Source organism: Leptolyngbya sp. NIES-2104 (assembly GCF_001485215.1).
Taxonomy (GTDB): domain Bacteria; phylum Cyanobacteriota; class Cyanobacteriia; order Leptolyngbyales; family Leptolyngbyaceae; genus Leptolyngbya.
On record NZ_BBWW01000001.1, the window covers coordinates 569,414 to 1,492,159 of the forward strand.

814 protein-coding genes, 6 tRNA genes, 3 rRNA genes, 1 other RNA gene, 8 pseudogenes, 2 CRISPR repeat arrays and 3 riboswitches (2 of these 837 only partly in view) are annotated in these 922,746 nt (G+C 47.2%); of the genes and pseudogenes, 381 read left to right on the top strand and 451 right to left on the bottom strand.

The window, feature by feature from the left end; translation table 11 throughout:
• Nucleotides 1–930: the 3' portion of an MFS transporter gene (locus tag NIES2104_RS02795; protein ID WP_058995538.1), read on the top strand. 249 nt of this gene lie to the left of the window's left edge; only the last 930 of its 1,179 coding nucleotides appear in the window; the start codon falls outside the window, past its left edge; it ends in the stop codon at nucleotides 928–930.
• Nucleotides 931–1,312: 382 nt separating this feature from the next.
• Here NIES2104_RS02795 and NIES2104_RS02800 read toward each other — a convergent pair whose 3' ends face one another.
• Nucleotides 1,313–2,227 (bottom strand): hypothetical protein, encoded by a 915-nt coding sequence (locus NIES2104_RS02800; RefSeq protein ID WP_058995541.1) that lies wholly within the window; start codon nucleotides 2,225–2,227, stop codon nucleotides 1,313–1,315.
• Between the two features lie 172 nt (nucleotides 2,228–2,399).
• On the opposite strand from NIES2104_RS02800, the gene NIES2104_RS02805 reads away from it, so the two are divergent.
• Together NIES2104_RS02805 and NIES2104_RS02810 are read left to right on the top strand one after the other, a co-directional pair.
• A complete protein-coding gene (locus tag NIES2104_RS02805) occupies nucleotides 2,400–3,572 on the top strand; it encodes a sensor histidine kinase (RefSeq protein WP_058995542.1) in 1,173 nt (390 codons plus the stop codon).
• The gene (locus NIES2104_RS02810) at nucleotides 3,569–4,207 is read left to right on the top strand and encodes a response regulator transcription factor (RefSeq protein ID WP_058995544.1); all 639 of its coding nucleotides are present in this window, start codon (nucleotides 3,569–3,571) and stop codon (nucleotides 4,205–4,207) included. Before NIES2104_RS02805 ends, NIES2104_RS02810 begins: the two co-directional genes overlap by 4 nt.
• Nucleotides 4,208–4,302: 95 nt before the next feature.
• Here NIES2104_RS02810 and NIES2104_RS02815 read toward each other — a convergent pair whose 3' ends face one another.
• The 5 genes from NIES2104_RS02815 to NIES2104_RS02835 all read right to left on the bottom strand — a co-directional run bounded on the left by NIES2104_RS02815 (nucleotide 4,303) and on the right by NIES2104_RS02835 (nucleotide 10,003).
• Nucleotides 4,303–5,049 (bottom strand): DUF928 domain-containing protein, encoded by a 747-nt coding sequence (locus tag NIES2104_RS02815; RefSeq protein ID WP_058995546.1) that lies wholly within the window; start codon nucleotides 5,047–5,049, stop codon nucleotides 4,303–4,305.
• Nucleotides 5,015–7,354, bottom strand: coding sequence for a CHASE2 domain-containing protein (locus NIES2104_RS02820; RefSeq protein WP_058995548.1), 2,340 nt, complete (start codon nucleotides 7,352–7,354; stop codon nucleotides 5,015–5,017). The genes NIES2104_RS02815 and NIES2104_RS02820 overlap by 35 nt, the downstream gene beginning before the upstream one ends.
• Nucleotides 7,355–7,357: 3 nt before the next feature.
• Entirely contained in the window at nucleotides 7,358–8,461 is a 1,104-nt protein-coding gene (locus tag NIES2104_RS02825) for a DUF1822 family protein (RefSeq protein ID WP_058995551.1), read from the bottom strand.
• Nucleotides 8,458–9,618 (bottom strand): sigma-70 family RNA polymerase sigma factor, encoded by a 1,161-nt coding sequence (locus NIES2104_RS02830; RefSeq protein WP_058995553.1) that lies wholly within the window; start codon nucleotides 9,616–9,618, stop codon nucleotides 8,458–8,460. The genes NIES2104_RS02825 and NIES2104_RS02830 overlap by 4 nt, the downstream gene beginning before the upstream one ends.
• Before the next feature lie 91 nt (nucleotides 9,619–9,709).
• The gene (locus NIES2104_RS02835; protein WP_058995555.1) at nucleotides 9,710–10,003 is read right to left on the bottom strand and encodes a hypothetical protein; all 294 of its coding nucleotides are present in this window, start codon (nucleotides 10,001–10,003) and stop codon (nucleotides 9,710–9,712) included.
• A gap of 246 nt (nucleotides 10,004–10,249) precedes the next feature.
• On the opposite strand from NIES2104_RS02835, the gene NIES2104_RS02840 reads away from it, so the two are divergent.
• Complete coding sequence (locus NIES2104_RS02840) at nucleotides 10,250–10,435, top strand: hypothetical protein (RefSeq protein WP_058995557.1); 186 nt, start codon at nucleotides 10,250–10,252, stop codon at nucleotides 10,433–10,435.
• A 137-nt stretch (nucleotides 10,436–10,572) separates the two neighbouring features.
• On the opposite strand, the gene NIES2104_RS31545 is transcribed toward NIES2104_RS02840, so the two are convergent.
• From NIES2104_RS31545 to NIES2104_RS02855, 4 genes are all read right to left on the bottom strand, one after another.
• Entirely contained in the window at nucleotides 10,573–10,749 is a 177-nt protein-coding gene (locus tag NIES2104_RS31545; protein WP_156426852.1) for a hypothetical protein, read from the bottom strand.
• A gap of 10 nt (nucleotides 10,750–10,759) precedes the next feature.
• A complete protein-coding gene (tal, locus tag NIES2104_RS02845; RefSeq protein WP_058995558.1) occupies nucleotides 10,760–11,908 on the bottom strand; it encodes a transaldolase in 1,149 nt (382 codons plus the stop codon).
• 37 nt (nucleotides 11,909–11,945) lie between these two features.
• Nucleotides 11,946–12,635: an HAD family hydrolase gene (locus NIES2104_RS02850; protein WP_058995560.1), complete on the bottom strand. Its 690-nt coding sequence runs from the start codon at nucleotides 12,633–12,635 to the stop codon at nucleotides 11,946–11,948.
• A 93-nt stretch (nucleotides 12,636–12,728) separates the two neighbouring features.
• Nucleotides 12,729–13,532, bottom strand: coding sequence for a DUF2996 domain-containing protein (locus NIES2104_RS02855; protein ID WP_058995562.1), 804 nt, complete (start codon nucleotides 13,530–13,532; stop codon nucleotides 12,729–12,731).
• A gap of 283 nt (nucleotides 13,533–13,815) precedes the next feature.
• Between NIES2104_RS02855 and NIES2104_RS02860 the strand changes: the two genes are divergently transcribed.
• From NIES2104_RS02860 to NIES2104_RS02885, 7 genes are all read left to right on the top strand, one after another.
• Nucleotides 13,816–14,682 carry a DUF2382 domain-containing protein gene (locus tag NIES2104_RS02860; protein ID WP_058995564.1) on the top strand — a complete coding sequence of 289 codons (867 nt, stop codon included), beginning with the start codon at nucleotides 13,816–13,818 and terminating at the stop codon, nucleotides 14,680–14,682.
• Nucleotides 14,683–14,799: 117 nt separating this feature from the next.
• Nucleotides 14,800–16,296 carry a DUF2382 domain-containing protein gene (locus NIES2104_RS32850; RefSeq protein ID WP_058995566.1) on the top strand — a complete coding sequence of 499 codons (1,497 nt, stop codon included), beginning with the start codon at nucleotides 14,800–14,802 and terminating at the stop codon, nucleotides 16,294–16,296.
• 284 nt (nucleotides 16,297–16,580) lie between these two features.
• Entirely contained in the window at nucleotides 16,581–16,706 is a 126-nt protein-coding gene (locus NIES2104_RS33265; RefSeq protein ID WP_263970890.1) for a hypothetical protein, read from the top strand.
• A gap of 180 nt (nucleotides 16,707–16,886) precedes the next feature.
• Nucleotides 16,887–17,333, top strand: a complete 447-nt coding sequence (locus tag NIES2104_RS02870) for a hypothetical protein (protein WP_058995568.1) — start codon at nucleotides 16,887–16,889, stop codon at nucleotides 17,331–17,333.
• A 38-nt stretch (nucleotides 17,334–17,371) separates the two neighbouring features.
• The gene (locus NIES2104_RS02875) at nucleotides 17,372–17,887 is read left to right on the top strand and encodes a hypothetical protein (protein WP_058995570.1); all 516 of its coding nucleotides are present in this window, start codon (nucleotides 17,372–17,374) and stop codon (nucleotides 17,885–17,887) included.
• A 223-nt stretch (nucleotides 17,888–18,110) separates the two neighbouring features.
• Nucleotides 18,111–19,265, top strand: a complete 1,155-nt coding sequence (locus NIES2104_RS32855; protein ID WP_058995572.1) for a YsnF/AvaK domain-containing protein — start codon at nucleotides 18,111–18,113, stop codon at nucleotides 19,263–19,265.
• 34 nt (nucleotides 19,266–19,299) lie between these two features.
• On the top strand, nucleotides 19,300–19,827 hold the full coding sequence (locus tag NIES2104_RS02885) for a BON domain-containing protein (RefSeq protein WP_058995574.1): 528 nt from the start codon (nucleotides 19,300–19,302) through the stop codon (nucleotides 19,825–19,827).
• A gap of 198 nt (nucleotides 19,828–20,025) precedes the next feature.
• On the opposite strand, the gene NIES2104_RS32175 is transcribed toward NIES2104_RS02885, so the two are convergent.
• The 4 genes from NIES2104_RS32175 to NIES2104_RS02905 all read right to left on the bottom strand — a co-directional run bounded on the left by NIES2104_RS32175 (nucleotide 20,026) and on the right by NIES2104_RS02905 (nucleotide 25,161).
• A complete protein-coding gene (locus NIES2104_RS32175) occupies nucleotides 20,026–23,460 on the bottom strand; it encodes a PAS domain S-box protein (RefSeq protein WP_058995576.1) in 3,435 nt (1,144 codons plus the stop codon).
• Nucleotides 23,453–23,752, bottom strand: a complete 300-nt coding sequence (locus tag NIES2104_RS02895; RefSeq protein ID WP_263970891.1) for a response regulator — start codon at nucleotides 23,750–23,752, stop codon at nucleotides 23,453–23,455. The genes NIES2104_RS32175 and NIES2104_RS02895 overlap by 8 nt, the downstream gene beginning before the upstream one ends.
• Before the next feature lie 115 nt (nucleotides 23,753–23,867).
• Complete coding sequence (locus NIES2104_RS02900; protein WP_225895199.1) at nucleotides 23,868–24,287, bottom strand: PleD family two-component system response regulator; 420 nt, start codon at nucleotides 24,285–24,287, stop codon at nucleotides 23,868–23,870.
• A 163-nt stretch (nucleotides 24,288–24,450) separates the two neighbouring features.
• On the bottom strand, nucleotides 24,451–25,161 hold the full coding sequence (locus NIES2104_RS02905) for a Crp/Fnr family transcriptional regulator (protein WP_058995579.1): 711 nt from the start codon (nucleotides 25,159–25,161) through the stop codon (nucleotides 24,451–24,453).
• A gap of 568 nt (nucleotides 25,162–25,729) precedes the next feature.
• On the opposite strand from NIES2104_RS02905, the gene NIES2104_RS02910 reads away from it, so the two are divergent.
• The 3 genes from NIES2104_RS02910 to NIES2104_RS02915 all read left to right on the top strand — a co-directional run bounded on the left by NIES2104_RS02910 (nucleotide 25,730) and on the right by NIES2104_RS02915 (nucleotide 29,546).
• Nucleotides 25,730–26,755: a PAS domain-containing protein gene (locus NIES2104_RS02910; RefSeq protein WP_058995581.1), complete on the top strand. Its 1,026-nt coding sequence runs from the start codon at nucleotides 25,730–25,732 to the stop codon at nucleotides 26,753–26,755.
• A 374-nt stretch (nucleotides 26,756–27,129) separates the two neighbouring features.
• Nucleotides 27,130–27,507 carry a hypothetical protein gene (locus NIES2104_RS33270; protein WP_263970892.1) on the top strand — a complete coding sequence of 126 codons (378 nt, stop codon included), beginning with the start codon at nucleotides 27,130–27,132 and terminating at the stop codon, nucleotides 27,505–27,507.
• Nucleotides 27,483–29,546 (top strand): NACHT domain-containing NTPase, encoded by a 2,064-nt coding sequence (locus tag NIES2104_RS02915; RefSeq protein WP_263970893.1) that lies wholly within the window; start codon nucleotides 27,483–27,485, stop codon nucleotides 29,544–29,546. Before NIES2104_RS33270 ends, NIES2104_RS02915 begins: the two co-directional genes overlap by 25 nt.
• Before the next feature lies 1 nt (nucleotide 29,547).
• Here NIES2104_RS02915 and NIES2104_RS30660 read toward each other — a convergent pair whose 3' ends face one another.
• From NIES2104_RS30660 to NIES2104_RS02955, 9 genes are all read right to left on the bottom strand, one after another.
• Nucleotides 29,548–29,796 (bottom strand): hypothetical protein, encoded by a 249-nt coding sequence (locus tag NIES2104_RS30660; protein WP_072218161.1) that lies wholly within the window; start codon nucleotides 29,794–29,796, stop codon nucleotides 29,548–29,550.
• A 51-nt stretch (nucleotides 29,797–29,847) separates the two neighbouring features.
• On the bottom strand, nucleotides 29,848–30,084 hold the full coding sequence (locus NIES2104_RS02920; protein WP_058995582.1) for a hypothetical protein: 237 nt from the start codon (nucleotides 30,082–30,084) through the stop codon (nucleotides 29,848–29,850).
• A 77-nt stretch (nucleotides 30,085–30,161) separates the two neighbouring features.
• Entirely contained in the window at nucleotides 30,162–30,323 is a 162-nt protein-coding gene (locus tag NIES2104_RS32180) for a hypothetical protein (RefSeq protein ID WP_192843550.1), read from the bottom strand.
• Between the two features lie 52 nt (nucleotides 30,324–30,375).
• A complete protein-coding gene (locus NIES2104_RS02930) occupies nucleotides 30,376–30,585 on the bottom strand; it encodes a hypothetical protein (protein ID WP_058995587.1) in 210 nt (69 codons plus the stop codon).
• Nucleotides 30,586–30,807: 222 nt separating this feature from the next.
• On the bottom strand, nucleotides 30,808–31,848 hold the full coding sequence (locus tag NIES2104_RS02940; RefSeq protein WP_058995592.1) for a chemotaxis protein CheB: 1,041 nt from the start codon (nucleotides 31,846–31,848) through the stop codon (nucleotides 30,808–30,810).
• A gap of 802 nt (nucleotides 31,849–32,650) precedes the next feature.
• Entirely contained in the window at nucleotides 32,651–32,851 is a 201-nt protein-coding gene (locus NIES2104_RS02945; RefSeq protein WP_059001534.1) for a chlorophyll a/b-binding protein, read from the bottom strand.
• 80 nt (nucleotides 32,852–32,931) lie between these two features.
• Nucleotides 32,932–33,666, bottom strand: a complete 735-nt coding sequence (locus tag NIES2104_RS33275; protein ID WP_263970894.1) for a response regulator — start codon at nucleotides 33,664–33,666, stop codon at nucleotides 32,932–32,934.
• Entirely contained in the window at nucleotides 33,614–37,147 is a 3,534-nt protein-coding gene (locus tag NIES2104_RS02950) for a chemotaxis protein CheB (RefSeq protein ID WP_263970895.1), read from the bottom strand. Before NIES2104_RS02950 ends, NIES2104_RS33275 begins: the two co-directional genes overlap by 53 nt.
• 356 nt (nucleotides 37,148–37,503) lie before the next feature.
• Nucleotides 37,504–39,003 (bottom strand): energy transducer TonB, encoded by a 1,500-nt coding sequence (locus NIES2104_RS02955; RefSeq protein ID WP_058995594.1) that lies wholly within the window; start codon nucleotides 39,001–39,003, stop codon nucleotides 37,504–37,506.
• Nucleotides 39,004–39,277: 274 nt separating this feature from the next.
• Between NIES2104_RS02955 and NIES2104_RS02960 the strand changes: the two genes are divergently transcribed.
• Together NIES2104_RS02960 and NIES2104_RS02965 are read left to right on the top strand one after the other, a co-directional pair.
• The gene (locus NIES2104_RS02960; RefSeq protein WP_058995596.1) at nucleotides 39,278–39,931 is read left to right on the top strand and encodes a MotA/TolQ/ExbB proton channel family protein; all 654 of its coding nucleotides are present in this window, start codon (nucleotides 39,278–39,280) and stop codon (nucleotides 39,929–39,931) included.
• 20 nt (nucleotides 39,932–39,951) lie between these two features.
• Nucleotides 39,952–40,353, top strand: a complete 402-nt coding sequence (locus NIES2104_RS02965) for a biopolymer transporter ExbD (RefSeq protein ID WP_058995598.1) — start codon at nucleotides 39,952–39,954, stop codon at nucleotides 40,351–40,353.
• A 401-nt stretch (nucleotides 40,354–40,754) separates the two neighbouring features.
• Here NIES2104_RS02965 and fabG read toward each other — a convergent pair whose 3' ends face one another.
• Nucleotides 40,755–41,498: a 3-oxoacyl-[acyl-carrier-protein] reductase gene (gene fabG / locus NIES2104_RS02970; RefSeq protein WP_058995600.1), complete on the bottom strand. Its 744-nt coding sequence runs from the start codon at nucleotides 41,496–41,498 to the stop codon at nucleotides 40,755–40,757.
• A gap of 225 nt (nucleotides 41,499–41,723) precedes the next feature.
• On the opposite strand from fabG, the gene NIES2104_RS02975 reads away from it, so the two are divergent.
• The gene (locus NIES2104_RS02975) at nucleotides 41,724–43,586 is read left to right on the top strand and encodes a hypothetical protein (protein WP_058995601.1); all 1,863 of its coding nucleotides are present in this window, start codon (nucleotides 41,724–41,726) and stop codon (nucleotides 43,584–43,586) included.
• Here the strand turns inward: NIES2104_RS02975 and crtD are convergent.
• Nucleotides 43,575–45,080, bottom strand: coding sequence for a C-3',4' desaturase CrtD (gene crtD / locus NIES2104_RS02980; RefSeq protein ID WP_058995603.1), 1,506 nt, complete (start codon nucleotides 45,078–45,080; stop codon nucleotides 43,575–43,577). The genes NIES2104_RS02975 and crtD overlap by 12 nt on opposite strands.
• A gap of 156 nt (nucleotides 45,081–45,236) precedes the next feature.
• Here crtD and NIES2104_RS02985 point away from each other — a divergent pair, with 156 nt between their 5' ends.
• Together NIES2104_RS02985 and NIES2104_RS02990 are read left to right on the top strand one after the other, a co-directional pair.
• Nucleotides 45,237–46,514 carry a pitrilysin family protein gene (locus NIES2104_RS02985; protein ID WP_058995605.1) on the top strand — a complete coding sequence of 426 codons (1,278 nt, stop codon included), beginning with the start codon at nucleotides 45,237–45,239 and terminating at the stop codon, nucleotides 46,512–46,514.
• 3 nt (nucleotides 46,515–46,517) lie between these two features.
• Entirely contained in the window at nucleotides 46,518–47,381 is an 864-nt protein-coding gene (locus NIES2104_RS02990) for a fructosamine kinase family protein (RefSeq protein WP_058995608.1), read from the top strand.
• Here NIES2104_RS02990 and NIES2104_RS02995 read toward each other — a convergent pair.
• Both NIES2104_RS02995 and NIES2104_RS03000 read right to left on the bottom strand, forming a co-directional pair.
• A complete protein-coding gene (locus NIES2104_RS02995; RefSeq protein WP_058995610.1) occupies nucleotides 47,370–47,660 on the bottom strand; it encodes a hypothetical protein in 291 nt (96 codons plus the stop codon). The two genes, NIES2104_RS02990 and NIES2104_RS02995, sit on opposite strands and share 12 nt — an antisense overlap.
• Before the next feature lie 141 nt (nucleotides 47,661–47,801).
• Nucleotides 47,802–48,626, bottom strand: coding sequence for a hypothetical protein (locus tag NIES2104_RS03000; protein WP_058995612.1), 825 nt, complete (start codon nucleotides 48,624–48,626; stop codon nucleotides 47,802–47,804).
• A gap of 362 nt (nucleotides 48,627–48,988) precedes the next feature.
• Between NIES2104_RS03000 and ctpB the strand changes: the two genes are divergently transcribed.
• The 4 genes from ctpB to NIES2104_RS03020 all read left to right on the top strand — a co-directional run bounded on the left by ctpB (nucleotide 48,989) and on the right by NIES2104_RS03020 (nucleotide 54,533).
• Nucleotides 48,989–50,311 carry a carboxyl-terminal processing protease CtpB gene (gene ctpB / locus NIES2104_RS03005; RefSeq protein ID WP_058995614.1) on the top strand — a complete coding sequence of 441 codons (1,323 nt, stop codon included), beginning with the start codon at nucleotides 48,989–48,991 and terminating at the stop codon, nucleotides 50,309–50,311.
• A gap of 199 nt (nucleotides 50,312–50,510) precedes the next feature.
• A complete protein-coding gene (gene nirB / locus NIES2104_RS03010; RefSeq protein ID WP_058995616.1) occupies nucleotides 50,511–53,048 on the top strand; it encodes a nitrite reductase large subunit NirB in 2,538 nt (845 codons plus the stop codon).
• Nucleotides 53,049–53,186: 138 nt separating this feature from the next.
• Complete coding sequence (gene nirD / locus NIES2104_RS03015) at nucleotides 53,187–53,534, top strand: nitrite reductase small subunit NirD (RefSeq protein ID WP_058995618.1); 348 nt, start codon at nucleotides 53,187–53,189, stop codon at nucleotides 53,532–53,534.
• 57 nt (nucleotides 53,535–53,591) lie between these two features.
• Nucleotides 53,592–54,533 carry a DMT family transporter gene (locus NIES2104_RS03020; protein ID WP_058995620.1) on the top strand — a complete coding sequence of 314 codons (942 nt, stop codon included), beginning with the start codon at nucleotides 53,592–53,594 and terminating at the stop codon, nucleotides 54,531–54,533.
• A gap of 205 nt (nucleotides 54,534–54,738) precedes the next feature.
• Here NIES2104_RS03020 and NIES2104_RS03025 read toward each other — a convergent pair whose 3' ends face one another.
• Nucleotides 54,739–55,176 carry an Rrf2 family transcriptional regulator gene (locus NIES2104_RS03025; protein WP_058995622.1) on the bottom strand — a complete coding sequence of 146 codons (438 nt, stop codon included), beginning with the start codon at nucleotides 55,174–55,176 and terminating at the stop codon, nucleotides 54,739–54,741.
• A gap of 325 nt (nucleotides 55,177–55,501) precedes the next feature.
• Between NIES2104_RS03025 and NIES2104_RS03030 the strand changes: the two genes are divergently transcribed.
• Nucleotides 55,502–55,789: a hypothetical protein gene (locus NIES2104_RS03030; protein ID WP_202815028.1), complete on the top strand. Its 288-nt coding sequence runs from the start codon at nucleotides 55,502–55,504 to the stop codon at nucleotides 55,787–55,789.
• Here the strand turns inward: NIES2104_RS03030 and NIES2104_RS03035 are convergent.
• Nucleotides 55,786–56,688, bottom strand: coding sequence for a LysR family transcriptional regulator (locus tag NIES2104_RS03035; protein WP_058995627.1), 903 nt, complete (start codon nucleotides 56,686–56,688; stop codon nucleotides 55,786–55,788). The genes NIES2104_RS03030 and NIES2104_RS03035 overlap by 4 nt on opposite strands.
• 238 nt (nucleotides 56,689–56,926) lie before the next feature.
• Here NIES2104_RS03035 and NIES2104_RS03040 point away from each other — a divergent pair, with 238 nt between their 5' ends.
• The 6 genes from NIES2104_RS03040 (at nucleotide 56,927) to NIES2104_RS03065 (ending at nucleotide 61,128) form a co-directional block, all read left to right on the top strand.
• Complete coding sequence (locus NIES2104_RS03040) at nucleotides 56,927–57,943, top strand: sulfate/molybdate ABC transporter ATP-binding protein (protein ID WP_058995628.1); 1,017 nt, start codon at nucleotides 56,927–56,929, stop codon at nucleotides 57,941–57,943.
• A 132-nt stretch (nucleotides 57,944–58,075) separates the two neighbouring features.
• On the top strand, nucleotides 58,076–58,537 hold the full coding sequence (locus NIES2104_RS03045; RefSeq protein WP_082689919.1) for an Rrf2 family transcriptional regulator: 462 nt from the start codon (nucleotides 58,076–58,078) through the stop codon (nucleotides 58,535–58,537).
• A 169-nt stretch (nucleotides 58,538–58,706) separates the two neighbouring features.
• The gene (locus tag NIES2104_RS03050; protein WP_058995630.1) at nucleotides 58,707–59,126 is read left to right on the top strand and encodes a hypothetical protein; all 420 of its coding nucleotides are present in this window, start codon (nucleotides 58,707–58,709) and stop codon (nucleotides 59,124–59,126) included.
• A gap of 2 nt (nucleotides 59,127–59,128) precedes the next feature.
• Nucleotides 59,129–59,926, top strand: coding sequence for a sulfite exporter TauE/SafE family protein (locus NIES2104_RS03055; protein WP_058995632.1), 798 nt, complete (start codon nucleotides 59,129–59,131; stop codon nucleotides 59,924–59,926).
• 20 nt (nucleotides 59,927–59,946) lie between these two features.
• Complete coding sequence (locus NIES2104_RS03060; RefSeq protein WP_058995634.1) at nucleotides 59,947–60,228, top strand: NIL domain-containing protein; 282 nt, start codon at nucleotides 59,947–59,949, stop codon at nucleotides 60,226–60,228.
• An 87-nt stretch (nucleotides 60,229–60,315) separates the two neighbouring features.
• Nucleotides 60,316–61,128 carry a prohibitin family protein gene (locus NIES2104_RS03065; protein WP_059001536.1) on the top strand — a complete coding sequence of 271 codons (813 nt, stop codon included), beginning with the start codon at nucleotides 60,316–60,318 and terminating at the stop codon, nucleotides 61,126–61,128.
• Here the strand turns inward: NIES2104_RS03065 and NIES2104_RS03070 are convergent.
• From NIES2104_RS03070 to NIES2104_RS03100, 7 genes are read right to left on the bottom strand one after another with little or no spacing between them, the layout of a single operon-like run.
• Complete coding sequence (locus tag NIES2104_RS03070; RefSeq protein ID WP_058995636.1) at nucleotides 61,119–61,544, bottom strand: DUF1634 domain-containing protein; 426 nt, start codon at nucleotides 61,542–61,544, stop codon at nucleotides 61,119–61,121. The two genes, NIES2104_RS03065 and NIES2104_RS03070, sit on opposite strands and share 10 nt — an antisense overlap.
• Nucleotides 61,545–62,381: a sulfite exporter TauE/SafE family protein gene (locus NIES2104_RS03075; RefSeq protein WP_058995638.1), complete on the bottom strand. Its 837-nt coding sequence runs from the start codon at nucleotides 62,379–62,381 to the stop codon at nucleotides 61,545–61,547. It abuts the gene before it with no gap.
• Nucleotides 62,382–62,396: 15 nt separating this feature from the next.
• The gene (locus tag NIES2104_RS03080; protein WP_058995640.1) at nucleotides 62,397–63,104 is read right to left on the bottom strand and encodes a phosphatase PAP2 family protein; all 708 of its coding nucleotides are present in this window, start codon (nucleotides 63,102–63,104) and stop codon (nucleotides 62,397–62,399) included.
• Nucleotides 63,104–63,511, bottom strand: a complete 408-nt coding sequence (locus tag NIES2104_RS03085; protein ID WP_058995642.1) for a YidH family protein — start codon at nucleotides 63,509–63,511, stop codon at nucleotides 63,104–63,106. The genes NIES2104_RS03080 and NIES2104_RS03085 overlap by 1 nt, the downstream gene beginning before the upstream one ends.
• 15 nt (nucleotides 63,512–63,526) lie before the next feature.
• Nucleotides 63,527–64,144 carry a hypothetical protein gene (locus NIES2104_RS03090; protein WP_156426856.1) on the bottom strand — a complete coding sequence of 206 codons (618 nt, stop codon included), beginning with the start codon at nucleotides 64,142–64,144 and terminating at the stop codon, nucleotides 63,527–63,529.
• Nucleotides 64,141–64,857 carry a cadmium resistance transporter gene (locus NIES2104_RS03095; RefSeq protein WP_058995643.1) on the bottom strand — a complete coding sequence of 239 codons (717 nt, stop codon included), beginning with the start codon at nucleotides 64,855–64,857 and terminating at the stop codon, nucleotides 64,141–64,143. Before NIES2104_RS03095 ends, NIES2104_RS03090 begins: the two co-directional genes overlap by 4 nt.
• The gene (locus tag NIES2104_RS03100) at nucleotides 64,854–66,317 is read right to left on the bottom strand and encodes an APC family permease (RefSeq protein ID WP_058995645.1); all 1,464 of its coding nucleotides are present in this window, start codon (nucleotides 66,315–66,317) and stop codon (nucleotides 64,854–64,856) included. The genes NIES2104_RS03095 and NIES2104_RS03100 overlap by 4 nt, the downstream gene beginning before the upstream one ends.
• A 561-nt stretch (nucleotides 66,318–66,878) precedes the next feature.
• On the opposite strand from NIES2104_RS03100, the gene NIES2104_RS03105 reads away from it, so the two are divergent.
• The 3 genes from NIES2104_RS03105 (at nucleotide 66,879) to NIES2104_RS33280 (ending at nucleotide 69,234) form a co-directional block, all read left to right on the top strand.
• On the top strand, nucleotides 66,879–67,463 hold the full coding sequence (locus NIES2104_RS03105; RefSeq protein WP_058995647.1) for a Crp/Fnr family transcriptional regulator: 585 nt from the start codon (nucleotides 66,879–66,881) through the stop codon (nucleotides 67,461–67,463).
• 331 nt (nucleotides 67,464–67,794) lie between these two features.
• Nucleotides 67,795–68,769 (top strand): sulfurtransferase, encoded by a 975-nt coding sequence (locus NIES2104_RS03110; RefSeq protein ID WP_058995649.1) that lies wholly within the window; start codon nucleotides 67,795–67,797, stop codon nucleotides 68,767–68,769.
• Between the two features lie 309 nt (nucleotides 68,770–69,078).
• On the top strand, nucleotides 69,079–69,234 hold the full coding sequence (locus NIES2104_RS33280; protein ID WP_156426858.1) for a hypothetical protein: 156 nt from the start codon (nucleotides 69,079–69,081) through the stop codon (nucleotides 69,232–69,234).
• A gap of 172 nt (nucleotides 69,235–69,406) precedes the next feature.
• On the opposite strand, the gene NIES2104_RS03115 is transcribed toward NIES2104_RS33280, so the two are convergent.
• Nucleotides 69,407–69,709, bottom strand: coding sequence for a hypothetical protein (locus tag NIES2104_RS03115; RefSeq protein ID WP_263970896.1), 303 nt, complete (start codon nucleotides 69,707–69,709; stop codon nucleotides 69,407–69,409).
• Between the two features lie 323 nt (nucleotides 69,710–70,032).
• Between NIES2104_RS03115 and NIES2104_RS03120 the strand changes: the two genes are divergently transcribed.
• The 9 genes from NIES2104_RS03120 to NIES2104_RS03160 all read left to right on the top strand — a co-directional run bounded on the left by NIES2104_RS03120 (nucleotide 70,033) and on the right by NIES2104_RS03160 (nucleotide 77,252).
• Entirely contained in the window at nucleotides 70,033–71,442 is a 1,410-nt protein-coding gene (locus tag NIES2104_RS03120) for an ATP-binding protein (RefSeq protein WP_058995651.1), read from the top strand.
• Nucleotides 71,443–71,495: 53 nt separating this feature from the next.
• The gene (locus tag NIES2104_RS03125; RefSeq protein WP_058995654.1) at nucleotides 71,496–71,969 is read left to right on the top strand and encodes a CRR6 family NdhI maturation factor; all 474 of its coding nucleotides are present in this window, start codon (nucleotides 71,496–71,498) and stop codon (nucleotides 71,967–71,969) included.
• 32 nt (nucleotides 71,970–72,001) lie between these two features.
• Nucleotides 72,002–73,354, top strand: a complete 1,353-nt coding sequence (locus NIES2104_RS03130; protein WP_058995656.1) for a lipopolysaccharide biosynthesis protein — start codon at nucleotides 72,002–72,004, stop codon at nucleotides 73,352–73,354.
• Nucleotides 73,355–73,456: 102 nt separating this feature from the next.
• A complete protein-coding gene (locus NIES2104_RS03135; protein ID WP_058995658.1) occupies nucleotides 73,457–74,713 on the top strand; it encodes a GTP cyclohydrolase II in 1,257 nt (418 codons plus the stop codon).
• Nucleotides 74,706–75,905 carry a URC4/urg3 family protein gene (locus NIES2104_RS03140; protein ID WP_058995659.1) on the top strand — a complete coding sequence of 400 codons (1,200 nt, stop codon included), beginning with the start codon at nucleotides 74,706–74,708 and terminating at the stop codon, nucleotides 75,903–75,905. Before NIES2104_RS03135 ends, NIES2104_RS03140 begins: the two co-directional genes overlap by 8 nt.
• Nucleotides 75,906–75,907: 2 nt before the next feature.
• On the top strand, nucleotides 75,908–76,543 hold the full coding sequence (gene upp, locus NIES2104_RS03145; RefSeq protein ID WP_058995661.1) for a uracil phosphoribosyltransferase: 636 nt from the start codon (nucleotides 75,908–75,910) through the stop codon (nucleotides 76,541–76,543).
• Between the two features lie 22 nt (nucleotides 76,544–76,565).
• Nucleotides 76,566–76,636: transfer RNA gene (locus NIES2104_RS03150), tRNA-Cys, on the top strand.
• Nucleotides 76,637–76,659: 23 nt separating this feature from the next.
• Nucleotides 76,660–76,947, top strand: a complete 288-nt coding sequence (locus NIES2104_RS03155) for a hypothetical protein (RefSeq protein WP_058995663.1) — start codon at nucleotides 76,660–76,662, stop codon at nucleotides 76,945–76,947.
• Nucleotides 76,948–77,054: 107 nt separating this feature from the next.
• Entirely contained in the window at nucleotides 77,055–77,252 is a 198-nt protein-coding gene (locus tag NIES2104_RS03160; RefSeq protein ID WP_058995665.1) for a hypothetical protein, read from the top strand.
• Nucleotides 77,253–77,276: 24 nt separating this feature from the next.
• Here NIES2104_RS03160 and NIES2104_RS03165 read toward each other — a convergent pair whose 3' ends face one another.
• A complete protein-coding gene (locus NIES2104_RS03165; protein ID WP_058995667.1) occupies nucleotides 77,277–77,993 on the bottom strand; it encodes an ankyrin repeat domain-containing protein in 717 nt (238 codons plus the stop codon).
• Nucleotides 77,994–78,161: 168 nt separating this feature from the next.
• On the opposite strand from NIES2104_RS03165, the gene NIES2104_RS33285 reads away from it, so the two are divergent.
• Together NIES2104_RS33285 and NIES2104_RS33290 are read left to right on the top strand one after the other, a co-directional pair.
• Complete coding sequence (locus NIES2104_RS33285) at nucleotides 78,162–78,287, top strand: hypothetical protein (RefSeq protein WP_263970897.1); 126 nt, start codon at nucleotides 78,162–78,164, stop codon at nucleotides 78,285–78,287.
• Nucleotides 78,284–78,412 carry a hypothetical protein gene (locus NIES2104_RS33290; protein WP_263970898.1) on the top strand — a complete coding sequence of 43 codons (129 nt, stop codon included), beginning with the start codon at nucleotides 78,284–78,286 and terminating at the stop codon, nucleotides 78,410–78,412. Before NIES2104_RS33285 ends, NIES2104_RS33290 begins: the two co-directional genes overlap by 4 nt.
• 16 nt (nucleotides 78,413–78,428) lie before the next feature.
• On the opposite strand, the gene NIES2104_RS03170 is transcribed toward NIES2104_RS33290, so the two are convergent.
• On the bottom strand, nucleotides 78,429–78,917 hold the full coding sequence (locus NIES2104_RS03170; protein WP_058995669.1) for a hypothetical protein: 489 nt from the start codon (nucleotides 78,915–78,917) through the stop codon (nucleotides 78,429–78,431).
• A 461-nt stretch (nucleotides 78,918–79,378) separates the two neighbouring features.
• On the opposite strand from NIES2104_RS03170, the gene NIES2104_RS03175 reads away from it, so the two are divergent.
• Entirely contained in the window at nucleotides 79,379–80,221 is an 843-nt protein-coding gene (locus NIES2104_RS03175; RefSeq protein WP_263970899.1) for an aldo/keto reductase, read from the top strand.
• Between the two features lie 194 nt (nucleotides 80,222–80,415).
• Here the strand turns inward: NIES2104_RS03175 and NIES2104_RS03180 are convergent, their stop codons facing one another.
• The 14 genes from NIES2104_RS03180 to NIES2104_RS03245 all read right to left on the bottom strand — a co-directional run bounded on the left by NIES2104_RS03180 (nucleotide 80,416) and on the right by NIES2104_RS03245 (nucleotide 93,206).
• Complete coding sequence (locus NIES2104_RS03180; protein ID WP_058995672.1) at nucleotides 80,416–81,339, bottom strand: cytochrome P450; 924 nt, start codon at nucleotides 81,337–81,339, stop codon at nucleotides 80,416–80,418.
• Nucleotides 81,327–81,791, bottom strand: coding sequence for a cytochrome P450 (locus NIES2104_RS33295; protein ID WP_058995674.1), 465 nt, complete (start codon nucleotides 81,789–81,791; stop codon nucleotides 81,327–81,329). The genes NIES2104_RS03180 and NIES2104_RS33295 overlap by 13 nt, the downstream gene beginning before the upstream one ends.
• 359 nt (nucleotides 81,792–82,150) lie before the next feature.
• Complete coding sequence (locus tag NIES2104_RS03190; RefSeq protein WP_263970900.1) at nucleotides 82,151–82,648, bottom strand: cupin domain-containing protein; 498 nt, start codon at nucleotides 82,646–82,648, stop codon at nucleotides 82,151–82,153.
• Nucleotides 82,649–82,764: 116 nt separating this feature from the next.
• Nucleotides 82,765–83,037: a Mo-dependent nitrogenase C-terminal domain-containing protein gene (locus NIES2104_RS03195; protein ID WP_058995676.1), complete on the bottom strand. Its 273-nt coding sequence runs from the start codon at nucleotides 83,035–83,037 to the stop codon at nucleotides 82,765–82,767.
• 144 nt (nucleotides 83,038–83,181) lie between these two features.
• Nucleotides 83,182–83,637, bottom strand: coding sequence for a DUF3574 domain-containing protein (locus NIES2104_RS03200; RefSeq protein ID WP_058995679.1), 456 nt, complete (start codon nucleotides 83,635–83,637; stop codon nucleotides 83,182–83,184).
• An 11-nt stretch (nucleotides 83,638–83,648) separates the two neighbouring features.
• Nucleotides 83,649–86,558 carry an NHLP bacteriocin export ABC transporter permease/ATPase subunit gene (locus NIES2104_RS03205; RefSeq protein WP_058995681.1) on the bottom strand — a complete coding sequence of 970 codons (2,910 nt, stop codon included), beginning with the start codon at nucleotides 86,556–86,558 and terminating at the stop codon, nucleotides 83,649–83,651.
• A 12-nt stretch (nucleotides 86,559–86,570) separates the two neighbouring features.
• A complete protein-coding gene (locus NIES2104_RS03210; RefSeq protein WP_058995683.1) occupies nucleotides 86,571–88,775 on the bottom strand; it encodes an NHLP family bacteriocin export ABC transporter peptidase/permease/ATPase subunit in 2,205 nt (734 codons plus the stop codon).
• A 219-nt stretch (nucleotides 88,776–88,994) separates the two neighbouring features.
• Entirely contained in the window at nucleotides 88,995–90,437 is a 1,443-nt protein-coding gene (locus NIES2104_RS03215) for an NHLP bacteriocin system secretion protein (RefSeq protein WP_058995686.1), read from the bottom strand.
• A gap of 22 nt (nucleotides 90,438–90,459) precedes the next feature.
• Complete coding sequence (locus NIES2104_RS03220; RefSeq protein WP_058995688.1) at nucleotides 90,460–91,557, bottom strand: cyclic nucleotide-binding domain-containing protein; 1,098 nt, start codon at nucleotides 91,555–91,557, stop codon at nucleotides 90,460–90,462.
• A gap of 163 nt (nucleotides 91,558–91,720) precedes the next feature.
• Entirely contained in the window at nucleotides 91,721–91,957 is a 237-nt protein-coding gene (locus NIES2104_RS03225) for a hypothetical protein (RefSeq protein WP_058995689.1), read from the bottom strand.
• A gap of 26 nt (nucleotides 91,958–91,983) precedes the next feature.
• Nucleotides 91,984–92,283: a hypothetical protein gene (locus tag NIES2104_RS03230; protein ID WP_058995691.1), complete on the bottom strand. Its 300-nt coding sequence runs from the start codon at nucleotides 92,281–92,283 to the stop codon at nucleotides 91,984–91,986.
• Nucleotides 92,284–92,432: 149 nt separating this feature from the next.
• Entirely contained in the window at nucleotides 92,433–92,651 is a 219-nt protein-coding gene (locus NIES2104_RS03235) for a CTB family bacteriocin (protein WP_058995693.1), read from the bottom strand.
• Between the two features lie 56 nt (nucleotides 92,652–92,707).
• Nucleotides 92,708–92,926 carry a CTB family bacteriocin gene (locus tag NIES2104_RS03240; protein ID WP_058995695.1) on the bottom strand — a complete coding sequence of 73 codons (219 nt, stop codon included), beginning with the start codon at nucleotides 92,924–92,926 and terminating at the stop codon, nucleotides 92,708–92,710.
• A gap of 70 nt (nucleotides 92,927–92,996) precedes the next feature.
• A complete protein-coding gene (locus NIES2104_RS03245; protein ID WP_058995697.1) occupies nucleotides 92,997–93,206 on the bottom strand; it encodes a hypothetical protein in 210 nt (69 codons plus the stop codon).
• 317 nt (nucleotides 93,207–93,523) lie between these two features.
• On the opposite strand from NIES2104_RS03245, the gene NIES2104_RS03250 reads away from it, so the two are divergent.
• Nucleotides 93,524–94,594, top strand: a complete 1,071-nt coding sequence (locus NIES2104_RS03250) for a DUF3365 domain-containing protein (RefSeq protein ID WP_058995699.1) — start codon at nucleotides 93,524–93,526, stop codon at nucleotides 94,592–94,594.
• A 25-nt stretch (nucleotides 94,595–94,619) separates the two neighbouring features.
• Entirely contained in the window at nucleotides 94,620–95,411 is a 792-nt protein-coding gene (locus NIES2104_RS03255; RefSeq protein ID WP_058995702.1) for a MinD/ParA family protein, read from the top strand.
• Nucleotides 95,412–95,613: 202 nt separating this feature from the next.
• Here the strand turns inward: NIES2104_RS03255 and NIES2104_RS03265 are convergent, their stop codons facing one another.
• The 11 genes from NIES2104_RS03265 to NIES2104_RS03315 form a co-directional block, all read right to left on the bottom strand.
• Complete coding sequence (locus tag NIES2104_RS03265; protein WP_059001541.1) at nucleotides 95,614–96,489, bottom strand: phosphate/phosphite/phosphonate ABC transporter substrate-binding protein; 876 nt, start codon at nucleotides 96,487–96,489, stop codon at nucleotides 95,614–95,616.
• A 127-nt stretch (nucleotides 96,490–96,616) separates the two neighbouring features.
• Nucleotides 96,617–99,157: a CHAT domain-containing protein gene (locus tag NIES2104_RS03270; protein WP_058995706.1), complete on the bottom strand. Its 2,541-nt coding sequence runs from the start codon at nucleotides 99,155–99,157 to the stop codon at nucleotides 96,617–96,619.
• A 4-nt stretch (nucleotides 99,158–99,161) separates the two neighbouring features.
• A complete protein-coding gene (locus NIES2104_RS03275; protein ID WP_058995708.1) occupies nucleotides 99,162–101,708 on the bottom strand; it encodes an S-layer family protein in 2,547 nt (848 codons plus the stop codon).
• A gap of 163 nt (nucleotides 101,709–101,871) precedes the next feature.
• Nucleotides 101,872–102,591, bottom strand: coding sequence for a response regulator transcription factor (locus tag NIES2104_RS03280; protein WP_063270216.1), 720 nt, complete (start codon nucleotides 102,589–102,591; stop codon nucleotides 101,872–101,874).
• A gap of 167 nt (nucleotides 102,592–102,758) precedes the next feature.
• Nucleotides 102,759–103,481 carry a DUF928 domain-containing protein gene (locus tag NIES2104_RS03285; protein WP_058995710.1) on the bottom strand — a complete coding sequence of 241 codons (723 nt, stop codon included), beginning with the start codon at nucleotides 103,479–103,481 and terminating at the stop codon, nucleotides 102,759–102,761.
• 3 nt (nucleotides 103,482–103,484) lie between these two features.
• Nucleotides 103,485–105,857 (bottom strand): CHASE2 domain-containing protein, encoded by a 2,373-nt coding sequence (locus tag NIES2104_RS03290; protein ID WP_058995712.1) that lies wholly within the window; start codon nucleotides 105,855–105,857, stop codon nucleotides 103,485–103,487.
• 47 nt (nucleotides 105,858–105,904) lie between these two features.
• Entirely contained in the window at nucleotides 105,905–106,801 is an 897-nt protein-coding gene (locus tag NIES2104_RS03295) for a DUF1822 family protein (RefSeq protein WP_192843551.1), read from the bottom strand.
• 74 nt (nucleotides 106,802–106,875) lie between these two features.
• Nucleotides 106,876–107,517, bottom strand: a complete 642-nt coding sequence (locus NIES2104_RS03300) for a hypothetical protein (protein WP_058995717.1) — start codon at nucleotides 107,515–107,517, stop codon at nucleotides 106,876–106,878.
• A gap of 296 nt (nucleotides 107,518–107,813) precedes the next feature.
• Complete coding sequence (locus NIES2104_RS03305) at nucleotides 107,814–108,512, bottom strand: response regulator transcription factor (protein WP_058995719.1); 699 nt, start codon at nucleotides 108,510–108,512, stop codon at nucleotides 107,814–107,816.
• 343 nt (nucleotides 108,513–108,855) lie between these two features.
• Nucleotides 108,856–109,515 (bottom strand): response regulator transcription factor, encoded by a 660-nt coding sequence (locus NIES2104_RS03310; protein WP_058995722.1) that lies wholly within the window; start codon nucleotides 109,513–109,515, stop codon nucleotides 108,856–108,858.
• Nucleotides 109,512–110,606 carry a response regulator gene (locus NIES2104_RS03315; RefSeq protein WP_058995724.1) on the bottom strand — a complete coding sequence of 365 codons (1,095 nt, stop codon included), beginning with the start codon at nucleotides 110,604–110,606 and terminating at the stop codon, nucleotides 109,512–109,514. The genes NIES2104_RS03310 and NIES2104_RS03315 overlap by 4 nt, the downstream gene beginning before the upstream one ends.
• 228 nt (nucleotides 110,607–110,834) lie before the next feature.
• Between NIES2104_RS03315 and NIES2104_RS03320 the strand changes: the two genes are divergently transcribed.
• Complete coding sequence (locus tag NIES2104_RS03320) at nucleotides 110,835–113,687, top strand: hybrid sensor histidine kinase/response regulator (protein ID WP_058995725.1); 2,853 nt, start codon at nucleotides 110,835–110,837, stop codon at nucleotides 113,685–113,687.
• Between the two features lie 40 nt (nucleotides 113,688–113,727).
• Here the strand turns inward: NIES2104_RS03320 and NIES2104_RS32865 are convergent.
• A pseudogene (locus tag NIES2104_RS32865) lies at nucleotides 113,728–113,933 on the bottom strand (hypothetical protein); the annotation flags it as partial.
• A gap of 98 nt (nucleotides 113,934–114,031) precedes the next feature.
• On the opposite strand from NIES2104_RS32865, the gene NIES2104_RS03325 reads away from it, so the two are divergent.
• On the top strand, nucleotides 114,032–114,838 hold the full coding sequence (locus NIES2104_RS03325) for a sterol desaturase family protein (protein ID WP_072218014.1): 807 nt from the start codon (nucleotides 114,032–114,034) through the stop codon (nucleotides 114,836–114,838).
• Here the strand turns inward: NIES2104_RS03325 and NIES2104_RS03330 are convergent.
• A complete protein-coding gene (locus NIES2104_RS03330) occupies nucleotides 114,835–117,642 on the bottom strand; it encodes an S-layer family protein (protein WP_058995728.1) in 2,808 nt (935 codons plus the stop codon). The two genes, NIES2104_RS03325 and NIES2104_RS03330, sit on opposite strands and share 4 nt — an antisense overlap.
• Nucleotides 117,643–118,157: 515 nt before the next feature.
• Nucleotides 118,158–118,673, bottom strand: coding sequence for a hypothetical protein (locus NIES2104_RS03340; protein WP_058995732.1), 516 nt, complete (start codon nucleotides 118,671–118,673; stop codon nucleotides 118,158–118,160).
• Nucleotides 118,674–118,941: 268 nt separating this feature from the next.
• On the opposite strand from NIES2104_RS03340, the gene NIES2104_RS03345 reads away from it, so the two are divergent.
• Nucleotides 118,942–122,094, top strand: a complete 3,153-nt coding sequence (locus tag NIES2104_RS03345; RefSeq protein WP_192843552.1) for a hypothetical protein — start codon at nucleotides 118,942–118,944, stop codon at nucleotides 122,092–122,094.
• A 118-nt stretch (nucleotides 122,095–122,212) separates the two neighbouring features.
• Nucleotides 122,213–122,920: a class I SAM-dependent methyltransferase gene (locus NIES2104_RS03350; protein ID WP_058995734.1), complete on the top strand. Its 708-nt coding sequence runs from the start codon at nucleotides 122,213–122,215 to the stop codon at nucleotides 122,918–122,920.
• A gap of 266 nt (nucleotides 122,921–123,186) precedes the next feature.
• On the opposite strand, the gene NIES2104_RS03355 is transcribed toward NIES2104_RS03350, so the two are convergent.
• Entirely contained in the window at nucleotides 123,187–123,801 is a 615-nt protein-coding gene (locus NIES2104_RS03355) for a TetR/AcrR family transcriptional regulator (RefSeq protein ID WP_058995737.1), read from the bottom strand.
• Between the two features lie 119 nt (nucleotides 123,802–123,920).
• Between NIES2104_RS03355 and NIES2104_RS03360 the strand changes: the two genes are divergently transcribed.
• From NIES2104_RS03360 to NIES2104_RS33755, 3 genes are all read left to right on the top strand, one after another.
• Nucleotides 123,921–124,673, top strand: coding sequence for a glucose 1-dehydrogenase (locus NIES2104_RS03360; protein ID WP_058995739.1), 753 nt, complete (start codon nucleotides 123,921–123,923; stop codon nucleotides 124,671–124,673).
• 478 nt (nucleotides 124,674–125,151) lie between these two features.
• Nucleotides 125,152–125,274 carry a hypothetical protein gene (locus NIES2104_RS33750; protein ID WP_339375057.1) on the top strand — a complete coding sequence of 41 codons (123 nt, stop codon included), beginning with the start codon at nucleotides 125,152–125,154 and terminating at the stop codon, nucleotides 125,272–125,274.
• Between the two features lie 37 nt (nucleotides 125,275–125,311).
• Nucleotides 125,312–125,575: an MBL fold metallo-hydrolase gene (locus tag NIES2104_RS33755; RefSeq protein WP_339375058.1), complete on the top strand. Its 264-nt coding sequence runs from the start codon at nucleotides 125,312–125,314 to the stop codon at nucleotides 125,573–125,575.
• Nucleotides 125,576–125,941: 366 nt separating this feature from the next.
• On the opposite strand, the gene NIES2104_RS03370 is transcribed toward NIES2104_RS33755, so the two are convergent.
• A complete protein-coding gene (locus tag NIES2104_RS03370; RefSeq protein WP_058995741.1) occupies nucleotides 125,942–126,352 on the bottom strand; it encodes a RidA family protein in 411 nt (136 codons plus the stop codon).
• Nucleotides 126,353–127,478: 1,126 nt separating this feature from the next.
• On the opposite strand from NIES2104_RS03370, the gene NIES2104_RS03385 reads away from it, so the two are divergent.
• On the top strand, nucleotides 127,479–128,879 hold the full coding sequence (locus tag NIES2104_RS03385) for a SagB family peptide dehydrogenase (protein ID WP_058995747.1): 1,401 nt from the start codon (nucleotides 127,479–127,481) through the stop codon (nucleotides 128,877–128,879).
• Between the two features lie 155 nt (nucleotides 128,880–129,034).
• On the opposite strand, the gene NIES2104_RS03390 is transcribed toward NIES2104_RS03385, so the two are convergent.
• The 5 genes and pseudogenes from NIES2104_RS03390 to NIES2104_RS30670 all read right to left on the bottom strand — a co-directional run.
• Nucleotides 129,035–130,108, bottom strand: coding sequence for an SGNH/GDSL hydrolase family protein (locus NIES2104_RS03390; RefSeq protein ID WP_058995749.1), 1,074 nt, complete (start codon nucleotides 130,106–130,108; stop codon nucleotides 129,035–129,037).
• Nucleotides 130,109–130,523: 415 nt separating this feature from the next.
• On the bottom strand, nucleotides 130,524–132,032 hold the full coding sequence (locus tag NIES2104_RS03395; protein WP_059001543.1) for an NAD(P)/FAD-dependent oxidoreductase: 1,509 nt from the start codon (nucleotides 132,030–132,032) through the stop codon (nucleotides 130,524–130,526).
• 187 nt (nucleotides 132,033–132,219) lie between these two features.
• A complete protein-coding gene (locus NIES2104_RS03400; RefSeq protein ID WP_058995750.1) occupies nucleotides 132,220–133,257 on the bottom strand; it encodes an alpha/beta hydrolase in 1,038 nt (345 codons plus the stop codon).
• 168 nt (nucleotides 133,258–133,425) lie between these two features.
• Entirely contained in the window at nucleotides 133,426–135,378 is a 1,953-nt protein-coding gene (locus tag NIES2104_RS32625) for a ScyD/ScyE family protein (RefSeq protein ID WP_202815029.1), read from the bottom strand.
• Nucleotides 135,379–135,527: 149 nt separating this feature from the next.
• Nucleotides 135,528–135,626, bottom strand: a pseudogene (locus NIES2104_RS30670) (IS1 family transposase); the annotation flags it as partial.
• A 160-nt stretch (nucleotides 135,627–135,786) separates the two neighbouring features.
• Between NIES2104_RS30670 and NIES2104_RS03410 the strand changes: the two are divergent.
• The 3 genes from NIES2104_RS03410 (at nucleotide 135,787) to NIES2104_RS03420 (ending at nucleotide 137,325) form a co-directional block, all read left to right on the top strand.
• Nucleotides 135,787–136,314: a hypothetical protein gene (locus NIES2104_RS03410; protein WP_058995752.1), complete on the top strand. Its 528-nt coding sequence runs from the start codon at nucleotides 135,787–135,789 to the stop codon at nucleotides 136,312–136,314.
• A 161-nt stretch (nucleotides 136,315–136,475) separates the two neighbouring features.
• Nucleotides 136,476–136,823 (top strand): transposase, encoded by a 348-nt coding sequence (locus NIES2104_RS03415; protein WP_058995754.1) that lies wholly within the window; start codon nucleotides 136,476–136,478, stop codon nucleotides 136,821–136,823.
• Between the two features lie 142 nt (nucleotides 136,824–136,965).
• Nucleotides 136,966–137,325, top strand: a complete 360-nt coding sequence (locus NIES2104_RS03420; protein ID WP_263970901.1) for a transposase — start codon at nucleotides 136,966–136,968, stop codon at nucleotides 137,323–137,325.
• A gap of 7 nt (nucleotides 137,326–137,332) precedes the next feature.
• On the opposite strand, the gene NIES2104_RS03425 is transcribed toward NIES2104_RS03420, so the two are convergent.
• On the bottom strand, nucleotides 137,333–137,614 hold the full coding sequence (locus NIES2104_RS03425; protein WP_072218016.1) for a RidA family protein: 282 nt from the start codon (nucleotides 137,612–137,614) through the stop codon (nucleotides 137,333–137,335).
• Between the two features lie 407 nt (nucleotides 137,615–138,021).
• Here NIES2104_RS03425 and NIES2104_RS03430 point away from each other — a divergent pair, with 407 nt between their 5' ends.
• Nucleotides 138,022–139,173, top strand: a complete 1,152-nt coding sequence (locus tag NIES2104_RS03430) for an FAD-dependent monooxygenase (protein ID WP_058995756.1) — start codon at nucleotides 138,022–138,024, stop codon at nucleotides 139,171–139,173.
• Nucleotides 139,174–139,522: 349 nt separating this feature from the next.
• Here the strand turns inward: NIES2104_RS03430 and NIES2104_RS32185 are convergent, their stop codons facing one another.
• Entirely contained in the window at nucleotides 139,523–139,672 is a 150-nt protein-coding gene (locus NIES2104_RS32185) for a hypothetical protein (protein WP_192843553.1), read from the bottom strand.
• Between the two features lie 143 nt (nucleotides 139,673–139,815).
• Here NIES2104_RS32185 and NIES2104_RS03435 point away from each other — a divergent pair, with 143 nt between their 5' ends.
• The 6 genes and pseudogenes from NIES2104_RS03435 to NIES2104_RS03455 all read left to right on the top strand — a co-directional run bounded on the left by NIES2104_RS03435 (nucleotide 139,816) and on the right by NIES2104_RS03455 (nucleotide 143,039).
• The gene (locus NIES2104_RS03435) at nucleotides 139,816–140,037 is read left to right on the top strand and encodes a DUF4278 domain-containing protein (RefSeq protein ID WP_058995758.1); all 222 of its coding nucleotides are present in this window, start codon (nucleotides 139,816–139,818) and stop codon (nucleotides 140,035–140,037) included.
• Between the two features lie 169 nt (nucleotides 140,038–140,206).
• Nucleotides 140,207–140,968 carry a condensation domain-containing protein gene (locus NIES2104_RS03440; protein ID WP_072218017.1) on the top strand — a complete coding sequence of 254 codons (762 nt, stop codon included), beginning with the start codon at nucleotides 140,207–140,209 and terminating at the stop codon, nucleotides 140,966–140,968.
• Nucleotides 140,952–141,422, top strand: a complete 471-nt coding sequence (locus tag NIES2104_RS03445; RefSeq protein ID WP_058995762.1) for a hypothetical protein — start codon at nucleotides 140,952–140,954, stop codon at nucleotides 141,420–141,422. The genes NIES2104_RS03440 and NIES2104_RS03445 overlap by 17 nt, the downstream gene beginning before the upstream one ends.
• 42 nt (nucleotides 141,423–141,464) lie before the next feature.
• The gene (locus NIES2104_RS32875; RefSeq protein ID WP_072218018.1) at nucleotides 141,465–141,920 is read left to right on the top strand and encodes a winged helix-turn-helix domain-containing protein; all 456 of its coding nucleotides are present in this window, start codon (nucleotides 141,465–141,467) and stop codon (nucleotides 141,918–141,920) included.
• 99 nt (nucleotides 141,921–142,019) lie between these two features.
• A pseudogene (locus tag NIES2104_RS32880) lies at nucleotides 142,020–142,501 on the top strand (transposase).
• A 43-nt stretch (nucleotides 142,502–142,544) separates the two neighbouring features.
• Nucleotides 142,545–143,039, top strand: coding sequence for a hypothetical protein (locus NIES2104_RS03455; RefSeq protein ID WP_058995764.1), 495 nt, complete (start codon nucleotides 142,545–142,547; stop codon nucleotides 143,037–143,039).
• Between the two features lie 87 nt (nucleotides 143,040–143,126).
• On the opposite strand, the gene NIES2104_RS03460 is transcribed toward NIES2104_RS03455, so the two are convergent.
• The 3 genes from NIES2104_RS03460 to NIES2104_RS03470 are packed head-to-tail and all read right to left on the bottom strand — an operon-like array spanning nucleotide 143,127 to nucleotide 149,971.
• Complete coding sequence (locus NIES2104_RS03460; protein ID WP_225895200.1) at nucleotides 143,127–144,845, bottom strand: ShlB/FhaC/HecB family hemolysin secretion/activation protein; 1,719 nt, start codon at nucleotides 144,843–144,845, stop codon at nucleotides 143,127–143,129.
• 34 nt (nucleotides 144,846–144,879) lie between these two features.
• The gene (locus NIES2104_RS03465) at nucleotides 144,880–147,306 is read right to left on the bottom strand and encodes a filamentous hemagglutinin N-terminal domain-containing protein (RefSeq protein ID WP_058995767.1); all 2,427 of its coding nucleotides are present in this window, start codon (nucleotides 147,304–147,306) and stop codon (nucleotides 144,880–144,882) included.
• Nucleotides 147,307–147,349: 43 nt separating this feature from the next.
• Nucleotides 147,350–149,971, bottom strand: coding sequence for a filamentous hemagglutinin N-terminal domain-containing protein (locus NIES2104_RS03470; RefSeq protein WP_058995770.1), 2,622 nt, complete (start codon nucleotides 149,969–149,971; stop codon nucleotides 147,350–147,352).
• Between the two features lie 183 nt (nucleotides 149,972–150,154).
• Between NIES2104_RS03470 and NIES2104_RS03475 the strand changes: the two genes are divergently transcribed.
• Complete coding sequence (locus tag NIES2104_RS03475) at nucleotides 150,155–152,770, top strand: CHAT domain-containing protein (protein ID WP_058995772.1); 2,616 nt, start codon at nucleotides 150,155–150,157, stop codon at nucleotides 152,768–152,770.
• Nucleotides 152,771–152,888: 118 nt separating this feature from the next.
• Here NIES2104_RS03475 and NIES2104_RS03480 read toward each other — a convergent pair whose 3' ends face one another.
• The 4 genes from NIES2104_RS03480 to NIES2104_RS03495 all read right to left on the bottom strand — a co-directional run bounded on the left by NIES2104_RS03480 (nucleotide 152,889) and on the right by NIES2104_RS03495 (nucleotide 158,445).
• A complete protein-coding gene (locus tag NIES2104_RS03480; RefSeq protein WP_058995774.1) occupies nucleotides 152,889–154,670 on the bottom strand; it encodes a peroxidase family protein in 1,782 nt (593 codons plus the stop codon).
• 78 nt (nucleotides 154,671–154,748) lie between these two features.
• Nucleotides 154,749–155,648, bottom strand: a complete 900-nt coding sequence (locus tag NIES2104_RS03485) for a hypothetical protein (protein ID WP_058995775.1) — start codon at nucleotides 155,646–155,648, stop codon at nucleotides 154,749–154,751.
• An 88-nt stretch (nucleotides 155,649–155,736) separates the two neighbouring features.
• The gene (locus NIES2104_RS03490) at nucleotides 155,737–157,404 is read right to left on the bottom strand and encodes an alpha/beta hydrolase (RefSeq protein ID WP_072218020.1); all 1,668 of its coding nucleotides are present in this window, start codon (nucleotides 157,402–157,404) and stop codon (nucleotides 155,737–155,739) included.
• A 99-nt stretch (nucleotides 157,405–157,503) separates the two neighbouring features.
• A complete protein-coding gene (locus NIES2104_RS03495) occupies nucleotides 157,504–158,445 on the bottom strand; it encodes an SGNH/GDSL hydrolase family protein (RefSeq protein WP_058995777.1) in 942 nt (313 codons plus the stop codon).
• Nucleotides 158,446–158,801: 356 nt separating this feature from the next.
• Between NIES2104_RS03495 and NIES2104_RS03500 the strand changes: the two genes are divergently transcribed.
• The 4 genes from NIES2104_RS03500 to NIES2104_RS03515 all read left to right on the top strand — a co-directional run bounded on the left by NIES2104_RS03500 (nucleotide 158,802) and on the right by NIES2104_RS03515 (nucleotide 168,639).
• Nucleotides 158,802–162,164, top strand: a complete 3,363-nt coding sequence (locus NIES2104_RS03500) for a caspase family protein (protein WP_058995779.1) — start codon at nucleotides 158,802–158,804, stop codon at nucleotides 162,162–162,164.
• A complete protein-coding gene (locus NIES2104_RS31570) occupies nucleotides 162,161–166,360 on the top strand; it encodes a caspase family protein (RefSeq protein ID WP_058995781.1) in 4,200 nt (1,399 codons plus the stop codon). The genes NIES2104_RS03500 and NIES2104_RS31570 overlap by 4 nt, the downstream gene beginning before the upstream one ends.
• A 191-nt stretch (nucleotides 166,361–166,551) precedes the next feature.
• A complete protein-coding gene (locus NIES2104_RS03510; protein WP_058995783.1) occupies nucleotides 166,552–166,905 on the top strand; it encodes a hypothetical protein in 354 nt (117 codons plus the stop codon).
• A 177-nt stretch (nucleotides 166,906–167,082) separates the two neighbouring features.
• Nucleotides 167,083–168,639: a glycosyltransferase family 39 protein gene (locus NIES2104_RS03515; RefSeq protein WP_058995785.1), complete on the top strand. Its 1,557-nt coding sequence runs from the start codon at nucleotides 167,083–167,085 to the stop codon at nucleotides 168,637–168,639.
• Between the two features lie 204 nt (nucleotides 168,640–168,843).
• Here the strand turns inward: NIES2104_RS03515 and NIES2104_RS03520 are convergent, their stop codons facing one another.
• Nucleotides 168,844–170,232, bottom strand: a complete 1,389-nt coding sequence (locus NIES2104_RS03520; protein ID WP_058995786.1) for a hypothetical protein — start codon at nucleotides 170,230–170,232, stop codon at nucleotides 168,844–168,846.
• Between the two features lie 344 nt (nucleotides 170,233–170,576).
• Here NIES2104_RS03520 and NIES2104_RS03525 point away from each other — a divergent pair, with 344 nt between their 5' ends.
• The 3 genes from NIES2104_RS03525 to NIES2104_RS03535 all read left to right on the top strand — a co-directional run bounded on the left by NIES2104_RS03525 (nucleotide 170,577) and on the right by NIES2104_RS03535 (nucleotide 174,056).
• Nucleotides 170,577–171,248 (top strand): response regulator transcription factor, encoded by a 672-nt coding sequence (locus NIES2104_RS03525; protein ID WP_058995789.1) that lies wholly within the window; start codon nucleotides 170,577–170,579, stop codon nucleotides 171,246–171,248.
• A gap of 18 nt (nucleotides 171,249–171,266) precedes the next feature.
• Nucleotides 171,267–173,219 (top strand): CHASE2 domain-containing protein, encoded by a 1,953-nt coding sequence (locus tag NIES2104_RS03530; protein ID WP_058995792.1) that lies wholly within the window; start codon nucleotides 171,267–171,269, stop codon nucleotides 173,217–173,219.
• A gap of 72 nt (nucleotides 173,220–173,291) precedes the next feature.
• Nucleotides 173,292–174,056, top strand: coding sequence for a DUF928 domain-containing protein (locus NIES2104_RS03535; protein WP_058995794.1), 765 nt, complete (start codon nucleotides 173,292–173,294; stop codon nucleotides 174,054–174,056).
• A 247-nt stretch (nucleotides 174,057–174,303) separates the two neighbouring features.
• Here NIES2104_RS03535 and NIES2104_RS03540 read toward each other — a convergent pair whose 3' ends face one another.
• The gene (locus NIES2104_RS03540) at nucleotides 174,304–175,107 is read right to left on the bottom strand and encodes a DUF1822 family protein (RefSeq protein WP_058995795.1); all 804 of its coding nucleotides are present in this window, start codon (nucleotides 175,105–175,107) and stop codon (nucleotides 174,304–174,306) included.
• A 343-nt stretch (nucleotides 175,108–175,450) separates the two neighbouring features.
• Nucleotides 175,451–175,846, bottom strand: a complete 396-nt coding sequence (locus NIES2104_RS03545; protein WP_202815030.1) for a cupin domain-containing protein — start codon at nucleotides 175,844–175,846, stop codon at nucleotides 175,451–175,453.
• Nucleotides 175,847–176,347: 501 nt separating this feature from the next.
• On the opposite strand from NIES2104_RS03545, the gene NIES2104_RS03550 reads away from it, so the two are divergent.
• A complete protein-coding gene (locus tag NIES2104_RS03550; protein WP_059001544.1) occupies nucleotides 176,348–176,806 on the top strand; it encodes a cupin domain-containing protein in 459 nt (152 codons plus the stop codon).
• A 508-nt stretch (nucleotides 176,807–177,314) separates the two neighbouring features.
• On the opposite strand, the gene NIES2104_RS03555 is transcribed toward NIES2104_RS03550, so the two are convergent.
• The 4 genes from NIES2104_RS03555 to NIES2104_RS03570 form a co-directional block, all read right to left on the bottom strand.
• Nucleotides 177,315–179,183, bottom strand: a complete 1,869-nt coding sequence (locus NIES2104_RS03555) for an exo-alpha-sialidase (RefSeq protein WP_058995800.1) — start codon at nucleotides 179,181–179,183, stop codon at nucleotides 177,315–177,317.
• A gap of 151 nt (nucleotides 179,184–179,334) precedes the next feature.
• The gene (locus tag NIES2104_RS03560; protein ID WP_058995802.1) at nucleotides 179,335–180,504 is read right to left on the bottom strand and encodes a glycosyl hydrolase family 18 protein; all 1,170 of its coding nucleotides are present in this window, start codon (nucleotides 180,502–180,504) and stop codon (nucleotides 179,335–179,337) included.
• A gap of 120 nt (nucleotides 180,505–180,624) precedes the next feature.
• Nucleotides 180,625–181,845, bottom strand: coding sequence for a condensation domain-containing protein (locus tag NIES2104_RS03565; protein ID WP_058995805.1), 1,221 nt, complete (start codon nucleotides 181,843–181,845; stop codon nucleotides 180,625–180,627).
• Between the two features lie 558 nt (nucleotides 181,846–182,403).
• On the bottom strand, nucleotides 182,404–182,982 hold the full coding sequence (locus NIES2104_RS03570; RefSeq protein WP_058995807.1) for a hypothetical protein: 579 nt from the start codon (nucleotides 182,980–182,982) through the stop codon (nucleotides 182,404–182,406).
• A 938-nt stretch (nucleotides 182,983–183,920) separates the two neighbouring features.
• On the opposite strand from NIES2104_RS03570, the gene NIES2104_RS03575 reads away from it, so the two are divergent.
• The 3 genes from NIES2104_RS03575 (at nucleotide 183,921) to NIES2104_RS03585 (ending at nucleotide 188,177) form a co-directional block, all read left to right on the top strand.
• Complete coding sequence (locus tag NIES2104_RS03575) at nucleotides 183,921–185,201, top strand: condensation domain-containing protein (RefSeq protein WP_058995809.1); 1,281 nt, start codon at nucleotides 183,921–183,923, stop codon at nucleotides 185,199–185,201.
• A 247-nt stretch (nucleotides 185,202–185,448) separates the two neighbouring features.
• Nucleotides 185,449–185,856 carry a CVNH domain-containing protein gene (locus NIES2104_RS03580; RefSeq protein ID WP_058995811.1) on the top strand — a complete coding sequence of 136 codons (408 nt, stop codon included), beginning with the start codon at nucleotides 185,449–185,451 and terminating at the stop codon, nucleotides 185,854–185,856.
• Between the two features lie 587 nt (nucleotides 185,857–186,443).
• Entirely contained in the window at nucleotides 186,444–188,177 is a 1,734-nt protein-coding gene (locus tag NIES2104_RS03585; RefSeq protein ID WP_058995814.1) for a vanadium-dependent haloperoxidase, read from the top strand.
• A gap of 466 nt (nucleotides 188,178–188,643) precedes the next feature.
• Here NIES2104_RS03585 and NIES2104_RS03590 read toward each other — a convergent pair whose 3' ends face one another.
• The 5 genes from NIES2104_RS03590 to NIES2104_RS03610 all read right to left on the bottom strand — a co-directional run bounded on the left by NIES2104_RS03590 (nucleotide 188,644) and on the right by NIES2104_RS03610 (nucleotide 192,142).
• On the bottom strand, nucleotides 188,644–189,564 hold the full coding sequence (locus NIES2104_RS03590; protein WP_058995815.1) for an SPFH domain-containing protein: 921 nt from the start codon (nucleotides 189,562–189,564) through the stop codon (nucleotides 188,644–188,646).
• Between the two features lie 103 nt (nucleotides 189,565–189,667).
• Nucleotides 189,668–190,624 (bottom strand): ABC transporter ATP-binding protein, encoded by a 957-nt coding sequence (locus tag NIES2104_RS03595; RefSeq protein ID WP_058995817.1) that lies wholly within the window; start codon nucleotides 190,622–190,624, stop codon nucleotides 189,668–189,670.
• 11 nt (nucleotides 190,625–190,635) lie between these two features.
• On the bottom strand, nucleotides 190,636–191,454 hold the full coding sequence (locus tag NIES2104_RS03600; RefSeq protein WP_058995819.1) for an ABC transporter permease subunit: 819 nt from the start codon (nucleotides 191,452–191,454) through the stop codon (nucleotides 190,636–190,638).
• Between the two features lie 29 nt (nucleotides 191,455–191,483).
• Nucleotides 191,484–191,789 (bottom strand): hypothetical protein, encoded by a 306-nt coding sequence (locus NIES2104_RS03605; protein WP_058995821.1) that lies wholly within the window; start codon nucleotides 191,787–191,789, stop codon nucleotides 191,484–191,486.
• Nucleotides 191,790–191,821: 32 nt separating this feature from the next.
• Nucleotides 191,822–192,142: a hypothetical protein gene (locus NIES2104_RS03610; RefSeq protein ID WP_058995823.1), complete on the bottom strand. Its 321-nt coding sequence runs from the start codon at nucleotides 192,140–192,142 to the stop codon at nucleotides 191,822–191,824.
• Nucleotides 192,143–192,362: 220 nt separating this feature from the next.
• On the opposite strand from NIES2104_RS03610, the gene NIES2104_RS03615 reads away from it, so the two are divergent.
• Entirely contained in the window at nucleotides 192,363–193,724 is a 1,362-nt protein-coding gene (locus tag NIES2104_RS03615) for a sensor histidine kinase (RefSeq protein ID WP_058995825.1), read from the top strand.
• Entirely contained in the window at nucleotides 193,721–194,368 is a 648-nt protein-coding gene (locus tag NIES2104_RS03620) for a response regulator transcription factor (protein WP_058995827.1), read from the top strand. The genes NIES2104_RS03615 and NIES2104_RS03620 overlap by 4 nt, the downstream gene beginning before the upstream one ends.
• A gap of 38 nt (nucleotides 194,369–194,406) precedes the next feature.
• Here the strand turns inward: NIES2104_RS03620 and NIES2104_RS03625 are convergent, their stop codons facing one another.
• The 7 genes from NIES2104_RS03625 to NIES2104_RS03655 all read right to left on the bottom strand — a co-directional run bounded on the left by NIES2104_RS03625 (nucleotide 194,407) and on the right by NIES2104_RS03655 (nucleotide 212,583).
• Nucleotides 194,407–195,747 carry a cytochrome P450 gene (locus tag NIES2104_RS03625; protein WP_058995829.1) on the bottom strand — a complete coding sequence of 447 codons (1,341 nt, stop codon included), beginning with the start codon at nucleotides 195,745–195,747 and terminating at the stop codon, nucleotides 194,407–194,409.
• Between the two features lie 152 nt (nucleotides 195,748–195,899).
• The gene (locus tag NIES2104_RS33300; RefSeq protein ID WP_058995831.1) at nucleotides 195,900–198,071 is read right to left on the bottom strand and encodes a response regulator; all 2,172 of its coding nucleotides are present in this window, start codon (nucleotides 198,069–198,071) and stop codon (nucleotides 195,900–195,902) included.
• A 32-nt stretch (nucleotides 198,072–198,103) separates the two neighbouring features.
• The gene (locus NIES2104_RS03635) at nucleotides 198,104–200,320 is read right to left on the bottom strand and encodes a SulP family inorganic anion transporter (RefSeq protein WP_058995833.1); all 2,217 of its coding nucleotides are present in this window, start codon (nucleotides 200,318–200,320) and stop codon (nucleotides 198,104–198,106) included.
• Nucleotides 200,317–202,479, bottom strand: a complete 2,163-nt coding sequence (locus NIES2104_RS33305; protein WP_072218021.1) for a response regulator — start codon at nucleotides 202,477–202,479, stop codon at nucleotides 200,317–200,319. The genes NIES2104_RS03635 and NIES2104_RS33305 overlap by 4 nt, the downstream gene beginning before the upstream one ends.
• A gap of 37 nt (nucleotides 202,480–202,516) precedes the next feature.
• Complete coding sequence (locus tag NIES2104_RS03645) at nucleotides 202,517–205,024, bottom strand: response regulator (protein ID WP_058995835.1); 2,508 nt, start codon at nucleotides 205,022–205,024, stop codon at nucleotides 202,517–202,519.
• A 149-nt stretch (nucleotides 205,025–205,173) separates the two neighbouring features.
• Nucleotides 205,174–208,806 carry a hypothetical protein gene (locus tag NIES2104_RS03650; protein ID WP_059001546.1) on the bottom strand — a complete coding sequence of 1,211 codons (3,633 nt, stop codon included), beginning with the start codon at nucleotides 208,804–208,806 and terminating at the stop codon, nucleotides 205,174–205,176.
• Between the two features lie 207 nt (nucleotides 208,807–209,013).
• Complete coding sequence (locus tag NIES2104_RS03655) at nucleotides 209,014–212,583, bottom strand: NB-ARC domain-containing protein (protein ID WP_058995837.1); 3,570 nt, start codon at nucleotides 212,581–212,583, stop codon at nucleotides 209,014–209,016.
• Nucleotides 212,584–213,060: 477 nt separating this feature from the next.
• On the opposite strand from NIES2104_RS03655, the gene NIES2104_RS03660 reads away from it, so the two are divergent.
• Nucleotides 213,061–213,390 carry a hypothetical protein gene (locus NIES2104_RS03660; RefSeq protein WP_058995839.1) on the top strand — a complete coding sequence of 110 codons (330 nt, stop codon included), beginning with the start codon at nucleotides 213,061–213,063 and terminating at the stop codon, nucleotides 213,388–213,390.
• Between the two features lie 77 nt (nucleotides 213,391–213,467).
• Here the strand turns inward: NIES2104_RS03660 and NIES2104_RS03665 are convergent, their stop codons facing one another.
• The 3 genes from NIES2104_RS03665 to NIES2104_RS03675 form a co-directional block, all read right to left on the bottom strand.
• On the bottom strand, nucleotides 213,468–213,863 hold the full coding sequence (locus NIES2104_RS03665) for a nuclear transport factor 2 family protein (RefSeq protein ID WP_058995841.1): 396 nt from the start codon (nucleotides 213,861–213,863) through the stop codon (nucleotides 213,468–213,470).
• Nucleotides 213,864–213,968: 105 nt separating this feature from the next.
• Nucleotides 213,969–214,454 carry a MarR family winged helix-turn-helix transcriptional regulator gene (locus tag NIES2104_RS03670; RefSeq protein WP_058995843.1) on the bottom strand — a complete coding sequence of 162 codons (486 nt, stop codon included), beginning with the start codon at nucleotides 214,452–214,454 and terminating at the stop codon, nucleotides 213,969–213,971.
• A gap of 132 nt (nucleotides 214,455–214,586) precedes the next feature.
• Complete coding sequence (locus NIES2104_RS03675) at nucleotides 214,587–214,934, bottom strand: nuclear transport factor 2 family protein (protein ID WP_058995845.1); 348 nt, start codon at nucleotides 214,932–214,934, stop codon at nucleotides 214,587–214,589.
• Nucleotides 214,935–215,067: 133 nt separating this feature from the next.
• Between NIES2104_RS03675 and NIES2104_RS03680 the strand changes: the two genes are divergently transcribed.
• Both NIES2104_RS03680 and NIES2104_RS03685 read left to right on the top strand, forming a co-directional pair.
• A complete protein-coding gene (locus tag NIES2104_RS03680; RefSeq protein WP_058995847.1) occupies nucleotides 215,068–215,280 on the top strand; it encodes a hypothetical protein in 213 nt (70 codons plus the stop codon).
• Between the two features lie 143 nt (nucleotides 215,281–215,423).
• Nucleotides 215,424–215,924 (top strand): OmpA family protein, encoded by a 501-nt coding sequence (locus NIES2104_RS03685; protein WP_058995850.1) that lies wholly within the window; start codon nucleotides 215,424–215,426, stop codon nucleotides 215,922–215,924.
• A 274-nt stretch (nucleotides 215,925–216,198) separates the two neighbouring features.
• Here the strand turns inward: NIES2104_RS03685 and NIES2104_RS03690 are convergent, their stop codons facing one another.
• The 7 genes from NIES2104_RS03690 to NIES2104_RS03720 form a co-directional block, all read right to left on the bottom strand.
• Complete coding sequence (locus tag NIES2104_RS03690; RefSeq protein ID WP_058995851.1) at nucleotides 216,199–217,044, bottom strand: DUF1206 domain-containing protein; 846 nt, start codon at nucleotides 217,042–217,044, stop codon at nucleotides 216,199–216,201.
• Nucleotides 217,045–217,252: 208 nt separating this feature from the next.
• Nucleotides 217,253–217,537 (bottom strand): DUF928 domain-containing protein, encoded by a 285-nt coding sequence (locus NIES2104_RS03695; protein ID WP_058995854.1) that lies wholly within the window; start codon nucleotides 217,535–217,537, stop codon nucleotides 217,253–217,255.
• Nucleotides 217,538–217,601: 64 nt separating this feature from the next.
• Nucleotides 217,602–220,550, bottom strand: a complete 2,949-nt coding sequence (locus NIES2104_RS03700; protein WP_225895201.1) for a hypothetical protein — start codon at nucleotides 220,548–220,550, stop codon at nucleotides 217,602–217,604.
• A gap of 23 nt (nucleotides 220,551–220,573) precedes the next feature.
• Nucleotides 220,574–222,358, bottom strand: coding sequence for a response regulator (locus NIES2104_RS33310; protein WP_058995857.1), 1,785 nt, complete (start codon nucleotides 222,356–222,358; stop codon nucleotides 220,574–220,576).
• A gap of 18 nt (nucleotides 222,359–222,376) precedes the next feature.
• Nucleotides 222,377–224,476, bottom strand: coding sequence for a response regulator (locus tag NIES2104_RS33315; protein WP_072218022.1), 2,100 nt, complete (start codon nucleotides 224,474–224,476; stop codon nucleotides 222,377–222,379).
• Between the two features lie 9 nt (nucleotides 224,477–224,485).
• Nucleotides 224,486–226,978 (bottom strand): response regulator, encoded by a 2,493-nt coding sequence (locus NIES2104_RS03715; RefSeq protein ID WP_058995859.1) that lies wholly within the window; start codon nucleotides 226,976–226,978, stop codon nucleotides 224,486–224,488.
• 309 nt (nucleotides 226,979–227,287) lie between these two features.
• Nucleotides 227,288–227,809, bottom strand: a complete 522-nt coding sequence (locus tag NIES2104_RS03720; RefSeq protein WP_058995861.1) for a hypothetical protein — start codon at nucleotides 227,807–227,809, stop codon at nucleotides 227,288–227,290.
• A 196-nt stretch (nucleotides 227,810–228,005) separates the two neighbouring features.
• On the opposite strand from NIES2104_RS03720, the gene NIES2104_RS03725 reads away from it, so the two are divergent.
• Together NIES2104_RS03725 and NIES2104_RS03730 are read left to right on the top strand one after the other, a co-directional pair.
• Nucleotides 228,006–229,352, top strand: a complete 1,347-nt coding sequence (locus NIES2104_RS03725; protein WP_058995863.1) for a VCBS repeat-containing protein — start codon at nucleotides 228,006–228,008, stop codon at nucleotides 229,350–229,352.
• A 365-nt stretch (nucleotides 229,353–229,717) separates the two neighbouring features.
• Complete coding sequence (locus NIES2104_RS03730; RefSeq protein ID WP_058995868.1) at nucleotides 229,718–230,860, top strand: IS4 family transposase; 1,143 nt, start codon at nucleotides 229,718–229,720, stop codon at nucleotides 230,858–230,860.
• On the opposite strand, the gene NIES2104_RS03735 is transcribed toward NIES2104_RS03730, so the two are convergent.
• Nucleotides 230,826–233,222: a right-handed parallel beta-helix repeat-containing protein gene (locus NIES2104_RS03735; protein ID WP_058995869.1), complete on the bottom strand. Its 2,397-nt coding sequence runs from the start codon at nucleotides 233,220–233,222 to the stop codon at nucleotides 230,826–230,828. The two genes, NIES2104_RS03730 and NIES2104_RS03735, sit on opposite strands and share 35 nt — an antisense overlap.
• A 504-nt stretch (nucleotides 233,223–233,726) precedes the next feature.
• Between NIES2104_RS03735 and NIES2104_RS03740 the strand changes: the two genes are divergently transcribed.
• Nucleotides 233,727–236,636, top strand: a complete 2,910-nt coding sequence (locus NIES2104_RS03740; protein WP_058995871.1) for a filamentous hemagglutinin N-terminal domain-containing protein — start codon at nucleotides 233,727–233,729, stop codon at nucleotides 236,634–236,636.
• On the opposite strand, the gene NIES2104_RS03745 is transcribed toward NIES2104_RS03740, so the two are convergent.
• Nucleotides 236,619–239,129: a CHAT domain-containing protein gene (locus NIES2104_RS03745; protein ID WP_058995873.1), complete on the bottom strand. Its 2,511-nt coding sequence runs from the start codon at nucleotides 239,127–239,129 to the stop codon at nucleotides 236,619–236,621. The two genes, NIES2104_RS03740 and NIES2104_RS03745, sit on opposite strands and share 18 nt — an antisense overlap.
• A gap of 193 nt (nucleotides 239,130–239,322) precedes the next feature.
• Between NIES2104_RS03745 and NIES2104_RS03750 the strand changes: the two genes are divergently transcribed.
• Nucleotides 239,323–246,285, top strand: coding sequence for a LamG-like jellyroll fold domain-containing protein (locus NIES2104_RS03750; RefSeq protein WP_058995875.1), 6,963 nt, complete (start codon nucleotides 239,323–239,325; stop codon nucleotides 246,283–246,285).
• 379 nt (nucleotides 246,286–246,664) lie between these two features.
• Nucleotides 246,665–247,289: a CRISPR direct-repeat array (repeat unit 37 nt; unit sequence GTTTCAGTCCCGTTGCCGGGATTAAAGGTTCTGATCG).
• 201 nt (nucleotides 247,290–247,490) lie between these two features.
• On the opposite strand, the gene cas2 is transcribed toward NIES2104_RS03750, so the two are convergent.
• The 10 genes from cas2 to NIES2104_RS03800 form a co-directional block, all read right to left on the bottom strand.
• Complete coding sequence (gene cas2, locus NIES2104_RS03755; RefSeq protein WP_058995877.1) at nucleotides 247,491–247,775, bottom strand: CRISPR-associated endonuclease Cas2; 285 nt, start codon at nucleotides 247,773–247,775, stop codon at nucleotides 247,491–247,493.
• Nucleotides 247,776–247,819: 44 nt separating this feature from the next.
• Entirely contained in the window at nucleotides 247,820–248,194 is a 375-nt protein-coding gene (locus tag NIES2104_RS03760; RefSeq protein ID WP_058995879.1) for a four helix bundle protein, read from the bottom strand.
• A gap of 78 nt (nucleotides 248,195–248,272) precedes the next feature.
• The gene (gene cas1d / locus NIES2104_RS03765) at nucleotides 248,273–249,250 is read right to left on the bottom strand and encodes a type I-D CRISPR-associated endonuclease Cas1d (RefSeq protein WP_058995880.1); all 978 of its coding nucleotides are present in this window, start codon (nucleotides 249,248–249,250) and stop codon (nucleotides 248,273–248,275) included.
• A gap of 85 nt (nucleotides 249,251–249,335) precedes the next feature.
• A complete protein-coding gene (gene cas4 / locus NIES2104_RS03770; protein WP_058995882.1) occupies nucleotides 249,336–249,926 on the bottom strand; it encodes a CRISPR-associated protein Cas4 in 591 nt (196 codons plus the stop codon).
• Nucleotides 249,927–249,929: 3 nt separating this feature from the next.
• Entirely contained in the window at nucleotides 249,930–250,730 is an 801-nt protein-coding gene (gene cas6, locus NIES2104_RS03775; protein ID WP_058995884.1) for a CRISPR-associated endoribonuclease Cas6, read from the bottom strand.
• A gap of 13 nt (nucleotides 250,731–250,743) precedes the next feature.
• On the bottom strand, nucleotides 250,744–253,026 hold the full coding sequence (gene cas3 / locus NIES2104_RS03780; RefSeq protein ID WP_058995886.1) for a type I-D CRISPR-associated helicase Cas3': 2,283 nt from the start codon (nucleotides 253,024–253,026) through the stop codon (nucleotides 250,744–250,746).
• A 1-nt stretch (nucleotide 253,027) separates the two neighbouring features.
• The gene (cas5d, locus tag NIES2104_RS03785) at nucleotides 253,028–253,846 is read right to left on the bottom strand and encodes a type I-D CRISPR-associated protein Cas5/Csc1 (RefSeq protein ID WP_058995888.1); all 819 of its coding nucleotides are present in this window, start codon (nucleotides 253,844–253,846) and stop codon (nucleotides 253,028–253,030) included.
• A gap of 3 nt (nucleotides 253,847–253,849) precedes the next feature.
• Entirely contained in the window at nucleotides 253,850–254,896 is a 1,047-nt protein-coding gene (gene cas7d / locus NIES2104_RS03790; protein WP_058995890.1) for a type I-D CRISPR-associated protein Cas7/Csc2, read from the bottom strand.
• A 12-nt stretch (nucleotides 254,897–254,908) separates the two neighbouring features.
• Nucleotides 254,909–257,608, bottom strand: coding sequence for a hypothetical protein (locus NIES2104_RS03795; RefSeq protein ID WP_058995892.1), 2,700 nt, complete (start codon nucleotides 257,606–257,608; stop codon nucleotides 254,909–254,911).
• Between the two features lie 60 nt (nucleotides 257,609–257,668).
• Nucleotides 257,669–257,857 (bottom strand): hypothetical protein, encoded by a 189-nt coding sequence (locus NIES2104_RS03800; protein ID WP_058995893.1) that lies wholly within the window; start codon nucleotides 257,855–257,857, stop codon nucleotides 257,669–257,671.
• 160 nt (nucleotides 257,858–258,017) lie between these two features.
• On the opposite strand from NIES2104_RS03800, the gene NIES2104_RS03805 reads away from it, so the two are divergent.
• From NIES2104_RS03805 to NIES2104_RS03815, 4 genes are all read left to right on the top strand, one after another.
• Nucleotides 258,018–258,878, top strand: a complete 861-nt coding sequence (locus tag NIES2104_RS03805) for a YafY family protein (RefSeq protein WP_059001548.1) — start codon at nucleotides 258,018–258,020, stop codon at nucleotides 258,876–258,878.
• 240 nt (nucleotides 258,879–259,118) lie between these two features.
• A CRISPR array of direct repeats spans nucleotides 259,119–261,718; the repeat unit is 37 nt; unit sequence CGATCAACACACTTAATCCCGGCAACGGGACTGAAAC.
• 27 nt (nucleotides 261,719–261,745) lie between these two features.
• Nucleotides 261,746–262,036, top strand: a complete 291-nt coding sequence (locus NIES2104_RS30575) for a hypothetical protein (RefSeq protein WP_063270198.1) — start codon at nucleotides 261,746–261,748, stop codon at nucleotides 262,034–262,036.
• Between the two features lie 66 nt (nucleotides 262,037–262,102).
• A complete protein-coding gene (locus NIES2104_RS31575) occupies nucleotides 262,103–263,539 on the top strand; it encodes a GUN4 domain-containing protein (protein WP_072218023.1) in 1,437 nt (478 codons plus the stop codon).
• A 97-nt stretch (nucleotides 263,540–263,636) separates the two neighbouring features.
• Nucleotides 263,637–264,740, top strand: a complete 1,104-nt coding sequence (locus tag NIES2104_RS03815; protein WP_058995895.1) for a catalase family protein — start codon at nucleotides 263,637–263,639, stop codon at nucleotides 264,738–264,740.
• Between the two features lie 27 nt (nucleotides 264,741–264,767).
• Here the strand turns inward: NIES2104_RS03815 and NIES2104_RS32630 are convergent, their stop codons facing one another.
• Nucleotides 264,768–268,292, bottom strand: coding sequence for an ATP-binding protein (locus NIES2104_RS32630; protein WP_058995897.1), 3,525 nt, complete (start codon nucleotides 268,290–268,292; stop codon nucleotides 264,768–264,770).
• Between the two features lie 378 nt (nucleotides 268,293–268,670).
• Here NIES2104_RS32630 and NIES2104_RS03825 point away from each other — a divergent pair, with 378 nt between their 5' ends.
• Together NIES2104_RS03825 and NIES2104_RS03830 are read left to right on the top strand one after the other, a co-directional pair.
• Nucleotides 268,671–269,243 (top strand): TIGR04376 family protein, encoded by a 573-nt coding sequence (locus NIES2104_RS03825; protein ID WP_058995899.1) that lies wholly within the window; start codon nucleotides 268,671–268,673, stop codon nucleotides 269,241–269,243.
• 65 nt (nucleotides 269,244–269,308) lie between these two features.
• Nucleotides 269,309–270,067 (top strand): proteasome-type protease, encoded by a 759-nt coding sequence (locus tag NIES2104_RS03830; protein WP_058995901.1) that lies wholly within the window; start codon nucleotides 269,309–269,311, stop codon nucleotides 270,065–270,067.
• Here the strand turns inward: NIES2104_RS03830 and NIES2104_RS03835 are convergent.
• The 3 genes and pseudogenes from NIES2104_RS03835 to NIES2104_RS33765 form a co-directional block, all read right to left on the bottom strand.
• Nucleotides 270,037–270,918, bottom strand: coding sequence for a transglutaminase family protein (locus NIES2104_RS03835; protein WP_263970902.1), 882 nt, complete (start codon nucleotides 270,916–270,918; stop codon nucleotides 270,037–270,039). The two genes, NIES2104_RS03830 and NIES2104_RS03835, sit on opposite strands and share 31 nt — an antisense overlap.
• Nucleotides 270,897–271,199 (bottom strand): DUF4351 domain-containing protein, encoded by a 303-nt coding sequence (locus NIES2104_RS33760; RefSeq protein ID WP_370561217.1) that lies wholly within the window; start codon nucleotides 271,197–271,199, stop codon nucleotides 270,897–270,899. The genes NIES2104_RS03835 and NIES2104_RS33760 overlap by 22 nt, the downstream gene beginning before the upstream one ends.
• A gap of 9 nt (nucleotides 271,200–271,208) precedes the next feature.
• Nucleotides 271,209–271,785: pseudogene (locus NIES2104_RS33765) on the bottom strand (Rpn family recombination-promoting nuclease/putative transposase); the annotation flags it as partial.
• An 81-nt stretch (nucleotides 271,786–271,866) separates the two neighbouring features.
• On the opposite strand from NIES2104_RS33765, the gene NIES2104_RS03845 reads away from it, so the two are divergent.
• Nucleotides 271,867–272,529, top strand: coding sequence for a hypothetical protein (locus NIES2104_RS03845; RefSeq protein WP_058995903.1), 663 nt, complete (start codon nucleotides 271,867–271,869; stop codon nucleotides 272,527–272,529).
• Here NIES2104_RS03845 and NIES2104_RS03850 read toward each other — a convergent pair.
• Entirely contained in the window at nucleotides 272,519–273,580 is a 1,062-nt protein-coding gene (locus NIES2104_RS03850) for an ABC transporter ATP-binding protein (protein WP_058995905.1), read from the bottom strand. The genes NIES2104_RS03845 and NIES2104_RS03850 overlap by 11 nt on opposite strands.
• 85 nt (nucleotides 273,581–273,665) lie before the next feature.
• Between NIES2104_RS03850 and NIES2104_RS03855 the strand changes: the two genes are divergently transcribed.
• Nucleotides 273,666–275,312, top strand: coding sequence for an iron ABC transporter permease (locus tag NIES2104_RS03855; RefSeq protein ID WP_058995907.1), 1,647 nt, complete (start codon nucleotides 273,666–273,668; stop codon nucleotides 275,310–275,312).
• Here NIES2104_RS03855 and sppA read toward each other — a convergent pair.
• Nucleotides 275,298–277,103, bottom strand: coding sequence for a signal peptide peptidase SppA (sppA, locus tag NIES2104_RS03860; protein WP_058995909.1), 1,806 nt, complete (start codon nucleotides 277,101–277,103; stop codon nucleotides 275,298–275,300). The two genes, NIES2104_RS03855 and sppA, sit on opposite strands and share 15 nt — an antisense overlap.
• A 188-nt stretch (nucleotides 277,104–277,291) precedes the next feature.
• Here sppA and NIES2104_RS03865 point away from each other — a divergent pair, with 188 nt between their 5' ends.
• Nucleotides 277,292–278,443, top strand: coding sequence for a DMT family transporter (locus NIES2104_RS03865; RefSeq protein ID WP_058995911.1), 1,152 nt, complete (start codon nucleotides 277,292–277,294; stop codon nucleotides 278,441–278,443).
• Between the two features lie 27 nt (nucleotides 278,444–278,470).
• Nucleotides 278,471–278,704: a hypothetical protein gene (locus NIES2104_RS03870; protein ID WP_058995913.1), complete on the top strand. Its 234-nt coding sequence runs from the start codon at nucleotides 278,471–278,473 to the stop codon at nucleotides 278,702–278,704.
• Nucleotides 278,705–278,749: 45 nt separating this feature from the next.
• Here the strand turns inward: NIES2104_RS03870 and NIES2104_RS03875 are convergent, their stop codons facing one another.
• A complete protein-coding gene (locus NIES2104_RS03875; protein WP_058995915.1) occupies nucleotides 278,750–279,118 on the bottom strand; it encodes a ketosteroid isomerase family protein in 369 nt (122 codons plus the stop codon).
• Nucleotides 279,119–279,240: 122 nt separating this feature from the next.
• Here NIES2104_RS03875 and NIES2104_RS03880 point away from each other — a divergent pair, with 122 nt between their 5' ends.
• From NIES2104_RS03880 to arfB, 3 genes are read left to right on the top strand one after another with little or no spacing between them, the layout of a single operon-like run.
• Complete coding sequence (locus NIES2104_RS03880; protein WP_058995917.1) at nucleotides 279,241–280,062, top strand: Uma2 family endonuclease; 822 nt, start codon at nucleotides 279,241–279,243, stop codon at nucleotides 280,060–280,062.
• A gap of 31 nt (nucleotides 280,063–280,093) precedes the next feature.
• Entirely contained in the window at nucleotides 280,094–281,011 is a 918-nt protein-coding gene (queG, locus tag NIES2104_RS03885) for a tRNA epoxyqueuosine(34) reductase QueG (protein WP_058995919.1), read from the top strand.
• 15 nt (nucleotides 281,012–281,026) lie between these two features.
• A complete protein-coding gene (gene arfB, locus NIES2104_RS03890) occupies nucleotides 281,027–281,443 on the top strand; it encodes an alternative ribosome rescue aminoacyl-tRNA hydrolase ArfB (protein ID WP_058995921.1) in 417 nt (138 codons plus the stop codon).
• On the opposite strand, the gene NIES2104_RS03895 is transcribed toward arfB, so the two are convergent.
• Genes NIES2104_RS03895 through NIES2104_RS03905 form a run of 3 tightly spaced genes read right to left on the bottom strand, consistent with a single transcriptional unit; the run spans nucleotide 281,440 to nucleotide 284,768 of the window.
• Nucleotides 281,440–281,691 (bottom strand): hypothetical protein, encoded by a 252-nt coding sequence (locus NIES2104_RS03895; protein ID WP_225895202.1) that lies wholly within the window; start codon nucleotides 281,689–281,691, stop codon nucleotides 281,440–281,442. The genes arfB and NIES2104_RS03895 overlap by 4 nt on opposite strands.
• 1 nt (nucleotide 281,692) lies before the next feature.
• Entirely contained in the window at nucleotides 281,693–283,951 is a 2,259-nt protein-coding gene (locus NIES2104_RS03900) for a CHASE2 domain-containing protein (RefSeq protein ID WP_058995923.1), read from the bottom strand.
• Complete coding sequence (locus NIES2104_RS03905) at nucleotides 283,932–284,768, bottom strand: FecR domain-containing protein (protein WP_072218024.1); 837 nt, start codon at nucleotides 284,766–284,768, stop codon at nucleotides 283,932–283,934. The genes NIES2104_RS03900 and NIES2104_RS03905 overlap by 20 nt, the downstream gene beginning before the upstream one ends.
• 162 nt (nucleotides 284,769–284,930) lie before the next feature.
• Here NIES2104_RS03905 and NIES2104_RS03910 point away from each other — a divergent pair, with 162 nt between their 5' ends.
• Complete coding sequence (locus NIES2104_RS03910) at nucleotides 284,931–286,898, top strand: FAD-dependent oxidoreductase (protein WP_058995925.1); 1,968 nt, start codon at nucleotides 284,931–284,933, stop codon at nucleotides 286,896–286,898.
• Between the two features lie 59 nt (nucleotides 286,899–286,957).
• Here the strand turns inward: NIES2104_RS03910 and NIES2104_RS30580 are convergent, their stop codons facing one another.
• A complete protein-coding gene (locus tag NIES2104_RS30580) occupies nucleotides 286,958–287,134 on the bottom strand; it encodes a chlorophyll a/b-binding protein (RefSeq protein ID WP_063270199.1) in 177 nt (58 codons plus the stop codon).
• Between the two features lie 8 nt (nucleotides 287,135–287,142).
• Nucleotides 287,143–288,129, bottom strand: a complete 987-nt coding sequence (locus tag NIES2104_RS03915; RefSeq protein ID WP_058995927.1) for a succinate dehydrogenase/fumarate reductase iron-sulfur subunit — start codon at nucleotides 288,127–288,129, stop codon at nucleotides 287,143–287,145.
• Nucleotides 288,130–288,460: 331 nt separating this feature from the next.
• On the opposite strand from NIES2104_RS03915, the gene NIES2104_RS03920 reads away from it, so the two are divergent.
• Both NIES2104_RS03920 and NIES2104_RS03925 read left to right on the top strand, forming a co-directional pair.
• Complete coding sequence (locus NIES2104_RS03920) at nucleotides 288,461–288,874, top strand: AbrB family transcriptional regulator (protein ID WP_058995929.1); 414 nt, start codon at nucleotides 288,461–288,463, stop codon at nucleotides 288,872–288,874.
• Nucleotides 288,875–288,888: 14 nt separating this feature from the next.
• Complete coding sequence (locus tag NIES2104_RS03925) at nucleotides 288,889–289,731, top strand: CPBP family intramembrane glutamic endopeptidase (RefSeq protein ID WP_059001552.1); 843 nt, start codon at nucleotides 288,889–288,891, stop codon at nucleotides 289,729–289,731.
• Nucleotides 289,732–289,912: 181 nt separating this feature from the next.
• Here the strand turns inward: NIES2104_RS03925 and ftsY are convergent, their stop codons facing one another.
• Nucleotides 289,913–291,415, bottom strand: coding sequence for a signal recognition particle-docking protein FtsY (gene ftsY, locus NIES2104_RS03930; protein ID WP_058995931.1), 1,503 nt, complete (start codon nucleotides 291,413–291,415; stop codon nucleotides 289,913–289,915).
• A 40-nt stretch (nucleotides 291,416–291,455) separates the two neighbouring features.
• Nucleotides 291,456–292,076: a transcription antitermination factor NusB gene (nusB, locus tag NIES2104_RS03935; protein WP_058995933.1), complete on the bottom strand. Its 621-nt coding sequence runs from the start codon at nucleotides 292,074–292,076 to the stop codon at nucleotides 291,456–291,458.
• Nucleotides 292,077–292,197: 121 nt separating this feature from the next.
• Between nusB and NIES2104_RS03940 the strand changes: the two genes are divergently transcribed.
• On the top strand, nucleotides 292,198–292,404 hold the full coding sequence (locus tag NIES2104_RS03940; RefSeq protein ID WP_058995934.1) for a type II toxin-antitoxin system HicB family antitoxin: 207 nt from the start codon (nucleotides 292,198–292,200) through the stop codon (nucleotides 292,402–292,404).
• 3 nt (nucleotides 292,405–292,407) lie between these two features.
• On the opposite strand, the gene NIES2104_RS03945 is transcribed toward NIES2104_RS03940, so the two are convergent.
• Nucleotides 292,408–292,752: a translation initiation factor gene (locus NIES2104_RS03945; protein ID WP_058995936.1), complete on the bottom strand. Its 345-nt coding sequence runs from the start codon at nucleotides 292,750–292,752 to the stop codon at nucleotides 292,408–292,410.
• A 195-nt stretch (nucleotides 292,753–292,947) separates the two neighbouring features.
• Here NIES2104_RS03945 and NIES2104_RS03950 point away from each other — a divergent pair, with 195 nt between their 5' ends.
• Together NIES2104_RS03950 and NIES2104_RS03955 are read left to right on the top strand one after the other, a co-directional pair.
• On the top strand, nucleotides 292,948–293,355 hold the full coding sequence (locus NIES2104_RS03950) for a hypothetical protein (RefSeq protein WP_058995937.1): 408 nt from the start codon (nucleotides 292,948–292,950) through the stop codon (nucleotides 293,353–293,355).
• Between the two features lie 3 nt (nucleotides 293,356–293,358).
• Nucleotides 293,359–294,609, top strand: a complete 1,251-nt coding sequence (locus NIES2104_RS03955; RefSeq protein WP_058995940.1) for a glutamate-5-semialdehyde dehydrogenase — start codon at nucleotides 293,359–293,361, stop codon at nucleotides 294,607–294,609.
• A 27-nt stretch (nucleotides 294,610–294,636) separates the two neighbouring features.
• Here NIES2104_RS03955 and NIES2104_RS03960 read toward each other — a convergent pair whose 3' ends face one another.
• From NIES2104_RS03960 to NIES2104_RS03975, 4 genes are all read right to left on the bottom strand, one after another.
• Entirely contained in the window at nucleotides 294,637–295,818 is a 1,182-nt protein-coding gene (locus NIES2104_RS03960) for a sensor histidine kinase (RefSeq protein WP_058995942.1), read from the bottom strand.
• 67 nt (nucleotides 295,819–295,885) lie between these two features.
• On the bottom strand, nucleotides 295,886–296,503 hold the full coding sequence (locus tag NIES2104_RS03965; protein ID WP_058995944.1) for a hypothetical protein: 618 nt from the start codon (nucleotides 296,501–296,503) through the stop codon (nucleotides 295,886–295,888).
• A gap of 261 nt (nucleotides 296,504–296,764) precedes the next feature.
• Nucleotides 296,765–297,877 carry a Gfo/Idh/MocA family protein gene (locus NIES2104_RS03970; protein WP_058995947.1) on the bottom strand — a complete coding sequence of 371 codons (1,113 nt, stop codon included), beginning with the start codon at nucleotides 297,875–297,877 and terminating at the stop codon, nucleotides 296,765–296,767.
• Between the two features lie 353 nt (nucleotides 297,878–298,230).
• Nucleotides 298,231–298,548: a hypothetical protein gene (locus NIES2104_RS03975; protein ID WP_058995949.1), complete on the bottom strand. Its 318-nt coding sequence runs from the start codon at nucleotides 298,546–298,548 to the stop codon at nucleotides 298,231–298,233.
• A gap of 211 nt (nucleotides 298,549–298,759) precedes the next feature.
• Here NIES2104_RS03975 and NIES2104_RS03980 point away from each other — a divergent pair, with 211 nt between their 5' ends.
• Together NIES2104_RS03980 and NIES2104_RS03985 are read left to right on the top strand one after the other, a co-directional pair.
• Nucleotides 298,760–300,061, top strand: coding sequence for an efflux RND transporter periplasmic adaptor subunit (locus NIES2104_RS03980; RefSeq protein ID WP_225895203.1), 1,302 nt, complete (start codon nucleotides 298,760–298,762; stop codon nucleotides 300,059–300,061).
• 6 nt (nucleotides 300,062–300,067) lie between these two features.
• Nucleotides 300,068–303,367, top strand: coding sequence for an efflux RND transporter permease subunit (locus tag NIES2104_RS03985; protein ID WP_263970905.1), 3,300 nt, complete (start codon nucleotides 300,068–300,070; stop codon nucleotides 303,365–303,367).
• A 195-nt stretch (nucleotides 303,368–303,562) separates the two neighbouring features.
• Here the strand turns inward: NIES2104_RS03985 and NIES2104_RS03990 are convergent, their stop codons facing one another.
• From NIES2104_RS03990 to NIES2104_RS33330, 3 genes are all read right to left on the bottom strand, one after another.
• Nucleotides 303,563–305,170, bottom strand: a complete 1,608-nt coding sequence (locus NIES2104_RS03990; protein WP_058995955.1) for a 2-isopropylmalate synthase — start codon at nucleotides 305,168–305,170, stop codon at nucleotides 303,563–303,565.
• Nucleotides 305,171–305,306: 136 nt separating this feature from the next.
• Nucleotides 305,307–305,813: an NYN domain-containing protein gene (locus tag NIES2104_RS03995; protein ID WP_263970906.1), complete on the bottom strand. Its 507-nt coding sequence runs from the start codon at nucleotides 305,811–305,813 to the stop codon at nucleotides 305,307–305,309.
• 146 nt (nucleotides 305,814–305,959) lie between these two features.
• Nucleotides 305,960–306,091 (bottom strand): hypothetical protein, encoded by a 132-nt coding sequence (locus NIES2104_RS33330; protein WP_263970907.1) that lies wholly within the window; start codon nucleotides 306,089–306,091, stop codon nucleotides 305,960–305,962.
• A gap of 204 nt (nucleotides 306,092–306,295) precedes the next feature.
• Between NIES2104_RS33330 and NIES2104_RS04000 the strand changes: the two genes are divergently transcribed.
• The gene (locus NIES2104_RS04000; RefSeq protein ID WP_058995959.1) at nucleotides 306,296–308,746 is read left to right on the top strand and encodes a CHASE2 domain-containing protein; all 2,451 of its coding nucleotides are present in this window, start codon (nucleotides 306,296–306,298) and stop codon (nucleotides 308,744–308,746) included.
• On the opposite strand, the gene truB is transcribed toward NIES2104_RS04000, so the two are convergent.
• Together truB and NIES2104_RS04010 are read right to left on the bottom strand one after the other, a co-directional pair.
• Nucleotides 308,743–309,594: a tRNA pseudouridine(55) synthase TruB gene (truB, locus tag NIES2104_RS04005; protein WP_058995961.1), complete on the bottom strand. Its 852-nt coding sequence runs from the start codon at nucleotides 309,592–309,594 to the stop codon at nucleotides 308,743–308,745. The genes NIES2104_RS04000 and truB overlap by 4 nt on opposite strands.
• 5 nt (nucleotides 309,595–309,599) lie before the next feature.
• Nucleotides 309,600–311,249: an alpha/beta hydrolase gene (locus NIES2104_RS04010; protein WP_058995963.1), complete on the bottom strand. Its 1,650-nt coding sequence runs from the start codon at nucleotides 311,247–311,249 to the stop codon at nucleotides 309,600–309,602.
• Between the two features lie 248 nt (nucleotides 311,250–311,497).
• Here NIES2104_RS04010 and NIES2104_RS33770 point away from each other — a divergent pair.
• The 4 genes and pseudogenes from NIES2104_RS33770 to NIES2104_RS04020 form a co-directional block, all read left to right on the top strand.
• Nucleotides 311,498–312,259 (top strand): annotated as a pseudogene (locus NIES2104_RS33770) (histidine kinase dimerization/phospho-acceptor domain-containing protein); the annotation flags it as partial.
• Between the two features lie 42 nt (nucleotides 312,260–312,301).
• Nucleotides 312,302–312,742, top strand: a pseudogene (locus NIES2104_RS33775) (sensor histidine kinase); the annotation flags it as partial.
• 93 nt (nucleotides 312,743–312,835) lie between these two features.
• Nucleotides 312,836–313,216: pseudogene (locus tag NIES2104_RS33780) on the top strand (response regulator); the annotation flags it as partial.
• Nucleotides 313,217–313,423: 207 nt separating this feature from the next.
• Nucleotides 313,424–313,648: a DUF2949 domain-containing protein gene (locus NIES2104_RS04020; RefSeq protein ID WP_058995967.1), complete on the top strand. Its 225-nt coding sequence runs from the start codon at nucleotides 313,424–313,426 to the stop codon at nucleotides 313,646–313,648.
• 1 nt (nucleotide 313,649) lies between these two features.
• Here NIES2104_RS04020 and NIES2104_RS04025 read toward each other — a convergent pair whose 3' ends face one another.
• The gene (locus NIES2104_RS04025) at nucleotides 313,650–314,207 is read right to left on the bottom strand and encodes a DUF3611 family protein (RefSeq protein WP_058995969.1); all 558 of its coding nucleotides are present in this window, start codon (nucleotides 314,205–314,207) and stop codon (nucleotides 313,650–313,652) included.
• Between the two features lie 130 nt (nucleotides 314,208–314,337).
• On the opposite strand from NIES2104_RS04025, the gene NIES2104_RS04030 reads away from it, so the two are divergent.
• Nucleotides 314,338–315,234: an alpha/beta fold hydrolase gene (locus tag NIES2104_RS04030; protein WP_058995971.1), complete on the top strand. Its 897-nt coding sequence runs from the start codon at nucleotides 314,338–314,340 to the stop codon at nucleotides 315,232–315,234.
• On the opposite strand, the gene NIES2104_RS04035 is transcribed toward NIES2104_RS04030, so the two are convergent.
• Complete coding sequence (locus NIES2104_RS04035; RefSeq protein WP_058995973.1) at nucleotides 315,231–315,560, bottom strand: hypothetical protein; 330 nt, start codon at nucleotides 315,558–315,560, stop codon at nucleotides 315,231–315,233. The genes NIES2104_RS04030 and NIES2104_RS04035 overlap by 4 nt on opposite strands.
• Nucleotides 315,561–315,664: 104 nt before the next feature.
• Between NIES2104_RS04035 and NIES2104_RS04040 the strand changes: the two genes are divergently transcribed.
• The 4 genes from NIES2104_RS04040 to NIES2104_RS04055 all read left to right on the top strand — a co-directional run bounded on the left by NIES2104_RS04040 (nucleotide 315,665) and on the right by NIES2104_RS04055 (nucleotide 320,487).
• A complete protein-coding gene (locus NIES2104_RS04040; protein ID WP_058995975.1) occupies nucleotides 315,665–317,368 on the top strand; it encodes a glycosyltransferase family 39 protein in 1,704 nt (567 codons plus the stop codon).
• A gap of 4 nt (nucleotides 317,369–317,372) precedes the next feature.
• Nucleotides 317,373–318,941, top strand: coding sequence for a glycosyltransferase family 39 protein (locus NIES2104_RS04045; RefSeq protein ID WP_058995977.1), 1,569 nt, complete (start codon nucleotides 317,373–317,375; stop codon nucleotides 318,939–318,941).
• Nucleotides 318,942–319,263: 322 nt separating this feature from the next.
• Nucleotides 319,264–319,815, top strand: coding sequence for a CAP domain-containing protein (locus NIES2104_RS04050; RefSeq protein ID WP_225895204.1), 552 nt, complete (start codon nucleotides 319,264–319,266; stop codon nucleotides 319,813–319,815).
• A gap of 30 nt (nucleotides 319,816–319,845) precedes the next feature.
• Entirely contained in the window at nucleotides 319,846–320,487 is a 642-nt protein-coding gene (locus tag NIES2104_RS04055) for a ribonuclease H-like domain-containing protein (RefSeq protein ID WP_339375059.1), read from the top strand.
• On the opposite strand, the gene NIES2104_RS04060 is transcribed toward NIES2104_RS04055, so the two are convergent.
• The 6 genes from NIES2104_RS04060 to NIES2104_RS04085 are packed head-to-tail and all read right to left on the bottom strand — an operon-like array spanning nucleotide 320,484 to nucleotide 325,424.
• A complete protein-coding gene (locus tag NIES2104_RS04060; protein ID WP_058995983.1) occupies nucleotides 320,484–322,148 on the bottom strand; it encodes an NAD+ synthase in 1,665 nt (554 codons plus the stop codon). The genes NIES2104_RS04055 and NIES2104_RS04060 overlap by 4 nt on opposite strands.
• The gene (locus tag NIES2104_RS04065) at nucleotides 322,145–322,489 is read right to left on the bottom strand and encodes a DUF86 domain-containing protein (RefSeq protein WP_058995985.1); all 345 of its coding nucleotides are present in this window, start codon (nucleotides 322,487–322,489) and stop codon (nucleotides 322,145–322,147) included. Before NIES2104_RS04065 ends, NIES2104_RS04060 begins: the two co-directional genes overlap by 4 nt.
• A complete protein-coding gene (locus NIES2104_RS04070; RefSeq protein ID WP_058995987.1) occupies nucleotides 322,486–322,779 on the bottom strand; it encodes a nucleotidyltransferase family protein in 294 nt (97 codons plus the stop codon). The genes NIES2104_RS04065 and NIES2104_RS04070 overlap by 4 nt, the downstream gene beginning before the upstream one ends.
• Nucleotides 322,780–322,789: 10 nt before the next feature.
• Nucleotides 322,790–323,533 carry an NUDIX domain-containing protein gene (locus NIES2104_RS04075; RefSeq protein WP_058995989.1) on the bottom strand — a complete coding sequence of 248 codons (744 nt, stop codon included), beginning with the start codon at nucleotides 323,531–323,533 and terminating at the stop codon, nucleotides 322,790–322,792.
• A complete protein-coding gene (locus tag NIES2104_RS04080) occupies nucleotides 323,497–324,084 on the bottom strand; it encodes a nicotinate-nucleotide adenylyltransferase (protein ID WP_058995991.1) in 588 nt (195 codons plus the stop codon). The genes NIES2104_RS04075 and NIES2104_RS04080 overlap by 37 nt, the downstream gene beginning before the upstream one ends.
• Nucleotides 324,081–325,424: a nicotinate phosphoribosyltransferase gene (locus NIES2104_RS04085; protein ID WP_082689924.1), complete on the bottom strand. Its 1,344-nt coding sequence runs from the start codon at nucleotides 325,422–325,424 to the stop codon at nucleotides 324,081–324,083. Before NIES2104_RS04085 ends, NIES2104_RS04080 begins: the two co-directional genes overlap by 4 nt.
• Nucleotides 325,425–325,865: 441 nt before the next feature.
• Here NIES2104_RS04085 and NIES2104_RS32205 point away from each other — a divergent pair, with 441 nt between their 5' ends.
• From NIES2104_RS32205 to atpC, 13 genes are all read left to right on the top strand, one after another.
• Entirely contained in the window at nucleotides 325,866–326,027 is a 162-nt protein-coding gene (locus NIES2104_RS32205) for a hypothetical protein (protein WP_192843554.1), read from the top strand.
• Between the two features lie 148 nt (nucleotides 326,028–326,175).
• The gene (locus NIES2104_RS04090; RefSeq protein WP_058995994.1) at nucleotides 326,176–326,868 is read left to right on the top strand and encodes a hypothetical protein; all 693 of its coding nucleotides are present in this window, start codon (nucleotides 326,176–326,178) and stop codon (nucleotides 326,866–326,868) included.
• A gap of 23 nt (nucleotides 326,869–326,891) precedes the next feature.
• An RNA gene (gene rnpB, locus NIES2104_RS27335) (RNase P RNA component class A) lies at nucleotides 326,892–327,360 on the top strand.
• 252 nt (nucleotides 327,361–327,612) lie between these two features.
• Nucleotides 327,613–328,221, top strand: a complete 609-nt coding sequence (locus tag NIES2104_RS04095; RefSeq protein ID WP_058995996.1) for a hypothetical protein — start codon at nucleotides 327,613–327,615, stop codon at nucleotides 328,219–328,221.
• 60 nt (nucleotides 328,222–328,281) lie between these two features.
• A complete protein-coding gene (gene rnc, locus NIES2104_RS04100; protein WP_058995998.1) occupies nucleotides 328,282–329,004 on the top strand; it encodes a ribonuclease III in 723 nt (240 codons plus the stop codon).
• Nucleotides 329,005–329,035: 31 nt separating this feature from the next.
• On the top strand, nucleotides 329,036–330,016 hold the full coding sequence (locus NIES2104_RS04105; RefSeq protein WP_058996001.1) for a Gfo/Idh/MocA family protein: 981 nt from the start codon (nucleotides 329,036–329,038) through the stop codon (nucleotides 330,014–330,016).
• Between the two features lie 71 nt (nucleotides 330,017–330,087).
• Nucleotides 330,088–330,519 (top strand): urease accessory protein UreE, encoded by a 432-nt coding sequence (ureE, locus tag NIES2104_RS04110; protein ID WP_058996003.1) that lies wholly within the window; start codon nucleotides 330,088–330,090, stop codon nucleotides 330,517–330,519.
• On the top strand, nucleotides 330,503–331,171 hold the full coding sequence (locus NIES2104_RS04115; protein ID WP_058996005.1) for an urease accessory protein UreF: 669 nt from the start codon (nucleotides 330,503–330,505) through the stop codon (nucleotides 331,169–331,171). Before ureE ends, NIES2104_RS04115 begins: the two co-directional genes overlap by 17 nt.
• A 24-nt stretch (nucleotides 331,172–331,195) precedes the next feature.
• Complete coding sequence (locus NIES2104_RS04120; RefSeq protein WP_058996007.1) at nucleotides 331,196–331,759, top strand: hypothetical protein; 564 nt, start codon at nucleotides 331,196–331,198, stop codon at nucleotides 331,757–331,759.
• A 132-nt stretch (nucleotides 331,760–331,891) separates the two neighbouring features.
• Complete coding sequence (locus tag NIES2104_RS04125; RefSeq protein ID WP_058996009.1) at nucleotides 331,892–332,167, top strand: hypothetical protein; 276 nt, start codon at nucleotides 331,892–331,894, stop codon at nucleotides 332,165–332,167.
• Complete coding sequence (locus tag NIES2104_RS04130) at nucleotides 332,164–332,529, top strand: clan AA aspartic protease (protein ID WP_058996011.1); 366 nt, start codon at nucleotides 332,164–332,166, stop codon at nucleotides 332,527–332,529. The genes NIES2104_RS04125 and NIES2104_RS04130 overlap by 4 nt, the downstream gene beginning before the upstream one ends.
• Before the next feature lie 152 nt (nucleotides 332,530–332,681).
• Nucleotides 332,682–334,139: a F0F1 ATP synthase subunit beta gene (gene atpD, locus NIES2104_RS04135; protein ID WP_058996013.1), complete on the top strand. Its 1,458-nt coding sequence runs from the start codon at nucleotides 332,682–332,684 to the stop codon at nucleotides 334,137–334,139.
• Between the two features lie 61 nt (nucleotides 334,140–334,200).
• On the top strand, nucleotides 334,201–334,611 hold the full coding sequence (gene atpC, locus NIES2104_RS04140; RefSeq protein ID WP_058996014.1) for an ATP synthase F1 subunit epsilon: 411 nt from the start codon (nucleotides 334,201–334,203) through the stop codon (nucleotides 334,609–334,611).
• Nucleotides 334,612–334,657: 46 nt separating this feature from the next.
• Here atpC and NIES2104_RS04145 read toward each other — a convergent pair whose 3' ends face one another.
• Nucleotides 334,658–335,479 carry a Uma2 family endonuclease gene (locus tag NIES2104_RS04145; RefSeq protein ID WP_058996016.1) on the bottom strand — a complete coding sequence of 274 codons (822 nt, stop codon included), beginning with the start codon at nucleotides 335,477–335,479 and terminating at the stop codon, nucleotides 334,658–334,660.
• Between the two features lie 255 nt (nucleotides 335,480–335,734).
• On the opposite strand from NIES2104_RS04145, the gene NIES2104_RS04150 reads away from it, so the two are divergent.
• Nucleotides 335,735–336,511 carry a carbonic anhydrase gene (locus NIES2104_RS04150; RefSeq protein WP_263970908.1) on the top strand — a complete coding sequence of 259 codons (777 nt, stop codon included), beginning with the start codon at nucleotides 335,735–335,737 and terminating at the stop codon, nucleotides 336,509–336,511.
• Between the two features lie 40 nt (nucleotides 336,512–336,551).
• On the opposite strand, the gene NIES2104_RS04155 is transcribed toward NIES2104_RS04150, so the two are convergent.
• Complete coding sequence (locus tag NIES2104_RS04155; RefSeq protein WP_058996018.1) at nucleotides 336,552–338,525, bottom strand: tetratricopeptide repeat protein; 1,974 nt, start codon at nucleotides 338,523–338,525, stop codon at nucleotides 336,552–336,554.
• A 300-nt stretch (nucleotides 338,526–338,825) separates the two neighbouring features.
• On the bottom strand, nucleotides 338,826–339,047 hold the full coding sequence (locus tag NIES2104_RS04165) for a helix-turn-helix transcriptional regulator (protein WP_339375060.1): 222 nt from the start codon (nucleotides 339,045–339,047) through the stop codon (nucleotides 338,826–338,828).
• 103 nt (nucleotides 339,048–339,150) lie between these two features.
• Between NIES2104_RS04165 and NIES2104_RS04170 the strand changes: the two genes are divergently transcribed.
• Both NIES2104_RS04170 and acs read left to right on the top strand, forming a co-directional pair.
• A complete protein-coding gene (locus NIES2104_RS04170; RefSeq protein ID WP_058996025.1) occupies nucleotides 339,151–339,357 on the top strand; it encodes a hypothetical protein in 207 nt (68 codons plus the stop codon).
• Nucleotides 339,358–339,490: 133 nt separating this feature from the next.
• On the top strand, nucleotides 339,491–341,461 hold the full coding sequence (acs, locus tag NIES2104_RS04175; protein WP_058996027.1) for an acetate--CoA ligase: 1,971 nt from the start codon (nucleotides 339,491–339,493) through the stop codon (nucleotides 341,459–341,461).
• Between the two features lie 19 nt (nucleotides 341,462–341,480).
• Here acs and NIES2104_RS04180 read toward each other — a convergent pair whose 3' ends face one another.
• The 3 genes from NIES2104_RS04180 to NIES2104_RS04190 form a co-directional block, all read right to left on the bottom strand.
• Nucleotides 341,481–342,278, bottom strand: a complete 798-nt coding sequence (locus NIES2104_RS04180) for an alpha/beta fold hydrolase (RefSeq protein ID WP_058996030.1) — start codon at nucleotides 342,276–342,278, stop codon at nucleotides 341,481–341,483.
• 3 nt (nucleotides 342,279–342,281) lie between these two features.
• Nucleotides 342,282–343,004, bottom strand: a complete 723-nt coding sequence (locus NIES2104_RS04185; protein ID WP_058996032.1) for a 1-acyl-sn-glycerol-3-phosphate acyltransferase — start codon at nucleotides 343,002–343,004, stop codon at nucleotides 342,282–342,284.
• 208 nt (nucleotides 343,005–343,212) lie between these two features.
• Nucleotides 343,213–343,932, bottom strand: coding sequence for a PEP-CTERM sorting domain-containing protein (locus tag NIES2104_RS04190; RefSeq protein WP_058996034.1), 720 nt, complete (start codon nucleotides 343,930–343,932; stop codon nucleotides 343,213–343,215).
• A 521-nt stretch (nucleotides 343,933–344,453) separates the two neighbouring features.
• On the opposite strand from NIES2104_RS04190, the gene metG reads away from it, so the two are divergent.
• The 3 genes from metG to lptC all read left to right on the top strand — a co-directional run bounded on the left by metG (nucleotide 344,454) and on the right by lptC (nucleotide 347,976).
• On the top strand, nucleotides 344,454–346,049 hold the full coding sequence (gene metG / locus NIES2104_RS04195; protein ID WP_058996036.1) for a methionine--tRNA ligase: 1,596 nt from the start codon (nucleotides 344,454–344,456) through the stop codon (nucleotides 346,047–346,049).
• A 69-nt stretch (nucleotides 346,050–346,118) separates the two neighbouring features.
• Nucleotides 346,119–346,736 carry an NYN domain-containing protein gene (locus NIES2104_RS04200; protein ID WP_058996038.1) on the top strand — a complete coding sequence of 206 codons (618 nt, stop codon included), beginning with the start codon at nucleotides 346,119–346,121 and terminating at the stop codon, nucleotides 346,734–346,736.
• A gap of 88 nt (nucleotides 346,737–346,824) precedes the next feature.
• Entirely contained in the window at nucleotides 346,825–347,976 is a 1,152-nt protein-coding gene (gene lptC, locus NIES2104_RS04205) for an LPS export ABC transporter periplasmic protein LptC (RefSeq protein ID WP_063270200.1), read from the top strand.
• 18 nt (nucleotides 347,977–347,994) lie between these two features.
• Here the strand turns inward: lptC and NIES2104_RS04210 are convergent, their stop codons facing one another.
• The 8 genes from NIES2104_RS04210 to NIES2104_RS04240 all read right to left on the bottom strand — a co-directional run bounded on the left by NIES2104_RS04210 (nucleotide 347,995) and on the right by NIES2104_RS04240 (nucleotide 355,036).
• Nucleotides 347,995–348,381, bottom strand: a complete 387-nt coding sequence (locus NIES2104_RS04210; protein WP_058996041.1) for an alr0857 family protein — start codon at nucleotides 348,379–348,381, stop codon at nucleotides 347,995–347,997.
• Between the two features lie 92 nt (nucleotides 348,382–348,473).
• The gene (locus NIES2104_RS31580; RefSeq protein ID WP_156426860.1) at nucleotides 348,474–348,689 is read right to left on the bottom strand and encodes a hypothetical protein; all 216 of its coding nucleotides are present in this window, start codon (nucleotides 348,687–348,689) and stop codon (nucleotides 348,474–348,476) included.
• A 75-nt stretch (nucleotides 348,690–348,764) separates the two neighbouring features.
• Nucleotides 348,765–351,473 (bottom strand): ATP-binding protein, encoded by a 2,709-nt coding sequence (locus NIES2104_RS04215; RefSeq protein ID WP_058996043.1) that lies wholly within the window; start codon nucleotides 351,471–351,473, stop codon nucleotides 348,765–348,767.
• On the bottom strand, nucleotides 351,470–352,660 hold the full coding sequence (locus tag NIES2104_RS04220; protein WP_058996045.1) for a hybrid sensor histidine kinase/response regulator: 1,191 nt from the start codon (nucleotides 352,658–352,660) through the stop codon (nucleotides 351,470–351,472). Before NIES2104_RS04220 ends, NIES2104_RS04215 begins: the two co-directional genes overlap by 4 nt.
• A gap of 79 nt (nucleotides 352,661–352,739) precedes the next feature.
• Nucleotides 352,740–353,318 (bottom strand): pseudouridine synthase, encoded by a 579-nt coding sequence (locus tag NIES2104_RS04225; protein ID WP_058996047.1) that lies wholly within the window; start codon nucleotides 353,316–353,318, stop codon nucleotides 352,740–352,742.
• 31 nt (nucleotides 353,319–353,349) lie between these two features.
• Nucleotides 353,350–353,553, bottom strand: coding sequence for a hypothetical protein (locus NIES2104_RS04230; RefSeq protein ID WP_058996049.1), 204 nt, complete (start codon nucleotides 353,551–353,553; stop codon nucleotides 353,350–353,352).
• Nucleotides 353,554–353,635: 82 nt separating this feature from the next.
• Nucleotides 353,636–353,911, bottom strand: a complete 276-nt coding sequence (locus NIES2104_RS04235) for a ferredoxin (RefSeq protein ID WP_058996050.1) — start codon at nucleotides 353,909–353,911, stop codon at nucleotides 353,636–353,638.
• 42 nt (nucleotides 353,912–353,953) lie between these two features.
• Nucleotides 353,954–355,036, bottom strand: coding sequence for a histidinol-phosphate transaminase (locus NIES2104_RS04240; protein ID WP_058996052.1), 1,083 nt, complete (start codon nucleotides 355,034–355,036; stop codon nucleotides 353,954–353,956).
• Between the two features lie 143 nt (nucleotides 355,037–355,179).
• On the opposite strand from NIES2104_RS04240, the gene recF reads away from it, so the two are divergent.
• Nucleotides 355,180–356,310, top strand: a complete 1,131-nt coding sequence (recF, locus tag NIES2104_RS04245; protein ID WP_058996054.1) for a DNA replication/repair protein RecF — start codon at nucleotides 355,180–355,182, stop codon at nucleotides 356,308–356,310.
• A gap of 243 nt (nucleotides 356,311–356,553) precedes the next feature.
• Here recF and NIES2104_RS04250 read toward each other — a convergent pair whose 3' ends face one another.
• Genes NIES2104_RS04250 through NIES2104_RS04260 form a run of 3 tightly spaced genes read right to left on the bottom strand, consistent with a single transcriptional unit; the run spans nucleotide 356,554 to nucleotide 357,635 of the window.
• Entirely contained in the window at nucleotides 356,554–356,913 is a 360-nt protein-coding gene (locus NIES2104_RS04250; protein ID WP_058996056.1) for a DUF1818 family protein, read from the bottom strand.
• Nucleotides 356,910–357,359, bottom strand: a complete 450-nt coding sequence (locus NIES2104_RS04255) for a hypothetical protein (protein WP_058996058.1) — start codon at nucleotides 357,357–357,359, stop codon at nucleotides 356,910–356,912. Before NIES2104_RS04255 ends, NIES2104_RS04250 begins: the two co-directional genes overlap by 4 nt.
• Nucleotides 357,360–357,407: 48 nt before the next feature.
• Entirely contained in the window at nucleotides 357,408–357,635 is a 228-nt protein-coding gene (locus NIES2104_RS04260) for a DNA-directed RNA polymerase subunit omega (protein ID WP_059001555.1), read from the bottom strand.
• Nucleotides 357,636–357,805: 170 nt separating this feature from the next.
• Here NIES2104_RS04260 and NIES2104_RS04265 point away from each other — a divergent pair, with 170 nt between their 5' ends.
• Together NIES2104_RS04265 and rdgB are read left to right on the top strand one after the other, a co-directional pair.
• A complete protein-coding gene (locus tag NIES2104_RS04265; protein ID WP_058996060.1) occupies nucleotides 357,806–358,498 on the top strand; it encodes a GDSL-type esterase/lipase family protein in 693 nt (230 codons plus the stop codon).
• Nucleotides 358,495–359,079 (top strand): RdgB/HAM1 family non-canonical purine NTP pyrophosphatase, encoded by a 585-nt coding sequence (rdgB, locus tag NIES2104_RS04270; protein ID WP_058996063.1) that lies wholly within the window; start codon nucleotides 358,495–358,497, stop codon nucleotides 359,077–359,079. Before NIES2104_RS04265 ends, rdgB begins: the two co-directional genes overlap by 4 nt.
• Nucleotides 359,080–359,095: 16 nt before the next feature.
• Here rdgB and NIES2104_RS04275 read toward each other — a convergent pair whose 3' ends face one another.
• Nucleotides 359,096–359,497: a hypothetical protein gene (locus NIES2104_RS04275; RefSeq protein WP_058996064.1), complete on the bottom strand. Its 402-nt coding sequence runs from the start codon at nucleotides 359,495–359,497 to the stop codon at nucleotides 359,096–359,098.
• Nucleotides 359,498–359,918: 421 nt separating this feature from the next.
• Here NIES2104_RS04275 and NIES2104_RS04280 point away from each other — a divergent pair, with 421 nt between their 5' ends.
• Nucleotides 359,919–360,878 carry a D-2-hydroxyacid dehydrogenase gene (locus NIES2104_RS04280; RefSeq protein ID WP_058996066.1) on the top strand — a complete coding sequence of 320 codons (960 nt, stop codon included), beginning with the start codon at nucleotides 359,919–359,921 and terminating at the stop codon, nucleotides 360,876–360,878.
• A 115-nt stretch (nucleotides 360,879–360,993) separates the two neighbouring features.
• On the opposite strand, the gene NIES2104_RS32935 is transcribed toward NIES2104_RS04280, so the two are convergent.
• Nucleotides 360,994–361,101: an FAD/NAD(P)-binding protein gene (locus tag NIES2104_RS32935; RefSeq protein WP_225895205.1), complete on the bottom strand. Its 108-nt coding sequence runs from the start codon at nucleotides 361,099–361,101 to the stop codon at nucleotides 360,994–360,996.
• Nucleotides 361,102–361,167: 66 nt separating this feature from the next.
• On the opposite strand from NIES2104_RS32935, the gene NIES2104_RS04285 reads away from it, so the two are divergent.
• Complete coding sequence (locus tag NIES2104_RS04285) at nucleotides 361,168–361,959, top strand: phosphate/phosphite/phosphonate ABC transporter substrate-binding protein (protein WP_058996068.1); 792 nt, start codon at nucleotides 361,168–361,170, stop codon at nucleotides 361,957–361,959.
• On the opposite strand, the gene NIES2104_RS04290 is transcribed toward NIES2104_RS04285, so the two are convergent.
• Together NIES2104_RS04290 and NIES2104_RS04295 are read right to left on the bottom strand one after the other, a co-directional pair.
• Complete coding sequence (locus tag NIES2104_RS04290) at nucleotides 361,946–363,217, bottom strand: tetratricopeptide repeat protein (RefSeq protein ID WP_058996070.1); 1,272 nt, start codon at nucleotides 363,215–363,217, stop codon at nucleotides 361,946–361,948. The genes NIES2104_RS04285 and NIES2104_RS04290 overlap by 14 nt on opposite strands.
• Before the next feature lie 333 nt (nucleotides 363,218–363,550).
• On the bottom strand, nucleotides 363,551–364,552 hold the full coding sequence (locus tag NIES2104_RS04295) for a DnaJ C-terminal domain-containing protein (protein ID WP_058996072.1): 1,002 nt from the start codon (nucleotides 364,550–364,552) through the stop codon (nucleotides 363,551–363,553).
• 237 nt (nucleotides 364,553–364,789) lie between these two features.
• Here NIES2104_RS04295 and mutS point away from each other — a divergent pair, with 237 nt between their 5' ends.
• On the top strand, nucleotides 364,790–367,462 hold the full coding sequence (gene mutS, locus NIES2104_RS04300) for a DNA mismatch repair protein MutS (RefSeq protein WP_058996074.1): 2,673 nt from the start codon (nucleotides 364,790–364,792) through the stop codon (nucleotides 367,460–367,462).
• 27 nt (nucleotides 367,463–367,489) lie between these two features.
• Here the strand turns inward: mutS and NIES2104_RS04305 are convergent, their stop codons facing one another.
• Together NIES2104_RS04305 and NIES2104_RS04310 are read right to left on the bottom strand one after the other, a co-directional pair.
• On the bottom strand, nucleotides 367,490–369,691 hold the full coding sequence (locus NIES2104_RS04305; protein WP_058996077.1) for an EAL domain-containing protein: 2,202 nt from the start codon (nucleotides 369,689–369,691) through the stop codon (nucleotides 367,490–367,492).
• 177 nt (nucleotides 369,692–369,868) lie between these two features.
• Nucleotides 369,869–370,684 (bottom strand): alpha/beta fold hydrolase, encoded by an 816-nt coding sequence (locus NIES2104_RS04310; RefSeq protein ID WP_058996079.1) that lies wholly within the window; start codon nucleotides 370,682–370,684, stop codon nucleotides 369,869–369,871.
• On the opposite strand from NIES2104_RS04310, the gene NIES2104_RS04315 reads away from it, so the two are divergent.
• The 4 genes from NIES2104_RS04315 to NIES2104_RS04330 are packed head-to-tail and all read left to right on the top strand — an operon-like array spanning nucleotide 370,673 to nucleotide 374,300.
• Nucleotides 370,673–371,125, top strand: a complete 453-nt coding sequence (locus NIES2104_RS04315) for a Lin0512 family protein (RefSeq protein WP_263970909.1) — start codon at nucleotides 370,673–370,675, stop codon at nucleotides 371,123–371,125. The two genes, NIES2104_RS04310 and NIES2104_RS04315, sit on opposite strands and share 12 nt — an antisense overlap.
• On the top strand, nucleotides 371,122–372,021 hold the full coding sequence (locus NIES2104_RS04320) for an RluA family pseudouridine synthase (protein WP_058996081.1): 900 nt from the start codon (nucleotides 371,122–371,124) through the stop codon (nucleotides 372,019–372,021). Before NIES2104_RS04315 ends, NIES2104_RS04320 begins: the two co-directional genes overlap by 4 nt.
• 27 nt (nucleotides 372,022–372,048) lie before the next feature.
• Complete coding sequence (locus NIES2104_RS04325; RefSeq protein ID WP_058996083.1) at nucleotides 372,049–372,348, top strand: hypothetical protein; 300 nt, start codon at nucleotides 372,049–372,051, stop codon at nucleotides 372,346–372,348.
• On the top strand, nucleotides 372,345–374,300 hold the full coding sequence (locus tag NIES2104_RS04330; RefSeq protein ID WP_082689926.1) for a S9 family peptidase: 1,956 nt from the start codon (nucleotides 372,345–372,347) through the stop codon (nucleotides 374,298–374,300). The genes NIES2104_RS04325 and NIES2104_RS04330 overlap by 4 nt, the downstream gene beginning before the upstream one ends.
• Nucleotides 374,301–374,471: 171 nt before the next feature.
• Here NIES2104_RS04330 and NIES2104_RS04335 read toward each other — a convergent pair whose 3' ends face one another.
• From NIES2104_RS04335 to NIES2104_RS04365, 7 genes are all read right to left on the bottom strand, one after another.
• Nucleotides 374,472–375,620, bottom strand: a complete 1,149-nt coding sequence (locus NIES2104_RS04335) for a PP2C family serine/threonine-protein phosphatase (protein ID WP_058996085.1) — start codon at nucleotides 375,618–375,620, stop codon at nucleotides 374,472–374,474.
• A gap of 8 nt (nucleotides 375,621–375,628) precedes the next feature.
• On the bottom strand, nucleotides 375,629–377,206 hold the full coding sequence (locus tag NIES2104_RS31240) for a protein kinase (protein WP_082689927.1): 1,578 nt from the start codon (nucleotides 377,204–377,206) through the stop codon (nucleotides 375,629–375,631).
• 38 nt (nucleotides 377,207–377,244) lie between these two features.
• Nucleotides 377,245–378,906, bottom strand: coding sequence for a PhnD/SsuA/transferrin family substrate-binding protein (locus tag NIES2104_RS04345; protein ID WP_058996087.1), 1,662 nt, complete (start codon nucleotides 378,904–378,906; stop codon nucleotides 377,245–377,247).
• 20 nt (nucleotides 378,907–378,926) lie between these two features.
• Entirely contained in the window at nucleotides 378,927–380,252 is a 1,326-nt protein-coding gene (locus tag NIES2104_RS04350; RefSeq protein WP_058996090.1) for a protein kinase, read from the bottom strand.
• A 231-nt stretch (nucleotides 380,253–380,483) separates the two neighbouring features.
• Nucleotides 380,484–380,927 (bottom strand): hypothetical protein, encoded by a 444-nt coding sequence (locus tag NIES2104_RS04355; protein WP_058996091.1) that lies wholly within the window; start codon nucleotides 380,925–380,927, stop codon nucleotides 380,484–380,486.
• 22 nt (nucleotides 380,928–380,949) lie between these two features.
• Entirely contained in the window at nucleotides 380,950–382,974 is a 2,025-nt protein-coding gene (locus NIES2104_RS04360) for an FHA domain-containing protein (RefSeq protein ID WP_058996094.1), read from the bottom strand.
• 4 nt (nucleotides 382,975–382,978) lie between these two features.
• Nucleotides 382,979–383,512: an FHA domain-containing protein gene (locus NIES2104_RS04365; RefSeq protein WP_058996096.1), complete on the bottom strand. Its 534-nt coding sequence runs from the start codon at nucleotides 383,510–383,512 to the stop codon at nucleotides 382,979–382,981.
• Between the two features lie 228 nt (nucleotides 383,513–383,740).
• On the opposite strand from NIES2104_RS04365, the gene NIES2104_RS04370 reads away from it, so the two are divergent.
• Together NIES2104_RS04370 and NIES2104_RS04375 are read left to right on the top strand one after the other, a co-directional pair.
• Nucleotides 383,741–384,832 carry a glycosyltransferase family 4 protein gene (locus NIES2104_RS04370; RefSeq protein ID WP_058996098.1) on the top strand — a complete coding sequence of 364 codons (1,092 nt, stop codon included), beginning with the start codon at nucleotides 383,741–383,743 and terminating at the stop codon, nucleotides 384,830–384,832.
• A complete protein-coding gene (locus tag NIES2104_RS04375) occupies nucleotides 384,829–385,728 on the top strand; it encodes an LD-carboxypeptidase (protein ID WP_058996100.1) in 900 nt (299 codons plus the stop codon). Before NIES2104_RS04370 ends, NIES2104_RS04375 begins: the two co-directional genes overlap by 4 nt.
• Here the strand turns inward: NIES2104_RS04375 and NIES2104_RS04380 are convergent.
• The 6 genes from NIES2104_RS04380 to NIES2104_RS04405 all read right to left on the bottom strand — a co-directional run bounded on the left by NIES2104_RS04380 (nucleotide 385,713) and on the right by NIES2104_RS04405 (nucleotide 391,112).
• Nucleotides 385,713–386,285 (bottom strand): Uma2 family endonuclease, encoded by a 573-nt coding sequence (locus NIES2104_RS04380; RefSeq protein ID WP_263970910.1) that lies wholly within the window; start codon nucleotides 386,283–386,285, stop codon nucleotides 385,713–385,715. The genes NIES2104_RS04375 and NIES2104_RS04380 overlap by 16 nt on opposite strands.
• Before the next feature lie 23 nt (nucleotides 386,286–386,308).
• A complete protein-coding gene (locus tag NIES2104_RS04385) occupies nucleotides 386,309–388,111 on the bottom strand; it encodes a M61 family metallopeptidase (RefSeq protein WP_058996102.1) in 1,803 nt (600 codons plus the stop codon).
• Nucleotides 388,112–388,170: 59 nt separating this feature from the next.
• Entirely contained in the window at nucleotides 388,171–388,863 is a 693-nt protein-coding gene (locus NIES2104_RS04390; protein ID WP_058996106.1) for a Crp/Fnr family transcriptional regulator, read from the bottom strand.
• Between the two features lie 62 nt (nucleotides 388,864–388,925).
• A complete protein-coding gene (locus NIES2104_RS04395) occupies nucleotides 388,926–389,777 on the bottom strand; it encodes a 3'(2'),5'-bisphosphate nucleotidase CysQ (RefSeq protein WP_058996108.1) in 852 nt (283 codons plus the stop codon).
• A gap of 72 nt (nucleotides 389,778–389,849) precedes the next feature.
• The gene (locus NIES2104_RS04400) at nucleotides 389,850–390,029 is read right to left on the bottom strand and encodes a hypothetical protein (RefSeq protein ID WP_058996110.1); all 180 of its coding nucleotides are present in this window, start codon (nucleotides 390,027–390,029) and stop codon (nucleotides 389,850–389,852) included.
• A 3-nt stretch (nucleotides 390,030–390,032) separates the two neighbouring features.
• Complete coding sequence (locus NIES2104_RS04405; RefSeq protein ID WP_058996112.1) at nucleotides 390,033–391,112, bottom strand: PIN/TRAM domain-containing protein; 1,080 nt, start codon at nucleotides 391,110–391,112, stop codon at nucleotides 390,033–390,035.
• A 287-nt stretch (nucleotides 391,113–391,399) separates the two neighbouring features.
• Here NIES2104_RS04405 and hemW point away from each other — a divergent pair, with 287 nt between their 5' ends.
• The gene (hemW, locus tag NIES2104_RS04410; RefSeq protein ID WP_058996114.1) at nucleotides 391,400–392,563 is read left to right on the top strand and encodes a radical SAM family heme chaperone HemW; all 1,164 of its coding nucleotides are present in this window, start codon (nucleotides 391,400–391,402) and stop codon (nucleotides 392,561–392,563) included.
• Nucleotides 392,564–392,601: 38 nt separating this feature from the next.
• On the opposite strand, the gene NIES2104_RS04415 is transcribed toward hemW, so the two are convergent.
• The gene (locus tag NIES2104_RS04415; protein WP_058996117.1) at nucleotides 392,602–393,330 is read right to left on the bottom strand and encodes a phosphatase PAP2 family protein; all 729 of its coding nucleotides are present in this window, start codon (nucleotides 393,328–393,330) and stop codon (nucleotides 392,602–392,604) included.
• Nucleotides 393,331–393,539: 209 nt separating this feature from the next.
• Here NIES2104_RS04415 and NIES2104_RS04420 point away from each other — a divergent pair, with 209 nt between their 5' ends.
• The gene (locus tag NIES2104_RS04420; RefSeq protein WP_058996119.1) at nucleotides 393,540–394,037 is read left to right on the top strand and encodes a universal stress protein; all 498 of its coding nucleotides are present in this window, start codon (nucleotides 393,540–393,542) and stop codon (nucleotides 394,035–394,037) included.
• Here NIES2104_RS04420 and NIES2104_RS04425 read toward each other — a convergent pair.
• The 3 genes from NIES2104_RS04425 to NIES2104_RS04435 form a co-directional block, all read right to left on the bottom strand.
• On the bottom strand, nucleotides 394,007–394,837 hold the full coding sequence (locus tag NIES2104_RS04425; protein ID WP_058996121.1) for a tetratricopeptide repeat protein: 831 nt from the start codon (nucleotides 394,835–394,837) through the stop codon (nucleotides 394,007–394,009). The two genes, NIES2104_RS04420 and NIES2104_RS04425, sit on opposite strands and share 31 nt — an antisense overlap.
• Before the next feature lie 9 nt (nucleotides 394,838–394,846).
• Complete coding sequence (locus NIES2104_RS04430; protein WP_058996123.1) at nucleotides 394,847–395,683, bottom strand: tetratricopeptide repeat protein; 837 nt, start codon at nucleotides 395,681–395,683, stop codon at nucleotides 394,847–394,849.
• A gap of 107 nt (nucleotides 395,684–395,790) precedes the next feature.
• Nucleotides 395,791–396,690, bottom strand: a complete 900-nt coding sequence (locus NIES2104_RS04435; RefSeq protein WP_082689928.1) for a DUF2993 domain-containing protein — start codon at nucleotides 396,688–396,690, stop codon at nucleotides 395,791–395,793.
• Here NIES2104_RS04435 and NIES2104_RS04440 point away from each other — a divergent pair.
• Together NIES2104_RS04440 and NIES2104_RS04445 are read left to right on the top strand one after the other, a co-directional pair.
• Nucleotides 396,682–397,326 (top strand): acetoacetate decarboxylase family protein, encoded by a 645-nt coding sequence (locus NIES2104_RS04440; RefSeq protein WP_058996127.1) that lies wholly within the window; start codon nucleotides 396,682–396,684, stop codon nucleotides 397,324–397,326. The genes NIES2104_RS04435 and NIES2104_RS04440 overlap by 9 nt on opposite strands.
• 60 nt (nucleotides 397,327–397,386) lie before the next feature.
• Nucleotides 397,387–398,313: a DNA polymerase III subunit delta' gene (locus NIES2104_RS04445; protein ID WP_058996128.1), complete on the top strand. Its 927-nt coding sequence runs from the start codon at nucleotides 397,387–397,389 to the stop codon at nucleotides 398,311–398,313.
• Here NIES2104_RS04445 and NIES2104_RS04450 read toward each other — a convergent pair.
• Complete coding sequence (locus NIES2104_RS04450; RefSeq protein WP_058996130.1) at nucleotides 398,301–399,293, bottom strand: squalene/phytoene synthase family protein; 993 nt, start codon at nucleotides 399,291–399,293, stop codon at nucleotides 398,301–398,303. The genes NIES2104_RS04445 and NIES2104_RS04450 overlap by 13 nt on opposite strands.
• A gap of 406 nt (nucleotides 399,294–399,699) precedes the next feature.
• On the opposite strand from NIES2104_RS04450, the gene accD reads away from it, so the two are divergent.
• From accD to petJ, 6 genes are all read left to right on the top strand, one after another.
• Nucleotides 399,700–400,620, top strand: a complete 921-nt coding sequence (gene accD / locus NIES2104_RS04455) for an acetyl-CoA carboxylase, carboxyltransferase subunit beta (protein WP_058996132.1) — start codon at nucleotides 399,700–399,702, stop codon at nucleotides 400,618–400,620.
• 14 nt (nucleotides 400,621–400,634) lie between these two features.
• Nucleotides 400,635–400,766 (top strand): hypothetical protein, encoded by a 132-nt coding sequence (locus NIES2104_RS33335; protein WP_263970911.1) that lies wholly within the window; start codon nucleotides 400,635–400,637, stop codon nucleotides 400,764–400,766.
• An 8-nt stretch (nucleotides 400,767–400,774) separates the two neighbouring features.
• Entirely contained in the window at nucleotides 400,775–401,266 is a 492-nt protein-coding gene (gene psbV / locus NIES2104_RS04460; protein ID WP_058996134.1) for a photosystem II cytochrome c-550, read from the top strand.
• Nucleotides 401,267–401,291: 25 nt separating this feature from the next.
• The gene (gene psbV2, locus NIES2104_RS04465) at nucleotides 401,292–401,780 is read left to right on the top strand and encodes a photosystem II cytochrome PsbV2 (RefSeq protein WP_058996136.1); all 489 of its coding nucleotides are present in this window, start codon (nucleotides 401,292–401,294) and stop codon (nucleotides 401,778–401,780) included.
• Between the two features lie 168 nt (nucleotides 401,781–401,948).
• Nucleotides 401,949–402,302 carry a plastocyanin gene (gene petE, locus NIES2104_RS04470; RefSeq protein WP_263970912.1) on the top strand — a complete coding sequence of 118 codons (354 nt, stop codon included), beginning with the start codon at nucleotides 401,949–401,951 and terminating at the stop codon, nucleotides 402,300–402,302.
• Nucleotides 402,303–402,384: 82 nt separating this feature from the next.
• The gene (gene petJ, locus NIES2104_RS04475) at nucleotides 402,385–402,789 is read left to right on the top strand and encodes a cytochrome c6 PetJ (protein ID WP_058996140.1); all 405 of its coding nucleotides are present in this window, start codon (nucleotides 402,385–402,387) and stop codon (nucleotides 402,787–402,789) included.
• A gap of 40 nt (nucleotides 402,790–402,829) precedes the next feature.
• Here the strand turns inward: petJ and NIES2104_RS04480 are convergent, their stop codons facing one another.
• The 5 genes from NIES2104_RS04480 to NIES2104_RS04500 all read right to left on the bottom strand — a co-directional run bounded on the left by NIES2104_RS04480 (nucleotide 402,830) and on the right by NIES2104_RS04500 (nucleotide 407,027).
• Nucleotides 402,830–403,159 carry a hypothetical protein gene (locus tag NIES2104_RS04480; RefSeq protein ID WP_156426862.1) on the bottom strand — a complete coding sequence of 110 codons (330 nt, stop codon included), beginning with the start codon at nucleotides 403,157–403,159 and terminating at the stop codon, nucleotides 402,830–402,832.
• Nucleotides 403,160–403,199: 40 nt separating this feature from the next.
• Nucleotides 403,200–404,093: a hypothetical protein gene (locus NIES2104_RS04485; protein WP_156426863.1), complete on the bottom strand. Its 894-nt coding sequence runs from the start codon at nucleotides 404,091–404,093 to the stop codon at nucleotides 403,200–403,202.
• Nucleotides 404,094–404,261: 168 nt separating this feature from the next.
• A complete protein-coding gene (locus NIES2104_RS04490; RefSeq protein WP_058996146.1) occupies nucleotides 404,262–405,140 on the bottom strand; it encodes a 2-hydroxy-3-oxopropionate reductase in 879 nt (292 codons plus the stop codon).
• Nucleotides 405,141–405,144: 4 nt separating this feature from the next.
• Nucleotides 405,145–406,461: a four-carbon acid sugar kinase family protein gene (locus tag NIES2104_RS04495; protein WP_059001560.1), complete on the bottom strand. Its 1,317-nt coding sequence runs from the start codon at nucleotides 406,459–406,461 to the stop codon at nucleotides 405,145–405,147.
• A gap of 128 nt (nucleotides 406,462–406,589) precedes the next feature.
• Nucleotides 406,590–407,027, bottom strand: coding sequence for a hypothetical protein (locus NIES2104_RS04500; protein WP_058996148.1), 438 nt, complete (start codon nucleotides 407,025–407,027; stop codon nucleotides 406,590–406,592).
• Between the two features lie 340 nt (nucleotides 407,028–407,367).
• Here NIES2104_RS04500 and NIES2104_RS04505 point away from each other — a divergent pair, with 340 nt between their 5' ends.
• Nucleotides 407,368–407,805 carry a pentapeptide repeat-containing protein gene (locus NIES2104_RS04505; RefSeq protein ID WP_058996150.1) on the top strand — a complete coding sequence of 146 codons (438 nt, stop codon included), beginning with the start codon at nucleotides 407,368–407,370 and terminating at the stop codon, nucleotides 407,803–407,805.
• Here the strand turns inward: NIES2104_RS04505 and NIES2104_RS04510 are convergent.
• The 9 genes from NIES2104_RS04510 to NIES2104_RS04550 all read right to left on the bottom strand — a co-directional run bounded on the left by NIES2104_RS04510 (nucleotide 407,802) and on the right by NIES2104_RS04550 (nucleotide 417,590).
• On the bottom strand, nucleotides 407,802–408,767 hold the full coding sequence (locus NIES2104_RS04510) for a glycosyltransferase family 9 protein (RefSeq protein ID WP_058996152.1): 966 nt from the start codon (nucleotides 408,765–408,767) through the stop codon (nucleotides 407,802–407,804). The two genes, NIES2104_RS04505 and NIES2104_RS04510, sit on opposite strands and share 4 nt — an antisense overlap.
• Before the next feature lie 239 nt (nucleotides 408,768–409,006).
• Nucleotides 409,007–410,263, bottom strand: a complete 1,257-nt coding sequence (metK, locus tag NIES2104_RS04515) for a methionine adenosyltransferase (RefSeq protein WP_058996154.1) — start codon at nucleotides 410,261–410,263, stop codon at nucleotides 409,007–409,009.
• Between the two features lie 282 nt (nucleotides 410,264–410,545).
• Entirely contained in the window at nucleotides 410,546–411,277 is a 732-nt protein-coding gene (locus NIES2104_RS04520) for a Crp/Fnr family transcriptional regulator (protein ID WP_058996156.1), read from the bottom strand.
• A 111-nt stretch (nucleotides 411,278–411,388) separates the two neighbouring features.
• Nucleotides 411,389–412,189, bottom strand: a complete 801-nt coding sequence (locus tag NIES2104_RS04525) for a Crp/Fnr family transcriptional regulator (RefSeq protein ID WP_058996158.1) — start codon at nucleotides 412,187–412,189, stop codon at nucleotides 411,389–411,391.
• A gap of 213 nt (nucleotides 412,190–412,402) precedes the next feature.
• Complete coding sequence (locus tag NIES2104_RS04530; protein WP_058996159.1) at nucleotides 412,403–412,792, bottom strand: response regulator; 390 nt, start codon at nucleotides 412,790–412,792, stop codon at nucleotides 412,403–412,405.
• A 182-nt stretch (nucleotides 412,793–412,974) separates the two neighbouring features.
• Nucleotides 412,975–413,700: a Stp1/IreP family PP2C-type Ser/Thr phosphatase gene (locus NIES2104_RS04535; protein WP_058996162.1), complete on the bottom strand. Its 726-nt coding sequence runs from the start codon at nucleotides 413,698–413,700 to the stop codon at nucleotides 412,975–412,977.
• 93 nt (nucleotides 413,701–413,793) lie between these two features.
• Nucleotides 413,794–415,650, bottom strand: a complete 1,857-nt coding sequence (locus NIES2104_RS04540) for an AarF/ABC1/UbiB kinase family protein (protein WP_263970913.1) — start codon at nucleotides 415,648–415,650, stop codon at nucleotides 413,794–413,796.
• A 42-nt stretch (nucleotides 415,651–415,692) separates the two neighbouring features.
• Nucleotides 415,693–416,028, bottom strand: coding sequence for a DUF6825 family protein (locus tag NIES2104_RS04545; RefSeq protein WP_058996164.1), 336 nt, complete (start codon nucleotides 416,026–416,028; stop codon nucleotides 415,693–415,695).
• 83 nt (nucleotides 416,029–416,111) lie between these two features.
• Nucleotides 416,112–417,590, bottom strand: coding sequence for a serine/threonine-protein kinase (locus NIES2104_RS04550; RefSeq protein WP_058996166.1), 1,479 nt, complete (start codon nucleotides 417,588–417,590; stop codon nucleotides 416,112–416,114).
• Between the two features lie 156 nt (nucleotides 417,591–417,746).
• Here NIES2104_RS04550 and NIES2104_RS04555 point away from each other — a divergent pair, with 156 nt between their 5' ends.
• Nucleotides 417,747–417,983, top strand: coding sequence for a hypothetical protein (locus NIES2104_RS04555; RefSeq protein ID WP_058996169.1), 237 nt, complete (start codon nucleotides 417,747–417,749; stop codon nucleotides 417,981–417,983).
• Nucleotides 417,980–418,435 (top strand): HNH endonuclease, encoded by a 456-nt coding sequence (locus tag NIES2104_RS04560; protein ID WP_058996171.1) that lies wholly within the window; start codon nucleotides 417,980–417,982, stop codon nucleotides 418,433–418,435. The genes NIES2104_RS04555 and NIES2104_RS04560 overlap by 4 nt, the downstream gene beginning before the upstream one ends.
• Before the next feature lie 106 nt (nucleotides 418,436–418,541).
• Here the strand turns inward: NIES2104_RS04560 and NIES2104_RS04565 are convergent, their stop codons facing one another.
• Nucleotides 418,542–419,360 carry an acyl-CoA desaturase gene (locus tag NIES2104_RS04565; RefSeq protein ID WP_058996173.1) on the bottom strand — a complete coding sequence of 273 codons (819 nt, stop codon included), beginning with the start codon at nucleotides 419,358–419,360 and terminating at the stop codon, nucleotides 418,542–418,544.
• A gap of 114 nt (nucleotides 419,361–419,474) precedes the next feature.
• Between NIES2104_RS04565 and NIES2104_RS04570 the strand changes: the two genes are divergently transcribed.
• Nucleotides 419,475–420,701: a methionine gamma-lyase family protein gene (locus NIES2104_RS04570; protein WP_058996175.1), complete on the top strand. Its 1,227-nt coding sequence runs from the start codon at nucleotides 419,475–419,477 to the stop codon at nucleotides 420,699–420,701.
• Nucleotides 420,702–420,748: 47 nt separating this feature from the next.
• Nucleotides 420,749–422,416 carry a DUF262 domain-containing protein gene (locus tag NIES2104_RS04575; RefSeq protein ID WP_058996177.1) on the top strand — a complete coding sequence of 556 codons (1,668 nt, stop codon included), beginning with the start codon at nucleotides 420,749–420,751 and terminating at the stop codon, nucleotides 422,414–422,416.
• 76 nt (nucleotides 422,417–422,492) lie between these two features.
• Here NIES2104_RS04575 and NIES2104_RS04580 read toward each other — a convergent pair whose 3' ends face one another.
• The 6 genes from NIES2104_RS04580 to NIES2104_RS04605 all read right to left on the bottom strand — a co-directional run bounded on the left by NIES2104_RS04580 (nucleotide 422,493) and on the right by NIES2104_RS04605 (nucleotide 429,380).
• Nucleotides 422,493–423,389 (bottom strand): DMT family transporter, encoded by an 897-nt coding sequence (locus NIES2104_RS04580; protein ID WP_058996179.1) that lies wholly within the window; start codon nucleotides 423,387–423,389, stop codon nucleotides 422,493–422,495.
• Nucleotides 423,390–423,394: 5 nt separating this feature from the next.
• A complete protein-coding gene (locus NIES2104_RS04585; protein WP_192843556.1) occupies nucleotides 423,395–425,488 on the bottom strand; it encodes a PAS domain-containing protein in 2,094 nt (697 codons plus the stop codon).
• 231 nt (nucleotides 425,489–425,719) lie between these two features.
• Nucleotides 425,720–426,103 (bottom strand): response regulator, encoded by a 384-nt coding sequence (locus tag NIES2104_RS04590; protein WP_058996183.1) that lies wholly within the window; start codon nucleotides 426,101–426,103, stop codon nucleotides 425,720–425,722.
• Between the two features lie 386 nt (nucleotides 426,104–426,489).
• Nucleotides 426,490–427,416, bottom strand: a complete 927-nt coding sequence (gene rbsK / locus NIES2104_RS04595; protein ID WP_058996185.1) for a ribokinase — start codon at nucleotides 427,414–427,416, stop codon at nucleotides 426,490–426,492.
• 62 nt (nucleotides 427,417–427,478) lie between these two features.
• Nucleotides 427,479–428,351, bottom strand: a complete 873-nt coding sequence (locus NIES2104_RS04600; protein WP_058996187.1) for an ABC transporter permease — start codon at nucleotides 428,349–428,351, stop codon at nucleotides 427,479–427,481.
• A gap of 9 nt (nucleotides 428,352–428,360) precedes the next feature.
• Nucleotides 428,361–429,380: an ABC transporter ATP-binding protein gene (locus NIES2104_RS04605; RefSeq protein ID WP_058996190.1), complete on the bottom strand. Its 1,020-nt coding sequence runs from the start codon at nucleotides 429,378–429,380 to the stop codon at nucleotides 428,361–428,363.
• A 266-nt stretch (nucleotides 429,381–429,646) separates the two neighbouring features.
• Between NIES2104_RS04605 and NIES2104_RS04610 the strand changes: the two genes are divergently transcribed.
• Both NIES2104_RS04610 and NIES2104_RS04615 read left to right on the top strand, forming a co-directional pair.
• Nucleotides 429,647–430,606 (top strand): orange carotenoid-binding protein, encoded by a 960-nt coding sequence (locus tag NIES2104_RS04610; RefSeq protein WP_058996192.1) that lies wholly within the window; start codon nucleotides 429,647–429,649, stop codon nucleotides 430,604–430,606.
• Nucleotides 430,607–430,707: 101 nt separating this feature from the next.
• Nucleotides 430,708–431,037 (top strand): hypothetical protein, encoded by a 330-nt coding sequence (locus tag NIES2104_RS04615; RefSeq protein WP_082689929.1) that lies wholly within the window; start codon nucleotides 430,708–430,710, stop codon nucleotides 431,035–431,037.
• 1 nt (nucleotide 431,038) lies between these two features.
• On the opposite strand, the gene NIES2104_RS04620 is transcribed toward NIES2104_RS04615, so the two are convergent.
• From NIES2104_RS04620 to NIES2104_RS04635, 4 genes are read right to left on the bottom strand one after another with little or no spacing between them, the layout of a single operon-like run.
• Complete coding sequence (locus NIES2104_RS04620) at nucleotides 431,039–431,773, bottom strand: hypothetical protein (protein ID WP_058996197.1); 735 nt, start codon at nucleotides 431,771–431,773, stop codon at nucleotides 431,039–431,041.
• Between the two features lie 4 nt (nucleotides 431,774–431,777).
• Nucleotides 431,778–433,211, bottom strand: a complete 1,434-nt coding sequence (locus NIES2104_RS04625) for a NupC/NupG family nucleoside CNT transporter (protein ID WP_058996199.1) — start codon at nucleotides 433,209–433,211, stop codon at nucleotides 431,778–431,780.
• The gene (locus tag NIES2104_RS04630; protein ID WP_225895206.1) at nucleotides 433,211–434,131 is read right to left on the bottom strand and encodes a glycosyltransferase; all 921 of its coding nucleotides are present in this window, start codon (nucleotides 434,129–434,131) and stop codon (nucleotides 433,211–433,213) included. Before NIES2104_RS04630 ends, NIES2104_RS04625 begins: the two co-directional genes overlap by 1 nt.
• A complete protein-coding gene (locus tag NIES2104_RS04635) occupies nucleotides 434,103–435,569 on the bottom strand; it encodes a glycosyltransferase (protein WP_059001563.1) in 1,467 nt (488 codons plus the stop codon). The genes NIES2104_RS04630 and NIES2104_RS04635 overlap by 29 nt, the downstream gene beginning before the upstream one ends.
• Nucleotides 435,570–435,826: 257 nt before the next feature.
• On the opposite strand from NIES2104_RS04635, the gene NIES2104_RS04640 reads away from it, so the two are divergent.
• The gene (locus tag NIES2104_RS04640) at nucleotides 435,827–438,433 is read left to right on the top strand and encodes a DUF4912 domain-containing protein (RefSeq protein WP_058996201.1); all 2,607 of its coding nucleotides are present in this window, start codon (nucleotides 435,827–435,829) and stop codon (nucleotides 438,431–438,433) included.
• 59 nt (nucleotides 438,434–438,492) lie between these two features.
• On the opposite strand, the gene NIES2104_RS04645 is transcribed toward NIES2104_RS04640, so the two are convergent.
• The 3 genes from NIES2104_RS04645 to NIES2104_RS04655 all read right to left on the bottom strand — a co-directional run bounded on the left by NIES2104_RS04645 (nucleotide 438,493) and on the right by NIES2104_RS04655 (nucleotide 441,281).
• Nucleotides 438,493–439,254, bottom strand: a complete 762-nt coding sequence (locus tag NIES2104_RS04645) for an ABC transporter permease (protein WP_058996202.1) — start codon at nucleotides 439,252–439,254, stop codon at nucleotides 438,493–438,495.
• 2 nt (nucleotides 439,255–439,256) lie between these two features.
• The gene (locus NIES2104_RS04650; protein ID WP_058996204.1) at nucleotides 439,257–440,087 is read right to left on the bottom strand and encodes an ABC transporter ATP-binding protein; all 831 of its coding nucleotides are present in this window, start codon (nucleotides 440,085–440,087) and stop codon (nucleotides 439,257–439,259) included.
• A 66-nt stretch (nucleotides 440,088–440,153) separates the two neighbouring features.
• Entirely contained in the window at nucleotides 440,154–441,281 is a 1,128-nt protein-coding gene (locus tag NIES2104_RS04655; RefSeq protein WP_058996206.1) for an ABC transporter substrate-binding protein, read from the bottom strand.
• A 518-nt stretch (nucleotides 441,282–441,799) separates the two neighbouring features.
• Between NIES2104_RS04655 and NIES2104_RS04660 the strand changes: the two genes are divergently transcribed.
• The 10 genes from NIES2104_RS04660 to NIES2104_RS04705 all read left to right on the top strand — a co-directional run bounded on the left by NIES2104_RS04660 (nucleotide 441,800) and on the right by NIES2104_RS04705 (nucleotide 457,899).
• Nucleotides 441,800–442,519 (top strand): GntR family transcriptional regulator, encoded by a 720-nt coding sequence (locus NIES2104_RS04660; RefSeq protein WP_192843644.1) that lies wholly within the window; start codon nucleotides 441,800–441,802, stop codon nucleotides 442,517–442,519.
• 129 nt (nucleotides 442,520–442,648) lie between these two features.
• Entirely contained in the window at nucleotides 442,649–444,544 is a 1,896-nt protein-coding gene (locus tag NIES2104_RS04665; protein ID WP_059001565.1) for an iron uptake porin, read from the top strand.
• A gap of 124 nt (nucleotides 444,545–444,668) precedes the next feature.
• Nucleotides 444,669–445,958, top strand: coding sequence for an MFS transporter (locus NIES2104_RS04670; RefSeq protein ID WP_058996209.1), 1,290 nt, complete (start codon nucleotides 444,669–444,671; stop codon nucleotides 445,956–445,958).
• Nucleotides 445,959–445,969: 11 nt separating this feature from the next.
• On the top strand, nucleotides 445,970–447,535 hold the full coding sequence (locus NIES2104_RS04675) for a DHA2 family efflux MFS transporter permease subunit (RefSeq protein WP_082690103.1): 1,566 nt from the start codon (nucleotides 445,970–445,972) through the stop codon (nucleotides 447,533–447,535).
• Between the two features lie 379 nt (nucleotides 447,536–447,914).
• Nucleotides 447,915–449,126 (top strand): response regulator, encoded by a 1,212-nt coding sequence (locus NIES2104_RS04680; protein ID WP_058996212.1) that lies wholly within the window; start codon nucleotides 447,915–447,917, stop codon nucleotides 449,124–449,126.
• Nucleotides 449,127–449,164: 38 nt separating this feature from the next.
• Nucleotides 449,165–449,530, top strand: coding sequence for a response regulator transcription factor (locus NIES2104_RS04685; protein ID WP_058996214.1), 366 nt, complete (start codon nucleotides 449,165–449,167; stop codon nucleotides 449,528–449,530).
• Nucleotides 449,531–449,532: 2 nt separating this feature from the next.
• Nucleotides 449,533–450,090, top strand: a complete 558-nt coding sequence (locus NIES2104_RS04690; RefSeq protein WP_058996216.1) for a chemotaxis protein CheW — start codon at nucleotides 449,533–449,535, stop codon at nucleotides 450,088–450,090.
• A gap of 27 nt (nucleotides 450,091–450,117) precedes the next feature.
• Nucleotides 450,118–454,344 carry a GAF domain-containing protein gene (locus NIES2104_RS04695; protein ID WP_225895207.1) on the top strand — a complete coding sequence of 1,409 codons (4,227 nt, stop codon included), beginning with the start codon at nucleotides 450,118–450,120 and terminating at the stop codon, nucleotides 454,342–454,344.
• 82 nt (nucleotides 454,345–454,426) lie between these two features.
• A complete protein-coding gene (locus NIES2104_RS04700) occupies nucleotides 454,427–457,417 on the top strand; it encodes a hybrid sensor histidine kinase/response regulator (RefSeq protein WP_058996220.1) in 2,991 nt (996 codons plus the stop codon).
• Entirely contained in the window at nucleotides 457,414–457,899 is a 486-nt protein-coding gene (locus NIES2104_RS04705; protein WP_058996222.1) for a chemotaxis protein CheW, read from the top strand. Before NIES2104_RS04700 ends, NIES2104_RS04705 begins: the two co-directional genes overlap by 4 nt.
• Here the strand turns inward: NIES2104_RS04705 and NIES2104_RS04710 are convergent.
• Both NIES2104_RS04710 and NIES2104_RS31585 read right to left on the bottom strand, forming a co-directional pair.
• Complete coding sequence (locus tag NIES2104_RS04710; RefSeq protein ID WP_058996224.1) at nucleotides 457,896–458,138, bottom strand: Asr1405/Asl0597 family protein; 243 nt, start codon at nucleotides 458,136–458,138, stop codon at nucleotides 457,896–457,898. The two genes, NIES2104_RS04705 and NIES2104_RS04710, sit on opposite strands and share 4 nt — an antisense overlap.
• Nucleotides 458,139–458,164: 26 nt before the next feature.
• The gene (locus NIES2104_RS31585; protein WP_156426866.1) at nucleotides 458,165–458,500 is read right to left on the bottom strand and encodes an IS1 family transposase; all 336 of its coding nucleotides are present in this window, start codon (nucleotides 458,498–458,500) and stop codon (nucleotides 458,165–458,167) included.
• Nucleotides 458,501–458,764: 264 nt separating this feature from the next.
• Between NIES2104_RS31585 and NIES2104_RS04720 the strand changes: the two genes are divergently transcribed.
• A complete protein-coding gene (locus NIES2104_RS04720; protein ID WP_058996227.1) occupies nucleotides 458,765–459,295 on the top strand; it encodes a Dps family protein in 531 nt (176 codons plus the stop codon).
• A gap of 258 nt (nucleotides 459,296–459,553) precedes the next feature.
• Here NIES2104_RS04720 and hpsE read toward each other — a convergent pair whose 3' ends face one another.
• From hpsE to NIES2104_RS04745, 5 genes are all read right to left on the bottom strand, one after another.
• Nucleotides 459,554–460,516: a hormogonium polysaccharide biosynthesis glycosyltransferase HpsE gene (gene hpsE / locus NIES2104_RS04725; RefSeq protein ID WP_072218025.1), complete on the bottom strand. Its 963-nt coding sequence runs from the start codon at nucleotides 460,514–460,516 to the stop codon at nucleotides 459,554–459,556.
• Nucleotides 460,517–460,618: 102 nt separating this feature from the next.
• Nucleotides 460,619–460,990 (bottom strand): hypothetical protein, encoded by a 372-nt coding sequence (locus NIES2104_RS04730; protein WP_058996229.1) that lies wholly within the window; start codon nucleotides 460,988–460,990, stop codon nucleotides 460,619–460,621.
• Nucleotides 460,991–461,172: 182 nt separating this feature from the next.
• Nucleotides 461,173–461,547: a hypothetical protein gene (locus NIES2104_RS04735; RefSeq protein WP_058996231.1), complete on the bottom strand. Its 375-nt coding sequence runs from the start codon at nucleotides 461,545–461,547 to the stop codon at nucleotides 461,173–461,175.
• A 41-nt stretch (nucleotides 461,548–461,588) separates the two neighbouring features.
• Nucleotides 461,589–463,361, bottom strand: coding sequence for an AarF/ABC1/UbiB kinase family protein (locus NIES2104_RS04740; RefSeq protein ID WP_082689930.1), 1,773 nt, complete (start codon nucleotides 463,359–463,361; stop codon nucleotides 461,589–461,591).
• Between the two features lie 161 nt (nucleotides 463,362–463,522).
• On the bottom strand, nucleotides 463,523–464,632 hold the full coding sequence (locus NIES2104_RS04745) for a DegT/DnrJ/EryC1/StrS aminotransferase family protein (protein ID WP_058996234.1): 1,110 nt from the start codon (nucleotides 464,630–464,632) through the stop codon (nucleotides 463,523–463,525).
• 113 nt (nucleotides 464,633–464,745) lie between these two features.
• Here NIES2104_RS04745 and fetB point away from each other — a divergent pair, with 113 nt between their 5' ends.
• The 4 genes from fetB (at nucleotide 464,746) to NIES2104_RS04765 (ending at nucleotide 469,223) form a co-directional block, all read left to right on the top strand.
• Complete coding sequence (gene fetB / locus NIES2104_RS04750; protein WP_058996236.1) at nucleotides 464,746–465,510, top strand: iron export ABC transporter permease subunit FetB; 765 nt, start codon at nucleotides 464,746–464,748, stop codon at nucleotides 465,508–465,510.
• Between the two features lie 56 nt (nucleotides 465,511–465,566).
• Nucleotides 465,567–466,319, top strand: coding sequence for a circadian clock KaiB family protein (locus NIES2104_RS04755; RefSeq protein WP_058996241.1), 753 nt, complete (start codon nucleotides 465,567–465,569; stop codon nucleotides 466,317–466,319).
• Nucleotides 466,312–467,448, top strand: coding sequence for a 7,8-didemethyl-8-hydroxy-5-deazariboflavin synthase subunit CofH (gene cofH / locus NIES2104_RS04760; RefSeq protein ID WP_058996243.1), 1,137 nt, complete (start codon nucleotides 466,312–466,314; stop codon nucleotides 467,446–467,448). Before NIES2104_RS04755 ends, cofH begins: the two co-directional genes overlap by 8 nt.
• A gap of 77 nt (nucleotides 467,449–467,525) precedes the next feature.
• A complete protein-coding gene (locus tag NIES2104_RS04765; RefSeq protein ID WP_058996245.1) occupies nucleotides 467,526–469,223 on the top strand; it encodes a DUF3352 domain-containing protein in 1,698 nt (565 codons plus the stop codon).
• On the opposite strand, the gene nth (NIES2104_RS04770) is transcribed toward NIES2104_RS04765, so the two are convergent.
• From nth (NIES2104_RS04770) to NIES2104_RS04795, 6 genes are all read right to left on the bottom strand, one after another.
• Nucleotides 469,215–469,925 carry an endonuclease III gene (nth, locus tag NIES2104_RS04770; RefSeq protein WP_058996246.1) on the bottom strand — a complete coding sequence of 237 codons (711 nt, stop codon included), beginning with the start codon at nucleotides 469,923–469,925 and terminating at the stop codon, nucleotides 469,215–469,217. The two genes, NIES2104_RS04765 and nth (NIES2104_RS04770), sit on opposite strands and share 9 nt — an antisense overlap.
• Nucleotides 469,926–470,018: 93 nt before the next feature.
• Complete coding sequence (locus tag NIES2104_RS04775; RefSeq protein ID WP_058996247.1) at nucleotides 470,019–470,474, bottom strand: NUDIX hydrolase; 456 nt, start codon at nucleotides 470,472–470,474, stop codon at nucleotides 470,019–470,021.
• A gap of 75 nt (nucleotides 470,475–470,549) precedes the next feature.
• On the bottom strand, nucleotides 470,550–471,008 hold the full coding sequence (gene bcp, locus NIES2104_RS04780) for a thioredoxin-dependent thiol peroxidase (protein ID WP_058996251.1): 459 nt from the start codon (nucleotides 471,006–471,008) through the stop codon (nucleotides 470,550–470,552).
• A gap of 3 nt (nucleotides 471,009–471,011) precedes the next feature.
• The gene (gene argH / locus NIES2104_RS04785) at nucleotides 471,012–472,421 is read right to left on the bottom strand and encodes an argininosuccinate lyase (protein WP_058996253.1); all 1,410 of its coding nucleotides are present in this window, start codon (nucleotides 472,419–472,421) and stop codon (nucleotides 471,012–471,014) included.
• Between the two features lie 103 nt (nucleotides 472,422–472,524).
• Entirely contained in the window at nucleotides 472,525–472,755 is a 231-nt protein-coding gene (locus tag NIES2104_RS04790) for a hypothetical protein (RefSeq protein WP_058996255.1), read from the bottom strand.
• A gap of 76 nt (nucleotides 472,756–472,831) precedes the next feature.
• Complete coding sequence (locus NIES2104_RS04795; protein ID WP_058996257.1) at nucleotides 472,832–473,542, bottom strand: response regulator transcription factor; 711 nt, start codon at nucleotides 473,540–473,542, stop codon at nucleotides 472,832–472,834.
• Between the two features lie 244 nt (nucleotides 473,543–473,786).
• Here NIES2104_RS04795 and NIES2104_RS04800 point away from each other — a divergent pair, with 244 nt between their 5' ends.
• Nucleotides 473,787–475,268, top strand: a complete 1,482-nt coding sequence (locus NIES2104_RS04800; protein WP_058996259.1) for a dolichyl-phosphate-mannose--protein mannosyltransferase — start codon at nucleotides 473,787–473,789, stop codon at nucleotides 475,266–475,268.
• A gap of 57 nt (nucleotides 475,269–475,325) precedes the next feature.
• On the opposite strand, the gene NIES2104_RS31245 is transcribed toward NIES2104_RS04800, so the two are convergent.
• Nucleotides 475,326–476,159 carry a Ycf66 family protein gene (locus NIES2104_RS31245; protein WP_058996261.1) on the bottom strand — a complete coding sequence of 278 codons (834 nt, stop codon included), beginning with the start codon at nucleotides 476,157–476,159 and terminating at the stop codon, nucleotides 475,326–475,328.
• A gap of 83 nt (nucleotides 476,160–476,242) precedes the next feature.
• Nucleotides 476,243–477,160 carry an NAD-dependent epimerase/dehydratase family protein gene (locus NIES2104_RS04810; protein WP_058996263.1) on the bottom strand — a complete coding sequence of 306 codons (918 nt, stop codon included), beginning with the start codon at nucleotides 477,158–477,160 and terminating at the stop codon, nucleotides 476,243–476,245.
• A gap of 128 nt (nucleotides 477,161–477,288) precedes the next feature.
• On the opposite strand from NIES2104_RS04810, the gene NIES2104_RS04815 reads away from it, so the two are divergent.
• Both NIES2104_RS04815 and NIES2104_RS04820 read left to right on the top strand, forming a co-directional pair.
• Complete coding sequence (locus tag NIES2104_RS04815) at nucleotides 477,289–477,891, top strand: exopolysaccharide biosynthesis protein (protein ID WP_058996265.1); 603 nt, start codon at nucleotides 477,289–477,291, stop codon at nucleotides 477,889–477,891.
• A 34-nt stretch (nucleotides 477,892–477,925) separates the two neighbouring features.
• The gene (locus NIES2104_RS04820; protein WP_058996267.1) at nucleotides 477,926–478,573 is read left to right on the top strand and encodes a Uma2 family endonuclease; all 648 of its coding nucleotides are present in this window, start codon (nucleotides 477,926–477,928) and stop codon (nucleotides 478,571–478,573) included.
• Here NIES2104_RS04820 and thrB read toward each other — a convergent pair.
• Nucleotides 478,570–479,475, bottom strand: a complete 906-nt coding sequence (thrB, locus tag NIES2104_RS04825) for a homoserine kinase (protein ID WP_058996269.1) — start codon at nucleotides 479,473–479,475, stop codon at nucleotides 478,570–478,572. The genes NIES2104_RS04820 and thrB overlap by 4 nt on opposite strands.
• Before the next feature lie 60 nt (nucleotides 479,476–479,535).
• Here thrB and NIES2104_RS04830 point away from each other — a divergent pair, with 60 nt between their 5' ends.
• Together NIES2104_RS04830 and NIES2104_RS04835 are read left to right on the top strand one after the other, a co-directional pair.
• Nucleotides 479,536–480,786, top strand: a complete 1,251-nt coding sequence (locus NIES2104_RS04830) for a folylpolyglutamate synthase/dihydrofolate synthase family protein (protein ID WP_058996271.1) — start codon at nucleotides 479,536–479,538, stop codon at nucleotides 480,784–480,786.
• 81 nt (nucleotides 480,787–480,867) lie between these two features.
• Nucleotides 480,868–482,931 carry a PAS domain-containing protein gene (locus NIES2104_RS04835; protein WP_058996273.1) on the top strand — a complete coding sequence of 688 codons (2,064 nt, stop codon included), beginning with the start codon at nucleotides 480,868–480,870 and terminating at the stop codon, nucleotides 482,929–482,931.
• Between the two features lie 155 nt (nucleotides 482,932–483,086).
• On the opposite strand, the gene psb35 is transcribed toward NIES2104_RS04835, so the two are convergent.
• From psb35 to NIES2104_RS04855, 4 genes are all read right to left on the bottom strand, one after another.
• On the bottom strand, nucleotides 483,087–483,290 hold the full coding sequence (gene psb35 / locus NIES2104_RS04840; RefSeq protein ID WP_058996274.1) for a photosystem II assembly protein Psb35: 204 nt from the start codon (nucleotides 483,288–483,290) through the stop codon (nucleotides 483,087–483,089).
• 105 nt (nucleotides 483,291–483,395) lie between these two features.
• Nucleotides 483,396–485,687, bottom strand: coding sequence for a transglycosylase domain-containing protein (locus tag NIES2104_RS04845; RefSeq protein ID WP_058996275.1), 2,292 nt, complete (start codon nucleotides 485,685–485,687; stop codon nucleotides 483,396–483,398).
• A gap of 333 nt (nucleotides 485,688–486,020) precedes the next feature.
• Nucleotides 486,021–487,046, bottom strand: a complete 1,026-nt coding sequence (locus NIES2104_RS04850; RefSeq protein WP_058996277.1) for a sensor histidine kinase — start codon at nucleotides 487,044–487,046, stop codon at nucleotides 486,021–486,023.
• A 2-nt stretch (nucleotides 487,047–487,048) separates the two neighbouring features.
• Nucleotides 487,049–488,191, bottom strand: a complete 1,143-nt coding sequence (locus NIES2104_RS04855; RefSeq protein ID WP_059001568.1) for an FIST signal transduction protein — start codon at nucleotides 488,189–488,191, stop codon at nucleotides 487,049–487,051.
• Nucleotides 488,192–488,349: 158 nt separating this feature from the next.
• Here NIES2104_RS04855 and hemB point away from each other — a divergent pair, with 158 nt between their 5' ends.
• From hemB to NIES2104_RS04905, 10 genes are all read left to right on the top strand, one after another.
• A complete protein-coding gene (hemB, locus tag NIES2104_RS04860) occupies nucleotides 488,350–489,333 on the top strand; it encodes a porphobilinogen synthase (protein ID WP_058996279.1) in 984 nt (327 codons plus the stop codon).
• A 176-nt stretch (nucleotides 489,334–489,509) separates the two neighbouring features.
• Entirely contained in the window at nucleotides 489,510–490,874 is a 1,365-nt protein-coding gene (locus tag NIES2104_RS04865) for a response regulator (protein WP_058996283.1), read from the top strand.
• Nucleotides 490,871–493,561 (top strand): ATP-binding protein, encoded by a 2,691-nt coding sequence (locus NIES2104_RS04870; protein ID WP_058996285.1) that lies wholly within the window; start codon nucleotides 490,871–490,873, stop codon nucleotides 493,559–493,561. The genes NIES2104_RS04865 and NIES2104_RS04870 overlap by 4 nt, the downstream gene beginning before the upstream one ends.
• Entirely contained in the window at nucleotides 493,558–493,923 is a 366-nt protein-coding gene (locus NIES2104_RS04875; protein ID WP_058996287.1) for a response regulator, read from the top strand. Before NIES2104_RS04870 ends, NIES2104_RS04875 begins: the two co-directional genes overlap by 4 nt.
• A gap of 106 nt (nucleotides 493,924–494,029) precedes the next feature.
• Nucleotides 494,030–494,806 (top strand): aquaporin Z, encoded by a 777-nt coding sequence (gene aqpZ, locus NIES2104_RS04880; protein ID WP_058996290.1) that lies wholly within the window; start codon nucleotides 494,030–494,032, stop codon nucleotides 494,804–494,806.
• Nucleotides 494,807–494,877: 71 nt separating this feature from the next.
• A complete protein-coding gene (locus NIES2104_RS04885; protein WP_058996292.1) occupies nucleotides 494,878–495,270 on the top strand; it encodes a response regulator in 393 nt (130 codons plus the stop codon).
• Between the two features lie 85 nt (nucleotides 495,271–495,355).
• Nucleotides 495,356–496,039: an SH3 domain-containing protein gene (locus NIES2104_RS04890; protein WP_058996294.1), complete on the top strand. Its 684-nt coding sequence runs from the start codon at nucleotides 495,356–495,358 to the stop codon at nucleotides 496,037–496,039.
• Between the two features lie 42 nt (nucleotides 496,040–496,081).
• Nucleotides 496,082–496,597: a hypothetical protein gene (locus NIES2104_RS04895; RefSeq protein ID WP_058996296.1), complete on the top strand. Its 516-nt coding sequence runs from the start codon at nucleotides 496,082–496,084 to the stop codon at nucleotides 496,595–496,597.
• A 10-nt stretch (nucleotides 496,598–496,607) separates the two neighbouring features.
• Complete coding sequence (locus NIES2104_RS04900; RefSeq protein ID WP_058996298.1) at nucleotides 496,608–497,222, top strand: SH3 domain-containing protein; 615 nt, start codon at nucleotides 496,608–496,610, stop codon at nucleotides 497,220–497,222.
• 5 nt (nucleotides 497,223–497,227) lie between these two features.
• Complete coding sequence (locus NIES2104_RS04905; protein ID WP_192843557.1) at nucleotides 497,228–497,905, top strand: Pr6Pr family membrane protein; 678 nt, start codon at nucleotides 497,228–497,230, stop codon at nucleotides 497,903–497,905.
• Nucleotides 497,906–497,956: 51 nt separating this feature from the next.
• Here the strand turns inward: NIES2104_RS04905 and NIES2104_RS04910 are convergent, their stop codons facing one another.
• The 6 genes from NIES2104_RS04910 to NIES2104_RS04935 all read right to left on the bottom strand — a co-directional run bounded on the left by NIES2104_RS04910 (nucleotide 497,957) and on the right by NIES2104_RS04935 (nucleotide 503,341).
• Entirely contained in the window at nucleotides 497,957–500,158 is a 2,202-nt protein-coding gene (locus tag NIES2104_RS04910; RefSeq protein ID WP_058996299.1) for a PhoX family phosphatase, read from the bottom strand.
• 101 nt (nucleotides 500,159–500,259) lie between these two features.
• On the bottom strand, nucleotides 500,260–500,565 hold the full coding sequence (locus NIES2104_RS04915) for a hypothetical protein (RefSeq protein ID WP_058996301.1): 306 nt from the start codon (nucleotides 500,563–500,565) through the stop codon (nucleotides 500,260–500,262).
• A gap of 50 nt (nucleotides 500,566–500,615) precedes the next feature.
• Nucleotides 500,616–501,851 carry a hypothetical protein gene (locus tag NIES2104_RS04920; RefSeq protein ID WP_058996303.1) on the bottom strand — a complete coding sequence of 412 codons (1,236 nt, stop codon included), beginning with the start codon at nucleotides 501,849–501,851 and terminating at the stop codon, nucleotides 500,616–500,618.
• Between the two features lie 40 nt (nucleotides 501,852–501,891).
• Nucleotides 501,892–502,563 carry a hypothetical protein gene (locus NIES2104_RS04925; RefSeq protein ID WP_058996306.1) on the bottom strand — a complete coding sequence of 224 codons (672 nt, stop codon included), beginning with the start codon at nucleotides 502,561–502,563 and terminating at the stop codon, nucleotides 501,892–501,894.
• On the bottom strand, nucleotides 502,560–502,781 hold the full coding sequence (locus NIES2104_RS04930) for a hypothetical protein (protein ID WP_058996308.1): 222 nt from the start codon (nucleotides 502,779–502,781) through the stop codon (nucleotides 502,560–502,562). The genes NIES2104_RS04925 and NIES2104_RS04930 overlap by 4 nt, the downstream gene beginning before the upstream one ends.
• 128 nt (nucleotides 502,782–502,909) lie before the next feature.
• A complete protein-coding gene (locus NIES2104_RS04935; protein ID WP_058996310.1) occupies nucleotides 502,910–503,341 on the bottom strand; it encodes a hypothetical protein in 432 nt (143 codons plus the stop codon).
• Between the two features lie 374 nt (nucleotides 503,342–503,715).
• Between NIES2104_RS04935 and NIES2104_RS04940 the strand changes: the two genes are divergently transcribed.
• Both NIES2104_RS04940 and NIES2104_RS04945 read left to right on the top strand, forming a co-directional pair.
• Nucleotides 503,716–507,354 carry an NB-ARC domain-containing protein gene (locus NIES2104_RS04940; RefSeq protein ID WP_058996313.1) on the top strand — a complete coding sequence of 1,213 codons (3,639 nt, stop codon included), beginning with the start codon at nucleotides 503,716–503,718 and terminating at the stop codon, nucleotides 507,352–507,354.
• 95 nt (nucleotides 507,355–507,449) lie between these two features.
• Complete coding sequence (locus NIES2104_RS04945; RefSeq protein ID WP_058996315.1) at nucleotides 507,450–507,959, top strand: hypothetical protein; 510 nt, start codon at nucleotides 507,450–507,452, stop codon at nucleotides 507,957–507,959.
• Between the two features lie 15 nt (nucleotides 507,960–507,974).
• On the opposite strand, the gene NIES2104_RS04950 is transcribed toward NIES2104_RS04945, so the two are convergent.
• Together NIES2104_RS04950 and NIES2104_RS04955 are read right to left on the bottom strand one after the other, a co-directional pair.
• Complete coding sequence (locus NIES2104_RS04950) at nucleotides 507,975–509,435, bottom strand: alpha/beta fold hydrolase (protein WP_058996317.1); 1,461 nt, start codon at nucleotides 509,433–509,435, stop codon at nucleotides 507,975–507,977.
• A gap of 37 nt (nucleotides 509,436–509,472) precedes the next feature.
• Nucleotides 509,473–510,447 (bottom strand): hypothetical protein, encoded by a 975-nt coding sequence (locus NIES2104_RS04955; RefSeq protein WP_156426868.1) that lies wholly within the window; start codon nucleotides 510,445–510,447, stop codon nucleotides 509,473–509,475.
• A 442-nt stretch (nucleotides 510,448–510,889) separates the two neighbouring features.
• On the opposite strand from NIES2104_RS04955, the gene NIES2104_RS04960 reads away from it, so the two are divergent.
• A complete protein-coding gene (locus tag NIES2104_RS04960; RefSeq protein WP_058996321.1) occupies nucleotides 510,890–512,011 on the top strand; it encodes a geranylgeranyl reductase family protein in 1,122 nt (373 codons plus the stop codon).
• A 90-nt stretch (nucleotides 512,012–512,101) separates the two neighbouring features.
• Here the strand turns inward: NIES2104_RS04960 and NIES2104_RS04965 are convergent, their stop codons facing one another.
• The 6 genes from NIES2104_RS04965 to NIES2104_RS04990 all read right to left on the bottom strand — a co-directional run bounded on the left by NIES2104_RS04965 (nucleotide 512,102) and on the right by NIES2104_RS04990 (nucleotide 519,702).
• On the bottom strand, nucleotides 512,102–512,482 hold the full coding sequence (locus tag NIES2104_RS04965) for a hypothetical protein (protein ID WP_058996323.1): 381 nt from the start codon (nucleotides 512,480–512,482) through the stop codon (nucleotides 512,102–512,104).
• Between the two features lie 68 nt (nucleotides 512,483–512,550).
• Entirely contained in the window at nucleotides 512,551–513,276 is a 726-nt protein-coding gene (locus NIES2104_RS04970; protein ID WP_058996324.1) for a PspA/IM30 family protein, read from the bottom strand.
• A gap of 170 nt (nucleotides 513,277–513,446) precedes the next feature.
• Entirely contained in the window at nucleotides 513,447–514,559 is a 1,113-nt protein-coding gene (locus NIES2104_RS04975) for a hypothetical protein (protein ID WP_058996327.1), read from the bottom strand.
• 14 nt (nucleotides 514,560–514,573) lie between these two features.
• Nucleotides 514,574–516,043, bottom strand: coding sequence for a DNA methyltransferase (locus NIES2104_RS04980; protein ID WP_058996329.1), 1,470 nt, complete (start codon nucleotides 516,041–516,043; stop codon nucleotides 514,574–514,576).
• A 139-nt stretch (nucleotides 516,044–516,182) separates the two neighbouring features.
• Nucleotides 516,183–517,262 carry a hypothetical protein gene (locus NIES2104_RS04985; RefSeq protein ID WP_058996331.1) on the bottom strand — a complete coding sequence of 360 codons (1,080 nt, stop codon included), beginning with the start codon at nucleotides 517,260–517,262 and terminating at the stop codon, nucleotides 516,183–516,185.
• A gap of 328 nt (nucleotides 517,263–517,590) precedes the next feature.
• On the bottom strand, nucleotides 517,591–519,702 hold the full coding sequence (locus NIES2104_RS04990) for a BamA/TamA family outer membrane protein (protein ID WP_058996333.1): 2,112 nt from the start codon (nucleotides 519,700–519,702) through the stop codon (nucleotides 517,591–517,593).
• A 380-nt stretch (nucleotides 519,703–520,082) separates the two neighbouring features.
• Between NIES2104_RS04990 and NIES2104_RS04995 the strand changes: the two genes are divergently transcribed.
• On the top strand, nucleotides 520,083–520,871 hold the full coding sequence (locus NIES2104_RS04995; RefSeq protein WP_058996335.1) for a cysteine hydrolase family protein: 789 nt from the start codon (nucleotides 520,083–520,085) through the stop codon (nucleotides 520,869–520,871).
• Nucleotides 520,872–520,981: 110 nt separating this feature from the next.
• Complete coding sequence (locus NIES2104_RS05000) at nucleotides 520,982–522,001, top strand: VCBS repeat-containing protein (RefSeq protein ID WP_058996337.1); 1,020 nt, start codon at nucleotides 520,982–520,984, stop codon at nucleotides 521,999–522,001.
• Nucleotides 522,002–522,330: 329 nt separating this feature from the next.
• Here NIES2104_RS05000 and ftsH read toward each other — a convergent pair whose 3' ends face one another.
• The 7 genes from ftsH to hpf form a co-directional block, all read right to left on the bottom strand.
• The gene (gene ftsH / locus NIES2104_RS05005) at nucleotides 522,331–524,235 is read right to left on the bottom strand and encodes an ATP-dependent zinc metalloprotease FtsH (RefSeq protein ID WP_058996338.1); all 1,905 of its coding nucleotides are present in this window, start codon (nucleotides 524,233–524,235) and stop codon (nucleotides 522,331–522,333) included.
• 99 nt (nucleotides 524,236–524,334) lie between these two features.
• The gene (locus NIES2104_RS05010; protein WP_058996340.1) at nucleotides 524,335–524,787 is read right to left on the bottom strand and encodes an ATP-binding protein; all 453 of its coding nucleotides are present in this window, start codon (nucleotides 524,785–524,787) and stop codon (nucleotides 524,335–524,337) included.
• Between the two features lie 153 nt (nucleotides 524,788–524,940).
• Complete coding sequence (gene rph / locus NIES2104_RS05015) at nucleotides 524,941–525,672, bottom strand: ribonuclease PH (RefSeq protein WP_058996343.1); 732 nt, start codon at nucleotides 525,670–525,672, stop codon at nucleotides 524,941–524,943.
• An 84-nt stretch (nucleotides 525,673–525,756) separates the two neighbouring features.
• Entirely contained in the window at nucleotides 525,757–526,458 is a 702-nt protein-coding gene (locus tag NIES2104_RS05020) for a molybdopterin-dependent oxidoreductase (RefSeq protein WP_058996345.1), read from the bottom strand.
• Between the two features lie 5 nt (nucleotides 526,459–526,463).
• Complete coding sequence (locus tag NIES2104_RS05025) at nucleotides 526,464–527,045, bottom strand: cytochrome b/b6 domain-containing protein (RefSeq protein ID WP_058996347.1); 582 nt, start codon at nucleotides 527,043–527,045, stop codon at nucleotides 526,464–526,466.
• Between the two features lie 101 nt (nucleotides 527,046–527,146).
• On the bottom strand, nucleotides 527,147–529,174 hold the full coding sequence (locus NIES2104_RS05030) for an elongation factor G (RefSeq protein WP_058996349.1): 2,028 nt from the start codon (nucleotides 529,172–529,174) through the stop codon (nucleotides 527,147–527,149).
• 255 nt (nucleotides 529,175–529,429) lie between these two features.
• Nucleotides 529,430–530,062, bottom strand: coding sequence for a ribosome hibernation-promoting factor, HPF/YfiA family (gene hpf, locus NIES2104_RS05035; protein WP_058996351.1), 633 nt, complete (start codon nucleotides 530,060–530,062; stop codon nucleotides 529,430–529,432).
• A 197-nt stretch (nucleotides 530,063–530,259) separates the two neighbouring features.
• Between hpf and lipB the strand changes: the two genes are divergently transcribed.
• From lipB to NIES2104_RS05055, 4 genes are all read left to right on the top strand, one after another.
• Nucleotides 530,260–530,907 (top strand): lipoyl(octanoyl) transferase LipB, encoded by a 648-nt coding sequence (gene lipB, locus NIES2104_RS05040; protein WP_058996353.1) that lies wholly within the window; start codon nucleotides 530,260–530,262, stop codon nucleotides 530,905–530,907.
• Nucleotides 530,904–531,998: a universal stress protein gene (locus NIES2104_RS05045; protein WP_058996355.1), complete on the top strand. Its 1,095-nt coding sequence runs from the start codon at nucleotides 530,904–530,906 to the stop codon at nucleotides 531,996–531,998. The genes lipB and NIES2104_RS05045 overlap by 4 nt, the downstream gene beginning before the upstream one ends.
• 36 nt (nucleotides 531,999–532,034) lie before the next feature.
• A complete protein-coding gene (locus NIES2104_RS05050; protein WP_058996357.1) occupies nucleotides 532,035–533,168 on the top strand; it encodes a cysteine desulfurase family protein in 1,134 nt (377 codons plus the stop codon).
• 629 nt (nucleotides 533,169–533,797) lie between these two features.
• Complete coding sequence (locus NIES2104_RS05055; RefSeq protein ID WP_058996359.1) at nucleotides 533,798–534,085, top strand: hypothetical protein; 288 nt, start codon at nucleotides 533,798–533,800, stop codon at nucleotides 534,083–534,085.
• 106 nt (nucleotides 534,086–534,191) lie between these two features.
• Here NIES2104_RS05055 and NIES2104_RS05060 read toward each other — a convergent pair whose 3' ends face one another.
• The 4 genes from NIES2104_RS05060 to NIES2104_RS05075 form a co-directional block, all read right to left on the bottom strand.
• Nucleotides 534,192–534,611, bottom strand: a complete 420-nt coding sequence (locus NIES2104_RS05060; RefSeq protein WP_072218026.1) for a hypothetical protein — start codon at nucleotides 534,609–534,611, stop codon at nucleotides 534,192–534,194.
• Between the two features lie 486 nt (nucleotides 534,612–535,097).
• The gene (psaM, locus tag NIES2104_RS05065; RefSeq protein ID WP_058996364.1) at nucleotides 535,098–535,193 is read right to left on the bottom strand and encodes a photosystem I reaction center subunit XII; all 96 of its coding nucleotides are present in this window, start codon (nucleotides 535,191–535,193) and stop codon (nucleotides 535,098–535,100) included.
• Nucleotides 535,194–535,321: 128 nt separating this feature from the next.
• Entirely contained in the window at nucleotides 535,322–536,584 is a 1,263-nt protein-coding gene (locus NIES2104_RS05070; protein WP_192843558.1) for a sodium:proton antiporter, read from the bottom strand.
• A 70-nt stretch (nucleotides 536,585–536,654) separates the two neighbouring features.
• Nucleotides 536,655–537,686, bottom strand: coding sequence for a WG repeat-containing protein (locus tag NIES2104_RS05075; protein WP_058996365.1), 1,032 nt, complete (start codon nucleotides 537,684–537,686; stop codon nucleotides 536,655–536,657).
• Between the two features lie 118 nt (nucleotides 537,687–537,804).
• On the opposite strand from NIES2104_RS05075, the gene NIES2104_RS05080 reads away from it, so the two are divergent.
• The 4 genes from NIES2104_RS05080 to NIES2104_RS05095 all read left to right on the top strand — a co-directional run bounded on the left by NIES2104_RS05080 (nucleotide 537,805) and on the right by NIES2104_RS05095 (nucleotide 543,381).
• A complete protein-coding gene (locus tag NIES2104_RS05080) occupies nucleotides 537,805–538,212 on the top strand; it encodes a hypothetical protein (RefSeq protein WP_072218027.1) in 408 nt (135 codons plus the stop codon).
• 6 nt (nucleotides 538,213–538,218) lie between these two features.
• Nucleotides 538,219–538,635: a type II toxin-antitoxin system VapC family toxin gene (locus tag NIES2104_RS05085; RefSeq protein WP_058996367.1), complete on the top strand. Its 417-nt coding sequence runs from the start codon at nucleotides 538,219–538,221 to the stop codon at nucleotides 538,633–538,635.
• Nucleotides 538,636–538,697: 62 nt separating this feature from the next.
• Complete coding sequence (gene cobN, locus NIES2104_RS05090; RefSeq protein ID WP_058996368.1) at nucleotides 538,698–542,405, top strand: cobaltochelatase subunit CobN; 3,708 nt, start codon at nucleotides 538,698–538,700, stop codon at nucleotides 542,403–542,405.
• Nucleotides 542,406–542,679: 274 nt separating this feature from the next.
• Nucleotides 542,680–543,381 (top strand): response regulator transcription factor, encoded by a 702-nt coding sequence (locus tag NIES2104_RS05095; RefSeq protein WP_058996370.1) that lies wholly within the window; start codon nucleotides 542,680–542,682, stop codon nucleotides 543,379–543,381.
• A 243-nt stretch (nucleotides 543,382–543,624) separates the two neighbouring features.
• Here the strand turns inward: NIES2104_RS05095 and NIES2104_RS05100 are convergent, their stop codons facing one another.
• The 3 genes from NIES2104_RS05100 to nth (NIES2104_RS05110) all read right to left on the bottom strand — a co-directional run bounded on the left by NIES2104_RS05100 (nucleotide 543,625) and on the right by nth (NIES2104_RS05110) (nucleotide 547,087).
• Nucleotides 543,625–545,190, bottom strand: a complete 1,566-nt coding sequence (locus tag NIES2104_RS05100) for an NAD(P)-binding domain-containing protein (RefSeq protein ID WP_058996372.1) — start codon at nucleotides 545,188–545,190, stop codon at nucleotides 543,625–543,627.
• 141 nt (nucleotides 545,191–545,331) lie between these two features.
• Complete coding sequence (locus NIES2104_RS05105) at nucleotides 545,332–546,075, bottom strand: hypothetical protein (protein WP_059001571.1); 744 nt, start codon at nucleotides 546,073–546,075, stop codon at nucleotides 545,332–545,334.
• 355 nt (nucleotides 546,076–546,430) lie between these two features.
• A complete protein-coding gene (gene nth, locus NIES2104_RS05110; RefSeq protein WP_058996374.1) occupies nucleotides 546,431–547,087 on the bottom strand; it encodes an endonuclease III in 657 nt (218 codons plus the stop codon).
• Nucleotides 547,088–547,138: 51 nt separating this feature from the next.
• Here nth (NIES2104_RS05110) and NIES2104_RS05115 point away from each other — a divergent pair, with 51 nt between their 5' ends.
• Nucleotides 547,139–547,627, top strand: a complete 489-nt coding sequence (locus tag NIES2104_RS05115) for a crossover junction endodeoxyribonuclease RuvC (RefSeq protein WP_058996376.1) — start codon at nucleotides 547,139–547,141, stop codon at nucleotides 547,625–547,627.
• Nucleotides 547,628–547,646: 19 nt separating this feature from the next.
• On the opposite strand, the gene NIES2104_RS05120 is transcribed toward NIES2104_RS05115, so the two are convergent.
• Together NIES2104_RS05120 and NIES2104_RS05125 are read right to left on the bottom strand one after the other, a co-directional pair.
• Complete coding sequence (locus NIES2104_RS05120) at nucleotides 547,647–548,837, bottom strand: M28 family peptidase (RefSeq protein WP_058996379.1); 1,191 nt, start codon at nucleotides 548,835–548,837, stop codon at nucleotides 547,647–547,649.
• A 141-nt stretch (nucleotides 548,838–548,978) separates the two neighbouring features.
• Nucleotides 548,979–549,158 (bottom strand): chlorophyll a/b-binding protein, encoded by a 180-nt coding sequence (locus tag NIES2104_RS05125; protein WP_058996381.1) that lies wholly within the window; start codon nucleotides 549,156–549,158, stop codon nucleotides 548,979–548,981.
• Between the two features lie 222 nt (nucleotides 549,159–549,380).
• Here NIES2104_RS05125 and NIES2104_RS05130 point away from each other — a divergent pair, with 222 nt between their 5' ends.
• From NIES2104_RS05130 to NIES2104_RS05165, 8 genes are all read left to right on the top strand, one after another.
• On the top strand, nucleotides 549,381–550,802 hold the full coding sequence (locus NIES2104_RS05130; protein ID WP_059001572.1) for a folate/biopterin family MFS transporter: 1,422 nt from the start codon (nucleotides 549,381–549,383) through the stop codon (nucleotides 550,800–550,802).
• 52 nt (nucleotides 550,803–550,854) lie between these two features.
• Complete coding sequence (locus NIES2104_RS05135; RefSeq protein WP_058996382.1) at nucleotides 550,855–552,375, top strand: carotenoid oxygenase family protein; 1,521 nt, start codon at nucleotides 550,855–550,857, stop codon at nucleotides 552,373–552,375.
• 63 nt (nucleotides 552,376–552,438) lie between these two features.
• On the top strand, nucleotides 552,439–553,668 hold the full coding sequence (locus NIES2104_RS05140; protein WP_058996384.1) for a hypothetical protein: 1,230 nt from the start codon (nucleotides 552,439–552,441) through the stop codon (nucleotides 553,666–553,668).
• Between the two features lie 165 nt (nucleotides 553,669–553,833).
• Nucleotides 553,834–554,391: an HdeD family acid-resistance protein gene (locus NIES2104_RS05145; RefSeq protein WP_058996386.1), complete on the top strand. Its 558-nt coding sequence runs from the start codon at nucleotides 553,834–553,836 to the stop codon at nucleotides 554,389–554,391.
• Between the two features lie 45 nt (nucleotides 554,392–554,436).
• Complete coding sequence (locus NIES2104_RS05150) at nucleotides 554,437–555,333, top strand: YihY/virulence factor BrkB family protein (protein ID WP_058996388.1); 897 nt, start codon at nucleotides 554,437–554,439, stop codon at nucleotides 555,331–555,333.
• A gap of 97 nt (nucleotides 555,334–555,430) precedes the next feature.
• Entirely contained in the window at nucleotides 555,431–558,190 is a 2,760-nt protein-coding gene (locus NIES2104_RS05155) for a glucosidase (protein ID WP_058996390.1), read from the top strand.
• 4 nt (nucleotides 558,191–558,194) lie between these two features.
• On the top strand, nucleotides 558,195–559,070 hold the full coding sequence (locus NIES2104_RS05160; RefSeq protein ID WP_058996392.1) for an SMP-30/gluconolactonase/LRE family protein: 876 nt from the start codon (nucleotides 558,195–558,197) through the stop codon (nucleotides 559,068–559,070).
• A gap of 21 nt (nucleotides 559,071–559,091) precedes the next feature.
• Nucleotides 559,092–561,830: a cyclic nucleotide-binding domain-containing protein gene (locus NIES2104_RS05165; protein ID WP_058996394.1), complete on the top strand. Its 2,739-nt coding sequence runs from the start codon at nucleotides 559,092–559,094 to the stop codon at nucleotides 561,828–561,830.
• Between the two features lie 78 nt (nucleotides 561,831–561,908).
• On the opposite strand, the gene NIES2104_RS05170 is transcribed toward NIES2104_RS05165, so the two are convergent.
• Nucleotides 561,909–562,625 (bottom strand): Crp/Fnr family transcriptional regulator, encoded by a 717-nt coding sequence (locus NIES2104_RS05170; protein ID WP_058996396.1) that lies wholly within the window; start codon nucleotides 562,623–562,625, stop codon nucleotides 561,909–561,911.
• 266 nt (nucleotides 562,626–562,891) lie between these two features.
• Here NIES2104_RS05170 and NIES2104_RS05175 point away from each other — a divergent pair, with 266 nt between their 5' ends.
• Complete coding sequence (locus NIES2104_RS05175; protein ID WP_192843559.1) at nucleotides 562,892–563,734, top strand: DALR anticodon-binding domain-containing protein; 843 nt, start codon at nucleotides 562,892–562,894, stop codon at nucleotides 563,732–563,734.
• Between the two features lie 181 nt (nucleotides 563,735–563,915).
• Here NIES2104_RS05175 and NIES2104_RS05180 read toward each other — a convergent pair whose 3' ends face one another.
• Nucleotides 563,916–564,740: a Cof-type HAD-IIB family hydrolase gene (locus NIES2104_RS05180; RefSeq protein WP_192843560.1), complete on the bottom strand. Its 825-nt coding sequence runs from the start codon at nucleotides 564,738–564,740 to the stop codon at nucleotides 563,916–563,918.
• 49 nt (nucleotides 564,741–564,789) lie between these two features.
• Here NIES2104_RS05180 and NIES2104_RS05185 point away from each other — a divergent pair, with 49 nt between their 5' ends.
• Entirely contained in the window at nucleotides 564,790–565,737 is a 948-nt protein-coding gene (locus NIES2104_RS05185) for a cation diffusion facilitator family transporter (protein ID WP_058996401.1), read from the top strand.
• A gap of 208 nt (nucleotides 565,738–565,945) precedes the next feature.
• Here NIES2104_RS05185 and obgE read toward each other — a convergent pair whose 3' ends face one another.
• A complete protein-coding gene (gene obgE / locus NIES2104_RS05190) occupies nucleotides 565,946–566,992 on the bottom strand; it encodes a GTPase ObgE (protein WP_058996403.1) in 1,047 nt (348 codons plus the stop codon).
• Nucleotides 566,993–567,216: 224 nt separating this feature from the next.
• Here obgE and NIES2104_RS05195 point away from each other — a divergent pair, with 224 nt between their 5' ends.
• Nucleotides 567,217–568,086, top strand: a complete 870-nt coding sequence (locus NIES2104_RS05195) for a lipid kinase (protein ID WP_058996405.1) — start codon at nucleotides 567,217–567,219, stop codon at nucleotides 568,084–568,086.
• Here the strand turns inward: NIES2104_RS05195 and NIES2104_RS05200 are convergent.
• Nucleotides 568,046–568,954 carry an FTR1 family protein gene (locus tag NIES2104_RS05200; protein ID WP_058996407.1) on the bottom strand — a complete coding sequence of 303 codons (909 nt, stop codon included), beginning with the start codon at nucleotides 568,952–568,954 and terminating at the stop codon, nucleotides 568,046–568,048. The two genes, NIES2104_RS05195 and NIES2104_RS05200, sit on opposite strands and share 41 nt — an antisense overlap.
• 334 nt (nucleotides 568,955–569,288) lie before the next feature.
• Here NIES2104_RS05200 and crtO point away from each other — a divergent pair, with 334 nt between their 5' ends.
• The gene (crtO, locus tag NIES2104_RS05205; RefSeq protein WP_058996409.1) at nucleotides 569,289–570,986 is read left to right on the top strand and encodes a beta-carotene ketolase CrtO; all 1,698 of its coding nucleotides are present in this window, start codon (nucleotides 569,289–569,291) and stop codon (nucleotides 570,984–570,986) included.
• Here crtO and NIES2104_RS05210 read toward each other — a convergent pair.
• Complete coding sequence (locus tag NIES2104_RS05210; RefSeq protein ID WP_058996411.1) at nucleotides 570,983–572,035, bottom strand: hybrid sensor histidine kinase/response regulator; 1,053 nt, start codon at nucleotides 572,033–572,035, stop codon at nucleotides 570,983–570,985. The two genes, crtO and NIES2104_RS05210, sit on opposite strands and share 4 nt — an antisense overlap.
• Before the next feature lie 44 nt (nucleotides 572,036–572,079).
• Here NIES2104_RS05210 and NIES2104_RS30715 point away from each other — a divergent pair, with 44 nt between their 5' ends.
• Nucleotides 572,080–573,168, top strand: a complete 1,089-nt coding sequence (locus NIES2104_RS30715; protein WP_072218028.1) for a response regulator — start codon at nucleotides 572,080–572,082, stop codon at nucleotides 573,166–573,168.
• Here NIES2104_RS30715 and NIES2104_RS05220 read toward each other — a convergent pair.
• Nucleotides 573,165–573,932, bottom strand: coding sequence for a bifunctional 2-polyprenyl-6-hydroxyphenol methylase/3-demethylubiquinol 3-O-methyltransferase UbiG (locus tag NIES2104_RS05220; RefSeq protein ID WP_192843561.1), 768 nt, complete (start codon nucleotides 573,930–573,932; stop codon nucleotides 573,165–573,167). The genes NIES2104_RS30715 and NIES2104_RS05220 overlap by 4 nt on opposite strands.
• A 177-nt stretch (nucleotides 573,933–574,109) precedes the next feature.
• Here NIES2104_RS05220 and NIES2104_RS05225 point away from each other — a divergent pair, with 177 nt between their 5' ends.
• Entirely contained in the window at nucleotides 574,110–574,343 is a 234-nt protein-coding gene (locus NIES2104_RS05225) for a photosystem II protein, Psb35-related (protein WP_058996416.1), read from the top strand.
• A gap of 71 nt (nucleotides 574,344–574,414) precedes the next feature.
• Here the strand turns inward: NIES2104_RS05225 and NIES2104_RS05230 are convergent, their stop codons facing one another.
• Together NIES2104_RS05230 and NIES2104_RS05235 are read right to left on the bottom strand one after the other, a co-directional pair.
• Entirely contained in the window at nucleotides 574,415–575,410 is a 996-nt protein-coding gene (locus tag NIES2104_RS05230) for a GH25 family lysozyme (protein WP_058996418.1), read from the bottom strand.
• Nucleotides 575,411–575,501: 91 nt separating this feature from the next.
• Nucleotides 575,502–576,398 carry an SGNH/GDSL hydrolase family protein gene (locus NIES2104_RS05235; RefSeq protein WP_058996421.1) on the bottom strand — a complete coding sequence of 299 codons (897 nt, stop codon included), beginning with the start codon at nucleotides 576,396–576,398 and terminating at the stop codon, nucleotides 575,502–575,504.
• A gap of 195 nt (nucleotides 576,399–576,593) precedes the next feature.
• Here NIES2104_RS05235 and NIES2104_RS32210 point away from each other — a divergent pair, with 195 nt between their 5' ends.
• Complete coding sequence (locus NIES2104_RS32210; protein WP_058996422.1) at nucleotides 576,594–576,734, top strand: hypothetical protein; 141 nt, start codon at nucleotides 576,594–576,596, stop codon at nucleotides 576,732–576,734.
• Nucleotides 576,735–576,973: 239 nt separating this feature from the next.
• On the opposite strand, the gene frr is transcribed toward NIES2104_RS32210, so the two are convergent.
• From frr to NIES2104_RS33785, 4 genes are all read right to left on the bottom strand, one after another.
• Nucleotides 576,974–577,495 carry a ribosome recycling factor gene (gene frr, locus NIES2104_RS05245; protein WP_370561218.1) on the bottom strand — a complete coding sequence of 174 codons (522 nt, stop codon included), beginning with the start codon at nucleotides 577,493–577,495 and terminating at the stop codon, nucleotides 576,974–576,976.
• 13 nt (nucleotides 577,496–577,508) lie between these two features.
• On the bottom strand, nucleotides 577,509–578,237 hold the full coding sequence (gene pyrH, locus NIES2104_RS05250) for a UMP kinase (RefSeq protein WP_058996426.1): 729 nt from the start codon (nucleotides 578,235–578,237) through the stop codon (nucleotides 577,509–577,511).
• 87 nt (nucleotides 578,238–578,324) lie between these two features.
• Complete coding sequence (locus NIES2104_RS05255; RefSeq protein WP_058996428.1) at nucleotides 578,325–579,212, bottom strand: alpha/beta fold hydrolase; 888 nt, start codon at nucleotides 579,210–579,212, stop codon at nucleotides 578,325–578,327.
• Nucleotides 579,213–579,313: 101 nt separating this feature from the next.
• On the bottom strand, nucleotides 579,314–579,517 hold the full coding sequence (locus tag NIES2104_RS33785) for a CU044_2847 family protein (RefSeq protein WP_058996430.1): 204 nt from the start codon (nucleotides 579,515–579,517) through the stop codon (nucleotides 579,314–579,316).
• A gap of 42 nt (nucleotides 579,518–579,559) precedes the next feature.
• Here NIES2104_RS33785 and NIES2104_RS05265 point away from each other — a divergent pair, with 42 nt between their 5' ends.
• The 4 genes and pseudogenes from NIES2104_RS05265 (at nucleotide 579,560) to NIES2104_RS05280 (ending at nucleotide 583,247) form a co-directional block, all read left to right on the top strand.
• A complete protein-coding gene (locus tag NIES2104_RS05265) occupies nucleotides 579,560–579,844 on the top strand; it encodes a hypothetical protein (RefSeq protein ID WP_058996432.1) in 285 nt (94 codons plus the stop codon).
• 75 nt (nucleotides 579,845–579,919) lie between these two features.
• Nucleotides 579,920–580,195: pseudogene (locus NIES2104_RS31250) on the top strand (hypothetical protein); the annotation flags it as partial.
• A gap of 180 nt (nucleotides 580,196–580,375) precedes the next feature.
• Nucleotides 580,376–581,335, top strand: a complete 960-nt coding sequence (locus tag NIES2104_RS05275) for an aldo/keto reductase family protein (protein WP_059001573.1) — start codon at nucleotides 580,376–580,378, stop codon at nucleotides 581,333–581,335.
• 220 nt (nucleotides 581,336–581,555) lie between these two features.
• Nucleotides 581,556–583,247, top strand: a complete 1,692-nt coding sequence (locus tag NIES2104_RS05280; protein WP_058996436.1) for an aldehyde dehydrogenase family protein — start codon at nucleotides 581,556–581,558, stop codon at nucleotides 583,245–583,247.
• A 4-nt stretch (nucleotides 583,248–583,251) separates the two neighbouring features.
• Here the strand turns inward: NIES2104_RS05280 and mutL are convergent, their stop codons facing one another.
• Nucleotides 583,252–584,886: a DNA mismatch repair endonuclease MutL gene (gene mutL, locus NIES2104_RS05285; RefSeq protein WP_058996437.1), complete on the bottom strand. Its 1,635-nt coding sequence runs from the start codon at nucleotides 584,884–584,886 to the stop codon at nucleotides 583,252–583,254.
• Nucleotides 584,887–584,987: 101 nt separating this feature from the next.
• Between mutL and NIES2104_RS05290 the strand changes: the two genes are divergently transcribed.
• The 5 genes from NIES2104_RS05290 (at nucleotide 584,988) to NIES2104_RS05310 (ending at nucleotide 588,424) form a co-directional block, all read left to right on the top strand.
• Nucleotides 584,988–587,123, top strand: coding sequence for an NACHT domain-containing NTPase (locus NIES2104_RS05290; protein WP_058996439.1), 2,136 nt, complete (start codon nucleotides 584,988–584,990; stop codon nucleotides 587,121–587,123).
• A gap of 21 nt (nucleotides 587,124–587,144) precedes the next feature.
• Complete coding sequence (locus NIES2104_RS05295) at nucleotides 587,145–587,414, top strand: hypothetical protein (protein ID WP_058996441.1); 270 nt, start codon at nucleotides 587,145–587,147, stop codon at nucleotides 587,412–587,414.
• On the top strand, nucleotides 587,414–587,863 hold the full coding sequence (locus tag NIES2104_RS05300) for a PIN domain-containing protein (protein WP_058996444.1): 450 nt from the start codon (nucleotides 587,414–587,416) through the stop codon (nucleotides 587,861–587,863). Before NIES2104_RS05295 ends, NIES2104_RS05300 begins: the two co-directional genes overlap by 1 nt.
• A 107-nt stretch (nucleotides 587,864–587,970) precedes the next feature.
• The gene (locus tag NIES2104_RS05305; protein WP_058996445.1) at nucleotides 587,971–588,240 is read left to right on the top strand and encodes a hypothetical protein; all 270 of its coding nucleotides are present in this window, start codon (nucleotides 587,971–587,973) and stop codon (nucleotides 588,238–588,240) included.
• A complete protein-coding gene (locus NIES2104_RS05310; RefSeq protein WP_058996447.1) occupies nucleotides 588,221–588,424 on the top strand; it encodes a DUF2283 domain-containing protein in 204 nt (67 codons plus the stop codon). Before NIES2104_RS05305 ends, NIES2104_RS05310 begins: the two co-directional genes overlap by 20 nt.
• A 100-nt stretch (nucleotides 588,425–588,524) precedes the next feature.
• On the opposite strand, the gene NIES2104_RS05315 is transcribed toward NIES2104_RS05310, so the two are convergent.
• The 4 genes from NIES2104_RS05315 to topA all read right to left on the bottom strand — a co-directional run bounded on the left by NIES2104_RS05315 (nucleotide 588,525) and on the right by topA (nucleotide 594,215).
• Nucleotides 588,525–588,896, bottom strand: coding sequence for a response regulator (locus NIES2104_RS05315; protein ID WP_058996448.1), 372 nt, complete (start codon nucleotides 588,894–588,896; stop codon nucleotides 588,525–588,527).
• 2 nt (nucleotides 588,897–588,898) lie between these two features.
• Entirely contained in the window at nucleotides 588,899–591,475 is a 2,577-nt protein-coding gene (locus NIES2104_RS05320; RefSeq protein WP_058996450.1) for an ATP-binding protein, read from the bottom strand.
• 7 nt (nucleotides 591,476–591,482) lie between these two features.
• Nucleotides 591,483–591,908, bottom strand: coding sequence for a hypothetical protein (locus NIES2104_RS05325; RefSeq protein WP_058996453.1), 426 nt, complete (start codon nucleotides 591,906–591,908; stop codon nucleotides 591,483–591,485).
• Nucleotides 591,909–592,067: 159 nt separating this feature from the next.
• Nucleotides 592,068–594,215: a type I DNA topoisomerase gene (topA, locus tag NIES2104_RS05330; protein ID WP_058996455.1), complete on the bottom strand. Its 2,148-nt coding sequence runs from the start codon at nucleotides 594,213–594,215 to the stop codon at nucleotides 592,068–592,070.
• Between the two features lie 188 nt (nucleotides 594,216–594,403).
• Here topA and NIES2104_RS05335 point away from each other — a divergent pair, with 188 nt between their 5' ends.
• A complete protein-coding gene (locus tag NIES2104_RS05335; protein WP_058996456.1) occupies nucleotides 594,404–595,885 on the top strand; it encodes an alpha-amylase family glycosyl hydrolase in 1,482 nt (493 codons plus the stop codon).
• An 8-nt stretch (nucleotides 595,886–595,893) separates the two neighbouring features.
• Here the strand turns inward: NIES2104_RS05335 and NIES2104_RS05340 are convergent, their stop codons facing one another.
• The 4 genes from NIES2104_RS05340 to NIES2104_RS05355 all read right to left on the bottom strand — a co-directional run bounded on the left by NIES2104_RS05340 (nucleotide 595,894) and on the right by NIES2104_RS05355 (nucleotide 601,327).
• A complete protein-coding gene (locus tag NIES2104_RS05340) occupies nucleotides 595,894–597,069 on the bottom strand; it encodes a glycosyltransferase (RefSeq protein WP_058996459.1) in 1,176 nt (391 codons plus the stop codon).
• 17 nt (nucleotides 597,070–597,086) lie between these two features.
• Entirely contained in the window at nucleotides 597,087–598,394 is a 1,308-nt protein-coding gene (locus NIES2104_RS05345) for an O-antigen ligase (RefSeq protein WP_058996461.1), read from the bottom strand.
• A 47-nt stretch (nucleotides 598,395–598,441) separates the two neighbouring features.
• Entirely contained in the window at nucleotides 598,442–599,701 is a 1,260-nt protein-coding gene (locus tag NIES2104_RS05350) for a glycosyltransferase family 4 protein (protein WP_058996463.1), read from the bottom strand.
• A 162-nt stretch (nucleotides 599,702–599,863) separates the two neighbouring features.
• Nucleotides 599,864–601,327: a sugar transferase gene (locus tag NIES2104_RS05355; protein WP_058996464.1), complete on the bottom strand. Its 1,464-nt coding sequence runs from the start codon at nucleotides 601,325–601,327 to the stop codon at nucleotides 599,864–599,866.
• Nucleotides 601,328–601,981: 654 nt separating this feature from the next.
• On the opposite strand from NIES2104_RS05355, the gene NIES2104_RS05360 reads away from it, so the two are divergent.
• From NIES2104_RS05360 to NIES2104_RS05390, 6 genes are all read left to right on the top strand, one after another.
• Nucleotides 601,982–603,040: an NAD-dependent epimerase/dehydratase family protein gene (locus NIES2104_RS05360; protein WP_058996467.1), complete on the top strand. Its 1,059-nt coding sequence runs from the start codon at nucleotides 601,982–601,984 to the stop codon at nucleotides 603,038–603,040.
• A gap of 295 nt (nucleotides 603,041–603,335) precedes the next feature.
• Nucleotides 603,336–604,292: a hypothetical protein gene (locus tag NIES2104_RS05365; RefSeq protein ID WP_058996469.1), complete on the top strand. Its 957-nt coding sequence runs from the start codon at nucleotides 603,336–603,338 to the stop codon at nucleotides 604,290–604,292.
• Nucleotides 604,264–604,698: a glycosyltransferase gene (locus tag NIES2104_RS05370; RefSeq protein WP_192843562.1), complete on the top strand. Its 435-nt coding sequence runs from the start codon at nucleotides 604,264–604,266 to the stop codon at nucleotides 604,696–604,698. The genes NIES2104_RS05365 and NIES2104_RS05370 overlap by 29 nt, the downstream gene beginning before the upstream one ends.
• The gene (locus NIES2104_RS05375) at nucleotides 604,695–605,489 is read left to right on the top strand and encodes a WecB/TagA/CpsF family glycosyltransferase (protein WP_082689934.1); all 795 of its coding nucleotides are present in this window, start codon (nucleotides 604,695–604,697) and stop codon (nucleotides 605,487–605,489) included. The genes NIES2104_RS05370 and NIES2104_RS05375 overlap by 4 nt, the downstream gene beginning before the upstream one ends.
• 83 nt (nucleotides 605,490–605,572) lie before the next feature.
• Nucleotides 605,573–606,523: a 2OG-Fe(II) oxygenase gene (locus NIES2104_RS05380; RefSeq protein WP_058996472.1), complete on the top strand. Its 951-nt coding sequence runs from the start codon at nucleotides 605,573–605,575 to the stop codon at nucleotides 606,521–606,523.
• Between the two features lie 322 nt (nucleotides 606,524–606,845).
• The gene (locus NIES2104_RS05390; RefSeq protein WP_058996476.1) at nucleotides 606,846–607,991 is read left to right on the top strand and encodes an endo-1,4-beta-xylanase; all 1,146 of its coding nucleotides are present in this window, start codon (nucleotides 606,846–606,848) and stop codon (nucleotides 607,989–607,991) included.
• Here NIES2104_RS05390 and NIES2104_RS05395 read toward each other — a convergent pair.
• Both NIES2104_RS05395 and NIES2104_RS05400 read right to left on the bottom strand, forming a co-directional pair.
• Nucleotides 607,988–608,626, bottom strand: coding sequence for a ferredoxin (locus NIES2104_RS05395; protein WP_058996478.1), 639 nt, complete (start codon nucleotides 608,624–608,626; stop codon nucleotides 607,988–607,990). The genes NIES2104_RS05390 and NIES2104_RS05395 overlap by 4 nt on opposite strands.
• 177 nt (nucleotides 608,627–608,803) lie before the next feature.
• Nucleotides 608,804–610,222 (bottom strand): sensor histidine kinase KdpD, encoded by a 1,419-nt coding sequence (locus NIES2104_RS05400; RefSeq protein WP_058996480.1) that lies wholly within the window; start codon nucleotides 610,220–610,222, stop codon nucleotides 608,804–608,806.
• A 155-nt stretch (nucleotides 610,223–610,377) separates the two neighbouring features.
• On the opposite strand from NIES2104_RS05400, the gene NIES2104_RS05405 reads away from it, so the two are divergent.
• On the top strand, nucleotides 610,378–611,148 hold the full coding sequence (locus NIES2104_RS05405; RefSeq protein WP_058996482.1) for a DUF1350 family protein: 771 nt from the start codon (nucleotides 610,378–610,380) through the stop codon (nucleotides 611,146–611,148).
• Between the two features lie 134 nt (nucleotides 611,149–611,282).
• Here NIES2104_RS05405 and NIES2104_RS05410 read toward each other — a convergent pair whose 3' ends face one another.
• Nucleotides 611,283–612,359 (bottom strand): glycosyltransferase family 4 protein, encoded by a 1,077-nt coding sequence (locus tag NIES2104_RS05410; protein ID WP_058996484.1) that lies wholly within the window; start codon nucleotides 612,357–612,359, stop codon nucleotides 611,283–611,285.
• A 137-nt stretch (nucleotides 612,360–612,496) separates the two neighbouring features.
• Nucleotides 612,497–614,293 (bottom strand): ABC transporter ATP-binding protein, encoded by a 1,797-nt coding sequence (locus NIES2104_RS05415; RefSeq protein WP_058996486.1) that lies wholly within the window; start codon nucleotides 614,291–614,293, stop codon nucleotides 612,497–612,499.
• A gap of 404 nt (nucleotides 614,294–614,697) precedes the next feature.
• Between NIES2104_RS05415 and NIES2104_RS05420 the strand changes: the two genes are divergently transcribed.
• Nucleotides 614,698–615,930 (top strand): dihydroorotase, encoded by a 1,233-nt coding sequence (locus tag NIES2104_RS05420; RefSeq protein ID WP_058996489.1) that lies wholly within the window; start codon nucleotides 614,698–614,700, stop codon nucleotides 615,928–615,930.
• Here the strand turns inward: NIES2104_RS05420 and lepB are convergent.
• On the bottom strand, nucleotides 615,927–616,517 hold the full coding sequence (gene lepB, locus NIES2104_RS05425; protein WP_058996490.1) for a signal peptidase I: 591 nt from the start codon (nucleotides 616,515–616,517) through the stop codon (nucleotides 615,927–615,929). The two genes, NIES2104_RS05420 and lepB, sit on opposite strands and share 4 nt — an antisense overlap.
• A gap of 367 nt (nucleotides 616,518–616,884) precedes the next feature.
• Between lepB and NIES2104_RS05430 the strand changes: the two genes are divergently transcribed.
• The 5 genes from NIES2104_RS05430 to NIES2104_RS05450 are packed head-to-tail and all read left to right on the top strand — an operon-like array spanning nucleotide 616,885 to nucleotide 620,445.
• A complete protein-coding gene (locus NIES2104_RS05430) occupies nucleotides 616,885–618,195 on the top strand; it encodes a dihydroorotase (RefSeq protein ID WP_058996492.1) in 1,311 nt (436 codons plus the stop codon).
• The gene (locus NIES2104_RS05435) at nucleotides 618,192–618,518 is read left to right on the top strand and encodes a hypothetical protein (protein ID WP_058996494.1); all 327 of its coding nucleotides are present in this window, start codon (nucleotides 618,192–618,194) and stop codon (nucleotides 618,516–618,518) included. Before NIES2104_RS05430 ends, NIES2104_RS05435 begins: the two co-directional genes overlap by 4 nt.
• 37 nt (nucleotides 618,519–618,555) lie before the next feature.
• Nucleotides 618,556–619,113, top strand: coding sequence for a G/U mismatch-specific DNA glycosylase (gene mug, locus NIES2104_RS05440; RefSeq protein ID WP_058996497.1), 558 nt, complete (start codon nucleotides 618,556–618,558; stop codon nucleotides 619,111–619,113).
• A 48-nt stretch (nucleotides 619,114–619,161) separates the two neighbouring features.
• Nucleotides 619,162–619,737: a cytochrome b gene (locus NIES2104_RS05445; protein ID WP_058996499.1), complete on the top strand. Its 576-nt coding sequence runs from the start codon at nucleotides 619,162–619,164 to the stop codon at nucleotides 619,735–619,737.
• 3 nt (nucleotides 619,738–619,740) lie between these two features.
• Nucleotides 619,741–620,445, top strand: a complete 705-nt coding sequence (locus tag NIES2104_RS05450; RefSeq protein WP_058996501.1) for an SGNH/GDSL hydrolase family protein — start codon at nucleotides 619,741–619,743, stop codon at nucleotides 620,443–620,445.
• Here NIES2104_RS05450 and NIES2104_RS31590 read toward each other — a convergent pair.
• Nucleotides 620,442–620,624 (bottom strand): hypothetical protein, encoded by a 183-nt coding sequence (locus tag NIES2104_RS31590; RefSeq protein ID WP_156426870.1) that lies wholly within the window; start codon nucleotides 620,622–620,624, stop codon nucleotides 620,442–620,444. The genes NIES2104_RS05450 and NIES2104_RS31590 overlap by 4 nt on opposite strands.
• Nucleotides 620,625–620,811: 187 nt before the next feature.
• Here NIES2104_RS31590 and NIES2104_RS05455 point away from each other — a divergent pair, with 187 nt between their 5' ends.
• Complete coding sequence (locus NIES2104_RS05455) at nucleotides 620,812–621,891, top strand: glycosyltransferase (protein ID WP_058996502.1); 1,080 nt, start codon at nucleotides 620,812–620,814, stop codon at nucleotides 621,889–621,891.
• Nucleotides 621,892–621,894: 3 nt separating this feature from the next.
• On the opposite strand, the gene NIES2104_RS05460 is transcribed toward NIES2104_RS05455, so the two are convergent.
• From NIES2104_RS05460 to NIES2104_RS05480, 5 genes are all read right to left on the bottom strand, one after another.
• A tRNA-Ser gene (locus tag NIES2104_RS05460) sits at nucleotides 621,895–621,979 on the bottom strand.
• A 24-nt stretch (nucleotides 621,980–622,003) separates the two neighbouring features.
• Entirely contained in the window at nucleotides 622,004–624,232 is a 2,229-nt protein-coding gene (locus tag NIES2104_RS05465; protein WP_058996504.1) for a ComEC/Rec2 family competence protein, read from the bottom strand.
• A gap of 111 nt (nucleotides 624,233–624,343) precedes the next feature.
• A complete protein-coding gene (locus NIES2104_RS05470) occupies nucleotides 624,344–624,820 on the bottom strand; it encodes a DUF4079 domain-containing protein (protein WP_058996506.1) in 477 nt (158 codons plus the stop codon).
• Nucleotides 624,821–624,932: 112 nt separating this feature from the next.
• Complete coding sequence (locus NIES2104_RS05475; protein ID WP_058996508.1) at nucleotides 624,933–626,570, bottom strand: hypothetical protein; 1,638 nt, start codon at nucleotides 626,568–626,570, stop codon at nucleotides 624,933–624,935.
• Nucleotides 626,571–626,646: 76 nt separating this feature from the next.
• Nucleotides 626,647–627,045, bottom strand: a complete 399-nt coding sequence (locus tag NIES2104_RS05480) for a hypothetical protein (RefSeq protein ID WP_058996509.1) — start codon at nucleotides 627,043–627,045, stop codon at nucleotides 626,647–626,649.
• Between the two features lie 483 nt (nucleotides 627,046–627,528).
• On the opposite strand from NIES2104_RS05480, the gene NIES2104_RS05485 reads away from it, so the two are divergent.
• From NIES2104_RS05485 to NIES2104_RS05510, 6 genes are all read left to right on the top strand, one after another.
• Entirely contained in the window at nucleotides 627,529–627,921 is a 393-nt protein-coding gene (locus tag NIES2104_RS05485) for a hypothetical protein (protein ID WP_058996511.1), read from the top strand.
• Between the two features lie 3 nt (nucleotides 627,922–627,924).
• Entirely contained in the window at nucleotides 627,925–628,290 is a 366-nt protein-coding gene (locus NIES2104_RS05490; protein WP_058996513.1) for a hypothetical protein, read from the top strand.
• Between the two features lie 5 nt (nucleotides 628,291–628,295).
• Nucleotides 628,296–628,610: an RNA-binding protein gene (locus tag NIES2104_RS05495; protein ID WP_058996515.1), complete on the top strand. Its 315-nt coding sequence runs from the start codon at nucleotides 628,296–628,298 to the stop codon at nucleotides 628,608–628,610.
• 114 nt (nucleotides 628,611–628,724) lie between these two features.
• The gene (locus NIES2104_RS05500; protein WP_156426871.1) at nucleotides 628,725–629,111 is read left to right on the top strand and encodes a hypothetical protein; all 387 of its coding nucleotides are present in this window, start codon (nucleotides 628,725–628,727) and stop codon (nucleotides 629,109–629,111) included.
• 311 nt (nucleotides 629,112–629,422) lie between these two features.
• Nucleotides 629,423–629,632, top strand: a complete 210-nt coding sequence (locus NIES2104_RS05505) for a type II toxin-antitoxin system HicB family antitoxin (protein ID WP_058996519.1) — start codon at nucleotides 629,423–629,425, stop codon at nucleotides 629,630–629,632.
• 3 nt (nucleotides 629,633–629,635) lie between these two features.
• Nucleotides 629,636–629,860, top strand: coding sequence for a type II toxin-antitoxin system HicA family toxin (locus NIES2104_RS05510; protein ID WP_058996521.1), 225 nt, complete (start codon nucleotides 629,636–629,638; stop codon nucleotides 629,858–629,860).
• Between the two features lie 74 nt (nucleotides 629,861–629,934).
• Here NIES2104_RS05510 and NIES2104_RS32215 read toward each other — a convergent pair whose 3' ends face one another.
• Both NIES2104_RS32215 and glyQ read right to left on the bottom strand, forming a co-directional pair.
• Complete coding sequence (locus NIES2104_RS32215) at nucleotides 629,935–630,123, bottom strand: hypothetical protein (RefSeq protein WP_058996523.1); 189 nt, start codon at nucleotides 630,121–630,123, stop codon at nucleotides 629,935–629,937.
• A gap of 30 nt (nucleotides 630,124–630,153) precedes the next feature.
• Nucleotides 630,154–631,041, bottom strand: coding sequence for a glycine--tRNA ligase subunit alpha (glyQ, locus tag NIES2104_RS05520; RefSeq protein WP_058996525.1), 888 nt, complete (start codon nucleotides 631,039–631,041; stop codon nucleotides 630,154–630,156).
• 310 nt (nucleotides 631,042–631,351) lie between these two features.
• On the opposite strand from glyQ, the gene NIES2104_RS05525 reads away from it, so the two are divergent.
• From NIES2104_RS05525 to dxr, 7 genes are all read left to right on the top strand, one after another.
• A 16S ribosomal RNA gene (locus NIES2104_RS05525) occupies nucleotides 631,352–632,843 on the top strand.
• 121 nt (nucleotides 632,844–632,964) lie between these two features.
• Nucleotides 632,965–633,038, top strand: a tRNA-Ile gene (locus NIES2104_RS05530).
• Nucleotides 633,039–633,073: 35 nt separating this feature from the next.
• Nucleotides 633,074–633,149: transfer RNA gene (locus tag NIES2104_RS05535), tRNA-Ala, on the top strand.
• 171 nt (nucleotides 633,150–633,320) lie between these two features.
• Nucleotides 633,321–636,204: ribosomal RNA gene (locus tag NIES2104_RS05540) — 23S ribosomal RNA — on the top strand.
• 130 nt (nucleotides 636,205–636,334) lie between these two features.
• Nucleotides 636,335–636,451: ribosomal RNA gene (gene rrf, locus NIES2104_RS05545) — 5S ribosomal RNA — on the top strand.
• Together the 16S, 23S and 5S rRNA genes with 2 tRNA genes alongside form the textbook arrangement of a ribosomal RNA operon.
• 354 nt (nucleotides 636,452–636,805) lie before the next feature.
• Nucleotides 636,806–637,636: an IS5 family transposase gene (locus NIES2104_RS05550; RefSeq protein WP_058996528.1), complete on the top strand. Its 831-nt coding sequence runs from the start codon at nucleotides 636,806–636,808 to the stop codon at nucleotides 637,634–637,636.
• Nucleotides 637,637–638,040: 404 nt separating this feature from the next.
• The gene (gene dxr / locus NIES2104_RS05555; protein ID WP_058996531.1) at nucleotides 638,041–639,213 is read left to right on the top strand and encodes a 1-deoxy-D-xylulose-5-phosphate reductoisomerase; all 1,173 of its coding nucleotides are present in this window, start codon (nucleotides 638,041–638,043) and stop codon (nucleotides 639,211–639,213) included.
• Between the two features lie 168 nt (nucleotides 639,214–639,381).
• On the opposite strand, the gene dtd is transcribed toward dxr, so the two are convergent.
• Nucleotides 639,382–639,816, bottom strand: coding sequence for a D-aminoacyl-tRNA deacylase (gene dtd / locus NIES2104_RS05565; protein ID WP_058996534.1), 435 nt, complete (start codon nucleotides 639,814–639,816; stop codon nucleotides 639,382–639,384).
• A 157-nt stretch (nucleotides 639,817–639,973) separates the two neighbouring features.
• Between dtd and chrA the strand changes: the two genes are divergently transcribed.
• Nucleotides 639,974–641,197, top strand: coding sequence for a chromate efflux transporter (gene chrA / locus NIES2104_RS05570; protein ID WP_058996536.1), 1,224 nt, complete (start codon nucleotides 639,974–639,976; stop codon nucleotides 641,195–641,197).
• 34 nt (nucleotides 641,198–641,231) lie between these two features.
• Here the strand turns inward: chrA and prfB are convergent.
• From prfB to NIES2104_RS05595, 5 genes are all read right to left on the bottom strand, one after another.
• Nucleotides 641,232–642,345, bottom strand: a protein-coding gene (gene prfB / locus NIES2104_RS05575; protein ID WP_156426872.1) for a peptide chain release factor 2 whose coding sequence is annotated in 2 segments (ribosomal slippage) — nucleotides 641,232–642,272 and nucleotides 642,274–642,345 — 1,113 coding nt in all. Because the reading frame shifts where the segments join, the coding sequence is not laid out codon by codon here.
• A 77-nt stretch (nucleotides 642,346–642,422) separates the two neighbouring features.
• Nucleotides 642,423–644,927: a CHAT domain-containing protein gene (locus NIES2104_RS05580; RefSeq protein WP_058996540.1), complete on the bottom strand. Its 2,505-nt coding sequence runs from the start codon at nucleotides 644,925–644,927 to the stop codon at nucleotides 642,423–642,425.
• A 141-nt stretch (nucleotides 644,928–645,068) separates the two neighbouring features.
• Nucleotides 645,069–647,801: an S-layer family protein gene (locus NIES2104_RS05585; RefSeq protein ID WP_058996543.1), complete on the bottom strand. Its 2,733-nt coding sequence runs from the start codon at nucleotides 647,799–647,801 to the stop codon at nucleotides 645,069–645,071.
• A 48-nt stretch (nucleotides 647,802–647,849) separates the two neighbouring features.
• On the bottom strand, nucleotides 647,850–649,040 hold the full coding sequence (locus NIES2104_RS05590; protein WP_058996545.1) for an NF038122 family metalloprotease: 1,191 nt from the start codon (nucleotides 649,038–649,040) through the stop codon (nucleotides 647,850–647,852).
• Nucleotides 649,037–649,393, bottom strand: a complete 357-nt coding sequence (locus NIES2104_RS05595) for a hypothetical protein (RefSeq protein WP_058996547.1) — start codon at nucleotides 649,391–649,393, stop codon at nucleotides 649,037–649,039. Before NIES2104_RS05595 ends, NIES2104_RS05590 begins: the two co-directional genes overlap by 4 nt.
• Nucleotides 649,394–649,739: 346 nt before the next feature.
• Between NIES2104_RS05595 and NIES2104_RS05600 the strand changes: the two genes are divergently transcribed.
• The 8 genes from NIES2104_RS05600 (at nucleotide 649,740) to NIES2104_RS05635 (ending at nucleotide 659,955) form a co-directional block, all read left to right on the top strand.
• A complete protein-coding gene (locus NIES2104_RS05600) occupies nucleotides 649,740–650,468 on the top strand; it encodes a DUF928 domain-containing protein (RefSeq protein WP_058996549.1) in 729 nt (242 codons plus the stop codon).
• Nucleotides 650,469–650,533: 65 nt separating this feature from the next.
• Complete coding sequence (locus NIES2104_RS05605; protein ID WP_058996550.1) at nucleotides 650,534–652,306, top strand: CHASE2 domain-containing protein; 1,773 nt, start codon at nucleotides 650,534–650,536, stop codon at nucleotides 652,304–652,306.
• 72 nt (nucleotides 652,307–652,378) lie between these two features.
• Nucleotides 652,379–653,353 carry a glycosyltransferase family 9 protein gene (locus NIES2104_RS05610; RefSeq protein WP_058996552.1) on the top strand — a complete coding sequence of 325 codons (975 nt, stop codon included), beginning with the start codon at nucleotides 652,379–652,381 and terminating at the stop codon, nucleotides 653,351–653,353.
• Complete coding sequence (locus NIES2104_RS05615; RefSeq protein ID WP_058996554.1) at nucleotides 653,350–654,402, top strand: glycosyltransferase family 9 protein; 1,053 nt, start codon at nucleotides 653,350–653,352, stop codon at nucleotides 654,400–654,402. Before NIES2104_RS05610 ends, NIES2104_RS05615 begins: the two co-directional genes overlap by 4 nt.
• Nucleotides 654,384–655,556, top strand: a complete 1,173-nt coding sequence (locus NIES2104_RS05620) for a glycosyltransferase (protein WP_058996555.1) — start codon at nucleotides 654,384–654,386, stop codon at nucleotides 655,554–655,556. The genes NIES2104_RS05615 and NIES2104_RS05620 overlap by 19 nt, the downstream gene beginning before the upstream one ends.
• A gap of 184 nt (nucleotides 655,557–655,740) precedes the next feature.
• Nucleotides 655,741–656,829 carry a glycosyltransferase gene (locus tag NIES2104_RS05625; RefSeq protein ID WP_059001575.1) on the top strand — a complete coding sequence of 363 codons (1,089 nt, stop codon included), beginning with the start codon at nucleotides 655,741–655,743 and terminating at the stop codon, nucleotides 656,827–656,829.
• Between the two features lie 89 nt (nucleotides 656,830–656,918).
• The gene (gene pcrA / locus NIES2104_RS05630; RefSeq protein WP_058996557.1) at nucleotides 656,919–659,252 is read left to right on the top strand and encodes a DNA helicase PcrA; all 2,334 of its coding nucleotides are present in this window, start codon (nucleotides 656,919–656,921) and stop codon (nucleotides 659,250–659,252) included.
• 4 nt (nucleotides 659,253–659,256) lie between these two features.
• Nucleotides 659,257–659,955 (top strand): Uma2 family endonuclease, encoded by a 699-nt coding sequence (locus NIES2104_RS05635; RefSeq protein ID WP_058996559.1) that lies wholly within the window; start codon nucleotides 659,257–659,259, stop codon nucleotides 659,953–659,955.
• On the opposite strand, the gene NIES2104_RS05640 is transcribed toward NIES2104_RS05635, so the two are convergent.
• Both NIES2104_RS05640 and NIES2104_RS05645 read right to left on the bottom strand, forming a co-directional pair.
• Complete coding sequence (locus NIES2104_RS05640) at nucleotides 659,932–660,660, bottom strand: response regulator transcription factor (RefSeq protein WP_058996561.1); 729 nt, start codon at nucleotides 660,658–660,660, stop codon at nucleotides 659,932–659,934. The two genes, NIES2104_RS05635 and NIES2104_RS05640, sit on opposite strands and share 24 nt — an antisense overlap.
• A 313-nt stretch (nucleotides 660,661–660,973) precedes the next feature.
• Entirely contained in the window at nucleotides 660,974–661,672 is a 699-nt protein-coding gene (locus tag NIES2104_RS05645; protein ID WP_058996562.1) for a pirin family protein, read from the bottom strand.
• 435 nt (nucleotides 661,673–662,107) lie between these two features.
• Here NIES2104_RS05645 and NIES2104_RS05650 point away from each other — a divergent pair, with 435 nt between their 5' ends.
• Nucleotides 662,108–662,767, top strand: a complete 660-nt coding sequence (locus NIES2104_RS05650; RefSeq protein WP_058996564.1) for a M23 family metallopeptidase — start codon at nucleotides 662,108–662,110, stop codon at nucleotides 662,765–662,767.
• A 2-nt stretch (nucleotides 662,768–662,769) separates the two neighbouring features.
• Here the strand turns inward: NIES2104_RS05650 and hslO are convergent, their stop codons facing one another.
• The gene (gene hslO, locus NIES2104_RS05655) at nucleotides 662,770–663,663 is read right to left on the bottom strand and encodes an Hsp33 family molecular chaperone HslO (RefSeq protein WP_058996566.1); all 894 of its coding nucleotides are present in this window, start codon (nucleotides 663,661–663,663) and stop codon (nucleotides 662,770–662,772) included.
• A gap of 143 nt (nucleotides 663,664–663,806) precedes the next feature.
• Nucleotides 663,807–664,589, bottom strand: coding sequence for a PspA/IM30 family protein (locus tag NIES2104_RS05660; RefSeq protein WP_058996568.1), 783 nt, complete (start codon nucleotides 664,587–664,589; stop codon nucleotides 663,807–663,809).
• A gap of 204 nt (nucleotides 664,590–664,793) precedes the next feature.
• Here NIES2104_RS05660 and NIES2104_RS05665 point away from each other — a divergent pair, with 204 nt between their 5' ends.
• Nucleotides 664,794–665,345 (top strand): HAD-IIIA family hydrolase, encoded by a 552-nt coding sequence (locus NIES2104_RS05665; RefSeq protein WP_058996569.1) that lies wholly within the window; start codon nucleotides 664,794–664,796, stop codon nucleotides 665,343–665,345.
• A 63-nt stretch (nucleotides 665,346–665,408) separates the two neighbouring features.
• The gene (locus NIES2104_RS05670; RefSeq protein ID WP_058996571.1) at nucleotides 665,409–666,335 is read left to right on the top strand and encodes a methyltransferase domain-containing protein; all 927 of its coding nucleotides are present in this window, start codon (nucleotides 665,409–665,411) and stop codon (nucleotides 666,333–666,335) included.
• Here NIES2104_RS05670 and NIES2104_RS05675 read toward each other — a convergent pair.
• The 4 genes from NIES2104_RS05675 to NIES2104_RS05690 all read right to left on the bottom strand — a co-directional run bounded on the left by NIES2104_RS05675 (nucleotide 666,267) and on the right by NIES2104_RS05690 (nucleotide 669,787).
• Nucleotides 666,267–666,932, bottom strand: a complete 666-nt coding sequence (locus NIES2104_RS05675) for a Crp/Fnr family transcriptional regulator (RefSeq protein WP_058996573.1) — start codon at nucleotides 666,930–666,932, stop codon at nucleotides 666,267–666,269. The two genes, NIES2104_RS05670 and NIES2104_RS05675, sit on opposite strands and share 69 nt — an antisense overlap.
• A gap of 23 nt (nucleotides 666,933–666,955) precedes the next feature.
• Nucleotides 666,956–667,321 carry a cupin domain-containing protein gene (locus NIES2104_RS05680; protein ID WP_058996575.1) on the bottom strand — a complete coding sequence of 122 codons (366 nt, stop codon included), beginning with the start codon at nucleotides 667,319–667,321 and terminating at the stop codon, nucleotides 666,956–666,958.
• A 234-nt stretch (nucleotides 667,322–667,555) separates the two neighbouring features.
• Nucleotides 667,556–669,181 (bottom strand): C39 family peptidase, encoded by a 1,626-nt coding sequence (locus NIES2104_RS05685; protein ID WP_058996576.1) that lies wholly within the window; start codon nucleotides 669,179–669,181, stop codon nucleotides 667,556–667,558.
• Between the two features lie 168 nt (nucleotides 669,182–669,349).
• Nucleotides 669,350–669,787: a peroxiredoxin gene (locus NIES2104_RS05690; protein ID WP_058996578.1), complete on the bottom strand. Its 438-nt coding sequence runs from the start codon at nucleotides 669,785–669,787 to the stop codon at nucleotides 669,350–669,352.
• Nucleotides 669,788–670,009: 222 nt separating this feature from the next.
• Here NIES2104_RS05690 and NIES2104_RS05695 point away from each other — a divergent pair, with 222 nt between their 5' ends.
• Complete coding sequence (locus NIES2104_RS05695; protein WP_058996580.1) at nucleotides 670,010–670,747, top strand: response regulator transcription factor; 738 nt, start codon at nucleotides 670,010–670,012, stop codon at nucleotides 670,745–670,747.
• Here NIES2104_RS05695 and NIES2104_RS05700 read toward each other — a convergent pair whose 3' ends face one another.
• Nucleotides 670,748–671,005 carry a chlororespiratory reduction protein 7 gene (locus tag NIES2104_RS05700; RefSeq protein WP_058996582.1) on the bottom strand — a complete coding sequence of 86 codons (258 nt, stop codon included), beginning with the start codon at nucleotides 671,003–671,005 and terminating at the stop codon, nucleotides 670,748–670,750.
• 138 nt (nucleotides 671,006–671,143) lie between these two features.
• Here NIES2104_RS05700 and NIES2104_RS05705 point away from each other — a divergent pair, with 138 nt between their 5' ends.
• The 3 genes from NIES2104_RS05705 (at nucleotide 671,144) to NIES2104_RS05715 (ending at nucleotide 676,294) form a co-directional block, all read left to right on the top strand.
• Nucleotides 671,144–672,100, top strand: coding sequence for a YegS/Rv2252/BmrU family lipid kinase (locus NIES2104_RS05705; protein WP_058996584.1), 957 nt, complete (start codon nucleotides 671,144–671,146; stop codon nucleotides 672,098–672,100).
• A gap of 139 nt (nucleotides 672,101–672,239) precedes the next feature.
• Nucleotides 672,240–675,356, top strand: a complete 3,117-nt coding sequence (locus NIES2104_RS05710) for a PAS domain S-box protein (protein WP_058996587.1) — start codon at nucleotides 672,240–672,242, stop codon at nucleotides 675,354–675,356.
• Complete coding sequence (locus NIES2104_RS05715; protein WP_225895208.1) at nucleotides 675,356–676,294, top strand: PleD family two-component system response regulator; 939 nt, start codon at nucleotides 675,356–675,358, stop codon at nucleotides 676,292–676,294. Before NIES2104_RS05710 ends, NIES2104_RS05715 begins: the two co-directional genes overlap by 1 nt.
• On the opposite strand, the gene NIES2104_RS05720 is transcribed toward NIES2104_RS05715, so the two are convergent.
• Nucleotides 676,291–677,064: a methyltransferase domain-containing protein gene (locus tag NIES2104_RS05720; RefSeq protein WP_058996591.1), complete on the bottom strand. Its 774-nt coding sequence runs from the start codon at nucleotides 677,062–677,064 to the stop codon at nucleotides 676,291–676,293. The two genes, NIES2104_RS05715 and NIES2104_RS05720, sit on opposite strands and share 4 nt — an antisense overlap.
• Nucleotides 677,065–677,074: 10 nt before the next feature.
• Nucleotides 677,075–678,127, bottom strand: a complete 1,053-nt coding sequence (locus tag NIES2104_RS05725) for a hypothetical protein (protein ID WP_058996593.1) — start codon at nucleotides 678,125–678,127, stop codon at nucleotides 677,075–677,077.
• Nucleotides 678,128–678,221: 94 nt separating this feature from the next.
• Here NIES2104_RS05725 and menH point away from each other — a divergent pair, with 94 nt between their 5' ends.
• Nucleotides 678,222–679,022, top strand: a complete 801-nt coding sequence (gene menH / locus NIES2104_RS05730) for a 2-succinyl-6-hydroxy-2,4-cyclohexadiene-1-carboxylate synthase (protein WP_156426874.1) — start codon at nucleotides 678,222–678,224, stop codon at nucleotides 679,020–679,022.
• Nucleotides 679,023–679,372: 350 nt separating this feature from the next.
• Here the strand turns inward: menH and NIES2104_RS05735 are convergent, their stop codons facing one another.
• Nucleotides 679,373–679,585: a hypothetical protein gene (locus NIES2104_RS05735; protein WP_058996597.1), complete on the bottom strand. Its 213-nt coding sequence runs from the start codon at nucleotides 679,583–679,585 to the stop codon at nucleotides 679,373–679,375.
• 208 nt (nucleotides 679,586–679,793) lie between these two features.
• Between NIES2104_RS05735 and NIES2104_RS05740 the strand changes: the two genes are divergently transcribed.
• Nucleotides 679,794–680,570, top strand: a complete 777-nt coding sequence (locus NIES2104_RS05740; protein ID WP_059001576.1) for a DUF554 domain-containing protein — start codon at nucleotides 679,794–679,796, stop codon at nucleotides 680,568–680,570.
• A 158-nt stretch (nucleotides 680,571–680,728) separates the two neighbouring features.
• On the opposite strand, the gene NIES2104_RS31595 is transcribed toward NIES2104_RS05740, so the two are convergent.
• Nucleotides 680,729–680,866, bottom strand: a complete 138-nt coding sequence (locus NIES2104_RS31595; RefSeq protein ID WP_156426875.1) for a hypothetical protein — start codon at nucleotides 680,864–680,866, stop codon at nucleotides 680,729–680,731.
• On the opposite strand from NIES2104_RS31595, the gene NIES2104_RS05745 reads away from it, so the two are divergent.
• Together NIES2104_RS05745 and NIES2104_RS05750 are read left to right on the top strand one after the other, a co-directional pair.
• On the top strand, nucleotides 680,865–681,347 hold the full coding sequence (locus NIES2104_RS05745; protein ID WP_058996599.1) for a hypothetical protein: 483 nt from the start codon (nucleotides 680,865–680,867) through the stop codon (nucleotides 681,345–681,347). The two genes, NIES2104_RS31595 and NIES2104_RS05745, sit on opposite strands and share 2 nt — an antisense overlap.
• 101 nt (nucleotides 681,348–681,448) lie before the next feature.
• Nucleotides 681,449–682,774 (top strand): aspartate aminotransferase family protein, encoded by a 1,326-nt coding sequence (locus NIES2104_RS05750; RefSeq protein WP_058996601.1) that lies wholly within the window; start codon nucleotides 681,449–681,451, stop codon nucleotides 682,772–682,774.
• Nucleotides 682,775–682,902: 128 nt separating this feature from the next.
• Here the strand turns inward: NIES2104_RS05750 and NIES2104_RS05755 are convergent, their stop codons facing one another.
• A complete protein-coding gene (locus NIES2104_RS05755; RefSeq protein ID WP_058996602.1) occupies nucleotides 682,903–685,032 on the bottom strand; it encodes a caspase family protein in 2,130 nt (709 codons plus the stop codon).
• Between the two features lie 172 nt (nucleotides 685,033–685,204).
• Here NIES2104_RS05755 and NIES2104_RS05760 point away from each other — a divergent pair, with 172 nt between their 5' ends.
• On the top strand, nucleotides 685,205–687,091 hold the full coding sequence (locus NIES2104_RS05760) for a hypothetical protein (RefSeq protein ID WP_058996605.1): 1,887 nt from the start codon (nucleotides 685,205–685,207) through the stop codon (nucleotides 687,089–687,091).
• A gap of 127 nt (nucleotides 687,092–687,218) precedes the next feature.
• On the opposite strand, the gene NIES2104_RS05765 is transcribed toward NIES2104_RS05760, so the two are convergent.
• From NIES2104_RS05765 to NIES2104_RS05775, 3 genes are all read right to left on the bottom strand, one after another.
• Nucleotides 687,219–688,568, bottom strand: coding sequence for a 1-acyl-sn-glycerol-3-phosphate acyltransferase (locus NIES2104_RS05765; RefSeq protein WP_058996607.1), 1,350 nt, complete (start codon nucleotides 688,566–688,568; stop codon nucleotides 687,219–687,221).
• Nucleotides 688,569–688,658: 90 nt separating this feature from the next.
• Entirely contained in the window at nucleotides 688,659–689,918 is a 1,260-nt protein-coding gene (locus tag NIES2104_RS05770; RefSeq protein ID WP_058996609.1) for a recombinase family protein, read from the bottom strand.
• 6 nt (nucleotides 689,919–689,924) lie between these two features.
• A complete protein-coding gene (locus NIES2104_RS05775; protein ID WP_339375062.1) occupies nucleotides 689,925–690,290 on the bottom strand; it encodes a VOC family protein in 366 nt (121 codons plus the stop codon).
• A gap of 104 nt (nucleotides 690,291–690,394) precedes the next feature.
• Between NIES2104_RS05775 and NIES2104_RS05780 the strand changes: the two genes are divergently transcribed.
• On the top strand, nucleotides 690,395–690,844 hold the full coding sequence (locus tag NIES2104_RS05780; RefSeq protein WP_058996611.1) for a hypothetical protein: 450 nt from the start codon (nucleotides 690,395–690,397) through the stop codon (nucleotides 690,842–690,844).
• A 1-nt stretch (nucleotide 690,845) separates the two neighbouring features.
• Here NIES2104_RS05780 and dapB read toward each other — a convergent pair whose 3' ends face one another.
• On the bottom strand, nucleotides 690,846–691,667 hold the full coding sequence (gene dapB / locus NIES2104_RS05785; protein ID WP_058996612.1) for a 4-hydroxy-tetrahydrodipicolinate reductase: 822 nt from the start codon (nucleotides 691,665–691,667) through the stop codon (nucleotides 690,846–690,848).
• A 98-nt stretch (nucleotides 691,668–691,765) separates the two neighbouring features.
• Between dapB and bchI the strand changes: the two genes are divergently transcribed.
• Nucleotides 691,766–692,860 carry a magnesium chelatase ATPase subunit I gene (gene bchI / locus NIES2104_RS05790; protein WP_058996614.1) on the top strand — a complete coding sequence of 365 codons (1,095 nt, stop codon included), beginning with the start codon at nucleotides 691,766–691,768 and terminating at the stop codon, nucleotides 692,858–692,860.
• A gap of 41 nt (nucleotides 692,861–692,901) precedes the next feature.
• On the opposite strand, the gene NIES2104_RS05795 is transcribed toward bchI, so the two are convergent.
• A complete protein-coding gene (locus NIES2104_RS05795) occupies nucleotides 692,902–693,438 on the bottom strand; it encodes an orange carotenoid protein N-terminal domain-containing protein (RefSeq protein WP_082689936.1) in 537 nt (178 codons plus the stop codon).
• A 155-nt stretch (nucleotides 693,439–693,593) separates the two neighbouring features.
• On the opposite strand from NIES2104_RS05795, the gene NIES2104_RS05800 reads away from it, so the two are divergent.
• Complete coding sequence (locus tag NIES2104_RS05800) at nucleotides 693,594–693,971, top strand: hypothetical protein (RefSeq protein ID WP_058996617.1); 378 nt, start codon at nucleotides 693,594–693,596, stop codon at nucleotides 693,969–693,971.
• On the opposite strand, the gene NIES2104_RS05805 is transcribed toward NIES2104_RS05800, so the two are convergent.
• On the bottom strand, nucleotides 693,948–695,315 hold the full coding sequence (locus NIES2104_RS05805; RefSeq protein ID WP_058996620.1) for a hypothetical protein: 1,368 nt from the start codon (nucleotides 695,313–695,315) through the stop codon (nucleotides 693,948–693,950). The genes NIES2104_RS05800 and NIES2104_RS05805 overlap by 24 nt on opposite strands.
• A gap of 98 nt (nucleotides 695,316–695,413) precedes the next feature.
• On the bottom strand, nucleotides 695,414–695,923 hold the full coding sequence (gene nrdR / locus NIES2104_RS05810) for a transcriptional regulator NrdR (protein ID WP_058996622.1): 510 nt from the start codon (nucleotides 695,921–695,923) through the stop codon (nucleotides 695,414–695,416).
• Between the two features lie 335 nt (nucleotides 695,924–696,258).
• Between nrdR and NIES2104_RS05815 the strand changes: the two genes are divergently transcribed.
• Both NIES2104_RS05815 and NIES2104_RS05820 read left to right on the top strand, forming a co-directional pair.
• Nucleotides 696,259–699,615, top strand: a complete 3,357-nt coding sequence (locus tag NIES2104_RS05815) for a response regulator (RefSeq protein ID WP_058996623.1) — start codon at nucleotides 696,259–696,261, stop codon at nucleotides 699,613–699,615.
• Nucleotides 699,616–699,700: 85 nt separating this feature from the next.
• Nucleotides 699,701–700,825 (top strand): hypothetical protein, encoded by a 1,125-nt coding sequence (locus NIES2104_RS05820; RefSeq protein ID WP_058996625.1) that lies wholly within the window; start codon nucleotides 699,701–699,703, stop codon nucleotides 700,823–700,825.
• A gap of 39 nt (nucleotides 700,826–700,864) precedes the next feature.
• On the opposite strand, the gene NIES2104_RS05825 is transcribed toward NIES2104_RS05820, so the two are convergent.
• A complete protein-coding gene (locus NIES2104_RS05825) occupies nucleotides 700,865–703,429 on the bottom strand; it encodes a M1 family metallopeptidase (protein WP_058996627.1) in 2,565 nt (854 codons plus the stop codon).
• Nucleotides 703,430–703,767: 338 nt separating this feature from the next.
• On the opposite strand from NIES2104_RS05825, the gene NIES2104_RS05835 reads away from it, so the two are divergent.
• Nucleotides 703,768–704,970, top strand: a complete 1,203-nt coding sequence (locus tag NIES2104_RS05835) for a HetZ-related protein (protein ID WP_058996630.1) — start codon at nucleotides 703,768–703,770, stop codon at nucleotides 704,968–704,970.
• A 52-nt stretch (nucleotides 704,971–705,022) separates the two neighbouring features.
• Here the strand turns inward: NIES2104_RS05835 and NIES2104_RS05840 are convergent, their stop codons facing one another.
• Nucleotides 705,023–705,826 carry a hypothetical protein gene (locus NIES2104_RS05840; protein ID WP_058996634.1) on the bottom strand — a complete coding sequence of 268 codons (804 nt, stop codon included), beginning with the start codon at nucleotides 705,824–705,826 and terminating at the stop codon, nucleotides 705,023–705,025.
• Nucleotides 705,827–706,255: 429 nt separating this feature from the next.
• Nucleotides 706,256–706,816: an HdeD family acid-resistance protein gene (locus NIES2104_RS05845; protein ID WP_058996635.1), complete on the bottom strand. Its 561-nt coding sequence runs from the start codon at nucleotides 706,814–706,816 to the stop codon at nucleotides 706,256–706,258.
• Nucleotides 706,817–707,035: 219 nt separating this feature from the next.
• Here NIES2104_RS05845 and NIES2104_RS05850 point away from each other — a divergent pair, with 219 nt between their 5' ends.
• On the top strand, nucleotides 707,036–707,404 hold the full coding sequence (locus tag NIES2104_RS05850) for a response regulator transcription factor (RefSeq protein ID WP_058996636.1): 369 nt from the start codon (nucleotides 707,036–707,038) through the stop codon (nucleotides 707,402–707,404).
• A 48-nt stretch (nucleotides 707,405–707,452) separates the two neighbouring features.
• Here NIES2104_RS05850 and NIES2104_RS05855 read toward each other — a convergent pair whose 3' ends face one another.
• Both NIES2104_RS05855 and NIES2104_RS05860 read right to left on the bottom strand, forming a co-directional pair.
• On the bottom strand, nucleotides 707,453–708,160 hold the full coding sequence (locus NIES2104_RS05855) for a response regulator transcription factor (RefSeq protein WP_058996637.1): 708 nt from the start codon (nucleotides 708,158–708,160) through the stop codon (nucleotides 707,453–707,455).
• Nucleotides 708,161–708,431: 271 nt separating this feature from the next.
• Complete coding sequence (locus NIES2104_RS05860) at nucleotides 708,432–710,312, bottom strand: S8 family serine peptidase (protein ID WP_058996639.1); 1,881 nt, start codon at nucleotides 710,310–710,312, stop codon at nucleotides 708,432–708,434.
• A 400-nt stretch (nucleotides 710,313–710,712) separates the two neighbouring features.
• Here NIES2104_RS05860 and NIES2104_RS05865 point away from each other — a divergent pair, with 400 nt between their 5' ends.
• The 4 genes from NIES2104_RS05865 to NIES2104_RS05880 all read left to right on the top strand — a co-directional run bounded on the left by NIES2104_RS05865 (nucleotide 710,713) and on the right by NIES2104_RS05880 (nucleotide 714,470).
• Nucleotides 710,713–712,293 carry a hypothetical protein gene (locus NIES2104_RS05865; RefSeq protein WP_058996642.1) on the top strand — a complete coding sequence of 527 codons (1,581 nt, stop codon included), beginning with the start codon at nucleotides 710,713–710,715 and terminating at the stop codon, nucleotides 712,291–712,293.
• A gap of 44 nt (nucleotides 712,294–712,337) precedes the next feature.
• Nucleotides 712,338–712,799, top strand: a complete 462-nt coding sequence (crcB, locus tag NIES2104_RS05870; protein ID WP_082689937.1) for a fluoride efflux transporter CrcB — start codon at nucleotides 712,338–712,340, stop codon at nucleotides 712,797–712,799.
• Nucleotides 712,796–713,224 carry a fluoride efflux transporter CrcB gene (crcB, locus tag NIES2104_RS05875; RefSeq protein ID WP_225895209.1) on the top strand — a complete coding sequence of 143 codons (429 nt, stop codon included), beginning with the start codon at nucleotides 712,796–712,798 and terminating at the stop codon, nucleotides 713,222–713,224. Before crcB (NIES2104_RS05870) ends, crcB (NIES2104_RS05875) begins: the two co-directional genes overlap by 4 nt.
• A gap of 190 nt (nucleotides 713,225–713,414) precedes the next feature.
• Entirely contained in the window at nucleotides 713,415–714,470 is a 1,056-nt protein-coding gene (locus NIES2104_RS05880; protein ID WP_058996647.1) for an NAD(P)-dependent alcohol dehydrogenase, read from the top strand.
• 61 nt (nucleotides 714,471–714,531) lie between these two features.
• Here NIES2104_RS05880 and NIES2104_RS05885 read toward each other — a convergent pair whose 3' ends face one another.
• From NIES2104_RS05885 to NIES2104_RS05895, 3 genes are read right to left on the bottom strand one after another with little or no spacing between them, the layout of a single operon-like run.
• A complete protein-coding gene (locus tag NIES2104_RS05885) occupies nucleotides 714,532–715,302 on the bottom strand; it encodes an ABC transporter ATP-binding protein (protein ID WP_058996649.1) in 771 nt (256 codons plus the stop codon).
• Between the two features lie 24 nt (nucleotides 715,303–715,326).
• Nucleotides 715,327–716,178: an ABC transporter permease gene (locus NIES2104_RS05890; RefSeq protein WP_058996652.1), complete on the bottom strand. Its 852-nt coding sequence runs from the start codon at nucleotides 716,176–716,178 to the stop codon at nucleotides 715,327–715,329.
• A gap of 4 nt (nucleotides 716,179–716,182) precedes the next feature.
• Nucleotides 716,183–717,244 (bottom strand): ABC transporter substrate-binding protein, encoded by a 1,062-nt coding sequence (locus NIES2104_RS05895; RefSeq protein ID WP_058996654.1) that lies wholly within the window; start codon nucleotides 717,242–717,244, stop codon nucleotides 716,183–716,185.
• Nucleotides 717,245–717,362: 118 nt separating this feature from the next.
• Nucleotides 717,363–717,461: riboswitch (guanidine-I (ykkC/yxkD leader) on the bottom strand.
• Between the two features lie 234 nt (nucleotides 717,462–717,695).
• Nucleotides 717,696–717,797: riboswitch (guanidine-I (ykkC/yxkD leader) on the top strand.
• Between the two features lie 76 nt (nucleotides 717,798–717,873).
• Here NIES2104_RS05895 and NIES2104_RS05900 point away from each other — a divergent pair.
• From NIES2104_RS05900 to uca, 3 genes are all read left to right on the top strand, one after another.
• On the top strand, nucleotides 717,874–718,605 hold the full coding sequence (locus NIES2104_RS05900; RefSeq protein ID WP_058996656.1) for an urea amidolyase associated protein UAAP1: 732 nt from the start codon (nucleotides 717,874–717,876) through the stop codon (nucleotides 718,603–718,605).
• Nucleotides 718,606–718,625: 20 nt separating this feature from the next.
• Entirely contained in the window at nucleotides 718,626–719,267 is a 642-nt protein-coding gene (locus NIES2104_RS05905; protein WP_058996659.1) for an urea amidolyase associated protein UAAP2, read from the top strand.
• A gap of 77 nt (nucleotides 719,268–719,344) precedes the next feature.
• Complete coding sequence (gene uca / locus NIES2104_RS05910) at nucleotides 719,345–722,962, top strand: urea carboxylase (protein WP_058996661.1); 3,618 nt, start codon at nucleotides 719,345–719,347, stop codon at nucleotides 722,960–722,962.
• A gap of 16 nt (nucleotides 722,963–722,978) precedes the next feature.
• Here uca and NIES2104_RS05915 read toward each other — a convergent pair whose 3' ends face one another.
• Nucleotides 722,979–724,331, bottom strand: coding sequence for an AAA-like domain-containing protein (locus NIES2104_RS05915; RefSeq protein WP_058996663.1), 1,353 nt, complete (start codon nucleotides 724,329–724,331; stop codon nucleotides 722,979–722,981).
• 215 nt (nucleotides 724,332–724,546) lie between these two features.
• Between NIES2104_RS05915 and NIES2104_RS05925 the strand changes: the two genes are divergently transcribed.
• The 4 genes from NIES2104_RS05925 to NIES2104_RS05940 all read left to right on the top strand — a co-directional run bounded on the left by NIES2104_RS05925 (nucleotide 724,547) and on the right by NIES2104_RS05940 (nucleotide 730,218).
• Nucleotides 724,547–727,225, top strand: a complete 2,679-nt coding sequence (locus NIES2104_RS05925) for a CHASE2 domain-containing protein (RefSeq protein WP_058996667.1) — start codon at nucleotides 724,547–724,549, stop codon at nucleotides 727,223–727,225.
• 8 nt (nucleotides 727,226–727,233) lie between these two features.
• Nucleotides 727,234–728,082: a DUF928 domain-containing protein gene (locus NIES2104_RS05930; RefSeq protein WP_058996669.1), complete on the top strand. Its 849-nt coding sequence runs from the start codon at nucleotides 727,234–727,236 to the stop codon at nucleotides 728,080–728,082.
• A gap of 119 nt (nucleotides 728,083–728,201) precedes the next feature.
• The gene (locus tag NIES2104_RS05935; protein ID WP_058996670.1) at nucleotides 728,202–728,771 is read left to right on the top strand and encodes a hypothetical protein; all 570 of its coding nucleotides are present in this window, start codon (nucleotides 728,202–728,204) and stop codon (nucleotides 728,769–728,771) included.
• Between the two features lie 76 nt (nucleotides 728,772–728,847).
• Entirely contained in the window at nucleotides 728,848–730,218 is a 1,371-nt protein-coding gene (locus tag NIES2104_RS05940) for an NCS2 family permease (protein ID WP_202815032.1), read from the top strand.
• A gap of 95 nt (nucleotides 730,219–730,313) precedes the next feature.
• Here the strand turns inward: NIES2104_RS05940 and NIES2104_RS05945 are convergent, their stop codons facing one another.
• Both NIES2104_RS05945 and NIES2104_RS05950 read right to left on the bottom strand, forming a co-directional pair.
• Nucleotides 730,314–730,901 carry a Uma2 family endonuclease gene (locus NIES2104_RS05945; RefSeq protein WP_058996674.1) on the bottom strand — a complete coding sequence of 196 codons (588 nt, stop codon included), beginning with the start codon at nucleotides 730,899–730,901 and terminating at the stop codon, nucleotides 730,314–730,316.
• 97 nt (nucleotides 730,902–730,998) lie between these two features.
• Nucleotides 730,999–733,890, bottom strand: a complete 2,892-nt coding sequence (locus NIES2104_RS05950) for an S-layer family protein (RefSeq protein WP_058996676.1) — start codon at nucleotides 733,888–733,890, stop codon at nucleotides 730,999–731,001.
• A gap of 306 nt (nucleotides 733,891–734,196) precedes the next feature.
• On the opposite strand from NIES2104_RS05950, the gene NIES2104_RS05955 reads away from it, so the two are divergent.
• From NIES2104_RS05955 to NIES2104_RS05970, 5 genes are all read left to right on the top strand, one after another.
• On the top strand, nucleotides 734,197–734,454 hold the full coding sequence (locus tag NIES2104_RS05955; protein WP_058996677.1) for a Nif11-like leader peptide family natural product precursor: 258 nt from the start codon (nucleotides 734,197–734,199) through the stop codon (nucleotides 734,452–734,454).
• A 159-nt stretch (nucleotides 734,455–734,613) separates the two neighbouring features.
• Nucleotides 734,614–734,880: an S-layer homology domain-containing protein gene (locus NIES2104_RS05960; protein ID WP_058996679.1), complete on the top strand. Its 267-nt coding sequence runs from the start codon at nucleotides 734,614–734,616 to the stop codon at nucleotides 734,878–734,880.
• Nucleotides 734,881–735,098: 218 nt separating this feature from the next.
• Nucleotides 735,099–735,278, top strand: coding sequence for a hypothetical protein (locus NIES2104_RS31600; protein ID WP_156426878.1), 180 nt, complete (start codon nucleotides 735,099–735,101; stop codon nucleotides 735,276–735,278).
• Between the two features lie 67 nt (nucleotides 735,279–735,345).
• Nucleotides 735,346–736,227, top strand: coding sequence for an N-acetyltransferase (locus NIES2104_RS05965; RefSeq protein ID WP_058996681.1), 882 nt, complete (start codon nucleotides 735,346–735,348; stop codon nucleotides 736,225–736,227).
• A gap of 67 nt (nucleotides 736,228–736,294) precedes the next feature.
• On the top strand, nucleotides 736,295–736,681 hold the full coding sequence (locus NIES2104_RS05970) for a nuclear transport factor 2 family protein (protein WP_058996683.1): 387 nt from the start codon (nucleotides 736,295–736,297) through the stop codon (nucleotides 736,679–736,681).
• Nucleotides 736,682–736,848: 167 nt separating this feature from the next.
• Here the strand turns inward: NIES2104_RS05970 and NIES2104_RS05975 are convergent, their stop codons facing one another.
• The 4 genes from NIES2104_RS05975 to NIES2104_RS05990 all read right to left on the bottom strand — a co-directional run bounded on the left by NIES2104_RS05975 (nucleotide 736,849) and on the right by NIES2104_RS05990 (nucleotide 742,648).
• The gene (locus tag NIES2104_RS05975; RefSeq protein ID WP_058996685.1) at nucleotides 736,849–737,259 is read right to left on the bottom strand and encodes a PIN domain-containing protein; all 411 of its coding nucleotides are present in this window, start codon (nucleotides 737,257–737,259) and stop codon (nucleotides 736,849–736,851) included.
• Entirely contained in the window at nucleotides 737,256–737,456 is a 201-nt protein-coding gene (locus tag NIES2104_RS05980; RefSeq protein WP_058996687.1) for a type II toxin-antitoxin system VapB family antitoxin, read from the bottom strand. The genes NIES2104_RS05975 and NIES2104_RS05980 overlap by 4 nt, the downstream gene beginning before the upstream one ends.
• 202 nt (nucleotides 737,457–737,658) lie before the next feature.
• A complete protein-coding gene (locus NIES2104_RS05985) occupies nucleotides 737,659–740,199 on the bottom strand; it encodes a filamentous hemagglutinin N-terminal domain-containing protein (protein WP_058996688.1) in 2,541 nt (846 codons plus the stop codon).
• Between the two features lie 25 nt (nucleotides 740,200–740,224).
• Entirely contained in the window at nucleotides 740,225–742,648 is a 2,424-nt protein-coding gene (locus NIES2104_RS05990) for a CHAT domain-containing protein (RefSeq protein ID WP_058996690.1), read from the bottom strand.
• Nucleotides 742,649–743,159: 511 nt separating this feature from the next.
• Between NIES2104_RS05990 and NIES2104_RS05995 the strand changes: the two genes are divergently transcribed.
• The 8 genes from NIES2104_RS05995 to NIES2104_RS06030 all read left to right on the top strand — a co-directional run bounded on the left by NIES2104_RS05995 (nucleotide 743,160) and on the right by NIES2104_RS06030 (nucleotide 752,150).
• Nucleotides 743,160–743,855 carry a response regulator transcription factor gene (locus NIES2104_RS05995; protein ID WP_263970914.1) on the top strand — a complete coding sequence of 232 codons (696 nt, stop codon included), beginning with the start codon at nucleotides 743,160–743,162 and terminating at the stop codon, nucleotides 743,853–743,855.
• 149 nt (nucleotides 743,856–744,004) lie between these two features.
• A complete protein-coding gene (locus NIES2104_RS06000) occupies nucleotides 744,005–744,358 on the top strand; it encodes an NHLP leader peptide family RiPP precursor (protein WP_058996692.1) in 354 nt (117 codons plus the stop codon).
• A gap of 243 nt (nucleotides 744,359–744,601) precedes the next feature.
• A complete protein-coding gene (locus NIES2104_RS06005; protein WP_058996694.1) occupies nucleotides 744,602–745,273 on the top strand; it encodes a hypothetical protein in 672 nt (223 codons plus the stop codon).
• A 288-nt stretch (nucleotides 745,274–745,561) separates the two neighbouring features.
• Complete coding sequence (locus NIES2104_RS06010; protein WP_058996696.1) at nucleotides 745,562–748,798, top strand: type 2 lanthipeptide synthetase LanM family protein; 3,237 nt, start codon at nucleotides 745,562–745,564, stop codon at nucleotides 748,796–748,798.
• Nucleotides 748,799–748,841: 43 nt separating this feature from the next.
• A complete protein-coding gene (locus tag NIES2104_RS06015) occupies nucleotides 748,842–749,819 on the top strand; it encodes an aldo/keto reductase (protein ID WP_058996698.1) in 978 nt (325 codons plus the stop codon).
• 37 nt (nucleotides 749,820–749,856) lie between these two features.
• A complete protein-coding gene (locus tag NIES2104_RS06020; RefSeq protein WP_058996700.1) occupies nucleotides 749,857–750,720 on the top strand; it encodes a C1 family peptidase in 864 nt (287 codons plus the stop codon).
• A 36-nt stretch (nucleotides 750,721–750,756) separates the two neighbouring features.
• Nucleotides 750,757–751,038 carry a hypothetical protein gene (locus NIES2104_RS06025; protein WP_058996702.1) on the top strand — a complete coding sequence of 94 codons (282 nt, stop codon included), beginning with the start codon at nucleotides 750,757–750,759 and terminating at the stop codon, nucleotides 751,036–751,038.
• Between the two features lie 65 nt (nucleotides 751,039–751,103).
• A complete protein-coding gene (locus NIES2104_RS06030) occupies nucleotides 751,104–752,150 on the top strand; it encodes a hypothetical protein (RefSeq protein WP_058996705.1) in 1,047 nt (348 codons plus the stop codon).
• 255 nt (nucleotides 752,151–752,405) lie between these two features.
• Here NIES2104_RS06030 and NIES2104_RS06035 read toward each other — a convergent pair whose 3' ends face one another.
• The 3 genes from NIES2104_RS06035 to NIES2104_RS06045 all read right to left on the bottom strand — a co-directional run bounded on the left by NIES2104_RS06035 (nucleotide 752,406) and on the right by NIES2104_RS06045 (nucleotide 757,298).
• The gene (locus tag NIES2104_RS06035; protein WP_058996707.1) at nucleotides 752,406–752,711 is read right to left on the bottom strand and encodes a hypothetical protein; all 306 of its coding nucleotides are present in this window, start codon (nucleotides 752,709–752,711) and stop codon (nucleotides 752,406–752,408) included.
• Nucleotides 752,712–752,889: 178 nt separating this feature from the next.
• Nucleotides 752,890–754,464 carry a B12-binding domain-containing radical SAM protein gene (locus NIES2104_RS06040; RefSeq protein ID WP_058996709.1) on the bottom strand — a complete coding sequence of 525 codons (1,575 nt, stop codon included), beginning with the start codon at nucleotides 754,462–754,464 and terminating at the stop codon, nucleotides 752,890–752,892.
• A 737-nt stretch (nucleotides 754,465–755,201) separates the two neighbouring features.
• Nucleotides 755,202–757,298 carry a TonB-dependent siderophore receptor gene (locus NIES2104_RS06045; RefSeq protein WP_072218033.1) on the bottom strand — a complete coding sequence of 699 codons (2,097 nt, stop codon included), beginning with the start codon at nucleotides 757,296–757,298 and terminating at the stop codon, nucleotides 755,202–755,204.
• 535 nt (nucleotides 757,299–757,833) lie between these two features.
• Between NIES2104_RS06045 and NIES2104_RS32635 the strand changes: the two genes are divergently transcribed.
• The 5 genes from NIES2104_RS32635 to NIES2104_RS06070 all read left to right on the top strand — a co-directional run bounded on the left by NIES2104_RS32635 (nucleotide 757,834) and on the right by NIES2104_RS06070 (nucleotide 763,357).
• Nucleotides 757,834–759,894: a PAS domain S-box protein gene (locus NIES2104_RS32635; RefSeq protein WP_058996711.1), complete on the top strand. Its 2,061-nt coding sequence runs from the start codon at nucleotides 757,834–757,836 to the stop codon at nucleotides 759,892–759,894.
• 145 nt (nucleotides 759,895–760,039) lie between these two features.
• Nucleotides 760,040–760,468, top strand: coding sequence for a response regulator (locus tag NIES2104_RS06055; RefSeq protein ID WP_058996713.1), 429 nt, complete (start codon nucleotides 760,040–760,042; stop codon nucleotides 760,466–760,468).
• Nucleotides 760,469–760,603: 135 nt separating this feature from the next.
• The gene (locus NIES2104_RS06060) at nucleotides 760,604–761,428 is read left to right on the top strand and encodes a DUF2382 domain-containing protein (protein ID WP_058996715.1); all 825 of its coding nucleotides are present in this window, start codon (nucleotides 760,604–760,606) and stop codon (nucleotides 761,426–761,428) included.
• 115 nt (nucleotides 761,429–761,543) lie between these two features.
• The gene (locus NIES2104_RS06065; RefSeq protein WP_058996717.1) at nucleotides 761,544–762,449 is read left to right on the top strand and encodes a CAAD domain-containing protein; all 906 of its coding nucleotides are present in this window, start codon (nucleotides 761,544–761,546) and stop codon (nucleotides 762,447–762,449) included.
• A 122-nt stretch (nucleotides 762,450–762,571) separates the two neighbouring features.
• Nucleotides 762,572–763,357 carry an SDR family oxidoreductase gene (locus tag NIES2104_RS06070; protein WP_058996719.1) on the top strand — a complete coding sequence of 262 codons (786 nt, stop codon included), beginning with the start codon at nucleotides 762,572–762,574 and terminating at the stop codon, nucleotides 763,355–763,357.
• 42 nt (nucleotides 763,358–763,399) lie between these two features.
• Here NIES2104_RS06070 and NIES2104_RS06075 read toward each other — a convergent pair whose 3' ends face one another.
• Complete coding sequence (locus tag NIES2104_RS06075) at nucleotides 763,400–763,906, bottom strand: winged helix-turn-helix transcriptional regulator (RefSeq protein ID WP_072218034.1); 507 nt, start codon at nucleotides 763,904–763,906, stop codon at nucleotides 763,400–763,402.
• A 239-nt stretch (nucleotides 763,907–764,145) separates the two neighbouring features.
• On the opposite strand from NIES2104_RS06075, the gene NIES2104_RS06080 reads away from it, so the two are divergent.
• A complete protein-coding gene (locus NIES2104_RS06080; protein WP_058996723.1) occupies nucleotides 764,146–765,372 on the top strand; it encodes a trans-acting enoyl reductase family protein in 1,227 nt (408 codons plus the stop codon).
• Between the two features lie 420 nt (nucleotides 765,373–765,792).
• On the opposite strand, the gene NIES2104_RS06085 is transcribed toward NIES2104_RS06080, so the two are convergent.
• Both NIES2104_RS06085 and ftsH4 read right to left on the bottom strand, forming a co-directional pair.
• Nucleotides 765,793–766,035: a hypothetical protein gene (locus tag NIES2104_RS06085; protein WP_058996724.1), complete on the bottom strand. Its 243-nt coding sequence runs from the start codon at nucleotides 766,033–766,035 to the stop codon at nucleotides 765,793–765,795.
• A 161-nt stretch (nucleotides 766,036–766,196) separates the two neighbouring features.
• Nucleotides 766,197–768,080 carry an ATP-dependent zinc metalloprotease FtsH4 gene (gene ftsH4 / locus NIES2104_RS06090; protein ID WP_058996726.1) on the bottom strand — a complete coding sequence of 628 codons (1,884 nt, stop codon included), beginning with the start codon at nucleotides 768,078–768,080 and terminating at the stop codon, nucleotides 766,197–766,199.
• Between the two features lie 442 nt (nucleotides 768,081–768,522).
• Between ftsH4 and NIES2104_RS06095 the strand changes: the two genes are divergently transcribed.
• Nucleotides 768,523–769,377: a fatty acid desaturase gene (locus NIES2104_RS06095; RefSeq protein WP_058996728.1), complete on the top strand. Its 855-nt coding sequence runs from the start codon at nucleotides 768,523–768,525 to the stop codon at nucleotides 769,375–769,377.
• On the opposite strand, the gene NIES2104_RS06100 is transcribed toward NIES2104_RS06095, so the two are convergent.
• Nucleotides 769,370–770,938, bottom strand: coding sequence for a S8 family serine peptidase (locus NIES2104_RS06100; RefSeq protein ID WP_058996731.1), 1,569 nt, complete (start codon nucleotides 770,936–770,938; stop codon nucleotides 769,370–769,372). The genes NIES2104_RS06095 and NIES2104_RS06100 overlap by 8 nt on opposite strands.
• 28 nt (nucleotides 770,939–770,966) lie before the next feature.
• Between NIES2104_RS06100 and NIES2104_RS06105 the strand changes: the two genes are divergently transcribed.
• Entirely contained in the window at nucleotides 770,967–771,887 is a 921-nt protein-coding gene (locus NIES2104_RS06105) for an NAD(P)H-binding protein (protein WP_225895210.1), read from the top strand.
• 53 nt (nucleotides 771,888–771,940) lie between these two features.
• Here NIES2104_RS06105 and NIES2104_RS06110 read toward each other — a convergent pair whose 3' ends face one another.
• A complete protein-coding gene (locus NIES2104_RS06110; protein WP_058996733.1) occupies nucleotides 771,941–772,777 on the bottom strand; it encodes a Uma2 family endonuclease in 837 nt (278 codons plus the stop codon).
• Nucleotides 772,778–772,999: 222 nt separating this feature from the next.
• Between NIES2104_RS06110 and NIES2104_RS06115 the strand changes: the two genes are divergently transcribed.
• Complete coding sequence (locus NIES2104_RS06115) at nucleotides 773,000–774,958, top strand: HAD-IC family P-type ATPase (protein ID WP_058996735.1); 1,959 nt, start codon at nucleotides 773,000–773,002, stop codon at nucleotides 774,956–774,958.
• Here NIES2104_RS06115 and NIES2104_RS06120 read toward each other — a convergent pair.
• Nucleotides 774,955–775,308 carry a hypothetical protein gene (locus tag NIES2104_RS06120; protein WP_058996737.1) on the bottom strand — a complete coding sequence of 118 codons (354 nt, stop codon included), beginning with the start codon at nucleotides 775,306–775,308 and terminating at the stop codon, nucleotides 774,955–774,957. The genes NIES2104_RS06115 and NIES2104_RS06120 overlap by 4 nt on opposite strands.
• A 104-nt stretch (nucleotides 775,309–775,412) precedes the next feature.
• Nucleotides 775,413–776,117: an HMA2 domain-containing protein gene (locus NIES2104_RS06125; protein WP_058996738.1), complete on the bottom strand. Its 705-nt coding sequence runs from the start codon at nucleotides 776,115–776,117 to the stop codon at nucleotides 775,413–775,415.
• A gap of 294 nt (nucleotides 776,118–776,411) precedes the next feature.
• Between NIES2104_RS06125 and NIES2104_RS06130 the strand changes: the two genes are divergently transcribed.
• The 3 genes from NIES2104_RS06130 (at nucleotide 776,412) to NIES2104_RS06135 (ending at nucleotide 780,997) form a co-directional block, all read left to right on the top strand.
• Complete coding sequence (locus tag NIES2104_RS06130; RefSeq protein WP_225895211.1) at nucleotides 776,412–779,231, top strand: cation-translocating P-type ATPase; 2,820 nt, start codon at nucleotides 776,412–776,414, stop codon at nucleotides 779,229–779,231.
• A gap of 397 nt (nucleotides 779,232–779,628) precedes the next feature.
• The gene (locus tag NIES2104_RS31605; protein ID WP_072218175.1) at nucleotides 779,629–779,775 is read left to right on the top strand and encodes a DUF454 family protein; all 147 of its coding nucleotides are present in this window, start codon (nucleotides 779,629–779,631) and stop codon (nucleotides 779,773–779,775) included.
• 118 nt (nucleotides 779,776–779,893) lie between these two features.
• Nucleotides 779,894–780,997 carry an ArsA family ATPase gene (locus NIES2104_RS06135; protein WP_058996742.1) on the top strand — a complete coding sequence of 368 codons (1,104 nt, stop codon included), beginning with the start codon at nucleotides 779,894–779,896 and terminating at the stop codon, nucleotides 780,995–780,997.
• 238 nt (nucleotides 780,998–781,235) lie between these two features.
• Here NIES2104_RS06135 and NIES2104_RS06140 read toward each other — a convergent pair whose 3' ends face one another.
• On the bottom strand, nucleotides 781,236–781,427 hold the full coding sequence (locus NIES2104_RS06140) for a hypothetical protein (RefSeq protein WP_058996744.1): 192 nt from the start codon (nucleotides 781,425–781,427) through the stop codon (nucleotides 781,236–781,238).
• 229 nt (nucleotides 781,428–781,656) lie between these two features.
• The gene (locus NIES2104_RS06145) at nucleotides 781,657–781,968 is read right to left on the bottom strand and encodes a DUF5132 domain-containing protein (RefSeq protein ID WP_058996746.1); all 312 of its coding nucleotides are present in this window, start codon (nucleotides 781,966–781,968) and stop codon (nucleotides 781,657–781,659) included.
• Nucleotides 781,969–782,764: 796 nt separating this feature from the next.
• Here NIES2104_RS06145 and NIES2104_RS06150 point away from each other — a divergent pair.
• Entirely contained in the window at nucleotides 782,765–783,079 is a 315-nt protein-coding gene (locus NIES2104_RS06150; RefSeq protein ID WP_058996748.1) for a hypothetical protein, read from the top strand.
• 112 nt (nucleotides 783,080–783,191) lie between these two features.
• On the opposite strand, the gene NIES2104_RS06155 is transcribed toward NIES2104_RS06150, so the two are convergent.
• The 3 genes from NIES2104_RS06155 to NIES2104_RS06165 form a co-directional block, all read right to left on the bottom strand.
• On the bottom strand, nucleotides 783,192–783,893 hold the full coding sequence (locus tag NIES2104_RS06155; protein ID WP_058996750.1) for a manganese efflux pump: 702 nt from the start codon (nucleotides 783,891–783,893) through the stop codon (nucleotides 783,192–783,194).
• Nucleotides 783,894–784,024: 131 nt separating this feature from the next.
• Nucleotides 784,025–784,768 (bottom strand): DUF1345 domain-containing protein, encoded by a 744-nt coding sequence (locus tag NIES2104_RS06160; protein ID WP_058996751.1) that lies wholly within the window; start codon nucleotides 784,766–784,768, stop codon nucleotides 784,025–784,027.
• An 831-nt stretch (nucleotides 784,769–785,599) separates the two neighbouring features.
• The gene (locus tag NIES2104_RS06165; RefSeq protein ID WP_058996754.1) at nucleotides 785,600–786,916 is read right to left on the bottom strand and encodes a ParB N-terminal domain-containing protein; all 1,317 of its coding nucleotides are present in this window, start codon (nucleotides 786,914–786,916) and stop codon (nucleotides 785,600–785,602) included.
• A gap of 486 nt (nucleotides 786,917–787,402) precedes the next feature.
• Between NIES2104_RS06165 and NIES2104_RS06170 the strand changes: the two genes are divergently transcribed.
• From NIES2104_RS06170 to cax, 6 genes are all read left to right on the top strand, one after another.
• Nucleotides 787,403–789,670, top strand: a complete 2,268-nt coding sequence (locus NIES2104_RS06170) for a heavy metal translocating P-type ATPase (RefSeq protein ID WP_058996756.1) — start codon at nucleotides 787,403–787,405, stop codon at nucleotides 789,668–789,670.
• A 22-nt stretch (nucleotides 789,671–789,692) separates the two neighbouring features.
• Entirely contained in the window at nucleotides 789,693–790,931 is a 1,239-nt protein-coding gene (locus NIES2104_RS06175) for a formylglycine-generating enzyme family protein (RefSeq protein ID WP_063270202.1), read from the top strand.
• Nucleotides 790,932–791,036: 105 nt separating this feature from the next.
• The gene (locus NIES2104_RS06180) at nucleotides 791,037–791,309 is read left to right on the top strand and encodes a Nif11-like leader peptide family natural product precursor (protein ID WP_082689938.1); all 273 of its coding nucleotides are present in this window, start codon (nucleotides 791,037–791,039) and stop codon (nucleotides 791,307–791,309) included.
• Nucleotides 791,310–792,058: 749 nt separating this feature from the next.
• Nucleotides 792,059–794,749 carry a heavy metal translocating P-type ATPase gene (locus NIES2104_RS06185; RefSeq protein WP_082689939.1) on the top strand — a complete coding sequence of 897 codons (2,691 nt, stop codon included), beginning with the start codon at nucleotides 792,059–792,061 and terminating at the stop codon, nucleotides 794,747–794,749.
• Between the two features lie 219 nt (nucleotides 794,750–794,968).
• Nucleotides 794,969–795,442, top strand: a complete 474-nt coding sequence (locus tag NIES2104_RS06190; RefSeq protein WP_058996757.1) for a universal stress protein — start codon at nucleotides 794,969–794,971, stop codon at nucleotides 795,440–795,442.
• Nucleotides 795,443–795,478: 36 nt separating this feature from the next.
• A complete protein-coding gene (gene cax, locus NIES2104_RS06195) occupies nucleotides 795,479–796,645 on the top strand; it encodes a calcium/proton exchanger (RefSeq protein ID WP_263970915.1) in 1,167 nt (388 codons plus the stop codon).
• Between the two features lie 245 nt (nucleotides 796,646–796,890).
• On the opposite strand, the gene NIES2104_RS06200 is transcribed toward cax, so the two are convergent.
• Together NIES2104_RS06200 and NIES2104_RS06205 are read right to left on the bottom strand one after the other, a co-directional pair.
• Entirely contained in the window at nucleotides 796,891–797,352 is a 462-nt protein-coding gene (locus tag NIES2104_RS06200) for a GNAT family N-acetyltransferase (RefSeq protein WP_058996759.1), read from the bottom strand.
• Entirely contained in the window at nucleotides 797,327–799,204 is a 1,878-nt protein-coding gene (locus NIES2104_RS06205; RefSeq protein WP_058996761.1) for a hypothetical protein, read from the bottom strand. Before NIES2104_RS06205 ends, NIES2104_RS06200 begins: the two co-directional genes overlap by 26 nt.
• A 46-nt stretch (nucleotides 799,205–799,250) precedes the next feature.
• Here NIES2104_RS06205 and NIES2104_RS33340 point away from each other — a divergent pair, with 46 nt between their 5' ends.
• A complete protein-coding gene (locus NIES2104_RS33340; RefSeq protein WP_263970916.1) occupies nucleotides 799,251–799,376 on the top strand; it encodes a hypothetical protein in 126 nt (41 codons plus the stop codon).
• Here the strand turns inward: NIES2104_RS33340 and NIES2104_RS06210 are convergent.
• Nucleotides 799,373–799,840 carry a photosystem I reaction center protein subunit XI gene (locus NIES2104_RS06210; RefSeq protein WP_058996764.1) on the bottom strand — a complete coding sequence of 156 codons (468 nt, stop codon included), beginning with the start codon at nucleotides 799,838–799,840 and terminating at the stop codon, nucleotides 799,373–799,375. The two genes, NIES2104_RS33340 and NIES2104_RS06210, sit on opposite strands and share 4 nt — an antisense overlap.
• 102 nt (nucleotides 799,841–799,942) lie before the next feature.
• Nucleotides 799,943–801,664: an ATP-binding protein gene (locus NIES2104_RS06215; protein ID WP_058996766.1), complete on the bottom strand. Its 1,722-nt coding sequence runs from the start codon at nucleotides 801,662–801,664 to the stop codon at nucleotides 799,943–799,945.
• Between the two features lie 199 nt (nucleotides 801,665–801,863).
• Here NIES2104_RS06215 and NIES2104_RS33790 point away from each other — a divergent pair, with 199 nt between their 5' ends.
• The 3 genes from NIES2104_RS33790 to NIES2104_RS06230 all read left to right on the top strand — a co-directional run bounded on the left by NIES2104_RS33790 (nucleotide 801,864) and on the right by NIES2104_RS06230 (nucleotide 806,906).
• A complete protein-coding gene (locus NIES2104_RS33790; protein ID WP_058996767.1) occupies nucleotides 801,864–805,469 on the top strand; it encodes a DUF4912 domain-containing protein in 3,606 nt (1,201 codons plus the stop codon).
• A gap of 13 nt (nucleotides 805,470–805,482) precedes the next feature.
• Entirely contained in the window at nucleotides 805,483–806,334 is an 852-nt protein-coding gene (locus NIES2104_RS06225) for a carbonic anhydrase (RefSeq protein WP_058996769.1), read from the top strand.
• A 62-nt stretch (nucleotides 806,335–806,396) separates the two neighbouring features.
• Entirely contained in the window at nucleotides 806,397–806,906 is a 510-nt protein-coding gene (locus tag NIES2104_RS06230; RefSeq protein WP_058996770.1) for a methylated-DNA--[protein]-cysteine S-methyltransferase, read from the top strand.
• On the opposite strand, the gene NIES2104_RS06235 is transcribed toward NIES2104_RS06230, so the two are convergent.
• From NIES2104_RS06235 to NIES2104_RS06295, 13 genes are all read right to left on the bottom strand, one after another.
• Entirely contained in the window at nucleotides 806,893–807,207 is a 315-nt protein-coding gene (locus NIES2104_RS06235; RefSeq protein WP_058996773.1) for a helix-turn-helix transcriptional regulator, read from the bottom strand. The two genes, NIES2104_RS06230 and NIES2104_RS06235, sit on opposite strands and share 14 nt — an antisense overlap.
• 4 nt (nucleotides 807,208–807,211) lie before the next feature.
• Complete coding sequence (locus NIES2104_RS06240; RefSeq protein WP_058996775.1) at nucleotides 807,212–807,550, bottom strand: type II toxin-antitoxin system RelE/ParE family toxin; 339 nt, start codon at nucleotides 807,548–807,550, stop codon at nucleotides 807,212–807,214.
• An 88-nt stretch (nucleotides 807,551–807,638) separates the two neighbouring features.
• Nucleotides 807,639–809,645 carry a hypothetical protein gene (locus tag NIES2104_RS06245; RefSeq protein WP_058996777.1) on the bottom strand — a complete coding sequence of 669 codons (2,007 nt, stop codon included), beginning with the start codon at nucleotides 809,643–809,645 and terminating at the stop codon, nucleotides 807,639–807,641.
• 46 nt (nucleotides 809,646–809,691) lie between these two features.
• Nucleotides 809,692–810,720: an agmatinase family protein gene (locus NIES2104_RS06250; protein WP_058996778.1), complete on the bottom strand. Its 1,029-nt coding sequence runs from the start codon at nucleotides 810,718–810,720 to the stop codon at nucleotides 809,692–809,694.
• 6 nt (nucleotides 810,721–810,726) lie between these two features.
• Entirely contained in the window at nucleotides 810,727–810,948 is a 222-nt protein-coding gene (locus tag NIES2104_RS06255; protein WP_058996780.1) for a type II toxin-antitoxin system HicB family antitoxin, read from the bottom strand.
• Nucleotides 810,949–810,963: 15 nt separating this feature from the next.
• Nucleotides 810,964–813,525, bottom strand: a complete 2,562-nt coding sequence (gene leuS, locus NIES2104_RS06260) for a leucine--tRNA ligase (protein ID WP_058996782.1) — start codon at nucleotides 813,523–813,525, stop codon at nucleotides 810,964–810,966.
• A 184-nt stretch (nucleotides 813,526–813,709) separates the two neighbouring features.
• Complete coding sequence (locus tag NIES2104_RS06265; RefSeq protein WP_058996784.1) at nucleotides 813,710–814,684, bottom strand: S-layer homology domain-containing protein; 975 nt, start codon at nucleotides 814,682–814,684, stop codon at nucleotides 813,710–813,712.
• A 106-nt stretch (nucleotides 814,685–814,790) separates the two neighbouring features.
• Nucleotides 814,791–815,717, bottom strand: coding sequence for an SIS domain-containing protein (locus NIES2104_RS06270; RefSeq protein WP_058996786.1), 927 nt, complete (start codon nucleotides 815,715–815,717; stop codon nucleotides 814,791–814,793).
• Nucleotides 815,714–815,986 (bottom strand): HNH endonuclease, encoded by a 273-nt coding sequence (locus tag NIES2104_RS06275; protein WP_058996789.1) that lies wholly within the window; start codon nucleotides 815,984–815,986, stop codon nucleotides 815,714–815,716. The genes NIES2104_RS06270 and NIES2104_RS06275 overlap by 4 nt, the downstream gene beginning before the upstream one ends.
• A gap of 40 nt (nucleotides 815,987–816,026) precedes the next feature.
• Nucleotides 816,027–816,611 carry a Uma2 family endonuclease gene (locus NIES2104_RS06280; protein ID WP_058996791.1) on the bottom strand — a complete coding sequence of 195 codons (585 nt, stop codon included), beginning with the start codon at nucleotides 816,609–816,611 and terminating at the stop codon, nucleotides 816,027–816,029.
• Nucleotides 816,612–816,681: 70 nt separating this feature from the next.
• Entirely contained in the window at nucleotides 816,682–817,272 is a 591-nt protein-coding gene (locus tag NIES2104_RS06285; RefSeq protein ID WP_058996793.1) for a Uma2 family endonuclease, read from the bottom strand.
• 142 nt (nucleotides 817,273–817,414) lie between these two features.
• On the bottom strand, nucleotides 817,415–817,927 hold the full coding sequence (locus tag NIES2104_RS06290; protein ID WP_058996795.1) for a hypothetical protein: 513 nt from the start codon (nucleotides 817,925–817,927) through the stop codon (nucleotides 817,415–817,417).
• 139 nt (nucleotides 817,928–818,066) lie between these two features.
• Nucleotides 818,067–818,714, bottom strand: coding sequence for an alpha/beta hydrolase (locus NIES2104_RS06295; RefSeq protein ID WP_058996797.1), 648 nt, complete (start codon nucleotides 818,712–818,714; stop codon nucleotides 818,067–818,069).
• Between the two features lie 65 nt (nucleotides 818,715–818,779).
• On the opposite strand from NIES2104_RS06295, the gene purH reads away from it, so the two are divergent.
• Nucleotides 818,780–820,309: a bifunctional phosphoribosylaminoimidazolecarboxamide formyltransferase/IMP cyclohydrolase gene (purH, locus tag NIES2104_RS06300; protein WP_058996799.1), complete on the top strand. Its 1,530-nt coding sequence runs from the start codon at nucleotides 818,780–818,782 to the stop codon at nucleotides 820,307–820,309.
• 41 nt (nucleotides 820,310–820,350) lie between these two features.
• On the top strand, nucleotides 820,351–820,821 hold the full coding sequence (locus tag NIES2104_RS06305; protein WP_058996801.1) for a DUF4079 domain-containing protein: 471 nt from the start codon (nucleotides 820,351–820,353) through the stop codon (nucleotides 820,819–820,821).
• A gap of 64 nt (nucleotides 820,822–820,885) precedes the next feature.
• On the opposite strand, the gene NIES2104_RS06310 is transcribed toward NIES2104_RS06305, so the two are convergent.
• Nucleotides 820,886–821,821, bottom strand: a complete 936-nt coding sequence (locus NIES2104_RS06310) for a metal ABC transporter solute-binding protein, Zn/Mn family (RefSeq protein WP_058996803.1) — start codon at nucleotides 821,819–821,821, stop codon at nucleotides 820,886–820,888.
• Between the two features lie 64 nt (nucleotides 821,822–821,885).
• Nucleotides 821,886–822,341 carry a hypothetical protein gene (locus tag NIES2104_RS06315; RefSeq protein ID WP_058996805.1) on the bottom strand — a complete coding sequence of 152 codons (456 nt, stop codon included), beginning with the start codon at nucleotides 822,339–822,341 and terminating at the stop codon, nucleotides 821,886–821,888.
• A gap of 147 nt (nucleotides 822,342–822,488) precedes the next feature.
• Here NIES2104_RS06315 and cobS point away from each other — a divergent pair, with 147 nt between their 5' ends.
• Nucleotides 822,489–823,211, top strand: coding sequence for an adenosylcobinamide-GDP ribazoletransferase (gene cobS / locus NIES2104_RS06320; RefSeq protein ID WP_058996807.1), 723 nt, complete (start codon nucleotides 822,489–822,491; stop codon nucleotides 823,209–823,211).
• Between the two features lie 190 nt (nucleotides 823,212–823,401).
• On the opposite strand, the gene NIES2104_RS06325 is transcribed toward cobS, so the two are convergent.
• Both NIES2104_RS06325 and NIES2104_RS06330 read right to left on the bottom strand, forming a co-directional pair.
• Nucleotides 823,402–824,178 (bottom strand): ion transporter, encoded by a 777-nt coding sequence (locus tag NIES2104_RS06325; protein WP_058996809.1) that lies wholly within the window; start codon nucleotides 824,176–824,178, stop codon nucleotides 823,402–823,404.
• A gap of 282 nt (nucleotides 824,179–824,460) precedes the next feature.
• Nucleotides 824,461–825,636: a sugar phosphate nucleotidyltransferase gene (locus tag NIES2104_RS06330; protein WP_058996811.1), complete on the bottom strand. Its 1,176-nt coding sequence runs from the start codon at nucleotides 825,634–825,636 to the stop codon at nucleotides 824,461–824,463.
• 715 nt (nucleotides 825,637–826,351) lie between these two features.
• Here NIES2104_RS06330 and NIES2104_RS06335 point away from each other — a divergent pair.
• Nucleotides 826,352–827,110: a tetratricopeptide repeat protein gene (locus tag NIES2104_RS06335; protein WP_059001586.1), complete on the top strand. Its 759-nt coding sequence runs from the start codon at nucleotides 826,352–826,354 to the stop codon at nucleotides 827,108–827,110.
• 238 nt (nucleotides 827,111–827,348) lie between these two features.
• Here the strand turns inward: NIES2104_RS06335 and gshA are convergent, their stop codons facing one another.
• The gene (gene gshA / locus NIES2104_RS06340; protein WP_058996813.1) at nucleotides 827,349–828,488 is read right to left on the bottom strand and encodes a glutamate--cysteine ligase; all 1,140 of its coding nucleotides are present in this window, start codon (nucleotides 828,486–828,488) and stop codon (nucleotides 827,349–827,351) included.
• A gap of 249 nt (nucleotides 828,489–828,737) precedes the next feature.
• Here gshA and NIES2104_RS06345 point away from each other — a divergent pair, with 249 nt between their 5' ends.
• Nucleotides 828,738–830,369 (top strand): DUF1565 domain-containing protein, encoded by a 1,632-nt coding sequence (locus NIES2104_RS06345; RefSeq protein WP_058996815.1) that lies wholly within the window; start codon nucleotides 828,738–828,740, stop codon nucleotides 830,367–830,369.
• A 25-nt stretch (nucleotides 830,370–830,394) separates the two neighbouring features.
• Here NIES2104_RS06345 and NIES2104_RS06350 read toward each other — a convergent pair whose 3' ends face one another.
• A complete protein-coding gene (locus NIES2104_RS06350; RefSeq protein ID WP_058996817.1) occupies nucleotides 830,395–830,661 on the bottom strand; it encodes a DUF3493 domain-containing protein in 267 nt (88 codons plus the stop codon).
• A 101-nt stretch (nucleotides 830,662–830,762) separates the two neighbouring features.
• Between NIES2104_RS06350 and NIES2104_RS06355 the strand changes: the two genes are divergently transcribed.
• A tRNA-Thr gene (locus NIES2104_RS06355) sits at nucleotides 830,763–830,835 on the top strand.
• 18 nt (nucleotides 830,836–830,853) lie between these two features.
• Here NIES2104_RS06355 and NIES2104_RS06360 read toward each other — a convergent pair.
• The 19 genes from NIES2104_RS06360 to NIES2104_RS06445 all read right to left on the bottom strand — a co-directional run bounded on the left by NIES2104_RS06360 (nucleotide 830,854) and on the right by NIES2104_RS06445 (nucleotide 849,750).
• On the bottom strand, nucleotides 830,854–831,294 hold the full coding sequence (locus tag NIES2104_RS06360) for an SRPBCC family protein (RefSeq protein WP_059001587.1): 441 nt from the start codon (nucleotides 831,292–831,294) through the stop codon (nucleotides 830,854–830,856).
• 303 nt (nucleotides 831,295–831,597) lie between these two features.
• A complete protein-coding gene (locus NIES2104_RS06365; protein WP_058996819.1) occupies nucleotides 831,598–832,884 on the bottom strand; it encodes a pyridoxal phosphate-dependent aminotransferase family protein in 1,287 nt (428 codons plus the stop codon).
• 210 nt (nucleotides 832,885–833,094) lie between these two features.
• Nucleotides 833,095–833,982, bottom strand: a complete 888-nt coding sequence (locus NIES2104_RS06370) for a hypothetical protein (protein WP_058996821.1) — start codon at nucleotides 833,980–833,982, stop codon at nucleotides 833,095–833,097.
• Nucleotides 833,983–834,297: 315 nt separating this feature from the next.
• Nucleotides 834,298–834,822 carry a hypothetical protein gene (locus NIES2104_RS06375; protein WP_058996822.1) on the bottom strand — a complete coding sequence of 175 codons (525 nt, stop codon included), beginning with the start codon at nucleotides 834,820–834,822 and terminating at the stop codon, nucleotides 834,298–834,300.
• A 216-nt stretch (nucleotides 834,823–835,038) separates the two neighbouring features.
• Nucleotides 835,039–835,896 (bottom strand): Tab2/Atab2 family RNA-binding protein, encoded by an 858-nt coding sequence (locus NIES2104_RS06380; protein WP_058996824.1) that lies wholly within the window; start codon nucleotides 835,894–835,896, stop codon nucleotides 835,039–835,041.
• 26 nt (nucleotides 835,897–835,922) lie between these two features.
• Nucleotides 835,923–837,017, bottom strand: a complete 1,095-nt coding sequence (locus NIES2104_RS06385; RefSeq protein WP_058996826.1) for an aromatic ring-hydroxylating dioxygenase subunit alpha — start codon at nucleotides 837,015–837,017, stop codon at nucleotides 835,923–835,925.
• A gap of 98 nt (nucleotides 837,018–837,115) precedes the next feature.
• Nucleotides 837,116–837,343, bottom strand: a complete 228-nt coding sequence (locus NIES2104_RS06390) for a ferredoxin family protein (RefSeq protein ID WP_058996828.1) — start codon at nucleotides 837,341–837,343, stop codon at nucleotides 837,116–837,118.
• 112 nt (nucleotides 837,344–837,455) lie between these two features.
• Nucleotides 837,456–838,391 carry a manganese catalase family protein gene (locus NIES2104_RS06395; protein ID WP_058996830.1) on the bottom strand — a complete coding sequence of 312 codons (936 nt, stop codon included), beginning with the start codon at nucleotides 838,389–838,391 and terminating at the stop codon, nucleotides 837,456–837,458.
• Between the two features lie 116 nt (nucleotides 838,392–838,507).
• Entirely contained in the window at nucleotides 838,508–839,017 is a 510-nt protein-coding gene (locus tag NIES2104_RS06400; RefSeq protein ID WP_058996832.1) for a DUF2243 domain-containing protein, read from the bottom strand.
• A gap of 57 nt (nucleotides 839,018–839,074) precedes the next feature.
• Nucleotides 839,075–839,701 carry an NYN domain-containing protein gene (locus NIES2104_RS06405; protein WP_058996835.1) on the bottom strand — a complete coding sequence of 209 codons (627 nt, stop codon included), beginning with the start codon at nucleotides 839,699–839,701 and terminating at the stop codon, nucleotides 839,075–839,077.
• 229 nt (nucleotides 839,702–839,930) lie between these two features.
• On the bottom strand, nucleotides 839,931–840,098 hold the full coding sequence (locus NIES2104_RS31610) for a DNA-binding protein (RefSeq protein WP_156426880.1): 168 nt from the start codon (nucleotides 840,096–840,098) through the stop codon (nucleotides 839,931–839,933).
• 223 nt (nucleotides 840,099–840,321) lie between these two features.
• The gene (locus tag NIES2104_RS06410; protein WP_058996837.1) at nucleotides 840,322–841,230 is read right to left on the bottom strand and encodes a TIGR04168 family protein; all 909 of its coding nucleotides are present in this window, start codon (nucleotides 841,228–841,230) and stop codon (nucleotides 840,322–840,324) included.
• A gap of 71 nt (nucleotides 841,231–841,301) precedes the next feature.
• Complete coding sequence (locus NIES2104_RS06415) at nucleotides 841,302–842,144, bottom strand: hypothetical protein (RefSeq protein ID WP_058996839.1); 843 nt, start codon at nucleotides 842,142–842,144, stop codon at nucleotides 841,302–841,304.
• An 18-nt stretch (nucleotides 842,145–842,162) separates the two neighbouring features.
• Nucleotides 842,163–843,515, bottom strand: a complete 1,353-nt coding sequence (locus tag NIES2104_RS06420; RefSeq protein WP_058996841.1) for a cobyrinate a,c-diamide synthase — start codon at nucleotides 843,513–843,515, stop codon at nucleotides 842,163–842,165.
• Nucleotides 843,516–843,538: 23 nt separating this feature from the next.
• Complete coding sequence (gene opcA, locus NIES2104_RS06425; RefSeq protein WP_058996843.1) at nucleotides 843,539–844,897, bottom strand: glucose-6-phosphate dehydrogenase assembly protein OpcA; 1,359 nt, start codon at nucleotides 844,895–844,897, stop codon at nucleotides 843,539–843,541.
• A 27-nt stretch (nucleotides 844,898–844,924) separates the two neighbouring features.
• Complete coding sequence (zwf, locus tag NIES2104_RS06430) at nucleotides 844,925–846,454, bottom strand: glucose-6-phosphate dehydrogenase (protein WP_058996845.1); 1,530 nt, start codon at nucleotides 846,452–846,454, stop codon at nucleotides 844,925–844,927.
• Between the two features lie 269 nt (nucleotides 846,455–846,723).
• The gene (gene tal, locus NIES2104_RS06435) at nucleotides 846,724–847,866 is read right to left on the bottom strand and encodes a transaldolase (RefSeq protein WP_058996848.1); all 1,143 of its coding nucleotides are present in this window, start codon (nucleotides 847,864–847,866) and stop codon (nucleotides 846,724–846,726) included.
• 17 nt (nucleotides 847,867–847,883) lie between these two features.
• Nucleotides 847,884–848,945 (bottom strand): class 1 fructose-bisphosphatase, encoded by a 1,062-nt coding sequence (gene fbp, locus NIES2104_RS06440; RefSeq protein ID WP_058996850.1) that lies wholly within the window; start codon nucleotides 848,943–848,945, stop codon nucleotides 847,884–847,886.
• A gap of 166 nt (nucleotides 848,946–849,111) precedes the next feature.
• Nucleotides 849,112–849,750, bottom strand: coding sequence for an HAD-IA family hydrolase (locus tag NIES2104_RS06445; RefSeq protein WP_072218035.1), 639 nt, complete (start codon nucleotides 849,748–849,750; stop codon nucleotides 849,112–849,114).
• Between the two features lie 168 nt (nucleotides 849,751–849,918).
• Between NIES2104_RS06445 and NIES2104_RS06450 the strand changes: the two genes are divergently transcribed.
• A complete protein-coding gene (locus NIES2104_RS06450; RefSeq protein WP_058996852.1) occupies nucleotides 849,919–850,152 on the top strand; it encodes a Nif11-like leader peptide family natural product precursor in 234 nt (77 codons plus the stop codon).
• 87 nt (nucleotides 850,153–850,239) lie between these two features.
• Here the strand turns inward: NIES2104_RS06450 and NIES2104_RS06455 are convergent, their stop codons facing one another.
• Both NIES2104_RS06455 and NIES2104_RS06460 read right to left on the bottom strand, forming a co-directional pair.
• A complete protein-coding gene (locus NIES2104_RS06455) occupies nucleotides 850,240–851,277 on the bottom strand; it encodes a hypothetical protein (RefSeq protein ID WP_058996853.1) in 1,038 nt (345 codons plus the stop codon).
• 47 nt (nucleotides 851,278–851,324) lie between these two features.
• Nucleotides 851,325–851,795: a DUF4112 domain-containing protein gene (locus tag NIES2104_RS06460; protein ID WP_058996855.1), complete on the bottom strand. Its 471-nt coding sequence runs from the start codon at nucleotides 851,793–851,795 to the stop codon at nucleotides 851,325–851,327.
• Between the two features lie 106 nt (nucleotides 851,796–851,901).
• On the opposite strand from NIES2104_RS06460, the gene NIES2104_RS06465 reads away from it, so the two are divergent.
• Nucleotides 851,902–853,143, top strand: a complete 1,242-nt coding sequence (locus NIES2104_RS06465) for an NAD(P)/FAD-dependent oxidoreductase (protein ID WP_082689940.1) — start codon at nucleotides 851,902–851,904, stop codon at nucleotides 853,141–853,143.
• 275 nt (nucleotides 853,144–853,418) lie between these two features.
• A complete protein-coding gene (locus tag NIES2104_RS06470; RefSeq protein ID WP_058996859.1) occupies nucleotides 853,419–853,841 on the top strand; it encodes a hypothetical protein in 423 nt (140 codons plus the stop codon).
• On the opposite strand, the gene NIES2104_RS06475 is transcribed toward NIES2104_RS06470, so the two are convergent.
• Both NIES2104_RS06475 and NIES2104_RS31615 read right to left on the bottom strand, forming a co-directional pair.
• Nucleotides 853,819–854,781 (bottom strand): hypothetical protein, encoded by a 963-nt coding sequence (locus NIES2104_RS06475; RefSeq protein WP_058996861.1) that lies wholly within the window; start codon nucleotides 854,779–854,781, stop codon nucleotides 853,819–853,821. The genes NIES2104_RS06470 and NIES2104_RS06475 overlap by 23 nt on opposite strands.
• A gap of 54 nt (nucleotides 854,782–854,835) precedes the next feature.
• Entirely contained in the window at nucleotides 854,836–855,093 is a 258-nt protein-coding gene (locus NIES2104_RS31615; protein WP_156426881.1) for a hypothetical protein, read from the bottom strand.
• A gap of 86 nt (nucleotides 855,094–855,179) precedes the next feature.
• On the opposite strand from NIES2104_RS31615, the gene NIES2104_RS06480 reads away from it, so the two are divergent.
• Nucleotides 855,180–855,401: a hypothetical protein gene (locus NIES2104_RS06480; RefSeq protein WP_058996864.1), complete on the top strand. Its 222-nt coding sequence runs from the start codon at nucleotides 855,180–855,182 to the stop codon at nucleotides 855,399–855,401.
• Nucleotides 855,402–855,462: 61 nt separating this feature from the next.
• Nucleotides 855,463–856,365 carry a hypothetical protein gene (locus NIES2104_RS06485; RefSeq protein ID WP_058996865.1) on the top strand — a complete coding sequence of 301 codons (903 nt, stop codon included), beginning with the start codon at nucleotides 855,463–855,465 and terminating at the stop codon, nucleotides 856,363–856,365.
• A gap of 17 nt (nucleotides 856,366–856,382) precedes the next feature.
• Here the strand turns inward: NIES2104_RS06485 and glgA are convergent, their stop codons facing one another.
• Complete coding sequence (gene glgA, locus NIES2104_RS06490; RefSeq protein ID WP_058996867.1) at nucleotides 856,383–857,783, bottom strand: glycogen synthase GlgA; 1,401 nt, start codon at nucleotides 857,781–857,783, stop codon at nucleotides 856,383–856,385.
• 96 nt (nucleotides 857,784–857,879) lie between these two features.
• On the opposite strand from glgA, the gene NIES2104_RS06495 reads away from it, so the two are divergent.
• Nucleotides 857,880–858,548, top strand: coding sequence for a Uma2 family endonuclease (locus NIES2104_RS06495; protein ID WP_058996869.1), 669 nt, complete (start codon nucleotides 857,880–857,882; stop codon nucleotides 858,546–858,548).
• Here the strand turns inward: NIES2104_RS06495 and NIES2104_RS06500 are convergent.
• Both NIES2104_RS06500 and hemC read right to left on the bottom strand, forming a co-directional pair.
• Nucleotides 858,535–859,281, bottom strand: a complete 747-nt coding sequence (locus NIES2104_RS06500; protein ID WP_058996871.1) for a phosphoadenylyl-sulfate reductase — start codon at nucleotides 859,279–859,281, stop codon at nucleotides 858,535–858,537. The two genes, NIES2104_RS06495 and NIES2104_RS06500, sit on opposite strands and share 14 nt — an antisense overlap.
• Nucleotides 859,282–859,347: 66 nt before the next feature.
• Nucleotides 859,348–860,316 (bottom strand): hydroxymethylbilane synthase, encoded by a 969-nt coding sequence (gene hemC / locus NIES2104_RS06505; protein WP_058996873.1) that lies wholly within the window; start codon nucleotides 860,314–860,316, stop codon nucleotides 859,348–859,350.
• 213 nt (nucleotides 860,317–860,529) lie between these two features.
• On the opposite strand from hemC, the gene NIES2104_RS06510 reads away from it, so the two are divergent.
• Both NIES2104_RS06510 and NIES2104_RS06515 read left to right on the top strand, forming a co-directional pair.
• A complete protein-coding gene (locus NIES2104_RS06510; RefSeq protein WP_082689941.1) occupies nucleotides 860,530–860,790 on the top strand; it encodes a type II toxin-antitoxin system HicA family toxin in 261 nt (86 codons plus the stop codon).
• On the top strand, nucleotides 860,765–861,022 hold the full coding sequence (locus tag NIES2104_RS06515) for a type II toxin-antitoxin system HicB family antitoxin (RefSeq protein ID WP_058996875.1): 258 nt from the start codon (nucleotides 860,765–860,767) through the stop codon (nucleotides 861,020–861,022). Before NIES2104_RS06510 ends, NIES2104_RS06515 begins: the two co-directional genes overlap by 26 nt.
• Here the strand turns inward: NIES2104_RS06515 and NIES2104_RS06520 are convergent.
• Nucleotides 861,009–862,073 carry an FAD-binding oxidoreductase gene (locus NIES2104_RS06520; protein WP_058996878.1) on the bottom strand — a complete coding sequence of 355 codons (1,065 nt, stop codon included), beginning with the start codon at nucleotides 862,071–862,073 and terminating at the stop codon, nucleotides 861,009–861,011. The genes NIES2104_RS06515 and NIES2104_RS06520 overlap by 14 nt on opposite strands.
• Before the next feature lie 52 nt (nucleotides 862,074–862,125).
• Nucleotides 862,126–862,569 (bottom strand): photosystem II protein PsbQ, encoded by a 444-nt coding sequence (gene psbQ, locus NIES2104_RS06525; protein WP_058996880.1) that lies wholly within the window; start codon nucleotides 862,567–862,569, stop codon nucleotides 862,126–862,128.
• A gap of 181 nt (nucleotides 862,570–862,750) precedes the next feature.
• Between psbQ and NIES2104_RS06530 the strand changes: the two genes are divergently transcribed.
• On the top strand, nucleotides 862,751–863,929 hold the full coding sequence (locus tag NIES2104_RS06530; RefSeq protein ID WP_058996881.1) for an HhoA/HhoB/HtrA family serine endopeptidase: 1,179 nt from the start codon (nucleotides 862,751–862,753) through the stop codon (nucleotides 863,927–863,929).
• A gap of 29 nt (nucleotides 863,930–863,958) precedes the next feature.
• Here the strand turns inward: NIES2104_RS06530 and NIES2104_RS06535 are convergent, their stop codons facing one another.
• The gene (locus tag NIES2104_RS06535) at nucleotides 863,959–864,282 is read right to left on the bottom strand and encodes a DUF760 domain-containing protein (RefSeq protein WP_058996883.1); all 324 of its coding nucleotides are present in this window, start codon (nucleotides 864,280–864,282) and stop codon (nucleotides 863,959–863,961) included.
• Between the two features lie 146 nt (nucleotides 864,283–864,428).
• Between NIES2104_RS06535 and NIES2104_RS06540 the strand changes: the two genes are divergently transcribed.
• Entirely contained in the window at nucleotides 864,429–865,034 is a 606-nt protein-coding gene (locus NIES2104_RS06540; protein ID WP_192843563.1) for a hypothetical protein, read from the top strand.
• Here NIES2104_RS06540 and NIES2104_RS06545 read toward each other — a convergent pair.
• The 4 genes from NIES2104_RS06545 to NIES2104_RS06560 form a co-directional block, all read right to left on the bottom strand.
• A complete protein-coding gene (locus NIES2104_RS06545; RefSeq protein WP_058996885.1) occupies nucleotides 865,000–865,428 on the bottom strand; it encodes a DUF2358 domain-containing protein in 429 nt (142 codons plus the stop codon). The two genes, NIES2104_RS06540 and NIES2104_RS06545, sit on opposite strands and share 35 nt — an antisense overlap.
• The gene (locus NIES2104_RS06550; protein ID WP_058996887.1) at nucleotides 865,421–866,317 is read right to left on the bottom strand and encodes an MBL fold metallo-hydrolase; all 897 of its coding nucleotides are present in this window, start codon (nucleotides 866,315–866,317) and stop codon (nucleotides 865,421–865,423) included. The genes NIES2104_RS06545 and NIES2104_RS06550 overlap by 8 nt, the downstream gene beginning before the upstream one ends.
• Before the next feature lie 218 nt (nucleotides 866,318–866,535).
• Nucleotides 866,536–866,799 (bottom strand): hypothetical protein, encoded by a 264-nt coding sequence (locus tag NIES2104_RS06555; protein ID WP_058996888.1) that lies wholly within the window; start codon nucleotides 866,797–866,799, stop codon nucleotides 866,536–866,538.
• Between the two features lie 448 nt (nucleotides 866,800–867,247).
• Nucleotides 867,248–867,321, bottom strand: a tRNA-His gene (locus NIES2104_RS06560).
• A 122-nt stretch (nucleotides 867,322–867,443) separates the two neighbouring features.
• Between NIES2104_RS06560 and NIES2104_RS06565 the strand changes: the two genes are divergently transcribed.
• From NIES2104_RS06565 to NIES2104_RS32225, 5 genes are all read left to right on the top strand, one after another.
• On the top strand, nucleotides 867,444–867,833 hold the full coding sequence (locus NIES2104_RS06565; RefSeq protein ID WP_058996891.1) for a DUF4359 domain-containing protein: 390 nt from the start codon (nucleotides 867,444–867,446) through the stop codon (nucleotides 867,831–867,833).
• 160 nt (nucleotides 867,834–867,993) lie between these two features.
• Nucleotides 867,994–870,207 (top strand): transketolase, encoded by a 2,214-nt coding sequence (locus tag NIES2104_RS06570; RefSeq protein WP_058996893.1) that lies wholly within the window; start codon nucleotides 867,994–867,996, stop codon nucleotides 870,205–870,207.
• Entirely contained in the window at nucleotides 870,208–870,939 is a 732-nt protein-coding gene (locus tag NIES2104_RS06575) for a peptidase E (protein ID WP_263970917.1), read from the top strand.
• A 45-nt stretch (nucleotides 870,940–870,984) separates the two neighbouring features.
• Nucleotides 870,985–871,242 carry a hypothetical protein gene (locus NIES2104_RS06580; protein ID WP_058996894.1) on the top strand — a complete coding sequence of 86 codons (258 nt, stop codon included), beginning with the start codon at nucleotides 870,985–870,987 and terminating at the stop codon, nucleotides 871,240–871,242.
• Nucleotides 871,243–871,308: 66 nt separating this feature from the next.
• On the top strand, nucleotides 871,309–871,452 hold the full coding sequence (locus tag NIES2104_RS32225; RefSeq protein ID WP_192843564.1) for a hypothetical protein: 144 nt from the start codon (nucleotides 871,309–871,311) through the stop codon (nucleotides 871,450–871,452).
• A gap of 30 nt (nucleotides 871,453–871,482) precedes the next feature.
• On the opposite strand, the gene NIES2104_RS06585 is transcribed toward NIES2104_RS32225, so the two are convergent.
• Both NIES2104_RS06585 and NIES2104_RS06590 read right to left on the bottom strand, forming a co-directional pair.
• Nucleotides 871,483–873,642 carry an ATP-binding protein gene (locus tag NIES2104_RS06585; RefSeq protein WP_058996897.1) on the bottom strand — a complete coding sequence of 720 codons (2,160 nt, stop codon included), beginning with the start codon at nucleotides 873,640–873,642 and terminating at the stop codon, nucleotides 871,483–871,485.
• 117 nt (nucleotides 873,643–873,759) lie between these two features.
• Nucleotides 873,760–874,143: a hypothetical protein gene (locus tag NIES2104_RS06590; protein WP_058996899.1), complete on the bottom strand. Its 384-nt coding sequence runs from the start codon at nucleotides 874,141–874,143 to the stop codon at nucleotides 873,760–873,762.
• A 207-nt stretch (nucleotides 874,144–874,350) separates the two neighbouring features.
• Here NIES2104_RS06590 and NIES2104_RS06595 point away from each other — a divergent pair, with 207 nt between their 5' ends.
• Nucleotides 874,351–874,842 carry a DUF4168 domain-containing protein gene (locus NIES2104_RS06595; protein ID WP_058996901.1) on the top strand — a complete coding sequence of 164 codons (492 nt, stop codon included), beginning with the start codon at nucleotides 874,351–874,353 and terminating at the stop codon, nucleotides 874,840–874,842.
• Nucleotides 874,843–874,848: 6 nt separating this feature from the next.
• On the opposite strand, the gene NIES2104_RS06600 is transcribed toward NIES2104_RS06595, so the two are convergent.
• Complete coding sequence (locus NIES2104_RS06600; protein ID WP_192843565.1) at nucleotides 874,849–876,912, bottom strand: GAF domain-containing protein; 2,064 nt, start codon at nucleotides 876,910–876,912, stop codon at nucleotides 874,849–874,851.
• A gap of 284 nt (nucleotides 876,913–877,196) precedes the next feature.
• Here NIES2104_RS06600 and NIES2104_RS06605 point away from each other — a divergent pair, with 284 nt between their 5' ends.
• A complete protein-coding gene (locus tag NIES2104_RS06605; protein ID WP_058996902.1) occupies nucleotides 877,197–877,613 on the top strand; it encodes a response regulator in 417 nt (138 codons plus the stop codon).
• A 4-nt stretch (nucleotides 877,614–877,617) separates the two neighbouring features.
• Here the strand turns inward: NIES2104_RS06605 and NIES2104_RS06610 are convergent, their stop codons facing one another.
• Nucleotides 877,618–878,439: an SDR family oxidoreductase gene (locus NIES2104_RS06610; protein WP_058996904.1), complete on the bottom strand. Its 822-nt coding sequence runs from the start codon at nucleotides 878,437–878,439 to the stop codon at nucleotides 877,618–877,620.
• Between the two features lie 382 nt (nucleotides 878,440–878,821).
• Between NIES2104_RS06610 and crtW the strand changes: the two genes are divergently transcribed.
• Nucleotides 878,822–879,586 (top strand): beta-carotene ketolase CrtW, encoded by a 765-nt coding sequence (gene crtW / locus NIES2104_RS06615; protein ID WP_058996906.1) that lies wholly within the window; start codon nucleotides 878,822–878,824, stop codon nucleotides 879,584–879,586.
• A gap of 3 nt (nucleotides 879,587–879,589) precedes the next feature.
• Nucleotides 879,590–880,417 carry a bifunctional 2-polyprenyl-6-hydroxyphenol methylase/3-demethylubiquinol 3-O-methyltransferase UbiG gene (locus tag NIES2104_RS06620; RefSeq protein ID WP_058996908.1) on the top strand — a complete coding sequence of 276 codons (828 nt, stop codon included), beginning with the start codon at nucleotides 879,590–879,592 and terminating at the stop codon, nucleotides 880,415–880,417.
• 219 nt (nucleotides 880,418–880,636) lie between these two features.
• Here the strand turns inward: NIES2104_RS06620 and NIES2104_RS06625 are convergent, their stop codons facing one another.
• Nucleotides 880,637–880,972, bottom strand: coding sequence for a hypothetical protein (locus NIES2104_RS06625; protein ID WP_156426883.1), 336 nt, complete (start codon nucleotides 880,970–880,972; stop codon nucleotides 880,637–880,639).
• 173 nt (nucleotides 880,973–881,145) lie between these two features.
• Here NIES2104_RS06625 and NIES2104_RS06630 point away from each other — a divergent pair, with 173 nt between their 5' ends.
• Entirely contained in the window at nucleotides 881,146–881,430 is a 285-nt protein-coding gene (locus tag NIES2104_RS06630; RefSeq protein ID WP_058996911.1) for a hypothetical protein, read from the top strand.
• On the opposite strand, the gene murQ is transcribed toward NIES2104_RS06630, so the two are convergent.
• Nucleotides 881,418–882,329, bottom strand: coding sequence for an N-acetylmuramic acid 6-phosphate etherase (gene murQ / locus NIES2104_RS06635; protein WP_058996913.1), 912 nt, complete (start codon nucleotides 882,327–882,329; stop codon nucleotides 881,418–881,420). The two genes, NIES2104_RS06630 and murQ, sit on opposite strands and share 13 nt — an antisense overlap.
• 125 nt (nucleotides 882,330–882,454) lie before the next feature.
• Here murQ and NIES2104_RS06640 point away from each other — a divergent pair, with 125 nt between their 5' ends.
• Nucleotides 882,455–883,237: an SDR family NAD(P)-dependent oxidoreductase gene (locus NIES2104_RS06640; protein WP_058996915.1), complete on the top strand. Its 783-nt coding sequence runs from the start codon at nucleotides 882,455–882,457 to the stop codon at nucleotides 883,235–883,237.
• Between the two features lie 21 nt (nucleotides 883,238–883,258).
• Nucleotides 883,259–885,574 carry a glycoside hydrolase family 31 protein gene (locus tag NIES2104_RS06645; protein WP_058996917.1) on the top strand — a complete coding sequence of 772 codons (2,316 nt, stop codon included), beginning with the start codon at nucleotides 883,259–883,261 and terminating at the stop codon, nucleotides 885,572–885,574.
• Here NIES2104_RS06645 and NIES2104_RS06650 read toward each other — a convergent pair.
• Together NIES2104_RS06650 and NIES2104_RS06655 are read right to left on the bottom strand one after the other, a co-directional pair.
• A complete protein-coding gene (locus NIES2104_RS06650) occupies nucleotides 885,571–886,458 on the bottom strand; it encodes a DUF4351 domain-containing protein (RefSeq protein WP_058996919.1) in 888 nt (295 codons plus the stop codon). The two genes, NIES2104_RS06645 and NIES2104_RS06650, sit on opposite strands and share 4 nt — an antisense overlap.
• Before the next feature lie 10 nt (nucleotides 886,459–886,468).
• Nucleotides 886,469–886,963 (bottom strand): hypothetical protein, encoded by a 495-nt coding sequence (locus NIES2104_RS06655; protein WP_058996921.1) that lies wholly within the window; start codon nucleotides 886,961–886,963, stop codon nucleotides 886,469–886,471.
• 141 nt (nucleotides 886,964–887,104) lie between these two features.
• Between NIES2104_RS06655 and ureC the strand changes: the two genes are divergently transcribed.
• Together ureC and NIES2104_RS06665 are read left to right on the top strand one after the other, a co-directional pair.
• Nucleotides 887,105–888,814 carry an urease subunit alpha gene (gene ureC, locus NIES2104_RS06660; protein WP_058996923.1) on the top strand — a complete coding sequence of 570 codons (1,710 nt, stop codon included), beginning with the start codon at nucleotides 887,105–887,107 and terminating at the stop codon, nucleotides 888,812–888,814.
• Nucleotides 888,815–888,848: 34 nt separating this feature from the next.
• Nucleotides 888,849–889,415: a Uma2 family endonuclease gene (locus NIES2104_RS06665; protein WP_058996925.1), complete on the top strand. Its 567-nt coding sequence runs from the start codon at nucleotides 888,849–888,851 to the stop codon at nucleotides 889,413–889,415.
• Here the strand turns inward: NIES2104_RS06665 and NIES2104_RS06670 are convergent.
• Entirely contained in the window at nucleotides 889,408–891,813 is a 2,406-nt protein-coding gene (locus tag NIES2104_RS06670; RefSeq protein ID WP_058996927.1) for a glycoside hydrolase family 65 protein, read from the bottom strand. The two genes, NIES2104_RS06665 and NIES2104_RS06670, sit on opposite strands and share 8 nt — an antisense overlap.
• Before the next feature lie 120 nt (nucleotides 891,814–891,933).
• Here NIES2104_RS06670 and NIES2104_RS06675 point away from each other — a divergent pair, with 120 nt between their 5' ends.
• The 4 genes from NIES2104_RS06675 (at nucleotide 891,934) to NIES2104_RS06695 (ending at nucleotide 895,843) form a co-directional block, all read left to right on the top strand.
• Entirely contained in the window at nucleotides 891,934–892,362 is a 429-nt protein-coding gene (locus NIES2104_RS06675) for a ferredoxin (RefSeq protein ID WP_058996929.1), read from the top strand.
• 389 nt (nucleotides 892,363–892,751) lie between these two features.
• On the top strand, nucleotides 892,752–893,402 hold the full coding sequence (locus NIES2104_RS06685) for a response regulator transcription factor (RefSeq protein WP_058996933.1): 651 nt from the start codon (nucleotides 892,752–892,754) through the stop codon (nucleotides 893,400–893,402).
• A gap of 498 nt (nucleotides 893,403–893,900) precedes the next feature.
• A complete protein-coding gene (locus NIES2104_RS06690) occupies nucleotides 893,901–894,767 on the top strand; it encodes a DNA adenine methylase (protein ID WP_058996935.1) in 867 nt (288 codons plus the stop codon).
• Complete coding sequence (locus tag NIES2104_RS06695; protein ID WP_058996936.1) at nucleotides 894,710–895,843, top strand: restriction endonuclease, SacI family; 1,134 nt, start codon at nucleotides 894,710–894,712, stop codon at nucleotides 895,841–895,843. Before NIES2104_RS06690 ends, NIES2104_RS06695 begins: the two co-directional genes overlap by 58 nt.
• 37 nt (nucleotides 895,844–895,880) lie before the next feature.
• Here NIES2104_RS06695 and NIES2104_RS06700 read toward each other — a convergent pair whose 3' ends face one another.
• The 5 genes from NIES2104_RS06700 to malQ all read right to left on the bottom strand — a co-directional run bounded on the left by NIES2104_RS06700 (nucleotide 895,881) and on the right by malQ (nucleotide 900,394).
• Nucleotides 895,881–896,708, bottom strand: a complete 828-nt coding sequence (locus tag NIES2104_RS06700) for an energy-coupling factor ABC transporter ATP-binding protein (RefSeq protein ID WP_058996938.1) — start codon at nucleotides 896,706–896,708, stop codon at nucleotides 895,881–895,883.
• Nucleotides 896,705–897,490 (bottom strand): cobalt ECF transporter T component CbiQ, encoded by a 786-nt coding sequence (gene cbiQ / locus NIES2104_RS06705; protein ID WP_058996940.1) that lies wholly within the window; start codon nucleotides 897,488–897,490, stop codon nucleotides 896,705–896,707. The genes NIES2104_RS06700 and cbiQ overlap by 4 nt, the downstream gene beginning before the upstream one ends.
• On the bottom strand, nucleotides 897,491–897,781 hold the full coding sequence (locus NIES2104_RS06710) for an energy-coupling factor ABC transporter substrate-binding protein (protein ID WP_058996942.1): 291 nt from the start codon (nucleotides 897,779–897,781) through the stop codon (nucleotides 897,491–897,493).
• Nucleotides 897,778–898,533 carry an energy-coupling factor ABC transporter permease gene (locus NIES2104_RS06715; protein ID WP_058996943.1) on the bottom strand — a complete coding sequence of 252 codons (756 nt, stop codon included), beginning with the start codon at nucleotides 898,531–898,533 and terminating at the stop codon, nucleotides 897,778–897,780. Before NIES2104_RS06715 ends, NIES2104_RS06710 begins: the two co-directional genes overlap by 4 nt.
• Before the next feature lie 41 nt (nucleotides 898,534–898,574).
• A riboswitch (cobalamin riboswitch) is annotated at nucleotides 898,575–898,717 on the bottom strand.
• 51 nt (nucleotides 898,718–898,768) lie between these two features.
• Nucleotides 898,769–900,394, bottom strand: a complete 1,626-nt coding sequence (gene malQ / locus NIES2104_RS06720) for a 4-alpha-glucanotransferase (protein ID WP_339375067.1) — start codon at nucleotides 900,392–900,394, stop codon at nucleotides 898,769–898,771.
• On the opposite strand from malQ, the gene NIES2104_RS06725 reads away from it, so the two are divergent.
• Both NIES2104_RS06725 and NIES2104_RS06730 read left to right on the top strand, forming a co-directional pair.
• Nucleotides 900,386–900,814 (top strand): NUDIX hydrolase, encoded by a 429-nt coding sequence (locus NIES2104_RS06725; RefSeq protein ID WP_058996946.1) that lies wholly within the window; start codon nucleotides 900,386–900,388, stop codon nucleotides 900,812–900,814. The two genes, malQ and NIES2104_RS06725, sit on opposite strands and share 9 nt — an antisense overlap.
• Nucleotides 900,811–901,197: a RidA family protein gene (locus tag NIES2104_RS06730; RefSeq protein WP_058996949.1), complete on the top strand. Its 387-nt coding sequence runs from the start codon at nucleotides 900,811–900,813 to the stop codon at nucleotides 901,195–901,197. Before NIES2104_RS06725 ends, NIES2104_RS06730 begins: the two co-directional genes overlap by 4 nt.
• A 397-nt stretch (nucleotides 901,198–901,594) precedes the next feature.
• On the opposite strand, the gene NIES2104_RS06735 is transcribed toward NIES2104_RS06730, so the two are convergent.
• Both NIES2104_RS06735 and glnA read right to left on the bottom strand, forming a co-directional pair.
• Nucleotides 901,595–902,821, bottom strand: coding sequence for a class I SAM-dependent methyltransferase (locus tag NIES2104_RS06735; RefSeq protein WP_304607998.1), 1,227 nt, complete (start codon nucleotides 902,819–902,821; stop codon nucleotides 901,595–901,597).
• Between the two features lie 39 nt (nucleotides 902,822–902,860).
• On the bottom strand, nucleotides 902,861–904,279 hold the full coding sequence (gene glnA / locus NIES2104_RS06740; RefSeq protein ID WP_058996951.1) for a type I glutamate--ammonia ligase: 1,419 nt from the start codon (nucleotides 904,277–904,279) through the stop codon (nucleotides 902,861–902,863).
• 417 nt (nucleotides 904,280–904,696) lie between these two features.
• On the opposite strand from glnA, the gene apcB reads away from it, so the two are divergent.
• On the top strand, nucleotides 904,697–905,206 hold the full coding sequence (apcB, locus tag NIES2104_RS06745; protein ID WP_059001595.1) for an allophycocyanin subunit beta: 510 nt from the start codon (nucleotides 904,697–904,699) through the stop codon (nucleotides 905,204–905,206).
• 317 nt (nucleotides 905,207–905,523) lie between these two features.
• Nucleotides 905,524–905,904 (top strand): hypothetical protein, encoded by a 381-nt coding sequence (locus tag NIES2104_RS06750; protein WP_058996953.1) that lies wholly within the window; start codon nucleotides 905,524–905,526, stop codon nucleotides 905,902–905,904.
• Nucleotides 905,905–905,906: 2 nt separating this feature from the next.
• Here the strand turns inward: NIES2104_RS06750 and NIES2104_RS06755 are convergent, their stop codons facing one another.
• Complete coding sequence (locus NIES2104_RS06755; RefSeq protein ID WP_059001596.1) at nucleotides 905,907–906,806, bottom strand: ABC transporter permease; 900 nt, start codon at nucleotides 906,804–906,806, stop codon at nucleotides 905,907–905,909.
• Between the two features lie 149 nt (nucleotides 906,807–906,955).
• Here NIES2104_RS06755 and def point away from each other — a divergent pair, with 149 nt between their 5' ends.
• The 4 genes from def to NIES2104_RS06775 all read left to right on the top strand — a co-directional run bounded on the left by def (nucleotide 906,956) and on the right by NIES2104_RS06775 (nucleotide 910,424).
• Nucleotides 906,956–907,519: a peptide deformylase gene (def, locus tag NIES2104_RS06760; protein WP_058996954.1), complete on the top strand. Its 564-nt coding sequence runs from the start codon at nucleotides 906,956–906,958 to the stop codon at nucleotides 907,517–907,519.
• A 55-nt stretch (nucleotides 907,520–907,574) separates the two neighbouring features.
• On the top strand, nucleotides 907,575–907,778 hold the full coding sequence (locus NIES2104_RS06765) for a hypothetical protein (protein WP_058996957.1): 204 nt from the start codon (nucleotides 907,575–907,577) through the stop codon (nucleotides 907,776–907,778).
• 146 nt (nucleotides 907,779–907,924) lie between these two features.
• Complete coding sequence (locus NIES2104_RS06770) at nucleotides 907,925–909,265, top strand: PrsW family glutamic-type intramembrane protease (RefSeq protein ID WP_058996959.1); 1,341 nt, start codon at nucleotides 907,925–907,927, stop codon at nucleotides 909,263–909,265.
• A 133-nt stretch (nucleotides 909,266–909,398) separates the two neighbouring features.
• Nucleotides 909,399–910,424: a hypothetical protein gene (locus NIES2104_RS06775; RefSeq protein ID WP_058996960.1), complete on the top strand. Its 1,026-nt coding sequence runs from the start codon at nucleotides 909,399–909,401 to the stop codon at nucleotides 910,422–910,424.
• 63 nt (nucleotides 910,425–910,487) lie between these two features.
• Here the strand turns inward: NIES2104_RS06775 and NIES2104_RS06780 are convergent, their stop codons facing one another.
• The 11 genes from NIES2104_RS06780 to NIES2104_RS06825 form a co-directional block, all read right to left on the bottom strand.
• On the bottom strand, nucleotides 910,488–911,801 hold the full coding sequence (locus tag NIES2104_RS06780; protein ID WP_058996962.1) for an ATP-binding protein: 1,314 nt from the start codon (nucleotides 911,799–911,801) through the stop codon (nucleotides 910,488–910,490).
• A gap of 63 nt (nucleotides 911,802–911,864) precedes the next feature.
• On the bottom strand, nucleotides 911,865–912,311 hold the full coding sequence (locus NIES2104_RS06785; RefSeq protein WP_192843566.1) for a DUF29 domain-containing protein: 447 nt from the start codon (nucleotides 912,309–912,311) through the stop codon (nucleotides 911,865–911,867).
• Nucleotides 912,312–912,314: 3 nt separating this feature from the next.
• The gene (locus NIES2104_RS06790) at nucleotides 912,315–913,838 is read right to left on the bottom strand and encodes an AAA family ATPase (RefSeq protein ID WP_058996967.1); all 1,524 of its coding nucleotides are present in this window, start codon (nucleotides 913,836–913,838) and stop codon (nucleotides 912,315–912,317) included.
• Nucleotides 913,839–913,887: 49 nt separating this feature from the next.
• Entirely contained in the window at nucleotides 913,888–914,388 is a 501-nt protein-coding gene (locus tag NIES2104_RS06795; RefSeq protein WP_058996969.1) for a DUF177 domain-containing protein, read from the bottom strand.
• 123 nt (nucleotides 914,389–914,511) lie between these two features.
• Entirely contained in the window at nucleotides 914,512–915,015 is a 504-nt protein-coding gene (locus NIES2104_RS06800) for a R3H domain-containing nucleic acid-binding protein (RefSeq protein WP_058996971.1), read from the bottom strand.
• 11 nt (nucleotides 915,016–915,026) lie between these two features.
• Nucleotides 915,027–916,187, bottom strand: coding sequence for a membrane protein insertase YidC (gene yidC / locus NIES2104_RS06805; protein ID WP_058996973.1), 1,161 nt, complete (start codon nucleotides 916,185–916,187; stop codon nucleotides 915,027–915,029).
• Between the two features lie 81 nt (nucleotides 916,188–916,268).
• A complete protein-coding gene (locus NIES2104_RS06810; RefSeq protein WP_058996975.1) occupies nucleotides 916,269–916,667 on the bottom strand; it encodes a PH domain-containing protein in 399 nt (132 codons plus the stop codon).
• Nucleotides 916,657–917,004, bottom strand: coding sequence for a ribonuclease P protein component (rnpA, locus tag NIES2104_RS06815; protein ID WP_058996977.1), 348 nt, complete (start codon nucleotides 917,002–917,004; stop codon nucleotides 916,657–916,659). Before rnpA ends, NIES2104_RS06810 begins: the two co-directional genes overlap by 11 nt.
• Before the next feature lie 8 nt (nucleotides 917,005–917,012).
• On the bottom strand, nucleotides 917,013–917,159 hold the full coding sequence (gene rpmH, locus NIES2104_RS30730; RefSeq protein WP_072218036.1) for a 50S ribosomal protein L34: 147 nt from the start codon (nucleotides 917,157–917,159) through the stop codon (nucleotides 917,013–917,015).
• Nucleotides 917,160–917,253: 94 nt separating this feature from the next.
• Nucleotides 917,254–917,766 (bottom strand): DUF2808 domain-containing protein, encoded by a 513-nt coding sequence (locus NIES2104_RS06820; RefSeq protein ID WP_059001597.1) that lies wholly within the window; start codon nucleotides 917,764–917,766, stop codon nucleotides 917,254–917,256.
• A 116-nt stretch (nucleotides 917,767–917,882) separates the two neighbouring features.
• Nucleotides 917,883–918,608, bottom strand: a complete 726-nt coding sequence (locus NIES2104_RS06825; protein ID WP_058996978.1) for a Uma2 family endonuclease — start codon at nucleotides 918,606–918,608, stop codon at nucleotides 917,883–917,885.
• Nucleotides 918,609–918,910: 302 nt separating this feature from the next.
• Between NIES2104_RS06825 and pntA the strand changes: the two genes are divergently transcribed.
• Together pntA and pntB are read left to right on the top strand one after the other, a co-directional pair.
• Nucleotides 918,911–920,539: a Re/Si-specific NAD(P)(+) transhydrogenase subunit alpha gene (gene pntA, locus NIES2104_RS06830; protein WP_058996980.1), complete on the top strand. Its 1,629-nt coding sequence runs from the start codon at nucleotides 918,911–918,913 to the stop codon at nucleotides 920,537–920,539.
• A gap of 9 nt (nucleotides 920,540–920,548) precedes the next feature.
• Complete coding sequence (gene pntB, locus NIES2104_RS06835; protein ID WP_058996982.1) at nucleotides 920,549–921,937, top strand: Re/Si-specific NAD(P)(+) transhydrogenase subunit beta; 1,389 nt, start codon at nucleotides 920,549–920,551, stop codon at nucleotides 921,935–921,937.
• 163 nt (nucleotides 921,938–922,100) lie between these two features.
• On the opposite strand, the gene NIES2104_RS06840 is transcribed toward pntB, so the two are convergent.
• A protein-coding gene (locus tag NIES2104_RS06840; RefSeq protein WP_058996984.1) for a Uma2 family endonuclease crosses the window boundary here: on the bottom strand, nucleotides 922,101–922,746 show its 3' portion. 146 nt of this gene lie beyond the right edge of the window; the window shows 646 of its 792 coding nt (coding positions 147–792); its start codon lies off the right edge, out of view; the stop codon is at nucleotides 922,101–922,103.

Sequence of the window (922,746 nt, forward strand, 5' to 3'; positions counted from 1 at the left end):
TTATTGATTTACGGCATTGCAGGTAGTTCTGGATTGTGGCTCAATTCACTCTATTTTCTGCTGATTGGGCGGGCATTTTTGGGCTTGAGTGTAGCTGGCATCATGACGACCGCAACCACGCTGATTTCAGATTATTACACGGGGGCATTTCGCGCTCGGCTTTTAAGCTGGCAATCCGCTGCAATGGCACTGGGCGGCGTGGTCTTTCTCTCGTTCGGTGGGTTACTTGCCGATGTTAGTTGGCGGTTGCCCTTTCTCATCTATCTTGTAGCGTTGTTGTTGTTGCCTGCGGTGCTGCTATTATTGCCTGAACCGAACCGAGAGCGATCGTCTGCCTCAGATCAAACGAGTTCAGAACCCGCCACTTTACCGATCGGGCTGATTGTGTTTACCTATGCGATCGCGTTAATCACTCAAGCCGCGTTTTACATGATCCCAGTTCAGTTGCCCTTCTATTTACGAGAATTGACGAACGCAACTGCTTCTCAAAGTGGAATGGCGATCGCAGTTTCTACCCTATTTGTTGCTGCAAGCTCGTTTCTGTATCAACGCCTCAAAGCTCGTTTCACCTTTGTCAGCATCTATGAAATGGCGTTTTTGAGTATGGGAGTCGGGTATGGAGTGATTGCACTCGCCAATGGATATGTGGTTGTAATTTTAGGGCTGGCGATCGCAGGATTTGGACTCGGCTTACTGATGCCAAACATGAATCTCTGTCTTGCGTCGATTACCCCTGATCAATTTCGCGGGCGTGTACTCGGTGGATGGACAACCTGCTTTTTTCTCGGTCAATTTCTGTCTCCCTTGTTGAGCCAACCGCTGAGTCAGCGATTTGGCTTATCGATAACCTATGGATTGACGGGCGGAGTTCTAATTAGTTTAGGCGTTGCCACCTTTTTTGTGATGACTCGACCTCAACGAACGGTATGAAGTATGAGTGAACTTCAAGCTATCCTAGCTGCCTATGCTGCGATCGATGACCTGCATTTCTGGCATTCTTGGACCGAAGCAGCGGACTAAACAACTGCTGCAAGACTTGTAGATAGAGGATGAACTAGCTGTCGAGGTTGAGCTTAAGAAACTGTATGCGCCGCTAGGGTTAGATATTGGAGCGGACACTCCCGAAGAGATTGCGATCGATATTGATATACCAATTGAGTACACACAGGTACAGCAGTTGTATTCATTTGAAGCCACACAGCATCAAACGAGAGACTCAAATTAATTCTGGCAACCTGCAAATCACCAAGACCATCAGTGGTAGCAATAATACGATAGAACTCTGTCTTGAATCGTTGTGATCGCTTCACCTTTAAACGCTAGCTTTACGAGACTGCAAATACTGCTCGTACTGCCGTATGGTCAATCGCTGCATCGCGTGAATCGCTGGATTTACTTCGACATACCGTCGCTGCGGATTTTTGAGATAATTTTCCTGTTCGCTCTCAATCATTTCAATATCCTGTTTGAGAGAGCGCAGAAATAGTAAATGGACAATCACCGGCTGCAACACAGGGCGTAATATATACGATAACCATTGTGGAACAGGAGATTTTAGAAATAAGAGCGACAGCGATCGACTTTCTGTTTTTCCAACGGGCACTCGCATCAGGTATAGGATTGAGCTATCTTCCAATCGATTGACAAGATGAGGATAACGAAAACTTACTGTCATCACTTTCTTCGTCACTTTCCCATTGCTTGAGCCTAACAGTTTCGCAATCAGATTGTTATACGATACCTGGTAATCTGCGGTGACTGAATCATCAGTTTGACGCAGTTTGATTAGTGCTGGATCAAACCAACCCTGCAAATTTTGATGTCGATACCCGTGGAATACATCCATCGCGTTTTCATTACAAATCGAAAAATGTGCGTTAAAGTGAGCACTGACACACAGCTTCAAATAATTAGGATCATCATACTCAGGAATCTTAGGTAAGGATTGATGCTCTGCTAAGACTGGATTACCTGGAAATACCCAAATGATGCCATATTTTTCTTGCACAGGGTAGCTGTGCATCTTCCCACCATTGTCTACTGCTTGAATACAATTTTGACGATCGCGAAACAGTAAGATGACTTGCTCCCAAAGCTGAACGGGCAAAATTCGCTTCAATTTCACATCTTTTGACCCCGAGATCGCATACCAGTAATTCGCATTAATTCCAACCTCGCGTACTACATTGTTCACTGTCTGACCTGACAAGGTAGTCTTTAATTCCATTGCTCATCCTCAAGGGTAGTAGACCTCGAAGCAGCGTAACAGGGCGGGACAACGCAGCAGAAGTGATCTGCGTCATCGCTTGAGCTAGGAAAATTATGACAGGAGTCATATCTTTGAGTGGGTTACGATCGCATATTATCGATGAGAGTCTCTTCGTTGCTGAGGCTGTATTATGTTGAACCCGGTGATGGATTTCTCTCCAACATTTCGGAGAACGTTGCGCTACATTGAGTGGCTATTAATTGCTGCTTTCTTTGTGGTGTATGGATTGGATGCTCTGTATAGCGGTTCGTGGGCTGAGTTTCTAAAAATCGTGGCTTATGCGATCGGCTTCATTGGGTTAAGTCAGATCTTGCCAATCGATCGTCCACCCTGGCAACGACAGATTTATCTCCTAAGCGGACTCTTTTTGGCGATGTCGATTCGCTTGATTGGGTTAGAGTGGGATTTGCTTTTTTACTTTTATATCGCTAAAAGTTGCTTCTTACTGGAGCGCAGAATGCTCAGCATCACTATTGTTGAAAGTATGCTGTTGAACATTCTATTGTACTACTACACGCTGCTTCAGCGGTTTGTGAGCAATTCGAGCACAACGCTCAATCTTTCTAACTCACAACCGATTTGGCGCTGGCTGTTAGAGTTTGTTGTGACTTATGCTGCCATTCTTACATTTGTGGTGTACCTCAGTCTGGTTGTGATCACAGAACAGAAAAGTCGCCGTCGCGCCGAAGCACTCACGCAACAAGTGGAAACGCTAGCGGCAACTCTGGAACGGACTCGCATTGCGCGTGACATTCATGACTCTTTAGGGCATTTGTTGACCGATTTGAATGCGCGGTTATCTGTTGCTCAAGCAATGCGCGATCGCGATCCGCAAGAAGCCGCGATCGCGGTCGATATGGCAAAATTGCTGGCGATTCAGAGCATGACCGAAGTGAAGCGATCACTGCAAATCATTCGCCAATCCGACTTTGACCTGACTCAAGCCTTAACGACGCTGATGGAGCAGTTGCGGCATAATCAGAATTTAAGTGTGCGATGGAACCTTAACTTACCACCGCTGCCGTTGCCTACTCAGCATCATCTCTACTGCATCGTAAAAGAAGGATTAATCAACATTCAAAAACATTCCCATGCCTCCGAAGCTTATCTTAACAGTCGGTTCACCACCGAAGAACTCACCCTCGCACTCTCGGATAATGGTCAGGGATTTGATGTGGCTGAACAACAGGCAGGATTTGGCTTGAAAGGAATGACAGAGCGCGTTCAACTCTTGAGCGGTCATCTGACGATCCACAGCACGATCGGGCTAGGGACACAAATTCAAATCACAATTCCGTTATGATTCGTCTGTTGATTGTGGATGACCAACCGATCTTTCGCCAGGATTTGGCGAAACTGCTTTCCCTAGAGGCAGATTTAGAAGTCGTTGGGCAAGCCAAGAACGGACAGGACGCGATCGCAATTGTTCCTTCACTGCAACCCGATGTGATTCTAATGGATGTGAGGATGCCAATTTGTGATGGCGTAGTTGCCACTCGTGAAATTCATCAACGCTATGCTTGGATTCGGATTTTGGTGCTAACGATGTTTGATGATGATGAATATATTGAACAATGCTTGAGGGCGGGTGCGTTGGGCTATTTGCTCAAAGATACGCCGCCTGTGCAGATTGCGATCGCGATTCGCTCAGTTTACTTGGGATACAGTCAGCTCGGACCGACGATCGCGCCGAAAGTATTTGCTCAACTCAGACGAGAGGATCAATCTTTAGAAGCAGACAGTCACCCTTCATTAAGCAAACGCGAACAGGAAGTACTAAGCTTAATCGGACAAGGCAAAAATAATCAAGAAATTGCTCAAACACTCTATTTAACAGAAGGAACGGTAAGAAATTATGTGACTCGGATTATGAATCAGCTTGGCGTGAGTAATCGAGTTCAAGCGGCGCTTTGGGCAAAACAACATCTGCTGCCCTAGTACTACAGGTGTAGAACTATTGTGGTGAGTTTTGGAAATACTGAGCCTGTCGGCGCTTGTTGACCATGATGTAGGCTCTCAGATCTTTCCCATCTCTACCGACTACTCTGAAGCTTACAACAATCCGTGAACGGAGCCGATTTAAGTTGATCGAGCTTTACCTGCTCCAGCAAACTCCCCCAAGCAGAATTGATCGCACGATCTTTTCGATATAACTCTGCTAATCCATCAAACGCCTCAAACCAAATTCCATTCTCAGCATAAAGTTGCACTTGCTGGAAGGCGACCTGGTTTGCTAAACGATTTTTCAACGATTGATCCAACGTCACACGCTGAATCGAACCTTGTACAAAAACCGAACTTGAGGGCTTTGTGGGGTCGCAATAAACCGAGAATGTCCAAGTGTAGGACTTACCCACTTCCAAAGGTTTTGCGGTTGCTGGAACAGTAAGCCGAATCAATCCTGATTTTGTCTTCGCAGCACTGAATCGAGTGTTGTAGATGTATTGATCATTCTCATCTTGGAGCGTGAATTCGATCGGTGTTTTTTCTGTTAGCTCACTCGGTAAGTAAAACCAAAAACTCGGTCGATCGCTGATTGTTTTGCCCCAAACTTTCCCCTGAGTTGATGGAACTAAAGCGGTTAATTGCTCAAACGATCGACAATCTCCCCGACTTGCTCCTCCCTGCTGCCGTCCATCCGGAGATCCTTGACTCGGCGGTGTTGGATCATTGAAGACAATTTGCCCTGCTCGAATCGGATTCGTTGGCAGTTGTGCCACTCCTGACTGAGCGAAAATGAGAAGGCTAAGATTTGCGATCGTCAAACAAATTTGCTTCATATCGATTCAAACCGTAAACACAGCTACCCGTTACAATGAGTGAGATCGTAGCGGGAATGAGTGGAATCCAAGCTCCAATTGTTATAAAAATTACGCTCAGTCCGGTGATTCCCAGAATGGCAACGCTACCGATTCCAATGAGCAACATTCGTCGCAACTTCCACCCGATCAAACCACCCACGGTCGCCCAACTAAAAATCCAAAGTCCTTCTATCCAACTTTGCCACACCCAAATCAGCGATCGCTGATCTAACACAGCACTGATGATCTGACTCGTCATCTGTGCCTGAACAAATACCCCAGAAACACGATGATCGACTCCAGCCCCTTTCGGAGTTGTCCAAAAATCCCCGCTGCTATTCGCAATCACCCCAATTAAGACAATCCGATCCTTGATTGCTTCAGGGCGAACTTTGCCTGTGAGAACTTGAGTCAGCGTCACTTGAGGAGCAATCGTTTGTAACTGCGATAGCGATCGGTAGTTCAGTAGAATCTGGTTGCCTGCTGCATCAATGCCTTGATAGCCACTGGCACGATCGCGCAAGCGGTGAAAGATCGTATTGCCTAGCTTTAGATTACCGTCTGAAGTAAATTCTGGTTTGATTTGATTCGCTGCTAAATAACGAAATGCAAGCCTTGTACTAAACGCATAGGGAGCTAAACAAGGAGAAGTCGGATCAGCATCCTGGAATAAGATGTGTCGCCGCAAAACGCCATCGGAATCTGCTAGAAAGTCACTAAATCCAACTTGTTGAATCGATAACTCAGGGGGAGGAGCAATCCCGGTTGGATCATACTTTGCATCACTATTTTTGCAAATAGCAACGAGGCGCTTATTTTGGCGAAGTTGTTGAATGAGTTTTGGATATTGCTTCTGAGTCGGAAAGTCACGATAGACATCTAATCCAATCACACGCGGTTGAGCTTTCTCTAAAGTTTGTAGAAGTCGATCGAGCGTTTGATCCGTGAGCGATCCGCGTCGTTGATCTGGGTTTTGGGATTGGATTTCTGATTCGTCGATCGTCACAATCAAGAGCCGCGCATCTTGGGATTCAGTCGGTCTGAGATGTAAAATGCGATCGTATGCCCAGAGTTCCATCGGTTGCAGCAATCCAAGAAATCGCACACCCATCACCGCAGCAGTAACGACAGTACTACCGAGTAAAAGCTTAGCAATTTGAGATTTGAGATTTGGGATTTTAGATTGAATCGGTTGATGCTTGCTCCATTGTTGCCAAATCGGAGGTTGTTCGGCAGGATTTTGACAAATCACAGGCAGCCAAGTTGCACATAAAAACTCAGATTCTAGTGCTTGGAGTTGTTCTCTCGCTTCTCGTACTGCAAGGTAGAATGATGTTCCATTTGAGAAAGCGAAAAGAAAATGTTTGAGAAAAGCTTGAGCAACGCGATCGGGAATCGGTTCGCGCATCACAATCACTTGCGGAATGTGCAAATCAGATAAATCCCAAGCTAAGCCTAATCCATCACAGGAATTGAAAATGGCTAACTTTAGACCTCGCTCGATCGCTTTTCTCAATCCATAGCGTAACTGCTCGATCGTTAATGTCTCAGTTCGATTAATTTGAATCGTTCCAGTGATATGACTCGAACTATGTCCAGCAAAAAATAAAATATCCCAGCCTGTTTCCCAAAGCTGCTCATTGATCGTTTCTAAATCTGGCTCAACGAGCAATCTAAGCTCAGTATTCGGTAGCTGTTCTAATAACTGCTGATCTTTAGTTGTATTAATTCCTTGACTGTTGCCCAGAATTGCTAATATTTTAATCTTTTCGCTCGGTGAATGCGTTTGAATCGATCGCGTATATTCTGGCAAACTCAAGGCTAATTCTGCTCTAGGATAGTCTTCAAAAAATTGCCAAAGATGCCAGGGAAATCGCAACAGTGAACGATCTTCAGCAACAACGATCACTCGAATCTCATCTGTTCTGCTTAAATGCGTTCGCAGTTGTCGATCGATCTTCGCAAAAGAATCAATTTGTAACCATTGATTTAACCGCTGCTGCAATTCCTGACAAAGTTGCTTGAACGCTGCTTCAGAAACATCCGTTGGGTAAGCTTCATCCTCTTCAATCTCAATCGATCTCAGTCGTCGCAACCGTCGATGGGCATTCACTGCTTCATACAACTGCTGCCAACGCTGATAGAGAAAATTTAGCCCTGATGCTGAGGATAATTTGCCTGTTATCTGAATCGGAGTCGCTCGGTCTGCGCTCCAAAGTTGTGCTGTGACCCCACAACCTTGCTGAAAATCTCCACTCAAATTGAGAACAACAAGCTGTGTCATCGTTCAACTCACAAACGTTTCGACCACACGAACACCCGATACCGTGACTTCTAGCTGAAACTGAGTTGCGATCGCACATCGAAATCGCCGTAGTTGCAGATAGTTACTTTCACTGCCCGATTGTACTGATTGCAATACTTCAGCAGTGTCTGAAATCAATGTAAGCGAAACACTTTCAGGCAAAACGGATTCAGGCGCTTGGGGTAGAAGCTGTACCCAAATTCGTCTACGATCGTCTGCTTCGACATCAAGATTCACCACCAATAGAGCATCGGTAGCCCCCAGTTTCAGTCGCTTCACTCGTCGAATGGTTGAATCAGAAGCCTCATCTCCTCGAAAACTAAAACTAGGTTCAGAACGCAAAAAAGTCTCAATGCTTTGCCATCCTGTTTCAAACGCATGATTCAACCACTGACTCAAATTGACCGAAGGTGTGCGACTTTGCCTTTCTAACGATCGCTGTTGCAGTAATGCTCCACACCGATCAAAGGGGACTTCTAATCTTGGAATGACTGAATTTGCTAATCGCTGCGTTAAGTTCTCAACTTGTGCTTCTGATAATTGAACTAAAGGAGGGACTGCAACACGAGTGGGTTCTGGTGCAAGTTGTTGCATCACCCAAAATACAGTTATATCTTGAATCAGATCAGTATCTGCTAAGACATAACTGCGATCGTCTGTATCATATCGCCCTTGAGTTTTCAGCATCTGATGAGTTGTATAGCCCCAAACATAGAGAAGCTGTTCATCCGCATCGAACTCGATCGCAAAATAGTAATCTCCAATCCAATCAGGAATATCAACCCACTCTTGAGGTACGCGAAATTCAGTACGATCGCTTGACTCAACCGGAATTAAGATGATGTCTTTCTCTCCAAGCTGCACTGCACTTCCATTCACCATTTCCCAAAATGTAGTTCGACTCAGAAACTCACTGCCTGACTTCTCTTGCAGCCAATCTAGAACCGTTTGCAAACAAACCTGATTCAGATAAGCTTGCCAGCGCTGACCCAGAGGAGTGATGCTTTGACTCTGTTGCCAAGCGTCTTGCTGAATCCTTTCCGGAATCTCTAGAACCTGGACTGATGTATCAAATGCAAGCATCATCGTGAATCCCCCTCTAAACGGCGCTCTGGCTGATAGTACTGTTGTAACCATTCCTCGATTACGACACTCATGTCTTTCAGTGCGGGCGAGGTGAGTGAAATATGCAGACTATCCTGGCTCCATCGTGCCAAAGCGAGTAATAATGTTTCTTTCACACTGCTCAATCGACGAGAAACCGTATATTGTTTCATTTCAAGCTGCTTGGCAATTTCTTGCTGCGTCAATCCATCTCGACAGTATAAAGTCAACAATTGCTGAAATTTAGGGTCAAGATTTTCTAAGGCTGTGGTTAATACTGATTGGATTTGCGACCAGTGCGATCGCCGCTCTGCAAATTCTTCTTGGCTGATTAAAACCGCGAAAGGGGTCGCATTATGATCCGGCAAAGTATCTTGAAGCTCTCCAGTCGTATCGTCTCGGCTGACGTTTAGAGATGCGATCGCAGGATACAAATAAGCTCGTGCTTGCCTTGCACATCGCTTCAACCTCATTTCTAGCGCTTCTGGAGTCGCCTTATGCAAACTTTGGGTGTTGTAGAGCTTAGCAATTTCTTCCCAATTGGGCGGCGAGAGTTGCTTGGGGTTCTGATCAGGCGCACAGTAAGTTTTAAAGCACATCCAGGCGAGGCGCTCTTGCGTGATCGCTGCTGACGAAAATCCCGCCATTTGAAGCGATTCAATGAATTGCTTCTGACTCAACTTCCGCAGTAAACCCCAGTCCGTCCGTTGATCGGCTTGTCGCTGCTGACGCAATGTATCCCGAATCGCATTACCAAAAGCTAGACTAGCGTAAGTTTTGAGAGAGGCAGTCTGCGCGGGTTGGTAATCCGCGAGAATTTTTGGTAAGGCGACGATCGCAATTTGAAAACAATCAGAAATTAAGTGCTGCACGCCGTCTCGCGCCATTCGCTGTGCCACCCAGTAGCAGGGTTCCTGGACATAAGCACAGAGATGAGCTTCTGCACGCCGTTTTGCCTGAGCGTGCCACTGCTGATGCCAGTAGAGTATCCAGTAAGCTTCTGATGTCTCAGGCTGCTCAGCTAAACCGTTTTGCATCGTTTTTTGAAGAACGCGATCGCTCACCCATCGATGGAAGCAATCATCCGTAAACTCTACAAATGTAGAAAATAGTTCTACGAGGGTTTGACGTGACTTCATGAATAGAGATTTATTTTTCCAAGTGATTCAGTATATCAGACTGAAATTTTGCGAAATTTGCGATCGCAGCGCTAAGGATCTGAAGCATCCATTAAATCCCGGCAGTCGCTTTCTGCCTGTAAGAAGTTGCTGCATGGTAGTGAACGATCGCGCCTCCACTAGGGCGAGTTCGACTGCCGAAGAATAGATTACGAGTGGTGAGGGTGCTGCCGCCGCTTTCTGGTTTAAGAACTAGCACGTAACTTCCTTCACGTTCAAGAGCTTTTGCAGCGATCGCTGGAGTTCCCAGAACTGTGAAGAGAAGGACTGAAAAAAATGTGACAACTTCTCTATCGCCAATTCTCTTGACGCATTGATTGGGTTTCGGACTGCTTTGATGACTCATTTCACTAAACTTGCGTCAGATTCCTCGAAGCTTCACGATCAAAAAAGTAATGCTGAGCCATAAGTAAAGTCTCGATGAAGCTTCACGATTGCCCCCGTTCGCTTGCGTAGGTTGCAATGGCAATTCAAGAAGTCCTGTCCTGATTGCAGCTAAGGTGCCCTGAAGCGAGATCTTACCCATCTTTCAGGACTGCAAGCGCTTGAACCCACTTGCAGGTTCAAATTACCCACTCACCGGAGTTTCATTATGTTTCGTCACGTTCTCATGACTGTTTTCACAGTTGTCACGGCTGCAAGCGCGATCGCGTTTCAAAGTGGACAAATTGCTGTTGCTGGAAACGCTGGCACTCAATCCACCAGTGATGTCACGCCGCAATCCTGCCCATCAGGGGTTGTACTCATTGGAGCAGACGGGAAGCCGGTTTGTGGTTAAAGTCAGTGAAGAGGGCGACCTCTCCACTGACTTTAATCATTCTGAGAAAGGGACTCAATACCCAGATTACAGTACTAAAGATATAGCAAAGCAGATGACCCGTTAGACCCGTCACCTGCAAAAGAACTATTGTGTTGCTACTTATGTTTGTGCGATCGCTTATACCACGCTGAACAAGCTTCTAATTCTGGGCATTCGTCCTCTGATGGAGCGCAAGAACAGATCGATAAGCAGTCTTGCAGCGATCGCGGGGCGGGACGGCGAACTTCTTGAATGAACAACAGATAATCGCGCAGCATTGAGAAATTCATCATTGTTCCACAATTAAACCGAGGCGAGTTGTTTTACCTTTCCTTCCAAAGACTGCATAATTGCCTGATAAGGTTTGATGAACTTACCAATCCCATCTTTTGCAACATACTCCATCACCTGCTCAAGATCGATATCAATGTCTGGGTCTTTCAGATTCTCGATGAGGATGTGCGCTTTATCTAGGTCTGTGCTTAAGCGATCGGCAACATCGCAATGATCGGCACAAGCTTCGATCGTGGCAGGCGGCAACGTGTTCACCGTATCTGCACCAATCAGCGCATCAACATACATCACATCGCTGTAGGTCGGGTCTTTCGTTCCTGTGCTTGCCCACAATAAACGCTGTACGTTTGCGCCTTTCGCCTTGAGTGCTTGCCAACGATCGCTCTTGATCAGTTCTTGATACTGCTCGTAGGCAAGTTTGGCATTCGCGATCGCAACTTTCCCTTTGACCGCAGTCAATTGGGCTGAAAATTGCGCTCCGTCTGTTCCAACCGTCCCCAGCTTTTCATCAAGTAATTCATCAACTCTGCTATCAATTCGGCTCAAGAAGAAACTGGCAACGGATGCAATCTTGCTGATGTCCAGATTCTTCGCCACACGCGCTTCTAGTCCGCGCAAATAAGCTTCAGCCGCATCAATGTAGTTTTTTAAGCTAAATAGAAGCGTGACATTCACATTGATGCCCTCTCGGATCACTTGTTCGATCGCTTCAAATCCGCTCATCGTTCCAGGAATCTTAATCATGACGTTTGCGCGTCCAATTTCCTGATAGTAGCGGTGGGCATCCTCGATCGTTGCTTGCGTGTCATCTGCGATCGTGGGTCGAACCTCGATGCTGACATAGCCATCTAATCCACCTGACTCTTCATAAATCGGGTGCAGAATGTCACAAGCATTCCGAATATCATCGAAAATGAGCGATTCATAAATCTGCTCAACTGACTTTTGAGCTTGAATGCCTGCTTCAATGTCAGCATCGTAAAGCTTACTGCCGGAAATTGCTTTCTCAAAAATGGCTGGATTGGTCGTGATGCCACGAATGCCGCGTTCTTTAATCAGGCGTTGCAGTTCGCCGGACTGAATTAGATCACGAGTCAAATTATCCATCCAAATACTCTGTCCATAGTCTCGAACCGCCAAAATCTGATTACCCGCCATCGTATTCTCCTAAATCGCTATCTGTTATTGACGTTTTCTACTTTGCTTGAACTGTTTCGCGTTGTCCCAGGGGTGATTGTTCGTAGTGTTGCAGTAGATCGGCGGGGTTGTCGTAAATTGCGATCGCATCGGCAAGCTGATCATCCTTAAAGTCGCCGCAGCGAAACGCAATCACACGCACTCCAGCAGCAGAAGCCGCTTGAATATCATAAGGAGTATCTCCCAGCATAATGGCTTGCTCTGGCTGCAGTTGCACCTTGCTGAGCGCTGCTTGTACCAAATCTGGCTCAGGCTTAGAAGCCTCGGCATCATCAGAAGTGGTCTGCGGTTCCTCACCAAGCAAATCTTCTACTTGAGCGGCTTTGAGTAAGCTTGATAACTCTCCACTCGTCGCTGAACTCGCAACCACTAATTTGAAGCCATCTTGCTTCATGCGTTGAATTAGATCGCGTGAACCAGGAGCAGGCGATAAATTGGAACTGAATTTTTCAATGATCAATTCTTTTCGTCGATCGGCAATTTTTTTACCAACTCCTTCTTTTCCATCGAGTTCTGCAACCATGCGCGGAATCACCTGATCGCTGCCCATTCCAATTAAAGGACGAACCGCTTCAAATTTAATCTCGTATCCCTGCTCCGCAAACGCTTCGACATAAGCATGAGCATGAGCATCATTACTGATCACTAATGTGCCATCAATGTCGATTAGTACACCTTGAATTGCCATGATTTAACCTTGATTACTACGTCTTTTCGCTACACAAGAGTCAGAAGCACTTACATTCCATAGAAAGCAGCCACTACATTCCCAGTTCAAACACTAATTGCGACCAATCCACTTTTCAGCGTGTAGTCTCTGAACAACGCCCAACACTAAAACATCTAAATTCACTTTGCGTTCATCGATCCAGAACGGTTCAAGCGTTGATGGATGCGTTCCAGCGTTAGCTAATGAGAACCCTCGCTGTCCCTGAACGTCGTCATCAAAAAAGTAAACAGTAAATTGGTCTTGTCCCCGGTTCCAATGCCCGATGACTTGTGAACATTCGACGTGAGTGTAGCCTGGAAGAGGCATCTTTTGTTTCTGAAACGCGATTTCTACGTCTGGTAGCTCCAACTTCGTCAAAATTTGCTGAAGTGCAGGCACATAGTCCTGCTGCATAAAGTCCGCAAACAGTTTTGTTTCAGCACCAGGAGCTTTAGATTTCTTTTCTTGTGCTGGCTGATTTGTTTTCTCTTTCGCTGGTTTTGCTTGAGATCCAGGTTTGCCCTTGATACTCTCCTCGGTCGTTCTAATTCTAGATTCATCTATCTTTGAAGCGTTGGGATTATCTCCACTGACTGCGCTAGGATCAGGGGCATTCGCTGAAGGAATGCTTGTAGATTCAGCCACCGTTGTACTAACAATATTTTCTTTGACCACATCCTCAGCGACTCTAGCAACACTAATATTTTCTTCTTCGATCGAAGGTGCTTCTTCAGGAGAATTAGGAGCATCGTCACTAGATTCATCTCTCGCAGCTTGAGGAGCTTTATCTGTTTCTGGCTCGACTGGTTCAGACTGAGATTCACCAACTTCAGAAGTTTCTTGCTGAGGGAGATTTGTGATTGCTTCGGATGACATGAGTGCTTAGCCTGGAACGATTGTTAGAATTCTGTCTCTATCTACTAGCCTAGAGGCTCAATTGCGTATTTCGTCCTCCTAATTGCTGAGAAGCGAAGAGCCAAATGACCATCAGAATAACTCAGCCGCTTTAATCAACGAAGGAGAAAAACATTTACTAATTCAAGGTGCTTTTGATCTAAAGTAAATTGACAAGTATTACTAAAGAAGGACGTACAATCTGGTTTTCATCTCCACTGTTATAAGAACAACAAACGCTTTTACAAAGCGAAGGAAAATAACAATGCCACTTCACACCATTAAAGACTTTGATCCTCAGTATCAGAATCATTTTGATGATAATATTGTTGGATTTGATTTGTATGCAGGTACGGACAAAGTGGGTTCAGTTGAAGATTTGCTGGTTGACGATTCAGGCAAGCTTCGCTACTTGATTATCAATACTGGGGCTTGGATTTTTGGTAAAAAGGTGTTGTTGCCGATCGGTAGCGCACAGATTGATAGCAAAGGTCGTCGTGTTGTTGTCAATGGCTTAACTCGTACTCAAGTTGAAGCCCTGCCTCAATATGATGGAAAAATGCCCGTTGATTATGAGCATGAAGAACAGGTGCGGAAGGTGTATCGTCCAATGGCGACGGGCACAGCATCGCTCGAAAATTCTGCATCACTAAACTACGATCGCAATTCCTACGCCTACGATGATCATGATCCAGCCCTGTACAATCTAGACGAAAGCAAGCATCAGAATTTGCGCCTGTACGAAGAGCGACTAATCGCCAGCAAAACCCGCGCTAAAACGGGTGAAGTGTCAGTTGGCAAACGAGTCGAAACCGAAACGGCTCAAGTTTCAGTGCCGATCGAGAAAGAGCGGGTCGTGATTGAACGGACTGCTACCTCCAGTACCGCCGTAACTCCTGACAGCACTGCGTTCCAAGAAGGCGAAGTGGCGCGAATGGAAGTCTACGAAGAGACTGCCGATGTTCGCAAAGAAGCATTCGTCCGCGAAGAAGTCAGCATCAGAAAAGAAGTCGATCAAAAAACTGTTACGACTGAAGAAACCTTGCGCCGAGAAGAGCTAGATGTTGATACAGAAGGTCGCCCGGTGGTAGATAAAGGAACCGACTCGCGTTCTAAGAAGCGCCCCAAGTAGCACTCTGCTCCATTGCACAACGTTGAGCAATCCTTAACGTTTCAAACGATTCAGGCAAAGCTACCTTTTGGCTCTGCCTGAAATTCTTAACATAGACTTTCAATACAAACGAATAAGATGAAAAAACTTCAATCTCCAGAGACACTGATCACGTCTTTCGCACTACTGCTAACCTTCGTCACTGCTCCTGAGACATTCGCCGCATCATTTAAGCTGGATTCAGTCCTAGCTCAATCTGCTCCCGGTGCACCCGCCTCTAACAAAGAAACGGTAAAGATTGATGGCTCAAGCAGCATGAAGGTGACGAATGAGATTCGCCAGCAACAGTCTCCTAATACCGATGTTAGAACTAGCTATAACGGCACAAACGCCGCTCTGCAATCTGTCGCGAAAGGTGAAACCGATTTAGCTGCAATTGGTCGCCCGCTTACGGCTGAAGAGAAAGCACAAGGATTGGTTGTAGCGCCACAAAAGCGCCACAAAATCGCGATCGTGGTCGGCGCAGATAATCCGTTCAACGGCGATTTAACCTTTGCACAGTTCGCCCAAATCTTTCGTGGTGAAATCACAGATTGGTCTGAAGTGGGAGGTGCGCCCGGAGCAATTCAGTTGATTGATCGACCGGAAACGAGCGATACTAGACAAGCTCTACAGAGCTACGATATTTTTAAGCAAGCTCCTTTTGTTGCTGCTGCCAATGCGACGAAACTATCAGAGGATAGCACCGAGGCAGTGGCACAGAACCTAGGAGCGAGAGGAATTAGCTATGCGATTGCGGATCAAGTCGAAAACGTTCCAGGTGTCCGCGTTATCCCGATGCACAAGACACTGCCCAGTGATCCTCGTTATCCTTACTCTCAACCGCTGGCTTATGCTTATAAAGGACCCACTCCCAACCCCGCTGTAGCTGCCTTTTTGGGAATTGCAGCTCCCCCTACTGCCAGCGCTGAAGTTCCGGCTTCACCTCAAATTGCCCCGGCTTCACCTCCGGTCGCTCAGGCTCCTGCTCAGGTAGAAGACGGAGGGTTTCCGTGGTGGTTGCTGTTGATTCCTGCATTGGGTGGATTAGCCTGGTGGTTATTGACGCGATCGCGTCCGACTCCTGCGATCGCACCTGTTGCAGTGCCGCCCGTGGTTGCAGTTCCTCCGACGGCTCCCGTTACTCCGGTTACGCCAGTTGCTCCCGTGGTTCTGGATGAACAAGAACCAAGCATCAAGCTGTACGAGGAAAGATTAGTCGCTGACAAAACTCGGCAGAAAGTGGGAGATGTGGCTTTTGATAAACGAGTGGAAACAGACCAAGTACAGGTATCTGTCCCCATTGAAACGGAGCGAGTTGTGATTGAGCGCAGCACTCCAACAGGGTCAGAAACGTTTGCGCCAGGTAACATCGCTTTTGGTGAAGGGGAAACTCGAATCGAAACTTACGCGGAAACACCAGACATTCACAAGGAAACCTTTGTGCGAGAGGAAGTTAGTATCAGAAAAGAGCTTGATCATGAAACTGCGAGTGTTGAGGAAACACTTCGTCGAGAAGAGCTAGACATCGACATGCAATCTGGCACGGACGGGAGCTTGGATGTCGATCGTAATAATGGTCATGTTAAGAAGTAGTTGAGAATTTGCACCAAGGGCTGATTCTACTTCGGTCTTTGTTGCTATCGAGGAAAGCTCTACTTTGTATGGGTAAACGAAAGGGAGCAGCTTACAGAGTTGGTCAGTAAAAGGTATGTAGCAGCAAGTTGATGAGGATTTAAATCGACTCAAGCAAGTCATGGAAGCAAGGTAGATTTAACTCAAGAACGTGAAGCCTCTTGCATGAGAGGCTTTTTTTTTGTCTATTTCACTCCGCAGAAGGTCGTCAATGAAGTGAACTGCTCTCTACACTACTGGTTGATTTGTCTTCGATTGTAGGAACACCTGCTACGGTCGTTGTGCGGGATACGTTAAACGCACTGGAGAAACGTCAATCGATCGTTGTTCCTGGCAATCTTGGTAATCAAATTTTGGCAACGCTGCTCTGAAGAAACACTGCGAGTCGCTCTTCTACTAAGCAGTGCCTTTAGAGGTATATGTAAATGCGGCTTAAGAGTGACGCATCGCATCGATCGAGACTCTATTCTCAAGTAAATACAGAGGATTTGCTTGAGCTTGATGAGTAATACCTTGCAAACTAGAGCAGCCAAGGTCGTAAAGGAGGGAAAATGGGCTTTTTTCAGCAGAGTCGAAGATGGCTAACAACCATTGCGCTAGTCATACTGTTGACGTTTACTACGGCTTGTAGTGCTGCGACCGCGAAAGAGCCTCAGGCGGCTCGACCGATTCAAACGGCGCAACCAGGTAGCTATGGTCAGCTTGCTCGTGGTAATTCAGTCGTGGGTCAAGACTTCGGCAACTGGGTTGTCACGACTAGTCAAGGATTGATTAAAGATGCCTATGTGCGCGATAACAATAAATTAGGTGTTGTAATTTCGTCTCAGGTGCGTCCAACTGAAGTGAAAGACTTGGCAAAATCTTTGGCTCAAGGCTTCCACAAGAACTTCCCGAACCAAGATTTAACGGTGTTGGTTTATGCTCCTGACAAGAAACTGATTCTAACTGCTCAATACGATGAGCAATCGAAACAAGTTCAGTATCAGTCTGCAAGCTAATTGTTAACTTTAGGTGATTGATTTAGGAGATTAGAATTATGTCTAGTAGTGACGCATATAAACGCCAAGTGATGAATGACCTGGCGGGAGGCAACACAGAAAGCCTCGATGATGCTAGTACCTCACAGGACTATCAAAGCTTTGATGACTTTGCTCAGAGGTCGTCGCGAGATGAGCGGCACCAATTGTTTAGCCGGTCTTTTCATCCTGAGCAAGTTCCTGCCGCTCAGATGGAACCGGAACTGCAAAAAGCGATCACACAAATCAAACCGAACGAGCGCGATGATGTTGCGCGTGAGTTTTTCAGCCATCTGAAAAAGCGCGGCATTCACGATCGCGATTTAGAGAAGCAGTTAGGACTCTCCTCACACAATCCGAATCGCATGAGCGCTGATGATGTGAGCAAGCTTGCAGGTTTTGCTTATCATAATCATCCGGATGTCTTCCACGAGGTCTTAGCAGATCAGCCTGCGTTGGTGAAGTTTCTCAGTAATCCGATGATTGGCGCAGCGTTTGGTGCGATCGCGGCGAAATGGTTAGGCGGTCATCGATAATTTAACGATCAATGATGTCGGTGAAGTCAGAAGTCTTCAGCATTCAAGGCTTCTGACAATCTAATCCTTCAACTATATCTAAAGATGAAAGAGGACTAGATAAACTCTATCTCTGGGAAAATCCCGAAACAGCAGTATTTTTTTAAGTTAGCAGCAAATTTAGAAAGGTTACGGCGTAACCGAGCATGACTGTTATTTTCACTTTTTTATTGAGGCATTGAAAATGGTTGTTGGACAGATGAGACATGCAGTTGGAACCTTCCCAACTCGTCAGGCTGCGGATCACGCATTGACTGAATTGAGACAAAGCAATTTTCCGATGAATCGCGTTTCGGTCGTGGCAAAAGATCACGATCGAGTAGCTGGAGTCGAGACAACGGAACGCATGGGCAACAAAGCGGATGATGGCGCAAAAGCAGGCGCGACAACAGGCGGGTTGTTGGGTGGCATTGGTGGATTGCTAGTTGGTTTAGGACTATTGGCAATTCCTGGAATTGGACCCGTTATGTTAGCGGGTGCAGCAGAGACAGCGCTAGTTACAGCACTGTCCGGAGCCGCGATCGGAGCCGCAACTGGTGGACTCGGTGGCGCATTAATTGGGCTAGGAATTCCTGAACGCGAAGCAAAGCATTACAGCGATCGTGTTGAAGCAGGTCATTACCTAGTCATGGTTGAAGGGACGGATGCTGAGATCGCACGAGCAGAAGCGATCCTAAGTCACCGTGGGATCGAATCCTGGGGTGTTTATGATGCACCTAATGCAAGCCGCTCTGTGATGCCAACAGTTGCGACTCCTGCAATGGTTCCGCTAGAAGCAAGCTTACCGCTAGAAGCTTCGGCTCCCTTGGGTGGATTTGCTCCGGTTGCCCCGGTTGTAGAGTCGGTTAAACCTGCTCCGGTCGTTGAACCGACTCCGGTTGCTGCGGTTGAACCTGATCCGATGCCTGTAGTTGCACCTGAAGTTCAACCCGTTAGAGAGGATGATGCAATTCGCTTACACGAGGAGCGACTGATTGCAGACAAACATCGAGTGAAGTCAGGTGAAGTCACCGTCGGCAAATACATCGAAACGCAAACCGAGCAAGTTTCAGTACCAATTGAGCGCGAACGAGTGGTCATCGAACACATGGAGCCAACGACTCTTACTCCGATCGCACCAGATCAAGTTCAGTTTGGTCAAGACGTAGCGCGGGTCGAAGTGTACGAAGAAGTACCGGAGATTCGTAAAGAAGCTTTTGTGCGCGAAGAAGTTCGGATTCATAAAGAAGTCGATCGTCAAGTCGCACAAGTCGAAGACACAATTCGCCGCGAAGAACTGGATGTCGATGTCGATGGTAATCCCATTGTTCAGACTCCCGATCGCGATATCCGTCGCTAATACTCAACCATTTCTAACCCTCAATTTAATTGATATGAACAAAATTCTTCTCTCTCTACTGAGCGGCGCACTCCTGATTAGTACGATCGGCTGTAACAGTCCCGCTCGTACAAGCAACAGTGCCGCTGATTCTACCCAACAGGCAGCAAATCAAAGCACAGATAAGCAAACCACTCAAAGCAATCAAAATGATGCCACGAGTGAAACGCGCCGGAGACAACTCAATGCAGACAATCGTGCCCGCGAAGAACGCAATAACGTTGTCAACGATGGTAGTGCCGAAAATCGCTCTGATGCTGATCTCAAGAGTCAAGTCCGCAACAAGCTCGAAGCGAACCTTCCAGCAAGCCAACTGACGGTTGATGCTAAAGACGGCATGGTCAAAGTTGCAGGCACGATCGTTGATGAGCAGCAGCGTCAAAAGATTGAGCCTTTAACTAGAGAGATCAAAGGAGTGAAAGGCGTTGAAATAAATGTCAAGGTTGACACTGCCGCGAAGCCTGCTGCGCCGAATCCAGATACCAAAAATCCAATCAAGGATCAAACCAACAGCAAGCAGTAAGTTGTAGGTTGACCATACCAAAACACGACGGGAGTTAGGGTGAATGACATCCTGACTCCCTTTCTTTTCAGTCCGCTTTGTTGGAGAAACTTAATACCAATTTAAACAAACAATGCGACAGATTATGCGGTTACCCGACGATCGTTCGATTTGTTGCATTAAATGTTCGATTCGGTATAACAATATGTCAAAGTCCAGCTATCGAGGAACGTGAGATTCTAGTAAGCTTACAATCGCCTTCAGTAAGGCTTCTGGCTCTACAGGTTTTGTGATGTGACTCTGAAAACCGACCTGAAGCGCTCGCTGCTGATCAATTTCTGCGGCATAGGCAGTCAGCGCGATCGCTGGAATGGTTCCACCTTGACTTGACGGTTTTAATCGAATTTGCTGGAGCAGCATATAACCATCCATTTCAGCCATCCCGATGTCACTGAGTAGCAAATCGGGAATAAACTGTTCTAACGCTTGTAATGCTTCTATGCCAGACGCAACGGCTTTCACCCTTGCCCCATATTGCTCCAACAGAAAAGTCTGAAACTCACGGGTATCTGGTTCATCGTCCACTAACAAAATCTGACGACCTGCTAAAGGTACTTCTACATCGATTTGATGATGAGTTGACTCAGATGAAATCGATGCGGTCTGCTGGAGGGTTGGCAATTGCACAATGAATGTTGCGCCTTGATTCTCTCCCGCGCTCTCTGCCAGAACGGTACCCCCGTGCATTTCTACAATTTGCCGCACGATCGCAAGTCCCAATCCTAATCCGCCAAACTTGCGAGTGGTCGAGCCGTCTTCTTGCCGAAAATACTCAAACACATGGGGTAGAAAACTGGGTGCAATTCCCTTGCCTGTGTCGATGACTCGAATTTGAGCAAGACGATTAAGTTGCCGCAGTTCAACGATCACCGCTCCATCGTTAGGAGTGAATTTAACGGCATTAGTGAGCAGGTTCCATACCACTTGCTGCAATCGTCCTGCATCTCCAGAAATCGGAGCAATCGAATCATCGAGGGCAAGGGTCATCTGAATGTTTTTCGCTTCTGCTGCTAAACGCACTGTTTCAACCGCCGCAGAAATGACCGAGGTTAAATTCACAGGAGCCGCTGTGAGGGACAGTTTGCCCTGCATAATCCGTGAGATATCGAGTAGGTCTTCGATCAGTTGCGACTGCAATTTGGCATTGCGCTCGATCGTTCTCAAGGCTTCTGTTCTACGGGCTTCGTCGAGTCTGCCGTTTTGCAGCAAGCGTGTCCAGCCTAAGATTGGATTGAGGGGCGATCGCAATTCGTGTGACAGCACCGCTAAAAACTCGTCTTTGATTCGATTGGCGTTCTCGGCTTGCTCACGGGCGGTTTGTTCTTGTTCGAGGAGTTGTAAACGGGCTTGCTCAATTTGCTTTTGGGGTTCGATGTCAGTACAAGTGCCAAACCACTGATAGATTTGACCCTGCTCATCTTTGAGCGGAATCCCTTGACCTAAAAACCAGCGATAACTGCCATCTGCTGCACGAAAGCGATATTCAATTTCGTAGAATTGTCCCCGATTCACGGCTGCCAACCAGCGATCGCGGGTCATTTCCAAATCATCGGGATGAATAATCGAGAGCCAGTTTAAGCCGCGCATCTCCTCGGCACTCAAGCCCGTGTAGTTACAAAACCGCTGATTGACATATACATTTTGTCCTGCTCCATCGGTAATCCAAACAAATTGAGGAATCGCTTCCGCTAAGAGACGGTAACGGGCTTCACTTTCTCGGAGTTCTGCTTCGGCGGATTTGCGATCGCTAATATCGCGAGAAGATCCGATGACAAATTCGACTGTACTATCGGCAGCAAAAACGGGATTGAGAATATATTCAAAATAGCCATCGGTTCCGACTGGATTCGTGTAGGAGGTTTCATCCTTAATGGTTTCGCCCGTCTCAAACACTCGTTGCAGATCGCGCATGATTTGCTGCTCAACGGCGACGGGATAGTTGAGGTCAGCCATTGTTTTACCGATCGCGGCATCGGCGCTCAGCCCCCACAAATCGAGCAACACCTGATTCGCGTAGAGAAATCGCCCGTCTCGATCGAAGCTACACACGAAATCAGTGATCGTCGAGAGCGTGATATCGAACTTTTGCACTTGCCGTTCCAGTTCAGCGCGACTTTCACTTAAAGCGGCTTCAGCTTTGGCGCGTTCGAGTTTTACCCAAATGCGGCTTGCTAATTCCTGCATCAATTCGATTTCGTCTTCGCGCCAATCGTAAGGGATTGTATGAAATACGACGAGCGAAAAGCTCCATTTGCCGTGTCTGATCAATGGAATGTTGATTTCTGAACCGATGTTGAGCGCAGCATAGCGAGACGGATCGACGACACGCGGATCTGTTGCGTAGTTACGAATCACGATCGGCTGTCCCGCTTTTGCCGTTTGCAGAAGTTCGTCGGTGACAAACTCTTGTAGCGCATAAACTCCAACTAAACTGGATCGATCGCTCTGATGCCAATCGTAGTTGATTACTGCTTGATTCAATGGCGCGTTAATTTCGACAAAGGCACAAGCTGAAATTTGCAAATAGCGATTAAGATCTACGCCGATCGTCTGCACAATTGCGTCTACGCCAACGGTTTCAGCCAGATTTTGACTGACGGTGGCAAAAAATTCTCGGTTTCGCTCGGTGCGTTTGCGTTTGGTGATATTAGTAAATAAAACGGCGAATTGGTGGTTTTGTGGCTCCCCGATCGCAAAAGCGTTGAGATCAAACGTGCGATCAAGTGCGATCGAGTGCTGCTCAAATCGAGCGGATTTGCCCGTCCGTACGACGTTCGCATAAATGTCAAAGAAAGCATCTTCGATATCGGGAACGAGTTCGCGTGCGGTTTTGCCTGTTGGATTTTCCAGTCCTGTTAGCTGTTCAAACGCTGCATTCACTTTTAGAATTCGATAATCAACAGGTTCACCGTTTTGATCAAACAGCAGTTCACAGATGCACAACCCTTGATCGATCGACTCAAATAAGGTGCGATATTCTGCTTCGGATTCGCGTCGGGCAGAAGTCGCACGATCGCGCTCAAACACGATGCTGGCGGTATGTGTCCCCAACTCAGCCAGGTCATATTCCCAACTCGTCGGCATCCGCGCTTCGTCAAAGCACAGCATCAGCGAGCCGAGCGGCAAGCCGTCGATGCCGATCACAGGTTTAGAATGACACGCCAGAATGCCGTGAGCGATACATAAGTCGCGCCATTCCTGCGACCAGCGATCGTCGTTGGCAATGTCGGTACAAGTGATCGGTTCACCGCGATAGACCGCTTCTCCACAGGTTCCAATACAGAGATCATTAATCGGGGCACCTTTCAGTCCTTGTCCAAACGAGGGTGGGAGGGCTGACGTGATTAAATTGGAGAAGGTTCGTTGTTGAGCATCGCTGAGTAGAAAGCAGGCTCGACTACGGGGATTGAGCTTAGAAATGGAAGCACAGACGGCTGCAAGACAATCCTCTAGCGACTGTCCTAATGCAATGCGCTCCAACAAGTGCTTTTGTTCAAGCAGTATCTGTTCAGTCAGCGTGCAGTCTGCGACAGTTGGCGACTGAGTTTGATCAACCCACTGGGATGCTTGATTCGCAGTTGTTTTCTCAGTCATGGCTCCCCTCTATTAGATCCGAGATGGCTTGAATCAGTTGATTCGGGTCGATCGGTTTGCTCAGATGTTTCTGAAATCCAGCTTGTAAGGCTTGTTGTCGATCGAACTCTCCGGCGCAAGCAGTCAGGGCAATTGCAGGAATATGCTTGACTGGCTCCAAGTTCCGGACTTGCTGTAACAAACTATAACCGTCTATCCGAGGCATTCCAATATCACTCGCAATGAAATCCGGTATTGCTTGTCCGATCGTTTGTAATGCCTCAATGCCAGAAACAAAACTTGTGACGGACACGCAAGCGTGAGAAGGCATCGCACTTGCTTGATCTAAAACAAAGGCAACAAATTCCCGTGAGCCGTACCGCAAGTTTTATTGATCTGAGTGAAGAGAACGAATGGCTTCAGAACGTTTAACTGTTACGGTCTTCAGGCAAAATAGCGCGAATGCGATCGAGCAAAAGATCAAAATCAACGGGTTTACGAATAAAGTCATCTGCACCGAATTCAAATCCTTCTGCTGGATTAAACTGGTCGTAGCCTGTGATTAACAAAATTGGAATGAAGGGGAGACGATCGTTTTGTCGAATGCGTTGTGTCACCTCAAACCCATTCATTTCTGGCATCATCACGTCTAGCAAAATCAAATCGGGTTGCTGACGCTCAACTTTATCTAATGCCTCTCGACCGCTGCTTGCAATCTGCACGTCGTATCCTTCCTGCTCTAGAACGGTTTGAAGCAGAAAAGAATTATCTTCAATGTCATCAACAACGAGAATGCGATCCGCCACGGAAATTAATGGAGTCGGTGAAGTGTTCACTGTGTAACGCAACTAGGGTTACACTTCAGTATGATCTCCAACCTAGCTTAGTCACCTCTTACCTTAGAGATATCTATCTTAGGAGGACTTGTTTTTAACAACTGTATTTGCATTGAATCGCGGCATTCTCTTGATCTACCGCGTTTGCTCCAGGATGGCTGGAATTGAATGTTACTCAAGGCTTCAACAAAGCATCAAATTCGGCTTGCACCACTTTGTAACATTGGCAAGCACCCGCTTCTAGTCCTGCTCGATTCAATACGGTGATTTTACCCTGACTATGATGAATGAGTTCTTCCTGTTGCAGCAGGCGAAACACATCGGTCACACTAGCGCGGCGCACCCCTAACATTTGCGCCATAAACTCTTGAACCAATGGAAATTGATCTGATTCTGCCCGGTCTTGCGTCATTAATATCCAACGGCAGCATCGCTGTCTAATCGAGTGATGACGATTGCAGGCAACCAGTTGCCCAGATTGCGTCAGCAACGCATAGGTGTAGCGATGCAGCAATGAGTGAAGCAATCTCCCTGGTTTGACTTGTGCTCTGAAGGTTTCTGCTGCCATTCGCAATGCGGTACCTGGAATTTGCACCAATGCTCTAACATTGCTTTTGTTTACGCCGAGAAATACAGGCAAACCAACCATACCTTCATTGCCGATCGTGGCAATTTCAACCGCAGCGCTGTCATCGAGCACAGTAAGCTGCGACACAATACCCTCATTGACGAAATAAATAAACTCGATCGAGTCTTGAGGCTCGTGTAGAACTTGCTTCATTTCTAAGCAAACTGGCTCGAAGTACGGCAGGAATTGATTGTACTCTGACTTTGGTAAAGCAGCGAGTAATCGATTTCTAGCAGGAATATCAGAAGACGAAGACATAAGAGCGGTATCGAATAATTTTGTTGATATCGATGCTGAAGAATGAAAATGCTCTAGTCTCGTGTAGTAGAACTACGGGTACAAGTCTGAATACATTGACGGGGCTGAGGAGATTTCTGGGTCAAATCATTCAGATTCTTTAACTAACCTAACACATTCTAAAAGTCCGTAAATTGTGCAAAAAAAAAACACTCAGTGTTCTGTTCAAGCTTCTAAATCACGAAAATTCTAGTTAGAGAAAATCCGAATTTATCAGGTTGAATTGATGAAAATAGCTAATAGAAAGAGTTACAGCTTGTGGCTACTTCAACCATAGATTATTCCTTAACAAACCGGGGATGAACAACACGGTGATTTTTTTACTTAACTGGCTACCTTGTCAATTTGTTTATCGTACGCTAACGTACGAGTAGGGGCAGATAGTACGCTAACGTACCGTGGTCGCTCATCGTTTTGCGATCGCTAAATCCGTCTTCAGCGAAGGGCAAAGCGAGAAACGCAACTCCGAAGAAACCATACAAAACAGATTAGAAACCGAAACGTTATTTAACCCTTCTACTAAAAAACAATGACACTATCAGAATACAAAACTGATTTAGATTTTTCTTTTGAGCCATCGATTAGCGCCGAAACAGAGCTACGAATCTTAAAGAACTGCTTACACCAATTCCCGATCGCGATCGCCATTACCACAGGTGCAACTCATATTCTTCAATTTGCAAATCCCGCTTTTTTACAAATTGTCGAGTGTTCAGAAGAAATTCTGGGTCAGCCCATTTGGCGAGTCGTTTCTAAACTTGCGGGACAGAGCTTTTATGATCATTGCACCCACGTTTATCAAACGGGTTCACCGTTGAGCGTTAACACTGTAAGCAATCCACACAGCAGTAATTCTGCGTTAACGGATACTTGCTTCCAATTTGTCTTTCAACCTCAGCATGATGTTGAAGGCAACGTCGAAAGCGTGCTAATTTATGCAGCCGATATCACTGAGCAGATTCAAACAAACCACCGCATCGAGCAACTAGAAGGGGTTGCTGGTGAACTCCAAGTTACAAATGAAGAATTGCAAACAACCCAAGAAGAGTTAGAAACGACGATCGAGGAGTTTGATGTCCTGGTTGAAGAACTCAGAACCGCTAACGATGAGCTGAGTCTTCTCAACGAAGAACTGCAAAGCTTGACCGGGGAACTACAACAGGCAAGCGACGAACTCAACCAATCAGAGTTGTCTTTGCAGTCGATTTTGTCTAGCTTACCGAGCGGTGTTGTGATTTTGGATCAAGATTTGCATGTTCAGTCCTGGTCGGCGCAAGCTCAAGAGCTATGGGGACTGTGGGCAACTGAAGTAGAAGGTCAGCATTTTCTCAATTTGGACATCGGCTTACCGATCGAGCAACTGGCAAAACCCATTCGGACGTGTTTATCTGGCGCAGTTCAATCTCAAGACGTTACGCTGGCAGCTACTAACCGTCGGGGTCAATCGATCGAGTGTGAGGTGACTTGCGTTCCTTTGATACATCAGAGAACTGAGATTGTGGGAGCCATTTTACTAATGCAGCAGAAGCTGTTTACTGGTGGAAAGGCTGCGTGAAAGTTGTTTTGATGAGTTGTTTTTAATCGCTTCTAGGGCGTGCTTTAAAACCCCTCACTTCGTTTACTTCCGCCCCGGAATGGAATTCGGGGCTAACAGTGCGAAGTCCGTTGAAACGGACTAAAGAGACTCAAATTGGCTTTTAGTCCCCTTCAGTGGACTTCGTTTGATTAGCCCCGAATTCCATTCCGGGGCGGGTGAGCAACGCAGTGAAAAGGCTTTAAAACACGCCCTAGCACAATTACACTACGGCTTAGTAAAGCGTTTGAGTTTGCGATAAGACTTTTCCTAGAGGGGGAATATTTCAGTTTTGCGGAGTCTGCCTCTACCGAAAGATTACCACTCCAAAGATAAATACTAAGATTCAGGCGCTTATGAGTGTAAGCACAGGGTTTTTTCTAATGGCAAAGCGATCGTTCCAAGCGACAGAAGCAGGAATCAAACAAGCAAAAAGCGCCTTCGATCGCACGGGCTGGACGCAGGAAAGCTTGGCAATGGAAGTAAACCTCAAGACGCGCCAACCCGTTTGGAGATTTTTCACAGGTCGTCCGGTGGAACGTCATATTTTTATCGAATTGTGTTCTATTTTAGGGCTGGATTGGCAAGACATCGCTGAACACTCTGCACCGGGAGGATCAGAACCTAAACAGGCTTACGGAACACTCCCGGAAATTGATGCTCTAGTGCGTCAGGTACGATCGCAACGCCAAGACAAAATTCAAAATCAGTGTGTGGCACGTTGCAGTTATTAAACGTGAGCCGTCCGGTCAAAATTGACGACCTTTACATTGATGTCAACATCCTGGAAGAAATTGCCAGTCAACAATGGTTAGAGATTACTGACTTGCAAAATTTCACCCCAAAAGACTTCGATCGCTTTGGACTCGGTGAGATCTCCCAAATTCAGATCGAAGGAATGAGATCTGTCGAAACCTACTCGAAGCTGCGGGTATTGGGCAAACCTGGAGCAGGTAAAACCACCTTTTTGCAGCATCTCGCAATTCAATGCAACCGGGGTCGATTTGCAGCGAATCGGGTTCCCATTTTTATCACGCTGCGAGATTTTGCCGACGAGTCTAGAACCGCAGACGAGTTCAGTTTAATTCATTACATCCGCGAGGAATTTCTCACCTCTGGCATTTCAGATCCCGTTGCGGTTGAAACATTGTTGCGATCGGGAAAAGTATTGGTGCTGCTCGATGGGTTAGATGAAGTTTGCGCTCAAGACAGTAAGGCAGTGGTGAAGGAAATTCGTAGATTTTCGGAGAACTATCAACAGAATCTATTCGTCGTCACTTGCCGCACAGCCGCGAAAGCACTAAACCTAAATCGCTTCACCGATGTTGAAATTGCTCCGTTTACTCAAGCCCAGATTGATGACTTTGGATACAGGTGGTTTGAGGCATTCACGAAAATCACGCCTCAAGAAGGACGAGAACAAGCAATTCAGTTTATTGAGAAACTCAACTTGCCCGAAAATTTACCGTTCCGCCAACTTGCCACGACTCCCTTATTTCTACATCTCGCCTGCTGGATGTTTCAGCATCAACAACAATTTCCCAGTCAGCGATCGGAATTTTATAAGCAATGTCTAGATGTTTTACTGTCAAAATGGGATGAAACAAAAGGGTTTGAGCGAGAGGAACTGTATCAAGGCTTCTCATTACCCCAAAAACTCAAACTGCTCAGTCAGATTGCGGCGATCACATTCGAGCAGGGCAAGTACTTTTTTGAACAGTACAGCGTTGAGGAACACATTAGCGACTATCTTCGCGATTTGCCGAATGCTTCGATGATCTCAGAGGGAAATCGCAGCACGATTGCTTCGCAGTTCCCCGGAGGGGTAATCGAGCCAGAGGAGCTGCAAATCGAGAGCCAAGGTGTACTCAAAGCGATCGAACTCCAACACGGACTCTTAACCGAACGAGTGCGAGGGATTTTCTCGTTTTCCGATTTAGCTTTTCAAGAATACTTTACAGCACGAAAAGTTGTTGCAAATTACAATTTGCAAGTCACAGAGCAACCCCTCGATCGCTTAGTCAGTCACATGACTGATCCTCGCTGGCGTGAAATCTTTTTGTTAACGGTGACGATGCTACGAAGCGCAGATCCGCTCGTACTGTTGATGAAGCGGCGAATCGATGCACTTGTGGCTGACGATCGAGATTTGCAACAGTTTTTAGGCTGGGCACACCAAAAATCGCTTGCCACTCCTCCCTCGCCCACTGCCATTCGTGCCTTTCACCATGCCCTTGCACACCAGCCGCAACTCGTGCCGCTTCTCGCACTTTCTTCGACGCTCGATCAAGGCGTTTTTCTCGATATGGCATTCGATGATCTGGTGCAAAAGTGTACGATGAGTGCCAAGCGCAACGCTAAAGGAATCAACGCTGACAATGTCACTCATGCTCGTGCCTGTGTCGATGCGCTCGACAATGCTCTCATTCTGGTCATGAATACTAAGTTACATCGATCGCTGCAACAGCTTAAAGATCAACTTCCAGATCTCACAAAGGATCGAAAAGAATTTCAGACCTGGTGGAAAACGAATGCTCTAGATTGGGCAGAACAGATTAGGACAGCCATCTCTGAGCATCGTAACACTCAGCATCAATGGAACTTTAGCCCTGATCAGCAGCAACTGTTGCAACAATACTACGCTGCAAATCAATTGCTGATAGATTGCCTGAATACGGGTTGTGTCGTAACCGCAGCAGTTCGGCAGGAAATTGAAGCAACCTTACTGCTACCTCAGACGGAACTTGAGGACAGAGAATGGCAGTGGGGTTAAATTAGACCCGTTGAACTTCGGTAGCGACTGCATTTTGGGCTTGAGCAGTGGGGATTAGCGTCCAGCCTGCTTGCCTCAGCTTTTGGTAGGTACTCCAGCCTTTAGAACCACCAGGAATGGGATAATCAGGGACTTTATATTGAGGACATGCCGTGTAAGGCAGCCAAGAATCGAAGGAACGTTCTCTTAAATGTAGAATCAATTGACCCTCATGATTTGAGCTAGATAGCCAACACATTTGACCAGACATGGGTAACTCCTCGTTCATTCAACAGTGATTAAAAAAAAGGTTGATCAAATGTCAGCTTTGAGCAACATCAGAGCAAAGATACAACGATGGCTTTAATAGCAGCCAACCGAGTAGGAAAAAGACAGCGATCGAGATTTGCAAAAGGTCTGCGGGCGAAATGGCATGATCAGCAGAGACAGATACAATTCGTTCGATTGTTCCGAACATCCAAAGCGGAAGCCAGAGAATCCAGATACCGTACTTCAAAGAGAGCAAAAATGAGGAGTTCGACAATGGGTTAGAATTCATGGTTGCAATGAAATTTTTCAAAAAAGCAATTGATCTGCATTTTCAGCAGCATTGTACGGGTTGAAGCTATCAAATTTTTACAGCAAGGTCGGTAAGCCTGCGATCGTTCCTGCAACACACGTCCAAACGCAGAAACTTCCAATATCAGCATCATCCAGTGCTGTTCCCATTCGCTCTAGTGATATCAAGAGCGAGATGAGCACCGTTAGGCAAAACAAAGCATATTGCGAAATAGACATCCAAGATACCTCCAGTTTGTTGTACAAAGCGCAAACCAAAGCAACTTGCATATCATGCTGCCCGCAAATCTGACTCAGCCAGAACCACCATTGTTTCTGCACCGATTCTGCCAAACTCAGGCTCTACTCCTAATGCCATCTCAATCGAATAAGTCCAGGTTCCAGCTTCGGGTTTGTAGCTTCGCACAATTCCTTCTCCGCCCACAAACCTCACTCGTTGAGCATTATGAAAACCTGGTACTCTGATCAAAGTTGCAGCCATGAGCTAGACACTCCTAATTCAGTGTGGATACTTTCTGTTTTACTGAAAGCAACCCGACCTGTTTTGTATCTTTTTGAGGAAAGTAACCCATTAAATTCTGCAACTTTTGAGCGTTTTTGATGGAATTGATACAACTGAAACACAATTGAAACAGGCGCTTAAGCGCGATCGCAAATCGACTTGAATCTGTCATCAATTAGCATCAACATAACTAGATTGCGATTAAGCAGGTTGTTCTTCCTCGTCTTCGGCGATCGTTCGTTTTGTCGCAAAGCCGTTGAGAACAATTCCCCGAATCAGGGCTACTTCCTCATCCAAGCGATTCGCATGATCGTTGTATTTTGTGGCTGCATCTAGCAAGCTGTGACCTTCCATGCGCTCTGCCATCTGACGCGAAAACGTGACTTTTTCCTCCATGACTCGAATCGCTGACCAAAGCGCGTTTTCCAGGTTTTGGGTTTGCTCTGCTAGGAAAACATTCGCTGTAAATGAATGCCCGGTGTGACAGCGAAACCGAAGTGGCTCACTGTTACCAATCTGCCAAATACTCCCGTTACATTCAGGACAGGTATAAGTTGTTCGAGTGCCGATCGCTTCGACATTCTTCAGAAATTCCTGGGTATTCATTTTTTGTTCAGCAATATTCGATTCGACTTCGATTTCTTGAGTCACGGGATAGGCTTCCTCTGATTCTGCGGGTTCTTTCGATAAACGGACTAAAAGGTTTGGAATGTCAGCCAACGGCAAGCAGTGATCGACCTTGACAAACTGTAAAGCGCTCTTTGCCATGCTGGGGTATTCTGCTTCTTTCGGGTCTTGGACGATCGCGACTCCGCCCCGTTTCTTAACTGCTTGCAACCCGACCGTACCATCATCGAGATAGCCGGTCAGGACTACCCCTAACACCCTTGGACCATAAGCGCGGGCAGCGGAACGAAAGAGCGTATCGATCGCGGGTCTAAATCGGTTTTCCTGCGGTCCACGGACGACCCGCACATAGCCCTGATTCAGCAGTAAATGATAATCAGGCGGAGCAATATAAATTCGTCCGGATTGAATTGCTTCACCATCTACGGGGTGAGAAGCGGGAAGGGAACCGACATCCGAAAGAATTTTAGGGAGAATACTAGGTTTGTTGGGTTCGAGGTGTTGAACGACTAGTAAGACAGCATCTAGATCAGCAGGCAAAGCGCCAACGATCGCGCCTAGCGCTTTGAGTCCACCCGCTGAAGTTCCAATCACAATAATGTCATGTCCAGGCATGTGTTTCTTTTTACCCTTATAAATAGTTCAATCGAGTCTGCATCTTTGGAATGTTTTAGTGCAATTCAAACAATAAATATACAAATTAGACAGTTACTGAAACATCGTTTCCAATAGCAGAATGCGATACTAGGCTCTAGTCTACAGTCACAGCTATACCGTGTAATGAAACGCTTGCACTGTACTTCTGTTAGCGCAATTTCCTTAACAATTCAACCTTTTAAAATGGAAACGTCATCAACTAATTCAATGCAGTTGAAAACCCAAACAATGAGAGGTCATTATCATCAACAGAATTCTTCAACCAGAAATGAGTCCGTTCTCAGTCAGCAGACTTGTCTCTGTTGCTCAACTGTTTTACTTCGTCATATACGATCGGGAAAACTCTACTGGCGCTGTAGCTACTGCCGTCAGGAAATGCCAGTTTGAAGTTGTACCCAATTGGTCTTTAGGTGCTACAGATGGATTCAGTATTAGGCTTAATACTGGAATGCTTCTTGTAGTTAAATTTTAGAGAGTGTTTGAAAAGTATAAAAAGTCTCTTCGCTCTCGTTTGACTCCCGCCCTGAAATGAATTTCGGGCTAACCGACGAAAGTCTACTGAAGTAGACTGGGAAACAGTTTGAAGTTCTTAGTCCATTTCAATGGACTTGCGCCGATTAGCCCGAAATTTATTTCAGGGCGGGTTGCGGCAACAACGATTACTTTTCAAACATCCTCTTAGACGAATATAGCCGAAAGCCCTCTTCCAATTGCTGGAAAAGGGCTTCGCATTCTTCTAAGTGTAGAAGAGATTTACTTCCTACTTCACTAAATGCAACAGGTCGCGAATGACGCTGTAGCCAGCCAAGTCCCAAAGGAGATATGCGGTGAAACCGATCATCGCAAAACGCCCATTCCAAAGTTCAGCTTGGGGATTCCAACCAAATAAGAAAGCGTTGCGATCGGCTCCATTGTATGCCTTAGCGATCGAAGGTAGTTCAGTTGCTTTGTTAGCTTGCATGATTAACATTCCTTAGTGTTTTGTTATATTTCTATACTATTCGCAAATTCAACAATTGCTGTCCACCTTTAGAGCCAGATCTACTGGGTCAGGTTGGCGATCGCAATCGCGAGTTGAATCGAATCAATCGGTTTTGTCAGGTGAATTTGAAAACCAGATTCGATCGAGAGCGTCCGTTCTCGATCGCTCGCATAAGCCGTCAACGCGATCGCGGGAATCTGTCCACCGACCTCAAGCAATCTGATGCGACGAATCAGGGAATAACCATCCTCTTTTGGCATTCCGATATCCGCTAAAAGCAAGTCGTATCGGTCAGGATTCTCTGTTAAAACCGCGATCGCGTCCTTTGCTGAGGCAGCCATCTCCACTTCAGCCCCAAAGTCTTCTAACAACCATTTGATCAAGTCGCGGCTTCCCGCATCGTCATCGACTGCTAGAATACATAACCCAGCGAGTGAGGGGACTTCAGCGATCGGTAAATCTAGCGGTTCTGCTGTATCGATTGGTTCTAAATCAGTGGATGGTCTCTCTTCTTGAGATGAAGGTTCTGTCTGGGTGGCATTCTCTGTGAAGTGCATCGGCAACTTGACCGTCAGGGCTGCACCTTGATTTTCACCGGGACTTGCCGCCTCAACAGTGCCTCCGTGAAGCTCGATGAGATACCGCACGATCGATAAGCCGAGTCCGAGTCCCTGACTTGTTTTAGTGCTGCTAGAATCGCCTTGACGAAAGCGATCAAAGATATACGGCAGCAAGTCTGCCTTAATGCCTTGTCCCGTATCGCTGACTCGAATCTGCGCTTGACTTGTCCACAAGTTCTAACGTGACTTCCACTCGCCCGCCGGAGGGTGTGAACTTAATTGCATTCGAGAGCAAATTCCAAAGCACTTGCTGTAGGCGATCGACATCGCCCACCACCATCACTGAAGTTAAATGCGAAACGAGTTGAATCGCCCTAGCATCTGCCGATAGCTGAACCGACTCGATCGAACTTCTCACGACCATCGCTAAATCGAGTAGTCGAGTGTTGAGATCCAGCTTTCCACTGATAATCCGCGACACATCCAGCAAATCATTAATCAACTGAGCTTGTGCCTTCGCACTGCGTTCGATGACTTCGATCGCACGAGCGGCGGCAGCTTCCTCTAGGTTGCGGGTGCGGAGAATTTGCGACCATCCCAGCATGATGTTGAGCGGGTTTCGCAGTTCGTGAGACAGGTTTGAGAGAAATTCATCTTTCGCACGATTTGCCAAATCTGATTCTTGACGAGCGGCTTGCTCTTGTTCAAGTAGACGCGATCGCTCAATTTCAAACTGTCTGCGATCGGTAATATCTTCGATCGCCAGCAAAATTCGTTCAGCATCGCCTTCTTGCAGAATTTTCCAACCATTGAGCAACATGGTTCTCTGTCCAATGTGTTCAAATTGATGCTCCACCTCGAAGTTATCAAGCGGAGCATCATCGGCAAAAACGGCTTCCAATCGCGATCGCAGTCCGGGAATGTTCCACTGCCCGTTGCCCAAGTCAAAAATCAGCGATTGTGCCGTTTCGCTCTGTTCAACCTGAAACGTTTCATAGAACGATCGATTCGCAGTGTTGACTCGAAAATCAGAGTCCAGCACAATCAAAGGCACTTGTACCGTTTCCACGATCGCTTCTGCGTAGTTTCGAGCTTCTTCGAGTGTCGTGGCACTCCGTTTTAAGGCATCGATATCAATCATGACGATCACGACACCATCGATCTGATTTTCGCTGGTGCGATACGGGCGAATTCGGAGCGTGTACCAGCGCCCGCCTTGCGTTTGAACTTCTAATTCTTTGACGCTCAGCGTATCTAGAACTTCTAAAATTAGCGGTTCTAAGTCAGGAACGTTGAGATTGACTCGAATATCGCTGAGGGGTCGTCCTGCATCAGCCGGAATGAAATTGAACAAGCGCTGCGCCATCGGAGTAAACCGCCGAATGCGTAAATCATTCGTTAGCATCAAAATCGGAATGTTAATGCTGGCAAGTAGATTGGTTAAATCGTTGTTGACTTGGTGTAATTCCTGATTACGGCTACGAAGTTCTTCGTTCGTGGTGTTGAGTTCTTCGTTCGTGGCTTGAATCTCTTCTTTCGCCGTTTCTAGCTCTTCGTTAGTACTTTGCAACTCCTCGTTGCTCGACAGGATTTCTTCGTTCGCAACTTTGAGATCTTGATTAATATGCTCCTGTTCTGAGATCACTGCTTGCAGATATTCGTGTATCGACATCCGTTCTTGATTGGAGGCAGCAAGTTCCTGTCTCAGTCGAGCATTTTCGCGCTCTAAATCTCCCGGTATGCTCTCCGACTCGATCGAGCGGGTTACAATCGAAGGCGCTTCTTCAAATAGCACTAGAAAGTGACGTTCCTCAGTGGGGGTCTTAAACGGAATCACCTGAAGATTAACGACACTTGATCGCTCCCCCGCTGTCAGGTTTACCCCGTTCTTAGTAACGGGAACATCTTGTCGCTGTGCCTGATAAATTGCGGCGCGTAGCTCAACCTGCAAGCCTTCTCGCGCCATGTTGAACAGATTGAAGCTGGCAGTTCCAGGAACGAGTTTAAGATAGCGATCGATGTCTCCCCGCAGTTGCAAGACCTCGATCTTGTCGTTGACCACTACCCCCACCGGAGCATAGTGAATTAAAAGCAGTTGATCCACCTTTTTCTGTAAGTCAAATCGCTCGCTCGAAGCTGGATTTACAGGCGGACGCTCATTAGGCTTGACGATCGGATAGTTGCTGGTGACAAAGGAAAACACCGGACGATTGGCAGTTAGCTTCTTGGCATGAAGTTTGTATTTTTTATCGACGACCGTAAATAAGTTCGAGTATTTCCCGATGCTTTCGGATGTTCCCAGGAGCAGAAAGCCAGTGGGATTGAGGCTGTAATGAAAGATGGGCATGACCCGTTTTTGCAGTGCCTCTCCGAGATAAATCAGCACATTCCGACAGCTAATCAAATCTAAGTTAGAAAAGGGCGGATCGCTACCCAAGTCTTGCCGCGCAAACACACACAGTTCGCGCACCGCCTTATTGATTTGATAACCCCCTCCTTCCAGCGTATAAAAAAATCTGCGGCGACGCTCCGGGGAAATGTCCACCATCTGATTCTCGGAATAAATGCCCGATCGCGCTTTGTTGATTGCCATCTCGCTAATGTCAGTCGCGAAAATCTGGATCGGCGGTTGAGTGGGTTTGTCTGCCAAAAACTCTAGCAAGCAAATCGCGATCGAGTAGACTTCCTCACCTGTCGAACAGCCTGCTACCCAAACCCGAATCGGAGATTCTGCCGACTTATTTTGCGTAATGGTCGGAAAAACTTGCGCTTGCAGCAGTTCAAAGGCTTCGGGATCGCGGAAAAAGCTCGTGACATGAATCAGAATTTCTTCATACAATGCCTTTACTTCAGCCGGATGCCCTTGTAAATACTCAGCATAATCCTCTAACCGTTCCAGTTTGTAGAGCAGCATCCGGCGTTGGATTCGTCGATCGATCGTGTTGGATTTGTAGCGGCTAAAGTCAACGCCCGTCGTCGATCGTAACAACGCAAAAATCGTGAACAGGGCATCCTCGCTTTCAGGAGATTCCTCAACGATCATCGGCGGCAATGAACGAGCGATAGAAGGACTGCGACTTAGATTCGCTAGTTCCTCCGCAATTTTTTGAGGTGGCAACACAAAATCGACCGCGCCTGTCGCCACAGCCGTATTCGGCATTCCATCAAACTGTGCGCTTCCTTCACACTGAGCAAAGGTAATCCCGCCCGATGCTTTTACCGTCTTCAAGCCCACGGAGCCATCGCCATCCGTACCAGACAACACGATCGCGATCGCTTTGTGTCCGCGATCGGCGGCTAAGGACGCAAAAAAGGCATCACCCGGCATATATTTGCCATAAATCTTTTCGCGGGCTGTGAGTTGCAGCGTTCCGTTGTCCATTGTCATCTTCGTATTGGGCGGAATCACGAAGACTTGATTTGGCTCGATTGTCATGCCGTCTTGCACTTCGTTGACTGGCATTTCCGTCACTTGATCCAAAATTTCGCTCAGCAAGCTTTTGTGATCCGGCGATAAGTGCTGAATCAACACAAACGCCATTCCGGTATCGGTGGGTAAATGGCTCAGTAATTGTTTGAACGCTTCCAATCCACCCGCAGAAGCCGCGATCCCCACGATCGGAAAGGGGGCATTAACTTCAGGCTGCGGCTTTAAATCAGACGCTTCCGTCGAAGATTGAGGTAGCTCTTGCGAATCGGACGGGTCAGAGGTCATAGAATAAATTGTTTAGCTGCAAAGCAGATGTTTTAGATTGAATTTCAATCTGTATAAGATCACAACTTAAGTCTTTATTTCAAACAAGTATCTAAAGAATGAGTCATAAAAAGCAAGAAACAATTTGAGTCTTGTGCGATCGCACCTTGCTAAAATGCTCTCTCCCTGAGTCGCAATTGATTTGAGCGATCGCGCTAAATCAGTTTGAAACAGGATAGCTCGCTGATAGCGCACATCCAATTGAAGTTCTGAAAGGTTCTGCTTCAATTTTGTATGGTGAGATTCAGCCAGGGAGAGTGATCAATGCAGTGACAGACTAACTTTGCTCGATCGCTCAAACCATTGCAGTCTCCACGCTAGGGTGTAGCAGGTGGAGGTGCTTCCGCAGGGGGTGGAGTTTCTGGAGCCGGGGCAGGTTCAGGCGGCGGTGCTTCAACTGGAGGCGCTTCCGGAGCGGGTGCTGGCTCAGGCGGCGGCGCTTCAACTGGAGGTGCTTCAACTGGTGCTGGCTCAGGCACAGGTGATGCAGAAGGTTCAGGGCTAGGTGCTGGTTCGGGCGAGGATGGAGCAGCGGGAGCAGTCGGAGAAGGCTGAATTGTAGGCTGAGTTGTTGCAGATTCCGGTGGTTTTTGCTGTTGGGCTTCGCGCTGAATCCGTTCTTGTTCTAAACGCTCTTGTGCGGCTCGTTCTGCTTCTCGTGCTGCCCGTTCTTGATCTTCTTGGCGACGACGATCGGCATTTCGTCGCTGGAAATCTGAACCTTCTTGCTCAGAAGTGACCTTAATGCGTTGACCTTGAAAACCAGTTTCTGAAGCTTCGTACCTGCGCCGACGGATCGCTTCTTCAGCTTTGCGATCGATATCAGGATTGCCGCTTGATGTTCTCAGTCGCACATTCGTGACATTGCCGTCCTTATCGACATCAAAATCAAACCGCGCTGAACCTTCTGCACCTAGGTATTCATCTAAACCACAGTTATCTTTGCATTTTGGACGGTTGCGACGGGATTGAGCAGGGCGATCAGAGGGTTCAGCACGAGGAGCTTGACGAGTCGCGACAGAAGGCGATGGGCTTGGCTGTGGCTTTCCTTGCTGTCCTGAACCTGTAGAATTTCCAGTTCCGTTACCATTGCCGTTCCCAATCCCGTTGCCCGTTCCCCGATTGCCAATTCCGTTACCCGTTCCATTGCCCGAACCGTTACCTGTTCCATTGCCTGTTCCAGTACTGGTTCCACTCGGTTGATTCGTTTGAGTTCCAGCCTGAGAATTTTGAGCATTGTTCTGCTCTGGCTTTGCATCTGTCTGTGCAGCCGTAGAGGGATTGGGGGAAGGACTCGCGGATGGATTGGGAGAAGGCGTTGGATTGGGAGGGGTGCTAGGCGAGGGTGAGGGACTCGGAGAAGGCGTTGGACTTGGAGAAGGCGTTGGGCTTGGAGAAGGACTCGGAGAGGGGGTTGGAGCTGGAGTTGGGGGAATTTGCTCCGCTACTTCTGGTTCAACGATTGGGGATGGCTCGATCGCAGGTTCAGGAATAGCTTGTGCAACTTCAACATTGTCTGAAGAAGCAGCCGGATTCGGATTAAAAAGTGAGAACTGTTCACTACCGCCGCCGCTACCGCCTGCTTCTTGAGCCGCGTTGGTATTATCTGGCAATGGTTCGTCGGGTTGGTCGTCTGCAATGATTTCGATTTCTTGTTCTGCGATTGCAGTTTCTGTATTCGGTTTCCAGAGAATGACTAGCAAGGGAATCAACAGCAAATGTAACGCGATCGCGCCTGTGAAGCTAAAGGGTAAAAATCGCTTCAGACCTGCCGTTTCTTTCTGACGTTGCTCGACAATCTCTGGGACAAAACTCATGACTTATTGATAACAAATTGCATCAGACGATTTTTCTTATATTAGGCTAATGGCTGCTCTAATATCTGTCAACGGTTACTTAGAAGTGCCTCAAAATATAGAATTGCATAGAAAGAACATTGCTAGTGATTGAATCTGCAACGATTTAGAAAATTATTTGACAATTAATCTCATTAGTTTTACGCTACTGATCAGCTTTTTGTCGCTTCAGTACAAAAGATTCGTGCGTTCAAAGCTTTTGCAAAATGTCTAGGAGCAGGTTGGAGTCGTCAGGATGAATAACGCGATCGGGATTCTTAAAGCGGGCGGGATTGTCATGATTCCCTTGCTGCTGTTTTCAATCACAGCGATTGGATTGATCATTGAGCGATCGCGCTATTGGAGTCGGATCATCAAACGTCAGCCGAAGATGATGCAGCGCGTTTTGATGTTGTACCAGGAAAACGATGTTGCAGAAGCGATCGCAGTTCTGAAGAAAAACATTGATCTGCCTGCGGCTCGGATTTTACTAGCAGCATTGTCGCTCGATCGTCCGACTCCTGAACAGTTCCGATTAGCGATGCAAGCGGAAGCGCAAGCCGAAACACCCGGAATGAAGCGATTTACAAATATCTTCGATGTGATTGTCGGCTTGTCTCCCCTGTTCGGTTTGCTGGGAACAGTGCTTGGATTGATTGTCTCATTCGCCTCGCTCAATCTTGGAAACGTCGGCGGTAGCCAAACAGCAGGAGTCACAGGCGGGATCAGCGAAGCGTTAGTCTCAACTGCCGCAGGTTTGGTCGTTGCGATTTTTAACTTATTCGCGGTCAGCATCTTTCGGGGCTTTTTCACTCGTCAATCTGCGTTAATTCAGGAATACGCTAATCGATTTGAACTAATCTACAGTCGTCGTTACGAAGATCAACATTTGTCTCGGTTTCATTCGTAGTTGTTTTAGGTTAAACTCCGATGCTATTTCCTGAAGAGAATGATACCCCGCCCACAATTAACATCGTTCCGATGATTGATGTGGTGTTCGCATTGCTTACCTTTTTTATTGTTTCCACACTGTTCTTAACGCGCTCTGAGGGGTTGCCTGTCAATCTCCCGCGTGCAGCCACCGCAAAGACTCAACAGCAAACGAGAATTGCGGTCAGCGTTCAGCCCAATGGTGCGATCGCGCTAAATAAGCGCCCTGTTCAACTCTCTGAACTAGAAATTGGAGTGAGAACTTTAGTTCAAGCCAATCAGCAAGCGGTCGTTGTGATCAATGCGGATGAGAAAGTGCAGCATGGTGAAATTGTCGCCGTGATGGATGAGATTCGGAAGATTGACGGCGTGAAAATGGCGATCGCGACCAAGAAGAAATAAGTAGATAGAATTTGGTTTAAGTGGTTTCGATGAGCCAAGAATCCTCATCCGCCATGCGGTGGGGAGTGTCAATCAGAATGGTTATAATCCGTTACTTTTCAAACGTTCTCTAAGTCCGCCGAGCGCGGACTTAGGTTGTATAGCCACGGCTTCTAAGAGGATGTTTGAAAAGTTGTCGTTCGTTGCAACTCCCGCCCTGAAATGAATTTCGGGCTAATCGACGAAAGTCCTTTGAAAAGGACTAAGAACCTGAAACAGTCTCCTAGTCTACTTCAGTAGACTTTCCACCATTAGCCCGAAATTCATTTCAGGGCGGGAGGTAAGCGAAGCGAAAAGACTTTTTATACTTTTCAAACACCCTCTAAGCGTTAGGGCGAAAGATCAGTGTCAATGGAATTGCTCTAAGCCATCACCATGCCACCATCAACATTCATCACTTGTCCGGTAATATATCCTGCTGCCGGAGAAGCTGCCAGAAAGCGAATCATTTCCGCCACTTCTTCAGGTTTACCGTACCGATTCAGCGGAATAAACTTGAGAATTTCATCTGCCTTCAAGTCATGAGTCATATCTGTTTCAATGAACCCAGGAGCAACCGCATTCACAGTAATTCCACGACTCGCTAACTCTTTCGCCACGGTTTTCGTAAATCCAATCACACCTGCTTTTGCAGCACTATAGTTCGCCTGTCCCGGATTGCCCATTTGACCTGCAACCGATGTGATATTAACAATCCGACCGCTGCGCTGTTTCAGCATAATCTTGCTCACAGCTCTGGTACAAAGAAACACGCCTGTCAAGTTCAAATCAATCACGGCTTGCCATTCTTCCGGTTTCATCCGTAAAAGTAATGTATCGCGAGTAATTCCCGCATTATTGACCAAGACATCAACTCTGCCGTACTTTGACATCGTGCCATCAATTAAGGCATCGACCTGATCGGCTTTAGACACATCGGCTTGAAGCGCGATCGCAGTTCCCCCATTTCCGGTAATCGTCGCAACCACGTCATCCGCCGCGCCGCTCGAACTCGCATAATTCACAACAACGGTCGCGCCTTCATTGGAAAGCGCCAACGCAGTCGCCCGCCCGATTCCCCGCGATGCTCCCGTGACGATCGCGACTTTTCCCTGTAGTTCGCCCATGAGTTCCCACCTGTGATAAATCTGCGGATCTGATCATATCGATATGGAGGGACGCAGATCCGCCAAATCTCGGTTTTTGCGCTCCCGGATTCGGAAATAATTTAGTGAAAAGATGATTAACTCGCTTAACTTGGGGTTATTTTTTTTCTCAATGGGGAGTAGGATGGCTTCTAGCGCGATCCCTCGAACTTCTCGATCGCTCTCTTTGCAGTTTCAAATTCACCTATGACCAGAGATCGCGGCATTCCTAATCGTCGGAACCGGAAATCACCCAGCAGATCGAGTCCTCCGATCGAGAAATCGTCTGCTCAAGCGGTGAAAGACCGTCCTCAACCCGAAGAAAAGTCCGATCGTATGGCGAATTTGCTCGATCGATTTCACAAGGCGCGAAAATGGCTGTTTAGCGATTGGAGAGCGTTAATTGCCTTATCGCTGGCAGTAACCGGAAGCGCAACTGCTCTTTCTTTAGCGTTTCTGTTCAAACTGCCCGCTGTTCCGAACTGTCCTTCGATTTTTTGGCCGCTTGCCTCAGCTTCTCTACGACTTCATTGCGCTGAAATCGCTGCCGGAAAACGCACGACGAGAGATTTATTAGAAGCGATCGAGCTTGTCAAAACGTTGCCGCCTGATCACCCGCTCTACGACGAAGCCAAACGCCTGATCGAACTTTGGGCACAAGAGATTCTTGATTTAGGTGAAGAAGCGTTCCAAGCTGGAAACCTGGATGAAGCCATTAACACCGCGAATAAAGTGCCGAAAGTTGGTAGTGCTCACGGTCAGGTTGAAGACAGAATCAAGCGGTGGAGAAGCATTTGGTCTTCGGCTGAATCGCTGTACCGCAAAGCAGAAGATGCCTTGAGAAAAGAGAATTGGCGATTGGCATTAACCGAAGCGGGGCGATTATTGTCGATCGATAACAAGTTCTGGCAAACCACGAAATACCAAGAACTCAGCACCAAAATCACCGCGACCCGCGAAGATATTACCAAAATTGCCAAAGCGAAGAACCTGATTGAGTCAGGCGGACTTCAAAATCTCGCAGAAGCGATCAAGCTCGTTTCTGCGATTAACAATCAGAGTTACGTCTACCAGAGAGGGCAAGAAGTTCTGGCAGATGCGGGTAAGAAAATGTTGGATCTCGCAGAAGCAGCCCTCGATCGCCGAGATTTGACCACTGCTTTAGATGTGATCAAACAGATTCCCGCTGCGGCGAATCTGCAAAAAGAAGTCGAAGATTTTGAAGTGTTGGCGAATGCAATGGGTCGCGTTTGGAATGGAGCACCCGAAGATTATGATGCTGCAATCGCTCAAGCTCAAAAAGTCGGCTCTGATCGCCCGTTCCACAACAAAGCGCAACAACTGATCGCCCGTTGGAGAACTGAAAAGGGCGAGATGGCGCAACTCGATCGCGCTCGTCAATTGGCGCAGTCGAATCGACCGGAAGATCTGCAAGCCGCGATCGATGCCGCTTCTCAGGTGTCGGATGCGAATCCGAAAGCGAAGGAAGCTCAGCAAATCGTCGATAAAATTACGGCAGACATTCAGAATCGAGAAGACCGACCGCTAATCGATCAAGCAGAGCAGATTGCAAATCGGGGCGATGCAAATTCGTTACAGCAAGCGATCGATTTACTCAACCGCATTTCATCTCGTCGCGCTCTCGGTGGAGAAGCCGTAGACAAACGGCGACAGTACGCAAGTCAGCTTCAATCGATTCGCGATCGAGAACGGGCATTAAACCAGCCTTCTCCTTCCCCTGATCCGACCGTTCAGAACCGCATTCAAGAAGCCGCTTCCGCTGAGCAGATTTTGCAGGATGCCAAAAATATCGCCAATGGGGGAACGGTTGATTCTGTCGCAGAAGCAATTCGTAAAGCGGATGGAGTCGCCCTTTCGAGTCCAATGCGACAAGAAGCGCAATCGTTGATGGATCAATGGAGCCAGCAGCTTTTACAAACAGCGATGTCACAGGCGAGTGCTGATCCGGGAAGAGCGATTGCGATCGCACAACAGGTTCCAATGGGTACGAACGCTTACGATCAAGCCCAATCGTTGATTCAACTCTGGCAACAAGGCTTAAGACGTTAAAGCCTCGATCTGACGCACTACGGTCAGAGCAGAATAACTCACACCTGCCGTTCCTTCTCCAGGATGCGTCGAATCCCCGACCAACCAGAGATTTTGTACCGGAGTTCGATTCGCAAATCCAAACGGTCCAAACGTCGGAATTCTCTGACCAATCCCACCCACGATTCCATCTGCTCGTGCGGTAAATCGCTGAAACGTTCTAGGAGTCGCCGACTCTTGATAAACGATCGTATCCGGGTTCAGCGTAAAATAGCGTCCGAGTTTGTCGATCGCTTCTATTGCATATTGCTCTTTTAGCGCTTCGTAATCTTCGGCGTTCTTCCACGCCCCGGTATCAGTGAACGATGAAGCGATGATCGTCGCTTTTCCGGCGGGAGCACGTCCGTCTCCTTCGTGACTGACTGAAACGAACAGCGAATTATTTTCACCGATCGGTCCTTCGTAATCGTAGAGAAACTGGAGATGCGGCGGGCAATCTTCGGGAATCGCAGATCGATCGACTCCTAGATAAATGACAAACGCTCCAGAAGAGGGCGGCAATTTATCAACGCGACGACGATAGCCTTTCGGGGCGGCATCTCCAAGGAGTTCGACCAAATTCTGCACCGTGACATTTGCCACTACATGATCTGCCGATTCAAACCAAGATTCGCCTGTTTTCTGATTCCGAATCGTTGCGCCCTTTGTGCGACCTGATTCGGTGTGAATCTGCTCAACCGTATGCCGCATCAAGAGTTTACCGTTATCGCGTTTGAGAGATTCAACTAATCGATCGCTCAAACTCTGCATACTGCCCTGCAAGTGAAACAATCCCTGGGGAGCCTGAGACACACTGAGTGCAGTCGCCGCATAGAGAAGAGCCGTTTCATCGGCATCGACTTGAGAATAAAGTTTCAGTTGCAGATCTAAGAAAGTTCGGAGTCGTCGATCGTTCCCTAATCCGTATCCCCGAAGCGCATCGCCCACGGTTGAAAACGTATGCGGCAAAGTCAGTAACGTATCTGGACGAACCGCTTTCGTCAGTTGCCACAAGTCCCAGACATTGCGAGGTGGCAGAACGGGATCACGTGACTGAAAAGCCCAACTGTGACGGAATAAATCATTGAGCAATTGCCAGAACGGTTCACTTCCGGGAAATTGTTTCTGACGTTCGGCTTTCCATTTTTCACGATCGTGCCAAACTCGAATCGGTTCGGTTTCACCAGGAAGAAAAACGGCACAGGCGGGATCACAATCGGTCGCAGCGGGCGGATCAATTTCTAACTCTGAAAAAATCCGATGATGAATCCCACCCGGTTCCAAGCCTGCAACCTGAGTCGCTCCCACATCGAACGTAAAGCCTTGGCGTTTAAATGTCGAAGCACAACCACCGGGAACGAGTGCCTGATCCAGCACTAAAACTTCATACCCCCGATGAGCCAGCAGCGCTGCCGCCGTCAAGCCACCGATTCCTGCACCGACCACGATCACTTTGCGGGTTGACTTGCTCTGCATCACTTAACATTTTTTAACGCTCTAGCTTCATTGTAGAGAATTGAGGAACCGAGCGGTTAAACCGAAAGAAGGGAGTTTTACGCGAATTCAGCAAATTTTAAGTGTGAATTACGACTTTGCAAACACTAAGATAGGTGAAGCACGTCACCCATTGCCATGACTTCAACGCTCATTCGATCGCCTAAACTCAATTCGCCAACTCTCCATCGTCTTGCCAATGGCTTGACGATCATTGCCGAACAGATTCCCGTCGATGCTGTCAATCTCAATGTCTGGCTCGATGTCGGATCAGCGGTGGAGTCAGATGCCATTAATGGCATGGCTCACTTCCTCGAACATATGGTGTTTAAGGGAACCGATCGACTCCAAAGCGGCGAATTTGAACAACAGATCGAACAGTGTGGAGCCGTGACGAATGCGGCAACCAGTCAGGACTACACGCACTATTACATTACGACGGCTCCTAAAGATTTTGCGACTCTAGCACCGCTGCAAATGGATGTCGTGTTGAATGCGCGAATTCCTCAAGATGGCTTTGAGCGAGAAAGATTTGTCGTGCTAGAAGAGATTCGACGATCGCAGGATAATCCCCGTCGCCGTACGTATCAGCACATGAGCGAGATGGCGTTTGAAACCTTGCCCTACCGCAGGCAAGTTTTAGGACCTGCTGCGGTAATTGAAAACCTCAGCGCTCAACAAATGCGAGATTTTCACGCAGGCTGGTATCATCCTCGATCAATGACTGCTGTTGCTGTCGGAAATTTACCCGTCGATGAACTGATTCGCATCGTCGAACAGAGCGTTTCTCACATTTCGCCGACGGTTGATAAGCCGCAAATCGAGAACCTGACAGCCGAGCAACCTTTTACCGAAATCATTAGGCATGAGCATGTTGATCCGAGTCTGACGCAAGCGAGATTAATGATGCTGTGGCGAGTTCCGGGACTGTCAGATTTACAGCAAACCTACGCGCTTGATGGATTAGCAAGCATTCTGGGACATGGACGCACCGCACGATTGGTAAAAGATTTGCGAGAAGAACGCGGCTTAGTGTCGAGCGTGTCTACCAGCAATATGACCTATCGCCATCAAGGAATTTTCTGTGTGTCGGCTCAGTTGCCTGTGCAAAATATTGATGCGGTCGAAGCTACGATCGTGGCTCATCTCCGATCCCTGCAAACGGAATTCGCGACCCAAGCGGAACTCGATCGCGTTCGTACTCAAGTCGCGAATCATTTCACGTTTGGAAATGAAACCCCTAGCGATCGTTCAGGGTTGTACGGCTACTATCAAACCTTAGTCGGCGATTTAGAGCCAGCGTTTAACTATCCGACTTACATTCAATCGCTGTCTGGATCTGATTTACAAAAAGCGGCTCAAACCTATTTGCCAACGGACGCTTACGGTTGCGTGATTGTGAAGCCGGGACAGTAAACCATGTGGACAGAAATCGACGCTCAGATTAGTCAGGCGATCGCTCAATCGTTTGAAAGTCGCGATCGACGTTCTGTCGGTGGCGGCTGCATTAATCAGGGTTATCGAGTTAGTGACGGGACTCAAACTTTTTTCGTGAAGCTCAATCGCGCTGATCAGATTGATATGTTTGAAGCGGAAGCGATCGGCTTACAACAGATGCGAGAAGCAGAGGTGATCCGAATTCCGAAACCGATTTGCACTGGAATTTCGGAAAATTCCGCTTACATCGTGTTGGAATGGCTCGATTTAGGCGGGGGAAATTCGCGATCGTGGGCAGAAATGGGAGGAAATCTCGCTCGAATGCACCAGTATGAGAAATCAACGGCATTCGGATGGGAACGGAATAATACGATCGGTTCGACTCCTCAAATCAATTCCTGGACATCGAACTGGACGGAATTTTTTACCCAGCATCGAATCGAATATCAACTCGAACTGGGAGCGCGGAACGGGGGACGGTTTCGGAATGGCGCAACGCTACTGGATCGGATTCCAGAATTACTGGCGGGACACGAACCAAAACCGTCGATCGTTCACGGTGATTTATGGTCAGGAAATGCGGCGGTAATGCAATCCGGGGAGCCTGTCATCTTTGATCCAGCAACGTATTGGGGCGATCGAGAAGTGGATTTAGCGATGACCGAATTGTTTGGGGGCTTTCCCGCTGAATTTTATCGAGGCTATGAAGCGATTCATCCGACTGATTCAGGCTACAAGCAACGAAAACCGCTCTACAACCTGTATCACATTCTGAATCACTTCAATTTGTTCGGGGGCGGCTACGAATCGCAAGCGAATCGCATGATTGATCGATTAATTCTGTGAACCGTTCATCTGTGGAATCGATTCGATCGGAGGGACAGATTCGATTTTTTCAATTTGAGCCACGTTCACTTCATCGGCTCTCACCGAAGTAGAATCACGTGAGGTGCTGCTGCCACCGGGAGACGGCATCCACCACGCGAGAACGCTCGTCACTCCACCCCAATACAGTGCACTTGATTGGCTATCGTTTGGATTCGACAGCTTAAACAGACAGAAACAAAGAATAATCGAGCTGAACGTAACCTGCATACTCAGACGAACTTTTTCTTGAGTCGGCATGTAGATGTCTCCTAGATGACACTGAATTTTGATTAGTATTCCCGCTTGCTTAAATTGTGGGTCACGGGTTTAGCGATCGACAGTACCCATCTAGGGAATTCCCCGGAAGGCTAAGATATCTCGAACGTGGAAAGTCACCTGTTACTTTTTAGAACGGGGTGCAGGTTGCTGTAAATTCCTGGGTGCGATAAAGACGGTTTCCCCTTTCTCGTTTTGTCGCTCGATCGCGCCCAGTTTTAACAACTCGCGTTTAGCGCGATCGCGAGTCGGTTTGTCTCCTGCCGCGATCGCATCCTGATAAACCGTTGACCAAGCTTGGAACCGCACCCAGCCAATCTCAGGATTCGTTCTCAAAAAGTCTGCGGTTTCCTGAAAATTCGGTGCAAACTGCTTGTACTCCTCAGATTGAGCCGCCCACTTCGCAGTCATGTCAAACGATCGAGCTGCCTCAGGCAAATTTCCCAATAGAAGAATCTGATCCATCGCTTTCCATCGCCAGACGGTGAAGGCTCTGGGGTGCATCTGAGGTGACAGGGCATCGGTTCCCCGTTTCATATATTCCAGCGCTAATTCTGGCTTACCCGTTTGATGCGAAACGGCTCCAGATAAGAAGAGATAGCTTTCGACAAATCGGGGATCGCGACGAGTAATGATATCGAAATACTTTGAACTGAGTGAAAATCCAGTCGCTTCACGGGCAGGTGTATCTCCGTAATACTGAATGAAATTGAGAAACGTCCAATTTGCCATTAGATTGTCAAATCCGAAACTGGGCAATCGGCTAAGAAGATTTAGGCGTAATCTTTCCTGTTCTTCTGCCTGTTGTGGCGTATCAAGAGAAATCGAAGGCTGTTTGAGACGATCGAACTGAATTGCGACCACTCCAGCGATCGCAATTCCTCCAATTACGCAGTGCCCAATAATACTTAAAACTTCCTTCCAAGTTCGTTTAATACTGACAACCACGACCCTGAACTCCTCAGTTTAAGAAAGCTTAATGAAACTCAGCCCGAAACCCTAGAACAATTTGCCAAAATTCCGCTAGATTGTCTTAAAGGTTGCAACTGCCCAACGGAAGCTAAGCCATATTAATCTGTATGGCTGGTTTTATACTCAGAGACACTTGATCAACTGTCCTAAAATTGTCACACCATCTGGAATTTCACTGTGTACCCTGTATCTAGACTTTTAGGGTTCCAGTAATTTCTCTCACTCCTTCATCTAATTTGCTGATTTAATCACTGGCAATTTAAATTCATCTGTGTCACCCTGTTTGCAGGTGTGATTTTTGATTTACGAACTGTCCACTCCTCGTTCCTCTACACTCAATGAATCGACCCACCCGACGTGTTTCGCTGCTCCAAGTTGCTCTCTGTAGTGGTGTCATTGCGGCGACCGCTACCGGAACTGTATTCACCGCCGATCGCTCTGTAAAAGCGGCTCTCCAAGACAGCCCGAAATCAGTTCTCGATGAGGCATGGCAAATCGTCAACCGCGAATACGTGGATGGCACTTTTAATAAAAATGATTGGCAAGCGGTCAGACAATCGCTGCTCGGTCGAGAATATCCTTCACGCCAACAGGCATATACTGCCCTGCGAGATGCTCTGAAGAAGCTGGATGATCCCTATACCCGCTTCATGGACCCGAAACAGTTTGAAGCCTTGACCAATCAGACTTCTGGCGAACTGTCTGGGGTTGGGATTCGCCTCGAACAAAATGAAAAAACGAAGGTTCTGACCGTCGTTGAACCGTTGGAAAATTCCCCAGCGATTCGAGCGGGGATCAAAACGGGCGATCGCGTTCTTTCGATTAACGGTCGTTCTACGAAAGGAATGAGCGTCGAAGATGCCTCGAATCTGATTCGCGGGGAAGCCGGAACGAAAGTCACGCTTCAAATCGGACGCGATGGCGCTACAAACTTTGATTTGCCACTGACTCGTGCCCGGATTGAACTGCAAGCGGTTCGATCCAGCGTCAAACAAGAAGGCAAGAACAAGATTGGCTACATTCGCTTATCAGAATTCAGCAGTCATGCGGCTGAGCAGATGGAGCGGGCGATTCGTAACCTGAACGATCAGAAAGTGGATGCGTTCGTGTTGGATCTGCGCGGAAATCCGGGCGGATTGCTGCAAGCGAGTATTGATATCAGCCGGATGTGGTTGGATCAAGGCGCGATCGTGAAAACTGTGAACCGTCAAGGTGTGGGCGACACGGCTTATGCACGTGGACGACAATTGACGAAATTACCAGTGGCAGTGATCGTCGATGGTCGATCGGCAAGTTCGAGTGAAATTCTCGCGGGTGCGCTGAAAGACAATAAGCGTGGCACGATTGTTGGCAGTCAAACCTTCGGAAAGGCATTAGTGCAATCGGTGCATTCGCTTTCGGATGGTTCGGGATTGGCAGTGACGATCGCGCACTACTACACACCGAATGGAACGGATATCAGCCACAAAGGAGTCACTCCCGATGTGAAAGTTGATTTGTCGGATGCTCAGCAGAAATTCTTGGCAACCAATCCCAAACTGATTGGTACGCCTCAAGATCCTCAGTATGCGCGGGCGTTGAATTTCTTGGAGCGGACAGCACTGGCAAAACCAGGAGCACAACAAGCTTCACAGCGATCGAATCCGGCAAATCGCGAGTAGTTTTTAGTGTTGGATGAAAGAATCGATCGTTCTTCGGAGCGATCGATTTTTTGTTGAACTTGAAAAGTTCTTTATCCAATGCGTAACCCGCATCGACATGATACGGTTCCCTCATTTTGAAAAAATTCTGTAACTAAAATTACAAAATGAACTGGGGGATCTCATAGGCTGAAACTGGCAACGCAGCAGACTAGCTTGTATGACGAAACAGAATTTAGTCGTGATCGGGAATGGGATGGTGGGTCACAAGTTCCTAGAGCGGATGATCGAGAACGAATCATCCGAGTGGAATTTGATCACGTTCTGCGAAGAATCGCGGATGGCTTACGATCGCGTTAATCTCAGCGGATTTTTTGCAGGGAAAACGGCGGACGATCTCTCGCTGGTCGAGTCAGATTTTTATGCAAAGCATGGCGTTCAGATCTATGTTGGAGATAAGGCTGTTGGGATCGATCGCGATCGCAAAACCGTCACTTCCGCCAATGGTGTCACTCTTCGTTATGACAAGCTCGTTCTTGCTACCGGATCGTTTCCATTTGTGCCGCCGATCCAAGGCAGGGAGACGGAAGGGACGTTCGTGTATCGCACCATTGATGATCTCGAAGCGATCGCAGCCTACGCCCAATCATGTCGAACTGGCGTGGTTGTTGGGGGCGGTCTGCTCGGATTGGAATGCGCGAATGCGTTGAAGAATTTAGGGCTAGAAACTCATGTGGTTGAGTTTATGCCCCGATTGATGCCCGTTCAGGTGGACGATGCGGGTGGGGCATTACTGAAGCAAAATATCGAAGCGATCGGCGTTTCGGTTCATACAAGCAAATCGACGACGGAAATTGTGAGCGAAAACGGGCGCGTCGATCGAATGCTGTTTGCAGATGGTACGGAACTGCACACAGACATGATCGTATTTTCGGCGGGGATTCGTCCGAGGGATGAAATGGCGCGATCGTGCGGTTTGTCGGTCGGTGAACGCGGTGGAATTGTCATTAACGAGAATTGCCAGACTTCGGACGCGGATATTTATGCGATCGGGGAATGTGCCCTCTATGAGAATCGCATCTATGGTTTAGTTGCTCCGGGTTATTCGATGGCGACTGTGGCAGCGGATCATCTTTGTAGTCTCCAGGGCAATCAGTTCACAGGCGCAGATATGTCTACAAAGCTCAAATTGTTGGGTGTAGATGTGGCGAGTTTTGGGGATGCGTTTGCGAAGACAGGGGGCGCGAAAGAAATTGCGATCGTCGATTCGGTTCAAGGCACTTACAAAAAGTTAGTGGTTGATCAAACCGGGAAGACGCTGCTTGGTGGAATCCTAGTCGGAGATGCTTCGGCATACGGCAATCTGGTTCAATTGATGCAGAATCAAATTACCTTGCCGCCGCATCCTGAAGATCTGATCATTCCGCCTCGAAGTGGTAGTGCTTCAGCGGTGATGGGAGTCGATAGCTTTCCTGATACGGCACAAATTTGCTCTTGTAACAATGTCACTAAAGCAGCGATTTGTGATGCCATTCAGAATCAAAATCTGACCGACATTGGTAGCTTGAAACAATGTACCAAAGCGGGAACAGGCTGCGGGGGCTGCGTTCCGTTAGTGACTGATTTGTTGAAATCAGAACTGAAAAAAGCGGGCATCGAAGTTAAAAATCATTTGTGTGAGCACTTCGCGTATTCACGTCAGGAACTTTATCATCTAGTGCGATCGCAGAGAATTCATACGTTTGCTGAGCTACTTCAGCAACATGGAACCGGTCAAGGATGCGAAATTTGTAAACCTGCGATCGGGTCAATTCTGGCATCGGCTTGGAATGATTACATTCTTGATCCCGCTCATACAGGTTTACAAGACACGAATGATGCTTTTCTCGCCAACATTCAGCGAGATGGAACTTACTCGGTTGTGCCGCGTGTTCCGGGTGGAGAACTGACACCCGATCAGTTAATTGCTCTCGGTCAAGTTGCCAAAGAGTTTGGACTCTACACCAAGATTACTGGCGGTCAGCGCGTCGATTTATTTGGAGCAAGAGTTGAACAGTTACCGCTGATTTGGAAACAGTTGATTGATGCGGGATTTGAATCGGGTCATGCTTACGGAAAAGCATTGAGAACCGTGAAATCTTGTGTTGGGAGTACTTGGTGCCGATTCGGGGTGCAAGATTCGACCAGTTTAGCGATCGAGGTGGAACTGCGCTATCGAGGCTTACGTGCTCCTCACAAGATTAAATCTGCGGTGTCCGGTTGTACTCGCGAATGTGCTGAAGCTCAGAGTAAAGACTTTGGTATTATTGCAACTGAGAAAGGCTGGAATTTGTATATCTGTGGCAATGGTGGCATGAAGCCGCAACATGCACAGTTACTGGCGGCAGATTTGGACAAAGAAACTTTGATTCGGTATATCGATCGCTTTTTAATGTTCTACATTCGCACAGCAAACCGCTTAGAACGAACTGCAACTTGGTTCAATAAGCTCGAAGGTGGAATGGACTATCTCAAGCAAGTGATCATCGAAGATTCACTCGGTATCTGTGCAGAGCTTGAGGCAGAAATGGTGCATCAAGTGAATACCTACGCTTGTGAGTGGAAAACGACAATCGAAGATCCCGCGAAAGTTCGTCGTTTCCGGCATTTTGTTAACTCAGATGACCCCGATCCGAACATTGTTCAAGTCGAAGAACGCGGACAACATCGCCCCATTTATGAACACGAGCGGCAACTGTTTTCGTTAACGCGATCGTAGTGCGGAGGTTTTGAACGTAGGAATCTCATCGTAATTGCAACACCCGCCCCGGAATAGAATCGCAGTCGAAGCAGTTTTAATTAGGCACCTCTAAGTCAATTTATTGCCTGCTCTTTAATCCTTCACTCCTACCCAACTATGCAATCTTCACAATCTCTTGCAACAACCTGGACTACTGTTTGCACCCTAGAAGACATCACTCCAAATACTGGAGTTTGCGCTCTAGTAAATGGGCAACAGGTCGCGATCTTTCGAGTGGGACAAGATCAACTTTATGCGATCGATAACTATGATCCGTTTAGTAAAGCGTATGTACTTTCTCGTGGAATCGTAGGCGATCGGAACGGTATTTCTAAAGTTGCTTCGCCGATTTACAAACAGAATTTCAACCTCAAAACAGGTGAATGTTTAGATGATCCTACGGTCACGATTCGCACTTTTGCGGTTCAGTTGGTCGAAGGTCAAGTTCAGGTTGGCTTAAGCTGATCGAAATTGCAGACTGTATACTTTGAGAAACGCGATCGCTCAAAACTCTCTCAAAGTATGACTCAGCCTTCAACCGACTCGATTCGATCTTCTTGGTTTCAAACTCTCAGCACTCGATCGATCCTCTCTGCTCTTGTTTTAGGGTCTGCCCTATGTGCATTAGCAAGTGGGTCGATTTTTATGAAAATTGCGACTCAAGAAATGAGCGCGAATCAGGTGGCATTCAGTCGAGTTTTGATTGCAGCGATCGTCTTTGGTGTTTGGAATAGTCTTCGATCGATAACCCATCAAGAGAAGCCAACGAGTGAAATCGGCTGGCGTGAAGTTGGATTGTTGACCGGAGCAGGAGCAAGCTTTGCGAGTTTTGTCGTGCTACTTGCTTGGTCGCTGGCTCATACTCAGGTGGCAAATGCAACCTTGCTCACTCACATGATGCCGATTTTTACGACGTTTGCAGGCTGGTTGTTTCTGGGACAGCGATTTAGTCGGCAGTTTTGGATTGGGTTAGTGATTGCATTGATGGGAGCGATCGCGATCGGAGTTGGTGACTTGAGCTTAGATAGCGAAACGATTTGGGGTGATGTTGCAGCACTCGGTTCAGCGGTGTTTATTGCAATCGAGCTTTTGATCGTGGAACAATTACGGTCGAAATTAGCAACTCCGGTGATTGCGATGAGTGAAAGTGCGATCGCGAGTCTTGTACTCTTGCCATTGGTGCTATGGAATGGTGCTGAAATTCTGCCACCCTCATTTGAAAGCGGGTTAGCTGTGTTAGCTGCTGCGTTGATTACTCAAGTGACAGGACATGGATTGTTAACGTATAGCTTGAAGCAATTTTCGGCGGGCTTAGTTTCGGTTGCATTGTTAGCAGTGCCGATGATTGCAGCAGGATTAGCGATGGTGCTGTTTGGGCAAATGATTCAGTGGGGAAATGCGATCGCGTTTCTCGTCGTGCTGATTGGAATTTATCTCACTGTCTCGGCTCCGAAGAATGCTTAGAGGGTATTTGAAAAGTCCTCGTTCGTTGCAGCGACCCGCCCTGAAATGAATTTCGGGCTAATCGGCGCAAGTCCATTTCAATGGACTAAGAAGCTGAAACTGGCTCCCAGTCTACTTCAGTAGACTTTCCACGGTTAGCCCGAAATTCATTTCAGGGTGAGAGGCAATCGAAGCGAAAAGACCTCTTATACTTCTCAAACACCTCTTAAATGTAATACATCGTCACAGGCTGTTCTAGATAGTTCCGCTTCTCTAAAAGGTCTTGCAGACTATTTTTCTCCAAAACATCATCCGCTGCTTTCTTCACCGTCTGCCAAACCGTAGAAATCGCTTGAACTGAAACTGATTCACCCTCATCACTGTTTTCTGATGAATCGCCGCCTTCCATACAGTTCACAATCTCTAGAAGCGTAATTTTCCACGGGGGACGAGAGAGAAGATAGCCCCCTTTTTTGCCGCGCTCACTCGAAATTAGCCCCCCACGCCTGAGCGTCGCCAGCAATTGTTCTAAATAGCGATCGGGAATATTTTGCAACGCCGCAATCTGACGAATCTGAAGCGTTTCGCCACTGTCATAGATGGAAGCGAGTTCCAACATCGCCATCAACGCATATTTGGTTCGACCGGAGAGTTCTAGGAGCATAGCGGAAATCCAGAAAACCGATTTGGGGCAGGAAGGGATGCAATCGCTCTGTTTATCGATCGAGTTATCGAGTTTTCCTCAAGATACTGGCTCTAAACCATAAGTTCAAATAGTATTGATTTTCAATTGCATCACCTTAGTTTATTATGCACCCGCATGGTTCACTCTGGGCGGAGCAATGGTCTAAAGAGCAACAGACAAGCATTCAAGCTACATACAAAAAATCGCTTGCATAAACCGTAGTTATTAAAACAACAAAAAAGAATGCTTGTTTTTATCGGTGTAAATGTTTAACGTAAAAGCATATTGAGTGGGGATAATGCAAATGAGCTATACCGAAATTGATTGGCAACCGTTCCTTGATCGACTGCAATATCGAAACGGCGATCGCCTCCCTGTATATCCAGGAAATCTAAAAGCCGATTTGCTGGCTTATTCGGGTTTGACAGGTGATGCACAAGGTGAAATGGTTTATCAGCTTGCAGTCGAAATTTCACGGCTGACGACCTGCTGTGAGCCAGAGATTATCTATTGGTTCTCGCGGCTGATTCGTTTAACGACTGCTTCATCGGCGGAAGTCGATCGACAAACGTTGATGATACGAAACATCTAGATTAGAAATTGCTCAAATGCTTCAATCACTTGTGTTTGAAACCGCTTCTGATGTTTTAGCTTGAGAATCGGTTGCACAATGTCTAGTTTATTGCCTTCAGGATCAACGACTTGAACTGCCCAGAGAGTTTCAAGTTTGAGTTCTTTCTGAATCATTAATTCTGGTAGTGCTGCCGCTCCGACTCCTTGTTCGACCACGGCTTTGACCATTTCGCTTGTACTTAGCACTAACGCGATCGACAACGGTGATTCGACCTGCCAACGATGCAAGGCTTGTTCAAACATCTGTTGTGCCCCTGAGCCAGATTCTCGCATCACCCACTGGCTCGTGGCAAGTTGTGCGGTGTCGATCGTCGATTGACCAAACCAAGGATGGGTTTGACCGACCACAATTTTCAATCGTTCTTGACCGACCGATTCTTGCAGCAGGTGTTCTTGAAACGATTGCTTTACTTCACCTGTGACTAGTCCAAGATCAAACCGTCCCAGAGAGGTTCCTTCTCCGATTTCCTCCGCGTTGCCGAGGATGCAGTGCACATAAATACCGGGGTATTGTTGCTTGAAGCGACTAATGCGATCGGGGAGCCAATAGTTTCCGATCGTCAAACTTGAGCCAATCTTCAGTTCGCCGCGTTGAAGATTGTTCAATTCTCTTAATTGCCGCTCTGTAAAGGCAACTTGATCGAGAATTTTCTGAGCTTCGATCTGAAGAAGTTGTCCCGCATTTGTGATTTCAATCCGGCGACCAATGCGGTGAAATAGCTTCACGCTGTATTCTGCTTCGATCGTTTGAATCGCAGCGCTCACAGCAGGTTGAGTAATGTACAGTGTTTCGGCTGCACGAGTGAAATGCAAATGCTCTGCAACGGCTAAAAAAATTCGCAACTGTTCAAGTGTCATTGAAATCGCAGAGTCCGCTTTAACTTTAACGGCTTTTTTATTGTGTTTGCCTTAATATACTATTAAACTCACATAAGTCGAGCGAAGAAACGGGGAATGATTTTGCATTCATTCAACCCAATTTCAGCTTAATGGCAAAAACGAACAGTGCTAAAAGTTACACATCTTCTCAATGAGCTGTAATATACTGTAGCCTAATAGACAAAATGTAGATAAAGGACTGAAGGAGCAGAGTGCGGTGGGAATCGAAATTCAAGATGTATCGAAGCACTACGGATCGTTTCACGCGGTCGATCGAGTTAATCTCAGCATTAAAACAGATTCTTTAGTGGCGCTGCTAGGTCCTTCAGGATCGGGAAAATCCACCTTACTGAGAATGATCGCGGGACTGGAGCAACCCGACGAGGGGCGAATTGCTCTACTCGGACGCGATGCCACTCACATCCCCGTACAGAAACGGAACATTGGATTTGTGTTTCAGCACTATGCCTTGTTCAAACATCTGACAATTCGGCAGAATATTGGATTCGCGCTGGATCTTCGCAAGACTTCCAAAGCCAGAGTTCGGGAGCGGGTAGAGGAATTGTTGGCGCTGATTCAACTGCAAGGACTAGGCGATCGCTATCCATCTCAGCTATCAGGTGGACAGCGGCAGCGGGTAGCGCTGGCGCGGGCGTTGGCGGTTCAACCTCAAGTGTTACTGCTCGATGAACCTTTTGGGGCGTTGGATGCGAAGGTGCGGAAAGAGCTTCGGACTTGGTTGCGTCACTTGCATGAAGAAGTGAGTGTGACGACTGTTTTTGTGACGCACGATCAAGAAGAAGCGATGGAAGTGGCAGATGAAATTGTGGTGATGAATCAAGGGAAAGTCGAGCAGGTGGGAACTGCAACCGATATCTATGATCATCCAGCGAGTGCGTTTGTGATGAGCTTTATTGGTCCGGTCAACGTTGTTCCGGTACATTCGGGAATTCTGCCGATCGGTAATAAGGTGTTGGAGAGCGATCGCGTCTTTTTACGTCCGCATGACATTGACATTGATCTAACCGCGTCGGCTGATACGGTTCCGGCACAAGTCGATCGTATTGTGCATCTGGGCTGGGAAGTCATCGTCGAAGTCCGGTTGGAATCTGGGGAATTGATCACAGTGAATTTGGGGCGCGATCGATTTAATCAGATTGAACTGCGATCGGATCAACGGGTTCATCTCAAGCCGAAGTCAGTGAAAACGTTTCCGGCTTATGCACTGAAATAGGTGTGAGTTCAAAAAAAGCTCTCTTGCTGCGGACGTAATCCATGTGAGAGGGCTTTCTGAATGATTTCATGTGTCAGAATTTAGCGATCGTACGGTAAACTACACTAAGCCGATCAAATAAGTGTAGTTTAGATGCAAGCGAACTTTCAGATGTGTACCCTGCTCGAACTGTCTGCCAAGGTTGAATATACGTTGCTGGCGCTTCTAGAACTCGCAAGCCACCTTCATCATCCTTATCCACTGACGGCAGCGGCAATTAATGAAAAGCATCAAATCCCTGAACGATATCTTGAGCAGATTCTAGCCACCTTGAGACGGGGCGGACTCGTTCACAGTCATCGCGGCTCGAAAGGTGGATTTGTTCTGGCACGTGAACCGCATGAGATTACGTTGCTCGATGTTGTGACGCTGATGGACGGTGAACGTAAACAGCGAAATCTTGATGCAGCATCCACGGTCGAGCGGGAAATGATTTACAAAATTTGGCAGGAAAACGATTTGCGATCGCAGCAGTTTTTATCGACTATCACCCTTAAAGATCTCCGCCAACAGAGAGATGCTCTCCTGCAAGCAAATCCAATGTACTATATTTAACTTGCTTTGTTTCCTTTATAAAGCTCAGACGCTTTCTTCAGTCGTTTGAGCTTATAGAAATACGTAAGGTTGTGTTCTATTTGTAAATTACGGTAATTCTATCGGATTATCGATCTCCAGTTTCTTTTCTGGTAAAATACGGTAAGTTTATCGATTTGCTAGGTTTTGCATGAAAGAACTGAGAAGAGAACAGGACGCAACGACCGAAATAGAGTTGAAGGGGATTTCCTTCAAAAAGGCGCGAGGTTGGCTGTTATTTGCGATCGGATGGCTTCTTTCTCCCTTGTGTTGGTGGAACGATCTGATTTTCAACCTGCCTGTTGCGTATGGATTTGGCTATCTTTGTAGCTTGTTCTCTTCGAGCTGGATGCTGCCGGGAACGATTGTTGGATATTGGTTCTCCAACTTAATTGGAATTTTGTTAATGCAGGCAGGCGCGATCGATGTCTTTCAATCGCAAGAACGCAATCTGAAAAAAGAACTGTTCTGGGGTGTGGTTTCTTCTTCGATTTTCACGATCGTTGTCGTCGCTCTAATTCAGCTAAAAGTTCTTGATCTGCCCGTTGACTTGCTAGTCAGAGGTCAGTAGCAATGGAGTATGTATTACTAACTTCGCTGAGCTTTGGAGTCGGAATTGTAGTAGGACTCACTGGAATCGGGGGCGCGTCACTGATTACGCCGATGTTAGTGTTTTTGTTTCAAGTGCCTCCTTCGGTTGCGGTCAGTTCTGATGTGGTGGCTGCAACTTTGATGAAAGTAATTGGCGGGGCGAAACACTGGAGGCAGCAAACAGTCGATTGTACTGCTGTGAAATGGTTAGCGATGGGAAGTGTACCCGGATCGCTGTTTGGTGTGACGTTGCTGCATCGGTGGCGCAATATTGAGAGCTTCAATTTAGATGAATTATTGTTGCATCTAATCGGGTATGCGATTTTACTAGTAGCGGCGACTGCTTTGGTGCAATTGTTGCTGATGACGTTTGCGCCTGAGTGGGAATTGCCGACGTTACCTAAGTTGAATTTGGAAACGTGGAAAGGGCGAGGAAATGCGATCGCACTTGGCGCAGTTCTCGGTTGTATTGTTGGACTGACTAGCGTTTCGTCAGGCTCGATGTTCGCGCTGGTCTTGATTGCGTTCTTTCAGCTTGATGCTCGGAAGCTCGTCGGAACGGATTTAGCTCAGGCGGCGATTTTACTGACGTTTACATCGATCGGGCATTTGACACTCGGAACTGTAGACTGGGGCTTGGTGATTCCGATTTGGTTGGGTTCTGTACCGGGAGTGTTGATTGGTGCAAGACTTTGTAAGCTGATACCACAACGCCCGCTACGGTTTTGTATCTATCTATTGTTAGTGATGGTGAGTTGGAAGTTAGCACACACCGCTTAATCATTGAGAGGTAACAAGCAATGACCCCACTGAGATATCAACCTTTGAATCGTGTTCGACTTCGGTTAGAAATTCCGGCTTCGTATTATCAAGAACCCATTCTTTCACGTTTAGTTTCACAGTTTAAGCTCGTTGTGAATATTATCGAAGCTCAGCTTAGTCGAGAGAATACGATCGACAGCTATTGCGATATAGAACTACGCGGAACCCCGCAGCAAATTAACCAAGGATTAAACTATCTCAAGTCTTTGAACGTTCAGATCGTGGGAAAACCGAATACTGTTGAGGAAGATTGGTACTGATGAGGTGAACTATGGCATTCGTTGTATATTAACGGAAGTTCGATCGTGAACTGAATCTTTTGAACTCTCATTTTGAAACCGCTGAACGTGCCAAAGAATAACCAAGAGTCTCAAATTGCTTTCAAAGTCATTTTGGTTTTGCTTTGTTTAGCATTGCTTTCGAGCTTTTTCGCGATTGTCAATGCGGGAGAGCGCGGTGTTTTGATGCGATTTGGTGCGGTGCAGGACACGGTATTATCAGAAGGCATTCATCCCATTTTACCGATCGTTTATACCGTTGAGAAATTGAGTGTTCGCGTTCAGAGTCAAGAAATTTCCGCAGAAGCCTCTTCTAGAGACTTGCAGAATGTGTATGCCGATGTTGCCCTCAATTGGCACATCATTCCAACGGAAGCTCATCGACTGTATCAGGAGATCGGGAATAAGCAAGCGGTGATCGAGCGAATTATTAGTCCAGCCGTGGAAGAAGTGCTTAAAGCGGTAATGGCGAAGTATACGGCAGAAGCGATTGTTACAGAACGGGGAACGGTCAAAGCGGAAGTGGATCAGGCATTAACAAAACGATTACAGCCGTATCATATTGCAGTTGATGATTTGTCGTTAGTACATATCAAATTTTCGGAGCGGTTTCGCGAAGCAGTAGAAGCGAAACAAGTTGCAGAACAAGAAGCAAAACGGGCAGAATTTGTCGCACTCAGAGCAGTAAGAGAGGCAGAAGCGATCGCGAATCGTGCCAGAGGAGAAGCCGCCGCTCAACAATTATTACAACCAGGATTAACGCCTGAGATACTGCAAAGACAAGCGATCGAGAAATGGAATGGAAATCTACCGCTGATCGTAGGTGGTGAAGGAGTGAAACTTTTTGATCTGAAGCAATTGGTTGAAACAGGTCAAAAATAAGCCCCAACAAAGCTATAAATCAATCCAGAGAGTACCAAAGCTGTGATGGTAAGGTAAGTAAAATCGCGCCACCGCAGGAATGCAATAAAGCAGAGCAGTACTCGTAAAATTGGGGTTGCAATCAGCACGACTAAGCCGAATTGAATGATGCCGCGACGATGACCTGTCAGCATCGAAGTGATAATTCCAGGCAGCGATCGATACATGGCAGGTTCACCCCGAAACACTCGATAATCCACAGATTCGCTACCGTGACGCATGAGATAAAGAACGCCGCCGATTAGAACTATCAGACTCGATAGCCAAACACCGCATTGCAGAAGAGTGCTAATCGATCGTTCTAACTGAGCTTCATGAGAAGGAACAATCGGCTGAGGCTCGATCGATGAAATTCTTGGGTCTGCATCTTGATACATCTACACCCCTCCTGCCAGACTGTTGTATACCATTTTGAGCGCCATCACAACGAGGACTACACTAAATAGAATTCGTAACAGTTGAGTTTTTGCACCGACTAAAACTTTTGCACCGAGCAACGCACCCGGAAACACACCCAACATCACAGGCATTGATAAACCCGGATCAATGTAACCACGAGCGAGATAAACTCCCGCAGAAGCCGCAGCAGTCACACCAATCATGAAATTGCTCGTCGTGGTTGAAACTTTAAACGGTAGCTTCATCGCTTGATCCATTGCTAACACTTTGAAGCCGCCTGATCCAATGCCTAACAAGCCAGACAATGCACCCGCAATTACCATAATGCTAAATCCAGTGGACACTGATCGAGCTTCATAAGCGATCGCACCATTCGGAGTCGGACAAGTTCCATTTAGATGCAATTGTGCTGCAAGTGGATCGATTGTTTCTGTGTCGCAGAACTCTGATCGAGGTTGTTGAGCTAAATATGCGGAATACAACAATGTGATTGCTAACACGATCGACAACATTTTCACCGATACAAAGGTTGCCATCAATGCGCCAATCAGTGCACCGATCACCGTTGCAACTTCTAAAAACATACCGATTCTTAGATTTGTAAAGCCTTGTTTGATATACGTCGATGCGGCTCCTGAAGAAGTCGCGATCACAGAAACTAAAGAAGCCCCGATCGCATATCGAATATCAATGCCAAAGACTGAAGTCAACAAAGGAACTAAAACCACTCCGCCGCCCAGTCCAGTTAGTGCCCCCAGAAATCCAGCGACAAATGATCCAAACCAAACCAGCAGCGAAAATTCTAGAATGTTCAAGGCAAATCAATCCTTTTAACTTTGAGTGGATTGTAATTCATCCGGTAGCACAGTCGTTTGATCGATCGATGATTCAAGCTGAGGACGAATCACTAAGCGAACCCCGATCGACCAAGCGAGAGAAATCATCCAGCCTGCCAAAATATCACTGGGAAAATGGACTCCAAGATAAAGACGAGTCCAAGCAATGACTAAAACAAACAGTCCACCGATCGCGCTAATCCACCCACACCAGCGACTACCCCACGCCAAGATCACTAAAACTGCAACCAGTGTCATACTCGACATCGCATGACCGCTCGGAAACGAAAAATCCGTATGCGGTGTGAGAGAGTCCCAGAAATCAGGACGATCGCGATGCAACCAAACTTTTGCAATCCGGTTGATCATTGCACTTCCAAGCAACGTCACCAGTAGATAAGTAAGCTTGCGCCATCGACGTTGATACAACAATCCAATCGAAATCACTGCCGACACCGGAAACACTCCGTAGAACACGCCCAAAGGTGTAATCATGAGTGCAATGCGGTCGAGAATCGGATTATGGGTGCTATGAATCGCAAACAGAATCGAGCGATCCCAGGCAAATGCCCCTTGATTCAGAACAACGATCGTGAATTGTTCCACAACAATCAGCGGCAGAACAACACCGAGGAACAGTAGCAATAATGACTGCCATCGAGCCGCTAGAAGTTGTTGAAAGAATTGTGGAAATGATCTCATTATTCAATCACCACTGCATTCAAGAGTTCTAGCGGAACCGTGAAAACATAGTAGATTACGCCTAATCCGAGAAGTACGATCGTTAAACTCGAAAGAATCACCCAGCGGTCCGGAGGTTCGTAAGTATCTTCCTCGATGTCATTGCGAACAGCGAAATAATGTTGAGTAGATAGAAAGACCGAGAGAATTCCAGCGATCGAGAATGCAAGTCCCAGCTTCCAACCTGCTCCGGGAGGTTGAGGAGCCATCGGCGGGCGCAGAATTCGTAAACGCACAATCAGCACTCCAAACCCCATCAGTGCGATACCACTCCGCATCCAAGCAAGATAGGTGCGCTCGTTTGCTAGATGATCCCGAATGCGATTAGGATTGAGTCTTTTTGGTTTGTCTCGGAGTTCTGCGCTCATAAACTTCAACTCTTACTAATCTTCGATTGGAGCATTTGGAGCAGTGGTTTCAACACTAGCTAAAGTTAGATTCGGAATCGGTAAAGCACTTTCAGCCGATGCAGTCAGCATCTTTGCGGGCGGCAAGTTCAATTCAATTTCACCGTTTGGATTCGCCTTCGCAATCAGTTGAGTGCCGCTGACAAATTGCAGCGCTACGGGTTCTGTTAACTCTGGTTGACCCGCCAGTTTCGCGCCTGCGGGTAAGTAAATTCCATCACAGTTCCAATCATCGCTAGTTGCTTGCCCAGTTGCGAGATAATACAACGCGATCGGCTGAGCCGTTTTCTTCGCTTTGTGAGCATAAACCCCGATCGTATGTCCAGTTTCATTACGGCACTGTGACCATTCAGAAGCCGTTTCCAGAATGTACTTCTGTAAGTTCAATGCTCCCAGCTTTTGTTCAATCTCAACCGGACTCAGATCCGAAGATTGCGGATCAGATTGCGCTTTGAGCAAATCCGCGATCGCAGTTGTGACTTCTGTGTATTCAGGCAAGGTTGTAAACTTTGGTGGATCTGCCAGCACTGGGAACGCAAAACTAAACAATGCAGCAAGTGTCACCAAAATCACCATCAATCGTTTCATCATCATTCTCCTAAATCTTTGGAAAAAGTTGGAACATGCGATCGCATGAGATGAATCAATCCCATGCTGCTCAAAACTAAAGCAATCACAGTCAATCCACGGTCTTCGAGCGTGTGACTATCAATCAAAATCAACACACCCAAACCAATCAGAACAAACGGTACTAATTGATTGCCGTATCGGGTGAGCGATTGTGCGATCGTATCCACACGAGTCAATCGATACGCGGCATAGCACCAGATCCCAACCATCGAGAAAAAGGTCGTCACAATCACGAGCAAACTTTCCCAAGTCGCACTGGCAAACAACGGCACATAGATACCAATGTTGTCGCCGCCATTCGCAAACGTAACGGCTGCCACACTATAAGTTTGCGGAGCGAGAAAGCTCGTGAACCAATTGCCTTCTGGTTGCTCATCGGAAATCTCATCGTCATCATCTTCGGAGTCAGGACTGAGCAGTCGAGACATCCCGATCGCGATTGGAACCAGTCCAAGCAAGCCAATCCAGGGACGCGGAAAGAATGCACTTCCAAAGAAACTCGGCAAGGTTGCTAGGACTAATGCTCCAAATCCTAAATACTGTCCTGCAACAATGTGCCGCCGTCGAAATAGAGCAGTCACTTGTGAGAAGAATAGCATCAGAATCACAATGTCATCTAGATTCGTTGCCACAAACGCGGTGATTCCAGTCGTAAAAGCTTTGATCAGTTCTGTCATGATTCATCTACTCGATTTGGGTTCGCATGCTGGGCGTGAATTGCCTCAATCGATCGCTGCATTTGTCGCACTAATCGAGGCGATCGATACCGCTGAAACACAAACCAGCTAAAACCAGCCGCAATATACAGCGCGAACAAATACGGGAAAACATTCGCAGGAGCTTCAGGAGCGGGAAACAGATCACTACCCGGAATCCCGATCGTTCCAATGAGCGGCAGAGCCATAAATCCCACACCCAAAACGGAGAACACTACATTCACCGGGCGCAATTCGCCTAATCGATGCAGGTAAACCGGAGCCGCGATCGAGATCAAAATGTACACCAGCAAAAAGCCGTAAGTACAAATCGTGCCAAAGTATCCTTGACTATCAAACGGTGAGACCCCGAACAATACAACCGCAGTCGGGATCACAAAAGTTAAGAGTGAAGCAAGCGCGATCGAGGTATGCGGAGTCATATTCTCTTCGTGCGAAGCGCCAAGGGAAGTGTGAAATACACCATGCCGCGCCATTAAAAACATCACTCGTGCAGTCGGATTAATACAGCCTAATGTGCAAGTAAAGAAACTGAGCAATGCACCCAAGCTAATGATAATTCCTAAAAAATCAACGCCTGCTTGATGTGCTAAGAAATCTAATGGAGCTTCAGTTTTGGCTAAATCAGCAGATACGCCTTGAAATCCCAAAACTTCCACATACGCCATGAAGATAAAGAACAATCCCGCCAAAATCGTACTTTGCATCACCGATTTAGGAATGGACTTCAAGGGATCTTTGGCTTCATCTCCGAGTGACGTTGAACTTTCAAAGCCAGAGAATCCGAAGACCACGAGCACAATTCCGGCTGTGATCCCGCCTGGTGTCGCATTTTGCAGGGTGAGCTGTGCGGGATCGATCGCGAATCCATGATGTCCCCAAATCAGCACACCAAGCAGGAGAATTGAAGAGATCGAGGCTCCTTCGAGCAGTAACATCACCTTGGCGGATAGCTGAATATCTTTGTGTGCCGCATACCAAGCCGCAGCTACTCCGACCGCAAACAGCGTCAGAATGTGTGTTTGAATGCCCACATAGTCCAGCAGCTTTTGACCAAAGATTGCAAAGCCGCATAGGGTAGACATTCCAGTGAACAAGTACGCCAGAATCAATCCCCAACCGCTTAACACGCCAGCAGTCGGACCCAACCCTTTTACAACATAAGAATAGAGTGATCCCGGTGATGCAGAGCGACGTGCAAACTGATTGATATTGACCCCAACAAAGACGAGTCCAATCATCCCTAGCAGAAAGCTGAGCCAAGTCCCATTTCCTGATGAAGCGAAAATTAAGCCCATTACCGCCGCTGGAACAGTCGTCGGAGCGAGAACGGCAAAAGATTGAGCTAATACCTCGCCGTAGGAAAGACATTCCCGTTTTAACCCATGCACACTGGGACGAATCGGAATTTCAGCGGTCATGATGAGCGTTCCTTAGATCAATAGTGGGTCTAAATGAAGGAGTGAAATCCGGTTTTCTCAATTCAAAAGCGCTTTTTAACAATCTGACTCTCACTTTATTCCTAACCTCTAATAGAAGCAAGTAGTCTTTTTTGTTGAGATGATAAATCTAATTAATCAAAACAGAATGTTATAGAACCATGAGATATATTTACCTATTACTAAGGTTTAAACTCTAAACCAGCAGAGAATCTCAGCGTTTATTTAGGTTTTGTATTATTCTCAATTTCGCCTAATCCGAGCATTTTCTAGTAGATTCTATTCATTCACAACCAGAGAGAATATACAAAAATAATTTTCACAAAGTTTCTCTAGATAGTGGGGTTTGTAGAACAAAAGATACTTGAAGTTTTGGAACACGTAAAAAAGTGATCGAGACTTTTCCTAATCACCTCCAACACATTGTTTTAGGTCAACTGTTTTACAAATTCGTCGATCGTGTTACCATCTAAGCTAATTAATACGGTAATTTGGTCAAGTTATCGTAATTAAATCATCTAGAATCTCGATACAAAGGTCGCCATGCACTCCACAGTCATTTCTCGATCGCTCATTCAATCTGAAATTCGGTTGTTCAAACGTCGATCGACGCTCCCGCTCAGACAAATCTCACTTTGGCGGATTGAATCGGGCGTGGTGCGGATGGTGACTTGGCTTGAAGATGGCTCAACCGTGACCTTAGGACTATGTGGGGCAGGCGATGTGGTCGGAACTCATCTATCTGCGATCGAGCCTTATCAGATTGAGTGTCTCACCGATGTAGAAGCCACTCCACTTTCACCAGATGAATGGTTTCCGAGTCCAGAGCAACTTCTAGCACGAGTGCAACAAGCAGAAGAGTTTATGTTGATTCGCAGCCATCGTCGGGTCGAAGAAATGTTGTTAAAGCTGCTGACCTGGCTCGGTAAGAAATTCGGACGGAAAGTGAGCAAAGGACATTTGATTGAACTGCGATTAACTCATCAAGACATCGCAGAACTATTGGGAACGACTCGTGTGACGATTACTCGCGTGCTAAAACAGTTCGAGCAACAAGGCATCGTTCAACGCTTGCCGAATCATCTTACATTGCTACAGCCCGATGCGGTATGGCACTACGACATTTAGCAAAGTGTTGACAGAGCTTCTCGATCGCCCCTGCCCCTTCGGATCTCCCATCATGAATAGTGCAACTCCCCTTCTAACGTTGACGTTATTTTGCGTCATTAGCCTGGTTATTTTGCTCACACTGCTGTTTGTCCCTTCAATCACGAGAGGACAGTTTTGAGGCACGCTTTCAACGCACATCAATCCTGAAAATCGAGAATTTTCGATGCAATAGGGCTTGTGATTTTTGCAGCTTTGTGAAATTTTTAAAATAAATTGATCCAGTAAATCGATCAATTTACCGTAGTTTTGTTTGCATTCTCATTACAGTCAACACTTTCAGGTTAAAGTCATGATTCGGAAGTTATTGCGCTCCAGGCTTAAAAAGTCTAAAGTTCTGGCAGTGCTAGCAGCATTTCTCGTGAGTCTGATTGCAATTCCAGCATTCTCGTTTTCGCCATTAATGGCGAGTCAAAGCACAAAGGTTCAGTTTGTTTCACCGGATTGGGTTGCAAAAAATAGTAGCGATCGCGCTCTCCGTGTTCTAGATGTCCGCATCAATCCGCTAGAGTACTTTGCAGGTCACTTACCGAATGCAGTTCATATTGCTGACAATACATTTCGCGGTCCAAATGGCTTATTGCCTGTGCAGTATTGGAACACAAGCAAACTGGGAGAGCTTTTCTCACAAGCAGGTGTGTCGCGCAATAGTCGCGTTCTAGTGTACTCGGAGGGACGAGACATTCTAGGAGCAACAATGGTCGCTTATCTATTAGAGCGATCGGGCGTGAGAGATATTGCTGTGTTGGATGGCGGATATGCTGCCTATAAAGCTTCTGGACAGCCCGTTACACAAGAATTTCCGAAGTACGCACCGACTCGATTCACCGTTCAAGACAATCCTTCGATTCGGGTAACGCTTGCAGATGTGCGCGGTTTTTTGAATCAACCAACTGTGAAATTTATTGATCCCAGACCGCCGAGATTGTTTAGTGGTGAAGAGAAGATCTGGACGCGCAATGGTCACATTCCAGGAGCGCGGAACATTCCTTGGGTAACATTCACTCAAGGCAATGCAGCCACAAATGAAGGCAACTTCCACAAGCTGAAATCCTTGGATGAGATCAAGCAAATTTTGGCATCGAAGAACATTACGCCTGCGGATGATGTGATTGTTTCGTGCAGTACGGGACGAGAAGCAACGCTGCAATATGTGGTGCTAAAGCATTTGCTGGGATATCCCAAAGTTCGAGTGTATGAAGGCTCTTGGACGGAGTACAGCCAATCTGATCTGCCTGTGGAAACGGGTGCAGATAAAGTAGCTTAATTGAAGTCTTAGAAGCAGTGATACAAGTGGGTTGCCTGTGTTTGGGCAGATCTCGCTTGTATCGCTGTTTGATGTTTAGGTGATCAACGCAATACAACATCCATCATGAAATCTATCATTCTCTCTTTGTTTGCTCTTGGAGCAGTTGCGAGTGTTTCGATCGCAATCCCCACTCTGACGAATCATTCATCGATTTTGATGAGTTGCAGATTACCGTCTGATCCCCCTCCTAAAGAGCCGCCTGGATCGGTATAAATCATTCGCACGATCGCTGGTGGGAACCATTACTCGGTCAGGGTCGATCGCTGGATGTCGATCGAGATTTCATCATCTGTAGCAACAGTTGTTACGGAACAACCGGAGCAAGGTGGCAACTATTCCGAGCAGCCTGCTTTGATCGTTACGATTAGCTCAGATGTGCTGTATCCCCCGGTTGAACAAAAGGAACTAGCAGCATCGACCTAATGCCACCTTTGCATGGTTACATTCTGATCAAGGACACGATGCGTTTCTCATCGACACGATCGAGTTAAATCACTTAATCGTTAGATTCTGCCATGCCCTAGCAGTGCAAACCCCTAAAACTCTTGTTCCCTCTCCCTAGGGAGAGGGTTAGGGTGAGGGGCACAATTCCGCCTCAAACCTGCTCCACAGGCACGATCGCCTTCACATACGCCTGATCCGATGCAATCAGCATCCATCCCATTTCTCTAAGCTTCTGATAAGTCGTCCAACCCTTCGAGGCACCGCGAATCTGCAAATCTGGGACACGGTACTGAGGAAACGATGTGTAGGGTGTCCACGGTTGGTGAGCCTGTTCGCGCAGGTGAAGAATCTTCGTGCCTCCGCCCAGTCCAGCTAACCAACACATTTGTCCAGCCATAGCTTTGATCTCCAGTGAAACGACTTCGATGATCAGAAGCTCCAGCGGCAACTGCATCGATTACGCTCACATTATGTCTCTATTTACAGAAAATCATTGATAAAAAGGCAGAACTGTGCTTTACAAACATTCCTCCTTGCGATCGAGTGTTCGCATCTCTGGAATGCGATCGCCCTTATCGAAAATCACGCACTGAAGGGTAGAATGCGAGTTTCCCAATCTTTGGTCGATTTCTCTCCGTAATTTCCGGTTTTTTTTCGGAAACAGGTTGAAACTTCGTCAAAAATTCTGCTTTGCTAGCTCAGATTGCAGCTAGATATAAAAGGGCACCCGTATCGATCTCGTTAGCAGCGTACCCACCTTTCTCCGTAGCACCCGGTATGACCTCAGTTGTAACTTCCGAAATTTCTTTATACGAATTAGTCGCAGGTTCGACCTCGGCACCGCTCGCGATGCAAATCAGTCCGGTTACATTCAAATCACTGATGAGTAGTTTGATTGATCTTGTCGTGGATCAAGATCAGCCTGCCTCGGTCTGGGCGAAATTGCCAAAAGGAGACGCTTGGCAAACGGAATTCGATCGCTATCTGGATCACATCCCGCCCCAGCAACAAGTGTTTTGCTTCAAGAATCAGCGCGATGAATCAATCGAGGAGTCAGCCAGCCTCGAATCCTTTTCGCGTGCTACGACCCCGATCGTACTTCCACTCGACAGCATTTTAAGAAGAGAATACTTTTTCATCGTTTGGTCAAATCAATTTTGCGGGCTGCTCGTCGGACATCGCGCTAGAGCCGTTCAACAAAGCGACACCCCGATCGACGAAGATCCCCCTGAAAAGAAGCAAGCGTTAATGGCGTATCTCGTCATTGATCCAGAAATTGTGCGAAATGCGATCGCTGTCCTTCAGCCCTTAGCGTCCCGACCTGAACCCCTGCCTGAATTTGATCATTTAAATCCCGCTTTAACCAATCAACTTTTAGCGAAACATATTCAACGCCAAGAAGACCTCTGGCAACGAGCTACAACGCATCGCCGCCAAGCTGAAACAGCAAATCTACTTCAGCTTCAAAATGAAGAATTACTCAGTACGATTCGCTTAAAAGACGAGTTTTTGCATACGGTCGGTCAAGAGTTGCGAACACCGCTGACGAATATGAAAACGGCGTTGACATTGCTCAATTCTCCCAGCTTAAAACCCCCTCAAAAACAGCGTTATATGGAACTACTGGTGCGAGAATGCGATCGTCAAAGTTCGCTGATTACCAGTTTGCTCGATCTAGTGAGCTTGGATCAGATGGCAGAGCACACCACGATTCAGGCGTTGAGCGTCGCGGATGTGGTTCCTGGAGTGGTCAGTACCTATCAACCCTTAGCAGAAGAAAAAGGTGTGCGATTGGCGTATACGATCCCGGAGGGTTTACCTGCGATCGCTTGCTTACCCACTTGGTTAAAGCAAATCGTGATTAATCTGCTGCACAACGGGATCAAATTTACGCCACGAGGCGGTCAAGTCTGGGTGAGAGCGAAACAACAAGGAGAATATATCCAGCTTGAATTTCGCGATACTGGGATCGGGATTGCCCAAAGCGAAGTTCCCAAAATCTTCGATCGCTTTTACCGAGTCAGACAGTCCTTTGATGAAGAGACGAGCGGCGCAGGATTGGGATTAACGATCGTGCAGAAATTGTTATTGCACTGCGGGGGATCGATCACGGTGAAAAGCCGTGTCGGAGAAGGTTCGGTGTTCAATGTCTTGTTGCCGATTTACCGAGGACACCAGGAGAGTTGATCGAAGACACACAAATCGTTAGAAGATGAAGAGCAGCTACAGAAGAAATTCTTATGTCAATTGTGATTCATCTCAACGCAGACCATATCGATCGCGTCGATTTAACCCCAGCCATTCACGCGATCGAACCGCTCAAATCCAACATCCGCCAACACGAGCAAACTCTACAATTCACGATCGATTACCCACTCGAACCCGACGACCCGCGCGAATTCTCAGAAATTCCAGAAGTCCGCCTCTGGTTCATTCGGCTCGATGCTTTTTACCCGTGGCTGCCTTTTCTCCTCGACTGGTCACAAAAAGAACTAGGGCGATATGCCGCGATGCTCGTCCCGCATGAAATCCAGAAAACGGGCATCGAATACAACCCCGAAGCGCTCGAAATCTTCGTGATGAGTAAAACGTTTGTGTTGATGACCTGGCTCGAACAGCAGCAAATCGAATCACGATCGCGCCTCAAATCGATGACAAAAACCCTCGGCTACGAATTAGACGATGCCTTTTTCTCTCTCCTAGAAGGACGTTAAGATTAATCTGCGTTCCGACACTAGGTGAATCGATGAAAAATTGGGGTAGAGTCTCTACCTGGATACAGCGAGGCTCACAATCGCTGCGAGGACGAGACGGGACAGCCGCGATCGCACAAACGCTACTGGCTAGAGCGTTTATTATCCTGGTCAATGTCGCCACGGGCACCATCACCGCGAGAATTCTCGGTCCATCAGGACGAGGCGAACAGGCAGCGATGGCGATTTGGCCCCAGTTCTTCGCTTATTCCTTGTCGTTGGGATTACCGAGCGCGTTGCTTTATACACTAAAGCGCTATCCCACGGATCGATCGCGTACTTTCTCCGCTGCTGTTGTTCTCGGTATTTTCATTAGCGTTTTCAGTGGGATTGTCGGATTTATCGCTATTCCGATTTTGATGCAGGGAAAATATGGCGCGGAAGCGATTCAACTCTCTCAGGCGTTAATGTTAGCGGTTCCGATCGTCATTTTCACCGAAGTTCTGCGATCGGCAATGGAAGCCAGCGACGAATTTATCATCGCGAATCAAATCCGCTACATTCCGCCGCTCAGCACTCTGGGATTGCTCATCTTTCTCGCGCTCACTAAACAACTGACTCCGTTTAGTGCGGTGATTTCGTACTGGCTCCCGATGATTCCGATTCTGGTTTGGATGATTGCGTGTGCCCGACGTTTTTTCGTCATTCGATTCACCTATCTGAAAAAATCGTTTCAGCGATTGTTGCATTACGGACTTCGAGCGTATGGCATTGATTTGATTAGCGCACTGGCAGGACAGATTCAGCAAGTTTTAGCCGTTAGTTTGCTGGTTTCGTCCTCAATGGGACTGTATGCGATCGCGTTTAGTCTCTGTCAATTGCTCTATGTCGTTCAAAGCTCGTTTGTCACGGTGCTATTCCCGAAAGCCGCTGCCCGTCCGCTTTCAGAAGTTGTAGAACTGACCGGAAGAGCCGCGAGAATTAGCGGAATTCTTGCCGCTTTGATGGCGATTGTGATGATGATTCTTGCCCCGATCGTGCTCAATCTACTTTATGGAGCCGCATATCTACCCGCAATTCCCGTCTTTCGGATTTTAGCGATCGAAACCGTTCTCGGTGGCATCGCAGTCATTCTTTCACAAGCATTCATGGCAATCGATCGACCGGGAATCGTCACCGTCGTTCAAAGCATCGGGTTAGCGATGGGCATTCCGTTGATTTTGATGCTGACCCCGATATTTGGCTTATTGGGATTAGGACTCGCCTTACTCGCTTCCACGACGATTCGATTGTTCTCCGTTTGGCTGTGCTATCCGATCGTGCTCAAAACTCCGCCGCCTGGTCTATGGTTAACCCGCGAAGATTTCGATTACATGAAACAGCGACTATTGAATAAATTTATTTAGACGAAATTTCTTTCAGAATGCCACCTAAGACACTATCTATCGTTCAAGAGTCTTGCTACGATCGGTATTTCAAAAACCTGACTCGGTGCGAGTAGAGTGTCTATGGTTAGTCAGCCCAAACGTTCACAGCCGATCGTTCTCACATCCCATCCTGGTAAATTTTCCAAGTCGATCGCCATTCACTGGGGCGAAGCCGATCCGATGAAACGAGGGGCAATTATCGGCACCCTCACGACTCCAGCACACCGCAACGTAATCGGGACTCATTCCGGTTCTTATGCGGTTTATCGCGCTCTTGCGGTCGCCAGCGGTAAACTTGATGCCAACCACCGCGCCGATTTAACCAATACGGCTCCTGCGGCGTTACTTCAACCGCATCCCGGCTGGTCTGATCCAGAAAAGATCGTCTCGATCGATCCCTTTGGTGCAATCGTCGGGGATGTCTACCGCGATTTGTACGACCAAGGGTTTGACATTAAACCCACGATCGCAATCACCAAAGCGCACATCAATATGCCCGAACTGCAAGACGCGATCGCCAAAGGTCGCTTGCAGGAAGACGGCGAAATCATGAAAAAAGGCGGCGATTTAGTCGTCACCAAAGCCGCGATCGAGCCAGTCTGGTATCTTCCAGGTCTTGCAAAACGGCTCAATGTTGAAGAAGGTCTGCTCCGTCGAACCTTATTCGAGCAAACTGGCGGTATGTTCCCGGAACTCGTCACCCGTCCAGATCTCAAAGTATTCCTACCTCCGATCGGTGGAATTACCGTGTATATCGTCGGTGATCCGGATGCGATCGCAGATCCAAATCGCGCCTTGACCGTCCGCGTTCACGATGAATGCAACGGCTCCGATGTCTTCGGTTCTGATATTTGCACCTGTCGCCCGTACCTGGTTCACGGCATCGAAGAATGCGTCCAAACCGCTCAACAAGGCGGCGCAGGCGTGATCGTCTATTTACGTAAAGAAGGACGTGCCCTCGGTGAAGTGACAAAGTTCCTCGTCTACAACGCTCGAAAACGGCAAGAAGGCGGCGATCGCGCTGATGCGTACTTCACTCGAACCGAATGCGTTGCAGGCGTTCAGGATATGCGCTTCCAGGAATTAATGCCGGATGTCCTGCACTGGTTGGGAATTACTCGCATCGATCGCTTTATTTCCATGAGCGATATGAAACATGATGCAGTCACACGATCGGGCATCGAAATTGTCACCCGCGTTCCGATTCCTGAAGCTCTAATTCCAGCCGATGCGATGGTGGAAATCGAGGCGAAAAAAGCTGCCGGGTACTACACCGATACTGAAGTACTCACCGAAGAAGCGTTAGCCGAAATCAAAGGACGGGGATTGAGTGACTAATCTAGTAGATTATCTGCGATCGCCCAAAGCCATTCGCGATCGCTGTTCTCAACTATTCGATCTTGCTTTATCCGATCAACTTACCTACTTTCGCCTTGATTTAACCCGACTTGATCCGGTTGCTGATTACGTCATTGCTGTGATTCGCGAACAGTATCCTGATTTGAATGTCCCCTTTCACAGCCGTTGGCGACATTTTGAAGTGGGAAACATTCCGCGTGTTCAGCAACTTGAGGAGAAACTAAAATCGCGTTCTGCGATCGAGCAAGCCAAAGCGATGTTCGATCTCGTGATTCCAAGCGTTTTGCTCGATGCGGGAGCAGGCGATCGCTGGACATACCTTGAAGCAGCAACCGGACAAACTTGGACAAGATCCGAAGGACTTGCGATCGCGTCATTTGATGCGTTTTGCCAAGGTGCATTCTCGAATCAGCCTTATCAAACCGATGCAGCCGGATTAAAGCAAATCACGCCGGAAAAGATTGCAACCTTTTTCCAAGTGACACCAAACAATCCTTTAGTTGGATTAGAAGGACGATCGAACCTGCTGCAAAAATTGGGACATACGATCGAACAATCGCCCGATCTGTTTGGCAATGATGCACGTCCCGGAAATCTCATAGATTATCTCGTTCGCCACGCGGATCAAGGAAACCTCTCAGCCGTAGTTGTTCTAGACGCAGTTCTAAAAGGATTTGGAGAAATCTGGGCGGGAAGATTATCGATCGATGGCATCAATCTAGGCGATGTCTGGAAACATTCCGCTTTACCCGATGATCAGCTTGTCCCCTTTCACAAACTCTCTCAATGGCTGACCTATTCACTCCTTGAACCCTTGCAGACATTAGGATTGACCATCACCGATCTCGATCAAATGACCGGATTGCCTGAATATCGCAACGGCGGTCTATGTCTCGATCTTGGACTGCTCCAGCTCAAAGATCCACGACTTGCTGAGAGTCCACATCCTCCAGATTCAGAACTGATTGTAGAATGGCGTGCGCTAACCGTTTGTTTACTCGATCGCATTGCCCATACAATTCGCATCAAGCTTGGTCTAACATCTGAATCGCTCCCCCTCGTGAAAGTTCTTCAAGGTGGAACCTGGACAGCCGGACGTAAAATTGCTGCCTCCCTCCGCCCTGAAGGAATCCCTCCCATTCAAATTTCTAGCGACGGAACCGTATTCTAACTATGGCTGCAAACCTCACCATCATTGAACATCCCCTAATCCAGCACAAACTCAGTTTGATGCGCCGCGAATCCACCAGCACCGCAAAATTCCGGGCACTGATGACCGAGATTAGTATGCTTCTCGCCTATGAAGTCACTCGCGATTTGCCTCTACGTTACGAAACAATTCAAACTCCGATGGCAGAAATGGAAGCGCCCATTCTCGCTCCAGATAAGAAACTTGTAGTCGTTTCGATTCTCAGAGCCGGACAAGGAATTCTTGACGGCATTCTGCAACTAATTCCGTCAGCTCGTGTCGGGCATGTGGGCATTTATCGAGAGCCGAATTCACTCGTGCCGATCGAATATTATTTCAAAGTCCCAGACGACACTGAAGATCGCGATATGTTAGTCGTCGATCCGATGATGGCGACCGGAAATTCTGCTGTTGCAGCCGTCGATCGATTAAAGCAAACGCATCCTCGATCGATTAAGTTCCTCTGCCTTCTCGCTGCACCTGAAGGAATTACTCATTTTCAGGAACGGCACCCGGATGTCCCGATTTACGCTGCCGCGATCGATCAAGGATTAGACGAACATGGCTATATTATTCCAGGACTTGGAGATGCGGGCGATCGTTTATTCGGCACAAAGTGATATGATGACATTGATGTAATTCGGCGGCATCGCCAAGTGGTAAGGCAGAGGTCTGCAAAACCTCCACCCCCAGTTCGAATCTGGGTGCCGCCTTTTGTAAATAGCTGTACGTTCGCATGATTTATGTCGCTGTGACTGGTCGCATTGTGCGGGAGCAACTAAGTCGAGAGATTGCTCAGTACGGAGGAGCAGAACTTCGGAATGTATCAATCCGCTCAGAGTGGCATTCAGGCAATAGCGATCATCAGTTTGAAGTCACCTCAATTCAATTTGAATACCGTCTAAAACCTCAGTGGCAGACGGCTGAAACTCGACTCATGACCGCCACAAATTTAGAGCGGACGAATTCTTTGGTCAACGCGCTACCTTTTAGACGAATTTATTGTGCAGGATCAGCAGTTTAGAAGGGTGCTTCTGAAATAACTGAGAATGGCTGAAACCTTTCTATAGCAAAGCTTCCATTGATCTAAGCAAAATCGACTAAACGCGATCGCGCAGGAGAACTTAACCAATGTCAGAGATTCCGCGACAACTCACGCTGGATGAATTGCACCAGTGGCAGTCAGCGATCGAGGAAGCAGACCGACATAATATTCTCTGTCATTGTCGAGAGTGCGATCGCGAGTGGGTTGCATCCAAACCTGAAGCCTGTCAATGTGGCAGTAAGAGCGTTGAACATCTCGCCTGTTGGCAGTTTCCCGATGGTTAGGGAAAATATGAAGCGGTTGTAAAACTATTCTGAACGTCCCGATCTCGCTCCTGCTTGTTTCAGAAGTTGAATCGTTTGTGGGTTCGTCGCTAAGTCAATCGCAGTTTCTCCAGCCTGATTTTTGATATTAACGTTCGCCCCTAACTCGATCAACTGTTGAACGTAGGTTGGCTCATCGAGAACCGTCATCAACGGCGTATTGCCCATATCTCCTTGCACGTTTGGGTCAATTCCTAAGCGAATGAGATCGCCCCCATTGGTGAAGAACTCGTAGCGATGATAGCGACGAGTCAGAGTCAGCATTAAGCCACGGGCTTTCGGTAAATCACCACCTTTCGCTGCAATTTCTAGAGGTGCAAGGATCGTGCCCTGGGTGTCAATGCGTCCAATCTTCAATCCAACTGGAATTAAAAGCGCAGAAAGAATCGCGATTGGGAGCAAACCTTTAACACCGACCTTGCGGCAAGCAGAGTAGCTCAATGCTGGGGGAGCTGTGGTGAGAATCGCAAAAGTAGACCAAGTAACGAGGCTAGATCGACCCAGGAGTAGCCAGAGTGCAAGGTGTCCCATCCAAACACTTTGCCCTAGCATCCAGATTGCCAAGCTTTGAAGGGTGAGAAACCAAAAAATGGGAAAGAGAATGAGCCAACCGAGTGTAGAGAGTGCCCATAGAGTCAGGTGTTGCCAAGGTTGACGAACGACTTGAATGGGATTCGGGGTAGCAGAATTAAGAGACTTCATCGTGAATGTTCTAGGGGGATATCCTTCAAGCTAATGAGAGTATTGAAGAATCTTCTAGACTTTCGTGCCAGTTCTGGAATTGACAAGAAAATGTTTTCATGCAGATAAGGAAAGATGTGAAATCTTTAGAGGAAGATAGTGATCGAAACGAACTCGCTAAAAGGTGCGATGTTCAGAACTATTAATTACTACCGAACTGGGATGAAGCAGTACGAACAGCTTCGCTACACCGAAGGTAGCGCTGTCATCTGCCAACTGTTCGATCGCAATGGTCAGCCCCTACAGCCGAGGTGACAGAATTCGTTGTCAGCGGAATTGTGAGGGGCGATGTTGCGATCGTGATTAGTTCAAGATCCCTTCATCTGGCTCAAGCATATAGCTTCAAAGAAAAACCTCGACGATCGCCGAGGTTAATTTAAACTTCAATTGTTGTCACTAAGCATTGATATTTGCGCCTGTTGCGATCGCATTGAGCGAGATTGCAGGAAGCTCGTAAATCCGTCCCCAAGCGAAGTTATATCGATCCATTGCAGCAGGGCTAGTAATCCACCGCTTCAATCCCTGATCAACCAGATAAACTGGAGCGGTTCCATAGGCTCTAGCAAGAATCGCTCCCGACGAAATGTTCTGACCACGAGGAATCGAGGTAATAGAAATTTCTTCAACAATGCCATTCCAATTACGAAACAGATTGTTAAAGGTAGTTGGGTTTGGAATCCAGCGCCGGTAGCCTTGGTCAATTAAGTAGATTTCAGGCTGTCCAGGGAGCTTGACTCTTAATCCATTCAGATCAGGTCGTGGAGCTTGGAAACTAGCAGGAGATAGCCCGACCGTGAGCGCCATCGGCTCAGTTTGCACTTCTAACTCAGCCGATTCAACGGGTGTCAAGCTTGCAATATCGAGAGTTTGAATTGTGTCTACCATATCTACTACTCCTTTTTTACTTGGCGATTCAACTCTAACCGTGTGATAGGGCATCGTCTCTTACCCAACTGGGTAGTCTCGTACAACGATGAAGAGGTTGACATAACCAGAAGTAGGTAAGAGTTTGAAAAGATTCGTGCTTAGTCTTTTGTCGATCGCTCTTCACTCACCGGGCAACCTGGCAGCAGCAGTTTCGTACTACTTCATGCTGTCGATATACGAACAAACCAAACAGGGGAAGGGAACGTGTTCCGCGTTCCGTGAGCCGAAGTTCAGGGAGTGACAATGGGCTTGAAAGACAGGAGCGATGCCGGATGGCAGCGGTAAGCACAGAAAAAAAGGAGTAAAGTAGCTGGACATCACAGCGTAGTTTTTCTTTCAGCCTCCATTCTAAATCTCACTCTAGAGTGACTTTGCCCTTTGCAGACTTTGTTAAAGTGAGTTCCGACGATTGAACGGATATGACAATCATGCGAACCCTGAAACTGCTCTCTGGACAAATCATTCCCGTTCTTGGTATGGGCACTTGGCAGATGGGTGAAAGAAGCCGCGATTTTGCAACTGAAGTCGCTGCCCTGCGCCACGGGATAGATCTGGGGCTGTCGCTGATTGATACTGCTGAAATGTATGGTGAAGGGGGAGCCGAGAAAGTCGTTGCTCAAGCCATTACAAATCGTCGTACAGAAGTCTTTCTCGTTAGTAAAGTCTATCCACACAATGCGTCGAAGCGAGGGACAATCGCGGCTTGCGATCGCACTCTCAAACGACTAAACACCGATTACCTCGATCTTTACCTACTCCATTGGCGAGGTTCTGTGCCGTTAGCAGAAACGTTAGAAGCATTTCAAACTTTGCAGCAAGCGGGCAAAATTCGTAGCTATGGAGTGAGTAATTTTGATGTGGAGGATATGGAAGAATCGGCTCGACTCAAGGGTGGAACCGAGATTGTGACGAATCAAGTGCTTTACAACTTAACGCGGCGCGGGATTGAGTGGGATCTAATCCCTTGGTGTCAGCGACATCGGATTCCAATTATAGCTTATTCCCCGATCGAGCAGGGACGGTTAGTAAATCACCGCAGTCTTCAAGCGATCGCTCAGGAACGTGGAGCAACGATCTCGCAAATTGCGATCGCCTGGCTACTGCATCAAGAGAATGTAATTGTGATTCCAAAATCGAGCCAGATCAATCATATTGAGCAAAATCGTGCCGCTTTAGATCTGAAACTTAGTCTTGAGGAACTTGCAATGCTAGACGCTACTTTTCCACCACCCACTCAGCCAGTTCCGCTCCAGATGTTGTAGTGAGAACTTGAGAACGATCGCTTATCTTTTCTTGCGATTTTTCCGTCTTGTTTCAGATTGCTGTTTCTATTTCGCTTTCCGATTCGATTTTGCTTCCTGAACAATGGTCTTGCCGAAACCATTGAGAACCGATGCTTTCCAGCTTTAGAGAAAAAGAAGCTCATCGATTGAACGCTTTTAGAATCGCTAGTTCTTCAGGGCGATCGGTGGATCAACCGCATCGGAAGTCCACCCTTGGGGCGTAAGGTAAACGTTGGATCAATCTCGACAGGGTGCGTGGAAGCTGGCTCTAGGTCAAACCGTTGTACCAAGGTCGAAAGAATTAACGTAGCTTCCATCAGTGCAAATTGATTGCCAATACAGATTCGAGATCCACCACCAAACGGATGGTACGCGAACTTATGGCGTTTTGCGGTTTCCGCTTCGGTGAAGCGATCCGGATTGAATGCTTCGGGAGCGCTCCAGAATTCAGGATGCCGATGTGTGAAATAAGTGGCAACGAGGACAAAGGTTTCTGGAGGAATCGGGTAGCCTTGAATTTCATCTGCTCGCAGCGTTTCACGGGAAAGCGCCCAAACTGGAGGATACAGGCGTAATGCTTCCTCAATTACCTGGCGCGTGTAGGGAAGCCGCAGATAATCCTCTGCACTCGGTGGATGCCGCTTGAGGACAGTCTCAATTTCATCTTCGAGTTGATGCCGCACTTCAGGATGATTGCCTAAAAGATGGAATGTCCAAGCAAGCGTCACGCTGACCGTTTCATGACCTGCAATCATCAGCGTCATCACTTCATCGAGTAGTTCCGCGTCACTCATGTGTGTTCCTGTATCGGCATCTTCAGCAGCCATCAGCATCGCCAGCAAATCGAGTGGCACATTCTCTTGATGTCGCCGCGTTTGAATCAGTTCGAGGGCAATCTGCTGCAAGCGATCGCGGTTCCCAATAAACTGTCGATGCGCTTTTGTTGGCAACCACATGGGCGTTTTGAATGGATTGTTGATGCGATCGTTGATAAATTCTGCGGAGCGACGAAATGCAGTTGAGAAGGTGTCGATCTGAGCATCTAAGCCCGTACTGAATAATGCTTCTCCGACAATTTCCAGCGTCAACTGCTGCATTTCTTCTGCAACATCAATGATTGTGCCTGTGGGATAGTGTTCCCAGCGCTGCGCAAGCTTCGCTCCACCGCAGGTGTTCGCGCCTGAGCAAACCGAGTCATTACGGCTGCTAAATTCATCACACTTTGCCGATGAAATGCGGGATTCATTAACCGTCGTTGCCGCAGCCAGCTTTCTCCTTCGCTAATCAAGATGCCATTTCCCAGCAGCAAACTCAAAGGTTGATGCACACTCCGAGCTTTTTGATAGAGTTGCCCGTGACTGGTGAGAACGTGAGCCACTGCATCAGGATGTACCGCGAGGTAAATATCTGCTCCCGGAATTGCCTTGAATCGAATCAAGTCGCCATAGGTTTTCCAGGCTTGACCATAAGCGTTGAGTGGGTCATCTCGATAGGCTTTTGAAAACGCAATATAGTTCGTGGGTCCTGGTAGGGTCGTTGATAATGTCATAGTTTTTCTCAGATTAACGCGGTAGCTCTACTTGAGGAATTTCTAGAGCAAGATAGCTACCGAGATGATGGGGAAAGAATGGATTTTCCTTGTAGGATTTCTGCTAGCCCTTGACTAACGTGTAAAGGACGATGAACTGCGATCGAAATGTGATGAATCATGATTAATTGACCAAAGATAGAGTGTAAAATTCAGAGCGAAAAAGCTTTCCGTAGTGTTTGAGATAGAATTCTGGATGTTTTGCGATCGATCTGATCCTCAATTGGTCATCGTTTTCAGCCATTAGTTTAATCGATCGAGCTAAGTTGGAAATTTGAAGCCACAAAATAATAGATTGCCTGGGCTGATGCTTCTGTTTCTTAATCTAAATTTGGCTCGTAGGGCACAACCTTTTCCTGCTCATCTGGATCGTTGCGGGCAGTGACAATATAGACGGGTTCTGTGCTGCTGAGATTGCGCGGTTGATGAGGAACACCAGGCGGCGTAAACACAAAGTCTCCTGCTTCACAGACTTGGCATTGCTCTAGTCCCTTGCCATAACGAACTTCGACCCGACCCTTGAGCAGGTAGAGAACGGTTTCATGCGCTGGATGGACATGAGGTTTAGCAATAGCTCCAGGTGGCATGACCACAAGTTCCATCGAAATTCCCGTTGTTCCTGCTGTACGAGCAGAGAGACCCACAAAATTGGGCGATCGTTGATTCGTCAATGCTTGTCGATCGGGTCGCACGACAATCAGTTCGGTTGGCTTGGGATTAGATATCTCGCAAGAATAGGGCAGCCGTTGCTGGGTTAGCATTTCTGCATCAGGGCGGACTGTGCTTAGTTCGTCTGGCTTTGGATCGATTTTGGACATCTTGAAATCTCCAGAGTTAGTTGATCGTTGCTTTCTGTACTTCGCTGATGTGAGCCGCAATAATCTGCCAAGTTCCGTGTTCGGAAACTGCCCAAACGCGAGGTCATTGTTTGAGTTTAGCAGTAGAGGGTGATGTCTTCTCCACACTGATCCGATAGGTAGACCAGTGATTTAAAGCGAATTTCAACGATTTGATCATAGAACGGATTGAGCTTACAGAGCGGTGGGATTGATGCGATCGTACGATCGAAGAATTTAATTTCTTGCTCAAATGGACACCGAGCTGGAATTATTTTGCACAACCATTTTGCAGTTTTAGGATGGTGAATTTCAATTGATTCGAGCCATTGACGAACCGGATTGATCAGAATGTTATTGAAGCGTTTCATGAGTTTGTAACCTCAATTGGGATACTTTTATTGTAGGAAGTCTCCCGACTACAACCCTCTGAAAAACGTCATGAATCTGTCACCGCAAAAGTCATAGTATGACTCTAACATTCGTCAGTTCCTTGCTATGAGGATTGTCATGCCTTAGAAAGACACACACGATCGAGCATCGGTGCGTAACACTGATTGTTGCTGAAATTTGCTGCGATAGGCTGCTCGGATATGTTCGATCCGACGGTTACTTTCACTATCAAATGGATAAAGCAACAGTAGTACCTTCGATGGTTCTTTGATGACTTGAGCGTTTGGATCTTTAAATTGTCCGGCTGCTGTGATCACCGTTAGTCCATTTGGAAACAGTGGCGTAACTTCTTGATCCATGAAGCGCTGAAATTCTTTTTCAGTCACCATTGAACCATTTGATTTTGATAAACCAAATAGTAACTCAGTCCGATTGAGTTGGTTTCCATGAAGTTGAGCTTGGCAAAAATTGGATGGGCTAAAGGCTTCGATTCCGCTTGAAGGTGGTTTGAGAAGTGCGATCGCAGTAAATCCTAATCCAGAAGCAAGCAGAATATTGATAATCGGTTTGAGTTTCATAGATTTTCCTGCTAAATTTTTTGTCGATCGATTAACTGTGCGAACAATCCCGCTTGATTTGCCAATTGATCAAAGTTCCCTTGTTGAACAACTCGACCATTTTGAAACACATAAATGCGATCGGCAGTGCGAATGGTGCTGAGACGATGAGCGATCGCAACGCGAGTCACTTTGAGCCGTTCTAGACTTTGAGACACGATCGCTTGAGTGCGATTATCGAGCGCACTGGTTGCTTCATCAAACAAGAGAATTTTGGGCTTGAGCACGAGCGATCGGGCAATCAATAATCGCTGGCATTGTCCACCCGAAAGATTCGTTCCACCCTCACTCACAACGGTGTGCATTCCCATCGGCATCGATTCAACATCTTCAGCAAAGCCTGCCATTCGAGCCGCTTCCCAAGCTTCATCCATGGTGACTAATGCACCGCTCGCAATGTTCTCAAAGATCGTTCCAGACATCAATCGACTATTCTGCATCACGACTCCTAACTGGCGGCGCACTGCATTCATATCCAGTCCGGATAAATCTTGCCCGTCATAGTAGATTGTTCCAGATTCAGGCATATCAAAGCCTAATAGCAATCGGAACAAGGTTGATTTGCCGCTGCCTGAAGGACCGACCAAAGCAATAAATTCTCCGGGTTCTGCTTCGATGCTGACATCATCAAGCGTTAAAGGACCATCATCTCGATAGCGGAAAATTGCATGATCTACGAGGAATCGACCAGAGAGCCGACCTGGATCAGCTTTCGCCGCATCCACTTCCGGTCGAGCTTCTAAAATCGGTTGTGCCCGTTCCCATAGCGGAACAATCTTCAAAACATCGATCGCAGTCGAGCTTAAACTCGTTGCACCTGCAATAAATGTTCCAAATGCTGCATTGAACGCAAGAAATGTTCCGGTTGAAAAGCCGCCTCCTTGAGTTTGTGACTGTTGAAGTAATGTTGTTGCAAACCAAAATAAAATCGCTGTTGTCAGAGTCGGGAGCATCTTATTTAGCACTGCAACGACATCTTCGATTCCTTGAGTGCTCAGCATCCATTTGATTTGCTGGCTATACTGTTTGCCCCAATAAGCAAAAGCACGCGATTCGGCTCCAGCTACCCGCAGTTTGGTCACGCTGTTGATCAGTTGCACCATTACGCCAAACAGTTGACCCTGCAATTCGAGTAGCGGACGAACCTTACGCAGCGTCATCACACCGGATACGATCGTAACGGTGACATTCACCAAGGCGACTAATGTAGCAATCAAAGCAAGAGACGCATTGTAGTGGAATAATAAGCCTAGATTTAACAATGAAAACAAGCTAGTAAAAATGCTTCTGAGAACTGTGCTGCTGAGCTTTTGACGAATTTGGCTCACGGCGCTAACTCGTGAGTTCAAATCTCCGATCGAGTATTGTCGAAAGAATGAAGCTTTCAAGTTCAACAATCGATCCCAAACTGCTGATTGTGTAGAAGAATCGGCAAACGTCTCAACCCGCATAATCGCGCTACCTTGTGCTAACTGAAACAGCGTTCCACCAAAAGCCGTCGCGAGTAAGCCGAATGCAATCTGCACGAGTAAACTGCGATCGGCATCAGGAATCGCATGATCAATCAAGACGGCTGTCGCTTGCGGTGTAACCATTCCAAGTAGCGTGGTTGCGATCCCTGCAAATAAAACAACGATTAATTCGTGATAGTGTCCCCGGAGTGCAAATCGCAGAAGATCCAGGGTTTTCAGTGCTTTTTCTGGTAGTGGACGATAAAAGGTGTAAGCAGTTGAAGTGAGGTGCGGTGCATTGCGATTGTTCACAATGACCCGTGATTGTTGCAAAGGATCGTAAATCTCGTAGCGCGTATCGGATATCGGTAGAATTGCAACCGGATGATTGTCATCTGATGTGTAAGTGAGCATTGCACCGCAGTCTTTTTTCCACCACTGATCGCGCAATGACACTTGTCGCATTCGCAATCGAGAAGACCGCGCGATCGCAATTAATGGATCACTCACTCGTTTGAGATCTTCGGATTTTGCTGGCGGTCGAATCGTCACTCCTAATGCTCGACCGACTGCCCCCGCTGCCATCAGAAGTGCTTGATCAGCATCGATTGCAGCAGGTTGATCCACGGATGTTCCTGGCGTTTTCAACAATGACACCAGTTCACCCAGCGTTTCATCCATCACTTGCTGATTTAGATGTTGCCGCTCTTGAAATCGTGATTGTTCGGCGATCGCTTCTTGTTGTTCTAGTCGTTCAATCGCTTGAAGGAAATGAACCTGAAGCTGAGTTAAGCCTGCAATCAGTCTGTCTACATTGTCAATTTCGAGTGTGGTTTGAGCAGAAAGCTCGATCGTTGATCCAGCTTGCAGCCACAAGTTAGAGCTAAACGGTAAAAGTTCAGCATCAGGAACAAGCAATAGTTCTTCAAATCCCATCCAAGTTGCATAACCTTGTTGCAGTTGCACCCAGACGATCGTGTTTCGCGGCGGCTGGAAGACTTGCTCGGTGGTGAGTGCAAAGTAGCGCGTTCCTTCCTCTTGAGCAGGTAGCTCAGGCGCGATGATGTCTGAAAGTGCCGCTCCGAGGTGTTCAATCCAGTTCTCGATCCAAGCGATCGCTTGTCCATCGATGATGGATTGGTAAAACTCTAGCAGTGACACTTTCAACAATTCAGTCTCTTCGATCGACACTGCTAAAAGTTGCCGTCCTGCGCTCGGTGGAGCTGCGAACATCGCCTGCTGATTTTTGACTGTGAATAAATAGCGGCGAGTTCCTTCGGTCGTGCCGTTTTCGAGTGCAACGGCAAACACCGCAAATGAGCCTGATTTGACAATCCAAATCGTTTGCGGATCATCGAGCAAAATCGGCTCATTTCCATTTAATCGATGTGTTTCTCCGCGTAAGCTCGTAACTCTCACCTGATCAAGCATAATACCCTCCGCTTAGAGCGCTTCTCCTTCGCTCCGAATCAATTGCAAATACTTTCCTTCAACTTGCCGCAGTTCGTCATGACTGCCCCGTTGCACAACTTTTCCGCGATCGAGGACAATAATCTCATCACAGTCCCGAATCGTACTTAATCGATGCGCCACAATAATGCAGGTACAGCCTCGCTCTCGGAGCTTCTGATCAATCATTTTTTCAGTCTCAGTATCCAGAGCGCTTGTTGCTTCATCCATGACAAGAATCGATGGATTGTTCACTAAAGTTCGCGCAATCTCTAACCGTTGTCGTTGACCGCCGCTTAAGTTTGTTGCACCTTCAGCTAAATCAGCGTTGTAGCCTCCAGGCATCGATAACACAACCTCATGAATAGCTGCATCTTTACAAGCTCGAACTATGTTGCTTTGAGGAATCGTGGCATCCCAGAGCGTCAAATTATCGCGAACACTGCCCGAAAACAGCGAAATATCTTGTTCAACAAGCGCGATCGAATTCGTGATGACTTCGCGCCGAATCTGTGTTCTCGGTTGATGATCAAACAAGATTTCGCCTGACCACGGCTCATACAATCCACACACGAGCTTTGCAACCGTTGACTTACCCGATCCGCTTCCACCCACTAGCGCGACTCGTTGACCCGGTTTAAGCCGAAGACTGAGATTTTCAATCAATGGTTTACCTGCGCGATTGTAGCCGAACGTTAAGTGACGTAGTTCAACATAGCCTTGAAGTCGAACCGTTGAGGCAGAAAGCGATCGAGGTTGAGACAATGCAGTATCGATCGGGTTTCGTAGCACATCATCGAGTCGATTCAGGTTGCCTTCCATTTCTTGTAGTTCACCCGCAAGCGAAACGAGATTGTTCACAGGCTCTAGAAACTTCTGCATCATTGCTTGAAATGCGACTAGCATCCCAATGCTCAATGCTCCATCCATTACACGCAATCCGCCGACTACTAATAACAACATTGAAGTAATCGAAGTCAGGAATGAAGGTAGCACACCCAATGTTTGATTCGTAGTATCCATTTCCTGACGGGCGTTGATTGCTTTTGCGTAGTAGCCTGCCCAGCGTGAAAAGAAATCTGATTCGAGTCCAGATGATTTTAGCGTTTCCATACTTTGCAGTCCGGAGATCGAAACACCGCTCACTTTTCCTTGTTCTTGCATTAATCGCATATTGGCATCGACTCGTTGCCGAGACACCCATCGCCAAACTGCAATATTCACTGCCACAAACGCAATCCCGATCGAGGTTAATATCACATCGTATTGCAGCATCACAAAGGCATAGAAAAACACGGTCACGGCTGAAATCATCGTGGTTGCAAGCCGTCCCGATAACAATGTCGCTAAACTATCATTCAACCGCACTCGACTACTAATTTCTCCAGCAAATCGTTGATCATAAAAGCTCACAGGCAAGCGGAGAATGTGCCACAAAAAGCGGCTCGACATTCCGATCGCAAGCTTAATCTTCAATCGTCGCAGAAACTGGAGTTGCAGCAGTGTGAGAAATCCATTCAAAACCGCTGTAAATAAAATTCCGAATATCAATGGACGAATCCAATCATCGCGACCTTCGATCAAAACATTATCGACAAAAGCTTGAGAGAATGCGGGTAAAGCTAACCCAGGAATGACTAATAACAATCCCGCAGCCACGCAATACAGTAATGCCCCGATCGAGCCTTGCAATCGATCCCACAATGCTAATACTGTGCTCGGTTTGCGTCCACCGGGTCTAAACTCTGCGCCCGGCTCAAATACCAGAACAACGCCTGTGTAAGACTCGTTAAATTCCTCGATCGACACGGTGCGAGGTCCCGTTGCCGGATCGTTGAGATAAACCTTATTTTTATCGAAGCCTTCGACTACTAAAAAATGGTTAAAGTTCCAAAACACAATATACGGACATTTTAGCTTTCGCAGTGCTTCTAATTCGGTCTTAAAGCCTTTTGCTTGTAAGTGATAGCTTTTTGCAGCACTGAGAACATTCGAGGCTTTACTACCATCGCGTGACACGCCACACGCTTGACGCAATTCTGCTAAGGGAACAATGCGATCGTAATAAGCCAAAATAATTCCTAATGCTGCCGCACCACATTCGACCGCCTCCATTTGCAGAAGTGTTGGAGTTCGGCGACGACGATCCGGACGTAACGCCAACGGTTGAAGAATTCGCTTCGGTAAACGCCACAACATTATATAACTCCTAAGAGGGTGTTTGAAAAGTATAGAAAGTCTTTTCGCTTCGATTACCTCCCGCCCTGAAATGAATTTCGGGCTAATGGTGGAAAGTCTACTGAAGTAGACTAGGAGACTGTTTCAGGTTCTTAGTCCTTTTCAAAGGACTTTCGTCGATTAGCCCGAAATTCATTTCAGGGCGGGAGTTGCAACGAACGACAACTTTTCAAACATCCTCTAATAAACACCGCTCCACGATCGCAAAATTGGAAAGACAAACGTAATTGGGGCTTGTTCTTCGATGGTTACCCGGACTGAAGTTGTGATACCGGATGTAACCTGTTCTTCAGGTCCTTTCGATGAAGACCATCGCAACCCGCTTTTCGTGTTTGGATCAGGTTGCAATTCAGCAATAACTTGAATTTGCGGACCTTTCTCGGTCAAGCTTTGTAGCAGTTCTGCTCCGCCAATTACATTCGCAGCACTTTCTTTTGTGACTGGAAATGCAGACACGCTAGCCACTTTTGCAACAATGCCGCCAAACCGTTCGCGCTTAACTGTTGAAGGGGTAACTTGTAGCTCCATGCCTTTTTGCACTTTCTTGCCTTCACTCACGGGAAGATAAGCTACGCTCATCAATTGGCTCGAAGCATCTTGAGCCTCGATCGTGCCAATGCGATCGTTTTCTTGTAAATTCTGTCCCGGAATTGCCGTGACTTCTAACACTCGCCCACTATAGTTACTGATGACTTGGCTCTTACCTTTAATCTGCGATGAGAGTTCTGTGATTAAGCGTTCAGTATCTTGAATCTCTTTTTTCCGATTGGTTGCGATGTTTAAATCTTGCTCTGCCTGAGTCGCAGTCTTACTATCTAAGGCTTGCAATTGAGCTTCCAAGGTTTTAGCACTGTTGAGATTCTCTAGAAACTGCCGTTGAGCATCGGCTTCTTTGACATCGAGTTGCTTTAACTGCGATTCTGCTTCACTGATGCGCGTTTGGGCACCCAGCACATCTTGTCGCGCTTGTAATACTGCATCAGCGGAAACAGCACCTTGTTTTAACAAGTCTTCGCGATTTGCTAACCGTTTCTGAAACGTTGGCAATAGTTCACGAGTTGCTTGTAAGCGCTGCTCTAAGTTTTGTCGATCGCGCTGAATCGCTTCTAAACCTTTCTCACGCAGAATTGGAGTTACCGATTGAGTTGCTACTAAACTTTGTTGCAACGCTTGTCGCTGTTGTTGGATTGTGTTGTTGTCCACACCTTGACGCTGAAGTTGCAGTGAGTTTGCAGCGCGGTCTTGTTCTTGAAGTTGAGCCAGCTTCGATCGAGCGAGTTGCAGCTTTTCTTGCAGTTCAGTTTGATCAATGGTTGCAATCACCTGTCCCTTTTTCACCGTGTCGCCCACTCGAACATTGACTGCAATAATTTGACCAGAACTGGGAGATTGAAACGGTGTGACTTTACTTGGAAACACAATCACGCCTTGTCCAGCGACGGTAATTGGAATTCGACCAAACACACTCCATGCAAGCCCGATCGCGATCAGTGAACCCATTGCGGTGAGTGGAATCCACTTTCTCGGCTGAACGACTTGCATCAGTTGATCAAGCCGCTCTGGAGACGATAAGCGATCGAGCGCTTCTTTGCGAAATAAATTCGGTTTCTCAGTCGTTGTCATAGTTCCACCAGAATTTCAATCTTTAACTACCACGAATCTGCTTTAACATCCAATCAAATCGAGTTCCAGCTAATGTAACTTGAGCTAAAAATCCAGAGCTTAGCTCTTCGTCATACGTCAACGTCTCATCTAAAGAGCGACCCGAACTATAGCTAAGTCGCCCATATCCCATACTATTGATAATGGCTTGCTGTTTTTCAGTTAATAAAATCGCCAACACACGGTAGAACCGGGATGCAAAGCCCACATCGCTTAATAACTTTGCAGAGAGTCGCCAACGGGGAATCGTGAGCACGATCGAGTCTTCGATCGCCCGAATCGAAACAGCAGGGGGACTCGCTTCGATAAACGGTGTTTCCCCCACAATATCTCCACGCGATAATTGAGCTAACTCTCGTTCTGGTGCTTCGGTGTCTTCTAAGTGAGAGAAAGCACGCACTAATGGATTGTTCAAATCCTCAGATACCGAAGCCGCCATCTTACCATCGAGTAAAATGTGGAGCGCTTCAACGGGTCTGCCGCCGTGAATTAACACTGTTCCAGCGGGAACTCTCGCGGCTTTACCCGCAGCAATCATCCAGCCGATATCACTATCATTCAATCCAGCGAAAATAAACAATACTTCTCGGATCTGAGGATGACAAAGAACCACAGTGCTATGACCAATTTGGCGCACTAACTGATCAAGACGATTCGCGAGTAAAACTGCGATCGCTCGATAAAAATGAGCCGCGAAACTCAAATTTTCATGTAGTTTTGCCATTAATTGGGCACGTGGAATCATGAGAATCAATGATTTTCTCAACGCTTTGACGGTCGTCGATGAAAGGTAAGATTCTAAAAAAGGAACCTCTCCCGCAAGTTCACCATTTGCTAATCGTGCAATTTCTCGCCCTGGAAGTTCTCCACCTTCTAAAACGGCAAATGCACGACCTAACGGATTGTCACCCGCTTGAGTAACCGTCACAATTAATTCACCATCTAGCAGAATGTACAGTGCATCAACGGGTTCTCCTTGACGGATTAATGTTGTACCTGCGGAAATTTCTTCTCGACGACCCGCTGTGAGCATCCAGTCAATATCACTATTGCTGAGTTCTTTAAGTAGGACTTCTGACATAGCTTAACGTCCTTGTGATGTGAGACGCGGAAAAATTGGCATAACTCAGAAACAGTTTCAGCGGTGCTTTAGACGATGTTAAGGAAAGCAGTTGAGTAACAATGACCCAACTGCAATCTTCAGTCCTTTTCGTAAAGCAGCACCCTGAAAGTCCAGCCTCAACTTACTCCGGTGTGCTGTAAGTTTTTTTGCTGTATTCTTCCGTGTAGGTAGACTTTTCCTTATCGCCATAGTAAGGAAGCCCAGAATGGCTCAGCTTTTCTGAAACTGCGTCCGCTACCGTTTCGTACACACCGTCCATAGAATATGAACCATTGTCGGGCTTGTAAGCACCCCCTGAAACTGCTTCGAGTTCCTGAGCGGATAGCTCTTGTGCTTTGGTTTTCTTTGCGTTTTCCATTGTTTTTTCTCCTGATTGTTGTTGAGTTAGGCAGAACCATCGATCGCATCGATATTGCCGAACAATTCGCTCAAGACCTTGAGATCTTCTGCGGTGGCATCAATCACGGTAAGCTGAAACCCAGTAGATTCGATTGTTTCTGCCTCAACTGAGGATTCAGCCGGATGATAGGCTCTACTGATCGATTTAGGTCGATTAACCGAGATGCGCGATCGATGAAATGTGCCGCCCACTAATTGAAAGCTCAAACCTGCATCAATCTGATCTAACTCCTCATCGGATAGCTCGATCGCATCATTGTTCGGAGTAATTTCGTCGCCTGACATAGTTGTCTCCTTATGACGAGACAGCGTTAAGATAAGGCGGAGGGATCGCACTCAGCGCTAAGCTAACGATTGCGGCTCCCCCCAACAGTAGGCTTGATCAAACCGAGTGAAATGCTCGGTTTAATTTGCCATTGTGGTTCTCGCCTAACTCAAGACTGCTTTGAGATGTCGAGGTCGTTGTCGATTTTTTCAACTTCATTCAGGTCGATGAACGAAGTGCCTTTCTCATTCACCTCGAAAAGCGTTGCGTTTGCTTCGCGCTTGACATCGAAACTATTCTCAACATCCAGCAACAATCCACCTGCAACATTGTCGAGTTCTTCAACGGACAGTTCGGTCGTTTGGTTGATTTTGATTTGTTCAGACATGATGATTTCTCCGTTTTAAGTACAATGAATTTGGATTGAAAGTCTCGCACTAGAAGCTAGGAAATCTTCCTGATGTCGAGGTCGTTGTCGATTTTTTCAACTTCATTCAAATCGATGAACGAAGTGCCTTTCTCATTTTGTTGAAAGGCGGTTGCGTTTGCTTCGCGCTTGACATCGAAACTATTCTCAACATCCAGCAATAATCCACCTGCAACATTGTCGAGTTCTTCAGCGGACAGTTCGGTCGTTTGGTTGATTTTGATTTGTTCAGACATGATGATTTCTCCGTTTTAAGTACAGTGAATTTGGATTGAACATTGAAACGTGAACGGTCGATCGCTTGGATTAGGAATCCTTTGAGATGCCAAGATTGTTGTCGATGTTCTCAACTTCATTCAAATCGATGAACGAAGTACCTTTTTCATTCACCTCGAAAACTGTTGCGTTTGCTTGCCGCTCAACAGCAAATTTGTTGACGACATCCAGCGAAAGCCCACCAGCAACAACATCGAGTTCTTCAGCAGACAGTTCCATCGGTGTGTTCAGTTCAGGCATGATTGTTTCTCCTGTTTAGTTAGTTTGCATCAAACGAGTGACTTACCGATTCATTTCGCGGTGTGTTCCTCGCTTGATGTCTCAAGAATAGGCTTTCACCCTCTCAATGCACATCTGAAAAACGTCTTGATCGCGGAGTGAGGCGAATGAACTAGGGAGACTATGACTTTCGTTATAGATAACGTGCGATCGCTCTCACAAAAGTCATGAAATCACATTCAAGTCTGGTGTTTGAGTGCAATCGAAGCTATGAATAAACGTGAGTGGAAGAATGCCACAGTTTCCAGCCTCGTTTGTAGATAAAACCGGGAACAGCCATGTTAAAAACTTCTAAGCTGGCAACCAAATTTACTTTATTGTTATCGCTTGTATTTGTGAGTGCGATCGTTGTGAGTGGCTTGCTGCTCTCTCGTGCACTTGAGAAACGCGCCGAAGGAGACATCACTTATCGTGGACAACTCATTTCAGAGATGATTAACTCGGTTCGGTACTACACCGGAGAGCGAGTTGCACCGCTGTTAATGCCGCTCGTTGAAACCCAATCTACGTTTGTGCCAGAAGTGATTCCTAGCTTTTCTGCTAGAGAAGTGTTTGAGACACTCCGCAAGAACAGTGAGTACAAAGATTATTTCTACAAGGATGCGTTTCTCAATCCTACGAATCTGCGAGATAAGGCGGATACGTTTGAAGCTGAAATTATCGATCGCTTTCGCAAAGATCCGAAGCTGAAATCAGTGTCAAATTTCCGGGATTCATTCGGTGAGCAGCTATTCTATACGGCTCGCCCGTTTGTTCTAAAAAATCCAGCTTGTCTTCGCTGTCATAGTACACCTGAAGTAGCTCCGAAAAGTCATATTGCCAGCTATGGTTCAGAAAACGGCTTCAATTGGCCGCTCAACAAAGTGATCGGAACTCAGATTATCTATGTTCCTGCAAGCCAGGTTTTGGAGAATGCACGTCAGGCTTCTGTGTTGTTTATTGGTATTTTCGTTGCTATTTTTGCGATCGTCATTTTGCTGATTAACTATCTACTGAAGCGAAATGTAATTCAACCGATCAAGCCGTTAGCTCAGATCGCTCAAAAGATCAGCGCAGACGAAATGACCGGAGAAGAGGCAGAAGAGTTTGAGCGCAAAAAATTAGCACCGATCGCGAAACGTACTGACGAGTTAGGACAATTAGGGCGCGTCTTTCAGGGCATGGTTCGAGAAATTCACGCCCGTGAACAACAATTAAGGCAGCAATTACAGAAATTGAGCCTTGAAATCGATGAGGCAAAGCGATCGCGTCAAGTGGCTGAAATCACTGAATCCGAAACGTTTCAACAGTTAAAGCAAGAAGCAAAAGAACTCAGAAGCAAGCGCGATATCACAAACTCAAATCCCTAAAATCCCTTACTGCGAGGAACGACCTGTGTCTGAAATTATCTCTGTCCATTCTTTCCGTGGCGGAACTGGTAAATCGAATGTAACCAGTAATCTTGCAACGATTATTGCGCGATCGGGTAAGCGTGTCGGTATCATTGATACTGACATTCAATCGCCTGGAATTCATATTTTGTTTGGGCTAGATGAAGATCGAATTAGCTATACGCTGAATGACTATCTCTGGGGGCGTTGTCGCATCGAAGAAGCGGCTTATGATGTCAGCCCCGTTTTGAGACAGAAGCAAAGACTATTTGGCAAAACAGGAGGCATTCATCTCATTCCCTCTAGCATTAAAACGGGTGAAATTTCGCGAATTTTGCGAGAAGGCTATGATGCTCGCTTGCTCAATGATGGGCTGCGGAATTTAATCGATCGATTAAAGCTTGATTATTTGTTCATCGACACGCATCCCGGCATCAATGAAGAAACATTGCTCTCTGTGATTATGTCTGATGTGCTTGTGATTATTCTGCGCCCGGATAGTCAGGATTATCAGGGAACAGCGGTCGCAGTCGATGTCGCTCGAAAGCTAGAAGTACCAAAGATGTTTGTCGTGGTCAATAAAGCGTTACCGTCAGCAGACTTTAAAGAGTTGCGCTATCGAGTACAGAATGCTTACAACACCACGGTTGCGGGAATTCTGCCAGTCTGCGAAGAGATGTTTCGGCTAGGAAGTAGTGATATTTTCTGCTTGCGACATCCGGATCATCCTTGGTCGCATGAAGTCAATGTGATCGCAAAACAGATTGTTGGTTCAGGCTCAAAATTATTGATTTAAGTCAGTTCGACAAGTCTTTCCGCTTCGATTCGACCTCGCCCCGGAATGGAATTCGGGGCTAATCGTGCGAAGCCCACTAAAGGGGGCTGAAGACGCATAAAGTCGAGGCTGACAGTCCTGCGCCGCTCTTCCGCGAATTCTATTTCGGGGCGAGTAAACAACGGAGCGAAGGAATTCATCGAACTAGCAATTCTAGACAGAGTTACTTGAACAATCGAACAGGCTTTTGCTGTAACAATGCGATACTTGCTTTAGTATCTCCCGGAAACATCGATCGCACTCGTTCAACTACAGAAATCATATATTGATAATCGGGAACTGGAGCATTTGTAATGTATCCAGCTTCTTCAGCCACGACCGAAGAAGCTTCGCTGAGAACCTGACGAACTCGCTCTTGAGCAGCGCGATCGAGCGTCGAATTTACTAAAATTGCTCCTGGTGGAACTTGATGTGAATCCGTGAATAACACTCGGAGCTTTGCTTGCGTCACGTGGCTTTTATAAGTCTCAAACTCTTCGAGTGACAGCGCTCCCACATCGGCTTTTCCTTGAGCGACTGTATCTAACACCGCTTTAGGAGTTGCCGAAAAGACTAGCTCAGCTAAAGTTAGCCCGTACAAGTTAAACAGCGGAAAGTAGAATCCGGTGGCTGAGCCAGGATTCCCGATCGCGACTGTCTTACCCGTGATCGCACTAATTTCCTGAATCGGGCTATCTTCCCGAACGACTAACGTCGATCGACGATTTTGTACACCGATCAGCGGAAATAATGGCACATATTGATATTGTGAAATTGCGATCGCAGCTAAACCGGGGGGTGCGAAAACCAGCGACCAAGCCCGATGTTGCAGGCGATCGATTGCTAAATTTTCATTTAATGCAGGTTCTAACACGATCAAAGCCTGCATTTTTTCGCTGAGATAGCGTTTGAAGCGATCGTATTGTTCGAGCGTTTTGCTACCTTCTTCATAGCTTACGACTCCAACTGAAAGCGATCCGCTGCTCGAATTGGCTCCTGATTTTGCGGTGCAAGCGGAGAGTAACATGAAAGATAAAAATAAGCGGCGAGAAACTTTCATCGCGATCGCCTCCATTGTCTAAATTATTGAGCTGTAAGCATTGCTTTCGTTCTCTACAGCGGATTCCTCTATGATGGCTATTTTCTCAAGCAAATTGCTCAAATCTCAATGTTTCTAAACACCAATCTTACAGCCAATTTCCAATTAAAACATAGTTGCTCCAAATATGAGGAGTCGTGTAGCCCGTTTTTTGAATCAAATTGAGTTGCGCTTGTCGAACGGCTTCGGCTTTGGTTGTTCCGGGTTGAGAGAGCGATCGATAAAACTGCGCCATAAATTCGGTGTTCGGTGCGTCTTGTGCTGTCCAAAGCGTTGATAAAACACTGCGGGTTCCGGTTCTTGCTGCCAGTCCTGCTAATCCCAAAACTGCGCGACTGTCGCCACGAGCGGTTTCACAAGCACTCAAAACTAGCAGTTCTAGAGGGCGAGATCCCGATCGACTGCTAATCTGTACGAGATCATGCAAGGTTTGGGTAGCAATGCGTTCTTTGTAGGCAACCATATAAGTTTCTGTTGGGTCAGAACTAAACGTGCCGTGAGTTTTCCAGTGAATTGCAGAAAAATTGCTGTTTTGAAGCTGTTTGCGAATGTTTGGAATGGTGAAAGCTTCATTAATCAGCGGTGGATTGGTTTTGACCGATTGAGCAATGCGATCGAGTTCTTCTCGAAGCTTGAGAATCGGTGGATAGTTCTTTCCGTCGATCGTCTGAGGAATGCCAACACCGCCGAGTGTGACTGCCAGAGCTTCCGGCGAGGATCTGGGTGTGAATACTTGAAGACGGGGTGCGATCGCGACTGCATATCCTTTCTCGATTAAGTGTTGCTTGCCATCATAAAGCACAGACATCGGAATATTGCGTAAAGCACCATCCAGCACAAAAACAAGCGTATTGATTGAACTTCCTGCAAGTTGAGGTTCTAACGGTTTAATCATCCAATCGTAGACAGTTTTAGCGCTTGTTAGAACTTCTGGTGTTCGACCTGGAATCGCTAGGTTTTCTTGTAATGCTTGTAGTGTTGTTTCTGCTGTTCCTTTGGCGAGAGTGGTTTCATAATACACGAATTGATTGGAAGCTTGCGGAAATTGAGCAATCACAGCCAGACGTTCAGACGGTTGTGATGCTTGAAGTAGAATCGGATAGAGAATCAGAGCATTTGTATCCGAAATCTGATCGACTCGCTTGATGTTGCCTAAGGTACACCCCAGATAGTTTTCAAGTTCTGCAATCTGAAGCGCATCAACGCTTTGTATTGCTTTTTGAAGTTGGGTCTGGCTCGGTTGTTGCTCTGAGGTTAACAGCAGTTGAATAAACTCTCGGTATACAGGTTCAACATTATCGCGAAACGAAAATTGGACATCAGGATTGATTCTTAATAGATCGTTGCGAATCGATTGTAGAGACGCGATCGCAGTTTCATAAGCAGAGGTAGCAACTTTGCGATCGTTTTGATACTGTGCGAGTCGTCCGAGCTGCCATTCCCAACGATAGCGAATTTCAGGTGCTCGAATTGGTTCTAATTTGAGTAATGCTTTCTCAGTCAGCGATCGGGCTTCTGCCCATTGATGCGCTTGTTCGTAAAGATTTCCCAGTTGTCCGAGTGCGTAAGATTCGGCTCGACTGTCGTTTAACTGTTGTGCTTGTTTGATAGCAGAACTGAGAAATTGTGCAATTTCAATCGAATTTGACTTTGCTAAACGCATCCAGTTTTCAGATAGATGAATGGCAGCATAAACCGTAATTCGACTTGGCGGTAATTGCCCGATCGCTTGTCGCAGTTTCGGTAATTGAACGATCGCTTTGTCTGATTGTGCTGTTTCAACGAGCAACGCGAATCGATTGAGTTGCGCCGATAGAGAATGATCTAAACTAATCGATTGTTCATAGTAATTCAAAGCGGTTCGTAAATGCGATCGCGCTTCAGAGCGTCCTAATGCCTGTAAACGTTCTGCAATAGCACGTTCAGTATTGCCTAACTCCAAGTAAATCGAGCTAATTTTTGCAGGTTTCTTAGCAAGCTTCAAGCTTTCTTGTAAGCGATCGCCCGAACGATTCAAATTACCAACCTGACGTAAAACGCTACCTAAATCCCGCAGCACTGTCGCTTTCAATTCGATATCAGCCTGAGATTGAATCTGCTGATAAATTTGCTGTAGTAAGCTCTCAGCTTGCCGACTAAATCCCAAAGCTTGAAGCGCTTTTGCTTGATTGAGTTGAGCGATCGCAACTCCTCTAGAATTGTTAGCTTGAGCATACCCCTGAGCCGATTTTTGCCAAGCCGTTAAAGCGAGTTCTAATTGGCTATGCAACCAATAGAGCTTTCCTTGAGCATTTAAGGCTTTTGCGTAAACTTCAGACTGCTCTGGCGAAGAACTAACTTGAGCGAGAAGGTGAAAGCTTTGATTTAAGCTTTGTTCTGCAAGCTGTAACTGTCCGAGTTGTTGATAAGCGAGTGATAAATTATTTAGCGTGAGTGCTTGTCCTAGAACATTTTTTTGATTTGCAAAATTCTGATTTGCTTGTTTCCAAAGTTGTATTGCCTCAGAAAAATTCTCGCGATCGTATTGTGTAATTCCTTGCTGAATCAACAACTGAGAAGAATTAGCAAGTTGAGGAACTGAGATTGCAATCATCAAACTTGCTAGAAAAATAATTAACCATCGCAACATTGTCTCACCTCCGTCCACAGTGCCAGCGATCGACTTGAGGAGCAACGAGGACAATTTCTCCTTGATCGTTTCGTTGCCATCCTTGAGCTTCGACAATCGGTGCATTGAGTTCGGCAAGCCACGATCGCGGAAGCTGCAAATCCTCCAAAATATCATTGCTACTGTTCGGATCAGTCGGTAGAGGAGCAACTCCGCCCCGTCCCGTCTGATAGAATTCACTTCGATTTGCTTGAGATGTTCCTTCTGAAGAACAATCGATCGCAACGAATCGAGACGCATCAATGATATCGGTTGGAAGTTCTACTAATCCTCGATTGAGATCCACATCAGGAGTTGCGATCGCAATATTTCCTGCAATGCCAAAATCAGAACTTGCAGTGATATCACTCAGAGCAGTTAAACGCGGACGAAATTCAACGCCAAAGAGACCTTGTGCGGTGATATCGACTCGACCGCCACTCCCTACGATCGCATTCGCAGTAATATCACTATTCTCATTTGGAACTGTAACAATTAAACCACCGTTGAAAGTAATGTTGCCGCCGCTCGCATTCTCACTCGCATTCGTTGTAATTTTACTCTCTCGCCGCAGAACTAACAGCGGAGTAGTGAGTGTAATGTTTCCGCGTCCAGCATTGGTATTTGAGCGAATTCGAGCATCATCGGTCAAGTGAATCTCAGAGTTGGCTTGAATCTCAATATTTCCAGCACTGGCTGTTCTTCCGATCGCTGTTCCACCACTGGTCGCTGTGATTAACCCTCGATCGGCAAGTCGTAGGCGATCGACATTCAAGACAATTCCGCCTGCATTGCCGCTCGACTCTGAGCCTGCTTCAGTGGCAACGAAACTAGGTAGATCTGTGATTGAATTGAAGCCAGCAATCTCTACTGATCGTGCCCGTATCGTCACATCGCCGCTTGTCCCGGTGCCAAACGTTCGAGTTGCAATCCGTCCGCCATTCAAGACGCGCAATGTTCCAGTCTCGATCGTGATATTGCCTGCATTCCCGGTTGCATTAGTATTGGCTTGAGCACCAAACGAACTTGAAAAGCCACTGATCGGATCGAAGCCGATAATGTCGATCGCTTGTGCCCGAACCGTTAAATCGCCACCATTCCCGGCTCCAACCGTGTTCGCAGAGAGCAATCCACCATTTAATATCCGCAAGGTTTTAGTATCAATGGTCAAGTTGCCTGCATTTCCGCTTGAACGAGGTCGCGCTTCAGCAGAGATAAAACTCGGACTTTCGTCCGGTGCATAAAAGTCAGTGATGTCGATCGCTTGTGCCCGGATAGTTAAATTGCCGCCGTTTCCCGTTCCGAAAGTTCTAGTTGAAACAAATCCATTCTCTGCAACCCGTAAGGTTTGAGTGTCGATCGTCAAGTTGCCTGCGTTTCCAGTTGAACTCTGTCTCGCTTCAGCCGCCAAGGTGCTAGAAGCATTCGTTTGGGACGCAAAGCCAGTGACTTCCATCGATCGTGTCCGGACAGTTAAATCACCCCCATCGCCCGCGCCGAAGGTTCTAGCTGAGACTCGTCCACCATCTGTGACTCGTAGCGTTTCGGTTTCGATCGTCAAGTTGCCCCCCTTGCCTGTTGAACCTCGACTCGCTTCAGCCGCGATCGCACTAGAATCAGTCATATCCTCCGGATTCACGCCACTCACTTCGACTAGCTCTGATGCACGAACAATCAAATCTTTTCCCGCTTGCGTCCCTTCTGTGATGGTTGCCATTTGAGATCCTTCTGTCAGATGAATCCGCCGACCTTGAACTTGGATACTACCGCCACCGCTGCCGCTCGTATCGACCCGCGCCGCTTGAACGAGTTGAATATCTTGGAACTGTTGAACTGCTTGATAGTTCAGTTTCAAGCTGGAATCGATCGATACATCACTCTCTGATGCAATACTTCCTAGCTCAACGTGTCCTGCTTCTGCGATTAACTTACCCCTCTCTAGTGCGACTCCATCGCCGACCAGTGCAAGAGTTTGTTCGGGCTTAACCTCAAGGCGACCTTGCACAAGAATGCTTCCTGGATTGTTGCCAGATTGCAGTCCGATTGGCGCACTGATTGTAAGAAGCGGTGGAGCTTGGGGATCAGTGGCAGAGAAGGCGAATCCATTGTCGAATACAATGCGATCGACAGTGCTAACAACAAATGAACCGCCCAGATCTAACCGAGCATTCGCACCAAAAATCATCCCATTCGGATTGAGCAAAAATAGATTCGCTGTGCCATTTGTTTGAATCAGTCCATCAATGTTAGAAATCGTTCCTCCTGTGACCCGTGTAAAAATGTTTTGAACTTCGATCGCATTGTTAAACGATGCGGTTCCACCTGTGGGAACTGAAAATTCACGAAAGCTGTGAAATAAATTATTATCTCGAATCGTTCCACCCTCGATCGTGCAAGTTGTACAGCCTGCTTCCACGCGGGAATTTACAGGCAACGTGCTATCTGGCACAATCTGGGCGTTGACTGCATCGGTAGCAATCAGACAAAAGAGCAGACCTCCTAACCTTCCAAGCGATCGTGGAATTCGGTTCATAGGCAATGCGGAATTCTTTAACTAGCAATCTTGAAAACTTCGATCGCAGAAGTCAAGCCCGCAATGTTACGAATTATGCTGCAAAATCATTGAGTCTTTTCTGAAATTCATTGTTTCAATTGAGCTTTAGAACATTGTGAACAGATTTAACAAAAAACCGTTTTTATTTCGCTGATTGTCTAGCTTCAAGCCGAGGTACAGATCGAACCTCAGTTGTCTGATCACCTCTAAACATCGAATTTGCATAGATCGCAAGCTGCGATCGATTTCGCAAATTCAGCCGATTGAGGATACTCGTAACATGGCTTTTCACAGTGCCCTCAGTAATGTACAGTTTTTGTGCAATCTCGCGATTCGTAGCACCGATTCCAATCAAGCACAATACGTCTTGTTCTCGTGCGGTCAATCCTGAAAGATTTGTTCGGGTAAGTTCGTTGACTGAAGTCACCGGAGCAGCGATCGACAATTTATCAAAGATACCCGGAGCGAATTGAGTATATCCTTGATGCACCACTCGAATCGCATCGGCTAATTCTTTTGCTGACATATCTTTTAGCAGATAGCCTCGCGCTCCGGCTCTCATTGTTGCTGCGATATAAGCATCATCATCATAAGTACTCAGGACTAGAACTTTGACATTGGGAAAATTCTGAGTCATCAACTGGGTTGCTACTCGTCCATCCATTTCTGGCATTCGGGTATCCATTAAAACCACATCAGGCTGGAGTTCTGCTACAAGTTCCAGCGCAATTCTGCCATTCTCCACATCCCCAACCACTTGAAAATCTGGTTCTAGTTCTAACATTGCCCTGAGTCCTCGACGAATCAGACTCTGGGCATCTACCAGCAATAAACGAATCATCGGAAATTCTGTGCTTGTCATCGATTGCGGCTCTCTTGGGTAAACAATGGAAGCTGTCAACGATTGAGACTTCATAAAGCAATGTCCTAGCTGAAATGAACAGAATGTTGATTCATGAGCAGCTTGCTACACCTCATGAGTCATTCGGCAACAGCAACCCGAAATTTTGCGATCGCGCCAAGATTGAATTATTTCGTTACAGGTTTCGCGTGTTCGGTTTTGTCCTTGAGAACAATCACTGAACCTAGTAAAGGCTCTTGAGCAAGATGCTCAGCATCAATTGTTTGTAGCAAAGTACGCCACTGAGTTCTCAGTTGTGGATTCTGCGGCGATGTTTGCAATTGACCTGCAACTTGTGCGATCGCATCATACCAAATGTCTGAAGTCGCAGCATTGATTTGACGCTGCCGCTCTGGAGTGAGTCCGGTTCGCTGAATAAATCCATGTAGGGTTAAATCAGGCTGTCTACCGCTGCCATTGCGACAATAAAGCTGAAAATACCAGTGATAGTATTTGCCTGGTTCAATTTCCGGTTGCGATGGCAGCGTAACACTCACGATACCTGGAGTTTTTGGCAAGGTAAAGCGAACAGTATGCAATCGCTGTTGTTCTTTTGGATACGCAAGAAGAGAGAATTCACCGGATTGAATTTGATCCGATCCGAAGGGGATGTAAAAGAAAATTGTGGGCTGATTGGTAGTCGTCAAGACCGGATTTTTGACGGGAATCAATGCTCGCATTCGATTACTTTCCGAGGTGCAAGCTGAACGAGTCGCGGGATCAAGTCCGCCGCCTGGTTGAGTGCCATTCGGAGGCGGATCACTCGGCGGAGCAGGTGGACGTTGACTAATTGCGCGATCGACAGTCGCAGCAATCAGAATTAGGGGAGCGATCCATTTGAAGTAGCGCATCGTTCACCTGCGATCGACTCTAAGATAAAACACAACACCGATCGCCGTAAGCAGCATTGTGATCAGTGTCGGAACTAACGGAAGCCACCCCCCTACTTTTAACACATACAAGCAGAGTTGATAGATGCAACTAAAGAACACTGCGATCGCAATTCCCAAAATTAGCGGACGCGATTGCGCAATAGTAACAATCATTGCGGTGATCCCTGACCAAATCAGCACCCAAAGTGTATCGCCCCATTGGAAGTGCTGCCACTGTGGTAAACCCCAAATCGACGATCGTTGATTTAATACTGAACTGAGCAGTTGACTCACGGAGTGAGCATGAATCCAAACGCCTGCCATTTCACCGTAAGGGGTTGCAAAAGTATCTCTCGCAACCGGAGCCGTATAGCCGATGAAAACAATACGATCGCGAACCATCTCCGCTGTGACTTGCCGATTCAAGACTTTTTGCAGCGGAATCTGTTGTCCGGGTGGAGCCGTTCGATAGTTCAGCATCGTTTGATTTGCACGCTCAAGGGTTTGATAAGCCCCAAATCGAGTCGGTAGCGGATTGAAGATTGTCGAGCCAAACTGCCATCGTTGGTCAGCAGTAACCTGGATCGGCTGGATGCCTGACTTTTGTAAAAATCGATAGGCTAACTGAAAACTCAGGCTGTAGGGCGTTGTACACGTCGATCGCGTTAGTGCAATGTTGGGATCATACGATAAAAGCTGACGACGAACGGTTTGTTTGCTGGATTGTTGTTCTGATTGCACATCAGTACGAAGTGTATCCGATTGCGATCGATTCACGGTATCTAGAACTAAGTTACTAAATCCTAATTGCTCAAGTTTCTGATCGGTGGAAAATTCAGGCGGAGCAGCATAGTTCTGGTCAGATTGAGCAAACGCGCAAACCGTCAGCAGATTTGCGTTTTGTTGGAATTGAGCAATCAAAGCGCTGCGCCCTTCGCCTCTCGGTTGAGCGCGGTGCATATCAATCGCGATCGCACTGGGTTGTAGGGGTTCGAGTGCTGCGATCGCCTTGACCAAAACGGCATCTGAGAGTGGATATCCGCCGAACTGATTTACATCTGCTTGTGTCACTTCGACCACGAGAATTCGAGAATCGATCGCTTCTGTGGGACGCGATCGCATCAACGCATCGTAAGCCGAAAGTTCAACCGATTGGAGTGCTCCTGTCGATCGAATTCCCATGATCATCAAGGTTGCAGCAACACTCACCCACAGCACCCTCAACGACCGCCAGCGACGCGAAGAAGTCCGTGGAGAACGGCGTGGAGTAGACCGACCTTGGAGCGTGAGCCAGTTTGGAGGCGTGACCAATGGATCTTGATAAATGATCGGAAGCCAACTCGCGCAAGGGAATTGATGCTCTAATCCCTGGAGCCGCTCTCTTGCTTGTCGAGTCGCAAGATAAAGTGATTCACCGCTCGAAAATACTTCTAAAAAGTACTTTAGAAAAACTGCTGCGACTTGATCGGTAATCGGCTCCCGCATCACAATCAACTGAGGGATTCGTAATTGCTGAAGTTCTTGTACGAGTCCTAACCCATCACAAGAATTAAAAATTGCAAGCTGCAATCCTCGATCGATTGCCTTGCGTAATCCATATTTGAGTTGAGAAAGGGTTAAGCTGTCAGTTTGATTGATGTAAAGCCGTCCCGTTTCTCCTTCAGTCTCGCTATGTCCAGCAAAAAATAAAATATCCCAAGCTTCTTGCCAAAGTCGTTCACTAAACTGTTGCCGCTCTGGTTCTACTAAAAATTCAATGTCTGCATTAGGTAACTGTTCGAGAATTGCGCGATCGTGTTCGAGTTGGATGCCGCGACTGTTCCCTAAAATTGCTAATACTCGCACTTTATTCTTCTGGATCACCGGACGATCAGAAATTGCCTCATATTCCGGTGCGCTCAAAGCAATTTCAGCTTTTGGATAGCGTTCAAAAAAGTCCCATTCATGCCAAGGTAATTTCTGTAAATTTAAGTCATCAGTGCGAAGCAAAAACCGAATCGAATCATCGCGATCAAAGCTTTCTCGCAGACGACGATCGATTAACTGAAATGATTCAGAATTCAGCCAAACTCGAAAGCGATCAAGCAGCACTTCAGCCGATTCGCGACACTCCACAATCCGACGATTGAGCGAACCTTTATGAACGATTTTTTGCCCTTTAATTCGAGCAGGCACACCCAGCGATCGATAGTTCTGATACCAATGCCGTTGAATCTGGCTTGCGACTTCTGGAGCCGCAGGTAAACTACCTTTGACCTTCAGAATCAATTGTTGTTCCACACGAATTTCTAGCGTGGCACGAAAGCCCGCAAGTTCAAAATCCCCTTCTAGCTCCAAAACGACCAATTTATCCATCGTATGCAAACTATCGCTCTATGTATACGGTCGCAATTCACAGTCCTTCAAATCTCAAACGCTTCAAGAATGATGCACCCTAGTAGACGAATCCTGATGCCAAATCGCTCTTTGCGCTCACCGCTAAACTGAAACTCTAGCCCTTCACTCTCGTTGCTCTCGGCTTGCAACACCGTTTTTCCCACTTCGTCTAACACTGAAACATGCAGCGATCGCGGTAAGTACCGCTCCTTTCCAATCGGGCAGAGTTCTAAGTTAATCTGATACTCCGATCGTGTTCTCGGTGTCACTTCGATTAACAATAAAACTTGTTCTTCGGGCGCATCTCCTAATGTCAAAAGCTTACCACGTCTTACTCCGGTTATCGGAAGTTCCAGAGCATTAAAAACCGGACTGCGGAAACTCAAGGCAGCGCTTTCTTGCCAGTCACCAATCAGCATTTCGAGCGTTTTCCAGCCTGATTCTGTGACAGTGTGAAACCAATCGCTCAAACGGGTGATTGGATGAGTCGTAGCAAGCTGATATAAGTAGTTAGGAAGTTCATCGATCGACTGTAGTTTCTCTAGAAACAATGTCTCTGTTTCTACTGAGAACACAAATCCTAGTAGTTCTGCTTCAGTTAAATCTGAGTTCAACCGCACTGCAATATAAGCAATCCGTTCACTCGCTTGCGAAGGAATCAAGCAAGATTTTTCGTCGTTTAGAACTAAGCAACATTCCACAGATCCAAATCCTTCAATCCGCAGGTCTGCGGTATTCGTTAAGACTTGTAGAAGTGGATTCCAGCTTTGACTGTTTTCCAAGTCTGTCTTGATATCCAAACAGGTGAGGTAGAAGTGAACTGCTTGAACACTCAAAGTATTGAGATACACCTGTTTTGCTTTATCAGGATCAGAGTGATGCTGATAAAACTTTTCCGCGACCTGATGGTTGAGAGCAGTCATTGGAATCGTGAACGGAAGTCGATGATCTAGAGGGTTTATCATGATCAGAGGAAGCGAGTTCATTGGACTTGCAGCTATTGAGAAAGATAGGCTTTGAACTTAGGAGCGAATTTTGTTAAACAACGACCATAAAAAGAACTCAGCGTCACGACTTTAACATCAAGTTCTTCTGAAATCTCTTTCCAGGAATAACCCGCTAAGAACTGTAGTGCGATGTACTGAAAATTAGCAGCGGGCTTATGTTCGATATGCGTGGTTTGAAATAATCGATCGTGATCCTCCTGAATACATTGAATGATTTCTTCAGTGAGAGAAGCATTAACTTGTGATGCGATCGGAGTTTGTTTTTCTAGCACTTCTAAGGGCGATCGCTTGATGCGCGATCGATCGACTCCTTTCGGAATCGTCGGCAGCAGATCGCGACTCGCTTCGATAAAGAATCGTTTCTTCATCAAAAAATTCGCCCACTGCATCACCTCTAATTCTGGATTGTATCGATCGATTTCCTTGCACAGATAAAGAAACAATCGCTGTTGAGCTTCTGCATAAATTTCCTCATACACTCCTTGAAATTGCCCCTGGAACGGGCGAACTAGTTTGTTCGATTGACAGATGATGCTAATCAATCGAGAGAGCGATCGCTGACGTTCTGGCGTTTTGGCTAAATGGCATTGAGCCTCTATCGCCAGTTGTTTCAGTTGTTCGTCTAGGGTCATGGGGGCAAACGGTACAAACAATCCTGTCTGAAGAGTATTCGTAAATCGAGGCGATCAATTCTGCCAATTTCTAAAATTTTTTGGAATGTTACAAAAGCGCGATCATTCTAAAACGCAAATGAGTTAAAAATCTTACAGTTCCGAAACTTTGCAGAAATCGCAGCCTGATCTAACGAATAGTGTTCCTTCTGACATTGATGTAAAGCTTCTGTTTGAATTTCTATTTCAATATCCGTCACCTACTCAGAGTTTGTTTAGCCGCAAATTCTATTTGCCCAGGCATTCATGCAAGAAGTCTATTGATCGGACTCTACTTCGGTCGGATTGTTTGAATCTTTTGGGCGAAAAACAGAGTTCGCGTAAATTGCAATTTGCGATCGATTTCGCAGGCTCAGCCGATTGAGAATACTGGTGACGTGCGTTTTAACCGTACCTTCTGTGATGTAGAGTTGTTGGGCAATTTCCCGATTTGTTGCACCCTGTCCGATGAGTCGTAATACTTCTTGTTCTCGTGGTGTCAGTGTGGAAATGATTGGAGCCGCTTCTGGACGATCTTCATTGGATGTTGCAATGGACAACTTATTAAACAATCCTGGACCAAACTGCGTATAGCCCTGATGCACAAAGCGAATTGCGACTGCGAGTTCTCGTGATGGCATATCTTTGAGCAAGTACCCTCTTGCGCCTGCCTGCATGGCTCCTGCAACATAAGTATCATCATCGAAGGTACTAAGAATGAGAACTTTCACAGCAGGAAAATTCTGAGTAATCAACTGAGTCGCTGTTTGTCCGCTCATTTCTGGCATTCGGATATCCATCAAAACGATATCTGGGTGAAGTTGTGCAACCAGTTCTAAGGCAGCTTTACCATTTTCTGCATCGCCGACAATTTCTAAATCAGGCTCTAGTTCTAGCATTGCTTTGAGTCCTTGCCGAATCAAGCTTTGATCATCCACCAGCAAGACGCGAATTCGACGAGATTCAAGAGATTGCATTGATACCTCCGAATACTAAGATATTAGATGAAACTCAGTGCAACTAGGGTGTGCTTTAAAAACTCCTCGCTTCATTCACTCCCGCCCCGGAATAGAATTCGGGGCTAACCGTGCGAAGTCCACTGAAGGGGACTAAAAGCCAAGTTCAGCATCTTTAGTCCGTTTCAACGGACTTCGCACGGTTAGCCCCGAATTCCATTCCGGGGCGGGTGAGCAACGCAGTCAGAAGGCTTTAAAACACACCGTAGTTCAGCTTGAATTTATCTAGTAGTTCAGCTTGAATTTATCTAAAAGATCAATGCGATCGCATCGAATGAATGTCACGTCTGCTCTATTACATTTGTCATTGCTTTGATTTCAGCCAAACTGGGTAAGTATTCGCAACAAGTGCGGCTTGAGTACGATCGCGAACCTTCAATCGATCCAAAATATGCGAAATATGGTTTCTCACCGTTCCTTCAGAAAGATGCAGCGTTTGAGCAATTTCTCGATTGCTTGCCCCGACTGCAACTAATCGCAGGACATCGCGCTCTCGATCAGTGAGTTCCTCGATCTCAGAGGGGGCAGTCTTTGGAGCCTCATGAGTTTGAACAATGACTTTCTCAAAAATGCCCGGACCGAACTGCGTATATCCTTGCTTAATCGATCGAATCGCCTTCGCCAGTTCCTCCGCAGGGGTATCCTTGAGTAAATATCCTTTCGCTCCAAATCGGAGTGCTTCAGATACATAGTTCGTATCATTGAACGTAGTCAAAATTAAAATCTTCACGTCTGGAAACCGCTGGCAGAGATGCTGAGTCGCTTGTACACCATCCATCACAGGCATCCGGATGTCCATTACTACCACATCCGGACAGTCTGGCTGTAATGCTTGGAATTGTTCGATCGCACGTTGTCCATTTTCCGCTTCAGCCACAATTTTCAAATCTGGCTTCATTTCTAAGAGCGTTCTTAAGCCTCGACGCACAATCTCTTGATCTTCGACTAGCATCACTCGAATCATCGCCCTATCTCCACGTTTGGCAATTCTGCACAGATACAGCAACCATTTCCAGGTGAACTATCAATATTGAGCTGTCCACCAACTGCCGCTGTTCGTTCTTGCATTCCTCGTAGTCCGTAACCGACAGAAGGTTCACTCGGATAGAATCCTTTACCGTTATCTTTTACCACTAGAGAAAGTCCATTTGATGTCGTCTGCAAGCGAATCTGAACAATCGTGGCATCTGCATATTTACAAATATTGGTTAAGCTTTCTTGCACAATCCGATAGGCGACATGATTCACAGCCTTAGAAAGTGGGTGAGACAAATCGATCGAACAATCGGGTAAGATGCCTGCTGTGAGGTAAAACTCATCGGTCAGTTTGACGATCGCGCTTTCTAATAACTGTCCTTGCAGCGGGTCGGATCGAATGTTTGAAACCGATTGACGGACAGCTTGCAGGGCTTGTGATCCCAACTGTTTTGCTTCAGTTAAAAAGCTATATGCGCGATCGAGATCAACTGTCCAAAGCGTCAGTCCGGTTTCAAGCTGAACATTCAGCGCCACGAGCAAATGTCCCAGAGAATCATGAATATCACGGGCGATGCGGTTGCGCTCTTCGACTGCCGCCATTTCCTCGATTCGTTGATTCAGGGCGCGTTCTTGTCCGAGAGCGCGGCGCAGGTCTTCTTCTGTGGTCTGGAGGCGACGATTTTGCTCTTGAAGCTGTTGATTCAGCCGACAGAGTTTCAGTTGGTGTTCGACTCGCACCAGCACTTCCTCGACCTGAAACGGCTTGGTAATAAAATCGGCTCCTCCGACCGCAAAGGCGCGAATTTTGTCGATCGCTTCATTCAGAGCGCTAATAAAAATGACTGGAATCTCTTGAGTCTCAGAATTCTCTCGGAGCCGCTGACACACTTCATACCCATCCATTCCGGGCATGGTGATATCGAGCAGCACGAGATCAGGCGGTTGTGCCTGAATTCCCATCAGTGCGGTTGAACCATTTACGACACTGCGAACTTCATAGCCTTGTTCAGCTAGCATTGCGGATAACAATCGAAGATTGTCCAAAGTGTCGTCAACAATCAGAATGTCACCTTTCATAGAAATGTTTACGTCAAGGTGTAGAGAGGAACTGACGTAGCTCGACTTGTTTCAACTCTAACACTTTTCAGCTTTCAAGCGTCGGTTTGATAGTGTTAAGGTTTGAGGAGTTTTGTCACCCGGTCGGGGCATTTTCTTTTATGCTAATCACCGATAGCATGAGCAGGATTTAACTACAATTTTCGGTACGCTTCTACCCATCTAATCCACGTTTCAAAGGGTTTGGCAATGAAAGCTTTCTCCGATCGAGCTGCAAAATTTACAAAACGTTTATCTTTACATCCGGTGTTAGTTGTTCCGTTTGTTCTGCAAATTTCTTTAGCAGTCGGACTGACCGGATGGCTTTCTGTTCGGAATGGTCAACAAGCCGTCAATGATGTTGCTAGCCAGCTTCGAGGTGAGATTACTGCTCGCATTGAGCAATACTTGGAAACTTATGTCACGACCCCTCACCAAATCAATCGTGTCAACGCAGACGCAATTCGCCTCAATGAGCTAAATCTGCAAGACTTTTCTCAGTTAGAACGACATTTCTTGAACCAAATTCAGATCTTTGAGTCGGTCAGAGCAATCTATGTCGGAACTGAGCAGGACGGCTCACACATTGGAGCAGAGCGGGGAGATGATGGCACGCTTCAGGTAAAAGTTTCGGGAGATGAAACCGGGCACGAAGTTCGGTTTTATGCCGTTGACCGAAATCTCAACCGTACCAAGCTCTTAAAAGCGAAACCTAACTTTAATGCTCGAATTCGACCTTGGTACAAGACGGCTGTTCAGAAAGGTAAAGCAAACTGGGGCGAAATTTACAAACTGTTCGCGGCTCCGAACTATGTGCTAAATGCCAGCTTACCGATTTATGACGATCGACAAACGCTCGTCGGTGTCGCTGCTGTTGATTTCTCCTTGGAGCGCATTAGCAAGTTTCTCAAAAGCATGAAAATTGGGCGATCAGGTGAAACCTTTATTATTGAACGTCAGACTGGATTACTTGTAGCAAATTCTGCCAATCAGCAGCCGTATGTCGTTGAAAATCCAACTGCACCAAAAATTAGCCAGAAATCGAATCGAGTCAAGGCAATTGATAGTTCAGATCCCCGAACGCGACTCACCACACAGCATCTATTACAGCGTTTTGGCGGTTTAACTCAAATTGTCGATCGACAACAACTCGATTTTGAAGCGAACGGTCAACGCCAATTTTTACAAGTCGCGCCGCTTAGAACCGAACAAGGCTTAGATTGGCTGATTGTGGTAGTCGTTCCTGAAGCGGACTTTATGGACCAAATCCAAGCCAACACTCGCACTACAATTTTGCTTTGCATTGCAGCCTTTGGACTAGCAACGCTTTTAGGCATTTTCACAGCACGCTGGATTACTAAACCGATTCTGCGATTAGGCAGTGCTGCAAAAGCGATTTCTCAAGGCAACTTAGATCAAACGGTTTCGATCAATAGCACGACTGAATTAAATCAGTTGGGACAGTCGTTCAATCAAATGGCGGCGCAGTTGCGCGAATCGTTTTCTAAGCTAGAGCGCACCAATGAAGAACTCGAAGAGCGGGTGGCTCAACGGACAACAGAACTGGGGATCAAGAATGCTCAATTAGAGCGAGCCAAAGAAGCCGCTGATGCTGCGAACCTTGCCAAGAGCCAATTTCTCTCAAACATGAGCCATGAACTCCGCACGCCGCTCAATGTGATTCTCGGCTTTACTCAGTTGCTCGCTCGTCATCAAGCGATTTCACCTAGTTCTGAAACCGGACTCAGCCCCCGTCAGCAACAGTATCTTAATACCATCAACCGCAGCGGTGAAGATTTACTAGCGCTGATTAACGATGTCTTAGAGATGTCCAAAATTGAAGCAGGTCGAATCACACTGAATGAATCAACTGTCGATCTCTTTAGTTTGCTCGATCGATCTGAGCAAATGTTTCAACTCAAAGCGCAGTTGAAAGGATTGCGATTGACGCTGGAGCGATCGAACAAAGTCCCTCGATACATTCACACCGACGAAAGTAAGCTGCGCCAAGTTCTGTTAAATCTTATCGGGAATGCGATTAAGTTCACTCAATCCGGCGGTGTGATCCTGCGGGTCAGCACAGCAAATGATGCTGATTTGCGTCTGATATTCAGTGTTGAAGATACTGGACCAGGTATTTCTCCAAGCGATCGAGATCGCTTGTTTAAGCCATTTGTGCAAACCGAAGCTGGACTTAAATCTCAGCAAGGAACAGGACTCGGCTTACCCATCAGTCAGAAATTTGTGCAAATGATGGGCGGAGAGCTAACCGTTAAAAGCGAATTCGGCAAAGGATCTGTTTTTACTTTCGACATTCAAACTCGTGCAGTTAAACCCGAAACTGTGCCGATGCAACTCCCACCACGCGAAGTGATTGGCTTAGAACCGGGACAGCGCACTTATCGAATCCTAGTTGCTGAAGACAAAGCAGAAAATCGGCAATTCTTACTAGAATTGCTCACACCGATCGGGTTTGATGTGCGATCGACGAACGATGGACAAGCCGCGATCGACCTGCTCAAAAGCTGGATGCCTGACTTGATTTGGATGGATATGCGAATGCCTGTTCTGAACGGGTACGAAGCGACTCGACAAATCAAAGCTGCGTATCATCCAGCCCCGATCGTCATTGCTCTCACTGGAAGTGCCTTCGAGGAAGACCGGGTTACGGCTCTGTCTGCTGGCTGTGATGACTTTGTGCGGAAACCTGTACGTGCGGATGTGATTTTTGATAAGATGGCTGAGTATTTAGGGGTGCGCTATTGTTACGCAGCAAAACCGAGCAATCAAGCTGAAATGGTGTTATCTTCGGTTGAAAAACGGACTGCTGATTTGAACGTGTCAGAACTATCGGAAATGTCGATCGACTGGATCACTGAACTACACGAAGCTGCAACGCGGGTTAATGCAAAACAAGTTCTCGATCTAATTCAGCAGATTCCTGACTCTTACGCTTCGTTATCAGAAACACTGTGCAATCTTGTCAACAACTACTGCTTCGAGGAAATTGTCAGAGTGACACAACCCGATCCACGTGAGAACCAAGAAATCTCTAGCATTTGAAAATTAGACTTCTTGCGTGAATCATAAAGCCTGTGCAAGCTCAATATTCACGGGGTATGAGGGGCAGGAGGCGTTTAATGGCAAATCGATTCAAAGCAGGCTTCCAATTCGGAATGGGCAGCGTCCACTTCTTTGCAACGTTGTGCATTGCCAAGTAGATCACTTTGAGCGCCGATTCATCGATCGGAAAGGCACGATGACTTTTCTCAAGGTCATGTTCAACGACTCAACGGCGTTCATGGGAAACTGCTCGTCGCATAAACGATGTCTAGAAATACCCACTGAATCAGTAGAGCAGCATAGCAATGTTTTGCTCAATTAAACCTGAAGGACACTCTAGATCGATGCAGCACTCATTTTGGTACTATAGCTTCGTCTTTTTCGGGCTGATGCTGGCTGGCTACTTTCTTGTCGTGGGAAGCCTTTACTGGCTCTTGTACTCCGCTTTAGAACAAATGCTGGAAACTCGCAAATTACATCGATTGCCACCCACACAGCAAGGCATTCGCAGAGACATTGAACTAACCATTGTCTCGGTTATCGTTTTTGCACTCTCAGCAGCAATCATTCTATTTCTGTTTAATACAGGCACAACGCTAATCTATGTTGACCTCGAACCAGGTCAGGTCTGGTACGGGGCAGTTAGTTTTGCTGCTGTCATCCTGCTTCAGGACGCATATTTCTACTTTACTCACCGAGCGCTGCACCATCCCCGACTGTTTAAAAGGTTGCACCACGGGCATCATCAATCTGGCGATCCAACCCCGTGGACTTCCTTTGCCTTTGATTTACTAGACGCGATCGTTCAGGCAATCTTTCTGGTGGGTGTTGTTTTCATCATTCCACTGCATTTGATAACGCTAGTTGCCGTACTTATGACCATGACGATCGCCTCTCTAGTTCATCATCTAGGATTCGAGCCGCTCCCTGCTTCATCTTCTTACCACTGGTTAAGAAAATGGGTGATTGATTCAACCCATCACGCCATTCATCATCGCAAGTACAAAGTTCATTATGGGCTGTACTTCACGTTTTGGGATCGATGGCTCGGCACTCAAGATCCGAATTATGAGTATCAGATTCGCTCTACTCATATTCAATCGTCTCTGAATAATCAGTCACGACAGACCTATTCGCACGATGGATTCTAGAAACAGTTGCGGCTGAGAACAAGTTTGCCGTTGGGTAAGCGATAGACACCTTGCGGCTCAACGATCGCGTCCCCTTTTTGCCAAACTCGATTGGAAGTTGGCTCAGTATCAGGCGGCGTTTCCACGCTGACGATTGGAAAGTTGGACATTTGGGTATCGCCGGGGCGTTGTGGAAGTCCACCTGCTCCAGTGATCGTGAAGCTACCTTGTGTGGGTTGATTGCGGCGCACAATGCAGCTATTAGCGAGGAGGGTATTTGTGTCAATCTGATTTTCAGGTAGCTCGGTGAGGCTATTTTGGATGAAGCTGGTGTCGGGAAGAACGATCGTACCTGACGCGATCGTTCCTGTAGCATTCACATCCACACGGGTATTACCATTTAGTGTGCTAGCGTCTGTCCCACGAGGTGCAGGACGGTAGTTTTGACCAAAGAAGGCTCTCGTGTCGAGAGTAATGTTTCCGCCCCTACCATCCTGCGAAAACGCCAGAATATCACTATCGTCAAATGCCAGAATAGAGCCAGCTTTCAGAGCAATATTGCCACCGCCGCTTTCACCAGAAGCAACATTACTGATGATGTCAGAATTATTTAGCAGACGAATCGCATTCGCTTCGATCGTAATCGCACCTCCAGCAGAGCGACTTGTGTTGGTTTGAATTGTGCCATTGTTCGCGTCCAGCGTCTCTCGAACGGTAATATCAATATTGCCTGCTTTTCCTGATCCAATGCTGCGGCTAGAGATGACTGCTCCATCCTGCACCCGCAGTCGTCCGGTATCAATCTGCAAAACATCCCCTGCATTCCCGCTGCCATTACTGACCGTAAACAAGCCACCAGAAGTATTAGCTGTGGCACCAGACAACTCAACCGAATCCGTTGCTCTAATCAGCAATCTGCCGCCCTTACCTGAACCGAAAGTACTGGCTGAGACCACTGCTCCACCCTGCACCCGCAATCGTCCTGTGTCGATCGTCAAATCCCCTGCATTCCCTCTGCCTTGACTCTGAGTAAATAAGCCACTAACACCCTGACCATCGGCTGTAGTTCCACTCACCTCGATCGAGTCAGCAGCCGTAATCTGCAAACTGCCACCCTTTCCTGCACCAAAAGTCCCTGCTCCTATCTGTGCTCCACCTTGTACCCGCAAACGCTGCGTGTCAATTCTTATGTTCCCTGCATCTCCATTTCCACCACTCCTAGCAGACAAGACACTGCGAATCCGACCATTGGTTGAAGTGTTCATCACCTCGACCGAATTAGCAGCCGTAATCTGTAAGCTGCCCCCTGAACCCGCTCTTAAAGTATCGACTAATATCTGCGCCCCATCACTCACCCGCAACCGCCCTGTGTTAATCCTCACATTTCCCGCATCTCCACTTCCTTGACTCACAGCAAACACGCCACTGGCAAACCGATTATTGTCTGTAGCACCCATTAACTCAACCGAGTCGGCAGCCGTTATTTGTAAACTACCACCCTTACCCTGACCGAAATTACTAGTTGCAACTTGTGCGCCATCCTGCACCCGCAAGCGCTGCGTGTCAATCCTTAACTCTCCTGCATCTCCCCTCCCCTCACTCTGAGCAAACAAGCCACTGGGAACCCGACCATTGGCTGAGACTCCCCTCACTTCGATCGAATCAGTAGCGATAATCTGCAAGCTGCCTCCCTTGCCTGCCCCCAAAATATTCGCTTGTATCAACGCTCCACCCTGCACCAGCAAGCGGTTCGTGTCAATCTTAATGTCTCCTCCCGTTCCTGTGGCAGCCACATTTGTATCGATCGACGAACCTTGACTCAGAAATACGTCTCTTGCGCGAATCCGTATCCCTCCGCCATTTCCTGTCCCCAAAGTACCAGCGGAAATTTTCGAGCCTTGTGTCATCTCCAACCGTTCACCCCGAATTTGAACGTCCCCCCCTCCTGCTCCATTGGCATTTACAAACGCCCCATTAGATAGCCCGACATTACCGAATGCACTGATCGCGTCATACCCTAGCACAAAGCTGTTTCCACTCTGAGCGAAATTGACTTGCCCCACACCTGTTACACTACCGAGTTCAATACGTCCCTGTGCTGCGGTTAGGTTCCCCCCCTCTAGCAGCACATCCCCACCCACTAGCGCTAGAGTTTGACCCGATCGCACCTGAAGTCCTGAAATACCTTCATTTGAATTAGGCTGACCCGTCAGGCTCGGTGCTTGCGATTCGCTTTGCGAAGCTCCGAAGGATCGATTCACGATCGGTTGAGCCGCAACCGCATTAAACCAGAACGCAGAGGGACGAACGCTAAGCAAATTACTGGTAGCGGGTTGGGAAGCACTGAACAGTCCTGTATCGCCTAATCGAACTGCATTTGCTGTGGTTGCTAAAAATGACCCTTGCACATCGAGGCTGGAGGCAGGTCCAAAGACAATGCCTTTAGGATTAATCAAAAACAAGTTGGCATCGCCCAGAACTCCCAAGCGTCCCAAAATTTCTGAAGAATTGGCTCCTGTCACTCGCGAGAGAATGTTGTCTATTCCGACCGGATTCGCGAAATAAACGCCTCGTTGCACGCCAACATTAAATTGCTCAAAGCTATGAAATAAGTTTGCGCCTCGAACTGCGCCACCGTCAATGCGAGCGCTCTCCACCCCTCGAATGCGGATATTGGGTGTGACAATAGAGCTTTCGTTCCCCAGTGTGTTATCTGGCACCACCTGAGCCGTACTGCTTTCACTGGCTTCAAGTAAAAAAATCACAACTAAAACGATATAGCTGCTAATCTTCCAGCATGGACTAAACCAACTTCTAGGAATCATTCATCTGTCTCCTCAACTGCTCATAACAGAATGCCAAAGTCCTTGATATTCATTCTGGTCTGATCATGTGATAGAGAACTTTGATTTAAGTTATAACCTTGTATTAGAGCAGGGTGTACACACTGAGACCAAAATGAAGCGTTGACTTCATTTAAGATGCTTCCATAGAATCTACCACAACGAGCCGAAATCTCTATGCCCGATTCTTCCCTTCGGGTAAAACGTCGGAACTTGTTCGGAAACAGTCGCTTCACTGTTGCAAAGCGTAGATATCGACCAAATAATAATTGAACTTGTTGAAGGATCAAGAGGCACTGAAGGCAGTGGTCTTGGTCGATTCTTTGTAACTCGAATAGGTAAACATCTGATACGGGGAATTGCCCAAGATCCGCAAATTACGAAAAATCGGCAATTCTCTATATCAGGAGCGGGTGACAACGTTGCGTTCAAAACAGATTTGCGTCTCAAACAAATCTTAGGAGTCAAGGCATCTCTAGGTTATCTGTAGCCTTTTACTATCGAGGTTCTACACGCTGTCCCGTAAAATTAAAAGTTCCTGATACCGGGGCATCTTCTGTGAGCGGATTTGCAGTTAGAGCAAACGTCCTTCCTGTGGTTGTTCCTTGAATTGTTCCAGCTTTCGGATCAAATGTTGAACGGGTATCAGCTCTGGTAATTGAGCCAGGTGATGTTGCTGTTGGATAATTAAAGTTGAGTACCGTGGAAATTATCTCTCTGTCTGAGGTACACTTCCAACTGCCCTGTTGATCGCTAAAGGGTTGGGAAACAGGGGGAGCACCAGTACCTTGGATCGAGGCAGTGGTAAAGATGTTGCCATCTTGAGCCAATGAGATTACCCCACGAAATGAACCTAAATTACCAACATTTGCGGTATATAGATACGTGCCGACCACCGCTCGACAACCTGCTTTAGATTGGGCTGATGCTTCGTACACATTCACACTCGTTGCGACAGTCAGTGCCAATAAGAGACAAATCATTAGCGTGGCAAAAGCATTACGAATTCGCATTTCAAAACATCCAATTAAAATTACTGAAAATCACGCTTCCAAGCCTATCAACGGGAATGGTTGGAAAACTCGGAACTTCTTCGGGCGAAGGGTCTGAATTGACTTGCAAAGCAAACGAGAATCCTAATTTGTGCGATGCCTTTGGCACAGGGAACCTGCTCGCTGCATAAACGGCTGATAAAAATACCCACTGATATGTAGCAGGGCGTTATCGAGGTTTAAACTCTACTCCCAAGTTGTCGATCGCTTTTGGAGAAGGTGCCAACTAATGTGCGGTAATTTTGGATTTATGGGGAGACGGCTTGAGACAGATCGCCAAACGCTTCTGCCTGCGCGGGTCGTCGAAATATTTAAATTGATGGGTCATGAAACTGAAATTCGCGGGGAGCAAGCAGGTGGCGGATTGGTGATCGCGCAAAACAAAAATAATCAGGTGCTGTTTGTGGGCAAAAAGGTGGTAAATCAGAAACGCCAGAATCTGACTCAAGCGCTAGAAACTGCGTTTGCTCCCACTAGGCGCAAAGCCATGCGTGCAGGCATTCAACCTCTAGATTCCGCGATAACCGCCGTGTGGCACTATCGCTACGGCACCAGCAGCCCGCCGAAGATTTTGGAAACCCACTGGCATGAGTGGATGCCCGCGAGAGAGGCGATCGTTTGGCAGCTTGAGAATGGTCAGTGGGTTCCTATCTGCAAAACGGTCAATCACCGCATCACGCATAACGGAGACTTCAACGCCTGGTGGATCTTCGGTCAAGCGATCGACACCACTACCCTAGGCTTATGGCTAGAACGAGTCTTACACACGCCAAATGCAACTCGCGGCGATTCTCCTAAAGTCGCTGGCATGATGGATTTATTAGTCACTCAGGGAATGTGGGATGCTTCACTTCGATTGGCTTACCAACTTGAGATTGCAGCATCGATTCAAGACGCTTTTGGAGGGAAAGAGCCTGCTAAAACCGCACCGAACACTGCACCTTCTCAGCAAGCTTTGCGTCAGTGGGCTGAAATCTGCGAAGAAGTTTGGCAAAAATATAAGTGCCCAAGATACTTATCTGATAAAAAGAACTTAAGTGATTTTGAGAATCAAATTGTAGACATTAGCTTGCGGATCTCACCCAGTTATTGGTCACTTAAGCAGCGCACAGCATTTGTCAGAACTGCGATCGATGCCTTCTTGCACAATGATATCTACCGAGCAACGCAACAATTCCTATCACGGGCTGAGGGAAGTTTTGGCTTAGTCACGGTTTCGACGTTAAGTGCAGAACATTTGGTACTGAGTGCTCAGGGACAACCCATGACGATCGGCTTTAATGTCCCAGAAGCTTACATGATCTATGCGTCAGAACCTGCTGCGGTCAATGCAGTGCTAGCAGGAATGCCTGAATCTTACCGTTTAGATTTAGATCCAACGGCTGGAGAAGTTGCTCTCGTCGGCATCAATCACATCACCGTATATTCCCTCTCCCAAGGACGGGAACAACCTGATGCTGAGTTGAAACAGCGATCGCTGCCGATGCAGCGCAATCCCTATGTGAAGCCCCCGACATCTGAAACGAAAGATCCCGTTGCCACCGATATTCGAGAAATTCCGCAGGTGCTCAACGCGATCGCAGATGATTGGAGCAATCCTGTATCGCTGAATTGTCGAAGTGCAGAACAGTTCACAAAGCACTTGGTTGAGAAAGTCAAGCAGGATCGTAAAATCGATTTCAGGCAGCGACAAACGGTTGATGTGTTAATCACAGGGATTGAGAATAGCTTGTGGTTAGGAGAAAGATTTGCTCAGGATTTAAAAACTCTATTTCCATTGTTGAATGTGAAAGCACTTTCCGCTAACCAGATTTTGAGGCAATTGCAGCACGCGCCGCAGTTGCATTTAGGACCTAACTCGATCGTGCTTGCGATTAGCCAGTCAGGTCAAACCTTTCCCACGTTGCAGGCGACACAGGTTCTGAATGAGCTTTATTGCAAACGGATGATCGGAGATCTGTTCATTCTGACTGGAGAACTAAATAGTTTGATGGGAGCAGCCCTATCTCAATCGTTTGCTCAAGGTGCAACGTTCAACCGCAGAATTTTTACCAATGGCAGCGGACATCGATCGGCGGAAGCTGCAACCTTGACGGTTGCTGCGACTCAAGCCACGTTGACCGAACTCTTATTTTACACTGCTAAACGAATGCGACAAGCGTTTCCCGATTCAACACCGTTGGGGATGACACTCACTGAGAAAAGCTTGTTAATGCTAGACACCATCAAGGCGGACTTTCTCAATCGAAGTGTGGTCGCGCTTTGCGCTTCGCGCAACTCCGTAGGAACCGCAGGAACAACGAGCAAGGGAGAGTCGATCAAGTCTGTCGATCATCAAAAGCTAATGCGCCAGGGTCGCAAGTGGGCGCTGCATGTCACCGAAACTCCGCTAGTTTGGGCGATTCATGCTGTGTACGTCTTGATCGTGCTGGGTTGGATGATTCCTTTTGGACAGGTTCTTTCTGTGACGCAATTGTTGCTGCGATCGCTGCTCTTCACCTGCGGTTTTTCCAGTGATGTAGTTCTGTCACTGTTGGCACTGTTGCATCCCAAGATCGTTCTAATTGATATTGGGATTGCAATCTTCGGTCCTTGGCTGTGGACGATCGGAATTCGCTTTGTGCAAGGCAGACAACTGTTAGCACGCACAGGCAAACGAACGATTGTCATCGGCGATGTGCCTTGGGTGCATCAACTTTTGGAATCCTATGTCAGCAAACTGTTTTCGCTTAGCTATGGCATTGCTTCGCTAGAGGTGCATGGCGCAAATCCGCAGGATCATATGGTGCATAGATTTGGCTACCGCTTAGTTCGGGGTACGTTGGTGCTGTTAGGGGTCCCAGATGGGCGGCGCTGTCAGATGCAAAAAGAGGATGAAAATGCCGCCCTGATGACCGGAAAGCAAGCGGATGGTGTGCGAAGTTGGGGCATTGGTCCAGAAGTCGTTGCTTTGGGACACAATAGCGCGATCGCGCATCAAGGATTTAGCAGCGCGATCGTGTTAGGCAGTCGAACAAATACGCTAGTCGATGGCAGAGTCTCCTTGGATCAACAGGTTGTGATTGAAGAGTTGAGGGAAACTCGCTTTAGCTCGTTTGAGCGCTTGCTGGCAAGCTATGTGTTGTTCTGGGCGTTTGCGAAAAGGGTGACTTCGTTTCCGTTACTTCAGTATCAGCATTGGAAGTCACAAAGTCGCACTCGAATCGCGACAACGGCTGCCCCCATGTCTGGGAGCAATTTGAGTTTGCCCCAGGTGGAGTCCGCTTTGAGTCTAGCTGAACCAAGCGAGCTACATTCACAGGCGTTGCTTCCCTCTGCTCCTTATCCCCCTACAATTACAGATGTCCCCTCTCGCATTGAGACTCCGCTCGATCGTTCATAAGAGTTGAGCGATGTCTTTGACCAGGGAACCTGCTCGCTGCATAAAGTTAGGCGCAGTGTTGATGTCTCCACAGGCTTCGGTCATGCAAAATAGATAGGATGTAATTATTCGCTTTCCCATGCAGAATCAAGAGCCAGCAATTATCTTTGACGAAGAACGCGCTTCGACCTACGACACAAGAGCAGCTAAAATTGCTCCACTGCGTGACACACTTAATCTACTGACACGCTTAATCCTTTCTGATCTTCCTGCGAACGCGCGAGTTCTTTGTGTTGGTGTCGGAACTGGTTTGGAGTTGATTTATCTTGCCCAGGAGTTTCCACAGTGGCAATTCACAGCGGTCGAGCCTGCAACTGCGATGCTTAATATTTGTCGTCAGAAAGCGGAAGCGTGCGGGGTTGCGTCACGTTGCACTTGGCACGAAGGCTACCTCGACTCATTGCCCGCATCCGCGTCATTCGACGCGGCGACTTGCCTTCTGGTTTCTCACTTCTTCATGCAGCAAGCGCAGAGACAAAAATTCTTCAGTCAGATTGCTGCACGACTTCGTCCTCAAGGGTATTTAGTGAGTGCGGATGTAGCTTCCGATATGTCTACTTCAGCCTATCAAAGCCTGCGCGAGGCTTGGACTCAAATGCTGAAGTATGCCGAATATCCGGATGAGGATGTTAAACAATTTCTTGACTCTCACGGTCGAGATGTTGCTGTGCTACCCCCTCACGAAGTCGCGTCCATCATTGCATCAGGCGGTTTTGAACCCCCTGTATTGTTCTTGCAGACTCTTTTTATTCATGCTTGGTATACAAGGCGAACATCACTAGATTAGAATTCTTCAACAACCGCCTAACAACGCCCGTGAAACCGACCGTTAGGGGTTATTAGTTTAGTCCGAGAGTTCATTCGCGGCGGGTTACGGACAACGCTAGCTTGCAATCTATTTTGAGGACATACACTAATATCTCTTTGAGTGATTCCTTGTGAGGAGCGATCGATCTCATGGCAAGGGATTAAACAAATCAAAGTTAGTAACTCAATTTCAAACCCCAAATCTTCGAGTTGCCTGAATTTGAAGGAATAATCAAACCTATTGACCTAATCTAATATTGGGCAGGCTTGCAATGCCATCTGCACAACTTGTAGGAGTTCTGCACGACTGGCTCCACCTGCTGCTTGCACAGACAGTCCAGCGTTAACCGTAAGCACAAAGCGGGCAAGGGTAGCAGGGTCAACATCAGGCGGCAAGTCCCCCTCAGATACTGCCCGCTCAAAGCGATCGCGGATAGCAATCTCGCCTGCCGCTCGGCGTTCTGCCAATTCCCGATGGAGCGGATCGTCTGGATCTGCACAAGCGAGCAGACTGTGTGTAATCAGACAACTGGACGGATTGCTCGGATTGGTGACTAAATCCACAACGCCCTGCATTGTCCGCTCGATCACTCTCCGGGCAGTGGGTTCCTCAAGAGCATCCTGATAGTACGCCGTGTGCTGATCGCGATAGCGATCGAGTGCCTTACGGAATAAAGTTTCCTTGTTGCCAAAGGCGGCGTAAAGGCTCGGACGGTTAATGCCCATCGCCTCAGTCAGATCGGTGAGCGATGTCCCCAAATAGCCCTTGCGCCAGAACAGCAGCAAAGCCTGCTCTAAAGCGATGTCGATATCGAAAGCGCGAGGACGACCCTGCACACCCTTAGACTTTCTTGTTTCCATACCGTTCAGTATAAAACTTTCTTGACAGTCTGAGAAGTCCTGCGCTAATCTGTACCAATCGGTAAATAATTCACTGATTGAGCAGTGATACATCCAAAGGAGTCCATTAGGAAAGCACTATGTCACAAAAACTCTCAGGAAAAATCGCCCTCGTTACAGGTGGCACCAGCGGTATTGGGCTTGCCACTGCTAAGCAATTTGTTGCGGAAGGCGCGTATGTTTTTATCACGGGTCGTCGTCAGACTGAACTGGATGCGGCTGTAAACGAGATTGGTAAGAACGTCATGGGCATTCAGGGCGATGTCTCTAATCTGACAGACCTCGATCGGCTTTACGCCACGATCAAGCAAGAGCAAGGTCGCTTGGATGTAATCTTTGCGAATGCTGGCAGTGGACAACTCATGCCGCTCGGATCGATCACCGAAGAACACTTTGACAAAACCTTCAACACCAATGTCAAGGGGCTACTTTTCACCGTGCAGAAGGCACTGCCACTGATACCAGAGGGCGCTTCCATCATCTTGAATGCCTCAACAACCTCCCTCATGGGCACCCCAGCCTTCAGCGTGTATAGCGCCACCAAAGCTGCCGTGCGATCGTTTGCCCGCAACTGGACACTCGACCTCAAAGGTCGCCAGATTCGAGTGAATGCGGTCAGCCCTGGTGTCACTCCAACTCCCGCTTACAATCTCTTGGGACTCAGTGAAGAGCATCTAAAAGAATTTGTGGAGAGTCAAGCTAACAATATCCCATTGGGACGAGTTGGCAAGCCCGACGAGATCGCCAAAGCCGTTGTCTTTCTCGCTTCCGATGACAGCAGCTTTGTCAACGGCATTGAGCTATTCGTCGATGGTGGCATGGCACAAATCTAAATGGGTAATTCACGCGAATCATCGTGTTGTGGTCGTAGGCGGTGGCAAACTCGGTCAATTGGTTCCCTAGACCCTCGCTTCAACTGGATGCGATCTGACTGTCATCAGACGGCACGCTGAAAAACTAGACCTTTTGCAACAGCGCCAAATCAAAACCACAATTGCCACAGTTGCCGATCTCACCTTTGATGTTGCCATAGAATGCACTGGCAATCCTTCCAGGTTTGACACGGCTCGATTAGCTTTACGATCGCGAGGGACTCTAGTGCTTAAAAGTACCTGTTTATGCAGTGCTCGCTTCGCAAGTTTCTAAAAAATCGCTGCATGAAGAAGAAATCTTTAGCAAAACTACGTCTTATGACAGAAATACACTCTGCATAAACTGATTGTAGTGGCTCCCACTAGATTAGTAGAAATGTGATTTGGCACAAACTTGTCGTTCTACAGGTTGTGCAAGGTCGTTGATCGCTTTTGCAGTATGACAGTCATCAAAACAATGCTATTTCGTCAATTATTTGACCCAAGCTCTAGTACCTATACTTATCTGATCGCTGGTCTCTATGTTCAAGAGGCAGTTTTGGTTGATCCGGTGTTAGAATAGGTCGATCGCGGTAGCTTCGCTTCCCCGAAGGGTGCGCATGCTCTTGGAAGAAGTCGGCGTTACCCTGCGCTATTGCCTTGAAACACATCTTCATGCGGATCATATTACGGGAACTGACCGATTGTGCCGCTTAACGGGATATCGCAGCGTTGTGCCCCATAATGCGCGAGTTCGCGGTGCAGACTATCAAATGCGCGATGGTGAAATTTTGAAACTGGGGGATACTCAGATTCAAGCGCTTAGCGCAACTCCGAAGGAACCGCAACACCCGGTCATACCAATAGTCATCACGCTTATTTGATCAATGACGATCGCGTTCTAACGGGCGATTCTCTGCTAATCAGAGGCTGTGGACGTACAGATTTTCAGAATGGCGATGCTGGCAAACTTTATGATTCAGTGACACAACGCTTGTTCACCCTACCTGACATGACACGGATCTATCCAGGGCAGGACTATCACGGGCATGGCGTTTCTACGATCTCTGAAGAGAAGTGCTGGAATTCCTGATTTGTGAACTGTCCTGGAAATCCAGCTACTGCAAAATCGCGGACTGACTTCATTCAATTAATGACGAAGTTAAACTTACCAACACCAAAGCAAATGCTAGAAGTTCTACCTGCAAACGAACTGTGTGGTCAAAAGTTTTGATACATCTGCCAGACTGCTATCCTACCACCTGTCTAACACTAGCAACTGCCTCAACTTCAATAAGCAATGATGGTGATGCGAGGGAAGCTACGCCGATACCCGTTACAGATGGACGAGAGTCGCCTAAAAAGCCAGAAAGAATAGGAGCAAGAGTTTCCAAATGCTCTCCAACTTCACCTCGGATGTACACGCGAACTTGCAATAGCTGTTCGACTGATGAACCAGCGGCTGTCAGAGCAATTTTAAGATTGTCAAGCGCCTTTCTTGCTTGTCCTCCGATCGAGTCCTCCGTGGTCTCATATTGATGATTCCAATCGACCTGACCCGACACGAAAACTAGCCCCAATTCCGTCTCAACAGTCGCCTGAGACATGCCAAACGCGGCACCATCGTACAGTTCTTCTGGATTGATTAATCTTTTGCTCATATTTTCCTCCTAGTTGATCTGAGTAAACTCTAGCAGCGATGCTAAGCCACATTTTCATGATACGAGATCTTCCTAACAACTTCAGATAATTCGTCCGAACAATTTCCGAACTCTCTTCGCTACTTTCTTGATATCTTGAAAAGCAGAAGCTCGGCAACTAAAAATGCCAGAGTTCATCAAGTTTTGAGCTGCAAATTGCGAAATTAGCGTAGCGGAGACTTCAATAAACAAAACTCGTGTGAGTCCAATAGTTCGAACGCCGCAAGAATATCAGCTCTATCGACCCAGGTGCCGCGAAGCGATTACTAAGCGCTTATACCAAATTAATAACCGCCTGCTACAAATGCCTTTCGTCGGCAGGGCTATGAAGTGTGGCAATCATAAATCGATTGGGTATGAGCTGTGAAAAAATACAAGGAGGAAACAATGAGACGCTTCATTCTGTTTACTTTACTGGAGGCGGTAGTGGGAATCTGTCTAACTGCAATATTAATTCACTACCCTAATCTGACTTTGAGCATTAAAACAGGCTTGCTATTTGCCGTAGGAGTACCCTACCTATGGTTAGTGAAGCATAACAAAAAGATGACCTGAGATACGCGTTAAGACTGTCTTTGCTTGCACTGAACTAATGAAGCACACTAGCTTACTTTCATCATTTGCATCACCCCAAGCTCTCGTTACTATCTATCCAGTCTGGTATCGAATCATGTTCAAACAAGTGACAAGCAATTCGAGCATTAAAAGAAGGTTAATTCTAGTGGGTCGATTGAAGCGGTCTAGCAGCATTTGCGCGATCGCAGGGGGTGTTTTACTTGCGGCTAAAGTTGATTTAAACGGCTATGGATTTATCTTTCTTGCTCTTAGTTCTAGTCAGATGCTTTTAGCCAGCATCTTAAGAAAAGACCAAAGCATGATTTTTTATTCAGCTTCTCTCTTTTTGTTTGTTGATTGTTTAGGAGTTTATAGATGGATTTTTAGTTAAACCTGATTTCCACATTTAAGCTCGACTTCATCCATTGAATGATGAATCAGCCGCTAGGCATTGACCTTAATGAGACAAGAATACATCTAATGATGTTGATTTTCTCGTTTCAAAGATGTATCTTGAACTCTAGGAAAGTACATGTCACAGCAGTTTCTCCTATCTTTCAAAAAAGACGTTTCTTTTGCAGAACCAGAAGAAACAAAGGACTTTGTTCTTCGGGCACCAAATCGCTCTATGACATTTAAGCAGGTGCAGCCAGGATTTAAGATAGCACTTCAGGCACTAGCTTCAGGTGGTGCTACTTTAGCAGAACTGAGTCAGATAGTGCAGAACGATGACGGAGATTTTCCTGCACTAATCTATGCTTATCTACAAAAATTTTCTAGCTTGGGCTGGCTTTGTCGTTCAGTTGTAGCAGAAGGGAAAGTTATTGCGATCGCCATACCCCTAACTTCAGATTGTCAATTTCCTGACATCGAGGTAGCTGTTGATTCAGTGTATAGGCTCTCTCAATTTGCGTATTGCCACCAAGTTGAAGGGCAACTGCTGCTAGAGTCGCCTTTATCCTCTATGCAAGTACGATTGATGGATTGGAAAGGTGCGGCTTTACTGAGTCAACTTGCTAGATCTTGCAGTTGTAGAGAATTAATGAATACAGTGCCGGGAATTTCAATAGAGCTAGCCAAACAGTTTATTAATCTACTTCTTAGTACACAGATGCTCGATCAAGTCTGTAAAAGTACAATTCAAGAACAAGCGAATCTCTCACTCGCTCAGTGGGAATCTCATGATCTTCTATCTTATGCTCGTAGCCGAGAAGCAAGACACAGCAATGCTTTTGAAGGCACATACCGTTTTCTGAACCAGATCGAACCGCACATGTCAGAGAAGACGATCGAGCTGTATAAACCTGACTTGAGAACGCTCGCAATGACAGAGACCTCATTTACGCAGGTCTTAGAGGTAAGAAAGTCAATTCAGCAATATGGCAATCCGCTCTCAGCTCAACAGCTTGGAGAATTTCTTTACCGCACTGCTCGCGTCAAAGATGTGTTTCAAACCGAGCATGGGGAGGTTTCCTACCATCCCTACCCTAACGAAGGGGCGCTTTATGAATTGGAGCTTTATTCTATCGTTAACCGTTGTGACGGCATTCCTTCTGGCTTTTATCACTATGAACCTCTCTCCCATCAACTGTGGTGGATTTCTGACAAAACAGAACCTGTAGAAGCACTGCTGAGCGATGCTTGGCAATCGATGAGACGACAAGGTATGTCTCAAGTGCCTCAAGTTCTGATTGTGATTGCCGCTCGATTTCAGCGGCTAGCCTGGAAGTATGAACCCATGGCTTATGCACTGATGCTCAAGCATGTTGGAGTTTTGCACCAAACAATGTACCTAACAGCAACTGCGATGAATTTAGCTTCTTGTGGTCTTGGAGGCGGCAATTCCGATTCCTTTACCAAGGCAGCAGGATGTGACTACGATGCTGAAACTCCTGTAGGAGAGTTTGCTTTAGGTAGTCAGCCAAATTTTTGACCTTCACAAATCATTTAGAAGAAAACAATGCCTCATTAAATTTCCACTGCGTTAGTTCTTGAACCCGTAAAATACAATTCAGGCTGGAGTGGCATTTTCATGTTGGGCAGCATAGTATCCATTCGCCCAGACTTTGCAACGCGCTTTCTAGTTCGTCAAACGGATAAGGGAGACCTCGCTGCAAGGGTGATGGGAGCTTCAAACAGGTTAGAGGAGTTAAAGACTTCATGACCCGTTGGACGGCGAGCGGCAGAAATCGCAGTTTCGATCGTTTCCGCAACTAATTGATGACCTTGGGTTGTAGGATGCACGTCATCCCACCAGAGATAGCCTGCTGGATTAGCTGGATTGGTCTGTGTAATCAGGCGATCGCTGATGTTCGAGAAGCCAAACTCTGCGGGCGCAGCCGCAATCCGTTGTCCTAGACCAAATAAATCGACTTCGATTAAATCGATGCCTAGGGTTTGCTCTAGCTGATCGATGCCTTGATCCAGCGCTTGATTGAACCCGATTGTGGCTTGAGTCGCTAGATCTGAAAGTCCGCGATCGCGGACTAGAGGTGTCAACCCAAAATTAAGCTGGTTCGGCACCACAATCTGTCTCGCACCTAAGTTGAAGAGCGTTGTGATTGCTGTTGAAAGGTTTGTAACCGCTTGCTGAATGACTGAGGGCGCATCTTGGGGGCGCTCGGCGATTTGGAGAAAATCATTGCCACCTGCCCAAACAATGTAAAGCGCCTTGGGATTCGCGCCGGATGAACCAACTTGAGTGCTGTAGGTATCGATTTCGGTGAGCAGTCCCGGCAAAGATTGATTGCCGATCTGGGTGCTATTGATATTCTCTCGTCCCGTCGTTGCTCCCCCAACCGCAAAGTTCTTCACATTTTTCTCTTTTATGCCTAATTCAGGAGCCAGAAAATCAACCCAGATTGGACCGTTGGAGAAGCGCCCCTCAAAATAGGGCGGACTAGGCGGAAAAACTTGACCCGTGAGGTTGAAGATTGTGCCAGTATCAGAAAAGCTATCTCCAAAGACCACTAATTCCTTGAAAGGCTTGGGAGGGCAATGACCCAATTTGAAGTTACTAAAATCAAGGTCTAGCGTAGTTGGCTTGCCGTTGTTGTCGAAGTTTAGGTTTAAGCCTTGAGAATTGATAGAACCCTGTAGTGTGTAAGTCTTTTGAGTTTGACCAAAATCTAGCGTCAGGTCAATCTTAATTGGTTCTGTCATAGTAATGCCATCCTTCAGAAGCTTTTAGGGTAAATGTACAGAAAACTCATTGCTCGGCACTTCTGGCGCGATCGCATTTATTTGTAATCTGCGCGGAGATTTGCATACACGCCGAGCGCACTGTGAGCGCAATCGCATCCCCTGAACCCGATAGGTGCGATCGTAAAACCAAACCTCTGTCTCCTCAATAGCAAATGTAGATTGCTGTATCCTGATGCAGCCTGTGCTAGAGCTTTATTACCTAATTAGAGTGTTGGAGGCTACTCCGATTGAAGTCTCTCCTGATAAGAGAGGTTAGTGTCTTACAGTACTATAGCCGCTTAAATTTGTCTATTGTCAAACAACGAAGTGCAGCAATAAAGCTGCCGAATTCGGCAGCTTGGAAAAGTGCAGCATCAGAACTAGCCTTCTCGAATCAGTGCTGTAGAAGCAGCACTACAATTCCCAAAAGTCCAATGAAACCCATCCAACTCATTCCAGAGAGAATGCGGGACGTGCGCTGCTCGCCCAACCACAGATCTCGGTACGAATATTGAGGATCGCGAACCGAAAACGCGATCGGGGGACTGATAAAAGGCAACAATTTGCTCAACCCTAAGCGGATCACAGAACCCATAAACCAAAGTTTTGTTCGCAGTGGAGCCTGATTATATTGCCAGGGAGCCGCAATTTGAACTAGGCGAACCAGCCCTTCAACATCCGGCGATCGCTCGGCTTCGTAGACGGGGAGTGATCGCGCCAAATCATCCTCGTGTTCTGACAGGACTTGATGCAAAACATACACATCCTCTAAGGCAGAATTGACACCCTGCCCAATATCAGGCGGAAAGCAGTGAGCCGCATCCCCTAGAAGCAGAACGCCTGACATAGACTGATCATGCCGTTTTGACGGGCAAGGTAAAAGATAATGGAGTCCAGAACAAAATTGAGGGATTGGGAATGTTCCCCCTTCGCTTTCGGCAAATCGATCAGCTTCTTGCGGCGCAATGAACTGACGGAGTGGGAGTTGAGGAAAAGCAGATTCGAGAAAATTCAGGACTTCTTCGCCTGTTTTCAACTGCCAAAGTTGGTGATCTGCCCAATTGATCAACATGGCAGGTCGGGGCACATCTTGATCTTTAATCGGCAGTAATCCCAGTGACAGAGCACGTCTGCGCTCTCGAAATTTCCCACGAATGCCATAGGACTGAGTAGACACGGCGTGATTTTTTGCTTCCGCATCTAGGGGAAAGTTTGGCGGTAGGCGTAATGCTTTGTATCGTAAGCCAGAACTGGGTGAAGGGAGTTGCTCAACTTCAAATTTGCCAGAATGATCCCAGGTATTCAGGGTTGAACGAACGATCGATTGAATCCCGTCACATCCAATCAGCAGCGTTGGCTGAAATCGTTCTGGCACAGAAGAATTCTCAGATTCAACAACTACTTCTAGCGTTTCTACAGTATCTTCGATTGTTTTGTTAATCGCAACACAGCGGCGATTGAATAACACTGTAATCTGGTGTGCCCAATGGTGTTCGATTTCTTGATACAGTAACTGCAAAAAAGCGCTGCGGAATAACCAGTAGGCGGGTTTTGGATCGTTGAAAGACTGCTTGATTGTTTTGCGATCGCCATTTGGCTGGATACGAGTGATCTGAAATTCTGATGCCGGAACACCAATCTTTGATAGCAGATCAGTCAAACCGAGCAAGTCTGTAAGTTGCTGACCGCGAGCATCGATTAAGTAGTTAAATGACTTGTCTGGCTCATAGTCATTTGCTGCCCTTCGTCTTTCTAAAACAGTGATTTCAGTCCAGCCTCTTTTTGCTAACATGAGCGCAGTTGCGAGTCCTGCGGGTCCACCTCCGACAATGAGAACATTTCGACGCGAGGCAGGACACTGTGGCGGCTGTTGATGAATGTTGGTGGTGGTAAAACGGCTCATGCGATCTCCATCTATCACAATACTTTTTGAATGTCTGCTTCCAAAGGAACTATCACACTGAAGTTTGACGGCTAACATCCCTATTTGGGTCGAGGTTGCTACTTTGTTGTAAACATAATTGAACACACTCTCATTCTTATGACCTGGAAAACTGTCTTTTCGTTTATCCATCTTCAGCGCGGCAGTGTCAGCGTACCGATGTGACATTCACATTTGGATCTAAATCACCACCTGTTTTGTACACATAATCGAATGCCCTTTGATCGCCCAGTAAGTGCGATCGCAAAAACAAACCACTCCAGCGCCCGATTGCTCCGTTTGCAGTGGTTTGATCCAATATTGGACGACTGGGATCGCGATCGCTATCTTGATTCGTAATGCCATAGTGATTTGCCCCTTCAACCGTGATCAACGCTTTGGGTGGGTCTTGAATTTTCACATAGGTGGATGCGACTTCACCTAGATCAGCAACGCTATCGAGCGTTCCTGCAATCAAACCAGTGGGAATATCTTGATTATCGATGGCTGGAAACACACCACTATTGGGAGGCGTTTGGAAACTTGCCCCATAGAAGATTCCCGCCTTCAGTTCTATCGGTCGAGTATAGTTCCCAGAAGACACAGCCGGATCATTAATATTTTGAATCGCAGCGAGTCCTGCGTAGCCACCCAGCGAATGCCCCAACACGCCGAGCTTGCTTGTGTCTACAATTTCAAAAATGGGTGAACTTGCATCTGCATCTTCTAGCTTCATTTGAGCTAAGACATCATTGACTTGATCTGAATCGGCAAGAAGTCCTGTGAAGGGTTGTCCGTCGGGTCCAGTTAAGGTTCGTTCATTATTCGGAACCACTACGACAAATCCATAGCTTGCGACTTCTTTTGCATAGTTAGAATAGTCTGCTTTATCAACGAGACCCCCTTGAAGCATCAGCGCGATCGGCAATTGATCCTCAGTTGGGTTTGGTAGCACGGGATAATAGACATCGGCTGGGTCGCCGTCAGCTACGATCGTCGTCGTATAGCATTTCACTTGGTCATAGATCGGATTCGGATCGAAGGGTTTCTCGTGACTCGATCGCAGAATTTCTCCCTGTCCAGCATCGAAGCCTTTGTTGGAAATGTAAATGTCACCCTCAGCGCCAAGTTCTAACTTTGTTGGATTTAATAGCGCGTCTGTGAGGGTGAGGCACGTTCTGCTCGATGACGCAGCTGTCTCAGTCATGACCTTTTTCCTTGTATTTAGTGTGTCTAATTGCCAAATTAACGAGGCTTCCTATCTGCATTGGGTGCCATCGTCAGCGGTTTATGCAAAAATTACGGAAGCGTTTGCTTTTAGAACAGAATGATCGGTTGGAGAAGTAGAAGTGAGATCGAGTTCTAAAAATTGTTGTCAGCGTACCGATGTGACATTCACATTTGGATCTAAATCACCCGCTGTTTTGTACACATAATCGAATGCCCTTTGATCGCCTAGTAAATGCGATCGTAAAAATAATCCGCTCCAACGCCCGATCGCTCCAGTTGCAGTAGCCTGGTCTAATGTGGGACGACTGGGATCGCGATCGTTATCTTGATTCGCAATGCCGTAGAAATTCGCCCCTTCGACCGTGATCAAGGCTTTGGGTGGATCTTGAACTTTCACGAAGGTAGATGCCACTTCACCCAGGTCATTGATGCTATCACGCGTTCCGGCAATCAAGCCGACTGGAATATCTTGATTCTCGATCGTTGGAAATATCCCACTATTGGCACCTGCCTGGAAGCTAGTTCCGTAGAAAATGCCCGCTTTAAGTTCAGGCGGTCGAGTATAGTCCTTGGTCGAGGCAGACCGAACAATGTTTTGAATCGCAGCTAATCCAACAAAGCCGCCAAGCCCGTGCCCTAAAAGTCCTAGCTTTGTCGTATCTGCAATTTCAAAGATCGGTGAAGTCGTATCCGAATCTTCGAGTTTGATTTGAGCGAGCACTTCATTGACTTGCTGCTCCTCTGGCAGAAGCCCTGAAAGGGTTTGTCCATCCGGTGTGGTTAGCGTGCGCTGATTATTGGTAACAACCACGACAAACCCGTAGCTTGCGACTTCTTTCGCGTAGTTAGAATAGTCTGCTTTATCCACAAACGCTTCCTGAAGCATCAGCGCGATCGGTAATTGATCGGCAGTTGTGTTCGGCAACACAGGATAGTAAACATCGGCTATATCGCCATCGGCTGCGATTGTCGTTGTATAGCGTTTCACTTGGTCATAGATCGGACTCGGGTCGAAGGGTTTCTCTTGACTCAAGCGCAGAATCTCCCCTTGCCCAGCATCGAAGCCTTTGTTGGAAATGTAAATGTCACCCTCAGCGCCAATCTCTAACCCCGTTGGATTTAACAGCGCGTCTGTGATTGTGGTACGCGTTTTGCCATCGGGAGACACATAAATCAAAGCACCTGCCTCATTGCCAGTCAAAATGCCATCTGCATCATACTCCAGCACATACAAGCCACCCGCCTTGTCAAAGGCAAGATCCACAATATTCGTAAATCCACCTGCGTAGATTTCTGGCTGTCCTGCTGCGTTGAGTCGGTAGATTTGTGCGGCTCCTGCTTGCAGCGGATAACCTGTCAGTTCACTCACATAAAAAGCACCATCGGGACCCAGGGTGATCGCTGTCGGAACGGATTGTTGAGTGATCGTTTGACCGGTGCGTGGATCGATCGCGCTGCGACTGGGAAAGACCGTTTCTAGTAATATTTCATGACTAAAAGCACGTTGACTCAGTAAATTGTTTCCCCCAGCATCAATCACATAGACCGTGTTATCCTCGATCAGCAAATCGAAGGGATTCGTATTGGGGGATTGCCCGTCGGGATCGTTATTGAGTTCATACGTGCCAAAATCGATTAACCGAGTCCAGGACGAACCGCCATCGAACTTGTCGATCGCAATTAACTGAGCAAAATCAGGGACTTGGATAAGGCTGTCTCGATTCGCCGGATTGCTGGCGAGACCAAGAAGTGCATAGGCATTTCCAGCGGCATCAAAATCAATGTCGTTTACCCCCATTGCATCTGACCCATCGGATAATGCTAGCGAGGGCAGTCCAGTCACAACCCGTTCGACCACCCCATCTTGAATGCGGGTAATGGCACCTGTTGCACCATAAGATAACACTGCACCCGGTATGTTAGGCGACGGAATACTGGCTCCTGGTCCACCTCGACCGGATTCGGCAACATAAAGCGCCCCATCTGGACCGAAACTCAGTTTGCGTGGACCATCCAGACCGCTCGCTAAAACCTCAATTCTGAGTTTCTGAGGAGTTTCTACTGTTTCAGAATCCAAAGACGCAACTGTTTCAGTCATGACCTTTTTCCTTGTATTTAGGGTGTCTAATTGCCAAATTAACGAGGCTTCCTATCTACAGTGGGTGTTGTCATGATCGATTTATGCAAGAATTGCTGAGTGAAACTTAATTTTGCCGTCGTGTTTTAGACGTGTGGATGTGCGGTTATCTATATCTCTCGTCCAAATTCATATCGGTTGATGAACAATCCAATCACCGCATCGTGCATCTCCTCGCTCTTAGAAAAACAAATCGTTCTTCTGCCTAATTCGCACGTCTAAAACACTACCCTTATCTCCGTTCATCGCAATACTTTTTGAGTGGCGACTTCCGAACGAACTACTACATTGAAGTTTGATGAGTAACATCCCCATTTGGGTCAAGTTCGCTACCTTAGGGTAGACATAGTTGAATACACTCTAATTCTTATGACTTGGAAAACCGTCCTTTTGTTTATCGCTGGTGCAACATGCTTGATACTGGTTAGCGGCTGGCTGATTGGAGCCAGTCTCCTGCCCATTCACTCACAACCTAACTACGGTGAGACAGTGCGGAACTTTGTAAAGGTTTGGATTCAGATTGCGATCGCAGTTGGACTTCTCCTCCCCAGCGTTGCTTTTGCTACTGGGTGGCGTTCCCCAGAAAGACGAACCGTTTTTGGATTTTACCTTTTAGTCCTGGTGGTGCAGATTTTAACCGAGCAGATTTGTAGTGAAATTTTTTCTCGCAGTCTGCTTGTGATTATCGGAACGATTTATACAGTGTTTCGGCTCTGGCAGCTCTGGCAAGGTCGCCAAGTGCTAGGAATGAATGCTCAAAAGAGCAACGGTTCTGCCAGGGTTGGGCAAAGTACTCATCCCATTGTTCGCGGTTTACTCTGGCTGCTGCTATTGTTTTGGGCGGTCAATCTGATTTTTCTCTTCGTCGTTGGCTGGTCAAATATTCTATCGCTTTAGCCAAGAAGAGTCGTGTCGGAATCTGTTGCTGCCAATTTTTTTGAAATTGATGCAGCAATTCTGCATAAAAGACGGTTTGACAGACACACTAACTATAGAACCCATTTGACATCTTTTTGAGAGTTGAACTAGCGTAAGGGTGGTGATTTGAAGGATTGATGATGCCTTACTCCAGCAGTCTCAGCGATGCCGAATGGGAAGTTCTTGAACCCTACTTGCGTGAAATTTTGCCGAAAAAGAAACAGACACGACCTCAGAACTGGAGTCATCGAGAACTGCTCGATGCCATGCTCTATCAACTGAAAAATGGCTGTCACTGGCAGGATTTACCGAGCGAGTTTCCGCCCTACTCGACCGTCTACTGGCATTACAAGCAATGGCGACGAGATGCAGGCGTGTTCGACCAACTGATGGAGGCGCTACAGGGTGAAGTGCGGGTACACGCGAAAAAAAAGCAGATGGACAACCCTGATGATCATCGACTCCCAAGTAGTGAAGAATACCTGTAACGCTAGCCATGCCTCGAACGGCTCCTATTTCTACAAAGCGACGAATGGCATCAAATGACATCTCGCAGTCGACAGTCTAGGCTTTCCATTTTTTACGCATTGTACTCGTGCGAATGTTTCGGATGACCAGGGGTTAATCGAGATGCTGAGCAATAACATCGACTACTTCCGGCAGAAACCTTCAGACCTAGCAAAAACCACGATCATGCTCGACCACGGCTATCATCCAGAGACGATTCAAGCAGCCCTAGAGCAAGTCTATCCAGAGATTATGACCAAGATTCAGTTTGAGGTGGCAGCGAAACTCTCAAAGTCCGACAAAGCAGCTCAAGGAAAATCGGGGTTTGTGCCGATTGCAGTGCGGTGGGTGATTGAGCGATCCAATAGTTGGGTAGATCGCTGCAAGAACCTAGTCAAGAACTTTGAATGGACGCTAGACCACGCTAGAGCAAAGCTCAACCTCTGCTTTATCCGCTTGATGGTCAAGCGATTAGCAACTTAAAAGGATGTCAAATGGGTTCTATATGTTCTCCAATTTCACCTCGGACGTACACGCGAACTTGCAATAGCTGTTCGACTGATAAACCAGCGGCGGTCAGGGCAATTTTAGGATTGTCAAGCGCCTTTCTCACTTGTCCTTCGATCGAGTCCTCTATGGTTTCATATTGATGATTCCAATCGACCTGACCCGGTACGAAAACTAGCCCCAATTCTGTCTCGACAGTAGCCTGAGACGTGCCAGATGCAGCACCATCGTACAGTTCTTCTGGATTGATTTGTTTCTTGCTCATATTGTTTTCCTGGTTGATTCAAGGAAATTTTAGCAGACACGAACAACTTCACATACTTCGTCCGAACAAGTTCCGAACTCTTTTTGCCACTTTCTTGATACGTTTGAGACTAGAGCCTTGGTGCAAAACTAACAAAGATAACCTAACACGTGAGGCAGTCCGACCCATTTCAGACCAAGCAACAGCGACAAGTGGGATCGCTCGATCTAGTGGGTTGTTTTTATGAGCGACGATGTCAAACGATCTCGCTGCATTTGATGCCGTTTTCAATGCAACCGCTTCCTTCGATCCCAATATCAGTATCATTAGCCTTAAGTAGCAAACTTGAACGCCTTTAAGCTCAGTTTCTATGGTATTTCAGACAAAAGTTAAGCAGTTTTGATCCCCATACTGAGAGAAATCATCTCATGAACATTGTGATCGTTGGCGCTGGGATTGGCGGTTTGGCAACAGCAAATGCGCTGCTCAAGCAGCGATTTAACGTGCAAGTCTACGAGCAAGCACAAGCCCTGCGAGCAATTGGTGCAGGGTTGACCTTGACCCCAAACGGACTAAACAGCCTCAATGCAGTTCAACCAGGGATTGTTGAGTCATTGATTAAAGCGGGGAGCCTAGCGCAGATGCTGATGATAAGACAGAGCACCGGAGAAACGATCGCGTCAAAACCAGTGACGACCCTACAGCAATATGGGCAACCCTTGTTAAATATTCAGTGGTCAAAGCTACAAGCCATCCTCGCCAACGCACTACCACCCGACATCATTCATCTCCAGCATCGCTGTGTCGGCTTTCAGCAGCAGAATAACAGCATTGAAGTCTTTTTTGCAGACGGAGAAACAGTCCAGGCAGACTTGCTGATTGGGGCAGACGGCGTAAATTCCGTGGTTAGGCAGGGATTAATCGGAGACGGAGCGCCGACTTATGCCGGGCGAATGTCTTGGCGTGCCGTGATTCAATATGCTCACGAGCAATTACCTCCGGACACAGGAACGATAATGACGGCTGATGGCAAAATTATTGTGCTGACGGATGTGGGTCAAGGGTACACCTTTTGGAGTGCAGGGGTGCTACAGGAAGACGATTCTGTTTGTGACCGGGCAAGCGATGTCAAGGCGCGGGTTTTAGAGCTATTCGCAGGGTGGGGAGAGCCTGTAGAAGCGATCATCAAAGCGACACCGGATGAGAGCATTGTGGAGCGCCCCATCTGCGATCGATCGCCTGTAGAGCGTTGGAGCAAAGGGAGAGTGACACTGATGGGCGATGCGGCTCATCCGGTCGTTCCCTCGCTCGGACAAGGAGCGAATACGGCGTTTGAGGATGCTTATGAACTGGCTCAGTGTTTGTCCGTTGCACCCAATATTGAAGCGGCGCTACAGACCTATGAAGCTAGTCGCATTCCTCGAACAACTGCGATTTACGATCGTAGCGCCAGCCAAGGGCGTAAATCTTATCAAGCTGCGAGTGAACGCACGTTTGCAGAACTGATGGGGACATCCGAGATGAGTCAGGACGATTTTGAAGCATGGCTCTACAGCTATAACCCTGCTACACTCGATTGAGTTTTTGACGTAGAGCTTTAATAGGCGCTGAATCAGAGTTTATCTTTCTTGCTTGTAGTTCTAGTCAAATGCTTCTGTCTAGCATCTTAAGAAAAGACCAAAGCATGATTTTTTACTTGGCTCCTCTCTTTCTATTTGTTGATTGTTTAGGAGTTTACAGATGGATTTTCAGTTAAGCTACAAACTTTTTTTATACACGGGTCTTGCTACTACCCCAGATGCTTGACATCTTCTAGTAATCAGAATTAGTGCTTTATTCAGGGATTCCTGCGCATTTTTTAAGATTGATACCGCAGTTCTGCATAAAAGACGGATTGACAGACCCACTAACTCTACAGAGATGAAAACTTCACGCATGGCATAGACTTTCTAGAGCCATGATGCAGTAGATAACAAGGAGAATCAGCAATGAGATTTGAACAGCATGAGCGATGTTTGCTGGACGAGTGGAGTTTGCTTTGGAATTGGGATCAATTTCTTGATCTAGAGGCAGTCTCATCGCGCGATTGCTGGAATTACCAACAGTGCAACTCAAATGTTACACAAAGTTCATAACTAAGCAGTGCAGGACAAGCAATCCTTTAGAACATCGCGAAGCAAGTCGTAAATTGGCAACACTAGCAATTTCTTAAGAGGTATTTTATGCAACTCAAGTATCGCGGCACAAGTTACGATCCCAACGCGCTCGAAGCTGCTAATGCTTCACCTTGCAAACCTACTCCGTACATCCTCCATTACCGAGGTGCGACCTATCAAGCTACGCCTAAGTCCGAGACTTCGGCTCAGCCCGTTCAAACTATCACCCGACAATTGATTTATCGAGGCAATACTTACTCGGTGACTCGAACCGTCGAGATCTCCTAGGCGTTTAGAATCGCGTCGCTTGGAAGTGCCGTTAGGTAGGCGTTCACGACTAGGATTGACACGAGGGTAGATATTGGGGTGTCTACCCTTCTCTAGTTCAAGCTATGTGTGATTGCTTGAGCTAACCCTTTAATCTGTGAAAGTTCAGCACTTCTTCGGGAGCTATTGAATGGAACGTTTTCTGGGTACAGAGGAACATTACTTTTGGTTACATGACCAAGTGGTGCCGAACCATTTCTGCCTCACTGCTAGGATTAGCGGCAATTTCAGATTGGAGCGACTGATGCAGTCGCTCTTTCAGGCGCAACGACAACATCCTTTACTCCGAGTGGCAATTGCAGTTGCAGAAACCGGACATCCTAAATTCGTTGAGCATATTGCTCCGATTCCTGTCCGACTGGTGCTGAGAGGGGATGAGCAAGACTGGCAGCGAGAAGTTGAAATCGAGTTGACTTGCTCCTTTGATTGGCAAACTGCGCCACTAATTCGAGTCGTATTGTTGCAATCCAAAACTGTATCTGAATTGATCGTGAGGTGTCATCATGCGATCGCAGATGGCATATCGATTGCATATCTCATTCGAGACATTATGCATGGTTTAACGTCCAAGAGTTCTGACACGAGAACCTTATTAGAAGCGCAGCCCATCGACTCATTCATTGCACTTCAAGAAGTGGTTACAGACCCTCAAGCCACCTTGCCTCGTGAGTATTCCACCAAGGTAACGAGTCGTTCCCGTCCTCATGTTAGATCCGTTCTGCTTTCTGCCGAGTTGACCCAGCAAGTGTGTGATCGCGCTCGTCAAGAGAACACAACGGTTCATGGTGCAATCAGTGCAGCATTTCTACTCGCAATGGCGCGGCAACAGGAAGGGTTGTTTAAGTGTCAATCTCCGATCGCACATCGATCGGAGATTGACACCGATCCCTGAAACGGTAGGACTCTACATCTCCTATGGCATCACTCAGCACGACCTCAAACAAAACTCATCGCTGTGGGAAATAGCGCGATCGCTCAAAGCACAACTTGAACCGACGAGGACAGCACCCCAAGTGTTTGAAATCATTCACCAGGTTCGAGGACAGCTTGCATCGTTGCCCGCTGCCGAAACGGTCTGTACGGCAACCCAAAAACCGCCTGCTTTTGACCTGGTAGTAACGAATTTAGGGCGATTACCCTTTGAACAGCAATTTGGCTCACTCCGACTTGAAGCAATCTATGGTCCAGCCGTGCTGAATGGGATGGAACCTGAACGACTTGTAGGAGTAGCAACCTTGGGCAACCGACTGTCAATCACAGTCACGAATCCTTCGATCACGACTTCAGCACAAGCAGCGAGTGCAAGTTTGGAAGAGGCTTTAGATTTGCTATTAACCTGGCAATAGAAGAGAATGCAGAAAATAGGAGAAAATTGCTAGAATCGAGACATGAAGAAACCGGATGCTCGACTGCTGAATCCAACCACGCAAAACTATCTGATACAACAAGCGATTCGACTGCGGCAACAAGGTAAACGGATCATCGACATTGCTGCTTTTTTGGGTGTCCATCGCAACACCATTACCGACTGGTGGAGAGACTATCAGACCCATGGTGAAGCGGGACTCGAACAACAGCACCGGGGGGCGAAGTATGGCGAGGGGCGGACGCTAGACCAGGAGCAAGAAACCCAAGTGCAAGCAAAGATGCTAGAGCATTTTCCAGAGGAGTTAGGGATTGATAGCGCCTTGTGGACGCGGCGAGCGGTACAGAGCCTGATGGAGCAAGAATTTGGGATTGTGATGCCGATTCGGACGGTGGGCGAGTATCTCAAACGCTGGGGATACACACCGCAAAAACCGTTGAAACGAGCGTATGAACAAGACCCAAAAGCCGTGCAGTAGTGGCTCGATGTTACCTATCCAGCGGTTGTTGCGCGTGCCGAATCGGAAGGAGCAGAGATCGCTTGGGGCGATGAATCGGGCTTGCGAAGTGATGCGGCAGTGGGACGAGGCTATGCTCCGAAAGGACAGACTCCCGAAACCAATTTGAGTCAGAAGAAGCGACACCGAATCAATTTCATTGCCAGTGTGAGCAATCAGGGCTTAGTGCGGTTCATGTTGTATGCCGGGAAACTTGATGCTTTGGTGTTCATCATATTTCTAGAGCGTCTGATCAAAGCACAACGCGCAAGTTGTATTGGATTGTGGATAATCATCCAGTGCATCATGCCCAAGCGGTTCAACAGTGGTTATCTCAGCATCAATCCAAGATTGAGTTGGTGTTTTTGCCATCGTACTCTCCGCAGTTAAATCCGGTCGAGTATCTCAATGGCGATGTGAAGCAGGGTGTTCACTCGAAGGCTCCGAGTCGCAGTTCTGCACAACTCCATCAGCGGTTACGGAGTCATCTCCATAAGCTGCAAAAGTTACCTGCAAGAGTCAGAAGCTACTTTCAGCATCCTGATATTGCTTATGCTGCCTAGCCTAATGCCCTCTCAATCATTGCCGGGTTAATAGTTTACGGAAATGACGAAAACTGATGTTGTCATTGGTAGTGCTGGCAACGATCGAGTATTTGGTGATGCTGGTGATGATCTTTTGTTTGGAGTGACACCCAATTCCCCTCAAGGATTAGGACGAGGAGAGATCGACTTTCTAACAGGGGGTTCAGGTAGAGATACCTTTGCCTTAGCTGGAAGCATTGCAGGGGAGACGCAAGCTGTTTTATATGATGACGGAGACCCTTCCAGTGCTGGCATCGGCGACTATGGTGTGATCGCAGATTTCCAGAGTAATGATGTTATTCAACTGATCGGTGAAGCAAGTCGTTATTCTCTGGGTAGTGCTCCGCAGGGTGTACCGTCTGGAACTGGCGTTTTTCTCAACGATAGTGCAACCCCAGAACTGATCGGGATTGTAGCAGGGGTTTCACCTGGTGATCTCAGTCTGACTGACCCGACTCAATTTACATTCTCAGCGCAAACCTCTATCAATTTTGAATCAGGAGCAGCACTAGTCTAATCGCAAATTGATGGTGCAAACTTCGATGTGGTTCTATTGCAAAAATGTTTTTGCAATAGAACCACCTTTTCAACATGACATCTCACGTTAAAACGGCTGATACCGAATGGAGAAGTAGAAGCCATTATCTTGCAAGGAGTTGCCGCGATCTCGAACCGAAATCAGAGGAATTCCATAATCTAAGCGCAACGACAAATCAGGCGTGATTAACCAACGCAACCCCAGTCCCAGACTTGCAAGCGTTGCCGGATCAGGATCAGTTTCTCGATTATTCCAAACGGTTCCCACTTCCACAAACGGCACTAATTGCAACACACTGGGATCGGCGGTGAGCGGAATCCTAGCTTCAACGGAACCGAGAACGCCATTATCCGCCACCAGTTGGTTCTGTCGGTAGCCCCGAATGGTATCAACACCACCGAGACTAAACCGTTCTAGTGATAGCAAAGAATCGGGGGTCAGTTGGGCATCGATTCGCGTGACGAGCAGATTTCTTGGAGACAACTGCTGCACCCACTGGAATTGCCCTAACCATGCAAAAAATTGCCCATCGGTTCCAGAATCATTGATGGTTGCATCAAAGGCATTAATGCCAAAACTGAATTGCGATCGCGCCGCTAATACACTTCGATTGCCACGATCGACCCAATCTTGCACAAACCGAATCACCGTCACGTTTGATTCGCCGTTTTCCGGTCCTTCGGTAAATGAAAAAGGACGGTCTTCCAGAATGTAGGTTTGACTGCGCCGCAAATCGACCCCTAAGCTTAATGCAAACTCACTCGTTGGTGTTCTGGATAGCGGTTGACGCAAGCTGAGCGAGTAGGTTTGTGTGTTGCTTCTAATGCCAAGATCTCGAAACTCGTCTTCAATGATGCGGCTGTTGCCATTGTTGTAGCTAAAGTTGAGTGTTCCATTACTCGCATTGAACGGAATTGAATAGTTGATATCGTAGAGGTTCAGTCCTTCGGTACGTCCATAGCGGGCGCTGAGACGATCGCCGAATCCCAGTAGATTATTTTGACTCAGTTCTACGCTGCCTTGAATTGAACCGAGACTGGGGGATTGATTGTTTTCGATCGCGATCGCACCCCGAAATGCAGGTGCTTCTCTCAGATTGACTCGTAAGATATTGCGTCCTGGCGTACTGCCTGCGACTAACTCGGCATTCACTTGTTCAATGAGCGGATCGAGTTGCAGGAGTTGTAAAGCTTCTTCTAAGCGACGTTGGTTTAAGGGTGTTGTAGTAGCGCGTTGGAGCCGCGATCGCACGTATCCTTGTCGTAATCGCCGCAGTCCGCCGATCTCGATGCCTTCAAGTTCGCCTTCGACAACTTGAATTTGAACAATGCCGTTACTGAGATCTTGATTGTTCGGAATGAACGCGCCAGAACTGACGTAACCATTGTTGATATAGAGTTGGACAAGTTGCGATCGCAGTTCTAGTAAGTCTTCAAACGTGACTTCGCGGTTTTGGTACTGCCGAACGAGAGCCGCAATTTCGGTTTGCAGAACCGTCGTTCCTCGCACCTCGATTGTTTTGATTCTGAAGCGATCGCTCGATCGAGGAGGCGCTTGGGGCGGTTGTTGCGGCGCGGGAATTTGTAGGTCGGGTTTGGGGGGGAGTGCTTCAGGAGGGAGAGGACGTGGCGATTCTGAAGGTCGGGGAATGGTTTGCTCAATCCTATCCGGTGCGGTTGGGGGAATGGTCACACCGGGTGGAGGTGTAGATTGAGCCATTGCATTCAGGGCAAGGCAAGCAGAAGTCGCGACGCAAGAACCAGAAATGGAAACCCACTTGAGCATTGAAGACATATTTGCGGTATTGAATCTATTGAATCTAGGGACAGTTTCGGCTCAAGACCAGCTTCCCGCTTGGAAGCCGGTAAACGCCTTGAGATTCGACAATCGGATCGCCTTTTCGCCAGGGACGACTGGAACGGGTGGGTTTGCCATCCCTCGGTAGCGTTTCGACATCGACGATCGGAAAGCTCGACGCTTGAGCCTCCCCAGGACGCTGTGGCAAGCCCCCGCTTCCGGTGATGGTGAAGCTCCCTTGAGTCACTTGATTCCGACGGACAATGCAGCTAGTTGCTAAGAGGGTGTCTGTATTGATTTGAGTGTCAGGAAGTTCAGTCAGGCTGTTTTGGATGAAGCTGACATCAGGGATAGTAATGATTCCACTCACAGCACCTGTGGCATTGACATCAACTTGATGATTGTTATCGAGAGTATTGAGATTTGTCCCAGCAGGAGCAGGACGATAATTCTCACCAAAAAAGGCGGGCGTATTGAGCGTAATATTTCCACCTCTGCCACTGCGAGCGAAGGCGAAAATGTCGCTGTCATCGAATGCAACGATCGAGTTTGCAGTGAGCGTGATATCTCCGCCGTTATCGGCACCAGAGGCGACATCAGAGCGAATATCAGAGTTGCCAAACAGTCGAATCGTTCCAGCATTGACGGTAATCGCCCCGCCAGCAGAACGACTAGAGCGCGTCTCGATCGTGCCATTAACGGCTTGTAGCCCAATGCGGGCTGTAATATCGACATTACCAGCCCTTCCATTGCCAGAGCTAGAACTAGAAATCACTGCTCCGTTTCGCACGACTAAGCGCCCCGTGTCAACCTTTAAGGTTCCGGCATCCCCGCTACCTCCATCACTTATCGTTCCATCACTTCTAGCCTCCAAGATGCTGCCATCTCCATAAAAGGCTGATCGACCGCTCACTTCGACGGACTCAGAAGCGTTAATTTGCAAGTTGCCACCCTTGCCTGTGAATAAAGTACTGGTGGATACTCTTGCCCCATCACGCACAACCAAGCGCCCCGTATTAATCCTCAAATCTCCTGCGTCTCCGATCAAACCCTCAGTAGACAAGCGACTAAAGTTAGACGTTGACTCTCCAACAACCTCGACGGATTCAGAAGCGTTAATCTGCAAGTTGCCACCCTTGCCCTCACCGTTAGCACTTGTAGTGATCAGTGATCCATCACGCACAACCAAACGCTTTGTATTGATCCTGATATCTCCCGCATCTGCGGCAAATGCAGTCGCAGATAATAAGAGGGCATTCGGATCAGTGACAGAAGATTCGCCCACTTCGATCAACTCAGAAGCATTGATCTGTAAGTTACCTCCTTTTCCTGTACCGCGAGCAATCGCGTAAGTAAGAGTTGATATCTGTCCGCCGCCGCTCATCAGCAAGCGATCGGTGTCGATCGTGATGGTTCCTCCGGTTCCCGTTCCGAAAAAATCCACCTCAGATGCCAGAAACGCTCCCCCTCTCAGGGTTGTTTCTGATGTGCGTATCCGCATCTCCCCACCATTCTGTGCGCCCAATGTGTCGGATCGAATCTTGGAGCCTTGTGTCATCTCTAACCGCGCTCCTCGAATTTGAATATCCCCACTGCCTTCGCCGCTAGCATCGATGAATGCTTCGTTGGAGAGCGCGATCGTACCAAAATTTTGTATCGTATCATACCCAAGCACAAAGCGAGAATTGCTTTGTGTTAAGCTCATACTTCCTGCACCAGCCACACTCCCAAGCTCAATTTGCCCTCCAGCAGTGGTTAGTCGTCCTCCGTCTAGTTGAACATCTCCCCCAATCAGCGCTAGGGTGCGATTCGGTCGTACCTGGAGACCGGGAGCCTGATCGAGTGAGTTTGGTTGATTAAATGAGCTTTGAGATCGCGATCGATTCACGATCGGTGAAGCCGCGATCGCATTAAACCAAAAAGCAGAAGGGCTAACGCTAAGCAAATTACTCGTCGCGGGTTGGCTGGCGTTAAAGAGTCCTGTATCCCCCAAACGAACCGCATTGGCTGTGGTTGCAAAAAACGATCCCTTCACATCCAAGCTGGCAGCAGGTCCAAAAACAATGCCGTTGGGATTGATCAAAAACAAATTTGCATCGCCCAACACGCCCAACCGTCCCAAAATCTCAGACCGATTTGCCCCCGTCACACGCGAGAGAATATTTTGAATTCCGGCTGGATTCGCAAAGTAAGCGCCGCGTCCCGCTCCAATATTGAATTGTGAAAAACTGTGGAATAAGTTAGCACCTCGAATCGCACCGCCCTCGATGCGATCGCCTTGTACCGTGGCATCGGGAGCGACTACAGACTGCTCACGACCCAGCGTGTTATCTGGCACGATTTGCGCCACACTCCTTTGACTGACTCCAACAAGTAGTGTCCCAGCAAATGCAATCCATCTTCCAATTTTCCACTGCCAGCATGGACTAAACCCGCTTTTGATGACCATAGAATCACCTCCCCAACTCGCTACAGAATCCGTGCAATCAAACCTAAAGACAGTTTCGGCTTAACACGAGTTTGCCATTCGGCAGTCGATAGACACCCTGCGGTTCGACGATCGCGTCCCCTTTTTGCCAAACCCGATGGGAAGTTAGCTCACGCCCAGGCAGAGCTTCGATCTCAACCGTTGGAAAACTAGATCCCTGTGCCTCTCCAGGGCGTTGCGGTAAGCCGCCTGTGCCTGTGATCGTGAAGCTGCCTTGTATGGGTTGATTGCGACGGACAATGCAGCTATTGGCAAGCAGGGTATTCGTGTCAATCTGATTTTCCGGCAGTTCGGTGAGGCTGTTTTGGATGAAGCTCGTGTCGGGGAGGAGAATGGCTCCTGAAGCAACAGTACCCGTGGCGTTAATATCGACTCGGTTATTGTTATCGAGGGTAGCAGGATCAGTGTTACGAGGTGTAGAACGGTAGTCTTGACCGAAGAACGCTGGAGTATTGAGAGTAATGTCACCGCCTCGACCATCACGAGCAAATGCCAGGATATCACTATCACCGAACGCGAGAATGGAGCCAGCCTCTAGGTAAATGTTGCCGCCGTTGTCTGCCCCAAAGGCAACACTACTGATGATGTCACTACTACCAAACAGGCGAATAGCACCAGCGTTGATGGTAATGGCACCTCCGGCAGAGCGATTCGTGTTTGTTTGAATCGTGCCATTATTAGCTCGTAGAGCATCTCGAACTGTGATGTCGATATTGCCTGCTGTTCCTTCTTCCCTGCTGCGGCTAGATATGACTGCCCCATCGCGCACCAGCAATTGCCCCGTGCCAATCCTCAAATTCCCTGCATTCCCACTCCCTACACTTTCAGTAAACAAGCCGCTAGGAGACTGACCATCCGCTGCTTTACCAGTCACCTCAACCGACTCAGCAGCGGTAATCTGCAAGCTGCCGCCCTTACCCGCACCGAAAGTACCGGCAGTGATTTGTGCCCCATCGCGCACCAGCAACTGCCGCGTGTCAATCCTTAAAACAGATCCTGCATCCCCACTCCCGTAACTCTGGATTGTCAAGCGACTGGGAAACTCACCATTGGCTAATTCTCCAATCACCTCAACCGATTCAGAAGCCGTAATCTGCAAGCTGCCGCCATTGCCTGCACTGAAAGTAGTCGCTGATATCTCTGCTCCACCTTGCACTAGCAACCGCCGCGTGTCAATCTTCACATCCCCTGCATTTCCACTCCCACTACTCGCAGCATACAAGCCACTGGAAAACCCACCACCGCCTGCTTCTCCAATCAATTCGACTGAATCAGCAGCGGTAATCTGCAAGCTACCGCCCTTACCTTCGCCTCTAGTGCCGGCTGCTATCTGTGCTCCACCTTGCACCAGGAACCGCCGCGTGTCAATCTTCACATCTCCTGCATCTCCACTTCTGTAGCTCAGAGCGAACAAGCCACTGACAAATCCAGGATTGGCTCCGGTACCCACCAGCTCGACTTCTTCAGAAGCCGTAATCAGCAGGCTGCTGCCCTTACCTTGACCAAAAGTACTGACTGATACCTGTGACCCATCGCGCACTAGCAACCGCCGAGTGTCAATCCTTAAGTTTCCTCCAGTTCCCGTTGCGGTGGGAGCCACATTCGCTCTTAGCACCGAACCCTCATTTATCTCTACCTCAGTTGCGCGGATCAGTACCTCGCCGCCATTTTCTGCCCCTAAAGTGTTAGACCAAATATTTGAGCCTTGTGTCATCTGCAACTGCCCGCCGCGAATCTGAACGTTACCGCCCCCAGCTCCACTGGTATCTATAACCGCCCCGTTCGATAGCAAGATGTTGCCAAACCCACTCAGCGAGTCATACCCCAGGACAAAGCCGTTCCCGCTCTGAGTCAAACTAACTTGACCCACCCCTGCCACACTGCCCAGTTCAATGCGTCCTCCAACTGCTGTGCGTCCTCCGGTTGCGGTTAGTCGTCCTCCCTCAAGCAGCACATCTCCTCCTACCAGCGCCAGAGTTCGATCGGGTCGCACCTGGAGTCCTGGAGAACCACCATTTGAATTTGGCTGACCAAAAGAACTAGGTGATTGCGATCGATTCACAATCGGCGAAGCTGCAACGGCGTTAAACCACAACGCAGAAGGACTAACGCTGAGCAAATTACTTGTAGTCGGTTGTGACGCACTAAATAATCCAGTATCTCCCAAACGCACGGCATTCGCGGTGGTGGCAAGAAACGATCCTTTGATATCTAGACTCGCGTTGGCACCAAATATAATTCCGTTGGGATTCATTAGAAATAAATTAGCATCGCCTAACACGCCTAATCGCCCTAAAATTTCAGATCGATTTGCCCCTGTGACCCGCGAAAGGATATTTTGAATTCCGGTTGGATTTGCGAAGTAAGCACCGCGTCCAGATTCGATATTGAACTGTGAAAAACTGTGAAATAAATTGGCACCTCGAATTGCACCACCGTCAATGAGATCGCTGATCACTCCCTGAATATTGACATCAGGCGCAACCGTAGAACTCTCGCTTCCCAGCGTATTATCTGGCACGATTTGAGCCGAACTGCTTTTACAGAATCCAAGCAGCAAGGTTCCTACTAGAATCGCCTGCTGTCCAGCAGCCCAGCATTGACTGAACTTCCTTCGAGTAATCATAAAAACATTTCTCCGACTATCACAGTTTGTGACTAAAGTTTCTTAACGTGTCGTTGAACGACCTCATTAAAGCCTTGATTTAATTCGTACAACTACGCCGCAAAGACTGTGACACTTTTAGATCGCAATCTTGTCAGCGATCCGTTTAAGATGCTGGTTAAGAATTTACCATAGCTAACTCTGATGAGCCGATATCGCCTTTCCTCTATTCGCCAATTCCTGCTATTTCTCGTAGGGTTTACCACTTGCTTATGGTTGAATTATGTCGCGATCGCTCAACCCGCTGATCCTATCCAGCAGGGCGTTGAGCGGTATCGAGCGGGAGATATACCAGGGTCGATCGCGGCTTGGCAAACGGCTTTAACAACCTACCAAAAGACGAACAATTTAACCGCAGAGGCGAATGTTCGGGCGAAGTTAGCGATCGCATTTCAACAACTCGGTCAATCAGGAGCCGCATTGGAACAGTGGAAAACCGCGATCGCGCTCTACCGCAGCTCAGGAGAATTCGTTCAGGTTGGGCGATTGTTAACCGAACAGGCACAAACCTACAGTCGCTTGGGACAAAATAAAGCTGCGATCGCGCTTCTGTGCGGCGCTTCTGAGACAGATCAATGTTTGAAAAGTGAAGGCAGTGCTTTACAAATTGCTCAGAAATTTAACGATCGTTCTGGAGAAGTTGCAGCTTTAGGAAGTTTGGGTGAAGCCTACCGCCTCAGAGGGGAGTACAGTAAAGCGATCAAAACATTGGAATCTAGCCTAAAAACGACCGAAGGAGTCAATTCTCTAACCTATCGTGCTGCTGTACTAAACAGTCTTGGCAATGCGTATGTCGGTCATGCCGCATTGAACGAGCAGCGGGCAGATTCTGCAAGACTCAGAGGTGCTGAAACAAAAGCCCGTGAATTTATCAGCAATGCAAATTCTGATACCAGCAAAGCCCTAGGTTACTTTAACAATAGTCTTGAGATCGCTCGTGCTCAAAATGATTTGTTAAGCCAAATGCGGACACTTCTGAATTTGGTTCAGCAGGATTCCCGCACTAAATCCGGCAATGCAGCGAATCGATTGCCAGAAGCTTTAACGCTGCTGAACAGGCTGCCGAATAGTTCTAACAAAGTGTATGCCGCGATCGATCTCGCCGAACTTCAGCAGCGAATTGCTTCTGAGAGCGCGACTTCACTTCAGGCACAATGTCCATCTCGCACCATCGACGATACACAAGCTGAGAAACTACTTCAACAAGCGGTAACGATCGCTCAATCTATTCAGGATTCTCGCGCTGGGTCTTTTGCGCTGGGAAATCTCGGTCATCTCTACGAGTGTCGCAAAGACTACGGTAAAGCTTTAGAGTTCACAAAACAGGCAAGACTCGCTGCCGATCAAAAATTACTAGCAAAAGATAGTCTCTATTTGTGGGAGTGGCAGGCAGGGCGAATTTTTAAGGCGCGATCGAACCTTGCTGAAGCAACTCAGGCGTATGAACGAGCGATCGCCACTTTGGAAGGCGAGGGCGGCATTCGAGACAATTTATTAATTGCTGAACAAGACTTGCAGTTCAACTTTCGGGATAACATTAGCCCACTTTACCGGGAGTTCGCACGATTGCGGTTTGAGCAGGCAGAATCCCTACCGATTGCAAGTTCAGGGTATCAAAAACAACTCGACTCTGCCTTGGATGCGATCGATTCTCTGAAGTTAGCCGAATTGCAAAACTACTTCGGGGATGAATGCGTCTTTGCGCTGTTTGACAAAGAGCGAGTAGATGATTTGGAACGGTCAGACACCGCTGTTTTCAGTTCGATTATTTTGGATGACCGGACTGCGATCGTGGCAAGTCTCCCGACTTCTGACAATCGTAGAATCAAGAAATTAATTTGGATTAGCGATAGCAACAAGCTAAAAGCAGACATTAAAACGTTTCGCCTGGAAATTCAGAAATTTTATGATCCGACAGATGCCTACTTAGCGCCTGCACAGAATTTGTATAACGCAATCCTGCGACCGTTTGCTGCTGATTTAGACAGCGCTAAAGTTAAAACCCTTGTGTTTATTCAAGATGGACTTTTGCGGAGTGTACCGATGGCAGCGCTGCATGATGGGCAGGGATTTCTGGTGCAGAAGTATGCGATCGCGACCACGCCCGGTCTACGCTTAACCTCTCCCAAACCGCTCAATGCTCAAGGTCTGCGAACCCTCGCGTTAGGGGTAACGCAAGCCGCAACCGTCGATGGAGAAGCGTTTAAGCCATTGGAGAATGTTGCTGATGAATTGAATCAAGTGGTGCAGCGATCGCCGGGCAGTAAGACCCTAGTGAATGAGCAGTTTACTCGTGTTCGCCTAGAGCAGGAACTCAAGCAAGCCACTTACCCAATCATTCACATTGCTACGCATGGTCAATTTGGCACGATTCCAGAAGATAGCTTCTTGGTCACGGGCAACAATCAGAAACTCACGATCACTCAGCTAGAGAACGATATTCGTCGCTTTAGTCGAGGAACGGAGCCAGTTGAATTGCTAGCACTTACGGCTTGTCAAACGGGAATTGGAGACGATCGCGCCACACTGGGAATTGCAGGCATCACAGTGCAAGCTGGAGTAAGAAGCGCCCTAGCATCACTTTGGTATGTAGACGATGCGTTTACCGAGGAACTGATTGCCCAGTTCTACGAAAACTTAAGGTCTTCCATGAGCAAGGCAGAAGCGCTTCAAGCCGCGCAGAAAACATTACTCGCTCAGAATAAAGAGATTCATCCCGCACAATGGGCATCGTTCACCCTGATTGGCAACTGGCTTTAGTGGCATCGAGGTCGCAATCTGTTTCGCGCAAACTGTGTTCGCGTTGAGGCGCAGCGTCACTCATCAGGGTTAGGTAGGGAGCGACAAATATCCGCTCCCATCGGTTGAACAAGGCTTTCTATGGCAGTAGCGCAGCAGACGCTCCGATTCGCGTCCACGGAGCAAACGCATTGTTCACTCCGATCAGAGCAGGAGCAAGCCCCGGATAATGGCGTTGTAGCACCGTTAGCATCGTATTGTTCTCAATCCAATCGAGACCGAGTTGAGTGTAAACCTCAGCCCGGTAGTCCTTGGTGAAAAAGCGATCGCTCTTCAGCCGCCGAGATGCCATCAAAATAAACACTCGAAACGCAGTATCACTAAATCCAAACCCATCCGGTAGGTCTTCGGCAAACAAGCCTACCATCAAATCGACGCTATTGATGTCGTTGTTATAGACTTCGCGCAGTTCCTTCACCCACGTTGGATTGCTGGTGATTTCTTCAAACGAGTTCACTCGCCCACGCCCGACGATCTCTCGGAAACGGTTATATCGCGGCACCCCCCGTTCTCGATCGCGCAAAATATCCACTGCCGCTAAGTCAAACACTTCGCCATCGTCTTTGACTAATTGGCGCAGAAAATGCGGATAGTTATGCAATCGGATTGCACCCGGATGGGTAATGCCAAATGAGTAGAACAAATCAGGCAGCGAAACTTCCTGCATGAAGCCACGAGTCTTTTTACCAAACACTTCCGGGAAGTCTTTCTTTGTCAGGAATCTGCCATCTTGATGCGAATGGAATTCTAGCTCATCGGGAATCAACGGGTGCATTCGATAAACTGAAACAAACTCTTCAGTCAGAGCATAGGGAGCCGTGTGGTGATCGGTGGATGAACCAATAATGCCGCTGAGTAATTCACCATCGCCGATGCGTCCTAACAGGCGTTTGAAATCTTTTCCGAGCAGTCCCCACCAGTTAGAGTTCATCCCAATTTCGAGCGCGGGATGGGGCAAGATTCCTGGTGTCCATTCGGTCGTGTGAATTTTTGCTAGCAATGCCGCGTTAATGAGTCGAGCATGATCGAACAGGTCATCGTCTTTCCACTCAGGGTAGTCTTGCTTGAGTCGATCGCAGATCGCGTTATGCTCTTTGACAAATAGGGTATGCAGCATACTCAGACCCACCCACCAAGTACCCGAAAAGCCTACATTATCGATGCCGTCTGAGTTAAGTGGAAGATAACCATCTTCGCCGATGCTCATTTTGCCGTCGATATGCGATCGCAAACTATCGATTGTTTTTTGATCACTACCATAGATGTGCGAGGCATCCCACCAATGCGTCACTTTGTTAATAAACGTCGGCGGTTGCGCTTTATTGCCGTCACGAGTCGGGTCTTCTAGTGTTTTTCTGACCGTCATCGGGCGGTATTGTTCAGGATAATCATCGCCGTCTTCGATCGGAATCTCATAGTTGTTATTGGGTTGTTCTGACGGTTGACTATCGCCATGACTAAACCAATCGTGTGTCTGAAACTGAATCCACGCCGCAGCCGTCAAATTTAAGATAGTGGCAGGCACGAATTCACGCCGTGTTAGTAAAACTTGGCTGACTTTACGAGGACTTGGATTGAGCAGATTTTTCTCATCGAACTTCGCTTCACTCAATGGCACATTCCGACCTAATCGCGTCCCTGCCATGCCCATTTCGGGATGCTCTAGATCGTTATAGCTACCATCGGCAGTCCGGATCACTAAATGTCGATCGTCAGGGCTAGGCGTTGGCTTTGGTAGTTTGTCGGTGTTCGGGAGCTGCGAAGTATCATGCAGATTATGCTCACGCAGTTTATTGCGAAACTGAATCAGCTTGAGAAGTGCTAAGGGAAGCGGTAAACGATGCCACGGGATTCCAAACATTAGGTTCTCCTTGGAATTACATGAACAAGAGGAATCAAATCATAACGGAGGGACATCGGAAGTTTTGCAGCGCTCGGATTATCTGTTTGAGCGTAACTCCTTTTGTAAATCAGTCATGAATCCCAGAAAGAAATCTTTGAATACACACGATCGTTCTGATCTTCCGGTTCCAAAGGTAAACAAAATATCCTGAGTTTGAGTTGCGGCTTTGCCGACGTTAAAGGCGACAACTGTTTTTCCGGGCGTGGTTGGAGCAGCTAAAATTCCCCCCAGTGTCGAGGCTTTGACTGCAATCCGGCTAACTTGAGGTGTAGGAGGATGAGCGGTGAATGTTTTTTCGATCGATTGATCAAGGTTATGCTTCAACGTTTTTAATGATCCTGCGGTTGCTTGAACCACTTCGCCAATGTTGTGTCCAGCATCAACCAGATGAACATCGGGCGGAAGCGTTCGCGTACAATATTCCATAATTTGCTGTTGTGATTTGCGACCGCGTTGATATTTCCAAGGAAAGATCGTTTCTCCTAACTTCTGCACTGTATGTTTTGCAGCCTGTGTAATCGAGTTTGGAACTTCTTCACCAAAAAACCTGCGATTTACAACTTGTACCATTGCGTGAGCCAGTGTATCATCGTCTGCATTGGTTCGCAGTAGTTCTGCGATCTGTTGAATATCTTCTTGGCTGTAGCCCTCTGCCGATTTGGCTTCAAGATAAGCCCGTCTGGGGGAATAAGTGGGATTCGAGGTCGATTCAAACGGACAAAACCACAAGTCGCGATCGACATCATGAAACTTACTAGCTTTGAAGAAGAACCTCACCCACCACGGTAAATCTTTCGTTTCGTAAGCGTGTAGACGATCGACATCCCCGGATGCTTCAATGTTCTTAATCTGCTCTGGATCTGAGATCATTACGATATCGATTAAAGCTGGAATGTTGACCCGAAGCGGCTTGAATTGGAGGAACTTCTTAAACATCTCTGATTCTCCTGAATAAACGGGCTGTGAATGCAGCACCTTTGATAACACACTAGCTGATACAAGCTTTTCGGAAGGTTCAAATATGTTAAGAAGAAGGGATAAGGAGCGATTCGTACTGTCTTTTGCTGGAATTGAGTAACTGCACGATCGATTGGTTTTGTCGATCGCCGAGTGTTTGAACAAGCTTTAGTTTTAAAGGCGCTCGACTGATTGATCTTGCATAAGATGAACTGAGATAGTCGTGGTAGTTCTGATCGTGTCGCAAGTAGGTTTGAAGAAAAGCAGTGCTGAGAACATTGATATACTGGCGGGCAAGAGCAGGATCAGCACCACTAATCGAAGCAGGCAGCGAAATGACCTCGCTTGGAGAAGCTGCGATCGTGGAAAAATGAGTGCCACCCTCAATCAACGCTAGATACTTATGCGGAGTTGTCAGCCAGGTAAAAGGCTGAATTTGCTCTGACAAAGCGGGAGCTAAGGTATCCGCGCTGCCTGTAACAAATAGGGTGGGAACTTTGATTTGGCTCAACCCTGCTTGTCCAAAAATGCCGCTCACGGTTGGATTGATTGCGATCACTGCTTTGATGCGGGGATCGGAGACGGTGGCTGGAATCTGAGGAACTTGCAGCACCAGACATTGCAGCAGTAATGAGAAGTTAAGCGAATTTTGTGAAGTCTGACAAATCGATCGTAGATGCTCCGGTTGAATGGTAGCTCCTGCCGTTGCTAGAGCGGTATAACCTCCGAGCGATTGCCCGATAATCCCGACATTCTGCAAATCTAATCGACCCATATTCGGATTAGATATAGATAGCTGTTCTAATCGATCTAACAGCGTTTTCACATCTAAAGGGCGATCGATGAGTTCTTGAGGAAGAATCAAATGAGCAGATTTCGCAGTCAGTAAGGCTGAAATTTGGGCTGAACTACTCCCAGAATGCTCTGGGACAACCACTGCAAATCCATGAGATGCAAGATGTTGAGCTAGATAAGCAAAACTTCCTCGATCAGACCCCAATCCATGAGAAATCACGACGACCGGATGACGAGTTTTAGAAATTGGTAAATAGAGATCAGTTGGGATTGTGTGATTGCGCGATCGTGCTGTCACAATTAAGCTCTGTTTACGCCATTGAAGCGTTCCTGGTTGCCGCAAATCTAGGGATGGAGTAGGGAGTCGATCGGCTTCTCTTCGAGATTCTTGATCGATTTTAGCGATCGCTTGTTCAGTTTGAGTTCCCATTTGCTTTGCGACTTCTACAATTTCAAGTCCCTGTTGTAGATTCACTCGAACGTTTCGCGATGGAAACTGCATCAGAACATCGAGCGGTGTGAAGCCTTGAGGATCAGCAGCAGCTTGAATCAATCCTGCTCTCAACGCATAAAAACCAGGTGTAGGACCATCTGCTTGAATCACTTGCTCAAGTCGCTTTAGTAACTGTTCTCCAATCGGTGTGTATAAGAACTGAGACACAGCAACTGCATTGAGTGAAATTTTAGCTGACAAGAAAGAGCGCATTTGAGCAAGCTGTTTGGCATCGATCTGCTGAACGTAAGCAGCAAGCTCTGGAGTCATTTTTCCGGTCTTGATGTAAGGTTCTAGCAAAGCGATCGGGATTGATTGTTCAAATAGACTGTACGAGAGTTTAACGCGCTCTGCACTTAGAGCGGTAGGCATCGTGAAAGCAATGGGCAACCATCCGACAAAAGCAAGCGCGATCCGTTTTAGCGATCGGGATGTAAAATACTGCATTGTTCTAGAGCCTAGAAATTGTAGAATCGATGCGGTGTTGATGCACCCCCTGTACCAGAGAGACCATGCTGCGATGATCCCTCTGGTCTGTTCGGTCTATTAGCTCACTGCGGTCGCGACAGGTGTCAGTAGAGCTACGGCTGTTTTTGCTAAAGTGAGATGCGCGGTCGTGGTTGGATGAATTCTGTCCCAGAAGAAGAAGGTATCTGCATAGCCTTGAAACTGCGAGAGCTTCTCCAATTCAGTATCCGCAATGTTCGTAAAGCCAGATTTTGCTGGATCTAAAAACAATTGATTCATCATCCCATTCACATCAAACAGCATGATCTGGACATCAGAACCAGCCGTGTGCTGCAAGGCTTGAATTGAAGTGGCTAAAGCTGTATTGTGTGCATGAGTCAGCGCATTCAGTCCATTAGAGACTTCGGGATTGCCTTGTGAAGATGGCAAATCGCCTAAGTCGGGTAAATTCACCACCATGAGTTGCTTTGCGCCCGCGTTGACGAGGGACTGAATGGCGTTAGACAAATTCGCGATCGGCACCGTGGGATCGGTGCTCCCGCCTCCGAAGTAATCATTTGCACCGACCCAGACAATGTACAGCGCGTTCGAGTCTGCTGGAGCGCCCTGAAGTGAAGCAGTGAATTTTTCAATTTGCTGTTGCAGTCCAGGCAAGTTGTGGGGATTGTTTGGAATAAAGGTGTTGAGACTGCCTGTTGTGGCTCCACCTGCGGCAAAGTTGGTATGACGACTCGATGGAAGTTTGAGGAACCGAGCCAGATACTCTACCCAAACTGGACCATTCGAGAAGCGTCGCGCAAAATACGGCGGTGCTGGCGGAAGTCCTTCGCCTAGAGCTTGTTGCATCAGGTCAAACGTGTTCCCAATATCAGAAAGACTATCCCCAAATACGTAAATCTGACTGAGTTCGCAATACTGCTGTTGTAATTCAGAGGGCTGAAAGTAGTCAAGCAGAATATCAGTTGATACATCTGCATCGGGATTGAGGTCAGCATTGATCAGTCTGAAAGTATCTAGCATTGTATCTCCTTAAGATGTCAGTGAAGGGGTGCGATCTGGCAAATGGAATGAGACGATTGATAGGTTCAGATAAACGGAGCGTACGGTTGCTTTGTCGATCGCAGTGTAGAGCGGTCAACAGTATTTTCTAAAACAACTTGAAATTCTAAGAATTATCGAAATAGAATTCAACATTGCTTTCCTATTTATTCATTGGGTCACTTCAAATGTTGTTTATGCAGTCCATGCTGAAATTTCACCTCGTGAATTGAGAAAATAGGCGGTCACTGCATAAATAATCTCTTGACGTACCCACTAAGTTTCTAGCGTCAAAACAATTCACTCTGAACATTTCGCGAGTTAAATCGGAGAACACCATGACTCAGCACATTTATGCCTTGCTAGTTGGAATTGATGAGTATTTATCGCCAGTCTCCACACTCAAGGGGTGTGTTAACGATGTTACAGCAATGAAAGACTATTTGGAAGGGCGCATCGAAGACCAGCACCAACTTCATATCCAAACGCTCTTTAACTACGAAGCGACTTACAGCGCGATCGTCAACGGATTTCGATCGCATCTTTGTCAAGCAAAAAGTGAGGATGTCGTTTTATTTTACTATGCTGGACATGGGAGCCAAGAGCAGACTCCAGAGGAATTCTGGGCGATCGAGCCGGATCATTTACATGAAACTTTAGTGTGCTATGACAGTCGCACGCCGACCGGGAAAGACTTAGCCGATAAAGAATTAGCGAAGCTCATTGCTGAAGTTGCAGAGAATCATCCGCAAATTACGATCGTGCTTGATTGTTGCCATTCTGGATCAGGAACTCGTGATTCGGCAGTAACAGTGCGGCAGACTCCCGCCGATTCGCGAGTACGATCGCTCGATAATTTTCTATTCTCACCTAAAGAAATTGAGCGACTTTCTTCAGTGACCGACTGGGCAATGCCACGCGGAAAGCATGTTTTAATCTCTGCCTGTCGCGATCGTGAACTGGCGAAAGAAGTTCGGGTTGAAGGTCAAAATCGCGGCGCATTTTCTTACTATTTGATGGATACTTTAAAGCGATCGAATACAAGTTTAACGATTCGAGATTTATTTAAACGGACATCTGCACTGATCGCAAGCAAAGTGATCGCACAGTCCCCTCAACTCGAAGCGACTGTTCCAAGCGAATTAGATCGACCGTTTTTAGGCGGTGCAATTGCTTCACGAGTTGATTACTTCACAGCAAGCTATCACAAAGACTATGAATGGATCATTGATGGCGGTGCAATTCATGGCATTCCGCAACCGTCCTTCGGAGAGACGACGATTCTTGCACTGTTTCCGTTTGAGACTGCTACGACTGGTTTAAAAACACTCCCTCACGCGGTCGCTCACGCACAGGTTTTAACTGTGCTGCCGAACTTAAGCCAAATTCAGATTGAAGGGAGTGCAGTACAGCCTGACCAAACTTTTAAAGCGATCGTCATTAGTTTACCCTTGCCGCCAAAAGGCATTGTTTTAGCAGGCGATGAAATCGGTTTAGAACTGGTTCGATCTCAACTTCAATCGTCACTGTATGTTCAAGAAGCAAAAACCGAAGAAGCGGTATTCAAATTGATTGCACGAGAGCAATGCTACTGGATTACTCGATCGACGGACGATCACCCATTAGTTGCTGCCATTGAGGGATACACCTTTGAATCTGTATCGAAAGTAGTTCAACGCTTAGAACACATGGCGCGATGGATGAACATTGCTGAGCTTGCGAGTCCTGCTGTAAGTCGAATTCCTTCAGATGCCGTGCAGATGCAGATTTATCAAGACAATCAAGAGCTACAAGATTTAGAGATTCAATTCACTTATCAACCAAAGCAACCCAGCTTTAAAGTAAAGCTCCGAAATACCAGTAATCAGGCGTTGTATTGTGCTTTACTCGATTTAACCGATCGCTATGGTGTTGACGCAGGACTGTTTGAAGCAGGAGGAATCTGGCTTGAGTCGGGTCAAGAAGTTTGGGCATTAGGTAATCAGCCGATCTATGCAAGCCTGCCAGAAGCGCTCTGGAAACAAGGCAAGACTGAAACAAAAGATATTCTCAAACTCATCGTGAGTACGACAGCGTTTGATGCAACCTTATTGGAACAGTTTGAGCTAGATTTGCCAACACTTTCTCATCGAAGTGTAGAACGAGGACAAGGAACGCTCGATCGCCTGATGAACCGAGTTCAACGGCGTGAATTGCGCTCTGCTCCAGAGGAACCTGTTTGCAATGATTGGACAACTAGCCAAATCGTGATTACGACGGTTCGCCCACAGCCAACAGTTTCGATTTCTAGCGATCAAACCGTTGCGATCGCGCCGGGTGTTCAAGTGAGTCCGCATCCCACTTTCAGCGCCAATGCACGTCTCACAACTGAGGCACAATCGACTCGTGATTTAGGCAATCGTAAATTACCTCCTCTTTTACAAGAGATGCAGCCGTTTCAATTCTTACCTAGTCGAGGCAATGAGCCAGAGTTAAATGTTTTGGAATTATCTCAGGTGAGCGATCGTGCTCAAGTCACCGCCGCTAATCCGCTCAGATTGCTTGTAGAAACGCCGCTTGCACCGAATGAATACCTTTTGCCGATTAGCTACAATGGCGAGTTCTTTTTGCCTTTAGGACGCGCTCATCGAACTTCAGAAAATCAAACCGAGATTGTTCTAGAGCGGTTAACAGAGCCAATGAGCGAAGGTCAGCGGAGTTTGGGGGGATCGATTCGGATCTTTTTTCAGAAAGTTGTGACCGAGCAATTAGGATTGCAGTTTAACTATCCTTTATTGGCGATCGCAGATATCAACCCAGATGAAACGTTAACCTACACCAGCGATCTACAACAAATCAGAACAAGAGTGGCTCAAGCCGATCGCATTGTGCTTTACATTCATGGAATGATTGGCGATTCTCAAAGCATCGTGCCCAGTCTAAAACACGCAAATTTACACGATCGCTATGATGTCATTCTCACATTTGATTATGAAAATCTGAATACCTCGATCGAAGAAACCGCTCAACTCTTAAAACAAAGACTTGCTGCGATTGGACTAACCGAAAATCACAGCAAACAATTAGATATTGTCGCGTACTCATTGGGTGGACTCGTCTCACGCTGGTTCATTGAACGCGAAGGAGGAAATCGGATTGTTCAGCATCTATTGATGCTGGGTACGCCTAACGCAGGAACACCTTGGTCAACTTTAGAAGATTGGGCACTATTAACGCTGAGTGTCGGACTCAATGGACTATCTCACTGTACTTGGAGTGCGCCGATCGTGGGAATGTTGATCAAGGCGATCAATCGACCAATGCAGTTGATAGAAATGATCGACATCACCTTGGATCAAATGCACCCTCGTTCCGAGTTCTTAACAGCTTTAGCGGCAAGCTCAGATCCAGGCATTCCCTACACAGTGATTGTCGGTGATGTTTTATCTATTTCTAAAGCCTCGCAAGCACAGAAAGATCAACAATTCAATGCGTTAGAACGTCTGTCTCGTTCTCTATTTCGCAGAGTGGTTGCAATTCCATTTCTTCAACAAGCAAACGATATTGCAGCAACAGTTTGGAGCATGAAAAATGTGAATTGGAAGCAGGTGCAGTTCTATGATGTGAGTTGCGACCATCTCTCCTATTTGAGCGATCCCGCTGCATTGTCCGTGTTCTCAAAAGCCATGATTCAGGCACAAATTCCTGGAGGTGTGAAATGAGCGAGTTCACTCAAAACATTGCGATCGTCATTGGCATCAATCACTATCGTCATGGCATCGAACCGCTAAAAAACGCGATCAATGATGCAAAGACGATCGCAACATTACTAGAAACTGAGCATCAGTACAAGGTGCTATTGTTCCTCGATCAAGATGCGAGTTTAGAAAATCTCCGTCATCTAATTGAAGTGACGCTGCCTGAACTGGTCAGTGCAGACGATCGCGTATTGTTCTACTTTGCAGGGCATGGAATTGCCTTGAACAGTGATGCTGATCCGGCTGGGTATCTGATTCCTTGTGATGCCGATAAGGGAAAAACAGAGACTTACTTGCCGATGACAACGCTCCAAATCGCGTTAGAAGCTTTACCTTGTCGTCATTTCTTAGGAATTCTGGATTGTTGTTATGCAGGTGCATTTCGATGGGGAAGCAGTCAGCGCGATTTGCTTGCAATGCCAGAAGTCATTTACAAAGAACGCTACGATCGCTTCGTTCAAGATCCCGCGTGGCAAATTATTACGTCATCGGCTGCGGATCAAACTTCGTTTGATAGTTTTGCACTCGATACAGAACGAGGTCAGGGTCAACATTCTCCGTTTGCGACAGCTTTGATCGAGGCACTTCAAGGAGCCGCCGATCGCATTGTGCCAAAATCGGGAAACCGAAAATCAGTCGGAGACGGAATCATCACCGCAACTGAATTGTATCTCTATTTGCGCGATCGCGTTGAACTACCCACCGAAGCTTCCCGCAAGCGTCAAACGCCGCAACTCTGGTCGTTGAACAAGCACGACAAAGGTGAATTTATTTTCTTCGCCCCTGGTCAACAAATAAAACTAGAGCCTGCACCTGCGTTAGATGAATCAAAAAATCCTTACCGGGGGCTAGAATCATTCGAGACAGTTCACCAAGCTCTATTTTTTGGACGAAGCGCGATCGCATCTGAGTTAAAAGCATTTGTTCAGAATCACTCGTTAACGGTTGTGCTTGGTGCTTCTGGCTCTGGTAAATCTAGCCTCGTCAAAGCTGGATTAATTCCCCAACTGCAAGCCGCAAGCGATGCGAAATGGACGACCTTTGTGATGCGTCCTGGAAAATCTCCGTTTACTGCACTGAAACACACGCTCAATCAAGATTTAACAGTTCAAATCTCTTATGTAACTCTGCTTTCAGCCTGGAAACAACAAAATCCGAATCACAAGCTGTTACTGGTGATTGATCAATGCGAAGAATTAATCACGCTCTGTCAAGATGAACAAGAACGATCGACATTCTTGATTGAACTCAGAACCGCGATCGCAGCCCATTCAGATATTCTCAAAGTTGTACTCACGCTGCGATCAGACTTTGAGCCTCAGCTACAGGATTTCGTGCTAAAAGACCTTTGGCAATCTGCCCGGTTCCATGTTCCAGCGATGTCTCGCTTAGAGCTACAAGACGCGATCGAGAAACCCGCAGAAGCTCGCGTCATGTACTTCGAGTCAGACGAATTGGTGCAACAACTCATCGATGATGTTGCAGATATGCCCGGATCTTTGCCTTTGTTATCTTTTGCTTTGAGTGAACTTTATTTGAATTTTTTGAAGCGTCAACAGGAAGCAAGTTATCGAGGCATCATTCTCGATCGTGCAATTATCCAAGCTGACTATGATGCTTTGGGTGGAGTGACTCGGAGTTTAACTCAACGCGCCGATCAAGAATGCGATCGCTTAGGGTCTGACTACGAGCAAACGATTAAAAATGTGATGCTTCGCATGGTCGCGATCGGGAGTGGAGAACTGGCGCGGCGCAGAGTATCTGATATCGAACTAAGTTATCTGGCTGCAAAAGGTGAGCAAGCTAAAACAGTCATTGATCAATTTTCAGCCGCTCGATTGTTAGTCAAAGGGCAAGACATTGAAGGAAATCCCTATGTAGAGCCTGCCCATGATGCGCTGATTCAAGGTTGGGGGAAACTGCGAGACTGGGTAAATTCAGAGAAAAATTTAGATCTACAGCGCCGTTTAACTCCAGCCGCCCTCACTTGGAAAACTGCCCAACAGCGCCGTTTCTTGTGGAATGCCGATCCTTATCTAGAAGTCCTAAACAAAGAAATCTTGAACTCTCCAGACAACAACTGGCTGAACCAAGTTGAAACCGAATTTGTGCAACGTAGCATCAAGCGAAAACAGTTGAATGTTCGGACTCGCTGGGGAACTGCTTTTGGGGTCATGTTGGGTTTAGGTGGACTCGCGATCGCGGCTCGAATCGGTCAAGTCAACGCCACGATCGGGCAAATGCTCGCAAACACTCAAACCGCAGAAGCAAGTTTACAGAGTGACCAAGTCACATTAGATGCTTTGATTAGCAGTCTACGGGCTGGACAAGCTTTGCGGGATTTGCAGCAACAAATTGCTTTCAAACCAAACCAAGAACAGCAATCTCAAGTGGTTCGCACCTTACGAAAAGCAATTTTCACCGTTCGAGAAACCGATCGACTCACTGGATTTCCGGGCGGTGTTCAACAAGTATTTTGGCGTAATGATCAATTGCTTGTCTCAGGCACAGAGCGCGATGGTAGTGTTCATGTCTGGAATCGCAATGCTCAATCTCTTGCTAAACTACCCGCCCCTGCAAATTCAGTCGTTGAGGTTCAATTTAGTCCCGACGGCAACCTGCTTGCGATCGCACTCAACGATGGCAAGATTCGGCTCTGGAATTGGCAACAAAATCAAGTCACAGAATGGCAGGCACATCAAAACAAAGTAAACAGCATTCGATTTCGTCCTGATGGAGCTGTGCTTGCCAGTGCGGGAGGGCGCAATGCTCATCTCTGGGACTTGTCCGGCAAATCCCAGCGGCAATTCTCACATCCTCGCAACCCCTTTCTAGGAGTCGGCTTCGATAAAAACGCTCAGTTGCTGATGGTGACCGCTTCTGAACAGCCCCGATCGAAACGGATTCAACTGTTGAACTCGTCTGGCAAAGTGATCAATCAACAAGACATTGGCAATGCTGGCTCAATCACAGATATGAGTGCTGCTCTCAGTCCAAATGGCGAAGATGCAACGATTCATGATGGTGAAAGAAGTCTGCTGTGGAACATTCAAAATGGGGGATATCGAGTCTTGGGAGCAGATACGATCATCGCGTTTAATCGAGAAAATACTCAACTGGCAACCACCGGATCAGAAGACGGAACTGTTTCGCTCAGAAACGAGACGGGTACAACCACAACCGAATTAAAAGGATATCAAGGTCGAGTCGTTAGTCTCAATTTCAAAGCGGATAATCGTGTATTAGCGGCTGCAAGCTCAGATGGAACCGTTCGGCTCTGGGGGTTAGCTCCTCAGCCCTTAGAGCTTGTAAAACAACTACCAGGAGTCATTAAACGCACTGGATTTCGCCCGGATGGTCAACTAGTGACGCAAACCGAAGATGGCAGGCTTCATTGGTTCGATGTAGCAGGCAATCTACTCAGTGATTCAAGCGAAACATTCCCACAGTTTACGACTTTCAGTTTTCATCCTCAAAGTCAGCAGTTGATTGGAACCGCAGAAAACGGTCTCCATTTCGTCGAAGCCTTTGGCAATTCCTCAAAAATACTTGCAGGTAACTATCGTGGCAATGTGAGTTTCAGCCCGAATGGTCAGCAATTTGCAGCGATCGTGGGAGATGATCGAACGATCGCAGTGATAGATACCGCTTCAGGAAAACCTGTGAACACCTTCAAACAAGAGGGGCGGGTTGATCCAAATACGATCGCAAGCGTCATCTGGCGACCCGACGATCAGAAGCTTTTATTCTCAACCTTAGACGGCGCAGGTGATCAAAGAAGCATTCGCTTGTGGGATGTCTTGTCTGCTCAACAACTTGCAACTCCTGTAGAAAGAAGCGCTGAAATTCGTGCCATCAGCTTTAATGCGTCAGGGGGTTTAGTTGCAGTTGCTCAAGCCGCAGGTGAGGTTAGTCTGTGGTATTCGGAAGGAACAAAAATGACTGCCTTTCGCGCTCACGATCGCGATCTAGCAACCCTGAGCCTTAGCCCGGATGGGTCAGCTTTAGTCACCGTCGCTGAAGATGGAACGGCTAAACTGTGGCAAATCGGTGGCTTAGATGACTTGTTAAAGCGAGGCTGCGATCGCGTTCAACTGTATTTGCAAAATCCTAAAGCAACCCTCGGTCAAGATGCTCGACAGATATGCAACCTAAACTAGCTCTGAATCTTTACATAACTTTTCAGAAAACTCCCTATTTTCTCAGCAAAGCCTGCATAAACGTTCAATTAATCGTCCCACTAAAGTCATAGGAGAAAATCGGTTGGTTTCTAAATTCATTTCTAGGGAGGTGAGCAGAGCAATAAAGAATTCCTGATACAACTCTATGTTTATTCAAAGGGATAAAAGCGATGAAACGTCTTTGCTATCGAGGAGTGTTCTATGACTATCCTCAATTCTCCGCATCTGAAGCACATCCCATCATTCACTGCACAAGTTTGAGAGCAGGACAACAGGATGAGATTGTGCATAACAAGGCGCAATTCAACGTGAACGAAGTCGAAGTCAGTGATTGGAGTCAGGTTATGCAGTGCGAGCGGATGGGAAGTTTGTATCGACTTTACTGTGCGGGTTGGAGAAACGGTTCAACTCAGCGTTTCTCTCCTCTGTCACACTACTTGTTGAGTATGTTTCTCTACTACCGTCGAGGTTTTGTAGAAGGGCTAAATTGGCAGCAAGAACAGATGAAAAGTAGAACGTTTTGAACGAAAGATTACACCAAATCAAGAGGACATTCCTAACAATGCTACTTCTAGAATATTTTCTTTGCTTGTACTAGATAAGACGCTCCTTGGAGTCTTAAAAAATCTCAAATGCAAGCGCCTTCAACTGTGAATTAAATGGTTCAATAGTTGAGAACCAATTACAGTAAAACCGAACGTATGCTGGGTCAACTTAAGCAGTTTCACAACCGCGATTTTGCCTTTTTAGGTTGTTTAGCAGGTGTGAAACTGCTGCTTCATCTTTTCACAAATGGACAGTACGGTTATTTTGCAGACGAACTGTACTATATGGCTGCTGGAGAACATTTAGCCTGGGGATTTGCAGAGTTTCCTCCGCTCATTGCAGTCATGGCGAATCTGAGCCGTGGAATGCTCGGTGATTCTTTATTCGCAATTCGGTTATTTCCTGCGATCGCGGGAGCATTGACCGTATTTTTAACCGGGATGATGGTGCGTGAACTGGGTGGAGGGCGATTTGCACAATGTTTCGCTGCGATCGCGGTTATTCTCGCGCCTGGGTATCTATTTATGCAAACCATTCTGACAATGAATGCGTTTGAGCCGCTACTCTGGATGCTATGCGCTTATGTCGCAATCTTGATTCTAAAGTACGAGAATCCGAAACTATGGCTGATTGCAGGGTTCGTCGTTGGCATTGGGTTGATGAACAAGTTTTCGATGGCACTGTTTGCCTTCAGTCTGCTAGTTGGCTTTCTAATTACGCCAGCCCGAAGGCTTTTGTTGAATCGATGGCTTTGGTTAGGATGTGCGATCGCGTTACTCATCTGCCTACCGACTATCTTGTGGCAAAGTCAGCACAGTTGGGCGTTTCTGGAGCATCAAAGAGAGTCTAATCTATACGAGAAAAAAGGCTTGCTTCAGTCCGCGATCGATCTTTTCGTGCAGCAAATCATTCTGATGAACCCTCTCGCATTTCCAATCTGGTCAGCAGGCGTTTACTACTACTTATTTGCACGGGAAGGCAGAAAATATCGAGCTTTTGGCTGGACGTTTGTTGTCATTTTAGGATTATTTTTACTCTTTGAGGCGCGATATTACTATCTACTACCAATTTATCCTCTGTTTCTTGCGGCAGGTGCGATCGTATTTGAGCAGCATTGTCAACATCGCAATTTGCTAAAATCTGCTTTTTTAGCTTTACTCATGAGCGGCGGGTTATTTCTAGCACCGATTGGACTGCCCATTTTATCGATCGAGACGCTAATTCGTTACTCAAATGCCATCTACCGACCCCCTACTCTCTCTAAAGAATCAATCAATCAGGCAGAACAAGCACCCTGGCATTTTAGAGCGATGCTAGGGTGGGAAAAGACTGTTGCGACTGTTGCAGCAGTTTACGATCGCTTCGCACCCAACGATCGCTCTGATTTTGCCATCTTAACGTGGCGCTATAGTGATGCGGGCGCGATCGATTTTTGGGGTCGAAACTACAATCTTCCGAAAGCAATTAGTGGACATACAGGATACTATTTTTGGGGATCAAGAGAGTACTCTGGCAAGCTTGTTCTCAGTGTAGGTGGCAACTTAAGTTTTCTATCGCCAAGATTTGATTCGGTCGAGCAAGTTGCCACCATTACACATGAAAAGACAGTTGGCATTAAAAGTAATGTACCTATCTATCTCTGCCGAGGTATCAAGAAACCCTTAAAAGAGAGCTGGTCTGATTTCAAGTTTTACTTTAAGCGCCCGACATAGCTTTCCTACCGTGTACACACAAGTCGATCGATCGGTCGTTGCCGAAATCCTTCGCCCCCAAAATGGGGGATTTAGGGGGCAGAAGCCGACTGAAACGAAGCGATTCAAACTTGTATGTACACGGTATCATAGCTTTCTGGGTCTCTTTACGGAAGCTCATGTATATGCTACTCGTCTAAGAGGCTAGGACGCTCAAAATCTCCATCAACTTAAAGTAGACTGTGATTGTAGCCCTTCGCTGATCACACCCATGATTTTCTGATTAACAGTTTCTAAAGAGTCAGGGCGGAGTGCTAAATCTTGTGCGAGTTGCCGTTTGAATGCGTGAAGCAATGCGGGTTGGCGGATGATGTCACTCCAATCTGAGCCGTTAGACTGTTCTAAATGTTTGTATATCTGCCGCTTGCAGTGGGATTGTAGGCAATCACTCAAGGCAGATTGAATGAGTGCGATCGCGCTATCGTCAGAAGACGATAGATTCGGATTAAGCTGCTGGCACTGTAAAAGAAACCCTTTGAGAAGATCCCGGTTATAGCGACTTAACTGCCGAGCAACTTGATACTGCTTCTGTAATTCTGGATACTGCGGTTTTAGAACCGTCGCAATTTCTGTTTGAGTTAAATTTAAGCCTAACCAAAGCTTGAATAAGGTTTGACCAACCTCTGGAATGGTCGTAAATAGTCGAGAAACTAAAGCTTCCGCTTGCTCTCTTTCTTCGAGTTGAATGACAGATTCCCAGGGAGTCGGCACCGAGTCAGAAATAACGTCGTCACGATCGAGGGTCATCACTCTTTGAGTTCGATAATCGCGAGCCGCTTGAATACAGGCTAAGAGCATCGTCTGAATGGTTTCAGAATTGGAGGCAATTGGTGGCATCAATCGATCGTGCTGCTGATTGTAGTAAGACGCAATTTGAATCAACTCGTCTTGATTCGGAGGCTCCAGTCTTTGATTACTCGTTCGAGTTTGGAACTGGCAAACTTCACGGTAACAGTATCTTGCCAAACAATAAGCCTCAATTTGACTGGGATGAATTCCAATTGCGGCTAACGCTTCTTTAAGTTCTTTGTTACTCAAATCTCGTAAAAGTCCATAGTCAGAAAACTTCTCTCGCTTTGCCTCAATATCTTGAGCGTAGATTGTATTGCCAATAAATCGAAAAATTGCGGTTTTTGCATAGCTTTCTAAGCGCGTTTGTGAATAGCCAGATTGAAAGCTACGAAAGAGCTTAGCGGGTTGGCTGACAAATAAATTACCAATTTGAAACAAATCTGCGATCGAATATTGATACCGAATCGATTGAAATTGCTGCTGAACTTTCTTCGCAGACTGGTAACACGCTTCCTGTAGATAGGCAGACAAATATTTTTCAGCGTACTGAGCAGAGGAGGACTGTGCCGCTTCTGTTTGCGAAATTTTTAGAAAATCAAGCGCCCACTCCTCCGCTGTTTTGTCTGGACGCGCTTGGATTTGCTGCTCGATCATCGATTTTAGCCGTGGCTCTACCCCCCAATTGAGCGCAGAGCCTTTTGATTCATCTGAAAAACTGAGAAAAGTAGAAAACTGTTCAACTACGCTTTGCCGTTTCTTCATCGTCCTACCTCATTGGAATCGAACTTATTAGGAAACTCAAGCTCCGCTTACTAACACTGATAAAAACGTTTACACATCGAGATGAGACAAATCATTCTGAGTACCTAACGTTGCTACGATACACAACCGAGTTTGTCGATCGCCTTAACCTTGTATGCACAGTGGATCGCACAGCTGAGACAACTCAGTTGCACAGTTGTGCAACTCGATTGAAAAGTGACCAATTTGATGATTCAGAACAGAAATTTGTCCTATGATGAGCAAAGAAATAAAGCTTCGCGCTCTACCCATTGCTGATTCAAGGTCAGTGAATTGCTCATTTTGATTGAGGTTTCAATAATGAAATGATCGAAAATTTACCGAAGCAAGTGACACTTAAAGTTCTGGTTGTCGATGACCACGAACTGATTTTGAATGGAACGATCGATTTGCTGAAACAGTACTATCCGTACGCTCAGATCTTAACGGCTAAAACGACTCAAACGGCACTTCAGCAAGTTGAAGCCTCTCAGCCTGATCTGGTCATTGTTGATCTCGCCCTACCAGAATCTCCAGGCGACAATGCCGAAATCAACGCAGGCATCAAAAGCTTGAAGACTCTGATGAAGCGCTATCCGATACTCAACCTCGTAGTACAAAGTAGCTATGTGAAAGCATTGGTCCGAATTAAACCAGATATTGACGCTCATGAAGGTGGATTCACCGTCGCTGATAAAGGACTTTCGAGCCAGGAGATGTTGAGTCGAATTGATTTAGCACTGAGAGGGATAACGCATACGAAAGATTTGAGAATGCCACCCGGAGAAGTCAAACTTGAATGGATCGAGTTACTCAATCTTGCGTTTGAAGAAGGACTTGAAGATAAAGTGATTGCCGATCGCATGAATGTCTCACTCAGAACGGTGCGTCATTACTGGGCAAAAATTCAGGATGTGCTAGGTGTCTATCTTGAAGATGGGAAAAGCCTTCGGATTCAGACTGAGAAACGAGCGAGAGAAGAAGGGTTTATTGATTAGTTGAGAAGGAATAAACGCTTGCTGTCTAACCTCTGGCACGAATTTAGACCAAGACTATTTCGATGGGCGGTCACAGCACTGCCCGGAATTGCTGCTCTGGCAATGATTCTGCTGTTGCGTTTTACTGGATCGCTGGAATTCTTAGAAGGCATCACGCTCGATTCTTTCCTTCGTCTTCGCCCTGCTGAAGCGATCGATGAACGAGTGGTAATCGTTGGCATTGACGAAAAAGATATTCAACAGCTAAGAACCTACCCCGTTCCCGATCGAACGATTGCTAATCTGCTTAAGACGATTCAGCAGTACAAACCTAGCGCGATCGGGTTAGACATTGTTCGAGATATGCCCGTGAATCCCGGTCATGCTGAACTTGTCACCGCTTTCCAAAGCATGAAAAATTTAGTTGCCGTTGAAAAGGTTTTACCCACTGCGATTACGCCTCCTCCAGATTTACCTCCTGAGCAAATCAGTTTTGCGGATGTACTGCCGGACAAAGATGGCAAAGTCAGACGCGCTTTGCTGGGAATGCGACGACCTGAAGATCCCCAACAGTACACATTTTCTTTGCCGCTGAGACTGGCAGAAACTTATCTCAAATCTCAAGGTATCGAGCTAAACAATGGAATTCGCGATTCAGAAGCGATGCGATTTGGTGCGATCGAGCTTCCTCGCGTTCTGCCAAATGATGGCGGCTATGTAAATACCGATGATTTTGGAGTTCAAATTCTACTGAATTATCGAAGTGGTCAGCAACCGTTTCGTATCCTCCCACTTCGAGAAATCGCCGAAAATTCCGATGAGTTAAAGCGCATTTTGCCGGGGCGGATTGTTTTGATTGGAGTCATGGCAACGAGCGTGAAAGATTACGTTGATACTGCGGCAATCCCAACGTTGCAGGCTCCCGGAAAGATTTACGGGGTAGAATTTCATGCCCATGTCGTGAGTCATATTGTCAGTGCTGTACTCGATAGCAGAGTCCTGCTCCGCACCTGGTCGAAGCATTGGGAGACTATCTGGATTGTGATGTGGGGAATGTTTGCGATCGTACTAGGACGCATGACGCGATCGCCTTTGAGAAACTTGGTTTATATTGCAGCAAGTAGTCTTGTTATGGTCGGGATTGGATACATCAGTATTCTTTTCGGTTGGTGGATTCCAACAGCGCCTGCTTTACTAGGATTAGTGATCAATGGTGCAATTTTAAGTGCTTTTTATCAATACGATCGAACATTGCGATCGCAGATCGAGCTACGACACCAAACGATCGAGCGCACATTCGTTGAAATTCATTGCGGTCCGTTGCAAACACTAGCAAATCTATTAAGGCATGTTCAAGATCAAGATTTGGAACATGATCAATTGCTCGAAGCGTTGAAGGATCTAAACTATGAAATTAGAGAAATCGGTGAATATCTGAAGCTTGAGGCACTCGATCAAGAAGAAACGCTTCGGTTAGGAAGTGGTTTGATGCTCGATCTAAAGCTACCGATGCGCGACCTGTTCTATGAAGTCTACAGCCATACGCTTCAGCGCAATTTTCCCTGCTTTGAAACCCTCAAGGTCAGAGCCTATTCGTTTGATCCGATCGAAGAACAGTATCTAAACATCGACCAGAAACGTGAACTTTGCCAATTTCTAGAAGAAGCCTTGTGTAATGCTGGCAAACATGCAAGCGGGCTGACTCGACTCAGTGCAACCGGACAATATCGAGAGCGATCGTACATCCTAAGCATTAAAGATAACGGCGCTGGTATTCGCTCAGATTGGCAAGGACGAGGAACGAAACAATGTTTAGCGATCGCAAGAAGACTCAGAGGTAACTTTGTGCGAACTGAATTGAAAGAGAAAGGAACTTTATGCCGATTAACCTGGTCGCTTAGCACAGGAAAACGTCTGAACTTGACCCAAATTAGATATCGACTCAAAACACTTGTGTTAAACAGATTAAAGCCTGGGTTCAAGAAACAATAGTAATCTGTTAATCTAGCTCAAGCGTGATTCTATTCTTTGTTCTTCCACCAAAAATCTTTGCCCCTAATAACTATGTCTTTACTTCAATGGTTTCACAGTAGAAACATCAAGTCTGTAATTGGTTGCACCTTGATTGGACTTATTGCAACTCCGACGGTTCTCGCAGCCTATGCACCGGGTAATCAAAAACCTGCACCTAAAAATCGTCGATCGAATGCAGGAACAACAAGAGGATGTTCGGGCGGAGAGTTAGCTCTGACTGCGCTTGCTTCTCGTAACTATATTGGACGATCGACTTCGCAGCAGCCCACGTTTGCCTGGTATGTTCCGCGCGATTCTGCGAATCGCGCGATGAAATTTATTGTCTACGAACAGGTTCCTAGTGCTAAGCCCAAAGCCATTCGAGAGTTATCTTTGCAAAGCTCTCCCGGCGTTATGAGATTGTCTCCTGATAACCTCAAGCTCCAGCTTGGCAAAACTTATCTTTGGCAAGTGATCATTCAGTGTGATCCAGATAATCCATCAGGGGATTTGGTCAGCGAGGGAAATCTTGAAATTGTTGCCGTTCCACCCGCGGTACAAAGCAAACTGAATCAAGCCACGAATCAGGCTGAAAAGGTCAATATCTATGCTGAAGCAGGCTTCTGGTATGATGCGCTGGGCGAAGCACTTAAACAGGCTGAAGCATCGAAACTGGGAACATCAGGAGCGTCGCTGTTGAACGATCTAGCTCAGGCAGAATTATCGAATCTGCCACCGGACTTGACTCCTCAAGAGCGGGACGCGATCGCGGCACAAGTTGCAGTCTTGAAGCAAATTGCGGTTAGCGATCGCTAAGGAATTTGCCTTCTAGTAGAATCTCGTTGTTCAGTGCGTTCAGCCGACTCTGGAGTGTAATTCGGGGCAAGGCGGAGCACAATGTCTATTTACAGCACAAGCTTTAGCCCAAATGGGTAAACAATCGCCTCAACTCCCAATCGAACTTAGTGAAGAGGCGATCGTATTGGTAAACCGCAAGGTGTGTATCGACTGCCAAACGGAAACATCTTGCTAAGTCGAAACTTTGGAAAACTCTGATGCGAAGTCATGTTAGAGCGATCTGTGTATCGGACTCTACAACAGGTTCATCTTGTTTGATTCGGCGCTGATGAAGTGAGTGACGATAGTGATTCGAGGTCAAAATGGCTGCCCATTCTGAGAAAGGCACGGTTAGCCGAGGAGAGTGTGCAGTCGAATCGCTTAGTTTTGTTAATAAGCATTCAACCTGATTCGATAATAGACTCGGCAATGCCTGAAGTTCTGGTTTTGCAGTGGCGCAGGTGTCTTGAGCGACCCACATCACGTCTAAGTTTTCAATCAAATCACTTCCACTCAAGACATAGGTTTGAGTCATGCGATCGTAGTGCGATCGTTTCAGAATTTGCGCCCTCGTTGCATATCCACACACTCGCATCCAGCATTCATCTAAGTTCAGTTGCACCGCTAAATAATAGTCTGGAATCCAATCAGGAATGTCGATCCATTCTTGGGGAATGCACACTTCAGAGAAACGACTCTGCTCCACAGGAATCAAAACGACGCGAGTTTGACCAATGGTGAGCGCCGTTCCATTCACAACTTCCCAAACCGAAGCATCGAAGCTGAATTGACAAGACAAATCTTCCTTCTCAAAATGCACCTCTAACCACGCTAGAAATTGAGTCAGGCATAGTGTATTGAGATAAGCCGTCCAGCGGGCAGCAGCATTCGAGTAGGACTGTTGAGCGATTCCTTCGGAGTTGCGCTCTGCGCTAACCGTTTGCCAAGCTTCAGTTTGAGTTCGTTCGGATACCTCTAACCAAAGCTGATGCGGAAAAAATGTTTGGAGTTCGGTCAAAGTGAATACCATTGTGAGTCATCCTTGTTGCAATGGGTTGAGGGTTCGAGCGCTCCGAACGACACATCACTATTATGAACCTTTCGCGAATGTTCGTATAGCAACACAGAGTCTCTGCGTAGTGTCGATCTACTGAATTAGTGGGTAAAAAGATTGAGCGATTATGCAATTTTGGATAAAAAATAAGAAAATTAGCGACGCACGAACGAAACATTCCCCCTATGGATGGATTTAAAGGGAACAGCGGTAGCTTCGCTACACGATTACGTGCTCGCATTTCATAGTCTCAATATCAGAGCGCGAAACAACTTTCAGATTGTGCAAAAAGAGTTTCTTGCTAGGTAAAGAATCTGCTTTACTCGCCTGAAGTTGGATCGTAGAGAACAACATTCTCTTGGTCGTTCGGATCGTTTCGCGCCACGAGTGCATGAGCAGGCTCAGTCGCACTGAGATTGTGAGGTTGATGTGGAACACCTGGTGGAATAAAGATGAAGTCACCCGCCTCGTTGATAACCGATTGTTTGAGTCCTTCACCATACCGAGTTTCGACCCGCCCTTTAATCAGATAAATCGCGGTTTCATAGTCGCGGTGAAAATGTGGTTCAGCCGTTCCGCCTGCTGGAATGATTACTAAGTTCATCGAAATTCCCTTCGCGCCAACCGTACTTCTAGAAATGCCAACAAAGTAAGGTAAGCGCTGACGAGTTAATATTTCAGCATCAGGGCGAATCGTTACGACCTCACTTGACATTGAATTAGGCTGTTCCGAAAATGAGTTTTGTTGTAAAGTCATCAGCAACCTCTACTTTATGACTGAAGCTAGTTTGGATAGAGTACGGTTAGGTATTAGGACTGCTTGTGCTTAGACATATTCATCGGGTTCGTTCTTGTACAATCTAATTCCTAGAATTGTACGTGCAGTCTCTCTGCACCAATGCCTGTTTATCTTTGGCGTATCATAGCTCAAGAACTCAGATTAGACATCGACAAAAAGCGCCGATTTCACCGATTAGCACCGAGAGAGCCACACGAGTAAATCTTATCCAAGTAATCTGAGTCTTGCTTAATCCGAAGTATTGAGAAATTTACTCCCCGAAGCAATGCTTAAACGAATTGAGACGACCTTTTCCGAACTTCTTCAGACTTTTACCCGAAAAAGTTCGGAATTTTTTAACCGCTCTTCTTTTTAACTTGGAAGCAGGGCATGAAATTAAATTTTCGTTCTCGCTCAATCCTAAAGGAAGAAACCGCAATGAACACTGCTACAAAGAAGTGCGTCGTTCCATTATTTAGAACGCCGAATCAGTATCAAGCCTATCGCATTAGTCCAGAGGCAACGAATCGATTAGCAATCGTCTTTGATCCGCAGACCAGCCCTCTGTCTTTGACCTACTGCATTGAGATTTTTGATGTGGGTGGAAAAACGCCCCCAAATCGGCATCGAACCGCAGTGGAAATGTTTTTTGTCCTCAAGGGAGAAGGCAGAGCCACCTGCGACGGCAAGACGATGGACATTCGCACGGGAGACAGTATCCTGGTGCCGCCAACTGGAATGCATATGATTGAAAATCAAGGGGAGGGTCGCCTCTATACGCTGACGATCATGGTTCCGAACGAAGAATTTGCAGAACTGATTCGGAGCGGTATTCCGGTTGCTCTGGATGAAGAAGACATTGCTGTATTACAGCGATCGGATGCGCGCTTCGGATGACCGCAATTTACACTGACACTAAAACGACACAACTGCGGCAATGCACCGATTGTCTTTGCCTTAATCATGAATTTGCGGCACAATGAATTCATAATTAAGGCAAATTTCATGGATGAAGTATTCTGACCCAAGCTCCTAGGCAGCTAGATCCTCTAGCATCATTTCAATTGCCCTGATGTAGATCTGGATGAGAACTTGCCCATACTCTGTGTTCTCCTGTACCTCTTTGATGGCACGCTCCACTGTGATTAATTCACCATCGGAGATGAAATCTGACCAATCGCCTGCCCTCCAGCGTTCTATCACCAGATTCTCCCGTTAGGAGTTATCAAGGTTTCCTTTTACTAGAATGAATCAGCCCTACCAATTCTGGGGGACTTTGAGAAGATGGTTCCGAAGTCCCTCACTTGTGGAGGATTTATGGGGCTAAAGACAAAACGAAGAGTAAGGTTGATGAATCGTAGATGCACCGAGTTATGACTAACGAAAGGCAACCATGCGTGTAGAATCAATCACCACGCTCATGTAGCCTATACCTGTTGTGACGGAATCCCCAATCAAGGGGATCGACCGCATACGGCTCTACTCTCACAGCAGCAATTCTGGCAAGGATAGACAGTGCTCGTCGTGCACTATTTGTATCACCGGTTCTCATATAGCCCTCAAGCGCGTTATTCGCGTTTCGATGAATAAACTCTGCGCCAAAATCTCTGCCTGTAACCGTATTGGCATTTTCTTCAAAGCTATCACCTGGATCATCACTGCGCCGGAATCGCTCCCTTCCCGCAGTTGGCCCGATAAATATATTCCCTGGTAACCACCGGATGGCAGTAGCTAGATTGTCAATACCGTCTGCCGGTCTGGCGTTCGGATTGTGACGAATCGTTCCGTTCCGAATGCCTAGCATTAACTCTCTGAGTTGGAGGATGTCATTTGCGCGCAAGGTCATTTCGTAGCGCTCTAGGTTTTCATCTAGCGCCCCTAGAAACTCCTCTGCGGCAATATGAATATGGTTTGTTTCCAGCATTCGGTTCCAGAAATCCCTCAGTCGGTTGTCCGGGATAATGTGATGGCGCGTCATCTCAACGGGAAAGGCATCGGATATAAAGGGTATATGTTCGGTAAGAGATGGGTTATAGCGATCGAGTCCAGGGTAAGGAGCACCAGGGCGTGCATCGGGCAGTCGCAGATCATACTCTTGAATCGGCACGATTAAAGGGTTCTTGGTATAAGCGTGCCAAAGCGACTCCTTGCCAACCGTATCTGTCTTCCCTCCGGCATGCAGTAGGTGCAGCAGGTCGCTGTTATCAAACGATGCTAGAGCGGGAGCGTAAGCTAAGCCAACCACATGATTTGTGCCTGCTAGAACCACCGTTCGATGCTCACGATTTTTACCAATACTCCAGAGCAAATTATCCTCGTTCGGGCCTTGATGCATGATGAAGAAGGAGTCGGGGCGATATTCAAAGAGCGTAGGCGGACCCGTGATGCCAAGATAAAGGTCGTCACCCATTGCACTGATGCCTCTGGCATCAATGCCTCTAGCCTTCTCTACTTTTTCGTCCTCTGACCATACTTTGCCGTCAAAATGGGTGGACCACAACAAGCCAGCGCCGTCTTTGTGTTTCTGGTGCCCTTCATGCAGGCAGTAGAGGTAGTCGTTCATCACCAAGAGCGAACATCCAGCCGTGGTGCCAGCCCCCACACTTTCGTGTTTAGACCACTTCCCTGTCGCTTTATCAAAAGTGGAATAGAACAACTCGTTACTGCCGTGCTTTCCTTCATGCACACAGTAGAGCGTCCCTCGATACACCGCGAGCGCGGCAGGGGCAAAACCTCGTCTTGATGTTCCTCCGTCTAGACCCGTTGACTGGTCATTTGACCAGGAGACACCATCAAAGGTAGCGTGCCACAACACGCCAGTGCCACTCTGTCCCTCACGCATGCAGTGAAGCTTGCCGTCGTAGACTACTAGAGCAGGCGCACCTGTTGTGCCAAGATGTTTTTTTCCCTCCTTCTCTAGTCTTACGTCCTTCGACCAGGTCTTGCCATCATAGGTCGTGACCCACAGCCAGCCATCATTGCCAAATCCTTCATGGATGCAGTAAAGCTTGTCTTGGAAAACTGCTAGGGCTGGCGAGCTAGAGATGGCAACTTCCAGTTGCGTATGTTCAACACTTGCTCTTGGTGCTGCTGAAGATGCAGCACGAGCTGCTGAAGATGCAGCACCCATCCACTCATCGGGCAGAGGACTAAACAAGTCCCAAGGAAAGGCATCCTTAGGCTTCTCTGGCTCTAGTCCTGGTAATTCTGGTCTTGAGTTTGGGTCATCTAAAATCTTTTTGATCGCGCGATGTAACGGAAAGTTGGTAGCCATGATTTTTTCTCCGTGAACTAGGCTTGTTGTGATGTACGAAACGCCGAATTGAATCAATGTTGTGAGCAACTGATTTCGGGCTATGACAGCTCGAACGGAACAGTCTTCAATTACTCAAGCTTCAGTCTTTACAGGTGTAACAAGGCGATCGTTAAAACTTGTCTAAATCAACTGCCCATGCCATTGCACCTCCCAACTCCTTTTCGATCAAATAGCTGACCTTATAACCGAGTGATTTCTCGTCGTCATAAGTCACCCAGAGTCCAGTCTTAGTACTGTAGGCGTAGGGAGTTAAAGTAGGATCGTCCCACCTCAGTACGTCGAGTTCGCCACTATCAATTTTCTCAAGGATCTCAAAGTAAGAGAGGATACCAGGCGTGAGTGTTCCAGGTCCTGCGGGTCCCGGTCCACTAAAGGGTTGTCCAAAGCCATCAGTAGGGTTTTCAACAACATAACTCCGTCCGTAGGTCGGCAACCCCAGCACAATCTTTTCTTTGGGAATATTCGCCTTCAGGTAAGATTCCACCGTATCTTTGATGTCAAAAGTACCATCGGGTACGGAATCTTCCAGGAGGGGAGCGTTGGCTCCTGTTCCCACTGTTTTGGGATCGTCAAAAGCCCCGTGATAGTCGTAGGACATGACGTTGAACCAATCTAAATATTCACCGCACTCTCGCATCCATTGAAAGAATGAATCGCCCGTTTTGCTGCCTTTGGGTACCGCAGAAGAAGCGATCGTGATCAGAAAACCTTGCCCAGCAGTTTGGCGGAACTCTCGCAGCAGTGCTAAGTAATTATCATAATCAGCATCTTGCCCCCCTCGTTTAGAGTCGCCGGGATATTCCCAGTCGAGATCAATCCCGTCAAAGCCGTGCTTCTTAGCATAGTCGATCGCAGATTTAATAAACTGCGTTCTACCACCCGGATCGGCTGCCATTTTGCTGAATAATTGGCAGGTAAAGGGACCGTAGGGATATTTTGTCCCGGCTGACTCAGGCGTATCATCGCAAGTGTTAAAACTCCAGCCACCAATTGAGAGTAGCGTTTTGAGATTGGGGTTTTTCTGCTTCAAAGCCTGCAACGCTGGAAACAACTCTTTTTCGTCATTCCATTCTACGGGTTGAACGGTATAGTCTCCGGTATAGCGTTGTTCTCCGGTTCGCTCTGGTGCTGGATCGACGCTCCAACTGACAAAGCCGAGCATTCCAAAGGCAAAGTTAATGTGTGTAAATAGCGAGGGGTCAATTTGCTCAGGTAAGAATTTCCCTTCTTTGCGGTACTGTGCCCAGTTGCTAAAGTAAGTAATAAATTTGTAAGCCATTTTGGTTCCTCTCTTTTCTAGTGAAACTATGATGGTTGGTAAAGATTAAGTGGGTGCGTTTGGAATGTGATGATGCAGAAAGTTTGCAGGAGACTCGATCGCGGGCTGAATCATTCGAGGCTACTCCACTGCCTGTTCTAAATGCTTCACGCCTTTAGATAACAAGGCAGTCGCCGTTTGATCGCTTCCATCCATTTGAGAGTTAGAGACCAGCGTGAGGGCGAGACGATTCCCCAAGGTTGCGACACCAAGGGTCAACCCTTCGTCCACACCGGGCATGGCAACCGGAGCATAGAGCGCTGCAATCCGAATATTGCCGTACTGTTGAGCGATATCAACGCGACCCAGATTGGTGACTGTTAGATGAGAAGGATATTGCGATTGCATATCTGCCATAAAAGCAGCGGCATCGGTAAGATGTGATATCATCGGCTGTCGAAGTTGGCGTTCCTCGGTCAGTTGCTGGGCAATGTCGATTTGAGAAAGTTGAGACTTGACCGATCGCGCAATCTCCCAAAACTCAGAACCTGCTTGAAGGGAATGAGAGGTCACACAAAAGCAGAAGTAAAGCCCAACGCCATCGGACATTGGTAAAGATAGGTGCGATCGCACATTGACTGGATGGAGACATCGGATTGGATTCCCAACTTGCGGGGCAAGTGCAAGCAAAAAGGCAGCGCTGATCGCACCATGAACCGTTGTCTGCTCGGCTCGACTGCGTTGAATGAGTTGCTGAGTGAGGTTAGTCGAGAGGACAACGGGGCGAATGTGGGGGCGAGAACAATGAGCCTGGGGTGGAACATAATCGATCGGCTTCGGGATTTTGTCTGGATAGGGTTCGCTGCCCGGAAGTGCGGATTCGAGCGACGCTGCCGCAGATAGGTCTGATCGTTTAAATTGTTTGCCTGACATCCCTTGAATAATATCTTGAATCAGATAAACAGCCGAGAGTCCATCCGCGATCGCATGATGGCAAACCAAGATTAGGTCTGATTCAATCTCCGATTGCAGCAGCACAACCCGGATCAGAGGTGCAATTTGCCAATCTAGTGAGCGGGACAGTTCGTCTGCGACTTCTTGTTGCCACTGCTGGTCTTCTGCTTTCGCAACCTGTCGAATCGGAATTTCGGCATCAGTTTCAACAAATCTGGGATATCCCATTGCGTCGGTTTCGATGCGAACTCGAAGCAACGGGTGACGCTGCTGAACTTGCCTGAGCGCTACCCTAAGTTGATCGACGCTGAGTTGTTCTTCCAGTCTGGCAACGGTGGCAAAATCCAGCGGATGAAACTGGTTGTAGAGCCAATATAAATGTTCAAAGGCACCTAACTCTCTTTCCATGACTATGCTTCTTCCGCTTAATAGATCTGCCGCAACATATTAAGGCATAGATGCCTCTATCTAATCAGGCATAACAGACAGCCTATGAGACAACCTCGGAATTTGTTCGGGCGATCTTCGCCTCAATACAACAGGGGTTTTACGCTAGACTCTCTGCACGAATCAGCTTCAGCAAGAATTCCAACCATTTCTCTGCATTCATCGCTGCCATGTTGTTGAAATAGAAGGTGAGCAATGGTGCAATTTCTGCTGTAATCCAAATGGTGATAGCTGCGCGATCAGGCAGATCGCTAAAAGACCGAGAAACGCCAATTCATCAGCCTGCTGAATCTCTAAGCAACCGGAATCAGTTCTTCAATTCGAGTTGAATTAGAGGCATTGCTCCTGCAATGCCTGATGCTGGACGCAGCGTGTTAATGAAATCATCGTTCGCCCGATCGCTCAGAATACTTAAGCGTAACTAAGGTTGATGAAGGGAATGCTCAATTGCTAAAACACCCTTCATCAGACCTGAAGAAACACTACATTGCCAAAAGAGAGTCAATAGAAGAACCCGCATCATTTGAGATCTCTGGAGAAACCTGTCACAATACTAGAGCGGGACATCTTAACGTCTGCGGCTCCGGACCGGACATCGAGCCGAATGGTGATTGAATTCAGCAGTTCATTGAGCTTATACTGCACCCCATAAGGAGTCGGAATAGGTTGCGTGAGTAGAGCAGTGACGAGATTTTTGTTGAGAATTTCCCAGAAGTCCTTTTCATTAGGATATTTGACAATGAAGTTCTTGATAAAGTTACTAATCGGCACAAAGTCAGGATACTTGCTCGGATCGGGAACGCCAATCCCATCTACGTAGTCATAGCTGACCTTAATATCGGCAATGGCTTTTCCTTGATGTTCGATTGGGTAGTTCTCGATCGTAAATGCCCATCCTTCTCGCAGCTTAGTTTGAGTTTTTGTTTGAGGGTTCGATTTAGAGAGTTGTGCAGGCAATTGTGCAGGCAATTGTGCTGATGCCATAAAAATGGTCATGACTGTCAGCAAGAGAAAAGCTACCGCAACTCCTTTTAACCCGTTCAAATTTCGACCAGAATTAGACAGGCTTTGGAACCACTCCATTCGTTTATTTTTCATAGAATTGAGTCCTTAGGTGACGATCGCATAATCATCAATCTTGAATGACCAACCTTCTTGCAGATCAATCAAATTTGCGGATTGAGCATTTGTTGTAAACAGTGGTGCGAATAATGACTTCATTTATCTCCTCAATAAATTTCGCTCTACCTAGTTCAGTGGGTTCGTTTAGCAATCAGTTATGCACTACATAAACAATGGGTTAACAGCATCTATCCGGCTAATTGGCTCTGTGCCGATGATCAGATCTAAAAAATCCGCCTCCAGCAATGATCTACTCTCGATAGACGTATTCAAAAATTAAATTAGGCAGAAAAAGATGGTAGAACGGAATTTTTACCGCTCACCATCGAATGAACATCTGATGCGGCATCTCAAAATCTTCCGGGCTGCCAAAGAGGTTGTGCGATTGAGAAAAGATAATTATTTAGAGGTGAACAAGCGCCATTTGTGGGCTAGTTCGACTGCGATTAGGTGCGATTGAACTGCCCGTTTAAGCAGTAGAAAAACTGGAGGTGATGCTGATGTAAGCCCTCAATCTTGATAGTTCATTGCTGATAGAAACTGCCGCAGACCCGCAAGATTGCGCTCGGTAACTATCCTGGTGAGGATCGCTCTCAAAGCCAGAATCAGTAACGCTTGTAGATTTCTGGAAAGGTCTTGTTGATATTTCTGTTGACATTGTAGATTTTCTTCATGCTAGAGAGTGTATCTGTTACTGCTCTAGTGGGTGTTGCGGTAGCTCAATTATGCAATGCCCGCGTTTAGCGCTCTGCGCAACTCCGTGCGTAACCGCAAGTTCAAACCATTCTCCTGAATCAGTTCCGAATCTTTGAAAAGATAGAAATTTACGCAATGCCTGCATAAATCCTACATGGAAGCACCCATCTATTGAACAGTTAGAAAATCATCTAGCCTCGCCTTATCAGGAGTCTTTCATGGAACGATATTTAGGTGCGTTTGAACATTGGTTTTGGCTCTGGGATCAGACCCATCCCTTGCAGTTTGCGATCGTCGCGAAACTGCAAGGGCAGTTTAGTCCGAACCAACTCGCGATCGCACTTCAGCAGGTTCAGCACCGCCATCCAATGCTTCGAGTTTGTATCGCCACCGATGAGATCGGACGACCGAAGTTTGTCGAAACTGAGGGCGAAATTCCAGTGCGGTGGGTGGCAAGAACCGATGACCAGCACTGGCAACGAGAACTCGAACAGGAGATGACGTACTCTTTCGATTGGCAAGTTGCGTCCCTGTTGCGGATCGTGGTTTTGCAAGCGGGAGACGTATCTGAACTGATGCTTGTTTGTTATCACTCGATCTCAGATTCATTGTCTAACATTTACCTACTGCGAGATATTGTGCAAGCGCTAGAAGGCAAAACTTTTGAGCCGCTAGACCTGTCTACATCGCTATCATTAGAGGAAGCATTTCCTCAGCTTGCACCTGCTCCAGAAGTGATGGGTGAAGGTTCCCATTATTCAACCACGATTTCCCGTCGTTCCCAACCCCATATTCGCAGTGCGATGCTCTCTGCCGAACTAACGCAGCAACTGCTTGAGCGCAGCCGAGCTGAGCAGACGACGGTTCACGGTGCGATTAGTGCAGCGTTTTTGCTTGCCTTGACGCAACAACCCTTTCGATTAAGTGATCCAGTAAACTGTGTGCATCCGGTGAATGTGCGATCGCATCTCTCCTTACCCATGCCTGATGCGGTTGGGCTTTATGTCAATAGTTGTATGACGACTCATTCCCTTGAGCCAAATTCTGTATTTTGGGATGTGGCTCGATCGGTCAAATCCCAAATTTTGCAAACCGATGTTGCTCAACAATTGGTCGAGGATTCCAAAACTCGGCAAGCAACATTGGCAAACTTACCAGACCCCGTTGCGTTGGCTGAAATTCTCAAGCAAGCTGCGTTTCAACTAGTAGTGACAAATCTTGGTCTGATTAAGATCCCACAGCAGTACGACAAGATTCGGATTGAAGCCCTTTATGCCCCCGCTGTTTTGTCTGGCGATCCTCCAGAACGAATCGTTGGGGTTTCGACTTTGGGCGATCGCATTTCCCTAACGATTGTATTTGCACCTCCTGCTGATGTCGATCGTGATGAGAGCGATCGTGCTGCCACTAACTTTCTATCAGAAGGCGTAAGGCGTTTAGAGGATGCAGTATTGGCTCAATCTGACATCAAGAACGCTCAGTTATCCTTGAATGAATAGATTGCTAAATTCATAATCCTTGCAGTTCCCTCGATCGCGTAGAACTTGAACGATCAAATGGATTCGGAAAGAATAAAGACCTCGAAAATCTGGCTTCGGGAGATGTCTTTGCAGTAGTCTAGCATTGCTCAAACAATCTTTTATTCCTGAATAATTTTTGCATAAGTTGCTGTTCTAGCTACCCACTAATAGTATAGATGGAACCAACAGTTCCTTCGTTCATGCTCACATACAAAGGTATTCCACCATGTTGAGAAACTTAAAGACCCCTCTGAAAAGTATTGCTGTTTTGTCTTTTGTGCTCTTGGCTGCTCCTTTTATCAAACCTGATACTGCACTAGCAGGTGGTTTTAAAAGCTCATGCCGAAGTGCAATGCTACAGGAGGGCGGTGCTTGGTTGACAGCAGTTTGTGCACAGACAGATGGTGCGGTGACTCGATCTCGATTGAGAATTTCAGATCACATTGCCAACCGCAATGGTGTTTTAGCATGGGGCGGTGGTGGTTTCACCAGTTCTTGTCGCGCGATTAGTTTCGTCAATGGCGAGAAGTTGCTTGCTCAATGTGGAAACGGTAGAGGAGGCTGGCGATCCACTGCTATTATTCTTAATGACAAAATTAGTAATCAAGATGGTGTTTTGGCGGTTGATCGTTAAACTTCTAACTTGATTTAGGTTAGGCACCAACCGTAACACCAATCGGCACGGTGCTTAACTTCCAATGCCACATACAACACAGAGTCTTGCCAATTAGCGGGAATTCGGCGAATCAGCCTAAGAGGGTGTTTGAAAAGTATAAAAAGTCTCTTCGCTCTCGTTTGACTCCCGCCCTGAAATGAATTTCGGGCTAACCGTGGAAAGTCTACTGAAGTAGACTGGGAGCTAGTTTCAAGTTCTTAGTCCATTTCAATGGACTTGCGCCGATTAGCCCGAAATTCATTTCAGGGCGGGTTACGGCAACAACGATTACTTTTCAAACATCCTCTAAAGTCGAACATGTTTTTGGTAGCGGGATCATGACGACGGACGGTAAATTACTGCGCTCAACCAGCCTGAACGCGGTCAACCTTCAGTTAAGCTTGAAGTAACTGACTTAACAATCTGTTTCATCGTGCCCAAATTACAGCTTAAGTTGAGTCAATGCTCAAAGTTGGGAGCTGATCCAGAATGAAACTTACTGCTTTCCGCAGAACATCTGCACAAGATGAATTTTTCGAGATTTTCCAAAGAGAGTTGAGGCATTAATGAAAATGGATAGCGGCAAATCTGTATTTCGCCAAGTGAAACGACGAGAATTTTTGAGGGGAGTGAGTTTATTCACTGCCTCTACTGCTGTAACGGGATCGCTTAGCAAAATTCAAGCAGGAGCAGCCATCGCTCAAGTTCCTGCGTCCCAGGCAAGCAAGGGTTTAGCATCCAAAGCTTACCAAGTTCGAGTCATGTGTGCTAAAGCCATTCGCAGCGAGATGCCTGAGCATCCGACGAATGGTGACGAAGCGAAATATGCCAATAAGATCGCGAGTGATACAAGAGGATTGCCACACAATCAACGCGGCGAAGTTGATCTAAACGCTTATCGTACTTACATCAATGCGCTGAAGTCCGGCAACCCTGATGACTTTGAAGCGATCGTACTGGGCGGCAAACAAAAGCTATCGCAGCCATTAGGTCCGTTAGCAGTCAGCTTAACCGGATTAAACGTGAGTCAGATTCCAGTTCCAGCGCCTGCCACACTCGATAGTGCAGAACAAGCTGTTGAATATATTGAACTTGCTTGGCAAGCCTTGTTGAAGGATGTTCCGTTTAGCGAGTATCAAAATGATACGAATCATCCGCTGATTCTTGCTGCCGTTAAAGAGCTAAACCAGCTTTCAGCCTATCGAGGTCCGAAGGAAAAAGATCGGATTACTCCTCAAACGCTACTTCGAGGTAGCGCGAACTATCTTTCTGCAAAAGGGACTAGCACAACTAGCCCACCTGGAGTTAATGTTGGTCCTTATATTTCTCAGTTCTTGCTATTAAGTGTTCCACTGGGAACACAATACATTGTGCAACAGAATCGAATTCCTGCTGCAACGGGTGAAAATAGCTTTCTCGTTGATTATGATGAATGGCTATCGATTCAAAACGGTGGCTCAACTGACCGCAAAATCAAGTTCGATTCTGCTCGTCGCTATCTCTTGAATCAGCGCGACTTAGCCCAAGTGGTCAATACGACTCCTCCAGTTTACATCAATGCCGCCTGGATTCTTCTCACAAAGCCTGACCCATCTGATCCGTTCAGTGGCGGCATCGGTGCGCCCTACAATCCGAGTAATCCTTATAACCAGTCAAAAACTCAATCAGGCGGCGCTGCAACCTTTGGAGCGGCATATAGTCGAGCTTTAGTTGCCGCGATCGCACCTTACACGGTTCGAGCAGCTTACTGGCAGAAGTACTACGTGCATCGTCGCCTCCGACCCGAAGCTTATGCAGGACTAATTCATCAAAATCGCGTCAATCAGACGAACTACCCACTGCATAAAGATGTCTTTAGTTCAGAAGCAGTCGATCGTTTATTCAGCGCCAACAAGACCTGTCTGTTGCCCCAAGCTTATCCAAGCGGCTCACCATTCTATTCTTCTTACACTGGAGGCGTGGCTGCGATCGCAGGGGCGAGCGTGACAATTCTCAAAGCATTGTTTGATGAGAATTTTGTTATTCCTAATCCTGTTATGCTTGATCCGAATGATCCCACAAAGCTAATTCCGTACAAGGGCGAACCGCTGACGGTCGGTGGGGAACTGAACAAATTAGCAACCAACCTTGGACAAGGGCGATCGGCGGCTGGAATTCACTGGCGGAGCGATACGGCGGCATCTCTAGTCCAAGGAGAAGCGATCGCGATTAGCATTCTAAGAGATGAAAAGCGAACCTTTCGGGAGAAATTTGAGGGCTTTACCTTCACGAAGTTTGACGGCACAAAAGTCAAAATTTAATTGGAACTAGCTACAGCCTCAAGAATCACGATCGCATTTGCACTACCAAAAAACTCGGCGTTGCTGAATGAGAGTATGAATCAGGTTGGCACAGGCACACCCCGAAATTTGAGGATGATGGACTTTGGTCACTCGTTCAATTGTCCGAAAGCCCAAGCCATGCTGACTTGAATTCATACTCCTATTACGCAATGCCCTTCAACGCAGCTTAGAGATGAACTACTCCGCGCTACTTCATTGAGCGCGGAGTTTCTGTCGCTTCACCTGAGCTAGTAGTTCACCAGTTAAATCTGATGGGAAGGTGGGGAGTGGGGAGGTGGGGAGCAATCTGAATGAGGATTCTCCCCACTCCCTACTCCCTACCCCGCAAAATCAATGCGTTTGACTACTAGTTGCCTCATGCTTCCGCAATTGGTAGAGCTAGACTCTTTTGAATCGAGTCGCAGTAGAAAGCGCTTCTTCTGACTCAGGCGTACGGTATTCCGGTGTTCAGCACAGGCTGAATATTTTGATCCGAGGTTAAAACAACCAGCAAATTGTTCACCATCATGGCTTTGCGCTCTTCGTCTAGATTCACAATTTGCTCCTCACTCAATCGTTTTAAAGCTTCGTCAACCATTCCAACTGCACCTTCAACAATCTGGCGACGCGCATCAATAATTGCCTGTGCTTGTTGCCGTCGCAGCATAACTTGAGCCACTTCTGGCGCATAAGCAAGATGCGACAAACGCGCCTCCAATACTTCAACGCCTGCGATCGTGAGTCGTGCCTGTAATTCCTCGCGTAGTGCCTGCATAATTTCGTCAGGAGCGCCGCGTAGAGAAGGGGTTGCAGTCTCAGCATCGTAAGGATAACGCAGGGCAAGCGATCGGATTGCAGCTTCGCTTTGGGTTGCTACAAACTGCTCATAGTTGTCCACCGCAAAGCGAGATTGGGCAGAATCTTGAACCTGCCACACAACTACGGCAGAAATCTCGATCGGGCTACCCTGCGCTTCGTTGACTTTCAAAATTTTGCTATCAAAGTTGCGAATGCGAAGCGATACTTTTCGCATCCCAACAAATGGATTTGTCCACCAAAATCCAGCTTCTCGGACACTGCCAACATAGCTTCCGAAGAAGGTCAAAACCACTGCTTCGTTCGGCTCAAGTGTAAAGAATCCCGAAATTGAGGGAATCACGAGAATCAATAAACCAACGACAATCCAAGAAATGACTTCTGGAACGCTGAGAGAACTGTTCAGGTTATTCAGTCTAGCAGTTAGAGCCTGCAACGGCTCAAGCAATCCTTCAATGCGCCAGATTGCAACTCCCGCGATCACTCCTCCGATTGCCAATGTCAGAAAGCCATTGACCTTAAACGCCGAGAATTCTTGAATCGATTTCATGAGAAGTGTCCTAATTAATCCTAGAGTGATACTACTTTGAGAACAAAAATCACAGAGCGACTAACCTATCCAGAGACTGAATGATGATTCGTGAATCAATCTGTCAAGCGAATTGAGGACTGTTACGGTGTGCGTCAACTAACTGTAAAAACACCGTTTCAAGATCCAGCTTAATTAATTCGTTGGTAATCAGTGTCAAATCGCGATCGGATGCCAAGTGAGTAATGGCGCGTTGAATCTGTGGAACTGCGTTTTCTTCTGCCTGCACGGTATAGACCGCTCGATTTTCGGTTTGTTCAATCAATGAGCAATCAATGACATGGGGAATTCGTCGCAGTGCTGCCGCTACTTGAGAATTTGTCTCTGAAAACGTCACGCGCAGACTGCCGCGATTAAAGCTGTTTAAAAGTTGCTCAGTGGGTGCAGTCGCGATGAGTTGTCCTTGATTGAGGATTGCAACAAAATCACTTAAGCGCTGAACATCTTCGAGAATGTGCGTGGAGTAGAAAACGGTTGTTTCCCCGCGCAAATCGCGCATCAGTTCTAGCACTTCTGCACGTCCGATCGCGTCCATCGCTGATACAGGCTCATCCAGGATCAAGACTGCGGGTTGACCGATCAACGCCTGAGCAATTCCCAATCGTTGCCGCATTCCGCCTGAATAGGTTCGACAAGCCCGATCCCTCGCGTGAGCAATTCCAACTCGTTCGAGTAAATGATCAATGCGATGTTTTGAGGCTTTTTCTGGATGAAAACTCGCTGCATACTCTAGCACTTCTCGACCCGTCATCCAGCCATAGAATCTTGGCTGTTGAGCAATGTAACCGAGGTGACGACGATGTAATCCTGCTGATGTCACTGGAACCCCGTTGATGCTGGCACTGCCGCTTGTCGCTCGACTCAGACCCGCTAGAATTTGGATCGTGGTTGTTTTTCCAGCACCATTGGGCCCGAGAAATCCAAAGATTGAACCGTGCGGCACTTCCAAGCTGAGATCTTTAAGGACAGTTAGCTTACCGTATTGCTTCGTGAGGTTCCGAATTGAAATTGCGTTAGACATGGTTTTGAAATTTATGAAGAGAACTCTTTGCGATCGAATACCCAACCCGCTGTAATCGTCATTACAGTCATGTAAGCTAGGTAAATTAGGAATTTGGTCAGGTTAAACGAGCCTTCGGGTGTGATAAATCCTTCAATTGCGTTGGTTGGATAGTAAGGCGCGATCGCGGTAAAAAGTGGCTGATTTCCAGCGATTTCAAAACTTAAGATACCGATTCCAACCGCAATCAGAAATACAGCACACGCGCCGATCGCGGCTTGATCTTTTAACAGCAATCCAAACAGCAAACAAAACAACACCCAAAACCCAATTGGCAATAGTGCAAGCACATTTATTAACAAAACAATAGACATAGAAAATGGAGCGAATCCAAGCCCGATCGCAGCGACAAACAATGCTATTGAATTTGCTAAAACAACTGCAATCAACCAAATCGCAACGGTGTTCACTAACCACTTCGCCAACAGCAATGCAGGACGAGAAAGCGGCTTTGTCAAGTTCCATGCCAATGTTCCAGCGTCTTGCTCTTTCGGAATCAGTCCGATCGAGAGCAGAATCGTTACAGCATAAACCCAAAGCTGAGTTGTAGAGAAAGCAGTTCCTGCAAAAACAAGATGCTCCCCACTCGCCACCTCTGAAGTGATGTTTAATGATCCTTGACCGAACATTTTAACAAGCAGAACAGCGCCAATGCTGAACATCAAAGGAGCGAGAATGAGAACAGCGATCGCGCTCTTTTTGCGTTTCCATTCCTGAAGTTCTTTGCGAAAGAACGGCACAAAGCCAAGTAATAGAACTGTGCGATTAAGTTCAAGAGATCTAAACTTCATAAGAATACCTTGAGAATCTGAGAGAATTTTTATTTTGTAGATTGAACGATGCCATTAACAATTCGACGACAGACATCACCCTCTCTAGTATTGAAATCGAGATAATCCTGTGCGTCTTGAGCACTCACTTTGATTGTTTGAACTTGCGTTGAACCGAATTTTTCAGCCTGATTAAGAGGTAAAACTTTGGCGGTTACGGCAGTATCTACCACTTCACAAATGCCTTTCAGGGCACCCGCCGTTTTGCCACTCGAACTGCCTGGAACATAGCCTAACCTACCCCCAATGAACAATCCAACCAGCCCGGAAAGAAAAACTACTACGATCGTTTTCATAAGAGGTGTCCTACCTGTTAAAAGAGAATCAACTAAGCTCGATTAATGCCTTTACGAAGCTGTTTACAAGCTTCTCCAGCATTCGGTGTGTCAAATTCAAGCCATGCTTTGATCTGATCTGCATTCTGATCCTTCGCAGCTTCTTTGACCATGACAGTCCCAATTTTCTCGGCTTGTGCAGGAGTGATTAGTTTTTGATTTGCCGCAGCATCGATCGCTGCACAGGCTTCTATTGCAGAACTCTGATGAACACTCACAAAAAAACCGCCCAGGTATCCACCTGCAAAGCCGATTCCAGTTCCCAATACTGCGAAAAATGTTCCAGATATCAACGCAAGAATAATTCGACCCATTCTTCACTTCTCCAAATTGAGTGATTTTACAAATCGCGGCTAACGCTGCGCTTGAAGACTCTTCAAATCTACGAGTTAGTAAGGGGTAATCACATGAGGCGCAAGTCCTGACTTTGATCTAGGTCTAGAGTCCTAACGTTTAGCAAGAAAGGACTAAAGTCCCAAGCGTAGGCTTTGAGCAATGTGATACAAAAGATCAATTCTACATTTTGCATAATCAATGCTTAAACAACCCTCAGCAACTTGGCTGCACTTGCAACCTCATCCTTTTCGCTTATTGCTTTATTTAGAGTGGATTTTGTTAGGGCTGTCCGCATTTAAAGCCGTTGGGTTTCCGCTCTGGAAACATCCCGTGCTGGGGGGTGAAACAAACTATTTCGTGATGGCAAGTCTCATACTCGCCTTCGGATTGATGGGATTAAGACTGCCAATCACGCGAGTGGGAAAGTGGATTTATACCTCAATCGCGCTGAGTTTACTTGCAATGCTTGGACTCAATCAAGGATGGGATAATGTTCTTTCACCACTGCTACTCGTGATGTTGATTCGCAGTTGTCTCATATTTCAGCGACGCGGAAGATGGATGATGGCAAGCCTGTTGTGGCTGGTCTACCCCTTAGCGATCACGCCTATTTTGCTGGGGGTTTGGCTGATCTCGTTTCCTGGTCTGCTGCGATTGTTCCTTCAAGATGAGCCGATTCCTGGAGTTACTTATCTGCCCAACGGCGGCGCTCGGTTGAACTATGAATTCAGTAAGGAACAAGTTCAAAATTTCCTCTCGCTTGTTCAGGATTCGTGTCTACACTATATAACCGACAGTTTTCTTTCGTTTGGGCTAATTGTGGTGTTTGTCTCACTGTCAGTGACTTCGCTTATGAATGAACGAGCGGGACGACGCAAATTGGCTGAAGCACATGAACAACTTTATCAATATTCCGTTCAAATTGAAGACCAAGCGACCTTGCAGGAGCGAACCCGTATTGCACGTGAAATTCATGATTCACTTGGACATCTCTTAACCACACAGAATGTTTTGCTACAAAACGCTGCACTCTCGCTTCAGTCTGATCCAACCGAAGCAAAAAGCTTTCTGGATCAAAGTCGCCAAATCTGCTCAAGTGCCTTAACCGAACTGCGCCAATCGATCGCGCTTCTCCGCTCTGATCCGCTTCAGGGGCAATCCCTACTTGAGGCAATTATCGCGCTTACTCAAGACTTCGATCGATCAACGGGTATTCAGCCGGAGGTTACTTCTTCTGTACAAATACTGTTACCCGATCGTATTCAGGTCGCAGTTTACCGCATTGTTGAAGAAGCCTTGACGAACATTCAAAAGTACAGCGAGGCAACTCAAGTCAAGATTCACCTTCAGCATGCGCCAACTGCAAAAAGCTTTGATCTTTCTGTTCAAATTGAGGATAATGGTAAAGGGTTCCAAATTGAGCAGAACGCAACTGGATTCGGTTTACGCGGAATGCAGGAACGCGCCGAAAGCTTGGGCGGAATTCTTCAAATCGTGACACAACCGGGAGCAGGCTGCAAAGTGTGTGCAGTGTTCCCATTACCTGAAGGATTGTTATGATTCGCCTTCTCCTCGTTGAAGACCAAACCATTTTGCGTCAAGGACTCAAACGCTTGCTAGAGTCACAGGCAGATTTGCAAGTCGTGGGTGAAGCAGAGAATGGACACTCTGCGGTGGATCAAGCCCAACAACTGCAACCCGATTTAATTTTGATGGATGTGCGAATGCCAATCATGGACGGTGTTACTGCAACGAAAATCATTTGCAGTGCTAATCCTAATGCCAAGATTGTGATCTTCACTACCTTTGACGATGATGCTTATGTTGCACAAGCCATCCAATACGGCGCGATCGGCTATTTGCTCAAAGATGCTCCTGCTGAAGATTTAGCCAATGCTCTACGGGCTGCCTACAAGGGCTATACCCAGCTTGCACCGGGACTGATGAAAAAAGTGATGTCTTATGAGCCACCGACACGAACCTCGCTGCCTCAGAGCGAGGCGTTAGCATCCTTAACAGAGCGGGAACGTAAAGTTCTGAGCCTAATTGCGACAGGCGCGAGCAATCGAGAAATTGCAGAAATTCTCTGCATTGCTGAGAAGACTGTGAAGAACCATGTCACGCGCATTTTAAGTCAGTTGAATTTGCGCGATCGGACTCAAGCCGCTGTGTTTGCACACTCAGCTTCAATGCCCAAGTTGTAGAACTGAATTGTATCTGAGTTGATGGCGATCGATTATCACTAGGAGACTAAGCGCATCTTGACCCCACGAGACGGTGTAAGGGTCACTCCTCGACGGCGTGGCAATTCTGGCTGAGCATCTACTAACTCAAATTCAGCCTGAGACACCAACGTAGCTAAAACCAGCTTTAATTCCAACATCGCTAATGCGTCCCCCACACAACGCCGCGCACCACTCCCGAATGCTAGAAATTCGTAAGGGGAAAATTGTCGATCGAGAAACCGCTCTGGCTTAAATGCTTTCGGATTGGGGTATAACTCTGGACGCTGATGCAGCAGATAAATGCACCCCATTACGATCGTGCCCATGTCTAATGGATAGCCGAGCAGTTCGATGGGTTCTTGAACAACTCTAGGAAACGTCAGCATCGCAACCGGAGTGATTCTCAAGGTTTCAGAGCAGACTGCGCTGAGATAAGGCAGGCGGGCGATTTCGAGCGGATTTGGAGCATCGCCGAGGCTTTGCAGTTCGTACTGGAGCTTTTCTCGCACTCCCGGAGTTTTATAAATCCAATAAAGTCCCCAAGTGAGCGCAGAGGCGGTGGTTTCGTGACCTGCAAGTAGTAGGGTCATTAGCTCATCGCGTAAGGCACGATCGCTCATCGTTTGTCCCGTTTCGTCTTGGGCAAGCAGGAGCATCGAGAGAATATCGGTGCGATCAAGATTGGGATGAGCGCGGCGCACGGCGATTTCAGTAAACAACAAGGTATCAATCTGCTGCCGAATCTGAAGGAATCGCCCCCAAGGACTCCAAGTGCCCAGATCTTTTTGGAGGCTACGAATAAAGAGAAAGCTGGTTGTCAAAGGAGACCGAAAGAGATCCATCAATGCGGTCAGGAGTTGTTTGAGTTGGGAGTACTGATCGCCGTGGGACAATCCAAAAACGACTTGGATAATGATTTCTAAAGTGAGTTGCTGCATCAGCGATCGGGCGATAAAAGGCTGCTGGGGCAGGAGTTGGCTCAATTGCATTTGCGTTAAGGTGCAAATTTGCTGTGCATAAGTCTGGAGCCTGCTGCCGTGAAAGGGGGGAACAAGAAGTTGTCGCTGCTGCCGATGATTTTGTCCTTCTAGAAGGAACAAAGACTGATCTCCGACCAAAGGTTGCAGGAGGGTATTGTCTCTGCCACTCGCAAAGAACTTCGTATGGTCTTGGGTGAGTATAGCTTGAATGGCTTCGGGGTGCTGAACAAAAACAAAGGTGTCTCCGAATCCAACAATGTCCGCTGTGAATAAATCAGGATACTGCTGTACGGCAGATTCCATGTAGCGAACGGGGTCGAGTATCCATTGCAGTTTTTGGAACAGCGGCGGCGTTTTGAGAACGTTGGGTAGGGGCATCTGAGCAAATCTCCCGCGTTTAAATAAGGTGTAAAACTAATGAGCAATCCTTTCGTCATGTGAAGCAGGAAACATCTCTACCTAAGCAGGAGCAAGTGCTGCGTCAGCGACACAAAACGATTGACATACCCATAGTCTTTGTTCAAATCGTATTAGGGCTTCAAACACGCCTCAATTTTACTAAGCAACCGGGACAGATCGATCGGTTTCGTATCATAGTCATCACATCCAGAAGCGATTGCTTTTTCTCGATCGCCTGTCATCGCATGAGCTGTTAAGGCAATGATAGGAATGCGACCTGTGAGCGGATTCGCTTTGATCTGCTGTGTTGCCTCCCACCCATCGATCACGGGTAAACTGATGTCCATCAGAATGATATGCGGCAATTCTGATGCCGCCTTCGACACCCCATCTGCTCCATCGCTAGCAATCATCACCTCATACCCATAGCGCTGTAAACGGCGAGAGAGCATATCACTATTCAATTCGTTATCTTCCACTAACAAGACTTTAAGCGGCAAAGTTGATCGATCGAACGTTTGAAGCTCTTGCGCTTCGGCATTCGGTTGTAACTGCTGAAAGTAGTCAGTCTGAATAATCTCTTCTGCCTGCTGTGCGTACTTGCTATGTTCTTGATCGTACTGTTCTATCAATTTCTGTTTGAGGTCTGCCTCAACAAGCTTGCGCTGCGTAATCTCTTCTACAATTCCTTCATAGTAAAGTAACTGTTTGCTCGAATCTCGCACAGACCAAGTATGCTCCGAAACCCAGATTAACGCTCCGTCGTGTCGCCGTGCTTGGTATTCAAACCCTGTAACGCGATCGTGTTTCTCTAACAACGCTCTAAACTCAGCATATCGATTGAAGTCAACATAAATTTGAGACGAAATGTTTGTGACCGCTTCTATCAAAGTCGTCGCATCAGGATATCCAAGCAGTTTCACTAGGGCTGGATTCACATATTGAAAGAATCCTTCATTCGCTTGATAGATGCCAACTGGAGCATTTTCAAATAAGCTATCAAATTTTCCATTCTGATCCTGTAGCTGCTTGCGCTCTAAGCAAGCAGTGACTTTATTTTGCAACAGCACTGACTGAAATGGATGAGTCACGTAGTCCACTGCTCCCATTGCGACACCTTCGATTACCTGCTCCATCTCATCTAGCATTGCTGTAAGGAGTACTGGAATGTGTTGCCACTTCTCACGTCGCTGAAGCAGTTCTAACAAGTTCAACTCACTAACGTCTAGGAAGATGAGATCGTAGGGCATCGTCCCTAAAGCCTGTAACGCTTGATCATTCGTGGTCGCGATCGCAACCTGGCAACCATAGCACTGTAGCTGCCGAACCAGTAATCTACAGTTCGATTCATTGCTATCCACTACAAGCACTCGACGAGTCTCAACCTCTGGGAAGCGATTTTTAGGTAGAATATTTTGTCGTTGCGATACCTCTACGGATGAGCGATCGCTGATTTGTCCTGCTGCACTGATATCGAGTGTACGGATTGATTGAAGGTGCTGTATGACTAGGCTGTCTAAATTATTCACCTTGATGAGCAAACCCTGAGCGGCAGTCTGGATTTGCTCTAGATCTGGAATAACATCATCGGTAGCCTCCTCTAATAGCATCTCACAGTACCCAATAATTGTACTCAGAGGAGTTAGAAGCTCCCGACGTAATGATGGAGCACAGAGGTCAATTTCTTGCTGTTGAATCTCTGCTAATACTGGGTTTAGAATTGCCTGCACGAGTTGCAGCAATTGCATTCCCGAAACGTGAATTTTCTGTAAGTCACTCCGCAAAGCTGAGTTTAGCGGCTCATGTAGAATGCCCAAGAGCAGATCGCTGTAGCCGAGGATGCTATAAATCATCGGTTCCAAGTCGCGACGCAACTGGATTAGTAATATTCGCTGAGTTGCTTGATTTGAGGAGGGCATTTTGGGTAAATCCAAGGCAACTGGCTCTAGCAGCGCCGCGATTTTCTCTAACAATCGAGGAAAATCAACGGGTTTCGTATCATACTCATCACAGCCTGCGGCAAGCGCTTTTTCACGCTCACCCGCAATCGCATCCGCCGTTAGAGCAATGACCGGAATGCGTTGAGTTTGAGGATTCGCTTTGATTTGTCGCGTTGCTTCCCACCCATCTAAAACAGGTAAGTGCATATCCATCAACACTAAGTCAGGTCGCTCTGATTTCGTTTTAGTAACCCCTTCTGCTCCGTTGACCGCAACAATGACTTCATATCCCTTCCGTTCTAGGCGGCGGGATAGCATATCTCGATTAATTTCATTATCTTCAATTAAAAGGATTCTAGACATGGTTCATTTTGGTAGAAAGGTTAAGCCGTTTACTAAAATAGTTCTTCAATTTCAGCGTAAGTGTAAAGCAATCGATCAGCGAGGAGGCGAATGATGAAGTCTTGAAAGGCAGCAGTGACGTGAGGCTGATCTTGACGCATTATCTGTAAATTTGTTTTGGATAAAGTGTAGAGCGTACTAGACTGGTCAGCGATCGCGCTCGTTTTGTGAGGAGTGTCGAGAAAAAACGAATTTTCACCTAAAATCATGCCTGCTCCAAAGGTTCGCAACCTTCGAGTTTTTCCGTTACTTAAGGTCAGTACAACAGTCACCTGACCTGATTCAATGAAGTAAAGCGTGTCAGAGGATTCCCCTTGACGGAATAAGAGATGTTCGGCGGGTATTTGAGTTTTCTGCAAATAGTGCATGAAATGGGCAACGTGATCAGCATTAACAAAGAACTCGTTTAAATGAAGGGCAAGGGGTAGAGAACGCCGCCGCCGCATCGATCGAGCTTCTAGAATTTGATTTTCGCACCACTCAATGCCCCGATCCAAGTCTGCGAAAGTCTGAACCACGATATCTTGAGCAACAATACAATTGCCTCGCTGAAGTTGCTGCAAGATTTTGGTATTGAGGTGCGTTAATACTAATTGCGCTGAGTGCTTTTGTAGAAGTTGCCGCATCTTAATAAAGCTCAGCACTGCTGAAGAGTCTAGTCCGCTGACTAGCCGGAAATCCAAAACTAGAAACTGAATTAAAGGCAGTGCCGAATCCTGAAGTCGTTGGCTCACTTGTTCAAGCAGCATATTTGCGGTTCCAAAAAATACATAGCCTTGTAACCGCAAAATCTGAATGTGGTCTCCTTGATGTCGAAGTAAACCTTGCTCTGGTGACGATCGACAAACCCGACTGGGGTAAGTTGTACCGGAGAACTGATGTCGAATTACATGATGCTGACTATATCTAAAAATAAATAATGCACAAGCAATCATTACCCCGATCGCAACCCCACTAATGAAGCCCCAGATCGCAATGCTGACTAAAATGATCAAAATCAGCGCATAGTCTAAGTACGGGAACTTGAACCAGGCGTGAACCACCCATTCGAGCAAGAGTTTGATGCCGATCATCAGTAGAACTCCGCCCAGAATAGGTCGGGGAATATAGGTGAGCATATTGAAACCAAAGACTAACACTGTTCCACAGAATGCTGCTGATATCAGTCCAGATATTCGACTGTTCGCGCCAGCACTTCGATGAAGGAGTGTTCGGTTGAAAGACAGATAGCCCACCATTCCGCCACAGGGCGCGACTGCTAAGTTAGCAATTCCATTGGTGCAGAGTTCACCGTTTAGCGTGCTATCCTGCTCACTCGATAGTTCAACGCCAGTTGTATTGAGTAAAATTGTTGTAACCACCACCACAATCAGCGCGACCAATGTTCCGCTTTGATCGATTAGAACTTGCCAATCGATTCGAGTCAGACTGTCAACACTCCAGGAATGCAAAATTTGACCGCTAGAAAATGGTTCGAGAAACCATCCCTGTGGAGACAGCGAAACAAAGACGTTAAGCAAATGCCAAAAGACATTGAAGAACACGATCGCACCCAGCAACGTTGCAGGTAACACCAAGGCGTGATCAGAAAATTTCGTGATGCCGATGAGCAATCCTGCAAAGAGTACCCCTGGCAACCAACGAATTGAGTTCGGAATCTCGATAAGACGGGGCAGTTCACTCCACTCTAGGGGCAAGCCAACCATCACTTTAAAGGAACTACGAGTAATGAGCCAGCCTGTTCCAGCGAGAAAGCCGCTCATCACCGGATAGGGAATAAATCGCGCCCAGCGTCCTAGACTGAGACGACCCGCAGCGTAGAGAAACAAACCTGCGAGTAGACTACTTAATGAGATCGCCATCCAGATTGTCGGAAACAGGCGATCAAGTTGACCAGATAGCTGAATTTCTTTTGCGATCGCGCTTACCATCAACGCTAAAATCGCTGCACTGTTAGAGTCCGGTCCAGCAATGGCGAAGGGAAAAGAGCTACGCAATGCGACGATCGCGCCAACAATCACCGAGCTAATCAAAGCGCTTCCTAATCCTTGCGGAAAGTAAGCAGACAAACTTCCTGAGAAAATTAGTGCAGCAAAAGAGACATCATACGTGAGAGAAACTAATCCCACTGCGAGTCCAGCTAACACATTAGGAAGCAGTTTAGAAGGGGGAAGCTCCTGCTGCTCCATCTCTGAGGTTAATGGAGTCATGGAGTTTTCCTCTGCTCAATAATGTGCTGACCAATGAGATCGATCGCTTGTGTCAAGGGATGATCAGGATAGCGCACCGAGAAGATTTCGCTGCTCGATAGACACATCATCTCTTCCGAGAAGGGCAGAATTTCGGCAACTGAGACTCCATACGTTGCTTCTAATTGTTGTCGGTAGGGTTCAACCTCAAACGTCAGGAGTACTTTATTCACGACCAGCAACATTTCTGCGACGGATAGCATTTTCGCCAGTTCCAAGATCACAGAAGTCCCTTGATAATCCTGGTAATCTGGGCGCAGCGTGACAATCAGCAAACTGCAAGCAGAAAGAGCCTGTAACGTTTCTTCATTCAGTCCGGGATGCGTGTCAATCAACAGAAAATCGAGTTGCAGATCGCGACTCACTTCAGAAAATCCATCCAGTAACCTCTCTTGGTGGTATCCCTCTCGTAGAATCCGCGTAATATCGTTCGTGTTGGAACTTGCTGGAACTAGATAAATGCTGCCTTCTGGAGTTCGATTCGAGGATTGATTCTGCAAAATGTGACTTAGATCGTAAGCGGCTTCATACAACCTACAATTTCCCCAAAGATAATCATTGAGTGTGCGATCGATTGTGTCATGATCTAAACCAAATAACACATGAATTCCAGGCGATTGCAGGTCGGTATCAATGATTCCAACTCGATGCCCTTGCTTCGCAATACTAATCGCTAAATTACTCGTTAAATTTGACTTGCCCGTGCCTCCTCGATAAGAGTGAACAGCAATAGTTTGAGTAGAGTTCTCAGCATCAGGAACAATCTCCGGTTGCTGTGGTCGTTTAACAGTAAAGTACTCTCGTTCGGTTGTATTCAGGCTTTCAATCGGGGAGCGGGACAGAGGAGGATATGAAGATGATTGATAGAGATCCTCCATGTCAACGCTTCCTTGCGTGCGTTTCTGGAGTTGACGAAAATGATCGGTTGTCGCGATCTCAGCAACGATGCGCCTTTTTTGAGTCTCATCCACAGAAACCTGCAATAGATGTAGCTGTTGTTCTAGTGCACACTCACGAGAATGAACTTCTTGAGCCATACGCTGAAAGACGCGAGCGAGTTGTCCTAATTCATCCTCCTGATGAATCAAATCATTCAGACTATCAGAATTAAAGGTTTTTGTTTCAACGGCTGCGGCTGCGCTCGTCAAGCGTGCTACTTGCTGTCGGTAAAGAATTTCTTGGTCGCGTAGTTGCTTGCGCTCTAGATAGGCTCTAATCCTAGTTCTGAGTAAAATTGGATCAAAGGGTTTATGCAAGTAATCTTCTGCACCGAGTTCAATGCACCTGACTGCACCCTCAATCTCATCTAAGGCAGAAATCATGATCACAGGAATATGTCTCCAGGTCTCATGCTGCTTGAGGTGCTGAAGCAATTCAAGCCCACTTAATCCTGGCATAACTACATCTAACAAAATCAGATCATAGGGAATGGCTTTGAGCAGGCGTAGAGCTTGTTTTGCATTCGTCGCCGTTGTGACTTTGTAAGCATGTCGCCTCAATTGTCGAGCGAGTAAGTCACAATTTGTCATGTTATCATCAATCACTAAAATCAGTCCGTTCTGGGGCTGATGCTCAGAAGAGTCTTGAGTCAGCGATCGCAATGTTGTAGCCGCACTCTGCGCGAGGGTGCTAGCCGTTGAGCTTTCAAGGAAAAGGTTAGGGGCACTATTCGCTTGAGCATTGAGCGTCTGTAACTGCTGAGCAGCCAGATTGATAATATCATTCACCAATCCTAATAATTGTTGAGCAGAAGTATTGAGCTTATCCAGGTCGGGGATGAGTTCAGGCGGGGCTTCCTCTAGCAGCATCTCACAATAGCCTATGACTGTGCTTAATGGTGTGAGCAGTTCCATCCGCAGCGTAGCGCCAAACTCAGTCAGATCACCTTCGATTTGGCTCATTTCGAGTTGTGTGGGATCGAGCGTGACCGTGACCAGCTTTAACAAGTGTTCACTACAACCATAAATCTTTTGCAAATCTTCAAACCAGGTCGTTTCCTGCTGAGTTTGCAACGTTTCTAGCAGCAGTTGGCTGTAGCCCATCATGCCATTAATTGGAGTACAGAGTTCGTGTCGTAAATAAGCAAGGAGCGCATGATGCACAGGTCGGTTCTGCTCCATTCTGGAAGGTTCCTTCGTTAAAGTAATGTTGTATTCGTTATCGGTTAGAAACGTTTGCTAGGTCGGGACGTGCTGCAAGGAGACCGTGAATTTCATCGAGCAGGAGTTGACGGCTATTGCTTCCTTTTTGGTAAATTCGTTGAGTTTGCCCGTTGAGCCACTGCCGTTCCTCGATCGTTAAATCCTTGGCAGTCAGCACAATCACCGGGATCGTTCGCCATTCAGAATGTTGACGAAGCTCTCGAATAAACTCAAACCCATCCATTTCTGGCATCATCAAATCAAGCAGGATGATGCCCGGCTGCTCGGTCTGCATCACCTCTAGCGCCCGAAGTCCATTCTCAGCTTCAAGCACCCGCCAGCCGACTTTCGTAAGTTGACGACAGATCATTTCCCGATTGACTCCGTTATCTTCGACCACCAGAACCGAAGAAGGGGATGAGGTTGTTTGGTAAGGCTGCAAGAGTGTCAGTAAGCGATCGTAGTTGATCGGTTTGATCAAATAATCCACGGCTCCCAAGGCATAGCCCAAAGATTGATCATCTTCAACCGTTACCATGACAACAGGAATATGACATAGCTCCGGATCAGATTTTAGATAGGTCAGAACCTCCCAACCATTTAGATTCGGCATTCTGACATCGAGAAGAATGACGCTCGGTAAGTGTTCTCTGGCAAGGCGCAGACCTTCATGCCCATCTTCAGCGGTGATCACGTTGAATCCTTCTCGACTAAGATAGCGCTGCATGATATCGAGAGCAGAAAGGTCATCATCAATGACGAGAATGTTACTTGTGCCAACGATCGCAGAACTAATCTCCTGCTGCTCTTGTGCGATCGAGGGTTCAGGTTGAAGAGGTTGAGCTTGCTCTGGCAAGCGAATAGTAAACGTCGTTCCTTTCCCTGCTTCGCTCTCAACTTCGATCGTTCCTCCCATAATTTGACAAAACTGCTGAGTGATGACCAATCCCAACCCTGTGCCGCCATATTTGCGTGTCGTCGAAGCATCTGCTTGAGTAAATGACTGAAATAGCCTCGATCGCTGCTCTGGAGTCATGCCAATTCCGGTATCACTGACCCTAAAAGTAATCCAGTCCGCTTCTTTCCGCTCTACAGAAAGTGTAATCGTGCCATTTTCGGTAAACTTACTCGCATTACTAAGGAGATTGAACAGGCTTTGTCGTAGTTTAGTCAAATCAGCTCGCATTGAACCAATCGTTTCAGGACAGGTTACAACCAGAACATTGTTGTTTTTCCTGACCAGAGGGCGAAGTGTGTCCGTCACCTCTTCTAGTAAGGGAGCGATCGCAAACGTTTCCAGGAAGAGTTCCATCTTGCCTGCTTCGACTTTGGACAGATCTAGGATGTTGTTAATCAGTCCTAGCAGATGCTTTCCTGCACCATTAATCTTTTGCACATCTGGAACTAAACCCGTTGTGCCTTGATCCGTCATTTCTTCAACTAACATCTCGCTATAGCCGATGATTGCGTTTAGCGGTGTGCGGAGTTCATGACTCATGTTCGCCAAAAATTTACTCTTGGTCGCATTGGCTTCCTCGGCTTGGACGGTCGCTTTCTGAGCAGATTTCATACTTTCAGCGAGTTGAGCAGTCCGTTGATCGACTGCTTGAGCTAGATTCTGCTCACGAGTTGCAACTTCATGCGCCATGTGTTGAAAGGCTCGCGCTAATTGCCCTGGTTCATCGGCTCGTCGTGCGACCTTCGTAAGGTTAGGTGAATCGAATTCACTAACTTGTTCTGCTGTCATACTGCCCGTTTTAACATTGCGGGCGATTTCAGTAAGCTGTGTGATCGGGTGAATCACTCTTCGCTTCAGGAGTCGATTGATCAGCAGAACCACGATCGCAAAAATCGCGGTAAAAATGCCCATTGTTAACGCTAGATACTGATATCCCTTTGCGAACACCTGATCAGAAGGTACATAGATCGTCTGCGCGGCAACAATATCATTCAGTTTCCAACCAAAACCGTTCTCTGCCCCAAAGCTGGCAACCAACCCTTTAGGAGCAGCGGCAGGAGTACTATGGCACTGCAAACAGCTAGCATCTCGCATGGCGAGGGGACGCGCTGTAAAGAACTGTTTTACTCCATTCATGTCCCGATAGCCTGAAAGTTTATCGAGATCGGGATGTGCGCGAAATTGCTCGACCAGTTTAGCTTCAAACTCATCCGCTTTATCCTTGGGATTCGTCGGGTTTGGCGCGGCTTCTTTATAGAAGAAATTTCGATAGTCAGCCTGAGTCCGAAAACCTTCAAATACTTGTCGTGCTGCGTAAGTTGGCACGACTTCAAGCATAAAATTTGTTTGCAATTGGCTCTTTAACAGAGGAGCAAGGCGATCGCTAGTATAATGCCTTACTGCGTTGACTGTGTGACTTAAAATTTCTGCTTTCGTTGTGACTTCATCCTCGGCTTTTTGCTGCATTGCTCCAGACAGCGTAATGCCACTGAGGACAATTCCACCCACAAAAATCAGCGCCAGCAGTAAGGTAAATTGAGTTCCAAGTCTGAGTTTTCTAAGCATTTTCACTTCTGGGTAAGAGATTTATCTTTCACAGTTTCTAAAACTTGCATTGCGAGTAGCCATACAAATCGTGGGTGCTAAAGACAGACGATTATGCAGAATTAGGAAATATCGATGTTACGGATTGTTGAAATTTAGTTTCGAGCTTGCTAGCGTTTTGATGGCTGCTTGACCGTACGATCGAGTAAATTGGGTGCAGCTCTCGAAACGGGTGCAGCCGTGGTCATAATGCGGGTGCGGCTTTGAGACTTCCAATGCTGATATTTGAGCAAAGGAAAGGATGAGACTCGCTTTGCCATTGCCCAGAAAAAAACGTAACTCGCAAGCAATCGCTCAAAAGAGCCAAACCGAGATTCTCGTAATTCTTCTAGTACAATCTGTTGCGGTCTGAACTGATCACTGGTAGGGGCGACAGTTATGGGGCTTGGTAAAATAATTGCATTCTGAAAGCCTTGATGCGCGATCGCTGGATTGTGTCCTAAAGCAACAATATCTGCCCCGGAATTGAAGTTTCGGACTCCATTGGCTTGTTTACCCGTCATCAAGACTGCACTTTCGTCCTCTTTTCGCCTCTGGCTGCGCCGCCCATCGGGAACTCCTAAAAGCACTAATGTTCCCCGCACAACCCGATGTCCGAAGTGATGCAGCATGTGATCCTGAGGATCACTGCTATGCACTTCTAGTGAGGCAATTCCATAACTGAGTGAGAACAGCTTGCTCACATAAGCTTCCAACAATTGATGTACCCAAGCGATGTCTCCAATGACTAATGTGCGTTTACCTGTTCGCGATCGAAGCGGTCTGCCCTGGAAATACCGGAGTCCTAGTGTCCAAAACCAAGCTCCAAAGATGTAGATAAAAATGTCAGCGAATGTCAGCAAGGGGAGCAAAGATGCAGGAACAGGTGAATCAGCCAAGCCAAACACCCAACGAAAAATAGTTTGGACGAATGGAATTTGAAATCCAACCGTAATCAGCACATAAAGAGCTTGAATTCCCCAAGCTAGAGGCGCTTCTAAAATGTGTAAAGCCCATTTTTTCCCAGTCTCAACAATCTGCTGATGCTCTGGAGAATGAATTGACTCTCCGTCTACTGTCGCGCCGATAATCGCAACAACGCTTCGATCGATAAACTCACGCTTCAGATTTTCTAATGTCAAAAGCTCGGCTACAGTGAGCGTCATTCCAAATGCACCTTGAGCTGAGAATCGTTGTCGCAGCCGTTTTGCTAAATATAAGAGTAGCTCTGTCAAAGTTGCTTGAGTAGCAGCGATCGAGACCGTTGCAGGTTCAGCCGATCGTCGTCCACTGCAATTGACAAAAATCCGACGGGTAAAATCAGAGTCTTGATAATAATACTGAGCGATCGCACTTCCCATCAGGCTACAAACTTCTCCCGTCAGAATAAATAGCTCACCAATCAACCCTTGGCGACGTAATTCTTCAAAGGCATTCGTCGCTTGTAACGTAGGAAAGGTTTGTCCAGATTGGCTGATTGCTAGTACGATCGAAGCATTGTCTAAATGAAGCCCTTCTAAGTCGTACTGCAATCGCCGTAAAACCTGATTCGCAGAAAGCGTTTTGATCGTTAAACCAGGAAACAGGAGCGCTAAATCTTGAGCAAATTGTTCACCGACCCACAAGCTACTCTCAACCCCGGTAATCAGAAGATCTAGAGATTGCTGATGAGGCGCATTATCCAGTTTCAGGTTGATGGTTGCCCGATGCTTGTATTCCCAGCGATTCGCTTTTGCAATGAGCAATTCAGCCAAATTGTCTGCACTTTGACGATTAAACGAAGTTGGATCGCTCCAGGAAACATCGATCGCTTTAAGCACCTTGGGGATTTCCTTAAGGTTACGTTCTACCGGATCTTTAGAATCCGCCTCTGGAGGTAGAATATAGGCGTTTCCCTGAAGCGGAATCCATCGCTGCTCTAGTTCTGATCCCAGCAATTCACGGTCTTCTAGCATCGAATATACTGTGATGTGATTCACGCCGACCCAAGCAATTTCACCCGTTTTTTGATCTAAATCTAATCGATAGGCTCTAGGAACATCCGACAAAACTGCATCGACAGCAGCAGGTTCTGAAGCATAGATCATATACTCGTCTTGAACATTGAACCCCGTTACCATCGGTTGTCCCCAAGCACTAAGAACCAGACTTGTCTCACTCAGCGTTGAAACGACGACTAGCCCAAAGCTCCCTTTGGCTCTTGACATCAGGAGTTTCGTCGCCTGATACACATTGTTATGAAAGAAACTATAGATCGCTGTTTTGACAAAATCGGCTTGCTTCGAGACAGTCCATTGACTCACCAAAGGACTTTGGCTCAGCGCTTGCCAAACCTCTTGCTCAAACTGGCGTAAGTGTTTCTTAGAGATATCTAATATCGATTGACCATAAGGTAACAAGAGCGCCTCGTGATGCTTCAGAAAGATGGGTTCAACGATCGCAACCCAATTTTTTATCTCTGACACAGAAGGCGCAGTATTCGGTGCTGTTTTCGCAGGAGTTTTCCCTCCAAATGCTTCCTCGATCGATTCAGCAACCACAAGCTGATATGCCAGCCTGAATGAGGCATCCCACATTCCCTGAGTGATTAATAAATCCATCATGCCTGCAAGCTTGGGAGAGTCACCGATCGTTGCATTCGGAGTATGCAGCACTCGCTCTAGCCATAAACCTAGGTGAGCATTCTCAATCATTCCTCCAAAGAGCATCCAGCCATCGAAGTCCCCATTATGAGTAATTCGGTGGCTCACATTTTTACGATCGTATTGCCATCTCCCTTGTTCCACACTCCAGACATCCGCATAGCGAGCGGGCATCCACTCGTGCCAGTGAGTTTCTAAGATTGCGGGCGGACTGCTTGTTGCATATCGATAATGCCAGACTCCTACCACAGCAGAATCTAGCGCCTTAGCACCAACACAAGTTGCTCGATACCTTTCTGTGGCAAAGGCAGCTTCTAGGAAGTGAGTCAAATTTTGTCGCTTCCAGTTGACCACTTTCGCGCCAACAAACTCGATTTGAGCCGCACGATCGCGTGCCAAAACAACTCCTCCCCCTGCTTGCTCACCCCGAAGCTCAGTTTCGCGACCCATTGTATTAAAAATATCAATCACTCGTGCAGGTAGAAGCTCACTTCCATCCTGCGGCAACCGTTTTCCTAAGAATCCGAAGTTACCACAGTTAAAGCAAGTTGCCTCACCTGTAATCACAGCAATCACATCGGATAGTGAGCTAATTATCACTAAGAGATTCGCACCCACGAAGGCTTGAATGAGAAACTGACCCACGATCGCTTTCGTGCTATCAGAAGCGCTTAAAAAAGATACAAGAAAGGGAGCGGTTAGCAACGCAAACCCCAGCGAGAATGTATTGAATAAGATACCGCCTAAAGCTTTTACTCTGATGCGCCAAGACGTAGCTCGACCTGCTGCAACCCAAGGATAATTTGTTTTAGCAATAAAAGGTAAAAAAACAGAACTAAATGGGGCACATGATCTCAACACGTCCAATGAAGTTCTATTTTCCAGGATATTTTTACCTGTAATAAAGTAGAGATCTTGGTCAAAAATGGCAGTCAGAAGCGTATGACCCAACCCATGAATCAAAATCGCACTATTCCAGATGAACCTGAGCAGAAAAGCACTGATGAGAAAGAATGAACTAAGTAAAAGCAGGCTTGGCATCCTGATCCCAGCCGAAACCATCATCAATACAATGATGACTTCTGGAACTAAGTTGTAAATAATTGCAAACCGAATTGCCATAGGTAACAATAAGAACACCTTAGATTTATAGCGAGCTGCTAAATTTTTAGCTGCAAGAACAGCTAAAAAATGACCCGTTTTATCAACACCCATAAACCATATCTAAGGCATTCAAGAATAGAGTTCGGAACTTGTTCGGGCGAAAGCTCGGAATTTGTTCGTAAAGGCTTTCAGGACTACTAAACGCGATCGAATGAGATGTTATCCTTAGCGCTCGATCGCACCTAACACCCGCAGCGACTCTTTTTGTGCGTCCGTTAATCCCGTCGTGCCTGAAATATTCATATCTTCATACGGTCGATCGACAGTCAAAACCCTCAAGCACTCCCCAGTATGGCTATCCCAAAGCCGAATCGAACCATCTTCACTGCCACTCGCTATCCTTCGCCCACTTGGGTCAAACATCACTGACCAAATCGGACTCGTATGCCCCTGTAAAGTCATAATGTTCGTTTCCTGTTCCACATCCCAAAGTTTAAGCGTTTGATCGTAGCTTCCACTGACCAGCAGATTCTCTTGAGGATGAAAGTTGATACTCAAAACCTCGCGGCGATGTCCCTCCAAAGTCTGGAGACACTGCCCAGTCTGCAAGTTCCACACCCTCACACTATGGTCATAACTCCCACTCGCCAGCCGATCCGCGATCGGAGCAAACGCGATCGTGTGGGTCTGGCGAGTATGCCCTTCGAGCGTGAGTAGGCATTGAGTATGAGTTGCATCCCACAGTTCTACACTTCCGGTCTCACCGCCAATTGCTAAACAATTCTCGGTTGGACTAAATGCCACCGCTGGAACCCAGGTGAACGCTGGTTCAATCACACGCAGACATCGCCCGGTTTCGACCTCCCACAAGCGCACCGTCCGATCGATCCCAGAACTTGCAAGCATCGATCCATCGCGATTAAAATCAACTGACTTCACCCAGCTCGACATTCGGAAGGCACGTAAAAAATTGCCGCTCTCGACATCCCATAAGCGAATCGTTCGATCATAACTTCCACTTGCAAGCAGCCGCCCATCTGGACTAAACGCAACAGACGTAATGCGATCGCTGTGTCCTTGTAACCACTTGAGGCACTCTCCAGTCTGCGTATCCCACAAGCGCAGTCCTTTATCACCATGAGCACTCGCTAGCTTTTGCCCATTGGGGTGAAAGACAACGCAGAACACCCCCTTCGAGTAACCCTGCCAGATCTTAAGGCATTGTCCAGTTCGTGTTTCCCAAAGGCGGATACATTGATTTAGGGCTGCACTCACCAGTGCTAACCCGTCGGGACTATAAGAGATTGATTGCACCACTCCAGTATGTCCAAGCAACGTACGGTAACAATGCTGCGTCTCAACATTCCATAGTTTAATGGTTTGGTCTTCACTACCACTCGCCAAGATTCGACCGTCTGGGCTAAAAGCAAGCGTCCAGATTGCTCCCTCATGTGCCTGCCAAACTGCAATAGCTTGTCCAGTCCGAACATCCCACAGGCGAATGGTTTGATCTTGGCTCGAACTTGCGATCGTCTGACCATCCGGGCTAAATGCCACTGATAACACTCCGCTCGTGTGCCCCTCAAGCACATGCAACGTTTGCCCCGTTTCGACGTTCCACAATCGAATCGTCCCATCGGCAGCATTACTGGCTAAAAGGTAGCCTTCAGTTAAGGTCTGACCAAGAGGAGCAAAAGCCAGCGCCGCTACCCAGCCTTGATATCCTTCCAAAATATGCAAACACTCCTGAGTTTGCATATCCCAGATTCTGATGGTGAGATCCTCGCCCCCGCTCGCAAGCAGGCGACCCTCCGCACTCAACGCCACCTTCCAAATCGAGCCTGTATGCCCGTAGAACCGACCTTGAACTGTTCCAGACCCAATATGCAGCCGCTTTACAACGCGATCGACATCACTGATGATTAAACTTTCGCCATCAAGACTAAATACGATCGAGTTCACCCCAGACGCAATGCCTCGGAATGTGGCGATCTGCTGCCCATCTTCGACTCGCCAGATACACACTTCACCACTGCTGTGACTCGTTGCAATCTGTTTCGCATCCGGACTAAAAGCAACACACAGAATTTCATCGATCGCTTGAGTGAAGATCGAGTGGCTCAAATCTGCCTGACTAAAATTTGCTCCATGCAACTGAGTCATTCGCAAGTCTGCTTGCCAAATGGCTAGGTTTGAAAAGTCTAGATGACTTAAATCAGCTCCGATTTGACAGAGTAAATTAATCGCATTGCCAGCAAAGTACCCTGGTTGTAAAGGAGCTTGGTCTTGCTGAGTTCTCAGCAGTTGCAGCAGCAAAGCCTTCAGATTTTCACGACCGCCTTGCGACTCAATCAGTTGAACCAAAATCGGCTGTACAATCAACCGCGTTTGGATGTCTCGCACATACTCTTTTGCTTGCGCTTTGGTCAGGGCGTGGCTCTTGAGGCAATCTATTTGCGCCTGCTCTACTTCTTCACACACTTGTTCGATCAACCGTTCGGTCACATATTCCATCACCACAGGCTGCTGAGTGTAGCTAAAGCCCTTAGATACTATAGTCGGCTTAGTTTTCTCGATCAGAGACCGCTGATCAAGCGAAACCAGCGCGTTTTGCAGTTTCCCGTGAGTAATTGAGGGAAGTAAATCAGCTTGTAGCTGTTCAGCACTGACCGCTTCTCGATCGATGGCTAACCAGTACATGACTTGACGTTCGATCACACTGAGGCGATCAAATTGTGAAGTGAGCAAATCCCGAATGTTTTTGAAGAGTTGCGTCTCTTGTTCCAAAAAAGCTGCAATGTTGTTATCGTATAAATCCTGAATCTGTGTTGCCACGATCTTTAAGGCTAAGGGATTTCCTTGATAGCGATCGATAAGTTCCCGCACCTGCGATCGATTTGTCTGAATTGATACTCCTTTCGCCGCTAAAATCAGTTCTCCTTCCTCGATCGATAACTGTCCTAGCCTGAGTAAACGGACAGGCAGCAGTGGACTAGCTTGAGTCGCCACCTCAGATGGGACTTCACGACTCGTTAGCAAGACACTACTCTGATGCTGTCCTTCTGCCAATTGCTGAAATAGAGCGCCATAAGCTTCGTAGCCTGTTCGATAAGTTCCGACTAACTCACCGCTCGACAAAACTGCCTCAACGTTATCAAAAATCAGCAAACAGCGATGTTGCCGTAACTGTTCGAGCAACTGACGCAGGAGTGCATCAAACTGAGCCGGACACGACCGATCAGGCGCGATTGCTTGCATTAAATCTGTGAGGAAATCAATTAGAGGCGGAGCTTGCCGCAGCGATCGCCAGACCACAATTTCAAACGGTTCAGCCTCCATCAATTGATGAGCTAACTTTGTGACGAGCATCGTTTTGCCGATGCCGCCCATCCCAACGATCGCGACGAATCGACATCGCTCTTGGATTACCCATTTCTCTAGTGTGCCTAGCTCGGTCTGTCGTCCATAAAACTGAGAAACATCGATCGCTTCTCCCCAGTCCACGCTGCTGTTTTGCGTGAGTGTGTGTGAAGCACCTTGCTCTTGGTGAGCATACCGAGCCAGAGTATTTTGTAAATTGAGTTTCGTGACCTGAATTCCAAGTGCCTGCGATAACATTTTCCACAGTTCTGCCCCCACGTCTTTAATGTAGCTATATTCGTGGTTCAGATCTCTTGCCATCGTATGGTAAGACTGTTTATTCCAAGCTCCCACGAATACATCAACTTGCAGCGTGTTCAGAGATTCTGGTGCCAAAGCCTCTGTGATAATCTCTAATGCCTCTTTCTGTGTCATCGTGCTTCGCTTTTCCTTTTCAAGAACCTTCCAATCAGTTTCAACCGACGATTAATGATTTGTAACGAGTGCGAACACTCACTCTTCGCCCGAAGAAGTTACGAACTCGTTCAACCATTTTCATCGATACCCTTAGGTGGGTCGGATTGAAACTGCATTATGCAGGTAAAATTTAAGAAACGAACGAAACGCTTGCCTGATGTTACCAAGGTTAAAGAACGGCGTTAGATAACCTTCAAGCGAGACGAAATCGCGATCGAAAGTTTCTAAAGCTACATTACAGCAGCTTTCATCTAAAAAGATTTCAAAGTGCATAAACGAGTGATGCAACTTCCCACTAGGTAAATAGGAAAGCATTGCTGAAGCAAAGCGCTTACTTGGATGGATTTGAACAACAGAAGATATCAGGGATCTCGAATCTTCTAAGTTACCATCTTGCCACAAAGACTACTTTTTTACTTTGCAGGAGTTACTCTCATGACCGTTGTAACCACGACAGCAATTGTAGACAATTTACTTGCTACCTTAGCAAATTCTCGTCAAACCGTTGATCAAATTAATGCCGCCTGTACTGCGAAAGGACTTTCTCCAGCATTTCAGGGCAGCGATTCGTCGATCGGGATTGCTATGAATCCTGATTACAGATTGGAGGGTTTTGGTGCCATTGTTGAACGTCCTTTTCCACCAAAATTTGCTCTGGCGTTCTGGGTGCATTACAAACCCGAAAGTTCTCAACATATTCCATTGGGACGCTTTACCATGCCAATGAGCTTCTTAGATTTATTGAAGTTCAGAGCTAGCCGCTAACGCATCAAAGCAAGCGCTCTAAGCTCGACTGCTCCGCGAAGAGTGACAGGCTTCGCGATTTGTCACTGCTTTCCCAATTACTCATTGGGAGTTTTCGTCTTTTGAATCTTTTCTTGGATTGTTTCGGCTTCGCCAATTTCATAAAGAACGATCGAGCCATTCTCAATCGTAAAGAGCTGCTGAAGTGTCGTATCCACGAGCAAATTGCCCTGCAAATCTCTGACGATTTGATGAACGGTCACGACATTGCGATCGTTTTCATCCGTCTCGAACTTTAAGGTCTCAAGCTGCACTTGAATTACCTTGTATTGATTCGTCCAGTACTCACGCACCGCGTCGCGTCCATAAACGAAACCACCTTCCACCCCGTTCGCCCATTTCACGGCCGGATGCATCACCGAGATGACAGTTTCCAGATCGCCTTTGTTGAAGGCTTCGTATAAATTTTGCAAAAACTGCTGATTTGAACTCATGATTGTTTACCATCCAATACGAAGATATGTGTATTATACACATATTTAAGAGATGCTTCTAGCAAGTTTCAGAATTCATCCTTTCAGATCTTGCATCTACCTTAATCACGCACTGCCACCGGGAGTCTTGTTTAGCCCGTCGGCAAGCATTCGCATCAACCGGACGAGTTGGTCGAAGTCATCGCGCGACCAGCCTTGAAATAGCGTCAAAGCGATTTGTTCACGCGCTTCATTGATCGCATCTGTCGCGATCTTGCCCTTTTGTGTGATCACTGCCTCCCGCATTCGTCGATCCGTCAAGCTAATCTGACGGCTGACCAGACCGAGTTCTTCTAACCGTGCGACTTGCCGACTAACGGTTGTGTAGTCACGCCCTACGCGCCCCGCAAGATTCACCACGCCGATCGGACCAAACTTGGCAATCAGCACAAGGGGCGTGAATAGGGCGGGTTCAAGGCTCAGCCCTGCCATCTCAAGCATCGCTTGATCCAGTTCGGGACGATTTATTGCACCGACGATATCCATGAGGGAACGGTGTAGTCCTGGAAGAGCCGACTTAATCTGTGTACTGCACACCTCTTCTGATAACATCCCGTTGCTTTCCTCAAACATCATGAACACTCATAGATCAGCAGTTGGAGGATGGTGGCAACGACTTTGCCGCCCTGTCGTGAAAGGGCGATTAGTTTGTTGTGTTCTTTACAGAGAACACTTCTTCGCGCATCACAGTTTTTTGAAATTCATCCACACTATCAGCTTATCCTCGATTTGGAACGTCATCTCAAACATGCCTCTTGAGATAACAGAACCGTCTAGCGCATAAACAACTTGGTCAATGTGAACTGCGCTCCTCTCTTCTGAGAGATCACTCATTGCGACGGGTTCATCGTGCGGGCGAGTTTTTGCCCACTTTCCGAGCAAGTGCAATCGGACTGCATCTTTGCCGTGCAGCCTGACCTCATCTCCTGGCCAATCAACATCATCGCTTAGGAGAGCGAGCAGTGCGTTGGCATCCTGTCGATTGAATGCCGCGTAAGCCTGCAATATCAAATCTTTATGCCTCGAATTCATCCTGGCTCCGTTGCTTTTGTTCGTGTTCAGCTTGCTAGTGTACCTTGACGAAGATTGGATTCACGCGTAAAAAAAGACCTACGCCTATCGTAAACGCAATGAAGTGAAGCGCTCAAAATTTCTCGAACAGCTTATGAACATTGACCCATCGCGCCTTGAGCCGCGTAAATCTCTTTCTTATTCGTATAGCGCTTACAGCGGAGATTTACTAGCGGATGTCCCTTTACTGCGACTCCGAATCCAAGTCGGTGACGCTGCACCTGTGCTGACAGATTGCTTTCTGGCATTACTTCTCTCGAAATACTTCGGAATTCTCTATTTCTACCCTGCTGCCCAACATCCCTGACAAGCTGCCATCGCTTATCAAGATGACAATTCTGCCCGAGTGCCCCAAGTGTGGTTTGCCAGAATGCGCCATCAGTTTCACGGAGAAAGCAGGAACGGTCGCAGTATTTTGAGATGGAGTAGAACAGGCGACCATTACAAATTGTGACACCTAGCCCTTCGGCTGAAATTTCTGGTCAAAACAGCGAATTTTCTAGCAGTGAATCGAGTATCAGCGGTGCATTTTCCCCGGTCGATCGCGCTTTACAAGATCTCGGAGCTTCGGTTGTCGGAAATGAAATTCGGATTGATCTCCCTGCTGATATTTTGTTTGATTTTGATCAGTCCACGATTCGTTCTGATGCAAACGCGGCTCTACAAAAGCTACTTACAATTATTAATGCTCAAGCTTCAAGTAGCAAAATTCAGATTGAAGGACATACGGATGCGATCGCGGATGATAACTACAATCAAAAGTTGTCTGAGCGGCGAGCTAACGCCGTGAAATCTTGGTTGATCGATCGAGGAATTTTCTCCACCCGGCTGACAACACAAGGCTTTGGCGAATCTCGTCCGGTAGCCCCTAATACAAAGCCAGATGGTTCTGATCGTCCAACTGGGCGGCAGAAAAATCGTCGCGTTCAGGTCACAATTCAGCGATCGTGAATCTAGCATAAGTTCAATAGTCAGATTGCTTCTCCGATTCTGCTCACGATCGCACTTCATAATTAGTGCTTCGTCTATTCATGCTCAAATGCCTCCTGCGATTCCAACAGTTAGCAATGCTCAAAAAACACAGGCAGAGCAACTTGTTAAATAAGGGAATCAACGCTTTGAGAATTCTAGATTAAAAGCAGCGCAAGTGTTACGTGCTCGCTCCCAGAATTAAGAGAGGACTGTCCGATGCGTTTGCGATCTGAAAAGGAGGTCTTCACCAAGATCAGGTCATCATCCGATGATATCGCGCCTCAATCAGCGAATAGATGCTGTAAGCGATCAAACCCAGAGCAACGATTCCTAGAAGCCAAGATCCAAAGGGTTGTTGAGCCAGAACTGCTAGAGCTTCCCCTAATCCTTTCACTTCATTGGCATTCGAGGATAACGCTGCCAGCATAAGAAATCCCCCAATGATGCTAAACACAACACCTCGTGATGCAATTCCAAACTGACCGAGCCGTTTTGCCCAAGTGCGTTCTGTCGCAGTCATCTGATTTAATCTAAACTGTCGCTGAAATTTAGCAGTGTATGCCTGATAAAAGTACGAAAGTCCGACCCCTAAAACAACTAACCCCGCCAAGCCAACAATCCACTGCCCAAACGGTTGTGCCAAGAAGCGTGCTGTCCAATCCCTTGAGGTTGATCCACTAGTGTTACCCCTGCCTGTAATTAATCGGACTGCGGTAAGTGCTAACCCTGAATATGCGATCGCACTAATCAGATAACCAATGCGTTGCACAATTCGCTTTGCTCCATCGGTTCGACCTGTGCCTTCTGGATCAAGAACTGCCTGTACCAATCGCCACAGTACATACCCCACAATTCCGATCGTGACTAAACTCAGCAAAAACTTCCCAAAGGGTTGAGCGACAATTTCTTGCAATGCCCCACTGGTGTCAGTTGTTTGTCCTCCAGTTCCGAATGCTGCTTGAGCTGCAAGCAATCCGACCACGAAATAGACAATGCCTTTCGCTGCATACCCAAGCCGTGCAAGCTTCTCAAAGGCAGGATGAGCAGCGGTATGTTGCATCGGTCGCTGAATTTCTGGGGGCAAATCGTGTTGAGGCATAGATTGAAGAGAAATTGTATCGATACCATGCCACTTTTTGTAAGCTATTTCGTCTTCCCAAATAGGTAAAACTCATCGCCGTCACTGCTCAGAATTAATTCGACTTGAGGGAAGTGCGATTGCCTCAAACGATCTCTCAATTGTCGTTCGATGTGAATTCTCAAAGGCAGCAATCTCTTTAAGTCATCGGTACTCGAATCGGAAGAAATTAGCGCTGTCTCTGTTGTTCAAGTTTCTTGATTTCGATCAGGCGATCGCGCCATTCCCTCAACGCTTGAGCTTCCGAACTAGCAAGAGAATCGAGCAACTCTAGTACAGCAGATTGATTTTGAGGACTTTTGCGGGCTTGTGAGATCGCATCGTACCATAAGCCGGACTCCGCGTACAAATCAATTCGCTGTTTGGGCGTTTGCGCGGCGGCGAGTTGAGTTTGTAACTTGCCAAGTTCTGCGCGATCAAATCGAGATGGATTGAGATCCCAATCTATTTGCACATTGATACACTTGACGTTCTAGCTTCTACGGTTCTGAATCCAGCACTTTCTCACTGATTGCTTTCTACACTTCACTTCGTTCCATCGAGCGCTTTGATCGATCGACGGTTGCCCGTGAAACAGGGGCAGCAGTCGTCATAATTCGAGTGCGACTTTGAGATTTCCAGTGCTGATACTGCAGGAGCGGGAATGAGGCGACCTGTTTTGCCATTGCCCAGAAGAACACATAGCTTGCTAACAATCTCTCAAACCCAGTGAATCTTGATTCTCGGAGTTCTTCTAGCGCGATTTGGCGATCGCAAGAAGCGTCAAGGTTGGAACTAGAAAGAACGATCGCAGCTTGAAAACTTTGATGTGCGATCGCTGGATCATGTCCTAGCGCAATAATCTCTGCACCTGTACTTAGGTTTTGCACTCCAATGGCTTGCTTGCCGCTCATGACAATGGCACTTTCACTCTCCTTCTGCATCGGACTGCGCCGCCCATCGGGAATGCCCAGAAAGATCAGAGAGCCTCTGACCACTCGATGTCCGTAATGGTGCAGCATATGGTCTTGTGGATTCCCGCCATGTACTTCTAAAGAAGCAATCCCGTAGCTGAGAGAAAAGAGCTTACTCACATAACATCTGAGAAGCTGATGAATCCAAGGCGCATCCCCAATCAGAACGGAACGTTTCCCAGTTCGTGCCAGAAGCGGTCGATGCTGAAAATATCGCAGTGCTAGACTCCAGAGCCAAGGACCAAAGATGTAAATCAGAATGTCTGCAACGATCAATAAAGGCAGTAAAAATCCAGGAATCGACAGATTGGCAAAACCGAAAATGATCCAACATACAGTTTGAACCAATGGAATGCCGAATCCAACTGTGACCACAATGTAGAGGGCATGAATTGCCCACACAAGTGGCGCTTCAATGATATGCTGTGCCCACTTTTTACTACTTTGAATCAGTTGAGAATAATCGGATGATCGATTGATTTCGCCTTTGGCAGTGATTCCCACGATCGCTTCAGCACGGGTTGGGAAATCAATCTTCATTCTTTCTAGCATCAATACATCGGCAGTCGATAAGGTCATGCCAAATGCACCTTGATGAGTTAACTGTTTTGCAATGTATAGCAGTAGCTCTGTTAGAGTGGCTTGAGCCGCAGCGATCGCGACGGTTGTGGGTTCTGCGGTTCGTCGCCCGCTGCCATTGATGAAAATTCGTCTCGTAAAACTTGACTCTTGATAGTAGTACTGAGAGATTGCAGTTCCCATCAGACTACACATCTCTCCAGTGAGGATAAAGAATTCGCGAATGTTTCCTTGCTGGCGCAATTCTTCTAGAGCATTCGTGGCTTGCAGGGTTGGAAAGGTTTGTCCAGACTGACTGATTGCAAGCACGATCGAGGTCTTGCCCAGTCGTAAGCTGCCATCGTACTGCAATCGTTGGAGGAGCTGATTTGAGGAAATGGTTTTAACTATCATAGCTGGACAGATCAGCACGAGATCTTGAGCAAATCGCTCACCGAGCCAAAGACTACTTTCAACGCCTGTAATCAATAAATCGATTGCGGGTGTATCCGTGACCCGCTCTAGTTTGAGGTTCTTCGCTTTCTCAATCAGGAGTTCAACGAAATAATCTGCGGTCTGCCGATTAAATGAAGTGGGATCATCCCAAGATTGCTCGATCGACTTGAGAATTTTAGGAATTTCCTGAATGTCACGTTGAACGGGATCTACTGCATGTTTTTCGGGAGGCAGAATGTAGGAATTGCCTTGTAGCGGAATCCAACGCTCTTCAAGTTCTGAGCTTCGCAGTTCTCGGTCTTCGAGCATTGAGTAAACGGTGATGTGATTCACGCCGACCCAGGCAATTTCGCCCCCTTTTTGATCGAGATCTAATCGATACGATCGCGGAATATGAGACAGTACCGCATCGACCGCAGCAGGTTCTGAAGCATAGACCATGTAATCATCTTGAACATTGAAGCCCGTTGCGATCGGTTGTCCCCAAGCACTGACCACAAGTGTTGCTTCGCTCAACGTAGAAGCTGTAACGAGTCCAAAGCTACCCTGCGCTCTGGATAGAAAGAGCTTCGTGGCTTGATACAGATTGTTATGAAAGAAAACGTGAATTGCAGTTTTGACAAAAGCGGCGAGTTTTTCACACACGATCGTCTGACTTAAAGCTTGAATTAGCTCCTGCTCAAATTGATTCACATGCTTTCTCGACAGTTCAAGCATTGAGTTTGCATAAGGCATGAGAAGCTTGTCTTGATAGTCAAGAAAAACCTTTTCAACGATCGTGCTCCAATTCTGAATCTGAGCTTCAGTGGGAGCCGTGTTCGGAGCGTCTTTTGTCGGCGTTTTTCCGCCACAAGCATCTCGCGTCGATTCTGCAACAGCCATCTGATATGCCAATCTTAAGGAAGCATCCCACATGCCCTGAGTGATTAATAAATCCATCATGCCAGCAATTTTGGGAGAGTCGCCCAATGCAGCATTGGGCGTGTGTAAGACTCGTTGTAGCCAAAGTCCTAGCTCTGCATTCTCGATCGTGTCATCAAAGATTGTCCAACCATCAAAGTCGCCGTTGTGAGTGATTCGATGATTCACGAGCAGTCGATCGCAGATCCATTTTCCCGCTTCGACACGCCAAACGTTTGCAAATCGAGCAGGCATCCATTCGTGCCAGTGAGTCTCTAAAACAGCAGGTGCGCTACTGGTGGCAAATCGATAGTGCCAGATTCCGACCACTGCCTCATCTGAAGCCTTAGCGCCTTTTCCTGCGGCTTTGCGCCGAGTCTTTGAGAAAGCAGATTCTAGAGATTGAGTCAGATTTCTTCGCTTTTGATTGACCACTTTTTCGCCCACAAAAATCGCTTGATTGGCGCGATCGCGAGCGAAAATTGCACCGCCGCCTGCTTGCTCTCCTCGAATCTCAGTCTCTCGACCCATTGTTTTGAAAATCTCTACCACTCGTGCGGGTAGCAGTTCAGCCTCATCTTGCGGGAGCCGTTTTCCCAAAAAACCAAAATTTCCACACATAGTTATTTAACAGAGATAGAGCTTTTCAAGCAGTCTTCAATTTTGCTAAGTAAGCGGGGTAACTCGATCGGTTTGGTATCATAGTCATTGCAACCCGCCGCGATCGCTTTTTCACGATCGCCTGCCATCGCATGAGCCGTTAAAGCAATGATGGGAATGTGGCTCGTTTGTGGATTGGCTTTGAGTTGCTGTGTTGCTTCCCATCCATCCATCACAGGCAAACTGATATCCATCAGAATCACTTGGGGTTGTTCTGAAAGTGCTTTTGAGACTCCTTCTGCTCCATCACCTGCAAGTACAACTTCATAGCCGTGACGCAGTAACCGACGACTGAGCATATCGGAGTTTAGCTCATTGTCTTCAACGAGTAGAATTTTCAAGGGTGAATTCGGGGATTGTACTTCTGGAAGCTCAGGCTGGAGATCATCGGGTTGTACAACCTCGGCAGCTTGCAACGATGACGATCGCTTCACTTGCTCTAGTTCAAACTGCAATGTTTCGACTTGCTGCTTGAGGTCAGCTTCGAGTTGCTTTTGTTCTCTAAGCTCTTCGACAACGCCTTGATACTGCTCGACTTGCTCACGTAACTGAACTAATTGTAAACAAGTTGCTACTTTTGTACGCAGTAGCGTCGATGGGCAGGGTTGGATCAGGTAATCTGTTGCTCCGAGTGCAATTCCTTGTAAAACTTGCGGCATCTGGTCAGAAGCAGCAATGAGCAAAATTGGAACATCTTTCAATTTCTGATCTGATAATAGTTCTATGTGATTCACCTCCAACAAAATTAGATCAAAAGTAGCATCAGAAAGAATCTCTAAAGCTTGCTGCTGAGTTGTCGCAATCTTGACGAAATAGCCCTGGCGTTCGAGTTGTCTGGCGATCGCAGTATTTGCAGCAACGATCAGAATCGGATTGTTTCCACTCACAGAGAAGTCAGTTTTTTGGGTTGGTTGCCAAGTGAAAGACCCACTGGATTCGTGCTTTTGAGTATGACGAGCTAAAACGCGATCGAGATTGTTCACCAGACTTAATAATTGCTGGGCTGAGGCGTGAAGTTGTTCTAGATCCGAGACAAAATCATCAGGAGCTTCTTCTAGTAAAAGTTCACAGTAACCGATAATGGTGCTAAGCGGAGTGAGAAGTTCCCGTCGGAGTGCTGGAGCAAAAAGATCAATCGTCCAGTCTTGCTGTTGGACTTCGAGTAGGACTGGATTCAAAATACCTTGCACCAATTTGAGCAATTGCAAAGCTGAAACATAAATCTTTTGGAGATCATTCGAGAGCGATGAATCTTCGATCGCATCGAGCAACATATCGCTATAGCTGATCATGTTGTAGATTGGCAGTTCAAGCTCTTGACGAAGCGATGACCACGAAACTGAGGGTTGAGTGTGATTCACTGGCTCTGGAGGCTTTGGTGCGACTGGTTTGAGCAGTAAATCCATTTTCTCAAGTAATCGCGCAAAATCTACAGGTTTCGTATCATACTCATCACAACCTGCCGCGATCGCTTTTTCACGTTCACCCGCGATCGCATCTGCGGTCAAAGCAATGACTGGAATCTGCTGAGTTTTTGGATTAGCTTTAATCTGTCGAGTAGCTTCCCAACCATCTAAGATGGGCAAATGCAAATCCATCAGAACGAGATCAGGCTGATCGGATTGAGCCTTCGTCACCCCTTCTGCACCATTGACGGCGATAATCACCTGATATCCTTTTCGTTCTAAACGACGACGGAGCATATCACGATTGATTTCATTATCTTCAACTAAAAGGATCGTGGTCATCTGTCATTCCTGCGAATACTAACCAATTAACTGCTGACTAATTTGATCAATGACTTTTGTTAAAGGATGATCGGGGTAACACACTAAGAAAATCTCGCTGCTCGATAGGTGCATCATCTCTTCTGAGAAGGGCAAAATTCCGACAACTGGGACATCGTAAGACGTTTCTAGCTGCTGGCGATAGGTTTCGACATCAAAGTTCGGCAATGCCCGATTCACAATTAAAGCAATATTTTCAACCGACAGCATTCGAGCCAGTTCTACAATCACCGCAGTTCCCTGATAATCTTGATAGTCTGGGCGAAGCACGAGCAGCAATAGACTCGAAGCCGCGATCGCTTGTAAAGTCTCTGGCGCGATTCCAGGATGACTATCAATCAGTAGAAAATCTAGACTCAGATCGCGACTAATTTCAGAAAATCCATCGAGTAACTTCTCATCGTGGTAGCCTTCTCGCAAAATTCGAGTCATCTCACCTGCTTTCACACTGGCTGGAATCAGATAAACGGCTCCCTCAGATTGTTCCGGTAAAACTCGACTGAGATCATAGGCTGCTTCATGCAAAGCACAGCGCCCTGACAAGTAATCATTCAAAGTTAAAGTAACTGTTTCATCCTCTAACCCAAACAAGAGATGAATTCCAGGGGATTGCAAATCGGTGTCAATGATCCCAACTCTATATCCTTGCTTTGCCAGACTAATCGCGAGATTGCTGGTTAAATTCGATTTACCTGTGCCCCCTCGGAAAGCATGAATCATGATCTTTTTAGTATCGCGATTGCGTTTTGCGATCGTGGATAAATTCACTTTCTGAATCGTGGGTTCCTCATTTGCGGAGAAGCGAGAGAGCGAAGGATAGAGCGAACCCCGATATAAGTTCTCAACATCTCGCCCACCTTTGCCCCGTTTCTGATTTTGGCGAAAATGGTTGGTTGCTGCAAGTTCGTCTGCGATTTGCACCCTCTGATCCTTGTGAACGGCAGCTTGCAGGAAATTCACCTGTTGGACTAGCGTTCGTTCGCGAGACTGAACTTCCTGCGCCATTTTCTGAAACACTCGAACTAACTGCCCAAACTCATCCTGTTGCTGGTTGAGGTCATTGAGGCTATCTGGAGTAAAGGTTTTTGCTTCGATTTCTGCTGCTGCTGTGGTTAAGCGATCGACTTGTTGGAGATAGAGGATTTCTTGATCTCGCAACCGTTTTTTCTCTAAACAAGCTCCAATTCTTGCCTTTAGTAGCGTAGGATCAAAGGGCTTCTGCAAATAGTCTTCTGCTCCTAGTTCGATACATTTCACCGCCCCCTCAATTTCCTCTAAAGCAGAAATCATAATCACTGGAATATGCCGCCAAGCTTCATGCTGTTTGAGTTGCTCTAGCAATTCCAAGCCGTTCATGTCTGGCATAATCACATCGAGCAGGATGAGGTCACAAGGCGCTGCTTTGAGGTGTTCTAACGCTTGTTGAGCGCTGGTTGCAGTGGTAACTGTTGTGTAGCCCTGTCGTTTCAATTTGCGAGCAAGAAGATCGGGATTAGAATCATCAATGACTAAAATCATCCCGTCCTGAATCTGCTTCTCAGGGGATGCTCGATGCAAACTCACAAACGTTGTGGTTGCATTTTGTAGAAAATTAACTGCGGCTGGACTCTTGACCGAAAGCGTCGCAGCTTCCCCTTGTTCGTTAAGAATTTGTAGCTGCTGCTGTGCGAGACTCACAATATCATTTACGAGAATGAGAAGCTGTTGAGCCGAAGCATTGAGATGATTTAAGTCGGGAATCGATTCGGCGGGGGCATCTTCGAGCAGCATTTCGCAATAGCCCATAATCGTACTCAAGGGCGTAAGCAGTTCGACTCGCAGCTTTGTTCCGAACCTATCTAGCTCTCCCTCGATTTCGCTGGTTTCTAGCTTTTCGGGATCGAGCGTGGTGCTGACTAAACTCAGTAGCTGCTTGCTGCAAGCATAAATTTTTTGCAAATCATCAAGAAGCGCTGCATTCTGCTGAATTTGGGGTTCTTCTAGCAAAAGCTCACTGTAACCGATCATGCCATTGATCGGCGTACAGAGTTCGTGACGAAGATAAACGAGCAGGCGATTTTGAACGGGGGAGCGGTTCATGGTTTATTCCTACGATCGCGGGGCTTTTTTGATTAAACTGCGAATCTCATCGAGAAGCTGACGGTTACTCGAACCTTTTGAATACACTCGTTGCGTTCGCTCACTTAACCATTGGCGCTCCTCAGCAGTCAAATCTTTTGCCGTGAGAACAATGACAGGCAGCGATCGCCATTCAGGATGCTGGCGCAGTTCGCGAATGAACTCAAAGCCATCCATTTCCGGCATCATCAAATCGGATAAAATCACGCTCGGTTTCTCGCTTTGCATGACTTCTAAAGCTTTGCGCCCATTCTCTGCCTCTAAGACCTGCCAGCCTGCTTTCGTCAGTTGGCGATTGATCATGTCTCGGTTTTCGGCGTTGTCTTCTACCACCAAAACAGAAGTTGAAGCAGCGGTTGCACAGTATGGCTCTAGTAGAGTGATTAAGCGATCGTAGTCTACAGGTTTAAGTAAGTAATCCACGGCTCCCAAAGCTGATCCCAGGGCTTGATCTTCTTCGATCGTGACAATGACAACCGGAATTTTCATCAGTTCAGGTTCAGACTTGAGCAGGCTCAAAACCTCCCATCCGCTCATTTCAGGCATTCTAATATCGAGCAAAATCACATCGGGAGTCTGCTGTTTCGCAAGCTTAACGCCCTCTTGCCCTCCGAGCGCTGCAATGACGTGATAGCCTTCGCGACCGAGAAAACGCTGCATCAGATCATGAACAGCAGGATCATCGTCAATCACAAGAATCGTTCCACCATCGCCCATGACTTCACGCTTGACGGTTGACTGAGGAATCTCTGGTGCAGCTTTCTCGGTTTGAGCCATTTCTGCTGGGAGCCGCATCTTAAAGGTTGTGCCTTCTCCTGCTGCACTCTCGACGTGAATCTCTCCACCCAAAAGTTTGCAGAATTGCTGTGTGATCACCAGCCCCAATCCCGTTCCGCCATATTTGCGCGTCGTTGAAATATCAGCTTGAGTAAACGCCTGAAACAGTTTAGCTTGCTGCTCCGGAGTCATCCCAATGCCAGTATCACTTACTGCAAAAGTAATCCAATCTGGCTCTGGACGCTCTACGGTGAGCGTAACTGTACCATGTTCGGTAAATTTGCTTGCGTTACTAAGTAGGTTAAATAAACTCTGTCGAAGCTTTGTGATATCCGATCGCATTGTTCCAATGTCAGATGGACAATTCACCACGAGTTGATTCTGATTCTTGACGATTAAGGGATGGATTGTATCGGTGATCTCCTGCATTAATGGCGCGATCGCAAATGTTTCTAGAAACAGTTCAACCTTGCCCGCTTCAACTTTTGAGAGATCTAAGATATTGTTAATCAACCCTAAAAGATGTTTGCCCGCGCCATGAATCTTTCGCACATCGGGAATCAAGCTTGGCACTTTCAAATCGTTGATCTCTTCGACCAAAATCTCGCTGTAGCCGATGATTGCATTTAAAGGAGTGCGAAGCTCATGACTCATATTCGCGAGAAACTTGCTCTTTGTTGCATTCGCTTCTTCAGCTTGAGCTTTCGCCTGTTGTGCTGTTTTCATGCTGTCAGCCAGTTGAGCGGTTCTCTGTTCAACGGCTTGACTGAGCGTTTGCTCTCGTCGAGCGACTTCTAGCGCCATGTGTTGAAATGATCGCGCCAGTTGTCCCGGTTCATCCGCTCGACGCGCAACCTTGGCAATCTTGGGAGAGTTGAATTCGCTCACTTGCTCTGCGGTGATAGTATCTGTCGTCAGATTGCGAGCGATCGTGGTGAGTTGATTGAGCGGAGAGATGACTCTTCGCTTCAGCAATCGATTAATTAAGAGCACCACGATCGCAAAAATCGAAGCAAAAATGCCCATCGTCAGCCCTAAATACTGATGCCCGCGATCAAACACCTGATCCGACGGCACATAGATCGTCTGAGCCGCAACAATGTCGTTGAGTTGCCATCCAAAGCCTCCTTGATCTCCAAAGGTCGCTAACTGACTCTTGGGCGCTTTGTCGGGAGTCGAATGGCACTGCAAACAACTGTCCTTCTTAACTGCCAAAGGGCGAGCCGTAAAAAACAAGTTAACGCCATCCATCGTCCGATAGCCAGATATCTTGTTGAGATCCGGCTGTTGACGGAACTGCTCCACGAGCTTGGCTTCAAACTCATCCGCTTTATCTTTAGGATTGGTGGGATTGAGCGTTGCTTCCCGGTAGACGTAATTCTGGTGTTCGGGTTGGCTGCGAAAATTCTTAAATACGGTGAGCGCAGAGTAGGCAGGAACGGTTTCACTGATGAACTTGGGCGAAGCTTCTAGTTGCGGCTTCAGCAGCGGCGCAACGTTCTCACTCGTGTAAGTCCTTACTGCATTCATGGTTTGGGTGAGCAGTTCCGCTTTAGTTGAAATCTCATCCTCAGCTTTTCGTTGCATCGCGTGGGATAACGTAATCCCACTCAAGATAATTCCACCTAGAAAAATGAGCGTGAGCAGCAGCGTAAACTGCGTCCCCAATCGAAGCTGTTTGAGCATTTCCACTCCTCACTAGAGCACGATTGCAACTGAATGCAAATTATTCTGTTCTCTGAAATAATGTTGTCTGGACGGTAGCAGTCTGAATTGCGTCGGAGAGTCGGTTGCAAAGGTGAGTAAAAAGTCTACTCAGTTGATCAATATAGGAGAAGACTTAAGGTGTTGTCAAATTTGATAGATGACAAATTACTAAGTCAAGAGATCGTTGTGCTTGTCGGTTACATCTATGACAGACTACGATGCGATCGCGCTTTCAAAAAGGCTCTAAAAGGTACGTACTCTAACCTGTGTAATCTAGACAAGATGCGGTTAGATGCCCCCAGTCGGATTTTCGCAAACAATGCCTTTGGTGCTGATTGCTTTAATCTTTTCTTTAGCACGATCGACTTTCCAAGCGTGATAGATTTTAGTTCGATATTGCGTGTTAGTTGCTTCTGCGATCGCCATTAAATTCTCATTGCGTTTTCCGTTCTGAAAACAGAAGTGATTGCCCATGAAAACTTGTGTTTTCGAGAGCGTGGGTAATTCTACAACATCGACAACGAGAGCGTTTAGTTTTCCGGTTGCAGGATCATGCCCTAACGATCGATTCAGCCACACCATGCCTTTATGACTGTCGCTGACCTGACTCACCGTATAGCTAAAGTCGCCATTCTCCTGTAACCCCAGCACCCAACCGTTTCGACCTTGTAATCCGCTCGGCAAATCCAGATATTTCAGTCCAATGTACGAGCGGCTCGGCGTTTGAAGGGACGCAGATTGAGTCCATCCTGGCAGCGTTGCACTCCATACTGCAACTGTAATTAATGAAAACAAAGATAAACGTTGCATTGTTCAAATCTCCAATTAAGTTAGCAAGGTTACTTAGATTGTTTTGCGGGCGAGAATGCAGGGTTATGCAAGTTTGGCTGATGATCAACGAATCCTATCAAGTGACAGCGATACTTGCGGGTTGACAGTAACTCTATAATGTTTGTCTATTCAAACCTGTTTGCTTTTAGATGTAGAGATCAGGGGATATTGCTTTATGCCTGCTACTGCTACCAGTCTTGACCTAGGACAAAACTTGATTCTAAGGAATCTACTGACCGGAGAGAATGCCATCCGGCGACTGAATGGGACTTCCCTAACTGTTGAAAAATATACGACAGCAGTACCTGATCTCAATTGGCAACTCGTCGGCGCGGGTGACTTCAACTCCGATAACAACTCCGACTTGGTATGGCGTAATCAAGCAACCGGGCAGAATGTGATCTGGCTGATGAATGGAACATCGCTCTCAAGCGGCGTGTCGATCGACTCGGTTCCGGATTTAAGTTGGCGAATTGCAGGAGTCGGTGATTTCAACCGCGATGGAAACTCTGACTTAGTATGGCGCAATACAGCATCCGGGCAGAATGCGATCTGGCTGATGAACGGCACCACTGTGACAACGGGCAGCTTTATCGAGCCGTTGCCCGATGGGAACTGGCAGATTTCGGGAACGGGTGACTTCAACCGCGATGGAAACTCTGACTTGGTGTGGAGGCATACAGCATCCGGGCAGAATGTGATTTGGCTGATGAACGGCACCACCGTGACAACGGGCGTGTTGACCCACCAGGTACAAGACCCGAACTGGCGAATTCAAGCCGTGGGGGATTTCAACAACGATAGCAACTCCGACCTGGTATGGCGCAACACAGCGACCCATCAAGCGGTGATCTGGCTGATGAGTGGCACCGATGTGGCAACCACAGTTTTTACCTCTGTGCCAGAGACGAACTGGCAAATTGTCGGAAGCGGTAATTTTCCCCTGCTTGCTCTGGCAGCCAATTACGCTGCGGGAAGGTTTCCGTCTGGTGTCGATGTTGCCGATTTTAATGGCGATGGCAAGCTAGATCTAGCAGTGACCAATGATAACGTTTCGGTGTTGCTGGGGAATGGGAATGGCACCTTTCAAACCGCCGTTAATTATGCAGTCGGGAGGAGTCCAAAGAGCATCAGTGCGAGCGATTTTAATGGCGATGGCAAACCAGACCTGGCAGTGACGAATGTAAGTTCTAACACTGTTTCGGTGTTGCTAGGGAACGGGAATGGTACCTTTCAAACCGCCGTTGATTACACAGCCGGAACTACTCCATACGGTATCAGTGCGGGCGATTTTAATGGGGATGGCAAACCAGATCTGGCAGTGACGAATAATAATTTCTCTGGCACTGTTTCGGTGTTGCTGGGGAATGGGAATGGCACCTTTCAAACCGCCATTAATTACACAGTCGGAAGGAGTCCATTCTTTATCAGTGCAGGCGATTTTAACGGGGACATTCAACTTGATTTGGTCGTGACGAACCTTAATGACGGTACGCTTTCGGTGTTGCTGAACCAGGCATAAAGCCATCAGCGAGGCGGCGATCGTTAAGCGCTGGATATTACTGTTTGAGATCAATTTCCAGAAGCGGGGATGGTAAATAAGCGATCGCCATCCCCACTGATGCGTGACAACTCACCTACGGGCAGGCAGGCACATTGGCAATAAAGTTAAAGCCTCTTGGAGAAAATAGGCTCGCTGGTGCCGCAAAGGTGTTGTTAGTAAAAAATACCTGAGCGGGAGTTCCCACTAAGGAAAAGGTATGGGCGGGAGCATTTGCCCTTAGGGGGTGACAACGCAGCTGAACCGTAGAGAAGATGCCGGATAGCAGTATCGAGAGACAGAAAAAATGAGGTGATTCCAATTGTTTCACCTCATCGATCTAAAATATGTTGCCCTCATTCTATCAAACCTGTTTACAATCGCAATTAACCCAGACGCAATTTGTGACGCTAGAAATCTTGGTCGAACTGTTGCACAAAGAGCGCAGAATTACGATTGAACGCTTAGCCACTCTATTTCCGCAACCGATTCTATTTGAGAGCAGACGACGAAACATTCAACGATTCTTGAGCTTGCCGCAACTGACTCCGCAAGCGATCTGGTTTCCGATTGTCAAGCAGTGGGTCAAGCGACATCATCCCCGGAGCAAACCACTTCATCTGGTGATTGACCGTACCCAATGGCAAGACCATAACTTGATCATGGTGAGTCTTGTGTACAATAAGCGAGCGATTCCATTGCACTGGATGTGGCTGAACAAGCAAGGACAGAGTTCACTTGTTGAACAACGAAGAGTGTTACGCCCTGTGTTTCATCTGTTGAAAAAGCATCGCTTCATTCTGCTCGGAGACCGTGAGTTTCACAGCATTGAACTGGCGGCTTGGTGTGTAGAAAAGCGAGTCAAATTCGTGTTCCGTTTACCGAAGAGTACGACCGTCAAACCAGACGACAGCAGCAGGTTTACGCGCCTTGATGACTTGCCGCAAACGCCCGGAATCACCGAGCAATATCTGCAAATTCAAGTGACGCAAAATCGCGGGTTCGGCAAGCACAATTTAGTCTTGCGCCAAAAGCGTGCCTACCGTCAATCGAGTTCGGATGCTTGGTATCTTCTGACTAATCTCGTCGATGCCGAACAAACGCTCAACGCTTATGCCACTCGCTTCTCGATTGAACCCCTGTTCAAAGACTACAAATCCGGCGGCTATCACCTCGAAGATTGTCATGCCGATTTCGGGCGTTTTACTGCCCTGCTGGTCCTGATTGCCATTGCCTACTCGATCTCGACCCTACAAGGGCGGCGCATTCGCAAAAAACAAGTGCAGCGTTACGTCGCTCGTGTGACTGAGCCAAAGCGGACAACAAAGCGTCACAGTGCTTTCTGGATTGGCTTGTATGGCAAGTTATGGATTGAACCCTTGAATTTGTGGTCAACCTTGGCAGGTCAACTGATGGCACTCAAGCCGCAAAAACGCCTTTTCTTTCAGCGAGGTCTCAACGCCATTTCCCTGATTCAGTCTGCTCTCTAGCTTCGTTGTCACCCCTTAAGGCATTTGCCACATTGTCCAGCACCACTTCACTAAAACTGGCGAAGGTATTTCCGGTCAAGTTCAGGCACAGGGTTTGGGAAACACCCGGACTGGGAGTGGTTTGAGCCTGAACAACGCGAGAAAATGAACCTGGGGGAGGAGTTGTACCTAGAGTAAAAGTATTTTGGCGGACATTGGCAGAGAGATCGGGCGTGCCTAAGCCGATCACACTCGCAGTGCTGAGATCAACCCCCAGTAGCCCATTGGCGTTGATGGTATTGCGATCGATCGATACTCTTGCGGTTGTACTGCCCCGCGCCTGTACCTGAACGCCGTTTTGTCCGTTGTTAGCGATCGTATTATTCTGAATCGTGCCCCCCAATCGGGCAGTTGTGGGGTTCGTGGTGGGAATTGCTTGCAATCCTAAGCGAATATCAATGCCTTCATCGCCATTATTGCGAATCGTGTTGTTTTCGATCAGCAGATTATTCACCACCGCATCTTGTCCTAAACCAATCGCGATGCCATCTCCCCGCACCGGAGTTGCACCGCCATTATTCTCGATCGTGTTGTTAGAAATGTTGATATTCGCGGTAGCTGCTGGTGTGGTGCCGCTCGCTCTTCCTGTTAAGCCAATCAGAACACCGTCGCTGAAATTGGCACGAATCTGGTTATTGATTAAGTTGAGATCGAGCTGTCCAGCAGAGTTGACGATCGCAATTCCCTGACCGTTAGCGGTGAGCAATTCATCATCTGCTACGCTCTCGATCGTGTTGCTGACCACGTTATTGGTAATCGTTGCCGTCCCGATGTTTTGTAGAAAAATCCCTTGATTATTGGTGCTGTCAATCTGGTTGCGAAGCAGGTTCACTGTGGTCGCTCCATTTCCCAAAATGCCTGTATCTGCCGTGTTGCGAATGAAGTTATCTCGAACTTCAACGCTATTGACATTGGTAAAGGCAACACCAGCACCAGTAGCACTGGCGATCGTAAAGCCCGATAACACCGTGTCGCTTCGCATCGTGACCGTGCCGTTGATCGTTGGAAAGACTCCACTACCAGAGCGAGGAATCTGGAATCCTGGTAATGGCTGACCATTGAGAGTGGCTACCAGAGGTTGAATCGCTCCAGTGGACAGGACTTGAACACGATCGGGAATGGTAAACGCCGGAATGCCAGGATTGCTACCTGCCTGCACATAGACGATCGCATTACCATCCGATCGTGTTGTATCTAACGCCGATTGGACAATGCCGAACGGATTTTCAAAGGTGCCATTGCCGCCGCTAGCTCCGAGCGTTACATGCTGAAAGATATAAGGTTGTCCTGTGGCGGGATTCGTCAGGAATATATTAGAGGTGGTGCTGATATCTTTGATTTCTTGTTGTCGATCGATGGCGATCGCATTGATCCGAACGGGATCGTCTCCCAAGCGAGCTAAGACGGAGGTGGGGTCAGATCGGCGGGAACGACTTGGGGGAAAGCTCAGGGATACACTCGCAATCACATTCGTTCCAAAGATGCCGTCGTGTTGCACTCCCAGCCCCAGCGTCAAATCATTCAGGGGACGAGCTTCCAGGCGACCGCGCACACCAAAGGAAGTCTCTCCAGCAGATAGGTAGTAGAGTCCAGCGTATCCCCGGACATCTCCGCCATTGGGAAACCGCGCCAGCCTGACTCCCACCTCTCCATCAAAACCAGCGACCAGCGCTTCTAGATCGCGGATGATGCGTTGCGATCGCGTTTCCGTCACGAGCAAGAAGTTATTCTGAAACTGTAAATCACTGACTTGAGTGCCTGTATTGAAAGCGCTTTGCCTAACGGTTTGACGCGAATCGCCTAGCGGAATGTAGGCATTCAACCGAGCATCCCAAGTCTCTCCCAGCGTTTCAAAGCCAACCCCTAACTGAGAGAAGACGTTGGAGCCAGTATCGCGATTGTCGTAGGACAGGTAAGTGCCATAAATGCGGTTCGCCGCAGAATTGTAGAACCGATAGCCAAACAAAACATTGCCGCTCAACTTGGCATCATTATCTAGCAGTAGCCGACCGAGCAGATATCCCAGATCCTGTCCTGGAGTCTGATAAAGCGGAATAAAGCCTTGGAAACTGCCAAACCCTTCATATCCCCCACCTGATGTGTTGTATCCGACTCCAGCCCTGGCAGGAACAATCAAATCAGCGGCTTTTGGAGTGGGTGCGGCAGGAGTTGCATCGGTTTGAGCCAGATTAATAAAGGTTAGGGGCTTGAGAACTGGATCAGGCTGGGTAGAACCGGGTTCAGTTGCATAGGCAGTCGTTGAAGCTAGTAGCGCAATCGTTCCTAGCTTTAAAGTCCATCCGATCCGTTTGATTCTTTTCACACTCACACTCCATAAACACGCACAGCTACACACTTCTCATTTATCGAGTAAGTGATTCAGGGCGGTTGCCTTTCTAGGAATCCGCTGCTTACTCGTACCTGCGGGCGATCTTAAAAGTCTATGCACTCCAGGAGAAAAAGATTGCAGTCTTGTTACATAGAAATTAAGTTGAAGCTAGTAGCGCAATCGTTCCTAGCTTTAAAGTCCATCCGATCCGTTTGATTCTTTTCACACTCACACTCCATAAACACGCACAGCTACACACTTCTCATTTATCGAGTAAGTGATTCAGGGCGGTTGCCTTTCTAGGAATCCGCTGCTTACTCGTACCTGCGGGCGATCTTAAAAGTCTATGCACTCCAGGAGAAAAAGATTGCAGTCTTGTTACATAGAAATTAATTTGAGCCTCAATCCTCGATCGCACTGAGCAATTTCTTGCACTTCTCTACTCACTCAGAAAAGATTAAGTTAGAGTTTCAATCACCTGTTGTCGTGCTCATTGCTATGCTTAAATCGCTTCTCAGTCTGTGTTGTATTGCTACCATTCTCGGCTGGCTCAGACTTCCCGCAGTGGCACAAATTACCCCTGATGCTTCACTGGGAACTGAACGAACCACGCTCTCACCCGCCAACATCATTGGGGGAGGAGCACAACGCGGCGCAAACTTATTTCACAGTTTTTCAGACTTTAATATCAGCGACGGACAGCGGATCGACTTTGCGAATCCTACGGGAGTCGATCGCATTTTTGCACGCGTCATTGGAGGAACGCGATCGCAGATTTTCGGCACTTTGGGCGTTCTCGGATCTGCCAATCTGTTTTTAATCAATCCCAATGGCATTTTCTTTGGACCCAATGCACGCCTTGATATCAGTGGCTCATTTGTAGTAAGCACAGCAGACCGTTTAATCTTTGACAATGGTGAATTTAGTGCTACGACTCCACAAGCGCCCCCGTTGCTCACCATTTCTGCACCGATTGGACTTCAATATCGTGGCACCGGAGCGATTGAAGTGCAGGGGGCAACGCTGAAGGTTCAGCCGAATCAAAGGTTAGCGCTGCTCGGTGGCGATGTCTCGCTGGAGGATGCCTATCTTGAGTCTCCGGGCGGGCAGATTGAGATAACCGGGCAAAACATTTCGCTGCAAGATAGTAGATTGGTAGCCGGACTGGGGTTGCAAGCCACTCCGAATGCGGTAGCAGGCAACATCATTCTAAGTGCCACAGATCGCCTCTCGCTAAATAGTAGTAGTATATCGAACGGCATTCTCTCGACTGCGGTTGGCAAGGGCGGCGATATTCGATTGAACGCTGGATCGCTGTCGATCACTGACAATTCGTTGATCTCAACGAATATAGACGGTCAGGGCAATGGAGGCGACATCGCGATTCAGGTGCGTGACGCGATGGTCTTAGATGGCAGTAGCATTGCAAGCCAAGTAGGGTCGGGTGCTGTGGGGAATGCGGGAGATATTACGATCGAAACGGGTTCGTTCACTTTGGTCGATCGATTCAGCTTCTCTGAAGAGCAGGGCGTTCGAGGCGAAGCTTTTGTGGATGCGTCTACGCAGGGGCAGGGAGACTCAGGCAAAATTACGATCGTGGCTCAGGATGCCGTGTTGATGGATGGCGGTCGGATTAGTAGTGTCATCGGGATAGATAGCAGCGGCAACAGCAACGACATCAACATCACGGCGGGTTCAGTCGATCTCAAGCAAGGAGCCTCCCTGCAAACGTTTAACCGTGGACAGGGGAATGGAGGCGACATTGCGATTGCGGTGCGCGACGCGATGGTTTTAACTGACAGTAACATTGCAAGCCAAGTGGAGTTCAATTCTGTCGGGAATGCGGGAGATATTACAATCAAAGCGGGTTCGTTCACTTTGGGTGCAGGCACCGCCACTGAATTTGAATCCTTTTTAGGCGAAGCCTTTGTGAATGCGTCTACAGGGGGGCAAGGGAATGCAGGCAAAATTACGATCGCGGCTCAAGATACCGTGTTGATCGATGGCGGTCGAATGAGTAGTGTCGTCGGGCTAGATAGTAGCGGCAGCGGCAATGACATCAACATTACGGCGCGTTCAGTCGATCTCAAGAAAAGAGCCACCCTGCAAACGTTTAATCTTGGACAAGGTGGCAGTGCAGGTAACATCATCATCGCCAGTGAAACATTCACCTCGACCGGAGATATTGTGAGCACAGTGACGGATGCACAAGGAACGGGCGGTAATGTCTCGATCACAGCAAATTCGCTGACGTTCACCGACGGCACGATTGAAGCACTCACATTTGGACGCGGCAATGCAGGCAGCGTTCAGCTTCGGGGTCGCGATCGCATCGTCCTCGACGAAAGCGGCATTTCAACGGAAGTGCGTCCGGTCGGAGATGGGACGTTTGCACAAGGCAATGGTGGCAACATTACGGTCTCTACCAATGAGTTGACGCTGGCGCGAGGCTCTCGACTGAGTACGAGTACATCGGGGATTGGTAGAGCGGGTGATTTGAACGTTGTGGCGAATGCCGCGATCGAGCTTTCTGGAACGCAACAGGTGTTTAATGAGCAGGGCGATCTCGTGGAACAAACGAGTGGACTGTTTGCCAGCACTGATGGACCCGGTAATGCTGGAACGATTCGTCTCAAAACGAATCAATTCGTGATTCGCGATCGCGCTCAAATTGGAGTGAGCAGCACAAGTGACGGGGAAACGGGCAATTTAGCGATCAGCGCGAATTCGCTGCGGCTTGATCAAGGTCGCATTACGGCAGAATCCGCTTCAGGGACGGGGGGTAATTTGTCGTTCAATTTAGAGAATGTCTTGCTGCTCAGGCGGGGCGGTTCGATTTCTACCACTGCTGGACTGGCACAGGGAGGCGGGAATGGCGGCAACATCAACATTGCGTCTGGTTTTGTCTTAGCGGTTCCAAGCGAAAACAGTAGCATCACAGCCAATGCGTTTCGGGGGAACGGCGGCAACATTGCGATCGCGACGCAGGGTATCTATGGGTTTGAGTTGGGCGATCGGCAAACCAATCTGAGTAAAATCACGGCAAGTTCCCAATTTGGCATTGATGGAACTGTGAGCATCAATAACCTGGCACTCAATCCCGTTCAGAGCATCGGCGAACTTCTGATCCGCTTCAGTTCTCCCTCGATCGCTCAAGGCTGTCAAACGAGTAGTCGCACGGCTCGCTTTGTCAATCAAGGACGAGGCGGGCTGTCTCCTAGTCCTGCTGATCCACTCACTACAGAAACAATTTGGCAAGATTGGGAACTGATTGATCAGCGTCAAGCGAACCATCCTGAAATCGTCGAAGCACAAGGCTGGGTCAAACAATCGGATGGAACAGTGGCGCTCGTTGCGAATCTCGATCGTGCATTGAATGATTGTCCTGTGTTACAGCCAGTTCCCTAATAAGACATAAGGTGCCCAATACCTGGGATGACGGAAATTGGGGTCGCGAAGTAAAGATAGTTGCGCTTGTCTGAGTGCTTCTGCCTTTGAGACTTTATCTTTCGCTAATTCGCGGTAGAACTGCCCAATAAATCGCGCTCCCGATTGATCATCTAAGCTCCACAATGAAGCTAGAGTACTCCGCGCCCCAGCTTGCACTGCCACGCCTGCCAATCCTAATGCTGCTCGTTTATCGCCCTCAGCCGTTTCGCAGGCACTTAGAACTAAGAGTTCGATCGCTTGGCTTTGTAGGTCTTCGCGATCGCGCAATAACAAACTTAGTTCATTCACTTTAATCGGCTTATCCCAAGCTAATATGAACGTTTCATCGGCGTTAGAGCTAAATTGTCCATGAGTTGCTAAATGCACGATCGGAAACGGTAACGCCTGTATTTGTTCTCGCAATTTTGCGCTGGTAAAGGCTTGATTGAGCAAAATCTGACTCGGAACTTCGGCTTGCAGTTCTTTGAGTTCTGAAGCTACATTTGTCAAAGCACTAAAACCGTGACGTTCTTGGGTTAATCCAGCCGCGATCGCTTGTAATTTCTGATTCTGAATCGGTTGAGGATTGAGCAATTGCAACCCAGGAGATAAAGCAACGCTGTAGCGCTCAATTAAGTAGCGTTGTCCATCATGGAGAGCCGCGATCGGCACATTTCGCAAAGCTCCATCCAGGACAAATACAAGCGTGTTGGTTTTCTGCTGTTCTAGCTCGGCTGCAATGGGTTGAATCAGCCAATCATAGACCTTCTTACCCAGTTGCTTGCCCTGCGGTGTAGTGATTGGTTTTTCTAAATTCTGTCGCAGTTCTTCTAAAGTTGTTTCTAGCTCAGATTGTGCAACCTGAACTGTATAGTGACGTAGTGGTTGTTCTGGAAGGCTAAGAATGATATCAATGCGATCGGGTAAAATAATCGGGTAAACAACGGCTGCTTGAGTCTGTGTTTTGAGTGAATCAATCTCGACAATCTTTCCTGCTAAACAAGCGGTTCGGAAAAAGTTATCGAGTTCTGCCAACCGCAGTGATTCAATTACTTGACGCGCTTGTTTCAGGTTCTCTTGTGCGGGAGTGGGCGAACTCAGCAATACCTCTACATATTCTCGATACACTGGCTCTACACGCTCCCGAAACGAGAATTGTAAATCAGGATTCGATGCTGCTAAATCAGATCGAATCGACTGCAAGGACTGAAACGCTAAACGATAGCTCTGAGTTGCTGCCTGAGTTTGTCCTTGTGCCCTGAGCAGTCGTCCAAGTTGCCACTGCCATTGATAAGAAATCTCTGGGGCTTGAATCGTTTGGGCAGTCATTAATGCTTGTTCGGTCAGCTTTTGTGCTTCTGATTGCTGCTGTGTTTGTTCATAGACTTGACCCAGATACCCTAGCGCATACGTTTCAGCCCGCCTGTCGCCTAATTTTCGGGCTTCTTGGAGTGCGATCGCTAACGTTTGAGCAGCGGCTACGGAATCAAGTTTGATCAAGCTTTGAGAAAAATTAATCCGAGCATAAACCGTCGATCGACTCAAAGGTAAAGTGGATAACCTGGATTGAATTTCAGGAATCAAGGCTTTACTTTGTTCTCGCTGCCCCATTTCGACTAGCAGGCTAAATCGATTCAGTAACGCCTGGGGTTGATTCGATCGCTGATAGAATGCCAAGGCTGCTGTCGTGTCCTGCTGCGATCGTGCGGCATTGCCTAGACTCAACAGCGTTGCGTCAGCTTCTACATCGGACAGCTTCAAACTTTGCTCTAAAAATTGCCGCGATCGCGCCGCGTTCCCGACCCGGAGCCAGCTATCCCCTAGACTTCTTAATGCGATCGCTTTCAACCGTGAATTAGACTGTCGTTGCAGCAACCGTTCGACTTCTGCTAAGGTTTGTCTCGCTTGCAATAGTAATCCTAAAGCCTGCTGTGCCTGGACTTGATTGAGCAAACTGCCAATCTTTGGCGTGTCCTCACCCAGTTGCGTATAAAGTGCTGTCGCTTGTTTCCAGGTTGTCAGTGCCGCTTCGACCTGTCCCTGAGTGAATTGAATTTCCCCTTGCGTATTTAAAACTTGTGCCAAAATCCGAGGGTGAGATGTGCCTACTAGAAGTTTTAAGCTTTTTGCAATGGATTCAGAGGCTTCGCTTAGAGAACCGATTTGCTTGTGCGCTAAGGCAAGGTAGCTCAAAATCAAGGCTTGATTGGCGCGATTGCTTTTGGCATCATATTCTATTTCAGCTTGTTTCCAGTCTGCGATCGCTTGAACATACTGCCCCGCCTGGTAAGAGATGCGTCCCTGCTGCACCCGTTGATCAACAGACTGCGATCGCTCGACAGGCGGATTCACTTGTGGAGAATGGGCAACAGAGGCAGCCCCGAACGATAAACATAACCCAAGTGCCAAGCTAATTTGCGTTGCAGAAGTCACACTGCTACTCAGTCTTACAAATTGACGCGATCGTGCCATTCCCCTCCTCCTGCATTTCTGCCCAATAGAAGCCTAGCCGAAAACTTCCCCTGCATAACTTTTCAATCCTGCCCGCATCTACTTCTAGCGGCATCCAACGACGACAGACAGCAAACTCTAATCGCTGATCTAGACGTGGTTAAGCGATTCCGCACTTAGAGGAAAACCATCTTACTTTTTGAGGATTGATCCGATGCTTTTACAGAAAGATAATCTGTGCCACATCAACAGTATTGCTCATGAAGGCAAAGTCGTAGTCTTCGGGACGGCTACTGATGGCAAAGTTTACTACACGGTGCGGCAGGATGGCTTTGAGGAGAACTCTCGCAAGACTCAGATGGATTGGGAAAATTGGCAGATTTTAGACTTTCCAAACGAACCGCCCACTAAATGCACGTTTACAGACGAGAAGACCGCTGATTGCTCTGTTGAAGCAAAAGAGCAGCAGGAACTCGCGATCAAGAACAAGGACGGGCAGCTTATTCGACTTATCCGCTCGCGCTATCAGACGCGAGACCAAACTGCGATCGCACCCGTTCAATTGGTTTCCGGTTTGGGGCACCTTTACGTTTTTCGGCAGTCTATTACCAATACTCTTCTTGTCGATCGCTTTGTACTCGATGGCATGAAGAATGAATTGATTCGCAAATATGAGGTGCGGTTTAAGCGCAGTCGTCAGAAATATCAACCCCTGCAAAGCTCGAACGCTCAAGACCAAGACTCGCTCGATACGTTAGATTTTCGGAATGCAAACGGCGAGTACTTCTACGAACCAACTCAAGAAATTAGCTTCATCAAAAATCTCGACCAGGGGTGGTTTTCGGTCGTTCTCGTGCCAACGAGTGAACATGAGCAGTATCGCTGGCATATCTTTGCTTACGACCAGAAGACGAAGCAAGTTGAAGCAATCTCTCTACGCGCTTCCGAAGAGGGGCGATTTGATGTCAAAGACTACACAGTCATGGAGCCTGACAAAAACGATGTTCTTAAACCGCGAAATGTTTGTGGCATCATTCGCCAAACGATCGATGTCGGAGCAAAGCTTAGCAACGGGTTGAGTGCTACATTCTACTACACTCAAAGTAAAGCAGCAGGTGAATCAACAGAAAACGCCCCACTTCTAAAACAGGCGGCTAAAATTATGCTGGTGATGCCGACCGAGCGAGGCTATGCCGCAGCCATTAATTTCTCGATCGCTCAAGATGGAACGCTCTCGCAAATTGCTAAGTCCGAACCAAAATCTATCTTGCAGAAAACGGAAGATGTTTTGCTGCCAGTGGACACCCTTGATAATATCAAAGCGATCGGTAACAATCCTTTGCCTCAAGGAAAAATTAGCGCGATCGCACGCAGTACAACCGCTCAGCAACTTGATGTCATTCCAGAAGCAAAATCAACCGTCAACATTGGGACTGAAATCAAAATTGAAGGAACGACAGGCTATAACGGTCACTATAAAGTTGGCAGAACAATCGATGCCAATACATTTGAAGTCGATCCACCGAATGAATCGGTAGGACGCTGGGAAGTGCTGCCCGACGAGGAAGTCGTCAACTTTGATGGCATCATTACTCGCTTTCAACTGTCTGACGGGAAGCTGCGCGTGACCTGCCCGAATCACGGTTTAACGTCTAGTGATGAAGTTCAAATTACTGGAACTGAATCGTATGACGGCATCTATTCTGTAGCGAAATTAAATGCTGCATCTTTTACGATCGATACCCAATGGCAACCCGGTGAAGTCGTTAACCTGAAAATGCAGTCAGTAAAACGGCGCGGCGTGACTTTTGGAAGCAGCGATTGCATCACCTTCCCAACCCTGAAGCTGAAAACGCCCGCCGAAAAGTCTTTTGGGGAAACCTTCTCAGCCTGGATTTTCCCAGTCCTGCCGGAGGGAGGTTCGCAGTTCATTTTAGGGCGCAAGGATCAATCGGTGGCAATGGTGCTTGAAGCAAATCAACTGAAGTTTAGCTGCAAGTGGATGGGCAACACTGTGACTGTGACTTGTCCTGCACCGGAAAAGAATGAGTGGGTGCATTATGCAGGGATTCTCTCTTATGTCCAGGAGAAAGTCACTCTAACCTTGTGTAAGAACGGCACAGAAGTGGGTAGAAGTCCTGAGCCTCTCCCGGTTAACAAAACTCAGCCCTGGTCAACGGAGTTCGTTCTAGGCGCAAGCACAGCAGCTTTTCAAGGGAAAATAGCAGAGGTGCAACTTTGGCAGAGGGCACGTTCTTCGCAAGAGATCAAAAATACGATGCACCTGCTCTTGACGGGGAAAGAGTTGGATTTGGCAGGATATTGGCGATTGGGTGCGATCGCCTCCGTCAACAGCGAAGCTCCCGCAGAGGGCGAAGAAAGACGAGTCACAGATTTCTCAGTCTATGGCAATGATGGCGTAGTCAGCGAGAACGCCTATGTTAGTGCAGTCACATTGAATCGTAAACTCAAAGGCGATTCGATCAATGCAGCAAAATACAGCAACAGTGAACTCTTTGCCGTAACCCAATGCGCCACCTATGAGGAGGAATTTGAGTTCAAGATCATCCCAAATCAGCCTCTAGCCCCGAATAATGTCGATGGTCAAAATCATCCGGTGTTCCAGTTGAACCATTGGGGGCAGCGCAGTCGCAGCAGCAAAGAGCGAACACCGATCGAGCGAGAAAATAAGAATGCTGATACTCAATTTAAGAAGCTTTCAGACGGTTGGTATCGAGCTTCTGCAAGGTTTATGATTCCGCCTGGTGTGACGATGCTGCGATCGTTCGAGATCGACAACATCAAAGGAGAGTGGTCAAAGCTAGAAATCCGCAAACATCGCATTCGATTGTTGTCCAATACGATTACAGAGGAACGCTGCGGCGACGGCACAGAACCTCTGAAGCTAGAGGTATTAGGCAAGGACACTCAAACTCTAGAAAATCTGGTGCTAAAACTTGCTCCCTTAGAACAGGAAGAAGCAAAGCTCACCGCTGAATGGCTGGAACTGGTGGCGAAGCTCAACCTACTTGAGGGAGGAGGGCTAACGAAGCAAATTACAGATCAGAATCAGACGATTACAACGCTCACGAATGAACTAGCCACATTAAAAGCACGCCTTTCAGAAATCTCTGAAAATCCGCTCAACTACTGGTGTCGGTTACGTTGTCGCAGCCGACTCAGCGGTGCAGCCAGAATTTACACCGACACGAAAAACCTGATTCATGGCTATGATTCTGGAATCGCGAACAGTAAGGTTTACAGCAACTACCAGTTCAGGTTTGAGTATGTGGACACGTTCAATGGAGAGCCGTATTACACGATCGTGTCAGCTTACGAAAACCGCATTCTAGATATGCGAACCGATGGCAGCAATATCGTTTATGGTCACACCGAGCATCACGAACGGGAGAATCAGCAATGGCGATTTGTCAAGCAAAGCGATGGCTACTACCAGATTTTTTGTCGTTGGCAGCAACGGAGTCTCGGTCAGGACAAGGGTACTGAATACAGTGTGGTGGGTTTCGACACCTTCAGAAGTAAAGAGAATGAGCAGTGGCTTTTAGTGAAGGTCGTTGAGCCTGATGGTAGCGGTCTACGCGCAAATGACAAGATTGACCTCGCTGAAGACGACGTGTTTCGTAAACAGCAGCAGTTAGATCAGGCGAAACAACGCCTTGCTGAGTTGAATGCTTTAAATAGCATTGACACCAACCAGAAAGAGACATGGAAGCGCCGCATCGGTGAATTAAAGCGATCGATTGAGACCACGCAAACGGCGATCGGTTCTCAAACGACAACGTTCTTGCAGAATATCAAAAGGGATTCTGTGGAGATGAATCCTATCTACAAAGATAGCCGCGATCTAGTGACAACGGGAGCGTTTCTGGAGTTTATTCGATCGCAAGGGCGGTTAAGCGCGATCGATTCCTGCACCGGGCATGTCCAGATGTCTTACTTAGATGTTCAAGGCAAAATTCGTCAAACTCGCTACGATGCCACCGACAGCAAATGGCTCCCAGATGCTCTGCGCACCTGTCTAAATTTCTCACAGGCGAACAGTGTTCTAACATTGAACCAATCCACAGGGATTAGTGTGAGAGATTGCTGGACGGTTGAAGCTTGGTTCGCTTACCCGTTGCCTGCGATCGAGTTACCTGATCAGAAGTTGGTGACTAGAGAATGGAATACTTTGGTCGGAAACGATCAGTTTCAAATTGTGGTCAACCAAGGGAAACAACTAGGCATCCGCAGCGACAATGGTTTCTTTAACTGTGACTATTCTCTAAAGCAACTCGCACTCGGTTGGCATCATCTCGCGGTTGTGACGACGGCAGGAGAAGAACCCACGACGATATTTTATCTCGATGGTCAGCGTGTCGGAGATACCCGCACTCCGATTAGCGATCGCATCGCTACCCTCAAGGGAAAGTCCGATGCCACTGCAAAGCAAGAGATTCAGGAGTTGGAAAAGAAACTACAGCATGTCACCTTCAAAAGTAACAGCGATACTTCGATTAGCTTGATTACGCACATTGGCAATCATCCGAGAGGAAACCAACCCTTCGGCAAGCTGGCGGAAGTGCGAGTCTGGCAAATTGCATTAGACGCGGACGAAGTGGAAATCAACAGCAAAACAGTTCTCAGTGGCAATGAACCCGGCTTACTTGCCTACTATCCGATGAGTGACGGAAGCAGTGGAACTGTTCAGAATATTTCCGATCGTTCACCGCGAAAACAGGATGGAACTGTGTCAGGTGCTGTGAGTTGGTTTCCTTGTGCAGCACCGATCGGTTCTCTAGGAAACCAGGCAAAGGTGTTTGATGGTAAAACCGATTTTGTAGATTTGGGCAATGCTCCACAACCCAACTCCAGTGAACCTATCACTCTCTCAGCTTGGATCAGACCTTTTAGCACAGCAGGAGTTCAAAACATTGTGGCTCGTGGCTTTACCCGCAGTCCAGATGCTGAAATCTCGCTTCGCATTTTGAATGGACAATATGAGGTCGGAAGCTGGGATGGTCAACCCTATAGCGCTGCTGCTTCAATCAATGCAGAGGATCTCTTTACTTGGGTTCATCTCGCTGGCGTTTACGATGGAACGAACTGGACACTCTATCGTAATGGCGAGGTCTTGAAGAGTACGCCTGCTCGCAAGGGTGCAATTCCAGTCAATGCGAACTGGACGATCGGGGCTAAGAGTGGAGGAACTGAGCGATTCTTCCAGGGCGAAATTTCTGAAGTAAGTATTTGGAATCGTGCCTTGTCGAAATCCGACATTCAAGCCAATATGTGGCGGCGGCTATCGGGAAAAGAACCGGGCTTACAGAAATATTGGCGCTTCAATCAGGTCGATGCTGTGATTTGTACAGAATACGCCACTCAGGGCATCGATCCCGTCACTGGACAAAAATCAGCCATGCTGCGACGGTTTTTTGGCACGATCGTTCCTGGCGGAGTTTCATTACTTAGCAACCAACGAATTGAGTCACTGGAACTGCACTGGGTCGGCAATGCTCAATTTAAACCGACCTTGCTTGGCTACATCGAAGGCGCTCCTCCAGTTCCGAGCGAAAATCTCACCGTCAGTTTTGACTACAACGGCGCAACTTCAGTCGAACTCAGCTTTGCTGAAGATGTTGCCTATCGCTGGAATCGAAACCAAGAAGCAGGATTTGGAGCAACCTCTTCCCTGTTCATTGGGGTTGACCAAACCGTGATGGCGGGTGCCGTTGTAGAAACGCAAAAGGCGATGGAAATTCGTCAAGGATTTGTCGCGGATCTGTCAATGCGTGGAAACTTCCTCAACAGCAGTTCGGTTTCAGCGAGCAATTCTAGTACGATGAGCGACAAGTTAGAATTGCGCGGAATGCCAGAACTCACTCCGAAATTTGAACAATTAGGAACCCGCTTTATTCCTAAAAACGTAGGCTATGCCCTGGTGATTTCTGGGATTGCAGATGTTTACATCACACGACTTGCCAGCAGTAAAAAAATGATCGGCTATCAACTGCAACCCGTCGAAGGGATTGAACCGGATATCAATACCATCACCTTCATGATGAATCCTGCCTATACAATGAATGGCAGTTTGGATGGCATGACCGGGATGCAGGCGACCAGCGATCGCTTTTTCCGTCATGTGCCCCAAATGCGGAATCAGTATGGTTCGCTGTACCCTGCGAGCTACTATCGGATCAAAGAAGCCTATGACTTGAAACGAGCGATCGAGCAACAAGATGCCGAGCGTGAATCCTACTTCTGGAACTTCAATAGTAATCTAGTAGACGAAACCTCGCTGAGCAGACAGGTCGATGTCGATGTGTCCGAAAAAGACAATAAAGAGCAACGGAGTGCTGTGAGGTCGAGAATTGCCGATTCTGAGAAACTTGTCCAAGCCAGGAGTGGACTGGCGAGTTGGCAGCAGAAGATGGCAGCGATTCAACTTAAAGCAGGGAAGCGCAATATCGTTAATACCTATGTTTGGGATGCGGATGGCGGCTTACGCACCGAGTCTCAACAGTTTGCAAGCACAGTCGAACATACGATTGGCGGATCATTCACTCTAGAAGGCGCGATCGGGGGCACCGGTGGGTTTAAGGTGCTAGGGGTCGGTGGAGAGTTGACTGCACAAGCAACCTTCAATCTGACTCAAACGATGACCAAAACGGAAAGTCGCAGCCGGGGGATGTCGTTGGCGGTGGATCTCAGTGGCGTAGAGCGGATGGGCATCACGGACTACAAGGACAATCCAATTGTTCCAGGCGAGAAGGTCGATCGCTATCGCTTCATGAGCTTCTACCTAGAAAAAGAAAAGAAGCATTTCGAGCATTTCTTCAGTCAGGTCGTCGATCCAGAGTGGCTCCAAGGCAATGATGAGGAAGCCCGCGCTTTACGGCAGGTACAGTCTGGTAAGCCGAATCCTGCTTGGCGAGTGATGCACCGCGTGACTTACATCGAACGTCCAGCCTTGATGGGGTTTGGTCAAGATCTGCGGAAAGCCGCAACCGATACGACTCCAACGGATACTAAACGTCTGCTCGATCGCATTCAGGGTTTAGAAACTGAGAATGATCAGTTGAGCAAGAAGCTCGATCAAATTCTAAATTTGCTGCAATCTGGCTCTGTTCCTGATTCAGATGGAAAGACAGAACAAGTGCCTAATTCACTGAGTTGAGCTAACTTTTCCTCCAATCCTGGATTCTGGTTTGCATCACTTCTAGCTTTAGGCTTCGTTTGAAAGACTGCTCTATCCTGCGATCGCTTCCTTTGTTCTTCTGGATGCGATCGCAGTCTATTGTGTAATGCAACTCTATCACCGACGAAGTTCGCAACTTGTTCGGGCAAAGGTGGAGAGATATTCGGAAGAAGTTACGATCGGGCTTCCATCAGTAGTGTCGAAGTCTCAGACTGAACCACTAATAAGCAATGAGGTTCTACACATCCGAGTGTTGGATCAGGCAGATTAGGAAAGCCTGGATTATGTCCTGAGACTTGCTTTTGCGATCGGAGTTTGGTGATTTGATCTATAGCGATCGTTTTACGCTTAGAGAGCGGTTTCAGTCTCGTTGCCAGGATTAAAGGTTCTGATCGGCAGTCGCAATAGGAAGAGAAGTAGAGTGTAGGGTAGGTTTCAGTCCCGTTGCCGGGATTAAAGGTTCTGATCGATCGTGGGATCAGTCTTACGATATGTCACGGGGACGTTTCAGTCCCGTTGCCGGGATTAAAGGTTCTGATCGGCAACCTGGTAAGAGCGGCTACTAATCTTGAAGGTTTAGTTTCAGTCCCGTTGCCGGGATTAAAGGTTCTGATCGTAATTGTATCGTTTATGTTCCCGGGTCATTAGATAAGTTTCAGTCCCGTTGCCGGGATTAAAGGTTCTGATCGTCAAAGCAGGGATGACACGAGGTTTTCTGAGGATAGTTTCAGTCCCGTTGCCGGGATTAAAGGTTCTGATCGTCATCTTTCAACTTTGGAATCAACTCTATGAAACTTCGTTTCAGTCCCGTTGCCGGGATTAAAGGTTCTGATCGACTGGAATTATTGATTAAAAGAGCGTTAGCACTAATGCGTTTCAGTCCCGTTGCCGGGATTAAAGGTTCTGATCGTCAGTTGTTTGGCAACTTTTTGCACGATCGTCATGTGTTTCAGTCCCGTTGCCGGGATTAAAGGTTCTGATCGCGCGCCACCTAGAACCCTTACTGAACAAGGGCTGTAGAACCAATTTTGGCAAAGGTCATCTGAAACCGTGATCCCAGCCTTTATTCTACAATGATGGCGATTTTTTAGATCGTGAAAACTATTGAGTTGTCTTGGTTCTAGCGATTTGGCGAACCTCCCAGGGTTTTCGCCCCCGCTTCGGTTTGCCAAAATCTTCCGTCATTATAGAACGATCGCTGAAACTTGACGCGGCTTTTCCGACCCATACGCGATCGTCCTTTTCACCGCCCCCGCATCCAGCACATAAATCCTCACCGCATCCTCATCTGACTTGATCAACTTCTCCACCTGCACCTGAAGCTTCGCAAACTGCACTGCCGTCAAAAAACACTCAAACACGCTGTACTGCGTCCAAGTCCCATATCCCGACAACAACTTATGCAGCCGAGTCCGCCGCTTATTCGCCGCCTTACTATCCGGCAAATCATAGATGATTAGGTAAAACATGGTGTGGGGTGTGAGGTGTGAGGTGTGGGGTGTGGGGTGTGGGGTTATCTTCGTTTTTCTAAGGCTTGTTGAAGACTACTCAGCAACCGACTAATTTCTTCAGTCAGTTTCAGAACGGCATCCGCTTGCTGCGGAGTCACGTAGCTTAGCCGTTCTGCAATCAACACATGAGTTTCCAATTCCATTAAAGATCCTCTAGCAATCGATAAATGTCTGAGATAATCGCCTAAATGCCTCCTTCCCTTGCCTTCAGCGATATTTGCCGGAATCGAAACAGCCGCTCTTTGAATTTGGCTGATCAGCCCATACTGCTCAGACTTTGGCAACCCCTTTGTCACTTCATACGATCGCACTACCAAATCCATTGCCCGCTGCCAAACCATCAAATCCCGATATCCCTTAATCTCCTGCTCTCTCATATCTTCCCATCTCTCGCCTACCCCTTCATCTTTCCCCTCTTTCCCTCTCACACCCCACACCCCAAACCTCACACCTTCTCACCTCACCGCCAACGGCTTGTAAGGCACATCCTCCTGCAAATGCCGAGCGAGTAACCTTGCCTGAAGCTCGATCGCTTTTCGATAACTACAGCGATATTCAAACACCGGATGCGTAAACTCATCGCTCAATTTCCGCTCAAACCCCTGCAAAAACGTCCTGCGTCCCGCATCCGATAATCGATACGCACCCAAACTTTCCATAAAATCCTTCTGCTGAATCTCCCGATTGTTCAACACCGTCAACACCACATTATCCGCAATCAAAGCGCGAAACTCCTCCATCAAATCCAGCACCAACGCAGGCTGTCCCCGCGTCACCTCATGCAGATAACCAATGTACGGATCAAGTCCCGCTAAATGCACTGCTGCTGTCACTTGCGATCGCAATAATCCATAAGCAAAACTCAACAACGCATTCACCGGATCAGTCGGCGGACGACGATTTCGCCCGGAAAACTGCCAATCCCCCTTCAACATCTGCGACCAATAACCAAAATACTCCCGCGCCGCTAACCCTTCCATCCCCCGCACTTGATCGATCGTCTTCTGAGCCGCCACACTCGCTTTCCGCTGCTTCAAAGGATGCTCTTTCACCCCATGCCGATACAACACCGTCGCTTGATTGTGGATTTTCGTGGTGACGATCGCTTTCACCAATTCCAACTTCTGCACCTGATCTTCATACCTGCGATACTGCGCCAATCGAAGCTGTCCATTGCGAGAATAAGCAGGCAATGCCGACCCCAAATGCTTACCGAATCCTGATAGATAATGTACAGGCATCCCCAATTCCAGCGCATACATCAAAGCATCTCCGGTTACTTGTGGATTCCCCATCAACACAACCTGCTCCACCGTCTGAGCCGGAATCGTTTGCTTCTTCCAAGTCCCATCGGCTTGCTTCAATTTAACAATAAACGCCTCATACGACTTGTTCAGAATCGCATCGGGCTGAGTTACATACAGAACTGGCATTTTGACTACTCCTTGTTGTCGAAGAATTTGGGGTGTGGGGTGTGGGGTGTGGGGTGTGAGGCGAAGTAATTGGTGTTCCAACACCTCACACCTCATACCTCACACCTAACACCTTCATCTCGCTCGGTAAACAAATGCCCTGCAAACTGCACGCCTGACACTTCGTTTTATGGTCGATCGGTGCAGGCATTGGACGACATTCGGCTAAGTGCGCCGCAGCGATCGCAGCTTCCGTCATCTGCCGTAACTGAGGTGAAAACTCCACCCGTTGCCGTCTGCGATTCGCGTGATAAAAAATCTCACCATAAGCGATTGCTTTCCCCATTCGCTCCTCCAGACACAATGCCGCCGCACACAGTTGAAAATGATCGCTCAAATGCCGTCCCATCTTGCCCTTCTTGTACTCCAAGGGAATGAGCTGCTGATCTCGCTCTTCCACCGCATCGATCACCCCAGAAACTTGCAACCGATCCGACCAAACCCACTGCTGCTGATGAACGATCGTGTCACCTTCTTGGATCACTTCCGCTTCGTTGATATTGCGATGCAAATGAGTGCCCAAAACGATGTGTTCATTCTCGACCATTTCCCCCAGCACATACTCAAAATAAAACCGCCGCGAACAGTACTCCCAAGCATTCAAATACGAGAGAGGCAAATAATTTTCAGGATTCATAACTTACTTCCGTCGTACCATTCCCATGCCCATCGGTGTTTTCCGCCCCACTCCGGCATACATTGCAAAATTTGCCAAAGTGTTAATCTGTCGAATCGTCTCAGCTTCTACTTCACCCAAAATCGTAAAAGTCACTTCACCCACACAGCCGATCAACTTACTGCGACTATCCATCACGATTTCAGTCCGAATATCAAAGTAACTCGGAAAAATCGGCTCAACGATCGCTTCAGAAAACGCAATCCCACTGTACTGATTCCACCGTCGCAATAAGCTTTGAAAGACTAATTCTTTAGTGGGTAAAGCACTATCGTACTGAGTCTGACGAAATGTGGTCGGAGTGCAAAACTGGAGTTTGATTTGTCGATCGCATTCCGATGCTTGCTCATACAGTTGAGCATAAGAGCTAAATCCTGCCCAAGGCTGCTTCAGTTGCGCTGTCCCCAGAATGCTAGTGACTGTAAGTTCTGCGGCTCCCAACTGCCAAGATTGCTTGGGATTGAGATTTAGCCACAGGTGTGCTAACTGACTGAACAAAGAATCATCTAACAGAGAAATACGCCACCAGCAGGGTTCTGCGATCGCGCTTTGGTGCTGATATTGCAGCCGTGAAGGGTGCATTCGAGTCTGCAAAGCACTCAGCGTAAAGGACTTCTCAGAAACTTGCTTGTGCAGGGTTTCGCTGAGGGTTGAATTTTGCGATCGTACTAAGTCCAAAAACAGTGCATGAAGATGCCGCCCGCTTAAATGACTTGCTGGAATTGGCGATCGGGGTTGCAGATTGAGAACTAAACTATGTGGCAAAGTTCAACCTCCATCAGTAAATTAGAAATTCTTCATTGTCAGGAAGCCGAAGTCTAACTCCAAACATTGCGATCGTTAAAATGCCTGCAATGCCAGGGAGCAGAACAAAGTCTTTCTCAAAATCTGTTCCGATCACAGTGATAGGATAGACTGCAACTCGTTCTCGAAGAAGCTGATAATAAGCAGAAGCATTCTTGATGGGACAGATAATTACACCTGGAATAAAGTCCTTACTCAGTTTCGTTAGCAGCGCCTCTGGTGCGATCGCATCTCCGCGCTTGCGTTGAATCTGACAATTCTCGAATGCTTTAAGTTTATTAAGTTGAGTCGCTGAAAAATCTAGGTAACAACCTCGATATCGCCATCGAAAACTGATTTGATAAGAAGATTCAGCCCGATTTTGAATCTCAACGCGATCACCATCTGAAAGAAACTCGTAGTAGCGCAGCAGGTGAATCGGATCAAGCAGAGTTTCTGCTGAAACATCTAAAATCAATCCTTTCGGGTCAACAATCTCTAGATTTTCAAACAATCCTGTTCTAAATCCAAATAAAGGAGCATAGCTTGCTATAAAGTACCGACAGAACTGTACAAATGCCTCAATCGCTTTTGTATTCCGCTCAAGAACAGTTTCATAATCTTGAAAAGTTGTCCGTTTTGCTTGAAAATCTGCCCAATCTTCTGGGCATTCAGTTCTCAGAAAAGTCGTCACAATGTCCCATCTTGCCTTTCCTTTGATAAATCGAAGCGGATTCGTTTGGCTATCTTTCTGTTTTGCGATCTCCTCTGCGGCTTTTAGTGCCATCATTCGACTTCGATAATAAGCCCAATCTTGTTTTCCTCCTAGTACAGATTGCAGCGTTCGATAAAGCTTGTCAATCAACTCACTTTCAGCCAGACCTTGCATCAGCTCCTCTAATTGAAGTAAAGGTCGAGCAATCTCTAGAAAAGCTTCAGATTGCCAATAAATCGCTAGGAAAGGACGATCGAGACAAGACAACTCCGCTAACTGATGCTTCAAAGTTTCTCGATCGCTCTCTTTATCCAACAGTGCTAATCCTTCTTCCCAGGCTCTCTCAGGAAGATATGCGATCGCATGAGATGAAATATCGGCAATAGGTTTACCCAGCACTCGCCCAACTCGCCCTAAACGTTGCCAAAAAGCCGCACGATCGCGACAGGAGAAAATTAACCAGTCTAGATTCTGTCTTCGTGGCTCTGGATTTCGTTCAAAGTTAAATCCAACATCAACTGTACTTGTTGCCAAAATAATTGGGCATTGCATGGCTCGTTGACGATCTTTGAGCGGTGCAGGTCCTGTAATTCGTCCAATCTGATCAGCGAGTCCCTTCCGCCTCAGCAAATCTGCAAGTTGATTCACTTGATCTAATGAGTCAAGAATGACAGCACCATTATGACCAGGATGAGATTGTGATTTCTGAATAATCTCGTTTACTAATTCAGATATGAATTGATCCCGATCTGGTTGAGCACGTAACTCCAATTGAACTGAGGTTTGAGAAGGTAGGAGGCAATCCGTATGCTCTTCTCCATCAATGTAAGCAACTCTTACACCTTGCCTTTCTAAACTAGAAAGCGCAGCTTCACAGGCTGGCTCAGGAGTCGCCGTCAGCAAAACTGCGCGACGACCTTGCTGAAAGAAGCCAAATTCGTGAGATACAGCAAGATAGAAGAGCAATCCGACGAGTTGCTTTGCATCATACAAATGAAATTCGTCAAAAATGACTGTTCCGAACTTGCTGTAGAACTGGCTTGCAACGTTAATGCGATCGAGCTTTTTGTAAGCGAAGAATGTCGCATAGTAAAAGATATCTGGATTCGTCACCAAAAGAACCGGGCGACTTGCACCAACTTCTGGAAAAATTGTGGCAGGATTGCGGAGCAGGTTATAAAGCTTTTCTCCGGGACGGCTCCCTACAGGCTGATTTGACCACTGGCGAATTTCTTTAGCAGAAGCAGCAATCACTATATGCGGCAATCCTGCTGCAAGGACGAATGCCTCTGCCGCTTGCTTCTGCTGATCAATCAGAGCATTTGTGGGTGCAATGTAAACGGCGCTCTGTTTCGGTTGATGTTTGAGAACTGATAATGCTGCCTTTGTTTTCCCTGTCCCCGTCGGTGCTGAGTCTACAATAATGTCATGATCAACTGCTTTTTGGAAAACATCCACTTGATGCTGAAGCGCTTTTCCCATGAAAGCAAGTTCTTCAGGTAACTCAACACAAGCAGCAATGCTTCTAGGTTCAAGCAATACAGAAATCCTTTCATTTGCCACGTTACAGTCGTCCTCCACAGAACCGAAGATTTGCTGGAATTGTAAGATTACCGATCTGCCAAGCTTCTCCTTGAAATCTCAAATTTTTCACTAATGAAACAGGAGGAATCGCAATTAAGTCAAAAGATAGTAATGGCAGATTAGGCGGTAAATCTGCTGTGTTTAGTAGTGCTTTGCAGTCATATTCCGCGATCGGAAGAAGCTTAATCTTCAACTCCTGCAAAACAGATAGGCGAATTTTGCTTCTGAATTTACCAATGCGGAAATAATCAGGAAGCTCAGAATCCCCAAAAACTAATGTCTGAAATCGATTACCACGTTCAATCATTCGCAGTCGTCCAGTTTGAGGAAAGTTACTAGGCGCAAACGATCGATGTTTCGGTTTGTCTTGTCCTTTTTCTCGCTGAAGACGGCGGTATTCAGGCAGGTCTTGACGCGCGATCGCGACTCGATTATTAGTCATTGCGTACCAGTACGCATCTGATAGCGCATTAAAACGCTCAAACCGAAAACTAACTTCCTCATTCACTGACCAAGCTGGAAGAATGTAATTTTTATGAGCAATCGGCACAAGATCTTCAAGATAGGTGGGTCTGCTCGTTGCTTGTCCAGTTAATCGATAGGGTGAAGCTACCCAACCGAGAGCGTAGGCAAGCGCATAGTTTCCTAGAACGCCCTCTGTATAGTAACAATCAGAGATTTCTCGTGATGCGAAAAACACAGGTTCCGCACACCATAGCTCAATCAGCCGAATATGCTCAAAATGATTTGAATTTGAGGCTTGAACAATGGGCGAATTCTGTTGCTGGGTCTTTGCCATTTTCTAGCTCTCCGCCTCAGTATCTGCTGTTTTTTTCGCTCGACTTCGAGACTTTTTCGCATCGGCTACAGGTTCTTGACGGAAGGGGAGATATGCCTCATCCAATCGCTTGAGGAATGCTTCACGCTCATCTGGCGACCAGCAACGATCGACATCATCAATTAAGGCTTGCACTTCTTCAGGGGAGAGTTTTAGAGTAATACCGCGGCGAGCCTTCCAACCATCAATCACACTCTCAACAGCTCCAGCTAAAATGTTGCGGTTAAACGGATGCTCTAAGAGTTCTTCACGGGTTCTCATCGCATCGTGAACTGACTGGACTAATTCCAAAGAGCTTGGTAACTCAGCGATTCCGCCAAATATGCCCAAGATCTGATTTTCCATCCGTCCAACCCGGCTAGATACTGCTCCATAGCGACTAGTCAGAAGAATGTTGCCAAGAATATAACGCAGTTCATCAGCCGTGACATCTTTGAGCGTCACCACATCTAGAAAGTGAACGCCTGGTTTGATGTACTCGCTCGTATTTAAAGATGTAGAAGCTTTGTCAGTATCATCATCACGTTTCAGACGCATTGTGCCGTTTTCGTACACACCATTCAAGGTGCGATCGCTGACCAACTCCGCAGCAGGTAACAAACTAAAAGCATCTTCTGTCCAGATCCGACTCTTTTGAGCGCCTCCACCCCCTGCTGCAAATCCGTAGAGAAAACAATCGATGCACATCTCACAAGGCGCATTAGTATTCAGTGAACAAACGGATTCTTCTTTTTTAGCGTTGTAGAGCAAGTCATAGGCTCTGAGAAATTCTCGACCGCGACGACGTTCGGGAGCGATCTGTTTGCGCTTCGTCATCACTAAACGCTCGATCGTCCGTTGATCTTCGATTCCAGCGTGAACGAATTCTCGGCACATCGGTTCTCCGGTTCCTTCAGTGCGAAAGATTGTTTCGGAGAGGGTTGTTCTAAGAACGACGAGACTAACTACGCGACCTTTGGGAAAGTTTTCGTAAGCGGGCGCAAGAAATGGGGTTAATTTTTCGATCGACATGAGAATTTTCTCCTATGGGTTTGATTCAACAGTTTCTTCGGTCTTCAATTCGGCTGCTTTTTTCGCCTTCACTTCTTGATACGCTTCTTGCCAGAAAAATAAATAAGCTGCTTCTAGCTCATCGCGATCATTCAGGAGCTTCTCAGGACGGGCGCGATAAACTTCTTCGTAAAGCTTGCGAAGAATGCTGTAGTACTGCTTGATCTGCTCAAACTTCGTTTCACCCACTCCAGTCTCTCGAATCCGATCAAGACGGGTGTGATATTTCTGGACTAAAGCACCAAAAATAAAGTCCAAATCCATGTGCGGCTTAACAGAACGAATTGCAGTAACAAAAGCCGTAAAAGGCTCGTTGAGCGAAGTTCGTCGAAAAGAACTTCCTCGTAAGTTCGCATGAGCCGCTAAACGAGCCGCTTCTCTCAAGTATTGTGTTAGTTCACTATTCTCATTGGGCATAAGGCTCTCCAGTAAATGATTGAGCGGATTGCGAATTTTCTGCCAGCTTACTTCAAGATTTGGATTGTCTTGCTCCCGAAGAATCCAACGGAGCAAGACGTGATACAAACTGAAGGGTTTAGACGTTGCACGAGCCAGGTCATACAAGCAGTCGTCGAACTTTGGTAAGCTTGCTACGCCTTGAACTAGTCTGCCAATTGAGCGCAGACGATCGCGCACAACGATCGCATTCTCTCTGCTATATCGTCCCGTGCTTAACAATCGCATAAGTGCGGTCGGAATTCCTTCAACTCGCCCGTAAAAATCAGTTGAAGTTTCTATCTGCAAACTAGAACTCAAGACAAACGGAAACCCAAGCTCTAGGGAAAGGGAAAGTTCTAATGCAAGTCGTAACGATTTTAATAGTGCAATAGAAGCATTGACTTCTCCCCACACAATTGGAAGAACAACGGTATTGTGAACAAATTCTGGGCGACTTGGAAATGCAAACCCAACAACCTTACTTTCTCTAAACTCGATCGCATTATCTCGGTAGAGTTGAATTGCATCAACTGAAACAGGACCGTTTGATGCGTTGGTTGCTGCTAAATTAGTTAGGCATTCCCTCCAGATTCTAAGTAATTCCGGGCAACTCCCTTTTGGTAATGCCAGATGTAGGTAAAACGGTGGCTCTTTCTTCACGGCTGGAAAGCGTGCCCCGATCGCGAGCAGTTGATATGCTAATAATGTTGCAGGTTCAGCCTGTCTTCTTGGTTCTGCAATCATTCCACCGGGCAGACGATTGGAGAAAACCTGCACTTTAGTTCCGATTGGCATCGAAGAGACATCCTCAGTTGCTGTGACAGTCACGCCAAGTGAGCAACGCTGTTTAGGTTTTGCATCTGTATACCCTTTAAGCTCAGCAAATCCATTGAAAAGCTGGTGGTAAGGTAGGTTTAGATTCTTTGAGACTAATTCGACTAATTCTTTTGGTGCTTCCGATATTTCTTCATCACTGCCTAACTGACTCACTAATGTTTTTCTCATTTCAAGTGATTCGAGTAGTGCATTTTTGATGCCGTTCAGTCCTTCGGACATCGCTTTAGCAGCAAACAAAGCTCTACCGTATTGTGGATCAAACTTTTCTAGGGCTTCTCGTTGTTGTGAAGAAAGACCAATTTGTGCTGCAATCCGATTCCAAGTCTCTTCAGTCGATAGACCCTGCCGATAGCTAATGAATGCAGCTTTCAGACCTTCTGATATCATATATTCGTCTGCTGTACTCGCTGGAAATAAATTAGCTGCTTGTGCTTGCAATACTGCTTCTGCTCCAGCATCTCGACTCCACTTTTCTACATCTTTCTGTAGTGTTTCCGCTTTGCAGTTTTTTCGCTTCTTTTCCAAACATGCTAGGACAACTTGCAGAACTTCAGCGTGATCATGCTGAACTGCGGGTGAAAGAATCCTAATCCCGTTGTTAGAAGGCTTTACAAGCTGTTCGATATTGTTACCAAAAACAGCATCTATTTTTGTTTGCCATCTAAGCGCGATCGCATTAACTAAATCTTTTTCTGGCAAGCGTTCCCCTTCAAATAGTTCTCCATCTGGAAAAATAGCCAACGGAGTTAATCCTTCTCCAGACAAGACCTCTTCACAAGCTGCAAGCAATAAAGCACTGATATAGCCTCGGTCTTCAGATACTCGGATTCGGTACAAACGACTGGGGCGATCAAGCGCAACAGTCAATTCTTTTTCGATTTTTCGATCAAGTTCAGACTGAGGTAAGTTCAAATCAAACAGATCGGCAGCGATCAAAATTGCAGCCCAACGATCGAGGTCTTCCAGCTCAGGAGGCTTTGCGATAAATAAAGTTCCGTCAGTTGCATGATGCCCAGAATGACGCTCAATCAGTCTTCTTGCGAGTTCAAGTGAGCCATCATCTGTGACAAAGCAATCGACCCCGACATACTCTAGTTGTTGTTTCAGGAAGGCTCGATCTCTTGCCAGCTTTTTCACAGACTGCTTTGATTGGTCTAGCTTGTTTAAGTCATGTACCGCAGTAGCTGCCAAGATTACCTTTCTCGTATCATCAGGAACCTCAGCGATTCGACTGACCGTCAGCACAAATTGACAAGCAGAATCAAAATGTTCTGCTAATGTTCTGCCTTCTCTCACGCCAGATTGATGATGCGAGGTGTGGCGCTCATAAAGCAAAGGTCGAATTTTACTGAAATACTGTTCTTCCAGCGTTTCAGGCGGTTGATTCATTAATCTCATTATTCAAAATCTCCTTAGCTGGACGATTGGACAGTGAAGTTTGTCCGCTTAATTGCCCGTCTATGCGCCAATCTTTCGATACTCAAATTGATTACTGTCTGATCGCCGTTTTTCAATCTGATAGTGGTGCTGATGAATCGCAACATGGATCGTTGCAGAGAATCGGTGTCCCACGTTTTCTACCAGTTCTTCGGTTGAATGCCAGTTTCCATCCGCCAAAATACGCTCCAGCTTCTCAAGTCTCGTCATAACTTATACCTCATCAATGCGTGAATGCCGGAAATTTAGAAAAGTTTGGACTTCTCAAACTGCCGTTGAATTGTGTCCGTAAAAGCTTGCTTGAATTGAATATAACAGCGATCATAAGGGAAGAAAAGAAGGTGAACGGATGAAGTGTCCGTACAAAATTATGAGTCGTAAAGGTCAGTCCATCACGTTATCGATCTCCGATCGCGATAAAGCCGAGTTAGAAGCTTTAGCGCTCGAACTTGGAATGACTTGGGGCGATCGCGCAAATATTTCAAAGCTGGTTGAAGCGATCGCTCGTCGCCAATTGACGATCGCCCCAAATCACGACTGGAAAACTGAGAGAATTCAAGCGCTGAATCAAGCGCGATCGGCTTTAGTAGATGCGGGAAGGATTGAAGATGCAGTCGCGATCGCACAACTTCTGATCGAGCGCAGTGAACTGACGATTCCCTTGAGAGCCGAGTTAGAACAATTCATTACCAAACCAATCGAGCCTTGGCGATTGCAGCTAGAGCGGTTCATCCGGCAAGAGCAGCCGTTTCAACTGTCGTATCAAGATGCAGCCGAGCGAGTTTGGCAATTTACGATTCGGTATGCAGCGATCGCATCTCATGAGGAGCGCCGATATCTTGATTGTTGGTGTGAGGAGACGGAAGGGGCGCAGGGATTGGTTGAGTTGCAGCACAATCGATCGCTGAGGCTCGATCGCATTACGGATGCGGCGGTGAATCGAGCGGCGGGATCGTGGCGATCGACGGGATTAGCGGCGATTTTAGTCGAGCTGCATTTGTTTCGGGGGTTGGCGTTTGCCTATCGAAGTAAGACGGCGATCGATGTGGTGAATGAGTGGCATGAGGAGTTGCCGCAGGTGCGACGAGTGGTGCGGCAGGTGACGAGTACGTTTTGGTTGGTTCGGGAGATTTTGCGGTACGGGCAGGATTGCGAGGTGATTGCGCCGGAGAGTGTGCGGGAGTTGATGAGACAGGAAGTTTTGGGGATGCGCGATCGCTATGAGATTTAGTGAGAAAAAACTCGACAGGATTGGTCGATCGATTTATGATTAGGCAGGATTCTGACGAACCGAAGCGGGGTCAAAAACCCTGGGAGGTTCGCCAAATCTCTAGAACCAAGACAATTCAATATTTGTAGCAATTCGTCAAGTTGCCACCGCTGTAGAATAAAGGCTGGGATCGCTGTTTCAGACCACCTTTGCCAAAATCGGTTCTACAGCCCTTGTTCAGTAGGGGTTCTAGGTGGCGGACGATCAACACACTTAATCCCGGCAACGGGACTGAAACTACATCTGATCGGAAGTCAGTTGACCTGCCTCGATCGATCAACACACTTAATCCCGGCAACGGGACTGAAACGTTGGCAATCAATCTCAGGGGGAAAATTACCTCTATCGATCAACACACTTAATCCCGGCAACGGGACTGAAACTAAAACGTCAACTTAAAGAACTTGCAGAACAAGCACGACGATCAACACACTTAATCCCGGCAACGGGACTGAAACGGCACTCCGAACAACTCAGGCTTTGCGTTCACTGTCTCGATCAACACACTTAATCCCGGCAACGGGACTGAAACTACCACCTGTTAAACCTTTTTCACAATTTGTGAAAACGATCAACACACTTAATCCCGGCAACGGGACTGAAACATTAAAAAAGTGTTTAAAGTTTCTACAAACTGTTTAGCGATCAACACACTTAATCCCGGCAACGGGACTGAAACGAAATCATGACTCACAAAATTGTACCTTTTGAGAACGATCAACACACTTAATCCCGGCAACGGGACTGAAACATCATCATGAACGGATTGTCTCCGTCTGCGATGCCGCGATCAACACACTTAATCCCGGCAACGGGACTGAAACATTGGCATCATTAAACAAATTAGAAGACAGAAATAGACGATCAACACACTTAATCCCGGCAACGGGACTGAAACAATTCCCACGGATAAGATATGGTTTCGGACAAGTCCGATCAACACACTTAATCCCGGCAACGGGACTGAAACTGGAAACAGAATACAAGAATCACAAATTGATAAATGGGCGATCAACACACTTAATCCCGGCAACGGGACTGAAACGAAATCAATCCGGGTGTTTTAGTTCGATCTGGCGATTCTACTCGATCAACACACTTAATCCCGGCAACGGGACTGAAACTTCTCACGATCGCTTCGATGATTGCAACTAAAAAACCGATCAACACACTTAATCCCGGCAACGGGACTGAAACTCGATACATTGCCGATTCGGGGAGCGATCGCATCACGATCAACACACTTAATCCCGGCAACGGGACTGAAACCTTTTGCCAACGTCCCAATTGCCTGAATACACGCAGCGATCAACACACTTAATCCCGGCAACGGGACTGAAACTTGAGAGGACACACGCCATACAATCGAGTCGATAACCGACGATCAACACACTTAATCCCGGCAACGGGACTGAAACGTAGGCGGATCAACAAACGTCACAGAGCCATTTACCGATCAACACACTTAATCCCGGCAACGGGACTGAAACTAGCGGATCAGTAACAGTTGTACAAGACAGCCCTACCGATCAACACACTTAATCCCGGCAACGGGACTGAAACTGCTCATCCGATTTATGGAAAACAAGACGATTATTTCGATCAACACACTTAATCCCGGCAACGGGACTGAAACACCCTAATTGTTTTGGCTGCAAAACTGCTTCAGGAAACCGATCAACACACTTAATCCCGGCAACGGGACTGAAACCGATTGATTCAGGATGAAAAACCGAATTCTCTACTCGATCAACACACTTAATCCCGGCAACGGGACTGAAACTTCAGAATTTCCCCGATCGTCCACAAAACCGCATACACGATCAACACACTTAATCCCGGCAACGGGACTGAAACCCGACTCCAAATCCGTCACCTTCACCCGCTCCGATCCGATCAACACACTTAATCCCGGCAACGGGACTGAAACGTAAAAAACGTAGGGAATCCGCCATATCCACCACCGGCGATCAACACACTTAATCCCGGCAACGGGACTGAAACACGCGATCGCTCTTTCGGTCTGGATGCAATATAAGACGATCAACACACTTAATCCCGGCAACGGGACTGAAACGAAAAGTTAGAAAAACAGACCGAAAATATGAGGACCGATCAACACACTTAATCCCGGCAACGGGACTGAAACAAATTGATCAAGACTCAAATACCGGATATTCTGAACGATCAACACACTTAATCCCGGCAACGGGACTGAAACCCGATTCTTCCTCGTCATTCGTGTTAATTGCACCTCGATCAACACACTTAATCCCGGCAACGGGACTGAAACATTAATCAATAATTACGCCTCGCTACGATACCAACACGATCAACACACTTAATCCCGGCAACGGGACTGAAACCTGTTGCACCCGCGCTACTCGTGAGCAGTGCCAAGCGATCAACACACTTAATCCCGGCAACGGGACTGAAACGCGGAAACAGAATACAAGAATCCCAAATTGATAAACGATCAACACACTTAATCCCGGCAACGGGACTGAAACGCGCTGCCAATCGGATATTTGAGCAATCATCTTCTCGATCAACACACTTAATCCCGGCAACGGGACTGAAACCAACTATGTACAGTCGATTTACAATGCTTCCCCCATCCGATCAACACACTTAATCCCGGCAACGGGACTGAAACATCCGCAGGCTAAACAGTGGTGAAAGACTCTCAGGCGATCAACACACTTAATCCCGGCAACGGGACTGAAACGCTTTCTCTTCATTCAGAACGGCATTCCGACCGTGGCGATCAACACACTTAATCCCGGCAACGGGACTGAAACAAAACACAGCGAGGTTTGATGAGATTTATGGATTTGAGAATCGTCAATTCGCTGCTTTTCATCGGTGATTCAGCGGCTCCGAAACAAGTGGTCGATCGACTCGTGCATATTTCCAAATATCAAATCGTGCAAAGTCTAGAGAATTCTAGTCCTAAACTGGCTCGAATGATTGACCTTGAATTGTTAAAAGAAGATGACAACGCATTTGATGACCCCCAAAATCCGGTAATTCGGGTGCGGGTGCGTTTAACAACGGTTGCGGTTGACCCAAAACAAGAGCGGGTGACAAAGCAAATTCAGATTGTTGTAGAGCGCTAATCAGTAAACGAACTTAGTTCCAATGTAGCTGACTTTTGGTAAAACGTTGAAATCCAGTACTATATCATGAAAATTTTGTTCCTTTCAGCCAATCCGCCAGGAAGTGCCCGATTAGATCTAGAAGAAGAAGTTAGCAGAATCGAGGAGGGTTTGCAGCGCTCAAAGCTGAATGGTCAATTTGAGCTTGTCACGAAATGGGCAATTGATTCTCATACTCTACGACGTGCGCTGCTTGAAGAAAATCCTGATGTGGTGCATTTTTCTGGACATGGCGAAGGGCAGTCAGGATTAGTCCTACTCGGTCAGAATGGGCAAGCAAAACCTGCAACGGGTGAAGCGCTTTCCGGGTTGTTTAAGCAGTTTCCGAACGTCAAGTGTGTGCTGCTGAATGCATGTTATGCGGAAGTGCAGGCGAAAGCAATTGTTCAGCATGTTGAATATGTGATCGGCATGAAACAAGCGGTACGTGATGACGCAGCGATCGCATTTGCAACCGGATTTTATGATGGTTTAGGGTATGCGAAATCGATCGAGGTCGCGTTTGAACTCGGTCGCAATGCGGTTCAATTTGAACTGGCAAGTTTTTCTGGAACAACGCGAAAATTGATTCCCGTGGCTGAGGACGTTGAACCACTACCGGATCATCTGATTCCAGTGCTGCTTAAAAAAGAGCCAGGTTCGACTAAAAGTGCAATTTACTCGAATCGCTCTTCTGAAGCGAGTTCGTTCTCCCAAAAGCTGAGAACAGAAAATAATATCACTCAAACAGAGGCGGTGAGAATTTATCGAGAACGGGTTCAAGAGTTTTTGAGCGATCGAGCATTAACACCCATTGAAACGGCTCAACTTGCTATTCTTGCGAAAATTTTGGGACTTTCTGAGACTGAGGTAGATCGAATCTTACAAGAAGAACAAAACCAGCAATCGAATGTACCATCGGCTCCAACTGGGCGATCGTGGTTTCAAAGCGTTAGCAAGGTTAAGAACTATTTAATTGCAGGTGCAGTTCTTTTAACTGTATCAGCAGGAGGTTTTTTCGCCTATGAGCAATCTGCCGCTAAATACCCGAAATTACAAAGCCTGCTCAGTGCCGGGGCTTGGAAAGATGCCGATGAGGAAACCGCTCGTATATTGCGGAGAATTGCAAATCGGCAGCAAGACGAAGGTTTTAGAGCAGAAGACTTTAAACAGCTTCCTTGCTCTGAGTTAATCAGTATCAACAACCTTTGGGAGAAATACAGTAACAACCACTTTGGTTTTCGCATCCAAAAGCAGATTTGGAACTCCACTGAGGTAAACAATGACATCAATAAGTTCAGTCTGCGGGTTGGGTGGCTACAGCGACAAAACAATGGCTCACTGATTTGGGTGGGTCTGGAGCAAGCTTCTGACTTAAGCGCCCCAAGCGGAAGACTTCCATTGACCGTAACTTATCGCGGCGGTGACGGTGCTGGAAATTCACGCAGTAGCTATCTAGATCGGCTGACGCAGTGCATTCCGTGAATCGCAAATTTCTAGCACAAGGAGGATGAAGAAAGTGAACCCCGTTCCGAATGATTAAACGATGATCGTTTGAACTCACCCCCAGGCACTTTACCGAATGCTCAACTCAAACCAGTACGTCCGCTACTCCCAAGATGTAGAAGTCAAGCAACCCAATGAAGATAAACTCATCCGCGAGATCCTAGACTCCGTAGCTCGGCAAGGACAAAAGGTGTTTGACAAACACCGTCATGCCATGCGCGGTGCTCATGCGAAAAGTCATGGTGGACTCAAGGGCGAACTGCAAATTTACGATAACTTACCCGCTCATCTCGCTCAGGGATTGTTTCGCGAACCCCGCACTTATCCAATCATGATTCGCTTCTCCAGTGTTCCGGGGGATATTATGCCCGATAGTCTTTCAACCTTTCGCGGCATCGGCATGAAAGTGATTGGTGTCACAGAACCGAAACTGCTCACCACCGAACCCGATGCCGTGACTCAAGATTTTTTATTCATTAACAGCCCAGTTTTTCCATCAGGAAATCTGGTGCGCTTTCTGCCTGAACAGTTACTTCAGGAAAAAGTGGTTGTGAGCGCCCCAGAGGAAGCGCAGCAACTGTTAGGAATCACTGCCCGCACCGTGAATGCAATCACTCAAAAAGTAGGCATCAACCTTTATCCGACTTCATTGGGAATTACGCAACCTGAAACGCATATTTTAGGAGAAACATACTATACCTCTGCTGCGCTGCGCTATGGAGACTATGTTGCTAAGTTAAGCGTCGTTCCCGTTTCTCTAAGTCTCCAGCCGCTAATCGGTAAAAGAATTGAGATACAGAATGCTTCGGCGCTGCGCGATTTAATTGTAGAGTTTTTTCGAGAACAGTCGGCTGAGTATGAAGTGCGGGTTCAACTTTGTACCAATTTAGAAACGATGCCGATCGAGGATGCTTCGGTTCGTTGGTCAGAGCAGGACAGTCCTTATCAAGCGATCGCCAAAATCACGATTCCTATGCAAGAAGCATACAGTCCAGCCCGTCAGGTGTACGTCGATGAGGTGCTGTCTTTTAGCCCGTGGCATACGATCGCAGTGCATCAACCGCTCGGAGCAATTCAGCGTCTTCGCAGAGAGGTCTATGAAGCTTCGAGTCATTATCGCCATGATATGAACCAACAGCCAAAGCGAGAGCCACGCAGCATTGAGGAGATGCCCGATTAGCCAAGGTAGCACGTTCTTTTACTCACTCTAGGCAGAGGCGACTAATTCACTGACGATCGCGATCACTTTCTCTGGATCAGCAGGCTTAGCAAGATGACGCTGAAACCCGACAGAGAGCGCTTGCTGCTGATCTAATTCTCCAGCGTAAGCGGTGAGCGCGATCGCTGGAACTTGCTCACCATTGGGCAGTGCGCGAATCTGATTGATGAGCATGTAGCCGTCTATCTCTGGCATGCCGATATCACTCACGACTAGATCGGGAATAAATCGCGGGAAAGCTTGCAGGGCATCGATTCCAGAAGCCACATGAGTCACAATCGCGCCCGCTTGTTCTAGAACAAATGCGATCAGCTCGCGAGAGTCGGCTTCATCATCGACGACTAAGACCCGAATGCCGCTTAAATCTCTGACTGAACTAAAGGCTGGCTCGATCGTTGGAGTCACTTTCAACCGCGAGATCAGCGGCATTCGGACTGTAAACGTCGCGCCTGCTCCTTCACCCGGACTACTGACGCTAATTTGACCGCCGTGCATTTCGACAATCTGACGTGCGATCGCCATTCCCAGTCCCAACCCCCCAAACTTACGCGTAATCGCACCATCTTCTTGACGAAAATGCTCAAACACATACGGTAGAAAATCAGCCCGAATTCCTTTTCCGGTATCGGTGACTTGAATTTGAGCATGAGTTTCATCGCCCGTTAGCGCGATCGTCACCTGTCCACCCTGATTCGTAAACTTGACCGCATTTGACAACAGATTCCAGACCACCTGCTGCAATCGTCCAGGATCGCCCATCACCCTGCCGATCTCTGAGGAAATCTTTGTATGAATTTGAATCTGTTTTGCTTCTGCGGCTAATCGTACGGTTTCCTGTGCAGCAGTAATAACAGTACTCAAATCAACAGGCATCGTCGTCAAGCTCAGCTTACCGCGCAGAATTCGAGAAATATCGAGCAAATCATCGATCAGTTGTACTTGCAGTTGAGCATTGCGCTCGATCGTAGAAAGCGCGACCTTCGCCCTTACGTCGTCCAGTTTCCCTTGCTGCAACATTTTCGACCAGCCCAAAATGGGATTGAGCGGCGTTCGTAGCTCATGCGACAGAACAGCTAAAAACTCGTCTTTGATTCGATTCGCATGATCGGCAGCTTCCCGTGCGGCTTGTTCGCGGGCGAAGAGTTGTTCGCGTTCAGCCACAATTTGCCGCTGCTCGATCAAATCCGCCGCCTGACGAGCCAGCAAATCGAGAAACTGTAATTCACGATCGCTCGGTCGATGAGGTTTGCGCCAATGCGTCGAAACCATGCCGATCGCTTTGCCCGATCGAGTAATCAGCGGCGTAGATTGACCCGATAAATATCCCGCCTCGACGTGCATTCGCATCGAACCCTCTGGGTCTTCATGCTCTGGGACTTCAAAATCAACGAAACAGCGATCGCCGTTCTTTAGTGCAATGCCGCAAGAGGTGTAAGAACTGGCATTCACGCGATAGAAATGCTCGGTCATGTTGGATTCAAAACCTTGAGTCGCCAGCAGCACTAAATCTTGAGTCGCAGCATCGAAAATCTGCACGGTTCCACCATCGGCACGAGTTAGCGCGATCGCAGCAGAAATCACCTCTTGGTACAGCGTTTGAATGTCGCCTTCTGTGACAAGCCGCGTTCCTAATTCGTGAAGTCGTTGCGTATCTTGTAAGTTTGCCGCCACGATCGCTTCGGCACGAGCACGATCGACGGCTGCCCAGGTGCGTTCGGCAACTTCCTCTGCCAGAGCGATTTCATCCGATGTCCACTCTCGCGGCTCGGCAGCGTGAACCGCGAGACCTGCTACGAATCTGCCCTCTTTAATCAACGGAATGCCAACATAAGACCCGATTTGAATCGCAGCATAAGCCGCACGTTGATCTAGAGACAGTTTATGATCAGCTTGCACATCCCACGCAACCACTGGGCGACCTGTGCGGTAAGCGGCAAGTAACCTGGAACCAAATAAATCGATCGAATAGCGTCCCGCGATTGCAGCGGCTCCATTGACGTAATCCTGTTCCACCACATAATCCGCGTCGTTCACCTCAAAGTATGCGACACGGTTCGCACCGAGATGTTCGCCGAGTACCCGACTCGCAACCGCTTGAATCTCGATCGGATCGCTCAGCGATCGCACAGCATCCGCGAGATTGGCACGAAACGCATTCAAACGGGCGGTACGCTGCAACATTTCTTCAGCTTGTTTGCGCTCGGTAATATTGCGAAACACTACGGCAAATTGGTCGCTCTTAGGGGCATCGATCGCTGCGACGTAAACATCAAACCAGCCATCCAGCCCGTGAATGCGGCTTTCAAATCGCGCTGATTCTCCGGTTCTTACCACCCGCGCATAAGTCTCCAGCCAAAACGGTTCAAGATCTGGAATCAGTTCGCTCGCAACTTTGCCTGCAACGTGCTTTAATCCAGTCAGGCTCTCAAAGGCAGGATTGACTTCGAGGATTCGATGGTCTTGAGGATTGCCATGCTCATCCCAAAGCATTTCGCACACGCAAAATCCTTCATCGATCGACTCGAACAACGGGCGATACCGTTGCTCATTACTCTGCAAATCGGATAGGGCTTGTTGATGTTCGGCTTCGACCCGCTTGCGATCGGTAATGTCGCGCTGAGTCCCCCAAGCCCGAACCAGATGTCCGGCTTCTACAATGCCAATTAAATTGTTGAGAAAAATCTTCGGCTGTCCCTGATGATCGACTTCAAAAGATTCGGCATTGACCAATCGATAGTTCGCCCGAATAAAGGCGCGGAGATATTCTACATTGCGCGGATCGGAGGGAATGAGAAAATCTGTGAGTTTTGCCCCGACCAAATCTTCTGGCGCAGCCGCTCCATACATCTGCGCCATCATTTGATTGCATTCGACCAAGCAACCGTGATCGTAAAAGTGCTGGATTTGCTCAGCTTCGGAACACTCGATCGCGATCGGTGGACTGACTTCAAAGCACCAAATCGCTTCCGAACTCTGCTGAACAAACGCCCGATAGCGGTCTTCACTCTGCTGAAGGGCTTGTGTTCTGGCACCAATTTCCATCTTCATCTGCTCGGTGCGAGACTGAAGCGCTTGATTGTGCTGCTGCTGCTGCTGACGCTGCTGAGACATTTGCACCAATTCAGTCACATCCTCAACGCGGTGCAGAATGTGCGTCATCACCCTATTTTGATCAAACAAGGGCGAATTCACTGGAGTCCAGTAGCGGACTTCAAACCCGCCCCCTTCCGAGTCTGGGCGGCGAATATCATACCGCTGCATTGCCATCGTATGAGGCTTCTGCTCCTTTAATACAAAGTCTAACGAGGCGCGGAGATTTTGCACACCGTCCGCGTTTGGATCGTCGGGATTGTCTGGGAAGACCTCAAACAGATGCCGACCCACGACTGCTTCTCGTTGAGTCATCGTGGCTTGAAAATAAGCATTGCTGCCCCCCACGATCGTAAAATCGAGATTGTAGATAATGTATAAATCTGGAAGTGATTCAAATAAACGTTGGAAATCCAGCATCATTCTACTTTCACTCCGAAAAATACTTTGTCAACAAATTCTTGCTGTGTTCTCCCATTCGACCAAGCGTTTGATTACCAATTTATTAGCTATATCACCTGGTATAGTCGCTCTTCTATCTCTCGAAGGACATAAAGGCGGTACGAAATAGCGGCTTGAGTTCGTAAAAAAATACACTTTACCGTTTGAACTTTGCGATCGTGAATCTTACCGAGAGGCAAAAGATAAGCTTCATTTTTCTATCTCTACTGCTTTTTTGATCCATTGCCAGACTCGATCAATAAAATATCACCACACAAGGGGCGGATCATCACTAGGTAAGATTGTTAGAGTGAGGCAAAAGGATGGCTGTCATCCTGAATCTTTTCTTGGAGTTGGCTTATGGGATTATTTGATGATTTGGGGCGCTTTTTAGAAACGCGGATTGATGAATTTCTCAAGAACAATCCACAGCTTGAACTTCAGGCATTAGAGGAAAAGCTGTACGAGCAAGAACAGGAGACGCGCCGACTCTTAGCAGATTTGCGGCTGCGGGAAAAAACGGTAGAAGCAGAGATTTTAACGACTGCACAAGACATCCAGCGATGGCACGTTCGGATTGAAAAAGCGCGATCGGCAGGACGACTCGATTTAGCCGAACCCGCGGAAGCACATGAAGCCTCGTTACTGCGCGAAGGCAATCAAAAATGGGGACAGATGCAGGTGCTCAAAGAGCGCATTCAACAAACCGAAGATCTTCAGCGCAAGATCCAGATTCGTCGTCAAGAACTCCAAGCAGAAATCAAACAAGTGAAAGCGGCGCAAGCGGCACAAGCTGAGAAACGTTGGGCGGTCGATGGCTGGAATCAGAGTTTTAGCAGTGCGGATAAAGCGAGTGATCCCTTAGAGCAGAGATTCCAGCAGTGGGAAACTCAAGAAGAACTCAACGAAATGAAGCGCAACCTGGGCAGGTAGAAAATTGATTGCCCGTTGAATTCCCTGTACAGTGATGCTGCAAGGTCTTGTACAGGGATATTTTTATGACCTATTGCCTTGGGATTTTGACTAGAACAGGTTTGGTGATGGCAGCGGACTCTCGTACCAATGCGGGAGTTGATTATATTTCAACGTATCGAAAGCTGTTTGATTTTTCTATTGAGCACGATCGCACAATTCTCCTCTGTACGTCTGGAAATCTCTCGATTACTCAGTCGGTGTTAACCGTGATGCAACAAGCGATCGATGCCAAAGCAGAGATCAGTTTACACACCTTGCCGAGTTTGTACGAGATTGCTCGATATGTTGGTAGCACGATGCGACAGGTGCAAGATGAAAATCGTCCTTGGCTTGAAAAAGATGGTATCGATTATCAATCCACGATTCTACTGGGTGGTCAAATCCGAGGCGAAGAGCCAGCACTGTACATGATTTACAGTCAAGGTAATTTTATTCAAGCTTCTAAAGAAAAGCCATTCTTGCAGATCGGAGAAGCGAAATACGGTAAGCCAATTCTCGATCGCGTTTTGTCGTTTGAAACCTCGATCGAATCTGCGGCGAAATGTGCGTTATTGTCGATCGATTCCACGATGATTTCTAACATTTCAGTTGGACCTCCGATCAATCTGGTGATGTACGAAGCCGATAGTTTCAAAGTCCGCTATCAACTCTGTTTAGACATTGATGCGCCTTATCTCACCCGCATTCGCAAACAATGGGAAAAGTGCTTGAATGAAGCCTTTACAGAAATGCCGAACATTGATTGGGAGCACTACTTAAATGGGGGTTCAGAGAGTCGCTGAATCTGTAAGGAATAGTTCATCGTTGATTGTGCTCCACCGGGTCGTGTCACGTTGCCCGCAATTGGAGCGGCATACTCTGGAATCGCACTTGCAGCTAAGGCAATATGTCGATCGCTCACAGCTAGTCCATGTGTTGGATCATATCCGCGCCATCCGGCACCGGGTAAATACACTTCTGCCCAAGCATGAAGATATCGATCGGGATGATCTGGATCGCCTTCTTGATAGCCACTGACGAATCTCGCTGCAAGCCCGATCGCCCGACAAACTTCGATAAATAACACAGTCAAATCTCGACAAGATCCTTTTTTCTGTGTCCAGGTCAGTCCAGGTGGGTAAGGATTTCCGGTTTCTCGAACCTGATATTCACAGCTTGTATAGATCTGCTGAGTTAGCTCATTGAGAAATTGCAGCACATTGTTCTGCGATCGTTCTGCGATTTCATAAGCAAGCTGTAGCGCAATACTATCGGTTGAATTTAAGTAAGGTTGGAGCTGTTTGAAGAGCGAGGTTGGATAGTCGATCGGGATCGAAGTCGCCCAAGGTTCCAATAGAAAGTTAAATGGATTCGATTGATGGGTACTAATTTGTGAAAGTACCTGAATATTGAGTGATGGAGTTAGCTCCGGTGGAAACCAGACTTTGATGAAAGTGTTGCCATCGAGATCGGTGATCTCAGATTGTGCGATCGGGATCGGCGTGACTTGCAGCGAAAACAGGTTGAGAGTTTGCCAACTCTCCGATCGAGGTCGCAATCGAATCAAATGCGGCTGCAAAGTGACCGGATCGCTGTAAGTGTAAGTGGTAGTGTGAGAAATTTGATAGAGCACTAGCTGTGTTCCGCTAACCACTGTTCTAGATCAGATACTGTCGTAAAATCTAACAGTGCTTCACCAAGATCTTCAAGCAGCGGCAGCGGCAGCGTTGAAAGACGTGAGCGCAAAGATTCAGAAAGTTCTTGTCCCAATCGGCGATCTAGAAGACGAGTGACGAAAGCGATCGCTTCTACTTCTCGCCCTTCTTCTCGCCCTTCTTCTTTGGCTTCCCGAATCGCACGCGGTTCTTGATTGAAATCTAGTCCTAACATTCTCCGAATCTCCCTTCGACTTAGGTTAGTGAATTTGTAAACCATTATAGAGGTGACAATATCAATGAGGTTTGCCCTTTCTCTCGATGGCAACTCCTCGCGCTCCGTTCTCTCGATTAACGCTCTTGCAGCGGCTGGAGTCTCCGCTGGATTTGTAATGGTTAAAACTGCCGCCGCAACGGTGACAGGCAGAGATCGAATATCGCCCAACTCATCTAAGTAGATTCGATGGACTTGTTCGCCGTTCAGTAACGATCGATGCGGATACACCTTGTTCCGCACTGCGCGATGGATAAATCACCACAGCTTGCCAATCTGAAAAGCGAGAACTGTTCCGGTAAAAGTACAGTAACGATTCTCCAAATAATCGCTCATAGAGTTCTGGGTCTTTCTGAAACTGAACTTCGCAAAAATAAACGATTCCGGGTTCTGATTCTGGTGGAAGAAATACGCCATCGATTTCAAACTTTGGTTCTTTCACCGCAACCGAATCAAAGCGATAGTCGATCGCATTTGTCGGACGTTCCCCAATTAAATCAAATAGCAGTGAAGGAGATCGCTGAAACATTTGATAGAAAATCGGATCACGTCGCATATTAATTGCGTTAATAGAGTAAAACAAGCGTACCATAGTTGCTGAATTTCTTTGGTGCGGACTTGGAAAATGGAGCGATCGTGGTGAATCCTAACAGTAGTGAATTAGGATAGGGCGATGAATCTGAATAAAGGTAGGGTGCTGATTTCGTTAGCGTTGATGGTGTCTGGAATTGTTGGTGTTGGGATTGCACTGTCTCAATCACCACGGGGAGTCGCTTTATTTCAAGCGCCACCGACTAAAACTGAACCTGTGATCAATCAAGCTCCGAAACCTGCGGCTCAAGAAAGTCGATCGCAAGAACTGTCTAAGCAATTAGAACAATCGAACGCAGCGAAATTGCTCAAACAGCTTTCTGAGGGAGCCGATACCAAGGTCAAAGACTCGAAGAGCGCGATCGAAGGATTCATCCAACAAAAAACTACGGAACAGCGGAACTATCTCCAGCAACTTGTAATCGATGCTTTGCGTGAAGCGATCACGGGAGAAGTCACACAGCAATCGAAAGCAGTCCCACAAGAATTCAAAGGGGTTAAATTAACACCCGAACAAACAACGGAAATTCAGAAAGCGCGACGAGATATGCAGAGTGAGATTGTTCAACAGTTGCAGAATAATCCGCAACTCATTCAACAACTTCAAGCCGATTTGCAAGCTGGAAAATTGAGTCAGACTTTATCGCGACCTTTGAACAATTACAGGGATGCGATCGCTCAAATTCTCACGTCCCAACAGCAACAGAAATGGCAAAAAAACTTCGATAAAGCGATCAATCGTTAAAAAATACTCGCACCGTCGATAAGTTCACTCTTATTTTCACTCGTGTTCCAACTTCCAGGACGGGTTTCATCGCTCTCAAGACTTGTAATCGAGTGCCTGAACTCGTTTGAATACTGTATCGATGTTCCCGTCCTAAAAAGGCGCGATCGACAATCACGATTGTACCCTTTTCATCCGGTTCCAATCGAATGTCCTGCTGTCGAATCATCAATTCTGCATGATCAGAAATCGGTTGTTCCTGGTCTAAGATTAAGGTTCCGATCGCGGTTTTCCAGCCTTTCCCGTCGTAGGTTGCGGGTAAAAAATTTCCTTGAGTGACGAACTCAGCTACATATCGTGTTGCAGGTTCACCGTAAAGCGTTTCAGGGGTGGCTAATTGTTCGAGCTTACCTCGATTCATCACGGCAACGCGATCGGAAATTGACAATGCTTCTTCTTGATCGTGCGTGACAAAAATTGCGGTTGATCCAGTTGTTTTGAGAATCGATCGAATTTCTTCGCGGAGATGCGATCGTACTTGCACGTCTAAGTTACTCAACGGTTCATCGAGCAAAATTAATGCAGGTTGAGGTGCTAACGCTCTCGCGAGGGCAACTCGTTGCTGTTGTCCGCCTGATAATTCGTGAGGGAAGCGTTTTTCTAAACCGGATAATCCGACTTGTGCGATCGCGTCTGCAATCATTTTTTTCGCCTGTTGGGCGGGATACGATCGCTTCCGACGCGACTTCTTTAGCCCAAATCCGACATTCTGCGCCACTGTCAAATGTGGAAACAGGGCGTAATCTTGAAACACCATGCCGATATCGCGCTGTTCGGGTGGCAACCAGCGATTGGGACTTGCGACTTCTTGACCTGCAAGCTCGATTCGTCCCGATTGCGGCTGCTCGAATCCAGCAATGAGTCGCAACAATGTTGTTTTTCCACAACCCGATGCACCCAGCAGGCTTAAAAGCTCTCCCTGGCGCAATTTTAGCGATACTGAATCGACAACGGGAGTATCCGAAAACTGCTTTGAAATGTGATCGAGTTGCAGAAGAATAGATTCGAGCATTTTAGAATGAGTTCAACTTATTGAGATTTATCATCAACAATTTTGGAACTCCAGTAAAGTAGTTTGAAAGATTTATTGAGCGGATATGCAACTTTCACAAGGAAAAACAGCGTTAAGTGGGTGGACGATGATCGTGATTGCGATCGCTGGATTGATCGCGCTCCCGATTATTGCGGTACTCAGCGGATTATTTGCGGATGCGCGATCGGTCTGGCAGCATTTAGCTGAAACAGTCTTGTCAACCTATGTTACGAATTCATTGTCATTGATGTTCTGGGTGGGTCTGGGTGTGACTGTGATTGGAACTGGAGCGGCTTGGCTCGTGACGATGTGCCGTTTTCCAGGGAGTCGAATTTTTACTTGGGCGCTGTTGTTACCGTTAGCTGCACCCGCTTATATCTTGGCGTACACTTATACGGATTTGCTCGATTTCTATGGCATTGTGCAGACGAGTTTGCGATCGTGGTTCGGATGGAAAACAATGCAGGATTACTGGTTTCCCACGGTGCGATCGCTTTGGGGTGCGGCTTTAATGTTGGTACTGGTGCTGTATCCGTATGTGTATTTGTTAGCGCGATCGGCGTTCTTGTCTCAATCGGTTTGCACTTTGGAAGCAACTCGTAGTCTTGGGTGTAGTCCTTGGCAGAGTTTTAGAAAAGTCGCGTTACCGTTGGCGCGTCCTGCGATCGTGGCTGGATTGTCGCTGGCATTGATGGAAACTTTGAATGACTATGCAACTGTTCAATTTTTTGAAGTCAGTACGTTTACAACAGGAATTTACCGCACTTGGTTTGGATTGGGTGAAAGACTTGCGGCAACACAATTAGCAGCATTTCTGTTGATCTTCATTTTTGCATTAATTCTGTTAGAGCAATTCTCACGGGGACGAGGGAAGTACTATCAATCGAGTCGTTCGCAATCGATTCAGAAATATCCGCTTCGGGGATTTAGAGCGATCGCAGCTTTCTTGTTCTGCATTGTGCCGTTGTTACTGGGCTTCTTTGTGCCTGGAGCATTTTTGCTCAAGATGACATTGGACAATTGGGAGGAAGTTTTTGATCAGCGATTTTGGACATTTGCCAGCAATAGTTTGATCGTGTCAGGGGTGGCGGCATTGGTCGCGATCGTTATCGGGATTATTCTGGCGTATGGGCTGAGATTAAATCGATCGATCACAATGCGGGTGGCGACTTACATAGCCTCAATGGGTTATGCAGTCCCTGGATCAGTCATTGCGGTTGGGATTTTAGTGCCGTTCGGATTGTTTGATAATGCGATCGATAGCTGGATGCGATCGACCTTTAATGTTTCAACCGGATTGCTACTAAGCGGAACTATCTTTGCGCTAATCTTTGCTTATTTAGTTCGATTCTTAGCATTGTCATTCAATAGCATCGAATCCAGCTTGACCAATATTAAACCGAGCTTAGATGATGCCTCTCGTAGCCTAGGATTTGGGGCAACCAATACATTGTTCCGAATTCATATTCCGTTGCTTTGGAAAGGAGTGTTAGCAGCGGCAATCTTAGTGTTTGTCGATGTGATGAAAGAGCTATCGGCAACATTGATTATTCGACCGTTTAACTTTGATACGTTAGCGGTTCATGTTTACAATCTCGCCTCTGATGAGCGATTAGCAGAAGCATCCGGATCAGCACTCGCGATCGTGCTGGTCGGATTGATTCCAGTCATACTACTGAGTTGGCAAATGGAGCAATCAACGAATCGATAAATCAAACGGCAGTCTTAAATACACATCTTTGGGATCATTCATTGCTTTCAAGCTCTCAAGCTCAGTCTGCAATTTCTTCATCTCAGTCGTGAGTGGATCGATCTGCGGTTCAGATTCCCGCACCATTGCACCTGTGAGCGTTTCAATCAAGCGCTCCTCAAACGATCGCGATTTTGGATATTCCTCAATTCGCCAATCCTCTCCAAGGTTCGCTTTATTCGCTGCTGCTCGAATCGCATCTTCGAGTCCGCCCAGTTGATCGACTAAGCCGATCGATTTCGCCTGAGTCCCCGACCAGACCCGACCTTGAGCAATTTCCGCAACTCTCGATCGTTCCAGCTTGCGTGAGTCTGAGACTTTTTTGATGAACTGATCGTAGAAGCGATCGACGGATGCTTGAATAATTTTTAGCTCTTCTGGAGTCTTCGGACGGGAAACCGTTTGACTATCTGCAAAGCGTCCCGTTTTCACCACATCCCAAGTAATGCCGTTTTGATTGGCGACTTGTTGCACGTTGATAATTCTGCCGAAAACCCCGATCGAACCTGTGATCGTCGTCGGTTCTGCAAAAATCTGACTCGCATACGTCGAAATCCAATAGCCGCCCGATGCCGCGACATTTCCCATCGACACAATCACAGGTTTCTTTTGATTCGTTAAAATCACTTCGCGCTGAATAATATCGGAAGCAGTTGCACTACCACCAGGACTATTCACTCTTAGAACAACGGCTTTGACCTCATCATCTAATCGTAAATCGCGCAGTTGTCTTGCTAATCGATCGCCTCCAATCTGTCCCGCAGCACCTTGACCATTAACGATTTCACCTTCGGCATAGAGAATCGCAATCTGATTTCTGCTTGATTTCGATTCGTTTTTATCTTCTGCAACTCGTGAATAGGTTCTCAAGTTAATTTGTCGAAATGACTGAGTTTCCTCATCTTCTCCGGTGAGCTTCTTCAACTCCGCAACCATTTCATCCGAGTACGCAATGCGATCGACTAATTTCTCTTTGAGCGCTTCGTCTGGCTCTAACTGTCCAGAGCGATCAGCAATTGCCTGTAATTGCTTTGTGGGAATGTTTCTTGCCTTACTTGTCGTACTGAGAAAATCTGTCCAAATATCTCCGAGCAACTTTCGGGTTTGTTCTCGATCGGCAGCACTGCGGCGATTCTGCAAAAATGGCTCAACCGCCGATTTGTATTTTCCAACTCGTGTGACTTGAACCCCGATACCAAATCGCTGAAGTGCACGAGCGAAAAACAGACCTTCTGAACTCAAGCCATTTGCTTCTAGTCCACCGATCGGATTGACTGCGATCGTATCTGCGATCGATGCCAAATAATATTCGCGTTCTTGCCATTCCACATCGTACGCAAAAATCTTCTTGCCGCTGCCTTTAAATCGCTCTAAGGCTTCACGGACTTCGCGTAATGTTGCGTATCCGGTTGTACTTCCACTACCGCCTTTGAGGTAAATGCCGACAATTCGACTATCTTTCGCAGCTTCATCGATCGAGGTTAACACCGATCGCAGACTGACCGTATTCGGGCGACCTCCCGCGATCGCATCGTTGAGCACATCACGAGTACTTGCACTCGCGGGCGCGTCGGTAATCGTTTGCGCCAGATCGAACACCAACACAGACTTATCTCGAACCGTAGGACCCGAATCACGAGCTGCCAGCATTGAAAGCGAAATCAGCAGCAAGAGCATCCCGCCCACACTGATACCCAGAAAAATGAATAGAGCTAGTAACGTAGCAAGAGTTTGTTTGAGAAAGTCACGCATACAAGTTAGAGAAGCATCCGAGAATGTCGCTTTTCCATGCTACATCCGATTTTGCGAATTCGAGGGAACACGTTTGCTCTGCGTGGCGAAGCCATCGCTGACAAATCCCGAAAAAGTGGGTTCATCAGTTCTTTACGGGGAACACTACTTTATGAAGTTTTTAACCGCCGATTCAAGGGTGAACTGTCATGGATCGATCGCTGGGTGATGCCCCTCTACCAAGCCAACCGAACCGAGATGCGGAATTGCAGGAAATTCAAGACCTGCAAGCAACTAAGGCACAACTGCAAAAAGAGGTCGAGGAATTGCGGGCACTATGCGGGGCGAAGCCGCCGCAGTTTACCGCGCTCAAAGTGCGTGAACCCAAATTCTCGAAAGCCAAAATCGGACTGTGGCTGATTCTGGTTTCGACTTTGGCACTGTCGATTCATAACGTGATTGTGCGAATTACGATCGGGCAACGGGTAAATCTATTCGGTTTGTTCTCGGTAGGCGGATTGATTCAACCGACGATCGGCAATTCACTCCTCGTTCTCTGGTTACGAATGCTGATTGTAGTGCCGCTGATGATGGGGATTGCGGGTTGGATTTATCCTTCAGCGTGGCGGGATTTACAGCGGTTGATTCTGAGCCGCGATCGTCGTTCTTTGTGGCACATTATCGGCAGTGGAGCGTTTCTCTTTTTGTCGCAAGTGCTGATTTATATTGCGATCGCTCAAATCGGTCCGGGTGCAGCGGTAACAATTCTCTTCATGTATCCGCTGATCACGGTTCCCTTAGCTTGGTGGTTATTTCACGATCGACCGACTCGTTTAAGAATCGCTGTGATGTCTTTGATTCTAATCGGGGTCGTTCTCACCGCAATTCCCAGTTTAGGAGCCGCAAAAATTGGGGGTGGTGTGGTCACAGCAGTATTCTCAGGAATTGCCTTCGCGCTGTATCTGATTCTGATGCAGCTTGGATTTCGGAAGGCGCATCCGGTTCCGGTGAGTGTGATTCAGTTTATGACAGTGCTGGTGTTATCGAGCGTGAGTTTATCACTGCCGATTTCACTGGGCGTTTCGGTCTTGCCTGCTGCGAGAATTGGATTTTTGGGGGGTGGCTTGGTTCTAGGAGTCTTTACCCTCGTGGGCTATTTGGCGAATAACTTTGGAGTGCGATACATGGGAGCGGCGCAGGCTTCGATTATTGCGTCGAGTGGTCCTGTGATAACCGCAGTTTTGGCGGCGTTAATCATTCGCACGAAGCTCGATTGGGTTCAAATTGTCGGAATTTTGCTTGTGACGATCGGGGTGACTGCGCTGAGTTTTGAACGAATGAGAAAAACAAAAGCAGCATAATGGTAAAGGTGTTCATTGAGAGAAACGATGCGATTTTCGGTGTCGAGTGGATCGGGGCAAGTGTTGGCAAATGGCAGATTAGTGATTCAAACCGATGAATCGGGAGTCCAGCGATTGTGCTTTGAAAGCGATCGCGGCACGTTCATCACAGGCGGCGAAATTGCTCCAGATGGCGATCTGACCGAGGCAGCGAAAGAACTGTATCGAGAGTTCTTCCTCGCTTGGGGTGTGATGGGAATTACGATGACCTCGATCGCTTAACCACAAAAAAGAACGTGGCAAACTTCACCACGTTCTTTTCAAATTTTATTGACGCAATTTGACGAGTTCTTGCGGCGACGCATTCAATTTAATTCGGACAAATGCAATTTGATCATTGGAGTTCAGCGTAAAATTCCAAGTCACATTGACCCCAAACATCGGCATTTGAACTCGCCCAGTGATTTGATACTCTGAGTCTGTGACCACTCCAGCGTGCGGCAGTGCCATTAAGCCGATCGCTTCTTTCTTGAGATAGTTCGCGATCGCGTCGCGTCCCTCGATTGGTTTTTCAAACGGAGGTTGCATCGCACCGTCGATCGCAAAGAGTTCACTGGTCGCCTCAAATTCGCCAACGTTCAGCGTTTCAAAGTATTGCAGAATAGTTGGGTGCGAAATTCCGTCGATCGCTTGCATAAGGTTTCTGCCAAATCTAAACTCAGCCTACTAAACCGAACGCGATGACTCCTACTGACCTCAAGACGTATCTTCCTGTAAATCTTTTAGAATGTAGGTAAATCAGTTCTAATGATGCCGCTATGGTTCAAGCTGACCCCAATCGTGCAATTTTGCCATCGATCGCTGAGCTTCCTTGTTCAGATGATATTCCTGTGGATAACGAGAATCAGAATTTTATTCCAAATCTATTGCGATTTCTCTTGCAAGTCATTTGGCAAGATCGAATCGATTGGTTTTATGCAGTCAATATGGGCGTTTACCACACGACAGGCGTAAATCCTAGAGTCCCGATTGTCCCCGATGCGTTTCTTTGCCTAGGGGTCGAGCGGCGGAAACAGAGTCTTCAGGGAAGAGGTCGATCGAGCTATGTGACATGGGAGGAAAATTACATTCCACCGATTCTGACGCTGGAAGTTGTGTCTCAGACTTACGGTGGTGAGTACGATGAGAAAATGCAAATTTATGCAAGGCTAGGAGTCTTGTACTATGTCATCTACAATCCTGAGTTTTGGCGACGCGATCAGCACCAACCGTTTGAAGTCTACAAATTAATCAATGGTGTGTATCAGCTACAAATCGGTGAACCTCTTTGGATGCCAGAAATCGGATTAGGGATCGGGCGATTTCATTGTGCTTCTGCGCCTGTCAATCAAGAAGCATTAGCTTGGTATGATGCGACAAGTACACGCTATCTGTTATCCGAGGAGCGTTTCGCTCAAGAACAACAACGCGCAGAACAAGAACAACAACGGGCGGAACAAGAGCGACAACGAGCAGAACAAGAACGACAAACTAGATTAGATGCGGTGTCGAGATTGTTAAGCATGGGTCTGAGTGTGGAGCAGGTGGCGGAAGCGTTGAGTTTGTCGATCGGAGAAGTGCGATCGCAGCTTAATCCTTAAAAAAATCTCCTTTTGATGAGTCGGTGCAGCGATGGAATTAGAGATAAAGCAAAAAGCGATCGAGCTTGGTTTCCATAAAGTCGGAATTGCTTCGGTCGCTAATCCGGCTCAATATCAAGCGATCGAAGCGTTGCAGAAATGGCTCGATCGAGGATTTCAAGCCGATATGGACTGGATGAACAATCCCAAACGCCAAGATATTCGCGAGTTAGTTCCAGGTGCAAAATCAATCATTTGTGTTGCTCTGAACTATTACACTTCGCAGCAACGACCAGAGGGAAAAGACTATGCGAAAATTTCTCGCTATGGTTGGGGACGTGACTATCACCGAATTCTGCACAAAAAACTCAAAGCATTTTCAACCTGGTTAGAACGGGACGGAGTTCAGGCGCGTTACTTTGCAGATACGGCTCCGGTACAAGACAAGTTCTGGGCACAGCAAGCGGGACTGGGATGGATTGCTAAGAATGGGAATGTGATTACACGAGAGTATGGCTCCTGGGTGTTTCTCGGTGGGATTGTAACCAATTTAGAATTAGCTGTTGATCAACCTCATACGCCACACTGCGGAACCTGTACGCGCTGCATTGATGCCTGTCCCACGAATGCAATTACTGAACCGTTTGTGATTGATGCGAATCGGTGTATTGCTTATCATACGATCGAGAATCGCTCAGAAACATTGCCAGATATTGATCTCAAAGGTTGGGTGGCAGGTTGCGATATCTGTCAGGATGTGTGCCCGTGGAATCAGCGATTTGCTCAAGAAACCGATGTCGAAGATTTTCAACCGCGATCGTGGAATATTGCACCCACTTTGCAAGAACTCTCAGAACTCTCAGAAGCAGAATACGATCGACGATTCACAGGATCTGCCTTGCGACGCATCAAAATCCATATGTGGAGAAGGAACGCTCAGGCAAACTTAGATTACGCTGAAAGAGAATAATCGAGTCTCAGAACCATGCTACAGATTTCTAAAGCGATCGCCCTTCCAGATTCAGAGATCGAACTCAGTGCGGTTCGTTCTCAAGGTGCAGGCGGACAGAACGTAAACAAAGTTGCAACCGCGATTCATTTGCGGTTTGATATTGCGGCTTCTTCATTGCCCGATCGCATTAAAACGCGACTGTTAGAACTGAGTGACAACCGTATCACTAAAGAGGGTGTTGTTGTCATCAAAGCGCAATCACACCGCACACAAGAACAGAATCGCGAAGAAGCCTTAAAACGGCTGAAAGAGTTGATTCAAAGCGCGATGATTGTTCCAAAAAAACGCAAGCCGACGATTCCAAGTCGGGGCGCTCAAGAAAAACGATTGGATAGCAAAACCAAGCGCGGACAAGTCAAAGCACTACGCGGCAAAGTGACGGACGATTAGAACACACGATAGTAAGACAGCACTTCAAACAGTAGAGCCGCAATGATTGGAACGACGATCGGAATGACAACGACAAAGCCCCATTTATCAAAGCGGATCGGCTGATCTTTGGGTTTGAGAATATATGCACCTGCGGCAATTCCAGCGATCGTTAAAACAATGCCGAACACCAGAAAGATCACAAATCCCGATTGTGGAACACCCATCGCTTTACCCAGTACTACCTCAAATCCTAAGACGATCGACATCCTAATCTTCTCTAACTGCTGATAGGTTTTCGGCAGCTCGGACTAGAAACTTCACTGTAAAAATCGTCCAGCGATTCGCGCTCGTGACTTCGATCGTACCTTGCAGCGATTCTACCAGTTTCTTCACCAGTGCAAGCCCTAACCCTGATCCGCCCTGTCTCCAGGGATCAGCATTCGGCACTCGATAAAAGCGCTCAAAAATTCTCGATCGAGCCTCTTCCGAAATCTCAACACCCGAATTTTTCACATTAAATTCGATCTGATCCCCGACTGCATCGACCGATAAAACAATTTGCTCATTCGGAGGTGTGTACTTACAAGCATTGTTGAGGAGTTCAACTAAGATGCGCTCTAATGCGGCTCGATCGCTGTAGAACAAGGGCAAAGACGGATCAAGCACGATCGAGAACGATTGCTGTCGGGATTCTGTTCGTTGATCGAAGGGTTCTAACAGTTCAGGTAGCCAACGGTGTAAGGAAATTGCGGTCATCTCAAAAGCTTGCCGACCTGATTCCAATCGCTGAAGATCGAGCAGTGTGTTAACTAGATCTGATTCGCGATTGCATTCATTATCGAGGATTCTTAAGTAGTATTCTTTCTGTGTATCAGTTTTGGCAATCTTCAATAACTGAATCGCCATTTTCATATTCGTTAGTGGTGTCCTTAGTTCGTGCGAAACGGTGCTTAAAAATTCGTCTTTTAATTCACTGAGTTGATGTAATTCGTTAATTTGATCGTCTAAATCGAGTTCGATCGCTTTTCGCAGCGTGATATCTTCTAGCACAATCAGAATGCCATCCTCACGCACCTCTAGCGGCTCAATCTGAAAACAAAACCATTGTTCCTGACGCTGTTTCTCGATCGATACAGAATGCGGATCTCTCAAAACTTGCCGCCAATCATTCATCCCAATCCAGTTCGGAACTAGAATCGACTCTAGCAAACTCCCAACCTGAAGATTGAACACCGAAGCCGCGATCGGGTTACAAAACCAAACTCGCCCCTCTAAATCACAAGCAACTAGCCCGATCGGTAAATTTCGAGCGATCGCGGCTTGAGTCGCTTGCGATCGACCGAGTTGATCTGCTAGCGAGGTTAATTGAGCGATTTGCTGAAGAGAAGTATCAGAAGACTGCTCTAAAATCGGTTGCGTCACTAATTCCGATTCGTAGCGTTGTTGAAGTTGACCGATTTGTTGTTGTAAGGTGCGATTAATTCTCGATCGCTCAACTAGAATCATTGTGATCGAATTCGTGGTCATGAGTCCAATCGGTAACGCGACTGGAGCAAGATAATTTGCTTTAAGTAAGACCACACTGATCCCAACCCAGCTAAGAATTCCGACGGCTGCGATCGCGATTTGAATCCCTGTTCTCCAGAAACTCAGCAACAGACTAAAACCGAAACCCCCGATCGCAAAAATCAGAACGTCCATTCCTCCTGTGATCGGCGTTAACGAATTTCGCTGCAACAAGTTATCGGTCAGCGTTGCCTGAACGTGTACACCACTTGCAGGCGGAACTTGATCAAACGGAGTCGGAGCCGCATCGATCGCGGATGCAGTTACCCCCACAATCACAATTTTGTCTTGGAATACCCGATCCGGCACTTCCCCCCGAACGACGCTGTTAAAGGAATACTGAGGAATGCGATCGACCGATCCAACCCAATTTAGCCACAGTCGCTGACTCAAATCCGGCGAAGTAATCGCTTCTCGAAACACCGAGTAGGTCATCGTCGCCGCCACCCCAAACGACAACACCCCGTTCGCATCCGGTTCAACTGATCGCGTAATTCCATCTTCGTCTGGCTGAACTCGAATATGTCCAGTGCCGACCGCCGCAGTTTTCAGCCTGGGAACCGGAAGTAGCGGATTACTCTCGCCATCACCCATTGCTAAAACTACTCGATTCGATTGCTCGATCACTTTCGCAAGCGCCTCATCATCAGGAGTTGGTTCCGAAAACAATAAATCGATCGCAATCACACTGGCATTAGCGCGAGTTAAGCGATCGATCAATCCGACGTATTCCTTTCGCTTCCAGGGAAATCGTCCAATCTGTTTAATACTGTCATCATCAATCTTGACAAGGACTAACCGACTGTCCCATTGTCGCGCTCCACGCAGTCGAAACAGAGCCGAATAACCGATCTGCTCAAACGGTTTGAGCGCATCAACATGAAGCAAACTCGCCATCAGAATTGTCGCGATCGCGCCTGGGATCAAGCGCCATCCTGCTCTACCGAAGCGCCAGTTCATACGTTTGAGATTTTCCCAATGGAGTTGTGACCACGACGCGAACCCTCAAAAACGACGAAGCAAAAACGACCGAACTCCGAAACGTCCCGTTCTCATCGACACTCTGCTGTACCCCATTCACCGTTACGACATTCACCGGATCAACCGCCCCGACAAGCTGAACTTTCCGAATGCCTCGATCGAGTAATTTCGCAAACTCTGCGGTCAATCCGGGATCATCTCGAAGGGGCACCGCTGCCCTCGGAGGCTGTCCGGGAATCGTAAAGTTTTGAAATCCTGCTGGAACTTCGACTTGAACCCCCTGAGCCTCGGTCACGACTGCGCCTTCAAGCGTTGCGATCGCGGTTTTGCCATTCGGCTGCACCACAACCCCAAATTCTGTTCCTCGTATCCCACTGAATCCCGCAGGAGTCCGGATTCTCAATTCAGAATTCGGACTGGTAAAGCGACGTAACTTCAACCGCACTTGTCCGCGTGTGACATCGAGATGCGTGATTCTGCCGTTATCCGGTGCCGTGTCTAATCGCTGCACTCTCAGGCTGGTATATTCAAGAACGTTAAGCACACCAACCCCAGTATCCAAAAGCAAATTTGCTCCAGATTGAGTCCCTGTGGTAATTCCATCGCCCACTACTTCTAATCGATCGCCCACACGAGCCGCTCTCGAAATAGACGAACGATCGTAGCTCACCGTTCCCGACACTTGTTGAATCGACAACCAGCGATCGACTCTTACACTTAAGTCTCTCGGTTGTGCAAAAGCCGGAATTTGGATACAAAATGCAAAAAGAAAACTAGATAAAGCAGTAAATTTCATGAGCAAGATTTTTGCATATTTCTGAGTGAACGTATATTTTACGTTTCCAACAGAATATCTAAAATTGCAACAATTAGGTGCATTGACTCTTCATTTAATCTGTACATTCTGCAAAAAAATACAGATGTTCTTTGCACAATTTAGTGACGTGAGATTCGTTTAATGCTGAAATTTTTCTTGCGGTTTGGAATGGGACTAGGCTTGATTTTTCTACTTCCAATCCCGCCCATTTATGCCCAAACTCCTCGATCGATTGATCAACAAGTCAACTGCGAAATCATGATTGTCGGGGCGGGAACGGCGGGAGTTGCTGCCGCTTATGAATCCCTCAAAGCGGGTCGTACGGTCTGTATGACCGAGATTACTGATTGGATCGGCGGACAGGTTTCCTCTCAGGGAACTTCAGCCCTTGATGAAAAACCAACGCAGCGATCGCGCTCATTTTTTCCACGCGGCTACACCGATTTTCGCCAGCGAATTTTATCCCAAAACGAAGGAAAAAATCCGGGTGCCTGTTGGGTAAGTCTTGTCTGTTTCATGCCAAAAGAAGGTCATGAATTATTACAAACGATGCTACGAGAGGCAGAAAAAGAAGGAAAAGGGAAACTCTATTTTTTCCCGAATACTGTCGCAAAATCAGTCGCAACTTCGGGCACTCAAATTCAATCGATTCGCGCCATTAAACACCGTCCCGCCCCGAACGCGCCACCCCTTAATACCTATCCGTTATCACAAACAATTACCGATAGTTATACCGAACAAAATTCACCCCTATTTCAAAAGAAAATCATTCAATTCGTGCCGCCTGCTTCTGGAAAGTGGTACGTCATTGAAGCAACAGAAACCGGGGAACTGGTCGCGCTGACGGATGTTCCGTATCAATTGGGGCTAGATGCTCGATCGTATCGCAACCCTTCTTCATCCAGCGAAACCGATTATCCTTATTGTCCTCAAGGCTATACATACACGTTCGCGATGGCAGCAACAGCGACTCCGCAACCTGCAACACCACCGGAGTTTTATTCGCGGTATGCCCAGTCTTATAGTTTCAATGACAAGCGATACGCGGACGCGCCTGAGTTGGTGTTTACCTATCGTCGAATTCGGAGTGCGGTTCCGGGGGCGGGAAGTCGATCGATAAACCCTGGCGATATCTCGATGCAAAACTGGAACTGGGGCAACGATTACGCACCGGGAACAAGCGCGGATAACTATCTCTTGTCGCGGGATCAACTTAGAGCGACTGGACAGCTTGATCCGAATGGTTGGATGGGTGGCTTCCGAGTCAGTGGACTACGAGGCGGCGAGGAACAAGCTCTTGGGTTCTTTTACTGGTTCCATTCTGGGACAACCGACGCGAAACAGCCGATCAAGAAACCCTTTCCGAATCTGCAATATCTTTCCGGGCTAGATTCTCCGATGGGTACGGTGCATGGATTGTCCAAGTACCCTTATATGCGCGAATCGCGTCGAATTATTGGGCGACCTGCTTACGGCTATCCCGAAGGCTTTTTCATCGATGAAGTGACTGCCTCTCGAAAAGATTTTAGTCAGGAGTACTATCAGAATCTGGGAGAGCGAACCTTCCGAAACATTGCAACCTCGATCGCGGGTTTGCGAACGATCGATGTGATTCGCGATCGCGTTGATCCGAAAACTGTAAAAACTTTAGGTCGATCGCACATTTATCCTGATAGTGTCGCGATCGGACATTACCCGCTTGATTTCCATCCCTGCATGGTCGAATCGCCCCCCGAAAAGCCCGGAAATCAAGAACGTCCGGGAGAACGACAAGGAGCCGATGATACCTATCCGTTCCAGATTCCACTCCGAGCTATGATCCCGCAGAAAATCGACAATCTAATCATCACCGGAAAAAGTTTGGCGATGAGTCATATTGCAGCAGCAGGTTATCGGGTTCACTCGATCGAATGGTCTGCGGGCGCGGCTGCGGGTACAACTGCGGCGTTTTCCCTCGAAACCGGAATTGCTCCATTTCAACTTGTGGAAAATCTACCATTACCCAGTCCCAACTTAGAGAAACTCCAACAGCGACTGAATGTCAATAAAAACCCTACAGCATTTCCAGGAACTTCGATTTTGAATACCGATTGGCGAAATTGGAAGTAAAAGACGATGCTGAATCGGGATTCACTCCAGGTTCTGCATCGTTAGAATTATTCGATCGATTAGAATCCAAGCCAAGTAAAGAAATCTTGGCGAGTGACTAACTGTAAAATCAACAAAGCCACAAATCCAATCATGGCGAATCGTCCATTGATCACTTCAGCATACGGTGTCCAACCAAAAGCAGGTTGCTTCTCGTCAGGCTCTTGAGTTTCAGGTTTAGGAGTTTCAGCAGTCATAAGTTCTATTATTTTGATTGGGCTTCAAAAGCTTGGACGGATTCGATCAGCGATCGTATCGTATCCGTTCCTTGCGATTTCTCAAACGAGAGCGGAAATTTGCCCCGCTGAATCATGCGAATTCCCAGTGGGGCAAGACTAAATAAGCCTTGTAAATCTCTGAAATTGTTCGCCACCACTTTTAAGCCGAACTGTCTTTCATCGATCCAGCCGCCTTGTTTCACAAGATTAATCAAAGTTCTACGGTGACGAATCGATCGACTTTCATCGACGATTTCACTATGCAAAATCTCATTCTTAATCTTGCCGATTTGATCCATCGGTGCGACTTCCATCGGACAGACCGAATTGCAGTAATAGCAACGAGTACAGCCCCAGACTCCACTCGTTCCCTCGTTATATTTTTCTAATCGATCGACCGTTGAATCATCCCGCGAATCCGTCACCATTCGGTAGGCTTTCGCCAGCGCATGAGGTCCCACAAACTCCGGATTAACTTCGCGGGCGTTACATTCCGAATAACACGCACCGCACATGATACAGTTTCCGGTCTGATTCAACTTGTCGCGCTCTTCTGGAGACTGGAGAAATTCACGTTCTGGCACTTGTCGCGATGCCGTACTTACATACGGATCAACTGCGTTCAGATTCGCCCAGAAGCTCGACATATCCACAACCAAATCTTTGATCACGGGCATATTTCCGAGCGGTGCGATCGTCATTTCTGGCACTTCTGCATCCGGGGCAAATCGCGCGACTTCGCTCCCCACATTCTCTTTACACGCAAGCGCCGATCGACCATTAATTCGCATCGAGCAGCTTCCACAAATCGTATTTCGGCAATTTTTCCGATATGCCAGCGACCCATCTTGCTCCCATTTAATCTGGTTGAGGCAGTCGAGAATTGTATTGCTGGGTTCCACCTCTAGCGAATACGATTCGACTCGTGGCGCAGCATTTTCAGTTTGCCGAACAATCTTAAATACGACCTGCATGAACCATCACCCAAAAAGAGCTACATCGACTGCCCTTTAGTTTAACATTGCGCTTTACCGCTGAATGTCCAGAATTCGATCGAAACCATTTACGGCTTGATCAGTTTTGTTGTTTTCTGACATTGACAAAGCAGGATTGCGCGTTGTGAAATTGCGATCGAGCAGCCTTTCATTGATGAACTGTAAGATTTAATCAGAAAGATTAATGTTAAGACGAACTGAATAAAGTCAGTGTGCAAAAACAAGCGTTTAAGGATATATTTTATTAAGTCAAACATTAAAGATTGACGCTAATACCCATTTCAGAAATCGTAGGGATATTCTGTAGCAGATGAGTGAACCTGCAACCGCCCCTTTAACCGGGAAGGCATTACTTCAAAAAGTAAAAGAACTGTCACATCTACCGCGTCGAGAAACGGCAAAGCGATGTGGCTATTACACCGTTACGAAAAACAACCAAACTCGCGTCAATTTGACCGAGTTTTATGATGCCTTGCTGGTGGCGAAAGGGCTTCCTCTCGATCCCGAAGGCACCAAGGACGGTCGCGGACGTGAACCAACTTATCGAGTGAGTGTCCATCAAAATGGGCAAATCGTGATCGGTGCGGCTTACACCAAAGCAATGGGTCTAAAACCTGGCGATGAGTTTGAAATTAAACTCGGTTATAAGCACATTCATTTGGTGCAACTCTCCGGCGACAAAGCCAGTAAAAATGGTGCAGTCGAAGTAGAAGAGAACGAATGATCGCAACTGCTTTCATGAATCAGTTTCCTATCGTGATCAATGCAGTTCAGTTTGTTAACGCTTTCTCACAAACGCCTGCATTTGTTCAGATAGGATTCTTTTTTTTGGTGTGGGGTTTAGCGTGGTTGCCGATCGCAATTCCAATCGCGTTTTGGGTAAAATGGAAGCCGTTTAATCCGCTAGAGTTACAGCAAAAATTGCCGCTCGTGGCTTCTCTTTATGCGATCGCTCCGTTCATTTTATGGGGCGTTGCTCGTCTCAAAAGCCTTCCATTTTCGACCTTTGGAATTCATTTGAACTCGAATCTTTTTGCTTCAGCCGGAATCGGATTAGGGATCGGAGTTGTTGGAATTCTGATTTTATTCGGGATACAAACGGCGTTCGGTTGGATTCATTGGAGATCCGAAAACTGGCGAAAATGGTTGGCGGCAAGTTTACCAACACTTTTACTTGGAATCTGGATCGGATTGACTGAAGAACTGGTGTTTCGTGGGTTCTTCTTTGGACAGTTTGAAGCAGATTTTTGGACAAGTGCGATCGTATCGAGCGTGATTTTTGCCGTGCTTCATTTGATTTGGGAAGGCAAAGAAAAGATTCCACAATTGCCTGGATTGACGCTGATGGGTGTGGTGTTGTGTTTGGCGTTTGTGCAGGATCGCAATAATATTGGACTGGCTTGGGGACTCCACGCGGGTTGGGTGTGGATGATTGCGAGTTTGGATGCAGCAGAAATTCTGCAATACGAAGAGACTGCACCAGAATGGGGAACGGGAATCGATCGTCAACCGTTAGCGGGATTGTTGGGGTTGTTGTTTCTGCTCGGAACGGGATTGGGAATTGAAGCCATTTTGGGGTGATGGAATTTCGCGATCGAGAATGAATCACACCGATTCATGAATGCGACAGATTCTGCGTTTACCCAACGACGTAGAGACGCGATTAATCGCGTCTCTACCCGGATTTTTCGATAGAACGATGAATTCTAGGTTCATTCATCGAACGGGCGATAAAACCACGATCGCGCCTTCAAAACTAACCCTAACCGCTAATCAACGCTTCAACAAATTCATAACTAGAGAATGGACGCAAATCCTCAATCCCTTCTCCCGCACCGATAAAGCGAATCGGTAATCCAAGCTGTTCGACGACTGCAAGCGCGATTCCACCTTTTGCCGTTCCATCCAGTTTCGTCAGCACTACACCACTCAGTTGAGCCGCTTGCGCGAACACTTCCGCTTGTTTTAATCCGTTTTGTCCCAGTGTTGCATCGAGAACAAGCAAGGATTCGACTTTGGCATCTCCCGCTTTTTTATCGATAATGCGACGAACTTTGCTGAGTTCATCCATCAGATTCTTCTTGTTCTGAAGCCGCCCAGCCGTATCAATCAGCAGTAATTCAGTTCCACGAGACTGAGCCGCACTAATTGCATCAAAGACAACCGCAGCCGGATCAGTATTCTGTCCTGGATTTGCAATGACTTCGACGTTGCTTCTTTGTCCCCAAACTTTGACTTGCTCAACCGCTGCCGCCCGAAAAGTATCAGCCGCTCCAATCAAGCATTTGTAGCCAGATTTGGTCGCAATGTGGGCAAGTTTACCGAGCGTCGTTGTTTTCCCCGCTCCATTCACCCCCGTCATCAGCCAAATGTTTAAGGTGTCTTTTTCAGGCGCGAAGAATGCACTATGTGAACCCTGTAGCGGTTGATCTAGGAGATCACGCAAGATTTGTTTTAGGTATGCGATCGCTTGATCCGGCGGCAATGTTTCCTGTCTTAATTTCGCCTGCAATGCCTCGATAATTTTGTCGGTCGCTTCTACACCCGCATCCGCTTGAAGCAATAGCGATTCAATCTCATAAACGGCATCTTGATTCAGCGGACCTTGACCGACGATGGCTTTGAGTTGATTAACTAAACTGCGGCGAGTTTTATCGAGTCCTTGCCGTAGGCGTTTGAGCCAGGTGATTTCTTCGATCGACACATCTTCCGCCCGTCTTCCCATCGCAGAAAGAACATCCGCAGACCAGAGGAAACCTTCATCGATCGTAAATGCGGGTTCTAGTTTCGGTGCTTCGACAACTGGTTCAGGTTCGGTCGGTTCTTCAATAGCAGTTGCTCTAAGGCGTTCGAGTCGAGCTTGGGTATCCGCTTGAGATTGCGCCCAAAACGGAAGGGCAAGAGCCACTTCTTCTGTCGATTCGGGTTCAGCTTGCTCGATTTCAGGTTCGACAGCTTCGGAAACGGTTTCGGAAGATTCGACGACTTCTGGAGCTTCTACCGGTTCGGATTCGGCAACGATCGCTTCTACAGGTTCTAGAGCCTCTTCTTCAACGACTTCAGGCGTTTCTGGTGCTTGTTCGGCTTGTTCTCGCTGTTTGCGGCGAAAGGCTTCTACGATCGCTCTTGCATTGGCAATCCGCGCATCTTCTTTCGAAGGTGTCTCTTCAGCAGGCGTTTCCTCCACGGGCGTTTCTGCCGCTGGAGCCGGTTCAGGCTGATTTTCTTCTTCTTTGTTAAACCGATTGAACCAATTAAACGTCATAACCCAAAATCCAGAACGCCTACTTTCACTTTAATGGAAATTAAGACTTCACATGAATCGCTTCGGTGACACGGCGCAAGATTCCATTAATAAACTTGTAGCCGTCTTCGTTGCTGTACCGTTTCGCGAGTTCTACAGCTTCGTTAATGGCAACACTTGTGGGAACGCCAAGAAACATCATTTCAGTCGTAGCGATACGGAGAATGTCGCGATCGATTGCGGCTAATCGATCGACGTTCCAATCGACCAGAATTCCATTCAGCAACTGATCGACCGTTGCCCGTTCGACCTGAAGCCGCGTAATAATTTCCATCGCGTAGGCACGAACTTCAGCTTGGTTTGCGAGTTGAATGAATTCGGGAAGGTCGATCGCGCCTCCGAGTCGATTGATCGCGGATTGAGCGAGGTTGACGGCTTCTTGCACCATCGATCGAGCGGCTTCAAGATTGGCGGCGCGAGTTTGACTCTTTAACAGTTGAGCATCACCGCGTTGCAGTTCAGCCGCAGCGGTTTCGAGCGTGTCGCGGGCTTCGGTGGTAAGGGTGCGAATCGAAGCGAGAACGAGATCTTGGAGTTTTTGCTGGTTGACTTTTTCGAGGTCTGAAGGGAGTTGACTGATGCTCAGCAGTGCGAGTTCGCGAGAGATTCTACGGGCTTGCATGGCGATGGGATTCAATGTAGCTTACGTATCCTAGCGCGAAGTGGAGCGCGATCGAAGCAGAAGGAAAGGGCGATCGATCTCCCTCGGTTAAGATGTTGAAATCTGCGATCGCAAATTAGCTATGAACCTTACAACACAGCAATTCACTGCCATTATTGAACGTGAGGGCGATGGGTATGTCTCACTCTGTCCCGAACTAGATATCGCTAGTCAAGGGAATACGATCGAAGAAGCCAACCAGAATCTTGCAGAAGCGATCGAACTTTTTTTTGAGGTTGCTGACCCATCAGAAGTTCAGCGACGGTACGCCAATCTTTCATCGTGTTGAGCTTCAACCGCCGCTGATTTTTGCTTTGTAGCCCAATCCTGTGAGAATTTGCAGCAGTTTTTGAGCGTGATCGCCTTGGATCTCGATCGCGTCTTCTTTCACCGCGCCCCCGGTTCCACACTGCGCCTTTAGTTTCTTCGCCAAATCGCTCAGGGTCTCAGGCTTACCCTGAAATCCAGAAACGATCGAAACCGTTTTGCCACCGCGCCCTTTGCGAGAGACTTGAATTCTCAAATTCTGCTGATTTGGTGGCAGGTCGGGAACAGCTCTTTCAAACACTTCGGGATTGCCAAACTCGGAATAGACGACGCGATCTTGATCGATCGGCTTCGGCGGTTTTTTTGCCATAACTCACACTCGATGTGTCCAAATGTTACAAGTAAATCACAACTGATTCTTAAGGGGGCGGAGTCTCCAAAACGAGAGTGATAGAATTCCTAACATAGTCGCGTTAGAAATTTAATTTTAATGCGACCTGGGTGCAGTGGAATTTATCCCGCCGCAACGATATCAACCTCCATTTAATAAGCTCTCACCCGACTTGTGCATACCCAGAAGCATCACAAGATAGATTTAGGGACGGATTATCCTTGTCCGTGCCGTCGTCGCGGTCGCCTAATCCCGATCGCGCTCACTGAAGCGTTTGGCTGTAATCGCTGCCAACAGATTTTCGTGGTCGAAGAAAACGGCTGTGTGATCGAACAACTCGCCACCACGTATCCGTATAAGCGATCGTGGCGCTGGACGGGACACCAGTGGAACGTCGTGCAGCCGGGACTGGGCGATAGTTATCTCCCGCTGGCACTCGGTATTTTGCTGGTTCTGTTGAGTATTTGGCTTCCTGTTGCGCTCCATTCGCCGTCCGGTGCCAATATTATGTTGTGGGCGATCGTGGCATTGGTGTTAGCCGTGCTGCCAGCGCTCATGGTGTGGTTAGCTTATCGGCGGTAGTTCATGACGACGGACATAGGGGCATTCGACCCGATTTCAGCCCTGCGATCGGCTCAGATGACTTCGCTGACGTTGGCGGCAACGAGTGGAGTCGATCGGAGTCGTGTGGTTCAGGCGATGGCACAGGCGTTGTGTCGTCGGCAAAATGAGATTCTAGAAGCGAATACGCTCGATCTCGAAATCAGTCGGGAGATGGCAATTTCCGAGTTGCTGCTGGAATGGCTGAAGTTGACCCCGGAACGGCTTCAGAATGTGGTTCAGATTCTCAATCGGTTGAGCGAGTTACCCGATCCGATCGGGCGCGTGATGCCTGCGAATTTTCAAACCGATCGCGCTCAGACGTATTCTCAGTTGATGCCGCTGGGTGTGATTGCGCTGATTTACGAAGGATTTCCAGAGTTGAGCGCGATCGCGGCTGGATTGTGTATCAAGTCAGCAAACTGTCTGATTCTCAAAGGTGGGAATGAGGCGACTCACTCGAATATCGCGATCGCGGAAACATTACAGCAAGCGCTCGAAGATGAAGGGTTTCCGATCGAAAGCGTTCAACTGCTTCCCGCAGAAGCGACACCGATTCGAGATTTGATTATTCAAGATCGGTATTTGAATTTAGTGATTCCTTACGGGCGACCGAGTTTAGTTCAGCAAGTGGTGAGACAGGCGACGGCTCCCGTTCTACGATCGGCGATGGGAAATTGTTATCTTTATTGGTCGCCATCGGGAAATTTGGACATGGCGCGGTCGATGATTGTGGATAGTCATGAAACCGAACCCGATCCGGTCAACGCGATCGAGAAAGTTCTGATTCATCGACAGCAGAATCCTGCTTCACTGGTCATGCTCTGGGATAGTTTGCGAGAAAAAGGATTCCAGATTCGAGGGGATATTGCTTTAGCTGCTGAATTTCCGGGCGTTCGTGTGGTTGAGGATTCGGAATGGAGTCAGGCTTATCTCGATCGTATTGTCAGTTTCCGCGTGGTGGATGGTTTAACTAGCGCGATCGAGTGGATCAATCATTACAGTAGCGGTCATGCGGATTGTTTGGTGAGTGAGTCTTATCAGGAAGCTCGACAATTCGCGATCGGAGTCAATAGTGCTTCAACTTATATCAATGCGTCGCCTCGGTTTTATCGCAATCCAAAGCGGGGAGATGCAATTTTTCTAGGGATGTCCAATCAGAAAGGGCATCGACGCGGATTGATTGGATTAGAGACATTAACCACCGTGAAACACATTGTTCAAGGAAACGGTTAAAGCAATGGGTTGACTTTAAAACACACTTTAGCCTTCCTGAAATTCTCGTGGAAAAATCGCTGTGAAGGTTGAGCCTTCTTTCGGTTGGGATGCGAGATAGATATTACCTTGTAAGAGTTCGACTAATCGAGCCACGATCGCGAGTCCCAGTCCCGTACTATCCGGCGATTTCATCGTTCCAACGCGCTCAAACGGCGCAAATAGACGGAGCTGATCTTGAGGATCAATGCCGATTCCAGTATCAGTTACTGAGATTAACCAACGATCGTTAGCCAGGCTGCGACAAGCGATCGTTACACTGCCCGATTCTGTGTAGCGAACTGCATTACTGACTAAATTCGTAATCACTTGCTGTAGGCGAAATGGATCAGTAATCACTTCTTGGGGTGCTTGTTCGAGGTCGGTGATCAGTTGCAAATTGCGATCGTTGACTAACGGCTGCATCTCATCAATCACAACTTGGATCAGTGCTGGAAGGTCGATCGCCTCTGGAATGATGTGCATCTTTCCGGCTTCGTAGCGCGATAGTTCCAGTGCATCATTGATCAAATGCAACAATCGCCGCCCGCCGCGCAACACCTTTTCAATATGTTCCAAACTAGAAACAGAATCACGCTCTTCTCGTCGAGACTGTCTCAAGAATAAATCCGCGTATCCAATAATTGAAGTGAGCGGTGTTTTGAGTTCATGCGCGAGAATCGAAAGGTTATCTTCACTGGTACGCGCCAACCGTTTCAATTCTGAGACGGTAACCCCTAACTGATTTCGGACTTGTTCTAATTCGTTTAATCGTTCAGCCACATAGCTTTTGAAACATTGGGATACCGCTAAATCGATCACAGAATCGATCACAGTGAGCGCACGAAATATTTCTTCAGGAGTACCGCCTAGTAATTCAGCACGAATGCAATCAAAGATCGTTTTACGCAGCAAATGATACTCTAGAGCGATTTCGCTTGGATCAAAACCTTGATTCGCTCGTAAAACACCGTGAGAAATACTACCTTCGACGATCGCTTTATTGTCATCTGCTTCAGTTTGCGACAGACAGAGCGCCATCGCGATCAACACATCATCAATATGGTCTTCGATCGCGGTTCTGGGTAGTGTATCTGCACTGCGAATTTGTCGATCGTTTGCCACCGCATCCGCCCAATCGGTTTTAATGCGATCGATATTATCCTTCAGCAGTTGACTAAAATCCTGCATAACTCTAATCAAAGAAGCTTTGCGGATTGTAGAAGAATTGCTGCGGAAAATTAATCTATCAAGCGAATTACTTCAGTGTAGGAATGTTTGGACGTAGACAGAGATAAGCCAGCGGACCAAACAGCGGAATGAGCGCAACGATCCAGAAGAATTGCGATTCTTTGATTAATCCACGTCGCGCCATATCGTCACTTAATAGAGTGGGATAAGGAAACAACAGCGCAAATAAAACTAATGCAAGCGACATGCCGTGAATGAATTTGTCGGTTTGGAAAGATTGAACGAACAGACTCCAATCTCCGAAGACGATCGCAAATAGTAAGAAAACGACAGTACTAATTGTGAGGACAATTCCGGTTGCTTTTGAATCGAGCAGGGCTAACCAAGGATCTTTCTCACCGGAGAATTGATCATTGGGTTCTCGCAGAGCAAGGTAGGGAATTAAGCCAACTGTACCGGATGCGATCGAGGCTAACATAAAGCCCCAAGCTGGAATTTGCTGCATTCTGCCATCTGCAAAGATAAGACAGCTATAAATTAAGAGCCAGATTCCGACCATGCTAAAGGCAGAGAGCGCTACAGGGTTTAGGAAGTACAACAATTTGATGTTGAGAGGTGGAGCAAACCAAACGACATAAACAATAAACCCCAGCCAAATTAGCCATAAGCCTAGTTTTCGTATCATTGATTTCTCCTGTATTTATTTAATTTGTAGAGTGGATTCAGCTTATTGGGAGTGTTTCAAGTTTATCGTTCGTTGCATTCACCCGCCCCGGAATGAAATTCGGGGCTAGTTCTTTCAGTCAGTTGAAACTGACTGAAAGAACTATACTTTACTCCTTTAGTCCCCTTCAGTGGACTTCGTTCTGTTAGCCCCGAATTCCATTCCGGGGCGGGCTATGCAGTAAACCAAAATCTCCTAACTCTCTAATCTCGAAACTCTCTCCTAACCCTTTCCAGAAGGATCGCTTGCATTCACTAACTCTGGAGCTTCCACCGCAGGTAAACGCATCACTTGTTCCATACTTGGACGCGCATGTCGATCGAGATCCGCAACGGGTACAAACTGCTTATTCTTGATCGATTGCTCCAGCGCTTGAATAATTCGCACATCATTTAAGCCTTCCATTCCCGAAGGTTCAGGAGGTCGATCTTCCAAAATACAATTCGAGAAGTACACCAATTCAGCCGAGAACTGATCGACATCAGAAAACGATCGCTCTTGAGTTTCACCATCGATCGTCAATTGATGCTTGATCTCGCCCTCAGTTGCATAAGCAGAATCGAGCCTTATATCGCCTTTTGTTCCAACCACTTGATAGGTCGAAACTGGAGCCGCCCCGAAACTGGTTGTGAATGTTGCTAATCGATCGCCTGGGAATCTTAGAATCGCAGTCGTCATCTCAGCGACTTCTTTGAAGCGATCTTCTCCATTGGTGGCACTGGTGGCGAAAACCTCGATCGGTTCGTCCTGGAAGAGATACCGAGCAGCATTAATGCAGTAAATTCCAATATCGGCGATCGTTCCACCACCGAGCGCAGTTTGTAAACGAATATCGCCCGGTTTTACTTGTTGAGTGAAAACTGAATTAAAGATGCGCGGTTCACCGATTTGACCGGATTTGAGAATGTCGATCGCTTGTAAGTTCGCTTCTTCAAAGTGCAATCGATAAGCGATCATCAGCTTGACCGCGTTTTCATTGCACGAGCGGATCATTTCTTGACATTCTTGTGCGGTTACTGCCATTGGCTTTTCACACAGCACATGAATTCCGGCTTCTGCTGCTCGAATTGTGTATTCTTTGTGCAAGTGATTTGGTAGAGCGATATAAACCGCGTCAATTTCGCCGCTATTTAAGCAATCATCATACTCATCGTAGCTGTATGTATTTTGAATTCCATACTGTTTCGATAGCTTTTCTAACTTCTCTGGATCATTGGAAACCAGAGCGGTAATTTCAGAATTTTCGCGAATGTTTTTGAAGCCTGGAAGAACGGTCGCTTGGGCAATCCAGCCAAGACCAACAACCGCATACCGAATTTTTCGAGAAGTATTCATGTGAAGCGATTTTCTAAATGTTTGTTTAGGAGTGTTTGAAAAGTATAAAAGGTTTCTTCGCTGCGTTCTGATTCGCCCCGGAATGGAATTCGGGGCTATCGGTGCGAAGTCCTTTGAAAAGGACTGAAGACCCCATTTCAACTGGCTTTTAGTCCCCTTCAGTGGACTTCGCACGGTTAGCCCCGAATTCCATTCGAGGGGCGGGTGATGCAGTGAACGATACTTTTCAAACGTCCTCTTAGAGGTAGAGGGGCAGTTATTGATCTGCTGGTGCGTCAGGTCTTCGATCGACGAACTCAAAGCATCTCACCAAACCCCAGAGCAGTGACTTGCCCTCTACCAAATTCCACAATCTACGCGATCGATTGACCTGCTTGCGATAACAACTCGCCCAACTGTTCAACCTTCACTGCAACATCTCCAGTCGCATCCGCTGCGGCTTCTGAGGTGTCTTCACCCAGATCTGTCAAGATCTGCGAAATTGCACTCGCATCTCCTTGAGTCAATGCTGCTTTCAAATCGCCTAGATCTTCTGCCAAATCGGTGCCTTGAAGCTGTTGCTGCCAGCTTTCAATCACTGCGATCGCTTGCTCAACCGGAATCGAGGTCAACCCCTGCTGCAATGCTGCGATCGTCGTATCAACATCCACTGTCCGAACTGAATCTGCCATGATCTTTCATCCTCTTCAAGAATTGCAACAAATCCCTCACACCTCTCTCGATTCTTGCAATCTGCCTTTGGAATTCGTCACTCTTTTGGGAGAAATAGCGATCGAGGTTCTATCTTGTGACACGACGCAAGTTCAGCCTTTGGATCGATACAGTTAGAACACAAAATATTAAATACTGTGAAGACCAATCTGTGCCAACCGTTGATTCGTCATGATGCGACTCCCGATTCCTGTCCGCTTAACGCTCAGTCAACTCGGACTCGCCGGAGTATTCCTTCTGGGTGGGTGCAATTTGATTCCAGCAGGGGATGCCCAACAGCAGCCCAATCCCCAAAATCAGCAAGGTAATGCAGCCGCAGTTGATACCACAGTCGTCGAACTCGGAAGCTTGAACGAAGAGCAGACCTATACCGGAACAACCCGACCGTTTCGAGAAATCTCACTGCGATCGCAAGCCGAAGGCAGAATTACGGACATTAGCGTAAATGTGGGTGATCCAGTGCAGGCGGGTCAAACGTTAGCTCGATTAGATGGCACGATCGCAAATTCGTCTGTTGCACAAGCAGAAGCAGAAGTGGCGGCACGAGAATCAGAAGTTGCAAGTTTACAAGCGGAAGTGGAGGATGCTCGAACTCAGGTAGAACGGGCAAGATTAGAATTGCAACAAGCGCGATCGGATGCGGAGCGGCAAGCGATTCTGTTCCGTCAGGGTGCAACTTCAGCGCAACAAGCGGAAACCGCGAGAACAGCAGCCGGAACAGCAGAACAAGCATTACGATCGGCAGAAAAACAGGTTGCGAATCGGCAGCAAGCAGTCACTGCCGCCGCGAGACGAATTACGGCACAACAAGCGATCGTCAATCAAGAGCGAGAAAGACAGTCTTTTAGTGTGTTAACTTCGCCAGTCAATGGAGCCGTTTTAGCGCGTCCGACGGAACCGGGAAATTTAGCACAAGCGGGAACGGAAGTTTTACGCATCGGTGACTTCAATCAGGTGAAAGTTCAGGTGCAAGTGTCAGAGCGAGAATTTGCCACGATTCGAGTCGGGCAGAGAGCACAAGTCCGCTTAGATGCACTTCCAAATCAAATGATCGCGGGAACCGTGACGCGAATTGCTCCAGCAGCAGAAACACGAGCGAGATTGATCCCGATCGAAGTCACGATTCCAAATCCAAACGGCAGAATTGGCAGCGGATTGCTAGCGCGAGTCAGTTTTCAAGGCGGACAATCTCAGCGCGTCGTGGTTCCCGAAGGAGCGACCCAGATCGGACAGCGACCTGGACAAAGACCGCAACAAGCTCAAGAGGCTCCGAAGTCCGGTACGGTTTATGTCGTGAGCAAATCTGGTGAACAAGCGACAGTTAGCCCCCGACAAGTGCAGCTTGGTAATCGGGCAAATGGACAAGTCGAAATTTTATCGGGTGTGAATGCGGGAGAAACGATCGTCGTTCGCAGTAGTGGCAAGTTAGAAGCGGGTGCGCCCGTTCGGTTGAGCATTTTATCGAAGGGATAAAGCATTATGACTATGCAGTCTTCTCAATCGCGGGGGTTTAGTATTAGCTCGATCGCGATTCGACGACATATCGGGACTTTGATGGTGACGCTGACTGCGATCGTCATTGGTCTGTATTTTCTATCGAGTCTTCAGGTCGATTTGCTGCCGTCGATTACCTATCCTCGGATCGGGGTGCGCGTTAATTCTCCTGGAATTTCGCCGGATGTTGCGGTCGATGAAGTGACTCGCCCACTCGAAGAAGCCCTTTCTGCAACAGAAGGTGTAGTGCAGGTTTATTCCCAGACTCGTGAAGGACAGGTCAGCGTCGATTTGTTCTTTCAGCCCGGCGGAAATATTGATCAAGCGTTGAATGATGCGACTGCGGCATTTAACCGAGCGCGGGGAAACTTGCCGGATACGATCGAAGAACCGACCCTGTTCAAAGTTGATCCTTCCCAGCTTCCAGTGTATGAATTTGCTGTTACTTCTCCTTCTTCAGAGTTGGTGGATTTGCGGGTGTTTGCGGATGAGGAATTAGCGCGGGAATTGGGCGTAGTCGAAGGAGTGGCGGCAGTTGATGTCTCTGGAGGAGTCGAAGAAGAAGTTCGGGTGATTGTGGATCTCGATCGACTTCAAGCCTTGGGAGTGGGATTAAATAGCGTTCTACAAGAATTAGAAGAAACGAACCAGGATATTTCTGGAGGACGGATTCTAGGCAGAAATTCTGAGCCGTTGACGAGAACGATCGGGCGGTTCAAGGATGCCGCGGAAATTCAGAATTTATCGTTTCCAGTTGCGGCTACACCGACTTCAACGCAATCAACAAGCGGAACGACAACCGAATCGACAACGCCTGCTCCCCAAGAACGAGTTTACCTTCGTGATTTTGCTGAAGTTTCTGATGGAACGCAGAAGCAGCGAGTTTTTGTAAATTTGAACGGTCAGCCTGCGGTAAAAGTCAGTATTCAGAAACAACCGGACGCAAACACGATTCAAGTCGTCGAAGGTGTAAAACGCCGGATCGAGGAACTGCGTGGATCGGGTGTCATTCCTCAAGACATGCAGCTTCTTCCAACGCTGGATGAATCAACATTTATTCAAGCGTCTCTCAATAGTGTGACCGAATCTGCATTGTCAGGAGCAGCGCTCGCAGCATTGTCAGTCTTATTGTTTTTGGGATCGCTCAGACAGACCTTTATCATTACGCTCACGATTCCACTTTGTACACTAGTCGCAATCACGGCGATGAAAGTTAGCGGTTTCTCGCTCAACATCTTTAGCTTGGCAGGCTTAGCGATTAGTATCGGTCAGGCGGTCGATACGTCTGTCGTGATTCTCGAAAATATTGATAAAAAAGCTGTGGGGCAAGGGGGTGCAGCAGGGTTAGCCGCACAAGGCAAGGGAGCCGCGATCGATCTAGTCGAAGACAGTAGCCAAGAAGTTGAATCCTCACTCGTTGCAGCGACTGGAGCAAACTTAGTTTCAGTCTTGCCGTTTATTTTAATCGGCGGCTTTATCTCGCTGTTGTTTAACGAATTGATTCTAACGATTTGTTTTGCGGTTGCGGCTTCGTTGGTGGTTGCGGTCACTGTCGTACCGATGCTGGCATCCCGATTGTTATCGATTCGCTGGTCGAGTCGAATTAATCGCTTTTGGTTATTTCGGCAGTTTGATCAGCGATTAGCAGGCGGAACTCGTCGCTATGCGGGACTCCTCGCTAAAATTACTCGCAGACCGATTTTAGCGATCGTGCTCACGGTCATTCTTCTGGGTGGTAGCGGTTTCTGGATGGTCGGTCGAATTCCTCAAGAAATTCTGCCGCGAATTAGTACCGGACAAGCGAATTTGTTTGCTCAATTTCCGCCGGGAACTCCGCTTGCAACTAGTCAGCGCGTGATGCAAGAAGTAGATAAAATTATCCAAGCTCAACCGGAAACCGAATATGCGTTTACAACGGTCGGGGGCTTCTTGTTCGGCAGTAATACGAGTGAAAACCCGCTGCGGGCTTCGAGCAATATTACCTTAAAGCCAAAAACCGATGTCGAAGCGTACGTCGAGAAAATCAATCGAGAATTTCAGCGGTTGAACTTAGTCGATGTCACATTGCGGCTCAGTCCCGGACAAGTTCGAGGCTTAATTCTGAATAACTCTCCAGTTCGGGGTGCAGAGATCGATGTGATCTTGCAGGGTCAAAACACCGATGAACTCGAAGCCGCAGGGCGACAAATGTTAGGAGCGTTGTCACAAGCAACTTTGGCGCGATATCGACCGGATGCGGATCAACGTCAGCCCGAAATCCAGATCGAACGCGATCGAGAACGTGCCGATGCTCTCGGATTGAATACACTTGCGGTTGGAGAAACGATTCAAACCGCGATCGAAGGAACGATTCCAACTCAAATTCAGCGCGGAAATCGTTTAGTCGATGTCCGAGTCGAACTCAACGAAGACGCGATTCAAAATGCTTCTCAAGTCGAACGGATTCCACTGTTTACGAGTGACAATCAAATCGTGCGATTGAGTGATGTTGCAACCATTCGCACCGGACAAGCACCTGGACAGATTCAGCGCATTAATCAGCGGCAAGTGTTTCAGATTGCTGGCACGTTGAATCAAGGGGCGAGTTTGGGAGCGGCTTTAGAAGAAGTCGATCGCATTTTCCAAAATACTCAATTACCACAAGGCATTTCTCGCTTACCAAGTAGTGCCGCAGAAAGTAACCAACAACTGCAACAAGCCTTACCGCTCTTGGGTGGCTTGGCGGCATTCCTGGTCTTTGTCGTGATGGCGGTTCAGTACAATTCGCTGATTGATCCGCTGGTGATTATGTTTACGATTCCGCTGGCGTTGTCGGGCGGCATTATTGGATTGTTTGCGACTCAAACGGCGATCGGGGCAACGGTGGTCGTCGGAGCCGTTCTACTGGTTGGGATTGTGGTGAACAATGCGATCATCATGGTGGAAACGGCGAACGAGATTTATGAGGCTGAAGGGATTGATCGTCGATCAGCAATGCTCAGAGCCGCGCCAGAACGATTACGCCCGATTTTGATGACGACTGTGACAACGGTTCTCGGTATTTTTCCACTCGCTTTAGGATTAGGCGAAGGCGGCGAATTTCTCCAACCTTTGGGAATTGTGGTGTTTTCTGGATTGTCGTTAGCAACTTTGCTGACGCTGTTTATTATTCCGTGTTTCTATGTGCTGCTGCATCATTGGCTCGATGGTGGGAAAGCGCAAAAAATACGATCGACGCGATCGATTCCAAAGGTGGAGGAACCGATTTCGTCGATCTCGAAGACATCACAGGATGGGGCTTTATAGGGTGTTCTAGAACCTCTCGCTCCGATTCAGTCCCGCCCCGGAATGGAATTCGGGGCTAATCGAACAAAGTCTACTAAAGGGGACTGAAGAAACTAGATTGAACGTCTTGAGTCCTTTTCAAAGGACTTCGCACCGTTAGCCCCGAATTCTATTCCGGGGCGAGCGAACAACGCAGCGAGAAGGTTCTAAAACACGCTAGTTTGCCGTCTGAGACGCAACCGCTTGTTTATTTTCGTTCTGCAACGAGGCATACAAACGATTCAACGCATTCACATACGCTTGCGCTGATGCCACGATAATGTCCGTGTTCGCAGAATGTCCAGAGTAAATCCGATCGCCATATTTCAACCGAATCGTCACTTCCCCGATCGCATCAATTCCCGCTGTCACCGATTGCACCGAGAATTCGATCAGTTGATTTGGCACATTCACTACGCGGTTAATCGCTTTGTAAACGGCATCGACTGGACCCGTTCCCGTTGCTGCGTCGGTTAACTCTTCGCCATCAGGATTGAGCAATCGAACGGTTGCAGTCGGACACGTGGAACTTCCACAAGAGACTTGCACCAGGTCTAAGCGGAAAAGTTCGGGGACTTGTTGAACTTCATCATTGACAATCGACTCTAAATCGCGATCGGTGACTTCTTTCTTTTTGTCCGCCAGTTCTTTGAATCGAACAAAAGCTTTGTTGATTTCTTGGTCGGTCAATTCAAAGCCCAGTTCATTCAACCGAGAGCGGAACGCATTTCGTCCGGAGTGTTTACCCAGAACTAATAACGTATCGGTCAGCCCGATCGTTTTCGCATCCATGATTTCGTAGGTTTGCCGATTCTTCAGCATTCCGTCTTGGTGAATTCCGGATTCATGGGCGAAAGCGTTTGCGCCCACGATCGCTTTATTCGGCTGTACGAGCATTCCAGTCAGGTTCGACACCATGCGCGAGGTTTTGTAAATCTCTTGGGTGTTGATGTTCGTGAGCGGTGTTTCCGATTCGACCGAACGATCCAGATAGGGATTGAAATACGATCGACGAACGTGCAGCGCCATCACCAATTCTTCGAGCGAGGCATTTCCAGCCCGTTCGCCAATTCCATTGATCGTACATTCAAGCTGACGCGCTCCATTTTTGACCGCTTCGAGGAAGCAAGCGACGGCTAACCCCAAATCGTTGTGACCGTGAACGGAAATAATCGCTTGATCGACATTTGGCACATTTTCCTTGATGCCGCGAATCATGGCACCGAATTCGCTCGGAGTCATGTAGCCAACCGTGTCCGGAATATTGATCGTTTTGGCTCCAGCCGCGATCGCAGCTTCTAACACCTGATACAGATATTCAGGGTCAGACCGCGCCGCATCCATCGGCGAAAATTCCACATCATCGACGAATGATTTCGCATAAGCGACCATTTCTTGCGCGATCGCCAACACTTCCGCACGAGTTTTTTTCAACTGATATTCCAAATGAATATCTGAAGTGGAAATAAACGTGTGAATTCTCGGTTTAGCCGCGGGTTTGAGCGCTTCAGCAGCAGCTTTGATATCCGCTGGAATTGCCCGCGCCAAACTGCAAATGGTGGGACCATCCGGAGTGCCAACCGCCTGAGCAATTTTCTGAACTGCCTCAAAATCTCCAGGACTCGCAAACGCAAAACCCGCTTCAATAATGTCCACACCGAGTCGAGCAAGCTGACGCGCGATCGTAAGTTTTTCATCCACATGAAGGGTTGCGCCGGGGCACTGTTCGCCATCGCGCAGAGTGGTATCGAAAATCAGAATGCGATCGAAATGAGATGCGTTCATAGCTCGACTGTGTGTAGTTGTAGTGTACTGTCGTTACGAATCGGTTCGCGCCGTTTATCGAATCGAGCGCGAAACTGTAGTGATTGTAACGCTTATTGTAGTACGCTGCTTTGTCGAGTCAGCACATCTTGACCTTTCAGTAATCGGCTTTCTCGATATGAGGACGAATGTCGTTCAAATCAATATAGCGATCGGTCACATTCCGCAATTCACGTGCGATCATGCCTTCGGTTGAAACTACAGTGATGTGAGTGTTTTTCGATCGCAATTGTTCGATCGCTCGTTCAAAATCACCGTCACCGCTAAAGAGAATTACGCGATCGTATTGCTCTACGGTGTTGAACATATCGACGACAATTTCGATATCGAGATTGGCTTTTTGAGAATAACGACCGGAAGTATCGTCGTAGTACTCTTTCAAAATCTTGGTTCTTACTGTGTATCCAAGGCTGATCAAAGCATCACGAAAGCCGCGTTGGTCTTGGGGATCTTTCAATCCGGTATACCAATAAGCATTGATCAATTCGACACTTTTTTCAGTAGTAAAATGTTCTAAGACGCGCTTGGGATCAAAAAACCAGCCATTTTTCTGCTGTGCATAGAACATATTGTTTCCGTCTACAAAAATAGAAAGACGGTTCATCGAGTAATGCATAGAAGCTAAAGACCTAAAATTTGTAGAAGCAAAAATGTGAATAATTAATTCTAGCAACGGAAAACTGAGAGCGGGCTAGAAATTGATGGAATTTCGAGCAGTTTTACGATAAAATCTGCCGCTCCATCAATTGTCTACGCTTCTTCAGCGGCTCTCATCGTCAATCCCCACACAAATCCACTCTGTTTCATCTGGAGAAAAAACCAGAGTGCTGGATTTGAGCGAGTTTGACGATCGCTGCCAAATTGTCGAGGTTTTCCTAACATTTTGAATTGGATTTATACCACAGCAAGATATAGCGCTTTACATTAGTTAATTAAAGCAATTAAAACAGATCCTCAGCTATTAGACGGATTTTTTTATAAGATAGTTGAGATTCTGTGGCGATTTCGGAACAGGGAAGGTTGCGAAATCGTCCTGAAACAGTCTAGACGCGCTTGATTGATCAAACGTGCCCGGTTTTCTCAGTCATGAGTAAAAAAGTATCGCCTTCAGCTTTGATTCAAGCGTTAACGTTGACGCTGCGGTCTGGATTGTTTCGAGTAACGACGGTCAAACAACCGGAAAATCAGCCGACCGAAACGATGCCGATCGATTCCAAAGTCGATCGTGCGATCGCAGTGACAGAAGCCCCAAAGAAAAAAGACCCTCGATTCGTGCGTTTGGGTCACGCTTTGATGCTTGGATCTGCGATCGTGGCTGGATTGACGACGGCGTTTCAGCCAAAAGAGGCGCAGTATTACTGGGAACGTGAAATTCAAGCGGCAATGTTTAATTTGCGGGGTGAAGTTGCGCCACCGGACGATATTGTAATTTTGGCGATCGATGATGAAACGCTGCTACAACTGTCTGGATCGAGTCGATTGCTCAGACGCAGTGATTATGCGCGGGTTATTGATCGAGTGATGCAAGCCGGAGCAAAAACGGTTGGAGTTAATCTGATTCTCGATTTGCCCAGTTTTACACAGACGGAACCTTCGACCGATTGCAGCGATCCGAATTTGAAAGTATCAGACGACGATCGCCAATTACAGCGAGTTTTAGAGCGATACGATGGGCGCGTTACATTGTCGGTGAACACAGATCGACTCGATAACCGTCAAGGGGAACAAGTGCGGCTTGTTCTGCCGTTCTGTCCGTTTCGCACTTCCAAGGCTTCCTACGGATTCATCGAGTATCGCACCGAAACGAATGGCAAAATTCATCGCTTGGGGAGTGAAGCGATCAAGTATGAACGAGCATCGCGAGAAATGGCGGCACTGTTTGATCAAGAGAAGGTCATTTCGTTTGCAGATGTAACAATTCGATCGGCAAATTTACCCGTTCCGCGCCCCAGCGGTGAAAATCTTTTCTTTTACGGTAGAGATGGCACGTTCAGCCGCGTGACGATTCCGTTTTGGAATGTGTTATCGGAAGAAAACTGGAACAGTGACTTTCTCAAACGTGGGCAAGTGTTCAAAGACAAGATTGTGCTGATCGGAGTTACCGCGTCGAATTTGGGCAGCGAGGAAAATACGCCATTCGGACTGATGTCTTCGGCTGAGCTTCACGCCAACGCGATCGCGACTTTGCTCAACAATCGATCGATTCGGAATGCGATTCCCAATTCGCTCTTTTCAGGTTTATCCGTTGCCGCTCTAGTGCTGATTGCAGGACTGATTCAAATTCAGGCGAAACAACCAACCGCAAGATTGGGATGGGCAGGCACGATCGCGCTTTTTTGGGGCGGAATCGGCTATGCGACTTTTACCCAAGGATTGATGATTTTGCCGATCGCAGTTCCGATCGCTGCAATTTTATTTACGGGTATGTCTTATCTCGGAACCGGACTCGCCCATGACTATCGCAACAAGCGCCAATTCCGTAAGACGCTGAAACAGTTCGCCAGAGCGCCAATGGTTCAAGAACTGATTCGCGACCAAGAAGACTATCAAGATTTGCTGAACGAACACGATCAAGAAATCATCGGTAAGAAACTTCAAGGACGCTACAGAATTACGAAAATTCTGGGTTCTGGTGGCTTTGGTCAAACGTACATTGCAGAGGACACACAACGCCCTGGAAGCCCCGATTGCGTCGTAAAACATCTTAGACCCACCAGCAACAATCCCAAGCATTTACAGCTTGCTCGTCGATTGTTTCGATCGGAAGCTCAAAGTTTAGAAAACTTGGGAGAGCATGACCAAATTCCGCGACTGTTAGCGTACTTCGAGGAAGAGGGCGAATTCTATCTGATTCAAGAGTTTGTTTCTGGAACAATGCTGAGTGCAGAACTGACGATCGGGCGACATCTTGCCGAAGTTCGGATCGTGGCACTGCTCCAAGATTTGCTGCAAATTCTCGATTTTGTGCATCGGCGCAATGTGATTCACCGCGACATTAAACCGAGCAATATCATTGTGCGATCGCACGATCAAAAATTAGTCCTAATCGATTTCGGTGCGGTGAAAGAACTCCAGCATCAACTCACTGAAACTGACATCATGACGGCTACAATCGGGATTGGCACTCAAGGCTATATGCCACCCGAACAATGTGCTGGAAATCCGAGACTAAACAGCGATCTCTATGCGGTTGGAATGATTGGAATTCAAGCGCTAACTGGATTGCCACCGAGCCAACTTAGAGAAGATTCGGAGACGGGTGAAATTGTGTGGCGCGATCGAGCGATTGTGAGCGGTTCACTCGCTACGATTTTGACCAAGTTAGTGCAGCGAGATTTTCGACAGCGCTATCAATCCGCAGAAGCAGCCCTTCAAGATCTCAATCAACTCACGAATCTATCAACTCTGACATTGCCACCGGAATTTTTTGTTGCAGCCTCGATCGAGGTTGAGGATGATATCACTACGACTCGTCCTTGGCCCCAAACCTTCGGAGAAGAGGAGCTTCCACCGACCGAACCACCCCCAGAAAATTAAACAGGTTCGTAAACCATCTGCGGCACCAACACGCCATCAGATCGAACCTCCCCAATTCCCAAAAAACTATCGTTCTTCACCCGCACCATTCCCGATCGTTCAGACTCGATCGCGATTTTTTGCCCCTGACACCATCGCCGCGCCAAATCACTTGTCAACACCATTTCCGGTAAGTGCAACAATGCTGATTCTGGTTCCATTAAAGGCACCGGAAGCTGTTCGATCGAGGAACTCCCTGCCAATTCAAACCCGCTACTCTCCGTTCTTAGCAGTTTCGCCAAAGTCGCCCCAGTTCCCAGTTCTGCACCGAGGTCACGAGCGATCGAGCGAATATAAGTTCCACCGCCACACGCGATCTCTAAATCCAATTCAGGAAAGTCACCCGGTCGAAACGCTAAAATCTTCAAATCTAAAATCTCGACTGTACGAATCGGAGCTTCGATCGCTTGTCCCGATCGCGCAAGTTCATACAATCGCTTTCCTTGCACCTGAATCGCACTATAGTTCGGTGGAATTTGCTGAATCACGCCTTGAAACAGCGGTAACTTTTCCTCAATTTGCGATAGTTCTAAATTCGGAACCGCTTGCTGCGTCAGGACTTCACCTTCTAAATCATCGGTTGCGGTCGTCACTCCAAATCGAATCGTCGCTTGATAGGCTTTCTCGTGTCGGAGATACTGCAACAATCGGGTTGCACGTCCGATCGCGATCGGTAACACTCCGGTAGCAGCGGGATCGAGTGTCCCCGCATGACCCACTTTTTTCAATTGATAAATTCGCCGCACTTTTGCCACACAATCATGTGAAGTGAACCCAAACGGCTTATTGAGATTGAGAAACCCATCCACGCGACTTAATCCTGATTCAACTGCGCCACAGTTAGTGACTGTATCAGACTTAACGGTAACGGATTTTGCGATAAGGCGCGGGCATAAGTCGAAGACAGAAACGGGCGATACTCCGATCGATTCGCAATGTACGTTTGGAAAAACGCTAGACTCAACGCATTCGTATATCGACGCGCCAGATTAGGAGCAGGACCAATCACTTCCGGCGGAACGGGAACGCCCTCAGCATCGCCTTCTTCAAGCGTCGAAAAATGTGTTCCACGATCGATGACTGCTAAATAGCGATCGGGAGTCTGCAACCACGTAAACGGCTGAATCTGTTCTGGTAACGCAGGCGCAACCGTATCCGCATTCCCCGCCATGATCAAAGTCGGGACTTTAATCTGACTGATCGAACTTTGTCCGAACACACTACTGGTAATCGGATTAATCGCAATAATTGCTTTCACACGCGGATCGCTCAAGTTGTAGTTAATCGGAGGCAATCCGGCAGCCCGACATTGCAGAAGTATGGAGAGATTTAAAGTACGATCGATTTCCGCTGGCTGACAAGATTGCTGGAGTTGCTGAAAATTGATCGTTGCTCCTACAAGTGCCATCGCAGTATATCCACCAAAAGACTGTCCGAGCACACCCACTTGTTTGAGATTCAATCGGCTGTAGCGCGAATCGGAACTGGCTCGGCGCTGAAGTTCATCGAGTAAGTATTTGATATCTAAAGGTCGATCGATAAATTCACTCGGACTGGTCACTTCGTTCACTGTTCCAGCCACCAACGCCTGAAGCTGTCTCGCATTACTACCAGGATGTTCAGGAACCGCGACCGCAAACCCCCATGAGGCAAGATGTTCCGCCAGATATCGAAACGTGCCGCGATCGGAGCCTAAGCCATGTGAAATCACAATCACTGGAATCGCACTCGGCAACGCTTGACGACGGGCGAACGGGAGATAAACATCCACCGGAAATACCCGCTCTCGTCCTAACGCCTGCACGAAAGCTCTCGATCGATCGACTAATCTCAACGTCTGCCGCTCGAATCCATACGGTCCACGAGCAGCAAGATCGGGACGATTCCCAGGTAGCGATGTATTTTCTTGGCTGGCAAGATCAGCGATCGTTTGAGTGGCACGAGTGGTTCGATTAATCAGGTCGCCAAAATCGCCTGCAATGTCCAAACTCCGCTGTAAATCAATTCGCAGTGCGCGAGTCGGAAACTTCCGCAGCACGTTTAAAAGCGTCAATCCTTCCGGGTCAGCCGCCGCTAAAATCACTGCCCCCCGAATCGCAAAAAATCCAGTATCCCGCGATTCCGGTTGAATCACTTGTCCTAAGCGACGCAAGAGAATTTCGCCTTGCTGCGTGTAAAGGAACTGAGAAACCGCGATCGGATCAACATCCGCCCGTGTCAACAATGCTCTTCTCAGGATTTGAAGCTGTCGCGGAGTCACATACTGCGAATAAACATAGAGATCACTATCGAGTGCACCTGTGCGGGCATAAGTTTCAAGTGCGGACACAGAAATCGATCGCTCTAAAATGCCATACGACAGAAAGACTCGTTCTGCACTCACAGCCGGACGACTCAATACCGCGATCGACATCACGCTTGCGATCGCAGACAGCATCCATTTCAACCCCTTCACTTGCCGCATGACTCGCCCACCGAATTCTCTCTGTCCGACCCATTCTGACGTACAGAACCTAGAGCGACAATAAAAATCTGCCTTTTGATAAATAGGCAAAATTGCGACCTCTGTTTTAGGTTCTACGTAATGTCCTCTAGGAGACACTCGCACGACAACGCCCGTCGATACGATCGCTCTAGTCGATCCCGTTGCATTTCCCCGTACGCCGCATCATGACCGAATTCTGGAGTCGTTTTTTTGATTCAAGTTCTTACATGCCTCATGGACATTGCTACCTGTGGCAGACGGGATTGGTTTGGCTGCACATTACAGGCGATGCGCTGATTGCACTGTCTTACTATTCGATTCCTCTAGCGATCGTCTTTTTTGTCAGAAAGCGAGAAGATCTCCCGTTTAACTGGATTTTTCTACTCTTTGGCGCGTTCATTGTTTCTTGCGGAACGGGTCACATTCTTGATATCTGGACGCTGTGGAATCCGGATTATTGGCTTTCTGGGGCAGTCAAAGCCTTTACCGCACTCATCTCTGTGCTCACAGCCGTTGAACTCTTTCCGCTGATTCCCAAAGCATTAGCGCTTCCGAGTCCCACTCAGTTAACCTTGACCAACCAAGCCCTGCAACTCCAAATTGGCGAACGTCGCCAAGCCGAACTTGAACTAAAACGCTATCAGGATCAGCTTGAAGAATTAGTCGCTCAACGAACTGCTGAATTAACGCAGACCAACACACGCCTGCAAGCAGAGATTGTTGAGCGGCAACGGATTCAGGAAGCGTTGGAATCGTCTTTGCAGCGAGAGCAGCGATTGCGTGAACAAGCAGAATCAGCAAACCGGGTGAAAGATGAATTTCTCGCGGTGCTATCTCATGAATTAAGAACGCCGTTAAACCCGATTTTAGGCTGGACGAAGCTTTTACAGAAAAAGCAATTAACGCCAGAGAAAAGCGCGATCGCACTCGATACGATCGAACGCAACGCTAAACTTCAATCGCAACTGATCGAAGACTTACTCGATATTTCTCGCATCATGCGCGGGAAATTAATGCTGAATACGGCAGCAATGGATCTGAAAACGGTGGTGAAAGCTGCGATCGGGACTGTCTCTCTCGCGGCTGAAGCAAAACAGATTCAAATCGAAACTCACCTCGAATCCGAAGTTGGACAAGTTCTAGGTGATGCTGGACGCTTACAGCAAGTCATCTGGAATCTGCTGGCGAATGCGGTGAAATTCACACCCGATGGCGGTTGTGTGGAAGTGACTTTAACCGATGAAGACTCAAGCCACGCCAAAATCCTCATTCGCGATAATGGGAAAGGCATCGATCCGAATGGGTTGCAATATGTGTTCGATCGCTTTTGGCAAGAGGACAGCACCAATAAGCGGCAATTCGGTGGATTGGGCTTAGGGCTTGCCATCAGTCGCCAAATTGTTGAACTCCACGGCGGGACGATCACCGCAGAAAGCGCAGGGCAGGGACAAGGTTCGACGTTCACCGTGAGATTGCCGCTCCGAGCCGCTGTCCCCGTATCAGAACCCGTTCGATCGACGACCCGCGAAAATTCGACTTTAGAAGGGCTGCGGATTTTAGTCGTGGATGACAGTGCAGATTCGCGTGAGTATGCTGCCTTCGTTTTGAGTGAAGCAGGCGCACAAATTAGAACCGCCGATTCAGCAAGTTCCGCGATCGCTGCGATGAATCAAGAGTTACCGGATATTGTCGTGTGCGATATTGGACTGCCTGAAACCAACGGATATGACTTGATCCAACAGATCCGATCGCGTCCTGTGGAAGCGGGTGGAGGTGTCATTGCGATCGCGCTGACTTCTTACGCTGGCGATTATGACCAAAAGCAAGCGATCGCAGCGGGCTTTCAGCAACACTTATCGAAACCCGTTGAACCGGAACAACTGATTAAAACAATTTCAGCCATTTCTCCGAATCGTTCTCTAAATGGCTCGTCCGTGTTAAATTAGCCCAATTGCCTAAATAGACCGTGATTTTACGGATAAATTGTCAAATTGCGACTTTCGATCGACATCGAATTCGCGATTTAGTCGTACAACAATGAGATACAGAATTCTTAATTATGTTTTTTCGTTGGGAATCGCACTTAGGCAAAACTTTAGTGATAGTATAAACTCCCTGAAATTCAGCACTTTCATGTAGGACAGGTCATCCAAATGACAGTTTTATCTTCAGAAATGAGTGGGCAAACTCAGACCGAACCAACCGACACACCGCTAATTCGCTATCTCAAAGAAGAGTTAGTGCTGTCAGAAGACTTGATCGAGCTTGCCCTGCGCCACTGTGAACAAGAACGCGGCACGTTACCGATGGTGCTGTGGCGGTATGGCTTTGTCTCGATCGACCAATTGAATCAAATTTTTGATTGGATGGCGCAGTAAGTTACTGCTTGCCCATTTTGTTCAGTAGCCAGAGCGAGGTCGAAATCGCCACAAACTGAGCCAAAACAACGTTAGCGCTGGCTTGCACCACGAATACATCGATCGGCTGAATAAATTTAGATGGGTCAACATTAATAAATCCACCCACCCCCTGACTGAGTGCTTTCGCAGCAAGTAACCCGACGATCGTTTGTGTCCCCAGTAGCGCCACTAATGTCCCGATCAAACTTGCAGTTAATCCAATCCGAATCACTTGAATGGCTTCTGATTTTTTTGGTCGTGCTACGGGTTCTGCGTTCAGCCGCCGCCCGATCGCTACATATTTTGTGAGCGACCAGAACATATTGAACCCTAAAATTGCAATTCCGCAGATTGTTAGTACTACTCCAACTCCGGTTCCTGGATTATTGGCAGTAGGATTTCTGATCGAAACTGACGCAAATAGGAGAATCACGCTAGAAACGATCGCCAGCACTAACTGAAACCAAAAACTAAACCAGCCTGCAAATCGAAAGGTACTTGCGATTTCTCTGAGGGTGGGAGCGTCGGATTTCGTCATAGGAAGTTTTACAGAAGCTAGATCCAGCTTATATCAATGATGGAGCGATCGCAGGAATTTGACCGCCTTAGACTGCGATCGTATTTCAGCGAACATTCACCCGGATCATCCCTTACGGTAGGATGGGATTATGCCTACCCTCACCATTTCGGGAGTTCCTCACGTCTACGAGCTGACGGCTCCCACCTCAAAACCTGAAGTCCTTGTGTTCGTCCACGGTTGGATGCTGAGCCGCAATTATTGGCAGCCTCTGATTGAGCAATTGTCTCAAGAGTATCAGTGCTTGTCTTATGATTTGCGCGGTTTTGGTCAGTCCCAGCCACAGGATGCGGTGCCGACCTTCTCAGAATCCGACTCTGGCAATGTTGCCGTTGCGACTCAAACCGCGATCGCTCAGTACAGCCTACTTTCCTACGCCAGAGATTTAGGAATGCTGCTAAGAGCGCTTCAAATCTCGAAAGCTTGGTTGATCGGACATTCGCTTGGTGGGTATGTGGCACTATGGGCAGCCGATCAGATGCCAGAACAGATTCAAGGCGTGATTTGTCTCAATTCTGGCGGCGGGATTTATCTCAAAGAAGCTTTTGAGCGCTTTCGATCGGCAGGACAGCAAATGGTGAAACTGCGCCCGAAATGGTTGCCGCAAATTCCCTGTTTAGATCTAGTGTTTACGCGGGCAAATGTCGCAAGCACGATCGCTCGATCGTGGGGACGGCAACGGGTGGTTGATTTTGTCAGTGCGAATCCAGAAGCCGCGATTGGAACGCTTTTAGATTCAACCACAGAAGCGGAAGTGCATCGTTTACCGCAAGTGGTAGCGCGTCTGTCTCAACCGCTTCACTTCATCGCTGGAGCCAAAGACACAGTGATGGAGCCGAAATATGTTCGACATTTAGCCAGCTTTCATCCGTTGTTTGGCGATTGTGCGGATAATGTGTTGGAAATTCCTGACTGTGGGCATTTGTCGATGCTAGAAAAAACGGATGTGGTTGAATCGCGGATTCGAGAGATTTTACGATCGCATTAACCAACTTGCTCAAGCTGCGGTTGTTTGTGCGTGAGAAACTCATTCCATAGCTCAAAGAATCGAACGATCGCATCGCGTTCATTTTCAGCATGGGAAAGAATAATGCTTGACCAAAGCTGCCCCGTCTCGACCTTAAATCGATCGCGTATCCACTGCAAAAATGTCTGAAATTCTTGCTCTTGCTCAGTGAGTGGAATTCCTAATTCGCGACGTGCAAAATAATAGCCGTCTAGAAAAGCCTGAAGACTAAAGATCGAGTTTTGTCCAAGATATAGCGCGGGTCTTTTCTTGATCTTTTCAAGCAAATCGTAGAAATTATCTGCCATCGTTCTCCTGGGTTAATTTTTAATTTTACGGTCTTTGCGATCGCGACTTTTCAAGTGGCTCGTTCCATGTCAAACTACCGCATGATTTGATCTTGGACTGAGCTATGAGCGATCAGATTGACGTGCCAGAGAAAAAACGATCGAGCATTCTTGAACTCGTTTTCGCACTGGTCTGGGTGTTGGCGTTGGGCGGAATTACGTTTTTTAATCAGTTGGGCAGCATTGGATTGGTCGATGAAACTGAACCGCTCTTTGTTGAAGCGGCGCGACAGATGACCGTTACCGGGAATTGGATTACGCCGTATTTTAATGAGGTAACGCGGTTTGATAAGCCGCCATTGATTTATTGGCTGATGGCGATCGCGATGAAGACGATCGGCGTAAATGAGTGGGCAGCTCGGTTGCCTTCTGCGATCGCGGGAACGGCTTTGGTCGGTTTTTGCTTTTATGCGATTAAACGGTTCGTGCCTTCTAGAGTTGCACCGTATTTAGGATCAGCGATCGTGGCTTTCAATCTGATCACGCTGTTTTTTGGACGGTTGGGCTACTCGGATATGTTGCTGAGTGCCTGTTTTGGTGGATCGCTGCTGGCGTTTTTTCTCGGTTATGTTGAATCGAATCGGCGCTGGTATCGAGCTTTTTATGTGCTGATGGGATTGGCAGTTTTAGCAAAAGGTCCGGTCGGGGTCGTGTTGCCAAGTGCGATCGTGATTCTTTTCCTATTTTGGGCTGGGAGATTGCGCGAAGTGCTGCGCGAAATGAAACCGATTCAAGGGATTGGAATCTTTTTACTGGTGAGTGTTCCTTGGTATGTGCTGGCTTACATTCAGAATGGAAATGCGTTTATCGAATCATTCTTTGGGGTGCATAATGTTGAGCGCTTTACCAATGTTGTGAATCAGCATTCAGGACCTTGGTACTATCATTTGATCATTGTGCTGGTTGGATTTTTTCCTTGGTCGCTGTGTCTGCCTGCTGCAATTGTTCATGTGCTGAGACAGTCGAAATGGAAGCAGGAAGAACGATCTCAGCATTTCGGTAAGTTTGCGCTGGTCTGGTTTGCGGTGGTTCTAATCTTTTTTACGATCGCAGTCACAAAATATATCACTTACACATTACCGCTTTATCCCGCAGCAGCGATTCTCGTAACGGTGTGGTTTGTGCATCATCTCTCAGTCGATCGCCAATCGAATTTGCTTAAATTAACGATTTACTTCAGTATTGCGATTTCTATTGCCGTTGGAATTTGCATTTTTTACAGTCCGGATTGGCTCAATCGTGATCCAGCGATGCCAAATTTAGGATTGAGAATGGAGCAAACCGGACTGCAACATATCGGAGCATCGATCTGGATTACAGCCGCGATCGCTGGATTAATTTTAGCGGTACAGTCTCGATTACGTTGGTATTGGGCAATCAATCTCGTTGCTTTTGCTGCATTTATTCTCTTTTTTATTACGACTGCCGTGGGTGTGATTGATTCAGTTCGACAATTGCCGCTTCGTCAGATTGCCGCAGGAACGATCGAGGATCGAAAACCGAATGAACCGATCGTCATGGGAACCGATGCGTTTGAGAAACCGAGTTTGGTCTTTTACACTCGTCAGCCGATTACGTTTATTAATCGCGCTCGGTTGATTCAACCGTATCTACAGCAGTTGCAAAAAGAAGGAAAAGTTCAATCGATCCTTCTAATCACAACGCCAACTGCATTACAAGGGGCGAACTTGAAACCAAATCAGTACCAACCGCTTCAACAATATAGTCAATATCGCCTTGTGCGCGTTCCCATTCGGACAGTGAAATAACGTTATGCGATCGAAATGGTGGAAAGACCGAACCAATCAGCAAGTTCTTGCAATTCTATTAGCGGGGTTTTTGTTTCGTAGTTTTATTGCGTTCTGGTTACCGCCAGGATTTGATGAAGCGTACTACTACATCTATACGCTGAATCCGGCTCTCAGCTATTTCGATCATCCGCCGCTCGTGAGTTTCGTAACTGCGATCGGCATTTGGCTAACAGGCGATGTGACTCAATTTAGTATTCGGCTTGGCAGTCTCTTACTGTTTCCATTCACGTTGTATTTTCTGTACCGCGCCACAGCTTACCTATTCTCGATTCGGGTGGGATTGATTACGTTAGCGATCGCATCTGTGATCCCAATCTTTCAACTCGGTTTCGGAACGTTCACGCTGCCTGATTCACCGCTGATGTTCTTCTGGGCATTAACGCTATGGGTAGGCGCGATCGAGTTTTTCCCACGTGAGCGTGAGTTTGTTCCTTCCTACCGAATTGCGGTGATCGGTCTGCTCGTGGGTTTAGCTTGTTTAGGTAAATATCACGGATTTCTACTTGGATTCGGATTGCTCGGATTCTGCATCACCAGTCGGCAGCATTGGGCAGTATTTCGATCGCCCTGGACAATTCTGAGTTTTCTATTATTTCTCGTTGCATTCTCGCCTGTATTGTATTGGAACAGTCAGCACGAATGGGTTTCGTTTGTGTTTCAGGGAAATCGCAGCGTTCCCGATCGCACTTATAGCCTAATGGGTGCTTTTAATGTTGCGTTGATGGCTTCACTCTATTTATTCCCAACTTTCGGATTTCCGCTTTGGTTTATTAGTATTCGAGAGATTGTCTCAGTTGTAAAATCGCGCTTTTCTCATTCGATTCACTCATTCATTCTCTGGAATTCTGCTCCAGTCTTTCTGATTTTTACAATCATTGGCGGCTATCAGCAGATCTTACCCGGTTGGACAATGCCGGGATTTTTTGCAATTACGCCACTTCTAGGTTTAGCAGCATCGAGATGGCGATCGACAACGCTTAAACGCTGGCTAAATGGATCAACGATCGCAGTGACCGCATTAATGCTACTTGCGTTGTCTCACATCGTGCTTGGAACGCTGCAAAAACCAAGTCAGTATGCAATTTTGGGTGGCGTTGTTGCACCGACAGAGGATGCTTCGATTCAACTGATTGACGTGGGACAACTGCGCCGGGAATTTCTACGATCGCCTGAACTCGTCGCGGCTCTAAAAAACGCAGATTTCATGTTCAGCAATCGATTCCATTTAGCGGGACACATTGCGATGGCACTGACTCCGATCAATTCAACACCGATTACTTGTTTCGATCGACGCGATTTGCGCGGCTTTGCTCACTGGTCAACCGCAGAACAATGGGTCGGTAAAACTGCGCTGTATATTACGACCGATGAGTTTCAAACTCGTGAGGATTCTGCCGCAGGCTTTGCACCCTATTTTGAGACATTCACAAAGCTTGGAGAAGTGCTTTTACGACGGGGTGGCGTAGTTGTCGATCGAATTCATGTGTTTCAAGGAACGAACCTACTGAAACCGTTTCCTCGCCCTTACTGAGTCCAGAGTAATACTGTTAAAAAGGTATATGTCGCTTGAGTGTTTTAGTCTAATTATTAGTTTTGCAATTAGACCGAATCTCGATCGATCAATCCACTAGATATGACTAAGATTTCTTCAGAACATAAAGTTTAAGGAGTTTTTATTGATAAAATCAAAATGAATTTAAATTTATTTTGAAGTAACTAAAAGCTAGGCATAGTGAGGGATATAGATTTTCCTACGTAATCAGTCTAGGAAAATCGTATCGAAAATAACTTGCGTATCTCACAAGAACGGGTTACTGTCTTCATCGAGACTTCACACCTAGGAGAGATACGTAATGCTGAATAACCACCCCAGCAAAACCGTGCAAACCTTGGCAATGTCGCTTGGCATTGTGTTTGCCGGAATCAGCGGCATCGCAGTTCAAACCCAAGCCCAAACTCCCATACTAGGGATGACTACACCGCGATCAACAACATTCCAGATTGCAGATGCAAGCACGATCGCAGAGATGGAGCGAGCAATTTTCAACCGCATCAACGAATATCGCACCGCTAAGGGCTTACGTCCGATGGTCTGGAACGATGAAATTGCTCGTCAAGCCCGCGAACACAGCCGCAACATGGCGAAAAAGGTTGTGCCCTTTGGTCATCAAGGGTTTGAAAAGCGGGCAAAAGAGCTGAGTGCAGCGATTCAATCGCGTGGAACTGGCGAAAATGTTGGTTGGGTGGCAAGTAAGCGTGATCCGGCGGGAATGGTGATTGATGCTTGGATCAAGAGCCATAAGCATCGTGACAACATCGAAGGTGATTTCAGCATGACTGGAATCGGCATCGGAATCAGTGCAATGGGTGAATACTACTTCACGCAGGATTTTGTTCGTCGCTAAATTGCAGGTGTAAGATACGTGAGTTGTAGAATGACTCACCTTATGCAGCCGCATGAATTCCAGATTTGCGATCGCGATCTGACCCCCGAACTTTTTGAGCAGTACCAATCCGTAAATGCGATCGCGGTCGATACCGAAACGATGGGGCTTCTACCACAGCGCGATCGACTTTGTTTAGTTCAACTGTGTGATGAGAGCGATCGGGTTGCTGTTGTGAGAATCGATCGTGGGCAGACTGAAGCTCCCAACTTGAAACGATTGTTGGAAGCTCCGAAGATTACAAAAATTTTCCATTTCGCCCGATTTGATATCACAACGCTGCGCTATCACTTGGGAATTCACGTCACACCCATCTTTTGTACGAAGCTTGCCAGTAAGCTAATTCGTACATATACGCCGCGTCACGGGCTAAAAGATTTGGTGCAGGAATTATCAGGGGTGGAACTCGATAAGAGCGCTCAAAGCTCAGATTGGGGCAATGCGATGCACTTATCTGAGGCACAACTCAAATACGCGGCGAACGATGTGCGTTATCTGATCGAAGCGCGATCGAAGCTCACGGTAATGCTAGAACGCGAGGAACGTTTAGAACTCGCAGAACAATGTTTTCAAGCGTTGCCTGTGTTTGCTCAGCTTGATATTTTGCAGTACCAGAACGTTTTCGAGCACTAGATTCGAGCGATCCAACGACTCGCGATCGGCATTCTCCACCCGGTTCCAAAGGCGCGATCGGTGACTTTTAATCCGGGCGGTGCCTGCTTGCGTTTGAATTCCGAAATTCGGACTAATTTCACGACTCGATCGACGATCGCGCTTTCATGTCCGGCGGCGACGATTTCTGCTGGAGATTGATGCTGATGAATGTATCGATCGAGGATGTCATCTAGCACTTCATAGTCAGGAAGCGAATCTTGATCTTTTTGACCGGGTTTTAGTTCTGCACTCGGTGGCTTGATCAAAACATTCGTCGGAATGATTTCTTGCGATCGATTAATCCATTCACAAAGTTTATACACTTTCGTTTTCGGAACATCTGCGATCGCGGCTAATCCTCCATTCATATCACCGTACAGCGTGCAATAACCGACCGCAATTTCTGATTTGTTTCCGGTTGAAACTAATAGATGCCCAAACTTATTCGATACCGCCATTAATAAAGTGCCGCGAATCCGAGATTGCAAATTCTCTTCGGCTAATCCAAATGGTGTTCCTGCAAAGAGTGGATCGAGTGTGCGATCGAAACATTCCATCACCGTACCAATTGGTAAAGTTTGCGTCTGAATTCCTAAGTTTTGAGCCAGATCCAGCGCATCTTGAATCGAATGATCTGAGCTATACGGCGAAGGCATTAAAATCCCAAGCACGTTTTCTTTCCCGACAGCTTCAGATGCGATCGCAGCAATCAAAGACGAATCAATCCCACCACTCAAGCCCAAGACAATCTTAGAAAAGCCACATTTCCGGGCATAATCTCGCACACCTAAAACCAATGCAGACCAAAGTTCAGCCTCTTCACAATCGGGAGCAGGCGCGACTGAACTTTTCTCAAAGTCCTGCCCGTTGTATTCAATCACCAGCCAATCCTCATCAAAACTGATCGCTCTTGCAATCAATTCGCCTGATTTGTCGATCGCAATACTCGCACCGTCGAAAATCAAATCATCATTTCCACCGACCTGATTCGCATAAATCAACGGCTGATTGAATCTCACGGCTCCATGTCGCAACATTGCTTCTCGAAGTTTTTGCTTTCCAACCGTATAAGGTGAAGCGGAGAGATTAATCGTGAAGTTTACGCCTGATGCGGCTAAATCAGCGATCGGGTTCAAGTTATAAGTCCGTTTTCCCCAAAATTCCTCATCGTTCCAAAGGTCTTCGCAGATCGTCACTCCAATGTGAACGCCATCTAGCTCAAAGTGATTCGGCTGATTTCCCGGTTCAAAGTAGCGATCCTCATCGAATACGTCATACGTCGGCAGCAGTCGCTTGTGAAAGATTTTGAGAATATTACCTTTCTCGATCAACGCCACACTATTAAATAGAGGTTTGCCACCTGTTGAGATTGCTTTCGCGTTTGGCTCAACGGTTCCCACTAACACCGCGACTCCTTCAGGCAAACTCGATGCCAGTTCCGCGAGTTGTCTTGCCATTGTTTCGACAAAGTTTGGATCAAGCAACAAATCGCGAGGCGGATAACCACAGAGTGAAAGTTCTGGTGTTAGAAGTAAGCGAACTCCTTCAGCGGCAGCACGATCGGCAGCTTTGAGAATTTTGTCAGCGTTGCCTTGGAGATCTCCGATCGTCGGATTGAGTTGTGCGATCGCAATTTTCATGATGATTGGTTCAGGTCTTGCAAAATAGCAGTAATGTTTGTTTTCAATTCGGGTAGATTCTGCTCTACCACTTGCCACACTTCTTCAGAATCAACACGCACATAATCATGAATCAACACATCCCTTAATCCTGCAATTCGTTTCCAAGGAACATCAGGGTAACTTTCTCTAAATGAAAGTGGTAGCTGTTTCGTTGCTTCTCCAATCACTTCAAGATTGCGAACAACCGCATCCCGCATCATACGATTCTGTAGAAAGGCTGCACGTCCCTCAGCGGTGTAAGATTCAATCCAGCCGATGCACTCAAGAATGTCGCTCAGTAACAGCCGAGGCTCTCTCATAACGGCACTGCCTCTCTAATGACGCGCTCTCGAATCAGTTCGTGCAAATTCTCAATTCGTGCCACATCCACTTTTCGTCCTAACAAATCCTGAAGATCTTGAATCAGAGCAACTCGATCAAGCAAACTATGATCTGCCATTTCAACCAAGAAATCAACATCGCTGTCTGAGGTCGCTTCTCCTCGCGAAACAGAACCAAAAATTCGGATATTAGAAGCCTTGTACTTTTTAGCGATCGCTAAAATCTCTTCTCGTTTATCCGCTAACAATTCCTCAATTCCAAGTCCCATAATCTTGAACTCAAATAAACACTAAAGGCTTATCTTTGAAGGGCGCAAATGCTTCAGCATCAAAGCGATATAGACTTGCAGGTCTTCCCGCACCTCTTGAAACTTTTACACCTGTATCTGAGAGAAAACCGAGCTTTAATAACCGCGATCGAAAATTAGAATAATCTGAAAAGTTTTCTCCTAAAACAGTCGTATAAAGCTGAAATAAATCGCTTAATGTAAACAGTTCAGGCAAGACATCAAATGCAACCGGGCTGTACTCTAATTTGTTTCTTAAACGACGATGACCATACTCTAAAATCTTGTTGTGATCGAATGCAAGTTGCGGCAATTGATCGACCGGATACCATGCAATTCCACTCACACCATCTGCAATCAATTCCGCTTCCGCAAATCGAACTAAAGCAAAATAACTCACCGATAAATACCGCACTCCGTAACTTTCTTCAGACTCACGCGGATCGCGATCGGGACCGCCAAACGTATAAAGCTGCTCCAAATAAAGATTCTTCACTCGGATTTTTTCCGACAGAATTCGATACGCCGCATCTTCGAGTGATTCCCCTTTTCGGACCAATGTTCCGGGTAAACTCCACTGTCCCAAAAACGGCTCCTCATGCCGCATCACGAGCAAAACCAGTAAACGATTCTGCGCGGTATCGACTGAAAAAATGGCGTTATCTACTCCGACCCTAAAATCTGCAAGCTTTTCCCCCATCAGTGAACTGGTTGTTTTTCTGTGTGTGCGTGGCATTGATAAAGTTGCTCCCGATCGATATAAGCCTGAATCGAAGCTGTCACCCCGGATAAGTCACAGCCTTCGCGATATGCAGTTGACGAAACATCCGGAACTGTCGCAGGCGCGATCGTCGTTTTCGCTCCTAATGCTTCCAACCGCTGTAAATCTTCTGCTTCAAATTGATAGCGCGATCGCGGAATCACCAGAACCTGAACGCGCTGTAGAAGTTCCGCCACCCGATACCATTTCGATAACTGTTGCGCCACATCAAACCCGACGACTAGCGTTAATTCTGCATTCGGATAGCGCTCTTGAATGCGATCGACCGTGACGATCGTTCTTGGATGGCTTAATTCTGGATGCACTTGCACATTCGGACAATTCAACTCATCTACTAGAATTTGCAACATCGCTGTCCGTCGTGCTAACTCAGTTTGATGCAATTTAAATGGATTATCCGCCGCCCACACTGCAACGTGATCGAACTGTCCAGAGAGCCAGCGCAAAATCTCTAAGTGTCCCGTTGTAGGCGGATCAGCACTGGTTCCAAAGAGGGCGATTTTCATGATAGATGTCTCCGTTGGCGAGTGCGATCGGTTAACTCAGAAAGCGCGTGAGAAAGTTCGACTGGAAAAGCAATCGGGTTTTCTAACTGTCGAGCGGGTTCGGGCAGGCTTTGAACACTTTTCGTTGCGCGATCGCGAATTTGAGCGATCGTCTCTGATTCTGCGATCCGCTGTCCCTGCTTGAAAACTAATTGTAATAAAGGAATTTCTCCGTTTGCATCTTCGTTCATTAGTCCTAAGCGATCGCTCACTCCTGCTTGTCTGAAAATCTGCTTACGTCCGGGATAAGTTACTTTCCCGGTTGCTTCCTTCATCACCGGAATTCCATCAATTTCAACTAATTTATAAACGCCATTCACAGGTGCACCCGTCACTAGCTGAGTCCCCAACCCATAGCCATCAATCTGAGCACCCTTCGCTTTCAAGTCTGCAATTCGATATTCATCGAGATCACCGCTGGCGAAGATCGAAACTTCGGGTAACAGCGGTCGTACTTTCTTCGACAGTTCCAACAAATCACCCGAATCGATCCGCACCCCTGCAAGCTGAATTTCTCCGGCTTTCAGTTGTTTTGAAAGTGTTTCTGCTGCTGCGATCGTGTCATAGGTATCAATTAACAGAGGTGCACCAGGAAAATAGTGATGAAATGCGGTGAACGCTTGGGATTCAGTGCCTTCCAGTGCATTCAATGCCATCACCAGCGAATGTGCCATCGTCCCCGTCGGTTTCCGCCCCAATTTCAACGCCGCTAACACATTCGAGGTTGCATCCAATCCACCCGCCAACGCTGCACGAGCCGCCCAAACTGACCCCTGGGGACTAAATGCCCGTCGAGTTCCAAACTCTAGTAAAGTTGCATTTTCGCCTGCTACATCTCGCATTCGAGCCGCACGAGTCGCCACCAACGTCTGATAGTTAATTGTATTGAGCAAGTAAGTTTCTGCAATCTGCGCTTGCCACAAAGGAGCCTCCACCCGCAGCAACGGTTCATTCGCAAACACCGCTGTTCCTTCTGGGACTGCCCAAACATCCCCTTCAAATCGAGAACCCTTTAACAGTGTCCAAAACTGTTCGGGTGCATGGTCAAAAATGCCCGATGTTTGTAACGCTGAAATCTGAGCTTCACTAAACTGAAACTTCTCTAAATATTCCAGAACTTGTGCGAGTCCCATCGCGATTAAATAGCCGAATCCTTTCGGTAATCGCCGCACTGAAAGTTCAAAACTTGCCCGTTGTTGATCTAATTTTTCTCCAACGTAACAGGCTGTCATTGTTAACTGATATAAATCAGTCAATAAACTGTAATCTTCTGGACGAATCACGAGTTCGAGATCTTCCACCCAATTTCTCCTTGGATTCAAAAGGGTTAGTCAGAGTTAGGGGCAGATTGAGGTTGCTTGTCTTAAATTATAGTCGATTTAACCAAAAGTCAAGACCCAATTAAAGGAATATTTTTGAAAAATCTGGATTAAATTGGCAGAATTATAGTAATTGAAACATAAATGAAACTACTCCTAGCTTCTATTTTTGAAAATATTGATGTAAAGGAAATGTATCGATCGCATAATCAATCACTCCACTTCTATGACCTTATTCATCTAAAGAATGCAAACCTTCAAGAACAATTAACGAACGCAAACATCATCTAAACAATTGCTGCGATCGCTGGTAAAGAATCGGAAAATTTCTCATAATGAATCATTCTTAAATCTAAGAACGAACCATTCATTCAATCACAGATTTCTTGTTCCATTTAACGCACACTTCAGAGGTGGTTTCCCATGTCGATTCCAAAAGTAGTAGACGGATTGATGGACTATTTTTCGGGCGCTGTCACTCGGATTTTTGGCTTGAGTGACGATGCCTATCCTGAAACCGGATTTCAACCTTTTAGCGGCGATGTTTATGACAAGAAACACGTAAAGAAACACTTCGAGCGCTAACACTACAACGCGCCGAGATTCTAAATCTGTAAGACCTCGATCGGTAAAAGTTTCATTACTTCTACCGATTTTTTATTGAAATTCCTCTACCTACTTCACAGCAAAATGGTATAAGGACAGAATTAAAAGCTGTATCGGCTCAAAGGGAATGACTGAACTCGATTTTGTTCTACTCACAGTCTATTTTTTGTGCGTCACCTATGTGCTCTACCAAATGGTGACTTCATTCAACGATGAATTTACGATTTGGCTCGATCAAGACTACCTCAACGAGCAACTCGAAACCCTGAACCTAAGGGAAGCGGTTGGCATCAGCTTCAAGTTTGAAAATCGCTACGAATTCGACAAGCTCAAAAAACTCCAAATCCGCATCAACAATAAACTACAAGATCAAGCGATTTACGTGGATTGGGACTACTGCGCCATGACTGATCAATATGAGCCACCTCGATCGCGTCGCATCACTCGCGGAGTCGCGGGCAACCCAACTGATGTATTTCCGCGTCAAGCCTTTAGCGCGATCGCTCCCGGCAAAACCTTGACGGAAGACTTATTTGCAGAAGATATGCTTTCTCGAAAAGATGGGAGTAGCGCTTTGCAAGGAGATGAAACAGTACTCAGCTTCAAAAAACCTGCAAAAACTGCTTCCGCTGCCAAAAAGAGGCTTTATCAAGATTTTATGAACGGCGAAGCGCTATTTAAGTTCGAGCTTTACCTCGTCCTGCGCTTTATGGGATTCGGAGCCTCTGCGGGTGGCGATCGTGTCTCGATCGTCTGTCGTCTCAACGTCCGCAAACTCGATTGGACTGCTGGACTCCCGTGGAATCCCAAATTTCCCTAATCAGCTACACTCTATGTTGGAGAAGAGTGAGCGAGGCGGTTGCGGATTCAAATTGAATCTGAGGAAAGTCCGGACTCCCAAAAACCCAGACTTGCTGGATAACGCCCAGTGCGCGTGAGCGTGAGGATAGTGCCACAGAAAAATACCGCCTGGAGAGGTGCGGGGTATGGGGTATGAGGTGCGAGATGTAAAAAATCTCCCTCATACCTCACACCTCATACCTCACACCTCTTCCGGGTAAGGGTGCAAAGGTGCGGTAAGAGCGCACCAGCAGTATCGAGAGGTACTGGCTCGGTAAACCCCGGTCGGGAGCAAGGTCGGACGAAACAAGGGTTGGGTTTTTTCCTGTTTCGGCTGTTCACTAACTTCTTCGGAAGTTCTGTGAGCGAGAACCGCTTGAGGTTGGAGGTAACTTCAATCCCAGATAGATAACTGCCCTTTGTTGCATTGAGCAACACAAGAACAGAATCCGGCTTATGTCTAACTCTTCTCTTTTCCGAAAGCATACTGAAACTTCATCAAAACTTTGCGGAAAACACGTAACTTTTTGCGCGATCGACCCTTCAATTCTAGTAACGCCACCTTTTAATTCTCGACATTGCTTTAAACTGCGTCGAGCAATATGTAGATTCAGCAAAGTCCGATTGATTCCTGATTCCGATCCAGTTGCCCGGTCTAGGATGTAAAGTGTCAAGCCTCTCAATCCCAGGCAATTTCTCACCTACAGCCGAGTAGGGTCAGTCTGTGAAAAGCCAAGCTTCTACTCTCGAACCCCCGACTTTCTGTGACCTTCCCCCAGCACAGGAACCGCTCTTTGCGATCAGTGAACATAAAAAAAGTGGATTAATTCTCTGTAAGCAATATCACGCAGAGTTTGCAGGTCCTGGTGCTGCGGTCAACTGCACGGTTGAGCCTGCTTATCGTGCGGTGATTGCGATCGGCTCTCCCGAACTCATCGCGACCACCACGTTCGAGGATCGTCGTCGCGCTTACGGGCGCAGAATTCAATGGGGACGCTGGTTACAGAGAATCGTCGAGCAGCCTGATCCGATGATTCGCGCTGAGAAGTTACTTGCCGGATTTGAAGAATTTTTCGGGCGACAGGTGGTAATTGGATTGCCGAATGAAGTTTTGGCATTACTTGCAGGTGTATTTCCTGGCACGATCGAACAAGTGCGATCGCAACATTGGCGCAGCAGTAAGATCGGCACAATGCCCTTTCTTCCTGGTTCTGATCAACTTAAAGTCACAACTATTTCCCTAAACACCGAAGAAATTCCCGCCGTTCCGCTTCTCACGACTGCAACCGTCAGCGAGATTGAGCGCACTTATGCGGTGTTGAAATCTGCGTAATTTGTCTGAGAGCCGATTCACCCCCTACGATGGTAATCAGCCTGATTTTTGATTGCACAGATGACCATCGCCTATCCGCGCCGCCAGCAGGAACTTCGCACCCTCATTCAACGCCTCGGAATTTCGCAACTCGACGCGATCGATTGGAGTCTCATGGATTTGGCGCTGATTCATGTCACGTATTCCGCCGATCGCAATTATGAACAACTCGAATTCGTCGGTGATGCAGTTGTGAAATTAGCAGCGGCAGAATTCTTACTCAAGACTTATCCAGATTTGAAAGTCGGAGAATTTACGGCATTGCGATCGGTCTTAGTCAGCGATCGTATTCTGGCTCAAATTGCGGATTCTTTTGGATTCGATCGCTACCTCCTCGTTGCTCCCAGTGCCAAATCTGATCCCGCTGGACGCGCTTCCCGTCTTGCTGACTCTCTCGAAGCCGTTCTTGCTGCTCTTTATCTCAGCACACAGAATCTCACCTTGATTCGTTCCTGGCTCGACGAGCAGTTCCAACCGCTTGCCGAAGAAATTCTCGCCGATCCCGCCCGTCAAAACTACAAAGCCGCCCTGCAAAACTGGACACAAGGACACCAGAAAACCCTTCCTGAATATCGCACTCAAGAAACCGGGAATACTCACAACGATCCCCATCGCTTTGTTGCAGAAGTCTGGATTCAAGGACGCTGCATGGGACAGGGGACGGGTCGATCGCGTAAAGCTGCCGAGCAAGCAGCCGCACAAGAAGCGTTTATCGTGCTGAGTAGTCAGGAATCATCGCTCTGACATACCAGCCGAACCTTTTAAGGAGTCTGGTATGTCATCGATCGCACTTTTCGGCGTTGGACGTTGGGGCAGTCATTTATTACGGAATTTTCTACAGCATCCAGAAGCGCGAGTGGTCGCGATCGTTGATCCGTCTCTAGAACAATTAGAGTCCGTTGCCCAACGATTTGAATTCGATCAGCGCGTGTTTTTGACGACTCAATGGCAAGACGCTTTGGAGTTGAGCGGATTAGAAGCAGTGGCGATTACAACGCCTGGAACCACTCACAATGAACTGATCACAGCCGCACTCAAACAAAATCTTCATGTTCTGGCAGCAAAACCGCTCACTTTAAGCTTTTCCGAGTCGATTCAACTTTGCAAACTTGCAGAACAGCAACAGCGGCAATTGATCGTAGATCATACTTATCTGTTTCATCCTGCGGTGATTCGGGGACGGGAAGCGGTTCGGAAACTTGGCAAGCTGCGGTATGGGTGTTCAACGCGATCGCATCTCAGCCCCGTTCGCTCTGATGTCGATGCTCTCTGGGATTTAGCGATTCACGATATTGCAATTCTGAACTTTTGGTTAGGAGAAAGTCCCTGTGCGGTTGAAGCAAAAGGATCGGTTTGGTTACAGGAAGGTTTAGCTGACACCGTATGGGCAACTTTGACTTATCCGAGCGGCTTTCAGGCAACACTTCATCTCAGTTGGTTGAATCCTGATAAGCAACGTCGATCGTGCATCGTGGGCGAAAATGGCTCTCTAATTTTTGATGAATTGGCACAAGATCAATTAACAGTGCAATGGGGAAAATTCGACGCGCAGTTTAAACCGATCGAGCAAAGTCGAGAAATCCTTGAAATTCCCAAACAAGAACCTTTACAAGAAGTCTGCAATCATTTTCTAGACTGTGTGAAGCACGATCGAGCTTCTGAGATTTCTTCAGGTTGGCTCGGTGCGGAACTTGTGCAAATCTTGGTCGCGTTGTCGGAATCGATGCGATTGGGGAAAGCGATCGACATTAAATAAACCTCTAAAAATTGCCGCAATTTGGAAAGGCGCGATATTTTTGAGTACGGTAAGTTTCTGGAATTGTTCTTGTGACTCCGACTTTCACGCGCCGAATTCATCCGAAATCTGAGCCAGATTACATTTTGTCATTGACGGCTGAAGAAAGGATGCGATCGCGCTTTCTCTTCCAATCCGACGACGGGCGAGAGGTGTACTTCAATTTACCCAGAGGCACAACGCTTCGAGATGGCGACTGGCTAGAATCTGACGAAGGTGAACTTCTCAAAATCCAAGCTAAACCCGAACCTGTTTTAACAGTAACAACTTCAGCATTTCTGAATTTATTACAAGCTGCATACCATTTAGGTAATCGCCACGTACCACTAGAGATCACAGATTCATATTTAAGACTATCACCTGATCCAGTTCTGCAAGACTTACTAGAGCATCGTGGACTAGAAATCAAATCTGAAACTGCACCATTTCAACCTGAATCCGGCGCTTATGGACACGCTCACTAATCCAGCATTATTACGTCTATTACAGTTAGCTAGTCCGGCTTTACCTGTCGGAGCCTATAGCTATTCAGAAGGATTAGAAACGTTAGTCCATACAGGTATCGTTCAAACCGTAGATGATTTAGAACATTGGATCATTCAGGAATTGAACTATGGTGCGGCTCGATTAGAAGCAGCAATGTTAGTTCGATCGCATCGCGCCACGATCGCTCAAAATTTCGATCAACTCCTCTACTGGAATGACTGGTTTACCGCCGCACGAGAAACCGAAGAACTCCGATCGCAATCTCTCCAAATGGGCGGTTCCTTGATCCGATTATTCCGATCGCTCCACCCCGATCCGATTCCGAACTTTGAAGATGGCTGTAATTTCGCGATCGCGTTCGGACTCGTCGCCGCACTTTGGAAAATCGATGAATCTGCCGCCCTAATTGCCTATCTCCACAGTTGGACAACGAATCTAGTGAGTGCAGGCGTGAAACTCATTCCGCTCGGACAAACGGCAGGGCAGCAGCTTTTGTTGAAATTGGGTGAGGTGATTGGGGAGAATGCGATCGCTGATCTTGAAGATTCGGAGCTTGAGAGTTGTGGGTGGGGATTGTCGATCGCGAGTATGAAGCATGAAACGCTCTACAGTCGCTTATTCAGAAGTTAGCTAATTTAGTTCAAGTTGAACGAGATGAACAAAAAACAGCCTAATCCCATCAATCAAATTCAGAGACAAGGCGAAGCAAGTACTTTTCTGAATCGTGTTCTTCAATGGATTTGTAGTTTGCAATCTAAAGAGATTGAGCTTTTTGAAGAAGAACGGATTGCCGAACTGGGTCAATTAATGGCGAAGGAGCTTGGCGTAGTTGTCTTTTGTGACCTCGATCGTAACTATCGCACTGCCCATAATCTAAGAATTCTGATTGATGAAAAAGGCAAAGCGCCATCAATGTCGAAAGAGCGCAATTACTACAACTCACTAAAAGTAAGCCAGTTTGAAGTGCGAGTCGATATCAGTCGCAAAGGTGGATTCTTTTGTATTCGTTCTTATGCCCGCTCTGACGATGGCAGTTTTTATACTCTTGCTCAGAAAAAGCCCAAATATTTACTTAAAGTCTGTGATGAAGTCGTTAACTTTCTAACAGAAAATGACCTGATTCAAATTCCTGATGAGTTTCTTGATCGTCAGATCGATGGGCGAAATGAATTGGGTGGTGAAGTAACAGTGATGACTCAGCTTTTTGGCGAAATCTAAGCGAATTGCGTTGATATACTGCGTAAGCCTAGGTGAACCAGAATGCTTACTTCCAATGTGCGATCGCTAAGTCAAAATTGCCTCGTGGGTTAGGATGAAGAAGTCAATGAGTTCGCGATCGAGGCTCAGACCATGCAACCACTTTTCCTAAGCCGTGAAGAAGTCGCCCGAATTGCCAAGGAATTGTACGAAAACACCCTTCGTCATGAAATCGAGACCGAAGAAAATATTGGCAAAATGGTGATTATCGACATCGAAACAGGCGACTATGAAATTGACGAGACTGGGTTAGAAGCCTCCCGTATTCTCAGGGAAGAGCGACCCCTTGCCCGTCTTTTCGGAATCCGCATTGGGTACAACGTTGCCGCTACTTTCGGCGGTGGTGTAATGGAGCGGATCAAACGGTGATTTCTGGAATCGTCATCGATAGACGACCGATCGTTGCAATACCTGTTTTTCTTCCAAACGGTGCAACTTTCCCGATCGAGTTCGTAGTAGACACAGGATTTAACGCTTACCTTTGTTTACCGCCTGATGCGGTTGCCCTACTACAGCTACCATTTTTTCACGATCTCCCGATTAACTTAGCGGATAACAGCGAGACTTCAGTAGCGGTTCATCGAGCCATGATTCTCTGGAATGGAGAAGAACGAGCCGTTCCTGTCTTTGCAACGGGACAGCGACCTTTACTTGGAACGGCTTTACTCGATGAGCAAGAACTGGTGATTCAGTTCACAGAAAATGGATTAGTCACGATCGACGAACTCTAAAAATTCCTTACCGTGTCATAGAGAACATACCCTTCTTCAATAGGAAAAATTGCTTAATCATCTGTAACCCTTCAGTGATAAGCTAACTTGTGGCGAATAGGCGCAATTCGCGCATACACAATCGTTGAACCATCAATTTTAGGGCACCGATAATGGTCACCACCGCAGAGAAAACAAACATCGGTTACATCACGCAAATCATCGGTCCAGTGCTGGACGTGCGATTCCCCGACGGCAAAATGCCCAGAATTTACAACGCCTTGACCATCTCCGGCAAAACCGAATCCGGTCAAGATGTTTCTGTAACCTGCGAAGTGCAACAACTCCTTGGAGACAACCAAGTCCGAGCGGTGGCGATGAGTTCCACCGATGGTCTGGTTCGCGGCATGGAAGTTGCCGATTCAGGCGCACCCATTAGCGTTCCGGTTGGAACTGCAACCTTGGGACGAATCTTCAACGTCTTGGGCGAACCCGTTGATAATCAAGGTCCGGTCAACAACACCGAAACTTCTCCGATTCACCGTGCCGCTCCCAAATTGACCGAACTCGAAACCAAGCCTTCCGTGTTTGAAACCGGAATTAAGGTGATCGACCTGCTGACTCCCTACCGTCGCGGTGGAAAAATTGGTTTGTTCGGTGGTGCGGGTGTGGGTAAAACCGTGATCATGATGGAATTGATCAACAACATCGCAACCAATCACGGCGGTGTGTCGGTGTTCGCAGGTGTGGGTGAGCGCACTCGCGAAGGAAACGACCTTTACAACGAAATGATCGAATCGGGCGTAATCAAAAAGGACAACCTCAACGAGTCCAAGATTGCCTTGGTGTATGGTCAGATGAACGAACCACCGGGAGCGCGGATGCGTGTTGGTCTGTCGGGTTTGACAATGGCAGAATATTTCCGCGATGTGAACAAGCAAGACGTATTGCTGTTCGTGGATAACATCTTCCGATTTGTGCAAGCGGGTTCTGAAGTATCCGCGCTGCTCGGTCGGATGCCTTCTGCGGTGGGATATCAGCCGACTTTGGGGACGGACGTGGGTGACTTGCAAGAGCGAATTACCTCGACGACTGAAGGTTCGATTACTTCGATTCAAGCCGTCTACGTGCCTGCGGATGACTTGACCGACCCTGCTCCGGCAATCACTTTTGCCCACTTGGACGGAACGACGGTACTGTCTCGTGGTTTGGCTTCAAAAGGAATTTATCCGGCAGTAGATCCGCTAGATTCGACCTCGACCATGTTACAGCCCGCGATCGTCGGAGATGATCACTACGACACCGCTCGTAATGTGCAATCCACCCTGCAACGCTACAAAGAACTGCAAGACATTATCGCGATCCTCGGTTTGGATGAATTGTCGGAAGACGATCGTGTAACTGTTGCTCGTGCACGGAAGATTGAGCGCTTTTTGTCGCAGCCGTTCTTCGTGGCAGAAGTCTTCACCGGATCGCCTGGTAAGTATGTGAGCCTGGAAAAAACGATCTCAGGCTTCAAGAAGATTCTTGCAGGTGAACTCGATGATCTGCCAGAGCAAGCATTCTACTTGGTCGGCGATATCGATGAAGCGATCGCGAAAGCTGAAAAAATGAAGGCTGAAGCTAAGTAACTCTTCAGGGTGCGGATTGATTCTGCACCCATTCGTTGTTCATTATTCATCCTTAATTACTATGGCTTTAACGGTTCGCGTCATTGCGCCAGATAAAACAGTCTGGGATTCTTCGGCTGAGGAAGTGATTCTTCCGAGCACTACAGGACAACTTGGTATCTTATCGGGTCACGCTCCTTTATTAACGGCACTCGAAACGGGCGTATTGCGCGTTCGATCGGACAAAAACTGGGTGCCGATCGCGGTCATGGGCGGCTTTGCAGAAATTGAAAAGAACGAAGTGACGATTTTGGTGAATGGAGCGGAGCGCGGCGAATCGATCGATCTCGAAGCGGCTCGCACTGCCTACACCGAAGCCGAAGCGAAGTTCGCTCAAGCGGATCAAAGCGGCTCGAAACAAGAACAATTGCAGGCAACTCAAGCTCTAAAACGCGCTCGTGCCCGTCTTCAGGCGGCTGGCGGTCAGGCTTAGAGTTTAAACTTAGAAGATTGGAAAGGAGGGACAAGTGCCCTCTTTTTTATTGCGTAAATTGTCTTACTTGGTCGATCGATAAATTGAGCGCGATCGCAATCTGCTCAACACTCAGCCCCATTTCTGCTAAACGAGAAATTGCCTCGTATCGCGCTTGTTCTGCTTCTTGTCGTGCCTGTTCTGCTTCCTGTCGTGCCTGTTCTGCTTCCTGTCGTGCTTGTTCTGCTTCTTGCCGTGCCTGTTCTGCCTCCTGTCGTGCTTGATCCGTTTCAGCGTGAGTCAAAAGTTTCGTCTCAGTTTGCGGCTCGTAATATCGCAACTTCCCATCCGTTACCCTTAATTCAAGACCTAAACTCTGGCTGTAAAGCGACAAACTGCCATCGGGTAAAGTCGTGAGCGGAATCAACTCGTATCGGTTCTCTACCAAACGCGAACCTTTCAGCGGCGGGTTTAGATAATCTCCGGTTGGATCGTATTGAAAATACTCTGATACGCCCATGCGTACATATTTCTGGGGTTTATCTTGTTCGTCGTTCCCACGAGTCGTTTTGGAAGTGACTTCTAGAACAAATGAAGGAAGTTGATTCCCTTCTTCCCAAGCTTTGTACGTGCGGCGTTGCTTCTTCTCAACTCCAAAAATGACAAATACGTCTGGAGAGACAACCGCATCCGGGACACCTCGTTCGTAATACACAAAGAGATTGCCTGAAACGTAAACATCAGGTCGATTCTGAAAATAAAGATTGAGCGCTTCCACGCTGTAGACCAAATAATCGCGGGTTGGATCGCTCTCTGTCATGGGATTGCCATCGGACTCCGGGTAAATCGTGTCAGGGTCGTAATTGAGCTGGCTTAAGAAAGAAGTCATCAGATTGACCTTCACTCAATAGATTTTTCTACCATATCGCGAGTTCTTGATTTTCTAAAGCTTAAAAACGCTCATCAGTACAAAAGCAGAATCTGTTGTTACCAATTTGCCGAATAGAAGTCGATCGATAAATTTCAACCGATTTGTAGCCGATTTAACATGACAATTTTTCTTAACTAGCAGCGGGGATCACTAATAATTACATTTGAATAAATGAATAGGCACTCTGATATATTCTCCTCATCACCTGTATCGATGCGTCTCAATGAAATGCGATCGCATCGATCGACATTGTTGGAGATTGATTTGATGACTCGAACACATGGCTTTATTGGACGGCGATCGTTCCTCACAGGAATGGGAGGACTTGGAATTGCCACAGCAGCAGGAAGTAATTTAATTTGGCAACCAGAAGAAGCTTTAGCACAAAGCCCAACTACGCCCAAACCTAAACCTGTTAGCCCTGAAGCAGCATTGAAGCTCTTACTGGAAGGCAATCAGCGCTTTGTAGATGGTAAGCGTCAAAACCCGCATCAGTCTCGCTTACGCCTTCAAGAAGTTGCTGTTGCTCAATATCCTTTTGCATCAATTTTGGGCTGTGCAGATTCGAGAGTTCCGGCTGAGATCGTGTTTGACCAGGGCTTAGGGGATTTGTTCGTGGTTCGAGTTGCAGGGAATGTTGCAAGTCAAACCGCGATCGGAAGTCTGGAATTTTCGACTGCTGTGTTAGGTTCGCAGTTGATTGTGGTTGTCGGACATAGCCGCTGCGGTGCAGTGGTGGCAGCCGCAAAAGGCGATCCATTGCCGGGGCGAATCGGTGTGTTTGTGGAAGAGATTAAGCCTGCGGTGGCTCGTGTGAGAGCAAAAACAGGCAATTTAGAAGAGAACTCAATTATCGCGAATGTTCAGTATCAAGCTCAGAAACTTGCAGAGAGTTCGACGATTTTGGCTGGCTTGCTCAAGGAAGGAAAGCTCAAAATTGTGGGTGGACGCTACGACTTGGCAAGCGGAAAGTTCATTATCGTGACCTAAGGCGACGAGAGGAGTGATCGTATTTTGTTTGTGCGATCGCTCATTCATTTTGATGCTCGTTGATTAATGCTTGAAAGCGATCGTCGCTGCGAATAATGTCGAAAGCTGAATTTATTTTTGCCCGTTGTCGCTGTTCTGCATTAAGAATAAAAGATGTCCTGAGATTTTCAATAGCTAACTCAACGTTATTTTGCAAAGCATAGCAACGAGCTTTGTTAAACCAGGCTACGTGATAGTTGGGTTTGTGACTAACTGCCTGATCATAACTTGCGATTGCCTCGTCGTAACAGTTCAGCTTGATAAGTGCATTACCGCGACTATTCCAAGCTTGGTGATAATCAGATTTGTGTTTAATGGCTTCATCAAAACTTGCAATTGCTTCCTCGTAACGTTCTAATGCCGCGAGTGCCATTCCGCGAAAATACCACGCATAGTGGTCATCGGATTTGTATTTAATGGCTTTGTCAAAACTCGTAATTGCTTCCTCGTAACGTTCTAATGCCGCGAATGCCATTCCGCGGTACCACCAAGTGTCACAGTCTCGCGGTTTACATTTGAGTATTTCATTGAAACTAGTGTTTGCATCCTCGTAACGTTTCAGTTCTCTAAGAGCATAGCCACAATTAAAGAATTCGGAGACTAGAAATACTTGGGGATACGTCGTTTTACCAACACTAGCAAGTCTCTTCAACGCTAAAGGAATATATTGCTCTACGTCAACTTGATGACCCTTTGCTTCAATCTGTCCATCCCTCGGCTTCAGAATCTTCTCGGATTCAATTAGGAATCCTAATGCCGAACAAAGCCCTATCATTTTCGATATCCGTTTGATACCGCGTTGGCGAATAAACAGTTCTGCCGTTGCTAAGACCTGTAATGGTATTAGCCTTAAATTCATTATTCGCAGCACTTCGATAGCATCATAAACATATTGGGATTCCCGATAGCGTTTTACAGCATTGTTGTACCGCAGCCGCCACGTTCGATCAAGCGTTTCAGAAAGTCCTTCTATACTCACAACTGATTCTTGATTCTTAGCCGTGCGTAGGTTTTCAACAATATTGCGAAACGTTCCATCATTTTTGCGTGCAATTTGCGAAAACTCTTCGGTCTTAGCTCTCAGATGTGCTGCCGTAACACGATCGCTTAATAACTGCACGATCGCCTCATCCGAAGGTGCTTCAAGTTCATATTGACGAAACCGCTTCCAGAAATCAGAGTACTTGTCCAACTGCAATTTCTCGATTTCGCTCAGTTCATGTGGTCGATCAGGATGACGATCGCTTTCATTTCGTGCTGTTGCAATCACCCGCACCTCATTACGGCATTCGCGCTCAAAAAATGCGATCGTTCTCAGCAAGCGCTCTTGTACTGGCACTCTCAACGGTTGAGCCGGATCATCTGCATCTTTCGGAATTTCTCGCGGATTGCCCGGATGAACCCAGCGATTAAGATCATCTAAGAAAAATAACAGTTTTGAATTTGGATGAAGTTCGGACGGAAATTTCCGAGGCTCATCCAGCCATTCTTCAGACTTATCAGCTAAATTCAGAATCGTCCATCCTTCGTCGTTTAGTACCTTCGCTAATTGTGTGGCTTCCCGCGTTTTTCCCAATCCTGTCCGCCCTAAAATTAAGACCCACGGTTTCTCTTCAAAGGCACGTTCTAGTTCTTGGCGAACATTACGATCGGGCTGTCGCTGTAAGTAAGGAATGTTTGCGTCTGCCAGAGGATCTTTCTCGTCTGCCAGAGGACCGTTCCTGTTACTTCCTGGCATGAGTTGTTCTAGAACGCTATTACTATTAGGTTGAATGATTTCAAACGGAAAATCACCAGAGGGAATTTCACGATGTCGCTTCTGTTTCAATCGTTGCTGTCGATGGTTTAGCCAAGGCAACACAATATTAACTAAAATAATCCCAAGAAGAGTAACAATGACAGCAAGCAACGGTGTGATAGTTTTCCAGGAATCTGCTTGCTCCGTAATCTGCTTGAAGAAATCGAATCTAAGCATATCGAAGAGTTGAGGGCTATGCGGCGATTTTAATTACTACAAAACGAAATGTCGAGATTGTTTGGTATCAAATTAGACGCAGTTTGTTTCTTCAATCTCGACTATACGCTTGTGAAAAGCTGAGATCGCTCCCTCAAATTCTCTAATTGTCTGAGCATTTGCGGTAAATCGTGAGCGTTTGCTGCGACCGCGCGTTCAATGAATGAAAGAACTCTTGCCGCCATTGATATCGTTTGTTCTTTCATTAAGAGCGTTTGAACGATCGCAGAAAACGTCGATCGCTTCTCAGTCAATCCAGCTTCATTCTTCAAGAATCTCGACGAGTTCTTCAACACTGACCCCCAACACACGCGCAATCTTGATCAGCGCTACGACATCCGCCATCGACATCTCATCAGTACGGGCATAGCTTTTAACGGTGTTGTAATTTACGCCTGAGCGATCAGCGATTTCTTTCAGCTTCAAATTCTGTTCCTTAGCTAATTCGCGGATTCGCACACGAAACAAACTCGTTCTTGACACAGGCGAAATATCACCTTTTAATGAAGAGTGTTCAAGCAGCGATCGCTCCTCGGTCTGGACAACTCAAGAGCGATCGCCAAATCTCACAATGGAGACAGACATTATGATACCAGTCGAACCCTCGATCAGCGCGGGTTTCAATTATTCTGTGCAACTTCATCCCTGGTGCATTATTCGACTTTTGCCAAACTTGCAGCGCAGCGTGGTTCAGCGATTTCGGAAGCGATCAGAGGCTGAGGAATATCTCAAAGCACTGAAGCGATTACTGCCAGAGGCGAGTCATCAAATCGTGTTTGACCCGAACTTGTAAAGCGAAAGGGCGATATGAGATCGCCCGCTTAACGAAATTCAATCTTGAATGCTACCGATCGAACCCGCGAACCCAGTATCGTTTGGATAGGAGACACCTCCGATTCTGTCTTAGATACTTTGAAATAAACGCGATGTCACAACCGACGATCGAATCAATCCTACAAGAAGACCGCCTCTTCCCACCCAGTGCGGAATTTTCACGAAGCGCCCGCATCAAAAGCTTAGAAGAATACCAAGCGCTCTACGATCGAGCCAAAGCCGATCCGCTCAAGTTCTGGTCAGAATTAGCAGAACAAGAACTTCACTGGTTTCAACATTGGGACACGGTTCTCGACTGGAGCAATCCGCCCTTCGCGAAATGGTTTGTCAATGGCAAAATCAATCTTTCTTATAACTGTCTCGATCGACATCTCGAAACCAAAGGCAATAAACCCGCGATCGTTTGGGAAGGTGAACCCGGAGACTCGAAAACGCTCTCTTATGCTGAGCTGCATCAAGAAGTGTGCAAGTTCGCGAACGTGCTGAAAAGCTTAGGAGTCAAGAAAGGCGACGGCGTTGGGATTTATATGCCGATGGTTCCCGAAGCCGCGATCGCAATGCTTGCTTGTGCCCGAATCGGTGCGCCTCACTCAGTTGTGTTTGGTGGATTTAGTGCCGAGGCATTACGCGATCGATTAGTGGATGCCGAAGTGAAAGTCGTTGTCACCGCAGATGGGGGATGGCGTAAAGATGCGATCGTGCCACTCAAACCGCAAGTTGATAAGGCGCTCTCTGAAGGAACTACTGCGGTTGAAAAAGTTGTCGTGGTGAAACGGACGGAGCAGGAAATTGCGATGGAAAGCGATCGTGATTTCTGGTGGCATGACCTCGAAAAAGATGCCTCTACCGATTGTCCGGCTGAACCAATGGACAGTGAAGATATGCTGTTCATTCTCTATACTTCCGGTAGTACTGGAAAACCCAAAGGCGTCGTTCACACCACGGGTGGCTACAATCTTTACGCTCACATGACCGCTCAGTGGATTTTTGATCTGCAAGAAGACGATGTGTATTGGTGTACTGCTGACGTGGGTTGGATCACCGGACATAGCTACGTTGTTTATGGTCCGCTCTCGAATGGTGCGACAACAGTCATGTACGAAGGTGCACCGCGTGGATCGAATCCAGGATGCTTTTGGGATGTGATCCAAAAGCATAAAGTCTCAGTCTTCTATACGGCTCCAACTGCGATTCGTGCCTTTATCAAAATGGGCGACGAACATCCGAACTCACGCGATCTTTCTTCGCTGCGACTGCTCGGAACCGTGGGCGAACCGATCAATCCTGAAGCCTGGATGTGGTATCACAGCGTAATTGGGAAAGAACATTGCCCGATCGTAGATACCTGGTGGCAAACCGAAACAGGCGGAATCATGATCACGCCGCTCCCTGGTGCAACGCCGACAAAACCTGGATCTGCAACCCTGCCATTTCCTGGAATTCTTGCCGATGTGGTCGATCTCGATGGCAATTCTGTGCCTGCAAATGAAGGAGGATATTTAGCGGTTCGTCATCCTTGGCCCGGAATGATGCGAACGGTTTATAAAGATCCCGATCGCTTTCGTAAAACGTACTGGGAACACATTCCCCCTCAAGACGGTAACTACATCTACTTTGCAGGTGATGGAGCCAGACGCGATCAAGATGGCTACTTCTGGGTGATGGGTCGCGTCGATGATGTGATCAACGTTGCTGGACACCGTTTAGGCACGATGGAAGTCGAATCAGCGTTAGTGTCTCATCCTGCCGTGGCAGAAGCCGCAGTCGTTGGAAAGCCTGATGAAATCAAAGGTCAAGATATCGTTGCCTTTGTGACTTTGGAAGGAACACACCAACCGAGTGAAGATCTAGCAAAAGAGTTGAAAAAACACGTTGTCAATGAGATTGGCGCGATCGCTCGTCCGGGTGAAATCCGATTTGCGGATGCACTCCCGAAAACACGATCGGGTAAAATCATGCGCCGACTCTTGCGCGATCTTGCTGCCGGAAATGAGATTTCTGGCGATACTTCAACGCTTGAGGATCGCAGTGTTTTAGAAAAACTGCGGGCTGAGGGATCATAAATAAAAGAGTGCGATCGCATTATTCGCGATCGCACTCTTGCTCCACTAAAAACTCATGCTCTTTCAAAATCTGATACAAATTCACATCAGTTTCGAGTAAGCAGGTATGTCCGCTATTTGGTAAAACAACGACTTCAGCATTTTGAAATGCCGCTTTGAGTCGATATCCCTCAACTAATGATGGCAACAATCGATCTTTTCCGCTTGCCAAAATCAATGTTGGAGTCGTTAGCGATCGCAGTTCTTCCACCGGAACCTCAAACTGATGCAGTAAATCCATTCGCCAAGTTGAAGTGGCTTGCGGAACTGATTTCACCGCTTCGACTAACGCTTGTCGATCAAGCGGCGCAATCTTATCAAATGCGGCTAGTAACGGTAAGAAAGAAAGCGACGACCATTGATAAAGAAACAGGGGTAAATGGCGGCTCAGTTGCGCTCCCCAACCGATCCAAGGTCTACGATTAAACGATGAAGCCGCATTCACGAGAATTAATCGATCGAATAAATCCGGTGCCATCGATGCCACCTTCATTGCCAAACAGCCCCCGAACGATTCACCACACAGATAAACCGATCGATCTTCGTCTCCGTTCATTTCAGTCTTAACGAGATCGATTACTCGCTGCGCCAAATCCTCCCAATTCGTCAAATCGTCCGGCGGAATCGCCAAACATCGCACATCGAAACCTGCCTCTAATCCAGCCGTTTGTGCTCTGAGCAATTGCCCTGTACCATCCATTCCTGGCAGAAACACAAAGAGCGGGAACTGCGGGCGGAGGGCTTTCGGAGTCAGGAAGCAAGGAGAACTTTGAATCATGATCTAAAAAGGTCTTTGATCTAACAGTGTCTTAATTTCAGTTTGGGCACGATCGACCAGTTCAACAACCGCCTTTTTCGCGTACTTTCCTTGATAGTCAGCACGTTGAGCCGGAGTGATCCAAATCGGATGTCCAATAAGTATATTTACTCTCTGATACCAAACTAGCGGATGCCAGCCCTCTTGGTCAAATAACGGCTCCGTAGGATCAAAGAAACTCAGGACTTTTAACGGGATCGCAGAACTAATCGTTTCTTGCTGCGGTGAAATTGCGATCGGGAGAATGGCTAAATTCTCGATCGGTGCTCTCAATGCCAAATGAGCAAATCCCCGATGAAACTCGCCCATATGATTCGGTTTCGGTGGCTGCACCATTGGCAACGTGCCTTCAGGAAAAACGCCCACTGCTTGTCGAGATTTCAACAGGTCGATCGCTTGATGAAAAAAACTACTCTGCCGATGTTTGTCGCTATCTAAGGGAAAACACCCTAATTGCGTCACGATCTCACGCATGACCGGAACCTGTCCCATGTAATGATGACAAGCAAATCGAATGGGACGACTGATCGCACTCATCAGCAGCAGTGCATCCATGACACTTCGATGATTACTCACAACCAGCAGCGAAGAATTTTTCGGAACGCGATCGCAGTGATACGAATACGTCCGAGTACCCGCGCTCATCAGCATCAACTGGGAAACCTGAAGGGGAGACAAACCTGGCATGAACCTTACGATCTCAAGTGCAGAACGACTCTATATATTTATGAATCAGATTGACTCACGCCAACCATTGTCTTAAGACACAGATGAAGTAGGAAACCCTCTTATTGTAAAGCGATCGTTTCAACTTCCAAACGCAAAAAAGCACCTCTTAACCATAAGAGGTGCAACCGACGGGAGTTTCTAGGCGTAACTAAATCTGTCTGCCAGATTATTCTACTTGTGCCTGAGTCCGGCGCTTGAGCAACAACGCACCGCCCGCCGCCATCAAGCCCAGAACCGCAGTCGGCTCAGGAACTTTTCTCGGATCAGCCGTGTTGAACGAGTGGTTATCCGACTCAAAGCCACCGTTACCAGTTTGAGTGATCACGATGCGGTCGAAGATATCCGATTTGTTGTCTGCATAGAAGTGCAGATAGCCATTTCCTTCACCGTAATGCTGGTCTGCTCTCACAGGAGCCACCGGATTTACATCCTCAGTTGAGAAAGATTTGACCAAGCGATCGCCTTTGAAGAACGAGAAGACGTTTCCAGAGCTAATTGCGCCCCAGTTCATGCCGAAGTAGTTCAGCGCTTTTTCGAGTTGGATTGTCACACTGCCGCCCTGAAATACTGCGAGATAGCTACCGTCGTTGATTTCTCCCTCTGCTCCTGCGGGCGACCAGCGATCAGCACGAACGCTGCTGATTCCTGCGTTCTCAAACGTGTATCTTGCGAATCCGGTTGTCGGTGCTGAACCGGAATTGAAGTCGATCGTTTTCGTTCCGGGATTCTTCCAGAAGTCGGAATATGCACCTTGATTTGTGACACCGTTGGGACCCGCGACCCCACGAGTGATGTTGAACGAAATCGCTTGAGCGGAACCCGCTTGACTGAGAGCCGCGATCGCAGAAATCGCGACGACTGAACAAAAACCTTTGATGAATTTCATACTGTTGTCTTGCAGACTAACTCTATGCCGCTATTATTCGTCCGCAGTCATGGCAAACCTTTGAGAAAAAGTACGGAACTTTCAGGTGAATGGCTTTTATAAACGGTGGATTAAGACTGAGGCGAATCCTCCGTATGTTTCACATGGGTTTCTAAGAAAGTTCAATAAATTTACGGTGCTTTTTCGCGAAATCAAAGGTCATTGATCGTTCTCACACGGTTCGATCTCGTAACCCTACTCAGATTGAAACGAGCACGATCAGGCTTTAAGCAAACCCATACAAGCAATTTCTCAGAACTGCGAACTTCATCAGTGTTACGGAGGCTATTCCACAAGTTGCGAATTCGCATTCAAGCCGTTTTGATTGCAGAATTTAAGATTTGATGACGTGTCTTGCACAGCGTTGCTGGTTAGAATGAGAGACGAGTTTCGATCCCGATCGCGTTCGTTGTTCTAAAAATCCAGTAAAACCCCTGCCCGGATTGATGTACTAGCTTACAGGGGTCAGCTTTAAACTATTTATGACCTTATCTCTAGAAAAGCCCAACTTTGCTCTCACAACCCCGCTGTATTACGTGAATGATTTGCCTCACATTGGGAGTGCTTATCCAACGATCGCAGCGGATGCAATGGCGCGATTTCAACGCTTACTTGGAAAGCCTGTTCGATTTGTGACCGGAAGCGACGAACACGGACAGAAAATTCAGCGCACAGCGGAAAGTTTGGGACGCAAACCGCAAGAACATTGTGATTTAGTCGTCGAAGGATTTAAGCGACTGTGGACACAGTTGGATATTCAATACGATCGCTTTATTCGCACGACTGAAGAACGACATCATGCGATCGTCAAAGAGTTTTTCCAACGAGTTTGGGATAACGGTGATATCTATCTCAGTCAACAAAAAGGGTGGTACTGCGTCTCTTGTGAAGAGTTCAAAGAAGAGCGCGAACTGTTAGAAGGAAATCGCTGTTCAATTCACACGACTAAAGAAGTGGAATGGCGGGATGAAGAAAATTATTTCTTTAGGCTTTCTAACTATCAAGAGAAATTAGAAAAGCTTTATGCTGAACATCCAGAATTCATTGAGCCAGACATTCGGCGCAATGAAGTTCTAAGTTTCGTGAGCCAAGGACTGAGAGACTTTTCTGTTTCACGAGTGAATTTTGACTGGGGATTTCCGATTCCAACTGATCCGAAACATACCATCTATGTTTGGTTTGATGCTCTGCTCGGATACATCACGGCATTGTTAGACCCAGATCAAGAACCAACGCTAGAAAATGCAACTTCTAAATGGTATCCGTTCAATGTTCACATCATTGGAAAGGACATTCTTCGTTTTCATGCGGTCTATTTTCCTGCGATGTTGATGTCAGCAGGATTGCCACTGCCCTATAAAGTATTTGGGCATGGATTTCTGGTTCGCGATGGCGTGAAGATGGGCAAAAGTAGCGGAAACGCGATCGATCCTGTCGCTTTAGTCGAGCGCTATGGAGTCGATGCCTTTCGATACTATTTCCTCAAAGGAATCGAATTTGGACGCGATGGCGTGTTTGATGAAACGCGCTTTGTCGATATGTGTAATGCTGACCTCGCGGACGGGTTCGGAAACTTGTTGAATCGATCACTCGGATTGATTCACAAAAACAGTGGGGGTGTGGTTCCTGATGTTGAAATTTCTGAAGATCATCCACTCCGATCGATCGCAGAAGGATTAAGCGATCGAGTCGCGAATGCGTATGATTCACTCGCATTTAATGTCGCTTGCGAAGAAGTTTTAACGCTGATTCGACTCGGTAACAAATACATTAACGAACAAGCTCCGTGGTCGCTGTACAAAGCAGGAAAAAATCAAGAAGCTGAAGAAGTTTTGTACGCAGTGCTGGAATCTGTTCGGTTAGCTGCGTATCTTTTGGCACCGATTATTCCCCGGACTAGCACCGCTGTTTATCAACAATTAGGTCTGAATGTTGATTTTAATGACGCTAGTTTAATTGATGTGTCAATCACCTTCCCCAATCAAGCGAGATGGGGAATACTTCGAGCTAAACAAGCACTTCAAAAGCCTCAACCTGTCTTTCAAAAACTCGAACTTCCGGTCGAAAGTTCACCCTGAGCGCACGATGAATGTTCGTTCCTTTTTTCTGTTCAAAACCTTTCATAAAAAATTCTGAGGATAGCAACTGTGCTGAACCATATCAATCACGAAACAGAGACGGTGTTTTCGCCGGAACAAGTGCTAGAAAATCGTGGACGAGTCGCTATTTTTATTGATGGCTCAAATTTGTTTTATGCTGCGCTACAACTCGGCATCGAAATTGACTACACGAAGCTTTTAGTCCGGTTGACTTCCGGTTCTCGATTATTGCGATCGTTCTTTTACACGGGTGTCGATCGTACCAACGAAAAGCAGCAGGGCTTTCTCTTGTGGATGCGCCGTAACGGGTATCGCGTCATTTCTAAGGATCTCGTCCAACTACCAGACGGCTCGAAAAAAGCAAATCTCGATGTTGAAATTGCGGTCGATATGATGTCGCTGGTGGGATCTTACGATACTGCCGTGTTGGTGAGCGGAGATGGCGATCTGGCGTATGCGGTGAATGCGGTAAGTTATCGCGGGGTGCGGGTCGAGGTCGTGAGTTTACGATCGATGACCAGTGATAGCTTGATCAATGTTGCCGATCGATATATCGATCTCGACACGATTAAAGAAGACATTCAGAAAACGCCTCGTGCTTATACGTATCGACCATTAACAAGTATCGGCTTGATGGATGAACATGACGATGAGCATTCGCCATAAGCTAGAGTAGTCGGGAGCAATATCGAGATAGATTTCGTCTGGTTTATCTCGGTTGCTCTCTTGGTTCTCTGGCTTGAGGAATTTTATCTTGCGTCGCTCAATCTTACTGAATCTCGCTCTCATCACCCTCCTAATCGGTGCAAGCGGCTGTGGAAATCGCAGTAATCGCGCCGCTGAACAATTAAGCAAAGATACGCAAGGCGCACAGAAGTTTGACAACAACCTGACGTTTAACAATGTCACCCTAGAGCAAGCGAATGATAAAGGGCAGCTTTGGTGGCGGGTGACAGCGAAACAGGCTGTGTATGCAAAAGATCAGAAAAATGCAACCGTTCAAGAGCCGAGAGGTGAGCTTTTCCAAGACGGAAAGCCTGTATTCAAGATTGAGGCTCAGCGCAGTGAAATTCAGCAAGACGGAAAATCGATCGTTCTAAAAGGGCAAATTACCGCGATCGATGTGCGCGACAATTCCATCCTTAAAGGGAATGAAATGGAATGGCGACCGACGGAAGATGTGCTAATTGTGCGAAATGGATTTAACGGCGATCACAAACAAGTTCAACTTGCAGCGAAAGAAGGACGATTTTTTACTCGCGATCGTCGAGTGGATGTAACCGGTCAAATCGTGGCGCAAGTGAAGGAACCGTCGCTTCAAATGCGAGGAGAGCGGTTAACTTGGCGCATTCAAGATCAGAAAATTAGTAGCGATCGACCGATTCAAGTTGATCGTTATGAAAACAAGCAAGTTACCGATCGTGGCAGTGCGGATCAGTCTGATGTGGATCTCAAAGCCAAGATTGTGACGCTGCGACAGAATGCGCGAATTGCGCTGAAACAATCGAACACGCAGATTAGCGGCAACGCGCTGTCATGGAATGTGGATCAGAAGACACTAACGGCGAGTGAACCGATTACGATCGTTAATTCTGCCCAGCAAGTGACATTAACCGCAAATCAAGGCGATATGCAGATCGATCAGCAAGTTGCGAATCTGATCGGGAATGTACAAGGAACGGGAGAGAAAAATCAATCGCGATTAAGCGCCGATCGTGTGAGATGGTTTTTCACGACTCAGCAGTTTGAAGCGAATGGGAATGTGAGCTATCAGCAGAATAATCCGCCGTTTAGTATTGCTGGACCGCAAGCTTCCGGGAAATTGGATACGCAGCAAGTTGCGGTGAGTGGGAATGAAGCGGGAAGAGTGGAACTTCAGATCACGCCTCAACAAGGAGTGCGGTGATAGAAATTCCACTCGCGATTAGACTAACGGGGATGCTTGCAGTTGAGTTGCCTGCCACAGTTTGTAGATGGAGAACTCAACTCGATCGCCCAATGCCGTCACAAACACACCAGAGTGAGCTTCCACCGTGTTTGCAATCCAGTGACCTTGGACACTAACTTCGACAAACTGGTCATCGACGGGAACGATCGACACAGACGCGATGCGCTCTAACCGAATCAGTTTTTCCAGTTCACCAAAGCCGGGAACCTCGATCGACAATAAGAATGAGGCTCGGCTCGGTTCGACATGCAGCGTTTGACCCATTCGCAGGGCGAGAACGACTCTTTGAGACACTAATGTTTCCAAAGGGACAGTGACGCGCTCTAAGTGCAGTCCAAATTCGGTGTAGGTGAGCTTTAACATGCGTTGCTCCTGCTGAAATTGGCAAAAAATTAACCCCCGTCTCATTTGGTTTGAGCGGGGGTTATCAGAACCTGGTAGGCTGATGTGCTGCTTCACATTGGTGTCAGACGGTAACACCACCCGCTTTTTATATTGTCTAGATTAAATTTTTCGTCTTCGCGGCTGTAGATTTCGACTGCGCCATGAATCTGGAGCGCTTGTCCACTCAGTCCTAATCCCGTGACCATCCATAACCGCGACAACGCCGCACACAGGGGTCTGTGTGTGGGTGACGGGTTGGAGTGGCGCAACGAGATAAGAAGAGTCATATTCCTCAGTAAAATTCTGCTAATCACATACTACAAGTGTAATTCAAGATTGTCCACACTTTTTGCTAGAAAAATTTAGGAATCGAGGCGAATCGGCAGTAAAACCGTAAAAATGGTCTTTCCTGGCACACTTTCAAAATTAATAGAGCCATTATGCTTGTCGATGACTTGTTGAACGATCGATAAGCCTAAACCGTTTCCTTCTCCCATCGGTTTCGTCGTGAAAAAGGGCGAAAAGATTCGCGGTTGAATCTCCGGAGGAATCCCTGCTCCAGTGTCTGTAATTTCAATTTTGATTTGGTTAATTTCGGAATGAACTGCGATCGTTAATTGCCCCTGATAGTTCATCGCTTGAATTGCATTGTGAACCAGATTCATCCAAACTTGGTTTAGCTCATCTGGATAACATTCAATCAGCGGAACCTCATCGTAGTGCCCAATGACTTCGACTCCGCGCTTCAATTGATTGCGATAGAGCGTTAGAGCCGTTTCAATCCCATCAATGACGTTTGCTATCACAGGCTTACTTTCGGTGTTTTGACGGGCATAGGTTTTTAGAGCACGAACCACATGAGCAGCTTGATCAGATGCGATCGACAATGTTTGAACACTGCGCTGAACACTGGTGAATTGGTAGGCAGTTTTAAGAATGACATCGCGATGGGAGTCTTTGAGCAGAGCTAGGAAAAGTTCGACTCGATCAATGACTCCGATATCGATTAATGTATCTGCGATCGAGTCGGCTGGAGTAATTTGATGTTGTTCAAGCTGTTTTGTGAGTGCTCGTTTTAGTTGTCGTTTTTCACGAGTCGATAGATATGATAAGGTCTGAGAAGATTCGTTAGAGCGCTGAATCAGTGCAGAGAAATCTTTTTGATAGTTCAGCGGCAGAGCTTGCAGCGTTTCAAGATCATGTTCCATGAAGTGTGAAACATTTTCAATGGACGATCGGATTGCTCCAAGTGGTGTATTCATTTCATGAGCAACACCCGCAACTAATTGACCTAAAGCGGCGAGTTTCTCAGATTCAATCAGTTTTGCTTGGGTCGATCGTAGTTCGTCTAAGGTCTGTTTTAGTTCATCATGACTTTGCTGCAATTGTTGTTCTGCTTGCTTCCGAGCCGCTTCGCGGTGCTTCGCAACGGTTACATCTCTCGATACCCAAATCACAGTTCGATCGTCGATCGGTGAAATGCTGGCATCTGACCAAATCAATTCGTCTTCAACTTGTAGAGAGTATTCGATATCGATGGTCGATCGCGTTTCTAGAGCAAGTCGAATATGTTTGAGAAAGTTATCTGCAACCTCTTGGGGAAAAACATCATGTAGTGTTTTACCAATTCGAGTTTCTAAAGGCTTGTACAAAATGTGGGTGGCGCGGCTGGCAGGGATTTTTAGATGTGTGCCGTCTTGATCGAATACAAAGATCAGTTGATCCATTGCACTGAAAACCGCTTCTAATTCTGCATTGGTGCGTTTGCGTTCTTCGACTTCTTGTTCAAGTTGTCGAGTGCGGTCTTTGACTTTTGCTTCAAGCGATCGCGCATATTGCTCCAGTTCCTGATGCGATCGCTGAATTTCCTGACTCATTGAATTAAACGATCGGGCAAGTTTAACCAGTTCTCGACTTCCCCGAACAGTCACCTGCTGATCATAGTGTCCTCTTGCCATGTCTTGACTTGCATCGCTCAATCGCTTTACCGGACGAGACAACCAACGTGCCATAACAACACTGGTTAGTACTGCTGCTGATAATGCAATTAAACAGAGGATGAGTGTTATACGATTGTTCGCTTCAATCTGTGCCATAAAGCTTGCTTGTGGAACAACCAGCACAATCAACCAATCAAGACCATACGCATCAGTAACCGGAGTTACTTCAGCAATGTGATGCTGCTGGTCAAAGTCAATGTCAAACTGTTGGCGATCGCGAATTTTCGATAGATTACTGTAAGATTGCTGCAACTGTTGAGCGGTCGTGCGGATTAAAGGATCAGCGATCGTGCCTGCATTTAATCTTTGACGCTTCTCATCGAACGGAGGTTGACTCGATGAAGCGGCAACGAGATTACCATTTCGCTCAATGATGAACACTCGGCTGGCTTCATTTGGTTGAATTTGTTTTAAGAAGTCATTGATGCCAACTAAGACAAAATCTGCGCCGATGACTCCTTTTAGTTGCTGATTCTCGTAATAAGGACGAACAAAGCTGATTCCTAAAGTTGGTGGCACATCGACAAACGTATAAATCTCTGTCCATCCTGGTGCTGCGGTTTTAGCGGCTTTGACGTACCACGGGCGCGGACGCGGATCAAAAACGCGCTGTGAATGAAGTCGCTGCGGTTTTCCTTGAGTGTTGAGATCAAAGATTTTCACAGGGGGGAGCGTGTTGCCGCGACGTTGATTGAATTTGAACTGTTGATTGCCAAATCCGCGATACTCCACATATTCACCTGCGGCTGAACCGAAATAAACATACGCCAGCGTTTCAAAGCGTTGTCCTTGTTGAAATAGATAACTATTCCAACCGCCTAAATCATTCAGTTTGAGATCGCCGCTAGAAATTGTATTGGCGGTGAGTTGCGTGACGAGCGGCGGCGTTTCGGTATAGGTTCTGAGATAAGTTTGAATGCGATCGCTCTTTTCATTCATCAATTGCGTCGCTAAATTGTTAATCGATCGCTGACTGTTGCGAAACGAGAAATAACTCACAAGCCCGACTGTAGTTGCAATCTGAACAATGAATGCAACGATTAAAACGGTACTCAGTCGAGGATGTTTCATATCGGCAGGGTTAACCAGAATTTTGCACCTTGATTTAGCCCACTGATGACTCCGATCGTTCCGCCATGTGCCTGAATAATCTGCCGACACAGATACAATCCGAGTCCAACACCGAGCGATCGACGTGCCCTGCTGCCTTGTTGATATCGCTCAAACATTAACTCACATTCTTGCTCAGGAATGCCAACTCCATTGTCTTCGACTCGGCAGATGAGAAATTGATTTTCCACCGTTGCGCTAATGTTGATGGTGATTCCAGGTGGATTGTGTTTGATCGCGTTGGTGATGAGATTCTCAAAGACTCGTCTGAGTTGAAACGCATCGACCTGAATCAGCGGCAAATCCGATGGAATCGATCGCTGCATAATCACTTGGTTCTCAGACAAGATCGGCTCTAAATCGATTTGAATTTCATCAATGAACTTGGCAAGCTCGATCGATTCAAGCGACAGGGTAAATCCGTGTTCGTTGAGTTGTACAGCTAACAATGAATCTAAAAGCTTAAGCTGTCGATGGTTACTTTCAATGATGCGATCGACCATTGCGCGAGGTAGTTCGACTGGATTACACGCTTGATTCTGCAAGCGCCGAAATACTAGGAGACTTCCCACGACAGGGGTTCTTAGATCGTGGGTGACTGCATGAAGAAACTCATCTTTTAATCGGCTCAATCGCTCAAGCTCGTTCATTTTTTGCTCTAGCTCTTGAGTCCGAACTTGAATCTGCTCTTCTAGCGATTGATTTAAAGAAGAAAGCTGCTCGGTTTGCGTTTCGATCTTTCGATCTTGGAGATAGCGCTGAACGGCTTCGGCGATTGTTAAATTAATATCTTCTGGTGTCCAGGGTTTAGAAATGTACCGATATAACCGGGCACTCCGTAGCGCATGACTGACCGCTTCTAAATCAGCTTGTCCGCTGATCATAATATTTAACGTTTGGGGAGAGCGATCGTGAATTTGTCGTAATAACTCATCGCCCTTGAGTCCTGGCATAATGTAGTCTGCTAGAACTAAAGCGACTTCATAATCTTCATTGTCTTGAAGCTCGTCAAAAATCTCTAGTGCTTCTTCGCTGCCTTCTGCGGTTTCAATCAAGCAAGCATCCCCAAGAACGCGCTTTAGCTCGATCTTTAGGCTTTCTAAAACTAGAGGCTCATCATCTACACAGATGACTACAGGCTTACTCATAAGACTTTGCTGCAAAAGACATTCAGCGCCGTTAATGTTCCGATAGCTAATTATACAGAAGATATTCGCGCCACTTTGTTCAGAAGAGATGTTTGAGCGATCGCAGTTCTTCATCGGTCAAATCTCGCCATTCTCCTGGAGATAAATCCGATAGTTGAAGTTTTGCGATCGCAACTCTAATAAGTCTTAAGGTCGGAAATCCCACAGCCGCCGTCATTCGTCGAACTTGGCGGTTCTTGCCTTCGGTTAACGTGATCTGTAGCCAAGCGGTCGGGATGTTTTGACGGAATCGGATCGGCGGATCACGGGGCGGTAAATCTGGCTCATCGAGTCGATCGACGATCGCGGGTCGAGTCCGGTAGTTCTGAATTGTTACGCCTTTTCGCAATTGTGCGATCGCTTCGTCGGTTGGAATGTTTTCAACTTGTGCCCAATAAGTTTTCGTGTGGTGAAATTTCGGGTCGCTGAGTCGATGTTGCAGTTGTCCATTGTCAGTGAGCAACATTAGCCCCTCACTGTCATGATCGAGCCGCCCGACTGGATAGACGTTTGGTACGGGAATGTAATCTCTAAGCGTCAAACGTTCGACGGGCGAATCATTTGTGAACTGACTCAGCACGTTATACGGTTTGTAGAACAAAAGATAGCGGTAAGGCATACAGGCTGCAATGATTCAGCGCTGTTTGATTCTACAACCCTAGGAGGGGTAACGAGAGCCAGCGGCGCGATCGACCGCCATTCGGTGACGATTCCGAAACTTGTAGATTAATCTTGACTTCGCTGAGTGGCTTGGGAGTGCGGGCGATCGGCGTGTTGAACAGAAGCGCGATCGTGATCACCAGGACTAATGTCCAAGACATCGGAAATTTAATTAATGGGAGAGAGCGATCCATAAGTTGAATGAAAACAGCTTGTTCATTATGCCGAAGATTTGCGGTTCTGATGCACTCGATCCAGTCGGTGGCACCACGGAATTTACAACGGATGAAATTTTCGATACAGCATTGCTTTGATCGGGTGCCCTTGAATGAGATGTCGATCGACGATCGCGCTCACTTCTTCGGGTGAAACGCGACAGTACCAAACTTCATCGGGCAGTACTAAAACCATTGAGCCATTTCCACACTGACCAAGACAGCCAGACGGCTCGATCGAGATGTGATCCGGCGCAAGAGATTGAAACGTCTTTAAAACTTTTGCAGCACCCTGTTTGCGACAAGTTTTGTGCTGGCAAATTCGCACGATCGTCATACTGAATCTTGAAAGTGATCCAGCTTCATCCTAGAAAAAATCTCATAAAAGCGCCGACAATCGATCGAACATTCGCTGATTTTCTTCGGGTGTACCGATCGTAATTCGCAGACCGCCCCCGGTATGCCGAATGATCGTTCCTTGTTGCCGCAGTCGATCGCATAGTTGGGCTAAATCTTTGGGCGATCGAGCATAGATAAAATTTGCATCACTCTTCCAAATCTGCAAATTTGGCAACTGATTTAATTGTTGTTGTAAGTGCGATCGCTCTTTCAACAATTCAGCAACAACAGATAAAAGCGAATGCCGCTCAGACAAAGCAAGACGAGCAGCAGCGATCGAGAAACTCGGTAGATTAAACGGGAGACGCATTTTTTCGAGTGCTTCGATCAGTTCAGGATGAGCGATCGCATATCCAACTCGGTGCGCTGCTAAACGAAACGCTTTGGAAAAAGTTCGCAGAATAATCCAGTTTGGATGGTCTGATAATTCTCCAGCTAATGTGGTTTGACTAAACTCGAAATATGCTTCGTCAATGACCACGAGAATGTTTTGGGGCAAGCTTCGCAACCATTGGATTTCTGCATCAGTGAGTGCGTTTCCGGTCGGTGAATTTGGATGAACGACAAACACAACGCGAATCGGATTTGTTTCAATTACGCTTTGTGCCGCTGTTAAATCGATTTCAAAATTTGCTTCAGAACGATCAACGCTAATCACCGGAATTCCTAATGTCTTTGCCAGAATTCCATACATTGAGAAAGTCGGATTCGCGACCAGAATCGAACCTTCACCGTTCAAACAAGTAGACATTAACAGCGATCGGATTAATTCATCCGAGCCATTACCAACTGAGATATTGTGATTCGTGAATTCAGTGTGTGCAGTTTCGTTGACGTATTCGGCGATCGCATCTTTTAGCGACAAATATCCGCCGTCTGGGTAACGGTTTGATTCAATTTCTGTCTGCCAACTCCAAGCGAGTTTTTGCTTCAGTTCTTCGGGTAGATCATACGGATTTTCGTTCACATCTAAGCGATCGGGATGATCCAAATGCGAATTGTCCGTGTGCTGCGTGTTGTAGGCTGCGAATTGTGCCAGATCAGAGCGAATGAACTCAAGCATAATCGGGAAATTAGATTGGCAAACCTTGAGTTTATCAGGTGTGAGGCTGAGGTGTGGCAGATGCGAAAGATTGATACACTTGGGAAGAATTCGGAGCGCGGATTGCTCAACCGAATTCCGAATTTCCCTTTGCTGCATCCGTCATGTATTTGCGCTCTCTCCATCTTCGCCACTTTCGGAACTATCGCGATCAGCACATCGATTTTACGGCTGCAAAAACAATTCTCCTCGGCAACAATGCTCAAGGGAAATCGAACTTACTTGAAGCGGTTGAACTTCTTTCCTCGCTGAAGTCTCATCGAACTTCACGCGATCGCGATTTAATCCTCGATGGTGAAACGCTGTCTCAACTCACCGGGCACCTAAAGCGCGAAACCGGAGAAATTGAACTGACGATGATGCTCCGAGAAAGCGGACGGCGCACCGTTGCTCAAAATGGGGTTTCTCTACGGCGGCAACTCGATTTTCTCGGCACGTTGAACATGGTGCAATTTTCGAGCTTAGATCTCGATTTAGTCCGGGGTGGACCCGATCAGCGCAGACATTGGATCGATGCACTCTTAGTTCAATTAGAGCCAGTGTATGCGTACGTTTTGCAGCAGTACAATCAAGTACTAAGACAGCGAAATGCACTGCTCAGAGCCAGATTAAAAGAAGAAAGCGAAGGGCGAACGGTTGCGGCTCCAGATTTAGCATTGTGGGATGCTCAGTTAGCGATCGCAGGATCGAGAGTAATTCGACGACGGGCGCGAGTCCTCGATCGTTTAGCACCGTTCGCTGCACACTGGCATCAAGCGATTAGCGGCAGTACTGAGAAATTAGAAATTCGATATGCGCCGAATGTTACGGCTGAAGAGGACACACCGGAAGCATTGCAGACTGCGTTTTTGGAAAAGATTCAGACAAGAGCGATCGCAGAACAACATCAAGGAACGACGTTAGTGGGAGCGCATCGAGATGAGGTGGAATTTTTGATCAATCAAACGCCTGCACGACAATATGGATCACAAGGACAGCAGCGAACTTTAGTTCTGGCGTTGAAGTTAGCAGAGCTTAAATTGATCGAAGATGTGATCGGAGAGCCACCACTGTTGTTGTTAGATGATGTGTTGGCTGAGTTGGATCTCAATCGGCAAAATCAATTGTTAGATGCAATTCAGGATCGGTTTCAAACGCTGATTACTACGACACATTTAGGATCGTTTGATGCTCAATGGATTGATTCAGCACAGATTTTGGAAGTGAAATCGGGAGAGCTTTTAACTTCTGCTTAAGAGGGTGTTCGAGGAGTATAAAAAGTCTCTTCGCTTCGATTGTCTCCCGCCCTGAAATGAATTTCGGGCTAACGGTGGAAAGTCTACTGAAGTAGACTGGGAGACAGTTTTAGTTTCTTAGTCCTTTTCAAAGGACTTTCGTCGATTAGCCCGAAATTCATTTCAGGGCGGGACGTGGCAACGAACGACCAATTTTCAAACGTATCTGAATGAGCAACAAACTGCAAAGGTGTTAAAACAGTCCTAAAAACCTTCGATCGTACTCAACGCCTGTCTCAATTCGATCGCATTTTCCCAATATCCTTCGGCTCTGCGCCCGGTTTGAACAATCAATCGCAGACTGTAAGCGTGGGGAAATCCTTCAGCTTCGAGCCAAATACGATCGCTTTCTAATTCACAAGCAATTCGCTCTTCTTCCATCAATTCTTGGGCAATTTGCTCCAAAATTTCGTGCAGTTGATCACTCAAGCGACGAAAATCGTTCCATTCTTCCTCAGTAAGTTCGATCGCCCAATTCTCGCCCCCGACTAAGCCTTTGAACTCGTTGGCGCTTGCATCCCATCCCAAACGCCAACCGTTACCAGATTTTAGAATGCGGCTCATTGTGACGGGCGCGTGAACGCATCGACTAACGCTTGAATCAGTGCATCTCTTTGTTTGCGGGTGAGTTTTTGGACAATTGCTCGATCGCTTTCAAACGGATTTTTCCGCAAGTTGTCCGAACCCGGATAGCTTTCCGCCTGCATCGATTCATTAATGCCGAGATAGTCTGCCAGCGTATACTTCCAATCGAGTCGAAAATTGACCGGACGACCTTTGATGAAATAGTGATAGCGAATCATCCGAGTCACTAGCGTATTACTCGGATCAACTCTGCCCGTCTCACGAGTGAGATACTGATTTTCGAGCGGCAGATCTGGAACTGCTTTATAAACTTGCTGCCAAACATCTTGAGTCCGAATCGATCGAGTCGGGGCAGTTTGAGCCATCACCGGACTGACCGCAAACAACAGCGTCACCACACTTGCCAGAATTAGAAATCGCTTCATCGCTTCTATGCCTAAAAAACAGGGGCGATCGCGATCACCCCACTGAAACTATTCTCCGATGATTTCGGGTTGTGTCAGTTCATCTGACATTTCGATAATCGCCCGCATTACAGGTTTCATCATCGGATCATCGCCGCTGTCGAAATCTTCAAACCGACGGCGTTTTGCCCGATTTGCCACTTGAACGGTGATGCGATAACGATTCGACGCAGCACTGATCAGTTCATCAGCGCGGCGCATCAGTTGAACAGTATCAAACGAATTTCGTTTGTGCAGGGAGCCAGATTTTGCCATCAGTTTTTTCTCAGTAAGGACTTGCGGAATCTACGATCGTGACAGATTGCCAAAGCTTGTGTAAAGTTTTGAAAAAACCTGTCTAGAGTGATAGCGTCCGAGTTAGCTCAGACTCTATTAATAGCGCAGACCTGTTTCATTCGCACGGTTTCATGCAAATTTTCGCGCCTTCTTCGATCGATTTAACGGCTCCTTCGACTCCTTCCTTACGCATTTTGGCGTTGGGGGATAGTCTTGTTTATGGATTTGGTGATCCTGTGGGAGGCGGATGGGTCGAGCGACTCAGGCGGCAGTGGATGAGTCCAGGTGGAACAAATCACGCGCTGTATAACCTCGGTGTGCGGGGAGATGGTGTCCGGCAGGTGGCACGACGACTCGAAGATGAATTCCGCCATCGCGGAGAGCTGCGAAATCGGGTGCCGGATTTGATTATTCTCTCGGTTGGTGTGAATGATTCGCCTCGACTGGGTAGACCGGATGGGAAGAATTTGCTGCCGTTTGAAGGATTTGAAATTGAAATCGCGGATTTGCTCGATCGAGCTTTGCGCCTGTGTCCGGTCTTATTCGTCGGCATGATTCCAGTCGATGAAGCGAAAATGCCGTTTCTTGACTGTATGTACTACAATCACGTGGATCAAATTCGGTACAACGCGGCGATCCGATCGGCGTGTGAAGCGCGTCAAATTCCGCATCTGGATCTACTGGAAATTTGGCGATCGAGGGGTTTGGACTGGTGCCAGCAGCAATTCACCGAAGACGGATTGCATCCTAATGTGAGCGGATATCAGGCATTATTAGAAGACATCTCTTGTTGGGATGCGTTTCGTCAGTGGATTGAACCATGACTGTTTTAGTTGTCGCAACCGGAAACCCAGGCAAAGTGAAAGAAATCGAGCCTTATCTGGAAGGGTTGGGCTGGGAATTGCAGTTGAAGCCACCGGAACTAGAAATGGAAGAAACCGGAACCACGTTTCGGGAAAATGCCGCACAGAAAGCGACTCAGGTGGCGATCGCAACGGGACATTGGGCGATCGCAGATGATTCCGGGCTAGAAGTGGCGGCACTCGATGGCAGACCGGGAATTTATTCGGCGCGATATGCAGAGTCGGATCAGGCGAGAATTGCCAAATTGTTAGGGGAACTCGGGGACAGTTCGGATCGACGGGCGCAGTTTGTTTGTGCGATCGCGCTTTCAAAACCGGACGGCTCGATCGCGCTTCTCACTCAGGGGATTTGTCCGGGTGAGATTTTGACGGCTCCGAGGGGTGGAGGTGGATTTGGTTATGATCCCATCTTCTATGTGCCTGAGAAGGGTCTGACGTTTTCGGAAATGCCTTTAGAGATGAAACAAGAAATTAGCCATCGTGGACGGGCATTTCAGGCGTTACTGCCGCAATTGAAATCGATTAGGGGCTTACAGGTGTAGGTTTATGGTGAAGCTATCACGATGAGTTCAAGACTAAAGCAAGCGTTGGTTGCGGAACCAGGGGGGCATCCGGATCGGTATCTGCTGGCTTAACCAGATCGGCAAGACAATCAAACCGAGCGCAAAACAGGACAAGAGGCGCAGTTGGGGATGTTTGTGCTGGACGATGGGGACGTGGATTGGTGCCTTTGGGGACGGCGGCTTGTTCGAGTTCTGCCTGAGTGCCGAGCGTGAGCATCCACAAGGTCGCAACCGCCATCGCCAACCAATGGCGTTCCGCGCGTTTGGGGTCAGTGATGCGCGAGTGTTGCCAACCCCAGCATTCGAGCGGCTTCGTCTGGAAACAGCGCACCTGCCCCTGCCATTGTTCGTCGAGTGCCACAATCTGACGCATCGGTTGCCAATCGCCATCGCTCACGCATTGTCCCGTTTTGTTCGGGGCTTGATTAATTCGCCAGAACGGATGCCAACCGAGGGCGCGAATCGTGGCAAACAGCCAATCGTATCGAATCAGGCGATTTGCAGCCTCCCAAGCCTCACTTTGTAGAGACTCATTACTCCCTACATCAGCGATCGCACACCCGCCAAACTGGATGAAAATTAAAGGCTCTAAGTCTCAGCAAATCATGTGAAGCGGTTCATCCAAAGAGATCGGACAACTTGAACCTATTTTTCCGATTCTGGAGAAGCGAAAGCGCGATCGTGCAAATGTTCCTGTGATCCAGTGTGAACTCGCTCAAACGCATCGGCAACTTGGAAGAATCAATGAAGCTGAGCAAGCGGATCGACTCGCACAAGAGTTAGCCTTACAATCATCTTGCTCATTCTGATCTGGCATTATGAAACTTCTCCTACCCAAAGAATTTGCTCCGATTCTTGAACCTAAGCTCTCGTCTGATCCCAGTATTCAGATCGCTTGGGTCGATTCACATGGAAACATTGAGGGAGATTCGAGCGATGCAGAAGTGTACTTTAACTGGTTCTATCTCAAACCAGATACTCTACGAAAAGTTCTAGCTGCATCGCCGAAACTGAAGTGGCATCAAGCCCCCAGTGCAGGTGTAAATCACATTCTGATTCCTGAGTATCTAGAGCGAGAGATTATTCTGACCAATGGAGCTGGAACGTTTTCGATCCCGATCGCTGAATTCGTTCTCACTTATATTCTCTATCATGCGAAAAGCTTACCTAAACTATTCACTCTTCAAGCGAATTACACTTGGCAAAAAAGTATTGAACTTCCAATTCAGGAACTCTCAGGCGCAACCCTCTTAATTATTGGTGCGGGAAGTATTGGTAGAGAAATTGCAAAACGGGCATCGGCTTTTGGTATGCGAGTTTGGGGGAGTCGTCGCAAGCCTGAACTTCTACCCAATTTCGAGCAGATTGTCGGAGCCGATGAATGGCGATCGCTGCTTCCTGAAGCCGATTATGTTGTGTTAGCAACACCCTTAACGCCTGAAACAAAGCATTTAATGGATGAGAGTGCTTTACGAGCAATGCACTCTAATGCCTATCTGATCAATATTGCACGAGGAGCAGTTGTAGATGAATCAGCCTTAATTACTGCGCTAAAAGAAGGTTGGATTGCAGGAGCAGGACTCGATACATTTGAAACTGAGCCGCTACCTTCAAACAGTCCGCTTTGGTCTTTGCCGAATGTGTTCATCACGCCGCACTGTTCCGGGTACTCTCCTCGAATTCCCGATCGCATGATTGCTCTGTTTTTGGATAATCTCGATCGCTATCGAACTGGGCGACCTTTGCGGAACGTCGTCGATAAATTAGCAGAATATTAGTACGTCAACTGTCCGAGATCCGTTTGCGGCGCTGCGCTACAAAGATTATCGACTTTATGCGTTGCCTTTGGTACACGGAATGTGCTCGCGCTCTTCCTTTCGGTCATGGCGAAAGTTAAGACCTCAGTAAAGGTCGATTCGCATTTTTCAGCAGGTGAGCCGCGACAAGTGACCCACTAAAGCCAGCGCCAACAATTGCGATCGTCAAACCAGAAAACAACATTCTCAGATTCCTGATATATAGTTTTATGAATACGGTACATCGGTAGAGTCATCGATCATCATACAGATGAAATCGAGCGTTTTGATGAAAGCGGTTTCCTACTTGGCTCCAAATTGGCTGGATTATTATCAAACGATCGCCCAAGCAATCGGTCGATCGCTGCGCTGTGAGGTTGAATTTCGAGCCTGTGATCGCGATCCCTTAGAGGATTTACAAGCGGTCGATCTCGCATTTATTTGTGGTCTACCCTTTATTCGATATTGTCGAATTGCGCCTGAGCGCTTGATCGCGATCGCGGCTCCAGTGATGCAAGCCGAGCGCTATCAGAGCCGCCCGATCTACTTTTCAGATATGGTCGTTCGCGCCGATCGTTCATTTCAAACCTTCTCTGACTTAGCAGGTACAGTGGTTTGCTATAACGATCCTGGCTCAAATAGCGGCTACTATCTACTCCGGCATCGATTGATCAAAGAACACTGCTCGTCTCATTTTTTCAAGAATGCCATACAGTCTGGTTCACATCAGCGATCGATTCGTTGGGTGATTGAAGGAAAAGCTGACTGTGCCGCAATTGATAGCACAGTGTTAGAACAAGAACTTCGCATTCATCCTGAGCTAGCTCATCAGATCCAAATTGTTGAATCAAGTCCACCTTGTCCAATGCCGCCTATCGTGATTGCTCAACAGTTCGGTCAAATTGATCAAGTTCGATCAGTTTTACTACATCCTGATGCTGAACTACAAGCAGCAATGGCTCGAATGAAGGTCGATCGCTACGAAATTGTGAACACTCGTGACTATGACGCGATCGCTCAACTCTATGATGAAGTCATCCATTCTCCTTTTAGCCAGCTTTAAAGGCGCTCCAATCCGACTCATTTTGAACACACGCATGCTGATAGATTTGATTAAATAGTTTTCGCTGTGTTCGACTTCCCCCAACTGCATGTAGCTTTTCTAAGCAAGGCTGAAGTTCTAAAGCGGCAACTGACCATTCTCTTCTCGCATGTGCAATCAAACCTTTTGCAACAGGCAGAACGATTTGCCGCCAGACCGATTGGGCATCTCGTGAAACCTGTTTTGCATGAATTGTGACTGTCCAGCTTCGCAGCAATTCATCGACCCAATCTGTGTATCCTGCACGAGCCAGCGCATAAATGTAATGCAAATCCTGAAAGGGCAGCGCATGTTCATGTAATCGAGCAGACAGATAGGGCGCAAGCTCATTCCACCGCCGACCTACATTAACTCCTTGTAACTCTAATCTCAGTAGCGTTGCGATCGCACCGACTTGATCTTTCGACGAGAAACGATCTGCCCGTCCCCAAACTCGCTGATCATAGAGCGCCAATACCTTGTCTGCATCTTCTAATGCAAGATAGTAAAGCGCAACGTGCCACCAATTATGCGTGTAGAGCATCGAATTACAGTGCTCCCAAGTGTCCGAGTGACTTTCCATCCAAGCAATGCCTGCCGATGGACGACCTTGCTCTTCTAAAATGTGTGCGATCGCATGTTGTGCCCACGGGTCAAATCGATTTAACCCGATCGCCTGCAATCCAACTTTCATTGCCTGCTCTAACTCACCACATTGCTCCAGTCCAAACGCAATCATGCCGTACAAATAGTGAAGATGAGGATTGCCAGCATTTTCAGGTAAAACGATTTGAGCAATTTTAAGTAACTGCTCAGATTCGCCTCGGTAAAAGTAGTGGTATTGGGCTTGCTGGACTGAGATCAAATCTTGAGGATACTTTAGGGCGATCGCTTCATGCAGACTGATTGCTTCAGAAATCGCGCCTCTCATCCAAGCTGAAATGGCTTGAATGTACCATTGTTCTCGCTCAGTTGTACGGGGTGCAGATTGCTGAGCAGCTTTGAGATGAGTGATGGCAGTCTGACGGGCGATCGCGGTTTCTTGAGACAGATAGTAAGCGGCTGCATAAGCGTGAGCGATCGCACAGCCCGGATCGACCGATAGTGCTTGCACTATCGCTGATTCAGCCTGATTTCCATAATATAAAGCTTGATCAATGAATTGATCAACGAGAGGAATCGTTTCCTGCGAGTTCACTGTGACATCTAGCCCTTGAACGTCAGTTGTGTTGTAGAACATTAAATATCAGTTCATCTATCGGCTTACCGTATTTAATTAGCCCATGTTGCAAACCATTTTGCAAGTAAAGTGCGATACAAGAACAGTTGATCATTTCAGGGCTTGTCAAATCGCGATGAGTCAGCTTGTAGAAATAGGATTCAAAACATCTGAAGGACAAGGACATCGACTCACACCTAACCGGTGTTGAGTATCGGGTAATCTCTTCCTTCGTGCAGCCCAGCGGGATATAGCCCATGAAATCTGCGTCTAAATTGACTAATTCGTCAGAGACGTAGTCGTCGAGATGTCAATTTTCGGGCTTTTCTACGAATCAGTCTCTGTGGGTTGAAATCAAAGTGTGGCTAACTTGATTGCACTGCGGGGATCGTAGCTGCGATTGTCGCGGATTTTCTCATACGCCTCACGCTCGATCGCGCTTAACTCTTTCGGAGGTGCGATCGTAATTTTCACCATCTGATCGCCGCGTTCGCCTTTCTGGTTTTTCCAGCCTTTGCCGCGTAACCGTAATGTCTGTCCCGATCGTACGCCTGCTGGAACATTCACTTTCACGGTTCCATCTGGAGTCGGCACGTCGATTTGTGCTCCTAAAACGGCTTCATCGGGTGCGATCGGTACTTCGCAAGTCAGATTGCCATCCGCATCGAATTGAAAGAATGAATGCGGCAAGAGTTCGACCGTAAGATACAAGTCTCCTCGCTGGCTTGTGTAAAACCGACTGTTACGCCCTTTGCCGCGGACTCTGACTTTACTACCGACTTTGGCTCCAGCGGGAATCCGAACATTGATTTCTTCGTTATTGACGCTCAGACGTTTTTCGGTGCCGTTGAATGCTTCTGCGAAGGTGAGTTTGATCGAGGCTTCGATGTCGAGATTTTCTCCAGTTGTGGCGCGATCGTCGGTTGTGAAACCACCCGGAGTTCGATAGCTGGCATTGCGGAAGGGATCACGTCCGCCGTAGGGCGATCGACCAAGCAAATCGTTGATGAATTCCTCGAAGTTGTCGTAGCGTCCGAATTCGACATCATCGAAGCCGCCTGTGTTGAACGGCGATCGAGACGTGGAAGTCGATCGAGAATAGTTGCCGCCTGCTTGATCAGCTTGTTTCCAGTATTGTCCGTATTGGTCGTATTTTTTGCGCTTGTCTGGGTCAGATAAGACTTCGTGCGCCTCGTTGACTTCTTTGAATTTGGCTTCTGCGGCTTTGTCTCCGGGATTCACGTCGGGGTGATATTGACGGGCGAGTTTGCGAAACGCTTTCTTAATATCGTCAGCGCTTGCGGATTTGCTCACCCCTAGAACTTGGTAGTAATCTTTGAAGTTTGTTGCAGCCACTCGCTCATCCCCTCGTAAACAATATCGTTAAGGTTTATGGACATCCTAAATGCAGAATGCCCGATTTCATGTATCTCTAGGCTAACAAACTTGGTTCTGTTGCCTGAGAAAATTCTGATAGGAATTTCCGAACTCGATCGAGTCGGGATGTTTCGCCTCAAGCTGTCCCCAGTTGATCCACGCTAAAATAATTGGGCTGATGCTAAATTTTAGTAATATTGTACTAAAAATTGTTTCATGACTGTTCCCGCTGCTCAACCTGATCCGACTCAAGGCGTGCCCGATCGCTTAATCAAGCATTCGGTGCGATACGCTGATCATCGCGCTGTAAAACGTGACCATCTCACCCCGATGATGCGGCATTATGCGGATCTTAAAGACCAGTATCCTCATGCGCTCTTGGTGTATCGAGTGGGCGATTTTTATGAAACATTCTTCCAAGATGCGCTGATTGTTTCGCGTGAGTTGGAGATTGTTCTGACTTCTAAAGATGGCGGAAAAGAAGTCGGGCGGGTTCCATTGTCGGGCATTCCGCATCATGCGCTCGATCGCTATTCGGCGCAGCTCGTTGAAAAAGGATATGCGATCGCGGTTTGTGATCAAGTCGAAGATCCAAATGAAGCACAGGGATTAGTCAGGCGCGAAGTGACTCGCGTGATTACTCCGGGAACGATTCTCGAAGAAGGAATGCTGAATGCGAAACGCAATAATTTTTTAGCGGCAATTGTAATCGCTGGAAATCATTGGGGATTGGCATACGCAGATATTTCAACTGGGGAATTTCTCACCACACAATCGAGCGAACTTGATCAACTCAGCAGTGAATTGATGCGGTTACAGCCTGCGGAAGTTTTGATCCCAACCAATGCACCAGATTTAGGTGGATTATTGCGACCGGGACAGCGATCGTCCCATATTCCTGAGAGTTTACCGACGCAATTTTGTTACACATTGCGATCGCAATCTCCATTCTCTCAAGCCGAAGCCCGTCAGCGATTGATCGAACGGTTTAAAGTGCGATCGCTTGAAGGAATGGGCTGTGAACATTTACCGTTAGCGGTTCGGGCTGCGGGCGGACTGCTCGAATACATCGAATCGACTTCGGAACGCAATGTTTTAGATACGACGAAATCGAAAAATTCAGAGCCAACTCAGGTTCCACTCCAGCCGATTTGCACCTATACAATTACTGAGTATTTGACACTCGATCCGCAAACTCGACGCAATTTAGAAATCACTCAGACTGTTCGCGATGGAACGTTTCACGGATCGTTACTGTGGGCAGTCGATCGTACAGAAACCCCGATGGGAAGCCGCGCTCTGAGACGTTGGTTATTACAGCCGTTGTTGAATCTCGACGAAATCGAGGCGCGTCAGGACACGATCGAGGAATTAGTAAAAGATGGTGTTCTGCGAGAAGACCTCCAACAAATGCTGAACCAGATCTATGATTTGGAGCGCTTAGCAGGTCGAGCGGGATCAGGAACGGCTACCCCGCGTGATTTGGTCAACATTGCAGAATCGCTGAGCAAACTACCAGAATTAGCGCGTTTAGTTGCTAGAGCAAAATCTTCCCACTTACGAGCTTTGCAGCACGTTCCGCCCATTCTCGAACAGTTAGGACAGAATCTTTTAGCTCATTTCGTCGAACGTCCGCCGCTTGCGATTAAAGAAGGTGGACTGATTCGATCGAACATTGTGCAGCAACTTGACGAGATGCGCTCTCAAGCCGCAGAAGACGAGAAGTGGTTAGCGGAACTAGAAAAAAATGAGCGCGATCGTACTGGAATTCAAACGCTGAAAGTCGGATACAACAAAGCTTTCGGTTATTACATTAGTATCTCTCGTACCAAAGCTCAACAATGTCCCGAAGGTTACGAACGCAAGCAAACGTTAACCAACGAAGAACGGTTTACCATGCCGGAACTGAAGACCCGCGAAAACCGGATTATGAATGCTCGGCGCGAAATTGGTGAGCTTGAGTATGAGATTTTTGCAGAACTGCGATCGAACGTCGGAGAACAAGCCGAACTCATCCGCAAAGTCGCTCACAGAGTCGCCGCCGTTGACGCGCTCACGGGACTGGCTGAACTTGCAGTGTTCAAGAATTTTTGCCGTCCGAAGCTTTCAGCGGGGCGAGAAATCTCGATCGTCGAAGGTCGTCACCCGGTCGTGGAGCAATCTTTACCTGCTGGCTTCTTCGTGCCAAATTCCGCTGAACTTGGCTCACCTGCGCCCGATCTGATTGTGTTAACCGGACCAAATGCAAGTGGAAAAAGCTGCTATCTCCGACAAATTGGTTTGATTCAACTCTTAGCGCAAACGGGTAGCTTTGTTCCCGCAGATTTCGCCCGATTGGGAATCTGCGATCGTATTTTTACCCGCGTCGGTGCTGTCGATGATCTCGCCACCGGACAATCAACGTTCATGGTGGAAATGAATGAAACGGCAAATATTCTCAATCATGCAACGGATCGATCACTGGTTCTTTTAGACGAAATTGGACGCGGAACCGCAACCTTTGATGGATTGTCGATCGCTTGGGCAGTCGCAGAACATTTGGCGACCGAAATCCGCGCCCGAACGATTTTTGCCACGCACTATCACGAACTGAACGAACTCGCATCGATTCTGTCGAATGTGGCGAACTATCAAGTGACAGTACGCGAGATGCCAGAGCAAATCATTTTCCTGCACAAAGTCCAACCCGGAGGAGCCGATCGCTCTTACGGCATCGAAGCTGGAAGACTTGCAGGCTTACCGAGTTCGGTCATCGATCGAGCACGGCAAGTCATGACCCAGATTGAGAAACACAGCAAAATCGCGATCGGACTTCGCAAAACTAAATCCAAACCTGCTGAACTTCCGAAAGATCCCACACAGCAACTCGATATCTTTGGCGATTCCTAATCTTTTTTAGGATTTGCGGCGAGTTCGTTAAACATCTTCCGCTAATCTGCCATTAGAAGGCGAAATCCGAGTCAAATGTAAAAACGGTTGAGATTGCGGAATCAATTTTGCCGCATCGATTCGAGTGAGCGGTTTCGAGAAGAGATAGCCCTGAGCATATTCGCATTTCAGCGCTTTTAGCTGTGCGAGTTGCTTTGTTGTTTCCACCCCTTCCGCGACCACATCCATGCCTAAATTCCATGCCAGTGTGATGATGGTGCGAACGAGTTCCAACTTCTCGCCATCGACATCAACGCGGCTGACAAAAGAGCGATCGATTTTCAGCACGTCCATCGGGAAGCGATACAGATACCCTAATGAAGAATAACCTGTACCAAAGTCATCGACTGAAAGCTGAATGCCCATCGCTTTGAGTTGGAGCAACATATCCATTGCGGATTCGGTGTTCTCCATGATCGCGCTTTCGGTAATTTCGAGCTTGATACAGTGGGCATCGACTCCAGTATCCGCGAGAATTTGCCGGATTTGATTGATCAAACTCGGCTGTGAGAATTGCCGACTGGAGAGGTTGACGCTAATCGTTAAGGGCGGCTCAGAAGCGAATTCCTCTTGCCAGTGTTTGAGTTGGCGACAAGCTTCACGGAGTACCCACTGTCCGAGCGGAATAATCAATCCGGTTTCTTCAGCGATCGGCACAAATTTTGCAGGTGAAATGATTCCTTGTTCTGGATGCTGCCACCGCACCAATGCCTCAAACCCCAGAATTCGCCCGGTTGCGAGTGCCACGATCGGCTGATAGTACAATTCAAAATCCTGCCGCTCAACTGCTTTTCGCAAATCATTTTCGAGCTGCATCAACGCGACGACATGCGTGTGCATATCGGTATCAAAAACCTCGTGACACGCTTTCCCTTGAGCTTTAGCACGATACATCGCAATATCGGCTCCTCGGAGCAAATCTTCGGGTCGATCGAAGTCGGTCGAAGAAAGCATGATGCCAATACTGGCAGAGGTAAATACCTCATGACCATTCAAGTTAAACGGGGTTGAAAGGGCTTGCTGAACTCGTTCTGCAACTTTCGTCGCGTCGTTATCACTTTGAATGTTCTCAAGCAGAATGGTAAATTCATCCCCACCGAGTCTTGCAACCGTATCGTTTTTACTGAGGCAAGATTCTAATCGACGGGCGATCGCAACTAATAGCTGATCCCCGATCATGTGCCCCAAGCTGTCATTGATCACTTTGAAGCGATCGAGATCCAGAAACAACAATGCAAATCGGCAAGCTGGATTTTCATTTGCCCGTTCGACCGTTTGGCTCAATCGCTCCATGAATAGCAATCGATTCGGCAATCCAGTCAGCGAATCGTGGAACGCATTGCGCCGGAGTTGTTCTTCAACGATTTTTCGTTCGGTGACTTCTCGCATCACAGAGACAAAATGGGTGACTTGTCCCTGTTCGTTGCGAATTGGAACCATGTTGACATCGACCCAGAAATGCGTCCTGTTTTTGCGATAGAGAATGACTTCGGCGCGGACGGGTTCATGAGTGCTTAAAGCAGCTCGAATGCGATCGATTTCCGTACTAGAAGTCTTTTCTCCTAGCAGCACGATCGCTGATTTACCGATCGCTTCACCGGATGAGTAGCCAGTGGTGCGCGAAAACGCATCGTTCACATAGATAATTCTTAGGCTCAAAGGATCGTCGATCGCTTCTTCGGTTTGCGAAATCATCACAATTTCATTCGCATTTACGACCACGGATTCTAGTAAGCGGAGGTATTCTTCGAGCCATTTGCGCTCGGTAATATCTTTGAGCGTGATCAGCGTTCCGGTCGGTTCTCCAGCAGCATTGCAGAGCAGGGTTGCATTCACTTCCGCCCAGAATTTGCGTCCATCTTTGCGGCGGAGTTGACCTTCTTTCCAGCCGTAGAAGGGTTGGGTGTCTTCAGATGAGCCTTGAAAATCGAACCAGCCTTCGATCGCGTGAAAAAAGTGATGGGCGGACTTCCCAACCATATCGGCAACCGAGCAGCCGACTAATTTCGCTAGTCGTGAATTCACGTATCGCACCTGATCCTGCAAATCAGTGATGACAACTCCATCATTGAGATTTTCAACAACGGTTTGAAGCAGCCACTCGGATTCTTTGATTACAGGGGATGCAGGATTGGGGTTTACTGCCGGATTGGAAGGATTAGAAGTCTCCAGATCGATCGACTTTGCCATGCCTGCTACCTTGGAAAAATGACGCAATAGAAACACACCTGGAAGGCGGTGAATTTCTGATGGGGGTGAATGAAGTATTTCACGCGGAATCCGTGAAAAACGATCGCACCTTTTTGAATGAAAAAGTGCGGTGTTTCTGTGCTCAGTCTGCCCACGATCGCGCTCTGGAGAACGCCTTTAATGCGTCAAAGACCACTGTGTGATCTGGGTTGCAAGTTGAAGTGAAAATTTTTGAGGTAGGCTGTGATCTGCGTTCGGTAAGATGACTAATTTGGCGTTCGGAATTTCATTCGCGTAGGTTTCACTGTGCCAGAGTGGAATGGTTTCATCGCGATCGCCTGTGATCACTAAAGTCGGAACAGTGAGACGATGAATTTCTTTTTCTACTGTGTCGATCGCGTCTTCGGGGCGGAGTCGATCGACAAGAAACGATCGTGCCGCTGGTTGTGTCGTTAGTTCCCGTCGCATCCAGGCAATTTGTCCGATCGTTTTTTCTTGTCCGAATAGATTTGCGATCGGTTTAATTAATTCCAAGCCCCAATCGATCGCTGGAGTTTCCCACAGGATGGGACGCAGGTGATCGTATCGTCCTGCAAAGCTATCATCGCGAATTCCAGCGGGAGCCGCAAGAATCAAGCCTTTTACCGGGTATTGAAGTGCATATGCCGCAGACACCCAGCCCCCGAAGGAATGCCCCAACAGATAAAACGATTCTAATTTCAGCGTTTCTACAACCTGCCGCAAAAATGCAACTTCTTTAGCAATGTCGTATCGAATCATCGGACGGGCTGATTGTCCAAATCCAAGCAAATCTAGTCCAATACAACGAAAGTTCGACTTCAGTTGCTCGCTCAAAGGCAACCAGCAAGAGGCTTCTCCCATAAATCCATGCAGCATGATGATTGGTGTTCCTCCCCCGACCTCGAAATATGCAGCGGGAACAGTGTTTAAGCGATCGAAATCAAGCTGAACTTGGATGATGTGTTTTTGCATAGCGATCGAGTAACTCCAGCCTTTAATCTAACGAATCTTGGTACTATCAAAAAGCTGTGTTTGAGAAGTCTGATGGCGTTAAAGCGGTTTGTGATCGAGATGGGAATGGGTGTCGATCAGCATGGACAAGATCCGACGGTCGCAGCTTCGAGAGCGGTAAGAAATGCGATCGCTCATAATGCTTTACCCGGAATTTGGGAAGTCGCAAAGCTAGAGCATCCGAATGAAATGATCATCGAAGTTCAAGTCGCGGTTCCTTATCCTGAGCAAGTTCGAGCTGACGAAGTGCTACAGGTATTACCATTCGGACAGAAAACATTGAAAGTAGAATCGGGTGGAATGATTGTTCAAGGAAGAGCGATCGCAGAATTTAACGATAAAAATGACGATATGTATGTCGCGGTTGCCTCTGTGACTGTGTTTGTTGAACAACCAGAATGATCAATCAAGGCTGGATTTATCAAGATCGCGTTGATCAGCCAATGACGCTGTTAGAGTACTATGCTCAGCGGTATCAACATTCAACGAGAGAAGAATGGCTCGATCGCATTCTGTCAGGCGCAATTTCAATCAATCACATCCCAAATACCGATCCTGATGCACCACTGCAACCGGGACAAGTACTAAGTTATGCTCGATCGCCGTGGATTGAGCCAGAGGTTTCTTTTGAGATAGCAACCTTGTATGAAGATGATCAGCTATTAATTCTGCACAAGCCTTCTGGATTACCTGTTCTACCGGGTGGAGGCTTTCTCGAAAATACTTTGTGGGGATGGCTCAGACGAGAATATAAAACGCCTCCAGTTCCAGTGCATCGATTAGGGCGGGGAACGTCTGGGGTGATTGTTTTGGCGAAAACTGAGGAAGCACGATCGAGACTCTCGAAAGATTTACGCGATCGACAATTTCAAAAAAGCTATCGTGCTCTTGCTGCGGGAATTCCAGAACTCGATCGATTTACGATTAATACTGCGATCGGCAAAGTTGCTTATCCTCAATTGGGCTATCTCTATGCAGCGACAGAAACCGGAAAAGCGGCGATTAGTCATTGCAAAGTCTTAGAGCGTCGGATTTCAAACGAAACTTTACTAGAAGTTACCATTCCAACAGGCAGACCGCATCAAATCCGAATTCATCTTGCATCAGCAGGCTATCCACTTGTAGGCGATCCGCTTTATGGCGTGGGTGGAACTGCGATCGATCAAAATTCGATTCCAAGTGATTGTGGTTATTTGCTTCATAGCTATGAAGTGAGGCTAAACCATCCCACTCAGGGAAAGCCCATCACCGTTCAATCTCCGCCGCCCGTACTGTTATGTCCCTCGAAGATTCGCTAGATTGAAAGTAACGATTTTGAGGTCATTATGTCTAAACCTCTGTTCCTGATTATTCCGATCGTTAGCTTGGTTATCAGTTCTCCAGTGTTCGCGCAAACCATTCCAAACTTATCGAGCCTCGATCGACAACGCATTAGTCGAGATTTAACGCCACCGAATTCGCAAGATTTCTTCAATCAAGGGCGTGAACAATTCGAGCGAGAAATTCGACGGTTGAACGAGCGATCGCAACAAAAACAGGAAAATCTGTTAAAAGTTGATCCAGCAACCCGGTATCCGGAGGATCAAAGTTTGCGGTTGCTGAATCGAATTACACTGAAAAAATGAAATTTCTCACTCGTTTTGTCGCCGCAGTTTTAGCGGTTTTTCTTATTTCTGGATTTATGACAGTCGCACAAGCAGCAGATACCATTACCCCTGGCGATAACCTTGTCGTTGAAGGGATTCCGCCGATTCCAGCATCATTAGCGCAAACGGTCGATCGCTATACACAGTTTCGATCGGCAGGAATGCTCAGTTGGCATCCTCAACGTCGGGAAATCCTGATCACGACTCGATTTGGAGATGTACCTCAAATTCATCGGGTCGCCTTTCCGCTCGGTAGTCGGCAGCAGACGACATTCTTTACAGAGCCAGTTTTTCGAGCTGGATTTCAACCGACAAAAGGCGATTATTTTGTCTTTAGTAAAGATATTGGTGGCAATGAGTTTAATCAACTCTATCGCTATGATTTGGCATCGGGAGATGTCACGCTTTTAACTGATGGTAAGTCGAGAAATAGCGGTGGCGTGTGGTCGAATAAAGGCGATCGCATGATTTACAATTCGACTCGCCGTACCGGGAAAGATAACGATTTTTACAGTATCGATCCGGCGAATCCGAAAAGCGATCGCTTGCTTGCACAAGTTGAAGGGGGCGGTTGGGGTGGTATGAGTTGGTCGCCTGACGATCGACAGTTATTGATGATGGAATTCGTATCGGTTAATGAAAGCTATCTTTGGACATTAGATACGAATTCAGGTGAGAAGAAACTGATCACACCCAAAGGCGGAAAAGAAAAGGTTTCCTATCAAGGAGGTATGTTTAGTAAAGATGGCAAAGGGCTTTATGCCGTGAGCGATCGAGAATCGGAATTTCAGCGGTTAGCCTACATTGATTTGGCAACACTGAAGCATACTTATTTGACCACACAAATTCCTTGGGATGTCGAAGAATTCGATCTTTCCGAAGATGGAAAACTGCTGGCGTATGTTTCAAATGAAGATGGAATCAGTGTCTTGCATTTGATTGATACCGCAACGAATCAAGAAAAGCCTTTACCAAAATTACCGATCGGGCAAGTGAGTGGCATTACTTGGCATCGAAACAACCAAGATTTAGGATTCACTTTGGTTTCAGCGCGATCGACAGCGGATGCTTACTCGTTGAATGTCGTTACGAATAAAATCGATCGCTGGACAGAAAGCGAAACAGGCGGATTAAATACCGCAAACTTTTCTGAGCCTGAATTAGTTCGCTGGAAGAGCTTTGACGATCGAACCATTTCAGGATTTCTCTACCGCCCACCTGCGAAATTCCAAGGTAAACGCCCGGTTATTATTAACATTCACGGTGGACCTGAAGCGCAATTTCGACCGAGTTTTTTAGGGCGAAATAACTATTATCTGAATGAATTGGGCGCTGCAATTCTATTTCCAAATGTGCGCGGCTCAACAGGCTATGGAAAAACATTTTTGCAGCTTGATAATGGCTTTTTGCGCGAAGATTCAGTCAAAGATATTGGCGCGTTACTCGACTGGATCGCAACTCAACCGGACTTAGATAAAGATCGAATTCTGGTAACGGGTGGTAGCTACGGTGGCTATATGTCGCTTGCGGTTGCGACGAATTATAGCGATCGTATTCGTGCCGCGATCAACATTGTCGGTATCTCGAATTTCGTCAGCTTTCTAGAACGAACTGAAAGTTATCGCCGCGATTTACGTCGAGTCGAATACGGTGACGAACGCGATCCAAAAATGCGCGAGTTTTTGTTAAGAATTTCGCCACTTAATAACGCGCAGAAAATCAAAAAGCCGCTCTTTGTCGTTCACGGTAAAAATGATCCGCGAGTTCCGTTGAACGAGGCAGAACAGATTGTGAAAACGGTCAGAAACAACGGTGTTCCTGTTTGGTATCTGATGGCGAAAGATGAAGGACACGGATTTTCTAAGAAGAAAAATGTGGATTTTCAATTCTATTCCACGATCATGTTTATCAAGGAAACGCTGTTGAAATAGGTGAACTTCTCCGGCATACCGAATTGATCTTTAGGTGCCACAGATCTGGGTAGCCCCCTAAATCCCCCACGAGTGGGAGACTTTGACTGTGAAATCTCCTTGGAAGTCAGAACGGTTTCAGGTTTCAAAGTCCCCCAGAATGGGGGATTTAGGGGGCGAGAATTTATAGCATTAACAGATGGATTCGGTATCACTGAATCGAAATGCGAAGTCGTCGATCGCTTTTTCCTGAGTCTTTTTCGGCTTCGCTTTCAGAGACGGTTTCGGTGACGGAGATGGCTTCATCTGAACAGGTGTTTGAATTGCAGCGGGAGCCATCGCAGGCGGAACCGTTTTCGTCATCGATTGCTGTTGCAAAAAGACAAAGTAGCCCATTGCAGCAATTAGAACCGGGATGGGCGTAATCCAAATCCACGATCGCTTTTTCGGAGCACTTACGCTGATTGGTGACTTGATCGCAGTTGAACGGGGCGCGATCGCAGTTTCAGATAAAGCAGAATTTTCCAAATACATCACTCCGAGCGTGACATCATCCCCGCTACCTCGGCGTGATGTTTCTTGTAGAATTAGCGGCAAATTTGCAAGGACGTGATCGAAGCCCTCTTTCCGAATCTTTCTAAGATAATCTGCACCGATTTGCTGAAAGTCCTCATCGGTTGCATAAGAATTCGCATAACCATCAGTAGAAGCAAGTATCATCGCTGGCAAAGCAGTTTCTATAAGCTTGAATCGTCCCTCTTTCCAGACTTGCGGCGTACAGAGGGAAATGGTTCGGTTTGCCATCAATCGCGGATCAGGGGGTAGCGGATGCTGAATTGTTCCATCAGAGTGAACACAGAGAATATCACCATCGCCAATCTGCAAATAGAGAGCAAACTTCTTTGTAATAACAACCATAAGCAAAGTTGCACCATAAGCGATCGTCGGATCTTGTTCGATTTGCGATCGCGATTCACCTTGCCAAAGTTCCTGCACCTCAAGCCGTTCCCACTCTGCCGCAGTAAAAGGATGTTGCGAAACATGATTCATCACACTTCTGCGCCACTGTTCTACAATCTGCTGCGGTAAAAGGTCGATCTGCTGCAACAATCGAGACTGTTTTACTATCTTTGCAGCAATCTTAACCGCGATCGCTGAACCAATGTGACTACGAAAATAAGACTGTCCCCCGTGTCCATCCGAAACCACCATCATCAAAGCTTGCTGCTGATCGATCGTCAGTGTTTCACAGCGGATTGCATCTTGATTGACCAATCCCGTTCTCTGATGCGATGCGCCTTGGATCGATCGACCTTCGCAGCGCCAAGATAAATCATTCATAACTGTATTTACCAACGATCGTGATACATACCACTGAGAACCGGAGAAGGGTTAGATAACGGAATCGGAAGACTATTGAGCGATCCATCTTTTGCAAAGCTTGCAGGTGCAGAAGCGGCTTTGAGAACGGCGGTCGAAGCCCATTTAATCTGTCGCACTAACGCTTCGGGATTGTTTGCTCGCAGTGGTTTGAGATTGGAATGTCCAATAAACTGCTGTAGAACTTCGTAATCTGCATCGCGACCGATGGCGATCGCAACTCGAATCGCTTTACGTCCCCAAAACTGGTCGAACAACGCATTCAAGCCCGCGATATAGTCATCCGTCGGCTGTCCATCCGAAATCAGCACCAACACAGGCGGCAGTGCACGAGTATTCATCGGAGGCGCTTTTAACTGCTCTGCAACTTGATGAAGCGCGGCAGCTAAATCAGTATCGCCTTTTGCTGTAAGCGGATTCCAGCGAAAAGATTCGATCGGGGTGGGTTCTGGAATGATCCATTCTGCACCCGATGAAAACCGAATCGCCCGTAATAGGACTTGAGCATTAGGATTGTCATCGGCAGCGGCTTTCATGTGTGGAATCACTTCTTCGATCGCTGTATTCAAAGCCTGAATTTTGCCATCGATCGCCATTGATTCAGAACAATCACAAATCCAAATAAAGTGCAACGGTCGCGTCGCCATTGCGCCACCCGGAAGATCGGGCATCGATGTAAACACCTCAGCATTGATCGGAAATTCAGAATGCGTCGATAGATTCGTCGAAGGAACTTTGATCGATTGCAGCGCATCAAGGACAGCATCCGCAGATTGATAACGCTCTTCGGGCAAAAACGCCAACATTCGCGCAAGAATCTGAGCAAAAGTATCACTGACCGTAATGCTCGATCGCCAAGCGGCATGACCATTCATCGCTGCAAGTAAATGACTCGGTTGTCGTCCGCTCAGAAGTACGATCGCGCTGACTGCCAACGCATAGAGATCACTACTCGGCGAACAACGTCCTTCACTCAATTGTTCAAACGGTGCGTAGCCATGTTTTCCTACAAACGAAGTAGGAACTTGATTGAGTGCGGCTTGTGTACCGACTCCGAAATCAATCAATACAGGCATCCCGTGAGACAGCATCATATTATCGATCGACACATCCCGATGCAAAATTCCTTGAGCATGAACAGTGCCCAATACTGGAAGCAGAGCTTTGAGCAATTGAATTACTTCTGCTTCTGAAAACACTTGATTGTGAGCTAACCGCTGATAGAGCATTTTTGCGTAAGTCTCACCCTCTATGAACTGCTGCACTAAAAACAATCGTTCCTGTTCTTCAAAAAAAGCAGAAAACTCAGGAATTTGAGGATGCTTGATTTGATACAAGATTTTTGCTTCTCGATAAAACAGTTCTCGCGCCTTGGGTAAGCTTTGAAGACTGATACCGTTTGGAGCAAATTCCTTGAGCACCCAGCGTTCTTCAAAGCGTTCGATATCAAAGGCAAGATACGTGCGTCCGAGTCCACCTTGTCCAAGCACAGAGTGAATTCGATAGCGTTTGTGAATGATCGTTCCGGGGGCAATTTCTGGTTTCATAGGTGCTAGGTTTGATACCAATGAACAATTCGCTTTAATCACTGCACAGGCAAGGATTTAATCTGACTCGCTGCCGTGATGCGAATCTCTCCTTGATCATTTGGAGCCACTCCTGTCACTGCCAGTCGCTTAATTTTCGCAATGTCAGACAGTCCAGCATCTGACAGAATCTGCTTCGGAACAATCACTTTGTGCATCTTGCCATTGTCTACCTGAAGCGTCAGATAGTCGGTGTTCTCATCTGAAAATCCGAACCCGTTGACTTTACCCGTGATTGCATTCGTGCAGCTAAACAGAATACGATCGCCTGATTTCCAGCGCGTCGGATCAGTACACGTCAAAAATTGATCGACCCGTTCTGCAATTCTCACTAGCTCACGATAGTCTCCTGATGTTCCTTCACGATATCGAGCCGCTCTACGCATTTCTTCTGGCGCTTCTAGCAATGCTTTCTGTAGTGTTTCTCGATCGACTTCACTAATTTTCGGTGAAACGTACACACCAGCGGTCGGAATCGCAAGACTTCCATTTAGCAAGCGCAATCCTCCCCGAAGCCGTTGGCGGACTGCTTTAAACCGCTCTGGAAGGTCTTTAGAAGGCTCCTCGGTAATCCACTGCACAGGTAGCACTCCTACATCCGCTCGACCTTCTAGCACATTGATTCCAGAAGCAACGGGAGTCGTATTGTTTGGTTCAACCCGCAAAGCACGACCATAAGACCCGTACACCGGAAGATAGAAGAAGGGACTATCTGGAGTGCCAAGCGCGATCGTATAGTCTGAGTTCCGATTCAAATCATCCAGTGTCTTGATCGGGCTATCATTGCGCGTCACGAGTCCGATTTGAAAACTTTCAGTATTCGAGGGTTGCATTCTGGCTGCAAATAGATAGTTATTCTGAATTGCTGCGGCGGAGAGTAGCGGATTTAATGTAAAAGCAATGTCCCATTCTTGATTTTTGAGCTTCGATCGAACTTGATCAAATGATTCGCGTCCGGTTGCTTCGATAAACTCCACTTTGACATCAATGTCCCGACCAAAGCGCTTTGCTAAGTCCCCTTTCAAATACTCCACAAATTTTTGATAGCCTTCTTTCGGATTAAATGTAGGCTGATTCGGTTGAGGATTTCCGGGCGCTTGAGACGAATTTGAAAGAACGGGAACATAAACGCCCACTGTGACACGAGAGAGTGAGGTTGAATTTTGTACAGTTGTTGTGTTACCACCGACCGCGATCGCGGATTTGGGTAGCAGTTTCGGAGCCAAGAAACCGATTCCAGCGATCGTACTCACTGCAATGACTCCCATTGCGAGTCGTCGCTTGGTGATGTTCTTGCCGACGACTGTAACCGTGTTGATTTTTGTTTTTTGCGACATCGGCGATCGCGCTTCTTTCAATACTCCTAATGCGAGTGCCCAAGATTCAACTGCCCAGCGTGCGATATCAGGCTGGAGTCCCAGTTGCTCGACTAATCGCGAGGTTAAGCGCTCGACTTGAACTTGAGGCGAAATCGATAGCTGCGTGGACATAAGTTCCTCTGGAACATGTTCATTTAATGCAGTGGTTAATGCTTTTCGCTCTAACTGATAGTGTGCTAGTCGATCGTTCAAATATCCTCGCCACTGTTGCGGGTTATCTGCAATATTGCTACCGAGTTCTTTTACCAAATCTCTTAGAATGTCTCTTGCTGTGCTGTTCATGGTTTAGTGCCTCATTGTTGTTACAGTCGAATTTCTGCGATCGTGTTACCGAAGTGAATCTTTAAGCCAGATTCGAGCGGCAACATTTGGAGCGGTTGGATGTCTTGTGATGTTCCGAATACTTTCCAGGAAACATCAGATAGATTTTGCAGAATCAGTTGATTTTGATCGAAGCGGGGGATCACTCGCGCCGCAGGTTGAGAAAAATCGTAAGGACAATCGCGATCGAGATGATGCGGATACAGCAGCGTATCAAAGTTCAACATCACCATTGCTCCAGAATCGAGTCGCATTCTGGCTGGAACTTCTAGCGGTTGCTCACATCGCCAGCAGTGTTTTGCTACCGCGCTTCTAAAGCTTTCAATGTCGTAAAAGTTCTCAGCTTCACAGTGCGGACAGTAAAAGATCGAATCCCGCAGTTTTACCATCGTCGATCGCCATAAACTTTCGCGCACTCTGCCCTCTCTTGGATCGCGAAGCCCGATCGTAAAAGACTGAACGAACAGCGCTTTCAAGAACTGCGGATAGATTGACCAAAACTCGATCGCGTTGGCTCCCGCTTCGATCAAATGAGCCTCTGGAAGTGCTGCATTCGATAAATTGTTCGGATCAAAGATGAATACTGGATCAGTTCCACAAATCCGCATCCGAGCGGGTAAATCCAAGCAAGAAATATCTAATACTTTTTTGCCGTAAAGCGGATGGTGATTGTGTAGTAAGCAGAACAATAACACTGCGAGTGAATAGCGATCGGTTTGCTGACTCGGTAATGCTTCTCGACGAACGACCTCTGGAGCCATAAAGTCGGGTGTGCCGAGCACTCCACCGCTCGTAGAACCATCGATCGTCACATTATCGTTATCTCCGATCAAAACTTTTCCAGAGTGAGGATGAAAGTAAACATTGTTAAGTGAAATATCTCGGTAGCACAATCCTCGGCTGTGAAGCTGGAGAAAGCTATCTGCCAACTCTAGCCCGATCGTGGATAGCACTCGAAAGCTCAGCTTCACTCTACGTTTTACTAAGTCAACAGTGCTAAGATAGCCTCCCTCTCGAAGCTGCATCACATAGCCGAAACCGGAAGTCTCTGGAGAAGTGACGATCGCAAAGGGCCAAAGAAACTGATCATTCGGAGCTTCTAAATGAACAATCTCATTCAGACGCTCTAACAATCCGAAATCCTGATGAATGTAGTAGGAGTGAAACCATTTGAGTGCAACAGATCGATCGCTCAATCGTGCTCGATAGACTTCGCCCTGAGTCCCGCTGCCCAGCAATTCTTCAATCTGGCAGGATAGACCCATTGTGGTTTGAATGCACTGCTGCGGTGATAAAAGCTGGCTCATTGTTCCCTCGCCCAAGCTCACAGACTCATTCTGGATCGAATTTCCTCTGTGGAGATTGCACTTTTATGTAGTTCTCAGTGCAGGAAACAGATGCAACAATGATTCGTGAACGGCATGAAATCTGCCCTCACCCTAAATCCCTCTCCCCAGGGAGAGGGACTAAGATTCTTGCTCCCTTCTCCCTAGGGAGAAGGGTTGGGGATGAGGGCAGATTTCGCTATTATTATCAAACTAAACCGACCAGCGACCGATCCACTCGCCGCCTCGGAACCGCCAACGCGGAAAGAGTAATCGCATAATCACCCAAGAGCTTAGATAATCCGCAAGCCAAACTAAACTGTAATGCAGCGCAAACAAATCGAGATGTGCTGCCGCTTGTTGAGTTCCCGGTAGTCCTATCCAGCGAATTGCACCCGCGAGAAACAATCCTTCCACGATCGCGGCTCCGAACTGAAACAATCCGGGCCAATCATGATCCCACATAAACTGCTGAAGCTGATGATAGAGAATGTCCCAGCACAACCCAAACCCCCAAACATACAGCAAGACCCAGAAGTAAACGGTTCCCGGTGTATGACCAATCAATCCGGTTGAAAATAAAGAGCTTACAGCGACTCCGATCGTGGCAAGCAAAAATGTTCGAGTTTGCCACCGTCCAATCAATGTAGGTGTCATGTTAGTTTCCTGCTAAAAACAACTAAGGTGCTTGATTTGCTGACCATTTGAGCCATTGAAACACCGATCGCAATCCGACAATAAATCGCACATTCGGGGCGCGGAATCGTGCCAAACTTTCCACGGCTCGATGAGCGGCATACTGCAAACCCAGGAAGGTATCGACAGGTGCATAAGGTCCACCGAGTGTGATGATCCCGGCGGCATACATGCGAGCGCGATCGTTCCGCATTTTCTTAATTTCAAAGCTATTCTCAACGTGCAATCGTCCTTGAGGATTAAGGTCGAGATTGTAATGCGTGATCATATCTCCTAGCAATGGATTGTCTTTCGGGTCTGAAATTAACCCCGTACAGTCAATGACAAAATCTGCTTCAATCTTGTCAAAGCCAGGATAGTCACGATTTTTCACATAAGTAATCGGCTTGCCATCCGGACTCCGTTCGACCTTTTCCACTTGACCGAATTTGAGAACATACCATCCTTCTTGAATGCCTTGTTTCACAATCTGTCGCCAGCGATGACGGCTTGCTGTCGTCGTCCCACCCCAAGCTTCTAACAGTTCTCGCCGTTTGAGTGGATCAGACGATTCTAAGCGCGATCGCATATCTCCACCCCAAGTCGCTTTGGGCCAGTTAAACGGCTGAAACTCCCACTGGTTCTCAACATACCGTTTCGCGACTCCGAATCGATTGCCTTTTTTGTGCGTGCGGCTAAGATGCACGATCGTAATTTTCGGATTCTGCTTCCGAGCTTCGTAAACGCGATCGAGAATCTGCGATCCCACAATTCCAAAGCCACGAACTAACAATGTTCCACCATGCTTTTCTAAATGCTCAAAAATATGATCATGCGGTTCATATCCTTGAACGACTGATTTCAAATCGCCTGTTGTTTCTCGATAGTGTTGTAAATCTGGCAATAGTTTCAATGCCGGATAGCCAGTTGCAAGATGAATATATCGAGCAATTAAAAATCGATAGTTTGGTGCACCTGGCGGACGAGTTGCAGAATATGCAATCACATAGCGTCCATCCTCGGTTTTCCGAATGCTCCGCACACTGCCATACCGCCACATCCGATCCCAGCTAATTCGTGCTGCTTCGCGATCCATTGAATCAAAAACGTCTCTGGCTCTCGGTGTGTAAGTATCAGCGATCGGTTCAGCGAAAACTTGCCATAAAAATCCGAATGCAGATCCGACTTGTCCCGTGCTAATCGATCGACAAGCATCCCTCAGTGCATATCCTGGAAAGCCCCAGATATTGTCAGGGCAAGAATCTGACCCCGATCGAATTCGCTTGTATCTGGGAATCTGACAATTTCGCAACAGTGTTTCATACCGCTTGTACGGCTTTTCCTGAATGCTCAATACTGCAATTTGCTCAGATTTCACACCAGAAATCCGCAGCATATCGGTAAACACGAAGCTGCCCATGCCGCCCCCGATCGAGGCGTATTCAATTTCATCGATCGGAAATCCAGAAGCGTGAAGTGCAGAAACCGAGACCCGTTCAGCCGCAAACAATGACTCAGGCGGAAACGATGAACGTGCAGGAGTTGGAGGCTTAATCTGGGTTTGAATGGCATCCGTTTCAGGATTAAAAATAATCGTAGACGGTCGCGCTGCATCTTGAGGAACAGCCCCGACCTGAGAAAGCGGAGTGACGATCGTGGGTAATTTCGGTTCAGCGATCGTCGGCTGTGACATCGGTTGCAGAACCGTTAAAGTAATGTCATAACCACCAATTTGCAGAACATCACCACTATTAATCAAGCGTTGCTGACCTTGAAATTTTTCGCCGTTCAACGAGCAACCATTCGCGCTTCGGTCTTCCACGATCAACTGGTTTTGCTCAACGGTAATCCAAGCATGAAATCGAGAAATTTTGCGATTGGCATCGAGCAGCACGAGTTGAGAAACAGGTTGACCATTCTCTGTTTTAGGAAGCTGGTCTATCTCTCGACCAATTGCGATCGGAGTCTCGAATTGGTATTGCTGCTGTTCTTCAGTGATGGGATCATCCCAAGTGAATTGAATTTGCATACACTTAAGCCTGAGGAATGACGTAATCGATCATCGTGGCACCGAGCACTTGATAGCCGCAGTGACAGGTAAGTAACGAATAATCAGCCGGAAGAATATGTGCGCCTTTAGGATTTGTACATTTGCAAACAAATCGAGGGGCTTGAACCGCTTCCTTCTGTGGAGTTTGCTGTGAGTCTATTTGAAGAAGCTTCACTCGAAGTGTCATTTTTCCGAGTTTAATTTTGCTGTTTTCTGCAATCGGAAGCTCCTGATCAATTACAGTTTGTCCATCAACAACTACGGGATTCGGTGGAATGCGATCGCGAGTCATATTCCGAAGATAAATCTGCTGGGCTGCCTCATTCCAGAACAGTTCAATGTGCAGACCGGAAACCGTTCTTTCGATGCTGCGATCGGGATGGTGTAACACGAGATCACAACGTTCTCGATCGCGTCCGATCCGAATCGTTCCACCCTGTTTTGTTTGATCTTGGGATGATACGGTTTGTGAACAGTTGCGATTGTCTTCCTGCCATTCCAAAGTAAGGCGGTACATAGCTAATCCAACCTATAGGTGAATGTATCGTTATCTTAATTTCAAGAACACCACACTTAGCCTACCTGTCCATTCCAGTAGATACGATGCAGTTTTCTGCAAGGATGAGCAAGCTTCCTTGAATTCATCATTGTTGTTCAGCTTTCCGGAGGAAGCCGATTTGATCACGGAAATTTTTAATTTGCTTAAATGTTTGTAAAATAAGCAAGCTCATTTCACATCAAGGCTGTGTCTCAACTTCCTAAGCTCAATCTTTTGTTACTCTCGACTCCAGTTGGTGCGATCGGATCTGGACTCGGTGGCGGTGTTGAACTGACCTTAACGAATATTGCTCGATCGCTCATCAATCTCGGTCATGCTGTCACGGTCGTTGCTCCTGAAGGCTCAGTCTTAGACGGAATTCCGCTCGTCCAAATTCCCGGCAATCTCCAAATTACAGCGCAATCTCAAGGACGCGATGCACCGATTACCTTACCTGCAAATTCAGTACTCAGTAACTGCTGGAACTATGCGCGTCAAGTTCAACACCAGTATGATGTGATTATTAACTTTGCTTACGATTGGTTGCCGTTTTACCTCACCCCATTCTTTGACTGTCCGATCGCGCATTTAGTGAGCATGGGTTCGCTGACTGATGCAATGGATCACATTATCGGCGAAGTTGCTGAACAGTTTCCAAATGCGATCGCAGTTCACAGTCTCGCTCAAGCGGATACATTTTCGTTTCGCGATCGCTGTTTTAATCTCAAGAATGGCTTTGATCTATCTCAATACCAATTCAATTCAACCCCAAACAATCATTTAGCTTGGGTTGGTCGAATTGCTCCCGAAAAAGGGCTAGAAGATGCAGTCGCCGCCGTTCAACAGCTTGGAATTCCGCTGAAAATCTGGGGTGTGATTCAAGATAAAACGTACTGGAATCATGTTCGATCGAACTATCCGAATGCACCAATTGAGTACTGCGGCTTTCTCTCGACGCAAGACTTACAGCAAGCTTTAGGACAATCTCGCGCATTGTTAATGACTCCACATTGGATTGAAGCGTTTGGAAATGTTGCGATCGAGGCGTTAGCTTGTGGTGTTCCGGTGATTGCTTATCGTCGAGGAGGTCCAGCAGAGATTGTAAAAGAAGGTGAAACGGGATGGTTAGTTGAGCCAGATAGTATTACTGGATTAGTTGAAGCGATTTCTAAGTTAGAAAAGATCGATCGTGCAAATTGCCGTCTAGATGCTGAGCGCGAATACTCTTTATCAGCAATGGGCAAGCGTCTGGAAATTTGGCTCGATCGCATTGTACAATCGCACAATTTACCCTCATGAAGCGCTGTCAACCTCCCGCCCCACTCCAACCCGGTGATCTCCTGCATGTGATTGCTCCCAGTGGCACACTGCGCGAATTTACCGCATTCAATCAAGGCATTGAAGTTTGGAGACAGCGAGGCTATCAGGTTGAATTGATGCCAGGATTTGACGATCGACAGGGCTATCTGGCTGGCACTGATGAAAATCGCCGCACTCAATTGTTAACGGCTTTCAAAGATCCGAACTGTCGCGGAATTTTGTGTGCTCGTGGCGGTTGGGGTGGCGCAAGACTACTCGAAAAATGGCGATTTCCAGCCGTTGAACCGAAATGGTTAATTGGATTTTCAGATATTACTAGCTTGCTGTGGGCATACGCAGAACAAGGAATTTCTGGTGTTCATGCACCATTGCTAACCACGATCACATCTGAACCCGATTGGTCAAAAACTCGCTTATTTGATTGGGTCGAAGGTCGTTCTCTTCCTGCACTTCAAGGCTCAGGTTGGGGAGATGGTCAGGCTTCCGGCTTGTTGCTTCCTGCCAATCTAACCGTTGCAACACATCTATTGGGTACACCTTGGCAACCGGATTTTTCTGGCGTGATTTTAGCGATCGAAGATGTCACCGAAGCTCCGTATCGTATCGATCGAATGTTAACTCAATGGCGCTTGTGTGGAGAGTTTCGCCACATTCGCGGCATTGCGATCGGTCGATTTAGTCAATGTGATCCGCCTGCGAATGTTCCAAGTTTCAGTGTCGAAGAAGTTTTACGCGATCGACTTTCTGATCTAGGAATTCCAATTGTTACCGACTTGCCATTCGGTCACGATGGCGAGAATGCTGCTTTACCTGTCGGAATTCCAGCCGAAATCGATGGCGATCGGGGTATTCTCAGTTTTCAAGCAAATACTTGATCGATTGCAATGCTAAAACCAACGAGAACTTTCTGAGTCGAAATCGTTTGTCCTGAGCTAAAAACCTGCCAAGATTGATCGATCGTTTTGACCATGATTAATTTAGCTTCAGGGAAGACGAGCCAGACTTCTTCGCAACCGGATTCCAGGTATTCGATCGCTTTGGCAAATAATTCCTCTGCATCGTCAGTTGGTGAAGCGACTTCTGCAATCAAAGGATAGCTTTGAGGTGCAGTTTGAAGCTGACTAGTTTGAGTGAGAACAACGGGAGGCAGATAAGCAACATCAGGTCGTCTTCCTTGCTTCAGCGTTCTACAAGGTAGTTCAGGTGAAGCTTCTCCACCAGGTTCATGAATAGCAGCATAATCGCTCCAATATCTGCCAATTCGACCCTGCACAATTCCATGCTTAACCGTCATTCCTGTTTTCTCAACTAATTCGCCATCGACCCATTCCATGTCCTGTGGAGGATTTGCAATAAAATCCTCCAGGGTAAATGGCTTAGAAGGTTGTTCCTGAATTGGAGCCAGAACTTCTTTTGGGGCAGTTGTAATCACTATTTTTCTCCTTAAGCCTGATTTTAGCGTGAAACGGAAGTCAGCGAAACACCAAGCCATTGTTCAAAGTTTTGCTGCTGAACAGTAGAAGGATTCTCAATAAAGTCGATCAAATAACTCGTTGCCCGTGGTTGTCCCAAGACAAGCGATCGCTGTTTCAATTCATCTCCATGAAACACAGTGACAGTGATCGTATCTCCCGGTTGATAGTCTTTCAATCGCTCTTCAAATTGTCCAGAACCGACTCGCAATCCGTCGATCGCAAGCAGTTCATCGCCTGAATCGATCGCGGCTTTCTGAGCAGGCGAACCCGTTTCCACAAACTTGATCATTTCTCGTCCACCTTCAGACTTCACCGTCATTCCAGTGAGCGGCGCTAAGTTCGGATTGTCCGCATTCGATTTCAGTCTCAATCCGAAACCTGCTAAATACTCATCGAATGGTAATTCTTCTGTGCCGTGAAGATATCGATCGAAGAAATTCGTCAAATCAAATCCAGCAACTGATTCGATCGTCGTTTTCAATTGCTCCGGTGTGAACCCGATTTCGTCTTTCCCAAATTGCTGCCACATAATTCGCATCACATCATCGAACGATCGCTGATTCTGATGCTTAATCCGAATTGCTAAATCAAGTAGCAACGTAACCATCTCACCTTTGAGATAGTAAGAAATCTGAGAATTCGCGCTGTTTGCATCAGGTCGGTACAACTTAATCCAAGCATCAAAACTCGATTCACTCAGAGGTTGTACTAAACGTCCTGGTGTCGTTAAATAGCGAGAAATTTCTTGACCTAAAGCATTCAAGTAAGCTTTCGCGTCGTAGATTCCTGCACGATACGGAAACGCTAAATCATAAAAGCTCGTTGTGCCTTCACTAAACCAAAGAGACGGAGTGTAATTCTCGCCATCATAGTTAAAAACTTCGAGCGCTTTGGGGCGAATTCGCTTCACGTTCCACAAGTGAAAGAATTCGTGTGCGACGAGTTGAATAAAGCGATCGTACTTTTCTTTCGCTCGAAATCCAAGCCGCGAATAAATCAATGAACAGCAATCTTTATGTTCTAGTCCACCAAATGAATTCGCTGTCAAATGTAATAAGAAGAAATAGCGATCGTACGGCAATCCTCCAAACATTTTCGCTTCAACTTCGATCACTTTCTTGGTGTCGTGAAGAATGCGATCGATATCCAGCTTTCCTTCTCCCCAAATCACAAATTGATGCAGTTTTCCTAACACTTCAAACGAATAAATTTGATGCTGTCCAATTTCAAAAGGACTATCGACTAATGTATCAAAATCTTTTGCTTCAAACGTACTCGGTTCCACCTCAGAAAGCGCAGTCACCACTTTCCAATCTGCACGAGGCGGAACGATCGTCACTCGAATCGGCTGCTTCTCAAATCCAGGAATGTAAAAGAACAACGCCGCCCCGTTAAAGTAGCCGTGATTTTCATCAAGGTGATTCGTTCTAACCGTTAGCTCATTCGCGAAAATCTGATAGCGAACCTCGATCGACTCTTTCCCCTCGGTCTGAATCTGATAATGATTCTTTGCTAATTTCTGCGAAGGTAAATCAGATTTGAAGTTCTGCAAATGCCGCGAATATTCCCGCACTAGATACGATCCGGGAGTCCAAACGGGCATTTTGAGATCAAGCGTGGGTGATTCCCAGCCTTCAACGCGCAATGTCACCTCAAAGAGGTGTGACTCTGGTGCAGGCATTGCGACAGAATACTGAATCGACAAAGCGCGAGGCGGCGAAGAGTTTGAGGACTCGTCTTCTAACTGTAGCGATCGAGCAATTTCAAACTCTTCTTTGTTCATAACGCTTCACTCCGGCAAATGAGACACTCCTCTCCATCATGCCGCAATGAGTGCTATCGTCACCCCTTTTTAATTGCTAATTGAGTCAACTGTTTTAGATTGACTAGATGAATCACTTGCTGACTGGGATTGACTTGAATCCAGCCTTTGCTATCAAGCTTCTCAAGAATTTTGCTCGTTTCCTCGACTGAAATATCAGTCACATCTGCCAAATCTTTCGCCGGAATGTTAAAGATATCAACTCCTGCCCCAGAAGGCTGCCCATAATTTTCAGCCAAACTCACCAGCGTATTCACTAGCTTGATCGCAGCAGGTTGATTCCGCAACTGAAAGCGATAATTCGTCTGCCGCAAGCGTCTCACCATCAGTTGCAGCATTCGATGATGGAGTTGTGGATCTTTAAACAAAGTCTGGATAAAGCGCTGAGCCGAAATGCTCATCAGTCGCACATTTGAAAGCGCAATTACATCCGTCGATCGTGGCGACTCATCCAAAATTGCCATCTCACCGAAGAAGTCACCCCGACCTAAAATCGCCAGCGTTGAGACATCTTCGCCTGTGCCAGAATGCCGCCGCACTTTGACCCAGCCCGAAACCACAAAATAGACGGCATTACCCCAAGCATCTTCCATTAAAACGGCTCTGCCAGTTGGGTACTCATGCTCAGTGGCGACAGAAAGCAACCAATCAAGCGTTTCTGGGTTTGCTGCCGCCAGTAAAGGAAATAGCTCACTGAATACTTCAGTCTGCATTGGACGATCCACGGGGGAGAGGGGTCGATATTATCGTTCCCCATTTCCATCCGTGATACACATCACACGAGAATTTGGGGATCAAGAATAGCTCTCAATCGCGGTAAAAGTGCCTCGACTGCCGCAACTTGACCGATGACGATCGCTTGCTGATGCGCCAAACTTTCGAGGTTCAAAACCTCCGGTGTGAACTGGATTGGATTGCCCTCAAGATCGCGACAGACCAGTCCGGCAGCGTGAGCGATCGCGAGCGGGGCAACGGTATCCCAGAGTTTCACCCGCCGATTGAGATATAAGTAAACGTTTGCTTTCCCCAGCACAACGTTCATGACTTTTAGCCCAAAGCTACCCGGCGATCGCAAAAATTCAATCTCAGGAATCGAGGCAGAAATCTGACTTGCCGTATTTCTAAAATCCTTGTCCCCGATGATCACACGATACGAGTCCAAACGCACTTTCGGAATGTCACACGGTTCTGGCGCTTGATCTCCTAAACATTGCCAAACCCCTAACTCTTTTCCGCCATAGTAGAGAATGTCCTGTTCAGGCGCGTAAACCCAACCTGCGATCGCTGTTTGATTTTCTAACAATCCCACTAATACCGCATAGTCGGGATCGCCGTGAATGAAGTCTTGTGTGCCATCGAGCGGATCGATACACCAAAGTCGATCGTAGTTTGCTTGATAGCGTTTGCGAGATTCAGCGTTCTCTTCGGTGATAATTCCGTCGTTCGGAAACAGATTCGAGAAGAATTCGGAAAGTTGTCGATCGAGCGCTTGATCAACCGTTGTGACAAAATCGCCCGGCTCTTTCTGAAAGACTTCGTAATTTTGGACGGAAAGGGTTTTCGCTTGTTGTCCACACGATCGGACAATCTGACAAATTTTGGTGAGGTGGTCGGGAGTCAAAATCATGAACCGAGGGGTGAAGGATGAGAGCGATCGTAAAAGACGAATTTCTAAAGCACAACTGACAATGTGCAGATTTTACCGTTTATGCGCTTTCCAAGTCCCGCCGTAGACATAGAACGGATTATCTTGACTCACGCGATTCCAACACTCACGACAAACAAAAATCCACTCGCCGGACTCATCGTATTGAATACGGTAGAGAACAGGAGCGGATTTTGCACAGAGCGAACAGGGTTTTTCTCGATCTCGACTCATAATTTAAGCGAGGGCTGAAGCTTTCGGTTTGGCGAAAATCATCCGACCTGCGGACGTTTGCAGAGAACTGGTCACAACGACTTGAAGTTCGCCGCCAACGTAGCTGCGACCATCTTCGACGACAACCATTGTTCCATCATCGAGATAGCCGATTCCTTGAGCAGGTTCTTTCCCTTCTCGCAGAATCTTCAAATCGATGCTGTCTCCAGGCAGATAAGACGGACGAATCGCCTGCGTTAAATCATTAACATTCAAGACCGGAGCTTTCTGAACGGTTGCAACTTTATTGAGGTTGTAATCAGTCGTCAATAGAGTTCCGTTGATTTCCTGAACGAGTCGAACGAGTTTCGCGTCAACGGTCGGAATATCATCGTAATCGGCAGGATGAATCACAACGCGATCGGGGTAACTTTCCCGAATTCGATTGAGAATGTCTAAACCTCGCCGTCCTCGAACGCGCTTTTGATCATTGGAAGCGTCTGCAACCTGCTGAAGTTCTTGTAGGACAAACTGTGGAACGAGTAGCTGTCCTTCTAAAAATCCAGTGTCGAGCAGATCGGCAATCCGCCCGTCAATAATGCAGCTTGTATCGAGAACTTTAGTTGTTGCTGCTTTGATCGTGCCTTCGGATAACAAAAGCGTTTCGGCACTGCTCGGATTGATCAACCGTAAAAGCGATCGACCATGCACATCCGCAAGCGACATTCCCGAAACCGCAAACATAATGCTGCCGACCACAGCCGTTAGCGGCTTGAGAAACGAGAACTCAGGCGGAATTGGCAGTAAAAATGTTGGTGCCAGCAGCAGATTCGCGACCAGTAGCCCCATGACAAGACCGATCGCACGACTCAGGAGCGTGTAGGCTGGAAGCTGACGGATCTGGCGTTCGAGCCGCCGGAAAGCGCTCTGAGCAATTAGCCCGATCGCTAAACCAAAAATCGCGCCGAACCCCGCACAAATCCAGCGCAGTGCATCCGGATTTGAGACTTGTTGCAGCACACTTCCAGGCAACGCTTCGATGCCTCGAAAGCCCGTTCCCGCCCCTGCTAGGATGAATGAGATGATGATAATTGCGTCAAGCATAATGGAGATGGAGACGCATGAAGCGCGTCCTCACGGGAAATTTGCTAGTCAAGCAACCCGGTAAAGGCTCTGAATTCGTGTGAAATCGTTGAATTTAGCAAACTGCTTGACTTGGGTTCATTATATCCTGCTTGTCTAGCGATTCCTGCGCCCAAATGCTTATCTGATGGGGGGTTTACCCGACTCGACTCGTGTTTTGTGATACAAAGTTTATCGTTTTATGAGAAATCGATCGCTGCTTTTGCCATTCCATCCCCGATTCAAGTTTGAAAAATAAGTCTCACGTTATGGAATTTAATATTCCAAGTTCCGCGTATGTGCACATTCCCTTCTGCCGCCGCCGCTGTTTTTACTGCGATTTTCCAATTTCTGTGGTCGGCGATCAACGCAACGGCAATAATTCTGGAACGATTATTCAGTATGTTGAAAAGCTCTGTGAAGAGATTGAGCAAACCAATCGCTTTGGTGAGCCATTAAGAACTGTATTTTTTGGTGGAGGAACGCCTTCGCTTTTATCAGTTTCACAATTTCAACAGATTTTAGAAACGCTCGATCGACAATTTGAAATTCTTCCAAGCGCAGAAATCTCAATGGAAATCGATCCCGGCACGTTTGACTTATCGCAAATCAAAGGATTCAAATCAGCGGGAGCCAATCGAATTAGTTTGGGTGTACAAGCCTTTCAGTCTGAAATTCTCAAAGCGTGTGGTAGAACTCATACCGTTGAAGAGATTTACAGTTCGATCGACTTACTTCACCAAGCAGGCATCGAGAATTTTAGCTTGGATCTCATCTCAGGGTTACCACATCAAACGATCGAGATTTGGCAACAGTCACTTGAAAAAGCGATCGCGCTTTCTCCGACACATTTATCGATTTATGATTTAACGATCGAGCCACAAACACCCTTCGGTAAGCAGTTAAAACCCGGTGAGAAACCTTTACCTTCAGATGAATTAACGGCTGATCTTTATCGAATCGCTCAGCGGACTTTGACCGGTGCTGGTTATGAGCATTACGAGATTTCAAACTATGCGAAATCAGGCTATCAATGTCAGCATAATCGAGTGTATTGGGAGAATCAATCGTTCTACGGTTTTGGGATGGGAGCAACGAGTTATTTGAATGGCGATCGCGTTTCTCGACCTCGAAAACTTCGAGAGTATTACGATTGGATTAAAGAGCCACATTCAACGAATGAAGTAGAACCAATCGAGTACTTATTAGATAGTTTGATGACTGGGTTGCGATTGAAAGAAGGGATTAGCTTAGAGCAATTAGTAGAGCGATTTGGGGAAAATGCGATCGCTCAAATTCTCGACTGCTTAAAACCCTACGAGAGAGCCTCCTGGGTTGTAATTACACCCGAAAGAATTCAACTAACTGATCCAGAAGGTTTTCTATTTTCAAATGTTATTTTGACAAAACTGTTTGCTAAATTTGAAGCATAGATTAACAGCGAAAAAACTCATCAAATTTGAGATTCAAGTTAGAATTTTGGCTTCGATAAATCTTTTCGATGTCGCCAGATTTCTAAACTCAAAACACAAGTCATTAACCAGACAAACCCCGCCGCATATCCTGCAATAATATCTGTGAACCAATGCACACCCAAATACATTCGACTAAACCCGATTAGCGCAATCAAAATCAACATCGATAAAATGATGAGATTGCGGTATTTCGGATAGCGAGTGGCTAATAAATACCCTAATAATCCGTACATCACGATCGATAACATCGCGTGCCCACTCGGAAAACTGTAAAACTTCACCTCAACCGTTCTCGACCACAATTCAGGACGCGATCGCTCAAACAGTCGTTTCAGTAAAAGATTCAGTCCTAACGCTCCGAAGCCTCCTAATGCGATCGTCATCGCTTCAGATTTCTGATGTCGCATCAGTAAAACTGCACTCATCAGCGTCCCCACGATGAGTAAAATTGTCGGATCGCCAATGCAGGTAATGAACACAATGATTGGAGTCAGCCAGGGAGCTTGAAGTTTCTGAATTGCAAGTAAAACGCTCGTATCAAAAGCTTGAGTCTGATCGCGCATTACGGTTTCTGCGAGTTCTGCAAATCCCCAAAGCGCGATCGCAGCCGCTACTAATCCTGTTAATCGAATCGCAGTCAATAACGGTGCAACTCGATTCCCAACTTTTCGCCGCCAAAATGTTAAGATTCTTCGGCTCGATCGTCGAATGATCTCGATCAACATTGCTTTTAATCAGTTGAAATAGGTTGCCATCTTCTCAGCCGCAAACCTCGAAATTCATCTAGCGGAAGTTTGACTTCGTTTAAAGTGTTAAGAAGCAAGAAAACCAGGACATTGCAGTGAATTTCAAGCTTACACTACAGGTATGAGGTTAAATACAGTTCACTTCACATCAGCCTCAAGCATTCGATTGAGCCATAAGGAGAATCGGTATGTTTCAAAGAATTTTAGTCGCTCTCGATCGCGCTGAAACCAATCAAAGCGTCTTTGAAAAAGCGATCGAGCTTGCTAAAACGAACCAGGCAAAGGTGATGTTGCTTCACGCAATTAGCCCGATCGATGAAGGCATTTCTACGCCGATGTATCCGATGGTCGATAGCCTGTATCCAATCCAGCACGAAGCTTTTATGCGATCGTCGGCTCAGTTGTTCTCTCAGGCAGAAACCGCAGGCTTAGACATGCTAAGGGCGAAAGATGCGAGAGCGCTTACATCTGGGGTTTGCTGCGAATTTACTCAGCACGTCGGCGATCCAGGAGACATTATTTGTACGATTGCGAAAACCTGGAATGCTGATTTGGTGGTCATGGGACGCAGGGGGCGATCGGGACTGAGCGAATTTCTCTTAGGAAGTGTGAGCAATTATGTGATGCACCATGCGCCTTGTTCAGTGCTGATTGTTCAAGAAGCATTAGTGGGGGCGACCATTTGAGTTAGAGCTTGAAACCGCTCGTTCATTTTTAGAAAGCTGAAATTCGAGTCGATACTGGCTAGATTGTAGTAAATCGATGGAGAAAGCGCGATCGCACGTTCTAAACTGTCGATCGCGTTCTCTGCATTTCTCTCGATTGCATAACAACACGCTTTCCCATACCAAGCACTCGCACTTCGAGCATTAATTCTGATAGCATTTTCAAACGATGCGATCGCTTCAGACATTTGATGTAATTTGCCTAAAACTTGTCCTCGGTAGTTCCAAATATAGTCAGAAGTTGGCTGAATTTTGAGTGCGATATTGAGATTCATTAATGCAGTTCGATTATCTTTGAGCGATGAAAGCGCGATCGCTCGGTTGTACCAGGCTTTGTAGTTTTCTGGTTTGAGTTCTAGCACTCGATCAAAACTTGCGATCGCGTCTCGATAGCGATACAAATTCAGCAAGGTTTTGCCGTGATTTTGCCAACAGCGGTAATCTTCTGGCTCCAGTTTCAAAGCTTGATTAAAACTGGTAAGCGCTTCATCGTACTGTCCCAATCGACCTAGAGCAATTCCGCGACCTTGCCAAGCTAAACTCATTTTTGGACGCAGCGAAATCACTCGTTCAAATGTCGCGATCGCGTCTTCATATCGTCCTAATTTTTCTAGCGCGTACCCACGACAAAGCAACCCATTTGGATGATCCGGATCGATCGCTAGAATCTGCTCGAATTTAGCATAGTGTTGCCCATAGCGACCCAGCAAAGCAAGCGATCGACCGACATTTCGATACCGAGTTTCATCAGAGGGAAGCATAGCGGGCAGTTACGTTTCGCGAGGTGGGCGAACACTCAGAAGGGACATAAACCGATTGTCTCGTCGGAGTGCAGCAAAATCAGAATTGCTTTGAGCGATTTCGCGATACTCTTCGGGACTCAACTCGATCGCTCGCTGCAAATGTTCGTAAGCAAGATCAGCTTTGCCTTGAACCGCGTAACAGCAAGCTTTGTTGTACCAAATCGTTGCTGCATCCGGTCGGAGTGCTAAGGCTCGATCGTAGCTTTCGATCGCTTCGTCGATGTTGCCCATGTGATAAAGCGCATTGCCGCGATTTGTCCAGGACTCTTCAAAATCAGGTTTGAGTTCGAGAGCGCGATCGTAACTCGCGACAACTCGTGCTAGCTGTCCTAATTTTCGCAGTGCTAACCCGCGACTGTACCAAGCCCAGTAGTAGTCGGGTTTAAATTCGATTGCGCGATCGTAACTGTTCACAGCATCTTCGTAACGTTCTAAGTTCCGAAGCGAAATGCCACGATTGTACCAAGCCCAATGATAGTCAGCACGATATCGAATGGCGTGGTCATAGCATTTGACCGCTTCTTCGTAGCGTCCGAGTTCATCGAGCGCATTGCCGCGATTGTTCCAGGCTTCGGGGAAGCCGGGTTGGTATTCAATGGCTTGAGCGTAACTTTCGATCGCGTGTTCGTATCGTCCCAAGTGGTAGAGCGAGTTGCCTCGGTTATACCAAGCATCGGGATAGTCTGGTTTGAGATTGAGTGCAGCTTCGTAGCTAGCGATCGCTGCTTCGTAGGCTTTCGTCTTATTGAGATATAAGCCTTTCTGGAAGAAAAGCGTTACTTCAATGTCTTGAGCGTGGCTCATCACCTAAGTCCGTCTTTCACATCACTGTCTTTGCTAAGGTTCCCAGATGATGTGCGACAAATCACAGATGAAATGAAAGTTTATAACAATGAGCGAGAGAAAAGAGCTTACAAATTAGGAATTTGAGCAGCGTGAATTTCGATCTCAGTCGTCAATTCTTTGTTCTGAATCAGAAAGGTTTTGACCTGAAAAGCAACCCCTTCAATCTCAAGATAAGGCTTGCTCACAATGTTATTCATCCATTGCAGCAAGGCGATCATGAACGGAATAGACTGACCGTTGTTGGGCGTACAGCAGAAGGTTTCCATCCGAACAGGTTGAGTCTCTGTTTTTGGAGAAACTACAGAGGTAAATGCCAATTTTTGTGTATCTTTTGCACTCTGAATCTTCGCATTTCCTGTAAAGCGAATTTTATTATTATCGAGCAATTTGATACTAAATGGAGGCTGTAATTCTAAGGAGTTAATCTCGCCTTCTACATTGAGATCAATCGGCTTGAGAAACCCATGAACATAATCTGAATTCATATTTTGATTCAAATTGTTCTCAGAGAGAACCAGGCGGATGTGACTATCGATCGGTTCATTTAACTGAATTTTTCCAAGCAGGATGCTCAGTGGATCAACGGAGATTTGATCGGTCTGAATTTCGACCTCTTGAATCTGAAGATCATCTTTGACGATGTTGCGACCCTGAAACGAGATATCGTCTACTTCGCCTTGAACGAGTTTTACAAAATTTGTCCTAGCAGACACCGCAAGCTTCCTAAACTCGTCAAACTGAGTTCCCAAAACAACCTTGGCAAACTCAGAAAAGATATTCTCTTCAGGCGGATTTGGCTCAGACATACGCTCAAAAATCATTGCTCCTGAATACTGTAGAACAGCCTTATAGAAAGTATCTCTACAATTTGAGAGGCTTTCACTCTGCGACCAAAGACAGAGGCAAAATTCAGCAGAGTTTTCTAGGGTACGATCGCCAATCTCTTCCTCACTGTCATGAATCATCCACCCGCTCCCTGGACGCTCAAAGGACACGGTTATCTGACATTACATCTCATAGATTTTTCTGAAGCTGCCAAAGCAATCCCCAAGGATCTCGAAATTGTTCAAGTTTTGCCTGGAAAGACGATCGGCGGTTTATTTCTCGGCAAATATGGAGCTGGCTCAACGCTAACCTACGGCGAACTTATTGCTGTTCCGGGTTTAGTTCGATATGGCGGCAAAATCGGAGGTTGGGTGTCTCATATCTATGTGGACGATGCAAGCTCGATCGCTGGAGGTCGAGAAATTTGGGGACTGCCAAAAGAAGATGCCCAATTTTTCTGGCAACCGGAAGGAGGCGCGATCGTTAAACAAGGCGATCAAATTCTCTGCAATTTCACTCACGCTTGGCAGTTTAATCTCTTGCCACTGAGCGGACAGTTTGATACCTACACCAAGCTGGCGGAAGAATTGATGCGGTTTGAAAGTTCAGCGATCGGTAATCTTTCTGTGGTCAGTTCTCGGCTTGAAGTTCCCCGTTCCAGTCCATTTGCAAACATCATTGATTCTCAGCCTTGGATGGCGGTTAAAGCTGAATCGCTGGAGATTACGATCGCGGCTCCATATTCGATCGGCGCGAAAGTTCCGATGCCCGTCTGAATTCGGCAATGAAGTTTCCGATTAGACTACACTAGGCTTTCATTCTGCTGTTATATCGCGATGTCAGTTTTTAGTTCTCTAATCGGTCAACCTCAAGCTGTTGAACTCCTCGATCGAGCGATCGCAGTCGATCGTCTCGCCCCCGCTTATCTCTTCGTCGGAACTGCGGGAATTGGCAAAGGATTAGCAGCAGAATGTTTTCTCGAAGCGCTGTTATCGTCCTCTCGTTCCCGCATTCTGAATCGCAATCATCCTGACTTGCTTTGGGTCGAACCGACTTATCTTCATCAAGGCAAGCGATTAACCGCGATCGAGGCAGAAGCGGCAGGAGTCAAGCGCAAAACGCCGCCGATGATTCGATTAGAGCAAATTCGAGAAGTTAGTCAATTTCTCAGCCGTCCGCCGTTAGAAGCAGCGCGATCGGCGATCGTCATCGAGCAAGCGGAAACGATGCCTGAATCCGCTGCGAATGCGTTACTCAAGACATTAGAAGAACCTGGACGAGCAACGATTATTCTTTTAGCAACCAGTGTCGAATCGGTTTTACCGACGATCGTGTCTCGGTGTCAGCGAATTCCCTTTGCGCGACTCGATGTAGAGTCAATGGCACAAGTTCTGAAAAAAGTGGGACACCCGGAAATTCTCTCTAAGCCGCAGTTGTTATCTCTCGCTCAGGGAAGTCCCGGAGCCGCGATCGCACATCAGCAAACCCTCGAATCGATCCCGCTCGAAGTTCTAGAATCGGTGATGCAGCCTCCGAAATCATTGAGGCAAGCGCTCACGACTGCAAGAACGATCGCGAAAACGATCGACGGTGAAACGCAGCTTTGGTTAATTGATTATTTGCAGCAAGTGTACTGGACACAGAGCCAGAATGCTCGATCGCTGCGATTGCTCGAAAAAGCGAAAGAGCAACTCTTAGCCTATGTCCAGTCTCAGTTAGTTTGGGAGGTCATGTGGATGGAGTTTTGTGCTCAACCACACTGAGACTCGATCGCGACAAATCGCTTGAGTTTGCAGCGTTGATCGACAAACGACACTGTTTTGTGAGCAGAAGGAGTCGTTGTAGTCCCCCAACGTGAGGGTAGCAACAGAACTAAATCGCGTCGGACTTGCTGCCAGTAGACTTGAGGAAACCGCACATAATCATAGTCACAGTGCCGCATCACTCGTTCGATGCGGCGGTAGCGATTGAGTGACCAATCTCGTAAAATCTGCCAGGACGGATGCAAATCAGGCGACAGAATGAATGGATACGCACGACGATACAGCTTTGGCAGATATTCGTAAATCCAAAACTCCATCATCGATCGATATTCCGGATTCTCGTAAGCTCTGAGTTCTAAAATTTCGCTGCGAGTCACCCCAAAGCGATCAAGCAACTCATTCGGTAAATAACAAATTCCTTGCTCAGCATCTTCGCGCAAATCTCGTAAAGTGTTGTAGAACTGATCGACCACTCCAAGGCTACCCACTAAATGCCAAGTTTGAGTTGACAAAAATGGCAAAACCTGGAAAAACGACGAAGCTAAATCGCGCAGCATGGTTTCATAGTCCTCGATCGTCTCAAACACCAAATTTTTTCGGTTGTAGCGATCGAGCGCCGTCAGATAGCGCTCCCAAGCTTCTTGAGAAAGCTGACAGGCGGGATCAGACTGTGCAAACCAGCGACCGTGCATCGATTCAAATAACGAGCGGTGGGCTTCCGCAGGTTGAACTGTTCCAGTTGATTTTAACCACCGCCACGCAGCGTAGAAATCCTGAAACGGTCCAGGTTGTCCATTCACCAATTCGCTTTCTGCAAGTCGATCTGCTAAGCGAATCCAGTGAATGCGTTCGATCCAGGCTTGTCGAACTTCGGGATCAAGTTCTAGAACCCAAGCAGCGTTATCCTCGTCCTTTAGGGCATCATCCGCGATCGCGCAATGAAGGGATGACCCAACCAATTCAGCAACAGACGTATTCATATCAACAGGTGAATTTTAAGCTTGCCACGGCACTCGCTAATAGAATTCCCAGATTTTGATAGGATTAACGGGTGTAAATTAAGATCCGTTAAAACCATGAATAGAGTGAGCGAATGGAAAGAGCGCCAATCCGCAGCTTCTGGAAATTACGGTAGTAAGGAGCGTGAGAAATAAATTCTTAAGCGGGGCATGAATTAAAAGCAGGATAAGAATCTCGGCTCAGAAACCAGCTTTTACGTCAAGATGAACGTCTCGAATCTGAAGGGCGATCGGACTACGCACTCTACAAGTTGTTAAAAATGACACGTTTTTTAATTGAATTTAAATGAACTAGCGATCATGTTACTCGCTTTCACAAAACTGGAGTAACTTTTATCACCCTCGATGAAAAGGATAGATTAACCCCATGTCTTTATTTGATTGGTTTGCGAATCGACGTAAATCTGAGCCTCAAGCCTCTCCTGCCCAAGAGCGCGAGATCGCAGATGGTCTTTGGAAGAAGTGCGAAACGTGCGGAGTGCTGACTTATACCAAAGATCTAAGAGCGAATCAGATGGTTTGCTTAGAGTGTAACCATCACATGCGCGTCTTCAGCCCAGAACGAATTCGGCAACTGATCGATACAGAAACTTGGGTCGCGATCGATGAACATATCCACCCCGCTGATCCGCTAAAATTCCGCGCCCGCAAATCCTACAGTGATTACCTCCGCGATACCCAAGAGAAAACGAAACTCACCGAAGCTGTTCAAACCGGGATTGGTCAAATCGATGGTTGCCAGGTTGCTCTCGGCGTAATGGATTTTCGCTTTATCGGCGGCAGTATGGGATCAGTTGTCGGTGAAAAGCTCACCCGTTTGATTGAACGCGCCACCCAGCAGCGTCTTCCAGTTGTCATCGTCTGCGCTTCTGGAGGCGCGAGAATGCAGGAAGGCATGTTGAGCCTGATGCAAATGGCAAAAATTTCTGGAGCGCTTCAACGCCATCGAGAAAGTCGCTTGCTTTACATTCCAGTTTTGACGCATCCGACTACGGGAGGCGTAACCGCGAGTTTTGCCATGCTCGGAGACATTATCTTAGCGGAACCGAAAGCGATGATTGCATTCGCTGGACGAAGAGTGATCGAACAAAACTTGCGCCAGAAGCTTCCAGATGATTTTCAAACGGCGGAATATTTGCTGAATCATGGATTTGTGGATGCGATCGTGCCTCGTACCCAACTGAAAAAGACTCTAGCCCAATTAATCCGCCTGCATCAGCCCGTGATTCCGTCCTCGCACACGGTGCAAATTCCGGGCATCAAAACATTTACTTCCGCCCCCGATTAGAAACAATCCGAAAATTGGTGAAAGTATTGTCACAGCGGCATGATATTGGTATTAAAGGAGTCTATTCTCATCATCAGCAAAGCCGATTTGCCGATCGCTATTATCGATTGTTGTGTTGTGATGTCCGATTACTGAGCCACATTTAAGGAGAACCATGCTTAAAAGATTTCTTTGGCTTGCTGTTGCCACCGTCTTTTTTGCGTTTCAAGTGTTTGCACCGTCCGCGAACGCGGCAGAACTTGATGCTGCAACCCGTACGGTTGTAAAAGATGCCAACGGGGGAACGACCACTCTCTCGCTAAAGCAAGTAAAAGAAGGCAAACGCCTGTTTCAATACGCTTGTGCCCAATGTCATGCAGGTGGTGTCACCAAAACCGACCCGAACGTTGGGCTTGATCCTGAAGCGCTGTCGTTGGCAACTCCGAAGCGCGACAATATCGATTCGCTGGTCGATTACATGAAAGATCCGACCAGCTACGACGGAACGACCTCGATCGCGGAAGTGCATCCGAGCTTAAAGAGCAAAGATACCTTCCCCGAAATGCGAAACCTGACTGATCAAGACTTAGTTGCGATCGCAGGTCACATTCTCCTCCAGCCCAAAGTCGTTGGCGACAAATGGGGCGGCGGCAAAATCTACTACTAAACCCCTATTGAGGCTGACTCTCCCTATGTTGGTACAAGCTATTCGATCAATTTTGATCTTCTGTATTGCCTCTATCGTCTGGGGAGCAGTCAGCCTTCCTGCTTATGCAAGAGTTGACCCGTACATTAGACAGTATTTACAAGTTTCTGACCCCGTTCCAGTCGTAATGAACGAGCAGGGTGAAACGCGATTGTTCTCATACGAGAATATGCTTGAAGGGAAAAAATTATTTGAATTACACTGTGCGTCCTGTCATGTGGGCGGTGCAACGCTCGCGAATCCGCCCGTTTCGCTTTCGTTAGAGGCGCTAAAACAAGCCACTCCCCCACGAAATACTGTTGAGCAATTAGCGGCATTCATCCGGCATCCGATGAGCTACGACGGCAGCGAGGAGTCGTTACTCTGTCGAGAAGTCCCCGAATCCTGGTTAGCGCAATCTGAAGTCGAGAATTTGTCCGGGTTTATTTTACGTGCGGCTGAGAAAGCGAAAGGGTGGGGAAGTACGAAGTTGTAGGGACGGATTTCTGGAATAATTTTTGGTTTTACAAACGGTCAAACTGAGTACGACAGGCTGTAAAATGTGAGAATAATCTGAAGAACAAAGTCGTTCCGAGAAAAAACTATGAAATCGATCGCTTCTGCTATCCGGGGACTCTCCCTGGCTTTCTGTGCCGTTCTTCTCATGATGGGAAGCTTATTCCTCGCTGCTGCGCCCGCTTCGGCAGATACCGTCAACGTGAAGATGGGAGGCGCTAAGGGTTTGGTGTTTGAACCCGCAGTCGTGACCGTCAAGCCTGGAGACACGATCCATTTTGATGTCGGTCAATTACCCCCTCACAACGTGATCTTTGATGCCGCAAAGGTTCCGGGCAAAAATGCTGACTTGGCAGCTAGCCTGTCCCACAAAGCTTTGGAAGGCGCGAAGAAGTCTTTTGATGTCGCAATTCCCGCAGATGCTCCTGCTGGTGAATATACTTACTACTGCTTGCCTCACCGGGGCGCTGGCATGGTCGGTAAAGTTGTCGTTGCAGGTTAATATTGCTTCGTGTTTCTCCTCAATCTCCGGTCTACAATAGGTTAGCGTGCCATTTACCGACACAGGCGCAGGATTGAGGAGAATGAATTTGAATTGGCAACAATCTTTATCTCGAATTGCGATCGCGCTCGTTGGATGTGCGATCGCAATTTTTGTGTCAATTCTTCCCGCTCATGCGGACGCTCCCAATGGCGAACAGTTGTTTAGCGCAAATTGCTCTGCCTGCCATATCGGCGGAAATAATGTGATTATTTCTCACAAAACCTTGAGAAAAGAAGCGCTAGAAAAATATGAAATGAACTCGATCGAAGCGATTCGCCACCAAGTGATTCATGGAAAGAATGCGATGCCTGCGTTTGGTGAGCGATTGAGCGAGGAAGAAATTGAAGCGATCGCGAGTTATGTCTTAGGACAAGCGGAAACAGGATGGTCAACAGCGCGAGTTGAACCAACTACCGATAAAAGTGATCAACTCGCCACCTCTTGAGTTTCACATTCTCTTGTTTGTAACTTGACGACGATGTTTGTTATTTGCTTGGGCTGGGTACAAATGGTGCAAGAATGCTGGTCAAAGTATTAATCACGTTACTGATTGCTTGAATTGCCTCAGCAATTTTATCCAGTTCTGCAATCTCGCGTCTCAGCTTATCAATTCCTTTCTTCAGATCATCTTCACCTGACATCAGTTGTGGTAGAAGTGGCTCTATTCGAGCGTTTCTTAGCTTCCCAATCTGAATACTCAGATCACTCTGACATTTCCTAAACTTTGCACGATCTTCTTTTTCTTGTTGCCTAATCCAAAAATCAATTTTTGGTTCTTGCATTCTTTTTTCTAAAATCTCTAAATCATTCAGCATGTTATTGAGGCTAAGAACTCTCATGTTAATCTTCTCCAAACTATTCAATCGCTTTTTCTGCGGCTTGTGTAACTGCTTGCATTTGATCAGTCACGCTCTTAATACGATCGGCGCTGTATTGACCCTGAACAAAATCTTCGTAAATCTGACGAAATTCTTTTGCGATCTTGCTTGCTTCTTCAAGCTCAAAGACAGTGTTGCGTAAACTCAAAATGTCTTGTCGCTGCTTGATCCATATTTCTTGCTGTCCCGAATCTATTATTCCAGTACCATAAGTTTGAACAAGAATACGGTTTTCCCGGCGTTCTTGCAAATCCTCTAAGTCGCTTTTGGTATCATCGATAACTGCTTCTAGAAGTGATTGTTGAAGCAGAAGTTCGTTTTGAATTGTTTCTTTCCGCAAGTTTAGTTCTTCTCGCAATGCTCTGTTGATTCTAGAACTCACTGCGATTCTAAAAATAGGTACTGCTGCTCCCTTTAGTGCTTCGTATCTAGCTTCAGGAAATGTAGGATTAGAGCGCAAAGTTTTATTTAAGGCTTTGATTTCATCAACCAGTACTCCTGCGTTTTTGCTTGCGTTCTCTGGAGCGTTTGAATCGGCAAGTTCAGTTAAAACACTAAAATACGAACCTAATAAGCGAATATGTGAACGTAAACCTGACAGTAGCTTAAAGCGTTGATCTAAAACGTCTCTAGTTCTTTGATACTGCTGAACATCCTGCTCTGAATTATCGGTATCATCCCGCAACAACTGCTCTGAAGTTGATTCAATTCTGAGCTTACCCGAAGCAATTAAAAGTTTGTCCAGAGCAGAAGTATAGTCTGTCATGGCTTGCGTAAAGTCTCTAATCCGTTTTGTAGAACCACAGCCTGCTATTGTTGTAGTAGCAATTAAGACTAAGAAAACAGACCACAGTCGTCGTTTTGTTACCACTATTAGACCTCAAACTCAGTGAATAAGAAAGTTATACGACAACTCAAACTTTTTCACTCGCTTAAGTCTGAGTATTAATAGTCATTTATTTTGGTAGTTAGCAGTAAATATACGGCAAAAACAACGAACTATTTAGCAGTAAAGAAAATTTTAATCTTCTGTCGTGATTTAGGATGGATTTGAGAGCAATTGGTATAAAAGCGCGATCGCTGCATTGTCGAGTTCCCCTTTCCCCTGAGCAATCAGCGCATCCATCAGTGCTGTCACCTGACCACTTCCTAGCAATGGCACTCCGACTTCTCGCCCAGTCTGCAATACGATATTCATGTCTTTCCGATGCAAATCGAGCTTGAATCCAGGCTGAAAGCTGCCGTCTAACATTCGCTGTCCGTGGACTTCTAACACTCGACTTTGAGCAAATCCACCCAATAAAGCCGATCGCACTTTTGCTGGATCAACTCCTGATTTTTTCGCGAGTGTTAACGCTTCTGCAACGGCTTGAACGGTCATTGCGACAACGATTTGATTGCAGGCTTTGGTGACTTGTCCGGCTCCTGCTTCTCCGATGTGAACAATGTTTTTACCCATTGCTTGGAGGACGGGTAAAGCTCGATCGAAGGCGGATTTTTCCCCACCGACCATGATCGATAGCGTTCCTTGCTGTGCGCCGATATCACCACCGGAAACCGGAGCATCAAGCGATTGAATATCGTGTTTCTGAAGTTCGGAATGGATTTTTTTGGAAGTTGCAGGCGCGATCGTAGACATATCGATGAACAACATTCCTGGTCGCGCTCCAGACAGTACGCCGTTTTCACCTAAAACAACGAACTCCACATCGGGAGAATCGGGAAGGCAAGTGATGACGATATCGGATTGTTCAGCGACTTGTTTTGGAGAGGTTGCGGGGGTTGCGCCTTGGGTTGTGAGAAATTCGATCGCATTGCTCGATCGATTAAACACCGTCACGCTATATCTAGCCTTTAACAAGTTCTGCACCATTGGCTTTCCCATGATGCCGAGTCCGATAAATCCGATGCGTTCCATGTTGTTAACTGTGTTGGTTTAAGCGATCGTAAACGGTTGCGAGCGCGGTTTCATCTCCGACATTTCCAGGAAACAGAACCACGGGCAAATCTGGAAACTGAGGGTGATCTTCTGCGGTTCTGACCATCGAAACGCCTGCGAGGACTTGACCGAGAAGTCGAGCCGTTCTCAGGGCTAATCCTTTGCTTAAGGTATCGTTTGAAGTGATGCCGCCTTTACTAATGAGAAAACCGATATCAGCGGGCAGGTGGCGCAGAATGTCCATTAATAACGTCGAAACCGATTCACCAAAATTTAAGCGAGTTTGGGCATCGTCAAAGGTTAGCTCTTGGCGACTGGTGTAAACGACGGGAGTTTTTCCAGCGTTGTGAATTTCGTTGATTTGGTCGATCGCATTTTTCAATAAAGCCTCGTGAGCATTGTTCGATCGAGCAAGTTGCGCGACTTCAATCTCAACCCCAACGGTTCCCGGAGCTTCGAGCAATTTCTGTAGCTGTTCAGTCGTTTTCTTCACATGAGATCCAACGATCACCGCTCCAGGTTTGCCTTCTCTGACGTATCGTGCCATTTCTGCTTGTGGAATCGGTTGCGCTCCCAAATTTGCTAATGAAGTCAGTAGACTTGCCGCACTCCGAAATAAAAACCGTTTCCCGTCCGATGCAACTGTTAATACATCAGATGCAAACTGATCCATGTCTGATTGCGTTTCTGAATCAACGACACAGCATTGATTATCATGTAAATTTCTTAGTCGCTGTTGAATTCCCGATCGTATTTCTGCCAGCAAAAATCGCTCTACTTGATCGGCATGAATTCGCCCCTGTGTTTTCTCTTCGACGTAATCCGGTAGATAGCTGTGCTGATAGCCAAATACGGAATCTTTGGCGAATTCTGTTTCGTGAACGGGTGTATCCACTCCGTTCACTTTTAGGTAGTGAATACTCTCACGAGTCGTACGTCCTCCCTCAAAAAATGCAGGCACAAGGAAATGAGCATCAAAGGAACCGAGTTCTTGGGCGATCGCATCTGTCTCGATCGGGTAATGTCCTCTCAAAGTCGAATCCGATCGACTGACCACGAGAAAATCTTGGATCGATTCTTCGGCGATCGCGCTTTTTAGATTGCAGCACACTTCTTGAGTCACCGATTTCGCAGCTTCGGGAGTCAGCGATCGTGTATTGGTTAGAACAAAGAAGATTGGTGCTCGATCGCGCAATCCAATTCTCAACGTCTCGATATCCCACTGCATCAGAAGCAGGCAACTATGCACCGTTTGCGACCCTGTTGGATCATCATCGAGAACAATGATTTTCGGCTGCATCTTCCCTGCCTCTCTACAGTCTACAAAGCTCAATCTATCAGGAAACAGCGATCGAACTAGAAAGGGTTCAACAAAAAATCTCCAGTTTCTCGAAGAAACTGGAGACAATTCTTTGATCAACGATTCAACTACTTGCGGATATCTTTCGCCATTTTGCGGAACATATCCATATCGGATGCCGCTTTCCGACGTTGAGCCGCCGCATCTTCGACTGGAGCCGATTGAGTCGATTCGGGCTGCGGAGCAACAATCTCAACCTTTGCTTGACCTGGAACCACACGACCCATCGCCGAAAGTTCTTGGATGTATTCCTTTCCTTCCGGGTTATCTAACGTTTTGGGAAACGTGCGACGGGTTTTTTTAGAAGCTTGCATATAGTCTGAATTCCCATATGTCTGCGCTTCAGACGATTCCAGATAGAAAGCAGATTTTTCCTTCGGGGGACGAGCGGCTTTCTCTTTTTTCGGGCGCTCCACTTTTTCTTGCTTTGGAGGTTCTACGGAAGCAAGCTTCGCTGTCTCATCGCTTGCCTTTTTTGAAAATAATCCTCGGATGAATCCGGTCATAGGTCTCCTAACCGCTGAGCGTCATATTAGTCTTACTGATGTTAAATTTTATCAAATTTATGAGTCTTACAGTGTTGTTTTGACTGCACTTTTAATTGTGATGAGAAGTTGAGAAATTCTGCGATCGCAAAGAAAGTTTGTCAAACTAAAAGTAGGCGCAGGTTCTCAGTAATCTCAACAAAACTTAGAACTTGCTACAGTGTGCGTCATTCTTCCGATCGAATGATATCCAGAGACCGAGGTTTTCTGAAATCGTCTTTCGTACAGTTGAAGTTATTAATACAACCGCTACTTCACCTTGTTGGTCAACCCGCTCCACTCATTTCTGGAGGATACTTTTATGTTTGCAAAAGTTGGAATCACCCTTGCCTGTCTTGCTACCGTTTCGTTCGCCGCTCCGATTCGCGCCGAAAATCCGCAGCACGTTCAACGACTTATTACCACTGGCGAATGTTCCGGGTGTAATCTCGCAGGTGCGAACCTGAAAGAAATCCACGTTTTGGGCGCGGATTTGCGAAATGCCAACCTAGAAGGCGCAAATTTGACTGGAGCAAACTTAGAAGGCGCAGATTTGACGGGCGCGAACTTGAAAAACACCAATTTGACGACGGCTTATCTGACGAATGCAACCCTTGATCGAGCAAACCTGACGAATGCAAATCTATCAGGTGCTCGTTTGATCAATGCAGAAACTGTGGGTGCAATTCTCGACGGCGTGAACATTCAAAACGCCGAAGTCTACGGAAGTGGAGTTGCTGCGGGTGGCGACGATCGCTAACCGCCCCAAACTCGTTCTAGAATCATTTGCGGCGTGATGTCTGCCATTTTTCCAGTGGGAGACTTGATCGCCGCAATTCGATCGCTCTTCGGTACAAGTTTTTCTGGATCGGTTGTGCCAAAGAGTGCCAATGTGAACGTTTGAGCCGCGATCGCAGCGTGCATCGAGGCGCTATCAGTACAGATCATCAAGCTTGCACCTGCCACCATCGAAACCAATTGCCCAATATTTTCGGGTGCAGTGACTTTGATTCCAGGACACAAAGCCACGATTTGAGCCACGATCTCGTCATCTTCTTCGCCCTTAATTAGTACGATCGGTAAATCCGGTTGTTTTTGCTGAAAGTCCCGAATGATTTTTTGCCAATTTTCGGCTGGATAAATCTTGTCAATTCCTTTGCGTTGCGATAACTCACCTGCACCGGGATGAATCAAAACATAACGACCGTCTTGTAATCCGAGGCGTTTTCGTTCCGCGTCTGACCATTCGAGATCCCTCGCTGGAACACTGATCGCAACATCAGTCATGGGTCGATCGATGCCTAATCCCTTTAGCAAGTCGTGATACATTGCGGCTGCATACTGGTCAGAATTCAGCGGAACGGTTTTCGTGAAAAAGGTTTCAGATGCCGAGCCGCTGGCGTATCCGATTCGAGTTTGAATGCCGCTGAGCCAGAGGAGAAAGCCAATTCCCCATCGTTGACCGAGCGCGATCGCAATATCGTATTCTCGATCGCGCAACACTCCGAGCAAATTACTCCAGTCTGACAAGCTATTACTGCCTTTGAAGTCAAATAAAATCGTATCGCTCACTGATTTAGAAATTCGATACGCTCCCTTGGCTCTGGGTTCAACCACCACATCGATCTGGGCTTGAGGATAAATCGCTTTTAGATCATCAAGGGTGGGAAAAAATAAAATCTGATCGCCAATTCCACCAGGAACAAGGGCAAGAATTCTCATAAGGCTTAATATTATTACGCTGCAATTCCGCCCTTATTTTAGAGGAAGAAATCCGCCAAAGAAACTACGCAACGATGATAAATTTCGTTTTATGGTGCAATTTTAATCAGAGATTTGCTTTAAGAGGGTGTTTGAAAAGTATTCGTTCGTTGCTTTTCTATACTTTTCAAACACCCTCTAAAACTGAAAACCCCCAAGAGAATCATCTCAATGGGGGTTAAATCAGATCAAAGTGTGATCTATCCGACTGCGGTTGCAGAGAGCGCTGCTTCCTTCAACAGAGCCGCCTTATCGGTCTGTTCCCAAGGCAGTTCCAGATCGGGACGACCAAAGTGACCATAAGCCGCCACATCTTGATAGAAGCGACCACCACGATCGCCTGGAAGCGTCCGCAATCCGAAGGTTTGAATGATGCCCGCTGGACGCAGTTCAAAATGCTGCTGCACTAATTCCAACAGTGTTTCATCGCTGACCTTTCCAGTTCCAAACGTTTCGATCATGATGCTCACCGGACGAGCAACCCCGATCGCATAACTCAACTGAACTTCGCACTTCTCCGCCAAACCTGCCGCGACAATATTTTTCGCAGCATATCGAGCAGCATACGCAGCACTACGATCGACCTTTGTAGGATCTTTTCCAGAGAACGCGCCGCCACCGTGACGAGAATAACCACCGTAGGTATCCACGATGATTTTACGTCCGGTCAGACCTGAATCTCCTTGAGGTCCACCGATGACAAATTTTCCGGTTGGGTTGACCAGGAAACGAGTCTCACCATCGGGCTTGATGTCGATGTCAGAGAAACAAGGTTCGACGACCAGTTTCCAAAGGTCTTCTTTGATTCTGGCTTGGATCGCCGCATCGTCGCTGATATCGTCGATCGTTGCAGTGTGCTGAGTCGAAACCAGAATCGTGTCGATTCCCACAGGTCGGTCGTCTTCGTATAGAACGGTGACTTGCGTTTTGCCGTCGGGACGTAAGTAGGACAGTTGACCTGTCTTACGGACTGCGGCAAGTTTACGAGAAATGCGGTGAGCCAAACAGATTGGCAGGGGCATAAATTCCGGGGTCTCGTTGCAGGCAAATCCAAACATGATGCCTTGGTCGCCAGCCCCGATCGCATCGAGCGCTTCTGAGCTGAGATGTTCGCGGCTTTCTTGAGCGGTATCAACGCCTTGAGCGATGTCCGGGGATTGTTCATCAAGCGCGACCATCACAGCACAGCTATTTGAGCTAAATCCGTTTTCGGCTCCGGTGTAGCCGATTTCAGCAATCTTTTTGCGAGCGAGATCGATGTAGTTGACGTTTGCTTTCGTGGTGATCTCACCTGTAATGAGAACCAGTCCAGTGTTTACGACAACTTCCGCCGCCACCCGGCTTTTTGGGTCTTGGCTCAAAAGCGCATCCAAAATCGTATCCGAAATTTGATCACAAATCTTGTCTGGATGTCCTTCAGTGACGGACTCAGACGTAAAGAAATAACGACGGGACAAGGGCAATCTCCTTTAATCTCGTGAATGACCTGTAACAGTAAGCTGCAATACAGTTGCCGGAATTATATCACTCGGCTTTAGAAGGCAACTTGAACGGTAGATAGAGATTGATTCAAATGCTGAATCATTTCCTCCATCTCATGGGTGGAATACCGAGTATCATGGCGCTGATCTACGTGCCGCATCCTATCAACCTTATGAAGCGAAAAATCGTTTTTCGGGCTACATCTTTACGGACTCTTTGAAATTCTCAAGCGTTGTTTTCGCTTTGATGTGGGAATTCTACTCTTCCGGATCGTTTAACTGGTTGCCGAGTAATCGATCGAATTCCGTTTTCACCAGTCGATAGCACTCACAAGCCGCATTTTCCAATCCTTGACGATCGAGAATCCGAATCCGTCCGCGACTGTAGGTAATCAATCCCGCTTTCTGTAAAATTGCCGCCACGACACTCACACTGGCACGCCGCACACCAAGCATTTGAGACAGCAATTCTTGGGTGAGGAAAAATTCGTCACTCGGAACGCGATCGTGACACATCAACAACCACCGACAGCAGCGCTCCTCGACCGAATGCAGCCGATTACAGGCAACGGTTTGCGATAGTTGGCTAATCAATGCTTGGGTATAACGCAACAGCAATCCATAAAGCTGAGTTCCCGGTGTCACTTCTCGACGAAAAGCATCGATTCTCATCCGCATTCCATCGCCTGCAACTTGAGCGATCACTTGTAAAGACACTTGCTCGACTCCCAGCAGAATATGAATTCCCGCCATGCCTTCATTACCCAGGGTTGCCGCCTCGACAGTTTCGCCTTCTTCGGTAATGGTCACCATTGAAATCACACCATGATTGAGGAAATACACATAATCCACAGGCTGATTTGGCTCATACAAGACTGACTTGAATGGCAAAGTGACAAACTCCAAATGCGGCGCTAATCGATCGTACTCTTCCTGAGATAGAGCGCGGAGGAGCTTATTTTGAGTAGGACGGGGACGATTTTGAGGCATGAAAGCCGATTAGACCCAGGTGACACACAACCACTCAGACCACAATCCGAATGCGGTTTCTAAGGTATAAGCCTTGTGTGTCTGTTGTCTGTCCCTTACCGTACATAGGGTCTAGCGCGACTCGTCGAACGGTTGATCGAACTGCGTTGCCTCTGGCACAGCGAAAGCTGCCCGTAAAATCCGGTAACAATCACATGCCGCAGATTCTAAGCCGCATCGATCCAAAATCGTGACTCGCCCTCGCTGATGATCAATCAGTCCCGCCCGTTCCAAAATGGCAATGATTTCACTAATGCGATCGCGTCTCACTCCCACCATTCGAGCCAAAAGCTCCTGAGTCAGAATTAGATCTGGAGTTCCGATGCGGTCTTGCAAAAGCAGCAGTAAGTAGCAGCAGCGTTCCTGAGTCGAATGCAACTGCATACAGGTTAAATTTTGCGCGATCTGACCCATTAGCGTTTGCACATAGCGCAACAGGAGAGATTGCAGGGATCGGTTCGCGTTGAGTTCAGATAAGAGCGCTTTCGCAGAAATCCGAAAGGCAGTTCCGGGAATTTGGACGATCGCTCTCATCGGAATGCGATCAGTTCCCAAAACTAACGGGACTCCGATCATGCCTTCGTTGCCGATGAGAGCGGTTTCGACTTCTCGACCGCTCTCCATCAGGTTTAGATGAGCGATGACCGCTGTGGTGGGGAAGTAGGCAGAGTCGATCGATTGATTCGGTTCATATAAAACTTGCCCAGAGGATAGAGTAACAGTTTCTAAAAACGAGGTCAGACGCTCGTAATCGCCTGAAGAAAGTGCGGCTAGGAGTTGGTTTGTAGGCGGAGACATGGCGTGCAGGAGCCACCGCAGACTGGTTGCCTGGTGAGAACGAGGAGCAACAGAATCGGTGAAATCTCTGGTCATGGGTCAATCTTTAACAAGCGGCGATCGAACGGTCGCCCCAGATGAAATATCTGGAGGCTAGAGCGCTTTCCGCCGGTTGTTAAGTAAAACTGAATTCGTGAATACTGCCCGTCATGGTACCGCATCCATCTCCCCAATCGCTCTACAGATCGGCAGAGTTGAAATACCTACAGAGATTGCTACCCCTCTGTCTTTTGGTAGTGATTGAGACTCTCATTCGGTCGATTGCGGAATTAACTCGGTGATGGTTTGGTAAAGAAGGTCAAGATCAATCGGTTTGGGTAAATGGCGCTGAAAGCCCGCAGCGAAGGCTTCTTTCCGTTCGTCATCGGTGGCAGAACCCGTGACCGCGATCGCGGGAATCAGAATCGATTGCGATCTTAGTGTTTGCAAAAAAGTAAACCCGTCTGAATCGGGCATCCGGATATCGCTGATCAGCAGGTCAGGTTGCCAACCGGATAACGCGGTGAAGGCAGAGGTGACGTTTTCAACAGCAACGATCTCTGCTCCTTCTGCTTCGAGTGCAACAATCATCATTTCTCGCGAATCTGGCTCATCTTCAACCAGTAAGATTCGCAAGCCTTGTAGGGGCAGAGTGTTCATGTCATCTTCTAGAGCAATTCAGGTGAACCCACGAAAGAGAAAGAGCCACAGTCCACATGGAGTAGGTACTCTTGCTGTTGTTGGCTAAAACCCTAGCGAGTTCAGTGATCGCTTGTCTGTACGGTTTCGTACACAGAACGAAGTTTCTTCCTGAAGACAGATGGAAGGTCAAGAAATACTTACTATTGGATCGCAACAATGACAACCGTAATGTTGTCTCGTCCACCGCGATCTTTCGCAGCATTGATCAAAGCGATCGCTGCTTTTTCACATGCTCGTATCGATTTCAAATGATTAGCGATGATTTGATCCGAAAGCTCTTCGGTGAGTCCATCGCTACATAGTAATAAACGATCTCCGGATTGTACGGAAAGCGATCGAATGTCCACCCGTTCTACATCGGGTCGTCCTAAACATTGGGCTAGTACGTGCCGCATCGGATGAACCCGCGCCTGATCTGGCGTAATTTCACCGAGTCTCATCGCCCGCGCTACCCAAGTATGGTCTTCAGTAATTTGCTCTAATTTGGCTCCCCGCAAGCGGTACAGCCGAGAATCGCCAATGTGCGTGTAAAGTGGTTGTTCATCTCGAAAAATCACCGCGACTGCGGTCGTTCCCATGTCTCCTCGCTCTGGGTTCAGTCGCTGATCTTTGAGAATCGCTTGATTTGCTTCTAAAACGGCTTGCTGTAGCAGCGTTTCCGAGTCGATATCGGTTTCCCACTGCTGCGTGAGAAAGGCTTGCATCGTCTCGATCGCGATTCGACTCGCTTCTTGTCCTCCGGCGTGTCCCCCCATGCCATCCGCCACAATAAAAAATCGCTCATCGGCATCGACAGCATAGGCATCTTGGTTAACCGATCGGATCAGTCCCGTGTCAGTCATCCCAGCGGTAAAGAAGCGTTTCATGAGAATTCAGCGAATCGGGTAGACAGCATCAAAGCCGAATTAAATCTGCTCTGAATTCAATTATTCACATCTCACTCAAAATCACACCAGAATTTAAGGCATTCGATCGTATCGATCGAGCTTCATCATCAATCGAATCAGGGCAACTCCACTCACTACAGCCGCGATCGCAACGATTCCGGCAACCCAAAAAAGTTGATTGACTAGCAAAATCGTCGCTGAAACCGTAAAGGCACAAGTCAACAGCGTATAGTTCGTACCCATATTCACGCCGCTCATTTTCCGCAGAATGCGATCGGTTTCTGTCGATCGAACTCTCACGCGCAAATCGCCCCGCTCTAATTTGTCGAGCGTATCTTCGATTCGACGAGGCAGACCAAATGCAGTGCTACTCACTTGAGCAGCTTGGCGACTCAGTTCGTTCAACAGTCCGCCATCCGGAGAATTTCCATTTGTCATAAGCTGCATTGCAAATGGTTTTGCAACCTCCATAAAGTTAAATTCGGGGTCTAGCCCTTTGCCGACTCCTTCTAAAGTCGAGAAAGCCCGCATCACAAAGGTGAACGTAGCAGGAAACCGGAACGGTTGATCATAGGCGATTTCATACAAATCGTCGCTGATCGCGTTCACCGATTGATCTTCAAAGGGCTTGTCCATGAAGTGATCCAGCATAAACTGAACTGATCGACGAACAGGTCCAATGTCATCAGTTGGAGCCAATGCACCCAGATCGATAAGAGATCGAACCACGCGATCGCCATCTTTCTGAGCAATTCCAAAGAAGGTATCGAGCAATCGATCGCGAGTAATGGGTTTAATTTGTCCCATCATGCCGAAATCGTAGAAGATCAAGGCTCCATCTGGACTGACCGCGATATTTCCGGGATGCGGATCAGCGTGAAAGAAACCGTCATCTAGCAACTGATGCAGGTAAGCTCTAGCTCCGAGTTGGGCGAGAAGTTTACGATCGAGTCCTGCTGCCTCTAAAGCTTCGTAATGACTAATCTTGATTCCCGGCATATATTCCAGCGTCAGAACACGCGGAGAAGCATACCGCCAGTAGACTCTCGGAACGTGAACCCAATCAAACCCCCGGAAATTCCGCCGGAACGTATCCGCGTTTCGTCCTTCGTTGAGATAGTCAATTTCTTCCCACAGAATCTTACAGCACTCTTCGTAAATGCCAATCCAGTCGCGACCTTTGCCCCATTCTGGATGATTCTGAAAATAACGGGTGATGCCTTTGAGAATCTGTAAATCGATTTCAAAAAGTTGCTTCAGGGCAGGACGTTGCACTTTCACAACGACTTCTTCACCCGAATGCAATTGAGCGCGGTGAACCTGTCCGAGACTAGCCGCCGCCAGCGGAATCGGATCGAAACTGCGATAAAGTTCTTCGATCGACTTGCCTAAATCCTGCTCGATGATGTGAGCGACCTGCTCATAACTAAAAGCAGGCACTCGGTCTTGGAGTTTTGTTAACTCTTCGACGAATTCGATCGCAAAAAGATCTGCCCGTGTTGAAAAGAGTTGCCCTATCTTAATAAAAGTCGGACCCAAATCGAGCAGCGTTTCCCGAATCCAAATCGCTAAAGATTTGCGTCGGGCTGCTTTTTTTGCATCGCTGATTCCGCCTTTGTAGCTCCAGGACTTGTTGTACAACCAACGCGATCCCATCAATTTCAGCACAAACGACCAGATATCGAAAAATCTTCGATTGCGCGAATATTTCTCTCGATTCCAGCGGTAGGATTTGGTCGAATACAAAGCTTCTGGAGCTTTCCGCCGTCGCGAAACGGTTCGGGGCGCTCCATTTAACTCAGATTCATGAGGATTCGGATGCTCAGAAGGGTGCAAGGGTGTCACCTTTTCGGGATCGTTCACAGATTCGGAACCAGTCGGCTCCAGGGGTGATGCCGTAGGGCTGGAGTCATTGGAAGAAACAGACACGCGATTTCTCAACTAACACTTGAATATTAAAACGTTAAAAAATTACTGAGTCGATCGCAGACGATAGCGCTGAAGTTCCGAGCGCAATTGAGCGATTTCGGCTCTCAGATCGTCGATCGTTGCCTGCAAATCTCCACCTGTTTGAAGATCCAAGGGCACGATCGTGGTGGTGGTTGGTTGGGTTTGAGTCGTGACCGCTGCTTCACGCTGCGCCCGTTCCATCACTTCGTCAACGAATTGGCGCAGATTTTCTCGCTGTTCGGCATCAAACTTGCCCAATTCGCTCAGAGCGTCAGTCACTCCGGCTTCGAGCTTCTCATAAGCAATTTCAGCGATCGCTCGTCCCACAAAAAAAGCATGAACTAATGGAGTACTCATAAAATCTTCCTTATCGCGCTGCCTGAATTATAGCGTGAGCCGTCGAGAGGACAAGTCAGACGCGATCGGAATTCGGAGAGATCTTAGGGAGTTGAGAGCGGCGCGGTGGGTTCGACCTCGCGAGTACTGGGTTTGACCGGAGCAGGCGCAGGACTTGTAATCGGGGGTGCGACAGGTTCAGGAGGCGTGATCGATTCGGGGGATGGCTCGATCGAGGGTTCGATCGCAGGTTTTACGGGTTCGATCGGCTCGACTGGCTCGATCGCCGGACGGCGACGCGGGCGGGTGTATTGGGGAATGGGTTCTTCGATTTTGGGCGGGGTGTATTTGGGTTGAGCGACTTCTGGATCAGCCAATCTTTGAGGAGTTTTGTCGGTTTTTGCAGTCCCCGATTCTACTGGCACTTCGTTTGAAGGGTTGTCGCTGGAATTGAGGGTGCCTTTCCATTCTTTCTCTGAAAAGGTTTGGATCGGCTGAAGTAGCGTTGTTCCAGAGGATTTGGCAGCGTTTAGACGTAGCGCGAGTCCAAACCCAAGTCCGATCGCGCCTGCCGAAGCGATCGTAAACATCAAGACTTTTGGAATTCGCGGACGAGGAGAAACGAGCGCGACCTGGGCGGGAGGGGTCGATAGTTTCGGAACCAGAGCAGGAGCAGGGGGAGTTGTCGATCGTCCGTTTTGTGTCACGGGGAAAGGCGATAGAGTCGGTTCCGCTGTCGATTTCGATCGACCATTTTGAGAAGGAGCAGGAGGAACGCTTTGAACAATATTATTAGCTGCCATCAGGGGCAGAGTCGTATTCGGTAAGAGGCGCAGCCAATCATCGACGGTTTGGAGTTGCCACTGTGAGTCACGGGTCAGTCCTCGGAAAAGCGCTTGTTTCGTGGCGGGACTCCAAGGATATTGCTCAAATGACAGTGAGCCGTCTGGAGCTTGTCCGGTGAGCAGGAAAAATAGGGTTGCAGCAAGGGAATAAAGATCGATCGCGAATCGATTTTCTAAGTTCCAATTTGGATCAGGTGGCAGAAATGGATTTTTTTCAACCGGATTCGCGATCGCGACATCATGAGCAAATCCGAATCCAACTAGAATTCCTAAGTTTGTTCCTTGACGACGCACGATTGTTTCGGGTCGAATGTTGCGGTGAATCAGTCCGTTTCGGTGAGCAACGCTGAGGGCTGAAGCGATTTGTCGCATGTAGTGAATGGCTTCGGCTTCAGTGAGACTCGGAGCGTTGCGGGTGGAAATGCGATCGTATAAAGTCTGTCCTGGAATGTATTCCAGGACTAAAAACGGTAATCCGTCTTCTTGAAAAAAGTCGAGGACGCGAACGATGCTCGGATGCTGACAGCGGGCGAGGAGGCGCGTTTCTTCGGTGAAACGGGTTTTGAGTTGAGGGAAGCTTTGGGTGATTTGAAGCGAGGGATCGATCGTTTTGATCACTACAGGCTGATGGAGTAGGATCTGGGTTGCGAGATAGGTGGCTCCCAAGCTTTCCCGCCCTAGAACTTGATTCAGTTGGTATTTTCCGTTCTGAAGGGTGGCACCCATCTGTAATTTCATACTGCAAGCTCCCGCACACAATTCCAGATTATGCTAACCCCTTCGCGGTCAGTTTTAGAGATTCCGGATGAGTTTTGTGGGTAGAAATTTTTTGGAAGTGCGATCGCAGCACCCTTTATACTGAAGATACTTTTGAACTAGACAGGTAAGGAACGTATGGTTCAAGTGGTGATTAATCCAGCGTCGCTGTTGGAAACTGGAATTCGAGTTGAAAAGGTTAATCAATTGAGCCTGTTTAGATTTACAGATGCGCTGCAGTCTCGGTTAGAGGAATTGCTAGAAAAGAATAAAACAGGCATCTTGACATTAGAAGAACAAGAAGAATTAACAGGAATTCAGGAACTCGATCGCATTTTCACCTATCTCAATTCGCGTCTGATTGCTCAACAATGACAATTAATAATTTGACGAAGCGGACTGTTCGGCAACGAGCAGAAGATCGATGTGAATATTGCCACTCTCCTGAGCGAATTAGCACTTCTCGTTTCACAATTGATCACATTCTGCCGCGCTCACTAGGCGGTTCTGATGATGCAGAGAATCTTGCTCTTGCTTGTAGTCGCTGTAATCAACGTAGATATAACTTCATTGTGGGTCGCGATCTCGAATCTGCTGCAATCGTCTCTTTGTTCAATCCTCGTCAACAGATTTGGATGGAGCATTTTGTCTGGAGTGCGGATGGAACTCAAATTATTGGGACAACGCCAATCGGTCGAGCAACTTGTGAGCGCTTAGATATGAATGACGATCGTTACGAGGGAGAACGATCGATTATTGAAGCGCGAGCGCTATGGATTGAAGCGGGTTGGCATCCGCCCAATGATGATCCTCGGCAAGCTGATTGATGAGGGAGTGCGATCGTTTCGCTTCAAAGCGTAGATTGACATTAAAAAATCCCGAACGATCGCGAAATCCGATCCATTCGGGATTTTTCTTACGAAGATCAAACGTTTACGCTTTGTCTTCTGCTAATTTCACCTTGGTTGCAAGTCCTAAAAGTTGCAGCACTCGAATCGTCATCCAGGTCATATCAATCTCCCACCACTTCAAGCCATGACGAGCGGAGTATTGAAACGCATGGTGATTGTTATGCCAACCTTCGCCGTAAACCAGAACCGCCACCCACCAGCAATTCGTGGAGTTGTCGCCTGAGTCATACGTGCGGTAGCCAAATTTGTGAGTTGCACTGTTCACAAGCCAAGTGCAGTGATAAACGAGAACCAAGCGGACGAAAATACCCCAGGTAACAAACGACCAACCGCCGATCGCATACAGCACCACACCCAAAGCGACTTGCAGCAGCGCGAAGTAGTTTTCTAAAAACTGATAAAACTTGTCATCCGCAATATCTTTCGTGAACTTGGGGACTTCATTTTCAGCCGGGACATCTCGCAGCATCCATTCCATGTGGCTCCACCAGAAACCTTTGGTCGAATCATGGTGATCGTTGGGTTTGTCAGAATAAAGATGATGATGACGATGTAACCCAATCCACCAGATCGGACCTCCCTGCATTGCGAGAGAGCCAAAGAAAACGAGCGTATATTCGAGCCACTTGGGAACTTGAAAACTGCGGTGACTCATCAGACGATGCCAACCGAGTGTGATGCCTAAACCACCCGTCAGCCAGTGAAGAAAGATTGCGAGTCCGACCGCACTCCAGCTAAAGTTTCCAGGCAAAAAGGCAAATAGCGCTCCAATGTGGATTGCCACCATAAAGCCTGTGGTCAGATAGTCTATTTTCAGTTTTTCGGAAGTTGCAATAGTCATGAAAGAGTCTCTAAACGAAATATGCTGCCCGATTTGCGCGACAATAGAACCCGCTCTAACTGAAGATTGGGTGAGCGCAATCTCTACTGTAACTTTTAATTAACGAGGTAAACGATGAACGGCGCGATCCTGCTAAGAGAGGCAGAACAAGCACTATCTGAAATTTTTTCTGGTATTGACTCTCAGGTCAAGAAAAATTTACAGAAGGTGCTGAGCGCTTACCGCAATCATCGGGTGGGCGTTCATCATTTTGCAAGTGTCTCAGGCTACGGGCATGATGATTTGGGTAGAGAAGTGCTCGATCGAGTTTTTGCGGAAGTGATGGGAGCCGAAGCCGCGATCGTGCGGGTTCAATTTGTCTCTGGCACTCATGCGATCGCGTCTGCCCTTTACGGGGTGCTGCGTCCTGGGGATGAGATGCTGTGTGTGGCAGGTGCGCCGTATGACACGTTAGAAGAAGTGATCGGATTGCGAGGCGAAAATCAAGGATCACTCAAAGATTTCGGCGTTTCGTATCGGCAGTTGGAATTGACTCCAGAAGGTTTGATCGATTGGCACACTTTGAAAACGGCGATTCGACCGGAGACGAAATTGGTGTCGATTCAGCGATCGTGTGGATATTCGTGGCGACCGAGTTTGTCGATCGTGGAAATCGAGAAAATTATCGCGATCGTCAAAGAGCAGAATCCCGATACGGTCTGCTTTGTGGATAACTGTTACGGTGAATTTATCGAAGATCGAGAACCGACTGCGGTTGGGGCAGATTTGATTGCCGGATCTTTGATTAAGAATCTTGGGGGCACGATCGTTACAACGGGCGGATATGTCGCAGGTCGAGCCGATTTAGTGGAAATGGCGGCTTGTCGATTAACGGCTCCAGGGATTGGCAGTTCAGGCGGTGCAACGTTTGATCAAAATCGTTTGCTGTTTCAAGGATTGTTTCTCGCGCCGCAAATGGTCGGAGAAGCGATGAAGGGCAATCATTTGACGGCTTATGTGTTTGACAAATTGGGCTATCCGGTCAATCCGGCTCCATTTGCCCCCAGACGCGATGTGATTCAGGCGATCAAACTGGGATCAGCAGAGAAAATCATCGCGTTTTGTCGATCGATTCAGCAAAATTCACCGATCGGGTCTTATCTCGATCCGGTTCCGTCGGGAATGCCGGGATATGAAAGCGAGTTAGTCATGGCAGGCGGAACATTCATCGATGGCAGCACTTCGGAATTTTCGGCGGATGGTCCGTTGCGCGAACCGTATATCGTGTTCTGCCAAGGGGGAACGCATTGGACGCATATCGCGATCGCACTTGAAGCCGCGATCGCCGCAATTCAAAACTGAGGGTATGATGAAGCGTTCGCTTCAGCCGAGTCTCTCAGGAGAATGTCATGGAATTACCAGAGCCACAAACTAGAACCTTCTCCAGTCTCGTCAGTGAGATTGAGAAAGGACAAATCAAAATTCCACAATTTCAAAGAGACTTTGTTTGGACAATTCAGAAATCTGCGGGATTGATCGACAGTATTATTAAAGGCTATCCGATTGGCACATTTATTTTTTGGCGTACTAAAGAAAGACTACGATCGGTCAAAGAAATTGGTAGACAGATCCTTCCAGAATCGCCGCAAGGTGAAGTCGTTGATTATGTTCTCGATGGACAGCAACGGCTCACCAGTTTATTTGCGAGTTTGCAAGGAATTCTCCTAGAGAGAGAGGGGAATCGAAAGGATGATTTTTCTAAGATATTTATTGATTTAAGCGCGGAAGAATCTGAACAAATTGTAATTACGGATGTTGAGAACAGAGACGAAAAGAGCTTTATCAGCATTGTTTCGCTCTTGACCGGAGATTTCATAGTTTTAGCTTCGTATCCACCTGCACATCATGAAAAGCTGAGAACTTATAAAAATAGAATTGAAAGCTATCAGTACTCGGTCATTTTGGTGAAAAATGCACCGATCGATATTGCAACAGAGATTTTCACCAGAATTAATGTCGGAGGAAAGGCTCTTTCTCTGTTCGAGATTATGGCAGCGAAAACTTTTGACTATGAGAAGAAGTTTGATCTGGCTGAAAAATTCCAAGAGCTAGTTGAGAGTTTGAAGCCTTTCGATTACGAGACTATTTCGGATGCAACTGTGCTTCAAATCATCTCGCTCATCATCAAAAAAGAATGTAAAAGACAAATCATTCTTCAACTGAACAAAGAAGAATTTATCGCGCATTGGGAACCCGTTGTAGATGCGATCGAACGAACAGTAGAGTATTTCAGAAATTTCTACCGCATTCCAGTTTCACAGCTACTTCCATACAATGCTTTGATTGTTCCTTTTTCATACTTCTTCTTTCATCACCCAAATAAGCCTGTGGGAGAAATGCAGAAGTATCTAGAAGATTTTTTCTGGAGATGTTCTCTGTCTGGGCGATATTCGTCCTCGGTTGAAAGTAAGTTAGCACAAGATATCAAGCGAATTGATCAAATTCTCGACGGTCAATTGCCAAGCTATGAATGGTCGATCGATACTTCAGCCGATTTTATCAAGAGCAATGGTTGGTTTAGTGCTGCTCGCAGTTATGTCAAAGCAATTCTTTGTGTTTATGCGTATCAGCAACCTAAATCTTTTAGTGATAATTCAATCGTAAACATTAGCAACTATTGGCTAAAACAAGCAAATAGCAAGAATTATCATCATTTCTTTCCAAAAGCGCATCTCAAAAAACGGAACTATCCGGATTTCTATATCAATCACATTCTAAACATCACGATTGTGGATGACTTCCTCAACAAACGCGAGATCAAGGCGAATGCTCCCTCAAAATACATGGGTAAATTCAAGTCAATTAATTCAGACTTAGCCAGTACGATGATGACTCATCTAATTGGGGATCTAGAGCGTTTTGGCATCTGGGACGATGATTATGATCGATTTATCGATGAACGAGCCAAGATCGTGAGCGCTGAATTGGCAAAACGAATCATCCGGCAGGAAATCGATAACAAGGGACAAGCAAATCTCGTGGATGATTTTGATGAAGACGCAACGGTCAGCGAATAAAAAACCCCCAACCGAAGTCAGGGGTAATTAATCAGGGTGCATCTACCAATACCTACTACTTCAAAATTCCCGTAGATCAGGACGGTTTTGCAGAATTTCCTAAAATCGCGATCGCGACTCCCATCAATAAGACCAGAGCACCAATGATGACTTGGGTTCCAGGGACTTCTTGAAAAAGTGCGATCGCAAAAATGGTCGAGCCAACAGGTTCTAAAAGAATGATTAATGTGACGATCGTCGGCGGTAAATGACGCATCGCCCAGTTAAAACTCGTATGTCCAATCAGTTGTGGAAATACTGCCATCAACGCAACGTAGACATAAGTGAGAATGGGATAGCCAAGATACGATGAACCAAACAGGAACGGTAGCGGAAATAGTGTGATTGCAGCAGTACTATACGCAATGGTTACGTAGCTTCCAACATTTAAGCCTTGTCTTTGTGCTTCTCTTCCCAACAAGAGATACAGACTTGCTGCCCACGCGCCCACGATCGCGAGTCCATTTCCTAAGAGCGGATTAGCTTCATCTTGGCTTGTACCCTCTAATCCGATGAGAATTCCGCCGATCATTGCGATTCCGATTCCCCAAAATGTGGCACGAGTCGGCTTTTCTCCAAACCAGAACCAACTCAGTAACGCCACCCAAAGCGGATTCGTCGTGACCAATGTTGTAGAAATCGCGATCGACGTATAGCCTAACGACGAAATCCAAGTCGCGAAATGAATCGCGAGAGCCATTCCAGCCCCGATCGCGAATTTGATCGCAGTCGGTGAAGTAGGTTGAAACGATTGCCAAGTCGGAACCAAAAATAAAGCCGCGATCGATAACCGTGATGCGGCTAACACGAGACTAAATCCGACTCCTGAAGCTCCTGAAACGTCTGTCGCTAATCGAATCAGAATTGCGGCGGTCGAAACAGAGAGAATTCCGATCGTCAGAACGATCGTTAATTGGAGAGAACTCGATCGCATAGATTTCAAGTCGGCAATCTCACAGTAAATGTTGCCCCTCGATCGACTCCTGCACTTTCCGCCCGAATCGTTCCATTGTGCAATTCAACTAAGTGGCGCGAAATTGCTAGTCCTAGCCCTAATCCATCCTTAGAACGATTTGAATCCGTATCCGCTTGAGCAAATCGATCGAAGACACGCGGTAAAAATGCTGGATCAATTCCTTTTCCAGTATCACGAACAATGATTTCAACCGCAGATGAATCTTTAATCAGTAATGTGACATCAACGCTGCCACCACTTGGAGTAAATTTAACCGCATTCGTTAATAGATTCGTAATCACTTGCTGCAACCGATGAGAATCACCCATCACCGGATTAAGTGATTGTTCAATCTGCGATCGTAAAGCCACCCCTTTCGCTTCAGCAGCAAGCTGAATATTCGCGATCGCGGTTTCCACAATCACCGCTAGATTCACCGGAGCGAGATTAATTCGTAAATTTCCTCGAATCATTCGCGAGACATCCAGCAAATCTTCGATCAGTTGGGATTGAAGCAGCGCATTTCGCTCAATCACCGAAAGGGCACGTTTGAGCGTTTCAGCATCAAAAGTACGGGCTTGTAGGAGTTTTGCCCAACCTAAAATCGAATTGAGTGGCGATCGCAGTTCATGAGATACCATTGCGAGAAATTCGTCCTTACTGCGATTGGCGGCTTCCGCTTCGGCTCGTGCTGCTTCCGCTTCAGCCAGTAATCGATCGCGCTCTTGCGCCGCTCGTTTACGATCGCGCAAATCTAACCCGAAACAAATACTGTAGCCATCTTGTTCATGTCCCTCCATCATTGCAGTCCCGATCAAAATCGGCACGCGAGAACCGTCTTTGTGGTAGTACTCTTTCTCAGCGGGAGGAGCAATCCCAGTCGCTTTTAACTGAGCTTCGATGATTTGAGCGTGCGCCTCGTATCCAGGGGGAGTCAAGCTGATCCAATTCAGTGCCCCGGCATTCAATTCTTCACGGGTATAGCCCAGCAAATTGAGAAAAGCCTCATTCGCTTCATAAATTCGTCCACTAAAATCGGCAAAGAAAATACCGATTAAATTCGAGTCCGATAAGCGGCGAAATTTTGCTTCACTTTCGCGCAGGGCTTGTTCTGCCGATCGACGATCGTTGATATCATTCGTGTTTCCCACCAGTCGAATCGCTCGATGCTGGTCATCTCGCACTACGACACTCCGTTCTTGCACCCAAATATAATGACCGTCCCGATGTCGAACGCGATACTCACTCTCAAAGCGATCCTCATGCCTTAATCGTTCTACAAAATCGATCTGCTCAAACGCTGCCAAATCTTCAGGATGAATGCGATCGTGCCACCATGCGACGGTCGGTTCCGCTTCTTCGGGCAAATAGCCGACGACATTCACTAAGCCACGGGTTCGCTCCACTCGTCCGGTGAGCAAATCTAAGTCATACACGAGACTTTGAATGGCATCAATTGCCAGTTCAAATCGCTGATTCGATCGCGTTAAAGACAGTTCCAACGTCTTACGCTGCATGATTTCTTGAGACAGTCCCAAAATCTGATCCGGAATGCCCTTTGTCGATCGACGAAACACGACTTCTTGAGTATGAAACCAGTGCCATTCACCTTGAGCCGTCCGCATTCGGTATTCAAGCTCAAACACCTGATGATCGGGTGCAGTTTCAAATTGTGCTAGATGTTGAGGAACGCGATCGAGATCGTCCGGATGCAGCAGTTTTAACAAGACATCGCTGCCGAGTGCCTGAACTTGCTCAGGCGTATAACCGAGTACATCTGTGATTTGGCGATTGATAAAAACATTGCGACGCTCGACCAAATCGTAAATGTAGAGAATTCCTGGAACGGCTTCAGTGAGTTGATGAAGAAACCGCTGCTGATCGTGTAACGCTTGCCGAGTCTGGGTCAGATCGCGTTTTGTTTGAGAATTCTCGATCGCTTTTCGCACCGTAATGTCTAGCATTTCAGGCGTGATTTGATCAACGAACAAATAATTTTCCGCACCTTGTCGTAGGGCTTGAACTGCGATCGACTCTTTACCACGATCGAGAATTGCAACCATCGAAGGACGCTGCATTCCTAACTTTGATTTAATCTCTTCTATTAATGTAATTCTTGAAAATAGAATCAGATCAATTGATTCTGCACAACAAATCGATAAAGCATTTTCGATAGAATTTGCTTCTAAAACAATGAAGTTTAATTCAGATAAATATCGACGATAAGTTTCGTGATCGAAGTCATCATCGGCAACGATTAAAATTGCAAGCGAAGACTCAGGGAACATTGAGAAAATAACGTTATTTAATTAGCCTGGTAAGCAGTATCGCTGAATCAGGCGCATTAATTCAAGCGGATCAACTGGCTTTGTTAAGTAATCGTTGAAACCAGAATTGATCGCTTGGAGTCGGTCTTCTTCGCGGGCGTATGCGGTAAGCGCGATCGCGGGCAGTTTTGCGCCTTGAGGCAGTTCGCGAACTTGTGCGATCAGTTGAAATCCATCCATCTCCGGCATGGCAACATCGCTGACTAACACGGTTGGAAGTTCTTTTTCTAAAAGAGACAAAGCCTCTCTTGCATTCGTGGCTACTGTAACGATCGCGCCTTCTTCTTCGAGCATAAATCGCAGAAGATCCCGTGTATCAGGATCATCATCGACTACGAAGATGTTGACTTGCCGCAATGATTCCATTTGTAATTGCTACCTGTACGAAGAAGAGCGCTGAAGGAATTTTTTTAGGAATAGAAAGTGAAGTCTAGACTACGCCTTACGGTAGGGTGAGTCGTCCACCTAGAGAAAGAGAATTTTTTGAGCGGCATCAAAAACGTAGCCAGAATTGTGATTGTTCTATCAGCTAATAAACGCTCACAAATAGATAACAAGCTAAGTACGCTATCGTACATTTTCCTCCGATAGCAGGAGTGGTTCAATGCAGAACTCTAACTTTTGTTGAGGCACAATCTACTCTTAGGAAGGGATAAACCGAGCATCAACTTTTGTACAGTTTAACTATCAAAAGCTTACTCTCCTCTCTCTGGTAAGGTTTGGTCAGAAGTCCGCCCTGGGTTGTTTAAGGCTCAGGGTTTTTGCTTGAGAAATTGATCAAAGGTTGATCGATCGACTAGTGAAGTTTGCGCCCCAGATTTTGTCGTTGAAAGCGCTCCTGATGCTGCTCCCCAAGTCATTGCTTCTCGAATCTGTAATCCTTCTGAAAGGGCAACTGCTAACCCCGCATTAAACGCATCTCCAGCGGCTACAGTATCGATCGCATTCACCGAAAACGCTGGAGTTAAGAACCGCTCTCGTTCAGTCGCGCAAAATGCACCTTGTGAGCCGAGTTTAATCACGATTGTTTTTGCGCCTTTCTGCTGTAGAACGGTTGCAGCGCGATCGACATCCGATTCATTCTCAATGGGAAAACCGACGAGTTGCGCCGCTTCGATCGCGTTCGGAGTCAGAATGTCGATCAATGGATAGAGCGAGTTTGGAAAATTCGTCGGTGCGGGAGCCGGATCAAGGATCACGATCGCACCGATTTGATGCGCGATCGCGGCGGCTAATTCTACGATCGCGATCGGAATCTCAAGCTGTAGCAGCAAAATCGATGAATTCGTCAAGGTCGATTGAAGCTTCTCAAGATCAGACTCATCAACATTGCCGTTCGCGCCTGGAATTACGATGATATGGTTTTCGCTGCGATCGTCAACCGCAATCATCGCCACACCAGATGAAATAGAGCGATCAACCATGACTAAAGCCGTCTGCACTCCTGAATCTTGCAAACTTTTGAGCAATTCTTCTCCAAACGCATCGCCACCCACCCGCCCGATCATTCGAGTCGAGCCACCGAGTTTTGCAGACCCGACCGCCTGATTTGCCCCTTTTCCGCCTGGAACCGTGACAAAAGAATACCCAGAGAGCGTTTCTCCAGGTTTGGGTAAATGGGGAACTCGTGCGACGAGATCCAGATTGATGCTGCCAAAGACAATAATCGATCGAGTCATAAAAAATTGAGCGAACGTAGTCTAGATTCTACATTCGCCCAATCTTAGATTTGATTACAGTTTTAAGCTAATCGACGCTTCATCAAAGGTTGAACTGCAACAAGCGCGATCGCACAAAGTCCGACTAAAATCAGCAACGCTTCACCTAACGTCACATTGCCAAACGGAGCCTGCATAATCACGCTACCAAAGCTCCAATCGGGATGTAGATATACATAGCGAATTGGCTCGATCGCATAACTCAACGGGTTCAAAGTCGCGACAATCTGCAACCATTTCGGCATAAACGACAACGGAACCAATGCAGTACTCGCAAACAATAGCGGTAAGTTCGTCACAAAGATGACCGCCAGCAGTTCAATGTGTCCCGGTAGCGCAAACGCCAATCCTAAACTTAATGCCGTCACTGCAACGACTAATAACAGAACAATCAGCGCTACCAATGCAAGCCCGATCGCATTCGGTAATCCTGCACCTAAGAAGGCACTCATCGCAATGATCGCCGCTGTTTGAATCAGGCTTAGAGTCGTGATGAAAATCGCTGAAGCCATCACGATCGAGAACCGCGAAGCCAACGGAGCGACTAATAATCGATTTAAGAAACCGAATTCTCGATCGAACATCACCGGAAGTCCCGCATTCAACGCCCCACTAAATGCAGTGAATACAATCACGCCAGCCCCTAAGAACTGACCATAATTTACTTGATCACCGAATAATCCTCGCGGTGCATTTTGGAACAGTGCGCCAAACAGAAACAACCACATCAGCGGTTGAATAATCCCAGCTACAAGTGTTGATGGGCGGCGTTGCAGTTGGATAAACAATCGACGGGTCATCGCTGCCGTTTCTTGGAAAAACTCGCCGACTGGATTCTCAGGCGCGATCGTCGATTTTGAATCGAAAGATTTAGAAGGGGTAATGGTTGTACTCATAGGGTTTTGCTATCTCATACTTTGCTTACGTTCTGCTTTCGGATCTCGACTGCCCACTGCCGCTAGTTCCGCATCCATCAAGGTTCGTCCGGTTGCTGCCAGATACACATCGTCTAAACTCGGTCGCGATTGAGCAATCCCAAAAGTCGGAAGTCCGGCTTGTTGTAAGGTTTGTTGAATTTTGGACAAAGCATCGCTATTTGGAGAAACCACTAAGTTTAGCGAATTTCCTTGGGCTGAATTGATGATCACTTCCTGAACGATCGGTAGTGCTTCGAGCAGCGATCGCGCTTTCTCGGCTTCATCCAGGGGCGAAAATTCCCGAATTCGTAGGGTAATTCGTTCACCCCCAACTTGATCTTTTAGTTCTGACGGCGTTCCTGACGAGATGACAATTCCTCGATCGATAATCGCCACTCGATCGGCAAGCGCATCAATTTCTTCTAGATAATGGCTCGTGATTAAAACCGTCGTGCCTTGTTCGCGCAGTTGACGTAAGAAATTCCACACGACCACACGACTTTCGATATCGAGTCCGACGGTCGGTTCATCCAATACCAACACATCCGGTTGATGAAGCAGTCCCGCAGCGAGATCTAATCGTTTCATTAATCCACCCGAATAGGTGCCGCTCTTTTTATCCGCCCATTCATCAAGTCCTAACAAGTTGAGAATTTCAGCGATTCGGGGCTTAATCGTCGCTTTGGGCAAATGATAGAGAGCCGCTTGGAGTTCGAGCAATTCGCGACCCGTGAGGACTTTATCAGGCGCGACCTGTTGCGCGACGTATCCTAATCGCTGACGGACGGCGCGGGGATTGTTGATCGCGCTAATGCCTGACACTTCGATCCTGCCTGAATCCGGTTCGGTTAACGTACACAAACAGCGCAACGTCGTTGTTTTGCCTGCTCCATTCGGACCCAAAAGCCCAAAGATCTCGCCCGATTGAACTTCTAGCGACACCTCTTTGACCGCTTCTACGGCTCCATAGCGCTTCTGTAACTTTTCAATTAGCACCGCAGGAGTCATCTCACTCCTCCTTTGTTGATACAAATCTTTAAGATGTTCCCTTTCTATTCTAAGAACTGTAAGCCCCGATAGATCGCACGTTCAAGATATTTATGAAAACTCCAGTATTCAAACCACTCTGAAGAATTGATTTAATTTATGAGAGGTATTGTAAAGAAAGATTAACCAATTTGTAACAAATTGTGATAATTTGTATCGTAACAGGAAAATAAATCGCTCTAAAGCGAGCTTTCTGCGACTCGTTCAATACTCTAGGTCTTAAAATTATGCCGATTAGCCTTGACTCAGCTCGTAGTATTTTTCCTAGTACGCTCTCAGCGGATGCTGTCCCCGCAACGACTGCTCGGTTCAATCAACTCAGCGCAGAAGATCAACTGGCATGGACTTGGTTCGCTTACCTCGAAATGGGCAAAACTGTAACCGTCGCGGCTCCGGGTGCAGCGAGTATGCAGTTTGCAGAACCGACATTAGAGCAGATCAAAAAGATGTCTTTTCCTGAACAAACACAGGTGATGTGTGACCTCGCAAACCACGCGGATACACCGATTTGCCGCACTTATGCAACTTGGTCGCCTAATATCAAACTTGGTTTCTGGTTTCAGCTTGGAGAATGGATGGAGCAAGGCATCGTTGCCCCAATTCCAACAGGTTATCAGCTTTCTGCCAATGCCTCGGCAGTCCTGCAAGCCCTCAGAGAGTTGGATCAGGGTCAGCAAATCACCGTTTTGCGGAATTCGGTTGTGGACATGGGCTATGACCTGGATAAATTGGGGAGTTTTACCCGCGTCTCAGAACCTGTTGTCGCTCCTAAAGCACAGTCTCAGCGCACCTCAGTCAAAATCGAAGGCATTAATAATGCAACGGTTCTGAACTACATGGACAACTTGAACGCGAACGATTTTGATGTCTTAATCGAGTTGTTTGCACCCGATGGAGCCTTACAACCGCCCTTCCAAAAGCCGATCGTGGGTAAAGAAGCAGTCCTCCGATTTTTCCGCGAAGAGTGCCAAAATCTGAAATTGATTCCAGAAAGAGGCGTAGCTGAACCCGCAGAAGACGGTTACACCCAAATCAAAGTCACTGGAAAAGTTCAAACTCCCTGGTTCGGCGCAGCGGTCGGGATGAACATGGCTTGGAGATTCTTGATCAATCCTCAAGGCAAAATCTTCTTTGTGGCGATCGATTTACTCGCGTCTCCAAAAGAACTGCTGAACCTGATTCGGTAGAAATTGACTGAGCGATCGTTGATTATTTTTCCAGTGAGCGTTCTAATTTAAGAGCGCTCATTGTTGTCTAAACCTTTTGGGACTGCAATTCGAGTTTAATAATGCAAGTGAGTGAGATTCAGTGGTCTAAGACCGAAAAAGAGATTTCTCGATCTGCCTTCGATCGAGCGTATCAGCGAGAAATTGACAGCTTAATTCAAACCGTGACTGAAACAGCGAAAACGATCTCAGACATTGATCAAGTTTGGCAACTCCATGATTTTCTCAGCGCAAAACGGCACGAGATCGACGGTAAATATGATTATCAATATTCGAGTTTGATCTTTGTGTTTGCGAGATTGGTGCGAGAACAGTGGTTATCGATCGACGAATTGGAAGGATTAGAAGCTGAGAAACTTGCGAAAATCTCAGCCCTAGTCAAAATGTTGTAGTCTAGCTAACACGTAAACTGTTCGAGAGCGCGGAAGCTGCCCCTAAAACGCGCTCTCCTCCCGCATTCGTCGCCGCGATTAGGACAAGCAATACGCTGTTATTTGCCTGACGTGCCAATATGACACCGCCCACGGGCTGAGGTTGACCGCCGATCGTTAAATTTCCCGTCCAATCGATCTGGACTCCACCGGGAATCGATCGAACTTCTCCGGTTTGAAATCCTTCGCCTTGTCGAAACGCATTCTGAGCCGCCGTTACCAGTGCTTCATTGGGAACTACGCCGCCCGTAATTCCAAGCTGTGATTGCGGTTGAGCGAGAACACTATAAGCCAAGTTCCCGTCTGGAGCTTCGATCAAGACCGTTCCCGCTAGCGGACTGACTTTGTAACCTTGCAAAATTCCGATGATAAAGCGATTGTTCGGATCTTTGTAGTCGCCGCTCACGGGAAGTGGAGGAGCCGTAGGAGCCGCAGGTAATGGAGCCGAAACAGTTGGCGTAACAGGAATCACCGGAGCCGTAGGAGAAACTCTCGGTGAAGCGGTGGGCGAGGGAGATGGGGAAGTCGTCGGAAGCGGAGGACGATTCGCAGGGAGAGAAGGATCAACCGGAATCGGAGCAACCGGAACACCAATTTCCCCAGTTGGAGAAGGTGAGGGCGTTTGAGCAATGCTAGAAACCGCTGTGAAGACAACGATCGCTAAAGCAAACCATCCGATCAGCCATTTACGTTTCATGCTTTTACCCTCTCAAAACTGACGGATTACCAAAATAGAAAACTCCAGCCACGCACCCGATCATCAGAGTCGCTAAAGTGGCTGCCCAAAGCGCTTTCCAGCCCAAACTTGCCAAATCTTTTCGACGCGATGGAATCAGAGTTGAAAAGCCGCCAACGAAGATTCCGACTGAAGGCAAATGAGCGAACCCACAGAGGCAATAACTAATGATGAGTAAAGCCCGATCGCTAATCGTTCCCTGACTCGCTAATACACCCAATTGCTGATAGACAGGCACTTCCGTTTCAAGCAGTCGCCGCCCAATCAACACCGATGCTTGCCAAATCTCATTCCAGTTAGCGGAAACCCCTGTAAGAAATGTCAACGGCACAAACAGCGCACCGACAATGTTTTGCAGCGTAATCACTTGGAAAATTAAGCCAATCCGTCGAACAAAGAGATTGTTACTGGTGGCTAATCCGGCAAGATTAGCAAAGAACAGATTCACGAGCGCAACCAGTCCGAGAATTGCAATTAAAAGAGCCGCGATCGCGATCGCCAATTTCACCCCGTCCATTGCTCCTAAAATCACACTTTCCATTGCACCCGATGGACGATCTGCGGTCATGCGGTCGTTTTCTGGGTCTTCTTCGGGCAGTGCTCCTAATGTCTTTGGAACTTCGGTTTCAGGCACCAGCAATTTAGAAATCACAAAACAGGCAGGAATCGCCATAATCGAAGCCGAAACTAAATGCCCGGTAATGTTTGGAAATGTGGGGCGCAATGCTCCAGCATAAAGCGCAAGAACGGTAGAAGCAATACTTCCATAACAGCAAGTTAGAATTGCACAGAGTTCGCTTCGGGTCATACTAGCGAGATAAGGACGAACCACGAGCGCGGATTCGATTCCGACAAAAATATTCATCGAGCCGCTTAATGCTTCAGCACCACTGAGATTCATTGATCGACGAAAGATCTTGGCGAAAAATTTCACGATCGGTTGAATCACACCCAAGTAATACAGAAGTGACATTAATGCAGAGAAAAAGATCACTAAAGGCAACGCTCTAAAAGCGAAGGTATACCCTAGATTGAGATTTTCAGGACTTAAGCGATCGCCTGCAACCGGAACGTACGGAGGCGTAATCGCACGAGCAATCCAACGCCCGACTAAAATCGGTCCCGGAGTCACACTCGGTTCTGGAACAAACAGCGATCCAAATAAGAATCGCGACCCCGCTTCCGTGGCATCTAAAACCGCATTAATACTATTACTCACGACGCTAATCACAAAGCGCGTCACAGGAAACGTAAACACTAACAATCCGAGAATTAGCTGTAGCGCAATCCCCCAGAGAATCACCTTCCACGGAATCACACGGCGGTTTTCAGATCCAAGCCATGCGATCGCGCACAGCACAAAGATGCCACCGAACGATAAAAAATTTAACCAAGACATTATTGATATCGACCTAGCTGCTCATTGAATCGAATTTTGAGTAAATCCAGAAGCATTTTAATCGAGTCTTGGATCAAATTCACTTTCGACCGCTTTTTCTGATGTTTCTCAGAAACTTTTGCCGGAATTTCTGCGATCGAATAGCCCCAATTTTGCGCTAAATAAATGAGTTCGACATCAAACGAAAATCCAGTCAGCGTCTGATAGAAAAAGAGTTTCTTAGCGGCTGATTTCCGAAATCCTTTTAATCCCGCCTGCATATCGCTGTACTGCAAATCGAGCATCCTACGAGGTAAAACATTAAAAATCTTTTCAGCGACTTTTTGCCCGTGGCGAACCTTCTTCTGATTGCCCCGCACTAGGCTACGATTGCCGATCGCGACATCACAAGTTTGCAATTTCTCAACTAATAAATCGAGATGCGCTAAAGAATACGCCAAGTCACTATCGAGAAAACAAATCAGATCACCTTCAGCATATTCAACGCCGCGACGAATCGCATATCCCTTTCCAGCACGCGGATGATAGGAAATCAATCGAATTTGAGGCGTTTTTGCGAGATGGATTCCAGCAGTAATAATTTCTTTTGTGCGATCGCTCGATCCATCGTTCACAAAAATAAACGTGAAGTTCGGATGCGTCTCTAAGTAGCGCAAAACCGCTTCAAATGTTCGACGAATACAAGCTTGCTCGTTATAAACCGGAAGCACGATCGAGACTTGAGCGATCGAATTCAACCGAGGGGTTGGAATTGCCCGCCCCGCCTGATGTGAAGAATTACGATGAGTTTGACTGTGGCTCTTTCGTTGTGTCCAAGTCTCGATCGGGTTCCAAAGTTTTTTCATTTCAATCACGATACAAGATTCATGCGGGCAAATCGCGATCGCATCGCTAAAAGAACTTAATCTTTCTCGACGCATAGAGACACATCTTTAACAGAATCAATCCTTCACGGAAATGAGCAATATTCGACTCTCCATAAGTTCGAGGCTGATATCGCACAGGCACATCAACGAGATGTAATCCTAACTTCGTTGCACCGAATAATAAATCAAAATCACCAAACGGATCGAAATCTCCGAAATAGCTTCGTCCTGCTGCAATTTTCTCGTAGTCGCTGCGTCGTAACACTTTCGTGCCACAAAGCGTATCTTTGATCGACTGCCCTAATAAAAACGAGAACATCAAGCTAAAAAACTTATTCGCCCAATTATTCAACCAGGGCATCGCTTTCCCCGATCGCGGATACACCAATCGCGACCCGTTGACGAATTCACCTCGATCGCTGGCAATCACTTCATAAAAATGCGGCAAATCTTCCGGCTGTACGGTCAAATCCGCATCCAGAATCATCAAAATATCACCCGTTGCCTGTGCAAATCCCAGTCGTACCGCATCCGCTTTTCCTTTCCCACTTTGCTGAAAGGCTTTAAGCGTAAATTGCGGGTGCCCTTCTTGAACGACTCGCTGAATCTCCCTCCACGTGTCATCGCGAGAATGTCCTTCTACGAAAATGACTTCGGTATGACTTCCGAGTTGAGGCAGACGCTCGATCGCATCTCGAATATTTCCCGCTTCATTCCGAGCTGGAATAATTACTGAACAAGAAGATTGATTCGTTGATGGCACTCCAAACGGTTTCGCCACAACGTAATTCGTCAAGCAAAAATGATTCAAAACCGGAAGATGTGCCAGCACCCGATTGAACAGCGGCGCGATCAGCGGCACCTGTTTCGGACACAAAAATCGACGGTTCGATCGTAGCGGCAAGTACCCGGTAATCTGGAGCAAATTCAGCACATCATCCATCGATAACCAACTTTGCGGGGGTTGTGGGCGACGCTGTCCAATTTTTTCAGCAAAATGCAACAAAGGCTGCCACAAAAAATTGTGAAACGTCAAAATCAACCGCGATCGGGCATGACAAAACGGCAGTAAATTTGCCAAAACTTGCTGCACATCACTTAAGTGTCCCAACACCCCAGAAAGGACAATAAAATCAAACTGCGTTTCTGGCAAATCTTCCAAACTCAGCGTTTCCGCATCCAAACAATAAAACTGTAAATGCGGGTATTTCGCCTGTGCTAAATCGACCATTGATCGAGAAAAATCAATCCCGACTCCAACCGCTGGATCAAGCCCAGCAAGCAAGGTTCCCGTTCCGCAACCGACTTCTAAAACGCGGCTACCGGGCGGAATGAAAAACTGATGAAAGCGATCGAGATCTTGATAGTAATAGCGATTGCGTTGGTTCCAAGCATCGAGATCAGCGGCAACGCGATCGAAATACGATCGTACCTGCGCCTTAAACGCATTTTTGTAGCTCGATTCCGACGATTTCGTAACAGAAGAAGTCATCCGCATTCGATCCGATCTCTGAAGTTTAGCCGCTCTATTTTCTCATATTGATTAATAAAGTCTTAACGAGCGATCAAATTCCGACGATTCGCCGTATTGTAATCATCAGTTGTTATTGTTCTCCGGGATAAGTGCGATCGCGCCACTGCCCGAAGTGGTGCCATTCACACCGCTGTTCCATTATTCGTATCCGGTTGCACTTGTCTTCCTAGACTGCAACGATGTAAAAAAGTTTTTGCTACTACGGTGACAAAAGTATGGTGCATAAAAGTTACTCATCCACAGTCGGTCTCGCGCTTCTTCTGACGGGAGTTGCTGTTGCAGAAGTGCAATTAGTTCGGGCGCAGACGACTTTCAAACTCCCCGATTCTGTTCCCCAAGGCACAAACGTTCGCATTGATGGTTCTGTCAGTATGGCAGCAGTCAATTCGATTTTGGAGAAGCGATTTGAACAGCAATTTCCCCAAACTCAAGTCACAGCCGCTTCTAATGGTGTCCCTGCGGGAATTCAAGCCGTTCTGAGCGGACAGGCAGATCTCGCCGCGATCGGTCGCCCACTCAATGACCAGGAAAAAGCGCAAGGCTTGAAAACGGCTCTGGTCGGACGCGACAAAATCGCGATCGTCATCGGTGCCAACAATCCCTTTAATCGAAGTTTGACGATCGACCAATTCGCCCGCATCTTCCGAGGTGAGATCACAAACTGGTCACAGGTCGGCGGTCCAAATGTGCCGATTAAATTTGTCGATCGACCCGACAGCAGCGATACTCGCGAAGCCTTCAAGAGCTATCCCGTCTTCAGACAAGCAAAATTCGCCACAGGCGCAAATGCAGTCAAGCTGAATGAAGACACAACTGAAGCGGTCGCTTCGAGCTTGGGAAATAACGGCATCAGTTACGCTACCGCCAGCCAAGCCAGAGGACTCAAGGGCGTGAAAACCGTGACGATGCACGGAACGCAACCCACCGATCTCCGCTATCCGTTCTCGCAAGCACTCTACTATGTTTACAAAGATGCCGCAAATCCAGCCGTTCAAGCCTTCTTAGGATTAGCAACGACCGAAACTGGACAAACCGCGATCGACAAATCTGGTGTAATTGAATCGATCGCTGTGGCGAAAACGACCCCCGCTGCAAAACCCACAGCAGAAACCAAACCCGCTAAACCCGCAACAACCACCGCAAAAAATAGCACTCCGACAAAAGACGGAGCAGCGACCGCCGAGAAATCAGGAAGCGGTCAAACGGTCACGGGAGCTAAACCCCAAGGCGGCGAAAACCAGCAGGGCGGTAGTTCTCAATCAGGCGGCGGTAATCCTTTAGCGTTCCTGTTCCCTGACGATAATCCGGGTGGAGCCGCTGCCGATACGGGCAGAGGACTCCCGAACTGGCTTTGGTGGCTCTTACCGATCGGTTCTGGTGCTGCCCTACTCTGGATGCTAGCAGGCGGACGACGGAATCGCCGCCGTGTCTCTAGTGGACGAGATCAAGGCGCGACCGGAACCTTCAACGCACCGGGATATACTGATCCTGATAATGGTGCTCCATATGTCGAAGGCGGATACGATCCGATTCAAACAAACGGCGACTATTCCACCACGATCGATGCTCCGGACACCAACTTAGAGTGGAACACCGAGAGCAACCAACTTGGTAATCTCGACCTCGACCCGAATGTCAGCAGCAACGTCGATCACTCAAATCCATTCGGCAATTTAGGCGGTGCAGCATTAGCCGGAGGAGCCGCCGCAGCGGGAGCTTGGGCAGTGAATCGCGATCGTAAGAGTAAAGTCGTGCTCAAATCGCGCAGTTCTCAGGAAGTCGAAGCGTTCTGGGATATTCCGACCGAAGATCGGCAAGCGATGAAACAACAAGGCGGAGAGAAGTTAGCCCTGCGCCTGTACGATGTCACCGATATCGATTTATCGCAGCACCCCGCTCACAGCGTTCAGCAATTCGAGTGTGATGAACTGACCCAGCGCCAACGCTTCCCGATCGCACTTCCCGATCGCGATTATTTAGCAGAAATCGGCTACCTCACGCCTGATAACGAATGGCTGAGTTTAGCGCGATCGTCTCATGTTCGCGTTCCGGCTGCACCGGGTAGCTCTTTCTTGGGCAATGTGACGAAAGCTGGAGGAGCCGCTGTTGCTGGAGGAGCCGCTGCTGCAACGGGCGCGGTCGATTCTGCGAAATCGTTCTTATCGGGCGATCGCGATACCGAAACGGAACCGACAACTGAGCCGCAAACTTCAGATGCTCAGTCTCCAAGCTGGTTTGAACGAATTACGCATCGTGTCGGTGATACGACAAACGATGTTACACAAACCGGAGGAGCCGCTGTTGCCGGAGCGGGAGCCGCTGCCTGGTCGTTCGTTTCGGGTCAGCGTAATTCTGAAACTACGACTCCAACCGAAACCGCATCGTTTACTCCAGAAACCGCATCGTTTACTCCAGAAACCCCATCGTTCACCACAGGTGAAACGACTGAAATTAATCCGTTCATGACGGGTGAAACCGTTGCACCACCCGTACCAACCGAGTTGGGTGAAGGTCGTTTAGTCCTGACTCCCCGGAATTCTCGCTGGGCGTATGCGACCTGGGATCTGCCTCGATCGCTGCGATCGCGAATCGATCGTGATGCAGGCGATAACTTAGTCCTGCGTTTGTACGATGTCACCGATGGCGGCACTCGTCTCCCGTCTCGCTACGAGCAGCATGACATTGATGAAATGGCGCTCTCGTGCGATGTGCCGATTCCGTTGAGCGATCGCACTTATATCGCTGAAGTCGGTTATGTGAATTCTGAAAATATCTGGACTCCGTTAGCTCGATCGACTTCCGCCCACATTCCAGCAAACTAACTCAACAAAAAAGCGGTGAAGATCATTAGGTCTTCACCGCTTTTTTTATACTGCGATCGCTAACGCGCCCAGTAAATCACCTTCTTCTCAACAAAAATAAAGAAGCCGTAGAGCAATACACCCATCAACGCCAAAATTAACAGCGCCGCGAACGCGAGTGGAACATTAAAATCAGCAGTTGCCTGCACAATCAAGAATCCCAATCCTGCATTTGAAGCAACCGATTCAGAAATCACGGTTCCAATAAACGCAAACGAAGCCGCAATCTTCAGCGATGCGAAGATGTAAGGCAGGGTATGCGGCCATCCTACTTTCTGAAACGTTTCAACCTGGTTCGCACCTAGCGCCCTCAGTACGTCTTTCATCTCCGGTTCAACCGTATCTAAACCGAGTGCCACGTTAACCGCGATCGGGAAAAATGCCAGCAAAAACGCCGTCAATGTCGCCGGAATCGCATTCGCTCCAAACCAAATTGCTAACAGTGGAACCAACGCCGCTTTTGGAATCGTGTTAAACGCCACCAACAGCGGATACAGCGTCAGATAAGCCGCCTTGGAATATCCGATAATGAATCCCAGCACCACGCCAACTACGACTGCTATCACAAATCCCAACATCGTTGTCCAGAGCGTCCGTAGCGCATTCACGGTCAGTTGAGGTGCAAAATTGATCAGCGCATTGAGAACATTCGTCGGCGCAGGTAAATTAAACGGCGGAATCTTAAAGATAATGACCGCCAACTCCCACACCACAAAGAGCAAAACCGTAGCAATAAACGGTAGCACAAAAGCAGCCGATTTTGACTTGAGATACTTTTCCATCGTTAGTTGTGGTGAATGTGTTGGCGAATGCTGGCGAAATAGTGATTAAACTCGTCGCTGATTTCCATCTCTAATGTTCTCGGACGCGGTAGCTCGATCTTGACTTTGTAAATGATCGAACTCGGACGCGGACCCATGACGTAAACCGTATCTGACAAAAACACGGCTTCCCGTAAATCGTGAGTAATCAGAATGCCGACGCACTTCACCCGCATCCAGAGATTTTGCAGCATTCCCCACATTTCTTCGCGGGTAAACGCATCTAGCGCCCCGAACGGTTCATCTAACAATAAAATTTCTGGACTATGAATCAGCGATCGACACAACGATGCCCGCTGCCGCATTCCTCCTGACAACTGCCACGGATACTGCTTCTGGAAGTCCTGCAATCGCACTGTTGCCAAGAGATCCTGCGCCATCCGAACATATTCACCTTTGCGCTGCCGAAAATCTTTTTTATACGGCTCTACAATTTCGAGCGGCAGCATCACATTGTCGATCGTATTACGCCACGGCAACATGACTGGATTTTGAAACGCGATTCCGGTGTTGCGAAGCGGCTTCTTAATCGGCGTTCCCCGGTAGCGAATTTCTCCGATCGGAGCCGGATTCAATCCTGACACCATCCGGAGAATCGAAGTCTTTCCGCAACCTGAAGGACCTACAAACGACACGAATTCACCAGGTTGAATCGAGAGGCTAACTTCCTGAATAATCCGGCGCATTGAGCCTTCAAACGGATACTCTAGACCCACTTTATCGAACTCTAACAGCGGTTCTCCGCCCTGAATGTCAGAGTCGTTCAGCAGGGAATCGATGCGAGGCTGAACCATAGTTTTTTTGAGAAAAGTAAGGTGGATAAACAAAGGGCTAAGCAAGTCGCCTAGCCCACACGAGTCTTAGGAAAGCGGTTTACGATCGCTCGGCAGTGCCCGCTCTTCTTTCGGCGGCAAGAACTTATCGGTGAAAATATCCGCGATCGCTGGCGTTGCCTTCAGTCCAAATCCTTCAGCCGTCTGCTTCAAGGTTTGTTCTAATCGTGTTGTGTCGATCGCTCCTAAACCGTTCTTTTCCACTTCTGGATTGACTAGCATTCGCTCTAACGCGATTTGCAACCGCACCTTTTCAGCTTCTCGATCCATCAGCTTCGAGTCATCCGAAGCCATCACCGCATCGAGTGCAGCCGACGGATCTTTCAACGTGTCTTGAAGCCCGCGCATATAGGCTTTAACAAATGCTCTTACGGTGTCAGGATTTTGCTCCACAAAGCTTGCTTTCGCTAAAATTGCGTTGCCATAAAATTCCAGTCCATTGTCGGTGTAGTAGAAGATGTTGACATCTTCAGGTTTTTTCCCACCTTTGAGCAATCCCGGAAGGGCTGAGGTTGCGAATCCACTGATCGCATCGACTTGTCCTTGAAGCAAGAAACTTTCTCGCAGTCTCGGCTCCATTGTCGTCCACTCAACCGAGTTCGGATCAATGCCAACTTGCTTCGCAAGCACGGGGAAAAGCTTACGAGGACCGTCTCCCGCAGGTGCACCCAGCTTTCTACCCGTTAAATCCTTGGGCGAATTAATTCCCTTGTCTTTGAGCGTTAGAATCGCAAAGGGTGCTTTGTTCTGAGTCACCGCAACCGCCATCACTCGATCGTTCGGGTTTTTCTCATTAAACTCCAGCGCGTTATACATATCGCTGAAGGACAAATCAAATTTTCCGGTTCCGAGTTTGCTAATCGTGTCAGAATTCCCGAAGCCGCGCTCATAGGAAACATTCAAACCTTCCTGAGCAAAGTAGCCGTTTTTAATCGCCAGAATCAGCGGTGCATCTAAACTTTGTTTCAAAAATGAAAGCTGAACTCGAACGGCTTTGAGTCCTTGAGGATTAGTAGCTGGACTCGCCGCAGGGCTACCTGCTGTGCCACCACCCGCTGGAGCGGTTGCATTCGGTTGAGAATTACAGCCGCCAAAGATCAGCACTGAGGCAGCAAGGAGAGATAGGCTTGAGAGTCGCTTTGATACTTTCTTCACAGTGGTTCTCCAAAAGCAAAAATCGTCGATCGCTGACGATCAACTAACAGAAAAAAGGATTGTAGGGTTTGCAAGAGAGCCGCTTCTAGTCGATGTTGAAACGGCGCGTACAGTACCAAGGCAAAAAGTCAGGCAGTACCAAAAGCTCATTGTTTGATGTCGTATACGGAATACAACACTTTCCCCTAGAGCATTATTGTGATGATTTATCATGCTTTCTGTATCTTCAGATACTTGCTTAAACCTTTCTTTAGAACTAGGAATGCTTCAGTTTCAAACGGTTCTACTCCGAAGAGATAGAATGCAATCAAACGGACAATCCAGTGTAAGATTTGCGAAAAGCCAGAGGATTCAGGCAGATTGAACCGCTCTTGTGACTTAGTTCATCAAGAATCTCGATCGCAGTCAATTTCAAGACTGAAGATAATTTCAGCAAAGTATTGATAACTTTCTATACAAACTTAAACACTTGTATTGTCCGCTGATTGCTTGTCAACGCTGTTGAGGATATTTCTTTGATGCTTTCTGCTCGATCGCTGCAACGATCCCAACTCTTACACGAACAAACCTACGAAATGCTGCGATCGGCGATTTTGTCAGGCGAACTTGCCGCCGGAAGCCGCTTGATCGAAACGCAGCTTGCCGAACAACTTCAAGTCAGCCGAACTCCGATTCGAGAAGCATTACGCCTCCTTCAGCGCGATCATCTTGTAACGGTCGATGCTCAGGGTGCGATGCGCGTGGCGCTCTTGTCGATCGAAGACGCGATTCAGCTTTATGACTGCCGCATTGCACTAGAGCAGCTTTCGGTTTCTGCGGCTTGTCGAATGGCAACTCCTGAGCAGCTTGAGCAGATTGAATCAACCTTGCAGCAAGCAGAACGAGCGATTCTGAATTCCTCTCATTCGCTGACTCCTTACCAACTTTTGCACCTAGACTATCAATTTCATCGATTGTTAGCAGAGAGTTCCGACAATACCTGGCTAGTGCAAATCTTGGATCAGGTGTTTGATAAGATGTCGCTTCTACGACTAAGAACGATCGAGCACAATCCCAACGTGTTAGAGATTCGAGGTGAGCACCGTCGGATTCTCGAAGCGATCAGAAAACGAGATGCACTTGCGGCAATGCAGGCGATTCAGTATCACCTGATTTCGAGTAAAGACCGTGTGGTAGAGGAGATTCAAGCGCTTGATCAGCACTCTCTCGAACCCTCTGAAAATTCGGAAACGTTTTAGCGATCGCATCTATCTCAAGAAGTAGATTGTATACCAAACTACAGAACATTCCAGAATTCCCACTGTATTAGTTGAGAGAGTTTTCGTATACCGGATACGCTCCGGTGTGAAGAGGAGTGAATGGAAGTTATGAGTAAGCGGCTATGGTTAGCCCCTGCTGCTGCATTGGCGGCAAGTTTTGGGCTGGTGTCGGTTGCAGTAGCGGAACCGATGATCGACCTGCAGCAAGGAAGTGTCTCGATCGGATCGCTAGACGCGACAAAAATTAAAGAAAGTCCGAAAGCCGCTGAGCCGAATCCGATTGAATCTGTGACATCGCTGTCAGATTCAACCCCGGTTAAGCCTGCAAGCGGAATGCAGCGGGTGATGTCTGTTTCAGAATTGAGCGCATCTGAAGCGAAAAAGCCCGTCACTCCTGGAATGAGCCAAGTGACTTCGGTGTCGCAGCTTTCTGATGTCAGACCCACCGATTGGGCATTTCAAGCACTGCAATCCTTGGTCGAGCGCTATGGCTGTATTGCGGGTTATCCCGATCGTACCTATCGGGGAAATCGTGCTCTCACCCGGTTTGAATTTGCAGCAGGGTTAAATGCGTGTCTCGATCGCGTCAACGAACTCATCGCAGCTTCGACGGCTGATCTCATTAAGAAAGAAGATTTAACCGCACTGCAAAAACTTCAAGAAGAATTTGCAGCCGAGTTAGCAACGTTACGCGGACGGGTCGATACGCTTGAAGCTAGAGCAACCACGCTAGAAAGGCAGCAATTCTCAACAACGACAAAACTAACCGGAAACGTTTGGTTTAACTTAACTGGAGCGTTTCCATCGGGTGATATTACAACCGAGCGGAGTCTGGCAGCAGGCGGAAGCAGCGCATTTATTCCTCCTACACGAGTTGGTGGAGTGCCAACACGAGTGGCACGGACTAGAACGCCAAGTGTCACCTTCAGCTACTATACATTTCTCAACTTGACGACTTCGTTCACTGGAAGAGATCAGTTAGTCACACAGTTGGTTTCTGGAAACGGTAACTCTCCTGCAAATGAGCTTGTTTCTTCAGGGTTCTTTAACAGCTGGGGTGTACCAATCACTGATCAAACAGGTGTGGTGACGACGGGTTCGCTTGCGGTGCGTGAACTGTTCTACTCATTTCCGCTCAATGACTCGGTGCGAGTAGCATTTGGTCCACGTCTCAACTTCTACCGCTATTTTGATCAAAACCGCTTCACCTTCTTCTTAACCGGAGCAAGCAGCTTTAACTCTAGCGGTAGTACCCTTGTGAATGCGGTCGATCGCGGTTCTGGTGCTGTTGTGATCTGGAACATCACCCCGCAATTCCGTCTTACTGGGGCATATTTGGCAGAAAACACCGAATTCTTGAACCCCGCAGCAGGCTTCAACACTTCAAGCAATCCCTCACGCGGACTTTTCCGCAGCACCAACACAATCAGTGCTGAGCTTGCTTATTCTCCCAGTTCCGCGTTCAACTTCCGTTTCTTGTATACACGATCGAATCTGTTCCCCTACAACGGCTTTATCGGTGGTGGTGTAGGTGAACCTGTTCCTTACGGTTATCTCGATGACGGCTTTGGGGGCAGATTGCGCGATTCGACCGCAGATGCGATCGTGGCAAACTTTGATTGGTTGATCACGCCGAAATTTGGGGTGTTTGGGCGATACTCTTACGGTCGTACCGAAATCAATCCGGTCAGTCCGATCCGGGCAGAAGGTAGCGTTCGTGTTCAGTCGTTCCAGTTTGGTCTTGGCTTCCCTGACTTGGGTAAGAAAGGGGCGCTAGGTGTACTTTCGTTCTTGGTGCCTCACCAGTACCTCAGCGGTCGTCAATTTCTGCTGTCAGGTAATGGTGATGGTGGAACGCAGTACGAGTTAGAAGCTTCTTACTTCTATCCGGTGAATCGTAATTTAGCGATCGTGCCTTCGTTCTACGCGATCTTTAACCCGAATAACTTCGATAGCAATCCAACTGTTTTTGTCGGCAACGTCCGGACGCAGTTTAGTTTCTAACTTCCGTTTTCACTCTGTCGATTTTCCCTCTCTGATGGCAGTTCAGAGGGGGACTTCTTTCTCTAGACAGTACACGAGCAAAAAACGGGTTCGTATACTGAAGATTCTGTCTAGAGGGTTGATGATGCCATTTCGATCGCTTGCTGTCTTCCGCTCTTTACGATCACGCAATTACCGCCTGTTTTTTTCAGGGCAAGGCTTATCGTTGATCGGAACTTGGATGACACAAACAGCGGTGATTTGGCTGGTTTATCACTTGACTAATTCTGCATTGATGTTGGGTGTTGTTGGTTTTGCTCAACAGGCTCCAAACTTTATTCTCAGTCCGTTTGCAGGGGTATTAGTCGATCGCTGGAATCGTCGGAATACGCTGATTGCAACTCAAGTGTTGTCAATGCTGCAATCGCTGGCTTTAACGATTCTGGCGTTCACAGGTACGATCGAAATTTGGCACATTATTGCTCTGAGTGTGTTTCAGGGTTGCGTGAATGCGGTCGATATGCCGACACGTCAATCGTTTGTGGTGGAATTGGTCGAGAAGCGCGAAGATCTGGGAAATGCGATCGCGCTGAACTCTTCGATTTTTAATAGCGCGAGATTAGTCGGACCTGCGATCGCAGGATTGCTCGTGGCAGCAGTGGGAACGACGGCTTGTTTTGCGATCGATACAGTGAGCTATTTTGCTGTGCTTTTAGGCTTGTTTGCTATGCGGCTCAAACCTAGAATTATTTCGACTAAAGCATCACACTCAGGCGTACTCGCACAATTGCGAGAAGGACTCGCTTACTCGTTTGGATTTCCACCGATTCGAGCGATTCTCTTGTTAATTGGCTTAGTCAGTTTTGTTGGAATGCCCTACATGGTATTGGCTCCAGTCTTTGCAACACAGTACTTAAAAGGTGGAGCCGAAACACTCGGATTTCTGATGGCGGCTTCTGGACTGGGTGCCCTCTGTTCTGCGCTTTATCTTGGATCGCGTCGAAGTGTCGTTGGACTAGGGAAAATTATGGCGATCGCTCCCGCTGGATTTGGAACTGCCATTATCGTTTTCTCACAGTCCCGAATGCTCTGGTTATCACTAATCGCGATGTTTTTCGCAGGTGCAAGTTTAATTCTGCAATCGACTTCAGGAAATACGATTCTACAAACGATCGTAGATGAAGATAAACGGGGTCGCGTCATGAGTCTATATGCACTTGCCTTCACGAGCATGGTCACGTTTGGCAATCTCATCGCAGGAAGTTTAGCGAATCAAATCGGTGCTCCTAATACCCTCATGGTTGGCGGTGTAATTTGTATTGCGGGATCGCTCTTCTTCGGTCGTCAGTTACCTGCACTCCGGCAATTGGTGATTCCAATTTATGCCCGACTTGGTATTCTTCAATCTCCTCATCCTTATCAGCCTCATCCTTAGTGGAGGTGCTTGTGACTACTATCGCTACAAATCGCGATCGCGTTTCTCTCAAAACCTGGATCGGTGTTTTCGGAACCGTTCTTGGTGCATTCATGGCAGTGTTGGATATTCAAATCACGAATTCATCTCTTCGAGATATCCAAGCTGCATTGGGCGCAACGTTAGAAGAAGGCTCTTGGATCTCGACTTCTTATTTGGTTGCAGAAATTATTGTAATTCCATTAACCGGATGGCTGTCACAAGTATTTTCCGTACGGCGATATTTATTAGTCAATGCGACGTTGTTCGTGTGTTTCTCGATCGCGTGTGCATTCGCGTGGAATCTCCCTTCGATGATCGTTGCGCGAGCCTTTCAAGGATTCACCGGAGGAATTCTCATTCCGATGGCGTTCACAGTGCTACTCACAACACTGCCCCCATCAAAACAACCGATTGGAATGGCATTGTTTGGAATCACTGCGACGTTTGCGCCTTCGATCGGTCCAACGTTTGGCGGATGGTTGACTGAAAATTTCAGTTGGCATTATGTTTTCTATATCAATCTCATTCCAGGATTATTGTTAATTGCTGCGGTTTGGTATGCGATCGATCCAAAACCGATGCAGCTCAACCTACTCAAACAAGGCGACTGGGGCGGAATCGTCGCAATGGCGATCGGGCTTGGATCGCTGCAAGTCGTTTTAGAAGAAGGGAGTCGCAAAGACTGGTTTAGCTCAAATTTAATTTTACGACTCTCGGTTTTAGCGGTGATTTTCTTGTCGATCTTTTTCACGATCGAACTCATCCGCAAACGCCCATTTATTAACTTACGCCTGCTCAAAGAGCGCAATTTTGGTTTAGCCAGCATTATCAATGTCAGTCTAGGCTTAGGACTCTACGGCTCGGTTTACATTTTGCCGCTCTACTTAGGACAAATTCAAGGCTATACCGCGATGCAAATCGGGGAAGTTTTGATGTGGGTTGGATTTCCCCAGTTGCTTGTGATTCCCTTTGTGCCGAAATTAATGCAAAAAATTGATGTTCGATTGCTAATTGCCATCGGAGTCGTTTTGTTCTCGACAAGCTGCTTTATGAATTCCCACTTAACGATTGATTCTGGTATCGATCAATTACGCTGGTCACAACTTGTAAGAGCAATGGGACAGCCGCTGATCATGGTTCCCCTCTCCACCGTTGCAACCGCTGGATTGCCCTCTGCACAAGCAGGTTCCGCATCAGGACTCTTCAATATGATGCGAAACTTAGGAGGCTCATTCGGAATTGCTGCTGTCGCAACACTCCTGACTCAACGCGAACAATTCCACTCAAATCGACTCGGTGAATCCGTTTCACCTTACAATCCCGCTGCTCAAGAAGCGATCAATCAAGCGACACAGTATTTTGTTAGTCGCGGTTCAGATTTAGCCACAGCACAAAACCAGGCGATTTTATTGATCGCGAATCGAGTCCGACAGCAAGCATACATTCAAGCATTCAACGATTGCTTCTATTTCATTGCGATCGCGCTTTTAATCAGTGGAATTGCCGTTCTATTCATCAAAAAAGTAAAAGCTTCTGGCATGTCTGCCGCCCACTAGGGCGTGTTTTAAAGGCTTTTCACTCCGTTGCTCACTCGCCCCGAATTCCATTCCGGGGCGAGTGAGCAACGGAGTCCACTGAAGGGGACTAACAGCCAATTTGAGTCTCTTGAGTCCTTTTCAAAGGACTTCGCACCGATAGCCCCGAATTTCATTCCGGGGCGGAAGTGAACGAAGCGAGAGATTTTGAAACACACCCTAGCCCATTTTTACGATCGCTACAACTTACGATCGCTTCAACATCTACATTGCCGATTTTTCAAACGATCTCACTCTATTTTTCCCAAATTTAAAGTGAGCTTTATTTTGACCATTGGGAAAAATAGACCTAGAAAATTCTTGGGCAAGTCATAAAAGCCTAAATCTAGGAAAAATAGGCATGTTAGTTGATGATTCTTCAACCGATTCTCCGAGCGGTTTGCTGGGCATTCGTAGCCGGATGCACTTTAGCGGACGGTTAGATGTCTTCACCAGCGGACAGCACTGGAGCTTATACCTCTACATGGGTCGGCTCATCTGGGCAACAGGTGGACCGCATCCTCGTCGCCGCTGGCATCGTTATCTGACTCAGCACTGTCCTCAATTGAATCCGGGCGCAATTGCACTTCCAGCAACCGATACTCCTTGTCATGACTATCATGCACTTGCAGTCTTGGTCAAACGGCAACAAATCAGTCCAGAACAAGCCGTCGCGGTCATTCGCAGTACGGTTGTCGATGTGCTGTTTGACATTATCCAGCAAGAAGAAACCCGTCCCGTCACGTTCAAATCCGATGCTGACGACCTGTTAGAGGCATCGCTGGCACTACTCAATGCCGAGCAACTTCTGAGCGAAGTTCAACAACAGTGGAATACTTGGCGATCGCTGGGACTTGCCGATCATTCTCCCAACCTTGCACCCGTCCTTCGCCATCCCGAACAACTCCAAGAACACGCCCCAGAAAAAGTTTATAAAATGCTCGTCTCGCTCGTAGACGGTCGGAGAACGCTGCGCGACCTCGCGATGCTGATGAAGCAAGACTTACTCCAACTGACCCGCGTTCTCGTGCCGCTCTATCGAAAGGGACTCGTTGCACTGACTAAAATTCCCGATCTCACGCCTCTAGGAGTGCGCTCAGAAGAGGTGCCAACCTCTGGATCAGCGCGCTCCAGCGTTCCCAACTCCGGCACAACTCGCTTCGGCATTGTGTCCTCTTCCCCGATCGCAGGTTCAAACAATGCGCCTCTGATAGCCTGCATTGATGACAGCGTGCGGGAATGCCAAATTATGGAGCGCATTGTCACCGAAGCAGGCTATCAGTTCATAGGCATTCAAGATTCGATTCAGGCATTACCTACTCTGCTAGAGAAAAAACCGGGATTGATCTTTCTCGATCTCGTCATGCCGATCGCCAATGGCTACGAAATTTGTGCTCAAATTCGTCGAGTGTCCGTCTTCAAGAACACCCCGATTGTTATTTTGACGAGTAACGACGGAATCATAGATCGGGTTCGGGCGAAATTCGTCGGCTCTTCGGGATTTCTAGCCAAACCCGTTGATGCCGATCGTGTATTAGCTGTCGCACGAAAAGTACTGCCCATTCACGATTGAACGGTGACAATCCCTCAATCTCAAACTCGGAGGAATGTATGAAAACGGTTCTGGTCGTCGAAGATAGTATGACCGAAATGCAGCTTCTCACAAGCTATCTACAAAAAGCAGGCTTAACTGTGGTGAGTGCCCAAAGTGGCGAAGAAGCGCAAACGAAACTGATGGTTCAAATCCCTGACTTAATCGTGCTGGACGTGATTTTGCCCGGTCAAAGCGGGTTTGAACTCTGCCGCGAACTGAAAGCTGATCCTAAAACAAACCAAATTCCCGTCGTCATCTGCTCAACCAAAGACACTGATGTCGACATGATGTGGGGCAATCTATTAGGTGCAAACGCTTATCTTCCCAAGCCTGTTGATCCGACTGCCCTCCTGAGTACGATTCGTCAACTCATGGTGATCTAACGATGTTTGCTGAATTCTCGACATCGCCCCTGTCAACTGCTTCGATTACCAGTTTGGAATCATTGCTAAATCCACCTGCTGCGATCGAGCCACTGCAAAAATTTCTCCGGTTCCAGATTGATTCAACTCAATCGATGCTGCTTCCAGTCGAAGAAATTGCAGCAGTACAGACGCTTCACATCTTGGACATTTTGCCTGTTCCACAGATGAGCGCCTGTATTTTAGGCATGTCGAACTGGCGAGGTGAAGCACTTTGGCTGGTGGATTTATCTCAACAGTTAGGCTTTAAAGCGATCGCTCAACAAGCTGACCGAGTTACCACCCTCAGCGCGATCGTGATTCAATCCGGTCGAAAATCCCTTGGTCTTATCGTTCGAGAAATTGACGAAATTGAGGAGTACAACCTAGATAACTTGGTGATCCCCTCTCCTGATTTGTTTCCTCAATCCATTTCTCCATTTATCAAAGGATATTTTACGCACGATCGCAGCGTTGTCTTAAGTGGTGCCGCGATTCTGCAAGACCCAGCTTTACACGTTCATCATTTGAATTCCCTTTAATTTTTCCTAGCCTCCTGGAGACTGCTCATGTCCGCATCGCGTCGTACTGAACCCACTCTTGATATGTCCTCTATGTTTTCCGCAGAACCCACCCTTGAAGAATTTACTGCTTTTCTCTCAGAGACCCCTGTCGAACCAAACGGAATGGATTCTACGATCGACTTTCAAGAACCGACAGAGAACGGTTCTAGCCGACCGGAATTAGAGGACACTGGGCGAGAAATCCAGCAAGTCGTAACGGCTCTCACTGGATTAAAATCAGAACTCAAACGTGCCGGACTTTTAGACAAGCCAAACGTTCAAAACCTCTTTCGTCAAGTGGCTGAGTTTGCTGCAAATCAGCCAAAGAAATCGAATCAGCAAGGCGCATCGAGGGAACTCCGCTATCAACGCAAACAACTCAGCGCGATCGCGGCTCAAATGCGCCAAATGCCCGATCTCGATACGTTGCTAAAAGTGTTCGTCAAGATTGCTCGCGAAACATTGCAAGTCGATCGAGCAATTATTTACCGATTCGGATCACAAGACACTGGCTCGATCGTGGCTGAATCGCTCCAACGGGGATGGACTCCCGCTTTAGGTGAATCACCTGCTGTCACTTGCTTTTGTTTCGATCAACCCGAAGACTATGTGAAGCAACAAGTTGTCGTGATCGAAGATGTGAATCGCGTCGATTTGATGCCATACCAACATCAGCTTCTCGAACAACTTCAAGTAAAAGCCAGTCTGAGCCTACCAATTCGCGTCTCTGGTCAAGCATGGGGCTTACTCGTCGTGCACCAATGCTCTCGTACCCGACTCTGGCAAGAAGTTGAAATTAATCTCCTGCATCAACTGTGTTTAGAACTAACGATCAATCTACAGCAGTCGGAGTTCTCGACCAAGTTGGCTCAGCAAGATGAAGCAGAACGGGCGATTTTCAAAGTGATCGATCGCATTCGTCGATCGCTCGATATTGAGACTGTTTTCCGCACCACAACTCAAGAAATCCGACAGTTATTGAGAGCCGATCGAGTTAGTATTTATCGCTTTGAAGAAGATTGGAGCGGGGAATTTGTGGCGGAAGCGATCGCGCCTGGTTGGAGTTCGCTACTTCAAGAGCAACTCGACAATCCCGTCTTGAAGCAAAACGTTATTGAATGTAGTGCGAAAACCTTCGGGAATGGATCAACGCGGTTAACTGATACCTATCTTCAGCAGACCCAAGGTGGCAAACTCGCGCAAGGAACAGCTTTCCGTACAGTGAGCGATATCTACGAAGCTGGCTTCTCGCCGTGTTACGTCGAAATGCTGGAGCGTTATCAAGCGAGAGCTTATGTGATTGTTCCGATTCTGCGAAACCAGAAACTTTGGGGATTGCTGGCGGCGTACCAGAATTCGGGTCCCCGTTGTTGGCAGGATGCCGAGGTTGCACTCATGACACGGCTTGGAACACAGCTAGGAGTCGCGATTCAGCAGGCTGAAAACTTGCAGCAAGTGCGATCGCAAACCGAGCAACTCTCAAAAGTCGCGGAACGAGAACGGGCAGCAGCGCGAGTGGTTGATAAGATACGCACATCACTCGACCTCAATACTATCTTCAAGACGGCAACTCAAGAGGTGCGGCAGTTCTTAAGCACTGATCGCGTGGGGGTCTATCGATTTAACCCAGATTGGAGTGGTGAATTCGTCTCAGAATCCGTTACACCAGGCTGGATTTCGCTGATGGAAGAACAACTTCAGAATGCTTCATTCAAGGAGAATGCTAGCGATTGCGACATCAAAACGATCGGGAAAGCGAAATCGATCGATACTTACCTCCAGCAAACTCAGGGCGGAGCCTACACGAAAGGGGCGAACTTTAGAGCCGTTGCAGACATCTACAAGGCGGGATTTTCACCCTGCTACCTCAATGTCCTAGAACATTACCAAGCTAGAGCCTACATCATCGTTCCCATTATGCAGGGTGAGAAGCTGTGGGGATTGTTGGCAGCCTATCAAAATTCTGGGGTGCGGCACTGGGAAGAGTCTGAAATTACTTTGATGATTCAAATCGGAACTCAGCTTGGGGTCGCTATTCAGCAGGCGGAGTATCTGAAGCAGGTTGAAACTCAGACCGAACAATTGGCAAAATCGGCAGCACGAGAACGCAACTTTATTCGCGTGATCGATCAGGTGAATAAGTCGGTACTGGAGCGAATTCGCCAGTTTGATGACATTGAAACGATTTTCGGACAAACTACGCAGCAGATTCGACAATGTTTGCAGGTCGATCGCATTGCTATCTATCGCTTCAATGAGGATTGGGGTGGCTCATTCGTTTCAGAATCAGTTGCACCGGGTTGGTCGCGGTTAGTGGAGGCTGCTGTTCACACGGCTTGGGATGATACCCATCTGCAAGAAACTCAAGGCGGACGATATCGGAACAACGAAAGTTTCGTGGTCGATGATATCTACAACGTGGGTCATTTACCGTGCCACATTGAGATGCTAGAACAGTTTCAAGTCAAGGCATATTTGATTGTGCCAATCTTTTCAGGACAGAAGCTTTGGGGCTTGATGGGAGCTTATCAGAACAGTGGTTCGCGTCACTGGGAAGAATCTGAAGTAAATGTGCTGACTCAACTCGGTGCCCAGTTAGGAGTCGCAATTCAGCAATCGGAATATCTGTCGCAGATTCAGCGGCAAGCAGAGCGGGAAAAGATTTTAACAAAAGTCAGCGATCGTATTCGGCACTCGATCGACATTATGCGCCAATCTTCAGATATCAGTTCAATCTTCCAAGTGACAACTCAAGATATTCGCCAACTCATAAAAGTCGATCGCGCGGCAATCTACCGCTTCAATCCAGACTGGAGCGGTGATTTCATTTACGAATCGGTTGCGAGTGGCTGGGGCAAGCTGGTCGGAACTGAAGTCGGAACCAACGTAAAAGATACCTACCTGCGTGAGACTCAAGGGGGACGCTACCGCAACCGGGAAAGCTTAGCGATTAGTGATATCTACAATGCAAGTCACGATCCTTGCCACATTGAGCTTTTAGAGAAGTTTGAGGCGAGAGCTTATGTCCTTGTTCCTGTCTTCAAAAGTCAAGAACTTTGGGGAATTCTCGCAGTTTATCAGAACGGCGAGACTCGCCATTGGGAAGAAGCGGATGTTGTCTTGCTCAATCAGATTGCGGGACAGCTTGGAGTCGCGCTCGAACAAGTAGACTCGCTAGAAAAACTCAAAACGCAGTCTGAACAATTGATGCAAGCTGCTCAACGTGAAAAGACTGCAAAAGAACAATTGCAAATGCAGGTGATTCAATTACTAGGAGCGATCAAGCCTGTATTCTCAGGAGATTTAACGGTTCGAGTTCCAGTCGTTGAAAATGAAGTCGGCACGATCGCTGATGCTTACAACAACACAATTCAGAGCTTGCGAAAGATTGTGACTCAGGTACAAACTTCCGCAACGAAAGTGACAAGTACTTCTCGAAGCAGTAGTGGTGCGATCATGAAGCTGACTCAGCAAGCTGAACAGCAACTACAGGAAGTGACTCGTGCTTTAGATCAGCTTCAAGCAATGATTAGTTCGACTCAAGCAGTAGCAGCAAATGCTCGTCAGGTCGAAACTGCACTACAACAAGCAAACCACACGGTTCGATCAGGTGATGCCGCGATGAACCGGACTGTAGATGGAATTCTAGCGATCCGAGAAACGGTGGCGGAAACCAGTAAGAAAATTAAGCGACTGAGTGAATCGTCTCAGAAGATCTCGAAAGTCGTGAGTTTGATTAGCAGTTTCACCACTCAGACTCAATTGTTGGCGCTGAATGCTTCGATCGAGGCGACGCGTGCTGGAGAGTATGGACGCGGATTTACAGTGGTTGCAGATGAAGTACGATCGCTTGCAAGACAATCCGCTGAGGCGACTCGTGAGATTGAAAAGCTGGCACAAGAAATTCAATCGGAAACGAGTGCAGTCGCGACCGCAATGGATACTGGAATTCAGCAAGTCGTGAGCGGGACTGGATTGGTCAATGACACTCGCCAGCAGTTGACTGAGATCATGACTGCGACTTCACAAATTAGTCAGTTAGTTCATGGGATTACTCAGGCAACCTTAGCGCAGACTCAGCAATCCAAACTGGTGACGCAAGCCATGACCGATGTAGCAACCTTAGCGAATAAAAACTCAGCTCAGTCAGGTCAAATTTCTGCTTCGTTCCAAGAATTGCTGACCACCGCACAACACCTGCAAACCAGTGTTGGACAGTTCAAAGTGAGTTAGGGAATTTAAGGTTAAGTTCTGGAATTTCTGGAACTTAACTTTGATCGCATCTTCTGCCCAAATCTAGCCCTCTGAGTTCCCTATGGTTTCTGACCCTCAACTCCGTGAACAAACTTACTCATACTTTCTGACGGAAGCCCAAGATTTACTGCAATCGATCGAGCAAAATCTGTTCTTGCTTCGTCAAGATCGTTCCGCTGCGAAAGTCCATGAATTAATGCGTGCTGCTCATACACTCAAAGGAGCCGCCGCCAGTGTGGGCTTTGAAAGCATGAAATCGATCGCACATTCGTTTGAGGATGTGTTTAAGGCGCTCTATAAGCCTGAAGTCGAAGTTGATTCAGAGCTAGAGGCGTTGCTGTATGAAGGATACGACTGTTTAAGATTACCGTTGACAACTGCGATCGCAGGAGTCGCATGTCAGGATGCAGAATTGTTGAATCGATCTGAAGCGATCTTTTCTAAGATTCGGAACAAGCTCGGTAAACATTTTGATACAAATGCTGCACTGCCAACCTCAGCGGAATTAGGGTTTGATATCGTTCAATCGCTGTTTGAGACGGGAGTGCGGGAGCGGTTAGAACAGTTAGCGATCCTGATTTCAGAAGGAAATTCGACTACGATCGCTCAAACGCTAGAAACTCAAGCAGAAGTATTCTTAGGATTGGCAGAGTCGCTGAACTTGAGTGGATTTGGTGCGATCGCTCAAACAGCGATGACTGCTCTCAAACGCAATCCAGATCGAGCGGTTGAAATTGCTCAAGCTGCACTTGCAGATTTTCGTCAAGGACAAATTGCAGTGCTGGAAGGGGATCGTGATTTGGGGGGTGAAGTTTCAGCAGTGCTCAAACAACTCGCAGGATTGCAAAAATCGCATCGAGTGGAGTCTTCAGGAAAGCAGAGTACTTGGGCGCGATTAAAGGGATTCTTTCAGCGTTCAGCGATCGCATCTCCTGCCAAACTTCCAGCAATTACCCCCGCTCAACCTGTTCTGGAGGTCAATGATCCATTTATCGTTGATTCTGAACTTGAAGCGTTAGCGACTCAGTTTGAGGCACTTGGAGAAGGATTATCGAAGGGTACAGACTTAGAATTTGAGCGATGGAATGGGTCAGTTTCTCAGGCTGATTCATCGAGTCCAACCCCTCAGATCGAATCGGCGCACGTCGCTTCTCAAAAGCTGACCGTTCAAGATACAGTTCGGGTTAATCTAGCACATTTAGAATCGCTGAACTTTACTACCAGCGAATTGCTAATTCACCAAAACCAGCAATTACTGCAAGACGAACGGCTTCAAGTCATGTTGAGGGAATTGCTCGATCGATTGAATCATCATCAGCAAGTTTTGACACAACTGCGAGATTGGGCTTTTTTTGCTCCAGAACGCTTGGCAAATCAAACTCAGTCTTTGACAGCGGCAAGCAAGATCAAGCAGCGGTTTGATTCACTCGAACTCGATCGATACAATGAACTTCACCTGTTATTGCAAACCGCGTTAACGGGAGCTGAACAACTGGAGACATCAGCAGAAGCGATCGACTTCTTGGCGCGAGAGTCCCGATTGGCACGAGGAAAGCAGGGAAGACTTTTGACGAATCTGCGGGATGACTTGATGACGGTTCGGATGATGCCGATTGGAGCAATTCTGAATCGACTTCCAGCGGTCATTCAACAACTCAGCGAAACGCATGGTAAGACAGTCAACCTAAAGCTAGTTGGAACTCAAGTGATGGTTGATAAAGCATTGGCTGAGAAGCTTTATCAACCATTGCTGCATTTAGTTCGCAATGCGTTTGACCATGGGATTGAATCGGATGTCGATCGACAAAGACAAGGAAAGCCGATCGGTGAAATCGAAATTCGTGCTTATCAACAAGGAAATCGGACATTTGTTGAAGTGAGCGACGATGGGCGAGGTTTAGATTTACAAGCAATCTGCCAACAGGGATTTGAACAACAGCGATTAGCATCGAATCAAGTCGAGCATTTTAATGAAGCTGAATTGTTCAGTTTGTTGTTTGAGCCGGGATTCTCGACTGCTCAGGGTGTAACCGATCTATCCGGTCGAGGGATTGGGCTGGATGTAGTGCGATCGCAAATGAGAGCGATTCAAGGTAATGTAGCTGTCACCTCTGTTCCAAATCAAGGAACAACGTTCTCGATGCAATTACCGCTGACCTTGATTAGTGCGCGATTGCTACTGTGTCAAGCAGGTCAAGCAATCTATGGTGTGATTTCCGAGGAAGTGACTCGAATTGTGTCACCGAATGCGACAGAAATTGAACAGTTGGGTAATCAACGGATGTTACGCTGGCACTTTGAAGGCGAAGAGCACACCGTTTCTATTCATTCGCTCCCTCAGGCAATCACCCATACAAATTGGTTAGCGGGAATGCAATCGACAGGAAACGCTACTGAGGAGTTTGAAACTGTTCCGACTTTGACTTCATCGATTCTGATTCTCAAACATCAGAAAGGCTGGATTGGAATTGAAGTCGATCGCGTTTTGAATGAACAGGAGTTAGTATTGCGACCCGTGGGAAGCGCGATCGCGCCTCCAAGCTATGTGTATGGCTGTAGCGTCTTGGGAAATGGTCGATCGCTGTTGGCGATTGATCTCGTGGCGCTGATCGAACAGAATCGTACCAGGTCCCGCGTTGCGCCTGTTGCTCCACAGTCAGTTGCTCGATCGACTCGAACGATTCTCGTGATTGATGATTCAATGACAGTCCGGCAAGTGGTGTCAGCGGCGTTAGACAGTGCTGGCTATCAAGTAATTCAAGCAAAAGATGGATTAGATGCGATCGAACAGTTGCAGCAACATCCTGAGATTGAGTTGATTACTTGCGATGTTGAAATGCCACGCTTGAATGGATTTGAATTTCTGACGCGGTATGAGCAAGAAGCCCAACTCGCTCAAGTTCCCGTCATTATGTTGACTTCTCGTAGCAATGAAAAGCATCAGCAGTTAGCAAAACAATTAGGAGCAGCGGCATATCTCACAAAGCCATTTGACCAAACTGAGTTAGTTGAGTTTGTGAATCAGTTGATTGAAGGAAAGGTGGCACGATGAATTCAGTCATAAATCGATCTCAGACTTCAACTCAGAAAGACATCGTTCGATTGATTGTGTTTACGATCGCAGGCTATCGATTGGGCTTACCCATTGATCAAATTCTGCGCGTCGTGAACTGTCCAGATGAATTCAGAGTACCAACTTCAGATGTGCTTGAATTGCTTCCTCTAGGGCAGCAGATGATTTCAGTCTTGAATCTGCGATCGCAACTCAGTCTCAATCCAGGACAGAACACACCCGAAAGCGAATTTCTAGTCGCTGCAAAAGTCGGTACAGAACTTTGTGCGATTCGAGTCGATGCACCACCGGATTTGATCGAAGTGGAGGTGGCAACAATTCGACAGCTACCTGCTCCATATCGTCAAGGTCATCCGCTCAGCATTGCTAGTCAAGTCGTGGTGTTGCCACAAGGAAAAGCAACCCTAGCCATTTTCTTACTGGAACTGAAGCGAGTTTTAGCGATGTTAGGAAAGGTCTAGGAGTGGTATTTCCAGCAGCGTTCTAGAGTTTCAGCAAGGATTTGACGTGGAATCGTGGCTTGCCGCATCACGCTCCAGAATTGGATAAACGCGATCGGGCTGTTAATCTGAACGGTCAGCGGTTGATAGGCGGCACAAGTACAAGAAATTCCCAGTTCACAGAGACGACGATAAATTTGCCAGCGATGTCCGGTGTGAATGGTGAGTTGAATCGGGGCGGATGTGGGATCGAAATTCATGCCGATGTTCCAATGAAGAAAGTTTTTCAATAAGTTTGATTCGAGTCGTTTGTAGTTGCTGAAGGTTGCACAGATTCGTCAGGATGATCTTCAATTTCGGCAGCATCATTTGATTCAGATTCAGATTGCTTTACCCAATTGATAATGGTGTTGTGACTGATTCCGGTTGCACGTTCGATCGCTCTAAATCCGATCCCATCACGATACATCTTTAAGCATATTTGTTTCGCATCTTCTGAATAACCGCGATTGGAGCGCGATTCGACGAACTGGCGACCACAAGCTTTACAGCGGTAATTTTGCTTACCTCGGCTATGACCATTTTTATTAATATGAGTAGAACCACAATTAGGGCATTTCATTACAGAGTTGTGCAGTCCGATTTCTTAGGAGCTAAATCATAAATAAAGATGGCATTTACTAACACAAATAAAACAAAATAAATTCTCAGTTAGTGTGAATAAAGAGATTAAAAAAACTCGGTCAAATCTTGATTTCTAGTGGAAAATATGAGTCAATCGTGAGTGAGTAAGAAGCGAATGAATTGAGCAGGATCGCTCTCGTAGTTGAAGAGTTTTCCCGTTTCAAGTGTTACACCAAGTACTTTCAGTGATCAGGAGAAGAGAATGGCTAACACTAATGTTCTGATGCGTCCTTTTGGTCAGATTGTGGACAATCCGATTGCTCTAGAACACAACGTTACTGAACCAGTTTGTGAAGGATTAAATGCGCTGCTGGCTAGTTTTCAAGCACTATATTTGCAGTATCAAAAGCATCATTTTGTGGTTGAAGGGGCGGAATTTTACTCTTTGCATGAATTTTTCCAGGAGAGTTACACAGCGGTGCAGGAACATGTTCATGAAATCGGTGAGCGATTAGAAGGATTAGGTGGCGTTCCGGTTGCAAGCTTTTCTAAGCTGGCTGAGTTGTGCTGTTTTGCTCCGGAACCGGATGGGGCTTACAGTTGTCGATCGATGTTGGAACATGACTTAGTAGGCGAACAAGCCGTGATCAAATTGCTGCGCCAGCAAGCATCGCAAGCAGAAAGTTTAGGCGATCGAGCGACCCGATATTTGCTCGAAAAAATTCTGCTGGCAACCGAAGATCGGGCGTTCCACATTGGTCACTTCCTCGCGCCTGATAGCCTCAAGATTTAAGTGAATTCTAGATTTCTATGACGTGAGCTTCTCCTTAGAAAGACATCAAGTTTTTCAAAACAAATTTCCTCTTCTCTGAAACAAAGGGAAGAGGTTTTTTAATGATTGAGAAGGTTACTGTTGAAACTTCTTCTCAATAGAGAAGATAGGCTAATTGAGAAAAAACGTCAAGCTTTACTTAGATAAAATGTCGCTTTAATTTGATCTTGCCTGGGAATCGCCTGCCGAGTTCGTCAAAGAATCCCGCTGAAACTTAAATTAATTTGATTGGTTTCCTGATGCGAACAATTGTCTCCAGATATAAAACGGACTCAGCAATCTGCCGATAAAAAATTGCAGTTCGCAAGCAGTAATCAGATCGCTGGATTGACGATGCTTAAATTGGTGAGATGCAATTTTTTTCAGATCATTGAGAAACAGCAAAGGAAACATGAAAGGACGTTGCCAAGGTTGATAACGGAGCATTCTAAAGCGATGCTGGCTCAGTCCGATGACTTTAAAGAACTTCAGCAAATAGGCTGCTTCTAACCGCCACTTGGGAATTTTATGCACGATCGACATTTCCGAGTTGTACCAAATCTCCCAATTTGCGGCTTTGATTTTCCACAAAGCTTCGATCTCTTCACCTTTGAGCACAAATCCACGACCCACTGGACCTTGAATGATCTGCGTCCCGATCACGTGGTCAAGCCAAACTTGTCTGCGAATCACAAGTCCCGCACCTACAGGCATTCCTCGAAGGTGAGTGTCGTACTGGAAAGATTCTTTACGCAGCATTGTTGGCATGTAGTGAGCAATGCGATCGAAGTTCTGCGGCGGTTCGACTTCGTAATCTGGGAAAATGCGGCTCCCAAATGCGCCCGCTCTAGGGTGATTTTGTGCAAATTTGTAGGCTTTCTCGATCCAATCTAGAGCAGGAAGATTGTCGTCATCGAGAAAGCCGATGAACGTTCCTTTAGCTTCTTGAATCGCACGTTTACGAGCAATCACGGCTCCTTGTTGTGGCTCTAATACGCAGCGGAGTTCAGAGCATGGGAGCCATTGCGCTTGATACTTTTGGATAATTTCTGCGGTGTTGTCGGTGCTATTGTTATCGACGATCAGCACTTCCCAACAAATTGAAGCGGTGTGTTGCTGCGATCGCAATTGGTTGAGCAGCGATGGAAGACGGTCTGCGGCGTTGAATACTCGAATTGCGACAGTGAAATCAATCGGCAGCATAGAGGGATTTGTGCTAGAAGAAGCAGGGGAATTTCTCTCTATAAGGTGCCCAAGAAGGTGGATCGGACTCGACCGTAATTTGATCGAGTCCGGTTTAGGGGACTATCCCGCGAAAATCGAGGTTTTGGCTTGCTCGTTGAGGAGAACTTGTCCTTTACCATCCATGCTGAAATCATGTCCGGGTTGGTAGCCTCGATTGATCAGACGGCGGTAAATAGTGACAGAGGTGATTCGGCGGATTTCTCGCATCACGTAGCCAGGAATCACTTGCTCGATCGCCCAACAAAAGGCGAGTTGATCTGTCCAAATTAAGCGCTCTAAGCTGACAATCACCATCCCTGCGACTTCTCGAAGCGTGAGGCGGCTTCTCAAGTTAGCGATGACGGCTTTGCCGATTTCAGCGTTTCGGGTTGCGAAAGCACAGGTGAGGCGATTCAATTCTTGTTCGAGGTCTAAACTGCTATAGTCTTCCACGGATTGTTTCTTCTCCCAAAGGTTCAGCAATGTGTCGTTACAACAAAGTTTGTCTGAGTATATCCTGGGATAGATTTACAGCAATGAAGAAATAAGCAGCGCAATAAAACTTTATAAATGTAGTGAAAATAAAACCCTGATGACTTTAGTGAATCATCAGGGCTACAGAAAGTTTCTGAATGTTAACCCCAAGAATCAAGATCGAGGGCGGCTGAGCCACCTTGTTCGATTTGAGTCAGGATTTTACCTAACTGCCACCAGACAAGCCATGCTGTTCCGATCGTTAAAGGCAAAGAAACGCCATAAGCGAATGCGGTGGGAATGCCAAAGATTTCGACTCCTGCACCGAGGAAGAAAAATGCGCCGCCTGCCATTCCCAGGAACGGCGTAAAGAGCGAGGGTCCGCGCATATTCGCGAGGCTGCGAGTCGATTTATTTTCGTTCCACTCTTTTACGGATTGTTTTAAGACTGCTTCAAATGCGAGTCCGGAGGCAATACTCGCCAACAGTCCAGCAATCAGCAGTAAGTAAGGAGGTTGAGGAAAAAAGTATTGCACGATGGATGATTTGGATTAAGGGATGCCTTTGTCCCCATATCCTACCGTTCAAGCTTGATCCCCGTCAAAGAAGAAACCGTGGGGATCAAAGCAGCAGCAGGAGAAAGTTCTGCAAATGCACCCAGTGCAGCCGTGACGAGTCGGGCAGGTTTGATGTCGTCTTTAACCAGTTGCCAGAGGCGTTGAACTTCTTCGGTGTGTAGGCGATCGTCTTCGGTGAGCGCAATCAACAACTGGCGACGGAGAAACTGACCTTCATCGGAAAGTAGGTACTGTAAGCCGAGTTGAGCGGTCGGAAGAATATCGAAATTGGAATCCGATCGAGCGATCGTAATCATGTTCTCTAAGCGATGCCACTGGAATTTGCCATCTTTGAACAGAACATCGATCAAACGACGACGCAGGCGCGGCGATTCACCAGTGAGTAAGCGACGAGCAACGTAGGGATAAGCGATTTCGACGATCTTGAAGTTTGGATCGAGGGTGAGGGCTAAACCTTCTTGAGTGACGAGCGATCGGATAATCAGCGCGAATTTTGCCGGGACGCGGAACGGGTATTCGTACATTAACTCGCTAAAGCGATCAGTAATCGTTTTGAAGTTGAAGTTAACGACGCTTTCGCCCATGATGTCACCGAGAACGGCTTCGAGTGCGGGAACGATCGGGTAAATGTCAGTACCGGGTGCAAGAAATCCGAGTTTCACGAAGTCGTGAGCGAGGTCGATGTAATCTTTGTTGATTAAGTGAACGACCGCATCCACGAGCGTTTCTTTGGCTTCTTCTTCGAGTTGATCCATCATGCCGAAATCGATGTAAGCCATTTGCCCACCGGACGGAGTGGGAACAGCGAAGAGGTTTCCAGGATGCGGATCGGCGTGGAAGAAACCGAATTCGAGAAGCTGACGTAAGCCAGAAGTGACTCCGATTCGGATGATAGCGTTTGGATCACTGCCAGCAGCACGAATCCCTTCGACATCGGTTAATTTATAGCCGTTAATCCATTCGAGAACAAGGACGTGCTGTGAAGTTTGCTGCCAATGGATTCGCGGCACTTTCACAGAAGAATCGTTGCGGAAGTTGGCGGCGAATTTTTCGGCGTTGCGTCCTTCGTTCAGATAGTCGATTTCTTCAAATAACTTAGTTCCGAATTCGTCCACGATGAGTGTTAAATCGTGTCCCAGATTTAGAGGAAGCCAAGGAGCTAACCAACCCGCTGCCCAACGCATCAGGTAGAGATCGAGCGTTAGAGTCGGGAGAAGATTCGGGCGTTGGACTTTGACTGCGACTTCTTCGCCGTTCTTGAGGGTGGCGCGGTAGACCTGACCGAGAGAAGCAGCGGCGATCGGGTTTGGGGTAATTTTGGCAAAAATTTCATCGACTTCGGCATCGAGTTCAGTTTCGATGATGCGAAAGGCGATGTCATTTGGAAAGGGAGGTAGCTGATCTTGCAGTTTGGTGAGTTCGTCGAGAAAATCGCGGCGAATCAAATCGGGACGGGTTGAGAGGGCTTGACCGACTTTGATAAACGTGGGACCGAGCGTGGTCAAGATTTGGCGGAGTTGGGTGGCGCGTTTGAATTTGTTGCGGTCTGCGACTCTCTGCCAATCGTCCCATTTCAGACCCAGAATGAATCCGACAAACAGAAAAGTGATTCGGAGCGATCGCCAAATGACTCGCCAAGGACGGACGCGGTAGTGATTGGCGATCGCAGTCGAGTCGTAACGTTTCAATTGGAAAAGGGAAGTTCGAGCCACGGTACTATCTGCCTCTTTCTCGATCAAGGAATCGCAATCACCCAAGAGCGATGCCTGCATCGAGTTTGGGACTGTCTCACTGCCCTGTGATGATTACTATTCTTTATGTTTCATCTCATTCTAGTATATAAAACTACAAGTTTTTGGACGGAAATCCGTCGATGTTATTTGCCGAAAACAAGAACGTATAAGCATTTCGGCGATCGAGCATCGAGTTTAATCTAACCCAGACAATCTTTCAAACTGTAAATCACTTGGTCTTGTTGTTCGGGGGAAAGTTCGGGAAACATCGGTAGGGATAGGACTTGATTCGCGGCTCGATCGCTTTCTGGGAGTTGTCCCGATTGATACCCTAGCGATTTGTAGACAGGCTGCAAATGCAAGGGGATCGGATAGTAAACGGCAGTATTCACGCCTTTTGCTTGTAGATCAGTTTTGAGTTTGTCTCGATCGCGTTCGACTCGAATCGTGTATTGGTTCCAAACGCTGCGACCGCCTTCGATGAACTTGGGGGCAGTAATTCCGGGAATCGGAGCCAAAAGGGAATGATAGCGATCGGCGATTTCGGTGCGCTGTTGATTCCAAGAATCGAGATAGCGCAGTTTGATCTGGAGAATGACCGCTTGAACCGCATCGAGTCGGCTATTTACGCCCAATTCTTCATGATAGTAGCCGCTGTAACGTCCGTGATCTCTAAGCATTTTCAGCTTCGCGGCAATTTTTGGATCGTTGGTTGTAATTGCGCCACCATCACCGCAAGCCCCAAGATTCTTAGTCGGGTAAAAGCTAAAACAGCCGATTTGTCCGATGCTGCCGACTCGTTTTCCTGACCATTCTGCTCCGGTGGATTGGGCGCAGTCTTCGATCACGTAGAGATTGTGGGCATTCGCGATCGACATTAAGCGCGTCATGTCCACGGGCTGACCGAATAAGTGAACCGGAACGATCGCTTTCGTTCGTTCAGTAATAGCAGACTCAAGTTGATCGAGATCGAGGTTAAAGGTTTTCGGGTTGATATCGATAAAGACCGGAGTAGCACCGACCGCGCTAATCGTTTCTGCGGTGGCGATGAAGGTGAAAGGTGTGGTGATTACTTCGTCGCCTGCACCGATATTAAGGGCGCGGAAAGCGAGGAAAAGGGCATCAGTCCCCGAATTGCAGGCGATCGCAATTTCAGAACCGATGTATTGAGCGAATGCAGTTTCAAAATTCTCGATCGCGGCTCCGCCAATGTATCGACCGGATGCTAAGACTTCTAAGACAGCTTGATTAATTTCGGAGCCAATGAGTTTGAATTGCTCGGACAGATCGAACGGGGGAATTGTATTCACTCGGTTACACCACGCACCTGTAAAGATTGGTCTTATCCTTTAGACCGGGAAGGTTTGAGTTTGGTTTCTCAAATCTTGAATCTAAAGATATCAGGCAAGGGGAAAATCAATCAATGGATTTAGCGATTCAAGCGGTTTGGGCGATCGGGCTAGTTCTAGCAGCGTTCGCGGTTGCGTCGTGGCAACAATTGGGACTTGAAGGAAGTTTGATTTTGGCAGCGGGGCGGGCGATCGTTCAGCTATCTGTTGTGGGATATGTTCTAGCAGTCGTGTTTGCGCCGCCTCAAAGTCCGTTTCTGATTTTGTTTGTGCTGGCAGTGTTGCTGATCATTAGCGCGATCGTGACTCGAAATCGAATTAGCCAGAAGTTGCCGATTTTGCCTTGGATTGTGGGATCGTTTTTGATTACGACAATGATCACGATCGCCTATGTTCAAATCATCGTCGTACAACCGCAAACCTGGTATGAGCCGAGATTTTTGATTCCGTTGGGCGCGATCGTACTTTCTCAAGCGATCAATGCGGCAACGATTTCGGGAGAGCGGCTCTTTAGTGCGCTCAATTCTAATGTGTTGGAAATTGAAACGCATTTGAGTTTGGGAGCGAGTCCAAAACAAGCGATCGCACAATATCGCAAAGATGCCGTTCGAGCGGGAGTTTTGCCTGTGATTAATGCAATGTCGATCGTTGGATTGGCAACGCTACCGGAATTACTCAGCGGTCAACTTTTGGGGGGAGCCGAGCCGATTCGTGCGATCGCATTTCAGATCGTTGTCTTATTTATGGTGGCGTTTTCAACGATTTTGGTCACGCTCTTGATCACACAGGGAATTGGGCGGCAGTTTTTCAATTCCGAGGCGCAACTGATTCGATGGTGAATTGAGCCAAACAGCGATACACTGAGGGCAATCTGTTACCCGATCGAGCGTTCGCATTGAATCCTCATCTTTATCGATCGATTCCTGCTTTCTTTAAGGGCATCGCTCTTTTTACACCAGGGGGCGATCTGGTTTACTGTATTGATCCGGACAAGAAAGGGCGATGGCATTTGAATCTGTGTACGGCTCTACAAGATGTACTAGAACTGTCTGAACCGCCCCATTTTTTAGTGCCTTGTTACACGGCAACGCTCGATCGATGGTTTGATGCGCGATCTCAACAGGTGCGAGTGTTCGCGGAAGCTTATCCGCCTGTCTATCGATATCGATCGCTGTTGAATACGGTCTTTGAATCGGGCGATCTCGCTTGGCAGGTTGCTCCTTCTCAAGAAATTTGTGATCCGATCATTCTCGAAACTTACCGTCATCAGTTTCCGCAGCTTTGGGAAAATCATGATTTAGTCATGCGCTACGAACCGACTCCGATCGCGCAACCTGCCGCACCTGCTTCTCCTTATCCACAGGGCTATGTGCTGAGATTGTTTGTGTCGGGTTACAGTGCTGCAACGACCAGAATTCTCCAGAACTTACACGCACTGTTAGAACAATCACTAGATAGTCCTTACACGCTGAAAGTGATTGATATTTTCAAACATCCAGAGCAAGCCGAATCCGATCAAATCTCTGCAACGCCTACACTAATAAAAGTGTACCCGCGTCCGGTGCGTCGAATTGTTGGAAATTTAGACGATGCCGATCGCGTTTTACGCTTGTTGGGCGCGTTAGATGAAGGATTGCGAGATGATTGATGCCATTTTAGACAAAGCACGATCGAGAATTGATTTATCTCCTGAAGAAGGGGTTTTACTGCTGAAATCGAACGAGGTTGAGAAAATTCGGGAAGTCAGCGATCGACTCCGGCAAGAACAAGCTGGAGAGACTGTGACTTATGTGGTGAATCGCAATATTAACTATACGAATATCTGTGAGCAACACTGTAGTTTCTGTGCGTTTCGTCGGGATGATGGAGACGATGGCGCTTACTGGTTGGACTGGGCGCAGATTTTGGAGAAAGCGATCGATGCCGTAAAACGAGGTGCGACTGAAATCTGTATGCAAGGTGGATTGAATCCCACTGCAAAAATCGATGGCAGTTCACTCAAGTACTATCAGCAATTAGTGCATACGATTAAGTCCGAATTTCCTCAGCTACACCTTCATGCCTTTTCACCGCAAGAAGTTCAATTTATTGCACGAGAAGATCATTTAACCTTTGCCCAAGTGGTCGTCGGGCTGCGAGATGCGGGAGTTGATTCGATGCCAGGAACGGCGGCAGAAGTGTTAGATGATCAGGTTCGCAAAGTTCTCTGTCCTGAAAAGATCGATAGCGACACTTGGATCGAAATTGTTCGGACAGTTCACGAACAAGGCGTTCCCACAACTAGCACAATGCTATCCGGACATATTGAAACACCGGAACAACAGATTTGGCATTTAGAAAAACTACGATCGCTGCAACAATCCGCCAAACAATCCGGATACACAGGAATCACAGAATTTATTTTGCTGCCGTTTGTCGGTCAAGAAGCCCCGAAACCTTTACGTCGCAGAGTTGGAAGAGATCAACCTGATTTAGCGAATTCATTGTTACTTACAGCGGTTGCTCGAATTTACTTAGGAAACTGGATTCCGAATCATCAGCCGAGTTGGGTCAAACTAGGACTCTCTGGAGCCGTGGAAGCTTTGCGATGGGGCTGTAATGATATTGGCGGCACATTGATGGAAGAACATATCACCACAATGGCGGGCGCGATCGGGGGAACTTGTATGGAAGTTGAAACCTTGCAGAATGCGATCGCGTCACTCGATCGACCTTATCAACAGCGAGATACGTTGTATCGACCCCTCGCTGTCTCTTACGAATGTTTGAGTTTTTGAACATTCAAAAAGTCGTCACAGATTCCTAAGTCTTTGCTAAAGTGACAACGGCAATACACCTCGACTTGTCGCATCTTATGAACGCCCCGACCAAACCCAGACCTCAGAAGCAAAAACCGCCTTTACCCCTCACGATCGGTGCTGCCGCTGCACTGGTCGCCGGAGGATCGATCGCATTTTGGGCACTGACTCGCCAACAGCAGTTAAACGTGATGCCAGTCGGGGCAAGCGCGATTCCACAAGATGCGCTGATGGTCGTCTCAGTTTCAACGGATGCAGGCAAGTGGCAGCAATTGAGAGAATTCGGAACGCCTCGATCGCAAGCGGCTTTCGACCAAAGTTTGGCACAATTGCGCGATCGCTTTCTCAAAAGTCGCAATCTCGATTTTCAGCGGGACATTCAACCGTGGATCGGAAAAGAAGTCACGATGGCATTTTTGGCACCTCAAGCGGGGGTGAACGTTCCGCCACCCGGACAGGCTGCAATTCCTCCGAATCCACAGCCGACTGTGATGATTTTGCCGATCGCGGATGCGCTCAAAGCGAAAGAAGTTCTAGAACAATCGCCTGCGACAAAAGACGGCAAATGGACTGAGCGCGATTACAAAGGGGTGAAGATTCGGGAAAATCAAGAATCCCCGACTCAAAGCGCATCGATCGCGGTTTTAGACACAACTCAAGTTTTGGTGGCGAACAATCCAAGCGCGATCGAACGAGCGATCGACACCGTAAAAGGTAGCCCGTCTTTATCGCAAACTCCCGGATTTGGAGATGCCTTATCGCAGATTCAATCTGAAGATGCGATCGCTAGACTGTATGTAAACATTCCTGCCGCTGCAAATACATCTGCTGCGAACTCGAACCGTCCAGTGCCACCGCAAACCCTCGCACAACTCCAGCAAAATCAAGGATTAGCAGCAACCGCAACACTCGCAAACGAAGGAATTCAATTCAAAAGTGTCTCTTGGTTAAAACCCGACAGTCAACGCAAATTTGACACAAGCAACAATGCCAAAATGATGCCAACCCGATTACCGGGAGACACGCTAATGATGGCATCGGGTGGAAACTTGCAGCGATTCTGGCAAGATTACACTCAAGGTGTTTCGGCAAATCCGATTCAGTTCGTGAATCCAGAAGCGCTCAGACAAGGACTTAGAACCACGATCGGGCTTGATTTAGAGAAAGATTTGCTCAATTGGATGCAGGGTGAATATTCATTATCGTTAGTTCCGGCTCCTCAAGGTGCACCTGCAAACCTGCCTGCAAGTCTGGTCTTTATGGTGCAAACCAACGATCGACGCGCTGCTGAAGATACGTTGAAAAAGCTCGATGGCGTGATGGCGAATAAATACGCCTTCAAAGTCGAAGAATCGAAGATCGAAGGGCAATCGGTGGTGAATTGGTCGCTTCCTGCGGCAAATGTAAATATTACTCGCGGCTGGCTCGATGGCGATGTGGCATTTCTCTCACTCGGTGCGCCTGTTGCGGGTTCATTCTTACCAAAACCGCCAACCACTTTGGCTGAAAATGAACTGTTCCGCAAGAGCACACAATCTCAGCTTGGCGCAAAAAACGGTCACTTTTTCGTAGATATGGATCGAGTGCTGAAACTTCAGAATTTCCCGCTGCTTCAGATTCCGGCTGCAAATCGAGCCATGTTAGAAGGAATTCGATCGATTGGTGTCACCGCTGCGATTACGAGCGATCGCACGTCTCGATATGATGTGTTCGTCTCGTTGCAGAAAGGCAATCCGCCTGGAGCGTTACCCTAATCGAGCTTGACCGTAGGGACAAAGGGACAGGACAACACAGCGATCGCAGTTTGGATTTCGATAAAAACAACAGCGCTGTCCATGCAGCATCAAAACTTCGTGATTGTCATAAACCTGCTGTGCTGTCCATTCGGAGGGCAATTGTGCCTCTAATACATCGTGAGCGGGAGCAACCGCTGTCGTTTCAGGAATCAATCCCAAACGAATTGCGACGCGATGATGGTGACTATCGACAGGTAAAGCACGTCTGCGGAGATTACTAAAGGCAAGAACGGCGGCGCTGGTTTTCCGTCCGATTCCGGGAAAAGATTCGAGCCAGTTTCGAGCCTCTTCCACGCTCAGATCGGCTAGAAAATCGATCGACAATTCGCCCCGCTGTTCGGTAATCTGCTGCAAAATCTGCTTGAGTCGAATCGCTTTTTGATCCGCCCAAGTGCAAGATGCGATCGCATCCTCGATTTCTTTTTCCGACGCATCCCGTACCGCTTCCCAGGTCGAAAATTTTGCCTTCAATCGTTTGAATGCTCGATCGGAATCTGCATTTTTCGTGCGATGAGATAACAGGGCTGAAACGAGTTCGCTGAGTGGATCAAGGCTGTGAAAGTAAGGAATTGGGCAACCGTATGCTTCACATAAACGATCGTGGATTTGAATCAATTTCTGCTGAAGTTCGGGCGTAACAGAGGGAGTTTTCGATCGCATAAAAAGAGGGATGAAAACCTAATACTTATCAGGTCATCCCTAAGCTTGAAATCTTCTAAGTGAGAGATTTATTTGATCAAAGAATCGATCGAGTTAAGCGATCGTCGTTTTTCCCTCAAAATAATCCTGTAGCTGTTTGGCATGATCATGGGACAACCGACCCGGCGGCAAATGCGAACAATCAAACGCCTGCACGTCCGCTACTTCACCCGTATCTTGAGGGTTAAACGTTCCAGTTGCTTCCACTTCCACCACAACACAAATCGAGTGCATTCGCGGATCGCGATCGGGAGCCGAATAAACTCCGACCAGTCGCCGAATTTTCGTTAACTCCAGTCCCGTTTCTTCCGCCAATTCGCGCCGAATTGCACTCGGCAAATCTTCGCCCCAATCGACAATCCCGCCCGGAAGACTCCACAAGCCGTTATCCCGCCTACGAATCAACACAATTCGATCGTCCGGCAACACCGTAATGATGCTCGTTCCCGTGACGGGATGCCGAAAAATCACGCCTAAAACTGTTTGAAAATATTGCCAAAGCCGACGCATAAACTAAGGGAACAAAGGGCAGGGATGATACGTCGAAAAGTCAGGAACATGATCTTTTATATAGATACAGAGAATTTAAATCAAATCAGTGAGAATTTGAGTCGCGTGAAGATCAGGTTTGACTTTGCGATAAATCTTCTCGATCGTACCATCTGAACTGATCACAAAGGTATTGCGAGTAATCCCTAAATACTCTTTGCCCATGAATTTTTTGAGTCCGTAGCTTTCGTATTGTTCCGAAACTTTTCCACCTTCATCGATTAGCAATGGAAACGGAAGATTGAACTTTTTTACGAACTTTTGGTGCGATTTTGCATCGTCAGTACTCACACCTAACACGATGATTTCTTGTGATTGATATTGCTCATAAGCATCTCGAAATCCACATGCTTCTTTGGTGCATCCCGGTGTGTTGTCACGCGGATAGAAGTACAAAACAACACGCTTTCCTTTGAGATCTGAAAGCTTTACGGTGTTTCCATCTGTATCTGGTAAAGCAAAATCCGGAGCGCGATCGCCAATATTCAAGCTCATGTTCTAACCCTGTTGAAATCGTTGTTTTGCAGACTGGAGAGCGCGATCGATTTGCTCGAATCCCGTTCCGCCAAAACTATTGCGAGCGGCAACCACCTGAGATGGCGCGATCGTGTCGTAAATATCCGATTCAAACGCTGGATGTAGCTCTTTCCATTCTGCAAGGGAGAGATCTTTTAATAACTTGTTTTGAGCGAGGCACGAGCGTACAACTTTCCCCACCAAGTTGTAGGCTTCCCGGAACGGAACGCCTTTCGATGCGAGATAATCCGCGACATCCGTGGCATTGGAAAAGTCTTCTGCGACTGCTTCATTGAGTCGGGCTGTCCGAAACTCCAACCCTTCTCGAAACAGAATTGTCATCGCTTCCAGACATGCCTTCACGGTTTTCACCGCATCGAACAAGGCTTCTTTGTCTTCCTGCAAGTCCTTGTTATATGCCAGCGGCAATCCTTTCATCAGCACTAACATTCCTTGCAAGTGTCCAAAAACTCGCCCCGTTTTGCCGCGCACTAATTCTGGCACATCGGGATTCTTCTTCTGCGGCATGATGCTAGAACCCGTTGCACAACTGTCTTTTAGTGTGACAAAACTGAATTCTTGAGATGCCCAGAAAATCACTTCCTCGGATAATCGGCTGAGGTGAACCATGATCAAACTCGCCGCACCGAGAAACTCGATCGCGAAATCTCGATCGCTCACTCCATCCAAACTATTTTCGTACAGTCCACCGAACTCTAAAAGTTCCGCGGTGTAATGTCGATCGATGGGAAAAGTCGTTCCCGCCAACGCTCCAGATCCCAGAGGCGACACATTCACCCGCTGATAAATTTCACCGAGTCGCGTCCAGTCCCGCTGCGTCATCTCAAAATATGCCAGTAAATGATGCGCGAGACTAATCGGCTGTGCCCGCTGAAGATGCGTATAGCCCGGAATCAGCGTTTTAACGTGCTGCTCAGCGAGTCCAAGGAGAACGCTTTGGAATGCTCGAATCTGCTGGCGAACTTCTGTAATTTGAGCACGCAAATAAAGACGGGTATCGGTTCCCACCTGATCATTTCTCGATCGTGCCGTATGCAGTTTCTTACCGACATCGCCCGTAATCTCGGTCAATCGCTTCTCAACCGCAAAATGCACATCCTCGGCATCTACGCCTGGTTGAAACTGTCCTTGGCGATATTCCTGGCGAATCTGCTCTAATCCATTCACCAACTGATCGCCTTCTGCGTCAGAAATGATGCCCGTTTTCGCCAGCATTTTCGCGTGTGCCTGCGATCCGGTGATGTCGTACTCGATCAATTCAATATCAAAACCAATACTGGCGTTGAATTCTGCGATCGCAGGGTGCAATGCAGATTCAAATCGCTGGCTCCAAGTTTGCTGGGATTTGTTTTCAGGGAACTGAGGATTCAAGACAACTCAATCTCGCGCTCGACTGCAAGTTCTAAGCCTACCGCAAACGGTTAAATCGCGGGGATGAAGCAGAAATTAATTTTTTCACCCCCACGGAGCGCAATTAGCCGAACGAAGTAAAAGTTCTGACAAAATAGCCCAGTCCAATTCCCAACACAAACGCCCAAACTTGCCCAGTTCTGACAAAGTGGTTCCAGCTTTTGCCCACATTTCCGGTGATGTCTGTCTGCTTAAATTCTTGTGCCAAAACGGTGACATCGATCGATTGAACGAAATCGCTTACATGAACCGTGTGATCAATCCAGTTGGAAAGGTCTAAAACAAAATGAATCATGATAACTCTCTGGGTGCGGCGTATTCTTTCAGCACAGTGTTACCACATCAATTCAGGTCAAGAGTCCGAGAAAATGCTAGTTCAACAAAGGCATCACCGAGGTTGCAATGATCGCGGCTTGCGTACGATCGCGTAAATTCAAGCGTCCTAAAATACTCGCAACGTGGTTTTTCACCGTTCCTTCAGAAATATCGAGGGTTCTCGCAATCTCTCGATTGCTCGATCCTTCTGCGATCAGTCTTAACACTTGGCGTTCTCGTGCGGTGAGCTTGGAAAATCCGGGTGGTAAATTGCTGGCGGGAGTCCGTCGCTGAGACGGCATAAACGGGAGAACATTTGTCGCGGGTTCAATCGGTTCAATCGGGGATTCATCGATCGAACCCGCTAATGCTTTCTGCAAAATTCCCGGACTCAGTTGAGTAAACCCTTTATGAGCCGTCCGGACTGCATTGGCTAACTCATCCGGCGACATATCTTTGAGGAGATAGCCTCGTGCCCCAACTTGGAGCGCGGTTCGGACAGAAGCTTGGTCATCTGAGGCAGTTAATACCAAGACGCGAGTGTCCGGGCAGCGTTCACAAATGGTTTGAGTCGCTGTAATCCCGTCCATTCTTGGCATTTTCAAATCCATCAGCACCACATCGGGCTGAAGTGCTTCCGCTTGTTCGACCGCATCACAACCATTATCCACATCCGCGACGACTTGGAGGTCAGGCTCTTGTTCCAAAAGGGCTTTGAGACCCTCTCGAATCAGATTTTGATCATCTGCTAACAATACGCGAATCATGACTGTGCTTCCTTTTAACAGAGATTTGAGTTAAGCGACGGGGGTGATCGATCAACTCATAGAGGACATGAAATCGGGCAACGGTTGAGAAAATTGATTTTTTCGTTAAATAGTTTGTAAAACTTTACCAAATTATCTTTTAGTTTTTACGCGAATAAATCAAGTCTGTTGTGACAGAAATTTACCAAAACAGAGAAGAAGTCAGTATGCTGAAAGACTAGAAAACGGCAGAACAAGAATCGTGATGCGGAAGCCTGATCAATCTATCAAGCCGATTCCCTGGTTTCGGCTCGGACTTATTGGAATTTTCCTAATCTCGTTGAGTCTTCGCTTTTGGGGACTCGGACGATTTAACACCCTGGTCTTTGATGAAGTTTACTATGCCAAGTTCGCGAATAACTATCTGACAGGAACGAAATTTTTCGATGGTCATCCGCCTTTGAGTAAGTATTTGATTGCGATCGGAATTTGGATCGGAAATCAGCTTCCTATCGGTCAAGACACCGTAAATAATCTTGCAGGTTCGACCTTAAGCACTTGGAGTTATCGCTGGCTGAATGCGTTAACAGGATCGTTTATTCCACTGGTCATTTCTGCGATCGCGTTTCAATTAAGTCAGCGTCGAAGTTATGCGCTGATCGCTGGAAGCCTTGCTGCAATGGATGGTCTGTTTCTAGTTGAATCACGATATGCATTGAACAACGTCTATCTTGTGCTGTTCGGATTAATCGGGCAATGGTGTTTGTTATTAAGTTTACGATCGCCCAAAAGATTCAATCACTTTCTAGTCATTTCTGGGGTATTTTTTGCTGCTTCTGCCTCGATCAAATGGAACGGGTTATGGTTCTTAATGAGCACCTATTTCTTATGGGGAATTGCTTGGATTTTTCGTTTCTTAAACTGGACAAATCAAGGATCAAAACGATCGACAGAAGTCCCTAGCAATTCATTACCAACTTCGCCTTTGTATCGACTAACACAAATTAACTTGTTTTATTTTTTACTCTGTTTTGCAGCGGTTCCTGCTTTGTTTTATTGGTTAATTTGGCTACCGCATATTCATTTCAATCCTGAATTTGGATTCATCGAAGTTCAGCGACAAATTTTGTCGTATCATCAGCGGGTTGGCAGCGGTTCAAATATTCATCCTTACTGTTCAACTTGGTACAGTTGGATACTGATGCTGCGTCCTGTTGCGTATTATTACCAAGTCGCGAATTCGATATTTGATCCGATTCCAAACGGAAATTCTGCTTTGGTATTAACGCCAGGACGGGTCGTTTACGATGTTCACGCGATGGGAAATCCGGCGCTTTGGTGGCTTTCGGCGGTTGCGATCGTGTTTCTCATTTGGATACTGGTAGAACACTGGAAATTTTTACCGAGTCTTGCCAGCGTTCATGCACCGCGTCTAAGTTTCCTGCCGCCTCAAGAGTTGTGGATCGTTCTCTTTTTGTTCGTAAGCTACATTGCGAATCTGTTGCCGTGGATGCCTGTCACGCGGTGTGTATTTTTGTATCACTATATGGGTTCATTGGTATACGCGACGATGGCACTGGCTTGGTTTGTCGATCGCTGGTTTCGGACACGGGAATTTCGAGCGATCGGGATTGGGGTGATGGTGATTTGTGCGATCGCGTTTGTGTTCTGGATGCCGATTTATCTGGGATTGCCGTTGACACAAGCAGAATATCAAATGCGAATGTGGTTGCCTTCGTGGATTTGATTCCAATAAAAAAAGGCGTGAGCGAATCAAGCCTTTTTCTAAATCTCTAATCGGTCATCACACCGTCTCAGGCGGATCAGATGGAATGTCTTTCTCTTCCGCATCTTCTACTGCCGCCTCGACCAGTTCTGGTGTTGGCGGATGGGGTGGCACAGCTTGAGGGTGACTCGCTTCAAACGCAACCTCTTCTTGCACAATCTCATCGGCTGTAGAAGTCGATTCTGAAGCACCATCTTGATCGATCGCAACAGAATTCGATTCGATCGCTTTTTCCGCCGCTACGATGTCCTCTTCAAAATTGAAAGCATCATCGGTTTCAGCAGATTCTTCGCGAAATTCTTTCCGAACGTAGGTCGTCTTATTCTTTTCAGGCTTCTTGAATACGCTCCCGATCGCAGTTCCGACCGCGCTAATCTTTCCCATCACATCAGCTTTACCTGCCTCCGGAGCCGGATTACCAAAATCCTCGCGCCTCAGCGGTTCGTACGGTTCAGCAGGCGGAGTTGCAGGCGCTTTATTCAACAAGGCTGAGGCGCGATCTTTCACGGTCGTAAACGTTTTCTTGCCTTGCTCCACAACTTTCGCGGTATTTTCCGAAGCGAGGACATCATCGAGCTTCGATCGTAGTTCTGAAGTCGATGGCGTGTAGCCGAGTCGGGAAGTCAGCGATTGATAGCCGAACCAGCCAATTAAAGAAACGCTGGCGATTTGTCCGAGCAACACTGCACCCGTAATGCGATCGGCACAAATCCACAGCACCAACGCATAAAACAATCCCACACCCGAAAGCGTCAGATCGCCTTTGCGATAAATTTCTGGATAAAAAAAGGCGGACATGTACAGCCCGAAGCTACCTAATGCGATCGCCAATGCTAAAAGATATGTCAGCATTTTTGCTGCCCCCAACTCGGAAAAACTACTCTCAATGTACTCTGAACCGCCGATTCAAGAAGGTAGGGTTAACAGAACACAATTTAAGCGAGGATTTGGTCATCGAGTGAAAAATCAATTTCAGCTCGATCGCGTCCAACCTTTAAATAGTCGTTCTGATAGGAATCTTTCAGCCCAGAAACAAGATCAAATTCTGGCTCCCAATTCAGTTCGGTTTTCGCCTTGTGAACGTCTGCAAAGAAATGCTGAGTTCGCATCGGAAACGCTTTCTTTTTGCCGAAATCGAACTGTTTTGGATCGTAATGCACGATTTTTACTTCTTTACCGATCGCGTCTCCACAAGCCCGCGCTAATCCATCAAACGTCACGGCTCGATCGCCCGACACATTGTAAATTTGCCCGATCGCGGTTTCATTTCCCAACACGTTTGCCATCGCTGCCGCGAGATCTTGAACGTGTCCGAATTGTGTAAAGTGCTGTCCGTGTGCGGGAATCGGAACAGGTCGATCGCGCACAATGCGATCGAAAAACCAAGCTTCTAAATCGTTATAGTTCTGCGGTCCATAAATATAAGTCGGACGAATCGAGGTAAACGGAATTCCCGCTTCAGCCAAATAAGATTCCGTCTCGTGTTTTCCTTTGTGCCGACTTTTCGGATCAACGGCATCCCCTTCGACGTGCGGCATCTGATCTGATTTGAGGTAGACCCCTGCCGAACTCATATAAATAAAGTGCTGAATTCGATTTTTGAACAGTTCAGCTAAGGGTTGAGTGTCCGTGAGTTCGCGCCCGTTATTGTCGAAAATTGCATCGAACTCGATCGATTTCAACTGCTCCAAATCTGTTGCACTGGTACGATCGCCTTGAATTTGCTTGACTCCTTCCGTAGGAGCAGGTTTATTGCCGCGATTGAACAGCGTCACCTCATGCCCTTTTGACACTAAAAGCCGAGTGAGATAGACCCCGATGAATCGAGTCCCGCCCATAATCAGAATTCGCATAACCGCGATCGCTCTTTACGCAACAATTTCTAATCTTAGAGCGAGTCCGTCCCCGACTTATGAAAAATCAAAAGACCTGATCTGCCAAAATTTGCGTCAGAATTTTGGTACCGCCTTACTCGATCTTTATGCACCTGCGTTTTTCTCAAGACATTGAATCTCTACTGAAGCGACTGTCCGAAGAACCTTTGACGATCGCTTCAATTCTCGCAGAAACTTCAGAACGTGGGTTTTGTCTCGTGATTGCGCTCTTGGTGATTCCGTTTCTATTTCCGATGCCGCCTGGATTAACCGGAATTCCCGGAACTGGATGTGTGGTGTTAGGGATGCAGATGGCACTTGGAAAACGATCGCCCTGGTTGCCTAAGAAGGTCGCACAGTTTCGATTTCCAACAGCGATCGTTCGTCAATTGCTAAAAAATATCGGACGAGTAACGCGCATTCTCGAAAAAATTACGCGCCCTCGTCTCGGTCGAATTGCATCAAATCCGCATATCTGGCAGTTCAATGGATTGTGTATTACTTGGTTAGCAATTCTATTAATCGCACCGATTCCATTTACGAATCCTTTTCCAACGATTGGAATATTGCTGCTTGTGGTTGCGATGCTCGAATCAGATGGATTACTGATGTGTGTCGCTTATGGATTAACGGCATTGATTACGGGAATTTGCGCGATCGTTGTTTACTTACTTTGGAGAGCACCTGAACTACTGAATCAATGGCTGTAGAATGAAGACTAACGATCGCTTGTGAGCTAGTGTGATGACTTTACTCGAAACTCAAATCTCGCTCAATACGTGGATTCCTGCTGCTTGGGAGGAGTTTGTCAAAATCGCGGATGATCCCGCTTCAAGCAAGCTCAAGGGATATTACTATGAAAAAAGGATGAGATTTGAATCGATGTCTACCGGCTCTGACCACTCAAACGATCACGCTGTCATTGGGTTCGCTCTGATCTTCTTTGCGGCTCAGCGTCAGATTCCAATGACAGCTAAAGACGGGTGTTCTTTTCGCAGACCTGGAATCGAAGAGTTTCAGCCCGATTTTTCCTACTACATTGGTGAGAATGCCGATGCCATTCCTTGGGGCACAAGAGTGATTGATCTGAATCTCTATCCGCTACCGAACTTAGTCATTGAGGTTTCAGATACATCGTTGTCTGACGATTTGGGTGAGAAACGCTTGCAATATGAGGATTTAGGCATTCCTGAGTATTGGAGTCTGAATGTCCAAAAGGCTCAAATTCTTGCGTTTTCGTTTGCTTCTGATGGAAGTATTCGGCGAATTCGCGAATCGATCGTGCTTCCTGGGTTAAAGCTCGATATTTTGGAGCAAGCTTTACAGCGTTGCCGTCAAGAAAATCAATCGATGGTGACTGCATGGCTCATGACTCAGTTTCAAACTCACTAGATCAAGCTTGTGCCGTGAGGGTCGATCGCTAAATTTTTCACCTGCACTCCAATTCCTAATTCTGTCCACGCCTTTTCCATTGCAGCATTCACCGTTTCAGCCTTTTCTTGATGCGCCAATGCCAAGACAGTCGATCCGGCTCCACTAATCACCATGCCGTAAGCACCAGACTCGATCGCGGCGGTTCTCACCTTGTCATAGCCTTTAATCAACTTTTCGCGATACGGTTGGTGGATTCGGTCTTGCAATGCTGCCTTTAACCAGTCAGCATTCCCGCTTTCTAATCCACGAATCAACAATCCTAAATGTGCTGTGTTGAAGATGGCATCTGCACGACTATAAGTCGTCGGTAGAACACTTCGAGCCTCAGCCGTTGAGAGTTCAAAATTCGGAATTGCCACGATCGGGATAATGCTCGAATGCCAAGCTAAACCGCAAATTTCCCAAGCCCGATCGAGACCCGATGCCGCTAATCGACAGCCTCCGATCAATGCAGGCACAACATTATCTGGATGTCCTTCGATTTCAGTGGCGAATTCTGCAATTTCAGCTTGAGATAGCGGTGATCCAGCAAGTTCATTCGCGCCAACTAATCCACCGACGATCACAGTTGCAGAACTTCCCAAACCGCGTGCGAGTGGAACTTCCATTTTGATATCGAGTTGAATCGTGGGAACTGTTCGACCGATGCGATCGAATAATTTCACAAACGCCTGATAAACCAGATTACTTGTGCCCAGAGAAACGCGATCGGCTTCTGTTCCCGTTGCTGTGATCTTTAATCCGGTGTCAATTTCGGAAAATTTGAACTCGTTATACAGTGTGAGAGCAGCTCCCACACAATCAAAACCTGCACCCAGATTAGCAGTCGTTGCAGGAACGCGAACAGTAACAGTAGACATGAGCAGCGATCGCAATAAACCGTTTTCTATTGTAGAGTTAGACGATCGCAATTTTCAGACATGCCAAATTTGGACACGATTCAAAAAATAGAAGCGCTATTGCAATCTTATGAGCGCTTCGGAGTTCATCTTGGGTTAGAAGCGAGTCTAAAGTTACTGACAGACTTGGGAAACCCGCATGAGCAAGTGCCAGTGATTCATGTGGCGGGCAGTAACGGTAAAGGTTCTGTTTGTGCGTATCTTTCATCGATTTTGACTGGATCAGGCTACAGAACGGGACGCTATACTTCACCGCATTTGATCGATTGGACTGAGCGAATTTGTATCAACAATCAATCGATCGAGCCTGAAGCGTTGTATCGATCGCTCTTGAAAGTTCAAGCTAAAGTTGATCCGAACTGTTCCCCTACTCAGTTTGAAGTGTTGACTGCTGCAATGTGGCTGTATTTTGCAGAACAGAAGGTCGATATTGCAGTGATCGAAGTCGGATTAGGCGGGCGATTAGATGCAACGAATGTGATCGAACATCCGTTAGTGAGCGTGATTGTTTCAATTAGTCGAGAACATTGGCAACGATTAGGGTCTACTTTGTCAAAGATTGCTTTTGAAAAAGCTGGAATTTTGAAATCTAACTGTCCGGCAGTGATTGGACAATTACCACCGGAAGCGAGGAGCGTGATCGATCGACGAATTGCCGATCTCGATTGTCCCGTCATTTATCCCGAACCTGCTCGATCGATCGACGGTTGGGCACACAAAGATCATTTCAAGTATCAGTTACCGCTACAAGGCGAAATCCAATTACACAATTCTGCATTAGCGATCGCAGCAATTGAATTTCTCAGACAGCAGAATTGGAACATTTCTGATCATGCGATCGTGAATGGTATTCAAAATACTACTTGGGCAGGACGGATGCAGTGGTATGACTGGAACGGAAATCGAATTCTAATTGACGGCGCACACAATCCAGCAAGCGCAGAAGCGTTACGGCAATACGTGGATCAAATCGGGAAAGCCCCGATTCAATGGGTTATGGGAATGTTATCGACCAAAGATCACGCGGATATTTTCAAAGCATTATTGCGATCGCAAGACTCACTTTTTCTAGTCCCTGTACCGGATCATAGTTCCGCCGATCCAACTGAACTCGCCAGCCTCGCAGCAGAACTTTGCCCAGACCTTAGAACCTGTCAAATTTATCCAGATGTTCCAACCGCATTGAAAACTGCGATCGGGCAACCGGAACTCACGGTGTTTTGCGGTTCGCTCTACCTAATTGGGGACTTTTTTAAGCAGCAGCGATCGTGAGTCTACCTAAAGATAGACGTGACTGCCTATCGAGAGAGTTAGTCTAATTAAAATGCCCCTGTGCGGGAGTTATTTCTGGTTATGGTGGAACATTCTCGATCGAGCGATTCGTATGAGGTCTACTTGCACCCTTATTCTGAGGGTCAGAGCGCAGAATTGTCTGAGCCAAAGTTAACCTACTCGCAAGTCTTAGAGCGACTCCAGCAAACCGAAGCAGCCCTACGAAACGCTGAAGCACGATTTGAACGATTCGAGCAGGGCAGTCGAGACGGGTTTTGGGATTGGAATATCATCACGAATCAATGGTATGTGTCCAATCGCTGGAAAGAACTACGCGGCATTGCAGCCGATGAAACCCTTTCCGATTCCGTCTCTGTCTGGTGCGAAACGGTGCATCCAGAAGACCGCGATCGCGTTCTCGATCATTTTCACGGCTACATCGCTCAAGGATCAGGACAGTACAGCGATGAATATCGAATCTTACGGAGCGACGATACGATCGTTTGGGTACTCGATCGCGGTCAAGCGGTTTGGGACGCTACCGGACGAGCGATTCGAGTGACTGGCTCACAAACTGATATTACAAAACTAAAACACACAGAAGACGCATTAGAAGAAAGCCAACTGATTTATAAAACGCTGGCAGACACAATGCCGCAAATGTTTTGGATCACACAGCCCAACGGATATCACGAATACTTTAATCAACGCTGGTACGACTACACAGGAACACATCCCGGTGAAACCGACGGTGAAGGCTGGCAAAACTGCTTCTACCGTGAAGATGCTGAAAAAGCTAACGTAGTTTGGCAACATTGCCTCAGGACCGGCGAACCTTATACCGTTGAATATCGCTTAAGAAATGCGAAAACCGGAGAATACCGCTGGCATCTCGGAAAAGCTCTTCCACTGCGCGATGCAGACAGCAATATTATTCGGTGGTATGGTTCTTGTACCGACATTCACGATCAGAAAATGCTGATCGAACAACGTGCAAATGCACTGGAGCGAGAACGGGCAGCTCGTCTAGAACAAGAAAAAGCCAACCGGATCAAAGATGAATTTCTCGCCGTCGTTTCCCACGAGTTACGCTCCCCCCTCAATCCGATCTTAGGCTGGGTCAGACTGCTCAGAACTCGCAAAATGAGCGACACCCAAATTCAACAAGCCTTAGAAACGATCGAGCGAAACGCCAAACTGCAATCCCAACTGATCGAAGATCTGCTCGATGTCTCCAGAATCCTACGGGGTAAATTAGCCTTGATTTTTGCACCTGTGAACCTGGTGACTGTCGTCGAAGCCGCGATCGAAACCGTTCGCCTTCCTGCCCAAGCCAAAAACATCCAAATTCAAACCCGGTTAAATTCCACATTCACGAACGTTTCCGGCGACTTCAACCGCCTTCAGCAAATTGTCTGGAACCTTTTATCCAACGCTGTAAAATTCACTCCTGAAAACGGCACGATCGTGATCGAGCTTTCTAGCCGAGATTCGATGATTGCGCTGCAAGTAACCGACACCGGAAAAGGCATCGCCCCCGAATTTTTACCGCACGTCTTTGAGCAATTCCGTCAAGCCGACAGCAGCATCACTCGACAGTTCGGCGGATTGGGACTTGGACTTGCGATCGTGCGTCACATTGTCGAACGCCATCATGGTCGAATCAGCGTTGATAGTTCCGGTGAAAATCTCGGTGCAACCTTTACCGTTGAGCTACCGTTACTCACTACTTCAGTGCAGCCGCCACTTGCCGCGATCGATCGCATTCCTGACGATCAACTCACCGGACTTTCGATTCTAGTTGTCGATGATGAAGCCGATGCGAGAGATCTTCTGGGATTTCTACTCGAACAACAAGGGGCAAAAATTACGATCGCTCATTCTGCTGAAGATGCTCGATCGAAACTGGCAGAAATGCAGCCGAATGTTTTGGTTAGTGATCTGGGAATGCCTGGAGAAGACGGCTTTCAACTGATTCGACAGTTACGCGCTCAAGGTTGGAACACTCCAGCGATCGCGGTGACTGCCTACGCCCGTGAAGAAGATCGACAAGCCGCCCTTGCTGCCGGATTTCAAGCACACGTCACCAAACCGATCGAACCCACCGAACTTTTTAAAGCCATTCGATCGGCGGTTCGTGATTAGCTTCACAAACTAGAAAACTGGTCTCGACGCTTCACATTGGAGAAGTCAAGACCAGTTTTTTATCGAAGACAAGTTTTTATATTTGGGGCGATGAGTGCTCCTGTTGAAAATCCCCAGCATTTATACCTGGGTTAATATCCAGCGCTTCGATCGACTTAAAGACCAGGAGTTTCTTCCTTCTGGACTTCAGGAACGATATCGGGACGTTCTTTATCTTCCCAACCGACCGGGCGCTTTGAGTTGTACCAAGCCAGCGAACCGAAGGTCACGGCTGCAATAAATCCAACGACATAAACAGCGGTAAAAGACGCCGGAAACTGCATTCCGGGCTTCGTTGCAACTTCTAATAGAAGGTTCATGTAAAATGCTCCTGTGAATTTTTTACTGAAACCAGAGTATCAGAGACACTGATCCAAGTCATCTTTCGGCAGTCCGATTGTGAACTTAGAACCGGGTAATATTCCCTAGTTCCCAGGGGGAGGAAGGGGATCAGCCGCAGCGGGGGGAGCAGGCTCTGGAGGAGTAGCCGGAGCGCTAGGAGCAGCAGGCTCTGGAGCAGGGACGGGTTCCGGAGGGGTAGCCGCAGCCGGGGGTTCTGGAGCGGGAGCGGGAGCAGGCTCAGAATAGCGAGGCGGTTCAGAGTAGGCGGGTTCAGGCGCAGGCTCTTCGTAATATCGCTGTCTGCGAGGTTCTTCAACTGGATCGGAACCTTGACCAAGCGATCGAGTCCGATTCGGTTTCACAGGTTGCGGCTTGATCGTGCCTTTACGGTCTTCGATATTGTCCGGCAGTTCCGCAAATTTCTGAACGGGCATTCCTTGAACCGCTTCTTTCATGAATTGATGCCAAGTGTAAGCCGCCGTTCCACTACTTCCCCAAGTCGGTGAATTGTCATCGTTTCCGAGCCAAACTCCCGTCACCAGTTGGGGAATGTAGCCGATAAACCAGAGATCACGGGCATTTTCAGAGGTTCCCGTTTTTCCGGCAACGGGTCGATCGATTTGTGCAGGTCGCCCGGTTCCCTCGCTGACTACTTCCCGCATCATCCAGTTCGTGATCGTTGCCGTATCTGCGTCTAAAACGCGCTTGGGCTTGTAGTTAGAATCGTAAAGGACTTTTCCATTACGATCGATGACGCGACGAATGGCATGAGGCTTAACGTGATTCCCTTGCGTCGCAAACACACCGTAAGCGCTTGTTAATTCCAGCGGATTTACTTCATAGGCACCGAGTGCCAGCGAGTAAGTTGGCTCCATTTTCGAGCCGATGCCCATACTGCGAGCAAGTTTAATCACTGGCTCAAATCCAACATCGATCAGCACTTTAACAGCAACGGTATTAATCGATTTGGTGAGTGCCGATTTCATACTTTGCCAGCCTGAATATTTATTGCCGTAATTCTTCGGCTGATAGCCATCGACCATAAATCGCTCATCAAGGTAAGAGCGATTCGGAGAAAATCCGGCTCCTACAGCGGTTGCATACACAAATGGTTTGAAGGTCGATCCCGGTTGTCGTTGGGCTTGAGTCGCTCGGTTGAATTGGCTTTCTTTGTAAAAATCGTAGCCGCCGACCATCGATCGAATTTCACCGTTACGCGGATCGATCGCAACTAAAGCCGCTTGCTTGAATCCTTCAGCATTGCCATCGACGGTGATTGCGTCTCGAATCGCTTTATCTGCTGCTTTCTGCCATTTTGCATTCAAAGTCGTCTCAACCGTGACTCCTCCTGCTGCAATTTTGTCTTTTGGCACGAGTTTTTCAAGCTCTTGCTGCACGTAATAAGTGAAATAGGGCGCAGCGCTCTGAATATTCTTCGGTGTACTCGGCTTTACGGCTAATTTTTCAGCTTGTGCCGCTTGCGATTCGATTTCGGTAATGTAGCCAGCGACGACCATTTTATCGAGTACGACATTGCGCCGCTCTTGTGCCTTCTCTAAACTGACCAGCGGAGAATATAAGCTCGGAGCCGGGGGCAATCCTGCGATCGTTGCCATTTCCCCAAGCGTCAGTTGATCCACCGACTTGCTGAAATAAATCCAAGCCGCGTCTGCCACTCCATACGCATTCGAGCCGAGGTACACAAAATTGAGATATTTCTCTAGAATCTGCTTCTTATCGACATTGCGTTCGAGCTTCTGAGCGATCAACGCTTCTCGGACTTTTCGCCCCATACTGCGATCGTCTTGATCGAGAAACACAATCCGCGACAATTGCTGCGTGATTGTGCTTCCCCCTTCGACTACATCGCGAGAAGTCAAGTTCCGAAATACAGCGCGTCCGATCCCCTGAAAATCGAGACCGTTGTGATCATAGAATCGCCGATCTTCAGAAGCGACAAAGGCTTGAACTAAGCGATTGGGCATTTTGTCGATCGCCAATCGTTCTCTAGTCGCCGGACCCAACTGGTGCAGCACTGTTCCATCTGAAGCGCGAATCGTCACCGTTCCGGGACGAGCAAACGTCTTGAGTTCAGCCGCATCTGGCAAGCCTTGATCAATTTCGATCGATGCCGCTCGAATCGCCGTTGCGCCGATTACCACCACACTGCCCGCAACGATCCAATTGCGTGCCTTCTTCGTTTTCAGCGGTGCGGGAATTTTCTGTTCAAGGGCTTGCAGTCGGGCGGTCGCTCCATCGAGCCAACTCCGGAATCCTGCTAAGCGTGGATGCTCCATCAGCTTTGCGACCCTGCGCTGTGACCGTTCTCGCCGCGGTTTAGTCGGGCGTTTCTTTCCGTCGGTTCCGTCTGTCATGGAGTCCAACCCTGTTGGGGAGTGATCATTCTGAATGGGTTTACTGCGCTTCGAGCTACTCTTCGCCACATTCGTGCCTCACACACAAAGATGCTAGTTATCCGCGAGAATCAGGCTTTAACCTTCGCTAGATTGACGGAAAGCGGTTTCCGAGTCAACCGTATGTGTAAAAGTGGAATGAATTCTGCTGCGGAAACAGAAAACATTTCACAATTCGTAGAATTACTGAGGTTTAGTTTACAAGACTTTATCGAGTTTGCGATCGCACCCCTCAGATTTTCTCACTTGCGGTTCGTCATCCGGAGCATCGTTCACGATCGTAAAATCGATTTTTTAATCAGACAAAGGCAATTCGATCCAAAAAGTGGTGCCTTGGTTCACGACCGATTCACACTGCAATCTGCCGTGATGCTGTTCGGTGATAATTTGATAAGCGATCGATAATCCTAATCCAGTGCCTTGACCAATCGGTTTTGTTGTAAAAAATGGATCAAAAATCTTCGCCTGAAGGTGCTGAGGAATTCCGATTCCGTTATCGGTGATTTCGATTTGGATCTGATGAGGTGTTGCGGAGGTGCGAATCATGATTTTGGGGTGATCACGATGTTTGAGTGCATCGATCGCATTACTGAGCAAATTCAGTAGAACTTGGTTGAATGCTGACGCGTAACATTCAATTTTTGGCAATTCTCCATAGTGTTTAATCACCTCAATCTTGGAGTTCAAGCGCGATCCCAAAATCATCAACGTACTATCTAAGCCTTCATGCAAATCGACGACCTTGAGTTCAGCTTCATCAAGGCGGGAAAAGGTTCTCAGCAATCCGACAATTTCTTCGATGCGTTCGGCTCCGGTTTGCATCGATCGTAGAACGTGCAAAAAATCTTCCAGGACAAAGGGAAGATCAATGTCTTCGATCAGGGTATTAATTTCGTCGATCGGGGCTTGAGATTGATACGCTTGAATGAGTTGCATTAAGCTGTGTGCATACTGTCGAGCGTGTAGCAAATTCCCATAAATGAAATTAATCGGGTTATTAATCTCATGGGCAACTCCCGCGACTAATTGACCCAGACCCGACATCTTTTCGCTTTGAACGAGTTGCGCCTGAGTCCATTTGAGTTCGGACAATGTTCGCTCTAGCTCTTGTGCTTGATGCTGGAGTTTTTCGTGATTGTTCTGAATGGTGGTACGAGACGCTTGCAAATCCTCGATCGTCGTTCTCAACAGTGCTTCTTTGCGATCGTTGATCAGTTCTAATTCAATCCGACTCGCTTGCGATCGCTGCAATTTTTTCTGCAAGATGCGATTTTCTTTTTCAAGCTGCTGAATGCGATCTTGAAGCTCGGTGAGTTCCATGATCAAGTTCCTAGAACGAGCGTCACAAGCGTATGATTATGCACCCGACTCTGACCAAATTCGCTTAAAGGTGAAAGCTCCCCGTACGTGTAGAATCCAGCGCAACTCATCGTGTCAGGGAGAGCCGATCGAATCAATTCGTACTCATCTCGTACCCGACTACCGAGGATTTTGAAGCGACAAACACAGCTAAAAATTAGAGCAATGTGCGGGTTGCGACCGGGATAGTTCTGCATGGCTTGAGTGGTCGAAATCTTAGAAGCTGTCAAAATCTGATCGTGGCTGGCTGTGCTGACTTGAACGAGCGAACCTTCAGGAACACTTGCTAGACAGTTCACGACTTCACCTGTTGAATCAGCGCGAGATGCCCGTAAGTAAAAGGTGGTATCTTCTGGATCAAACACAGCGAGAGGATGCTCAGGAACGGGATCTAAACCGCCTAGTTGCTGCTTGTAGAAGGCTAGAGCAGGCTGATTATCGATCGTATAAATCTCGTGTCCTTGTGCCTGAGTCACTTGTCCAGCAGTGCTAATCGGTTGCCATCCACTCGACACGCCATGCGAAAATTTCAGCGTCTCACCGTAAAACAGCAGGATCGGGACGGAATCTGTCAGCACTTCAGTTTTATAAAATTGATAGGTTGCTTCAAAACGATAATCGTCGGTTGCCATTCCTCCAAAGATGGGAAAATGCTGTCCTAGTACCGATTGCAGCCCTTCTAAAACAACCACACCATCGCCACTTAATCCATCTGGAACCGCAATACAGAGGCGAGCGAGTCGATCGCTTTTTGCTTGATCAACCGCACTTTGAGCGGCGGCTTTCATATCCTGACTCATGTTTCGTCCAACTCCCGCTCGAATTTCGATTTCGTCTGAGCAAAAGAGTGTTAGGACGATCGAGTCTTGCTGAAATCGCAACGTATCAGAAATCTCAGCATCGCTCGTGCAGCCAATCAATTCTAGATTTGGAAAAGCTTGATCAATGGTTTGGAGAATCAGCGCGTGATCAAAGTCGTAGGCAGCAAACAGGAGTCCAGCTTGAGGAGTCAATCCATTGAGTTGTGCTTGACATTGAGTAATAACTTCTGCGATCGCGCTGTTTGAATCCGGATCGTCACTATGTCCAAAAACGGCTTTCAGCATCTTAAATTTCCGGGGGCATAAAACTGAGTTTAACGTTCCCGATCGCAGCTTGTAACTCAACAGTTTTTTTAACACTTTGTAATCTTGAACCGTTCCGATCCAGCGGCGTTCTAGACTTGTAAAGAATCTCCAAATTTTACCCAAGCTTTGACAGTCCTATGTTTCCAACCCATCGCCCTCGTCGGCTTCGCAACCATCCTCAACTGCGCCGCATGGTGCGCGAAAATGTTTTAACCACGAGTGATTTGATTTATCCTTTGTTTGCCGTACCGGGTGAAAGCATCGCGAATGAAGTGCGATCGATGCCAGGAGTGTATCAGTTATCGATCGATAAAATCGTCGAGGAAGCAAAGCAGGTCTATGATCTCGGCATTCCCTCGATCATTTTGTTCGGGATTCCCGATGACAAGGATGTGGAGGCAACCGGAGCTTGGCACGATTGCGGGATTGTGCAGAAAGCAGCAACCGCCGTCAAAGAAGCGGTTCCAGAATTAATCGTCATTGCGGATACTTGCTTGTGTGAGTACACTTCACACGGTCACTGTGGCTATCTAGAAGTCGGGGATCTAACCGGACGAGTGTTGAATGATCCCACGCTAGAACTGTTGAAGAAGACTGCGGTTTCTCAAGCGAAAGCGGGAGCCGATATCATTGCACCGTCTGGAATGATGGATGGCTTTGTCGCTGCCATTCGCGAAGGACTCGATGAAGCGGGCTTCCAAGATATTCCAATCCTGTCTTATGCAGCGAAATATGCGTCGGCTTATTATGGTCCGTTCCGAGATGCGGCAGATTCGACTCCGCAATTTGGCGATCGACGCACCTATCAGATGGACCCTGGAAATGCCCGCGAAGCAATCAAAGAAATCGAGTTGGACATTGCTGAAGGTGCAGACATGCTGATGGTGAAGCCTGCTTTGGCATACATGGACATCATTCACCAAGTGAAGCAAGCTTCAAACCTGCCTGTCGCGGCTTATAACGTGTCAGGTGAATACGCGATGGTAAAAGCAGCGGCACTCAATGGCTGGATCGATGAAGAACGAGTCGTGATGGAAACGCTACTCGGTTTCAAACGGGCGGGAGCCGATTTGATTCTGACGTATCACGCGAAAGATGCAGCGCGATGGTTAAACAGCTAATTGATTAAAACAATCTGAAGCATCGATCGATATCACTCGATCGATGCTTTTCTATTACTAATCTGGTGCGTGTTTACGTCTGTCTGTCGGTAGATGCTGCCTAAAAAGATACAAAATAGAGTCGTAAAAACTGCTACAAGAGATTACTCAAAGATCGAGAAAGCATCCCTATAGCTATGAAAATCTTATTGATTGAAGATGATTCAGCGATCGTAGAGTTACTTTCAGAGACTTTGACGGCGCATCATTACACAATTGATGTTGCGACCGATGGACAAACCGGATTAACACTTGCAACAGATTGGGAATACGATCTCGTTTTATTGGATTTGCTGATTCCTCGAATCGATGGCATTGCGCTTTGTCAACAATTACGATCGCAGCAGTTTCAAAAACCGATTCTGTTATTGACCGCAAAAGATTCGAGCGCTGACATCGTAAAAGGTCTAGATGCTGGAGCCGATGATTACCTCACGAAACCGTTTGAGTTATCAGAACTATTAGCCCGTATTCGGGCGCTACTGCGGCGAGGAGAAACAAAGTTAGCTCCGACTGTGTTAACTTGGGGCGCGTTGCAGGTGAACTTAGAATCAGCTCAAGTGCTTTATGCTGAGCAGCCTCTAGCGTTATCTCCGAAAGAATATAGTTTGCTGACGCTCTTTTTAAGGAATCCACAGCGAACTTTTAGTCGGAGTGAAATTATCGATCGCTTATGGTCGATCGATGCCTGTCCGGGTGAAGGCACAGTGACAAATCTAATCAAGGATCTGCGGCGCAAGCTCAAAACTGCTGGAATGCAGACAGATTTGCTCGAAACGGTTTACGGTATGGGATATCGGCTGAGAAGTCCTGAGTCTTCTGCAATTCAAACCGTACTTGCACGTTATCAAAAGACGTTTGCTAGCCGCGTCGATCGATTAGAACAAGACATTCAATTCAATCCATCCAAGGCAGCACAAGAAGCTCATAAACTTGCGGGTGCGTTAGGTTCATTCGGATATGAAATCGGATCGAAGATCGCTCGATCCATCGAACATTTACTGATTGAAGAACGATCGCGATCGCAGATTACACCCTTAATCGCTCAGTTAAAGCAAGAACTTACGAAACCTCCGACTCAAATCAACGTTACTCAACCTCCTCAAACACAGGCGGCGAAAGTGATGTTAGTCGATGACGATGCAGTCACGCTCAATCTGTTATCAGATCTGCTGTGTTCATGCGGGCTGCAAGTGACGAGCGTACAACATCCAGAAAAATTCTGGCAAACGCTTTCGATGACTCAGCCTGATGTGCTCGTCATGGATTTAGAAATGCCAAATTTGAACGGGGCTGAACTCTGTCGAGACGTCCGACAACACGATCGCTGGCGACATCTACCGATTTTGATGGTGACAGCACATACCGATGCTCGATCGATTCAGCAAGCGTTTGCCGCTGGAGCCGATGATTTTATTCGTAAGTCATTGATTCAGCCGGAATTTGTGCCACGGGTGATGAGTCGAATTGATCGATCGCGACTTCAAGCGATTCAATCATGATGCTTCTACGATCGATTCAAGGCAAAAAGACTCGCAGCCTGGAAATTCCGCTGCGTCTCGTGTTGACGATTCCTTTTGTGCTGCTAACAGTGGGCACGAGTGGACTGGTGGGATATTTATCTTGGCAAAATGGACAGCGATCGGTACACGACCTGGCAAATCAACTGATTCAAGAAGTCGAGCAGCGGGCTGAAACTCACATTCGCGCCTATCTAGAAACTGCACATTTAGTCAATGCAAATCATGCGAATGCGTTAGCGCTCAATTCTCCAAATCGGGCTGAGTTAGAACAGTATCTTTGTCGTCAGCTTCAGCTTTATCCAAAGGTGACAGCCACTCATCTAAGTGAACCAAACGGAAATTTTCTTGGGATTGTGCGCCAAGCAACCGGACAGCTTGCAGTTCACGATCGTCAAAACGCAATTAGTTCAGCAATTCAAGCTGTAGCACTCGATCAAAACTGTCGTCGGGGGCAACCTTTGGCATCTCCCGGAGCCTTTGATCCACGCGATCGCCCGTGGTATCAAACTGCAATTCGAGCGAAACAAGCGGTCTGGAGTCCGATTTTTGCTTGGAAAGCTGCTCCTGTGATTAGTACAAATGCAGCGCTACCTATCTACGATGCGGATGGAAAACTGCGCTCTGTGCTGGGAACTTCGCTCGTGCTTTCAGACATGAGTGAGTATCTAAGAACGCTGAAAATTGGTCGATCGGGACAAGTTTTTATCATCGAGCGCAATGGCTTATTTGTCGCATCCTCAACTACAAAAGAGCCGTTTATTACCAATGGAAGACCTCAGCGCCGTTCTGCATTTGAGTCAGATCTTCCCCTCCTCAGAGCAAGTACCGCTTATCTACAACAGCACAACGGCAAACTAGAAAACATTCGTCAACCGCAGCAATTCATCACAAAATTCGGTCGATCGAACTATTTTCTGCAAACAATCCCGATCGCTGATCCGCGTGGAATTGATTGGTTAATGTTGGTACTGGTGCCCGAATCGGACTTTACCGATCAAATCCACGCGAACACACAGACAACGATACTCCTGAGTCTTGGAGCGTTACTGAGTTCGATTCTGATTGGATTGTGGCTAACCCGATCGATCGTTCGACCGATTCAATATCTCGGACAGGTCAGTCTTGCACTTTCAAATGGCGACTGGAACGAAACGATCGAGCAGCGAAGCTCTATTGCAGAACTACAAGTGTTAAATCGATCGTTTCAGCGCATGGCAGATCGACTACAACAATCTTTTGATCGAACTCAAACCCGATTAAATGACATTCTCAGCAGCACGATCACCGCGATTTGTCGATTTCGCATCACAGAACAAGGACAAATCCACTATGAATACTTTTCTCCCAGTAACGCGGATGTATTTGGCTATAGTGCAGAAGAATTTATGCGAGATGAGTCACTTTGGCGATCGCAGATTCATCCAGACGATCGAGATTTAATCCTGTCAAAGATGCCGCCACAATCCGATGAAGGATCATTCTCAACTGAGTATCGGTTCTATCACAAAGATGGAACGATTCGCTGGATTCTCGATTCCGTTCGGTTCCGTCGAGATGAAACAGGCTGGATTGTCACCGGAGTTGCGATCGACAATACCGCCCGCAAACAAGCCGAACAAGCCCTAGCCGAAAGTGAAGCGACTAAAAAGCAAATTCTCAAAGCAATACCCGATTTAATTATTTGGATGAGTGCTGACGGAACTTGCCTTGATGTGATCGAGAGTGAGAATCAGCCAACGCTCTATCCAAAATTAGAAGCGATCGGTAAAAGCTCATTTCAATTACTACCGCCGGATCTCGCTCAAGCTAGAATCAGAGCGATTCAACAAGCTCGCGAATCGGGCGAAATGGTTGCCTATGAGCAGCAGTTACAGCTATCGAACACGTTGCGCTATGAAGAAGTGCGAGTGATTAGTATGGGCGATCGCATTTTAGTCATGGTGCGAGATATTAGCGATCGTCATCGCATTGAGCATTTAAAGAATGAGTTTATTTCAGTAGTGAGTCACGAACTCCGAACGCCATTAACCGCGATTCAGGGCTGTTTAGGTTTGCTTGCATCCGGAGTTTACGATCAGCGACCCGAAAAAGCGAAACGGATGTTAGATATTGCTGTCATTAATAGCGATCGCTTAGTGCGATTAGTCAATGACATTCTCGACTTAGAGCGGCTCGATTCCGGCAAAGTCGAATTGGTTAAAGAACGCTGCAATGCTCAGGAGTTGATTCAAAAAGCGGTTGAAGGAATTAGCGCGATCGCGGAGCAAAATGCGGTCAGATTGTCGATCGACTCTACAAAACTTCAAGTCTGGGCGGCTCCAGATACCATCATTCAAACGTTAACGAATCTTCTGAGCAACGCGATCAAATTCTCACCTCCAAATAGTACGGTTACAATCTCCGCTCAGGCTCAACCCGATGCCATTCTGTTTCAAGTGAAAGACCACGGGCGCGGCATCCCGATCGACAAACTCGAAACGATTTTTGGGCGGTTTCAGCAAGTCGATGTCTCAGATTCGCGCCAAAAAGGAGGAACCGGATTAGGACTCGCCATTTGTCAAAGTATTGTGGAGCAACACGGTGGGAATATTTGGGCAGAAAGTATTCTAGGACAAGGCAGCACTTTTTGTTTCACCCTGCCCAATCGAACTGGAGACGCATCATGACCAGGCGAATTTTAGTGATTGATGACGAAGACAGCATTCGAGAACTAGCTTGTGCTTGCCTTGAAGATTTAGGTGAGTGGGAAACGATCGCTGCTGCATCCGGTCGAGATGGTATTTCAATCGCGAAAACCGAAGCGATCGATGCCATTCTCTTAGATGTTTCGATGCCGGATATGGACGGTTTTGAGTGTTATGAATTGCTCAAGCCGTTGGCGATTCCGACAATTCTCCTCACGGCAAAAGTGCTGCCCGAAGATCGATCGCGATTTGCTCAATTAGCGATCGCAGGGGTGATTACCAAACCTTTTAACCCCACGCTAATCTGCTCACAAATTGCTGAATATTTAGGCTGGGATTTTTAGACCTTATCAGTTTCTTATATTCTTCTTGTATCTTCAGGTCGTGAGTTGATTAACTCATCGTTTATCTGTCTGAGTGACAGAGTTCTCGATACAAGGAGCCTTCAATATGCCTCTGATGAAACGTTGTTTTGCCGAATTTTTTGGAACCTTCTGGCTGGTCTTTGGCGGGTGTGGGAGTGCAGTGTTAGCCGCAGCATTCACCGCAGATGCAGCAAAAGTGGGCGACAACACCTTATTTCCGCTGGGGATTGGACTAGTCGGGGTGTCGCTTGCCTTTGGTTTAACGGTGTTAACGATGGCGTTTGCGGTCGGTGGCATCTCTGGTGGACATTTCAATCCAGCCGTCTCGTTTGGATTGTTTGTTGCAAAGCGGTTTCGGGGCGGAACAGACCTACTCGCATACATCGTGGCACAGGTGCTAGGCGGAATTGCAGCCGCAGGAGCGCTATATATTATTGCATCCGGTAAACCTGGATTTAGCTTAGCTGGCGGAAATCCGCTGGCGACGAATGGTTTTGGTGCTCATTCTCCGGGCGGCTATTCGTTGGGGGCTTGTTTCCTTGCGGAAGTGCTGTTAACGTTCTTCTTCTTGATGATTATTTTGGGTTCGACCGATCGACGGGCAGCAGGATCATTTGCACCTGTATCGATCGGGCTTGCTCTCACGCTGATTCACTTAATCAGCATTCCGATCACCAATACTTCAGTGAATCCGGCTCGAAGCTTGGGTCCGGCAGTGTTTGTCGGCGGTGAACTGTTGGGGCAGGTGTGGTTGTTCTGGGTCGCACCCATTTTAGGTGCGGTGATTGCAGGGTATGTCTATACTGCACTGTTTGGCGAATCTGAGGTGTCTGAAATCGAACGGATGCGCGAAACCGTGTAGGGACATTCTGAACATTGCGGGATAGAGTTCTGTCGATCGCAACTCTATCCCGCTCTTCATCGAGTAGAGCAATGGCTGTTATCGTTCCCAGTCAATCTGTGTTACTGATTGACGATGACGCAAGTATTCGAGAAATTGTACAGGCTTGCTTGAGCGACCTTGCAGGTTGGAAAGTGAAAACGGTTGCCTCGGCTCAAGAAGCTTTGAACTGGTTAGGCTCAGAGCATCCGGATGTGATTTTGCTCGATATTTTGATGCCCGGAATGGATGCCGTTACGTTTCTGCAACGACTCCGGGCATCGTGTCTGACCCAAACCATTCCAGTAATTCTATTAACCGTGCAAGCTCGCTGGTATTCACCGCAGCAACTCCAGAAACTGAGTGTGATTGATGCGATCGCGAAACCGTTCGATCCGGTGGCACTTCCCGATCAGATTGCTCAAGCGTTAACGCGATCGCAATAAACACTAGCATCCTTATCGAATTCTTATTTTTTTGTTCTACTGTTTGGACAACTAGGACGCTCTACTTTAGCGAAATTTAAACCAGATGAATACAAAGTGGTCACTCAGTCTCTTATTTCTATTGAGTCTGATTGTCAGTGCCTGCTCGAATAATACAGCCAATTCAACCGGGACATCTCCATCGCCTGCGATTCAGCCGCCTGTGGTCAGCCCTGAACCTTCTCAAACGGTTCAGCCGACAACTTCGCCGACGGTTGAAAAGCCCTCTCCTGAACCTGAAAAGCCGACAACTTCAGCGAAACCGACTCCGGTTACTGAAGCAAAAACAGCCGAAGTGGTTGTGGATGGATTAAATGTACGATCGGCTCCCGATACCACTTCTCAAGTGCGCGGAACCATTCCGAAAGGAACTCAAGCTAAAATTATTCAACAGCAAGGAAGCTGGTACTACATCGTCATGGGACGAGTAGAAGGCTGGGTTTCAGGTTCCTACATCAAAGTGTTAGACGGTAATCCCGGTAGCACTGTATCGAATCCAAAGCCTGTCACTGAGGCAAAAACGGCAGAAGTGATTGTCGATGGATTGAATGTACGATCGGCTCCCGATACCACTTCTCAAGTGCGCGGAACCATTCCGAAAGGAACTCAAGCCAAAATTATCCAGCAGCAAGGAAGCTGGTACTACATCGTTATGGGACGAGTAGAAGGCTGGGTGTCGGGTTCCTATATCAAAGTGTTAGACGGTAATCCCGGTAGCGCTCGAAGTTAAGCGCTGTTTCCTTAACCGATTGAACGATACTCAGGAATCGAAATGATGAAATCTTTTTTACTGCCCAGTCTTGGTGTTGTATTGATTAGTCTGTCTGCTTGTTCTCAGACATCAAATGCTGAAAATCCGCAGGTTGCGACTTCTCCAGCGACTCCAATTCAATCCCCAACTGCACCTGTTACTCCTCAGCCTCCGGCTGCGACTTCACCCACTAGAACGGGTCGGGATTTAACCCCATTGTTCAGCCGAGTCTGGCGAGTCACAAAAGCGCCTTCCACTCCTGCACCCGGTAGCATTTATGTGTTCTTGCCAAATGGAACACTGTTGCAAACCTCGTGCGGTGAACCCTATCGGATTGCGACTTGGACGATTAATAAGCAATCACCCGACATTCTGCGAGTGAAAGAAGATGGGCGACAAGCCTACACCATGAGAATTACCAGCTTAAGTAATACGACATTGCAAGCTCAGCGCAGCCTCGATCGCTCTAATGAAAATCAGGCACTCACTCTGAGTGCTGTTGAACAAGAATTCGTTTGTCCAGATATTCGTCGATAAGGAGATCATAATGAATACTAGAAATTGGTCGATCGCGCTTTGTTCGGCAGCGATCGCAGTCGTTGCAACAGTTTCCCCTGCCCGCTCAGAAACGGTTGAAATCACAGGTGATGCGGTGAATGTTCGATCCGGTGCAGGTTTGAATTATGGAGTCATCACTGTTTGGAATCGAGGCGTACAGGGCAACCGCATCAAGCAGCAAAACGGCTGGTCGTATGTGGTGACGGGACCTGTTGAGGGTTGGGTTTCTTCTTCGTTTGTCAAACCGGTCGGAACCTCCGGCGGCGCACAACCGACTTACGACGCGATCGGCAGGATTGATAATGCCAGATTTAAAGGCAACGGAAGCGTAGAAGTAAAAATGAACGGTGACAACGCAACGGTGTTATTTGCGGCTCGTGGTGAAAACATCCGTCCTTTTTCGACCGTTTACTATGGAACGGTCTACAGTAATTCCGGCTCTTTGATTCGAGTTAGTCTGACTGGATTTGAATCACTAAGAACCAACGGGCGCATTCCAACCACTGGAGAATGTCAGCTTTTGCTGAACAATCAACAACTGCAATCCGCCGTTTGTCGGGCTTCTGGCGTTGATCATGGCAGAACTGCATTAACTAAATTCTAGAACTCATGAGTACTGAACATCGCTTGAGTTCCACTCGATCGACTTCTAGAGAGCGAATCTATGCCACGATCGGCGCAGTTTTGATGTGGCTATCTTTAGGGCTACAGTTCTATCTCTCGATCGCACTTTCGCTCGATCGCGGCTTAAGTCTGTGGGTGGGCATTGCTAGATACTTCGGTTACTTCACGATTCTGACGAATTTCTTGGTAGCACTAGCGTTTACTGTTCCGCTAGTGCAGCCGAGAAGTCGGTGGGGGCGATTCTTTTCGCATCCAAGTGTGAGAAGCGCGATCGCACTTTACATTATCGTGGTGGGGATTGCTTATTCGCTATTACTGCGGCACATTTGGAATCCACAAGGGTGGCAACTAGTCGCAGATCGCATGCTGCATGATGTTTCCCCGATTTTGTATGTTGTGTTTTGGTTTTTGTTTGTGCCGAAAGCAGCTTTACAATGGCGCGATTTGCCGAAATGGTTAATCTATCCGCTGGTTTATTTGGTCGTAGCGTTGATTCGCGGCGCGATTTTCAACTGGTACCCGTATCCATTTCTAGAAGCGAACAAACTCGGCTATCCGCAGGTTTTTCTGAATGTGGTGATGCTGTTTGTTGGATTCTGTGTGGTGGGGGCTGTGTTGATTGGAATTGCTCGATCGTTCCGTTCAGAAAAGACGCTCACCTAGAGAAGATTGTGACCGCTTGAAAGAGTTGTTTAAGCGGTCACAATCTTTTGTTTAAGCTGAGGTGATGTTTTGACGATCGCTTTTCGTCACCACAACCACACAAGGGCGCGGAGCCGCATTCGCTTTTTTATCAGGAAAGTTCGAGCCAATTGGAACTTGGCGCGTTTGCGTGAACTCGTCGCCGTCTGTGGTCTTCATCGCATATTTGCGCGTTTCAGATTTCAGATTTTGACGAATGCCGTTACTTTCTCCAGGATGTTGAACTGCGAGGAATAGGGTTTGTCGATCGCGGCTTAAAAATGGTCCGGTGAGTTCCGCTTCGATCGGAGCCATCGCAAATAGATAAGCATTTCCAGCATTTTCTCCAGAGGTCGGCACAAACCATAAGCTATTGTTGCCGAATAGTCCGCGCAGGTTTGATTGACTGGTTGGAACCCCGTTTTTACCAATCCGCTTCGGAACTGCTTTATTGAGCTTGTCAGATGACATATCAGTGACAATCCACACATGCCCATCGGGATCGATTAATAGATTGTCAGGATTCGAGAAGCCAGCACCGCCCGCAGTCGGTTCACCGCCCATTGCCATCATTTTCCATTGAAAGGTCATCGCGGCTGGATCATTGTTATCTTCGACCACGTGCATCACAAAGCCGTATTCGTAAGGCGCTTCGCCATTTGGTCCTTTGAACACGCGCTTATCCGGTCCGCCATCTCTGCTATCCGGTGAGCCAGAGGTAAAAGAAATGTACAGCGAACCATCTGGAGCAATTTCAGTGTCTTCTGGTCGCGCCGTACAAGTCGCACCGCAAGCATTCGCCGCATAGTGAGCATCGATTAGAATTGCACCTTGCTTTTCGATCGCATTCCCTTCGTAGAGATCGCCCAGGGTTTTAAACTTCTGCTTGTATTGGTCGATCGCGCTTTTAGTCCGCACTGGCGTAAATCCACCATCCGGGCGCTTTGGTAGATTGATCATGCTACCCACGATCGTCGAAGGATCTTCAGGATTCACGGGCGTATCCGGTTTGAGTGCAATCCATCGCCCGGTTCCATCTTCGTTAAACTTCGCCGCATAAAGCATTCCATCAGACAGTAAGCGAGAGTTAGCTTTATCTTTTGGATTACTCACCGGATCGCGACTGACGAACTTGTAAATGTGTCCGCTGCGTCGATCGCATCCTGAATAGAATGCCAACGGTTTACCCGCTTCCACTCGAACACCGACCGCCTCATGTCGATAGCGACCAAGCCAAGTATGTTTCGTGCCAAAGTCTTTAGGATTGGCTGGATCAACTTCGACAATCCAGCCGTACTTGTTGCCTGCTAAACCGAAGACATTCCCTTGACCGGAAACTTCCTCTTCGTCGATCGTAAACGTCACGCGATCGGGGGGAAAAGAAGTTCCATCGGCATAAACTGGATCAGGAACCTGAACTTGAATATTTTCCTCTGCACTGAGAACCGTTCCCCATGGAGTAGTACCGCCTGCACAGTTGCCGAAAGTTCCAATCATGCGATCGCCTAACTTATCCATGTATCCCTTGCCCGTTTTCTTCTGAAAAACTGCTTTTGCAGGTCCAGTACAAGCCAAATAGCGATCGTCTTCGAGTCCTGAAATTCCCGTGATTCGTCGATCGACATTCGAGAAAGTCCGCTCCCATTTGCCGTCTGCATTCTTCCGAATCGAAATCACACCCATCCCTTGATCGATCAAAGCTTCTTTGCAAATGGTTTTGATCTGAGCTTTGAGCGGATTTTTCTCAGGCAGTGCAAACGCATTCACACCTTTTGTCTTTTGAAGTTCTTTCTCAACCGCAGCTTTGGGAAGCTCTTTACCGAGCACTTTCGAGTAAGATTGCAACCAAGGAATCGCACTAATGTACTCAAAGTTAATCGTTAGAAATCCTTCATTCGGAGCAGTTTCAACAAATGAGAGGTAATCATTGTTATAACCAAACCGAGAATCACCAATTTTGTCGCCCCAAGCTCCGATGACCTGATAAGAGAAGCCCTCTGGAACAATCAAATCATCGACAACTTCAAACTCTGTTGCTGTCGTGCTCTTTATATCTGTGAGCAGTGACATCGGACTTTGAAGCGGCTTGAAACTCACATTGGACAATGTTCCCGCTGTGTTTGCCGATTGGAAGGGCATCGAAAACTTTTGATTGTTTTTGATCAAGCTACCGATCGCGGTTGTCCCCGCAGCAGCACCCAAAAAGATGAGAAAATTCCGGCGTTTGATCGGCATACGGGTAGAACTCCAGTAGATACTCGCCTCAGTCTTAGCAGCAATCTAGCAATCAGAGGTTAAGACCGGGTAAAAGATTGAGAAGATGTCACGTTCCATTGCTATTTCAGCGGAATGAACTGTCCTGCAATGCCCACACTCGCAGTTTCAACGCCCATAAACCGTAACCGAAACACCGCAAAGATTCCAAAGTTCTGCTCATAGACCGAAGGTTTTAGAAACTGACTGCTCCATCCAGGAGGTACAATTTTGAACGGTTCACAAAGCGGCTGTTTTGGAGAGCATACAGTTTGCTGAAGTTGCCAAGCCACGAACGCTGTGTAATCATCTTTGGTCGGTTTCGTCGCACTGAGAATCACGATCGTACTTGTCACCATCAAAGCAGTCCAAAGCGGAATCGTTTTCATAGGGATCTCCAGGATATAAATTGATCGCACCATTCCTCACACCCAAAGCTTCACGAAGCCAAGCCCCGTCGATCGCACCAAGCTTGATAAGCGGCATTCTGCATTTTTTGAGCCGCCGCAATCTTCGTTTCACAGTCTCGAATTTGATGTTGATACTGATGCTGTAGAAAGCCTAATTCCTCGTACAAGTCGCTCTCTAGATCACTTCCTTGTTGGTTCATCCATTGTTCCTGCTCCCATGCCGATTCTTCCTCAGAGAGTCCAGCAGGCTTCAAAAAGCGATCGCTTAATTGCTGTCGAGTCTGGCGAAACTGTTCATGTTTTGCTGCAATCAACGCTAACAATTCCTGCTCCAAACAATAGCGATACCGCTGATAGTATTGAATTTCAAATTCAGCGATCGCCATTCCCAGATTCTTCAGTCGTCCACTCGGATCGCCCTCGACTAAAAATCGCAGCACCGCATCTAATCCATAAATCCGCTTAACTTCTTCAAGCGCAAACGTTTCGGGTGTCAGCCAGTAGCGCTGATATTTCCGAATCGATTCTGCGGCAGCTTGAGGACGCTCAAACCCTTCACTCAACCCTAAAGCGGCTGCCCATAACAAGACAATCGGCAGCGTCGCTACGAACGACTGAGCGCTTTCACTTCCAGGCAATTCTAGGACTTTCATCAACCAAATCCCGATGCGATATTCGATCAGGCTTAGTGCGATCGCAATTCCACCATCGAGCAAAAACTGGGGAGTGAGTTGTTCGCGTTCGACTCGATAAAAGACTTTTTGCTGTGCAGTTAAGAATTGATTGTGAAACTCATTGATCGGCGGATGCTGCTCGTATTCCTGTTTCAAGGATTTCGAGAGATTTCGCGTATCGTGGAACTGTCTCCAGTGAAAGACCGCTTTGGTTGCACGTTCTTCCGCTAAGAAACCGACCGCCGCAGCCAGCAAAATTGCAGCAGGAAACGCATATTGATCTAAGCGAGCAGTCAGTAGCAGCGTTCCACCTGAGAAAACGATACCGCTGACGACAACGGTTCCGATTTGGATGACACGTTTGATGATTGGGGACAATTTTCGATCGACGATCGTCACAAGTTTGGAATTCCGAAACCGAGCGAATTCCGAAGCACCCTGATGGGCTGAAAGTGTATTCATCTCGGCTCGATTTTTTGCTGGAAGCGTGTGAATCTGCAACTGCGGCACATTCATCCAGTCTTGTAAAAGTGCATCGAGCTTGAACTGACCTTGAGTAAAGACATCGTTGGGAAAAGAAGGAGAGGGCATAGTTTAGTAAGTTTGTAGGTGACGTGAGCAGGAATTGAGTTCACAATTTCCGAGCTTGTGTAAACGCTTGTTCAACACAAGCAGCAACACTATTCGCCGGACAAATTTGAACATTGGGACTGTCTTGGAGTTGGTTCTGTAGCTCGTTCTGGAGTTTGCCAGTCACACCGATAATCGCGATCGCACTTCGTTCATTTACAATTCGCTCGATCGCTTGCTTCAAACGGCGATAGTCTCTCGGATTCGGCTGATTCGCTCCCGGTTCAGCCGCTTGTAATGTGATTGTGACAACGATTGCAGACTGATTTCCTGCTTTTCTCTGACTCACAATCTCTGAAGCAATCCGCTCCAGTAGCAAAATGGGAGAAGTTCCTTTTTCGCGATCGCTCGTCGTCAGATCCGCACATCGAACCGAAGCCGCAAGTCCTGTTTTCTTAAAGGTTGCAACCACTTCGGGCTGTTCTGCGAACTCCATGAACACAGCTTGATCGTTCGGGCGATACTGTTGGTTACTGATTTGGCAATGTGCCTGACGAGTTTTCGCTAACGGTTTGATCGCAGAAGCAGACCGATCATCAGCGCGAAAATGCAGAATCGATCGCGATCGCAAAGACATCCAAAAGACACCACCTGCCATCGACAGCGCAGTCATGATTAAAATGGCAGTCGTCCAAAGCGCGTCGTGGTTTTGGGACTTGTCGAGAGATTTCATCGCTGACCTCCCTCAACCATAATCAGCAGGTCAATGTTGTAGAAACCAACAACCCAAACCCATTCACCCGGTGCAAATTGACGATCGCAAGGTTCACACAGTTGAGCATTCCAAGTCGTTGCCCTCCAGCTAATGCGAACTTCGTCGGCAGTCACGCTTTCGATTTTGGCAAGACTGGGTTTGGCAAAAAAAGTAGTCTGTTCAGGTAGATAGTTCATTGTCAAGTTCTCCAAAAAACAAAAAGACAGGCAAACTCCCATAAACCTGAGAGTCAGCCTGTCGAATTCAGAACGATCGAGGCGAACAAGATGATCAATATTCAATTGTCGATCGAGCGAAATCGCGATTAAGCCACAGAGCTAAACCACTGTTGCCATTCCACTAACGTAAATTTGAACAATCGCTGAGGAGACGCACAGACAATCACCGAAAACTGTCCTCGTCCACCTTTCATCCGCTCGGTTGAAACTTCCAGTTGTCCCCGTCGGACAGGCAGATCCGGATCAAAAATTGCCATTAGCGTTTCTGCTAAGCGGTCTTCGAGATAGGTGATGAATTGTGCGACCTGTTCAGTTTCTTGCGCCGAAACTCGCTGGTCTTTCCAACTCTGGAACTGCTCCAAGGTGACAACGTGCAAATACTCGATGTGGCTTCCCACACACACACCGATATTTCCGTCCCGTCGTGCCCGACTTTCAATTTTGAGAATGGTGTGTCCCGTTGCTCGAAAGACGTGATCCAATTCTTGGACAGTTTGCTCAAGGGGCGGTATTTGCATCGTACACCTCGGTTGAAGGCGAGTGAAAGTTTATGAAGCGAAAGAACCGAAACAGCCTTATCCCACACCGAATAATTTGTTATCTATCAATATAGATGCTCACCTAATAAATTTCAATCAGTAAAAGGTCGATTTGTCAGGTCGCATCAAAAAAGTATGAATTTTTCAGGGAACCTTGACCGTCTTCTGTAGCATAGCAATACAATTTAGATATAATGCAAGTCGCGTAGAAGCCAATCAGCGTCTATATTTCAAACCCTCGTTTGTCGATCGTGAATAGTGAAATTACAACTTAGTATACTTCCTGCTCACGTTTTCTCACCTTACTTATATAAAAAGCTCACATGTTCTCACAATACAGGAGCGCCCTCACGATGACTCAAATCTCGCCCGACCACTTGAAGAACGCCGCGATCGCTCACGGATTATCAAAAATAGAATTAGAAGCGCTGGAGTTAGCAATCGAGGGAAATTCAGCCGAAAGCAGCGCCGAGAAACTCAAAATTTCACCCGTTGCGTTTCGCAAACGTTTAGGATCAGTCTATAAAAAGTTCCACATTCTCGGAGACAGTCAGGGTAAGCTCAACCGACTCAAGAGCCAGCTTTTCATGGATGTTCCCTCGACAGAATCCAGCAGTGAACGCGCCGCTGAATCCTCAAGCTGGATGAGCCGGGAAGATAAAATCGATGTGTCTGGATTCTGTGGCAGAGATGAATCGTTAGACACCTTAAAAAAGTGGATTCGACACGAGCAGTTGAAACTTTTGCTGCTATTCGGGCAGGGTGGCATCGGCAAGACCATGCTGGCAGCAAAACTCGCACATGACCTTCAAAACGAATTCGATCGCGTCATCTGGCAATCGCTCCGAACCACTCCAGATCCTCAGGTTCTTCTGACCGATCTCATTGCAATGCTGTCGGATGAACCCCAGCACGAAGCAGATATTGAACTACAAATTTCTAAGTTTCTGACTCATCTCACTCAACAACGATGCTTGATTGTGTTTGATAATGCAGAATCTTTGCTGCAAGAAGGAACGCTAGCAGGCGAATATCGCGAAGACTTTAAAGAGTATGGGAAATTGTTCAGACGGATCGGAGAAGAAACGCATCAAAGCTGTGTCCTGATTACCAGCCGCGAAAAACCAAAAGAAGCTGCCACGCTGCAAGGAAAAAAGCTGCGGACTCGTGCCTTTCACGTGGGAGGGCTGAAGCTCAAAGACGGACAAAAATTACTGCTCGATAAAGGCATTACTGCAACCGACGAACAAGCAAAAAATCTGCTCAACATCTACGGAGGCAATCCGCTCGCGCTGAAAATTGTCGCAACCGCGATCGAAGAACTGTTTGGCAATAATGTCTCGCTCTTCTTAAAGCAGGGCATTCCAGTGATTCGAGACATCGAAGAACTGCTCGATCAACAATTCGATCGACTTTCGGATCTAGAAGTGAAAATCATGTATTGGTTAGCACTCAACTACAGTTCGACTTCTCCCGAAGTGTTACAGCAAGATCTCGTCTTTTTGGAGTCACAGGATGCACTGTTGAATGCTTTACGATCGCTGCTTTGGCGATCGCTGATTGAACCATCGGGCGCAAAATTCAGACAGCAACCTGTCGTGTGTGAATACGTGCTGAAACGATTGGTCAAACAAATCAGCCACGGATTTGAACTTCAGAAACAAGATCCTGATACTGAAGCGTTGGAGCTTTTAGACAGCCATGCTTTAATGAAAGCCACTGCACAAGATCGCGTACGGCAACTCCAGGAAGAGACTGTCTTAGAACCGATCGCGAACCGACTCAAGCAGAGTTATCCCGCTCCAAGCACACTCGAAGAAAAATTGTGGGAGATGTTAAAAAAGCTCCAAGAGCCAGAAGCTCCCAGAGTGGGATATCGGGCAGGAAACATCATTAATCTGATGCGCTACTTTAAAATGCCGCTAAGTCGGAAAGACCTGTCAGAACTCACCATCCGACAAGCTTACTTAGAAGATGTCGAGTTGCAGGAAACGAACTTCACCCACGCTGATTTGTCTAGCTCAGTGTTTCGAGAAACGATTACCGGAATCATTTCTGTCGCCTTTCACCCAGACGGTGATCGATTTGCGATCGGCATGAACAATGGAGAGCTTCGACTGTGGCAAGTCTCAGATAATAAGCAGATTGATTCAGTCCAAGGACACGATAAGAAGCGAATTTGGTCGATTAAATTTAGTACAAAAGGTGACTTTCTCGTCAGTGGCGGCGAAGATGGTGCAGTTCACCGCTGGACGACTCATCAGCTCAAAGACACGCTCAATTTAATTGGCACTCATGATCAGCCTGTCAGTTCAGTTGCCGTGAGTTCTGATGACCGATGGATTGCAAGCAGCGGCGAAGAAGGCAAAGTGAAAATTTGGGACGCAGAAACCGGAGAACTGCTCCAAGTGTTGGATCACGGTGAGGTTGCGGTTTGGTCGGTTGAATTTACCCCCGATCGACATTGGATTATCAGTGGCAGCGATCGCGGAGTCCATATCTGGGATTGGAAAACAGCAACACAAGCAGCAACTTTTTTAGCTCCAGACTCAACCCACGACGAAGCAAACCAGGTGTATGCGATTCACATTAGCCCCGATGGGGAGTCTTGTGTGAGTGGAAGCGCAGACGGCAAGATCCGAGTGTGGAACCTCAAAACAGGACATTGCCAACCTTCAGTTTCAGGTCATACTCAAAAAATCCACTCTGTGCGCTTTAGCTCGGATGGACAACGGATTGTAAGCGGCGGAGAAGATACGATCGTTCGCGTCTGGGAAGCAACCAATCTACAGCAGCCTCAGATGGAGTTGAGAGGACATACGAACCAGGTCTGGTCGGTTGGGTTTAGTCCTGACTGCCGCCGAGTGATTAGCGCGGGGGATGACCAGACTGCACGATTGTGGGATAACAAAACTGGAAGCCTTCTCAACACATTAAAAGGCTACACACGAGGGGTTTATGGGCTTGCTTTCAAAGACGATCGCACATTAATTAGTGGAACAGATAATGGAGAAGTCTATTTCTGGGATCTAGAAAAACCAACTGATCCAGCGTATCGGCTGTCCGATCATCTTGCTCGAATTCGCTGCTTAGCCTACGAACCTCAATCAGAACGATTGGTGCATGGCAGTAGAGGTTCATCCTTCAAACTGTGGGATGTGAGCAATCTATCTGCTTGTCGATTGCGCTGGACGGGGCGACAACATACCAATTGGGTGTGGTGTGCGGCATTTAGTCCAGATGGTAAAACGCTTGCAACGGGCAGCGAAGATTACACCGTACGGCTCTGGAATGCGGAAACGGGCGACGAACTGCGCGAGAAACCGTTAACTCGACAACATCGTTGGGTCTGGTGTGTGGCTTTTTGTCCTAGTGGGCGATGGTTAGTGAGTGGTGGCGGCGATCCAGTGCTGCGTCTGTGGGATGTTCAGGACATTCACGAGCCGCAATATGTTACAGATTTGCGAGGACACACTGATGCAGTCTGGACAGTTGCTTTCGCGCCGTTGACCGAGAACAACGAAGGCAATAGTCTTTTAGCCAGTGGTGGAGCCGATGGCATCATTCGCTTATGGAACATTAAAGAGCGGAACTGCAAGGAGTTAAAAGGGCATACAGGAACCGTTTATGCGATCGCATTTAGTCCTGATGGTCAGAAGCTTGTGAGTGCAGGTGATGACCGTAGAATCTACGTTTGGGATGTGGCGACGACGAGCTGTATCTATCGTTCTGAGCCAGAACATTCTGAGCCAATTCGAGCGATCGCGGTCAGTCCTGATGGTCGTACCATTGCAACGGGAAGCGAAGATGAAACGATCGGGTTGTGGAAGTTTACATCAGGACAGTATGCCAATCCAGAAGTACAGAAGCTTGCTCGAAAACGGTTTTACGAAGGAATGAAGCTCATTGGAGTGCAAGGACTAAACGAAGCTCAAAAGCTTTCCCTGAAAGTTCTTGGTGCATCGATCGAGGACAAACCACCCGCAGAGTAAAGTTACTGCACTAAAACTTTTGAAGATAGCAGCACCAAAAGTGGCAGTTCACACTACAATCTTTAGGTAATGCGCTTCAACCAAGGAAATTAACAGTGCCTACTATCCTCAACGATACGCTTAAAGCAGAACTTGAACAGACTCGTGCTCGATTGCTGAGTGAACAAGAAACAATCGCTGAAACAGTAACGAAAGAAGCTGAAGCAGAGATCGATCGCGTTCTCGGTTACATCAATTCACTGCTGGGTGAAGCTGCACCGACTGAAAGTGCACCTGAATCTAAGCCTGCTACACCGTCTCCAGCAAAAACCACTGCTAAGAAGACCGCAGCACCAAAATCCTCCAGTAAGGGGGGTGCCTTCGATGCTGGCAAGCTCAAATCAAAATTCAAAGACCTCAAGCCGATGGATGCGATTTTGAAAGTGCTGGCAGATGAGAAAAGTGCTTTATCGATCGATGATTTGATCAATCAGCTTTACGATGAGTTCGATGCGGCGGAAATCTCCAAAGCAAGAAGAAGTGTTGCGATCACCACCAAACACGCTGAACGGCGCGGTTTGTTGAAGAAAGTGCAAGACAATCCTTCTCGCTTTCAAGGCGCTTAAGTTTGGACAGTGGAGCTAAGCCAGCGGAAATCCTGCTGCAAGTAACCAGGCAAAAAATAAAGCACTGGCGATCGCGACACTCCACTGTTCTCGAACTTGAGCCGCTACGATCGATAACACGGTCAGCAACACTGGAAACAGCGGCAGCAAAAGAAACATAAATCCAAGCTGCGGTAAAAATTGCAGCACCAAAATAAACCCGCCAATCAAAGCAACACTTTGAGCAATTCCCCAAACGGCGCGCTGTTTCGATTGGGCGATTTCGGTTGCCAAAAACCAGGGCAGAGACGCGATCGCAATCATGCCCCAAACTTCAAGCCGCACCGGAATCAACACCGACTGCAACCAAACCAATTGCGCCATTGCTCCGACTGCAATCCACAGCACAGTAAACACACCGATTCCTAACATTAACTTCTTGAGATTGAATTGCGGAATTTGCCGCAGAACGATCAACCAAATTAATCCAGCCAGTAAAAACCAAAGTGCAATTGCACCACCGACTTGAACACCACCGAGCGTCTGTAAGTCCGTGACGCGATCGAGCAAGACCAATCCAGCCGTTGGCACTGTCGAAGATAAAAGCAATCCACCCCAACGCTGTAACGGTGAAATCGAAATCGGAGTAGTAACAATCTGCAAGCTCGGCATGATTGCCGCAAGACCGATGAGCCAGCCGATTAAATGAACCGCTTGCCAGAGCATTCGACGATCGACATATTGACTTTGCTGCTGTGCTCCAAATGTACGATCGAGCCACTGACGCGCTGCATTGTGACTGACCGAATTGAACAAGATCGTAATATGTTCAACATTCGGAACCAGAATAAATTCCCGACCTCGACCATTCGCAACATCTGAATTGCTACCACCTGCTTGCTGAAGGATTCGTTCTGCATTGCGAATAAATCCACCTTCCCAGCTTCCCGCTTGAATCTGCAAGTTTCGCGGGCGATCTGGAGTCACCTTTGCACCTGTCGGAGAAACAGCGATCGTTGCAGAAAAGTCACCCGGATGAAGAATTGCAGCATCCATCACTGCACCACTGCCCATCGAATGTCCGAGGACTGCTAATCGAGTCGCGTCTACTTCTGGTTGCTGTGCGATCGCGTTCCATGCCGTTCCAAAATTCCGTCGCAGCGAACCGTCCTGCAATCGACTCGGATTTGCACCATGTCCATCCCAATCCCACAGCATCACTGCATAGCCCGATCGAGCAAGTACATGACCATAACTCAGCATCAATTGTTTTGACCCCGAATAACCATGAGCCACCAACACTCCTGGCACAGCACGCAATGATTTCGGTGCAAGGTAGAGCAGGGGAACGCCTTCTTGGTTCAGAGAACGAACGATCAAGCCTGAACGGGCAGAAAAAATGCCCCACCAAGAAAGAGCAATCAGCAATCCAGCTAAAATCAGCAATCCAATTCGATACGGCTTCAATGGACAATCCTCGATCGACGATTTTTCCATCAAAGCAGTTCTACCGATAATCCGAATCGGACGATCGTTAGAAATTCGAGCGATTCAACGGTCGATCGCGCAGATGAGCCGCATAGACAAAGAGCGATCGCGGATCGACTCGATCGTGCTGCATGTGATAGTCGCGGGTGGCAAATTCAAGCTGAAGCATTAATCGATCGTGTCGAATCGGTGGCATTCCTTTGTGGAAACACAAGGTATCTTCGACAAATCCGAAACCTGCATTTCCGCGAATGGTGACTAAATTTTCAATGCCATACGCATCAATAATTTCTGAATCCTTAAACCGTTTTCGATTCAATTCGTGTCCTAATTTCTTGCGACGATGGGTTCCCTGCATACAGGCGTGTGCTCCTGTTAACCCATCTACATCTGTCAGATAGAAGAAGAATTTGATAAATCGATAATCATCTAAATCGTAATGAAACAATTGAGCCGCCTTTCGTCGCGCTTGAAGTGACGCATCGGTGACAAAACTCCACCAGAGATTGCTACTAATTAAAACCGGGCTGGTTCCTAAATATCGAGCCGCGATCGACAAAATCAGCGGATCACGACTCAATTGGGCAATCGCAGGACAAGTCTCGATCGTATTCACATAGCTGGCAGTCACAAATTGGCGATCGTACCAGCGCTCTGCTTCGAGGCGTTGAGCAGAGTGAAAGCCATATTCGGGTTTGCGATCGCCGTAACAAGGATACTGTTTCGCGTAAGCAATGATGTCCTGAAGCATCTCAGACGGAAGATTTAAGCCGAGATACAATCCATCTTTAACGACCGATTGCACAATGTCTGAAGCGGCATGAGAAAAGACAGACTCACCGGAGAATTGAGGAACTTCACAGGTCTGAAAGTGGCGAAAGAGCGATCGCACAACTCCAAATCGCGCCAACTGTCGCATCAATAGCCATTTTGGATTTCTGCTCATACCTCGGAACCATTCATATCCCGAATCATAAGCATCATGATATAGCTCTCTTAGCCAGTGAAATCCTAAAAACACACTCTATCTCCATCAAGCAATTTTTTAAGCCTGCTGTTCCTAATCTTCCAGCATTCGGCAGAAACACCCGGTGAATTTGTCAATCCTTCACGATTGTTCCCTTGAGTAGATAAAAACTTGATAAATCATCTGCTTCTTGTGTAAAAGCTTTACATTTCGGTCAAGTGTATACGGATAAATGACCGTAATTTCCGTGAATAAAGTTCAGTTTCCATAAGCTTTTATTGATGCTCGATCGAATCATTCGTTTACCAACAATTTGTCTCGAATGGAGTCTTGAAAAATTAGATTGCATAAAGCCCAGTCAAACGAGCTACTTTTCTCTTAAAGATCTGACGTACACTTACAGTGCATTTGTGAGAATTGCCTAAACAGTTCGGATCACAAGCAAAACGTCTGAATGACCTAGATAGCGTAAACGTAGGAGTGAACTTCCAGCCTTATGTTTGACTGTATTGTTGTCGGAGCAGGACCCGCCGGAGGAACTGCTGCCTATCATCTCGCCAAACGCGGACGCTCTGTTTTAGTGCTAGAGAAAGAAGCACTGCCTCGCTATAAGCCCTGTAGCGGTGGTGTCTCTCCTGCGATCGCTCAATGGTTCGATTTCGATTTTGCCCCCGTGATTTCGCGAAAAGTGAATACGATTCGCTATACCTGGAAACTCGGTGATCCGGTCGATGCCACCTTAAATACACCTGAGCCGATGTGGATGGTGCGCCGCGACCAGTTTGATGAATTTTTGATGAACCAAGCACAGCAAGCTGGAGCAAAACTTCAAGATGCAACTGCGGTGACAGGAATCGAATTTAAAGGCGATCGCTGGCAGGTCAATACCACTTCTGGAACGTTAGAAGCAAAATACTTAATTGCTGCTGATGGCGCGAAAGGACCAATGGCAAAATGGCTTGGATTTAAGGAACGCAAAACCCGGATGGGAGCCGTTATGGAAGCGCCTCATGCGATCGGGAGTACAGCACAGTTTGATTTCGGAATGCTGAAAAACGGCTTTATCTGGAACTTACCCAAGGCGGAAGGATTTTCCGCTGGAACCGCTTCATTTCGGGGCGACGATCGCACTGATTTCAACGCGGCTCTATCGAAATACGCCAAAGAAGCGGGATTTAATACGAGCGGTGCTCAGGTTTACACACACCCGATCGCATTTTGGGACGGTGATCAAACGCTGCACACTCAAAACGCGGTTCTCGCTGGAGAAAGTGCCTCGATCGTTGATCCAATGACGGCTGAAGGCATTCGCCCGTCAATGTATAGCGGCATGAAAGCAGCAGAAGCGATCGACCAATCTTTGAGCGGTGATCGATCGGCATTGGCTCAATACACTGAGACGATTCAGCGGGATTGGGGGAGTGACATGGTTTGGGCGCAACGACTGGCAAATCTGTTTTATCGCGTACCGGGAATCGGCTACAAGGTGGGTGTGAAGCGTCCGACTGCTACCGATCGGTTGGGTAAGATTATGTGCGGTGAATTGCGGTATGCCGATGTTGCAAATCGTGCCCTAAAACGATTAGGGGGTGGATTAATTCCAGGTATGGGGGGTTAGGAATCGCGCAAAATTCCGGGTAGAGACGCGATTAATCGCGTCTCTACGTTATTGGATCAACGCAGAATGGGTTGCATGGTTTTTCCGGAATTACGCCTTATGTTCGTAATAGCTCGAAATTTGGTCATAAACGTGCTGCGGAAACTCTAAATCCCGGTACACATTACACGCATCCGGATCATCAGAATTCGGGCAAATCGGAAAATCCTGCTCTTGTTGCCATGCCAAAACTCGATCGCGCTTCGGCGGATTGTAATCTTTCCCTTCGACTTGCTGATAAAGCGATTTTGCTTCTGCTTCATCACAGTCTTGATCTTTAAGTAAATAGTCGATCACTTCTTCTTTTGGTAAGAAATGACGTGCCACCATTGCAAAAACTAAGCGCCCATAGTGCCCGATATCTTCTCCCGATTCGAGGGAATCGAGCAAATGCGCCATCATGTCACTTTTTCTTAAATCTTGAACAGTCATGATTATTGGTTTGATCTCATCATGACTGTTATAGAACTTATGATCTAGGTTGCCGTCTACCTCTCGGTTTAAGATCCGCGAATCTCCGATCGTAGTTTCTCTAACTCTGGATCAATCGGAGCCGCAGCAGGTAACTTACCGCTGATCTGATCTTTCATCGCTGCAAGTTCTGCATCGAGATCATCGCCTTGCCCCAACGCTTCAAACCGCTTTTCGAGATCATCACCGCCCAATTCCGCGATCGCTTCCGATTTCGCTTCAAGCTGCAACACTTTTTCTTCCATCCGCTCAAACGCACCCATCGCGCTCCCAGTTCCCACTCGATTCAGCATCTCGTGAAGTTGCTCGGAAGCTTTTGCCGATCGCGCTCGTGCGATGTACATATCTTTCTTGGTCTTGGCTTCAGAAATCTTGCCTTCGAGCTTGAGCATATTCTGCTTCAGTTGCTTCACCACAGACCCTTGCTGCTCTAACTGAGCTTCCATCGCATTCGCCGTTTCGACATAGCTTTTCCGGCGGGCGAGTGCTTCTCGTGCTAGATTTTCATCGCTTTTCGTCAATGCCAACTGAGCGCGGCGATACCATTCCTCCGCACTCGTTCGGGCTTGACTCGCTTGGCGTTCGGTGCGTTTTTGAGTCGCGATCGCTTGTGCCACCGCTTGCCGCAGACGAATCAAATCATCCTGCATATCGATCACGGTCTGCTCCAGAATTTTTTCTGGATCTTCTAGCTGTCCGACTAGATGATTTAGGTTCGCCCGAATGGCTCGCCAGATGCGGTCAAACAATCCCATATCAGCAACTCCCAGGAGAAGAATTCAGAGCTTCCCTAAATCCTACCGCACCGAATCGCGTTGATTCGTCTATCAATAGTTAATCTCGGACAGAGTACCAAGACCTCTTAATCTCCGTTATACTTGCATGATCTAAACTAATGCTCATCAGCCTTCAGAAAAAATTCGTTTTATTTCACAACAAAAATCACATCTGATAATGCAGTAAACGTTTGTGACTTACCTGAGTAGCAGAAATTGACCGTCAGGTCTGAAGTTGGTTTTGAACTGAAACTATTAAGGAAAGAATTTATTGCAGGCGCTAGAAGATCTAAGTTCCTCTTAAGCTTCCAGGAGCTTGAAAAATCAGCCGTATCAATCAATACGAGAAATAACCTATTTTCTGAGCCAAAACGCATTTCTCCCTGATTTTCGTATAACCACTTGATTAAATTCTTTGAATTCTGCTGAGCTTCGCCAACAATTGTTAAATTTTGGGATCTTATTTGATCTAAAACACCTAGAGATAATTCATCGTTTCTATCTTTTAACTTTTCAGTTATCTCATAGTAAATTTCAGAGGACTTTGCTGATTTATCAAAGTTTACAGAAAGCTCTCGCGCTTTTTGCTTCAGAAAAGTTAGTTCCACAGGAAGTTCTTTCTCTCTTCTCTTTAGCCTCAGATACTCCGAGGGAAAGTATGTAACCTTCAAATCAAAAGGTAGATTTTGAATAAAGAAATCCACGCTCTTAATCTGTCCAACAGCGGGTAAAACAGATGAATGGGCTTTGAACAAGTGCTCAATTAGAATACTAGACCAATGGTTATACCAACTATTCAACACATAGCCTTGAACAGCACGATTTATTTCCGTCTCGAATTTTGAGATTAACACTTCATAAGATGAAATTACTTTTACATAGTGAGATACCAGGTATTTATCTAGGGAGTTTTGGTAATCTCCTCCCCACTCAAATGTTTTCAACTTATATAGTTCAGAAACCAGTGCTTCCTGATCCAACTCTTGTAACTGCTGTAGATTCTTCTCTCTAATGTATGCGTCTAACTGCTGATGCGATTGGCTTGAATTGGTTTCTAGTAAACAAAATAACTCTTCAAATTGTCCACTCAGCGTAGTAGAGGTTAGATTCAAACAAAGCCTTGCGGTAAACTCTGATAATAGTTCTTTCCTTGTGATCGATTTTATCTTCAGCCATAGCTGACCTGTAGAATTCGTATTGAACTCCGTTAAATCATCGCCATCATGCAGTTTCTTCCAGTAAGCAAAATCTTTCTTTGTCATTGTTTGAGGATTTCTCACCTTATCAAAGATTGCGACGCTGAATTCGCTTTTGGTAATGAGGTTGACCAACCCGAAATTTTATTTAATTTTTGTTGAAATTTAATACTAGCTTCTTTTTTAGCAAAAACAAGAACGCAATCTGTTTTTAATCCACCTTTCCTATTATCCTGAACTACCGAGTTTGCAGAATATTCCATAGGAAAAGTACCGACAAATTTCAAATCAGAACTACTCTCAAGAACTTCTAGAAATCTCCAGCTTTGCTTATCACGAGCATTAAAATACATCAAGAACATTCCATCATTGGTAAGGATACGATCTGATTGGCTGATCAATAACTTCATTTGTCTGATATATTCATCTTTCTTTTTATTCCTTTCTTTAGCATTAGAAATAACAATTTCTCTTTCAAAATAGACCTCCTCATTTAAGATGGAATTCCACATCTCGCTCAATTCGAGATAAGGAATTCTGTCACCGTGAGGTGGATCAGTACAAATTAGCTTTATGGTTTTTTCGGGTATCGTCTTCATAATACTCAAGCAATCCCCATTAAGAATTGCTGCACCCTGCTTATTCTCTAAGAGAGCATTAATTGATTCATGTTGCAAGTATTTGTGTGTATTGATATTAAGCAATGCCTTGTACAGCTTGTTAGCCCTGCTTTCAAAACAATTCCAAACATTAATCTCAAAGTGTAGTTCTGGTCTCCAGTAACCAATAACCCAGCTTCCAACTTCAATCTTATTGGAAGTTTGTTGCTTTGTTTTTCCTCTATTGGTAATTGCAAATACCATAGACGACATTTGTCCCGATGAGGAAGTGAGGGTCAGTAAGAAAGCGCGTTTAAGTGTATCTGGAAGTAACTTGATTTCATCTAATATCAAATCAATATTATGTAAAGCTCTGCTAGTAAAGAGGTCATAAATCGACATCTGACTACTAGAATTAATCCTAGAATTTGTGAAAAAAGTCGCGTCTCTAATATTGCGAATCTTATACTGTGTGAATGAGTTGAAGTTTTCTAAATCAAATCTACTTGGATCTATCTCAACTTTACTTCTACCTATCTCTGGTTTAAACCATATCTTTGATAGGTTCTTGCCGCTCCATAAGTAATGAGATCCAATCTTCCCGTCGCTCGTATGATAGGTATCATTAATTTTCTGTTTGATATTGATTTCAATGCTTTTTAAGGCATCTCGAAATAATGAAGCTTCTGGCAAATCTAATAGAAAGTTTGTATGTTCAATAGAATGTGGATTAACATCAATCCCAATAAATCTCCTTCTTTTAGATAAACATTCTCGACTAATTAACCCTGATCCTAAGAAAGGGTCAAGAACTATATCAGTACTTTCTGTATAGTTCTGAATGAAGAAGGTGATGCTTTCTGTTGGTTTCTTACCCCAATACTTATGGAATGAGTATAGACCTTTATATGTATCAGGATTGCTAATGTCTTTGATAGTTGTTGCAGCCATACCGAACTCTATTCCAATTGCAGATATAGCGTATCATACCAGCTTCTCTTCCACATTACGCCACTTGTAGTTTGTGAGATTGAAGTACACACTCTAAAGCGTAAAACCGCAATGTACATTATGAGGTATGAGCATCGGGCTACGGCTTCTGAACATTGGCACTCAACCCGCGATTTTTGAGTTCCTGAACTTTTTTTTGCGCCTCAGATTCGGTTACAGTCGCAGCAAGCTGAATTTTGCCATCAGAACGCACAAAGGCATCTGGAACGACTTGGCGAGCCGTCGCAAGAGATTGATCACCTGTAAAGGGGGCTTCCACTCGATAGTACTGAGACGGTCGGCTGGGGGATTGAATAACAGGCGCGGGAGGTTGGGTCCGGGGGACGGAAACGGAAGGAAGCAGGACAGAAGAACTTGCGATCGGAGAAGGGGATACCGCTGGAGACGGTGCGATCGAAGGCGGAACGATCGCGCTCGGTGCGGCAGGCGAAGCGGAAGGACTCGGAGACGGAGAAACGCTAGGAACCGGAGTCGGTTTCGTGCGAATGACCGAGAGAGACTCTAAACCAAGTTCGGAAAATTCATCGCGATCGAGTCTGGGGGAGGTCGAAATATCGGCAGTTGAAGCCTCTGGGGTGGGACTTTCTGCAACTTCAGGCTGACTGAATCTCTGAGCAATGCCACCCAAAATCGCAGGATTCATAATCACATAGCCCAGCATCGCACTCGATACTAGCAGCGTTAACATCGACCCAATTCCCAATGGAGTCGATAAGCTTTGCAGAAATCCGCGTTCGACTTCGACCTTTGCTTCTTCGCGCTCTAAGCTTCTCAAAAGATGCTCTGACGATTCGAGATAGTCATCGGGCGGAGCCGAATCTTCGTATGCCATTTCAAACAGCGCTTCTCCAGCGGTTTCTGATTCGTATGGAATCATCGCGCTTTCGTCGATCGAGGGAGTTTCAGCGATGCTTGCACCGCGCTCCGCGTACGCAGATTTGCCAAGATCGAACGAAATTGCTTTGGGTGGCGCGTCTGGATTCGTTTGCGTTAATTCAACAGGCTTTTTCGGGGGCTGTTTGGGGCGCATGACGATCGGAGCAACGCTTAATCCGGCTTTTTGGCGGCGATAGCGGGTGAGTTCGTCTTCTAATTGTAAATCGAGACAGCTTAACGCCTGTTGTAGTTTGGGATTGAGAGAAGCGCGATCGTGAGGCATAAGGTAGACTCCTCGATGAAAGCTCGTGAAGAACTAGAATTCTGCGATTTCAGTGTAGTTCAGAGTTTTCAAATCGACGCACAAATCTTTTGAGAAGACGGTTTGATCATGCGATCGCCTAAGAGGATGTTTGAAAAGTAATCGTTGTTGCCGCAACCCGCCCTGAAATGAATTTCGGGCTAATCGGCGCAAGTCCATTGAAATGGACTAAGAACCTGTAACTGCCTCCCAGTCTACTTCAGTAGACTTTCCACGGTTAGCCCGAAATTCATTTCAGGGCGGGAGTCAAACGAGAGCGAAGTGACTTTTTATACTTTTCAAACACCCTCTAAAATTTCTCTCCAAATCCAAACTGGAATCGTCCTTCTCCTTGATCGTTAATCCCATATCCCGCCCGAATCGTACCTAATGGCGATTTCAACCGCAGTCCGACCCCAATGCCAAATCCCGAACCCGGTAAACCCCGAACGGTTCCAGGTGCACCTAACACCGAATTCGCTGATCCTAAATCTGAGGCAAAGTCAGCGAACACAGCACCCCCTAGAATGTTGTAAATCGGGAATCGGTATTCCGCAGACGCAAGAACAAAACTGCGCCCGACAGCAACATCGTTAAATCCATATCCCCGCACCGAATTTGGACCACCCAGCGTGTACGCATTGTACGGCGGCAAATCTCCGATCGTCGTTCCTGCCTGAACATTAAACGCCAATACTTCAGGCTGTTGCTGTGTTTTCTCCAGATTAAAGAAATTCACCGGGACATACTGCGAATAGTTCGCTTGCAAACGATTCGAGAGAATGCTGCCACTGCCGATCGGGATTGATTGCTCAGTTGTTAATGTCAAAATTGACCCGCTCGATGGATCAACTGGATTGTTGCGCTGATCTCGCACAGCGGTAAAGTTCACGGTCGTCAAATCATCGATTCCCGTTCCGCTAAAAGACAGCGGTGCGCCGTTTCGATCGCGTCTTGCCACATCGCCATCTCGATCGCGCAAACTAATCCGCGTATAGTTCAATCCTAAAGTTCCATCCCAACCATTCCCGATCGGGCGATTGACCGCCACGGTTCCACCAAATCGACCTTCACGAGGTCGATCGCCATTCGCTAATTCACTCGCGTCGTTATCAAACACACGAGAAATGCCGCGCCTCCGAAATCCACTAACGCTATACCCCAATTTATCTGGCTCAGTCGATCGATAAGGACTCACAAACCGTCCATCAAACTGCACATCTCGCGTTCCCACGGAGACATTTCCACCCAACTGCTGTCCAACCCCATTAAAGTTCGTGTCGTTATAGTTGAGACTCCCAAAAACGCCCAAATCCTCGTTGATTCCTCCGCTCACATTCAGTGCGCGACTTCGAGCTTCAGTCAGGTTGTACACAACCGTTGTACGACGAGCATCCCCTTCGAGAGAAACCCGACCGTTTGTAAATAATCCGGTTTGCAGAATTCGCTGTAAGTCTTCACGGGCAGCCGATTCTTGGAAAATTTGACCGGGTTTGATTTGAATTTGATTTCTTAAAAAATCTTCCCTCGTGCGACCCTGAATCGGTTGACCGCGATCGTTAACCAACCGACCTTGCTCATCGGTAAATCTAATTTGAATATTCCCGATCGAGCCTTCTGCAACTTCGACCGTCAACACTCCATCCCGATTTGGAACGACTCCGACCACTCGCGCTAAGCTAAATCCATTCTGACGATACCAAGCATTAATCTGCCGAATGCTGTCATTAATTGCAGTCGGGCTAACGGGTGCACCAAGTTGGGACTGAAAGAATTGATTGGCGATCGTCGGGGTGAGGGCTTGAGCATTGACTAAATTCAGCGATCGAACCGTCGTCGGCTGAACTTGAAAAGTCACGCTCAACCCATTTGGATTCGTGCGAGTCGTGAAGTTCGCCGTACTAAATAATCCTGTTTCAAGAATTACAGCAATGTCGCTTTGAAGCTGAGGAGTACTGACATTTCCGCCGGGTTGCGTTTGAATGCGAGACCGAACAAGTTCTTGAAGTTCGGCAGAAGCTCCCACGATCTGAACATCGGTTGCCGTGAGAACGAGATTCGGTGAAGTTTGAGGTGCAGATGTTGGACGCGGTGGAGTCTGAGGCGCAGGTGTTGGACGAATTGGAGTTTGGGCGATCGATGGAGCACGATCGACTTCAAGTTTTTGAGCAATTGGTACAGGAGTTGGAGCACGATCGACTTCAAGTTTTGAAGTGATCGGTTTGCGAGAAAATTCTGGGGTGGGGCGAGGAGATTCGATCGTGACTGTGGGGACGGTTTTACTGCTAGAAACGGCTGGCGTTTTCGTTTCAACCGCTGAAGGTTCAGTCGGCACAACAACATCTTGAGCAATGGCTTTTTGTGCCAACTCTGAGATAGAAATAAGCCCGATCGCACAGGCGGTGATTTTAGAAAAACGCATAGCTGAACCCACAGAATTAGAACTTTGTGAATGAACAAATCTGGGATGTGTTTTAGCACCTTTTGCTTCGTTCACGCCCGCCCCGGAATGGAATTCGGGGCTAATCGAACGAAGTCCACTAAAGGGGACTGAAAACCAAATTAGATGTCTTCAGTCCGTTTCAACGGACTTCGCACTGTTAGCCCCGAATTCTATTCCGGGGCGGATGAACAACGCAGCGAGAAGCCTCTAAGACATGTCCTAGAAATTAAGCTTAGTTGTATCAGAAAAATCAGCCCATCAGAGATTCAATCGATCTCTAATTCGTGATCTGATAAACAGCTTGATGTAAACAGTTGTAGTACTGATTGAAGAACAATTTGAAAGCAGAGTTCCCGTTTATGAATCCATCGCTGCATTCCCTCGGTGTTCCTCCGAATGCTTGGTATGTTGATGAATCGATCGCAGATTTAACCCGACCCGCGATCGCACCTCAGCCGATCGTGCTCGACACCGCAACTAAAACATTGCGTCTAGATCTAGCTAAATCTGCACTGATTGTCATCGACATGCAGAATGATTTTTGTCATCCGGACGGTTGGCTAGCCCATATCGGAGTCGATGTTACTCCTGCACGATCACCCATTGTTCCTATCCAGCAATTGCTGCCAATTCTGCGACAGATCGGAGTCTCGATCGTATGGGTGAATTGGGGAAATCGCCCCGATTTGTTAAACATCAGTCCTGCAACCCGACACGTTTACAACCCGACAGGAACGGGGATAGGTTTAGGCGATCCATTGCCGAAAAACCAAGCGCCTGTGTTGGAAAAAGACAGTTGGGCAGCCGCGATCGTCGATGAACTTCAACCCACCGAGAGCGATGTCAAAATTGACAAATATCGTATGAGTGGATTTTGGGATACACCGTTAGACAGTATTTTGAAAAATTTAGGCAAAACAACGCTCTTTTTTGCAGGTGTGAATGCGGATCAATGTGTGATGACAACGCTACAAGATGCGAATTTCTTAGGCTATGACTGCATTCTTTTGGAAGACTGTACCGCAACAACTTCGCCAGAATTCTGCTTACAAGCAACCTTGTATAATGTAAAACAATGCTTCGGATTTGTGAGCGATTCAACAAAGTTGATTGATGGAATTAAATCAGGTATCAAAGTTTCAAATTAGTGAAACAATAGCCAAACTGCCATACACCTTTCTGATTGATTTTTCTGGTATCAAAACATCCAGAACGAAGACATGATATAGTGTTCCGATTTCCTAGGAAAAACGAAAATATGGCAGTTCCTGAAAGTTTAAATTCGCTAAGAATTCCTGATTTTAATGGCGATGGTCGGACTGATCTTTTCAGTTTAAATACCAATACTCGTGTTGGAGAACTTGCGCTAATTGCAGGAGTTCGATCGCTTGGATCAAGCTCATTTCCATCGATTCCGGCAGGATGGCAAGCGCCGAAATATGGCGATTTTAATGGCGATCGCAAAACTGATTTGCTGTGGCGAGATACGACCACCGGGGAGAATGGAATTTGGCTCATGAATGGCACATCGATTCAGGGTGGAGCCTTTCTCGATCCGCTTCAAGGCGATTGGAGAAGCGTGATCGGTGAATTTAACGGCGATGGAAAAACCGACCTATTCTGGTACAACTTCAGCACCGGAGACTATCAACTTTGGTTAATGGATGGATCGCAAAAAACTCGACAAATCGGCGGCAAAATTGACGGAGGATGGGAACCGTCGATCGCTGATTTCAACGGAGACAATCGTACCGATTTGTTCTGGCGCAACCCAGAAACAGGCGGAAATTCATTCTGGACATTTGACCCGCAAACATTAACGATTTTCGGTGAGTCGCTCCCCGTAAAACCGATCACTTCAAGCGCTGAAGTGATTGATTTCAATGGAGACGGACGTAGTGGTCTCTTTTGGCGCGATCGCTTAACTGGGCAGAATCAAGTTTGGACTTGGACAGGAAGCGGATTCCAACCTGATGCAACCTCGATCGAGCTTCCGAGCACAAGCAGCGATCTCACGATTCGGATTGCTGATTTTAACGATGATGGTCGCACTGATTTTCTCGTTCGCAATCCCAGCACCGCCGAAGATCAAGTCTGGCTCTCTGAAGGGACGAGAGTGCAAATTCTCCCGGTCGCGAGTCAATCCGCTGGGTTCCGAGCGGCGATCGGAGATTACAACGGCGATCGATTTTCAGATATTCGCTGGACAACAACGGATGGAACGCAGAGCGTCATTTGGTTCAGCAATGGAATTCTACCGAAACCAATGGTGCCGTAGGATGACTTAAGCGATTCCTGCATGTTCCAAAAATGATGAAGCCCTATCTGAATCGAGAGGGCTTTCACAAAATCAACTGGTAACTGAAATCTTGCGCCATTTTCAAGAAGGCGTATTTCGAGCATTTCGTTCATCGCATTCACCCGCCCCGGAATGGAATTCGGGGCTACCTGTGCGAAGTCAGTTGAAACTGACTCAAGAAGCCGAATCTACGCTCTTCAGTCCCCTTTAGTGGACTTCGTTCTGTTAGCCCCGAATTCCATTCCGGGGCGAGGCAGCGCAATGAACAAAACGCTCGAAATTCGTCCTGTCGCCATTGGTACAAGATTTCAGGTAACGCTAGCAGTTTGTTGAGAGACAGAATCGCGATATTCCTCCACAATCTTACGAAACTGCTCACCCTCGATCGTTTCTTGTTCCAGCAGCACATCGACTAAGCGATCGACTAATGGACGATTGTCGCGCAACAGTCGGCGGGCTTCCGCATAACAGAATTTCGCAATCTCTCGCACTTTCTGATCGATCTGGCTTGCGAGTTCTTCAGAATATTCAGACTGCGGCATCATGCTCCGTCCTAGAAACACTTCGCCGCCTGAGCTTTCAAACGCAACTGGACCCAAATCAGACATACCAAACATCGTCACCATTTGCCGCGCAATTTGAGTGACTTTGCCAATATCGCTGGCGGCTCCAGCATCGATCGCATCTTCTCCGAACACTTCCGCTTCAACCGCTCGACCCCCTAGAATGACTTTAATTCGATCGAGCATCCAAGCACGAGTATAAAGACCACTATCGATCGTTTCTTCATCTGGAACGGTCTGTGAGAAGCCTTCGATTCCACCGGCACGTGGAATAATCGTCACTTTGTTCAGCGGATCAGCGTTTGTCAAAATCGTTGTCAGTAAAGCATGTCCGATTTCGTGATACGCGGTCATACGCTTACGGGTCGAATCGAGCAGCGGATTTTTTGCAAGTCCGATCGACACTCGATCGATCGCATCATCGATTTCCAGCATCGTGACCGCATCTTTCCGACGACGTGCTGTGAGAATTGCCGCTTCATTTAATAAATTCGCCAATTCAGCCCCAGAGAATCCCGGCGTTTGACGAGCAATTTTTTCGAGATCTACTTCATCTGACAGCTTTTTATTCCGGGCATGAACTTCGAGGATTTTCAGGCGACCTTTACGATCGGGTAAATCGACGGTGATTTGTCGATCGAATCGTCCCGGACGCAACAACGCAGAATCCAACACATCCGGGCGGTTTGTCGCTGCAATAATGATGATTCCAGTATTGCCTTCAAACCCATCCATTTCAGTCAATAACTGGTTTAGAGTTTGTTCCCGTTCATCATTACCGCCACCGATACCCGCTCCACGTTGGCGACCGACCGCATCAATTTCATCGATAAAGACGATGCAGGGCGCGTTCTCTTTCGCTTTCTTAAATAAGTCACGTACACGAGAAGCACCGACCCCGACAAACATTTCGACAAATTCGGAACCGGAAATTGAGAAGAACGGAACACCCGCTTCACCCGCGATCGCTTTTGCCAACAATGTCTTGCCTGTTCCCGGCGATCCAACGAGTAGAACCCCTTTCGGAATTCTCGCTCCAACTGCCGTAAACCGTTCAGGCTTCTTCAGAAATGTGACGACTTCTTGTAATTCTTCTTTCGCTTCTTCAATCCCTGCGACATCATCAAACATCACACCCGTTTTGGCTTCCATCTGAAACCGAGCGCGAGACTTTCCGAAGCTCATCGCTTGTCCAGGACCACCCGGAGAATTGCTCGATCGACGTAGAATCAGCAGCAATCCTGCAATCAACAACATGAACAGCAGCAGATTCGCCACCAGTCCGACCACAACGCTATTATCTGCGGTGGGTTGAGAATCAAACGTGACCTTATTTTTCCGAAGTCGATCGATGAGTTCTGGATTGCGATCGAGGAGTTGCACTTCGATCGGTGGCTCGTTTCTGTTCGCGCCTTGCAGTCGAACTCGTGCCACATTCTGAGCTTCATCGATTTCGACGCGCTCGACTTCACCCGCATCAATTTTCTTTAGCAATCCGGTGTAGCTCAAAGACTGACGGGCTTGAGCCATCGCGGGAGCACTCATGAGCAGGCTTTGAAGCAGTAGCCAGCCGATGACAGCAGTTTTGCCTGCCTGCGATCGAACTTTTTTGAGCGACAGCGATTGAGCCAAATTCCGTGAGCCTTTCATTGTGTGTTGCCTTTTGTCGGGTGGGACAGGATCGGGGGACGATAACAAAAACAATAGAGTTCACGCAGGACGCAACTCTATTTCCTTAGTCTAGCCCTCTCAATACGAATTCGACACTTGAGCGGGGGGAGATTCGGGAGTGTACTTGACAATTTTGAGACAGTTGCGCTGTCCTTGACGATCGTAGCTGACTTCATCGGCTAAGCGTCGCAATAAAAACCAGCCGTATCCTCCTTCCTGTAGAGTTCCTGGCTGGGGTTCTCGAATATTGTTGGGATCAAAAGGTTGTCCCCAATCCCAAATCTCGATTTCCATTCGATCGTCGTGTAGAGCGACCTGAATGTCGATCGAAGTGTCATGTGAGAGTCCTGAATGGGCGTGACGGACAGCGTTGGTAAATCCTTCAGCTAAAGCGAGATTAAGGCGGTGGAGTTGATTCTCACGCCGGGGAAAATGGGGATCATGTTGATACCAAAATTTCTCAAACCATTTCTGGACATGGTTCAAGACTGTGAGGTTACTGTTAACCGACAGATGATCTTGCTGAAACATGCTTCGATTCGTTCACTCGATCGCGGGGTCTGGGGTTGATTTCTATTTCAAACTATATTTATGATACGTGTCTTTTCAGCGTCAACGCGTTGTATTTTCTCTAAAAATCACTGGAAATTTTGGCACTCAGTATCAACAATATATAGACTTTTATCAATGGAAGTGATTGATATTTAGCGCTTTTCGCTGCAATTGTAGCAGTTCTTGAATTCCTTTCTCAGCCAGGTTCATAATCTGATCCAATTGTTGCCGAGTGAAGCTGCCTTGTTCGGCTGTGCCTTGAATTTCGATGATTTCTAGCGCATCATTCATCACGACATTGCAATCGATATCTGCTGTGACATCTTCGGGATAATTTAGGTCAAGAAATGCCTCGCCTTCGATCAGTCCAACCGAGATGGCAGCGACTTGGTGACGAATCGGAGAGCGATCGAGTTCTCCTTTTTGGATCAGCGTGTCGATCGCGTCATGCAGCGCGACAAATGCACCTGTGATCGAAGTGGTTCGGGTTCCAGCATCGGCTTGAAGAACATCGGCATCGATCGTAATCGTTCGTTCTCCGAGTGCCTGCATATCGAGGACTGATCTCAAGCTGCGTCCAATCAGGCGTTGGATTTCTTGGGTGCGTCCAGAAAGTTTGAGGAGTTCGCGCTCTTGTCGATCGGGAGTGGCTCCCGGTAGCATTCGGTACTCAGCAGTGAGCCAGCCTTGCCCTTTGCCTTCGAGAAATCGGGGGACTCTAGATTGAATGCTAACGGTGCAAAGGACTTGGGTGTCACCGCAGCAGGCAAGAACGGAACCTGCGGAGAATTTGGTAAAGCCACGGGTAAAGGTGGTGGGACGGAGTTGGTCGGGTTGCCGACCATCTGGACGCTGCCAGGACATGGAATTTCCTCAAATCTGTGATTTAGCATACCGTCCACGGTTTGGTTTAGGTAGGGAGATTCCAGATTGTTTTCAGATTTGGGGTCATAATCCCGCGAACCATTCGTATCCCTGATCTTCCCAATAACCCCGCGATCGACCGAGTTTGCTCACCAACGTAATCCGCGTTACCCATTTACTCTGCTTGTATCCCAGTTTGATCGGGGATGCCAATCTGAGTGGTGCACCATTTTGAATCGGTAATGGTTCACCGTTTATCTGATACGCCATGAGCGTTTGAGGATGGAGGCACGATCGCAGATCCCAACTTTCAGAATAGCGATCGGCAGATTGAAAATAAACATACTGCACTCCCGGTTTCGGCTGTGCTAGTTGGATTAGATCTCTCAAACGAACACCGCCCCATTGCACGATCGCTGCCCATCCCTCGACACACACATGCCGAATAATCATTGAAGTGAGCGGCAATTTGTAAATCTCATTCAGGCTTAATGATAACGGTTGATTTACTTCACCATCAATGATTAATCGAAATTTCTCTGAATCAATTACGGGAGTAAAGCCGAAAGTATTGACGATTAATTGACCTCGCTCAATTTGACTAGCCGCAAATTCAGGCACAGGCGTTTCCGGCTTTAATAATAGTTCCTCAACTTTCTGATTTAAAGGTTCTGTCGCAGCACCCACCAGATCAGCAAAAATTGGAACACCACAACCGCCGAGAATCAATCCTGAACTTGAAACGCCAGCAATTTTAAGAAAGTCACGTCGCGAATAATTCTGCATTACCGTTACCAAAACATCGAATCGATTAATCGAGAGCCGCCGACTTTTAGCGCTAAGAAGGAATGTATGATCGCGAATCCGATCACAGTCGGAACACTAGAGAAATGAACAATCCTCAACGCTTGCCAATCTCCGAATAAATCAACAATCCAGGGAAATTGAGCGGGTTTGTACATTCCGATGCCGCTGAGGATGGCAAGTAAAAGAATCGGCACGATCGCAGTGTAAGCAACCCGATGCCAAGCATAATATTTCCGTTTCGGATTTTTTCCGGTTTGGAGTGCCTTGATATCATTTGCACCAACAAATCGATGTTTCCATCGCTGTGACACGATCACATAAATCCCATACCACAGCAAATTCAGCGAAAATAATCCCATTCCAGCAAAGTGCCAATCTCGCCCACCTGCTAACCATCCACCCATCGTGAAAATCGGCGGAATCGGTATTCCTGCTCGACCTCCAAACACTGGATTGGCGTTGTAAATTTGCAGTCCACTGGTCAGCATGACGAATAGACTCACGACATTAATCCAATGAAACGTTTTAGCAAGAATCGCCTGTTTCGGTAAAACCTTGAGTTCCATCGCGCTTCACAAAAGATCACATGCTCTTAATGTGACACAAAAAAGCTTCCAGAGTCGATCGACAAACCCACTCCGGAAGCTTCATCCTTGAGGAGAAAACACTAACGCTTACTGTTGCTGTGTCCCGTTGTCACCAAAACCCGTTCAGCTAATTTGTCGGGGACTTCTTGCAGATGATCGAATTCGTACTGAAAGAATCCGACTCCCATCGTTTGCGATCGCAGTTCCACAATCAGATCGTGCATTTCTGCCTGCGGTAATAACACAATCACATCATCCCAACCAACCCAGCCTTCTTTCGCGTCGTAGCCCAACACCTGACCACGCCGACCTCTAGAGAGCCGCAGCACTTTTGAGGTGAAATCAGCGGGAACAGAAACTGTAACTCTGACGATCGGTTCTAACAAGACAGGTTCACATTTCGCCATGCCTTCCTGCATTGCAATTCGAGCGGCTTGCTTAAAGGCTTGCTCAGAACTATCCACACTGTGATAAGAACCATTCGTTAAAGTCACCGCAACATCGACCACTGGGAATCCAAGCGGACCCGTGGAAAGATATTCCCGTACACCCATTTCGACACCGGGAATGTACTGTCTCGGAACGACACCACCGACGATTTTTTCACCAAACTGGAAGCCATTACCGCGTGATACAGGTTGAATATCGAGATAGACATCACCGAACTGTCCATGTCCTCCGGTTTGGTGCTTGTAGCGTCCGTGGGAATTAGTAGCCTTGCGAACCGTCTCTTTGTAGGGGACTTGCGGCAGATGAGTAGACATCGGCAGATTGTACTTGCGTCTTAAGCGATCGAGTGCTACCTGCAAATGAATTTCACCCTGTCCCCACAAAATGATTTCATGCGTATCGCCATGTTGCTCCCAACAGATGCCGCAATCTTCTTCGAGCAGTTTCGCCAATGTTCCGGTGAGTTTCACTTCATCATTGCGCTTCTCTGCCTGAATTGCCATTGCATAGACAGGCTTGATCTGTTGAGGTTTGGGAAGTGCTTTTACTCCTCCACTGGAAAGAGTATCTCCAGTTTTAATCCCTTCCATTCGAGCGAGAGCAACAATCTCACCCGATTGAGCAGAATTCACACTCTGTTGCTGTTGACCCATCAGGCGATACATTCCACCAATGCGAACTCCGTTGAGTGACATGCCATCGGTGATGGTTCCTTGCCAGACTCGAACTAATGAAAGCTTTCCGCCTTGCTGTGTGTTGTAGGTTTTCAGAACTTGAGCAATTTCGGTGTTTCCAGGTTTGATACCGCGATGTTCTGCGATCGTATCCGGTTCTGGAGTTTCCCGCAGTAATGCAGAGAGTAGCGGACGAACTCCAAAATCTCGATCGGCACACCCAAAGAACACAGGCACAATCAAGTCTGCACCCAATTCCATCTTCAAATCTTGCAGAATCTCATCTTCAGGCGGCTCAATTTCTTCTAACAGTTCCTCTAACAGATGATCATCCCAGTTTGCCAGGGTTTCGAGCATTTCCATTCGCGCAAGCTGCTCTTGATCCTTCAGTTCCTCTGGGAATGAAACCGGGTCAGCAGGTGCACCAGGATGATAGTGATAAGCTTGCTCCGTCACTAAATCAATAAATCCGGTTAGCGATTCTCCACGACCGATCGGATATTGATGCGGAATCAGTGGACGACTCGAAACCGTTTTCAGTGCGTGTAGCACTTCCATAAAGTCCACATCAGCGCGATCCATCTTGTTGAGGAAGACTAAATGCGGAATTTCCCAATCATCTAGGAACTTGAACAAGGGCGATAAAGTGAGAACACGATCGACAAGCGCTTCAGTCACCACCACAACCGCATCGACCCCGATCAACGCATTCAAAGCTTCTTGAGCAAATTCCACCGAACCCGGACAGTCGAGAAACGTGAACCGCACATTTTCGTAAATCGTCGAAGCGGTGTTAATCTCAACGGTCATTTGGCGATCGCGGGCTTCTTGGCTGCTGTCTCCCACGGTGTTTTTGTCTTGAACGGTTCCTTTGCGAGACACTGCATTGGTTACCCAGAGCAAACTTTCGAGGAGTGTTGTTTTGCCGCTGAGATAAGGACCTACGATCGCCACACTTCGGATGCCAACTGAATCACTTTTCATACCATTCTCCTAGATATTGAAATAGCAATCTTTCTTCGATTTCAGAATGCAGAAACCGACCCAATTCTTTGCAATGTAGAGTGCAAGAGTTGAGCAATTTCTGATTATTCGATCGAAGTCAATTGATTGTGTTGAAACGAAAGATTTTCAACCTGAAAATCGATAATGCTGAATTATCAAACTGTTGTGATCTCGCTGATCAAAACCTCAGATTGTCTTAACGAAAAGGGGCGCGTTTGACCGCACCCCTTTTCGTTATTTTACGAGCGATTTCACCGTGTCTGTTGTAGTCTTCCCATTGCCGTTGTGGTGATGGGTGTGTCCGTTGTTGTTACGAGGCTGAATCACACCATAACCGCCATGATTGCGCTCATAGGCGACATTGATTTCACCCGTCTCGACGTTTCGGAACATATAGAAATCATGTCCCACCAGTTCAAGCTGCTCGATCGCTTGATCGACGGACATCGGAGTCATTGAGAAGTATTTGGTGCGAATGACTTGTGCGGGGAGTTCTGGCTCTCGATCGAGATTGAGATCTCCGATCACAGGTTGATCGCCCAAATTTGCTGTTGCTTTTTCGTGTCGATGATTGGATCGTTTTTCTTTGTATTTTCGCAAGCGACGGGCAATTTTATCTGCTACTAGATCGATACTTGCGTAGAGATTTTCACTTCCTTCCTCGGCACGAACAACAGTGCCATTTGCATAGATCGTAACTTCTGCAATTTGCCGAACTAATCGGGGGTTACGACTAACAGAGAGATGGACATCGACTTCGGTTGTAAGGGTTTCATAATGGCTTACCGCTTTCTCGATCTTTTGATGAACGTACTCGCGTATCGCATCCGTAACTTCGATGTTCTTTCCCTGGATCACAAGCTTCATATAAGCTATCTCCTCCCCTGAAGTGGTGGGTGATTAACATTCACACTAACACTTTGTATTCTGGCAAACCATTCCGTTAAAAATGTTTTGCATCTGTTGATAATTCTTGATTCGCACGATTCGGTAATTTCATCTGATTTTCGCTTGATTTTTTAGCAAAAATATTCCAAAGTGAAGTGTTTGGGGATAAAAGCTTCATGCGATCGTGTTTGCTCTACTCTACAGGTTTGACCCCTTACAAAACTGCCTGGGACTTTCAGCGATCACTAGTAGATGCACGCAAGCAAGATCCAAGTCTCCGTGATGTTTTGATCCTGTTAGAGCATTATCCCGTTTACACGTTAGGACACGGTTCGGATATTAGCTTTTTGAAGTTCGACCCCGCTCAATCCGAATATGAACTTCATCGGATCGAACGCGGTGGAGAAGTCACTTATCACTGTCCAGGTCAAATCGTAGGCTATCCGATTCTGAATCTGAACAATTATCAGCGAGATTTGCATTGGTATCTTAGACAGTTAGAAGAAGTAATCATTCGCGTCTTAGCTGTATATGGATTAGTTGGAACGCGAATTTCAGGATTAACCGGAGTTTGGGTGGGCGATCGCAAATTAGCCGCGATCGGGATTAAAGTCAGTCGTTGGATCACCATGCACGGGTTTGCTCTGAATGTGAATCCAGATTTAAGTGGATTCGATCGCATTGTTCCCTGTGGTATCGCAGACAAAGCCGTCGGAAGCCTTGAGCAATTTGTGCCCGGAATCACGATCGACGAAGTGAAACGAGAAATTGCGATCGCATTTGCTAACGTGTTTGAGGTAGCTTTAGAGCCAGCTTCACTATGAATCGCTCAAATCGACGTGGAAAGCACAAGATTTTTATCGGCATGTCTCCGGGTGTGGGCAAAACCTACAGAATGCTCGAAGAAGGACATCGACTAAAACAAGAAGGAGTTGACGTAGTAATCGGACTGCTCGAAACGCATAATCGCCACGATACGATCGAGAAAGCGATCGGCTTAGAGCAAGTTTCGCGTAAATTGGTGACTTATTCTGGAGTGACGCTCACCGAGATGGACACAGAAGCGGTGATTGCTCGTCAGCCTCAGCTTGCTTTAGTCGATGAACTCGCTCATACCAATGTTCCAGGCTCTGAGCACGAGAAACGCTATCAAGATGTAGAGCAGATTTTAGCCGCTGGAATTGATGTTTACTCGACCGTGAACATTCAGCATTTAGAAAGCTTGAATGATTTAGTGGCTCGAATTACGGGCGTTGTCGTGCGGGAACGAATCCCCGATCGCTTACTTGAACAAGCGGATGAAGTGGTCGTCGTCGATGTCACGCCTGAGACTCTAGAAGAACGACTCAAAGACGGAAAAATCTACGCACCTGAAAAGATCGATCAATCACTGCAAAACTTTTTTCAGCGTCGAAACTTGGTTGCACTCCGAGAACTTGCATTGCGAGAGATTGCTGACAACGTTGAGGGAGATGCGATCGAAGACACGAACCCAAACACAACTGCTCCCTACTGCAATATTCATGAGCGCGTGTTAGTTTGCGTTTCAACTTATCCCAATTCGCTTCAATTGCTTAGACGCGGAGCGCGAATTTCAAACTACATGCGTGCGCCACTCTACTGTGTCTTTGTCGGCGATCCAGATCGATTTCTCACGAAGGCAGAAAGTTTACAGATTGAGACGTGTGAACGGCTTTGCAAAGAGTTCGACGGACAGTTTATTCGCGTTTCAGACCTCGATATTGCAAAAGCGATCTCTGAGGTTGCAAAACGGTATCGAATTACTCAAATTGTGATTGGAGAAAGTCAGCGATCGCGCTGGAAAACTTTGCTCAAAGGCTCCCTCACACAGCGATTGTTAAAACTGCTGAAAAACATTGATGTCCACATCATTGCAACCGAAAACAAAACATAAAGAATACAATCGATCGTAGAGTGCTCAGTAGGTTTCATGCGTCCGATTTATCTCGATAATCATTCAACCACACGAGTAGACGATCGCGTTTTAGCCGCAATGCTGCCGTTTTTCACCGAGCATTATGGCAACGCTGCAAGCGTGACGCATTCTTACGGCTGGGAAGCAGAAGCCGCCGTCAAACAAGCACGAGAAACGATCGCAGAAGCAATTCACGCCACACCTGAAGAAATTATCTTCACCAGCGGTGCAACTGAAGCGAATAACTTAGCGATTAAAGGAGTTGCAGAAGCTTACTTCAATCAAGGGCGACACATTATCACGGTTCAAACCGAGCATAATGCTGTGCTTGATCCTTGTCGCTATTTGGAATCGCTTGGATTTGAAGTGACGTATCTAGGAGTCGATCGCTTTGGCTTAATCGATTTGACTGAACTCGAAAAAGCCATGCGTGACGATACGATCTTGGTGTCGGTCATGGCAGCGAACAATGAGATTGGCGTGATTCAACCGATCGACAAAATCGGTGAACTCTGCCGCAGTCGAAATATTCTTTTTCACACCGATGCCGCACAAGCGATCGGCAAAATTCCCCTCACTGTTCATAACGTTGATTTGATGTCGATTACAGGTCATAAGCTTTATGCGCCAAAAGGAATCGGTGCCTTGTACGTGCGGCGAAGAAATCCCAGAGTTCAACTCTCTGCACAATTACATGGAGGTGGACATGAGCGAGGAATGCGATCGGGAACGCTCTACACTCCTTTGATCGTTGGACTGGGAGAAGCGATCGAGATTGCCGATCCAATTTCTGAGGCGATGCACGTCGGAAAATTGCGCGATCGTTTGTGGGAACAGTTGCAGATCGAAGGCGTTCATCTAAACGGACATCCAACTCAGCGTTTACCTGGAAATCTAAATCTCAGCATTGAAGGAGTCGATGGACAGGCATTGCTTCTCGGATTGCAACCCACGATCGCGGTTTCATCCGGTTCCGCTTGTACCTCCACAAAAATTGAACCGTCCCATGTTTTAAGCGCGATCGGGGTGCCAAAAGAATTAGCGTTTGCGTCGATTCGCTTCGGAATTGGGCGATTTAATACTGAAGAAGACATCGATCGGGCGGCTCACGCTGTTCAAGAAACCGTTGATTCGCTGCGGCAAATTTAGCCCTCTATCTTGAGATTTTGAATGAGAAATGCGATCGCGTGTTCATAATTATGCACGCTTTAAGAAATCTGTAAACCGTCGATATAACGAAATCGTTTTCTATCTGATTCTAGAAGGGTAATCTCACTGGATCGATCAAACTTATAGAATCAGTTATTAAAAAATAGAATGATTTCAGAATGTAAAACTGTTTTCGCCCGTAAAGAAATTTGGGAATACCTAATTCATAAGAAGAAAGATTTGCTTCACGTTTCCTGTGATCCCTGATGGGTTCTTTACCATAATCAACCGTTCTCAGTGAAATCACTGGAATAGTTTCATCCTTCTTTAGAATGATCCCCGAATTCTAAAGACAATGTGAAAGTCCTTTTTCAAAAATAGCTTCTACAACCCAGACCTAGAAGCGATTTCCAAGGATTTCATCACGTTTAGTCGAGCGCATCACAACTCACAATAGAGAGTAGAAACTAGGATCTTTGTGAAATTTCTATTGCTCGTAAACAACGGTTAAAAATGAGTAATTTATTTCACAAACTGTTTCTCAATCGACAGCATTTCATTACGAATCTGAAAACTTCATTAAGAAGTATCCCTACTGTTTCACATTAATTATCGCGATCGCCCGACCAATGAAAAGTAACGATGCCTTCACCTCAACTTGTCGCCATTGCCGTTTTTATTCCCCCGAAGGGCGGCGTGGTGGTCACTGTAGCCAACTCAATGTTTCTGTCCAAAGCACCTGGAAAGCCTGTTCCTTAGCAACCCGGATTTTTGAACCGGAATGGGAATTTTCTGGACTTCCGGTGTGGCACAGCGAAACGGCTTTTGCTCGGCAGGCGGATTCAGAAGGTCAACCGTTTACTTATGTGGTTGAGCCAGTAGAAACCAAGTCTGAAGTTTCTGTGACATCGATTTAATGATCTCTAAAATCGTGAAATCGCATTCTCCTGTAGAGTGCGATTTTTTCATGCAAAAACGTCGAGATCAAACGAATCTCGACGTTTCAAGCAGTTTTCATCTCAACTAAGGATTTTGTGCTGCCGTTGTTTGCTCAACTTTCACAGGTGAATCCGAATCGCCTAGAACCACTAAACGCTGATTCGGATCGGCTCGATTCGTTTGCTCTTGAACGATCGCGGTGGTTTGCTGAGGATCAAAATAACGATTAAAGTCTGATTTCAACCGGGACACGCGGGTATCTGCGGTATGAACTTCGGCTTGGATTTCTTTTAGTTTTGCTTGTTGATTGAGACTATAAGGAATTAACTGTACCAGAGCAGCGATCGCTGCACCGGAAATCACGACATTGACGCTGAGTTTCGCGATCGCTTCGGCTGCCAAAACGCGGTCTTGCTGTGGACGAGAACGGCGCGACGATTTTGGGGAGCGAGAACGACGAGATCTAGGAGACTCAGGCGGTTGTGGTAGAGGAAGTGCATTCATGGGTTCATACAGCGGTGACAGCAAAAAAGCAACTCAAGCACGAAGAAATTCACTCTGAAATTTATTCTTGTGACGACGTGCAATTCTAGTCAGTACCTGATCCAACTCTTCACCTCTTGCAAGCGAAGAACTGCGAGTTTCAATCCATCAAAAAAACTTGATTTCTTGTTGGTAGAGCTTACTTAAAATTGCAAATCTGGAACCCAAAATCAAGAAGTACGAGTGAACTAAGTGCGCCAGTCACAAAAAAGACAAAAGTTAAAACAGAGAAAAGCAAGAAAATTTAGCTTTTTTGGGTCTTAACTGTTGGGTTTCTTGTGTGTTTTGTTGCCTGGTTAGCCTACCTGAGCGGAAAGAACCCATTCAGGCAGGAAACTTGCCTAGATAGTTTACTTGCTCAATTGCAAAATGATCACTGAATTTACAGTTTTCTTTCCGCAATTTGCTCGTTTGCTTCTAAGATCGTCTCCTGCCTAATTCGAGCCTTTACTTGTAAAGCTCAGTTGCTAACCGAAAAGCGAGGACTCCCGGAATGAGAGCCACGACCAGCGCAACCAGAACTTGAGTATCAGATAAAGACATGTTTGAAACTCCTTATCTCAGGGTTATAGTTCCTCAATGTGAACGAAAACGCACATTTCGGAAAGTGGTTGTAACAAGATGCAACAGAAAAACCCCTGAATTTTGCATTTTTCAGGGGTTTCACTGCCTTAAGCTTCGTGCTGGGCGGGGTTTTGTTCTAGAGTTTCGTTGTGTTCCACATTGCGCTCGTACCAGCGCATCAGTGGGGTAGAGGTGACACCGTGGAGCAGGACGGAAAGGACGATCGTCCAAAACGTGATCCAGGCGATCTGCTCCCCATCGTAACCCTTCAACCCGTGACCGAATGTGTAAGCCAGGTAGTAGATCGAGCCGACTCCTCGGATTCCGAACCAGCCATAGAGCCAGCGAGTCGCGGGATGGACTTTTAAGCCGATCGTACTAATCCAAGCGCCGAGCGGTCGGATGACGAAAATTAAACTAAAGGCGATAACGAAAGCATCTCCAGCAAATTTCAGCATCGGTGCAAATCGCAGCATTGAGCCGAGTAGCAAGATGGTTCCGATTTCTGCGAGTTTTTCTATGCGTTCGATGAAATGAAGCTGATTCTCGGTGTACTCATCGTTTCGTCTGCGTCGCATGGCGATTCCAGCCACAAAAACCGCTAAAAATCCGTAGCCATAGACCAATTCAGCGAGAGCATATGTGATGAAAATTGCGCTGAGGGCAACAAAATCTTCCATCAAATCGTCTGAAGTGCGAAAGCGTTCGAGTTTTTTATCGATCCACTTAATCGCTTTTGCCACGAGAAATCCGACCACGATTCCCGCAAAAATTGCCCAAACTAAGTCGATCGCAATCCATCGATGAATCCATTCTCGCCAATTGTCCTTCTCAATCCAGTGAATGCCAAAATAAACAAACGGAAATGCCAGCGCATCATTTAATCCGCCTTCTGAAGTAATGCCGAATCTTAATTCATCGCGATCTTGTGGATCTTCGAGTTGAACTTCTGAAGCCAACACCGGATCAGTCGGAGCGAGAATTGCCCCCAAAAGAATCGATAAACCCCAATCTAATTGGACAACATAATGCGCGATCGCTGCAACCGCAAAGATTGTAATCGGCATGAGTAAACCGATTAGTCGGATTGTCGATCGCCAAGCTCCGTATTGCAACGGACGACTCATTTTCAGTCCGCAACTAAACAGAGAGATTAAAACAACGATTTCGGTCGCTCGTTCGAGAAAATTTGCATCCGGGCGAATCTGAACCAAATTCAATCCATAAGGACTCAAAATGATTCCGACAAATAAATAAATGAGCGCATAAGACAAAGGTAATCGAGCAATCCAACCCGATCCCACCGTTACCATCAACAACAGTAAACCAATCACCAATAGATCAAGAATATAGACATCCACAAGCGCCATCCTAGAGTGCAATTCGTCTTCACTCTAAGAGCACGATCAAATCGATATATTGATCTACTGGCAGATCTTATTAGGGCTTGCGGATATAGCCCCATTTTTGATTCAATTTAACGCGGGCTAACCCTTCTCGAAACGAGCCAACCTCCTCGAATTGAGGCGCGATCGCAATTTTTCCAGTGGTATCAATAAAGCCCCATTTGTCACCCATTTTCACGGGTGCTAGTCCATCTGAAAAGTCTCCAGCAAATTCATATTTTGGCTGGACTACAAACTTACCAGATTTATCGATATAGCCCCATTTTTGATTGCTTTCAACTAACGCTAATCCGTTAGAAAAATCAGAGGCAAAGGAAAATTGAGGTGCGATCGCAATTTTTCCACTCGAATCGATATATCCCCATTGTTTGCCTACTCGAACTCGCGCCATTGAATCCGCTAGATTAAATGCTCCATCAAATTGGGGTTGAGTCACAAACTGTCCACTTTGATTGATATAGCCCCATTTCTTCCCGATTCGCGCTGGTGCAAGTCCGGCTGAAAACCGCCAAGCATCCTCGAATTTTGGCTCAATGATCATTCTGCCAGTTTGATCAATGTAGCCATATTTTTCACCGAGTTTGACTGCTGCAAATCCCTGTGAAAATCCCGATGTCAGGGTGAATTTTGGCGGGATCACAACCTCTCCAGTCGGTTTGATAAATCCGTAGCGTTGATTCACTCGAATCGCTGCGAGTCCTTCTTGGAATCTGGAAACTTGTTCGTATCGCGGCTCGATCGCGAAGTCTCCCTGTCGGTTCAGATATCCGAACAGTCCATCGAGCCGCACGATCGCGAGTCCTTCAGAAAATGGCGCGTAAGCTTCTAGCTCCATTTTGGGTGTGACGGTCAGCCGTCCTGAATGATCGATGTAGCGAAACTCTCGACCGAATTGGACTAATGCAGCCCCTTCAGCAAAATCGGAAGCACTATCGAATTGATTCTCGATCGCGAATTCGGTCGGAGTGAGGGCGATGGCGCGTTGTTCGATCGCAACTTTCTGAGGAGCCGCACAAGCTCCGACGGTTGTTAGACTAAGCGCCGCAAGCAAAAGGAGGCGAAACATAACCGTAGTGTGAAAAACGAATACGCTTAGTTTAACGAGGAATAGAAATCGCAACACTAAGATTAGATACAAGTAATCGATCGCCGTTAAACTAAAAGCACTATCGTAAATTACGCAAATGGATCTAACAGTATTAGTTAAATCGCTAGAATCAGGACAGTTTGAAGCATCTGCCTTGGAGATGCCTGCTTATCGAGTAGAAGCAGAGTCGCGGGAAAGTGCGATCAATGCCTTGAAAAATGTTTTGCTTGATCAAGTCAAAGATGTAGAAGTTCTATCTTTACGCTTGCCAGTTCCCGTTTCGCCAACGGTTGAGAACCCGTGGCAAAAGCTTTTCGGAATTTTTCAGGACGATCCCTACTTCGACGAAGTCGTTGAGATTATTCAAGCTGAGCGAGAGGCTTTGGGTGATGAGGAAATTGATCCAGCCTACTACATGCCCAAGGTACTGAATAAACTGCCAGTAACCCTTAAACCAGCGGCTAAACAAGTTGATTCAGCTTATACTAAGCCCCAAGATTCATGACTCGATGTGATCTTGGATACCGATCACGTTTCGCTGATTCTGCGGGGAGATGTGCGCCTTAAACAGCAAGTCGAGCAGCATGCTGAAGCTTGTACAACTGTGATTACAGTTCAAGAAGTTTTTAACGGCTGGATTCCACTCATTAACCAAGCAAAACCGACCGCCGATTTTGTTACATTGTATAGCTATGTAACAAAACTGACTGAGTATCTCAAGCAGACTGGGATTTTGAGCTTTGACCAAGATGCCGATGAATGTTTTAGATTTCTCTTACAGCAAAATCCTCCACTACGAAAAGCGCGTTTACAGAGAGATATGAGAATTGCCGCGATCGCACTTTCTCAGGATGCTACGGTAGTCACTCGAAATCAGCGCGATTTTGGGCAGGTTCCAGGATTAAAACTTGTCGATTGGTCAATTTAGTCAAACTGCTCATTAGATTCGCGATAGATTAGGGACTTGCACTCTCACGGTTTGAAGCGTTTATGCACCGAATTGCTGCGACTCCTGGAGGTTGGACTCCTGATCTCGAAGGCGTTGTGTTTGTTGAGCAAACTCCTGCACCGATCGTTATGATCACGGCGGCGGATACTGATATACAGACGCTCTCTAGTTCACTCGCTCAACTGCCCGATGATTTTCCAGAAGTGCGTGGCGTGAACTTACTTCAGCTTCAGCAGCAACTCACGATCGATACTTATGCAGAAGAAGTCCTAGAAGCAGCGAAGGTGATTGTGCTGCGGATTATTGGCGGTCGATCGTATTGGTCTTATGGTTTGGAAGTGGTGCGCGAAACGGTAGAGCAGTCTGGTGCGATTTTGATTGTGCTGCCGGGGGACGATCGACCGGATTTGGATTTGATGAGCCATTCGACGGTTCCGTTTGCTCAGGTCGATCGAGTTTGGCGGTATTTCAATGAAGGTGGAGTTGAGAACTATCGCAATGCTGTTCAGTTTTTAGCGAAGACGTATCTTGGGGTTGAATGTGAGGTTGCTGATCCTCAAGTCGTGCCGCGAGTCGGATTGTATCGATCGGGCGAGCACTGTAGCTATCGAGCAGGAATACGCTGTAGTGCGCGGAAGGTAGGAATTCTGTTCTATCGCGCTCATTATCTGTCGGGCAATACTGCGGTGATTGATGAACTATGTCAGGCATTGTGCGATCGTAATCTTTGTCCAGTTCCGGTGTTTGTTTCGTCGCTGCGTGATCCCGATGTGCAGAGTGAGTTGTTGAACTATTTTCAGCCAAAGGATCAGGCGCAGATTGATGTTCTGTTGAATACGACCAGTTTTTCTCTAGGGTCGGCGATTCCGTTTGGTATGACGATCGATTCGAGTGCGCCTGAATTGTGGCAGGCGTTAGACATTCCGATTTTGCAGGTGATTCTAAGCGGTGGAACAGTCGAACAATGGCAGGAACAATTGAGAGGACTTTCACCACGAGATACAGCGATTAATGTTGCATTGCCAGAGATCGATGGGCGAATTATTAGTCGATCGATTTCCTTTAAAGCAGTTCAGGCGAAACATCCAGCGTTGCAAACTGAGGTGGTAACTTATCAAGCGGTGAGCGATCGCGTTCAGTTTGTCGCAGAGTTGACGCGGAATTGGGTGGAGTTGCGACGGAGTGAAATTCGCGATCGTAAAATTGCGCTGATTCTGGCAAATTATCCTTCGCGTGATGGTCGGTTAGCGAATGGAGTGGGACTCGATACGCCTGCAAGCTGTATCGAAATTCTCAAAGCACTACAACGCGAAGGGTATACCGTTGAAAATATTCCTGAGACTGGAGATGAATTAGTTTTCAAATTGACAGAAGGAATTACAAACGATCCAGAGGCAAAAGAATTACGCAATGTGAATCAATCGCTGCCGTTATCAGAGTATGAAACGTATTTTGAAACGCTACCTGTTCAGCGATCGGTGATCGATCGGTGGGGATCTCCAACAGAGTCTTTTTCAATTCCTGGGATTCAATTGGGCAATGTGTTTGTTGGAATTCAACCTGCACGAGGGTACGATCGCGATCCATCTTTGAACTATCACGCACCAGATTTAGAACCAACTCACGACTATTTAGCGTTCTATTACTGGGTGAGGGAAGTGTTTGATGCTCAAGCGATCGTGCACGTTGGCAAGCATGGCAATCTCGAATGGTTACCCGGAAAAAGTGTTGCTTTGTCGGAAACGTGTTTTCCTGAGATTGCGATCGCAGCTTTACCGCATTTCTACCCGTTTATCGTTAATGATCCAGGTGAAGGTTCTCAAGCAAAACGACGCGCTCAAGCTGTAATTCTCGACCATCTGACACCGCCGATGACTCGTGCAGAACTTTACGGCGGATTGCAGAAATTAGAGGCGTTGATTGACGAATACTATGAAGCACAGAATCTTGATCCGTCTCGATTGAATGTCGTTCGCGATCGCATTCTTGATTTAGTTGAAAAGGACAATCTCAAAGCTGAGCTTCCTAGTGATTCAGATTCGATCTTAGAATTGATTACAAATACTGATCGCTATCTTTGTGAACTGAAAGAAGCACAGATTCGAGATGGATTACATATCTTTGGGCAATGTCCAGATGGAAGACAATTACGCGATTTGATTGTGGCGATCGCACGTCATCCCCAACCGAATCGAATTGGACTCACAAGAGCGATCGCGGAAGATTGGAACTTAGATTTTGATCCGCTCACTGCTGATCCCGCTGAATCAGCGAACGATCAATTTAGAACAGTTGGAGATGCGATCGCAGCAGTTGAAACGGAAGCTGCTGGTTTAGTCGATCGATTAATTCAAGGTGACATTCCTCAGAACCGCGTCTACACTGCTGAATTGAACTGGATTCACAGCTTTTTACTTCCAGCCTTACAGAATACACATCAAGAAATTGATTTTCTGCTACATGGCTTGAATGGTGGGTATGTTCCCGCTGCGCCATCGGGTGCACCAACTCGCGGAAGACCAGAAGTATTGCCGACTGGACGAAACTTTTATTCGGTAGATATTCGATCGATTCCCACTGAAAGCGCGTGGCAAGTTGGACGCAAAGCCGCAGAAGCGATCGTCGAACGTTACACCCAAGAAAACGGTGAATATCCCCGCACGATCGGGTTATCGATTTGGGGAACTTCGACCATGCGGACAGGTGGAGATGATCTCGCGGAAGCTTTGGCACTCTTGGGAGTTCAGCCTGTTTGGGATGGAATTTCTCGGCGTGTGGTCGATTTTGAAATCCTGCCTTTATTTGTGTTAGGTCGTCCACGTGTCGATGTCACACTGAGAATCTCAGGATTTTTCCGGGATGCCTTTCCCAATTTGATTGATTTATTTGATCAAGCTGTAGCAGCGATCGCAGAATTGAATGAACCAACTGAGCAAAATCCGCTTGCAACTCAGGTGAAACAAGAAACACAGACTTGGATCGATTCGGGGCTAGATGCGGAGATTGCAAGTCGTCGATCGCGTCATCGCATTTTTGGCTCAAAACCCGGTGCTTATGGGGCTGGACTTCAAGGTTTGATCGAATCTCAGAATTGGGAAACCGATGCTGATCTCGCTCGTGCTTACATTAACTGGAGTAGTTACGCTTACAGTAGTTCGGGGGTTGCTCAATCTGCTCCAGAAGCTTTTCAAAATCGACTCAATGAAATGCAAATCGTTTTGCAAAATCAGGACAATCAAGAACATGATCTACTTGATTCTGATGACTATTACCAGTTTCAAGGTGGACTCACGGCAGCAGTACGATCGACACAAGGCAAAAACCCGACAACCTACTTCGGGGATCATTCATTGCCCGAAAATCCGAAAGTACGATCGCTCAAACAACAAATTGCACGAGTCTATCGATCGCGGGTGGTGAATCCGAAATGGATCGCGGGAGCCATGCGACACGGATATAAAGGCGCGTTTGAGATGGCAGCCACGATCGATTTTTTATTCGCTTATGATGCAACGGCTCAATGTGTTGAAAACTATATGTATCAGGGTGTTGCTGAAGCGTATTTATTCGATGGTGCGGTACAAGACTTTATTCGCTCTAAAAATCCTTGGGCACTGCGCGACATGGCAGAACGATTGCTTGAAGCGGATCAGCGGGGATTTTGGAGGCAGGCAGACCCATCCACGCTAGAGCAATTAAGGTCGATCGTTTTAGAAGCGGAGGGCGTGATCGAGGGACACATCTCCTAGAAAAGACGTAGAACTCGATCGTTAATCTCCGTATTTGCGCTCAATTTCTTCAAACGATCTTTAAAGTTCCTACTGAATCATACGGAAATCGATCGAATTCTTATGTAAGATGTACTGTATCAAAGACGAGTCTTCTAGAGAAAATTTAGTGGCTCATTTTTGCATCTTAGGGGTGTCGATCTACGAAAGCAATCTGCAACGGTTTAGACGCGATGAAGATCGCCAGTTTTAGCTTGCTTTGTTTTAGTTGTGTAGCTTCACCTTGGGGTAGTCGATGAGTAGTGTTTTAGTAATCGAAGACGATCCAGAAATTTTAGAAAATATTGGAGAAATTCTGGAGTTACAGAGCTACGAAACATTAACCACGAGTAGCAGTGTGACTGGATTACAGTTAGCAAAAGAAGCTCTGCCAAATCTGGTGATCTGTGATGTGGTGATGCCAGAACTAGACGGCTATAGCGTTCTCAGCGAACTACGTCAACAAACAGAAACAGCCACAATTCCTTTTATCTTTCTCACTGGACGATCGGATCGATCCGATGTTCGTCACGGCATGGAATTAGGAGCCGATGACTATCTCACGAAACCTTTTACCCAGGAAGAATTGCTGGGTGCAGTACAAAGCTGCTTAAGTAAATACGATCGCTTATCCAAACAATACGAAGCTCAGGCACAAGAAGCACAATCGATCGAGAAACAACTGCAAACTAGTCAAGAACTGGCGGAAATGAATAGTGTTCTGCTAGAAAAGCTTTCTCAAGGCTTGCGGCATCCGGTGTCGAACATTACGATCGCAACCTACATGCTGAAGCAGAACTTATCGCAAAAAGACTTCGATCGATACATTGCGATTTTGGAAGAAGAATGTGCTCGGAGTACTTCGCTGTTAAACGAAGTTTCGGGTCTGCAAGAATATCTCAATCCTTCTAAGATTAATTTGCTGAGAGGTAAGTTGAAAGTTCGGATTCCGCTCTGAAGAGATGTGTATAGATAGTTCCTTCGCTACGTTGCGCTCCCGCCCTGAAATGAATTTCGGGCTAATCGACGAAAGTCTACTGAAGTAGACTTGGAACTAGGTTCAAGTTCTTAGTCCATTTCTAATGGACTTACGCCGATTAGCCCGAAATTCTATTTCAGGGCGGGCTAGGGTAGCAACGAGAACTGCTCAAACATTCTCTAATGATTTTTTGAGCAGATCAACCCAGACACACTTTAGAACCTAAGCCGAAACCAACATCGAGACAGGCTCGATCGATTCCGCCTGCTGGAAAAATTCAAGCAACGGCTGAATATGCGCTTCCTGCTTAAACCATTCTGCATCGAGATCTTCAAGCAAATGCAACTCTCGAATCAATTCCGTTCCCTGGTATTCCCGCACGATCGGATGTAGGAATGTACTTTGCTGCGCGTGACTCGGATGCGGATTGCGCTCGACGTTGAACGGATCGCCCCCAACATGACCGAATTCAAGCGTAATCACATAATGTCGATCGAACGTTCCAAGCCGCCCATCATGTAGATAATCGATCGGTACTTCCTCGTAGTAGTGAGCTGATTGACCAGAAACGGTGATCAAATCACATAGAAATCCAAATTGCTGCCACAATGCTGAGCTTTGATTAATCCGTTTGACGGTCGCTTCAAGCATTGCTTCCGAGGTTGGCTCAATCGGTTCGTGCTTCCAAACCTTACCGTGGTACTTGCATTCAAAGATGCGATGCAGTGCTTTCAGATTGTACCGGAAGCCATGAATAAAGCCGGAACTAGTCTTTTTGAAGTCCCGCATCTGCATCAATGTTCCAGCAAAATACAGGTCTGGGACGTTGACCGATTCCCATTCTGAAGTTTGCTGCGGAAAGCGATCGTAGATCACAGTCTTCGGGCGACAGTTCTCATCGAAAATCGAGGTATCAAACTGGAACCCGGTGCAAGCGATTACGCGATCGTAGATCAGATCTTCTTGTTCACCACTCGCATGAGTGTAGCTGACGGAAACAATGTATTTACCATCAGGTCGGCGTTGAATTCTTTCAACTGTTGCGTCTAAGACAGCATTCTGGCACTTGAGTTGATAAGTATCTAAGAAGTTATTGTTCAGTGCGCGGAGATGTCCGACAAAGTGCGTTTTCCATGCCAAGGTGATCGGATGAGGACTTGCAACATGAATGACGGCTGCGGTTTCGATGAGCAAGTCAGCAGTTTCAAATGCAGAATTACCCTTACCGAGGACAAGAACGCGCTGATTGACATAATCCTGCGGGTCGAGCGAAACTTCGGTGTAATTATCTGCGAGTTCAATCCCAGGAATTGCAGGAAAATAAGGCTTAGAAACACCTGTTGCGACGATCAATCGAGCCGATGAATAGGTGCGACCTGCTTCATCAGTGACCGTGAATTGATCGTCTTTCGAGACTCTTGCAACTCTAGCGTTGTACTGCACATTAAGCTGATGTCGATCGGCAAAATCATTAAGGTATCTCACCAGATCATCGGTTGCCGGAAAGTACTTCTGACTATAGTTTTTGAACAGCAATTGTTCATCATCACTTAGCAACGAGTTCCAATCCCATCGCAGGTTAATTTCTGGATCGTCGTATCCGGTGTAAACCTTGTTGATCGAAATCAATCTTCTGCGCCGTGGATACTGTTTGAAGAAAGTTGCTGCTGATTCTCCTGCCTCTAGGATGAGATAGCTGTGATTTGCTTGCTGCAAAAAGTAGCCTAATTGCAGACCAGCGGGACCTGCTCCAATGATCAGATAGTCGTATTCAGCTTGCATTGTCATTTCTGTTAAAGCTTTCAAAGTAAATGTACAAATCGAGAAATCTAAGTAAGTTTCTCGATCGAAATTGATTCAAAGTGCATCGCAAAATCGATCGCAGTTCTGCAATCTAAAAATTGATGTCGATCGCACTTTTCAAAAAACTTACGCCGCCATAGCGGGAACTTGACCGAGGTGAGAAGCCGCAAATGGATTTTCGCTTGAATGCGACTTGAGATAATCCATCATTTCATTCACAGAATCTGTGAAAACGCTAAACACTAATTCGACAAGCTCGATCGCATTTTTAAGCTGGTCATTCGTAAGTTCAAGACTTTCTAAATCCACTTCACCATCGTCTGCTTCAGTGGTGTGTTCTGTCTCAATTCCAAAGTGATAACCGCCAAAATAACGATACTCTTGATGCGTTAATTGTTGCAGTTCTCGAATCACTTCTGAAGTTTGTGAGAATGCAACATAGCCCGTTGCTTCGATCGCTTCCATTCCCGCTAAAACCACGATCGGTTCTGCTCTAAAACTATAGAGCGCAATTTGATGACACACTTGCCGCGTTTTCCGAGTCGCATCACCCCAAAAAAACTGCATTGCATCCACAAAAGTCAATCGCTGATTTAGCCCTAACTTTTCCAAATCTTCCAGGAACCAAACCCAGTGATGATCATCTTCATAAGTGCGACGATTGATCAATTGCTGAATTCTGTCGTTTGAGGGTTCTTTGCGTAAATCGGAGCGATTCAACTCTCCAAACGCCATCACCATCGGTACTGCACAAGGAATCCAGGCGAGTCTACTTCGTGGATCAACGCTTTTATCCTGTAAAAATTGAAATAGCGGCAACTCAGAAAATTCTTGTTTACGCTTCTCAATCAGGTCGAGGATTTCTTTCATTTCAGCACTCCTCAAGAATTGCAAATCATAAATCAGGCTATTGTACAGTTGCGCGAATAAGCCAAAGATTGTCACTGAAGTCGTGGGCAATCTGCAAGGAAAAAAGTATTAAGAAAGTCAAAATGTGAATTAATTGACAGGCTAAGTCGGAAGAATTTCTGAATACGCAAATTCGCGATTGTTCACAATATCTTGACAAGAAAACGTTAGGGATTCTCAGCCATTCAAAATCGGTAATTGAGGAATGACTGAAACTTACATCCGCATTGTTCCAGAAGGTTCTAATATTTGTCAAGCCTAGTTAATTCTGAATATGATAAACATTTATTGCATTAATAAATACCCGTGAATTGCGCTACTGATCCATTTTCTGTTGGCACCAATTCAACACAGGACATTGTGAACAATGAGGACGCTTTCCTGTACAGATATGTTTTCCAAAAGGCACTAACAATTGATTAATCTCGATCCAGTACTGCTGCGGAAGTTTTGCTTCTAGTGCGATCGTTGTTTTTTCCGGTGTTTTCGTCTCGACATATCCCCATCGATTCGTAATCCGATGCACATGAGTATCCACGCTGATATAAGGCTGTTGGCAAGCAACTCCCAAAGCGAGATGAGCACATTTCACACCAATTCCTTTGAAGCTCATTAACACTGCTTCATCGGCTGGTAGCTCTCCTGCATAGTTCATCAAGATTTGATTCGCGATCGTATGAATCTGTTGCGCCTTTTGCTCTGGATAGGTACAGTCACGAATCAATGTTTCAATCTGTGCGGGGGTGAGTTGCGCGATCCCCTCTGGTGTTCGAGCTTGCTCAAACAATCGACGCGACACAGGTAAGCTCACTTCGTCGTAGGTTCTCACCGAAATTAAACAGCTAATCAATTGTTCAAACAGCGAAGTATAACCATCTTCATAGAGTTCAAACATCGCAGCTTTTGGTAAAGTGCTGACCGCATCACGAACGCGATCGAACACAGCATCGACATCAAACGGCAGTTTTTCCATATTCTGATAGTTCGAGTGTATTATGAAAATCTAAAGTGAAAGGCAATTCAAATGCTAACGTTACAAGGAAAAGTGATTTTAGGCATCGATCCTGCGATCGCCACCATCGGATATGGTGCAATTCAAGATGATCATGTCTTGGACTATGGCGTAATTGTGACTCCGGCAAAGTCCTCAATCTACGATCGCCTAAAGCAAATTCACGATGATATTTGCGAACTCTGTCAGATTCTCAAGCCCGATGTCGTTGCGCTAGAAATGCCTTTCTTTAGTCGCGAAATGACGAGCGCAAACAAAGTTCTGAGAGCTTTGGGCGTGATCGAACTGGCTTTGGGTGAGTGTGGTTTATCTGAGCCAATCTTTCTCCATCAATCACAGGTGAAAGCTTCCGTTGCAAAGTACGGAGCGCAAAAGTCCGAAATTCAGCAAGCGGTGATGATGATTTTTGGACTAGATGCGCCACCGAAGCCCGATGACGCGGCAGATGGATTAGCGATCGCGTTTGCGGCTCAATCCGGTGCACGAGCGAACGTCAAGTAACTCTTTCAGGATTTGCAATCTATTTTGAAGCAAGAGTTGTTTGAATGATCTTGAGTGCTGTGTCTTGTGTTTCTTTCAACAAGCGCGGTTCAACCACTTTATCGCCCGGTGAATGATAGTTCGGGTCTTTGCCCCGGAAAAAGAACAAAGTTGAAACATTCTTCGATCGAAAAGAGGCATGATCACTGCCACCAAATCGGCTAGATTGAACATTACCTGAAACGGATTGCGCGATCGCGCTCATTGTTCCTGAGCCATCGAGCAGTAATCGATCGTTTACACCAACCATGTCGAAGTTCAACATCGCTTTCAATCCTGAGAGAAATTGGGGAGTCGCTCGATCGACAAATGCTTCCGATCCTTTCAAGCCATCTTCCTCACCATCGAACGCCATAAACCAGATTTGATTTGCTTCTGGTGATTTCGACAGCGATCGAGCAATGCCTAGTACAACCGCAGTTCCCGAAGCGTTATCATTCGCACCTGGAGAATTTTCAACTGAGTCAAAATGCCCGCCAATGATTAATTTCGGCTGCGTGACATTCGGTAAATGAGCAATCACATTTCGCCCTAGAGCATTCGGTTGAGCTTTCACGGTTAAGGTCGCTTGTGCATTCGTTTTTTGGGCTTGCTCTAGTAACGGTGTTCCAACTTCTTGAGACAGTGACGCGGCTGGAATCGGAGAAGCTCTCAGCAACATTCCGCGAACGTTTCCCGGTTGATTGTTCACGATCAGAATCCCAATCGCACCTGCCGCCGCTGCATTTTCGATCTTCTGAATGAATTGAATACCGCCCCGTTGAACGATCGCAATGTGATTTTTCACATCCACAGCTTTGAAGTCTTCAGGCTTGCCATAGTTCGGAACGGCGACCAGTTTCCCAGAAGGCGTTCCTGGAACAGATCGCACCATTGCCCAAGCATTGATCGTTTTTCCATCGATCGAGACAGTTGAGCCGCCATCGAAAAATTTCGGATAAGTAAACGTCTGAACTTCTACTTGATAGCCCAGCTTGCGATATTGATCAATCAAATATTCGCTGGCGCGTTCAGCGATCGGAGTTCCGGCGACTCTGGGACCTAGATTGACGAGGGCTTGTACATCTGCGAAGAGGGGATCAGCGGCAAAAAGGGAATGGGTTAACGTTGCGATTAGGAAAGCGATCGTCATTCCAAGCCAGATTCGAGAGCGACGAAACCGAAAAAACATGGGATTTTCAGGAGGTGAGGACTTTTCCAGCTTAAACGACGGAACTTTTACCTGAATTGAGCCACAAAAAATCGGGTACCTCAGCAAAGAGATACCCGCTAGACTAGCTTTCAAGGTTGACCAGAATTTAGAGGAAAAACATTACATCAGACCCAGGAAGTGAAGCGTTCCACCACCCGTCAAGTATTCCGTAGCCAAAGCAGCGACAAAGCCGAGCATCGCAAACCGACCATTCCACAGTTCAGCTTGCGGAGTGAAGCCAAACTTCCAAGCGTTACGATCTTCGATCGCCGTTGCAGTCATTTTTTGTGTGTCTTGCATGGTTAGTACTCAGAAACGCATTAGCTACAAAATATATTAACGAATGTAACGAAAAGTGTCAAAGGATTAAGCGAATCGTAAGCATTGATACATAACGCTTATTCTTCCGACTGAGATTCGGTGAGATGTTTCAACAAATGATCAACTTTCATCGTTAGAAAGTCCCCCGCTTCTGGATATAGCGATATGATGAAAGCGATTGATTATTGTAAAGAATCATCAATGATTGTTTCTGACACTGGCTTCCGCAAACTCAAAGACTCGATCGTCGAAAAGCTTTTCTTCGGTCACGAGCCATCGGCTGAATTGATTGCAATCCTCTTGGTCTACTTTGTGCAGGGGATTCTCGGTTTGGCGCGACTAGCGGTGAGTTTCTTTCTCAAGGATGACCTGCATCTCAATCCGGCTGAGGTGTCCGCGCTTTTGGGAGTTGTGGCGCTGCCGTGGATGATTAAACCGCTGTTTGGGTTTATCTCCGACGGATTGCCGATTTTTGGATATCGTCGTCGTCCGTATCTAGTGTTATCGGGTTTTTTGGGCGCGATCGCTTGGGTGCTTTTAGCAACAGTCGTGCATTCGGCTTGGGCGGCAACGCTGGCGATTTCACTCGGATCGCTTTCGACCGCGATCGCAGATGTAATCGTGGATTCGCTCGTGGTTGAGCGGGCGCGAGGAGAATCGGTCAGCGGGGCGGGATCGCTTCAGTCCTTGACTTGGGGCGCGGCGGCAGTCGGCGGATTGATCACGGCATATTTCAGCGGAGCGCTGCTTCAGCACTTTGACACCCGCACAATTTTCTTGATTACCGCAACGTTTCCGTTGATTGTGTCTTGTGTTGCTTGGCTGATTGCAGAATCGCCTGTCACTGAGAAAGCGAATTGGTCGATCGTCGGGGAGCAGTTAAAACAGCTTAAACAAGCGGTGACGCAAAAATCGATTTGGTTGCCAACGGCGTTTTTGTTTTTGTGGCAAGCGACTCCGAGTGCAGAATCTTCATTTTTTTACTTCTCAACGAATGAGTTGGGATTTGAGCCGGAATTTTTAGGACGAGTGCGACTGGTGACAAGTCTTGCTTCGGTCGTTGGAGTCTGGGTATTTCAGCGATTTTTGAAAGCTGTACCGTTTCGAGTCATTTTCGGCTGGTCTACGGTGATTTCAGCGGTGTTGGGACTTTCGATGCTGTTGTTGGTCACGCATACGAATCGGGCATTGGGAATTGACGATCGCTGGTTTAGTTTGGGCGATAGTCTGATTCTGACGGTGATGGGACAGATTGCGTTTATGCCTGTGTTGGTTTTAGCAGCAAGACTCTGCCCACCGGGAGTGGAAGCCACTCTATTCGCTTTGTTAATGTCAGTTGTGAACCTATCAGGGCTAGTGTCGTATGAGTTTGGAGCGTTGTTAACCCATTGGTTAGGCGTGACCGATACGAATTTCGATAATCTCTGGATTTTGGTGCTGATTGCGAATTTGAGTACGTTGTTACCTTTGCCGTTGTTGGGATGGTTGCCTGCGGCGGATGCGACGAGTCCGAGTACAGAGGCTCACTCGGCGTTGGAGGCTGATCCGGCGAAACCGATCGGGCAGGCTTTTATGCCGAACTTGGTATCGGTCAGTGCGGGAAAGGAAACGGCGGGTGAGTGAGAGGTTGATGAGAAGGGATTTTTAGAAAATAAAGAAAAGGTACGGGTAGGAAATGCAAGGGTTTCAGCTTTTTGAACATGCGGTGACAGTGCCAACTCGATCGTATAACACTCAAGAATGGCAGCGGGGATATCGATCGCTCCATGAAGAATACGATTACTGGATTGATGAGATTGAAGGTGAGATTCCTGGTGAATTGAACGGGACGCTGTTTAGAAATGGTCCGGGACAGTTTGAGGTCAATGGAGAGCGGTATCAGCATCCGTTTGATGGGGATGGGATGATTAGCGCGATCGCATTTCACAACGGACGCGCTCACTATCGCAATCGGTTTGTTAAAACTGAAGGTTATTTAGCAGAACAAAAAGCGGGGAAAATCCTCTATCGCGGCGTGTTCGGGACTCAGAAGTCTGGAGGCTGGTCAGGGAACGCTTTTGATGTTCGGACTAAGAATATTGCAAACACACAGGTGATTTACTGGGGCGGAAAGCTACTCGCGCTGTGGGAAGCGGCTGAACCGCATCGCCTTGACCCAAAGACTTTAGAAACGCTTGGCTTAGAGTACTTTGATGGCAAGTTAGGAAAAGGTGCACCGTTTGCGGCACATCCTTGGATTGATCCCGCTAGTAAATTCGATGATGGAAAGCCTTGTTTGGTCAATTTCTCGATCAAGGCTGGCTTGTCTTTTACGATCGCAATTTACGAACTCGATCTTGATGGCAACATCATTCGCCAGCATGATTATCCGGTTCCTGGATTCGCGTTTATTCACGACTTCGCCATCACACCGAACTACTGTATTTTCTTCCAGAATCCGGTCAAGTTTAATCCATTGCCCTTTTTGTTTGGACTACGATCGGCAGGCGAATGTATCAAGTTCCAACCTGCTCAACCGACAAAAGTTCTAATCATTCCGCGTGATCCAGCGATTAAAGCGAAACCTCAAGTTCTCGAAACCCCTTCAGGCTTTGTCTTCCATCATGCGAATGCGTTCGAGCAAGATGGCAATATTGTGATTGATTCTGTCGCTTACACGAACCTGCCTTCGGTTGAACCTGGAGCAGATTATCGAGAAACAGAGTTTGATGCCCTTTCGCCAGGTCAACTGTGGCGATTTCGGATGAATTTAGAAACGGGAACCATCGATCGAGAATTGCTCGAAGAGCGGTGCTGTGAGTTTCCTTTTATTCATCCAGCGAAAGCAGGACGACAACACCAATACGTTTATCTTGCGGCGGCTCACTTAGAAACTGGAAATGCTCCACACCAGGCGATTCTCAAGATCGATGTGGAAACGGGAGCGCGTCAGATTCGGAGTTTTGCACCGAGCGGATATGTGAGCGAACCTGTGTTCGTGCCGCGTGGGAAGGCTTCAGAATCGGGACTGTACACAGAACTGAGCGGGGATGAAGATGATGGCTGGTTGATTGCAACGGTGTTTAATACAGAACGCGATCGCTCTGATATTGTGATCGTCGATGCGAAGGATCTAAGCGTGGTTGCAACGCTTCATCTGAAGCATCACATTCCTTACGGTTTACACGGAACATTCACGCCCCATTACTTTGAATAAAGTTCGCTCTTTTTCACTGGAGCTTCGTCAACGATAATCAGAAGTATCATTCTCGGTTTTTCTATGGCTGTTGATATTCTGATCTTGTCGAATGCTCCGGGAGAATTGGCGACTTGGGTCAAGCCGATCGTGCGAGAACTGAGAGCGCAACTCGGTTCAGAGCCGCGAATTTCGGTCGTTTTATCTCCCTGTCCAAATGCGAGTGGACAAGAGGCAGAAATTGCTCGGAGCTATCCAGAGGTCGATCGCGTTCAATCCGCCGATCATTTTTTCTCATTTTTGCTTTGGGGAAAAACGGCGGAGAATTGGAACTGGCACGATCGAGGAGTGGTGATCTTCCTGGGTGGTGATCAGTTCTTTCCGGTGGTGATTGGCAAACGGTTGGGATATTGCACTGTGATTTATGCGGAGTGGGACGCGAGATGGCACCGATGGATTGATCGCTTTGGTGTGATGCGATCGCAGATTGTCGATCGTGCTCCAGAACCGTTTAAGCACAAAATGACGGTGGTGGGGGATTTGATGGCAGAAGTGCAAACCCAACAATCTGAACATTCATCAGAAGAATTGATCGGATTGCTTCCCGGATCAAAGCCTGCAAAGTTAACTCAAGGCGTGCCGTTAACATTGGCGATCGCGGAACACATCAAGCGCGATCGTCCTCAAACTCGCTTTGTGATTCCAGTCGCACCGACTTTAGATTTACAGAGTTTAGCAAAGTACGCTGATCCAGCACAAAACTCGATTCTGCCGTTGATGGGCAATGTTTCCGCCAAATTAGTCGAGGGCGATCGACCGTATTTGGAGACGCAGAATGGACTATCGATCGAGCTTTGGCAATCTAAAACCGAGCGAGTTCCGGTTTATGAATTGCTGTCTCAATGTCGATTATGTTTAACCACGGTTGGAGCCAACACCGCAGAACTCGGATCGTTAGCCGTTCCGATGATTGTTTTATTACCGACTCAGCAACTTGACGCAATGCGGGCTTGGGATGGCTTACCTGGCTTGCTTGTGAACCTTCCGGGAGTGGGTTCTAGAATTGCAAAAGTGATCAATGGTGCAATGCTCAAACGATTAGGATTGTTGGCTTGGCCCAACATCTGGGCGAAAGAAATGATTGTTCCGGAGTTGCTTGGAGAGTTAGAAGCAGAAGAGGTTGCTAAATTAGCGATCGACTATCTGGATCATCCTGAAAAGCTTGAACAAATGCGCGATCGACTCAGACAAGTTCGAGGAGAACCTGGAGCCGCGAAGAAACTTGTCTCGATCGTGGTTGAAGAACTTAACTAGCCTTGATTCACAAATCGCTCAAATTATTTCAGAACATGTAGAAATCTCTAGACTGATGAGTTTTCCTCGTTCTTACTTTAAGCTATAGAACAATGTGTTAGTACGCTGAGCCATTTTGAACGAAACCCGGTAGTCTGTGCCCTTCAATCAAACGGTGAAGTCGATATGAATGTAAATTTGCCACCTGATGTTGATGTGCGGAAGTCAACCAACTGGATTATTGCACTCAGCATTGCTCTCATTGTGCTTGGAATTCTTGCAATTCTGCTACCAGGAATCGCTTCAGCGTTCTTTACCTCAGTGATTGGGTGGATCACGCTTATTAGTGGTGCTGTCATGATTGTACAGTCGTTTCAATCGAGACCTGTGCGCGGATTTTGGCTGAACTTGATTACTGGAGTGCTTTATGCGATCGCAGGAGTCTACATTCTGTTTAATCTCCGTGATGCAGTCTTAGCGCTCACGTTCGCTTTTGGGATCTTGTTTATCGTCGAAGGAATCTACACGATCATCATGGCGTTTGTGCATCGATCGGGGCATCGAATGTCTTGGTTTGTTGCACTCAATGGAATTATCACCTTAATTTTGGGGATCATGGTGCTGAATCGATTTCCTTACAGTGCGATTTGGTTGATTGGACTTTATGCGGGCATTAGTTTGCTAATGACGGGGAGTTCTTTACTGACGGCGGCTCTCGTGGCTCGACGCGCTGCGGGATCTTGAGATATTTGCAGCTATGATCCAGACATCGCCCTGATGTTCTGAACGATGCTGAACTATCTTCGATCGAGAATTTTGCCCTCAAAACCCGCACAGTTACTCATTCAAACTGGAATGAAGTGGGATAAAGATGATTGTCCAGGAATGGCAGCTTCTTTATCGTACTTTGCGCTGTTTTCCTTGTTTCCAATGCTCTTGGTGTTGCTGAGTGTACTCGGTGCGTGGATTCGTCCGGGTTCAGCAGAGTTTCAACAAATCCAAACCGCAGTCGAACAATTTCTACCGCCCGAAGTGCATGATCTGATCGAATCGACCGTGATTGCGCTCAATCAAAATAGTGTCGGGGCTGGAATCATTGGATTTAGCCTTCTGATGTGGGCTGCGAGTTCGGTGTTTGCAATCTTGAGACATTCGGTAAACAAAATTTGGCGATCACCAGAAGAAGCGCCTCCGAATCGATCGATCCCCAAGCTCATTTTCTTCTTTATCGCCAATCGCTTATTCTCATTCGTTCTAGTTCTTGGAACCGGGTTAGTTCTCGTTGCTGCTCTTGCGACTAACATTGTAATTCGAGCGGTTGTCCAGCTTGTTGAAGCGTTTCCGTTGCTTCGGATTGATCAATTAAAACTCGATCGAGGACTTCAAGCAGGTTCGGCTTTTTTCATCTTGTCGATTACGCTCTGCATTCTATTTAAGACTCTGCCCACGATTCGAGTGAGTTGGAATGATGTTTGGCTGGGAGCATTGCTAACGGCTGGTTTACTGGTGGGATTGCAACAGTTGGTGAGTAATAGTGTAATCTCAATTGGCAGCCACTTTCTCTCTTATGGCGTGGTGGGGAGCGTGATGATTTTGCTGCTGTGGATTTTTCTCACTGGTCAGATTTTTCTATTTGGATGTGTGTTTACCTATACTTATGCTCATTTATTCGGCAGTCGTCAATGATTGGAAAAGAGCAAACTTTCTTAAGACATTCCGCCTCCTGAATTAAATCCGATAAATTCATATCAGTGCAAATTCAACGCCATTCAGGGGTAGTTGTATGACGATCGAGAATCAACGGTTAGAAGATGCCCAGACGAAGAAAGTAGACTGGTACAAATGGGGTCCATATCTTAGCGAACGTCAATGGGGAACTGTGCGAGAAGACTATAGTTCTGATGGCAATGCGTGGAGCTATTTTCCTCATGACCATGCTCGATCGAGAGCCTACCGCTGGGGTGAAGATGGGTTAGCGGGCATTACTGACAATCACAACTTACTCTGTTTTGCTCTGGCACTCTGGAACGGCAATGATCCCATCTTAAAAGAGCGATTGTTTGGATTGACTAATAGCGAGGGCAACCACGGCGAAGATGTCAAAGAGTACTATTTCTACCTTGACAGTACGCCAACTCATTCGTACATGAAGTATCTCTATAAGTATCCCCAAGCCGCATATCCTTACGAAGATTTGGTAAAAACGAACGCTCAGCGGAATCGCTATGAATTAGAGTACGAGCTATTAGATACCGGGATTTTTGATGACGATCGCTATTTTGATGTGTTCGTCGAATACGCGAAAGCAGATGCTGAAGATGTTTTAATCAAAATCAGCATTGCGAATCGTGGATCTGAAGCGGCTCCGATTCATGTGCTACCAACCGTCTGGTTTCGGAATACTTGGTCTTGGGCAGATGGGGGTGCGAAACCGACTCTAACGAAGCTTGAGGGCACTGGAAACAGTGTTGTTCATGCTCACATCACAGATACATTGCTGGATCAATACGTTCAAGATTACTACTTCTATTGTGATGGTGTTGTGCCGCTGTTATTCACCGAGAATGAAACGAATAATCAGCGATTGTTCAATTCCACAAATGAGCATCCTTATGTCAAAGATGGCATCAATCAATACATTGTGCAGGGTGACAAGGCTGCGATTAACCATGCTGGAACAGGGACAAAAGTTTCGCCACACTATGAAATCACCGTTGGAGCGGGAGAAACAAAGGTCATTCAACTCCGACTAACAAAACGCGCTCCAGATGAAGTAGGTGATCCGTTTGGTGATAGCTTTGAGCAGACTTTCGCCACTCGGCTGCAAGAAGCAGATGACTTCTACAGTACAGTGATTCCACCAGCGGTTTTAGCAGATCCCGATCGAGCAAATGTGATGCGGCAAGCTCTCGCGGGCATGATGTGGACGAAACAATACTTTTTCTATGATGTGGATCAATGGCTGAGAGAGCGTGGAATCACACCTTGGACAGTCGTTCATGAGCGGAAACATGTGCGGAATAATGAATGGTTCCACATGTGCAATGATGATGTTGTCTCAATGCCCGATAAGTGGGAATATCCCTGGTATGCTGCCTGGGATCTAGCGTTTCATGTGATTCCGATTAGTTTGGTTGATCCCTGCTTTGCGAAAGATCAATTGATGTTAATGCTGCGGGAAGATTATCTACATCCGAATGGTCAGATTCCTGCTTACGAATGGAACTTTAGTGATGTTAATCCTCCGGTTCATGCGTTCGCAACTTGGGAAATTTATGTGCGCGATCGCGAAAGAAACAACGGCAAAGGCGATATCGATTTTCTTAAATATGCTTTCTCTAAGCTATTGATTAACTTCACTTGGTGGGTGAATCGCAAGGATGAAGGCGGTAACAATATCTTCCAAGGTGGCTTTCTCGGACTTGATAACATTGGCGTGTTCGATCGCAGCGCGCCTTTACCAACCGGAGGCTATCTCGATCAAGCAGATGGAACGGCATGGATGGCATTTTTCAGTCAGCGAATGTTTCAGATCGCGATCGAGCTTGCTCTACATGATCCTTTGTACGAAGATTTTGCAACTAAATTCTTTGAACATACGATGTGGATCGCGGGCGCAATGGATCGCATTGGAGACAACAAAGACGAACTTTGGGACGAGGAAGATGGCTTTTTCTATGATGTTTTGCACTTCCCCAATGGAGACTCTACCCGCCTAAAAGTGCGATCGATGGTTGGATTGTTGTCATTAATGGCGATCGCAGTTTTTCCGAGTGAAGCTTTTGCGAGACTTCCACGGTTTAAAGAAGCTGCCCAAAAGTTTATGCTGCAAAATCCTGAACTGACTCAGAACATTCACCTTCCGACTCAGTTGGGTGAACGAAATCGCTTGATGCTCTCGATTTTGAATGAGAACAAACTGCGGCGAATTTTGGAAAAAATGCTTGATGAATCTGAGTTTTTGAGCGACTACGGGGTTCGATCGCTGTCTCGCTATCATCAAGACAATCCTTACATCTTCTACCATCAAGGGCAAGAATTCAAAGTGAGCTATGTTCCGGGAGATTCGACTTCGGGGATGTTCGGTGGTAACTCGAACTGGCGCGGTCCGGTATGGATGCCTGTGAATTTTTTGTTACTACGATCGCTGCTTCAAGTTTATAGCTACTACGGTGATAGCTTTACCGTGGAATGTCCAACGGGTTCAGGCAACTATCTCAATCTTTTTGAGGTGACAAAAGAACTGAGCGAACGTTTAGTTCGTATCTTCGCCAAAGATTCGTCGGGTCGTCGTCCGGTCTATGGCAGTGCTGAGAAGTTCCAAACCGATCCCCACTGGAAAGATTTGATTCTGTTCTATGAATACTTCCATGGTGACAATGGTGCAGGGATTGGAGCAAGTCATCAAACCGGATGGACAGGCTGCATTGCTCGTGTTATTCAAGCACTCGGATATTTCACCCCAGAAACGGTGCTAGAGACGGTTACACCTGGAGAACTTTCTAGATATCAGTCCGAAGAAACTTTGCAATCTGTGATCTAAAATCATGACCGTTCAAATCGTTTTTGATGCTCGTGCCCGTCTGGGAGAGTGTCCTTTGTGGAATGTCGATCGACAACAATTGTTCTGGGTCGATGCTTACAATCATCGGGTGCATCAATTTGATCCAGCAACCGGGCAGGATCGGTTCTTTGATGTCGGTGATATTGTTAGCGCGATCGCGATTGTCGATCGCGATCGATTACTGCTGGCATTACGCGATCGATTGGCTTATCTCAATGTTGAATCGGGTGAAGTGACTGCGTTCTATCAGTTTAATTTTCCTTATCCGAACACACGCTGTAATGATGGTAAGTGTGATGCTCAAGGGCGTTTCTGGATTGGAACCGTGAGCGAAACGGCGAAACAGGCAGAACTCTATCGTTATGATCCAGATGGCTCGATTCGAGTGATGGAAACTGAGCTAACCATCTCGAATGGATTAGGCTGGAGTCCCGATCGATCGACGTTCTATCTAACCGATTCGGCTCCTCACAAAATTTATGCTTATGATTTCAATGCTGAAACAGGAACCATTCAAAATCGGCGGACGCTGATAGATTTGTCTAGTGAAGCGGTTGAACCGGATGGATTATCGATCGATACTCAAGGCAACATTTGGACAGCGCTTTGGAATGGGTGGTGCGTTGCTTGTTTTGACGCTGCTGGAAAAGAACTCGATCGTATCAACCTCCCGGTACAGCGTCCAACCAGTGTGACGTTTGGAGGCTCAAACCTATCAGATCTGTACATTACTTCAGCTTCGGTTGGATTGAGCCAGAAAGAAATTCAGCAAGGATTCAATGCAGGGGATTTATTTCGTCTATCAACAAATGCTCAAGGAATTCCGAGTCATGCGCTTAGTTCAGCAATAATAGAATAGCCATTTCCAAAAGAGGTGTTTATGCTGCCAAGCGTATCAGAGCGTCAAATGAATGGAGTTCGCTGGATACTCACCATTGGGTGGCTACTGGTCATTGCTTCTTTGTTCTATGATCCTTGGTCTGCTGCATTAACTGAACCCAATCACCCTTGGAGTCCATTACGGATTACGGACGAATGTGTCAAAGTTCAAGGTCAATGTCTACCACAGCAGCCTTACCCATTAGGTGCAACCTTGTTTTGGGGCGCGATCGTACCGTCTGGAATTTTCATCCTCTTAGTCTTCGGACATGAACTCTGGCGGCGCATTTGTCCATTATCGTTTCTGTCTCAGATTCCACGCGGTTTAGGACGACAACGGCAGTTCAAGCACGAAAACAAAAAGACAGGTAAGGTTCGATACGAACTCGCGAAGGTTAAAGCGGATTCTTGGTTAGGACGGAACTATCCGTATGTGCAGTTTGGCTGGTTGTTTGTTGGGTTGTGTGGGCGAATTTTGTTTTTTAATGCCGATCGCTTAGTCCTGGGTGGTTGGCTAGTATTTACGATTTTGGCAGCGATCGCAGTCGGTTACTACTACGGCGGCAAATCTTGGTGTCAGTACTTTTGTCCAATGGCTCCGGTGCAAACAATTTTTAGTGAGCCGAGAGGGTTAGTTGGCACTAAGGCACATATGAGTGATAGCCGCATTACTCAGTCGATGTGTCGAACCGTTCAGCCTGATGGGAATGAGCAAAGTGCTTGTGTCGCTTGTCAGAGTCCTTGTATTGATATTGATTCTGAGCGGACGTACTGGGATGGCTTGAACAAACCCGAAGAAACATTAATTCGATACGGTTATGTTGGTTTAGTCGTTGGCTATTTCCTGTATTACTATCTCTATGCTGGAAACTGGAACTATTACTTTTCTGGGATTTGGAATCGCGACCCAAATCAGCTTGCAGCGTTGATGAGTCCGGGATTGTATCTATTTGGGCAGGCGATTAACATTCCCAAGCTATTTGCAGTTCCGTTGGTGCTGGGTGGATTTACAGCGATCGGCTATTACGCTGGAAAATTCATCGAGCAAGGCACCAAATCCCGTTTACAAAAACGTTCTAAACTTCATCCTGATATCATTCGCCATCGTATTTTTGCAATTTGCACGTTCAGCGTTTTCAATTTCTTTTTCTTCTTTGCAGGTCGTCCTTTAATTGGATTGTTACCGATTTGGGTGCAAACTCTGTTTGATGTTGCGCTGGTTTTTCTCAGTACGCTGTGGCTCCAAAAAACTTGGCGACGCAGTCCGGATCTGTATTCGCGTGAGAATTTAGCAAGCCGATTCCGCAAACAGCTAGAAAAGCTCGATTTGAATGTTTCACAGTATCTGGATGGTCGATCGCTCGATGATCTCAATACAAACGAAGTGTATGTTCTGGCGAAAGTGCTTCCGGGCTTTGGTCGCGAACAACGACATGAAGCCTATAAAGGCGTAGTACAAGAAGCATTGGCTGAAGGTTATGTGAACTATTCGAGCAGCTTAGAAGTTCTACAGCAAATGCGTCAGGAGCTTGGAATTTCCGACGATGAACACCGAGAAGTTTTAGAAGAATTGGGAGTCGAAGATCCAGAACTGTTGAACCCCGATCGCAAATGGTCACTCGAAAATCAGATTCGTCTTAGCGGCTATCAGAAATCACTAGAACGCTTAATGCGTCTACAACAGAGCCAGCCTGATCTGGCATCAATTCAAGCATTACGGTGCGAGTACTCAATCACACCGCAAGAAGAGGCATGGATTTCGTCTGGATTAGCTCCAGATGTCAGCAACGCTCAGAAAGCAGAAGAGTTACTGGCTCGATTGCGGCAATGGGTGGAGTGCGATCAAGCTTTAGATTATCCAGAACTACAGGAACACGCTGCTGTTCTTAAAGTTCTGCATACCAGCGTCGAACGCAAGCAGGAATTGATTGTGCGATCGCTACTCGATCTTTTATCAACCCTGCAAAATCCGATGTCGGTTGCTCAATCGTTGAAGCAGCTTTCTCCCGAAGTTGTTACAGCAGTTCTCAAGCGCGAATCCTGGAAAAATCTGCGTCCCGAAGTGGCTCAGTTGCTTGCTCAACCTGGAAAGCCACGAAGCTCTGTACAGCTTCCGACACAGGACGTTGTGAGTTATTTAGAACTCCTGTTAGATCACTATAATCCTCTCGTTCATGCTGCTGCACTCTTTCTAATTGCTCAACTGCATCCCGATCGAGTGCAAATTCGCGAGACTGATCCGCCTTTCGTTCAGGACACCGCAAAACAATTGTTGGCTTTGCCGTCCTCTCCATCTCTTTCCCAGCTTCCAAAGCTAGAAAAGTTTGTGCATCTATTTAATAGTGATTTCTTCGATCGCATTCACACCGATACACTCATGGCGTTAGGCGATCGAGCAACGGTCAGAACGTACAAAACAGACGACACGATCACCGAAGCGGGTGATACTTGCCGAGAATTGTTACTGCTAATCGAAGGTGATGCGAATATTCAATATCAATCTGGGAATGGAACCCGCACCGAGCAGCTTCATCCTGGACAGATGTTAGATGAATTAGAAGTGTTAACTCACAGCAATTCGGAAAATACGATCGTAGCTGCCAGTAAAACGACTCGAATTATTGCGATTCCGGTCGATGCTTTGGACGACTTGCTGGACAGCGATCGCAATTTTGCCCGCCGAATTCTGGAACTAGAAAGCCGCCAACTTCAACGATTGGTGAAAGCTGGACAGGTTTAAGCGATCGCACACCCAAAATTCGGGAATCTCAAACCGAGATCCCCGAATCCTTTAATCTTTCACAGCAACCAGCCCGATTTAATTCGCGTTCAGTTTTCCTTCAGCGCGGCTTAATACCGAATCCGTTGGCAAACACAGCAAATTATCGCCCTGCGTCCGAATCATTCCTTTCTGCCGCAGCTTACCCATCAAGCGAGTAACCGTCACACGAGTTGAACCGATCGCGCTTCCGATCTGAGCATGAGTCAGCGGAAATGGCAGGCAATACCCTTCGTCCGTGGGTTCACCGTACTCTTCAATGAGCAAAGTTAAAAATCCGAGCAATCGATCGATCGTGCGACGCTGACCCAAAGTGCTCAACCACAGTAATTTCCGCTGATGCTGATACCGGAACGCATCCAGCACTTCCCGACGGAAATGGGGCCAATTATCCAAATCGTGCCAGTACATCCACACAACCGAAGTTTGATCCACATGAGCATAAGCTTGCAGTGTAAACGGCGATTGCGCCACAATTTCAAACGGTTGACCCGTACCCACAAATCCTAAAAATGCCTCTTCTGGGCTGATCCGAGCCAGCCGAGTCGCATTTCCACCCGTTGCATTCACTTGAGCCGTTCCAACCAATCGAACTGCACCCTTCTGCACGAGATACAGCAGACCTGGACGAGTCGGAACCCGTTCATCTTTACTGAAATTACGAACGCGATAATGTTCTTGCGCCCAATCGATAATTCGTTGCCAAGTCAGGAACGGGCGAGCAGCATCGGAATTCTGAGGTGTGACTGAGTACATAAGTTAATAGGCTGTTGGAGAACAGTGGGACTTTGACAAGCGCTGAGTGATCAGCGTGATTGCAAAAAATCCAAACAAACCAGGCGATCGCGCTTTTTGGCGTGGTAGGTTTCTTACAATCCCGTATCTTACGAGATCATACGTAGAAATTTGCGGTTTGCCAGTGAGATCACGGTGATCTTTACAGAAATAAGCATAAATCGCTGGTAAATTTGAACTTTTTGAACCGAAAACGATCCCATTTCAGAGCTTCAACCGTAATTACAGTGAATTGTAACCTACCGAAGATCACTTATCCTAGGCTTCGCACATTGTTACTGGCAAGAATTTGTGAGGCAATCACCCGTAAGACGGATGTCGAAGTAGCGATCCTCTCAGATTTGCAGCCAGATTCTGAGTTTTTCCACCGAAACTCTATCATCAAAAAAGTTAGAAATCATACTTCAATCGCCCGCTATCAATCGTCGATCGCGCTTCAGTTTGGGGCTAGATCCACGCAAATTCAAGAAAAAGTTGCAACTCAGATGAGGCAGCTTTCTTCTATTTCTTTGGTAATGGATTTAAAAACGATACTTCTACGTGATCTCACGATCAGTACGACTAACATTGGGCTTCTAGAGTTTGAGTTTGGCGATTGGGCGATCGCGAACTGGCTACAAACGGTTTGGGAGAGTTGCTCGATCGAAACCGATTTTAATTCAGCTTTTTCGCCCGCTTTGACGCTCTCAGAAAATTCTCATATTTTCTTTTGCCAGTACACCTATTCGCGATGTAGTGCGCTTCTTCGTCTCACAAATCTACCGAATGACATAGGTCAAACAGTAGAAACATGGCTTAACGATAAAAAACTTTTATTAAGACAAGAACGATCGCTGATTGAACAAATCATTTCAACGATCGACGAATGGGAAGACAAACCGCCACTAGAGTCCGCAATTGCGCTGAGCCAAACCTTTCAGAATTTTTATCAGTCCTGCCAGATCGTGAAGTATGAAGCGGTTGATCGTCAAATCGCACAATGTCGATTAGCTTTAGTAATGATTACTCATCGGCTTTTGAAACAGCTTTTAGAGCAAGGATTAGGCGTTTTAGCACCGGAAACCCTTTGAGAATCAGGAGCACAAGTTAGCAAGAGATGTCACAGTATTGTCACCTGATCGTCATAACGAATTTTTATCACTCAAAGGGTGACAATCCTATGGAAGCCGCTTATAGTATTGGAGTGTGAGGAGCGAACCAGCTAAGGACACCGAGACGAAACACGGCCAGTCGTCGGTGTCCTTTCTGATTTTAAAGTAGGAATTTTTCGATCGCAGTCGCTGCCCCGTCCACTTCAACCGAGGGCGCAACCCAAGTCGCCACTTCCTGAACTCCTTCCGGCGCATTTCCCATCGCAACCCCAATTCCGGCGTACTGAATCATTTCGAGGTCGTTGAAGTTATCCCCGATCGCCATGACATTTTCTGGTTTGAGATTCAGAAGTTCCTCGGCTAAGTATTTCACCGCAGTTCCTTTATTTGCAGCGGGATTCGTCGCCTCGAAGAAGGTCGCTACCGATTTCGTTAAATAAAGTTCAGCAGGCGTGTACTGTTTTTGCAGCGAACCCAGCAGAGAATTAATCAATTCCGTGTCATCACTGAGTGCAAGGACTTTTGTCGTTTCCATGTCAAGCGTCGATCGCAAATCGCCCACTTCAATCGGAGTAATTCCGCTGCGTTGCGTGTAAGCGATCGTCTCCGGAGACATCGATCGGACGTACAGATCGTCATTGATATAGAAATGAACCGACAACAATTCACGAAGTTTTGGTTGCTCAAAATAATCGAGCAGTTCCAATACTTGCGCCTTCGGAACCGACCAGCGGCGTAAGACTTTTCCACTTGCTGGATCTTGAATCCATGCGCCCTGATAAGCAATTAACGGTAATCTTGATCGCACTGTCTCATAGAATCGCAGAGCAGAACGATACATCCGCCCGGTCGCGATCGCGATTTGGATGCCATTGTTCTGTGCTTTGGCGATCGCTTGTAAGACAGGTTCGCGGATATGATTAGATTTGCCTGCGATCGTTCCGTCAATGTCTAGAACTAATAATCGAATTTCAGAGTGCTGCATATATTTTTTGCGATGATTCCTCTTCATCGTTCTACCTTAGAAGCGCGTTATGGCTGAAGTCAGAAATCAAAAAGGAATCAGTCGTCAGATTTTATTGATCACACTTTGGCTAACGCTGCTGATGTTGGTGGTGAAAGTGGGTGCAGCTTGGGCAACGAGATCTTTAGCGATCGTGGCGGAATCGCTGCATACGGTGATCGATGGTTTTAGTACGGTTCTGAGCCTGATCGCAATCTCGGCTCCAAATCGTCAGACCGGGCGGGAAGTCTGGGGACACGGACGATTAGAAACGGGACTCGCTCTATTACTGGTGGCATTGCTGGGATTTGCGGGATTGAGTTTACTGAGTGTGGCAGTTGGACAACTCGCGATCGATCCCGCTTTGCGAACGGTTCCCGCGACTCGGATGCGGTTGTCAGTGATTGGCTTACTCGGAGTCGTTTATGCTGCCAGTCTTGGACTTGCATTATTTGAGCGGAAAGTTTCGCGATCGCTCGATAGTTCTGTTTTGAAATTAAACGCCCGTCACATTCTTCAGGATGCTTGGCTCACAGCGTTTTTACTCGTTGGACTGTTCGGAATGTGGGCGGGCTATGCGTGGTTTGACTCATTTTTGACGATCGTCATGGTGCTGACGGCTGGATTAAGCTGCTGGCGTGTGTTGAATTGGCAGCTACCGTTGATGGTGCGACAAGTCGCGATCGCGCCTGAAGCAATTGGTCAGATCGTGCGACAGATTCAGGGCGTGACGCAGTGTTATGAAGTGCGATCGCGGGGAATTGTCGGACGGCAGGTGTTTGTCGAAATGCGCGTGATCGTGCATCCCGAATTTCTAGGGGCAAGTGACTGGATCGTTGAGGAGATTGAAGGAGCGATTCGCGATCGATATGGTCCGGTGCAGGTGATGATTTTTATCGAGGAAGCACAGGATGAATTGCAGCATCCTTTTGAGCAGATGCGATCGGATCAGTCGAGTCGTGAAATCGATTGGAGTTAGAGGGTCTTTGAATCGGTATGGAGAGCTTCTTCGCTTCGATTGCATCCCGCCCTGAAATGAATTTCGGGCTAATCGGCGAAAGTCTACTGAAGTAGACTTAGAGTAACTTTCAAGCTCTTAGTCCATTTTTAATGGACTTGCGCCAATTAGCCCGAAATTCTATTTCAGGGCGGGATGTGGCATTGACGACAAAAATTCAAACATTCTCCTAAACCACGATCGACGATTCCGCCAATTGTTGCGCTTCTTCCTGCGCTTTTAACTCGTCCAAATCGTGCCACACCTGCCGCATCAGTTCTTCTAATCCAAAGCGTGACACGGCGGAAATCTTAAATACTTTAGTTCCGCTGAGTTGTTCGAGTTCAGACACGATCGCGTTCACTTCTTCGCTCTCTGGATCGATCGCATCGAGTTTGTTAATCGCGAGAATTTGCAGTCGATCGCTTAATCCACGTCCATACGCATCCAATTCGCTCTGAATCGTTTGATAATCTGCGATCGGATCTTCCGCAGTCGCATCTACTAGATGCAATAACAATCGAGTCCGCTCCACATGGCGCAAGAAATCATGTCCAAGTCCAATTCCCATGTGTGCGCCTTCGATTAATCCTGGAATATCCGCAAATACGGTTCCATCTCCGGTCGGTTTCCGCACGACTCCTAGGTTTGGAACCAGCGTTGTAAACGGATAATTCGCGATCTTGGGACGTGCCGCAGATAGAGCAGAAATCAGAGTAGATTTGCCTGCATTCGGTAAGCCAATAATTCCAACTTCCGCTAACAGTTTGAGTTCGAGACGAAGCGATTTTGCTTCTCCGGGCTGTCCTGGAAACGCATTTTCCGGCGCACGATTTCGATTACTCAAGAAACAATGATTGCCGAGTCCACCCCGACCGCCTTCTGCAACTTTCAGAGTCTGACCATTCTCAGTCAAATCTCCGATGATTTCGTCGGTTTCGGCATCATAGATCACGGTTCCGCAAGGCACTTCAATCATGCGATCGCTTCCCGATGCTCCAGTGCAATTACTCGATCCGCCTTTCTGACCGTTATCGGCTTTGAACAACCGCATATAGCGAAAATCGAGCAGCGTTTGCAGATTCTCATTCGCTTTGAGAATTACCGAGCCGCCCCGTCCACCATTTCCGCCATTCGGTCCACCCGCAGGCACGTACTTTTCCCGACGGAACGACACCATACCATCGCCACCATCGCCCGCTTGAACTTGAATTTCTGCTTGATCAATAAATTGCATCGCTTTGCGCTGATTCCCACTGCTTTATGTTAGAGAATTTTGAGGTCGATCGACAGTCACACTTTATCAATCGACTGGTGTACACACAACAAAATTTTATTCTGAGACGCACGAAAAACTTCGATCGAACGCCCGTCGCCTCAGAAATTCATTGCCGTCGAGATAGGCGACAATACTCGATATCGGCTAAAATCACGGCACTTGTTCCCCTATATTGACTTCTTATGCCTAACCGTGCGCTACTCCTGGTCAATCGCAATGCTCGTAAAGGTCATGAGCAGCTAGAAGCAGCCATTCACCAGCTAGAAACTTTGGGATTTGAGCTGGTTGAGGCTCCGATCGACCGTCCAACACAGTTACCGCAAACGATTCGAGAATATCGCGATCGCGTTAATCTCGTCATTGTTGGCGGCGGCGATGGAACCCTTAATGCAGCCGTTGAAGGATTGGTCGAAACTGGATTACCGCTCGGAATTTTGCCGCTTGGAACCGCGAATGATTTAGCCAGAACGCTTGGACTTCCAGCAACCTTGCTCGAAGCCTGTCAAGTGATTGCAAACGGTAAAATTCAAAAAATTGACCTCGGTTGGGTAAATGGTAAGTATTTTTTCAATGTTGCCAGCTTAGGATTGAGTGTGCAGATTACACGCGGACTCACGAAAAGCGCAAAGAAGCGATGGGGAGTGTTAGCGTATGCGGCAACTGCAATACAGGTTTTGTGGAAGTCGCGACGATTTAAAGCGGAGATTGTGTGTGATGGTCGATCGCAGAAAGTGAAAACCGTTCAAATTGCAGTTGGGAATGGTCGCTACTACGGGGGCGGAATGGCAGTCGCGGAAGATGCCGCGATCGATGATCAACGGCTCGATCTCTACAGTCTCGAAATTGATCATTGGTGGCAAATGGCGTTAGCGCTTCCTGCCTTGCGCCGGGGAACTCATACGCAATCTCGCTGGATTCAATCTTGGCAGGGGAAAGAAATTTTCGTCTATGTGCCAAAATCCAAAGCCATTAACACCGATGGCGAAATCACAACTACCACTCCCGCGCATTTTAAGGTTGTTCCGAAAGTGCTTTCTGTGCTGGTTCCTTAGTGGGATTGAGGCTTTGGAGATATAAGCTACCAACTGTGATCAAGAAGCTGAAATATGCGATCGCTTCGAGCCAATACAAGCGATCGACATAGCCAAATAAAGTATGTAAAATCACACCCGGAAATTGTTTCTGAGGCAGCACTTTAGAAGCATCCCAAATCAAGCCACCGAGAAAGCAAGAACTCGGCTCAGAAACACAGAGATTCGCAAACTCAGAATTTAACTGAGACAAGATTGCTAAGCTTTTATCAAAATGGGCTAACACCCCAATTACTAAGCCCGAAACAATCAACAGCAAGAACACTCCCATCACTTGGAAGAACTGTTTCAGATTGATTTTCACACCCAGCTTGAAGAGTAGAATTCCAATCACGATCGCGCCTGTCAATCCGCCTATTGCACCAATCACAGGCGACGAACCTTGCTGAAACTGTGCGGCAATAAACACCACCGTTTCAAATCCTTCGCGTAGGACAGCAAAGAAGATTAGTCCAAACACTCCCCAGCCTGCATTCGTTTGCATGGCTTGATCGATTTCGCGTTCGACTTCGCCCTTGAGCGATTTTGCTTGTTTGGTCATCCAGATCAGCATCCAACTGAGAAGCGCGATCGCAATCAATCCAAAGATCGCTTCAAGCAGCGGTTTGAATACAGGTGCATAGAGATGATTAGAAGCATCTAAACTGCCCAACGTCCAGATAAACACAATTCCTACAGCAACACTAGCGACAATTCCCGCTGCAATGCCGCCATAAACCCAGGAATTGAGATTCGATCGACCTGCCTTGCTCAAATACGCTAGGACAATTCCGACGACTAGCGCAGCTTCTACCCCTTCTCGTAGCGTAATCACAAATGTCGAAAGCATAACCCGTACATTGAAAAACTATTGACCATTTTAGAGCGTGTTTTAGAATCTCTCGCTTCGTTCGCTCCCGCCCCGGAATAGAATTCGGGGCTAACAGTGCGAAGTCCTTTGAAAAGGACTGAAGAGATTGCGTTTGGCTTTTAGTCCCCTTCAGTGGACTTCGTTTTGTTAGCCCCGAATTCCATTCCGGGGCGAGTCAGCAACGCAGCGAGAAGGCTTTAAAACACATCCTAGAGCGATCGAGCTGTCAGGCAGCAAATTCCTAACTTAAGAGTGAAGTCCTTGAATCGAATTTTGTTCAGGATAAGCAAGGGCGGGTTTTTGGTATTGCGATATGAACAGTTACGATTTCATTCTGATTGGTGCGGGACATAATAGCTTAGTGTGTGCTGCTTATTTGTTAAAAGCAGGCTACAAAGTCTTGCTACTCGAAAAAAATGCGTTTCCGGGTGGAGCAGCGACGACAGAGCCATTGATGCCAGACGTGGTATCAGGATTTAAGTACAGTCCTTGCGCGATCAACCATCTTTTTATTCATCTTGGTCCGGTTGTGCGCGAATTAGAACTCGAAAAATATGGCTTAGAGTATCTTTGGTGCGATCATGTGGTGTTCTGTCCGCATCCTGACGGCAAGTATTTCTTCGCTCATCGATCGGTGGAAAAAACTTGTGAAGAAATTGCTCGATACAGTCCGCGTGATGCCGAGAAGTATGCCGAGTTTATTGATTTCTGGCAGCGAGTGATTGGATTCCTGACTCCGACATTTAATGCACCGCCGAAATCGATCATCGATATTGTCAGCAACTATGATGTTGCTAAGATCAAAGATTTCTTCTCGTTAGTCGGTTCTGCGGATGAAACTTTGGATTTTGTTCGATCGATGTTCACAAGCCCGATCGACATTATTGATGAGTACTTTGATTCAGAATTCCTCAAAGCTCCGTTAGCTCGACTTTCTGCCGAACTCAGTACACCTCCTTCACAAAAGAATATGGCAGTGGGTTCGATCATGATGGCGATGCGGCATAATCCGGGAATGGCACGTCCTAAAGGAGGAACGGGCGCACTGGTCGATGCTTTAGTGCGATGTGTGAAAGATTTGGGCGGCGAGATTAAAACGGATTCACCCGTGAAAAGCCTGCTCATCGATGACAATCAAGCCGAAGGAGTTCGACTGACCAATGGTCAGGAATATCGTGCAGAACGGGGTGTGATTTCGAGTTTGGATGCTCAGCGATTGTTCTTGCATTTAGTTGATCCGAGTGATGTAGACAAGGCTGATCCGAAATTACGCGATCGAGTGGCTAGACGCATTACTAACCACAATGAAGCCATTCTAAAAATCGATTGCGCCTTGTCTGAAGCACCCAAATTTATTCATCACAATCATCAGGACGAATATCTTATTGGATCAGTGCTCATTGCTGATTCGGTGACTCAGGTTGAACTCGCACACACTGATCCGAACATTGGTCGAATTCCGATCGATGATCCATCGATGTATGCGGTCGTTCCAACGATGCGCGATCCGTCACTGGCTCCAGAAGGTCAGCATGTTCTCTGGATTGAATATTTTGTGCCTTATCAAATTGCAGGCGCTGAAGGAACCGGACTCAAAGGAACAGGCTGGACAGAAGAACTAAAAAATCAAGTCGCAGACAAAGTTCTCGATAAGCTGGCGGACTATGCTCCGAATGTGAAATCATCGATTTTGGCGCGAAAACTTGAAAGTCCGCCTGAACTCGAAGAACGGATCGGAGTTCTCAAAGGAAACTACTATCACTTAGATATGACCTTTGATCAAATGATGTTTTTCCGACCGTTACCAGAGCTTGCGAACTATAAAACCCCGATCGAGAATCTTTATCTCACGGGAGCCGGAACCCATCCGGGCGGTTCGATCTCTGGAATGCCCGGACGGAACTGTGCACGAGTGATTTTACAACAAGAGCGATCGCTGTCTCATGCGCTATCAAATGCAGGTGATTCGATCAAATCTGCCGCACAATCACTGTTTCGCATTGCGGATTAATTTCTAAATGGCAGCGTGACTGTAAAAGTACTTCCGCGATTCGGGGTACTTTCAACAGTGATGCTGCCACCGCAAGCTGAGACTAACTGCTGCACGATCGCGAGTCCCATTCCAGTCCCAGGAATCGTTTCAACATTCGAGCCGCGATACAACGGCGTGAAGATTAATTCTCGATCGCGTTCTGCAATTCCAATGCCCTGATCCCGAATCTCAAAAATCATCTCATCTAAATTGCAAGTCACACTGAAATGCACAATGCTTCCACGATTAGAGTACTTCACGGCATTGTTCAGCAAGTTCACGAGAATTTGCCGCAAGATCATTTCGTCGAACTCAATGATCGAATTTACAGATTGATGCGTGAAACGAATATTAGCATTGCAATTCAGTTGTTCGACTTCAAAAATTAGCGCAGTGCAAAATGCTGGGAGATCAATCCAGCTTGATCTGAACGAAAGATTTCCAGATTGACAGCGACAGAAAAGAGAAGTTCGATCGAGAAACTCTGCCATTCGTTGCACTGAATTTCGCGCTAGAGATAAATGATCAAGTTTTTGAAGCGATCGCTCCGATAGTTCTTCTTGCTCTATCAACTCAATCCAGTCGAGCGTGATTAACATCGTACTTAGCGGCGTTCGCAGTTCGTGATCGACTGTATGCAGAAGCTCAATTTGTTTTTGATTGTGATTTAATTGCTGAGCTAATTTAATTTGCGTTTGATGCTGATGCAGCGTTCCACGAATTGCGGTATCGAGCACTGTTTCTTGATAAGGATTCGTGAGATGAGGAAAATCAACAGAAAGGTTCATCTGCTGATTTTCTGGATTGAAACAGAGTAACGGCAACTCAGCCGACTCGATCGCGTCAACTGTTTCACTTTCGATGACTTGGTGATCGAGCAATACAATATCAGGCTGTTCAATCTCGATGACGGTCGATAAATTTTCTCGTGCCACGATCGTTTTATAACCCAAACGCCGCAAGCGATACTTCAAATCGAGGCTGATCCAAGACTCTTTTGCAATGACCAAAACTTTGACGATCGACATACAATCTAAATCCGTCTGGTTCGCGCCCCTCAGCATACAAAAAAATGCGCCTCTTATTTGTCGAAGATGATGCCGAATTCGCTCAACAACTCAGTCGAATTCTCAAACAACATTACACAGTGGACATGGCGACAGATGGCGAAACTGCTTGGGAATGGTTGCAACTTGTAAACTATGATGCGGTCATTCTGGATGTAATGTTGCCAAAACTGAACGGTGTCCAACTTTGTCAACGAATTCGAGCCGCAGGACAACAAATTCCGATTTTATTGCTCACAGGGCAAAGTACGATCGACGATCGCATCGTTGGACTCGATGCCGGAGCCGATGATTATCTCATCAAACCTGTGGGATTTCAGGAGGTTCTAGCGCGGTTAAGAGCTTTGTTGCGTCGTTCACCGACAATCTCGCCATCCCGGTTGGAATGGGGAAATCTTCAGCTTGATCCGGAGCGACATCGAGCCACATTTGAAGGAAAAACGATCGCGCTGACATTAAAAGAATATTTATTACTGAAGCTATTTTTGCGGCGCGGGGATTGGGTGCACAAACACACAGCAATCTTAGAGCAGCTTTGGAATCTCGATTGTGATTTACCCAGTGAAGAGGCGGTTCGAGCGCATGTCAAAGGATTGCGTCGAAAGCTTAAAGCAGTCGGAGCCGGAGAATTGATTGAGACAGTGTATGGGGTCGGATATCGTCTTAATTCGGCTTATCTCACTCCAGCGCGATCGCAACAAGCAACCGTGTTGATTGTTTCAGAACCAGAAAATGCGGCACTGATGACACAGCTTTTAGAACCTTGTGGACTCTCGATCGCAGTGTCGATCGAGCCTGCCGCATTGCTCAAAACGCTCGATTTGACTCAACCGAATTTACTCATTCTGGCGGCGGACGCGGTTGGATTGAGTCGAATGATGTTGTGTCAAGTGGTGAGACGCGATCGACGCTGGAATTGGTTACCGATCGTGTTAGTGATGGCAACGACTGATCCAGAAGTAATCAATCAAGGATTTGCAGCGGGAGCCGATGATTTTATACATGATCCCGTAATCCCAACTGAATTGACAAATCGAGTGTTGAATCGACTAGAACGGGTGCGACAGTTGCACAAACGATTCCATGCAGGCTAAATCATCGATCGACGTTGTGCAATCACATACAAATTGGCAGCAAATTGATTTAACAACCAGGTTTTTTCTGCTAGATGATTCAATCGATAAATCTGGCTCAACATTGGAGTTAACACTCGCGCAAACGTCGAACCTGATGTGTAGCCGAACGATGCAAACGAAGGCAGCACTTGATGATAGCCAGATTGCACTGGCACAAATCCGGTGTGCAGCAACATCCGACGAATTTCTGACAGAGAATACAATCGCTGATGAGGTGCCACTTTAAAGAAATTGCGATTGAGAAATTCTGTGTAGGATAAGTGATTGGGCAAAAAAGTAATAATCAAATACCCATCTGGCTTGATCGTGCGGTAAAGCTCTTTCAGCGATTCAAAATCATTCGCAACATGTTCTAGAACGCCGCTACTAATCACCACATCGAAGTAATTATCCTCATACGGCAATTGATACGGATGCGTCAGTTGCGAGTAAATCAAGTTCGATCGCTCAGCGAAGATGCCAAAGTCCCCTTCAGCAATATCACAGCCATGAATCTCGATCGCTTCATCTGCAAGCTGCGATCGAATCATAAATGCCGTCTCAGCACTCTTACAGCCCCAATCTAGAAATCGGTGCTGCCCTTCTAGATACGGTTTGAACAGATCAAACGCTTCAATCCGCCGTTGCAGCATCGGAAACGATTCGAGATTTTCGGGCAAATCCAAAGATTTCGATCGAGCTTCCTCTTGATAAAGCTGAACTAGTTTCTGGCTGAGTTGCATAAGTTGAGGGGTGAAAGTTTCAAAGATCGCTTCACTACGATTAGAGCAAGCTTCGCTGATCCACATCTTCCAAATGGTAGAAGTACGGTTATTACGACTAATGAGCAATTTGCAAATTTTGACAAGTTTCTGTTACATTAGTTTACAGAAAGAAACAGAACGTTACAGGAGGTTCCAATGGTCATTCTGATTAGTCTTTTTGTCGTTGGCTGGGTGGCGGTTGCTCTGTTGGGTTCGATGACGTATTTTCTCGGCGAACAAAGCAAGCCGATCCATGCGCGAAACTGGCGATCGGAGTCTTTTGAGAAGCTTGCAGAATCGATTACTGGAACCTCGATCGATTTTGGCACTCGCGTTCCTGCATTTGATGTGACAGATGCGTATGCGAGCATGAACCTGCCGACGAAATAAGTTTGAATGTCTTGACTACTCTCTTCTAGGCTTGCCCTTTGCGACGATCGCAAAGGGTTTTTTATGCCTATCTACTGCTGTCTCCAGCGTCGAGCAAAATCATCCAGCACCGACTTCGGAATCTGACTTTGTAACCATTTCAAAGCCGCATCTTGATGTGCCGCTCCTCGATAAGACTTACATACATTGACTAAATCGAGCGAGGCTGGAAACGTGGGCGAAGTCGGATTTGGAGTCGGAGTTGGAGTGGGCTTCGTGGCTTGCAGTGCCGCCCAAGTTGCTGCGCCAACAATACCATCCGCTGCTAAATTCTTCGATCGCTGAAATGCAATGACTTGAGCCTTGGTTTTCGGACCAAAATCACCGTCAGGCGTTCCGATATCAAAGCCTTGCGATTCTAGTAACGTTTGCATCTCTTGAACAACATTCCCTTCAAAGCCTTGTCTTAATGGAATGCGACCTTTTAACAGCTTTTGTAACCCATCCAAATCGCCATTAAATTGGTTTAAATCGACGTTGCCTGCAATCCCGCGTAACGTGCCCGATTCAGAATATTGGTGAAATGTCCAACGGCTCCAAGTCGCAGGAAGGTAAGGCGATCGTGTTCCAAAATTCGCTACCCACAGCGGATACTCAGAAAATTGCTTCGGATTGCCTAACTTATCTTCCCAAAACACCGGAAACGTATAGAGAATCGGTTTTCGTCCGGTTTTAGCTTCAACGATATTTAACCATTGCAGAGCACGATCGATCACCGTTGCCGCGCTTAATCCATCATCGATTTCGAGATCGAGTACCGCAGGCAGATCGAACGCCTCGATCGTTTGTACAGTTTGTAAAAAGTTATTTGCCTGAGTCGCCGGATCGCGACCGGGGCGGAAAAAGTGATACGCACCTCGGACGATTCCAACCGATCGCATTCCTGACCAGTTCCGCGTAAATTTGTCGTCTCGGCTGGTTGCTCCCTCGGTCGCTTTCGCGAATCCGTAGAAGACACCTTGACTGGCGACCGTTGCCCAATCGACATTTTCCTGATAAGCCGAAATATCTATCCCTAAAAGAGCCATAATTCAAACCTTGAAATTTTGCTAGTAGGTACACATTCACGATCGCGGATCGGGATTCCCCAAGTTTGTCAAAGATTACCCGCACAGACGATTAAATTGCTTGAGCGATTCGCTCACTTAAAATTCGATTTCCACTCGGACTGAGGTGAATATGATCGCGGTAAAGGGTCTGTGGGTCAGATGATTTGAAAATGCTGAGGAAATCGAGAAATTGAATCTGCTCGGTTTGCGTCATCTCGGTTAAACGCTGACGAGCTGTGATTTCGTAATCCCGCGATCCGGTGGTTAATTCTCGTAACAGTGGAGTTATTGTTAAGACGAACTTTGCGTTGTTTTGGTTCGCAATGTCCCGGATTTGCCGAATTGCGTCTAGATTGATCCCGACTCGATCGCCGCCTTCCGCTTGAATTTGTGTTAATTCAGCGGGCAGTTTCGGAGCGGGTAAAAGATAGCGATCGAGCACTTCCCAAATGGCGCTTGGCGGTTTGCGATCGGGATAATTGCGATCGCGTCCGACTCCTAATGCAGTTGGAGGTGTGCCAAATAAATCATCGGTGTTAATCACTAAGACAATCACATCCGCGTGAAATGTCCCAAATCGTTTGAGGTACGCAAGCTCATTTCGAGGCGACCAGGAATTCGCAGACGCATTTAGGACTTCCAAATGATTGTTTGAGCGGGCGATCAATTCAGAAACAGTATCTTTTTGATCCGTCCACCATCCGCCATTGATAATCGAATCGCCAATCATCAGAACGCGCTTGGTGCTCGGTTTTGGGGTGAATTTGGGCGATCGCATTGCGTATTCATTGATTTCGATGCGGTTGCCGAATCGTTTGACCGATTGATTTGGAGCCAGCAAATAGCCGATTTCAGCATCACCTAAATAAAGGAGCGGATTGCCAAAACCGAACAAAATTCTAAGGGTGAGTTCTAGGAGAATGAGCGCGATCGAGAGAATGACGATCGCGATTCCGATCCAATTCATCCGGGGTCTGAGTAATTTTCCTTACCATATTGACCGCTATTGACTGAATTGATGCAGAAATTCTCCAAGGTCGAAATCATTACTTTGGCTTATCAGGGTCAAAAGATAAAATAATGCTTGAGAAAGAAGGGGGATCAAAAATTCCTGATTAGCCTGGATGTAGAGTCACCAAGTCGTTATGTTGGAGTGCAAATTATGTCAGACCTGAATCGCGGCATTATGAAATTTGACGGTGCAGATAAGCCGATCGTCGTTGGAGCTTCTGCCACCTTGATTTTAGGGAGTATTGCTGTGCTGATTTTATGGGCACTGAAATCCGCATATCTGCTCGGTTAAGCTATGGTTTACTCAAAGATTGAGAGCTTACAGTCCGTAGGCTCTTTTTTAGTACAGAAAGTAAGTCTTGTAACGATTGAAATCAATTGATCTTCAGCCCCCTTTAGTGGGCTTCGCATCGTTAGCCCACTAAAGGGGGCTGAATGGGTCCGAAGCGAAGAGACTGATCGAACTCACAGCAAATTAAAACAAAAAAGCGATCGCGGTTCATGCGATCGCTTTTCTCTTTCAATCAAACATTAAACCGTCGTAATGTCCTTCTCTTTCTCTGCCAAAACCTTTTCAACTTCAGCAATATACTTATCAGTCAACTTCTGAATTTTCTCCTGAGTGTCACGAGCTTGGTCTTCAGAAATTTCCTTATCTTTCTCTTGTTTCTTCACCGCATCGACTCCATCGCGCCGAATATTTCGGATCGAAACCTTTCCCGCCTCCGCATACTTCGCCGCCAACTTGACCAATTCCTTGCGTCGATCGCTCGTCAGCGGTGGAATATTCAACCGAATCGATTGACCGTCATTATTCGGCGTTAAACCGATATCAGATAGCGAAATCGCCTTCTCGATCGAGTTCATCGCGCTGCGATCGTACGGTTGAATTTGAATCGTGGTCGAATCCGGAGTAGAAATATTTGCCAACTGTTTCAGCGGCGTTTCTGTACCGTAATACTCAACGGTGATCTTGTCGAGCAAACTTGAATTTGCACGACCCGTCCGGATTGTATTGAAATCCCGGCGAACTGCATCGATCGCCTTTTTCATATGGTCTTCAACATCAGCAAACTTCACAAAAACCTCCGACAATGGTTCCGATAGATTCTCCTGTGACTGCCCGCTTCACATTTCCGCGCACAGACAAGTCAAATACGATTATGGGGATATCGTTATCTTTGCACAATGCGATCGCTGTGCTGTCCATCACCTGCAAATCCTGCATTAAAACGTGCGAGTAAGTTAAACTCTGGAACCGTTTCGCCTCTGGATTTTTCTTCGGATCAGAATCGTACACCCCATCTACCTTTGTAGCTTTAAACAGTACTTCTGCATTAATCTCAGCGGCTCGTAAAGCAGCGGTCGTGTCTGTTGTAAAGAACGGATTCCCTGAACCCGCACCAAAGACCACCACTCTGCCTTTTTCCAAATGCCGAATCGCTCGACGGCGGATATACGGTTCCGCCACTTCTTGCATCGCGATCGCGGTTTGGACTCTAGTTTGAATGCCGATTTGCTCTAGCGCATCTTGCAGCGTCATGGCGTTCATCACTGTGGCAATCATCCCAATATAGTCAGCGGTGGCGCGTTCCATGCCTGCGGCTGCACCCTTAATTCCCCGGAAAATATTTCCACCGCCGACCACGATCGCGACTTGAATTCCTTCGTTCACGAGTTCTGCCACTTCTTCAGCAATGCCATGAACGACGGCAGGATCAATCCCATACGATAGCTCTCCCATCAGAGCTTCGCCGCTAAGTTTGAGCAGAATCCGCCGATACGTGACTCCCATGTATTTTTTTGTCGATAGTTGTTTCCAACTAAAGATAGCAGTTGATCGGAATTTTGTGACTGTTTTGGCGATCGAGTCCCAACTTTTTTACACTTGTGCAAACTCTAAAATAAACTGGGCAGTGAGTTCAGGTTTTTCAAGATGGGGAACGTGTCCGCATTGGTCGATCCAGATTAATTTGCTGTTTGCGATCGCGCTTTCAAACCGTGCTGCATCTTTCGTTCCAAGGATTTGATCCGAATCGCCCCAAAGAATCAATGTCGGGCAAGAAACCGCAGAAATTCGATTGCTCAAAAAGTTATAGCCACCACTTTTTGTAAAAGCAATTAAAGCCTCATTCCAGCGAGAAAGTTTTAAGTGCAAAGCCGCACAGAGTTCTGCATCTTGAGTGACGAAGCTTGGATCACAGTAAGCTTTGAGGCTGACACTTCTCCGTACATTCGGTTTTCTAAGAAATTCGGTTGCGAGATAGCCTAAAGGCGGAATGAGAAATTTACCGATCGCAGGTCCCGCTGCAAAGCCTGCACTATCGAGTAACACAAGTTTTGCGACTGCATCAGGATGTGAGAGGGTGAAATCGATCGCGGCTGCCCCTCCCATGGATGCCCCGACTAGAATCACAGGTTGAGCAATCTTCTCTTTCCAAAAATCATAGAGGTGAGTTTTGATCGCGTCTGGACTAAATGGAAGGCTCTTCGGTCGATCGGTAAATCCAAATCCTAGTAAATCGACAATCCAAGTATCGTGACGCTCTGCAAGCTTGGGTAACAATCGCCGAAATTCAAACACTGAACTATCGAAGCCGTGAAGTAAAAGAATTGGAGTGCCGCCTGTGCCTTGATGCACATAGGCGGTTTCGACGGGTTCTAGGCTGATCGAGGTTGAAATGGGCGATCGACGAATTTCACGAGCGAGCGCGATCGACGTTTCTTCAGTGAGTTGAGCAACTTCAGACGGTAAAAAGCTTTCAAACATTATCAATACAAGGTGTGCGGCTTCTGAATCATTGTAAAACGATGTTTGCGCTTACCTTGCAACCGTGGACTGAATCAGCTTTGTTCTCAGCATTTATTGAATTACTGATTGGGAAATTTACATTTAACTTCGATTTTAAAGTACCCTTCGCTTGTTGCTTCAGCTAGAAAGGGAATGCCCGTTTTACCACCAATTTTTAAGCCGAATTTTAAGTTGACTTCCTCGATGTGCTCTGTGCTGAAGTTTTTGAAAGCTCCGATCCCACAGAACTGATTCGCGATCGACTTGATGCAGACGGCAACCAAAGCTCTGTATACTCAAGCTAGAACATCGTGAAACTTCGAGCAATGGCTGAAATTCTAACTTGGGAGCAAATAACCCAAAGATTTCAAGGAGAGTGGCTTCTCATTGTAGAAGCTGAACTTGATGAACAGATGGGAATCATTCAAGGTCAAGTCCTAGCTCATTCTTCAAACCAAGATGACATCTACAACGCACTCCCACTGAGACAAGGACGCTCAGCCTCGATCGAATACGTTGGCGAAATGCCAGAAGATCTTGCCTTTATCCTATCCTATGAGTTCACGAGTCATCTACCCACTTCAGCGATCGGGAAACCTTCTCTTTCTTAGAGCCAGCGTTAGCGGAACAAACAATGACTCAATCAGAGTTCGCCTTCTCGTTGATACAGGCTCTCTAGCTACACAACTCTCCCGCTCAAAGTTTTAGAAGATTTAGGCTATGTCCCAAGCACTGCTACAACTCAAATCTCAATCATGACGGCTGGAGGGATGAATCGCGCACCAAGCCTTCCGGTTTTAGCATTTAACTGTCTGGGTCAAACTTTTACTGACTTGTCGATCGTTGTACTCAACCTCCCTTTTAGTCCATTAATGAGTGGACTACTTGGCATGGATGTCCTTTCTCAGATTGGTGCAATTCTCGACATTCAAAAGGCAGAAATTACCCTAATGCGTTCATAGCGGAGTCTACCACTTTCGCCACCACCCCACAATTGACAACCCTGAATAATCGAGAAGCGCGGCTTAAGATTGGTAAATCGAGCGAATTGACCATTGGATAGAGGAGCAAGACGCGATCGCTATCTAATATAGTTCGGCTAGATTAATAAATTGCTTCAGATCGCAATTGGAGAAATCACGATGAAATATCGCAAGCTAGGCAGTAGTGATCTTAACGCTTCGGAGATCATTCTTGGATCTTGGTTAACTTATGGCGGGGGTGTAGAACGCCAAAATGCAGAAGCCTGCATTCACAAAGCGTTTGATGTTGGAATTAACTTTATCGATACGGCGAATGTGTACGCACGCGGCGCAGCGGAATCGCTTTTAGGAGAAGTATTGCAGGGTGTCGATCGCGCTTCTTACATTTTGGCAACGAAGGTTTACTTTCCGATGTCAGATGTCGATCGAGGTTTATCCGCCGCACAAATTCACAAACAGATTGATGCTTCCCTTCAGCGATTAAAAACCGATTACGTCGATCTGTATCAATGCCATCGCTATGATACGAACACACCGCTAGAAGAAACAATGGAAGCTTTGACCGAAGTTGTACGTCAAGGAAAAGCTCGATACATTGGTTTTAGTGAGTGGAACCCGTCACAAATTCAAGCGGCTTTGAATCTGCCGAATGTTGAGAAGTTTGTGTCGAGTCAGCCTCAGTATTCGATGTTATGGCGCAAACCGGAAGCTGAAGTGTTTCCGCTGTGTGCGGCAAACGGGATTGGTCAGATTGTTTGGTCTCCGCTGGCTCAAGGGGTGTTAACTGGAAAGTACAAACCGGGTGAAGCGATTCCGAAAGATTCTCGTGCAGCAAATGATCAAATGAACGGATTTATGAATGATTTGCTCAACGATCGCATTTTAACCGCAGTTCAGGATTTGAAGCCGATCGCTGGAGAGTTAAACATCTCAATGGCGCAGCTTGCTCTGGCGTGGGTGCTTCGAGATGAGCGGGTTACAGGTGCAATCATTGGCGCGAGCCGTCCAGAACAAATCGTTGATAATGCTGCGGCTTCGGAGGTGACATTGAGCGAAGCGGAGTTGAAGGAAATCGATCGTATTCTTGAGCCAGCTCTATCTTCTGCATTGTCTCACTAATCAAATTCAAATAGAGCAGGTACAAGTTCTACCTGCTCTAAAATTATTACTAGTATCGGATTGAACCAAAAAGGATTGCAGTTTTACTTAGTTTGTTAAAACAAACTAATGATTAATTACCATCAAATAAAACTATTGTTAATTTGCTACTTAGACGACAAATTGCTAGCGCGTGAGTAAATTACTGTTTGGGCATTCCTAGACATAAACATTTGACCTTATGACTGATATCTTAGTAAGCCAGACCGCGACGATTCCGACTCGTCAGCGGTCCACTTGGTATTTTCCTCTTACCTCTGGGTATGATCCAGTTCCTGCTTCGATGATTAGTAAGCGCTATACGCTACTAGATGCAGAAGCTAAAGTGAAAGACCCCAGTTTGTACCTACTTGAATCAACGATTAATCGTCGTTCCAATCATTCATTAGCAGGTCTGCCTGTCGTTGCTCAATGGGATATTGTTGCAGATGATGCTCTAAATCAACTGGTTCAATCCCAACTTCAGAAGGCTCAAGTTGCAACTCAGGCGCTTCGCCGAATTCCATTAGAAACCAGAATTCAAATCTTGCAAGATTTTGGTACAAAGCTCCGAGCACAGTACGCAAAATGGCGTACTTTGACTGTGCAGGAATCTTACGCCTACAATGCCTTCTTAGCAAGCCTTGACGCAGTGCTTGAAACCTTTCAATCTAATTACTTCGACTTGATTAGCAATGTACTACAGCCAATCTCAAAGCTGGGATGCAATGCTCGGCTAGAACATGTACCGCAAGGGGTCATCGGAGTCATCAGCCCGCAGAACTCTTCATTTCCAATGTTGACCCAAATTTTGCATGGAGCCTTTCTATCGGGCAATGCGTTGCTGATTAAGCCTCCACATCGATTAGCGATCGTGGCTCTGGCATTAGTAGATGAGTTCAACCAAGTGTTAAAGGATTGGGAGATGCCGAATCATTTGGTCAGCACCGTTGTGCATCCCAATCATCAGAGCATTCTCGATTCATGGTTGGGATTAAAGGGCGGCAGTCGAATTGATAATCTAGTCTTTATCGGTAATTCAAAGCGCCGTTCTGAAATCATTCAGTCCTGTCAGCAAGCAGGAATCTACAACCCGATTATTGAGCTAGAGGGAGTAGATTCTGCTTATGTGCATCATGATTTAACTCCTGAGCAACTCAGCAGAACAGCGTGCTTGCTTGCCTATGCTAAGAATGCAGCTTCAGGACAATTCTGCATCAGTTTGAAGCGATTGTATGTTCATCCTGATGTCTACGAACCCTTGATGACAGCATTACGAACTGAATTCCAGCGCTATAGACCAGGTTCACTGCGAGAAGATGATCCTTACGTTCTAGGTCCTTCTTCACTCCCGCACAAACTGCCAAGTATTGTTGATGCCTTTGAAGCAGCAGGAGCAACGACGACTGTGGGTGGACGACGATTGAACTATCAAGGGCAACCTGACCCTGATGGAATTTACATTGAGCCAACCTTATTTGAGGGTGTTGATCCGACGAGTGAGTTACTAAAGGAGGAAATTTTTGCGAATGTGCTTCCCGTTGTGAAGACAAATGGCAACTTGGCAGACACGATCGAGCACATGAATCAGTGCCCATTTGGTCTGAGAGGAACTGTTTTTGCTCAGGATAAGGAGGTCATTGAAGAGATGCGTCATCGGCTGAATGTTGGCACAGTGGTGATTAATGGGAACCCGCTGGACTTTAGCATTCAGATTGCTGGCGGGCGAGGAGCTTCGACTTTAGATCAACATGCTCGAATTTGGGCGATCGATTTGTCGCTGCGACAGGTTGTGACCGGAGATCGAGGAATTAGAGATTTGGCAGACATTCTGCAGATTCCTGAAGTACTCCCATTACTAGAGCACAAGGTTATAGCAGCAGATCTGCTCTAACTGATTACTCTAGTCCATGACTTTTACCAATTACCCAATGTCGCTTGAAGAATCGCGCCAAACTGGACTCCTCCAGCGATAGATAGATCGGGCGACCATGCGGACAGGTGCGCGGATTGCGGGTTTTCTGCCATCGATCGATTAAACTTTGCATTTCGTCGATCGACAATGGAACCCCATTCCGAATCGCACTTCGACAAGCGACTGCCACCTGTGCCGCCTGCAAATCTCCACCTAAACTCAGTTCGATCAAGGCATCTCTACAGTCTTCCCGTTGCGCCAAAAGTTCAGGAGTCGATCGCACTGCCCACAATTGCTCACCAAATGGATCAACTTCGATCCCAACCCGTTGCAGTTGTTCGACTTGAGAAATCGATAGTTGATTTAGCACGATCGCAGGTTCAAGTGGGATGATTTGCCAGCGATCGCTAATCTCTTCAAACAAGATTCGCTCATGTGCGATATGTTGCTCAATCAGCCACATTCCTGATGAATGTTCTGCCAGAATGTAGCGATTGTGAACTTGAGTCAGTGCTTTGAGAAATGAAAACTCAGGTTCAGGCACAATTTCACGCTGCACATGATAGCCAGCATCCGATTCAGCAGCTTTGATCAATTGGCTCACTTGTGAAGTGTAAAGACCTTCAGGAACAGTCTCAGGATTGATTCGGAGGGCTTGAGCGATCGCAGTTTTCACCTGCTCTTTCCATTCATCCAAATTATGCAAATACACTTCCGCTTTTGCAGGATGGCGATTCCAATCAATATGTTCGGGTGCAAGTTGCAGATGGATTAAACAGATGGGATGTCGATCGCGGGGTAATGTTCTACGAAATGCTCCTAAAATCGTTTGTTCTAGCTCTGGAAACTGCACAAACCGACCATTCACAGCAACTTTCACCCAATCGGGTCGATGTCGATGAGCGCGATCGGGCAATCCTAGTACTAAAGAAATTGCAGCCGATTGAAGCTCGGCTAGATCTTCAATTCGCACATCTTTCAACAGTTGCGGTAGTAAATCTTTCGCAGAGTTCCCCGCCCAGAGATTGAACCATAATCGATCGTTTTGATACACCTGCCAAGTAATTCGCGGGTGAGCTAATGCAATCTGATAGATGGTTTGCTGAACGGCTTTTAATTGTTGCGAAGTCGAAGGTAAACCCTCGCGTCTCGCTTCCCAGGTTTCAAATAAGCGATCGACAATCACGATCGTTCCAGGCGCGATCGCAACCGATTCCACTTGATCCGCTTCTCCATCCGTTCGATAAGTCACTTTCCAGCCCGGTTCTAAAGCTGTTCGACTAAGAATCTCTAAGTTTGAGAGTTGCGCTAAACTGTGCAGCGCTTCCCCTCGAAATCCCAAGCTGTGAATTTGGAAGAGATCAGCGCGATCGCGAATCTTGCTCGTACTATGCGGCTGTGCAGCTTTCCGCAAATCGTCTAAACTGATTCCTGCGCCATTGTCCGCGACTCTGATCCGCCATTGATCCGCCCATACAGAAACGGTGATCCGAGTGGCTCCGGCATCGATCGCATTTTCAACGAGTTCGCGCACGACTGCCGCAAGTGAATCGATCACTTCTCCGGCAGCGATTAAATGAACAACGTCGATCGGTAGTGGCTGTATCTGATGTCCCATCCTTTCAGTTTACAAAATTGAAAGAGTTGTGTGATTTGCGGGGGAATTTGTGCGATCGCGGTGTATCAATAAGACAAGTCCCCCTCACCGCTTGAATTCTCATGGTTTTTGATCCCGGCTTGATTGTAACCACAGAAGTTCTCAAGAAACTGACCACGCTCGTTCTTGACACCGCTTGGAAACAGGGCGGTCACGCGATCGATAAACAGAAACAGCAGAAGATCGAAAGCGCCGTCCGAGAATATGTCCAAACGTATGAAAAGCGCCATTGCAGCTTGAAATATGATTGCTTGCGAATGGATAATTCGCTGACGTTAGAAGAAATTTACACCGATGTACAGGTTTTGAATACTCGCGAGAGTCGCCGTTTTGAATCGCCTGAAGCGTTGAAAGAACTGTTTCTAGGGACGGGGCGAGGATTTGCCTTCGAGAAAACGACTCGTGAAGAAGGCATCGCAGTGGCGAACCTTGAACCTCGGTTGATGGTGTTGGGAAGTCCGGGAATTGGGAAATCGACGTTTTTGAGGAAAGTGGGACTAGAAGCGCTGAAGTGGCAAACTGCGAGGTATCGGCATGAATTGATTCCGGTGTTTATCGAGTTGAGGCAATTTGGCGATCGACATTCAGAGATCGAGTCATTGATCGCTGATGAGTTTGAAACGTGCGGATTCCCAGACCCGGAAGGAACGACGCGGAAACTTTTGCTGGCAGGGAAGTTGCTGATTTTGTTGGATGGATTGGATGAAGTACCTACGGCTTATTGTGATCGGGCGATCGAGCAGATTGATCGGTTTGTCGATCGATATGACAAAAATCGCTTTATTGCCTCCTGTCGAATTGCTGCATATAAAGGCGGATTTCCCCGCTTCAAAGATGTGACAATGGCGAACTTTGACGATGAGCAGATGGAAACGTTTGTGCGCCAGTGGTTTAGACGAGAGCCGAAGATAGCTGATCAATATTGGGAATTGCTCAAGAGTTCAGACTACAAAGCGGTAAAAGAATTAGGGCAAACGCCGTTACTGCTAACTTTGCTTTGTGCAGTTTATGACGAATCGCAGAGTTTACCGAAGCAAAGAGCCGCGTTGTATGGTGAGGCGTTGGAAGTTTGGTTAAAGAAATGGGCAGCAGAACGACGAGTGCATCGTGATCCGATCTATCAAGAATTGAACCTTCAGCTAGAACAAGTTCTGCTATCTGAGATTGCTTATCAGAGCTTTGCAGAAGATCAATTGTTTTTCTCAAAGCGAGAACTGACAGAACAAATTCGAGCTTTTCTCGTTAACAATCTCAATGCACCGAAGCATCTCGATGCACAAGCCACGCTGTATGCCATTCAAGTGCAGCAAGGAATCTTAGTTGAACGGGCTAGAGATACTTTCTCGTTTTCGCATCTGACCTTCCAGGAGTATCTGACCGCTCAATATATTGTTGATGAGCAGCAATTAGAAGCGTTAGTTACGAATCATCTAACTGATTTCCGTTGGCGTGAGGTTTTTCTACTAGTCGCAGGCTTACTGAGAAATGCTGATAAGTTGCTGGAGCTTATGGAACGTAAAACACAAGAAATCATCAGTTCGAGTATCAATGTCTGTGGACTAGTAATATGGTCAAACTTAATAACAGCAAACACTGAGAGTGCTTGTAGCCCAATCACCAAGCGTGCTTTGGCAATCTTTCTTGCTTTATCATTCGATAAAACTCTTCAACAAAGCCGCGCTCTTAAATTGGTATCAACGCTGGATAAATCTCAAAGGCTAGAGCAAATCTGCGAACTTACTAATAACTTAGCTCGAAAGTTTATCGAGTATCGTTCTCTAAGTCCAGTTTCAAATACTGATAACTCTATTGAAAACATTCATGAGATTGCTCATGTTTTATTTGGAAAGCTTGAAGAAATAAAAATTTTTGAAACTAAGTTTAGCAGTTCGCATTTTTTCCAACAGCAACCTTTACAAGAAACCCGAATTACTGGCTCTGCTGAAGAACGACCCTTTAAATCTCTTAAAGAGTTTGAAGAAGATGCCAATTTCGTCTTAGACAATTGGTGTATTCAGCTTCGACTACCACCTGAGTGGGCTGACTTAGCTCAATATGATGTTTATCCTTTGCGAGATTACCTCTACGCCAACGAGTTGATGATTCGCTGCAAAGAAGCTGCCTTGCGAGTATCGCCGCAGGTGTGGAACGCGATCGAATCCCGAATGCTAACGATCAGCGATAATGAAACCATATAAAGCGCGATCGAGGAAACCAACATGAACGATCGAGAACAGCTTCTTCAAGAACTGGAACAAGCCCCAGACGAACTCATCGTCGAGATCTTAAACTTTGTGCGATCGACAAAAGCCCAGCAAACTGAACTTCCATCTAACATCACTCCGATTGATGTTGCTGAACTGCAAAAGCAAATTCCTACCACTCCTGAAGCGCGATCGCGCCGTCTTAGAGAATGGGTTGCCAGTCTGCCACAAGACAGCCCAGGACTTCCAGACGAAGCGATGCACCGAGATACTATGTACGACTGATGCCGCAATACCTTCTAGATACCAATATTCTTTTGCGCCTCAGTGATCCGAACGCAGTTCTCAATGCACTTGTTTTAGATACGGTCGATCGCTTAGTTTTGCAAGGTGATTCCTGTGTGATCACCGCTCAAGTCCTAGTTGAGTTTTGGGTAGTTGCAACTCGTCCAGTTTCAGTGAATGGACTCGGCTGGACAACTGAGCAAACTCGCATCAGAATTCAACAACTTCTGACTCAATTCGCTCTCCTACCAGAAACCGAAGCGATCTTTACAACTTGGTTAGACCTCGTAACAACCCATCAAGTGATGGGAAAACGCACTCACGATCTACGTCTCATCGCCGTAATGTTGGTCTACAACATCACACATTTGCTCACGCTGAATCCCCGCGACTTTCCCAATAATATTGGAATCACGATCGTACAGCCTCAAGATCTGTTAATTCCATGAAGCGATCAAATCTCGAATGCTCACTGTGCAAGATTAAAAACGTAATCGTTTCTCCCAATTTCTTATCAAAATCAGATTAGTCGTTAATCAAAGCGCGATCGTCCAGAATGGAAAAAGAGATTCGATTCAGTGAACACGCGATCGCAAAACTACAAATCTTGCAGGAAATGAACATTCCACTCACAATCGAATTCATCGAAGCAATCATTCGATCACCCGATCAGCTTGAAATTGCAGAAGATGACAAACGGATTGCTCAAAAACAACTCGACGATCGCCGAGTTTTGAGAGTGGTTTATCGAGAATTTGCAGCATTCGCCTTCGTTATTACACTTTGTCCAGGAAGGAAATCAAGACATGCAAAAGATTCGCTATAGCCCCGATGTAGATGCTTTGTTAATTCAAGTATCAGATGAACCGATTTCTCACGCTGAAGAGGATGGACAGATGATTTTGCACTATTCAAAACAAGACAAGCTCGTTTTGATTGAGATTCTAGAGGTGCAAAAATTTATCGCAGCCGGAGATGATCCTCAGATGATAATGACCCCTGAGCATTAGACAGATAGAGATCGAATCTCGAATGCTCACCGTGCAAGATTGGCAGGATCGCGATCGTTTCTCCCAATTTCTTGTCAAAATCGGTTAAAGCGCGAATTTATCAATCTTCTAAAATGGCATCGATTTGATCTGCCAATGTTAGTGGATCATACGGTTTTGTAATCACGGCTGCGATCGCAAATTGAGTGAATTGCCGACGATCTGAAGCTTGAGCTTTCGCCGTTAATAAAATCACAGGAATGTTCTGGGTGACTGGGTTAGCTTGAAGTTGTTCAAAGGTTGCTAAGCCATCCATATCTGGCATCATCACATCTAAAAGAACTGCATCGGGTTGCTCGATCGCGGCTTTTTTCAGTCCTTCGGCACTTGAGCCAGCAGTTAGCACTTCCCAACCTCGCGCAATCTCTAAACAAAGCTGCGTCGCTTCCCGAATGTCCGGTTCATCGTCGATAATTAAAATCCGTTTAATCATAGCTATGACTGATTTGAGAAGACTGGAATGGTGAAGTAAAACGCACTCCCTTCACCGAATCGACTTTCAACCCAGATTTTTCCGTCGTGCTGCTCAACGATCTCGCGGCAAATGGTCAGTCCTAATCCAGTTCCACCCTGTTGCCGAGAATTTGAAGCATCGACTTGCTGAAAGCGATCGAAAATCACATCTAGCTTATCTTCAGGAATGCCAATCCCTTGATCTTTGACACAAAACCGCACATAGGCTCCATTTTCCTGATGTCGTCTGCGTTTGCGCTGTGAATCCACAAAATCAGCCGTGAGGGAAACGGTCGATCGAGCCGGAGAAAATTTAATTGCATTGCTCAAAAGATTAGTTAGGGTTTGAATAATGCGATCGGGATCTGCCCAAAGTTGCGCTGCGATCGAGGTCACAGATAAAGTAATTTCCTCACGTTCTGCCATTGCCCGCATTGCATCAGCGGATTGCACCATGAGATCAGCGGCATTACAGCGCCGTTTATCCATTGCAACTTTGCCAAACTTGATGCGCTCAATGTCCAGAATGTCACTAATCAGACGCACTAATCGATTGGTATTTGAATAAGCAATTTCTAGCATTCGCTTGCTTTTATCCGGTCGATCGTCGAGCATTCCAGTCGATAGCAAACCGAGCGTACTCCGAATCGAAGTCAAAGGCGTTCTCAGTTCATGGCTCACAATTGAGACAAATTCATCTTTCATCTGCTCAATCATTTGGCGTTCCGTGATGTCTTTGAAAACGATCACCGCTCCCACAATCCGATCACATTCCCGAATCGGACTACTCACATACTCGATCGGAAACGTGGAACCATCTCGCCGCTGAAACACATCGCCGTTTCGATGTTCGATCGTGCCTTTTCGCAGCGTTGTATGAATCGGACTATCCGCTAATAAATAAGGAATGCCATCGGATTTGGAATGCTTCAAATAAGTGTGCATCCATTGACCCACGAGATCATCAACTTCGTAGCCCAACATCTTTGCAGCCGTGGAATTGACAAAGGTAATTAAGCCTTGAGCATCAATTCCATAGATACCATCCCCGGCTGAATTTAAGATGAGTTCATTTTGATGGCTCAATCGTTCGATCGAAGCTTCCGCCCGCTGGCGCTCCTCAATGATGAACTCTCGTTGTTCAATCTGTCTGACTAGCTCTTCGTTTGTACGTTGCAGCTGCATTGTGCGTTGTAAGACACAGCGCTCTAAGTTGGAATTAAGCGTAGCAAGTTCGACTTCTGCTTTTTTGCGGCGTTTCACATCGCGTTTGAGATGAGCATTGAGCGATCGCACTCTTTGATACAATCCCCGCTGATGAATCGCCAACGCAAATACATGACTCAAGGTATGAGCAAGTTCGCGATCGAAGACTGTCCAAGGCTGTGATTGATTGCTTCTAAGTTCTTTCCAGGTTTCAAACGATAGCCTGGGTAACCGTTGCCGGGGGTCGCCCTGATCTAGCTTTCCTGCCCAAATTCGTTCAATGTCGATCGCGCATCGAAACACACTCAGATACCCTAATGTTTGCTGACGATACTGAATCGGAATCACGAGCAGGCTCCGCAGATTCGCGCTGATCAATGCTGTTGATAGTTCTGCTGGCATTTCAGAGCGATCCACCTGATTAATCAGCCACACGCCTTCACTTTTGGGTTCAAGTTCTAGCCAGGTTTGCCAGAGTGGATGTTGCTCCAACAGAGTTGGAAAAGCAGATCGATCGAAGCCATTCTGTAAACTAGAAAGAACAGGTTGTTGTCCTTCTACAAAAAATTGAGACGCTTGATGGACTCCTTGTGGAAAGATATAAAGCCGCCCTCCAACCCCTTGAAAAGCTTGAATTACTTGCTCTAATGCTTGCTGAAGCTGCATCTCAGGCAGTGCATGAAGCAAAGATGTGATTTGATTAATCGTAGCTTCTTGAGCCGCATAGCGACGAGTTTCTTGAAGAATATTAGCTTGAACGATCGCAATCGAAACCTGATCCGAGATCAACTGCATAATCTGTAGTTCTGTCTGTGTAAACCGACGCGGTTCACAATGATGAGAAACGAGCAAGCCCCATAGCTCTTCTTGTGCAATGATAGGAACGACTAACGACGATCGAACTCCCAGTGCGGTGAGATATTCAATATGACAAGGATCAGCCACTCGAAAGCGTAATTCTTCCTCGATCGTCGCCCCATCGCTTTGTTCAAGGAGCGGACTGACCCCGATTTCCTGAGTCAGCACATCGACAATCGATCGCTGTCGCACTCTTAAAAAGAGTTCTCTTGCTTCGGGTGGAATATCTTCTGCGGGAAACCAATGATTGAGCAAAGACGGTAATCGCTGATGATTAATCGCTTCTGCCACGACTTCACCGCTTCCGTCTGTGTCAAACCGATAGATTTTGACGCGATCAGTTTGCAGAAAAGCCCGGACTTCAGCAACCGTTGCGTTTAGAATGATCGGGAGTTCTAACGAATGGCGAATTCGATTGATCATGCGGTGCAACAGCACTGCAAAGGCGGTTTGTTGGGCTTCTGAGAGGTGTGGAGTGGAGGAGTTAGAAAACATAAGCGCACTAGGAGTTTAGGGCAGTAAGGAATTGGACAAGGCGCGATCGCTCTAACTGATTGAGAATGTATTGAACTAATCCAGAAGCCGCGATCGATTGATCTAACAAACGATTTGCGTTCACTGAGAAAGCTTTTTCCAGCATCTCAAGATTGTGGTGAATACTAAAAAGAACAATCAGAATCTGATTCCAATGTGGGGCACTGCGAATCACTCCCTCGACAAATGTTGCAATACATCGCCAGACTGCTTCTCCGCTTGTGGCAATGTCGATCGCATCGTTTTTAACTGTTTCTAACGTCTGCACAGTACAATCATCTTTCACACGCAGAATTCTCATACGATGAACTCCTTCTGCTGATTGCAACAGCACACTAAAAATCAAACGGCTCATACCGGATTGATCTGTCGTATTAACAGATTGATTCGGCATCAGACGCGCACCACTTAACGAGCATTATCTATAAAATTATGAGCTTATGTCACATCCATTTATAGAAGTTTGTATTTTTAGATATTTCTTGATGATTAATGAGTCAACACTCTCATAAGTAAGATATGGCGAAACGCGATCGATCTATTCTACAAAACGTTAGCGATCGCGCAACATTTCTACCTTGAGTTCCCCAAATTTCGGACTCCACCAGCCTTTCTCAGTTTGAAAATAAACAACATCCTTATGTTTCGTCTCTCGTCGTGCTTTGGCATCAGAGCAGCGTAATAGCAGTTTCGTTTGACCGTCTTTTTGATAAGAATATTGCTCTAGAAGCTTCTGACAAACAGGACAAGGCACTTCGGTTAATTTTGACGCAGTTTGAGCTGCTGATTTTGCTTGTGGTATCTCCCATCGCTTGCTGTACTCTGACCAAAACAGTACAACATCTGTACATTCTTCGACACACTTGAGAAAGTACTTCTTTTTGAGTTTGGCACTCTTGATTTTTGCGAGGGGTTTCTGACAGTTTGGGCAGCGAGTTTTAGAGCGTTCTACAGGCTTTTCAGAACGAGGGGTAGGGCTGAGATATTGCGGTAGAACTCGTTCGGCTTGGAGTAATGCAGGCTGAAAGTAAGCTGCATTCCAATTCGTGAGATAGTGTTGCCAGTTTTGCTCACCTTCTGCGATCGCATCTAACGACCCTTCCATCTGGGCTGTAAATTCCGATCGCACTAAGTCCGGTAACGCATCAGAGAGAAAGCGATCGACTTCTAACCCTAAAGCGGTCGGTTGCAGTACGCTTTTAAGAACTTCCACATACTGCCGATCTTTCAAGGTTTGAATCGTTGGAGCATAAGTGCTCGGTCGCCCAATGCCTTGCCGCTCCATCACTTGCACTAATTTTGGTTCACTATATCTAGGGGGCGGCTGAGTTTGCTTTTGTTCGTGTGCGGCTTGAGTGAGCGTTAGCGGCTGATTGACTTGAACGATCGGGAGTTCTACATCCGTACTCAGATTGTTCCAATACTTGCTGTAGCCTGCGAATTCGATAACTTGCCCTTTTGCTTGCCAATTGATGTTGCCCGATCGCGTTAGAATTCGGGTCTGTCTCACTTTTGCAGGCTGGCATTGAGACGCGATCGCACGTTTCCAAATCAACACATACAATGCAAATTCATCACTGGATAGTTCAAGCTTTAATTGCGCTGATGCACGAGTGATATCAGTGGGACGAATCGCTTCGTGTGCTTCTTGAGAGCCTTTGACTTTACGATGATGCGTAACTTTTTGCGGCACATTGTCTGGATCGTGTTCGATTAACCATTGTCGCGCTGCCGATCGATACTCTGGACTGAGTTCAATGCTATCGGTTCGCATGTAGGTAATATGTCCTGCCTCATACAAGGACTGTGCGACCTGCATTGTTTTTTCTGGGCTGAACTTAAGGCGTGATCCTGCGGCTTGTTGCAAGGTTGAAGTTACAAACGGAGGGGGCGGAGTGCGATTGATTGTTTTTCCCTCGATCGACAAAACTCGATGGGGAAATGCCTGAGCTTGTTGAACGAGTCGATCGGCTTCAGTCTCACTCAAAACGCGAGTCGATTCGGGAGCTGTCCGCTCTCCGTTTGGCGTTGCATCATCAGCGGGTGTGGCATCTGTTTCAGTGGTTTCTGAACCATGATAAAAAGCTCGAAAGCCTTCTGCATAGTCCACGAAAACACTCCAATAGTCCTGAGGAACAAAAGCTTCGATTTGACGTTCTCGATCACACAAAATATGCAGCGTTGCACTTTGGACACGCCCCATTGATTTTGCTCCGTTTTGCAACTTCCAGAGCAAGGGGGAACCTTTGTAGCCGACCAACTTATCAAGTACAGTGCGGCACAATCCAGCATCCACTAAATTTTGATTGATTGTTCTAGGATTGGCGATCGCTCGTTTTACCGCAGCAGGCGTAATCTCGCTATAAACTACGCGCTGAGGTTGTCTCAGGTTTAAGGCTTGTTGTAAATGCCATGCGATCGTTTCCCCTTCTCGATCGTCATCGGTGGCTAGAAAAACAGTTTTGACTTTCTGAACAGCGGATTTGAGTTGAGCGATCGTTTCTTTACCGCGACTGCCTCTGGGAACAAATCGACACTGAACTTTTCCCGATTCAAGCTCAAACCCTAATGAATCGATACCATCATTCGCTAATTCTCGAACATGTCCCATACTGGCTTTTACGAGCCAATCTGAACCCAAAATCTGACTCAGTTTTTTTACTTTGCCGGGACTTTCGACAATTAGCAGCTTTGTAGGCATAGTTCAAAGGAGTACGATCGCTCATTATAGAACATATGATCCTATTCTATTTCTTTTCCCGCAAATGTAAAAATGATTTGCTCTCTGTTTCAAGGTTGAAATAATCGTCGATTTTCAGCGGTATCACTATCATATTTTATTGTTCTAGTTTAATAAAACGCCCTTCTTGGAAAACTTTTTGGAATTACATGATGTCTACCAATCCGTTGTTGTATCAGGTCAACACTCGCGTCTGGATACAATTGCTCTCGAATCAATTGAACCGTCCCGCAACGTTAGATGATATTCCAGATACCGTTTTAGATGAATGGGTCAGCTTAGGGTTCGATTGGGTTTATTTTCTAGGCGTTTGGCAGATGGGAGAGGCGGGACGAAGGGTTTCTCTGTCTAATCCAGAGTGGGTCGAGGAGCATCGACGATCGTTAGTAGACTTGTGTGATGACGATGTGTGTGGATCGTGTTTTGCGATTAAGAATTATGTCGTGAGCGATCGCATGGGTGGGAATGCAGCGGCAGCAAGATTGCGCGATCGACTCCACGATCGAGGACTCAAACTGATGCTCGATTTTGTCCCAAATCATATGGCTCCTGACCATCCGTGGGTGCAGATGTATCCTGATTATTTTGTTCACGGAACTGAGGAGTTACTGGTACAACAGCCGCAAAACTACTGTCGAGTTGCTGGAGAAATCTTAGCTTACGGGCGCGATCCTTACTTTGCGGGATGGTGTGACACGCTCCAACTAAACTATGGAAACCCTGCACCTCAAGCGGCAATGATGGGCGAATTGCTGAATGTCGCTCAGTTGTGTGATGGAGTGCGGTGCGACATGGCGATGCTGGTTTTGCCCGAAATTTTCCGCAATACTTGGGGGATTGAAGTCGAGCCGTTTTGGGAAACTGCGATCGAGAAAGTGCAACATCAGCATCCGGGATTTGTGTTCATGGCAGAAGTGTATTGGGATATGGAATGGACACTGCAACAACTCGGATTCGATTACACGTATGACAAGCGATTGTACGATCGATTACTCGAACAACAGGCTGAACCTGTTCGCCAGCATTTTTTAGCAGATCTGAACTATCAGAATCGGTCTACTCGATTTTTAGAAAATCACGATGAACCTCGTGCGGCGAATGCGTTCCCCTTGGAAGTTCATCGAGCGGCTGCGATCGTGACCTTTCTCTGTCCGGGTCTACGGTTTCTACACCAGGGACAGCTAGAAGGGTTTAAACATAAAATTTCGGTACATGTTCAGCGGGGTCCTGTTGAAGCGATCGCTGAAGAACCCAATCGCTTTTACCGCCAGCTACTCGCTTGTTTGCAGTCTCCCGTTTTGCGATCGGGTCGTTGGCAACTTCTGAACTGTACTGCTGCTTGGGAAGGTAACTCAACCTGGAGAGATTTTATTAGCTTTGGCTGGGAAGATGATGAACAGAATCGAGTCTTGGTCATCGTTAACTATGCATCTCATGCGAGTCAGTGTTATGTCACGCTACCTTATTCTGATTTAGCAGGTCAGACCTATCTACTTAAGGACTTTATGAGTTTAACAATCTATGAGCGTCCTGGTGATAGTTTAGTCTCTGGTCTTTATTTTGATATGCCTGCATGGAGCTACCATGTGTTTGAACTTTGTCCGAACACAGGTAGTACTCAGCAGGCTTAGAAAGAGCATCAATTAACTAAGCTATTCAGAGCGATCGTAGGCTTGAGATTTTGAAGTGCTTGGTTCACTTCATGCAAAAATCGAGCTTGTCGATCGCGATACCATTGCTGAGATTCTTCTAGATCTTCGATCGAACAATTCATTCCAACAGCAGCGATCAACTGTTGAGCAAATTGCTGGGGCTGATCCGCGATCGAGACCGTTCGAGGTGGATTCGCAATCCCTCTGAGTGCAGTCGAGGTGCCGACAATATGCGAACCCGATGCGATCGCGTCTAAAGTTTTGATCTGAATGCCGCCGCCGCTCAAGGTTGGAATCGCCATGACTCGCGCCTGCATCATAAAGACTTTCGAGTCTTCGACAAATCCGCGATAGTGAATGTTCGGATAGCTTTCAGTGATCCAATCGGCTCCACGACCTGCAACATGCACGCTCAAAGAAGGCGGCAATAGTGGATAAACCGTTTCCAAAAACCAGCGCAATCCCTCTTCGTTCGGTTTCCAAGACCAGCTTCCAATAATGCCAATATCAAACGCTTTCGGAATCGGTTCAGCTTGAAGATTTGCAAAACTTGATGGTAAGCTTAATGTCCTCGCATTCGTAAATTGAGCAAAATAGTTCGTATCATGCTGCGTTAATGTCCAAACTTCTTGAGCAGCAGAAGCAACCCTTGCTTCTAGTCGTTTGATGAGCTTTGCTTCACGGCGATAAACCCATTTTGCCAGCCGATTTTGCGATCGCTCATAGTGTTGCCGATAGATCTCATGCTCTAAATTGTGAGCAATCAAAGCAATTTTAGGATGCTTAACTACATCGAGTAACCATCCAATCTGAGCATGATCAATCACGATCGCATCATACGATTGTGTGTTCAACAAAGACTGCACTCGCTTGATATAGTCGCTAGAAATATACTTTGCTGATGAATAAGGCAAGCGTTTAATCACACTGAACGCAAACCAGCCGAGCGCTTTGAGTTTGGCTTGCTTTGTTTCGACCGAGCGTTCAGACACTAACACCTCATGCGGTGCGATGTGTAATTCACCATCTTCTTTTCGCCCATAGCCGAGCACCGTCACGTCACAGCCATTATGCTGAAGTGCTTCGATAATGTTTTGGGAAGCAACTTCACTGCCGTGCAGCTTTCGAGCAGGCAGAACCGTTGTAAGAACTAGAACTTTCATTGTATTGATCAATCGAGTTATGAACCTTTGAGGTTTACAGCAGAAAGAGTCGGCGCTAATGAGGGCGCGGAAGAATTACCATCGTTTAAGCGATCGTCAATTTTCTGACGGCGATACTGAATCGCGATCGAAGTGGCAAACGCAACATACAAACTCCACAATGCGCTCCCAGTCCCGACGCTCAAACTATCCGCAAAACTGAGCAGCGAAGTCAGGACTAAAGTTTGAAGTACCCAGAAGATCTCGACAGTCTTCTGCCGCAGCATCAAGTAAGTTGCTCTGAAGAATACGGTGACCAAGCTAATCAAGTAGAGTGCTAGTCCCACAATTCCTAGCTGCAAGAATAAATCTATATAGCCATTGTGAGCATTAAAACGAATTCCTAATCGGTAAGTATCATATGCCCAGGTTTGAGTCAAGATTTGATGCGCCGCGCTCGAAGTCCAAAAAGCGGCATAGCCATGACCGAACCAAAAATGCTCCATTCCTTTGTAAAGCATCATGGTCCAAATCGGTAGCCGTCCGTTGAATTCGAGGTTCTTACCAAGTACATCGACAACAATGAATCGCAGGTTCACAAAAATGAGAAGTCCGACCATCAAGCTGACAATCAAAATGAGGGCAACACTGACGACGCGAGTTTTGTAGTACTGCTTCACAATGCCGAGAAAAGGAAGTAGACACAGCGTAATTAAGAGGGAAGCGAGTGCAGTCCGACCTCGACTAAGCAGCAAGAGTGTAAATGCGATCGCACAAAGTCCCCACAGCAATCCACGCCAGCGCGGACGACTCAAGCCCAGTAGCATCAGGGTCAAGACTGCAAATGCCATGTTCGACGCAAACAAGTTCTTGAACCCAAAAATTCCTTTCCAAACTCCCACAGATTCCCCAGTCGTCTCAATCCCATAAGCTGGCAGTGCTATCCCCACCATCAAGCTCAAAATCACACTGATCGCTAAGATTCGAGCCAACATCATCATCTGACCGGATAGCCCAAAGCGCACCGCGAGATAAACGCCGAAAATTCCGGCTCTGAGAAAGGCTTTTGGCTCATCTGCTGTAAATTCAGGTGCAACCGACCAAAGAATCGAGACCACCGACATCACATGCAAAAGTAACAGAGGAATATCTCTGGTCATTCCAAACAGGAGTTGCCGCCAACAGCCGGAGATCAAAATCAGAACGAAAAGCAGCGGGTAACTCAGCGCATTCGCGATTCTAACTCCGACCGGAGGAAGAGCAACACCGAGAAAATAGATGAGATAGAGTCCCACCAACCACGGCTCTAGTTTCAGGGCTAAAAGGTGTAAATCTCTGAGTTTCAAGGCTTTGTCTCCTGTTCTTCTGTCAGTCTTTTGCGATCGTCTCCGGGCTATCGTCGGTTTCGGGCTTGTCGGACTTCTTCAAACAGCGATCGATATCGATGGGCTTGTCGGGCGTAGGTGAATTCTTGTTCAACTTTTTCCCGACTGCGTGAACTGAGTTGCTGGTGCCGATCCGGGTTCTCGATCGTCCAAGCAATCCCAGTCGCTAAGTCATCAATCCAGTACGGTTGCGCGAGATATCCGGTCTTCTGATGCTCGATCAAATCGGGCATTCCACCAATCTCAAACGCGACACAGGGTGTTCCACAAGCCATCGCTTCCATAATGGTGTTGGCGAGATTCTCCTGCATTGATGGCAAGATGAACACATCCGCAGCCGAGTAGAGCAGTGACAGCGATAAATCGTCGCGAAACGATCCCATATAGTGAACGTTCATCCCGAATTCTGGAGGGTTTTCAGGTCGATCGGCTCCGAATACCACCAGCTCTAATTTGTCACCCCATCCCGACTGAGCCAAACTTTGTAGAGCAGGCTGCAACAGATGAAATCCTTTGCGCGGGTCACTCGTGCCTGCGGTCGCTCCAAACAACGCTAAATGTTTATCTTGGGGCAACCCTAGAGCTTCACGGGCAAAAGTTGGATTGATCGGACGATAGCGCGTAGTATCAATTCCATTCGGAATCACCTCAATTCGCAAATCTCGAAATAAAGAACTCGATCGAGCAGAGTCCGCTAACCATTGACTCAATGCGACGATCGTTAAATCCGCAGATTTCCAAGCTTTAACTTTTCGCTGCCAAATCGATCGAGATAAATCCTGGGCTTTTTGACTTTGAAGCTGGGGGCAATTTCCGCAAGATTTCATGTAGCGATCGCACTGATTCGTATAGTGACAACCACCCGTAAACGCCCACATATCATGCAGCGACCACACGATCGGGCGATTGAGTTTCGCGATCGACTCAATCCGAACAAACGCATCATTAACCCAATGTAAGTTAACGACATCTGGATTCAATTGCTTAACCTGAGATGCAAAATGCTCTGGCAACCATTGAACTGAAAACGTCGCCTCTTGCCGATTCTTGTAGCGTTTCAGCGGCAACGCATCAAAGGTCAGTCTAGCTCTAGCAAGTCCCTGTGAAACTTGAGTTTTTGGAGCAATCACCGAACGATCACCGCTCGTTTTGGACTGCACCAACATCTGAGACGAAACACCGCTCGATCGCAATCCTTGATGCAATCGGTAAGCGGCGCGTGCTGCACCACCATCAATATCGTGACTACTGGCAATTAAAACGTTCATTGCGCCTCCAAGAGTGTTGCAATGTCCTGGTTCAATAGCCCTTTTGAATTTTGTAGCGCGATCGTCTTGAGCTTGCTCAAGGGACTCATCACTAGATTTTTTGATGCAACTCGCTGCGTCTCCATATCTACCCTATTCAAGTCAATCTGTGTTCGAGAAGCCTTAATACGCGCCTGTTTTTTGCAGTACGACTCGAATCGTTTGCAAAATAATTTTCAAATCCAGCCAAAGCGACCAATCCTTGATGTAGACCATGTCCAGCCGCAGAACATCCTCAAAGTTATCAATGTTCGATCGACCTGAAACCTGCCACATTCCCGTAATTCCAGGTAAAACTGCATGGCGAATATAGTCATGCTCTGAAAACTTCTCCACATCTCGCAGGGGAAGGGGTCGCGGACCAACAAAGCTCATTTCGCCGACCAGAATGTTGAACACTTGTGGGAGTTCATCTAAGCTGTAGCGCCGTAAGAACTTTCCGACACGAGTAATGCGCGGATCATCTTTCATCTTGAACAGCACCCCATCCCGATTCTCGTTCTTGCTTTCTAGCTCTTTTTGCAGTTCAGCCGCATTCACAACCATCGTACGGAACTTCCAGACTTTGAACGGGCGGTTCTGTAAGCCGATTCGAGTCTGACGGAAAAAGATCGGTCCTGGAGAATCCAGCCGAATCAAAACTGCAATGATGGTGTAAAGCGGAAATGTTAGCAATAGAAATGCAACAGAGGCAATAAAGTCAAAACATCGCTTAACCTGAAATTCGATACCTGAAATCGTGGGAGGTGCAAAGGTCGCCGTATACAATTCCGGCATCTGCCAGATCTGCGACTCCTGAACCGGATTCGAGATTAGAACACAGATGTGCAGTGTAATTCCCGCATTCCGAAGGTCCCAATAAATCAGCATGAGTTCCCTTGCAGGCAACTGAGTACAGAGGAAGACTTCACAAACTCCTAACTGCTTTAGTCGCCGAACTGTCGAAGCGCGATACTCATCGCTCAATTGCTGCGGCTCATTCCAGCCGCTCACCGTGTAGTGATGCCTCCGTCCCAGAACAGGTACAACGCGCTTAGCTTGATCAGGTTGACAAAAGATAAAGATCGGGTGCCGAACGACTCCCACTTGGCGCACACTCTGAATCGACCAGTGCATCATAAATCGGCTGGCGATCGTCAGCACGATGCTCAATCCAGTAAACCAAGCAAACGGAAGCAGTAACCTGGCTTGTGAAGGATTCGGCAGCAGCGTTGTTAGCGCGATCGCACTATGTACCAGCAGTAATGTCGTCATCACCTTGGTCGCGTCTCGCCAGCCTTCTCCTTCTCGATACAGTCCGACCACGCTGAACACGCCGATCGTCAAAAATGCAGTCGGCAAATAGGAAATTACCCGATCCTCGATATGTAGGGACACACTGAGATCGGTGCCACTGACCTGTGCAATTTGCCACGCGGCATACATCAGCGACAGATCTAGCACCAGCAACAAACAGATCCGTATCCAGCCGACAAAACTACCTTGACGGAATTGAAAAGATACCGGGGAGCGAAGATCTCTGGCACGGGACTCTGAAACAGTCGCGGTATGCTTTAGTGATTCGGGGGGAGAAACTTGAAAAGCCATAAGTGTTTGAAACGCACAAAGATAAAACCGATCGGAGTGCCGCATCAACTAAGGTAGGCAGCAGAGTGCGAAGTGAGGCAACCCTAAGATATAGAAAAACGAGATTTCTGCAAGAATCGAAAAAGCTAGAGCGCTTTTGTCAATCCCTACGTGTGTATAATCTCGACACCTATAAACCGGAACGTTGATGGAAATACCCCAGCAAATTCTGGAGGATGTATTCGCTTCTTTAAACGTTCTGATTACGCTGAATCTTAATATGCTGAGCCTAGAAGTCGCAAAGTAGGCTTCATCGTTGCTTTACGTGACTTTACACGCAGAACTACGCAAAAAAAACAAATGTAACAGTGCAAATACGCAGAAAAATACGTGATCCCCCAGATAGATTGCGTTATGTCATCTGGTTACCTCAGCATAGTCAAATGGTCCTGATGCTTATTAATATTGGATTTTCTGAAAATCACTCTAGTTCTCCGTATGAGTATAGGCTCATTGAGAACGCGTAAAAATAATTCAACCAATCTCAGTAAAAATACTGGATGTGTAATTTTATGCGTCTTGAAGTCAGCGTAAAATTCCAAAGAAAGGATTGCAACATCTCAGGGAAACTATTTAGACTCCTGAACATTTAGTGTCACAGCAAGACGAGACCACATGAAAGTATTGATTACTGGCTCTAGTGGCTTGATCGGTTCAGAAGCGGTGGAATACTACGATCGCACTGGACATCAGGTGATTGGAGTAGACAACAACATGAGAGCAACCTTCTTTGGCACCCAGGGTGATACTCTGTGGAACCTAAAGCGGCTGCAAGACGGAACCTCTCAGTTTCTGCATTACAACATCGATATCCGCGATCGAGAAAGCGTGTTTGAGCTATTCCAGGCGCACACTTTCGATTTGATTATTCACTGTGCGGCTCAGCCTTCCCATGATAAAGCCTGTCAGATTCCTTTACTAGATTTTGAAGTCAACGCTCTGGGAACCGTAAATCTACTCGAAGCGACTCGCCAGTTCTGCCCGGAAGCCGTCTTCATTCACATGAGCACCAACAAAGTCTACGGAGACTCACCGAACGAGATCCCACGGGTTGAATTGGAGAAACGGTACGACTACGCAAATCCAGAAGATTTTCATGGAGTTGCTGAAACTTGCAGAATCGATCGCACCTTGCACTCGCTGTTTGGCGCATCGAAGACAGCAGCAGATGTAGTCGCTCAAGAGTACGGTCGCTACTTCGGGATGAAAGTGGGTGTGTTTCGGGGAGGTTGCTTAACCGGACCTTCACATTCTGGAGTCGAGCTTCATGGATTTTTGTCTTATCTGGTGAAAGTTGCACTGACGGGCAGAACTTACAAAGTTTTTGGTTATAAAGGTAAGCAAGTCCGCGACAACATCCATAGCTACGATGTGATTCAAGCGTTTGAAGCATTTCGTCGCAATCCTAGACCTGGTGAAGTCTATAACCTGGGTGGAGGACGCGAAAACAGTGTCTCGATGATGGAAGCCTTCGATTGGGTCGAATCGATCAGCGGTCGCAAGGTGGACTGGGTTTATGTTGAGGAAAACCGCATCGGCGATCACATCTGCTATATCTCTGATTTACGCAAGCTGAAGTCACACTTCCCAGAGTGGAGCATCACTCGCAGTCTGTCAGACATCTTTGAGGAGATGGTGGCAGCAGAGGTCGATCGACTTGCAGTGACCGTATAGACGATTAGGGCGGGTAACAGTTAAACGCAGCATCTACGATGATTTCAATTGAAATCGAGTAAACGCAAATGGATATCTCAGAGAAAACGGCTTGTCTGCTCATCAACAGCGATAAGGGGCTTGCATCCGTTTTGTTCAAGCATCAGGAAGCAATCATCGACTTGAAATGGCACCGTTCTGTTTCACCTTCAGCAGCGAGATCGTCGTTCTTGAAGGTGAGCAGGTAATGTGTGCAATTGCTCCTGCATGTAGGTTCATCAAACAAAAACGCTGCGAAAGTTGAGGCATTTAGGTTATGACAGAACGGTATGCGATGCGATCCACGGAGAGTCCACAACCTGAACATCAAGATCGATTTATGATCTTCGATTTGGATGCACGGGGACATCATCCTGGATATATTCAGCATTTGGTGAAGTATTGGTGTGAAAATGACCTGCCAGGGCATTTAGACGTGCTGGTGTCTCAGGTTTTCATCCAAAGACATCCACACATTGTTGCACTGGCGGATCAGCGTCCGAATATTCGGTTTGTCTCGATCTCGAAGTCGGAACAAGCAAAGCTTGTCAGCAGCGATGATCTTGGCAGTTCATTCAAGGGACGAATTATTCGAGCATTCCAGGAGTGGAAGATTGTTCGCAAATATGCGCTTTCACTAGGAACCACGCACATCTTTCTGATGTACCTCGATCGCGTTCTACTTCGCATGGCGTTAGGTGTGAAGCTGCCTTGTGCGATGAGCGTGATTTACTTTCGTCCGCTCCTGCACTATGCAGTCTTTCCGAACTATAGTCTGGAAGGTAAAGAGGGCTTCTGGCAATGGCGCGATCGCGTCTGTCTTGCTCGATTTTTGCCGCTTGCCAAACTGCAAACGGTGTTCTGCCTCGACCAATTTGCTGTAGACTACATCAATCAAGTGTACAACACGACGAAAGCGGTTCATCTTGCTGATCCCGTCCAGCGGTACAATCACACCGATGTAGAAGCTGAGGCATTGAGAACTCAGTTAGGCATCGAACCGGGTCGGAGCGTTTTTCTGATGTTTGGTGCATTGGAAAACGATCGTAAAGGATTGAAGGAGACTTTAGAGGCGATCGAACAATTGCCGCCTGCACTGTGTCGGCGCATGACGATTCTACTCGCGGGAACCATTACTGGAGAAGCGCGGGAGCAGCTCGAAGCTCGAATCGCTGAATCGGATGCGATCGCATCCGATTCAGGTTGTGACTCAGTTTGGCTTTGTTCCAGATGAAGCAATTCATCCCTACTTCCAAATTTCTGATGTGGTGCTCGTTCCCTATCAGCGCCACATCGGAATGAGCGCCATTTTAGTGCGAGCAGCAGCGGCTCAGAAACCCGTTCTAGCATCAGATTTTGGTGTGATCGGGGAACTGACTCGACGCTATCAGCTAGGACTCACTGTGGATGCGTCCTCGTCAGAGGAAATCGGTCAAGCCATGATGCGGTTCCTGCTAGAGATTCCTGGTGAACTGTGCAATCCTGTGAAGCAAAAGCAATTTGCTGACCACAACACTGCTCAACAGTTCGCGAGTCAAATCTTTCAAGCGTTGTACAACCCTCCTGCTTCACGCGGTTCTCGATCGCTCAATTCACAAGCAGTTGATTCGCCACAACTCAGTAACTCTCGGAGACTATGAATACTGTTACTTCAGCTCAAGAACGATTTGAAGAGATAGTCCTCTTAAAGACCCGGTTTCACAAACTGACCGTTCAGGATTTGATTAGTTGCATTGTTAAATCGGCGCAAATTAACCAGAAAACAGTGGTTGCCAATGTCAACGTACGAGCGATGAACTTTGCTTGCTCTAAGCCTTGGTATCGCCGTTTCATCAATCAGTCTGATTATGTGTTTTGTGATGGGTTCGGAGTCTTGCTGGGTGCAAAGCTGAACGGTTATGATGTATGCTCTTGTCATAGAATGACTTGTCCCGATTACATCGAATCTCTTGCAAAAGCTTGTGAACAGGAAGGCATTTCACTATTCTTATTAGCTGGTAAACCCGGAGTAACCGATCGAGCGATCGACAAACTCAAAGCGATCGCGCCGAATCTAAACATTCAGGGTCATCATGGTTACTTTGCTAAAACAGGCTCAGAAAACGAAGCTGTAATCGAGCAAATTAACCGCTTCAAGCCTGATGTTTTATATGTTGGGTTTGGAATGCCGCTGCAAGAACAGTGGATCGTTGATAATTTCGATCGGGTTGATACGCGAGTATTTCTGCCACTGGGAGCCTGCTTGGATTTTTACACTGGAACGGTCTACCGTGGTCCTCGCTGGCTCACAGACATGGGACTTGAATGGTTAAGCCGACTGATTACCAAGCCTGGACAACTGTGGCAGCGCTATATCTTGGGCAATCCTTTATTTTTATCCCGTGTTCTAATCGAGTCGTGCAAAAAACGTTTAGGTCTAAGCAAGCTCTAGGCTTGATGCTGCTTTGAACCAATAACCCCCTCAATCTACTCATTCTTTCATTCACCGATTCCGTGTTCTTCGATGAGGTTCTTATGCTGAAAACGCAAACTCTGAGTACTGTTAAGGTTGTTCGTGATCCCTATCCTCATATTGTGATCGACAACTTTCTCGATGATGATCTAGCAGAGCAAGTCGAGCACGAATTCCCCCGTCTCGATGAAATGCCTCGCCACTCTCCTGACTATCAATTGCTCGATGGCTGGCACTCGAATCCCCAGGATGCGGTGATTGCGAATCGTCCGGGGTTGAAGCAACTGTTTAAACATCTAGAATCTGCGGAATTTAGAGCGCAGTTGCAGGAAGTGTTTGGAATTGAGCAGCCACTGTACTGTGATCCAGAGTATCAAGGTGCAGGACTGTTAGCAGCGAAGAAAGGTGGAGTGCACAAAATTCACCGCGATCGCAATCGTCACCTGACCACGCACTTCTATCGCCGTTTAACCTTGCTGGTTTACTTCAATGTTGGCTGGAAACCGGGCTACGGTGGAGAAATCAGTTTATGGGACAAAAAGATCCAACGCAGCACTGATCTGCCACCTTTGTTTAATCGCTGTGTAGTGTTTGAGAACACGCGCCACGCTTATCACAGCGTCGCAGATGTGACGATGCCAGAAGGAATGATCCGCAAGGCAGTTAATTTCTACTACTACACTGAAAGACCTGCACCTTCTGAGCGTCATACTCACGTTTACAATACTGAGTTCTTTGCTTCACCAGGAGAGCGGCTGAAGTTTTGGCGATATGTGGCGACGACTCGGTTTCCGGTGCTGTTGATTGATACGACAATTAACCGCAATGAGATCGCTGCTAGATTTCTGCAAAAGACTGGATTAAGAGCATTTTGGCTGCGATCGCTCGCTGCGGTCTTCAAAGTGACTTCGCCTAGAAAGTACAACAAACTTTTGAAATCTGACCGCTGGAATTTATTCCAGAAGCCGAATCCTAAGTTGATTCAGTATTGGAAAGACCATAACCGAGCTTAGAGGGCGTTTGAAAAGTATCGTTGATCGCGCTCACCCGCCCCGGAATAGAATTTCGGGCTGACTGTGCGAAGTCCACTAAAGGGGACTAAAAGCCCATCGATTAACTCTTCAGTCCTTTTCAAAGGACTTCGCACCGATAGCCCCGAATTCCATTCCGGGGCGAATCCGAACGAAGCGAGGAAACTCTTATCCTTTTCAAACATCCTCTTAGGCTAGGTGAAATCGATCGACGAATCACAAGCTCAAAATTCGTCGATCGACCATTGTTGGGTCAGCTACAGAAGAGCACCGAATTCTGGTTCATTCAATCAGGAGACAAACGATGAAACTGTCAAGAAGACAAACATTGCAGCTTGGTTTCGGTGCGTTTCTGGGTGCAGGTTGCGCTCATGACATGAGTCAAGTCACAGGTTTAGCCCTTAGCGAACCCCCTAAAGATTTTCCCGTCAAAGGACAGCTCAGCTTAAAACAACGTGCAGCCGCAAAAGGCATCATCTTCGGGGCAGCAGGCAACTATCAAGCGCTGACTCAAGACACAGACTATGCTCAAGTGTTTGCTGAAAATTGTGGCATGTTAGTGCCCGAAAATGAATTGAAATGGGCAGCATTGCGACCTTCACCCGATCGCTTTGACTTCACGAGCAGCGATTGGTTAGCGCAATTTGCAAAACAGCACGGAATGTTATTTCGAGGACATACCCTCGTCTGGAATCAATCCAATCCGGAATGGTTGAAAGACACCACAGCCCAGAACGCGGAGCAAGTGTTGATCAAGCACATCGATACGGTCGTGAAACACTATGCAGGGCGAATTCATTCTTGGGATGTGGTAAACGAAGCGATCGCAGCAGACTGGAGCAAGCGAGACGACAGACTTCACTTCACGACTCAATGGTTCAAGCTACTCGATAAAAACTACATCGATATTGCCTTTAAAGCAGCAGGGGCGGCTGATCCCAATGCCATGTTGGTCTACAACGATGGCTATCTCAATTATGATACTCCTCACGATAATGAAGCGAGAGCCGCAGTTCTCAAATTGCTGGAATGGCTGAAATCTCGGAATGCGCCGATTCACGCTTTGGGAGTTCAGGGACATTTAGATGCAGCAGACAAGCGATTTAATCAGAAAAAATTCAGAGATTTTCTCAGCGAAGTGGCAGGAATGGGACTGAAGATTCTGCTCACGGAATTAGATGTCAGCGATCGCTATCTTCCCGCTGATCTTGAAGTGCGCGATCGTGCAGTTGCTCAAACGTATGAGGAATATCTTTCGGTTGCGCTGGATGAACGAGCAGTGATTGCAGTTCTCACTTGGGGAATGAGCGATCGCTATACGTGGCTCACAAACTATAGTCCACGTTCTGATAAGTTGCCTGTGCGCGTCCTGCCGTATGGCGCAGATTTACGGCGAAAATTAGCGTGGAATGCGATCGCTCGTGCGTTTGATGCGGCTCCTAAGCGTTAGACCGAGACGAGACTAGGAGCAGGTTGAACTTCAGTGAAGGGTTCAACCGCGACGGGTTGCTTAACAGGTTCGATCGCAGGTGCAAAATGTTCGTCGATTAGCGTCGGAACATCTTTTGGATCGAGTTTAGTGTAGCGAGTTTTCCCCGGCATGAAGACAACAGGAACTTTACCACACGCTTTCATACAGCCTGTTCCTTTGACTTGAATCTGATCGTCGAGTCCGCGATCGCTCAGTGCCGTCTCGATCGCTTTGCAGACTGCTTTTCCGCCCCGCTTCATGCAGCTTGATTTCTGACACATCAGGATCGCTTCTTTCCCAGCCTTTTGAGGTTTTGTGGAACTGGGAGCGACGGAGGCTTCGAGCGCTGAAATCGAAGTCGGTTGAATCCAGTAGGCTTTGAATTTTAGCGTGTTCGTTTTGCGATCGAACTTTTGCCAGCCACCGACTTGAATTTGTTCTCCGGGAAGCAAGGTTTGCTGTAGGGAAGCCTTCGCTTGTTTCGTCATTTTGATGGAAAACTCACCGTCTGAAGTCACGATTAAAAGGCGCTTGATCTTGTAGCCCTCTTTGAAGACGTAACCGAGAAACTGACCGGAGAAGCGAAATTCGCCAGATTGGTGATCCTGCGTCATGGTTTGATCTAAAACGACAACTGGGTTATTGCTAAAGATATTCAATAACCTCTGAAAACTAACATACTCGAACTTGATCCCTTTTGCAAATACTTCTCATTAAAAAAGTTACGATACTCCGTAAAAAATCCCCGCCCCGATCGCTCAAGACGGAGATAACCACGATTTAAATCTTTCTTAAACTCGAACTTCCACAGCCGCTTTACTCGGTTCCAACGGCAAGAACAACGTAAACACTTCACCCTGTTCTGGGCGCTGTCGGACAATTAACTTACCGCCTAGAGCCTGAAAAATATTCTTAGTAACATTCAGGTTCAGGCTCAAGCTGCCTGTTTCCGGTTGGAACATCAAGACTTGTCCTAGGGATTTCAAGAGCGGCATTCGGTGAGCACGATCGACATCTTCTTGTGCCTGCGGTTGAAGCTGTAATTTCAATTGATGTCCGGCAAGCGACACTTCTACCTGAATCGAGCCGCCAGAGGGTAAACTTCTTGCCGATCGTTCGATCAAACTCGTTAACGCTTGATCCAACATCGTCGGATCGCTCATTACTGACGGAATGTGCTGCGGCAAAATCACATCAAGCGTAAGATTGCGCTGATTGGCTTGTTTCTGCCAGCGAGGAATGCTCTGCTCTAACACTTCCTCTAGCGAAGTGGTCGCAAGAGCGGAAACCTTCGTAGCAGAAGTCTCAAGTTCGACCGCATGGAAAATCAGGTTAAAGCGATCGATCTGTTCGCTGCATTCTCGATCGATGATTTCCAACCGCTTCACCACATCTGCTGGCAAGTCTTTTCGCCGCAAGAGTAGCCGCGTCAATGTCCGAATCGTCGTTAATGGCGTACGAACTTCGTGCGAAATCGCTTGAAGTAATTCCACATCTGCACCCGCCAACACATCAGAGGCTGGGGTTTGTAGCGGACGGGGGTCGCGAATTCTGCGCTTTTCGGGTTCTGCGATCGGGTCGGGCAAATAACTCAAAAGTGCATGAGTGAACTGAGACACCAACTTGTATTTGGGTTCGACAGGCTGGAAAGTTTTGTAGAGTTGATCGATCGCTGGAAGTTGAGCGGGATTCATCAAGACCACCCGCAATCTGAGGTTTTGCCAAGCGCGATCGACAACTTCGGGATCAAAGGAAAACAGAAACGTGGGATCACCAGAAGCGTTCTCACCTTGCACCATCAAGACACTGAATTCGCGAGTCAACGCCAGACAGAATGGCTCAGACGCGAGGGGATCACCGGGGAGTAATGTCAGAGTTTTTTCGGTTTCACACATTGCGGTAGCGCCGTCAGCGGATGGCAACTGGAAGGGAAAGCCCGCAAACATCGAATTGGGCGTGAAGAGCCAGGAAGAAATATTGGGAAGATCTTCGGGATTGCTGAGAACGGGCAGGGGAGCAGAGAAAATGGCTCCACCGTCAGAAGTGGATTGTAGAAGTGCTTCGAGAGCAGCGATCGCGCCAAACCATTCTCGCTCACTTCGCAACTGGCGAGCGGCAACGGAAATGGGCGTTTGCGTTTCTAGAATCGTCAGAGTTTCACCACTGGCGACGAGAATTTCACTTAAGGTTGGGAAGATCCACTCAGACATAACACGACTATCACTGCGACTTACTTAGAGCGTATCGATTTTCTGGAAATAAGGAAGATCGTAGAACCGTACCGTATGAGAGGCAATCTCCGAAGACGGTGGATTTTGAGATTTCGGATTAGGCTAGAGATACCCCCTGATCTTGTATTTCGCTCATGGATTGGCAAGAAATTTCTGGCAATTGGGTGCTTGTGCCCGATCGACCGATCGCAATTATTCATTTTCTCGGTGGTGCGTTTGTCGCCACTGCTCCACAATTAACGTACCGCCGTTTGTTAGAGTTTCTCGGTGATCAAGGCTACTTAATTGTGGCTACGCCGTTTGTTAATACCTTTGATCATATAGAAATTGCTAAATCGGTGCTGATGAGTTTTGACAGAGCGTTAAGAGGAATTCGCTCTCAGCTTTCAGTTCAATACCTGCCGATCTATGGAATGGGACATAGTATGGGCTGCAAACTGCATTTATTAATCGGCAGTTTATTCGCAGTTGAACGAGCGGGAAACATTTTCATCTCGTTCAACAATTACGCGGCGAAAGAAGCGGTTCCATTTGTTGAGCAATTTTCGCAATTCCTCAAGCCGCAGGGATTTTCAGTTGAGTTCACGCCTTCTCCGAGTGAAACCAAGGAGTTGATTCGCGATCGCTATTCAGTCCGACGAAACCTGATTATCAAATTCGCAGATGATTCGATCGATCAATCGCTTCCTTTGGCGCAACTTCTTGAAGATATCTATCCGGGGATGATTACCACGCATCGATTAAAGGGAACGCACGTAACGCCGCTGGGTCCCGATATGAAGTGGCAAGTGGGATCATCGTTTACGCCGATTGACGCGATCGGGCAATGGATGAGACAAGAGATTTATCGAGAGTTGCGGCAGTTGGAGAAAACGATTTTGCGCTGGCTGAATCCAATGGAGTGATGAACCATCCGCGATCGCGGATGGTTCATGTCTTTACTTAAGAAGCAAACTCGATTTGTGCGATCGCTTTCCTTGCCAACTTCGCCAAAAACAGTCCGGACGATTGCCCTGTACGGATACCTTCTCTAATAGTCCTACGAAGAAGCTTTATGACACCAGCGATATATCCTAGCTGTCTCTGCTGCAACGTATTCCCAGCTCCACTGTTGAGCTTTTTCTAAATTCGATTTACCCATCTTAGGCAGCGCTGCCTGTCGTTCTACGGCTAGCTTCATCGCTTGAGGTAATCCATCCTTATCTTCTGGGTCATAAAGAAACGCACCAGATTCATCTAAGACATCACTAAAGTAACCCATTCTCGGAGCGATACAAGCTTTACCAAAAGACATACCAAGCAAGGTCACTCCAGAGGTTGTAAAGACCTTGTAGGGAACCATAAAACAATCACAAGCGTTCATGTAGATTTGAACGTCATCATCATCAATGGGTTTAGGAGTAAACAGAATGTTATCGTAACCCTTGATCTGATGGCGAATGACTTCTTCGATATCATCTTCAGCCGGAAAGCCTGCAATCAGGAGGGATGCAGTATTCTTAGGAAGTTGCTTGAAAGCTTCGATCGCTTCCAAAGTCCCCTTTGAGCGAAAGATATTGCCAAATAGCAAGAAAACCACGTGCTCTTGGGGAGCAGCTAATAATTGGCGTGCATGAGCTTGGTCACAGTCATTCTTATAAACATCGATATAGTGCCCATGCGGTACAACAAAAACTTTGCGTTTGTTCTTAATTTTAAGATCTCTAATAATGGCATCCTTCGTCGTTTGACAGTGAGCAATAATCCCATCAAACAATCGACCAAAGGTCACACTCCAAGAAGGATAAATTTCGCCCCACTTACCTTGATATTTATCTGACCATTCATGAACTGTCCAAACAATTTTTGTGCCTGCTAATTTCAAGATCAGAATTTGGATTACAAAAATAAAGAACTTAATCCAACGTTTGAATGAACTGGAGCTAAGGAAGAAAAAATGAATATGATGTAGATGTAAAACTTCAGGCTTAACTTTTCCCCAGAATTTGGGCAGGAAAATAGAGGTCGGGAAATAATCTACGACTCTAAATCCCTCATACTCCAGATTATCAATCAACAAATTACGATAGGGATTGTTACCTAAATCTGATAAAAAAACAACGTTTGGATTCTTCATGAACAGGCAAGATTAATTCTAACTTTGAACATTTAGAGGAAGGCAGAAAGGAACTCACTGAACGAGAAACCTTCGATTTTGTAAGGAAATTTGAACAGCGAGTTCAGCACTTTGCATCAAAGCAGATTCACACTACTTTATCGATTCAAAACGATCTCACGATAACTGCCAGACCTCACAAGTTTGCCTCCTTCTAACACATAGATTTGATCGCAATGTTCAACTGTCGAAAGGCGGTGAGCAATAATAATTAGCGTCTTAATACCAGACAAGTGTTGGATTGATTCAGATACTAATTTCTCAGTTTCATTATCGAGTGCAGCAGTCGCCTCATCAAGAATCAGAATTTCGCTGTCGTGATATAGCGCTCTTGCAATACCAATCCGTTGACGTTGACCACCCGATAATCGCACTCCTCGCTCACCAACAAAAGTTTCTAGTCCATCAGGTAAATGGTCAATTAAATCAGTTAGCTGAGCCATTTGGATCACCTTGTCAATTTTTTGCTTATCAATTAGGTGATCAGGAACACCAAAAGCAATATTTTTTTCAACTGTGTCATCCATCAAGAAAATGGATTGCGGAATATAACCAATCAAGTTTCTCCAAGATTGAATGTTTTTGTAGATTGAAATTCCATCTACAAGCAAATCTCCGCTTGTTGGCTCTAATAGACCTAAAACTACGTCTACCAAGGTTGTTTTACCAGCTCCAGACTTGCCGATTAAAGCAATTGACTGCCCTTTACCAATCCTGAAAGAGATGTCTTTTATTGATGGCGTTGTAGTGTTCGGATAGGAATAAGTGACCTGTTTGAGTTCAACACTCTCAGTAAAAGTCATTGACGGCTTGTACCCCGATTGAGCGCCGTTTTGACCGTCCAAATTCAATTTTCCATCTGTACTGATACCATTCGATCGCTCCAGTGTCTTTAGGTCACTATAAATAATGTCGAGTGTATATCCTGATGTTTGGATAATCGCAAACGCCGTAAGTGACTGACTTGCTGCTGGAATTAAACGCATGGATGCGACAGCAAAAATACTCAAAATCGGTAAGATTGTTTCAACCTTCTGACCGAACAGGATTGGGTAGACAGAGACCAGAAGTACAACAAATGAAACCATTAAAGTCTCAATAGAAACCTTGGGTATAACTTGCATACTAAAGGTCTTAGTAACAGAATCCGCATTCTTGAATGCCTGTTCTCGCATCTGCTCCATGAAATAAGGCTTACAACCAATTGCGTAGGTTTCTTTTACTCCTCCTAAACTATGGTTGATCACACGAATCATGCCATGAGTTGATTCGGTAACCTCCCTACCCCATCGCTTAGCCTTCTTTTTGAAAATGTAAAATAGCAAAAATGTAGGTAAGACAATTGCTAGAATCATGACAAACAAAATCGAACTTGTCTTTGCTAGCAGCAATACCAAGAAAGTAGCAGTGATAAGACTTGAGAGTCCCTCTAGTAGAGGGAGCGTACACCGATGACAAAAATTTTGTGTCTCTTGAACTAGGGTGTTGATTAGTCCAGCACTGTCCCGACTGAGATGAAAAGTGTATGGAGCAGATAAGTAAGCACTCAAAAGCCTTAATATGACTCTCGCCTGCTGATCTAGTCCAAATTTAGAGATGTGATGCCGTGCGAAAAAATAGAGTAGGGACTTAATAATGAAAGTGATGGCAAGTGCAATTCCAAGAACAGGAATGAACTGTTGAGTTGATTGAAAGCCTGAAATCTCGTAGGCTTTTTCGATCACAGGAATAGACCTGACGGCATCTGGGTTAGATGACAACCAAAGGAAAGGACCAATTAAACCAATCCCAAAAGTTTCTAGCAGAGATGATAGAACAAAAACAACTACCAGTAAAAGTAATCGCTTTTTGGCATCTCCCAGGATGTAAAAAAACTTGTTGAGATAATTAATCATGTTCAGAAAATCTTAGTGAAAATTCCGATGCAGAGCGTTAGTAAAAGGTATAAGTGATTTCAAGTAAATGAAGCAAGTCGTCATTCGTGACTTTATGTTCTCTTTACTAAAAGTGAGGGAATCTGATGTCAATTTCTTAAATAGAGCTGTGTATGAAGTTTTGAGTGAATCACTGTCGATCGTAGTTCTGTAAATTCACGATTTAACACTGCTCATTTTGGTCAGAAATGGTCTTTTTGCTGGTCGTGGTCTAGACCTGTAGCGCTGCTAGTGGCGAAGCAGCAAATTCTAGGGATTATATTAAAATCAAAAGCGAAACTGTGCGGTAGAGTACCAAAACGTAATTGAATATAGAACGGGGATTGGGCAAAGCCCGATCGCTTGTTCCTCACCGTCTGAAAATCATGTTTGTTTTGCTTCAGCAAGTCCGATTCCTTGATCCGGTTGCGAATGTCGATCGCGTTACGGATGTTTTGTTAGAGGATGGGATTATTCGGGCATTTGAGCCTTCGGAAATCCCAGAGTCAGCAGAACGTCGATCGTGTTCGGGTTGCGTTCTTGCTCCGGGTCTAATTGATTTGTACAGTCACAGCGGCGAACCGGGATTTGAAGAGCGCGAAACTTTAGAATCACTACAAGCAGCCGCGATCGCAGGTGGATTCACTCGGCTGAATTTGCTGCCCGATACGACTCCCGCGATCGATCATTATGCGATTGTCACCCAGATTCGATCTAAGTTTCCTCGAATCAATTGCTGGGGCGCTTTGACGCTAAATACTGATGGACAACAGATGACGGAACTGGCTGAACTGGCGGCAGATGTGATTGGGTTTACGGATGGGAAAGCGATCGCGAATCTTGCACTCGTCCGACGATTATTAGAATATGTGCAGCCGATGAAGAAAGCGATCGCGCTTTGGGCATCTGATCCAGGATTAGCTGGAAAAGGCGTGATTCGAGAAGGCACGAATTCGATGCGATTCGGATTGCCGGGAATACCCGTCATGGCTGAATCTGCACCATTAGCAGGTTTGATCGAATGTGTTGAAGCGATTGGAACTCCAGTTCATCTAATGCGGGTTTCAACAGCGCGAGGAGTGGAATTGATTCGATCGGCAAAATCTCGTGGCGTTCCAATTACAGCCAGTACAACTTGGCTTCATTTACTGCTGGATACAAATTCTGTGCAGTCTTATGATCCGAGTCTGCGACTTGATCCGCCCTTGGGAAATTTGAGCGATCGACAAGCACTGATCCAGGCGGTGCAAGAAGGTGTAATTGATTCGATTGCCGTGGATCATAGCCCGTACACCTATGAAGAAAAAACGGTGGCGTTTGGAGAAGCACCTCCAGGGGCGATCGGGTTAGAACTGGCGCTGCCGCTCTTATGGTCGAATCTAGTTGAATCCGGTTGCTGGTCGGCTTTGGAATTGTGGCGGAGTTTGACGATTCGATCGGCTCAATGTTTGGGACAGAATTTGAACGCGATCGCGCCCAATCAGCCCAGTGATTTAATCTTGTTTGATCCCAATGAGAAATGGACAGTCGATCGCTCAAATTTGCGATCGCTGTCCACGAATACGGCTTGGTTGAATCAGTCTATTTCTGGGCGAGTTTTGGAAGCTTGGTGTTTCTAATATTGCGGATCAGGTGCAATCTCACCCACGCGATTGGGGGGCCAGAATCGCACTACAGCTCTACCGATAATTTTGTCACGCGGCACGAATCCCCAATAATGGCTGTCGTAGCTGTTATTTCGGTTATCGCCAAGGACGAGATAAGAATTTGGTGGAACGACTTGAGGACCCCATTCATACTGGGGCGCTTCCTCTTTGCCGATGTAGTCTTCTCGTAGCGGCTGATCGTTGATATAAACTCGACCGCCTTTCACCTGGACTTTTTCACCCGGCAGTCCAATCACCCGCTTGATAAAGGCATCGTGGAAATTTTGTTTCTCTAAAGCAGCAGTTGGAGAAAAGACGACAATATCACCGCGCTGCGGATTGTTAAAGCGGTAACTAATTTTGTCGATAATCAAGCGATCGTTGATCTGTAAGGTCGGCAACATCGAACCAGACGGAATGTAGCGGGCTTCGGCAACAAATTGCCGAATCCCGATCGCTAGAACGGCACTTAAACCGATCGTTTTGAGTCCCTCTAGCCAGGGATTTTCGTCTTTCTGACGTGCTTTTCTGTTAGGAGCCGGGTTATCCACTCGATTCATACCACCTTAACGATTACAGCTTGTGAGGTTGACATGCAGACCTTCGTTCTCAGTCTAATCTACACAGGTGAATTTGAACTTTCAGTATGAAACTTTGAACGGAAATCCGATCACTTCGGTTGAATCATACAGTCTGTACTTCACTGTTCTGTTGATAGAGTTGCTGCCCATAAGGTTTCTATCAATTCAAAGGAATTTCTAAAAGCGGTCAAGATCCGATAAAAGTTCGCTCCACAAAAATAAGGTGATGCAATCTAGCACATATTGAAGAGACTATACCGCAGAAACAAAATTAAGACATTTGGCATTTGAGCGCGATCGCGTTTGAAGTATTCGATGATCGAGATAGTGACACAGGCTTGAAGTTATGGCGCTCTTGATTCAAAATGCAACGGTTCTGTTGCCGTCTGGTGAGTTCGTTCTGGGTGATGTACGAGTAGAAGGCGATCGAATTGCGGAAGTTGGCAGTCAACTCACGCCCGGAGATGCAGAAATTATTGATGCAACGGGTCTAACGCTGTTACCGGGTGTGATCGATCCCCAAGTGCATTTTCGTGAACCTGGACTTGAGTATAAAGAGGATTTGTCTACTGCGAGTCATGCCTGTGCACGGGGTGGGGTCACTTCGTTCTTGGAAATGCCAAACACTCGACCGCTCACAATCACTCAAGAGGCACTCAATGACAAGTTAAACCGGGGTGCAGAAAAATCTTTGGTCAATTACGGCTTTTTTATCGGGGCGACTCCTGCAAATCAAGAAGACTTACTCACGGCGAATCCAGTTTGTGGCATCAAGATTTTCATGGGATCGATGCACGGTGATTTGTTGGTCGATGAAGAAACGGCGTTAGATGCGATTTTTTCAAAAGGCGATCGCTTAATTGCTGTTCATGCCGAAGACCAAGCCCGCATTCGGGAAAGACGCGCTCAATATGCGGATGTGACCGATCCCGCAATTCATTCCGTGATTCAGGACAATCAAGCCGCTCTAAATGCAACTGAACTGGCTCTGAAACTGTCAAAGAAATACCGCCGCCGCCTTCACATTTTGCACATGTCTACCGCAGAAGAAGCGGAATTGATGATGCGGGAGAAACCGGAATGGGTAACGTGCGAAGTCACTCCTCAACATTTGGTGCTAAATACCAGTGCGTACGAAAAACTCGGAACGTTGGTGCAGATGAATCCACCCATTCGATCGGCGCACGATAATGAAGTGCTTTGGGAGGCGTTGCGAAATGGCGCGATCGATTTCATCGCTACCGACCACGCGCCCCATACTTTGGAAGAAAAAACCAAAGGCTACCCAAACTCCCCTTCTGGAATGCCCGGAGTTGAGACTTCTCTAGCCGTGATGTTGACGCAAGCCGTTCAAGGTCGTTGTACCGTTGCACAAGTTTCTCACTGGATGTCTACTGCGGTCGCGAAGGCGTATCGAATTCCAAACAAGGGCTTGATCGAACCTGGATACGATGCGGATTTGGTATTAGTTGATTTGAATCACTCTCATCTAGTATTGCGTGAGGAAGTTGTATCGAAATGCGGCTGGAATCCGTTTGAGGGCTGGGAGTTGACCGGATGGGCGCAGGTGACGATCGTCAATGGTCAAGTCGTATATGATCGTGGCAAATTTAATGAAGAGGTTCGCGGACGGGCATTAAGGTTTGATGCGGTATGACACCAGAAGAAATTCAAAGAACGATCGAGCAAATGTTAGCGGTGCAGCGGGAGTTGCAAGAGAGCCAGTTGCAGCAACGGGAAGATATCAATCGAGTGGTGCGCTCAATCGAGCAGATGTTAGAGGTGCAACGGGGCTTGCAGAATGGGCAATTAGAGTTACAAGAGCGACAATTTCAGCAACGGGAAGATATCGATCGGATGCTGCGGTTAGTCGATCGATTAATCGGCTACTCGATTACGAATGAGTCAGACCATATCTCTTTGGAGGAGCGAATGTCAGCATTAGAACAGCGGGTGCGACGATTGGAACCGGAGAACTAGGATAGAGAAGTTCGCCATTTTGTCTAATTCGCTTTCAATGCTCCCAATCTACAAACCGACTAGAGCAGAAGTTTTGGCTGCTTACAATACAACGCTGCCCGATGTAATCGCTCCGAATCTCAAAATCTTATTTAGCGGAATCAATCCCAGTCTTTATAGTGCGGCGGTGGGGCATCACTTCGCACGTCCGGGAAATCGATTCTGGAAAGCGATACATCTAGCGGGATTCACAGAACGATTGTTATCGCCGTTTGAAGATCGGACATTGCTCGATCGAGGATTCGGTCTGACGAATCTAGCTGAACGTGCCACGGCTAGAGCCGATGAATTAACTAATGAAGATTTATCGATCGGTCATCAAGTTCTGGCAGAAAAAATCGAACAATATCAGCCTAAACTCTTAGCTGTGTTAGGAGTGAGCGCCTATCGAACTGCCTTTAGACAACCGAAGGCACGGATGGGACTGCAAGAAAAGCCGCTATTCGATACAACGATCTGGGTTTTACCAAATCCCAGTGGATTAAATGCCCACTACCAATTAAATGATCTTGCAAACGTGTATCGCGAACTTTATTCATTTGCAACCCAAACTTGATCTAGAACGGCTAGACTTTACAAAAGTTTTAGATTTCAGAGAAACACCGTGACTATCGTTTATGCACTCAAACCTAGATTGAATAGTGCTTTCAAGCAATTGATGACCGTGCATTGGTGGATGAGTTGGGCATATTTGGTTCTATTCGTGACCGGAACTTACATGTCACAACTCGATCGATCTGTTTCCTATCGCGGATCGCTGTATGACTTTCATAAATCGATCGCCGTTCTTTCGATGGCGTTTCTCACTTGGCGGATTTTTCTACTTTTACAAGTGTGGTGGAAAAAATACACGAAGCGCTTTCCAAAGTTCACGGTTGCCTGGTTTAGAACGGTCGCCCTGCACACGAGCTTGTATGTCTTCATGTGGGCGATTCCGATCAGTGGATTTCTGCTCTCGAATTCGTTTCGAGCCAATAACGTGAAATTCTTTGGAATCGTTTTACCGGATATGTTTCCTCAGAATGCTGCAATGGTGGATGTCGGTCGAAATGCTCATTTCTGGCTGTCTTACACGTTTTTGGCGTTTATTGTGCTGCATACGATCGCACAATGGAAAGTGGTTCGCGCCAATTGGCGACGGTTTACCAATTTTCTTAAACCCAAATCGAAAGCTGTTTAGACTATGAGACAGGTCCTCTGGAGTGCCATCACCAGTCTGATTTTGCTGTCAGGTTGTACGCCTGTTGCATCGGTTGATAGCGCTCCGACGGGGGTTCGGATCATGCCGCTGGGTGATTCGATCACACAAGCCGATCGCAATCACAACAGTTATCGTCGCCCGCTCTGGCTTAAACTTCGAGCCGCAGGGTATGAGGTCAATTTTGTAGGTTCAACTCGATCGCACTACCTGGGAAATGCGCCTCAGTCTGATTTTGATCAAGACCATGAAGGACATTGGGGTTGGCGAGTCGATGAAGTGTTGACACGAATCGATCGATGGACGCAAGGCGCAAAACCAGATATAGTGCTGGTTCATCTTGGAACGAATGATGTCTTGGGTGGGGAGAGTTTTGAAAGCACGATCGCTGAATTGCAGAAACTGATTCAGGTCATGCGCCAACGAAATCCACGATTAAAGATTCTACTCGCTCAGTTAATTCCTTCTTCAGGTGGAGAGGCTTTAACACAACAGTTCAATCAACAAATTGCTGCATTTGTTCGATCAAATAGTACACAAGAAAGTCCAATCATTCTGGTTGATCAGTTCAGCGAATTTGATGTAAAACAAGATACCTATGACGGATTGCATCCAAACGAGTCGGGTGAGCAAAAAATGGCGGCTCGTTGGTTTCAAGCATTAGAAAAGCTACTTCCGAAAAAGCCCTAGTTTTTCCAGGCGCTACGGAACATCATATGACCCATTAGAAATAGAGTAATTCCGATTCCAAGAAATAGAAATTGTAAAGAGCTTCCAGGCTCAAAGCTTAAGCCCACTGGTATAAATGCAGTTCCAAGCATCCACATCATGTAGCTATAATTGCGCCGCGATCGTGATTCTAAATCCATGATTGTTCTCCCTGAATTCTTCACTTTAACGTAGCGGTTTTATTGTTCGATATCCTGCTCCTTATAGTAGAGAAGCCCTCTTTCTCTTGTTAGAAGTCTAGTTATTCGATTTTGTTCCTATTAGAGAGCATTGCAAAGTGAAAGGTTTCGCTTCAGAATAGATGCAGTGTGTTGAATGAGAAAGGAAATGAGTTCTGATCCGCTAGTTTCGGTAGTGATTGCTGCCTACAATGCTGAAGTATTCATTTCAGAGACTCTTGATTCAATTCAAGCGCAGACCTATTCTCACTTTGAAGTGATCGTTGTTGATGATGGATCGAGCGATCACACTGCGGAAATTGTGCGATTGTATGCTCAGAATGACGATCGATTTCAATTGGTTCAGCAAGAAAACTCCGGAGTTGCAGCTTCTCGAAATCTCGCCATTCAACACTCACGCGGAAAGTATATTGCTCCGATCGATGCGGATGATATCTGGTATCCAGAACGTTTAGAAAAGCACGTTCGTTGTCTAGAAGCATCTGATGAATGGGTTGGTTTGGTCTATTCCTGGTCGATGTATCTAACTGAATCAGGAAGTATCAGAGCGTATTCACCATTCGGACAATTGGGAGCAGTTGAGGGAAATGTTTTAGCAATCCTTGTGTTCTATAATTTCCTTGATAACGCCAGCACTGCAATGTTTCGCCGCAGTTGTATCGATGCTGTTGGCGACTACAATACTGAGCTAAAAACTTGTGAAGATTGGGATTTATATCTACGAATCGCTGAGAAATATCAATTCGCGATCGTGCCCAAATATCTCATTGGTTATCGACAATATAGCGGCAGCATGTCCACGAAATGTGCAACCATGTCACATTTTTATGAGCTAATTATGTCGAGAATTTATCAGCGTCACCCAGAGTTACCCCACTCGATTCGTCGTTGGGCAAATACACTTTTCTACAATAATCTACTGAGCAAAAGCTATCTTGCAGGTGACTATGCGTTGATGTTTCGCTGGATTTTTCTGAGTCTAAAAGGTGATTTCGCGCTGTTACTTCGCCCTGGACTCTATAAGGTGACGCTGGTTGCGATCGCGAAAACGCTAACCCAGCCGCTTCTTAAAGGCGTTCCGAAGCAATCTCCATCGAAACACGCCCCCACTTCAGAGACCGTGATCGAATCACAGCCGCTAAACCCTCCAGAACCAAACTTCTGGAAGCCATACGATCGCGTCATTCTGCACCGCTGGCAGCAGATGGTAAAAACGACTCAAATTTAAGAACGGAGAGGGGGGGATTCGAACCCCCGTTGAGTTGCCCCAAAACGCATTTCGAGTGCGCCGCATTCAACCGCTCTGCCACCTCTCCAGGCGTACAGTCTTAATCAATATACTACAGGAACGCTCCTTCTGACTCATCCTCGTCCAAAGTTGTTCTAAACCCTTGATTCTTCGACCATTGCAATCCTCCATTCACCTCAGTTTCGTAAGTCTGGATCTGACGAAGCTGTAATTGTTTCAAAGTTTCGGCGTGAACCGTTCTGGAGGATGCGATCGCAATTTTCGGCTGCATTCGTTCTAATAACTTCGGATGGAGTCTCCGCCCCGACCACCATAGAATCTCACTTCCAGTCAAATTACTACCTAACGCCTGTTGCTGACTCACATTCGGTACATCTTTCAGCCATAACCATCGTTGTTGACCAATTCCAAACTGCAATATCGTTGGCTCCGTACTAAGGAATTGAATCTCGATCGCGCCTGTTTTAATGGTTTGCCTCGCTGTAATAGGCAAATGCTTTCCTTTTCTTGCTGTCAGTTGTTGTATTGCTTCAAGTGAAACGGCTGACGTTCTCTTACTGGAGAAATCATAAAGCGATCGGATCGACATCTCTTCTAATAATGTCGCCCATCCATCTGAGGGCGAGACTGCGACTGCCCAGTCGATCTGATTCACACCTTCTTTCTGCAAGAACGGTAGAACAGTGAAGCGCACGGCGTTAACATCTCCAGCGTTAATCAATCCAACTCGTCCATGATCTTGAATCACCATGACCGGAGTTTGACCGACGGATAATGCTGTAACTTGTAATAAATTCGATCGTACATACCAAACTGGAACAAATACTAAATTGATTCCAATTAATAGAAATACCCACCATTGCCTTTGAAATCGAGGCAGCATCCAAGGTGTACAAACCAATCCATATAAAACGAGCATCAAGATGAGTGAAATTGTACCCACTGCGATCGAGTTTCCGGGCAATTGACAAACAAATTTCACGCTATGAATCAACGCAAGAGTTGGATAGTACAAAAGCGGCGTTGTAAAGGTTGCGATCGCTGGAGAAATCAGATTCAATCCCGCGTTAACAATTCCCCCGATGCTAATCCACGAAATAAAGATTGTCGCTGCGACGTTTGCTGGAATGCAATATGGCGAAACCATTCCGAATGCAAAGAGTTGTAGGGGTAGTGTCCAGATTAGAGCAGCGATCGGAACTGCGATCGCAGGAACGATGAGAGTCGGCAACCAATCGAGGCGTTTTGCGATCGCAGGAACCGTCACTAACAATCCCAACGTTGCCAAAAAGCTAAATTGAAACCCTAAATTCCAAATCCATAACGGATTGACAATTAGCAAAATAATTGCTGCAATCAATAACGAATTTAACGGTTTAACTCGTCTCTCAAACAAGATCCCAAACAGAACTGCAAACCCCATTACGACCGCTCGAAATACCGCAGGCTGCATTCCGGTCAGTCCCATAAACACAATCAATCCGATTGCTCCAATTCCAAACCGCACTGCTCCTGGTAATCGTTTCGTCAAAGTCAGTAATACGCCCAAGATTAATGACACTTGAAAGCCAGATGCCGCCAGCGCATGAGATAGACCAACCTTACCAAACTCATTTTTGATGTCGAACGGAATATCAACCACTCGACCCCCGATCACCATTGCACTGATCAGCGCTCCCTCTGCTTCTCCAAACTGTTTGGCTTGCGATCGCACAATCTCCCTTTGAATCATCCACCAGTCCCACTTCAGCTTCTGATTCGTATCAAGCAATCGAATCGCCGTTCCTTTTAATCCCGCAAAGCTACCTTCTTGCGCCAAGTACTTCTGAAAATCAAACCCGCCTGGATTCATTTTCGGCTTCGGTTTGTAGAGATTGCCTTGAATTGCGATCGCTTGCCCCGGATACAAGTCTTGTCCATTCACTTTCGACAAGGTGACATAAAGCCTTCCATCCGCTTTCTGTTCCTTGATCGCGCTCACATTTAACCAAATCTGTGAATTCCCGCTACGAGTCAATTTCGGAAGCGTTTCGACTATTCCCGACACCGTTACTTCTTGCCTTTCTTTCGGAACGAATTGGCTAATGTCGATCGCGCTCGGTTGCGGTGTGCGAACTTGCAAATAAAATCCTGCTGCGAATCCAATCAAGCCCGCAACAATCCAGATCTTTGCAATCGTTCGTTTCGGCTTCATTCTTGGAAGCACGATCGCACAAATCAAACCACAGAAAAGCACGATCGCACTTCCATACGGAATCGCTGTCATAAGCAATCCCAAAATATAAGCCAGACACCAAACAACCCCGCTGATCGAACTCATGCTTTACTCTTAGCCATTCAAAAACTGACTTAGAGTGCCCAGAGATTTCATCAATCCAATAAAAAAGGAGCCAGCCGTAGCCAACTCCTAAATCAGCATTTGCAAAAGTCGCTAGATTGAGAGTCCGAGCTTGATCCCAAATACAGCATGGATTACGAGAATTCCAGCGATCGCAGTCCCCAAATAAGCATGGAACAGTCTCAATCCTGGCTTATTTCCACCGAATCCCGACAACGAAACTGCTCCATTTAGATAAAGCAGCCCTAACACCACCATCCCAGTCAGAAAATGTGGACTTTCGAGAATCGGCTTCTTCTGCATCACTAGCGACAAAATCCCGCCCGTCGCCCCCAGCGTCACAAACAAGACAACTAAAGGCATCAGCTTCCGATGATCCGCCCGGTTCTTGATAGCAGCCTCTTTATCCTCGGTTAATCGCCCTTTCCAACCCGCCCAAGCCGCATAACCGCCCATCACAAACACGACGATGCCCATCATCACGGGATGTCCCCAATGCACGATCGGCTCTGGCACATTCAACGAGCGGAAAAATTGCGCGATCGGCTCCAGTGTTTCACTTAAATTCATTGATGTTCTCCCTCTTGCGTCACCGTCACGAAATATTAAGAGCATTCTACGGGACGAAAAGCGCGATCGCTCAGAATTCAAGTCAGGAATCGGTGAAGACTGCGCTTGCACTTCAGAGAATCGAGAAAATCAGCCCAAACAGCATCCAGTTCAGTAAGACTCTCGTGATAATAATGACTCCAACGCCAGCAGCGACAACTCGATAGCCAGCTTCCCAATCAACTTTTAGGTCTTTCACAATCATTTGAGTAATCAACAGTGCGACTGAGCCAAACGGAATGCCAAAAATCCAATTCCTTCCCAGAATCAACAACAGTGTTGCTTCGACTGTTCCTAAGACGACCGCGGTTCGGAACAATGTTTGAACTGAGAAAATCCGAATGCCTAGATTCAGCAAGTTAGCAATGAACAAACCAACCGACGTAAAAACGATACTGCCACCCAGAACAATAAAAATCTGGTGAACTTTAAGCGATCGACTCACCTTTTCTGTTTCTGATGTTCCGGTATAAGCTTGGGTGGGCCAATTGTTGGGAATCGTGGCATCACTCAGTAATCTAAGTCCTCGTTTGCTATGTTGCAAAACAACTGCCTTACGGAAAACGATCGTTTCTGGCGTTTTAGGATCTCCGATTTGCACATCCACAAGAGAAACGCCGCGAAAAACTTCTTCCGATTTGCTTGAAGTCACTTTTATCGACGACAGCAGTTTTGAATTGCCCTCATGCTTTTCCTCTAATTCAATCTGGGCATCAGCAAATGCTAGTGTTTTGGCAGCTTCTAAGCCTTGATATTCAGCTTGCTGCGTGTTGGCGATTGCGTCTTTCTTTGCGTCGATGATGGTCTGCTCTCCAGCAACTTGCACAGCCAAAAGACAGCGCTGTTTCTCAATGGATGATGCTCGACAGAGGTCTGCGGCAGACGGAGGAACACTCAGCAACCGAGTGATCGAAACAAAGACAAAGACAATTATGATGATCGCAAGTGGAACAAATTGTGCGATTTTATTTGATTGTCTCCGTGGACGAGAATCGACCAGAGTCACAGACGATCGCATCTGAGGAGCAGAATTTACTATCGATGTTCGCGGTTCAACGGATTCGGTTTTCTCAGGTTCAGCGATCGACGATGTTTCCTGAACTAACGTAAATTCTTTAATCTTGTAGCGAGCGTTGCTCCGCGTCTTTTGCTTATAAAGCTGTACCGATTCAATTCCAGTCAAGCTCAATCCAAAGAGCGATTCTCGAATCGATTTCGCAAACGTATCCCCTTCTAAAAGCTGATCAGTCTTTGCCGTGATGTTAAGAATAGCGCCCGTTAATTCTGCTGAAAACGTAATGGTTTCTGAACCGATCGCTTGATTTAAGTGAGATACGATCGCGTCTTCATTGATATCGATCGCTGTTTCCACAGGTTCGACTGATGTTTCAGACTGAGCGATCGCCGTTTCAACTTGCAGCGGTACAACTTCAGTCCAATCCGGTTTCGTTGTCCCTTTCACCCTTCCAAACACTTGCAATGTGTGCAGATTCGGAATATCAAGCGCTACAATTCCCTGCTGCACATACGAAACGAAGACTGCTTGATCGGGCGTTGTTTCTCCCTCCAGCATGATCTTGAGATATCCATCCTGAAACACAACTTTAGCGAGAATTCCTTTTGGTTGCAGCGATCGGTTAATCAGAGCCGCGATCGCTTTTCCATCTCCTTGTCGTGCCAAGTTGACTAAATTGGGCTGTTGAGCAGTCATACGATTCGAGTTCTAGAGGGCTTGCCGATTAGAATTCCCAAATTGACAAAGCCCTCTATCAACGCTTGCGAACTGCTTAAGCGCTCTGCTGAATTTCGCCAGCAGCCTTTGCTTCTACCGTTGCTTTAATCCGCGCCGTACTGCTCTTCCGAATGCGATCGCTCTTCCGCATTCCGCCCGCCATTTCGTACTCGCGGCTATCTTTGCCATACTTGAACGCCACCCCAATCAACATTCTGTCCGTCAGATCCGCCAAGGTTTTTTCGAGTTCATCAATGTCCTTCTTCGAGGAATCGACTTCTGCCAAAGCGCGGTTATAGCTCTCAATTCGATCGCGCATCCGTGTCATTTGCACACTCATTTGCACCAAACTCCGCGCCTCTCCGAAATCCATTGCTGGATCAACTGCTTTAAGTCCAGAAATCCGAATCTCAGCTCTTTCCAGAATTCTGGACGTTCTTCTTTGCCGGGGCATAAATGCACCTTTTTATAAGTTAATGCTGTTAGCTTGGCTTACCGCTCCTTTGTTTTGGTTCAGCAGAAAGCGCAAAACTTGATATTTTCTCAATGAAGATTTCTAGCGGAGCTGAGTAATCATGCGTATCCAATCGCTTTTATCTCAGCAGAATTACGATCGTTCATACAAAAATCGTTCGCTAAGTTGAAAAAATCGCGACGTTAGTAACGACAAGCGTAATTTTTCTAAGTAAGTTTTCGATTTTCGCCCAGAAATCGCGACGTTAGTAACGACAAGCGTAATTTTTGCCTAAAAATCGCGATGTTAGTAACGACAAGCGCGACGTTACTAACGACAAGCGTGATTTTTGTATCGTCGATCGTGCTTTTGGTTGAAACGGGAATGCGATCGACAGTTTAATTGATTTTCTTACGCTTCACTTTTCTGGGCAGACTAGCTGAGAGGTCACACAAATCACTTCAAGCTTCTACAAGAAAAACGATGAGCAAACATGAAACCCCAATGACTCGCTGGTATTGGCAACAAGTAGGAGGGACATTAATCGAAGAATTCGTTGCAGTTCAACCGTCGCCAACTTGTGGAAGAAGGGCACTAGATGGCGTAATTGTTCAAGGTGAAGAATTCAGAATCGCTCGACAGTCTGAAGTACTGATTGAAGGCAAAGACATTATTGTGATTCAAACCAAAGCAAGCCGATTAGGTATGTATCTCATGGGGCAAACTTTGTTCTCTGCGGGATTGATGAAGCAGTTTAATCCTTGCTCGATTAAGTCGATCGCGCTCTGCACTCAGAATGATGAAACCCTCTGTCCACTTTTAGAACAGCATTCCGGTATGCAGGTTGTTATTTATCCAGACACCACAACGATCTAAATAATGCTGCCTACCGAATCGCAAAGATCTGAATTCATTACCATTTACAAAGCCCCACAGAGAGGTAAGGCGTTAAAATTATTGAGTGAAGGGTTCCAATCAAGCGATTTTCCTTTCAATCCTCCCTATACAGATGGCAACTGCTACTTTGCAGGGTCAAACGATCGCAGTATTGCTGAAGAATTTAATGCAAGCTATCAAGAGGGAATTTTAGAGGTTGTGATCGATCAAGAGAATTACGGTCGCTATTTCAAGCAATTCGAGTACCGTTATGATGAGAAAGATGGAATTGAGCGAATTGAAGTCGTCATTCCTCAAAGTCTCTTTCGCATCTTGAATCAATTTCCACGAGTTCTCAAACCACGATAAACGGTATGAATCATCAAAGTTGGGATCAAATTAAGTCAAAATACGAACTCGGTCAATTTGTTCAGGGACGAGTAGAATTTCATGCTCCCTTTGGTGTGTTTGTTGATTTGGGTAACTCCTCGGTAAAAGGCTTGATTCGGATTCCTGATTTTTTAGACGAAGGCGCAATGACCGAAGAAATGTATCCTGAGCTTGGTACATCGGTTGGCGCGATCGTCGTCGGATACAACGAGAGCAATCGCCGCGAAATCTACTTAAACGCAAAGCCAAGCGTTTTGCATCAAGCTTTAGTACCATTAAAGATTAGTGCTGAGTATTAGTAGCTGTCGCTGTGATTCTTCTTGACTTGATAGGCACACGTAGACCTAAAAGCAAGGCTGCATATATTAGAGAACTCGCATCGAGAAGAAACTTTAGAAATTGTGCGATCGCTGTTGCAACGTCGTAATCTGAGGAGCGAAGCAAAACAGGCATTTCATCGCGCTTATCCCACTACACCGGAAGAAATGCTAGAAACGGCTATTTTTCACACTTATGTAGACGGTATTGGAGCCGCGCTCGACTGGTTAGTTGATCTAGAATTATTTTTACGTGATCCTAGCAAACAACTTGACGTGGGCATGACGTATCATCTCCTATATCACCTCTACAATTGGCATCAGTTCTGTACGCTTTTGCCAGATGGAAAAGCGGGAGTACTGAAGCGTCTTAGAGACATCAAAGAACTGGTGGCTGATGGAGATACAGACGCAATTCTCTCAACGATTGAGGAACTAGAGTCAATGTTTGAAGGGAGTCGAAACTACCCCGATTTCCAATAGTCTAATTTTGTCTGCACCAGGCACGATGAGAAGAAAGCGATCGCACTTCCCACTTCAATGTAAATATGCGATTACTCTTTCCACGTTCTCTAGTCCCCTTCAGCGGACTTCGCACGATTAGCCCCGAATTCCATTCCGAGGCGAGACCCAAACGCAGGGAGAAAATTAACCTGGCGCATTCTCTATCAGCATCAATATAAAGAGCGATCGCACTTCTCACTTCATATAAATGTGCGATCGCTCAATTCATCAAACTCTCTACGCGAAACTAGCTTTCAGATAGAATTAGAGCATTAAATATCAGAAGCAACATGAGAACCTTTACTGCCGTTGTAGAGAGAGACACTGACACAAATCTATATGTAGGTTACGTTCCTGGCTTTCCTGGAGCGCATTCTCAAGGTGAAACTTTAGATGAATTACAAGAGAACTTACAGGAAGTAATTGAGATGCTTTTGGAAGATGAACAAGTTACCTTTAGCACAGAGTTTGTCGGAATCCAGCAAATCGTGGTTCGATAAGCGATGAGCAATATTCCCGTTCTGAAACCACAAGAAGTTGTTCGGATTCTAGAAAACCTTGAATTTGTAGAAGTTCGGCAAAAAGGCTCGCACAGACAGTTTCGACACGAAGATGGACGAGCAACCACAGTTCCATTTCACAAGGGACGTGATATTTCTCCCAAGTTATTGCGCCAGATTGCAAGCGATATTGAATTAACCGTTGAGGCAATGCTAGAAGCGCGTTGAAGTTCAGCAAATACCCTAGTGAAAACGTTTGCGAATGCCTCAATGTCACAAGGCTTCTCTATCTATTGAAACGATCAGAGCGATCGCCCTTCCTGCTTCAAAACGAATGTACGATCGCTCTCCACCCGTTCTCTAATCCCCTTCAGCGGACTTCGCACGATCAGCACCGAACTCCACTCCGGAGCGAGACGCAAACGCAGCGAGAAAATTCGCCTAACGAATTCTGTATCAGCATCAATATAAAGAGCGATCGCACTTCTCACTTCATATAAATGTGCGATCGCTCTTTCTTCCTAAACCGCCTCAACCTTTTCCCCTTTCAACAACGGAAACCCCAACTCCTCCCGCTGTTTCAAATACAACTGCGCCACCTGCCGCGCCAAATTCCGCACCCGCCCAATATACCGCGCCCGTTCCGTCACCGAAATCACCCCACGCGCATCCAGCAAATTAAACGTATGCGAACACTTCAGCACCTGATCATACGCAGGCAACACCAACCCGCGCCCCATCAACTGTTCCGCCTCCTGCTCATACAACTTAAACAGCGTAAACAGCAACTCCGGATTCGATGCCTCAAAGTTATACGTCGAGCACTCAATCTCTCCTTGCAGATGCACATCTCCATAAGTAATGTCATCATTCCACTGAATATCAAAAATCGAGTTCACTCCTTGCAGGTACATCGTCAACCGCTCCAGCCCGTACGTAATCTCGATCGACACCGGACGACAATCAATCCCCCCACACTGCTGAAAATAAGTAAACTGCGTCACCTCCATCCCATCCAACCAAACCTCCCAACCAACCCCCCAAGCACCGACCGCCGCATCCTCCCAATTATCCTCCACAAACCGAATATCATGATCCTCCGGCGTAATCCCCAACGCCTCCAGCGACTCCAAATAAATCTCCTGAATATTGTCAGGCGACGGCTTAATCAGCACTTGATACTGATAATAATGCTGCACCCGATTCGGATTCTCCCCATACCGCCCGTCCCCCGGACGACGACACGGCTCCACATAAGCCACCGACCAAGGCTCAGGACCGATCGCCCTCAAAAACGTATGCGGACTCTTCGTCCCCGCCCCCTTCTCCGTATCGTAAGGCTGCACCACCAAGCAACCCCGCTCCGCCCAAAACCCATTCAGCGTCGAAATCACACTCTGAAAATTCACGATTCTCTATCCTCATCAACCAAATTCACTTGCCCATTGTCGCGCAAATGCCGTTCCAGAGGACGTTTTGAACCAAATTAGAAAAAACTTGAAAAAAGGTGTTGACACCTTCAGAAAGGTCAGGCTATATTGATTAAGCGGTGAGGCAAGCCAAGCGAAAGCGACGCTCCAAGCCACAGCCTGAACCTATAAAACAGAATAGTTTAGAAGCCAGAGAAAGGAAAGCCTTCGTCAAGAAAATGTCTCTATTTATGTAGAGACCGGAAGGATAACCGGATAAACATCTAATTATCGAGCTACAAACAACTTCAACATGGAGAGTTTGATCCTGGCTCAGGATGAACGCTGGCGGTATGCTTAACACATGCAAGTCGAACGGAAGACTTCGGTCTTTAGTGGCGGACGGGTGAGTAACGCGTGAGAACATGCCTATCGATTGGGGACAACAGTTGGAAACGACTGCTAATACCGAATGTGCCCTTTGGGGTGAAAGATTTATCGTCGATAGATTGGCTCGCGTCAGATTAGCTAGTAGGAGTGGTAACGGCACCCCTAGGCGACGATCTGTACTTGGTCTGAGAGGATGACCAGGCACACTGGAACTGAGACACGGTCCAGACTCCTACGGGAGGCAGCAGTGGGGAATTTTCCGCAATGGGCGCAAGCCTGACGGAGCAATACCGCGTGAGGGAGGACGCTTTTTGGAGTGTAAACCTCTTTTATTAGGGAAGAAATGATGACGGTACCTAATGAATCAGCATCGGCTAACTCCGTGCCAGCAGCCGCGGTAATACGGAGGATGCAAGCGTTATCCGGAATTATTGGGCGTAAAGCGTCCGTAGGTGGCAGTTCAAGTCTTTTGTCAAAGCGTGCGGCTTAACCGCATACGGGCGGAGGAAACTGGGCTGCTAGAGTGCGATAGGGGTTACAGGAATTCCCAGTGTAGCGGTGAAATGCGTAGATATTGGGAAGAACACCAGCGGCGAAAGCGTGTGACTGGGTCTGCACTGACACTGAGGGACGAAAGCTAGGGGAGCGAAAGGGATTAGATACCCCTGTAGTCCTAGCCGTAAACGATGACAACTAGGTGTGGTTCGTATCGACCCGAGCCGTGCCGTAGCCAACGCGTTAAGTTGTCCGCCTGGGGAGTACGCACGCAAGTGTGAAACTCAAAGGAATTGACGGGGGCCCGCACAAGCGGTGGAGTATGTGGTTTAATTCGATGCAACGCGAAGAACCTTACCAAGGCTTGACATCCTCGGAATCCCTGTGAAAGTAGGGAGTGCCTTCGGGAGCCGAGAGACAGGTGGTGCATGGCTGTCGTCAGCTCGTGTCGTGAGATGTTGGGTTAAGTCCCGCAACGAGCGCAACCCACGTTTTTAGTTGCCAGCATTCAGTTGGGCACTCTAGAGAGACTGCCGGTGACAAACCGGAGGAAGGTGTGGATGACGTCAAGTCAGCATGCCCCTTACGCCTTGGGCTACACACGTACTACAATGCGTTGGACAAAGAGTCGCAAGCTAGCGATAGCAAGCCAATCTCATAAACCAACGCTCAGTTCAGATTGCAGGCTGCAACTCGCCTGCATGAAGGCGGAATCGCTAGTAATCGCAGGTCAGCATACTGCGGTGAATACGTTCCCGGGCCTTGTACACACCGCCCGTCACACCATGGGAGTTGGTCACGCCCGAAGTCGTTACTCTAACCGTTCGCGGAGGAGGATGCCGAAGGTGGGGCTGATGACTGGGGTGAAGTCGTAACAAGGTAGCCGTACCGGAAGGTGTGGCTGGATCACCTCCTTAAAGGGAGACCTACCCCTTCTGATTTAGCTTAGTCTGAAACAGAAGTTGGTCATCTCAAGGTCGGTCGAAGCTTTCCATTGATTTCGCTGTGCTTCTAAACTATCCCGGTTCAGGGAAATGTGGGCTATTAGCTCAGGTGGTTAGAGCGCACCCCTGATAAGGGTGAGGTCCCTGGTTCGAGTCCAGGATGGCCCACTCCATTCAATCAGGCGTGATGTGTTTTAACGCATGGGGGTTTAGCTCAGTTGGTAGAGCGCCTGCTTTGCAAGCAGGATGTCAGCGGTTCGAGTCCGCTAACCTCCACCAACTTTTATAGAGTCAGGAACAAGTCAGCAACTCGTCTAGTCGCATAGAGAGCCTGCTGGGAGTTGTTCCCAGTCAAAAAGAACCAAGAAAACTGCATAGTACGTTGTCAGGTAGAAATACACAGACACCAATGTAATTGGACTAATCGCGAATTGAGTCAATCAATTTAGTGGTCAAGCTACAAAGGGCAGATGGTGGATACCTAGGCACACAGAGGCGACGAAGGACGTGACGACCGACGATAAGCTTCGGGGAGCTGGAAGTGAGCATTGATCCGAAGATTTCCGAATGGGGCAACCCTAAACATGGCTACCTGAATCCATAGGGTAGAACAAGCCAACCCAGCGAATTGAAACATCTTAGTAGCTGGAGGAAGAGAAAGCAAACGCGATTTCCGGAGTAGCGGCGAGCGAAATGGAAACAGCCTAAACCAGTGGATTTATCCATTGGGGTTGTGGGACAGCAACGTGTATCAGAGCGTCTAGACGAAGTAGTGAGAAGCTACACCAGAGAAGGTGAAAGTCCTGTAGTTGAAAGATTAACTGAGCTAGCTGGATCCCGAGTAGCATGGAGCACGTGAAATTCCGTGTGAATCAGTGAGGACCACCTCATAAGGCTAAATACTCCTGTGTGACCGATAGTGAACTAGTACCGCGAGGGAACGGTGAAAAGAACCCCGGGAGGGGAGTGAAATAGAACATGAAACCATCTGCTTACAAGCAATGGGAGGACGATTCAACGTCTGACCGTGTGCCTGTTGAAGAATGAGCCGGCGACTTATAGGAACAGGTAGATTAAGGCGGGAATGCCGAAGTCAAAGGGAAACCGAGTCTGAAGAGGGCGTGATATCTGTTTTTATAGACCCGAACCCCGGTGATCTAACCATGTCCAGGATGAAGCTTGGGTAACACCAAGTGGAGGTCCGAACCGACTGATGTTGAAAAATCAGCGGATGAGGTGTGGTTAGGGGTGAAATGCCAATCGAACCGGGAGCTAGCTGGTTCTCCCCGAAATGTGTTGAGGCGCAGCGGTAGTTGTTCCACTCTGGGGGTAAAGCACTGATTCGGTGCGGGCTGGGAGACCGGTACCAAATCGAGTCAAACTCAGAATACCAGAGGTACAGACTGCCAGTGAGACGGTGGGGGATAAGCTTCATCGTCAAGAGGGAAACAGCCCAGACCATCAGCTAAGGTCCCCAAATAACACCTCAGTGATAAAGGAGGTGGGAATGCAGAGACAACCAGGAGGTTTGCCTAGAAGCAGCCATCCTTAAAAGAGTGCGTAATAGCTCACTGGTCAAGCGTTCCTGCGCCGAAAATGAACGGGGCTAAGGTGTTTACCGAAGCTATGGACTTGCATTTATGTAAGTGGTAGGGGAGCGTTCCATTGTAGTGAGAAGCATCAGCGGCAAGCAGGTGTGGACGAAGTGGAAGTGAGAATGTCGGCTTGAGTAGCGCAAACATTGGTGAGAATCCAATGCCCTGAAATCCTAAGGGTTCCTCCGGAAGGCTCGTCCGCGGAGGGTGAGTCGGGACCTAAGGCGAGGTCGAAAGACGTAGTCGATGGACAACTGGTGAAGATTCCAGTACTCGATTCAAATTGTGACGGGGGACGGAGAAGGCTAACACAGCTCCATGTTGGTTAGGAGTTCAAGCCTACGAGGCTGTGAGAGACGGCGGAAACGTCTTGAGCTGAGTGGTGAGTACGAGGGTCTACGGACCCGAAGTGTGTGATGTCAGGCTTCCAAGAAAATCCCGGATCACGTTAATTTGAATCACCCGTACCCGAAACCGACACAGGTAGGATAGTTGAGAAAACTAAAGGGCGCGAGATAACTCTCTCTAAGGAACTCGGCAAAATGACCCCGTAACTTCGGGAGAAGGGGTGCCACTGAAAGGTGGTCGCAGTGAAGAGGCCCAAGCGACTGTTTACCAAAAACACAGGTCTCCGCTAAGTTGCAAAACGATGTATGGGGGCTGACGCCTGCCCAGTGCCGGAAGGTTAAAGAAGTGGGTCAGGACTTCGGTCTAAAGCTCGCGACTGAAGCCCCGGTGAACGGCGGCCGTAACTATAACGGTCCTAAGGTAGCGAAATTCCTTGTCGGGTAAGTTCCGACCCGCACGAAAGGCGTAACGATTTGGGCGCTGTCTCGGAGAGAGGCTCGGCGAAATAGGATTGTCTGTGAAGATACGGACTACCTGCACCTGGACAGAAAGACCCTATGAAGCTTTACTGTAGCCTGGAATTGGGTTCGGGCTTTAACTGCGCAGGATAGGTGGGAGGCTATGAGAGATTCCTTGTGGGGAATCTGGAGCCAACGGTGAGATACCACTCTGTTAAGGCTAGAATTCTAACTTGTGCCCGTTATCCGGGACGAGAACAGTTTCAGGTGGGCAGTTTGACTGGGGCGGTCGCCTCCTAAATGGTAACGGAGGCGCGCAAAGGTTCTCTCAGGCTGGTTGGAAATCAGCCGTAGAGTGTAAAAGCACAAGAGAGCTTGACTGTGAGACGAACATGTCGAGCAGGGACGAAAGTCGGCTTTAGTGATCCGACGGCAGAGCGTGGAATCGCCGTCGCTAAACGGATAAAAGTTACTCTAGGGATAACAGGCTGATCTCCCCCAAGAGTTCACATCGACGGGGAGGTTTGGCACCTCGATGTCGGCTCATCGCAACCTGGGGCGGTAGTACGTCCCAAGGGTTGGGCTGTTCGCCCATTAAAGCGGTACGTGAGCTGGGTTCAGAACGTCGTGAGACAGTTCGGTCCATATCCGGTGCAGGCGCAAGAGTATTGAGAGGATTCTTCCTTAGTACGAGAGGACCGGGAAGAACGCACCGCTGGTGTACCAGTTATCGTGCCAACGGTAGACGCTGGGTAGCCAAGTGCGGAGTGGATAACCGCTGAAAGCATCTAAGTGGGAAGCCCACCTCAAGATGAGTACTCTCATGGGGTTAACCCAGTAAGGTCACGGGGAGAACACCCGTTGATAGGCGGTAGGTGGAAGTGTGGTAACACATGCAGCCGAGCCGTACTAATAGACCGAGGGCTTGACCTCCACGACTGAATCAATCAGATGAGTCCGATGACCGGTGTCTGAAGTACAATCTACGCAAAACTGACAACGAGCTATGCAGCCTTCTGGGTTCTGAAACTCTCACGAGAGTGAGACTCAACCCAACCGTATTCCTGGTGGAAATGGCGATGTGGACCCACACTCATCCATCCCGAACTGAGTAGTGAAACGCATTTGCGGCGACGATAGTGAGTCGGTAGCGACTTGTCAAAATAGCTATCCGCCAGGGTGTTAATAGGAAAGAGAAAGCAGCACCTTGCTAGTTGAGTGGGGTGCTGCTTTTTTGTGTCTTTCTCATTGTTAGAACAAGGTGAGGTTAGAACAAGCTGAAAGACGGGCACTATTGATACAACAAAGTCCTGCCTCTTGAAGTAAGGATGTTATTCAATTTGATGTGTGATCCCTCTTCTGTTACTTGCTCGTAGAATTGGAGATTCAATGTGCAGCCGATGTCCAACTGAAAAGTTGTGAAAGGTAGGCAAGGTTTTGCGATCTTTACCTGACCGTCCGATCGTGTCACACTGCCTGCAACTCAGAGGACGTTTGAGAAGTAGCGGATTATACGGCGCGCTAGAATAGCAGTATGAACCGAAAATATTATTCTACTGATATCACTGATGTTGAGTGGATTATTCTCAAACCATTGATTCCAGCAGTTCAACCGGGTGGTCGTCCGCGTTTTAGGAATATGCGCGAAATCATTAACGCGATCTTCTATATTCAACGCAGTGGCTGTGCCTGGCGCTTAGTGCCGCATGAGTTTCCACCCTGGCAAACGGTGTATTATTACTTTCGCACTTGGCGGATTGCGGGTGTGTGGGAAATCATGCTTAAAACGATTCGTGAACAAGTGCGTCAAGCATTGGGACGAGCAACCACACCCAGTGCTGGCATCATTGATGCTCAGTCGATTAAAACTACTGAAGTCGGCGGGACAGAACGGGGCTATGACGGTGGCAAAAAGGTGAAAGGGCGCAAGCGTCATTTGCTGGTCGATACGCAAGAATTTGTCCTGAAAGTCAAGGTACTGGCAGCGAACACAGCCGACCAAGAAGGTGCGAAGCAACTGCTCCAGGGGATTCAAGCTCAATTTCCCTGCTTACGGCATTTGTGCGTCGATGGGGGCTATCGCACCACGTTTGTCAGTTGGGTCAAAGAGCAGTTGGGTTGGAGCGTGCAGCGTGTTCAACATCCCAATGCTGGATCACGTCGTCGCATTACGATGCCAGGTGTCGAACCTGCGCCGATTGACCGCAGTTTCAAAGTGATTCCGCGCCGTTGGGTAGTAGAACGAACTTATGGTTGGCTTGGGCGCTATCGACGGTTGAGTAAAGACTACGCATATTTACCTGAAACTTCGGAAGCATTCATCTACACCACATCTCTCCGTACACTCCTACGGAGACTGGCATAATCTGCTACTTCTCAAACGTCCTCTTAATTGTGCGGCTGCCTATGAAAATTGCGTATTTGTTTCAGATGCTCAATTAGGTTCATCTGGTCACTTAGAAAGTCACGACTGCTTCATTCTGCTTTTTTCCTATCGATAAACTAGCCCTGCTTTGAGGATAGGAATTTAGGGTGAGGGCAGAATGCTTGGATTTCACGGATCAATTCGGATGGCTATAAATCGTGGAGTCAGCTTGTAGAGCGAAATTTGAGCAAATGCACCCGGTTTTTTCGCTTGGTCTTCGACTTGCTAATCTTGCTACGGATGGACAATATCAATCCGGTTTTCTGTCGGAGTGGTAGTTTAGGAAATTCCGTTGATCCCCGGTTCCTCGTAAGATATGAGGTGAAGTGTCAAACAAATAACCCGTGAAAGCAATCACCCTTCTTGGCTCAACTGGATCAATCGGGACACAAACCCTTGATATTGTAGCTGAGCATCCAGATCAGTTCCGCATTGTTGGCATGGCAGCAGGACGCAATGTCGAGCTATTCGCGCAGCAGATTCGCAGGTTTCGACCGGAAATTGTGGCGATTTGTGAAGAGGCTAAACTGGCAGAGTTGAAGGAAGCGATCGCAGATCTCAATCCACAACCGATTATTCTCTCTGGTGAAGCAGGTATCGTCGAGGTCGCTCGATACGGCGATGCAGAATCCGTGGTCAGTGGAATTGTTGGCTGCGCGGGATTGCTGCCCACTCTGGCAGCGATCGAAGCAAAGAAAAATATCGCTTTAGCCAATAAAGAAACGATTATTGCGGGTGCGCCTGTGGTGCTGCCATTGATGCAAAAACATGGCGTGAAAATGCTTCCGGCGGATTCGGAACATTCTGCGATTTTTCAATGCTTGCAAGGCGTTCCAGAAGGCGGATTGAAAAAGATCATTCTCACCGCTTCAGGGGGGTCGTTCCGAGATTTGCCCGTGGAGCAATTGGCAACGGTGACGGTTGCAGACGCGCTGAAACATCCGAATTGGACAATGGGACGCAAGATTACGATCGATTCTGCTACTCTGATGAACAAAGGGTTAGAAGTAATCGAGGCACATTATTTATTTGGAGTAGACTACGACGATATTGAAATTGTGATTCATCCGCAGAGCATTATTCACTCGCTGATCGAACTGCAAGATACTTCTGTATTGGCGCAGTTGGGATGGGCAGATATGCGGCTTCCCTTGTTGTATTCGTTGTCTTATCCCGATCGCGTTCCAACGACCTGGGAACGATTGGATCTAGTGAAGTTGGGAACGCTGACGTTTCGAGAGCCGGATCACGCAAAATATCCTTGCATGAAGTTAGCGTATGCAGCAGGACGAGCGGGGGGCTGTATGCCTGCGGTGCTGAATGCAGCGAACGAACAAGCGGTCGCGCTCTTTTTAGAAGAAAAGATTCAATTTCTTGATATTCCGCGTTTGATTGAAGAAACCTGCGATCGCTATACGACTCAAAATCGATCGACTCCAAGCTTAGAAGAGATCTTAGCGGCGGATGAATGGGCGCGGCAGACCGTTGTTTCTGCGAGTCAATTGGTCGAAGTTTAAGAGAAAGTGCGATCGTCGTGTTTGGCGATCGCGCCAATCCACGCCCAAAGGTCAAGCGCAGATTGCGAAGCTTCGATATGAGCGGCTGCGAGTCTTATACAATCAGGGAGCAATCCCCTATTCAACACTATTAGAAGCTCAGCAGGAGTATCAGAGCCTTCAGAATCGTTAGCGTTCTAAGATGAGTGTAACAGGTCCATCATTCTCAATCGATACCTGCATCATCGCCCCAAATTTTCCGGTTTCGATCTTCAATCCACTGACACGCAGTTTTTCAACAAACTGGTCATAGAGTTGTTCAGCTTGATCGGGTGCTGCCGCTTGATCAAATGATGGTCTGCGTCCTTTGCGACAGTCTCCGTAAAGCGTAAATTGACTCACGACGAGAATTTTGCCATTGATATCTTGAACAGATTGATCGAATCTGCCATCACTTGAAAAAACTCGCAATTCTAAGCATTTTTTTGCCATCCAGTCGAGTTCTGCTTCGGTATCGGTTTGGGCAATTCCAACTAAGAGATTTAAGCCGCGATCGATTTTTCCAATCACTGCTCCATCTACCATCACTTGAGAAGAACGAACTCGCTGAAGAACAACACGCATAACTGACAGAGCGATGGAGTGAATTAGCTTATCAACTTACTGTACTTGATGATCAGTGCACACTATCATGAGGGCGTGATAAAAATCAAGTCTTGCTCAATACCAAGCTTTCTTCTGTTTCTGCGCTTCAATGAGAAGATTCCAATGAAGTCTCTTTATGGAAAATCCGTCTTCGCGATCGCTCAATGATCGATTAAAACAAATTGCTGCTTTGTTCTTCAAGCTGGGTGTGATTGGCTTTGGCGGTCCAAACGCACACATTGCCATGATGGAAGACGAAGTCGTGAAAAAGCGACAATGGCTTTCACGCGATCAGTTTCTGGATTTACTCGGCGCAACTAATTTGATTCCTGGTCCGAACTCGACCGAACTGGCGATTCATATCGGTTATGTCTATGCAGGATTCTTTGGGCTAGTGGTTGCGGGCGTTGCATTCATTGTTCCAGCAATCCTAATCACGACTGGATTCGCTTGGCTCTATGTTGCCTTTGGAACAGTACCACAGTTTGCATTTCTGTTGTACGGCATTAAGCCAGCGGTATTGGCGATCGTGGTTGATGCACTTTGGCGGTTAGGGAAGAAAGCGATTAAAACCCGTAAGTTATTTGTGATTGCGATCGCGGTTGCGCTTCTGGTTTTGCTGGGTCAGGTCAACGAAATCCTGGCATTGCTGATCGGGGGAGTGCTTGGAATGCTTTGGTTACAACTTCCCGATCGAGGCAAACAAACTAAGGAAGAAGCAAACATTCTGATTGCTAGTATTGTGACCGGAAGTGCTCTGAAAGCAACTGCGGCGACGGTTGCAGCAATTGAAGTTTCACTCTGGAAATTGGGCTGGTCGTTTCTGAAGATTGGCAGCATTTTGTTCGGTGGCGGTTATGTGTTGTTGTCATTTCTGCAAGGTGAATTTGTAGAAGGTCATCGGTGGTTAACACAACAACAGTTATTAGATGCGATCGCAATCGGTCAATTTACACCCGGACCGATCCTTTCAACTGCTGCATTTATTGGGTTTGTAATCGCAGGAGTTCCGGGTGCGATCGTGGCAACAATTGGAATTTTTCTACCGTCGTTTATGTTTGTATTTGCCCTAAATCCGTTGATTCCGCGATTACGTCAATCGAAATGGACTTCTGCTTTTCTCGATGCAGTGAACGCGAGTGCGATCGCGCTGATGGCGGCAGTCACCGTGCAATTAGCGATCGCGACATTGGGGAAATCAACCGTGCCTTATGTTGATCTTTTGGCAATTGCGATCGCACTTATTAGTGCTGTGTTAGCGCTTCGATTTCGAGTCGGTGCTGCTTGGTTAGTTGTTGGCGGAGCACTCATCGGCTGGATTGCATTGACGTTAGGCTATGTAACAAGATTAGGCGTGTAAAAGGTTGGCAGCATTCTACCAACCTTGAATCGGACTACACTTCTACTAATTGATTTTCCTGCCGCAAACAAGCCTCAATGAACGAATCAATTTCACCATTCATCACATCTTGTACCGCAGTTGTTTCCACATTGGTTCGCAGATCTTTCACCATCTGATAGGGATGAAATACATAGTTACGAATTTGCATTCCCCAAGCCGCTTCCACGATATCGCCTCTAATTTCGGCAATCTCTTTGGCGCGTTGTTCTTCAGCAATAATCAATAACTTTGCTTTGAGAATCGCAAGGGCTTTTTCTTTGTTCTGAAGCTGCGATCGCTCTTCGGTACATCGAACGGCAATTCCAGTTGGCTTATGCACAATTCGCACTGCTGTTTCAACTTTGTTGACGTTTTGCCCGCCTTTTCCACCTGCGCGTGAGGTTGTAATTTCCAGGTCTTTTTCAGGAATGTCCAGGTGTACCGACAAATCAATCATCGGCATCACTTCTACACCCGCAAAACTGGTTTGCCGCTTATCGTTCGCGTTGAATGGGGAGATCCTCACCAATCGATGAGTGCCCTTCTCAACTTTGAGATAGCCGTAAGCATAGCGTCCATCGACTTCTAGAGTGGCAGACTTAATTCCCGCTTCATCACCCTCGGAGATTTCCATCAGATGCACTTTATAGCCGTGTGATTCGCTCCAGCGCGTATACATTCGCAATAACATTTCCGCCCAGTCTTGGGCATCGGTTCCACCTGCACCCGCGTTGATGGTCAGAATGGCACCTTTGCTGTCGTAGGTTCCCGATAGCATTTGCTGAAGTTCCCACTGATCTAAGTCGCGCTTGAGTTGTGCAGTTTTGGCTTCGGCTTCTTCAAGCAATGATTGATCGTCTTCGAGTTCGAGAAGCTCGATCGTCGCTTCTGCATCTGAGAGGTCGGATTTCCAGCGATCGAATTGTTCGAGGTGGGATTTGTACTCGTTCAACTCTTGTAAGACGCTTTGGGCGTTCGTTTGGTTGTCCCAGAAATCAGGCTGAGAAGCAACTTGCTCTAAGTCTTGAATTTTTGCGGTCAGAGCAGGAACGTCAAAGATAGTCCTGGGTTTTACCCAGGCGCGACGTGAGCAATTCGACATCTCGTTTGAGCGAGGCAGTATCCATACAGTCTGATTAATTCGGCATCCTTGATTGTAGCGATTGTAGGACAGATTCGACCGGGTTTTTGGGGATGATCATTCCTACAACCAATTCCCAATCAAAATAAACGGTGACCAGTAGTAGGGGTGCTGATAACTCGGATCTTTCAACAGCTTCAATTGTGCCTGCCTCAACGATTCCGCTTTACTCATATTCTGCTGAGACAACGATCGATAAAATTCCGTCATCAATTCCGCTGTTGAATTGTCATTCACTGCCCACAGCGTTGCTAAGGTACTCCGCGCTCCGGATCGTACCGCCAAACCTGCCAATCCCAGGGTTGCCCGTTGATCCCCTTCTGCGGTGTCACAGGCACTGAGAACTAAGAGTTCGATCGGGGTTTTGTTGGATCGTGATTTGAGCAGATTCCGCAGTCCTTCGATCGTCAGTCGATCGTCCCACATCAGTAAGAAAGTATCACTCAGTTTCGAGCTAAATTGCCCATGTGTCGCTAAGTGAATCAGAGGAAATTGCGTTTCCTGAATGCTCTCTTGCAGATTTTGTTTTGTGAACTTGCGATCGAGAAAAATCTGCGTATTCAACTTACTCGCAATCTGAGTCGCTTCTCTTGCTACTCCCGGCAGCGAACTAAATCCTTGTCGTTCTTCGGTAATTCCGCCCACTAAAGCATTGAGCCGTTGTGATTGACTTAGCGATCGTGGTTCAACTAGCTGAAGTCCGGGCGTAATCGCGACGCTATATTTCTCAATCAGATAGTGTTCTCCATCGTATAACGCTGTAATCGGAATGTTCCTCAATGTTCCATCTAAAACAAATGTCAATGTTTTGATCTGATTTTGTTCTAATTCTTGCGCGATCGGTTGAATAAGCCATTGATAGATTTGTTGAGAAATCTGCAATCTCTCTTCATCCGGATAGACTGGGTTCAGCGACTCCAGCATTTTCTCTAGTGTTTTCTCGACATCATCTTTTGGTAATTTCGTATGATGTACCGAAAGCGATCGACCTGGTAGAGAAGCAATCACCGTTAAGCGATCGGGCAAAATGATCGGATAAATCACCGCTGCACTGGCATCAATTTGATCGATCTGTGTCGTTTTCGCTTCGAGACATGCCGATCGCAAAAAGTTTTCGAGTTCTGCGAGTTGAAGCGCCTCGATCGTTTCTCGTGCTGTTTGCAAATCTTTCTGATTCGGCTGATCGACTAACAAACTGACAAATTCTCGATACACAGGTTCAACCGCCTCGCGGAATGAAAACTGTACATCTGGGCTGGTTGCTACTAAATCGGCTCTCAACGATTTCAACAATCGAACCGATTCTTGGTAAGCAGAGATCGCTTTTTCTCGATCGCCTTGCTGTCGAAACAATCGTCCAAGCTGCCATTGCCACCGATACGCGATATCACTTGCATCAATCCGATAAGATAGCGACAAGGCTTGCTCAGTCAGTTTTTGGGCATCTTGCAACTGTTGAGTTTGTTCATAAAGCTGTCCCAACTGCCCGATCGCATAAGATTCACCTCTAAAATCTTGAATCGTCCGGGCATCTTGAACCGCGATCGCTAATTCTTCCGCAATTTCCTGATTGGAAAACTGCTGTAAATTTTTCATTGCATGATTCGACAAATTGACTCTTGCATAAATCGATTGTCTGCTCGGCGATAGGTTTTTCAATTCTAATTTTGATTGTTCAAAGACTTCTCTTGCTTGCTGCCAATTCTGAAGTTTAAGCAATGTACTAAATTGATTGACTTGAATTCCTAATCGAGTTTGCGGCAGGCTTGCAAGCTTTGCTGCCTCAGCATATTGCTTGAGTGCTGAGTCTAATTCACCCATCGATCGCAAAACATTTGCAAGATTAAACAGCGAAACACTAACTTCTTCTCGATCATTTAGCTGTTTCGCAATTTCTACACTTTTCTCTAAGGTCGTTTTCGCCTTGTCGAACTGTCCAGTTACTTGCCACACGATGCCTAAATTTCTCACGGCTGCAAGCTTGAGACTTGAAGCAGGTTGCTTTTGTAACTGTTGAGTGACTGATTCTAAAATCAATTGCGATCGCCGCAACAATCCCTGAGTCTGTAGCGCTTGCGCTTGATTGATTTGGCTCCCGATCGCACCTAATTCATCCCCACTTTGCCGATAAGCTACCTCCGCTGCTTGCCAAGCGGAGGTAGCTTTTTCAGGCTGTCCCAATGCTAAAAATAACTTACCTTGAGTGTTCAATGCGCGTGCTCGTACCGATGAATTGTTTGTACGATCGAGCAATTCTAAACTTTCAGAAATTGCTTGATTTGCCTGTTTCAAATCTCCTAATTCTTGCCAAGCTAAAGCTAAATAGTTCAGACTCAACGCTTGATTAACGCGATCGTTCTGCTGTTCATAGGTTCGGATGGATTGTTGCCAAAGCGCGATCGCAGCTTGAAATCGTCCTGCTTCATACAGTTGAATTGCTTGCGATCGTACTGATGCTGTCGCAATCATCGGCTGAAACACTACAATCAAGCTACAAGCTAGTACTAACAAACAGAGCTTTGCAAACCGTGATTTCAGCCAATATTTCAATCGTGTAATCCGTTTCATTAAACCCTTCCCCTAGCGTTGTACTGCACAATTGACTAACTGAGTTTGGACGGGTCGAGCCGCGACTAGCGCGACTTGACCATCTGGGCGAACAATCCAACCCTGCGCCTCTGGACTCTCTGGAATTTGCGCGATCGGAGATCAATTAATCTTTTCAGCAGTCGGTGTTCTTAAATCCTCCCAAACCGTTCCCCCGCGCAACGGTTGACCCGCATCTTCTGGCAATCCTCCACGCCCTGTTATCACAAACTGATTTCCCTGAGATTGATTGCAACTTGCAGCGATTTGCTGAGAATTACTCACACTTTCAGGCAATTTCACCAATCCGCGAGTTGGATCAACATCGGGTGTATTAATCTGCACAACACCGTTAAATTCAACGCCTAATTCGGAACTAGCAGTAATATCACTCTCATCTGTTAATTGATCGCGGGCTGCAATTCCAAAAAGGCTCTGAGCATTCACCGTTACTTTTCCACCTCGTGCATCGATCGCATTTGCAGTAATGTCACTATTCCGAAATCCAATCAAGAAATCAGTGTTTAGCACAATGTTCCCACCCGGTTCATTTCCCTGTGAATTCGTTGAAATCAAACTCTGATTGAGTAATGTTAACGTTTGCGATCGCAGTTCAATGTTTCCTCTGCCTCCAGTCACCGTCGAAGCATTGATACTGCCATTGTTGAAGCGAATCGAATTCGCTTCAATATCAATACTTCCCGCCGCACCTTGTCCCGGAGGAACCTGGTTCTGACTTGCAAAGTTACTCACACTGATCGTCGCACCATTAAGGATCGCTAAACGATCGCTCTTCACAGAAATATTGCCTCCCGCACCTGTGCCGATGAGCGCACCCGCAAAAATCCCGCTTCGACGTTGAGGAAGAGATCCCGCCAGTTCAATTTCTCGCGCCGTAATGCTCAAACTTTGTGCATTTCCACTGCCAAGGGTATCGGCTGCAATCTGCGCTCCATTCAAGACGCTGAGGCGTTGAGTGTCGATCGACAGAATTCCTCCCGCTCCCGTGCCGCCCGGATTCACTGCCGAAAAAATTCCAGTAGGAAATGGTGCGTCTGATCCCCGCAATTCGATCTCTCTCGCGGTGAGAGTCAGATTTCCAGCATCTCCCGCTCCAGAAGTCGCCGTTGAAATGTACCCCTGACTCGTTAACAACAGCCGATTCACGTTTAGCGTGAGCGTTCCAGCATCACCGCTTCCAAAAGTATCTGATAATAGCGAAGCGTTGTCTGAAAGTTGCAATTGATTCACATTCAGCGTGAGCACTCCAGCACCACCGCTTCCACACGTTAACGATCGCACCGAAGCGCCATCTGTGAGTCGAAATTTATCTGCCACGATCGATACATTTTCACCCCGCCCCGTACTCCCTGGAAACGTTTCGACGGAAATTCCACTCGCCCCAAACGTTGACCCGCCAGCAAAGTCAAGCACTCTCGCTGTCATCTCAACGGAACCCGCTGCACCTGACCCATTAGTCGTTGAGATAATTGCGCCACTATTTGCAAATCGAATCGTATCTGCATTTAGCTTGACGAGTCCCCCATCTCCGCCCGTCTCCCCGCCCGTCGAACCCGCAGAAAGTAAGGTCGAACCAAAATTCGGAGAATCGCCTTCAATCTCGATCGTATTGGCTTCGATCGAAATCAGTCCCCCCTTTCCCGCTCCAGTGGTACTGCTCGAAATCTTAGTTCCTTCCCTTGCCAAAAATCGCCCCGTTTTTACAGCAATATCGCCGCCTTGTTCGCTTGCCCCCAGATTCACCTCGCTCAGCAAGCTACTCGGAAAATACGGAAAATCCTGAAAGACAAATTCACCCCGCAGTGTCACCGATTCCGAAGCATTAATTTGAATAACTCCTCCAGTTCCACCCCCCAGAGTCAATGCCATCAGCGTCGAACCCTCTAAAATTTGCACATCTCGCGCTTGCACTCGAACTCTTCCGCCGCTCGTTCCACTCACATCCGCAGATGAACCTTGAGCCAACACAACCTCTTGAAACGCTGCATTCATTGGATAAGTAAACGCCCAACCCGACGAAGTTGGAGCCAAATTCACGGTCGAATCTGCGATCGCGCCGATTTCAATCTGTCCCTGTTCGGCTGTGAGATTGCCGCCCTGCAATTCCACACGCCCACCCATGAGCGCCAGAGTTTTCCCAGTTCCTACCCCTAATCCGACGGGGCGAAAGGCTCTCACAATTTCAAACGGATCAGGATTGACGAAAATAAAATGTCCTGAGCCTTCAACCCGAATCGTGCCAGGAGTTGCGCCGTACTGTAATCCGATCGGCTGACTGATTGTCAGTAAAGGAGGTGTCGTTGATCGCGTCTCAAATTCCGTTCCATCGCCAAACTTTAATCGATCGGCAGTACTTGCGATGAACGACCCACCAATATTCAAAGCCGCTTGTTCACCAGAAATGATTCCATTCGGATTGAGAAAGATCAAATTTGCGTTTCCATTGGCTTGAATCAATCCATCAATCCGAGAAACCGATCCACCTGTGACCCTTGTGATAATATTCGCGATGCTGGTGTCGTGATTAAATCGCGCTGAATCCACCATCGCAGGCGTAAGTGAAAATTCACTAAAACTGTGAAAAAGATTCGCCCCCTGCTGTGTTCCGCCTGTAATATCCGCAGTATTGCCCCTGATATTCCCGATCGTACCCACACTACTATCGGGAATGACTTGGGCTTGTGCGATCGAACTAGACAGACACAGCGATGCTGTCAAAACCGTTCGCTGAATCGGACGCGATCGTAGAATTTTGAGCACAGGCATAAAACTCACTTTAGCCTCATCTAAGAACACTAAATGTCCTGCAAAGAACAAGCGAACTTGTTTCTGCAAGACATCAGTTTGCTCTCAAGATGCCCTCACCTGCTGGCGATGATTCACCTAAAAGTCTGTCCAGTTGACCATTTGAGAAAAATCAGTAAATTTGCGTGAGTGCTGACCTGTTTGATGCGTATTTCTGGGGGAATTGCTCGGCGATCTACGGATGATTCTTTCGAGTTGTTCAAACCAGTTCTGGAAAATCGCAGGAGCGATTCGACGAATCTCAGCGATTTCACGAGTTCGAGGTGCGATCGCACTCAGGTCAACCGAGAACGAGGGCAGGTTGATTCTCAGCGCCGAACTTACAATCGGAACATTTCTAGACCAATCGAACTGTGCTGCTTCTGCTCTCCCTAAAGTAGACGGCTTCGCCACAGACGCAACTTCGTCTAATGTTTCAAAATTGCTATAAACAACCCGCTGCTGCATCAGATCCACGGCTAGACGAGAAACAGGAGGAGGAGGAGTTCCAGTCGGTCTTGAAGTCCAAGGATAGATTTGGCTATCCTGAATCATGCGATCAACATCCTCCACGCGATTCGCGACTAAGCGCCCTTCTGCTGCACTGACATTCTGATTCAGCCAAGTTGTTGTTACCCCAATCCGTTGAGCTAAGGCTGCCTCTGATTGACTTCTCAGCGTTGATAAGTTGATCGTTGGATTCGATTGAACGTTCCAGCCGCTCACATCTATTGCTCGTAAATCGATATTGCTCAGCCAAGACCGTTCTTCAAGGCGGAGTGCTGGAGCCATCAGTCCAATCCGAGTGTTGGTATTTTTCCAGTGACTTGCCTGAAATCCATCGCCGCCTAAACTCTGCTCCGCTCCGGTGGAGAATTCTACCAGCGAGGTTTTGCCGTCGATCGAGAAGAATTTACTGCCTCCTCTTGAACCATAAGAGAGATCGTTCCTACCTTGACCCATGGTCGAGTAACGAAACAAATCCAGTGGTGTTGTGTAAGTCACTCGATCAAATAGGCTAGATTTATACTCGACACTAGCGACTATATCAGCAGAAACGCTACTGAGCCAACCCGGTTTATCGACCCCACTGACGAAGCCCAGAACGTGGGCGATTTCGTGCATTGCAGTGCTGAGAAAATCTAGCGTGTTGGCTGGAGCAGGACTACTGCGGGTGTAATCATAGCTCCAGCGGAAGCTCGATCCTTGCAGTCCACCAAACAGAATGACACCATCAAGTTCACTCGAAGATGAGAGGAGATTCAGTGCCTTCGCATTGGCACGAGTCATATTGAGCGCTGCGGTCGGCGCAGTTTGTCGTTTATCCCAGTTGTTGGGTCAAACGCATCAAACCAAGCATGATAGACCGCTCCCATTTGCAAAGTTGAGGTTGCAATCCGATCATCATTAGAAACGACATCGTTTGTCAAGGCATTAACGACAGAAAGATACTGTTGAGCGGCTCGAATTCCAGGTAACGCACCCCCGATCGCATTTCCAGGCAAACTGCTAGAAACGCCGACGTAAATGTTCACTGTAATCGGATCAGTGAGATAAGCATCCCAGATGCGACCTGCCATCTCAAACCCGATCATTTGCTGAAGGGTTGTACCCGGAGCGTAAGTGAAATTAAAGGTAGCCATGATTCAAAGTGCGAGCGGTAAAAGCAGTAAGCAAAATTCTTTAATCTCATTCGCAATCAAAACATATCAAAATCGCAAAAAAGATTCGCGCCAATACGGATTCGGTTTTTAAGGAGACGGAAATTAGCACTTAGTCCAAAGGCTGGAAAGCTAGATTTAGCAGGATTTCTATAGGGAACTGAAAAGAATAACCTACGCTAATTTCGTCATAATTTTATATAGCTTACTGAATTGTAAAAATTTAGAAATTCCGTCGATTTCTAGTCTGAATTCAATCAGAACTGTGTGAATCTAAGTAAAAGCGCAGGGAATGATTTAAAGTGCGCTCCTTACTAGCATTTGACAAATGATGAGACTGAATTCGGTACAGCGTTGGGTAGCTCGATCGATTGCGATCGCTCTGGTTTCGACTAGCCTTGTAGGATCGCGCACTCAAGCCACTCCTCAAGTCAGATTTGAACCTCCTGAAGGTGGTGCACCTGTTGAAACAAAAGGCGGTGCTTCTCGTGGAGATATTGCATGTGCCACTTCAACTAGTCGCGATACTCCTCAAATTGTTCTGGTCACGCCTGCGAACTCGAACTATGGTTTAACGACCTCGGAGCATCCTACCTTTCTAATGTATGTTCCACCCAGTTCTGCTCAGAAGGCATTTTTCAGCATTAAAAATGCGAAAGGGCAAGTTCACTATCGACAGCTACTGACAGTTCCGCAGCAGGGCGGAATTCTGCGATTGACCTTACCCAAATCTGTGCCGTCTCTAGCAGCGAATCAGTCCTATGAGTGGGGAATTGTGCTGATGTGTGGTGGCAGATTGCGACCGGATAGCCCCTTTGCGAGTGGTTGGATTCAGCGGATTCAACTTGCAAACAAAGTGAGCACAAATTTGAAAAAACAATCCGCAATGGATCAAGCCGCAACTTACGGAGCGAGTGGAATCTGGTATGACATGATTTCGACGATCGCAGATTTGAAGCAGCAACAGCCTCAAGATCCCGCGATCTCGCAAACCTGGAGACAGATTCTCGATGCCGCAGGATTGACGAAAATCACACCTGCACCCATCGTGAACTAATGATGAAATGGGCATTGTAAGACAGGGATTGTGTAATCTCTCATTTATCCGATGCAAGCCTAGTTATGCCGTTCAAACTGCCCAGTTCGAGTGTTCGTCAACGATTGCGACGACGGTTATGGAATTCTGAGACGAAAGTGCTCACAACTGGACTGAGTGCAGCACTCGCCACGATCGCAGTCAGCTTTACCGGAGTCCTCCAAGTTCCAGAGTGGGCGATGCTCGATCTGTTTTTTCGAGTTCGTCCTTCTGAATTGACTGATCCGCGCGTCGTCGTGATCACGATCGATGACATGGATATTAGTCAAATTGGAGCTTGGCCTCTTCCCGATCGCACATTGGCGCAAATTTTGAAGAAGCTGCGGGCAGAAAAGCCGAGAGTGATCGGGCTGGATTTGTATCGCGACTTGCCTGTTGAACCGGGAAATGCTGAGCTTCAGGAAGTGTTTCGCACCACTCCCAATTTGATTGGGGTACAGAAGCGATTTGGCAGTCGGCAGGTTCCCCCACCGAAGACATTAGCGGAAAAAGGTCAAGTTGCGATCGTCGATCGCGTCGAAGATGCCGATGGACGCATTCGACGCGATTTAATTTCTGCAAGGTCAGAAGGCAAAACTTACGTGAGCTTGGGAACACGCTTGTCACTCATGTATCTTGAAGCTCAGGGGATTCAACTAGAAGCGATTCCAGAGCAGAAAGGTAGCTATCGCTTGGGGCGGGCTGTATTTACAGCGTTTCGGGGTGATGACGGTGGGTATATTCGCGCCGATGATAATGGCTATCAGACCTTGCTGAATTTTCGGGGAGATGAGCAAGTATTTACAACAATTCCACTGAGATCGTTTCTGAGTGGAGCGGTTTCGCCGGAATTAGTTCGCGATCGCATTGTGTTAATTGGCTCGATCGCGGAAAGCACGAATGATTTTCTACTGACACCCTACGACAGTAGCCAAACCGACCAATTTTCCAGAACACCGGGTGTATTTGTTCATGCGAATGCAATTAGTCAGATGTTGGGAGCCGCGATCGATGGTCGCAGATTGATTCAGGTGCTACCGGAAGCGGCTGAAAAGCTTTGGGCAGTCGTTTGGGCGCTCGGTGGAATTTTGCTGAGTCGGCGGGTGCTACAAGGCAGTTGGACAGAGAAATCATTTTTTTACGGTCAAGCTGCGATCGGAGTGGGAGGACTGAGTGTAGGAGCGATTCTGAGTAGCTATGGGTTATTTTTATTAGGCTGGTGGATTCCAGTTTTTCCGGCGATTCTGGGGTTAGCGATTTCAACTGGAGTTTGCTTGTTGTTTCACGAGCAAGATTTACATCGCTTAGCCTACATGGATGAACTGACCCAGATTGCGAATCGTCGATACTTTGAGCAGCAGTTGATTAAGTCCGTTCAGCAGCGGGATGAAGTCTCGCTACTACTGTGCGATGTGGATTTTTTCAAGTTGTACAACGATACTTACGGGCATCAAGCGGGAGATCAGTGTTTGATGCAGGTGGCGCAGGTTTTGAAGCGGAGTGTGCGGCGATCAGATTTAGTCGCACGATATGGAGGTGAGGAGTTTGCAGTTATCTTGCCGGGAACCTCGATCGAGGTTGCAGAAAGAGTTGCAAATCGCATCTTAGAGCAAATGAGAGAAAGCCGTTTACCTCACGAAAGCTCTAAAGTGAATGATTGTGTCACAATAAGCTGCGGGATTGCCAGCGTCGTGGCAGAGCGATCGAAGTTTCAGCTACTTGACGGCACGATTCATCATTTAGTAGAACGGGCTGATAAAGCTTTGTATCAGTCGAAATTAGATGGGCGCGATCGATATACGGTTACGTCGATCGATTAATTTCCATCTCTGGAGGAATGACAGCAGTTCAAAAAATCTGGTAGCTGATAAGGGTGAGTTATATTGACCTTTATGCAGCGAATCTTATTTATTGAGCTATTGGGTGGAATTGGGGATATTTTAATCGCGCTCTCTGCTATTCAAGCACTGGCACGCAGTCATCAAACGAAAGTAACTGTGTTGACGTTTGCACCAGGTGGCTCTTTGTTGGAAACTGATCCGCTGGTCGATCGAGTGGTTTATGCCGAGAAAGGTACTGTGAGACAGTCGATCGAGCAATTATTAACGCAGCAATCTTTCGATTTGATTGTTTCTGATACGAATTACGATCGCATTGACGAATTAATTCGCGATCGTGCGGATCGAGTGGTAACGAATCTTTGGCGATCGCCGCCTCCGAATCAGTTAGTGAGCGATCGTTTCGTTGAGATTTTGCAATCAGAAGGATTGATTTCAGAATCACTGCCTCCTAAAATCTATCTCACTTCTGAAGAGTACCAGGCTGCACGAGAAAAATTAGCAGGGTTGGCGCGTCCGATCGTGGTGCTTTGTCCTGATGCGGGAATGCAGATTAAACGATGGGATGAGCGAAATTTTATCAAGGTTGGGCAAGAACTGAAAACGTCGATCGTGGTTTTGGTGGGTTCCGATCGAGAACAGTCTGCATTCATTGCTGACAACATTCCCGCTGCCAAACTTTGGGAGTTAGGAACAATCAGAGAGCTTGCTGCAATGTTGTCTCAAGCGGATTTGATGATTGCAGGAGATACAGGAGCCGCGAGAATTGCCGCCGCAGTTGGAACACCAACGATTACTTTATTTGGTCCGTCTTGGTCTGAGCGTTATGGGCAACCCCAACCGCATGTGAATCTACAAGGCTATTTGAATTGTCCAGAGCGCAGAATTGAGAATTTTACGGTGCAGGCTTGTTGGTATGGCGGGGACTGTCCGATCGCAGATTGGGTAACTTGCGTGGATGAAATTTCTGTCGATCGAGTGATGGCAGCAGCGAGGGAATTGCTGGAAGCTCAAAATGTTCGTAAATGAAAAATGCTGTGCTATCTCATCCTTGGACATCGGTTAGGAATTTATTAGTCATGCGGCTGGACAATATTGGTGATGTGATTATGACCAGTCCAGCTTTGCGATCGATTAAAGCGAATTTGCCAGATGCAAAATTGACGCTGATGGCAAGTCCGGGAGGCTCGATCGCTGCTTCACTATTACCATGGGTGGATGAGGTCTTAACGTGGCGCGTTCTTTGGCAAGATTTCGGACGGTTGGCATTCGATCCAGCCCGCGAATGGGAGCTAGTGGAAAAATTACGCGGATTTGATGCCGTGATTATTTTCACTAGCTTTAGTCAATCTCCCCATCCTGCCGCGTTTATGTCCTGCTTGGCGGGAATTCCTTTGAGACTGGGAGAATCGAAGGAGCAGGGCGGAATGATGCTGACTGATGAAGTTTTTGCTGCACCAGATGAATTGCACCAAGTCGAGCGAAATTTGCGATTGATTGAATCAGTTGGGTTTGAAGTACACGATCGCTCTCTTTCGATTCAACATCCGAACATCAAACTGATTGATCAGCCCTACATTGTGCTGAATCCTTGGACGAGTTGCCAATCACGTAACTATGACGCGAAACGATTCGCGATCGCAGCTCAACAACTTGCAAAGATCACAGGTTGGAAGATTGTTGTCACCGGAGTAGAAAAAGATCGCGATCGGGCTAAAATCGTTCTAGATATCTTAGGCAATGATTGCATTGATTTGATTGGAAAAACTAGCTTGCCGGAGCTTGCAGCTTTAATTGCGAATGCAAAATTGATGTTAAGCAACAATACATCAACGATGCACATTGCAGATGCAACAAGAACACCGAGCGTGATTATGTTTGCTGGGACTGAGCTTGAGTGTCAGTGGCAACCGCGTGATTGTTCTGCTCGATTGTTGCGCCGACCGACACCCTGCCACCCTTGCTATGCCTTTCAATGTCCTTATGATTTGGAGTGCTTGGACATTGAACCGGGAGAAATTGTGCGATCGAGCCTTGAACTTTTAGAAGAATCTCAACTATGCCTAAAGTTGCGTTAATTGCTGGAACTTATTTACCCGATCGCTGTGGTGTAGCTCACTATACGGCACGATTGCGATCGGAATTGTCGATCGACACGATTGTTCTAACCACATTTGAAGCAGCTAAAGATAATCCGACTGTTTTCGGTGTTGTAAAAGATTGGAGCATCAAGAGCTTACCTGCATTAGTTCAAGCAGTTCATCGATCGCAAGCTGACATCTTACATATTCAACACGCAGCGGGAACTTATGGTTTCGATCGAGCAATCTTTCTCTTACCGTTGCTGCTTCGTGCGACAGGTTGGTATAAACCAATCATTACAACTGTGCATGAATACGGATGGTGGGAGTGGGAGCCGAAATGGATTCCGAAACCGCTTTTGGAAAGCTTGAAACAATGGGGACAGCGACATCAATGGTGGGATCGTGAAGATGGTTTTTTGCTCACTCAGAGTGCGGCAATTATTACGACAAATGATGAGGCAGAAAAGGTACTGATTGAGCGACTTCCTGATGCTGAGGTTCATCGTATCCCGATCGGGGCGAACATTAAAGTGATTGAATGTGAGAATGCAAGACAGAAGTTATTCGATCGATGTGGTTGGTCTGGAGATGTGATGACGATCGCATTTTTTGGCTTTCTTCATCCAGTAAAAGGTTTAGAAACGTTGCTTACCGCTTTTCGGAATGTGGTCGATCGACATTCTCAAGCCCGATTAGTTCTGATTGGTGGTGTTGAGAGTTTAGCGCTACGTGGAGAAGATGCAAAACAATACTGGACAAAGTTAGAAACGATTATTGCTGATCTAAACCTCAAAGATAAAGTTCACATGACGGGGTATGTTCCGGGTGATGTTGCTTCGATTTATCTATCGGGTGCTGATATTGGAGTCTTGCCGTTTAATCATGGGGTGACACTCAAAAGTGGCTCATTACTAGCATTGATGGCGCATCGATTACCTGTGATTGCAACGGGAACAGAACCGCACGTTAAGCAGATTCCGCCGCGTGATTCGGATACTTTGACTGATGCACTATCTACGCTAATTGAAGATCCAGCAGAACGCGATCGCTTATCGCAACAAGGTTATGAATTCGTGCAGCAGTTTAATTGGACAGCGATCGCACGATCGCATCTGGAAATTTATCGATCGGTGGTGCCTTATGTTTGAGAATATTTTTGAGAAGTATCGAAAGTCTTTTCGCTCACGTTGTTGTTCCGCCCCGGAATGGAATTCGGGGCTAACAGAACGAAGTCCACTGAAGGGGACTAAGAACCAAATTGCAGATCTTCAGTCAGTTTCAATTGACTTCGCACCATTAGCCCCGAATTCCATTCCGGGGCGGTTGAATGCAATGAACGATACTTCTGAAACTTCCGCCAAAATCATTGTCTACACCGATTCTGAAGGCATTGGTGGTGCAGAAATTAGCTTGGGTCATCTCGTTGCAACAACATCAATGAACGCGACTGTAATCGGTGTGTCTGAAACAGTAATAGACTTCATCGCTAAAGACCGTCCAAAGTTCATTCTGCAAAAAAACTTCTTTTCGCATTGGCAGACATTCAATCGCTTACAGCCTAATGTCATTCACATCAATCTTTGTACACCTTGGGCAGGTGCGATCGCATTATCCGCAGCGTTGATAATTCCAACTGCGAGAGTTATTCGAGTTGATCAATTACCACTCAGAACCACTGATGCGATCGAGCTTTGGCGCACTCGATTTTTATCTTTGCGGGTTGATGCTCATGTTGCAGTTGGAAAAGCCAGCGCCCAAAGAATGGAAGACTTCTACGCGCTTGGACGAAACTCTGTAATCTCTGTTCCAAATGGCGTTCCAGATTTGGGAGAGCCAGAGTCAAGTATCAAAGAAACAATGACGGTCGGAGGCATCGGACGCTTAGATGCAATGAAAGCACATGAGATTTTATTGAAAGCGATCGCACAAGTTGAGAATGTTAACGCTGTAATTTTGGGAGAAGGATCAGAGCGATCGAACTTAGAACAATTAGCAATCGATTTAGGAATTCAAAATCGGGTTCAACTCTTAGGTTGGGTAGACAATCCGCGATCGTATCTCTCACAGTTTGATATCGTCGCGATGCCTTCCCGCTCTGAGGGGTTTCCGCTGGCAATGGTGGAAGCGATGTTGGCAGCACGTCCAGTGATTGCTACACGAGTTGGAAGTATGCCGGAAGCAGTGATTGATGGTGTTACAGGATGGCTGATTGAAAAAAATGATGTGGATGGATTGGTAAAGGCGTTAAAGCGATCGCGTGATGATATCGATCTCAGACTTCAAATCGGTCAACAAGCCAGACAAATAGCGTTAGCAAATTTCACGGTAGAAGCCATGACCAAACAGTATGAGCAACTGTGGCAGGAATTGAGAGAAAAACCGCGATCGCCTAGGTTCCAAGTGCCGCGACCGAAAGATTAAAAACGATGGATCGGTGATACGTACTATTTTTTTCACAACGTTCGCCGATGAGATACGATACCCTATCTATAGAGTCGATCGTACCTCTTATGACTGTTGATTTTCTGAGCCATCTTAATCCGTCTCAAAGGCAAGCCGTCCAGCATTTTTGTGGTCCGTTGCTGGTCATCGCTGGCGCGGGTTCAGGAAAAACTAGGGCATTGACGTATCGCATCGCCAATTTAGTGCTGAAACATCGGGTCGATCCAGAGAATATCTTGGCGGTGACGTTTACAAACAAAGCCGCACGAGAAATGAAAGATCGGATCGAGCGATTGTTTGCCGAACAGGAAGCCTTGAGCGAACACGGGAAGCCGCTGGAATCCTTGCCCGGGCATGTTCAGACAAAACTGCGATCGCACATCTACAAAACGATTACCAAAGATCTTTGGATCGGCACCTTTCACGCGCTGTGCTGTCGGATTCTCCGGTTTGATATTGAAAAATTCCAGGACGAGAAAGGGCGGAAATGGACGCGATCGTTTTCGATTTTCGATGAGTCTGATGCTCAGAGCTTGGTGAAAGATATCATCATTAATCAACTGAATATCGACGAAAAGAAATTTGATCCGCGATCGGTTCGATACGCGATCAGCAATGCGAAAAATAAAGGATTATCTCCACGAGATTACGAGAAAGAGCAATCAAATTTTCGCGGAAAAGTCATCGCAAACGTCTACAGTGTTTATCAAGATAAACTTGCTGAAAATAATGCAGTTGATTTCGACGATTTGATCTGGATTCCGGTACAGCTATTTCGCCAAAACGAACAGATTCGCGCATATTGGCACAAACGCTTTAGACATATTTTAGTTGATGAATATCAAGATACAAATCGTACTCAATATGATCTGATTCAGCTATTAGTGACGAATGGAGAAGCAGCCAGCCGATTCGATGACTGGGAGTACCGCTCTGTATTCGTCGTGGGCGATGCCGACCAGTCAATCTACTCATTTCGCATGGCAGATTTCACGATTCTGATGGGATTTCAGCAGGATTTTGGCGATGGTCTGCCCGATGATGATACGCGGACGATGGTGAAATTAGAAGAGAACTATCGATCGACAGAAAACATTCTCCAACTTGCCAACGAACTGATCGAAAATAACACCGAACGCATCGATAAAATTCTCAAACCGACTCGCGGACAAGGCGAAGCAAATTTCTGCTACCGCGCTCAAGATGAAATCGATGAAGCGGAATTTGTTGTTCAACAAATGCGGCGATTAGAGTCAATGAATTCTGACTTGCACTGGGGCAAATTTGCGATTCTTTATCGTACGAATGCTCAATCACGGGCATTTGAAGAAATTCTCGTGCGCTGGGGTGTGCCTTATAAAGTGGTGGGCGGTTTGCGATTCTATGACCGGAAAGAAATTAAAGATGTTCTGGCATATTTGAGAGCGATCGCGAATCCTTCAGACACGCTTAGCCTTTTGCGCGTGATTAATACTCCTCGTCGTGGAGTTGGCAAAACTACGATCGATGCTCTACAAAAAGCTGCGGTTGAACTCGGTGTTCCACTCTGGGAGATTCTCAGCGATGAAACCTCGATCAAAACCTTAGCAGGGCGCTCTTCTAAAGGGGTCGTTCAGTTTGCAAACATTATTCAAAAATGGCGATCGCAGATTGATCAAGTGAGCGCTTCTGAGTTAGTTCAAGGCGTTCTAGAAGACTCCGGTTACATTGCCGATTTAAAAGCTCAAGGCACTGATGAAGCTGAAGATCGCTTACAAAACGTACAAGAGCTATACAACGCAGTACTACAATTCGAGGAAGAAAGCGAAGACGATAAAAGTTTGATTGGTTTCCTAGCAAATGCGTCTCTAGCTTCAGACCTGGATGATGTCGAAGAGGAATCGACCAAGGTTTCACTGATGACCTTGCACTCATCTAAAGGCTTGGAATTCCCGATCGTATTTCTAGTAGGCTTAGAGCAAGGACTGTTTCCGAGCTTTCGATCGCTTGATGATCCAGCCGCGATCGAAGAAGAACGCCGCCTGTGTTATGTCGGTATCACCCGCGCTCAAGAACGCCTCTTTCTATCCCACGCCCGCGAACGCCGATTGTATGGAAATCGCGAACCCGCCAGCCCATCGTTATTCTTGGGTGAAATGCCGCGTGAACTGTTGGAAAGCAACATGAAAACATCGATTCCCAAGAAGTTCACAACGAAACCTGCCGCTCCTGTCGTTCAGAATGTTGATACCGATTGGAGTGTTGGCGATCGCGTCATGCACAGCCAATTCGGAATCGGTGAAATTACGAATATCTTTGGAACTGGCAACAAGGCAACATTAGCCATTCGATTTGATAACCTAACTGGAATGAAGCGTAAGATTTTGCCGATTAGCGATCGCGCTTTAACCTCGATCGATTAACCCTATGGTCAGTCACTCTTCAAAACCTCAAACCGCTGTACCGCCGTTAGAAAATGGCGATCGTTTATCGCGTAGAGAATTCGAGCGTCGATATGCTGCTGCACCTCATCTCAAAAAAGCTGAACTGATCGAAGGAGTCGTTTACGTGGCAGCCGCACTACGTTTTAGAAGTCATGGTCAACCTCATGCCCAGTTGATCGGCTGGCTGTTCAACTATCAAATTGCAACGATCGGAACCGCTTTAGCAGACAATACTACTGTTCGATTAGATCTCGACAATGAACCTCAACCAGACATCGCGCTATTTATCGAACCTGAATTCGGCGGACGAGTGCAAATTTCAAGTGATGACTATCTTGAAGGCGCACCCGAACTGATTGCCGAAATCGCCGCGAGTAGTGCCACTTATGACTTAGGCGACAAGAAAAAAGCTTATCGTCGCAACGGAGTTCGGGAATATCTCGTGTGGCAAATGTTCGAGAATAAATTCGATTGGTTTGTGCTGCAAGACGATGAATACGTGCCGCTATTACCCGACGAAACGGGCATCATTCGCAGTCAGACCTTTCCAGGGTTGTGGCTTGCGATCGATTCCCTACTGAACGGTGAAATGCTTCAAGTCATGGCAACGTTACAGCAAGGATTGAATTCACCGGAACATCAAACATTTGTGCAGCGCCTAACCAACCAATCCCGATCGTAATGCTCTCACGGCTGCCTGAGTTCGATCGTCGGCGCACAGCTTGTTTAGAATGTTCCGAACGTGCGTCTTCACTGTTCCTACCGTGATGTAGAGCTTTTCTGCGATCGCGGCATTACTACAACCATCTACGATCAATTGCAGTACTTCCAATTCGCGATCGGTTAGCGGATAAGCTTCAATGATTTGGTTGTACTCCGGTTCAGTTGCCGTAATCGAAACTTGTTGAGCTTCAGGAATTGGTGTCCCATTTTGCGGAATGCTCGATTGAGTTTGGCGCAGAACTACACGAGCGATCGCGGGATCAATCCACGAGTTGCCTTCTTGAGTCACTCGCAGCGCATCGACTAACTGATCTAAACTGACATCTTTCATACAGTAAGAATCTGCGCCCGCTGCAAAAGCTGCAAGCACTGTATCTTCTTGATCTTGTAGCGTTAAGATTAAAACTTTTGTATTCGGTTGATCTTCCATTTGAGCTTGCGCCTGACGAAATCGCCGGGTGAGTTCAATGCCATCGATATCCGGTAAACCAATATCTACGATCGCGACATCCGGCTTCAAATTTGTTAACAGCTTTAATCCATCGGTTCCATTCGCTGCTTCTCCGACGACTTGGAACCCTGATCTTTGCTGCAATGCTGTTTTCATGCCGACTCTCGTTAAGTCGTGGTCTTCAATCAGCGTAATCCGAATGTCATTTGTCATATCAAAGAACTCCCACAATGTTTAGAAAATATCAGAATTGCATAGAAATATATCGATCTACCGTACAGTTTTTTAGGCGACCCCTATTAGAAATCCATACAAAGATAGTCAATTTTAGGCTGTTTTAAACATAGTCATAAAACGGCTGTTTCAATGTATAGCTTGTGGCATACAACTTAGGTCAGATCTTTGTAATTAAGCAGTTGAAATTGTTAGAAATATAAGACGCTAGACTCAGAAATTCGCTCAATTCTTTCACATACTGTAATAAAAAAATGGCACCCATGTACTAACACAGATGCCATCACAAGAACTATGCCAGGTCGAAGATAAGAACTTCAGCATCTTCTTGTCCAATCAGCGCTAAGGTCGGCTCTGCGTTGATCGCCGCCGCATCCCCAACTGTCAAAACTTCGCCATTCACGATCGCTGATCCCCGTGCGACTTGCACCCAGAGATGACGATCTTGCCCAATCTCGTGAGTGACTTTCTCCCCATTGCCCAACACCGTAGCGTACAAGTTCAAATCCTGATGCACTGTCACCGAGCCATCTCGCCCATCTTGCGAAGCAATTAACCGGAGTTGTCCTCGCTTTTCTTCTGGTGTGTAAAACTTCTGCTCATAGCCAGGAGTTAAGCTCGATCGTTCTGGCAAGATCCAAATTTGCAGAAGATGAACTGCATCGGTTTTAGAAGCGTTGTATTCGCTGTGAGTGACACCTGTGCCAGCGGTCATGCGCTGCACTTCACCCGGACGAATCACGGCTTGATTTCCCATGCTGTCTTTGTGTTCTAATTCGCCTTCTAGCACGTAGGTAATGATCTCCATATCGCGATGGGAATGCGGCGCAAATCCACCGCCGCCTGCAACTCGATCGTCATTGATGACCCGCAGTGTACGAAAGCCCATGTGTGCCGAATCGTAATAGTTCGCGAAAGAAAAGGTGTGGTAAGAGTCCAGCCAGCCGTGATTTGCATGTCCCCGATCGTTTGCTTTACGAAGTGTCAGCATTGAAACCTCCTCTTTAGAATTGTTCGAGTTAGTACTTTATAAGTATAACACAAACAGTCTTAACCCAAACAATTCAGATCGGGATTTGACTCAATCCGTAAGAATTCAGAAAAGTTCAGCAAGATTTTATGGAAACGATCGAGACCCGTTTCAGTACAAGTAAACAAATCTACCGACTTTCCGCCTCAGTAAACTGTTCAAGCTGTTTTACCGTTGCGTAACTTGTTCGGAGGAACATAAAGTTTTCATGAGGCAACCGTAATATAACGGAAAGATTTCACGTAGTTTTGCAGGAAATCACGAGGTCTATGAAGATTTTTTGTGATTAAATGACCAGTGACGAACCGCACTAAACTCTGAATCTCGCTTCCAGAGTTCAGTCTGCGCTTCGTCGTTTTGCATCTGCCAACACTCTTCACACACAAGGAGAAATGAATGAGGCAATTCTGGAGGTCACTCATTGTTCGATCGCGCTTTACCCTAAACCGATGTTTGCCAAACCGATTTTTAATTGTGATTGCGCTCTCGTTTCTTGGCGCGATTGCACTTTCTTGGGGACAGCACGGGCTACTAGCGATCGAAGCTAATTTACAAGCTACTGGAAGCACCTGGCAGGGGGCATCCTTCCCAGTGGAGAACTTCCAAGGCTATACCTCTCCGTTTGGGTATCGGACTTCACCCGACGGCGGATATACCAGAGAATTTCATCGCGGCTTGGACATGGCAGCCCCAGAAGGAAGCTACATTCGTAACTGGTGGGCGGGAAGAGTGGTTGAAGTGTCAGATGGCAGCGCTTGTGGAACGTCGATCGTGATTCAATCCGGCGACTGGGAGCATATCTATTGCCATATGCAAGGCTCGGCTGGTCGTGACGGTCAAGGCAAGTTTATTCGATCGGGCGATGTCCGAATTTATGAAGGTCAAATGGTCGGCGCGGGAGATCGGATTGGTCGCGTTGGGATGACTGGACGTACAACCGGACCGCACTTGCACTGGGGATTAAAATACGCGAGTCAATGGGTCGATCCGGCTCTCGTGCTCCGAGCGATGTATGCGGAACAAAGTGGACAGCCTGTTTCAAGCCGCCCACAGTAGAATCATTGCGCTTCTTTCAGTTCATCGATCAACTGTTCTAGTTGATCGATGTTTGCTTTGTAGACTTCGCCGCAAAAATGACAGGTTGCCTCAGCTCCTTTATCGGTTTCGATCATGTCACGTAGTTCGGCTTCTCCTAACAGTTTGAGCGCACCCAGAACGCGATCGACCGAACATCCACAGTGAAAGCGCACAATCTGAGATGGGAAAATCTCTAATCCCAAATCTCCCAGTAATTCCTCGAAAATCGTCGGTAGCGTTTTCCCGGCTTGTAACAAGGGCGTGAATCCTTGAAGGGTCGATAACCGAGACTCTAAAAGTTCGACGAGTGCTGGATCACTCGCGGCTTTCGGCAAGATCTGAACCAGCAATCCGCCTGCGGCTTGTACCCCGTTTGGATCAACGAATACGCCTAGAAAGAGCGCAGAAGGCGTTTGTTCTGAAGTTACCAAGTAATTTGTGATGTCGTCCCCAATTTCGCCGGAAACCAGTTCTACGGTGCTGCTGTAAGGATAACCGTATCCAACATCGCGAACCACATACACGTAGCCATCAGTACCGATCGCGCCTCCAACATCAAGCTTTCCTTTCGCGTTCGGAGGCAATTCGACATCGGGATGATCTACATAACCGCGCACCGTTCCATCGGTGCCTGCATCAACCATCAACCCGCCCATTGGACCATTGCCTCGAATGCGAATATTGACGCGAGATTCCGATCGCTTCATACTCGATGCCAGCAATAAACCTGCTGACATCGATCTGCCGAGTGCAGCGGTCGCAACGTAGGACAATTTGTGGCGCTGTCTTGCTTCTTCGCTAAGACGGGTCGTGATCACTCCGACTGCCCGGATTCCACCATCGGCGGCAGTGGCTCGAATTAACTGGTCAGCCATGAAAAACCTTTTCGTTCCAATCTAGAGACTCTTTGATTGTAACGATTTCTTAGTAATAAATGGGGAGTCGGGAGTAGGGGGTAGGGAGTTGAATTTTTAAGGCACGCTACGCAGCATTGCTCTCCCCACTCCCCACTCTGGACTTACAGACTGTCCAACTGCTTCTTAAGGTCTTCCAACTCCGAATCGATCGCGGCATCTTTCGGAGCCTGCGTTGCCTGCGGTTGCCCAGTTGAAGTTCCCGGTAACGACTGCTGCGGTTGCGCTGAGCCGGCTAACATCTGCTGCTTCATCGCTTCGAGTTCGAGATCGACATCCCCCGATTCGAGCGATCGAAACTGCGATTCGAGGTCGGCTCCTGCGAGTTCCGATGCGGCTTGCGATCGCGCTTCAAGCTGCAATACCTTATCCTCCATCCGCTCGAAGGCTGCCATCGCGGTATTGGTTCCCATGTTGCTCACCATACCTTGGAGTTGCTCTTGTGCCTTCGCTGCACTCGCACGGGCTTTGAGCATATCCTTCTTGGTCTTGGCTTCTGAGATCTTGCCTTCGAGCGCGATCAGACTGCGCTTGAGAGTGTCAACCTGAGAGGTCTGGGTATCGAGTTGGGTTTTGAGCGCGGTTGCGGTTTCGGTGTGGGTTTTCTTGCGGGTGAGAGCTTCACGCGCAAGATTTTCGTCGCCCTTCGTCAGTGCCAATTGTGCCCGTTGTTGCCAATTATTGGATTCAGTCTGGGCTTGATTGTACTGCTGCTGGCTGCGTTTTTGAGACGCGATCGCTTGTGCCACCGCTTGACGAAGCTGCACCAAGTCTTCCTGCATATCGATCACGGCTTGTTCCAGAATTTTTTCTGGATCTTCAGCCTTGCTTACCATGTCATTCACGTTGGAGCGGACAACGCGGCTGATGCGGTCAAATAATCCCATAGGTCTTTCCTTTTGGTGGTTCTTAGAGTTCAGTTGCCGTTGCTTATACGTTAGCCCACACCGCTGAGTTTGCAGTAGGTTTGGCTCTCCCCTTAAAGTAAGGGACGGAGCCACGTCAGATATGCAAATCGGGCAGCTTCTTTATAGTTTAAAAACTTCACAGGCAAATCGGTAAGTTTCGCAGAATTTTTTTGGAGTTGGGTTATGGTTCCGGCTGTGTTTCTCGATAAGGATGGGACGCTGATTCCCGATATTCCCTATAACGTGGAGCCGAGCAAGATTACGCTTGCCGATTTTGCTCAGGTGGCGTTGGGGAAACTCAGCGATCGAGGATTTAAACTCATCGTGATTTCCAATCAGTCTGGAGTGGCTCGCGGATATTTTCCCGAATCGGCTCTGATTGACGTTGAGCGGCGATTACAAGGATTACTCAGCCCGGTTCGATTAGATGGGTTCTATTACTGCCCACATCACCCGCAAGGGAAAGTTTCAGACTATCGTATCGAGTGCGACTGTCGGAAACCGAAAGCGGGAATGTTGCTGAAGGCGGCAAGAGAGCATGAAATTGATCTAGCTCGATCGTGGATGATTGGCGATATTTTGAACGATGTGGAGGCGGGGAGAACGGCGGGATGTCGATCGATTTTGATCGATAACGGCAATGAGACTGAATGGATTCTGAATGCGGCACGAGAGCCACATTTTCGAGTCGCGAATTTAGCAGAAGCAGCAGAGATTATTCTGGAGCAAATCTAACTTTTATTTCTGCGGCATGGCTGAGAAACTTTTAAGATAGGTAAAGTCCCGCTCTTAAGTTTTATGAACGTCATTTGGCTACTCTCTCTCGGAACGGCTGGCTTAGTCCTGATTTATCTTTTGAATCCGCGTCGGTATCAGTCGGGTGATTCGGTTGCGAATGCGTATGATGAATGGACGCAAGACGGCATTCTCGAATTCTACTGGGGGGAACATATCCATTTAGGTCACTATGGTTCTCCGCCTCGCTCTAAAGACTTTCTGCAAGCAAAATCAGACTTTGTGCATGAAATGGTGCGGTGGGGTGGATTAGACAAATTGCCCGCAGGCACAACCGTTTTAGATGTCGGGTGTGGCATTGGTGGAAGTAGTCGAATTCTGGCAGCCGACTATCGCTTTGATGTCACAGGAATTACGATTAGTCCGGGACAAGTAAAACGAGCGCAAGAACTAACGCCACCCGAAGTCACAGCAAAGTTTCAGCAAGACGATGCTATGAATTTATCATTTGCAGATTCTAGCTTTGATGTAGTGTGGTGTATCGAAGCAGGTCCACACATGCCTGATAAAGCGGTGTTCGCCAAAGAACTGATGAGAGTTCTAAAGCCCGGTGGAATCCTAGTCGTTGCAGATTGGAATCAGAGAGACGCGAGACAGAAACCTTTAGTGTTGTGGGAACAGTTAGTGATGCGGCAATTGCTCGACCAATGGGCACATCCTGAGTTTGCCAGCATCGAGGGATTTGCTGAACTGTTAGAAGCTACGCATTTGACCGCTGGATCAGTTCAAACGGCGGATTGGACACCGGAAACATTACCGTCTTGGCTCGATTCAATCTGGCAAGGAATCGCACGTCCCGCAGGGTTAATTCGTTTCGGCGTGTCTGGACTGATCAAATCGATCAGAGAAGTTCCAACGTTGTTATTGATGCAATTGGCGTTTGGTGCTGGTTTGTGTCGATTTGGAATGTTCCGAGCCGTCAGAAAGTAAGGGTCGTGTGGAATGGTCATCTTGACCGTTCCTGCATTCTTCGATCGATAACAAAATCCGATGCTGTCGAAGTTGTTTTAGCTTTCCAGCATCTTCTAATTCTCTTAAAGTTCGCGTGACTGTCACTCTGGTTGATCCAATAAATTCAGAGAGTGCTTGATGTGTGAGTGGTAGATTCAAGAGATAGCCTTGATCAACCACAGTTCCAAACCGTTGAGCGAACCAATGTAATAGTCTTAGCAATCGAGTCGAAACTTGTCTCGTATTCGCAAGACTTAGCAAAGTTTCTACCTGCTGAATGTGTGCGAACAATCTTTCTGAACTACAGTCAGCCAAATCAATCTGACGTGCTTCAACTGGTGTTAGACATTCAATCTGATAAGGATTCATCTTTGAGAATGCTCGTCCAACGACATCTCCTTTACCCCAAATTCCTAGAGCAACGATCGTTCCAGTCATATCCCAAGTCAGCGTCCGCACGTAGCCCGATTCGATCGACCAAAGCACGTCTAAATCTAATGGAATCTGTTCTCGACGCTGAAACGATCGACGAAATGCAATCCGCTGTGTGACGGGAGGCGAACAAGAAATCAGCATGGTTAGTGTTGTGTGTGAGTGAACTATAGATTGATAATCCAAGGAGAAGCAAGCATTGGATCAGGATGGCAACGATTGAGAAAAAAGATCAGTTTAGAATCTGCTTTCAAGGTGTGATGAGTCATTGCTGGAATGAAGACGAACATTCCAGGCTCTAACTGTACTTGCTCATCATTGATCACGAGATTGCCCGTTCCTTCGAGAACAGCGATCGACACATCTTGAGCCTCACACAGTTCTGGTAACTGTACTTCTGCACCCAAGCTCATCAAGTTTTGCTGATATCCATCGCTGTGCTGAACAATCTCGACATTCAGAACTTGATGAGCTTGGATCTCAATAGGTAAGAGCTGTAAATGGAACGATCGACGAATCGTAGAAGCTTGCATTTAGAATTTCTCCTGCATTCAAAAGTTAGAAAATGCCTGAAACCAACCTGCGCGATCTCAGGCAGAACAGCAATAAAACTAGAGTTTGAAAGATCGCCTTATTGAAACTTCTTCTCAACTGCTGACGAAAGTTATCTTACCAGACTATTGCAATAAGGTGTCAATAGAAGATCTTTGATTTCAATAAAAAAGCCCGCCGCAGCGGACTCATTAGATTTCAAATTTGAATCGGTACTACGCTCTTCGGCGAATGAAATGCGCCCAAACTTTCCCATCTGGACCGCAGACCCGATTCGTATAGTCGTAGGGATAAAGCAGCTTCCGTCCTTCTGTATTCGCGTACCCAGTCAACGCATCGCCCCAAGGATCATTCACAATGAATCCGTCTGGAGTGTAACCAATCACCGTGACAATGTGACCATAAGATGTGAACATGCCACAAAGCACAACCGGACGACCATTGATCAATTCTTCTCGCACATCGCGGAATGTCCAAGTCGTGCTGAACACGCCATCATAGCCATAAGCATTGATTAGATTGGTTAAAGTATTGTGATTGATTTGGGAGCCTTCGCCATCTTTGTTAAAGCACCACTGCAACAGTTCATCCTCAAGTTGGCTTCCCCACCGGGCGCGAGTTCCAAGATAGTACATGCACATCGCGATCGCAGTCACATTACAAGTAGACCAATAAAATCGCGGATTGTCCCGCTGCGAAAAGTAAGGAACATTCAATTCAACTGTGCCAGGAATCGGATTAAACGCCCGATTGCCTCGACTCATCTGCACAAAATCCGGGAACACAAAGCCTGTATTACCAAAATTTGGTAGCTCTTCGTTTAGCGATACTTTGATATGTCCGCCTTGAATCATGTAGCTCGACACACCATAAAACTGATTCGCGTTAAACGTTGCTCGCTCGTCGGGTTGAAGCTGTGACGAATCTACTGGACGCTTTTTGATAATCGTGTCACGCAAGGCAGTCAGTAGCAGCGCACTCGAATCATAAGGAATTTCTCTTCCGTTGCGCTTGATTTGAGCATATTGCCAGAAAATAAAGCCACGATCGCCAAATCCAGGAATCGCATCTTTGAGCGTCACCCGAAAATGTCCACGAGTGCAGGCATATCCGGTAATTTGAAACACCTGACCTTCTAGCACATTCGTTCTTTGATTCGCAGGTAAGGTCGAAGAATCGGCTGGCGAAGTTTTTAGAAAGGTCGTTTGAGTAATGAGGATCTGTGCCGCTAAAGGAATATCAGGAACATCATCAAGCGAAAATCTGAAAATTTGCGAACCTTTTGAAAGCTGAACGTGATCTTCGTAGAAATAGCCAAAACTCCCGATCGGCGCGATCGCACTTCCCAACTCTAGTTTCAAATGCCCATCGATAAAGCCATACCGTCTCACCGGATAGGTTTGTCCCGCTTTGACTAAAATCTTCTGCTGATTGTTCAATCGGGCTGAATCATCGGTCGAAACTTTGAAAAATGTATCCTGCAGCAATTTCACACTTAAGTCCTGTCCGACCGTCAGCGGATCACGACTCACCGTAAGGTAGAACACGCGATTTTCAATCAGTTTATTGCTGGCATCAAATCCACGTAATCTGATCCAACGCGCTCCGGGTGTGCTAAATCCTCGCGGCATGGAAACCTGCCACGTTCCATTACTCAGCGTTACACCTAAGTTCGCTTTATCTTCTGCCATCACTGTGATGCGTCTGATCCGTCCGGCATCATAACTGCCCTTCAGCACCACAGGCTTATTCACTAATACTTCTAACGGTCCTGCATAAGTTGGAGGTGCATTACCCCCTCCAGAAGTGAGTTCACTGACTTCGATCGTTGTATCAGTCATGCGTTATTTCTCCTCGATCGTGAGCAAAAACAGAGACGGACTATTTGCGCGATCGGATGCGCCCCTGTGCGGTAAATGTGCCTCTAATATACTCTTGCTCTCTTAGCTAAAAAAAGAATCTCTCGATCGACAAAGCGCGATCGAGAGATTCTACAAAGTCAGACCAATTTAAACAGCTAACTGCTGCAAGATATCTGCTGCATGAGAATCCGTTTGAATCGTCGTATAAACCTGAGCGATCTTGCCATCCGCACCCACAATGTAAGTCACGCGCTTAGAATAGCCGCCACCATCGACATCGTACGCCTTCGTAATCCCGCCATTGATATCTGCCAACAACGGGAAAGGCAGACTATATTTCTCAGTAAAGCGCTGGTGTGAAGCCTCATCATCCATGCTCACGCCAAATACTGGAATTCCTTTGCTCGTGTACTGAGCGTAATTATCGCGGAAACTGCAAGCCTCCTTGGTGCAGCCGGGCGTGTCATCTTTCGGGTAGAAATACAGCACCACAGTTTGCCCCGCATAGTCAGAAAGCTTGACCGTATTGCCATTCGTATCTTTTACGGTGAAATCGGGGGCAGTATCGCCAACATTGAGTGGCATAAGGATGACTCCTAGAATTTGTGTTCCGTCACAAATTGTAATCTTTCTCGCTCTACGTTTTCACCGCAAAGAATTTCACTCTGATAAAGTCTATTTTTTCGATGGAATTATCTTTATATATCGAAAGAAATTAGATCCTTGCGTATAATCTGAGCAGGAAAGTTTATAAAGTCTTGAGCTTTGGCTCTCAATCAACCTCCCTTTAGCAAGAAGAGATTAACCATGCCCAGAATTCTGGTGATCGATGACGATCCCGCGATCGCTGAACTCGTTGCAGTCAACCTAGAGATGGCTGGCTATGATGTCAGCCAAGCTTCAGATGGCACACGTGGACAAGCTCTCGCACTCCAGCTTCAACCCGATCTCATTCTGTTAGATCTGATGCTGCCTCAAGTCGATGGCTTTACGATTTGTCAAAGAATCCGCCGCGACGACCGCACCGCAGATATTCCAGTTCTGATGCTCACCGCTTTGAGCCAGACTCAAAATAAAGTTGAAGGCTTCAATGCGGGCGCAGACGACTACTTGACGAAGCCGTTTGAAGTCGAGGAAATGTTAGCGCGAGTTCGAGCACTCTTGAGAAGAACCGATCGCATTCCTCAAGCCGCGAAACATTCAGAGATTCTCAGCTACGGTCCTTTGATCCTCGTGCCAGAACGCTTTGAGGCGATTTGGTTTGGCAGAACGGTCAAGCTCACTCACTTAGAATTTGAACTGCTGCACTGTCTACTTCAGCGCCATGGTCAAACCGTTTCACCAAGCGAAATCCTCAAAGAAGTCTGGGGCTACGATCCCGATGATGATATTGAGACGATTCGGGTACATGTCCGGCATTTGAGAACCAAGCTCGAACCCGATCCCCGACATCCCAAATACATCAAAACTGTGTACGGTGCGGGATACTGTCTAGAACTGCCAAGTGAAAGTGTCTCGATCGAAGAAGAGAAACTCGCAGGCTGATCATTTTTCGAGCCGAATCGCGTACCACTGTAGATACTCACCGGGAGCCATACTTAGCTCACAGGTGGTATCGATCAGGTAGCGAATTTGAGCTTCAATTTCACCTGCTTGTTTTACATCCGCAGGCAAATCATTCTGTCTTGCTGCGAGAATCGATCGCAGTTTTTCATTTAGTTCCGCTGCCGTTAGGATGACTTCAGGTTGATTTGTTTCGAGCACTACGAAATGCTCTTCGTCGTATAGAGTTGCGGCAGACATGAGAATGCTAGAGGGAGGTCAGGGACATTCTCATTTTGGCATCTCTGTGAGGGATTCAAGAGCAAAATCATCCAGAAGTCAGACCTCGATCGCTCTGTGGGCGTGATATCCAGGAAATACTATATTTCTTGAATCCCTATGCAAACGGCACATTTAATTTTTAATCCAGTGGCGGGTCAGGGAGACGCAGACCAGGAACTTGAACTGATTCAACGCCTGTTAAGCGAAAAGTTTGATCTCAAAACGAAATTAACAACACCCGATCGCGATGCCGATGAATTGGCGAAAGAGTCGGTGCAAGAAGGTGCAGAAGCAATCTTTGTTTCGGGTGGAGATGGAACCGTTTCGAGTGCTGCCGCTGCTGTGATTCGTACCGGGATTCCTTTAGGCGTGATTGCACGAGGAACCGCGAATGCGTTTGCAAATGCGCTCTCGATTCCGACCACGATCGAAGCTGCTTGCGAAAATATTTTGAAGATGCAAACGAAAACCGTCGATGTCGCCTTTTGTAATGGTCGCCCGATGGTGCTGTTAGCGGGGATCGGATTTGAAGCGGAAACCGTTCGGCTTGCCAACCGGGAAACGAAAGATCGATTCGGGATTCTCGCTTATGTGATTGCAGGGTTACGTCAGCTTCGGAATCTCGATCATTTTGAAGCAGAAGTCGAAACCGATGATAAAGTGCTGTCTTTTACCGCTTCAGCGCTGACGGTCGCGAATGCGGCTCCAGCGACTTCTGTGCTCGCTCAAGGTCCCGCAGGTTTGGTTGTCGATGATGGGTTGCTTGACTTAACGATCGTGGCTCCCGCCAATCGAACAAGCGCGATCGCGGCAACTTATCACCTGCTTCAATCGGCTCTTAGTGGCAATCCCGCCGAACGCGATGACATCGGTTACATCAGATCTAAGCGATTCAGAATTAATACAAATCCACCGCAGCGCGTCGTTCTAGATGGCGAAATGGTCGGGACAACACCGATCGATGTCGAATGTATTCCCGCTGGACTCACCATTTTTATGGACGACCCAGAAGCCAATATTCCCACGGAAAAGATCAACGGGTTGCCTGATCTAGTCGTCGAAACTAAAGATTAGGGATCAGAACGATCAAGAAGCCAATCTAATCCTTTATAAAGAAGAAAGGGACTGCTCCGAAGCAATTCCGAAAAATTTGTAATTTTGGCTGTTTTTAGATGCCGAACTGCGAATTAGGTATTACGTATTGGCAAGTCACATGACGGTGAGTCTCGAATGGATTGTCGCGGGTACGGCGCTGATGGCAGCGATCGCGAACGGAGTTGCACTCTGGCAACGCTGGCGATCGTCGATCGTCATTGAATCCGAACAAGCGATGCAAGAAGCGCTCTGGCGACAATCGATCGCAGTCGAAGCGGCGTTAGACGGCATTGCAATTCTGAATGAAACTGGGAAACTGCTCTACCTCAACGATGCTCACTTGAAAATGTTTGGGTACAGCCGCACCGAACTGATCGGGAAAAGTTGGGAAGTGCTGTACTATCCCGAAGAAATTGAGCGGATCGATCGAGAAATTCGCCCCGTTCTGAAAAAAATCGGACAGTGGCGCGGTCAAGTCGTCGCCAAACGTCGGGATGGCGGTACTTTTTTCGAGGAAGTCTCGCTCACCCGCACCGAAAAAGGCATCATTTCAGTTTGTCGTGATATCACCGAAACAAAACAAACCGAAATTCGTCTCCGGATTTTGGAACGTGCGATTAGTGCGAGCAGCAACGGAATCATCATCACTGACCCCACTCAGTTAGATAATCCGATGATCTTCGTCAATCCAGGATTTGAGCGCATGACCGGGTATAGCGCTACTGATGTGATCGGAAGAAATAGCCGACTCTTGCAAGGGGCAGAAACCGAGCAGGACGCACTCGATCGCTTACGTCGCGCATTCAACGAGGGCGAAGACTGTACCGTTACGATTCGCAACTATCGTAAAGATGGCACTGTGTTTTGGAATGAACTCTCGATTTCGCCTGTGCTCGATGCCGAAGGACGCATCACTCACTATGTCGGAATTCAAACCGATGTCACCGAGCGAATTCGCACCGAGCAAGCTCTACAGCTTCAGATTCAACGCGCTTACCTTCTAAAGCAAATCACTCAAGACATTCGCCAAAGTTTAGACACGCAAGAAATCTTTCAAACGACGGTAACGCAGATTGGGCGCACGTTTGGGGTGAATCGCTGTCTATTGCACACCTATCTAGAAAGTGCGGAAGATGCGCTTGTATCTAAATTCTCGCAACTCAGTCCAGAGTTTCCACAAATTCCGATCGTCGCAGAATTTCTAGAATTCGGTTGGGACTCAATGCAAGGTGCTCAAATCCCGATTCGGGGCAATCCTCATGTCGAAGAATTGCTGCAATCCGATCGTGCCATCTCCTCTCCCGATGTTTACGCTGATCCGCGACTTACGGCAGCGACTCCTCTCTGTGAACGCGCACAATTGAAATCGATGTTAGCGGTTCGCACCTCGTATCAAGGAATTCCAAACGGCGTGATCGCGCTGCAACAATGTGACAGCTTTCGGAATTGGACGAGTGATGAAATTGAGCTACTCGAAGCGGTCGCGGATCAAGTGGGAATCGCGATCGCTCAAGCCCGTCTCCTGAGACAAGAACGGTTACAGCGTGAGCAACTGACCGAAAAAAATATCGCCCTAGAGCAAGCCAAACACGCCGCTGAAACCGCAAACCGCGCTAAGAGTGAATTTCTCGCAACCGTGAGCCACGAGATTCGGACTCCGATGAATGCGGTGATCGGTTTAACCGGGCTTTTACTCGATATGGATTTGACCGATCAGCAGCGCGATTTCGTCGAAACAATTCGGAGTAGCGGCGATTCGTTACTGACGATCATTAACGACATTCTCGACTTCTCAAAAATTGAATCCGGCAAACTAAATCTAGAGCAGCAACCGTTTGATCTAAGAGCCTGTATCCGAGATGCGATCGAACTGCTCAACGCTGAAGCGATCGAGAAAAAACTCGCGGTCACTTGCAAGATTGATCCCACGATTCCAGAAGCGATCGTCGGTGATGTGACTCGACTGCGGCAAATTCTCGTGAATCTCATCAGCAATGCGATCAAGTTCACGCCACAAGGTGAAATTTTCGTGTCTGTCAAACTTTCATACTCGAATTCAAGTCATTGCAAAACCGATGGACTCGCTCATTGCTCTGAACTCTCGAATCAAACTTTCACGCTTTTATTTACCGTGAGCGATACCGGAATCGGCATTCCTCCAGAACGAATGAATCGATTGTTTAAATCGTTTAGTCAGGTCGATTCTTCAACTAGTCGGCAGTATGGGGGCACTGGACTCGGACTCGCGATTAGTCGGCGCTTGAGTGAATTGATGGGCGGCTCGATGTGGGTTGAAAGTCAGGGCGCGATCGGCGGTTGTCCTCCGGTCGATTTCCAGCCCAAAGATTCGACAAAAGCCGGATCAACGTTTTACTTCACGCTGTGTGCGAGTGCGGCTGAACTGAAATCTTCTGAGATCGCACAAGAACTCACCCCAGAAGAACCGCGATCGCAGTCCTTACGAATTCTTCTTGCTGAAGATAACGTCGTCAATCAGAAAGTCGCGCTTCATCTGCTTTCGCGGTTGGGATATCGGGCGGATGTTGCTGGAAACGGTTTAGAAGTTCTAGCAGCGTTAGACCGTCAAACTTACGATGTCATTCTGATGGATGTGCAAATGCCAGATATGGACGGATTAGAGGCAACGAGAAAAATCGTTCAACAGTCTAATCCGCCGTACATTATTGCCATGACCGCGAACGCAATGGAAGGCGATCGCCAACTCTGCCTCGAAGCAGGCATGAACGATTATTTGAGCAAGCCCATCCGGATCGATGCGCTAAAATCTGTTCTCAGTAAGTGTACCCCTGTTGTGCGAACACCGTTCCAACCCAGCAACGTCGATGCCATTGAGCCGCCCCCTGCTTTGATGCGATCGTCCGTTACCGTTGCTGCTGGCTATTCTCGCACTTCTACCGATCGTGACTTTACCTACGATCGAGAGGGTTCCGACTTGATTCACCGTTACCTTAGCGAAACTCGTTTCTGGCTCGACCAGCTTCATGCCGCGATCGACCCACTCAATGAACAGGCTTTACACCAAACCCTGCATCGTCTGCGATCGAGTAGTCTGCAAATCGGCATCAGCGCGATCGCTTCGTCCTGTGATGCGTTGGAAACCTGCCTTCGCCTGGGAACGTTAGATCAAGTCGCTCATCAAGTCCGCCAACTCGAAGCCCAATACGATCGCGTCCAAGCTTCGTTACACCTGGAACTTCAGCAATGTCAGAGATAATGCCCTCTTTCCATAATCCTCCATTGATCCTGGTCGCCGATGATGACAAGACGATGCGGCTCAGTGTGCGTCAAGCAATGGAGCAAGATGGCTATCAAGTAATCGAAGCGATCGACGGAGAAGCTTGTCTTGCCACATTTGAGCGATCGCGTCCGGATGTTGTGCTGCTTGATGCGATTATGCCTGCGATCGATGGCTTTACGTGCTGTGAACGCATCCAAGCCATGAGCGGCACAAGACGGACTCCAGTATTGATGATTACTGGACTGGAAGATCAAGATTCGGTCGATCAAGCCTTTGCAGTCGGAGCAGTTGATTACATTACGAAGCCGATTCACTGGGGCGTGTTGCGGCAGCGGGTGAAGCGGTTGATTCAGCAAGTGAGACTGTATCAGCAGCTTGAGACGGCGAATCATGAATTGCAGCGATTAGCCGCGATCGATGGATTGACGCAGTTAGCAAATCGTCGCCGTTTTGATGAATATCTCCAGCAAGAATGGCAGCGGATGTTGCGCGAACAGTTGCCGCTTTCGCTGATTCTGTGTGATATTGACTTTTTCAAGGCTTACAACGATACGTACGGGCATCAGGTCGGGGATGATTGCCTCAGACAAGCTGCACAAGTGATTCAGAGTTCGGCAAAACGGGCGATCGATTTAGCGGCGCGATATGGTGGTGAAGAATTCGCGATCGTTTTACCGAATACAGATCAAGAAGGTGCGGTTCTCGTTGCACAAGACATTCAAACGGGCGTGAAGCAGCTAGGAATTGCTCATGCTGGCTCTAAAGTGTGCAACACAGTGACGGTGAGTTTAGGCGTGTCGAATACGATTCCGAGTATTTTAACTTCACCGGAAATGCTGATCAATGCGGCAGATAAAGCGCTTTATCAAGCGAAAGCGGAAGGACGCGATCGCTATTGTGTCTGTTTAAGTTAACGATGCGCCTCAACTTCTAATCGCACCATCTGGACGTGAGCGAATCCGTTCGCGTCGAGTGGAAATTTAGCGAGGTAAGTTTGTGTGACTTCTGAGATAAAGCGATCTCGGTCTGATTCTGGAACTGCCTGAGTAAATGGTAGCCAAGTCGTCCGGAACCAACTCGCTAGACCGGACTCACCGGAGTGTGTCATATCTTTTGGAACGAGTTCGAGGCGATCGATATTAAAGCCTGCTGCTTTTAACCAGGGTTCGTATTCGGTTGTGCCGTAGAAATGATAAGGGTTGCGAAATTCTGGAAAGTATTTGTGCCAGGGATTTTGAGCAACGATTTGGGCAAACGTATCGAGAATGTCGATCGCGCCTCCGGCTCCACCGCAGGACGTGATTAATCGACCATTTGAATTAAGAGCGCGATAAGCTCCCTGAAGAAAAGCGGGATGATTATCGACCCAGTGAAGCACTGCATTTGAGAAAATCAGATCGAATTGATTCGCAAAGTTCAGCGATCTCGCATCGACACAAGCAAACGATAGATTCGATATCGAATACGTTTCCTGAGCATAAGCGATCATTTCTTGTGAGCTATCAATCCCCATGACTTGCCCGTTTGGAAGTGCCTCAGCGAAATCTGCTGTGATTTTGCCATCCCCGCAACCGACATCGAGAATGGATTCTGAACCGTGGAGTGATAAGCGCGATCGTAGTTCTCTTGCCCATTTCAACTGAGCGTTTGAATTCTGTGCGTAGTCACGAGGATTCCATTTCATAGAGCGAATTTTAGTTTTCCTTATTATAGGAATCGCGAATTTGCTTTAGTTCGGTTAGCTGCTGTTCAACAATTTGTAGAACTTGATTCAAGGCTGGCACCATATCAGGCTGTAGTTGATCGACCGTTAATGGTGTTGCTGTTTGCGTATGGTTGTGAAGCTCGTCCATTTTTTGCCGGAGCTTCTGAGCAATACTCAAGGCATCGCGGCTGAGAGTGGTTAACTGCTGTTTCTGGTAGAACTTCAAAGCCGCACCCCGAAGCACTTGTAAGGTCGCCTGTTCACCATTTGCAGAAGGCGTGATTCGCAGTCGAAGCAAAACACGATCGCGCTGATACGATCGCTCAATTTCTACTTGCTGTACTTCGGTAACTGGAGTCAGCGGTAAATGCGTGAGTTGCTTGAGTTCGTCGAGCAGTGCCTGAAATTTTGACAGGGCAACACCTTCGATCACGGATTGCAGCACTCCATTTTGGCTCCAGAGAATGCGACCGTGTTTCTCTTGTCGATCGAAGAAGAGCCGACCAATTCCGTTTCCAAGAACTCGTCCTAGAAGTTCTTGAATGAGGCGAGAAGGCGGAAGTTGGCTCAAGAGCGCGATCGGTTCTTCACTGTAACGGGTGCTGATTGCTAAAGCGGGAAGTGCATGATGCGGATCGGGGATGGTGTTTTGCAGCGATCGTGCTGCGGGTTTGTGGCATTCTTCCCACTCTAGTTCGTCTGGGCTTTCGACCACTAAGGTTTCTTTGCTGTGAAGGTCTGGTTTCTTGGGAGGCTCAGGGGGCTTAGGTGGTTTTGGAGGTGTGGGACGATTTTGGCTGTAATTTAAGTAGGTTGTGAGAATAGTGTGATGAGATTCTGAAGAGAGGCTTTGAGGTGCAAGCAAATAGTTTTGATAGCCGACCATGCGGCGAGCATAATCGAGAGCAGCCACATCATCGAGCATCACCATACCCAAATGAAGGGTGTTTCCTTCGATCGACAATGGCAAAATTTGATGATACAAGCAAGCTTCAAACGGTAAAACGCGATCGATCAGTTGAAAGATTTTTTCTGTGTCCATGAGCGGTGCTAACCTCTAGAATCAAGTCGTTTCGACTGATCCCCACTTCAGAGCGAGATGCTGCTAGTATTCCCATTGGATAAAGTCTCTGTGCATGAAAAATCAACTTGCATTCAAACTCATTAATCGAAATGATTCGATGATCGTGATATTCCTACATGGATTTCTAGGAAATGGTGCAGAGTTTGATGCGATCGCAAACCGATTACCGTTTTCCTGTCTTACTCTGGATCTTCCGGGTCATGGTGAAACTCGATTTTCGGCTCAGTACACAATGGAAAATACAGCAAATGCGATCGTTCATTTGCTGAACGAATTAGGCATCGATCGAGCGAATTTAGTCGGCTACTCGATGGGAGGACGGTTAGCGCTTTATCTTGCGTTGAATTACCCAGAGCGATTTTCAAAGACAGTAATCGAATCAGGTTCACCAGGATTAAAGACAGCACAAGAACGATTAGAAAGGATTGAGCGCGATCGCACTTTAGCGACTCAAATCGAGACAGATTTCGATCAGTTTTTAATCAATTGGTACAATCAGCCATTATTTCAATCGATCAAACCGCATCCGAATTTCAATCAAATGCTAAAAGAACGCTCGCGAAATCATCCGGGTGAAATAGCGCGATCGCTGCTCGAAATGGGAACAGGAATGCAGCCGAGTTTATGGGAGAAATTACGAACACATCAGAATCCGCTTTTGTTAATGGTGGGAGAATACGATCGAAAATTTGTCGCGCTGAATCAAGAAATGGTATCGATATGTGAAACGGCAGAGTTAGCGATCGTGCCTGATGCGGGGCATAACATTCACTTTGAGAAACCGGATTTGTTTGTCGATCGGCTTAAAAGTTTTTTGAGGTACGTTACAACTGACATCTTGCACCAATGGTAACAAGCAATGTTGAGCATCTCGTTCATCGCGTTCACCTGCCCCGGAATGGAATTCGGGGCTAATCGAATGAAGTCCACTGAAGGGGACTGAAGAGACTAGATTGAACATCTTGAGTCCTTTTCAAAGGACTTCGCACCGTTAGCCCCGAATTTCATTCCGGGGCGGGGCAGTGCAATGAGCGAAACGCCCAAAATTCTTTCTGTTGCTATTAGATTGCTCGATCGCTTTAACCGTGTTGATGTCCGCAGAAATCATCTGGATTCACACTAAATCACACGCTGATTTTAACCACAAAAAAGCAGCCCCATCGCTGAGACTGCCATCAGACCACACAGTAAACTTTTCGCGCTCTAACTCCACGCTTCCTCCAAATCGGTTTCCGGCAGCAGAATCATCGTCTCAAAGCCGATTCTGCCCATTTCTGGCTCTTCTCCCATTTCCATCTCAACCAGATACGACCAGCGACCTGAATCCGCGTGCGACTTGCGCACTTTTCCCTCACCCCCAATGAAGCGAACAAACTGATCGGGGCTAAATCTGGGCATCGTCATTACAGCAACCATAATCCTGAATTCCTTGCACTTGCGTTCTGTTCCTTACTTCAACGATCGCCGCTCTCATTGCAGACAGAATAGCTAAAGCTTTGATAAAGATGTCTCCTCCGTTTGGGTAAGTCTTGGGGTGAAATTTATTATTCTTGAGAATTAGCGCAATCGGTTGTTTAATGATGAAGTGATCGCGCAGTTTACAGAAATAGAAACGCTACAGGCAATGCTGACATCGTTATTTTGGCTGATTCATCCTGCAACGCTAAATCTATGGGATAAAACCAGTGGCACTTGGATTAATGTGGCGACGGTCTTAATCGGAAGCATTTTAGGGCTAATGCTGAAAGGTAGTTTACCGAGCCGAATGCAGCGCATTATTACCCAGGGCTTGGGACTGTTGACGTTATTTCTAGGTGTCACGATGGCATCGAGCTTGCTTAAGGTCAAAATCGGCGTAGTGGATGGCGTGATTATTGGACTGTTCGCGATCGTGATCGGCGGTTTGCTCGGTGAATGGTGGCAACTCGAAACACGATTGCATTCGATCGGCGATCGCATTAAACGTATGGTGAAAGGGGGCGGCAGTTTTACCGAAGGATTTGTGGCGGCAAGTTTATTGTTTTGTGTCGGACCGCTGACGATCGTGGGAAGTTTGAACAATGGACTTGCTGGAGATAATACGCTGTTATCGATTAAATCAGCGATGGATGGACTGGCTTCGATCGCGTTAAGTAGCAGTTACGGGATCGGGGTGATGTTTTCTGCGGTGGCGATCGTAATTTATCAAGGTGGATTGTCGATCGCGTCGGGATTACTGGCGCAGTCATTGCCTGATCCAGCGACGGCTCCAGCGGTTTTGTTGACTTCTGGAGTGGGTGGATTAATGGTGATGGGACTGGGCTTAAACCTGTTGGAGATTGGAAAATTGAGCGTTGCTGCATTTCTACCCGGATTGGTTCTTGCACCGTTGTTTTGTGCAATCATCGAGCGATTGACGTAACCAGATGCGGTAATATATCCGTTCATATAAAAGATTCATGATCGATGACTTAATCGTTACATTTTTAGAATTTGATCTAAAATTTTTAAGATTTGCTACCAAATTCAAAAATGTCTCTATAATTGACGACGATAGTGATAACAGAAACGATATCACTACTATCGAGTTGCAACGAGCATCAGATCGATCACGGTTGAACGTCGATCGATATCGCCAAAAGGTTTTGTTTCAAATCCCAGAATTGGGAACGCATCAACAAAGTCAATATCCTGTAATTTGATTAGGAGGAACAACATGGCAGGAACGAAAAGAAGATCACCCACGTCAACGCTAGTGTCCAAAGATTCGATCAGCAGTGCATCGAGCGCACTTCAAGATTTGCCGGAAAAACCCAAAGAAATCTGGTCATTAAGAGAAGCAATTCATCTGCTCAAAGATCAGATTACTCAAGCGCTCGATCGCGGTTACGGCTACAGCGAAGTTTCCCAAATGTTGTCGTCGAAAGGGGTTGAAATTAGCCCTTCAACGCTGAAATACTATCTGTCTTCGGCTCGTAAAGAAGATGGAACGACAAAGCGCCGCCGCCGTCGAACAATGACGATGACTGCTGAGGCACTTCAGAACGGTTCGGAAGCACTAGAAACCGAAACGCCAGAAAAAGAAGACAAACCGAAGCGCACTCGATCGACAGCGAAAACAGATACAAAATCGCCTGGAAAATCCGCTGCAAAATCCAAAACGAAAGCAACCACTAGCCAGAAAAAGGCAGCCAGCTAGAATTCGGTTGATCCGATCGACATTTGCGCTCCTGTTAAATCGAGTGTCGATCGCGCTTTTACTGCGATAATGAGTCGCAGGTTTTTTGCTGTGTTGACCCTATGGTTTTAGATTTCTCCCTGCCGGAAAGCCTTGATGCCTTCTGGATGCCGTTTACTGCGAATCGTCAATTCAAATCGAAACCGCGCCTGATGGCATCTGCTAAAGATATGCACTACACGACGGTTGACGGTCGAGAAGTGTTGGATGGAACGGCGGGTTTGTGGTGCGTGAATGCGGGACATTGCCGCGATCGTATTGTTGAGGCAATCCACCAACAGGCGGCAACGCTGGATTTTTCGCCCACGTTTCAGATGGGACATCCTGCACCGTTTGCGTTAGCCGATCGCTTAGCAAAGATGCTTCCTGGCGACCTTGATCATGTCTTCTTTGCCAATTCTGGCTCTGAGGCGGTCGATACAGCGTTGAAGATTGCGCTCTCTTACCATCGGGTGCGAGGTGAGGCGAGTCGAACACGGTTGATCGGGCGAGAGCGGGGATATCACGGCGTTGGATTTGGCGGTATCTCAGTCGGTGGAATTGCACCGAATCGGAAGTTTTTCGGGAGTTTGTTGCCGGGAGTGGATCATCTACCGCACACGCACAATTTAGAGCAGAATGCGTTTAGTCGGGGTCAGCCGCAGTGGGGCGCACATCTGGCAGATGAGTTAGAGCGAATCGTTACTTTACACGATCCTTCGACGATCGCTGCTGTGATTGTCGAACCTGTTGCGGGTTCAACTGGAGTGCTGATTCCGCCTGTGGGATATTTGGAGAAACTTCGATCGATTTGCGACAAGTACGGCATTCTGCTGATCTTCGATGAAGTGATCACAGGCTTTGGAAGATTAGGACGCGGATTTGGGGCGGAATATTTTGGCGTAATGCCGGATCTGATCTGTGTAGCGAAAGGGATTACCAATGCTGCGGTTCCGATGGGTGCGGTGTTCGCGCGATCGTACATCTACGATGCGTTTATGCACGGGCAGGAAAACGCGATCGAGCTATTTCACGGTTATACCTATTCGGGGCATCCGTTAGCGTGTGCGGCAGCGATGGCAACATTGGATATTTACGAAGAGGAACAGTTATTCGATCGTGCTCGTGATCTTTCACCGTATTGGGAAGAAGCGATGCACTCGTTGAAAGGATTGCCGCATGTGATTGATGTGCGGAATTTGGGAATTGTTGCGGGGATTGAACTCGCTTCGATTCCAGGACAGCCAGGAGTTCGGGCTTACAATGCAATGGTGAACTGTTTTGAACAAGGATTGTTAGTTAGAACGACTGGAGACATTATCGCGTTATCGCCACCGTTAATTCTTGAGAAACAGCATATCGATCAGATGGTCGATCGATTGGGTAGCGTTTTAAAGGAATTGGCATGATATCGATTTAAAAACAATGCGACAAATTCTGCGTTTACCCGACGATTTGTAGAGACGCGATTAATCGCGTCTCTACGGGGATTCCGCATTGGGATGACGATCGTTCGGTTTGTCAATTCGCATGGAAATCACACAACCTGATACGTAAATCGGAATGTTGCCCACGTCGTCATATCTAATGCAAACAGATCGGGCGCGTTCATCAAAGACGGATCACCCGGTCGATGCAAATCTTGTAAAACAGCTTGAGCAACATCGAGAAAATTCGGCAGCGATCGCACAAATTCCGCTCCAGTTCCCAACAAAGCTTGAGTTTGCTGGAATGGGGCGCGACTGCAAATCAAATAGAGTTCAAACAATCCAGACGGTGCTTGAAGAGTCCAATCGGTGAGCGATCGCGGAATTGTCACCGTTTCATTTGATGCGATCGAGGTTTGCGATCGCTCGTTTTGCATTAGATTAAGCACGATTCCTAAGCCGCGATTATCAAGTCCTAAAATTACAAAATGAATTGGAGCAACATCACGATTTTCAACACGAAGCCGAATCGGAGTGCCAACCGGAAACGATAAGATTTTTCCATCAGATGGAATCACACTAACCGAATCAGAAGAAACGGTTTCGGTTTGTTGAACTGCAACACTAGAATCCGCAGTTTCAAGCGAAGCCCGAATCGACAACTGAGAGGTCATCGCATTGCTCGTTAGATTTAATAATTTTGCACCTAAGAGCGTTTGTAAGCGAGGAGCTAACCGCCGAACTGCCAACTTCACCGCTTCACCTGATTCACCCGTCGTCTGTGGGATTGCATCTCGTCCTTGTGAAAAGAGTCCATATCCAGCAGGCGAAATCGTGCCTTTCATCGCATCCGGATTGAGTGCCGCAACTTGAGTCGTTTCTTCCACTTTGCTAAACAGATAGTCTGCGGGTTGCTCACCTGCGATCGCTGCCGAAATTTTTGGCAATCCCGATAATGCACTCACCGCATCGACTCGCTCGACTCGATTTAAGTTTGCATCAATGGCGATCGCTAACCGCACATCTTTTGGAAGTGCCCGAATTCGTTCTCGCACTCGTTGACCGATCTGTAAATTTGGCGATTCAGTTAGCGATCGCGCTTTTGCAACTAATCCATTGCGCTCAAAGACTTGAAGCAGTTGATCAGAATTCTCAATTTTTAGGACGGTACCAGAACTATAAGCCTCTAGAATTTCGGGTGATAAACCTCCAAGCCAGAGTTGAGCGATTTTGCCACTGTCTTCGATCGCAGTAATTACGCCATCCGCAGCCGACTCGATTAATGAAATTTGATACGGTTTTAACGGTCGATCGCGGCTTTTCTGTCCCATCAAAATCGGCTGTTGTTTCGGATCAACTCGCTTCGCGATCAGTTCAGAAGCTTGGCGTAGATTCACTCGCAGCGTTGTTGATGGAATCGCTTGCCACAGTTGTTGAGTTAATCCATATGTAAACAATCCTGCACTAAATCCATTCCACGGGGATTCCGTCGCGAATTGTTGATCGTTTGCAGCCGAGAGAACGACTCCCGGAAATTGTCCCGATCGCCATTTCACGCGGGTCTGAACGCGATCGAGTCCTGTGTTTACCAATAGCTTTTCCTGGAATTCAAGTTCAGCTGGAATTAATTGAGAGATTGGATCACTGGGACGCGTTGCCTCTGGCACACGTTCACGTGACCGCAATCTTAGATTTCCGCGCTGTGAATAGCCTGGATAAAAGTAACCTGCATCGAGAACAGTTGTCACCTGCGAGGTTGAGAGCGATCGCAGTAACAGCAGTAATGTGTCTTGAGAAATCACATTCGCGATCGCGTCTTCTCTGGGATCGTCTGCGGTGAGTAAAACAGGTTGAACATCTTCTGCGGTCGTTCCTAACTTTTGTAAACTCCCAAAGCCGCTAAAGTGAAACACAACAACATCATTCGGTTTCGCTTGCTGGATCAAATGTTCTGTAAAAACGGTTTCGATTTGTGATCGTGTTGCTTGCTGATTCGTGAGCACGACGATATCACTCGGCTGAAATCCAAATCGATAAATCAGCAATTCTTTTTGTAGTTCGATATCGGTTACGCAACCATTTAAACCAGCATTGCGATATTGATTGATTCCGATTAAGAGCGCAAGTTTGCGGGAAGTCGGTTCTGCTAAAACTTGAGACGCACGAGACAGCAGGAGTTGATTCGCTCCCCAGGCTCCGCAAAACATTCCGGCTGCTTGCAATAGCGATCGACGTTTCATATCCCGATCCCGCGTCTCCTGTGTTCAGAGTAGCAGGTCAAGAATCCCGCCGTATAGTCAAACTCGACACTTATATTTTGTTTAATTTTCTGGAGTCGAGGGAATTCCCTCGATACACTTCCGATCACATGTGTATCATGTTAGTCGCTGATGGGTGTCACGGAGAGCGTTAATGAATTTGCCTTTTGTTTTAGATGTTGCGATCGGTTTAATTTTTACTTATCTAATTCTCAGTTTATTGGCTTCTGAATTGCAGGAACTCACGGCAACGGTGCTGCAATGGAGAGCGAAACATTTAAGAGACTCGATCGAGGTCTTACTAGGTGGCGGCATCAACACACCCGAACAACAGCGCGTACAAGATTTAGTAGCGCGATTGTATGATGATCCACTGCTTAGAAATGTGAACCAGGAAGCTAAAGGAGTGATAGCGCAAGGATTTCGCCGGATCACTCGCATCCTGTTTCCTGGAAACCGTCCGGGAGCTTTTGGCAATCAAGCGTCAGGACCTTCATACATTGCTCCTGAAACATTCGCGACTTCTTTGATCGAGCAGTTGGGCATTACTTCGATGGTCGATAAATTGTCGCAAGTGCGATTCGAGAGATTTGTGAAGCGAATCGTCGGTCACTATTGGGTGAATGAGTTTGGGGAAGTGGGATTGTCTGCGGATGATATGTTTGAGAGCGGCTGGGAACGCGGCGCGATTCGAGAAATTGCCGCAAAGTCGAATCAAGTCAGTCTGAGTGCCGATCTGAATTTTCGGGTGTTGGTCGAGGATTATCACGATGTACTCAAAGCCTATCAGACTGGACAAGCAAACTTAGAAACGAGCGTGGAGCGACTCGGAGAAGGGCTAGATGCTTACATTTCTGCTTGTGCAAACTTGGATCAAAGTTCACCCGATACGGTGCTGTATGTGCGGCGATTGCGGGCTTACAAATCGAGCGTGTTTGGACAGAACAACGATCGAGTTGTGATTTCTGGGGGTCTAAAACCGAGTATTGCTGAAATTGCTGAACTGGTGAATCAAGGAACGAACACCCATCAGGAAGTCGCGGGAGCATACGATCGCGTTGCCAATCAAGCCCGTCCGATCGATGCTCAAGTGAATGCTTCGATTCAATCCCAGATCGAAGATTACCGCATGGGACTTGATCCAAATGCTCTGGATCAGCCGACAAAATTCGAGGATTTAGACTATGATTTGCAGCAAATTTTTCTGGCGAATGCGCTCAAAGATCTGACTTCTGAAGAGCGGCAAATGTACGAAGAGTATCAATCGTACAAAAAGATTCGGAGTGGATTGAGCCGACTGCCGGACGCTGTGAAAGATAGTATGTCGATTCTGGCAAGACGAGCACAGACACGAGTTGAACAAGGTGAAAACCAAGTCAATCAGTTCCGGGATGAAGTTGCGGTCTGGTTTGATCGATCGATGTCTCGCGCTTCTGGAGTGTACAAGCGCAATGCGAAAGGGGTCGCGCTCTTGGTGGGATTGTTCCTTGCAGCCACGACGAATTCCGACACGTTCCATATTTTCAATCGGCTTTCTAGCGATGATAGTTTGCGTCAGCTTGTGACCGATCGCGCTGCTCAGTTGAATTTGAATGCGGAACGTTCCCCTAGATTTTCGGCACAGCTTGAGGAATTGAAAAACGAAACCGATGCCGTCCTGCGCGAAATTGCATTCCCGATTAGCTGGAATTCGAGCAATCTGGGACGACAGTTAGGCTGTCCGAGCAGTGGAATTTCTGCAACAGCGCAAAATCAATCTCTAACTGAAGCAAATCAACTCAAGGCGCAGTGGGAAAATCTCTACAAAGAGTGCCTCAATACGAATCAAGCGTCTACGGCTCCCGTTCCCTTACAGGTGGCAGAAATTATGTTCAATCGTCCACTGGGCGTGTTGCAAATGCTGTTCGGTTGGATTGTGAGTGGAATTGCGATCGCGATGGGTGCACCGTTCTGGTTTGATTTGCTTGGTAAGGTGGTGAATGTGCGTAATGCGGGTGGTAAACCGAGACTTGCGGCAGGGGAAGAACAAAAAACGAATTGAATGCGGTTGATCATGAGTTGTGCCCGTTTGTCGATCGTCGGGTAAACGCAAAATTCTCGTAGAGACGCGATTAATCGCGTCTCTACAAATCGTCGGGGTGGGTTACAAAATCAATTTGGAAATTCAATTACAAAATCATTTTTTCCATTGCCATTTGCAATTCTTGGGTCAAATCAGTGACCGCTTGTTTTGCAGCGCGACGATTACCCTGATAAATGGAAAAGCGATCGCTAACCGAAATCGGATTACCAACCGTAATCAAAACCGATTGCTTTCCTAATTTCGGACGTTTGAACGCATCGCCGCCTTTGATTCGGGTAATCATATCCCAGAGAAGAAGCGTCGTTTCAGAAAAGCGATCGATAGACGGTTTCTCAATCACATACTTTCCAGTGACAGCGACAAAACTTTCAACGAGTCGCATATGCCAAATTCTAAGGCTGGCTTCTTCAGCGACGCGATCGGCAAGTCCTCGATCGACTGGAGAAAGTTCATCGAGTTTGAGATCTTCCCGGAAAATCAAATCCCATGCAGCCTGTTCCAATCGACGACAGCGATCGATGACAGTTCCTTTCGGTTGTAGATTGAAATATTGTTCTGTAACTGTCAGCGCTGAATCAAGAAGATTTTGCAGCCGTAATGCTAATCTGGCATTCGGTTCAGCGTTCTCTACGGACGGTAAATTCTGATGATAAAACTTTGTGTAAAATAATTCCATGACCGTTAGCATATGTTCTGCGATCGCATAGAGTCGCGCATAACGATCTGGATTCTGGGGTTTAATTCCTGCATCAACTTCGAGTGAATGTAAAAGCTGATCAACTTGATTCCAAGTCTGTTTTACGTAGCGGTACTGAATTCCAATTGGGACAATCACAACCTTTTCATCTCGATTCTCTTTTCGCAAATCTTCCGCACACCAAAATCCCATTTGTGCGATTCCTGGTTCTAATGGACTCACGATCTCATTGTGTCCATTCGTTGCGCCTTCCGGTGCTGCCATGAGTGGAAATTGTCCATTCGCTAAAAGATTTCGAGCCGATCGCAATCCGACTCGATCGAGCTTGCCCCGATGAATTGGAGTACCCCCTAGTTTTGAGTACATCCAACCAATTGAAGAACCTGCCCAAAGCGGAATTCCACGATCGTACATAAAGTGGGCGTGAGTCGGAGCTTTTAACCGAATTCCCATCCGTCGAGCCGTTCTTGGTAAAAGATAGTGCATCAGATACATCATGCAAAACGGATCGTCAGCACTGGGATGACGAAACGCCAGCAGCAACCGGACTTTTCCTGCTTGGAATTGCTGATACAGTTCTACAAGCTGCTCGACATTGACCGCTTCAATATTGGCGATCGAGGTTTTGCGCCGCATCCACACAGGCAAGATCGATCGGGCAATCCGCAAAACGTTGAAATTCAAATCAGGCGGGATGAACTCTAGCGGCGGTTGAACGAATTGAGTGGGGCGCGGCACAGTGAAAAGCTCCAGAAACGTGAGGGATGTCAGTATCTTAGAGGCGAAATTTTCACTTGATCACGATCGCGTTACAGATTGAAAAGCGGATCAGAAAATAAAGTTCAATTTCAATTCCCATCCGGTTTCGGTGTGAATTAGCTCGATTTGGCGAATAAATTCTCGAAAGTAGAATCGGCGTTCTGCTTCGGATAAATCGAGCCAAAATTGCGGAATCGAAACGGTTTGAGCGATCGCTTTCAGATTGACGGGCGGCAGTTGAGATAATTTGGTTTGCAGTTCTGCTATTTCACTCCGGAGTCTGTACGATCGCAGATCTGCCGTTTCTGTGTCTAGAATTCCAGATTCGATCAATGGTGGAATTTGTTCTAAGACGGATTGTTTTTGTGCGATCGCGTTTTGCAAATTTGATTTAATCGCGTCAATATCCGGCGTTCCAACTTCTGAAACGGCACGCGGTAAGTCTTCGCAAATTTTATCGATCGTGCCTTGTAAAATCTCTTCGTAAGCGATCGATTTACATTGTTTCCGGCATTGCATCGGACGTAGGTACAAGTATTCTTTTTTGCCTTTCTTTCGGGATGTCACTCGTGTAATCGTCATGCCCGACTGACATTCACCACAGGCAACTAAACCCGCAAGCGATCGAGGAGCGCTCGCCGTTCGAGCAGGTAAGCGACGATTGCGACGCAGTAATCGATCGATTTGAGCGGCTTCGTCCCGCGACAAAATCGCTGGATGCGTATCAGGAATTGTTTCGCCTGTTTGATAGTCCAAATCGCCCCGATACACGGAACTAGTGAGCCAGCGTTGACCCGTTGAAACAGAGATTTTTTTGGCGTATTTCTTCTCTAAAAATCGAACTGCACCCCGTAGAGAACCGTACAGCAGAAAATGATCGAAGAATTCTTTGACAACAGGAGCGGTTGAGCGATCGAGAATATATCGATTTCGACTGCGCCGGTATCCGTAGGGAGCTTTTCCCGGTGGAGCCAGCGTTTTAATTCGATTTCGAGCGTGACCTTGACGAATTTTTTTACTTTTCTGATTGTGTTGTAATTCTTGTAATTGCTGTAGTGTGTTTGCTGATAATTCTCCTGATTCAGTTGTAATCACTTCAATGTTGAGAGATTCTAATTGAAATAAGCGATCGTGAATTTCTGCGATCGAATCTCCTAACTCTTCCAATCGTCGAATCTGCAATTGAACTGATTCATTTTCGCTGATTAATTGCCGTAATTGAATGCGATCGCTTGAGAAATCCTGATAAACGCAATCGACTTCCAAATGTGTTATATCTAGCGTTTCTTCTAGCAATGGATCGCTGTAGAGATAAGCAATCACTTTCATATGTGATTAAGCTTCTCCTAGCTCGATAATATTGCTATCTGGATCTCTCACAAATAACGCTGCCCGACCCGATGCGCTCAGTTGAAATTCACAGTTGTGTGTGATTAATTGCTGTTTTGCGTCCTCCAAACTGGCGACAGAAAAAGCGAGATGGCGATTTCTTCCCCATTTTTGTTCATTCTGAATGTCCGAAGATTGAGCAGAATCAGCGATTAAATGAATCTGAAATGATCCAACTTCGTACCAAGCACCAGGAAATTTCAAAATGCGATCGATCTTTTGCAATCCTAATACTGTTCCATAAAAATGCTCGGATTTCTCCAGATCAGAAACCACGATCGCGACGTGTAAAAACTGCGTAAGTTGCATCATTGCACTGGTTTTAATGTTTCGTTTCAGTCTAGCGCACACCTTCGGACGGAAGATCTCGATCGCACCAAAGCGGTATATTGAACTTGCTGATATTCGATCGCGCTATGAATCCTCTCAAACACAAAGAACTTTTACGGGGCTTTCTTGCTGCTGCACTGATTATTGTTGGAACCACTCACTTTCTCGTTCCCCAAGAATACGCAAAAATTGTTCCGCCTATCTTTCCAGCGTACACTTCGGTATACGTCAGCGGATTCTTTGAAATTTTAGGCGGTATTGGCTTATGTGTTCCTTATCTTAGTGTTGTAGCAGCGCGGGGATTGATTTCGCTATTTATCGCCGTATTTCCTGCCAATATCTATTTAGCATTGCACAGCGACATTACCCTTACTAATATTCCTCACAGTCCATTGTTTTACTGGCTGCGATTACCATTCCAGCCTATATTGATTGCTTGGGCGTATTGGTATACTCGCAATCCTCAAGACCAAAAAGGAGCTACAAGGATCGCGAAGCAATGGCAAGAACTCGATCGCTTAGTTGAAAAGAAATAACTTAGAGAATCTTTTCCAACCCGTACACCAGCGATTTTAACGGAATCACCTTCCGAATCGAGAGCAACACTCCGGGCATATAACAAGTGCGATCGGTCGCATCATGCCGCAACGTGTAAATTTGTCCTTGTGCCCCGAAAATAATCTCTTGATGCGCGACGAGTCCCGGCAGTCGAACGCTGTGAATCCGAATTCCTTCTTCAGCCAGTGCGCCTCTCGCTCCCGTAATTTTCTCGGTTTCAGAGACGATCGCGTCGTTGTACGTCTTACCCATTTCCGCTAACATCTGCGCCGTTTGTACCGCTGTCCCACTCGGTGCGTCCGCTTTCTGATTGTGATGCAGTTCAATAATTTCAACGTGATCAAAATATTGTGAAGCTTGAATCGCGGCTTGCTGCATCAGCACAACCCCGATCGAGAAATTTGGCACAATCAAACATCCGGTACTGGCTTTATCCGCAAACTCGGCTAAATCTCGAATTTGTCCTGCACTTAATCCGGTTGTGCCCACGACTGGACGAACCCCGTATGCGATCGCAGAACGAACATTGCCATAAACCGCGTCCGGGTGCGTCACATCCACCACTACACCCAATTCTTTTTCCTGAGACAGCATTGCCATCATCGGCTCATACTCATTTGTCACAGGCACTTCGAGCGCACCGCAGCCGATAATTTCGCCAATGTCCTGTCCCTGATAATCGGGATTTCTCGCAAGCGCTCCGATCAGATTCATATCCGGCGACTGGGACACGGCTTTAATAATTTCGCGCCCCATTTTGCCCGTCGCACCATTGACCACGACTGGAATTTTCCCTGCCATCGATCGCTCCCAAATTCAGCTTCTTCATTCTGCCACTCCCGCTTCATGTCACAATAAGAAACGCGAATTAAAACAGCTTTACAGTTTCAGGACAAGCCGTGACCTTTACGACACAACCCACATCACAAAACGGACGATCGACCGCCGCACCCGCTCGGCGACGTGCAGTCTTTCCTTTTACTGCGATCGTTGGACAAGAAGAAATGAAATTGGCGCTTTTGCTCAATATCATCGACCCCAAAATCGGCGGCGTGATGATCATGGGCGATCGCGGAACTGGAAAATCAACCACGATTCGAGCTTTAGCAGATTTGCTGCCAGAAATCGATGTCGTTGCTGATGATCCGTTTAACAGTCATCCGAATGATCCTGAATTGATGGGCGATTCAGTCCGCCAACTGATCGAGCAAAATGCAGATGTGCCCGTCGTGAAGAAAAAGGTGATGATGGTCGATTTGCCGTTGGGTGCGACCGAAGATCGGGTGTGCGGCACGATCGATATTGAAAAAGCCTTGTCCGAAGGGGTGAAAGCGTTTGAACCCGGACTGTTGGCAAAAGCGAATCGCGGCATCCTCTACGTCGATGAAGTGAACCTGCTCGATGATCACTTAGTCGATGTCCTGCTTGATTCTGCGGCTTCTGGTTGGAATACAGTCGAGCGTGAAGGCATTTCGATTCGACATCCGGCAAGATTCGTGTTAGTTGGATCAGGCAACCCAGAAGAAGGTGAACTTCGACCGCAATTGCTCGATCGATTCGGCATGCACGCTGAAATTCGCACCGTGAAAGAGCCTGTCCTGCGGGTTCAAATCGTGGAACAGCGTACCGAATTCGATCAAGATCCAGTGCCGTTCTTAGAGAAATATGAACCGCAGCAGAACGATTTGCAGCGTCAGATTGTAGAGGCTCAAGAGCGATTGAAGGGAATTGCGATCGACTATGATCTGCGCGTCAAAATCTCGCAAATGTGTTCTGAACTCGATGTCGATGGCTTGCGCGGCGACATTGTGACGAATCGAGCGGCGAAAGCGTTAGCAGCTCTAGAAGGTCGTACGGAAGTAACAGTGGATGAGATTCGGCGAATTGCTCCCCTGTGCTTACGTCACCGATTGCGGAAAGATCCGATGGAATCGATCGATTCAGGCTACAAGGTGGAAAAGGTCTTCGATCAAGTGTTTGGAATCGCTGAATAAGAGGAAAACCGGGTGCTATTGACCCGGTTTTTTTTCGAGAATTATAAGCTTGCAGTCTTACCCGTTTCTGCTTGAGACGGAACCGCTTGAACCTCGGTGTATCCCATTTCGCTTGCCAACTCGCGCAACAGCGAAATTTGTTGCTCAAACTCAAACGCTTCGATCCGTTTCAAGAAATTACCGATCGCATCCGATTGTTGATATTCCGCAGGCATTCCGACCACTGTTTCACCCATTCCGACCGCCCACGCATACCAAACCAATAATTGATTGTTTTCTTTCAAAGCACCATAATCGCGAGAGTACTCAGTATCTGCCCGATTTACAATATCGCGCATCACTTGAAGCTGGTCTTGATGCGACAAGTTATAGAAATTGCCCAACAAAATCGGTGCTAGTTCCGGTTCTGCCGCTTGAGGAGCCGCAGGCGTGATCGAGTCGCCCATTTTTTCATAAACGTAGTACAGTAGTGCCAACTTATCATCAGCAGACAACTGATTAAAATCTTCGACCGCGCTTGTAAGACCTTCGCCCAAATAATCGGACGGATCGACGTTCTGACTTGCAGACTGAGGCATTGAACTTTCTCCATTAAAAACGTCATTCAAGACGTATCAGGCTTTACAGAAGAAAATCGCCCTTCTCTAGACCGACTTGCAAATCTATCTTGCGATCGCTGATCCCCACTCGAAAATCCAGTAAGGTATCAGCACGAAAGATAGGAGAATTTACTATGTCTGAAATTAATACTGAAGCTCAAACACATGACGCTGAACTGGTTGCTGAAGAAATCGCAGCAGGCGATCGACCCGCTCCGAAAGTAGATGTTTCTGCCGATTACGAAGCCGCTCAAGAATTTAGCCAAAGCAACGTTGATAAAGCTGGAAAAGGTCAAGAAGCCGCCGAAGCCGCAACTGCTCCTCACTTTGAAGCGCATTCGGCTGAAGAAACTGAGCTTCCGACTGATCATCTTGCATCAGAACCGACTGGCGACCCAGACTTGTACCGCGACATGGCGAAAGAGGTGAGTCATGGTTCGAGTGCAACCGGAAATGTCGATGATGACTTGGTGAAAAAAGCACTGGAACTAGGAAAACCGGGTGAGCATTAATTTGATCTGCGATCGACGAGAACGATTTTCCCGATCGTCACTCCGCTGTTGAGCATAAATGATGCCGATCGAGAGGGTGACGACGATCGCCAAAACTACCCCAACAATCCAATAAAAGCGGCGCTGATGTTTCGAGGATTTAGAATTCGCTGGAACAATCAGCGCTTTGATTTGATTGATATTGTGTGTGGTAAATGCAATTGCGGTTTGCTCTTCTCGCTCAGTTCTCAGTGCTAAAGCATCTCTCAAAGTGTCGTATCCAGTCGTTACTTCCTGCTGACAAAAAGCGAGTGTCCCTAATTGATGTAACGCCCACGATTCGGTGACTTCATCTTCAAGTGCCCACGATGCAGACAAACTCCAGCGCAAGAGTTTCGACCAACTTCCCCAAAGTTTCGCGATCGCAAACGCTCCTTCAATCGATCGAACAATTTCAATTACTTCTGTAAACCGTCGTTGATTCGCTGCCCATTGCACTGTAACCATGAGCAATTCGCGCTCTTGAATCAGGTTTTGCGGTCGGCTCCGAACCCAATTCAGTACATAAGCGAGAACCTTTTCCATCCAGCTTTCTGAGATTCGATACTGTCTCCAAAGTTTGTATCGTCCTTGATCAGCCTGAATAACGCGATTGAACTCTGAAACATTCGTAATTGCTGTAATTTGTTCTGCTGTTAGTGAGATTCCAACAGTCGCTAATAATTCAAGCACTGCTTGTTCTGGTTCAGTCACGGGTTCCAAATTGACCTCTGGATCAGAAAGCTCGATCGCAGTATTCGCTTGAAAAAATCGTCGGACAACAGACGCGATCGCAAATCGACTTTCCGGTAAAACTTGCTGAAGCTGCTCTAATTCTGCTGCCGTTAGGGTTGAATGACTGAGCAGAATCAATGATTGTCGATCGCTTAATCCCGATCGAATCTCTGCTCTCGACGGCTTTACATCCGAGGGCACGCGATACAACTGCTCAAAAATGATTTGGAGAAGATCTTCGAGCGGATCACTCAGATCCAGATAGAAAATTCCGTGTGGGTAAACCGCTTGAAGTTCAGACTTTTGGGAAAGCGATCGTAACAATTCAATCTTGGCGAATCCCAGTCCATGAACCTCGATCGATCGTCGCACTTTCAAAGCAGAGAACGCTTCAGGAATTGAAACTTCTGGATTTGAGAATGACAGGCTTGGAGTCATCGGCTCAAACGATCTCGTCTCTACTGAAATTTCTTGTAAGATCGCGCCATACTCAGAACCGATCAGTAACTCACATTCCTCAAGAATCAATCGATTCACAACAACGTGTCCTAGTGCAGTCTCAATTGTGCTGAAAAGGTCAGAATGAGACATAACTCGCACCAGTCAACTCTGCACTCGAACGTTTAATTTTGCTTCAAGGCGAAATCATGATAAGCCAATCAGCAAGAACTGTCTAGCCTCAGAGTAATCTAGTTTAGCGATCGCAATTGTGCCACGGCAAACTCGATCGAATTTGAGGGATCTGCCGGATCAGAACTCACTCGCGCTAACGTCGCCAAAAATTCCGTAATATTCTCAAATTCACAATACGCTGAAGCATACCGAATACAAGCCGCTTCACTCAACGGCTGCAACTCCCGCAGTACCAATTCACTAATTTCGCTGCTCGAAACCTCTCGATTCGTTCGCTGTTGCAGAATTGCCTCGATCGCGCTCACCACCGTCTCAACCTGAACTGTCCCGATCGCAGTTCGTTCGCAAATTCGGGTCAGTGATCGTACGAGTTTTTCTCGATCGAATCCTTCTCGGTTGCCATTTTCCTTCACCACCACAAGCGGCGCAAATTCCACCCGCTCATAGGTCGTAAACCGATGATTACACTTGAGACATTCTCGCCGTCGCCGCACACTTTGACCGCCCTCAGCAGCCCGCGACTCTAGCACTCGGTTTTCCAGATTATGACAAGCAGGACAACGCATAGATTTTGTCAGTGATGATCAGACACATCATACCGCTAGTGTAGCAACTCTGATAATTTTTTTGCTTTGCGCTATGGACAGCGGAAAGCTGGGTATTCTTCATCTAGACTTCATCTTTTGCCGTGAGATTGATCTTTCGCACCTCTCGATCTGATCACGATCGTACACTTGGGCGATTTAAATCACACGAATTCAGGGCATTGCCGTTAGAAATTCAGTGATTCAGGGCAACTTTACTAAAGCGAACCTCGTTAGTCATTCCCTGCACTAGCGAGTTCCAGCCCAAACGTAAGTCTTTGTCTGGGCGCATTTCACAATAGCTTGGCAACTGGCGCATGAAATCTCGTGATACTCAGAAGCAAAAATTGCTGGTCGTCGATGATGAACCGGATAATCTCGACCTCCTCTATCGCACGTTCTATCGAGAATTTAAAGTGCTAAGGGCAGAAAATGGTCCCTCTGCACTCGATATCCTCGCCAAAGAAGGCGATGTGGCAGTGATCATCTCTGACCAGAGAATGCCCATGATGAGCGGCACCGAGTTTCTCAGCCTGACTGCCTCCAAATATCCCGATATTATTCGCATTATTTTGACGGGCTATACCGATGTTGAAGATCTTGTCGAAGCGATCAACGCCGGAAAAGTCTTCAAATATGTGACAAAACCTTGGAGTGATACCGAATTGCGCGATGTGGTGAAAAGCGCGATCGATACTCACACGCTCTTAAGAACTCGCACCGAGGAACTTCGTCGCACCCTACAACGCGAATCGCTTCTAAATGCGATCACGAGTACAATTCGCAGCGCTCTGAGTTACGACGAAATCCTACAAACGATCGTCGAAACGATCGGGAAAAATTTCGAGGTTAGTGGCGCGATCGTTTGCCCTTTCCGCGATGGAGAAATCCAAGATCAAACCTTCACTTATTGGAATGCGGCAATGCCTCAGCCGGATTTGGCTCGGACGATTTGGGAAACGTACCAACTCGAAGCCATTCCCGATGTCGAACAGTGCGATCGCATTCAGCAATTGATTGATCGACAAGCAGCATACACAGCGGCAGATATCCGATCAACCTTAATCGTGCCGCTGATTTGCCAGCAGGAACTCATCGCCATTCTCGCCCTGCACGAATCTGGAAGAAATCGCGCTTGGCAACCCGAAGAAATCGATCTAATTCACACCGTCGCGGATCAAGCTGCACTTGCACTTTCGCAAGCACACAACTATGAGCAGGTTCGCGCTCTGGCAAAACGAGAAGCCTTGATCAATACAATTACAACTGCAATTCGATCGAGCCTTGATCCCCAAGAAATTTTCGCGGCAATCACTCAGCAACTCGGACAAGGCTTACAGGTGGATGGCTGTGCGCTTTCCCTCTGGACAGAAGATGATGAATTTGTTCAATGTGTGGGTTTGCACGATTCGAGTTGGGGTGATCAAAAACCTGCTGAAGCGTTTCTCCCACAATCGAGTGTGCCGATCGAAGGAAATCCAGTTCTGAAACAATTGGTCGCGACTCAACAGCCGATTATTCTAAACGATTTATCGCAGCACACAGAATTCAATGTCTCCGAGTTTCGCACTCCCGCCCGCGCACTCCTTGTCGTTCCGTTGATGGCAGACGGCAAGATTATCGGTAGCATTTCACTAAGACAGAATCATCAAGTGCGAAACTGGCAAGCTTCAGAGATTCAATTAGCACAGTCAGTCGCATCTCAAGCCGCGATCGCGGTTCAACAATCGCGTCTCTATCAAACGACTCGCCAGCAAGCCGAAAAGCTGCTACAACTCGATCGTCAAAAAACCGAGTTTTTCCAAAACATTTCTCACGAGTTCCGCACCCCGTTAACTTTAATGGTGGGACCGCTAGAAGGAGCCGTTTCTTCAGGTCAAGGACTTTCACCCGAACAATCCACGATCGCGCTTCGCAATTCCCGCCGTTTGCTCCGATTGGTCAATCAACTGCTCGATCTTCAGCGCTTAGATGCTGGAAGAATGCAGCCAAAATTCCAGCCCTGCAATTTAGCAGAATTCGTCAGTCAAATTGTCGAAACCTTCCGCCCGTACTGCGAGAAGAAAGGACTCATGCTAGTCACTCAGTTGGAACCCTGCCCAGATGTTTACCTTGATTTAGAAAAGTTTGACAAGGTTCTCTATAACTTGCTCTCGAATGCGATGAAGTTTACGCCTGCGGGTAAAACGATCAGTGTTGCACTCGAAGCGATCGACGATCGGTGCTGTCTAAAAGTTCGAGATACTGGAATTGGCATTCGTGCGGATCAATTGCCGCATTTGTTTGAGCGATTCCGTCAAGCTGAAGGCTCAGAAAACCGAAGCTTTGAAGGAACAGGTCTAGGACTCGCACTGGTGAAAGAACTGGTGGAAATGCACAACGGACAGATCAACGTCGAATCGGTTTACGGACAAGGAACGACGTTCACGATCGACCTAAAATTCGGTGCAAATCATTTACCCGCCGATCAGGTGATCAATGTTCAGACCGAAGTTCAGACCCATCGTGCAGCGGTTGAACTTGCAGATTTAGAAGTCGAACTCCAAGACGATCGCGATTCCGAACCTGCTCCGATGGTCGAACTATCGATTAATGAGCACCAACCGAGAATTCTCGTCGTCGATGACAATCCCGATTTGCGATCGTACGTTTCCGGTGTTCTCAGACAACAAGGCTATCTCGTCTGGACGGCTCGAAACGGTGCAGAAGGATTTGAGCAAGCGAAAGCGCATCATCCATCATTGATCGTGACCGATTTGATGATGCCGATCGTGTCGGGCTTAGACATGATCCGCATGATTCGCGCTCAAGACGATCTGAAAGGAACACCGATCGTTTTACTCACAGCAAAAGCCGATGAAGACACCCGCCTTGAGGGAGTCGAACGGGGTGCAGACGCTTACTTAGCAAAACCGTTTAACGATCGAGAACTACTGGCTGAAGTTCGCAACCTTCTTGCACTCAAAGAAAACGAACAGCGGGTTTCTCGAATCAATACTTATCTCACTGAATCGGTTCTACGGCGATTCCTACCGCCTTCAATGGTAAAACGCGCGGCTCAAGGTGATTTGACACTTGATCTGCGTCCTGAACCTCGAATGATTACAGTACTGTTTAGCGATATTGTCGGATTCACTCAGCTTTCTAATACTTTGCGATCGCGTCGAGTTGCCGAACTTCTAAATGAATATCTTAATGCGATGACTCGCTGTGTGTTCGATAACGGTGGCACTGTCGATAAATTCATGGGCGATGCAATTTTGGCACTGTTTGGTGCGCCAGAGGAACTCACCCCAAATGAGCAAGTCAGACGTGCGATCGCAACGGCTCGTCATATGTATCAGACGCTCGATCAACTGAATGCTCACTGGGAAGCGCAAGGAATCGATCGCGTTTCATTCCGTTGTGGGATTCATCAAGGAACCGCAGTCGTCGGAATGTTTGGTGGACAAGAGCGATCGGACTACACGGCAATTGGTCCAAGTGTGAACATTGCAGCCCGATTACAAGAAGCAGCGGCTCCGGGTGCGATTCTCATTTCGGCAGCAGTCGCGGATTATGTTGATGAAGACAACATCACTAAGGAAAGCCCGCTCAAGCTGAAGGGAGTCGATGAAACGGTGCTGACTTTCTCGGTGAGTCCGTATCTCGATCGAGTTCCGTTGCGGCATTGATTGCTGTGGAACAAAACAAGTGCGATCGCAGACCAGAGGTATAGGATAGAGTCGTTCCTGTTGCTTTTCTGGGTGAGATTTCAGCATGGCGTTTTCTGTTTCAACAAAGCGATCGAAAACTCAAGATTCTCCGACGTTTTGGCTATCACTGATTGCCGGATCGCTCGCTTTGCATCTTGTGCTGCTTTTGGTCGGTCGCTGGTATTTTTCACAAGCAGCAAGCGCTCCATCGGGAACAGGTCAAGCGCCGCTCGATTTTGTTGAAATTGATCCGACTGTGCCACCTTTGAAAGGGGCAAAGCCGATCGCGCCTTCTAACACGCAAACGGAATTACCCAAAGCAGCACCGCCCCAAGATTCGGTTACAGAACCAACGCAGGCTCCGAATACGATCGCGAATCTTCCGCGTCAGGCTGCACCAGAGCGATCGCTGCAACCTCGCATCACGCCTTCTCCAAGTCCCACACCCACGACTCCAAGCAATTCACAAACTGGACAGCTTCCAACTGAGCAACCAAAACCAACTCGTTCTCCTGCGCCTCGTCCGACAACTCCTTCAGCCCCGCCTACAGGGGGTACAAATTCAGGAACCTCGTCACCTGGTTCTTCTGGCTCATCACAGCCCAATGGTGGATCATCTGGAGGTTCAACGACACAACCTTCTGACAGTCCGAATTCTGGCTCATCACAGCCCAATGGTGGATCATCTGGAGGTTCAACGACACAACCTTCTGATAGCCCGAATTCTGGAACAACGCAACCCGGTGGATCATCTTCAAGCGGTGGAAATTCAGGCACATCGCTTTCTGAAGAGTCAACCTTTCAAGGCAAAATCGCTCAAACGTTGGAGCGAGATCCGAATGAACGGCAGAAGGATGGTGCACTCTCCATTACTGTGAAAAACGAGGCGATTCCTCCGATCACGCTTACGTTTCCTTCTCAACTTCCGGTTCAAGTATTGGATTTGAAAGTGTTTGTGGTGATGGATAAGGAGGGGCGCGTCTTCAAAACTGATGTGCGAGATGATAGTCCTTCGTTCCTAACGAATCCTGAATTGAAAGACCCTGAAGTCCGTGGAAATATTCAAGCAACTGTCGATCAATTGCTTGCCAATACAGACAACTTATTCGAGGTGAAACCGGAAGCGAATACGAGTCCTGACCAGTTATTTTCTCGAATTGCACAGATTCAACTGAAAGTATCTCGATAAAAATGAGGAGAGCAAATTCGATCGCTCTCCCGCAATTCATTACCCTTTCGTTTTCGCCTCTAGATTCTCAAGTCGGCTCTTCAGGTCTTGATTTTCCTTCTTGAGTTGATCGAGTTCTTCGCGCAGTTGTTTCACAGCTTTGTCTGAACCTGCATTTTTCTGAACTTTTTGGACAGATTCTTCAGCGATGCGGCGAACTCGACCATCAGGAGTTTGATCGGCAAGCGATTGCAGAATCCCGATCGCTTTTGTCGTTTCCATTTGTCCAAGCGAAACCGCCACCGCGACTTGAGTTAAAAAGAACGTTTCGCGTGACAAGGTTTTCAGCCGTTCCAAAATTCGCTCTACGTTGATCTTGTCTTGTCCAGTTGAAATCGGACCCAAAGCGCGAATTGCTGAAAGTCGAAGCGGTTGGGGCACTCCAGGCTGCGTATATTCCAAAATCAGATTGAGTGCCGCCTCCGAAGTTTTGAGTTGACTTAAAGCCCCGATCGCACCTGCTCTCACGACTTCATTCCAGCCCTGACGCTCTTTCAAAACTCTCTCAATCAGTTTCAGTGTTTCCTCTTCCGAAGATTCGCTCAGACCCGATGCCGCAACTTTTCCAAAGCTTCGGAGTGCAGTCGCTTCGACGTAGTAACTCGCATCGCCTTTTTCCACGATCGAGCCTAATGCCGCGTAACTTTCTGGAGTTGCAATTTGAGCCAGACATCCCGCGATCGTGCGTCTCACGCGTGCTTCTGGATCATTCAATCCTGCGATCACCGCTTCAACGGCTTGATCGAGTTTGATCGTCGCCAAGCTTTCTGCAATCTCAGCCCGGACACCCCAGAAATGATCGCGTTTCAATGCTTCAGACAGCACTCTCACCGCTTCGAGTCCGCCTTTTTTCGCGATCGCTTGTGCCGCATATAGTCGTGATACCGGATCAGAATCGTATTGCAATTGCGCTTTGAGTTCGGGCATTGGATACTCTAGCTCAACTGTTTTCAGGTGATAGTTATCGACATCAAAGCTAATAAAATCCGGTTTCTTTTCTAATGGAAAATAGAAGCTTTGTTCTTTCTCGTGAATGCGAACGGTGAACGTTTTTTGATCGACTTTGCCCGCATTCACGAAATTAATTCCGATCGGAATTCTCAGATCAAATAACTCTGATTGCGATTGTGATACCGTCACTTTTGCCAAGTTACTATCAGAATCCCAAGCATAATTTACTTTGAAATCAGGATGTCCACCGCGATAAACATATTGATCAAACAAGAATGTAAGATTGCGTCCGGTGGATTTTTCAATTGCTCTTAACAAGTCAATCGTTTCCACAGTTCGATGAGCATTGTCATTGAGAAAAGTCGCGATCGCGCTATAAAACAATTCGTCGCCCAACTCAGCGCGAATCATGTGATAAACACAAGAGCCTTTCTCATAAATGTGTCTGTCGTAAAGCTCGATCGCTTCTCGATACACATGAGTTACCAGCGATCGACGATACCGAGACGCATCTTCATCTAAATACTGTCGCGCTTGACCGAGTAAGTAATACAGCGCTTCTTCGCGTCCGTATTCCTCCTCGAACCACATCACCTCAGCATAAGAAGCCATTCCTTCTTTGACCCAAGCGTGTGACCAATGTTTGATCACGATCAAATCACCGAACCATTGATGAGCCAGTTCGTGAGCGACTAAACTTTCAGTACTGCGATTGTCGATCGCGGCTCGCCCGTCGAGCAAACAGCGATCGGTGAGCAAGGTCGTTGAAGTATTTTCCATACCGCCGAAAATGAAATCATCGACGCAAACTTGAGCATATTTCGGAAACGCATAGGGATAGCCGTATTTCTGACTGAAAAACTCAATCATCTGCGGCGTTTTACCCATACTCAGACGCGCTTGCTCTTCGCGCCCTTTCTCGACGTAGTAAGTGACAGGTTTACCCTGCCATTCGTCGCGCAGTTCAGCAAAATCTCCGATCGCTAACGTCATCAAATATGCCGGATGAATTTCTCGCTGATACCAATGAAAAATTCGAGCATCGCCTCGATCTTCAGTCGCAATCAATTCACCATTTGAAACGGCAATCATCTGCTTAGGAACCGCAACGCGAATTTCTGAAGTCGTTAACTGTCCCGGATAGTCAAAGCAGGGAAACCAGAAGCGCGAATCTTCATCCTCGCCCTGTGTCCAAACTTGAGTCGGCTTATTTGGATAGTCCTGAGTTGGTGCAATAAAGTAGAGTCCGCGCTGGGGCTTCTCGACGTGATACGCGATCGCTAGTTCAATCTTTTCACCAATCCGAGTCGGTTGCTTTAGTTGAATCTGTAGCTGTTCACCGTCGTAATCAAACTGCTGAGATATGTCATCGATTTTAACGGATTCAATATTCAGATTCACCGCATCGAGCGTTAAGCGATCGATTCCGTTACGAATCGGATTCAATCGAATCGTGCAAGTCCCTTGATAACTTTGATTCGGGATATCGAGGATCAGATCTAGGAAAATATGCTCGACTTGACCCGGACGATCGGGATTGTAGTGAGGACGTGCGCCCGGAAGCTCGAACGATCGATGTCCATTATCCGTGTCTAGCGAAAATTGATGAAGCATGGTCTATCTCTGATCCTACGATTTTCAAGTTTAGCGACAGTTCGATCGTTTGAACTCTCTGAGCCGCAAATTTAACGAGTGATTCGACCGCCGCAAACCGAGCCAGCATGGTAACTGGCACTCTCATCAGGGTACACTCGATCACAACCTTGAGCGATCCCAACTGCCTTGAATCACGAACATTTGGAACTTTGCTGCACTCAAACGGGACAAAAGCTTCAATGCTGTTTTCTTTAGCGCTCAGCCAACCGAGAAACTGACACACGCTTCGCGAAAATTTCCCGAAGCCTCGTCGATGCAGCGTGTAGCGACTGATGTATCTACCAAGACCGAACCCCATGAAAGCAAAGTCTACCAAAGTACCCCAGCCAGATTCCGCTCTGCTCACGGCACCAGATACCACAGATTCCCAAGTGAATCGTACTGAAGAACTGGCAAATCAACTGGCTTCCGAACTGGCGATCGAATTAAAGACTTCCGGAAATACGATCGCTTGTGTCGCACTCCGAATCGCCACCGAAGTCGATCGCATTTGTGCGAAAAGCGATCGGATTCAATCTTCAGGTCAAATTAGTTCATGGCGGCTCACACTCGCACGATATCGCTTGCAGAAATGTGTGCATTTCTATCAGCTTGGATCTCAACGGGGTCGAGTCGAATTACATAGCAATCTCAGCACGATGGTCTATCGCCCGATCGCGCCTGCTCATTTGCAATTAACGTTTCAAGCCCGCTACACACTGATTGAAGACTTTCTACAAGGGTTCTACACTGAATCACTCAGAGCTTTCCGCCGCGAAAATGAGCTTGCCGATAACTATCAGCCGCGTACCCGATTAGAACTCGCGGAATACATGGCATTCACTGAACAATATGCAAAACGGCGAATTACTTTACCCACTCAGCACAATCAGCAGTTAATTATTCTACGTGCTCAACGGTTTGCCAGTCGCCAACCTCAAGAAATTGCTGTGGACATCGAAACAGCAATGGAAACGGCAAAAAGCGATGAAACTGAAGCTTATGGACGTTCTGGAATCATGCAGATGATTCGCGAACAGATGGTATCAGAAAAAGCTGATCCCTCAGAATCGGTCTTGCGCGATCGCGTTGTGGTCGAACTGATTCACTACCTCGAATCTCAAGATCAAAAAGACTGTGTAGACTATCTCACACTGAAGCTTCAAGATCTCTCAGTCCCAGAGATTGACGAAATCTTAGGTTTAACGCCGCGCAAACGGGACTATCTACAACAGCGGTTCAAATACCATGTGGATAAGTTCATCACCTCTGGAAATTGGAAATTGGTGCATGAATGGTTAGGAGCCGACCTCGATCAAAACCTAGGATTGTCTCCGAATCAGTGGGAAGCCTTCACGGATACACTCTCTGAGGAACAACATCACCTGCTGGAATTAAAGCGATCGGGAGTCAGCGATCAGGAAATTGTGCAGATTCTCAAATGCACCGCAAAACAGCTACAAAAACGCTGGGGAACTTTGCTCGATTCAGCCAAACAGCATCGAAATCAAGCAAAGTAAGCGTTTAATTCTTGGTAGTGCGAATGGGATGGAATGATCCATCCCATTTTTTCTAGCGGCACAGCGTCGGAGCTTTCCGAGAACCAATATTGATGCGATTGAAGCTGGAGAGATTCAACGTCGAGGGACTATATGATCCTAAATTGCCTCGATCGCTCCATGCAGCAAGCTTTAGATATCCAGCCGGATCAAATGCTCGATTCTGTCTAGCAGCAGGATTCGCAAATCGAGCGGGAGGATTCACAACCCCAGTGACTGTATTACCTTGAACGGTTCCTGTGATGCACATTGAATCATCACTTGGACGCGCAAAGAACCCAACAATCTTATTTCCAGTTTTGGTAAACAGGAAAGTATAAGCTCCTTTCTCAAGCAATTGTTGATCAGTCACATTGAAAGAAGGTGCACCATTCCAGACTCGATAAGAACCATCTGCGAGTTCAGCGATCGACGCTCTCGCCTGAGATCCTTCCTGGCGACACACCAACAGATCATTGATCGGTTTGAAGCCTTGAGGATCGCTAAATCCGCGAAGTTCAGTCAAGTACTTCGGATCTTTCAGCATTCGATCGCGGGCGGCTGCCAATGTGGTCCTGTAGAAAATCATCGTGCGTTCTTGCTCGATCGTCACCGGAGGCTGATCCGCGCTGACCGGACTGGGCAAATTCACATATCTGAATGTGACATCTCCGCCTTTTTCTTCGACATCGAGCAGATTACGCATCCCCAAAGGACTGGGCTGATTTTCACGCGGCTGAATTTGGCAGCGGGTCACGACTTCAGCTTTTGCGGGAGACGATACAGCAAGAAAACTAACGCTTGCAAGTAAAACACCGAGATTGAGAAACTTGGACATAAGAAGCAATGAAAAAAACCTTTGAGATATTACGCGATTTTCAGCACATTGATGCAATTCGCGTCATAGAAACTTATGATTTTTCTGGTATTCACAATTAAAAAAGCTAGATCTCTCTGATTCTCGGAGACAGATCTAGCTTTTTAAGTCGAAGAAAAGCTCGGCGGCGTGAACTTTATCGATCGAGAATTATTCAGCCGCTAAGAAGATGTTTGAGAAAGTTATCGTTCGTTGCCACATCCCGCCCTGAAATGAATTTCGGGCTAATCGGTGCAAGTCCTTTAAAAAGGACTAAGAATTTGAAAATAACTCTTAGTCTACTGAAGTAGACTTTCCACCATTATCCCGAAATTCATTTCAGGGCGGGATGCAATCGAAGCGGAAAGGCTTTTTATACTTCTCAAATACCCTCTAACATCTAAATCCCACCTATGCAGAAGTTGCAGGATTCTGGGGTTGAGATTGAGGATTCAGAGAAAACATCACCCGTGACAAACCACTCGCAAAGATGCTCGCACCGACCAACGTTCCAAGCAACCAAGGTGCATTAAACGGATATTGAAACCAGATATAAGCTCCTAAACCTGCGGTCACGATCGCATTTCCAAGCAGCCACAGCCAGTTGTTCGCCTTGTCACGTAGACGAAGTGCTAGAACAAGCTCAAATCCACCTTCTGCCAGCAAGAAGCTACCTAGCAACAAGGTCAGCGTCAAGACTCCAGTCAAAGGAGCAACCAACAGCATCACGCCAGTCGCAATATAGAGCGCACTTAACAAAATCTTCCAGAGAAATCCACCTTGCTCACGAGTTTGTACCGCGTAAACGAGCTTTGTGAAACCTGCGGATAAGACGATTAGTGCAATCCAGGTCTCGCTCACCAAAGTTGAGAACACAGGCGCAACCGCACATCCCACTCCTAATGCAATCAATAAAATCCCTGTCCAAAGCGCACCATTTTTGCTCTTGGGTTGTTCAATACTGGTTGTCATAAAATTTTCTCCACTGCATGGATTAGTAACATTCATTAGAGTAGAAAAATGTTTATCGATCGATAAGTCCCGAAAGAAAGAGATTAGGATCAGTACAGCGAATCAGCACAAAATCTTTCTAGGGTATGACTGGTTTTCACTAAAGAAAAGCAACTATTAAAGGTAATCAGAATAACAATTCTGTAACGACTGTTTAATCTTATGTGAAGGGTTAAAGCTGTGTTAGAGCGAAAAGGGCGTAAAATACTGGCAGTTGATGATACCGCAGATAACTTATTATTGTTGCAAGTTTTCCTAGAGGCAGAAGGTTTCGAGGTCGAGGTTGCAAATAGTGGCAGCATTGCCCTTGATCGACTTCAGTGCTCATTACCTGATCTAGTTTTGCTAGATGTCATGATGCCAGGAATGAACGGGCTGGAAGTCACGCAAGAGATTCGATCGAACAATCGCACTCTGCCGATCTTGCTCATCTCTGCTCACGACAGGATGCAGGTACAGCCTGGATTAGATGCAGGTGCGAACGGATATATTCAAAAGCCGATCGACTTTACTCAATTGCTGTCTCGCATTGAAGCGTTAACCGCTTAATCCAGGGCGAATCGGATGAAATTCATCCGTGATGCACCCTGGCTTAAACTACTGGACTAATCCCGTTCTCAACGCACGAACCGCAACTTGGGTTCGATCATCAGCACAGAGCTTGTTCAGAATGTTCCGAACGTGAGTTTTCACGGTTCCAACAGTGATATATAGCTTTTCTGCGATTTGAGCATTACTGCAACCATCGACAATCAGCTTCAAGACTTCTAATTCGCGCTCTGTCAGTGGGTAAGCTGGAATAAAATCTTCGTCCGACAGTCGATTAATCGAAATCGTTGCTGCTTCGGGCGATTGTTGATTAGAAGTGTAAGCTTTTTGGGTTTGATGGAGAACCACTCGTGCGATCGCGGGATCGATCCAAGCATTTCCGCCTGCGGTTGTCTGAATTGCTTGAGCTAATTTATCAATGCTGGCATCTTTCATGCAGTAAGAATCCGCCCCCGCAGCAAACGCTGCTAGAACGGTATCTTCGCTATCCTGCATGGTCATAATCAGGATTCTCGTATTGGGAGATTCTCCCGCTGCTTGAGCTTGTTTAAACTGTTGCGTGAGATCAATTCCAGTGGAATCTGGAAGCCCGATATCCACGATCGCCACGTCGGGCTGAGAAGTTCTGAGCAATCTTAGCCCTGACTTAGCATCACGAGCATCTCCGATGACTTCAAACCCTTCTCTTTGCTGTAGAGCCGCTCGAATCCCCACACGGGTCAAATCGTGGTCTTCAATTAAAATGACTCGAATCATGCCTCTTGCCAAGCCTCAATATTATGATCAATGTCCGTTGTGGCTTTGTGATGCTACGACGGGTTTTATTAGTAGGAAGATTCTAGGTTGAATCTTGAAGTAGAGGGATCTATCTTGAGTGGTCACTATTTAGAGAGAGACTCTGCCTCCGGAGAGAGACATTTGATTGTTCTCAAGTTCAATTAGAGAGATTCATTAGGCTGGCAAGGAGTACGGGGTGCGACGGGTAGAACGGTTTGCCCGTCGCACCCCGAAAGGTTCAGTGATCCGATCAAGCAAATCCGCGATTGAGTGCCATTGCTCGACGGACGGCTGCATCCGCATTTACCATTCCGTTCCCAGTGAAGCGATCGTATCCCGTTGTTCCTAAATCGATCGCGCTCTGAGATAGAATCTGCTTGATTTGAGCGGCAGTCAGATTACGATTGGCGCTCCAGACCAGAGAAGCGACACCCGATGCATTTGGCGCTGCGGCAGATGTGCCATTAAAGCGATCGCCTTCTCCCATAAAGTAATCACTGACAGTCAACCCGTTTCCTCTCGCTGCTACTACTTCCGTCGGTGCCATCAGCGTCAGTCCATTGCCATACTGTGATCCCCACCAGTCATATTCAAGTCGCTGACCTGGATCACGCGGAATACCATCTCGATCGACGGTTCCCCAAGACGCTCCGACAGCAATCACATTGCCGTACAGTGATGCCAACGTCGCAGGATAAGCAAGCCCTTCTCGCCCTACATTCCCAGTATTACCAGCAGCAATCACAAACAACACATTTGGATTGTTCGCTACCATTTCGTTCAGAGCAGGATACAAGTCAGTAATGCCAAAGGTAGACCAGCCCAAACTCATGTTGATCACCAAACGCTGATTTGTGCGATTTGCTTCAGTGATCAGCGTCTGGGTTGCTTGAACCAGTGAGTGATCGGTCGCATCCCCACCCAGGACATCGACTTGAAAAACTTGAGAATTCCAGTTGATCCCACTCATGCCGATGCCATTATTGGTCGCTGCCGCGATTACCGATTGAACAGCCGTTCCATGTGAGTCATCGCCGCGATCGATGTCCTCGTCATAGTAGTTGTTTGCTGGATTGCCCGTCAGCCTCAAATCTGCGTGAATTCTGCCATTGCGATCAGTTGCGAGTCCAGTGTCTTGCACACCGATTGAGACTCCTGTAGAACCAGTTGTAAAACGCCACGCATTGTGAACGCCCATCATGAATAAGTTCCACTGCTGATTGAACAAGGGATCATTCGTGGTGACAGAAAGATTGATTGTGCGATCGGCAAATTGAATCGCGTCAATTCCTTCAAATAAAATCTGCCGTCCATCGCTGAAGTTAATCGCATCAAAAATACGGCTTCCTGTTCCCGAATTGTAAGCAACTCCGCCCGAACCAGAATTGGCAAAATTGAGGCTTACGCTAGTGGATGCGATCGATGAAAGATCTAATCGATCGCGAGAACCGCTCCCAAAATCGACGTTTCCAAAACCAGAAATGACCGTTCGAGTAGCAGTGGGGCGAACGGTAAAGCGATCGGCTCTGAATGTTCCAGTGATGGTATCAGTAGTGCCGTCTCCTGCCCCACCTGCATTAATCGATAAGGTGTAAGGCGTACTGTTCGCGCCGTTGAACGAGTAGACCCGGATAAAGTACGTTCCAGCGCTCAACATTCGCACGATCGGTTCATTGCTTGTGCCCGATCGATTCGAGGTTGCGATCGTGGTTCCTGAACTGTCTAACAGTTGCAAATCGGCATCTGCACTGAGATTGTTCAGCGATAGATTGAGATTGCCAGCACTCACAAGATTGAATCGGAAAAAGTCGTTGGTGTCTGTGCGGCTGATACTGTCTGACCAGTTGCGAACTCCCCAGGTTAAGGTACCGAGATCATGCGCGGTCGATCGCGTATTGCCGGGATCAGTTGTGCTAGTAGTTGCTTGCACTCTGGGGCTAGAAGCCGTATTGCTACTGATGGAGAAAGGACTAAATCGAGCCATTCGAGGTGTGAGAAAATTGCTCGATCGAGGATGTAACCCGCCTTGCCCCCGGTTGTAAAAGATTTCATCACTGCTTTGAGCGAAAGACATCGAGAAATTCCGGTAGTCGTTCAGCCCGACTCCGTTCTGCAAACTGTTTTTAAACATGAAACGCTTGACCGATTTACCTAAAAATGGAGGGCGGTTTCTGATTTCTCAGCAAGAACTTTGAAGTTACTTGCGATACACTGGGCGGCAAAGCGCGGTTCCAAACAGGTTTAATCGATGGGAGGGGACTTCCCGGAACTCTTGTTGCATCTATAACATGGGCATTTAGAAGGATTGCGTAGATGCTCAACGGGGAACTTCATGAGAAGTTAATCTTCGATCAGTATCGACGGCTAAAGCGCGAAGTCTTACAGGCAATAGCAGGTATCACGATCGTAAAAGTCTTTTAACCTTCAAAATCGACTTGAGTAAATATAAATTGAGAAATCGATCAAAAGTGGCGATTGCTTGTTTACTTAAATTGGCTGATACAGCGTTTTGGCGTACTGAGGAGAGGATTATGGCAAAAACCGTAAATTCAGCGATGATTGATGATAAGACTCCACCCGATGTCATCATTCGAGCAGAGCCGCGTCAACCTGAATCTGATCCGACCTTGGGCATTCCAGTGCAAGTCGATCGACAAAGTACCCCGAAACATCGATTAGTGACGATCGGAGATTCGCTCACGCATGGGTTTCAAAGTGGTGCAATTTTTCACACGGATCTTTCCTATGCGGCGATGATTGCTCATGAACTGGGTTGGAAAGAGTTTCGCTATCCCACCTACAACAGTCCAGGAGATGGCTTACCGCTCAATCTAGAAGCGTTAGCTCGAAATTTAGAAAAGCAAGTAGGCGATGAGCTAACCTGGTGGAAAATTCCCTCTGCACTGCTGGAAACACGAAAGTTTCTAGACCAAAGTGAGGACTTCTGGGAGCGTGGAGCCGGATCTCAATTCTCAGCTAGAGGTGAAATCAATCATAATCTAGCTGTCTATGGTTGGGATTTGCGGAATACTTTGTCTCGCAATGCTGATATTTGTCTGGATATCTTACGCAGCAGTCCACTAAAAGATAACTTCATTAGACAAGTGGTGGATCATCACAATGAACGTTCGGCAGTTCGTGTCTTGAACACAGCACGCGATGCAAATGGAAAAGCACTATCACCGCTTCAAGCTGCACAAGCTTTGTCGGATGAAGAAATTGAGACGCTGATTATTTTTATCGGTGCAAACAATGCTTTAGGAAGTATTCTGACGTTCAATGTGCAATGGTCGGATGTGGGTTACGATGACATGGATATTAACGATCGCTACACGGTTTGGCGACCGATTCACTTTCAGGCAGAGCTTGATCAAATTGTCGAACAAGTGAAGCAAATTCGCGCCCGTCACGTCATTTGGTGTACAGTCCCGCACGTCACGATCGTTCCTTTTGCCCGTGGAGTCGGTGAGAAAGTGACTCCCCAATCCCGCTATTTTCCCTATTACACGTTGTTCTGGATCAAAGATGAACCTTTCAAACCTTCTAAGCATCCTCATTTAACTGCAAATGAAGCAAGAGCGATCGATAGTGCGATCGATCAATACAATGATTCAATTGCGAACGCAGTTCGAGAAGGTCGCAAGCAAGGAAAAGATTGGTACTTATTTGAAATGGTAGAAGTGCTCGATCGATTAGCATCACGCCGCTTTTTTAATCAACCTCAAGTACAGCCAGAGTGGTGGTCTCCGTATGAACTACCGCCTGCACTTCAAGCTTTGAACCCTGTTCCTGATTCACGCTTTTTCCGCTCGAATGCACGCGGACGGATTGAAGGTGGATTGTTCTCGCTCGATGGTATTCACGCAACGACAGTCGGCTATGGCGTGATTGCACAGGAATTGATTAAAGTGATGCAGACTGCTGGAATTGATTTTTATGATGCGCAAGGACAAAAGCGATCGGGAGAAGTGCAGATTGATTTCGATCGATTAACTGCGATCGATACCTTAGTCTCCCGACCGCCTCGACTGATTCAAGATGTGATCAATCTACTGAGTTGGTTCGATAGTACCTTTGGCGTAATGAACAATGTTCTGAAATCTAATTACTAGAAGTGTGACCTGTCTCTCACATTGTTCTGTTTCAGGAGCTGGTCATGATTGCTCGTTCACCGATCTTGCTGTCGTTTGGAATATTCGGATTGCTCAACTCGTCAGATTCGATGCTGAGTACGTCAATTGCAGTGAGTTTGGGAGCGATTCCCGGTGCATTAAGCCGCTACTATCTAACGGTTCTATTAAGTCGATGGCTCGGAGACGATTTTCCCTATGGAACATTTTCTATCAATCTCACTGGGTCACTGTTGATGGGCTTCTTTGCGACTCTTGCGATCGAGCACTTTATCACGTCGCTAGAATTGCAGCTCCTGATCACGACAGGATTTCTCGGTTCCTACACTACGTTTTCGACCTATGCACTTGATACTTCAGTGTTGCTCCGAGGACGTAATCGCGCCAAAGCTTTGTTCTACTGGCTAGGTAGTTCGATCTTGGGTGGCATTTGTCTTGGAATCGGGGTTGCATTTGCCAAATTGCTTTTATGGAGAACCGTATCGTGAATGGGTCGCAAAAAGGCGGGTCAATCTTACGTTCCCCGAATGGCAATATTAGAGTGCCGATCGCCATTAGCTTCGGTGCGGTTCCAGGAGCCTTGAGCCGTTACTTTCTTTCGGCGATCGTGAATCACTGGCTTGGAACTGCTTTTCCGTTCGCCACGTTTTTCATCAATCTTTCTGGTGCATTGATCATGGGCTTTTTCACCAGCCTTGCTGTCGATCGAAGGATTACTTCTCCAGAGGTGCGGTTGATTGTTGCAGTCGGGTTTCTAGGATCATACACAACGTTTTCTACTTACACTTTGGATCTTGGAAGACTACTAGAAACCGGGAATTGGCAGTTGATTGCTTTGTATTGGACAGGGAGTACGGTGCTGGGCTTATTGTGTTTGGAACTTGGGAGCTATGTTGCGCAGAGGTTGCCATGAGCAGGTGGAAACGTTTCTAAGATCAAAGTCAGAGTACGTCCATAAAGAACCTGACTCATACCAGATTGATTTGGTATCACTTGCTCCAGAAGATAGATGAATGATTATCAGAGGACAGCGATGATTTGCAGTCGCGACCCGCAACAACATCCTCTGCCTACACAAGCATCAACGACAGGAGCCTGAATTTATGTACAACTCAAAAGCTTACTCTGCTGCCAGTGCAACTGCATCGCTCGCTGCCGACACGATCGAGCGTCGTGACCTGACCGAAACCGATGTCCAGATTGAAATCCTTTTTTGCGGCATCTGTCATTCTGACCTGCATATGGTGCGAAACGAGTGGAGCGGTGTGCCTACGGTTTACCCGATCGTTCCTGGTCATGAAATTGTGGGTCGCGTTACGCAAGTTGGCTCAGCCGTGTCTCAGTTTAAGTCTGGCGATCTGGTTGGAGTTGGCTGCATGGTCGATTCGGATGGTACCTGTCGCCAGTGCAAAGAAGGGTTTGAGCAGTTCTGCCCAAGTCTGACTCTGACCTACAACTCCCCAGACAAACATCTAGGAGGAGTAACCTACGGAGGCTACTCGGATGGCATCGTCGTTGATCAACGCTTTGTGCTGCGTGTGCCCCCAAATCTCGATTTGGCTAGTGTTGCGCCGCTTTTGTGTGCAGGCATCACGACTTATTCACCACTGCGTCATTGGGGAGTCACTGAGGGTAAAAAAGTAGGCGTAGTGGGTCTTGGCGGATTGGGGCATATGGGGGTGAAGTTTGCTCGTGCGATGGAAGCGCATGTTGTCGTCTTTACTACGTCTCCCAACAAAAAAGAAGACGCGCTGCGACTGGGTGCGGATGAAGTCGTAGTTTCCCGTAACGCCGATGAGATGCAGCAGCACGCAGGCAGTTTTGACTTCATTCTTGATACAGTCGCTGCCGATCATGACATTAACGCTTATCTTAACTTGCTGACTCGCGATGGCAATATCACGCTCGTGGGTGCACCTCCAAAGCCTCTGGAAATTGCAGCGTTCAGCTTGATCATGGGGCGGCGCAATCTCTCTGGCTCTAACATCGGCGGCATTGCTGAGACTCAAGAGATGCTTGATTTTTGCGGCGAACATAATATTACTTCTGATGTTGAAGTGATCCCAATTCAGCAAGTCAACGAAGCTTACGATCGCTTACTCAAGTCCGATGTGAAGTACCGCTTCTCGATCGACATGGCATCTCTGAAATCTGCATAACCAAAGAAGCTGTGAAAGTTCGAGTATGGCACTTTCACAGCTTTCTCCAACCGATCTAGATTTAGACGGCAACTGCTTCTTGCCCATGCTTGCGTAACAGTTCCATCAGTTCATCACGATAGTCGTGAAACAGAGAATTTCGCTTTACTGAAGTCGCCCGTTCCGGTAGGTCAATCTGCATAATTTTGCGAACCGTGCCCGGACGCGCTCCTAAAGCGAAGATGCGATTCGAGAGAAACACCGCTTCTTCAACATCGTGCGTAATCATGAAAATGGTAATGCCAGTGCGCCGCCACAAATCGATCATGAAGTCGTGCATCGATTCTTTCGTATGAATATCGAGAGCGCCAAAGGGTTCATCCATCAGCAGCATCTTCGGTTCTGACGCGAGAGCGCGGGCGATCGCGACTCGTTGTTTCATCCCGCCAGATAGCTCTTTTGGTAAAGCTTTGCCGAACTTTGAGAGTCCCACAATGTTCAGATAGTAGCTTGCCTGTTCGCGGCGTTCCTTTTTCGGGACACCTTGCAGTTTTAGCCCAAACTCGGTATTTTCCTGAACACTCATCCACGGGTACAGCGTGTAATGTTGAAACACCATTCCGCGATCGGGACCCGGACCTGTGATGCGTCTGCCTTCGATCCGAACTTCTCCGGTCGTCGGCATATCCAGTCCAGCAATTTGACGCAGCAGCGTTGATTTTCCTGAGCCAGATGCACCCACCGCACAAACAAATTCACCTTGCTCGATATCCATGTCGATATCCTTCAGAACGACGAGTGTTCCGTTTTTGGTCTGAAACTGCTTGTTGAGATTGCTAATTTGCAAAAACATCGATTCATTCTCCTTTAGTGAAGGTTATCGTTTCTGACTTGCCCAACTACAAGTGACGCGCAATAGATACTGAAACAGTAGGTCGAATGCCAAACCAATCACACCGATGACAATCAGACCGACAAAAATTTCATCGGTTCTAAGAAAGCGACCTGCAACACTGATACGCCGTCCCAATCCTTCGGTTGCAGCAATCAATTCTGAAACAATCACAAGCTGCCAAGCGGCGGCTAAATTGATTCGACAAGCATCAAGAATTCCTGGAAGAACGTGTGGCAAAATTACCTGTGTGAGCGCCTCGCGACGATTGCCACCCAGCATATAAGTTGCTTCGATCAAATCCTTGGGCACAAACTTCACAGTGTCCATCACCATCAGCGAATTGAAGAAAAACACCCCGATAAAAATCAGCGTAATTTTCGGTGCTTCATCGATGCCCTGATACAGAATTAACAGCGGAATGAATGCTGGTGCAGGCATATACCGCATCAATCCAAACAATGGCTCTAAGAGCGCCCGAATGCTGGGAAAGCTTCCCATCAGCACCCCGATCGGAATCGATAGCAGTGCAGCCAGCAAGAACCCAACGCCAACGCGCCACAAACTTGCAACCGTATCTTTTAACAGTTCGCGAGTACTCCACAATCGCCCGAATGCTTCTAGCACATTTGCAGGGGAAGGTAAGAACTTCGGATCAATGTTGCCAAACGTTGTCACTGCCCACCAAAGTATCAGGGGCAGAACGATCGATAACACCGTCAAGGTCGTATACAGCGATCGAGGAATATCTTCCGCTAAGCGCCAAAACACAGTAGGTTTCATGGTTTTGGGCTTGATCAGCGATTGAATCGATCGAGGTGAGGAATTTTGCATCATAGGATCAGGCAGCTTTGGCGAGTTTTTTGTTCTGAGCGTGGGCTTTCACGAAGCGATCGTCGAACAATAAGCGGGTATTCGGCTTGGTTTTCGCCAGTCCAACATCCATTAGAAACTGGCTCATTTCGTCAGCGGCATACAGCAGTGATGTCATATCACTTCCTGGCTGAAAGGCTTTGAGGTTTTCTTCGAGCGTGAAGAGTCGGGTGCCATCCGCGTATTGTTTGTATTCCTCGATCGACACGCCTGCTCGTCTTGCCATAATTTCGTAAGCTTGCGCCTGATTCGTTTTGATAAAATCGAGCGTGGCAAACCAAGCATCGATCAAGGCTTGAACTTGCTCTGGCTTTTCGTACAGGAACTTGCGATTTACCACTAAGTGATCTGAAATCGCACCCGGAAACTCTTTAGAGCTAAAGAGTTCTTTACTGTTTGGTCGTTTAAGTGCTTGAGTGGTAAAGGGTGCAAACACCGCGCACGCATCAACTTGACCTGCCACAAACGCGGCGGCAGCTCTCCCAGTTTCTAGTGGCACAAATTGAATATCTTGAGGCGAAAGTCCTGCCTTTCTCATGCCTAACAACAATAGAAAATGATCAACGGTTCCTTCTTCGGCTGCAACTTTTTTGCCTTTGAGATCTGCGATCGTATTGATGCCTTCACGCACAATAATCTTGTCATTTCCGGTAGAGTTATCATTGACCAAGACAATAACTTGATCTGCACCACCAGAGATCGAATTGACTGTATCTCCGAGCGTTTGGCTATTGGCATCAATTTGTCCTGCGGTCAGTGTATTAATCGATTCCAAATATCCGTCAAACCAGCGCAGTTCAGCATTGGCTGATTTCGTTTTGAAAATGCCTCGCTCTTGAGCAATCTGCCAGGGAAACCAACCGGGCCAAGCACTAAAACCCAGTCGAACAGTATCCGCAGTGGTCGCGGCAGAAGCGGCTTCGGTTTGAGTTGTGGTCTGAATATAAACAGCGGGATTTGTACAGCCAACTACCAGAAAAGCAGCGGCTAGAAACAGCAGGCAGGACGTTACGATCGTTTTCGCTTTCATAAGGCGATTTTCGTTTCAAAGATCTTGAACAACGGAGCGGGCAGTTAGCGACAAACGATCGAGTTACGAATAGAAAAACCCAGGTGAAACCTGTCAGTCTTTTGTATCGACTGAAAGTTTCTCCCGGGCTTTTCTCCCGCCGTGTAGCTAACATTCGGGTTAGCTTGCTTCTCTCGGACCAGACGTTCAAAGAACCGGAACCCTAGAAGCAAATTAAGTTTTGAAACCGCGATCGCACTTGAATTCTGTCGCGCTAAGCGGCTTGATTCGATTACAGTAGCAAGCGATTTTCAACGGGTTTGTATCGATTACTACTTTGTAGAGAATTGTTAGTTTGTAGCCATATTAATGCGACTCAAGAAAATATTCTCGATCGCTTGACTTCCCGATTTAGAGTGCTAGACTAACGAGGAGTTAAGCAGATTAACGATTAAGAATTGCAAGCTAAATAGGGGTAAGCTTCTAGGGTTCCGATTCGATCCGAATGACTGGACCGAGAGAAGCAGCCGGATCTAAAGATTCGGTCACACGGCGGGATAAAAGCCCGGGAGAGCCATACAGTCGTCTGTCGTGGTATCTCCTGGGCTTCGCTGTTTTGAGTCGGAACCGTTCAGATTCTGGAGAATGCTATGGTGCAAACTGTTTCTACACCGATGACGACGATCGATCCAAGCCTGATTTTGCTCGATGAAAAGCTACCCGGTGGCGCGTACTGGCATTCGGTGATTCAGCGAGGCAACACGCTGCGGATCACTGATTTAGAAGGATCTCAGGGAGTCTCGATCGTGTGCTACAACGCGGATAATGCGATCGAGCGATTAAACGTGGCAGATACCTCGAAGATTCAGTTCAATGCGTTTCTACAAAAAGGAAAGCTGCTTTATTCAGACATGGGACGAGTGTTGTTTTCCATCACCGAAGACACATCTGGCTATCATGACTTGATTTGTGGCTGTAGCAATGCAGCAAGCAACACCGCAAAGTATGGAGAAGGTGACTTTAACAATTCGCGCAATAACTTTCTGAAAGCACTCGGCAAACGAGGGTTGACCCGCAAAGATTTGATGCCGAACGTGAATTTGTTCAGTCGTGTTGCGATCGCTCCGAATGGTGATTTGAAGTACGTTGAAGGAGTCGAGCAGCCTGGAAGCTTTGTCGATTTGCGGGCAGAAATGAATGTATTAGTGATCGTGTCGAACTGTCCACATGTCTTGTATCCGAGCAATGAGTACAAGCCAAAATCAATTCAATTAACCGTTTGGAAGTCTCCGGCTCCGAGCGAGGATGATTTGTGTCGAACCTCTTGCCCAGAAGCGATTCGCGCTTTTCAGAACACTGATGCTTTGTTTGCTCAAGTCTAGATTAATGGGAGAACATCACAATGGTTGCGACACTTCAAACAAAACTTGATCCGGCTTCTGCAATTTATGATGAGGTTGTTCCTGCCCGTCAGCCTTGGTCGCGGATTCTGAAAAAAGGTCAAACGCTGCGGATTATTGATCTGATGGGCAATCAGGCAGTAGATACCCTGTTTTACAATGCTCATGATTCATCTGAGCGGTATAGCGCTCCTGATACGGTGGTTCGTCAAGGCAACATTTTTATCACCACGGGGACGCAGTTGATCTCGAACGAAGGAAACGTGATGGCGACGATTACCGATGATGAGTGTGGCAAGCACGACACGATCGGGGGAGCTTGCAGTATGGAAAGTAACTCGGTGCGGTACGGGTTACATAAAAAGCATCTTCATGCTTGTGTTGAGAACTATTTGCTGGAACTGAGCAAGTATGAAATGAACAAGCGCGATTTAGTTAGCAACATCAATTTCTACATGAACGTTCCGGTGAACGAGGACGGACGCTTAGAGATTGTAGATGGCATTTCTGAAGCGGGCAAGATTGTAGAACTGCGGGCAGAAATGGATTTGATGGTGTTGATTTCTAACTGTCCTCAAGTTAACAATCCTTGTAATGCTTATAATCCGACTCCGATTCGGTTGATCATTTGGGATGCAGCATAGTCAAACAAACAAGGACTTTCAAAGGGAGTAGAATTACTGTTCTACTCCCTGCATTGTTGTGATTGAGCAGGAAAAGTATGTTCAGCAAAGTTCTCGTTGCTAATCGGGGTGAGATTGCGTGTCGAGTGATTCGCACTCTCGATCGATTAAACATTGCTTCGGTTGCGGTTTACTCGGATGCCGATGTTCACGCTCAACACGTAGCAATGGCAACAGAAGCTGTCAACATCGGGACGGCTCCGGTAGCAGAGAGCTACTTGAAGTACGATCGCATTCTTCAAGTAGCCAAGCAAACGGGCGCAGAAGCGATTCATCCTGGCTATGGATTTTTGAGCGAGAATGCTGAATTTGCCGAGGCGTGTGAGGCAGCAGGAATTGTATTCATTGGTCCGACTCCTGAACAACTGCGCTGCTTTGGACTGAAGCACACGGCGCGAGAAATTGCTCAACAGAATCAAGTGCCGATGTTGTCGGGTAGTTCGCTGCTAGAGAGCTTAGAGCAGGCGCAAACGGTGGCAAACACGATCGCATATCCGGTGATGCTCAAGAGTACCGCAGGCGGTGGTGGAATCGGGATGCAGGTGTGTATGAACGACGCTGAACTATCCGATGCGTATGAAAAAGTACAGCGCTTAAGTCGATCGAACTTTCAGCAAAGCGGCATTTTTCTAGAAAAGTATATTGAGACAGCAAGACACCTTGAAGTTCAAATCTTCGGAGATGGAACCGGAACCGTGATTGCACTCGGTGAGCGAGATTGTTCGACCCAGCGCCGCAATCAGAAAGTAATCGAAGAAACACCCGCACCCGGAATCACCGATGAACTCAGACGAGAATTGCTCGAAGCAGCGGTTCGATTGGGAAAAGCAGTCAACTATCGATCGGCAGGAACAGTCGAATATGTGTTTGATGTCGAGACGCAACAGTTTTATTTTCTTGAAGTCAACACCCGTTTGCAGGTTGAACACGGAGTCACTGAAGAAGTTAATAGAATCGATTTGGTTGAATGGATGATTCGAGTCGCAGCGGGTGAAACTGAATTTCTCAAAACTTATCAACATCGCCCCCAAGGTCATTCGATTCAAGTGCGAATCTATGCGGAAGATGCCAACAAGAACTTTCAGCCGAGTTCTGGATTGCTCAATGCTGTGAATTTTCCTGATTTGATTCGGATCGATTCATGGATCGAAGCGGGAACAGAAGTCACACCCTTCTATGATCCGCTGCTGGCAAAAGTGATTGTTCATGGAGATTATCGACCTTGCGCGATCGCACAACTGCAAACCGTGTTAGAGCATTCCACGATCGCAGGTATCGAAACGAATTTAGACTATCTGCGCCAAGTCATCACGTCTGCACAATTTCAAGCAGGAACCGTAAGCACGAAGTTTCTTCAGTCGTTTGCATATCAGCCGACGACGATCGACCTTCTAGAGCCTGGAACCTACACGACTGTCCAAGACTATCCAGGACGAGTCGGCTACTGGAATATTGGCGTACCTCCATCGGGACCGCTCGATCATTTTGCCTTTCGAGTCGCCAATCAAATTGTTGGTAATCCTGAATCTGCGGCGGGTTTGGAATGTACAGCCACAGGTCCGACGTTGCGATTTAACTGTGATACAACGATCGCACTCACAGGCGCGGTGATGCAAGCGACGCTCAACGGGCAGCCTGTCGAGTATTGGACAGCAATTCCAGTGCCCGCAGGCAGCACGCTCAAGCTTAAAGGCATTCAAGGGGCTGGCTATCGAACTTACATCGCTTTTCAGAACGGGTTAGATGTGCCGGAATATTTAGGAAGTCGATCGACGTTTACGCTAGGAAAATTTGGCGGACATGCCGGACGAACTCTAAGAACCGGGGATGTGCTGCATATCGAGAAAAGTGATGTTCAAATTCAATCTCAGCACTGTTCACCGGAACTGATTTCACAGTACAAAGAACAATGTTCTGATCGATGGCAAATTGGTGTTCTCTACGGACCGCATGGCGCACCGGATTTCTTCACGCCCGAAGACATTGAGACGTTTTTCTCAACCGATTGGATCATCCATCACAACTCTGCTCGAACAGGAATTCGACTGATCGGACCCAAACCCAACTGGGCACGAACTGACGGCGGAGAAGCAGGCTTACATCCGTCTAATATTCACGATAATGCTTATGCGATCGGGACAATCGATTTTACCGGAGATATGCCGATTATTCTCGCGCACGATGGTCCCAGTCTCGGTGGTTTTGTGTGTCCTGCTACGATCGTCCAGTCTGAACTGTGGAAAATCGGACAGTTAAAACCGGGTGATACGGTGCGATTTTATCAGTTCACTGCGGATGCAGCCCGCGATCAAGAACTCGCTCAAGATCAAGCGATCGCAACCCTCACACCGCTGCCAAAATCGGCTCCACTTCAAGTCACACAACAGTCTCCGATTCTTCAGCAGAGTCTTGATGCTGATCAAATTCCCGTCACTTATCGTCAAGCGGGAGATAAATATCTTCTGGTCGAATACGGCGATCTGGTGCTTGATCTAAATTTACGATTCTGTGTTCATGCACTGATTGAATGGCTCACAGCGAATCACATTCCAGGAATTATCGACCTCACACCGGGAATCCGATCGCTTCAAATTCACTACGATAGCCGGATCATTCCCGTTCAAGAACTGATTGCCCTTTTAACTCAAGCAGAATCAGAACTTCCAAACATCGATCGTATCGAAGTTCCGACGCGCATTGTTCATCTGCCGCTATCTTGGGATGATGAATCGACTCAGTTAGCGATTCAGAAGTACATACAATCGGTACGCTCCGATGCGCCTTGGTGTCCGAGCAATATTGAATTTATTCGACGGATCAATGGCTTAGAGAACATCGAGCAAGTCAAAGAAATTGTATTTAATGCGAGTTACCTTGTCTTAGGCTTAGGAGATGTCTATCTTGGTGCACCTGTGGCAACCCCGCTTGATCCACGTCATCGCTTAGTCACCACAAAATACAATCCTGCCCGAACTTGGACACCAGAAAACGCGGTCGGGATCGGTGGTGCGTATCTGTGTATCTATGGCATGGAAGGTCCGGGTGGCTATCAGTTTGTGGGGCGGACGGTGCCGATTTGGAATCGATACAAGCAAACTGAAGACTTTACGCAACCGTGGTTATTGCGCTTTTTTGATCAAATTCGGTACTATCCGGTTTCAGCAGAGCAACTCTTACACGATCGAGAAGCGCTGATTCAAGGCAAGCTCAAACTCAGAATCGAAGAAGAAACCTTTAGTCTGAGAAACTACAATGAATTTCTGCGATCGAATGCCGATGACATTGCAGCGTTTAGAACCAAACAACGCGCAGCATTCCAAGCAGAACGAGATCGATGGGCGGCAGCGGGAGAATTCACTCGCCAAGAAACCCTAGAAGCCGCACAAACCGATCAAATTGCAGCGCCTGAAATTCAATTGCCTGCCGATAGTGAGGCAGTGGTTGCTCATGTCTCGGCGAATGTCTGGCAAATTTTAGTCAAGCCGGGGGATACTGTGGCAGAGGGCGATCGATTAGTGATTCTTGAAGCGATGAAAATGGAGATTGCTATCACAGCAGACGCATCTGGAAGAATCGCTGATCTTTACTGCACCCAGGGGCAAACGGTTTCAGCGGGTCAAACTTTGTTAGCGATCGTATTCGATTGCTCCGAATAAGACTCAAGAAATTTCGCTATTCCGTTGTACAGCGATCCAGCATCTCCCGAAAATATTGCTGATATAGCTGACAACTCACGATCGCTTCGTTGCCTGATTGATGAATCAATCCCATGCTGGTCAACTTGTGAGCAAGCGTGGATTCTGTGTGAATTGGCTCAGTCGCACCTAAGAGTCTCCCGAACGCATGAGCTAAGGCAGGCTGTTCCTGAAGCGTGACCCAGTGACGCTGTAAATGGTGTTGATAGATGCCCGTCGAAGTCGGCGCAACTTCGAGCAATCGATCGAGCGTCAACTCGCCTCGACTGAGATAGTAAAGTGCAACGTGAATCAGGGCAGGATGTCCGCCGACTAAATTCATCAGTTGGTGAGCTGCGTTGTTACTCTCCCAGTCGAGATGATAGCGCTGCGCGAGTTGTTGAACTTGCTCTAGCGTGAAGCTGGTTAACTGAGCCGCAAACCCAACGTTAAAGGGTGACTGATTCAGTTGAAGCGGCACGTACACCTCGGTTGAATGCACCATAATCAGACGGAAATTCTGCCAGATTGGGAGCCGTTTTGCTTCTTCATACCAAGACCGCAACAAGGGTAGGACATCTTGGGCAACCAGCGGATGCTCAAAAAGCTGGTTGACTTCATCCAACGCTAAAACGAGCGGAACCTTGAGTTGAGATAAGAGATAGTTGCGAAAGTAAAGGGTGCAACTGACTTTGCTACCAATATCATCGTCCCAGTATTCGTCGAGTTTAGGTTCGAGTTGTAACTGATGTGACACACTCACACAGAGCCAGCGCAAAAAGCGATTCAGGTCATCGCAAATCGCACGATCGATCTGTTCTAAACTCAGGTAAACCGTGCGATATTCCCGTTGATCAAGCTGATGCAATACCTGTAAAAGCAAAGAAGTTTTTCCCATTTCTTTGGGCGCTTTTACTCGCACCAAGGCTCCAGGTTTTTGGAGTTCTTCAAAGACTTGGGTTTCGATCGGCGGGCGGGCGATGTAGAAAGGAGAGTTGACCGCGATCGGACCACTGGGAAACGACGGTAACGCGCTTGGGGCAACCGGAGGCGTATAGGACTTCGGTGGACGAGTTTCTGAGGTGGACTGAGCCACAAGGGATTCTAGAATGATGCGACAGTTTTTCTTCGTGAGGCGTTGACCTGCCAGTTGAGACAGCCGATGAAGCAATTCTGGAGCCACGACATTGGTGAGATAACCAGGACTATAGCCGATTTCGTCGGCAATCTGGCTATAGGTCTGATACTGCCAAATTCCTTGAAGCAGCAGCGTTTCTGTAGAATTTAATGGGCGATTGTTGCCAGAAACGAGTTCGCGATTGAGAATCTCAAAAAGATGATCCAGCTTCATAGAGAACCGCCCCCATAGATGAATGTGACAAGTCTTGAACCAGCGATGACCACAACTTATCTCGCTTATCCTCCGCAATTCAATCACACTGAAAAGCAATTTATGAGTTTTTTCATGAGTTTTTTTATGAGGTTTCAGCATTTAATTATTAAGCATAAGGGATTAAATGAGGAAAGGGTTCCTAAAGTCATAGAGAACGGAGAAAGCTGTGTGATATGAATAACTACCAGATTGGGGGCAGCCTCCGTTGGAATGATCCGAACTATGTGAGGCGACAGGCAGATCTCGATCTCGATCGCGCTTTAAGTACGGGGCAGTTTTGCTACATTTTTAATGCTCGGCAAATGGGCAAATCTAGCCTGATGGTGCGTGCCTTTCATCAACTTCAGGATCTAGGGGTTGCTTGTGCTGCGATCGATCTGTCCCGGATTGGCAGTCAAAATGTGACGCTAGAGCAGTGGTACAAGGGATTAGCGGTTGAGCTTTGGCAAGCGTTTGATTTGGTGCAGTCGGTCAATCTGAAAACCTGGTGGCAGGAACGGCAGGATCTGTCTCCGGTGCAACGATTGGGACAATGGATCGAAACCGTTCTTTTAGTTGAAGTGAAGACTGCGGATCGATCGCGTCCAAATTTAGTGATTTTTCTCGATGAGGTCGATAGTGTTTGTAGTTTAGAATTCTCGATGCAGGATTTTTTCGCCCTGATTCGCGCTTGCTATAATCGCCGCAGTCTTGATCCAGAGTATCAACGACTTACATTCGCTTTGTTGGGGGTAGCAAGACCTTCAGATCTAATCACGGATTCCCAGCGAACACCGTTTAATATTGGAACCGCGATCGCGCTCGATGGCTTTCAGTTGTCCGAAGCTCAACCATTAGCGCAAGGTTTAACGGATGCGGTCAACAATCCTCAACTCGCACTTGAAGAAATTCTGACTTGGACGGGTGGACAGCCTTTTCTAACACAGAAATTATGTCGATTCGTTGTAGAACAATCGCGGTCAACTTCAGACGATCGTTCTCACATCACGGAGATCGTACAGCAGTTCATTCTGCAATCTTGGGAATTCCAGGATGAGCCGGAACACTTGAGAACGATTCGCGATCGCTTGCTCAGCAACCCGGAGCGATCAATCAAGCGACTTGGACTGTATCAACAAGTGCTAGATACAGTTGTTCCTTTTGATGGCAGCGATGAACAGATTGAACTTTTGTTATCGGGGTTAGTGTCAAATCAGCGAGGGCAACTGGTGGTCAAAAACCCGATTTATCGCGCCATTTTTCATCGAGATTGGGTAAGCCAACAACTAAGCTATCTTCGCCCTTACGCGCCGCTCTGCGAGACCTGGATTGCTAGTGGAAAACAAGAGACTGCTTGCTTATTACGGGGTGAATCGTTGCAAGATGCACTCGCTTGGGCATTGGGAAAAAGTCTCGCGGATCAAGACTATCAGTTTTTAGGAGCTAGTCAGGAGCTTGCCAAGCGAGAAGCTCAACTCGCATTAGAAGCCGTTGAGCAGGCAAATCACATTTTGGCAGGAGCAAGACAGAAAGCCAATCAGGAGGTTCCTAAACAGCGGATTCGCTTTCGCTGCATTCCGAAAGTTGCGATCGCAGTGACAGCGCCCGTTCTGCTACTCCGGATCTTAGGATTTCTGCAAGGCTGGGAATTGAATCTGTTTGATCAGTTTCTGCGGTGGCGACCTGTAGAATCGCGTGATGAACGAATTGCAATTGTGACGATCGAGGAGTCCGATTTAAAGCAATTTGGCTATCCGATTCCCGATCGTGTCTTAGCTCAAACAATTAACATTATCAAAGCACAAAAACCACGAGCGATCGGCTTAGATAACTATCGAGATTTGCCTGTAGAGCCAGGACATCAAGATCTTGTGCAAGTCTTTCAATCGACACCAAATCTGTTTGGAATTGAGAAAGTTGTCGGGAGCCGAGTCGCAGCACCTCCTACATTGCGCCGATTGCAGCAGGTTGGTTTTTCTGATCAAGTAGAGGATAGCGATGGAACAGTGCGACGAGCCTTGTTGTCGATTTTGTCTGACAATAATGCTCAGTACAGTTTAGCGACCCAACTGGCACTACGCTATCTAGAATCTGACAAGATTACGCCTGAGTCGTTAGATTCAGAGGATCAACGCTTACGGCTGGGTAAAGTGATCTTCGATCGACTAAAGCACAACTCTGGTGGCTATGTCGGTGCGGAAACTGGAGGGTATCAAATTCTTCTGAACTATCGCGGGACAGAGGCAAATTTTGCCACGTTCTCTTTGCAGCAAGTTCTAAAGCGTCAAATTCCGTCAGAAAGTTTGCGTGGTCGCGTTGTTTTGATTGGAACCACCGCAGAAAGTGTCAAAGATGTGTTTCAAACGCCTTACAGCGATCGCTGGATGGGTGCATCTCAGCCAATGCCCGGAGTTGTGCTACACGCTAACATTGTCAGCCAGCTTTTAAGTGCGGCTTTAGAGGGACGACCGCTGATTCGCCCTTGGTCTGAACCTTTAGAAAGTGCCTGGATTTTAGTCTGGGCAGGAATTGGAGCCTTGATCAGTTGGCAATTCAAATCTTCAATTCGGTTGATTGTAGGAATTGTGTTCGTGAGTGGTGGACTCGTGGTCGGTTGCTATGGGGCGTTGCTACTAGGATGGTGGCTACCTGTTGCGCCTGCATTGCTGGGATTGTGGGGAAGTGCGATCGCGCTCTGGCTAGTCACAAACAAACAATTGGATCATCTGCGATTTCAGCACACTTTGATATTACTATTACAAGCTAAACAAGACTATCCCACGGCTGGACGGATTGCGATCGAGTATTTGAAGCAATCGGAAACCAAGGAAAATCAAACCGCGATCGAGCAGCAATTAAAACAGCATTTATGAGATTTTGTATGAGATTAACAGATATCAACCTTGTCAATTCAATTTTAGGATGGTTGAGTAGCTTACTAATTGGGAGAAAGGCGATGAAGGTCAAAGCATTGTTGACGCTTATAGTGACATGGCTCTTACTCACAGGAATTGGAGCAGCGCGACCTGCGGTTCAGGAGATTGCTCAATCCTCAAATCAGCCGTTAGAACGCTCCAACGGTCTAAATGCCCCGATTCTATTTAAACCGCCGCCAGAAGACGGAACACCCGGTACCACTAGAGGAGCAGGATCACGAGACGATCGACGATGTTCCCAAGATAATTCAGCGATCGCGCTCAACCAAGCCACTGAGAAGCTATCCCTCACGGCTCTTGTTCCCGGTAATCATTCCGGCTTAACCCAGTCAGCCCGCCCCACATTTTGGGTGTATGTGCCTCAAACTTCTGCTCGTCAAATCGTTCTCAGCATCAGACAGGGCACTCAGTCTCATTCTCAACGCTTCGTTCCGATTACCGGACAACCGGGCATCATCGGCATTCAAGCGACTGAGGATTCGCCGCCTCTCGAAGTTGGCAAAACCTATCAATGGGCGATCGTGCTCGTATGCGGCGCTCGACCTAGCCCCAATGATCCGGTTGTGACTGCCTTGGTTCGTCGGGAGCCATCGACTGAGTTACCGAATTCACAGAATGCGTTGCAACAGGCATCTCGATACGGTGAACAAGGGATTTGGTATGATGCCCTGACTATACTTGCGGAAGCTAAGCGATCGCAGCCGAACAATGCAGATTTAGACAAGACTTGGACAAGTTTTCTCACACAACCTTCTGTTGGATTGGGCGCGATCGCCACAGAGCCATTGCGGTAGTTTCTATGAGATTTTCTATGAGCTTTATGGATTTCAAAACTTCGAGGTAATCGCCAAGATGATCAGCAAGCAAACGAAAGAGCAAATCCTATTCGCTTTCGTTCAGCGCTATCGAAACCATGAACTTAACAATGGACATTCAATTCCATCTGGCTTTTCAACCGAAGCAAGTACCGATTGATCACCTAGAATCAGACTTTTATATCGACCCGAATCGCTGTACTTTGCATAACGCAGTGCAACAGTTAGCGATCGATAGTGCAGCCGACATCCCATTCATGAACTGGTTGCTTGAACATCCGCATAGCCCGATCGCGCTTCCTGGAAAAATTAACCTCTACGGGCATGATTGCCTTCATGTGATTCTCAATCGAGGACATTCTCTACCAGATGAAGCCTTTATTCGAGGCTTCACAATGGGAAATGACTTGCAAACCACTTGGCTACACAAACAGTTGTATAAGTTTGCTTCATCCACTGTGTATCCCAGAAAATACCGCTTTTCGTGGAAAGACTTTCAGTGCTTTGATGCGGGATTTGAGTATGGTCGATCGATACAGCCTAGAAATCTAAATCAACTCGACTTTAGCACTTATCAACACTGCACCGTTTCACAAGTGAGACAACAGCTTGCCCTCTCCAAAGCAACCGAAATAGATAGCCCTCCGATGCGCGATCGAGGCTGTTAAGCAAAGCTCCGCTTCTATTCCATTGTCATTCTTTGTACTCCTCATGAATAAATCAAAAATTGCGCTCATGTTGCCTATGTCTGAGCGAATCAGTTGTTTTTTCCGCTTTGAACAGTTAGGAACGTGCTATCGAACTGAATTGCTTGCTAGCTTCACAACATTTATGGCTACCGCTCCAGTCCTGGTGGTCAATGCTCATATTCTAGGAAACGCGATATTTTTAAATCAGCCCGGAGATTTGTTTGAGCAAGTTTTGGTAGCGCTGGTTCTGTGTTCTGCGATCGCAACAAGTCTCATCGGACTCCTGGCAAATTATCCATTTGCATTAGCACCGGGTACAGGAACTGCGGCTTTGTTTACGTTCTCGATCGTGCTCAACATGGGCATGAATTGGCGGCTTGCCCTAACTGCCACCTTTGTTGAAGGAATTCTGTTTACAGCACTGGTACTCAGTCCATTTCGTCGTCATCTCATTGATGCCATTCCCAACTCGCTCAAGCAGGCAATGATCGTAGGTTTGGGATTGTTCCTTTCTTACATTGCGCTTTCTGGCAAGGTTGCACCTCCAAGTTTGGGAGCAGGTATCATTGTAAGCAGCACTGCAACGACGACTGCTTTAGGCTCTCTAAAGCAGCCCGCGACCTTGATTGCGATCACTGGAATCTTGCTGACGGCAATTCTAACGGTTCGGCGGGTCAAAGGAGCAATGTTAATCGGAATTCTTGGTACAGCAAGTCTCGGCTGGCTCTCTGGTGTTGCTCCTTTGCCGAACAAGATTCTGACGATCCCAGAGTTGCCGATCGATCTAGTTGGGCAAGCGATCGCGGGAAGTCAGTATCTTACCGGGTCACAACTCGGAAATTTCGTTGCTGCTGTATTTATGCTGCTGTTTGTTTGTTTCGCAGATACGATTAGCTCACTGAACTTTTTAGGACAACAGGTAAACCGTGTGAAGCCTGATGGAGAATTGCATCGATCGAAGCAAGCTCTACTGGCGAATTCTCTCGGCACAATCTCTGGAGCGCTTTTTGGCAGTGTGCCCGTGATTCCTTATCTTGACTCTGCTTCTGGAATCTTTGAAGGTGGGCGCAGTGGTTTTGTGGCGATCGTGGTTGCAATGTTATTTCTGGTTTCAGCAGTGTTCGCGCCACTCTTTGCTGCGATTCCGGCATTTGCGACTGCACCGATTCTGCTTATGATTGGAGTCTTGATGATGAGTTGTGTTAAAGCGATCGACTGGAATAACTTAGCTGAAGCGATTCCTGCTTTTCTGGTGATCTTGATTATGCCGCTGACGTTCTCGGTTGCGGATGGGATGGCAGTGGGTTTTATTGCGGATGCTGCGATTAAGATGACTCAAGGCAAGAAACAACCTGTTTCCAAATCGAGTTTAATCCTTGCTGGAATTGCAGTTGCTTATTTTCTGCTCATTGCTTCGCAGTCCTGAAAGACTAGCAGGTCTGTTCAATCAGTGCATCAGTCGCTCTACGTTTCAACGAATACGGCTTGTCAATTGCGATCGCTATCTAGAGAAGTAAACGATTAAAGCTGCGCGGCTAGAATTTGTGCTGCGGTTAATTGTAGCGCTGGAAATTGCGGCGACACGATCGGATCATCACCGCCAAACGGACAGGATTGATAAGCTCCGTTCACCAGTTCCAGCACATTCACCACGGCTCGACTCGGATCAATCTGCCACAACTCAGGAATGCCTCGTGCTGCATATTCTCTCGGCTTTTCCACGTAATCGCGCTGATAGTTCTTGCTGCTCGGACTGCCAGGTGATACAACTTCTATCACGATCAGGGGAGCAGGCATTTCGAGCCGGATGAGCCGTTCTCCGGCGAGGAGAGCGCGGATCGATTCTTCGGTGTGAATGATCAGATCAGGCTGTCGGGCTGAGACTTCATTCGATTGAACTTGAATTTGATGTCCGATCGCTAATCGGTAGGGTGAAATGCCGAGTTGCAGAAAACAACTGACCAACACCATCGCGATCGTCGGATTAATCGGCTCTTCATTTGGCAAAGCAATCAACTCTCCGTTCACCAGTTCGTATCGAGTATCGGTGCCATCGTCATAATCGAGATATTCGTCGATTGTGTTAAATCTGAGCTTGGCTTGAGTCATGATACAGTCACGTTTCAATTGAGTTTATCCACCTCTAACATCGATTATGCGATGATTTCGCTAGTTTGAGCAAAGAAGAAACTGTAGACCCAAACTTCTAGCGATCGTGCTTGAGCAAGGAACAGAGAATCGATTGGGAAGGTTGGGTCATGCCACCTGGATGAGCAGCGACTAAAGTTACTTGTCCATTACGATCGCGAATCCATCCTTGTGCTTCGACAATCTGAGGAGTCGGATTTGGGATGATGGATTGCGGTTGTGCTGTAGCTCGATCGTCTAACCAAACACTGTCGCCCATCAAGGGCTGTCTCGGATCTTCAGGTATCCCACCGCGCCCCGTAATCGCAAACGAATTGCCCTCATCCGCTGGACAAGTACTCGCAATCAAGCCGCTCGTATCCTGTAGCTCCGTGGGCAATTGCACGAGTCCTCGGTTTGGATCAACATCGGGTTGGTTCAAAGTAATCGTGCCACTGATACCAAACTGCGAACTGGCGGTAATGCTGCTTAGTCCGGTGGTGGTACTCGATCGAGGTTCAATCCCGAACAGTCCTCGCGTGGTGATGCGAATATTGCCACCCCGACCCGTAAAAGCATTTGCACTAATATTACTGTTTTCTTCGGGTACTGCCACAATGAAGTTACCGTTAATGCTGATATTCCCTCCGTTACCGCCTGCTTCAGCCGTTCCTGCATTGGTTGAGATGCGTCCGCCGTTTCGCAATAGCAAGATATTCTGGACACCGAGACCAATGTTGCCGCCATCAGTGTTAGCAGTTTCGGCAGAGATCACACCGCGATCGACCTTCAGCGAGTTGCTTTGAATGTCGATATTGCCAACAGATTCGGTTCTTTGACGAGCTACAGTGCTTCGGTCTTCGACGGTGAGACTGGCATTGTTTCCCACAAACAGCGAGTCTGCTGTGATGCGAATATTTCCGACACTTCCAGTTGCCCTTGAGATCGTTTGTTGACCTGTAACCGTTCCCCCATCACCGATTATGAGTTGCCTGGTGTTCAGCGTAATATCTCCAGCACTGCCACTAGCGTTTGCTTGTGCGGTCAATAGACTGGGGAGGGATAGACCATCTGCTGGGACTCCAATGACTTGTATCGAGTCTGCGGCATTTATGGTTAAATCTCCGCCCGCCCCTGCACCCACGGTACCCGATGACACGACTCCCCCATCGCGGACGATTAAATTTCTTGTGGCAATGCTTATATTCCCTGCATTGCCACGATTTCCAGCCCCAGCAAGCAAGGCGCTAGGAAATTGCCCACCTGCTGGTACTCCAAGAATAGGAGCCTCCGCACCTGTCGATGTTCCAATGAGCTGTACCGAGTCAGTGACTTTCACGGTCAAATTTCCGCCTGCTCCTTCACCCGTAGTACTAGATGATGCTCGTGCCCCATTGAGGATGATAAGATTTTTTGTGTCAATATCTATATTCCCCGCACTGCCACGACCGCCAGTTGAAGAAAACAAGCCGCTAGGCACTTCACCATCCGAGGTCGTTCCAACAAGTTGTATTGAATCCGTGGCTTTCACGGTCAAATTTCCGCTTGCTCCTTCACCTACAGTAGTAGATGATGCTCGTGCCCCATTGCGAAAGATGAGCGTACCTGTTGTGATGCTGACATTGCCGCCCTGACCAATCGCTCCAGATTCCACCTGGCTAGTAGCCCTGCTGGGGACTCTATTGCTGCTCTCGCCATCGAAGGACATCCGATCTCTTGCCGTAATCGCGATAGTTCCAGCATTGCCTTGTCCAAACGTGACAGCAGCCACTTGCGCCCCATTGGTGAGAGAAAGTGTGCCTGTGGTGATACTGATGTTGCCGCCCTGACCGATCGCTCCAGGTGCCACCTGATTGAAAGCACCGCTGGGGACTCCATCGCTGTCCTCGCCATCGAAGGACACCCGATCTCTTGCCGTAATCGTGATATTCCCGGCATTGCCTTGTCCCACGGTGACAGCAAACACTTGCACCCCGTTGGTGAGAGAAAGGGTGCCGGTGGTGATATTGATGTTACCTGCATTGCCTGTGCCGCCTTCTGCAACTTGATTGGTGAGCTGCATTTCATCGAGATTTATAACTTCCGTAGCATTAATGTCAATGTCTCCTGCTTGAGCCTCGACAGTTCCTAACCCTGCTGCGATGCCTGCGAATATTCCTGTGCCGAGTCCATTGCCTGTGAAGTTGCGGACGGTAATCGCAATGCTGCCACCGCCGCCAGAACTAACATCGACGATCGCATCACCACCGATCGAGACATCCGCCCTCGTCAATCCATCCGGGACACTCAACCGCCAGTCCTGCCCCTGCTGCCTCAGTCCCACCTCACCTGTTGCAATCCCTGCTAATTCCACCCGTCCTCCAGGTGCGAATAATTCTCCACCCTCAATGGCAACATTGCCACCCACTAGGGCTAAGGTTTGACCAGTCGGAACTTGTAGAATGGCTCCTTGCGATCGCATTTCCCCCGCTCTGCCTCCATACTGCAACCCAATCGGCGCACTAATCGTCAGCAAGGGTGGAGCCTGGGGATCGCCAGCACTGTACCCAAATTCGTTGTCAAACATCAAGCGATCGGCGGTACTCGCAAGAAATGATCCCCCAAGTTCTAATCGAGCATTGGCACCAAACACGATTCCGTTGGGATTGATTAAGAATAGATTGGCTGTTCCATTTGCTCGAATTAGTCCATCAATGTTAGAGCCACTACTTCCAGTGACGCGAGTAATAATGTTCGTAATGTTCGGAGCATTGTTAAACGAAGCACTGCCACCTGTGGGAATCGAGAACTGCTGAAAGCTATGAAATAAGTTGCTGCCTCGGATTGCACCGCCGTCGATTTGAGTATCAGCAGTGCCGGAAATGCGCGATCGCTCTCCCACCGGCAAGGTCAAATCCGGTACAACCTGAGCGAAAGCGCGATCGCTTAATCCAGCCATTAGCCCTAATACGAGCATCCAAAATCGAACCATAGTACATTCTCAATGGTGTGCATTAGCGGGACTCTAGCACGATCAATGTTCTACCTGTGGTGATTCAACCAGATTCGATCGAGATTGACAACACGAGTAATTTTTACAACATGAGAATTGATATGAGATTTATGGATTTGAGAATCATCAATTCGTTTCTAGGATAGTTGGTGTGGATCAAACAACAATCTAGTATTTGCACCAAGCTCAACTGATACTGACATTGTGCATCAGTTGAAGAGTTCAACCACAAATACCATTTAAGTTGCTTGGTACCTACGCAACACAACATTAAGGAGAAAGGACATGACGACAAATCCCATCAAACCGACAACGGATCTCGAACAGTTCTACGCCCAGTATTTGAAAGACCCGATGCTGCAAGAGCGACTCAAAGCAGCAACCACTCCAGACAACCTGTGTGAGTTAGCGGTTGAGTTAGGCAAAGAACAAGGCTACTGTTTCACCAAGGAAGAGGCAATGGCTACCTTGGAGTCCGGTAGAGTCGGGGAACCTTGCGATCCATCTGATGTAGAGCCTCCCATCCGAATTGCGACCAAATAACAGGACACCTTCTAGCTCTTAAGAGCGTTAGATGCAAGTCCACTAACTCTTAAGGCAGCACTCACTGTCCTAAGCAGCCTTCCTCGATCGTTGTTTCAATACCCACGAGGTTGATTCAGCCACCTTTGTCGCTAAGTTTAGAATTCAGGAGCATACACTATGTCTGACATCACATCCGTAAGTCAACTGACCGACGTTGACCCAACTCAGTACTATTACAAAGACTTGCAGTCCTTAATCGATCGCTATGGTATTAGTGTTGGATATCCAGATAACACCTTTCGGGGTGAACAAGCGATGACAAGGGCTGAAGCTGTGCAACTGGTGAATCAAGCGTTAGATAGAATGTCGGAATTAATCGCAGCATCTATCGCAGCATCTGAAGATAAAATGTTGAAATCAATCGCAGCATCTGAAAATGCCTAGGGTGTGTTTTAAGATTTCTCGCTGCGTTCACGCCCGCCCCAGAATAGAATTCGGGGAACCAGTAAAACGAAGTCCACTGAAGGGGACTGAAAGACAAATCAAGTATCTTTAGTCCTGAAGGGATTTCGCACAGTTAGCCCCGAATTCTATTCCGGGGCAGGTGTTCGACGCAGTGAAAAGGCTTTAAAGCACACTCACTAAAAACGAGGGAATAAACTATGTTTTGGAACAATTCTTCTCAATCATCATCTGAAGCCTACCAAGCAGGGTATCGAGATGGATATTGTGGAAAACAGCCGTCTCCGGATAAGTTTCCAGGACAGGAAGAAGAATACTCTAAAGGACACCGTAAAGGGTGGTCTGAGGGATATCAAGGACAGTTCAGAACTACAAACTAGAATGATTTGAAGGGTAGAACAATCTGTCAAGGCAAACGGTATGTATGAATTTCGCCTTTTAGACCCTATGACTGCTCCTGACTATGAGCGGTTAACATCCCCGATGTTTCGTTCCCAACTGAGCGCGATCCACGGATCTTTTGCCATCGGCGTACAACACCAATCGCAGCCCTGTGGGTTAATCTTAGCGGAGTATTCACACCGCGATCGACGCTCAAGAATCTGTTCTCTCTATGTCGAACCCGCTCATCGCCGCCGAGGATTGGGAAAAGCACTCCTCGATCGCATGGAGCAAACTTTAATCGATGCAGGTTGTGTCGAAGTCGAGTTACACTATACAGTCAACCTGATGACACCTGTGCTAGACCGAATTCTAGAGCAACTCAACTGGTCTCCAGGTGCTCCTTTTGGCTTAATGTGTGTCATCCAGAGGCATCTTGTTCAGAATGCTCCTTGGTTAAACTACCCATTACCCACTTCCTTGACCCCCTTTCCTTGGTCAGAATTGACGCTCCAAGACCGAGAAACCATTCAACAGCAACGCAGTAGTCTCTTGAACTATCCGCCTGAACTCTGCCCATTTCGTGAAGAACACCTAATCGAGCCGCGTTTTAGTTTCGGGTTGCGTCATCAAGGACAGGTTGTTGGCTGGAACATTGTGCATCGAATTGCTGTAGATACAGTGCGCTATAGTGCCCTCTATGTGAGACCCGATCTCCAGCCAGCAGGTCGAGCTATTCCACTGCTAGCAACTGCCGTCCGTCAACAGATTCAGGATCGACAAATCACAAAGGGGATCTTTATCGTCCTGCTGGATAATGCTGCGATGGTCAAGTTTGTGAAGCACCGTCTCTCTCCCTACCTGACTGAAATTCAACAAACCTGGAAAGCCAGCAAGGATTCGGTATCAGAAGGTTGCTGCTTGAAGTGCGTCCGAACCATTCTGTGAGCCAATGCCTAGGTTGGATACTCGATCGCGTACTATTAGAATTTAGCAATTCAGAAGGAGAGTCCTGATGTCCCCTGAGTTAATTCAAAATCTGGTGACTGCTTACTTTGACAATCTTCAATCCATGAACTTAGCTGGATGGGTGGAACTATTTACCGAAGATGCGCTTATCTGTGATCCGGTTGGCAAACCGCCGAGCAAAGCGCGTGAGAATGCTCCAGCTTTCTTTGGACTGCTCTCAATGGCGTTTGAGAAGTTAGAGCTTTCTCAGGACAATGTTTTTATTGCTGGCAATGGAGCCGCTGTAAAGTGGACGATGCGAGTGTTGGGAAAGAGCGGGAAGCCGGGAATGGGTGAAGGAATTAGTGTGTTTGCAGTGCACGAGTCCGGCAAGATTCAGCAGGTGTCTTCCTACTGGGATGATGCTGCGCTGATGGCTCAGATTAAGGGCTAGAGGGCACTGAACAGAAAATAGGGCAAAAGCTTGTGTCATGCTGCCTGGATGTGTCGCAACGAGCGTCACTTGTCCGTTGCGATCGCGAATCCATCCCTGTGCTTCCACGATCGCAAGATAACTTATTTTGAAACAACGATCGCTGATTGCTTATCGATCAGCCTGGTTTAGCTTTCAATGATCGCTAGAGAAACCGGAATGTGTGATTGAAAGTTCTGAAAATCGTTGTCTGTTGTCAGGATACTGTAATTGCGACGATGAGCAACAGCACATATCAGAAAATCAGTATTTGACCCCTGAATGCCATTACCACGGCAGATGTTAAAGAACTCTGCAGCGAGTTCGTAATCTTCAGTGACCAGTTCTAAGTCTGGGAAAGCACGAAGGTAGTCTCGCAGCCTTGTAAATTGTTCTGAACTCCGAACTCCAGAAAGGATCTCTTGGCGAATTGCGCCCAATAGGCTCACTCGGTCATCTGCGATCAAATCTTGCAGTTGAGTCACAACAGGGGAAGTGTCAGCGAGTGTTCTCCGACGCAAAGCCAACGACCAGACGGCAGTATCGACAATGAGGCTCATGCTTGCCGACGGTGTTGCTTGTAGTCGTAGTCTGGATCATAGTCAATCGTGCCAAAGAGGTCTAGCACTTTGAGACGCTTACGACGTTGAATATATTCGCGCAACGCGGTTTCGACTACAGCATCAGGAGTTGTCTGCTCGTCAAGGGCGAGTGCCTCTTGAAGCAAAGCATCGTTTATGTCGAGTGATGTCGCCATGATTGCACCTCAGCAACGATTAGTAAGCTCATTTTACAGCTTAGAGGGGCAGAACATGAGATTTCAGTTCGTTAAGGGTTCTCATCTGCAATATTCAGAATTACGCATGGTTCTGGTCTTTCTTGGGAGTTTGCCTCGCTCCAATTACTGCAATCGTGCTACTCGTCAAAAATTCAGCCAATCAGCGATCGCAGAAAAATCTTTACCGACAAGAGACGGAAGGCTGAGGAATTCCACTGGGATGATTGGCGACAAGGGCAATCGTTCCATCTCGATCGCGAATCCATCCCTGTGCTTCTACGATCTGAGGAGTCGGATCAGGGATTGTCGATCGAACTTGTCTTGGTGCTCGATCGTCTAACCAAACACTCTCGCCCATCAACGGTTGGCGCGGGTCTTCGGGCAATCCTCCGCGACCTGTAATCGCAAACGAATTGCCTTCATCCGCAGGACAGACCGCTGCAATTAATCCGCTCGTATCCTGTAGCTCTGTGGGTAACTGCACCAGTCCTTGGCTTGGATCAACATCTGGTCTGTTCAGCACGATCGTGCCACTGATGCCAAATTGCGAACTGGCGGTAATGCTGCTCAATCCGGTCGTGGTACTCGATCGCGGTTCAATGCCGAAGAGTCCTTGTGTGGTGATGCGAATGTTGCCGCCACGACCCGTGAAGGCATTGGCTGTGATATTACTGTTTTCTTCAGGCACAGCGACAATTAAATTGCTGTTTAAAGTAATATTGCCACCATCTCCACCAGCTTGATCCGTTCCCGCCGTGGTCGAGATGAAACTACCGCGTCGCAACAGCAGCAGGTCGGGCACTTGCAGGGTAATGTTACCTCCCTGTCCTGATGCCGTTTGTGCCTCAATCGATCCCTGGGTGTCGAGGCGAAGCTGTCGAGTCGTTACCTCTAAGTCGCCTGCTGCCCCCTGACCTTCAGAGGAGGTGGATAACTGCGCTCCATTCGTGATGGAAAATCGCTCGGTATTAATTGCGATCGTTCCTCCCTGACCGATCGCTCCAGATACCACCTGGCTACTAGCAGCGCTGCTAGATCCATTAGTGCCCACCCCATCGAAGGACACGGCATCTCTCGCCGTAATCGTGACATTTCCGGCATCTCCCCGTCCAAACGTGCTAGCGCTCACTGCCGCCCCGTTGGTAACAGAGAGCGTCCCGGTGGTGATGCTGACGTTTCCTCCCTGACCAATGCCTCTAGATCGTACCTGGCTACCAGCACCGCTGCTAAATCCATTGCTGCTCACGCCATCGAAGGACACAGCATTTCTCGCCATAATCGTGATATTTCCGGCATTACCTTGTCCACCCGCGGCAGCAACCACTGCCGCCCCGTTGGCAACAGAGAGCGTACCTGTGGTGATGGTGACGTTTCCTCCCTGACCAATGCCTCGAAATGCCACCGAGCTAAAAGCACCGCTGCCAAATCCATTGCTGTCCACCCCGTTAAAGGACATAGCATCGCTTGCCGTAATCGTGATATTTCCGGCATTGCCTTGTCCAGATGTGTTAGTAACCACTGCCGCTCCGTTGGTGAAAGAAAGTGTACCTGTGGTGATGGTGACGTTGCCGCCCTGACCGATGCCTCCAGATTGCACCGAGCTAAAAGCACCGCCGCTAAATCCATTGCTGTCCTCCCCATCGAAGGACACGGCATCGCTTGCCGTAATCGTGACATTTCCGGCATTGCCTCGTCCAAACGTGCTAGCGCTCACTTGCGTCCCGTTGGTGAGAGAAAGGGTGCCTGTGATAATGTTGATATTTCCAGCATTGCCTGTGCCGCCTGCTACAACTTGATTGGCAATTATCATTTCGTCGAGATTAATGGCTTCTGTGGCGTTAATGTCAATGTTTCCTGCTTGAGCCTCCACAGTCCCTAACCCTGCTGCGATGCCTGCTCCTACCAGTGTGCTGGCTCCAGTACCCGTGAAGTTACGAGCGGTAATCGCAATGCTGCCACCGCCGCCAGAACGAACATTGACGATCGCATCATTGTCGATCGAGACATCCCCCCTCGCTAATCCATCCGGTATGTTCAACCGCCATTCCTGCCCCTGCTGCCTCAGTCCCACCTCACCCGTTGCTGCCACCCCTGCCAATTCCACCCGTCCTCCAGGTGCAAGTAACTGTCCTCCCTCGATCGCGATATTGCCACCTGTCAGATTTAAGGTTTGACCATTCGGCACTTGTAAGATTGCTCCTTGCGATCGTACGTTTCCCGATCTATTCCCATACTGCAACCCAATCGGCGCACTAATCGTCAGTAACGGCGGAGCTTGGGGATCGCTGGCACTAAACCCGAATCCATTGTCAAACACTAAGCGGTCGGCGGTACTCGCGAGAAATGATCCCCCAAGTTCTAATTGAGCATTTGCACCAAATACGATTCCGTTCGGATTGATTAAAAATAGATTGGCAGTGCCATTTGCCCGAATCACTCCATCAATGTTAGAGGCATCACTTCCAGTCACACGAGTAATGATGTTAGTGATCGTCGGAGTATTGTTAAACGAAGCGCTGCCGCCCGTGGGAATCGAGAACTGTTGAAAGCTATGAAATAAGTTGCTGCCTCGAATTGCGCCACCATCGATTTGAGTATCAGCAGTGCCGGACACTTGCGATTGCTCTCCCACAGGCAAGGTCAAATCCGGTACAACTTGAGCGAAAGCGCGATCGCTTAATCCAGCCATTAGCCCTAATACGAGCATCCAAAACCGAATCATAGTACATCCCCAATTTTGTAGTTGCTTATTGCCAGTTGCCGACCAATACGAACGGTGCCCAATAGAAAGGTTGTTGATAATCGGGCGATCGCAATAATGTCAATTGTGCTTGACGTAATGCTTCCGCTCTTGTCATTCCTGGTTTGCGGAGTGATTCATAGAGTTGAGTCATTAGTAAAGCAGTCGAATTATCTTGAACTGACCAAAGGGTTGCGATCGTACTTCGTGCCCCAGATCGTACTGCCACTCCCGCGAGTCCTAAAGCCGCTCGTTTATCTCCCGCCGCAGTCTGACAGGCACTTAGAATTAATAGCTCGATCGGTCTACGATCGCGGCGATTGCGACCTTCTAGAAGTTGGTCAAACTCTTTTACATTAATCCGCCCGTCCCAAGTCAACAAGAAAGTATTTTCCGCCTCAGAGGAGAACTGTCCGTGTGTGGCAAGATGTACGATCGGAAAAGGAACCGACTCGACTTTGCCTTCAAACTGGGTGCGCGTAAAGGCTTGGTTTAGTAAAACGTTTGTCGGAACTAATGTAGAAATTTGCTCCATTTCTTTCACCACACCCGGAAGCGGTGAAAATCCTTGACGAGCTTCGGATACTCCACCTGCTAGGGTTTGCAACTGGTCTGAGGGGACTGATTCGGCTGGAGAGCGACGTTGCCAGCGAGGAGGTAACAGTTGCAATCCAGGAGATAGCGCAATGCTGTATTGTTCAATTAGGTACTGTTGACCATCATGTAAAGCTGCGATCGGAACTCCTCGCAGAACACCATCTAGAACAAACACCAGAGTTTTGACTTGACTCTGGGCGAGATCTTTTGCAGCGGGACGAATGAGCAAATCGTAGAGTTTCTGATTTGGGCGGAGTGGATCTGAGGTTGCAATGAATGGGTTGAGGTTGGCAAAAAGATCATCAAAGGATTTCTCGATCGTACTAACATCTGAAGGGACAGAGGGCGTATAGTACCGCAGCAGTTGACCTGGTAACGACACAATCACGGCTAATCGATCGGGTAGCAGAATTGAGTAAATAACGGCTGCATTTCGATCGACTTGATCGATCTGTTCAGGTCTAACATCGACACAAGCTTCTCGAAAGAAATTGTTGAGTTCTGCGAGTTGGAGGGCTTCAATGACTTCTCTGGCTCGTTGTAGCGTGGGTTGGTTCGGATTGTCCTGTAATAGCAATTGCACCAATTGGCGGTAAACTGGCTCGACTTGCTCCCGAAATGAAAACTGCACCTCCGGGTTCATCGCAACCAAATCGCCCCGTAGGATCGAGAGCGTATCGACTGCTTGATTGTAAGCCGCGATCGCATCGGGGATCTGTCCTTGCTGCTTCAGCACTCGTCCTAACTGCCACTGCCAAGAGACTGTAATATCATTCGCTTGAATTGTTTGAGCAATTTGGAGCGCTTGTTTCGTGACCTTCTGAGCCTCTGACCACTGCTGCCGTGTTTCGTAGAGATGACCTAATTGCCCTAACGCGTAAGCTTCTGCTCTCGAATCTTGAAGTTTTCGCGCTTGTTGGGTGGCATTGACAAGCAGTTGTGCAATTTCTCTTTGATCCTGGTTGCTCATTTTCGTCAAGCTTTCTGCTAGATTCACTTGAGCGTAGATTGCTGCACGATTTAGAGGTAAATTCTTGATCAGCGATCGTATTTCTGCCAACAAAGAAGCTTGAGCGGAGGTTGAATTTGTTTCGGCTATCAGGCTCAACTGATTTAGCTTGGCTTGCGATCGCGTTAGAGCATCTGGGGCTAGAGTAGCGGCTTGTTGATAGAAAGCGATCGCTTCATTCGTCGCATTTTTTCTACTGTCTTTTTGCTCTCGTTGCTTGAGTGCCCTAGTAACATTTCCCAAGGCTAATAGCGTATGACTCCGACCCGCATTCATGTTCAGGCGCTGAGAAATTAGTAAACTTGACTGCAAAACGGTTTGAGCTTCTTTGAGATCACCCACTCGAAACCGGGTGATCCCCAAGCTTCTGAGTCCATCAGCTTTCAGAGCGGAATCTGGCAACCCTTGCAGTTGGGCATTGATTTGCTCTAAGATTGTTCTAGCGCGTCGATATTGACCTAGAGATTGCAGGGCTTGCACTTGGTTTAGCTGACTTCCGAGTGTGCCCAGTTTGTCCCCTGCTTGTTCGTATGCTGCTTCGGCTTGCTTCCAGGTGTCGATCGCGGCTTCAGCTTGTCCGGCTGCCAGTTGATTTGCACCTTGGGTGTTTAGTGTTTGGGCACGAACCAGTGCTGTCGAAGTGTTTGGGGTTTGGGAGATGAGCGCAGGACTAGAGTGATTGGGTGCGATCTGAGCAATTCCTTGAGCATCTGAGAAAAAGCTCCAAGCGATGACACAGAGGAATGGTAGCAATGCAAGAGTTGCCAGATACCAAATTTTTGGTAGCCGTACTTTTGTTGCAGGCACTCGCTTTCGTTGTTCCACCGTGCACCTCCTGTAATTGGACTTCAGCGATCGATACTCTGGAGCGTGTTTTAGAATCTTCTGACTGCGTTGTCCACCCGCCCCGGAATGGAATTCGGGGCTAACAGAACGAAGTCCGCGCTCTGGGGACTAAAAGCCAATTCGAGTCTCTTCAGTCCTTTTCAAAGGACTTCGCACGATTAGCCCCGAATTCTATTCCGGGGCGGACGTGAACGAAGCGAGAAGCTTTAAATCACAATCCAGCCCAGAGATTAGAACAACATAGTATTGAAATTGCTTTCATCTATTCAATCAGGAGTAGCCCATTTTTTCAAGATACGTTCTAAATGCTACAATTAACCAACTTAGATACTGGTTCTGTTCAAGCAACATTTTGCCTCTTCAACATCAGTACTCATTGTTACAAAAAACACCAGCATGAACTTTAACCCTGAAAAGCATATGAGGTTTTAGATGAGATTTATGGATTTGAAAAATTAAGTCGATCGCTCAAGGTAAAGGGGTGACTAAAATGCTCTTTTCCATTAACCCCATGATTACCTCAGAACTGCATCCTACTACCAAGATTAGAAGTTCGACCATTCGGGTTCTATTAATTGATCCGCAGAGTCTCATGCGTACCGGACTGCAAGCAATGTTAGAGATAGAGACTGACTTGCAAATTGTAGGTAGTCTGGATCATGCAGAAAGCGCGATCGTACAACTTCAGGTTTTGCGTCCCGATGTTGTGTTAATGGATAGCTTAGATGGCTGGACTGCGATTCGATCCATCCTCAATCAGTTGCCATCGACAAAAGTTTTAGCACTGAGTACCTACGAGCGAGATGCTGATATTCTTCAAGCAATGCAAGCAGGTGCAAAAGGATATTTGCTGAAAAATATGCCTGCTCTAGAACTTGCAAAGGCAATTCGTCTTGTTCATTGTGGCTATAGTCAGATGGCTCCAGGATTGATGGAAAAGCTGCTTGCTTATGTCTCAGCTTTCACCAATGTTAGGGATCAACTAGGAATAGAGGAAGTCATGCTCACATCCAGGCAACAGGATATCTTGCGCCTGATTGGTCAAGGTTGTACAAACCGCGAAATTGCGTTTGAGCTAAATCTTTCAGAAGGAACGATCAAAACCTATGTGACGCAATTGTTGAACCGTCTGTCTCTTCGTAATCGATCGCAGCTTGCTATCTATGCAATGTCCATCGTTCTCTAGACGAAAGTAAACACAGAGTATTCTACTTCGTTCAGTTCAAGTCGAGACGTTCTTCAGATGTTTCTTTCCCGATGAATCTCTAGGATAAAGACATGAAGAACAGCAAAGACTGAACTTCAATCCAACACACATTCCATAAGGAGAAACTCATGCCTACTAACATTGACTCCCGCAAAGATGTCGAAACTCAAATCGTCGCTCATGCTTTGAAAGACGATTCATTCAAGCAACAACTGCTCAACAATCCTGATGCTGCAAAGGCAGAAGTTGAAAAGCTGCTGGGGCAAAAGGCGCAACCTGGCTTTAAAGTGCAGGTACTTCAAGAGACTGCTGACACCGCATACATTGTTTTACCCTATGTTCCTTCGACCGAAGGAATGACAGAAGAGCAGTTGGAAGCAGTGGCAAGCGGTACAGTCTCGATCGGCGGTAATCTCCAGGTACCCTGTATTCTTGGGTCGGCAACCTTTACCAGTGGCATCAATATCCAAGCTGGTTTATAAAACAGGGTTCTGTGTAGGGGCAGATTTTGCTGAAATCACTGCAAAACGAGCATAGCCTTGCTCAACCTGCTCTTACACGCTCGATTCCACCACCGCTCAACCTGCTTCATTTAGCTCACCCTAACTGAAGACGGAAATTGCTCAACTGTAAACCGCGATCGCTGATCTTGAGAGTGCCGTTCACCTTGGCTGAATCAGGACTGCGATCGCAGTTCAAACCCCATTACTAACCTGGAGTTGTTTATGGATAGAGAGAAGTTTTACGATCGTGTGCGGAATAATTTATTTGGTGGCAGACTGCGTCAGTCACAAGTCGAGGGGATGGAAGCAATTCTAAATTTTTGGGAAGCGCCACCGATCGCTCCAACCGGAGAATTCAAAATCAATTGGGATATTCGCAGTCTCGGTTGGTTAGCTTATATGCTGGCAACGGTCTACCATGAAACTGCTTTCACGATGCAGCCGATCGATGAAGTTGGTAGCGTGGAGTATTTTACTGAGCGGTACGAAGGTTGGGATGAGTTGGGCAACAATCAACCAGGCGACGGTGCTAAGTTTCATGGACGTGGATATGTACAGCTTACCGGGCGTAGAAACTATACAACCATGACTCCCATCGTTCGTCAGTTTTATCCAAACTGCCCAGATTTCACCGTTGATCCTGATGCCGTGAACAATCCCAAATTCGCCGCAGTCATTCTGTTCTATGGTATGTTCATGGGTTCTTTCACAGGACATGCGTTGAAGCATTACATTGGTGATCCTGACAAAGGGCAGAAAGTTGATTTTTACAACGCTAGGAGAATCATTAACGGACTTGATCGAGCTAAATTAATTGCAGATTATGCCGTTAAATTCAACACCGCACTAGAGGGTGCTGATGCTAAGAGCAAGCCGCTTTCTTCAGCCATCTAAGAGGGTGTTTGAAAAGTATAAAAAGTCTCTTCGCTTCGATTGCCTCCCGCCCTGAAATGAATTTCGGGCTAATGGTGGAAAGTCTACTGAAGTAGACTAAGAGGCAGTTTCAGGTTCTTAGTTCATTTCAATGGACTTGCGCCGATCAGCCCGAAATTCATTTCAGGGCGGGACGTTGCAACGAACGAAGACTTTTCAAACACTCTCCAAGATACAGACCTTAGATTGCTCGAACTTTAGCACTGATTCAGCCTAACCGTCGTTGATGCAACAGTGAGTTGAGGAAATATGCAAATCACCCAAGAAGATCTGATCAAAATTGTAGAACAAGCCAGTACAATCCCCGAACGATTGGGAACTGAGTTTTTACCCAACTCAATGCAAATCGACAACAGCACCATTGATTCGCGGATAGACCATTGGTGTCAAACTGTAGCTCAAGGAAACCCAGCACAATTTGAAAAGCGGCTCACTTGGGATGATTTGGATTTAAGCAAGATTCGTCAGGCACTAGGTTCTGTTCATCTAGCTAACCCGCAAAATCTACCAGCTTGGGCAGAAACCTTAAGAGCAGTTTTGGAATCTATTGATTTAGATTCTGTGCTTGCTTTAGACAAAAATCTCTTAGAGGAAAAGTATCCTTTAGATGCCAAACAACCGCTTCCGTTTGAGGAACTGTCTTTGCCATTCATTGACTTTGCTCGGCAAACATTAATGGCTCGATCAGGTTTTAACTATTTCCTACTTTCAGCCGAATCTCATGCCACTTTAGAGCGATCGCTGCTTCAGTCGTTGACGTTGCTCTGTTCCCAAGCAATGGGAGATGATTTTCTGGTGTTTCGGCTCTATGAACAACCTTGCTTAATTCGTCAAATTGGGCAACTAGAGGGTAGCCATTCCACCGAGCAATACGATAAATTTATTCGGAAAATGTTGGCAGGCGAACTGCTCAATTTTTTTCAAGAATACGCTGTATTAGCTCGACTGGTCGCGACACTCACCGATTTTTGGGTCAATCACTTCAGCGAATTCCTGCAACGATTAGCTTCAGACTGGTCAAATATTCAGGTTACTTTTCAAGGCGGCGCAGAACTCGGACAAGTCGTAAGCATTCAGCCTGGTCTTTCTGATGCTCATCACAATGGGCGATCGGTAATCAAACTGACCTTTGCTTCTGGATTAAAGCTAATTTATAAGCCCAAAGACTTAGGTTTAGAGGAAGCTTATTTTCAGCTAGTGTCTTGGTTGAATGAAAATGGAATTCCTCAGCCATTGAAAGTCCTTCAGTTAATCAATTGTTCGGGTTATGGTTGGGTTGAATACGTCGAACATTGTCCTTGTCCTGATCAAGCAGCCGTGGCGCGGTATTACCAACGAGCAGGAATGCTGTTGTGCTTGCTGTATTCACTCTCAGGTACAGACTTTCATCAAGAGAATATTATTGCTTGTGGAGAGCATCCCGTCCCGATCGATTTAGAAATGCTGATGTCTGCGGTCGCTCGGCAGGAAGAAAGCTCAGAGATTACCGCGAACGCTGTATCTATGGCTTTTGATCAGTTTACTTACTCGGTACTAAGCACTAGCCTTCTGCCAAGTTGGGAATTGGGACGAGACGGAGTTGCTTATGATATGAGTGGTTTAGGTGGATTTGGGGATCAACCGACCAATTTTCACAGGCTGGTATGGCGAAATATCAACACAGATGGTATGGTATTGCATCGAGAAGATGTTAAAACGCGATCGTGCTCCAATGTCGTGATTCTAAACGGCGTACGAGTATCACTGAGCGATTATGCAGAAGAACTGGTGGAAGGATTTCGCCAGATGTATCAGTTCCTGATCGCCCACCAAGACACTCTTTTAGCTGCGAATAGTTCATTGATCGTGTTAGCACATCAACGAGTCCGTTCTATTTTTCGTGCGACTCAAGTTTATACTTCGCTGCTTGCAGAAACACTACAGCCCAAATTTCTTAGAGATGGTGCTGAACGGAGTATCGCATTAGATGTTCTTAGTAAATCACTCCTCAAATATGAGAAAAAACCAAATAGCTGGAAGATTGTCGCAGCAGAGCAACAAGCGCTAACTCATCTCGATATTCCATTTTTTAGCACTCATCCCGATCGCTATGATTTAACGATTAGCGCTGATCAGTCAGTCAAGCATTATTTTGTGGAGTCAAGCTATGACCACATTGTGACTCGATTCCGTCAACTGAATGAAACTGATTTAGCACAGCAGATTGGTTTTATTCGCAGTTCGTTGTACACAAATTTTGCAGGCAATTTTGCATCTCCGCTCTCTGAGAAGCCTATACTGAACCTTGATGCCATTGAACCGATCGCTAAAAAAACATTGATCCAGCAAGCAGAAGCGATCGCTCTAGAGTTACAAACTCGTGCAATCTGTGCGCCTGACGGTAGCGTGACGTGGATCGGAATGAGCTATCTACCCGAAGCTGAACGGCTACAACAAATGCCAATGGGCTATGACCTTTATGATGGAACGTTTGGAGTTGCTCTGTTTCTATCTGCATTAGAAAAAGTGACCGGAAATGGAAAATTTCATCGTTTAGCTTTAGGTGCACTGCAACCTTTATTCAACCTTCTGCAAATCTCGAATCCGTTGCACAAGCAGGCTATTCTGAGAAAAATTGGTGTAGGTGGAGGAAAGGGTTTCGGCTCAATTCTCTATACGTTGGTGCGGAGCAGTCAGTTTTTAGCAGAACCGATGCTTTTGAATGAAGCTCAATCTATTGCCTCTGTCATCATACCAGAACTGATCGCGAACGATCGCAAGTTTGACGTGATCTCTGGGACAGCGGGGACTATTTTAGGATTGTTAGCGCTGCATCAAGCAACATTCAATCCAGCAGTTCTAGAACAGGCAGTCCTCTGTGGCTATCATTTATTGAATCACCGTACCGTGAGTGATAGAGGTCTGAAAGCATGGAAAACCTTGAATGGGGAAGTTTTGACGGGCTTTTCTCACGGTGCGGCGGGCATTGCCTACAGTTTGCTGCGATTGTATGAAGTGACTCAAAATGCCGAGTTTTTAGCCGCTGCTACTGAAGCGATCGCTGATGAACAAAGCGCCTTTAGGGAAACCTCAGAATTTGCGACGAGTTGGTGTAATGGTGCTCCTGGTATTGGTTTAGCTCGTTTAGGGAGCTTGGCAATTTTAGAGACGGATGAGATTCGGCAAGAAATCGCGATCGCGCTGCAAACAACACAGAAGCTCGGAATCCAAGACATTGATCATCTCTGTTGCGGCAACTTTGGGCGGATTGAAACGCTGCTAGTTGGAGCGATTCAACTCAAGCAACCAGAACTTGCAGAAATTGCTCAAAAGCAAGCAGCGTGGATTGTAACTAGAGCGATCAATACAGGTTCTTTTCAGCTATTTCCCAAGCTTTTCAGAGGAATTTATAATCCTGGTTTCTTTCAAGGATCTGCTGGAATTGGGTATGAATTGCTGAGATTAGCACATCCAGAACAGCTTCCTTCGGTATTGCTGTGGCAGTAATCTTACTCTGCTTGTCAAAACACCTTTACACACGGCTAGTGCGATGAACGTATCATTACCAACCGTCAACAAATTACCGACAACCGATTTACCGTTTTACCGCAAACTTGGACGAACCGATCTCACCGTTAGCTGTCTCGGTTTGGGTGGTGGGTGTGGCATTTCGAGCGACGATACCCTTTATGCTTTCGAGCAGGGAATCAACTATTTCTTCTATTCCAGTGATCTACACCACTTCATGTATAGTTCTATGTCTGGTGCATTGCGTCAGATGTGTGGGCGTGGCTCTTCAGTGCGTGAGCAAGTGGTATTAGCAACCGTCACTTATATCAAAAATCCAGAGGCAGCGATCGCGGTTTTGCTGGATCAATTTATCGAACTGGGAATTGATTACATCGATATCTTGTTTTGGGGTTGGATCGGTACTAATGATAGCAAAGCGCTACAAGATTGCTTACAGATCTCCAATGAGTTAAAGCGCCCAGATTCTTTTTATCAGAATGCGATCGAACAATTCATGGGGACATCAGAGCGATTAAAAAAGATGGGAGCAGTCCGTTATATTGGTGCTTCTTTTCACGATATCCATTTAGCGCAGCAATGGTTAAATAGTCCGCTGCTCGATGTTGTGATGGTGCGGCACAATGCAGGGCATCGGTTTGCCCAAACCCAAATTTTTAACCAACTCAGTTCTGCGGATACTGAGCGTTCTGGAATTGTCACCTTTAAATCGACAAGCTGTCGGACTGGAAATCTCTGGCAGCAACCAGAGGGTTTACCAAGTGACTGCTGGCGACCTCAAGCCCCAGATTTGTATCGTTATTCTTTGAGCCAAAACTGTGTCGATGTTTGCTTGACCGGATTAAGGAACAAAGAAGAGATTGATGCCGCGATCGCAGGTGTGAGACAAGGAAAACTGACCTTGGACGAAATTGAATACCTCAATGTCTACGGAGACTTACATCAAAATCGTCTGCGAGTTCAAAATATCCCGATCGAGAAGCTACTTTATCGGGCTTAGTTTCGAGCAAATCGTTACTCTAATTGAGGTGAAAACTATGAATGAACTGCAAAATCTACAGCTAACACAGCAAAACGGGGCGGGATGGGTTCCAGACCCTGATGATGAGCGAGACAGAACGAATTACATTGAAATTTTGAGTGATCTACCCACATCAGTAGATTTGCGAGAATGGTGTTCCCCGATCGAGAACCAAGGTAACATCAATTCTTGTACTGCCCACGCAGCGATCGCATTAGTAGAGTATTTTGAGCGTCAAGCATCCGGGAAGCACTTGGATTTATCTCGGTTGTTTCTCTATAAAGTGACCAGAAACTTGCTTCGCTGGACAGGAGACAAAGGAGCAAATCCTAGAACCACGATCAAAGCTTTAGCACTGTTTGGGTCGATCGCAGAAGAATACTGGGCTTATGAAGAAGCAAAACTAGACGAGGAGCCTCCTGCTTTTTGCTATGCCTTTGCGAGTAATTACCAAGCTCTAGAGTATTACCGAATTGACATTAAAGGCAGAACTAGAGACGTGGTTTTGCAACAGATTAAAGCAAATTTAGCAGCGGGTCGTCCTTTAATGTTTGGTGCAATTTTGCATCATAGCAGCATGCAGCAAGCGACGAAAACGGGGATGATTCCGGTTCCTGTGCAGTCTGATCCGATGTGGGGCGGTCACACAATGGCAGCCGTGGGATACGACGACACCATCAAAATTAAAAATACTGATCCGACAGGAACAGAAACAACCGGAGCCATTCTCATTAGAAACTCATGGGGGCTTGAATGGGGCGATAAAGGCTATGGTTGGCTTCCTTATGAGTATGTCTTAAGACCCTTATCGAATGATTGGTGGACAGTGCTGAAGTCCGAATGGGTAGATACTGGAAAGTTTGATGCCAAGAAATCGTGACGCGATGGAATCATTCACTTCATACAGGAGATCACAATGACGACAACTCAAGAATCGCTTTCGACAAACAAACCCGCACCGAAAAGCATCTTCGCTAGTAGAACGTTTTGGGGCGCAATGCTAACACTGGTTGTTGCGATCGCGCCCAAGGTCGGTGAGATGGTTGACAACAAAAAGGTTGATGGAGCAAGCATCTCTCAGCTTATCGTGCTGTTTGGAACAACGACACTGACAATCATCGGGCGGGTTGAAGCGAAACGACCGATTTACACACCTGATGGGGTGCCAGGTCCAAACAAGTCAGATCTTGCACAGTAATCAAAAGCAATGGATAAGCTATATAGCTTATCCATTGCCACTTCTACAATGGTCTAGGAGCCGCAATGCTAAAGACATCATTGCCCAATCGCAATTTGAATGACAATGATCTCCTTGAAACTGCTCTAAAAAGTTATCGGCTTGGTCGCACTAAACCGATTCAGTTTGTATTAAAGCAGTATGGAGACTTCTTCACTCACGGGTTATACCTGCGGATGATGTGCCGTTTATCGCAGGAAGACTATGCGATTATCCAGCAAGCAGCCAGCGTTCGTGAAACTGCTGTAATGGCGATCCGCTGTGGAGAGTTTGTGAGAGCGGAGCAGCTTTTTGCAGAAATACGCACCTCGATCGAAGCTAATTTGCTGTCACCAGAAGGCAGTTTGCTACATCAATCTTTTCTTGAACAGGCTGAAGCTTACCTCGATTATCGCAAGGGTGACTTTGACCAAGTTTACACTCGCACATTGGCTGCTTTAGCGATCGATGTCGTCTTAGAAAAAGAGTACGGATACGAAATGATGCATATCCACCGCATTCAACTTCTGCACAATCTTGTGCGGACTGAGGCAAGACGAATGCGCTATGATCGTGCGATCGAGCTTGCTGCTCAACTGCTGGCTTACCTGGAAGGGACATTAAAGGGTTTGCCATTTCCAGGAGTCTGGGGTTTTGAGTCTGTCATCTCTCAGCCCGAAGAACTTGTAGCAGCAACCTTTGCACAAATCGCGAGTGAAATCGCTGTGATTCTGGCAGGAAAACCTCATCAGTTCGCTAGAGAGTTACTAGCAGTTGTCAGGCATTACATTCCCGCACAATTACAGAAACATCATCACGGACATCCACGAGCTTATGATTGGTTTCTGCTTAAGGAGTCGTTTTTAGAAAACGATATTGCTACCTTTTTAGAACGATCGTCTCACTTCCTAGCAGAGGGACGTACTGATACACCACTGCTTTGGTATGCTACTGTCGCGGATGTGGTCGCATTGTGTAACGATTTTGATCAACCTTACGCGTTTCGGGTAAGGCAAGAAGTTGCTACCGATGCTACTAACTGGAAACTGCTTCCGCAAGCATTATCTGTTCTACTTGACATTCAGGCGAACTGATTCAGAACTATCTCACTCAAGATTTGAATTCGCGATCGTGATTTTTGCAAGAATTGACGACAGGTGACAGAACTTTGCACACTTCGATCGAGCAGAGTGGAACAATCAATCCGCTCTGCCAGGGCGTGCTTTAAACCTTTTCGCTTTGTTCATGTTCGCTCTGAAATAGAATTCGGAGAGCTTTCTGCTAAATGCTTACAATAAATCAGAGCAGATTGTAAGTCCACTCTGAGTAACTTAAGAATTTACGTTAAATTACACTTGCCCAACCAGGGATTGAATTTCAGAAAGCTTGCCAATACTGATAGGCATCGTGAACCTACCGAGTGCAACATGATCAGAGCTGTCCGGTTTATAATGAACCCAGAATGCAAGCTTCGGGGGCAACCCTGCGATCAGCCCAAATCCTTCAAATCGATAATCCTGATTTCCTTCAATGTCAGTGATGTCTGCTCCGAATTTGAGCGCTGGCGGTAAACCTTTCGCGGTACAAGTGTTGTTGATTGTGTCGATCGTTTGATGAGAATTCGCAAGAATTGTCAAAATAGTAGCGACGGGCATAAGAATCTCCTTGTTCTGGTAATCGTTGTGGTGCTGAACTATGCCTATCTTAGAGATTGAACTGAGGAGAAACATCTGGAGATCGTCTTAACTCGTGTTAAACGAAATAAGACAGGTCTGATTAACTTTCGTCGTACCTACTAAATCTTCCAGGCAGTCCCACCATTCAAAGACTACGCTAAACGACTGCAACGGGTTGGTTGAGTTGATGAAGTGGGTCATGCCCGATTTGCTGCGCGATTCGCTCTCTTGCTAAACAGCGATACTCAGCAAAATGCTCTCCGGCTGCACACAATCCAAAATAGAGATTTAGCGATCGCGGTCTGCGAATGATCATTTCCCAGAGTTGTTGCCAAAACTGAGCGCGAATCTGACTTCGACGAATGCCCTGGAGCCAAACCACCTGTAGCATCAATCGCAGCCCCTTCTGAAGTGGGAAATGCAGATTCTGCCGCAGCCGTGGATTCGGAGTTAGGTTTAGACAGTGCTGAAAACAACGCTTGAGATAGTTCGCCGGTTCATACAGCGTCCACAGCGTTGTGATGTAGTCTTGAGCAATTTCATCGAGCGATCGCGTCGGATGAAAATTCATCAAGGTATTTTGATCGCCCACTTCCAAAAGGTCTTGTTCGGTGCGTCGCAAGCGGTTCTCGCGCTTCAACCGTTCCCATAAGTCGGTGTTGGGAAGCGCCTGAAGAATGCCTAACATCGGTTGAGGAATCTGAGTTTCTTCAACAAAGGCTCGAATGCGATCGCCCGCTCCCGATCGTTCTCCATCAAATCCCAAAATAAACCCTGCATAAATCAACAATCCTGCTTGTGTGATCGCCTGACAAGCTTGGGCGAGCGGACTGCGAGTGTTTTGATATTTGCGAGTCGTTTGCAAACTCTCTTGATCCGGTGTTTCAATTCCCAGAAATACGCCGTAGAAGCCTGCTTGCACCATCAATTCTAAGAGTTCTGGATCATCAGCCAGATTCACTGAAGCTTCAGTAACGAAGGTAAACGGATAGTCATGAGACTCCATCCACGGAATCAGTTCTTTCAGAAATCGTTTGACGTTGCGCTGATTGCCAATAAAGTTGTCATCGACAATAAACACCGACCCGCGCCAACCGAGATCATAAAGCACTTGCAGTTCTGCGATCGCTTGCTGCGGTTCCTTTGTTCGGGGTTTGCGACCGTAGAGGGTAATAATGTCACAGAATTCACAGTTAAACGGACACCCACGCGAAAACTGAATCGACATCATCAAATACGCCTCTAGGTCGAGTAAATCAAACCGAGGAAGCGGACTAATCGTGACATCGGGCTTTTCTGGACTGCGGAAGACTCCTTGTTCTGCGCCGGTTGCCATGGCATCCACAAACTGTGGAACCGTCATTTCTCCTTCATCTAACACTAAGTAATGAGCGCCCGAAGCGATCACTTCTTCTGGAACCGAAGTCGGATAAGGACCCCCCACCGCAACTTTCTTCCCTCGGTCAACCGCTGTTTGAATCAGTGCATGAAAATCTGTTCTTTGTGCCAGCATCGCCGACAAAACCACCAAATCACACCAGTCCCAGTCGTCGTCGGTTTCGAGTCTCACATTACGATCGCAAAACCGCACTTCCCACTCGGACGGCAATAGTGCTGCAACCGTGAGAATTCCCAGCGGTGGAATAAAAGCTTTCAGTCCTGCCATCTGGATAAAGCGATCGTAAGACCAAAACGTTTTCGGAAACTTAGGATAGAGCAGAAGTACTTTCATATCAATTCCTAGCTAAAATTGGCGGCAATCGTACAGCACATCGTCTGAAGCGACCAAAGGGAATACGCTGCCCTTTGCAGTAGGAGTTGTGAAAAATCTAGTACTTTATTCTGCGATCGGTTTTCGAGTCATGTTGAAGAAGGTCACAATTTTTAAGATTAACATTCACATCGCTTAGAGGATGTTTGAAAAGTTGTCGTTCGTTGCCACGTCCCGCCCTGAAATGAATTTCGGGCGGGACGTGGCAAGTCCATTGAAATGGACTAAGAACTTGAAAATAGCTCCTAGTCTACTGAAGTAGACTTTCCACGATTAGCCCGAAATTCATTTCAGGGCGGGAGGCAACCGAAGCGAAGAAACTTTTTATACTTTTCAAACACCCTCTTAGCACTGAGTGAGCCAGAAGCGATCGATAAGTTATATCGTTCTCCGGCGATCGGTTTTCCAGGCGGGTCGTCGTAAAAATCGCCTGAAATCCGGAGTTGAACTCGATCGCTTGGTGCTAGTCTAACCCGGCTGAGTAGATTTGGAAGCCTGTCCCAAATCCCTCTCTGGGGGATTTAGGGGGCTACGAAGATCTGTGACACCTAAAGATCAATTTGGTATAAGTGCTGCCAACTTGTCGAATTTAGCGATCGCTCTTTCTCTTCAAAATGGCTTTCTGCTCCACCGCAAACGATGAAGCTCCACAGCGGCACTTTCTTGATCGAGCAATGGCAGATTCACCACCAGTTAATCTAAAAATCTGAAACAAGACCGAAACGATAAGTCAAACCGGGTTGATAAATGCGATTGACTTTTTCATAACTACGATCGGCAAGATTTTCAAGGAATACAGTCAACCCTAGCCCACGAGTGACCGGAATTCGTAAACCCAGATCAAAACTGATCCAAGACGGTGAAAACTCACGGGGATTGTCGCCTGCAAGCGTAAATAAAGCGCGTCGTGCCCCACTAAAGTAGCTGGCAAATAGATTAACCTCCCACCCATTTGAGGCGTAACCAATGCCGAATCGGGCAACTGAAAACGGAATCGTACTCAATTGCAATCCTCGTTCTGCACCGCTGCCAATCTTGGCATCTGTGTAGGTGTAGTTGACAAAGGTTGACCACTGTGGCGCAAGCTGCCAACGTAGTGCTGCTTCGATGCCGTTCGTATTGACGAGTCCAATATTTGCCCATTGTCCTGATTGAACAGAGATACGATCGTTTAACCGACTGCCAAAGTAAGTAAACTGTGCTGCAAAGCTTCTCGATAGTTGCAGATCAAATCCAGCCGTCCAAGACGATCCAGTTTCAGGATTGAGATCAGGATTTGGCAACCAATTGTGAACCGTATCAAAAGCGTAGAGTTGATCAAGTCCAGGATTGCGATGCACAGACACCCAACTTCCTCTGAGTGCAAGATTGGGCGACAGTGCCCAACGCGCTCCCACACTGGGATTGAGATAGCTACCAAATTCGCTGGTAAAGTTCTGCCGCAGACCAAATTCTGCTTGAAAGGTATTGGTAATCTGCCAAGTATTTAACGCAAACAAAGCCGCTTGAAAGCGATCGCGATCAAACTCTCCATTAAATCGAGCCAAACGAGGCAACGTACTAAATGCTTCTCCATCGAGCAGCGAATTTTGTAAATCAACGCCCCACCGCAGAGTATTCGTTTTGCTCGTTTGCCAATTGTGTTCAACTCTGGCATTCAAGCCGCGAGAATTCAGAACCCCTCGACGAAAGAATGTTGCTTGTGTCGGTCCGTAAGTGCTGAAATAGTCTTGGTTAAACGATAGCGTTGTATTCAGCGTTGAATCGTCTCCACTTCCTAGCGCTGCTTTCCAAGTCAAGCCGACGTTCACCGTATCGTGATCTAAGCGATCGCGCTGTAGTGGAAATCCGAAGTACAACAAGCCGCGCCGACTTGTGACTGTTGAAACATCTAGGCTTAGCGAATTACGATCGTTAAGATCAAAACTCAGATTGCCATAGTAATTATCTTGAGTCGAATCGCCGTTGAACAATCGCCCGTCTGAACCTCGATTGGCGGCTCCAACCGGGACGCGGTAATTATTGTCTGCTTTAAATCGTTGATAACTAAACAGATAATCCACGGCTCCAAGCGAACCAGAATAGCTGCCCCGGTAGTTCGAGGAACTAAATGATCCCACCTGAGCAAAACCATTAAATTGTGGAAGACCACTCCCTTTTTTCGTCACGACGTTGACAACGCCCCCGATCGCTTCAGAGCCGTAGAGTGTTGCAGCCGTTCCGCTAGAGAGTTCAACGCGCTCGATCGCGCCTGTCGGAATTGAGTTTAAATCAGTCCCACCGTGATAGGTATTGACGTTTGAGCCAATCGATCGACCATTGAGCAAAAACACCGATTGATTGATCGAAGCGCCCCGATAAAAGGTTCCAGTGTGAATATCTGCACCAAAGCCAGCATCATTGATGGCAAATCCAGGCAACCCGCGAAGAATCTCTGCGAGACTATCAGCACTCTCACGCCGGATCTCATCGGCATCGATCGTATAAACCGGGGTTGAGGATGGCTTCTGAAGCTTTTCAACCCCGATAATTTCTTCTTCCTCTTCTTCCGGCGCTGAGGATGGATTCAAGTCTTGTTCTGCGATTTCTACAGCATCTTGCTCTACTACGATCGCTGATGGCTCGGATTGAAGCAGTCGAGCATCAGACAGAGGCACTTGAAACTCTCGAAGATTAGAGAGTGTTGGTTGCTGCTGTGAGGGTGCAGGTACTTCCACACCATGGCTTGACTCGGTTAATACACAGACCCATGCTGCACTGGAAACCAGTACAACGCCGAAAAAACAAAATTTCATCAGTTTGGTGTTTTTATGACTGTTCAGGCTTGTAGCCTGAGTGCTTTTACACAACTGTTTGTATAAAGGTTTAGCAGGTCTAATGTCAAACGACAAAGCGTCATAGATCATCGCTTCAATGACAAAGCAGCAGGATAACTACCGCAGTGAGAACGGTACCAGTTCACCAAGTTAAATCTGATGGAAAGGTGGGGAGTGGGGAGGTGGGGAGCAATCTGAATGAGGACTCTCCCTACTCCCTACTCCCTACCCCTGAAAATCAATGCTCTTGACTAGTACCACCTTGCTGGATCAGCTTATTATTTTTTCTTCGTCGCGATCGCCATTTTCACGCCGTCAATCTTCCGCATCTCATTCATCACTGCCACAATTTCACCATATTGATACTTTTATCTATCAGGAGGCGTAGAAATGTTAGGTCTTCAGACTGAAGCCTTTTTGCCATGACATCTTTTAACCTAGACAAAGTTTTATTTTGTAAACAAGCGATTCTATCGGCTTGTGATGTGCCCAACATTAACACTCTGCTTAGTCAATGTCTGACGAATTCAAGACCAAAGCGCAATTAATCGCAGAAAATACTGCACTCCGTCAGCGCATTAAACAATTAGAAACCGTTCAAACTCAGTTTCAGCAAATTCAGCAAGCCTTACAGGACAATCAAGCTCTGTTTCGACGGGTGATTGACTCTAGCATCATTGGCATTAAATTTTGGGATGTCAGCGGTCAAATTTACGAAGCAAATGAAACATATTTGCGAATGATCGGCTACAGTCGCGAAGAATTACAAGCGGGCGTTGTGCGTTGGGATGATCTTACACCACCGGAGCAGCTTCATCTTAACGATCGTGCTTTAGCAGAAATGCGACAGTCTAGAGTCTTCACCCCCTTTGAGAAAGAATATATTCTCAAAGACGGCAGCCGTTTACCGATTTTAGTAGGAGGTGCTTTTCTCGAAGGATCACAAGAACAAGGAGTCTGTTTTATTCTCGACATCAGCAAGCGTAAAAAAGCCGAAGAACAACTTCGATTGTTTGAATCAGCAGTCGTGAACGCAAACGATGTCATTATTGTTACCGAAGCAGAACCCTTTGATTTGCCTGGTCCACGCATTCTTTATGCAAATCGTGCGTTTACTCGCATGACTGGCTACACGCTCGAAGAAGTCATCGGAAAAACACCCCGCATTCTACAAGGACCGAACACCGATCGCGCCATTCTCGATCGCATTCGCACCGCACTAAAACAATGGCAATCGGTCGAAGTGGAAGTCCTCAACTATCGTAAAGATGGCTCCGAGTTCTGGGCAGAGTTAAGCATTGTCCCGATCGCGAACGAAACAGGCTGGTATACTCACTGGATCGCGATTCAGCGCGAAATCTCCGATCGCAAACAGGCAGAAACCGAACGAGCAGAGCTTTTAGCACGTGAACAATCCGCCCGCAGCGATGCCGAACGCGCCAATCGGCTCAAAGATGAATTCTTAGCCACACTCTCCCATGAACTCCGCACACCGCTAAATGCAATCATTGGTTTTAGTCAAATGTTGCGCTTAAGAAAGCTGAGCGAAACTGAATCGATGCAACTAATCGAAACGATCGAGCGCAATGCGCGATCGCAGGCACAACTGATCGAAGATTTGCTCGATGTTTCTCGTATTATTACCGGAAAGCTTCAACTCGAATTACAGCCTGTGGAACTGGTGCCTGTGATCGAAGCGGCGATCGATACAGTTCGTCCGACTGCACAAGCGAAATCAATTCAACTGCAAGCGGTCCTCGACCCAACCACCGGAGCGGCGTTAGGGGATGCCACTCGTTTACAGCAAATTGTGTGGAATCTGCTTTCAAATGCGGTCAAATTTACGCCGAAACACGGGCGCGTTCAGGTGCGATTAGAACGAGTGCGATCGCATCTTGAAATCATCGTGACCGACAGCGGCAAAGGCATTAGTGCCGAATATTTGCCCTATATTTTTGAGCGGTTTCATCAAGCCGATAGCAGCACGACTCGAACTTATGGAGGATTGGGATTAGGACTTGCGATCGTGCGGCACTTAGTAGAATTACACGGCGGCTCTGTTCGGGCTGCCAGTTTAGGTGAGGGACAAGGAGCAACTTTCACGGTTCAATTACCGCTACCCGCCGTACAAATGCCCCAAGCTAACCAATCTCCATCAATCATGCAGATCAATCAAATCGTAGATAATCCATCCGCCCTACAAGGGTTGCAAATCCTCGTTGTCGATGATGAAGCCGATGCACGTCAATTATTAACGATGCTGCTGACTGGATGTGGCGCGATCGTGCAAACTGCCGCTTCTGCAACTGAAGCCTTACAAATGTTGAGCGTAGATCAGCCAGATGTTTTAGTTTCTGATATTGGTATGGCAGAACAAGACGGCTATCAGCTGCTGCAACAAGTCCGGGCACAAGGGTATCGTTTACCTGCGATCGCGCTCACGGCTTATGCTCGCAGCGAAGATCGAATCAAAGCCTTGACTGCTGGATTTCAAATGCACGTTCCTAAGCCTGTTGAACTTGCCGAGCTAGTCATGGTGATTCGCTATGTCACTGGGCGAACAGCCGAAAATTGATCTTTAGAATCTTCTTGCAAGGTAAATTCAGGGTTACAAAAGTTAATAGAAGCAAATCTAACTTTAGATAGGGTAGTCTTTCTTAAGGATGACTTTATAGTTTGAAACGTAGAACGTTCTATCTGTCGAAAAGTAGAGAAGCTGTATGTCTGAGCCAAGCTCACTTTTGAAAGGTTTGCAGGTGTTGGTTGTCGATGATCGCGTCGATGACTGCTCACTCATTACGCTGCTACTCGAAGCGTATCAAGTGCAAGTCGAAACGGTTTATTCTGTGCAGGAAGCTTTAGACTACATTCGCAACTCTCCGATCGATGCCCTAATCAGTGATATTGCGATGCCCGGTGAAGATGGGTACTCATTACTTCGCCGTGTCCGGCAGCTACACCCGAATCAAGGCGGACGGATGCCCGCGATCGCAGTCACTGCACTGGGAACCGAAGAAGCCTATAAACAAGCGCTCGTTGCTGGGTTTCAAGCAGTTCTATCCAAACCCATCAAGTTCGATGAACTGACAACACTTTTGGCGGGTCTAACTTGTAGCATTGTTGGGCTAGACACACTATCTCTACCTTAATTTCGACTTCAACCACACGAATAAAGGTATTCCTCTCAATCCAACATCCCCTTTCATTTGGAAGATGAAGCGACCTTGAACGAACCCTATTCTAAAGTAGAAACACATTTTTTACTTTACTTGGGTTAATTCAATATGGCACTTCATAAGATTAAAGACTTTGATCCAGACTATCGTGATTATTCAGGTGGAGATGATATTGTTGGGTTTGATCTCTACTCTAGTGACGGCAAAATTGGCTCAGTCGATGATGTGTTAGTCGATGACCAAGGCGAATTTCGCTATCTCGTGATTCATACCGGAGCGTGGATTCTCGGTAAACAAGTCCTGCTCCCGATCGGCAATGCGCGAATTGAATTCAAAGACCGCCGCGTTTACGCGAAGAATCTGACTAAAGCTCAAGTGGAACGCTTACCTGAGTACGACGAAAACAAGATCGTAGACTATGATCACGAAGAGCAAGTCCGCGGTGTTTATCGTCCTGCTGCAACGACCACAGCTTACGATCGCAATTCTTACGGGTACGATCGCGATCCTGATTTGTATAATCTCAATGATACTGATCACCAAAGCTTAAGACTGTATCAAGAGCGGTTAGTTGCCAGCAAGACTCGCCGCAAATCAGGCGAAGTCACGGTTGGTAAACACGTTGAAACTGAGACTGCACGAGTTTCTGTGCCAATCGAGAAAGAGCGGATTGTAATCGAGCGAACTCCTGGAACGGGTCAAACGGTTGTTCCGGGTGCTAAGGACTTTGTAGAAGGCGAGGTCGCTCGGATGGAAGTCTACGAAGAAGTGCCCGATGTCCACAAAGAAGCTTTTGTGCGGGAAGAAATTCGCGTGACGAAAGTGGTTGAGCAAGAAACCGTCACCGCAGAAGAGCAAGTTCGCCGTGAAGAACTCGATCTGAATGTCGATGGCAATCCGACGATCGATAAAGGCGTAAATACCAAACGCTAACGCTTAAATCAGGATTGACAGGTAGAGCATTCAGGGCTTTACCCGTCATTTTAAATCCTTGCCTGTATGAAAAACTGCTTTTTTACCTGTTTTCAAAATTTAAGGTACAACGATTATGACTACAGAATTTTCAACCAATTCCGCGACTCAGCTTTCTCAAACTGACGAACAAATCGTAGAAGAAGTGATGGCTGAGTTAGCTGCAAATCCGCCTGCACTCACCGCAGAGCAGCAAATCGAGGCGCAGCGCCGACTCGCATGGGAACGCGATCAAGCGAAGATTGCAGACTTCTTTAACGACCCGTTCAAATACGTTGCAGACTTTTGGCAGCAGTACAAGCCACTTGTGATCACTTTGCTGGTTGTTGGAGCAGCAATTTTTGCTGTCAAAGTAGTTTTGAGTTTGATTCATTTTGTCACCAATCTGCCTTTGATTAGCCCACTTCTTCAATTGATTGGATTGGCTTACACGGCTTGGTTTGTTTCTCGCTATCTGCTCAAGGCGGAAACTCGCAAAGAGCTTTCTGCAAAGGTGGATGAAATCAAGCAAGGCATTATTGGAACGACCGAAGAGATTGTTGGAGACACCAGCATTGACGTGAAAAAGAGTGTGATGATTCAGAAGTCGCCTGAAGAGCTTTACCAATTCTGGCGCAACTTCGAGAATCTTCCTCGCTTTATGCGTCACCTGGAGGCGGTCAAAGTTTTAGATGAGACGCGATCGCATTGGGTTGCGAGAGCACCACTCGGTACTACCGTCGAATGGGATGCTGAGATTATCGATGAGAAGGAAAACCAATCGATCGTCTGGAAATCTCTAGAAGGGGCGGAAGTTGATAGTACTGGTTCAGTTGCATTCAGCAGCGCCAATGGAAGCGGTACTGAAGTCAAAGTAACGATGAAGTACAACCCGCCCGCTGGTATTGCCGGCGCAGCGGTTGCGAACTTGTTCGGTGAAAGTCCGCAGCAGCAGCTTGATGAAGATTTGAATCGATTCAAGCAAGTCATGGAAGCAATGTAGTTTTAACTTAAGAATGTGAAGCCTCTTGTACGAGAGGCTTTTTTCTGTTTTCACTCCAGAGAAGGTTGTAAGTGAAGTGTACTGCTCCTTACACTGTGCTGAATCTTTATCTCTTCAATTGAATGACAACGGCATTAATCACCGGAGCTTCCGCAGGAATTGGAGCGGCTTTTGCTCAAGAGCTTGCATCTCGTGGCATGAATTTAGTTTTAGTGGCTCGCTCTCAGAATAAGTTAGAAGACTTGGCTAGATCGTTACGATCGCAGTATCGCGTCAAAGTTGATGTGATTGCTCAAGATCTAACGGCTTCTAATGCAGCCACAACGATTTTTGAAACCACACAGGCAAAGAACTGCACGATCGATCTATTAATCAACAATGCAGGAACCGGAGACTATGGTGATTTTGCAGAACGCGATCGAGCGTTTCAACTTCAAATCATTCAACTAAACGTTGCTGCATTCGTCGATTTAACCCATCAGTTTCTACAACCCATGCGGCAACGCCGTTCAGGAAGCATTATCAATCTTGCTTCAGTCGCAGCTTTTCAATCAATGCCGTATTTTTCTATCTATGCCGCGACAAAAGCATTTATCCTAAGCTTTAGTGAGGCATTGTGGGCAGAAAATCGTAGCTATGGAGTTCACGTTCTTGCAGTTTGTCCGGGTTCTGCTGGAAAGCAATTTTTTCAGCAAGCTGGATTTCCGCCAACGCTGGTCGAACTCTCGTCAGTTGTAGAAACATCTGCTGAAGTCGTTGTACGCGATGCCTTGAATGCACTAGAAAAACGGCACTCGATCGTCATTCCTGGCAATCTCGGTAATCAAATTTTAGCAACGCTGCCAAGATTTATTCCTCGCGATTGGGTTGCATCTTTTTGGAAATTAGTTCTTGGAGCGCAACGCTAGCAGTTTAGTCAGAGTTTTTGTCTAGATCAAACAGAATTTTGCTTAGTTTCCTGACCGGGCTTGTTGACGTTTAGAGACTTTGCGATTGCCTAGAAACTGACCTTTGACAATTTCGTATGCTTGCTTGTACATCTGAAAGTCTGATGGTTGATCCTCTTCGGGAATGGTTTGAATGACTTCGTGAAATGCACGAACGACGATATTGAGACCTGCGATCGCGTTTTCGACTGGAACTGGCTGCTTCGTTCCCACCTTACTGAACTTCGTTGCATAGGTCAGCTTATTTTGTGCTGCTAACTTTTCTAATTTGCTTTCATGCACTAAACGAGCAACCTGAGTCAGATCAACTTCGATGATCTGAGCAATTTTTTTAGCAGTTTCTTCGTCGGGAGCGCCCTGCTTGAGACAGAGCCAGCCCAATCCTGCCCGCGAAATTCCAACCTGCCGCGCTAGCTGACTCATATTGGTATGCGGGTTCTTTTCAAGATACCGCAAAATCAACTTTCCAAAGGGTGAACAGCGTTCAGAACGTAACTTTAATGGGTTCATACCAACTTCAATTCAAGGCGTGTAAAACTAAGTTCTAAAACAAACATCTTTCTTGAAAACGAATTAGAAGTTTGATTAAACCTAACAGTACGTATCTATTGTAAAACGATCTTCTGTCGATCGCCAGAAACGGTGGTCTAAAGTTTATTCGCTGACTGTGATCTGATACGATCGCTGAAGCCAAACGAAACGCCAAGCCTTTCGGGGCTATTTGAAGTTCTGCTAGGAGTACTTCTACGATGTCTGAACGTGTTTATGATGTTGTTCTCTACGGTGCAAGCGGATTTGTTGGCAAACAAACAGTGCAGTATTTCGCTAGTCATGCTGTTTCTGAACCCGTCCGTTGGGCGATCGCTGGACGAAATCGCCAGAAGTTAGAAGCCGTTCGAGATGAAATTGGCGTAACCGTGGATGTGTTAGTTGCAGACAGTCAAGCTCAGCAGGCGATTGATGCGATTGTTGCTCAAACTCAGGTCATTCTCACTACGGCTGGACCTTTTGCCCTTTACGGCAATGCCCTCGTCGATGCTTGTGTTCGTTTCAAAACGCATTACGTCGATATCACCGGAGAAACGCCTTGGGTGAGAACGTTAATCGATCGCTACCACGCACAAGCAGCGATCGACGGTACGCGCATCATTCCCTGTTGTGGCTTTGATTCTGTGCCGTCTGATCTGGGTGCTTATCTTGTCGTGCGTCACCTGCAACGAGAATTCAATCTATCCTGCAATCAAGTGAAGGCTTATTTTCAAGCGGCGGGTGGTTTTAATGGAGGAACACTCGCTTCTGCGTTTAATCTCTACACTTCACAAGCGATCGCACAAATGAACGAACCTTTCTTACTCAATCCATCTAGAAATCAGACTCAAGCACAGATCGATCGAAATCGTGACCCACAACTGCCATCGTTTGATCCAGATCTGAAAACTTGGATAGCTCCTTTCTTTATGGGACCTGTCAACACTCGCATTGTTCGCCGCAGTTGCGCCTTGTATGAAGAATGGCAGGAACCTTATGGGACTGGCTTCACGTACCAAGAGTATCTCAAGTTCGATGAACCACTGGCAGGGCTGAAAGCAACAGGGTTAACCGCAGGATTGGGACTGTTTGTAGGAGTGTTACAACAACCTCTACTGCGATCGCTCGTGCAACCCGTCTTGCCGCAGCCCGGAAGTGGACCCTCAGAGCAAACAATGAATGAGGGCTGGTTCTCCTGTGAATTGGTGGGCACTGCATCTGACGGACGGCAGGTACGAGGACTGATTCGAGATCAGGGCGATCCTGGTAATCGAGCAACCGTCAAATTTATCTGTGAAGCTGCTTTAAGCTTGGCACTTCAACCCGATGAGTTACCAGGGGGTGGGGGTGTGGCGAGAGGGGGTATTCTCACGCCAGCGACTGGATTAGGTGATGTTTTAGCCGAACGGTTACGCCATGCCGGAATGGTCATAGATGTGCATTTATAACTTGACAATTTAAGCTTGAAGTCTGATCTTTCCTCAGTTGGTCGCCCGTCAGCAGACATAGGAGAACTACGACCTAAGAGGATGTTTGAAAAGTGTCGTTCATTTCAGGGCGGGAGCGCAACGGAGCGAAGGAACTATTTATACTTTTCAAACACCCTCTAAGGGAGTTGCCTAAAAATAGATGCCAATAATAAATCACTTCGTTCCCAGCACTGCCTCGCCCCGGAATGGAACTCGGGGCTAACCGTGCGAAGTCAGTTGAAACTGACTAAAGAATGTAAACCTAGGCTCTTCAGTCCCCTTCAGTGGACTTCGTTCTGTTAGCCCCGAATTCCATTCCGGGGCGAGTGAACGTAATGAACGATAGGATTTTGTTAGATAGCAGATCCCTAAGCACGATCGATAAGAGCCAAACACTGATTAGTGAGACTGTCCTGCAATTTTTTGCAATAGTGCTTCATCCGAGTAATCATTCTGCCAATCGCCGGATAACTTGAGCCGAACGGACTGCGCCCCGCCGCTCGGTGTACAGACGACCCAGTAGGCATTTTCTTGCCCTTTCACTTGGGCGGCTTCTGAGTGTTGGGTATCGTCAGAGAGTCCAGTGAATGCCTCAACACACGACCAAGTGATGCCGTCTCGATCGCTAACTGTCCGCTCCATTTCCATTCTCCTTTCACCGATGGTTACCATCGTGGCAAGTCGTCGGGCAGAAAGCATCAGCCCTTGAGCAGAGACAAATCAGCGATCGACGATTCTTGACTATGTGCTGCATCCCGACGCTGAACCAGAAATTACAGCGTCGGGCTTCTGCCTATTGGAACTTACACAGCGACTTCGTGAGACACTGGAGTTTGATTTGGAGATTGAACCTCGCCTAACAGATTCCGCAATGTGTCGCCTTCAATCACTTCAGTTTCAAGCAGTTGATTCGCGATCGTTTCTAGCAAGTCTTGATTCAACCGCAGAATTGCTAGGGCATCTTCGTGTGCCGTTTCTACGATTTCCTTGACTTCGATATCGATCGCTTTTGCGGTATCCTCGCTCACCATCCGCCGAGGATTGGACGAATCGCCCAAGAACATCGCTTGTTGTCCTTGCTGATAAGCTAACGGTCCTAATACCTTACTCATACCGTAAGTTGTTACCATGCGTTCAGCAAGATCAGTGGCACGCTGTAAATCGTTCGATGCACCCGTGGTAATGCTGCCGAAAATGACTTCTTCTGCCGATCGCCCGCCTAATAAAGTTGCAATTTGACCTCGCAGTTCGGTTTCATTGAGCAAAAAGCGATCCTCAGTCGGAAGCTGCAACGTATAGCCTAAAGCCGCCATACCGCGAGGCACGATCGAGATTTTTTCAACTTGACCATTTCCCGTTGTTAAGGCTCCGACGAGAGCATGACCGACTTCGTGATATGCCACGATCTTCTTCTCGGTTTCATTGAGCACCCGACTCTTTTTCTCAAGTCCAGCCACGACCCGCTCGATCGCTTCTGCAAAATCCGCTTGAGCGACCGTTAAGCGCTGATTTCGAGCCGCTAATAGTGCAGCTTCATTCACCAAATTCGCAAGATCGGCTCCGGCAAATCCTGGAGTACGAGTTGCGATCGCCTTTAAATTGACATCCTCACCCAGCTTTACTTTCTGAGCGTGAATTCTCAAAATCGCATCCCGACCGGAAAGATCAGGACGATCAACTAACACTTGTCGATCGAATCGACCCGGACGCAAGAGTGCTTGATCTAACACTTCGGGGCGGTTGGTTGCTGCTAATACAATCACGGTGGCATCGGTCGCCGCAAATCCATCCATTTCAGTGAGCAATTGATTCAGCGTTTGTTCGCGTTCATCATTACCACCATACATACCGTTGCTGCTGCGAGATCTCCCGATCGCATCGAGTTCATCGATAAACACAATACAAGGAGCTTGCTTTTTCGCTTGATCAAACAAATCGCGGACTCGTGAAGAACCGACCCCGACAAACAGTTCGACAAATTCAGATCCCGAAATACTAAAGAATGGAACTCCCGCTTCTCCCGCAACCGCTTTCGCCAACAATGTCTTTCCGGTTCCAGGCGGACCTACTAACAATACACCTTTCGGAATCTTTGCGCCGATCGCGGTATAACGGGCTGGAGTCTTGAGAAAATCGACAATCTCGACTAACTCAGTTTTTGCTTCTTCGACTCCGGCAACATCAGCAAACGTAATTTTTTCAGCCTCTCCTTCGACATAGACTTTCGCTTTACTTTTCCCGATCGACAATGCTCCTTGCGGACCGTTTGCGCCTCGTGCTAAAAAGAACTGCCAAATCGCCACAAAAATCAGCGGCGGAATCACCCATCCGAGCAGGCTAGTGAACCAACCGTTTCTCGATGGTGGCGTTGCTGCAAACTCGACTCCTTTTGTTTCTAAAAGTTTAGGTAACTCTAAGTCAAAAATCGGAGTCGTCGAAAACACTTGCCCCGGAGTGCCGTCTTCGGTTTTCAGTTGATATCGAATCTGATTTTGACCGACTGAAACTTGACTCACCTCTCCTTCTTGCACTTGGTGAATAAACAAGCTGTAAGGAACAGCCGGAACCTGAGCACCAAACAGATTTGGCAGAAACAAATTCACAAGCAGGAACGCGCCTGACACTGCTAATAGAATATTTGAGACTAAGCGCGATCGCGGCGGCGTTGGTTTTTCTTTAATTGCCATAGGGGAATCACCAGAATGTTTAATTAACGGTAGAGGTTTAAACTTTAAGTTGCAAGTCAACTAAAGAAAGACTCGATCGCGGGCTGTCATCAAGCGATCGATGACTCCTGTGAAAGGTTGTGTTTGATTTGATGTATAACTTGCGTAGAACTGATACAAATTCTGGTGAACCCTTCAAAAGCCGTAGATGATGCTCTGCATCTCTCCCTAAAAAGGTATAAACGAGATTGAATGTTTTCTGTTGTATTAGAACATATCAACCTTGAGTCAAATCTGCAACTGCAATATTTGCGAAGGTTTCTATTTTTCATCATGCTCAATCCGTCAGCTTTACAGGAGGTGAGGGCATCGTGAAAGGCAACCACTCCAAGGCTGGAATCAGTGATATGCAGCACAATTCAGGCTTTGTTACACCGATACTTCAATACATCTAAGGAAATTTGTGACTGGTCAATCCTTTAGTTCTGCTTCGACAGAACAACCGCTCGTACTAAACTGGACGAATGTGATCTTTTTTAGTACAGTTCATCTCCTCGCGCTCCTTGCACCTTGGTTCTTCTCCTGGTCAGCCTTCGGAGTCATGCTTACACTTCATTGGCTATTCGGCAGCTTGGGCATCTGTTTGGGTTATCACCGTTTATTGACTCATCGTAGTTTCCAAGTTCCGAAGGCACTAGAATATACCTTTGGCTTTCTGGGCGCACTTGCGATGCAGGGAGGTCCGATCTTCTGGGTCGCTGGACATCGACTCCATCACGCTTTTACTGAAGATGTCGAGAAAGATCCTTATTCTGCTCGACGCGGCTTCTGGTGGAGTCACATTCTTTGGATTCTTTATCCGCGTGATCAGTTCTTTTCGACTGATACCTATTATCGATATGCGCCTGACTTAGCTCGCGATCCGTTTTACCTCTGGCTCGATCGCTATTTTCTACTCCTTCAACTGCCGATCGGACTGCTGCTTTATGCGATTGGCGGTTGGTCGTTCGTGGTCTATGGTGTGTTTGTCCGAATTGTATTACTCTGGCATACAACTTGGCTCATCAACTCAGCTACTCATCTGTTTGGCAATCGAACCTTTGACACCGAAGATGGGTCGCGTAATCTCTGGTGGATAGCCCTGCTTGCATTTGGAGAAGGGTGGCACAACAATCATCATGCTTATCCGAATGTGGCAAAAGCAGGCTGGAAATGGTGGCAGATCGATGTGACCTGGTGGGCAATTCAAACACTCAAAACCCTAGGAATCGCTCGAAAAGTCGTCATGCCGCCTGTTCAAGCAGAAAGCATCAAGTAGAAAGTGCGTAATCTAGGCTTGTTTCTGCGATCGCGGCTTGGTTGAAGTCAATCATCGCAAAAGTTTGATTCACAGTAGACAACCGATTCGTTGATCCTGTAATGATCTGTTGCACCTGATCATGCGTGAGATTTGGATTCGCGCTTAGCATCAAGGCTACAACACCCGCCACCGCAGGAGCCGCCATCGATGTACCGCTAGAGAAATCATAGTTGCCTGGAACCGTTGAGTAAATTTCTACTCCTGGTGCAACGACATGCCGAAGCGAACGATCTGATCCGGCTCGATTAGAGAAAGATGCGATCGCGCTATTACGATCGACGGCTCCAACAGACAAGCCCCAGCGCGTGGCATAACTTGCAGGGTTGCTGGGCGCTGACTCAGCTAAATTACCCGCAGCACTGACTGTAATCACGTTTCGAGCAGCCGCATAAGATAATGCACTTGCCAATTCAGCCGAATCTGACCAGCCCAAACTCAGATTAATCACTCGCGCTCCATTGTCAACCGCGTAGCGAATCGCTTGAGCCAAATTTCCCCCATTCGTGAAGCGATTGTTAGACACATCTCCGAGTCTTAATGCCATAATCTGAGCATTCGGCGCAACTCCTGTTACTCCAAACTCATTGTTTAAAGCTGCGATCGTGCCCGCGACGTGAGTTCCGTGACTCTGACCTGGATCAGAAGTTCCAGGCATGACATTGTTGTTGTTTTGTCCTTGTCCGAAGTTCCAGCCATAAAGATCATCTACGTAGCCATTTTGATCATTATCAATACCATCGCTGGCAACTTCGCGACGGTTCACCCAAATGTTATTGGCTAAATCTGGATGTGTAATATCGACTCCAGAATCAATCACAGCAACTGTAATTCCTCGACCTGTGATGTTTCTCGCCCAAACTTCTGGTGCATTGATCATATCGTTTCCCCAGTTTCTACCGCCCAAATTAGGGATATCTGCGAATCGCGATTGCGAGATTGCTTGAGCAACGGCTGCGGCTGCGTCAACCAATCCATAGCCGTATGTGCTGTTGAATGCTCTACTTGTCGGAGGTGTCGGTGTAGTGCTAATCTGTTGAGCTTCAATTTCATAGCTTCCGATCGCATAGAGCGCAAAACTGGTTGCTCGAATCAGATAATCTTTGCCAGCTTCGATCGTGATTGTTAGCTCTGAGTTGCTGGAACTTCCAGTATCGTCGTTGTCAGTGAGAACGGTTCCTGTATTGAAGTCGATTAGCTGAAGGTAAGTATCGAACTCTAATGAGTTCATTTGAATGCGGAACTGTCCACCCGCTGCACTATTGAGACGATAATCATCCTTAAACGTTGCTCCACGGGTTGGATTGAAATCGTCGTAGAAGTCGAGTTGAGCACTGATCGCTGAGAGTGATTGATCCGGTGTTGCTTCCGAGTATCTTTCGAGTGCGGGAACAAAGCGCGATCGACTAATTTGACGGTATGTTTCGCTTGAATCTCTCAATGGATCAAGCGCTGAAAAACTCGAAGTGAGGCGATCTAGTGGTTCTAACCCGATCGATGCAGTCTTGATTTGATTAAACATGGAATTTTTCTGAAGGTGAAAGGTTGCTATGATTATTCCGCCTTCAGACTCAGCCAGTTATGCAGTTTTCTACAATCTTTTACAGCGAATTGCCATGATTTTTGTAACGGGAGCATCGGGAAATGTAGGAGCGGCAGTGGTTGAAAGACTGCGCGATCGTCAGATTCCCTTTCGAGTCGGGCTGCGAAATTTGGAGCGGGCACAGCAAACGGGCGGGGAAGCCGTTCGGTTTGATTTTCTCGATGCTCGTACCTATCGTACTGCGGTACAGGGATGCGATGCCGTGTTTCTGCTGCGTCCGCCTGCTATTGCCGACACCCGCAAAACGCTCAACCCATTTCTCGAAGTGGCGCGGCAGGAAGGTGTCCGTCAGGTTGTCTTTGTCTCGGTTGCAGGAGCAGCCGACAATCGGATCGTGCCTCACTATGGAGTAGAACAACACCTGATGCAGAATCCTGGCGGCTGGACGATTCTCAGACCGGGCTTTTTCGCTCAGAATCTAGGAGGTGCCTACCGTACGGATATTGTGGAAAACGATCGCTTATTTGTGCCTGCGGGTCAGGGTTTAGTCGCTTTCATTGACGGACGCGACATTGCAGAAGTCGCGGTCAAGGCGCTGCTGGAACCGGATGCACACACAGGACAAAGTTACACGCTGACTGGATCAGAAGCAATGTCGTTTGATCAAGTTGCTGCGCTTCTCTCTGAAGAACTCGATCGCACGATCGTCTACAAACCCGCTAGTATTCCAGGCTATGGCTTTCATTTACTGCGCCGCCGAATGCCGATCGCTCAGATTGCCATTCAGACGATTCTTCACGTCGGATTACGATATGGACAAGCAGAAGCGGTAGACGATACGCTACCCAAACTGCTAGGACATCCGCCTCACTCGATGCGCGATTATCTCCACGACTTTCGATCGCTCTGGTTACGATCGAGTCATTGACCACACAAGAAGAACGCTGATCACGACTGATGCTTGAATTAGACATCGGAACATTAGATCTGCAACTCATCCACATCAATTCCTCGTGCGCGGAGTTGTTCCAGCAGACGTGCATTTTCTTGCTCCGCCTGCTCCGCTCTGGCTCGTTCTGCCTCCGCTCTGGTTCGTTCTGCCTCCGCTCTAGCTCGTTCTGTCTCCGCTCTAGCTCGTTCTGTCTCCGCTCTAGCTCGTTCTGCCTCTTCGGGTAGTGGCACAAGCTGCCCATCCGAATCATAAAATCGCAACCATTGGCAAGTTCCGGTAGCAGGTTCTCGATCGATTACGCCGTCCCAGGTTCCTAACCAGAGCTGTAAACTTTCACACCAGAGCCAGCCTTGTGCATTCGGTTGCAGCGGTTGATAGCCTTGACCCAGTTGGAGCCGCCAGCCTCGCAATGAATCGGGGTTAAACGGATCAAAGATAAAATAATCGGGAGTCTTAAAAATCCGTTCATAAAGGCGCTTCTTATCCTCACGGTCTACTCGTTCTGTGCTAGCAGATAAAAGCTCAACGATCACATCAGGATACCGCCCGTCTTCTTCCCATAGAATCCACGATTTTCGCTCTCGGCTGCCATCGACATCGAGCGCGACGAAGAAATCCGGTCCACGAAAGTCCCGATTCATCGCTTGATTGCGACTGTAATAGACAAACATATTGCCGCCTGCAAAGAAGTCAGTGCGGTCTCTAAGGGCGAACTGGACTGAACGAATTAGGAGATTCATCGCGATGCGATGGCGGGCGCTTTCCAAGGGGACTCCATCGTCAAAAGGGAGATCAGTCGGCGGGGTCGGCATCTCCCACTCAGGAGTAACCGGACTGGTCGAAGATTGTACGATCGACGTTTCCATAGACACCGCATGGGGATAGGAATGCCTTTCATTCTATCGCGATCGCTGAATTTGCTTTTGCGTCTTTGCGATCGTGCAATGGACTCGATCGACAAAGCCATCATACAAAATCTGTAAAACATAACTTTTGCAACAGAAAGCAATTGGAAAACGTGGTTTTGGCTTACGATAATAGCTCCATAAGCAGCATTGTTTCTTCGCCAAAAGAATTCGCTGATTGCAATGAATTATCAAATCGTCCACAGTATTGCCGGACGGTTACGCCTCCGTATTCCTCGATTGTGCGGCGATATCGATTTTGCCAATCGCTTAAATCGGCAAATCGAATCGCTTGCAGGCGTAACCGATGTTCGCATCAATTCAGCCGCTTGCTCGATCGTGATTACCTATGAAGCAAGAAACTGCGAAATCATGCAGCAACAGGTGCTCACTTGTCTATGGAAATCTGATGTTGCGGATCTAGCAGCGACGATCGATCCGCCTGAATCTTTTGAAGAGGCTGAACCTGAAGTCAATCATTGGCAGGATTTGGGCTTGCCTGCGGTGAGTTTAGCAGTGGCATTGTTAGCGGTTCCTTTAGAGTTACCTGCGATCGTTGTTGGAAGCGCGATCGCAGGAGCTGCAATGCCGTGGTTTGTTCGAGCGACTGAGAGCTTGGTCACACAGCGTCAGCCCAATGTTGATCTGCTAGATTCGCTCTGGATGACCTTGCAAACTTTACAGGGACAGTATGCGGCTCCCGCTTTGAAAACTTGTTTAGTCGAAGTGCGACGGGCGTTGCGCGGAACTACGGCAGAGCAACGGGAACGCGCCGCACGAGCAATTTTAGAAGAGTTCGATCGACCGAGATGGATTGAACTCAATGGAGAACGGAAATGGATGGCAGTGGGAACGATTCAACCGGGCGATCGTGTAGTCGTTCATTCAGGCGAATCGATTCCGGTGGATGGCTGGGTGTTAGAAGGCACAGCATTGATCAATGAGCAGAATTTAACTGGAGAGAATATTCCAGTGGTTTGTTCTGTCGGACAAGCCGTTTATGCGACCACACAAGTGTTAGAAGGCAAGCTTTGTATTGTTGCAGAACAAGTGGGGTGCAAGACTCGCATTGGTATTGTTGCTCAGCTTACTTTATCTGCTCCAGTGCATGACACAGAGATTGGGGTGCTGCAAGCTGAATTTTTGAGAAGTGCAATCTTCCCGACGATTTTGTTTGGTGGAGCAATGTTTGCGCTAACCGGGAACTTTGGAGCAGCCGTTTCGCCGTTTCAACTCGACTTTGGAAGTGGAATTCCCATCTCTGTTCATACGACGTTACTCAGCGCGTTAACTTACTCAGCAAGTCACGGTATCTATATTCGGAGTGCACGGACTTTAGAGCTACTTTCTCGATTAGATGCGATCGTTTTTGATCAAACTGGCTTGCTCGATCCAGTTGGAAGATTACGCGCTGAAAGTCAGACGACGATCGCAGAACTACAGCGTCAAGGGATTGAAATTTACTGGGTTACGCAAGAACACCATTCGATTAACATTCCTCAGCCGCATATCTGTGAGAAAACTTCACCGGAAATGCTTGTGTCTGGACTGCGGCATCAGGGTAAGACGGTTGCCTTTGTTGGAAGTCATGAACTTGCTGCGATTCAAGCGGATGTTTCGATTTCGTTTGCTGCTCAGCCTGATGGTTCGGATGTTGTCTTAATGCACGAAGATTTGCGCGGTTTGATCGAGGCGATCGCGATCGCGCAACGAGCAATTCAAGTGGTTTACGAAAATACAGCAATGATTGTATTGCCAAACTTGTTGATTCAGATTGGAGGAGGCATGATTTTGGGTGTGAATCCAGTAGTGAATGTGATTACGAACAATAGTTCTGCTTTTGTAGCTGAGTTTGTTCATGGAGCGCGTCCGTTGTTTGATCGACAAACTCCCACCCCGATCGCATCTCGTCGCCAAAAATCACGCAAAACGATTCAGCAAGGAACCACTCCAGCGCTACAAACTGCGGCGGAATTTTTGCGACAAGGCGAACTTGCAAGACGCTTAGGCGTTCCGTTTCAGACGTTGACTCCTCAGCGATCGAAGCCAGAATTCAAGCAATGGGCACAGAAAAAAGATCCTGAAGGAAAAGCTTGGCAGTATGATGCGACGTTGAAGGGCTTTTATGCGATCGAAAGTTAGCCCCAATCGCTATAAGTCGTTTGGGTGACAATTTTGAGTTGATTGGCAACGAGTTCTAAACCGCGTGTTGTTGCTTTTGCACCAAACACCTGCATAAAGGTTGGTAAGGCGGCAATGCCACCCGACATTGTACCCGCTACGATCGCGCCTGCGCTTGCAAGCACAAGACATTCTCCGACTGCTTTCCAAAACTCTTCATCTGCATTTTCTGGTGGATCAATCGATAGGAATGTATGAACGGTTGTACTTCGAGTCTCAAGCATTGGAAGTGGAACAAACCCTTGATTTGCAAGAATGACTCTAGCTTCTGGAAGACCTGGGATGCTGCCAATCGGAAGTAAAGTAGACATGTTGTAATCCGAAACAACAATGTAATTGATTATAGTCTCTGTACCTTGGGTTAGGACGGTTAAAAAGTTTATCGCAGCTATTGCTTGTGAGCAGTCGATCGCGTTTAAGTTAAATCTGGTTTTGCTAGCTTGCTCTTTTCATTTAGAGTCTCGTCTATGCTTTCTACTATTTTATGTGAGTCTGGTCTAGCAGTAACAGGATGAAACGATCGAGAAACTGCGTCATAGTACCAAGCGATTCTTTCTGGATCTTGAGCTTGCGTCCAAATCTGAAAATCTGCTTTTGTTCTACGGCGTGTAATCGCTTGCGAAGTCACTTTTAATCGTTCCGCGAGTGATGCGGTGGAATGAGGTTCGGGAAGCGAACTTTCCGGCGCTAGAGTGCTTGGAGTTTCGTCGATCGAGACAGATTCATCCCAAGGAGAAGGGATTTCAGGAATGACAGATGATTGGACTGGGGCAGACTGAGAAGTTTCAGAAACTGGCTCAGGTTCATCAGGTTCCGCTTCGGGTGGAGTCTCGATCGTAGTTGTCTGAATCGGAGGAGTCAGTTTAACTTGCTGCATTAAACCAATGAAGAGTTCTTCTGCTTCTGCAATACTAATCTGTTTCGAGTTGTACTCAATCACGATCGAGTGTGCGAGTGGATTCAGCCGAACCGCATTGACATAACTCAATGCTTCTAATAGTCGTTGGTATTTGCTGGCAGATTCCACATCCGTTTCGAGCCAGGAAACCCGAATCCGAGTTCGCCCAGCGATCGAGTGAACAATCTGGTAGCCAATCTGTTTCAAGAGATATTCCAGCATATAGTAGGTTGATCAACATCATACAAGAACTTTTACGAACGATTAATGAAATTGCTGTCTGCACAATCCTGCTTCAAATTCGAGCGGTAATAATTGCCAATGCTTGTGTTCGATTTGAGCAGAGTTCTATCGCGTCTAAGTAGCCGAACGGTAACCAACTCGATCGAACTTCATCAATCTTATTCAAACCATTTAATAGTGCTAAGCAGACTATTAAATTACTAAAAAATAGTGCTATAACTCAGAATAGCTTTTTTGGAATTAAATACTATGTCTTCGATGTCTCCCCCAGTTATGGCTGAGCCAGTAACGACTGTGGCTTGGCACACGTTGGAAGCAGAGAAATCGCTCTACAATCTTCGGAGCAATCGCACCGATGGACTCACGAGCGATTCTGTGGTCGATCGTCTAGAGAAGTACGGAGCCAATGAACTCACCGAAACGGGCAGCAGGAGTGCCCTAGCAGTCTTATGGGATCAATTCAAAAACATCATGTTATTGATGCTGATTGCAGTCGCGGTGATTTCTGCAATCTTAGACATCCGGGAAGGATTCACTACCGGTACCTTTCCATTTCCCAAGGATGCGGTTGCCATTTTTGTTGTTGTGCTGCTCAATGGTGCTCTGGGCTATCTTCAGGAAAGCCGAGCCGAGAAAGCGTTAGCCGCTTTGAAAGGATTATCCTCGCCGAGAGTTCGGGTACTGCGCGATGGTAAACCGATGGAGGTCAATTCTAAAGACCTCGTTCCAGGCGATGTCATGCTGTTAGAGGCAGGAGTGAAGATTTCAGCCGATGGCAGATTGCTCGAAGCGATTAATCTACAAGCACGTGAAGCTGCTTTGACCGGAGAAGCTCATGCTGTCACCAAGCAAGCAGAAGTGATTTTGCCAGAAGATGCCCCGTTGGGCGATCGCATTAATTTAGTGTTTGAAGGGACAGAAATCGTTCAGGGACGTGGAACGGTTTTAGTTACAGAAACCGGAATGCGAACCGAGCTAGGAAAAATTGCGGCAGCCTTACAATCGGTTGAGACTGAGCCGACTCCACTCCAGAAGCGGATGAATCAACTCGGCAATACTTTAGTGACCGGTGCTTTGATTCTCGTGACGATTACGATCGTGGGTGGCACCTTATTCAAGCCGAGTTTGTTTGAAGAATTAGTTAAAGTGTCGCTCAGTATGGCAGTTGCAGTCGTGCCAGAAGGCTTGCCTGCGGTGATTACGGTAACACTGGCGCTGGGAACTCAGCGAATGGTGCGAAGAAATGCTCTGATTCGGAAGCTTCCCGCTGTTGAAACTCTGGGTTCTGTGACGACGATTTGTTCTGATAAGACGGGAACCTTGACGCAAAACAAAATGGTTGTGCAAGCCGTTCACACGCACGAATGTTCTGTAAAAGTTACGGGTGAAGGATACAGCCCGAATGGTGAGTTTTTGATTGACGATCGTACGATCGAGCCAAATCAGCATCCCGATCTGCAAGCCTTGTTACTTGCCTGTGTGCTGTGTAATGATGCGGTGCTGCAACGAGAACAAGGTGAGTGGGCAATTCTCGGTGATCCAACTGAAGGCGCATTGCTTTCTCTAGCGGCAAAAGCAGGATTAGACAAGCAGAAAAAAGACCGATGGTTGCCGCGTGTAGCAGAGTTCCCATTCTCATCAGAACGAAAGCGAATGAGTGTGATCGTCGATGCTCAAGGACATCGCCATGAGTCAACTTTGAGTCTGGCATTGATGGATCAGAACTATCAGCCCTACTTTATGTTTACTAAGGGTTCGCCAGAACTCACTTTAGAGCGATGCACTCATATCGAGACGGCAACCGGAACTGAACGCTTGAACGATCGACAACGAAACAGCATTCTTCAGCGGAATAATGTGCTGGCAAGTCGAGGCTTACGAGTGTTGGGGTTTGCTTATAAAACCTTGAACGAAATTCCTCCAGAATCGTCAGAAAACCGCTCTGAACAGGAGTTAGTCTGGCTAGGCTTGGTGGGAATGCTCGATGCGCCTCGTCCAGAAGTGCGTGAAGCGGTTTCCCGGTGTCGGAGTGCTGGAATTCGTCCGGTGATGATTACGGGTGATCATCAGTTAACAGCGAAGGCGGTTGCAGAAGATTTGGGCATTGCTCGTGCAGGCGATCGAGTCTTAACAGGTCGTGAATTAGAAAAATTCGATGCCTCACAACTCGAAAGTCAAGTTGATCAAGTGAGTGTTTATGCTCGTGTTTCACCCGAACATAAACTACGGATTGTTCAAGCTTTGCAACGTCGCAAACACATTGTTGCTATGACGGGCGATGGCGTGAATGATGCACCTGCACTAAAACAAGCGGACATCGGGGTCGCGATGGGCATCACAGGTACAGATGTCAGTAAAGAAGCGAGTGATATGGTGCTGCTCGATGATAACTTCTCGACGATCGTATCCGCGATCGAGGAAGGGCGCGTCGTTTATATCAACATTCGGCGCTTTATTCGGTATATTTTGGGCAGCAACATCGGGGAAGTGATGACGATCGCGGCGGCTCCGTTGTTAGGACTCGGCGGAGTGCCGTTATCGCCGTTGCAAATTTTGTGGATGAACTTAGTGACAGATGGGGTGCCTGCGTTGGCGTTAGCGGTTGAGCCAGGACGACCGATCGTGATGAAAAATCCGCCCAAGGATACGCAAGAAAGCATTTTTGCGCGGGGACTAGGGGCTTATATGATTCGGATCGGGCTTGTGCTGGCAGTGGTGACGATCACGATGATGGTGTGGGCGTATGGGTATACCGAGCAGGTACAAGGGGGATTGTTAGAGCGCGATCGCTGGAAAACGATGGTGTTTACCACGCTGTGTCTGGCGCAGATGGGTCATGCTTTGGCAATTCGATCGAATACCCGATTGTTTATTGAGGTGAATGCGTTCTCGAATCCGTTTATGTTAGCTTCGGTGGTGTTTACGGTGATGCTTCAGTTAATGCTGATCTATGTAGAGCCATTACGGAATTTCTTTAGTACGCATTTTCTGAGCTTTACGGAGTTGATGGTTTGTGTGGGCTTTAGTGCGTTGATCTTTGTTTGGATCGAACTGGAGAAGTTGTTTATTCGATGGTTTGTCGATCGACGGTAAGAGGGAGTTTGAAACGTATAGAAAGTCTTTTCGCTTCGATTGCACCCCGCCCTGAAATGAATTTCGGGCTAACTGTGGAAAGTCTACTGAAGTAGACTGGGAGGCGGTTTGAAGTTCTTAGTCCATTTCAATGGACTTGCGCCGATTAGCCCAAAATTCATTTCAGGGCGGGACGATGCAGCGAACGAAAGCTCCTCAAACACTCTCTAAGGTTGCTTTGAACTGTGAATTAGATAAAATGCCTAATTCACAGTTTTTTTCATCAGATTTATTGTGCTAAGCTGAGAGCTATAGCAAGCTTAAATTAGTTGTAAGAGTAAGCTTCTAGTTTGTCCGGGTAAGATGCTGACCCTAAAGGTCAGTTAGGTTTGCTAAATCAAATCATTCGGTAATGCAAATGTTTAAACAGATTAGAAATGCGGCAAGAATTGTTGCGGGCACGGTCTGTGCGATCGTGGGCGTGATTGGGGTTATTCTCCCTTTGATTCCTGGGATTCCTTTTCTGATTCTTTCTGCTGTTTGTTTTAGCTCATTGGAGCCTTAGTCTGACGATTAGACCTTCTGCATGAATCTTTCATGTAGGAGGTCTATTGAATTTGCTGCCTCGCTGCCATCTGTTACAAGGAACAGATGGGGATTTTGTCGTACTTGGAGATGGCATCATGAGCAGAATTATTACATTTTTGGGTCAAGCAGGAACGGGACAGACTACACTCGCGATCGCAACGGCGAAATGGTTTACCGAACGAAATCAAAGCGTTCTGCTGGTCACTCACAATCCTAGTCCCAGTGCCGAAAGACTGCTGGGAATTCCTTTAGCAGCGCAGCCTCAAGTGATTTCAGCAAAACTAGAAGCGGTTCAACTCCAGACAACGGTGCTACTAGAGCAGTCTTGGAAGACGCTAAAAGAGCTAGTTTCGATTTATCTTCCGACTCCTGCTTTAGCTGATGAAATTTATCCTGGAGAGCTAATCATCCTGCCTGGATTTGATAGTGTGCTGGCATTCAATGCGCTGTGTCAGTACTATCTAAGTGGTGACTACGATGTGATTATCTATGATGGGCGCGGGGATCTTGAAACACTCCGATTATTGGGCGTTCCGCATGTTTTAGATTGGTACTTCCGGCGGTTCTATCGCTTCTTTCAGAATTTAGATTTGTCGAAGATTGTAGAGTTGATCGGGGGACCGATCGCTAGTGCTCTATTCACGACCAACATTGATACGCAGAAGATCGAACAGGAGATGAAGCAGGTTCGGAACTGGATTGATCAAGGGGTTGCAGTCGTGAACAATCCGCAGCAATTCACTGCCTATTTAGTCACGATCGATGAACCGAGCGCGATCGCACAAGCACAATGGCTGTGGGGCAGTGCTCAACAGGTCAGACTCAGAGCAAGTGGTGTTTTGGTCTATCAGCATCAAGGCAATGAGATGCCGGAATTACAGCAAGCGTTTGAGCCGTTAGCGGTTTATTCAGTTCCAACCCTGCGCGACGAGAATTGGGAACCGCTGATCAGAGCACTGCCTGATTTCGATCAGATTCCATCGGTTCCTGATCCGGTTGAGATTGACCTAGCACAGCGTCAAGTTCGAGTGTTTTTACCTGGCTTGAATCGGAAGCAAGTAAAGCTCACTCAATATGGTTCAGAAGTAATCGTTGAAGCAGGCGATCAAAGACAGAATATTGCTTTGCCTCCTGAGCTTCAAGGACTGCTCATTCAATCGGGGAAGTTTGAGGAACCGTATTTGATTATTACGCTCTGATATCGAATCCATCTGTTAATGCTGTAGATCCTCGCCCCCTAAATCCCCCAGAATGGGGGACTTTGAAACCTGCAACAGTTCTGACTTCCAGGGAGATTTCACACTCAAAGTCCCCCACGAGTGGGGGATTTAGGGGGCTACCCAGATCTGTAGCGATTAAAGATCAATTTAATATGAGTCGCAAAAAAGCTGGAGACTAAGATTTGGTCTCCAGCTTGCAAGGCAAAATAGTTCAGAACTAGCGATCGATAGAATTTTTCACTTGTTGCGCTTTTGGCACCATCTCAGCCGTGTTCTTACTGGAAGTTTGAGGGTGGCTGAGAGTCCAAGACAAATTGATCGCACTAAACAGTAACAGTAACGAAAGTGGCGCAGCGGTCAGTATCGTAGCCAGACTGCGAACATTCAAGAAATCTGGATGTTCAGACATAAAACCTCCGGTGTTGAATGGATCATGGCTTGCGCGATCGCAAATTTGAGCGAAATGTCTGTCCTTGTACAAATCAATCAGGATGGCTGTAGTACTCTTCCTTGAAGCGAACTCAATTTCAAGAGAAAATCGTCTCTATCCCTGCTGAGACAGCATAGACAGAGATAGAAGATGAGGGTTTCCGAAGAATGCTTGGAAGCTTCAGAGCGCGTTTTACGAAATCACGCAGCTACCCGATGGTCACTTCGCGAGGAATACTCTCTTCTGTGCCGTTCTTCGAGTTTCCCATCTCTGATTTTGCTTCAGCAATCAAATCTTGCATCGATTCACTCGCTTCAGCCACAGCATGTTGAGCCTTGTCAAAGGTTTCAAATGCCACAATCAAACCATTCTTTGCAACGTTTCTCGTGCCCTCTGAAAGTGTACTTCCCGTCATTGAATCGATCGCGCCCACAACCGGCACGAGAACTAACGCTCCCACACCAATTGTCATTGCGGTCACTGGCTCTAGCCCTAACAACAAAGCTTCTAGCTCAAACATGGGTCTAAACCTCCAGAATTTTAGAGTGAGGATACTTGCGAAACAGTGTTCCGCAAACTTAAAAGCGGCTGGAAATACTGCATCAATCTTGTATCGTTGCTGTCAAACCAAAACAGCTTCAGAACAGACCAGAGTCTGATACGAATTGTATGAAAATCAAGCTGAGGATTAACTGCATCATTGAGATAGATGCGGATCAACAGGTGACAAGAGAAGGTTACGCGGTTCTAGCAATTCAGTAACTCTGTCACGCCTTTTACTTTAACCTAAGAAGGTAATGCTAGGTATATCTAATAATACTGAAAAACAGTACTAAGCAATCGAGTATTTAACTTTCTTAAAATGCTACTCGGAATAAAAATTAAGCAACTGTTCTTGTCGCAGCTACAATAAGCAAATCTATATGGTTAACTGAGTGAGAAAGCCGGGATATCAGTTCTGGTTAAGCTAGACTTAGCAAGAAGTGAACATTCACAGCCTTCACATTCTAAGATAAGTCTTCTATAATTCCTGTACATCAAGTCAGCAGATTTGAAGTGCTTTAACTGATCTGTGTTCAGTTAGATGACCCGGTTCCTCGATCGCGGTCTAGCCCAAAGTAATCAAGGGAGCAATACAAGTCTTCTCGTTTGTATTGTTCGCTCTTATGGAGTTCTTAGAGCATCATGAGATATTTGACCTCAAGGTGCTTTTTTTTGTCTAGATCATTCGCAACTCGAAGTTTTCGCTCATGTTCTAAGTTTTCCTGACTTGCTCAAAGCAAGCGTTCCTTACACCTCACACGGAGATTGCAGCTATGGCGTTTATCAAGCTTGAGGACGTTGTGATCAATACCTCTTACATCGCTGCGATCCGTTTGGAGTGCAGGACGCGATCGGGAGAGCCTTGCGTCTCGCTATTGATTGCAATTCCACCTGCCGCACTCTGCCCGCAAGAGTCCCCGACCCAGGGTTTATATCACTATGAATGGTTGCGCTTTACCGGAGATGCAGCGCGGGCACTCCAGGATTATTTTAGTAGTTTTAATAATGTGATTGATTTGCTTCCGCAATACAGTACGTCAACTTGCTGTAGCAATTCATCCTGGTCGAGTGGAGGATCTCCAGATTGATGCGTAAAGCCCCCTAAATTTGAACAATCTAGAGGGCTGGAATGATTGCTTAAACAGCAATCCGATCGACTTCGGTGAGTGGAACTCGAACAGTCCTTCTATGCGCTGAGATCTAAGGAATGAAATACTCATAAATTCCTAATGCAATCACCATCAGCCCAGACACCACACCCGCAGAGATGCCCGTGATTCTGGTGGTAAAGCGATCGCCTAAATAGTATCCGCCTGAAACCGCCATCACGCTAAATGCAAAGGTCAATCCAGTTGTGAAGGGCACATTAAAATCAGAGATGCCTGCCCCCACTCCAGTGCCAAGATTGTTAATGGTTAGCCCAAACGCGATCGCAATTGCTTCTCGAACATCGATATAACCCGATTGATCAGTATCGGCTTTCTCTGGATTTTCCAGAAAACTTTCATAAGAAAGACTATCTATCGAAGACGACTCAACGGCTTGAGATTGAACAAATTGAGTCGAGTCCATTCCAACCGCAACGAGCGATCGCGATCGCGTCTGTCTCATTTTTACGCTCTGCCGCTTGCGCTCTCGTTCCAACGTGTCCCAAATTCCCCAAATCCCGATCGCAATCAAAACTCCGCTCCCCAAGAAATTTGCAACTTGATCCGATAAGTACCGTCCAATGACTTCTCCGACCGAGAGCGAGAGCAATGTTCCCAAGGCTGAAACCAATGCAATTAGAAGGTTGCTTAATCGCCCGATTCGCAGGTTTTTTACACCATAAGCAACTGCGACTGCAAAGTTATCGACATTCGAGGAAAAACATAAAATAAATGCAGAAAGAAGATGTGTCATTGCGAAGAATCCTACCCGATGTGAGGTGTGCGACGGATTGAAAAGAACTCATCATTTAGCTCCAACGCTGCCAGAGACGATAGTGATCGCCGTGCCAATCATGTCAATAGAATTACGATCGCGGATGAGTGTTAAAGCAATCCGCCAACAACACCGACACTCAAGGCAATGATGACACTATAGAAAAAGAATGAGACTAACCCATGACCCAAAGCAAGTCGCCGCATTGAAGCTGTGTTGATTGAAATATCTGAAGTCTGAGAAGTCATGCCGATCGTAAATGAGAAATAGAGAAAGTCTAGAAAATCTGGCTGTCCTTCATCGGGAAGTGTGATTCCTCCGGCATAGTCTGCTTCTGGATTGGTGCAATCTTCGCGGTAGTAGCAACTGGTGTAATGCAATGCAAACATCGTATGGGTTAAGAACCAGGACGATAGAATTGCGACGACCGACAAGACGATTTGAAGGGTTGTAACCGCAGACGGAACCTCTTTATTGTCTACGAGCATGAGTGCGATCGCGAAAATACTCGTGAGTGCGGTGCAGACCACCAGCAAAAAGATTGTCCAGTGTTGAGCTTCTTGATTTTGGGCGCGAACGTAAGTTGTCTGTGGATCGGCGCGACTCATCATTAAAAATACAAGGGTGAGAAAAAAGGCGTTGCCCGCAATCCAAGAAGCGAGGATGCGACTATCAAGGTGCATTGAATCTGGAAATAGCAAAAAGACTGCCATACCAACCATGATCGATAGTCCAATTCGATATCGAGAGTCAAGCTGAGTTAATGTCTGAATGATTGGATAGCCCAAATTCTTCAACAATCGAGGTCTAGCGCGTAAAGAATTGGCGCGATTCGATAGAGGATTCGTTTTCATAGTGCTTTTAGGAATGCTGACGGAACTGGGAGAAAAGGTTGCATCAAGTCAGATTCGTGAAGGCAAAGAAGCGATCCTCCTGGAGGAGGTTCCAGGAGGGTCGATGTTCACATAAGCAGTTAACAACGATGATTCAACTCACTCACACCTTTCGGCAGCAAGTTATGCGATCGTCAAATTTAGCTTGAAGAGAACGCAGGAGATTCCTAGACTCTGAGATGCAGAGCGAACGAGCTGCGAGTGCAACTTAATGTGCAGAAGTGACTCAACTAAAATTCCTGCAAGTCCTGTTAAAAGCTTCGATCGCTCTTAACTTGCTTGACTAACAAGTTTACTGTATGTCTCAAGAGAGAGATAGAAACTTTTGTAAACTCAATATTTCAGATGGTTAAGGAGTGCAACGGGTTTGTAGATTGAGCACGATCGATAAAGTAGACTTCCTGCATGAATCCGAACTGCCAGCCGAATAGAATTCGGGGCTACACAGACAAAGTGTGCGTCAAGCACACTAGGAGGATGTTTGAAAAGTTGTCGTTCGTTGCCACATCCCGCCCTGAAATGAATTTCGGGCTAATCGGCGCAAGTCCTTTGAAAAGGACTAAGAGACTGAAACTGGCTCCCAGTCTACTTCAGTAGACTTTCGTCGGTTAGCCCGAAATTCCATTTCAGGGCGGGAAGCAATCGAAGCGAATAGACTTTATATACTTTTCAAACACCCTCTAACAACCGTTTTTCGGTCAGTCCGCGCCCGGTGGACTTCGTTTGTATAGCCGCGAATTCTATTCGCTAGGGCATTAATTCATCTATAAACCGAAGAACGTCTTTATCCAATCAATCCGTTTTCTCAGGAGCCGCTCCTGTCCACGTTTGCCATCGATCGAGCGCCCGATTGACCAACTCCGGAGCAGTCTCACCCGCAAAACAAACCCGATCCATGCGCTCACACGTCATCAAGACTTCTCCATTGCCCAAACCTGGATTTAAGACAAAATGACCTGGCTTCGTGTAGAGACTGACCAAATACGAGACGATCGCCTCTATTCCTTCAATTCCTAAAGGTTGCTCTGGCTTTAACAAGGAATGATGTGAAAACAGTCCAAGATAAAGATCGCCAATCAGTAGCTCAAACTGAAAGGGCAGTTGATGAATGCGGCAAAACTGATGAATGCCTCCCTGAGTTCGTAACACCGCAACAACTCGCGCTTCATCTGCTAGAAAATCATGATTCCAATCCACCTGCGGAGGAACGATCGCTAACGCCGCATTAGAAGGCAAACAATCGCGAAATCCCTCGCTCGTCGTTTCGCCGTAATACACTAAGTGTCGTTTCAGCAACCAAGTATCACCCCATTGCAGATTCCGTTTCGCCGTTTTAACTACGATCGATTCCTTAGTCGCCGCTTTTCTGGTCGATTTTGCGACTTTTTCCGCCTCCACGCTTTGCAGCGCCATGATCTGAAGTTCTTTCTGTTTCGCTCTTGCTTCCTCTGCGATTCTGGCTTGTTTGGCGGCTTCTGCTCTTAGGCGTTTCGCCTCGGCTTGTTTCGCGGCTCGTTCCGCTTGTTCTGCTTGTTTGCGCTCTTCACCTCCAGCGCGGGCAACTTGAAGTAGAGCCTTCGGACTTTTTGCCGCTGAAGTGCCGCGAATTAATGTTTTGACTTCCGGTACAATGTCTCGCGCAATTTGTTTACCTTGCTGAAAGGTGCGCTCGGTGTAGCCGATTTCTTGTGCGAGTTCAACTGTCGTTTTCGGAGGTGGTGAATTCGTTTCGCCTCCTCTTTGAGTAAATTGGTTATCGCCCGCCCGCGCCCGTAGTCCCATACGATCGAGAATCGAATCTCGCTCTAGCCAAAGCTCCGATCGCTCTAACGCATCGAGTTCATTGCGAATCAGATTCTCATCAATCTCAGCTAAGCGGGCATGATCGCGATCGCAGCTCACCACCTTGCATTCAATTTGAGTAAATCCCAACAGTTTGCAAGCGGTTAACCGATGCAGCCCCGCAATCAGCGTAAAATTCTGGTCGAGCGTAATTGGATTGAGTAAGCCATTGGTCTGGATCGATTGCATCAAGTCCGCCACCTTTTGATCCTTCAAAGGTCGCCGATTTAATCCCACACTCACTTTATCAATATCAATAAGAGACATAATAGATTCGAGTTCTAATGCGTTGTATTTGAAGCTAAGGTAGAGGTACAGTCCTAGATTTTATAGAGGTGCGATTTTAGGAGCTTCCCCCGATCGCACGAGAGTCACTGGGAGTGCAAACAAGCAGAAATAGAGCGCATAATCCGAACTCAACACAGGAGAACAACTCTGGCGGCAAAGCTAAATTTTCGTACTAATTTTTCTTTGATATAATATACCAGGACGATCGTGAAATGCCTTTCTTGTTTTGATTCTTTTTTAAATTGAGCGTTCATAGCAGGATTGGTTTATTGTGAAAAAATCTCGCTCTTAAGCTTCCCCTTCGCTTAAAGAGAATCGACTAAAAGGATACGCTTACATCTCCATCCTCCGGCAAAGCATGTTGAGCGGTAATCTATCGCAAGATATGTTGAAGAACTTTGTTATCCCTGACACAATCCAGTTTATCAGACCGCGCCCTATTGGTTTGAATTCAAACTTTACAACATGGCAACACAAGTCAACGATCGAACCATCGTCTGCTTAGGCTCTCCGAATCGCATGACCTATCAAATGGTGCATACGGTTCCAGGACGTTGTCGGTTTCGAGTGCCCCGATTAAAACAAGAACAGGAGTATGCGGAGCGACTCAATTGGTTTGTTGAGTCGTTGAGTTTTGTCATCACTCTCCGCATCAATGCACTTGCAGAATCATTGGTGATTTACTACACACCGAATGCGATTACTTTAGAGTCATTGGAAAGCGCGATCGCAGGAGCACTCGATCTCGCCACAACTGGAGAAATCCCAATCGGAGCAATCTCGACCAAAACCGAGTATCGTCCCGAAATCAATTGGTTAGAACGATTGGGGCTGCCTGTTACGAGTTTAGGACTTGCGATCGCAGCAGAACAGCTTGCTTTACCTCTAATTCCAACTTTATTGGTTGGGGGAGTTGTCATTGCTGCTTCACTGCCGTTCATTGTCCGCACGATCGAAACCACGCTAAAAGAAAAGCGACTCGATGCAGACATTCTAGATGCCCTCTGGATGACGTTGTACACGATCAAAGGGGATTTGGTCGCTCCTTCGCTGATGGTGAGCTTAATGGAGACTGGAGAGGCACTCCGCGATACAACTGCCCGCGTCAGTGAACGCGAAGTGTCTCAACTCGTCGGAGGAATGAATCAAACAATTCGCATCGAGCGGGGTGGACAAGAAGAATGGGTTCCCATCGACTCGATTAAGCTTGGCGATCGCGCTGTCGTTTATGCAGGCGAAAGGCTTCCCGTGAGTGGGCGCGTCCTGCGTGGAACGGGATGGATCGATGAACACGAACTGACCGGAGAATTGACGTTTGTGTGTCGCTCTGAAGGGCAAGTCGTTCATGCGGGGACGCTACTTTTAGACGGAAAACTTTGCATTCTGGTCAAACGCATGGGCAGAAATACTCGGCTCGGTTTGACGCTGCAATTGCTGCAATCGGCTCCGGTGCATGATACTCGCGTCGAAGACTACGCCGCAAAATTAGCAAATATGGCGATCGCTCCGAGTTTGATTTTAGGCGGCATTATTTTCGCGCTAACCAGAGACGTGTCTCGCGCTCTAGCTCCGCTGCATTTAGACTTTAGCCACGGGATTCGATTGTCAGTGCCCTCGACTGTGCTTTCTGCTTTAACGTACGCTTCTCGGCATGGAATCTATATTCGCAGCGGGCGTGCTTTGGAAGTGTTGGCGCGAGTCGATGCGATCGCGTTTGATAAAACTGGAACGCTGACGCAAGGAAATGCTGCGGTAAAAGTCGTTCGGACGGTGAATACTCGGACTTCGATCAAAGAAGTGCTCACGCTTGCGGCTTCTGTTGAGAAGGACAATAAACATCCGGTCGCGGCTGCGATTCTGAATGCGTCTGCAGCGAAAGGAGTTCAGCTTCGGGAGTGTGAAACTTGGGAATATCGAGTCGGGGCGGGAATTGTTGCACAGATTGACGGGCAGCAAGTTCTTGTGGGGAGTCATCGACTGATGCAGAAAGAAGAAATTGAGACGACTGTGATTCATTCTCGTTATCCAGAGCTACAAACAGAATGTTTCTCGCTGGTTTACGTGGCGCGGAGTGGTAAACTGCTTGGTGCAATTTCTTACACTGATCCGCTACGACCTGAAGCACATCAAGTAATTCGTCAGTTACATCAATCTGAAGACGGCATTGAAACTTACATTCTGACTGGGGACAATCCGCAAGTTGCTGAAGAAGTCGCGGCACAGTTAGGGATTGATACCGATCGTGCTTATGCTGAAATGTCACCCCAAGGCAAAGTGAAAGTGATTCAGCATCTTCAAGCACAGGGTAAGGTCGTTGCTTTTGTAGGAGAAGGGATTAATGATGTGGCAGCATTGGCTCATGCGGATGTGTCGATCGCGATCGCAACAGGCAGCGACATGGCACGAGAAACCGCCGATATTGTCCTACTCGATGATGATTTAGAAGATGTGATTCATGCGATCGAGATTGCGAAGCGATCGATGGAAATTATCTATCAAAATACGGCGCTTGTTGCAGTTCCAAACATTAGTGTGGTTCTCGCTGGAATTATCTTTGCTCTAGATCCGATCTTGAGCGTCATCATTAGTAATGGCTCGATGCTGTTAGCAGAATTGAACAGTTTTCGTCCGCTCTTCGATCCGGGTGAAGATCCTTTTGCCAAGAATCAACCGCCTGCACCTCCGAAGCAAATCAACTCAACTGACTCTCCCATCATTGCTGAACTGGCTTAATTCCCGACTCAAGGAGCCATTTATGCCGCGCTGTCCTGTTTGTCAAACTCGCTCTAGTAAAGCTGAACGCTGTGTCATTTGCGGCTGGGATGTTCAGCCGCTCTCGTTTGTTACAGGACTGATTCCCGAAGTTGCCGACAAGGAGGCGGTTAGATTGGACTGGGCGAAACGGCTTTGGAGCAAAATGCAGTCGAGTCAAGCGCAACTAAGACAGCTTCAAAATCAAATTGAAGAACTCCACGATCGAGAAAACTATCTGCAAGCTCAACTTGACCAAGCAACTCAGGAAGCAGCCATTTTATCTCAAGATTTAGACCAACTCCCAAAACGCCAATTGTTTGAGCCACAGCCTGAATTCTTGCCACCTTATTTAGAACTCGATCGTGTGATTCCGTCCTTTGAAGTGCTACCGACAAAACCTTTATTGTTAGAACCTTTTACTTTTGAAACGATCACGCTCACCGCAGAAGGAGCGCGAGTGGAGCAACAGACTGCAACGTCACTCAAAGAGTCATTGAATAGCGATATTCATTTAGAAATGGTTTATGTTCCAGCGGGTCAATTCTGGATGGGATCTGAAGAGACAGAATTGGGACGGGACTTACATGAAAGTCCTCGGCATCGAGTGACGATCGCGCCCTTTCTAATGAGTCGATTCCCGATCACACAAGCGCAATGGAAAGCGATCGCGGCTTTGCCGAAAGTTCAGCGATCGATCAGTCTTTACCCTGCCCATTTTGAAGGTGATGATCGTCCAGTCGAGCAGGTTTCTTGGTGTGACGCGATCGAGTTTTGTGCTCGCCTCGTTCAAATGACCGGACAACCCTACCGACTCCCCAGCGAAGCTGAATGGGAGTATGCTTGTCGGGCTGGAACCACGACCCCTTTTCACTTCGGAGAAACAATTTCTGCTGAACTTGCAAACTATGACGGTAACTATACTTACGGGTCTGGAGTTGCAGGAGGCTATCATCAAGAAACGATTCCGGTGACAGCCGAGCATTCGACGAATGGTTTTGGGTTAGCTCAGATGCACGGTAATGTGTGGGAGTGGTGTGCGGATGCTTGGCACGATACCTATGAGGGAGCACCCGAAGATGGCACTGTGTGGGAGGAAGAGGATGTGACCTATCGAGTGCTGCGGGGTGGCGCGTGGTATTGTTTGCCTGAACTGTGTCGATCAGCGCAACGACACTGGAATCAACCAGATATGGCAGGCAGTGGTATAGGATTTCGCGTGGTGTGTTCCGTTCCGATATAGAAGTTTTGAATCGTATCTATTTTTGTGATTGTACTTGTAGCAGGGGTGCGATAGAGTGATAGAACTATTTTGGATTTTGAATATGAAGAGGCTTATTGAGTCTCTATGGGTCGTTTGCAAATCCAAGATCTGTTGTCGATCGCTTTATCTCCACACTTCAACGGAGGAATCATTGTGTCAAACCAGGTCGCACAGTTTCATCAATTAGCCTTGCAGAATCACACTCTTGTTGAGCAATTACGCAAAGCAACCGATTTTCAGAGCTTTGTTGTCCTCACGGTCAAACTTGGTAAAGAACACGGCTACAGTTTTACTTACCGAGAGGTTGAACAGTATGTTCGCCGCAATATGATCACCTTAATGCGACAGTTCTCCTAGAAGGTGTTTGACAAGCATAAGAAGTCTTTTCGCTTCGATTGCTTCCCGCCCTGAAATGGAATTTCGGGCTAACCGTGGAAAGTCTACTGAAGTAAACTGGGAGATAGTTATAGATTCTTAGTCCATTTCTAATGGACTTGCGCCGATTAGCCCGAAATTCATTTCAGGGCGAGATATGGCAACGGACGACAACTTTTCAAACATCCTCTTAGCGAAAGTTTCATTCTAATCGATCGAGCTTTTTAATTAAAGCGCTCTATGTTCAGAGTGATCCGCGATCGCTTTTCATCTTGCTGCGCCTCAAATTGCATGATTAATCATGAATGTTAAACACTATGAATTAGGTTTACAAATCAGTTGGATTATGACAAGCTATCGATGGGAGAAGAGTTAATAAAAACTTTCTTTTTGCATCGCTACATCTACAGTAAGCTCTTAAGTATTCGATTGGGGCGCAGGCAAGAAATCGAGTTTTAGTCCTCGATGAACGATACTAGCCTGGAAGGTTTCACAGCAAATTCTAATCACTCCTTGGCATTGTAGTGGAAGCTACTCCAGTCAAGCTTTGCACATAGGCGACAACGAGAGTATCGGGCACGTGTTCGTTCGTGCTGATCAGGAATCGTTTAAATTTGTCAGTTTTGGAAGGAGCTATTTCCATTAGCAAATAGCTAACTCTAGGTTTTTTGATTTTCAGCCCGTTTGTATGTAGTTGTCTTACTTCATTTACCCCGCTTCAGGAGATTGTCATGGTGGTTGCTACAGCAGGGAACTCATCGGTCGTAACGGATACAGTGGTCACGATCGAGAATGTGTATTACGAGATTGTTCATTGGATGCCGGGTCGATTCCGCATTCGGATTCCACGCCTCGCTCAAAATGAAGAATATGGAGCAAAACTGAAGTACCTGGTTGAATCGCTGAACTTTGTGACTGAGGTGCGGCTCAATTCGATCGCGAGTTCACTGATTGTGGAATATCGCCATGAATCGACCGCTGTTGGTATCGCAACGATTCAAGAAAAACTGTTTCGATCGATTCAAGATGCCGTTTCTGCAAAAGTCGATTTGGCGTTAGTTGCTAAAGAAGAAAAGAAATCGAATAACGAAATTGACTGGATGGAGCGGCTGGGATTCCCAGCAGCAGGATTAGTTCTGAGTGTTGCATCAATGGCAGGCGCACCCGTTCCACCTTTATTGATTGGGGGTGTTGTGCTAGTCGGTGCGATTCCTGTGTTTAAACGAGCGTGGGAAGCGATTCAACAAGACCAGCAATTAACGATCGACTTTCTCGATGGATTAGCGATCGCGCTGCATACCTTCCAAGGACATTTCTTTGCACCGTCCTTTATGTTGGGCTTAGTTGAAGGGGGCGAAGCGATTCGAGATATGACAGCACGCGGCAGTGAGCGAGCGTCTCTAGATTTGCTCGATTGCTTGAGTAAGACTGCCTTTGTAATTCGCGATGGGCAAGTTGTAGAAATTCCAACTCAAGATGTGATTGTCGGTGATCACGTTGTTGTTTATCCAGGCGACCAAATTCCAGTTGATGGTGTTGTCTTAGAGGGAACTGGCATCATTGATCAATGCAAACTGACGGGCGAATCAGTTCCGGTGACGCGCTCAGTAGGAGATGAAGTCTTCGCTTCGACCTTGTTAGTAGATGGCACATTAACCATTCTGTCAGAGCGTGTAGGCAACAATACCAGAGCAGGCGTGATTGTGAATCTGATGCAAGCGGCTCCGGTGCATGATACTAGAGTCGAAAACTATGCCGCAGCAGTTGCAAACCAGGCTGTACTCCCGACATTGCTCATCGGTGCAGGAGTGGGAATCTTTAGCGGTAACTTAAACCGAGCGGTTGCACTGTTGACGCTAGACTTTGGAACTGGAATTCGGGTTTCTGTTCCGACTACGATTTTATCAGTGTTGACTTATGCGGCTCGAAACGGGGTGCTGATTCGGAGTGGTCGAGCGATCGAAATTCTTGCTCGCATTGATACGATCGTTTGTGATAAGACCGGAACGCTCACGATCGGACATGCAGGAGTCAATGATATTGATGTCATGGACGATCGCTTTAGTAAAGATGAAGTGCTGTGTTTCGCGGCTTCGGCAGAAAAAGGGTTAACTCACCCGATCGCAGAAGCGATCGTGCATCACGCGAAAGATACGGGTGTCGCGCTCAAAGACTGCGAGGAGTGGGAATACAAAGTTGGATTGGGAGCAATGGCAACGATCGAGGGCATGAACATTATTGTGGGCAGCCCTCGTTTCATGAAACAAGAGAATGTCAGTTTGGATGAGTATGATATTCGCTATCCAGACGCGAAATCCGGCGGACAATCTCTGGTGTATGTTGCGACGGATGGCAGGCTCTTAGGAGTGATTCGCTATAGTGATCCGCCTCGTCCAGAAAGTAAAGAAGTGGTGAAAGAACTCAAGCGCATGGGTATCACCGTACACATGCTCACTGGAGACGTGACGCGGGTGGCTCATTCGATCGCTGGAAACCTCGGCATCGAACCCAAACACGTTTATGCAGAAGCTTTCCCCGAAAAGAAAGTGGAAGTCGTGAAAGCGGTACACGATAGCGGCAAGACGGTTGGATTCTGTGGAGATGGTATTAATGACTCAGCCGCTTTAGCGTATGCGGATGTCTCGATCTCCTTTGCAGGTGCGACGGATATTGCACGAGAAACGGCTGATGTGGTGCTGATGGAAGATGATTTGCGCGGCTTGATTATGGCGATTAAATGCGCTCGGCAAGCAATGGACATCATCTGGCAAAATACCGCGATCGTCGCTGTTCCGAACTTGGGAGCATTGGTCTCCGGTATCTTCTTCGCGCTCGATCCGATCTTGGCGGTGGTCATCAACAACGGAACTGCAATTCTGGCAGAACTCAATGGGTTACGTCCGTTAATGGGTCCAGGTGGCGAAGTCATGCCACCGACGCATCATATTAGTGCAGCGGAACTTGCGGAAGAGGAAAAACGGCTGCGGGAAATGGCAGAAGCGTTTCGCCAGAAGTCCGCGCCAGAACCTGCCACCCCTCAAGAACCTGCCACGACAACGATCGATGTTGTTGCTGCCAGTGTGATTCCTCAAAGCAATGGAAGCTCTACGAATGGTCATCATAATGGTAAAACCGCGCTCGTGACTGAAGCAGTAAAATCTGCGGATAGCGAGAGTGCTCCTAGTTTGCCTGCTCCCCTTGCAATGCTGAAACAAAATGCGTTAGCACAACGGCTTGGAATTGCGACTCAGACGATTACAGCAAAGCGATCGAAGCCTGATTTTCCTCAATGGAGTACTGCAAAAGATCCAGAAGGTATTGCTTGGTACTATGAACCCGCAACAAAGAACTTCTGTACGTTTGCAACTGGAAAGTCAATGTCCGATCTGCAAAGTCAGAACCGTGAGATGTCGAAAGTGTAGGATTGCCTCCTCTCCTTAAGCGACTGACTGACGATCCTTGAAGCGCGGTAATTTCGAGAGTCGAACTTTGTAGGATTGTCAGTCATTTTTTCAATCGCATCTCTTATAGCAAAGGTGTGAGGTATGAGGTGTGAGGGGCGAGGTCAAATTCATTCACCGCTTAGGTTCGGAGGTTGAGAACGTCCTAACCGTTCTGCGTACCGCTATACAAATTGAGCTATGTTTCAGAAAATTTTAGCAGTGGTCGATCAGAGTCACCGATCGCTGCTGCAAAGATCAATTTCATTCTCACAGTGCAGTGGGGCGAAATGGTCGCTATTACATTTGCTGAAGGTGCAAGGTGAGATCCTGTTCTTGTTCTCTGATTTAGAGCGACAGAAACACTGGGCAGGAGCAGAGTTAACCGATTGGAATGTTTGGAACGATCGAGAGCGGAGTCTAAAGCGAGTTCGTCCCAAGACAAAGCTCAAAGTCGCGGCAAACGTTGCTACTTTAGAGCCAACGGTATTGAATGATCAGAAGTTCGATCGCATTTCGACGACGGATGATTTAGGACAGTCGATCGTCGAGATTGCTCAATGGTGCAAAGCAGATTTGATTGTGATGAGTCTGTCGCCAACGGTCTGTCTGGATGTCGCTCGAATGGCTCATTGTTCAGTGTTGATTGTTAAAGATGAAGAGTCGATGATTTGACAGTTTTAAATTGCGACCTTAACGAATCTCCTCACCATGACTAGAATCCCCAATTTTATCGAAGCTGAAGAAGAGGCACTTGCTCGAATTGAGTGGGCAAGAACGATGTCTCGCAAAGATCGATTTTTACTGCAAATGTTAGTCTTTGTGCCCATCTGTCTGACGCTTGATTGGGCACAGGCTGATCCGATTATTGTGTTTATTTTTGCTGGAGTCTCGATCATTCCGTTAGCGGCTTGGATTGCAAATTTTACAGAAGCGATCGCGACTGTGATCGGGGCATCCTTTGGTGGATTGCTCAACGCGACTTTTGGCAACGCAACAGAGTTAATTGTCTCGATCGTTGCACTCCAAGCAGGAATGCTCGATGTTGTCAAAGCAAGCCTCGCTGGGTCAATTATCGCGAACTTACTGGTAGGGTTAGGAATCTCGTTTCTCTTAAATGGAATTTGGTTTCGCAAGAAAGACATCAAAGTGAATTTACTCAAGGCAAATGTTTCGCGACTGAATGCTGGGTCATTAAACCTTGCAGTGATTTTTCTACTTACTCCGGCTGCAATTCAATTTACTTCTAGAACATTAGATGTCAATCTTCAGCATACTCGCCTTTCTTATGTTGCTGCAATTCTACTGCTGGTCTTTTATGCTTTGATGCTGTTCTTCTCGATGAAGACGCATAAGTATATGTTCGAGCAGGTAGAAGATGCGGAGCCAGAAAGCTACGGAGGTGAAGGAATGCAGCCCATGCATTTCTGGACGAATGTAGGACTGTTGCTGGGAACAACGATCGTCTTAGTGTTTGTATCGGAAGCATTAGTGGCGAATTTGCAGGAAGCGGTTCGATCTCTAGGCTTAACGGATTTGTTTATGGGAGTGATCATTATTCCGTTGTTTGGTGCTGCGGTTGAGTATATCACCTGTGGAATTTGTGCAATGAAGAACAAGGTGGATTTAGCGATTTCGGTTGCGATCGGGTCAAGTTTGCAGATTGCTTTGTTCGTTGCTCCTGTGCTGGTGCTGGCAGGGTGGTTTATGGGGCAGCCAATGAATTTGGCGTTTAATACGTTCTCAGTTCTGGGTGTGGGAATTGCGGTGGTGATGACAAATTCAGTGAGTACGGATGGTCGGCATAATTGGTTAGAAGGCGTGTTGTTGCTGATGACTTATATTATGTTGGGGACTGCTTTTTACCTGCATCCTTAGTTCAGAGGACATTTAAAGAGTATTCAAGAACACTTCACTACGGTTCGATCCCGCCCGGAGCTGAACCTCCGGGCTAATCGGCGCAACCCTGCTAAAGCAGGCTAAATCACAATTTCTGCGGCTCTTAGTCCCGTTCAGGGGGCTTCCCTCGATTAGCCCGGAGGTTCAGCTCCGGGCGGGTGAATGCAATCAACGGCTACTTCTAAGACACTTTAACCCTATGCTTACTAAAGCAAGTTTTCACCTCAAATCCGTTTTTCCATTCGATAGTTAATGAAAGTTTCACCTCGACAAGAAACTTCTTGCTCTGCAATTACCGTAAATCCTAATGATTGGAAAAAGGGCTTTGCTGTAATACTAGCTTCGGTAAACAATCGATCGACATTCATTTCATGCGCTTTGAACTCGATCGCTTGATAGACCGATCGCCCAATTCCACATCGCTGATAGTCTTTATGACAATAAAAACAATCAATGTGTCCATCCGCTTCAAGCTCACCGAATCCTAAAATTCGCCCTTCTGACTCAGCGACATAAGTAAATCGCTCAGTGCACACGATCGCCCAATCTCGAAAATACAGATCATCTGGCGACCAGGCTTGCACTTGAGCGATCGAATAATCGCGAACATTTACTTCACGAACTGTCTCGTGAAACAACGTCGCAATCTGATCGGCATCTTCAGGACGAAATAATCGAATCAGCATCGAGGTCATCCAACCACAAATCAGGCATGTCTTCAGGAATGACTTGGCGATCGATCACGACTTTTCGACTTTCGCGATTGGTCAGAGCTTCAACCGCGATCGCTTCAATCCGAAGCTCTACACTGTCAAAGGGCACTTTGATCTGGGCGATCGATTCTAAATTGCCCTGTCCATCGGGCTTAAAGTCTAGAATCCATCGCGGCGGCTCGATCAAACTGCGGCTTTGTCGATCGCTAACCCAAGCTTTGACATAGAGCTTGGGCAAGATGTCAGGCAGCTTGATCCGAACTGCTACGGTTGCTCCTCTGGTTAGCTCTTGTTGTGCGATCGTCATAATGGGATCAGGAACAGGCTCAGTTTCAGGCAGCAATAACGGATTTTGAACGCGCTCTGATTGTCCCTGACGGCGGGACATGATCAAGTCAGCAAGCGGCAAAATCGGCTCATCATCGACGACAAATTCATCGATTACCTGATCGGGACTCGGTTGTAAATCGAGTTCTGATTCATCTAAAACTAGCAAATCTCGATCGTCTGCCTGAACTTTAACTTCGCTAATCGATTTTTCAACCGGGGAAAAGATTGGCTCTTCAACGATCGGCTCCTCGATCGTAGGTTCTACAGGAACAGGAGCCGCAGTTAAAGGAATTTCTAGCTGTTTTGCTTCTGGATCACAAACCGTTTCAGGCTGAACACCAAACGTGGGTAAATCGAGCTTTCGACGCGTGTAAGGATTGGGTTCGTGCAGTTGAGGCGGCAGGGTTTGCGATTCTTTGGGTGTGAAATTCGCAGCTTCAGCATCTTTTGGAGCCGAAACGAGGTTGAGAAACGCCAAATTTAGCGGTTGATTAACAGCAGGTTTCGTTGCAGGGAGATCTAACATATCCTCTGCAACGGCGCGATCGCCTTTTCTCGCTTGCTGTATCGCGTCCATGAGTTCATTCACATCTGCCATCAATGTGAAAGATTCAGTGGCTAGAATGGGCTTTCCTTCGACTTTGGCATCATGCAGCGTAATTTCGCCTAAAACCAACTGAGTTTCAAGCTCAACGGGCAACGTCACACGATAGTTCAAGTCAAAGGGCAACGCGGCATTCTGTAGAATCTCATGGGTATCTAAAAGCGTTCTAGAAGTCTGTGGATCGCGCAGACAAACGCGCAATTCTCCGTCTAAATGTGTCAATGTCGAAACAATTCGACCGACGATCGATAGCGGTTCGCCTCGATGAGCAATGTAAGTTTCTTGAGCAAGCTCGATCGAGATTTGAGAATTTCCAAAACTCGTCACATTCGGCAACGGGTCTTCCTCATACGGCTCTTCTGCCACCAAGCCATATTCCGCTAAAATCTCGTCAGCGATCGAGCTTGAATTCTCGTCTGCCTGCTGTAAAAATTCCTCGATCGAGGCGCGATCTGTATCGATCACTTTCGTTTCGACTGCCACAGTTGGCAAATCAAACGCGGCTTGCTCTTCGAGTTCCCAATTCGGATTCCAATCTTCGACAATATCCGATTCGATCGACAATACCCGTAGCTCGATTAGATGTGCCTCTCCGTGTTTGGGTGCACAGTGAAATCGCCAGACTCCAGACTGAAGCCGAGTGTAGGGAATCACAGGCATCAAGCCTTTCGGATTCGTTTGGTGCGTTCGGGTTTGAGTGCGGCGTTTTGGGGGAACTTCGTCGATCGCGTCGTGCTGAATTCGGACTTCGACGGGCGTATTCTGGTGATTCGTTTTCGCAGCGATGCGATACCGACCTTCCAGAATTTCAACAGTGGAACCGTTCAACGGGAGCCAAGCACGATCGCCGTCTTGCTGTATTAAAAATTCCCAGGTTTGCAGTTCAGGCATAGGTCGGAGAAGCTTTCACCAGGTTTTGCAGTTAATAGGGTACTCTATGTCAACCTACTTTTGGCGATTTTATCCGCGACTTCTTCACACAGCGCAGAAGTTCAATAAAAAAGCTCGATCGCGAATCGGCGATCGAGCGAATTGGCAAGATATTTCAGTTCGACAGAGTTAGTTGAATGCACCCGTGAAGATCTTGTCTACGATCGAGAAATTCGCGATCAACAGATACGCCACGAATGCGCCACCCGTCGCACCCACGAAGAAGCCGCCTGCGAACTGGCTCCAACCGCCAGACGATTGCAGCGAATTCGAGGAAGAATCGTCATCTTGGAATGTCGCCAAGCCATAGATTGACAAGCAAGCGGTAGCAATGAGAATGAGTGCGACAGCAGAAATCAACCCACCGACAGCGGCTTGATCGGAGTCGCGTAAGGGTCCGAGTAATGTCCAAGGACCGACTAAAAAGTAACCATGTGCCATCCCGATTTCCAATCCGCGCAGCAGAGGAGAGAGTCCTTTGCGGTATGCGGGCAGGTTGCCAATAAAGGCGCGGGTAAAGGCAGAATCACTGATAGGGGTCGAGAGATGTCCGATAAACGGATCGCCGTTGTACGGTTTAATAAGCTCGTCAGCCATATCTTAATATTTCCTAATGATTCTGAAGAGAACAAAAAGAATTCGAGACTTATTGTAAGTATGTCTTGGGACAGATTCTGACAAACGCTTCAGAAAAGTTCACTATTGGGAAGGATGCGATACAACTTTCTCTGACCCCTGCCGAATCGGAAGATCGATCGCGAATTCTGCCCCACGTCTCGGAGCCGATCGACAAGTTAATCGCCCCTTGTGTTGCTCGATCACAATCTGATAGCTCGTTGCCAATCCCATGCCCGTTCCTTTCCCGATCGGCTTGGTGGTAAAAAATGGGTCAAACATTCGAGCTTGCACCGCTTCAGACATGCCCACCCCATTATCGACAATGCGAATCCGAATCCATTGTGAGTCAAGTTGCTCCGTATAAAGTTGGATCATCGGTTGCTGCTGTCCCCCAATCCAACAATTTGCCAGCCACTGATTGTCTTTCATCGCAAATTCTAAACTGTCGATCGCATTTGTAATGATTTGCAAGAACACTTGATTCAGTGATCCCGCAAAACACTCAATTTCAGGAATCTGAGCATAGTGCTTGACCAATTTAATGGTCTCTCTTTGATTCAGTCGATTTTGCAAAATCGTTAACGTGCTTTCGATTCCATCCTGAATGCTCACGGTTTTGCATTCTGCTTCATCGAGTCGAGAAAAAGTCCGCAGCGATAATACAATCTCTCGAATTCGTTCTGCACCCGTTCGCATCGACTCAAACAAATTCGTCAAATCCTTGAACACAAAATCGAGATCCATGTCCTCGATCAATTGCTGCACCTCTGAATGCGGATCAGGATAGTGTTTCTGATACAAATCTAAGAGCGCTGTAATGTCTGCGATGTAAGTGCTGGCATGAGTGAGATTACCGTAGATAAAGCTAATTGGATTGTTAATCTCATGAGCAATTCCCGCGACCAATTGACCGAGCGAAGACATTTTCTCAGTGTGAATGAGTTGCGCTTGAGTGCGTTGTAGTTCTTGCAATGCGATTTCTAACTCGATCGCTTGTTGCCTCAGTCGGGTTTCGGATTGCCGCAATGCTTCTTCGTTCGCTTTACGATCGCTCACATCTACCAGAAGTCCATCCCAGAGCGTCGCTCCATCGGTCTGTAATTCTGGGCGCGACTGGGCTTGAATCCATTTCAGCCTGCCAGAAGGAGTAATAATTCGCCCTATCCAACTCCAAGGTTGCAGCGTCTCAGCCGAGTTACGAATGGATGCTTCAAATGATTCACGATCGTCTGGATGAACTTGATCAGAAGGTAAATTTCCGTTCTCATAAATGACCTGCGGTTCTAGTTCCCACAATTCTTGAGCAAACGCACTGACAAACGGAAACGAGGCTATACCATCAGGGGTGAGCCGAAATTGATAAAGCATTCCAGGTACATTTGCCGCAAGTTTCTGAAAGCGAGATTCACTCTGCCGTAATGCGTGTTCTGCGTATTTTCGATCGCTAATGTCACGAATAATCACTAGTGCTTCTTGATCATTGCAGCGAATCACGCGCACTTCTTCGTATTGCACCTCACCATCGAAGTCGAGTTCCTGCTCATACATTTGCACTTCATTCGTGACGATCGCTCGTTCGACATATTGCATTCGCAAATGCGCCAAGTCTGGCGGCATGAATTCCCAAAGGAATTTGCCCTGCCAGGCAATTTCAGCACCACACGCCCGAAACGATCGCGGTAGGCGAAAATCGAGACACACTCCTTCACGGCTCAACCGCAACATCAAATCAGGAATCGCTTCGAGCAAGATCTGATAATTGCGATCGCTTAGCGCAATAAAATCCGGGCTGTCAATACTCATCACCAAATCTTTAGACAGGAATCCCAGCTAGAGTGCCCGATTTTGAACGGTCATTGCTCAAGAGCACGGGTGTTGTAGATAACATGCTTTTTGATACGTCCAGCGATTCCCAACCTACTGATAGAAGCGGATTTCAAGCGATCGCTATATAATACTTGCAATTGGTGAATCTGAACTGGTGTAAGAGGCGTTTGAATTAATGTTGCCAAATCAAAAATCGTCTGCGCTCGGCTTTGCGGTATTGCTTACCACTGTTGCAACTGTAAAACCCCTCGACTCGATCTTTGTTCCATCCCTTTTGGCTCAAGCCACGCCGTTTCCACTCCCGACCTCTGTCCCCGCTGGCACGACAGTGCAAATCGACGGGTCAAGTAGTATGGCAGCGATTAACCAAGCCCTCGAACAGCGGTTTGAAAGTCAGTTTTCTGGCAGCAATATCAATCTCAATTATTCCGGTACGCCCACAGGACTCCAAGCCGTTCGCGATGGCAAAGCCGATCTCGCCGCGATCGGGCGACCTCTGACGCAAGCCGAACGCGATCAAGGACTCGTTCCCGTCTCAATGGGACGCGGCAAAATCGCCCTGATTGTCAGCCCAGAGAATCCCTTTCAAGGTAGTATTACCGTTCCGCAATTCGTCCGCATCGTGCGGGGAGAAATTACCGATTGGTCAGAACTCGGAGGAGCGCCTGGAAAAATTCGGTTTGTCGATCGACCTGATCTAAGCGATACCCGCGCCGCCTTTCGCAACTATTCTGTTTTTATTCAAACGCCGTACGAAATCGGCACGACTGCGACGAGAGCCGGAGAAGATAGCACTCAAGCGGTTGCCCAACAACTCGGAAAAGACGGACTCAGTTTCGCGCCTGCCAATCAGGTGTTGAATCAACCGAATTTGCGGATCGTGCCGATGCACAACACGTTACCGACTGATCCGCGCTATCCCTTCTCGCAACCGTTCTACTACGTTCACAAAGCCGACCCATCTCCGGGTGCTGCAGCATTTTTAGGATACGCCGCCTCAGAATCTGGACAGAAAATTGCTCAAGCAACAGAGACTGATCCCGCTTCGTTAGCTCTAAATCCAGCGACTCTCCTCGCGGCTGGCAGTGCTGGAGCCGCATCACTCAATGCTGGGGCAGGTGCTGGATCGTCCCCCTCCCCTACTGCCACCGCTTCTCCCGGCGCAACGGGCACAGCTTCCTCTGGTGCGGTTCCTGAAGGATCACAGGCAGTCGCCCCCAATACAAGCGGACAAAACGATGGCGGGATTCCAGGCTGGCTCTGGTGGCTACTCCCGATCGGAATCGGTGCATTGCTGCTCGGCTGGTGGCTGCGTCGAAGATCCACGCCTACCGCAGAACCGCCCGTCGCCCCTCCGCCGCCTCCTACCACTGTTACACCGCCACCGCCTCCCCCTTTGATGAATCCCACCGAATCCGATGGCACTTTGGCATCGCGAACAGGTTCGGTGATTAATTCTGATCGACAATCGATCGCAGAAGTGCAACCACCGACGATTCCACCTGCGGCTGTGCTCGGTGCTGCTGGATTAGCAGGAGCGGGAGCACTCATTGGATCAGGACAAACTCAGCCCCCCGAAACCGACCTTCCACCTGTTGAAGTGCCTCCAACAGAAATTCAACCAGTCGAAACGGAGATCTTGCCTGTTGAAGCGACACTTCCACCTGTGGAACCTCCGATCGCTGAAGAATCGATTCCAGTCCCCGATCGTCCTTTGGTCGAAATTCGAGAAATGCCGCCGATCGAGACTCCCACGGCTCAGATCGAGCCACCGGAAGCCCCGCCCGAACTCGATTTACCCAATGGAGCGATTCTCGGAGCCGCTGGACTGGGAATCGCTGGAACCGCGGCTTGGATGAATCGGACACGATCGAGCGCTTCACCTCAAACCGATTTGCCAGAATCAGAACCGTTATCGTCACTCGATGCGATCGAGCCATTGGATGAAGTCGAAGATGCGCCCCTCGATCAACCCCCGATCGAACTTGATGTCGATGATTCGCCTACAGTCGTCGATGAACTTGTACCAGTCACAGATACAAACTACACTCAACTCGATTTAGATACTGAACTGCAAACGCCTACGATCGAGACAGGTGAAAGTGCGATCGTTGAGACTCCGAATTCTACTCAAGGTGTTATTCCAGGAATTGCAGCGATCGGAGGAACAGCCCTGGGAGTCGCAGGACTTTCAGCACTCGGTAACTCAGAAGAAACAACGATCGAGTCTCAAACTTCTGAACCTGAGTTAGACACACCGACTACGATTCAATCAGATTCAGATCCAACGCTAATCGACCTGAGTTCAGAACTACCCCTGATCGAATCGAGTTCCGATCCGACTCTGGCTGAATCCGTTGAACCCATTTCAGAATCAGTTGAAGATCCAAACTTGATTCAAGGTGCGATTCCAGGACTTGCAGCAATGGGAGGAGCGGCAGCACTCGGAATCGCAGGAATGGCAGCCACTGAAAACGATCAGTCTGAGATTGTAGAAAACACTTCTGAACCTGCAATTCGCGAACCAGAACTGTCCGAAATCGATGCGGGAACTGATTTAGAAACTGCCGAATTTCCAGAGATTATCTCAGAAGAACCTGACACGATCGCAGAAGAACCGCCAATCGTTTCAGAGGTTTCCGAACCCAATATCGTCGAGGCGGCACTCCCAGGAATGGCGACAGTGGGAGGATTGGGAATTGCTGCGGGATTAATGAGCGATCGAGAAAATACCACGCAAACGAATGTAGAAGCCGCTCGATTCGATGTTGGACAAACCGATTTATCGAGTGAAACGTTAGCTTCAGTCGATGGAGGCTTGCCTGATTTACCGAATGGCTACGGTGACAGTCGAATTGTTTTGATGCCGCGTGATCCACAGTGGGCATATGCGTATTGGGACATTCCGAACGAGCACAAGTCTGAAGTGAGAAGCCAAGGCGGACAATCGCTCGTTTTACGGCTGTATGATGTTACCGATATCGATTTAGAGCGTCAAAGTCCTCACAGTTTGCAGCAGCTTGAATGTGATGAACTGGCACGAGATTGGTATCTACCGATTCCGGTCAGCGATCGCGATTATCTCATCGAAATCGGTTACATCACCGGAGACGGACGCTGGTTGAGGTTAGCGCGATCGCTGCCTGTCCGAGTTCCGCCTGTATATCCGTCTGGTTGGGAAGATGATCAATTTTTAACGATCGACTGGGAAACCGAATTACAGGGTCAAACCTTCTTCACATTAGAATCACCAAGTGATACAGAACTGGTTTCTGCCCCGAATGGAATGTATGATCGAATTTTCGACTTGTCTCAGGGTACAGAACTTCAGCGAATTGCTGGATCGATCTTTGGCTCAATGCAGCAAATTCCGCTTCAGTCGGTTAGCTCCTATGTGTTTCCGTCTGGAGCCGGACTGTGGGCACTGCCGACCGTTTCTGGCATGTCCGGTGTGGGAATGTCTGGAGTCGGACTTTTCTCCGGGGGAGTTGTTCCAGTTCGTCCTCGGAAATTCTGGTTGGTTGCCGATGCGGAACTGATTGTGTATGGTGCAACTGAACCGGATGCCACAGTCACGATCGCAGGTGAAACCATTCCGCTCAGTCCAGACGGCACCTTCCGATTCCAATTGTCCTTCCAAGATGGTTTACTAGATTATCCGATCTTGGCAGTGGCAAAAGATGGCGAACAAACGCGATCGATTCATCTGAAGTTCACCCGCGAGACTCCGAGCCGAAACACCAACACCAAAGACGAAGCCCTCGACGAGTGGCAATCCTAACAGGAAGGGAGCAATGAAAAAGTTAATTCAAGGACACCAAAAGTTCCGAGAAAGTTACGTTCCAAGACACATTGATCAGCTAGAAGAGCTTTCACAGGGTCAAAAGCCGCGTGTATTGTTTATTACCTGTTCTGATTCCCGGATCGATCCGAATCTGATCACACAAGCGGACATCGGTGAACTGTTTATCATTCGCAATGCGGGTAATATCATTCCGCCTTACGGGGCGGCAAATGGCGGAGAAGGTGCGGCGGTTGAATATGCGCTGAACGCACTCGATATTCAGCAAATCATTGTCTGTGGTCATTCTCACTGCGGTGCGATGAAAGGATTGCTTCAGCTTGGAAAGCTCGAAGAAGAAATGCCGCTTGTGTATAGCTGGCTGAAGCATTCTGAAGCGACTCGGCGACTGGTGAGAGAAAATTACACCCAGTACAAGGGTGAAGAACTGTTAGAAATAACGATCGCTGAAAATGTCCTCACCCAGATTGAAAATCTCAAAACTTACCCGATCGTTCACTCACGTCTGTATCAGCGCAAACTCGAAATTTTTGCTTGGATCTACCACTTAGAAACGGGTGAAGTTCTCGCGTTTGATCCTGAAACTCATTCGTATGTTCCGCCGCAAACGATGCTTTCTATCCATGAAACGGGCGATGTGATTCCAGGCATATTTGAGAAAACGAGCGCTCCTGCCGTCGCGTGTAAATTGCTGCAACGCACTCCAGCAGCAGAAGCGGGAGCGGCACGATCTCTAGAACCAATGTCACAAACCGTTCATGCAGAAACTCCGGTCGATTTGATGCCTTGGCTGACTCCCGAACAAGCAGAACGGATTTATCGCGGTTCACTGGCTCGACCGTAATTGATTGAATCTCGATCGTATTTAGGATGTTCAGCCATTGGACATCCATTTTTATAGGAACTATGTACTACAAAGAGTTCATTAGCTCGATCGGCAAATTGCTCCTAACTTCAAACGGTAGATCGCTGACCGGACTATATCTGCAAGGACAAAAACACTTTCCAGAACAAACCACAGACTGGAAAGAATTCGCTGAGCTTGACTTATTCATCGAAGCTGAAAAACAACTTGCAGCGTATTTTGCTCATCAGCGGCAACAATTCGATCTGCCTCTTGATCCGATCGGAACTCCTTTCCAGAAGCAAGTCTGGGAACAACTCCAACAAATTCCCTATGGTGCAACAATCTCTTACGGAACATTAGCCAAACAGATTGGTATTCCAACTGCATCACGGGCTGTAGGAGCCGCGAATGGACGAAATCCGATCTCGATCGTGGTTCCCTGCCACCGAGTAATCGCAACATCTGGAAAGATGACAGGTTATGCGGGAGGAGTCGATCGAAAACAATGGCTCCTTCAACACGAGCAAGCAAAAGCTGATTCTATTTCTAATCTAGTCAATGGATGTTAGCAATCACACTACCAATTTCTTGAGGCGTTGCACCTGTCGCTAACATTGCACGAATTAATAGCTCGATCGACACGGAAGCATCCCCATTTTCCGCCTTGGCAATTCGGGGCTGGCTAGAGTGAATTTTCTCTGCTAGTTGAGCCTGTGTCATGTTTTGCTGCCATCGCGCTTTGAGACTCTGACTTAAAGCGAGTTTGATTTCAATCAAGGTACTTTCTTCCGAACTTAGTTCCAGAAATTCCGAAACTGTACCTACTTTCCAACCCTTTGCTTCTAATCGTCTTTGTTTCTCTTGATCCATCGTTCTAATCCTGGATATCTTTATCGTATTTGCTCAATCGCTTTTGACAGTTCTCAATGATTTGATCTGGAGTCGTTTGTGTCGTTTTACTGAATACTTCTATGATCAGGATTAAATCTTCATCAATACGGTAGATAATTCTCCAATTTTTATCAACATCTCGAATTCTTAACTCATGGCAATGTGCCCCGATACTGGGCATCGGTCGCGAGTGTGGAAGTTCAAGGTTTTCGCCTTGCTGCAAGCGTCTAAGCAAAAAACCTGCTTCCAGTCGGGCTTCCTGACTGAAAGGTGGAGTTTTAATCTCACCTCTTAGCCAAACTAAAGGCTTATCGTCGTCCATTCCTTTTTATACCATATTTGATCTATTTGATCGTGCGAAATGTTGAAGGAGTCGATCGTAAACAATGGCTCCTCCACCACGAGCAATTTCAAAACGCAAGCTGTTGAACGATCGTTCTAAGCGTTTCTTGCTCTGCTGAACTGAGTGTGAAATCGGAACTAGCATAACGATTCATTAGTCCTAGCAACGTCTCTGTTTTACTTGCTGGATGCTGCATTCGCTGAATCGTTTTGATGGCTTCCGTGTATTGATTTCGATTTGCATACTCATATGCGATCGTACTCAGTCCCTCATCCCGTTTCTCAGCATCACTAAATCCAGTAATGACTTCAACCCAACTCGCTAGATTGAGCGAATCGGTTTCTGTGTAGCGCAAAATTTCAGCGATCGCAGTTTCTCGCTCCGCTGGATCTTTAATCAATTTCATCAATGCTAAAACCTGTTCAGCACTCTGAGAATGTTCTGCAAATTCTAGATAGGTTCTAAACATGGATGTAAGCGTAGAAGTTTCTAGCTGAGTCGATTGTGTTAACTCAAACGCCTGTAATAGCATCGCTGAACCTTTTTCGATTTGCCCGCTCTTCGTGTAATCGGCTGCAATGCTCGTCAATGCTGCTGCACGTTGACTGATGGATGGAATCGATCGAGCAATTTGAATCGCTCGATCGAAGTCCTTCACCTTCATATAGTGCTGAACTAAACTAATCCAAGCTTCGTTTTGGTTCGCAATGGCGGCAATCCGTTCTACTCGCTCATAGTCCCCAACATTCTCGAACAGTCTGAATAAATCACCTGCTTGCTCTTGCCAAACCGCGATCGGGAATTGTTGAATTTGACGTGCGATCGCAATCGCTTCATTCTTCTGATCTACACTTTCGTAAGTGATTGCAAGGTGCACAAGTGCGGCGGCTTTTTCCTGTGGATCAGAGATTTGCTGAACGAGATTGCGCGATCGCGTTAAAAGCTCACTCGCTCTCTGTGTTCTGCCTTTCTCATAGAGTTGACTTGCAAATCCGTTCAGGGTTGCGGCTTGCCAAGACGGATCATCAGAAGCTTGAAGCGCTTTTTCGAGTAACTGCAAAGCATGATTGAGTTGATTCACCTGCATGAATCCTTCTGCAAGGTGGCTTAGACTGAGTGAATCATCCGCCCGCGAATCAGTCAATATATCGATCGTGCGAGCGTTGCTTAACAGTCTTTGCTCTGCTCGGTTTAAGAGTTCAGTCGCTTTTTCAGTTTGCTCAAGATCGATCAAAAGTTGAGCGACGAAAAGCTCATCATCGCTGAACTCTGGAAGAAAACGATACACGCGATCGAGCGTTTGCTGAAACAGTTGAGCTTTTCCTGCCTCTCGGTAGCCTTGCGCTAATTCAATCAACAAATGCGCCTGCTGTCTTCGTCTGTCTTGTTGCCGAAATTGCGCGAGAAGTTCAGGAGAAATCTTAGCGGTTTCAGGCTGATCAGAAAGTGTATCCGCAATACTAGATTCTACAGTCTCGATCAGTTTAAACGCACCTTCAGGATTGTTCGCTTCGACTTCGGCACGAATTGCAACACTCAATGAAAAGCTGGTGGTTGTGCTTCTTCCAAAAGGGTCTTTGATCTGGTCAATCACCTTCAAGGCTTGATCATATTGACCGTTCAGCGCATAGCGAAAGGCAATTTGGTTTAAGGCTTTGTCTTTTTCCTCAGAAGCGGGCAGTGGAGTGACGATCGCAAAAGCTTCTACCAAAATCTTCTCGATTTCGCGTTTTGGAAGTTTGGAAGCTTGATAGGTTCCAGCAATATCTGCTAGAGCTTCGGCTCTCTTGATCGGATTGTCGATCGCTTGAATCGCGGTATATGCCTGTTTCAGCAACATCTCACGCTGCTGAACATTGATCGCGTATCCAGCAAGACTGATTTGAACTTTTGCTTTTTCTTCTGGATCTCGAATCTTCTCGGATAAAGCGATCGCAGTTTCTATCAATGTTTGCGTAACTGCATCTTGCTTATTGGCTCGACAAGGAATGCTACGATCGCAAGCCTGAGCAGGAAATGTGACGACACTGAATGTTGCAAGTGTGAGCGCGATCGCAATACCAAACTGCTGCATAACTTTTCTGAATGAACTTCTCTCTCAGAGTGCCCATTCAGCAATGCTAAGATTTCCGAGACAGATCCATCAAATTACAGAGCTTGTAAATCGTTCTGGCTGCAACATTCCCATCCCATTCTGCATTGCCAATTTCTACGACATCAAAGCCGATCACGTTCCGTCCACTATTGACCACTTCGCGGAACAGACAAAAGGCTTGCTCTAGCTCTAATCCACCCGGTACAGGCGTTCCTGTTGTGGGACAAAGCTTTGGATCAAATCCATCTACATCTACACTGATGTACACCTCTTGCGGTAGTTCTGACACAATCTGCTGACAAGTTTCAAGCCAAGGAACTCCCGCAAATTGTTTCTGTTTCAGCATCGGATCGAAGTAAGTCGAGATTCGACCATTAGAATCACGAATTAAGTTCACTTCATCTAAGCAAACATCCCGAATTCCCACTTGAACGAGTTTGGTCATTTGTGGCAGTTTTAGCACGTTATACATAATCGATGCGTGTGAATACTCAAAGCCTTCGTAAGCTTCACGTAAGTCCGCATGAGCATCGATGTGTAGGATTCCAAAGTTCTTGTAGTGTTGTGCGATCGCGCTTAAACACCCCAACGGCACACTATGATCGCCACCCACAACCGCAACCCGTTTTCCTTGCTTCAGGAGTTGATCCGATTGTTCAAACAGCCATTGATTGAGTTCTTTACAGCCTTGATTTATAGCTTCTAGAAGCTGAGTGAGTTCAGTATCAAGCGGTTGTCCGATCGATAATCGATCGATAATTTTTGCAGCATCAGATCGGAGACGGTCACTACGATCAAGAATCTGCTGTGAAATCTCAGGCATAAAAATCCCTTGCTTCCACCCGTCCGGATTGTCAAAGTCGTATAAATCAAGCTGTGAGGAAGCATTCAGCATCGCTTCGACTCCACGTGCTGTCCCTGCGCTGTATGAAACCGTCACTTCCCAAGGTACACCGAGAACAATTAAATTTGCCGAGTCTTGATCAAATGGCAATCCGAACAGTCGCCCGACGACACCCACACCACTCGGATCGTAGTTTTGTAAATCTGTCATTTTTTCCTAAGCAGTTTGAAGAGTTTGTCCAAAGATTTGGGGTTCGGGGAGAGGCTCGCCTTCTGCGGCAGATTCGACGAGCAGTTCTAACACTTCCTGTGCATTCTGAAGCGCTTCTTCGTAAGTTTTGCCATGTGTGTGACAAAGCTCTTCCCATTCCGGCAAGCCCACCACGTAACATTGGTCTTCGTCTGACCATTGAATTAGGATGCTGTATCGACATTTCATCTCTATGGCTCCCTTCTACACCACAACAAAGTTCACGAGCTTTCCAGGGACAACAATTACTTTCTTGATCTCTTTGCCTTCAATATAGCGTTTTGCAATCTCTGACTCTCGTGCAAGTTGTTCTAACGCGGCTTTATCGTCTGCGATCGCAGTTGCCGCCTCGATCGTTCCACGAGTTTTACCCAAGATCTGAATCACGATCGTTTTCTCATCAGCAATTAAGGCATTCGGATCAACGATCGGGAAAGATTGCAAATGAATTGAGTCAGAATGCCCGATCGAATGCCACAACTCTTCAGCAATGTGAGGAGCAAACGGCGCTAACAATCGCAGCAAAGTGTCGATTCCTTCGGCGAACACAGGCGAATCTTTTTGAGCAAAATCACTTAGGGCATTGCTCAACTTCATCAGTTCAGAAACTGCGGTATTGAATTGATAGTCACCTTGCAAATCTTCGGTGATTTCTTTGATAGCAATGTGAATCGATCGACGTAAATCTTTTTCTGCTTTGGTGAGTTCCGTTGCAGTTCGATGGTTCAAGGTCGATTCTGTTACCAATCGCCACACCCGATTGAGAAATCGGAACTGTCCTTCGACATCTGCATCTTCCCACTCCAGATCCTTTTCGGGTGGAGCTTTGAACAAAATAAACATCCGGGCTGTATCTGCACCATATCGATCAACCACATCACCTGGTGCAACGCCGTTGTACTTCGATTTAGACATTTTCTCGAAAACAACGTCCAGTTTTTCACCCGTCACTGGATCGATCGGATTGCTCGGATCTTTCACATTAGCAGGAAGCACATACTTCCCGGTTGTCGGATTTTTGTAGGTTCTACCTTGCACCATGCCTTGAGTTAACAAGCGCTCAAAGGGTTCATCGAAGTTGAGTAAACCTCGATCGCGCAATACTTTCGTAAAAAATCGCGAGTACAGTAAGTGCAAAATTGCGTGTTCAATCCCGCCCACATACTGATCAACAGGCATCCAATCGTTCGTAATTGCCTGATCAAACACAGCTTGATCATTGTTCGCGTCGGGATAGCGCAAGAAGTACCACGACGAATCGATGAAGGTATCCATCGTGTCTGTTTCGCGTTTTGCAGGCGTTCCACAGCTTGGACAAGGAACATTCAGCCAGGATTCTAACTGAGTTAAAGGTGAGCCACCTTTACCAGAAAATTCGACGTTCTCAGGCAACGCAACAGGTAGATTTGTTTCGGGAACGGCTCCACAGTTTGGACAATGAATGATTGGAATCGGTGCGCCCCAGTATCTTTGACGTGAGATCAACCAATCTCTTAAGCGATAGTTTGAAGTGCCTTTGCCTTTTTGCTTGGATTCGAGAAATGCGATCGCACTTTCCACACTCTGACCCTTTCCTTTCCCTGCCGGGACTCCATCTAATTCTCCGGAGTTCACCATCACCCCTTCACCCGGATAAGCCTCGGTCATCGTGGCACTATCCAAAGTTTGATCGCCTGGCTGAACAACCATTTTGATCGGCAAATCGAATTTTTTAGCAAACTCAAAATCCCGCTGATCGTGTGCCGGAACTGCCATAATCGCACCTGTTCCATAGTCCACCAGCACATAGTCTGCAATCCAGATCGGAATGCGCTGATCGTTTACAGGATTGATTGCATAGCTGCCCGTCCAAACACCCGTTTTTTCTTGACCTTCTGCGGTTCGATCGAGATCACTCTTTGCCGCCGCCGCTTCTTGATACTGCTTGATTGCTTCTGATTGTTCCGATGTGGTCAATTTCTCTACTAACGGGTGCTCCGGAGACAGCACCATAAATGACGCGCCCCACAGCGTGTCCGGGCGAGTCGTAAACACCACAATGTCGTCGCCTGCTTCCGTTTTGAAGGTGACTTGTGCGCCTGTGGATTTGCCGATCCAGTTCGCCTGCATTAACTTAACGCGATCGGGCCATCCGGTCAGCTTGTCCAAATCCACTAACAATTGTTCTGCATAGTCGGTGATCTTCAAAAACCACTGACGCAATAATTTTCGCTCTACTTTCGCACCTGATCGCCAAGATCGTCCTTCAGCATCGACCTGCTCATTTGCTAAAACGGTTTGATCGATCGGGTCCCAGTTCACCGTTGCTTCTTTCTGATACGCTAAGCCCGCTTTGAAAAACTCCAGAAAGATCCATTGCGTCCAGCGGTAATAATCTGGTGAACAAGTTGCTAGTTCTTTTGACCAATCGAACGAGATGCCCAATTGTTTCAACTGGTCGCGCATCTGATCGATATTTTGATACGTCCATTTCGCGGGAGGAACGCCCCGTTCGATCGCGGCATTTTCCGCAGGCAACCCGAACGCATCCCAACCCATCGGATTTAGCACCCGATGACCTTGCATCCTTTTTAATCGGGCGATCACATCCACGATCGTATACACCCGCACATGACCCATGTGGAGATTCCCAGACGGATAGGGAAACATCGATAGCGCGTAAAACTTCGGCTTATCGCTGGCTTCAGGCGTTTTGTCCAGATTTGCGGCTGTCCAAGCTTGCTGCCATTTTGTTTCGATCTCAGCGGGGATATAACGGGACTCCACGAGTCAACTCCTAAACACGAATATGGGGCAAAAAGATGTGCTTACCTATTCTAGTTGAGGAGGTGGAGAGTGGTTTGGTGAAATGTGGGGAGTGGGGAGTGGGGAGAAATGTGGGGAGTGGGGAGAAAGATGCTGCAAATTACGCTCATCCAAATCTATCTCCCTACTCCCTACTCCCCACTCCCTACTTCGTCGGCGTGATTCTTCCTTCTTTCACCAGTGCTTGATAGAGTAACGCTGCCGCGTCTGCACGAGTCGCCACCCGGTTTGGAGTCAACTGCTGAGGGCTTGGAAATCCAGTAACAATCCCCGAACCGACGGCTGCCGCGACTTTTCCCTGCGCCCATTTTGGTAAGTCAGCCACATCCTGGAATTTTGCCAGGGTTTGATCCGGGGCGGTGGGGGCAGGAATGTTCAAGCCGGAAGCAAGGGCAACCTGCAATTGATACAGCGGAATTTGCTGATCGGGGCGAAACAGTCCTTCGGCGTATCCGCTCATGAATCCGGTTTGAATCGCATCATCGATCGACGATCGCGCCCAGTAATTTTCTGGCACATCTTCAAACGTCTGAGTTTGTCGCTCTTTCGGTTTGCCAAAAGCTTTTCCGAGTAGCGAGGCAAATTGAGCGCGAGTAATTGGCTCATTTGGCTTAAAGCTGCCGTCCTGGAATCCACCTAAAATGCCACGGCGCGATAGTTCTGAGATGTAAGCCGCTGCCCAAAAGTCACCCGGTACATCGGTGAAGCCTTTTGCTACTCCGGGAGAAGGTGGAGTCGTGGGAGACGGAACCACATTCGGGAGATTGTTCGGGCTGGGAACTGGAACTGGGACAACCGCTGTAGGACTGGGCGGAACGGTCGCCTGTACTGTGGGCTGAGGGGCACTGGTCGCTTCAATTTGAGGAATTGGAAGCAGCGTTTGAGGGCTTGCAGGTGTCGTCACGATCGCATTCCCTCGACCCGGTTCGGCTGAAGGCAACACAGCCCCCGGAGAAGGCGAAACCTGTGGCGCACTCGACAAGAGCGATCCGAGATCGAATCCAGTATCGGTCTGGCGAGTTGCCCAGAAAAAAATGCCTCCGATGCTCAAGAACGCAACGAACATCGCGATTAGTTCATCAGAAGTCAAACGATGGCGCGGATCGGGTGGAGAAGTCATTTCGGTAGAGCGTATGCTTTCAACGAATTTTATTCACCCAAATCCTAGAGCAATTTTCTCAGTCGCGATAGGGGCACAGCAAAAAAGTAATAACCGCTTTTAGTATTTAGGTTGTGAGCGATTTTGTGATGTTTCGGGGTCGATCGACATCTATCTTACGTAGGATTGCAAGCTCATAGGCTAAAAGTTGCAGCGGTATCACAGTTAAGAATGGGCTAAAGAGTTCGGGGATCGCAGGGGTCGGAATTTCAATCACAGGAGTTTGATTGGCTCGAATACGATCGAGCGTTTTTCCCACGTTCCCGATCGCGATCGTTGGAATCTGTGAATCTAAAAGCGCGATCGGTCCATGCAGAAATTCGCCCGCCGCATATCCTTCTGCATGAGTATAAGTTGCTTCTTTTAGTTTTAATGCGCCTTCAAGTGCGATCGCGGTATTGATTCCGCTCCCAATCACGATTAAATCGCGAGTATTTTCTAAGGTTTTTGCAATTTCAGCGATCGTATTGTTTCTCAAAATTGCTTCAATCTGCTGCGGAATTAGTCGAAGTTCTGTGAGTTGCTTCTGTGCAAGTTCAAACGCAAGCTGATACAAAATCACTAACTGTGCTGTAAATGTTTTCGTTGCTGCAACGCTTTTTTCTTCTCCAGCATTGGTATAAATTGTTTGATCAACGAGCTTGGTAATGGTGCTATCAATTCCGTTGGTGATTGCAATTTGTTTAGATTGAACAGTTTTTAATGCTGCGATCGTATCTGCCGTTTCACCCGATTGAGTTATGGAGATCGTTAATGTATTCGACGTTTCAAGCAATGGAGCAAATCGCGATTCTGATGACGATCGCACTTGTGTTGGAATTTTCGCAACTTGTTCAAACAAGAATTGTCCAATCAGCCCTGCGTGTAAGCTTGTTCCACACGCGAGAATATTAATGTGATCGACCTTTTCAAACGCAATCGAAATCGAGCGATCAAGCAACTCCCGAATCACGTCAGGCTGTTCGTGAATCTCTTTGAGCATGAAATGAGTCATCGTTTTACTCTCACTTTGCGATCGGGATTTTGCTTCCGTACCCAAGCGAGAAATTTAGCCATTTCGGGATTTGCTCTTAATCGTTCAACGGTGTTTAATTCTTCTGCAAGGCGACGATTGTCGAATAAGACGTGAATTTGGCGATGACAGGCGGGGCAAATATCGATCGTTTCACCGGGATCGAGTTTTTTGCGTTTGGTGTGTTGGCGAGGGATTAAATGATGTTCGGTGAGGGTAGGAACATCGCGATCGCAAAGCTGACAAAGCATAGCTCAAGAAGTTCGATTTCTTCTAGGGTAACGCGCCTGATTAGCGTCCTGCTCTTAGAATCTGTTCGGCTGTGAGTTGCAGATTTGGAAATATTTGAGAAGCGACTGCATCAGTGCCACGAAACTCACAAACTTGATACCCTTCTTCGTGCAAATGCAATACTCTTACTACTGATCGTATTGGATCGACTTGCCAAAACTCAGAAATGTCTCGCGCTGCGTATTCCTGGGGTTTCTCAATATAATCACGATCGTGGTTCTGGTCGCCGGGTGAAACGACTTCAATCACAAGTTCAGGCGCTGGCATTTCGCGAGTCACTGCCGATCGCCTCGCGCCGTCTAACGCTGTTGCACCCTGTTCGTTTAACACCATTAAATCCGGAAAACGACTAGTGACAGAGCGACTGCTGACAAAAATTTCAGTTCCACGTCGGATCAAATAATGCTGTGTGAATTGCAAAAACACGGAGAAGAGAAATCCGGCAATCACAACGTTCAGGTCACTTTCAGCAGGCAATTCGATAATCTCCCCATCAACCAATTCATAGTTACCCTTTGGCAGATCTGAGGGATCGAGTGCGGCATATTCTTCGAGCGTTCTGAAACGCGGCTTGGCTTGAGTCATTGCGATCGGCTCCTACTCGATTTGTCCATTATCGCGCCATCGTACTATTGAATTAAACCCTACTAGCAAATTATCGTCCTGCTCTTAGAATTTGCTCGGCTGTCAGTTGCATCTTTGGAAACGTCCAAGAAGCGATCGCTTCACTGCCGCGAAACTCTCTAGATTGATAGGTTCCATCTTCAAGCTTTAGTACCGTTACGATCGATCGTTCTGGATCAATTCGCCAAAACTCCGAAATTCCTCGTGCTGCATACTCACGCGGCTTTTCCACGTAATCACGATCGTAATTCTCGCTGCCCGGATTACCTGGAGAAACAATCTCAATCACGAGCAATGGCGCGGGTGCATCTGCGGCAATCAATGCTTGTGGCAACCCGTCGATCGCAGCAAACGACTCTTCCGAATGAACAATCAAATCAGGATCACGCGCCGTTACAGCCGATCGACTGACTGCGATCCACTGTTTGAACCCAATACGATAAGCCGGAATTCCAGACTGAAGAAAAGCCGCAAACAGAAAGCCAGCAATAATCGTATTGATCGTACTTTCAGCCCCCATATCCACTAATACCCCATCCACCAACTCGTAACGGGTATTAGTACCGTCGTCATACGCCAGAAATTCCTCGATGCTCGTAAATCTTGTCTTGGTTTGGGTCATGGCAATTGCTTCTACCCGACACTCTCATTATCGCGAAATCTGTAATCAATAAAATCTTTGACATAGCGATCGTAAGGTCATTTCACTGAAAAATCCCCCAAATCGAAATTCGGGGGACGCTCACAATTCAGAAGACACTCAATTAGAAATCGTCTTTGTTGGTCAATTGTTTTTCCATGTCGTCTGCGGTCAGAACCGTTGCCTGAATTGACGCGACCAAAGATTCTGCATTGCTATTTGCCATCACTTTCGAGCAGAAAATCGCGATCGATGAGTTACCGTCACTGATCGTTTGCCAACCGCCCAATTTTTTCTTAGCACTATCAGTCAGCAACCGATTCGCAATCTCACTCGAAAGCGCTCCATCCGATTTGAAAGCTGGCGAAATAATTTCGCGGATTTCGTAATTGTCATTTAGCTTCTGAGTTTCAGAGCGCACAAACACCAATTGTGTCCGATCGTTGGGCAGTTCCATCACGAGTTTAAAATCGCCATCGCGATCGACTTCATACTTCAGTCCGGCTTTGTCGAGGGCGGCTTTGACCCGTGCATCACCCGTAGGTGTGTTTCTGGTTTGAGCGATCGCTGCTTGCGTCGAAATGGCAACCCCTCCCAGCAGAGCGAAAGCCGTGGTCAAGCTCATCCATCGTTTCATAAAATCGTCCTTATGCTTGTGAACTATGGGTTTATCCTTCCCGATTCGCAGAAGTGATGCAGCGATCCGGGAGGTTTTTCTTCCAACATCTATGCGTATCCCTACTGTATCGCTGGTTGTGTGGGATACCTTTGCAGTTTTATGTATTTTTTGGATTTGCAGAAGGAAGGGTTTTTTGAACAAAGGCATAGATTTCATTGAGAACTGACGGTGAGATCTCGTGTCCCATATCAAATTCGCGGTAGTCGATCGACGCTTTCAATTGTTCTAAATTTACTTTTGCACGATGAGCCGCCGCCAGTGGTACGACTTGATCCTGCCGCCCATGTACTAGCAGAATTGGTGGAATTTTTGCGGCTGGATTCAATGCGCCGTGTTGATAGCCGCTCAAAATCATCAAGCCCGCTAAAGGTAGCGATAGTCCCACGTCTAAAGTCATTGCGCCCCCTTGAGAAAAGCCACCTAAGATCGTGCGAGAGAGCGGAATTCCGGTTTGTTGCTCTAGGGAATTAAGCCAATCGGTTAATGCTTTTCGGCTAGTTTGCAGATCAGATTGCTGAGTGAAATCGATTTGAAAATTTGCATTCGAGAGGTCGTACCACATTTTGCCCGCGCTGCTATAAGGATGCGGGAACGGGGCATCGGGCAGCAAAAATTGCACATCGGGTAAATCGACTAGCGAACAAAGAAAAGCGACATCTTGAGCGTTTGCACCCCAACCGTGGAGCATCACGATCGAGCCTTGAGGATTGCCAGATTTTGCGGGAATCGTGACCGTATTCAACATAGAATTTCCTATCTCATCCAGTCGATTGTAAGCTTAGAGATCTCTTTTACTTGGGAACTAAATCGATGGCACGTCTAGCACTTCTAAGCGTCTCTGACAAAACTGGATTAGTCGAGTTCGCAAAGCAATTAGTCGAAGCGTTTGGATTCGATATTATCAGCAGTGGCGGAACGGCTCAGGCACTCAAATCGGCAGGATTGCCCGTGACAAAAGTGTCTGACTACACAGGATCACCGGAAATTTTAGGGGGACGAGTCAAAACCCTGCATCCTCGAATTCATGGCGGAATTTTGGCGCGTCGGGACTTACCGGAACACGTTGCAGACTTGGAAGCGCAGAATATTCGCCCGATCGATTTAGTCGTGGTCAATCTTTACCCATTCGAGCAAACGATCGCGAAACCTGATGTCACACTCGAAGATGCGATCGAGCAAATCGATATCGGTGGTCCCGCAATGGTTCGAGCCTCCGCAAAGAATTTTGCCAACCTGACGATCCTCTGCAATCCAAATCAGTACGATACCTATCTAGAAGAACTGCGGAAAAATGGAGAAGCGTCGATCGAGTTTCGCAAAAGTTGTTCGCTTCAGGCTTTCAAACATACAGCGAGTTACGATACTGCGATCGCAGCTTATCTAGAACAGCAAACGGAATCCACAACATTTACGCTAACCGGAACGCGAATTCAAGAGTTGCGCTACGGGGAAAATCCGCACCAATCCGCCGCATGGTACCAAACCGGATCTGGTTCAACCGGATGGGCAGCAGCAACGAAGCTTCAAGGAAAAGAACTAAGCTACAACAATCTGGTTGATTTGGAAGCAGCTCGATCGATTATTGCTGAATTCACGAACGATGATCCCGCAGCGACGATTATCAAACATAACAATCCCTGCGGTTCAGCAATGGGCACCACGATTTCTGAAGCTTACGAGAAAGCATTTAACGCCGATTCGACTTCTGCATTTGGTGGCATTGTGGCATTGAATCGTGCGATCGATGTTCCAACCGCAACCGCTTTGACGAAGACTTTCCTTGAATGCGTTGTTGCTCCTGGAATTGATTCTGAAGCTCAAACGATTTTGCAAGCAAAACAGAATCTCAGAGTGTTAGTGCTACCTGATCTGAGCAATGGAGCAAAAGAGAACATCAAACAGATTGCGGGTGGCTTTTTAGTTCAAGCCGCAGATGATATCGTTGCTGATCCGAATGCTTGGCAATTAGTGACTGAGAAAAAGCCCACTCCTGAAGAACTTGCAGAATTGTTGTTTGCTTGGAAGATTTGTAAGCATGTGAAATCGAACGCGATCGTCGTGAGTCGCGATCGCACTACGCTCGGAGTTGGAGCGGGACAAATGAATCGCGTTGGGTCTGCCAAAATTGCGCTTGAACAAGCAGGCGAAAAAGCAAACGGAGCCATTCTCGCATCAGATGGATTTTTCCCATTTGATGACTCAGTGAGAACTGCTGCCGCAGCGGGAATTCGGGCGATCGTACAACCGGGCGGAAGCGTCAAAGATAAAGACTCGATCGCGGCTGCAAATGAGCTTGGAATTGTCATGGTTCTCACTGGAATTCGGCACTTCCTTCACTGAGAATTGTGATAAGTTTTATTACATTCATCACAACACCCTTTATGTCCCCTGAACTCCTCCACACCCTCAAAGTCTACAGTCAGTTTGTCCACCCGGTTTTGATGTGGGTTTTGCTCGCATTAACCAGCTATGCACTGTACACGGGATTTCAATGGCGACGAACGCGATCGGCTGAAGGCGACCTGAAAAAAGCACTGATTAAGCAGAAGTTCAACATCAAACATCACCAGATTGGCGCGATCGTACTTTCTGTGATGGTGTTAGGCTCGATCGGTGCAATGGGATCGACTTATATCAATAGCGGGAAGCTCTTTGTGAATCCTCATTTAATTGCAGGGTTGGGAATGACCGGATTGATTGCAGTGTCGGCTTCACTGACTCCGTTTATGCAGAAAGGTCAAGAATGGGCGCGAGTTAGCCATATCCTGATCAATGTTGTGATTACTGGATTATTTGGCTGGCAAGCTGTGACCGGAATGGGAATTGTTCAGAACATCATCAACCGTATGTAAGTACAGGATTCAATCTTGCTTCAATCGGTGATGGGGTTAGCCTGTCACCGATTTTTTGCATCAATTATTTTAACGGAGTGATCCTACCGCCTAATGCCTCCACGATCGCGGTTGTATTCGCTGCCATCATTTTGATATACGTCTCGCCAGAACTTCCCGGAGCACCGATCGAATCTGAATACAACTGCTGCGGTGCTAACTTCACACCTGCTTCTTCAGCTACGGTTTGAATCAGTGCTGGATTAATCGTCGTCTCTGCAAAAATTGCTGGTACTCTTGACGCTCTGATCGATTGCACCAACCGCTGAACAGTTTGGGCACTCGGTTGTTCTTCTGTACTAATGCCGATTAACGTTCCCACGATCGACAATCCATAAGCCTGACCGTAATATTGAAACGCATCGTGCGTCGTTACTAAGCGACGATTTTGAGCCGGAATCGTTTGTATCTGCTGTTTGATCCAATCATGTAGGCGATTGAGTTCGGCAATTAAGCGATCGGCGTTTTGCGTCATCTTTTCTCGATCGTTCGGTGCAAGCTGAATCAACGCATCCCGAATCGCTGCCGCCATTTTTGCGGAATTCTGCACATTTCCCCAAACGTGCGGATCAGGAACTTTCTGCCCCTCTTTCTCAAGCTGGAGCGGTGGAACGACTTCGCCAACTGCAACCTGTTTTGCATTGGCTCCCGCTGCTTTCATCAAGCGAATCAATCCCGGTTCTAAGTTGTAGCCGTTGTACAAAATTAAGGTTGCTCTCTCCATCGCTGCCGTGTCTGCCGGAACAGGCTCATAGGTATGCGGATCGGCTCCCGGCTTGAGAATTCCTGCAACTTGCACCGCACCACCTGCGATCGTCGTTGCCAAATCTGTCAGAATCGTACTCGTCGAAATTACCTGCGGCTTTTGATTCGTCGTTTGCTCTTGTGTCGTGCAACCATGCAGCCAGAGTGAAACGACACTTCCCATCAAAAACTGTCCGAATCTTCGTCGATCGAACATCCTGCGCTCCTTATTTCCCTCAGCTAAATCAATCTACTGCAAAATGCTCGTAGATTCGATCGCTCTAAAGCGAGAAATTTTCTTCGTCGTCGATTTGTACATCTAAGCTAGCAGAAAGTACTTCCGCGACCATCGCTTCGAGTTCTGCCGCATTGATTCCGCGCTCTGCTTGATCTTGGAGCGGATTCGTCAAGGGAATTAACCGCAGTCGTCGATCGTCTTGAATCAGATCAAATCTCGATTCATCATCGGTTTTGCTCAGTTGCAAATAATCGAAGCTATAGACGTTAAGATAAAGCGCGTGATTGGCGACCATTGTGGCGCGATGCGGATCAGCAAATACTTCGAGAATACAACCTTCTCCTTCGCTGGTCGTTCTGCCATCGTGAGTATGGACGTAGCGGACGCGATTCAAATCTGTCAACACCCGCTGCATGTCCTGTTTGTCGATGACTGTGCCATCGTCGATGATGCAGGGGGCGGGGATGCGAGTGTTACGAGAAAAAGAATCGTGACTCATGGCACAAACAAAAGAAGGGGTGACGAAAGCTCAGAAGGATCTCTTACTTCAGTTGGATGCTTCCTATCGCAATTATGGCTGCAAATTGGGAACGCGATCCGGTCTGACGATATAAGAAGTTTACGTTATGTGAATTGATTTGACGCAATGATTAATCAAGTCTGGAATCAATGCCTTGCTGCTCTTACGTTTTACACTTGTTTGCCGATTCCGACTTCCGCAAATTTGGAGTTTAGAGGCATCGCCCGATTCGCCCCGATCGTCGGTTTGATCGTTGGCGGACTGGTCGGTGCGATCGATATCAGTCTCGCCTATGTCGGAGTACCTATTTTGACTCGAAGCGCGATCGATATCACGGTTTGGCTGGCGATCACAGGCGGTTTACATCTCGACGGGGCAATGGATACAGCGGATGGATTAGCGGTAATGAATCCCGATCGACGTTTAGAAGTAATGGCAGATAGCGCGACCGGAGCATTTGGCGCAATGACCGCTGTGATCGTGCTGATGTTGAAAACCTTGGCGCTAAGTGAAATTGAAACCGATCGCGTTTTGATTCTGATGACTGTTGCGGGTTGGGGACGTTGGGGGCAATTGGTCGCGATCGCGAAATATCCCTATCTCAAACCAACTGGAAAAGGCGCATTTCATAAAGAATCGATTCGATCTTTGTGGGAAGCAGTGCCGACATTCATCGTTTTGATTGGGCTGAGTTGGCGAGTGCATCCGATTCTGATCGGAGGAAGTGCGATCGCGGTTCTAGTCGGGGCTTGGTTGAATCGGAAATTAGGCGGACAAACGGGCGATACCTATGGCGCGATCGTGGAATGGACAGAAGCATTTTCACTCTGTTTGCTGACTGCGATTTAAGAGGGTGTTTGAAAAGTCTCTCCGCTTCGATTGCCTTCCGCCCGGAGCTAAACCTCTAGGCTAATCGGCGCAACCCTGCTAAAGCAGGCTAAATCGCAAGTGCTGCGGCTTTCAGTCCCGTTCAGGGGGCTTTCCTCGGTCAGCCCGGAGGTTCAGCTCCGGGCGGGTGAATGCAGCGAGCGACAACTTTTCAAACATCCTCTAAACAATTGCCACAGTTTTTACAATAGATGGCATCGGAATCATGAAAAGCTAATCCACAATTTGAGCAAATAATTTGAACTTGCTCGGCTGTTTTTACCAATCGTTTGATTAAATCTCCAAGCTGCCAAGGAATCAAAACAATTCCAGTAAGTACCATCAAAATGGTGAGAAACCTTCCCATTTCTGAAATGGGTGTAATGTCTCCGAGTCCAGCCGTAGAAATCGTAGAAACTGAGAAATAAACAGCATCTAAGAATGTTCCAAATTTCGGATTGACTGAATGTTCAACTTGATAAATTAGACCCGAAAAGACAAAGATAATCGAGAATACTGTAAAAATAATTCGGGTAAAAATTGCGCTGTCTTCACTGCTCACATAGCCGAAGATCGTTGTGCCTTGAACAAATCTGATTAATCTTAGAATTCGGAACCAGCGGAAAATTCTGAGGTAACCAGCATTTGCGCCGATTAGAAAAGGCGCGATCGACAATAAATCAATAATTGAATATAAGCTGAAAATAAATTGTAATTTTCGATCAGCGCACCAAACTCGCAGAATATATTCGATGACAAAGATTGCGAGGATGATGTTTTCGATCGTATCTAGAATTTGTTTAACTTCAATTGGAATTTTGTAAGTTTCAGCAATAAAGATTCCAGAAGAAACGAGAACTAATCCAGTAATAAAAAGATTGATGCCTTTTCCGAGTGGTGTATCGATATCTTCGAGATAGAATGCAATCTTTTCGCGCAACGGCAACATACAGATAAAAAATGCTGGATCTGAGACATTGTGCCTCAAAATCCAGCATTTTTCCTAAATGGCAAAGATTAAGAACGTAGCTAAAGAAACCCGTTCATCGCATTCATCCGCCCCGGAATAGAATTCGGGGCTAACGGTGCGAAGTCAGTTGAAACTGACTGAAAATTTCCAACTATCTCTTCTGTCCCCTTCAGTGGACTTCGTTCTGTTAGCCCCGAATTCCATTCCGGGGCGGACTCTCAACGCAGCTTCAAAGACCTCCACACTCCTAAAACTCCCGTCCTACGTCGCGACCTTCGTATCCACATTCAACAATTCAGCGATCGCTTGATGTTCCGCTGCCGGATGGCTTGGAATCTCATGCCGCGCATCGGTAATTAACCAATCGAGCGATGCCGCTTGAACATCGATCGTGGCTCCGGTCTTATCCACACAGTAGCGACCAAACACCAACTTATCGACCAGTCGCACACCCGGACCCAACCGCGACCATTCAAAGATCACACTGTTATCCACCGTTGCACCACTGCAAATCCAGCAGTTATGCCCGATCATCGCAGGTCCGACAATCTTCGCCCCGTCTTCAATGCAGGTCATACTGCCGATGTAAACCGGACCTTGAATATCGACTTTATCCCAGTTCACACAGACATTCAGACCTGTGTAAATTCCGGGTTTCACTTCGCGCCCCGGAATCGAAACGTTTTTAACATCGCCATTCAGCACACCGCGAACCGCTTGCCAGTAGTCCGGAACTTTCCCAATATCCACCCACTCAAAGTCCATCGGCAATCCATAGAACGGCGCACCCATTTCGACCAGTTTGGGAAACAGTTGGCTGCCGATATCAAACTCAACCCCCGACGGCACATAGTTAAGCACTTCGGGTTCAAAAATATAGATCCCCGTGTTGATATTGGTGCTGAGCGCTTCTTCGATCGATGGCTTCTCCTGAAACGCCTGAATCTTACCATCTTCGTCAGTCACAACGACCCCGTAGCTCGACACCTCAGAGCGATCGACCGTCTTCATAATCACAGTCGCGATCGACCCCTTTTCCCGGTGCCATTTCACCGCTGCGGTCAAATCCAAATCAATCAGCGCATCTCCGCACAGCACGACAAACGTATCATCGAAAAACGGCGAAAAATCCTGAATCCGCTTCATCCCACCCGCAGAACCCACCGCTTCCCCGACCAAATCACCATCGACGATCCGACCTTCAAACGAATAGCCAATCTGGACTCCGAAACGTTGCCCATCCTTGAAGTAGCTTTCGATTTCATTTGCCAAGTGGCTGACATTGACCATGATCTCGTCAAAGCCGTGTTGACGCAGCAACTCCAGCAAAAACTCCATCACGGGCTTTTGCAGGATCGGAATCATCGGCTTGGGAATCGTATACGTGATCGGTCGAACTCGTGTACCCTTCCCTGCCGCCAGAATCATGGCTTTCATAAATCGTTTCTCTCCAACCCTACGCCATCAGTTTTCATGCGATCGCTTCATTAACTGGACGATTTGAGAAAATCGACCCACTGCACCCTGAAGTGCGATCAAAACTCCAGAACTGTTCGAGCTAGTGTCAACCCTAACGTACCCAACTTCATCTTGAATTCATCTGAAAGTCCAGTCTTTCAAGCTGCCGTGAAAGCACGATCGAGCAAATCTAACTCTCTTGCATTATCGCTGAAAGCCTCAGTGTTCTAGTAGTACAAAAGCTTTGCTCTGGTGGTTTTCCCGCAGCTTCGATCCGTTTGATACTGGGTAAGGCAACTTAGGACACTCTGAAATTTGGCATAAACCCTAATGTTTCAGTATTTCTACAGAAAAGGTATTCGGAAAATACCTGTTCGTATTTACACGGGGCGGGAACTTTAAGATTGTGCGAAGTTGGTGCGAAGTTTCCGCAAAGCCTCGGAGTTGTGTGAACGATCGCTTTCCCTGTGGTGTCTTAGATTTCGGATGTTTTGAGGTGTAGAAACTTTCTCGTTTCAGAAATGGAATCCGCCGTTTGTGTAGGAATGACTAGCGCCTAAAATTCGAGGCGAGTCACCTGTAAGCAATCCGCAAATCCAAGATCAGACTGTGGACGTATTTAGTTATGGCACTGAGACAGAAAACATCTGGTGAGCGAGTCGGTAATTTAGTTCATAGACATGGTGAGGATGGTATGAACGCTCGGACTTTTTTAGACGGCAATACATCAAAATCAAAAGCAACGATCGGCGGACTTCCTACAGCAAGTCGCCGCCGTGCTGCAAAAGTCGATCGCTCTTCCAAGCTGTCTCAACGCCAAACGGTTTGGCTTGATCCCGCTGCTCAAGATCGTCTGCTCCGGCAACAATCTCTATCCGATGCTAAACAAGGAAATTATCTTGAGGCGATCGCGGGTTTAACGATTTTGATCGATCGCAATCCCGAAAATGCAACCGATTACAACAATCGCGGCTTGGTTCACTACCAATGTGGACATTTAGAAGCGGCGATCGAGGACTATAACGCAGCGATTTACCTGAATCCAAAATTAGCCAGTGCCTACAACAATCGAGCGAACTATTACGCGGCTCAAGGGCAGCTAATGGAAGCGATCGAGGATTATGAAATGGCGATCGATCTTGATCCGACAAACGTTCGCGCTTGGGTGAATCAGGGGATTACCTATCGCGATCTCGAAATGTACGGAGAAGCGATCGATAATTTTGAACACGCACTGCAAATCAAAGAATTACTATCCCCGAGTTTAGATGACAATCCTGCGCTAGAGGCTCACATCTACGGGGCGCGGGGTCGAGCGCATCATTTAGCCGGAGATTGGAATTATGCGATCGCGGATTATCGTCGGGCATTAGATCGGACTTCGGAGTCAGATATCACCGTCAAACGATTGCGATCGCAGGTGACACGATGGATGCAGGAATTGACGAATTAGAAATCTGTAAGAAATCTTTTCGCTCCCGTTTATCTCTCGCCCTGAAATGAATTTCGGGCTAACCGTAGAAAGTCTGCTGAAGTAGACTAAGAGCCATTTTCGGGTTCTTAGTCCTTGGCAAAGGACTTTCGCCGATTAGCCCGAAATTCCATTTCAGGGCGGGATTTGGCAACGAACAGAGAGTTTTCAAATATGCTCTTAAGTTGCCACACCAACCCGATCTTTGCCGGAATAATTTTCACGCCACCAACGATCGACAAATCTGTCCTTCTAATTCTCCTTCGCGGACTTGCATCGCCTCAATCGATCGCATCAAAATTTCGCGATTATCTGACCCTTGTTCGCTCAATTTAATCCAGCGTTGCGCCTCATTCCCTTCGCGCAGAATCTTCTTCACGGGCAACAGAAAACAGCTAAATCCTTGTTTTTTCGCAATCCCAAACATTTCTGCATAAAGCCGCTCAATCCAATCTCGCGCTAGAATCGTCTGCCCATCTTTCCAATGTCTCAGTTCAGCGTCAAGACTCGATCGAGACGCAGCAGCTTCATTTTCATCGGTAATCTCGACCAAATCCTCAGCGCTTAATTGACTCAGATGTAATGGATCGAGGCTTGGATCTTCAATGACTTGGTGCAATCGAGCCTCTAAAAGTGCAGTGATCGCTAAAAGCGCGATCGGGTCAGAAACTAAATCACAAATTCGCAATTCCAATCGATTCAAATTGTAGGGTCGTCGATCGCCGTTCGGACGCACCGAAGACCAGAGATGGCGAACATTCTGCATGGTGCCTTTCTCGATCTGCTCTTCTGTCCAGCGAATATAGTGACCATGACTCTCAAATAATGGAACGTGAGCAGGCGTTTTCGGAAACAGTCCCCAGCGGGTCGAATGATACCCGGTCATCTCACCATTAAACATCGGAGAAGCAGCACTTAAAGCCAAATATAAAGGCGCTTCCACTCGCACTAACCGACACGCCCGCATTAATATTTCTGGATCACTAATTCCAACATTAATGTGAACGCTGGCAGTCACAACTTTTGTACCGTAAGTATTCTCAATATAATCGTGATAGGGATTTGCAGGATCAGACCGCCAAAAGCGATCGCCCTGTCCTTTCAGCGGTAGCGTACTCCCTGGAATCAGCGTATAGTCCCCTTTCGACTTGAGAAATTGACGCAATTTTAGGCGCGGCGTGACTAAATCACACAGCGATCGCTCATACCGAAAACAAGGCGGAGTCGTATACTCAACATTGCGGCTATCCGGTTCACGCACAAACCCATCAAGCGCCGCCACAATCTGATCCGACAGTCCGACGATATCGCCTTGCGGTGTCCCGGTATAGACTTCAATTTCAAATCCTTTCGATAGCATAGTGACTCTCACTGTTGACTGTCGCCTTTTTCAGTATCTCGGAAAACCGAAGAGAAACGACTATCTGAAGAAGCGCGATCGCTAAAATCTCATAATTTTGTAAAATCCTGACGATGCAAGACTGCGCCAATTTTCGTGAGGTTATGTATATTGCAATAGCTTACGAATCGGGGAACCTGCATCTACCTTTGCTTGTCATCCCCCATAAGATACACCGCTTGCATTCACCACTCCCAGATGAGAGGACTTATGGTTCGCACCCGCAAAACATTTCTGATTCGCGCGATCGTTCCTGTTCAGTTAGGACTACTCGCACTCTGCGCCTTTAGCGCCCCCCTAATCACTCAGGCTCAGGTACCGAGTCAGCTTCCGACCCCGACCACGCCCGCACCGCCAGCGGTGACTTCGATTCTATACGTCAATCCCAACGCTGGGAGCGATCAAGCTACGGCGGGTAGAACCGATGCGGCACCGTTCCGCACGATCACATTTGCAATGCAGCAAGCGAATGCTGGAACTGTGATTCAACTAGCTCCTGGAAACTACACGCAGCAAAGCGGGGAACAATTCCCGATCGTGATGCAACCTGGCGTAATTTTGCGCGGCGACGAAAACAGCAAAGGCGCAAACGTCGTAATTCAAGGCAGTGGCGCTACTTCAAGTAAAACCTTTGGTCAACAAAATGCAGCCATTCGAGCCGCGAACGGCAGCGAAATTCGCGGAGTCACTGTCACGAATACGGTGACACGGGGTACCGGGATCTGGGTCGAAGACGTAGACTGCACCATCGCCAATAGTACTTTTACAAACAACAATCGCGAAGGTATTTTCGCAACCGGAAACTCAAACCCGATCGTGGCAGATAGCGTCTTTGTCAAAAATTCCGGTAACGGCATCTCAATTACCAGCGGTGCACGCGGTCTGATTCGGAACAATGTTTTTAATAACACTGGATTTGGACTAGCGCTCGGCGGCAATTCGATTCCCCGACTCGAAGGCAATCAAATCACTCAAAACACCGCAGGCATTTACATGAGTGGTTCGACTCGCCCGATCCTTCGCAACAATGTCATCACCGATAGTCAGGGCGATGGCATTGTGGCACGAGATAGTTCATTCCCCGATTTGGGAACAGCAGATAGCTTGGGAAATAATACGATTCGCAACAATGGTCGAGATGCCAAACTTAAAGGTGTCGATGTCAACAACATCACAAGCAACATCTTTCAAGCCGTTGGCAACAATATTGATCCAAAGAAAATCGCAGGTCGAATCAATTTCGTTGCGGGTGGAACCAATACGGCATTCTCAGATATTCAGGGACATTGGGCACAACAGTATATTCAAGCCTTAGCGTCTCAAGCGATTATCACAGGCTTCCCAGATGGCACCTTTAAGCCGAATGATCCGGTGACTCGTGCTCAGTTTGCGACGATCGTGGCAAAAGCCTTTTCTCCAGCTCCCCGAAATCCAGCCGTGAATTTCACAGATGTTCGGAGTAATTTCTGGGGCTTTGGAGCCATTCAAACCGCGTCTCGTGCTGGCTTTATGGCAGGTTTTCCTGGTGGTGTATTCCGCCCGGATCAGCGGATTCCGAAAGTTCAAGCCTTAGTTGCTCTGTCGAATGGGTTGCAGTATGGTGCAGGCAATGCGAGTGAGCTGTCTCGCTTCCAAGATGCGGCTTCGATTCCGAGTTGGGCGACAAGTCCGATCGCGGCTGCAACCCAGCGTCAAATTGTGGTGAACTACCCGACGGTCGGACAGCTTAATCCAGGTCGAGAAGCAACTCGTGCGGAAGTGGCAGCGTTTATCTATCAAGCGCTAGTGGCTCAAGGAAAAGCTCAGGCAATTCCGTCTCCTTACGTAGTAGGAGCGCGATAAGTTCGATTAGACCCGTTGGACGTGTCTAGCGGGTCTTTTGGTTGTCGATCCGAAATAGCCACACCATGAGCGCGACCAATCCAACTTGTAGGGCTAAATTTGGTACTGCGGTTTCTAAATCTCGTCCGACGATCGTTTGAGCAAAGAACACCAACGCTCCGATCGCGCCCGATCCACCAAAGGCAATGTAGATAAATTTTCTCAATCCCCGATAGGGTGCAGCGGCTTCGGCTTTGAGGCGGGCGTATTTTTCGGGGTCAGATTGTCGGAGGCGTTCAGATTGTTGGCTCATGGGAAGGATTAAAGTTTTCTCGATCGTGTCATGAGGCGGAATTTTGTGCAAATGATGTGATCGTGCGATCGAGAACTTGCTATACTGTCTAAGGCTTTCCCGCCGATGTAGCTCAGTTGGTAGAGCAGGTCATTCGTAATGATCAGGTCGCGTGTTCGAGTCACGTCATCGGCTTCCTCAGTAAATTGCTCTCTAGACAGCTTTGTCTGCATAGTCACGAAATCGATCGAGGTCTGCTCGAATATTGGACTGCACAAAGCGATCGACCATTGAATTGTTCATGATTTTCGCTAACAGTTCAGGAACTGCGTACGCGATCGTCATTTTGACAATGCTGCCTTCGGTTGCGCGATCATAAAATCGAATCGCGCCTCGATTAGGCAATCCGCTAACCGATTCCCACTGAATGATTTGATTCGGAATAATCTTTGTGAGTCGAGATTGCCAGCTAAATTGCAACCCGCCCGTACTGAGTGTCCAGCGCGAGAGTTCTGGCTGTTCTTCAGATATTTTCACCGAAGCAATCCAGTTCATCCAGTTTGGCATCTGTTCGAGATCTGACCACAGACCCCAAACTTTCTCGATCGATGCTTCCACTTCGACTTGTGCAGAATGTTCTAACCACTGAGACATTGAAATAAATCCAAGCAACGATGCCGACATAAGACAAAATGATAAAGCCCAATTGCATGGATGGTAGGCTCTGGCTCAAAGTTTGATGGCGATCGCTGCTTTTGTGTCAGGGATCGGTGGAATTATTTTCGGCGTGTGTTAATTGCGGGGGTTGCGATCGTTGAATTGTCGTCGATCGCAAAACATGTAGAGACACGATTAATCGCGTCTCTACGGTTACCGGGTGAACGCATCATTGATCGTTGGTTCAACCCGTCGCACGATCGATCACCGAACAAACCCGCCCAGATTGATTGCCCAAATTTACGCACTAATCGTCGCGGCTTCCTCTTTGTACATCAGTTCGCGCACCTTCACCATTGCCGCAACCAGACAATCCATCTCTTCACGGGTATGCAGCGCGTTCACGGTAATCCGAATTCGAGGCTTAGCAATAAACCAGATCGGAGACACCCAAATCCCCAATTCCATCAATTCTCGTGCATAAACCTTCGGATTTAGCTCGGTCGGAAGCAACACCGGAACCACATTCGTTTCCCCGATCGCTTCAAATCCCTGAGCCGCCAACCGCGATCGTAAATATCGCGTACTTTCCTGCAACCGCGACACCAATTCTGGATGTTGCTGCACCGTACGGAAACTCTGTAACGCCGCAGCGGTCAAAGGCGGAGCCAAAGAACAAGTTCCGATCGAAGTCGGTGAACAGTTCAATAATGGTTTTAATTCCGCCACATGCGTACTAATTGCCGCCCCCACCGATGCACCAAATTTCGCAAAAGTCGAAAGAATTAGCGGATTAATCCCCCGATCGATCGCGTCTTGCGGCTTCAGTCCGAAATGCTCGTAAATGCCGCGTCCCGTTGACCCGATCGCGCCTGTTGCGTGCGCTTCATCCATCACCAACGTACTATCCGGATAATTCGACAAAATTTCGATCATCTCCGGCAAGGGTGCAATGTCCCCGTCCATCGAAAACACCGCATCGGACACGACCATCACCCGATCGCCCGGATGCACATACCGCTTCAACTTCCGCGCCAAATCTTCCATGTCGCAGTGACGATACGCTTTCACCCGCACTCTCGGACTATAGCCGAACAATTTCCCCGATCGCGTCCCCGCATGGGCGAGTGCCGACACGATACAGCCGTGATTCAGCACATCGGTCATAATCAACGTTTCGCGAGTATGCTCGAATCCCGGAATCGGAATCGCCAAATGACAGAACGCATCCATCAATGCCTGCATTCCCATCCAGGCATTTAGAAACAGTTGCGTATGAGGAAGATGCTTGAATTTTGAAACTTCGTCTTCCAATTGACGGTGTAGATCAATGCGACCACTTAAAACGGAAGTCGAACTATTAGAAGTGCCGTACTGAAAAATTGAATCGATCGCGGCTTGTTTCACCGACTCGTTTTGGGTCAACCCCAGAACATCGTTTGTGCAAAAAGTAAGAACAGTGCGCCGCGTCCCCGTTTCAGCCTCCTCAATCTCCACCATATTCCCCTGGCGCTGATGACAGAGATACTCATCCGGGTCGAGTTCACTTTCATACCAACGCCGCACGTATTCCTTAACAACTTGCACAGTTTACTCCTCTCACCTGCTTGACGTTCGCAATTTGCTTCTGACTCAACAGTATATTTGCCGATGATGAATTTCGCTCATCAGAGCGGAATTTAGATCGGTTTGTCTCGAAAAAAAGACGTGTTAACAGCTTATCAGGACTCTTTGAAATCGAAAAAAAAAGCGATCGCACCCTCAGCACGATCGCTCTTTCCTCAGAGTTTGCCGCTCTTAGATTTCTGCGACTGCCCGTTCTACGAGACGACGAGCGAGCGTTTGCGTTCCCGTGTGCGTGTAGTACTTCACTGCCACGTCAAGGAATGCGCCAACATAATCAAGTTTATCCGCCGAAACATCGACGACACCGCGAACGCGATCGAGTAATGTCTGCTGCGTTAAATTCCGCGAAGATACGAAATCGCCCATCCAGCCTTTCACCGAATCAAAGCTCTGACCGATAAAGTTCAACTGTCCAGCCGAATCGCCTCCCGGAATCAACGGTTTGACGCTCTTGAACGACTGATTTTTCTCTAATTCCTGTGGAGTGGTTTGGCTAATTGTCGATAAGCCTTTCTGAATAAAATCGCCGCCCAATGGAATCAATCCATCAAAGCTGACCAATGCTGCCATCCGCATCAACGATTCGCCGCTGTAGTCCCCTAGCGCCGCGAGGAAGTCACCGATACTGTCACCCGGAATGCCGTTAATCTGACAAAACGCGACCAGTTCCACCACGAGCTTGACGCAAAGATCAAGGCTTTGGAGTTTCTCCGGTTTTGGAGTGAGATTGCTCAGGAATCCGAGAAACGAGATGTCTTGTCCAACTTTGTTGGCAAGAGCCGCCGTTCCAAGGGCACTGGCAGCATTATCCACAGTTTGATAAAGCCACATGGCACGCTGATAGCCCTGGGATTCGTCGTTGTAGAGGTAGACGGCGCGTTCTCCGATCGCTTGAATCAAGCTTTCATCGGTTTCGCCCGTAACGGCACGAACCGTGTTCGTAAATCCGGTAAGATTTTGCCATTGTCCAGGAACGATAAAGTCAAGCGTGTGGAGTGCTTTGACGGTCGTGCCCCCGGTTGGAAGTTCGTCTACCAGTTCAAAAATGGGTTTACTCATGAAAAATCCTTTTGATTGATATAGTTCGGAATTGGCTCAGATTAGCTAGGGTTTTTGAATTTAGAGGCTTCAAGCTTGTTGTCCAGGCAATCGTCGATCACAAGATCAAAACCGTCGTCGATCGCAACATCAAAACTGTCGTCGATCGCAATGTCCCGCCGCGGAATGGAATTCGGGGCTAGTCGAACGAAGTTCACTAAAGGGGACTAAAAGCCCAGTTGCGCGTTTTCAGTCCGTTTCAACGGACTTCGCACTGTCAGCCCCGAATTCATTCCGGGGCGGGTGAGCGCAATGAACAAACACCTTAAATTCACGTTAGCCCTTAAGCTGTGACAGTCCCCTGAGATCAAATTTAGAAAGCCATTGCTCCCGGTCTTCTTTGGTAAAGGATGGATCGCGGGACAGCACTTTCACTTGATATTTCCCGACCAAAACGCCCGTCTGAGTATTGCCCATCGTCATCGCCGGGAAGCCGTTGATTTTCTCAGTTGTGTTCTGATACTTCGCTGCTGCCGCAGGCAAGCTAGACGTATCGTTAATCGAGAGCATCGCCAGTTCTTTTCCGTCTCGCTTCAATTTCGCTTCAGCAAATCCTTTCTTCTCTTGAGAAAAGACCCGCTCATATCCAGAGCCAGGTTTGGGGAAGTACTTGTTAAACTGGCTGCCCTGCGTCGCATCTTTGGCAACGGCAACCACTCCGGGCTTATTACTTTCTTTCTGCGCGTCGGCAAAACGCGACTCTGCTTGCTGCTGACAGCCAGAGATGAAAAGCGCGATCGCTAACATCATCGCAACCGCCGCACGCCGCCAATTCGGTAAAGTCAATGCTTGGTGTCTCATAGGTGTACTAAGAATAAATCTTCTCGATCGAGATGTACGACGATACCTGAGTTGCTGCAACTGACTTAAGTTAGAGATGGCAGTTACCGCTACAAACTTCAGATGTCCCGTTTGCTAATGTAGAGCGATTTTCATCGCATCGATCAACTTTGCAATGAAAAAAGAAAAATTGTGATAAAACGATGATTCAATCCGTCTGACCCATGAATTACAGGTTTAGAACGGCATATCTCGCATTAACCAAAAACCCGCAAACGCCTCTACCTCTGGGCTTTCTTGAATCGCTAGAAAATGCACCTGATTCGATCGCGTTTTTGCCTCTTCAAACTGTTGTGTTTCTGGAATTGCTTTTTTATCGAGCGTCGTGAGAAACCATCGATCGTTGACTCCTGTTTCTAGCAGCAATCGATTCGGTAACGCCAGATCATACTTCACCGCAGCAATCTCTAATCCTGACATCCAAGCCGCCATTGCGGTCGCCCGCTTTGAGAAGATGATTAACCCTGGAACAGGCGCATCGGGTTCAAGCTCGGTCAAACTTAACGGGAACGCTTCCCCGAAGTCGATCGACCATTCGCCCATTTCCTGAAGTGCCTCTAGCGGCAAAGTCGCAAACGTCCATTTTTGCCCCTCTAACGCTTCGGGTAGAACTTGCGGCGGCAACACTGGAAAGACGACCGAAGGATTGAGCGAAGGCTGATATCCCGGTTCTTGCGGGTACACATTTTGGGCGCGGTCTTGTAGCCAAGCACTGAGCGCAAAGGTTCGACGACTGAGGACAGCAGGCACGTCTAAACCTTTGCAAGCGGTCGTAATCATGTTGTTCATTGCCTGGCGAAAGAAGCGAATCTTATCGGGCGGATTCGGAGCCTCAGAAATCGCGGACTCGATCGCATCTTTTAACCAGCCTGAATTGACTTCAGTACTCGGACAATATTTAGAAAATCGAAATAATGTTTCTGGCTGAACCTCTACAGTCGTTGGACTTTCGCAAATCACGACTTCCCAAATCTTTTTATTTTGCTCATCTAGAATCGGACGCGAATAATAATCGAGTTCCCAAATCGTTGCCATATCTTAGAACGGTTGCATCACTTTCATTATCCGATCGAAGCTGACCGTTCTCGATCGCGCAATTCTGGATGTTGAAGCGTTTGTTGATAGCGATCGAACTGTTTGACAATTAACCGCTGCACCGCAATAATCGCCGGATTCACTTCAACGTATCGCCGCTGTGGATTCTTCAGATAGTTTTCTTGCTCACTTTCGATCATTTCAATGTCTTGATGCAGGAACGGCAAGAAAAGTAAATGTAAGACGAGAGGCTGCAAAGGGCGGCGCAGCGAATTGAGTAACCAAACCGGAATCGGAAGTCGCAAGAATAACATTGCAAACGATCGACTTTCCGTTTCAGAGATGGGCAATCGCATCAAATACAGTGCTGATATCCCTTCTAGCTTATTGACGTAGTTCGGATATTGATAATCGACTGAGATCGTTTTTGTCGTCATCCCGCCCGATTCACTCAGTCCGAGGAACTTCGTCAAAATGCCTTTGTAAGACACTCGATATTCTGCAGCGACTGAATCTTCTGTTTCTCGCAGTTTGATCAAAACTGGATCAAACCAACCTTGAAGATTTTGATGCAAATAGCCGTGAAACACATCCATTGTGTTTTCATTGCAAATCGAGAAATGAGCTTTGAACTCCGCCCCGATCGGAACCATAAAACAGCGTGGATCATCGTATTCGGGAATGTCAGGAATTGAATTCACCTCAGCAAAATTGCGATCGCCAGGAAATAGCCAGATCAATCCATACTTCTCCTGAACCGGATAGCTCCGCAGTTTGGCACAAGGAAGTTTCTGTCCTTCACTCCAGTAAGGAATTCCCACACAGTCTCCTTGTCCGTTGAATTCCCAGCCGTGATAACCACAGACGATCGCATCTCCTTGAACTTTGCCCTTATCCATCGCGACACCCTTATGGGGGCAAACATTTTCGACAGCTTGAATTTGATTTTTAGAATCGCGATAGAGAGCAATGGATTGATGCCAGATGCGAATCGGCAGAATTTTTTGGGGTTTTAGATCGTGCGCCCAAGAAACGGCATACCAGTGATTGGGATTGATTCCAACTTCGCGCACTCGATTTTGAATCGTTTGACCTTGTAGAGTAGTCGCCAATTCGAGCATCACTATGATTCATCCTTGTGGAATACGTGTGACTCATACTAGCAACAAAAAAAAGGGTGCAAAGCCCCCCTTTAGAAAACGATTAGATTTTCAGCACATCACGTCGGAGTAGATTGCAATTCAGGGCGCTCTTCGGGAACGATCGCGCCTTCGACCGGACACACTTGCAGACAAATGCCGCAATCGATACAGGTCGAAAAATCAATCCAGTACCAATCCGTTCCTTTGGTGTTTTTTCCAGGACCTTCGTGAATGCAGGCGACCGGACAGGCATCCACGCAGTCCGCGACTCCTTCACAGGTATTCGTAACGATCGTATGAGACACAGTGTTCTTCTCTCTGAGCAATTCGACAGTCGGACTTCTTCATTTTAGTTCACAATGAAACCCTACCCCGCCAATCAGCGAAGTAGGGTGAGGAATTACAATCGATCGAGAATTAGCCTTTGGTCAAGTCGTTCACGGCATCCTTCACGCCATCCACAACGTTCTTGATCGGGTTGTCGCTAGTTTTCGCCATTGCCGGACTTGCTGCCGTGCCATGTAGACGCGGATCAGGCTGCGGCAGATTCGGAAGGGGACCAATCGCTTCAGGATTCGCGATGTACTCGAACTCGCCTTTACCGTCCATCGAAGGTCCTTTTGCCCAACGACCTTCAGCGCTGTCCTCGCCTTCAGAGTTGTTCCAGAATTGGTAAGCGTACTCTTTCTTACCGTATTCGTAGGCAATCTTCGGCGTAACGGTTTCTTCAAATCCGTCATCCTTGAGTTGTTCGATCGCGGCTAACCACTGATTTTGGTGCATCGTATCACGAGCAATCATAAAGCTTAGGTGATCTCTCACACCGGGATCATCGGTCATTTCATAAGCGCGAACTGCCTGGATCAAACCTTGAGATTCCGCGTGCAGGTTAGAACGGAAGTCTGCCAGCAAGTTACCGCTTGCCACGATAAAGCGACCGTTCCAAGGAAATCCGACGCTATCCGCAGGCATTGCACCGCCACCCGATACGATTTCGTGCTGCGGGTTCATCGCAGCGAAAATCACGTCTCTAGGATTGGTTCCACCCATGACCGCACCGACCACCGGATCTTCTGCACCTTTTTCCTGCATTTGAACAGGTGCTTTGTCCAGAAGATGGGCGACCATCGTTGCCAACATTTCAACGTGACCGATTTCTTCAGTCCCAATGTCGAGCAGCATATCGCGATATTTTGCCGGACCGCGACAGTTCCAGCCTTGGAATAAGTACTGCATCATCACGGTCATTTCGCCCATCGAGCCGCCGATTAATTCTTGCAGTCGTTTTGCAAAAATTGGATCGGGCTTAGTTGGAGGAGTAAAGTACTGTAAACGCTTCTTGTGTAAAAACATGAGATTCCTTCAAAAAAGAGTGTTCAAAATGCTCGGTGTAGAGCAATTCAATTCATCCCGAACCTCTCCTTTGTAGCGACCCAAACTATTAGTTGAATCATCCTATAGTTGAACCCTCAAGGCATAGATTCCTGAGCGTTTTTCCATCGCTCAATTAATTTATATCCGGTAATGATCAAGCTAATTCCAAATGCTAGAAATGCCAGATCCCAAAGCATATAATGAGCACCAGAATGAACGTGATGAATGCCCAAAATTTCGTGATCAATAATGCCTTCAAAAGTATTAAATAATCCTGCCCCAAGGATGATTAAACCCAGAAAAGGTTGAGTTGCTTTGGGTAACTCATCGGCAAGATGCGATCGCCAAAGTAAGGAAACACCCACGATCGTCATTCCATAATCCGCCGCGTGAAATAATCCATCGGCAACCGAATGCACTTTCACATCGGTCATATTCTTCATCGGGCGCACACTGCTCAACATGTGATGCCACTGCATGATCTGATGTAGAAAAATTCCATCAAAAAATCCGGCAAATCCCATTCCGAGCAAAATTCCCGCTAATACGAAGCGCTGGGAAAGAATTGTCGATCGCTCAATCCGAACTTGTGTAACGTCAGCCATAGGTCAAATGATTGAACTTTAACCAGGCTAAGAGGTACCCTTCCTCTCTCTCAGGAGTTAATGTCTTGGTGCTTTTTGGATCTCTTCTCGAATCGAAAATAAATCGATGAAACTATCTGCTGCTTTCGTGAGATTTTCGTGGGTCATCGATCGAAGTGCAATCACTTCGACTTTTGCCCCCACATAAGAAACGGCACTCACCGCATATGCTAAATCTCCATCGCCGCTCAGCAGCACTTCAGTATCACAATCTTTTGCAAATCGCATCATATCGACTGCAATTTCGACATTCATTCGGCTTACTCGCTTTGAGCCAGAAGAATTAAGAATGACATCTTTGGTGACGACTCGATAGCCATTTCGCCGCATCCAAGTGAGAAACGCTTGTTGCCGCACGTTGGCTGGATCAACTCCGGTATAAAAGAACGCATAGACCAGCGTACTTTGCTGCTGAAAATAGTGCAGAAGTTTCGCATAATCGATTTCAACGCCCATCTGAGACGCGGCATAGAACAAATTCGCGCCGTCAATAAAGATCATCAAGCGTCCACGATGCAAAGACTCTAGAGCATGGGCATCGTCGAATTCTTCAGAAAAAGATAAGGGCAACGGGTCAGATAAATTCTCCGGATCAAGAGGAGATAATGGCTCTACCCTGTCCGGTTCTCGTACTAACTGGGTCATGAATCGCGTTCGGCGGAAAAATTGCCTCTGATGTGAAGTCAGACAAAACTACACACCACAGGTGAACTGGCAGGATGAGATGATGACAGGGGGAAATTGGGTTTTGTTATGAGACGGATTAACAAACCCAATATTATGCTTATTCAGAGCATTACGTTTCTTCGCGAATCGCGCTACGGTTTGTTAGAAACCTTAAGATACCGCTTCATATTTTGTAATGCTGAGGGACTTACCTTCTCGATCGCGCTTTGTATTCTGCAAGGGCGTTGGAAGTCACGACTGGACGACCATTCTGATATCGCGTCGGAATTGCGCCTCGCTGCATTGCCATCAGAACGGTAGCTTGATCGACTTGAAGTCGTCTTGCTGCTTCTACCAAAGAGCATCCGTAGTCCATCTCATCTACCTCCGAAGTTTAGAGCGATCGAGTTTGGAGCCTCTCTTATGTGATCGAAGCCTCTCTTATGCGTTCCTATGAATCTTAAAACATAATTAAGAAATTTGGGAAAAATTCCGCAAAGATCTTGCGCCAACGATTGTAAAGACGCGATTAGGAGCTTTGCTGCACCTTCGGTGTTTGCGTCTTCACGATTGTTGGGACGGTATGACAAATCGGGGATTTACGCGATCGCTTCTGCCTGCACTCGATACAAATTTTCTTCGGATACCGTTTTGAAGTCTTGATTCAACCAAATCAAAGAAATTTCAGTTACGGCACCATTTTCCAGCGTGATGATCGAGAAATTTCGTAAGCGATCGCCATTCTCCTCAATGATTCTCGGAACTCGTGCGGCATTTAGGTGAACCGTTCCCGCAGCATCGACGTGAATCGGGCGGCGCAATTCAGTTTTCGTGTGTCTCAAACTGTGGTGCATGTGACCGAAAACCGTCAGAGGAATAGATTTTCCACGATCGCGGGTTTGCTCGATCGCTTGAGCAAAATCTGGATCACCGTGATCGCCTCCGATCGGTTGCCAGTCTTTGCCGCAAGGATCTTCTGCCTTATCGCCCATTCCGGTCGCGCCATTATGACCGATGAAGATAATAGTATTCGTTTCTGTTTGATCTACAGCATCGAGAATTTTATCAACCGATTCATCTAAGCTATGAACTCCGTAGCGTTCTCGGTAAAATCGCTCATTCTTCCAGCCAGAGCCACCCCAGCTAAACGGACGACTACCCACAACGCTTAAGTTTAGGTTCGGGAAATCTAATTTGCCATATCCGACATGAGCATCACCGAGTAAATCTAATTGTTGCTGCACCCGATCTTCTTTGGTGCGATCGTAAGGGCATTTACTTCTTCCCCAATCGGTTGCACTATACCAAGCGTCGTGATTGCCCATGATTGCCGCTTTCGGAATCTGCATTTCAGCAACCAATTTGACGATATTCACCGATTCATTGCCAAAGTCACCGACGAATAGCGCCAGATCGACACCGAGAAACCGCAACGCTGCTTCGTCTTCCGGTTCCCATCGATCGTGAATATCGCCGATCGCGGCTAGTTTGATTTTCTGGTTCGCCACCTTGCGTTCCCTCTTATTTTTCCTGTTTCTAGGATAGGCGGGGCGGGGAAATTTGGCATAGCTCGAAAGAATCAGGCTTCGTCTTTGATCCAGGTAGATTTCCAGGCGAGTTGGGCTTCAGCGATCGATTGTTCGCGCCGTTTCTTCTGATAATCTTTTGCGAGTGCTTGGAATTGTTGCTTGAGTTCCCGCAGTTTGCCGCGCCAGTTTGAGACACCTGGATCGTTGAATTCAATCTCAGACAAACGCAGATTGACCGCGACAACGTGCATCAGGGCGGTAATCGCGGGAGGGGGGGCATCAGCGTCAGTGGACTTCTCAGAAGCGCTTACTAAAACATTGAGTAAGTTCGCTGCGCCCGAATCGTTTCCTTCTGCTTTCGCTGCCGCATCCAGAACCGCTTGAGGGATTCGCTTGGGTAAGATTGCGGCTTCCTGTAATAATCGATTGGCGTTACCGTTCGTCGATTTGAGCGTTCTGGTAATTGAGCGCTCTAATTGTTCTTGCCAAATTGTCAACGCTTCGAGCGGGGTCAAACTCGGTTCATCCGGCAATTCTAGCTCGGTTTCGGAAAGGAGTTCTTCGAGTTCGTCGGGGAAGTCTTCCGGTTCTGGCTCGATTCGGGTTTGCTCGATCGGCTTAAGTAAGTCGTTGAGATCGATTCCTGTTTGACGCGCTAAATGTTGAATATCTTCTTGAAGTTTTTGCCGTTGGCTGACTGAGAGGGCTAAAAATCGCTTGGGATAGTTCTCGGTACAGATTCGATAGCATGACAGGATGATCTGCTGCTTCACGGTTTGTCCAAGCTGCTTCAGATAGCCGCGATAGGTTTCGGTGAAGGTGTCGCCCATTGTCTCGATTTGGCGATCGAGTGAGGCAAGCCGTTGAGAAATTTGGTCGATCGTTCCAGTCATGTCTAAATGTTAAACGTTCTACTCTTTCTCAGGATAGCGATCGCGCTTGAATTTGGCGCAGTGTTCGACAAAGCGTTTCGGAATTTCGGGAGTTGCGCCCCAGTGAAGATGAAGATACGAGGCGTGTAAATTTGAGGAACACCAACCGTCGAATTGATCGGTTTCCTTAAATTGGAATAGAGGTTGATCGGGAGGCGTGGTTGTGCTCGATCGATGAAATTCGTGCCCGTGAACGATCGTATTTTGAGTGACGATCGGGCTATTTTCGAGCGCGATTCCGTGACGGTAGCCGAGAGTGAGCCGCGATCTCATTACGGTTGTTGTTGGAATTGCTCCGACCATTGGAAAGGTATCACCGGAGAAATCAACAATATTTTCGCTGAGATACATTAATCCACCGCATTCCGCATAAGTTGGCATTCCCGATCGAATTGCAGTTTGAATTGCTTTTCGTGTGGTTTGATTTTCACTCAGCGTTGCTGCAAACATTTCCGGAAAGCCGCCACCGAGATACAAACCGTCGATGTGGTCGGGAAAAGGATCGTTGAGGGGACTCCATTCGATTAGGCTCGCACCGGATTGTTCGAGGAGGTCTAGATTGTCTTGGTAATAGAAATTGAATGCGGCATCACGGGCGATCGCGATGCGGGGTCGATCGGTGTTTCCGATAACGGTCGTAGAGACGCGATTAATTGCGTCTCTACTCGACGACGACAACAACGCGGAAATTTTCGACCAATCAAAACCCGTTTCACCTAATCCCGCCAATCGATCGATTAATTCATTCAATCCCGGCAATTCATCGGTTGGCACCAATCCCAGATGTCGATCGGGAATTTCGATTGCGTCCTGTCGCCGCAATACACCCAAAATCGGAACGTCTTCTAATGCCGCCTTGAGCAATTCTAAATGTCGATCGCTACCCACCCGATTCAGAACCACACCCGCAAATTTCAATCGGGAATCAAACGATCGATAACCATGCACGATCGCCGCAACCGAATTCGATAATCGACTACAATCGACCACCAATAAAATTGGCAAATCGAGCAATCGAGCCACATGAGCCGTACTTGAAAAATCTTTTTTTCCCGCTGCTCCGTCGAACAGCCCCATCACCCCTTCCACGATCGCACAATTTCCCGATCGCTCTCTAAAACATTGCTGCACATAGTCTTCCGAAGTCAGCATCGGGTCAAGGTTATAGCAAGCCTGACCGGTGACATGGCGATGAAACATCGGATCAATATAATCAGGTCCGACCTTAAACGATCGAACCTGAATTCCTCTTCGTTTTAGAGCCGCCAACAACGCCAACGTAATCGTTGTTTTGCCCGCTCCACTCCGTTCCCCTGCAATCACAAACGCCATAAATCGTGGCTCAAGACCTCAGATCACAGTGTAATGATCTTTGCGGTCACTGCCATGCTTTCTTCATACAGAACATCCTGACCAACGCGCTGAAGCTGCTCACTTAGAAGCGTTTCCGCCTTTTGATCATTCAGCGGAGTTACCTGATTGATCTTGCAAGTCTGAGCACCGCCAGCCGCTTCCATTCGCATACAGCCCGTCGTTCCAGAACACAGCACCGTACAGCAATCCGCCTGTGAATTCGTCGAATCCAATTTCAGGCTCACCATGTCACCCTTAACATCCCCAATATTCGCTGTCGGAATTCCTGCAAGTTCTACTTCGATCTCGCGTCCGTTTGCCGCCGTAAAATACACTCGCTGCAACTCATAAAAATCATCTTCTCGTTTGCGCGAAGTTGGCTCCCATCCTAAACGGCTTGCTAACCATCCCAAATACATCAGAGCTTGAGCGGGATTGCCTTTTTCGTAATCGATCACCACTCGATCGACTTCCCAGATCGCTTCTCTCCGTCCCGGTGCATCAAACGCTTCTGCGGCGAGTTCCTGCCAAGCCGCCAACCGTCGCCAGTTCAAATCTGTCACCAGCACACCATCTTCAATCAGCGTCGCCAACTTCAGCAAATCGCCTTCAGTATCTGCCGTAAATCGGTTGGAGTCGAAAATCACTTGATTCGACAGCTTCGCCAATTTTTGAAACAAGTCTTGATCCAGATTAGGCGTACCCTTCCACCAGACAATCCGAGGCAGTTCGCTAATCAATAAAGAAGACATTAACTCACTCACCCGCTCTAGTGCAGGCTCCGTTCCTTTGAGCGTAATGTACTCACAACAGATTAACGCTGCCTGACTCGCTTTATTGATCGGACAATAAGCGGACACTTGAGCCGAAACGCCTTCATCTTCGCCTGCCACGGGAAACAGCGAAATAATTCGACAAGGATTCTGGCTAGCAACCACATCCGCGATTCCGCTTCCCGCAGCATCGGACGCATATCGAGGAGCATCTTGATCCTGAACCGTTTCACCTTTGCGTTTGGCTAAATCTTCGCGCAGTTTGGTGAGAAGTTCGGGGCTGGATTTACCATCGATCGATAATTTGTACGCAGCTTGAGCCGCTTGAATCGCAGCTTCTGTTCTCGGTCCATCAATGCCATCGACTGGACCCGTATAAAAACCCATCATCGCCAGCAATCTCTGGGTTTCTTCTGGTTCATAAACGACCAGAGTGAACGTAGTCGCACGAGTCGCCACCATTGACGATCCATCGCCACCGTTGGGGCTGTAGGATTGCCAGATTTGACTTAGTTCCTGTTCAACCTCATTGAGCGAAACATCTTTTGGAGCTTGGAGTGAGACGAGTGGAGCGCTTTTGGGAGCCATAAGAGAGTTAAGGGGTTAAATAAGGTACTAAAGTCTTCGCCAACGGCGACCATCACGATTAATCAAGTGTTCAGCTTCGTCAGGTTCCCAGGTTCCTGCTTCGTATTGAGGAACCAGACTGGGATCAGTGGGAGCTTCCCAAGCGCTGAGAGCAGGAGTGACCACTCGCCAAGCGGCTTCCACTTCATCCGAGCGGGTAAACAGTGTTTGGTCGCCCATCATGCAGTCGAGCAGTAAGCGATCGTACGCTTCGCCCCCGGTCACGCCGAACGAGTTTCCGTAACTGAAGTCCATTTCTACCGATCGCGTTCTCAAATCGGCTCCCGGCATTTTAACTTCAAATCGCATTCCGATTCCTTCATTGGGCTGGAGTCGCATCACGAGCACATTCGCATTCGCTTGTTTTGCCGCAGACTGAAAAATCAGATACGGAACATCGCGGAATTGAATCGCAATCTCACTGACTTTCTTGGGTAGACGCTTTCCCGTCCGTAAATAGAATGGAACACCTTGCCATCGCCAATTGTCCACCAGGAACTTCATCGCGACATAAGTGGGAGTGGTCGAGTTCGGGTCTACACCCGGTTCTTCTCGATAGCCGGGAACTTGTTTTCCTTTCATCCAGCCTGCTTTGTACTGTCCCCGAACGGCGGAATTTTCCATGCGGTTCACATCTGCGAGTCGAGTCGCTTGAATGATCTTCACTTTCTCAGTCCGAATACTATCGGCATCGAGTGAATTAGGCGGCTCCATTGCAGTTAAACAAAACAGTTGCATCAAATGGTTTTGCACCATGTCGCGCAATGCTCCGGAAGTTTCATAGTATCCAGCACGATCTTCAACCCCGACTGTTTCTGCAACCGTAATTTGAACGTGATCAATAAATTGACGATTCCACAGGGGTTCAAAGATAGCGTTACCAAACCGGAACACTAATAAGTTCTGAACTGTTTCTTTTCCAAGATAGTGATCAATCCGGTAAACTTGATGCTCTTTACAAACCTTGTTCACGACGCGGTTGAGATTCTGAGCGGAACTGAGATCGCGCCCGAAAGGTTTCTCAATCACCAGCCGCGTTTTTTGATCGTCTTTGAGCATTCCCGCGTTGCCGAGTTGTTGAATCGCTTCAGGGAAGAACTTCGGTGCAACTGAGAGATAAAAAACGCGATTGCCTCTCGTGCCACGTTTTTTGTCAATTTCTTCTAAGCGTTCTTTGAGCTTCTGATAGCTTTCAGGATTATCAATGTCGCCCGGACAATAGAACAATCCTTGTGCAAAATCTTGCCACAACGCATCAGAGCCGACTCCATCGGAGAATTCTTCGACTCCTTCGCGCATTTGGTCGCGGAAATAGTCATCGCTCCATTCGCGACGGGCGACTCCAACGATCGTTAATTCGGGCGGCAATCGGCGTTCGCGCTTCAGGTGATAGAGCGCGGGAACAAGCTTCCGTTTGGTCAAGTCACCCGATGCGCCGAAGAACACAATGATGTTCGGTTCAGGCATCCGTTGTTGTTGCAGTCCAACGCGGAGCGGATTTTGTAAGAGAGTAACCATAAGGGATGTGATGAAGGATAAGAAATTTAAAGCGGAGATTAGAGTGTGGTTTGAGGTGTTCCGACTACGTTGCTCACCCCCCCCGGAATAGAATTCGGAGCTGACGGTGCGAAGTCCGTTGAAACGGGCTGAAGACGCTGATCTTGGCTTTTAGCCCCCTTCAGTGGACTTCGTTCTGTTAGCCCCGAATTTCATTCCGGGGCGGGAGGGAAACGAAGCGAGAGGTTCTAAAACACACCGTAGAGCTTGTCTAATCTCCGCAGCGTTTTCTAGACTTTCGCTAGTCGATCGACCTTTTCTTGCAGCGAACTCATCAGCGAATTGAACGGCTGAATGAATTTATCGATGCCTTCTTCGAGCAGTTCGGTCATGACTTGCGCCAAGTTGATATCAACATCGGGATCGTTGAGGCTTTCGATCAAGGTGTAAGCTTCTTCGACTCCGGTATCAATCCGAGGTGCCACATCACAGTGATCCGCACAAGCTTCGATTGTATTCGGTGGCAAGGTATTCACGGTGTCTGCACCGATCAACTCATCGACATACATCACATCGCTGTAGTCAGGATTCTTGGTGCTGGTACTTGCCCAGAGTAGACGCTGAACGTTTGCACCTTTTTCCTTCAGCGCTAACCAGCGGGGATCAGCAATGATCTTCTTGTACTCTTGGTAAGCGATTTTTGCGTTGGCGATCGCAACTTTACCCTTAACTGCAACGAGCTTCGCTTCTTCTGGCGAACTGTCCACACCCTTGGTCAGTTTCGCGTCGATCATTTCATCGATCTTGATGTCGATCCGGCTGAGAAAGAAGCTGGCAACAGAAGCAATTTTGCTGATATCTTCGCCTTTTTCCGCTCGTTTTTCGAGTCCGCGAATGTATGCCCAAGCAGTATTTACATAGCTTTGAACTGAGAAAAGCAGCGTCACGTTAACATTAATCCCGTCTGCGATCACTGTTTCCACCGCAGGCAGTCCCGCTGAAGTTCCCGGAATCTTGATCATTACATTCGGACGACCGATCTCTTTGTAGTAGCGTCGAGCTTCGGAGATTGTTTTTTCTGTATCGTTTGCAATGTTCGGTGGAACTTCGATACTTACATAGCCATCCAATCCGCCAGATTCTTCATAGATTCCCGCGAAGATATCACACGCATTGCGAATGTCTTCAAAAATCAGCGATTCGTAGATGTCGAGAAGTGGTTTACCTGCTCGAATCCCGGCTTCGATATCTTCGTCGTAAATTTTGTTTCCGTTAATTGCTTTTTCAAAGATTGCCGGGTTGGAAGTGATGCCGCGTAGACCTCGATCGTCGATCATGCGCTTGAGTTCGCCGGACACGATCAAGTCACGGGTTAAGTTATCCATCCAGATACTTTGCCCGTAGTCTTTGATTTCGAGTAAATGGTTCGTCATTGTGGTCTGCTCCTGTGTTATCGACTGCCTAAAACGGTCTTTTCTCGAATGCGCTCTTGCACGAATGATTCGACGAGTGCGACATCATCCTTACTACCAATAATCAAGGGAACTCTGGCATGAAGCTTATCCGGCACAAAATCAAGAATGTCTTCGGTTCCGGTGCTGGCACGTCCGCCCGCTTGCTCGATCAAAAAGGCGAGCGGTGCAGCTTCATACAATAATCTCAATTTGCCTTGAGGCTGTTTGCCTGTTCCTGGATAAAGGAACACACCTCCCTGGTACAAGATCCGGTGAAAATCGCCAATCAGCGCGCCACCGTACCGAGCGGTATACCCTTCATGCCGATGCACATATCGAATAAAGTCGCGGTACGATTCTTCCCACTGCCAGAAGTTGCCTTCATTCACGCTGTAGATCGGACCGTGATCGGGCACTCTGATATTTTCATCTGCAAGAATGAACTCGCCTAAGCTGGGATCAAGGACGAATGAGTGCACACCATTGCCGATCGAATAAACCAGCATCGTACTCGGACCATACAAGATATAGCCTGCTGCAATCTGCTTCCGTCCGCTCTGCAACAGATCCTTTGCCTTGCCATCCTCGTCATCGCCTTCTTGCTGTCGAATCGCGAAGATCGATCCCACATTGATATTGATGTCCACATTCGAGGAACCATCGATCGGGTCATACAGCAGCGTATAGCGACCCAGTGGACAGTTCTCAGGAATATAGTACGGCTCGTCCATTTCTTCCGAAGCCAAACGGCAGACAAGACCGCTCTGTTTAAACACAGAAATAAAGACTTCGTTGGCGTAGACATCCATCCGTTTGACGGATTCGCCTTGCACATTGGTTTCGCCTGTAAAGCCCAATACGCCATCCATCAAGCCTGCTCGACTGAGACGACGAGCGATCAGTTTTCCGGCGAGTGCAATTCGCGTCATGATAGCGCTGAGATCTTGCGCTTCGGCGGAAAAGCTATTTAACTGTTCGAGGACATGGCGAGAGAGCGTTGTACAGTCTCGATCGAGTGCCGAATCGCGATCGAGACTCAGCGGTTGAACATCGACCATTCAGGTTTCCTCCCTGAAACTCAGGGTTGTCACATTCACACTCTTGTAGGGTAATCAACCAAGCAGCGTGATACTTCTATCTTAAGAAGGCATTCCTGATTCGGGGGGTTCTTTAAGGTCAACTACAGAAAGTGTCGATCGACCGGTATTTGATGATACAAAGTAGTCAAAATTGGGCTTTGTCAATGAATAAATTCCGTAATTCTGTTGGGTGATTTATCAGAAAATCAGGTTCATACTTCAGTAAAATTTCTGCTGAATTTAAACCCCAAGTTGCCGCAATCGATCTCACTCCACTCTTTTTTGCGGCTTCGATATCACGAGTTTCATCGCCCACGTAATAAACCTGATTTGGATGCAATTTTTGCTGGCGTATGATTTTTTGAATTAATCGACTTTTGCCAAATAACGAATAGTTTGTAGAAATGACATCAAACACTGAAAGAAGCTTTTGAACTCTGAGAAATTCTTCAATATTCTTAACAGAATTCGTAGAAACAATGCCGAGAATATAGCCTTGCTGTTTCAGTTCTAGTAAAGTTTCCTGCATTTGTGGAAACAGCTTGAGATGTGGAATCTCTTGCTTGAGTTCGTACGTGAAGCGACGAATCAGAAAGGGCAATTGCCAGACGGGAATCTGCGATCGCTTCAGTGCTCCGCGTGATCCTAAATTTTTTAACTCTTCTAATGTTTCTTCATCAAACGGTGGAAACCCAAATTCTTTTGCTAAACGGTTTGTGATCAGAATTCCAGCATCGACGCTATTGACGATCGTGCCATCGAAATCGAACAAGATAACTTTCACAGGTGAGGTTCAGAAAACGTAAACATTTGATTAATCAGTATTTACAGTCTAATCAATTTTGTTATCACTCTGAGATGACCTTCTCAGAATCTTCTAGCGTAGAGGAATAGAGATCTTAGCGCTACGTTCTTTCTTTATTTCAATTCATTATCTGCGAGGAAGTTTAGTATGTCGCAACATCACGCCGCAGCATTCTTTAAAGCTGTTCAACAAGATTACATTCTTCAAAATCGGTTACAAGCGACCAGCGATCCAGAAGCGTTAGTCAAAATTGCGAATGAACGGGGCTACAGTGTGACGGAAACGGAGATTGAAGAATGGCTCGATCAATTACCTGAATCAGAGTTGGCTGCCTTGTTTAATCCTGGAATCGGTGGACGGCAACGGCTGATTCCTCGGTAATTTGTGTCAATTTCTAAAATAATTTTACGTTTACCTAACGACATAGAGACGCGATTAATCGCGTCTCTACCTAAATGACTGGTGGAGCTAGGAATCTGAATCGCGGTCTTCCTCTAATTTCAATCGAATCGTGTGTGAGAAATTCTCACCTTTAGGATCACCAAAGTAAAACTTGATCGAATCACTCGACAACCGTTCCAATGACTTCAACATCGATCGCAGATGTGGAGTACTCGCGCCCGTATCTTCGTAAAGCTGGTCAGATAAAGAATTGACCCGTTTCCAAGTGGTGTAGAGTTTCGCGATCGCATGTTCTAATTGTGCGGCTTGATTTACCAGTTCCGCCGCAGAATTGAGACAGCCTAGTCGCATCGCTTCATCGAGGGCATTTTCAATGTCGATCGATTCATCATTCAACGCTTGCACTTGGGGAGCCGCTTCGAGATAGCGAGACAGAGATCGCGCTTCTCCGGTCGCTTGTTTGAGCGTGTCTAAATCGGGATGTTCCGCGATCGCTTGTCGAATCGAGGCTTGATGAAATTCTGGCAGTTTCTGTAACTGTTTCACCAAGGGCGCAACATAGCGAGTGGGAATCGTTTGATCAACGACTTTTTCCCGCAGTTCTTCAGGCAGCAGATCCGAACTCATCGCTGTCCAATCGTCTGCAAGTTGCTGTACTTCTCGACGAGTCACACGATCGCCGCGTTTTACTGCGTCCATTACAAGCTGTTGAACTTCCGGTTCAGACTGCGCGGTTTCGACAAAAGCCTGTTTGCTCAATTGATTGACATCTTCGGGTTCGATTTGTCCACCTGCGAGTAGAATATCCGCACTGTTCGCGAGTTCGATCAACTTATAAGCTTGTGTTTTACTGATTTCGCGATCGCGCAACCAGTTCAAAAATCCGTTACCGCCCTGTTTTTTCTCCCGCTCCCGAACAGTTCTAAGAATGCGCCCCCGCCAAATATCCGTCTGTAAATCGAAGCGATCGCACACTTGCCACGCTCGATCAATTTGTTGCTGAAAAGCAAGCTCCTCAATGCGATCGTCATTCGGATCAGGCAGATCAAACTTGAACTCAGAGGGTTCTAGCGCTTCGAGGGTGAGGGTCTTTGCAGGTGCCATTGGGGGAGAAGAAAAAACAGTCGCATCATTATTGCACCTTTGTTGCCTTATACCGCGATCGCATTCCAAATCAGGCGAATCAGAAAAACCGTCAGTGTTCCGATCGCAATCACCACCGAAAGAAAGACCAAAATCAACAACGCCACGAATAGATAATCGGCTTTTCCTTGTTGTCCAGGTTTCGCTAAATGTGCTTCGATTAACGCCAGATTTTTACTGTTTGCTTTCCAAGCTAAATCGACAAAATCGCCTGCCATCGGAACAATTCCGAGCATCGCATCAAGAATCAAATTCCACAGCATTCGGAGCAATGAAGAGCGGGGCAATCCGAGTCGTGCTGCTTCAATCAGAATGTACGAGGACACAAATGACATCGCTATATCGCCGCCACCCGGTAGTAGTCCAATGATGGGATCAATTCCAATGCGAAATTTCGTGCCTGGAATGGGCAAGGCATTGTCGAGTAGATGTGTCAGCGATCGTAATCGTGCGATCGTACTTTCTCGGTGAGTTTGCATAATGTTCCAATCGTTCTTCTAAAATCTTAATCTTTCTGCATTCGATTCTGAGTCTGTCATCGGATCGAATCGCCTAAGATCAAGATTCGATCTGGAAATAAAAGCCGTGGAATTAGTTGTTATTGGTGGTGGAGCAGCAGGATTTTTTGGAGCGATTTGCGCTGCGAGATCGGGGGTCGATGTGACGTTGCTCGAAGCAGGTCAGCAATGTTTATCAAAGGTGCTGATTTCGGGTGGTGGTCGCTGCAATGTGACTCATGCGTGTTTTGAGCCGTCTTTGCTCGTCCAGAACTATCCCAGAGGCGGAAAAGCTCTAAGAGGTGCATTTTCTCAATTCCAGGCAAAACATACGATCGAATGGTTTACCGATCGCAATGTCAAACTGAAAACCGAAGCCGATGGACGAATTTTTCCAATCACTGATGATTCGAGAACGATCGCAGATTGTTTATTCGATCAAGCTGCTGATTTAGGAGTGAAGATCTACACACAAGCTCCAGTAAAAACAGTTTCTAAAGTTGGGGAAAAGTTCTCGATCGAGCTTCGATCCGGTCAAGTTCTCACCGCCGATCAAATTCTGATCGCAACCGGAAGCAATCCGAACGGCTATCAGTTTGCGAAATCATTAGGGCATTCAATCATCAATCCAGTTCCATCTCTGTTTACATTCAATGTAAAAGACGATCGCTTAACAGATCTCGCTGGTGTTTCCGTTGATCCGGTTCGTCTCAAATTGCAAGCGGGTAATGCAAAATTCGAGCAAACTGGAGCATTGTTAATTACCCATTGGGGCTTAAGTGCGCCTGCGGTTCTAAAACTTTCTGCTTGGGCAGCAAGAGAACTGCATGATCACAAGTATCAAGCACAACTCACAATCAATTGGTTGCCAAAGCAGAATCCAGAACAATTGCGGCAAGAATTGACCGCAGTGAGAAACCAGATTCCACAGAAAACGATCGTGGCAAATTGTCCCGTTATGCTACCGCGTCGATTGTGGGAAAGACTGGTTGAAACGTTGGGAATCGATCGCGATCGTAGATGGGCAGAACTATCAAATAAAACTTTGAATCAATTAATTCAAGAACTCACCCAAGGCAGCTATAAAATTTCAGGCAAAGGCGCATTCAAAGAGGAATTTGTAACTTGCGGTGGAGTGAACCTCAAAGAGATTAACTTTAAAACAATGGAAAGCCGTTGCTGTCCAGGTCTTTATTTCGCGGGTGAAATATTAGATATTGATGGTATTACAGGCGGATTTAATTTTCAGAGCGCTTGGACGACGGGCTGGATTGCTGGAAACGCGGTAGCTTCGCTACACGGAACGTGCCCACCAACTCGTCAAAGTTAAGTGTCTAGACGGTGCATCGACTCAGGGTAGGGTATGTTTCAAAATCTTTTCGCTCTCGTTGCTCACCCGCCCCGGAATGGAATTCGGGGCTAGTCAAACGAAGTCCACTGAAGGGGACTAAAAGCTAAATTGCGTCTCTTCAGTCCGTTTTAACGGACTTCGCATCGTTAGCCCCGAATTCTATTCCGGGGCGGGAACTAAACGAAGCGGAGAATTTCAAAACACATCCTAAGTTTCTCTTCAAGGCAACTGTTCGCTACAACGTTGGGGATGTCATGTTTAAACTTATTTCTGGTTTGGTTGCGGGTACGATCGTGCTTGCACCTCTATTGCCTGCTCGTGCAGATTACGGTTATCGATCGACTGGATTTGGAATCACGGTTGGAACTCCTAGAATTGGAATTAGGGTCGGAACTCCCTACAGTGGCAGATACCGCCCATTTCGGAATGAGGTGATTTTGCGTCGAAGCTTCTACGATCCCTACAAACCGATCTATCCCAATTCCTACTATCCAGGTCGCGTCTATTCTCCTGGCTTTGGCTCTCCAGTGATTGTCGCACCCAGAGCGCGAACTGTGATCATCGATCGAGGAAATAACAACGACTACCGAAGCTCTTACTGTGGCAGTGTGATTTATGGTAGCCCGATCGCATCTCCGATTCCGGTTGATCCGTTTACTGGATTAGCTTGTCGTTAATTTCCTGTTGTAAGCGCGATCGCAGTTCTTCGGCTCGCTCATAAAACTGCGATCGCGTTAATTTCTCTTGTGATGGAACTTGCAGCGGTTGAAAATAATAGTTCAATCGTGTTCTCACTGCCCAAACTCCCAATGACGGAAACAATACAAATAGGAATAGCAACGGTGATACAGGCAGCAATGGCATTTTCAACCATCGCGCCAATCGTTTAGAGTTCACTGTCCAAGGATGCAGCCATTCATTTCCGATACAAATCGCGGGCGAAACCGGAACCTGATACCTCGTACTCAATCGCATGAAACTCGGATCAAAGCGCTCTAACTGATAGCGATATCGCCAGCCTTTAGCAAGTCCTCTCCAACTTTCAGGAGCATAAAGCAAAACTGTTTTTTGCGCGATCGCTTCCTCAAAACTATCTTTCTCAGCCCGAACTCCTCCCAAGACTCGCGCCCATCCACGTGGCAACCACCAAACTAACCAAGGATGATCAAAGAAAATCGGATGCGCGACGGGTTGAACAAACCATCCCGTTTTCTGACCTAGCAACACGCCGAGACATACAAAATCCCAAGGAAAGCACATTCCCGCATGATTGAGAGTCACGATCGCGGGAGGCTGATCTGGTAAATGCTCGATTTGATGAAGTTCCGCTCGAAAATAGCGCGTCACGATCGGAAATAAAATCTCTTCTCGAAACGCTTTCTGATAAATGGGATCAGGTTCGATCGATTGGGATTTCGGCGATCGAAATCCCAATCGTGCCCACCGAATCAACAACGCAAGATAAAACCCGCCAGGAATCAAAAACAGCGCATATTCCAGCCAATTCCAGCCATCCGGATCAGCATGGTAATGTTGCCAATGTCGATTGAACAGAATCAACCATCCAGGCGGATACCAGAAGCAGAACCAATCGAACCAGGAAAACCGGAAAGGCATGGCGCGAGAGCAAAAGGGTCTAGACCATTTTATCGATCGTCTCTCTCGTGATCTTCATTCATCAGAAGCATTGTGTCGATATAGCTTAGAAATACGATCGTACATCCCGAATTTTCTACAACTCCTAAACTTTGCTTGACGCGACCAAATAAATCCACTACTGTTTTGAACTAAGTCATCGTGCGCTATACGATCGCTTGCCCAAACGACTAAGCCGAATATCGCGCCGCCCAAAGAAGCTACCAACGACTTTGAGCGACTAACCCCCAACGCTGATACGACCAGCATCGGAGGCTTGAGGAATGTTAACATTCTTTAGCCGCCCTGCTTCATGCTGCAAACGGGGCGGCTTAGTTTTTGTGGCTCTTTTTCCACTTTAGAAAAAGGCTCAAATTCACATGAATATCCCGCTCCAGTCCGTTCTAAACAGCTTTGAACCAGCGACAAACGACGATCGAGAACGCTTACGCTTCATTCTCATGGGTTCCGGCGAATGGATCACCCAAACCATCCGACAACTGCACAGTTTAGGTTTTGCGGATGTTGGCGATTGGAGTCCCTTGACTCCAACTCCACAGGGTGAATTGATGAGTATTCTGACTCGACATCGCGCCCGTTAGCAGCTTGTAGTCGATCGACGTTTGCTGAATAGTCGATCGATTTTTTCTAATCCCAAACACTATGACCCAACCCAATACCGACTACGACAACCCCTGGAAATCCATTATCGAACTGTATTTCCAGGACTTTCTTCAATTCTTCTTTCCTTGGATCGCACCTGAAATTAATTGGTCTCGTGAGGTCAAGTTTCTTGACAAGGAACTTCAAAAGATTGTCCGCGATGCCGAAATCGAGAAACGCTATGCAGATAAACTAGTCGAAGTCTACAAACTCAACGGCGAATCCGCGCTTGTTCTCTGTCACATCGAAGTGCAAAGCCAGTATGAAAGCGTTTTCCCAAATCGAATGTATAGCTATAACTATCGATTGCGCGATCGTTACAACTGTTCAGTTGTTAGCCTTGCAATTCTCGGTGATGAAAGTGAAACTTGGCGACCGACCCATTTTCGAGAGGCGCTCTGGGGTTGTTCTGTCAATTTCGAGTTCCCGATCGTCAAACTGCTAGATTATGCTGATCAATGGGATGAGCTAGAAACAAGCCGAAATCCGTTTGCCATTGTCGTCATGGCACATCTCAAAACGAAGGAAACTCATAACAATCCTACAGAGCGCAAAGATTGGAAGTTTCATTTGACCACTATGTTGTATGACCGAGGTTACAACGAGCAAGATATATTAGAGCTACACAACTTCCTCGATTGGATGATGAACTTGCCAGAGGAGTTGGAGCGACAGTTTCGCATTGATTTGGAGCAATTTGAAGAGGCAAGAAAGATGAAATATGTATCTTCAGGCGAACGCATGGCAGAAGCCAGAGGCAAGGAACTTGGAGCCAGAGATAAACAAGTTGAGATTGCGCTCAATATGCTTCGCGATAACATCCCGCTAGAAACGATCGCCCGTTTTACTGAGTTATCGATCGAAGAACTCCAACAGCTCCAAACCAATTCAGAGCAATCCTAATTTCGGCAATACGATCGCTAACCCACTTCGACCGTTCCTGGTTCTGGCAGTCCTAAGACCTGATGATATAAGCGATCGTACTCCACGGTCGATTTCTTCCAGCTAAAATTCTGCTGCATGCCTCGCTGTTGTAGCTCCTTCCACAACCCCGTAAATCGATACGCTTCATTCGCCCGCACCATCGAGGTAAATAGATCTAATGGCTCATAGCGATCGAAGCAGTACCCCGTTCCCGTCTGATTGTCTGGATCATTGTGCGTCACCGTATCGACTAATCCCCCAGTCCGCCGTACGATCGGCACACACCCATACCGCATTGCTAACATTTGGCTAATTCCACAAGGCTCAAATCGAGACGGCATCAAGAACGCATCCGATCCTGCATAAATTCGACGCGCTAAAGCATCGTTGTACAGTAAATAGACCGACATTCGCCCACCGTAGCGCGATGAGAGTTGCCACATCTGAGTTTCGTAATAGCGATCGCCCGTTCCCAACAAAATAAATTGAGCATCCGTATAGGCAAGATAGCGATCGAGAATCTGAATCACTAGATCTAACCCTTTCTGCTCGACTAATCGCGACACCATTCCGACCAAGAACGCTTTGGAATTGACTTCTAGACCCACTTCTTCTTGAAGGGCGATTTTATTGGCTCGTCGATCGTCGATCGTTTCAATTGAAAACGGTTTCGTCAACGCTTTATCCGTTTCTGGATCATAAGAATCCGTATCGATTCCATTCACGATTCCAGACACTTTCCCGCCGATAAACGACAGCAATCCCTCTAGCGTTTCGCCATACGTTGGCGTTTTGATTTGTTCTGCATAGGTCGGCGAAACCGTCGTCACCCAGTCTGCAAACTGCACCGCCGCCGCCATCGTGTTATGTCCCTGCATATACCAAGGGCACCACGTCATCTGTTCCAACTTCCAGCGCCAAGGACCCTGATACGCCAAATTGTGAATCGTAAAAATCGTAGAAATATCCGGGTCTTGGTGCATCCACACCGGAATCATTCCCGTATGCCAATCATGACAGTGAATAATATTTGGCTTCCAATAGTTCCAGGCAAACTCCGCCGCCCCATTTGCAAAAAATGTAAACCGCCAATCTTCATCTTCTCCGCCATAAATCCGACGCGGATCAAATGCCGGATGTCCAAACAAATACAGCGGCACATCCGTCCCTGGCAACACCGTTTCATATACAGCAAAGGCATTGAACATGGCAGATCCTTGCCAAACAGGTTCCGCCGGAATCTTAATCTTGTCATTGAGAAAGCCAAAGTACGGTAGGAAAATCCGGACATCATGCCCCATCGCTCTTAACACAGCGGGCAATGCTCCGACCACATCACCCAATCCACCCACTTTCGCGATCGGTGCTGCTTCCGCTGCCACAAACAAAATCCGCATCTGGCTTTCCTCTTTGGTTTCGCACTGTCATCATACCGAAATGACCCTCCCCATTTCCGGGTATGTCAAAATCAAAGAAATGCTGAGGTTCGTCTGATGATTATTCAAGTTTCGACTCCTCCCTTGGAAAGCGGCGATCGACTGTCCCGCACTGAGTTCGAGCGTCGTTATGCTCAAGCCCCTCATTTGAAAGCTGAATTAATTGAAGGAGTCGTATACGTGGCATCACCTGTTCGAGTTAGACAACACGGCAGACCTCATGCACAACTCATGACCTGGTTGGGAACTTACGCTGCCGCAACTCCAGGCGTTGATATTGCCGATAACTCTACCGTTCGGCTTGATCTCGACAACGAGCCACAACCTGATGCTTTATTGCGAATTGAACCAGAAGTCGGTGGCGGCTCTCGAATTACTGAAGATGACTATATCGAAGGTGCGCCAGAACTGGTCGTCGAAATTGCTGCCAGTAGTGCATCGGTTGATCTCAATGCCAAGCTGAACGCTTATCGTCGAAATGGCGTAAAGGAATATTTGGTTTGGCAAATTTATGAAAATCAAATTCGCTGGTTTCACTTACAAGACAGCGAGTATGTGCCGTTGGAACTTGAAGCGGGTGTGATCAAAAGTCGGGTGTTTCCGGGATTGTGGTTAGAGATCGGCTCACTCCAACAAGGCGATATCGCGATCGTGTTATCAATGCTCCAAACTGGTTTGAGCAGTCCGGAGCATCAGGAATTTGTCGATCGACTTAAGCAGATTTAGTCGGATTCATCGCGTGTAAGCCACATTCTTTTTTCGTGGCATCTTCCCACCACCAGCGTCCTTCTCGTTCGTGCTGATTGGGCAAAACTGCTCTGGTGCAAGGCTCACATCCAATACTGATAAAGCCTTTTTCGTGCAGCGGATTGTACGGCACTTCAAACCCGCGAATATACAGCCACACATCCGCAGAAGACCAGTTCGCCAAGGGATTGAACTTGATCAATTGTCGATCGTCAGATGAGAAAGCCGTATCTACTTGCGCGACCGGAACCGTTGCACGAGTCGAAGGATTCTGATCTTTACGCTGTCCAGTAATCCAAGCATCTAATGTTCCAAGCTTGCGGCGTAATGGTTCTACTTTCCGAATTCCACAGCATTCGTTGTGTCCGTCTTCGTAAAAGCTGAACAATCCCTTTTCGCTGACGAGCTTCTGAACTTTCTCAGTGTCGGGGAAAAGAATGTCGATCGACAAACCGTAGTGCTTTCTAACTTGCTCAATAAACTGATAAGTCTCAGCGTGGAGTCTACCCGTATCGAGGCTAAATACCTGAACTTTTTTGCCCAAGCGATGTGCCATATCGATCAGCACAACATCTTCTGCACCGCTGAACGAGATAGCAATATTGTCAAATTGATCCAACGCCCGCGCCAGAATTTTCTGGGGGCTTTGGGTTGAGAGTTCCGCGTCTAAACTCGCAATGTCTAGATCGGATTGCGCGATCGTTTGCGCCATGATTGTGTTCTCCGGCGTTCCCTAGTAATGCGTTTTCTATTATCGATCTTTATGTACGCGATCGTTTTAGCTGCGGTTAATCGTGGCGAAAATCTCGTCGAGAATTTCCTGCGCCCCTTGTTTTTTTGCTCGACGCGCGAGTTCAGTTCCGAGCTTTTCAGCATCGGTTGCCAGTCCTGAAACGCTATCTTTCACGAGTCGCTGACCGTCCAAACTTGCAACGATTCCCGTCAGCGTTAAGGTATCGCCTTCGATCGTTGTATTCACTCCGATCGGCACCTGACACCCGCCTTCTAATTCCCGCAGAAATGCTCGTTCTGCATAACAGCGATAAGCGGTTGGCTGATGTTGTAACACTTTGAGAATTTCAAGAATCTCGGTATCTCCTTCACGGCATTCGATTCCGAGTGCACCTTGACCGACTGCATGAAGGGAAATTTCAGCGGGAATGGATTGATGAATACGATCGCTTAAATCCAATCGATTCAATCCCGCCGCCGCTAAAATCAGCGCATCATACTCACCGTCATCTAGCTTCTTCAATCGCGTGATCACATTGCCCCGCACATCTTTGAAGCTCAGATGCGGGTAATGATGCCGCAACTGAGCCAACCGACGCAACGACGACGTTCCAATCACCGATCCTTCTGGTAATGAAGCGAGGTCTTTATCTTTGTGCTTTTCATGCACGACCAGCGCATCTGCGGGATCTTCGCGCTCCGTGACGCAACCGAGCATCAAACCATCCGGAAGCCGAGTCGGTAAATCTTTGAGGGAATGCACCGCAAAATCTGTCGTGCGATTGAGCATTCCATCTTCGAGTTCTTTAGTAAATAAGCCTTTATCGCCAATTTTTGCCAATGCGACATTGAGCACTTTATCGCCTTGAGTCTCCATTGTGTGGACTTCAAACGTGCGATCGGGAAATGCTTTCTGTAACTGCTCCTGCACCCAATAAGTCTGCACTAATGCAAGCTGACTTTTACGCGAAGCAATACGGATGGTACGGGTTGGGCTAGAAACAGTTGAAGACATAATTAACGGGAAGTTGAAACGTGCTTTTCAAGTGGCTTTCTTCACCTTACCGTAGTGTGAGACCCGATTTGTGCGCGATCGCGCTTGAATTCGTTACAGATGATTAAGCAGAACATTCTCTGCGATCGAGCAAATTTGCACAATAAACGAAGATAAAATACTTCATCGCACAGGAGTAGGCTTTCATAAAATTGTTGCTCCAATAGAATAGAAATGAAAAAGATCAAGCTTGTTGAACTCTTCCTATCTGAACCTGTTGAGGTTAGATTTGAAGAAGTTCGTGCTTTGCTCAATGCTTTCGATTTTGAAGAAGTTCGATCGAAAGGCAGTCATCATACTTTTCGTGATTCAGAAGGACGAACAATAACTGTTCCGAAGAAAGGTGGACAGAAGGTTAAACGAACTTATATTAAAGAAGTTGTGAGCTTGCTTAAGTTAGAAGAGTGGTATGCCAATCAGCAAGAAAAATCCTGAGTCTCTGGAATACTATTTGAATTTGACCTATGCCGTAACTGTCTATCCTGAGCCGGAAGGTGGTTATGTTGCTACGATTAAAGACCTTCCTGGCTGTATCACTCAGGGTGAAACGGCTGAAGAAATTATGGAAAACATTGAGGAAGCGCGGCAGTTGTGGATCGAAACTGCCTACGATTTTGGTGATCCGATTCCTTTACCTTCTGATCACTTATCTGCTAAAGCTTCTTGATTATTTTTTCTTGAACTTCTGCTGCGGTTGCAGGTGCTAACAAAACCCCATTTCGGTAATGTCCGGTTGCAAGTAAAACATTCGGCTCAATTTCTTCAATTACGGGAGCCGGACGACCTTGAGGACGCGGACGCAATCCAAACCACGATCGAACAATTTCAGCCCCTTTCAAAGCCGGACAAAACTTGATCGCTTGTCGCATCACTTCATCAAACATTGCTCGATCGGGCGGCAACACTTCCCCCGCTTCAGTCGGAAATTCAACCGTCGCCCCAACCCAATACTCCGAATTTCCAAGTGTCACAATATGAACATCATCGCCCGTAATCACAGGTAGGGGTTTATCGCTCAACGGCTTCGGTAATCGAACGTGAATCGCTTGACCGAGAACCGGGCGAATATCTATTTTTTCAATTCCACTCGTTCCCACTCCCGCAGAAATCACGACATAATCCGATTCAATCACCCCTTGCGAGGTTTGAATCTGCTGATTTTGCCGTCCAATCACCTTGGTTCCAAATTGAAAATTTACGCCTCGGAGTTTTGCGCCTTCGATGAGAGCTTGAGTGAGCGCGACTGGATTGATTTGTCGATCGCTCGGTGAGTAGATCGCGGCAACGGCTCGATCGAGAAACGGAAACTCTAATTTCAATCGTTCCTGATTCCAAACTTCGAGCGCTAAATCTTGTTTCCGTCGCACTTCAACTAAACGATGCCAAACTTCTAAATCGTCAGAAAATTGCAGCATCAAAATGCCTTGACGGTTAAAGGGAATCGATCGACCCGTCAACTCTTCTAGCTCTGAAACCGTTTCGTTGTAATACTGAATTCCTGCCAGTCGCATTCTCAAATTGCGACCTTTTTCTTTTTTGCTAATCGCGCCCATCAATACACCGAGAGCCGCCCCTGTTGCGTTTGGGTACTCGGTCAAATCGGCTTGAACGGGTGTCGGTTGAGCATCGACAACGGTAATTTCTAAGTCTGAAATTTTGCTGAGTTCGTAAGCGATCGTGGCTCCGACCACTCCGCAACCGACGATCGTAATTCTCATAGATCAGGGCGAAGTAGAAATATGTTCAAAATTCATCCTTCGCCCTCCTGTTCTAGCCTTGCGGAATCAACTTCGCGAAAGCATCCAAATCTTTCACCGTTTCCCCATAGTAGCGAACTGCATCTTTATAGTTGTTCACGGCTGAAGCTTGATCGATTTCGACCAAATCATTTGCGATTTGTTTTGCCAAATCACGAGCAGGCTTTTGCTCATTCGGTAACAAGCTGCCAGCCACGCGGCTCATGAAAACGCGGATTTCACCCAACGGACCGTGAATGAAATTGCGAGCAAAAATAAAATCTTCTTTCTGAATCAACTCTTGCAGCTCAGGTAACCGATCGCTTAACGCCGTCAAATCTTTCGCGTAGCCTTGAATTTCCGCGATCTTTTCCGGGGTGTAAGTCGGTTTCACAGCCTGCGGACTGCTGCATCCAACCATCACGATCGCCATTAGGGTGCAACACAAAAGCGCCAAAATAGAACGTAACTTTGCCATAGCCTTATCTTCTAAATCACTGGTTCACCGCGCCTTCAAACCCTTTGAAAATAACGCAGTCTGTGTAAAGAAGTGTATCCCAAAACGTGCCCCTCCGAAGTCCTGCTACGAGAAATACCAACCAGATTCAATCAGCGAAGATAAACTGAATACTACCGCTGTTATTTCTGCGCTTAGGTTTATGGTTCTCTCCTTTAGACAAGTCGCGATCGGAGCTTCGTTGTTAGCCGTCGGTGGTGGAGCTGGCTTAGTGGCAAATCACTATTTGACCCAGCGAGGTGGACAACCGTTTCAGGTGCAACTCGCGCCACCCAGTACAATTTCAGTGTCTCCCGACGCGAGAAATAATGAGAATTTTATTTCTGCGGCAGTCGATCGTGCAGGTCCGGCAGTGGTGCGAATTAACGCAACTCGCCGCGTATCGAGCAATGTTCCCGAAGCTTTTCGGAACCCAGTCTTCAAGCGATTCTTTGGTGATCAGCTTCCGGCACCTGAAGATCGAGTCGAACGCGGAACGGGATCGGGCTTTTTGCTCACTTCGGATGGTCGCTTATTAACGAATGCTCATGTAGTCGAAGGGACAGACACCGTTGAAGTCACCCTGAAAGATGGACGCACGTTTGAAGGACGAGTCGTGGGAGCTGATCCCGTCACTGATGTAGCCGCTGTCAAGATTGATGCGAACCAACTCCCGATCGTGACACTCGGAAAATCAACCAGTTTAGTTCCGGGGCAATGGGCGATCGCAATCGGCAACCCGCTCGGATTGGACAACACCGTGACAGCGGGAATCATTAGCGCGACAGGTCGATCGAGTAGTCAAGTCGGCGTTTCGGATAAGCGCGTGAGTTTTATCCAAACCGATGCAGCGATTAATCCAGGAAATTCGGGCGGACCTTTGTTGAACGATCGCGGTGATGTGATCGGCATTAATACTGCAATTCGGGCGGACGCTCAAGGGTTAGGATTTGCGATTCCGATCGAAACCGCTCAACGTGTTGCAGAACAGCTTTTCACCAAGGGCAGCGTTGATCATCCGTATCTGGGCATTCAGATGATTGATTTAACAGCGGCGATTCGTGAAGAATTAAATAAAGAGTCAGGCGGACAGGCACAAGTAACGGAAAATCAAGGGGTCTTTATCGCCCGAATTGCCGAAAACTCGCCCGCAGCACAGGGAGGTTTACGTCCCGGTGACATTATCAAGAAAATTAATGGAAAGGATGTGCAAACGGCTTCCGATGTTCAAACACTGGTTGAAGCAAGCCAGATCGGGACACCGCTTCAAGTCGAAGTGAAGCGAGGAAATAACACACAGACGGTTCAAGTTCGTCCGGGCGCATTTCCGAAGCAAAGATAAAGGCTGAGCGCATCTTGAAACGGGTGCGCTTAGATCTCGTCAATCCTGTTTTCGAGTTCCATCCGCTGTTCCATCTGGCGGAGAAAATAGCCGGTCAACATGGCTGAAGCGAGGAGTCCAGCAAGATTCTCGCGATCGGTGGTGATTTTGACGTTGAAGCCGTCACCCGGTAGGACTCCGACCAAGCCTTGGACATTGTGGGAGACGATTTGCTTGACTTGGGGACTGACTGATCGAGCCACCCGCTCTAAAACTTCGGGCGGTTGGTGCTGAAGGTAACGCAGCAAAGCATTCGCGTCGTTGGCTTCTGCATCGGTGTGAAGAAAGTTCGCGCTGTCAGGATTAAATGCCATTGGGTTCCACAAAAACCTATCCAATCATTTTGGCATTTCTTTACAAAATCGCCCACTTTGAAACCGGGAAAATTAAATTCTTTAAATTTGGGGTGCAGAGCGGGATTTTGTATGATCTTGATATTCACTGCGATCGCACTATTTTTATGACTTCTACGCTGTCAGATTTCACTGCGGTTTTAGAGCAAGCGGCACAAGCTTTTCAGGATTCTGCGACAAGCCGACCGGATGCGGAAAAGGTGGTAGAAGCCTTGTTGCAGGCAGAAAAGGTGGCGAAGCAAACGGCGATCGAGTATTCGTTTTCCCAACTCGAAGGACAGTGGAGACTCTGCTTTGCCACGGGAACCCGGAAGATTCGACAGGGCGGAATCAAACTCAAAAAAGGTTATTACGTCCCGAAGATTGCGAAAGCTCAGATTTCATTTGATTCCAAAACCGAAAAGATTGGCAATTTGGCGCAGCTTGGAGTGCTGACCTTGAAATTTTCAGGTCCGGCTCGGTATCAAACTAAGAAGAATTTACTCGCGTTTGAATTCACTCAGCTTCAAGTGTGTTTGGGGGAGAAACCGATCTTTTCGCGATCGGTTCGGGGTGGAGCGGAGAAAGAACAGGCATTTGATGAGACACCGATCGCGAAACTTCCCTTTTTTGCATTCTTTGCGATTAGCGATCGCTATATTGCCGCTCGTGGTCGTGGCGGTGGGCTTGCACTTTGGGTCAAGAGCGATCGCCCTTCTGGAAAAACTGCTTAAGAATCTCTCCAGGGGGTCGATCCCAAGTATCAATATGATTGTTGAGCAATCCTTCAGAATTGATGCTGTAAGTAGAAGTTCCATTGAACAATAGTTTTGCTTTCCAAGGTACTCTCAAAGTTCCGCGTACTGTCCATTCTGCCAAAATCGTTGATTCATCTTTGGGATAAACTCGATGCAGATCAAAAAATAGTTCAGTGAAGAAAAGTTTTCCGTGGAAGCGCAACGTCCAGAAGATAATGCGGTAATTGAACTTCCACTTAAACGTATTGACGGGATCTTTGAAGAAAATATCTGAACTGTAGATGTCGTAAGTAATATCTTTCTCAAACAATGTTGGAAGATCTTGTTTGAGTGTATGAATGATTTCGTCGATGCGTGCTTGTTCAATCATCCCAATCGCCTGTGTCTTGATTTAGCCCCATCCAATTTAGGCATCGTTGCATTGCTTGGTGCATGGTCTCAAGATCGGCATGGTAGCGTCGTCCATGTCCAGGTAGCACCCACTCGAAATCGTAGTGGCTGAGATGTTGCATCGATCGCTTTAATTCATCCCAAGAATACCAGCAAGCTTCTCGAAAGCCGACCAGATGATTTTGTCTAGCTGACCAAGCGAGATGATCGCCTGAAAATAAGAAACGATTCTTGTACAGTAAAACGGTGTGTCCTTTGGTGTGACCGGGAACGGGAATAATTAGCAATTCTGGATCGAGTTGAATTAGCTCGGTTCCAGTAAGTTTAATTTCAACGCTTTGAGTGCTGCGGGTAATTTCATCGGAATGCAAAATGCGATCGCAGCCGAAATGATCGCGAAACTTCTGATGATCTGCAACATCATCGCGATGTGTAAGATAGAGATATCGAATTCCACCCATTGCTTCTAATCGTTTCACCAACGGCGGCGCGAATCGAGGTGAATCAACTAAGATGTTGCCATCAGAATGCTGAATTAAATAGCTTGCAGCCCCAAAAGAATTCTCAGCGTGATAACCACAGTGATAAACGTTTTCAGTGATTAAGATCGGAAAACTTTCTTGAGCGAGTTTGATATCTTTGGGCTTTTCAACGGTTCCGATCGAGGAAGTTGGACAAGCAAGTAAAGCTTGCATTGCTCGTAATCGTTCGGATTCGGTTTCGGGTTGATGGAATACGATTGATTGACTGCCTTCACGGGTAAACACTTCCGGGGTCATCCACCGACAAGTATCACAATCGATGCAAGAGCGATCGACGTAGAAATCTCCTTCAACATTCTGAACGCGACGATCAGTTAAGTGAGCCATGATTGACTCCAGAAACAATACGATCGATCATAGCGCTTGGATTTTGTCGATCAATTAGAGATGCCCAACGATCTCTGAAAAAATTGAAAATTTCTGTTCATGGGTCGCCCAGGGTTCGAGAGTAAAGCCAGAGCACTAAGAACAGTGCAGTGAGACTATTTCTAACAATGTCGTTGTCGGGTGTGCCTAGAGCTGTATCTAGACAAGATTTGAGGGGATTAAGAATACTGAACGATCTTCAAGAGACAATCGATTTCGTTCGATAACAGAGTAATGTCATTCGTCGGTCTTGAGTAGCCTGCGAGTTTGCTTGTCAGGACAGGATTACGATCGCCAATCAACTCAACGAGCCGCGTCACATCTGAACCATTGAGGCGGATAATTCCGGTTCGGTTGGCATTGCGCGATCGAAAGTCTGTTAGTTTTTTTAGCAATGCTGCCTTCTCAGTGCGCGATTGTGCGGCTTCGATGTCGGACTGCATCTAAGTGATGAAACCGAAAGTCCTACTGGTATTCATACAAAACCCGCAATTTTCGTATATTCTGACACTTCAGATTCACGATCATTGATGCGATTTCAGCCTCATTCAAACTGGAAATTTCACCAAAGTAAGTACGAATCTTAGGATTTCCTAATAGGCTGAATCTGAGCGAGGCTGTGTCCCAATCAAAACATTTAGAGCTTTCGCAAGCCTTCGCGGAGAAGAAAGAGATTAGCGATCGCGCTTTTTCACATCAAATTCGCGTGTGAGAACCGCTGTAAAGAGATCCAAGCCTACTAATACAAGCTCTCACACGCGCAAAAACCGCGATATCGATCACTCCTAACTAAAAACTAGATGCGCGATCGATATCGCGGTTCATCTATTCGGTTGTTTTTGGCTCTAGGGAAACTTTAGGAAAACTTCCGACCGCAACGGCTACAACCAGGGCGAACGATGGGACTCGAACCCACGAGATGGAGGTACCACAAACCTCTGCCTTAACCACTTGGCTACGCTCGCCATTCGTTTTTCACTATATCACAAGCGACGAGAAGTTTAAAAAGAGAAGTGAAAAAAATTCGTGAACCTCTAGACGTGGTAAAACGTCGAAGAAACCCGATCGTGAATTGAAGTGGTGCGGAATGAAAACATCTCAAATTCTCCTCGGTGTAGTGGGGCTAGCTGTGCTGGGAATTGCTGGACTGATGGCAGCGACGAATCCAGATGAAGCAGCATTCGGAGAGTTCGCCTTGGAGCAGGTGAAAACTCAGGGGTGTAAAGAAGCGCCTCAAATTATTCGGCAGCAGTGCCCCCAGTTTGTGCAGGAGAATCAGGCACAGGTGAAAAAATTAATCGCTCAAAGCACAGAGCGGCAGAATTATGGATTGTTTAGTTTATATCGCACGAATTTATCGACGCGATCGATTATTCCAGATTTGCCCGTATTTCTCGATGTGCCTGCGTTCCAGCTAGAGACGGTCGGAATGATGGGCAGGTTTTATATCTATCAAGCTGAGAAAGTGCAGCGTTAGAATTGGCAAATGGTTGAATTCGCGGCAATTTTATCGATCTCAAACAGCGTATTGACAAAAACTTATAACATCCTGCCGACAGTCATTTATTTGCAAGCGTCCACTGCCTGTGTACCATAGAGGGTCTAGACCCTAATTAACAGAATGCAGCAGGTGAAGCATGACCGCACTCACTCCAAACCCCACGGCTACCCAACCCGCCTTTACCGCAGGCATTCAGTACTTTAGCGACACATTGCCAGGGTTTGAGACGTATGGCAAAACGCCTGCGATCGCACCTGGACAAACCGCCATTTCTGATCCGAGCGATCAGGATGCAGGCTATCAAACGATGTTAGCCGCAGATGCGTTACGCTACTTGATTCTGCAAATGACCGCTTCTAAAGCGTCTGGACATCCGGGCGGATTTGCAAGTCAGGCAGAAGCGTATGCGGCGTTTGTGATGCTCGGTCACAAAAATATCATTACCGAAGTCGGACACCATGCACCCGGTTTTTATAGTGCAATGTTTCTCGATCGCTCACTCGAAGACATGGGGATCGAAACCGTTCAGCAATTGCGCGATCGCTTCCGGGAAAAACATGGCTTGCTCGGTCACTTATCTGGTTTCATTCCGGGAATTCTCGCGCCAGCAGGTCCGCTCGGTCAGGGTCAACATTTCGCCATGTCAGCGGCACTCTTACATCGCGATAAACTCTTTCCCTTTACCGTGGGCGATGGTGGCTTAGGCGAACCGTACATCATGAGTGCGATGGCACACTTCAACACGGCGTTTCCGGGTGTGACCAACTTTTTGCCGATTCTAGTGTGGAATGGCTATTCGCAAGAGCATCACAGTATGGTGTCGCTCAAGACGAATGAGCAGATGATTGACTACTGGAAAGGGAACGGATTTGAGAATGTGATTCTGGTCGATGCGAAAGATTTTGACGATCGTAATCAGCCGAGTGATTACGTAGACAGCACGATTTTCTCGCTGGAACAGCGGATTAATTTCACCAATTCGGTGCTGGTGGGTGCGAGTGAAGCGGCGCGATCGGCTTTAGGTGGTCAGTTAACGGTGTTCATCATCAAACAGCTAAAAGGTGCGGGCGTTCATGCGAAAGGCTCGAAATCGCACAATCTTTATGCTCAACATACGTTAGACAACGAAGACATTGTGACCGCACTCAAAACGCGGGCGTTGACTCCTGAAGCTTGGGCACTTGTCCGATCGAACTGTGAACAAGCTGGAGGCGGACCCGCGAGTAAAACGGTTGTCACTGAATTCACACGAGAGCTTCCTGATTTAGGACAGTTGCCGCTGGAAGAATATGCAGTGGGCGGTGATGCGAAAGTTTCGACGACCGCAATGGGTCGATTGGTTGGACATGTGGGACAGCACGATCGAGCGTTCCTCGTCACCAATGCAGACGGAAATGAAGCGTCTGGAATTGCCAATATTAACCAGGCGTTGAAGATTATTCACCCGACTGAAGATTCACTTTATAACCAAGCTCCAAACGGTCAAGTGTATGAGCCATTAAGTGAAGATGCCTGTGCAGGATTAGCGGCAGGATTGGCACTGATGGGAAGTCGATCGCTGTGGTGTTCCTACGAATCTTTCGCGATCAACGGTGTACCAATCTGGCAAACGGTGACGCAAGCGATGGCAGAATTACGCCGCCCGACTCCTTCGACGATTACCTTATTTACCGCAGGTGCATTAGAGCAGGGTCGGAACGGTTGGACACACCAACGCCCTGAAATTGAAGCATATTTTGCCGCAATGATGCGAAACGGGAATGTTTTTCCATTGTTTCCAACCGATGCGAATGGGATTCAAGCCTGCTATGAATGGGCATTGACCACGAAAAACAAAGGCGTGGTGATTACTGCGAGTAAGACACCGTTGCCGATTCGGACAACCTTTGAGCAGACTAGACAAGGCATCGAACAAGGCGCGATCGTCCTGCATGAATCGACCGGATCGAAGTCGATCGTGTTTGCGGTTGTGGGCGATATGATTTTGAATCCTGTGTTTGCTGCGGCTTCGACGTTGGAATCTCAAGGGTACGGAGTGCGAATCGTGTCGATCGTTAATCCGCGACGGTTGTATCGTGCTTCAGACGTGGCTTGGGAGATTTGCTCAGAGCCAGATGGCGGATTCTTGGATGATGCAACGTTTGAAACCTTTTTTGGTGGGGATGCGCTGATTGGGGTGACAGGTGGCGCAAGTGGAATGTTAGAGCCGATCATGCTGCGGAGTGCGGCGAAACGGGACACCTTCACCTGGAAGCGGGGCGAGACGACAGCAACTTCAGGTGAATTGATGGCGGTGAATGGCATTACCGCAGAAGGATTGGCGAAACGGGCGATCGATTTGGCGAAATAGATGATGAACGATCGCGTCAAACAAATTGTAGCGATGGGCGGCGGTGGCTTCTCAATGGAGCCAGAGAATCCACTGCTCGATCGCTATATTCTTAATTTGACTCAGTCTGAGACTCCGAAAGTTCTCTTTCTGCCAACTGCAAGCGGCGATAGAGATCGTTATATCGTTCGCTTCTACAGTGCGTTTCTCAAATTTCCTTGTATCCCTTCACATCTATCGCTCTTCAATGCGCCGCTTGCGGACTTGCGATCGCTGATTTTTGCTCAGGATATTCTCTATGTCGGAGGTGGAAGTACAAAGAATCTGATCGCGTTATGGAAGGCTTGGGAATTAGATCAAATTCTGCGGGAAGCTTGGGAGCGTGGAATTGTTCTTTGTGGATTGAGCGCTGGATCACTCTGCTGGTTTGAATCAGGAGTGAGTGATTACCTTAATAACGGCGAAATGGCAGTGTTGCAATGTCTCGGATTTCTACCGGGGAGCCACTGTCCGCACTACGATGGCGAAGCGACTCGTAGACCTGCTTACCATCAATTTGTAGAACAATCCCGCCTTCCTGCTGGATATGCAGCGGATGACGGGGTTGGACTGCATTTTATTGGAGATCAGTTGAGCGCGATCGTGAGTTCTCGACCGGATGCAAAAGCCTATCGAGTTAAGAAAATCGGCGATTCAGTTCATGAAACGCCTTTACAACCTCGTTACTTAGGTGATTCTTCTATACAGAAATAACTTGTATCGGGCAAAATAAGCTTAACCTGTTCTAAACACTGAACAATGGAAGACAATACGACCGTCTCAGTTTGCGTTGGCACATTCGATCAGTTCGGAATGCCGATCACGATTACAAAACATCTCAGCGACTGCGCGACGATCGCGTTTCAAACAATCACGCTCAATCTTCTTCTCGCACACGCACTCAAACTAGAAGCAGCTGAAACCACGATCATTCGACACACTGACGGTTCTCATATCCGTATCGATCGCACACTCAAAGGCTTCACGGGATATGTCGGTACTGATGAAGCCAAGTAATTCCTACTATCAAAAAACTTAATGCTTGCGTCACAATAGAGGCATTGGCAATCTTTGAGTCGCACTATGGCACAGATGGACGATCGTAAAAAACGCATCATGGAGCACTTAGCTCGCAGCACGAACGATTTTAGCAAACCGCAACCAATTCGCTCTCCAGAGCGTAAACAGCGGATTCTCGATCACATTCGTCGTACTACAGGTAGTTAAAGAAAAGAGCGATCGTACGATCGCTCTTTTTTATTCCTGGCGAACCGGCAATTCGATCCAAAACTCCGTACCGTGATTCAGTTCAGAAATACATTGAATGGTGCCTCCATGTTTCTGAACCACAATTTCATAGCTAATAGCAAGCCCCATTCCAGTTCCTTTGCCGATCGGTTTTGTGGTGAAAAATGGATCAAAGATTCGCGATCGCACATTTTCTGGAATGCCACTTCCATTATCTCGAATGCAAATCGCAACCCGATCCGGCTCGACTAACTTTGTGGTAATCCAGATTTGGGGCGTTTGTGAGTTAGTTTCTTCAAGAGCATCGATCGCATTACTCAGAAGATTCATGAACACTTGATTCAGTTGCCCCGCATAACATTCAATCAGTGGTAGATCTCCGTACTCTTTGATCACCTTGCTCTCTGAACTCAGACGATGTTGCAAAATCAAGAGCGTGTTATCAATGCCCTCGTGAATATCAACCGCTTTACATTCCGCTTGATCTAGTCTTGAAAAGTTCCGCAGTGAGAGCACAATTTGGCGAATTCGATCTGTTCCAACCTGTAGCGAAGATAAAGTCCTGGGAAAGTCTTCACGCAAAAACTCCAAATCGATCTCGTCTGCTTGCTCGACAATCTCCGATCGCGGATTCGGATAATACATCTGATAAGCATCAATCAGCGAAAGGAGATCAGTGACATAAGTATTGAGGTGACTGATATTTCCATGAATAAAGTTCACTGGATTGTTAATCTCATGAGCCACACCCGCGACTAACTGACCCAAACTTGACATCTTTTCAGTTTGAATCAGTTGGCTTTGAGTTTGCTGTAAGGTTGACAGCGCTTCTGTTAATTGCTCTGCCTGATGGCTAGTTTGCTGTAATAGTTGTTCTAATCGGGCAGTTCGCTCTTGCACTTGAAGTTCTAAGCTGGCGTTCAAAACCTGTAACTGTTGATGCGTTTCGTATTGCTGAATCGCAGTCGTGAACTGTTGAGCGATCGCACAAGCAAACTCTAAATCGATCTCCGTCCAAGGTTCAATCTGTCCCTGATAAGTTTCTTTCCAAACTTCAAATGACTGACGCGGATAAAGTTGTCGCTGATCGGGATCAACACGTCCTGCCCAAAGAATTTCAGTCTCAATCTCATCTCGAAACACGGTCAGATATCCGAGCAATTGCTGTCGATACCATAAGGGGATGATCATCAATCCGCGAATGTTTGTTGAACGAAACGCAGGCTGAAGATTTCTCAGCATCGGCTCTTTGTAGAGATTCGCGATCGCCCAAATGGAATCTTGCTCAGATTGAAAGCGCTCTTTCCACGCACCGTATTCTTCTAGCAGTGCAAACGGAGCACTTTCGGGCATTTTCGGCTGGCTACCGAATTGGAACAATCGCACACAGTTACTGGGAAGCTGTGGATCACGCGGCGAATGTAGCTCAGCAGCCAGAGATTTTGCATAAACCCAGAGCCGTCCACCCGAACCCTTAAAGGCAGAAACCGTACATTCTAAAGCCGCTTGAAGTTCGATCGTCGAAAGGGAATGCAGCAATCCACAAATTTGATTCAAAACAGATTCACGCTCTGCTTTTGCGCGGGCTTGGTCTGTGAGATTAAATTGCGCGATCGCAACCGTGAGTAAATCCACCACCATTTGGAGCGCTTGAACTTGCTCTTCAGCGACAGATTGCGGTTTAGCATGATGCACAACTAGCAATCCCCAGAGAACTGTCTCTTGCAGAATCGGCATCACTAAAGAGGATTTCACGCCCATTGCCGTCAGATATTCTGCGTGACACGAATCTAGGGGACGATAGCGAATTTCTTCTGGTGCAGTCGGATCGACTCCCGTTTGACCAATTGCGCGCTCTGCTAGATTCACAATCGATCGAGCACGAGTTTTGATAAACACTTCTCTCGCACGAGGCGGAATATCATCCGCCGGAAAGGTCAAGCCCAGTAACGACGGTAAACGCTGCTCACGAATCCATTCGGCGACGACACGCCCGGTTTCATCCGGCAAAAATTGGTAAATTTTGACGCGATCGCAGTTCAAGAACTGTCCCACTTCAGTCACGGTAGTCGTGAGTGTTTCTGAAAGAGACTGCGATCGCCGAACCCAATCGGTGACTCGACTTAACAATCCTGCCTCTGGACTCGAAACCATGCTCTGACCCGTCATACTGTGCTCCTCACTGAAAGCTTTTTTTCGACGACAACAGTTTAAGAACCACGTTCCCGTCTCAAGGCTCAGTATGGTCAGATTTCAAAAAAAACTATGATCCGAAGAACGCAATTTCTAACGGTTCGTGGAATGAGTTGCTTTTGGGTTGCGCGATCGAAACTCTGAACAGTCATTCGCCGCCGGGGTCATCGCGACATGAGGATTGACAGCGCACTTCATGTACGGATTGTTACTAAAGTACTGGCATTTCTTACAGGGAAGCTGTGCGATTTGACGGGTATTTTTCACTTCTTTGCGATTTAACTTCCAGGTATCCGCGATAATGCAAACCACCCCCGCCCAAATTGCAATAAAGCAAACTGGCACTAGGAGCAATGAGGCTTCCTGCGCAATCGACGGATTGGCAGCGGGAGCGCGATCGACCGGGGTCGGAGCAATTTCAGTCTGAGCAAGAATGGGGGTTTCGATGAGCGGCATGATGACAGTGGGGAGGCGCACAGTAGGGAGGAAATGCTTCTATTATTTGTAGCGATCGCCGTTGCGGACTATCTCTACCGGGGGAGTTGGCTTGAAATTGACCTGGGTATATCTACAGATGGAGATCGATAAAGATCAAACGTGAATCTCTGCCTAGTGAACGGATGTGAAAGTGACTGAGCCTCGCTAAGATAGCCCAAACGTTACCCTATGACGCGGAGGTCTAGAATGATTCAGCGACTATTGATCGGCGGATGTACAATCCTGGTCGCGGGCTTAGTTTCGCTTCCGGTTCGTGCTCAACAAACTCCGCAAGCTCCCAGACCTGCTCAAACCACGAATCAAACGGTGACACCCGCAGAAACTCGTCAATTTGCGAATGCGGTGAAACAGGTGTTAGCCATTAGCCGCCAGTCGGAAGACCAAGCGGTTAAAGCGATTCGGAGCGAGGGACTCACTGAGCAGCGATTCGATGAGATTTTCCGTTCAGAGCGTAATCCTCAGCAAAAACCGTCGAAACCCGTCGAAGCAAGTGAGAAACAGAAATACGATCGAGCACTGGCGAAATTGGTGCAATTGGGCAAAGACAATGATGCTAAGGTCGAAAGCGCTGTGAAGAAAGAAGGATTGGATGTTCCTCGCTTCAATCAGATTTTTCAGGTTGTGCGATCGAATCCCCAGTTACGTCAACAGGTGCAGCAATTGATTCAGCAAAATTAGGGTGTGCTACCGCGACTGATCGAATGTGAGTGTGAAAGCAGTTCGATCGCGGCTGCTTTCCACTGCGATCGTCGCTCCCAATCGTTCGGTTAATTTCTTCACCACAGCGAGTCCGAGTCCGGCTCCACTCGCTTCCCAGATATCGCGATCGGGAATTCGATAGAACTTTTCAAAAATTCGCTGTAACTGTTCAGGGGTCATTTCTGCACTGGAGTTGCTCACACAGAGTTGTAATTGATTGTTGATCGCGATCGCTCTTACAACAATATCGCCGTTTGCGGGTGTGTACTTGTAAGCATTGTTGAGCAACTCCACCAAGATTCGCTCTAGATAAGTTAAATCGGTTTTTAGAAGCGGAAGTTGTTTGTGAATGTCGATTTTGAATTGTTGCTGACGAGTGGAAGCGCGATCGCGAAAGGGTGCAGCGGCGCGAGGAAGCCAAACATTGAGATCGATTTTAATCGGGTTGATCATTTCACCTGCATCTAAGTAAGACAACGTGAGTAAGTTATCAATCGATCGAATCTCACGTTGGCATTCGCGCTCTAGAATCTCGATCGTCCGAATCACAGTCGGATTGTCTGAAGTAAGCGCACCTTTAAGCTCTAAAACTTTTTGCAAGGTTTGAGTTGCAAGCGAAATACTACTAATCGGTGTGCGAAGCTCATGAGTGATGCTGGTAAGAAATTCGTCTTTGAGTCGAATTAGTGTCTCTAAACCTTCCGCTTTAGTTTGAACCGTTTGATAAAGGCGAGCTTGACGAATCGCGATCGCGCATTGATTGGCAATCTGTTGCACAAAATCGATCTCATCTTGTTCAAACATGCGATCGCGAATCAGCCAAAGATCGCCTAAAATTCCTTGGTCATCCACAATTGAACAAGCTAAGTGAGCGGTGCTTGTATCATTGGGAGCGACAAAACTTGGATCATCGTAACGCTCAACCAATGCTCGATCGAGTTTCAAAACCTGTGTTAGCTCTTGTGTGACCGATTGCAAAATTTGATTTTCATCCAAGGTGTCGCGAACCTTTTCGGTGATTCTTCTAGCAAGTTTTTCAAAGTTTAGAATCTGCTGTAGTTTCCGAGTCCGTTCTTCGACTTGAAGTTCTAGCTGAGCATTAATATCTTGAACTCGATTCAGTAACTCTGCTTGTTGAACCGCAATTCCAACTTGGGTGGCTAATTGTTTTAACAGATCAACGGTCGAGGACTGCCAATGACGTGCACCTTGACAATGTTGAGCGATTAATAATCCCCAAAGTTGCATCTCAGACACGATCGGCACAACCAAATTCGCTCGAACTTGGAGTGAAGCAAGCAGTTCTTGGTGACAGGGCTGTAAGTTTGCTGCATGGATATCACCCACGACTTGAATGCGTCCATTTTGGTACTGTCGAATGTGAGTCTCTGTGAAGCAAGGATCTTGAAAATTTCTGCCCAAAATCGCTTCCCAAGGCGAATTCACCGATTCAACAGCGATCGTGCCACTCCAATCCGGTTCAAAGCGATAAATCAAAACGCGATCGGTATCGAGAAACAGCCGCACTTCTTCGACTGTCCGATATAGAATCGTGTTCAAATCCAGCGATTCTCGAATCCGTAGCGCGATCGCGCTAATTAGTTGTTCTCGATTTTGCTGATACTGAAGCGCTTCTAATGCAGTTTGTTCTGGGGTTTGCTCAAAATGATTTTGTGAATTCAAGAGTTTGCAGGTTAGTACAATAAAAGTAACGTGATGCGAATCTTCAAAGGTATCAATTTCAGCGATGACATCAATGCTTTGTCTATTCTCACGAATCAGCGAGAAGATGAGGGATGAACGCAGATTAGAATGCTGAAATCCTTCGGAAAGTGCGCTGTGTAACCTTGATCGATCGCGAATATGAAATAGACTAGATATTGATCGCCCGATTAGGTCTTGTGAGGAGTAGCCCAACTGTATCAGGCATCGATCGTTGGTGTTAATAATCGTGCCAAAGCGATCGAGCGTGAATTGAATCGAGTGCGGTGCCGAGGGTGTGAGTGAGATGGCACTGTCGCGGTCTGTCTTTGAGGAAAACTCTTTCACAGCGATGTCCTTGGGGCGATTGAGAGGAGCGTTTGAATTGAAGCTCAAAGTTTAAACCACGACTGCGATCGAGATTTGAGTCCATCACAGTCTATTAAGAAAGTATTAACTTTTTCAATGAAGTTCGCCTGTTTTTGCTGAATGTTGCAGATTTGCAAAATGTTCGTGAGCATGTACTTTGTTTTCTCATACACAATTTTAAGAAAGTCTGAGAGATTTTAAGATTTTCTTTATTTTTGGCGGAAGATCAGCTATTAATAGTGAAGGATGCGCGGTGAGACACTATGAGCAATCGACTTTCTAACCAGCACCCCCTTCGGGCATTGGTTGTAGACGACGACTTGGATTCGGTCATTCTCTTAACAACGGTGCTGGAAATGTATGGAATCGATGTGATTGCTGCGACCTGTGCAACTCAGGCAATGAATCGCATTCGATCGCTGCCAGATATTTTGATTGCAGATTTGGCGATGCCGTTGATGGATGGCTTTGATCTGATCCGGCAAGTTCGAGCATTACCCCAGAATCAGGGTGGAGAGATTCCAGCGATCGCGGTTTCTGCCTGGGCTGCGATCGAGGCTCAAGAAAGAGCGATCGCTTCTGGATTCCAAAGATTTTTGGGGAAGCCATATCAGCACGATGAATTGATCGATATGGTGTCCCAGTTGACAGGCTGGAAAGTCACAGAATTTGCAGCGTGAATGGTTAATAATCCTTATCGCTGTTCTTAAACGTTCGTCGCATCACCCACTGTAAAACATCCGGGAAAAGCCGCTGCGAAATCACCGAAGCCCCCGCAGACCCGACAACCACTTCTGTTTTCTTATGCTTCACCGCATCAAGAATCGACTTCGCCACATCATCCGGCTTTTCAACCACAGGAACACTCAGAACCTGCTCTAATTGTTTCCGACGTGCGATCGCATCTTCCTCATCCTTCCCGCGAAAGATCGCCCGCTCCATAAATTCGCTGTTGATCAAATTCGGATAGATTCCACACACCGTAATTCCTTTCGGCGATAGCTCAGACTGTAAGCTTTGCGTCAATCCCGTGAGTCCAAATTTGCTCGTCGTATACGGCACAAGATAGGGGATCGGAACCTTGCCACCCGATGAAATCACATTCACAATCATGCCGCGCCCTTGAGAAATAAAATGCGGCAACAGGGCATGAATCGTATGAATATAACCCCAAAGGTTTGTATCGATCGCAGTATGCCAATCTTCGAGCGAGAAGCTATCCGCTGGACCTGAAATATAAATCCCCGCATTATTGACTAAAACATCGATCGAGCCATACTCAGAAATAGCGCGATCGATCATCGTTTTCACTTGATTTGCATCACGGGTATCGGTTGGAATTGCAGTCACTCTAGGTGCGATCGACTTTAATTCCTCAGCCGTTATGTTTAAGCGATCAACGTTCCGAGAAGCAAGCACCAAATTGTACCCGTTTTCAGCAAACCGTTTCGCGGTCGCTCTTCCAATCCCTTGAGACGCGCCAGTGATAATAACTGTAGAAGCCATGATAACGATGAATTAAAGCATTCTTTTAGTGTGGTTGAAATCATAACAAATGCGTCTAACTTGCGTTAGATTTCGGTCATTTATCTTCTCAATAAACATCAGTTTTTAATCTTGAAAAGATGTGGCTTTTAGGTAGAGAAGCTTTTAGCCCCTTGGAGAGATAGAATCCAACCGTTTAATTTCTAAGCTGTCGAGTAATGCAATTTTCTTGCTGTTTCTTCATTTCATAAACTTTGTGCTTTTATGAATGAAATCTGTAGAACCGAATCAGATCTACAACCTCGCTTAGAAATGTTAATATTTGTGAAGCGTTATCCAATTTGTGTAGAAGCAGCATTTGTTGAAACTTGCCGCTCATTCTGAATGTTTGTGGAGTTATCCCGTGGTTTCTTTCCGTTCCGCCCCGATCCAGCCTGCTCAAGATTTTGGAATTTATGTCGATCGCGGTGTTTTCGTCGCGCTGTCGGTGATTGGCACTTGGGCTGCAAGTCTAGCAGTTTTGCTGACGGCAAATGTTGCAGAGATGCCACTTCCAGTCATTCTTGCTGCGATGGCAGTTCAAACTTTTTTATACACAGGATTATTCATCACGGCTCACGATGCGATGCACGGCGCTGTTTCTCCCAGCAATCGTAAACTCAATGATTTTATTGGATCTGTTGCGCTTCGCGTTTATGCGTTGTTCTCACTAAAAGAAATGATCCGGACGCATTGGGAGCATCATGCTCATCCGGCTTCCGAACTCGATCCCGATTATCATAACGGTAAAAATAAGAATTTCTTTTCTTGGTACTCCTATTTCATGGTGCGCTACTGGAGTTGGACGCGGATTATCGGTTTAGTTGCGGCATACCACATCATGCACCGGGTGTTTCACATTTCTGAAATGAACTTGACGCTGTTTTGGATGATTCCGTCGATCGCAAGTTCGATTCAACTGTTCTTCTTTGGTACGTTTCTACCGCATCGTGAGCCTGCTGGCGGTTATCAAAACGAAAGTCGCGCTCAAAGTAGCAATTGGTCGCCGCTCTGGTCGTTTATCACCTGCTATCACTTCGGCTATCATTTAGAGCATCATGAGCGCCCGGATCTTGCCTGGTGGCAGCTTCCCGGACTGCATCAACGGCGATTAAGGCAGGAACACTAAGCGATGTCAAATTGGGTAGAAGTTCTCAACGAGTACTCGAATAAGGATCTAGAACAGCGTAAGGTTTGGTATTCGCCAGTTGTCGAAGCCTACGATCGAGCAAGACCCCGCTACCCAAAACAGTTGATTCAGCGCATTGTTGAAGTGGCTCGGTTAGCTCCTCGATCGAAAATTTTAGAAGTCGGCTGTGGTTCTGGAGTGGCTACGGTCGATTTTGCTCGATTGGGGTACAGCATTGATGCGGTTGAACCGAATTTAGAATTCTGTCGACTGGCAGAGCAACATTGTTCAGACTATCCGCAAGTCAGGATCATTCCCCAAACGTTTGAAGAATGGCAGGTAGAACCGGGAAAGTTTCAAATCGTTCTTGCTGCGAATGCTTGGCACTGGATCTCATCAGACATCAAGTACGTTAAAGCATCTGAGGCATTACAGAAAAATGGTGCTTTAGTGCTGTTGTGGAATATGTCACTAGAGCCAAGCTATGAAGTCTATCAAGTGCTGAATGAGGTTTATCAACAGTTTGCGCCCTCTGTAGCACCGAAGTACGAAGGTAAAGAGACTCAGGAAGAGATTTTACAAGGCTTGGGAAAATTGATCGGTGATTCGGGATTGTTCGGGCTTCCGGTGCAGGAATCGATCGAGTGCGATCGCGTTTATGACACTGAGCGATATCTCTCGCTTTTAAGTAGCTATTCACAGTACATTGCTTTAGAGCCGACGGCGCGAGAAGCTTTGTTTGCGGGATTGAGAACGGTGATCGATCGGCAATTCGAGGGTGAGCTTCAATTGTTTAATCTAGCTGCTTATCAAATTGCAAAAAAGCTTTGAGACCGTATTTGAAAGATGTTCGTTTGTTGCGTCATCTCGCCCTGAAATGAATTTCGGGCTAATCGATGAAAGTCCTTTGAAAAGGACTAAGAGGCTGAAAATTTTTCCCAGTCTACTTCAGTAGACTTTCCACGGTTAGCCCGAAATTCATTTCAGGGCGGGAGGCAATCGAAGCGAAGAGACTTTCTAAACTCCCTATACTGAATTGGTCTTTAAGCGCTACCGAAACTGATTCACTAGATAGCTAAGAAAAGCCAAGTCAATTAATCCGACTAACACTGCACCGATAATCAAGCCTTTCATTGATGCAAATCTTCGCTGTCGCCAGAACACAACAACCAGCGGAATAATGTAGAGCAGTTGAGTAATCCCGATAAAGTAGACGGCTGCATTTAGAATAACGGCTGCACTAAAAGCCCACTCCGCCCTGGGAGGAAGCCCTAGCCGCTGAAGAATGAACAACAGAAGAGCGGCGATCCCGATCGTCGTAATCGCCAATAAAATCGCCAAGAGAATTCCGCGAACGATCATTCGCCATTCATTTGATTGAGTCACTCGATCGCTCCTGTCTGCGAGTCCTAAATAATCTCTAGTTAAATTGAAATCGTCACCAGTTTAGATCAGCATATCTTGACGTGTGGGGGGTTAGACCCTATCACGGTTGGGAACACTCAGTGATAAATTGAAACGCGGATTATCTAGGTGCGATCGCACAACCAGTTAGACGTATGACGAGATCATTTGCAGCTTTGGTGAGCTTAGTTTGTTTGTTCCTTGCTTCTTGTAGCTTTCTAGTCGTCACTTCAGATTGTTATGGCTCCATTCGAGCCGGGATCATGAGTATTTTGATGTCGGCACTGGCTTGGGGATATTTGAATTTGGTAAATGAAAAGCCGATCGGAGCTTGGTTATTGATGTATCGCAGCGGGATCGCGATCGCAGGTACGATCGTTTTCTTCGCGCTCGGTCGAATCCTAGGTGCGGTACAAGCGACGGGTTGTCAAATCGGCTGATTTTGCAGCGCCGCCCGTAAATTTCCTTGATGTTCACGCAACAAGCGATCGCTCTCTGACTTTGATGATCCTGACCAGTGCATCATCAAAGCAATCTTCACAGAGCGATCGCTTTTTTCTAATAACTCTGCGGCTTGTTCTCGGTCTAAATCAGTTAAATCAGACAAAATTCGCAACGCTCGATCGTGCAACTTAGAATTCGTCACGGCAACATCGATCATTCGATTGCCGTACACTTTACCCAATCGCACCATTGTTCCAGTCGATAAAATATTCAATGCCAATTTGGTCACAGTTCCCGCCTTTAAGCGAGTCGAGCCTGCTAACACTTCCGCCCCAACTAACAATCGAATATCCACATCGACATCAATTTGCACTTGTTCTTGAGGCACACAAGCAATAAAAACGGTGATTGCACCCCGGTTTCGAGCTTCTAACAATGCACCGTGAACATAAGGAGTTGTTCCACCTGCGGCAATGCCGACCACAACATCGAGATTGCTCACTTGTCGATCGTCGATCGCTGCCGCTCCCTGATCCGCCAAATCCTCCAACCCTTCAGAACTTCGTAACAGCGCATCTGCCCCCCCTGCAATAATGCCCTGCACCATTTCCGGCGGTGTACAGAAAGTAGGCGGGCATTCCGCTGCATCTAACACCCCCAATCGCCCGCTAGTTCCAGCACCGACATAGAACAATCGCCCTCCTTGACGGAGCTTTTCAGCCGTGAGATCGATCGCTTGTGCTAAAGGCTCTCGTGCTTGTGCGATCGCGCGAATTGTCTTCGCGTCTTCTTGATTAAACACATCCACAATTTCGAGCGACGAAAGCTGATCGAGATTTGCACTAGCAGGATTCACTTGCTCGGTCAGTAAATGTCCTCTGGGCTGAAGTTGCATAACAGTTCTCAAAAAAATGCACCTTGCATTCTACCAGACGGTGATCTTTGAACCTAACGGAAGACAGAGGCACGATCGCATTTCAGACCGCATCTTGGAGACGATGACTTCTCGTTGAGGAAACTATGCAATTGTTGGGAAAAGTTGCGGTGGTCACGGGAGCCGGATCAGGAATTGGACGTGAAACAGCGATGCTGCTTGCGGAACAAGGCGCGATCGTAGGTGCGATCGATTGGTCTGCCCAAACCGTTGAGGAAACGGTAGAGAAGATTCAACTCCAAGGCGGGACGGCAATGTCTGCGATCGCGGATATTTCTCAACCGGATCAGGTAGAACGTGCGATCGGGCAGATTGTTGACCAGTTAGAAAGAATTGATATTGTGTTCGCCAACGCTGGAATCAATGGTCTGTGGGCACCGATTGAGAAGATTACTCCCGAAGATTGGAATAGAACGATTAATACAAATTTAAATGGAACGTTTTACACCGTGAAATATGCGGTTCCTTATCTAAAAAAACAAGGTGGATCAATCATTATTACCTCTTCAGTGAATGGAACAAGAACGTTTAGTAATACAGGTGCAACCGCGTATTCCTGTACGAAAGCGGCTCAAGTTGCATTCACGAAGATGATCGCTTTAGAACTCGCAAAACATAAAGTGCGGGTGAATGTGATTTGTCCAGGCGCGATCGGCACAAACATTCAAAACACCTCGAAACAGATTGACATCGATCAAATTCAAGAGCCTTCGTACTATCCTAATGGTCGCGTACCGTTAAACGGTGGGCTACCGGGAAGATCCGATCAAGTCGCTCAATTAGTTCTGTTTCTCGCTTCTGATGTTGCCAGCCACATTAGCGGAACAGAAGTTTGGATCGACGGTGCAGAATCATTGTTAGTCGGCTAAGTTATTTATTCAGTCAAAATCATGCCTCAAGTTTTTGGAAAGCTCCCAACAACTCGCCAGCCTTGGACTTCGCTCGGAAATGTCGATCGCGTTGATGTTTCCGATCGCGTTATCCTCCTCACTTGCGGCGAAGCTTGCCTCAAAGTGAGCATTCTGGCAGCAAATTTGATCCGAGTTCAACTCGCGCCAACTGGCAGCTTTTTACCGCGTCGATCGTGGGCAGTGAATCGACCCGACGAAGACTGGGAAACAATCAAATTCAACATCGAGGAAAAAGAATCGATCGAGATTCAAACCGATCAAATGCGCGTGGTGATTGATCGATCGCCTTGTCGTATTCGCTGCTATGATTTGGACGGCAAACCCTTTGCAGAAGATACGAATATTGCTTGGCGAATGGGTCAGGTCGCTTGTTGGAAAAAGATCGAAGCTGAGGAACATTTCTACGGATTTGGGGAACGGGCGGGACTATTAGACAAGCGATCGCAGATTAAAACCAATTGGACAGTCGATGCGCTCGATTATTCAGCGATCGATGATGAAATGTACCAAGCGATCCCGTTCTTCATCGCGCTCCGTCCGCAGTTGAACTATGGAATTTTTCTCAACATTACCCATCTAAGCCAGTTTGATTTAGGAGCAACTGAACCGGGAATCTGGCAGATGCAAGCTCAGGCTCCAGAACTCGACTATTACATCATTCATGGCACCTCTCCCGCTCAGATTCTCGAAACCTACACTGAGCTAACCGGAAGAATGCCACTGCCGCCAAAATGGTCGATCGGCTATCATCAATGTCGCTGGAGCTATGAAACCGCAGAGATTGTAGAGAAGCTTGCACAAGAATTTCGATCGCGCAAAATTCCCTGTGATGTGATTCACTTGGACATTGATTATATGCACGGCTACCGAGTGTTTACCTGGGGTCCAAAACGCTTTCCTGATCCAGCAAAAATGATTGCAAATCTAAAGCAAAACGGCTTCAAGGTTGTCACGATTGTTGATCCAGGCGTGAAGTACGAACCGGACGGAGACTATCCGATTTACCACGAAGGTTTAGAGAAAGATTGCTTTGTGAGAAAAACAGACGGTAGCTTAGTTGCTGGGTATGTTTGGCCCGATAAATCTGTGTTTCCTGACTTTCTACGGGCTGAAGTGCGTCAATGGTGGGGCGACTGGCAGCGCAAACTGACCGAAGTCGGAGTCGAAGGCATCTGGAATGACATGAATGAGCCTTGTCTTGCCGATCGACCCTTCGGAGATGACGGTCAACATATCCCCTTTCCAATGGATGCACCACAAGGCAATCCTGAAGAAGGCGGAACCCATGCAGAAACCCATAACTTGTATGGATACAACATGGCGCGTGCTGCCGCAGAAGGTTTAAATCGATTGAGATCAAATCAGCGATCGTTTGTCTTAACCCGCTCTGGATTTGCCGGAGTGCAACGCTGGTCTTCGGTCTGGATGGGCGACAATCAATCACTCTGGGAACACCTCGAAATGTCTCTCCCGATGCTCTGCAACATTGGACTATCTGGAGTGCCTTTTGTCGGTGCAGACATTGGTGGATTTGCGGGAAATGCAACAGCAGAACTATTTGCGCGATGGATGCAGGTGGGAATGCTCTATCCATTGATGCGGGCGCACTCTTCTATGACCACCGCACAACATGAACCGTGGGTCTTTGGTGAGCAAGTTGAAGCGATTTGTCGCGAGTACATTGAACTCCGCTATCGATTGCTGCCTTTCTTCTATACATTGTTCTGGCAAGCCTCACAAACAGGTGCACCAATTCTTCGACCCTTGCTGTATGAGTATCCCAATGATGTGAAGACCTATCACATTCATGGTCAAGTTCTGCTTGGATCACATCTGATGGCGGCTCCTGTGTATCGTCCAGGTGTGGAGTATCGTGCAGTTTACTTACCTGAAGGCACTTGGTTTGATTGGTGGACAGGCGAAAAATTCAATGGCAATCAGACGATTCTTGCTCATGCACCTTTAGAACGGATGCCAATGTATGTCAAAGCAGGGGCAATCATTCCGATGCAGCCTGTGATGCAATACGTGGATGAACACTCGATCGATGAATTGCATCTCAAAGTCTATCCCGGTCAAGGCGAATTTACACTGTACGAGGATGATGGTCGATCGTTCGACTATCAATCGGGACAGTTTGCTACCACAACTTATCGCGTGAACAATAACGCAGTTGAAATCGAAGCACGTCAAGGACAGTTTCGACCGAGCGATCGCACTTTGCAAGTAGAACTCGTTGGAATCGGTGAACAATCGATCGACGATGATGGTACTGCGAATGTAGTGAGTTTTTAATGCTGTTCTTGCAGCCAGATTTCCAAATCGTTTAGCGTTCTAAATCGCAGTAGGGCTAATGCGAGTGATTCTAGTTTTTCGTTTGGGAGATTCTCGATCGTATTCTGAAGTGATGTAGGAATTTCACCAAGTAAACTGGTCAGTTGCCGAATAATAACTTGCCGACTTCCTTGCTCCATCCAACTTGTTACAATTTCCATAATTTCCTCGCGCTCAACTGGTTCGATTCTAGCAATCTCAGCTTGAAAAACTTGCTGCTCCTGTGAGTTCAATTTCAAATAAGTATCGACGAAACCAGAAATTAGTCTTGTGCGAGCCGGATCAAGCCTTAAGGTTGCCAATAGGCGAAGACACTCCGCTTTCACTCTGGGGCGGTCTTCAACAGCAATTCGCATTTTAGACATCAATGCTGCTGCAACTGGATTCGCTTGGTCTAAAAAACTCCGCCAATTCAATCGATTCAATTGTATTGAGGCGAAATTAAACTCTAAAACCTTCAAGTTCGGAAACTGTACAATATGCTGATGTGGCTCTTCTCGATGAGGGTCATCAAACGAGAAAACCACGATCGGATACACCCGCTGAACATACTTTTGATACAACCTTGCGAAATAGAAAAACATTCGCCTCGTGAAATTAGTCTCAGAAGAAGACTGCGCCTCAACGTGAATCAGAATTGCGGCATCTTCTCCCAATAATTGTACTTCAGCAAGTAAGTCAATAATCTTTTCTTCACCGGAAGTGAGATCAACAAAGTATTCTTGCTGCAAAAACCGAATGGAATCGAGAGCGATCGCAGTGGCTATCTCTGGCGCAAATAGTTCGAGAAACTCAATGAAGAAAGTTGAGATTAACTCTTTAAATAAGCGATCGTGATCAATCATTATTAAATGCTCACATAGATAAACACATTCTGAAACGTTTATTTTCTTGTTGTCCTTGACTCAAGATTCTTTCCATTGCTTTTAATTCGTTAATCACACCTCTATTATCTTGCTCTTCATCCCATTTCTGCTCATCGTCTAATCCGATGTCAAATTCCTGCTGAGGTGAATAGATATGACCAAGTAGTGCGCGAACTGTTACTAAGCCAACCTCTGATGCAGTCCATTGAGGCTCAATGCTCCACAATAGACTTCCTTGGTAATACCAAGCTCCATTAATAAATTCACTTTCTGCTTCAAACTCAGCTATCTCCGCTTCGTCAAAAACAGCATCATCACGAGTTATGCTGGTAAAGCTAGTAATTGTCGCAACCCCCAATTGCTTTGCGATCGCATCTAATTTTTCAATCTGATGAGGAATTGTTTTCCAATCTACTCTTGAGCGCTTTCCTGAAAAGTAATATTTATCGTAGCCCTCCAATGCAGGTATTAATTGAACGCCCATTGTTTCTCTCCACTCTGAACAAGCTTTAATGGCAGCATACAACAGTACTTCTTCCCCAAATCCGTCAAAATCCTAAAGCCCTCTACATCTCTCCAGAATTCACCCGATAATAAATAACCGAGAAGTTTCCGAGGTTGTCTTATGAGCTATCGCATGAATCGCCGCGCCTATGCCGAAACCTTTGGTCCGACTGTGGGCGATCGAGTCCGTCTCGCTGACACCGAACTGATCATCGAAGTCGAACAAGATTTAACGACTTATGGCGATGAAGTGAAATTCGGCGGCGGTAAAGTGATTCGTGATGGTATGGGACAATCTCCGATTACCAATGAAGATGGCGCAGTCGATGCGGTAATTACCAATGCGCTGATTCTCGATTGGTGGGGGATTGTAAAAGCGGATGTGGGAATTAAAAATGGCAAGATTTGCGCGATCGGGAAAGCCGGAAATCCCTATATTCAAGACAATGTAACCATCATCATCGGACCCGGAACCGAAGCGATCGCGGGTGAAGGGATGATTCTCACCGCTGGCGGCATTGATACGCACATTCACTTTATCTGTCCGCAGCAGATCGAAGTTGCGATCGCATCGGGTATTACAACAATGATCGGCGGTGGAACCGGACCCGCAGCGGGAACGAACGCCACCACTTGCACTCCAGGACCTTGGTACATTCATCAAATGCTACGAGCGGCTGAAGCATTCCCGATGAATCTAGGCTTTTTAGGCAAAGGAAATGCCAGCCAACCCGATGCACTCGAAGAACAGATTAAAGCGGGTGCAATGGGATTGAAGCTACACGAAGATTGGGGAACGACACCAGCCGCGATCGATACTTGTCTGAGTGTTGCTGATGACTATGATGTGCAGGTTGCCATTCACACGGATACTTTGAATGAAGCGGGCTTTGTCGAAGATACGATCGCGGCTTTCAAAAATCGTGTGATTCACACCTATCACACCGAAGGGGCAGGCGGCGGACACGCTCCAGACATCATCAAAGTTTGCGGCGAAGCGAATGTGCTTCCCTCTTCGACCAATCCAACACGACCTTACACATTAAATACTTTAGATGAACACTTAGATATGTTGATGGTCTGTCACCATCTTGATCCGAGCATTCCTGAAGATGTCGCCTTTGCAGAATCGCGGATTCGACGAGAAACGATCGCGGCTGAAGATATTTTGCATGACATGGGTGCGTTTAGTATGTTATCTTCGGACTCGCAAGCAATGGGACGCATCGGAGAGGTAATCATTCGGACGTGGCAGACCGGGCACAAGATGAAAGTACAGCGGGGAGCCTTGTCGGAAGATAGCGATCGACATGATAATTTTCGAGCTAAACGCTATGTTGCCAAGTACACGATCAATCCTGCAATCACGCATGGTATTGCTGAACATGTGGGATCAGTCGAGGTAGGTAAGTTAGCAGATCTCTGTCTGTGGCGACCTGCAATGTTTGGTGTGAAGCCAGAGATGGTGATCAAAGGCGGAATGATTGCTTGGGCACAGATGGGAGATGCAAATGCCAGTATTCCGACTCCGCAGCCTGTTCATATGCGCCCGATGTTCGGTAGTTTTGGAAGTGCGATCGCGCCGATCTCCCTAACCTTCGTTTCTCAAGCATCTTTGAAAAAGGGCGGACTCGATTCACTCAATCTCAATCGTGCGTTAGTGCCCGTTTCTGGAATTCGCAGCTTAACGAAACGCGATATGAAACTCAATGATGCGATGCCTCACATGGAAGTGGATGCAGAAACTTATGAGGTTCGAGCCGATGGAGAACTCTTAACTTGTGAACCAGCAACAGTTCTACCAATGGCACAGCGATATTTTCTGTTCTAGATGGCTAAAATTGAAGCATTGCGACGAGGTGAGTATGAATCAACCGATAACGGAGCGGATGAGATGGACGATCGCAGATTTAGACCTTCTGCCGATCGACGATCGACGTTACGAAATTATTGGCGGAGAACTATTTGTGACTCGCGCCCCGCATTGGAAACACCAGAAAGCTATCAATCGTGCTGCAAATGCACTCGATGACTGGTCACAGCAAACTCAACTTGGCGAAGCAGTTCCTACACCCGGAGTTGTCTTCAGTGATGCTGATAGCGTGATTCCTGATGCCGTGTGGATCAGCAATGAGCGATTAGCAACTGGACTCGATCAAGCAGGGCATCTCATTGTTGCACCAGAATTAGTGGTCGAAGTGCTGTCATCGGGAGCGGAGAATATTAGACGCGATCGCGAACTCAAACTTCGCCTCTATTCGTCGCGGGGTGTGCGAGAGTACTGGATCATCGATTGGCAAGCTCAACAGATGGAGGTTTACCGCCGAGAATCCGCAGCACTGACGCTGGTTGCAACACTATTTCCAAGTGATGAGCTTACAAGCCCTCTCTTACCTGGGTTTACAATGTCGATCGCGTCTCTGTTTACATAGATTGATCCTTAATACAGGCTTCAATTTGATCAAACTGCTTGATGTCGCAAACAATTGATTCCCCTGAGTGCAGGACAATCTCTTCGCCTTGATGTTCGATCGACAATTTCGCGCCTTCTTGCAATAAGTAAGTTGCTTTGTCGTGCGTCATCTCAATGTCTAATCGCTGTCCTTGTAGAATTAGAGCGAATTTCATGCGCTTTAAAGTCTTCGGAAGCCGTGGATGGAAAGCGAAACTGCCGTCAGAATCTCTTAATCCTGCAAATCCGTAGATCATAATCATCCAGGTTCCGCCCATTGATGCAATGTGACAGCCATTTTTCACATTCCCCGCTACATCGGCTAAGTCCATCAAGGTCGCATACCGCGCATACTCGATCGCTTGATCCATCTTGCCAATTTCCGCAGCTACGATCGCTTGAATACAAGCCGACAGTGAAGAATCTCCAGTGGTCAGTGGATCATAGTATTCAAAGTTCCGCCGCTTTTGTTCGCGTGAAAATTCATGACCTAACAAGAACATCGCCAGTACAATGTCTGCCTGCTTGATCACCTGGTGGCGATAGATCACCAAAGGATGGAAATGTAACAACAACGGATACTTATCAGCAGGGATGTTCTCAAAGTCCCAAGGTTCTTGCTCCAGAAAGCCGTCGTGCTGTAGGTGAACGCCTGACTGTTCATCAAATGCAAAATACATGTTGTCAGCAGCTTTCTGCCAGTTGTCTACTTCAGAGAGTTCAATCTGGGTTTTAGCAACTAAAGCTTCAAAGCGATCGGGATAATTCTCATGCAGATGGCGAATCACTTTGGCAGCATACCAAAGGTTTTCTCGCGCCATTAAATTCGTATAAGTGTTGTTGTCTACAACCGTGTTGTACTCATCGGGTCCAGTGACTGCATGAATGCAGAATTGATTGTTCGATCGTTTTGAGAAAAATCCTAAGCTAACCCACATTCGCGCTGTTTCGACCAGCATTTCTGCACCAGCATCACACAGAAATTCATCGTCCTGAGTCACTTTTATGTACTTCTTCAGGGCGTACATAATATCAGCATCAATGTGATACTGTGCCGTTCCTGCTGCATAGTAGGCGGAAGCTTCTTCGCCGTTGATCGTTCTCCAAGGGAACAATGCACCTTCTTGACTGACTTCTTTGGCACGTTCTCTCGCTTTATCTAGCATTCCATAGCGGAACATCAAGAGATTTTTTGCAACAGATGGAACCGTATAAGTCAAAAACGGCATCACATAGATTTCTGAATCCCAGAAGTAATGCCCATCATAAGCTTGACTCGTCAATCCTTTTGACGGAATTCCCGCACCCTCTGATCGCGCTGAAGCCTGTAAGATATGAAATAGATTGAATCTCAAAGCTTGCTGCAATCGTTCCGGTGTTTCGTCGGGATGATCGGGTTCTCCATCAATCTCGATGTCACTGCGATACCAAAAATCATCTAAGAATTCACGCTGGCTCTTTAATAGTTCATCGAATCCATGCTTCATTGTTCGATCGAGGGTTCGTCTCGCTCGATCGTGCAATTCCTCACCATCCCACCGCTCTGAATGATGATAGGTAATAAACTTCCTCAAGCAAATCGTCGCGCCCTCTTTCGCTTCCACACTAAAGACAACTTTGCCCAAATCTTCAGAACATTCGTGACTGTAGTCAAACTCACAATCAGATTCAAACTGATGATCCACACCACACGCGATCGCCATTCCACTATTTCGAGTTTTATGGCTCAAGATCAATCGCTGGTCTAGCTCTTCATGCTGTTCAGGCAGTAAAACTCGCTCACTAAAAGTCTTTGCTAACCGAGGATCATTACTACCCTCACTGTTGTCCGGTTCGTACCGCACCTCAGAAGAGATAATGATCGGAGCATCCCCCTTGAGCAGTGTCACTTCGTAATCGATCGCGGCTACATGACGATGCACAAACGAAACGAGTCGCTGCGATCGAATTCTCACTTGCTTCCCGGATGGAGTCTCCCAGATGATTTCTCGATCGAGCGTTCCTGTCTGCATGTTCAACGCTCGTTCAAACTTCGACAGTTTCGCCGTGGGCAGATGGAACAGTTCATCGTCTACATAAAGCTTGATGATTTTGCTGTCCGCGACATTGACGATCGTTTGACCCGTTTTCGCATACCCGAATGCGTCTTCGGCGTACTCAATTTTGTACGACTCGTAACAGCCATTAATAAAGGTGCCGTTCTGCGCGACTGGATCGCCCTCTTCATACACTCCTCGCATTCCCAGATAGCCATTTGCCGTGGAGAATAATGTCTCCATCTGAGCGAGGCACTCTGGATAGAATTGGGTTTCAACCCAGCGCCAAGGATCGTGCGGGTAAATGCGTTTCGGTGGATGGATGGGTTTACGATGTAGCATTGAGGCAGAAGTTTTCTAATGGATTGAGATGGCTTCTATCCTGCTGATTTCAGGGTTCAAATCGCATCTGACTTTCAGTAGAAGTTTAAAGATCGTAATCCTTCCGTATCTTGTGTATTTATGACTGCATCCGATTCATTTTCTAACTGTGTTCAAACGCTGGCACTCGATCGCATCGATCGACATCTCTTCATTTGCGCTGACCAAACGAAACCGCTCTGTTGCAGTAAAGAACAGGGACTGGAAGCATGGGACTATCTTAAAAAACGACTGCGTGAATTAAAGCTAGACACCCCAACTACAGAGCGTCCTAGCTGTATCTTTCGCACCAAAGCTAACTGTTTGAGAGTTTGCGATCGCGGTCCGGTTCTCGTGGTCTATCCTGACGGTGTTTGGTATCATTCCGTCACCCCGGAGATCATCGATCGGATTATTCAAGAACATCTCATCGGCAATCGAATTGTTGAAGAGTTTGCGTTTTTGAGACACCCGCTACCCGAACCCCAAATCAATTCTGAAAAAGACGAAGATCGTATTATTTCTGACTAAAAAAAGGCTAAATTTCCGTTAGAGTGAATTTGAACAAACACCCGCAGAATTAACGATTTGCGATCGCCAAAACCAATGACTCCCGCGTAATTTCTGTCTTTGTTTAAACATTCCCAAACGCAATAAGTAACTGTTCTTAGAACCGCATCCAAGCGGATTCTCTCAACTTCATCTGAAAAAAGTTTAACTTCTTGACGAGTCGGATATAATGACTCGTGACCTATAGACAGAAATCTGGATTCTTCCAGTTCTTGAATCAAATTCGAGTATGGTAATCCAGAGTAACCCGTCCAATCGAAGCGCTACGCGACTCTGATCCCTCAGAACCCGTAGAATAGCTTAGTCATGTGTAAACGTTGATTAGATTCAGGCAGAGCGAGTAGCACAGCATGAAGGAAACCAGTTCAGGGAATCACAGACGATTGCTGCTGATTGATGATGACCCTAACCTAATTCTGTTGGTTAAAGATTATCTGGAGTTCCGAGGGTATGAAGTCGTAACCGCAGAAAATGGGCGGGAAGCGCTGGAAGTCCTCGAACAAGATGTGCCAGACATGATTATTTGCGATGTGATGATGCCAGAAATGGATGGTTATCAACTCGTAAGCAATATCCGTCAAGATCCCAAGACAAGCTGGATTCCAGTGTTGTTTCTTTCCGCGAAGGGTCAAAGCCAAGATCGCGTAAAGGGTCTCAATATCGGCGCGGATGTTTACATGGTGAAGCCGTTTGAGCCAGAAGAATTGGTGGCGCAAGTCGAATCTTCGCTCAAGCAAGCTTCCAGACTGATTCAACACAAGGATGCAAAAGGTGGCGATAATGCTCCGAAGATCCAAGTTCCATTTGATGTGGAGTTGACTCCGACTGAATTAAGGGTGGTTCAGTTTGTGGCGCGAGGAATGGCGAACCGCGAAATTGCCGAAGAATTAAATGTGAGCCAAAGAACGATCGAGAGTCATGTGAGTAATATGCTCGGTAAAACCGGATTGCATAATCGGACGGAGTTAGCTCGCTGGGCGATCGAGAATAGTATGGCGTAGGGATCAAATTCTGGTGAAGGACGATCGTAGAATTTTTACGATCGTCCTGATTCATGCTGAAAAAAGTGAAGGGCAGGAGCAACTCGAAAATGCTCCTGCCCATTTTTTATGAAATTAAGTAACGCAATTCTGATTACATCTGCGACATCAATGTCACCAATCCAGCACAAGCAGTCGCAAGTAACATCACCAGCCCAAACGATTCACCCAAGTGCTTTTTAGAAGTCTGCATACGACCTTTCCTTAACGTATTGATTGGATTTCTTAACAGTATCAGCCTCTCTCATATTCAAGTTAAAAAGTAATGTAAGTTATGATTCTCTAACAATTCTTAATTCAATCCACAGCCAGCACTCCGCTTTTCTCTCGATCGAGAGATTGACTGTAGTTTTTCTTAAGGTGTGGGAAGAGCGATCGTTACAGTTGTAATGAATTGCTGAGGATTATGAGCACGTTCGGTCAGGTATACTACTCTTCCAGAGTGGTTCAGGTTGGCAGATGAGTAAAGTGATTGCATTTGGATGGTATGGCGGTAAATTTAATCATCTCAATTGGCTGCTTCCGTTACTGCCAGAAGCAACTCATTACTGTGAACCCTTTGCTGGATCTGCGGCAGTGTTGTTAAATCGTCCTCCTGCTTTTGTGGAAACGTATAACGATATTGACGGAGAAGTGGTGAATTTCTTTCGGGTATTGCGCGATCGACAAGAAGAACTCATTCAAGCGATCGGACTCACTCCATTTTCGAGAGAAGAACTCCGAATCGCTGCGGAAGAACCGACTGAGAATTTAACAGAACTCGAACGAGCGCGACGGTTTTTTGTGAGAGCGCGTCAAGTGAGAACAGGTCTAGCTCAAACCGCCAGCGCGGGACGTTGGGCACATTGTAAACTGACTAGTCGAGCAGGAATGGCAGGAGCAGTTTCTCGATGGCTTGGCAGTGTTGAAGGACTTTCTGAAATTGTGCAGCGATTATTGCGGGTGCAAATTGAGAACGCTCCAGCGATCGAGGTGATTCAGCGCTACGACAGCGAGGAGACTCTGTTTTATTGTGATCCTCCTTATCCGCACGATTCGCGAGGAGATGCGAATGCTTATCGATATGAGATGAGCGATCGTGATCACGAAAAATTAGCTGAAACACTCCGAGCCGCAAAAGGAAAAGTTGCACTATCGGGCTACCATTGTACCCTTCTAGACAAGCTTTACAAGGATTGGCATTGTATTGATGCCCCTTCAAAACAATGCCTTTCCGTGAAGCAACCCCGAACAGAAGTCTTGTGGACAAATTATGAGATTCCGATCGTATGTCAGCCCCCAGCGAAATTCTCGATCGAGCCTTCCAACGCGCTAACGCAAATTTAGAACAGCCGATTATCTTAGCTGCTGAGATTCGCGATCGTACAACCTACGTCGCTCGTAATCTCAAAAATCGTGCGGGTATTCGATTGCTGATGGCGTGTTTGCTCGCAAAACTTCACCGTCCTGATGTAGATATCAGAAAGCCGTACACAGAAATCGGGGACATAGACTCTTTTTCTGGTAGAACTTATGATGAGCGCTACATCACTGCTTTCATCAATCAGCACAGTTTACCCTGTAATAGCACAACTGCGTTTCTAACCCCAGCACTACGCAACCGTAATACAGTTTTAACAACAGAAATCAATCTTGTTGGAAAGCCACCACAGTTATATCAAGCGGTTCTGACACTCCTTGATGATGTCTACTGCAATCGCGTCACTTCAGAAGACTTGTTAGCTGAAATTGTCCGATCGCTACTGATTGATAGAAACGAGCGACAGCAAAGAATTGATGCCTTAGTTTCAGGATTGAGAACAACAGACGGTGCTGTACCCTTGTCATCAGAAGATATTGTGAATCTAATTGAAAAACATTTGACCCTCAAAGGAACAAGTCGGCTTCCGGTGCTTGCAATCGCCGCTGTGTATCAGTCTGCCGAACAGTTTCTTGGAGAAAGAGTTCTCATGCTACAAGCGCACAATGCGGCTGATCTTCAAACAGGTGCATTAGGTGATGTCGAAATTACTTTGCTTGCTGATGATGAAGTTGTGACCAGCTACGAAATGAAGAATAAGCGGATTACACGCGAAGATCTTGATCGAGCATTGCAAAAATTGTCTGCTAGTGAAAAACGAGTTGATAACTATATTTTCATCACAACGGAAGCGATCGACAAAGAGGTTCAGGATTATGCACGTTCGATGTATCAAGAAACAGGCGGAATAGAATTCGTAGTTCTAGATTGTATCGGATTCATTCGCCATTTCCTACATCTATTTCATCGTTTGAGAAGTAGATTTCTGGAAGCTTATCAGACGCTGCTTCTGACAGAACCGCAAAGCGCTGTGAGTCAGCCTGTTAAAGAAGCTTTTTTAGCAATGAGGCAAGCAGCAGAAACGGGAATGGAGGAGATCTGAAACACATCTTTAGCCGTTGTCTCTATTGTCGATCGCTCTACCTTTGATGATATTCACGCCATTGGGCGATCGTTCTTGGCGGAGTTGATCGCCGCACAGATTCAGGCAAAAGCGACCAAATTTCTAACAACGTCGGCAATCCAAGCTGTAACTGTTCGAGTAACGCCACATTCGAGAAAACAGTTTCAGTCCGATCGACAAGAATCACCTGCCCTGCATCTAGAACAATCACCCAATCCGCCCAAGCGTAAACCAAATCGAGATCATGAGTCGCGATCGCGATCGTTGTTCCCTTGTCATGAATTCGATCTAGTTCTCGAAACAAATTGCTAGTTTGCCGTTTATCCAAATAAGCGGTTGGCTCATCTAAAAGTAACAGTTCGGGCTGTAGTGCCATCACACCCGCAAGCGCAACTCTGCGCTTTTGTCCCAAGCTCAAATGATGAAGCGGACAATGCTCTAAGTCTTTTAGAGAGAAATCGATCAAAGTTTGCTGTAATCGTTGAGCAATTTCTGATTTCGTAAGCTGCAAATTGCACAGCCCGTAAGAGATGTCTTCACTCACTGTTGCTGCAACTAATTGCCGTTCTGGATCTTGAAAGGCGAGTCCGATTCGCTGTCTCCATTGATTCAGAGCAGCAGCATGATATTTTAACGGTTCTCCTCGCCAGCGAATTGTTCCAGCATTCACGCGATACAGTCCATCGGCAAGAAAGAGCAAGGTTGATTTACCACAGCCATTATGTCCCACGATCGCAGTTTTCTGTCCTGCTAAGATCTGAAAACTCAACTGTTGCACCGCAAACCGATCGCTGTTTGGATAGCGATAAGACACGTCCTGAAACTCAAGTAGCGGCTGCATCATCTGAACTCTAAAATCAGCAATCCAACACAGCCTAACACTGACTCGATCGCATATCGTTTGGAGTAATAATGCTTCTGAGTTGAATACACCTCAAAGGTTCCATTAAACCCACGAGCATTCAGCGCAAGGGAAAAATCGCGATAGTGATGCAGCGATCGCACTAACAATTGACTAATCAATAATCCCACACTATGCATCCATCGTTTCCGCGTCCGATATCCGCCTCTTGCTTGCTGTGCAAACTGCAATTCGGTCACAACATCAAAAAACAAGAAGACAAATCGATACATTAACAGTAATAGTTCAGTAATCAGCGTTGGCACCCGTAACTGTCGAAACAGATTCAGCAAATCAGTGAATGGAATCGTAAACAGAATGAACAATAAACAAGACGTACAGGAAAGCGATCGCATTGCAATCTGGAATGCTTGAATGATTCCACTGCGGCTGATGAATAGATACCCGCTTCCAATTGCAACGCCTTGAAGTTCGTCATTCTGAATAGCTGCAATTTGATCAATCGCAACTGCATTCAGCACCAAAGCTGGAATACTGGTTAACAAAAAGATTCCAGCTACGGCTAACAGTTGAAAATAGACTGGAGCAGGAATTCGCGCATAGGCGATCGTCCAAACCGCCAACCAAACCATGATAAGAAACTGTGGAATCGGATGCACAACTAGCGCAATCATGAGAACTACGATCGCGAATCCAAATTTCTGCACAGGAGCGATCGGGCGCAATCGATTCTGATAAGCATAAACATCCAAGTGATGATGCAATTACTTCTGCTCCCGTTTCTCAGTTCTGCCTCGATAGCGCCCAATCACAAAGCCAATGACACCCGCCCCTAATGCGGCTTGTGAAGCAAACAATAGACTTTCGACTTCTGTACTTGGCGGTTCAAAGAATGGTTTAAACCAAGGCTCATATCCCGGTTTAAGTTCCCCGATCGCAGTTTCAGCCTGACCATCTGATCCACTAAATTCCCCTTTAACAAACAAGAGCGGAAAAACTGCTAGAACAATCACCGCGATCGCTAATCCCCAATTTTGCAGCTTTGACGATTTCATGATTGCTCCTGCTTGAGTAGATTCAAAGTTTCCAAATCTTCCCGTCCGTAAGATTGCAGCCAATTCCACACCAGAACGGTGAGCAATCCTTCACTAATTGCCAGTGGCACCTGAGTCACCGCAAAAATTCCCGCAAACTTGAGAAATGCAGCGACGAACCCCCCTTGTGCGGCTGGAAACGCCAACGCTAACTGAATCGAGGTCGTGACGTAAGTAAGCAAATTTTCCAAAGCTGACGCACAAAAGATCGCGACTTTTTGATGTCCAGTTTGCAGAATCAAATGATAGACCCCGTACGCCACGAAAGGACCTACGATCGCCATCGAAAACGCATTCGCTCCTAATGTGGTCAGTCCACCATGCGCGAGTAACAATGCCTGAAACAGCAGCACGAGTCCACCCAACACCGACATCACCGACGGACCAAACAAAATCGCACCTAATCCAGTTCCAGTCGGATGCGAACAACTCCCCGTCACCGATGGAATTTTCAGCGCCGATAACACAAAGGTAAAGGCACCCGCTAACGCCAGTAGCGGTTTAAGTTGGGGATTTTGTCGCGTGATGCGTGTCAGCGATCGTACTCCCACGACAAAAAATGGAATCGACACAACCCACCAAAAAATCGCCCACTCGACCGGTAGAAACCCTTCCATGATGTGCATCGCATGGGCAGGAGTGGGAGAACCGATAATCAAATAAGAACTTAGCCCTACGATTGCAGTAAGGCGCAATAATTTATGATGTTTCACTGAGTCTGTACCTCGCAGACGGTTTGATAATCAATCAGCATGGCACGCTGAGCGGCTTCGGCGGGCATTCTGGCTCAGAGAAGTAATCTCATCACAGTTGCGGGACAGCGGTAGCTTTGCACTACTCTTTCCCCGTTACCTCTAGCGACTGCTTCCCGCTAGAACCGATGCAAACCTCAGCGTACCACCGTTGAGCATTTTGCTCAATCTAACCGTTACTCACTGCAACATCGTTTCAATCCGGTTGATCCTCGCTCTTTTGTGGGGCACGTCCAAATAGATGCGTGAGGCTAGCAAATCGATCGCGAATTTCATCGCTCAACAAATCAGAGCGATATCGCCACCCCCAGTTTCCTTCTGCTTTTCCAGGTGCATTCATTCGGGCATCTGTTCGCAGTCCCATCAAATCTTGCAGAGGAACGATCGATAAGACGGCAACTGAACTCATTACCAATCTGATCAAATCCCAATGAATACCTTGATCACTAATGCAACCGAGATAGTTCCACAATTGACCCCGCTCATAGTCTGAAAGGCTCTCATACCATCCGATCGTCGTATCGTTATCGTGGGTTCCCGTGTAGACAAGACAGTTACGCGGATAGTTAAAAGGGAGATAGGGATTGCCCGGATCAGACCCAAATGCAAAGTGAACAATCTTCATCCCAGGAAACTCAAATTTATCTCTGAGTGCTTCAACCTCTGGAGTGATCACGCCTAAATCTTCTGCAAGGATCGGTAGCTTTCCGAGCTTACGATCGAGCACCTCAAAAAACAAATCCCCTGGAGCTTCAATCCAGTTACCGTAAATCGCGGTTTCTTCACCTTGCGGCACTGCCCAGTAAGCCTGAAAGCCTCGGAAATGGTCAATCCGAATCCAATCGACTAAATCGAGCATTGCTTCAAAGCGTTGTATCCACCATTTGAAGTCGGTCTTTTCGAGATAGTCCCAATCATAGATAGGATTGCCCCAAAGTTGCCCAGTCGCACTAAAGTAATCGGGTGGAACACCTGCCATCAGTTCAGGATGTCCGGTTTCAGGATCAAGTCTGAAGTTCTGAGAATTAGCCCACACGTCTGCACTATCATGAGCGACATAAATCGGAATGTCCCCAATGATTTGAATCCCATTTTCGTTTGCATGTTGTTTGAGCTTCATCCATTGGCAGAAGAACTCATACTGTAGAAATTTTTGATAGTTAATCTCATCTTGTAAGCGGGCTTGGGCTTTCTCGATCGCATTCGGCTTAAACTGCATGATTTCTGGTTCCCAGTCATACCAGCTTTTACCGCCGTTCTCATCTTTTAGCGCCATAAACAGCGCATAGTCTTCGAGCCAGAATGCTTTCCCAGTGCAAAACTCAGCAAATTCTCGCTGCTCAGACGGTTGATGTTTGAACGCCTCATACGCTTTTCGCCACAGCGGAACTTTGGTTGCATACACGCGATCGTAGTCCACCCCGTTTTCCCAAAAGTCCGGTAGATTGTAGAAATCGGATTCTTCTAGCAAACCGCGATCGCGCAATGTCTCTAAGCTAATGAGCAGCGGATTGCCTGCCATTGACGAATACGACGCATACGGCGAATTTCCATAGCCTGTAGGACCGAGTGGTAAAACTTGCCAATACTGCTGACCACTGTGCACCAAGAACTCGATAAACCGATGAGCTTCGGCTCCGAGTTCACCAATCCCAAATCGACCGGGAAAACAGGTAGGATGCAGCAAAACGCCGCTCGATCGCTTCAAAGACATAGAATAAACACGAGGAAAAGGCTTTTGGAACTGTAACACAAGACCGAAAAAGCCAATCTCTGCCGAAAGAAGAATCAAGATTCGTTCACACAATTTTTTATGGCTCATCGCAATCCTGCTCCGACGGTTGACATCATTATCGAACTCGTCGATCGACCCCACCGCCCGATCGTGCTGATCGAACGCCTCAATCCCCCCCACGGCTGGGCAATTCCCGGCGGATTCATCGATTACGGCAATTCAGCCGAAAAAACAGCACAGCTTGAGGCGCAGGAAGAAACCGGACTCGAAATCGACCTGGTTGACCTGCTGGGTGTGTATTCTGATCCGAACCGGGATCAGCGCCAACACACGATGAGTATCACCTATATTGCAACCGCGATCGGTGAACCCAAAGCTGGAGACGATGCGAAAAATGTTCGAGTTATCGACATTTGGCAGATCCCGAAGAATTTATGTTTTGATCACGATCGCATTTTGCACGATTATTTACAGTACAGAAATTATGGAATGCGACCCAGAGTATGAAAAAAGTGATTCGGACTGATGCGGCTCCGGCTCCGGTTGGACCTTACAATCAAGCGATCGTGGCTCAAGGATTGGTATTCGTTGCCGGGCAAATTTCGCTTGATCCAGCAACTGGGGAAATTGTTGGAGCCGGGGAAATCGTCGCTCAAACTGAACGCGCTTTGACGAGCATGAAGGCGATTCTGGAAGCTTCTGGATCATCGATGGCGAACGTCGTGAAAACCACCGTGTTCCTAAAAGACATCAATGATTTCGCGGCGATGAATGCGGTCTATGCGAAGTACTTTGAGGAAGAGACTGCACCTGCTCGAATCTGTGTTGAAGTCGCACGATTGCCAAAGGATTTGTTGGTCGAGATTGATTGCATTGCAACGGTGAATTAGGCGAGCGATATTGATATAAAAAACCCTCCGAATCGATCGGAGGGTTTAAAGTCATTAGACCTTTTGCGTGAGTCCGAAATGCTCACCGAATAGAATAATACCGGTGGCGAATTCGACCTCAGCATCGTTCGCAGTGTCTGCGCTGCGTTGTCCGTCCGCGCCGGAATGAATTCGGCGCTCCTCCAAGCGAAGTCAGTTGAAACTGACTGGAGCGTTTGCCGTTCCCTCTTCAGTCCTGTTCACAGGACTTCGCCTGGGGGAGCGCCGAATTCTATTCCGGCGCGGATCTATTCCGGCGCGGATCAGTGCAACGAACGAGGGATTTGTGATCATTTTTTCAATTTGCCACCAGTATTATTCGCCCAGGCGTTCACGCAAGAAGTCTAGGGTTTGCTACTTAGTCGATCGCGATCCCTGTTGCAACCTTTTCGGGTTCCGGTGAAACTGCGATCGGCTTTTTCGCAATCAGGTACTTACTCATAAAGTGAACCTGCTCAGAGACGGCTTCAAAACCAGCATCAGTCAAACGCTTGGTTAAATTGTCTGTGGTGTAGTGGCGGTAATACGGCTCGTGGAAAATTTCGGGGAAATTCTCCATTGCGATCGACAATTCCGGTGAATCACTCATCTGAATCGAATCACAGATGATGAACGTTCCACCCGGTTTCACCACTCGGAACGCTTCATTAATCACGTTCTGACGCGCTTGAGGTGGCAATTCGTGGAATAGAAACACGCTCGTCATCGCATGGAAATAGTTATCCAAGAATGGAAGCTCTTCGCCGTTCCCTTGTACCAACTGCGGCAAAGTTCCAGGAATTTGAGACAGCAATTGATTCGCCTTTCTCAGATAAGCCGCCGACAGATCCACCCCGTACAGTGAAGCTTTCGGCAACGTTCCACGAATATTTCTCAGCGTACGACCCGTTCCACAAGCAACATCCAGAATCTTAATTTGATTCGGTGGTATATCACTAAACGCTTTTAAGCCTTCTTTCAAGGGAGCTAACACGCGTCGCCGCATCGGGTCAGCGGTTCCGTTAAACAAGAGTTCAACCTGCAAATCATAGAGATTCGCAGACTCATCACTCAAGTACCCGTTGGTCTGATGATGGAAGTTCTGAACGTAATAGCTCGGTAAACCTTGCGTTTCAACTTCAGATGTAAAATCCTGATAGCGCTTCTCATTGACGCGCTGCCACATTTCCGGCATATCGAGCCAAACCGCAGGATAGAAGCGGAAGAAATCATCCCACGAATTGTCGAACAGTAGGCTGACTGGGTAAATGCCTTTTTCAGCATCTTGCCAGTCGGTTTCGAGAATGGCATCCATCCGCTTTTGAATGGTTTGAATCAGTTCGAGCGTAAGCGGCTGGGGTTTTGGTTTGGTGACTTCGGGAGGGGGTGCAACCATATTCAGCAGTTGAGTACTGACGGCTTTATGCACCAATCCAAAATAGCTTTTTCCTTGCTGAACGGTCTGATATGCCAGCTTTGTTAATGTATCTTCGGGCATGGTGGTGTGCAACAGCAATCTACGACTATGAATAAGTGTAACGAATTCTGATCCGTGAGTAGCGTCATCGATCGAACGATTTTGAATTGAAAAAAGCGATCGAGCCATGACAGCTCGATCGCTTCTGGGTTCAAACTCTAGAACGAATTAGCAATCGTAGTAGAGCATGAATTCATACGGATGAGGGCGGATGCTCATTGGAATCACTTCGCGATCGAGCTTGTAGCTGATCCAGCTTTCGATGAAGTCTTCCGTAAACACACCACCCGAAGTCAGGTAATCGTGATCGGTTTCCAAGTTCTTCAACGCTTCCGCCAAAGATCCAGGAGTCGAAGGCACTTTCGCCAATTCTTCAGGGCTGAGTTCGTAGATGTCTACGTCTAACGGCGAACCCGGATCGATCTGGTTCTTGATGCCGTCAATACCTGCACAGAGCATTGCTGCAAACGCCAAGTAGGGGTTCGAGGTTGCATCCGGGCAGCGGAACTCTAAGCGTTTTGCTTTCGGGTTGGCTCCAGACAGCGGAATCCGCACCGATGCCGATCGATTCCCTTGCGAGTATGCCAAGTTCACCGGAGCTTCAAATCCAGGAACCAAGCGCTTGTAAGAGTTTGTGGTCGGGTTGGTGAACGCCAGCAACGAAGGCGCGTGTTTCAGAATTCCACCAATGTACCAAAGTGCGTTTTGGCTCAATCCAGCGTATCCGTCGCCTGCAAAGGTCGGTTCGCCATTGTTCCAAATCGACTGGTGACAGTGCATCCCAGAACCATTGTCACCAAAGACAGGTTTCGGCATGAACGTGATCGATTTACCGTATTTACGACCGACGTTTTTGATCACATACTTGTAGGTCATCAACCAGTCCGCCGCCTCCACCAGTGTTCCAAAACGGAAACCGAGTTCGCACTGTCCGCCCGTTGCCACTTCATGGTGATGTTTCTCGATCGGGACTCCACATTTCGCCATCGTCAAGAGCATTTCCGATCGCATATCTTGCGAGGTGTCGGTCGGCGCAACCGGGAAGTAGCCTTCTTTGTTCCGGGGCTTGTATCCCAAGTTTCCGCCCGGTTCTTGACGACCAGAGTTCCAAATCCCTTCAGCGCTGTCTACGTGGTAGTAGCCTTCGTGCTGGTTTTGGTCGTAGCGGACATCATCGAAAATGAAGAACTCAGCTTCAGGACCGAAGAACGCGGTGTCGCCCAAACCAGTCGTTTTCAGGTAGTCGATCGCTTTTTGGGCAATCGATCGCGGGTCGCGGCTGTAAGGCTGTCCGGTACGCGGCTCTTTGATCGAGCAAATCATGCTCAGCGTTTTGTGTTCCATGAACGGATCGATCCAAGCCGTGTCCGGATCAGGAACCATCGACATATCCGACTCATTGATCGATTTCCAACCCCGAATACTCGATCCATCAAATGGAACGCCATCGGTAAAGCTGCTTTCGTCAATTTGGCTTCTGTGCAGGGTAAGGTGTTGCCAAATTCCTGGCGTGTCAATGAATTTAAGATCGATTAACTCAATCCCTTCATCATTGATCTTTGCCAAGATCTCTTGTGGGGTCGCCATGAAGTACTCCTAGTAAGTCGCGTAACTTGCTCAACGCTGAGCGCCTGTTGCGGGTTGGATCGCTCGTGAAGGCTCACGTCGATCGCTCACCACAATCTGTTCTGAATCATGGTATGGAGACGTTTCACGCAGTTTTGTATAGGACGCTACAAAATCGAATCAGTTCAGCAGAATTAAGTATTGATTAACGATCAAAAATGTTACCGACAGAGATTTACGTATGCGATCGTTGCGCCCCGATTAAAATTTGTAACGTTTGTCTCATTTAGCGGTTACGTCCGGGGTACGGTTCAACTTAGGCTCAAACCATCGTGGTAAACTGAGCTTAAATCTTTTAACGATGCGGATTCCTTAAAGCTTGCTGTGGTTGGGAATTCGGCGAAACTCAAATTGAGCCAATTTTGGGAGAAGACTTTCATGCGGGACGCAGTGACAAGCCTGATTAGAAACTACGACATTACAGGGCGATATTTAGATCGCAATGCGATCGATAGCCTGAAATCTTATTTTGATACCGGAATGGCTCGCGTTCAGGCGGCTGCGCTTATCAATTCGGACGCGGCTGGAATCGTACGCCAAGCAGGATCGCAATTGTTTGACGAAAATCCAGAGTTAATTCGTCCGGGCGGAAATGCGTATACAACTCGTCGCTATGCAGCTTGCTTGCGCGATATGGATTATTACTTGCGCTATGCGACTTATGCGCTGGTGGCAGGCGATAACGATGTTTTAGATGAGCGCGTTCTGGAAGGATTGCGGGAAACGTACAATTCGTTGGGCGTTCCTTGTGGTCCGACGGTGCGCGGGATTCAAATCATGAAGGACATTGTGAAGGCACAGGTGGCAGCGGCTGGGATTTCCGATACGCGGTTCCTAGATCAGCCGTTTGATTACATGTCGCGAGAATTGGGCGAGAAAGACATCTAAAGCGTTTGAATTTGTGTGAAATGGGCAGAGAACCAAAATTCTCTGCCCATTTCTATTAGGCTTGAATTCGATGGATCGTCTCACTCCATTGCAGTGCTCTTTGCGACTCTACAATTTTGCAGCGGGATAAATCAGCAGATTGAGCCGAAACGGGGCGAAGAGAGGACATAGGAAGAATGTGACGATTTCTATATCAACATTTTGCAAAGCTTAGAACAAGCTCCAGAACCGTAGATTTCTCGAAAATGGCGAAGGTAAGACCAAGATCACAGCAGACAGCTTATGCTAAAAGGTGATCTTGAGTGTGCAACTTCTTTATGCCTACTCCCTGTCACATTGTCGTTGAAGGCAATCCTGCGATCGTTTACGCCAGCCGTAACGGTGCGCCTGAGAAAATGCTGCCGATTTTGGAATCATTTCTCGATACGTTTTGGCAAGAACGCGACGCACTCGGTGAAACGCAAGATACGCCAGAATGCTTAGTCGCTCAGGTCGTCGTGCGATTTGGCTTTGAGATTTGCGAAGATGATTTCTCAAACCTAAAAGTCGGGCTGAAATATGACCCAACAGCGGCTTATCTGTATTTCATTTCAGCAGAGCGACAATTGAGCGTGTGGAGTCCGACCGATAACTATCGATCGAATCCCTCACTCGGACTAAAAGCCTGTCATCAGTTGAGAACAGTTTCGATCGGATAAGCTCAAATCTTGGCAAATCGTCTCACAGCTAATACACTTCCCACCAATCCAACCATTCCGCCAAACGCCAACAGAATCAAGGGCAGCGCTAGTAAATTAATCGAATGCGATGTGGCAGTGGTGAGAAATTGCACAAATTCTGCTTGTCCGCTCAGTTGATGGCGGATAAATTTTTGAATCGCCTGAATGAGAGAAAACGCGATCGCCGCTCCCAGCACGCCAAACGCCACTCCTTGAGTTAGAAACGGCAAATAAATCCAGCTTCGAGTAGCTCCGACAAGCTGCATAATTTCAATTTCTTTTCGTCTTGCCAAAACGATAAATCGAATTGTTGTATTAATGACCGCGATCGCGGTTCCGGTTAATACTGCGATCGTTGCGGTACTCATCCAGTTAAATCCTTTATTCAACTGAGCAATCCGCTGAACCGCTTCGCCAACATACTGAACTTCTTCGACTCCCCGAATTTTTTTCAGCTTCTCTGCCAAAGTCGGCACAGACTCAGACGATCGCGCTTTTACTTTCAATTCATCTACTAATGGATTTCCCTCTAATTGCTGCGTTGCGTCTCTAAGGTTCGACAAACCGAGTTCTTGAACCAAATTGCTCCAAGCTTGCTCTTTAGAAACATCTTGCACCGATGCAACTTCCGGCAATCGTTCGACAACCGATCGCAAAACATCCGCTGACACCCCCGTTTCAAGATAAGCCGACACTTCCAACTGACTCCCAAACTGAGTCAGCAAGCTCTCCAACTGCCAAGAAGCCTGTAGACTCACTCCGAATAGAAACAGCAGCACCGTCACCATACTCACCGCTGCCCAATTCATCCAACCTCCACGCCACAATCCGAGTAACGTTTCGCGAAACAAATAATCCAATTTCGTGAAGAACCGAACCATCTTTTCTCCCTCAATGCGCGAAACCCTTGTAGCATCCGAATTCAAAACCAGCATCCGAAGCTTCCACTGAATTCGTCCCGGATTCGCTAAAATAGAGCTAACACGGAATCAGTCCGACCTTCTATCTCCATTTTTAGGTGAACCATCCCATGTCTTCTGTAGTTCTGGTTGAGAAGAAAAAGTTAGAAAATCCGCCCTTAAAAATGCACCACATGGGCGATCGCGTCTTGCGTCAGCCTGCGAAACGAGTGGCGAAGGTGGATGATGAAGTGCGCGAAATCGCCCGTCAAATGCTGCAAACGATGTACAGCGAAGATGGCATCGGGCTTGCGGCTCCTCAAGTTGGGATTCACAAACAAATTATCGTGATCGATATCGAACCGGACAAACCCGAAGCGCAACCGCTGGTGTTGATTAATCCGGTAATTAAAAAATTCGGCACTCAGACCTGTAGCGGTCAAGAAGGTTGCCTCAGTATTCCAGGTGTTTATCTCGATGTCGATCGACCTGAAACGATCGAGGTTTCTTTCAAAGACGAAACCGGACGTATGAGAACGATCACCGCTGATGGTTTGTTATCTCGCTGTATCCAGCACGAAATCGACCACTTGAACGGCGTTCTGTTTGTCGATCGCGTCAATAACCAACTTGCCCTAACTCAAGAACTGAAAAAACGCGGCTTCTCTGCGAATGATGTCCGCGCCGTCCGATAATAAAGGCTAACCGTCAGAACACTGGCGGTTTTTTAGTCTTTGAGGAAAACGTCTTATGATCATGACCCCCAAAAGCGGTTTATTTCTCGGTGTATCTTGCGTGGCTGCGATCGCTGCGGTCGGATGCGTGTTTGAACTCACTTCAGGCAATCCAGAATACGGCTCAATGATCACCGGGATTATTCTGGCGATCAGTGCTCCTTTAACCGTCATTTCCTTTATCGCAGCGGTCGCTGATGCCAGAGCCAACAATCAATAATAAAGATTTCTAAGGGTTTGCTGGTTGTCGGGATCTAAACATGATAGAGATCCCAAGATACGTATAGAATGTGCGCTAGAAATTAACTTCGTTTCCCTGTTTCTACCGTATGTCTAGCGCGAACGCCCACTGCTCGAACTTCTTCTATGACGGGCGATATTAGTACCATAGCCTGCCTTCGGCAACTGTCGATCGGCAATCCTTCTGACTCGAAATTACTGGTACATGCTTTATCGATCGATGACGTGACTGCGATCGGACGCGATCCCCGTTGTCAAATCGTGATCGATCCGCTGTTGTTCGCGTCAGTTTCGCGCCGTCATGCCGAAGTTCGCCCGTGTGAACCGACTGAAGCAGAGCGTCCGTCCTGGTGGATTTGTGACCTCAATAGCTCGAATGGCACGTATTTGAACGGGCAGCGGTTGAGAGGATGTCAGGTTTTGAAATCTGGCGATCGCGTCACTTTAGGCAGCGATGGACCCGATTTTATCTTTGAATACTACGGTGATTCCTATCAGGAAAATTCAGCCGTGATTGAAGCTGATGTGTCCGTTCCGATGCCAACGGATTCAGTCACGTTGACGCAGCTTTTCCCGATCGTTTCTACCGGGCGAGAACTAACCCGAAAAGCTTATCTTGTTCCGAGTGTCATCACAATTGTCTTTGTTGTTTCCTTATTTGTTGCAGTTGGACAACCGTTACTATTCAATCGACTATTAGCAGGATATATCGCGCTGGTTGGGTTTTATTTTGTTTATCAACTCTGCGGCAAGAGAAAACCCTGGTGGGTGATGGTTTTAGCTGCAATGGGAACATACTTTTTACTTCGCAGTCCTGTTTTACCGCTATTTGTTGAAATCTTTCGGAACATCTTACCGGGACAAGTTCCAACGCCTGGAGAACCGATCAATCCTCTTGAGTTATTGATTCGGATGTTCTTCGGAGCGGGATTGATGGAAGAACTGCTCAAAGCGATTCCGTTAGCGGTACTGTTTTTAATCGGGCGATTTTTGCCTGCCCCGTGGAACGATCGAGTCGGAATCTGGGAACCGCTCGACGGTATTCTTTTGGGTGCTGCTTCCGCTGTTGGATTTACCTTAGTTGAAACCCTAGGGCAATACGTTCCAGACATGATCCAAACCACTTCTCTACAACTGGGAACCGGATGGGATCAGCTTCGAGGCTTGCAAGTTTTGATTCCGCGATTGCTTGGTGCCATTTCGGGACACATGGCGTACAGCGGATATTTCGGCTACTTTATTGGGCTGGCAGTTCTCAAACCTCGACAAAGCTGGTTAATTCTTCTTATCGGCTATCTCACTGCTTCTGGACTTCATGCGCTGTGGAACGTGATGGGCAGTGTGAGCGAAATTCTACTTGCGCTCGTCGGCATGGTGTCTTATGCGTTTCTGGCGGCTGCAATTCTGAAAGCTCGAAGTTTGTCGCCAAATCGATCGCAGAACTTCGCCACCCGCTTAAAATCCTAGCGCTACGAAAAATTCTATCTTTCGAGGTACTCAATTTCGGAATGAGTTCGTCTTTAGTGTGACGTAATTTGCAACGCTGGATCACTACGCTCAAATAGTAAGCATCGAAATCAATCAATTTAACCATTCGACTATGACTTTGAATTCACGACCCAAAACAGCGCTAAAACTCTTTTTACCGCTGATCTCAGTTTCGATCGCGCTCGTAGCAGGCGAACTCAAGGCGAATGCAAAAGAACCCAGCACGACTCAGACCGCTCCTGTCGCGATCAAAGGCGCTGCACTCTTAGGGCAACCGTCGATCGATGTGAACCAAACAATCCGACGCGAATTCTCCACTGATTCCCGCTTCACTGTTGCTCAAACCACGCCCTCTACTCCCAGTGAAATCACTCCTGGTCGTTCGGTTCCAGGAAGCACCCCCTCTGGCACTCCGACCAATCCCTCCGACGTAACGCCGAGCAATACGACTCCGGGAACCACGCCTATCACCCCCAGTACCACCCCCGGCACGACTCCGATCACACCGGAAACCACTTCACCAGGGACAACCCCCATTACTCCGAGCACTACGCCCACGACTCCGAGCACTGTTCCCATCACACCGGAAACTACGACTCCGAGCACCACGCCCACCACTCCAGACACAACCACACCCGGAACAACTACACCCACCATTCCAGACACAACCACACCCACCACACCCGGAACCACACAAGAACTGGCACCGGGTCGCGCAACTCGATCGGGGTCTAGCTATGTTGGAATCGGCGGTAACATCGGGATCGGCAATGGTGATATTTCTTTGGGACAAGGAAGCTTTGCCGTTCTTAGTAAAATTGGCTTGACCCGAAACTTCTCGGTTCGTCCGTCTGTGTTAATCAACGACGATGTTGCGATCCTTGTGCCAATCACCTACGACTTTAGCTTCGGTGAAGGTCCAACGGGCGGTCTTGGGTTTTCAGCGGCTCCATTCTTGGGGATTGGCGCAGCAATTTCAACGGGTGACGATGGCGATGTCGGTCTGTTGTTGACAGGTGGAATTGATGTTCCGCTGTCGTCTCAGTTCACAGCGACTGCTTCGGTAAATGCTTCTGTAACCGGACAGTCCGCAGTCGGTATTCTGATCGGTGTCGGCTACAACTTCGCAGGTTTCTAAGTTAAATCTGCTGATGTTAATTTCGCTCTCTAGACATTCTTGTTAGGGGAGCGAAATTTTTGTTTAAAGCGTAAATTCAGCAAATTCATCATCTGTTGTTTTTACTGTTGCAGATTGATATTGCTGAGTAGTGATTAACTCATTGAATTTTAACTGTGGATTCTGCTGTAGCACATTCAATGCAGTCATAAAATCACGAATAATCTCACCCGGTGTGAGGCGAGTTTCAGTCCCGATTTTGCTACCTCGAACCGCAGCAATAAAGTGAGTGATTTCACTTGAAGTAATCTGTTTTTTCAGTTCATAGTGAGTGCAAAAGACAGTTGCAATTCTCTGCAATAAGATTTGAAGTTCGCTTTCACTTAATGGCTCAAGAAAAATGACCGGGGAACTGGTATCGATCGCTTCACTCTGTACCACCCGACTCTGAGCCGTCCGACGCTGCCACGCTGGATCGCTATACAATCCACGTCTTGGATCTTCCAAAAACTGAGGAGTTCCGCCGATCAAAATGCCAAGATGACTGACTTTCCCTTGCATCGCATCATTGAACATTGCTAGAAGCTTGTCATAGTTATTTTGACGAGCGATCGCGGTCGGAATTTTCGACAAATGCACCACTTCATCGAGAATGATGATCAATCCTTTGTAATCAATATCCGCTGCAAATCGAGCAATCAATTTAACGTAGTCATACCAAGAATCGTCATCGATAATCACCCTCACACCTAATGCCGCTTTCGCTTCGGTCTTAGTTGAAAATTCTCCTCGTAACCAGCGCATCGCGGATTCTTTTTTGGTTTCATCATTCGATCGATATCCCGTCCAATACGCAATAATCACCGTCGCAAAATCAAACCCATTCACTAAATCCGCGACATCCTGAGTAACCAATCGAATTCGCGCTTCAACGTGCTGATCAAAACCTTCCTCGTTCGGCTTCATTCCGGTTTCTTGTGCAACCTGAGATTGAATTGCCGCAATCCAGCGCTCTAGAATAATTGTCAATGCGCCACCTTCTGGACGGCTCTTAGTTGCCAGATTTCGCATTAGTTCGCGATAGGTGGCGACTCCTGCCCCTTGACTACCTGTTAAACGTCGATCGGGCGTAATATCCGCATCCGCCACCACGAATCCGCTCTCCATTGCCAAGTTCCGAATCAGTTGCAGCGTAAAGCTTTTCCCTGCTCCATATCGCCCAATCACAAATCGAAACGCCGCCCCACCATTCGCGATATGTTCAAAATCCTGTCGAATCGCTGCAATTTCTTTTTCTCGTCCGACTGCAATTTGGTCTAACCCCACTCGCGGCACAACGCCAGCGCTAAGAGCATTGACGAGGGCAGTTGAGACGCGCTTGGTGAGTTTAGGCTGCATAAGAGTACGATCGCATTCAGTGTTTTAGGTTAGCACTAAAGAATGCGATCGATAAATCTGCTCCTAATCCGGTAAAAAATCATCGTCTAAGATTGAGGTCACATCGTATAAACATTCAGTTGGAAACGTGTCTATCGGCAGTCCGGTTTCGGCTTTTGCCTGTTTGGTTGCCCTGATGTACGACTCAGCCAGAATTGTTTCAAAATAAGGCTTGAGACTGGGAGAATCTTGCAAATCATCTCGCAGACGATAGCGATGTTCGAGCAGGCTAGACTCCCAGCTACTACTTCGTTTTTCCGGTTGATACTGCCACTTGAGAAGATGCAGCAACACAACAATCAAGTTGCTCTTTAAGCTGCGCCGCTGACTTCGTGCCATGTCTTCAATTTCATCAATTAAATTGTCCCAGTCGATGCGGTCATAGTGACCTTGCCGCAAATCGTCAACCGTCGTTTCAATCCACTGCAAGTAGTCAGTTTCATACAATAATCGCTGTTTTGCCTGAGTCATGATTTACTCCGGTTGTTGAAGTTGGCGCTGAATACGATCGCTGAGTTGACTATGTTTCGATGCCAGTCGCGCTTTCCCTGCCGCCGCCCAATCTTGCAGAAAATCAATCTGTTCTTTGGCAGTTCGAGCGAGGGGAACAATCTGGCTGGCAGCTTCGAGAATGTCATCGGTGGCAAAGTCGCGATTTTGGCTAAACCCGATGTGCATCGCTTCGATTAAGGTTTGCTCGATTTCGGCTCCTGAGAAATCTGGCGTTTCGTAGGCGAGTCGATCGAGATCATACTGCTTCAAATTGTGCGGACGCAGGCGAGAAAGATGCACGGAATAGATCGATCGACGTTCTTCTTGACTTGGCAATCCGACAAAGAAAATCTCATCGAATCGTCCTTTTCTCAGCATCTCTGGCGGTAAAGCTTGAATATTGTTTGCAGTCGCAACGACAAATACAGGCGATCGCTTTTCAGCCATCCAAGTGATAAAGGTTCCGAATACGCGGCTGGTCGTTCCCGAATCGCTGCGCCCGTCTACACCCGAAAACGCTTTATCAATTTCATCAATCCACAACACGCAAGGTGCAAGCGCTTCGGCAAGTTGAATCATCTGACGAGTGCGGGACTCTGATTCTCCGACCAGTCCACCGAACAAGCGACCGACATCTAATCGGAGTAGGGGTAAATGCCAGTGATGCGCGATCGCTTTTGCGGTCAATGATTTTCCGGTTCCCTGAATTCCCACGAGCATCAAGCCTTTGGGATGCGGTAATCCATATTGTCTTGCACGATCGCTAAACGATCCACCCCGACGAATCAGCCAATCTTTCAAGTTATCCAATCCGCCAATATCTGAAATATCTTCTTTAGCTGGATAGAAATCTAGAATCTGAGTTTGGCGAATCGTTTGCCGTTTTTCTTCGAGAATCAATTCGACATCTTCTGGACGAAGTTCACCATGCAGCGCGAAGGCTCTCGCGAGAACCCGACGAATTCGCTCGATCGATAATCCTTGGCACGATCGCACTAATTCATCGAGTGTTTTCGGCTCTAGTCGATGTCCGGTTGCACTTACTAGCCGTTCGATCTCAGTTTTAATCTCTGCCCCACCTGGAAGCGGAAACTCTAGAACAGTCAGCACTTCGCTCAAATCATCAGGAATCGAAATTTGAGACGATAACAGAACTAAATTCTTAGGTTGAGATTTCAACAATCGCGCCAGATTTCTGAGTTTTCGCGAGATCGAAATGTCTTCTAAGAATCGATGAAAGTCCCGCAGGATAAAAATCGCAGGCGCACTCATCGGTAGTTTCTCAACGAATTCAAGCGCTTGTAGAGGATTGCGTTTTCCGAATCCGACATCGTTGGGATTGCCTTGATAGCCATCGACAAAATCCCAGGTGTAAACCGCTCGATCGCCTTGAGCTTTCGCGGATTGTGCGATCGCGGCTTCGACTCGTTCTTCTTCACGAGTCGGAATGTAGATGATCGGATAACGCGCCCGGACGAGCAGATTGAATTCGTCGCTAAAACTCATAACTCGCTTTCTTAAAGTACGGTCTTTCTACTACCGTACAACAATCAAGCTAGTTGAGATGACCCTTCAAGGCTTGCAGTGCTGCCCAACGGCTGTCAATCCCCGGACTCTTAATTTCGTCTGCCACTTCAATCCCAGCACAGTCTTTCGCACAGAGTTGACGCTGCGGAATTTCGAGCGAAAGCTGCTCATAGAGCCAAGCTTCAGGGTCAAAGTAACCGTTTGGCAACAAGGTTTCAACCAGATCGTCCATTGAAAGATCTTTATCAAGCGGCAATTCATCTAATTGATCCGCCGTTTCATCGAGCCAGATCATTTCTTTGGGTTCGATCGCTAATCGATGATTAAACTGCTGCAAACAGCGATGGCAGGTCAGCGTAATGATCGTTTCTACCTTGGCTGAAATTTCGAGAAAGTTGCCTTGATGCGTGATTTTGATCCAGCCTTGAACCGGAGTGAGCGTTTTCAGGTCTTTCAGAAACGTCTTGAACTCGATCGTTTTAGTCTGTTCTGGACACTGAACCAGGCGAGGAATGTGAATAGCTTCCATAGGATTTGATACTGAAGAGAGCGATCGTAATCTCAGTTACGCTTACACTTAACAAACAAAGAGCGGAAGACTTGCCACGTACAGCACAATTTTCCCGCTCCTTTAGTTTATCGAATCAAGCTGCTATGTCTCGTCTGAACCTGATCCAGCTAACCGAACCACCAAACGCCGATCGGGTTCTTGACCCCGACTAAATGTTTCAATATCTGCACTGTCTTGAAGAATTGAATGCACTTGACGACGCTCGGCAGAAGAAAGCGATTTGATTTCGTATTCTTCGCCTGTTTCGCGCACTCTGGCGGCGGCATCTTCAGCGATCGCGGTTAATTCTGTCAGCCGTTGGGCGCGGTATCCGTTGATCTCGATCGTATAAGCGATTTGCTCTTCCTGCCCGATATTCAGAACTGAGCTTGCCAAGTATTGAATCGAATCGAGAACCGCGCCGTTATTGCTGAGTAACGCTTCGATTTGATTGGGCTGAAGGGAAGTATGGTCGATCGTCAACCAGCAGCTTTTTTCAGCGGAGGTATTTCGGATTTCAGCGGTTACGGTTGCCGGAAATGCAGCCAGCTTGAGAAATGTTTCGAGCCACTGCTGCCCCCGCTGCTGTAATTGAGTTTCAGCCATACGTTCCAACACTATGCCTTCTTCTTACGACCGGGTTCAAACGGGAGAGTATCATCTCCACCATCCGACTTTGCACTCCCACCACTTGTTTTTGCAGTTGCCGCAGCATCCGCATCGACGAGCTTCTGAAGATTCTCAGGTAATGGCTCACGCGACAGAATGAAGGTCTGCCCCGTTTGGAAAATGTTCGCCAGCACCATGTACATCAGGACACCAGCGGGCAGCGGGAAGAACAAGAACATACCGGAGAAAATCACAGGTGTAACTTTGTTGATGGTGTCTTGTTGAGGATTGCCCGTCGAACCTTGTCCTGAAATCAGTTGACTAATGTACAAGCTGAGTCCGAAGAAGACGATCATACCGATGATGTCCCAGTGGAATGTTCCATCTGGATCAACCGCTCCGACTCGTCCAAGCTGATCGATGAACAAGAAGCCTTTATCCGCAGCGATTCCAGGAACGAAGGCTTGAATCGTCGCATCTCCAGCCTGAAGTGCTTCGATCGTGCCGTCATCGTTAATCTTGATTCGCTCTGCGCCGTTCGTCGCTTTGAATCTCGGAACCAGATGGCTCTCAGGATATTCCTTCAAAAGCTCTGAAAACGGCTTGCCGTCTACAGTTTGAAACTCGATTTTGGTTTTCTCACCGACAGCGAGTTTTGTGCCAGCGGGAGCGATCGCGCTAATTTTCGCGTGAACGCCATCTTCTACATAAACGTTTTGAGGCGGCGTGATAAAAGCTTGCGGTGCGACTTGTTCGATTTGGGCTTGAGGTGCAATCTGGAGGTTCACCGTATAAGGAACATCCGAGAAAGGTGATCCTCTTAAAGTTGCAAACAGCGCGAATAGAATCGGCATTTGTAACACGACAGGCAAACATCCCGCCAGTGGATTACCGAATTCCTTGTAAACCGCGCTCATTTCTTCCTGCTGTTTTGCAGGATCACTCTTATACCGTTCCTGAATTTCTTTAACGCGCTTTTGCATCACAGGTTGTGTCACCTTCATGCGGCGCATACTGCGGATTGAACCTGCACTGAGCGGGAAGAGGGCAAAGCGAATGACTAGAGTCAACGCTACGATCGCCAACCCATAGCTCGGCACGATCCCGTAGAAAAAATCCAGGATCGGCAGCATCACGTTATTGGATAAGAAGCTTACACCAAAGTCCATTCGCTTTACGTCTACCTACTAGGGTCTAAAGAGTTAGGGCATTCAAAATGCCAAATCCAGTGTAACGCTCAGGGCGCAAATTTACGGTTGACTTCCAAGGCTACCGCTTACTTTTTTCGCCTTTTCAGAAAGTCGCTCATTAATAAAGTCGTACACTTCCCGGAACTTCGGAATTGCTCTAAGCTCAAGGCGGCTACCGTCTCTAAGCGTTAACACCATATCGCCGTAAGTTCCAATTCCACGGGGAACCGTCACAACTTTCGTGATTTCCGAATAGATGACATCTGAGCGATCGCGTCCTTGCCAGCCACCGACGACACTAATTCGACGGTTAGTAATGCGATACCGCAACCAGAGCGCCCGCACGATCGCACCGACCGTGAGCGGCAAGCAAATCACGGTGAAACCTAAGAGAACGTTGATAATCAAATCCCCAATATGAGGTCCACCTTCGTAGAAGACTTCTTCTTTAACTGCCATTGAGCACCTCAGCTTTAACCAATAACTGCTCTAATTCTTGCAGATATTGAGGATATTCACACTCGGTCGCTTCGATTCGCACACCAATGACGATCGAGAATCCTGGTTTTGTTCTGGGCAAGAAACTTCTCAAAATCGCTCGAACCTGCCGCTTGATTCGGTTCCGAACCACGGCACGTTTGCTGACTTTCTTACTAATCGAAATACCGATCCGGGTTGGTTGCTCCGGACGTTTCAGCACTCTTAAATTAAAACAGTGAGAACCTCGACGAAATCCGCGCTGATAGACAGCATCAAAATCTCGTCGATGTTTCAGTCGATTTTCTTGCGGCAGCAAAACAGCGATCAGGAAGATGAAACTGACAGGCGCAACCGTCCTTTCTTACGGCGTGCTTGAATCACTTTTTGTCCATTTTTCGTCCGCATCCGAGCGCGGAATCCTGATACCCGTCTGCGTTTGCGGCTTGTTCCGCCTAAAGTGCGCTTCGTCATGTCCGTGGCTCCAGTGAGTCGATATTAATTCCCAAGCAAAAAAGAAGTAGACTGCGGGAAAAGTCACAGTCTACTAGCGTACCATGAATTTTAATTACTGAATCGTGACGATCCAGGTTCCGATGTCGCGCAACAGGGGGACATCTCCAGGAGAGAGAATGCGACAGTTGAAGTAGAACATGCCGCCGCTGTTGGGATTTCGGACATTGTTAAAAATCAGTTCGACGTTCGAACCTGCCGGAACGGGTTCTTGGGGAAAGACTTGGAGCACGTAGTTGTCTTTTTCCCATTGCACTTCTTGAACGGCAACTTTTTTGTCATTCACTAGAAGCTCGACGTTTTTCGGGTCGAATGTGCCTCGGAAGTAGTTCGGGTAATCGATCGAGAATTGAGCGATCGCGACTTTCACCTTGTCGCGTCCGATGCGGAACCGATAGCGATCCCAAGACCCGCTATTTCCACCAAAATCCAGACGATAGCTCAGTTGTTTTCCCGGTTGAACGCCGCTGAAGATGGTCAATCCAGGCAGACCTTGAGCGAACGCAACCAGGGGCACCGCAGCGACCAAACTTCCCGCAATGGCGAGCGTTGAGACGATCCGACGCATTGAACATCCTTTCAGCAGCATAGATAAGTTAGGGGTTAAGTTCATTCAACATTGAGATTAGCAGGAATGCGCGTGAGGGGCTACCGAGAGCGACGCGATCGAGCCTGATTTTGTTCCTACGAAAGTTGATTCGGATCGATTCCGAGTTCTCGCAGTTTTGCGGCTAAGATTTCCGCTCGTTGTTCTGCTTCAGTAGCTCGTTGTTCTGCCGCCTCTGCCCGCTGTTGTTCGGCTTCTTCAGGTAAGGGCACGAGAGAACCGTTTTCAGTGAATAGACGGAGTTGTCGATCGTGAATTCCAAGATAGAAGCCAATCTCGCGACTCCATAGCTGTCCTTGCGGATTTGGAATCAGAGCCTCATAGCGACCCTGAATCAGTTGAAAGCCTTGAAATTCGAGTGTGACCGGATCGAGCCAGAAATATTCTGGAACGCGCCAGATCGATTGGTAGATTTCTTTTTTCTCACCTCGATCGACATCCGCCGTGGAATCAGACAGCAGTTCGATGATCAAGTTTGGATATTGACCGTTTTCGTGCCAAACTGTCCAACTTTTTCGTCGATCGGGTCGAGTGCCAAGAACGACGAAGAGATCAGGACCTCGGAAAAATTCTGACTTCTTCTGATTCGGGCTGTAATAAACCGTTAGATTTCCCGCAACATAGACATCGCTGCGTCCTCCCATTCCATCAGGGCGAAAAATCCAGCGAATCAAGCGAACGAGCAAATCAATTTGATCACGATGTAGGTCACTTTCCAAGGGCGGTTCGTCGCTCCACAAGTCGGGTGGTGGCAAGGGTGAGTCGTCAGCCAGCAACGGAACTTTGGGAATCGCTTGTGTCATGGCAGCAAATCTCAAACACCAGGAATTTTTATTGTATCAGGGCATTTGTTCTAATGATTTGTTAAACAGATTGAATTTAGATTTCAAGATGTGAAATTCAGCGCGGATCGTTGATATTTTTTCATTAAGCATTTAAGAAGTGAGGCTCATAAAAGTTTTTGTTAGATTGCCCATATTCTGAACTTATAATTTCTGAAAGTTTGCTGGATGAATTACTTTTTGAAGCACGAGGGATTGAATTTCTTGTGTTTTCGAGTATGACTGAGAAAAGCTGTTACACACGCATCAACTGAGGAGACAGCATGACGATCGCGATCAATAAAGAGTCAGGGGCGGAACGTTCACCAAGTCAGCATCCCGTTATCTACCGGAAAATTGGAATTCCAAAAGAAATTTATGCGGGAGAATGTCGAGTCGCGGCAACTCCAGACACGGTAAAGATTTTGCAGAAATACGGTTTTGAAGTTTTAGTTGAATCGGGCGCGGGAGAAGCTGCAAATTTTTCAAATCAAGCTTATTTAGATGCAGGTTGTCGAATCATTGTTGATACAGAAACGCTCTGGTCTTATGCAGATTTAATTCTGAAAGTTCGCCCCCCGATTTGGAATTCAAATTTAAACAAACATGAAGCAGATTTGCTGCATGAAGGCGCAACTTTAATTAGTTTTATTTGGGCAAATCAGAATCCAGAATTAGTCGAACATTTGGCAAATCGGAAGGCGACCGTGTTGGCGATGGATGCCGTCCCTCGAATTAGTCGCGCTCAGAAGTTAGATGCGCTCAGTTCGATGGCGAATATTGCTGGATATCGGGCTGTGATTGAAGCAGCACAGCAGTTTGGGCGATTTTTTACCGGGCAAATTACCGCAGCGGGGAAAGTTCCACCTGCGAAAGTTTTGGTGATTGGGGCGGGAGTTGCGGGATTGGCGGCGGTGGGAACGGCACGATCTCTGGGTGCGATCGTTCGGGCATTCGATACTCGTCCTGTCGTGAAAGAGCAAGTTCAAAGTTTAGGAGCAGAATTCCTAGAGTTGCAGTTTGAAGAGGATGGAACGGGACAGGGTGGTTATGCGAAAACCATGAGTCCTGAGTTTATCAAAGCTGAGATGGAACTATTTGCGGCTCAGGCGAAAGATGTCGATATCATCATTACGACCGCACTAATTCCGGGTAAGAAAGCTCCAACCTTGATTACAACAGCGATGGTTGAGAGCATGAAAGAAGGTTCTGTGATTGTTGATCTGGCAGCCGAACAAGGTGGAAATTGTGAAGTCACAAAACCGGGTGGAATTTATCGATACCAAGGTGTAACGATCATTGGACTCACTGATTTACCGAGTCGAATGGCAGCACAAGCAAGTCAGCTTTACGGTAAGAATCTGTGTCATTTGCTCGATGATATGGGGCGAAATGACAACTACCACATTGATTTAAATGATGAAGTAATTCGAGGTGCGTTAGTCCTACATCAAGGTGAAACCGTTGAGCCTTTACCGAAAGTTGCGCCCGCACCGCAGAAGGTTGAAACGCCCACTGTTGAAGTTCCTATCGTTAAAACTCGCGCAGCGAAGCTGATCCGTGCCGGATCGACACCCACTTGGATTTGGACAGTACTACTAGGGGCAGTATTGTTAGGGATTGGCACGATCGCGCCTCCATCCTTCCTCAGTCACTTCACAGTATTCGTTCTCGCCTGCTTTATCGGATGGCAAGTAATCTGGAACGTGAAACCCGCACTACATACACCTTTGATGAGTGTGACGAATGCAATTAGCGGCATCATCATTCTCGGTGGAATGCTTCAGATTTCCGGTACTCCGACTTCTGCAACCACGATCTTAGGCGCGATCGCAATTCTGATCGGCACGATTAACATCGCAGGTGGCTTCCTCGTCACACAGCGAATGCTCAAAATGTTCCAAAAACAATAGAGGTGTGCAATGTTTGACAGTCTTTCTAATGTGGCTTACATTGCCGCGAGTGCATTGTTTATTTTGAGCTTGAGCGGGTTATCGAATCAGGAAACAGCGCAGCGGGGAAACTGGTACGGAATTGCGGGAATGTCGATCGCGTTTCTTGCAACGGTTCTTCGCAGTGATGTTACAGGCTACGGAGTTCTCGCCGCTGTCATTCTGCCGGGAGCAATCATCGGGGCGATTCTGGCAGGTCGGGTTGCAATGACTGAGATGCCCGAACTGGTTGCAATGCTGCATAGTTTCGTGGGAATGGCGGCAGTGCTAGTCGGAATTGCAAATCATCTACAGCCGCAAACTTTGACTGGGGCAGAAGCAGCGATTCATCAAGTCGAAGTGTTTGTTGGGGTGTTTATTGGAGCGGTGACATTTACAGGCTCGATCGTTGCTTTCGGTAAACTTCGAGGATTAGTCAGCAGTAAGCCTTTAATGATCCCCGGACGGCACTTTCTAAACATTGGATTGTTAGTTGCTTGTGTTGCATTAGGAGCGCAGTTTTTGAATCATGAATCAACAACAGCATTGTTGATCATGAGTGGATTAGCTGGCATTTTGGGTGTGCATTTGGTAATGGCGATCGGGGGTGCAGATATGCCCGTCGTGATTTCGATGCTGAATAGCTATTCAGGATGGGCAGCCGCAGCAGCAGGATTTATGCTCTCGAATGACTTACTGATTATCACAGGTGCGTTAGTGGGTAGCAGTGGGGCAATTCTGAGCTACATCATGTGTAAGGCAATGAATCGATCGTTTATCAGTGTGATTCTGGGTGGTTTTGGAACTGGAAATAGTTCTAAGAGCAAAGCAATCACAGGTGAAGCGAAGTCGATCTCGATCGAAGAAACGATCGAGCAATTAGAAAACGCCAACAGTGTGATCATTGTTCCAGGATATGGGATGGCAGTCGCACAAGCACAACATCCGATTTCTGAAATTACCAAAGTGCTAAGAAGTCAGGGTGTGAATGTTCGATTTGGGATTCATCCAGTCGCAGGAAGACTTCCGGGGCACATGAATGTATTGTTAGCAGAAGCGAAAGTGCCTTATGACATTGTTCTCGAAATGGAAGAGATCAATGATGATTTTCCTGAAACGGATGTCGTGTTAGTGATTGGTGCGAATGACACGGTGAATCCGAGCGCAGTTGAAGATCCAGAATGCTCGATCGCGGGAATGCCTGTGTTAGAGGTTTGGAAAGCGAAAAGTGCGATCGTGCTCAAACGTAGTCTTGGAAGTGGCTATGCTGGAGTGGAAAACCCACTGTTTTACAAAGAAAACACCTATATGCTATTTGGCGATGCGAAGAGGAACACCGATGCAATTCTCAGCAAATTAACGGCATTGGTCGCCGCCTAACCCCGTTGCGTTTCGCAACCGCAGAAGCTTACACGCTTTTGTGTCTTTCAAGGTCAAACGTCATGGTAATCGCCTGATTCGAGCAATTCGATGGGCGATTTTTTTGATTGTAATCGCTGCGAATTCCATCTACTAGTAGACGTTTAGAGTTCGTGCAGAAACTCTACTGGTTTTGGCGGGATTGCACTTCCTCGATCGTTAAACTCAACATTTCAGCTACCTGCTCAGCTCCCAATCCCATCTTTAGCAAACTTGATACCGCCTTCAATCTTGCCGATCGTTCCTGTTCAGCTCGTTGGCGTTCCTGTTCAGCTCGTTGGCGTTCAATCTCTGCCCACGACAGATAACGGCTACCTGTCCTGTCATACCAAGTCAGTGCTTCCCGCTCCACAGCATCAGCAACATGTTGGAATCGACCAATTCCTAGCCCAATTTCTGGCATCCACACGGGTTCGCCAGTTTGCAACTGATACATGCCATCGACCAACTGATAAACTTCTAGAGGTTGGTGCTGGTCGCGTCGCCAATAATCAGGATTGTAGATGACGTAGTAGAGGACGCCCAACTTGGCATAAATTTCCATCTTGTCATCATATTCATTGCCATAAGTTTGAGACACAACTTCTAGGGTCAGCATGGGCGGAATGTAATTCTCTTCCCACAGCACATAGCTTAAGCGTCCGCGTCCCTGAAGGCTTTGCTTGCGTCGCTCTACACCAATGCTAAGAAAGCCATCTGGGATGACAGGAATTCGCGGATTCTCTCCCGTGGTGTGATAGATCCCCATGTCAACGTCGAAATACCAATCG

Excerpts from the sequence above, each read along its gene's own strand:
- NIES2104_RS03960 (WP_058995942.1), bottom strand. The coding sequence starts at position 295,818 with ATGCAGGATTTTAGTCAACTGCTGAAGGATAATATCGATCGCATTAAA.
- NIES2104_RS03600 (WP_058995819.1), bottom strand. The coding sequence starts at position 191,454 with ATGAAGTTTAGATCTCTTGAACTTAATCGCACAGTTCTATTACTTGGC.
- NIES2104_RS05745 (WP_058996599.1), top strand. The coding sequence starts at position 680,865 with ATGGCAGGAACGAAAAGAAGATCACCCACGTCAACGCTAGTGTCCAAA.
- NIES2104_RS03160 (WP_058995665.1), top strand. The coding sequence starts at position 77,055 with ATGTCAGAGATTCCGCGACAACTCACGCTGGATGAATTGCACCAGTGG.
- NIES2104_RS33310 (WP_058995857.1), bottom strand. The coding sequence starts at position 222,358 with ATGACCACGATCCTTTTAGTTGAAGATAATGAAATCAATCGTGATATG.
- NIES2104_RS04965 (WP_058996323.1), bottom strand. The coding sequence starts at position 512,482 with ATGACTGTTCAAGATTTAAGAAAAAGTGACATGATGGCGCATTTGCTC.
- NIES2104_RS06345 (WP_058996815.1), top strand. The coding sequence starts at position 828,738 with ATGGTTCGCACCCGCAAAACATTTCTGATTCGCGCGATCGTTCCTGTT.
- NIES2104_RS05105 (WP_059001571.1), bottom strand. The coding sequence starts at position 546,075 with ATGAAAGAAATCCTCGACCTGATTGAGAAGCGTAAACAAGAATTTTCT.
- aqpZ (WP_058996290.1), top strand. The coding sequence starts at position 494,030 with ATGCCTCTGATGAAACGTTGTTTTGCCGAATTTTTTGGAACCTTCTGG.
- NIES2104_RS03045 (WP_082689919.1), top strand. The coding sequence starts at position 58,076 with ATGCAAGCGAACTTTCAGATGTGTACCCTGCTCGAACTGTCTGCCAAG.
- NIES2104_RS06765 (WP_058996957.1), top strand. The coding sequence starts at position 907,575 with ATGATCATGACCCCCAAAAGCGGTTTATTTCTCGGTGTATCTTGCGTG.
- NIES2104_RS03805 (WP_059001548.1), top strand. The coding sequence starts at position 258,018 with ATGAGTCGTAAAGGTCAGTCCATCACGTTATCGATCTCCGATCGCGAT.
- NIES2104_RS05305 (WP_058996445.1), top strand. The coding sequence starts at position 587,971 with ATGGAAAAAGAGATTCGATTCAGTGAACACGCGATCGCAAAACTACAA.
- psaM (WP_058996364.1), bottom strand. The coding sequence starts at position 535,193 with ATGTCTTTATCTGATACTCAAGTTCTGGTTGCGCTGGTCGTGGCTCTC.
- NIES2104_RS32205 (WP_192843554.1), top strand. The coding sequence starts at position 325,866 with ATGTCGATTCCAAAAGTAGTAGACGGATTGATGGACTATTTTTCGGGC.
- NIES2104_RS05255 (WP_058996428.1), bottom strand. The coding sequence starts at position 579,212 with ATGTTTGAAAGCTTTTTACCGTCTGAAGTTGCTCAACTCACTGAAGAA.
- psbV2 (WP_058996136.1), top strand. The coding sequence starts at position 401,292 with ATGTTGGTACAAGCTATTCGATCAATTTTGATCTTCTGTATTGCCTCT.
- NIES2104_RS05970 (WP_058996683.1), top strand. The coding sequence starts at position 736,295 with ATGTCCCCTGAGTTAATTCAAAATCTGGTGACTGCTTACTTTGACAAT.
- NIES2104_RS03500 (WP_058995779.1), top strand. The coding sequence starts at position 158,802 with ATGACTCAGCACATTTATGCCTTGCTAGTTGGAATTGATGAGTATTTA.
- NIES2104_RS03390 (WP_058995749.1), bottom strand. The coding sequence starts at position 130,108 with ATGACAGAACCAATTAAGATTGACCTGACGCTAGATTTTGGTCAAACT.
- NIES2104_RS05490 (WP_058996513.1), top strand. The coding sequence starts at position 627,925 with ATGCTGCCTACCGAATCGCAAAGATCTGAATTCATTACCATTTACAAA.
- NIES2104_RS05710 (WP_058996587.1), top strand. The coding sequence starts at position 672,240 with ATGACGGTGAGTCTCGAATGGATTGTCGCGGGTACGGCGCTGATGGCA.
- NIES2104_RS04495 (WP_059001560.1), bottom strand. The coding sequence starts at position 406,461 with ATGCAGCCGAAAATCATTGTTCTCGATGATGATCCAACAGGGTCGCAA.
- NIES2104_RS04045 (WP_058995977.1), top strand. The coding sequence starts at position 317,373 with ATGCGATCGAAATGGTGGAAAGACCGAACCAATCAGCAAGTTCTTGCA.
- NIES2104_RS03925 (WP_059001552.1), top strand. The coding sequence starts at position 288,889 with ATGAATCAGTTTCCTATCGTGATCAATGCAGTTCAGTTTGTTAACGCT.
- NIES2104_RS04605 (WP_058996190.1), bottom strand. The coding sequence starts at position 429,380 with ATGACTCCTGCGGTGCTAATTGAAAAGTTACAGAAGCGCTATGGAGCC.
- NIES2104_RS04265 (WP_058996060.1), top strand. The coding sequence starts at position 357,806 with ATGCAAATTTTCGCGCCTTCTTCGATCGATTTAACGGCTCCTTCGACT.
- queG (WP_058995919.1), top strand. The coding sequence starts at position 280,094 with ATGGAATTAGAGATAAAGCAAAAAGCGATCGAGCTTGGTTTCCATAAA.
- NIES2104_RS04665 (WP_059001565.1), top strand. The coding sequence starts at position 442,649 with ATGAGTAAGCGGCTATGGTTAGCCCCTGCTGCTGCATTGGCGGCAAGT.
- NIES2104_RS06325 (WP_058996809.1), bottom strand. The coding sequence starts at position 824,178 with ATGTTGCCGTTGCGCGAAAAGATTGCATTCTATCTCGAAGATATCGAT.
- NIES2104_RS02945 (WP_059001534.1), bottom strand. The coding sequence starts at position 32,851 with ATGCAAGCTAACAAAGCAACTGAACTACCTTCGATCGCTAAGGCATAC.
- NIES2104_RS03110 (WP_058995649.1), top strand. The coding sequence starts at position 67,795 with ATGATTCGGAAGTTATTGCGCTCCAGGCTTAAAAAGTCTAAAGTTCTG.
- NIES2104_RS04335 (WP_058996085.1), bottom strand. The coding sequence starts at position 375,620 with ATGAATGATTTATCTTGGCGCTGCGAAGGTCGATCGATCCAAGGCGCA.
- NIES2104_RS04980 (WP_058996329.1), bottom strand. The coding sequence starts at position 516,043 with ATGGCTGCAACAACTATCAAAGACATTAGCAATCCTGATACATATAAA.
- NIES2104_RS04480 (WP_156426862.1), bottom strand. The coding sequence starts at position 403,159 with ATGCTGAATGATTTAGAGATTTTAGAAAAAAGAATGCAAGAACCAAAA.
- NIES2104_RS05180 (WP_192843560.1), bottom strand. The coding sequence starts at position 564,740 with ATGCAGCACTCTGAAATTCGATTATTAGTTCTAGACATTGACGGAACG.
- NIES2104_RS06135 (WP_058996742.1), top strand. The coding sequence starts at position 779,894 with ATGAGCAGAATTATTACATTTTTGGGTCAAGCAGGAACGGGACAGACT.
- NIES2104_RS06790 (WP_058996967.1), bottom strand. The coding sequence starts at position 913,838 with ATGAGTTTTAGCGACGAATTCAATCTGCTCGTCCGGGCGCGTTATCCG.
- NIES2104_RS06385 (WP_058996826.1), bottom strand. The coding sequence starts at position 837,017 with ATGCTCGAATTGGCGACTACTCTACAAGGTCAAACGATTCAAAATCGA.
- NIES2104_RS05505 (WP_058996519.1), top strand. The coding sequence starts at position 629,423 with ATGAGAACCTTTACTGCCGTTGTAGAGAGAGACACTGACACAAATCTA.
- atpD (WP_058996013.1), top strand. The coding sequence starts at position 332,682 with ATGGTCACCACCGCAGAGAAAACAAACATCGGTTACATCACGCAAATC.
- NIES2104_RS03115 (WP_263970896.1), bottom strand. The coding sequence starts at position 69,709 with ATGCAGTTGCCGCTGGAGCTTCTGATCATCGAAGTCGTTTCACTGGAG.
- upp (WP_058995661.1), top strand. The coding sequence starts at position 75,908 with ATGGCTGCAAACCTCACCATCATTGAACATCCCCTAATCCAGCACAAA.
- NIES2104_RS04740 (WP_082689930.1), bottom strand. The coding sequence starts at position 463,361 with ATGCAGGCATCGCTCTTGGGTGATTGCGATTCCTTGATCGAGAAAGAG.
- NIES2104_RS05650 (WP_058996564.1), top strand. The coding sequence starts at position 662,108 with ATGAGGCAATTCTGGAGGTCACTCATTGTTCGATCGCGCTTTACCCTA.
- NIES2104_RS03050 (WP_058995630.1), top strand. The coding sequence starts at position 58,707 with ATGAAAGAACTGAGAAGAGAACAGGACGCAACGACCGAAATAGAGTTG.
- NIES2104_RS04835 (WP_058996273.1), top strand. The coding sequence starts at position 480,868 with ATGGTGGAACATTCTCGATCGAGCGATTCGTATGAGGTCTACTTGCAC.
- psb35 (WP_058996274.1), bottom strand. The coding sequence starts at position 483,290 with ATGAACCTTCTATTAGAAGTTGCAACGAAGCCCGGAATGCAGTTTCCG.
- NIES2104_RS05915 (WP_058996663.1), bottom strand. The coding sequence starts at position 724,331 with ATGAAGCTGGATCATCTTTTTGAGATTCTCAATCGCGAACTCGTTTCT.
- NIES2104_RS03385 (WP_058995747.1), top strand. The coding sequence starts at position 127,479 with ATGTCACAGCAGTTTCTCCTATCTTTCAAAAAAGACGTTTCTTTTGCA.
- NIES2104_RS05880 (WP_058996647.1), top strand. The coding sequence starts at position 713,415 with ATGTACAACTCAAAAGCTTACTCTGCTGCCAGTGCAACTGCATCGCTC.
- NIES2104_RS03680 (WP_058995847.1), top strand. The coding sequence starts at position 215,068 with ATGAACATTGACCCATCGCGCCTTGAGCCGCGTAAATCTCTTTCTTAT.
- NIES2104_RS05845 (WP_058996635.1), bottom strand. The coding sequence starts at position 706,816 with ATGACAACCAGTATTGAACAACCCAAGAGCAAAAATGGTGCGCTTTGG.
- NIES2104_RS06780 (WP_058996962.1), bottom strand. The coding sequence starts at position 911,801 with ATGCAGCCTAAACTCACCAAGCGCGTCTCAACTGCCCTCGTCAATGCT.
- NIES2104_RS06540 (WP_192843563.1), top strand. The coding sequence starts at position 864,429 with ATGACTTCTACGCTGTCAGATTTCACTGCGGTTTTAGAGCAAGCGGCA.
- NIES2104_RS05275 (WP_059001573.1), top strand. The coding sequence starts at position 580,376 with ATGAAATATCGCAAGCTAGGCAGTAGTGATCTTAACGCTTCGGAGATC.
- NIES2104_RS05855 (WP_058996637.1), bottom strand. The coding sequence starts at position 708,160 with ATGATTCGAGTCATTTTAATTGAAGACCACGATTTGACCCGTGTGGGG.
- NIES2104_RS06580 (WP_058996894.1), top strand. The coding sequence starts at position 870,985 with ATGGAAGACAATACGACCGTCTCAGTTTGCGTTGGCACATTCGATCAG.
- NIES2104_RS04215 (WP_058996043.1), bottom strand. The coding sequence starts at position 351,473 with ATGAAACATCCTCGACTGAGTACCGTTTTAATCGTTGCATTCATTGTT.
- NIES2104_RS05550 (WP_058996528.1), top strand. The coding sequence starts at position 636,806 with ATGAACCGAAAATATTATTCTACTGATATCACTGATGTTGAGTGGATT.
- NIES2104_RS05625 (WP_059001575.1), top strand. The coding sequence starts at position 655,741 with ATGAACGATACTTCTGAAACTTCCGCCAAAATCATTGTCTACACCGAT.
- NIES2104_RS04395 (WP_058996108.1), bottom strand. The coding sequence starts at position 389,777 with ATGATTTTGACTCCCGACCACCTCACCAAAATTTGTCAGATTGTCCGA.
- NIES2104_RS04570 (WP_058996175.1), top strand. The coding sequence starts at position 419,475 with ATGAACGGCGCGATCCTGCTAAGAGAGGCAGAACAAGCACTATCTGAA.
- NIES2104_RS04790 (WP_058996255.1), bottom strand. The coding sequence starts at position 472,755 with ATGATTCATTTTGTTTTAGACCTTTCCAACTGGATTGATCACACGGTT.
- NIES2104_RS04115 (WP_058996005.1), top strand. The coding sequence starts at position 330,503 with ATGGACACGCTCACTAATCCAGCATTATTACGTCTATTACAGTTAGCT.
- NIES2104_RS06610 (WP_058996904.1), bottom strand. The coding sequence starts at position 878,439 with ATGGCTTCTACAGTTATTATCACTGGCGCGTCTCAAGGGATTGGAAGA.
- NIES2104_RS03720 (WP_058995861.1), bottom strand. The coding sequence starts at position 227,809 with ATGCAACGTTTATCTTTGTTTTCATTAATTACAGTTGCAGTATGGAGT.
- NIES2104_RS04930 (WP_058996308.1), bottom strand. The coding sequence starts at position 502,781 with ATGAACTATCTACCTGAACAGACTACTTTTTTTGCCAAACCCAGTCTT.
- NIES2104_RS04870 (WP_058996285.1), top strand. The coding sequence starts at position 490,871 with ATGATGCTTCTACGATCGATTCAAGGCAAAAAGACTCGCAGCCTGGAA.
- NIES2104_RS05865 (WP_058996642.1), top strand. The coding sequence starts at position 710,713 with ATGGCAAAAACCGTAAATTCAGCGATGATTGATGATAAGACTCCACCC.
- NIES2104_RS05310 (WP_058996447.1), top strand. The coding sequence starts at position 588,221 with ATGCAAAAGATTCGCTATAGCCCCGATGTAGATGCTTTGTTAATTCAA.
- NIES2104_RS03495 (WP_058995777.1), bottom strand. The coding sequence starts at position 158,445 with ATGCTAGATACTTTCAGACTGATCAATGCTGACCTCAATCCCGATGCA.
- NIES2104_RS03615 (WP_058995825.1), top strand. The coding sequence starts at position 192,363 with ATGCTTAAACAACCCTCAGCAACTTGGCTGCACTTGCAACCTCATCCT.
- NIES2104_RS03850 (WP_058995905.1), bottom strand. The coding sequence starts at position 273,580 with ATGCTCGAATCTATTCTTCTGCAACTCGATCACATTTCAAAGCAGTTT.
- NIES2104_RS05235 (WP_058996421.1), bottom strand. The coding sequence starts at position 576,398 with ATGAATTGGATCGGAATCGCGATCGTCATTCTCTCGATCGCGCTCATT.
- NIES2104_RS06310 (WP_058996803.1), bottom strand. The coding sequence starts at position 821,821 with ATGTTCGATCGACGAAGATTCGGACAGTTTTTGATGGGAAGTGTCGTT.
- NIES2104_RS04615 (WP_082689929.1), top strand. The coding sequence starts at position 430,708 with ATGCAAGTGAGTGAGATTCAGTGGTCTAAGACCGAAAAAGAGATTTCT.
- rpmH (WP_072218036.1), bottom strand. The coding sequence starts at position 917,159 with ATGACGAAGCGCACTTTAGGCGGAACAAGCCGCAAACGCAGACGGGTA.
- NIES2104_RS06665 (WP_058996925.1), top strand. The coding sequence starts at position 888,849 with ATGAATCAACCGATAACGGAGCGGATGAGATGGACGATCGCAGATTTA.
- NIES2104_RS04445 (WP_058996128.1), top strand. The coding sequence starts at position 397,387 with ATGTCAGTTTTTAGTTCTCTAATCGGTCAACCTCAAGCTGTTGAACTC.
- NIES2104_RS05965 (WP_058996681.1), top strand. The coding sequence starts at position 735,346 with ATGACTGCTCCTGACTATGAGCGGTTAACATCCCCGATGTTTCGTTCC.
- NIES2104_RS03760 (WP_058995879.1), bottom strand. The coding sequence starts at position 248,194 with ATGAGAGAGCAGGAGATTAAGGGATATCGGGATTTGATGGTTTGGCAG.
- NIES2104_RS02955 (WP_058995594.1), bottom strand. The coding sequence starts at position 39,003 with ATGAGTTTTGTCCCAGAGATTGTCGAGCAACGTCAGAAAGAAACGGCA.
- NIES2104_RS05795 (WP_082689936.1), bottom strand. The coding sequence starts at position 693,438 with ATGCCTCAGTCTGCAAGTCAGAACGTCGATCCGTCCGATTATTTGGGC.
- NIES2104_RS05615 (WP_058996554.1), top strand. The coding sequence starts at position 653,350 with ATGAAAAATGCTGTGCTATCTCATCCTTGGACATCGGTTAGGAATTTA.
- NIES2104_RS05000 (WP_058996337.1), top strand. The coding sequence starts at position 520,982 with ATGGCAGTTCCTGAAAGTTTAAATTCGCTAAGAATTCCTGATTTTAAT.
- NIES2104_RS03100 (WP_058995645.1), bottom strand. The coding sequence starts at position 66,317 with ATGACCGCTGAAATTCCGATTCGTCCCAGTGTGCATGGGTTAAAACGG.
- NIES2104_RS03570 (WP_058995807.1), bottom strand. The coding sequence starts at position 182,982 with ATGAAAAATAAACGAATGGAGTGGTTCCAAAGCCTGTCTAATTCTGGT.
- NIES2104_RS04640 (WP_058996201.1), top strand. The coding sequence starts at position 435,827 with ATGGTGCATAAAAGTTACTCATCCACAGTCGGTCTCGCGCTTCTTCTG.
- NIES2104_RS06280 (WP_058996791.1), bottom strand. The coding sequence starts at position 816,611 with ATGACTCAAGCCAAGCCGCGTTTCAGAACGCTCGAAGAATATGCCGCA.
- NIES2104_RS06075 (WP_072218034.1), bottom strand. The coding sequence starts at position 763,906 with ATGAACCCATTAAAGTTACGTTCTGAACGCTGTTCACCCTTTGGAAAG.
- NIES2104_RS06730 (WP_058996949.1), top strand. The coding sequence starts at position 900,811 with ATGAAAAAAGTGATTCGGACTGATGCGGCTCCGGCTCCGGTTGGACCT.
- mutL (WP_058996437.1), bottom strand. The coding sequence starts at position 584,886 with ATGGGACATCAGATACAGCCACTACCGATCGACGTTGTTCATTTAATC.
- NIES2104_RS06655 (WP_058996921.1), bottom strand. The coding sequence starts at position 886,963 with ATGGGCGTTCAATTAATACCTGCATTGGAGGGCTACGATAAATATTAC.
- yidC (WP_058996973.1), bottom strand. The coding sequence starts at position 916,187 with ATGGACTTTGGTGTAAGCTTCTTATCCAATAACGTGATGCTGCCGATC.
- NIES2104_RS03420 (WP_263970901.1), top strand. The coding sequence starts at position 136,966 with ATGCTGAGCAATAACATCGACTACTTCCGGCAGAAACCTTCAGACCTA.
- cobN (WP_058996368.1), top strand. The coding sequence starts at position 538,698 with ATGCACCGAATTGCTGCGACTCCTGGAGGTTGGACTCCTGATCTCGAA.
- NIES2104_RS04625 (WP_058996199.1), bottom strand. The coding sequence starts at position 433,211 with ATGTCTTGGTTAAATTTTTTATCGTTCGGTGGCATCTTTGTGCTGTGC.
- malQ (WP_339375067.1), bottom strand. The coding sequence starts at position 900,394 with ATGAGCCATAAAAAATTGTGTGAACGAATCTTGATTCTTCTTTCGGCA.
- NIES2104_RS05375 (WP_082689934.1), top strand. The coding sequence starts at position 604,695 with ATGAATACTGTTACTTCAGCTCAAGAACGATTTGAAGAGATAGTCCTC.
- NIES2104_RS05690 (WP_058996578.1), bottom strand. The coding sequence starts at position 669,787 with ATGCCACTCAATGTTGGCGATACTGCCCCCGATTTCACCGTAAAAGAT.
- ureC (WP_058996923.1), top strand. The coding sequence starts at position 887,105 with ATGAGCTATCGCATGAATCGCCGCGCCTATGCCGAAACCTTTGGTCCG.
- NIES2104_RS06825 (WP_058996978.1), bottom strand. The coding sequence starts at position 918,608 with ATGACACAAGCGATTCCCAAAGTTCCGTTGCTGGCTGACGACTCACCC.
- NIES2104_RS04280 (WP_058996066.1), top strand. The coding sequence starts at position 359,919 with ATGAAACTTCTCCTACCCAAAGAATTTGCTCCGATTCTTGAACCTAAG.
- NIES2104_RS04915 (WP_058996301.1), bottom strand. The coding sequence starts at position 500,565 with ATGAAAACGATTCCGCTTTGGACTGCTTTGATGGTGACAAGTACGATC.
- NIES2104_RS04855 (WP_059001568.1), bottom strand. The coding sequence starts at position 488,191 with ATGCTGAAAGCCGTTTTTGGACATAGTGACGATCCGGATTCAAACAGC.
- NIES2104_RS03475 (WP_058995772.1), top strand. The coding sequence starts at position 150,155 with ATGAGCCGATATCGCCTTTCCTCTATTCGCCAATTCCTGCTATTTCTC.
- NIES2104_RS31610 (WP_156426880.1), bottom strand. The coding sequence starts at position 840,098 with ATGGACTACGGATGCTCTTTGGTAGAAGCAGCAAGACGACTTCAAGTC.
- NIES2104_RS05455 (WP_058996502.1), top strand. The coding sequence starts at position 620,812 with ATGAGTTCTGATCCGCTAGTTTCGGTAGTGATTGCTGCCTACAATGCT.
- NIES2104_RS06110 (WP_058996733.1), bottom strand. The coding sequence starts at position 772,777 with ATGGAAACGTCGATCGTACAATCTTCGACCAGTCCGGTTACTCCTGAG.
- NIES2104_RS03990 (WP_058995955.1), bottom strand. The coding sequence starts at position 305,170 with ATGAACGCATCTCATTTCGATCGCATTCTGATTTTCGATACCACTCTG.
- NIES2104_RS06455 (WP_058996853.1), bottom strand. The coding sequence starts at position 851,277 with ATGGCACCTGCAAAGACCCTCACCCTCGAAGCGCTAGAACCCTCTGAG.
- NIES2104_RS04900 (WP_058996298.1), top strand. The coding sequence starts at position 496,608 with ATGAATACTAGAAATTGGTCGATCGCGCTTTGTTCGGCAGCGATCGCA.
- NIES2104_RS05935 (WP_058996670.1), top strand. The coding sequence starts at position 728,202 with ATGAACTTAACAATGGACATTCAATTCCATCTGGCTTTTCAACCGAAG.
- NIES2104_RS33305 (WP_072218021.1), bottom strand. The coding sequence starts at position 202,479 with ATGGAGCAGAACCGACCTGTGCATCATGCGCTCCTTGCTTATTTACGA.
- hslO (WP_058996566.1), bottom strand. The coding sequence starts at position 663,663 with ATGGCTGACCAGTTAATTCGAGCCACTGCCGCCGATGGTGGAATCCGG.
- NIES2104_RS05125 (WP_058996381.1), bottom strand. The coding sequence starts at position 549,158 with ATGCAAGACACACAAAAAATGACTGCAACGGCGATCGAAGATCGTAAC.
- NIES2104_RS06270 (WP_058996786.1), bottom strand. The coding sequence starts at position 815,717 with ATGACTCATTTCATGCTCAAAGAGATTCACGAACAGCCTGACGTGATT.
- NIES2104_RS02810 (WP_058995544.1), top strand. The coding sequence starts at position 3,569 with ATGATTCGTCTGTTGATTGTGGATGACCAACCGATCTTTCGCCAGGAT.
- NIES2104_RS04230 (WP_058996049.1), bottom strand. The coding sequence starts at position 353,553 with ATGGATCGCTCTCTCCCATTAATTAAATTTCCGATGTCTTGGACATTA.
- NIES2104_RS04420 (WP_058996119.1), top strand. The coding sequence starts at position 393,540 with ATGTTTCAAAGAATTTTAGTCGCTCTCGATCGCGCTGAAACCAATCAA.
- NIES2104_RS05355 (WP_058996464.1), bottom strand. The coding sequence starts at position 601,327 with ATGGCTTTTCAAGTTTCTCCCCCCGAATCACTAAAGCATACCGCGACT.
- frr (WP_370561218.1), bottom strand. The coding sequence starts at position 577,495 with ATGAAAAAGGCGATCGATGCAGTTCGCCGGGATTTCAATACAATCCGG.
- NIES2104_RS06415 (WP_058996839.1), bottom strand. The coding sequence starts at position 842,144 with ATGACTGGAACGATCGACCAAATTTCTCAACGGCTTGCCTCACTCGAT.
- NIES2104_RS04290 (WP_058996070.1), bottom strand. The coding sequence starts at position 363,217 with ATGTTCTACAACACAACTGACGTTCAAGGGCTAGATGTCACAGTGAAC.
- NIES2104_RS05835 (WP_058996630.1), top strand. The coding sequence starts at position 703,768 with ATGAAAGCAAAGTCTACCAAAGTACCCCAGCCAGATTCCGCTCTGCTC.
- NIES2104_RS03665 (WP_058995841.1), bottom strand. The coding sequence starts at position 213,863 with ATGAGTTCAAATCAGCAGTTTTTGCAAAATTTATACGAAGCCTTCAAC.
- NIES2104_RS03605 (WP_058995821.1), bottom strand. The coding sequence starts at position 191,789 with ATGAAAACGATCGTAGTAGTTTTTCTTTCCGGGCTGGTTGGATTGTTC.
- NIES2104_RS03285 (WP_058995710.1), bottom strand. The coding sequence starts at position 103,481 with ATGCGCTACTTCAAATGGATCGCTCCCCTAATTCTGATTGCTGCGACT.
- dapB (WP_058996612.1), bottom strand. The coding sequence starts at position 691,667 with ATGGCAGGGAAAATTCCAGTCGTGGTCAATGGTGCGACGGGCAAAATG.
- apcB (WP_059001595.1), top strand. The coding sequence starts at position 904,697 with ATGCGGGACGCAGTGACAAGCCTGATTAGAAACTACGACATTACAGGG.
- NIES2104_RS04680 (WP_058996212.1), top strand. The coding sequence starts at position 447,915 with ATGTTAGTTGATGATTCTTCAACCGATTCTCCGAGCGGTTTGCTGGGC.
- NIES2104_RS03055 (WP_058995632.1), top strand. The coding sequence starts at position 59,129 with ATGGAGTATGTATTACTAACTTCGCTGAGCTTTGGAGTCGGAATTGTA.
- NIES2104_RS04060 (WP_058995983.1), bottom strand. The coding sequence starts at position 322,148 with ATGAAAATTGCGATCGCACAACTCAATCCGACGATCGGAGATCTCCAA.
- NIES2104_RS04610 (WP_058996192.1), top strand. The coding sequence starts at position 429,647 with ATGCCGATTAGCCTTGACTCAGCTCGTAGTATTTTTCCTAGTACGCTC.
- NIES2104_RS06160 (WP_058996751.1), bottom strand. The coding sequence starts at position 784,768 with ATGAAAACGAATCCTCTATCGAATCGCGCCAATTCTTTACGCGCTAGA.
- cas7d (WP_058995890.1), bottom strand. The coding sequence starts at position 254,896 with ATGTCGATCGAAAAATTAACCCCATTTCTTGCGCCCGCTTACGAAAAC.
- NIES2104_RS04650 (WP_058996204.1), bottom strand. The coding sequence starts at position 440,087 with ATGGTTCAGCCTCGCATCGATTCCCTGCTGAACGACTCTGACATTCAG.
- NIES2104_RS03245 (WP_058995697.1), bottom strand. The coding sequence starts at position 93,206 with ATGCCTGAACTGAACACACCGATGGAACTGTCTGCTGAAGAACTCGAT.
- NIES2104_RS03215 (WP_058995686.1), bottom strand. The coding sequence starts at position 90,437 with ATGACAACGACTGAGAAACCGAATTTATTTCGCAAAGAAGCGCTCGAT.
- NIES2104_RS03290 (WP_058995712.1), bottom strand. The coding sequence starts at position 105,857 with ATGGATAAATTGGTCGTTTTGGAGCTAGAAGGGGATTTTGAACTTGCG.
- psbQ (WP_058996880.1), bottom strand. The coding sequence starts at position 862,569 with ATGGCAAAGTTACGTTCTATTTTGGCGCTTTTGTGTTGCACCCTAATG.
- NIES2104_RS03875 (WP_058995915.1), bottom strand. The coding sequence starts at position 279,118 with ATGCAAGCGATCGACGGAATTTCGCACCCAACTATTCTGCAATACTTT.
- NIES2104_RS05925 (WP_058996667.1), top strand. The coding sequence starts at position 724,547 with ATGAATAACTACCAGATTGGGGGCAGCCTCCGTTGGAATGATCCGAAC.
- purH (WP_058996799.1), top strand. The coding sequence starts at position 818,780 with ATGGCACGTCTAGCACTTCTAAGCGTCTCTGACAAAACTGGATTAGTC.
- NIES2104_RS06070 (WP_058996719.1), top strand. The coding sequence starts at position 762,572 with ATGACAACGGCATTAATCACCGGAGCTTCCGCAGGAATTGGAGCGGCT.
- NIES2104_RS32875 (WP_072218018.1), top strand. The coding sequence starts at position 141,465 with ATGAAGAAACCGGATGCTCGACTGCTGAATCCAACCACGCAAAACTAT.
- NIES2104_RS04150 (WP_263970908.1), top strand. The coding sequence starts at position 335,735 with ATGCGTCTCAATGAAATGCGATCGCATCGATCGACATTGTTGGAGATT.
- metG (WP_058996036.1), top strand. The coding sequence starts at position 344,454 with ATGACCTTATCTCTAGAAAAGCCCAACTTTGCTCTCACAACCCCGCTG.
- NIES2104_RS03085 (WP_058995642.1), bottom strand. The coding sequence starts at position 63,511 with ATGAGCGCAGAACTCCGAGACAAACCAAAAAGACTCAATCCTAATCGC.
- NIES2104_RS05145 (WP_058996386.1), top strand. The coding sequence starts at position 553,834 with ATGAATGTAAATTTGCCACCTGATGTTGATGTGCGGAAGTCAACCAAC.
- NIES2104_RS03730 (WP_058995868.1), top strand. The coding sequence starts at position 229,718 with ATGTTGCCCTCATTCTATCAAACCTGTTTACAATCGCAATTAACCCAG.
- NIES2104_RS06010 (WP_058996696.1), top strand. The coding sequence starts at position 745,562 with ATGCAAATCACCCAAGAAGATCTGATCAAAATTGTAGAACAAGCCAGT.
- NIES2104_RS06335 (WP_059001586.1), top strand. The coding sequence starts at position 826,352 with ATGAACGCTCGGACTTTTTTAGACGGCAATACATCAAAATCAAAAGCA.
- NIES2104_RS04695 (WP_225895207.1), top strand. The coding sequence starts at position 450,118 with ATGTCCGCATCGCGTCGTACTGAACCCACTCTTGATATGTCCTCTATG.
- NIES2104_RS30660 (WP_072218161.1), bottom strand. The coding sequence starts at position 29,796 with ATGTCTGGTCAAATGTGTTGGCTATCTAGCTCAAATCATGAGGGTCAA.
- NIES2104_RS05225 (WP_058996416.1), top strand. The coding sequence starts at position 574,110 with ATGGTCATTCTGATTAGTCTTTTTGTCGTTGGCTGGGTGGCGGTTGCT.
- NIES2104_RS03645 (WP_058995835.1), bottom strand. The coding sequence starts at position 205,024 with ATGCTTAGAAAACTCAGACTTGGAACTCAATTTACCTTACTGCTGGCG.
- arfB (WP_058995921.1), top strand. The coding sequence starts at position 281,027 with ATGCTACAGATTTCTAAAGCGATCGCCCTTCCAGATTCAGAGATCGAA.
- NIES2104_RS06315 (WP_058996805.1), bottom strand. The coding sequence starts at position 822,341 with ATGAGTCACGATTCTTTTTCTCGTAACACTCGCATCCCCGCCCCCTGC.
- NIES2104_RS05610 (WP_058996552.1), top strand. The coding sequence starts at position 652,379 with ATGCAGCGAATCTTATTTATTGAGCTATTGGGTGGAATTGGGGATATT.
- NIES2104_RS05200 (WP_058996407.1), bottom strand. The coding sequence starts at position 568,954 with ATGCTTTCGACATTTGTGATTACGCTACGAGAAGGGGTAGAAGCTGCG.
- NIES2104_RS03865 (WP_058995911.1), top strand. The coding sequence starts at position 277,292 with ATGGATCGATCGCTGGGTGATGCCCCTCTACCAAGCCAACCGAACCGA.
- NIES2104_RS05825 (WP_058996627.1), bottom strand. The coding sequence starts at position 703,429 with ATGCTTCATCAATTTTCGCTAGACACGGATAATGGACATCGATCGTTC.
- NIES2104_RS03425 (WP_072218016.1), bottom strand. The coding sequence starts at position 137,614 with ATGAGCAAGAAACAAATCAATCCAGAAGAACTGTACGATGGTGCTGCA.
- NIES2104_RS05995 (WP_263970914.1), top strand. The coding sequence starts at position 743,160 with ATGCTCTTTTCCATTAACCCCATGATTACCTCAGAACTGCATCCTACT.
- NIES2104_RS06640 (WP_058996915.1), top strand. The coding sequence starts at position 882,455 with ATGCAATTGTTGGGAAAAGTTGCGGTGGTCACGGGAGCCGGATCAGGA.
- NIES2104_RS06530 (WP_058996881.1), top strand. The coding sequence starts at position 862,751 with ATGGTTCTCTCCTTTAGACAAGTCGCGATCGGAGCTTCGTTGTTAGCC.
- NIES2104_RS04030 (WP_058995971.1), top strand. The coding sequence starts at position 314,338 with ATGCCTACCCTCACCATTTCGGGAGTTCCTCACGTCTACGAGCTGACG.
- NIES2104_RS03345 (WP_192843552.1), top strand. The coding sequence starts at position 118,942 with ATGTGCGGTAATTTTGGATTTATGGGGAGACGGCTTGAGACAGATCGC.
- NIES2104_RS04970 (WP_058996324.1), bottom strand. The coding sequence starts at position 513,276 with ATGGGATTGTTTGACCGCATCTGGCGAGCCATTCGGGCGAACCTAAAT.
- NIES2104_RS02930 (WP_058995587.1), bottom strand. The coding sequence starts at position 30,585 with ATGGCTGCAACTTTGATCAGAGTACCAGGTTTTCATAATGCTCAACGA.
- NIES2104_RS05400 (WP_058996480.1), bottom strand. The coding sequence starts at position 610,222 with ATGTCTGAGTGGATCTTCCCAACCTTAAGTGAAATTCTCGTCGCCAGT.
- NIES2104_RS04325 (WP_058996083.1), top strand. The coding sequence starts at position 372,049 with ATGTCTAAACCTCTGTTCCTGATTATTCCGATCGTTAGCTTGGTTATC.
- NIES2104_RS04990 (WP_058996333.1), bottom strand. The coding sequence starts at position 519,702 with ATGCGTTTTTCTAAAATCACCGCCTGTGCGATCGGGCTTATTTCTATC.
- NIES2104_RS06405 (WP_058996835.1), bottom strand. The coding sequence starts at position 839,701 with ATGACCCAGTTAGTACGAGAACCGGACAGGGTAGAGCCATTATCTCCT.
- NIES2104_RS06510 (WP_082689941.1), top strand. The coding sequence starts at position 860,530 with ATGAAAAAGATCAAGCTTGTTGAACTCTTCCTATCTGAACCTGTTGAG.
- NIES2104_RS03740 (WP_058995871.1), top strand. The coding sequence starts at position 233,727 with ATGCTTAAATCGCTTCTCAGTCTGTGTTGTATTGCTACCATTCTCGGC.
- NIES2104_RS03415 (WP_058995754.1), top strand. The coding sequence starts at position 136,476 with ATGCCTTACTCCAGCAGTCTCAGCGATGCCGAATGGGAAGTTCTTGAA.
- NIES2104_RS30575 (WP_063270198.1), top strand. The coding sequence starts at position 261,746 with ATGGATTTGAGAATCGTCAATTCGCTGCTTTTCATCGGTGATTCAGCG.
- ftsY (WP_058995931.1), bottom strand. The coding sequence starts at position 291,415 with ATGACGTTTAATTGGTTCAATCGGTTTAACAAAGAAGAAGAAAATCAG.
- NIES2104_RS05645 (WP_058996562.1), bottom strand. The coding sequence starts at position 661,672 with ATGCTGACACTTCGTAAAGCAAACGATCGGGGACATGCAAATCACGGC.
- NIES2104_RS05780 (WP_058996611.1), top strand. The coding sequence starts at position 690,395 with ATGAATCCTCTCAAACACAAAGAACTTTTACGGGGCTTTCTTGCTGCT.
- hpsE (WP_072218025.1), bottom strand. The coding sequence starts at position 460,516 with ATGCTGCCGATTGATTTCACTGTCGCAATTCGAGTATTCAACGCCGCA.
- NIES2104_RS03195 (WP_058995676.1), bottom strand. The coding sequence starts at position 83,037 with ATGAAACGCTTCAATAACATTCTGATCAATCCGGTTCGTCAATGGCTC.
- NIES2104_RS33340 (WP_263970916.1), top strand. The coding sequence starts at position 799,251 with ATGTCAACCTACTTTTGGCGATTTTATCCGCGACTTCTTCACACAGCG.
- NIES2104_RS06000 (WP_058996692.1), top strand. The coding sequence starts at position 744,005 with ATGCCTACTAACATTGACTCCCGCAAAGATGTCGAAACTCAAATCGTC.
- NIES2104_RS02990 (WP_058995608.1), top strand. The coding sequence starts at position 46,518 with ATGTGGACAGAAATCGACGCTCAGATTAGTCAGGCGATCGCTCAATCG.
- NIES2104_RS02830 (WP_058995553.1), bottom strand. The coding sequence starts at position 9,618 with ATGAAGTCACGTCAAACCCTCGTAGAACTATTTTCTACATTTGTAGAG.
- NIES2104_RS04520 (WP_058996156.1), bottom strand. The coding sequence starts at position 411,277 with ATGCCTCAAAATCGTCCCCGTCCTACTCAAAATAAGCTCCTCCGCGCT.
- NIES2104_RS03435 (WP_058995758.1), top strand. The coding sequence starts at position 139,816 with ATGCAACTCAAGTATCGCGGCACAAGTTACGATCCCAACGCGCTCGAA.
- petE (WP_263970912.1), top strand. The coding sequence starts at position 401,949 with ATGATGGGAAGCTTATTCCTCGCTGCTGCGCCCGCTTCGGCAGATACC.
- NIES2104_RS33285 (WP_263970897.1), top strand. The coding sequence starts at position 78,162 with ATGTTCAGAACTATTAATTACTACCGAACTGGGATGAAGCAGTACGAA.
- NIES2104_RS32630 (WP_058995897.1), bottom strand. The coding sequence starts at position 268,292 with ATGATGCTGGATTTCCAACGTTTATTTGAATCACTTCCAGATTTATAC.
- NIES2104_RS04925 (WP_058996306.1), bottom strand. The coding sequence starts at position 502,563 with ATGAAATCTCTCGACAAGTCCCAAAACCACGACGCGCTTTGGACGACT.
- NIES2104_RS31570 (WP_058995781.1), top strand. The coding sequence starts at position 162,161 with ATGAGCGAGTTCACTCAAAACATTGCGATCGTCATTGGCATCAATCAC.
- NIES2104_RS04065 (WP_058995985.1), bottom strand. The coding sequence starts at position 322,489 with ATGAGAGAGCCTCGGCTGTTACTGAGCGACATTCTTGAGTGCATCGGC.
- NIES2104_RS03295 (WP_192843551.1), bottom strand. The coding sequence starts at position 106,801 with ATGACTGCTCTCAACCATCAGGTCGCGGAAAAGTTTTATCAGCATCAC.
- NIES2104_RS05975 (WP_058996685.1), bottom strand. The coding sequence starts at position 737,259 with ATGAGCCTCATTGTCGATACTGCCGTCTGGTCGTTGGCTTTGCGTCGG.
- NIES2104_RS02820 (WP_058995548.1), bottom strand. The coding sequence starts at position 7,354 with ATGACACAGCTTGTTGTTCTCAATTTGAGTGGAGATTTTCAGCAAGGT.
- NIES2104_RS04440 (WP_058996127.1), top strand. The coding sequence starts at position 396,682 with ATGAATCATCCACCCGCTCCCTGGACGCTCAAAGGACACGGTTATCTG.
- NIES2104_RS04685 (WP_058996214.1), top strand. The coding sequence starts at position 449,165 with ATGAAAACGGTTCTGGTCGTCGAAGATAGTATGACCGAAATGCAGCTT.
- NIES2104_RS05680 (WP_058996575.1), bottom strand. The coding sequence starts at position 667,321 with ATGCAAGCTTCTACGATTCGTCGATCGTTCCATTTACAGCTCTTACCT.
- NIES2104_RS05470 (WP_058996506.1), bottom strand. The coding sequence starts at position 624,820 with ATGAATTTAAGTGAAACACTGGAGCCGATCGCGCAATTTTTCCGCTCG.
- NIES2104_RS05170 (WP_058996396.1), bottom strand. The coding sequence starts at position 562,625 with ATGTACTCAGTCACACCTCAGAATTCCGATGCTGCTCGCCCGTTCCTG.
- NIES2104_RS32625 (WP_202815029.1), bottom strand. The coding sequence starts at position 135,378 with ATGACTGAAACAGTTGCGTCTTTGGATTCTGAAACAGTAGAAACTCCT.
- NIES2104_RS06400 (WP_058996832.1), bottom strand. The coding sequence starts at position 839,017 with ATGGCTGACGTTACACAAGTTCGGATTGAGCGATCGACAATTCTTTCC.
- NIES2104_RS33295 (WP_058995674.1), bottom strand. The coding sequence starts at position 81,791 with ATGACATTATCAACGACCCTACCAGGACCCACGAACTATATTGCGTTT.
- NIES2104_RS03800 (WP_058995893.1), bottom strand. The coding sequence starts at position 257,857 with ATGACGAGACTTGAGAAGCTGGAGCGTATTTTGGCGGATGGAAACTGG.
- NIES2104_RS06225 (WP_058996769.1), top strand. The coding sequence starts at position 805,483 with ATGAAAAAGTTAATTCAAGGACACCAAAAGTTCCGAGAAAGTTACGTT.
- NIES2104_RS05075 (WP_058996365.1), bottom strand. The coding sequence starts at position 537,686 with ATGTTTCGCCTCCTTTTGCTTGCGGCGCTTAGTCTAACAACCGTCGGA.
- NIES2104_RS05485 (WP_058996511.1), top strand. The coding sequence starts at position 627,529 with ATGAGCAAACATGAAACCCCAATGACTCGCTGGTATTGGCAACAAGTA.
- NIES2104_RS05210 (WP_058996411.1), bottom strand. The coding sequence starts at position 572,035 with ATGTCGATCGTCAAAGTTTTGGTCATTGCAAAAGAGTCTTGGATCAGC.
- NIES2104_RS03105 (WP_058995647.1), top strand. The coding sequence starts at position 66,879 with ATGCACTCCACAGTCATTTCTCGATCGCTCATTCAATCTGAAATTCGG.
- acs (WP_058996027.1), top strand. The coding sequence starts at position 339,491 with ATGTCACAACCGACGATCGAATCAATCCTACAAGAAGACCGCCTCTTC.
- NIES2104_RS02805 (WP_058995542.1), top strand. The coding sequence starts at position 2,400 with ATGTTGAACCCGGTGATGGATTTCTCTCCAACATTTCGGAGAACGTTG.
- psbV (WP_058996134.1), top strand. The coding sequence starts at position 400,775 with ATGCTTAAAAGATTTCTTTGGCTTGCTGTTGCCACCGTCTTTTTTGCG.
- NIES2104_RS03995 (WP_263970906.1), bottom strand. The coding sequence starts at position 305,813 with ATGAACCGTCTTTCTATTTTTGTAGACGGAAACAATATGTTCTATGCA.
- NIES2104_RS03180 (WP_058995672.1), bottom strand. The coding sequence starts at position 81,339 with ATGCAGCAGTTGACGCTGGAAATTGTCGGAGAAGCATTATTCAGTACG.
- NIES2104_RS04145 (WP_058996016.1), bottom strand. The coding sequence starts at position 335,479 with ATGACTTCTTTCTTAAGCCAGCTCAATTACGACCCTGACACGATTTAC.
- NIES2104_RS05750 (WP_058996601.1), top strand. The coding sequence starts at position 681,449 with ATGGTTTTAGATTTCTCCCTGCCGGAAAGCCTTGATGCCTTCTGGATG.
- NIES2104_RS05070 (WP_192843558.1), bottom strand. The coding sequence starts at position 536,584 with ATGGCGCTTGTGGATGTCTATATTCTTGATCTATTGGTGATTGGTTTA.
- NIES2104_RS05415 (WP_058996486.1), bottom strand. The coding sequence starts at position 614,293 with ATGATTAATTATCTCAACAAGTTTTTTTACATCCTGGGAGATGCCAAA.
- NIES2104_RS04775 (WP_058996247.1), bottom strand. The coding sequence starts at position 470,474 with ATGCGTCGGCTTTGGCAATATTTTCAAACAGTTTTAGGCGTGATTTTT.
- mutS (WP_058996074.1), top strand. The coding sequence starts at position 364,790 with ATGACTGTTCCCGCTGCTCAACCTGATCCGACTCAAGGCGTGCCCGAT.
- NIES2104_RS06055 (WP_058996713.1), top strand. The coding sequence starts at position 760,040 with ATGTCTGAGCCAAGCTCACTTTTGAAAGGTTTGCAGGTGTTGGTTGTC.
- NIES2104_RS05665 (WP_058996569.1), top strand. The coding sequence starts at position 664,794 with ATGGTTCCGGCTGTGTTTCTCGATAAGGATGGGACGCTGATTCCCGAT.
- NIES2104_RS06295 (WP_058996797.1), bottom strand. The coding sequence starts at position 818,714 with ATGTTGAATACGGTCACGATTCCCGCAAAATCTGGCAATCCTCAAGGC.
- NIES2104_RS04560 (WP_058996171.1), top strand. The coding sequence starts at position 417,980 with ATGACAATTAATAATTTGACGAAGCGGACTGTTCGGCAACGAGCAGAA.
- NIES2104_RS02875 (WP_058995570.1), top strand. The coding sequence starts at position 17,372 with ATGTCTAGTAGTGACGCATATAAACGCCAAGTGATGAATGACCTGGCG.
- bcp (WP_058996251.1), bottom strand. The coding sequence starts at position 471,008 with ATGAGCTTGAATATTGGCGATCGCGCTCCGGATTTTGCTTTACCAGAT.
- NIES2104_RS06165 (WP_058996754.1), bottom strand. The coding sequence starts at position 786,916 with ATGTCTCTTATTGATATTGATAAAGTGAGTGTGGGATTAAATCGGCGA.
- NIES2104_RS05395 (WP_058996478.1), bottom strand. The coding sequence starts at position 608,626 with ATGACGCAGGATCACCAATCTGGCGAATTTCGCTTCTCCGGTCAGTTT.
- NIES2104_RS04660 (WP_192843644.1), top strand. The coding sequence starts at position 441,800 with ATGCTTTCTGCTCGATCGCTGCAACGATCCCAACTCTTACACGAACAA.
- fabG (WP_058995600.1), bottom strand. The coding sequence starts at position 41,498 with ATGGGCGAACTACAGGGAAAAGTCGCGATCGTCACGGGAGCATCGCGG.
- NIES2104_RS04355 (WP_058996091.1), bottom strand. The coding sequence starts at position 380,927 with ATGACACCTACATTGATTGGACGGTGGCAAACTCGAACATTTTTGCTT.
- NIES2104_RS04580 (WP_058996179.1), bottom strand. The coding sequence starts at position 423,389 with ATGCGATCGAGTTCTCTCCAATTAACGATCGTTCTGACGATCGGAATT.
- NIES2104_RS06245 (WP_058996777.1), bottom strand. The coding sequence starts at position 809,645 with ATGCAGCAGTTTGGTATTGCGATCGCGCTCACACTTGCAACATTCAGT.
- NIES2104_RS05475 (WP_058996508.1), bottom strand. The coding sequence starts at position 626,570 with ATGACTGCTCAACAGCCCAATTTAGTCAACTTGGCACGACAAGGAGAT.
- NIES2104_RS06650 (WP_058996919.1), bottom strand. The coding sequence starts at position 886,458 with ATGATTGATCACGATCGCTTATTTAAAGAGTTAATCTCAACTTTCTTC.
- topA (WP_058996455.1), bottom strand. The coding sequence starts at position 594,215 with ATGCCTACAAAGCTGCTAATTGTCGAAAGTCCCGGCAAAGTAAAAAAA.
- NIES2104_RS31240 (WP_082689927.1), bottom strand. The coding sequence starts at position 377,206 with ATGAAACCAGAAATTGCCCCCGGAACGATCATTCACAAACGCTATCGA.
- NIES2104_RS06520 (WP_058996878.1), bottom strand. The coding sequence starts at position 862,073 with ATGAGAATTACGATCGTCGGTTGCGGAGTGGTCGGAGCCACGATCGCT.
- NIES2104_RS03745 (WP_058995873.1), bottom strand. The coding sequence starts at position 239,129 with ATGGCACGATCGCGTCAATTTGTAAGACTGAGTAGCAGTGTGACTTCT.
- NIES2104_RS04180 (WP_058996030.1), bottom strand. The coding sequence starts at position 342,278 with ATGATTCAAAGTTCTCCTTGCTTCCTGACTCCGAAAGCCCTCCGCCCG.
- NIES2104_RS06685 (WP_058996933.1), top strand. The coding sequence starts at position 892,752 with ATGAAGGAAACCAGTTCAGGGAATCACAGACGATTGCTGCTGATTGAT.
- glnA (WP_058996951.1), bottom strand. The coding sequence starts at position 904,279 with ATGGCGACCCCACAAGAGATCTTGGCAAAGATCAATGATGAAGGGATT.
- NIES2104_RS04975 (WP_058996327.1), bottom strand. The coding sequence starts at position 514,559 with ATGACAAAGAAAGATTTTGCTTACTGGAAGAAACTGCATGATGGCGAT.
- NIES2104_RS06285 (WP_058996793.1), bottom strand. The coding sequence starts at position 817,272 with ATGACCCAAACCAAGACAAGATTTACGAGCATCGAGGAATTTCTGGCG.
- NIES2104_RS02920 (WP_058995582.1), bottom strand. The coding sequence starts at position 30,084 with ATGAATTCTAACCCATTGTCGAACTCCTCATTTTTGCTCTCTTTGAAG.
- NIES2104_RS05220 (WP_192843561.1), bottom strand. The coding sequence starts at position 573,932 with ATGCAACTCAGCCAGAAACTAGTTCAGCTTTATCAAGAGGAAGCTCGA.
- NIES2104_RS06555 (WP_058996888.1), bottom strand. The coding sequence starts at position 866,799 with ATGCAGTCCGACATCGAAGCCGCACAATCGCGCACTGAGAAGGCAGCA.
- NIES2104_RS03470 (WP_058995770.1), bottom strand. The coding sequence starts at position 149,971 with ATGATTACTCGAAGGAAGTTCAGTCAATGCTGGGCTGCTGGACAGCAG.
- NIES2104_RS05165 (WP_058996394.1), top strand. The coding sequence starts at position 559,092 with ATGCTGCCAAGCGTATCAGAGCGTCAAATGAATGGAGTTCGCTGGATA.
- NIES2104_RS03525 (WP_058995789.1), top strand. The coding sequence starts at position 170,577 with ATGATCGAAAATTTACCGAAGCAAGTGACACTTAAAGTTCTGGTTGTC.
- NIES2104_RS05150 (WP_058996388.1), top strand. The coding sequence starts at position 554,437 with ATGCTGAACTATCTTCGATCGAGAATTTTGCCCTCAAAACCCGCACAG.
- NIES2104_RS33330 (WP_263970907.1), bottom strand. The coding sequence starts at position 306,091 with ATGTTAGGAAAACCTCGACAATTTGGCAGCGATCGTCAAACTCGCTCA.
- NIES2104_RS04320 (WP_058996081.1), top strand. The coding sequence starts at position 371,122 with ATGATCAATCAAGGCTGGATTTATCAAGATCGCGTTGATCAGCCAATG.
- NIES2104_RS04620 (WP_058996197.1), bottom strand. The coding sequence starts at position 431,773 with ATGAAACGTAAATGGCTGATCGGATGGTTTGCTTTAGCGATCGTTGTC.
- NIES2104_RS05770 (WP_058996609.1), bottom strand. The coding sequence starts at position 689,918 with ATGAAAGTGATTGCTTATCTCTACAGCGATCCATTGCTAGAAGAAACG.
- NIES2104_RS04530 (WP_058996159.1), bottom strand. The coding sequence starts at position 412,792 with ATGAACACTCTGCCCCTACAAGGCTTGCGAATCTTACTGGTTGAAGAT.
- NIES2104_RS04890 (WP_058996294.1), top strand. The coding sequence starts at position 495,356 with ATGAATACAAAGTGGTCACTCAGTCTCTTATTTCTATTGAGTCTGATT.
- NIES2104_RS02815 (WP_058995546.1), bottom strand. The coding sequence starts at position 5,049 with ATGAAGCAAATTTGTTTGACGATCGCAAATCTTAGCCTTCTCATTTTC.
- NIES2104_RS03870 (WP_058995913.1), top strand. The coding sequence starts at position 278,471 with ATGCGATTTTCGGTGTCGAGTGGATCGGGGCAAGTGTTGGCAAATGGC.
- NIES2104_RS03170 (WP_058995669.1), bottom strand. The coding sequence starts at position 78,917 with ATGGTAGACACAATTCAAACTCTCGATATTGCAAGCTTGACACCCGTT.
- NIES2104_RS31605 (WP_072218175.1), top strand. The coding sequence starts at position 779,629 with ATGTTTAAACAGATTAGAAATGCGGCAAGAATTGTTGCGGGCACGGTC.
- cas2 (WP_058995877.1), bottom strand. The coding sequence starts at position 247,775 with ATGTTTTACCTAATCATCTATGATTTGCCGGATAGTAAGGCGGCGAAT.
- NIES2104_RS03025 (WP_058995622.1), bottom strand. The coding sequence starts at position 55,176 with ATGCTCCTAGAACTCTCCGGTCGAACCAAATATGCGTTGATGGCGATG.
- NIES2104_RS04125 (WP_058996009.1), top strand. The coding sequence starts at position 331,892 with ATGCAACCACTTTTCCTAAGCCGTGAAGAAGTCGCCCGAATTGCCAAG.
- NIES2104_RS06645 (WP_058996917.1), top strand. The coding sequence starts at position 883,259 with ATGCCTCAAGTTTTTGGAAAGCTCCCAACAACTCGCCAGCCTTGGACT.
- ftsH (WP_058996338.1), bottom strand. The coding sequence starts at position 524,235 with ATGAAAGGCTCACGGAATTTGGCTCAATCGCTGTCGCTCAAAAAAGTT.
- NIES2104_RS06025 (WP_058996702.1), top strand. The coding sequence starts at position 750,757 with ATGACGACAACTCAAGAATCGCTTTCGACAAACAAACCCGCACCGAAA.
- NIES2104_RS03895 (WP_225895202.1), bottom strand. The coding sequence starts at position 281,691 with ATGTCGATCGTCTTAGGATTTGAGGTAGTACTGGGTAAAGCGATGGGT.
- NIES2104_RS05465 (WP_058996504.1), bottom strand. The coding sequence starts at position 624,232 with ATGAGTTCGATCAGCGGGGTTGTTTGGTGTCTGGCTTATATTTTGGGA.
- accD (WP_058996132.1), top strand. The coding sequence starts at position 399,700 with ATGTCTTTATTTGATTGGTTTGCGAATCGACGTAAATCTGAGCCTCAA.
- NIES2104_RS33270 (WP_263970892.1), top strand. The coding sequence starts at position 27,130 with ATGAGTGTAAGCACAGGGTTTTTTCTAATGGCAAAGCGATCGTTCCAA.
- NIES2104_RS02835 (WP_058995555.1), bottom strand. The coding sequence starts at position 10,003 with ATGAGTCATCAAAGCAGTCCGAAACCCAATCAATGCGTCAAGAGAATT.
- NIES2104_RS04040 (WP_058995975.1), top strand. The coding sequence starts at position 315,665 with ATGAGCGATCAGATTGACGTGCCAGAGAAAAAACGATCGAGCATTCTT.
- NIES2104_RS06330 (WP_058996811.1), bottom strand. The coding sequence starts at position 825,636 with ATGAAAGCCATGATTCTGGCGGCAGGGAAGGGTACACGAGTTCGACCG.
- NIES2104_RS05685 (WP_058996576.1), bottom strand. The coding sequence starts at position 669,181 with ATGACTGATACAACGATCGAAGTCAGTGAACTCACTTCTGGAGGGGGT.
- lepB (WP_058996490.1), bottom strand. The coding sequence starts at position 616,517 with ATGAATCGAGTGGATAACCCGGCTCCTAACAGAAAAGCACGTCAGAAA.
- NIES2104_RS03080 (WP_058995640.1), bottom strand. The coding sequence starts at position 63,104 with ATGAGATCATTTCCACAATTCTTTCAACAACTTCTAGCGGCTCGATGG.
- NIES2104_RS06795 (WP_058996969.1), bottom strand. The coding sequence starts at position 914,388 with ATGGAAGCTATTCACATTCCTCGCCTGGTTCAGTGTCCAGAACAGACT.
- NIES2104_RS04960 (WP_058996321.1), top strand. The coding sequence starts at position 510,890 with ATGTTTGACTGTATTGTTGTCGGAGCAGGACCCGCCGGAGGAACTGCT.
- NIES2104_RS05120 (WP_058996379.1), bottom strand. The coding sequence starts at position 548,837 with ATGTTTTTTCGGTTTCGTCGCTCTCGAATCTGGCTTGGAATGACGATC.
- NIES2104_RS03855 (WP_058995907.1), top strand. The coding sequence starts at position 273,666 with ATGCAACTTTCACAAGGAAAAACAGCGTTAAGTGGGTGGACGATGATC.
- NIES2104_RS03655 (WP_058995837.1), bottom strand. The coding sequence starts at position 212,583 with ATGACACAGAAAGAGGCATTAGAGATTATCACAGAGGCTTTGGCACCA.
- crtD (WP_058995603.1), bottom strand. The coding sequence starts at position 45,080 with ATGCAGAGCAAGTCAACCCGCAAAGTGATCGTGGTCGGTGCAGGAATC.
- NIES2104_RS03905 (WP_072218024.1), bottom strand. The coding sequence starts at position 284,768 with ATGAAATTTACTGCTTTATCTAGTTTTCTTTTTGCATTTTGTATCCAA.
- NIES2104_RS05800 (WP_058996617.1), top strand. The coding sequence starts at position 693,594 with ATGTCTGAAATTAATACTGAAGCTCAAACACATGACGCTGAACTGGTT.
- zwf (WP_058996845.1), bottom strand. The coding sequence starts at position 846,454 with ATGGTTACTCTCTTACAAAATCCGCTCCGCGTTGGACTGCAACAACAA.
- obgE (WP_058996403.1), bottom strand. The coding sequence starts at position 566,992 with ATGCAATTTATTGATCAAGCAGAAATTCAAGTTCAAGCGGGCGATGGT.
- cofH (WP_058996243.1), top strand. The coding sequence starts at position 466,312 with ATGATTGATGCCATTTTAGACAAAGCACGATCGAGAATTGATTTATCT.
- NIES2104_RS04105 (WP_058996001.1), top strand. The coding sequence starts at position 329,036 with ATGTCATCGATCGCACTTTTCGGCGTTGGACGTTGGGGCAGTCATTTA.
- NIES2104_RS06235 (WP_058996773.1), bottom strand. The coding sequence starts at position 807,207 with ATGGATCAAGAGAAACAAAGACGATTAGAAGCAAAGGGTTGGAAAGTA.
- NIES2104_RS03610 (WP_058995823.1), bottom strand. The coding sequence starts at position 192,142 with ATGGGTCGAATTATTCTTGCGTTGATATCTGGAACATTTTTCGCAGTA.
- NIES2104_RS06040 (WP_058996709.1), bottom strand. The coding sequence starts at position 754,464 with ATGAAAGTACTTCTGCTCTATCCTAAGTTTCCGAAAACGTTTTGGTCT.
- NIES2104_RS03590 (WP_058995815.1), bottom strand. The coding sequence starts at position 189,564 with ATGAAATCGATTCAAGAATTCTCGGCGTTTAAGGTCAATGGCTTTCTG.
- NIES2104_RS03210 (WP_058995683.1), bottom strand. The coding sequence starts at position 88,775 with ATGTTGTGGCGTTTACCGAAGCGAATTCTTCAACCGTTGGCGTTACGT.
- NIES2104_RS04525 (WP_058996158.1), bottom strand. The coding sequence starts at position 412,189 with ATGACCAGAGATTTCACCGATTCTGTTGCTCCTCGTTCTCACCAGGCA.
- NIES2104_RS03360 (WP_058995739.1), top strand. The coding sequence starts at position 123,921 with ATGTCACAAAAACTCTCAGGAAAAATCGCCCTCGTTACAGGTGGCACC.
- cobS (WP_058996807.1), top strand. The coding sequence starts at position 822,489 with ATGATTAATCAAGTCTGGAATCAATGCCTTGCTGCTCTTACGTTTTAC.
- NIES2104_RS32635 (WP_058996711.1), top strand. The coding sequence starts at position 757,834 with ATGTCTGACGAATTCAAGACCAAAGCGCAATTAATCGCAGAAAATACT.
- NIES2104_RS03490 (WP_072218020.1), bottom strand. The coding sequence starts at position 157,404 with ATGCAGTATTTTACATCCCGATCGCTAAAACGGATCGCGCTTGCTTTT.
- NIES2104_RS04995 (WP_058996335.1), top strand. The coding sequence starts at position 520,083 with ATGAATCCATCGCTGCATTCCCTCGGTGTTCCTCCGAATGCTTGGTAT.
- NIES2104_RS05670 (WP_058996571.1), top strand. The coding sequence starts at position 665,409 with ATGAACGTCATTTGGCTACTCTCTCTCGGAACGGCTGGCTTAGTCCTG.
- rnc (WP_058995998.1), top strand. The coding sequence starts at position 328,282 with ATGACCATCGCCTATCCGCGCCGCCAGCAGGAACTTCGCACCCTCATT.
- NIES2104_RS06515 (WP_058996875.1), top strand. The coding sequence starts at position 860,765 with ATGCCAATCAGCAAGAAAAATCCTGAGTCTCTGGAATACTATTTGAAT.
- NIES2104_RS05945 (WP_058996674.1), bottom strand. The coding sequence starts at position 730,901 with ATGACTCAAGCCAAGCTCAGATTTAACACAATCGACGAATATCTCGAT.
- NIES2104_RS06210 (WP_058996764.1), bottom strand. The coding sequence starts at position 799,840 with ATGGCTGACGAGCTTATTAAACCGTACAACGGCGATCCGTTTATCGGA.
- NIES2104_RS05390 (WP_058996476.1), top strand. The coding sequence starts at position 606,846 with ATGAAACTGTCAAGAAGACAAACATTGCAGCTTGGTTTCGGTGCGTTT.
- NIES2104_RS03440 (WP_072218017.1), top strand. The coding sequence starts at position 140,207 with ATGGAACGTTTTCTGGGTACAGAGGAACATTACTTTTGGTTACATGAC.
- NIES2104_RS03190 (WP_263970900.1), bottom strand. The coding sequence starts at position 82,648 with ATGTCCAAAATCGATCCAAAGCCAGACGAACTAAGCACAGTCCGCCCT.
- NIES2104_RS03350 (WP_058995734.1), top strand. The coding sequence starts at position 122,213 with ATGCAGAATCAAGAGCCAGCAATTATCTTTGACGAAGAACGCGCTTCG.
- NIES2104_RS05265 (WP_058996432.1), top strand. The coding sequence starts at position 579,560 with ATGGCTGAAATTCTAACTTGGGAGCAAATAACCCAAAGATTTCAAGGA.
- NIES2104_RS03555 (WP_058995800.1), bottom strand. The coding sequence starts at position 179,183 with ATGGCTACCAACTTTCCGTTACATCGCGCGATCAAAAAGATTTTAGAT.
- NIES2104_RS06005 (WP_058996694.1), top strand. The coding sequence starts at position 744,602 with ATGGATAGAGAGAAGTTTTACGATCGTGTGCGGAATAATTTATTTGGT.
- atpC (WP_058996014.1), top strand. The coding sequence starts at position 334,201 with ATGGCTTTAACGGTTCGCGTCATTGCGCCAGATAAAACAGTCTGGGAT.
- pntA (WP_058996980.1), top strand. The coding sequence starts at position 918,911 with ATGACGATCGCGATCAATAAAGAGTCAGGGGCGGAACGTTCACCAAGT.
- NIES2104_RS03650 (WP_059001546.1), bottom strand. The coding sequence starts at position 208,806 with ATGGCAATTCGGTTTGCAATTATTTACAACTTAGTTCCAGAAGTCATC.
- NIES2104_RS04700 (WP_058996220.1), top strand. The coding sequence starts at position 454,427 with ATGGTTTCTGACCCTCAACTCCGTGAACAAACTTACTCATACTTTCTG.
- NIES2104_RS04850 (WP_058996277.1), bottom strand. The coding sequence starts at position 487,046 with ATGGAACTCACCGAGCTTCAAGATCGCATTCAGCAGCTTGAAAAAGAA.
- NIES2104_RS04950 (WP_058996317.1), bottom strand. The coding sequence starts at position 509,435 with ATGGAAAAATCGTCGATCGAGGATTGTCCATTGAAGCCGTATCGAATT.
- NIES2104_RS04710 (WP_058996224.1), bottom strand. The coding sequence starts at position 458,138 with ATGAATTTCGATCCCACATCCGCCCCGATTCAACTCACCATTCACACC.
- NIES2104_RS03965 (WP_058995944.1), bottom strand. The coding sequence starts at position 296,503 with ATGATACGAAAACTAGGCTTATGGCTAATTTGGCTGGGGTTTATTGTT.
- NIES2104_RS06460 (WP_058996855.1), bottom strand. The coding sequence starts at position 851,795 with ATGCAAACTCACCGAGAAAGTACGATCGCACGATTACGATCGCTGACA.
- NIES2104_RS02855 (WP_058995562.1), bottom strand. The coding sequence starts at position 13,532 with ATGTCATCCGAAGCAATCACAAATCTCCCTCAGCAAGAAACTTCTGAA.
- NIES2104_RS02905 (WP_058995579.1), bottom strand. The coding sequence starts at position 25,161 with ATGTCTTCGTCTTCTGATATTCCTGCTAGAAATCGATTACTCGCTGCT.
- NIES2104_RS05700 (WP_058996582.1), bottom strand. The coding sequence starts at position 671,005 with ATGTCTGCCGCAACTCTATACGACGAAGAGCATTTCGTAGTGCTCGAA.
- NIES2104_RS04120 (WP_058996007.1), top strand. The coding sequence starts at position 331,196 with ATGAACAAAAAACAGCCTAATCCCATCAATCAAATTCAGAGACAAGGC.
- NIES2104_RS05640 (WP_058996561.1), bottom strand. The coding sequence starts at position 660,660 with ATGACAAATGACATTCGGATTACGCTGATTGAAGACCACGACTTAACG.
- NIES2104_RS31595 (WP_156426875.1), bottom strand. The coding sequence starts at position 680,866 with ATGTTGTTCCTCCTAATCAAATTACAGGATATTGACTTTGTTGATGCG.
- NIES2104_RS06275 (WP_058996789.1), bottom strand. The coding sequence starts at position 815,986 with ATGCTTTGTCAGCTTTGCGATCGCGATGTTCCTACCCTCACCGAACAT.
- NIES2104_RS06785 (WP_192843566.1), bottom strand. The coding sequence starts at position 912,311 with ATGACTCAGGCAAAACAGCGATTATTGTATGAAACTGACTACTTGCAG.
- NIES2104_RS05695 (WP_058996580.1), top strand. The coding sequence starts at position 670,010 with ATGCCCAGAATTCTGGTGATCGATGACGATCCCGCGATCGCTGAACTC.
- NIES2104_RS32210 (WP_058996422.1), top strand. The coding sequence starts at position 576,594 with ATGTCAGACCTGAATCGCGGCATTATGAAATTTGACGGTGCAGATAAG.
- NIES2104_RS05365 (WP_058996469.1), top strand. The coding sequence starts at position 603,336 with ATGACAGAACGGTATGCGATGCGATCCACGGAGAGTCCACAACCTGAA.
- NIES2104_RS05905 (WP_058996659.1), top strand. The coding sequence starts at position 718,626 with ATGGTTGCGACACTTCAAACAAAACTTGATCCGGCTTCTGCAATTTAT.
- NIES2104_RS31580 (WP_156426860.1), bottom strand. The coding sequence starts at position 348,689 with ATGACTCTTCTTATCTCGTTGCGCCACTCCAACCCGTCACCCACACAC.
- NIES2104_RS04425 (WP_058996121.1), bottom strand. The coding sequence starts at position 394,837 with ATGCTTCCCTCTGATGAAACTCGGTATCGAAATGTCGGTCGATCGCTT.
- NIES2104_RS04330 (WP_082689926.1), top strand. The coding sequence starts at position 372,345 with ATGAAATTTCTCACTCGTTTTGTCGCCGCAGTTTTAGCGGTTTTTCTT.
- NIES2104_RS31590 (WP_156426870.1), bottom strand. The coding sequence starts at position 620,624 with ATGGATTTAGAATCACGATCGCGGCGCAATTATAGCTACATGATGTGG.
- NIES2104_RS05115 (WP_058996376.1), top strand. The coding sequence starts at position 547,139 with ATGCTAACGTTACAAGGAAAAGTGATTTTAGGCATCGATCCTGCGATC.
- NIES2104_RS04800 (WP_058996259.1), top strand. The coding sequence starts at position 473,787 with ATGCGGAAGCCTGATCAATCTATCAAGCCGATTCCCTGGTTTCGGCTC.
- NIES2104_RS04645 (WP_058996202.1), bottom strand. The coding sequence starts at position 439,254 with ATGGAAAAGTATCTCAAGTCAAAATCGGCTGCTTTTGTGCTACCGTTT.
- NIES2104_RS02995 (WP_058995610.1), bottom strand. The coding sequence starts at position 47,660 with ATGCCGACTCAAGAAAAAGTTCGTCTGAGTATGCAGGTTACGTTCAGC.
- NIES2104_RS05980 (WP_058996687.1), bottom strand. The coding sequence starts at position 737,456 with ATGGCGACATCACTCGACATAAACGATGCTTTGCTTCAAGAGGCACTC.
- NIES2104_RS04405 (WP_058996112.1), bottom strand. The coding sequence starts at position 391,112 with ATGCTTGACGCAATTATCATCATCTCATTCATCCTAGCAGGGGCGGGA.
- NIES2104_RS02885 (WP_058995574.1), top strand. The coding sequence starts at position 19,300 with ATGAACAAAATTCTTCTCTCTCTACTGAGCGGCGCACTCCTGATTAGT.
- NIES2104_RS33790 (WP_058996767.1), top strand. The coding sequence starts at position 801,864 with ATGTTGCCAAATCAAAAATCGTCTGCGCTCGGCTTTGCGGTATTGCTT.
- nrdR (WP_058996622.1), bottom strand. The coding sequence starts at position 695,923 with ATGCGTTGTCCTGCTTGTCATAATCTGGAAAACCGAGTGCTAGAGTCG.
- NIES2104_RS04430 (WP_058996123.1), bottom strand. The coding sequence starts at position 395,683 with ATGAGCCACGCTCAAGACATTGAAGTAACGCTTTTCTTCCAGAAAGGC.
- NIES2104_RS03355 (WP_058995737.1), bottom strand. The coding sequence starts at position 123,801 with ATGGAAACAAGAAAGTCTAAGGGTGTGCAGGGTCGTCCTCGCGCTTTC.
- NIES2104_RS05775 (WP_339375062.1), bottom strand. The coding sequence starts at position 690,290 with ATGATGCAACTTACGCAGTTTTTACACGTCGCGATCGTGGTTTCTGAT.
- NIES2104_RS33750 (WP_339375057.1), top strand. The coding sequence starts at position 125,152 with ATGACAGTCATCAAAACAATGCTATTTCGTCAATTATTTGACCCAAGC.
- NIES2104_RS04345 (WP_058996087.1), bottom strand. The coding sequence starts at position 378,906 with ATGAACAGCACAGCAAGAGACATTCTAAGAGATTTGGTAAAAGAACTC.
- NIES2104_RS04490 (WP_058996146.1), bottom strand. The coding sequence starts at position 405,140 with ATGGAACGCATCGGATTTATCGGACTCGGCATCATGGGAAAGCCAATG.
- NIES2104_RS06035 (WP_058996707.1), bottom strand. The coding sequence starts at position 752,711 with ATGCCCGTCGCTACTATTTTGACAATTCTTGCGAATTCTCATCAAACG.
- NIES2104_RS06265 (WP_058996784.1), bottom strand. The coding sequence starts at position 814,684 with ATGACTTCTCCACCCGATCCGCGCCATCGTTTGACTTCTGATGAACTA.
- NIES2104_RS33315 (WP_072218022.1), bottom strand. The coding sequence starts at position 224,476 with ATGAACCGCTCCCCCGTTCAAAATCGCCTGCTCGTTTATCTTCGTCAC.
- NIES2104_RS05140 (WP_058996384.1), top strand. The coding sequence starts at position 552,439 with ATGGCTGTTGATATTCTGATCTTGTCGAATGCTCCGGGAGAATTGGCG.
- NIES2104_RS04535 (WP_058996162.1), bottom strand. The coding sequence starts at position 413,700 with ATGAAACGCTTCTTTACCGCTGGGATGACTGACACGGGACTGATCCGA.
- NIES2104_RS06120 (WP_058996737.1), bottom strand. The coding sequence starts at position 775,308 with ATGTCTACTTTACTTCCGATTGGCAGCATCCCAGGTCTTCCAGAAGCT.
- NIES2104_RS04050 (WP_225895204.1), top strand. The coding sequence starts at position 319,264 with ATGCTGAATAACCACCCCAGCAAAACCGTGCAAACCTTGGCAATGTCG.
- NIES2104_RS02850 (WP_058995560.1), bottom strand. The coding sequence starts at position 12,635 with ATGGCAATTCAAGGTGTACTAATCGACATTGATGGCACATTAGTGATC.
- NIES2104_RS03565 (WP_058995805.1), bottom strand. The coding sequence starts at position 181,845 with ATGGAAAGAGAGTTAGGTGCCTTTGAACATTTATATTGGCTCTACAAC.
- NIES2104_RS03635 (WP_058995833.1), bottom strand. The coding sequence starts at position 200,320 with ATGACTCCATTAACCTCAGAGATGGAGCAGCAGGAGCTTCCCCCTTCT.
- NIES2104_RS31600 (WP_156426878.1), top strand. The coding sequence starts at position 735,099 with ATGTTTTGGAACAATTCTTCTCAATCATCATCTGAAGCCTACCAAGCA.
- petJ (WP_058996140.1), top strand. The coding sequence starts at position 402,385 with ATGAATTTGAATTGGCAACAATCTTTATCTCGAATTGCGATCGCGCTC.
- NIES2104_RS06470 (WP_058996859.1), top strand. The coding sequence starts at position 853,419 with ATGTTTAAACTTATTTCTGGTTTGGTTGCGGGTACGATCGTGCTTGCA.
- fbp (WP_058996850.1), bottom strand. The coding sequence starts at position 848,945 with ATGGTCGATGTTCAACCGCTGAGTCTCGATCGCGATTCGGCACTCGAT.
- NIES2104_RS06420 (WP_058996841.1), bottom strand. The coding sequence starts at position 843,515 with ATGGCGTTTGTGATTGCAGGGGAACGGAGTGGAGCGGGCAAAACAACG.
- pntB (WP_058996982.1), top strand. The coding sequence starts at position 920,549 with ATGTTTGACAGTCTTTCTAATGTGGCTTACATTGCCGCGAGTGCATTG.
- NIES2104_RS05290 (WP_058996439.1), top strand. The coding sequence starts at position 584,988 with ATGGTTTTTGATCCCGGCTTGATTGTAACCACAGAAGTTCTCAAGAAA.
- NIES2104_RS03240 (WP_058995695.1), bottom strand. The coding sequence starts at position 92,926 with ATGTCTGAACAAATCAAAATCAACCAAACGACCGAACTGTCCGCTGAA.
- NIES2104_RS32175 (WP_058995576.1), bottom strand. The coding sequence starts at position 23,460 with ATGACTGAGAAAACAACTGCGAATCAAGCATCCCAGTGGGTTGATCAA.
- NIES2104_RS05890 (WP_058996652.1), bottom strand. The coding sequence starts at position 716,178 with ATGATGCAAAATTCCTCACCTCGATCGATTCAATCGCTGATCAAGCCC.
- NIES2104_RS03165 (WP_058995667.1), bottom strand. The coding sequence starts at position 77,993 with ATGAAGTCTCTTAATTCTGCTACCCCGAATCCCATTCAAGTCGTTCGT.
- NIES2104_RS04210 (WP_058996041.1), bottom strand. The coding sequence starts at position 348,381 with ATGTTAAAGCTCACCTACACCGAATTTGGACTGCACTTAGAGCGCGTC.
- NIES2104_RS03280 (WP_063270216.1), bottom strand. The coding sequence starts at position 102,591 with ATGACAAGCACAGAATTTCCGATGATTCGTTTATTGCTGGTAGATGCC.
- NIES2104_RS30715 (WP_072218028.1), top strand. The coding sequence starts at position 572,080 with ATGCGCCTCTTATTTGTCGAAGATGATGCCGAATTCGCTCAACAACTC.
- NIES2104_RS31245 (WP_058996261.1), bottom strand. The coding sequence starts at position 476,159 with ATGCTGACATATCTTTTAGCATTGGCGATCGCATTAGGTAGCTTCGGG.
- NIES2104_RS04240 (WP_058996052.1), bottom strand. The coding sequence starts at position 355,036 with ATGCTTGAGTTCATTCGCTCTGATCTGGCACAATTCGCAGCCTACAAC.
- NIES2104_RS04000 (WP_058995959.1), top strand. The coding sequence starts at position 306,296 with ATGAGTAAAAAAGTATCGCCTTCAGCTTTGATTCAAGCGTTAACGTTG.
- NIES2104_RS03970 (WP_058995947.1), bottom strand. The coding sequence starts at position 297,877 with ATGAATACTTCTCGAAAAATTCGGTATGCGGTTGTTGGTCTTGGCTGG.
- NIES2104_RS32180 (WP_192843550.1), bottom strand. The coding sequence starts at position 30,323 with ATGTCTATTTCGCAATATGCTTTGTTTTGCCTAACGGTGCTCATCTCG.
- NIES2104_RS04250 (WP_058996056.1), bottom strand. The coding sequence starts at position 356,913 with ATGAGCCGCATTCTAAAATCTGGTAACGGTTGGCGTTTGGGATGGGAT.
- NIES2104_RS06700 (WP_058996938.1), bottom strand. The coding sequence starts at position 896,708 with ATGATGCAGCCGCTACTTGAGTTTCAGGACGTGTCTTATCGCTATCCA.
- NIES2104_RS04815 (WP_058996265.1), top strand. The coding sequence starts at position 477,289 with ATGCACCTGCGTTTTTCTCAAGACATTGAATCTCTACTGAAGCGACTG.
- NIES2104_RS04365 (WP_058996096.1), bottom strand. The coding sequence starts at position 383,512 with ATGTACCGCCTTACTTTGGAATGGCAGGAAGACAATCGCAACTGTTCA.
- NIES2104_RS05045 (WP_058996355.1), top strand. The coding sequence starts at position 530,904 with ATGAATCGCTCAAATCGACGTGGAAAGCACAAGATTTTTATCGGCATG.
- NIES2104_RS05380 (WP_058996472.1), top strand. The coding sequence starts at position 605,573 with ATGCTGAAAACGCAAACTCTGAGTACTGTTAAGGTTGTTCGTGATCCC.
- NIES2104_RS05060 (WP_072218026.1), bottom strand. The coding sequence starts at position 534,611 with ATGAATGCACTTCCTCTACCACAACCGCCTGAGTCTCCTAGATCTCGT.
- NIES2104_RS03795 (WP_058995892.1), bottom strand. The coding sequence starts at position 257,608 with ATGAGATTAATGAATCAACCGCCTGAAACGCTGGAAGAACAGTATTTC.
- NIES2104_RS06675 (WP_058996929.1), top strand. The coding sequence starts at position 891,934 with ATGACTGCATCCGATTCATTTTCTAACTGTGTTCAAACGCTGGCACTC.
- NIES2104_RS05315 (WP_058996448.1), bottom strand. The coding sequence starts at position 588,896 with ATGATTAAACGGATTTTAATTATCGACGATGAACCGGACATTCGGGAA.
- NIES2104_RS05420 (WP_058996489.1), top strand. The coding sequence starts at position 614,698 with ATGTTTGTTTTGCTTCAGCAAGTCCGATTCCTTGATCCGGTTGCGAAT.
- recF (WP_058996054.1), top strand. The coding sequence starts at position 355,180 with ATGTATTTGCGCTCTCTCCATCTTCGCCACTTTCGGAACTATCGCGAT.
- NIES2104_RS06450 (WP_058996852.1), top strand. The coding sequence starts at position 849,919 with ATGTCGCAACATCACGCCGCAGCATTCTTTAAAGCTGTTCAACAAGAT.
- NIES2104_RS06585 (WP_058996897.1), bottom strand. The coding sequence starts at position 873,642 with ATGACGGGTCAGAGCATGGTTTCGAGTCCAGAGGCAGGATTGTTAAGT.
- NIES2104_RS03265 (WP_059001541.1), bottom strand. The coding sequence starts at position 96,489 with ATGAAAGTTTCTCGCCGCTTATTTTTATCTTTCATGTTACTCTCCGCT.
- pyrH (WP_058996426.1), bottom strand. The coding sequence starts at position 578,237 with ATGGGAGTCACGTATCGGCGGATTCTGCTCAAACTTAGCGGCGAAGCT.
- NIES2104_RS03920 (WP_058995929.1), top strand. The coding sequence starts at position 288,461 with ATGAGTGAACCTGCAACCGCCCCTTTAACCGGGAAGGCATTACTTCAA.
- NIES2104_RS03520 (WP_058995786.1), bottom strand. The coding sequence starts at position 170,232 with ATGAAGAAACGGCAAAGCGTAGTTGAACAGTTTTCTACTTTTCTCAGT.
- NIES2104_RS04575 (WP_058996177.1), top strand. The coding sequence starts at position 420,749 with ATGGAATTACCAGAGCCACAAACTAGAACCTTCTCCAGTCTCGTCAGT.
- NIES2104_RS03060 (WP_058995634.1), top strand. The coding sequence starts at position 59,947 with ATGACCCCACTGAGATATCAACCTTTGAATCGTGTTCGACTTCGGTTA.
- NIES2104_RS06215 (WP_058996766.1), bottom strand. The coding sequence starts at position 801,664 with ATGAGTATTGACAGCCCGGATTTTATTGCGCTAAGCGATCGCAATTAT.
- NIES2104_RS03200 (WP_058995679.1), bottom strand. The coding sequence starts at position 83,637 with ATGAAACTCAAACCGATTATCAATATTCTGCTTGCTTCTGGATTAGGA.
- NIES2104_RS02910 (WP_058995581.1), top strand. The coding sequence starts at position 25,730 with ATGACACTATCAGAATACAAAACTGATTTAGATTTTTCTTTTGAGCCA.
- NIES2104_RS04090 (WP_058995994.1), top strand. The coding sequence starts at position 326,176 with ATGACTGAACTCGATTTTGTTCTACTCACAGTCTATTTTTTGTGCGTC.
- NIES2104_RS03455 (WP_058995764.1), top strand. The coding sequence starts at position 142,545 with ATGACGAAAACTGATGTTGTCATTGGTAGTGCTGGCAACGATCGAGTA.
- NIES2104_RS05595 (WP_058996547.1), bottom strand. The coding sequence starts at position 649,393 with ATGGCTACCTTTAATTTCACTTACGCTCCGGGTACAACCCTTCAGCAA.
- NIES2104_RS03585 (WP_058995814.1), top strand. The coding sequence starts at position 186,444 with ATGAAAATGGATAGCGGCAAATCTGTATTTCGCCAAGTGAAACGACGA.
- NIES2104_RS05590 (WP_058996545.1), bottom strand. The coding sequence starts at position 649,040 with ATGACTCGTGCCAATGCGAAGGCACTGAATCTCCTCTCATCTTCGAGT.
- NIES2104_RS02985 (WP_058995605.1), top strand. The coding sequence starts at position 45,237 with ATGACTTCAACGCTCATTCGATCGCCTAAACTCAATTCGCCAACTCTC.
- NIES2104_RS06140 (WP_058996744.1), bottom strand. The coding sequence starts at position 781,427 with ATGTCTGAACATCCAGATTTCTTGAATGTTCGCAGTCTGGCTACGATA.
- NIES2104_RS06175 (WP_063270202.1), top strand. The coding sequence starts at position 789,693 with ATGCCGCGCTGTCCTGTTTGTCAAACTCGCTCTAGTAAAGCTGAACGC.
- NIES2104_RS05100 (WP_058996372.1), bottom strand. The coding sequence starts at position 545,190 with ATGACAATGCAAGCTGAATACGACTATCTGATCATTGGAGCAGGTCCC.
- NIES2104_RS06710 (WP_058996942.1), bottom strand. The coding sequence starts at position 897,781 with ATGAAATCGTCAAAGCTGCAAAATTGGGGATTAGCGATCGCGGTGATT.
- NIES2104_RS03250 (WP_058995699.1), top strand. The coding sequence starts at position 93,524 with ATGTTAAAAACTTCTAAGCTGGCAACCAAATTTACTTTATTGTTATCG.
- NIES2104_RS06545 (WP_058996885.1), bottom strand. The coding sequence starts at position 865,428 with ATGATTGAACAAGCACGCATCGACGAAATCATTCATACACTCAAACAA.
- fetB (WP_058996236.1), top strand. The coding sequence starts at position 464,746 with ATGGATTTAGCGATTCAAGCGGTTTGGGCGATCGGGCTAGTTCTAGCA.
- NIES2104_RS06735 (WP_304607998.1), bottom strand. The coding sequence starts at position 902,821 with ATGGCTCGATCGCTTTTTTCAATTCAAAATCGTTCGATCGATGACGCT.
- NIES2104_RS03135 (WP_058995658.1), top strand. The coding sequence starts at position 73,457 with ATGGTTAGTCAGCCCAAACGTTCACAGCCGATCGTTCTCACATCCCAT.
- nth (WP_058996374.1), bottom strand. The coding sequence starts at position 547,087 with ATGGAAAAACTGCCGTTTGATGTCGATGCTGTGTTCGATCGCGTTCGT.
- NIES2104_RS06535 (WP_058996883.1), bottom strand. The coding sequence starts at position 864,282 with ATGGCATTTAATCCTGACAGCGCGAACTTTCTTCACACCGATGCAGAA.
- NIES2104_RS04565 (WP_058996173.1), bottom strand. The coding sequence starts at position 419,360 with ATGACTATTGCAACTTCCGAAAAACTGAAAATAGACTATCTGACCACA.
- NIES2104_RS04505 (WP_058996150.1), top strand. The coding sequence starts at position 407,368 with ATGTTTGCAAAAGTTGGAATCACCCTTGCCTGTCTTGCTACCGTTTCG.
- tal (WP_058996848.1), bottom strand. The coding sequence starts at position 847,866 with ATGACGAACCATTTACTCGAAATCAAAGACTACGGGCAAAGTATCTGG.
- NIES2104_RS06125 (WP_058996738.1), bottom strand. The coding sequence starts at position 776,117 with ATGCTGGAATATCTCTTGAAACAGATTGGCTACCAGATTGTTCACTCG.
- NIES2104_RS05230 (WP_058996418.1), bottom strand. The coding sequence starts at position 575,410 with ATGGCTCTTTTAGGGATAGATATTTCGGCTTATCAGGAAAATGTCGAT.
- NIES2104_RS03410 (WP_058995752.1), top strand. The coding sequence starts at position 135,787 with ATGACTTGGAAAACCGTCCTTTTGTTTATCGCTGGTGCAACATGCTTG.
- NIES2104_RS03670 (WP_058995843.1), bottom strand. The coding sequence starts at position 214,454 with ATGTTATCAGAAGAGGTGTGCAGTACACAGATTAAGTCGGCTCTTCCA.
- NIES2104_RS03915 (WP_058995927.1), bottom strand. The coding sequence starts at position 288,129 with ATGCAGGTCGTATTTAAGATTGTTCGGCAAACTGAAAATGCTGCGCCA.
- NIES2104_RS06480 (WP_058996864.1), top strand. The coding sequence starts at position 855,180 with ATGAATATCCCGCTCCAGTCCGTTCTAAACAGCTTTGAACCAGCGACA.
- NIES2104_RS03955 (WP_058995940.1), top strand. The coding sequence starts at position 293,359 with ATGACGACGGACATAGGGGCATTCGACCCGATTTCAGCCCTGCGATCG.
- NIES2104_RS04820 (WP_058996267.1), top strand. The coding sequence starts at position 477,926 with ATGACTTTACTCGAAACTCAAATCTCGCTCAATACGTGGATTCCTGCT.
- NIES2104_RS05705 (WP_058996584.1), top strand. The coding sequence starts at position 671,144 with ATGCAAACGGCACATTTAATTTTTAATCCAGTGGCGGGTCAGGGAGAC.
- NIES2104_RS05340 (WP_058996459.1), bottom strand. The coding sequence starts at position 597,069 with ATGAAAGTTCTAGTTCTTACAACGGTTCTGCCTGCTCGAAAGCTGCAC.
- NIES2104_RS03510 (WP_058995783.1), top strand. The coding sequence starts at position 166,552 with ATGAAACGTCTTTGCTATCGAGGAGTGTTCTATGACTATCCTCAATTC.
- NIES2104_RS04765 (WP_058996245.1), top strand. The coding sequence starts at position 467,526 with ATGAACGCCCCGACCAAACCCAGACCTCAGAAGCAAAAACCGCCTTTA.
- NIES2104_RS05715 (WP_225895208.1), top strand. The coding sequence starts at position 675,356 with ATGCCCTCTTTCCATAATCCTCCATTGATCCTGGTCGCCGATGATGAC.
- nusB (WP_058995933.1), bottom strand. The coding sequence starts at position 292,076 with ATGCAAGCCCGTAGAATCTCTCGCGAACTCGCACTGCTGAGCATCAGT.
- NIES2104_RS04025 (WP_058995969.1), bottom strand. The coding sequence starts at position 314,207 with ATGACGAAATCCGACGCTCCCACCCTCAGAGAAATCGCAAGTACCTTT.
- NIES2104_RS04920 (WP_058996303.1), bottom strand. The coding sequence starts at position 501,851 with ATGCCCTCTCCTTCTTTTCCCAACGATGTCTTTACTCAAGGTCAGTTC.
- NIES2104_RS05805 (WP_058996620.1), bottom strand. The coding sequence starts at position 695,315 with ATGTCTCATTCTGACCTTTTCAGCACAATTGAGACTGCACTAGGACAC.
- nirB (WP_058995616.1), top strand. The coding sequence starts at position 50,511 with ATGACGAAACAGAATTTAGTCGTGATCGGGAATGGGATGGTGGGTCAC.
- NIES2104_RS06630 (WP_058996911.1), top strand. The coding sequence starts at position 881,146 with ATGACGAGATCATTTGCAGCTTTGGTGAGCTTAGTTTGTTTGTTCCTT.
- NIES2104_RS05480 (WP_058996509.1), bottom strand. The coding sequence starts at position 627,045 with ATGCCCCGGCAAAGAAGAACGTCCAGAATTCTGGAAAGAGCTGAGATT.
- NIES2104_RS06475 (WP_058996861.1), bottom strand. The coding sequence starts at position 854,781 with ATGCCTTTCCGGTTTTCCTGGTTCGATTGGTTCTGCTTCTGGTATCCG.
- NIES2104_RS05635 (WP_058996559.1), top strand. The coding sequence starts at position 659,257 with ATGGTCAGTCACTCTTCAAAACCTCAAACCGCTGTACCGCCGTTAGAA.
- NIES2104_RS04070 (WP_058995987.1), bottom strand. The coding sequence starts at position 322,779 with ATGGGACTTGGAATTGAGGAATTGTTAGCGGATAAACGAGAAGAGATT.
- NIES2104_RS04435 (WP_082689928.1), bottom strand. The coding sequence starts at position 396,690 with ATGATTCATGACAGTGAGGAAGAGATTGGCGATCGTACCCTAGAAAAC.
- NIES2104_RS06800 (WP_058996971.1), bottom strand. The coding sequence starts at position 915,015 with ATGGCTGAAACTCAATTACAGCAGCGGGGGCAGCAGTGGCTCGAAACA.
- NIES2104_RS03030 (WP_202815028.1), top strand. The coding sequence starts at position 55,502 with ATGAGCTATACCGAAATTGATTGGCAACCGTTCCTTGATCGACTGCAA.
- NIES2104_RS03535 (WP_058995794.1), top strand. The coding sequence starts at position 173,292 with ATGTCTTTACTTCAATGGTTTCACAGTAGAAACATCAAGTCTGTAATT.
- NIES2104_RS05960 (WP_058996679.1), top strand. The coding sequence starts at position 734,614 with ATGTCTGACATCACATCCGTAAGTCAACTGACCGACGTTGACCCAACT.
- NIES2104_RS06150 (WP_058996748.1), top strand. The coding sequence starts at position 782,765 with ATGGCGTTTATCAAGCTTGAGGACGTTGTGATCAATACCTCTTACATC.
- NIES2104_RS04720 (WP_058996227.1), top strand. The coding sequence starts at position 458,765 with ATGGCTAACACTAATGTTCTGATGCGTCCTTTTGGTCAGATTGTGGAC.
- NIES2104_RS05130 (WP_059001572.1), top strand. The coding sequence starts at position 549,381 with ATGATTGTTTCTGACACTGGCTTCCGCAAACTCAAAGACTCGATCGTC.
- NIES2104_RS04415 (WP_058996117.1), bottom strand. The coding sequence starts at position 393,330 with ATGTTGATCGAGATCATTCGACGATCGAGCCGAAGAATCTTAACATTT.
- NIES2104_RS06170 (WP_058996756.1), top strand. The coding sequence starts at position 787,403 with ATGGCAACACAAGTCAACGATCGAACCATCGTCTGCTTAGGCTCTCCG.
- NIES2104_RS32850 (WP_058995566.1), top strand. The coding sequence starts at position 14,800 with ATGAAAAAACTTCAATCTCCAGAGACACTGATCACGTCTTTCGCACTA.
- NIES2104_RS06030 (WP_058996705.1), top strand. The coding sequence starts at position 751,104 with ATGCTAAAGACATCATTGCCCAATCGCAATTTGAATGACAATGATCTC.
- uca (WP_058996661.1), top strand. The coding sequence starts at position 719,345 with ATGTTCAGCAAAGTTCTCGTTGCTAATCGGGGTGAGATTGCGTGTCGA.
- NIES2104_RS04375 (WP_058996100.1), top strand. The coding sequence starts at position 384,829 with ATGAAGCGCTGTCAACCTCCCGCCCCACTCCAACCCGGTGATCTCCTG.
- NIES2104_RS03560 (WP_058995802.1), bottom strand. The coding sequence starts at position 180,504 with ATGGCTTACAAATTTATTACTTACTTTAGCAACTGGGCACAGTACCGC.
- NIES2104_RS05885 (WP_058996649.1), bottom strand. The coding sequence starts at position 715,302 with ATGTTTTTGCAAATTAGCAATCTCAACAAGCAGTTTCAGACCAAAAAC.
- NIES2104_RS03465 (WP_058995767.1), bottom strand. The coding sequence starts at position 147,306 with ATGGTCATCAAAAGCGGGTTTAGTCCATGCTGGCAGTGGAAAATTGGA.
- NIES2104_RS03230 (WP_058995691.1), bottom strand. The coding sequence starts at position 92,283 with ATGTCAGGCGACGAAATTACTCCGAACAATGATGCGATCGAGCTATCC.
- NIES2104_RS03575 (WP_058995809.1), top strand. The coding sequence starts at position 183,921 with ATGGAACGATATTTAGGTGCGTTTGAACATTGGTTTTGGCTCTGGGAT.
- NIES2104_RS06115 (WP_058996735.1), top strand. The coding sequence starts at position 773,000 with ATGAATTATCAAATCGTCCACAGTATTGCCGGACGGTTACGCCTCCGT.
- NIES2104_RS04635 (WP_059001563.1), bottom strand. The coding sequence starts at position 435,569 with ATGACTTCTTCTGTTACGAAATCGTCGGAATCGAGCTACAAAAATGCG.
- NIES2104_RS06485 (WP_058996865.1), top strand. The coding sequence starts at position 855,463 with ATGACCCAACCCAATACCGACTACGACAACCCCTGGAAATCCATTATC.
- NIES2104_RS06565 (WP_058996891.1), top strand. The coding sequence starts at position 867,444 with ATGAAAACATCTCAAATTCTCCTCGGTGTAGTGGGGCTAGCTGTGCTG.
- NIES2104_RS31575 (WP_072218023.1), top strand. The coding sequence starts at position 262,103 with ATGAAAATTTTGTTCCTTTCAGCCAATCCGCCAGGAAGTGCCCGATTA.
- NIES2104_RS05735 (WP_058996597.1), bottom strand. The coding sequence starts at position 679,585 with ATGGTTGCTGTAATGACGATGCCCAGATTTAGCCCCGATCAGTTTGTT.
- hemW (WP_058996114.1), top strand. The coding sequence starts at position 391,400 with ATGGAATTTAATATTCCAAGTTCCGCGTATGTGCACATTCCCTTCTGC.
- NIES2104_RS04885 (WP_058996292.1), top strand. The coding sequence starts at position 494,878 with ATGGCTGTTATCGTTCCCAGTCAATCTGTGTTACTGATTGACGATGAC.
- NIES2104_RS03690 (WP_058995851.1), bottom strand. The coding sequence starts at position 217,044 with ATGCCTCAACACGATTTGCCCCCAGAAATTCAGCGACCGATGCAACAT.
- NIES2104_RS04190 (WP_058996034.1), bottom strand. The coding sequence starts at position 343,932 with ATGAAATTCATCAAAGGTTTTTGTTCAGTCGTCGCGATTTCTGCGATC.
- NIES2104_RS33280 (WP_156426858.1), top strand. The coding sequence starts at position 69,079 with ATGTCGATCGAGATTTCATCATCTGTAGCAACAGTTGTTACGGAACAA.
- NIES2104_RS04075 (WP_058995989.1), bottom strand. The coding sequence starts at position 323,533 with ATGCCACGCACACACAGAAAAACAACCAGTTCACTGATGGGGGAAAAG.
- hemC (WP_058996873.1), bottom strand. The coding sequence starts at position 860,316 with ATGTCTTCAACTGTTTCTAGCCCAACCCGTACCATCCGTATTGCTTCG.
- NIES2104_RS04875 (WP_058996287.1), top strand. The coding sequence starts at position 493,558 with ATGACCAGGCGAATTTTAGTGATTGATGACGAAGACAGCATTCGAGAA.
- nth (WP_058996246.1), bottom strand. The coding sequence starts at position 469,925 with ATGCGATCGAAAACTCCCTCTGTTACGCCCGAACTTCAGCAGAAATTG.
- NIES2104_RS04940 (WP_058996313.1), top strand. The coding sequence starts at position 503,716 with ATGACTCAAATCTCGCCCGACCACTTGAAGAACGCCGCGATCGCTCAC.
- NIES2104_RS02800 (WP_058995541.1), bottom strand. The coding sequence starts at position 2,227 with ATGGAATTAAAGACTACCTTGTCAGGTCAGACAGTGAACAATGTAGTA.
- NIES2104_RS03370 (WP_058995741.1), bottom strand. The coding sequence starts at position 126,352 with ATGAGCAAAAGATTAATCAATCCAGAAGAACTGTACGATGGTGCCGCG.
- NIES2104_RS02825 (WP_058995551.1), bottom strand. The coding sequence starts at position 8,461 with ATGATGCTTGCATTTGATACATCAGTCCAGGTTCTAGAGATTCCGGAA.
- NIES2104_RS04385 (WP_058996102.1), bottom strand. The coding sequence starts at position 388,111 with ATGAACAAAGAAGAGTTTGAAATTGCTCGATCGCTACAGTTAGAAGAC.
- thrB (WP_058996269.1), bottom strand. The coding sequence starts at position 479,475 with ATGTCTACTGTTACTGTTCGCGTTCCTGCAACGACTGCTAATCTGGGT.
- NIES2104_RS03480 (WP_058995774.1), bottom strand. The coding sequence starts at position 154,670 with ATGTTTGGAATCCCGTGGCATCGTTTACCGCTTCCCTTAGCACTTCTC.
- NIES2104_RS05820 (WP_058996625.1), top strand. The coding sequence starts at position 699,701 with ATGGCGTTTTCTGTTTCAACAAAGCGATCGAAAACTCAAGATTCTCCG.
- NIES2104_RS02960 (WP_058995596.1), top strand. The coding sequence starts at position 39,278 with ATGAATAACGCGATCGGGATTCTTAAAGCGGGCGGGATTGTCATGATT.
- NIES2104_RS05295 (WP_058996441.1), top strand. The coding sequence starts at position 587,145 with ATGAACGATCGAGAACAGCTTCTTCAAGAACTGGAACAAGCCCCAGAC.
- NIES2104_RS03270 (WP_058995706.1), bottom strand. The coding sequence starts at position 99,157 with ATGTTGCGATGGTTAATTATTTTTCTAGCAAGTTTGATGATTGCAATC.
- NIES2104_RS04055 (WP_339375059.1), top strand. The coding sequence starts at position 319,846 with ATGACTCACCTTATGCAGCCGCATGAATTCCAGATTTGCGATCGCGAT.
- cas4 (WP_058995882.1), bottom strand. The coding sequence starts at position 249,926 with ATGAATCCTGAAAATTATTTGCCTCTCTCGTATTTGAATGCTTGGGAG.
- NIES2104_RS06375 (WP_058996822.1), bottom strand. The coding sequence starts at position 834,822 with ATGAGACACCAAGCATTGACTTTACCGAATTGGCGGCGTGCGGCGGTT.
- NIES2104_RS32935 (WP_225895205.1), bottom strand. The coding sequence starts at position 361,101 with ATGTTGTTTTCTGGTTTGACGATCGCAATTGTTGGCGCTGGCTTTAGT.
- NIES2104_RS04935 (WP_058996310.1), bottom strand. The coding sequence starts at position 503,341 with ATGCAAATACCGCCCCTTGAGCAAACTGTCCAAGAATTGGATCACGTC.
- NIES2104_RS03910 (WP_058995925.1), top strand. The coding sequence starts at position 284,931 with ATGCTGAAATTTTTCTTGCGGTTTGGAATGGGACTAGGCTTGATTTTT.
- NIES2104_RS04360 (WP_058996094.1), bottom strand. The coding sequence starts at position 382,974 with ATGCAAATTCAATTCACTTGGGATGATCCCATCACTGAAGAACAGCAG.
- NIES2104_RS04170 (WP_058996025.1), top strand. The coding sequence starts at position 339,151 with ATGATACCAGTCGAACCCTCGATCAGCGCGGGTTTCAATTATTCTGTG.
- NIES2104_RS03845 (WP_058995903.1), top strand. The coding sequence starts at position 271,867 with ATGAATCTGAATAAAGGTAGGGTGCTGATTTCGTTAGCGTTGATGGTG.
- NIES2104_RS06180 (WP_082689938.1), top strand. The coding sequence starts at position 791,037 with ATGGGTCGTTTGCAAATCCAAGATCTGTTGTCGATCGCTTTATCTCCA.
- NIES2104_RS03300 (WP_058995717.1), bottom strand. The coding sequence starts at position 107,517 with ATGACCCTAGACGAACAACTGAAACAACTGGCGATAGAGGCTCAATGC.
- menH (WP_156426874.1), top strand. The coding sequence starts at position 678,222 with ATGAAAAATCAACTTGCATTCAAACTCATTAATCGAAATGATTCGATG.
- NIES2104_RS06550 (WP_058996887.1), bottom strand. The coding sequence starts at position 866,317 with ATGGCTCACTTAACTGATCGTCGCGTTCAGAATGTTGAAGGAGATTTC.
- NIES2104_RS05740 (WP_059001576.1), top strand. The coding sequence starts at position 679,794 with ATGCTGACATCGTTATTTTGGCTGATTCATCCTGCAACGCTAAATCTA.
- def (WP_058996954.1), top strand. The coding sequence starts at position 906,956 with ATGTCTTCTGTAGTTCTGGTTGAGAAGAAAAAGTTAGAAAATCCGCCC.
- NIES2104_RS32225 (WP_192843564.1), top strand. The coding sequence starts at position 871,309 with ATGGCACAGATGGACGATCGTAAAAAACGCATCATGGAGCACTTAGCT.
- NIES2104_RS04255 (WP_058996058.1), bottom strand. The coding sequence starts at position 357,359 with ATGAAGCGATTTCTAATTCTGGCAAGTGTGGTGACGCTGTTGTTTGCG.
- rph (WP_058996343.1), bottom strand. The coding sequence starts at position 525,672 with ATGTCCTGGCAGCGTCCAGATGGTCGGCAACCCGACCAACTCCGTCCC.
- NIES2104_RS05600 (WP_058996549.1), top strand. The coding sequence starts at position 649,740 with ATGATGAGACTGAATTCGGTACAGCGTTGGGTAGCTCGATCGATTGCG.
- NIES2104_RS03975 (WP_058995949.1), bottom strand. The coding sequence starts at position 298,548 with ATGGCAGATTCAGTTCGGACAGTGGATGTTGATACGACGATCGCAGCA.
- NIES2104_RS03120 (WP_058995651.1), top strand. The coding sequence starts at position 70,033 with ATGACCTCAGTTGTAACTTCCGAAATTTCTTTATACGAATTAGTCGCA.
- NIES2104_RS03020 (WP_058995620.1), top strand. The coding sequence starts at position 53,592 with ATGACTCAGCCTTCAACCGACTCGATTCGATCTTCTTGGTTTCAAACT.
- NIES2104_RS06190 (WP_058996757.1), top strand. The coding sequence starts at position 794,969 with ATGTTTCAGAAAATTTTAGCAGTGGTCGATCAGAGTCACCGATCGCTG.
- NIES2104_RS03900 (WP_058995923.1), bottom strand. The coding sequence starts at position 283,951 with ATGAACTGGCGCTTCGGTAGAGCAGGATGGCGCTTGATCCCAGGCGCG.
- NIES2104_RS05815 (WP_058996623.1), top strand. The coding sequence starts at position 696,259 with ATGAAATCTCGTGATACTCAGAAGCAAAAATTGCTGGTCGTCGATGAT.
- NIES2104_RS03325 (WP_072218014.1), top strand. The coding sequence starts at position 114,032 with ATGCAGCACTCATTTTGGTACTATAGCTTCGTCTTTTTCGGGCTGATG.
- NIES2104_RS06695 (WP_058996936.1), top strand. The coding sequence starts at position 894,710 with ATGTCAGCCCCCAGCGAAATTCTCGATCGAGCCTTCCAACGCGCTAAC.
- NIES2104_RS03880 (WP_058995917.1), top strand. The coding sequence starts at position 279,241 with ATGGTTCAAGCTGACCCCAATCGTGCAATTTTGCCATCGATCGCTGAG.
- NIES2104_RS06380 (WP_058996824.1), bottom strand. The coding sequence starts at position 835,896 with ATGGCAACGATTTGGGAACTCGATTATTATTCGCGTCCGATTCTAGAT.
- NIES2104_RS04810 (WP_058996263.1), bottom strand. The coding sequence starts at position 477,160 with ATGCGAATTCTGATTATGGGCGGGACTCGATTCATCGGGGTCTATCTC.
- NIES2104_RS04185 (WP_058996032.1), bottom strand. The coding sequence starts at position 343,004 with ATGCCAGGTTTGTCTCCCCTTCAGGTTTCCCAGTTGATGCTGATGAGC.
- NIES2104_RS05725 (WP_058996593.1), bottom strand. The coding sequence starts at position 678,127 with ATGGACACAGAAAAAATCTTTCAACTGATCGATCGCGTTTTACCGTTT.
- NIES2104_RS03070 (WP_058995636.1), bottom strand. The coding sequence starts at position 61,544 with ATGTATCAAGATGCAGACCCAAGAATTTCATCGATCGAGCCTCAGCCG.
- NIES2104_RS04155 (WP_058996018.1), bottom strand. The coding sequence starts at position 338,525 with ATGCTTAGATTCGATTTCTTCAAGCAGATTACGGAGCAAGCAGATTCC.
- NIES2104_RS04690 (WP_058996216.1), top strand. The coding sequence starts at position 449,533 with ATGTTTGCTGAATTCTCGACATCGCCCCTGTCAACTGCTTCGATTACC.
- NIES2104_RS06130 (WP_225895211.1), top strand. The coding sequence starts at position 776,412 with ATGGCTGAGCCAGTAACGACTGTGGCTTGGCACACGTTGGAAGCAGAG.
- NIES2104_RS06370 (WP_058996821.1), bottom strand. The coding sequence starts at position 833,982 with ATGAGTAAACCCATTTTTGAACTGGTAGACGAACTTCCAACCGGGGGC.
- NIES2104_RS06810 (WP_058996975.1), bottom strand. The coding sequence starts at position 916,667 with ATGGCAGTTAAAGAAGAAGTCTTCTACGAAGGTGGACCTCATATTGGG.
- hemB (WP_058996279.1), top strand. The coding sequence starts at position 488,350 with ATGTTTCCAACCCATCGCCCTCGTCGGCTTCGCAACCATCCTCAACTG.
- NIES2104_RS03310 (WP_058995722.1), bottom strand. The coding sequence starts at position 109,515 with ATGATTCGAGTGATGCTAGTCGAAGATCAAGAGATTGTGCGTCGAGGC.
- NIES2104_RS06755 (WP_059001596.1), bottom strand. The coding sequence starts at position 906,806 with ATGGTTCGGTTCTTCACGAAATTGGATTATTTGTTTCGCGAAACGTTA.
- NIES2104_RS03315 (WP_058995724.1), bottom strand. The coding sequence starts at position 110,606 with ATGAAAGGTGACATTCTGATTGTTGACGACACTTTGGACAATCTTCGA.
- NIES2104_RS05155 (WP_058996390.1), top strand. The coding sequence starts at position 555,431 with ATGACGATCGAGAATCAACGGTTAGAAGATGCCCAGACGAAGAAAGTA.
- NIES2104_RS06230 (WP_058996770.1), top strand. The coding sequence starts at position 806,397 with ATGTACTACAAAGAGTTCATTAGCTCGATCGGCAAATTGCTCCTAACT.
- NIES2104_RS06500 (WP_058996871.1), bottom strand. The coding sequence starts at position 859,281 with ATGGCGCAAACGATCGCGCAATCCGATCTAGACATTGCGAGTTTAGAC.
- NIES2104_RS04500 (WP_058996148.1), bottom strand. The coding sequence starts at position 407,027 with ATGACCGGATTCATCCGAGGATTATTTTCAAAAAAGGCAAGCGATGAG.
- NIES2104_RS05350 (WP_058996463.1), bottom strand. The coding sequence starts at position 599,701 with ATGAACGTTTTAATTGCCAGTAGTCACGATATTGATGGTGGTGCAGCA.
- NIES2104_RS04830 (WP_058996271.1), top strand. The coding sequence starts at position 479,536 with ATGCCAAATTTGGACACGATTCAAAAAATAGAAGCGCTATTGCAATCT.
- NIES2104_RS06060 (WP_058996715.1), top strand. The coding sequence starts at position 760,604 with ATGGCACTTCATAAGATTAAAGACTTTGATCCAGACTATCGTGATTAT.
- NIES2104_RS04010 (WP_058995963.1), bottom strand. The coding sequence starts at position 311,249 with ATGCGGCAAGTGAAGGGGTTGAAATGGATGCTGTCTGCGATCGCAAGC.
- NIES2104_RS03515 (WP_058995785.1), top strand. The coding sequence starts at position 167,083 with ATGCTGGGTCAACTTAAGCAGTTTCACAACCGCGATTTTGCCTTTTTA.
- NIES2104_RS33300 (WP_058995831.1), bottom strand. The coding sequence starts at position 198,071 with ATGTCTAGAATCCTTTTAATTGAAGATAATGAAATTAATCGAGATATG.
- NIES2104_RS02975 (WP_058995601.1), top strand. The coding sequence starts at position 41,724 with ATGACCAGAGATCGCGGCATTCCTAATCGTCGGAACCGGAAATCACCC.
- NIES2104_RS05430 (WP_058996492.1), top strand. The coding sequence starts at position 616,885 with ATGGCGCTCTTGATTCAAAATGCAACGGTTCTGTTGCCGTCTGGTGAG.
- NIES2104_RS06205 (WP_058996761.1), bottom strand. The coding sequence starts at position 799,204 with ATGCCTGAACTGCAAACCTGGGAATTTTTAATACAGCAAGACGGCGAT.
- NIES2104_RS05895 (WP_058996654.1), bottom strand. The coding sequence starts at position 717,244 with ATGAAAGCGAAAACGATCGTAACGTCCTGCCTGCTGTTTCTAGCCGCT.
- NIES2104_RS06395 (WP_058996830.1), bottom strand. The coding sequence starts at position 838,391 with ATGTTTTTACACAAGAAGCGTTTACAGTACTTTACTCCTCCAACTAAG.
- NIES2104_RS03220 (WP_058995688.1), bottom strand. The coding sequence starts at position 91,557 with ATGTCAGAAGTCCTACTTAAAGAACTCAGCAATAGTGATATTGACTGG.
- NIES2104_RS02950 (WP_263970895.1), bottom strand. The coding sequence starts at position 37,147 with ATGACCTCTGACCCGTCCGATTCGCAAGAGCTACCTCAATCTTCGACG.
- NIES2104_RS04400 (WP_058996110.1), bottom strand. The coding sequence starts at position 390,029 with ATGAGTCGAGATCGAGAAAAACCCTGTTCGCTCTGTGCAAAATCCGCT.
- NIES2104_RS05940 (WP_202815032.1), top strand. The coding sequence starts at position 728,848 with ATGTCTGAGCGAATCAGTTGTTTTTTCCGCTTTGAACAGTTAGGAACG.
- NIES2104_RS04310 (WP_058996079.1), bottom strand. The coding sequence starts at position 370,684 with ATGCAAAAACACATCATCCAAGTTCAGCTTGATTTCGATCGCTTAAAC.
- glgA (WP_058996867.1), bottom strand. The coding sequence starts at position 857,783 with ATGCGGATTTTGTTTGTGGCAGCGGAAGCAGCACCGATCGCGAAAGTG.
- gshA (WP_058996813.1), bottom strand. The coding sequence starts at position 828,488 with ATGCTATCGAAAGGATTTGAAATTGAAGTCTATACCGGGACACCGCAA.
- NIES2104_RS03155 (WP_058995663.1), top strand. The coding sequence starts at position 76,660 with ATGATTTATGTCGCTGTGACTGGTCGCATTGTGCGGGAGCAACTAAGT.
- ctpB (WP_058995614.1), top strand. The coding sequence starts at position 48,989 with ATGAATCGACCCACCCGACGTGTTTCGCTGCTCCAAGTTGCTCTCTGT.
- NIES2104_RS05410 (WP_058996484.1), bottom strand. The coding sequence starts at position 612,359 with ATGAAGAATCCAAACGTTGTTTTTTTATCAGATTTAGGTAACAATCCC.
- chrA (WP_058996536.1), top strand. The coding sequence starts at position 639,974 with ATGGAAAATCCGTCTTCGCGATCGCTCAATGATCGATTAAAACAAATT.
- NIES2104_RS05080 (WP_072218027.1), top strand. The coding sequence starts at position 537,805 with ATGGATCTAACAGTATTAGTTAAATCGCTAGAATCAGGACAGTTTGAA.
- NIES2104_RS06250 (WP_058996778.1), bottom strand. The coding sequence starts at position 810,720 with ATGACAGATTTACAAAACTACGATCCGAGTGGTGTGGGTGTCGTCGGG.
- NIES2104_RS03320 (WP_058995725.1), top strand. The coding sequence starts at position 110,835 with ATGAAAGCTTTCTCCGATCGAGCTGCAAAATTTACAAAACGTTTATCT.
- NIES2104_RS05755 (WP_058996602.1), bottom strand. The coding sequence starts at position 685,032 with ATGAAACGTCGATCGCTATTGCAAGCAGCCGGAATGTTTTGCGGAGCC.
- NIES2104_RS06670 (WP_058996927.1), bottom strand. The coding sequence starts at position 891,813 with ATGCTACATCGTAAACCCATCCATCCACCGAAACGCATTTACCCGCAC.
- NIES2104_RS05950 (WP_058996676.1), bottom strand. The coding sequence starts at position 733,890 with ATGGTTCGATTTTGGATGCTCGTATTAGGGCTAATGGCTGGATTAAGC.
- NIES2104_RS06240 (WP_058996775.1), bottom strand. The coding sequence starts at position 807,550 with ATGGACGACGATAAGCCTTTAGTTTGGCTAAGAGGTGAGATTAAAACT.
- NIES2104_RS04390 (WP_058996106.1), bottom strand. The coding sequence starts at position 388,863 with ATGCAGACTGAAGTATTCAGTGAGCTATTTCCTTTACTGGCGGCAGCA.
- NIES2104_RS04080 (WP_058995991.1), bottom strand. The coding sequence starts at position 324,084 with ATGAAAATCGCCCTCTTTGGAACCAGTGCTGATCCGCCTACAACGGGA.
- NIES2104_RS03095 (WP_058995643.1), bottom strand. The coding sequence starts at position 64,857 with ATGACAGAACTGATCAAAGCTTTTACGACTGGAATCACCGCGTTTGTG.
- NIES2104_RS05955 (WP_058996677.1), top strand. The coding sequence starts at position 734,197 with ATGACGACAAATCCCATCAAACCGACAACGGATCTCGAACAGTTCTAC.
- NIES2104_RS05325 (WP_058996453.1), bottom strand. The coding sequence starts at position 591,908 with ATGCCGAATCAATCTGTTAATACGACAGATCAATCCGGTATGAGCCGT.
- NIES2104_RS06085 (WP_058996724.1), bottom strand. The coding sequence starts at position 766,035 with ATGGAGCGGACAGTTAGCGATCGAGACGGCATCACTTGGTCGTGTGTT.
- NIES2104_RS06305 (WP_058996801.1), top strand. The coding sequence starts at position 820,351 with ATGTCCCCTGAACTCCTCCACACCCTCAAAGTCTACAGTCAGTTTGTC.
- NIES2104_RS03725 (WP_058995863.1), top strand. The coding sequence starts at position 228,006 with ATGCCTGCTACTGCTACCAGTCTTGACCTAGGACAAAACTTGATTCTA.
- NIES2104_RS04600 (WP_058996187.1), bottom strand. The coding sequence starts at position 428,351 with ATGAGTACAACCATTACCCCTTCTAAATCTTTCGATTCAAAATCGACG.
- NIES2104_RS06065 (WP_058996717.1), top strand. The coding sequence starts at position 761,544 with ATGACTACAGAATTTTCAACCAATTCCGCGACTCAGCTTTCTCAAACT.
- NIES2104_RS05335 (WP_058996456.1), top strand. The coding sequence starts at position 594,404 with ATGATGTCTACCAATCCGTTGTTGTATCAGGTCAACACTCGCGTCTGG.
- NIES2104_RS03125 (WP_058995654.1), top strand. The coding sequence starts at position 71,496 with ATGTCAATTGTGATTCATCTCAACGCAGACCATATCGATCGCGTCGAT.
- NIES2104_RS03400 (WP_058995750.1), bottom strand. The coding sequence starts at position 133,257 with ATGACTGAGACAGCTGCGTCATCGAGCAGAACGTGCCTCACCCTCACA.
- NIES2104_RS03750 (WP_058995875.1), top strand. The coding sequence starts at position 239,323 with ATGCTTTTACAGAAAGATAATCTGTGCCACATCAACAGTATTGCTCAT.
- NIES2104_RS06575 (WP_263970917.1), top strand. The coding sequence starts at position 870,208 with ATGATGAACGATCGCGTCAAACAAATTGTAGCGATGGGCGGCGGTGGC.
- NIES2104_RS04020 (WP_058995967.1), top strand. The coding sequence starts at position 313,424 with ATGACAGTTTTATCTTCAGAAATGAGTGGGCAAACTCAGACCGAACCA.
- NIES2104_RS03130 (WP_058995656.1), top strand. The coding sequence starts at position 72,002 with ATGAAAAATTGGGGTAGAGTCTCTACCTGGATACAGCGAGGCTCACAA.
- NIES2104_RS05185 (WP_058996401.1), top strand. The coding sequence starts at position 564,790 with ATGGCTGAAGTCAGAAATCAAAAAGGAATCAGTCGTCAGATTTTATTG.
- NIES2104_RS03430 (WP_058995756.1), top strand. The coding sequence starts at position 138,022 with ATGAACATTGTGATCGTTGGCGCTGGGATTGGCGGTTTGGCAACAGCA.
- NIES2104_RS06080 (WP_058996723.1), top strand. The coding sequence starts at position 764,146 with ATGTCTGAACGTGTTTATGATGTTGTTCTCTACGGTGCAAGCGGATTT.
- NIES2104_RS06570 (WP_058996893.1), top strand. The coding sequence starts at position 867,994 with ATGACCGCACTCACTCCAAACCCCACGGCTACCCAACCCGCCTTTACC.
- NIES2104_RS03175 (WP_263970899.1), top strand. The coding sequence starts at position 79,379 with ATGACAATCATGCGAACCCTGAAACTGCTCTCTGGACAAATCATTCCC.
- NIES2104_RS31545 (WP_156426852.1), bottom strand. The coding sequence starts at position 10,749 with ATGATGAATTTCTCAATGCTGCGCGATTATCTGTTGTTCATTCAAGAA.
- NIES2104_RS06105 (WP_225895210.1), top strand. The coding sequence starts at position 770,967 with ATGATTATTCCGCCTTCAGACTCAGCCAGTTATGCAGTTTTCTACAAT.
- NIES2104_RS03945 (WP_058995936.1), bottom strand. The coding sequence starts at position 292,752 with ATGGCAAAAAAACCGCCGAAGCCGATCGATCAAGATCGCGTCGTCTAT.
- NIES2104_RS02965 (WP_058995598.1), top strand. The coding sequence starts at position 39,952 with ATGCTATTTCCTGAAGAGAATGATACCCCGCCCACAATTAACATCGTT.
- NIES2104_RS05030 (WP_058996349.1), bottom strand. The coding sequence starts at position 529,174 with ATGAAAAGTGATTCAGTTGGCATCCGAAGTGTGGCGATCGTAGGTCCT.
- NIES2104_RS04220 (WP_058996045.1), bottom strand. The coding sequence starts at position 352,660 with ATGAGTAAGCCTGTAGTCATCTGTGTAGATGATGAGCCTCTAGTTTTA.
- NIES2104_RS06725 (WP_058996946.1), top strand. The coding sequence starts at position 900,386 with ATGGCTCATCGCAATCCTGCTCCGACGGTTGACATCATTATCGAACTC.
- pcrA (WP_058996557.1), top strand. The coding sequence starts at position 656,919 with ATGACTGTTGATTTTCTGAGCCATCTTAATCCGTCTCAAAGGCAAGCC.
- NIES2104_RS05860 (WP_058996639.1), bottom strand. The coding sequence starts at position 710,312 with ATGTTTAAAAACAGTTTGCAGAACGGAGTCGGGCTGAACGACTACCGG.
- NIES2104_RS06145 (WP_058996746.1), bottom strand. The coding sequence starts at position 781,968 with ATGTTTGAGCTAGAAGCTTTGTTGTTAGGGCTAGAGCCAGTGACCGCA.
- NIES2104_RS05840 (WP_058996634.1), bottom strand. The coding sequence starts at position 705,826 with ATGTCCAAGTTTCTCAATCTCGGTGTTTTACTTGCAAGCGTTAGTTTT.
- tal (WP_058995558.1), bottom strand. The coding sequence starts at position 11,908 with ATGGCGGGTAATCAGATTTTGGCGGTTCGAGACTATGGACAGAGTATT.
- NIES2104_RS05160 (WP_058996392.1), top strand. The coding sequence starts at position 558,195 with ATGACCGTTCAAATCGTTTTTGATGCTCGTGCCCGTCTGGGAGAGTGT.
- NIES2104_RS06690 (WP_058996935.1), top strand. The coding sequence starts at position 893,901 with ATGAGTAAAGTGATTGCATTTGGATGGTATGGCGGTAAATTTAATCAT.
- NIES2104_RS02940 (WP_058995592.1), bottom strand. The coding sequence starts at position 31,848 with ATGCCTGGACATGACATTATTGTGATTGGAACTTCAGCGGGTGGACTC.
- NIES2104_RS06155 (WP_058996750.1), bottom strand. The coding sequence starts at position 783,893 with ATGACACATCTTCTTTCTGCATTTATTTTATGTTTTTCCTCGAATGTC.
- NIES2104_RS05450 (WP_058996501.1), top strand. The coding sequence starts at position 619,741 with ATGAGACAGGTCCTCTGGAGTGCCATCACCAGTCTGATTTTGCTGTCA.
- NIES2104_RS04895 (WP_058996296.1), top strand. The coding sequence starts at position 496,082 with ATGATGAAATCTTTTTTACTGCCCAGTCTTGGTGTTGTATTGATTAGT.
- NIES2104_RS05580 (WP_058996540.1), bottom strand. The coding sequence starts at position 644,927 with ATGAAACGGATTACACGATTGAAATATTGGCTGAAATCACGGTTTGCA.
- NIES2104_RS04225 (WP_058996047.1), bottom strand. The coding sequence starts at position 353,318 with ATGCCTTACCGCTATCTTTTGTTCTACAAACCGTATAACGTGCTGAGT.
- NIES2104_RS03940 (WP_058995934.1), top strand. The coding sequence starts at position 292,198 with ATGAACCTTACAACACAGCAATTCACTGCCATTATTGAACGTGAGGGC.
- NIES2104_RS05660 (WP_058996568.1), bottom strand. The coding sequence starts at position 664,589 with ATGGGATTATTTGACCGCATCAGCCGCGTTGTCCGCTCCAACGTGAAT.
- NIES2104_RS04585 (WP_192843556.1), bottom strand. The coding sequence starts at position 425,488 with ATGCAGCGTCCTTCGATGGTTGCAATTCTCGATCGTGGTAAAGAGTCG.
- nirD (WP_058995618.1), top strand. The coding sequence starts at position 53,187 with ATGCAATCTTCACAATCTCTTGCAACAACCTGGACTACTGTTTGCACC.
- NIES2104_RS31585 (WP_156426866.1), bottom strand. The coding sequence starts at position 458,500 with ATGAAATGCCCTAATTGTGGTTCTACTCATATTAATAAAAATGGTCAT.
- NIES2104_RS03550 (WP_059001544.1), top strand. The coding sequence starts at position 176,348 with ATGAACACTGCTACAAAGAAGTGCGTCGTTCCATTATTTAGAACGCCG.
- NIES2104_RS04450 (WP_058996130.1), bottom strand. The coding sequence starts at position 399,293 with ATGAATACGTCTGTTGCTGAATTGGTTGGGTCATCCCTTCATTGCGCG.
- NIES2104_RS06045 (WP_072218033.1), bottom strand. The coding sequence starts at position 757,298 with ATGAAATTTTGTTTTTTCGGCGTTGTACTGGTTTCCAGTGCAGCATGG.
- NIES2104_RS04985 (WP_058996331.1), bottom strand. The coding sequence starts at position 517,262 with ATGCCTCACGATCGCGCTTCTCTCAATCCCAAACTACAACAGGCGTTA.
- ftsH4 (WP_058996726.1), bottom strand. The coding sequence starts at position 768,080 with ATGGCAATTAAAGAAAAACCAACGCCGCCGCGATCGCGCTTAGTCTCA.
- NIES2104_RS03275 (WP_058995708.1), bottom strand. The coding sequence starts at position 101,708 with ATGAACCGAATTCCACGATCGCTTGGAAGGTTAGGAGGTCTGCTCTTT.
- NIES2104_RS03595 (WP_058995817.1), bottom strand. The coding sequence starts at position 190,624 with ATGTCTAACGCAATTTCAATTCGGAACCTCACGAAGCAATACGGTAAG.
- NIES2104_RS06200 (WP_058996759.1), bottom strand. The coding sequence starts at position 797,352 with ATGCTGATTCGATTATTTCGTCCTGAAGATGCCGATCAGATTGCGACG.
- NIES2104_RS04510 (WP_058996152.1), bottom strand. The coding sequence starts at position 408,767 with ATGAGAATTCTTGCCCTTGTTCCTGGTGGAATTGGCGATCAGATTTTA.
- NIES2104_RS05930 (WP_058996669.1), top strand. The coding sequence starts at position 727,234 with ATGAGATTAACAGATATCAACCTTGTCAATTCAATTTTAGGATGGTTG.
- NIES2104_RS06605 (WP_058996902.1), top strand. The coding sequence starts at position 877,197 with ATGAGCAATCGACTTTCTAACCAGCACCCCCTTCGGGCATTGGTTGTA.
- NIES2104_RS04550 (WP_058996166.1), bottom strand. The coding sequence starts at position 417,590 with ATGAAATTACAGATGGGTGCCACCCTTCAGAACGGAAAATACCAACTG.
- NIES2104_RS32855 (WP_058995572.1), top strand. The coding sequence starts at position 18,111 with ATGGTTGTTGGACAGATGAGACATGCAGTTGGAACCTTCCCAACTCGT.
- NIES2104_RS03545 (WP_202815030.1), bottom strand. The coding sequence starts at position 175,846 with ATGTCAAGTGAGGTCGTAACGATTCGCCCTGATGCTGAAATATTAACT.
- NIES2104_RS06290 (WP_058996795.1), bottom strand. The coding sequence starts at position 817,927 with ATGAAACGATGGATGAGCTTGACCACGGCTTTCGCTCTGCTGGGAGGG.
- NIES2104_RS05320 (WP_058996450.1), bottom strand. The coding sequence starts at position 591,475 with ATGTTTTCTAACTCCTCCACTCCACACCTCTCAGAAGCCCAACAAACC.
- mug (WP_058996497.1), top strand. The coding sequence starts at position 618,556 with ATGCTCCCAATCTACAAACCGACTAGAGCAGAAGTTTTGGCTGCTTAC.
- NIES2104_RS33755 (WP_339375058.1), top strand. The coding sequence starts at position 125,312 with ATGCTCTTGGAAGAAGTCGGCGTTACCCTGCGCTATTGCCTTGAAACA.
- murQ (WP_058996913.1), bottom strand. The coding sequence starts at position 882,329 with ATGCAACTTCAGCCCAGAGGACATTTACTGACCGAGCAAGTGAATCCT.
- NIES2104_RS04865 (WP_058996283.1), top strand. The coding sequence starts at position 489,510 with ATGAAAATCTTATTGATTGAAGATGATTCAGCGATCGTAGAGTTACTT.
- NIES2104_RS04285 (WP_058996068.1), top strand. The coding sequence starts at position 361,168 with ATGAAATCGAGCGTTTTGATGAAAGCGGTTTCCTACTTGGCTCCAAAT.
- NIES2104_RS05605 (WP_058996550.1), top strand. The coding sequence starts at position 650,534 with ATGCCGTTCAAACTGCCCAGTTCGAGTGTTCGTCAACGATTGCGACGA.
- NIES2104_RS05510 (WP_058996521.1), top strand. The coding sequence starts at position 629,636 with ATGAGCAATATTCCCGTTCTGAAACCACAAGAAGTTGTTCGGATTCTA.
- NIES2104_RS06775 (WP_058996960.1), top strand. The coding sequence starts at position 909,399 with ATGACTTTGAATTCACGACCCAAAACAGCGCTAAAACTCTTTTTACCG.
- NIES2104_RS04630 (WP_225895206.1), bottom strand. The coding sequence starts at position 434,131 with ATGCGTCGAGAAAGATTAAGTTCTTTTAGCGATGCGATCGCGATTTGC.
- NIES2104_RS04795 (WP_058996257.1), bottom strand. The coding sequence starts at position 473,542 with ATGATTCGCGTATTGTTAGCAGATGATCAAAATCTGATTCGAGAGGGT.
- NIES2104_RS05010 (WP_058996340.1), bottom strand. The coding sequence starts at position 524,787 with ATGTTTCAGCAAGATCATCTGTCGGTTAACAGTAACCTCACAGTCTTG.
- NIES2104_RS05675 (WP_058996573.1), bottom strand. The coding sequence starts at position 666,932 with ATGCTGATTTCTTGTTCGCCTCCCGTCACACAGCGGATTGCATTTCGT.
- NIES2104_RS03395 (WP_059001543.1), bottom strand. The coding sequence starts at position 132,032 with ATGAGCCGTTTTACCACCACCAACATTCATCAACAGCCGCCACAGTGT.
- opcA (WP_058996843.1), bottom strand. The coding sequence starts at position 844,897 with ATGGCTCCCAAAAGCGCTCCACTCGTCTCACTCCAAGCTCCAAAAGAT.
- NIES2104_RS33760 (WP_370561217.1), bottom strand. The coding sequence starts at position 271,199 with ATGGTTTACAAATTCACTAACCTAAGTCGAAGGGAGATTCGGAGAATG.
- NIES2104_RS03205 (WP_058995681.1), bottom strand. The coding sequence starts at position 86,558 with ATGCTTGATCAGGTGAGAGTTACGAGCTTACGCGGAGAAACACATCGA.
- NIES2104_RS06255 (WP_058996780.1), bottom strand. The coding sequence starts at position 810,948 with ATGAAATGTCGATACAGCATCCTAATTCAATGGTCAGACGAAGACCAA.
- NIES2104_RS05360 (WP_058996467.1), top strand. The coding sequence starts at position 601,982 with ATGAAAGTATTGATTACTGGCTCTAGTGGCTTGATCGGTTCAGAAGCG.
- hpf (WP_058996351.1), bottom strand. The coding sequence starts at position 530,062 with ATGAAGCTTGTGATCCAGGGAAAGAACATCGAAGTTACGGATGCGATA.
- NIES2104_RS05020 (WP_058996345.1), bottom strand. The coding sequence starts at position 526,458 with ATGCAGAATTATTCGCGACGTGACTTTCTTAAAATTGCTGGCGTTTCA.
- NIES2104_RS03225 (WP_058995689.1), bottom strand. The coding sequence starts at position 91,957 with ATGGAAAACGCAAAGAAAACCAAAGCACAAGAGCTATCCGCTCAGGAA.
- NIES2104_RS06185 (WP_082689939.1), top strand. The coding sequence starts at position 792,059 with ATGGTGGTTGCTACAGCAGGGAACTCATCGGTCGTAACGGATACAGTG.
- NIES2104_RS04845 (WP_058996275.1), bottom strand. The coding sequence starts at position 485,687 with ATGACAGACGGAACCGACGGAAAGAAACGCCCGACTAAACCGCGGCGA.
- NIES2104_RS05985 (WP_058996688.1), bottom strand. The coding sequence starts at position 740,199 with ATGATTCGGTTTTGGATGCTCGTATTAGGGCTAATGGCTGGATTAAGC.
- rbsK (WP_058996185.1), bottom strand. The coding sequence starts at position 427,416 with ATGACTCGATCGATTATTGTCTTTGGCAGCATCAATCTGGATCTCGTC.
- NIES2104_RS02860 (WP_058995564.1), top strand. The coding sequence starts at position 13,816 with ATGCCACTTCACACCATTAAAGACTTTGATCCTCAGTATCAGAATCAT.
- NIES2104_RS05620 (WP_058996555.1), top strand. The coding sequence starts at position 654,384 with ATGCCTAAAGTTGCGTTAATTGCTGGAACTTATTTACCCGATCGCTGT.
- NIES2104_RS03675 (WP_058995845.1), bottom strand. The coding sequence starts at position 214,934 with ATGAATTCGAGGCATAAAGATTTGATATTGCAGGCTTACGCGGCATTC.
- NIES2104_RS31615 (WP_156426881.1), bottom strand. The coding sequence starts at position 855,093 with ATGTTAACATTCCTCAAGCCTCCGATGCTGGTCGTATCAGCGTTGGGG.
- NIES2104_RS05280 (WP_058996436.1), top strand. The coding sequence starts at position 581,556 with ATGACTGATATCTTAGTAAGCCAGACCGCGACGATTCCGACTCGTCAG.
- NIES2104_RS02870 (WP_058995568.1), top strand. The coding sequence starts at position 16,887 with ATGGGCTTTTTTCAGCAGAGTCGAAGATGGCTAACAACCATTGCGCTA.
- NIES2104_RS05900 (WP_058996656.1), top strand. The coding sequence starts at position 717,874 with ATGGTGCAAACTGTTTCTACACCGATGACGACGATCGATCCAAGCCTG.
- NIES2104_RS05405 (WP_058996482.1), top strand. The coding sequence starts at position 610,378 with ATGGATTGGCAAGAAATTTCTGGCAATTGGGTGCTTGTGCCCGATCGA.
- NIES2104_RS05050 (WP_058996357.1), top strand. The coding sequence starts at position 532,035 with ATGCGTCCGATTTATCTCGATAATCATTCAACCACACGAGTAGACGAT.
- cas5d (WP_058995888.1), bottom strand. The coding sequence starts at position 253,846 with ATGGCAAAGACCCAGCAACAGAATTCGCCCATTGTTCAAGCCTCAAAT.
- NIES2104_RS04035 (WP_058995973.1), bottom strand. The coding sequence starts at position 315,560 with ATGGCAGATAATTTCTACGATTTGCTTGAAAAGATCAAGAAAAGACCC.
- NIES2104_RS03980 (WP_225895203.1), top strand. The coding sequence starts at position 298,760 with ATGATGCGACTCCCGATTCCTGTCCGCTTAACGCTCAGTCAACTCGGA.
- NIES2104_RS04555 (WP_058996169.1), top strand. The coding sequence starts at position 417,747 with ATGGTTCAAGTGGTGATTAATCCAGCGTCGCTGTTGGAAACTGGAATT.
- NIES2104_RS04670 (WP_058996209.1), top strand. The coding sequence starts at position 444,669 with ATGCCATTTCGATCGCTTGCTGTCTTCCGCTCTTTACGATCACGCAAT.
- NIES2104_RS05720 (WP_058996591.1), bottom strand. The coding sequence starts at position 677,064 with ATGAAATGGAATCCTCGTGACTACGCACAGAATTCAAACGCTCAGTTG.
- NIES2104_RS03985 (WP_263970905.1), top strand. The coding sequence starts at position 300,068 with ATGACTATGCAGTCTTCTCAATCGCGGGGGTTTAGTATTAGCTCGATC.
- NIES2104_RS05760 (WP_058996605.1), top strand. The coding sequence starts at position 685,205 with ATGAATTTGCCTTTTGTTTTAGATGTTGCGATCGGTTTAATTTTTACT.
- crtO (WP_058996409.1), top strand. The coding sequence starts at position 569,289 with ATGAACAGTTACGATTTCATTCTGATTGGTGCGGGACATAATAGCTTA.
- NIES2104_RS05435 (WP_058996494.1), top strand. The coding sequence starts at position 618,192 with ATGACACCAGAAGAAATTCAAAGAACGATCGAGCAAATGTTAGCGGTG.
- NIES2104_RS06350 (WP_058996817.1), bottom strand. The coding sequence starts at position 830,661 with ATGAGCCAACAATCTGAACGCCTCCGACAATCTGACCCCGAAAAATAC.
- NIES2104_RS04910 (WP_058996299.1), bottom strand. The coding sequence starts at position 500,158 with ATGCCGATCAAACGCCGGAATTTTCTCATCTTTTTGGGTGCTGCTGCG.
- NIES2104_RS03090 (WP_156426856.1), bottom strand. The coding sequence starts at position 64,144 with ATGATGATGAAACGATTGATGGTGATTTTGGTGACACTTGCTGCATTG.
- NIES2104_RS05095 (WP_058996370.1), top strand. The coding sequence starts at position 542,680 with ATGAGTAGTGTTTTAGTAATCGAAGACGATCCAGAAATTTTAGAAAAT.
- cas1d (WP_058995880.1), bottom strand. The coding sequence starts at position 249,250 with ATGCCAGTTCTGTATGTAACTCAGCCCGATGCGATTCTGAACAAGTCG.
- crcB (WP_082689937.1), top strand. The coding sequence starts at position 712,338 with ATGATTGCTCGTTCACCGATCTTGCTGTCGTTTGGAATATTCGGATTG.
- NIES2104_RS04305 (WP_058996077.1), bottom strand. The coding sequence starts at position 369,691 with ATGGCAAAGTCGATCGATCTGGAGACTTCTAATCCTTCCAATCCGGCA.
- NIES2104_RS03660 (WP_058995839.1), top strand. The coding sequence starts at position 213,061 with ATGACCGTTGTAACCACGACAGCAATTGTAGACAATTTACTTGCTACC.
- NIES2104_RS30580 (WP_063270199.1), bottom strand. The coding sequence starts at position 287,134 with ATGACTGCTGAAACTCCTAAACCTGAAACTCAAGAGCCTGACGAGAAG.
- NIES2104_RS06750 (WP_058996953.1), top strand. The coding sequence starts at position 905,524 with ATGCCTACTCCCTGTCACATTGTCGTTGAAGGCAATCCTGCGATCGTT.
- NIES2104_RS03580 (WP_058995811.1), top strand. The coding sequence starts at position 185,449 with ATGTTGAGAAACTTAAAGACCCCTCTGAAAAGTATTGCTGTTTTGTCT.
- NIES2104_RS03540 (WP_058995795.1), bottom strand. The coding sequence starts at position 175,107 with ATGGTATTCACTTTGACCGAACTCCAAACATTTTTTCCGCATCAGCTT.
- NIES2104_RS06820 (WP_059001597.1), bottom strand. The coding sequence starts at position 917,766 with ATGCGTCGGATCGTCTCAACGCTCGCCATTGCGGGAAGTTTGGTCGCT.
- NIES2104_RS06770 (WP_058996959.1), top strand. The coding sequence starts at position 907,925 with ATGACGGGCGATATTAGTACCATAGCCTGCCTTCGGCAACTGTCGATC.
- NIES2104_RS05135 (WP_058996382.1), top strand. The coding sequence starts at position 550,855 with ATGCAAGGGTTTCAGCTTTTTGAACATGCGGTGACAGTGCCAACTCGA.
- NIES2104_RS04905 (WP_192843557.1), top strand. The coding sequence starts at position 497,228 with ATGAGTACTGAACATCGCTTGAGTTCCACTCGATCGACTTCTAGAGAG.
- lipB (WP_058996353.1), top strand. The coding sequence starts at position 530,260 with ATGCGATCGTGTTTGCTCTACTCTACAGGTTTGACCCCTTACAAAACT.
- NIES2104_RS04545 (WP_058996164.1), bottom strand. The coding sequence starts at position 416,028 with ATGAGTACTCCATTAGTTCATGCTTTTTTTGTGGGACGAGCGATCGCT.
- NIES2104_RS04235 (WP_058996050.1), bottom strand. The coding sequence starts at position 353,911 with ATGACGATCGTGCGAATTTGCCAGCACAAAACTTGTCGCAAACAGGGT.
- NIES2104_RS03035 (WP_058995627.1), bottom strand. The coding sequence starts at position 56,688 with ATGACACTTGAACAGTTGCGAATTTTTTTAGCCGTTGCAGAGCATTTG.
- NIES2104_RS03825 (WP_058995899.1), top strand. The coding sequence starts at position 268,671 with ATGGGATTATTTGATGATTTGGGGCGCTTTTTAGAAACGCGGATTGAT.
- NIES2104_RS03330 (WP_058995728.1), bottom strand. The coding sequence starts at position 117,642 with ATGATTCCTAGAAGTTGGTTTAGTCCATGCTGGAAGATTAGCAGCTAT.
- NIES2104_RS04705 (WP_058996222.1), top strand. The coding sequence starts at position 457,414 with ATGAATTCAGTCATAAATCGATCTCAGACTTCAACTCAGAAAGACATC.
- NIES2104_RS06620 (WP_058996908.1), top strand. The coding sequence starts at position 879,590 with ATGTCAAATTGGGTAGAAGTTCTCAACGAGTACTCGAATAAGGATCTA.
- NIES2104_RS03815 (WP_058995895.1), top strand. The coding sequence starts at position 263,637 with ATGCTCAACTCAAACCAGTACGTCCGCTACTCCCAAGATGTAGAAGTC.
- NIES2104_RS04590 (WP_058996183.1), bottom strand. The coding sequence starts at position 426,103 with ATGGAATCATTGCGGCAAGTCAACATCTTCGTAGTCGATGATGATCCT.
- NIES2104_RS03830 (WP_058995901.1), top strand. The coding sequence starts at position 269,309 with ATGACCTATTGCCTTGGGATTTTGACTAGAACAGGTTTGGTGATGGCA.
- NIES2104_RS03305 (WP_058995719.1), bottom strand. The coding sequence starts at position 108,512 with ATGCAATCTCTTGAATCTCGTCGAATTCGCGTCTTGCTGGTGGATGAT.
- NIES2104_RS06100 (WP_058996731.1), bottom strand. The coding sequence starts at position 770,938 with ATGTTTAATCAAATCAAGACTGCATCGATCGGGTTAGAACCACTAGAT.
- NIES2104_RS03715 (WP_058995859.1), bottom strand. The coding sequence starts at position 226,978 with ATGCTCAAACAGCTTCGATTGGGGACGCAGTTTACGCTGCTGCTCACG.
- NIES2104_RS05300 (WP_058996444.1), top strand. The coding sequence starts at position 587,414 with ATGCCGCAATACCTTCTAGATACCAATATTCTTTTGCGCCTCAGTGAT.
- NIES2104_RS06595 (WP_058996901.1), top strand. The coding sequence starts at position 874,351 with ATGATTCAGCGACTATTGATCGGCGGATGTACAATCCTGGTCGCGGGC.
- NIES2104_RS06020 (WP_058996700.1), top strand. The coding sequence starts at position 749,857 with ATGAATGAACTGCAAAATCTACAGCTAACACAGCAAAACGGGGCGGGA.
- NIES2104_RS05025 (WP_058996347.1), bottom strand. The coding sequence starts at position 527,045 with ATGGAACTCAAGGTTTTACCGAAACAGGCGATTCTTGCTAAAACGTTT.
- NIES2104_RS05055 (WP_058996359.1), top strand. The coding sequence starts at position 533,798 with ATGAAAAGTAACGATGCCTTCACCTCAACTTGTCGCCATTGCCGTTTT.
- NIES2104_RS03460 (WP_225895200.1), bottom strand. The coding sequence starts at position 144,845 with ATGCTCAAGTGGGTTTCCATTTCTGGTTCTTGCGTCGCGACTTCTGCT.
- NIES2104_RS06495 (WP_058996869.1), top strand. The coding sequence starts at position 857,880 with ATGATTATTCAAGTTTCGACTCCTCCCTTGGAAAGCGGCGATCGACTG.
- rdgB (WP_058996063.1), top strand. The coding sequence starts at position 358,495 with ATGACTGTTTTAGTTGTCGCAACCGGAAACCCAGGCAAAGTGAAAGAA.
- NIES2104_RS06015 (WP_058996698.1), top strand. The coding sequence starts at position 748,842 with ATGAACGTATCATTACCAACCGTCAACAAATTACCGACAACCGATTTA.
- NIES2104_RS02840 (WP_058995557.1), top strand. The coding sequence starts at position 10,250 with ATGTTTCGTCACGTTCTCATGACTGTTTTCACAGTTGTCACGGCTGCA.
- NIES2104_RS04350 (WP_058996090.1), bottom strand. The coding sequence starts at position 380,252 with ATGAGCCAGCTTTTATCACCGCAGCAGTGCATTCAAACCACAATGGGT.
- NIES2104_RS03620 (WP_058995827.1), top strand. The coding sequence starts at position 193,721 with ATGATTCGCCTTCTCCTCGTTGAAGACCAAACCATTTTGCGTCAAGGA.
- NIES2104_RS03485 (WP_058995775.1), bottom strand. The coding sequence starts at position 155,648 with ATGTTTAAGAAGTTCCTCCAATTCAAGCCGCTTCGGGTCAACATTCCA.
- sppA (WP_058995909.1), bottom strand. The coding sequence starts at position 277,103 with ATGCGTGACTTTCTCAAACAAACTCTTGCTACGTTACTAGCTCTATTC.
- cax (WP_263970915.1), top strand. The coding sequence starts at position 795,479 with ATGACTAGAATCCCCAATTTTATCGAAGCTGAAGAAGAGGCACTTGCT.
- dtd (WP_058996534.1), bottom strand. The coding sequence starts at position 639,816 with ATGCGTGTTGTTCTTCAGCGAGTTCGTTCTTCTCAAGTGATGGTAGAT.
- NIES2104_RS06360 (WP_059001587.1), bottom strand. The coding sequence starts at position 831,294 with ATGTCTCAGTGGTTAGAACATTCTGCACAAGTCGAAGTGGAAGCATCG.
- NIES2104_RS03235 (WP_058995693.1), bottom strand. The coding sequence starts at position 92,651 with ATGTCTGAACAAATCAAAATCAACCAAACGACCGAACTGTCCGTTGAA.
- NIES2104_RS32185 (WP_192843553.1), bottom strand. The coding sequence starts at position 139,672 with ATGAGACTGCCTCTAGATCAAGAAATTGATCCCAATTCCAAAGCAAAC.
- NIES2104_RS03625 (WP_058995829.1), bottom strand. The coding sequence starts at position 195,747 with ATGCCCCTACCCAACGTTCTCAAAACGCCGCCGCTGTTCCAAAAACTG.
- NIES2104_RS03340 (WP_058995732.1), bottom strand. The coding sequence starts at position 118,673 with ATGCGAATTCGTAATGCTTTTGCCACGCTAATGATTTGTCTCTTATTG.
- NIES2104_RS05195 (WP_058996405.1), top strand. The coding sequence starts at position 567,217 with ATGCCTAACCGTGCGCTACTCCTGGTCAATCGCAATGCTCGTAAAGGT.
- NIES2104_RS05495 (WP_058996515.1), top strand. The coding sequence starts at position 628,296 with ATGAATCATCAAAGTTGGGATCAAATTAAGTCAAAATACGAACTCGGT.